Annotated in this window: 905 protein-coding genes, 36 tRNA genes and 15 pseudogenes (2 of these 956 only partly in view); 521 read left to right on the top strand and 435 right to left on the bottom strand. The window is 64.3% G+C overall.

Translation table 11 applies throughout. From position 1 onward, the window contains the following. Window positions 1-1,356 carry the 3' portion of a citramalate synthase gene (cimA, locus tag J2R80_RS33295; protein ID WP_141340546.1) on the top strand. The gene continues 243 nt to the left of window position 1, outside the view, so the window shows 1,356 of its 1,599 coding nt (coding positions 244-1,599); the start codon falls outside the window, past its left edge; it ends in the stop codon at window positions 1,354-1,356. A 109-nt stretch (window positions 1,357-1,465) separates the two neighbouring features. Beyond that, entirely contained in the window at window positions 1,466-1,843 is a 378-nt protein-coding gene (locus tag J2R80_RS33290; RefSeq protein WP_057017270.1) for a VOC family protein, read from the top strand. Window positions 1,844-2,003: 160 nt separating this feature from the next. Here the strand turns inward: J2R80_RS33290 and J2R80_RS33285 are convergent, their stop codons facing one another. Next, window positions 2,004-2,609, bottom strand: a complete 606-nt coding sequence (locus J2R80_RS33285) for a TIGR00730 family Rossman fold protein (protein WP_141340547.1) — start codon at window positions 2,607-2,609, stop codon at window positions 2,004-2,006. 213 nt (window positions 2,610-2,822) lie between these two features. On the opposite strand from J2R80_RS33285, the gene J2R80_RS33280 reads away from it, so the two are divergent. The 4 genes from J2R80_RS33280 to J2R80_RS33265 all read left to right on the top strand — a co-directional run bounded on the left by J2R80_RS33280 (window position 2,823) and on the right by J2R80_RS33265 (window position 7,645). Next, window positions 2,823-4,811, top strand: a complete 1,989-nt coding sequence (locus J2R80_RS33280; protein WP_253640095.1) for an ABC transporter ATP-binding protein/permease — start codon at window positions 2,823-2,825, stop codon at window positions 4,809-4,811. 53 nt (window positions 4,812-4,864) lie between these two features. Then, window positions 4,865-5,563, top strand: coding sequence for a phosphatidylserine decarboxylase (locus J2R80_RS33275; protein ID WP_141340548.1), 699 nt, complete (start codon window positions 4,865-4,867; stop codon window positions 5,561-5,563). Window positions 5,564-5,640: 77 nt separating this feature from the next. Further along, on the top strand, window positions 5,641-6,522 hold the full coding sequence (gene pssA / locus J2R80_RS33270; RefSeq protein WP_057017306.1) for a CDP-diacylglycerol--serine O-phosphatidyltransferase: 882 nt from the start codon (window positions 5,641-5,643) through the stop codon (window positions 6,520-6,522). Between the two features lie 403 nt (window positions 6,523-6,925). Further along, on the top strand, window positions 6,926-7,645 hold the full coding sequence (locus J2R80_RS33265; protein WP_028344569.1) for an RraA family protein: 720 nt from the start codon (window positions 6,926-6,928) through the stop codon (window positions 7,643-7,645). 63 nt (window positions 7,646-7,708) lie between these two features. Here the strand turns inward: J2R80_RS33265 and J2R80_RS33260 are convergent, their stop codons facing one another. Together J2R80_RS33260 and J2R80_RS33255 are read right to left on the bottom strand one after the other, a co-directional pair. After that, window positions 7,709-8,341: a TerC family protein gene (locus J2R80_RS33260; protein WP_141340549.1), complete on the bottom strand. Its 633-nt coding sequence runs from the start codon at window positions 8,339-8,341 to the stop codon at window positions 7,709-7,711. 179 nt (window positions 8,342-8,520) lie between these two features. Then, window positions 8,521-8,874, bottom strand: a complete 354-nt coding sequence (locus J2R80_RS33255; RefSeq protein ID WP_141340550.1) for a hypothetical protein — start codon at window positions 8,872-8,874, stop codon at window positions 8,521-8,523. 261 nt (window positions 8,875-9,135) lie between these two features. Here J2R80_RS33255 and J2R80_RS33250 point away from each other — a divergent pair, with 261 nt between their 5' ends. After that, window positions 9,136-9,963 carry an SDR family NAD(P)-dependent oxidoreductase gene (locus J2R80_RS33250; RefSeq protein WP_057017274.1) on the top strand — a complete coding sequence of 276 codons (828 nt, stop codon included), beginning with the start codon at window positions 9,136-9,138 and terminating at the stop codon, window positions 9,961-9,963. On the opposite strand, the gene J2R80_RS33245 is transcribed toward J2R80_RS33250, so the two are convergent. Beyond that, window positions 9,941-11,395: a PLP-dependent aminotransferase family protein gene (locus tag J2R80_RS33245; RefSeq protein WP_141340551.1), complete on the bottom strand. Its 1,455-nt coding sequence runs from the start codon at window positions 11,393-11,395 to the stop codon at window positions 9,941-9,943. The genes J2R80_RS33250 and J2R80_RS33245 overlap by 23 nt on opposite strands. A gap of 88 nt (window positions 11,396-11,483) precedes the next feature. Between J2R80_RS33245 and J2R80_RS33240 the strand changes: the two genes are divergently transcribed. Continuing rightward, window positions 11,484-11,891, top strand: coding sequence for a cupin domain-containing protein (locus tag J2R80_RS33240; protein ID WP_141340552.1), 408 nt, complete (start codon window positions 11,484-11,486; stop codon window positions 11,889-11,891). Further along, window positions 11,888-12,358, top strand: coding sequence for a carboxymuconolactone decarboxylase family protein (locus J2R80_RS33235; RefSeq protein WP_141340553.1), 471 nt, complete (start codon window positions 11,888-11,890; stop codon window positions 12,356-12,358). The genes J2R80_RS33240 and J2R80_RS33235 overlap by 4 nt, the downstream gene beginning before the upstream one ends. 16 nt (window positions 12,359-12,374) lie before the next feature. On the opposite strand, the gene J2R80_RS33230 is transcribed toward J2R80_RS33235, so the two are convergent. Beyond that, a complete protein-coding gene (locus J2R80_RS33230) occupies window positions 12,375-13,715 on the bottom strand; it encodes an MFS transporter (RefSeq protein ID WP_141340554.1) in 1,341 nt (446 codons plus the stop codon). Between the two features lie 92 nt (window positions 13,716-13,807). Beyond that, complete coding sequence (locus J2R80_RS33225; protein WP_141340555.1) at window positions 13,808-14,821, bottom strand: methyltransferase; 1,014 nt, start codon at window positions 14,819-14,821, stop codon at window positions 13,808-13,810. A 25-nt stretch (window positions 14,822-14,846) separates the two neighbouring features. Between J2R80_RS33225 and J2R80_RS33220 the strand changes: the two genes are divergently transcribed. Then, entirely contained in the window at window positions 14,847-15,110 is a 264-nt protein-coding gene (locus J2R80_RS33220) for a hypothetical protein (RefSeq protein WP_141340556.1), read from the top strand. 79 nt (window positions 15,111-15,189) lie between these two features. Further along, the gene (locus tag J2R80_RS33215; protein ID WP_246786572.1) at window positions 15,190-16,803 is read left to right on the top strand and encodes a winged helix-turn-helix domain-containing tetratricopeptide repeat protein; all 1,614 of its coding nucleotides are present in this window, start codon (window positions 15,190-15,192) and stop codon (window positions 16,801-16,803) included. Between the two features lie 110 nt (window positions 16,804-16,913). On the opposite strand, the gene J2R80_RS33210 is transcribed toward J2R80_RS33215, so the two are convergent. From J2R80_RS33210 to J2R80_RS33200, 3 genes are all read right to left on the bottom strand, one after another. Further along, window positions 16,914-17,510 carry a DUF2889 domain-containing protein gene (locus tag J2R80_RS33210; RefSeq protein WP_057019693.1) on the bottom strand — a complete coding sequence of 199 codons (597 nt, stop codon included), beginning with the start codon at window positions 17,508-17,510 and terminating at the stop codon, window positions 16,914-16,916. Window positions 17,511-17,704: 194 nt separating this feature from the next. Next, complete coding sequence (locus J2R80_RS33205; protein ID WP_141340557.1) at window positions 17,705-19,261, bottom strand: long-chain fatty acid--CoA ligase; 1,557 nt, start codon at window positions 19,259-19,261, stop codon at window positions 17,705-17,707. Further along, entirely contained in the window at window positions 19,191-19,985 is a 795-nt protein-coding gene (locus tag J2R80_RS33200; RefSeq protein ID WP_141340558.1) for a TetR/AcrR family transcriptional regulator, read from the bottom strand. Before J2R80_RS33200 ends, J2R80_RS33205 begins: the two co-directional genes overlap by 71 nt. Before the next feature lie 95 nt (window positions 19,986-20,080). Between J2R80_RS33200 and J2R80_RS33195 the strand changes: the two genes are divergently transcribed. The 5 genes from J2R80_RS33195 (at window position 20,081) to J2R80_RS33175 (ending at window position 24,332) form a co-directional block, all read left to right on the top strand. Beyond that, the gene (locus tag J2R80_RS33195; protein WP_141340559.1) at window positions 20,081-21,265 is read left to right on the top strand and encodes a lipid-transfer protein; all 1,185 of its coding nucleotides are present in this window, start codon (window positions 20,081-20,083) and stop codon (window positions 21,263-21,265) included. A gap of 7 nt (window positions 21,266-21,272) precedes the next feature. Then, complete coding sequence (locus J2R80_RS33190) at window positions 21,273-21,728, top strand: MaoC family dehydratase N-terminal domain-containing protein (RefSeq protein WP_076826485.1); 456 nt, start codon at window positions 21,273-21,275, stop codon at window positions 21,726-21,728. Continuing rightward, window positions 21,725-22,129 (top strand): MaoC family dehydratase, encoded by a 405-nt coding sequence (locus J2R80_RS33185; protein WP_076826486.1) that lies wholly within the window; start codon window positions 21,725-21,727, stop codon window positions 22,127-22,129. The genes J2R80_RS33190 and J2R80_RS33185 overlap by 4 nt, the downstream gene beginning before the upstream one ends. Window positions 22,130-22,346: 217 nt before the next feature. After that, a complete protein-coding gene (locus J2R80_RS33180; RefSeq protein ID WP_076826488.1) occupies window positions 22,347-23,174 on the top strand; it encodes an SDR family NAD(P)-dependent oxidoreductase in 828 nt (275 codons plus the stop codon). Window positions 23,175-23,186: 12 nt separating this feature from the next. Beyond that, window positions 23,187-24,332, top strand: a complete 1,146-nt coding sequence (locus tag J2R80_RS33175) for an acyl-CoA dehydrogenase family protein (protein WP_057019698.1) — start codon at window positions 23,187-23,189, stop codon at window positions 24,330-24,332. Between the two features lie 151 nt (window positions 24,333-24,483). Here the strand turns inward: J2R80_RS33175 and J2R80_RS33170 are convergent, their stop codons facing one another. Beyond that, window positions 24,484-25,974 carry a methyl-accepting chemotaxis protein gene (locus tag J2R80_RS33170; RefSeq protein WP_063790157.1) on the bottom strand — a complete coding sequence of 497 codons (1,491 nt, stop codon included), beginning with the start codon at window positions 25,972-25,974 and terminating at the stop codon, window positions 24,484-24,486. Between the two features lie 595 nt (window positions 25,975-26,569). Further along, on the bottom strand, window positions 26,570-26,719 hold the full coding sequence (locus J2R80_RS33165) for a hypothetical protein (RefSeq protein WP_159109436.1): 150 nt from the start codon (window positions 26,717-26,719) through the stop codon (window positions 26,570-26,572). 137 nt (window positions 26,720-26,856) lie between these two features. On the opposite strand from J2R80_RS33165, the gene J2R80_RS33160 reads away from it, so the two are divergent. Both J2R80_RS33160 and J2R80_RS33155 read left to right on the top strand, forming a co-directional pair. Beyond that, a complete protein-coding gene (locus J2R80_RS33160; RefSeq protein ID WP_076826490.1) occupies window positions 26,857-28,518 on the top strand; it encodes a thiamine pyrophosphate-binding protein in 1,662 nt (553 codons plus the stop codon). A gap of 42 nt (window positions 28,519-28,560) precedes the next feature. Continuing rightward, on the top strand, window positions 28,561-29,832 hold the full coding sequence (locus J2R80_RS33155) for an FAD-binding oxidoreductase (protein ID WP_076826735.1): 1,272 nt from the start codon (window positions 28,561-28,563) through the stop codon (window positions 29,830-29,832). Window positions 29,833-29,852: 20 nt separating this feature from the next. On the opposite strand, the gene J2R80_RS33150 is transcribed toward J2R80_RS33155, so the two are convergent. Beyond that, the gene (locus J2R80_RS33150) at window positions 29,853-30,086 is read right to left on the bottom strand and encodes a hypothetical protein (protein ID WP_057019701.1); all 234 of its coding nucleotides are present in this window, start codon (window positions 30,084-30,086) and stop codon (window positions 29,853-29,855) included. 42 nt (window positions 30,087-30,128) lie between these two features. Here J2R80_RS33150 and J2R80_RS33145 point away from each other — a divergent pair, with 42 nt between their 5' ends. Continuing rightward, window positions 30,129-30,440, top strand: a complete 312-nt coding sequence (locus J2R80_RS33145; protein ID WP_246786574.1) for a hypothetical protein — start codon at window positions 30,129-30,131, stop codon at window positions 30,438-30,440. Between the two features lie 6 nt (window positions 30,441-30,446). On the opposite strand, the gene J2R80_RS33140 is transcribed toward J2R80_RS33145, so the two are convergent. Continuing rightward, window positions 30,447-30,635 carry a hypothetical protein gene (locus J2R80_RS33140; RefSeq protein ID WP_016848414.1) on the bottom strand — a complete coding sequence of 63 codons (189 nt, stop codon included), beginning with the start codon at window positions 30,633-30,635 and terminating at the stop codon, window positions 30,447-30,449. A gap of 296 nt (window positions 30,636-30,931) precedes the next feature. Next, on the bottom strand, window positions 30,932-31,912 hold the full coding sequence (locus J2R80_RS33135) for an NADPH:quinone oxidoreductase family protein (RefSeq protein ID WP_141340563.1): 981 nt from the start codon (window positions 31,910-31,912) through the stop codon (window positions 30,932-30,934). Between the two features lie 374 nt (window positions 31,913-32,286). On the opposite strand from J2R80_RS33135, the gene J2R80_RS33130 reads away from it, so the two are divergent. From J2R80_RS33130 to J2R80_RS33100, 7 genes are all read left to right on the top strand, one after another. Next, a complete protein-coding gene (locus tag J2R80_RS33130; protein ID WP_016848416.1) occupies window positions 32,287-33,060 on the top strand; it encodes a motility protein A in 774 nt (257 codons plus the stop codon). A 28-nt stretch (window positions 33,061-33,088) separates the two neighbouring features. Beyond that, window positions 33,089-33,919: a flagellar motor protein MotB gene (locus J2R80_RS33125; RefSeq protein WP_028334286.1), complete on the top strand. Its 831-nt coding sequence runs from the start codon at window positions 33,089-33,091 to the stop codon at window positions 33,917-33,919. A gap of 112 nt (window positions 33,920-34,031) precedes the next feature. Then, a complete protein-coding gene (locus J2R80_RS33120) occupies window positions 34,032-35,930 on the top strand; it encodes a potassium transporter Kup (RefSeq protein ID WP_038376908.1) in 1,899 nt (632 codons plus the stop codon). A gap of 155 nt (window positions 35,931-36,085) precedes the next feature. Beyond that, window positions 36,086-38,011, top strand: a complete 1,926-nt coding sequence (locus tag J2R80_RS33115) for a potassium transporter Kup (RefSeq protein WP_057019704.1) — start codon at window positions 36,086-36,088, stop codon at window positions 38,009-38,011. Window positions 38,012-38,147: 136 nt separating this feature from the next. Next, window positions 38,148-38,477 (top strand): rhodanese-like domain-containing protein, encoded by a 330-nt coding sequence (locus J2R80_RS33110; RefSeq protein WP_016848419.1) that lies wholly within the window; start codon window positions 38,148-38,150, stop codon window positions 38,475-38,477. An 8-nt stretch (window positions 38,478-38,485) separates the two neighbouring features. After that, a complete protein-coding gene (locus J2R80_RS33105) occupies window positions 38,486-39,655 on the top strand; it encodes an aminotransferase (protein WP_200844431.1) in 1,170 nt (389 codons plus the stop codon). 6 nt (window positions 39,656-39,661) lie between these two features. Further along, a complete protein-coding gene (locus J2R80_RS33100) occupies window positions 39,662-40,771 on the top strand; it encodes a polyamine ABC transporter substrate-binding protein (RefSeq protein WP_141340564.1) in 1,110 nt (369 codons plus the stop codon). Window positions 40,772-40,874: 103 nt separating this feature from the next. On the opposite strand, the gene J2R80_RS33095 is transcribed toward J2R80_RS33100, so the two are convergent. The 6 genes from J2R80_RS33095 to J2R80_RS33070 all read right to left on the bottom strand — a co-directional run bounded on the left by J2R80_RS33095 (window position 40,875) and on the right by J2R80_RS33070 (window position 45,697). After that, window positions 40,875-41,810, bottom strand: coding sequence for a lipid A biosynthesis lauroyl acyltransferase (locus J2R80_RS33095; RefSeq protein WP_057019707.1), 936 nt, complete (start codon window positions 41,808-41,810; stop codon window positions 40,875-40,877). A 17-nt stretch (window positions 41,811-41,827) separates the two neighbouring features. Further along, window positions 41,828-43,105 carry a beta-ketoacyl-ACP synthase gene (locus tag J2R80_RS33090; protein ID WP_028344597.1) on the bottom strand — a complete coding sequence of 426 codons (1,278 nt, stop codon included), beginning with the start codon at window positions 43,103-43,105 and terminating at the stop codon, window positions 41,828-41,830. Between the two features lie 106 nt (window positions 43,106-43,211). Beyond that, on the bottom strand, window positions 43,212-44,396 hold the full coding sequence (locus tag J2R80_RS33085) for a beta-ketoacyl-ACP synthase (protein ID WP_253640094.1): 1,185 nt from the start codon (window positions 44,394-44,396) through the stop codon (window positions 43,212-43,214). Beyond that, window positions 44,389-44,865, bottom strand: coding sequence for a 3-hydroxyacyl-ACP dehydratase FabZ family protein (locus J2R80_RS33080; RefSeq protein ID WP_141340566.1), 477 nt, complete (start codon window positions 44,863-44,865; stop codon window positions 44,389-44,391). The genes J2R80_RS33085 and J2R80_RS33080 overlap by 8 nt, the downstream gene beginning before the upstream one ends. Before the next feature lie 9 nt (window positions 44,866-44,874). Beyond that, window positions 44,875-45,174, bottom strand: a complete 300-nt coding sequence (locus J2R80_RS33075; protein ID WP_024582229.1) for an acyl carrier protein — start codon at window positions 45,172-45,174, stop codon at window positions 44,875-44,877. 181 nt (window positions 45,175-45,355) lie between these two features. Continuing rightward, on the bottom strand, window positions 45,356-45,697 hold the full coding sequence (locus tag J2R80_RS33070; RefSeq protein ID WP_141340567.1) for a hypothetical protein: 342 nt from the start codon (window positions 45,695-45,697) through the stop codon (window positions 45,356-45,358). Window positions 45,698-46,133: 436 nt separating this feature from the next. Here J2R80_RS33070 and J2R80_RS33065 point away from each other — a divergent pair, with 436 nt between their 5' ends. Next, window positions 46,134-46,760, top strand: coding sequence for a ParB-like protein (locus tag J2R80_RS33065; protein WP_057019711.1), 627 nt, complete (start codon window positions 46,134-46,136; stop codon window positions 46,758-46,760). Here the strand turns inward: J2R80_RS33065 and J2R80_RS33060 are convergent. From J2R80_RS33060 to J2R80_RS33050, 3 genes are all read right to left on the bottom strand, one after another. After that, window positions 46,721-47,233, bottom strand: a complete 513-nt coding sequence (locus tag J2R80_RS33060; RefSeq protein WP_141340568.1) for an MgtC/SapB family protein — start codon at window positions 47,231-47,233, stop codon at window positions 46,721-46,723. The genes J2R80_RS33065 and J2R80_RS33060 overlap by 40 nt on opposite strands. Window positions 47,234-47,241: 8 nt before the next feature. Continuing rightward, on the bottom strand, window positions 47,242-47,820 hold the full coding sequence (locus J2R80_RS33055) for a peroxidase-related enzyme (protein WP_141340569.1): 579 nt from the start codon (window positions 47,818-47,820) through the stop codon (window positions 47,242-47,244). 98 nt (window positions 47,821-47,918) lie between these two features. Then, window positions 47,919-49,667, bottom strand: a complete 1,749-nt coding sequence (locus J2R80_RS33050) for an ATP-binding protein (RefSeq protein WP_137479616.1) — start codon at window positions 49,665-49,667, stop codon at window positions 47,919-47,921. 398 nt (window positions 49,668-50,065) lie between these two features. Here J2R80_RS33050 and J2R80_RS33045 point away from each other — a divergent pair, with 398 nt between their 5' ends. From J2R80_RS33045 to ggt, 8 genes and pseudogenes are all read left to right on the top strand, one after another. Next, window positions 50,066-51,958, top strand: a complete 1,893-nt coding sequence (locus J2R80_RS33045) for a bifunctional diguanylate cyclase/phosphodiesterase (protein ID WP_076826498.1) — start codon at window positions 50,066-50,068, stop codon at window positions 51,956-51,958. 71 nt (window positions 51,959-52,029) lie between these two features. Beyond that, window positions 52,030-52,689 (top strand): annotated as a pseudogene (locus tag J2R80_RS33040) (VOC family protein); the annotation flags it as partial. Between the two features lie 157 nt (window positions 52,690-52,846). Further along, the gene (locus tag J2R80_RS33035; RefSeq protein ID WP_141340570.1) at window positions 52,847-53,317 is read left to right on the top strand and encodes a DUF1801 domain-containing protein; all 471 of its coding nucleotides are present in this window, start codon (window positions 52,847-52,849) and stop codon (window positions 53,315-53,317) included. A 221-nt stretch (window positions 53,318-53,538) separates the two neighbouring features. After that, window positions 53,539-54,816: a sulfite dehydrogenase gene (gene soxC, locus J2R80_RS33030; protein WP_141340571.1), complete on the top strand. Its 1,278-nt coding sequence runs from the start codon at window positions 53,539-53,541 to the stop codon at window positions 54,814-54,816. 34 nt (window positions 54,817-54,850) lie between these two features. After that, the gene (locus J2R80_RS33025) at window positions 54,851-55,348 is read left to right on the top strand and encodes a c-type cytochrome (RefSeq protein WP_057020025.1); all 498 of its coding nucleotides are present in this window, start codon (window positions 54,851-54,853) and stop codon (window positions 55,346-55,348) included. A 136-nt stretch (window positions 55,349-55,484) separates the two neighbouring features. Beyond that, window positions 55,485-55,793, top strand: a complete 309-nt coding sequence (locus tag J2R80_RS33020) for a BA14K family protein (RefSeq protein WP_141340573.1) — start codon at window positions 55,485-55,487, stop codon at window positions 55,791-55,793. Window positions 55,794-55,939: 146 nt separating this feature from the next. Then, window positions 55,940-57,460, top strand: a complete 1,521-nt coding sequence (locus tag J2R80_RS33015; RefSeq protein WP_256528081.1) for an amino acid permease — start codon at window positions 55,940-55,942, stop codon at window positions 57,458-57,460. 61 nt (window positions 57,461-57,521) lie between these two features. Beyond that, window positions 57,522-59,258, top strand: a complete 1,737-nt coding sequence (gene ggt / locus J2R80_RS33010) for a gamma-glutamyltransferase (protein WP_141340574.1) — start codon at window positions 57,522-57,524, stop codon at window positions 59,256-59,258. 118 nt (window positions 59,259-59,376) lie between these two features. On the opposite strand, the gene J2R80_RS33005 is transcribed toward ggt, so the two are convergent. Next, the gene (locus J2R80_RS33005) at window positions 59,377-59,712 is read right to left on the bottom strand and encodes a hypothetical protein (protein ID WP_253640092.1); all 336 of its coding nucleotides are present in this window, start codon (window positions 59,710-59,712) and stop codon (window positions 59,377-59,379) included. A 558-nt stretch (window positions 59,713-60,270) separates the two neighbouring features. On the opposite strand from J2R80_RS33005, the gene J2R80_RS33000 reads away from it, so the two are divergent. Both J2R80_RS33000 and J2R80_RS32995 read left to right on the top strand, forming a co-directional pair. After that, window positions 60,271-62,751, top strand: coding sequence for a penicillin-binding protein 1A (locus J2R80_RS33000; protein WP_076826508.1), 2,481 nt, complete (start codon window positions 60,271-60,273; stop codon window positions 62,749-62,751). Window positions 62,752-63,051: 300 nt separating this feature from the next. Continuing rightward, window positions 63,052-63,213 (top strand): hypothetical protein, encoded by a 162-nt coding sequence (locus J2R80_RS32995; protein WP_158074173.1) that lies wholly within the window; start codon window positions 63,052-63,054, stop codon window positions 63,211-63,213. Between the two features lie 395 nt (window positions 63,214-63,608). Here J2R80_RS32995 and J2R80_RS32990 read toward each other — a convergent pair whose 3' ends face one another. From J2R80_RS32990 to J2R80_RS32820, 35 genes are all read right to left on the bottom strand, one after another. Continuing rightward, entirely contained in the window at window positions 63,609-64,781 is a 1,173-nt protein-coding gene (locus J2R80_RS32990; protein WP_253640091.1) for a hypothetical protein, read from the bottom strand. Further along, a complete protein-coding gene (locus tag J2R80_RS32985) occupies window positions 64,768-65,061 on the bottom strand; it encodes a hypothetical protein (RefSeq protein ID WP_253640090.1) in 294 nt (97 codons plus the stop codon). The genes J2R80_RS32990 and J2R80_RS32985 overlap by 14 nt, the downstream gene beginning before the upstream one ends. 15 nt (window positions 65,062-65,076) lie before the next feature. Beyond that, window positions 65,077-65,607 carry a hypothetical protein gene (locus J2R80_RS32980; protein WP_253640089.1) on the bottom strand — a complete coding sequence of 177 codons (531 nt, stop codon included), beginning with the start codon at window positions 65,605-65,607 and terminating at the stop codon, window positions 65,077-65,079. Continuing rightward, window positions 65,577-65,753, bottom strand: coding sequence for a hypothetical protein (locus J2R80_RS32975; protein WP_253640088.1), 177 nt, complete (start codon window positions 65,751-65,753; stop codon window positions 65,577-65,579). Before J2R80_RS32975 ends, J2R80_RS32980 begins: the two co-directional genes overlap by 31 nt. Then, window positions 65,750-67,432: a helicase HerA domain-containing protein gene (locus tag J2R80_RS32970; protein WP_253640087.1), complete on the bottom strand. Its 1,683-nt coding sequence runs from the start codon at window positions 67,430-67,432 to the stop codon at window positions 65,750-65,752. Before J2R80_RS32970 ends, J2R80_RS32975 begins: the two co-directional genes overlap by 4 nt. Beyond that, complete coding sequence (locus tag J2R80_RS32965; RefSeq protein ID WP_253640086.1) at window positions 67,429-68,007, bottom strand: DUF1643 domain-containing protein; 579 nt, start codon at window positions 68,005-68,007, stop codon at window positions 67,429-67,431. Before J2R80_RS32965 ends, J2R80_RS32970 begins: the two co-directional genes overlap by 4 nt. Next, window positions 68,004-68,921 (bottom strand): exonuclease domain-containing protein, encoded by a 918-nt coding sequence (locus J2R80_RS32960; protein WP_253640085.1) that lies wholly within the window; start codon window positions 68,919-68,921, stop codon window positions 68,004-68,006. Before J2R80_RS32960 ends, J2R80_RS32965 begins: the two co-directional genes overlap by 4 nt. 2 nt (window positions 68,922-68,923) lie before the next feature. Further along, window positions 68,924-69,307, bottom strand: a complete 384-nt coding sequence (locus J2R80_RS32955; protein ID WP_253640084.1) for a hypothetical protein — start codon at window positions 69,305-69,307, stop codon at window positions 68,924-68,926. Between the two features lie 62 nt (window positions 69,308-69,369). Next, window positions 69,370-70,113 carry a phage N-6-adenine-methyltransferase gene (locus J2R80_RS32950; RefSeq protein WP_253640083.1) on the bottom strand — a complete coding sequence of 248 codons (744 nt, stop codon included), beginning with the start codon at window positions 70,111-70,113 and terminating at the stop codon, window positions 69,370-69,372. Then, window positions 70,106-70,468, bottom strand: coding sequence for a hypothetical protein (locus tag J2R80_RS32945; RefSeq protein ID WP_253640082.1), 363 nt, complete (start codon window positions 70,466-70,468; stop codon window positions 70,106-70,108). Before J2R80_RS32945 ends, J2R80_RS32950 begins: the two co-directional genes overlap by 8 nt. Beyond that, the gene (locus J2R80_RS32940; protein ID WP_253640081.1) at window positions 70,465-72,207 is read right to left on the bottom strand and encodes a hypothetical protein; all 1,743 of its coding nucleotides are present in this window, start codon (window positions 72,205-72,207) and stop codon (window positions 70,465-70,467) included. The genes J2R80_RS32945 and J2R80_RS32940 overlap by 4 nt, the downstream gene beginning before the upstream one ends. Then, a complete protein-coding gene (locus J2R80_RS32935) occupies window positions 72,207-73,034 on the bottom strand; it encodes a protein phosphatase 2C domain-containing protein (protein WP_253640080.1) in 828 nt (275 codons plus the stop codon). The genes J2R80_RS32940 and J2R80_RS32935 overlap by 1 nt, the downstream gene beginning before the upstream one ends. Before the next feature lie 24 nt (window positions 73,035-73,058). Beyond that, window positions 73,059-73,808 (bottom strand): hypothetical protein, encoded by a 750-nt coding sequence (locus J2R80_RS32930; protein WP_253640079.1) that lies wholly within the window; start codon window positions 73,806-73,808, stop codon window positions 73,059-73,061. A gap of 39 nt (window positions 73,809-73,847) precedes the next feature. Beyond that, window positions 73,848-74,675, bottom strand: coding sequence for a hypothetical protein (locus J2R80_RS32925; RefSeq protein WP_253640078.1), 828 nt, complete (start codon window positions 74,673-74,675; stop codon window positions 73,848-73,850). A 19-nt stretch (window positions 74,676-74,694) separates the two neighbouring features. After that, on the bottom strand, window positions 74,695-75,234 hold the full coding sequence (locus J2R80_RS32920; protein ID WP_253640077.1) for a hypothetical protein: 540 nt from the start codon (window positions 75,232-75,234) through the stop codon (window positions 74,695-74,697). Continuing rightward, a complete protein-coding gene (locus J2R80_RS32915; RefSeq protein ID WP_253640076.1) occupies window positions 75,227-75,658 on the bottom strand; it encodes a hypothetical protein in 432 nt (143 codons plus the stop codon). The genes J2R80_RS32920 and J2R80_RS32915 overlap by 8 nt, the downstream gene beginning before the upstream one ends. Continuing rightward, a complete protein-coding gene (locus tag J2R80_RS32910; RefSeq protein WP_253640075.1) occupies window positions 75,655-76,137 on the bottom strand; it encodes a zinc-finger-containing protein in 483 nt (160 codons plus the stop codon). Before J2R80_RS32910 ends, J2R80_RS32915 begins: the two co-directional genes overlap by 4 nt. Next, window positions 76,134-76,817, bottom strand: coding sequence for a hypothetical protein (locus tag J2R80_RS32905; RefSeq protein ID WP_253640074.1), 684 nt, complete (start codon window positions 76,815-76,817; stop codon window positions 76,134-76,136). The genes J2R80_RS32910 and J2R80_RS32905 overlap by 4 nt, the downstream gene beginning before the upstream one ends. Window positions 76,818-76,858: 41 nt before the next feature. Beyond that, window positions 76,859-76,996, bottom strand: coding sequence for a hypothetical protein (locus J2R80_RS32900; protein WP_253640073.1), 138 nt, complete (start codon window positions 76,994-76,996; stop codon window positions 76,859-76,861). After that, window positions 76,996-77,649, bottom strand: a complete 654-nt coding sequence (locus J2R80_RS32895; protein WP_253640072.1) for a hypothetical protein — start codon at window positions 77,647-77,649, stop codon at window positions 76,996-76,998. Before J2R80_RS32895 ends, J2R80_RS32900 begins: the two co-directional genes overlap by 1 nt. After that, window positions 77,646-78,488: a radical SAM protein gene (locus J2R80_RS32890; protein ID WP_253640071.1), complete on the bottom strand. Its 843-nt coding sequence runs from the start codon at window positions 78,486-78,488 to the stop codon at window positions 77,646-77,648. The genes J2R80_RS32895 and J2R80_RS32890 overlap by 4 nt, the downstream gene beginning before the upstream one ends. After that, the gene (locus tag J2R80_RS32885) at window positions 78,485-78,826 is read right to left on the bottom strand and encodes a hypothetical protein (RefSeq protein ID WP_253640070.1); all 342 of its coding nucleotides are present in this window, start codon (window positions 78,824-78,826) and stop codon (window positions 78,485-78,487) included. The genes J2R80_RS32890 and J2R80_RS32885 overlap by 4 nt, the downstream gene beginning before the upstream one ends. Next, the gene (locus J2R80_RS32880) at window positions 78,823-79,419 is read right to left on the bottom strand and encodes a helix-turn-helix domain-containing protein (protein ID WP_253640069.1); all 597 of its coding nucleotides are present in this window, start codon (window positions 79,417-79,419) and stop codon (window positions 78,823-78,825) included. Before J2R80_RS32880 ends, J2R80_RS32885 begins: the two co-directional genes overlap by 4 nt. Next, window positions 79,416-79,823: a hypothetical protein gene (locus J2R80_RS32875; RefSeq protein WP_253640068.1), complete on the bottom strand. Its 408-nt coding sequence runs from the start codon at window positions 79,821-79,823 to the stop codon at window positions 79,416-79,418. The genes J2R80_RS32880 and J2R80_RS32875 overlap by 4 nt, the downstream gene beginning before the upstream one ends. Beyond that, the gene (locus J2R80_RS32870) at window positions 79,820-81,172 is read right to left on the bottom strand and encodes a hypothetical protein (RefSeq protein ID WP_253640067.1); all 1,353 of its coding nucleotides are present in this window, start codon (window positions 81,170-81,172) and stop codon (window positions 79,820-79,822) included. The genes J2R80_RS32875 and J2R80_RS32870 overlap by 4 nt, the downstream gene beginning before the upstream one ends. Before the next feature lie 95 nt (window positions 81,173-81,267). Further along, complete coding sequence (locus tag J2R80_RS32865; protein WP_253640066.1) at window positions 81,268-82,386, bottom strand: PD-(D/E)XK nuclease-like domain-containing protein; 1,119 nt, start codon at window positions 82,384-82,386, stop codon at window positions 81,268-81,270. Between the two features lie 65 nt (window positions 82,387-82,451). Then, window positions 82,452-83,804, bottom strand: coding sequence for an AAA family ATPase (locus tag J2R80_RS32860; RefSeq protein WP_253640065.1), 1,353 nt, complete (start codon window positions 83,802-83,804; stop codon window positions 82,452-82,454). 6 nt (window positions 83,805-83,810) lie between these two features. Beyond that, window positions 83,811-84,371: a hypothetical protein gene (locus J2R80_RS32855; RefSeq protein ID WP_253640064.1), complete on the bottom strand. Its 561-nt coding sequence runs from the start codon at window positions 84,369-84,371 to the stop codon at window positions 83,811-83,813. A gap of 105 nt (window positions 84,372-84,476) precedes the next feature. Then, window positions 84,477-84,650 (bottom strand): hypothetical protein, encoded by a 174-nt coding sequence (locus J2R80_RS32850; RefSeq protein WP_253640063.1) that lies wholly within the window; start codon window positions 84,648-84,650, stop codon window positions 84,477-84,479. Then, entirely contained in the window at window positions 84,647-84,886 is a 240-nt protein-coding gene (locus tag J2R80_RS32845) for a hypothetical protein (protein WP_253640062.1), read from the bottom strand. Before J2R80_RS32845 ends, J2R80_RS32850 begins: the two co-directional genes overlap by 4 nt. 18 nt (window positions 84,887-84,904) lie before the next feature. Beyond that, window positions 84,905-85,129 carry a hypothetical protein gene (locus J2R80_RS32840; RefSeq protein ID WP_253640061.1) on the bottom strand — a complete coding sequence of 75 codons (225 nt, stop codon included), beginning with the start codon at window positions 85,127-85,129 and terminating at the stop codon, window positions 84,905-84,907. After that, entirely contained in the window at window positions 85,126-85,437 is a 312-nt protein-coding gene (locus J2R80_RS32835) for a hypothetical protein (protein ID WP_253640060.1), read from the bottom strand. Before J2R80_RS32835 ends, J2R80_RS32840 begins: the two co-directional genes overlap by 4 nt. After that, on the bottom strand, window positions 85,434-85,760 hold the full coding sequence (locus tag J2R80_RS32830; protein WP_253640059.1) for a hypothetical protein: 327 nt from the start codon (window positions 85,758-85,760) through the stop codon (window positions 85,434-85,436). Before J2R80_RS32830 ends, J2R80_RS32835 begins: the two co-directional genes overlap by 4 nt. Beyond that, complete coding sequence (locus J2R80_RS32825) at window positions 85,754-85,981, bottom strand: hypothetical protein (protein WP_253640058.1); 228 nt, start codon at window positions 85,979-85,981, stop codon at window positions 85,754-85,756. Before J2R80_RS32825 ends, J2R80_RS32830 begins: the two co-directional genes overlap by 7 nt. Before the next feature lie 5 nt (window positions 85,982-85,986). Then, window positions 85,987-86,226 (bottom strand): hypothetical protein, encoded by a 240-nt coding sequence (locus J2R80_RS32820; RefSeq protein WP_253640057.1) that lies wholly within the window; start codon window positions 86,224-86,226, stop codon window positions 85,987-85,989. A gap of 88 nt (window positions 86,227-86,314) precedes the next feature. Between J2R80_RS32820 and J2R80_RS32815 the strand changes: the two genes are divergently transcribed. Together J2R80_RS32815 and J2R80_RS32810 are read left to right on the top strand one after the other, a co-directional pair. Next, the gene (locus tag J2R80_RS32815; RefSeq protein WP_253640056.1) at window positions 86,315-87,262 is read left to right on the top strand and encodes a hypothetical protein; all 948 of its coding nucleotides are present in this window, start codon (window positions 86,315-86,317) and stop codon (window positions 87,260-87,262) included. Further along, complete coding sequence (locus tag J2R80_RS32810) at window positions 87,246-87,755, top strand: hypothetical protein (protein ID WP_253640055.1); 510 nt, start codon at window positions 87,246-87,248, stop codon at window positions 87,753-87,755. The genes J2R80_RS32815 and J2R80_RS32810 overlap by 17 nt, the downstream gene beginning before the upstream one ends. On the opposite strand, the gene J2R80_RS32805 is transcribed toward J2R80_RS32810, so the two are convergent. Together J2R80_RS32805 and J2R80_RS32800 are read right to left on the bottom strand one after the other, a co-directional pair. After that, complete coding sequence (locus tag J2R80_RS32805) at window positions 87,752-88,393, bottom strand: hypothetical protein (RefSeq protein WP_253640054.1); 642 nt, start codon at window positions 88,391-88,393, stop codon at window positions 87,752-87,754. The two genes, J2R80_RS32810 and J2R80_RS32805, sit on opposite strands and share 4 nt — an antisense overlap. Before the next feature lie 42 nt (window positions 88,394-88,435). After that, the gene (locus J2R80_RS32800; protein ID WP_253640053.1) at window positions 88,436-89,122 is read right to left on the bottom strand and encodes a S24 family peptidase; all 687 of its coding nucleotides are present in this window, start codon (window positions 89,120-89,122) and stop codon (window positions 88,436-88,438) included. A gap of 186 nt (window positions 89,123-89,308) precedes the next feature. On the opposite strand from J2R80_RS32800, the gene J2R80_RS32795 reads away from it, so the two are divergent. Continuing rightward, on the top strand, window positions 89,309-89,569 hold the full coding sequence (locus J2R80_RS32795; RefSeq protein WP_253640052.1) for a hypothetical protein: 261 nt from the start codon (window positions 89,309-89,311) through the stop codon (window positions 89,567-89,569). A gap of 8 nt (window positions 89,570-89,577) precedes the next feature. On the opposite strand, the gene J2R80_RS32790 is transcribed toward J2R80_RS32795, so the two are convergent. Continuing rightward, on the bottom strand, window positions 89,578-89,919 hold the full coding sequence (locus J2R80_RS32790; protein WP_253640051.1) for a hypothetical protein: 342 nt from the start codon (window positions 89,917-89,919) through the stop codon (window positions 89,578-89,580). On the opposite strand from J2R80_RS32790, the gene J2R80_RS32785 reads away from it, so the two are divergent. From J2R80_RS32785 to J2R80_RS32710, 16 genes and pseudogenes are all read left to right on the top strand, one after another. Next, window positions 89,918-90,367 carry a hypothetical protein gene (locus J2R80_RS32785; RefSeq protein ID WP_253640050.1) on the top strand — a complete coding sequence of 150 codons (450 nt, stop codon included), beginning with the start codon at window positions 89,918-89,920 and terminating at the stop codon, window positions 90,365-90,367. The two genes, J2R80_RS32790 and J2R80_RS32785, sit on opposite strands and share 2 nt — an antisense overlap. 47 nt (window positions 90,368-90,414) lie before the next feature. After that, window positions 90,415-90,609, top strand: a complete 195-nt coding sequence (locus tag J2R80_RS32780; protein WP_253640049.1) for a hypothetical protein — start codon at window positions 90,415-90,417, stop codon at window positions 90,607-90,609. Then, the gene (locus tag J2R80_RS32775; protein WP_253640048.1) at window positions 90,606-91,178 is read left to right on the top strand and encodes a GcrA family cell cycle regulator; all 573 of its coding nucleotides are present in this window, start codon (window positions 90,606-90,608) and stop codon (window positions 91,176-91,178) included. Before J2R80_RS32780 ends, J2R80_RS32775 begins: the two co-directional genes overlap by 4 nt. Next, window positions 91,169-91,414, top strand: a complete 246-nt coding sequence (locus J2R80_RS32770) for a hypothetical protein (RefSeq protein WP_253640047.1) — start codon at window positions 91,169-91,171, stop codon at window positions 91,412-91,414. Before J2R80_RS32775 ends, J2R80_RS32770 begins: the two co-directional genes overlap by 10 nt. Then, a complete protein-coding gene (locus tag J2R80_RS32765; protein ID WP_253640046.1) occupies window positions 91,411-91,764 on the top strand; it encodes a LexA family transcriptional regulator in 354 nt (117 codons plus the stop codon). The genes J2R80_RS32770 and J2R80_RS32765 overlap by 4 nt, the downstream gene beginning before the upstream one ends. Continuing rightward, window positions 91,758-92,156: a winged helix-turn-helix domain-containing protein gene (locus J2R80_RS32760; RefSeq protein WP_253640045.1), complete on the top strand. Its 399-nt coding sequence runs from the start codon at window positions 91,758-91,760 to the stop codon at window positions 92,154-92,156. The genes J2R80_RS32765 and J2R80_RS32760 overlap by 7 nt, the downstream gene beginning before the upstream one ends. Then, window positions 92,153-92,773, top strand: coding sequence for an MT-A70 family methyltransferase (locus J2R80_RS32755; protein WP_253640044.1), 621 nt, complete (start codon window positions 92,153-92,155; stop codon window positions 92,771-92,773). The genes J2R80_RS32760 and J2R80_RS32755 overlap by 4 nt, the downstream gene beginning before the upstream one ends. Before the next feature lie 146 nt (window positions 92,774-92,919). Further along, the gene (locus J2R80_RS32750; protein WP_253640043.1) at window positions 92,920-93,489 is read left to right on the top strand and encodes a hypothetical protein; all 570 of its coding nucleotides are present in this window, start codon (window positions 92,920-92,922) and stop codon (window positions 93,487-93,489) included. A gap of 9 nt (window positions 93,490-93,498) precedes the next feature. Beyond that, entirely contained in the window at window positions 93,499-93,732 is a 234-nt protein-coding gene (locus J2R80_RS32745; RefSeq protein WP_253640042.1) for a hypothetical protein, read from the top strand. Window positions 93,733-93,737: 5 nt separating this feature from the next. Further along, on the top strand, window positions 93,738-94,310 hold the full coding sequence (locus J2R80_RS32740; RefSeq protein ID WP_253640041.1) for a hypothetical protein: 573 nt from the start codon (window positions 93,738-93,740) through the stop codon (window positions 94,308-94,310). Further along, window positions 94,307-95,425: a DNA polymerase III subunit beta gene (gene dnaN, locus J2R80_RS32735; RefSeq protein WP_256527887.1), complete on the top strand. Its 1,119-nt coding sequence runs from the start codon at window positions 94,307-94,309 to the stop codon at window positions 95,423-95,425. Before J2R80_RS32740 ends, dnaN begins: the two co-directional genes overlap by 4 nt. 4 nt (window positions 95,426-95,429) lie before the next feature. After that, window positions 95,430-97,412, top strand: coding sequence for a DNA cytosine methyltransferase (locus tag J2R80_RS32730; protein ID WP_253640040.1), 1,983 nt, complete (start codon window positions 95,430-95,432; stop codon window positions 97,410-97,412). Window position 97,413: 1 nt separating this feature from the next. After that, window positions 97,414-98,220 carry a hypothetical protein gene (locus tag J2R80_RS32725; RefSeq protein WP_253640039.1) on the top strand — a complete coding sequence of 269 codons (807 nt, stop codon included), beginning with the start codon at window positions 97,414-97,416 and terminating at the stop codon, window positions 98,218-98,220. Window positions 98,221-98,455: 235 nt separating this feature from the next. Beyond that, window positions 98,456-99,547, top strand: coding sequence for a toprim domain-containing protein (locus J2R80_RS32720; RefSeq protein WP_253640038.1), 1,092 nt, complete (start codon window positions 98,456-98,458; stop codon window positions 99,545-99,547). Further along, entirely contained in the window at window positions 99,544-100,974 is a 1,431-nt protein-coding gene (locus tag J2R80_RS32715; protein WP_253640037.1) for a DnaB-like helicase C-terminal domain-containing protein, read from the top strand. The genes J2R80_RS32720 and J2R80_RS32715 overlap by 4 nt, the downstream gene beginning before the upstream one ends. Window positions 100,975-100,992: 18 nt before the next feature. Continuing rightward, window positions 100,993-101,325, top strand: a pseudogene (locus J2R80_RS32710) (transposase); the annotation flags it as partial. 576 nt (window positions 101,326-101,901) lie between these two features. On the opposite strand, the gene J2R80_RS32705 reads toward J2R80_RS32710, so the two are convergent. Next, a complete protein-coding gene (locus tag J2R80_RS32705) occupies window positions 101,902-102,981 on the bottom strand; it encodes a hypothetical protein (protein ID WP_253640036.1) in 1,080 nt (359 codons plus the stop codon). 715 nt (window positions 102,982-103,696) lie between these two features. On the opposite strand from J2R80_RS32705, the gene J2R80_RS32700 reads away from it, so the two are divergent. Together J2R80_RS32700 and J2R80_RS32695 are read left to right on the top strand one after the other, a co-directional pair. Next, window positions 103,697-104,596 carry a hypothetical protein gene (locus tag J2R80_RS32700; RefSeq protein ID WP_253640035.1) on the top strand — a complete coding sequence of 300 codons (900 nt, stop codon included), beginning with the start codon at window positions 103,697-103,699 and terminating at the stop codon, window positions 104,594-104,596. A 201-nt stretch (window positions 104,597-104,797) separates the two neighbouring features. Beyond that, complete coding sequence (locus tag J2R80_RS32695; protein WP_253640034.1) at window positions 104,798-105,142, top strand: HNH endonuclease; 345 nt, start codon at window positions 104,798-104,800, stop codon at window positions 105,140-105,142. Window positions 105,143-105,375: 233 nt separating this feature from the next. On the opposite strand, the gene J2R80_RS32690 is transcribed toward J2R80_RS32695, so the two are convergent. The 21 genes from J2R80_RS32690 to J2R80_RS32595 form a co-directional block, all read right to left on the bottom strand. Next, window positions 105,376-105,699, bottom strand: a complete 324-nt coding sequence (locus J2R80_RS32690) for a hypothetical protein (RefSeq protein ID WP_253640033.1) — start codon at window positions 105,697-105,699, stop codon at window positions 105,376-105,378. Between the two features lie 93 nt (window positions 105,700-105,792). Beyond that, on the bottom strand, window positions 105,793-106,158 hold the full coding sequence (locus J2R80_RS32685; RefSeq protein ID WP_253640032.1) for a hypothetical protein: 366 nt from the start codon (window positions 106,156-106,158) through the stop codon (window positions 105,793-105,795). A gap of 204 nt (window positions 106,159-106,362) precedes the next feature. Beyond that, entirely contained in the window at window positions 106,363-106,638 is a 276-nt protein-coding gene (locus tag J2R80_RS32680; RefSeq protein ID WP_253640031.1) for a hypothetical protein, read from the bottom strand. Continuing rightward, window positions 106,635-107,258, bottom strand: coding sequence for a hypothetical protein (locus tag J2R80_RS32675; protein WP_253640030.1), 624 nt, complete (start codon window positions 107,256-107,258; stop codon window positions 106,635-106,637). The genes J2R80_RS32680 and J2R80_RS32675 overlap by 4 nt, the downstream gene beginning before the upstream one ends. 75 nt (window positions 107,259-107,333) lie before the next feature. Beyond that, window positions 107,334-107,651 (bottom strand): hypothetical protein, encoded by a 318-nt coding sequence (locus J2R80_RS32670; protein WP_253640029.1) that lies wholly within the window; start codon window positions 107,649-107,651, stop codon window positions 107,334-107,336. 15 nt (window positions 107,652-107,666) lie between these two features. After that, the gene (locus J2R80_RS32665; RefSeq protein WP_253640028.1) at window positions 107,667-107,834 is read right to left on the bottom strand and encodes a hypothetical protein; all 168 of its coding nucleotides are present in this window, start codon (window positions 107,832-107,834) and stop codon (window positions 107,667-107,669) included. Window positions 107,835-107,869: 35 nt separating this feature from the next. Next, entirely contained in the window at window positions 107,870-108,370 is a 501-nt protein-coding gene (locus tag J2R80_RS32660) for a hypothetical protein (protein ID WP_253640027.1), read from the bottom strand. 82 nt (window positions 108,371-108,452) lie between these two features. Further along, on the bottom strand, window positions 108,453-110,636 hold the full coding sequence (locus J2R80_RS32655) for a DUF3560 domain-containing protein (protein ID WP_375162667.1): 2,184 nt from the start codon (window positions 110,634-110,636) through the stop codon (window positions 108,453-108,455). Window positions 110,637-110,944: 308 nt separating this feature from the next. Continuing rightward, on the bottom strand, window positions 110,945-111,298 hold the full coding sequence (locus J2R80_RS43820) for an ArdC-like ssDNA-binding domain-containing protein (RefSeq protein WP_375162666.1): 354 nt from the start codon (window positions 111,296-111,298) through the stop codon (window positions 110,945-110,947). A 128-nt stretch (window positions 111,299-111,426) separates the two neighbouring features. Beyond that, window positions 111,427-111,624 carry a hypothetical protein gene (locus J2R80_RS32650; protein WP_253640025.1) on the bottom strand — a complete coding sequence of 66 codons (198 nt, stop codon included), beginning with the start codon at window positions 111,622-111,624 and terminating at the stop codon, window positions 111,427-111,429. A gap of 15 nt (window positions 111,625-111,639) precedes the next feature. Continuing rightward, window positions 111,640-112,740, bottom strand: a complete 1,101-nt coding sequence (locus J2R80_RS32645; RefSeq protein ID WP_253640024.1) for a hypothetical protein — start codon at window positions 112,738-112,740, stop codon at window positions 111,640-111,642. Window positions 112,741-112,802: 62 nt separating this feature from the next. Continuing rightward, window positions 112,803-113,102 carry a hypothetical protein gene (locus J2R80_RS32640; RefSeq protein ID WP_253640023.1) on the bottom strand — a complete coding sequence of 100 codons (300 nt, stop codon included), beginning with the start codon at window positions 113,100-113,102 and terminating at the stop codon, window positions 112,803-112,805. Window positions 113,103-113,108: 6 nt separating this feature from the next. After that, window positions 113,109-113,300: a hypothetical protein gene (locus tag J2R80_RS32635; protein WP_253640022.1), complete on the bottom strand. Its 192-nt coding sequence runs from the start codon at window positions 113,298-113,300 to the stop codon at window positions 113,109-113,111. A gap of 57 nt (window positions 113,301-113,357) precedes the next feature. Then, on the bottom strand, window positions 113,358-113,696 hold the full coding sequence (locus J2R80_RS32630) for a hypothetical protein (protein ID WP_253640021.1): 339 nt from the start codon (window positions 113,694-113,696) through the stop codon (window positions 113,358-113,360). A 13-nt stretch (window positions 113,697-113,709) separates the two neighbouring features. Further along, complete coding sequence (locus J2R80_RS32625) at window positions 113,710-114,039, bottom strand: hypothetical protein (protein ID WP_253640020.1); 330 nt, start codon at window positions 114,037-114,039, stop codon at window positions 113,710-113,712. Then, the gene (locus J2R80_RS32620) at window positions 114,036-114,440 is read right to left on the bottom strand and encodes a hypothetical protein (RefSeq protein ID WP_253640019.1); all 405 of its coding nucleotides are present in this window, start codon (window positions 114,438-114,440) and stop codon (window positions 114,036-114,038) included. Before J2R80_RS32620 ends, J2R80_RS32625 begins: the two co-directional genes overlap by 4 nt. Window positions 114,441-114,528: 88 nt before the next feature. Then, window positions 114,529-114,825 (bottom strand): hypothetical protein, encoded by a 297-nt coding sequence (locus tag J2R80_RS32615; RefSeq protein ID WP_253640018.1) that lies wholly within the window; start codon window positions 114,823-114,825, stop codon window positions 114,529-114,531. 212 nt (window positions 114,826-115,037) lie between these two features. Continuing rightward, window positions 115,038-115,277 (bottom strand): hypothetical protein, encoded by a 240-nt coding sequence (locus J2R80_RS32610; RefSeq protein WP_253640017.1) that lies wholly within the window; start codon window positions 115,275-115,277, stop codon window positions 115,038-115,040. A gap of 146 nt (window positions 115,278-115,423) precedes the next feature. Then, window positions 115,424-115,660: a hypothetical protein gene (locus tag J2R80_RS32605; protein ID WP_253640016.1), complete on the bottom strand. Its 237-nt coding sequence runs from the start codon at window positions 115,658-115,660 to the stop codon at window positions 115,424-115,426. A 187-nt stretch (window positions 115,661-115,847) separates the two neighbouring features. Further along, entirely contained in the window at window positions 115,848-116,084 is a 237-nt protein-coding gene (locus tag J2R80_RS32600; RefSeq protein ID WP_253640015.1) for a hypothetical protein, read from the bottom strand. 149 nt (window positions 116,085-116,233) lie between these two features. Next, window positions 116,234-116,545: a hypothetical protein gene (locus tag J2R80_RS32595; protein ID WP_253640014.1), complete on the bottom strand. Its 312-nt coding sequence runs from the start codon at window positions 116,543-116,545 to the stop codon at window positions 116,234-116,236. A gap of 570 nt (window positions 116,546-117,115) precedes the next feature. On the opposite strand from J2R80_RS32595, the gene J2R80_RS32590 reads away from it, so the two are divergent. From J2R80_RS32590 to J2R80_RS32445, 29 genes are all read left to right on the top strand, one after another. Further along, window positions 117,116-117,706 carry a hypothetical protein gene (locus tag J2R80_RS32590; RefSeq protein ID WP_253640013.1) on the top strand — a complete coding sequence of 197 codons (591 nt, stop codon included), beginning with the start codon at window positions 117,116-117,118 and terminating at the stop codon, window positions 117,704-117,706. Continuing rightward, on the top strand, window positions 117,703-119,445 hold the full coding sequence (locus J2R80_RS32585; RefSeq protein ID WP_253640012.1) for a terminase large subunit domain-containing protein: 1,743 nt from the start codon (window positions 117,703-117,705) through the stop codon (window positions 119,443-119,445). The genes J2R80_RS32590 and J2R80_RS32585 overlap by 4 nt, the downstream gene beginning before the upstream one ends. Window positions 119,446-119,507: 62 nt before the next feature. Next, on the top strand, window positions 119,508-121,136 hold the full coding sequence (locus J2R80_RS32580) for a phage portal protein (protein ID WP_253640011.1): 1,629 nt from the start codon (window positions 119,508-119,510) through the stop codon (window positions 121,134-121,136). Continuing rightward, complete coding sequence (locus J2R80_RS32575) at window positions 121,114-122,556, top strand: S49 family peptidase (RefSeq protein WP_253640010.1); 1,443 nt, start codon at window positions 121,114-121,116, stop codon at window positions 122,554-122,556. Before J2R80_RS32580 ends, J2R80_RS32575 begins: the two co-directional genes overlap by 23 nt. A 17-nt stretch (window positions 122,557-122,573) precedes the next feature. Then, entirely contained in the window at window positions 122,574-123,623 is a 1,050-nt protein-coding gene (locus J2R80_RS32570; RefSeq protein WP_253640009.1) for a phage major capsid protein, read from the top strand. A 149-nt stretch (window positions 123,624-123,772) separates the two neighbouring features. Beyond that, window positions 123,773-125,110 (top strand): phage major capsid protein, encoded by a 1,338-nt coding sequence (locus J2R80_RS32565; RefSeq protein WP_253640008.1) that lies wholly within the window; start codon window positions 123,773-123,775, stop codon window positions 125,108-125,110. An 86-nt stretch (window positions 125,111-125,196) separates the two neighbouring features. Continuing rightward, window positions 125,197-125,640 carry a hypothetical protein gene (locus J2R80_RS32560; protein WP_253640007.1) on the top strand — a complete coding sequence of 148 codons (444 nt, stop codon included), beginning with the start codon at window positions 125,197-125,199 and terminating at the stop codon, window positions 125,638-125,640. Between the two features lie 96 nt (window positions 125,641-125,736). Continuing rightward, window positions 125,737-126,309 carry a hypothetical protein gene (locus J2R80_RS32555; RefSeq protein WP_253640006.1) on the top strand — a complete coding sequence of 191 codons (573 nt, stop codon included), beginning with the start codon at window positions 125,737-125,739 and terminating at the stop codon, window positions 126,307-126,309. 68 nt (window positions 126,310-126,377) lie between these two features. Next, window positions 126,378-127,043: a hypothetical protein gene (locus J2R80_RS32550; protein ID WP_253640005.1), complete on the top strand. Its 666-nt coding sequence runs from the start codon at window positions 126,378-126,380 to the stop codon at window positions 127,041-127,043. Then, complete coding sequence (locus tag J2R80_RS32545; protein WP_253640004.1) at window positions 127,043-127,378, top strand: hypothetical protein; 336 nt, start codon at window positions 127,043-127,045, stop codon at window positions 127,376-127,378. Before J2R80_RS32550 ends, J2R80_RS32545 begins: the two co-directional genes overlap by 1 nt. Continuing rightward, complete coding sequence (locus tag J2R80_RS32540) at window positions 127,378-128,031, top strand: hypothetical protein (RefSeq protein WP_253640003.1); 654 nt, start codon at window positions 127,378-127,380, stop codon at window positions 128,029-128,031. The genes J2R80_RS32545 and J2R80_RS32540 overlap by 1 nt, the downstream gene beginning before the upstream one ends. Further along, a complete protein-coding gene (locus J2R80_RS32535; protein ID WP_253640002.1) occupies window positions 128,031-128,504 on the top strand; it encodes a phage tail terminator-like protein in 474 nt (157 codons plus the stop codon). The genes J2R80_RS32540 and J2R80_RS32535 overlap by 1 nt, the downstream gene beginning before the upstream one ends. Before the next feature lie 11 nt (window positions 128,505-128,515). Next, window positions 128,516-128,761, top strand: coding sequence for a hypothetical protein (locus J2R80_RS32530; protein WP_253640001.1), 246 nt, complete (start codon window positions 128,516-128,518; stop codon window positions 128,759-128,761). Window positions 128,762-128,828: 67 nt separating this feature from the next. Beyond that, complete coding sequence (locus J2R80_RS32525; RefSeq protein ID WP_253640000.1) at window positions 128,829-130,310, top strand: phage tail tube protein; 1,482 nt, start codon at window positions 128,829-128,831, stop codon at window positions 130,308-130,310. 171 nt (window positions 130,311-130,481) lie between these two features. Next, window positions 130,482-130,925, top strand: coding sequence for a hypothetical protein (locus J2R80_RS32520; RefSeq protein WP_253639999.1), 444 nt, complete (start codon window positions 130,482-130,484; stop codon window positions 130,923-130,925). Window positions 130,926-131,116: 191 nt separating this feature from the next. Continuing rightward, window positions 131,117-131,359 carry a hypothetical protein gene (locus tag J2R80_RS32515; RefSeq protein ID WP_253639998.1) on the top strand — a complete coding sequence of 81 codons (243 nt, stop codon included), beginning with the start codon at window positions 131,117-131,119 and terminating at the stop codon, window positions 131,357-131,359. Next, the gene (locus J2R80_RS43815; protein WP_375162614.1) at window positions 131,319-135,152 is read left to right on the top strand and encodes a phage tail length tape measure family protein; all 3,834 of its coding nucleotides are present in this window, start codon (window positions 131,319-131,321) and stop codon (window positions 135,150-135,152) included. Before J2R80_RS32515 ends, J2R80_RS43815 begins: the two co-directional genes overlap by 41 nt. A gap of 3 nt (window positions 135,153-135,155) precedes the next feature. Continuing rightward, on the top strand, window positions 135,156-135,527 hold the full coding sequence (locus tag J2R80_RS32500) for a hypothetical protein (protein ID WP_253639997.1): 372 nt from the start codon (window positions 135,156-135,158) through the stop codon (window positions 135,525-135,527). Next, window positions 135,527-136,051 carry a DUF1833 family protein gene (locus tag J2R80_RS32495; protein ID WP_253639996.1) on the top strand — a complete coding sequence of 175 codons (525 nt, stop codon included), beginning with the start codon at window positions 135,527-135,529 and terminating at the stop codon, window positions 136,049-136,051. The genes J2R80_RS32500 and J2R80_RS32495 overlap by 1 nt, the downstream gene beginning before the upstream one ends. After that, window positions 136,051-136,467: a hypothetical protein gene (locus J2R80_RS32490; RefSeq protein WP_253639995.1), complete on the top strand. Its 417-nt coding sequence runs from the start codon at window positions 136,051-136,053 to the stop codon at window positions 136,465-136,467. Before J2R80_RS32495 ends, J2R80_RS32490 begins: the two co-directional genes overlap by 1 nt. A 3-nt stretch (window positions 136,468-136,470) precedes the next feature. Further along, complete coding sequence (locus tag J2R80_RS32485) at window positions 136,471-136,719, top strand: hypothetical protein (RefSeq protein ID WP_253639994.1); 249 nt, start codon at window positions 136,471-136,473, stop codon at window positions 136,717-136,719. Window positions 136,720-136,728: 9 nt separating this feature from the next. Further along, window positions 136,729-136,917, top strand: a complete 189-nt coding sequence (locus tag J2R80_RS32480) for a hypothetical protein (protein ID WP_253639993.1) — start codon at window positions 136,729-136,731, stop codon at window positions 136,915-136,917. A gap of 113 nt (window positions 136,918-137,030) precedes the next feature. Further along, entirely contained in the window at window positions 137,031-140,426 is a 3,396-nt protein-coding gene (locus J2R80_RS32475) for a host specificity factor TipJ family phage tail protein (protein ID WP_253639992.1), read from the top strand. 6 nt (window positions 140,427-140,432) lie between these two features. After that, window positions 140,433-140,870 carry a hypothetical protein gene (locus J2R80_RS32470; RefSeq protein ID WP_253639991.1) on the top strand — a complete coding sequence of 146 codons (438 nt, stop codon included), beginning with the start codon at window positions 140,433-140,435 and terminating at the stop codon, window positions 140,868-140,870. Then, complete coding sequence (locus J2R80_RS32465) at window positions 140,870-141,310, top strand: hypothetical protein (RefSeq protein ID WP_253639990.1); 441 nt, start codon at window positions 140,870-140,872, stop codon at window positions 141,308-141,310. The genes J2R80_RS32470 and J2R80_RS32465 overlap by 1 nt, the downstream gene beginning before the upstream one ends. Beyond that, entirely contained in the window at window positions 141,307-141,711 is a 405-nt protein-coding gene (locus tag J2R80_RS32460; protein WP_253639989.1) for a hypothetical protein, read from the top strand. Before J2R80_RS32465 ends, J2R80_RS32460 begins: the two co-directional genes overlap by 4 nt. Then, window positions 141,708-142,274, top strand: coding sequence for a hypothetical protein (locus tag J2R80_RS32455; RefSeq protein WP_253639988.1), 567 nt, complete (start codon window positions 141,708-141,710; stop codon window positions 142,272-142,274). The genes J2R80_RS32460 and J2R80_RS32455 overlap by 4 nt, the downstream gene beginning before the upstream one ends. Further along, window positions 142,271-142,639 carry a hypothetical protein gene (locus J2R80_RS32450; RefSeq protein WP_253639987.1) on the top strand — a complete coding sequence of 123 codons (369 nt, stop codon included), beginning with the start codon at window positions 142,271-142,273 and terminating at the stop codon, window positions 142,637-142,639. The genes J2R80_RS32455 and J2R80_RS32450 overlap by 4 nt, the downstream gene beginning before the upstream one ends. 68 nt (window positions 142,640-142,707) lie before the next feature. Next, on the top strand, window positions 142,708-145,200 hold the full coding sequence (locus tag J2R80_RS32445) for a LamG domain-containing protein (protein ID WP_253639986.1): 2,493 nt from the start codon (window positions 142,708-142,710) through the stop codon (window positions 145,198-145,200). Window positions 145,201-145,271: 71 nt separating this feature from the next. Here J2R80_RS32445 and J2R80_RS32440 read toward each other — a convergent pair whose 3' ends face one another. The 4 genes from J2R80_RS32440 to J2R80_RS32425 form a co-directional block, all read right to left on the bottom strand. Beyond that, window positions 145,272-145,469: a hypothetical protein gene (locus J2R80_RS32440; RefSeq protein ID WP_253639985.1), complete on the bottom strand. Its 198-nt coding sequence runs from the start codon at window positions 145,467-145,469 to the stop codon at window positions 145,272-145,274. A gap of 122 nt (window positions 145,470-145,591) precedes the next feature. Further along, window positions 145,592-146,728, bottom strand: coding sequence for an acyltransferase (locus J2R80_RS32435; RefSeq protein WP_253639984.1), 1,137 nt, complete (start codon window positions 146,726-146,728; stop codon window positions 145,592-145,594). A 187-nt stretch (window positions 146,729-146,915) separates the two neighbouring features. Beyond that, window positions 146,916-147,293 (bottom strand): DCC1-like thiol-disulfide oxidoreductase family protein, encoded by a 378-nt coding sequence (locus J2R80_RS32430; protein WP_253639983.1) that lies wholly within the window; start codon window positions 147,291-147,293, stop codon window positions 146,916-146,918. Next, the gene (locus tag J2R80_RS32425; RefSeq protein WP_253639982.1) at window positions 147,290-148,891 is read right to left on the bottom strand and encodes a hypothetical protein; all 1,602 of its coding nucleotides are present in this window, start codon (window positions 148,889-148,891) and stop codon (window positions 147,290-147,292) included. Before J2R80_RS32425 ends, J2R80_RS32430 begins: the two co-directional genes overlap by 4 nt. Before the next feature lie 168 nt (window positions 148,892-149,059). On the opposite strand from J2R80_RS32425, the gene J2R80_RS32420 reads away from it, so the two are divergent. Together J2R80_RS32420 and J2R80_RS32415 are read left to right on the top strand one after the other, a co-directional pair. Beyond that, window positions 149,060-149,845 (top strand): TIGR02594 family protein, encoded by a 786-nt coding sequence (locus J2R80_RS32420; protein ID WP_253639981.1) that lies wholly within the window; start codon window positions 149,060-149,062, stop codon window positions 149,843-149,845. Window positions 149,846-149,949: 104 nt separating this feature from the next. Further along, entirely contained in the window at window positions 149,950-150,420 is a 471-nt protein-coding gene (locus J2R80_RS32415) for a sterol desaturase family protein (RefSeq protein WP_253639980.1), read from the top strand. Here J2R80_RS32415 and J2R80_RS32410 read toward each other — a convergent pair. Next, window positions 150,412-151,020 carry a hypothetical protein gene (locus J2R80_RS32410; protein WP_253639979.1) on the bottom strand — a complete coding sequence of 203 codons (609 nt, stop codon included), beginning with the start codon at window positions 151,018-151,020 and terminating at the stop codon, window positions 150,412-150,414. The two genes, J2R80_RS32415 and J2R80_RS32410, sit on opposite strands and share 9 nt — an antisense overlap. Before the next feature lie 135 nt (window positions 151,021-151,155). On the opposite strand from J2R80_RS32410, the gene J2R80_RS32405 reads away from it, so the two are divergent. The 9 genes from J2R80_RS32405 (at window position 151,156) to J2R80_RS32370 (ending at window position 154,918) form a co-directional block, all read left to right on the top strand. Beyond that, on the top strand, window positions 151,156-151,845 hold the full coding sequence (locus tag J2R80_RS32405) for a hypothetical protein (protein ID WP_253639978.1): 690 nt from the start codon (window positions 151,156-151,158) through the stop codon (window positions 151,843-151,845). 10 nt (window positions 151,846-151,855) lie between these two features. Continuing rightward, on the top strand, window positions 151,856-152,122 hold the full coding sequence (locus tag J2R80_RS32400; protein ID WP_253639977.1) for a hypothetical protein: 267 nt from the start codon (window positions 151,856-151,858) through the stop codon (window positions 152,120-152,122). Then, window positions 152,119-152,361: a hypothetical protein gene (locus tag J2R80_RS32395; protein WP_253639976.1), complete on the top strand. Its 243-nt coding sequence runs from the start codon at window positions 152,119-152,121 to the stop codon at window positions 152,359-152,361. The genes J2R80_RS32400 and J2R80_RS32395 overlap by 4 nt, the downstream gene beginning before the upstream one ends. Beyond that, window positions 152,361-152,885 (top strand): hypothetical protein, encoded by a 525-nt coding sequence (locus J2R80_RS32390; protein WP_253639975.1) that lies wholly within the window; start codon window positions 152,361-152,363, stop codon window positions 152,883-152,885. The genes J2R80_RS32395 and J2R80_RS32390 overlap by 1 nt, the downstream gene beginning before the upstream one ends. Further along, complete coding sequence (locus tag J2R80_RS32385; protein ID WP_253639974.1) at window positions 152,882-153,166, top strand: hypothetical protein; 285 nt, start codon at window positions 152,882-152,884, stop codon at window positions 153,164-153,166. The genes J2R80_RS32390 and J2R80_RS32385 overlap by 4 nt, the downstream gene beginning before the upstream one ends. 1 nt (window position 153,167) lies before the next feature. Next, entirely contained in the window at window positions 153,168-153,557 is a 390-nt protein-coding gene (locus J2R80_RS32380) for a hypothetical protein (RefSeq protein ID WP_253639973.1), read from the top strand. Between the two features lie 9 nt (window positions 153,558-153,566). Next, the gene (locus tag J2R80_RS32375) at window positions 153,567-153,740 is read left to right on the top strand and encodes a hypothetical protein (protein WP_253639972.1); all 174 of its coding nucleotides are present in this window, start codon (window positions 153,567-153,569) and stop codon (window positions 153,738-153,740) included. Between the two features lie 240 nt (window positions 153,741-153,980). Further along, window positions 153,981-154,115 carry a hypothetical protein gene (locus J2R80_RS43330; protein ID WP_256527886.1) on the top strand — a complete coding sequence of 45 codons (135 nt, stop codon included), beginning with the start codon at window positions 153,981-153,983 and terminating at the stop codon, window positions 154,113-154,115. A 101-nt stretch (window positions 154,116-154,216) separates the two neighbouring features. After that, complete coding sequence (locus J2R80_RS32370) at window positions 154,217-154,918, top strand: hypothetical protein (RefSeq protein ID WP_253639971.1); 702 nt, start codon at window positions 154,217-154,219, stop codon at window positions 154,916-154,918. 24 nt (window positions 154,919-154,942) lie between these two features. Here the strand turns inward: J2R80_RS32370 and J2R80_RS32365 are convergent, their stop codons facing one another. Genes J2R80_RS32365 through J2R80_RS32335 form a run of 7 tightly spaced genes read right to left on the bottom strand, consistent with a single transcriptional unit; the run spans window position 154,943 to window position 158,236 of the window. Beyond that, the gene (locus J2R80_RS32365; RefSeq protein WP_253639970.1) at window positions 154,943-155,545 is read right to left on the bottom strand and encodes an RNA ligase family protein; all 603 of its coding nucleotides are present in this window, start codon (window positions 155,543-155,545) and stop codon (window positions 154,943-154,945) included. 40 nt (window positions 155,546-155,585) lie between these two features. Then, on the bottom strand, window positions 155,586-155,975 hold the full coding sequence (locus J2R80_RS32360) for a hypothetical protein (protein ID WP_253639969.1): 390 nt from the start codon (window positions 155,973-155,975) through the stop codon (window positions 155,586-155,588). 12 nt (window positions 155,976-155,987) lie between these two features. Continuing rightward, on the bottom strand, window positions 155,988-156,386 hold the full coding sequence (locus J2R80_RS32355; protein WP_253639968.1) for a hypothetical protein: 399 nt from the start codon (window positions 156,384-156,386) through the stop codon (window positions 155,988-155,990). Between the two features lie 17 nt (window positions 156,387-156,403). Further along, window positions 156,404-157,069 carry an SOS response-associated peptidase gene (locus J2R80_RS32350; RefSeq protein WP_253639967.1) on the bottom strand — a complete coding sequence of 222 codons (666 nt, stop codon included), beginning with the start codon at window positions 157,067-157,069 and terminating at the stop codon, window positions 156,404-156,406. Further along, on the bottom strand, window positions 157,069-157,332 hold the full coding sequence (locus tag J2R80_RS32345) for a hypothetical protein (RefSeq protein ID WP_253639966.1): 264 nt from the start codon (window positions 157,330-157,332) through the stop codon (window positions 157,069-157,071). Before J2R80_RS32345 ends, J2R80_RS32350 begins: the two co-directional genes overlap by 1 nt. Continuing rightward, entirely contained in the window at window positions 157,329-157,793 is a 465-nt protein-coding gene (locus J2R80_RS32340) for a hypothetical protein (protein WP_253639965.1), read from the bottom strand. Before J2R80_RS32340 ends, J2R80_RS32345 begins: the two co-directional genes overlap by 4 nt. Next, complete coding sequence (locus tag J2R80_RS32335; protein WP_253639964.1) at window positions 157,790-158,236, bottom strand: hypothetical protein; 447 nt, start codon at window positions 158,234-158,236, stop codon at window positions 157,790-157,792. The genes J2R80_RS32340 and J2R80_RS32335 overlap by 4 nt, the downstream gene beginning before the upstream one ends. A gap of 1,244 nt (window positions 158,237-159,480) precedes the next feature. Between J2R80_RS32335 and J2R80_RS32330 the strand changes: the two genes are divergently transcribed. The 6 genes from J2R80_RS32330 (at window position 159,481) to J2R80_RS32305 (ending at window position 160,239) form a co-directional block, all read left to right on the top strand. Continuing rightward, a complete protein-coding gene (locus J2R80_RS32330; RefSeq protein ID WP_253639963.1) occupies window positions 159,481-159,675 on the top strand; it encodes a hypothetical protein in 195 nt (64 codons plus the stop codon). 153 nt (window positions 159,676-159,828) lie between these two features. After that, window positions 159,829-159,903: transfer RNA gene (locus tag J2R80_RS32325), tRNA-Thr, on the top strand. A 5-nt stretch (window positions 159,904-159,908) separates the two neighbouring features. Further along, window positions 159,909-159,983: transfer RNA gene (locus tag J2R80_RS32320), tRNA-Thr, on the top strand. Window positions 159,984-159,987: 4 nt separating this feature from the next. Next, window positions 159,988-160,063, top strand: a tRNA-Thr gene (locus J2R80_RS32315). 5 nt (window positions 160,064-160,068) lie between these two features. Then, window positions 160,069-160,152: transfer RNA gene (locus J2R80_RS32310), tRNA-Leu, on the top strand. Between the two features lie 8 nt (window positions 160,153-160,160). After that, window positions 160,161-160,239 (top strand) — tRNA-Leu (locus tag J2R80_RS32305). Here the strand turns inward: J2R80_RS32305 and J2R80_RS32300 are convergent. Beyond that, on the bottom strand, window positions 160,240-160,542 hold the full coding sequence (locus J2R80_RS32300) for a hypothetical protein (protein WP_253639962.1): 303 nt from the start codon (window positions 160,540-160,542) through the stop codon (window positions 160,240-160,242). 117 nt (window positions 160,543-160,659) lie between these two features. Between J2R80_RS32300 and J2R80_RS32295 the strand changes: the two genes are divergently transcribed. The 6 genes from J2R80_RS32295 to J2R80_RS32270 all read left to right on the top strand — a co-directional run bounded on the left by J2R80_RS32295 (window position 160,660) and on the right by J2R80_RS32270 (window position 161,813). Further along, window positions 160,660-160,734 (top strand) — tRNA-Val (locus J2R80_RS32295). Between the two features lie 4 nt (window positions 160,735-160,738). Then, window positions 160,739-160,813 (top strand) — tRNA-Val (locus tag J2R80_RS32290). A 31-nt stretch (window positions 160,814-160,844) separates the two neighbouring features. Then, window positions 160,845-160,919 (top strand) — tRNA-Ile (locus J2R80_RS32285). Between the two features lie 18 nt (window positions 160,920-160,937). Then, window positions 160,938-161,129, top strand: a complete 192-nt coding sequence (locus J2R80_RS32280) for a hypothetical protein (RefSeq protein WP_253639961.1) — start codon at window positions 160,938-160,940, stop codon at window positions 161,127-161,129. Continuing rightward, window positions 161,114-161,204, top strand: a tRNA-Lys gene (locus tag J2R80_RS32275). Before J2R80_RS32280 ends, J2R80_RS32275 begins: the two co-directional genes overlap by 16 nt. 156 nt (window positions 161,205-161,360) lie before the next feature. Beyond that, the gene (locus J2R80_RS32270; RefSeq protein WP_253639960.1) at window positions 161,361-161,813 is read left to right on the top strand and encodes a hypothetical protein; all 453 of its coding nucleotides are present in this window, start codon (window positions 161,361-161,363) and stop codon (window positions 161,811-161,813) included. 98 nt (window positions 161,814-161,911) lie between these two features. Here the strand turns inward: J2R80_RS32270 and J2R80_RS32265 are convergent, their stop codons facing one another. Then, on the bottom strand, window positions 161,912-162,343 hold the full coding sequence (locus J2R80_RS32265; protein WP_253639959.1) for a hypothetical protein: 432 nt from the start codon (window positions 162,341-162,343) through the stop codon (window positions 161,912-161,914). A 106-nt stretch (window positions 162,344-162,449) separates the two neighbouring features. On the opposite strand from J2R80_RS32265, the gene J2R80_RS32260 reads away from it, so the two are divergent. After that, window positions 162,450-162,523 (top strand) — tRNA-Asp (locus J2R80_RS32260). Window positions 162,524-162,529: 6 nt separating this feature from the next. On the opposite strand, the gene J2R80_RS32255 is transcribed toward J2R80_RS32260, so the two are convergent. Continuing rightward, entirely contained in the window at window positions 162,530-162,748 is a 219-nt protein-coding gene (locus J2R80_RS32255; protein ID WP_253639958.1) for a hypothetical protein, read from the bottom strand. 92 nt (window positions 162,749-162,840) lie between these two features. On the opposite strand from J2R80_RS32255, the gene J2R80_RS32250 reads away from it, so the two are divergent. The 7 genes from J2R80_RS32250 to J2R80_RS32220 all read left to right on the top strand — a co-directional run bounded on the left by J2R80_RS32250 (window position 162,841) and on the right by J2R80_RS32220 (window position 165,428). Further along, window positions 162,841-162,917, top strand: a tRNA-Pro gene (locus J2R80_RS32250). 4 nt (window positions 162,918-162,921) lie between these two features. Then, window positions 162,922-162,996, top strand: a tRNA-Ile gene (locus J2R80_RS32245). Between the two features lie 64 nt (window positions 162,997-163,060). Beyond that, entirely contained in the window at window positions 163,061-163,597 is a 537-nt protein-coding gene (locus tag J2R80_RS32240; protein ID WP_253639957.1) for an HNH endonuclease, read from the top strand. Window positions 163,598-163,947: 350 nt separating this feature from the next. Next, window positions 163,948-164,892 carry an STM4504/CBY_0614 family protein gene (locus J2R80_RS32235; protein ID WP_253639956.1) on the top strand — a complete coding sequence of 315 codons (945 nt, stop codon included), beginning with the start codon at window positions 163,948-163,950 and terminating at the stop codon, window positions 164,890-164,892. A gap of 173 nt (window positions 164,893-165,065) precedes the next feature. Beyond that, window positions 165,066-165,143 (top strand) — tRNA-Arg (locus tag J2R80_RS32230). Window positions 165,144-165,147: 4 nt separating this feature from the next. After that, window positions 165,148-165,235, top strand: a tRNA-Ser gene (locus J2R80_RS32225). Window positions 165,236-165,351: 116 nt separating this feature from the next. Further along, a tRNA-Met gene (locus J2R80_RS32220) sits at window positions 165,352-165,428 on the top strand. Between the two features lie 30 nt (window positions 165,429-165,458). Here the strand turns inward: J2R80_RS32220 and J2R80_RS32215 are convergent. The 3 genes and pseudogenes from J2R80_RS32215 to J2R80_RS32205 form a co-directional block, all read right to left on the bottom strand. Next, window positions 165,459-166,289: an AIPR family protein gene (locus J2R80_RS32215; RefSeq protein ID WP_256528077.1), complete on the bottom strand. Its 831-nt coding sequence runs from the start codon at window positions 166,287-166,289 to the stop codon at window positions 165,459-165,461. Next, window positions 166,264-166,979 (bottom strand): annotated as a pseudogene (locus tag J2R80_RS32210) (IS5 family transposase). The gene J2R80_RS32215 and the pseudogene J2R80_RS32210 overlap by 26 nt, the downstream one beginning before the upstream one ends. Next, window positions 166,867-168,060 carry an AIPR family protein gene (locus tag J2R80_RS32205; protein ID WP_253639955.1) on the bottom strand — a complete coding sequence of 398 codons (1,194 nt, stop codon included), beginning with the start codon at window positions 168,058-168,060 and terminating at the stop codon, window positions 166,867-166,869. The pseudogene J2R80_RS32210 and the gene J2R80_RS32205 overlap by 113 nt, the downstream one beginning before the upstream one ends. A gap of 172 nt (window positions 168,061-168,232) precedes the next feature. Between J2R80_RS32205 and J2R80_RS32200 the strand changes: the two genes are divergently transcribed. The 10 genes from J2R80_RS32200 to J2R80_RS32155 all read left to right on the top strand — a co-directional run bounded on the left by J2R80_RS32200 (window position 168,233) and on the right by J2R80_RS32155 (window position 169,315). Then, window positions 168,233-168,317 (top strand) — tRNA-Tyr (locus tag J2R80_RS32200). A gap of 5 nt (window positions 168,318-168,322) precedes the next feature. Beyond that, window positions 168,323-168,396 (top strand) — tRNA-Gly (locus tag J2R80_RS32195). Window positions 168,397-168,428: 32 nt separating this feature from the next. Beyond that, window positions 168,429-168,503: transfer RNA gene (locus J2R80_RS32190), tRNA-Phe, on the top strand. Window positions 168,504-168,557: 54 nt separating this feature from the next. Then, window positions 168,558-168,633: transfer RNA gene (locus tag J2R80_RS32185), tRNA-Ala, on the top strand. 7 nt (window positions 168,634-168,640) lie between these two features. After that, window positions 168,641-168,714 (top strand) — tRNA-Asn (locus J2R80_RS32180). A 7-nt stretch (window positions 168,715-168,721) separates the two neighbouring features. After that, window positions 168,722-168,796: transfer RNA gene (locus J2R80_RS32175), tRNA-Glu, on the top strand. 195 nt (window positions 168,797-168,991) lie between these two features. After that, window positions 168,992-169,068, top strand: a tRNA-Arg gene (locus J2R80_RS32170). 5 nt (window positions 169,069-169,073) lie between these two features. After that, a tRNA-Pro gene (locus J2R80_RS32165) sits at window positions 169,074-169,152 on the top strand. Between the two features lie 6 nt (window positions 169,153-169,158). Beyond that, a tRNA-Gln gene (locus J2R80_RS32160) sits at window positions 169,159-169,236 on the top strand. A 4-nt stretch (window positions 169,237-169,240) separates the two neighbouring features. Further along, window positions 169,241-169,315 (top strand) — tRNA-Cys (locus J2R80_RS32155). On the opposite strand, the gene J2R80_RS32150 is transcribed toward J2R80_RS32155, so the two are convergent. Then, a complete protein-coding gene (locus J2R80_RS32150; RefSeq protein ID WP_253639954.1) occupies window positions 169,316-169,654 on the bottom strand; it encodes a hypothetical protein in 339 nt (112 codons plus the stop codon). A gap of 109 nt (window positions 169,655-169,763) precedes the next feature. Between J2R80_RS32150 and J2R80_RS32145 the strand changes: the two genes are divergently transcribed. Further along, window positions 169,764-169,838: transfer RNA gene (locus tag J2R80_RS32145), tRNA-Arg, on the top strand. Between the two features lie 3 nt (window positions 169,839-169,841). Here the strand turns inward: J2R80_RS32145 and J2R80_RS32140 are convergent. After that, window positions 169,842-170,318 (bottom strand): hypothetical protein, encoded by a 477-nt coding sequence (locus J2R80_RS32140; protein WP_253639953.1) that lies wholly within the window; start codon window positions 170,316-170,318, stop codon window positions 169,842-169,844. A 156-nt stretch (window positions 170,319-170,474) separates the two neighbouring features. Here J2R80_RS32140 and J2R80_RS32135 point away from each other — a divergent pair. Continuing rightward, window positions 170,475-170,551: transfer RNA gene (locus J2R80_RS32135), tRNA-Arg, on the top strand. A gap of 112 nt (window positions 170,552-170,663) precedes the next feature. On the opposite strand, the gene J2R80_RS32130 is transcribed toward J2R80_RS32135, so the two are convergent. Continuing rightward, window positions 170,664-170,906: a hypothetical protein gene (locus J2R80_RS32130; RefSeq protein WP_253639952.1), complete on the bottom strand. Its 243-nt coding sequence runs from the start codon at window positions 170,904-170,906 to the stop codon at window positions 170,664-170,666. Between the two features lie 14 nt (window positions 170,907-170,920). On the opposite strand from J2R80_RS32130, the gene J2R80_RS32125 reads away from it, so the two are divergent. Next, window positions 170,921-171,007: transfer RNA gene (locus tag J2R80_RS32125), tRNA-Ser, on the top strand. Here the strand turns inward: J2R80_RS32125 and J2R80_RS32120 are convergent. Beyond that, a complete protein-coding gene (locus J2R80_RS32120; RefSeq protein ID WP_253639951.1) occupies window positions 171,008-171,223 on the bottom strand; it encodes a hypothetical protein in 216 nt (71 codons plus the stop codon). Between the two features lie 14 nt (window positions 171,224-171,237). Between J2R80_RS32120 and J2R80_RS32115 the strand changes: the two genes are divergently transcribed. The 3 genes from J2R80_RS32115 (at window position 171,238) to J2R80_RS32105 (ending at window position 171,594) form a co-directional block, all read left to right on the top strand. Continuing rightward, a tRNA-Gly gene (locus J2R80_RS32115) sits at window positions 171,238-171,311 on the top strand. 125 nt (window positions 171,312-171,436) lie between these two features. Then, window positions 171,437-171,513: transfer RNA gene (locus J2R80_RS32110), tRNA-Glu, on the top strand. Window positions 171,514-171,518: 5 nt separating this feature from the next. Beyond that, window positions 171,519-171,594, top strand: a tRNA-Gln gene (locus J2R80_RS32105). On the opposite strand, the gene J2R80_RS32100 is transcribed toward J2R80_RS32105, so the two are convergent. The 3 genes from J2R80_RS32100 to J2R80_RS32090 form a co-directional block, all read right to left on the bottom strand. Continuing rightward, window positions 171,595-171,996, bottom strand: coding sequence for a hypothetical protein (locus J2R80_RS32100; RefSeq protein ID WP_253639950.1), 402 nt, complete (start codon window positions 171,994-171,996; stop codon window positions 171,595-171,597). Window positions 171,997-172,088: 92 nt separating this feature from the next. Continuing rightward, window positions 172,089-172,397: a hypothetical protein gene (locus J2R80_RS32095; RefSeq protein WP_253639949.1), complete on the bottom strand. Its 309-nt coding sequence runs from the start codon at window positions 172,395-172,397 to the stop codon at window positions 172,089-172,091. Further along, entirely contained in the window at window positions 172,394-172,582 is a 189-nt protein-coding gene (locus tag J2R80_RS32090; RefSeq protein WP_253639948.1) for a hypothetical protein, read from the bottom strand. Before J2R80_RS32090 ends, J2R80_RS32095 begins: the two co-directional genes overlap by 4 nt. A gap of 10 nt (window positions 172,583-172,592) precedes the next feature. Here J2R80_RS32090 and J2R80_RS32085 point away from each other — a divergent pair. After that, window positions 172,593-172,667: transfer RNA gene (locus tag J2R80_RS32085), tRNA-His, on the top strand. Here J2R80_RS32085 and J2R80_RS32080 read toward each other — a convergent pair. From J2R80_RS32080 to J2R80_RS32045, 8 genes are all read right to left on the bottom strand, one after another. Beyond that, on the bottom strand, window positions 172,668-173,057 hold the full coding sequence (locus J2R80_RS32080; protein ID WP_253639947.1) for a hypothetical protein: 390 nt from the start codon (window positions 173,055-173,057) through the stop codon (window positions 172,668-172,670). 26 nt (window positions 173,058-173,083) lie between these two features. Next, window positions 173,084-173,506 carry a hypothetical protein gene (locus J2R80_RS32075; protein WP_253639946.1) on the bottom strand — a complete coding sequence of 141 codons (423 nt, stop codon included), beginning with the start codon at window positions 173,504-173,506 and terminating at the stop codon, window positions 173,084-173,086. Further along, complete coding sequence (locus tag J2R80_RS32070) at window positions 173,496-173,792, bottom strand: hypothetical protein (protein ID WP_253639945.1); 297 nt, start codon at window positions 173,790-173,792, stop codon at window positions 173,496-173,498. The genes J2R80_RS32075 and J2R80_RS32070 overlap by 11 nt, the downstream gene beginning before the upstream one ends. A 139-nt stretch (window positions 173,793-173,931) precedes the next feature. Beyond that, a complete protein-coding gene (locus tag J2R80_RS32065) occupies window positions 173,932-174,462 on the bottom strand; it encodes an HD domain-containing protein (RefSeq protein ID WP_253639944.1) in 531 nt (176 codons plus the stop codon). Then, window positions 174,459-174,707, bottom strand: a complete 249-nt coding sequence (locus J2R80_RS32060; RefSeq protein ID WP_253639943.1) for a hypothetical protein — start codon at window positions 174,705-174,707, stop codon at window positions 174,459-174,461. Before J2R80_RS32060 ends, J2R80_RS32065 begins: the two co-directional genes overlap by 4 nt. Continuing rightward, window positions 174,704-175,762: a hypothetical protein gene (locus tag J2R80_RS32055; protein ID WP_253639942.1), complete on the bottom strand. Its 1,059-nt coding sequence runs from the start codon at window positions 175,760-175,762 to the stop codon at window positions 174,704-174,706. The genes J2R80_RS32060 and J2R80_RS32055 overlap by 4 nt, the downstream gene beginning before the upstream one ends. A 103-nt stretch (window positions 175,763-175,865) precedes the next feature. Further along, window positions 175,866-176,093 carry a hypothetical protein gene (locus J2R80_RS32050; RefSeq protein ID WP_253639941.1) on the bottom strand — a complete coding sequence of 76 codons (228 nt, stop codon included), beginning with the start codon at window positions 176,091-176,093 and terminating at the stop codon, window positions 175,866-175,868. A 28-nt stretch (window positions 176,094-176,121) separates the two neighbouring features. Further along, the gene (locus J2R80_RS32045; RefSeq protein ID WP_253639940.1) at window positions 176,122-176,481 is read right to left on the bottom strand and encodes a hypothetical protein; all 360 of its coding nucleotides are present in this window, start codon (window positions 176,479-176,481) and stop codon (window positions 176,122-176,124) included. 149 nt (window positions 176,482-176,630) lie between these two features. Between J2R80_RS32045 and J2R80_RS32040 the strand changes: the two genes are divergently transcribed. Further along, window positions 176,631-176,704: transfer RNA gene (locus J2R80_RS32040), tRNA-Gln, on the top strand. Between the two features lie 171 nt (window positions 176,705-176,875). After that, window positions 176,876-177,283, top strand: a complete 408-nt coding sequence (locus tag J2R80_RS32035; RefSeq protein ID WP_018271115.1) for a GNAT family N-acetyltransferase — start codon at window positions 176,876-176,878, stop codon at window positions 177,281-177,283. 22 nt (window positions 177,284-177,305) lie between these two features. Here the strand turns inward: J2R80_RS32035 and J2R80_RS32030 are convergent, their stop codons facing one another. The 3 genes from J2R80_RS32030 to J2R80_RS32020 all read right to left on the bottom strand — a co-directional run bounded on the left by J2R80_RS32030 (window position 177,306) and on the right by J2R80_RS32020 (window position 182,236). Further along, the gene (locus J2R80_RS32030) at window positions 177,306-177,812 is read right to left on the bottom strand and encodes an invasion associated locus B family protein (RefSeq protein WP_076826741.1); all 507 of its coding nucleotides are present in this window, start codon (window positions 177,810-177,812) and stop codon (window positions 177,306-177,308) included. A 105-nt stretch (window positions 177,813-177,917) separates the two neighbouring features. Then, a complete protein-coding gene (locus tag J2R80_RS32025) occupies window positions 177,918-181,070 on the bottom strand; it encodes an efflux RND transporter permease subunit (protein ID WP_076826511.1) in 3,153 nt (1,050 codons plus the stop codon). Then, window positions 181,067-182,236, bottom strand: coding sequence for an efflux RND transporter periplasmic adaptor subunit (locus tag J2R80_RS32020; RefSeq protein WP_076826513.1), 1,170 nt, complete (start codon window positions 182,234-182,236; stop codon window positions 181,067-181,069). Before J2R80_RS32020 ends, J2R80_RS32025 begins: the two co-directional genes overlap by 4 nt. Before the next feature lie 182 nt (window positions 182,237-182,418). On the opposite strand from J2R80_RS32020, the gene J2R80_RS32015 reads away from it, so the two are divergent. From J2R80_RS32015 to J2R80_RS31985, 7 genes are all read left to right on the top strand, one after another. After that, the gene (locus J2R80_RS32015; RefSeq protein ID WP_016841339.1) at window positions 182,419-182,880 is read left to right on the top strand and encodes a MarR family winged helix-turn-helix transcriptional regulator; all 462 of its coding nucleotides are present in this window, start codon (window positions 182,419-182,421) and stop codon (window positions 182,878-182,880) included. A 127-nt stretch (window positions 182,881-183,007) separates the two neighbouring features. After that, window positions 183,008-183,247 carry a hypothetical protein gene (locus tag J2R80_RS32010; RefSeq protein ID WP_028344615.1) on the top strand — a complete coding sequence of 80 codons (240 nt, stop codon included), beginning with the start codon at window positions 183,008-183,010 and terminating at the stop codon, window positions 183,245-183,247. Between the two features lie 259 nt (window positions 183,248-183,506). Then, window positions 183,507-186,074 carry a TonB-dependent siderophore receptor gene (locus tag J2R80_RS32005; RefSeq protein WP_076826515.1) on the top strand — a complete coding sequence of 856 codons (2,568 nt, stop codon included), beginning with the start codon at window positions 183,507-183,509 and terminating at the stop codon, window positions 186,072-186,074. 20 nt (window positions 186,075-186,094) lie between these two features. Continuing rightward, entirely contained in the window at window positions 186,095-186,784 is a 690-nt protein-coding gene (locus J2R80_RS32000) for a Fe2+-dependent dioxygenase (protein ID WP_076826517.1), read from the top strand. Between the two features lie 3 nt (window positions 186,785-186,787). Beyond that, entirely contained in the window at window positions 186,788-187,831 is a 1,044-nt protein-coding gene (exbB, locus tag J2R80_RS31995) for a tonB-system energizer ExbB (protein WP_143270793.1), read from the top strand. 3 nt (window positions 187,832-187,834) lie between these two features. After that, window positions 187,835-188,299 (top strand): TonB system transport protein ExbD, encoded by a 465-nt coding sequence (exbD, locus tag J2R80_RS31990; protein WP_076826519.1) that lies wholly within the window; start codon window positions 187,835-187,837, stop codon window positions 188,297-188,299. A gap of 11 nt (window positions 188,300-188,310) precedes the next feature. Next, window positions 188,311-189,105, top strand: coding sequence for a TonB family protein (locus tag J2R80_RS31985; RefSeq protein ID WP_076826520.1), 795 nt, complete (start codon window positions 188,311-188,313; stop codon window positions 189,103-189,105). Between the two features lie 139 nt (window positions 189,106-189,244). Here J2R80_RS31985 and J2R80_RS31980 read toward each other — a convergent pair whose 3' ends face one another. The 4 genes from J2R80_RS31980 to J2R80_RS31965 form a co-directional block, all read right to left on the bottom strand. Further along, the gene (locus J2R80_RS31980; protein ID WP_375162665.1) at window positions 189,245-190,438 is read right to left on the bottom strand and encodes an ABC transporter substrate-binding protein; all 1,194 of its coding nucleotides are present in this window, start codon (window positions 190,436-190,438) and stop codon (window positions 189,245-189,247) included. A gap of 236 nt (window positions 190,439-190,674) precedes the next feature. Then, window positions 190,675-191,082: a hypothetical protein gene (locus J2R80_RS31975; protein WP_057020029.1), complete on the bottom strand. Its 408-nt coding sequence runs from the start codon at window positions 191,080-191,082 to the stop codon at window positions 190,675-190,677. Window positions 191,083-191,184: 102 nt separating this feature from the next. Continuing rightward, the gene (locus tag J2R80_RS31970; protein ID WP_038384092.1) at window positions 191,185-191,865 is read right to left on the bottom strand and encodes a site-2 protease family protein; all 681 of its coding nucleotides are present in this window, start codon (window positions 191,863-191,865) and stop codon (window positions 191,185-191,187) included. Window positions 191,866-191,950: 85 nt separating this feature from the next. Further along, a complete protein-coding gene (locus J2R80_RS31965) occupies window positions 191,951-192,853 on the bottom strand; it encodes a DMT family transporter (RefSeq protein ID WP_076826523.1) in 903 nt (300 codons plus the stop codon). A gap of 92 nt (window positions 192,854-192,945) precedes the next feature. Between J2R80_RS31965 and J2R80_RS31960 the strand changes: the two genes are divergently transcribed. Next, on the top strand, window positions 192,946-193,818 hold the full coding sequence (locus tag J2R80_RS31960) for a LysR substrate-binding domain-containing protein (RefSeq protein WP_076826525.1): 873 nt from the start codon (window positions 192,946-192,948) through the stop codon (window positions 193,816-193,818). Here the strand turns inward: J2R80_RS31960 and J2R80_RS31955 are convergent. The 4 genes from J2R80_RS31955 to J2R80_RS31940 all read right to left on the bottom strand — a co-directional run bounded on the left by J2R80_RS31955 (window position 193,815) and on the right by J2R80_RS31940 (window position 198,496). Further along, entirely contained in the window at window positions 193,815-194,561 is a 747-nt protein-coding gene (locus J2R80_RS31955) for an SDR family NAD(P)-dependent oxidoreductase (RefSeq protein ID WP_076826527.1), read from the bottom strand. The genes J2R80_RS31960 and J2R80_RS31955 overlap by 4 nt on opposite strands. 12 nt (window positions 194,562-194,573) lie before the next feature. Beyond that, window positions 194,574-195,308 (bottom strand): SDR family oxidoreductase, encoded by a 735-nt coding sequence (locus J2R80_RS31950; protein ID WP_253639938.1) that lies wholly within the window; start codon window positions 195,306-195,308, stop codon window positions 194,574-194,576. Between the two features lie 111 nt (window positions 195,309-195,419). Beyond that, entirely contained in the window at window positions 195,420-197,258 is a 1,839-nt protein-coding gene (locus tag J2R80_RS31945; RefSeq protein ID WP_141339954.1) for an IlvD/Edd family dehydratase, read from the bottom strand. A 209-nt stretch (window positions 197,259-197,467) separates the two neighbouring features. Next, entirely contained in the window at window positions 197,468-198,496 is a 1,029-nt protein-coding gene (locus J2R80_RS31940; RefSeq protein ID WP_076826532.1) for a LacI family DNA-binding transcriptional regulator, read from the bottom strand. A gap of 206 nt (window positions 198,497-198,702) precedes the next feature. On the opposite strand from J2R80_RS31940, the gene J2R80_RS31935 reads away from it, so the two are divergent. From J2R80_RS31935 to J2R80_RS31865, 15 genes are all read left to right on the top strand, one after another. Continuing rightward, on the top strand, window positions 198,703-199,770 hold the full coding sequence (locus tag J2R80_RS31935; protein WP_028334988.1) for an ABC transporter ATP-binding protein: 1,068 nt from the start codon (window positions 198,703-198,705) through the stop codon (window positions 199,768-199,770). A 76-nt stretch (window positions 199,771-199,846) separates the two neighbouring features. Beyond that, complete coding sequence (locus J2R80_RS31930) at window positions 199,847-201,166, top strand: ABC transporter substrate-binding protein (RefSeq protein WP_057019733.1); 1,320 nt, start codon at window positions 199,847-199,849, stop codon at window positions 201,164-201,166. Window positions 201,167-201,275: 109 nt separating this feature from the next. After that, on the top strand, window positions 201,276-202,235 hold the full coding sequence (locus J2R80_RS31925) for a carbohydrate ABC transporter permease (protein WP_057019734.1): 960 nt from the start codon (window positions 201,276-201,278) through the stop codon (window positions 202,233-202,235). Beyond that, window positions 202,228-203,151 carry a carbohydrate ABC transporter permease gene (locus J2R80_RS31920; RefSeq protein WP_076826534.1) on the top strand — a complete coding sequence of 308 codons (924 nt, stop codon included), beginning with the start codon at window positions 202,228-202,230 and terminating at the stop codon, window positions 203,149-203,151. Before J2R80_RS31925 ends, J2R80_RS31920 begins: the two co-directional genes overlap by 8 nt. Window positions 203,152-203,203: 52 nt before the next feature. Then, on the top strand, window positions 203,204-204,190 hold the full coding sequence (gene denD / locus J2R80_RS31915) for a D-erythronate dehydrogenase (protein ID WP_028344631.1): 987 nt from the start codon (window positions 203,204-203,206) through the stop codon (window positions 204,188-204,190). 156 nt (window positions 204,191-204,346) lie between these two features. Further along, window positions 204,347-205,303 carry a sugar kinase gene (locus tag J2R80_RS31910; RefSeq protein ID WP_057019736.1) on the top strand — a complete coding sequence of 319 codons (957 nt, stop codon included), beginning with the start codon at window positions 204,347-204,349 and terminating at the stop codon, window positions 205,301-205,303. Beyond that, window positions 205,300-205,950, top strand: a complete 651-nt coding sequence (gene eda, locus J2R80_RS31905) for a bifunctional 4-hydroxy-2-oxoglutarate aldolase/2-dehydro-3-deoxy-phosphogluconate aldolase (RefSeq protein WP_076826536.1) — start codon at window positions 205,300-205,302, stop codon at window positions 205,948-205,950. The genes J2R80_RS31910 and eda overlap by 4 nt, the downstream gene beginning before the upstream one ends. Before the next feature lie 45 nt (window positions 205,951-205,995). Next, window positions 205,996-207,165, top strand: coding sequence for an acetyl-CoA acetyltransferase (locus J2R80_RS31900; RefSeq protein ID WP_028344634.1), 1,170 nt, complete (start codon window positions 205,996-205,998; stop codon window positions 207,163-207,165). 1 nt (window position 207,166) lies between these two features. Beyond that, window positions 207,167-208,705: a class I adenylate-forming enzyme family protein gene (locus J2R80_RS31895; RefSeq protein WP_141339952.1), complete on the top strand. Its 1,539-nt coding sequence runs from the start codon at window positions 207,167-207,169 to the stop codon at window positions 208,703-208,705. A 143-nt stretch (window positions 208,706-208,848) separates the two neighbouring features. Then, window positions 208,849-209,058, top strand: coding sequence for a hypothetical protein (locus J2R80_RS31890; RefSeq protein ID WP_057019739.1), 210 nt, complete (start codon window positions 208,849-208,851; stop codon window positions 209,056-209,058). Window positions 209,059-209,221: 163 nt separating this feature from the next. Next, complete coding sequence (locus tag J2R80_RS31885; RefSeq protein WP_057019740.1) at window positions 209,222-210,421, top strand: CaiB/BaiF CoA-transferase family protein; 1,200 nt, start codon at window positions 209,222-209,224, stop codon at window positions 210,419-210,421. Between the two features lie 11 nt (window positions 210,422-210,432). Next, window positions 210,433-211,599 carry an acyl-CoA dehydrogenase family protein gene (locus J2R80_RS31880; RefSeq protein ID WP_028344637.1) on the top strand — a complete coding sequence of 389 codons (1,167 nt, stop codon included), beginning with the start codon at window positions 210,433-210,435 and terminating at the stop codon, window positions 211,597-211,599. Window positions 211,600-211,724: 125 nt separating this feature from the next. Continuing rightward, the gene (locus tag J2R80_RS31875; RefSeq protein WP_076826540.1) at window positions 211,725-212,861 is read left to right on the top strand and encodes a thiolase family protein; all 1,137 of its coding nucleotides are present in this window, start codon (window positions 211,725-211,727) and stop codon (window positions 212,859-212,861) included. Then, complete coding sequence (locus tag J2R80_RS31870; protein ID WP_076826541.1) at window positions 212,858-213,217, top strand: Zn-ribbon domain-containing OB-fold protein; 360 nt, start codon at window positions 212,858-212,860, stop codon at window positions 213,215-213,217. The genes J2R80_RS31875 and J2R80_RS31870 overlap by 4 nt, the downstream gene beginning before the upstream one ends. A gap of 577 nt (window positions 213,218-213,794) precedes the next feature. Beyond that, a complete protein-coding gene (locus tag J2R80_RS31865) occupies window positions 213,795-214,322 on the top strand; it encodes a carboxymuconolactone decarboxylase family protein (RefSeq protein WP_076826544.1) in 528 nt (175 codons plus the stop codon). Window positions 214,323-214,511: 189 nt separating this feature from the next. Here J2R80_RS31865 and glsA read toward each other — a convergent pair whose 3' ends face one another. From glsA to J2R80_RS31845, 4 genes are all read right to left on the bottom strand, one after another. Continuing rightward, window positions 214,512-216,371: a glutaminase A gene (gene glsA / locus J2R80_RS31860; RefSeq protein ID WP_076826546.1), complete on the bottom strand. Its 1,860-nt coding sequence runs from the start codon at window positions 216,369-216,371 to the stop codon at window positions 214,512-214,514. A 22-nt stretch (window positions 216,372-216,393) separates the two neighbouring features. Beyond that, on the bottom strand, window positions 216,394-218,457 hold the full coding sequence (locus J2R80_RS31855; protein ID WP_076826548.1) for a TRAP transporter permease: 2,064 nt from the start codon (window positions 218,455-218,457) through the stop codon (window positions 216,394-216,396). A gap of 141 nt (window positions 218,458-218,598) precedes the next feature. Then, window positions 218,599-219,762, bottom strand: a complete 1,164-nt coding sequence (locus tag J2R80_RS31850; RefSeq protein WP_076826550.1) for a TAXI family TRAP transporter solute-binding subunit — start codon at window positions 219,760-219,762, stop codon at window positions 218,599-218,601. 153 nt (window positions 219,763-219,915) lie between these two features. Beyond that, window positions 219,916-220,137 carry an acetyl-CoA carboxylase biotin carboxyl carrier protein subunit gene (locus J2R80_RS31845; protein WP_076826552.1) on the bottom strand — a complete coding sequence of 74 codons (222 nt, stop codon included), beginning with the start codon at window positions 220,135-220,137 and terminating at the stop codon, window positions 219,916-219,918. A 129-nt stretch (window positions 220,138-220,266) separates the two neighbouring features. Here J2R80_RS31845 and J2R80_RS31840 point away from each other — a divergent pair, with 129 nt between their 5' ends. After that, a complete protein-coding gene (locus J2R80_RS31840; protein WP_057019748.1) occupies window positions 220,267-221,241 on the top strand; it encodes an IclR family transcriptional regulator in 975 nt (324 codons plus the stop codon). Next, window positions 221,171-222,730, top strand: coding sequence for an acyl-CoA carboxylase subunit beta (locus J2R80_RS31835; protein WP_076826554.1), 1,560 nt, complete (start codon window positions 221,171-221,173; stop codon window positions 222,728-222,730). The genes J2R80_RS31840 and J2R80_RS31835 overlap by 71 nt, the downstream gene beginning before the upstream one ends. Before the next feature lie 109 nt (window positions 222,731-222,839). Here the strand turns inward: J2R80_RS31835 and J2R80_RS31830 are convergent, their stop codons facing one another. Continuing rightward, window positions 222,840-224,003 (bottom strand): patatin-like phospholipase family protein, encoded by a 1,164-nt coding sequence (locus J2R80_RS31830; RefSeq protein WP_083714945.1) that lies wholly within the window; start codon window positions 224,001-224,003, stop codon window positions 222,840-222,842. A gap of 240 nt (window positions 224,004-224,243) precedes the next feature. Between J2R80_RS31830 and J2R80_RS31825 the strand changes: the two genes are divergently transcribed. The 3 genes from J2R80_RS31825 (at window position 224,244) to J2R80_RS31815 (ending at window position 227,556) form a co-directional block, all read left to right on the top strand. Further along, window positions 224,244-225,029 (top strand): acetoacetate decarboxylase, encoded by a 786-nt coding sequence (locus J2R80_RS31825; protein WP_076826556.1) that lies wholly within the window; start codon window positions 224,244-224,246, stop codon window positions 225,027-225,029. Window positions 225,030-225,171: 142 nt separating this feature from the next. Further along, window positions 225,172-226,191 carry a transporter gene (locus tag J2R80_RS31820; protein WP_092085466.1) on the top strand — a complete coding sequence of 340 codons (1,020 nt, stop codon included), beginning with the start codon at window positions 225,172-225,174 and terminating at the stop codon, window positions 226,189-226,191. A gap of 24 nt (window positions 226,192-226,215) precedes the next feature. Next, entirely contained in the window at window positions 226,216-227,556 is a 1,341-nt protein-coding gene (locus J2R80_RS31815) for a carbohydrate porin (RefSeq protein WP_076826559.1), read from the top strand. A gap of 27 nt (window positions 227,557-227,583) precedes the next feature. Here J2R80_RS31815 and J2R80_RS31810 read toward each other — a convergent pair whose 3' ends face one another. The 3 genes from J2R80_RS31810 to J2R80_RS31800 all read right to left on the bottom strand — a co-directional run bounded on the left by J2R80_RS31810 (window position 227,584) and on the right by J2R80_RS31800 (window position 230,948). Beyond that, a complete protein-coding gene (locus tag J2R80_RS31810; protein ID WP_076826561.1) occupies window positions 227,584-228,888 on the bottom strand; it encodes an MFS transporter in 1,305 nt (434 codons plus the stop codon). Between the two features lie 241 nt (window positions 228,889-229,129). Next, the gene (locus J2R80_RS31805; RefSeq protein WP_076826563.1) at window positions 229,130-230,326 is read right to left on the bottom strand and encodes an acetyl-CoA C-acyltransferase; all 1,197 of its coding nucleotides are present in this window, start codon (window positions 230,324-230,326) and stop codon (window positions 229,130-229,132) included. Between the two features lie 454 nt (window positions 230,327-230,780). Continuing rightward, window positions 230,781-230,948 carry a hypothetical protein gene (locus J2R80_RS31800; RefSeq protein ID WP_168855689.1) on the bottom strand — a complete coding sequence of 56 codons (168 nt, stop codon included), beginning with the start codon at window positions 230,946-230,948 and terminating at the stop codon, window positions 230,781-230,783. Between the two features lie 177 nt (window positions 230,949-231,125). On the opposite strand from J2R80_RS31800, the gene J2R80_RS31795 reads away from it, so the two are divergent. From J2R80_RS31795 to J2R80_RS31785, 3 genes are all read left to right on the top strand, one after another. Continuing rightward, window positions 231,126-231,788: a hypothetical protein gene (locus J2R80_RS31795; RefSeq protein WP_233475336.1), complete on the top strand. Its 663-nt coding sequence runs from the start codon at window positions 231,126-231,128 to the stop codon at window positions 231,786-231,788. 228 nt (window positions 231,789-232,016) lie between these two features. After that, entirely contained in the window at window positions 232,017-233,273 is a 1,257-nt protein-coding gene (locus J2R80_RS31790; RefSeq protein WP_076826567.1) for an MFS transporter, read from the top strand. A 141-nt stretch (window positions 233,274-233,414) separates the two neighbouring features. Beyond that, on the top strand, window positions 233,415-234,827 hold the full coding sequence (locus J2R80_RS31785) for a sensor histidine kinase (protein WP_076826569.1): 1,413 nt from the start codon (window positions 233,415-233,417) through the stop codon (window positions 234,825-234,827). 182 nt (window positions 234,828-235,009) lie between these two features. On the opposite strand, the gene J2R80_RS31780 is transcribed toward J2R80_RS31785, so the two are convergent. After that, window positions 235,010-235,780 carry an enoyl-CoA hydratase gene (locus J2R80_RS31780; RefSeq protein ID WP_253639937.1) on the bottom strand — a complete coding sequence of 257 codons (771 nt, stop codon included), beginning with the start codon at window positions 235,778-235,780 and terminating at the stop codon, window positions 235,010-235,012. A gap of 221 nt (window positions 235,781-236,001) precedes the next feature. Between J2R80_RS31780 and J2R80_RS31775 the strand changes: the two genes are divergently transcribed. Further along, complete coding sequence (locus J2R80_RS31775) at window positions 236,002-236,553, top strand: PaaI family thioesterase (RefSeq protein ID WP_076826573.1); 552 nt, start codon at window positions 236,002-236,004, stop codon at window positions 236,551-236,553. A gap of 60 nt (window positions 236,554-236,613) precedes the next feature. After that, entirely contained in the window at window positions 236,614-237,225 is a 612-nt protein-coding gene (locus tag J2R80_RS31770) for a TetR/AcrR family transcriptional regulator (RefSeq protein ID WP_076826575.1), read from the top strand. 182 nt (window positions 237,226-237,407) lie between these two features. On the opposite strand, the gene J2R80_RS31765 is transcribed toward J2R80_RS31770, so the two are convergent. Next, window positions 237,408-238,322, bottom strand: a complete 915-nt coding sequence (locus J2R80_RS31765; RefSeq protein ID WP_076826576.1) for a LysR family transcriptional regulator — start codon at window positions 238,320-238,322, stop codon at window positions 237,408-237,410. A gap of 121 nt (window positions 238,323-238,443) precedes the next feature. Between J2R80_RS31765 and J2R80_RS31760 the strand changes: the two genes are divergently transcribed. The 9 genes from J2R80_RS31760 to J2R80_RS31720 all read left to right on the top strand — a co-directional run bounded on the left by J2R80_RS31760 (window position 238,444) and on the right by J2R80_RS31720 (window position 248,273). After that, window positions 238,444-239,940 carry a CoA-acylating methylmalonate-semialdehyde dehydrogenase gene (locus tag J2R80_RS31760; protein WP_057020030.1) on the top strand — a complete coding sequence of 499 codons (1,497 nt, stop codon included), beginning with the start codon at window positions 238,444-238,446 and terminating at the stop codon, window positions 239,938-239,940. 125 nt (window positions 239,941-240,065) lie between these two features. Beyond that, window positions 240,066-241,211 (top strand): isobutyryl-CoA dehydrogenase, encoded by a 1,146-nt coding sequence (locus tag J2R80_RS31755; protein ID WP_076826578.1) that lies wholly within the window; start codon window positions 240,066-240,068, stop codon window positions 241,209-241,211. Beyond that, a complete protein-coding gene (locus tag J2R80_RS31750; protein WP_057019763.1) occupies window positions 241,208-242,290 on the top strand; it encodes an enoyl-CoA hydratase/isomerase family protein in 1,083 nt (360 codons plus the stop codon). The genes J2R80_RS31755 and J2R80_RS31750 overlap by 4 nt, the downstream gene beginning before the upstream one ends. A 25-nt stretch (window positions 242,291-242,315) precedes the next feature. Continuing rightward, entirely contained in the window at window positions 242,316-243,203 is an 888-nt protein-coding gene (mmsB, locus tag J2R80_RS31745) for a 3-hydroxyisobutyrate dehydrogenase (RefSeq protein WP_076826580.1), read from the top strand. Window positions 243,204-243,333: 130 nt separating this feature from the next. Next, window positions 243,334-245,058, top strand: coding sequence for an AMP-binding protein (locus J2R80_RS31740; protein WP_076826582.1), 1,725 nt, complete (start codon window positions 243,334-243,336; stop codon window positions 245,056-245,058). A 13-nt stretch (window positions 245,059-245,071) separates the two neighbouring features. Further along, window positions 245,072-245,551 (top strand): MaoC family dehydratase, encoded by a 480-nt coding sequence (locus tag J2R80_RS31735; protein ID WP_016846543.1) that lies wholly within the window; start codon window positions 245,072-245,074, stop codon window positions 245,549-245,551. 192 nt (window positions 245,552-245,743) lie between these two features. Continuing rightward, window positions 245,744-245,890 (top strand): hypothetical protein, encoded by a 147-nt coding sequence (locus J2R80_RS31730; RefSeq protein WP_225159189.1) that lies wholly within the window; start codon window positions 245,744-245,746, stop codon window positions 245,888-245,890. Between the two features lie 242 nt (window positions 245,891-246,132). Continuing rightward, window positions 246,133-247,050, top strand: a complete 918-nt coding sequence (locus J2R80_RS31725) for an SDR family NAD(P)-dependent oxidoreductase (protein ID WP_253639936.1) — start codon at window positions 246,133-246,135, stop codon at window positions 247,048-247,050. 2 nt (window positions 247,051-247,052) lie between these two features. Next, the gene (locus J2R80_RS31720; protein ID WP_076826585.1) at window positions 247,053-248,273 is read left to right on the top strand and encodes a TIGR03862 family flavoprotein; all 1,221 of its coding nucleotides are present in this window, start codon (window positions 247,053-247,055) and stop codon (window positions 248,271-248,273) included. 98 nt (window positions 248,274-248,371) lie between these two features. Here the strand turns inward: J2R80_RS31720 and J2R80_RS31715 are convergent, their stop codons facing one another. Continuing rightward, on the bottom strand, window positions 248,372-249,589 hold the full coding sequence (locus J2R80_RS31715) for an MFS transporter (RefSeq protein WP_076826587.1): 1,218 nt from the start codon (window positions 249,587-249,589) through the stop codon (window positions 248,372-248,374). 93 nt (window positions 249,590-249,682) lie between these two features. On the opposite strand from J2R80_RS31715, the gene J2R80_RS31710 reads away from it, so the two are divergent. Next, window positions 249,683-250,585: a LysR family transcriptional regulator gene (locus J2R80_RS31710; protein ID WP_076826589.1), complete on the top strand. Its 903-nt coding sequence runs from the start codon at window positions 249,683-249,685 to the stop codon at window positions 250,583-250,585. Between the two features lie 111 nt (window positions 250,586-250,696). Here the strand turns inward: J2R80_RS31710 and J2R80_RS31705 are convergent, their stop codons facing one another. The 3 genes from J2R80_RS31705 to J2R80_RS31695 all read right to left on the bottom strand — a co-directional run bounded on the left by J2R80_RS31705 (window position 250,697) and on the right by J2R80_RS31695 (window position 254,226). Beyond that, on the bottom strand, window positions 250,697-251,776 hold the full coding sequence (locus J2R80_RS31705; protein ID WP_076826591.1) for a D-TA family PLP-dependent enzyme: 1,080 nt from the start codon (window positions 251,774-251,776) through the stop codon (window positions 250,697-250,699). Between the two features lie 127 nt (window positions 251,777-251,903). Further along, on the bottom strand, window positions 251,904-253,721 hold the full coding sequence (locus J2R80_RS31700) for an ABC-F family ATP-binding cassette domain-containing protein (RefSeq protein WP_253639935.1): 1,818 nt from the start codon (window positions 253,719-253,721) through the stop codon (window positions 251,904-251,906). Between the two features lie 4 nt (window positions 253,722-253,725). After that, window positions 253,726-254,226 (bottom strand): YaiI/YqxD family protein, encoded by a 501-nt coding sequence (locus J2R80_RS31695; protein ID WP_076826595.1) that lies wholly within the window; start codon window positions 254,224-254,226, stop codon window positions 253,726-253,728. Window positions 254,227-254,361: 135 nt separating this feature from the next. On the opposite strand from J2R80_RS31695, the gene J2R80_RS31690 reads away from it, so the two are divergent. Beyond that, a complete protein-coding gene (locus tag J2R80_RS31690; RefSeq protein ID WP_076826597.1) occupies window positions 254,362-255,165 on the top strand; it encodes a hypothetical protein in 804 nt (267 codons plus the stop codon). A gap of 167 nt (window positions 255,166-255,332) precedes the next feature. Here J2R80_RS31690 and J2R80_RS31685 read toward each other — a convergent pair whose 3' ends face one another. Further along, a complete protein-coding gene (locus J2R80_RS31685; protein ID WP_076826598.1) occupies window positions 255,333-257,705 on the bottom strand; it encodes a xanthine dehydrogenase family protein molybdopterin-binding subunit in 2,373 nt (790 codons plus the stop codon). A 217-nt stretch (window positions 257,706-257,922) separates the two neighbouring features. On the opposite strand from J2R80_RS31685, the gene J2R80_RS31680 reads away from it, so the two are divergent. From J2R80_RS31680 to J2R80_RS31670, 3 genes are all read left to right on the top strand, one after another. Next, window positions 257,923-258,966 carry a Ppx/GppA phosphatase family protein gene (locus J2R80_RS31680; RefSeq protein WP_083714947.1) on the top strand — a complete coding sequence of 348 codons (1,044 nt, stop codon included), beginning with the start codon at window positions 257,923-257,925 and terminating at the stop codon, window positions 258,964-258,966. A 166-nt stretch (window positions 258,967-259,132) separates the two neighbouring features. Then, window positions 259,133-259,834 carry an RlmE family RNA methyltransferase gene (locus J2R80_RS31675; RefSeq protein WP_076826602.1) on the top strand — a complete coding sequence of 234 codons (702 nt, stop codon included), beginning with the start codon at window positions 259,133-259,135 and terminating at the stop codon, window positions 259,832-259,834. Between the two features lie 233 nt (window positions 259,835-260,067). Further along, a complete protein-coding gene (locus tag J2R80_RS31670; protein WP_083714948.1) occupies window positions 260,068-260,904 on the top strand; it encodes a Crp/Fnr family transcriptional regulator in 837 nt (278 codons plus the stop codon). A 368-nt stretch (window positions 260,905-261,272) separates the two neighbouring features. Here the strand turns inward: J2R80_RS31670 and J2R80_RS31660 are convergent, their stop codons facing one another. Both J2R80_RS31660 and J2R80_RS31655 read right to left on the bottom strand, forming a co-directional pair. After that, a complete protein-coding gene (locus tag J2R80_RS31660) occupies window positions 261,273-261,854 on the bottom strand; it encodes a phasin (protein WP_141339947.1) in 582 nt (193 codons plus the stop codon). A 693-nt stretch (window positions 261,855-262,547) separates the two neighbouring features. Beyond that, window positions 262,548-264,035: a DHA2 family efflux MFS transporter permease subunit gene (locus tag J2R80_RS31655; protein WP_253639934.1), complete on the bottom strand. Its 1,488-nt coding sequence runs from the start codon at window positions 264,033-264,035 to the stop codon at window positions 262,548-262,550. Between the two features lie 139 nt (window positions 264,036-264,174). Here J2R80_RS31655 and J2R80_RS31650 point away from each other — a divergent pair, with 139 nt between their 5' ends. After that, window positions 264,175-264,426: a hypothetical protein gene (locus J2R80_RS31650; RefSeq protein WP_076826608.1), complete on the top strand. Its 252-nt coding sequence runs from the start codon at window positions 264,175-264,177 to the stop codon at window positions 264,424-264,426. A gap of 183 nt (window positions 264,427-264,609) precedes the next feature. Next, window positions 264,610-266,100 (top strand): IMP dehydrogenase, encoded by a 1,491-nt coding sequence (gene guaB, locus J2R80_RS31645; RefSeq protein ID WP_028344677.1) that lies wholly within the window; start codon window positions 264,610-264,612, stop codon window positions 266,098-266,100. 75 nt (window positions 266,101-266,175) lie between these two features. Here the strand turns inward: guaB and J2R80_RS31640 are convergent, their stop codons facing one another. The 6 genes from J2R80_RS31640 to J2R80_RS31615 form a co-directional block, all read right to left on the bottom strand. Further along, window positions 266,176-267,018, bottom strand: a complete 843-nt coding sequence (locus J2R80_RS31640; protein ID WP_057019776.1) for an ABC transporter ATP-binding protein — start codon at window positions 267,016-267,018, stop codon at window positions 266,176-266,178. 74 nt (window positions 267,019-267,092) lie between these two features. Then, window positions 267,093-268,418, bottom strand: coding sequence for an ABC transporter substrate-binding protein (locus J2R80_RS31635; protein ID WP_076826610.1), 1,326 nt, complete (start codon window positions 268,416-268,418; stop codon window positions 267,093-267,095). 82 nt (window positions 268,419-268,500) lie between these two features. Next, entirely contained in the window at window positions 268,501-269,628 is a 1,128-nt protein-coding gene (locus J2R80_RS31630) for a branched-chain amino acid ABC transporter permease (RefSeq protein WP_141339946.1), read from the bottom strand. A 16-nt stretch (window positions 269,629-269,644) separates the two neighbouring features. Continuing rightward, window positions 269,645-270,574, bottom strand: a complete 930-nt coding sequence (locus J2R80_RS31625) for a branched-chain amino acid ABC transporter permease (RefSeq protein WP_080667122.1) — start codon at window positions 270,572-270,574, stop codon at window positions 269,645-269,647. Between the two features lie 9 nt (window positions 270,575-270,583). Then, window positions 270,584-271,369: an ABC transporter ATP-binding protein gene (locus J2R80_RS31620; RefSeq protein WP_050386723.1), complete on the bottom strand. Its 786-nt coding sequence runs from the start codon at window positions 271,367-271,369 to the stop codon at window positions 270,584-270,586. After that, window positions 271,366-273,336, bottom strand: coding sequence for an AMP-binding protein (locus tag J2R80_RS31615; RefSeq protein WP_076826613.1), 1,971 nt, complete (start codon window positions 273,334-273,336; stop codon window positions 271,366-271,368). Before J2R80_RS31615 ends, J2R80_RS31620 begins: the two co-directional genes overlap by 4 nt. A gap of 703 nt (window positions 273,337-274,039) precedes the next feature. Here J2R80_RS31615 and J2R80_RS31610 point away from each other — a divergent pair. Beyond that, a complete protein-coding gene (locus J2R80_RS31610; protein WP_253639933.1) occupies window positions 274,040-275,062 on the top strand; it encodes an NADP-dependent oxidoreductase in 1,023 nt (340 codons plus the stop codon). 54 nt (window positions 275,063-275,116) lie between these two features. Next, a complete protein-coding gene (locus tag J2R80_RS31605) occupies window positions 275,117-275,464 on the top strand; it encodes a hypothetical protein (RefSeq protein WP_307720386.1) in 348 nt (115 codons plus the stop codon). 6 nt (window positions 275,465-275,470) lie between these two features. Here J2R80_RS31605 and J2R80_RS31600 read toward each other — a convergent pair whose 3' ends face one another. Continuing rightward, the gene (locus J2R80_RS31600; RefSeq protein WP_076826616.1) at window positions 275,471-276,307 is read right to left on the bottom strand and encodes a metallophosphoesterase; all 837 of its coding nucleotides are present in this window, start codon (window positions 276,305-276,307) and stop codon (window positions 275,471-275,473) included. Between the two features lie 391 nt (window positions 276,308-276,698). Here J2R80_RS31600 and J2R80_RS31595 point away from each other — a divergent pair, with 391 nt between their 5' ends. Both J2R80_RS31595 and J2R80_RS31590 read left to right on the top strand, forming a co-directional pair. Beyond that, on the top strand, window positions 276,699-277,121 hold the full coding sequence (locus J2R80_RS31595; RefSeq protein ID WP_076826618.1) for an MAPEG family protein: 423 nt from the start codon (window positions 276,699-276,701) through the stop codon (window positions 277,119-277,121). A 22-nt stretch (window positions 277,122-277,143) separates the two neighbouring features. After that, entirely contained in the window at window positions 277,144-278,442 is a 1,299-nt protein-coding gene (locus J2R80_RS31590; protein ID WP_076826620.1) for an RsmB/NOP family class I SAM-dependent RNA methyltransferase, read from the top strand. Window positions 278,443-278,574: 132 nt separating this feature from the next. Here J2R80_RS31590 and J2R80_RS31585 read toward each other — a convergent pair whose 3' ends face one another. Then, entirely contained in the window at window positions 278,575-279,849 is a 1,275-nt protein-coding gene (locus J2R80_RS31585) for an MFS transporter (protein WP_253639932.1), read from the bottom strand. Between the two features lie 114 nt (window positions 279,850-279,963). On the opposite strand from J2R80_RS31585, the gene J2R80_RS31580 reads away from it, so the two are divergent. Next, complete coding sequence (locus J2R80_RS31580; protein WP_076826623.1) at window positions 279,964-280,416, top strand: helix-turn-helix domain-containing protein; 453 nt, start codon at window positions 279,964-279,966, stop codon at window positions 280,414-280,416. 200 nt (window positions 280,417-280,616) lie between these two features. Here J2R80_RS31580 and J2R80_RS31575 read toward each other — a convergent pair whose 3' ends face one another. Continuing rightward, window positions 280,617-280,949 carry a DHCW motif cupin fold protein gene (locus tag J2R80_RS31575; RefSeq protein ID WP_076826624.1) on the bottom strand — a complete coding sequence of 111 codons (333 nt, stop codon included), beginning with the start codon at window positions 280,947-280,949 and terminating at the stop codon, window positions 280,617-280,619. 144 nt (window positions 280,950-281,093) lie between these two features. Next, a complete protein-coding gene (locus J2R80_RS31570) occupies window positions 281,094-281,465 on the bottom strand; it encodes a nuclear transport factor 2 family protein (protein ID WP_076826626.1) in 372 nt (123 codons plus the stop codon). Between the two features lie 137 nt (window positions 281,466-281,602). Here J2R80_RS31570 and guaA point away from each other — a divergent pair, with 137 nt between their 5' ends. Genes guaA through J2R80_RS31555 form a run of 3 tightly spaced genes read left to right on the top strand, consistent with a single transcriptional unit; the run spans window position 281,603 to window position 284,521 of the window. Then, entirely contained in the window at window positions 281,603-283,213 is a 1,611-nt protein-coding gene (guaA, locus tag J2R80_RS31565) for a glutamine-hydrolyzing GMP synthase (protein ID WP_076826747.1), read from the top strand. A gap of 40 nt (window positions 283,214-283,253) precedes the next feature. After that, window positions 283,254-284,165 (top strand): hypothetical protein, encoded by a 912-nt coding sequence (locus tag J2R80_RS31560; RefSeq protein WP_143271136.1) that lies wholly within the window; start codon window positions 283,254-283,256, stop codon window positions 284,163-284,165. Continuing rightward, entirely contained in the window at window positions 284,135-284,521 is a 387-nt protein-coding gene (locus J2R80_RS31555; protein WP_141342128.1) for a Fic family protein, read from the top strand. The genes J2R80_RS31560 and J2R80_RS31555 overlap by 31 nt, the downstream gene beginning before the upstream one ends. 91 nt (window positions 284,522-284,612) lie before the next feature. Here J2R80_RS31555 and J2R80_RS31550 read toward each other — a convergent pair. Continuing rightward, window positions 284,613-284,681, bottom strand: a pseudogene (locus tag J2R80_RS31550) (NADP oxidoreductase coenzyme); the annotation flags it as partial. A gap of 202 nt (window positions 284,682-284,883) precedes the next feature. Continuing rightward, window positions 284,884-285,447, bottom strand: coding sequence for a TetR/AcrR family transcriptional regulator (locus tag J2R80_RS31545; RefSeq protein ID WP_076831756.1), 564 nt, complete (start codon window positions 285,445-285,447; stop codon window positions 284,884-284,886). A gap of 109 nt (window positions 285,448-285,556) precedes the next feature. On the opposite strand from J2R80_RS31545, the gene J2R80_RS31540 reads away from it, so the two are divergent. Further along, entirely contained in the window at window positions 285,557-286,210 is a 654-nt protein-coding gene (locus tag J2R80_RS31540) for a glutathione S-transferase (protein ID WP_076831759.1), read from the top strand. Between the two features lie 171 nt (window positions 286,211-286,381). Here J2R80_RS31540 and J2R80_RS31535 read toward each other — a convergent pair whose 3' ends face one another. Together J2R80_RS31535 and J2R80_RS31530 are read right to left on the bottom strand one after the other, a co-directional pair. Next, complete coding sequence (locus tag J2R80_RS31535) at window positions 286,382-286,981, bottom strand: NADPH-dependent F420 reductase (RefSeq protein WP_076831762.1); 600 nt, start codon at window positions 286,979-286,981, stop codon at window positions 286,382-286,384. A 36-nt stretch (window positions 286,982-287,017) separates the two neighbouring features. Then, on the bottom strand, window positions 287,018-287,752 hold the full coding sequence (locus J2R80_RS31530; RefSeq protein WP_141342119.1) for an SDR family NAD(P)-dependent oxidoreductase: 735 nt from the start codon (window positions 287,750-287,752) through the stop codon (window positions 287,018-287,020). Between the two features lie 316 nt (window positions 287,753-288,068). On the opposite strand from J2R80_RS31530, the gene J2R80_RS31525 reads away from it, so the two are divergent. Continuing rightward, window positions 288,069-288,965 (top strand): LysR family transcriptional regulator, encoded by an 897-nt coding sequence (locus tag J2R80_RS31525; RefSeq protein ID WP_076831767.1) that lies wholly within the window; start codon window positions 288,069-288,071, stop codon window positions 288,963-288,965. A gap of 278 nt (window positions 288,966-289,243) precedes the next feature. Here the strand turns inward: J2R80_RS31525 and J2R80_RS31520 are convergent, their stop codons facing one another. The 3 genes and pseudogenes from J2R80_RS31520 to J2R80_RS43805 form a co-directional block, all read right to left on the bottom strand. Beyond that, window positions 289,244-289,480: a hypothetical protein gene (locus J2R80_RS31520; RefSeq protein WP_076831769.1), complete on the bottom strand. Its 237-nt coding sequence runs from the start codon at window positions 289,478-289,480 to the stop codon at window positions 289,244-289,246. Window positions 289,481-289,807: 327 nt separating this feature from the next. Then, window positions 289,808-290,473: a hypothetical protein gene (locus J2R80_RS43810; RefSeq protein WP_375162664.1), complete on the bottom strand. Its 666-nt coding sequence runs from the start codon at window positions 290,471-290,473 to the stop codon at window positions 289,808-289,810. A 108-nt stretch (window positions 290,474-290,581) separates the two neighbouring features. Continuing rightward, window positions 290,582-290,778: pseudogene (locus tag J2R80_RS43805) on the bottom strand (FAD-dependent oxidoreductase); the annotation flags it as partial. Here J2R80_RS43805 and J2R80_RS31510 point away from each other — a divergent pair. The 3 genes from J2R80_RS31510 (at window position 290,722) to J2R80_RS31500 (ending at window position 292,417) form a co-directional block, all read left to right on the top strand. Continuing rightward, complete coding sequence (locus J2R80_RS31510; protein ID WP_206601536.1) at window positions 290,722-290,937, top strand: hypothetical protein; 216 nt, start codon at window positions 290,722-290,724, stop codon at window positions 290,935-290,937. The pseudogene J2R80_RS43805 and the gene J2R80_RS31510 overlap by 57 nt on opposite strands. A gap of 72 nt (window positions 290,938-291,009) precedes the next feature. Then, entirely contained in the window at window positions 291,010-291,177 is a 168-nt protein-coding gene (locus J2R80_RS31505; RefSeq protein ID WP_159109570.1) for a hypothetical protein, read from the top strand. 64 nt (window positions 291,178-291,241) lie between these two features. Next, entirely contained in the window at window positions 291,242-292,417 is a 1,176-nt protein-coding gene (locus J2R80_RS31500) for a serine hydrolase (protein ID WP_253639931.1), read from the top strand. An 80-nt stretch (window positions 292,418-292,497) separates the two neighbouring features. Here the strand turns inward: J2R80_RS31500 and J2R80_RS31495 are convergent, their stop codons facing one another. Further along, window positions 292,498-293,151: a glutathione S-transferase family protein gene (locus J2R80_RS31495; RefSeq protein WP_076831775.1), complete on the bottom strand. Its 654-nt coding sequence runs from the start codon at window positions 293,149-293,151 to the stop codon at window positions 292,498-292,500. 424 nt (window positions 293,152-293,575) lie between these two features. Between J2R80_RS31495 and J2R80_RS31490 the strand changes: the two genes are divergently transcribed. The 5 genes from J2R80_RS31490 to J2R80_RS31470 all read left to right on the top strand — a co-directional run bounded on the left by J2R80_RS31490 (window position 293,576) and on the right by J2R80_RS31470 (window position 298,527). Beyond that, window positions 293,576-294,112 (top strand): helix-turn-helix transcriptional regulator, encoded by a 537-nt coding sequence (locus J2R80_RS31490; protein WP_076831778.1) that lies wholly within the window; start codon window positions 293,576-293,578, stop codon window positions 294,110-294,112. 175 nt (window positions 294,113-294,287) lie between these two features. Further along, a complete protein-coding gene (locus J2R80_RS31485; protein ID WP_141342115.1) occupies window positions 294,288-295,316 on the top strand; it encodes an adenosine deaminase in 1,029 nt (342 codons plus the stop codon). A 47-nt stretch (window positions 295,317-295,363) separates the two neighbouring features. Next, window positions 295,364-296,488, top strand: coding sequence for an MFS transporter (locus tag J2R80_RS31480; RefSeq protein ID WP_244558933.1), 1,125 nt, complete (start codon window positions 295,364-295,366; stop codon window positions 296,486-296,488). Between the two features lie 114 nt (window positions 296,489-296,602). Then, on the top strand, window positions 296,603-297,076 hold the full coding sequence (locus J2R80_RS31475; RefSeq protein ID WP_057019799.1) for a VOC family protein: 474 nt from the start codon (window positions 296,603-296,605) through the stop codon (window positions 297,074-297,076). 188 nt (window positions 297,077-297,264) lie between these two features. Then, window positions 297,265-298,527, top strand: coding sequence for a serine hydrolase (locus tag J2R80_RS31470; RefSeq protein WP_253639930.1), 1,263 nt, complete (start codon window positions 297,265-297,267; stop codon window positions 298,525-298,527). A gap of 125 nt (window positions 298,528-298,652) precedes the next feature. Here J2R80_RS31470 and J2R80_RS31465 read toward each other — a convergent pair whose 3' ends face one another. The 8 genes from J2R80_RS31465 to J2R80_RS31430 all read right to left on the bottom strand — a co-directional run bounded on the left by J2R80_RS31465 (window position 298,653) and on the right by J2R80_RS31430 (window position 304,473). Then, window positions 298,653-299,150 (bottom strand): peptide deformylase, encoded by a 498-nt coding sequence (locus J2R80_RS31465; RefSeq protein ID WP_057020041.1) that lies wholly within the window; start codon window positions 299,148-299,150, stop codon window positions 298,653-298,655. Window positions 299,151-299,219: 69 nt separating this feature from the next. Beyond that, a complete protein-coding gene (locus tag J2R80_RS31460; protein WP_141342111.1) occupies window positions 299,220-300,092 on the bottom strand; it encodes a helix-turn-helix domain-containing GNAT family N-acetyltransferase in 873 nt (290 codons plus the stop codon). A 165-nt stretch (window positions 300,093-300,257) separates the two neighbouring features. Next, a complete protein-coding gene (locus J2R80_RS31455) occupies window positions 300,258-300,725 on the bottom strand; it encodes a carboxymuconolactone decarboxylase family protein (protein WP_141342109.1) in 468 nt (155 codons plus the stop codon). Window positions 300,726-300,816: 91 nt separating this feature from the next. Then, window positions 300,817-301,263, bottom strand: a complete 447-nt coding sequence (locus J2R80_RS31450) for a hypothetical protein (RefSeq protein WP_141342101.1) — start codon at window positions 301,261-301,263, stop codon at window positions 300,817-300,819. After that, window positions 301,226-302,302: a hypothetical protein gene (locus J2R80_RS31445; protein WP_253639929.1), complete on the bottom strand. Its 1,077-nt coding sequence runs from the start codon at window positions 302,300-302,302 to the stop codon at window positions 301,226-301,228. The genes J2R80_RS31450 and J2R80_RS31445 overlap by 38 nt, the downstream gene beginning before the upstream one ends. A 348-nt stretch (window positions 302,303-302,650) precedes the next feature. Further along, window positions 302,651-302,908 carry a hypothetical protein gene (locus tag J2R80_RS31440; RefSeq protein ID WP_253639928.1) on the bottom strand — a complete coding sequence of 86 codons (258 nt, stop codon included), beginning with the start codon at window positions 302,906-302,908 and terminating at the stop codon, window positions 302,651-302,653. 162 nt (window positions 302,909-303,070) lie between these two features. Further along, window positions 303,071-303,931, bottom strand: coding sequence for a DMT family transporter (locus tag J2R80_RS31435; RefSeq protein WP_141342091.1), 861 nt, complete (start codon window positions 303,929-303,931; stop codon window positions 303,071-303,073). Continuing rightward, window positions 303,928-304,473, bottom strand: a complete 546-nt coding sequence (locus tag J2R80_RS31430; RefSeq protein ID WP_246786913.1) for a MarR family winged helix-turn-helix transcriptional regulator — start codon at window positions 304,471-304,473, stop codon at window positions 303,928-303,930. Before J2R80_RS31430 ends, J2R80_RS31435 begins: the two co-directional genes overlap by 4 nt. A 181-nt stretch (window positions 304,474-304,654) precedes the next feature. Here J2R80_RS31430 and J2R80_RS31425 point away from each other — a divergent pair, with 181 nt between their 5' ends. Further along, window positions 304,655-305,452 carry a DUF899 domain-containing protein gene (locus tag J2R80_RS31425; RefSeq protein WP_076831799.1) on the top strand — a complete coding sequence of 266 codons (798 nt, stop codon included), beginning with the start codon at window positions 304,655-304,657 and terminating at the stop codon, window positions 305,450-305,452. Between the two features lie 129 nt (window positions 305,453-305,581). Here the strand turns inward: J2R80_RS31425 and J2R80_RS31420 are convergent, their stop codons facing one another. Continuing rightward, window positions 305,582-306,481 (bottom strand): LysR family transcriptional regulator, encoded by a 900-nt coding sequence (locus J2R80_RS31420; protein ID WP_141342088.1) that lies wholly within the window; start codon window positions 306,479-306,481, stop codon window positions 305,582-305,584. Between the two features lie 103 nt (window positions 306,482-306,584). Here J2R80_RS31420 and J2R80_RS31415 point away from each other — a divergent pair, with 103 nt between their 5' ends. Then, on the top strand, window positions 306,585-307,367 hold the full coding sequence (locus tag J2R80_RS31415) for a GNAT family N-acetyltransferase (protein WP_141342085.1): 783 nt from the start codon (window positions 306,585-306,587) through the stop codon (window positions 307,365-307,367). Next, entirely contained in the window at window positions 307,364-308,557 is a 1,194-nt protein-coding gene (locus J2R80_RS31410; protein ID WP_141342083.1) for an MFS transporter, read from the top strand. Before J2R80_RS31415 ends, J2R80_RS31410 begins: the two co-directional genes overlap by 4 nt. A gap of 20 nt (window positions 308,558-308,577) precedes the next feature. Here the strand turns inward: J2R80_RS31410 and J2R80_RS31405 are convergent, their stop codons facing one another. After that, on the bottom strand, window positions 308,578-310,017 hold the full coding sequence (locus J2R80_RS31405; protein ID WP_141342080.1) for an MFS transporter: 1,440 nt from the start codon (window positions 310,015-310,017) through the stop codon (window positions 308,578-308,580). A 125-nt stretch (window positions 310,018-310,142) separates the two neighbouring features. Between J2R80_RS31405 and J2R80_RS31400 the strand changes: the two genes are divergently transcribed. Then, a complete protein-coding gene (locus tag J2R80_RS31400; protein WP_141342077.1) occupies window positions 310,143-311,054 on the top strand; it encodes a LysR family transcriptional regulator in 912 nt (303 codons plus the stop codon). 181 nt (window positions 311,055-311,235) lie between these two features. Here the strand turns inward: J2R80_RS31400 and J2R80_RS31395 are convergent, their stop codons facing one another. Further along, the gene (locus tag J2R80_RS31395; RefSeq protein ID WP_253639927.1) at window positions 311,236-312,144 is read right to left on the bottom strand and encodes a LysR family transcriptional regulator; all 909 of its coding nucleotides are present in this window, start codon (window positions 312,142-312,144) and stop codon (window positions 311,236-311,238) included. A gap of 214 nt (window positions 312,145-312,358) precedes the next feature. On the opposite strand from J2R80_RS31395, the gene J2R80_RS31390 reads away from it, so the two are divergent. After that, a complete protein-coding gene (locus J2R80_RS31390) occupies window positions 312,359-313,876 on the top strand; it encodes an MFS transporter (protein ID WP_141342071.1) in 1,518 nt (505 codons plus the stop codon). 51 nt (window positions 313,877-313,927) lie between these two features. On the opposite strand, the gene J2R80_RS31385 is transcribed toward J2R80_RS31390, so the two are convergent. Next, a complete protein-coding gene (locus J2R80_RS31385; RefSeq protein ID WP_200844654.1) occupies window positions 313,928-314,332 on the bottom strand; it encodes a cupin domain-containing protein in 405 nt (134 codons plus the stop codon). 96 nt (window positions 314,333-314,428) lie between these two features. After that, a complete protein-coding gene (locus tag J2R80_RS31380; protein WP_200844651.1) occupies window positions 314,429-314,830 on the bottom strand; it encodes an Ohr family peroxiredoxin in 402 nt (133 codons plus the stop codon). A gap of 148 nt (window positions 314,831-314,978) precedes the next feature. Between J2R80_RS31380 and J2R80_RS31375 the strand changes: the two genes are divergently transcribed. Next, window positions 314,979-315,446: a MarR family winged helix-turn-helix transcriptional regulator gene (locus J2R80_RS31375; protein ID WP_057019810.1), complete on the top strand. Its 468-nt coding sequence runs from the start codon at window positions 314,979-314,981 to the stop codon at window positions 315,444-315,446. A gap of 32 nt (window positions 315,447-315,478) precedes the next feature. Here J2R80_RS31375 and J2R80_RS31370 read toward each other — a convergent pair whose 3' ends face one another. Both J2R80_RS31370 and J2R80_RS31365 read right to left on the bottom strand, forming a co-directional pair. Beyond that, window positions 315,479-316,819, bottom strand: a complete 1,341-nt coding sequence (locus J2R80_RS31370; protein WP_076831815.1) for an ATP-binding protein — start codon at window positions 316,817-316,819, stop codon at window positions 315,479-315,481. Next, complete coding sequence (locus tag J2R80_RS31365) at window positions 316,816-317,538, bottom strand: response regulator (protein WP_141342068.1); 723 nt, start codon at window positions 317,536-317,538, stop codon at window positions 316,816-316,818. Before J2R80_RS31365 ends, J2R80_RS31370 begins: the two co-directional genes overlap by 4 nt. 284 nt (window positions 317,539-317,822) lie before the next feature. On the opposite strand from J2R80_RS31365, the gene bamA reads away from it, so the two are divergent. Beyond that, window positions 317,823-320,333, top strand: a complete 2,511-nt coding sequence (bamA, locus tag J2R80_RS31360) for an outer membrane protein assembly factor BamA (RefSeq protein ID WP_141342065.1) — start codon at window positions 317,823-317,825, stop codon at window positions 320,331-320,333. Between the two features lie 136 nt (window positions 320,334-320,469). Further along, window positions 320,470-321,021 carry a carboxymuconolactone decarboxylase family protein gene (locus J2R80_RS31355; protein WP_057019813.1) on the top strand — a complete coding sequence of 184 codons (552 nt, stop codon included), beginning with the start codon at window positions 320,470-320,472 and terminating at the stop codon, window positions 321,019-321,021. An 8-nt stretch (window positions 321,022-321,029) separates the two neighbouring features. Here the strand turns inward: J2R80_RS31355 and J2R80_RS31350 are convergent, their stop codons facing one another. Then, entirely contained in the window at window positions 321,030-321,596 is a 567-nt protein-coding gene (locus J2R80_RS31350; RefSeq protein ID WP_141342062.1) for an AAA family ATPase, read from the bottom strand. A 213-nt stretch (window positions 321,597-321,809) separates the two neighbouring features. Between J2R80_RS31350 and J2R80_RS31345 the strand changes: the two genes are divergently transcribed. The 3 genes from J2R80_RS31345 (at window position 321,810) to J2R80_RS31335 (ending at window position 324,818) form a co-directional block, all read left to right on the top strand. Next, on the top strand, window positions 321,810-322,976 hold the full coding sequence (locus tag J2R80_RS31345) for an ABC transporter substrate-binding protein (RefSeq protein ID WP_141342059.1): 1,167 nt from the start codon (window positions 321,810-321,812) through the stop codon (window positions 322,974-322,976). Window positions 322,977-323,108: 132 nt separating this feature from the next. Next, complete coding sequence (locus J2R80_RS31340) at window positions 323,109-324,326, top strand: MFS transporter (protein WP_141342056.1); 1,218 nt, start codon at window positions 323,109-323,111, stop codon at window positions 324,324-324,326. A 15-nt stretch (window positions 324,327-324,341) separates the two neighbouring features. Further along, window positions 324,342-324,818, top strand: coding sequence for a hypothetical protein (locus J2R80_RS31335; RefSeq protein WP_253639926.1), 477 nt, complete (start codon window positions 324,342-324,344; stop codon window positions 324,816-324,818). A gap of 12 nt (window positions 324,819-324,830) precedes the next feature. On the opposite strand, the gene J2R80_RS31330 is transcribed toward J2R80_RS31335, so the two are convergent. Both J2R80_RS31330 and J2R80_RS31325 read right to left on the bottom strand, forming a co-directional pair. Beyond that, window positions 324,831-325,478, bottom strand: coding sequence for a glutaminyl-peptide cyclotransferase (locus J2R80_RS31330; protein ID WP_057019817.1), 648 nt, complete (start codon window positions 325,476-325,478; stop codon window positions 324,831-324,833). 133 nt (window positions 325,479-325,611) lie between these two features. Next, window positions 325,612-326,832 (bottom strand): helix-turn-helix domain-containing protein, encoded by a 1,221-nt coding sequence (locus tag J2R80_RS31325; protein WP_076831834.1) that lies wholly within the window; start codon window positions 326,830-326,832, stop codon window positions 325,612-325,614. A 92-nt stretch (window positions 326,833-326,924) separates the two neighbouring features. Between J2R80_RS31325 and J2R80_RS31320 the strand changes: the two genes are divergently transcribed. Further along, entirely contained in the window at window positions 326,925-327,173 is a 249-nt protein-coding gene (locus tag J2R80_RS31320) for a hypothetical protein (RefSeq protein WP_246786707.1), read from the top strand. A 5-nt stretch (window positions 327,174-327,178) separates the two neighbouring features. Here J2R80_RS31320 and J2R80_RS31315 read toward each other — a convergent pair whose 3' ends face one another. Beyond that, window positions 327,179-328,270, bottom strand: a complete 1,092-nt coding sequence (locus J2R80_RS31315) for an adenylate/guanylate cyclase domain-containing protein (RefSeq protein ID WP_141342283.1) — start codon at window positions 328,268-328,270, stop codon at window positions 327,179-327,181. Between the two features lie 77 nt (window positions 328,271-328,347). Here J2R80_RS31315 and J2R80_RS31310 point away from each other — a divergent pair, with 77 nt between their 5' ends. Further along, a complete protein-coding gene (locus J2R80_RS31310) occupies window positions 328,348-328,806 on the top strand; it encodes an SRPBCC domain-containing protein (protein ID WP_057019819.1) in 459 nt (152 codons plus the stop codon). 7 nt (window positions 328,807-328,813) lie between these two features. Here the strand turns inward: J2R80_RS31310 and J2R80_RS31305 are convergent, their stop codons facing one another. Continuing rightward, entirely contained in the window at window positions 328,814-329,455 is a 642-nt protein-coding gene (locus tag J2R80_RS31305; protein WP_057019820.1) for an HD domain-containing protein, read from the bottom strand. Window positions 329,456-329,660: 205 nt separating this feature from the next. On the opposite strand from J2R80_RS31305, the gene J2R80_RS31300 reads away from it, so the two are divergent. Together J2R80_RS31300 and J2R80_RS31295 are read left to right on the top strand one after the other, a co-directional pair. After that, window positions 329,661-330,626 (top strand): GlxA family transcriptional regulator, encoded by a 966-nt coding sequence (locus J2R80_RS31300; protein ID WP_141342284.1) that lies wholly within the window; start codon window positions 329,661-329,663, stop codon window positions 330,624-330,626. A 90-nt stretch (window positions 330,627-330,716) separates the two neighbouring features. Further along, window positions 330,717-331,283 (top strand): hypothetical protein, encoded by a 567-nt coding sequence (locus J2R80_RS31295; protein WP_018271230.1) that lies wholly within the window; start codon window positions 330,717-330,719, stop codon window positions 331,281-331,283. A 21-nt stretch (window positions 331,284-331,304) separates the two neighbouring features. On the opposite strand, the gene J2R80_RS31290 is transcribed toward J2R80_RS31295, so the two are convergent. Continuing rightward, complete coding sequence (locus J2R80_RS31290; RefSeq protein ID WP_057019824.1) at window positions 331,305-331,658, bottom strand: MmcQ/YjbR family DNA-binding protein; 354 nt, start codon at window positions 331,656-331,658, stop codon at window positions 331,305-331,307. 193 nt (window positions 331,659-331,851) lie between these two features. Here J2R80_RS31290 and J2R80_RS31285 point away from each other — a divergent pair, with 193 nt between their 5' ends. From J2R80_RS31285 to J2R80_RS31265, 5 genes are all read left to right on the top strand, one after another. Continuing rightward, window positions 331,852-332,484, top strand: a complete 633-nt coding sequence (locus tag J2R80_RS31285) for a PadR family transcriptional regulator (protein ID WP_246786708.1) — start codon at window positions 331,852-331,854, stop codon at window positions 332,482-332,484. A 23-nt stretch (window positions 332,485-332,507) separates the two neighbouring features. Beyond that, the gene (locus tag J2R80_RS31280) at window positions 332,508-333,152 is read left to right on the top strand and encodes an O-methyltransferase (protein WP_141342285.1); all 645 of its coding nucleotides are present in this window, start codon (window positions 332,508-332,510) and stop codon (window positions 333,150-333,152) included. Between the two features lie 108 nt (window positions 333,153-333,260). Further along, entirely contained in the window at window positions 333,261-333,956 is a 696-nt protein-coding gene (locus tag J2R80_RS31275; RefSeq protein WP_253639925.1) for a GNAT family N-acetyltransferase, read from the top strand. A 100-nt stretch (window positions 333,957-334,056) separates the two neighbouring features. Continuing rightward, window positions 334,057-334,932, top strand: a complete 876-nt coding sequence (gene hchA / locus J2R80_RS31270) for a glyoxalase III HchA (protein ID WP_253639924.1) — start codon at window positions 334,057-334,059, stop codon at window positions 334,930-334,932. A 156-nt stretch (window positions 334,933-335,088) separates the two neighbouring features. Beyond that, entirely contained in the window at window positions 335,089-335,793 is a 705-nt protein-coding gene (locus J2R80_RS31265; RefSeq protein WP_141342288.1) for a PA1136 family autoinducer-binding transcriptional regulator, read from the top strand. 48 nt (window positions 335,794-335,841) lie between these two features. Here the strand turns inward: J2R80_RS31265 and J2R80_RS31260 are convergent, their stop codons facing one another. Then, window positions 335,842-336,783 (bottom strand): LysR family transcriptional regulator, encoded by a 942-nt coding sequence (locus tag J2R80_RS31260; RefSeq protein WP_141342289.1) that lies wholly within the window; start codon window positions 336,781-336,783, stop codon window positions 335,842-335,844. A 97-nt stretch (window positions 336,784-336,880) separates the two neighbouring features. On the opposite strand from J2R80_RS31260, the gene J2R80_RS31255 reads away from it, so the two are divergent. Then, window positions 336,881-338,104, top strand: coding sequence for a CynX/NimT family MFS transporter (locus J2R80_RS31255; protein WP_141342290.1), 1,224 nt, complete (start codon window positions 336,881-336,883; stop codon window positions 338,102-338,104). A gap of 62 nt (window positions 338,105-338,166) precedes the next feature. Then, a complete protein-coding gene (locus tag J2R80_RS31250) occupies window positions 338,167-338,511 on the top strand; it encodes a Lin0512 family protein (protein ID WP_076831854.1) in 345 nt (114 codons plus the stop codon). Window positions 338,512-338,543: 32 nt separating this feature from the next. On the opposite strand, the gene J2R80_RS31245 is transcribed toward J2R80_RS31250, so the two are convergent. Then, a complete protein-coding gene (locus J2R80_RS31245; protein ID WP_141342291.1) occupies window positions 338,544-339,425 on the bottom strand; it encodes an SDR family oxidoreductase in 882 nt (293 codons plus the stop codon). Window positions 339,426-339,504: 79 nt separating this feature from the next. On the opposite strand from J2R80_RS31245, the gene J2R80_RS31240 reads away from it, so the two are divergent. Then, window positions 339,505-340,209 (top strand): glutathione S-transferase family protein, encoded by a 705-nt coding sequence (locus J2R80_RS31240; protein ID WP_141342292.1) that lies wholly within the window; start codon window positions 339,505-339,507, stop codon window positions 340,207-340,209. Between the two features lie 5 nt (window positions 340,210-340,214). Here J2R80_RS31240 and J2R80_RS31235 read toward each other — a convergent pair whose 3' ends face one another. After that, complete coding sequence (locus J2R80_RS31235) at window positions 340,215-340,760, bottom strand: disulfide bond formation protein B (RefSeq protein WP_141342293.1); 546 nt, start codon at window positions 340,758-340,760, stop codon at window positions 340,215-340,217. 8 nt (window positions 340,761-340,768) lie between these two features. Then, window positions 340,769-340,927 carry a DUF5993 family protein gene (locus J2R80_RS31230; RefSeq protein ID WP_168855627.1) on the bottom strand — a complete coding sequence of 53 codons (159 nt, stop codon included), beginning with the start codon at window positions 340,925-340,927 and terminating at the stop codon, window positions 340,769-340,771. A 140-nt stretch (window positions 340,928-341,067) separates the two neighbouring features. On the opposite strand from J2R80_RS31230, the gene J2R80_RS31225 reads away from it, so the two are divergent. Together J2R80_RS31225 and J2R80_RS31220 are read left to right on the top strand one after the other, a co-directional pair. Next, entirely contained in the window at window positions 341,068-342,396 is a 1,329-nt protein-coding gene (locus tag J2R80_RS31225; RefSeq protein ID WP_076831866.1) for a dicarboxylate/amino acid:cation symporter, read from the top strand. Window positions 342,397-342,822: 426 nt separating this feature from the next. Beyond that, on the top strand, window positions 342,823-343,464 hold the full coding sequence (locus J2R80_RS31220) for a glutathione S-transferase family protein (RefSeq protein WP_141342294.1): 642 nt from the start codon (window positions 342,823-342,825) through the stop codon (window positions 343,462-343,464). Between the two features lie 156 nt (window positions 343,465-343,620). Here J2R80_RS31220 and J2R80_RS31215 read toward each other — a convergent pair. Beyond that, a pseudogene (locus tag J2R80_RS31215) lies at window positions 343,621-344,365 on the bottom strand (LysR substrate-binding domain-containing protein); the annotation flags it as partial. 156 nt (window positions 344,366-344,521) lie between these two features. Here J2R80_RS31215 and J2R80_RS31210 point away from each other — a divergent pair. Further along, window positions 344,522-345,286: pseudogene (locus J2R80_RS31210) on the top strand (SDR family NAD(P)-dependent oxidoreductase). A gap of 36 nt (window positions 345,287-345,322) precedes the next feature. Here J2R80_RS31210 and J2R80_RS31205 read toward each other — a convergent pair. Continuing rightward, entirely contained in the window at window positions 345,323-346,876 is a 1,554-nt protein-coding gene (locus J2R80_RS31205; protein ID WP_141342296.1) for a winged helix-turn-helix domain-containing protein, read from the bottom strand. A gap of 164 nt (window positions 346,877-347,040) precedes the next feature. Here J2R80_RS31205 and J2R80_RS31200 point away from each other — a divergent pair, with 164 nt between their 5' ends. The 3 genes from J2R80_RS31200 to J2R80_RS31190 all read left to right on the top strand — a co-directional run bounded on the left by J2R80_RS31200 (window position 347,041) and on the right by J2R80_RS31190 (window position 349,078). Continuing rightward, window positions 347,041-348,081 carry an alpha/beta fold hydrolase gene (locus J2R80_RS31200; RefSeq protein WP_141342297.1) on the top strand — a complete coding sequence of 347 codons (1,041 nt, stop codon included), beginning with the start codon at window positions 347,041-347,043 and terminating at the stop codon, window positions 348,079-348,081. 20 nt (window positions 348,082-348,101) lie between these two features. Next, complete coding sequence (locus tag J2R80_RS31195; protein WP_141342298.1) at window positions 348,102-348,611, top strand: cytochrome P460 family protein; 510 nt, start codon at window positions 348,102-348,104, stop codon at window positions 348,609-348,611. A gap of 98 nt (window positions 348,612-348,709) precedes the next feature. Beyond that, window positions 348,710-349,078, top strand: a complete 369-nt coding sequence (locus tag J2R80_RS31190) for an ArsC family reductase (protein ID WP_141342299.1) — start codon at window positions 348,710-348,712, stop codon at window positions 349,076-349,078. A gap of 45 nt (window positions 349,079-349,123) precedes the next feature. Here J2R80_RS31190 and J2R80_RS31185 read toward each other — a convergent pair whose 3' ends face one another. Continuing rightward, window positions 349,124-349,714 (bottom strand): hypothetical protein, encoded by a 591-nt coding sequence (locus J2R80_RS31185; RefSeq protein ID WP_246786709.1) that lies wholly within the window; start codon window positions 349,712-349,714, stop codon window positions 349,124-349,126. 30 nt (window positions 349,715-349,744) lie between these two features. Continuing rightward, window positions 349,745-349,906, bottom strand: coding sequence for a hypothetical protein (locus J2R80_RS31180; RefSeq protein ID WP_159109470.1), 162 nt, complete (start codon window positions 349,904-349,906; stop codon window positions 349,745-349,747). A gap of 339 nt (window positions 349,907-350,245) precedes the next feature. On the opposite strand from J2R80_RS31180, the gene J2R80_RS31175 reads away from it, so the two are divergent. The 7 genes from J2R80_RS31175 to J2R80_RS31145 all read left to right on the top strand — a co-directional run bounded on the left by J2R80_RS31175 (window position 350,246) and on the right by J2R80_RS31145 (window position 356,800). Then, window positions 350,246-351,001, top strand: coding sequence for an ABC transporter ATP-binding protein (locus tag J2R80_RS31175; RefSeq protein WP_016839877.1), 756 nt, complete (start codon window positions 350,246-350,248; stop codon window positions 350,999-351,001). Next, a complete protein-coding gene (locus J2R80_RS31170; RefSeq protein ID WP_038383662.1) occupies window positions 350,994-351,737 on the top strand; it encodes an ABC transporter ATP-binding protein in 744 nt (247 codons plus the stop codon). The genes J2R80_RS31175 and J2R80_RS31170 overlap by 8 nt, the downstream gene beginning before the upstream one ends. Window positions 351,738-351,777: 40 nt before the next feature. Continuing rightward, window positions 351,778-353,007, top strand: coding sequence for an ABC transporter substrate-binding protein (locus J2R80_RS31165; protein ID WP_141342302.1), 1,230 nt, complete (start codon window positions 351,778-351,780; stop codon window positions 353,005-353,007). A gap of 64 nt (window positions 353,008-353,071) precedes the next feature. Beyond that, window positions 353,072-353,935: a branched-chain amino acid ABC transporter permease gene (locus tag J2R80_RS31160; protein ID WP_016839880.1), complete on the top strand. Its 864-nt coding sequence runs from the start codon at window positions 353,072-353,074 to the stop codon at window positions 353,933-353,935. A gap of 1 nt (window position 353,936) precedes the next feature. Continuing rightward, complete coding sequence (locus tag J2R80_RS31155; protein ID WP_057019845.1) at window positions 353,937-354,905, top strand: branched-chain amino acid ABC transporter permease; 969 nt, start codon at window positions 353,937-353,939, stop codon at window positions 354,903-354,905. A gap of 145 nt (window positions 354,906-355,050) precedes the next feature. Next, complete coding sequence (locus J2R80_RS31150; protein ID WP_057019846.1) at window positions 355,051-355,695, top strand: DUF47 domain-containing protein; 645 nt, start codon at window positions 355,051-355,053, stop codon at window positions 355,693-355,695. 100 nt (window positions 355,696-355,795) lie between these two features. Further along, window positions 355,796-356,800: an inorganic phosphate transporter gene (locus tag J2R80_RS31145; protein ID WP_141342303.1), complete on the top strand. Its 1,005-nt coding sequence runs from the start codon at window positions 355,796-355,798 to the stop codon at window positions 356,798-356,800. A gap of 60 nt (window positions 356,801-356,860) precedes the next feature. Here the strand turns inward: J2R80_RS31145 and sugE are convergent, their stop codons facing one another. Continuing rightward, complete coding sequence (sugE, locus tag J2R80_RS31140) at window positions 356,861-357,175, bottom strand: quaternary ammonium compound efflux SMR transporter SugE (RefSeq protein ID WP_141342304.1); 315 nt, start codon at window positions 357,173-357,175, stop codon at window positions 356,861-356,863. 153 nt (window positions 357,176-357,328) lie between these two features. Here sugE and J2R80_RS31135 point away from each other — a divergent pair, with 153 nt between their 5' ends. Next, on the top strand, window positions 357,329-358,948 hold the full coding sequence (locus J2R80_RS31135) for a peptide chain release factor 3 (protein ID WP_141342305.1): 1,620 nt from the start codon (window positions 357,329-357,331) through the stop codon (window positions 358,946-358,948). Between the two features lie 63 nt (window positions 358,949-359,011). Here J2R80_RS31135 and J2R80_RS31130 read toward each other — a convergent pair whose 3' ends face one another. Next, the gene (locus tag J2R80_RS31130) at window positions 359,012-360,157 is read right to left on the bottom strand and encodes an NAD(P)/FAD-dependent oxidoreductase (protein WP_253639923.1); all 1,146 of its coding nucleotides are present in this window, start codon (window positions 360,155-360,157) and stop codon (window positions 359,012-359,014) included. A 79-nt stretch (window positions 360,158-360,236) separates the two neighbouring features. Here J2R80_RS31130 and J2R80_RS31125 point away from each other — a divergent pair, with 79 nt between their 5' ends. The 9 genes from J2R80_RS31125 (at window position 360,237) to J2R80_RS31085 (ending at window position 369,199) form a co-directional block, all read left to right on the top strand. Further along, a complete protein-coding gene (locus J2R80_RS31125) occupies window positions 360,237-360,923 on the top strand; it encodes a TetR/AcrR family transcriptional regulator (RefSeq protein ID WP_141342307.1) in 687 nt (228 codons plus the stop codon). Window positions 360,924-361,022: 99 nt separating this feature from the next. Beyond that, complete coding sequence (locus J2R80_RS31120) at window positions 361,023-361,634, top strand: hypothetical protein (RefSeq protein ID WP_141342308.1); 612 nt, start codon at window positions 361,023-361,025, stop codon at window positions 361,632-361,634. A gap of 193 nt (window positions 361,635-361,827) precedes the next feature. Next, complete coding sequence (locus J2R80_RS31115; RefSeq protein ID WP_057019851.1) at window positions 361,828-362,412, top strand: NnrU family protein; 585 nt, start codon at window positions 361,828-361,830, stop codon at window positions 362,410-362,412. A gap of 2 nt (window positions 362,413-362,414) precedes the next feature. Next, entirely contained in the window at window positions 362,415-363,236 is an 822-nt protein-coding gene (gene panB / locus J2R80_RS31110; protein ID WP_018271260.1) for a 3-methyl-2-oxobutanoate hydroxymethyltransferase, read from the top strand. Window positions 363,237-363,246: 10 nt separating this feature from the next. Further along, window positions 363,247-364,845: a class I adenylate-forming enzyme family protein gene (locus J2R80_RS31105; protein WP_141342309.1), complete on the top strand. Its 1,599-nt coding sequence runs from the start codon at window positions 363,247-363,249 to the stop codon at window positions 364,843-364,845. Window positions 364,846-365,113: 268 nt separating this feature from the next. Continuing rightward, window positions 365,114-365,770, top strand: coding sequence for a tetratricopeptide repeat protein (locus tag J2R80_RS31100; RefSeq protein WP_028335134.1), 657 nt, complete (start codon window positions 365,114-365,116; stop codon window positions 365,768-365,770). Between the two features lie 37 nt (window positions 365,771-365,807). After that, window positions 365,808-366,359: a hypothetical protein gene (locus tag J2R80_RS31095; RefSeq protein WP_253639922.1), complete on the top strand. Its 552-nt coding sequence runs from the start codon at window positions 365,808-365,810 to the stop codon at window positions 366,357-366,359. 213 nt (window positions 366,360-366,572) lie between these two features. Then, window positions 366,573-367,955, top strand: coding sequence for a ribosome biogenesis GTPase Der (der, locus tag J2R80_RS31090; RefSeq protein WP_141343243.1), 1,383 nt, complete (start codon window positions 366,573-366,575; stop codon window positions 367,953-367,955). Beyond that, window positions 367,952-369,199, top strand: coding sequence for an MFS transporter (locus J2R80_RS31085; protein WP_057019856.1), 1,248 nt, complete (start codon window positions 367,952-367,954; stop codon window positions 369,197-369,199). The genes der and J2R80_RS31085 overlap by 4 nt, the downstream gene beginning before the upstream one ends. Before the next feature lie 33 nt (window positions 369,200-369,232). Here the strand turns inward: J2R80_RS31085 and J2R80_RS31080 are convergent, their stop codons facing one another. Further along, on the bottom strand, window positions 369,233-369,625 hold the full coding sequence (locus J2R80_RS31080; RefSeq protein ID WP_141343241.1) for a nuclear transport factor 2 family protein: 393 nt from the start codon (window positions 369,623-369,625) through the stop codon (window positions 369,233-369,235). Window positions 369,626-369,828: 203 nt separating this feature from the next. Between J2R80_RS31080 and J2R80_RS31075 the strand changes: the two genes are divergently transcribed. The 4 genes from J2R80_RS31075 (at window position 369,829) to J2R80_RS31060 (ending at window position 372,595) form a co-directional block, all read left to right on the top strand. Next, window positions 369,829-370,086 (top strand): hypothetical protein, encoded by a 258-nt coding sequence (locus tag J2R80_RS31075; protein WP_141343240.1) that lies wholly within the window; start codon window positions 369,829-369,831, stop codon window positions 370,084-370,086. Between the two features lie 158 nt (window positions 370,087-370,244). Continuing rightward, entirely contained in the window at window positions 370,245-370,919 is a 675-nt protein-coding gene (locus J2R80_RS31070; protein ID WP_141343239.1) for a TetR/AcrR family transcriptional regulator, read from the top strand. A 392-nt stretch (window positions 370,920-371,311) separates the two neighbouring features. Then, window positions 371,312-371,974, top strand: coding sequence for a DUF3313 domain-containing protein (locus J2R80_RS31065; protein WP_141343238.1), 663 nt, complete (start codon window positions 371,312-371,314; stop codon window positions 371,972-371,974). Between the two features lie 51 nt (window positions 371,975-372,025). Next, window positions 372,026-372,595: a DUF2147 domain-containing protein gene (locus J2R80_RS31060; RefSeq protein WP_057019861.1), complete on the top strand. Its 570-nt coding sequence runs from the start codon at window positions 372,026-372,028 to the stop codon at window positions 372,593-372,595. Window positions 372,596-372,720: 125 nt separating this feature from the next. On the opposite strand, the gene J2R80_RS31055 is transcribed toward J2R80_RS31060, so the two are convergent. From J2R80_RS31055 to J2R80_RS43325, 14 genes are all read right to left on the bottom strand, one after another. After that, on the bottom strand, window positions 372,721-373,947 hold the full coding sequence (locus J2R80_RS31055; protein ID WP_253639921.1) for an ABC transporter substrate-binding protein: 1,227 nt from the start codon (window positions 373,945-373,947) through the stop codon (window positions 372,721-372,723). 149 nt (window positions 373,948-374,096) lie between these two features. After that, a complete protein-coding gene (locus J2R80_RS31050; protein ID WP_253639920.1) occupies window positions 374,097-375,236 on the bottom strand; it encodes a hypothetical protein in 1,140 nt (379 codons plus the stop codon). 192 nt (window positions 375,237-375,428) lie between these two features. Then, window positions 375,429-376,169, bottom strand: coding sequence for an SDR family NAD(P)-dependent oxidoreductase (locus J2R80_RS31045; RefSeq protein ID WP_141343236.1), 741 nt, complete (start codon window positions 376,167-376,169; stop codon window positions 375,429-375,431). A gap of 152 nt (window positions 376,170-376,321) precedes the next feature. Beyond that, on the bottom strand, window positions 376,322-377,848 hold the full coding sequence (gene purF / locus J2R80_RS31040; protein ID WP_141343107.1) for an amidophosphoribosyltransferase: 1,527 nt from the start codon (window positions 377,846-377,848) through the stop codon (window positions 376,322-376,324). A gap of 34 nt (window positions 377,849-377,882) precedes the next feature. Next, window positions 377,883-378,518, bottom strand: a complete 636-nt coding sequence (locus J2R80_RS31035) for a CvpA family protein (RefSeq protein WP_026192677.1) — start codon at window positions 378,516-378,518, stop codon at window positions 377,883-377,885. A gap of 204 nt (window positions 378,519-378,722) precedes the next feature. Beyond that, window positions 378,723-380,192, bottom strand: coding sequence for a DNA repair protein RadA (gene radA, locus J2R80_RS31030; protein ID WP_141343102.1), 1,470 nt, complete (start codon window positions 380,190-380,192; stop codon window positions 378,723-378,725). 99 nt (window positions 380,193-380,291) lie between these two features. After that, window positions 380,292-380,906 carry a hypothetical protein gene (locus J2R80_RS31025; RefSeq protein WP_141343103.1) on the bottom strand — a complete coding sequence of 205 codons (615 nt, stop codon included), beginning with the start codon at window positions 380,904-380,906 and terminating at the stop codon, window positions 380,292-380,294. Window positions 380,907-381,078: 172 nt separating this feature from the next. Beyond that, the gene (locus J2R80_RS31020; RefSeq protein WP_057019868.1) at window positions 381,079-381,366 is read right to left on the bottom strand and encodes a hypothetical protein; all 288 of its coding nucleotides are present in this window, start codon (window positions 381,364-381,366) and stop codon (window positions 381,079-381,081) included. Between the two features lie 441 nt (window positions 381,367-381,807). Further along, window positions 381,808-382,533, bottom strand: coding sequence for a sulfite exporter TauE/SafE family protein (locus J2R80_RS31015; protein ID WP_028335150.1), 726 nt, complete (start codon window positions 382,531-382,533; stop codon window positions 381,808-381,810). A 324-nt stretch (window positions 382,534-382,857) separates the two neighbouring features. Next, a complete protein-coding gene (locus J2R80_RS31010) occupies window positions 382,858-384,102 on the bottom strand; it encodes an IS4 family transposase (protein WP_244558664.1) in 1,245 nt (414 codons plus the stop codon). Window positions 384,103-384,382: 280 nt separating this feature from the next. Then, entirely contained in the window at window positions 384,383-385,153 is a 771-nt protein-coding gene (locus J2R80_RS31005; protein ID WP_057020052.1) for an exodeoxyribonuclease III, read from the bottom strand. A gap of 30 nt (window positions 385,154-385,183) precedes the next feature. Then, the gene (gene alr / locus J2R80_RS31000; protein ID WP_057019870.1) at window positions 385,184-386,488 is read right to left on the bottom strand and encodes an alanine racemase; all 1,305 of its coding nucleotides are present in this window, start codon (window positions 386,486-386,488) and stop codon (window positions 385,184-385,186) included. Between the two features lie 48 nt (window positions 386,489-386,536). Beyond that, complete coding sequence (locus J2R80_RS30995; protein ID WP_057019871.1) at window positions 386,537-388,039, bottom strand: replicative DNA helicase; 1,503 nt, start codon at window positions 388,037-388,039, stop codon at window positions 386,537-386,539. 292 nt (window positions 388,040-388,331) lie between these two features. Further along, window positions 388,332-388,454, bottom strand: a complete 123-nt coding sequence (locus J2R80_RS43325; protein WP_256520498.1) for a hypothetical protein — start codon at window positions 388,452-388,454, stop codon at window positions 388,332-388,334. Window positions 388,455-388,638: 184 nt separating this feature from the next. Between J2R80_RS43325 and J2R80_RS30990 the strand changes: the two genes are divergently transcribed. Then, a complete protein-coding gene (locus tag J2R80_RS30990; protein WP_194295401.1) occupies window positions 388,639-388,809 on the top strand; it encodes a hypothetical protein in 171 nt (56 codons plus the stop codon). A gap of 20 nt (window positions 388,810-388,829) precedes the next feature. Here J2R80_RS30990 and J2R80_RS30985 read toward each other — a convergent pair whose 3' ends face one another. After that, complete coding sequence (locus J2R80_RS30985) at window positions 388,830-390,083, bottom strand: cyclopropane-fatty-acyl-phospholipid synthase family protein (protein WP_141343105.1); 1,254 nt, start codon at window positions 390,081-390,083, stop codon at window positions 388,830-388,832. Window positions 390,084-390,341: 258 nt separating this feature from the next. Here J2R80_RS30985 and J2R80_RS30980 point away from each other — a divergent pair, with 258 nt between their 5' ends. The 3 genes from J2R80_RS30980 (at window position 390,342) to J2R80_RS30970 (ending at window position 392,430) form a co-directional block, all read left to right on the top strand. Beyond that, window positions 390,342-391,277, top strand: coding sequence for a hypothetical protein (locus J2R80_RS30980; protein WP_253639919.1), 936 nt, complete (start codon window positions 390,342-390,344; stop codon window positions 391,275-391,277). 89 nt (window positions 391,278-391,366) lie between these two features. Continuing rightward, window positions 391,367-391,972 carry a TetR/AcrR family transcriptional regulator gene (locus J2R80_RS30975; protein WP_141343064.1) on the top strand — a complete coding sequence of 202 codons (606 nt, stop codon included), beginning with the start codon at window positions 391,367-391,369 and terminating at the stop codon, window positions 391,970-391,972. Continuing rightward, a complete protein-coding gene (locus J2R80_RS30970; protein ID WP_141343065.1) occupies window positions 391,969-392,430 on the top strand; it encodes a PaaI family thioesterase in 462 nt (153 codons plus the stop codon). Before J2R80_RS30975 ends, J2R80_RS30970 begins: the two co-directional genes overlap by 4 nt. Window positions 392,431-392,479: 49 nt before the next feature. Here J2R80_RS30970 and rplI read toward each other — a convergent pair whose 3' ends face one another. From rplI to rpsF, 4 genes are all read right to left on the bottom strand, one after another. After that, the gene (gene rplI / locus J2R80_RS30965) at window positions 392,480-393,082 is read right to left on the bottom strand and encodes a 50S ribosomal protein L9 (RefSeq protein WP_141343066.1); all 603 of its coding nucleotides are present in this window, start codon (window positions 393,080-393,082) and stop codon (window positions 392,480-392,482) included. A 51-nt stretch (window positions 393,083-393,133) separates the two neighbouring features. Further along, window positions 393,134-394,102: a hypothetical protein gene (locus J2R80_RS30960; RefSeq protein WP_141343067.1), complete on the bottom strand. Its 969-nt coding sequence runs from the start codon at window positions 394,100-394,102 to the stop codon at window positions 393,134-393,136. A gap of 126 nt (window positions 394,103-394,228) precedes the next feature. Beyond that, a complete protein-coding gene (gene rpsR / locus J2R80_RS30955) occupies window positions 394,229-394,468 on the bottom strand; it encodes a 30S ribosomal protein S18 (protein WP_016844287.1) in 240 nt (79 codons plus the stop codon). 6 nt (window positions 394,469-394,474) lie between these two features. Then, a complete protein-coding gene (gene rpsF / locus J2R80_RS30950) occupies window positions 394,475-394,942 on the bottom strand; it encodes a 30S ribosomal protein S6 (protein ID WP_026192679.1) in 468 nt (155 codons plus the stop codon). Between the two features lie 338 nt (window positions 394,943-395,280). On the opposite strand from rpsF, the gene J2R80_RS30945 reads away from it, so the two are divergent. From J2R80_RS30945 to gmk, 9 genes are all read left to right on the top strand, one after another. After that, window positions 395,281-395,997, top strand: coding sequence for a TetR/AcrR family transcriptional regulator C-terminal domain-containing protein (locus J2R80_RS30945; RefSeq protein ID WP_141343068.1), 717 nt, complete (start codon window positions 395,281-395,283; stop codon window positions 395,995-395,997). Next, window positions 395,994-397,019 (top strand): fatty acid desaturase family protein, encoded by a 1,026-nt coding sequence (locus J2R80_RS30940; RefSeq protein WP_076831952.1) that lies wholly within the window; start codon window positions 395,994-395,996, stop codon window positions 397,017-397,019. Before J2R80_RS30945 ends, J2R80_RS30940 begins: the two co-directional genes overlap by 4 nt. A 441-nt stretch (window positions 397,020-397,460) precedes the next feature. Continuing rightward, window positions 397,461-398,414: an ACP S-malonyltransferase gene (gene fabD, locus J2R80_RS30935; protein WP_141343069.1), complete on the top strand. Its 954-nt coding sequence runs from the start codon at window positions 397,461-397,463 to the stop codon at window positions 398,412-398,414. Between the two features lie 21 nt (window positions 398,415-398,435). Next, window positions 398,436-399,173, top strand: coding sequence for a 3-oxoacyl-[acyl-carrier-protein] reductase (gene fabG / locus J2R80_RS30930; protein ID WP_141343070.1), 738 nt, complete (start codon window positions 398,436-398,438; stop codon window positions 399,171-399,173). 289 nt (window positions 399,174-399,462) lie between these two features. Further along, window positions 399,463-399,702, top strand: coding sequence for an acyl carrier protein (locus tag J2R80_RS30925; protein WP_002716125.1), 240 nt, complete (start codon window positions 399,463-399,465; stop codon window positions 399,700-399,702). A gap of 96 nt (window positions 399,703-399,798) precedes the next feature. After that, window positions 399,799-401,064: a beta-ketoacyl-ACP synthase II gene (gene fabF / locus J2R80_RS30920; RefSeq protein ID WP_057019881.1), complete on the top strand. Its 1,266-nt coding sequence runs from the start codon at window positions 399,799-399,801 to the stop codon at window positions 401,062-401,064. A gap of 127 nt (window positions 401,065-401,191) precedes the next feature. Further along, entirely contained in the window at window positions 401,192-402,442 is a 1,251-nt protein-coding gene (mltG, locus tag J2R80_RS30915; RefSeq protein WP_076831963.1) for an endolytic transglycosylase MltG, read from the top strand. A gap of 212 nt (window positions 402,443-402,654) precedes the next feature. Beyond that, on the top strand, window positions 402,655-403,542 hold the full coding sequence (locus tag J2R80_RS30910; RefSeq protein WP_141343071.1) for a YicC/YloC family endoribonuclease: 888 nt from the start codon (window positions 402,655-402,657) through the stop codon (window positions 403,540-403,542). Window positions 403,543-403,545: 3 nt separating this feature from the next. Further along, entirely contained in the window at window positions 403,546-404,199 is a 654-nt protein-coding gene (gene gmk, locus J2R80_RS30905; RefSeq protein ID WP_076832200.1) for a guanylate kinase, read from the top strand. A 59-nt stretch (window positions 404,200-404,258) separates the two neighbouring features. Here gmk and J2R80_RS30900 read toward each other — a convergent pair whose 3' ends face one another. From J2R80_RS30900 to lptF, 8 genes are all read right to left on the bottom strand, one after another. Continuing rightward, complete coding sequence (locus tag J2R80_RS30900; RefSeq protein WP_141343073.1) at window positions 404,259-405,365, bottom strand: hypothetical protein; 1,107 nt, start codon at window positions 405,363-405,365, stop codon at window positions 404,259-404,261. A gap of 291 nt (window positions 405,366-405,656) precedes the next feature. Next, entirely contained in the window at window positions 405,657-406,715 is a 1,059-nt protein-coding gene (locus J2R80_RS30895) for an alcohol dehydrogenase (protein WP_253639918.1), read from the bottom strand. A gap of 19 nt (window positions 406,716-406,734) precedes the next feature. Next, window positions 406,735-407,589: a 16S rRNA (adenine(1518)-N(6)/adenine(1519)-N(6))-dimethyltransferase RsmA gene (gene rsmA, locus J2R80_RS30890; protein WP_057019884.1), complete on the bottom strand. Its 855-nt coding sequence runs from the start codon at window positions 407,587-407,589 to the stop codon at window positions 406,735-406,737. After that, window positions 407,590-408,591, bottom strand: a complete 1,002-nt coding sequence (gene pdxA, locus J2R80_RS30885) for a 4-hydroxythreonine-4-phosphate dehydrogenase PdxA (protein WP_076831975.1) — start codon at window positions 408,589-408,591, stop codon at window positions 407,590-407,592. It abuts the gene before it with no gap. A gap of 17 nt (window positions 408,592-408,608) precedes the next feature. Then, a complete protein-coding gene (locus J2R80_RS30880; RefSeq protein WP_141340448.1) occupies window positions 408,609-409,556 on the bottom strand; it encodes a SurA N-terminal domain-containing protein in 948 nt (315 codons plus the stop codon). An 86-nt stretch (window positions 409,557-409,642) separates the two neighbouring features. Then, window positions 409,643-412,060, bottom strand: a complete 2,418-nt coding sequence (locus J2R80_RS30875; protein WP_225159076.1) for an LPS-assembly protein LptD — start codon at window positions 412,058-412,060, stop codon at window positions 409,643-409,645. A gap of 77 nt (window positions 412,061-412,137) precedes the next feature. Beyond that, entirely contained in the window at window positions 412,138-413,235 is a 1,098-nt protein-coding gene (gene lptG, locus J2R80_RS30870) for an LPS export ABC transporter permease LptG (protein ID WP_028335173.1), read from the bottom strand. Next, window positions 413,232-414,398, bottom strand: a complete 1,167-nt coding sequence (lptF, locus tag J2R80_RS30865) for an LPS export ABC transporter permease LptF (RefSeq protein ID WP_141340449.1) — start codon at window positions 414,396-414,398, stop codon at window positions 413,232-413,234. Before lptF ends, lptG begins: the two co-directional genes overlap by 4 nt. A gap of 370 nt (window positions 414,399-414,768) precedes the next feature. Between lptF and J2R80_RS30860 the strand changes: the two genes are divergently transcribed. The 3 genes from J2R80_RS30860 (at window position 414,769) to J2R80_RS30850 (ending at window position 417,395) form a co-directional block, all read left to right on the top strand. Next, a complete protein-coding gene (locus tag J2R80_RS30860; protein ID WP_141340450.1) occupies window positions 414,769-416,271 on the top strand; it encodes a leucyl aminopeptidase in 1,503 nt (500 codons plus the stop codon). A 15-nt stretch (window positions 416,272-416,286) separates the two neighbouring features. After that, window positions 416,287-416,739: a DNA polymerase III subunit chi gene (locus J2R80_RS30855; protein WP_028335176.1), complete on the top strand. Its 453-nt coding sequence runs from the start codon at window positions 416,287-416,289 to the stop codon at window positions 416,737-416,739. 101 nt (window positions 416,740-416,840) lie between these two features. After that, entirely contained in the window at window positions 416,841-417,395 is a 555-nt protein-coding gene (locus J2R80_RS30850; protein ID WP_083715152.1) for a hypothetical protein, read from the top strand. 269 nt (window positions 417,396-417,664) lie between these two features. Here the strand turns inward: J2R80_RS30850 and J2R80_RS30845 are convergent, their stop codons facing one another. The 3 genes from J2R80_RS30845 to J2R80_RS30835 form a co-directional block, all read right to left on the bottom strand. Continuing rightward, window positions 417,665-419,527 (bottom strand): ABC-F family ATP-binding cassette domain-containing protein, encoded by a 1,863-nt coding sequence (locus J2R80_RS30845; RefSeq protein ID WP_141340451.1) that lies wholly within the window; start codon window positions 419,525-419,527, stop codon window positions 417,665-417,667. Window positions 419,528-419,634: 107 nt separating this feature from the next. Beyond that, a complete protein-coding gene (locus J2R80_RS30840) occupies window positions 419,635-419,817 on the bottom strand; it encodes a hypothetical protein (protein WP_038377182.1) in 183 nt (60 codons plus the stop codon). Window positions 419,818-420,027: 210 nt separating this feature from the next. Continuing rightward, window positions 420,028-420,291 carry a hypothetical protein gene (locus J2R80_RS30835; protein WP_018271306.1) on the bottom strand — a complete coding sequence of 88 codons (264 nt, stop codon included), beginning with the start codon at window positions 420,289-420,291 and terminating at the stop codon, window positions 420,028-420,030. A 346-nt stretch (window positions 420,292-420,637) separates the two neighbouring features. Here J2R80_RS30835 and ndk point away from each other — a divergent pair, with 346 nt between their 5' ends. After that, window positions 420,638-421,060, top strand: coding sequence for a nucleoside-diphosphate kinase (gene ndk / locus J2R80_RS30830; protein ID WP_016847423.1), 423 nt, complete (start codon window positions 420,638-420,640; stop codon window positions 421,058-421,060). 112 nt (window positions 421,061-421,172) lie between these two features. Beyond that, complete coding sequence (locus J2R80_RS30825; protein WP_141340452.1) at window positions 421,173-422,012, top strand: TerC family protein; 840 nt, start codon at window positions 421,173-421,175, stop codon at window positions 422,010-422,012. 114 nt (window positions 422,013-422,126) lie between these two features. Here the strand turns inward: J2R80_RS30825 and ppx are convergent, their stop codons facing one another. The 4 genes from ppx to J2R80_RS30805 all read right to left on the bottom strand — a co-directional run bounded on the left by ppx (window position 422,127) and on the right by J2R80_RS30805 (window position 427,285). After that, the gene (ppx, locus tag J2R80_RS30820) at window positions 422,127-423,629 is read right to left on the bottom strand and encodes an exopolyphosphatase (protein WP_057019891.1); all 1,503 of its coding nucleotides are present in this window, start codon (window positions 423,627-423,629) and stop codon (window positions 422,127-422,129) included. A gap of 12 nt (window positions 423,630-423,641) precedes the next feature. Beyond that, window positions 423,642-425,846, bottom strand: a complete 2,205-nt coding sequence (locus J2R80_RS30815; RefSeq protein ID WP_076831991.1) for an RNA degradosome polyphosphate kinase — start codon at window positions 425,844-425,846, stop codon at window positions 423,642-423,644. A 131-nt stretch (window positions 425,847-425,977) separates the two neighbouring features. Then, the gene (locus J2R80_RS30810) at window positions 425,978-426,655 is read right to left on the bottom strand and encodes a DnaA ATPase domain-containing protein (protein WP_253639917.1); all 678 of its coding nucleotides are present in this window, start codon (window positions 426,653-426,655) and stop codon (window positions 425,978-425,980) included. Window positions 426,656-426,742: 87 nt separating this feature from the next. Next, window positions 426,743-427,285, bottom strand: a complete 543-nt coding sequence (locus J2R80_RS30805; protein ID WP_028332358.1) for a CDP-alcohol phosphatidyltransferase family protein — start codon at window positions 427,283-427,285, stop codon at window positions 426,743-426,745. Between the two features lie 160 nt (window positions 427,286-427,445). On the opposite strand from J2R80_RS30805, the gene purM reads away from it, so the two are divergent. Both purM and purN read left to right on the top strand, forming a co-directional pair. Continuing rightward, complete coding sequence (purM, locus tag J2R80_RS30800) at window positions 427,446-428,519, top strand: phosphoribosylformylglycinamidine cyclo-ligase (RefSeq protein ID WP_141340454.1); 1,074 nt, start codon at window positions 427,446-427,448, stop codon at window positions 428,517-428,519. Continuing rightward, window positions 428,516-429,166, top strand: coding sequence for a phosphoribosylglycinamide formyltransferase (gene purN, locus J2R80_RS30795; RefSeq protein WP_229190833.1), 651 nt, complete (start codon window positions 428,516-428,518; stop codon window positions 429,164-429,166). Before purM ends, purN begins: the two co-directional genes overlap by 4 nt. A gap of 77 nt (window positions 429,167-429,243) precedes the next feature. On the opposite strand, the gene J2R80_RS30790 is transcribed toward purN, so the two are convergent. Then, window positions 429,244-429,447 carry a cold-shock protein gene (locus J2R80_RS30790; RefSeq protein ID WP_016847412.1) on the bottom strand — a complete coding sequence of 68 codons (204 nt, stop codon included), beginning with the start codon at window positions 429,445-429,447 and terminating at the stop codon, window positions 429,244-429,246. A gap of 356 nt (window positions 429,448-429,803) precedes the next feature. Beyond that, window positions 429,804-430,952: a ribonuclease D gene (gene rnd, locus J2R80_RS30785; protein ID WP_141340456.1), complete on the bottom strand. Its 1,149-nt coding sequence runs from the start codon at window positions 430,950-430,952 to the stop codon at window positions 429,804-429,806. A 1,076-nt stretch (window positions 430,953-432,028) separates the two neighbouring features. On the opposite strand from rnd, the gene J2R80_RS30780 reads away from it, so the two are divergent. Both J2R80_RS30780 and J2R80_RS30775 read left to right on the top strand, forming a co-directional pair. Further along, the gene (locus tag J2R80_RS30780; RefSeq protein ID WP_141340458.1) at window positions 432,029-432,421 is read left to right on the top strand and encodes a hypothetical protein; all 393 of its coding nucleotides are present in this window, start codon (window positions 432,029-432,031) and stop codon (window positions 432,419-432,421) included. Between the two features lie 382 nt (window positions 432,422-432,803). Beyond that, window positions 432,804-436,271: an AAA family ATPase gene (locus J2R80_RS30775; RefSeq protein WP_253639916.1), complete on the top strand. Its 3,468-nt coding sequence runs from the start codon at window positions 432,804-432,806 to the stop codon at window positions 436,269-436,271. A 151-nt stretch (window positions 436,272-436,422) separates the two neighbouring features. On the opposite strand, the gene J2R80_RS30770 is transcribed toward J2R80_RS30775, so the two are convergent. From J2R80_RS30770 to J2R80_RS30745, 6 genes and pseudogenes are all read right to left on the bottom strand, one after another. Then, the gene (locus J2R80_RS30770) at window positions 436,423-437,577 is read right to left on the bottom strand and encodes an acyltransferase (RefSeq protein WP_246786586.1); all 1,155 of its coding nucleotides are present in this window, start codon (window positions 437,575-437,577) and stop codon (window positions 436,423-436,425) included. A gap of 70 nt (window positions 437,578-437,647) precedes the next feature. Then, a complete protein-coding gene (gene chrA / locus J2R80_RS30765) occupies window positions 437,648-438,871 on the bottom strand; it encodes a chromate efflux transporter (protein WP_200844443.1) in 1,224 nt (407 codons plus the stop codon). Window positions 438,872-439,205: 334 nt separating this feature from the next. Continuing rightward, complete coding sequence (locus J2R80_RS30760) at window positions 439,206-439,727, bottom strand: OsmC family protein (RefSeq protein ID WP_076832005.1); 522 nt, start codon at window positions 439,725-439,727, stop codon at window positions 439,206-439,208. Between the two features lie 291 nt (window positions 439,728-440,018). Beyond that, window positions 440,019-440,513: a ferritin-like domain-containing protein gene (locus tag J2R80_RS30755; protein WP_028344824.1), complete on the bottom strand. Its 495-nt coding sequence runs from the start codon at window positions 440,511-440,513 to the stop codon at window positions 440,019-440,021. A gap of 32 nt (window positions 440,514-440,545) precedes the next feature. Continuing rightward, entirely contained in the window at window positions 440,546-440,749 is a 204-nt protein-coding gene (locus tag J2R80_RS30750) for a hypothetical protein (RefSeq protein WP_038377181.1), read from the bottom strand. Further along, window positions 440,749-440,982, bottom strand: a pseudogene (locus J2R80_RS30745) (LysR family transcriptional regulator); the annotation flags it as partial. The pseudogene J2R80_RS30745 and the gene J2R80_RS30750, both read right to left, overlap by 1 nt. Before the next feature lie 101 nt (window positions 440,983-441,083). Between J2R80_RS30745 and J2R80_RS30740 the strand changes: the two are divergent. After that, window positions 441,084-442,073: a zinc-dependent alcohol dehydrogenase family protein gene (locus J2R80_RS30740; protein WP_141340461.1), complete on the top strand. Its 990-nt coding sequence runs from the start codon at window positions 441,084-441,086 to the stop codon at window positions 442,071-442,073. Window positions 442,074-442,182: 109 nt separating this feature from the next. Here J2R80_RS30740 and J2R80_RS30735 read toward each other — a convergent pair whose 3' ends face one another. Then, complete coding sequence (locus tag J2R80_RS30735) at window positions 442,183-443,655, bottom strand: YdiU family protein (protein ID WP_253639915.1); 1,473 nt, start codon at window positions 443,653-443,655, stop codon at window positions 442,183-442,185. A 200-nt stretch (window positions 443,656-443,855) separates the two neighbouring features. Here J2R80_RS30735 and aspS point away from each other — a divergent pair, with 200 nt between their 5' ends. Beyond that, entirely contained in the window at window positions 443,856-445,631 is a 1,776-nt protein-coding gene (gene aspS, locus J2R80_RS30730; protein ID WP_141340463.1) for an aspartate--tRNA ligase, read from the top strand. Between the two features lie 117 nt (window positions 445,632-445,748). On the opposite strand, the gene J2R80_RS30725 is transcribed toward aspS, so the two are convergent. Next, a complete protein-coding gene (locus J2R80_RS30725; protein ID WP_141340464.1) occupies window positions 445,749-447,740 on the bottom strand; it encodes a hypothetical protein in 1,992 nt (663 codons plus the stop codon). A 232-nt stretch (window positions 447,741-447,972) separates the two neighbouring features. Here J2R80_RS30725 and J2R80_RS30720 point away from each other — a divergent pair, with 232 nt between their 5' ends. Together J2R80_RS30720 and J2R80_RS30715 are read left to right on the top strand one after the other, a co-directional pair. After that, on the top strand, window positions 447,973-450,282 hold the full coding sequence (locus tag J2R80_RS30720; protein ID WP_057019906.1) for an NADP-dependent malic enzyme: 2,310 nt from the start codon (window positions 447,973-447,975) through the stop codon (window positions 450,280-450,282). Window positions 450,283-450,438: 156 nt separating this feature from the next. Next, complete coding sequence (locus tag J2R80_RS30715; protein WP_253639914.1) at window positions 450,439-450,891, top strand: DoxX family protein; 453 nt, start codon at window positions 450,439-450,441, stop codon at window positions 450,889-450,891. 109 nt (window positions 450,892-451,000) lie between these two features. On the opposite strand, the gene J2R80_RS30710 is transcribed toward J2R80_RS30715, so the two are convergent. From J2R80_RS30710 to J2R80_RS30690, 5 genes are all read right to left on the bottom strand, one after another. Further along, entirely contained in the window at window positions 451,001-451,429 is a 429-nt protein-coding gene (locus tag J2R80_RS30710; RefSeq protein WP_253590423.1) for a hypothetical protein, read from the bottom strand. 17 nt (window positions 451,430-451,446) lie between these two features. Then, window positions 451,447-452,004 (bottom strand): hypothetical protein, encoded by a 558-nt coding sequence (locus J2R80_RS30705; protein WP_057019909.1) that lies wholly within the window; start codon window positions 452,002-452,004, stop codon window positions 451,447-451,449. A gap of 17 nt (window positions 452,005-452,021) precedes the next feature. Beyond that, window positions 452,022-453,017 (bottom strand): polysaccharide deacetylase family protein, encoded by a 996-nt coding sequence (locus J2R80_RS30700; RefSeq protein WP_253639913.1) that lies wholly within the window; start codon window positions 453,015-453,017, stop codon window positions 452,022-452,024. Window positions 453,018-453,188: 171 nt separating this feature from the next. Then, window positions 453,189-453,752: a glutathione peroxidase gene (locus J2R80_RS30695; protein WP_141340467.1), complete on the bottom strand. Its 564-nt coding sequence runs from the start codon at window positions 453,750-453,752 to the stop codon at window positions 453,189-453,191. A 128-nt stretch (window positions 453,753-453,880) separates the two neighbouring features. Beyond that, a complete protein-coding gene (locus J2R80_RS30690) occupies window positions 453,881-455,611 on the bottom strand; it encodes a L,D-transpeptidase (RefSeq protein WP_253639912.1) in 1,731 nt (576 codons plus the stop codon). A 223-nt stretch (window positions 455,612-455,834) separates the two neighbouring features. On the opposite strand from J2R80_RS30690, the gene J2R80_RS30685 reads away from it, so the two are divergent. Then, on the top strand, window positions 455,835-456,392 hold the full coding sequence (locus J2R80_RS30685) for a CreA family protein (protein WP_028332339.1): 558 nt from the start codon (window positions 455,835-455,837) through the stop codon (window positions 456,390-456,392). A 43-nt stretch (window positions 456,393-456,435) separates the two neighbouring features. Here J2R80_RS30685 and J2R80_RS30680 read toward each other — a convergent pair whose 3' ends face one another. After that, window positions 456,436-456,660 (bottom strand): hypothetical protein, encoded by a 225-nt coding sequence (locus tag J2R80_RS30680; protein WP_141340469.1) that lies wholly within the window; start codon window positions 456,658-456,660, stop codon window positions 456,436-456,438. A gap of 212 nt (window positions 456,661-456,872) precedes the next feature. On the opposite strand from J2R80_RS30680, the gene J2R80_RS30675 reads away from it, so the two are divergent. Beyond that, window positions 456,873-457,250, top strand: coding sequence for a hypothetical protein (locus tag J2R80_RS30675; RefSeq protein ID WP_143271143.1), 378 nt, complete (start codon window positions 456,873-456,875; stop codon window positions 457,248-457,250). Between the two features lie 39 nt (window positions 457,251-457,289). After that, the gene (locus tag J2R80_RS30670) at window positions 457,290-457,697 is read left to right on the top strand and encodes a hypothetical protein (RefSeq protein WP_057019915.1); all 408 of its coding nucleotides are present in this window, start codon (window positions 457,290-457,292) and stop codon (window positions 457,695-457,697) included. Between the two features lie 51 nt (window positions 457,698-457,748). Here the strand turns inward: J2R80_RS30670 and J2R80_RS30665 are convergent, their stop codons facing one another. Genes J2R80_RS30665 through J2R80_RS30655 form a run of 3 tightly spaced genes read right to left on the bottom strand, consistent with a single transcriptional unit; the run spans window position 457,749 to window position 459,716 of the window. Beyond that, window positions 457,749-457,994 carry a DUF6719 family protein gene (locus tag J2R80_RS30665; RefSeq protein WP_210262764.1) on the bottom strand — a complete coding sequence of 82 codons (246 nt, stop codon included), beginning with the start codon at window positions 457,992-457,994 and terminating at the stop codon, window positions 457,749-457,751. An 11-nt stretch (window positions 457,995-458,005) separates the two neighbouring features. After that, the gene (locus J2R80_RS30660; protein WP_167350431.1) at window positions 458,006-458,155 is read right to left on the bottom strand and encodes a hypothetical protein; all 150 of its coding nucleotides are present in this window, start codon (window positions 458,153-458,155) and stop codon (window positions 458,006-458,008) included. Between the two features lie 46 nt (window positions 458,156-458,201). Continuing rightward, on the bottom strand, window positions 458,202-459,716 hold the full coding sequence (locus tag J2R80_RS30655; protein ID WP_253639911.1) for a PLP-dependent aminotransferase family protein: 1,515 nt from the start codon (window positions 459,714-459,716) through the stop codon (window positions 458,202-458,204). Between the two features lie 105 nt (window positions 459,717-459,821). On the opposite strand from J2R80_RS30655, the gene J2R80_RS30650 reads away from it, so the two are divergent. Both J2R80_RS30650 and J2R80_RS30645 read left to right on the top strand, forming a co-directional pair. Next, complete coding sequence (locus J2R80_RS30650) at window positions 459,822-460,514, top strand: pyridoxamine 5'-phosphate oxidase family protein (RefSeq protein ID WP_371852173.1); 693 nt, start codon at window positions 459,822-459,824, stop codon at window positions 460,512-460,514. A gap of 54 nt (window positions 460,515-460,568) precedes the next feature. Next, entirely contained in the window at window positions 460,569-461,846 is a 1,278-nt protein-coding gene (locus J2R80_RS30645; RefSeq protein WP_253639910.1) for an ArgE/DapE family deacylase, read from the top strand. Window positions 461,847-462,039: 193 nt separating this feature from the next. Here J2R80_RS30645 and J2R80_RS30640 read toward each other — a convergent pair whose 3' ends face one another. Beyond that, the gene (locus J2R80_RS30640) at window positions 462,040-462,825 is read right to left on the bottom strand and encodes a cobalamin-binding protein (protein WP_057019918.1); all 786 of its coding nucleotides are present in this window, start codon (window positions 462,823-462,825) and stop codon (window positions 462,040-462,042) included. Between the two features lie 149 nt (window positions 462,826-462,974). On the opposite strand from J2R80_RS30640, the gene J2R80_RS30635 reads away from it, so the two are divergent. Together J2R80_RS30635 and J2R80_RS30630 are read left to right on the top strand one after the other, a co-directional pair. Continuing rightward, complete coding sequence (locus J2R80_RS30635; protein ID WP_057019919.1) at window positions 462,975-463,373, top strand: PaaI family thioesterase; 399 nt, start codon at window positions 462,975-462,977, stop codon at window positions 463,371-463,373. Between the two features lie 140 nt (window positions 463,374-463,513). Beyond that, a complete protein-coding gene (locus J2R80_RS30630; protein ID WP_168856993.1) occupies window positions 463,514-464,137 on the top strand; it encodes a GNAT family N-acetyltransferase in 624 nt (207 codons plus the stop codon). Between the two features lie 136 nt (window positions 464,138-464,273). Here the strand turns inward: J2R80_RS30630 and J2R80_RS30625 are convergent, their stop codons facing one another. The 6 genes and pseudogenes from J2R80_RS30625 to fabG (J2R80_RS30600) all read right to left on the bottom strand — a co-directional run bounded on the left by J2R80_RS30625 (window position 464,274) and on the right by fabG (J2R80_RS30600) (window position 467,457). Then, a complete protein-coding gene (locus tag J2R80_RS30625; RefSeq protein WP_016843036.1) occupies window positions 464,274-464,582 on the bottom strand; it encodes a hypothetical protein in 309 nt (102 codons plus the stop codon). Between the two features lie 89 nt (window positions 464,583-464,671). Continuing rightward, on the bottom strand, window positions 464,672-464,971 hold the full coding sequence (locus J2R80_RS30620) for a putative quinol monooxygenase (protein WP_076832055.1): 300 nt from the start codon (window positions 464,969-464,971) through the stop codon (window positions 464,672-464,674). A 107-nt stretch (window positions 464,972-465,078) separates the two neighbouring features. After that, entirely contained in the window at window positions 465,079-465,762 is a 684-nt protein-coding gene (locus J2R80_RS30615; protein ID WP_057020059.1) for a DUF2161 domain-containing phosphodiesterase, read from the bottom strand. A gap of 505 nt (window positions 465,763-466,267) precedes the next feature. Next, window positions 466,268-466,464, bottom strand: a pseudogene (locus tag J2R80_RS43800) (hypothetical protein). 53 nt (window positions 466,465-466,517) lie between these two features. Continuing rightward, a complete protein-coding gene (locus J2R80_RS30605) occupies window positions 466,518-466,727 on the bottom strand; it encodes a hypothetical protein (protein WP_371852171.1) in 210 nt (69 codons plus the stop codon). 49 nt (window positions 466,728-466,776) lie between these two features. Then, complete coding sequence (gene fabG / locus J2R80_RS30600; protein ID WP_057020061.1) at window positions 466,777-467,457, bottom strand: 3-oxoacyl-ACP reductase FabG; 681 nt, start codon at window positions 467,455-467,457, stop codon at window positions 466,777-466,779. A gap of 125 nt (window positions 467,458-467,582) precedes the next feature. On the opposite strand from fabG (J2R80_RS30600), the gene J2R80_RS30595 reads away from it, so the two are divergent. Further along, the gene (locus J2R80_RS30595) at window positions 467,583-468,272 is read left to right on the top strand and encodes a GDSL-type esterase/lipase family protein (RefSeq protein ID WP_057019924.1); all 690 of its coding nucleotides are present in this window, start codon (window positions 467,583-467,585) and stop codon (window positions 468,270-468,272) included. Window positions 468,273-468,406: 134 nt separating this feature from the next. Continuing rightward, window positions 468,407-468,613: a hypothetical protein gene (locus J2R80_RS30590; protein ID WP_035634033.1), complete on the top strand. Its 207-nt coding sequence runs from the start codon at window positions 468,407-468,409 to the stop codon at window positions 468,611-468,613. A gap of 72 nt (window positions 468,614-468,685) precedes the next feature. On the opposite strand, the gene J2R80_RS30585 is transcribed toward J2R80_RS30590, so the two are convergent. Next, window positions 468,686-469,429, bottom strand: a complete 744-nt coding sequence (locus tag J2R80_RS30585) for a tyrosine-protein phosphatase (RefSeq protein ID WP_076832061.1) — start codon at window positions 469,427-469,429, stop codon at window positions 468,686-468,688. Between the two features lie 85 nt (window positions 469,430-469,514). Here J2R80_RS30585 and J2R80_RS30580 point away from each other — a divergent pair, with 85 nt between their 5' ends. Beyond that, window positions 469,515-469,826 carry an MliC family protein gene (locus J2R80_RS30580; protein WP_057019926.1) on the top strand — a complete coding sequence of 104 codons (312 nt, stop codon included), beginning with the start codon at window positions 469,515-469,517 and terminating at the stop codon, window positions 469,824-469,826. Window positions 469,827-469,916: 90 nt separating this feature from the next. Here the strand turns inward: J2R80_RS30580 and J2R80_RS30575 are convergent, their stop codons facing one another. Next, window positions 469,917-470,129 (bottom strand): DUF2735 domain-containing protein, encoded by a 213-nt coding sequence (locus J2R80_RS30575; RefSeq protein WP_050386610.1) that lies wholly within the window; start codon window positions 470,127-470,129, stop codon window positions 469,917-469,919. A 539-nt stretch (window positions 470,130-470,668) separates the two neighbouring features. Here J2R80_RS30575 and J2R80_RS30570 point away from each other — a divergent pair. The 5 genes from J2R80_RS30570 (at window position 470,669) to J2R80_RS30550 (ending at window position 474,350) form a co-directional block, all read left to right on the top strand. Next, window positions 470,669-471,703 (top strand): glutamine synthetase beta-grasp domain-containing protein, encoded by a 1,035-nt coding sequence (locus tag J2R80_RS30570; protein WP_024581543.1) that lies wholly within the window; start codon window positions 470,669-470,671, stop codon window positions 471,701-471,703. 183 nt (window positions 471,704-471,886) lie between these two features. Then, the gene (locus J2R80_RS30565) at window positions 471,887-472,591 is read left to right on the top strand and encodes a hypothetical protein (RefSeq protein ID WP_057020062.1); all 705 of its coding nucleotides are present in this window, start codon (window positions 471,887-471,889) and stop codon (window positions 472,589-472,591) included. Window positions 472,592-472,596: 5 nt separating this feature from the next. Beyond that, complete coding sequence (locus J2R80_RS30560) at window positions 472,597-473,283, top strand: substrate-binding domain-containing protein (RefSeq protein ID WP_076832064.1); 687 nt, start codon at window positions 472,597-472,599, stop codon at window positions 473,281-473,283. 32 nt (window positions 473,284-473,315) lie between these two features. Next, entirely contained in the window at window positions 473,316-474,137 is an 822-nt protein-coding gene (locus J2R80_RS30555) for a tetratricopeptide repeat protein (RefSeq protein ID WP_076832067.1), read from the top strand. Window positions 474,138-474,200: 63 nt separating this feature from the next. After that, window positions 474,201-474,350: a hypothetical protein gene (locus J2R80_RS30550; protein ID WP_092086355.1), complete on the top strand. Its 150-nt coding sequence runs from the start codon at window positions 474,201-474,203 to the stop codon at window positions 474,348-474,350. A 16-nt stretch (window positions 474,351-474,366) separates the two neighbouring features. On the opposite strand, the gene J2R80_RS30545 is transcribed toward J2R80_RS30550, so the two are convergent. The 4 genes from J2R80_RS30545 to J2R80_RS30530 form a co-directional block, all read right to left on the bottom strand. Then, entirely contained in the window at window positions 474,367-474,984 is a 618-nt protein-coding gene (locus tag J2R80_RS30545; RefSeq protein WP_057019930.1) for a hypothetical protein, read from the bottom strand. Window positions 474,985-474,995: 11 nt separating this feature from the next. Further along, window positions 474,996-475,520 carry a (2Fe-2S)-binding protein gene (locus J2R80_RS30540; RefSeq protein ID WP_028332318.1) on the bottom strand — a complete coding sequence of 175 codons (525 nt, stop codon included), beginning with the start codon at window positions 475,518-475,520 and terminating at the stop codon, window positions 474,996-474,998. After that, entirely contained in the window at window positions 475,517-478,291 is a 2,775-nt protein-coding gene (locus tag J2R80_RS30535) for a xanthine dehydrogenase family protein molybdopterin-binding subunit (RefSeq protein WP_076832216.1), read from the bottom strand. The genes J2R80_RS30540 and J2R80_RS30535 overlap by 4 nt, the downstream gene beginning before the upstream one ends. 145 nt (window positions 478,292-478,436) lie before the next feature. After that, entirely contained in the window at window positions 478,437-479,528 is a 1,092-nt protein-coding gene (locus tag J2R80_RS30530) for a hypothetical protein (RefSeq protein ID WP_076832070.1), read from the bottom strand. Window positions 479,529-479,813: 285 nt separating this feature from the next. On the opposite strand from J2R80_RS30530, the gene J2R80_RS30525 reads away from it, so the two are divergent. Further along, window positions 479,814-480,518 carry a GrlR family regulatory protein gene (locus tag J2R80_RS30525; RefSeq protein ID WP_057019933.1) on the top strand — a complete coding sequence of 235 codons (705 nt, stop codon included), beginning with the start codon at window positions 479,814-479,816 and terminating at the stop codon, window positions 480,516-480,518. Between the two features lie 10 nt (window positions 480,519-480,528). Here the strand turns inward: J2R80_RS30525 and J2R80_RS30520 are convergent, their stop codons facing one another. Then, window positions 480,529-480,972, bottom strand: a complete 444-nt coding sequence (locus J2R80_RS30520) for a DMT family transporter (RefSeq protein WP_016843015.1) — start codon at window positions 480,970-480,972, stop codon at window positions 480,529-480,531. Between the two features lie 159 nt (window positions 480,973-481,131). Between J2R80_RS30520 and J2R80_RS30515 the strand changes: the two genes are divergently transcribed. Beyond that, window positions 481,132-482,754: an ABC-F family ATP-binding cassette domain-containing protein gene (locus J2R80_RS30515; RefSeq protein ID WP_028344860.1), complete on the top strand. Its 1,623-nt coding sequence runs from the start codon at window positions 481,132-481,134 to the stop codon at window positions 482,752-482,754. 1 nt (window position 482,755) lies between these two features. On the opposite strand, the gene J2R80_RS30510 is transcribed toward J2R80_RS30515, so the two are convergent. The 3 genes from J2R80_RS30510 to J2R80_RS30500 form a co-directional block, all read right to left on the bottom strand. Next, on the bottom strand, window positions 482,756-483,388 hold the full coding sequence (locus J2R80_RS30510) for a DapH/DapD/GlmU-related protein (protein ID WP_076832073.1): 633 nt from the start codon (window positions 483,386-483,388) through the stop codon (window positions 482,756-482,758). A 76-nt stretch (window positions 483,389-483,464) separates the two neighbouring features. After that, window positions 483,465-484,439: a glycerophosphodiester phosphodiesterase family protein gene (locus J2R80_RS30505; protein WP_076832075.1), complete on the bottom strand. Its 975-nt coding sequence runs from the start codon at window positions 484,437-484,439 to the stop codon at window positions 483,465-483,467. 65 nt (window positions 484,440-484,504) lie between these two features. Continuing rightward, window positions 484,505-485,416 (bottom strand): dienelactone hydrolase family protein, encoded by a 912-nt coding sequence (locus J2R80_RS30500; RefSeq protein WP_083715153.1) that lies wholly within the window; start codon window positions 485,414-485,416, stop codon window positions 484,505-484,507. A 110-nt stretch (window positions 485,417-485,526) separates the two neighbouring features. Here J2R80_RS30500 and J2R80_RS30495 point away from each other — a divergent pair, with 110 nt between their 5' ends. Then, window positions 485,527-486,402 carry an MBL fold metallo-hydrolase gene (locus J2R80_RS30495; RefSeq protein WP_076832081.1) on the top strand — a complete coding sequence of 292 codons (876 nt, stop codon included), beginning with the start codon at window positions 485,527-485,529 and terminating at the stop codon, window positions 486,400-486,402. A 25-nt stretch (window positions 486,403-486,427) separates the two neighbouring features. On the opposite strand, the gene J2R80_RS30490 is transcribed toward J2R80_RS30495, so the two are convergent. From J2R80_RS30490 to J2R80_RS30480, 3 genes are read right to left on the bottom strand one after another with little or no spacing between them, the layout of a single operon-like run. Continuing rightward, window positions 486,428-486,619: a hypothetical protein gene (locus J2R80_RS30490; protein WP_076832084.1), complete on the bottom strand. Its 192-nt coding sequence runs from the start codon at window positions 486,617-486,619 to the stop codon at window positions 486,428-486,430. A 50-nt stretch (window positions 486,620-486,669) separates the two neighbouring features. Then, window positions 486,670-486,972 (bottom strand): PilZ domain-containing protein, encoded by a 303-nt coding sequence (locus J2R80_RS30485; protein WP_057019938.1) that lies wholly within the window; start codon window positions 486,970-486,972, stop codon window positions 486,670-486,672. Between the two features lie 4 nt (window positions 486,973-486,976). Continuing rightward, a complete protein-coding gene (locus J2R80_RS30480) occupies window positions 486,977-487,771 on the bottom strand; it encodes a DUF2336 domain-containing protein (protein ID WP_076832087.1) in 795 nt (264 codons plus the stop codon). A gap of 312 nt (window positions 487,772-488,083) precedes the next feature. On the opposite strand from J2R80_RS30480, the gene J2R80_RS30475 reads away from it, so the two are divergent. Further along, complete coding sequence (locus tag J2R80_RS30475; protein ID WP_076832090.1) at window positions 488,084-489,052, top strand: AraC family transcriptional regulator; 969 nt, start codon at window positions 488,084-488,086, stop codon at window positions 489,050-489,052. 71 nt (window positions 489,053-489,123) lie between these two features. Continuing rightward, a complete protein-coding gene (locus J2R80_RS30470; protein ID WP_076832093.1) occupies window positions 489,124-489,369 on the top strand; it encodes a hypothetical protein in 246 nt (81 codons plus the stop codon). A 125-nt stretch (window positions 489,370-489,494) separates the two neighbouring features. On the opposite strand, the gene J2R80_RS30465 is transcribed toward J2R80_RS30470, so the two are convergent. After that, complete coding sequence (locus J2R80_RS30465) at window positions 489,495-489,743, bottom strand: hypothetical protein (RefSeq protein WP_021079659.1); 249 nt, start codon at window positions 489,741-489,743, stop codon at window positions 489,495-489,497. A 150-nt stretch (window positions 489,744-489,893) separates the two neighbouring features. On the opposite strand from J2R80_RS30465, the gene J2R80_RS30460 reads away from it, so the two are divergent. Beyond that, the gene (locus tag J2R80_RS30460) at window positions 489,894-490,571 is read left to right on the top strand and encodes a nitroreductase (protein WP_057019941.1); all 678 of its coding nucleotides are present in this window, start codon (window positions 489,894-489,896) and stop codon (window positions 490,569-490,571) included. Between the two features lie 234 nt (window positions 490,572-490,805). Then, window positions 490,806-491,969 carry an acyl-CoA dehydrogenase family protein gene (locus J2R80_RS30455; protein WP_016843936.1) on the top strand — a complete coding sequence of 388 codons (1,164 nt, stop codon included), beginning with the start codon at window positions 490,806-490,808 and terminating at the stop codon, window positions 491,967-491,969. A gap of 149 nt (window positions 491,970-492,118) precedes the next feature. On the opposite strand, the gene J2R80_RS30450 is transcribed toward J2R80_RS30455, so the two are convergent. Beyond that, on the bottom strand, window positions 492,119-494,200 hold the full coding sequence (locus J2R80_RS30450) for a methyl-accepting chemotaxis protein (protein ID WP_076832096.1): 2,082 nt from the start codon (window positions 494,198-494,200) through the stop codon (window positions 492,119-492,121). Between the two features lie 164 nt (window positions 494,201-494,364). Then, window positions 494,365-494,619, bottom strand: coding sequence for a hypothetical protein (locus J2R80_RS30445; RefSeq protein WP_076832099.1), 255 nt, complete (start codon window positions 494,617-494,619; stop codon window positions 494,365-494,367). A gap of 192 nt (window positions 494,620-494,811) precedes the next feature. Here J2R80_RS30445 and J2R80_RS30440 point away from each other — a divergent pair, with 192 nt between their 5' ends. Both J2R80_RS30440 and J2R80_RS30435 read left to right on the top strand, forming a co-directional pair. Next, window positions 494,812-495,402 (top strand): NADPH-dependent FMN reductase, encoded by a 591-nt coding sequence (locus J2R80_RS30440; protein ID WP_253639909.1) that lies wholly within the window; start codon window positions 494,812-494,814, stop codon window positions 495,400-495,402. Between the two features lie 34 nt (window positions 495,403-495,436). Beyond that, window positions 495,437-496,219 (top strand): SDR family NAD(P)-dependent oxidoreductase, encoded by a 783-nt coding sequence (locus J2R80_RS30435; protein ID WP_076832102.1) that lies wholly within the window; start codon window positions 495,437-495,439, stop codon window positions 496,217-496,219. Between the two features lie 85 nt (window positions 496,220-496,304). Here J2R80_RS30435 and J2R80_RS30430 read toward each other — a convergent pair whose 3' ends face one another. Then, window positions 496,305-496,688 (bottom strand): hypothetical protein, encoded by a 384-nt coding sequence (locus tag J2R80_RS30430; protein ID WP_016843931.1) that lies wholly within the window; start codon window positions 496,686-496,688, stop codon window positions 496,305-496,307. A 175-nt stretch (window positions 496,689-496,863) separates the two neighbouring features. Here J2R80_RS30430 and J2R80_RS30425 point away from each other — a divergent pair, with 175 nt between their 5' ends. Then, window positions 496,864-497,493 carry a L,D-transpeptidase gene (locus J2R80_RS30425; RefSeq protein WP_016843930.1) on the top strand — a complete coding sequence of 210 codons (630 nt, stop codon included), beginning with the start codon at window positions 496,864-496,866 and terminating at the stop codon, window positions 497,491-497,493. 74 nt (window positions 497,494-497,567) lie between these two features. Here the strand turns inward: J2R80_RS30425 and J2R80_RS30420 are convergent, their stop codons facing one another. Further along, on the bottom strand, window positions 497,568-498,443 hold the full coding sequence (locus tag J2R80_RS30420; protein ID WP_253623930.1) for a hypothetical protein: 876 nt from the start codon (window positions 498,441-498,443) through the stop codon (window positions 497,568-497,570). Window positions 498,444-499,032: 589 nt separating this feature from the next. Here J2R80_RS30420 and J2R80_RS30415 point away from each other — a divergent pair. The 3 genes from J2R80_RS30415 (at window position 499,033) to J2R80_RS30405 (ending at window position 500,542) form a co-directional block, all read left to right on the top strand. Beyond that, window positions 499,033-499,614 carry a septal ring lytic transglycosylase RlpA family protein gene (locus J2R80_RS30415; RefSeq protein ID WP_143271147.1) on the top strand — a complete coding sequence of 194 codons (582 nt, stop codon included), beginning with the start codon at window positions 499,033-499,035 and terminating at the stop codon, window positions 499,612-499,614. 392 nt (window positions 499,615-500,006) lie between these two features. Then, window positions 500,007-500,231 (top strand): hypothetical protein, encoded by a 225-nt coding sequence (locus J2R80_RS30410; protein WP_076832109.1) that lies wholly within the window; start codon window positions 500,007-500,009, stop codon window positions 500,229-500,231. A 104-nt stretch (window positions 500,232-500,335) separates the two neighbouring features. After that, complete coding sequence (locus J2R80_RS30405) at window positions 500,336-500,542, top strand: hypothetical protein (protein ID WP_057019948.1); 207 nt, start codon at window positions 500,336-500,338, stop codon at window positions 500,540-500,542. 104 nt (window positions 500,543-500,646) lie between these two features. Here J2R80_RS30405 and J2R80_RS30400 read toward each other — a convergent pair whose 3' ends face one another. Continuing rightward, window positions 500,647-501,375 carry a bifunctional 2-polyprenyl-6-hydroxyphenol methylase/3-demethylubiquinol 3-O-methyltransferase UbiG gene (locus tag J2R80_RS30400; RefSeq protein ID WP_076832112.1) on the bottom strand — a complete coding sequence of 243 codons (729 nt, stop codon included), beginning with the start codon at window positions 501,373-501,375 and terminating at the stop codon, window positions 500,647-500,649. A gap of 128 nt (window positions 501,376-501,503) precedes the next feature. Between J2R80_RS30400 and J2R80_RS30395 the strand changes: the two genes are divergently transcribed. Next, window positions 501,504-501,689, top strand: coding sequence for a hypothetical protein (locus J2R80_RS30395; protein WP_076832116.1), 186 nt, complete (start codon window positions 501,504-501,506; stop codon window positions 501,687-501,689). 89 nt (window positions 501,690-501,778) lie between these two features. Here J2R80_RS30395 and J2R80_RS30390 read toward each other — a convergent pair whose 3' ends face one another. The 7 genes from J2R80_RS30390 to J2R80_RS30360 all read right to left on the bottom strand — a co-directional run bounded on the left by J2R80_RS30390 (window position 501,779) and on the right by J2R80_RS30360 (window position 504,938). Beyond that, window positions 501,779-502,015 carry a hypothetical protein gene (locus J2R80_RS30390; protein WP_016840755.1) on the bottom strand — a complete coding sequence of 79 codons (237 nt, stop codon included), beginning with the start codon at window positions 502,013-502,015 and terminating at the stop codon, window positions 501,779-501,781. Between the two features lie 323 nt (window positions 502,016-502,338). Next, entirely contained in the window at window positions 502,339-502,512 is a 174-nt protein-coding gene (locus J2R80_RS30385) for a hypothetical protein (RefSeq protein WP_168857013.1), read from the bottom strand. 9 nt (window positions 502,513-502,521) lie between these two features. Then, window positions 502,522-502,752 (bottom strand): DUF6894 family protein, encoded by a 231-nt coding sequence (locus tag J2R80_RS30380; RefSeq protein ID WP_028332292.1) that lies wholly within the window; start codon window positions 502,750-502,752, stop codon window positions 502,522-502,524. Window positions 502,753-502,892: 140 nt separating this feature from the next. Continuing rightward, a complete protein-coding gene (locus J2R80_RS30375) occupies window positions 502,893-503,237 on the bottom strand; it encodes a tRNA-binding protein (protein WP_076832119.1) in 345 nt (114 codons plus the stop codon). Further along, a complete protein-coding gene (locus tag J2R80_RS30370; RefSeq protein WP_076832123.1) occupies window positions 503,237-503,863 on the bottom strand; it encodes a LysE family translocator in 627 nt (208 codons plus the stop codon). The genes J2R80_RS30375 and J2R80_RS30370 overlap by 1 nt, the downstream gene beginning before the upstream one ends. Before the next feature lie 18 nt (window positions 503,864-503,881). Then, window positions 503,882-504,754 (bottom strand): pyridoxal kinase PdxY, encoded by an 873-nt coding sequence (gene pdxY / locus J2R80_RS30365; RefSeq protein WP_076832126.1) that lies wholly within the window; start codon window positions 504,752-504,754, stop codon window positions 503,882-503,884. A 10-nt stretch (window positions 504,755-504,764) separates the two neighbouring features. Then, window positions 504,765-504,938: a hypothetical protein gene (locus J2R80_RS30360; RefSeq protein ID WP_194295402.1), complete on the bottom strand. Its 174-nt coding sequence runs from the start codon at window positions 504,936-504,938 to the stop codon at window positions 504,765-504,767. A gap of 588 nt (window positions 504,939-505,526) precedes the next feature. On the opposite strand from J2R80_RS30360, the gene J2R80_RS30355 reads away from it, so the two are divergent. Beyond that, on the top strand, window positions 505,527-505,769 hold the full coding sequence (locus J2R80_RS30355; RefSeq protein WP_057019953.1) for a hypothetical protein: 243 nt from the start codon (window positions 505,527-505,529) through the stop codon (window positions 505,767-505,769). An 86-nt stretch (window positions 505,770-505,855) separates the two neighbouring features. Beyond that, entirely contained in the window at window positions 505,856-506,524 is a 669-nt protein-coding gene (locus J2R80_RS30350) for an FMN-binding negative transcriptional regulator (RefSeq protein ID WP_076832132.1), read from the top strand. A 265-nt stretch (window positions 506,525-506,789) separates the two neighbouring features. Here the strand turns inward: J2R80_RS30350 and J2R80_RS30345 are convergent, their stop codons facing one another. Further along, complete coding sequence (locus tag J2R80_RS30345; RefSeq protein ID WP_076832135.1) at window positions 506,790-507,593, bottom strand: alpha/beta fold hydrolase; 804 nt, start codon at window positions 507,591-507,593, stop codon at window positions 506,790-506,792. A gap of 116 nt (window positions 507,594-507,709) precedes the next feature. On the opposite strand from J2R80_RS30345, the gene J2R80_RS30340 reads away from it, so the two are divergent. After that, window positions 507,710-508,648, top strand: coding sequence for a LysR family transcriptional regulator (locus J2R80_RS30340; protein WP_057019956.1), 939 nt, complete (start codon window positions 507,710-507,712; stop codon window positions 508,646-508,648). Between the two features lie 681 nt (window positions 508,649-509,329). Next, a protein-coding gene (locus J2R80_RS30335; RefSeq protein WP_141343516.1) for an IS5 family transposase occupies window positions 509,330-510,093 on the top strand; the annotation gives its coding sequence in 2 pieces (ribosomal slippage) (window positions 509,330-509,665 and window positions 509,668-510,093; 762 coding nt in all). A 500-nt stretch (window positions 510,094-510,593) separates the two neighbouring features. Here J2R80_RS30335 and J2R80_RS30330 read toward each other — a convergent pair. Continuing rightward, window positions 510,594-510,779 carry a hypothetical protein gene (locus J2R80_RS30330; protein WP_253623929.1) on the bottom strand — a complete coding sequence of 62 codons (186 nt, stop codon included), beginning with the start codon at window positions 510,777-510,779 and terminating at the stop codon, window positions 510,594-510,596. A 5-nt stretch (window positions 510,780-510,784) separates the two neighbouring features. Here J2R80_RS30330 and J2R80_RS30325 point away from each other — a divergent pair, with 5 nt between their 5' ends. The 8 genes from J2R80_RS30325 to panD all read left to right on the top strand — a co-directional run bounded on the left by J2R80_RS30325 (window position 510,785) and on the right by panD (window position 517,112). After that, window positions 510,785-511,102 carry a hypothetical protein gene (locus tag J2R80_RS30325; RefSeq protein ID WP_253639908.1) on the top strand — a complete coding sequence of 106 codons (318 nt, stop codon included), beginning with the start codon at window positions 510,785-510,787 and terminating at the stop codon, window positions 511,100-511,102. Between the two features lie 137 nt (window positions 511,103-511,239). Beyond that, window positions 511,240-512,496 (top strand): outer membrane protein, encoded by a 1,257-nt coding sequence (locus J2R80_RS30320; protein WP_076832140.1) that lies wholly within the window; start codon window positions 511,240-511,242, stop codon window positions 512,494-512,496. Window positions 512,497-512,505: 9 nt separating this feature from the next. After that, on the top strand, window positions 512,506-513,243 hold the full coding sequence (locus J2R80_RS30315; protein WP_076832143.1) for a DUF6065 family protein: 738 nt from the start codon (window positions 512,506-512,508) through the stop codon (window positions 513,241-513,243). A 228-nt stretch (window positions 513,244-513,471) separates the two neighbouring features. Then, window positions 513,472-514,209: an ROK family protein gene (locus J2R80_RS30310; protein ID WP_076832145.1), complete on the top strand. Its 738-nt coding sequence runs from the start codon at window positions 513,472-513,474 to the stop codon at window positions 514,207-514,209. Window positions 514,210-514,337: 128 nt separating this feature from the next. After that, window positions 514,338-514,598, top strand: a complete 261-nt coding sequence (locus J2R80_RS30305; RefSeq protein WP_057019961.1) for a PepSY domain-containing protein — start codon at window positions 514,338-514,340, stop codon at window positions 514,596-514,598. 183 nt (window positions 514,599-514,781) lie between these two features. Further along, window positions 514,782-516,065 carry a cystathionine gamma-synthase family protein gene (locus tag J2R80_RS30300; protein ID WP_076832148.1) on the top strand — a complete coding sequence of 428 codons (1,284 nt, stop codon included), beginning with the start codon at window positions 514,782-514,784 and terminating at the stop codon, window positions 516,063-516,065. 112 nt (window positions 516,066-516,177) lie between these two features. Further along, on the top strand, window positions 516,178-516,480 hold the full coding sequence (locus J2R80_RS30295) for a putative quinol monooxygenase (RefSeq protein ID WP_057019963.1): 303 nt from the start codon (window positions 516,178-516,180) through the stop codon (window positions 516,478-516,480). A 242-nt stretch (window positions 516,481-516,722) separates the two neighbouring features. Then, window positions 516,723-517,112: an aspartate 1-decarboxylase gene (gene panD / locus J2R80_RS30290; RefSeq protein ID WP_253639907.1), complete on the top strand. Its 390-nt coding sequence runs from the start codon at window positions 516,723-516,725 to the stop codon at window positions 517,110-517,112. Window positions 517,113-517,123: 11 nt separating this feature from the next. Here panD and J2R80_RS30285 read toward each other — a convergent pair whose 3' ends face one another. Beyond that, window positions 517,124-517,474 carry a zinc ribbon domain-containing protein YjdM gene (locus J2R80_RS30285; RefSeq protein ID WP_076832150.1) on the bottom strand — a complete coding sequence of 117 codons (351 nt, stop codon included), beginning with the start codon at window positions 517,472-517,474 and terminating at the stop codon, window positions 517,124-517,126. A gap of 274 nt (window positions 517,475-517,748) precedes the next feature. On the opposite strand from J2R80_RS30285, the gene J2R80_RS30280 reads away from it, so the two are divergent. After that, window positions 517,749-518,981 carry a S1C family serine protease gene (locus J2R80_RS30280; protein WP_253639906.1) on the top strand — a complete coding sequence of 411 codons (1,233 nt, stop codon included), beginning with the start codon at window positions 517,749-517,751 and terminating at the stop codon, window positions 518,979-518,981. 38 nt (window positions 518,982-519,019) lie between these two features. Here the strand turns inward: J2R80_RS30280 and J2R80_RS30275 are convergent, their stop codons facing one another. Next, a complete protein-coding gene (locus J2R80_RS30275; protein WP_229192674.1) occupies window positions 519,020-520,015 on the bottom strand; it encodes an LLM class flavin-dependent oxidoreductase in 996 nt (331 codons plus the stop codon). An 83-nt stretch (window positions 520,016-520,098) separates the two neighbouring features. Between J2R80_RS30275 and J2R80_RS30270 the strand changes: the two genes are divergently transcribed. Further along, complete coding sequence (locus J2R80_RS30270; RefSeq protein ID WP_253639905.1) at window positions 520,099-520,239, top strand: hypothetical protein; 141 nt, start codon at window positions 520,099-520,101, stop codon at window positions 520,237-520,239. Window positions 520,240-520,252: 13 nt separating this feature from the next. Here the strand turns inward: J2R80_RS30270 and J2R80_RS30265 are convergent, their stop codons facing one another. Continuing rightward, window positions 520,253-521,041, bottom strand: coding sequence for a hypothetical protein (locus tag J2R80_RS30265; protein WP_253639904.1), 789 nt, complete (start codon window positions 521,039-521,041; stop codon window positions 520,253-520,255). A 458-nt stretch (window positions 521,042-521,499) separates the two neighbouring features. Here J2R80_RS30265 and J2R80_RS30260 point away from each other — a divergent pair, with 458 nt between their 5' ends. Next, entirely contained in the window at window positions 521,500-522,624 is a 1,125-nt protein-coding gene (locus J2R80_RS30260) for a metallophosphoesterase (RefSeq protein WP_253641045.1), read from the top strand. 206 nt (window positions 522,625-522,830) lie between these two features. Here the strand turns inward: J2R80_RS30260 and J2R80_RS30255 are convergent, their stop codons facing one another. Together J2R80_RS30255 and J2R80_RS30250 are read right to left on the bottom strand one after the other, a co-directional pair. Next, window positions 522,831-523,085, bottom strand: coding sequence for a hypothetical protein (locus J2R80_RS30255; protein WP_256527883.1), 255 nt, complete (start codon window positions 523,083-523,085; stop codon window positions 522,831-522,833). Between the two features lie 283 nt (window positions 523,086-523,368). Then, the gene (locus J2R80_RS30250; RefSeq protein ID WP_253639903.1) at window positions 523,369-524,025 is read right to left on the bottom strand and encodes a hypothetical protein; all 657 of its coding nucleotides are present in this window, start codon (window positions 524,023-524,025) and stop codon (window positions 523,369-523,371) included. 390 nt (window positions 524,026-524,415) lie between these two features. Between J2R80_RS30250 and J2R80_RS30245 the strand changes: the two genes are divergently transcribed. Together J2R80_RS30245 and J2R80_RS30240 are read left to right on the top strand one after the other, a co-directional pair. Next, the gene (locus J2R80_RS30245; protein ID WP_253639902.1) at window positions 524,416-525,123 is read left to right on the top strand and encodes a L,D-transpeptidase; all 708 of its coding nucleotides are present in this window, start codon (window positions 524,416-524,418) and stop codon (window positions 525,121-525,123) included. A 187-nt stretch (window positions 525,124-525,310) separates the two neighbouring features. Next, window positions 525,311-525,607, top strand: a complete 297-nt coding sequence (locus tag J2R80_RS30240; RefSeq protein ID WP_253639901.1) for a lysozyme inhibitor LprI family protein — start codon at window positions 525,311-525,313, stop codon at window positions 525,605-525,607. Window positions 525,608-525,740: 133 nt separating this feature from the next. On the opposite strand, the gene J2R80_RS30235 is transcribed toward J2R80_RS30240, so the two are convergent. The 4 genes from J2R80_RS30235 to J2R80_RS30220 all read right to left on the bottom strand — a co-directional run bounded on the left by J2R80_RS30235 (window position 525,741) and on the right by J2R80_RS30220 (window position 532,778). Continuing rightward, window positions 525,741-526,595, bottom strand: a complete 855-nt coding sequence (locus tag J2R80_RS30235; RefSeq protein WP_253639900.1) for an SDR family NAD(P)-dependent oxidoreductase — start codon at window positions 526,593-526,595, stop codon at window positions 525,741-525,743. Window positions 526,596-527,288: 693 nt separating this feature from the next. Then, window positions 527,289-528,052, bottom strand: a protein-coding gene (locus J2R80_RS30230; protein WP_139481326.1) for an IS5 family transposase whose coding sequence is annotated in 2 segments (ribosomal slippage) — window positions 527,289-527,714 and window positions 527,717-528,052 — 762 coding nt in all. Because the reading frame shifts where the segments join, the coding sequence is not laid out codon by codon here. After that, complete coding sequence (locus tag J2R80_RS30225) at window positions 527,976-528,878, bottom strand: YaaC family protein (RefSeq protein WP_253639899.1); 903 nt, start codon at window positions 528,876-528,878, stop codon at window positions 527,976-527,978. Before J2R80_RS30225 ends, J2R80_RS30230 begins: the two co-directional genes overlap by 77 nt. Window positions 528,879-529,004: 126 nt before the next feature. Further along, window positions 529,005-532,778 carry a vitamin B12-dependent ribonucleotide reductase gene (locus J2R80_RS30220; protein WP_253639898.1) on the bottom strand — a complete coding sequence of 1,258 codons (3,774 nt, stop codon included), beginning with the start codon at window positions 532,776-532,778 and terminating at the stop codon, window positions 529,005-529,007. Window positions 532,779-533,596: 818 nt separating this feature from the next. On the opposite strand from J2R80_RS30220, the gene J2R80_RS30215 reads away from it, so the two are divergent. Beyond that, a complete protein-coding gene (locus J2R80_RS30215) occupies window positions 533,597-534,490 on the top strand; it encodes a DMT family transporter (RefSeq protein WP_253639897.1) in 894 nt (297 codons plus the stop codon). Between the two features lie 159 nt (window positions 534,491-534,649). On the opposite strand, the gene J2R80_RS30210 is transcribed toward J2R80_RS30215, so the two are convergent. Then, window positions 534,650-536,887, bottom strand: a complete 2,238-nt coding sequence (locus J2R80_RS30210; protein WP_253639896.1) for a CHASE3 domain-containing protein — start codon at window positions 536,885-536,887, stop codon at window positions 534,650-534,652. A 19-nt stretch (window positions 536,888-536,906) separates the two neighbouring features. Beyond that, window positions 536,907-537,311 (bottom strand): response regulator, encoded by a 405-nt coding sequence (locus J2R80_RS30205; protein WP_026192708.1) that lies wholly within the window; start codon window positions 537,309-537,311, stop codon window positions 536,907-536,909. A 180-nt stretch (window positions 537,312-537,491) separates the two neighbouring features. Between J2R80_RS30205 and J2R80_RS30200 the strand changes: the two genes are divergently transcribed. Then, window positions 537,492-538,388: a DMT family transporter gene (locus J2R80_RS30200; protein ID WP_076832182.1), complete on the top strand. Its 897-nt coding sequence runs from the start codon at window positions 537,492-537,494 to the stop codon at window positions 538,386-538,388. Between the two features lie 67 nt (window positions 538,389-538,455). On the opposite strand, the gene J2R80_RS30195 is transcribed toward J2R80_RS30200, so the two are convergent. Continuing rightward, window positions 538,456-539,007, bottom strand: coding sequence for a BA14K family protein (locus J2R80_RS30195; protein ID WP_253639895.1), 552 nt, complete (start codon window positions 539,005-539,007; stop codon window positions 538,456-538,458). A gap of 268 nt (window positions 539,008-539,275) precedes the next feature. Between J2R80_RS30195 and J2R80_RS30190 the strand changes: the two genes are divergently transcribed. Further along, on the top strand, window positions 539,276-539,686 hold the full coding sequence (locus J2R80_RS30190; RefSeq protein ID WP_057019975.1) for an NADH:ubiquinone oxidoreductase subunit NDUFA12: 411 nt from the start codon (window positions 539,276-539,278) through the stop codon (window positions 539,684-539,686). A 1,664-nt stretch (window positions 539,687-541,350) separates the two neighbouring features. Here the strand turns inward: J2R80_RS30190 and J2R80_RS30185 are convergent. Continuing rightward, window positions 541,351-542,037, bottom strand: a complete 687-nt coding sequence (locus J2R80_RS30185; protein ID WP_253639894.1) for a DJ-1/PfpI family protein — start codon at window positions 542,035-542,037, stop codon at window positions 541,351-541,353. 140 nt (window positions 542,038-542,177) lie between these two features. Between J2R80_RS30185 and J2R80_RS30180 the strand changes: the two genes are divergently transcribed. Then, window positions 542,178-543,116 (top strand): GlxA family transcriptional regulator, encoded by a 939-nt coding sequence (locus tag J2R80_RS30180; RefSeq protein WP_253639893.1) that lies wholly within the window; start codon window positions 542,178-542,180, stop codon window positions 543,114-543,116. Between the two features lie 122 nt (window positions 543,117-543,238). After that, complete coding sequence (locus J2R80_RS30175) at window positions 543,239-543,457, top strand: hypothetical protein (protein WP_253639892.1); 219 nt, start codon at window positions 543,239-543,241, stop codon at window positions 543,455-543,457. A 247-nt stretch (window positions 543,458-543,704) separates the two neighbouring features. Here the strand turns inward: J2R80_RS30175 and J2R80_RS30170 are convergent, their stop codons facing one another. From J2R80_RS30170 to J2R80_RS30155, 4 genes are all read right to left on the bottom strand, one after another. Then, window positions 543,705-544,139, bottom strand: a complete 435-nt coding sequence (locus J2R80_RS30170) for a hypothetical protein (protein WP_229193149.1) — start codon at window positions 544,137-544,139, stop codon at window positions 543,705-543,707. A gap of 114 nt (window positions 544,140-544,253) precedes the next feature. Then, window positions 544,254-545,477, bottom strand: coding sequence for an SLC13 family permease (locus tag J2R80_RS30165; protein WP_253639891.1), 1,224 nt, complete (start codon window positions 545,475-545,477; stop codon window positions 544,254-544,256). Between the two features lie 164 nt (window positions 545,478-545,641). Beyond that, a complete protein-coding gene (locus J2R80_RS30160; RefSeq protein ID WP_253639890.1) occupies window positions 545,642-546,583 on the bottom strand; it encodes an alpha/beta hydrolase in 942 nt (313 codons plus the stop codon). Between the two features lie 111 nt (window positions 546,584-546,694). Further along, window positions 546,695-547,474 carry an SDR family NAD(P)-dependent oxidoreductase gene (locus tag J2R80_RS30155; RefSeq protein WP_253608832.1) on the bottom strand — a complete coding sequence of 260 codons (780 nt, stop codon included), beginning with the start codon at window positions 547,472-547,474 and terminating at the stop codon, window positions 546,695-546,697. Window positions 547,475-547,719: 245 nt separating this feature from the next. On the opposite strand from J2R80_RS30155, the gene J2R80_RS30150 reads away from it, so the two are divergent. Next, entirely contained in the window at window positions 547,720-548,718 is a 999-nt protein-coding gene (locus tag J2R80_RS30150) for a DUF2155 domain-containing protein (protein ID WP_253608831.1), read from the top strand. Between the two features lie 102 nt (window positions 548,719-548,820). Here J2R80_RS30150 and aat read toward each other — a convergent pair whose 3' ends face one another. Then, on the bottom strand, window positions 548,821-549,501 hold the full coding sequence (gene aat, locus J2R80_RS30145; RefSeq protein ID WP_057019982.1) for a leucyl/phenylalanyl-tRNA--protein transferase: 681 nt from the start codon (window positions 549,499-549,501) through the stop codon (window positions 548,821-548,823). A 223-nt stretch (window positions 549,502-549,724) separates the two neighbouring features. On the opposite strand from aat, the gene J2R80_RS30140 reads away from it, so the two are divergent. The 7 genes from J2R80_RS30140 to J2R80_RS30110 all read left to right on the top strand — a co-directional run bounded on the left by J2R80_RS30140 (window position 549,725) and on the right by J2R80_RS30110 (window position 561,187). After that, window positions 549,725-551,170, top strand: a complete 1,446-nt coding sequence (locus tag J2R80_RS30140) for a DASS family sodium-coupled anion symporter (protein WP_018271403.1) — start codon at window positions 549,725-549,727, stop codon at window positions 551,168-551,170. 177 nt (window positions 551,171-551,347) lie between these two features. Then, a complete protein-coding gene (locus J2R80_RS30135; RefSeq protein ID WP_375162613.1) occupies window positions 551,348-552,667 on the top strand; it encodes an MdtA/MuxA family multidrug efflux RND transporter periplasmic adaptor subunit in 1,320 nt (439 codons plus the stop codon). Further along, entirely contained in the window at window positions 552,664-555,771 is a 3,108-nt protein-coding gene (locus tag J2R80_RS30130; RefSeq protein ID WP_057019984.1) for an MdtB/MuxB family multidrug efflux RND transporter permease subunit, read from the top strand. The genes J2R80_RS30135 and J2R80_RS30130 overlap by 4 nt, the downstream gene beginning before the upstream one ends. 3 nt (window positions 555,772-555,774) lie before the next feature. Continuing rightward, complete coding sequence (locus J2R80_RS30125) at window positions 555,775-559,059, top strand: efflux RND transporter permease subunit (protein WP_253639889.1); 3,285 nt, start codon at window positions 555,775-555,777, stop codon at window positions 559,057-559,059. Next, the gene (locus J2R80_RS30120) at window positions 559,060-560,532 is read left to right on the top strand and encodes an efflux transporter outer membrane subunit (protein WP_076832244.1); all 1,473 of its coding nucleotides are present in this window, start codon (window positions 559,060-559,062) and stop codon (window positions 560,530-560,532) included. Between the two features lie 8 nt (window positions 560,533-560,540). Beyond that, window positions 560,541-560,849 (top strand): hypothetical protein, encoded by a 309-nt coding sequence (locus J2R80_RS30115; protein WP_253639888.1) that lies wholly within the window; start codon window positions 560,541-560,543, stop codon window positions 560,847-560,849. 11 nt (window positions 560,850-560,860) lie between these two features. Next, a complete protein-coding gene (locus tag J2R80_RS30110; RefSeq protein ID WP_253639887.1) occupies window positions 560,861-561,187 on the top strand; it encodes a BA14K family protein in 327 nt (108 codons plus the stop codon). 25 nt (window positions 561,188-561,212) lie between these two features. Here J2R80_RS30110 and J2R80_RS30105 read toward each other — a convergent pair whose 3' ends face one another. The 8 genes from J2R80_RS30105 to J2R80_RS30070 all read right to left on the bottom strand — a co-directional run bounded on the left by J2R80_RS30105 (window position 561,213) and on the right by J2R80_RS30070 (window position 568,780). Continuing rightward, window positions 561,213-561,827, bottom strand: coding sequence for a hypothetical protein (locus J2R80_RS30105; RefSeq protein ID WP_253639886.1), 615 nt, complete (start codon window positions 561,825-561,827; stop codon window positions 561,213-561,215). 236 nt (window positions 561,828-562,063) lie between these two features. After that, complete coding sequence (locus J2R80_RS30100; protein ID WP_057019990.1) at window positions 562,064-563,155, bottom strand: sensor histidine kinase; 1,092 nt, start codon at window positions 563,153-563,155, stop codon at window positions 562,064-562,066. Then, window positions 563,152-563,592 carry a response regulator gene (locus J2R80_RS30095; protein ID WP_057019991.1) on the bottom strand — a complete coding sequence of 147 codons (441 nt, stop codon included), beginning with the start codon at window positions 563,590-563,592 and terminating at the stop codon, window positions 563,152-563,154. The genes J2R80_RS30100 and J2R80_RS30095 overlap by 4 nt, the downstream gene beginning before the upstream one ends. After that, window positions 563,589-565,118, bottom strand: a complete 1,530-nt coding sequence (locus J2R80_RS30090; RefSeq protein WP_253639885.1) for a CHASE3 domain-containing protein — start codon at window positions 565,116-565,118, stop codon at window positions 563,589-563,591. The genes J2R80_RS30095 and J2R80_RS30090 overlap by 4 nt, the downstream gene beginning before the upstream one ends. A 99-nt stretch (window positions 565,119-565,217) precedes the next feature. Beyond that, window positions 565,218-566,576 carry an acetyl-CoA carboxylase biotin carboxylase subunit gene (gene accC / locus J2R80_RS30085; RefSeq protein WP_168857928.1) on the bottom strand — a complete coding sequence of 453 codons (1,359 nt, stop codon included), beginning with the start codon at window positions 566,574-566,576 and terminating at the stop codon, window positions 565,218-565,220. Between the two features lie 24 nt (window positions 566,577-566,600). Next, entirely contained in the window at window positions 566,601-567,098 is a 498-nt protein-coding gene (gene accB, locus J2R80_RS30080; RefSeq protein WP_057019993.1) for an acetyl-CoA carboxylase biotin carboxyl carrier protein, read from the bottom strand. A 52-nt stretch (window positions 567,099-567,150) separates the two neighbouring features. After that, window positions 567,151-567,624, bottom strand: a complete 474-nt coding sequence (gene aroQ / locus J2R80_RS30075; RefSeq protein WP_253639884.1) for a type II 3-dehydroquinate dehydratase — start codon at window positions 567,622-567,624, stop codon at window positions 567,151-567,153. Between the two features lie 337 nt (window positions 567,625-567,961). After that, the gene (locus tag J2R80_RS30070) at window positions 567,962-568,780 is read right to left on the bottom strand and encodes a DUF1236 domain-containing protein (RefSeq protein ID WP_057019995.1); all 819 of its coding nucleotides are present in this window, start codon (window positions 568,778-568,780) and stop codon (window positions 567,962-567,964) included. A 173-nt stretch (window positions 568,781-568,953) separates the two neighbouring features. Here J2R80_RS30070 and J2R80_RS30065 point away from each other — a divergent pair, with 173 nt between their 5' ends. Then, window positions 568,954-569,139: a hypothetical protein gene (locus J2R80_RS30065; protein ID WP_253639883.1), complete on the top strand. Its 186-nt coding sequence runs from the start codon at window positions 568,954-568,956 to the stop codon at window positions 569,137-569,139. An 18-nt stretch (window positions 569,140-569,157) separates the two neighbouring features. On the opposite strand, the gene J2R80_RS30060 is transcribed toward J2R80_RS30065, so the two are convergent. Together J2R80_RS30060 and J2R80_RS30055 are read right to left on the bottom strand one after the other, a co-directional pair. Continuing rightward, on the bottom strand, window positions 569,158-569,925 hold the full coding sequence (locus tag J2R80_RS30060; RefSeq protein ID WP_057019997.1) for a DsbA family protein: 768 nt from the start codon (window positions 569,923-569,925) through the stop codon (window positions 569,158-569,160). Between the two features lie 87 nt (window positions 569,926-570,012). After that, a complete protein-coding gene (locus J2R80_RS30055; protein ID WP_253639882.1) occupies window positions 570,013-571,419 on the bottom strand; it encodes a M48 family metalloprotease in 1,407 nt (468 codons plus the stop codon). Between the two features lie 227 nt (window positions 571,420-571,646). Between J2R80_RS30055 and J2R80_RS30050 the strand changes: the two genes are divergently transcribed. Both J2R80_RS30050 and J2R80_RS30045 read left to right on the top strand, forming a co-directional pair. Next, the gene (locus J2R80_RS30050; protein WP_253639881.1) at window positions 571,647-572,834 is read left to right on the top strand and encodes a pyridoxal phosphate-dependent aminotransferase; all 1,188 of its coding nucleotides are present in this window, start codon (window positions 571,647-571,649) and stop codon (window positions 572,832-572,834) included. 219 nt (window positions 572,835-573,053) lie between these two features. Continuing rightward, a complete protein-coding gene (locus J2R80_RS30045; RefSeq protein ID WP_057020000.1) occupies window positions 573,054-574,388 on the top strand; it encodes a dicarboxylate/amino acid:cation symporter in 1,335 nt (444 codons plus the stop codon). Between the two features lie 10 nt (window positions 574,389-574,398). On the opposite strand, the gene J2R80_RS30040 is transcribed toward J2R80_RS30045, so the two are convergent. Beyond that, window positions 574,399-575,631: an FAD-binding oxidoreductase gene (locus J2R80_RS30040; RefSeq protein WP_168857933.1), complete on the bottom strand. Its 1,233-nt coding sequence runs from the start codon at window positions 575,629-575,631 to the stop codon at window positions 574,399-574,401. A gap of 106 nt (window positions 575,632-575,737) precedes the next feature. After that, window positions 575,738-578,212 carry a ribonuclease E/G gene (locus J2R80_RS30035; RefSeq protein WP_309143811.1) on the bottom strand — a complete coding sequence of 825 codons (2,475 nt, stop codon included), beginning with the start codon at window positions 578,210-578,212 and terminating at the stop codon, window positions 575,738-575,740. A gap of 66 nt (window positions 578,213-578,278) precedes the next feature. Here J2R80_RS30035 and J2R80_RS43525 point away from each other — a divergent pair, with 66 nt between their 5' ends. From J2R80_RS43525 to J2R80_RS30010, 6 genes are all read left to right on the top strand, one after another. Then, window positions 578,279-579,013, top strand: a complete 735-nt coding sequence (locus tag J2R80_RS43525; protein ID WP_309143778.1) for a hypothetical protein — start codon at window positions 578,279-578,281, stop codon at window positions 579,011-579,013. 615 nt (window positions 579,014-579,628) lie between these two features. Beyond that, window positions 579,629-580,939, top strand: coding sequence for an N-acetylmuramoyl-L-alanine amidase (locus J2R80_RS30030; RefSeq protein ID WP_253639879.1), 1,311 nt, complete (start codon window positions 579,629-579,631; stop codon window positions 580,937-580,939). Between the two features lie 236 nt (window positions 580,940-581,175). Next, window positions 581,176-583,677, top strand: a complete 2,502-nt coding sequence (locus J2R80_RS30025) for a penicillin-binding protein 1A (RefSeq protein ID WP_028332239.1) — start codon at window positions 581,176-581,178, stop codon at window positions 583,675-583,677. A 106-nt stretch (window positions 583,678-583,783) separates the two neighbouring features. Next, a protein-coding gene (prfB, locus tag J2R80_RS30020) for a peptide chain release factor 2 (protein ID WP_141342568.1) occupies window positions 583,784-584,915 on the top strand; the annotation gives its coding sequence in 2 pieces (ribosomal slippage) (window positions 583,784-583,852 and window positions 583,854-584,915; 1,131 coding nt in all). A gap of 3 nt (window positions 584,916-584,918) precedes the next feature. Further along, window positions 584,919-585,788 (top strand): NAD(P)-dependent oxidoreductase, encoded by an 870-nt coding sequence (locus tag J2R80_RS30015; RefSeq protein ID WP_057020005.1) that lies wholly within the window; start codon window positions 584,919-584,921, stop codon window positions 585,786-585,788. An 83-nt stretch (window positions 585,789-585,871) separates the two neighbouring features. Beyond that, entirely contained in the window at window positions 585,872-586,807 is a 936-nt protein-coding gene (locus J2R80_RS30010; protein WP_253590356.1) for a DMT family transporter, read from the top strand. Here J2R80_RS30010 and J2R80_RS30005 read toward each other — a convergent pair. Then, window positions 586,767-588,920 (bottom strand): carbamoyltransferase C-terminal domain-containing protein, encoded by a 2,154-nt coding sequence (locus J2R80_RS30005; protein WP_253639878.1) that lies wholly within the window; start codon window positions 588,918-588,920, stop codon window positions 586,767-586,769. The two genes, J2R80_RS30010 and J2R80_RS30005, sit on opposite strands and share 41 nt — an antisense overlap. A gap of 173 nt (window positions 588,921-589,093) precedes the next feature. Here J2R80_RS30005 and J2R80_RS30000 point away from each other — a divergent pair, with 173 nt between their 5' ends. Beyond that, window positions 589,094-590,329 carry an ABC transporter substrate-binding protein gene (locus J2R80_RS30000; protein WP_057020008.1) on the top strand — a complete coding sequence of 412 codons (1,236 nt, stop codon included), beginning with the start codon at window positions 589,094-589,096 and terminating at the stop codon, window positions 590,327-590,329. 220 nt (window positions 590,330-590,549) lie between these two features. Here the strand turns inward: J2R80_RS30000 and J2R80_RS43520 are convergent, their stop codons facing one another. The 3 genes from J2R80_RS43520 to J2R80_RS29990 all read right to left on the bottom strand — a co-directional run bounded on the left by J2R80_RS43520 (window position 590,550) and on the right by J2R80_RS29990 (window position 592,267). After that, entirely contained in the window at window positions 590,550-591,182 is a 633-nt protein-coding gene (locus J2R80_RS43520; protein WP_309143777.1) for an O-antigen ligase family protein, read from the bottom strand. Continuing rightward, on the bottom strand, window positions 591,167-591,619 hold the full coding sequence (locus J2R80_RS43515) for a hypothetical protein (RefSeq protein WP_309143776.1): 453 nt from the start codon (window positions 591,617-591,619) through the stop codon (window positions 591,167-591,169). Before J2R80_RS43515 ends, J2R80_RS43520 begins: the two co-directional genes overlap by 16 nt. Before the next feature lie 216 nt (window positions 591,620-591,835). Beyond that, a complete protein-coding gene (locus J2R80_RS29990) occupies window positions 591,836-592,267 on the bottom strand; it encodes a hypothetical protein (protein WP_253639877.1) in 432 nt (143 codons plus the stop codon). 174 nt (window positions 592,268-592,441) lie between these two features. Between J2R80_RS29990 and J2R80_RS29985 the strand changes: the two genes are divergently transcribed. Together J2R80_RS29985 and J2R80_RS29980 are read left to right on the top strand one after the other, a co-directional pair. Beyond that, on the top strand, window positions 592,442-593,317 hold the full coding sequence (locus J2R80_RS29985) for a DUF6502 family protein (RefSeq protein ID WP_253639876.1): 876 nt from the start codon (window positions 592,442-592,444) through the stop codon (window positions 593,315-593,317). Then, entirely contained in the window at window positions 593,314-593,517 is a 204-nt protein-coding gene (locus J2R80_RS29980; RefSeq protein WP_076832286.1) for a hypothetical protein, read from the top strand. The genes J2R80_RS29985 and J2R80_RS29980 overlap by 4 nt, the downstream gene beginning before the upstream one ends. Before the next feature lie 70 nt (window positions 593,518-593,587). Here J2R80_RS29980 and J2R80_RS29975 read toward each other — a convergent pair whose 3' ends face one another. Continuing rightward, on the bottom strand, window positions 593,588-594,943 hold the full coding sequence (locus J2R80_RS29975; protein WP_253639875.1) for a M23 family metallopeptidase: 1,356 nt from the start codon (window positions 594,941-594,943) through the stop codon (window positions 593,588-593,590). A gap of 100 nt (window positions 594,944-595,043) precedes the next feature. Then, window positions 595,044-595,754, bottom strand: a complete 711-nt coding sequence (locus J2R80_RS29970) for a peroxiredoxin (protein WP_253639874.1) — start codon at window positions 595,752-595,754, stop codon at window positions 595,044-595,046. A 227-nt stretch (window positions 595,755-595,981) separates the two neighbouring features. Here J2R80_RS29970 and J2R80_RS29965 point away from each other — a divergent pair, with 227 nt between their 5' ends. Then, complete coding sequence (locus J2R80_RS29965; protein WP_253639873.1) at window positions 595,982-599,686, top strand: DUF3971 domain-containing protein; 3,705 nt, start codon at window positions 595,982-595,984, stop codon at window positions 599,684-599,686. A gap of 675 nt (window positions 599,687-600,361) precedes the next feature. On the opposite strand, the gene J2R80_RS29960 is transcribed toward J2R80_RS29965, so the two are convergent. Beyond that, on the bottom strand, window positions 600,362-601,609 hold the full coding sequence (locus tag J2R80_RS29960; RefSeq protein ID WP_057020015.1) for an MFS transporter: 1,248 nt from the start codon (window positions 601,607-601,609) through the stop codon (window positions 600,362-600,364). 56 nt (window positions 601,610-601,665) lie between these two features. Beyond that, window positions 601,666-602,919 (bottom strand): tyrosine--tRNA ligase, encoded by a 1,254-nt coding sequence (gene tyrS / locus J2R80_RS29955; RefSeq protein WP_057020016.1) that lies wholly within the window; start codon window positions 602,917-602,919, stop codon window positions 601,666-601,668. Between the two features lie 152 nt (window positions 602,920-603,071). Between tyrS and J2R80_RS29950 the strand changes: the two genes are divergently transcribed. The 3 genes from J2R80_RS29950 (at window position 603,072) to J2R80_RS29940 (ending at window position 605,268) form a co-directional block, all read left to right on the top strand. Beyond that, window positions 603,072-604,175: an anhydro-N-acetylmuramic acid kinase gene (locus tag J2R80_RS29950; protein ID WP_057020017.1), complete on the top strand. Its 1,104-nt coding sequence runs from the start codon at window positions 603,072-603,074 to the stop codon at window positions 604,173-604,175. A gap of 82 nt (window positions 604,176-604,257) precedes the next feature. Continuing rightward, window positions 604,258-604,935, top strand: coding sequence for a glutathione S-transferase family protein (locus J2R80_RS29945; protein WP_253639872.1), 678 nt, complete (start codon window positions 604,258-604,260; stop codon window positions 604,933-604,935). Window positions 604,936-604,938: 3 nt separating this feature from the next. After that, the gene (locus tag J2R80_RS29940) at window positions 604,939-605,268 is read left to right on the top strand and encodes a multidrug efflux SMR transporter (protein WP_028332217.1); all 330 of its coding nucleotides are present in this window, start codon (window positions 604,939-604,941) and stop codon (window positions 605,266-605,268) included. A gap of 193 nt (window positions 605,269-605,461) precedes the next feature. Here J2R80_RS29940 and J2R80_RS29935 read toward each other — a convergent pair whose 3' ends face one another. After that, on the bottom strand, window positions 605,462-606,109 hold the full coding sequence (locus J2R80_RS29935) for an alpha/beta hydrolase (RefSeq protein ID WP_016843213.1): 648 nt from the start codon (window positions 606,107-606,109) through the stop codon (window positions 605,462-605,464). A 462-nt stretch (window positions 606,110-606,571) separates the two neighbouring features. Between J2R80_RS29935 and J2R80_RS29930 the strand changes: the two genes are divergently transcribed. The 8 genes from J2R80_RS29930 to J2R80_RS29895 all read left to right on the top strand — a co-directional run bounded on the left by J2R80_RS29930 (window position 606,572) and on the right by J2R80_RS29895 (window position 614,279). Next, window positions 606,572-607,729: a cysteine desulfurase family protein gene (locus J2R80_RS29930; protein WP_253639871.1), complete on the top strand. Its 1,158-nt coding sequence runs from the start codon at window positions 606,572-606,574 to the stop codon at window positions 607,727-607,729. Window positions 607,730-607,823: 94 nt separating this feature from the next. Beyond that, the gene (gene sufB, locus J2R80_RS29925; protein WP_253639870.1) at window positions 607,824-609,320 is read left to right on the top strand and encodes a Fe-S cluster assembly protein SufB; all 1,497 of its coding nucleotides are present in this window, start codon (window positions 607,824-607,826) and stop codon (window positions 609,318-609,320) included. Between the two features lie 57 nt (window positions 609,321-609,377). Further along, window positions 609,378-610,130, top strand: coding sequence for a Fe-S cluster assembly ATPase SufC (gene sufC, locus J2R80_RS29920; protein ID WP_057018615.1), 753 nt, complete (start codon window positions 609,378-609,380; stop codon window positions 610,128-610,130). A 17-nt stretch (window positions 610,131-610,147) separates the two neighbouring features. After that, a complete protein-coding gene (gene sufD / locus J2R80_RS29915; RefSeq protein ID WP_253639869.1) occupies window positions 610,148-611,470 on the top strand; it encodes a Fe-S cluster assembly protein SufD in 1,323 nt (440 codons plus the stop codon). Then, on the top strand, window positions 611,467-612,714 hold the full coding sequence (locus J2R80_RS29910; RefSeq protein ID WP_092083469.1) for a cysteine desulfurase: 1,248 nt from the start codon (window positions 611,467-611,469) through the stop codon (window positions 612,712-612,714). The genes sufD and J2R80_RS29910 overlap by 4 nt, the downstream gene beginning before the upstream one ends. After that, entirely contained in the window at window positions 612,711-613,082 is a 372-nt protein-coding gene (locus J2R80_RS29905; RefSeq protein ID WP_016845787.1) for an SUF system Fe-S cluster assembly protein, read from the top strand. Before J2R80_RS29910 ends, J2R80_RS29905 begins: the two co-directional genes overlap by 4 nt. Before the next feature lie 162 nt (window positions 613,083-613,244). Beyond that, a complete protein-coding gene (locus J2R80_RS29900; protein ID WP_146984699.1) occupies window positions 613,245-613,634 on the top strand; it encodes an iron-sulfur cluster assembly accessory protein in 390 nt (129 codons plus the stop codon). A 177-nt stretch (window positions 613,635-613,811) separates the two neighbouring features. Then, window positions 613,812-614,279, top strand: a complete 468-nt coding sequence (locus J2R80_RS29895; protein ID WP_253639868.1) for a TfoX/Sxy family protein — start codon at window positions 613,812-613,814, stop codon at window positions 614,277-614,279. A gap of 119 nt (window positions 614,280-614,398) precedes the next feature. Here the strand turns inward: J2R80_RS29895 and J2R80_RS29890 are convergent, their stop codons facing one another. From J2R80_RS29890 to J2R80_RS29875, 4 genes are all read right to left on the bottom strand, one after another. Then, window positions 614,399-615,466: a GGDEF domain-containing protein gene (locus tag J2R80_RS29890; protein WP_038386764.1), complete on the bottom strand. Its 1,068-nt coding sequence runs from the start codon at window positions 615,464-615,466 to the stop codon at window positions 614,399-614,401. 418 nt (window positions 615,467-615,884) lie between these two features. After that, window positions 615,885-617,357 (bottom strand): DEAD/DEAH box helicase, encoded by a 1,473-nt coding sequence (locus J2R80_RS29885; RefSeq protein ID WP_253639867.1) that lies wholly within the window; start codon window positions 617,355-617,357, stop codon window positions 615,885-615,887. A gap of 251 nt (window positions 617,358-617,608) precedes the next feature. Continuing rightward, complete coding sequence (locus J2R80_RS29880) at window positions 617,609-618,301, bottom strand: helix-turn-helix transcriptional regulator (protein WP_309143775.1); 693 nt, start codon at window positions 618,299-618,301, stop codon at window positions 617,609-617,611. A gap of 251 nt (window positions 618,302-618,552) precedes the next feature. Continuing rightward, window positions 618,553-619,506 (bottom strand): helix-turn-helix transcriptional regulator, encoded by a 954-nt coding sequence (locus J2R80_RS29875; protein WP_253608765.1) that lies wholly within the window; start codon window positions 619,504-619,506, stop codon window positions 618,553-618,555. A 230-nt stretch (window positions 619,507-619,736) separates the two neighbouring features. On the opposite strand from J2R80_RS29875, the gene J2R80_RS29870 reads away from it, so the two are divergent. Both J2R80_RS29870 and J2R80_RS29865 read left to right on the top strand, forming a co-directional pair. Next, window positions 619,737-621,233 (top strand): caspase family protein, encoded by a 1,497-nt coding sequence (locus J2R80_RS29870; RefSeq protein ID WP_141341088.1) that lies wholly within the window; start codon window positions 619,737-619,739, stop codon window positions 621,231-621,233. A 72-nt stretch (window positions 621,234-621,305) separates the two neighbouring features. Next, on the top strand, window positions 621,306-622,550 hold the full coding sequence (locus J2R80_RS29865; protein ID WP_200844619.1) for an FAD-dependent oxidoreductase: 1,245 nt from the start codon (window positions 621,306-621,308) through the stop codon (window positions 622,548-622,550). Window positions 622,551-622,586: 36 nt separating this feature from the next. On the opposite strand, the gene J2R80_RS29860 is transcribed toward J2R80_RS29865, so the two are convergent. The 4 genes from J2R80_RS29860 to J2R80_RS29845 all read right to left on the bottom strand — a co-directional run bounded on the left by J2R80_RS29860 (window position 622,587) and on the right by J2R80_RS29845 (window position 627,128). Next, on the bottom strand, window positions 622,587-623,357 hold the full coding sequence (locus J2R80_RS29860; RefSeq protein ID WP_016842941.1) for an SDR family NAD(P)-dependent oxidoreductase: 771 nt from the start codon (window positions 623,355-623,357) through the stop codon (window positions 622,587-622,589). Between the two features lie 197 nt (window positions 623,358-623,554). Next, window positions 623,555-624,346: an outer membrane protein gene (locus J2R80_RS29855; protein ID WP_253639866.1), complete on the bottom strand. Its 792-nt coding sequence runs from the start codon at window positions 624,344-624,346 to the stop codon at window positions 623,555-623,557. 226 nt (window positions 624,347-624,572) lie between these two features. Continuing rightward, the gene (parE, locus tag J2R80_RS29850; RefSeq protein WP_168858808.1) at window positions 624,573-626,633 is read right to left on the bottom strand and encodes a DNA topoisomerase IV subunit B; all 2,061 of its coding nucleotides are present in this window, start codon (window positions 626,631-626,633) and stop codon (window positions 624,573-624,575) included. 126 nt (window positions 626,634-626,759) lie between these two features. Then, window positions 626,760-627,128, bottom strand: a complete 369-nt coding sequence (locus J2R80_RS29845) for a hypothetical protein (RefSeq protein ID WP_057018594.1) — start codon at window positions 627,126-627,128, stop codon at window positions 626,760-626,762. Window positions 627,129-627,313: 185 nt separating this feature from the next. Between J2R80_RS29845 and J2R80_RS29840 the strand changes: the two genes are divergently transcribed. The 6 genes from J2R80_RS29840 to J2R80_RS29815 all read left to right on the top strand — a co-directional run bounded on the left by J2R80_RS29840 (window position 627,314) and on the right by J2R80_RS29815 (window position 632,748). Beyond that, on the top strand, window positions 627,314-627,844 hold the full coding sequence (locus J2R80_RS29840; protein WP_028332199.1) for a DedA family protein: 531 nt from the start codon (window positions 627,314-627,316) through the stop codon (window positions 627,842-627,844). A gap of 148 nt (window positions 627,845-627,992) precedes the next feature. Further along, window positions 627,993-628,982 (top strand): MBL fold metallo-hydrolase, encoded by a 990-nt coding sequence (locus tag J2R80_RS29835; protein ID WP_057018593.1) that lies wholly within the window; start codon window positions 627,993-627,995, stop codon window positions 628,980-628,982. 342 nt (window positions 628,983-629,324) lie between these two features. Next, entirely contained in the window at window positions 629,325-629,999 is a 675-nt protein-coding gene (locus J2R80_RS29830) for an FMN-binding negative transcriptional regulator (protein ID WP_057018592.1), read from the top strand. After that, window positions 629,996-631,042 (top strand): N-acetyl-gamma-glutamyl-phosphate reductase, encoded by a 1,047-nt coding sequence (argC, locus tag J2R80_RS29825; protein WP_253639865.1) that lies wholly within the window; start codon window positions 629,996-629,998, stop codon window positions 631,040-631,042. Before J2R80_RS29830 ends, argC (J2R80_RS29825) begins: the two co-directional genes overlap by 4 nt. A gap of 120 nt (window positions 631,043-631,162) precedes the next feature. Further along, complete coding sequence (gene argC / locus J2R80_RS29820; protein WP_253639864.1) at window positions 631,163-632,143, top strand: N-acetyl-gamma-glutamyl-phosphate reductase; 981 nt, start codon at window positions 631,163-631,165, stop codon at window positions 632,141-632,143. A gap of 14 nt (window positions 632,144-632,157) precedes the next feature. Then, on the top strand, window positions 632,158-632,748 hold the full coding sequence (locus J2R80_RS29815) for a class I SAM-dependent methyltransferase (RefSeq protein ID WP_253590336.1): 591 nt from the start codon (window positions 632,158-632,160) through the stop codon (window positions 632,746-632,748). Window positions 632,749-632,798: 50 nt separating this feature from the next. Here J2R80_RS29815 and J2R80_RS29810 read toward each other — a convergent pair whose 3' ends face one another. Beyond that, window positions 632,799-633,197 (bottom strand): MAPEG family protein, encoded by a 399-nt coding sequence (locus J2R80_RS29810; RefSeq protein ID WP_076828695.1) that lies wholly within the window; start codon window positions 633,195-633,197, stop codon window positions 632,799-632,801. 73 nt (window positions 633,198-633,270) lie between these two features. Beyond that, window positions 633,271-635,079: an alpha/beta hydrolase gene (locus tag J2R80_RS29805; RefSeq protein ID WP_253590335.1), complete on the bottom strand. Its 1,809-nt coding sequence runs from the start codon at window positions 635,077-635,079 to the stop codon at window positions 633,271-633,273. Between the two features lie 291 nt (window positions 635,080-635,370). Here J2R80_RS29805 and J2R80_RS29800 point away from each other — a divergent pair, with 291 nt between their 5' ends. The 7 genes from J2R80_RS29800 (at window position 635,371) to J2R80_RS29770 (ending at window position 643,198) form a co-directional block, all read left to right on the top strand. Continuing rightward, window positions 635,371-635,646: a hypothetical protein gene (locus J2R80_RS29800; protein ID WP_057018586.1), complete on the top strand. Its 276-nt coding sequence runs from the start codon at window positions 635,371-635,373 to the stop codon at window positions 635,644-635,646. A gap of 216 nt (window positions 635,647-635,862) precedes the next feature. Next, window positions 635,863-637,083: an LL-diaminopimelate aminotransferase gene (locus J2R80_RS29795; protein ID WP_092083451.1), complete on the top strand. Its 1,221-nt coding sequence runs from the start codon at window positions 635,863-635,865 to the stop codon at window positions 637,081-637,083. Window positions 637,084-637,121: 38 nt separating this feature from the next. Beyond that, window positions 637,122-638,441 carry a homoserine dehydrogenase gene (locus J2R80_RS29790; RefSeq protein WP_076828689.1) on the top strand — a complete coding sequence of 440 codons (1,320 nt, stop codon included), beginning with the start codon at window positions 637,122-637,124 and terminating at the stop codon, window positions 638,439-638,441. 79 nt (window positions 638,442-638,520) lie between these two features. After that, entirely contained in the window at window positions 638,521-639,519 is a 999-nt protein-coding gene (gene glpX / locus J2R80_RS29785) for a class II fructose-bisphosphatase (protein WP_050420275.1), read from the top strand. Window positions 639,520-639,646: 127 nt separating this feature from the next. After that, complete coding sequence (locus J2R80_RS29780; protein ID WP_057018584.1) at window positions 639,647-640,366, top strand: haloacid dehalogenase type II; 720 nt, start codon at window positions 639,647-639,649, stop codon at window positions 640,364-640,366. A 153-nt stretch (window positions 640,367-640,519) separates the two neighbouring features. Further along, window positions 640,520-642,361 (top strand): single-stranded-DNA-specific exonuclease RecJ, encoded by a 1,842-nt coding sequence (recJ, locus tag J2R80_RS29775; RefSeq protein WP_253639863.1) that lies wholly within the window; start codon window positions 640,520-640,522, stop codon window positions 642,359-642,361. An 18-nt stretch (window positions 642,362-642,379) separates the two neighbouring features. Further along, on the top strand, window positions 642,380-643,198 hold the full coding sequence (locus tag J2R80_RS29770; RefSeq protein WP_076828684.1) for an SDR family NAD(P)-dependent oxidoreductase: 819 nt from the start codon (window positions 642,380-642,382) through the stop codon (window positions 643,196-643,198). Window positions 643,199-643,296: 98 nt separating this feature from the next. Here the strand turns inward: J2R80_RS29770 and J2R80_RS29765 are convergent, their stop codons facing one another. Next, window positions 643,297-644,532: a lytic murein transglycosylase gene (locus J2R80_RS29765; RefSeq protein ID WP_057018581.1), complete on the bottom strand. Its 1,236-nt coding sequence runs from the start codon at window positions 644,530-644,532 to the stop codon at window positions 643,297-643,299. Window positions 644,533-644,587: 55 nt separating this feature from the next. Then, window positions 644,588-645,052 carry a MarR family winged helix-turn-helix transcriptional regulator gene (locus J2R80_RS29760; protein ID WP_245311608.1) on the bottom strand — a complete coding sequence of 155 codons (465 nt, stop codon included), beginning with the start codon at window positions 645,050-645,052 and terminating at the stop codon, window positions 644,588-644,590. Window positions 645,053-645,258: 206 nt separating this feature from the next. Here J2R80_RS29760 and J2R80_RS29755 point away from each other — a divergent pair, with 206 nt between their 5' ends. The 3 genes from J2R80_RS29755 (at window position 645,259) to J2R80_RS29745 (ending at window position 647,326) form a co-directional block, all read left to right on the top strand. After that, window positions 645,259-645,738 carry a carboxymuconolactone decarboxylase family protein gene (locus J2R80_RS29755; protein ID WP_057018579.1) on the top strand — a complete coding sequence of 160 codons (480 nt, stop codon included), beginning with the start codon at window positions 645,259-645,261 and terminating at the stop codon, window positions 645,736-645,738. A gap of 41 nt (window positions 645,739-645,779) precedes the next feature. Then, the gene (locus J2R80_RS29750; protein WP_057018578.1) at window positions 645,780-646,286 is read left to right on the top strand and encodes a cupin domain-containing protein; all 507 of its coding nucleotides are present in this window, start codon (window positions 645,780-645,782) and stop codon (window positions 646,284-646,286) included. Window positions 646,287-646,432: 146 nt separating this feature from the next. Beyond that, window positions 646,433-647,326, top strand: coding sequence for a dihydrodipicolinate synthase family protein (locus J2R80_RS29745; RefSeq protein WP_253639862.1), 894 nt, complete (start codon window positions 646,433-646,435; stop codon window positions 647,324-647,326). Between the two features lie 21 nt (window positions 647,327-647,347). Here J2R80_RS29745 and J2R80_RS29740 read toward each other — a convergent pair whose 3' ends face one another. From J2R80_RS29740 to efp, 3 genes are all read right to left on the bottom strand, one after another. Beyond that, window positions 647,348-647,770, bottom strand: coding sequence for a DUF805 domain-containing protein (locus J2R80_RS29740; protein ID WP_253639861.1), 423 nt, complete (start codon window positions 647,768-647,770; stop codon window positions 647,348-647,350). A gap of 340 nt (window positions 647,771-648,110) precedes the next feature. Beyond that, entirely contained in the window at window positions 648,111-649,715 is a 1,605-nt protein-coding gene (locus tag J2R80_RS29735) for a M23 family metallopeptidase (RefSeq protein WP_253590331.1), read from the bottom strand. Window positions 649,716-649,843: 128 nt separating this feature from the next. Further along, the gene (gene efp / locus J2R80_RS29730) at window positions 649,844-650,410 is read right to left on the bottom strand and encodes an elongation factor P (RefSeq protein ID WP_016844580.1); all 567 of its coding nucleotides are present in this window, start codon (window positions 650,408-650,410) and stop codon (window positions 649,844-649,846) included. Window positions 650,411-650,826: 416 nt separating this feature from the next. Here efp and epmA point away from each other — a divergent pair, with 416 nt between their 5' ends. The 4 genes from epmA to J2R80_RS29710 are packed head-to-tail and all read left to right on the top strand — an operon-like array spanning window position 650,827 to window position 653,476. Then, the gene (gene epmA, locus J2R80_RS29725; protein WP_253590330.1) at window positions 650,827-651,879 is read left to right on the top strand and encodes an EF-P lysine aminoacylase EpmA; all 1,053 of its coding nucleotides are present in this window, start codon (window positions 650,827-650,829) and stop codon (window positions 651,877-651,879) included. Beyond that, entirely contained in the window at window positions 651,876-652,967 is a 1,092-nt protein-coding gene (locus J2R80_RS29720) for a lysine-2,3-aminomutase-like protein (protein ID WP_253590329.1), read from the top strand. The genes epmA and J2R80_RS29720 overlap by 4 nt, the downstream gene beginning before the upstream one ends. Further along, window positions 652,936-653,187 (top strand): hypothetical protein, encoded by a 252-nt coding sequence (locus J2R80_RS29715; RefSeq protein WP_225644190.1) that lies wholly within the window; start codon window positions 652,936-652,938, stop codon window positions 653,185-653,187. Before J2R80_RS29720 ends, J2R80_RS29715 begins: the two co-directional genes overlap by 32 nt. Window positions 653,188-653,230: 43 nt before the next feature. Further along, window positions 653,231-653,476, top strand: a complete 246-nt coding sequence (locus J2R80_RS29710; protein ID WP_225644401.1) for a hypothetical protein — start codon at window positions 653,231-653,233, stop codon at window positions 653,474-653,476. A gap of 66 nt (window positions 653,477-653,542) precedes the next feature. Here J2R80_RS29710 and J2R80_RS29705 read toward each other — a convergent pair whose 3' ends face one another. The 4 genes from J2R80_RS29705 to J2R80_RS29690 form a co-directional block, all read right to left on the bottom strand. Next, window positions 653,543-654,628, bottom strand: a complete 1,086-nt coding sequence (locus J2R80_RS29705; protein ID WP_057018573.1) for a 3-deoxy-7-phosphoheptulonate synthase — start codon at window positions 654,626-654,628, stop codon at window positions 653,543-653,545. A 236-nt stretch (window positions 654,629-654,864) separates the two neighbouring features. Then, window positions 654,865-655,437, bottom strand: a complete 573-nt coding sequence (locus tag J2R80_RS29700) for an HdeD family acid-resistance protein (RefSeq protein ID WP_092083436.1) — start codon at window positions 655,435-655,437, stop codon at window positions 654,865-654,867. An 88-nt stretch (window positions 655,438-655,525) separates the two neighbouring features. After that, a complete protein-coding gene (locus tag J2R80_RS29695; protein ID WP_256527881.1) occupies window positions 655,526-657,385 on the bottom strand; it encodes an acyltransferase family protein in 1,860 nt (619 codons plus the stop codon). Window positions 657,386-657,464: 79 nt separating this feature from the next. Continuing rightward, on the bottom strand, window positions 657,465-658,502 hold the full coding sequence (locus J2R80_RS29690; protein WP_253590327.1) for a PrsW family glutamic-type intramembrane protease: 1,038 nt from the start codon (window positions 658,500-658,502) through the stop codon (window positions 657,465-657,467). A 351-nt stretch (window positions 658,503-658,853) separates the two neighbouring features. Here J2R80_RS29690 and J2R80_RS29685 point away from each other — a divergent pair, with 351 nt between their 5' ends. Beyond that, entirely contained in the window at window positions 658,854-659,771 is a 918-nt protein-coding gene (locus J2R80_RS29685) for a sulfite exporter TauE/SafE family protein (protein ID WP_253590326.1), read from the top strand. Here the strand turns inward: J2R80_RS29685 and J2R80_RS29680 are convergent. Continuing rightward, entirely contained in the window at window positions 659,768-661,000 is a 1,233-nt protein-coding gene (locus tag J2R80_RS29680; RefSeq protein WP_253590325.1) for a Zn-dependent hydrolase, read from the bottom strand. The genes J2R80_RS29685 and J2R80_RS29680 overlap by 4 nt on opposite strands. 166 nt (window positions 661,001-661,166) lie before the next feature. Here J2R80_RS29680 and J2R80_RS29675 point away from each other — a divergent pair, with 166 nt between their 5' ends. The 5 genes from J2R80_RS29675 (at window position 661,167) to J2R80_RS29655 (ending at window position 662,781) form a co-directional block, all read left to right on the top strand. Further along, a complete protein-coding gene (locus J2R80_RS29675; RefSeq protein WP_253590324.1) occupies window positions 661,167-661,511 on the top strand; it encodes a hypothetical protein in 345 nt (114 codons plus the stop codon). A gap of 84 nt (window positions 661,512-661,595) precedes the next feature. Beyond that, window positions 661,596-661,745, top strand: coding sequence for a hypothetical protein (locus J2R80_RS29670; RefSeq protein ID WP_016844593.1), 150 nt, complete (start codon window positions 661,596-661,598; stop codon window positions 661,743-661,745). A gap of 154 nt (window positions 661,746-661,899) precedes the next feature. Next, window positions 661,900-661,974, top strand: a tRNA-Glu gene (locus J2R80_RS29665). A gap of 170 nt (window positions 661,975-662,144) precedes the next feature. After that, a complete protein-coding gene (locus J2R80_RS29660; protein WP_018271493.1) occupies window positions 662,145-662,402 on the top strand; it encodes a PilZ domain-containing protein in 258 nt (85 codons plus the stop codon). Between the two features lie 130 nt (window positions 662,403-662,532). Continuing rightward, window positions 662,533-662,781: a hypothetical protein gene (locus J2R80_RS29655; protein WP_253590323.1), complete on the top strand. Its 249-nt coding sequence runs from the start codon at window positions 662,533-662,535 to the stop codon at window positions 662,779-662,781. 18 nt (window positions 662,782-662,799) lie between these two features. Here the strand turns inward: J2R80_RS29655 and J2R80_RS29650 are convergent, their stop codons facing one another. From J2R80_RS29650 to J2R80_RS29630, 5 genes are all read right to left on the bottom strand, one after another. Then, the gene (locus J2R80_RS29650; protein WP_168858948.1) at window positions 662,800-663,441 is read right to left on the bottom strand and encodes a glutathione S-transferase family protein; all 642 of its coding nucleotides are present in this window, start codon (window positions 663,439-663,441) and stop codon (window positions 662,800-662,802) included. Between the two features lie 346 nt (window positions 663,442-663,787). Beyond that, window positions 663,788-664,240, bottom strand: a complete 453-nt coding sequence (locus J2R80_RS29645) for a VOC family protein (protein ID WP_016844600.1) — start codon at window positions 664,238-664,240, stop codon at window positions 663,788-663,790. A gap of 814 nt (window positions 664,241-665,054) precedes the next feature. Then, on the bottom strand, window positions 665,055-665,261 hold the full coding sequence (locus J2R80_RS29640) for a hypothetical protein (protein WP_057018563.1): 207 nt from the start codon (window positions 665,259-665,261) through the stop codon (window positions 665,055-665,057). 284 nt (window positions 665,262-665,545) lie between these two features. After that, on the bottom strand, window positions 665,546-665,701 hold the full coding sequence (locus tag J2R80_RS29635; protein WP_253590322.1) for a hypothetical protein: 156 nt from the start codon (window positions 665,699-665,701) through the stop codon (window positions 665,546-665,548). Between the two features lie 68 nt (window positions 665,702-665,769). Continuing rightward, window positions 665,770-665,943, bottom strand: coding sequence for a hypothetical protein (locus J2R80_RS29630; protein WP_018271496.1), 174 nt, complete (start codon window positions 665,941-665,943; stop codon window positions 665,770-665,772). 75 nt (window positions 665,944-666,018) lie between these two features. Between J2R80_RS29630 and J2R80_RS29625 the strand changes: the two genes are divergently transcribed. Both J2R80_RS29625 and J2R80_RS29620 read left to right on the top strand, forming a co-directional pair. Further along, on the top strand, window positions 666,019-666,459 hold the full coding sequence (locus J2R80_RS29625; RefSeq protein WP_253590321.1) for a GrlR family regulatory protein: 441 nt from the start codon (window positions 666,019-666,021) through the stop codon (window positions 666,457-666,459). A 254-nt stretch (window positions 666,460-666,713) separates the two neighbouring features. Beyond that, window positions 666,714-666,899, top strand: coding sequence for a hypothetical protein (locus J2R80_RS29620; RefSeq protein WP_057018561.1), 186 nt, complete (start codon window positions 666,714-666,716; stop codon window positions 666,897-666,899). 434 nt (window positions 666,900-667,333) lie between these two features. On the opposite strand, the gene J2R80_RS29615 is transcribed toward J2R80_RS29620, so the two are convergent. Next, window positions 667,334-667,495, bottom strand: a complete 162-nt coding sequence (locus J2R80_RS29615) for a hypothetical protein (RefSeq protein WP_162832435.1) — start codon at window positions 667,493-667,495, stop codon at window positions 667,334-667,336. Between the two features lie 252 nt (window positions 667,496-667,747). On the opposite strand from J2R80_RS29615, the gene J2R80_RS29610 reads away from it, so the two are divergent. The 6 genes from J2R80_RS29610 (at window position 667,748) to J2R80_RS29585 (ending at window position 674,561) form a co-directional block, all read left to right on the top strand. Further along, a complete protein-coding gene (locus J2R80_RS29610) occupies window positions 667,748-668,509 on the top strand; it encodes a Sir2 family NAD-dependent protein deacetylase (protein ID WP_057018560.1) in 762 nt (253 codons plus the stop codon). A gap of 209 nt (window positions 668,510-668,718) precedes the next feature. After that, on the top strand, window positions 668,719-669,381 hold the full coding sequence (locus tag J2R80_RS29605) for a cold-shock protein (RefSeq protein WP_057018559.1): 663 nt from the start codon (window positions 668,719-668,721) through the stop codon (window positions 669,379-669,381). A 122-nt stretch (window positions 669,382-669,503) separates the two neighbouring features. Then, on the top strand, window positions 669,504-669,983 hold the full coding sequence (locus tag J2R80_RS29600; RefSeq protein WP_168858939.1) for a DUF192 domain-containing protein: 480 nt from the start codon (window positions 669,504-669,506) through the stop codon (window positions 669,981-669,983). A 120-nt stretch (window positions 669,984-670,103) separates the two neighbouring features. Then, window positions 670,104-670,180 (top strand) — tRNA-Pro (locus tag J2R80_RS29595). 799 nt (window positions 670,181-670,979) lie between these two features. Further along, window positions 670,980-671,756, top strand: coding sequence for a cyclase family protein (locus J2R80_RS29590; RefSeq protein WP_092083424.1), 777 nt, complete (start codon window positions 670,980-670,982; stop codon window positions 671,754-671,756). A gap of 987 nt (window positions 671,757-672,743) precedes the next feature. After that, window positions 672,744-674,561, top strand: a complete 1,818-nt coding sequence (locus tag J2R80_RS29585) for a carbamoyltransferase C-terminal domain-containing protein (protein ID WP_253590320.1) — start codon at window positions 672,744-672,746, stop codon at window positions 674,559-674,561. A 187-nt stretch (window positions 674,562-674,748) separates the two neighbouring features. Here J2R80_RS29585 and J2R80_RS29580 read toward each other — a convergent pair whose 3' ends face one another. After that, window positions 674,749-675,912: an OpgC domain-containing protein gene (locus J2R80_RS29580; RefSeq protein ID WP_050384313.1), complete on the bottom strand. Its 1,164-nt coding sequence runs from the start codon at window positions 675,910-675,912 to the stop codon at window positions 674,749-674,751. Window positions 675,913-676,155: 243 nt separating this feature from the next. Between J2R80_RS29580 and J2R80_RS29575 the strand changes: the two genes are divergently transcribed. Next, window positions 676,156-676,461: an ETC complex I subunit gene (locus tag J2R80_RS29575; RefSeq protein ID WP_016846428.1), complete on the top strand. Its 306-nt coding sequence runs from the start codon at window positions 676,156-676,158 to the stop codon at window positions 676,459-676,461. 33 nt (window positions 676,462-676,494) lie between these two features. Here J2R80_RS29575 and J2R80_RS29570 read toward each other — a convergent pair whose 3' ends face one another. Both J2R80_RS29570 and J2R80_RS29565 read right to left on the bottom strand, forming a co-directional pair. Continuing rightward, complete coding sequence (locus J2R80_RS29570; RefSeq protein ID WP_057018554.1) at window positions 676,495-676,989, bottom strand: Lrp/AsnC family transcriptional regulator; 495 nt, start codon at window positions 676,987-676,989, stop codon at window positions 676,495-676,497. A gap of 2 nt (window positions 676,990-676,991) precedes the next feature. Continuing rightward, complete coding sequence (locus J2R80_RS29565; RefSeq protein WP_076828648.1) at window positions 676,992-677,645, bottom strand: TetR/AcrR family transcriptional regulator; 654 nt, start codon at window positions 677,643-677,645, stop codon at window positions 676,992-676,994. A gap of 192 nt (window positions 677,646-677,837) precedes the next feature. On the opposite strand from J2R80_RS29565, the gene J2R80_RS29560 reads away from it, so the two are divergent. The 4 genes from J2R80_RS29560 (at window position 677,838) to J2R80_RS29545 (ending at window position 683,693) form a co-directional block, all read left to right on the top strand. Next, window positions 677,838-679,010 carry an isovaleryl-CoA dehydrogenase gene (locus tag J2R80_RS29560; protein ID WP_253590319.1) on the top strand — a complete coding sequence of 391 codons (1,173 nt, stop codon included), beginning with the start codon at window positions 677,838-677,840 and terminating at the stop codon, window positions 679,008-679,010. 143 nt (window positions 679,011-679,153) lie between these two features. Further along, the gene (locus J2R80_RS29555) at window positions 679,154-680,758 is read left to right on the top strand and encodes a carboxyl transferase domain-containing protein (RefSeq protein ID WP_057018551.1); all 1,605 of its coding nucleotides are present in this window, start codon (window positions 679,154-679,156) and stop codon (window positions 680,756-680,758) included. Window positions 680,759-680,772: 14 nt separating this feature from the next. Then, window positions 680,773-682,782 carry an acetyl/propionyl/methylcrotonyl-CoA carboxylase subunit alpha gene (locus tag J2R80_RS29550; RefSeq protein WP_253639860.1) on the top strand — a complete coding sequence of 670 codons (2,010 nt, stop codon included), beginning with the start codon at window positions 680,773-680,775 and terminating at the stop codon, window positions 682,780-682,782. After that, entirely contained in the window at window positions 682,779-683,693 is a 915-nt protein-coding gene (locus J2R80_RS29545; protein WP_076828643.1) for a hydroxymethylglutaryl-CoA lyase, read from the top strand. Before J2R80_RS29550 ends, J2R80_RS29545 begins: the two co-directional genes overlap by 4 nt. Window positions 683,694-683,945: 252 nt before the next feature. Here J2R80_RS29545 and J2R80_RS29540 read toward each other — a convergent pair whose 3' ends face one another. Continuing rightward, window positions 683,946-684,128, bottom strand: coding sequence for a hypothetical protein (locus J2R80_RS29540; RefSeq protein WP_016846867.1), 183 nt, complete (start codon window positions 684,126-684,128; stop codon window positions 683,946-683,948). A gap of 477 nt (window positions 684,129-684,605) precedes the next feature. Between J2R80_RS29540 and J2R80_RS29535 the strand changes: the two genes are divergently transcribed. The 3 genes from J2R80_RS29535 (at window position 684,606) to J2R80_RS29525 (ending at window position 689,029) form a co-directional block, all read left to right on the top strand. After that, complete coding sequence (locus J2R80_RS29535) at window positions 684,606-686,222, top strand: sensor domain-containing diguanylate cyclase (RefSeq protein WP_253639859.1); 1,617 nt, start codon at window positions 684,606-684,608, stop codon at window positions 686,220-686,222. A 259-nt stretch (window positions 686,223-686,481) separates the two neighbouring features. Then, entirely contained in the window at window positions 686,482-688,206 is a 1,725-nt protein-coding gene (gene ilvD, locus J2R80_RS29530; RefSeq protein WP_018271516.1) for a dihydroxy-acid dehydratase, read from the top strand. Continuing rightward, on the top strand, window positions 688,193-689,029 hold the full coding sequence (locus J2R80_RS29525) for a tetratricopeptide repeat protein (RefSeq protein ID WP_026192730.1): 837 nt from the start codon (window positions 688,193-688,195) through the stop codon (window positions 689,027-689,029). Before ilvD ends, J2R80_RS29525 begins: the two co-directional genes overlap by 14 nt. A gap of 21 nt (window positions 689,030-689,050) precedes the next feature. Here J2R80_RS29525 and xth read toward each other — a convergent pair whose 3' ends face one another. Next, window positions 689,051-689,848: an exodeoxyribonuclease III gene (gene xth / locus J2R80_RS29520; RefSeq protein ID WP_253590316.1), complete on the bottom strand. Its 798-nt coding sequence runs from the start codon at window positions 689,846-689,848 to the stop codon at window positions 689,051-689,053. Window positions 689,849-689,894: 46 nt separating this feature from the next. Beyond that, a complete protein-coding gene (locus J2R80_RS29515) occupies window positions 689,895-690,320 on the bottom strand; it encodes a GNAT family N-acetyltransferase (RefSeq protein WP_253590315.1) in 426 nt (141 codons plus the stop codon). A gap of 236 nt (window positions 690,321-690,556) precedes the next feature. Between J2R80_RS29515 and J2R80_RS29510 the strand changes: the two genes are divergently transcribed. Together J2R80_RS29510 and J2R80_RS29505 are read left to right on the top strand one after the other, a co-directional pair. Continuing rightward, the gene (locus J2R80_RS29510) at window positions 690,557-691,690 is read left to right on the top strand and encodes an efflux RND transporter periplasmic adaptor subunit (RefSeq protein WP_057018545.1); all 1,134 of its coding nucleotides are present in this window, start codon (window positions 690,557-690,559) and stop codon (window positions 691,688-691,690) included. Between the two features lie 3 nt (window positions 691,691-691,693). Then, complete coding sequence (locus J2R80_RS29505) at window positions 691,694-694,822, top strand: efflux RND transporter permease subunit (protein WP_057018544.1); 3,129 nt, start codon at window positions 691,694-691,696, stop codon at window positions 694,820-694,822. Between the two features lie 63 nt (window positions 694,823-694,885). Here J2R80_RS29505 and erpA read toward each other — a convergent pair whose 3' ends face one another. After that, window positions 694,886-695,215, bottom strand: a complete 330-nt coding sequence (gene erpA, locus J2R80_RS29500; RefSeq protein WP_016846874.1) for an iron-sulfur cluster insertion protein ErpA — start codon at window positions 695,213-695,215, stop codon at window positions 694,886-694,888. Between the two features lie 138 nt (window positions 695,216-695,353). Here erpA and J2R80_RS29495 point away from each other — a divergent pair, with 138 nt between their 5' ends. The 12 genes and pseudogenes from J2R80_RS29495 (at window position 695,354) to surE (ending at window position 708,049) form a co-directional block, all read left to right on the top strand. After that, the gene (locus J2R80_RS29495) at window positions 695,354-696,562 is read left to right on the top strand and encodes a deoxyguanosinetriphosphate triphosphohydrolase (RefSeq protein ID WP_253639858.1); all 1,209 of its coding nucleotides are present in this window, start codon (window positions 695,354-695,356) and stop codon (window positions 696,560-696,562) included. Window positions 696,563-696,571: 9 nt separating this feature from the next. Beyond that, complete coding sequence (argS, locus tag J2R80_RS29490) at window positions 696,572-698,368, top strand: arginine--tRNA ligase (RefSeq protein ID WP_253639857.1); 1,797 nt, start codon at window positions 696,572-696,574, stop codon at window positions 698,366-698,368. Between the two features lie 118 nt (window positions 698,369-698,486). Continuing rightward, window positions 698,487-699,959, top strand: a complete 1,473-nt coding sequence (locus J2R80_RS29485; RefSeq protein WP_253639856.1) for an SPOR domain-containing protein — start codon at window positions 698,487-698,489, stop codon at window positions 699,957-699,959. A 46-nt stretch (window positions 699,960-700,005) separates the two neighbouring features. Continuing rightward, window positions 700,006-701,028: a beta-N-acetylhexosaminidase gene (gene nagZ / locus J2R80_RS29480; RefSeq protein ID WP_253639855.1), complete on the top strand. Its 1,023-nt coding sequence runs from the start codon at window positions 700,006-700,008 to the stop codon at window positions 701,026-701,028. Then, complete coding sequence (locus tag J2R80_RS29475; protein WP_050420355.1) at window positions 701,025-701,846, top strand: ScpA family protein; 822 nt, start codon at window positions 701,025-701,027, stop codon at window positions 701,844-701,846. The genes nagZ and J2R80_RS29475 overlap by 4 nt, the downstream gene beginning before the upstream one ends. Before the next feature lie 22 nt (window positions 701,847-701,868). Beyond that, window positions 701,869-702,750 (top strand): annotated as a pseudogene (gene scpB / locus J2R80_RS29470) (SMC-Scp complex subunit ScpB); the annotation flags it as partial. 165 nt (window positions 702,751-702,915) lie between these two features. Then, complete coding sequence (locus tag J2R80_RS29465; RefSeq protein WP_057018537.1) at window positions 702,916-703,149, top strand: twin-arginine translocase TatA/TatE family subunit; 234 nt, start codon at window positions 702,916-702,918, stop codon at window positions 703,147-703,149. A gap of 160 nt (window positions 703,150-703,309) precedes the next feature. Then, window positions 703,310-703,831, top strand: coding sequence for a Sec-independent protein translocase protein TatB (tatB, locus tag J2R80_RS29460; RefSeq protein WP_253639854.1), 522 nt, complete (start codon window positions 703,310-703,312; stop codon window positions 703,829-703,831). Continuing rightward, entirely contained in the window at window positions 703,828-704,625 is a 798-nt protein-coding gene (tatC, locus tag J2R80_RS29455; RefSeq protein ID WP_253639853.1) for a twin-arginine translocase subunit TatC, read from the top strand. The genes tatB and tatC overlap by 4 nt, the downstream gene beginning before the upstream one ends. A gap of 203 nt (window positions 704,626-704,828) precedes the next feature. Beyond that, complete coding sequence (gene serS / locus J2R80_RS29450; protein ID WP_253639852.1) at window positions 704,829-706,160, top strand: serine--tRNA ligase; 1,332 nt, start codon at window positions 704,829-704,831, stop codon at window positions 706,158-706,160. Between the two features lie 13 nt (window positions 706,161-706,173). Beyond that, the gene (locus J2R80_RS29445) at window positions 706,174-707,202 is read left to right on the top strand and encodes a hypothetical protein (RefSeq protein ID WP_253639851.1); all 1,029 of its coding nucleotides are present in this window, start codon (window positions 706,174-706,176) and stop codon (window positions 707,200-707,202) included. A 79-nt stretch (window positions 707,203-707,281) separates the two neighbouring features. Then, complete coding sequence (gene surE / locus J2R80_RS29440) at window positions 707,282-708,049, top strand: 5'/3'-nucleotidase SurE (RefSeq protein ID WP_028332131.1); 768 nt, start codon at window positions 707,282-707,284, stop codon at window positions 708,047-708,049. Between the two features lie 108 nt (window positions 708,050-708,157). On the opposite strand, the gene J2R80_RS29435 is transcribed toward surE, so the two are convergent. After that, window positions 708,158-708,535: a response regulator gene (locus tag J2R80_RS29435; protein ID WP_026192734.1), complete on the bottom strand. Its 378-nt coding sequence runs from the start codon at window positions 708,533-708,535 to the stop codon at window positions 708,158-708,160. 536 nt (window positions 708,536-709,071) lie between these two features. Between J2R80_RS29435 and J2R80_RS29430 the strand changes: the two genes are divergently transcribed. Both J2R80_RS29430 and J2R80_RS29425 read left to right on the top strand, forming a co-directional pair. Continuing rightward, the gene (locus tag J2R80_RS29430; protein WP_057018533.1) at window positions 709,072-709,728 is read left to right on the top strand and encodes a protein-L-isoaspartate(D-aspartate) O-methyltransferase; all 657 of its coding nucleotides are present in this window, start codon (window positions 709,072-709,074) and stop codon (window positions 709,726-709,728) included. A 110-nt stretch (window positions 709,729-709,838) separates the two neighbouring features. Beyond that, window positions 709,839-711,230: a LysM peptidoglycan-binding domain-containing M23 family metallopeptidase gene (locus J2R80_RS29425; protein WP_076828627.1), complete on the top strand. Its 1,392-nt coding sequence runs from the start codon at window positions 709,839-709,841 to the stop codon at window positions 711,228-711,230. Between the two features lie 241 nt (window positions 711,231-711,471). Here the strand turns inward: J2R80_RS29425 and J2R80_RS29420 are convergent, their stop codons facing one another. After that, window positions 711,472-712,455, bottom strand: a complete 984-nt coding sequence (locus J2R80_RS29420) for an ATP-binding protein (RefSeq protein WP_253639850.1) — start codon at window positions 712,453-712,455, stop codon at window positions 711,472-711,474. A 190-nt stretch (window positions 712,456-712,645) separates the two neighbouring features. Between J2R80_RS29420 and yajC the strand changes: the two genes are divergently transcribed. From yajC to J2R80_RS29395, 5 genes are read left to right on the top strand one after another with little or no spacing between them, the layout of a single operon-like run. After that, window positions 712,646-713,002: a preprotein translocase subunit YajC gene (yajC, locus tag J2R80_RS29415; protein WP_026192737.1), complete on the top strand. Its 357-nt coding sequence runs from the start codon at window positions 712,646-712,648 to the stop codon at window positions 713,000-713,002. A gap of 39 nt (window positions 713,003-713,041) precedes the next feature. Beyond that, window positions 713,042-714,643: a protein translocase subunit SecD gene (secD, locus tag J2R80_RS29410; protein WP_057018530.1), complete on the top strand. Its 1,602-nt coding sequence runs from the start codon at window positions 713,042-713,044 to the stop codon at window positions 714,641-714,643. Between the two features lie 10 nt (window positions 714,644-714,653). Continuing rightward, window positions 714,654-715,688 carry a protein translocase subunit SecF gene (gene secF / locus J2R80_RS29405; protein WP_141340432.1) on the top strand — a complete coding sequence of 345 codons (1,035 nt, stop codon included), beginning with the start codon at window positions 714,654-714,656 and terminating at the stop codon, window positions 715,686-715,688. A 6-nt stretch (window positions 715,689-715,694) separates the two neighbouring features. After that, a complete protein-coding gene (locus J2R80_RS29400; RefSeq protein ID WP_018271534.1) occupies window positions 715,695-716,078 on the top strand; it encodes an Mth938-like domain-containing protein in 384 nt (127 codons plus the stop codon). Further along, complete coding sequence (locus J2R80_RS29395; RefSeq protein WP_253639849.1) at window positions 716,075-716,938, top strand: phytoene/squalene synthase family protein; 864 nt, start codon at window positions 716,075-716,077, stop codon at window positions 716,936-716,938. Before J2R80_RS29400 ends, J2R80_RS29395 begins: the two co-directional genes overlap by 4 nt. Here J2R80_RS29395 and J2R80_RS29390 read toward each other — a convergent pair. The 4 genes from J2R80_RS29390 to J2R80_RS29375 form a co-directional block, all read right to left on the bottom strand. Beyond that, the gene (locus J2R80_RS29390; protein ID WP_168858625.1) at window positions 716,935-717,219 is read right to left on the bottom strand and encodes a DUF1488 family protein; all 285 of its coding nucleotides are present in this window, start codon (window positions 717,217-717,219) and stop codon (window positions 716,935-716,937) included. The two genes, J2R80_RS29395 and J2R80_RS29390, sit on opposite strands and share 4 nt — an antisense overlap. An 87-nt stretch (window positions 717,220-717,306) precedes the next feature. Beyond that, window positions 717,307-718,410, bottom strand: a complete 1,104-nt coding sequence (locus J2R80_RS29385) for a serine/threonine protein kinase (RefSeq protein ID WP_253590300.1) — start codon at window positions 718,408-718,410, stop codon at window positions 717,307-717,309. Between the two features lie 5 nt (window positions 718,411-718,415). Further along, window positions 718,416-719,849: a methylenetetrahydrofolate--tRNA-(uracil(54)-C(5))-methyltransferase (FADH(2)-oxidizing) TrmFO gene (trmFO, locus tag J2R80_RS29380; RefSeq protein ID WP_253590299.1), complete on the bottom strand. Its 1,434-nt coding sequence runs from the start codon at window positions 719,847-719,849 to the stop codon at window positions 718,416-718,418. A 110-nt stretch (window positions 719,850-719,959) separates the two neighbouring features. After that, complete coding sequence (locus tag J2R80_RS29375; RefSeq protein ID WP_016846063.1) at window positions 719,960-720,112, bottom strand: DUF1127 domain-containing protein; 153 nt, start codon at window positions 720,110-720,112, stop codon at window positions 719,960-719,962. A 722-nt stretch (window positions 720,113-720,834) separates the two neighbouring features. On the opposite strand from J2R80_RS29375, the gene J2R80_RS29370 reads away from it, so the two are divergent. After that, window positions 720,835-721,119: a hypothetical protein gene (locus J2R80_RS29370; protein ID WP_057018525.1), complete on the top strand. Its 285-nt coding sequence runs from the start codon at window positions 720,835-720,837 to the stop codon at window positions 721,117-721,119. A 145-nt stretch (window positions 721,120-721,264) separates the two neighbouring features. Here J2R80_RS29370 and J2R80_RS29365 read toward each other — a convergent pair whose 3' ends face one another. From J2R80_RS29365 to J2R80_RS29355, 3 genes are all read right to left on the bottom strand, one after another. Beyond that, window positions 721,265-722,080, bottom strand: a complete 816-nt coding sequence (locus J2R80_RS29365; protein WP_057018524.1) for a lytic transglycosylase domain-containing protein — start codon at window positions 722,078-722,080, stop codon at window positions 721,265-721,267. A 7-nt stretch (window positions 722,081-722,087) separates the two neighbouring features. Further along, the gene (locus tag J2R80_RS29360; RefSeq protein ID WP_156436338.1) at window positions 722,088-722,228 is read right to left on the bottom strand and encodes a hypothetical protein; all 141 of its coding nucleotides are present in this window, start codon (window positions 722,226-722,228) and stop codon (window positions 722,088-722,090) included. A gap of 82 nt (window positions 722,229-722,310) precedes the next feature. Continuing rightward, window positions 722,311-723,222, bottom strand: coding sequence for a DUF2189 domain-containing protein (locus tag J2R80_RS29355; protein WP_057018609.1), 912 nt, complete (start codon window positions 723,220-723,222; stop codon window positions 722,311-722,313). A gap of 288 nt (window positions 723,223-723,510) precedes the next feature. Here J2R80_RS29355 and J2R80_RS29350 point away from each other — a divergent pair, with 288 nt between their 5' ends. Together J2R80_RS29350 and J2R80_RS29345 are read left to right on the top strand one after the other, a co-directional pair. Further along, entirely contained in the window at window positions 723,511-723,924 is a 414-nt protein-coding gene (locus J2R80_RS29350) for a DUF3597 domain-containing protein (RefSeq protein ID WP_253590298.1), read from the top strand. A 100-nt stretch (window positions 723,925-724,024) separates the two neighbouring features. After that, window positions 724,025-724,816 (top strand): fumarylacetoacetate hydrolase family protein, encoded by a 792-nt coding sequence (locus tag J2R80_RS29345; protein WP_141340426.1) that lies wholly within the window; start codon window positions 724,025-724,027, stop codon window positions 724,814-724,816. 11 nt (window positions 724,817-724,827) lie between these two features. Here the strand turns inward: J2R80_RS29345 and J2R80_RS29340 are convergent, their stop codons facing one another. After that, window positions 724,828-725,100, bottom strand: coding sequence for a GNAT family N-acetyltransferase (locus J2R80_RS29340; RefSeq protein ID WP_050384345.1), 273 nt, complete (start codon window positions 725,098-725,100; stop codon window positions 724,828-724,830). 97 nt (window positions 725,101-725,197) lie between these two features. Between J2R80_RS29340 and J2R80_RS29335 the strand changes: the two genes are divergently transcribed. The 4 genes from J2R80_RS29335 (at window position 725,198) to J2R80_RS29320 (ending at window position 729,455) form a co-directional block, all read left to right on the top strand. Next, the gene (locus J2R80_RS29335) at window positions 725,198-726,142 is read left to right on the top strand and encodes a tetratricopeptide repeat protein (RefSeq protein WP_253639848.1); all 945 of its coding nucleotides are present in this window, start codon (window positions 725,198-725,200) and stop codon (window positions 726,140-726,142) included. 180 nt (window positions 726,143-726,322) lie between these two features. Next, window positions 726,323-726,724: an SPW repeat protein gene (locus tag J2R80_RS29330; RefSeq protein ID WP_057018520.1), complete on the top strand. Its 402-nt coding sequence runs from the start codon at window positions 726,323-726,325 to the stop codon at window positions 726,722-726,724. Window positions 726,725-726,934: 210 nt separating this feature from the next. Further along, window positions 726,935-728,575, top strand: a complete 1,641-nt coding sequence (locus J2R80_RS29325) for an acyl-CoA synthetase (protein ID WP_253590297.1) — start codon at window positions 726,935-726,937, stop codon at window positions 728,573-728,575. A gap of 4 nt (window positions 728,576-728,579) precedes the next feature. Then, window positions 728,580-729,455, top strand: coding sequence for a DNA-binding protein (locus J2R80_RS29320; protein ID WP_253590296.1), 876 nt, complete (start codon window positions 728,580-728,582; stop codon window positions 729,453-729,455). Window positions 729,456-729,742: 287 nt separating this feature from the next. On the opposite strand, the gene J2R80_RS29315 is transcribed toward J2R80_RS29320, so the two are convergent. After that, the gene (locus tag J2R80_RS29315) at window positions 729,743-730,066 is read right to left on the bottom strand and encodes a hypothetical protein (RefSeq protein WP_057018517.1); all 324 of its coding nucleotides are present in this window, start codon (window positions 730,064-730,066) and stop codon (window positions 729,743-729,745) included. Between the two features lie 81 nt (window positions 730,067-730,147). On the opposite strand from J2R80_RS29315, the gene J2R80_RS29310 reads away from it, so the two are divergent. The 5 genes from J2R80_RS29310 (at window position 730,148) to J2R80_RS29290 (ending at window position 733,632) form a co-directional block, all read left to right on the top strand. Beyond that, window positions 730,148-730,912, top strand: coding sequence for an AAA family ATPase (locus tag J2R80_RS29310; RefSeq protein WP_057018516.1), 765 nt, complete (start codon window positions 730,148-730,150; stop codon window positions 730,910-730,912). Between the two features lie 158 nt (window positions 730,913-731,070). Then, entirely contained in the window at window positions 731,071-731,610 is a 540-nt protein-coding gene (locus J2R80_RS29305; RefSeq protein ID WP_076828610.1) for an SRPBCC family protein, read from the top strand. 2 nt (window positions 731,611-731,612) lie between these two features. Next, entirely contained in the window at window positions 731,613-732,551 is a 939-nt protein-coding gene (locus tag J2R80_RS29300) for a cytochrome D1 domain-containing protein (RefSeq protein WP_253590294.1), read from the top strand. A 261-nt stretch (window positions 732,552-732,812) separates the two neighbouring features. Continuing rightward, window positions 732,813-733,145 (top strand): PRC-barrel domain-containing protein, encoded by a 333-nt coding sequence (locus tag J2R80_RS29295; RefSeq protein ID WP_076828606.1) that lies wholly within the window; start codon window positions 732,813-732,815, stop codon window positions 733,143-733,145. Window positions 733,146-733,263: 118 nt separating this feature from the next. Next, the gene (locus J2R80_RS29290; RefSeq protein WP_076828604.1) at window positions 733,264-733,632 is read left to right on the top strand and encodes a glyoxalase/bleomycin resistance/extradiol dioxygenase family protein; all 369 of its coding nucleotides are present in this window, start codon (window positions 733,264-733,266) and stop codon (window positions 733,630-733,632) included. A gap of 75 nt (window positions 733,633-733,707) precedes the next feature. Here the strand turns inward: J2R80_RS29290 and J2R80_RS29285 are convergent, their stop codons facing one another. From J2R80_RS29285 to J2R80_RS29270, 4 genes are all read right to left on the bottom strand, one after another. Beyond that, a complete protein-coding gene (locus tag J2R80_RS29285; RefSeq protein WP_076828602.1) occupies window positions 733,708-734,121 on the bottom strand; it encodes a barstar family protein in 414 nt (137 codons plus the stop codon). 9 nt (window positions 734,122-734,130) lie between these two features. Further along, window positions 734,131-737,118: an excinuclease ABC subunit UvrA gene (uvrA, locus tag J2R80_RS29280; protein WP_253639847.1), complete on the bottom strand. Its 2,988-nt coding sequence runs from the start codon at window positions 737,116-737,118 to the stop codon at window positions 734,131-734,133. A gap of 368 nt (window positions 737,119-737,486) precedes the next feature. After that, window positions 737,487-738,146, bottom strand: coding sequence for an outer membrane protein (locus J2R80_RS29275; protein WP_076828598.1), 660 nt, complete (start codon window positions 738,144-738,146; stop codon window positions 737,487-737,489). Between the two features lie 258 nt (window positions 738,147-738,404). After that, window positions 738,405-739,151 (bottom strand): outer membrane protein, encoded by a 747-nt coding sequence (locus tag J2R80_RS29270; protein WP_076828596.1) that lies wholly within the window; start codon window positions 739,149-739,151, stop codon window positions 738,405-738,407. Between the two features lie 448 nt (window positions 739,152-739,599). Here J2R80_RS29270 and J2R80_RS29265 point away from each other — a divergent pair, with 448 nt between their 5' ends. From J2R80_RS29265 to J2R80_RS29250, 4 genes are all read left to right on the top strand, one after another. Beyond that, a complete protein-coding gene (locus J2R80_RS29265) occupies window positions 739,600-740,094 on the top strand; it encodes a single-stranded DNA-binding protein (protein ID WP_057018508.1) in 495 nt (164 codons plus the stop codon). A gap of 259 nt (window positions 740,095-740,353) precedes the next feature. Continuing rightward, window positions 740,354-740,752, top strand: a complete 399-nt coding sequence (locus tag J2R80_RS29260; RefSeq protein WP_076828595.1) for a DUF2306 domain-containing protein — start codon at window positions 740,354-740,356, stop codon at window positions 740,750-740,752. 224 nt (window positions 740,753-740,976) lie between these two features. Further along, a complete protein-coding gene (gene gyrA, locus J2R80_RS29255) occupies window positions 740,977-743,703 on the top strand; it encodes a DNA gyrase subunit A (protein ID WP_076828593.1) in 2,727 nt (908 codons plus the stop codon). A 171-nt stretch (window positions 743,704-743,874) separates the two neighbouring features. Beyond that, the gene (locus J2R80_RS29250; RefSeq protein ID WP_253590293.1) at window positions 743,875-745,650 is read left to right on the top strand and encodes an adenylate/guanylate cyclase domain-containing protein; all 1,776 of its coding nucleotides are present in this window, start codon (window positions 743,875-743,877) and stop codon (window positions 745,648-745,650) included. Between the two features lie 114 nt (window positions 745,651-745,764). Here the strand turns inward: J2R80_RS29250 and J2R80_RS29245 are convergent. From J2R80_RS29245 to J2R80_RS29235, 3 genes and pseudogenes are all read right to left on the bottom strand, one after another. Then, window positions 745,765-746,214 (bottom strand): annotated as a pseudogene (locus tag J2R80_RS29245) (phosphotransferase family protein); the annotation flags it as partial. A 21-nt stretch (window positions 746,215-746,235) separates the two neighbouring features. Then, a complete protein-coding gene (locus tag J2R80_RS29240; protein ID WP_076828726.1) occupies window positions 746,236-748,134 on the bottom strand; it encodes a potassium transporter Kup in 1,899 nt (632 codons plus the stop codon). 167 nt (window positions 748,135-748,301) lie between these two features. Beyond that, window positions 748,302-748,559, bottom strand: coding sequence for a hypothetical protein (locus J2R80_RS29235; protein ID WP_057018505.1), 258 nt, complete (start codon window positions 748,557-748,559; stop codon window positions 748,302-748,304). A gap of 267 nt (window positions 748,560-748,826) precedes the next feature. Here J2R80_RS29235 and coaD point away from each other — a divergent pair, with 267 nt between their 5' ends. The 5 genes from coaD (at window position 748,827) to queA (ending at window position 752,007) form a co-directional block, all read left to right on the top strand. Beyond that, on the top strand, window positions 748,827-749,324 hold the full coding sequence (coaD, locus tag J2R80_RS29230; RefSeq protein ID WP_057018504.1) for a pantetheine-phosphate adenylyltransferase: 498 nt from the start codon (window positions 748,827-748,829) through the stop codon (window positions 749,322-749,324). Between the two features lie 45 nt (window positions 749,325-749,369). Further along, a complete protein-coding gene (locus tag J2R80_RS29225) occupies window positions 749,370-749,933 on the top strand; it encodes a peptidylprolyl isomerase (RefSeq protein WP_057018503.1) in 564 nt (187 codons plus the stop codon). A 5-nt stretch (window positions 749,934-749,938) separates the two neighbouring features. Then, window positions 749,939-750,376 carry a hypothetical protein gene (locus J2R80_RS29220; protein WP_057018502.1) on the top strand — a complete coding sequence of 146 codons (438 nt, stop codon included), beginning with the start codon at window positions 749,939-749,941 and terminating at the stop codon, window positions 750,374-750,376. Then, complete coding sequence (locus tag J2R80_RS29215; protein ID WP_016846097.1) at window positions 750,352-750,816, top strand: peptidylprolyl isomerase; 465 nt, start codon at window positions 750,352-750,354, stop codon at window positions 750,814-750,816. Before J2R80_RS29220 ends, J2R80_RS29215 begins: the two co-directional genes overlap by 25 nt. Before the next feature lie 114 nt (window positions 750,817-750,930). Continuing rightward, a complete protein-coding gene (gene queA / locus J2R80_RS29210; protein ID WP_253639846.1) occupies window positions 750,931-752,007 on the top strand; it encodes a tRNA preQ1(34) S-adenosylmethionine ribosyltransferase-isomerase QueA in 1,077 nt (358 codons plus the stop codon). 167 nt (window positions 752,008-752,174) lie between these two features. Here queA and J2R80_RS29205 read toward each other — a convergent pair whose 3' ends face one another. From J2R80_RS29205 to J2R80_RS29190, 4 genes are all read right to left on the bottom strand, one after another. After that, complete coding sequence (locus J2R80_RS29205) at window positions 752,175-753,212, bottom strand: aspartate-semialdehyde dehydrogenase (protein ID WP_057018500.1); 1,038 nt, start codon at window positions 753,210-753,212, stop codon at window positions 752,175-752,177. Window positions 753,213-753,457: 245 nt separating this feature from the next. After that, window positions 753,458-754,075, bottom strand: a complete 618-nt coding sequence (locus tag J2R80_RS29200; RefSeq protein WP_076828582.1) for a PepSY domain-containing protein — start codon at window positions 754,073-754,075, stop codon at window positions 753,458-753,460. A 262-nt stretch (window positions 754,076-754,337) separates the two neighbouring features. Beyond that, window positions 754,338-755,099: a TetR/AcrR family transcriptional regulator gene (locus J2R80_RS29195; protein ID WP_168858292.1), complete on the bottom strand. Its 762-nt coding sequence runs from the start codon at window positions 755,097-755,099 to the stop codon at window positions 754,338-754,340. Window positions 755,100-755,195: 96 nt separating this feature from the next. Then, window positions 755,196-756,329, bottom strand: a complete 1,134-nt coding sequence (locus J2R80_RS29190; protein ID WP_253639845.1) for a patatin-like phospholipase family protein — start codon at window positions 756,327-756,329, stop codon at window positions 755,196-755,198. A 247-nt stretch (window positions 756,330-756,576) separates the two neighbouring features. Between J2R80_RS29190 and tgt the strand changes: the two genes are divergently transcribed. Next, window positions 756,577-757,710: a tRNA guanosine(34) transglycosylase Tgt gene (gene tgt / locus J2R80_RS29185; protein WP_076828577.1), complete on the top strand. Its 1,134-nt coding sequence runs from the start codon at window positions 756,577-756,579 to the stop codon at window positions 757,708-757,710. 9 nt (window positions 757,711-757,719) lie between these two features. On the opposite strand, the gene J2R80_RS29180 is transcribed toward tgt, so the two are convergent. Continuing rightward, window positions 757,720-757,935: a hypothetical protein gene (locus tag J2R80_RS29180; RefSeq protein ID WP_028332087.1), complete on the bottom strand. Its 216-nt coding sequence runs from the start codon at window positions 757,933-757,935 to the stop codon at window positions 757,720-757,722. Between the two features lie 224 nt (window positions 757,936-758,159). Between J2R80_RS29180 and cysK the strand changes: the two genes are divergently transcribed. Then, window positions 758,160-759,134, top strand: a complete 975-nt coding sequence (cysK, locus tag J2R80_RS29175) for a cysteine synthase A (RefSeq protein ID WP_076828575.1) — start codon at window positions 758,160-758,162, stop codon at window positions 759,132-759,134. An 18-nt stretch (window positions 759,135-759,152) separates the two neighbouring features. After that, on the top strand, window positions 759,153-759,392 hold the full coding sequence (locus tag J2R80_RS29170; RefSeq protein WP_050400483.1) for a BrnA antitoxin family protein: 240 nt from the start codon (window positions 759,153-759,155) through the stop codon (window positions 759,390-759,392). Window positions 759,393-759,477: 85 nt separating this feature from the next. Here the strand turns inward: J2R80_RS29170 and J2R80_RS29165 are convergent, their stop codons facing one another. Further along, a complete protein-coding gene (locus tag J2R80_RS29165; RefSeq protein WP_253590291.1) occupies window positions 759,478-760,353 on the bottom strand; it encodes a DMT family transporter in 876 nt (291 codons plus the stop codon). 231 nt (window positions 760,354-760,584) lie between these two features. On the opposite strand from J2R80_RS29165, the gene J2R80_RS29160 reads away from it, so the two are divergent. Then, a complete protein-coding gene (locus J2R80_RS29160; RefSeq protein WP_057018605.1) occupies window positions 760,585-760,983 on the top strand; it encodes a RidA family protein in 399 nt (132 codons plus the stop codon). 70 nt (window positions 760,984-761,053) lie between these two features. Here the strand turns inward: J2R80_RS29160 and J2R80_RS29155 are convergent, their stop codons facing one another. The 6 genes from J2R80_RS29155 to J2R80_RS29130 all read right to left on the bottom strand — a co-directional run bounded on the left by J2R80_RS29155 (window position 761,054) and on the right by J2R80_RS29130 (window position 764,882). After that, window positions 761,054-761,608 (bottom strand): hypothetical protein, encoded by a 555-nt coding sequence (locus J2R80_RS29155; RefSeq protein WP_076828573.1) that lies wholly within the window; start codon window positions 761,606-761,608, stop codon window positions 761,054-761,056. After that, window positions 761,553-761,912: a hypothetical protein gene (locus J2R80_RS29150; RefSeq protein ID WP_253590290.1), complete on the bottom strand. Its 360-nt coding sequence runs from the start codon at window positions 761,910-761,912 to the stop codon at window positions 761,553-761,555. The genes J2R80_RS29155 and J2R80_RS29150 overlap by 56 nt, the downstream gene beginning before the upstream one ends. Window positions 761,913-762,105: 193 nt before the next feature. Then, entirely contained in the window at window positions 762,106-762,705 is a 600-nt protein-coding gene (locus J2R80_RS29145; protein WP_018271570.1) for a formyltransferase family protein, read from the bottom strand. A 121-nt stretch (window positions 762,706-762,826) separates the two neighbouring features. Then, a complete protein-coding gene (locus J2R80_RS29140; protein ID WP_057018492.1) occupies window positions 762,827-764,116 on the bottom strand; it encodes a hemolysin family protein in 1,290 nt (429 codons plus the stop codon). Between the two features lie 164 nt (window positions 764,117-764,280). Then, window positions 764,281-764,538, bottom strand: a complete 258-nt coding sequence (locus J2R80_RS29135) for a hypothetical protein (RefSeq protein ID WP_057018491.1) — start codon at window positions 764,536-764,538, stop codon at window positions 764,281-764,283. A gap of 128 nt (window positions 764,539-764,666) precedes the next feature. Next, on the bottom strand, window positions 764,667-764,882 hold the full coding sequence (locus tag J2R80_RS29130) for a hypothetical protein (protein ID WP_076828942.1): 216 nt from the start codon (window positions 764,880-764,882) through the stop codon (window positions 764,667-764,669). 937 nt (window positions 764,883-765,819) lie between these two features. Here J2R80_RS29130 and J2R80_RS29125 point away from each other — a divergent pair. Beyond that, window positions 765,820-766,671, top strand: coding sequence for a 3-hydroxybutyryl-CoA dehydrogenase (locus tag J2R80_RS29125; protein ID WP_076828940.1), 852 nt, complete (start codon window positions 765,820-765,822; stop codon window positions 766,669-766,671). A gap of 156 nt (window positions 766,672-766,827) precedes the next feature. On the opposite strand, the gene J2R80_RS29120 is transcribed toward J2R80_RS29125, so the two are convergent. Further along, window positions 766,828-767,619 (bottom strand): hypothetical protein, encoded by a 792-nt coding sequence (locus J2R80_RS29120; RefSeq protein WP_253590288.1) that lies wholly within the window; start codon window positions 767,617-767,619, stop codon window positions 766,828-766,830. Window positions 767,620-767,953: 334 nt separating this feature from the next. On the opposite strand from J2R80_RS29120, the gene J2R80_RS29115 reads away from it, so the two are divergent. The 6 genes from J2R80_RS29115 (at window position 767,954) to J2R80_RS29090 (ending at window position 771,172) form a co-directional block, all read left to right on the top strand. Further along, complete coding sequence (locus J2R80_RS29115; RefSeq protein ID WP_057018487.1) at window positions 767,954-768,214, top strand: DUF3551 domain-containing protein; 261 nt, start codon at window positions 767,954-767,956, stop codon at window positions 768,212-768,214. An 88-nt stretch (window positions 768,215-768,302) separates the two neighbouring features. Continuing rightward, window positions 768,303-768,467 (top strand): hypothetical protein, encoded by a 165-nt coding sequence (locus J2R80_RS29110; protein ID WP_016846117.1) that lies wholly within the window; start codon window positions 768,303-768,305, stop codon window positions 768,465-768,467. A gap of 37 nt (window positions 768,468-768,504) precedes the next feature. Continuing rightward, entirely contained in the window at window positions 768,505-768,963 is a 459-nt protein-coding gene (locus J2R80_RS29105) for a hypothetical protein (RefSeq protein ID WP_092083366.1), read from the top strand. A gap of 523 nt (window positions 768,964-769,486) precedes the next feature. Then, window positions 769,487-769,681, top strand: coding sequence for a hypothetical protein (locus J2R80_RS29100; protein WP_016846119.1), 195 nt, complete (start codon window positions 769,487-769,489; stop codon window positions 769,679-769,681). Between the two features lie 206 nt (window positions 769,682-769,887). Then, on the top strand, window positions 769,888-770,793 hold the full coding sequence (locus tag J2R80_RS29095) for a ribonuclease Z (protein WP_057018604.1): 906 nt from the start codon (window positions 769,888-769,890) through the stop codon (window positions 770,791-770,793). A 142-nt stretch (window positions 770,794-770,935) separates the two neighbouring features. Further along, the gene (locus J2R80_RS29090; protein ID WP_057018484.1) at window positions 770,936-771,172 is read left to right on the top strand and encodes a hypothetical protein; all 237 of its coding nucleotides are present in this window, start codon (window positions 770,936-770,938) and stop codon (window positions 771,170-771,172) included. A 361-nt stretch (window positions 771,173-771,533) separates the two neighbouring features. On the opposite strand, the gene J2R80_RS43320 is transcribed toward J2R80_RS29090, so the two are convergent. From J2R80_RS43320 to J2R80_RS43795, 3 genes and pseudogenes are all read right to left on the bottom strand, one after another. Then, on the bottom strand, window positions 771,534-771,665 hold the full coding sequence (locus tag J2R80_RS43320) for a hypothetical protein (RefSeq protein ID WP_256527598.1): 132 nt from the start codon (window positions 771,663-771,665) through the stop codon (window positions 771,534-771,536). A gap of 774 nt (window positions 771,666-772,439) precedes the next feature. Then, entirely contained in the window at window positions 772,440-773,693 is a 1,254-nt protein-coding gene (locus tag J2R80_RS29085; protein WP_253639844.1) for a methyltransferase, read from the bottom strand. Between the two features lie 6 nt (window positions 773,694-773,699). Beyond that, window positions 773,700-773,897, bottom strand: a pseudogene (locus J2R80_RS43795) (hypothetical protein); the annotation flags it as partial. Here J2R80_RS43795 and J2R80_RS29080 point away from each other — a divergent pair. The 7 genes and pseudogenes from J2R80_RS29080 to J2R80_RS29055 all read left to right on the top strand — a co-directional run bounded on the left by J2R80_RS29080 (window position 773,875) and on the right by J2R80_RS29055 (window position 780,202). Next, window positions 773,875-774,297: a transposase gene (locus tag J2R80_RS29080; RefSeq protein ID WP_247280258.1), complete on the top strand. Its 423-nt coding sequence runs from the start codon at window positions 773,875-773,877 to the stop codon at window positions 774,295-774,297. The pseudogene J2R80_RS43795 and the gene J2R80_RS29080 overlap by 23 nt on opposite strands. Further along, the gene (gene tnpB, locus J2R80_RS29075; protein WP_011931031.1) at window positions 774,291-774,644 is read left to right on the top strand and encodes an IS66 family insertion sequence element accessory protein TnpB; all 354 of its coding nucleotides are present in this window, start codon (window positions 774,291-774,293) and stop codon (window positions 774,642-774,644) included. The genes J2R80_RS29080 and tnpB overlap by 7 nt, the downstream gene beginning before the upstream one ends. A gap of 51 nt (window positions 774,645-774,695) precedes the next feature. Next, window positions 774,696-776,261 (top strand): IS66 family transposase, encoded by a 1,566-nt coding sequence (locus J2R80_RS29070; RefSeq protein ID WP_253639843.1) that lies wholly within the window; start codon window positions 774,696-774,698, stop codon window positions 776,259-776,261. After that, window positions 776,258-776,860: a plasmid pRiA4b ORF-3 family protein gene (locus J2R80_RS29065; RefSeq protein ID WP_253589677.1), complete on the top strand. Its 603-nt coding sequence runs from the start codon at window positions 776,258-776,260 to the stop codon at window positions 776,858-776,860. Before J2R80_RS29070 ends, J2R80_RS29065 begins: the two co-directional genes overlap by 4 nt. 427 nt (window positions 776,861-777,287) lie before the next feature. Beyond that, window positions 777,288-777,471 (top strand): annotated as a pseudogene (locus J2R80_RS43790) (hypothetical protein); the annotation flags it as partial. A gap of 261 nt (window positions 777,472-777,732) precedes the next feature. Next, a complete protein-coding gene (locus J2R80_RS29060) occupies window positions 777,733-778,032 on the top strand; it encodes a hypothetical protein (RefSeq protein WP_253590284.1) in 300 nt (99 codons plus the stop codon). 133 nt (window positions 778,033-778,165) lie between these two features. Then, window positions 778,166-780,202, top strand: coding sequence for an acyltransferase family protein (locus J2R80_RS29055; RefSeq protein WP_253590283.1), 2,037 nt, complete (start codon window positions 778,166-778,168; stop codon window positions 780,200-780,202). A 29-nt stretch (window positions 780,203-780,231) separates the two neighbouring features. Here the strand turns inward: J2R80_RS29055 and J2R80_RS29050 are convergent. Then, a protein-coding gene (locus J2R80_RS29050) for an IS630 family transposase (protein ID WP_253590282.1) occupies window positions 780,232-781,174 on the bottom strand; the annotation gives its coding sequence in 2 pieces (ribosomal slippage) (window positions 780,232-780,834 and window positions 780,836-781,174; 942 coding nt in all). A gap of 172 nt (window positions 781,175-781,346) precedes the next feature. Between J2R80_RS29050 and J2R80_RS29045 the strand changes: the two genes are divergently transcribed. The 11 genes from J2R80_RS29045 to J2R80_RS28995 all read left to right on the top strand — a co-directional run bounded on the left by J2R80_RS29045 (window position 781,347) and on the right by J2R80_RS28995 (window position 790,102). Then, window positions 781,347-782,110, top strand: a protein-coding gene (locus J2R80_RS29045; RefSeq protein ID WP_139481326.1) for an IS5 family transposase whose coding sequence is annotated in 2 segments (ribosomal slippage) — window positions 781,347-781,682 and window positions 781,685-782,110 — 762 coding nt in all. Because the reading frame shifts where the segments join, the coding sequence is not laid out codon by codon here. A 474-nt stretch (window positions 782,111-782,584) separates the two neighbouring features. Beyond that, the gene (locus J2R80_RS29040; RefSeq protein ID WP_253639842.1) at window positions 782,585-783,874 is read left to right on the top strand and encodes a site-specific integrase; all 1,290 of its coding nucleotides are present in this window, start codon (window positions 782,585-782,587) and stop codon (window positions 783,872-783,874) included. Window positions 783,875-784,113: 239 nt separating this feature from the next. Beyond that, the gene (locus J2R80_RS29035; protein ID WP_253639841.1) at window positions 784,114-784,317 is read left to right on the top strand and encodes an AlpA family transcriptional regulator; all 204 of its coding nucleotides are present in this window, start codon (window positions 784,114-784,116) and stop codon (window positions 784,315-784,317) included. An 11-nt stretch (window positions 784,318-784,328) separates the two neighbouring features. Continuing rightward, on the top strand, window positions 784,329-784,526 hold the full coding sequence (locus J2R80_RS29030) for a hypothetical protein (RefSeq protein ID WP_253639840.1): 198 nt from the start codon (window positions 784,329-784,331) through the stop codon (window positions 784,524-784,526). 5 nt (window positions 784,527-784,531) lie between these two features. After that, complete coding sequence (locus J2R80_RS29025; protein WP_253639839.1) at window positions 784,532-785,278, top strand: hypothetical protein; 747 nt, start codon at window positions 784,532-784,534, stop codon at window positions 785,276-785,278. Between the two features lie 93 nt (window positions 785,279-785,371). Continuing rightward, window positions 785,372-787,549 (top strand): phage tail length tape measure family protein, encoded by a 2,178-nt coding sequence (locus J2R80_RS29020; protein ID WP_253639838.1) that lies wholly within the window; start codon window positions 785,372-785,374, stop codon window positions 787,547-787,549. Then, complete coding sequence (locus J2R80_RS29015; protein WP_253639837.1) at window positions 787,518-788,405, top strand: hypothetical protein; 888 nt, start codon at window positions 787,518-787,520, stop codon at window positions 788,403-788,405. Before J2R80_RS29020 ends, J2R80_RS29015 begins: the two co-directional genes overlap by 32 nt. Before the next feature lie 31 nt (window positions 788,406-788,436). Further along, a complete protein-coding gene (locus J2R80_RS29010) occupies window positions 788,437-789,414 on the top strand; it encodes a DUF2163 domain-containing protein (RefSeq protein WP_253639836.1) in 978 nt (325 codons plus the stop codon). Next, window positions 789,392-789,646 (top strand): hypothetical protein, encoded by a 255-nt coding sequence (locus tag J2R80_RS29005; protein WP_253639835.1) that lies wholly within the window; start codon window positions 789,392-789,394, stop codon window positions 789,644-789,646. Before J2R80_RS29010 ends, J2R80_RS29005 begins: the two co-directional genes overlap by 23 nt. Beyond that, window positions 789,646-789,888, top strand: a complete 243-nt coding sequence (locus J2R80_RS29000; protein WP_253639834.1) for a hypothetical protein — start codon at window positions 789,646-789,648, stop codon at window positions 789,886-789,888. Before J2R80_RS29005 ends, J2R80_RS29000 begins: the two co-directional genes overlap by 1 nt. Then, window positions 789,881-790,102 carry a cold-shock protein gene (locus J2R80_RS28995; protein WP_253639833.1) on the top strand — a complete coding sequence of 74 codons (222 nt, stop codon included), beginning with the start codon at window positions 789,881-789,883 and terminating at the stop codon, window positions 790,100-790,102. The genes J2R80_RS29000 and J2R80_RS28995 overlap by 8 nt, the downstream gene beginning before the upstream one ends. Here the strand turns inward: J2R80_RS28995 and J2R80_RS28990 are convergent. Both J2R80_RS28990 and J2R80_RS28985 read right to left on the bottom strand, forming a co-directional pair. Then, window positions 790,099-790,359: a hypothetical protein gene (locus J2R80_RS28990; RefSeq protein ID WP_253639832.1), complete on the bottom strand. Its 261-nt coding sequence runs from the start codon at window positions 790,357-790,359 to the stop codon at window positions 790,099-790,101. The two genes, J2R80_RS28995 and J2R80_RS28990, sit on opposite strands and share 4 nt — an antisense overlap. Further along, window positions 790,331-790,765: a hypothetical protein gene (locus tag J2R80_RS28985; protein WP_253639831.1), complete on the bottom strand. Its 435-nt coding sequence runs from the start codon at window positions 790,763-790,765 to the stop codon at window positions 790,331-790,333. Before J2R80_RS28985 ends, J2R80_RS28990 begins: the two co-directional genes overlap by 29 nt. Window positions 790,766-790,894: 129 nt before the next feature. Between J2R80_RS28985 and J2R80_RS28980 the strand changes: the two genes are divergently transcribed. Beyond that, window positions 790,895-791,248 (top strand): AlpA family transcriptional regulator, encoded by a 354-nt coding sequence (locus J2R80_RS28980; RefSeq protein WP_253639830.1) that lies wholly within the window; start codon window positions 790,895-790,897, stop codon window positions 791,246-791,248. A gap of 11 nt (window positions 791,249-791,259) precedes the next feature. On the opposite strand, the gene J2R80_RS28975 is transcribed toward J2R80_RS28980, so the two are convergent. Then, window positions 791,260-791,406, bottom strand: coding sequence for a hypothetical protein (locus J2R80_RS28975; RefSeq protein WP_253639829.1), 147 nt, complete (start codon window positions 791,404-791,406; stop codon window positions 791,260-791,262). A gap of 91 nt (window positions 791,407-791,497) precedes the next feature. On the opposite strand from J2R80_RS28975, the gene J2R80_RS28970 reads away from it, so the two are divergent. The 4 genes from J2R80_RS28970 to J2R80_RS28955 all read left to right on the top strand — a co-directional run bounded on the left by J2R80_RS28970 (window position 791,498) and on the right by J2R80_RS28955 (window position 796,837). Then, complete coding sequence (locus J2R80_RS28970) at window positions 791,498-792,088, top strand: hypothetical protein (RefSeq protein WP_253639828.1); 591 nt, start codon at window positions 791,498-791,500, stop codon at window positions 792,086-792,088. 134 nt (window positions 792,089-792,222) lie between these two features. Continuing rightward, the gene (locus J2R80_RS43510; protein ID WP_253639827.1) at window positions 792,223-794,538 is read left to right on the top strand and encodes a virulence-associated E family protein; all 2,316 of its coding nucleotides are present in this window, start codon (window positions 792,223-792,225) and stop codon (window positions 794,536-794,538) included. A gap of 398 nt (window positions 794,539-794,936) precedes the next feature. After that, a complete protein-coding gene (locus J2R80_RS28960; protein WP_253639826.1) occupies window positions 794,937-795,578 on the top strand; it encodes a hypothetical protein in 642 nt (213 codons plus the stop codon). Then, a complete protein-coding gene (locus J2R80_RS28955; RefSeq protein ID WP_253639825.1) occupies window positions 795,575-796,837 on the top strand; it encodes a DNA-packaging protein in 1,263 nt (420 codons plus the stop codon). Before J2R80_RS28960 ends, J2R80_RS28955 begins: the two co-directional genes overlap by 4 nt. On the opposite strand, the gene J2R80_RS28950 is transcribed toward J2R80_RS28955, so the two are convergent. The 4 genes from J2R80_RS28950 to J2R80_RS28935 all read right to left on the bottom strand — a co-directional run bounded on the left by J2R80_RS28950 (window position 796,838) and on the right by J2R80_RS28935 (window position 803,017). After that, window positions 796,838-798,931: an AAA family ATPase gene (locus J2R80_RS28950; RefSeq protein ID WP_253639824.1), complete on the bottom strand. Its 2,094-nt coding sequence runs from the start codon at window positions 798,929-798,931 to the stop codon at window positions 796,838-796,840. A gap of 165 nt (window positions 798,932-799,096) precedes the next feature. After that, window positions 799,097-799,172: transfer RNA gene (locus J2R80_RS28945), tRNA-Lys, on the bottom strand. A 189-nt stretch (window positions 799,173-799,361) separates the two neighbouring features. Beyond that, window positions 799,362-802,211, bottom strand: a complete 2,850-nt coding sequence (locus J2R80_RS28940) for a glycosyltransferase (protein WP_076828919.1) — start codon at window positions 802,209-802,211, stop codon at window positions 799,362-799,364. A 194-nt stretch (window positions 802,212-802,405) separates the two neighbouring features. Next, window positions 802,406-803,017, bottom strand: coding sequence for a hypothetical protein (locus tag J2R80_RS28935; RefSeq protein ID WP_057018479.1), 612 nt, complete (start codon window positions 803,015-803,017; stop codon window positions 802,406-802,408). A gap of 245 nt (window positions 803,018-803,262) precedes the next feature. Here J2R80_RS28935 and J2R80_RS28930 point away from each other — a divergent pair, with 245 nt between their 5' ends. Then, a complete protein-coding gene (locus J2R80_RS28930; RefSeq protein WP_168856347.1) occupies window positions 803,263-804,891 on the top strand; it encodes a beta-(1-6) glucans synthase in 1,629 nt (542 codons plus the stop codon). Here J2R80_RS28930 and J2R80_RS28925 read toward each other — a convergent pair. Both J2R80_RS28925 and J2R80_RS28920 read right to left on the bottom strand, forming a co-directional pair. Continuing rightward, entirely contained in the window at window positions 804,851-805,231 is a 381-nt protein-coding gene (locus J2R80_RS28925; protein ID WP_016844836.1) for a hypothetical protein, read from the bottom strand. The genes J2R80_RS28930 and J2R80_RS28925 overlap by 41 nt on opposite strands. Before the next feature lie 94 nt (window positions 805,232-805,325). Continuing rightward, window positions 805,326-806,696 carry a hypothetical protein gene (locus J2R80_RS28920; RefSeq protein ID WP_253639823.1) on the bottom strand — a complete coding sequence of 457 codons (1,371 nt, stop codon included), beginning with the start codon at window positions 806,694-806,696 and terminating at the stop codon, window positions 805,326-805,328. A gap of 183 nt (window positions 806,697-806,879) precedes the next feature. On the opposite strand from J2R80_RS28920, the gene glmU reads away from it, so the two are divergent. After that, window positions 806,880-808,238, top strand: a complete 1,359-nt coding sequence (gene glmU, locus J2R80_RS28915) for a bifunctional UDP-N-acetylglucosamine diphosphorylase/glucosamine-1-phosphate N-acetyltransferase GlmU (RefSeq protein WP_253590280.1) — start codon at window positions 806,880-806,882, stop codon at window positions 808,236-808,238. A 257-nt stretch (window positions 808,239-808,495) separates the two neighbouring features. Here glmU and J2R80_RS28910 read toward each other — a convergent pair whose 3' ends face one another. The 3 genes from J2R80_RS28910 to J2R80_RS28900 all read right to left on the bottom strand — a co-directional run bounded on the left by J2R80_RS28910 (window position 808,496) and on the right by J2R80_RS28900 (window position 811,445). After that, window positions 808,496-810,079, bottom strand: coding sequence for a cation acetate symporter (locus J2R80_RS28910; protein WP_057018474.1), 1,584 nt, complete (start codon window positions 810,077-810,079; stop codon window positions 808,496-808,498). A 12-nt stretch (window positions 810,080-810,091) separates the two neighbouring features. Continuing rightward, window positions 810,092-810,418, bottom strand: a complete 327-nt coding sequence (locus tag J2R80_RS28905) for a DUF485 domain-containing protein (protein ID WP_082653885.1) — start codon at window positions 810,416-810,418, stop codon at window positions 810,092-810,094. 76 nt (window positions 810,419-810,494) lie between these two features. Beyond that, the gene (locus J2R80_RS28900) at window positions 810,495-811,445 is read right to left on the bottom strand and encodes a LysR family transcriptional regulator (RefSeq protein WP_253590279.1); all 951 of its coding nucleotides are present in this window, start codon (window positions 811,443-811,445) and stop codon (window positions 810,495-810,497) included. 175 nt (window positions 811,446-811,620) lie between these two features. Between J2R80_RS28900 and J2R80_RS28895 the strand changes: the two genes are divergently transcribed. From J2R80_RS28895 to J2R80_RS28870, 6 genes and pseudogenes are all read left to right on the top strand, one after another. After that, the gene (locus J2R80_RS28895) at window positions 811,621-812,664 is read left to right on the top strand and encodes a carbon-nitrogen hydrolase family protein (RefSeq protein ID WP_253590278.1); all 1,044 of its coding nucleotides are present in this window, start codon (window positions 811,621-811,623) and stop codon (window positions 812,662-812,664) included. A gap of 196 nt (window positions 812,665-812,860) precedes the next feature. After that, window positions 812,861-813,654, top strand: a pseudogene (locus tag J2R80_RS28890) (adenylate/guanylate cyclase domain-containing protein). A 135-nt stretch (window positions 813,655-813,789) separates the two neighbouring features. After that, entirely contained in the window at window positions 813,790-814,065 is a 276-nt protein-coding gene (locus J2R80_RS28885) for a hypothetical protein (RefSeq protein ID WP_253590277.1), read from the top strand. Further along, on the top strand, window positions 814,062-814,709 hold the full coding sequence (locus J2R80_RS28880) for a hypothetical protein (RefSeq protein WP_057018714.1): 648 nt from the start codon (window positions 814,062-814,064) through the stop codon (window positions 814,707-814,709). The genes J2R80_RS28885 and J2R80_RS28880 overlap by 4 nt, the downstream gene beginning before the upstream one ends. 175 nt (window positions 814,710-814,884) lie before the next feature. Beyond that, window positions 814,885-816,711, top strand: coding sequence for a glutamine--fructose-6-phosphate transaminase (isomerizing) (glmS, locus tag J2R80_RS28875; RefSeq protein ID WP_057018713.1), 1,827 nt, complete (start codon window positions 814,885-814,887; stop codon window positions 816,709-816,711). A 95-nt stretch (window positions 816,712-816,806) separates the two neighbouring features. Next, the gene (locus J2R80_RS28870; protein WP_253590276.1) at window positions 816,807-817,592 is read left to right on the top strand and encodes a DUF502 domain-containing protein; all 786 of its coding nucleotides are present in this window, start codon (window positions 816,807-816,809) and stop codon (window positions 817,590-817,592) included. A 123-nt stretch (window positions 817,593-817,715) separates the two neighbouring features. Here J2R80_RS28870 and J2R80_RS28865 read toward each other — a convergent pair whose 3' ends face one another. Both J2R80_RS28865 and recG read right to left on the bottom strand, forming a co-directional pair. Beyond that, on the bottom strand, window positions 817,716-818,003 hold the full coding sequence (locus J2R80_RS28865) for a GIY-YIG nuclease family protein (protein WP_253590275.1): 288 nt from the start codon (window positions 818,001-818,003) through the stop codon (window positions 817,716-817,718). A gap of 146 nt (window positions 818,004-818,149) precedes the next feature. Beyond that, window positions 818,150-820,258: an ATP-dependent DNA helicase RecG gene (gene recG / locus J2R80_RS28860; RefSeq protein WP_141341324.1), complete on the bottom strand. Its 2,109-nt coding sequence runs from the start codon at window positions 820,256-820,258 to the stop codon at window positions 818,150-818,152. A gap of 250 nt (window positions 820,259-820,508) precedes the next feature. Between recG and J2R80_RS28855 the strand changes: the two genes are divergently transcribed. Both J2R80_RS28855 and mfd read left to right on the top strand, forming a co-directional pair. Then, entirely contained in the window at window positions 820,509-820,799 is a 291-nt protein-coding gene (locus J2R80_RS28855; RefSeq protein ID WP_076828908.1) for a succinate dehydrogenase assembly factor 2, read from the top strand. Continuing rightward, window positions 820,796-824,314 carry a transcription-repair coupling factor gene (mfd, locus tag J2R80_RS28850; protein ID WP_253639822.1) on the top strand — a complete coding sequence of 1,173 codons (3,519 nt, stop codon included), beginning with the start codon at window positions 820,796-820,798 and terminating at the stop codon, window positions 824,312-824,314. The genes J2R80_RS28855 and mfd overlap by 4 nt, the downstream gene beginning before the upstream one ends. A gap of 25 nt (window positions 824,315-824,339) precedes the next feature. Here the strand turns inward: mfd and J2R80_RS28845 are convergent, their stop codons facing one another. Then, window positions 824,340-825,245 carry a LysR family transcriptional regulator gene (locus tag J2R80_RS28845; protein WP_253639821.1) on the bottom strand — a complete coding sequence of 302 codons (906 nt, stop codon included), beginning with the start codon at window positions 825,243-825,245 and terminating at the stop codon, window positions 824,340-824,342. A 190-nt stretch (window positions 825,246-825,435) separates the two neighbouring features. On the opposite strand from J2R80_RS28845, the pseudogene J2R80_RS28840 reads away from it, so the two are divergent. From J2R80_RS28840 to J2R80_RS28820, 5 genes and pseudogenes are all read left to right on the top strand, one after another. After that, window positions 825,436-826,216 (top strand): annotated as a pseudogene (locus J2R80_RS28840) (amino acid ABC transporter ATP-binding protein). Window positions 826,217-826,243: 27 nt separating this feature from the next. After that, window positions 826,244-827,038 (top strand): ABC transporter substrate-binding protein, encoded by a 795-nt coding sequence (locus J2R80_RS28835; protein ID WP_253639820.1) that lies wholly within the window; start codon window positions 826,244-826,246, stop codon window positions 827,036-827,038. Window positions 827,039-827,046: 8 nt separating this feature from the next. Beyond that, the gene (locus tag J2R80_RS28830) at window positions 827,047-827,712 is read left to right on the top strand and encodes an amino acid ABC transporter permease (RefSeq protein WP_168856357.1); all 666 of its coding nucleotides are present in this window, start codon (window positions 827,047-827,049) and stop codon (window positions 827,710-827,712) included. Continuing rightward, window positions 827,699-828,955 (top strand): M20/M25/M40 family metallo-hydrolase, encoded by a 1,257-nt coding sequence (locus J2R80_RS28825; RefSeq protein ID WP_253639819.1) that lies wholly within the window; start codon window positions 827,699-827,701, stop codon window positions 828,953-828,955. Before J2R80_RS28830 ends, J2R80_RS28825 begins: the two co-directional genes overlap by 14 nt. After that, window positions 828,952-829,887, top strand: coding sequence for an arginase family protein (locus J2R80_RS28820; protein WP_018271602.1), 936 nt, complete (start codon window positions 828,952-828,954; stop codon window positions 829,885-829,887). The genes J2R80_RS28825 and J2R80_RS28820 overlap by 4 nt, the downstream gene beginning before the upstream one ends. A gap of 63 nt (window positions 829,888-829,950) precedes the next feature. On the opposite strand, the gene J2R80_RS28815 is transcribed toward J2R80_RS28820, so the two are convergent. The 3 genes from J2R80_RS28815 to J2R80_RS28805 all read right to left on the bottom strand — a co-directional run bounded on the left by J2R80_RS28815 (window position 829,951) and on the right by J2R80_RS28805 (window position 834,651). After that, the gene (locus J2R80_RS28815; RefSeq protein WP_057018705.1) at window positions 829,951-831,177 is read right to left on the bottom strand and encodes a hypothetical protein; all 1,227 of its coding nucleotides are present in this window, start codon (window positions 831,175-831,177) and stop codon (window positions 829,951-829,953) included. Window positions 831,178-831,283: 106 nt separating this feature from the next. Then, on the bottom strand, window positions 831,284-832,837 hold the full coding sequence (locus J2R80_RS28810; protein ID WP_253639818.1) for a class I adenylate-forming enzyme family protein: 1,554 nt from the start codon (window positions 832,835-832,837) through the stop codon (window positions 831,284-831,286). 29 nt (window positions 832,838-832,866) lie between these two features. After that, a complete protein-coding gene (locus J2R80_RS28805) occupies window positions 832,867-834,651 on the bottom strand; it encodes an extracellular solute-binding protein (protein ID WP_253639817.1) in 1,785 nt (594 codons plus the stop codon). A gap of 319 nt (window positions 834,652-834,970) precedes the next feature. Here J2R80_RS28805 and J2R80_RS28800 point away from each other — a divergent pair, with 319 nt between their 5' ends. Beyond that, the gene (locus J2R80_RS28800) at window positions 834,971-835,801 is read left to right on the top strand and encodes an invasion associated locus B family protein (protein WP_028340693.1); all 831 of its coding nucleotides are present in this window, start codon (window positions 834,971-834,973) and stop codon (window positions 835,799-835,801) included. A 42-nt stretch (window positions 835,802-835,843) separates the two neighbouring features. Here the strand turns inward: J2R80_RS28800 and J2R80_RS28795 are convergent, their stop codons facing one another. Beyond that, window positions 835,844-836,128 carry a hypothetical protein gene (locus tag J2R80_RS28795; RefSeq protein WP_253639816.1) on the bottom strand — a complete coding sequence of 95 codons (285 nt, stop codon included), beginning with the start codon at window positions 836,126-836,128 and terminating at the stop codon, window positions 835,844-835,846. A 12-nt stretch (window positions 836,129-836,140) separates the two neighbouring features. Here J2R80_RS28795 and J2R80_RS28790 point away from each other — a divergent pair, with 12 nt between their 5' ends. After that, entirely contained in the window at window positions 836,141-837,415 is a 1,275-nt protein-coding gene (locus J2R80_RS28790) for an MFS transporter (protein WP_253639815.1), read from the top strand. 47 nt (window positions 837,416-837,462) lie between these two features. Here J2R80_RS28790 and hspQ read toward each other — a convergent pair whose 3' ends face one another. Continuing rightward, entirely contained in the window at window positions 837,463-837,795 is a 333-nt protein-coding gene (gene hspQ, locus J2R80_RS28785; protein WP_021081543.1) for a heat shock protein HspQ, read from the bottom strand. Between the two features lie 121 nt (window positions 837,796-837,916). On the opposite strand from hspQ, the gene J2R80_RS28780 reads away from it, so the two are divergent. After that, window positions 837,917-838,870: an AEC family transporter gene (locus tag J2R80_RS28780; protein WP_229191882.1), complete on the top strand. Its 954-nt coding sequence runs from the start codon at window positions 837,917-837,919 to the stop codon at window positions 838,868-838,870. 70 nt (window positions 838,871-838,940) lie between these two features. Here the strand turns inward: J2R80_RS28780 and J2R80_RS28775 are convergent, their stop codons facing one another. After that, entirely contained in the window at window positions 838,941-840,125 is a 1,185-nt protein-coding gene (locus J2R80_RS28775; protein WP_253639814.1) for a UbiH/UbiF family hydroxylase, read from the bottom strand. A gap of 132 nt (window positions 840,126-840,257) precedes the next feature. Between J2R80_RS28775 and pcsA the strand changes: the two genes are divergently transcribed. The 3 genes from pcsA (at window position 840,258) to J2R80_RS28760 (ending at window position 842,841) form a co-directional block, all read left to right on the top strand. Next, on the top strand, window positions 840,258-840,986 hold the full coding sequence (gene pcsA, locus J2R80_RS28770; protein WP_057018701.1) for a phosphatidylcholine synthase: 729 nt from the start codon (window positions 840,258-840,260) through the stop codon (window positions 840,984-840,986). Continuing rightward, window positions 840,983-841,708 carry a TerC family protein gene (locus J2R80_RS28765; RefSeq protein WP_076828894.1) on the top strand — a complete coding sequence of 242 codons (726 nt, stop codon included), beginning with the start codon at window positions 840,983-840,985 and terminating at the stop codon, window positions 841,706-841,708. The genes pcsA and J2R80_RS28765 overlap by 4 nt, the downstream gene beginning before the upstream one ends. Before the next feature lie 158 nt (window positions 841,709-841,866). Continuing rightward, entirely contained in the window at window positions 841,867-842,841 is a 975-nt protein-coding gene (locus J2R80_RS28760) for a quinone oxidoreductase (protein WP_050384723.1), read from the top strand. Window positions 842,842-842,979: 138 nt separating this feature from the next. On the opposite strand, the gene J2R80_RS28755 is transcribed toward J2R80_RS28760, so the two are convergent. Beyond that, a complete protein-coding gene (locus J2R80_RS28755) occupies window positions 842,980-844,176 on the bottom strand; it encodes an acetylornithine transaminase (RefSeq protein WP_076828892.1) in 1,197 nt (398 codons plus the stop codon). A gap of 258 nt (window positions 844,177-844,434) precedes the next feature. On the opposite strand from J2R80_RS28755, the gene J2R80_RS28750 reads away from it, so the two are divergent. After that, on the top strand, window positions 844,435-844,656 hold the full coding sequence (locus J2R80_RS28750; RefSeq protein ID WP_076828958.1) for a DUF3606 domain-containing protein: 222 nt from the start codon (window positions 844,435-844,437) through the stop codon (window positions 844,654-844,656). 659 nt (window positions 844,657-845,315) lie between these two features. Here the strand turns inward: J2R80_RS28750 and J2R80_RS28745 are convergent. Beyond that, window positions 845,316-845,471 (bottom strand): hypothetical protein, encoded by a 156-nt coding sequence (locus J2R80_RS28745; protein ID WP_307720395.1) that lies wholly within the window; start codon window positions 845,469-845,471, stop codon window positions 845,316-845,318. 200 nt (window positions 845,472-845,671) lie between these two features. Between J2R80_RS28745 and J2R80_RS28740 the strand changes: the two genes are divergently transcribed. After that, entirely contained in the window at window positions 845,672-846,145 is a 474-nt protein-coding gene (locus J2R80_RS28740; protein WP_143270961.1) for a hypothetical protein, read from the top strand. Here J2R80_RS28740 and J2R80_RS28735 read toward each other — a convergent pair. Both J2R80_RS28735 and rimO read right to left on the bottom strand, forming a co-directional pair. Continuing rightward, window positions 846,122-846,295 (bottom strand): hypothetical protein, encoded by a 174-nt coding sequence (locus tag J2R80_RS28735; protein ID WP_156436349.1) that lies wholly within the window; start codon window positions 846,293-846,295, stop codon window positions 846,122-846,124. The genes J2R80_RS28740 and J2R80_RS28735 overlap by 24 nt on opposite strands. Before the next feature lie 101 nt (window positions 846,296-846,396). After that, complete coding sequence (gene rimO / locus J2R80_RS28730) at window positions 846,397-847,722, bottom strand: 30S ribosomal protein S12 methylthiotransferase RimO (protein ID WP_057018697.1); 1,326 nt, start codon at window positions 847,720-847,722, stop codon at window positions 846,397-846,399. Between the two features lie 116 nt (window positions 847,723-847,838). On the opposite strand from rimO, the gene J2R80_RS28725 reads away from it, so the two are divergent. From J2R80_RS28725 to J2R80_RS28715, 3 genes are all read left to right on the top strand, one after another. Then, on the top strand, window positions 847,839-848,429 hold the full coding sequence (locus J2R80_RS28725; protein WP_028332037.1) for an ANTAR domain-containing response regulator: 591 nt from the start codon (window positions 847,839-847,841) through the stop codon (window positions 848,427-848,429). Beyond that, the gene (locus J2R80_RS28720) at window positions 848,426-849,583 is read left to right on the top strand and encodes a CmpA/NrtA family ABC transporter substrate-binding protein (RefSeq protein ID WP_076828888.1); all 1,158 of its coding nucleotides are present in this window, start codon (window positions 848,426-848,428) and stop codon (window positions 849,581-849,583) included. Before J2R80_RS28725 ends, J2R80_RS28720 begins: the two co-directional genes overlap by 4 nt. Window positions 849,584-849,925: 342 nt before the next feature. Then, window positions 849,926-850,078, top strand: coding sequence for a hypothetical protein (locus J2R80_RS28715; RefSeq protein WP_016844408.1), 153 nt, complete (start codon window positions 849,926-849,928; stop codon window positions 850,076-850,078). 74 nt (window positions 850,079-850,152) lie between these two features. Here the strand turns inward: J2R80_RS28715 and J2R80_RS28710 are convergent, their stop codons facing one another. The 4 genes from J2R80_RS28710 to pxpB all read right to left on the bottom strand — a co-directional run bounded on the left by J2R80_RS28710 (window position 850,153) and on the right by pxpB (window position 853,284). After that, on the bottom strand, window positions 850,153-850,569 hold the full coding sequence (locus tag J2R80_RS28710; protein ID WP_057018694.1) for a hypothetical protein: 417 nt from the start codon (window positions 850,567-850,569) through the stop codon (window positions 850,153-850,155). A 148-nt stretch (window positions 850,570-850,717) separates the two neighbouring features. Next, complete coding sequence (locus J2R80_RS28705) at window positions 850,718-851,491, bottom strand: LamB/YcsF family protein (RefSeq protein ID WP_253639813.1); 774 nt, start codon at window positions 851,489-851,491, stop codon at window positions 850,718-850,720. A 30-nt stretch (window positions 851,492-851,521) separates the two neighbouring features. Continuing rightward, window positions 851,522-852,556, bottom strand: a complete 1,035-nt coding sequence (locus J2R80_RS28700; RefSeq protein WP_141341295.1) for a biotin-dependent carboxyltransferase family protein — start codon at window positions 852,554-852,556, stop codon at window positions 851,522-851,524. After that, entirely contained in the window at window positions 852,553-853,284 is a 732-nt protein-coding gene (gene pxpB / locus J2R80_RS28695; RefSeq protein ID WP_076828882.1) for a 5-oxoprolinase subunit PxpB, read from the bottom strand. Before pxpB ends, J2R80_RS28700 begins: the two co-directional genes overlap by 4 nt. Before the next feature lie 213 nt (window positions 853,285-853,497). On the opposite strand from pxpB, the gene J2R80_RS28690 reads away from it, so the two are divergent. Further along, entirely contained in the window at window positions 853,498-854,196 is a 699-nt protein-coding gene (locus tag J2R80_RS28690) for a ribonuclease activity regulator RraA (RefSeq protein WP_076828879.1), read from the top strand. 23 nt (window positions 854,197-854,219) lie between these two features. Further along, window positions 854,220-854,624 (top strand): cupin domain-containing protein, encoded by a 405-nt coding sequence (locus J2R80_RS28685; protein ID WP_076828878.1) that lies wholly within the window; start codon window positions 854,220-854,222, stop codon window positions 854,622-854,624. A 164-nt stretch (window positions 854,625-854,788) separates the two neighbouring features. On the opposite strand, the gene J2R80_RS28680 is transcribed toward J2R80_RS28685, so the two are convergent. The 9 genes from J2R80_RS28680 to J2R80_RS28640 form a co-directional block, all read right to left on the bottom strand. Next, the gene (locus tag J2R80_RS28680; protein ID WP_076828876.1) at window positions 854,789-855,622 is read right to left on the bottom strand and encodes a DUF2147 domain-containing protein; all 834 of its coding nucleotides are present in this window, start codon (window positions 855,620-855,622) and stop codon (window positions 854,789-854,791) included. 172 nt (window positions 855,623-855,794) lie between these two features. Continuing rightward, window positions 855,795-856,568: a transporter substrate-binding domain-containing protein gene (locus J2R80_RS28675; protein WP_375162612.1), complete on the bottom strand. Its 774-nt coding sequence runs from the start codon at window positions 856,566-856,568 to the stop codon at window positions 855,795-855,797. Window positions 856,569-856,623: 55 nt separating this feature from the next. Continuing rightward, the gene (locus tag J2R80_RS28670) at window positions 856,624-857,289 is read right to left on the bottom strand and encodes a hypothetical protein (protein ID WP_253590264.1); all 666 of its coding nucleotides are present in this window, start codon (window positions 857,287-857,289) and stop codon (window positions 856,624-856,626) included. 100 nt (window positions 857,290-857,389) lie between these two features. Next, window positions 857,390-858,814 (bottom strand): amidase, encoded by a 1,425-nt coding sequence (locus tag J2R80_RS28665; protein WP_253639812.1) that lies wholly within the window; start codon window positions 858,812-858,814, stop codon window positions 857,390-857,392. 69 nt (window positions 858,815-858,883) lie between these two features. Next, the gene (locus tag J2R80_RS28660; RefSeq protein WP_076828870.1) at window positions 858,884-859,873 is read right to left on the bottom strand and encodes a hydroxyacid dehydrogenase; all 990 of its coding nucleotides are present in this window, start codon (window positions 859,871-859,873) and stop codon (window positions 858,884-858,886) included. 29 nt (window positions 859,874-859,902) lie between these two features. Beyond that, entirely contained in the window at window positions 859,903-861,003 is a 1,101-nt protein-coding gene (locus J2R80_RS28655) for an ABC transporter ATP-binding protein (protein WP_057018685.1), read from the bottom strand. 4 nt (window positions 861,004-861,007) lie between these two features. Further along, a complete protein-coding gene (locus tag J2R80_RS28650; protein WP_016847559.1) occupies window positions 861,008-861,919 on the bottom strand; it encodes a carbohydrate ABC transporter permease in 912 nt (303 codons plus the stop codon). Further along, window positions 861,919-862,857, bottom strand: coding sequence for a carbohydrate ABC transporter permease (locus J2R80_RS28645; protein ID WP_028340672.1), 939 nt, complete (start codon window positions 862,855-862,857; stop codon window positions 861,919-861,921). The genes J2R80_RS28650 and J2R80_RS28645 overlap by 1 nt, the downstream gene beginning before the upstream one ends. A 116-nt stretch (window positions 862,858-862,973) precedes the next feature. Further along, window positions 862,974-864,314, bottom strand: a complete 1,341-nt coding sequence (locus tag J2R80_RS28640; RefSeq protein ID WP_076828868.1) for an ABC transporter substrate-binding protein — start codon at window positions 864,312-864,314, stop codon at window positions 862,974-862,976. A 454-nt stretch (window positions 864,315-864,768) separates the two neighbouring features. Between J2R80_RS28640 and J2R80_RS28635 the strand changes: the two genes are divergently transcribed. Further along, the gene (locus tag J2R80_RS28635) at window positions 864,769-865,509 is read left to right on the top strand and encodes a Spy/CpxP family protein refolding chaperone (RefSeq protein ID WP_076828866.1); all 741 of its coding nucleotides are present in this window, start codon (window positions 864,769-864,771) and stop codon (window positions 865,507-865,509) included. 305 nt (window positions 865,510-865,814) lie between these two features. On the opposite strand, the gene J2R80_RS28630 is transcribed toward J2R80_RS28635, so the two are convergent. The 3 genes from J2R80_RS28630 to J2R80_RS28620 are packed head-to-tail and all read right to left on the bottom strand — an operon-like array spanning window position 865,815 to window position 868,846. Beyond that, the gene (locus tag J2R80_RS28630) at window positions 865,815-866,216 is read right to left on the bottom strand and encodes a VOC family protein (RefSeq protein ID WP_076828865.1); all 402 of its coding nucleotides are present in this window, start codon (window positions 866,214-866,216) and stop codon (window positions 865,815-865,817) included. 24 nt (window positions 866,217-866,240) lie between these two features. Then, window positions 866,241-867,428 carry an acyl-CoA dehydrogenase family protein gene (locus J2R80_RS28625; RefSeq protein ID WP_141342397.1) on the bottom strand — a complete coding sequence of 396 codons (1,188 nt, stop codon included), beginning with the start codon at window positions 867,426-867,428 and terminating at the stop codon, window positions 866,241-866,243. Between the two features lie 11 nt (window positions 867,429-867,439). Continuing rightward, window positions 867,440-868,846, bottom strand: a complete 1,407-nt coding sequence (locus J2R80_RS28620; protein WP_076828863.1) for an MFS transporter — start codon at window positions 868,844-868,846, stop codon at window positions 867,440-867,442. A gap of 219 nt (window positions 868,847-869,065) precedes the next feature. Here J2R80_RS28620 and J2R80_RS28615 point away from each other — a divergent pair, with 219 nt between their 5' ends. Continuing rightward, entirely contained in the window at window positions 869,066-869,362 is a 297-nt protein-coding gene (locus tag J2R80_RS28615) for a PilZ domain-containing protein (protein WP_256527878.1), read from the top strand. Between the two features lie 85 nt (window positions 869,363-869,447). Further along, window positions 869,448-870,179 carry an adenylate/guanylate cyclase domain-containing protein gene (locus J2R80_RS28610; protein ID WP_141342396.1) on the top strand — a complete coding sequence of 244 codons (732 nt, stop codon included), beginning with the start codon at window positions 869,448-869,450 and terminating at the stop codon, window positions 870,177-870,179. A gap of 159 nt (window positions 870,180-870,338) precedes the next feature. On the opposite strand, the gene J2R80_RS28605 is transcribed toward J2R80_RS28610, so the two are convergent. After that, window positions 870,339-872,408 (bottom strand): ATP-dependent helicase, encoded by a 2,070-nt coding sequence (locus J2R80_RS28605; RefSeq protein ID WP_141342395.1) that lies wholly within the window; start codon window positions 872,406-872,408, stop codon window positions 870,339-870,341. A 112-nt stretch (window positions 872,409-872,520) separates the two neighbouring features. Between J2R80_RS28605 and J2R80_RS28600 the strand changes: the two genes are divergently transcribed. Next, window positions 872,521-872,778 (top strand): hypothetical protein, encoded by a 258-nt coding sequence (locus tag J2R80_RS28600; protein ID WP_057018676.1) that lies wholly within the window; start codon window positions 872,521-872,523, stop codon window positions 872,776-872,778. A 172-nt stretch (window positions 872,779-872,950) separates the two neighbouring features. Here the strand turns inward: J2R80_RS28600 and J2R80_RS28595 are convergent, their stop codons facing one another. Beyond that, entirely contained in the window at window positions 872,951-873,205 is a 255-nt protein-coding gene (locus J2R80_RS28595; RefSeq protein WP_028332017.1) for a hypothetical protein, read from the bottom strand. A gap of 117 nt (window positions 873,206-873,322) precedes the next feature. Continuing rightward, window positions 873,323-873,523: a DUF3072 domain-containing protein gene (locus tag J2R80_RS28590; RefSeq protein ID WP_026192767.1), complete on the bottom strand. Its 201-nt coding sequence runs from the start codon at window positions 873,521-873,523 to the stop codon at window positions 873,323-873,325. Window positions 873,524-873,584: 61 nt separating this feature from the next. Here J2R80_RS28590 and J2R80_RS28585 point away from each other — a divergent pair, with 61 nt between their 5' ends. Both J2R80_RS28585 and J2R80_RS28580 read left to right on the top strand, forming a co-directional pair. Beyond that, window positions 873,585-873,896, top strand: coding sequence for a hypothetical protein (locus tag J2R80_RS28585; protein ID WP_141342394.1), 312 nt, complete (start codon window positions 873,585-873,587; stop codon window positions 873,894-873,896). A gap of 133 nt (window positions 873,897-874,029) precedes the next feature. Continuing rightward, window positions 874,030-874,248 carry a hypothetical protein gene (locus tag J2R80_RS28580; protein WP_016845796.1) on the top strand — a complete coding sequence of 73 codons (219 nt, stop codon included), beginning with the start codon at window positions 874,030-874,032 and terminating at the stop codon, window positions 874,246-874,248. A gap of 176 nt (window positions 874,249-874,424) precedes the next feature. Here J2R80_RS28580 and J2R80_RS28575 read toward each other — a convergent pair whose 3' ends face one another. Continuing rightward, the gene (locus tag J2R80_RS28575; protein ID WP_076828855.1) at window positions 874,425-876,413 is read right to left on the bottom strand and encodes a PAS domain-containing sensor histidine kinase; all 1,989 of its coding nucleotides are present in this window, start codon (window positions 876,411-876,413) and stop codon (window positions 874,425-874,427) included. A 273-nt stretch (window positions 876,414-876,686) separates the two neighbouring features. On the opposite strand from J2R80_RS28575, the gene J2R80_RS28565 reads away from it, so the two are divergent. The 4 genes from J2R80_RS28565 to J2R80_RS28550 form a co-directional block, all read left to right on the top strand. Beyond that, window positions 876,687-882,977: a HAMP domain-containing protein gene (locus tag J2R80_RS28565; RefSeq protein ID WP_141342393.1), complete on the top strand. Its 6,291-nt coding sequence runs from the start codon at window positions 876,687-876,689 to the stop codon at window positions 882,975-882,977. 16 nt (window positions 882,978-882,993) lie between these two features. Beyond that, window positions 882,994-884,490: a sensor histidine kinase gene (locus J2R80_RS28560; protein ID WP_057018673.1), complete on the top strand. Its 1,497-nt coding sequence runs from the start codon at window positions 882,994-882,996 to the stop codon at window positions 884,488-884,490. A gap of 83 nt (window positions 884,491-884,573) precedes the next feature. Continuing rightward, window positions 884,574-885,731 (top strand): HlyD family secretion protein, encoded by a 1,158-nt coding sequence (locus tag J2R80_RS28555; protein ID WP_141342391.1) that lies wholly within the window; start codon window positions 884,574-884,576, stop codon window positions 885,729-885,731. Further along, window positions 885,728-887,160, top strand: the 5' portion of a protein-coding gene (locus J2R80_RS28550) for a DHA2 family efflux MFS transporter permease subunit (protein ID WP_141342390.1). It continues 181 nt past the right edge of the window; 1,433 of the gene's 1,614 nt are visible here — the first part of the coding sequence; its start codon is at window positions 885,728-885,730; its stop codon lies off the right edge, out of view. Before J2R80_RS28555 ends, J2R80_RS28550 begins: the two co-directional genes overlap by 4 nt.

Genomic DNA, 887,160 nt, shown 5'->3' with positions numbered 1-887,160 from the left:
TCGGCGTCGAACGATCCCGGGCTTGCCGGCATCCTCGAGGCCAAGGCGGACGCGATCTGCTTCGTCGCGAAATCCTCCGCCTACCAGGTCCGCGTCGCGCTCGAGACCACGAATGAGGAGAACCTCGCCTCGATCCGCGACAGCGTCGCTGCCGCGAAGGCGCTCGGCCGCGAGGTGATGGTCGACTGCGAGCATTTCTTCGACGGCTACAAGGAGAACCGCGACTACGCGCTCGCCTGCGCCAAGGCGGCCTATCAGGCCGGCGCCCGCTGGGTGGTGCTGTGCGACACCAATGGCGGCACCATGCCGCATGAGATCGAGACCATCGTCGGCGAAGTCATCAAGCAGGTGCCCGGCGCCCATCTCGGCATCCACGCCCATAACGACACCGAGCAGGCGGTCGCCAATTCGCTCGCCGCGGTGCGGGCCGGCGCGCGGCAGATCCAGGGCACGCTCAACGGCCTCGGCGAGCGCTGCGGCAACGCCAACCTCTGCTCACTGATCCCGACCTTGAAGCTGAAGCAGGAGTTTGCCGACAAGTTCGAGATCGGCGTCACCACGGAGAAGCTGGCGACGCTGATGAAGGTGTCGCGCACGCTCGACGACATGCTGAACCGCGCGCCCAACCGCCATGCGGCCTATGTCGGCGAAAGCGCATTCGTCACCAAGACCGGCATCCATGCCTCGGCTGTCATGAAGGATCCGCAGACCTATGAGCACGTGCTGCCGGATTCCGTCGGCAATCACCGCAAGGTGCTGGTGTCCGATCAGGCCGGCCGCTCCAACGTGATGGCCGAGCTCGACCGTGCCGGCATCGCCTATGACAAGAGCGATCCGCGGCTGACGCGGCTGGTCGAGGAATTGAAGGAGCGCGAGGCCGCGGGCTTCGCCTATGAATCAGCCAACGCGTCGTTCGATCTCTTGGCGCGCCGCACGCTCGGCAAGGTGCCGGAATATTTCAAGGTCGAGCAGTTCGACGTCAATGTCGAACAGCGCTACAACGCCAACGGCCAGCGCGTCACCGTGGCGCTCGCGGTGGTGAAGGTCGATGTCGACGGCGAGCGGCTGATCTCGGCCGCCGAAGGCAACGGCCCGGTCAACGCGCTCGACGTCGCGCTGCGCAAGGACCTCGGCAAGTACCAGAAATATATCGATGGCCTGAAGCTGATCGACTACCGCGTGCGTATCCTCAATGGTGGCACCGAGGCGGTCACGCGCGTCTTGATCGAGAGCGAGGACGAGACCGGCGAGAGCTGGACCACGGTCGGCGTCTCGCCCAACATCATCGACGCCTCGTTCCAGGCGCTGATGGATTCGGTGTTCTACAAGCTGGTGAAGTCGGGCGCGCAGGCGTGAGTGATTGAGCCGTCATTCCGGGGCGATGCGAAGCAGCGAACCCGGAATCTCGAGATTCCGGGTCTGGTCCTTCGGACCATCCCGGAATGACAACGGGGAGGGAGTATCCATGATCGACCACGTCTCCGTCGGCGTTCGCGATCTGGAACGGGCCGCGCGGTTCTACGAGCCGACGTTGGCCGCGCTTGGCCTGAGCCGCCTCGTCACGCGGCCGGCGACGGTCGGCTTCGGCAAGGCCTATCCAGAATTCTGGATCAATCTGCGCGCCACGATGGCGCAGGTGCCGCATGAGAGCGGCACCCATATCTGCCTGCGCGCGAAGACTACCGCGGAGGTCGACGCCTTCCACGCCGCTGCGTTGGCGTCCGGCGGCCTCTCCGATGGTCCTCCGGGCCTGCGCCCGCACGACCGCGTGCGCTACTATGCGGCCTTCGTCCTCGATCCCGACGGCAACCGCATCGAGGCCGTGACGTTTCCGAGCGAGTAGTAAGGATTTCAGGCTAGCACTTGTCTCGACCCGTCATCCTGAGGAGCGCGTAGCGCGTCTCGAAGGATGCACGGCCACCAGCGGGGCCGTCGTGCTTCGAGACGGCCGCTCTGCGGCCTCCTCAGCATGACGGTCATGGAGCCGAAAGTGCGGCGAACAGTTACAGCCGCCGCGCCACTTCGGGCGCGAGATCCTTCGCGGCCTCGGGCGTGCGTGCCACCGCCGAACGCAGCCGCGGCAGGATCTCGTCGATGCGATCGGCCATCAGCACGTTGATCGGCAGCGTGGGGCGGATGAACTCGGTCATGCGCATGTGGTTCAAAAGCGAGAGCAGGGGCTCCCAGAAATTGTCGATGTTGGCGAGCAGGATCGGCTTGTGGTGACGGCCGAGCTGCTGCCAGGTCAATTGCTCGACCAACTCTTCCAGCGTGCCGATGCCGCCCGGCAGCGCGACGAACGCATCCGAGCGCTCGAACATCAGGCGCTTGCGCTCATGCATGTCGGGCGTGACGATCATCTCCTGAACCGAAGTCAACGCGTTCTCGCGCGCGCGCAGGAATTCGGGAATGATGCCGGTGACGGAGCCACCGTGATCGAGCGTCGATCTCGCGACCGCGCCCATCAAGCCGATCGAGCCGCCGCCATAGACCAGGCGCACGTTGTTTTCGGCAAAGCTCTTGCCGAGCGCGACGGCAGCTTCAACGAAACGGGGATTGTTACCGGGGCCGGAGCCGCAATAAACACAGACAGTCTTGATTTGGTTCATACGTTCCTTGTGGCACTGCAGCGTAAACAGGGTCAAGACTCCCATATGGGGATTGAGGGCCAAAAAATCCCGTAAATTCCCGCGAATCGCGAACAATTTTCGTCATAAGCCTGTACGCCGCGTTCAAACGATCTATATGACGGGCACAATGGCAAACCGTGGAAAAGATGTCGCAGCGGAGCGCCGCGCCGTGGCCGCGCGGGCGGGCGCCTGATGGTGCCGCCGCAACAGAGTGTGACCGGCGCCGCACAGCCCACGGCCACGCCGCCGGCCGCCGAGAAGGGGACGCTGCTCGGCACCCTCGTTCGTCTCTGGCCCTACATCTGGCCCGGCGATCGCGCCGATTTGAAGACGCGCGTGATCTGGTCGGTGGTGCTGCTGCTGTTCGCCAAGCTCGCGACGCTGTCGGTGCCGTTCACCTTCAAATGGGCGATCGATGCGCTGAACGGCACCGGCTCGGCGCCGGTCGCGGCCTCGAACTGGGTGGTCTGGCTGATCGCCTCGCCGGTGCTGATGACGATCAGCTACGGCGCGGTGCGCATCATCATGGCGGTGCTGACGCAGTGGCGCGACGGCATCTTCGCCCGCGTCGCCATGCATGCGGTGCGGCGGCTCGCCTATATCACCTTCGTGCACATGCATGAGCTGTCGCTGCGCTTCCATCTCGAGCGCAAGACCGGCGGCCTGACCCGCGTCCTTGAGCGCGGCCGCTCCGGCATCGAGACCATCGTGCGGATGGTGATCCTGCAGCTGATCCCGACCATCGTCGAGGTCGCGCTGCTGGCGGCGGTGCTGCTCTGGCAGTTCGACTGGCGCTACGTGCTCGCGGTGCTGCTCACGGTCGTCGTGTTCATGTACTTCACCTATATCGCGACCGAGTGGCGGATCGAGATCCGCCGCAGGATGAACGATTCCGACACCGAGGCGAACACCAAGGCGATCGACTCGCTGCTCAACTACGAGACGGTGAAATATTTCGGCGCCGAGGAGCGCGAGGCGCGGCGCTACGACCGCTCGATGGAGCGCTACGAGCAGGCCAGCGTGAAGACCTATACCTCGCTCGCGGTGCTCAACACCGGGCAGGCGATCATCTTCACCGCCGGGCTGACCGCGACCATGCTGATGTGCGCGTTCGGCATCCGCAACGGCACCCACACTGTCGGCGATTTCGTGCTGATCAATTCGATGATGATCCAGCTCTACCAGCCGCTGAATTTCATGGGCATGGTCTATCGCGAGATCAAGCAGGCGATCATCGACATCGAGAAGATGTTCGACGTGCTGGCGCGCGATCCCGAGGTGAGGGACATTCCGGGGGCCAAGCCGCTCGCGGTGTCATCCGGCAGCGTGCGGTTCGAGGATGTCCGCTTCTCCTACGAGGCGGACCGGCCGATCCTCAAGGGCCTGAGCTTCGAGGTGCCGGCCGGCAAGACGGTTGCGATCGTCGGTCCCTCCGGCGCCGGCAAGTCGACGATCTCGCGGCTGCTGTTCCGCCTCTACGACGTCTCGAGCGGCCGCATCCTGATCGACGGCCAGGACATCAAGACCGTGACGCAGGCCTCGCTGCGCTCGGCGATCGGCATGGTGCCGCAGGACACCGTGCTGTTCAACGACACCATCCGCTACAACATCCGCTATGGCCGCTGGGATGCCGGCGACGACGAGGTGGAGGAGGCGGCGCGCCTCGCGCAGATCGACGGCTTCATCCGGATGTCGCCGCAGGGCTATGAGACGCAGGTCGGCGAGCGCGGCCTGAAACTCTCCGGCGGCGAGAAGCAGCGCGTTGCGATCGCGCGCACGGTGCTGAAGGCGCCGCCGATCCTGGTGCTGGACGAGGCGACCTCCGCGCTCGACAGCCACACCGAGCACGAGATCCAGGGCGCGCTGGAGCGGGTCTCGCGCAACCGCACCTCGCTGGTGATCGCGCACCGGCTGTCGACCATCGTCGGCGTCGACGAGATCATCGTGCTGGACCAGGGCCGGATCGCCGAGCGCGGCACCCACGCGCGGCTTTTGGCCGCCGACGGCCTCTATGCCAGCATGTGGAACCGGCAACGCGAGGCCGAGGAGGCCCGCGAACGGCTCGCCCAGGTCGATGACGACGGCACCGCGCCGAATCGGCTGCCGCCGGCGGTCACCGAAACGTCGGAGGATTCCAGCCCTGATGCGGGTGAGAAACCCTTGCCGACCGCCGCGGAATAGTCGATTTAGGGCCTCTCCCGCCAAATGGGGCGGGGAAACGCAAGCGAGCTCTGATGTCGATCGCCAACTCCATCCGCGCGCAGATCCCGCCGATCCACCCCGAGGGCTATCCCTTTATCGGCGGCTTCGCTCTGGCGAGCCTGATCCTGTTCTGGATCTGGACCCCGCTGGGCTGGATCGGGACGCTGCTGACCGTCTGGTGCGCGCTGTTCTTCCGCGATCCGGTTCGCGTGACGCCGCTGCGCGACGGCATCGTGGTATCGCCGGCCGACGGCCGCGTCTCGATGGTGGTGCAGGCGCTGCCGCCGGCCGAGCTCGGGCTCGGCGACAAGCCGCTGCCGCGTGTCTCGGTATTCATGAGCGTGTTCAACTGCCATGTGAACCGCAGCCCGGTGGTCGGCCGCATCGACCGCATTACCTACCGGCCCGGCGCCTTCATCAATGCCGAGCTCGACAAGGCGAGCGAGGACAATGAGCGCAATTCGCTCGTGATCTCGACCTCCAACGGGCGCATTGGCGTGGTCCAGATCGCAGGCCTCGTGGCGCGGCGCATCGTCTGCTTCGTCAAGGAGGGCCAGTCGATCGGCGCCGGCGAGCGCTTCGGCCTGATCCGCTTCGGCTCGCGGCTCGACGTCTATCTGCCCGAGGGCACCAAGGCGCTGGTCTCGGAGGGGCAGACCGCGGTCGCCGGCGAGACGATTCTGGCGGATTTCCGCAACGCCGATCCGGGCCGGACTTACCGCGCCGATTAACTCTGTTTCGCCAGCCCCATCAGCCGGTTCCCGCCGCAATGGCGGAGCCGGACGGCGCTTGCTATATTCATCAGGCCATGACGCCATTCGATCCGAATTCCACCGAGTATCGCCGCCGCCGGTTCCGCCCGATCCCGGTGCGGATGCTGGTGCCGAACATGATCACGCTGCTGGCGATTTGCGCCGGGCTGACCGCGATCCGGCTGTCGACGGAAGGGCGGATGGAGCTGGCGGTCGCCGCCATCGTGTTCGCCGCGATCCTCGACGGCATCGATGGCCGCGTCGCGCGCATGATCAAGGGCCAGTCGAAATTCGGCGCGGAGCTCGACAGCCTCGCCGACTTCGTCAATTTCGGCGTCGCGCCGGGCCTGATCCTGTATTTCTGGCAGCTGCATGAATTGAACAATGGCGGCTGGATCGCCGCGATGGTGTTCGCGATCTCCGGCGGCCTGCGGCTTGCGCGCTTCAATGCCTCGATCGACGATCCGAACAAGCCGGCGTTTGCCGCCAACTATTTCACTGGCGTGCCGGCGCCGGCCGGTGCGATCACCGTGCTGCTGCCGATCTATCTCGCCTTCCTCGGCGTGCCGATGCCGCCGGCGACGCTGACGGCGTTCTACACGCTGTTGATCGCCTTCCTGATGGTGTCGCGGCTGCCGGTGTTCTCCGGCAAGACCGTGAAGATGCGCGTGCCGCCGGAAATGGTGCTGCCGGTGTTCGTGTCGGTGGTGTTCATCGTCGCGCTGCTGATCGGCTATCCCTGGCACATCCTGTCGGCGGGCTCGGTGCTCTATCTGATCAGCCTGCCCTGGGGCTGGAAGTCCTACCGCGACCAGGAGCGCCAGCTTGCCGCGCAGACGCAAGCTGCGGGCGCGCCGGTGGCGGCGCAGGCCGCTGCTCCCTATACGGCGCCGGTCGCGGAGAGTGACCACGACGATCGTCCGACGCATCTGCACTGAGTGCGCCCTCGGTAGTCGACCGTCATCCTGAGGTGCGAGCCTTGCGGCGCAATTGCGCCGCCGGGCGAGCCTCGAAGGATGTACGGCCCGGCTCCGAGATTGGGGCCGTCGACCCTTCGAGGGCCGCTGAAGAAGCGGCCACCTCCAGCGACAACGGCTTCGCCGTTGCGCGGGGGTGACGGTGATAGAGTGGTTTCATTCCAGCAAATATCAGCCATGAGCGTGCCTCGGTTGGGTTCGCCTGCGATCTCGGCTATAGGCTGAGACGGCCCGCTCGAGCATGATCCGGAAAAGTGGAGACCGGTTTTCCGAAAAGATCATGCTCAAACAAAGAAATGAGATCATGATGCGTTTCCCTGGAAACGCATCATGATCTGACGCCAAAAATCAGGAGAGAAACGCCGTGACGACATCCGCTTCCGCCCCGCTTCCTGCTTCCGTCCTTGAAGCGTTGGCGCGCTACGACACGCCGACGATCTGCAACGCGATGGAGATCGTCGCGCCGGAGCGCCGTCTGATCGGCTACACCGTGAAGCCGCTGGTCTGCCCGTTCCCGACGCTGCCGCCGATGGTCGGCTACGCCCGCACCACGACGATCCGCTCGGTGCTGAAATCCGGCCTCTCGGCCGAGGAGCAGTCGAAGCGCCGCATCGAATATTACGAATATGTCGGCACCGGCTTCGGCCCGCGCATCTCTGTCATCCAGGACATCGACGGCCCGGACGTCGGCTATGGTGCGTTCTGGGGCGAGGTGCAGAGCAACGTGCACAAGGCGCTCGGCTGCCTCGGCGTCATCACCGACGGCTCGATCCGCGACATCCCGCAATGGGCGCCGGGCTTCCAGGCGCTGGCCGGCTCGATCGGCCCGTCGCACGCCTGGGTGCATGCCGAGAGCTTTGGCGGCGAGGTCCGCGTCGCCGGCATGACGGTGCGATCCGACGATCTGATCCACGCCGACAGCCACGGCGCCATCGTGATCCCCTATGAGGTCGCGGCGAAGCTGCCCGAGGCCGCCGAACTCTGCGGCCGCCGCGAGACCCCGATCCTGGACATCGCGCGCAGCAAGGATTTCTCACTGGAGAAGCTGAAGGACGCGCTGAAGCGTTCGGCGGAGATCCACTGAGGCAGCACGCGTTGTCGATTTGCAGAGCGGCGGGCCGGAGGGCCCGCCGTTTTGCTTTCGGTGTCAGGCCGGAGCCACCTTCGCGATCTCGTTCGCCCCGCGAACCGTCATGTCGATGGCGACATAGAGGATCACGGCGAGTCCGACATAGGCGATCCAGCGGTGGTTCTGCAGCAGCCGCGCGATGACGGAGGCCGCCGCGCCCATCATCGCGATCGAGAGCGCGAGGCCGAACACCAGCACGATCGGCTGCTCGCGCGCCGCACCCGCGACCGCCAGCACGTTGTCGAGCGACATCGAGACGTCGGCAACGATGATCTGCGTGGTGGCCTGCCACAGCGTCTTGCGCTGGCCCTTTGCGCCATCGGCGTGTTCGGCCGTGGTCTCGTGCGCGTCGGCGCGCAGCTCGCGCCACATCTTCCAGCACACCCACAATAGCAGGATGCCGCCGGCCAGCAGCAGGCCGACGATCTGCATCAGCTGCGTGGTGACCAGGGCGAACAGGATGCGCAGCAGTGTCGCGGCACCGATGCCGATCAGGATCGCCTTGCCGCGCTGCTTCTCCGGCAGGCCGGCCGCGGCAAGGCCGATCACGACGGCGTTGTCACCGGCCAGCACGAGGTCGATGACGACGACCTGCAGCAATGCGCTGAGGGCGTCGAGTGAAAACAACTCGGGCGAAAATAGTTCGGACATGGGTCATGTTCCCCTTGAGGTCGGGGAGCGGACCCTTTCGACGAAACCGGCTCTTGCCGTCATGCGGACGGCAAATCCACCGCGACGCTTATCCGCGTCGCGGGTCGAAGCAGGGCCACTCCAACTGAGTTCCAGTCCGACATCGCAGCTTGTGGCTGCCAGAGGGGCCCGGCCTGGGATTACGGTCGTGACACCGGACGCATTGCTGCTTCTTCCTCGAAGAACAGCGCCGCCTGATCCGGTTCGCCGAGGATCGCCGCTGCGCACCCCATGAAGGTGAACGCGCCGGCAAAATCCCACAGCGTGAGGTTCGCCACGGTTGAGCGCGCGTGGATCACGCGCGCCGCAATCGCAGCAACGGCTGCCTGGACGAACAACAACAGGCTGAGAACGGGCAGCACGAGTGCAGGCTCAACCAGACGGAGCGTCAGGACGATCGGCAGCGCGGTCAGCGCGCCGAACAACAGCAGCATGCCGAACGGCTCCAGAGAGGGAGTCTTTCGCAGCATCGTTTCTGGAATGATCGAGGACATTCCGGTCCTTTACCGATCCTGACTTGTCGTTCACGTCGAGGATATCAGAACGCGATCTCCTTGACGCGCGACGCGGCGCCGCGCGACCGCCGGCCGCGCGACAAGATGTACGTATGCGGTTCCGGAGAAGGCCCGAGCCCCGGGGGGGTGATCTTGGACGCCATTTTGGCGCCGCCGGCGTGGTGGCATGCCATGGCAAAGTCCGCGCGGCGCCTTTATCTTTGCTGGCAGCGCTGGGCGAACGATCGAAAGGCAATTTCGATGAATATGGCAGGCAAGACGGTGCTGATCACCGGTTCCACCGACGGCGTCGGCCGCTACGTCGCGATGAAGCTGGCGTCGGCTGGCGCCCGGGTCCTGATCCACGGCCGCGATACCAAGCGGGCGCAGACGCTCGCCGACGAGATCAAGCGCCTCAGCGGCCGCGAGCCGATGTTCTACCAGGCCGATCTGTCCTCGCTCGCCGAGGTCCGCGAGTTCGCCCAGCTGGTGCTCGACGACCAGGAACGCCTTGATGTGTTCGTCAGCAACGCGGGCATCGGTTCGCAAAACGAGGGGCCGGCGCGGCAGACCAGCAAGGACGGCCACGAGCTGCGCTTCGCGGTCAACTATCTCGCCGGCTTCCTGCTCGCGCATCTGTTGCTGCCGCGGCTCAAGGCGAGCGCGCCGGCGCGCATCGTCAATGTCGCGTCGCTCGGCCAGCACCCGATCGATTTCGGTGACGTGATGATCACGAAGAACTACAGCGGTGCGCGCGCCTATGCGCAGAGCAAGCTGTCGCAGATCATGTTCACCATCGACCTGGCCACGGAGCTGGAAGGCTCCGGCGTGACCGTCAACTCGCTGCACCCCGCGACCTACATGAACACCACCATGGTGCGCGCCAGCGGCGCGACGCCGATCTCGACCGTCGAGCAGGGCGGTGATGCCATCCTGCGTCTGGTCCAGGACGACGATGTGGCAGGCCGGAGCGGGCTGTTCTTCGACGGCAAGCGCGAGGCGCGCGCCCATGCCCAGGCCTATGACGCCGAGGCGCGCAAGCGGCTCAAGGCGTTGAGCCTGACGCTCACCGGGCTGCGGGCTTCCTGATCCGGCGCGAGACCGGCGCACTTTGGACGCGACCTTGGGTGCGGATCGCCTCGAACAGGCGCTTGCATGCGGCCGGAACGCCGCGATCCGGCACCGTTGCAATGCCGAGCAAGAGACCCGGCTGCGCGCGCTTCGGTGAGAAATACCAGGGCGAGAGCGGGGCGGGCGCCAGCCCGTGCGCGAGCAGTGCCCTGACGATCTCGACATCGGCGGTCTTGTCCGGCAGCGTCAGCATGACGGCGAGGCCGGCAACCTGCACGTCGTTGCTCCAGCTCCGTAGCGCCGTCGTTAGCGCATCGCGGTTGTCGCAATAGGCCCGCTTGGTTCGCCTGAGATGGCGGATGTAGTGACCGTCGCGCATGAACTCCGCGGTGGACAGCTGCACCGCTGGGCCGGGAGCGGGGACCAGGCACGTCGCGACATCGGCGAACTGCGCCGCCAATGGCTCTGGCGCAACCAGGAAGCCGAGGCGCAGCGTCGGCGAGATCGTCTTGCTGAAGGAGCCGAGATGGATCACCCGGCCGGCGCGATCGAGCGAGGCGAGCGCCGGCGCGGCACGGCCATTGAGCTGCAATTCGCCGAGATAGTCGTCCTCGATGATGAAGGCTCCGGTTTGGGCGGCCCAGTCGAGCAGCTGCGCGCGACGTTGCGGCGACAGCGGCGGGCCGAGCGGCGCCTGCTGGCCCGGGGTCACGACCGCGAGCGCCGCGTCGGGGGCGTGCTTGAGACCGTGCTCGACATCGATGCCGTTGGCATCGACGGGGATCGGGACGACCTCCAGCCGGCCGAGCTCGAGGCCCTTTCGCGTCAATGGAAATCCCGGGTCTTCCATCCACGCGCGGCGGCCTTCGAGGCCGAGCACGCGCATCGCGAGGCCGAGTCCTCCGCTGAATCCCGAGGTGATGACGATCTGCGCGGGCGAGCATTCGAGCCCGCGCGCGATCGCGAGATGCGCCGCGATCTCGCGTCTCAATTCGAGCTCGCCGCGTGGATCGACATAGCGCATCACCGCGCTCAATTCCGCCCGGACGGCGCGCGCGCGGATTCGCGCCAGCAGCTTGGCGGGGAGGCTATCCTGCGCGGGGACGCCCATCCGGAAGTGTCCCTGACCGCTCAGATCGCGAAACATCTCCACGACCGATCCGGGAGCGACCGGCGCATCGGGCTTGGCGGCCTTCCTGGGCCGCCTCGCGACGGTGGTGCCGCCCGCCTTCGACGACACGATGTGCTGGGCGTCCGACAGCTTGTCATAGGCCGCCCGCACGGTGCCGCGCGCAACGCCGAGCTGCGCGGCAAGGTCGAGCCACGATGGCAGCCGGGCGCCCGGCACCAGCACGCCCTTGTCGATCGCCGCCGCGATCGCCTTGCGGATCTGCTCGGAGAGCGGCGTCCTGGCCGACCGGTCGAGCGCGATGGGAAGCGGGTTGGGCATGGCCCGTGGTACACCAATTCGGTTCATTCTTGGTGCTTCTTTTTGGCCATGCGTGCCCGCATCTATCCGGTAGCGATGGAGGCACGAGATGAAGACCTTGATGACAACGCTGCTGGCCTGCGCGGCCCTTGCGACTCCGGCGATGGCGCAATCGGTGACGCCGAAATTCGAGCATATGATCACGAACATTCCCGGCAAGTCGCTGATCGCGGTGGAGGTCAACTTTCCGCCCGGCGAGCCGTCGGCGCCGCATCATCACGCCAAATCGGCGTTTCTCTATGTCTACGTGCTCCAGGGCGCGATCGAGAGCCAGCTGGAAGGCGAGGCCGCGCATGTCTATCGGGCCGGCGACAGCTTCTTCGAGCCGCCCGGCGCGCATCACGTGCTCGGGCGCAACGCGAGCGCGACCGAACCGGCGAAGCTGCTTGCGGTGTTCGTCGTCGACAGCAACGACAAGGCGCTGACTGTGTTCGACAAGGAAGGACACAAGCAATGAGCATGCGGATCGACTACAACAAGGTCGCGCCAGCGGGCATCAAGGCGCTCGGCGGCGTCTATGGCTACATCACGCAAAGCGGGCTTTCCGCGCAGCTCGTCGAACTGGTCTATCTGCGGATATCGCAAATCAACGGCTGCGCCTATTGCCTGGACTCGCATACCCGCAGCCTGCTGAAGATGGGCGTCAAGGTCGAGAAGCTTGCGGTGCTGCAGGTCTGGCGCGAGGCCGAGGCGCTGTTCGACGCCGAGGAGCGCGCCGCGCTGGCCTGGGCCGAAACCGTCACCCGCGTGGCGGAGACCGCGATTCCGGAAGCCGATTACCAGGCGGCCCGCGAGGTGTTCAACGAGAAGCAACTGGTCGACCTGACCATCGCGATCGGCCTGATGAACACCTACAACCGCATCGCAATCGGCTTCCGCAACCCGCCGCAGGCTGTGGTCGAGCATTCCGCTGCGGCGGCTTGATCTTGGCAGGAATGGGTCAACTCCTGGACGGAAGCAACTCATTCGTTGCGGGCCGCATGCTCAGCAGCAGGAGTGCGCCGGAGAGCAAGTACAGCGCCATGACGAAGTACATGCCATAGATGTTGTCGCCGGTGTTCCGCACGATGAACCCGGTGATCGACGGGCTTACCGCCGGACCGAGATTTCCGAGGCTGGTGACGAGGGCAAGGCCGCCGGCCGCCGCGCCCGCTGAGAGATACTCACTGGTCAATGCATAGAAGAGCGGCGGCGCTGATACAAACCCGATGACGGCGAAGGAGAGAGCCAGGATCGAACCAACAAAAGTGCCGTGGAGCAACATGAGAAAGAACAAGCCGCCGGCGGCAATCGTGACGCAGGTCGCATAGTGCCAGCGGCGCTCATGCCGCTTGTCCGAATGACGACCGATCAGGATCATGCAGACGATACCCGCAGCGTTGGCTACTGCGTGATAGACGCCGACCAGTAGCGGATCCTTTACTCCCCAGCTATGGATCAGGGTCGGCATCCAGAATACCATCGTGTAGTTGGCGCCCAGCAGACAAAAACAGGCCAGCGACAACAGGTAGACCTTCGGGTCTCGCAGCAGCTGCCGGAACGTCCCCGAGGTCGCCTTCACGATGTTCTCTTCGTCATGCTGTAAAGCATCGTCCAGCAGCGCCTTCTCCCCCTTCGAGAGCCACGCGGCCTGGAACGGCTTGTCCTTGAGCAGGTAATACACGAGAACGCCGAGGATTGGCGCGGGCAACCCCTGGATCAGAAACAGCCATTGCCAGCCGTAAAGACCGCTGACGCCGTCGAAATACTTCAGGATCGAACCACACAGCGGACCAGCGATGAACATCACAATGGGGGGCGCCGACGCGAGGATCGCGATGACCTGCCCGCGCCTCACCGACGGGTACCAGTATGTCAAGTACAGCAGCACGCCCGGGGCGAAGCCGGCCTCAAAGACACCAAGGAAGAACCTCGCCGCATAGAACTGGAGCGGCGTCGATACGAACATCATGGCGGTCGCCGCCAATCCCCAGAGCACCATGATCCGCAACAGAGTCTTGCGCGCGCCGATCCTTTCCAGAAGAAGATTGCTGGGCACCTCAAACAGGAAATATCCGACGAAGAAGATGCCCGCGCCGAGCCCGTAGACTGCATCATCAAACGGTAGTGTCTGCTTCATCTGAAGCTGTGCGAAGCCGATGTTGATGCGGTCGAGAAAGGCGACCATGCTGGCGATCAGTAGCAAAGGTATAAGGCGCCAGTCGACCTTGGCGAACACGGCCTTGTACGCCGGGTTCTCCAATATCGGCGACGACGACTTGCTTGCAGCAGGCAGATGCATTCTTGTTCCTTCCAAAGTATGCTTTTGCCTATGATGTCCTTCGAACCAGTCGCTGCTCCATTGCGCGGGAGTAATGGTCTGACCTCGAAAGCTCAGGTGACCTTTGCCTCGATGACGCTGAGACGCCCGGCCGGATAGGTCGCGGTGTGAGTAAAGCCGGATTCGCGAAACAGCCAAGCGTACTGCTTTTCCGTTCTTTCGAGACCGCCAGGCCCGCGAAGCATGAGCAGATCGGTCAGCGTCTGTTCCCTGTGCGCATCGCTTACGCTCGGGAATTCCGGCACGATCCGTTCGATAAGCAGGAGCACGCCCCCTCCGGGGAGCGCCCTTCGACAGTTTGCGAGGATGACCATGCTGCGCTCATCGCTCCAATCGTGAATGATGTTCTTCATGACGATGGCATCCGCGATCGATGGAATCGTCTGGAAGAAATCGCCAGCCATGAATTCGACGCGATCACTGAGCCCGCTGCGCCTCAGGTGGCCAGTCGTGGATTCGGCGCAGCGCGGAAGGTCGAAAATAGTCCCTCGGATATGCGGATGTTGCCCGGCTATGGCGCCAACGAGTTCGCCGGAGCCGCCGCCGACATCCATGAGATGAGCGAACGCACCGAAGTCGTAGGCCCCCAGGATATCCGGAATCGCCAGACGCGTCCCCTCCATCATCGCTGCGTTGAATATGTTGACCATCTCCGGATCGCGCGCCATGAGATCAAAGCTGTTTTCATGGCCAAGCAGTTGCGCGGCGGTCTTGCCGGTCATGATCGAGTCCTGTAGCCCGGTCCACGATTCGGTCAGAAACTGGCCTTCAAAGATCGTCCAGTTCTTGAGGGACTGGGTTGCGGCCCCGTCAAGGCAAGTCCCCAGTTCGGTCAATGCGTATTGCTCTTCAGCGACCGTGCAAATGCCTATGGTCGAAAGCGCGGTCAGCAGGCGGCGGAGCGCCTGCTTGTTCGCGCCGGTTGCCTCGACGAGTTCGCCAAGGGGCCGCGATCCATCGCGCAGGAGCTCGGCGATCCCCAGCTTCGCGGCGACGTAGATGACCGCGGTCACGCGCTGCGACTGAATAAGATGCAGCAATCTTGCGGATGCTTGGACAGAGGCCATCGATCATTCCCCCTCATGTTGCTCGTTGGTGCCGGTCCAGCACTCCCGGGCAAACCTGCTCAGGCTCGAAGGCGGCGCGCTGCGCGGCATTGATTGGCCGATCCTGATCTCGGTGTCGCTGACGCCGGGGCCGCATCGCCGGTCCGTCCCCGCAACCGGGGAAGGGTTGAAACCTGAAATACTTAGCGCAGTATGGATGACAGAACTGATCATGGAGGCCTGCCTGGCGCTGACCGCTTTTGGTGGATCGCTGCTCGGGACGGTTTTGCTATCCCGCGCCGCAAGATGATGCTGTACAATTGCCGCCAGGTCCCGAAACCTCGCCGATATTCTGCCGATATTTTCCGAAATGGCCCAACGAGGCGTTCTTGCTTAAGTCATCGCAGCCTTCGATTGTGATCGGCGACCGGACCTTGGACCTGGCCCGCGAATTGCTGCTCGACGGGCGCGGCGACATCGTGCCGTTGCGTCCTCAAGCCTGGGCGGTGCTGCGGCTCCTCGCGCAACGTGTCGGGCGCCTGGTGCATAAGGACGAGATATTGGATGAGGTCTGGTCGGACTGCGAGGTCACGGAAGACTCGCTTGTCCAGGCCATCGGCGACATCAGGCAGGCCTTGGGAGGGGCGGGCCGATTGGCCCTGAGAACCTTGCCTCGCCGCGGCTACATGCTGGTCGTGGATGGCGAGCAGGCCGACCGCCCGGCTTCTGCCAGTGTCACGACCTCGTCGATGCCGGACAACGCCGGAAGGCCAGCGGGTTCATCTTCGGTCCCACACCTGTCCATTGTTGTTCTACCATTCACAAATATTGGCGGCGATCTGGAGCAGGAATATTTTGTCGATGGCGTGACTCACAGTCTGACTACCGACCTGTCGCGCATCGCCGGCGCGTTCGTCATCGGCCGGGGCACTGCGTTCACCTTCAAGGGAAAGGCGGTGGACGTGAGGGAGATCGGTCGCGAATTGAATGTCCGTTACGCGCTGGAAGGGTCGGTGCAACGCGGCGGCAATCGCTTTCGCCTGAACGTTCAGTTGACTGACACGGAAACCGGAGCCCATGTGTGGGCCGAGCGCTTCGACAAGCCCGCTGCCGACTTGCTGGACATGCAGGATGAGATCGTATCCCGGCTCGCCAATACATTGAACGCCGAGCTTATCAAGGCCGAAGCACGACGGGCAGAACGGTTGCCCCAGCCGGACGCGATGGATCTCTATTTTCAGGGCAGGGCTGTCCTGAATAAAGGAATAGCGCCAGCGGTTATGGCGCGAGCAAGGGATTTCTTCATGCGCGCCCTCGCGCTTGATCCCGACAATATTGAAGCAGCGGTTGCCGCGGCTCAGGTCGATTTTGCGATCGGTTCTTCCTCCATGGCCGATGACGGACCGGCATATTTCAGGGCCGCGGAGAAGGCGCTGAATGGCGTGTTGTTGCGTGCGCCCAATCACCCCAGAGCCCACATGTTGCTCGGCGCGGTTCAAATTCGGACGCACCGCGCTGCAAAGGGTATCGCTGAATGTCGCCAGGCGCTGGCGCTCGATCGGAATTTGGCCGATGCGCATGGGTTTATTGGCCTCGGGAAGCATGCGCTGGGGCGTGGTGAGGAAGTCGAGGGGCATATTCAAGAGGCGTTACGACTGTCCCCTCGCGATACGCGTGCCTTTCTCTGGATCATGGTTGTCGGGATGGCCAAGTTGATGTCCTGCACCAATGCAGACCTCGAGGCGCTGGACTGGCTTCGCCGGAGCATTGAGGCTAATCCCAATTTTGCGCTCGCTCACTTTCACTTGGCTGGCGCGTTGGCCATGATGGGAGACCTCGAGGAAGCACGATCCAGTGCCAAAGCCGGACTGGCGCTCGATCCCAACTTCAGCATTCGTCGATACGACGTCAATGTCGTCTTCCTGTCCGACAATCCGGTATGGCTCGCCAAGCGTAAGCGCTTTTATGAGGGAATGCGCATGGCCGGCGTGCCGGAGAGCTAGTGCCGCGTTCGATCATCTGCGTGAATGGGATAGAGCTGCGACGAGGAGCTGCATTTGAGCTCCAGCAGCGGCGCACCATGCACTCGCCTTGGCCAGCGGCGGGGCACCGCTCACGAACCCGGCTTCGCCTCGACAGGCTTCTGCGCGAACTGCGGAAAGGTCTCGGCGACGACAGGCCCATCCAGCCGCCATGAATAGCAGCCGCCGACGAAGAATGGCGGCTCGGTGACATCGCGCTGGTGATCGAGCGCGCCGCGGCCCTGCGGGTCCTTGCCGGAGGTTGCGGTCTGGAACAGCGTCGTCACCGCGGGACCCAGCAGCTCGGCGAGATGGGTGCAGGTTTCGAGCTTGCCAATCTTGCGACGGACCAGTTCGCGCCAGCCCTTGCCGATGCGTTCGCCGACCAGGCGCTGCAAGATGCCCTCGACGTCGAGGCAGGACGGGTAGGGCGTTGAGGCCATCGTGGTGCCGGTCTCGCGGATCGTAAAACTGTCGTCGACCGCGAGCCGCAGGCGGATGTCGTGCACGGGATCGTCGGGCTGCTGCAGCCCGCGATGCTTGTCCTGTCGGGCATAGGGTTTGGTGTCGACCAGCTGCGCCTCGACTTCCCACAATCCGTCGTCACGGAGATAGCCGAGACATTCGACGGAGCGGCGGTGCATCAGGCGGCGGGGCTTGCCGTCGGCATTGGTATCGGGTGCGGACATCGGAACTCGCTGGATTGAATCTAGAGCTGATCCAATCGGCCGTGCGCTCCGATGTCAACGCTCGCGGTCGAATGGCGTCATGAGACATCGTCATTCCGGGATGGCGCGTTAGCGCCAGACCCGGAATCTCTAGATTCCGGGTTCGATGCTTCGCATCGCCCCGGAATGACGGGGGTGACGTTGAGAGCTATCCCTCAGCTCACCCGCCGTTCGCGGTTCTCCCAATACGGCTTGCGCAGCTCGCGCTTTAAGATCTTGCCGGCGCCGGAGAGCGGCAGCGGCGTCGCGGTGATGTCGACGCTGCGCGGGCATTTGTAGCCGGCGATCAGCATCTTGCAGTGCTCCATCAGCTCTTCCGGCGTGGCGCTGGCGCCGCTCTTCATCACCACGACGGCGTGAACCTGCTCGCCCCAGCGTTCGCTCGGGATCCCGATCACGGCGCATTGCGCCACCGCCGCGTGCTGGGCGAGCGCGTTCTCGACCTCGGCCGAATAGACGTTCTCGCCGCCGGAGATGATCATGTCCTTGACGCGGTCGACGACGTAGACAAAGCCGTCCTCGTCCATGTAGCCGCCGTCGCCGGTGTGCATCCAGCCGTCGATCACGGCGCGCGCGGTCTCCTCCGGCCGCTCCCAATAGCCCATCATCACCATGTCGCCGCGCACCGCGATCTCGCCGACGGTACCCGTCGGCACGAGCTTGTCCTCCGCATCGACGATCCTGACCTCGGCGCCAAGCGTGGCGCGGCCGGCGCCGCGGTGCCGTCCCTTGGCGCGGCCGTCGCCGATATGCTCCTTCCAGTGCAGCAGGGTCGCGATCGGCGACAGCTCGGTCATGCCGTAGGCTTGCGTGAACTCGACATGCGGCAGCGCCTTCATGGCGCGCATCAGCACGGCGTCGCTGATCACGGAGGCGCCGTAGGAGATCCGCTTCAAGGACGACAGGTCGTAATTGCCGAGCGTCGGGTGATCGACGAACATCTGGATCATGGTCGGCACCAGCAGCACGTCGGTGATGCGCTCCTTCTGCACGGCGGCCGCGACGCCGTCAGGCGTAAAGCCCTGGATTACGACGTTGGATCCTCCGGACAGCAGCACCGAATACATCGCCGCGCCATTGGCGAGGTGGAACATCGGCGCCGCATGCAGATAGATCGTGCTGCTCGGCCATAGGCCTTCGCCGAGCGCGTTGAGCGCGTTGGCCATCAGATTGCCGTGGCTCAGCATCACGCCCTTGGAGCGGCCGGTGGTGCCGCCGGTGTAGAAGATGCCGGCAAGGTCGTCGCGGCTGCGCATCGCATCCGGAACAGGCGCGCTGCGCGCGATGAGCGTCTCGTAATTCTCCATGCCGGCAGGCGTGTCGCCCTCGTCGGCATAGACCAGCCGCAGGCCGGGGACGGCGCCTGCCAGCGCCGTGCCGACCGGCGCAAACGCCCTGTCGACGAACAGGATCGTTGCGCGGCAGTCGCGCAGCGCGTCCTCGTTCTCGATCGAAGACCAGCGGATGTTGAGCGGCACGATCACGGCGCCGGCCCAGCCGACGGCGAGGTAGAGCTCGAGATAGCGGTCGGAGTTCAGCGACAGGATCGCGACGCGGTCGCCGTCCTGGGCGCCGAGGCCGCGGATCGCGGCGGCGAGGCGGGCGACGCGTTCGCCGACCTCGCGCCAGTTGCGCCGCCGCTCACCGCAGACGACCGCGAGCCCGTTTGGATTGACCTGCAGCGCGCGCCGCAGTCCGTGCGTGATGTTCACTCGTCTCCTCCCTTGATGCGTTTCCCTTGCGAGGCGGTTTGTCCGCCTTCTCGTGCGCCGTTGTCTTGCGCGTTGATGTCATTTGCGTTGTTGTTTTGGCGATGCCTTCGGTGAGGCGGATCGCGAATTCCTCAGCGACGGCACGTCCGCTCAGCTCGCCGCCCGGCTGGAACCAGTGGCCGATCCAGTTCAGCGAGCCGGCAATGGCGAAAGCCGCGAGCTTCGGGTCGCACGGTTTCACCGAACCGTCTTCGACGCCCTGTGCGATATAGTCGCGGAAGGCGCGGTCGATCCGCCGCTTGGCAGTCTGCACGATCTTGCGGTTGTCCTCGCTGAGATCGCGGATGTCGAAGCGGACCAGGCTCTTGCCGTAGTCCGCGGTCATCAGCTCGGCATAGCGGACGGTGAGCTTGCGCAGCTTGTCGAGCCCCGAGCCGCCGCCCGCCGACGTCTCGGCAATGCATTCGTCGACCAGCTCATTGCCGATCGACCAGCACTCGAACAGGATCTCGTCCTTGCCGCGGAAGTAGTTGTAGAGCGCCGGCTTGGTGATGTTGAGCCGCTTGGCGACGTCGTTCAGCGTGGCACGGTGATAGCCCTGTTCAAGGAACAGGGCTACGGCCGTGCGCAGCACTGCCTCGCGCTTCTCGTCGCGGGCGCGGCGCCGGCTTTCGAATGGCAGCCATGGCGACTCGTTGCTGGAAGAGGGGGAGTGGGCGTCCATCGCGTCGGCTGTTGTCGCATTGACTCCGGAAGATCGCCCGTATATTACCCATGGGTAACAAATAGTCCAGTGGGTAATTTCCGGGAGGACACGCGATGACGTCACGCACCTATATTGCCGGGGTCGGCATGATCCCGTTCGTCAAGCCCGGCGCCAATGCGCCGTATCACGTGATGGGCGCCGAAGCGGCGAAGCTGGCGCTCGCCGACGCCGGGCTCGACTACGGCCGCGTGCAGCAGGCCTATGTCGGCTACGTCTATGGCGACTCCACCTGCGGGCAGCGCGCGCTCTATCCGGTCGGGATGACCGGCATCCCGATCGTCAACGTCAACAACAACTGCTCGACCGGCTCGACCGCGCTGTTCCTGGCGCGGCAGGCGATCGAGTCAGGCGCGGCCGATTGCGTGATGGCGCTCGGCTTCGAGCAGATGAAGCCCGGCGCGCTCGGGGCCGTGTTCACCGACCGTCCCAGTGCGTTCGACGATTTCGACGCCGCGGCCGACAAGCTGGTCGACGCGCCCGGCGTGCCGCTGGCGCTGCGCTATTTCGGCGGCGCCGGCCTCAGCCACATGAAGAAATACGGCACGCCGCTCTCCGCCTTTGCAAAAGTGCGCGCCAAGGCGAGCCGTCATGCCAAGAACAATCCACTGGCGCTGTTCCGCAAAGAGGTCACCGCCGACGACGTGATGAACGACCAGGTGATCTGGCCCGGCGTGATGACGCGGCTGATGGCGTGCCCGCCGACCTGCGGCGGCGCCGCCGCGATCCTGGTCTCGGAGAAATTCGCCGACCAGCACGGCCTCAACAAGCAGGTCCGCATCGCGGCGCAGGCGATGACGACCGACACGCCCTCGACCTTCGGTGCGTCAGACATGATGCAGGTGGTCGGCTACGACATGGCGCGGGATGCCGCGCGCAAGGTCTATGAGGCCGCCGGCATCGGGCCTGATGATCTCGACGTCGTCGAGCTGCACGACTGCTTCGCGCACAACGAGCTGATCACCTATGAGGGGCTTGGCCTGTGCGGCGAGGGCGAGGCCGCGAAATTCATCGACGACGGCGACAACTCCTATGGCGGCAGGATCGTCACCAACCCGTCCGGCGGGTTGCTGTCGAAGGGCCATCCGCTCGGCGCCACCGGGCTTGCGCAGTGCTATGAGCTGACGCGGCAGCTGCGCGGCACCGCTGCGGCGACGCAGGTGGAGAGCGCGCGGATCGGCTTGCAGCACAATCTCGGCCTCGGCGGCGCCTGCGTCGTGACGCTCTACGAACGCGCTTGAGGTCGTCATGGTCGATCAATCCGCTGTCGGGCGTACATTTACGCCCGTGACCGCGCGCGTCGAGCCGGGGCGGCTGCGCTTCTTCCTCGATACGCTCGGCGAGACGAATGCCGTCTATCGCGACGAGGCGGCCGCGCAAGCGGCCGGCTTCACGGCGGCGCCGGTGCCGCCCACCTATCTGTTCTGCCTCGAGATGATGGATGCGCCGGACCCGTTCGAGTTCCTCACGGCGCTCGACATCGATCTGGCGCGCGTGCTGCACGGCGAGCAGCGCTTCGACTATCATGCGCCCGTCGTGGTCGGCGACACCTTGACCTTCCGCCCGCGCGTCACTGGCGTGACCGACAAGAAGGGCGGGGCGATGACGCTGATCGTGGTCGACACCCCGGTCACCAACCAGAACGGTGTCCATGTCGCCGATGTCTCGCGCACCGTCGTGGTACGCAATGCGAGGCCGTCATGAGCAGCTCTCCCTCTGTCGGCGACCGCATCGTCCACAAGGAGTTTCCACCGATCACCCGCCATCGCCTCGCGCTGTATTGCGGCGCCTCCGGCGATCACAATCCGATCCATGTCGACATCGATTTCGCGAAGGCGGCCGGCTTCCCCGACGTGTTCGCGCACGGCATGCTGGTGATGGGCTATCTCGGCCAGGCGCTGACCGACGCGGTGGCGCCGTCGCGCATCCGCTCGTTCTCGACCCGCTTTGCGGCGATCACCCAGCTCGGCGCGAAGCTGACCTGCGAGGGCACGGTGACCGAGCTGGTCGAGCAGGGCGGTGAGAGGCGCGCAATACTCGCGCTGACCACCAGGGATCAGAACGGCGAGATCAAGCTCGCCGGCGAGGCGGTTATCGCGCTGTAGTGCGAAAGGTCTCGCCACGAGGGATTGTGCGCTCCCTCGCCCCGCTCTTGCGGGGAGAGGGTTTGGGTGAGGGGCTGCTTCCGCGCACTCTGGAGGTGGTGAGACCTGTACCCCCTCACCCGGAACGCATCTGACAATGCGTTCCGACTTCTCCCCGCAAGCGGGGCGAGGTGAGGCGGGCATACCGCAAAGATCACGTTGTTTGAGGGAGGTTTGAATGTCAAAGCTGCAAGGCAAAGTCGCGCTCGTCTCGGGCTCCGGCCGCGGCATCGGGCGCGCGATTGCGCTGAAGCTCGCGAACGAGGGCGCGCGCGTCGTGGTCAACGACCTCGATGCCGAGCCGGGCGATGCGGTCGTCGCGGAGATCAAGGCCATGGGCGGCGAGGCGATCGCGGTCAATGGCAGCGTGACCGAAGCCGGCTTTGCCGATCGCTTCGTCGGCGCCGCGATCGAGCGGTTCGGCGGTCTCGACATCATCGTCAATAATGCCGGGTACACCTGGGACTCGACGATCCAGAAGATGACCGACGAGCAGTTCCAGGCGATGCTGGACGTCCATCTGGTCGCCCCGTTCCGCATCATGCGCGCGGTGTCGGAGCCGATCCGAGTGATGGCGAAGAGGGAGGCCGAGGCGGGCCGCGAGGTGTTCCGCAAGGTCGTCAACATCTCCTCGATCGCGGGCCTCTACGGCAATGCCGGGCAGGCGAGCTATTCGTCCGCCAAAGCATCGCTGATCGGGCTGACGCGCACGATGTGCAAGGAGTGGGGCCGCTACAAGGTCAACGTCAATTGCGTGGCGTTCGGCCTGATCAACACCCGCCTGACCCAGCCGATCGAGACCCAGCAGAAAACCATCGACGTCGCCGGCCGCGACATCAAGGTCGGCGTCCAGCCGCAGATGCTGGAGGCGATGGGCCGCATGATCCCGCTCGGCCGCGGCGGCACGCCGGAGGAGGCGGCCGATGCGGTCTATCTGTTCTGCGCTCCGGAATCGAATTACATCAGTGGTCAGGTGATCGTCGCCGGCGGCGGTCTTCTGATTTAATACGAGGGCAGAATGCACTACCGATCGTCCTGGATGACCGAGGAGCTGGACACCTTCCGAGACCAGTTCCGCAAATTCCTCGCCAAGGATCTGGCGCCGCACGCCGAAAAATGGCGCGAGCAGAAGCTGGTCGATCGCTCGGCCTGGCGCGCGCTCGGCGAGATGGGCGCGTTGCTGCCGAGCGTGCCCGAGGCCTATGGCGGCTTAGGGGCCAGCTTCGCCTATGACGCCGCCGTGCTCGATGACCTCGAGAGCACGGTGCCGGAGCTGACCACCGGCGTCTCCGTGCACAGCGCGATCGTCGCGCATTACATCGTCAACTATGGCTCGGAGGAGCAGAAGAAACGTTGGCTGCCGAAGATGGCGTCGGGTGAGATGGTCGGCGCCATCGCGATGACCGAGCCCGGCACCGGCTCGGATCTGCAGGCCGTCAAGACCACGGCGAAGAAGCAGGGCAATTCCTACGTCATCAACGGCCAGAAGACTTTCATCACCAACGGCCAGGCCGCCGATCTCGTCATCGTGGTGGCGCGGACCGGGGCTCCGGGCGCCAAGGGCATCTCGCTGATCGTGGTTGAGACCGCGGGCGCCGAGGGGTACCGGCGCGGGCGCAACCTCGACAAGATCGGGCTGCACGCATCAGACACGTCGGAGCTGTTCTTCGATAACGTCACGGTGCCGCCGGAGAACCTGCTCGGCGCCGAGGAGGGCAACGGCTTCGTACAGCTGATGCAGCAATTGCCGCAGGAGCGGCTGTCGCTCGCGATCGGCGCGGTCGCCTCGATGGAGCGCGCGGTCAGGATCACCGCCGAATACACCAAGGAGCGCACCGCGTTCGGCAAGCCGCTGCTCGAATTCCAGAACACCGCCTTCAAGCTTGCCGAGCGCAAGACCGAGGCGATGATCGCCCGCGTGTTCGTCGACTGGTGCGTCGAGCGCCTGGTCGCCGGCGACCTCGACACCGTGACGGCGTCGATGGCGAAATGGTGGTGCTCGCAGAAGCAGGTCGAGACCGCCGACGAATGCCTGCAGCTGCATGGCGGCTACGGCTACATGCAGGAATATCCGATCTCGCGCATGTTCATCGATTCCCGCATCCAGAAGATCTATGGCGGCACCAACGAAATCATGAAGCTCCTGATCGCGCGTTCGCTGTAGGCGGGCGCATCTTTGGCCGTCGTTCCGGGGCACGCGAAGCGTGAACCCGGAATCTCGAAGTTGCGGCTTGAGATTCCGGGTTCGATGCTCGCGCATCGCCCCAATGACGCGGAGGGGTGAGTGCGCGCTCATCTCCTTCGGCCGTGCGCCGCTACATCGCCCGTACGTTCTTGAGGAACTTGTCGACCTGAACTTCCAGCTCTGAGGCGTTGCTGGCGAGCTCTCCGGAGGCCGCCAGCACGTTCTCGGCGGCCTTGCTGGCATCGTCGATCGCCTTGGTCGTGCCGTTGATGTTTGCGGTGACCTCCTTGGTGGCCGCGGCCTGTTCCTCGACCGCGCTGGCGATCACGGTCGAGATCTCGCTGATCTGGACGATGACCTGCGAGATCGCCTTCAGCGCCGTGGCGGTGTTGCCGGTCGCGGCCTGCATCTCGTTGATCTGCGCCGAAATGTCTTCCGTGGCCTTGGCGGTCTGGTTGGCCAGCGCCTTCACCTCGGAGGCGACGACGGCGAAGCCGCGTCCGGCCTCACCGGCCCGCGCGGATTCGATGGTTGCGTTGAGCGCAAGCAGGTTGGTCTGGCCGGCGATTTGGCTGATCAGGGCGACGACGTCGCCGATCTTCTGCGCCATGGTCACGAGACCCGCGACCAGCTTGTCGGACTTCTCGGCTTCGTCGACCGCCATGCGGGCAATGCGGCTCGCCTCGGCCACCTGGCGGCTGATCTCGTTGACCGAGGACGACAGCTCCTCGGACGCGGACGCCGCGCTCGCCGAGCGCTGATTGACGAATTCGGCGGTCGTCGTCAGCGATCGCGCAGTGCCCTGCATTTGCGTCGACGCCGACGCCAGCATCCCGGCAAGGCCCTTCACGTCCTTCTCGAAATCGTCCGCCAGCTTCACATTGCCTGTCACGACCGACCAGCTCAGCATCGCGCCGGTGTAGTTGCCGCGCTTGTCGGTCAGCCCGGAGACCCGCAGGTCGAGCGTTTCCGGACCGAGCTTGATCTTGGCCGCATGCGGCAGGTTTTTGGGATCGCCGACGATGCGGCGCTGGTGCGCCGGGTTCTTGTGGAAGATGTCGAACGAGTTGCCGAGGATCTTGTCCGGCGCCACCGGAAGCAGGTGCTTCACGGTGTCGAGCGTCTTGAGGCTGGTCTGGTTGATGTAGGTGATGTTGAAATCGGTGTCGCACATCATGATGTTGATCGGCATGTTGTCGAGCATCTGCAACAGCCGTTCGGTCTGCGTTTCAAGCCGCGCCTTCTCGGTCGCGAGCTCCCAGGTCAGCATCGGGCCGGTGTAGCGGCCGCGCGAATTGGTCATCGCCGTCACGGTGAGATCGAGCGTCTCGCCGCCGATGGTGATACGCGCCTTGTGCGGCAGGTTCTTCGGGTCGGACAGCAGCCGGCGCTGATGCTGCGGGTTCCTGTGAAATATATCGATCGATTGCCCGATCAGCGCGTCGACCTTTACCGGCAGCACATGCTCGATCTTCTTCAGGTTCTGCCGCGTCGACTCGTTGATGTAGGTGATTTTGAAATTGTCCAGCTCGCAGAGCATGACACTGATCGGCATGTCGTCGAACAGCCGGTACGAACTGTCCGAGCCGATCACGCTTGCGACGCTCTTCATCCCCAACATGCATTGCCTCCAGCCTTGATAATGATCTTGGTGAATTGAAACGGTGCACCTGATCGGCAGCGGAATGCCTTCCACCGCCGGCCCCACGCAGGTGCGTTACACGATTTACAATTTCTGACTGTGTGGAACGGTAAGCGATTCGAATTCCACCAAGAAGGGCACGCAATGCGCCGCGTGCGATCGCACAAGGTCGAACGCGCGATGCTCGCGATGAGCGCAGCCGAAAACGTCGCACAACACCGCGATTTGCCGTGAAATCCGCGCGATCCGGCGACGAAGATGTGAAGCGGCCGATCGCTGCACCGTAATCTTACGGAAGCACACGCGTGCGCTCCTAATGATTGTTATCGTGCACATAACGTGTGGCTCATGCAGATTGTGCCACGCCATCGCGCGCAGCGGAGAGCTCTTGACTGCAATCGTCTCGGCGGCCACGCGCTGTCGGTCTTGGCGATGCGGCGTGCGAGCATTCTTTCGCCTGCGCTCTGTTGAGTCGATCGGCGCCTCGTGATGACAGGGCGGCCGCATCGTCGATGCGGGTGTTCATGAAAGAAGCCCGCGCAGGTTGATCATGCCGCGCGAGACCCGATCGGGGTCACGGACCGGCGTCGTGGTCCCGCGCGAGCGCAACGAGATCGCCCTCGAGCCGGACGATCGTGACCTGCGTTGCTTGCCGGCCGGCGGTTTCAATCCTGCCGGCGATCGTCCGCTCTGCGGAAATCGATGACGAAACGGCGTTGCCCATTGCCTACCGCATGGCTTGGCGCCGCTGCGCGCGGGAGACGCAGCTTCGGCCTTGCACCCTATTTCCGTCTATCATACCCCGTGGGACCACGATCCGCGCGAAGCTCAAACGCGCGCCAGTACTTGCAGGGAGCCCTCATGACCAAAAGCAATGCCCGCACCGGAGGCCAGATCCTGATCGACCAGCTGGTCGCGCAAGGGGTGGAGCGCGTCACCTGCGTGCCGGGCGAGAGCTATCTGGCGGCGCTCGACGCCTTGCACGACAGCGCGATCGACGTCGTGATCTGCCGCGCCGAGGGCGGGGCCGCGATGATGGCGGAGGCCTATGGCAAGCTCACGGGACGTCCGGGCATCTGCTTTGTCACCCGCGGTCCGGGCTCGACCAATGCCGCCCATGGCGTGCACATCGCGATGCAGGACTCCACCCCGATGATCCTGTTCGTCGGCCAGGTCGACACCGGCATGCGCGAGCGCGAGGCATTCCAGGAACTCGACTACAAGGCGGTGTTCGGCACGATGGCGAAATGGGCGGTCGAGATCGATCGTCCGGATCGCATTCCGGAACTGGTCGCGCGCGCCTTCCGCGTCGCGCTGCAGGGCCGGCCCGGTCCGGTGGTGATCTCGCTGCCGGAGAACATGCTGACTGAAACCGCCGCGGTCGCCGACGCGCCGAAGGTCGAGCCTGCGGCGACCTGGCCTGCGCCGGCCGATCTCGAGCGCCTCGGCAGCATGCTCGCCGGCGCCAAGGCGCCGATCGTGGTGCTCGGTGGCTCGGCCTGGACCGCGGAGGCCGCCAAGGGCATTGCGCGCTTCGCCGAGCGCTTCGACCTGCCGGTTGCCACCTCGTTCCGCCGCGCCTCGCTGTTCGACGCCGACCACTCGCATTATGCCGGCGATCTTGGCATCGGCCCGAGTCCGAAGCTCAGGGATCGCATCACCGGCGCCGACGTCATCCTCCTGATCGGCGGCCGCATGTCGGAAATGCCGTCCTCGTCCTACACGCTGCTCGACATTCCGGTGCCGAGCCAGAAACTGATCCATGTCCATCCCGGCGCCGAGGAGCTCGGCCGTGTCTACCAGCCGGCGCTGGCGATCCAGGCGACGCCTGCGGCCTTTGCCGCCGCGGTCGAGACCATGATGCCGGCGGCAGTGCCGGCCTGGAAGGGCGAGGCGGCCAAGGCGCACGCGGATTACCTCGCCTGGACCGACAAGCCGCGCGAGCTGCCGGGCAGCTTCCAGTATGGCGAGGTCGTGACCTGGCTGCGCGATCGCCTGCCGAAGGATGCCATCGTCTGCAACGGCGCCGGCAATTATGCCGGCTGGATTCACCGCCACCATCGCTTCCACGCTTTCGCCGCGCAGCTCGCGCCGACCTCGGGCTCGATGGGCTACGGCGTGCCGGCGGCTGTGATGGCCAAGCGGCATCATCCGGACCGGGTCGTCGTGGCGTTCGCCGGCGACGGCTGCTTCCTGATGAACGGGCAGGAGTTCGCCACCGCCGTGCAGTATGACGCGCCGCTGATCGTCGTCGTCATCGACAACGCGCAATACGGCACCATCCGCATGCATCAGGAGCGCGACTATCCGGGCCGCGTCGTCGGCACCCAGCTCAAGAACCCGGACTTCGCGCTTTACGCCAAGGCGTTCGGCGGCCATGGCGAGCGGGTCGAGCGCACCGAAGACTTCGCGCCCGCGTTCGAGCGCGCGCTGGCCTCCGGCAAGCCCGCGATCCTGCACTGCCTGGTCGATCAGCGTGCGCTGTCGGTCGGCAAGGATTTTGCGCCGCAGGCCACGCGCTAGGGCATGATCCGGAAAAATGCGAAGCGGTTTTCCGAGGAGATCATGCCCAAACAAAAGTCCCGTCACGTCGCGATCATCGGGGCCGGCGCGGTCGGCGTCATCAGCGCCATCGAGGCGCTGCGTGCGGGCCACAGCGTAACCTTGATCGATCCGGGCGAGCCCGGCGGCACCCAGGCGGCGAGCTACGGCAATGCCGGTTGGCTGTCGTCGCATTCGGTGATCCCGCCGGCCGAGCCGGGCACCTGGAAGAAGGTGCCGGGCTATCTGATGGATCCGCTCGGGCCGCTGGCGATCCGCTGGTCGTATCTGCCGAAGGCCTTGCCGTGGCTGGTCAAGTATCTGCTGTCGAGCCGGACCGAGGCGCAGGTCGAGGCCACCGCGCGGGCGATGCGCGATCTCCTGAAGGATGCACCGCTGCTGCACCGGCAACTCGCCGAGGAAGCCGGCGTGGGCGAATTGATCGAGCGGCGCGGGGTGATGCATGTGTTTCCCTCACGCGCGCCGTTCGACCGCGATCTCGGCTGGCGCATCCGCAAGCGCGTCGGCATCGAATGGCTGGAGCTCGATGAAGACGAGATGCGCCAGCGCGAGCCCGATCTGCATCCGCGCTACAAATTCGGCGTCGTGGTGGAGGAGGCGGGCCGCTGCCGCGATCCCGGCGCCTATGTCGCGGCGCTTGCCGCGCACGCCGTCGCGAACGGCGCCGAACGCGTCGCCGCCAAGGCAACGGGCCTCAGGCTCGCCGGTGACAGGCTTGTCGCTGTGATCACCGAGAGCGGCGAGATTGCCTGCGACGCCGCCGTCGTCGCCGCGGGCGCGCGCTCCAGGCAATTGACCGCCTCGATCGGCGATCCGCTGCCGCTGGAGACCGAGCGCGGCTATCACGTCATGATCGAAAATGCGGAATCCGGCCCGCGCAATTCGATGATGGCCTCCGATGCCAAGATGGTCGTCAACTGGACCGATAAGGGCCTGCGCGCCGCCGGCACGGTGGAGATCGCGGGGCTTGACGCCGCGCCGAACTGGAAGCGCGCCGAAATCCTGCGCAAGCACCTCTTCAATATGTTCCCGAAGCTGCCGACGGATATTCCGCCATCGCGGATCAAGACCTGGTTCGGCCATCGGCCGAGCATGCCGGACGGGCGCCCCTGCATCGGTTATGCCCGTGCCACGCGCGATGTGGTCTACGCCTTCGGCCACGGCCATGTCGGCCTGGTCGGATCGGCCCGGACCGGCCGGCTGGTCGCGCAACTCCTGAGCGGCAAGGCGCCGGAGATTCCGCTCGCCCCGTTTGCGCCCTCGCGCTTCCTGTAGGAAGCAACGGCGGCGAAGCCTCAGCTGTCGCCGGCCCAGGCCGTGATCGCGGCCGGTGCGATCACGCGTCGCGGTGCGTGCGGATTGATCGTTCCGGCGCTGACGTCCTGCGTCTGAACGAGCAGCGTGCGCGCAAACGCCTTGGCGTCCTGCTCGGTCGTGAAGGTACGGGTCTGGCGCGCGAAGCGGTGATGTCCGGCGTCAGGATTTCGCATGGCGAACGAGACGTACCAGATGGCCTTGTCGGTCTTCATCGCGCCTCTTTGGTGGTAATCCGCCCGCGCGATCGCGACGTGATGCTCGATGCTCGATGTGCAAAAAGTGCCAAGACAAAGAATCCTGAAATACAACACATTGCGGCGAATAGGCTCCTCGGCGAACCAGCAATGCTACAGCATCGGCACGTCTACCGATACTGGCGGCATATTACCTGTCAACCGATGGGTGAAATGACAATGCGCCGTTGCGACGTTGGTTCCATCCGGCAAATTGTCATGTCGGACGAGGCGCTGGTCGCGGTCCGCGAGGGCGAAGCGGCGGCCCTGAAGCCCGTGAACTGGTGGCGAGCCGTCACGACAAGTGTCGATACTTTCGAACGCTCGACGTAGGCCTCGCTAAATGACTTGGTCCTCCTTGCGGGCTGCGTTGATGGTTTCCTCCACCTCGGCGGCAAGGGCCGTGAGATGTTCGGCGAGCTTGCTGAACAACTCGCGCTTGCGCATGTCAGTCGCCAGGTCTCGGATCAACGCACATTCCGCCGCGTCGCGGCGAAGCTTTTCGAGATGCGTCAGCATGTCCTGCATTTTTCGTCCCCGAATGCCGTACTCCGCAACGCTAAGGCGGCACAGAACCGCGTAACAATAACCTGTGATAATTTTCGCGAACCTTGGCGAGGGTCGCGTATTTTTCTGACCCTCAAGGCAAGCTTGGCTTGCGACATTCAGTGTCGTCCCTGCGAAAAGCAGGGACCCATAACCACAAGCGCTGATTGGTGTGCTTCGCTGGAATGACCAGCTTTGTTCACAACATCCGCCGCGGCGTATGGGTCCCTGCTTTTCGCAGGGACGACAGCGAGGATGAGGCGATAGCGCTGCCTCTCTCACGACCCGATCCGCACCACCATCTTGCCGAGCGCCGCACGGGTCTGCATGGTGGTGAAGGCCGCGCGAAAATCGTCGAATGCGAACACCTTACCGACAACAGGCGTCAGTCGGCCATCGTTCAGCCATGCCGACAATTGCGTCATCACGCGCGCCTGCGCCTCGGGCTCGCGCCGCGCGATCTGGGCGGCATCGACGCCGATCAGGAAGCCGCCTTTCAGGAGCGGCAGATTGAACGGCAAAGCGGGAATGTTGCCGGCCGCGAAGCCGACCACGACATGGCGGCCGTTCCAGGCGATCGAGCGGAACGCCTGCAGCGAGACCCCGCCGCCGACCGGATCGAAGATCACGTCGGCGCCGTGGCCGCCGGTCGCGTCCTTCAGCGCGTCGCGCCAGTCGGGTTTCGTGTAGTCGACGACAGCGTCGGCACCGAAGCTTGCGGCGAAGTTGCGCTTCTCCTCCGTCGAGGCCGCGGCGACGACGCGCGCGCCGAGCAGCTTGCCGATTTGAATGGCGGCGATGCCGGTGCCGCCGGCGGCGCCGAGCACCAGCAACTGCTCGCCGGCCTTGAGCGAGCCGCGCTCGCCGAGCGCATAGAGCGCGGTGAGGTAATTGGTGCGAAAGGCCGCGGCGGCCTCCATCGACAGTCCGTCGGGCATGATCTCGACGGCGTCGCGTGGCACCACGATGTGCTCGGCCAGCGCGCCCGAGCGCGCCGCGCCCATCACCCGCATGCCCGGCGCGATGCCGGCGACGTCGCCTGCGACCGCATCGACCACGCCGGCGAATTCCGCGCCCGGCGTGAAGGGCAGGGCATCCTTGGTCTGATAGCGGCCCTCGACCTTCAGCCCATCGACGAAGCCGATGCTCGCGGCGTGGACCTGGACTCGGATCTGTCCGGGGCCGGGTTCGGGGGTGGCGATCTCCCTCAGCCCGATCTGATCGATGGGCGCGTATTGCTCGACGACGACGGCCTTCATCCTGTCCTGCTCATTGGTTGGTTTCCTCGAGACCCTTTTCCGCTCCGATTGAATCGGAACGGGGCCCCGGATTCTTGTGTTGACGCGTCTTCTTCACGCGAGCCGGTAGCCAGTTCGCGCGAATACACTTCCGGCAAACCTATCCCATGTCCGTTGTTCTACGGGGAGGGGATTTGCGCATGCGACGGCAGGCTCGCATGCGGAAAGCCAGCATCTTCAACGACATCGCGAAAAGACCGGCGTTTACCCGTTGTTATCCCTACCAAATTCGGTAACGCGTCCTTAATGGCGTTAACGTTAGGGTTTTCCACGCGGCCCGCCTTGGGCTGCGCGCCGTCCAGGACGGGCAGGTTGCGTACGCGTTGGAGTCTCCTATGGATATCATGACTGGCGCCGGGCTGTTGGCTGGCATCATCGTCATCGCGGTGATGATGTTCATGGGCGGCGACCTGCACATGTTCATCTCCGAACACGCCATGATCATCATCTTCGGCGGCTCGATCGCGGCGACGATGATCCGCTTCCCGCTGGGCGTGATGCTGCATGGGCTGCCGCTCGGCGCCAAATTCGCCTTCACGATGAGCCGGCTGTCGGCCCGCGACCTCGTCGACGAGCTCGCCCGCATCGCCGAGATCGCCCGCAAGCAGGGGCCGGTCGGCCTCGAAAAGGTCGAGACCGACGAGCCGTTCCTCGCCAAGGGCATCCGTTACGTCGCCGACGGTTACGACCTCGAATTCATCCGCGACAACATGGAGCGCGACCGCGACAACTTCCTGATGCACCTCGACGAGGGCAGCAAGATCTATCGCGCGATCGGCGACTGCGCTCCGGCGTTCGGCATGATCGGCACGCTGATCGGCATGGTGCAGATGTTCGCCAACATGACCGACCCCTCCAAGCTCGGCCCGTTCATGGCGACCGCGCTGCTCGCGACGCTGTACGGCGCGCTGGTCGCCAATTTGTTCTGCCTGCCGATCGCCGACAAGCTGCACGGCAAGCTGCTCGACGAGGAGACCAACCGCACGCTGATCATCGACGGCATCCTGATGATCCGCGACTCCAAGAGCCCGGCGCTGGTGCGCGAGATGCTGCTGGCCTATCTGCCGGAGAAGCATCGCCAGGAGGAAGGCGAGCCGGTTCCGGCCTGACCGGACCGCGCTTTCGGGAAACGCAGCGATGGCCAAGAAAAAGCGCGGCGACGCCCATACCGGAGGTCACGGCTGGTTCGTGACCTTCGCCGACCTGATGGGCCTGATGATGAGCTTCTTCGTGATGCTCGTCGCGTTCTCCACCATGGACAACAACAAGCTGAAGATCGTCGCCGGCTCGATGCGCGATGCCTTCGGCGTGCAGACCAATGTGCGCTATTCCGGCATCGTCGAATCCGACGGCCTGCCGACCCGGCCGAAGCTGAAGAACGTCGAGCACATCTCGCCGGAAGAGTCCTCCGCCAATCCGACGCCGGACGAGAAGGAGCGCAGCCAGATCAACGGCGCGCGGCTGAAGATCGACCGCGAATTTGCGCTCGCCTCGGCCTCGCTCCGCCAGGCGCTGCAGGACATGCCGGAGCTGACCGAGATCTCCAAGAACATCATGTTCGAGGAGACCAAGGAGGGGCTCAACCTCGAGATCGTCGACCAGGACGGCCGCTCGATGTTCGCGGACGGTTCCAGGGAGCCGTACGACCGCACCCGCCGGCTGATCCAGAAGCTGGCCGCGCCGCTGAAGGCGACGCCGCTGCGGGTTGCGATCGTGGGGCATACAGCCGCAGGCTTCGTGCCGGCGCGCAGCGATTATGACGGCTTCGACCTGTCCGCGGACCGCGCCAACGCGGTGCGGCAGATCCTGGAGCGGGAAGGGCTGCCGCCGTCGCATATTTTCGCGGTTTCAGGCAAGGCCGACGGCCAGCCGCTGTTTCCCGACGATCCGACGCTGCCGGCCAACCGTCGCGTGACCATCACGTTGATGCGGGAAAATCCGCCGCTGCCGCCGGATCTGAAGCCGTAGCTCTGGGTTACCATACTACCGTCAACTACCATTGTTGCGCGGTTGACACGCGATGCGGAAGCGTCGATAGCCGCGCGGATCAAATCAACCGATCGGGCGTTCCAACCTCGCCATGGCTGTCAGCGTCTCATCTACCGAAGCTCAGGAAGGACAACCGACCTCCAGCTTCTGGGCCCTGACACTCGGCAGCATCGGGGTGGTGTTCGGCGATATCGGAACTTCGCCGCTCTACGCATTCCGTGAGGCGGTCGGCGGCGCCGCGCACGGCCAACCGGTCACCCGCATCATGGTGCTGGGCGTGCTCAGCCTGATCCTGTGGGCGCTGTTCACCGTCGTCACCGCGAAATACGTGCTGTTGCTGCTGCGCGCCGACAACAATGGCGAGGGCGGCACGCTCTCGCTGATGGCGCTCGGCCAGCGCGCGATCGGTCGGCGCAGCTGGCCGCTGCTCGCGCTCGGCGTGGTCGGCGCCTCGATGTTCATCGGCGATTCCATGATCACGCCGGCGATCTCGGTGCTGTCGGCGGTCGAAGGCCTCAAGCTCGCCACCCCGCATCTCGAGCACTATGTGGTGCCGCTGACGATCCTGATCCTGGTCGTGCTGTTCTCTGTGCAGAGTTCTGGCACCGCGCGCGTCGCTTCCGCCTTCGGTCCGGTGATGGTAGTGTGGTTCGCCTCGCTGGCGGTGATGGGGCTCGTTCACATCATGGACGACCCGTCGGTGCTGGCGGCGATCAATCCCTATTACGCGCTCCAGTTCATGCTGACCCACGGCACCATCGGCCTGGTGACGCTGGGCGCGGTATTCCTCGCGGTGACCGGCGGCGAGGCGCTGTATGCCGATCTCGGGCATTTCGGCCGCAAGCCGATCCAGTCCGGCTGGTTGTTCTTCGTGCTGCCGTCGCTGCTGCTGAACTATTTCGGGCAGGGCGCGCTGGTGCTGTCCGATCCCAGCGCGATCGAAAACTCGTTCTACCGCATGGTGCCCGACGTGCTGCTGCTGCCCCTGGTCGGGCTCGCCACCGCCGCGACGGTGATCGCGAGCCAGGCGGTCATCACCGGCGCCTATTCGCTGATCAGCCAGGCGGTGCAGCTCGGGCTCTTGCCGCGCTTCGAGGTTCGCTACACCTCGGAGACCCATGCCGGTCAGATCTATCTGCCGCGCGTCAACCGGCTGCTGCTGATCGGCGTGCTGCTGCTGGTGCTGCTATTCCGCACCTCGAGCGGGCTGGCGTCGGCCTATGGCATCGCCGTCTCCACCACGATGGTCGCCGACGGCATCATGGGCTTCATCGTGATCTGGAAGCTGTGGAACTGGCGCGTGGCGTCGGCGGCGGCATTGATCCTGCCGTTCGTGATCGTCGACATGACCTTCTTCAGCGCCAATCTCCTGAAGCTGTTCGAGGGCGCGTGGGTGCCGCTGCTGTTCGGCGTCGTGATGGCGACGATGATCTGGACCTGGCGCCGCGGCGCCGCCATCCTGGTCGCCAAGACCCGACGCATCGAGGTGCCGCTGCGCGACCTGATCCACAGTCTGGAGAAGCGGCCGCCGCATATCGTCAAGGGCACCGCGGTGTTCCTGACCAGCGATCCGAGCTTCGTGCCGACCGCGTTGCTGCACAATCTCAAGCACAACAAGGTGCTGCACGAGCACAACGTGATCCTGACCATCGAGACCGCACCGACGCCGCGCGTCGATCTATCCGAGCGCGTCAACATGGAGAAGGTGAGCGACAAGTTCACCGCGGTGCGGCTGCGCTTCGGCTACATGGAATCGCCGAACGTGCCCAAGGCGCTGGCGGTCGCGCGCAAGCTCGGCTGGCAGTTCGACATCATGTCGACCTCGTTCTTCGTGTCGCGCCGCTCGCTGAAGCCGTCGGCCCAGTCCGGCATGCCGCAATGGCAGGACCACCTGTTCATCGCGATGAGCCGGTCCGCCAATGATGCCACCGACTATTTCCAGATCCCGACCGGCCGGGTGGTTGAAGTGGGTACCCAGGTAACTATCTGACCGGGCGCAGGATTCTGACATTGATCGGCCGTGACCCATGCGTGATGTGCATGGCGGAGGCCTGAATCCGGGCTAACCTATGCATTCCTGCCGGGAGTATAGCGCTGCGACCCGGCATTGTGCGGTGCGGCAGAAGACAGAGGCACAGCTTCCCCATGTCATCCGAGAGTGCGATCACCGCGGCGGAAACGCCGGCGGCAAACGGCAATGGTGAGGCGCATTCAACCGCCACCTTCAAGGCCCTGATGCTCGGCAGCATCGGTGTCGTCTATGGCGACATCGGCACCAGCCCGCTTTACGCCTTGCGCGAGGCCGTCGTTGCCGCCGCCGGCGGCGAGGGCGCGGTGACGGCGCATGCGGTGCTCGGCGTGCTCTCGCTGATCCTCTGGGCTTTGATCGTCGTCGTCACGCTGAAATACGTCGTGATCCTGCTGCGCGCGGACAACAATGGCGAGGGCGGCACGCTGGCGCTGATGGCGCTGGCGCAGCGCGCGGCGACCAAGGGCGGCGCCGCGATCGTGCTGCTCGGCATCATCAGCGGCGCGCTGTTCTATGGCGACGCCGTCATCACGCCGGCGCTCTCGGTGCTGTCGGCAATCGAGGGCATCAAGCTCGTCACCTCGACATTCGATCCCTATGTCGTGCCGCTCACGGTGGTGATCCTTGTCGTCCTGTTCGCGGTGCAGTCGCGCGGCACCGCGCGCGTCGCGGCCTTCTTCGGCCCGGTGATGTGCGTATGGTTCGCCCTGATCGCGGTCGCGGCGCTGCCGCAGATCGCGCGGCATCCCGAAGTGCTATACGCGCTCAATCCGATTCTCGCGGTGTCGTTCATGCTGCATCACGGCGTGATCGGCTTCATCACGCTCGGTGCGGTCTTCCTCGCGGTGACTGGCGCCGAGGCGCTCTATGCCGACCTCGGCCATTTCGGCAAACGCCCGATCCAGACCGCGTGGCTGTTCATCGTGCTGCCGTCGCTGGCGCTGAACTATCTGGGGCAGGGCGCGCTCCTGATCGGCAATCCCAAGGGCATCGAGAACCCGTTCTTCCTCATGTTCCCGGACTGGGCCTTGATCCCGATGGTTGCGCTGGCGACCATGGCGACCGTGATCGCGAGCCAGGCCGTCATCACCGGCGCGTATTCGCTGACGCGGCAGGCGATCCAGCTCGGCCTGTTGCCGCGGTTCGAGATCCGCCACACCTCGGAGGCGCATTCCGGGCAGATCTACATGCCGCGCATCAACCGTTTCCTGTTCATCGCGGTCATCGTGCTGGTGCTGATGTTCCGCTCGTCGAGCGCACTGGCGTCGGCTTACGGCATCTCGGTGACCGGCACCATGGTGGTGACGGCGATGATGGGCTTTGTCGTGATCTGGAAGGTCTGGCGCTGGTCGCCGATCGCGGCCGCCGCGCTGGTCGCGCCCTTCCTGTTCCTGGACATCACCTTCCTGGCCGCCAACCTGCTCAAGGTGTTCGAGGGCGGCTGGGTGCCACTCGCGCTTGGCGGCGCCATGATCGTGGTGATGTACACTTGGCGGCGCGGCAGCCGGCTGTTGTTCGAGAAGTCGCGCAAGCTGGAATTCCCGCTCGCCGATCTCGTCGCGATGTTGGAGAAGCGGCCGCCGCAGCGTGTCACCGGCACCGCGGTGTTCCTGACCAGCGACCCCGTCAGCGCGCCGACCGCGCTGATGCACAGCCTCAAGCACTACAAGGTGCTGCACGAGAAGAACGTCATCCTGACCATCGAGACGGCGCCGACGCCGCGGATCGATCCGTCCGAGCGGGTGCGGATGGAGCAGCTGAGCGAGACCTTCTCCAAGGTGACGCTGAAGTTCGGCTTCATGGAACAGCCGAACGTGCCGAAGACGCTGGCGATCGCCCGCAAGCTCGGCTGGCAGTTCGACATCATGTCGACCTCGTTCTTCCTGTCCCGCCGTGCGCTGAAGCCGGCGGCGCATTCGGGCATGCCGAGCTGGCAGGACCATCTGTTCATCGCGCTGAGCCGCTCCTCGAACGACGCCACCGACTATTTCCAGATCCCGACCGGGCGGGTGGTCGAGGTCGGCACGCAGGTCACGATCTAGCGGTCCTGCCAGTCACATCCTGCGAGTCATCTAACCCGTTTCGGACGCTTGATTTTCTCTGCGCAAGAGGCGACTTTGCGGCCCGGAACGGCGGGCCGCGCGACGCTCGCCAAGCTGATATCGGGAGGATATTTCCGTGGCGGACCACAAGGTGGAAGATTTGTTTCCGGACGAGGTGTCGAAGGGCATAGCGGAAGGCCGCTATCTGCTGGTCGACGTCCGCGAGCCCAACGAGGTCGCCGTCGAGGCCTATCCCGATGGCGTCGTAGTGCCGCTGTCGACGTTCGATCCGGCGGCGATTCCCGATCCGCAGGGCAAGCAGGTGGTGTTCGCCTGCCGCTCCGGCAAGCGCTCGGTGACGGCTTCGCTGGCCGCCCAGGCCGCGGGCCTGCCCTACGACAAGCACCTGGCGGGCGGCATCATCGGCTGGAAGGCGGCGGGACTGCCGACCAAGACCGGCGGCTGATCCCTGACATGACCTCCATGAACAAGGTCTTCGCGGACCTTCCTGTCACCATCTTCGAGGCGATGTCGCAGGCCGCGCGCGACAACAACGCCATCAATCTCGGCCAGGGCTTTCCCGACGATCCCGGTCCGGAGGACATCCGCCGCGCCGCCGCGGACGCCTCGATCAACGGCTACAATCAATATCCGTCGATGATGGGCATCCCGGAACTCCGTCAGGCGATCGCATCGCATTACGGCCACTGGCACGGACTCAAGCTCGATCCGATGACCGAGGTGATGGTCACCTCCGGCGGCACCGAGGCGCTGACCGCCTCGATCCTCTCCGTGGTCGAGCCCGGTGACGAGGTGGTGTGCTTCCAGCCGGTCTATGATTCCTATCTGCCGATCATCCGCCAGGCCGGCGGCATTCCGCGGCTGCTGCGGCTCGAACCGCCGGAGTGGCGGCTGAGCGAGAAGATGCTGCGCAGCGTCTTCAACCACAAGACCAAGGCGGTGCTGTTCAACAATCCGCTCAATCCGGCGGCGGTGGTCTATCCGCGCGAGGACCTCGAACTGTTGGCGCGGTTCTGCCAGGAATTCGACGCGGTTGCGATCTGCGACGAGGTCTGGGAACACGTGGTGTTCGACGGCCGCGAGCACATCCCGCTGATCACGATCCCGGGCATGCGCGACCGCACCATCAAGGTCGGCAGCGCCGGCAAGATCTTCTCGCTGACCGGATGGAAGATCGGCTTCGTCTGCGCCGCGCCGCCGCTGCTGCGCGTCGCGGCGAAGGTGCACCAGTTCCTCACCTTCACGACGGCGCCCAATTTGCAAGCGGCGGTGGCATTTGGCCTCGGCAAGCCCGACGACTATTTCCTCGACATGCGCAAGGACATGGCGCGGAGCCGTGACCGCCTGACCAAGGGGTTGGAGAGCATCGGCTTTCCGGTGCTGAAGTCGCAGGGGACCTACTTCCTCACCGTGGACCTGTCGCCGCTCGGGCTCAACGAGACCGATGCCGAGTTCTGCTGGCGGATCGTGCAGGACTACAAGGTCGCGGCGATCCCGGTGTCGGCGTTCTACGAGCAGGATGCGGTGACATCGGTCGTGCGTTTTTGCTTCGCCAAGAAAGACTCAACGCTCGACGCCGCGCTGGAGCGGTTGTCGGACGCCGTTCACCGCCGCAAGAGGTAGGCCAGAATGCGAGAGCAGAACCGTCGTCTCGTCAGCTTCGTCGGCGCGGTCGCGACGGTCCTGCTGCTCTCGGCCTCCGCCGACGCCGGGGAGCGCACGGTCAACTTCTACAACTGGTCGAACTACATGGCGCCGGGAGTCCTCGAGGACTTCACCAAGGAAACCGGCATCAAGGTGGTCTACGATACGTTCGACGCCAACGAGACGCTGGAGACGCGGCTGCTCGCCGGCAAGTCGGGCTACGACGTCGTGGTGCCGACCGGCTACTTCCTGCAGCGCCAGATCACCGCGAAGGTGTTCCTCAAGCTCGACAAGTCGAAGCTGCCGAACCTCGCCAATGCATGGCCTGTGGTGACGAGCCAACTTGCGACTTACGATCCCGGCAATAGCTACGGCGCCAACTACATGTGGGGCACCACCGGCATAGGCTACAACGTCAAGATCGCGCAGAAGATTCTCGGTCCCGACGCGAAGATCGACAGCTGGGACATGGTGTTCAAGCCGGAGAACCTCGCCAAGTTCAAGGATTGCGGCATCCACATGCTGGATTCCGCCGACGACATCCTGCCGGCGGCGCTGAGCTATCTCGGCCTCGATCCGAACTCGACCAAGCAGGCCGACCTCGAGAAGGCCGCCGATCTCGTCATCAAGATCCGGCCCTATGTGCGCAAATTCCACTCGTCCGAATATCTCAGCGCGCTGGCCTCTGGCGAAATCTGCTTCGTGGTCGGATGGTCGGGCGACATCATGCAGGCGCGCAGCCGGGCGGCGGAAGCCAACACCGGCGTCGAGATCGGTTACACGATCCCGAAGGAGGGCGCGCAAATGTTCTTCGACAATCTCGCGATCCCCGCGGATGCGAAGAATGTCGCTGAGGCCTATGAGCTGATCAACTACCTCTACCGTCCCGAGGTCGCGGCGAAGAACTCGAACTTCCTGTCCTACGCCAATGGCAATCTGGCGAGCCAGAAGCTGATCGACCCGAAGATCTTCAACGACAAGAATATCTATCCCGACGAAGCGATGCAGAAGAAGCTGTTCGTGATCACCGCGCGCGATCCGGCGACGCAGCGGATCATCAATCGCCTGTGGACGCGGGTGAAGACCGGGAAGTAGGTCTATCCGTCATTGCGAGGAGCGAAGCGACGAAGCAATCCATCGCTCCGTATGCTCGGAGAAATGGATTGCTTCGCTTCGCTCGCAATGACGAGTGTCGGGCCTACCGCCAGCGCCGGTGCAGCCAGAGCCATTGATCGGGATACTCACGGACCCAGCCCTCGACGACGTCGGTGATCGCCTGCATGGTGCCCTGTATATCGATCTGGCCGGATGCGTCGAACACCGGCTTGACTTCCTCGGTGACCTCGCCGCGGAAGCGGCCGTCGGGCAGGCGGATGATCCGCGTGCCGTGGATTGGGCAATCGATCTGCCGGCGCAGGCGCGCCAGCAGCGGATTCGCGGTGGTCTTGCGGCCGAAGAAGGTGACGGGAACGCCGTTGGTCAAATACTGATCGACCAGCATCGCGACGTGCTGGCCGTTCTTCAGCGCCTGCGCCAGCTTGAGCGGCGCGTCACGGCCGGCCGGCACCAGCGTGCCCAGATTGACCGCGCGGATGCGTTCGATGGCGCGGTCGGCGGCTTCGATGTTCGGCCGGCGAAACAGGATGGTGGCGTCGAGCCCATGCGCTGCGGCGGCAATTGGAGAGAGCTCCCAGTTGCCGAGATGTGCGGCGAAGAACAGTGCCGGCTTGCCGTCGTCACGCAACTGATCGAACAGCTGCTTGCTGCGCGCCGAGAATTCGACGCGACCCGGCTTGTCGGGATTCTGGGGATCGTGGTCCCAGATGCGGTCGATGTGCGCGAATTCAGCGCCGATGCGTCCGAGGTTGTGCCAGACGCCCGTCAGGATCTCCTCGATCTCCTCCGGTGACTTTTCCGGGAAGGCGGCCTTGAGGTTCTCGCGGCCGATGCGATCCTCGCGCAGCCGGCGGCCGATGAAATGCGCGGCGCGGCCGAAGAATCTTGCGGTCTTCTCGGGATCGAAGTAGCGCGTCGTACGCAGCAGGCCGATCGTCAGCCCGCCGATCGCCGCGTCGGTCACGGGCTTCGCGGCGTCACGCAGGTGCGCCCTGGTGCGAAGGAGCAGGCGTTTCATCTGATGAGGCGAGGGCGCTAGGCCGGCTCGCGCGTCAGGATCAGTGAGGCGTTCTGCCCGCCGAACCCGAACGAGTTCGACATCACGGCGGTCACCTTGGCATCGCGCGCCTTGTTGCCGACCACGTCGAACGGGATCGCGGGATCAGGCACCTCGTAGTTGATCGTCGGCGGAATCCGCTGATGCTCGAGCGTGAGCAGCGAGAAGATCGCCTCGACTGCACCGGCGGCCGAGATGGTGTGGCCGACCATCGACTTGTTCGACGACACCGGAATGTTTTTGGTGTGTTCGCCAAACACGGCCGACGTCGCAAGATACTCCATCTTGTCGTTTTCCGGCGTCGAGGTCCCGTGCGCGTTGATGTGATCGATTTGCTCGGGCTCCATTCCAGCATCGGCGAGTGTCTTGCGCACGCAGCCGATCGCCGGCTTGCCGTCCGGGGCCGAGCGGGTGCGATGGAAGGAATCGGTGAGCTCGCCGCAGCCGGCGACGACGCCGAGGATGCGCGCGCCGCGGGCCATCGCGGCCTCGTAGCTCTCGAGCACCAGCGCGCCGGCGCCTTCGGCCATCACGAAGCCGTCGCGGTTCTTCGAGAACGGTTTCGAGGCGGCCTGCGGCGGGTCGTTCTGGGTGGAGAGAGCCGACAGCAGCGAGAAGCGCACCATGGCTTCCGGGTTCACCGAGCCGTCGGTTGCGACGCACAGCGTCGCATCGGTTTCGCCGCGGCGGATCGCCTCGACGCCGAGCTGGATCGCGGTCGCACCGGAGGCGCAAGCCGTCGACAGCGAAATCGGGGACCCTTTGGTACCGAAGGTCTCGGCGAGGTTGAGCGCGACGGAGCCGAAGGTGAAGCGCCGGTGAAAGTGCGCGAACTTCCCGCCGCTACAGGTCGCCAGGTATTCGATGATTCCAAAGTCCTTGGTCGGAACCTCGCGCGCGACTTCGAGCCGCTGCGGCCACTCGGTCTCGATCGGGGCGACTGCCAGAAACAGCGGGCCGGGAAAGTCGCCCTTGCTGCCGATGCCGGCTTGCTCGAGCGCTTCTTCGGTCGCGATCTCCGCCAGACGCTGCGACAGGCTGGTCGACGAGAACGGGTCGACGGTGACGAAATCGACGGCGCCGGCCATCGTCGTCTTCATACTGTCGAGCGGGAAGCGTGTCACGGTCTTGATGCCGGACTCACCCGCGGTGAGGCGCTTCCAATTGTCGGTTTTGCCGCCGCCGAGCGACGTCACGATTCCCATGCCGGTCACGACAACGATCGGTCGGCCGAATTTATCGCGTGGTGCTGTCATGGTTTCCCCGTCGGTGCTTGCGCCGGACTTAAAGTGCGATGAGCTTCATCGCACCCTAGTTGTTTGTTCGAGCATGATGTTCGGAAACAATTTTCCGGATCATGCTCTAACTGACGGCCTCGACCAGTGCCATGCCTTCGCCCTGCCAGTGGCCGACCCCCAACACCACAATCTGGGTTGGCGCTTCGGTCTTTTCAACCTCCAGCCCGGTCGGGTCGTTGGCCGGATAGAGCGCGCCGCGCGAGATCGACAACGCGGCCAGCGCGAGCCCAAGCGGGAATTGCGCCTCCATATTGTGGCCGAAGGTCGTTCCGGTGGCGCGGACGGCAAAGTCGGCATGCTGGCTGAGGAATGCGCGCTCTTCGGCGGTCGCAGGCTCGGCGCCGGTCGCGCCCGTGATCAGGATACCGTTGTCGCCGCTGACACCGAGCTGCGGCCACAACGCCTGCAGCGATTTCGTCACGGCGCCCGGCTCCTTGCGTCGGGCAAGGTCGGCGACAACCTTGGTCAGCTTGGCGTACGGCTTTGCGCCGCGGGCCTCGGCATGTTCGCGCGATTCCATCACGAGGAAGGCGCCGGCGGAGCCGATGGCAAAGCCCGGGTTGTTCCTGCGGGCCCAGACCGAGCTATGCTGGTCCTTGAGGGCGAGATCGCCGAATGCATAGAGCATCAAGAGGTCGCCGCGATCGCCGTTATGAGCGGCGCCGACCAAGGCGATGTCACTCTGGCCGGCTCCAATGCGCGCGACCGCGATCCGTGCCGCGTCGATGCTTGAGGCTTCCTCGCCCATGAAGGTGCGCGAGGTCCCGCACACGCCGTGAACGATCGCGATGTTGCCGGCGAGCAGGTTGGAGAGCTGCGCCAGGAACAGCGTCGGGCGCAGCTCGTTCATCAGCTTCTCGTTGAGGAGGGCTGGCGGCAACTTGCCCTGTGCGTCGGCGTTCATGATCGCGAGGTCGACAGTGAGGTCACGCTCGCCGCCACCGGCTGCGATGATCATGTCCATCCGCGAGAGGATTTCCTGATTGCCTTTGACGCCGGCGGAATCGAGCGCCAGCCCGGCGGCATAGGTGCCGATCCGCTGCCAGGTTTCCATCTGACGCTGATCGCCCTTCTTCGGGATCTGGGCGTCGAAGCTGACGGGAGCGATCGGATGGATGACGTATGGCGCGAGACGCTTCTCGTCGGCATTGACGCGCCGGGCGCCGAGCGCCTCCCAATGCGCATCCAGTCCCTCGCCAAGCGAGGAGAGCAGGCCTACGCCGGTGATCCAGACTTCCTTCTCAGCCATTACTCAGTGCCTGCTGCGGAAACCCGATCTTGGCGGCCATCGCATCCATGTGCACGCGCAAGTCCGGGCTGGGGAAGGGGATGTGACGGAAGGTCAGCTCGGCATTGCACTTGAGCTCCTTGCCGACGCGAACCTTCGCCGAGGTCACGGCGAAGCCTGAACCTTCGTGCTCGATCTTGGCCTCGATGGTCAGGACCGAGCCGGGGCTGACGAAGCCGCGCATCTTGGCTTCCTTGACCATGGCGAGGAAGGGCATGCGCTCGAACTTGGTCAGACCAAGGATCAGCCAGCCCGAGCTCTGGGCCATTGCTTCGGTCAGCAGCACGCCGGGCATGATCGGGTAGCCCGGGAAGTGCCCCGCGAACACCGAATGGCTGTCGGGCGGAACATCCGCCTCGACGACAATGGTCCTTGCGTCGAGGTTGAGGTCGACGATCCGATCAATCAGCTGAAAGATCTCGAGCTGCATGATGGGCGATTACGAGCCCGTGCCCGTGCCCGCGTTCTTGGCTGCAACCAGCTCGTCGATGCGGTCGGCGAGATTCTTCAACACGAAATACTGCTCCGTCGTGGCCTTGCCGTCGTTGACCTCCTGGGTCCACTTTTCGAGCGGCATCTTGATCCCGAAGGCCTTGTCGATGGCAAAGGCGATGTCGAGGAAGTCGAGGCTGTCGATCCCCAGATCGTCGATCGCGTGGCTCTCCGGCTTGATCGTGTCGCGCGGGATGTCGCAGGTCTCCGCGATAATGTTGGCGATCTGCTCGAATGTGGAGGACATCATTAAGCCTTTGATATATTGAAGGTAATTCCGGGTCGGCTCAGAGGAGGCGGGCGCGTTGCCCCGGAATGCCCGATTGCTGGTGCCGGAGTCGTGTGCCCGTATATCGGAGCAGGGCCGTTAGTTCAATGGAGCTTGGCCGGCATCGCAAGGACGGTTTTTGGGCAGGGTTCCGGCCAGCCTAGCTGCGCGGCATCACCGTAATCTTCGCGCAATCCCGGCGGCCCATCAGCACGCAATCCTGGGTCTTGCGCAAATCGGCGATGCTCATGGCAAGCCAGATGCCGATCGCGGTGAGCGCCACCGTGAAGGCGAAGGCGGCGATGTTGGCGAGCATGCGCTGGCGGAAATCGTCGGGCTCCTCGCGCGGCTTCTCATAGCGAGAGAGATCGTTGGCAACGGAAGCCGGGCGCGTCGTTCGGGGCGGCTCCTCGCGCTTGCCGGGCGGCTGCGCCGAGGTACGCGGCCGGAATTTGAGCACCACGTGCTCGGCATCCGAGGAGATTGGCCGCTGCGTCTTCACTGTTTGTCAGTCCGGTCGCGTCGCCGGTTATGTTTAGCATGTTCGCTGCACTTCACACCTAAAATCTTGGTGCGCGCAGAGGTGGTATTCATGCGTCGATCACCTCCAGGAACTGGCTTGCCGTCGAGGCGGCTGCTGCGGAGCGCGGGATGCTCGGCATTGCGATGACCAAGCCGATGTCGACACACTCGTTCGACCTTCGCGCATGCACAGTTTGCGCTGCAACGCCGTCACGGAGGTTGAGGCTGCGCGCCCGGGCATTGGCAGCCCGGGCATTGACAGCCCGGGAGCATCGACAGCCGAGGGCGGACCATCCGGCCATCGGCCCCCACCGCTTCGTGAAGCCATTCCGGCACACCGGACTCTTTCACCCGCCTGCGGGCTCATGACATAGTGGAACCCGTTCCGGAGTGCCGGTCAAAAGGGAGCATAAATCATGGCCCACACGCGCGAGCCTTACGTCAAACCGGTCCCGATCCTGTCGCTGCGGCCGACCCAGATGACGGTCGGCATGCAGGAGGTGACGGAGAAGCGGAAGCGCTGGCGCGAGCACAAGTCGGACAAGAAGCGCGCCGAACTGCTGGGCAAGCACATGATCCCGGTCGTCCATGGTCCCGACGATCGCTACTACGTGGTCGATCACCATCACATGGCGCGGGCGCTGCACGACGAGGGCGTCAAGGACATCCTGGTCACGGTGATCGGCGATCTCACGATGGTCGAGCGTGACGTGTTCTGGGGCGTGATGGACAACAAGCGCTGGGTCTATCCCTACGATTCCAAGGGCGAGCGCCGCCACTTCAAAGACATTCCGAAATCGATCAAGGACCTCAGGGACGATCCGTTCCGCAGCCTCGCCGGCGAGATGCGCCGGGCGGGCGGCTTTGCCAAGGACACGACGCCGTTCAGCGAATTCCTGTGGGCCGATTTCCTGCGCCGCCACATCCCGCGCAAGACGGTGGAGAACAATTTCGCCAAGGCGCTGGAGAAGGGACTGGCGCTCGGCCGCAGCAAGGACGCGGTCTATTTGCCCGGCTGGTGCGGGCCGGCATCTGACGACTGATCTGCCGCGACCGCCGGCCCGTGTTGATTATCCCTGCCGCCGAGCAAGTGGTGCAGCCACCGCTCGGTCCGCTTGCCGAAGGTCAACAGCAGGAACGCCAGCGCGACGGCGGTGACGACGATCGGCCAATGTCCGGCGCCGCAGACGATGCCGACGCAAGCGGCGAAGAAAGCGCATGCGGCGCTGGTCAGGCCGCGGACCTGGAAGCGGTCGCCCTGCCGCACGATCACGCCGGCGCCGAGGAATCCGATGCCGGTCAGCACGCCCTGGATCACGCGGCTCACCGCGTCGGTGAATTTGCCGGGCTCGACGGCCTGCAATGCCAACAGCACGACCATGGCCGTCGAAAGGCTGACGAGACCCAGCGTCTTCAGGCCGATCGGCTTGCCGCGCAGGTCACGGTCGAGCCCGATCGCGCAACCGGCAAGGGTGGCCGCGCCGAGACGCAGGACGATCTCGCTCCAGTCCGCCAAGGCGTCCTCTATTTCGGCTGCCGGCCGAGCATGTAGAACTCGCTGTTCGGCCGCATGCCGGTGACGTTGGCGAGCCGGTTCGACAGCGCGAAGAATGCCGCAACCGCGGCGATGTCCCAGACGTCGTCGTCGCTGAAGCCATGGGCCGCAAGCGTGGCGAAGTCCGCCTCCGAGATTTCCTCAGCGGCGCGGCTCACCTTCATGGCGAAGTCGAGCATCGCGCGCTGCCGCGGCGTGATGTCGGCCTTGCGGTAGTTGACCGCGATCTGGTCGGCGATCTCCGGATTCTTGGCGCGGATGCGCAGGATCGCGCCGTGGGCGATCACGCAATACTGGCACTGGTTGGCGGCGCTGGTCGCCACCACGATCATCTCGCGCTCGGCCTTCGAGAGGCCGGAGTCCTTTTCCATCAGCGCGTCGTGATAGGCGAAGAAGGCGCGAAACTCGTCGGGGCGATAGGCCAAGGTGAGGAAGACGTTCGGCACGAAGCCGGATTTCTCCTGCACCGCCAGGATGCGGGCGCGGATGTCCTCGGGGAGCTTGTCGAGAGCGGGCGTCGGGAAGCGTTTTGCGGTCGGCTGCGTCATGAGATGGTTCCGGCGTGCCGCCTGGATGCGGCGTCACGCGAGACCATAGTGGATGACGCCTTGGGCGCAAGGCGCATCGGCGCCCTGGCGGAATTCGGCTAACGCAGCGGCTTCTTCAGCAGCGAGAAGCGGTCCGGATCGAGGCCGAGCGAGGGCTGCAGCATCGGCGCCTCGGCTGGCGCCATGGTGCGCGCCGGCGCCGGAGAGTTGAAGTTGGCGTCGCCGCTCGGGCTATCGCGATGCGAGGTGGCGCCGCGCCAGCGCTCCAGCACGGCGCTGACGAAATGCATGTCATGGCCGGCGGTGACCGACGGTACCGTGGCGATGGTGGCCTCGCCGCGCGGCAGCTGGTGCGGCGGCACCTCCTTGAAGCGCAGCCGGGTCGGCAGCGCCACGCCTTCGCCGAACGCCAGCACCTCGCGGGTGCCGAGCGAGGGCACGAAGGACAGCAGGTTGGCGGCGGCATCCGAGACCGCGGAGCGTAGCAGCGCCTGGTCGCGGTCGTTGGCGAGGCGCATTGTGAACAGCGTGTTGCACTGAGAGATGATGGTCGCGTCGAGCTCGGCCGGACGCTGGGTGATCAGGCCGAGATAGACGCCGTATTTGCGGCCTTCCTTGGCGATGCGCGACACCGCCTTGCGGGTCGGCCCGAAGCCGATATTGCGGTCGGCCGAGGCGTAGCGGTGCGCTTCCTCGCAGACGAACAGCATCGGCGAGACGCCGTCGCTCCACAGCCCGAAATCGAACGCCATGCGGCACAGCACCGACACCACGGAATCGACGACTTCGGCGGGGAAGCCGGCGAGCTGCATGATCGTCATCGGCTTGCCGTTGGCGGGCAGGCGGAACAGATGGCTGATCACCTCGGCCATTGTATCGCCGCCGACATTGGCATTATCGAACATGAAGGCGTAGCGCGGATCGTTGCGCACCGCGTCGATGCGCGAGATCAGCTTGTGATAGATGATGCGCGAAGAGCGGTTCTCCAGCTTGCCCATGCGCTCGTCGATCAGCGAGATCAGGTCGACGAGGCGATAGGGCACCGGCGTATCGACGGTGTAGCCGACCTGCTTGGGGTCGATGCGCTTCAGCCCGAGACCGACCCGGTCGGAGTTCTGGTACTGGGTGTAGATGCCCTTCGCCATCGGGATCACTTCGGCGAGAATGTCGAGCTCCTCGGGCACGCCGGGCCGGCCGCCAAACAGCACGTCGACGATCTCTTCGAAGTTGAACAGCCAGAACGGCAGCTTCAGGTTCCGCGGGTTGAGCACCTGGGCGCGCTCGCCGAAGCAGCGGCCATATTCGTTGTGCACGTCGAGCAGGAAGATGCGCAGGTTCGGCCGCGACTTCAGGATCTCGTTGAGCAGCAGCGACACGCCGGTCGACTTGCCGACGCCGGTCGAGCCGAGCACCGCGAAGTGCTTGGACAGCATCTCCTCGACGTCGACATAGGCGATGACAGAACGATCCTGCTGCAGCGTGCCGACATTGATCTGGTCCGAGCCGCTCGGCGCATAGACCGTGCGCAGCTCCTGGTTCGTGATCAGATCGGTGCTGTCGCCGATGGTCGGATAGTGGGTGACACCGCGCTGGAATTTCGGGCGGTCGCCGCCCAGGATCTCGCCCAGCAGGTCGACCGAGGCGGTCGCCATGTATTCGTCGGACGCCGGCAGGTTCTCGCACGTCACTTCGGTGATCATAGCGACAATGACCGAACTCGCGCAGCGGATACTGACGAACCGGCCGACGGTCGCTCGCATTTCCGAAAGTTGCATCTGGCCGCCCGCCAGCAGCCCAACCCGGGCCTGCGAGCCGCGCACAGAGATCACACGTCCGAAGGGTGTCACAGTTCCAGCCTGGCTCGTTCTCAAAATCTAAATGTCCGGACCAATATGCCCGCCCGGGATTGGAAAAACCGTTAAATCGCCGGGGTTCCGCATCGGCTAAATCTACACCTTCCCGGTGACGATTTGTTTCTATCGTACCGGGAGATTACGCGCTGTCGCGCGCATCGGCGGCGGAATCGTCGCTTTCCGGCACAGCCGCGTTTGTTTCCCGGTTTTTCCGTTAAGGCGGGATTCACCATCTCTGAGGAGTGCATCGGCAGCTCCGTAGGTTTACGGGGCATTGGGCGCGATTTGTCATACCCTGTCGCCCGGTATCGCGTAACCGATTGCTAACTGCGAGTTGTAACGACCTTTCCATTTGTGCTGCGTAACGATGCCGCGCCCTGGGAGAGATCAGCGTGCGCATCGAACACCGCAATTCATCGTCAGGAAATGCCGATGCTGGCTCGACCAAGGGGCTGGCGTTCTGTGCCGGCCTGTTGGTCGGCAGCCTGCTCGGAAGCGCGACCGCGCAATGGAGTGAGCGCGAAGGCCTGCTGATGGCGGCATTCGCGATCATGGCCGTGATCGTCTTCCTGTTGCTCAAGCGGCACGAAATCTCCGACGAGCGGCTCGCCAGCGAACGCCGCAATCTCATGACCGCCGTGAACAACATTCCGCAGGGCCTCGTGCTCTACGATGCATCGGCGCGCATCATCATCTGCAACCGCCCCTACATCGAGATGTTCGGGCTTTCGCCCGACGTCGCCAAGCCCGGCTGCACGATGCACCGGCTGATTGCGCATAGACAGGAGACGGGCTCGTTCGACGGCGATGTCGACGACTTCTGCGACGCCATCATCGGCAACGTGAAGCTTGGCCGCGCCACGCGTCAGCTGACGCAGGCGCCGGGCGGGCGCGCGATCGAGATCGTCAACAAGCCGCTGCCGGAAGGCGGCTGGGTGGCGACCATCCAGGATGTCACCGAGCGTGCGCGCACCGAGAACAAGATCGCCCACATGGCGCATTATGATGCGCTGACCGACCTGCCGAACCGCGTGCTGTTCCGCGAACGCCTGGAGCGGGCGCTGAAGGCGATCCGGCCGGATCAGCAGCTCGCGGTCATGTATATCGACATCGACGAGTTCAAGGCCGTCAACGACGCGCTCGGCCATCAGATCGGCGACGAATTGCTCAGGGCGATCGCCGACCGCCTGCGCGGCTGCGTTGGGGACACCGACGTCGCGGCGCGGCTCGGCGGCGACGAGTTTGCCGTGATCCAGACCACCGTCCGCGATCAGACCGAGACCATGCAGCTCCTCGCTGCGATCTATCAGTCGATCCGCCGGCCGATCGACTGCAGCGGGCATCTGATCACCACCGATGCCAGCATCGGCATCGCCGTTGCGCCCGCCGACGGCCTCGACATCGATCAATTGCTGCGCAATGCCGACCTCGCGCTCTACGGGGCCAAGAGCGACGGCCGCCGCACCTACCGGTTCTTCGAGACCGGCATGGATGCACGCGCCAAGGCGCGGCGCAGCCTCGAGCTCGAGCTGCGCCAGGCGATCGCCGACGGCAGCTTCGAGCTGCACTATCAGCCGCTGCTCCATCTCGAGGAGGGGCAGGTCAGTTGCTGCGAGGCGCTGGTGCGCTGGCGTCATCCCGAACGCGGCACCATCTCGCCGGCGGATTTCATCCCGATCGCCGAGGACACCGGCCTGATCAACGATCTCGGTCACTGGGTGCTCAACACCGCGTGCCGCGAGGCGATGAACTGGCCGGAGCATGTTCATGTTGCGGTCAACGTGTCTCCGATCCAGTTCAAGAGCCAGACGCTGGCACTCAACGTCGCCGCCGCGCTCGCCGCGACAGGTCTGGCACCTTCGCGGCTCGAGCTCGAGATCACCGAGGCGGTGCTGATCCGCGACGACGAGGCTGCGCTCGATATCCTGCATCAGCTGCGCGAACTCGGCGTCCGTATCGCGCTCGACGATTTCGGCACCGGCTATTCCTCGCTGAGCTATCTGCAGCGCTTCCCCTTCGACAAGATCAAGATCGATCGCGCCTTCATCAAGGATCTCGCCGGGACCGGCGCGTCGTCCACGATCGTCCAGGCCGTCGTCAACATCGCCGCTGCCAGCGACATGACCACGACCGCGGAGGGCGTCGAGACCGAGCAGCAGCGCAACCTGCTGCGCATCCTCGGCTGCACCGAGATGCAGGGCTATCTGTTCAGCCGGCCGGTGTCATCGGCTGAAATCCGCAAGCTCCTGTCGTCGGATCACGAGAAGGCTGTCTCGGTCGCCTGACGCCTGCCTTGACCGCTTTCACGAGGTGATTCCGGCCATGGAATGCCCTGCGAGCGCAATTGCCGTCGCCAGGTGACATGGGGCAGGGGCCGGCATTCCGCTGCCGCGATCCCGACGGCCATGTCATCGAGCTCTATTACGAGACCGAGTGGTACGAGGCGCCGGCCGAGCTGAAGCCCGCGCTGAAAAACCAGGCGCAGCGCTTTCCGGCGCGCGGCGTCAATGTCCGCCGGCTCGACCATCTCAATTGCCTCGCGGTCGACATCAAAGCCAACCGTCTGTTCTTCGAAGACTACCTCGGCTGCCGCACCACCGAGCAGATCGTACTCAACGACGGCACGGAAGCCGCGATGTGGATGACGATGTCGAACAAGAGCTACGACTTCGCCTATACGCGCGACCATTACGGCAAGCGCGGCCGGTTTCACCATGTTACCTACGCGCTCGACAGCCGCGAGGAGATCCTGCGTGCTGCGGATATTTTTCTCGAGCACGGGGTGCATATCGAGACCGGGCCGCACAAGCACGCGATCCAGCAGACCTTCTTCCTCTATGTCTATGAACCCGGCGGCAACCGCGTCGAGGTCGCCAACGCCGGCGCACGCCTGATCCTTGCGCCGGACTGGAAGCCGATCGTGTGGACCGAGGAAGAGCGCAGGAAGGGACAGGCGTGGGGGTTGAAGACGATCGAGTCGTTTCACACCCACGGCACCCCGCCCGTGATCGACTAGATGCGAGACCGCCGCACGAAGGCCGCCCGAGCGCGTCGATACGCCGCCGCGAACACCCGCGGTCGCTGACGACAGCGCCGACGCGCAACCGATATGATCCGGTTCGCGGCGGCGGACGCTGCGCCGCGCGAAATTTGAACCGGTGAGAGCGGGCACAATGGCTGGCAAGACGCGAAAGACGTCGGCGAAGGGGGCGAAAAAGAGCGCCGCGAAGCGTGGCTCTGCAAAGCCGCGTCTGCTCGCGGGCGGCAATCCGCAGATCGCAAAAGGCTATGGCGATGCTCCGGTGCAAGCCTATATCGCCGCGATGCCCGGGTGGAAGCGCGACGTCGGGCGCAAGCTTGACGCGCTCATCGTGCGTGCCGTCCCCGGCGTGCACAAGGCGGTGAAGTGGAACTCGCCGCTCTACGGCATGGAAGGCGACGGCTGGTTCCTCGGCATCCATGTCTTCACGCGCTACGTCAAGGTGGCTTTCTTTCGCGGTGCGTCGCTGCATCCGGTGCCGCCGGGCGAGTCCAAGCAGCAGCACACGCGCTATCTCGACATTCACGAGAACGACGAGCTCGACGAAGCCCAGTTCACCGCGTGGGTGAAGCAAGCCAGTCAATTGCCCGGCGAACGGATGTGAGTGGCAACGCAGGTCAGGACCGGTAAGCAGCGGCCACGACGCGCTGTCGATGCAGCTCTGCGCGATAGAGCATTGCCTCGCCTCAGCCCTTTGGTGTTAGGCTGCGCCAAAGCCCGATGAATCGCCATCGCGCTTTGGATTGTTGTCCTGGCATGATCTTTTCGGAAAACCGCTTCGCACTTTTCCGGATCATGCTCTGGTAACGTCAGAGGAAAACGTCGATGAGCGAACACACGACGGACAAGCGCGTGCGAGAGGCGTCTCGCAGGCGATTCCTTCAGGCCGGCGCAGCACTGGCCGGTGGCTCCGCCATATCGGGAGTTGCCGGTTCTACCGCGCTTGCCGAACAGGGGAATAATCTTCCGCCCAATGTGCCGGAATGGATGAAAGCGCCCGGCGACCCGATGGGAAGCCAGCCCTATGGCACGCCGTCGGTTCACGAGAAGGCTGTCGTCAAGAACATCTCGAAGACGCTGCCGCAATACATCTCCGCTTCGGGCCGCACGCCGCTGCAGGAGCTCGACGGCATCATCACGCCGAACGGTTTGTTCTACGAACGCCACCATGGCGGCGTGCCGACCATCGACCCGGCCGAGCACCGGCTGGTGCTGCATGGCATGGTCGATCGCCCGCTGGTGTTCACGATGGAGGACATCCGCCGCTTTCCGTCGCAGTCGCGCATCCACTTCCTCGAGTGCTCCGGCAATCCGGTCTACACCAAGCCGTACGGCAAGACGGCCTCCGACCTCGTCGGCCTGCTGAGCTGTGCGGAATGGACCGGCGTGCCGCTCAAGACGGTGTTGGACGAAGCGGGCCCGCAGACCGGCGCCAAATGGATCGTGGCCGAAGGCGCCGACGCCGCTGCGTTGACGCGCTCGATCCCGATCGAGAAATGCCTCGACGACGCCATGCTGGTCTACAGCCAGAATGGCGAGCGGCTGCGCCCGCAGCAGGGCTATCCGCTGCGCCTGTTGCTGCCCGGCTTCGAGGGCAACATGAACGTGAAGTGGCTGCGCCGGCTCAAGGTCGTCGCCGAGCCGGCCTATTCGCGCGAGGAGACCTCGAAATACACCGACCCGATGCCTGACGGCACGTCGCGCGAATTCACCTTCTACATGGAAGCCAAGTCGATCATCACACGGCCGTCCGGCGGGCAGAAGCTGACTGCGCAGGGCTTTCACGAGATTACCGGCATCGCGTGGAGCGGTCACGGCAAGATCAAGAGCGTCGAGGTCTCGCTCGACGAGGGCAAAAGCTGGCAGCAGGCCGAATTGCAGGAGCCGGTGTTGACGCGCGCGCTCACGCGCTTTCGCTTGCCCTGGCATTGGGACGGCAAACCTGCCGTGATCCAGAGCCGCGCCATCGACGAGACCGGATACGTGCAGCCGACGCTGGCGGAATTGGTCAAGGTGCGCGGTCTCAACTCGTTCTACCACAACAACGCGATCTGGCCCTGGCGCATCGATGCGAATGGTGAGGTGAGCAATGGCCAGGCGTAAGCTCAAGACGGCGTTCGTTGTGAGTGCGATCGCGATGCTCGCCACTGCCGGGCAGGCCGAGGATCGCTTTGGCATCGGGCGTGCGGCGACGCCTGCCGAGATCGCCGGCTGGAACATCGATATCGGCCGTGACGGCTCCAACCTGCCGCCGGGCAGCGGCAGTGTCGAGCACGGCCGCACGGTGTTCAGCGAGCAATGCGCTGCGTGCCATGGCGACAGCGGGCAGGGCGGCATCGGCGATCGCCTGGTCGGCGGACAGGGCACGCTGGCGAGCCCAAAACCGATCCGCACCGTCGGCAGCTATTGGCCCTATGCCCCGACGCTGTTCGACTACATCCGCCGCGCGATGCCGCAGAACGCGCCGCAGTCGCTGAGCAATGAGGACGTCTACGCGGTTTCAGCCTACATCCTCAGTCTGAACGGCATCGTGCCGGCCAATGCGGTGCTCGACGCCAAGTCGCTCGCCGCCATCAAGATGCCGAACCGCGACGGCTTCGTCTCCGACCCGCGGCCCGACGTGCACAACCACTGAGCGGCAGGCACGGCCGGGTGGCTCGCAGCATCGTGACGTCGTGGCCCCTGTGCCCGGAGGATTGCCGTCCCTATGTCCGTTTGGGGGCGGCTCGGCCGTCATCCGGCACACGTTTATGATCGATAGGAGAGGCCGCATGACCAGGTCATGGGCAGTCGCAGCCGCCATGCTGCTCGTGGGAATGACGTTCACGCCGGTCGCGGCCCAGATGTCGGAGCCGGCATATTTCGACGCGCAAAATCCCGGGCGCAGCGCGATCAACGGCGGCGCCCTGACGCCATGGGGTGAGGCCCAGGAGGCCGTGCAGCGCCGCGGCAATCCGGCGAACGCCTACGCCGCCATGCCTGCGGTGGAGCCATCTTCCGCCTGCGCGCGTTACCGTTCATTCGATCCGGCGTCCGGCACCTTCCTTGGCCGCGACGGCCGCCGCCATCCCTGCCGATAAGGCCCTGCGCCGCGCTTGGCGGTGGATAAGGGCGCCGGCATTCGCCCGGCGCGCGAACGACTGGACGTTAGGCGCGTTATAGTCCGCCGATCGTGTCGGGTCCCGCCGGACCCGAGCAGCGGAGGACACCCGGCGTGACAGACGCTCTGGCCGGTTTCTGGGACCGAAAGTCGACCTCGGACCTGTTGCGGGAGGCGGCGCGGGCCGATGGCGACGCGGAGACGCCGATCTTCAGGCGCTCGCTGTCGGCGTTGCAACTGGTCACGCTCGGCATCGGCGGCATCATCGGCGCCGGCATCTTCGTGCTGACGGGCCACGCGGCCGCCGCCAATGCCGGTCCCGCGGTCACGCTCTCCTTCATGCTTGGTGCGGTGGCCTGCGCCTTCGCCGGCCTGTGCTACGCCGAGATGTCGTCGACGGTGCCGATCTGCGGCAGCGCCTACACCTATGCCTACGCCACGCTCGGCGAGCTGATCGCCTGGATCATCGGCTGGGACCTGATCCTCGAATACGCGGTCGGCGCGATCGCGGTCTCGGTCGGGTGGTCCGGCTATTTCGTCAGTCTGATGCGCGATTTCGGCATCAACCTGCCGCAGCAATTCACCTCGGCGCCGCTCGCTTACGACGTCAACACCGGCGCGTGGTCATCGACCGGTGCGGTCATCAACATCCCGGCGATGGCGATCATCGCCTTCGTGACCACGCTGCTGGTGGTCGGCATTCGCGAGTCCGCGCGCTTCACCAGCTTCGTCGTCGTGGTCAAGCTCGTTGTGATCGCGCTGTTCCTCGCTACCGCGGCTTCCTCGGTGACCCTGGCGAACTGGGTAACGGCGGGCAACCCGGAGGGCGCGCTGATCCCGCCGAATGCCGGTCCTGGCGTGTTCGGCTGGTCCGGCGTGGTCCGCGGCGCGGCAGTGGTGTTCTTCGCCTATATCGGCTTCGACGCGATCTCGACCGCGGCGCAGGAAGCGAAGACGCCGGAGCGCGACATGCCGATCGGCATTCTCGGCTCGCTCGTGATCTGCGCCGCGCTCTATGTCGCGGTCGGATTCGTGCTGACCGGCATCGTGCCCTATGACCGACTCAGCGTGCCCGATCCGATCGCGGTCGGCATCGATGCGATCGGTATCGGCTGGCTCGGTCCGTTCATCAAGCTCGGCATCCTGTTCGGATTGACATCGGTGATCCTCATCATGCTGCTGGCGCAACCGCGGATCTTTCGCGCCATGGCGCATGACGGATTGCTGCCGGGCTTTGCCGCCAAGATCCATCCGCGCTTCCAGACCCCCTATGTCTCGACCATCTTCGCCGGCACCGTGGCCGCTCTTCTCGGTGGGCTGTTGCCGATCGGGCTGGTCGGCGAACTGGTCTCGATCGGCACGCTGTTCGCGTTCACGTTGGTCTCGATCGGCACGCTGGTGCTGCGCGTGCGCGATCCGGAATTGCCGCGTCCGTTCAAGGCGCCGGCGATCTGGCTGGTGGCCCCGGCTGCCGCCGGAACTTCGCTGTTCCTGATGTTCGGCCTGCCGCTCGACACCTGGATCAGGCTCGCGGTGTGGCTAATGATCGGGCTTGTGATCTATGCGGCCTATGGCAGACGGCACAGCCGGCTGCGGGCGAGCGGCGGGGACCGCGCGGGCCTAGTGCGCGTGCGTGCGGCCTGCTAGATGTACGCGTTGAGATAGCACCGCAAGCCGCGACAGGCCGGCATTCTCCGGGGAGACTTCCATGCAAAATCCAACGGCACGCGCGCGATGGATGGTCGCCGCGCTCGTCTCGATCGGCATCATGTCGGCTGCTCCCGGTCGCGCAGCCTCGGTTGCGCCGGCCGCCGCCGAGAACGGGATGGTGGTCTCCGCGCAGCATCTCGCGACCCAGGTCGGCGTTGAGGTGTTGAAACGGGGCGGCAATGCGGTCGATGCGGCGGTCGCCGTTGGTTACGCGCTTGCGGTGGCCTATCCCGCCGCCGGCAATCTCGGTGGCGGCGGGTTCATGACCATCCAGTTCGCCGACGGTCGCAAGACCTTCCTGGATTTCCGGGAGACCGCGCCGAAGGGCGCCACAGCCGACATGTATCTCGACAAGGACGGCAAGGTCATCCCCGGGTTATCGACCAAGGGGCATCTCGCCGTCGGCGTACCGGGCTCGGTGGCCGGCATGGAATATGCGCGCGAGAAATACGGTACGATGAAGCGCGCTGACGTCATCGCGCCGGCGCTGCAACTGGCGGAGGATGGTTTTGTGCTCGACCAGGGCGACGTCAGCATGCTGCAGGCCTCGACCAAGGACTTTCAGGACGATCCGGCCTCGGCCGCGATCTTCCTCAACAACGGCAAGCCGTTCCAGGTCGGCGAACGGCTGACGCAGCATGAGCTCGCCGAGACGCTGCGCGAGATCAGCAAGCGCGGCAGTGATGGCTTCTACAAGGGCTGGGTTGGTGCTGCGATCGTCGCCGCGAGCCAGGCCGGCAAGGGACTGCTGACGCAGGAGGATCTGGACAACTACAGGGTTCGCGAGCTGGCGCCGGTCGAATGTGACTATCGCGGTTACCACGTGGTCTCGGCGCCGCCGCCCAGTTCGGGCGGTGTGGTGATCTGCGAGATGCTCAACATCCTCGAGGGCTATCGGCTGAAGGAGCTCGGCTACCACTCGGCGCAGGCGGTGCACTACCAGATCGAGGCGATGCGCCACGCTTACGTCGATCGCAACAGCTATCTCGGCGATCCGGACTTCGTGAAGAATCCGCTCGAGCGCCTGCTCGACAAGACCTACGCCGCGAAGATCCGTGCCGCGATCGACCCGGCCAAGGCCGGAGTGTCCAGGGACATCAAGCCCGGCGTTCCGCCGCATGAGGGCAGCAACACCACGCACTATTCGATTGCCGACAAGGACGGCAATGCGGTGTCGGTCACCTACACGCTGAACGACTGGTTCGGTGCCAAGGTGACGGCGGCCAGGACCGGCGTGCTGCTCAATGACGAGATGGACGACTTCACCGCCAAGGTCGGCGTGCCGAACCTGTATGGGCTGGTGCAGGGGGAGGCCAACGCGATCGTCCCCGGCAAGCGTCCGCTGTCCTCAATGAGTCCGACCATCGTCTCCAAGGACGGCAAGCCGGTCATCGTGATGGGCACCCCGGGCGGCAGCCGCATCATCACCGCCGTGCTGCTGACGATGATCAACGCGATCGACTATGGCATGAACGCGCAGGAGGCCGTGGACATGCCGCGCTTCCACCAGCAGTGGCTTCCCGAGGTGACCAACCTCGAGGACTACACGCTGTCGCCGGATACGCGGAAGATCCTGGAGGGCATGGGCCACAAATTCGGCCCGCCGCATCCGGCCAACCACCTCGCGGTGATCATCATCGGCGCGCCGTCGCTGGGCGGCAAGCCGGTCGGCAACAACCGCTTCTATGGCGCGAACGACCCGCGGCGCAATTCGGGGCTCGCCGCGGGCTATTGATCGTGACGGCTAGCGACAATCCGTAGCCCGGATGAGCGAAGCGATATCCGGGTCTTGTTGAGCTCCCGCATGTCGCTCCGCTCGTGCGGGCTGCCGCTCCAATTGATCCGCGCTGCGGTCAGGCGACGGCGGTCGACCTGCCGTCCTTTTGCCCGCTGGTCAGCAGCAAGCGCTGGCGGATCGCGTCTTCGATCAGAGCCAGGGATTGCTTGGCTTCGCGCGCCTCGGCTTCGGCGGCCTGGGCGCGGAATTCGGCCGCATCGAGTTGCTCCTGTTGGGACTCGATGCGCCGTCGGGCTTCCTCAAGCGCCCGCGACGCATCCCTCAATTTGCGCTCGGTGGCGGCGATGATTTCGAGCTGCGCCTGTTCGGCGGCCTCGGCGCGCGCTTCGCCGGCGCGGGCCCTGTCCTCGATGCTGCGGAACAAATCCGCCGCCTGATAGACGAGGTCCAAGGCTTCTGTGCCCATGGCCGATGCGGGTGGTCTTGGAAATCCAAGAACGTTAGGGTCGGCCGTAAATGGCCGTTTGAATCCGCGCAGTGCCATCCAAATCAGCCCGTCGCGAGTCGGTGTATGCCAACAACTTGCGGTAGTTATGGTTAACAAATCCTTAATGTGATTGGCGCGCCGGCGCTGTCCACCGGTTTCTGATGTCGCAGCACCCAAATCGTCGGCCGGATCGGGGAATCGATCCGTCCGGCCCGCGCTTTTCTTTCGGAACGTGCTCTCCGCGCAAGCGTATCGAGACCGCAGCGCTATCAGGCGCGGTGCGCGAAGCGCGCAGCGCTGCAGCGGAGATCGATGCAGCCTCCGCGGGCGCTGCCAGTCGGCGAGGTCTGCCGATTTGGCTGCGGGCGCGAGCCGGGCTCTATGGCATAAGTTTGACGCTTGGCTTGCTTTAATTCTCCGGTGTTGAATTGCAGGTCCATGGAGCGACCGATATACCGGGCGGCCTAAGTGGCACGCAGCGCGCTCAGAACGAGCGACGTATTCGCCACGGAAATCTGGTCGATGAAATTTCTGTTGCGGTTCTTCGGGTTCCTGTTCACCGCAGGCACCATCCTGTTCCTGGCTGGTCTGGCCGCGGTCGCAGGGCTGTTCTGGCATTTCTCCAAGGACCTGCCCGAGTATTCGCAGCTCCAGAACTACGAGCCGCCGGTGATGACCCGCGTGCACGCGGCCGACGGCTCGCTGCTCGGCGAATACGCCAAGGAGCGCAGGCTTTATCTGCCGATCCAGGCGGTGCCGAAGCTCGTGATCAACGCGTTCCTCGCCGCCGAGGACAAGAATTTCTACGAGCATGGCGGCGTCGACTACACCGGCATGGCGCGCGCCGGTGTCGCCTACATCCAGAACTTCGGTTCCAACCGGCGGCCGCAGGGCGCCTCGACGATCACCCAGCAGGTCGCCAAGAACTTCCTTTTGACCAACGAGGTGTCGTTCACCCGCAAGATCAAGGAAGCCTTGCTGGCGATGCGAATCGAGCGGGCTTACTCCAAGGACAAGATCCTCGAGCTCTATCTCAACGAAATCTATCTCGGCCTTGGCGCCTACGGCATCGCGGCGGCCTCGCTGGTGTATTTCGACAAGTCCGTCAATGAGCTGACGGTCGCGGAAGCGGCCTATCTGGCGGCGCTGCCGAAAATGCCGGCCAGCCTGCATCCGGTGCGCAACCGCGCGCGCGCCGTCGAGCGCCGCAACTACGTGATCGACCGCCTGCAGGAGAACGGCTGGATCACCGCGGCCGACGCCGACAAGGCGCGCAAGGAGCCGCTGACCGTCACCAACCGCAGCAATGGCGCGCACACCTTCGCCGGCGAATATTTCTCGGAAGAAGTCCGCCGCGACATCTTCGAGCGCTATGGCGAGAAGAAGCTCTATGAGGGCGGCCTGTCGGTGCGCACCACGCTCGACCCCAAGGTCCAGGTGATGGCGCGCAAGGCCATGGTGGCTGGGCTCGTGAACTATGACGAGCAGCAGGGCTATCGCGGTGCGATCCAAAGGCTCGACCTGACCAGTGACTGGGGCGTGCCGCTCGCCGAGATCAAATCGCTGTCCGACATCTCGCCGTGGCGAATGGCGGTGGTGCTGGAGAGCAACGACCAGTCGGCACGGATCGGCTTCCAGCCGGGCCGCGAGCTCGGCGGCGCCATCAGCAAGCAGCGCGAGACCGGCATCATCACGATGGACGGCGCGCGCTGGGCCAAGAGCAAGGGCAAGACGCCGACATCGGTGGCGCAGGTGCTGCAGCCAGGCGACGTGATCTACGCCGACCCGCTCTTCAGCAAGGACGGCCAGCGCGTCGAAGGCCAGTACCGGCTGCGACAGATCCCTGAGCTGTCGGGTGCGATGGTGGCGATGGATCCGCACACCGGCCGCGTGCTGGCGATGGTCGGCGGCTTCTCGTTCGACCAGAGCCAGTTCAACCGCGCGACGCAGGCCTATCGGCAGCCCGGCTCGACCTTCAAGCCGATCGTCTATTCGTCGGCGCTCGACAACGGCTACACCGGATCGACCATGATGATCGACGCGCCGATCGAGATCGACCAGGGGCAGGGCAACATCTGGCGGCCCGAAAACTTCTCCACCGGCAAGTATCAGGGCCAGGTGACGCTGCGCAACGCGCTGCGGCTCTCGCTCAACACGGTGACCGTGCGGCTGGCGCAGGAAATCGGCATGCCGCTGATCGGCGAATATGCAAAGCGCTTCGGCGTCTATGACGAGTTGCCGAACTATCTCGCCTACGCGCTCGGCGCCGGCGAAACCACGGTGATGCGGATGGCCACGGCCTATTCGATGATCGCCAATGGCGGCGTCCGCGTGAAGCCGACCTTGATCGACCGCATCCAGGACCGCTACGGCCACACCATCTTCAAGCACGATCAGCGCGAATGCCGCGGCTGCGACGCACCGGAGGGCTGGAAGAACCAGCCGGAGCCGCAGCTCGTCGACCGCCGCGAGCGGGTGCTTGACGCGATGTCCGCCTACCAGATCACCTCGCTGATGGAGGGCGTGATTCAGGCCGGTACCGGCACCGCGCTGAAGGACGTCGGCAAGCCGCTCGCCGGCAAGACCGGCACCTCGAACGAGGCCAAGGATCTCTGGTTCGTCGGCTTTTCGCCGGACCTCGTGGTCGGTCTCTATGTCGGCTACGACAAGCCGCGCTCGCTCGGCCGCAACGCGCAGGCCGGCCATACCGCGGCGCCGATCGCGCGCGACTTCCTGAAGCTCGCGCTGGCCGACAAGCCCGCCACCCCGTTCAAGCAGCCGGTCGGCATCCGGCTGGTCCTGGTCGATGCCAAGACTGGCCAGCGCGCTGTGCCCGGCCAGAACCGGGGCGTGGTGCTCGAGGCCTTCAAGCCGGGCCAGGCGCCGCCGTTCAATGATCCCGGGATGGTCGCCGGCACCGACGTGATCGACGGCACCCAGCAGGGCATTTCGCCGGACGCCGATCGGGCCGTGATGCGGTCAGGGACGGGCGGGCTGTACTGAGGTCGGGCCGGCAAGGCGTTCACGAGACGCGGCTCGACCTTTTCCACGAACGGGCGGTGCATGCGTAAGCATGACACGTCAGATGACATGCCTTGCGCCGATGTCCCGCGCTAAGGCCTGCGTCCCCACGCTTGGCGCTGATGTTCGGCGGTCTGTGGGCGATCAACTTCGAGGGAGGTGTGTGAACGGCCCGCCGGTGAGCCGCACCAACCAGAGAGAACGGTCGCGACGTCCGCGCGAAGGCGCCGCGGGTGCCGTTGTTAGGGCGGTTACTCCAACAAGCGATTGTGCGTGAGACCAATGATCAAGACGCTCGTTGTCGTGGTTCAGGTAACCTGGACGGTTTCGGTGGTTGGAATGGCAACCGTGATCGGCGTGCTGGGATTTGGGTGCCACGGCTGGATCGGCGCGATTGGGTTCGGCACCGCCGGATTTGGTGTTGGAGCCGTGTTGGCGGCCTGACCCGAACTGCTGCTGGAATTGCTCGCCGGAATGTGACTCGTGTGGCTCGCACCGGTCGGGTCGGTGGCGTCCCGACTTGCGATTTTCGCGCCCGCTCCGCCAACAATGCTTGCCAAGCGTGGGACCAAGCGGGTAGAAGGTCGCTCTCGCGCGGGCGCTGATTTGGCAGGCGAACCCGCTGCACCGAGATGTCCAGTCATCCAGCTAAGCTATTGATACCACGGACGATTCTTGGGGAATGGTGTAACGGTAGCCTATCGAATTTTGGGCTATCGATTTGATTTTCCTCAACCTGTCTCGCAAGACACCACCTCACACGACCCATCGTTTCCCGCGGAGTAATCCGCGTTTGCGAGACAGATTGCGTGATCGAGTGTTGGTCCAGCAGCACGATTTCAGTCCTCATTCGAGACGACGCGGAGCCGCTTCTGGCCGTCGGCGGCGACCTTCATCTGGTCCTTGAAGCGCATGTAGTGCTCAACGTTCTGCCGCGACATGCCGATGTCGTTGGCGATCTGGTCGACCTCGTAACCGACCTCGGCGCGCGCCAAGATTCCGGTGCCGCGGAGGCCATGGATCGTCGGGTGGTCGGCGTCCTCCGGGTCGATGTCCCAGAAGTATTTCTTGACCTGGCCGGCGACCCATTCCTTCCATCGCCGGCAGAGCATGCGACCTTCCTCGGTGCCATCGAGCCAGCGGCCCCAGCGGGCGCGCAGGCCGTCGGGCGTGTATTGGGCGGCCTTGGGCGAGTAGAGGTAAAGATCGTCGCGGTGGCGGTCGATAGGCGCCTTCCAGCGGGTGTTGGTGAACGTCACCGGTGTCTCGGACCATCGGTCCAACAGGAGGGCGTCCGCGGTCGCGAGCGGGATCAGGAAGGCGCGCCGCCGCTTCCTCGTCTTCTTCGGTCGGCACCAAATGCCGTTGTTCTCGCGGTGCCCGGGCCCCATCAGGATCAGGTCGGTACCGCGCTGGCACGTCATGACGCCGAGCTTCATCATCCGGACCAGATCGGGCGTGGCGTGCCTGCCGACGTATTCGATCACCCACGCCGGCCACGGTACATGGCCGCGATCGGGGACCTCGAGATCCTTCACCTTCTCGAACGGATTGATCTTGGCGAGGCCGAGCGGGATTGCCCAATCCCAGATCGTGGTGCCGACCGAAAGCATCTGATTGGCCATCACCGGCGTTTCTTTCATGGAATCGCGCGCGGTCTGGACGGTCAGCGGCGTGAGGTCGCGCTCGGCAACCGTGCCCCAGTGCTCCTCGAAGCGGCGCATATGCACCTCGTAATTCGAGCGGGTGCCTTCAGCGTTCTTCTTGAATTCTTCGCTGTTGCGGTAGCGAACGGTCAAATCGCCGACGGAGCCGGCGGGATACGATGTCGGCACTTCGGCCTGCAGCCGCTCGATTGCTTTCCCGAAGGCGACCCAATTTTTGGATGGATCGGGCAGCTTGACACGCTTGCCCTGGCGCTTCGTGCCGCGCCCGGGGTTCCAATAATAGTACGTGTAGACCTTGTCGCCCCGCTTCTTGACCGACAGCTCCACGCCTTCAGGTAGCGTCACGGCGGCTTCCCTTTTTCTTACCAAAGTTCAGCGCTCCCTGCATGGCGGCATCGGAGGTATCCGATAGCGTCCGGCCGGAAAGTTTACGGTCAACGTCCTCCCAGCGCCAGCGAGGTGTTCCAGTCGGAAAGGTATCGCAGGGGGGTGGCAACCGGCCGGCATCGACCCACTGGTCCCAGGTGTTGGGAGAGATATCGAGCTCCGCGGCACCGGTCTCCCGACCGACATAAGACGGGGTCCGATCTCCCTTCAGGCGGTTTTCCGACTTGCTCGCCGTCATCACGACTTCCTTGCCTCACGCCAGATTCTTCGCACGCTCAATGTTGGGAGATGCATTTTCTCGTGCGTCATCCACCGCACACGAGATGGCCAGGCCGCGCTCGACCGGGTCGATGCCGGGACGCATGCCATGCCCATCGCCGGCAAGATGCCGATGCCAGTTCAGCAGCGCGGCCGCGGTCGAGATGGTGTGATGTTTGGCCTTTTCAAAGTCGCCGGCCGCAGCCGCTGTGGCAGCCTTCTGCGCCAGATATCCGATCAGCCAGAACCAATCGAATGCGGTCTTGCCGGCGTCATGCTCGGCGGCGAACCGCATGACCTGGTGGCCGGCCTCGAGGCGGGTACCCTCGAACCAGTCCTGGATCTCCGGCGAGAACAGCGCCGCGGCGGTGCGCAGCGCCCAAGCATCCATCCGAAGCGTGTCGGCATAGCCCGGGTTACCCTTCCAACGCTCCACCTGGCGCTCCATGGTCTCGGCGCGCGCCAGCAACTGCTCTTGGGTGAATGGCACGTTCATCAGATGAAGCCTTTTTCCTTCGCCAGCCATTCTGGCATCGTGAAGGTCCCGTCGTCGTTGTGCTCGACCTGCGACTTCGGCACCCACTCCGTGGTCTTGCCGTCGAAGATCTGAAATGCCTTCGGCGACTCAGCCCGAAGCTCGGCCGCGATATCGATCAGTTTCGGATCGCTCATGGCCGGAAGAGCTCCGTGAGTTCGGCGGTACCGCCGCGGACAGTCAGGACGTCGTTGTCGCGAAGTTCCTTCCATCCTGAATTCCAGTGCCCGCCGCGCGGCTGCACGCCCAGCACTTCGGCCACCTCGGCCTGCGTCATGGTCCCGCCGTTCGCGTAGATGGTCCGGAGGATGTTCGGTGCGGCGCCCGACAGGCTGCGGCACCACATCTCGACCAATTCGGCCGGCGGGATGCTGCCGGTCACCGCACCGGAGCTCGGCGATGCGATCCAGATGTGTTCGCCTTCCTCCGCGATCAGCCCGGACTCGAGCAGGGATTTCTTGCCGGTGTTGAAGTGGCCGCCGCGCGCCTTCAGGCCGGCGAGTGTCGCGACCTGCTTCCAAGTCCGGCGGACTGGCGGATTGGTGTCGAGCACGGTCAGCATCTTCTGGCCGGCCGAGTTGAGCGCGCTGCTGCCGTTCGCCGCCGGCGTCTGCCGCATCGGTCGCGGTTCCGGGGCGCTGCGCGGCGGCGTCGCTTCGGCCGGCTTCGGCGCGAAGGAGTCGACAACCTCGATCCGGATGGAACTGAGGGAACCGATGAAGCGGCTCTCAAGCTGGTGAAGCGCGGCCTGAAACTCCATCGCGAGATGTTGGATGCGGCCGGCGAGATCTGCGCTGGCTTCACGCCGCGCGCGCTCAAATCCCTCCTGGCGCGCCGCCGCGATCGCCTGCGGTCCCGCTCCGGCGGCGGCGCCGAGTTGGGACTCGAGCCGCATGATGGTTCGGCGGAGTTGTGCCGGGTCCTCGTTCTCGGCCTGCTTGACGGCATCGCCGATGATTGCGCGCAGGCGGTCGCGATCGACGGGCGCCGTTGTGACCTGCAGTTCGGCGTCGCCGTCCGTCGGTGTCGCGGAATTGTCGAAAGTCGAGATCTTCGGAAAATGCGCCAGGTCGGCGACCTGCGCCTCGCCGGAACAGATCCAGCCGGTGCCGGTCTTCAACGAGGCGAGGGACGATGAAACCCGCTCGAAGGTCACCTTGTCGACGTTGGACTTCAGCCACTTCTTTACCGGATCCTGATCGGCCGGCGCCGTGAGCCGGTGCGCGATCATTGTGTCGCAGCTGCCGAGCACGGCGTTGTGAAGGGCCTGGGTCCGCTGGGTCACCACCATCAGGCGGATACCCTTCGACCGGCCCGCGGTGGCCAGCTTCTTGGCGTTGTGGATAGCGAGGTTCTCGGCGCCGATGCCGGCACGCTCCTTCGGAGCGAATTCGTGCGCCTCCTCGATCACGAGATAGACGACGCCGCGCATCCGCTTCATCAGGGCAGGGGCGAAGTCGTTGAAGAATTTCTGGAGGCCGCCGGCGTTGAAGTCCGCCATGTCGATGATGGACAGCGGCAGATCGCCGGTCGCGACAAGCTCGCCGATCGCCTTCCCGGCGGAGTCGTGCAGCGAGACGTGCCCGCGCGGACCGCCAAGGATGTAGAACGGCAGGCCGGCGCGCTGGCCGTCGGCGCTCGACGTCATGCCCCACCAATCCGACTTGATGGGGTCGAGCACGCAGACTCGAGCCGCCGGATTGGCGGCGAGGATCTGCTCGACTGCGAGCTTGGCGGTGGATGTTTTGCCCGAGCCCGTCTTGCCCAGGAACGCGGTGTGCTGCTCCAAAACGGCGCGCGGGAATACGAAAGTCATAGAGGAACCTCCTTAAACCGAATGAGGGGCGTGTCGCCGCGGACGTAGAGCGGGTGTTTCGGGCTGCCGCCTTTGTTGAGGCCCAGACACCACAATTCGTGCCGGTCGCGGCGCAAAGCGTCTTCGACATCCACCGCGAAATGCACGAGGTCGCGGTGAAGGTTGCCCCAGGCGCATATGACCTTGGCGGCTTGCTTCGCTGTGTCGCGGATGAGCGGCAAGTTGCCTTTGCTGCGTGGTACCACGCCCGGCTTGAGCAGCGCCGCCGGCGCCGTCGCGCGGTAGTCGCAGACGTTCATCATGGCGAGGCCGTCGAAGCCCCATTCCATCGAGAAGTCGATCACCTTGCTGAGGGTCGGGTCGTCAACTTTGGCGTCCGCGACCGACGGGTTCATCCCGATCCAGAGAACGAAGTTGTTCGGCAACCTGGTGCCGGCGGTGAAGAGGTTCACCCACTTCCGGGTCAGGATCAGCCGATAGCAATCGAACTCACCGGCGAACATGGCGTCGCCGTGCACGCCGTCTGCCAGATTGAGCCGGACCTTGCCGCCGGGGTTGTGGATGGCAGCGTTCATGACGCAGCCCCAAACTGCGGCTGGCCGCCCTCGATCAGCGCCTTCTTCCGGGCCGCGCAGGCTTGGATCAGCGTGTCGTATTCCGGTGAGCCGATCAGGATGTTGTTCTTGGCGAGGTAGGGGCCCGACCCGTGGTACCAGTTCTCGAGGTCCACGACGGTCGCGGCACCGGCAATCGCGGGGAGCAAGAGATCGAGCGCTTGCTTCCGCTTCACGACGGCGCGCCGCTCGATCTCGCGGCGAGCGTTCCAGCGCCAGTCCTCCCCCATCTTGTGTTCTTTGTTGGCGAGCCAGTCCATGTAGCTGTCGTCGGCCGCGGACAGCGCCTTGCCGTCGAATTGGCCGAAGTCGAACTTTGTGAAGACCGCGGGCTCGGCGCTCCACTGGACGAGCGTCTCGACGGTCTGATGCTCCAGCAATTCGAGCAGCACCAGGCCGCAGACGTAGGAGTCCGGCGCCGCGCGGTGGGGTGGCGACGCCCGCTCGGGGTCGGCGGGCAGGTTCAAGAAATAGCGAAGCGCCTGCAGCTTGTGGCTCGCGAAGTCGGGCCACTGGCGAAGGCTGCACTTCCATGTGCAGATCCAATCGGCATGGATGAGCGCATCGAGATACTGCCGCTCGTAGTGGGCGGCATGCGCGGCGAAGATGATTTTGCCGTCATCGTTCGGCGTCTCGACCAGCATGCGCCAGCCGTCTGCCCACGATGGTGCGTCCTTAACGTCGGCATCCGTGATGTGGTGGATGCCGGACGACTCCGGTGGGATCGGTCGCGCCGGCCGGATGAGCGATTGCTTGCTGATCGACGACAGGCCCCAGATATCGCTGACGTTCCTGAGATCGGTGAAACCGATCTCGATGACTTCGTCGGATGGCTCGAGTCCAGTCGTCTCAAGATCGCACGGGCGGATGATCATCCTCAGTATCCTTCGGGTTGAAATCGGTCCTGGCAGCCGCAGGTGCCGTGGACGAGGGCTCGGCCGCAGTCCCAGCAAACCTCGGCCCGAGGCTCGTCTAACTTCACCAGGTCTTTGGGGTAGGCCGTGACGAACTCTGTCTCGGCCTCATCGGAGAACATGACCTTGGCATCGAGAATCATCAGCAGCTTGTCGCGCTTCTTCGTCGACCGGCCGACGACGGTGGCCGACACGTCGGTTCGAGGCGGAGACGCAGCATCACCGACAAAGTTCCGCCAATCCCAGACGCCGACCCGCACGCGGGATCCTGGAGGAAAGTGCTCAGTGAACGGGAGGTCGCACCTGATGCGCGCGGACGATATCGGTTGCCCCTTCAGCGCCTTCATGATGCTGGTCTTGATCTCGCATCCGGTCCTGACCGAGCAACCGAGGCATGGGCGGTAAGAGGTCATGCTGCGCTCCATCGTCCGCGGCCGACCCGTACGCCGGCGCCCAGCTGGAGCACCTGCCGGATTTTGGCCTGGTAGTTCGGGTTGGCCGCGGTCTTCGGGTGGGACGCGAAGGCGCGGTAGATATCGGCGAGGGCGACGGGACCGCGCTGCGCGCGCATCCAATCGGCGATGACGTCGTGCCAGGTCGTCTCCAGCGCCAGCACCACGACGCTGCGCGGCAGCCGGAGCGGCACGAACTGACCGAAGTCGCGATCGACCGAAGCCAACACCTCGGCGTGCCGATCGCTATAGGCGCAGAGAGCCGAGGGCGCGCCGGAGTTGCCGGCAGTGCCGCCGCCCGGCATGCAGAAATCGATCCGGCCGCGCGGGAACAGAACCGCCGAGGCGCGATCCCAGACGTGGCGGAAGAAGGTTGCCGTCTCGGTGCGGGCGAAGATCAGCGCGATGCCGCGGCCGTGCTCCGCCATCCTCGCCATGAACCGGCCGAGCAGGCCGCGCGAGTAGGGCGGGTTGAGCCAGACGTCGCCTTCCCAAGGCAGGATCAGCCCGTTGTCGGCGATCGTGTAGTGCCTGCGCGCCGTCCGCCTCGGCTGGTCAACCATCGCGCTCGGATCCAAGTCGTAGGCTTCCCAACCGCCGAGCATGCGCAGCAGCCAGGGTGGCGTCAGCCAGTTGTCGGTGCGGCCGCGCCGCGGAGTCTGGTGACCGCCGATGCCGGCGAAGAGAGGGGCGCTATGCATCCGCCGCCTCCTTCACTGCGCGCCGCTCGCGCACATCGGTCCGACGGCCGATCCTGAGAAAGCCGAACGGAAGATGGATCTCGATGTTCGGCCCGCCGAAACAGACGTGGAGCCCGAACGAGAGGTGGTCCCAGCCGGAGCGCCAGAAGTAGCAAACCCAGGCTTCGCCCTCCCAGCCGAAGAGGCGGGTGCGGCGCAATTCTTCCCAGCGAGACCAGCTCTCCTTCGCCCGCCGTGATTTCTCCCGCTCCTCGGCCGCCGCCATGAAGGCCACGCCTGCGCCGACACCGTCGCGATACGACGCGTCAGTCCGAAAGCGATCGCGATCGTAACCAGCGTCCTGCCGATCGGTCATGGCGCCATCCTCATTTGCCAAACGGCGCCGTCGATCAGGTAGACGATGCGCTCGCCCCATGCCGCCAGTTTCATCGCGGTGCTGACGCCGGTGTCGCGGACCTTGTTCACGATGCCGTGGATGGGGACGAAGATCGTGATTTCGAAGTCGGTGGTGATCGTCGCGGCGACTCCGCGGGGTAGGATAGCCATGTTGAGCTCGGCGCTGTCGGCCGGCCCGGTCCATGCCTGATAGGTCGTGAAGGTCCGGTCGAAAGTCAGCTCGATCCGGTTGAAATTGCCCTGGCCGCTGATGACCGAGAAGGCGGCGAAGCGGCCGGCAGCCTTACCCGAGACGATTGTCCCGCCGTCGAGCTCCGGCACCCGGATCTGGGAGATACCTCCGGCATGCGGCAGCACCACGAAGGCGTTGCCGAGGGCATCGGTGACGGCAACGTCATCCAACCAGGTCGTGGCGCCGACCAGTATGCTCCAGCGCCGATCCATGATCATGCGCGGCCGACCGACATCGTTGAGCTCGAGCTCGATCAACTCGCGGTCGGTGACTCCGAAGAGCGTCTCGCCGGCACGGAAGATACGGCGGAAGGCCATCGGCTGCTCGGCAAACCTGCGTCCGCCGGCGCTGCCGACCATCTCGAACGAGATGTGCGCGAAGAGGATCTCGTTCTGGGTCGGGAGCGAGATCAGCCAGCCTTCCGGCACCTTGATGACCTCGGCGTCCGCCGGCACGTTGTGCGCGATCGCCCCACCGGTCGCGAGGTCGACGACTTCGCCGGACGTCAGCCGAGCGGCGCCGTTGGCCCAGATCCTGGTGACGGGGTCGCCGACACGCGCGAACAGCTTCTCGAACACCAGCGCGCCGCCGCTCGCGGTCGTGACAGCGCGCATGATCAATGCCGCCCTAGCAGACTTGCCGGCCGCCGTCGGCGCCGGCGGTGTCCCGCGCTTGCCGAGTTGGAATGTGGTCTGAAACCAGTCCAGCAGCGGGCCGGGGATGCAGGCGAAGTCACGGACCGAGAGCGGCATCTTGGCGCGCTTGTCGAAGACCGAGGCGTTGTCCTTCATCCTCTGGACGAGATCGGCAGGCTTGTAGCCCTCGATCCGCCCCTTGTAGGGGTGGATACCGGTGAAGACCTGGAACGCCACGATGCCCCAGGCAAACCAATCGGTCTGCGCATCGAACGAGGCGGCGTGCCAGTCGCGAATGGACGGCATGATGACCGAGGCGCCCCAGCGGCCGATCGCCCAGGAGTCGACGTCGATGACCGAGGCGGTCGCCGCGGCACCCTTCCGGAAGCCGACCAGCCAGTTGAGCTCGTTGGCGTCGACCAGGACGGCCTTCTGGCTGTGGGCATATTCGACGATCTCGAACATGGACTGCGTCAACGCGACGGCGTCGCCATCCGCGAAACCGGTCCGCACCCGGTAATCCGACACGAATACCCGCGACATCGGCTCGCCGTCGACGAACGGCATGTAGAAGCCGATCGGCTTCCTAGAGTCGTCCAGCACGAGACCCTGCGGCGCCACGATGCCGGCATGCTTCAGGCCGGCCAGCGCCTTCACCTTCTCCGGCATGCCGTCGCGCGCCATCTTGGCGGCGTCGGTATAGAGCTTCACGATGGTCTTGCCGGTCCGGTAGATCGAGCCTTCGCCGCCGGAGGTGACGTAGTCGGCCTCGCGCAGCGTCACGGCGCCGCGGCCCTCGAGGTGGACGCTGATGGTGCCCCTGCGCGCCATTACTCGGCCTCGTGATCGATGTGGATGCAGGCCATCGAGATATCGTCGATCGGGCCTTTACCGTGCGCCTGGCAGTCCTTGAGGAACCGCAGCATGCGGCGCTTCACGAAGGCGCCCTCGGCGGACTTGAAGGACATCAGCTGCGCGACGACGTCGCGCCAGTCCATGCCGTCGATTTGGGTGACGCCGTCCGAGAACACGGCCACGAACTCGTAATTGCGAGGAGAGATCGAGTCGGACAGCCCTCTCAGGAAATCGTACAGCGGTTGCGGGATCACCTTTTCGGTTACGACGCCATCTCGCCGGATATGCCGTGTGACCGTCATGGCGTCGACGAACTCGCCGCCGTGGGCCGCGATGAAGCCGGCGTACTTGTCGTCGGCGTAGGCTCGATACACGGGCATGTTCTTCGCCCAATCGAACCGGGTCATGATGAGTTCCCGATCCGATTTGGCAGCGATGACGCCGTCTCCGATCAGTCTGACCACGAGGCTCCGGTCGGTGGCAGCCACATAACCGCAGGTCGCCAGCATGTCGGACTGCTCGAGTCCGAGAGCGGACTGGGCCAAGTCGTCCAGGATCTCGCAGCGATCATCCACGGTAAAGGTCGCGAAGTATCGCGGGACGGTGAGGGTGAGCGCCTGGAATGTGCTCCGCGCGATGACGCGGGCGCCGACGTCGGTTTCGCCGCCGCTGCTGCAGCCGTCCGATATGACGCCGATGGCGTGATCGGGTGCAGACTTCGATAGCGCATAGTCCTGGCACGGCAAGCCGCCGCGGAGATGCTGCGATCCAATATGGAAAGCGTGATCAGCTGTGTAACGCATGGGATTCTCCGCGGCGGGTCGGTGTCAGATCGTGGCTGCGATGGCCTGGCTGGGCCCGCCGGTGCCGAGCGCCTGCGACGTGCTCGAGACCGACTGCGACACGAACTGGGCCAGCTTGGCGAGCTTGCCCTTGGTGACGTCGCCGGCGTCAATGTACTGGGTGATGCCGGCCTCCTTCTGGAAGCGGTTCAGCGCCGTGGTGCAGGCGGCGGCATTGATCCCGATTAGGACGCTGACGTGGCTCTCGAGGAATTCTTCCTTCCTCGCCCGCTCGATCTCGGCCTTGATCATGGCCGGTGAAGCGGCTCCGCCGGTGTCCTCGCCGTCGGTGATGATGAAGCTGATGCCGTTCGCGTTGAACTCCTGGTCGAAGAGCATCTTGGCGTAGGCATTCGCGGCGCCGACACCGACATAACAGGCGTCAAACAGGGGCGTGCCGCCGCCGGCATGGAGCGCGTCATAGGCGGTCTGGTCGATGCTGGCCAACGGGATGAAGCCGTGCACCTCGTTGAGGCCGCCCCGGTAGGAACTGCTGAAGGCGGCGACGCGGATCAGCAGGTTCTCGGACCGCGGGGACTTCCGGCAGGCCTCGACCGATGCCTTGATCATGGCAATCAGTTCCGAGAGGAACGGCGAGACCGAACCGCTCATGTCGACTTCGATATCGACGAGGGTGTACTCGGTGGCGCCGAGGCCTTCGATGCGGGCGCCGGTGAACGAGAAGTTGCAGCCGAGGTTGTGGGTTTCAATGTCAGATCCGTCGAGACGGGGCATTGGGGCTCCTTTCGGGAATTCGGGTGATGGTGTCGGGGATCAGGCCAGGAAGGCGTCGGACGTCGTGAGGACGAGTCCGCGGGCTTCCATGTCCTTGAGGAACTGCTGCGCGATCGCCGGGAAGTCGGGGCCGCCGGGCGTCTGCGGGACCGGCGACATGCAGTCCGTCAGGATGTGGATCTTGCGTAGGTGGTCATCGCCGATGTTGTCGACGATCTGCCGGATGGTGGTCGCGACGCAATGCGAGGATGCTTCGCCGGCGATGGCGATGACGTCAGCCTCCTGCAGCACGCTGAGGAAGCCGCCGTTCAACTGCGTCGACGGGTCCGCGGGATCCGGCACCTCGGCCATCAGGGCTCCGTAGTGTTCCGTGAAGGTATTGGTGCCCTTGGTCACGAAATCGATCGTGGCGAAGTTGGCGCGCTCCCAAGCGGCGAGCTCTTCACGGAGCACGTCGACGACGTTGTGGCCCCAACTGCCAATGATGCAGTGCTCCGGCCAGACCATCAGAATAAACTTGCCGGCAGCCTCGAGCGCCGCGGTGTAGTCGAGCATCCGCTGGCGGTAGCTCTGATTGCGCGGCTCCCACATGCCCGACTTTATGTCGGCATTGGTGATCATGGTGAACGGGGCAGGGTGCTTGCCGTCAATGCCGCGCCAGAAACCGGGATGGGCGACGTCAATGACGCGATGCGAGTCCAGCGTGACATGGATGTCGTTCAGCCGGCGGCCGATCCGCCTGACCATGTCGGCGACGCGGGTCATGTCGGCAACCGCGCCGGTGACGGGAAGGGCGGCGCCCTTCTGGTCCATGAAGTCGTTCTGGGGGTCGATGACGACGAGATCAGCCTTGACGTTCTTTCTCAATGAAACCTCCTGTGTGTGTTCAACCGTAGAAAAACCTGACGCGCTTGCCGCAGTGGCATTGAGCGGCGCAGCCGCGGATCAGCGGCCCGAATGAGTCTTGTTCGACCATGTAAAAGCGGATGGCGGTGTAGCCGCGCTTCTCGAGCGCCGGCGTCAGAATCTTCCGCTCGCCGTCGTAGTAGTCATCGAAATCAAACTGTTCCGCGTCGGCGCCGAGAAAAGTGAGCAGGTCGCACGCTTCCTCATCTTCTTGTTTGCGCTCCGCAATGCGACGGGTCCTGGCCGCAAACCTCTCGGCTTCGCCATCTGGAACGGGAAGGACGGACTTTTCGAGCTCGATGCCCTCGTTGATGTCGAGGCCCTTCTTCTCGAACCAGTCGCTATCCGGCATGCCGCCATATGCTGGGTGGGTGTTTGCCGGATCGGCGCCGTCGTAGCGGGTGACCTCCTGGCCGCTCAGCCGGTCGGTCCAGATGACGTCGTAGATCGTCGTTCCCTCTGGCGCGTAAACCGAGCGGACATATCGCGGGATCATTGCGGGGGTTGCGAGCTCAGACATGAGCGCCCTCGCGCTTCAGTGCATCGGCGATCTCCGGCGTGACTTTCCCACCGGTCTTCGCGAGATAGGCCGCCATCAGCGCCGCGGTGAGGTTGTCGCCCTCGAACCGGCGTTCCTTCCAGTCGGTGAAGTCGCCGCAGACCTCGACCGCGCTGTCGGGCCCCATGTTGAAATCGGGGTTGTCGCAGAATAGTGTGACGCTGTGGGCCTCATCAGCGCGCAAGGCCTCGACCAGCAGCCATGCCGCAGGCAGCGCCGGCTTTCGGGCGGACCATGCTTCAATGGTGGCCTCGCAGTAGCATTCGGTGCACTGGACCTTTGGGGTCTCGATCATCTGACCGCGGGTGGCGGTCCAATGGCTGAAGAGGTTCAGCTTGATCGATTGGCAAAGGGGACACGGACCAAGTTCGGTGAGCTTACTCATGCTGCTTTGCTCGCGTTCTTGACCTGGGCGTAGTGCCAATCCCGGACGGTCCGATAGGTCAGCCCGGTCAGGAGCTCGGTCGCGCGTCGGCACTGCTCCAGCGAGAACATGCCGAAGTGGCAAGCATCGCGATCGATCCCGAGGTGGTGCGCCAGGTAGCGATAGAGGCGGGACCGAGCCGCCTTCAGGATCTTCGCCTTCGCTTTGTGGTCCTCGGGGGCGTATTGCCCGGTCGTCAGCGCACTCTTCCAGATCGGATCGAAGACGTTGTCGTGCAGGTTCGATCGCGCTGCGCGGGTGGCGGCATCCGCCGGCGTGCCGAGGCTCTTCGTGGTGCCGGGATGGCAGCCGCAATAGCTCTTGCAGCGGTCGCATTTGTAAAAGTGCTTCCAGTGCAGATCACGGCGGTTTGGATAGATCTCTTGGCCGGTCGTCAGGCGGGTGGCGGCGCCACAACAGATGGGTGCGGAATCGGTCATGCTGCGCGCGCCTCCGGCATATCGATGTTGGCTTTGATGACTTTGAAGGTGAGGGCGACGACCTCGGGGTTTGCGTCCCAAGAGCCCATGCCGTGCAGCGCTCGCCAAAGCGCCGAGAAGCAAGCGACCGCATCGGTGCCGCGGTTCAGCCCGGCCCAATAGTCGCGCTCGCCGCGGTGCTCGACGCCTTCGGCGAGGGCATCGGCCTCGCTGATCGCCGTCAGTCGCTCGATCTTCGTCGCGGTGACTATCAACGTGATCCGCGAGGCCCAGCGCGGCATATGGATCGAAGGGACGCCCGCACCGCGCTTGCCGCCGTAGTTGTAAAGATCGACGAAGTCGTCGGCCTCTTCCGCGTTCTGCGCGGTCGACATGATCCAGGCATTGTCGGCAGCGTAGCGGACGCCATCCCATCCCTCGGCGTTCGGTTCGCCCTTGACGGACTCGCGCACCCAGAGTCGGTCCCCGACCTCTACCTTCTGCCACTGGGTCGGCGGCCAGGCGATGCGCGACGAGGTGTCGTCGAGACCGCTGACCTTGCAGCCCTTCTTTCGTAGCTTTGCCGCCTGTACCCCATCTTCGTCGTCGTAGACGGTGAACGGCTCGCCCCACGCCAATCGCCGGGTCATGGTCTTGCCAGTCCCCGGGGCTTCGACTTCGCGAAGCAGGCCCTGCACCATCGGCGCGCTGAAGATGACCGGAACATCCTTCACCGTTGCCCTCAGAGCCGGCTGGAGATGTTGATGTTGCGGGCGGTAACCGCAGTAACGATGCGCGGTACGGCATAGGTCGCACTGGCAATCAGCGACAGCGTGATCGTCAGGACGGGGTGATCCGAAACCCAGTTGAGCAAGTCCATCAATGTTCTCCCTCTTCAAAAACCGCCTCGCAGATCGCGCGGCACTTCTCGATGTCGAACCGGTCATCGGTCCGAACTCCGCTTTCCATGTCGATCCAGTACCGACCAGGCATCTGCTCGAGCACCGACATGACGCCACTGATGTTGTCGGGGGAGATGCCGCCAGCGTAGCCGACCAGCCGATCGGCTCCGGGGTGCATCGGCCAGGCCGTCGGTGCGACGCCGGCGCCGCCGCTGCGGTCGAAGAGCCAGTCCACGGAGGTGTCGGTCGGGAACGTGTCGGCGCGGGTCTGCGCGATCGCGCGCATCGATCCCCAGCCGTTCCGGAATTCGATGATCTTGGCCGGATCTGGTTCAGCGTGATTCACCTGAATCCGCTCGAAGTACCCAAGATCGACCGGGATGGTGTCGACGATGGATTCGCCCGCCATGATGCGGCGGCTGTAGTCGCCGCAGAGGTGCGCGGACAGGCGCAGCCCGCTCCACATGAAGCGAGACAGCGCGTCCCCGTCGGGGTAGCGCGGATCGGTGCCCTGGCGCTTTGGGCTGAACAAGATGCCGAACTCGACCGGGTACTTGATCGATAGGACGTGGATGTCGTGGAGCTCGGTCCAGTTGTCGATCCCGGTGAACGTGATGAACTCAGGCTTCATGCTGCGGCTCCATGATGCTGCGGCACACGCAGCGGATTGTCGTAATCGGCCGGCAGGAAGGCCTGCAGGTCGCGTTTGACGTAATGGCGGGCGCCGAGCTCGCGACAGACCTGCGTGACGTCGCTGGTGTAGGCGGCCCAATCGATTGTCTTGGAGATCTTCGAGACGTAGTTGGCCTTGCCGATCTTGTAGAGGTCGACGAATTCGTGGGTGGCGCGGATGATCGAGATCGAGGCCGCGGCATCGAGCGTCGGCTCGAGCGATACCCAGGTGAAGATCCCGGCATCATGGAACGTCCGGAGGACGTCAATCCGTTCCCATGGCAGCGCGGCGTTGCGCTCCCATGTCAGTGAGAAGTCATCGTCGAGCGAGGTCAGCGTGCAGGCGTAGGCGTCGCGCTCGCGGCGGTATTCCGGCAGGAAGGGCAGGGCGCGGCGGCCGCCCTTCGACAGCGTGCAGAACGCCATGCCGGCCTCCTTGAGGGCGCGCATCGTCTGCCGAGTCAGGGAAAGATCGCCGCGATGGAATGGATCGCTGGAGAACGTGATGAAGATCTGATCAGCGGGGTGGCCGTCGGAGACGCCGGCCGCCTGATAGCGTCGGATATCGCGCTCGAGGCGCTGCATGAACCCGGGCCGCGGTACTGCGCCCTGGTCGAAAGTCGGCCGCGGGATATGCGTCGCAGGCGGGACATAGCAGTAGGCGCAACCGTGCCCACACCCGCGATATGGATTGGTGGCCAGCGGCGCGTATTCGCCGGCATTTCCCTTTGGGCGATAGATGACATCGGCGCCAGGTACGATCGGCTGATCCGTGAAGTGTCCGTCGGCGCCGATCATCGGGCACCGTCCTTTGGAGCGGCATCATCCCACTCCTTGTCGCGGCGCCGCTTTTCCAGCATGTTCGCGTAAGCCTCACGGAAAAGTTCAAAGTCCGAGAATTCCAGCGCAGGACCGCCGCCGTCGACTTTCAGCGTGTACACCGACCTGGCCTTGCCTTCGTTCTTGCCAGTGCCGACCCAGGACGAGACATAGCCGATGACATTCGTCTGCTCGTCGAGCAGCTCATCGCCGTATGTGGATCCGCCGCTCGCGCGCAGATGCATCACGCGCCGACGAAGGATGCGCGGAACCGCGGCGGTCAGAGTGGTATCTGGCGTTTCTGAGGTCGCGGTCATCGCTCACCCCCGATCGCGCAGGGCGTGCCGTCGCCCATCTCGGCCATGACATCGGCGACGACCGGCGAGAACTTCCGGTATGCATGAAGTGCGGTCGTGTGATCGCGGCCGCCGAAGCTACGGCCGATCCCGCTGTAGCTCGTGCTGGTCAGCAGCTTGGCGAGGCACATCGCGATTTGACGAATGCGGGTGACACCATGCCTGCGCGAATGGTGAGTGAATCCGTCTTGACTAACCTTGAAGGCGTGGCCGACTGACGCCTTGATCAAGCTGATCCGGCGCTGGTTCTCCGGCGCCTGACGAAGCAGGTTGCGATATCCTGCGATCGATCGGCGGATAGCCACTCGCTCGGCCTCGTCGCTGAGCCTCCGGATCTCCTCTGGGGGCCGCCGCGTCTGGGACGTGATGATGTCCTCGACGGTCGCGAAGGCGAACGGTGCTGGCAGGAGGAGGGCGCCTGGGCGCGGCAACGCCAGCACGTCGCGGCGCCACTGCGGCACCACGACCGGCAGCCGAGCACGGACCTCTCGATAGTGAGCCGACAACTCAGCCGACGACCGAAATTCAAGAGTTACTGACGTCGCCGGGTTCATCCAAACCTCCGGGTTTTGCGGTTCGGGAAGGTCGACCGCCCGCGGATCTTCCGCTTCGGTTTCGCCGGCGTCGGGTCGGTCATCCGCTTGATCTTCGCGCGACGATGGGAGTCGGAGCCGACAGTGGTTGCGCCGTTGCCATGGGTCCGGAACTTGTGGCCGGCGATGGTGCAGGCATCAATGAACGCCGGATCATTGGCGGGCGGGATCGTGTCATCGGTCGCGGTGTCGAACTTCCGCTCCCAAAGCGCGGGCCTGTGGTCGAACTGCGTGTTCTCTACGGACCCCAGCTTTTCCTTCGTCTGGGCGCAGCGACCGCCTTGTCGGATCAAGACCTCAAGCTTGACCCGGCACGGCATAGCCGGCCGCTTCCAATCCGCTGGCGGGCGATCGAGGACCGTCATCGTGTGATGATCCCCTCGACCTTCTTGTTGCAGGCCGCCAGGTCGACGGAGCCTGTCAGGCGTTCACCGTGCACGGCGTAGATCTCGCCGCGCTTCTTCTCGGCGTCGCCTTCGAACCGGCCATACTTGTTGAGCCACTGCTCGGACATCTTGCCGAGTTTCTGCGGGCCGCCGTTCTCGATGGTCAGCAGCGCGCGGTGGTACGAGGAAAGGTCAGGAGCGGACGCGCCGTTGCCACGAGATGCGTCCGCTCCGTTAGCGGTCGAGCCTTGGGGGGTGCTCGACTGCGGTTTGCCGTCCTGGGCGGAGGTTGGGCCGGACAGCAAATCAGGTTGGGACGAGCCACTGGCGGTGCGCTCCTGGCTCGTCCCTTCATCGGCGGGGGCTGGCTTCGCCGACGTCTGCGCCGAGGTGGCAGCGCTGTCCGATCCGGCCGCAGGTTGATGTCCTGCCGCATGGTCGGATGGATGCGCTGCCTCCGCCGCGGCGGAATCTGTGGCCGGCTTGTCACCGGCGGCTTGTTCTTGGTTCGCCGCACCGGTTACCGCGGTCTGCTGATCTCCACCTGAGACCGCATCCTTCTTCACCAGCGGGTTGTAGTCGGGGTCCGCCTGGGACGGCTTCTCCTTGGCGAACATCTCCTCGACCGTGGCTTCGCCATTCTTGATCGACATGAACATGCCGCGCAGCGTCGCGATGTGCTCGAGCCGGATGTCAGCCTCGCCGTTGACGTCGAGAGCCTCGAAGATCTGATCGGGCGTGACGCCATAGGTCGCGAATGCCTTGATGGCCTTGTCGCGATTCTGGGAAAGCGTCGCGGTGGTGCCGGCGACGACCTCGCGGGCCGCATGATATGCGGGCCGATAGACGCCGCGCGGAATGCCGGCGAGGATTGCGTTACGCTTCGCGATCGAGCAGGCGGCGTTGCCAGTAACCGTGATCATGTCTTCGGAGAAGAGGTTGCCGCTTGACGTCGAGATCCTGCGCCGCACCGTCGCGGTCGAGGCCATGTTGGTTTCAAGATCGTGGAATGTGCCGACGGCCTCGACGTACTTGTCCTTCTTGTTGACGGTCACGACGTGAGCTTCGATTCGACAGTTGCCCCAGCATTGGGCCGCGATCTCGGCCAGGCGAATGCTCGGTCCTTCAATCGCCGCGTTGGCGGTATCGGTCGAGTCACCACCGCCGCGGTTCTGCTGCTTCTTCTTGCGGACGAGCGCGTACAGCGACTCCGCGGCCGTCTCCTCGTCCAGCGTGGCCAGGCTCTTGATGTTGCCGATCGCGCGCGAGACGTTCCGCGGATACATTTTGGCGGTGGCGATCTGGCCGTCGATCTCGGCGCGCAGCATTGCCGGCATCGCACTTTCCACCACGACGGCTGGCAGCGTTTGACGTTCTTGGTCGCGATCATCGACAATCATATTCATCGTCAGTCCTCAGAGGTTTAGGTGAAAGCCCAAGACGGGAAGTCGGTGTCGCCCCAGACTTCAGCCGGGAGCTCCGGCACCCAGTCCTGGTCGAGGCCGAACTTCTCGACGTAGAGGCGGTAGTTCTTGATGGCGTCGTCGATATCGACGGCGGCCTGGCGGAAGATCATGCTGCCGAGATCGAACTCGGCGACGACCGGCTGCGGCGCGCCCGAGGCCTTGATCAGCACCCAGACCCACTTCAGCGCCTCGTCGGATCCGGGGTCGCGTTCCGCGACCGCCAGGGCAGCAAATACGGACTCGAGGAAGGCGGGCGAGTAGGGGCAGTCGAAGACCTTGCCGTCGGCGAATAGCTTCGCGGCCACCTTCAGCGCGCGGATGTACGCCGCGGCCTGCAGGTCGTACCGCATGCGCGAGATCGCCTTCTTCGCTCCCTCTCTCAGCCTCTCCTGCAGGAACGGCCGGAAGGATTTCAAGTCGACCACGGCATGTGACAGCAGGTGGTCGATGCGAGCTTTCAGTCGGACGCCGTTCTCGACATAGAAGATCGAGACCTCCGACGCGCCAGCGGTGAAAGTGCCGTCTTCCATGACGGGAGCTAGCTTCGGCTCTCGCTGCATCCATTCCACTGCGCGCTCGATATGCTCGATCGCTTCGCGCGGAATGATGGTCTTGCCGGCGTGCTCGGTCTCGAACCGAGCCATGATCTCGTCCCAGATCGGGGTGCTTTGGTCGAACTCGCGGATCGCGGTGGCCACCAAAGCCTTGGTGTTGCCGATCTTGGTCAGTCCTAGCTTCTTGGCGTGCTCGCGGAGGTGATCCATCGTCACGAGCGCCTTGGGATAGTCGGACAGTGACGGCGCGATCGGGAAGCGCTCGGCCAGGAACTGCTTTCCCTCGAGCGCGCGACAATGGATCGCGCGGCCCCACTTCAATTGGAACGTCTCTTTCTGCTCGGCGCCGTGCAGGCGGCCGTGTTGGTATTCGATCGGGTCGATCACCAGTTCCTTCAGCTTCGTGGATCCGAGCGAGGTGTCCTGGTGGTACTTGTCCTCGGGCACGCCGAAGTAGATGCCCGGCTCGAATTTCACGGGCTCGATAGCGTCGGCATCAGCGATAGGGACAACGGCGTTCATTGGTCAGTTTCCGGAGAAAAGGCCGCGCGGACCGAAACCCGTCGCGGCAAGTTGGGGAGGAGCTGTCACTCCGCGGCTTGCTGCTTGGCGCCGCGGACGTGGCCGTCTTCGATGACCACCGCGGTCGGCCGGTTGGAATTAACGGTCTCGGCGATGACGAGCAGATCCTGCTCGTCGGCGAGGCGGACGAGGGCAGCCCAGGACTCGTCGTCCAGAAGCGCGGCGTGCTTGGTCGTCAGGAAACGGAGACGCGGCTGCAGCTTCATCGCGATGGCGACTGCGAGGCCGAGCTTCTGCGCTTGGCTGGCCTGGGCTAGCGGGTGACCGTCGAGCAGTATGACGCCTTCCCCGAAGGACAAACCCGGTATCGGCATGTCGGCGCGGGCAATGGCTTCCTGCTTCTCGGTCTCGCGGGCGACGATTGCCTTGCTGAGGGCTTCGGACTTGGCCTCGAGCTCTGCCGCTTCGCTGGCGAGCCGCTCTTTCTCGACGCGGGCGCGGGCCGCGGCGGCTACTTTGGCATTCGTCTCGCGTGCCGCGGTGATCTTGGCTTGCAGTTCCTGCGTGTCGACAGATGGAGGCTCGTCGCCGGCCTCGCTGATCTCGAGCCGGATCTCGCCAGCAGCGTTCTCGGCGGCGTCAGCCTCGGCGGTCAGCTTCTCGATTTCGGCCTGCAGTTGGCCGATGCGCTGGCGCGCAAACTCGGCCGCATGGTCGCGCTCCTGCGCCTGCTGCCGGCGCGCCGCCTGGTCGGACCGGTAACGCTGCACGGCGCCGTTCTTGTCGGCAGCCTCAGCCAGTTCCTGCACGAGCGCGGCCTCGTCCACCGTTTCGGTCGGCGCGGTTTGGTCGATGACAATCGCGTCGGCTCGAGTCCGCAGCGCCTTGGCATCGCGGTTGACCACAGTCCGGGCGTCGAAGTCCGCGTCATTGGCCTTCGCTATGGCGTCGAAATCGACGCCGGAGACGAACGACTTGAGCAGGTCAAACTGCTCCTTTGGCTTCTTGCTGATGAAGTCGAGCGGATCGCAGCTGAGGGCGCCGATCAGGGTGTTCAGGATTTGCTGCGGCTTGTCGGACCGGAAGCCGTCCTCGTTCTCGATGGTGAGGCTGGTCGACCAGTCGCCGTCATCCTTCTTCTTGATCCGGCGAGTGACACGATACTTCAGCCCGGCAGCGTCGCCGATATCGACGACGATATTGCCCATCTTGGCACCGTCATGAACCGGATCGGCCGGGATCATCTTCTCGCCGCCGAGCGCGGCCCACAGCGCGTCAATCACGCTGCTCTTGCCCTGGCGGTTGCGTCCGGTGAGCTCGAGGACGTTGCCGTTGGGCTGGATCCGCACCGCGCGGACGCGCAACACGTTCTCGACGTCGAGGGAAAGGATCTTGAGCGGTGAGGGCTGTTCGGTCATGGGAGCCTATGGTGAGACGGTTGGAAGTGGGGTTCTGAGGAACTGCGGCCGACCCGGCGGCAGACCGGTGCCGTCGTCCTCGTCGTCGGCCGCGGCCAGCTGCTCCCTGCGGACATCGTCCAAGGTGCGCGGGCGCTGAACCGGTGCGGGTCCGGGCGGTGCCGCGATCACCGAGGGCCGCGGCGCCGTGGTGCCGTCGGCGCGCACCGGAGCGACGGTCGGCGCCACTGCCGGCGCTCGGCGCGCGACATCAACGGCAGACTCGGCGAGCGACTTCATGCTGTCGCCGACATCGTGAGCCGTATCGAAAAGGCGCTTGGTGTGCGCCTCGAGGAAGGCATTTCGCTCGAGCAGTTGCCGGACTTCTGCCCTCGTTGCCGTGAGCTCGGCCTGAAAGTTCGACGCGCGGTCATCCGCCTGGTCGAGCTCGCGCCTGAGCATCACGATCTGGTCGCGCGCGGTGTTCAATTCATCGATATCGGCCTGCCAAGCCTGACCGATGGTTTCCATGTTGGCGCCGAGCCGCAGAAGCACGGACGGCTCGAGCTCAATTCGCCGCTCAGCCATGGAAGACCCCCATGGCGGCCGACGCCTTGACGATGCACCCAAAGATCATCCCCGCGATCGCGAAGAACGCCGCAACTTCCCGCACGAATGTTCGAATAGCCGCCATCAGGAAGCCGACTCCTTCTGTTGCCGATCGGTGACGAAGGCGGCGCCCAACAGCGCGCCGAGAACGAGGCCGAGCAGCAGCGCGGCGCAGAGAAGCTCGACGGTCGCGCCCTCAATGACGAGGGCGGCGATGACGGCCAGCAGAACGAGAATGATGGCGCGTTCCATCTTCATGCTGCCACCGCGCTGAAATCGATCGGGCCATCACGGCGCGCCAGCGCGATCGCAGCGGCCAGGCGCGGCTTGACCTGGGAATACGGGCGCGCCTCAGCCGGTTTCCACAGGATCTGGAAGGCACGGGCTTCGATCTCGTCGACCGTGCCCTCGAAAGTCATGCCGCTCGACCGCAGGATCACGGCATAGGCGCCGGTGAGGTCGAGGTCGAAGGTGTCCGGGGTGCACCTGGTCATTCCTGGATGCGCCATTGGCTATCCCCAATCCCTGTTTTCTGAGGCGAGGGCGGTGTCGAAGCGGTCATCTGTCGCCACGTCCTCTGGCGTCTCGTGCCGAAAGCCGAAGTCTTCCGGCCGCGCCACCAGTCGCTTGACGAAGTTGGCGTAGGCCGCGCGCTCTTCCGGGGTTGCGGCGGCGTGCTCCCCCGCCGGCGCGAAGATGAGACGGGTCCAACTCGGCGGCAGGCATTCCGTGATCACGGGCGAGCCTCCTCGCCTGGAGTACCGGCGCGCGGAAACGGCAGGATCTTCGCGCACATCTCGGGCGTGGTGGCATCGTGACGAGCCGCCATCCGCGCGGCCGCGCCGACCTGGAGCGCGGCAAGTCCCTTGTGCGTGTCGATGGCGAGCCCGGCGATCGCCAGGCGCAATTCGTCCGCCGTCGCGCCGCCGCGCGCGGCAAGCGTCCTCAGCCGCTCGATGGCCTGAATCTGGGCGTGCTCCAGATATCCGGCCCGGAAGGCGAGGTCGTCGATGATGGCGGTCGGATCGAGGGAAAGGTCCGTCATGCCGAGACCTTTCCCGCGCGACGTTGAATTTCGAGATTGCGGATGGCGCGGCGATCGCGCTTGGTCTGCGCCGCTGCCTTGGCGTCGTCCGGGCTCCAGCGGCGCTGGCCGGCAAACACGACTTTCCCGTCAATCCGCTCGATGACGTAGCGATCGGTATCGACCACGAGCGCGCCTGCCTCGTCGCGGCGGTAGCGGATGATATAGCCGGCCTCGTCGTCGGCCTCGATCACGTCACGAACGGCTTGGCCGTCAACGGTGATCTCGGGGCACACGAAGAAGAACTTCCGCCAGTCGCTCTTGCCGGAGACGCGGATCAGCATGCGCAGTCCTCCTGCACGCGCTTCGCGACACCGAAAGCCATAGCGGCTTCCTCGGCGCGACCGGCCGCCTTCAGCGAAGACCCGGCATTGAAGAGGGCGAGCAGCAGGTCGCCGCGGTCGCGGACCGCGCGCCAGTAAGGCTTCACAAGGAAGAGCGCACAGAACGCGACGCCGGTCCCGAGTGAAACAACTGCTGTGCCGATGTAGCCGAGCACGGTCATGCGCCTTACCGATCCGTCGGGATGTGGAGGGCGGCGATCTTGTCGGCGTCGATTGAGCGGACCCAGATCTGATCGCGGGTGCGCCAGGCTTTGAAGCCGGCCGAGCGGATCGCGTTGATGATGCGGGCGGTCAGGTCGTCGGTCCGGCCGTCCACCCACAAGATCCGCGCACCGCCGTTGCGGTACTGGTCGGACGAGTCCTTCACTCCGAAGGCGTTCCGGCGGTCTGTGGTGACGTTGAGCATGAGGCGTGGTCTCCCGTGGCATCTGGAAGATAATTCCAGGCAAGGAGACCTGTCAATAAAAAACTGGAAATAAATTCCAGACAGGATTATGACGGCTGAGCCGAGGTCCGCGGCGAAGGACCCGCCGCCATCCAGTCGAAATGCCAGTTCGGAGATCTATGGGGTGAGTTCCCGAGGCTACATCAAGCTCTTTCGCTCGCTGTACGCGCACGAGTTTTTCAGGCCCTCCGCAATGTCGGAGCGCGAGGTATTTATCTGGATGATCAAGGAGGCGGCGTGGAAGCCGCGACAGCGCCGGTTCGGTCAGTTCTTCGTTGATCTCGATCGGGGCGAGCTCGCCGGCTCGCTGCGTTTTCTCGCGGAAAACTGGCTATGGAGCGTAGGAGCGGTGAGGGGCTATCTGGGTCGGCTCGAGAGGGAGGGCATGATTAACACACGGTCCGACAAGGGGGTCACGGTAATAACCGTTTGCAATTACGATCATTATCAAGGTGACGACCAAGTTGATGACACAGTGGACGACAACGTCTCAGCACAGCGTCAGCAAGGTCCCAGCACAGCGCCAGCACACGGCCAGCACAATACAGAAGAAATAAAACATTCAAGAAAGGAAGAAGGGGAAGAACATATTGCGCCCGTTGCCGGGCGCGAGATGGTCCCTGCACAAGGCCTTTTTGGCGATGATGGTCCGGCCGAGGAGCGGCAGCCGAAGCGCAGAGGTAGGCAGACGACGGGGCGGAGGACGAAGCTCCCCGCCGACTGGGAGCTTCCTGAATCGGGTTGGAAGTATGCTCGGGACCGCGGCTGGAACGATGATCACATCCGGTTCCAGGCGGAGAAGTTCAAGAACTTCCACGCCAGCAGGGGTAACCTGATGGCCGACTGGGATGCGGCATGGCGGACGTGGGTGGGGAACGACTATGACCGCCGGACGCCTCGAGGCGGCACACCGGCGGCGCCGAGCCGCGTCGACACCGCGATCGAGGGGATGATGGCGGGTCTCACTGAGGAGGATTTCCATGCGCGATCTCGTTGATCAGCCGCGGGGTAAGCCGCCGGCGCCGCCGTCATTTTCGGGGCTCGAGCCGGCGCTGCGCGAGCTCGCCGCCGCGCGCGAGGCGGCCGCTCTGTCGGACGAGCCGAGCGCTGAGTTGCTGCGCACTCTCAACCGGGCGATCGAGATCCATGGGCAGAACAAGGCGACCTTCGACCAAGCATTGGCGCCGATACCTAAAGCCGGCGCGGTCGCCTATCTTGGCCTGCTGCTGCAAGCGTTCCCGAACGGCGGCGTTCAGCAAGCCAGTGCGTTTGGCCAGTTCATGCGTGAAGACGTCATGTCACTGGATCCGTCATTCGGGGCGGTCGAGATGGCTTGCCGGCGCTGGCGACAAAAATCCAAGTTCCTGCCGGCGATCGCCGAGATGATGGTCGAGGTAAGGGCGGCCCGCGACGAGCTCGCCGGCATCGCCGAATTCGTCGAGCGGCTTCCGGCGATCCGGAACTCACTCGCCGCGAGGTTGTCGCGCTAGCGGCTGGAGTTCGCCTTCAGCGCGTCGCCGACCGCCTGGCGAAGTTGCCGATCGACGGTCTCGACATAGCTCGAGTCCGTTGACTGTCCGGTGGCGCGGAAGGTGCGTTGGATCTCGCCGAGCTCTTCCTGTTCCGCGATCAGCTTGTCGACCGTTCGCTTTCCGCCAAACTCGGTCTGGTATTTTACGAACGCCGATTTGCAAGCCTGCCTCACCGCTTGGTTCAGCGATGTGCGATCAGTGCATTCCGCGAAATAATTCAGCAGCGACCGCAGTTCTGGCTCGCCCATTCGAGCGATCTCGGTGCGAGCGGCGCGGATCGACTCCTCGGACGGCTGCGCCGCTTCAACCCGCGCGCCGGCGCCAAGACTGATCAGGATAAACGCGGCGAGGGTGGATCTCGACATTCCAGCCCCAGCCGCCCTGACCGCGGCATCGGGAGCAATGGATGTGCTTTCCAAGCTCATCGATCGTGGTCTCCGGTTTGATCCGAAAATTCTGGAGGTCTTCGCAGGTCCAGACAACAGAGTGACCGCAGTCTGAACATAGGATTTCAAGGAAAGGCTCGGAAATAACGGTTTTTGCAGTGTTTTGACGCCGCATCGCTCTTCGCTCATGACGATGTATGCCGGCATCATTGAATCTTTCCGAGCCAGAGTCGACGCCACCAGATGTGGTGGCTAAATGAACTCCACGCCTACAATCGTGTGGATGCTCTCAACCAGGTTCGCGTCGAACCGAAGTTGCTTCGGCGGATTGTACTGCTCGAGGACCAGTTCTTTCCGCGAGAACGAAACGAATTCCTTGGCGTAGCCGTCGAACTCGTTCTCAACGCCAGTCCGGATCTGCACAACGACGAGCGAGCCGCGCCGGTATGGAAGCTTAGGATTGACGTAGACCTTGTAGCCATCCTTGATGGCGGGAGACATCGAGTCCCCGGTTTGCTCCACGCTGTAGCCCTCGGCGACCGCCTCCAGGCTGGGTGGGCGCAAAATTTCGCCGACCTTTTCCCCGTTCAAGACGAACCTTCCATCACGACCACCCGCGGCCCTACCGTAGATTGGCACTTTGTCGCGCGAGTACTTTGTTTCTTTTTGTTCGCCCGTAAGGTTTGGGGTAACGTTAAGATCGTCAAGGCCAACATTTGGCTCAGCGGGATTATGGTTACCCGTAGTTGCGCTTCCGTCACGCAACCATTGGACGCTAACGCCCAACGCTTTCGCGAGTTGATCCATCGTTTTGCCGCGAGGCTGCTCGACGGGTTTCTGCTTCGCTGAGATTTTTTCGTAGCTGTAGATTTTCTGAACCATCGCGGAGATCGCGTCCGCGTCTTCGGTGCCGACGATCAGGCGTGCGAGATCTGGCACCGAGATACCCTTCGACCTGCGAGCAGAGCGCAGTCGGTGGTTCCATAATATTGGCGGCGTCTCCAAGTTAAGTCCTTTGCTTGGTTCCAGAATCTCCATGGGTCCAGTGTAGGAACTGGAATTATTTTCGGAATGGAATTCGGATGCCTTGTGTCCGGAATTAAATTCCAGTAAATTCCAGAGGCCATGACAGATGCCTCCGCAGACGCTCCGACCGCCGATCGTCCCAAGACGGTCCCCGAAATCATCAAGTTTGCCGGCGGCGCCGCGGAGATCGCGAAGGCCTCCGACGGGATCGTCACGATCGAGGCCGTCTACAAATGGCCGAAGATCGGCATTCCCGACCGGCATTGGGGCGTGATCCGCGGGCTGTGCGATGTCACAGCCGAGGAACTCTACGCCGCCAACGTCGCGGCGCGGACGCCCGCTGACGCTGCTGGTCGGTGAGGGCGTCGTCATGACACGCCGCCGATCACGGTCTTCAGCGTCGCGGCTTTCGTCGACAACCTCGTCGCTTGGTCGATCAGTTCGGGCTTGCGGATGGCCCAGTGTGTATCCGTGCGTTCAGAGGCGTGCAGCAGCAGCTTCTCCGAAAGGCGGTCGAGCATGACCGCCGCGCAGCTCCTCGGCACCAAGCCGGCATCGATCAGCATCTGCAGCATCGCATCGAAGCATTCTTCCGCAATCAGCATTCGTGTTCCGGCCAGGGCGGCGCGCGCCCAGTCGTCATCTTTGTCAGGCGTCGACACCACGGCGACGCTCGAATTGTGTTTGTGAAAAAAGGGAGCATTCATCATGGGAACAGCATCGCTTGCCGCTTCGATCAATGCAAACGGACACGCTGCACGATCCGACAGTTCGAAATGCACGAACGTGCGGTCGATGAAAATGACTGCTGAAATCATTCGCATTTCCCAGAACGGAGCGAACCGCGGCAGCATGCGGAAGCTCCTTGCTGACCTCGCTCATTGCTCGCTGCGGACGATCGACAACTGGATTTCGAAGGATCGCTCGATCCAGTTTGAGCAGTTCTTCAATCTGCTCGATCGCACCGAGAGCGCCGAGGGCACCGCGTACTTTGAAGCGATGTGGGAGCAGGTGCCGGAGCGCGTGCGCGATCGCTTTTTTGAAGCGGAGGCGCTGCGCCGGACGCTCGCCGAGCGTCAGCGTCAACGCGAGATCGAAGACCGCGAGGCGCAGGCGCGACTACGTCAGCTGAACATGGACCTCAACGCCTCGAAGTGACTTACGGGCCGCGCGGGACCGCGGCGCCATCAAGCCTGGAATTCTTCGTGATCAACCTCCTCTCTGCTGCGGCCATCGCTCTGGCTCGCACCTGCATCAAACGCTCCGACTATCATCGCGGCCGTCGGGACGTTTGGATCGACCACGCCGAGTTCTGCTCGGATGTTGCCAAGTGGCTGCGCCTTGGTGGCGCGAAGTCGTTTGGCGAGATCCGATCGGCGCGAAAGGCGGCGCGACCATGAAGCAATCCACCTGGAGCGAAGACCGGGTCGCGCAGCTGAAGAAGCTTTATGAGGACGGATTGTCGTGCTCGCAGATCGCCGCGGAACTCGGGCAGGTTACCCGCAACGCCGTGATCGGGAAGCTTCATCGTCTCGGCCTGGCCAACAGCCGGTCCAAAGCGGTCCGGGAAAGCCGAGGGCCGAAGCAGCGTCGTGGACCTGCGCCGCCACCGCGCCGGCAGACCATCATCCGCCAGGTGCTGGCGCAACCTTACGAGCCCGCGCCTGAAAAGGGGGACGAGGCCGCCGGCAACTCGACCGACTTCGATCCGAGCGTTCCGCAAGATCAGCGAAAGGGCGTTCTCGATCTTCGCGAGGGTGATTGCCGCTGGCCGATCGGAGATCCTGCGACGCCCGATTTCTATTTCTGCAACGGTCGCGCTCTCGTCGGTCTCCCGTATTGCGCCCATCATACCCGGTTGGCCTATCAGCCGGCGCAGAACCGCAGGGGCAGGGAGACGCAGGAACAGCGCGCGGCGCGAATCCAGGACCATCATCGTGCGCAGAGGGCGTCCACGTCATGGTCATGAAGTCCGCCGCCTCGACCATCATGAAGGACTATGCCCGCAAGGAATGCGTCGTGTCCTTGATGACGGTCGAGCATGCCGGCGGCAAGGACGTCGCCGCCATGGTGGTTGATGCACACCTTCAGGCGATCGCGGCATATCTGATTGGGTCGGTCGGCCGCGAGAAGGCGTTTGCCGTGTTCTCGCAATACGCCGATGAGGTGATCAAGCCGACGTTGCCGGCGGGAGGTCCAGCATGAGCGGCCTCACCAACGCCCAAGCAGAGTGCGTCGAGTTCGTGCGGCAATGGATCTCGGATCGCGGCTCGTCGCCGTCCTATCGGGAGATCGGCAGGCATCTCGGCATCCGCGGCATGGGCGCGGTATCTCACCTGATCAATGAGGCGGTCGAGCGCGGTGCGTTGCAGCGCATACCGGGCCGGTCGCGGTCACTGTCGGTCTGTGGGCCAGGCATCGGCGATGGTCTCGTCGTTCACCCGTTGCCCGAAGTGCGCCGCGCCATCCGCGCTTATGCCGATGAGAACCGGATCTCGGAGCGGACCGCCGCCGAGGAGGCGCTGCGCGCGTATTTCATGGAGCCGCAGTGCTGAGCATCACACCCGATCAACTCGAGATCCGGCGACTACGCGAGCGCATCGCTCAACTGGAGGCCGAGAACACCCACCTCAGCCGGCTGATCGAGGCCGATCAGATCGTCTTTCCGCGAGAGTGGGATCTCCTTCCGCAGGAAGCCCGCGCGCTACGCTCGCTTTACACCGCGCCGAACGGCATCCGATCGGGTGAGGTGCTGCTGCGCGCCATGGTGTCCCGCAGCGCCACTGCCGACGCCCACCTGGTACAGGTGGTCATCTGCCGGTTGCGGGCCAAACTGAAGCACCTTGATATCGAGATCGAGAACCGCCGCAGCATCGGTTATGGCCTGACGCCGGCCTCACGCGAGATCGTGGCCAAGTCGCTTGTCACCCGCGAGGTGCGCGCATGAGTTGGTTCTTCGATCCGCTGCCGATGTTCGGCTTCGATCTCGCGGTTATCGATCCGCCGACCGAGTTCACGCTCTATTCGGCGAACGGCAACAGCAAGTCGGCTTCGGCTCAGTACGATATCATGTCGTGGCCCGACCTCGCCAAGCTTCCTGTCGGGCATCTGATCCGAGCGAACGGCGTCATCTTGCTTTGGGCCTGCCCGCCGACGCTGAACAAGTCGATGTGGCTGCTGGAGCAGTGGGGCGCTCTCTACAAGACCGAACTCGTGTGGCCGAAGCGTCGGCTCGGCACTGGCTACCGTGTCAGGGGCATGCACGAGTCTATCCTGCTCGGTGTGTTCGGTAACGAATACCAGATCCACGACGCATTCTATGGCGAGATCGAGGGCAAGGCCCGCGGACACTCTCAAAAGCCGGCGGCATTCTACGACCATGTCCGCGAGAAGACGCCGGGGCTGATCCGGTGCGATCTGTTCTCGCGCGAAAACCATGATGGTTTCACGGCCTGGGGCAAGGAGGTCGGAAAGTTCGATGACGGCAGTCGGCCGGAGCGCCGCCGTAAGCAAAAGATCATCGCGCCGACCCCGCTGTTCGACGCTGCCGAGGCCGCGGCATGAGGGCGCGAAACATCAACCATGACCAGGTGAGGGCGTGCCGCGCGCGACGTCTGCGCACTGCGGCGATCGCGGTGCGCGTCGGCCTCCGCTGGCAATCGAAACGGCCCATCGACTTCATCACCCACTGACCAACCCCGGAGAATCCCATGACGACGCCTGCCGACAGACCAAACGAGCCGACCCAGAGCGCGCTCGACGCGTTCAATCTCTCCCGCATTCGGTCCGCGCAGGCGGAAGCGAAGGCCGCCAACGAGTCGAACAACACGGTCAAGAACCGGCTCCGCGGCGTGTTCGCCATCACCTCGCAGCAGGGCATGAATAACGACGCCGCCAAGTTGGCTATCAAGCTGTACGAGGGCGGTGACGAGGCGATCGACGCCTACTGTACCGAGGTTGAGCGCGCCGGCTTCTATCTCGGTTTGCTCGGCAAGACGCTGAGCCCGCGCCAGTACGAGCTCTTCGGTATGCGCGGCACCGGCCCGACGCCGGAAGACGAGCGCGCGAAGCGCGAGGGCCGCGCCGCCGGCTTCAGGCTCGATACCGAGCCCGGCTCCAAGGAATCCGACAACCCGTACGAGACGGGCTCCATCAAGGGGCAGGCGTGGCTTGCGGCATTCCGCCAGGCGCGGTCGGAGCGTGACGCCATCATGGCCATGCCGCAGCCGACGCCGGACGGCGGCGAGCAGGGCGAAGGCGACGACGGCAACGAGGCCTGATCGACCGAGATGACCGGCGGCAATTCCGCCGCCGGAAACCATGGAGGAGAGACCGTGAAGAGTAAGCCGTTTCTGTACGAACTGAAGGCGACCGTGAGCATGATCGAGAGCAACGAGAAAGGCACCGTCATCGGCCGTGCCGAGTATCAGGACCATGTCAACAGCTATCTGGTTCGCTATCGCGCCGGCGACGGCAGGCAAACCGAAAGCTGGTTCGACGAAACCGCGATTCAGGCCGCCTGATCGCGATGAAGATCCTTGGCTTAGATATCGCGACCACGACAGGCATCACGTTGCTTGACGGCGAACGCTATGTCTGGGCCCGGGCCTTCCATTGGGAAGGCAAGAATTCCGGGCAGGTGTTTCGGCATTTCCGGAAGACGCTCTACCAGATCATCAAGGACAATCAGGTCAAGCACGGCGCAGCCGAAGAGCCGTTGCGCACTGACATCGAGCTCAAGGGAAAGCCCACTGAGGAAAACCCTGAGCCGGCGGCGACGCGCCCGCCGATGAAGACATTCCAGCGGATTTACGGGCTGTGCGCGATCGCCGAAGAGGTCTTCGCCGCCCATGACGTTCCATTCATCTACGTCAATCAGGGGACGTGGCGAAAGGCCTTCACCGGCAACGGCCGCGCGACCAAGGAAGCGTCCCTCAGTTACGCGCAACTGATTGACCGAACCATAACCTCCCTCGACGCCGCGGAGAGTCTCGGCGTGGCCTGGTGGCTTCGCGGCCATCTGGACCCGCGCTTCGCAGCACCGCGCGGCGATCTATTCGAACCGACGCTCACCCCATCCCGAAAGGAGACACCGTTTTGACCGCCTTCAAAGCAATCGTTGAGCATTCCGCGCTCGTCAAAGTCATGGGCCGCGTGGTCCGCGTGGTCGAGAAGAGGAACACCATCCCGATCCTCAGCAACGTGCTGCTCGAGGTGGAGCAGGACAGGATCCGCCTCCGCGCCACCGATCTTGACATCGAGATGACGGACGCCGTGAAGGCCGAGGCGGCCGCGAAGGGAAGCACAACCGTCCCGGCCGGGCTGCTCCACGACGTCGTCCGCAAGATGCCGGCCGGCTCGCAGATCACAATCGAGCAGGAGGGTGAGGTCGTCGTTGTGAAGGCTGGCCGCTCGCGGTTCCGTCTCCAGACGCTGCCCCCGTCAGACTTCCCGAACATCAGCATTGGGGACATGACGCATTCGTTCGCCATCCAGGCGAAGGATCTGCATCGGCTGATCAAGCGCGTCCAGTTCGCGATCTCGACCGAGGAGACCCGCTACTATCTCAACGGCATTTACCTGCACACCCACAAGGAAGGCAACGTCAACCACCTGCGCGCGGTGGCGACCGACGGCCATCGGTTGGCCAGCGTTGACGTCGACTTGCCGGAAGGTGCTGCCGGCATGCCCGGTGTCATCGTTCCCCGCAAGACGGTCGGCGAGGTCGACCGGTTGTTCGCGTCGACCGACGGTGAGATCCAGGTCGAGCTCAGCCAGGGCAAAATCACGTTTACCTCGGGCGATATCGTCCTGGTGTCGAAGCTGATCGACGGCACCTTCCCGGACTACGGCCGCGTCATCCCACAGAACAACGAGAAAACGCTGAAGATCGGCAGCAAGAATCTGCTCGAGGCCGTCGATCGCGTCGCGACCATTTCCAGCGAGCGCGGCCGCGCCGTGAAGGTGTCGCTGGCTGAGGGCAAGATTACGCTCCACGTCACCAACCCCGACGCCGGCGCCGCCACCGAGGAGCTCGAGGCCGAGTTTACCGGGGACGCCATGGAGATCGGCTTCAACAGCCGGTACCTGCACGACATCCTGGCCGAGGTCCAGGGCGAGTCCGTCAACGTCAATCTCGCCGACCCCGGCTCGCCGACCATCTTCCGCGGGACGGACGAAGGCTCGCTGTACGTCCTCATGCCGATGAGGGTCTAGATAAGTGGGCCGTCGCAAAATCCTCGTTGCCGACCTTCTCTGCGGCGCCGGTGGTTCGTCCACCGGCTGCGCGCGGGCTCTCGCCGAACTCGGGCTCGAGATGGAATTGGTCTGTGTCAATCACTGGGGCGTCGCGATCGAGACGCACAAGAAGAACCATCCGCTCGCCCGGCATTACTGCGAAGACATCGCCGCAGTGCGGCCGCACATCATCGTGCCAGAGGGATATCTCGATCTGCTGATGGCGTCGCCGACGTGCACGCATCATTCGGTTGCGCGCGGCGGCAAACCGACTTCCGACCAGCAGCGTTCCGACCCCTGGCATATTGTAACCTGGCTGACCGAGTTGCGCGTCAAGCGGCTGATCATCGAGAACGTCTGGGAGTTCATCGGGTGGGGCCCCGTCGATCCGCGGACCGGCAAGCCCATCAAGAGCCGCAAGGGCGAGTATTTTGCCCTCTGGATCGACACGATCCGCCGGCTCGGTTTTGAACCGGAATGGCGGAAGCTCAACGCAGCGAACTACGGCGACGCGACAACCCGGCAGCGCTTCATTTTGAAGGCGCGCAACGACCGCAAGATCGTGGCCTGGGCACCGCTGACGCATGCCAAGCGAGCCGACGACACGCTGCTATTCCCGGGCATGAAGCCGTGGAAGCCGGCGCGTGAGATCATCGACTGGTCGCTCAAGGGCCGGTCGATCTTCAACCGCTCGAAGCCGCTGGCGCCGAAGACGTTGGCCCGGATCTATGCGGGCGCGGTCAAGTTCAACTGGCCGGAACCGTTCCTTGTCGTTCTCCGCAACCACATGGACGGGCAGAGCCTCGACCGGCCGCTTCCCACCGTCGCGGCAAACGGCCTCCACATGGCGCTGGCCGAGCCGATCCTGCTGAAGCAGAACTTCCGGCGGGACGCGCAATCCGTAGACGACCCAGCACCGGCGGTGATGACGCAGGCCCGAATTGGGCTAGCCGAGCCGCTCGTCCTGGCTACCGGTAGCGGCGCGGCCCGCCCGGCGAACGATCCTCTCCCCACTATCACCACCGGCGGCGCCGGATCTAATGACCCGGGCTGCGCGCGGCCGATGCTGGTCTCTCCCGTGATTTCGTTCGATCAGATGATGGCCGAGATCAACGGTAACGCGGTCGAGCCGTTCATCCTCAATCGCCACGGCGACGGCTTCGCAGAGACCCGGGCGCACTCGATAGGCGATCCGGCTCCAACGGCGAACTGCGACGGCGGCGGCTACCTGGTCGAGCCGTTCGTGCTGTCCCGCCACGCCGGCGGCGCGCCGCGGTCGGTCGACGAGCCGACACCAACCCAAGTCGCGAAGCAAAGCCACGTCCTGATCTCGCCCTACTACGGCTCCGGATCTGGCGAGACCTGCAAGAGCGCCGAGGAGCCGCTGGACACCGTCACGTCGAAAGGACGGTTCGGCATGGTGGTGCCGGTCACCCACACCCAGGGCGGCAACGCGGCGCGCGACCTTGCTGAGCCGTTGCCGACGCTGACCACGGCGAAGGGCGGCGAGTTCGCCATGGTTATGCCGGTCACCCATCACGACCGCAGCGACCGCGTCCGCGATCTTGGTGAGCCGATCCCGACTGTGACGACGGCCTCGCGCGGCGAGCTCGCATTCATCGCGGCGCAGTTCGGCGAGCGGGAAGGGCAGGCGCCGCGGGTGCACGACATCGCCGAGCCAGCCCCGGCAATCACTGCCACCGGTCACGTCAACCTCGTCGAGGCGACTCCGCAGTACGACATCCTCTTCCGGATGCTGGAGCCGCACGAACTCGCCGCGGCGATGGGCTTCAACGAGGACGAGGCCGAGTACGAATTCGCCGGCACCAAGACCCAGAAGATCAAGCAAATCGGCAACGCCGTCTCGGTCTCCCTGATGAAGGCCGAGGTCGCCGCGATTATGGCGGATGCCGCGGTCAAGGCAAAGCCGGAACCGGCCATCATCAAGCGCGCTGCGAGTGCCTGAGATGGCGAAGGCAGCACCGATGTTCGCCACGGAAGCCGCTCTCTGCAAGCGCTTCATTGGCGCTTTGCCAGAGGGCTGGACCGCGTATCCGGAAACCGGAAACTGGGACATCCTTCTCGTCAGGGATGTCGACGGATTTCAAATCGGCATCCAAGCGAAGCTGCGCATGGGCCTGCACGTCATCAACCAGTCCCTGGATGAATATGGCGCCTGGGACGCCGACCGAATGGCGCCGGACTGCCGAGCGGTCTTGGTTCCGGACGAGCACGCCGTCGGCTACGAATTGATCTGCGCTTACATCGGGCTGACGATTATCCGGGTTTCGCCGACGAAGAGGCCCGACCATTACCCGGTGTGGTCGGAGCGTCCTGCATTCCGCCCATTACTGCCTGATCTTCAGCATTCCACCTGGCGCGATGACTGGCATGAGTGGGCCCCGGCATTTCGACACCGATTGCCGGAATATGTGCCAGATGTCCTGGCGGGCTCTCCATCACCAGTGCAGCTGACGTCTTGGAAGGTGGCTGCGATCAAGATTGCCGTGATCTTGGAGAAGCGCGGCTATCTGCTGCGCTCGGACTTCAAGCACGTCAACATCGATCACCGCCGCTGGTTGCCATCGGGCGGCGGCTGGCTCGCGCTCGATGCCGGCCGCTATCTCCGCGGCCCGCACTTCCCGAACTTCAAGCGGCAGCACCCCCGCGTCTACGAGGAGATCGCAGGAGACTACGACAAGTGGAAGCCGGCCGACCCGCTGGCGCCGCCGCCGGTTGCCGCGCCCGAGCCGAAGCAGGAGAACTTGCTTTGACAGAACGTGTCCGATGCTGCGTGCCGTTCTGCCGGCGCACCACTGGGCGGTTTGCCCCGCCCACGGAATGGATTTGCGGCGACCATTGGCGTGCGCTGCCCGTCGACCGGCGACGCGTCTACGGGCGCCGCAAGCGCGCATGGCGCCGGTATCACCACGAGAATGATGGAGCGGCTTGTGATCGGCTCTGGGCGAACCTGAAGCGACAAGCGATCGAGGCGGCTGCAGGGTTGGCATGACGCGAGAGGATACTGCCGAGATCAAGAAGCGCCTGAACGAAATGCTCGAACAGGTGCTGAAGCATTTCTGGCCCGGTCATGTGACCAAGGGTCGGTTGGCTTATTGCGCGCCGGCATCGCAAAAAGATCTCGGTTCGTTCGTCGTTTACCTCGCCAAGGTGGGCAAGTACGAGCGTGGCGCATGGGTCAGGAGTTCGGCCGGCATCGGCGGCGATGAGATCAACCTGTTTGCCTATGGTCTCACCAACAGCCACAGGGCCAACGCCGAGGTGTTCGACCGGGCCCGGGAGTTCGTCGGTCTCGATCGCGCCCGCGAAGAGACACCGGAAGAGCGAAAGAAGCGGGAAGACCGCGCCGAAGCGGCCGCCGCCAAGCGCGCCGCTGACGATAAGCGGGCCGCTGAGCATGTGCAGGCGCGCCAGCACACAGCGGCCGAGATCTGGTCCGAGGCTGTCACGATCGCCGGCACGCACGCTGAGGCCTATCTTCTCGCTCGCGGCATCCCAGTGCCGCCAGGTGGCTGGGATGACTGTCTGCGCTTCCACCGCAGTGTGGCCTATGACCTCGACACCCGCCTCTCGTTCCCGACGCTGGTCTGCCGTGTCGATGACGTGTTCGGCGACTTGACGGCCATTTGGAAAATCCACCTCGACCCAGCGAAGGCCGCCAAGGCGCCGGTCGACAAGGCCAAGATCGGCGCCGGCGTTGCTGCCGGCGGGGCCGTTCGGATCGGCGGCGTCGCGGCGCACATCGGTCTCGGCGAGGGACTGGAAACCTGCCTGGCGGCGCGCGCGCTGGTTCGCTACCGCCATCCAGTTTGGGCTGGGCTCAGCACCAGCGGCGTCTCTGGCTTCGAGCCGCCGATGGAGGTGGAGCGGATCACGTCATTCCCGGACGGCGACAAGCCATGGCGACGCCAAGACGGCGACCTCGTCCTCACCGAGCCGGCGGGCCGCGCCGCGGTCCGCAAACTTCATGAACGCATGGTGGTGGTCGGCAGGCGGCACGACAGCCAACCCGAACCACGCATGCGAACCGATTACCTCGACATCTGGAACGTGCGCAGGCACCAGGAGACTTACGTTTGAGCCGCCGCGAGACCCCACAATCCAACAAGCCGACCCAAAACATCAGGGCCGAAGAAGCCGTCATTGGAAAGATCCTCGGGGCGGCGGAGTCGTTCTGGGCGGTTTCGGACCGGCTGCACGCCGATCAATTCACGCTCCCGCATCACCGGGCCATCTTTACTGCGGTGGAGGACTGCTGCCTCAACGGGCCCGGCCTCAGCCTGTCGCTGCTCGAGTCAAAGCTGCCGGTAGAATTCGAAGGCATCGGTTCGGTCGAAGCGGTCCTAGCGGTGCTGATCGAGAAGGCCTCGGACGTCAGCAGCGCACTCGACTTCGTAGACGATATCGTGCTGGCCTGGCGCGAGCGCGCGCGCGTCGAGCTCGGCAAGATCGCCACGGCGCCGGGCAAGACCTTCGACCAGACGCGCCAGGACATCGACGACTTGCTGCGGGTCGTCGACGATCACGACCGGGTGCGGCACGCCGTGACGCTGGGTGACGCCGCCACCAGCGCCATGACGAAGGCCGGAGAGGCCTACGAGCACCGCGGCAAGCGCGCCGTGGGTGTCCTGACCAAGATCCCGGAGCTGGACGAGGTTCTCGGTCCAATCGTCGGCGGCACTACAGTCACGCTGGCGGCGCCATCGGGCCACGGCAAATCGGCATTGATGGCGCAGATCCTGCGCGACAACGCCGGCCCGTCGCTGGACGAGACGAGCATCTTCCCGGGGTTTTCGCTCAGCCTCGAAATGTCGGCGGAGCAGATCGCATATCGCGACATCGCGTCACTGTCCGGCGTCTCGGTAAAGAAGCAGATCAGCGGCGACTTCAACCAGAAAGAATTCCTCGATATCCGGCGAGCGAAGGAGCAGCTCGAGTCCATCAAGGTCTGGGTCCAAGACCGCAGCCGGATGACGATCAAGCAGATCGGCAACGAGTTCCGGAAGGCGAAGCGCCGGTATGGCGTGAAGCAGTTCTGCATCGACCACCTGAAGCTGGTCGAGCCCGAGCAGGAGCATTGGAACGTCGTCCGGACCGTCGAATATGCGTCGGCGTACACCAAGGATCTTGCCAAGGAACTCGACGGCGTCGTTTGGCAGCTGGCCCAGCTGACTCGCGAGGGGCAGCGCGCGCCCAGCTGGAAATTCGGCAGCGGCGACATCTACGGCGGCGGGCTCATCGTCGAGAACAGCGACATCATCATCGGCTTGACGATCCCGAAGATCTGGCTCCGCGACAACGAGCCGGAGCCGGCGGGGGAAGACAACCCGAAGGGGCGAGAGCAGCGCGATCGCTGGTTGCGGGAATATGACATCTGGAAGGACAAGGCGGCTTTCGCCGTGTTCAAGAACCGCAGCGGCACCGGCAGCAAGTGGAAAGAGATCGACTTCAACGGCCCTCGGATGATGTTCGGGGGCAATGGCAACAGAGAGGAAATCCCATTTTGACTCTCAGTTGGTTGTCCGCTTTACCTCGCCAGCAAGCGCGATTGTGATCGATGCGCATTGAAGGCTCGGTGTTGCCCCAAGCAGGCTTCACGGAGAGGGCCGCGCTCGATCTACGAGGGCGCTCGCGACATGGCGCGCCAGATCGCGAGATCGTGGGAGGGAGGCACCTCGCGCCGGCTCCGCAAGAAAATCGAGATGTTGTTCGCGCACCTCAAGCGCATTCTCAAGCTCGACCGTTTGCGTTTACGAGGTCCGAACGGCGCGCGCGACGAGTTCATCCTCGCAGCCACCGCCCAGAACCTTCGAAAGATGGCCAAGCTGATCCCGATGCCCAGCCCGAGGCTCGCATAGGGTCGGTAGAGCAGTTCGGCCACGTCGCGACGGAGCTATTACAACGAAAACTGCCGGCCTTTTTCAACGGAATCGACCCATAGCCGACCAAGGGAGCCCGCCTCGGTCAAGCCAGGCGAACACGGGAGAGGGAGCCAGTTTATTTGGCGTGCTCATGCTCTACGCCCAAGCCTATCCGATGCGTGAATGGCAAATATTCGATCGGGCTCAAGACCGGACCAATGCGCTGACTAATCGAATCCTATGCACACCCCGCAGGGTAGTCCCTTTTCCCCTTTTGAGGTTCCTTGACTGCCAAAACAGCAGGAATAACACATCAATACAACTACGAAGCATTTTGAGCCGTTGTGATAGCAGGCGTTAGCTTCGCCGTTCGGTGAACAAGCGGGCCGATCGGAAGACGATCCCCCTTCCCGTGCTTGAGAGTGAAGCTGTAGTCGAACCCTTAAATCGTCCAGCCGGTTTGCACTGACGTGACCAGTCTGGCCAAAGACTAGAGCGCCTACGATTGTCAAACAACAAAACGATCTAATCATAATGTCCTCCAAAAGTAGGATCTTCGCGAGGACGCCACGCCTATTTCGGAATGGACTTCACCGCAGCCAGCAAATTCTCAATCTCTTTTGCTGTGTCGGGACTAAACAAGGCTTCTCCTGTCACCTCGTATGACGTCCAATAGAGTGTCTGCCCATACTTGTTCTTTATCGGCTTATTCACCGCGGGGTTGAAATCCGCCGGACTGAACTTCTTCGGCGGTCGGTCATTCAGTGTAGCCTTCGAAGACTTGACGTCTTTAATGACAAACTGAATCTCAAATTTATCGTGGTTGTTGAACGTATCCTCGCTGAGGAAGATGACAACATAGTTGTGCTGATCCAGCGGATTCCACGATTTTGACCGCTCGTAGGCGTCCGTCTTCGGCGGCTTGAACGCATGCGAACTTTTGATCGCCTCAATCAGAGGAGTTTTCAAGTTCGCAACTTTCTCATCTGTCTGTGCGATAGCCGTCTTATCGTCGATAGGAATGCGCGAATTGATCACCGAATCGTAAACGTGAACCTGTGACGCCGGAATACCAAGGCTGTTATCGCCGGTACCCGGAACGGGGGCTTGTTTCCTTTGCCCCACTAGACCGACTACAAAATCATTTGCCTTTTGCGTCATGAGGGCTTCGATCTCGGCGGCGTTAAGTGGCTCCCAATTGTTTACTTGAGCCGGCTCCAAATTGAGGGAGTCATCGGCGTATTTCTGCAACAAGATCGGATGAGGCAGAACCACCCGAGTCATGTCCTGCATGAACTTCCCACCATTCTTGTTTGGATCGAACGAGAACCACACGCTCGCTTTGTAAGTCGTCTGAGGGTCAATATTTGCAAGGCTTCTCAGAAAATTACGGGCGGCTTCTGCTTTCGCAGGGTCCCCCGAGTGAAGATCGTCAATGAGTTGAAGATACCGTTCGCCCGGAACAGCCCTTATCGCTTTTTCTGCAATGTATTTGACATCTGCGCGAGTTTTATCGAGTTCGTCTTGAAGCCTTTTCGTCTCTTTGTCCAAGCCTAAAAACTCGACAAGAGAAAAGGACAAAGCAGGCGAACTGAACAATGACAGTAGAAGTGCAAGAAAGAATGCTTGATTGCGCGTTGCAAAAAACGTCATGAACGCCTCCTCCAAAAAACGCCCTCTCTTCAATCTGCAATAACCAATAGCTACAGCACTTCAGTACCACCCAGACCAGGCGGGCCACGAATTGCAGAGTGCTCACAGGTTCAAAATCGTCGGCATGCGCGAATGGTATGAAGCCAAATACCAAACCGGCGAAAAGCAAAGCTAATCCCGCCGCAACCGTGCGATGATGGTCGCGCTCAACTCTGCGCTGGCATGTGAGAACGTCGCGCGCCATGCCGTCTCCGTCGGCCAGACAACGTCAAAAGTTCATGCACGTCTGGATGGTGCCACAGCGTTGGTGCTATTGTAAAGGTTGCTTCTTGGCGCGGCTGTGCGTCGTAAGATCGCTACTAGTAAGTGGTGGCTGCGCCCGCGGTCCTACGCTCCGTCTCTAATAGTCCAGTTGGTGGCCTAGCGAGGGCAACCTCCTGATGTCTCCTGTTGGCTGACGGTCTGTATGACCACCGGAAAGGTCGGCCGTTCGAGGGTAACCGGAAGTCCTCGGTTAGGTCGCCACGTCGACTATCGCAACTTAGCTACGATTGACCAGAGGCGTCGATGTCCGGCGAAGCGAAATCACCGGCGATGTATGAGTACCTCCCGGGTCAAAGACAGATCGACGGTGGATGAGCCGTCAACTTTCCGCTTGCAATCGTAGACAAATCACCTCCGCAAAACTTATTCGTGATTCTGCGTGGAGGATAGAATGTCTCAAGCACAGATCACGGATATCGCACCGGTACACGTCGACAAGGAGCGCGATCGCCGAGCCCGTGCTTTCATGCGCGACATCCGGCGCGCTCGACCAATGGAGTCGTACAAGGGGCTGACCTATGAAGGTCAGCTCCTGTTTGAGGAGACGCGCCGCCGGCAGCGCGTCATCCAGGAGTTCGTGGTCGAGTACCTGATGGACCGCGACACCGAGGGTGCGCGCCGCGTGAAGGAGGCCTTGCACCGGAACAAGCTGTTCCAGCAGGGCTTCCGAAGCGGGACGATCGACTCCACCGACCCGCTGAATCTCTGGGGCAAGCCGCTCACCAAAAAAGAGCAGAAGGCGGCAGACGAAGCCGAGCGCCTGGCCAGCGGCCGGCGCAAGCACACCATCCCGGACCCACAAAATCCAAGGCTCAACGTACTGGTCGACACGGTCCGAGCGTCGCACCTCAATCTCACGGAATCCAAGAAACGCGGCGCCGCGGATCCAGAGGACAAGCTGCGCCAGAGCGCCGCAGATCGCTTCCGACGCGATTTCGACTTGGCCACGTTCCACGGATCGCGAGGCTTCGCGCTGCAGGACAAGGTCGATGGCGGCGGCGGCGGCTCGCCCTCGCACACCATCGCCCTCGAGGCCAGCGGACGTCTCCGGGATGTCGAGCGCCGGCTCGGCCAGCGGCAGTTCGACATCCTCCTCGTCAGGATCGGTCTCGAGTGCAGCAGCGAGGACGTCCGGATGCATGGCGGCGAGGAGCATCGCACCAACAACTCCGACTTCCGGATCGCGCTGAACGCGCTGGTGAGGCTTTACGACGGTGTCGAGATCATCGACCGGACATGGGACGCGGTACGGCGGTTGAAGACCGCTGCCGGCATGGGCTTGCGGAAGTAGGGCTGGATCGATGTCGCTTGGAAGGTTTGCCCCCAACACCCGTGAGACCCCCCTGGAAACGAAACAGCGGGTTTGGCGTGAATACGGTCTCCTCCTGGTCGACGTCGATCGCGACCAGATGACCTGGGATCAGCGCGAGATGCTTCGCTCGATGGGCCGGAAGATGTTCGGCCCAAGGCGCAATGAGAAAGGGGGTGGGCGGTGACTCGAGCTCGCATTCCGAGCCTCAGCTCGCGCATCCAGACGCTGGACACCCGGAAGGCGACAATCCTGCCGAAGCGCGCGGATCCTCACTACCAGACCGCCGAGCACAAGGACTGGGCCGAGAAGGTGAAGCGGCGCGCCGGCTGGCGTTGCGAGTATGTCGAGAACGGCCTCCGCTGCGAGCGCAGCCGCGCCAACGGTCACCAGATGTATGCCGACCACATCAGGGATATCCGCGACAATCCGGAACTAGCGCTGGATCTGACCAACGGGCGCTGCGCCTGCAACTCGCACAACACCAGGTCGGGCATTCAGGCTCGAGCAAACCGCATGAGATCGTAGGAGGGAGGCATGTCAAAAGAGCCAACTACGCGCGCTGACGGACTCCGCGCTTTCCGCGAAGCCAACTGGGAGCGTAATCAGGCGTTGAAGCGCGAGCTTGATGCCCGTGATGCCGCGGCCGCAGCAAAGGACGCGCCGACGACGCCGGCAGCGAAGCGATCGCAGCCGAAGAATCGGCGCACGACGAAGAAGAAGCGCAGCCGGGCCGCGCAAAATCGATCGTAGCCCGGGGGCTATTCCTCGATCTCGTCGTCCGCCGGCATCTGCCGAAGCTTCTGATAGGGGAATTTCCCGAGCTCGGGATGCAGCCGATCCTCTTCGATCATCGCCGCCGCCGCCATGCGAGCGGTGCCATGGGCATTCGGCAGCGTCATCATGGTGAGCGCGATCGGCACCCAGGTCGGGATATCGTTCCCGCCATTCGCCCACTTCTTCACCGTAGACAGGTTCTGGCACCAGACGCGCGCGAACGCCGGCACCGACATGCCTTGCTTGGCCAGCTCGGCCTTGAAATCTTCGCTCGTGATCTTGCGGTGAGCAAATCGGGGTGGTGACATCTCGAGATCCTTTCCGGTTGGGCACAGTCGCCCGGAATCGGCCGTAGCCGAGGGGGTAGCACAAAATCGATCGTAGCCGGGAGTCCCGGCCGATCAGGTGTAGTCGAGCGGATTGACCTGGCGCTTGCCGACGGTCATCACCGGCGGGATGGTGCCGCGCTTGATCGCGCCGAGCCATTGCGCCTCCGTTCCCGTGAAGCCTGGTGCGGCCTCCACATGGTGGCCGGCCAGCCATTTGGCCAACGCCTCGGGTGACGGGCAGGGTGGCGAAACCGGCGTGCCGGCGCTGGTGGTCTCGTACAGCTGCCAGTGCGTGCGCTGCGCCGCTGGCCAAGCCGGCATGTGGCGGGTAGGATCGGGCGCGGGCGCATCCGGGGCAGTCTCCAGCAGCGGGACATACCGGCCTCCGGAGTTGCGGGGGTGCTGCCAATCGGCGGGCACGCGTCTAACCTGTCTCATCTTGATTCCTTCCTCGTTTGGCGCGCAGCAGCGCGCGGGCCTCCTTTAGGTCGGCCCGGGTCAAGGGTTCTCCGGACTCGAGCCGCCGCAGCAGTTCGGCTGCCCGCTTGTCTCCAGGCTCGGCGGGCTTCTTCCATCGCCGCGCGTCGCCGAGGCGCTCGGCCCGCTGGTCGCGGGTCAACTCTTTCCAGGGCCTCAGTGTCATCAGAAAAGCGAGCCTTGCGCCGGCGCCGACGGCTCAGGGTTGAGCCGTCCGAGGTGTTCGATCGTCTCGCCGATGATCTGTTCTCGATCATCGTCGATGAGCAGCCAGCCGTCATCGCCGCCGGCCGGGTCGTACACCACGAAGTCGCCGCCCCAGCGTTTGAACAGCCGATTGGCCACCAGGCGCACGCCGGCGGGAACGTCGGTCGCGGCGTCGAACTCGGCACGGGTCACGACCTTGATGCCGGCGGCTGAAACCATTTGTTCGTTGGTCATGATGTTGCGGCCTCTATCTCCCGGAGAACCTGCGCGGCGCGATCTGCCGCGGCGGTCGACGGATCGAAGGTGCGGCGCCAAGCACGGACAACCTCGCGGGAACGGTCGTGGTCGCAGTACGTGCAGTCGCGGTCGTTGATAGCATGCCGGCGCAGCATGGCCCGGGCCTTGAAGTCATCGAGCGTGGCCGGCGTACCGGTCGCATCCAGGAAGGCGAAGAACCGCGCGAGATCGCCGACCTGACGGCCGTATTCATTGAGCGTCTCGCGGGTGTGCTCGTCCGGTGAGACGTATCGGTGTGGCACGTCGAGGGCATTGGCGACGTGACGCGCGATGTAGCCTGCGATCTGATCGCGGCCGCCGAATTGACCGCCGATATTGGAGACCATGCGATAGTCACGGGCGAGGTCGCGAGCCTGATTCATCAGCGCTGCCAGGCGCTCGGCACCTTCGAAAGTCGAGCACTGCGTGATGTGCTCGTCGCGGAGCGAAAAGAAGTTGTTGTCAAGAGGGCCTGTTTTTAGACGGACAGTGACATTGTCGAGACCGCGATGGGCGAAATAGTCGCCGATCTCGATCGGCGGTTTCGGTGCCGGCAGTTTGGATTTGCGTCGAGGCATTTCGGACTCCTCTCAAATCGGCCGTAGCCGAGGGGGTATTGGGAAATCGGTCGTAAGCGGGAGGTGCAGCCGTCTCTATGTCGCAGATCGCGCCGCGGCGTAGACCGTGGCGGCGAGCTCGTCGCGGATCGCGCGGCCAACGTCGGAGTCCTCCGTAGCGGTCAGCCAAAGCCGCTCATCGTCCTGGACGACGGCCGCCGCGGCTTCCTCCATCGTCTTGCCGGCCATGACGTGCGGCGCCATGCGGGCGATAAAGGCCTTCTCGTCGTCGGTCAGCTGGCGTTCGGGCGGCGAGGCTGGCGGGGTTGCGAATGCACCGCCGAGCGCTTCGATGATGGCGGCGCGCGCGCCTTCGATGGGGCCGGAGTAGATATCGGGCTTCTTGGTCGTCATGAGTCAACCTCCTTCCTATGCGGGTGTGCGCCAGGTGTAATCGGTCTGCTGTCCGAAATGCCGTTCCCAGTAATTGAGGAATGACAGGAACACCGCGGCGCGATCCGAAACCGTCGCGGCCTCGAACGCACAGCGCTTGATGCATTTGCCCGTCGCGGTCGCGATTATCTCAATTGTGAGCATGAGGAGCCTCCGTCAAATCGGTCGTAGCCGAGGGGTCAAAGGGCTGCGCCGCAGTCGATGCAGACGCCGCGCCCGCTGTCGCGGTGCTGGCACTTGTGACGCCGCGCGCGCTGCTCAGCCTCTTCCCAACGGCTGGAGAAGTCGCGCAGCCAACCGCGCTGCTCCTCGGAAAGCGTCTCGTCGGCCAGATGCTCATCAGCGCTGCTGAGGTTGAGGCCTTGCGCCTTGTTCCAGGTCTTGTACTCGGCGCAGAGGTCGTCAATTCCCATTTCGGCACCAGAGGCGAGCGCAAACTCAAAAAGGTGGCGCTCCAACGCTTCGAGGTCGTCGCTAATCCATTCGTCGCGCTCGATCAGGAGGTGATACGTCCCCTGCGCGCGCGCCTCGTCGGGCCAGGTTGACGTCATGCCCTCGATATAGAACGTCCCGAGGTACAGAAAGCCGGGCACTGGCTCGGTTATCCCCATATCGGTGCTGATGGCTGCGCCGATGTCGGCGCATTCGGTGCGGGTGGCCTGAAACTGCTCGAAGGTCATGGGCATTCGGTGTCCTTTCAAAATTGCGCACAGTTGCGCGGTTCAAAATCGATCGTAGCCGGGAGGTAGGCGCAGCCGGGGGCTATCTCGGCGGCGGCCCATCGATCACGACGAGCGCCGTGTTGACCATCGTTCCGGCGGCCTTGAAGGATCCCGGGGGCAGGGCGCGATACTCCACCGCGATCGGTTCGAGCTTCGCGCGCTGGCGCGGTCCGTCGGCGCAGATGGCGACCAGTCGGCCGTCAGGTTTCAGGAAGCGCCGCGCGTTCTCAATGTGCTTGATGTCGGCGCCGCGCTCGAATGGCGGATTCATGATGATCCGGTCAAACTTGTCCGTTGCGCCGGCCATGTCGAGAAAGTCCGCATTGATGACGGTCAACCCGGTGAAGCGGTTGGCCAGCGCCTGGCACAGTTTGGTGTTGATCTCGACCGCCACCACCTGGAGACCATCGGCACAGTTGCGCGCGGCCTCGATAAGCGCGCCGGTTCCTGCGCTCGGCTCCAAGATGCGCTGCCCGGGCCGGATGTCGGCGGCCTCGGCGACGTCCGCGGCAAGTTCGTTCGAGGTCGGGAAGAGTTGAGGCGCAACGACGACTTGAACGCCGCCGCCTTTCAGCATGGCCCGCATTGCCTCGAAGCTGTCCGCCGCGGTCGGCTCCGGCGAATCGGCCGTATCCGGGACCGGGGCGAGAACGCGCGGCCGCAGGTCCGCCGGCACCGCCTCGGCTTCGAACGGCACGCCAGCCAGTTCGCAGAACTGCCGCCAGGCCGTCGCCTCATCGTCGCACCAGTCGGTGACGTGCTGGCCGAGGCCAACACGGAACTGGCCGAGTCCGGTGATGATCTCAGCGCCGATGCGCTGGGCCTCCGCCTTAGCGTCGCCGAGGCGTCGCGGCTCCTCCGCGGGCGCAACCGGGACCAGCGCCGGCACGGCCTCGGGCTCGTCCTGGGTGACGGTCTCGACCGGTGCGCCGGTGATCTCGCCGACCGTTGCCAGCATGGCGTCAATATCAACAGCGGGCGGCGCTACATACTCGGCGACGAATTCCGCGGGCGCCTGCGGCTCGGCTGCCGGCGCGATCTTGGGCGGATCGACGCGCTTTGCATCCGTAATGAAAACTTGCTGTTTCTTCCAGAATTCGCCGGGCGTCGGCATTTGCCGCACGCGATGCGCGCCGTGGGTCTCGGTCTCCTTCACCTTGCCGATATAGGAGAAATCCGAGAACTGCCGGCGGCCCTTCCATTCGGTCTCCGTCATCTCGCGGAATCCCTCGCCGGGATAGTTGCAGAGCGGCGGCAGCTTGGTTGCGGCCTTCGCTGCGGCGACGTTCTCGGCGCTCGGCGCGCGATAATCGCGGATGCTCTCCACCTTCCAATGCGCTTGCTTGCCGCGCGATCCGGCCGGCGTGGTCGTCGTCATGCTGGAAACTGAACCGTTAGCGCCGCGGTTGACCTTCAACACCGTAACCCATTCATCGCTGCGACGTGTCTGCACCTCGCCGCCGACGGCGAAGGCGAAGCGGTCGGCCAGCGGGTTGGCGGTCGCCTCGGTGCCGATCTGCTCGGCCAACATCGCGCGTTCATAGGCCAGCCGGTTGTCATAGTGCGCAACCCAACGGTCTCGCCAAGGCCCGGAACGCTGCAGGCTCGGAATCGCGATAGCGGCGGCCTGCGCGGCGGTGATGACGTTCCCGTCAATTGCGGACCAAAGGCCCATCGGTCCCTCATACTGCGAGGCGGGCGGATCGCGCGGATAGTCAGCCAGCGGAAACGACATCGACCAATAACCGCTGCTGTTGGCCACGGTCAGACCGGCCGCGCGCTGCTTCTCCAGGTCGGTGATGCCGGCGACGATCTGCCAGGCCTTCAGCTGCCTTTCGGTTTCTGCTTGCTGGCGTTCCAGCTTCCGCTTATCGGACTCAATGCCCTTGATGCGGCGATGACGCACCGCCGGCAGTTCCTTGTATTTCGCGTGAGCGATGGCGCCGGCCGCGCGCGCCGTCCAATATTTCGAGGTGTCCCAGAGTTTGAGAGCCTTGCGCATGCCGGAATCCATGCGCTCTTTGTCCCTGCGGGCGCTCTTCTCCGAATGATGGCCGACCAAGATCGGCTGCCCCATCGCGAACCGTTCCGCGATCTGGTCCACGGCCTCGCGCGCGCGGTTGGCTTCTGAAAGCCGCTTGTCGCTGTACTCGTCGAAGCGGTCGGCGCGATCCTCGGCGCGCTCTACCAGGCTCTTGTCCTCGTCGCCGATCTCGCCACACATCTCAATCAGCAAATCTTCGGCGCTTGGGCTCCAGGACGGTTTGACGAACAGTTCTTGGCGCGGCGCCCACTTGAAGCCGGCGGCCTTCACGCGCGCGTACTCCTCGGCGTCCAGGCGGTGCGCCGGATAAAGGCGCAGCTTGTTATCATCGGGCGAATAGGTGGCGGAATGCTGCATGTGTTTCTGTCCTTTCGATTTGCGCACAATCGCGCGGGGGTGCTTCTCTAATTTGTGTCGGCCGAATCTGTCAAGCGGTGTTGCGCAAAATCGGCCGTAGCTCGGGGGTGCAAAATCGATCGTAGCCGGGACTATGCCGCGGCGGCTTGTTCGGCCGGCTTTTCCTCGGTTTGCGAAACGTCGAAAACCGGCACCAGGATAAACCGCACCGACTCCGCCACGGCCTCGGACGCGGCGCCTTCCGCGCTCGGCGGCGCTGAGGCCTCGGCCGGTGCGCGCCGGCCGGACGGCGCAAAGATATAGATTGCGGACTCGCCTTTCCGCACCGCGCGGCCGGCGGCAAGCCATTGATTGAAGCCGCCGAGCATGGTTGCGCCTTCGCACTGCATCGCCGCCAGCATGTGATTTTTGCCGGATATCGGCCGCGCGTCCGCGGTGAGGATCGGCGCGCGCTGCAGCCAAAGCGCCTTTTGCTCGTCTGTCATGTTGGCGATTTGGCGCGCCAGCTGCGCGGCCTTTTCTTTGTTGGGAGTCGGTTTCCGCATTGTCTGTATTCCTTTCCGTTTGCGCACAATCGCGCGTGTCAATTCGAGAGGCCGAGGCGCGCCGCGGCCTAGGTCAGTTCCCAAGCGCGCAATTCGACGGTTGAGCGCTTGCCGCGCTTTAATTCGTCGCAACGGCGCGCGTATTCCTCGGCCTTGGCCGCGGTATCGAACCGCGGCGATAACTCGCCCCAATGGTTGAACTCGGCGCGGTCAACTAGGCGAAACCTTGCCCCGTCCGGTTGGATATCGAAACCATAGGCGTGCATTGCTGGCGACTCCGACTAGGCCGAGCGGATCGCGCAGAAAGGCGCAACCGGGAGGGAATGACGAGGCGCGCCGAGCGATGACGAGGCCAGGAAGCGCGCGACGCGGGAAGGCGCAACCGGGAGAGGCGCGGCCGATTTTGGCGCGGGCGCAACCGGGAGGGAATCGGCCGTATCTGGGAGGGATGGCGCCGCCGCGGTTTCGACGCTGGCGGAATTGTCCCCGACAAGCCGCAACCGCGGCGCCTCGGCCTCGGCCTTGGCTGCAGCTGCGTGCGCCTCGGCCTCGCGCTCGGCGCGCCGGCCGGCCTCGGCCATAGCCTCGGCCTCGGCCTTTGCCGCGGCTTTGGCCTCACGGATTGCGGCGCGGCGCCGCGCTTCAATTTCCAGCCATGACAAGCCGCCGAGGCGCGCGCGATAATCGTTAATCTGCGCGCCCAACTCGGCCGCGCGATCCTCATTGGCGCCGGCCAAAATCTCGGCCTCGGCCGAGGCAATGAGGTAATGGCCGCGGTAGAAGTCGGCGCGCGTCAACTCGCCGGCCTCGGCCTTTTCCGGCAAGGCCGAGGCCTCGGCGGAAAGCGCGACATGATCGAAACCGCCGCGGCGGAATTCGGAGGTTTTGGCGTTGCATTCGTCCGCGCCATACTCGGCGCCGGTAGCGTCACAGATGGCGGAAACGATGGCCGGAACGTTCACGCAATCCGAACCAATGGCCGAGGCCTTGCCGAATTCCCGGGCGATCCGCGCGCGGTAGAAGGCAAAGGCAACACGCAAGCCGCGGCCGATGTTTACCGGCTTGCCGGGAAGGGAAACCGCCGGCGCGCAGACCACGGCACCGCAAGAGAACGTCACAACGATGATAGGCGATTTGCCTAGACGTTTCGTCGCGCTTGCCGGGATATCATAATCCGACCATGGCGCGCCGTTGTCGGCGCCAGTCTCGGCCGGCGCGGCCTTGGCTTTCGCCGAGGGAAGGGAGAGGCGCAGCAAATCGGCAATCCCTTGCCAGTTCGCGCCGTCAGGATCCTGTTTAGCGTTGTCATAGGCGATAATTGCCAGCGCGCGCCGTTCCGTTGCCTTGGCAGCCTTTGCCGCGATCATATCACTCTGTTGCATGGTCCATTGTCCTTTCTGTTGCGCACAATCGCGCGGGAATAGTGATGGAAGGCGAGGCCAGGTTAAGCGGTGCACTTCGCACGGCGCCGCGCGTCAATCTCGGCGCGTATCTCTTTCTTGAAGCGCGGCGCATACCGGCCATTGAATGCCCGTAGTTCCGCAAAGGCGATATCGGCCGCGGCCTTCGCAAGCCGGTATCGCGGATCAAACTTAATGCGGTCCGGCGTCAATCCCATCGGACCGCGCGCCGGAATCCCCATCTCGGCCGCAAGGCTTTCTGTCACGGCGCCGAGGCGCGCGCCGGCCTCTTTCATGCGGCTATCCAACTCGGCCGCGGCGGCTTGGAATGCTGCAAAATCCATTGCGCTTTACCTCATGCTTTCGTCGAAACGTGCGGCCTCAAAATCGCGGCTTGCCTGTTCAGCCTCGGCGCCGGTCAACATGCGTTTGGAAACCGGATAATAGAACGCGCGCGTTCCTACCGGGATAAAATGCCCGTTCCGGTCATTGGCCGGATATTTGGTAATGATCCATCGCGGATCGCCGCCATATCGTGCCATGTCTGTCTGTCCTTTCGATTTGCGCACAATCGCGCGTTTGAATTCGACGGCGCCGGCCTAGTAGCCTGCAGCCTCGGCGGAATAATCGCGTTGTATGCTTGCGGCGGCTTGCCAGTCCGGAAACCGCGCGCCGTTTTCAACGTCATGGTAACCCGCGGAAAGCCTATCGGCCGCGCAGCTGCAAACGCCATTGCAGGTTAGGCGTCCATCGCAATCCGCGCCATCGTCGCACCATTCGTTAGTCACGGTTTGCCCGTCGAAAGAAAAGATATTGGACTCGCGCGTCCATCCCTCGTCTGTTCTGGCGCCGTGCGAATGGTGCAATGTTTGGCCAGTCCGCAACGCAATACGAACAAGGCCGGATTTGTGATAGTGCCAAAAGCGCGCTGTTTTCATGGTGCGGTATCCCTCACGGAAGGCGGTTAAAGACGGAATGATAGGCCGCGGCCTCGGCGATGCATTCGCGCGCGGCCTCTAGATTGCGAGCGCGGGCGATAGGCGAGTGTTTCGCGGCGCGCCGATAATGAGCCGCCCAACGCAAGGCCTCGGCCGCAAGAGCTCGGCGAGGCCGGCAAGATAGACGCGACGTCCGCAAATCAACCGGACCGATTGCCCGTTCTGCGCGCGCCGTGAATTCGACGCCGTTGCAGACAATCCAGAATGTCGCGACATGATGGCGCCGGCCTCTCGCCTCGGCGCGTAGCGCGGAAATGGTGCGGCGGAATGCATCGCGGTTCATGCTGCGCGCTCCAGTTCGCAAACCGGAATCCATCCCAGCGCGCGATCATAGGAGGCCGCGCGGGCGATCATTGGCGGCTTGCGCAATTCGTCATCCGGCGCGATGACGCCATAGCGTTCCGGCGCGGCGTCAAGTTTCGCCATGGCTGCAGCATGTTCAGCGGCGCGCCAGGCATTGAAGGCCGCGACGATATCCGCCGGCAATGCCTCGGCATATCGGACAAGCATGCCGATTCCCGTCCGCATGGCGCGCCGGACGTCATCGCCATTTGCTATCGATAGCTCATAGTCGGAAACGGAATGACGGATGGAAACCTCATAGTTGCCGGTTTGATCCGTAACGCGATAGTAGACAGTCCCCATAAAGGAACATTGCCAAGCGAATTGCGGTTTGCGGTTCATGGTCGAAAGCCTTTCGATTGCGCACAATCGCGCGTTGGTCCGCTTTGGCGTTCCGTGCTGCGCAGACATGCTGCGCAGTGTCGCAACGTCAAATCAGGGGAAGGCCGGAAAGCCGGGATAGCGTTTCGGCAATCGCGTGTGTTTCCGTTTGGATTCCGCAATCGGTAATCGCGAGCGCGCAACCGTCATGCTCGCGAGCGTATACAGTCCAAAAGGCGGAATCGTCCGGCGCGCGGTTTCCGGTCACATTGCTTTCGCCCGTGTCCGGATCATGCCGGACACTGCAACCTCCAATTTCCAGCGAACGAAAGGCGGACCAATCCGGCGCCGAGTAATCCGTACAGCAATTGAAATAGACGGCGCCGTCTAGTGTGACTGCAGGCATTGCCCTAGCTCCCTTAGAGGCAAGAATTCAGAAACGCGCGCTTGCCATCGCGCACCGCGGCGCGGCGAGTCCGCTTGTCGCTCGGCCGGCGGTCGGAATCATGCTTGCGATACTTCATTTGCCTATGTCCTTTTCAAGTTTGCGCACAATTGCGCGGTTTCGGCGGTTTGCCGGTTATGCCGTGACTTGCACGGCATAGGCTGCAAATCGCGTTAGTTGATCCGTTCGCATGCGCCGGTTTTGGCGTTCCAGCGTATCAGCATATCGTTTGCGCGGATCGAAAGGCCGCGCGACATGCGGACGTTCCGCGGGGCCGGCCGGCCGGTTTCGTGCAACCATTGGCCGAGGCGAAACGCAATGTGTGTTGCGCTACTCCACAAGTGCGGATTGGCCGAGGCCGGCGCGGCATATCCGGCCGAGGCGTAGGAAGTCAAATCATCAGGCTTTGCCATGGCGCGCGCCTCACATACAGCAAGCGAAAATGACAAACGTTCCGACGAAAGCCGCCGCGCAGAACAGGATAAAATCGGAATTCTCTCTCATTGGTCTAGCCTCTCGATTTGCGCACAGTCGCGCGGTTGCAGTCTTAGAAGGCGGCCTAGCTGGCCAAACGATGAAAGCCGGCATTGGTCCAAAGCCAGGCATAGAGCGTATCACCCGGCATGCTACCAAATCGCAGATACGCAACCGCGATTGCGTCATGGTAACGCGCGGCCTCGGCGCCGCGGATAACCGCATATCGGCCGCTAGCCTTATGGATTAGCGCGCAAGTGCCGCGGAATCCCCAAATCTCGGCGCGGTAGATCGCCCCATCATGGCAAACGATAATCGGCATTGGCTTTGCTCCTAGCGGCGGTTGCGGCGCGCGCGGCGCCGGATCGAACGGCGCCGAGGCGTTGCCGGCGCATACAGAAAGGGAGCTAGGATGGCCCAGCAAAGGGTATAGATCGCTGCAAGCATAAAACCTGCAAAGGGCGGGTTGGCGATGCAAAAGGAAATGAAAGCGGCGAGCATGGCGCGGCCTAACCAATCGGCCGCGATTGATCGGCGGACACTTCGCAAGAAATGACGCGAAAGCACGCAATGCCTTTGGCATTCAGTTCCTGATATTTGGCCAGTGAGATACGTTCAGCGAAGCGCGCGCGATCAACGGCGCGGTTGCTGGCATGCTCGGCGGACTGTGAGAATAGACGGATATGGAAGTCACAACCGGTAGCAATGCGGCGGACTGTGACTTGATAGGCGATAGTCTTTGCCATGTCGGCGGCCTTTTGATTTGCGCACAATCGCGCGTTCCGTTCGCCGCACATGCCTAGAAAGCGCGGTGCCTGTCAATCCCCTAATTCGCTGCTCTGTGAAAAAAGATAGGGTTTCGGCCGGCCGACCTCACACTACAGGGAATTGCGGCCTATTCCTGCAGAATGGCGTTTATCCGGCCGAGGCGGAAGGCCTCTTGCATGGGTAGCGCTGGCGAAAGGCCGGCGGCGATGGCGCGACACTTCAGCGCCAGTTCAGCGCTACCGCCTTCCGCGCGCACCGCTGTAACCGTATTGGGCGAAACGAATAGCGCTGCAGCTGCAGCACCATTCGAAAGGCCTAGCTCTTCCTGCCAAGCGATGAATTCGGCCGCGCTGATTCGCAGTGTGGCGCCGGCCGAGGCATAGGCGCGGCCTTTGCCGGCTTGTCTCGGCGCCGAGCTATTCGCCTTCGCTGCAGGCATGTCGTTTTCCCTATCCCGTGAGTTTGAACAGTCCATCTAGCGAATAGCTATCACAGAACAGGGAGAGACCGAGGCCGCGCGGCGCCGTCATGCACCGCCGAGTAGCGGAACCGGATTTGACACTCCGACTCCAGTTATGATTCAGAACAGGCATTCGGCGCAGTGTCGCTGCAGCCAACCCGCCGCGGGAAACCTCGGCGGGTTTTGCGTTTCTGGCCTCGGCGCCTCGGCCTCGGCGGATGGACGCAAGGCCGCAACGTCAACCGCACCACGCCACTAGGCACGCTAGGCGAGAGAGAAGGCGGACGGTTACCGCGCGCGGCGCGGCGCCAGCGGCGCCAGCACAACGGATTGACACTAATCGGCCAGGCTATCGGCCTCGGCCATCCGGCAAGCCCTCGGCGCCCATAGCTCGGCGCGCCTCAACCGCGCCAATCGCACGCAAAACCCGCCAGAACGGCGCCTAAACCCGCCCATTTCGCTAGCAATCCGGCCGAACCGTACCCCCGGGGCAATTTCCCGACGGCGCGCGGACCCGGGACCGCTCGGGGTGGCACCTGCACAATTTTTTTGAGGCGGCCCGAATTTTTGGCCGGAACTCGCAAAATGACCGAAAAACCGACCGCCGACGAAAATCCTGCGGAAGCCAGCGATCGCGCTGAAGCGAAGCCGGCGAAGCGGAAGGCGTCGAAACCGAAAAAGCGCGGGACGTCGAGCAATTCGGCGAAGCGCAACAAGGGCGGTCGTCCGGCATGGGCGCCGTCGATCGCGGACCGGCAGACGGTCGAGCGGCTGAAGTTTTGCGGCGAGTCTGAGGCCATGATCGCCCGGGCGCTGAAGGTCGATGTCGACACCCTGCGCAAGCACTGCGCCAACGAGCTCGAGAACGGATACGCGAACCAGCGTGCTGAGGTGACCAAGCTTCTGTTCGAGGCCGCGCACGCGAAGAACGTCTCGGCAATCAAGCGGCTCGACGAAATGGGTAAGGTCTCGCGCGCGGCCGGCTCCGTTGGCGAGCGCGGAAAGCCACAGGCCGCTGCTGCGGCGGCACCGAAGCCCGCCAGGCTGGGGAAGAAGGAAGAGCGTCAGGCGGCCGCCGAGAATGTCGGCGGCAAGTTCAAAGCACCTGAGCCGCCTAAGCTGGTGGTGAACAACCAGTGAGATCCTGGTCAACGGCCTGCCCGGACTGGGAGCGGAGGATCGTTGCCAGGGAGAGCCTGATCCCGTTCGGGCCGCTCTTCCCGAATGAGGCCTATGCGGCACTTGAGGTCTTCAAGTCGCTGCACATCGTCGACGCCACGCCGATCGAGGACTCCGAAACCGGCGAGATGCGGCCGCCGACGTTTGGCGAGGCCGGCGAGCAATGGGTATTCGATTTCGTGCTCGCCATCTTTGGCGCGTACGACCATTCGACGGCCAAGAGGCTCATCGACGAGTTCTTCCTGCTGATCAGCAAGAAGAACGGCAAGTCGACGATCGCCGCGGGCATCATGATCACCGCGCTGATACGGAACTGGAGGCATTCCGCTCAGCTCCTGATCTTGGCGCCGACGATCGAGATTGCGAAGAACTCGTTCGACCCGGCGCGCGACATGGTCTACCGCGACGAGGAACTGCGTGACCTTCTTCATGTCCAGGAGAATTTTCGGCAGATCACGCATCGGGTCACGAACGCGGTGCTCCGGGTCGTGGCCGCCGACACCGACACCGTTGGCGGTAAGAAGGCGTCCTTCGTCCTGATCGACGAGCTCTGGCTGTTCGGGAAGCGCGCCAACGCAGAGGCCATGTTTCGGGAGGCGACGGGCGGCTTGGTGTCACGTCCGGAAGGCTTCGTCATCTTCCTGTCGACGCATTCCGACGAACCGCCGACCGGCGTGTTCCTCGAGAAGCTGAAGCTCTACCGCGATATCCGCGACGGCAAGATCTCGGACCCGAAGAAGCTCGGGATGCTCTACGAGTTCCCGGACGCGATGCTCGAGGCCGAGGCTTATCTCGACCCGGCAAACTTCTACGTCACCAATCCGAACCTCGAAGTTTCCGTCTTTTCGGAATGGATCACCGACAAACTGACCGAGGCGCGGCGCGGCGACAAGGCCGGGCTGAACGTCTTCCTTGCGAAGCACCTCAACGTCCAGATCGGATCAAAGCTGCGGGCCGATCGCTGGGCCGGCGCAGACTTCTGGAACAAGTCGCAGGAAAGGGTCACGTCGCTCGAGGATCTGCTCAACCGCTGCGAGGTCGCGGTGATCGGGATCGACGGCGGCGGGCTGGACGACCTTCTCGGTCTCGCGGTGCTGGGGCGAGAGAAGAGGGCAGCTGGTGCCGCCGAGGATCTGTCGAAACGGAAGTGGCTGCTATGGGCGCGGGCCTGGGCGCACGAGATCGTGCTGGAGCGCCGCAAGCAGATCGCCACCGAGCTCGCGGAGTTCGTCAAGGAAAACACGCTCACGATGGTGGAGAAGCCCGGCGACGACGTCACTGCGGTCGCTGACATCGTGGTGCGGGTCGAGGAGTCGGGAAAGCTGGCGGAAGGCCCCGCGATCGCAGTCGACGCCGCCGGCATCGGTTCAATCGTGGACGAGCTCACCAGCGAGGCCCGCGGCTTCGAGAAGGAGCGCATCGTCGGCATCGCGCAGGGCTGGAAGCTGAACGGCGCCATCAAGGACGCGGAGCGGCGGGTTGCCGCCGGCACGCTGATCCATGAAGGCACCCGGCTGATGTCCTGGTCGATCGGCAACGCAAAGGCCGAGCAGCGCGGAAACGCAACGCTCATCACCAAGCAGATCAGCGGTATGGCGAAGATCGATCCCCTGATGGCCGTGTTCGACGCCGTCTCCCTGATGTCGATGAATCCGGAGCCGGCGGGCTCAGCCTACGAGGATGACGACGTCGTGGTGTGATGCAGGCGGCCGCGATCGCTGCCCCGCCGCCTTCTCGCAACTCATCAGGACCGAAATCGCCCATGGGTTGGATCAACAACACCGTTGCCGCAGTGTGGTCGCTCGGTCGTCGTGCAGACGATTCCGGCGAGCAGGAGGAGCGCTACTACGGCGACGATGCTGATTTCTATTACGAGTCGGTAGGCAAGCGGTCGAAGGCCGGGATCCGGATCACACCGATGATCGCGATGCGCCTGTCGGCGTTCGCGGCGTGTGCCAAGGTTCTCGCCGAGACCATCGCGAGCCTGCCGGTCTCGATCAACAAGGTCATGCCGGATGACGGCCGCCTGCCGGCGCCAGGTCATCCCGTGGCGGAACTGATCCGCTTCCAGCCGAACAAGACGCAGACCGCGGCCGAGTTCTGGGAGTCGATCATCCTGCATGCGGTGCTGTTCGGCACCGGTTACGCCGAGATCGTTCCGGGCGCCCGCGGTGCGGTCGACCAACTTAAATTCCTGCGCAGCGATCGCGTCACGCAGGACCAGCTTCGTGACGGGACGCTGCGGTTCACCGTCACCAACCCGACTTCCGGAGGATCTCGGGTTCTTCTGCAGGACGAGGTGCTGCGCATCCCGAGCCTGTCGCTCGATGGCGTCAATGGTCTCAGCATGCTGGATCTGGCCGCCGAGTCGATCGGCCTCGGCGTCGCCGCGGACCAGTACGCCTCGCGGATCTTCTCGAACAACCTCAACATGGGCGGTTTCATCACCACCCAGAAGCGGATGAGCCCGCAGGCGGTGCGGCGTCTGATCGCACGCCTCATGGAGAAGTACGCCAGCCCGGAAAATTTCCACCGTCCGGCGGTTCTCCAGGACGGCGCCAAGTTCGAGCCGGCTTCGATGAAGGCGAGCGAGGCTCAGCTGCTCGAGGCCCGGAAGTGGCAGATCGCCGAACTGGCGCGCTTCTTCCGCATCCCGCTGCACATGCTCGGCGTCGACGACCAGACGAATCGGTCGACGGTCGAAGAGCAGTCCATCAACTTCGTGAAGTACACCATCCGGCCTTGGGCCCGGAAAATCGAGCAGGCGATCCGCCGCGACCTCATCATCGCGACCGGCCTGTACGAGGTGAAGTTCAATCTCGACGCGCTGGAGCGCGGCAATCTCGAAGCCCGCCGGAACTATTGGTCGGCGGCGCTTGGCACCGGCGGCGCCCCTGGATGGATGACCATCAACGAGGTCCGCGTCGCGGAGGGCCTCAACCGGATCAACGAGCCCTGGGCCGACCAGGTGTCGCGCGGAGCGTATCAGCAGCAGCAGCAGGCGCTGCCGCCGGCGGCCGATCAGCCAGCCGCGGCTCTGCCGGCGCCGCCCGAGAGGATCGAAGACAACACGCCAGAAGCCGTCGCGGCTCGAGTCGCCCGGAAAGAGAACCAGGCGCTCCGCAAGGCTTCGCTGAAGTTCGCCGCCGATCCCGACGGCATGCGCGAGTTTATCAAGGCGTTCTACGGCGGCCACGTCAGCTTTGTGATGCAGAATCTGCAGATCTCGCGCGACGGCGCGCGGGCGTACTGCGCCCACCAGCGTGACGAGGCCTTGGGTGCCAACGACATCGTGGCGTTGCTCGATCGGCGAGACGAAAAGCTCGCCGGCCAGATCGCCGCCGTCCTCAAGAAACACGGAGCCCAAAATGGGGAAGATGCAGCAGTTTAAGCGCGAGATCCGGAGCTCCAACGGCCGGATGTTTGCGTTCGACCTGCGGAACGGTTTCGGCGCGGTCCTCGGTGGTCTCTTCGAGCGCGTCGCGCGCGGCAAGGTCCACGACAAGGAAATCCGCGAGATCTATGGCCTCGAGGACGAGGACGGATCCGAGCCGAAGCATGTCCGGATGTCGGCCGGCCCGCAGATGTCGCCGAGCGCGAAGGCCGGCAAGTATACCGCGCTGGTCTCGCTGCATGGCGTCGCGCTCTACGACCTCGAGTACCAGCCGTACTGCTTCTCGACCCTGCTGCTGTCCCAGATCATGGACAGCCTGGCGAACGATCCGTCGGTTGACATGATCGTGCTCGACATCAACACGCCCGGCGGCGCCGTCACGGGCACGCAGGAGGCGGCCGATGCTGTCTATCGGGCCGCCCGCAAGAAGACGGTGGTCGGCATCATCAATCCGCTGTGCGCCTCGGCCGGCTACTGGATCGGCAGCCAGTGCACCAAGCTGGTCTCGGTGCCGTCGGGCGACATCGGTTCGATCGGCGTCTTCATGTGCCACTACGACTGCTCGGCGCTGATGGCCGACAACGGCATCAAGCCGACCTTCATCTATGCCGGCGAGTACAAGACCGAAGGCAACTCGATGGAGCCGCTGAGCGACGAAGCAAAAGCATTCTATCAGTCCGAGGTCGATCAGACCTATGACGACTTCCTGACCGCTGTCGCGCGCGGCCGCGGCGTCACCAAGGACGTCGTGCTCGAGAAGTTCGGCAAGGGCCGCTGCTACAGCGCTCCGATGGCGAAGCGCCTCGGCATGATCGACGACGTCGCCACGATCAAGATGGCTCTGCAGGGCGTTGGTCTCACGATGGAGATGCCGGAAGAGGGTGGTCGTCGTCGTCGCGGTGAAGAGCAGGGACCGGACGAGTCGGCCGACGCCGACACGGTCGCCGGCGCGAACGTGCAGGCTGAGGGGGTCCATGTCACCGAAAGCGGCGTGGCAATCCCCGGCAACCTCTTCGTCGATGGTGATATCCGCGCCCACAACATCACCAGCGCCACCGACCAGATTCTCCCAACGGCCGACTGCGGACGGGTGGCCTTCCGCATGGAGACCGAGGGCGAGGCTCGCACGTACTACGTGCTGGAGCACTGGCCCGCCAAGGTCGTGATCTCGACCGGGCTGATCGAGACCCAGTCCCCGTATCTGAAGGTCGCCGGCGAGACGGTCACGATCGCGGTCGAGAACGGGGCCGCGGTCTACAGCAAGATCGGTGTCTCGATGGCCGGCGATTGGATTTGTTCGCTGGCCGACGGCAGCAGTTTCACCGAGCCGCCGCCGAACAAGGCCGAGGCCGAACTGGCCGAGCGCAAGCAGGCCGCTGAGGCCCGTCGCCGCCGTCTCGCTCTGCTCAGCGCCTAAGAGGAAACGGTCGCGCCATGAACAAGCCCATGACGTTCCAGACTTTCGCCAGCTTCCTCGCGGCCGTGATCGGCGCCGAGCAGGCCGAGGACAGCGACCACCGCCTGGTGCCGGCGGCTTCCGTCTCCGGCCTCAGCGGTGTTTCCGGGCCGGGCGGCGGCTTCCTCGTACCCGTGGAGTTTGCCGCGGCGCTGTGGACACGCGTCTACGCCACTGGCCGCATTCTGGCGCGCTGCGATCGCCAACCCATCACCAAGGGCGACAAGCTCATCATCCCGGCGATTTCGGAGTCCGATCGCGGTGACGCCGAGCAGCCGGTGAATTCGCGCTTCGGCGGCGCCCGGATGTACTGGACCGACCAGGGCGGCGACGACAACGACTCCGCGCTGAAGTTTGATCTGCTCGAGCTCAAGCTGAAGAAGCTCCTCGGGATGTTCTTCACCACCGAGGAGTTGAACGAGGACGCGCCGGCGCTGGCCGCGGCGCTGATCCGGATCTTCGGCCTCGAGGCGGCATTTGGGATTGAGCGCGCGATCGTCGCGGGTAGCGGCGTGGGCGAGCCGCTTGGGATCCTGAATGCCCCGGGTCTGCTGACGGTACCGAAGGATAACGGCCAGGCGGCCGGGACGATTTCCACGACCAACCTCTCCGCGATGGCCGCCGGGCTTTGGGGCCCGTCACACGCCACGGCGATTTGGATGATGGGCAACGACGCCTTCGGGCAGATCGTTGCCCTGGAGGAGAGCACCGGCACCAAGCTGTTCGAGACCGGCCCGAACGGCGAGCGCCGGCTGCTGCAGATGCCCGTCGAGCTCTGCGAGTACACCGCGCCGCTCGGCGCCGCCGGCGACGTCGTCCTGGCGGACATGAGCCAGTACATCGTTGCCGAGAAGGAGCAGGCATCTGGCGGTTTGTTGAGCTCGATCCACGCGAAATTCGTGACCGACGAGATGGCGTTCAAGCTTCGCTATCGCGTGGACGGCGCGCCGGCGTGGAAGACGCCGATCACGCCGCGCAACTCCGCCAACCAGCAGTCGGCATTCGTCGCGCTCGGCGCGCGCGGCTGACCCTTCCGAAATTCGCGGAGTAGGGGCGCAGTCGCGACCCTGATCTTCGCGTGTCTATGCGGGCTCGGTCGAGACCGCAGTCTCCACTGAGTCCATCGAAACCCAAGGCGCCCCTTCCCGGGCGCCTTTTTTATTGAGGAGAGATCGAGATGACGATCAAGGCACTTCGCGACAAGAAAGCGGGGCTGATCGCCGAAGCCAATGCGCTCACCGCCAAGGTGGCCGATGGCACCATCACCGATGTCGAGGCTGCCCGCCTGTCGGCAATCATGGACGACGTCGCTGCCGCTGGTGACAAGCCGGCGCAGGTCAGCGAGTTGACCCGCGTCAACCAGGCGATCGCCCAGCAGGAGCGCCTGATGGACGAGCAGCGCTCGATGGCTCCGGCCCCGGGTGCGAACGCCGAGACCGCGGGCGAGCGTGCCGAGCGCACCGCTCCGACCGTGCCCGCCGAAGCGAAGAAGAAGTTCGGTTCGCTCGGCGAGCAGATGGTGGCGATCGCCAACGCCGGCAAGCGGATCGCCGTCGACGACCGCCTCGAGTGGCAGGCCGCCAGCGGCATGAACGAGGGCGGCGGCCAGGACGGTGGCTACCTGATCCAGCAGGACTTCGTGCCTGAGCTCATGAGCCGTGCGTACGACCGCTCGGATCTGCTCTCGCGCACCCGCCAGCTGCCGGTCAGCCCGGCCTCCAACGGCGTGAAGATCAACGCGCTGAAGGACTCGAGCCGCGCCAACGGCACCCGCTTCGGCGGCGTCCAGTCGTTCTGGACCGGCGAGGGCCAGCAGAAGGTCGGCTCGCAGCTGTCCTTCCGCCAGATGGATCTGCGGCTGCACAAGCTGACCGGTCTCCTCTACGCAACCGACGAGTTGCTCGAGGATGCCGTGATGCTGAACAGCTTCATCCCGGAGGTCTTCGGCGACGAGTTCGCCTTCAAGATCGACGATGCCATCTTCGAGGGCAGCGGCGCCGGCATGCCGGCCGGTGTCATGAAGTCGGCGGCGTTGGTCACCATCGCGGCTGAGGGCGGCCAGGCGGCGGACACCGTCGTGGTCGAGAACATCGTCAAGATGTGGGCTCGCCTGTGGCTGCGCAGCCGGCAGAGCGCGATCTGGACCATCAACCAGCAGATCGAGCCACAGCTGATGCTGATGAAGATCGGCAACATGCCGATCTACCTGCCGCAGGGCAGCATCGCCGGTCAGCCGTACGCCACGCTGCTCGGCCGCCCGATTGTCCCGACCGAGTTCAACTCGCAGCTCGGCGACAAGGGCGACATCGCGCTGATGGATCTGCAGCAGTACCTGACGATCCAGAAGGGCGGCCTGAAGCAGGACGTCTCGATCCACGCCCGGTTCATCAATGACGAGACGACCTTCCGGTTCGTCCTGCGCATGGATGGCCAGCCGATCTGGGATGCCCCGCTGACGCCGTTCAAGGGTGCCGACACCCTGAGCCCGTTCGTCACGCTCGCCGACCGGCCGTAACCAGCGGTCTGAGCACCGGGCGGCGGTCTTGATCGCCGCCCGCCTGCGAAGATCACCCCTGAACCCATCAATCCACGGAGAATTCCATGACTTCGCTCACCAGCGAGAAAGTCGTCCTGGCCGGCATCATCAACCCGGCTGCCAACGCGGCCGGCACCCTGACCACGAACTGGGTGTCGATGGCGACGTTCGAGGAACTGCTCGCGATCATCGCCGCCGGCGCCTTGGGCGTGAACGGCACCATCGACGCCAAGCTCCAGCAGGCACAGGACGGCACGGGTACCGGTGCCAAGGACATCGTCGGCAAGGCCATCACGCAGCTGACCCAGGCTGGCACCGACAAGTCCAACAAGCAGGCGCAGATCAATGTCCGCGCCGAGGAATTGGACCGCAACGGTGGCTTCTCGTTCGTGCGGTTGTCGATGACGACTGCCGTCGCGACGAGCCCGTCGACCGCCGTCCTGCTCGGCGTCAGCGCGCGGTATTCCCCGACGGCGCCAGCGGCGTCGCTGGTCGAAACCATCAAGTAGCCGCTGCGTTGAACTGACCTTCAGTTCAGCGTGAGCACCGAACCGCGGCAGCGCTCCCAAGCGCTGCCAAACCCATTCTTGCAGGAGTCCACCACGATGGATGACAAGGTGAATATTACGTTCGACCAAACCCGCGTGGTCGACAATGAGCACGCCGGCACCGCCAACGAAACCCGCTTCGAGGAGGGCAAGACGTACCCGCTGTCTCCGCGCTCGGCCGATCGCTGGGTGAAGCGTGGTGTCGCGCACTTCACGACTGAGGATGACGCGGTCAAGGCACGCGGCGCGTCGTCCGACGTTGCGCTCAAGCTGCAGGACGCCGATCGGCAGGATCCGAACGCGTCGCGCCGGCAGCCGGAAGGCACCGGTGGCAAGGACAACGCCGACGACGGAGATCTCAGCAAGAAGACCGTCGCCGAGCTCCAGGCCATCGCGGCCGAGCGCAAGGTCGACATCTCCGGCCTGACCAAAAAGGCGGACATCGTCGCCGCCCTCGAGAACGACGCCAAGGTGAAGGCCGCGATCGAGGCCGGCAATTTCGATGAACTGACCGTGCCCGAGCTCCAGAAGCTGGCCGCGGACAAGAACATCGACCTGGGCGGCAAGACCGCCAAGGCGGACATCGTCGAGGCCGTGAAGGCGGGCTCGGCGCCGGCGGCCGCGTCCTAACGGTCGCTGTGCAATCCCAGCGCCCGGGGCAATAGCCTCGGGCGCATGGCCCCGCGAGGTGCTTGCGCATGTTCTCCGTCGTCGAGCCCGCAACTGACCGCAAACTGACGACGCTGGAAAACGTCAAGACCGAGTTGGGGATCACCGACGGCACCGAAGACGCCAAGATCGGCCGCCTGATCGACCGGCTCTCGGCCATGGTGTGCGACTATCTCTTGGTCCCGGCCGCCGTTGATGGCTCCAAGACGCTCGGGCTCGAGACGCTGGAGCAGAAGTTCGTCCACAGTCCGTGGTTTCGGCGCCGTCGCGGGCAGATGATCTTGGCGCGTCATCCCGTCACCGAGATTGTCTCGGTCACGATCGGGACCGTGACAATCGACCCGACCGACTACGACTTCGACGGCGGTACCGGCGAGATGTGGCGGCTTGGGGTCGTTCCGCCGCCGAGCATCGGCTGGGCACCTGGCGTCCGTACCGTGGTCCGCTTCAAGGCCGGTTGGACGCTGCCGGCAACCGCCAATTTCACGCTTCCTCTGGCGATCGAGGGTGCCGTAATCGGCATGATCCGTGCCGCGCGGTTTGCCGCCGACCGCGATCCTACGGTGAAGTCGGAATGGACGACCGATATCGAGCGCCTTGAATACTGGGTCGGCCAGATCGGCGAAAACGGTGCATTCCCGCCCGATATCGCTGCCGCGCTCGAGCAGTACGGCTACGAGCCGGAGTTCGGCTGATGGATGCGGCAGCAGCAGCGAGGGCGCGCCGCGGCATCAACCGCCGCGGACATATGGTCCGCTTCAAGCGCGCGAAAGGTGGCGCGACCGCGCAGGTGAAGGCCGTAATCGAGGGCTATTCGCCGGACGAGTATGTGAACGGCATCACGGCGGGCACCAGGCACCTCATCGTGTCGGTGCTGGATCTGCAGGCACAGGGATTTCCGGTCCCGGTCGCGAAGGGCGACAACATCTATCTTGGTCCGAACCTCGATTGGCCGACGACTGTGCAAACGGTCGACACCGACCATCGCGAGTATCAGGGCTGCTACGAAATCGTCACGTCGGGTCAGTGATGGCCAGGATCTCGACGTTCGAGCGGGATCTCAAGTTCGCGACCGCTGGCATGGCGCCGGAGAACATCGCGAAGGGGCTCGCAGCATTTGCACGATCCGAGTTGTCGAAGGCCATCCAGGAAGGCGTCGGCTCGGAACGGTACGAGAAATACGTCAACGGTCGGCGCGACGCCGAGGAAGAGACGGTCGTGCCCCCGGGCCCGATCCTTTACGTCTTTCATTGGTGGCGCGAGATCGTTGAGTACGCGCTGCAGACCGCGGTCGAGCGATCGCCGGATGACTCGGGCCGCTACAAGCGCTCATGGTTCATCATGACGCCCGGTGGCGTCGTGAAGAGTTTCGACGAGATCCCGCTCAACGCGACGGTGATCTTGACCAACAACCAGCCGTACAGCCGCAAGATTGACGTCGGTCACATGCAGATGTCGGTGCCGCCGGGCATCATCGAAGACGTCAAGAAAGCCGTGATGGCGCGCTTCGGCAACTTCGTCACGGCGAAACGGACCCTGATCCCGCTCCCGGGCGGCTACATCTTGAAGGGCCACTTCCGGCGCGGCTATCGGCCGTACGCGCGGCGGAAGCTTCGGCCCGACACCATGGCCGGCGCGCAGATGACGTATCCGGCGCTGGTTCTGTCGATGAAGGTGTCCTGATGGATCTGCCCAACGACGAGGTCTACGACGCGATCCGCGCGCTCCTCGGCTACGTCGATATCGAGACCGGGGAAAAGGTCGACGGCCAGTGGGATTTCGCGGTCGCGCCGCTCGTCTATGAGAACGAGGGCGACAGCGCGCCGAGCGGCGAGATCTCGCCGTGGGTTCTCGTCATGCTGGTCTCGACCTTCTACGGACAGGAAAGCATCGGGGGCGGCGAGGGCGCCGGCGATAATCGCTGGGACGAGGAAGGCACTCTCTGGTTTCACGTCTTCACGCCGCGCAACACCGGTGCCGGCCAGGCACGGCGCATCGCGAAGGGACTTGTCCGGATGTTCAGGGGCCTGACGCTGTTGGAAGACCGCCTCGAGTTCTTGGCCGCTGATCTGGCATCTGGCGATCCCGGTGCCGAGAACGCGAACTACTACCTGATGTCAGCCAGCATCGCATGGGGCCTGACCGAGGCCGAATAGGAGCACGAGACATGACCGAGTATTCCGTCCTGAAGGCGTTCAACACCGTGAACCGCCGCTTCAAGCCCGATGACGAGCGCAGCAACGTCGTCAAGAGCGACGACGTGCTGGCGCCGCACACCATCGAGACGCTGAAGTCGCGCGGCTTCATCAAGGAGAAGGACGACAAGACGGCTCCGGTGCCGGCTTCGGCGACCGTGCCGCAGAACAAGCTCGAGACGAGCGCGCCGGCGGCCCCGGCGACTTCCGAGAAGTAACCCCACCAACCATCGCTGACCTCACGCAAGGCGCCCCATCGGGCGCCTTTTTTATTGGGAGAACGCCGTGACCTCATCCAACCGTACGCAACTCGCTCTCGTTCGGGAGACCACGCCCGGCGTCACCCCGACGACGCCGCGCATGCGCAAGGTCAGGATGACCGGCGAGTCGCTTTCCCTTGCGCCGACCTATGTGGACTCGGAAGAGATCCGCGACGACCGCATGCTCGGGGATCCGATCAAGACGAACGAGACGACTAACGGCGGCATCAACGGCGAAATCTCGTTCCCGGATGATGGATCGCCGCTGTCCGAGCTCCTCATGTCGGCGTTCGAGAATACCTGGGTGAACGCGCCGGTATTCTTCAACGACGGTACCGCGGACAGCGTCATTACCGATGCCGGCACGACGGCCAGCACCTATGCCGTGGTGTCCGGCGGAGCCGCGGTGAAGGTCGGCATGCTGGTGCGCGCGACTGGCTTCGGCCAGGCGGAGAATAACCAGGTCTTCCGCGCCTCGGCGTCGACGGGTACGACGATCGTCGGTGGTACCGGTATGGCCGCGGAGGCCGCTCCTCCCAGTACCGCACGGCTCAAGGTGGTCGGCTTCGCCGGTGTCGCCGGCGACATCACGGCACTGGCGGACGGTCTGGGGTCCACGGCGCTCGATTTTACCACGCTCGGCCTCGTGGTCGGGCAGTGGATCAAGGTCGGCGGCACCGCCGATGCCTCGACGTTCGCCTTCCTGGTGGCCGCCGGAGCCAAACCGCGCGCGGCCGCCTATGCACGCATCAGCGCGATCGCGGCCAACAAGCTGACCCTGGACAATCTGCCGTCGGGCTGGACCACGGATACCGGCGCCGGCAAGACGATCTCGGTCTTCTTCAGCGACCAGATCAAGAATGGCGTCACGCCCAACACGATGACGATCGAGAAGGGCTTCCTCGGCATGCAGACGCCGGCGTTCATCAAGTATCTCGGCATGCGGGTGAACACCTTCAACGTCGACATGCAGAGCGGCGACAAGCTGAAGTGGTCGGCGGATTTCTTGGGGCTCGGCGGTGACGAGACGACCGTGACGCTCGACGCCGCGCCGGATGCCGTGACAACCGGTGTCGTTATGGCAGCCAATGCCAACGTCGGTCGGCTGGGCGTCAATCAGGCGCAGCTTGGCTCCCCGAACTGGGCCAAGGGCTTCTCGGTGCAGATCAACAACAATCTGCAGGCGCTGGATGCCGTCGACTCCGACGCACCGGTTGCATTGGACGACGGTGAGTGCACCGTCACCGGAAAGCTGACCACCTATTTCGGCAGCCTTACCGAGGTGCTGGCCTTCCGCAATGGCACCCCGCGCAACATCAACTCGCGGGTCCAGAAGAATGGTCAGGCGCTGATCTGGCAGGTGCCGCGGGCTGTTTACCGCGGCGGTGGCAACCCGCAGGCCACGGCCAAGAATACGCAGGTCATGGCCGACTTCGATTACCAGGCCGCGCAGGATGTCGTTACCAACGCGCATATCCTGCTCGATCGCTTCGAGTACATCGAATAGTCGATCGCCGACCGTTCGGCCGAACAATTGTGCCGCGCTTCATGCGCGGTGCCCCGAAATACCAGCGATCTGGACCGGTCGGTGCCGGTAGAGGATTGGTGTCCTCGAGATCGCTGGTTCACCCCCTGGCGCCCGCCGGGCTTCCCTTGCTCACCAAGGTGACACCAAGCCATGACTGAATCCCCCAAGAAAGTGCGTAAGTTGAAGCTGTCGTCGATGAAGGTCGACAGCCAGAAGGAGCGCGAAGGCGACTGGATGCCGGCGCTCGATATCGACGATTCCGGCGATATCAAGTGGTTCGTCCGCTCGACGAACTACGCCGAGTTCAAGACGGCCCGCGATGTTATTCAGATCAAGCTGACCAACAAGCACGGCCGCAACGTCCCCGAAGACGTGCTCGCCGAGGCTTACGGAAAGCTCGCGGTCGAGTATCTGTTGCTCGGTTGGATTGGCCTCGTCGACGACAACGAGCAGGACATCGATTTCTCGGAAGAGACCGCGCGCGAGATCCTGACGGATCCTGAGTACCGGCTCGTCCGCGGCTCGATTTATCTCGCCGCTTCCCGCGTCGGTCTCCAAGAGACCGAGTTCGTCGGAGCCGGCGCAAAAAACTGAGGGCCGCCCTTCGCTACGAGCTCGAGCAGAAGGGCACGGACGAGTGGCTCGCTCAACTAGCCGAAGAAGATCCTGACGCCGAAGCATTCGCGGCGCAGGCGGAGCGGCCGCCAGAGGCTGAGCTCCCGATCTGGGCGGAGACCTATTGGCGCGCCTGGCATGCTCTTCGGTTCGATCGGCAATACGGGGCCATGGGCGGCCAGTCTCCGATCAGCTTCCTTTCCATCGATACCTACGCGCGGCGCTACGACATTCGTGGCGTCGAGTTCGAGACGTTCTTGGCATTTGTCAGCGCCATGGACGAGGAGTTTCTCGAGCACGTTCAGCGCGAGGCGGAGAGGGAAAAGGAAGCTGAGGACGAGCGCAAGCGGCTGAGAGAGGGAGGGCATCCAAATGGCGGGAACAGCGCTTTCGTCCCTCCGAGTCACATCTGACTTCGACGCATCGAGCTATGTCCGGGGCGCGCAGCAGAAGGTCGACGCCGACAGCAAGATGATTGCGAGCGACAAGGCTCGCAATGCCGCTCTTGCGCAGTCGGATGCCGCGCTCGCGAAGATCCCGGGCGGCATGGCCTCGGTCAGCAAGTCGCTGCTCGATGGCTATGGTGCCGGCGCGCAGTTCGAGGCCATTATCCGCCGCATCGGCAACGCCGCCGACCGGGGCATGGGCATCGATCGCGTCAACCTCCTCCTGGACGCGGCTTACCAGAAGTTCGGCCTGACCGCGGATGCCGCGTCGCTGGCCGAGAAGGGATTTGTCTCGATCGCCGGTGCAGTTGGCCGGCTGAACGAGGAATATTCGATCCATGCCGAAGTGGCGACCCGCGCCGCGGCCGCGATCGAGCAATTGACCGTGGCGCAGCGGTCGCAGGCGGCGATCAACGCGCAGTTCGGCATCGGCGGCGACACCAAATCGGCGCAGGAGAGCGCTGACGCCTTCCTGGCACAGTACGGCGGCCTCGAGGGGGTGGCGCGGGCCAAGGCAGCGGAAGCCGGTGCCGCATTCGGCGCGGATCTCGACCGGCTCATGATCGCCGGCGCGGCGAAGTCGGCGAAGGACGCCGCGAGCGTCTTCGATGCCAACCTGCGGCAGATCGACGACGTCGCCCGGATGCGGGCCGAGCAGGCCGGCGCCAATTTCCAGCGCAGCCTGACCGAGGCGCTGGGAGGTGGCGGAGCCTCGGCGACATCGCAGGGCGCAACCTATGAAGCTCTTGCCGCGCAGGTGGCCCGTCTCGACCAAATCGAGCAGGCCCGGGCAGCACATCTCGCCGCAAGCACGCAGCAGTCGATCGCGCAGGCCTTCGGCTACGACCAGGTTACCAAATCGGCGAGGGCGTCGGCCTCCGCGTTCATGGATATCGACGCCGCCGGCGCCGCCATGGCCGCGGAATTCGATGAAGCGATCGCGGCCGAGCAGAAGATGACCGCCGCCGCGGAGCAACTGCGCTCCAAGATCGCGCCGCTCGAGACTGAGTTCCAGCGCCTCGGCGCCGAGATGGCCTCGTACAAGAAGCTGCTGGCCGACGGCTACATCTCCACCGGCGAGTACGAGCAGGCGCAGGTGATGCTGGCGAAGCGGTTGACCGACGTCCAGCAGCAGCTGAAGAACGCCAGCACCACGGGCCGCGTCGCGTCTGGCGAGCTCGTCAACCTGTCGTATCAGCTGAACGACGTCCTCACGGGGCTGGCTCTCGGCCAATCGCCGTTCATGATCTTGGCGCAGCAGGGCGGCCAGGTCTTCCAGATCTTCCAGTCGTCCAAGGCGAGCATCACGGACTTCGCGAGCGTGGTCGGGTCGAAGTTCCTCGGCCTGCTCAGTGTTGGCAGGGTCGTTTGGGGCGGCATCGCAGCAGCGATCGGCATCGGCGTCGCGGCGCTGATCTCGTTCCAGGACAAGCAGCAGGAGGTAAACAGGTCGCTTCTCGGGTCCGGCCGTGCCAGCGGTGCGACAGCCGGCAGCATCAACTCGATTGCGGACGCCGGTTCGTCGCGATCCGGGCTTTCCGTGGCGGAGGCCCGTTCATTCGCGGCCACGCTGGCGGAGACCGGCAAGATCGCCAACGACAACATCCTGCCGATTGTCCAGATGGGCAAGGATATCGCGACGATCTACGGCACCGACGCCTCGGAAGCGGCGAAGACGCTGGCGCAGGCCTTCGCCGACCCGGTGAAGGGGGCCGAGGATCTCAATCAGCGGCTCGGCTTCCTGGATGCCGCGACGAAGCAGAACATCGCGGACCTCGTCGCCCAAAATAAGGTCTATGCCGCTCAGGTCGCGCTGGCGACCGCCGTGAAATCGGGTCTGGTGGATGTCGCCAACACCGTATCGACGACGCGGACCGCATGGACGGCCCTCGGCAACGCCGTTTCGAACGCATGGGATTCGATCGGCAAGAGCATCTACAACGTCCTGAATCCGGTGCAGGGGCTCGATGCGCAGCTGGAGGCAGCGAAGCGGAAACTTGAGCTCCTGCAGAGGACGAGCGGCCGCACGGTCGACCCGGACACCGGTTTGCTGGGGCCGATCGCTGATCCCGCCGCAACCGCCGCCGCCCAGGCACAGGTCGACAAGCTCACCGCCGCGCTGCAGCGGCAGAAGACCGCCGCGGAGGACGCCCGCAATGCGCAGCAATCACTGGCGCAACAGCAGGCTATCCGCACCGCGCTGCCGATTATCGGGCAGACGCAGGATCTCCAGAACCAGCTGAAGCTGCTCCAAGACCTCGCCGCGGCGCCGGATGTCGACCAGAAACTGGCCAAGGTCGGGCAGACCATGGATCAGCTGCAGCGCTCGATCGCGGCGACCAGCGCCGCGCTGGCAGCCCTGCCGAAGAACGCGCTCGTCGACTTCCTCGGCGCAGCGGCCAGCCCCGCGGAACGCCTCGCCGCCGGACTCGAGCAGATCCGTACCAAGGCGGCGCAGATCAACGCCTCGCCGGCCGACACCGGCCGCGCGACATCGGCCCTGCAACTCGATATCGCCTCGAGCGTCCAGTCGGCGCGGATGTCGGCGCTCGGCCAGTCGGCCGGCGTCCTCGACAGCGTCCGGCAAAAGACGCTTGATCTGCAGCGGGCACAGGAAGCCGGTGCCGGCCTGACGGCAAAGCAGATCAAGGACCAACTGGACCTCGCCCGCGCGCAGGCCGACGGCTCGCTCCAGATCAAGGCGCAGGCTGATGCGTTCGGGATCCAGACCGCGACCATCGGCATGTCCGCCGGCGCCGCGGCCGAGTATGTGGCCCGGATGACGGCTCTGACTGATGCCGTCCGCAACCACAAGGAACTGACCGACCAGGATAAGGCCGCGATCGATGCGCAGGCCAAGGCCCTCGGCGCCGCGGCGCAGGCGAATGCCCTCAAGCAGATCCAGAACGATATCCGGTTCGGGTCGCAGACCTCGCTGCTGTCGCCCGACGACGTCCAGATCGCGCAGCAGCTGAAGACGCTCTATCCGGACGTCGCGACGGCGCTGAACTCGGTCGAAGCCGCGGCTCTCCGCACCAACGCGGCGTTTGCATCGGTCTCGTCGACCATTTCGAGCGACCTGGTGACCGGCGTCACCGATGCGCTCGATGGCACCAAGAACTTCGGCCAGGCGTTCTCGGACACCTCGAAGCTGGTGATCCGCGCGATCGAGGAGATGATCGTCAAGCTGCTGGTCATCGGTCCGCTGATGCGCAGCCTCCAGAGCTCGTTTGGTGGCCTGACCGGCGGCGGCCTCGATTTCGGCTCGCTGCTCGGGTCGAGCGGCGTCACCTATGGCACGCCCGGTGCCGCCGGCAGCAACCTGTTCGGCCCGCTGGCGCCGAGCGCGCTGGGCAACGTCTTCGCCGGCGGCAAGATCGTGGCGTTCGCGCGCGGTGGCGTCGTGACTAGGCCGACATTGTTCCCGATGGCGAACGGCACCGGCCTCATGGGCGAAGCTGGTGAGGAAGCCATCATGCCGCTGCGGCGTGGCCCGGATGGTCGCCTCGGCGTCTCCGCCGGAGGAATTGGCGGCGGTGGTGCCGCCAACGACAACGGCGCCTCCGGCAACGTCGTCGTGAACATCTACAACGCGCCGTCGGGCTCGGATCCGCAGACCAGCGTCAGCCGGACCAACAACGGCACGCAGGTCGACATCGTGTTCAAGAACGCCGTCACCGGCCTCATGGTCGACGACGCGGCTCGGAATGGCCCGATCTCGCAGGCCATTTCGTCCCGCCAAAAGGGTTTCGGGAGCTAAGCGATGGCCCTTCCGTCCTGGCCCGCGGTCAACAGCCGACCGCAGAAGAGTGGCTTCCAGATCCAGAAGCGGTTCCTCGAACCGATCGCGACCGACATGGAAGGCGGCAACACCCGCGAGCGGGCGCGGCCCGGCGACAATGTCGGGACCATCGTCCAGACGATCAGCCTGACCAACGCCGAGCACGATGTTTTCGTCGCTTGGGTGCGCGACACGCTCAACAACGGCTCCGGCCGGTTCACGGCGCCGGTCTGGCTTGGTTCGGCATACGCCACGAAGACCTGCAAATTCGCGAAAGGTGGCAAGCCCAGCTACGTGCCGACGTCGTCGAGCCGCATCGCCGCCACCATGACGCTCATGGTGTTTAATCTCTGATGGCGACGCATAACGAAGCGCTCCTCGAGGCCTATGCGTCGTGCCCGCCCAGTGCGCGGGTCTACCACACGCTCGAGATCTGGCAGTCATCCTTCGATGTCGCGGCGCGGGTCGTCGCGAACGTCGGCGACGACATGACCTTCGGGATCGAGTTGTCGGCACCACGCAATCCTGGCGAAACGGTCACCTTCATCGCGTGTCCGTTCGAGTCCTCGTACCCGGAGCAGCGGCAGGGGCAGCCGCCGCAGACCAACATCAAGATCGACAACGTCAATCGCGAACTGCTGCCGAAGATCCGGGCCGCGCTCGGCTACCGCGAATACATCTCGGTCCTGTACCGGGAATATCTCGCCACCGACCTCACGCAGCCGTCCTACGGCGCCGTCGAATTCGAGCTCCGCAACGTCAAGGTGGTCGGCGCCTCGATCAGCGGCACCGTGATGGTGAAAAACCTGCAGAACAAGCGGTTTCCGCGCCTGACCAAGAACTACGACTACGTCCAATTCCCGAGTTTGCTGGCGTAATGACCCGTTCCGAGTTCCTTGCGCCGCTCATCGGTGAGCCGTGGGCCTGGCAGACCCGCAATTGCTGGGATTTCGTCTGCCACGTCGAGAAAGAACTGTTCGGGCGGAGACTGCCGCGTATCCCGGTCCCGAATGATTTCTCGAAGCGCTGGGTGCTGGAGTCCTTCGATGGGCATCCGGAACGGGATCTCTGGCGAGAAGTTCCGGAAGGGCCGGGAGGCCTCGTTTCGGCTGCTGACGGCGCGCTCGTCCTGATGGCTCATCTCCAGATACCGGCGCACATCGGCGTCTGGCTCAAACCCGAACAACGCGTGATCCATTGCGACGAGAAGCAGGGCGTCGCGTGCGAGACAGCCTTGGCGTTGCGCCAGATGGGCTGGAAGAAGCTCCGATTTTTTGAACCGAAGGAGAGATGACCCATGCGCCGTCGTTCATTCCTCGCCGCATTGTTTGCCGCGCCTGTCCTGGGGCCAGCGCTCGCGAAGACCGCGTCTCCAACTGCGGTTGGGCCGCGGGCCATTGATGCCAACGCCGGAACCTTGGCCGCGGGCACGATACGATCGCCGGACGTAAGGTGGTCGATCGATTTTGCCACCGGGACGATATCGATCCGTGACGATCTCTTCATTGACGGGCCGGTAACAGCGGCGCGCCTGTCCGAGATCTGAGGACCACGCATGTTCTTCGTCGTGAACACCGCTCGGTCCGCTTCGCTGGTCCCGACGGTCTTTGGACCGTTCAATTCCCAGGCCGAAGCCGAGAGCTCCATTCAGAAGATGCGGCCAGGGACCTATCAGATCGTTGGGCCAGCGGCTGAAGTCTCGAAGTTCACCGTCGCCCAGCCAGTCGTGACGCCAGCAGCATAGCCGAAATGCACGCGCCTCTTCCCAAACTGCCGCAGAACCTGCCGGCGGAGCGCTCCCGCGTGCGCCGATCGCGCCGGAGCGACTCTACTCGCCGGCCGGTCGTGCATCTCGTCATGCCTGGCCTCGAGGTCGCGCGCGCCGAGCCGCGCGCGCGAGAGACCGTGACCAGCTTCCTGCGCCGCACCGGCTGGGCCTGGCACGATCGCGCCTACGGCTGGCAGTTTGCGAAGGGGTTGCCGACCATCCTCGAGATCAACGGCGAGGCGGTGCTGCGCCAGGATTGGCGGCGCCGGCGGATCGGTGCCGCGGATCAGGTCCGCTTCATGAGTTTCCCGCGGGGCGGCGGGCAGGGCGGCAACGCGGTCAAGCAGATCATCGGCATTGTCGCACTGGTGGCGGTGTCGGCATTCGCTCTCTGGGCGCCGGTCGGCCTGTTTGGTCTCACCGCGGGCAGCTTCGGCGCGACGGCGCTGGGGGCCGGCCTCGCAATCGGCGGCACACTGCTCGTCAATGCCCTGATCCTGCCCAAGGCTGGCGCGACGAACTCGCCGAGCTCGACGCCGGATCAGATCTATTCGGTGACGGCCCAGGGCAACGTTGCCAAGCTGGGACAGCCGCTGCCGGTCTGGTACGGCCGTCTGAAGGCCTTCCCGGACTTCGCAGCGACGCCATGGGCCGAGTTCGTCGGCAACGATCAATATCTCAACCTGCTGCTCTCGGTCTCGATGGGCAGCATGTCCTACGAGAAGATCTACGTCGACGACACGGTGTTCTGGGACTCGACGAACGGCATATCAGCCTCGTTCGCCGGGGCGCAGGTCGAATTTTACGAGCCGGGCGCAACCGTCACGCTCTTTCCGACCAACGTCGACCAGTCAATCGAGGTCAACGGGCAACAGCTGCCGTCGGGGACCGGCACCTCTGGTGGTCAGTTCGATCAGAACGGCAACGCCTTTGGCCCGTCGGCGCGGACGCCTGGCGCATGGATCGGACCATTCGTCGCCAACCCAGCGGGAACGCAGGCGCAGTCGATCGCCGTTGACTTCGCGTTTCCAGCCGGCTGCTTCACGGTCAGCGGCAAGGACAGTTCGATCGGCTTTTCGAACGTTTGGCTGACGGCCGAATACGCGACCTGCGATGACGCCGGCACTCAAACCGGACCGTTCAATCCGCTGTTCTCGACCACCTTCCAGTACGCGTCACAAGCGCCGGTTCGCAATAGCGTGAAGGTCGACGTGTTCCCGGGCCGATATCTGGTCCGCTTCCGCCGGGAAGACGCCGAGCTCGCCGGCACCGCCGGCTCGAATTCAGTCATCTGGGCCGGCCTCCGCTCGTTCCTGAAGGGCAACAACTCGTTCCCCGACGTCTCGACCATGGCAATCCGGCTCAAGGCGTCTCAGTCGACGCAGGGCTCTTACAAATTTGGCGTTCTGGCTACCCGCAAGCTGCAGGTCTGGAGCGGATCGGCGTTCGTGTTGCAGGCAACGCGGAATCCCGGATGGGCATTCTTCGACTCCGTGGCGAACACGCAATATGGGTCCGGCCTCGGCATCTCGAAGGTCGATTTCAACGCTGTCGTCGATTTTGCAGCGGGCTGCACGAGCCGGAACGACACGTTCGACTTCCGGTTCGATTCCGCTGTGGCGGTGCCGGACGCTTTCGACAAGATCCTCGGCGTCTCGAGAGCGAAGCATTTCTGGCTCGGGGACACCGTGTCGATTGTCCGCGACGAGTGGCGCGACGTCCCGACCATGCTGCTGACCGATCGGGAGATCGTGCGGGATTCGACCGCGATCGACTTCACGATGCTCGGCGAGGAAGATCCGGATGCGGTCATCCTCGAATACGTCGACGAGAACACTTGGCAGCCGGCGCAGGTGCAATATCCGCCGAACAGCGACACCTTCACCTCGCTGAATGCCACCACGATCCGCTTGGACGGTGTCATCAATCGCGACCAGGCCTTCCGCGAGTGCGCTTTCGTCTATCTCCAATCCTTCTATCGGCGCGAGAACGTCACGATCGGCGTCGAGTACGAGGGCAGGGCGATCACGCTCGGTTCGGTTGTTCGGGTGCAGTCCGAATTGCCGCAAGCCTACGGCTACGGCGGTGCCGTGGTCGGCGCCGCCGGTTATGCTCTGACGCTGGATCCGGCTCCGACATGGGATAGCGGTCCGTTTTACATCCGGCTGCGCCGTCCGAACGGCAAGTTCTTCGGCCCGGTGCTGTGCACCGAAGGCGCCAACGCCGCGATCGCGAACCTCAACCCAGCCAGTCTGGGGGCAGCGGAATCGTCGCAGTCGATCACGCTGCCAGACGTCCTGGCCCGAGAGGATGGCGGCGAGCCGCCGTCCTTCGAACTCGGTACCGGTGAGAGTTCGTCGAAGCTCTGCCTCGTGCTCAACGGTTCGCCGAACGGCGATACCTGCTCGCTCAGCCTGGTGGTCGATGACGAGCGTGTCCACGCAACCGATCTCGGAACGCCGCCGGTGCTGCCGAGCGCGCAGTACCCGTCGAACGACAAGGTACCGTTGGTCTACGGCCTGAATGCCTACATCAGCCAAGGCACCGCCGAACCTCGACTGTTCGCCAGTTGGTTCCCGACCGAAGGCGCAATCTACTATGTCGCCGGCATCTCCTACGACGACGGCAAGAGCTGGACCCAGGTCTACGAGGGCGCCGAGAACCAATTCGACATCATCGTCAGCCTGGCTGCCGCAACGCTTCGGGTGCAGGCCGTCAATGCGACCATGCGCGGCGCGTACTCAACCGTCGAGCTCGATGCCCCGACGGTCAAACTGTCCCCGGGTCTCGTCACGCTCGAGTCGTTCAATGCCGCCTTGAAGAAGCAGGTCACGGAGGTGACCGACCAACTCAACGACGAGATCAATGAGGCGTTGCAGCGGATCTCGACGCTGGTCGGCAATCAGGACGCGCGCAACTGGCTGGACCAGCAGAAAGTTCGCACCGAGATTTCAGCGCGATCCGGCGCAGCATTCGCTGCGATCGCCGTCGTGCAGACGGTCGCGGTGAGCACCCAGGAAGCCCTCGCTGACTTCGAAACAACGGTCACCGCGCAGTTCGGTGATGTCAGCGCGTCTATCGATGAACATTCCACGGCTATCGCTACGTTGGATGGTTACGCCGCCGCGGCATGGTCGCTCACGCTGAACGTGAACGGCTACATCTCAGGCATTCAACTTGTGAACGGCGGATCGGGAACCTCGGCATTCACTGTGGTCGCCGATAAATTCCAGATCCAGTTGCCTGGCTACAATGGCGGAGCGCCGACGCCCGTCTTCACCGTCGGTACCATCGCCGGGGTCGCCTCGATCGGTATCACGGCGAATATGTACCTCGACGGGACCGTCACGGCCCGCATGATGAACATCGGTGTCCTGAGCGCTATCACGGCGAACGTCGGCACGCTCACGGCCGGCATCATCCAGAGCTCGGATGGCAAGGTGGTCTTCAACCTGACGGCCGGCACCCTCATTATCTCGGAGTGATGGGCGGTGTCCGTCCGGATCTACATTGATTCAACCCGGGTGACCGTATCAAAGCCCGGCTTCGATGCGCAGTCGCCACCGGCAGTCGACTACAAGTACCTCTCGCTGGACAGTCGTCTCAATCAGGGGCGTCCACTAGAGGTCGGAATTTTGCCGGGTTACAGCTTCCTGGTGAGCGGGAAGGTCTTCTACACGACCACCTATCCGAAGCCGCCCGCTGTCGACATCATTGCGTACGGTCTCAACTCGGGCATGGCCGCATACAATCAATCGATTGTTATGCGCGATGCGAACAGTAGCACCGCGATTCAGCGGGTGCCGTTCGCGGTGCTGTGTGAAACGAACGGATTTACCGCAACTGACTCTGGCCTGTTCACCTATAGGCATTCGCGGCTGTACGGGGCATCTGTCACCCTGTTCTATGTCGCTTGGCAGGTTCAGTGATGGCTCGGCGCTTCCTCATGGGCTTGCATCCAAGCCTCGGCGGTTACGGCGTATGGTTGTCGCGACCGGGGGTTGACGTCGTTACGGCTACAGTGCCGGGCGACTTCCTTCTCAAGCCGGACACCAAGAATGAACAAGTCATTTTGTCTGGCAGCGTTTTTCTGCCGCCATTGAGCGGTGACGTAAATATCCCTTTTACGGTGACGCTTCCGCAGAATCCCTATGTTGCGTTCAGAACGTACATCGACTCGGGCGTTGTTTCTTACCCGTATCGACTCGATATGGCCATGCCGCGGGACCTCACCATCGGCGGTGTCGTCTACTACGAGATCACGAACGGCTTCCGGATTTCAACCAACTCGCTGACATTCAACAACACCATCTCGGAGTCCTACGGCATCTACGTGGACTACATGATCTTCAATAGGAGCCTCGGGTGACGCAGCGGGTCCTATTGCAGGGCGGAGCCGGCGCAAAACTCGTCGTCAGCAAGCCGGGGATCGATGCGAGCGTCGCCAATCTCGATCAGACAGTCTTTGATTCCCGCTGGTCGGGTCACCAGTTCTATTTGAGCGGCACCCTGGACAGCATCAACGACAGCACTGCTCAGCTGAACTTCGGAGAGACGCTCGACGCGCCGCCGTTCATGCTCGGCTATTGCGATCCGAGCATTCTTCTGAACCCGGGCGCGCAGTACCTCATGTGCGAGTCCTTTCGCGGCAGCGGTACGGACTTTTGGATCTACGCTGCCGTGACGACGTCGGCCATCGTGTTCCGGTTCAAGTTCGGCAACCAGCAGGGACGGCTCTACTTCTCGCTGTTCAGGAGAATTGCAGGATGACAGGAGTGACACTCGACGCGGCATGGGCTGTTCCTGGCTACACACCCGCTGATGCCGGCGGACAGGCAGTCCCGCTAAGTCCGGAAGCCATTGCGGCCGGGGTCGAGGAGCCGGAAGCGATCAACAAGACCAAGACGCTCATCAGGCACGACGCAAGCGGGGTTATTACCCAGGTCATTCTCGATGCCGAAAGGCCCATGGAGGAAATTTCCGCGGCGTATACCACGGCTGGGATCGATCACATGCTGTACGACGGCCCGGTCGATATCAGAGAGGCCTACGTGGACGTCACAAAAGACCCGAAGGAGGTCCTGCCGAAGCCGGAAGTGGTCATCACTGGTGAGATTCGACCGATCAAGGCGGACGGTATCGACGCTCTGCATCTGACGGTCCAGCCGGAAAAGTTCACGGTTTATGTCTGGTACGATAACAAGCTGGTCCACCAGGAAGACGTCACCGACGGCGGCATCGAGTTCGCGATCGACCAGGTCGGCACGTTTAGGGTGACTATCGTCCCGGGGCAGCCCTACAAGGTCGGAGTCTTCGAGGTGCTGGCGCAATGAAGCTCAGCATCTCGCCGCTCGTCCAGGAGAAGAAGCGAGCGGAGCGTCGGATCAACGCGTTCCTCATGGTCGACGGTCACGACGTCGCGCATTCGCGCAAGCACATGCTAGCGTTGGCTGTCCAGAGCGGTGCGGCACCGACCGTCGAGTTCGAAGAGGCTGCGAAGATCGAGGGCAAGACAGCGCAGGAGCTCGCGGCCATCATCCTCGCGAAGCCTGACGACCTCATGATCAAGGAAAACAAGCGCAGGGCACTCCTCGTGGCCGCTCGCAATGCGCAGACCTTGGAAGAGTTGAACAAGATCCTCGAGGATAGCGGCGTCCCGGCACATTACGAGGATCAGCGGATGGCCTTGCTGCCGTAACCCGCGCGGAGCCGATAGCGGCTCCAGTCCAGCAACCACGAAGAAGTTTCAGTCGAGAGGTTCTCGAGATGACGGCGCTTGCCAGTTATTCCACCGGCACAGTCACTATTGCCGCCAACGGCACCACCGTGACCGGCACCGGCACGATCTGGTCAGGCGTCAATGTGCGACCTGGTGACATTCTGCAGGTCGGCAGCTTCCAGACGATCATTTCCGACGTCACGGATGTCACCCATCTGGTCATCCCGCAATGGGGCGGCGGCGCGCAAACGGATGTCGCCTATACGATCTGGAAGTGGTTTCCGCAGCGCGTTGTTGGCGCATCGGCCGCCCAAGATGTCAGCGACTTGGTCGGAGCGCTGAAGGTAACGGGGTTCTTTTGGTTCGTGGATGCGGCCTTGTCGGCCCCGGATCCATCCCTGAACGCCTCGGACGGTCAGTACGCACTCCAGCCGTCGACCGGAAAGATGTGGGTGAAGGAGGATGGCGATTGGACCTTCCTCGGCCTTTACAAGGGACTTAGCTTCAAGGGCGTTTACAATGCCGGCACGACGTACTCCGCCGGCGACGTGCAGACGACCGCCGGCACCTCCTATGTGTGGATCAATCCCACTCCTGGCTCGGGTCATCCAGCGCCTGATCTGACCTATTGGCAGGTGCTAGCTGCGAAGGGCGACAAGGGCGATACAGGCTCGGTGCCGTGGTCGGCAACGCTGAATTGGGCGACGGCGACGAATTACGTCGTCGGGCCGCCTGCCTCGATCGTCGTCGGTCCTAACAAGAACATCTATCAGTGCATCGTACCGCATCTGTCGGGCACGTTCTCGGCCGACCTTGCGGCCGGCAAGTGGTTGCTGATCGGTCAAAGTGCGACCGAAGGCACAAGCCCCACGTCACTACTAATCGGAGTTGGTGCGAAGACGTTTTCAACGCAAGTTGGATTGTCTTATCAGAACGGCGTCAGGCTGCGTGCGTCGTCAAACGCTGCGCCGACGAATTGGATGGAAGGCGTCTGCACCTACGATCCGGTGAACGGCACGATTTCGATGACGGCCGACAACTCCGGGGGAGCGGGCACGTTCGCTGATTGGAATTTCAATCGTGTTGGCGAGCGCGGCCAGCCCGGGACCGCCTTGTCAGCCGAAGAGTACAAATACTGGCTGGGCAAGGCAGCGATGCTCGATCCCGCTGCGTACGTTCATTACACAGGCAAGTTCTCCCTGACGGTTCCTGCCGGCGAAACGCTGTATGTGCTCAATGCGTGGTCTGCGCTTATTGCTGGCGGTACTTCGTCTTGGTTCCATCGCGATCTTGCGGCATCTGAGGCTTTCGAAGTTCCGGCAGGTACAACGATTTCGTGGGATAGCATCTCCTATACCGCATTCCTTTATATCTGCCGCCCCGCGCTCGTGATGAACGATCCGAAATACGTTGATCCGAAAGCGTTGTATTTTCAACGGATCAACGCCTTGCGCGCGATGGCGCTGTCGCAACTGTCTGCAACAGTTGCATCCGGATCTGCTCCTGGCGCTTCCACTGCTGCGTCCTTCCCCCCGGATTTTAATGACGGCATCCTGGCGCAGGTATCTGTCATGGATGCTGCATGGTGCATTCTCAGGGACGCACTACTCTGGGGAGGAGTAAACACCACCAACGAAATTTCTGACGTTCATCAGTACCGAACAACGAAGACTCTGATGACGGCGTTTCCGAGAGCAGCGTTTCCGTCCATTTTGACGCAGAACGCGAACGTGTCCGGCAATAATACTGACGTCTCAACGTTCATAAGCCGCGGCAATATCGCGTACTATAAGTTGCCTGACACCTGGCGCGCGACGCCGACGCGGGCATATCAGGCCGCAATTCTCGCGGATGCTCCGAGCAGATACTACAACTTCAATGAATTTGCCGGAACGACGGCATCCAATCTCGGTTCAACATCCAGTGCCGATGCGGGCTATGTGGGGTCCGTTGTCTTGGGGATGGCTGGTGCGCCCGGCGATGGTTCTTCGAGTATCGCTCTCAACTCCGCTGACGATTACGTCACGCTGCCTGCTAGCGCTGATTGGAATTTGGCCGGCTCAGACTTCACGTTTGAATTCTGGGCGCGGTTTGACAGTTTGCCAGCATCTTCGGCATCATATGACCCATGGTTGGTAAATGGGTGGGTCACGTCGAACGGTGACACCGATAATAGCTTTCTTGTTGCCGTTCAAAACAACAAGCTAGTTCTCTTGGTGAAGTACGCCGACGCCACATCGGTTACTCTCAGCAGCACCGTTTCGCTGGATGTGCATATATTTTATCACGTGATTGTAGGCCGCAGCGGCGGCAATCTGTTTATCCGTGTCGTCGGCAAAGAAACTCGGCAGACACTGGCCGTTACTAAAAACCTCATCACCCGGAATTCCAAACTGGTGATGCTGGGCAATTCGTTTGCCGGCGGCGCGTCTCCCGGAACGTTCCGCCTTACCGGTCGTCTTGACGAATTCGCCTTCTATAAGTCCGCACTCACTGATGCGCGCGCGGATGCTCATCATGCGGCGCAAATTGGTTGGTAGCTGCTATGCAAGTTGCCATATGGCACGACGCTTCCTGGATTGGCCGCGGCGCCGACTGGCGCACAGGTGTTCTAAAAGACTGGATTACATTTGTTGCCGGGATTCGCCGCAGCTTTTGCGGCCACATCGAAGCAACTCGGTAGTTTTGACTTCGGCCCAAAGTCAAAAATGATCGACGACAAGCCTAGCATGATGCCACCGCCGAAGATGATCGCAACGATCAGATAGTCCATCCTGGTCCAACGGTACTGCTGCACGGCTAATTCCATTCCAATTGCAATTCCTGAGTGGAAACTACCACCACAACCACTGATCGAGCAACAGCCCCCCTTCGAGGCGAGGTATCAAATGACCGACCTCGCGGCCCTGAACGCGTTGGGATGGTTGCGATCTACGTGGCGCCGTGCGTTCCTGTTAGTATTTTGCCGGATGCGGTGGCGGTCGTCGCCTCGATTGCATCAGGCACCCGCGCGCCGAACCGTCTGCGATATCGATCGACCGGCAAGACTACAAACCAGAGCAGCGCTGCGCTGAAGATGATTGTCGCGCAGACATAAGCGAAATTGTCCGGCGTCATCACCGACGGCGCATGGTCTTTCATCACCGCATAGACGAAGAGATGAGAGAGATACATCGGGTAGCTCAACTCGCCGATCATGCTGTCGATGCGCGACGTCCGAAAGGCAGCGAAGAGGAGCGGGCACGACACGGCGATCAGCAGGATCACTTTCGGATTGAGCAGGAAGAACGTCTGCGAAAAGTCCTGGATTGATAGTGGCGTCGCCAGCACGATGAACGCCACTCCGGCAAGGGTGAAAGCTCCTGCGATCTGCAATATGCCGACCGGGACCATCCGAAGCGCCTTGCTGGCAAAGTAGGACAGGCCGCCCGCGGCGAACATGGTCATTTCGGCCGGTGAAAAGCGGTAGTGCCAAGGATCGATATCGTGCGGCGACCAGTATCCGATTGCCAGGCGAACGGCGATGCCGAAGGCAAGCAGTCCGAGCAGCCGCAGCGGTGAGCGACAAATGAATGGCGCGATCGCATAGAATGTGAGCTCTACGCCGACGCTCCACATTTGGGGAACCAGCATCAGGCCGTTCAACTGTGGGCCCGGCTCGGTTGCGAAGTGCGATGTCGGAAAAAGTGATCCGTCTGGGCTGATGCCGAGAAACAGGTAGAGATCCTGGAAAAAGATCGCACAGTTGCTGAACACGACGAACGCGGCGCCGACAAAATCCAGGTGTTCGAGGCCGGCGACGAAAGTCGAGCGCTTGAGCACGATGAGGGTCAGCAGCGCCACGACTGCATAGGCGGGCCACAGCCGAAGGTACCGGCTGAGATAGAACTGGCTGACATCGCTATATCCGGCGCGCGTGTTGAGCACCATGGTGATCAGAAAGCCGGAGATGACGTAGAAACCCTGGACGGCGGTGATGCCGCTCAAGAGGCTATGACCGAAAAGCTGGCTGCCTGGCGCGTGCGTGACAACGACGCATAGCGCTAGCAAAAATCGAAATATTCCCATCCCGCCCCGCTTCTAAAATTGGGATAAACAATACCTCGCGTCAACCTTGCGGAGCAAGCGTTCGGGTTGCGGGAACTCCACACATCGTGCCACTTGGCTAAAGGGTTGGTTCCGCGTCGAATTTCAGGGGTATCGTTCGATCTTGCGCGTGGTGGCATTCGCTTTTGCGCGCAACTGGTCTGACGATCTAAGATAATTGCTTCCGCCCGAGCAGCTTCAAGGCCGTGTTGCGGCCGGCCACCATCAGAGGATATGCGAATCTGGAAACCGCTTCGGATCGAAAGAGAAGCGAGTTGAGCTTATTCAGAAATCCTGATCTCGTGCTGAGGAGCGCTAGGCGATTGAGCGCCAAGTGGCCATGATAGGGGATGCCGTTCAGAGAAAGGATCATCCCAGTGTTGACCTCGCGGCCCGCCTCTCGGTGATTAGCAACGAGTGAAGGATTTTCGCGGGCGTCGAGCAGCCGAAATCCAGGCACACTCTCCTGCAGCCGCGACCATCGGACGTAGCTCGAGCAGAATGGGCAGTCGCCATCATAGAGCAGATAGTTGGTTGGTTTGGTCATCGTACAGGCACCGACACTGCGTCCGATCGGAGTGTATCAAGTTCGTAGCCGGTTGGAACATCCCTGATGCAGGTTGCCCGCCAAATGAACCTGTAGGCGACCACCTGGTCCCAGTGAATGGCCGAATTTGGCGCGAAGGCGTTGTGGTTTTGCAGGAAATGCTGCGGTGGGAAGACGAGCCATGAAGGCCAGTACCATTTTGGCTGCACCACCCCCGCATGGAGCGCCTGAATCGCGGGCTTGATATAGGCGCCGAGTTTCATCGGGTCTTTCGGCGGCGCGAGGACGCAAGAATTCGCGGTCTCGCGATCCCGACTGTAATACGTGGTCCCAAAGAAGCCGGTAGGGATTGCGTTCTCCTTCTTCCATTGCTGGTCAAGAACAGCGTCGCTCATCAGGAGATAAGAGAAAAATCCGAAGACGCGCGGGGACACCCTGGCCGAAGATCCATCCGCGTTCACTGCTTCGATGATGACGCTGTTGAACCCGTGAGTTTCGTACCAACCGGCTTCGAAGATCGTGAAAGCCCTCGGCGCAAGCAACATCATGCCGACGAAGACGATCCGAGCCGCCCAACTGAAGGTCACGGTCAGGTAGCCCATAGCGATGGCGAACGCGATGTTGATGGACATCCAAAGGTAGAAGAAGATGCCAGTCAGTCCGCCGATCGCCAAATGCATCATGTCGTAGACCAGCAGCATGATGCGGACTAATGGCAGAAACGGCATTGCCACCAAGGCCAGCAACTGAATGCCCATGGTTAGGATGTTCATCAGCAAGATGTTTTCGCGGAAGGCGCGATAGAGAAACTGCCCGAGCGGCATGCTCGAGAAAATGTTGACACCGATCCGATCAGCCGAACCTTGCAGCGTATAGGTGGTGTTGGTGGTCAACCAGCTCAGTGGACCGCCATCCAGCGACAGCTTCGCGATCCCGGAATAGAAGTAGTTGGCGAAGTGGATGGCGCATGCAGCCATGATGAGGGATGAGAAGATCGAGTCCCGATAGTGTCTAGCGCTGGGTACAGATCTGATCAGCGCCGCGATGGCGAGGCCGCCCGATAGCAAGAAGAGGGCGCACTCCTGCAACGTCATTTCTTCATTCCAGCCGAAGGGCACGCCGAGAGCCGAGGCGAACGCAAATCGATACCAGCCGCATGCGCAGATCGGCAGAATGTAGCCTGCGGGTCGCCACCAGCCGAGGAGCCCGCCTGCCAGTGCTAGCGGCGGCAAGGCGTAGATGGCGAACCATTGTTCGGCCGAGAGTGTCGCGAACGTGATCGAACTTGGCATCGCCTGCGAGACCGCAAAGGCGGTGAGCACGGTGCCGAGAAAGCGAACAAGCAGTCGCAAGGGCCACGAAAATTCCGACGCCCGAATGAACGTCAACGCAAGGAAGAGACATCCGACGCTCCACTGTTGAACGCTGGGGGCGACCAGGGCGCCGCGTAGCAGGAAGTGGTGCCAGTGTGTCGCCAGGGCGATCAGAAAGAGGATCAGGACAAGCGGCAGTCCGTTCAGGGTAGAGAACAGCCACAGCGGTATGGCGTTCTTCCGCGGCCACCGGGCAGCCTTGGGCGCCGGCAAAAATCGAAGCATTCCCATTCCAACTCATTTCCAGAAATTGCGGCGGCGACCATACGCCGCCACAACCAGCCCGAGCAAGCGCCGGTAGTTGCATTACCGCAACAGTACCCGTGTTCCCGGCGTCGGAGTTCGTCGCCTAGCCGCCCAACAGGGCGGCTTTTTCATGAGAGGAGAGCAGAAATGACCATCGCAGCCCTTGTGGCGGCGAAACCCTTGCGCATGGGCGCATCGGGCGATGCCGTGAAACAGATCCAGCTCGCGCTCAAATCCATCGGGTACGGCCTGACCGGTACCGGGTGGTTCGGACCGGACACCGACACCGCAGTCGAGGCGTTCCAGAAGCGCGCCGGATTGAAAGTCGATGGGGAAGTCGGACCGCTGACCGGTGCGGCGCTCGATGCCGCGGTCGGTGGGAAGGCCCCGGTAGCGGCGCCGGCAACGGAGATCAGTCGACCGCTTTGGCTCGAGGCCGGCATCAAGCTGATTGGCACCAAGGAGGGCGCCGGCGCAAAGGACAACCCCGTCATCATCAACTGGGCGAAGGACGAGGGTGGCGACATCGCTGCGGAATATACTCATGACTCGATTCCGTGGTGCGCGCTGTTCGCCAATCACATCCTGACCAAGGTCGGTCTCAAGGGGACCGAGACGCTGTGGGCGCTGGACTTCGCTGGCAAATGGCCTGCCGTGAAGCTCGCGGGACCGGCGGTCGGCGCCTTCGCCCCGATGAAGCGGACAGGCGGCGGCCACATCACGGTCGTGGTCGGCAAGGATCAGCACGGCAATGTCATGGGGCTGGGCGGCAACCAGTCCGATGCCGTCAACATCGAGCCCTTTGCGACATCTCGCCTCAACCAGGGCTTCTGGTGGCCGAAGGATGTTCCGCCGCCGCTGGCCAGTCAGATCGGCTTCAGCCATCTGCCGATCGTCCGCAGTGACGGTCGCGTGTCCACGAACGAGGCCTGACGGCCGTGGACCAGGACCGTCACGCCGAGCTCGACCCCGCCTTCGACCTTTCGCCGTTCCAGTATTTCCTCGACTTCCTGCTGGTGCCATGGGTGGTTTGTAGCTTGATCGCCTTCGCCGTAATCGGCGGAATGCGGTTGTCAGCGATCGCGGGATGGCTGGCCGTCGGCGCGGCGGCTTGGACGCTCGCGGAATACTGGATCCACCGCGCGATCTTCCACGGCAACAATCGCTTCGCGCCGATGCACGACATGCACCATCGGCTCCCGCGCGATATGATCGGGATCTCGAGCCTTGGCACGTTCATGGCGTTCAGCGGCGTGTGGCTGCTGGCATGGGCCGCGGCCGGCGAGGACTCGGCATCGGCCTTCGTGGCCGGCGTCATGATCGGGTACCTGGCCTACTGCGCTATCCACGTCCGATTCCATCATCATGGGCCGAAGGCACGGCTGTCGCGATACGTCGCCTTCATGAACGAGCACCACTCCGGTCATCACCGGGGCGGGAAGGGCAACTTCGGCGTCACAACGATCGTTTGGGATGTCGTCTTCAGGACCTATCGGCGATCAAGCTGAGAGCGCGCGGTCGATCGGCCAATTCAATCGGAAGATCCGACGCCATGCCTTCATGTAACCAATCCCGGCGAGCGCGCAGGCGTCTTTGAGGATCATCTCCTCGCCTCGATATACGATCCTAACATTGTTGCGCTTGTTTCTCGTCTGGATGGCTCTTGTTGACCATCTGCAGTTCGATTTGCTGTAGCCCTCATCATTCTTGATCCGGTCAAGAGAATGGTGGGGGCTCGGTCTATCGCCCATGTCTTCGTGGAAGTTGGCGAAGTTGGACCATCGATCGCAGACAGAAATCCCTCGGCCGCCGTAGTCCGGAAATTTTTCGTCGTTTGGGTTCGTGCATCGCCGGATCATGTGAGCCCACGCTGCGTATTCCGCCGAGAATCGTCTGCCGTGCGTGATCGAGGCCTCGCCATCGCTCTTCGCGCCATTTACTCGAGCATTCTCGGCGCGCAGGCAGCCGCATGAAATGACGTAGCCGCGCCTGACCGACGAGGAGCGGCACACGTAGTCAGTCCCGCAGTCGCAGGCGAATTTCCAAAGGATATTGGACCGCGCGTCCTTTCCTTCTCGGGAGACTGCGACAAGACGTCCGTACTTCATTCCTGGGGTCATGACGCCGACTCTATCGCGTCGCCTCGACCATTCAAAGAGCTTCGTGTTCGGCACCTATCGCCGGGCATCTTGAAGAACGCCGCGCGACGGATCTCGCGCATTTCCACATCGAAAAGGTGAAACATGAACCGCATCTATAGCGCGGCCTTTGCCGTGCCTCTTCTGCTCGCGCCGAGCCTGGCCATGGCGAGCGGCAGCTCGTTCTTCGTCGAGGTCGGACCAGCCTTCGACCCGACGGGCATGCTGATCGCCGGCCTGCTCAGCCTGGCGCTGGCTGCCGTCATGCTGCCGCGTCGCGTCCGTCCGTTCGCTCTCGGGTTGGCCATCCTGGTCGGCGTCTCGCTCGCGATCGACGTCGCGTTCGCAGCCGATGCCGCGGCACCGGAGACGGTCGCGCAGGCGACCAGCGACACCACGAAGGTCACCTGGGCGTACGGCGCCACGGTGTCCCAGTGGGCCACTGCGATCGGCACCATGATCTTCGCCTTCGTGACGTGGCTGCTGCGGAAGCTGCCGGCGCAGATCTACAGCATCTTGGTCTCGATCCGCGCCGACCAACTGCTCCAGAAGGGCATCGACTACGGCATCAACATGGTGCAGGGCGCCACGAAGGACAAAGCGCTGACCGCTGACGTGCACAACCAGGTCGTCGCGGCTGCACTGCAGTATGTGCTGGACCACGGTTCCGACTGGCTGGCCCAGTTCATTGGTACGCCGGAGCAAATTGCGCAGAAGATCATCGCGCGGCTGAACTTGGCTCCGGATGCCGTTCCGGACGTCAACACCGCCGTGACGAGCATCCCCAAGACGTAAGGCGGGCGCCATGTTCAGCGGGACGACGCTCGCCGCTGTTCTGACGGTGCTGCAGCCGCTCCTGGAGGCGTTCTTCAACGCCTTCGGGAGTTCGCTGAACGATTACTTGGCGCGGCAGCGTGCCGACCAGAACGCCAAGGATCTCGGCGCGGCTCAGGCCACCGTCCAGCAGCAGAACGCAACCATTGACGCTCAGCAGGCCGAGCTCGAGGCACAAGCCAATGCCCCGAAATCGGTCGATGACGCGATCAAGCGCCTCGAGGAGGGCTCAGCATGACGTTCACCTGCACCGGCTGGGCCTTCATTGCGGTCCAGCTTACCTGCACCATGCCCGATGCGGCGCCGGCGGTTGTTTGTCCGCCGGTCCGAGCCTGGACTCAGGACTTCCAGAAGCAGGTCGCCGCCGAAATGCGCGCGGCGCCGAACAGCGCGCTCGCCGCCGTTGCCGTTCAGGCGATCGGCGATCGCGACGTCGCCCGGGCATGCGCCCGGCGTAAGAAGGCGGGTAAGCGGTGATGGGCGCCGCCGGCACGCCGGAGATCGTTGCCCAAACCCTCGCGGGGTGGGGGCCGGCAGGAGCTGTGATCGCGGTCCTGCTTGCGACCATTCCCGTCCTGGCTGGAGCAATCGTGGTGCTCTTCAAAGCGAACAACCGTCTCCATATCGAGCGGAAGGAAGAGCTCGCTCGGTTCAGCAAGCTGGTCGAAGCCAACAACGCGGCCCTGACCAAGGTCGCGGAGTCGACCGAGGAGAGAAACCGCGTCACCGAGGCGCTCGCCGAGGCCATCAAGGTGCAGGCCACGGCGTTCGAGATGGTGAACCAGCGGATCGAGTTCTACCACGGCAACAACATCGAGAAGCTGAAAGACCTGATCGGCACATTTGCCTCCCAGGCTGACGCCGTCCGCGTCCTCACCGGCATGGTGACGTTGGCGAGGGATAACAGCTCCGTCGCAGCAACGGCGGCCACTGAATTGAAGGTGAAGGTCGACAGTATCGCCTCGAAAATTGATGGGGCCCTTTTGCGGAGGCCGCGATGAGCCTCCTGCGAACCGTATTGCGCCAACTCCACCTCATCGAGCCATTCGATGAAGAGGAGATCGATAAAGCTTCAGCCGAAAACGCATTGCATGACCACGACGCCACGATGCGGCGCCTTGATACTGCCGATCGAGAGATCAGCAACGCACAAGGCCGACTTCGTGAAGCAGTAAGCCTTTCGCGTTCGTCGAGCGAGTCCGCCCAGGCACCGCCACGGCACGACGAAATTGCGCAACTCGTTCATGACATGCGGTCGTTCGGCCAGAGGCAAGGGCATTGAAATGTTCAAATTGTTGGAGGGTGCGAACGGCACCCTGGCTTTCCTGCTGCTGTTCGCCTGCTTCATGTTCGGGGTCTACATCATCCGCGAGATCACCTTGAACGGCGTCAAGCGGGTCCGTCTTCAGGCCGCAATATCGCTGTGCGTGGCATTCGCGCCGGAGGCGGCTTCCCGGATGTGGATTTGGTACTGGCGCCATCTCGAGAACGGCGGCGCGGACGTCGACTCCATGCTGCACAGCCCGGTGCTGCTGATCACAGCACTTGTCCAGATCGTCGGAGTAGCCTGCGTCATCCGGGTGTTCGCGCCCGATCGTTGGGGCAGGGAGGTCTGGATATTCACCACGCTCGTTGCGGCTGCGATCGCCGTCACGCTTTCCCTCATCGCATAGGCGGCCACGATGGAATGGATTGTCCCGATTGCTGCCGGCGCCGGTGTTGTAGCAATGCTAGCCGGTTTTGTGATGGTGAACATCGCAAGCACCGTCGACGAGACCAACACGGGCTTCGGCGTCGCTTTCGTCGGGCTGCTGGTGGTCGCGCTCTGCTTCATCGTCGCGCCAATCACCCTGTAAGAGTCGACGAAGAAAACTGATCCGGCGCATGCCCGCGCCGCGATAGATCCGTCGTCGCCCTCCAAGTTGCGACGGTAACGAAGGGTTGTCGCGGAGCAATCCGCGGCAACCCACCCAACTACCCAAACGCCACCTTGCCCGGCTGTCCCGATGGGGATGGCCGGGCTTTTTTGCGTTTCTAGGGCCTATCCGTATCAGCCCGGATATGATCCGATTTCGGCCGGTACTACATCTGGTTGCATGACCGACATCGTGATTTCCACGCCGCAGCGACGCTCCCTATTTCCGGCCGCGATGATATTGCTCGTCGCCGGCAGCCTGCTCGCGCTTGCCTATTTCGTCGGCTCACTCATCGCGCATTCAGGCGGCGGCTGAAGGCAGTGGGTCAGTTTGAAAGCTGACCCCGAAAAAAGTCCTTGGTTAATGCCCTGGGCGCTCGTGCTAGGACTCGCACCAGACGGGAACTTGCGTCTAAATTGAGCGACATGCGAGACACCCTCATTTTTTGGCGTCGCTGCGCGGCTTATGCCGCCAAAGGAACAGTCGCCTTTGCAAACGACTGGGCGTGGCTATTTGGTGTCCCCGCCACCGTCATTATCATTCAAGTTGTTGCTACCGGGTCTGGCAATTCCGTGACCGGGAGTATTGTCGCAGATGCGTTGCTGTCCGGAGCTATCGCCTTCGCTATCACATGGATGGTGATATTTTTCGTTAGGCTGATTGGCGCGCCCGCCGCGCTTTACAAACAAGCGGGCGGCGACGTGTTGGAAAGCATCCCCGCAACACGACCACTGCCCATAGCAATAACAGTCGATTCTCTGGCGTCTTACCTCCGGACCGGTAGTAGGCCCAATAGGCTCGATTCCAAGATTGCCAAACAAGGCCATGTAGAACTCAACAACGGCTCTACTCTCGCATATGGACTGTGCAATGACCTTAAAAGGCTGGGCATCGTTGATATTGCTCAACTGGATGCCCTACTGGAGGAAAAGGAAGAACTAATTCTGTACACAGCCACACGATGGATTTTCGCAGAAAGCACCCCGGAGCCCGGCGTCAATCGGGGACAATGCGTAGCAGAGCTATGTAGCGTCCTGTTTGCGCAGCTGGGGAAGGACCCGCAAGCAAAACGAATGATCGATGATTATTTGGCTGCGAAATCGGCTAGCCGATCTTAGCCCTGACGCACTACCCGCAGGTCCTCAGGAGAGTGCGTCCTTCACCCGGTACATCGCGGGGTGCTTCCGGTTCTTCACCTTGACCCAGTCGCAGGTCTTCGGCCGGTAGCGTCGCTCCCGGTGCTTAGAGACGAGGCCCTCGAGGCCCATGTCGCAGGCCGCGCGGAACAGGTCCGGACCGATCTCGCCAGCCTCATAGGGCGCAACGAAGATGCCCTGCGGCCGGCGCGCCAGTAGCTTGGCAAGCCGGCCTTTGCGCTCGAACAGCGGCAGCTCGCGCAGGTCGTCGCCGTCGAGCGCGACAAGGTCGAAGGCGTAGAGCTGGGCGTCCTCGTTGTGGCGGTTGGAATGCAGGGCGTCGAAGTCGGAGATCCCACGGACGTCGAGCACGCAGATTTCGCCGTCGATCGCGAACCGCTGCGCCTTCAGCTGCATGGCGCTTTCGACGATCCACGGGAAGCGCCATGTCCAGTCCAGGCCCGACCTTGAGCTGACGCGCACCACCTTGCCGTCGCGCTCCACGCGACCGCGGTAGCCGTCATATTTGACCTCGTGAAGCCAGTCCGGCCCGGTCGGCACGGCCTTGGCGGCGACCGGCACGCATGGCTGAAACAGGGGTTTTGGCATGCCCGGAAGATAGGTATCCGGAGCGGGTTTTGCGAATCAGCTAGGAGGGTTTCGCGCCGTGGTCGGCGCTTGCTGCCATCATGCCCTTGCCGAGTGGCCCGAGCGCCTTGCGATCAAGTCCGATCGACAGCAGCGTCTGTCCGAAGCCGAAGGTGAAGGCAAACGCGTCGGGCCTGTCGGGAACATCGCTGAGGCCAACGCCGCCTGCCATAACATATGGGTCCGGCGGCATTTCGCCGGTTTTGATGGGCGGAGGAGCCGTGGCGCGGACCGCGGCTGCGCCCAGCAGCCCGACCACGAGCGCGCCGACGACATCGGGGGGAAAGTTCAGCGTTGTCGAGCTTCCATCCTGCGTCGCCGATAGCTTGACGATCGCGCCGTCAGGGCTGAGTGTGATCTTGAAATCAGACACGAGCTTCTCGGTCGGCATTGGCGCTTCCTCTTATACGAGCCTAAGGCTGAGCTGCCGCCGGTCGCCGATGTGTCGATCGACGAAGCCCTGCAGCTGTGCCGGCACCTCGGTCTGCTGCAGGTCGCAGCGGCGCTGGATTTCGCGGGCGACATCCTCAGAGACGTCCTCGGACCAGCGCTCGGCGGTGTTGAAGCCGATGACCCGAAGCGGGTCGGAATATTCGCCGGCCATCAGGTCCTGAATGACGGTCTCGAGGTCGGTCGCATCGAGGTCGGCTTCGCGCCAGGCCCGGCCGATCCGGCCGAAGTCGTCGGCGACCAAGTAGACGGTATGATCGGTCGAGGGGACGATCGAGGGAACCCAGCCGGTTCGACGCATACGCAACTCCACGCCAAAGCCCCAGTTCAAGATACGTGCCGGCGTGGCCATTGTCGAATCTCGGGCGCTCAGGCAGCCGCCGCGGGGTCTTCCTTCGAGGTTCCACGGGCCACGATCGTCAGCGCAACATCGGGCAACGGCCGCTGCAGCGCCTTCGCCTCGTCCCAAGGAGCGCGCATCCAGACATCACGCTCCTCATCGGTAGTCAGGATCACCGGCATCGCCTTAGGGTGGATCGGCGCCACGACGCCGTTCGGCTCGGTGGTCAGAAAGCCGTAGACCAGGTGCGGCCCCGCCACTGGCTTGGCCTTGGTGCCACGATCGCCGGCATACTCGGTCCAGATCCCAGCGAAGGCGGTCAGCGGCCGATCGTCGTCGAGCGCGAACCAGACGACGTCCTTCTTGCCGGTCGCCGGGTTCGGCTCCGGCGCGTACTCCGAGAAGCTGTTGAACGGCACCAGGCAGCGGCTCTCCGGCTTCAGCCATCGCTTCCAGTGCGGTGACTTGACGTTGCGGATGTTAGTCACCGGCGGCCCGCCGTACTGCGGCGGTGACGGCATGCCCCAGCGCATCAGCACCAGCTCGCGGCCGGCGCCACTGTCGCGCACGACGGGGGCCGGGTAATCGGGGAAGACGCTTGGCATCGCCGGCAGGTTGCCGACGTATCGGTTGACGAGCCGGAAAAGGTCAGCGATCGCCGCCTGGTTGGTCGTTATCGAGTAAAGGTTGCACATCAGGCGAACAGATCCTTCCCAGGCTGGAGCATCCTCACGAACGTTCCGCTTTCGTGGTACTCGAGCCAGCCCTGGTCCCTGGCGTACTGCAAGCCGGCCCAATATTCAGCCGGTGTCGCCTTATCCTGGTCGATCATCGGATAGTTGATCTTCTCGATGTAGATCCTGCCGTCCTGGATCGGCTCAAACGCTCGCGCGTGCTCCATGATCCGGCGCGCCGCTTTCTCGGGGTCGGAGTAGGGGCGATCGCCCTTCATCCTCATCGGCAAATTCCATCATTCTTCTGGGCAGCGTAGATGTGCCCGCGGTGCGCGTAACTCTCGTCTGGCTGCTGGCTATCAAAGGCCGCACCGCAGGGACAGCGCATCAGCGAAGATGGCTGTTGAGCAGACAGCTTTTCGCCGCGCTCCCACATCGCATATTTTCGCTCGGTCCAATCGCGCTGATGGCGCCAAGCCTCGAAGTCGGCCTCGGTGCGCGTCGGTAGCAACCGTCCCCATGCGATCTCGAATGCCGCGCGCGCATCCTCGAATGATGCCGCCGGGCCGCTGCTTTGCTGCCCCGGGTCGCAACCAGGATAGAAGCCGCAGGTCCAGCCCCATTGATCCGCGTCGGCTGGAACGCCGGCGCGCTGACCGATCCAGCCGACGTTGACGTCGCCATAAAAGACGTCCCAGCCCTCGCGGTGAGGGTCGGCGGAGGGACGGCGTGTCAACTCGGTCATGTTGCGTCTCCGATAGGCCGCCGCTGCCAGAGTTGAACGAGCTCGGCCGCCGGCCGCCTGCCGGCGCCGCTGCACTTCACACAGCGCAGTCGCCCCGCGAGATCGTGCACCATGGTCGACGGGACGTGGCGCAGCGCGGCCAGGTCGACCGCGCGCGGCGTCTTGCACCTCGAGCATCGGATCTCGAGCCACGGATAACCGGCATTGAGGGCCTGATCGATCGAGGGCGACGGATCGACCGGGCCGCCATCAGCCCACATCTTCTCGTTCCAGCTCTGGCAGAGTAGATCATCGGCTTCCCGGATCAGGGCCTCGCCCTCGGCGCGCTTTTCCTCCGATCGGCGGGCAAAGACCGTCGTCATGGCGCGGGCACGCGCCAATTCTTTGGTCAGCGCCTTCCGGTCACCTCCGGACAGTGGCGTGGGATGATGTTTTGGGGCCATCCCGGCATGATTGCGCCGAATCCGAGGTGAGTGAAGTCGCTAGGGCTTGTGGGTGTCGAGGCCCGCAGGCCAACGGTTTGGTCAAGACAGGGGCGATTTCGAGGGACTAAACAGGCAGATACTCGTCGAATCCGATATAAGCCGTGGTTGTTTTATGGCATTGGCATCGCCCGGCAGTAGCATCACGACCATGGGAAAGAGCAAGAGGCCCAGGACAAAACCAGCCGCGGCGAATGCTGCGATCCAACCGTCACAGCAGCAACCAACACCACCGCCCAAAGCGGAATTGGAATTAAGCGACGGCAAGGTCGCGAGAGGACGATGGCGCGCCCTATATCGACGGCTATTCCCTTGGGGAAGACGTCTCGTCGCTCTTGGGAAGGTTGCGAGCGCTCTATCAGCGGTTGGTGCATTTGTGCTGCTCGTCACGGCGCAGATACGCGTGCTGCCGAGCGTGGTCCTGGATCCACAAAATAGCTTTGGGACGCAATTGGCGATCGTCAACCAAGGACACGTTCCGGTCTTCGATTTACGCTTCTCGTGCAATTTCGACGGGACTTCGGGAGCAGGGAGCCTTTCGAATATTCACATTAATTTGGACACGCCGGTCACGTTACTCTGGCCGAACCAAACTGCGACCAGAAGCTGCATGGTCCAATCGACTCTCGACAACGCGAGGGTAGTTGTGACGCTCGATTATTGGTGGCCCGTACGGTTTTGGAGACACAGGCCATCGTTTCTCTTCACCCTTCGAAAGGGTTCGTCTGGGTACTTCCTTGTGCCAGACGCCGAGTAAACCGGAAGGCTCTCAAGATTTTTTTGATCGTGATCTCGCGGCCGATGTCGCACCCGTCCAGTTGGTTAAATCGCCCATGTCCTGAGCGAGTTAGCAGTTGCTCCTAATCCGCGTTCGAGAAGGCGGAACGAGCAGCACGCCCAGCAGTTGTGAGGAAGAGGGGCTTGACGGATTCCAGAAACTCTGTGCATACCGCTGCCCCATCGAAACCGCCGGCAAAATGATTTGCCTGCTCTGAGGACCGAAACCGTGTTGAGCCTACGCTCACATATCGTCGCGAAAGCCGCCGCCGCGCTGCCGTTTATTCGGCGGAGCGATTGGTCGTGCCTGTCCGTGACGGAACAAGGTCCGAGCTATATGCGCCCCGAAAATCTCGGGACATCCACGATAGCAAGAGCGTAACAGGCGGCGGGAATCCACCCTCCGCCACACCAGGCGGAGAGGGCAGATGGCCCGCACCAACACCACCACAGGACTCGAGAACCGCGCCAAGCAGAGGATCTTCTCCTCGCCGGTAGCGCTCGCCTTCGTGCGGACCGTTGTGGCCCGCCGCGGTGTGACCGAGGCCGAGGCCCGCAATATCTATCTCGATTACATCAACCGAGCTCAGCCGCATCGCCGCGGCGAGCGCACGGCTGCATGACTGATTTCGGAATACGGGACGATCGCCCCCGCAAGGACATAAGGCGATTTCGCTGACCGGTACCGGTCTCCTTCAGTGGGGCGGCAAACGGTGGTTTCAGGCAGCGAAGGTTTTCTATTTGGCCGGGCTCGTCCCGGTCGTTTGTGAATGTTTGCCGGCGTGGCGCAGTGGCAGCGCAGCGCACTCGTAACGCGAAGGTCGCCAGTTCAAATCTGGCCGCCGGCACCAGGTCAGCCCGCATAGCTCAGATGGAGAGCAGCCGCATTGTAGGCGGACGCGCGCAGACTCAAGCCCTGCTGCGGGCACCACTTCGCTGTCATAGCTCATCGGGTAGAGCGCGATCTTGGTAGGGTCGAGGCGCCAGGTTCGAGCCCTGGTGACAGCACCATCAATGCGGACGTGGCGGAACTTGGTAGACGCGCCGGTCTCAGGAACCGGTTCTTCGGAGTGTGGGTTCGATCCCCTCCGTCCGCACCATTACAACTGCCCCGGTGGCGGAATTCGGTAGACGCCGGCTGCTCAAAACAGTCTTCCTTGCAGGTTCGAATCCTGCTCGGGGCACCATCACGCTGAGCCCGGATAGACGCCGGTCGCGAGTTCGATCCGCAGCTTGAGCAGCCGCTTCTGTCGGCTGCGCAGCTGCTCCAAGAAGAACTCGCTGTCGAAGCCGGCACGGATCGTCTTGCGCCAGGTCAGGCAACCTTCGACCGCTGTCCGCCGGCTGATCCGGTATTGCTGGATCGCGGTCAGCGTGTTCCACCATCTGACGTACTCGGCCATCTCGCGCTCGAGCACGGCGTCGACCTGATCATCGGTGAGCTCGCAGAATTCCTCGAAGCGCTCTTCGAAATCGTCATCGTCGATCATGGTTTTGGTCCTCCTACTGGGTAATCGCGCCCGCGAGGCCAAACCGGAAAGGGTCGAGCAGCTTTATTTTCGGCCTCTATGGGAAAGCGTCCCGAGGCAGGAAAAAGCGGAAGTCACGCGCGCCTAGCTCAGCGGTAGAGCGCCTGTCCTACACACAGGATGTCGGCGGTTCGATCCCGTCGGCGCGCACCAATTCGCGTCCGTAGCTCAGTGGGAGAGCATCGCTATGACATGGCGAATGTCGGCCGTTCAATCCGGTCCGGACGCACCAACTCGTGCAACTTTTGCACAACTTCGATCACGCACGTTAGTCCGACCGGTGAGGGCCTCGCCTGATAAGCGAGTGGCAGTTGGTTCGATTCCAGCAGCGTGCACCAACAACGAGGAGGACGATCATGGTTGTTCTGACGACGCTGATGCAGCGCGTGCCGTCGGCGATCCTGCCGCCGGGCGTGCACCTCCTCTCGATCGAGAGCCAGGCGGCGCTGGCGCGCGCGAAGGCAAAGGCCGACGCGATCGTAGAGCGTCACACCAAACCGGAGCGGCTGGCCGCCGCACCCATCGATACGATGGACCGGTTACCGTAGCGACGAACGGCCCGGACTTTTAATCCGGCTGGCCTCACGGCCACATCGGGGGTTTGAGTCCCGCCCGGTCCACCATCACGGACCTGTGCCCCCAGCGCGGATTCTTAATCCGTCGGCGCAAGCCATCGTCGGTTCGAGTCCGAGCAAGTCCTCTGTCACTTGCGCGAGGCATGCGCGCGAGGCGGAAAAGCTGGTACAACCAGAGGGGGAGAATCGAAGGAGGGCGGTTAGGTGGATAGTTCGCAAGAAGACACGATGAAGCTACGAGAATATGAGCTCAAACTTGTGCAGGCATGGGCTGAACTCAAGTACCGCGTGGCCAACACGGTTGCGCTCGCAAACATCGGCGTGTTGGCCACCGCTGTTGCGTTTATGAAGGACAAGGGCACGGATTCCTCATCCCTTCTCGCGCTGGGGACTGGTACGTTCGGTTTGCTGAGCGCGGGTATCGCGCTGATAATCGTCTGGAGCAATTCTGAAGAAGCGATAAACCGGATCATCACCGGCGATAAGCCAGAAGAGCGATTGAAGATCTTGGCGGACAAACGGCTATCGACGATCTTCACCGTATTTATTACGGGCGCAGTAATCGGATTTGGGGGCGCTATTGCCTCGTTCACCGGTTATTCGCAAGCGATCTACGAGTGCAGCCAGAAAGGCAATCCTTGTAAATTGCGGAAGTGAAGCGGCTGGCGGCCGTGGCGAAACGGTAGACGCATTAGTCTGAGGGGCCGACGGGAAACCATGCTGGTTCGATTCCTGCCGGCCCACCATGAATCGATCTACATTCTCGGCGAGGACTCGCGTCTCCGCATTACGTCGTAAGACTGCACGCTGCAGTACCCATAGGCAAACGCGTCATCAGTATATGTCGCCTCACAACCATAGTGGATCTTGAGATGCCGCCGATTTGCATCCAGGAGATCGATGTACCCGGTGCCTTTCACTTCCTGCGTCACGCAATCTGCGGTGCCAGGAATCAAATCGCCTACGTCGGGAATGAAGTAGTCGGTATTGTCGATCGCCTTGCCGGGTACCGGGAAGGGTATTACTTTTCCTTTGTCGCACGACAAATGAAAATCTGCCCTGCACAAATATACCCCATCAGCCGGAGTGCAGTTCAGGACGCCGCGTGGTCGCTTCGTATTGGGCATGTCGGCGGCTAGTGCAGGCGCGATCGCTAACAAGGTCACAAGAAGAATGAAAATACGCATTTGGGCCTCCACGTTCTGATTGGACAGCCTTGCAACGCCAGGTAGCGTACCGCGATCCCAAAATTGCTTCTATTCTGACGGCGTGGACCAAGTGTCGCAGCTGACTGCCCCTGTACCCATCTGGGAAGGGACCGCACTGTCGATGCGGGAAGGCGAGTTCGATCCTCGTCAGGGGCGCCAGTTTGGCTAGACCGGTGTCCATTTTTGTTCACCGCCGTCGTCGTCTTCATCGATCCTGCCGACGATCCTGCATTCCTTCGTCGACCTCAGATAGACGGACCCGCAGTGGTGACAATGCATCGCCTCGCTGCCGATGCCGGTGAGAGTGTCTCCTGTCGAGTAGATCCGTCGCTGCTCAGCTGCCGACATTGTCTTCCAGAAATCAGGGCTCAGCGGTCTCTGCATGTAGCTTTTCCCCTTACATGCCGGGGATGGGCAGTCGTTCGAGGGCTTATTAGACATTGGGTACTCCTTACTGTCCTCAAATTAGCAATTTCCGGCGTGTGGCGCAGCCTGGTAGCGCATCTGCTTCGGGAGCAGGGGGCCGCAGGTTCAAATCCTGCCACGCCGACCAATTCGGGCGTCTAGCTCAGCGGTAGAGCCAGCCGCTCATAACGGCTCGGTCGTCGGTTCGAATCCGGCTGCGCCTACCACGGTAAATCATCCTCGCTTCTTCTTTGAAGCAAGAAACCGCAACGCAATCAAAGGGGGTCGACGATGTTTGCCGCAAGTCCGGCGCTGGTTCTCAACGCCGACTTCCAACCCTTAAGTTACTTTCCGCTGTCGCTGTTCGGTTGGGAAGACTCCGTCAAGGCAGTGGTGCGGGGATCTCACGTCGTCGTCGCGGAGTACGATCAAGTCATCCGGAGTCCGTCGACGACTATGCGGCTGCCGTCGGTCATCGCGCTGCGCGACTATGTCCGGCCGCCGGCTCGAGTCGCCTTCACGCGGTTTAACGTCTTTCTCCGCGATCGCTTCCGCTGCCAGTATTGCGGCGAGCAGCACCTCCGCGGCGAGCTCACGTTCGACCACGTCGTGCCGCGGGCGCTCGGCGGCAAGACCGAATGGACAAACATCGTTGCGGCATGCAGCCCGTGCAACATGCTCAAGGATCGGCAGATCTGGAAGCCGCTGAGGGCGCCGTTCGAGCCCAGCCAGCATGACCTGCTGGCGGCGCAGCGGCTCTTCCCGCCGAACTTCCTGCACGAGTCCTGGCAGGACTACCTGTACTGGGATGTCGAGCTCGAGAAATAAGCCAGCCGGCGGCGATTGCGATCACCGCCGGCGGTGCGTAGATTCTGATTTCCTGCAGCGGCCGCGGCGACGCGGACATTGGGCGGTGCCCGTTCCCTGAATGCGCGATGTGGTGGCAGTTTGCAGACGAGGCTTTTAAAAGCTGGACCGACCGCCATGAATGCCCAAGCCGCTGGCATCCGCTCCCGCGAAGGACAACGGTAAGCGAGGAGCCGGCAAGGACGGGCAGGGGCATGAAGAAATCTTGGGAAAAGGCCGTCTAGCAACCCTCGCGGGAGCCGTTCTGACGTCATCAACCTTCTTGCAAGGAACTCTGTCGGGTATAAATCCCGTCGTTCCCGGAGGCCGAGATGGCAATCTTCAACCTGTTCTCGAAAAGGCGAAAGGCCGAACGAGGCGTTCCCGCCGAAGTGTACACTTACGACAAGGTACCTGAAGGCCTTCGCGTCCAGATCATCCACATCTGGACCGATGCGATTGGCAATCCGGCAGTCAGTATCGAAGACAAGATCCGATCTACCTATCAGGATATTGTCGAGATACTGCGTCGTGAGTATCAAGTCTTTACTCTCACAAAGAACAACCGCACCCCTTATGATAGCCGCAACGCCTTCGGAGAGCTGTGCGAGTTCTTCTTGACGGAAGCGAACGTCGAGCGCGTCCTGGACGTAATTGAGATCACCGCCACCGTCATCGAGAACTACACTCGTCAATGGAATTATCTGAATCGTCGCAACGCTGAAGAAATCGCCGATGATGCAATTTCTGAGCTGAACGCTCGGTTCAAGGAGAATGCTGTCGGTTACGAGTATGCTGACGGAAAAATCATCCGCATCGACAATCAGCTAACGCACACAGAGATCGTGAAGCCTGCGCTACAACTCTTGCGGAATGCTCGTTACGCAAATGCCCAGAAAGAGTTCTTGGATGCGCATGAGAGCTACCGGCACGGTAAACATGCCGAGGCTCTGCTAAATTGTAACAAGGCTTTCGAAAGCACGATGAAAATTATGTGCGCGAAGCGAGGATGGGCAATTAGTGCCAATGCCACTGCAAGTGAACTCATCAGGGCCTGCTACGACAATGGCCTCATACCCAGCTTCTGGCAAACGCACTTCAACGGCCTCCGTAGCGTGTTGGAATCGGGCGTGCCAACCGCGAGAAATCGGTTAGGTGGCCACGGGGCGGGTGCTGCCCCCTCGGCTCAAATTCCGAAAGAACTGGTGGCTTACGTCCTTCATCTAACGGCCTCGACCATCCTTTTTCTGGCTGAGGCTGAGCAGAAGCTGCCCTGACGCCTCGCTCACCACATGCGTAGCAACCGTGAGGAAACTCGCCCTCCACGAGCAGGACCGCGACCGCATCTTGAGAGAGTTTGGCAACTAGGGTGCGTACTTACTCTCGTGCCTCCAAAAAAGACGTCCCCACTACAGGCGATAGGGGGACGCGCAGACGGGATCATTAGTTTTTCCCCTTAGCTCAGCGGAGTCAGAGCGCGGCCGTCCGAATGCCGAGGCCGCTGGTTCGAGTCCAGCAGGGGAAGCCACATTGGGCAGTCTAGTCGGAATGGTCTGACAGCGGTCTTGAAAACCGCGGCTCGCGAAAGCGATGGGGGTTCGATTCCTCGGCTGCCCGCCAATGACTCAGTTCGGCCATGAACGAAATTTAGTCGTCGGGCTAACGATGCCAAACGATCGCGCCAGGCCGGATGTACGTCTGCGCCGCAAAGGAGTTTGTACCCTTTGCACGATTATCGCGGGGTGGAGCAGCCCGGTAGCTCGTCAGGCTCATAACCTGAAGGCCGCACGTTCAAATCGTGCCCCCGCAACCAATCTGCCGCCGTTAGGGGCCGAGGCCAGAGTCACTGCTGTTGCGCAAGTCGAAACACTGCGAGATTGTCGTCGAATTTCCGCTTCACCAGTTCCCAAACCTTTGCGTCGCGCGGAAGTGAAAAGGCTGTTCCTTCCTCGCGAGTCAGAATTTCTTTGTATGATTGCGAAAGTGTTAGTCCAATGATTCGATTTGCTCTGTCGAAAAAAGAGTTGAACTTTCCGCCAAACGCGAAGAGGTCCTCCATTGTTACGTCGAGTGTCGATGGGAGCATCTGGTCGACGTAGAATTTGAATAGCTTCAGGCCGTAATATTTCAGACGGCTCACTTGCTTGAGGTCCTCGTTAGACTTTTGAAGCTTCTCCAGTTCAGCGACTATCTTGTCATACGCGTGTATGGCCAAGAGGGTCTCCTTGAATTGCTGCTCCGACCACATTTCGGTGATGTCTCCATCTACTCCGAAAGAGTAGCCGTACAGCCCGTTCTCTTCCGGCAATTGAAACAGCTTTGCTGGATCTGAAATCGGAATGCGTGGGTCGTGATACCAAGCATATCTTATTTTGCCGAGGTCTTGTAGTTTGAGGACCGACGTTGTCGAGTTGGCGCGAGGGTAGGGACGCTTTCTGCCGTATGCGATCTGAGCCATGTCTCCGCGTGGCTTTGTCGCTTTGAACTTAGATTCAAGCCAAAGTTGTATCGGATCGTTTGAGCGAAAGTCCGGCACCCGAAGGGTATTTTGCGTATTATTGGTCTTGATTAAGGAAGCCGCTATACCCTTCTCTCGGGTCGCATGCTTTACGGCCGTAAGTTTTACAAGAACTAGGTGGTGTGGACACTTATCGCAGCCATAGGACGATGGCAGCGAGAGTGACGACGGCCCGGTAATTCCGGGCGGTCTTTTCGAAGCGGGTTGCGACGCGTCGGAACTGCTTGAGCTTGCTGAAGCAGCATTCCACGAGATGGCGCTGGGCATAGAGATGTTTGTCGAGCGGATATTTGAGGGCTCGCGAGGGGTTGTTGGGGATGACGGCGAGCGCCTTTTTGGCGGCGATGTCTTGGCGCAAACGATCGGCGTCATAAGCCGTATCGGCGATGACGACCTCGGCGGGCAGCCCCTCGATTAATGCAGCGGCTTGTGGTGCATCGCCCTTCTGGCCCGCGGTGAGCGTGAACCGCACGGGGCATCCCAAGCCGCGTACGGCCATATGTATCTTCGTGCTCAGGCCGCCGCGCGAGCGCCCGATCGCTTGATCTTCAGACCCCCTTTTTTCGCCCCGGCGGCGTGCTGATGCGCCCGGACAATGGTGGAATCGACGATCAGATATTCGAAGTCCGGATCCTCGGACATCGCCTCGAAGATGCGGCACCAGACACCCTTGCGGCTCCATCGACTGAACCGCCGGAACACGCTGTTCCAATCTCCAAAAGCCTCCGGAAGATCACGCCAAGGAGAGCCCGTACGCACGATCCAAAGCACACCTTCCACAAACATCCGGTTGTCCCGCCCGGTCGAGCCCTTCTGATCGGGCCGGCCTATGATCAGCGGCGCCATGCGCTCCCAGGCCGCGTCGCTCAACACCAAACGCTCCATCACACCCAAGGCCGCCTCCCAAAAAGAAGCCTTGAATCTGATTTGCTCTCAAAAGGGAATCCTTAGAGTCCACACCACCTAGAGTGTCTTTCAATTTATCGACTATTGCGTGCTTGAGCGCGCCAACCGTCTGCGCTCCGTTCACGATCTGCAACTTCTGAATGACCAGTTTTCCTGTCTTGGGATTGAACTCGAAGTCTTCGCAAAGCGCGGATATGCCATTATTGAAATAGTAGAAATTTTGTGGCTCATCGGTAAGCGTCTTGTTGAGGCCAGTGTTGACCTCACCCTTGCGCCCTAAGAAACGTCTGATATTCCAATTGAAAAGACTATCTTTGTGATCCATGGCGATCTGCTTGAGAGCGTTGCCGCGGATCGCAAAGGTGAGATTGCGTAGTGTGCCGTCTGGTTGCATGAAATGATTTTCAGCTAGGGTCAGACTAATTGTATCGGGATATTTCTCCTCGATGCTTTTTACCGAAACAAATTCATCCCTCAGCCCTGAGATGTCCAAAACGTCGAACTTGACGTTTTGATTTTGGTTGTCCTTCGTGAATTTGTCGATCAGTGCGTCGGTTTTGTCTGACGACTCTCCGGAGCTTATAAAGATGAAGTGAATCAGGTAGCGCTGCTTGAGCCAATACTCGAACTCATTAGCTAGCTCCTCCAACTTCGGGTTGGTGGTCTTTCGCTGGGCTAGATACGTGCGGTCGCTCAATAGCTTATAGTTTGAAAAAAACGACTTCACGTCTCCTTCCGGGATTGGATCGGAGCCAGCAATTCTGGGATGCTTGCACTGGACGATATAGATCTCGTCCGTTTCCTTGCTTTCAAAAAAGATGTCGATCCCAGCGTCATCTCCTCGGATGATGCACAAGGAGGGATCGTTATCGGCCGCGGGATAGCGCTCGCTCAGCAAATTGAAGCACCAATTTTCAAAAGCCATCCCGCGTTGTTTAACGTTGTCGAAGCTCCATTTATTCTCAGCGCAAATTGTTTGGAGGGCGCTCCGCAGTTCATTCTTGAATGAGTCGATCTTCATGTTTGCCTTAGCGCTGGGTCTGCCGGTTGAGAGGGGTAACCTCCGGTGATCGTAAACATAAACTGTCGGTTATCGCCAGCCCTTGGGCTAGCGGCCCGGATCACGGAGCATCGTTCGGGGCCTTTGGGTGGGGGAGAGCCGGCATGAGTCCTGCCCGACGTAAGCACACTCTGGGTAACGCCAAGTCTGGGGACTGAGCGGGCCTGTAACGCCTGCGCCTATGCGCCTTCCTGGTTCGATTCCAGGGTTACCCACCAAATTCGCGGGTAAATGATTACGGTAGTCGGTGAGAGTGCCACTCTCACAGCCCGGGTTCGACTCCCGGTGCCCGCACCATCAACTTGCGCATTTGCGCAAACTCGCAAATTGCCCGGATAGCTCAGCGGTAGAGCGGCACGTTGAAGGCGTGCGCGTCAGTGGTTCGATTCCATTTCCGGGCACCATGACAAGGGAAACGCCGTTTCCGACAAGCGAAACGGCGGTTTTGTAAAGCAATTGGGGACGTAGCTCAGCGGCGAGAGCAGCTGTTTTGCAAGCAGTCGGTCCGGGGTTCGAGTCCCCGCGTCTCCACCATCGTCATTTCCCGATCCGCTAATGGCAAGCGACCCGGCTGTTAACCGGTTCATTCAGGTTCGAGTCCTGATCGGGGAGCCATTTCCAAGCAGCCATCGTCTAGTGGTCAGGATGCCCGGTTCTCAACCGGTCGACACGGGTTCGAGTCCCGTTGGCTGCGCCAATCCGAAGCGGGTGCGAGGAGGCGACACGGTGGAGAGTCGGTCAGTGCCGGCATCTTCTTCGGTCGCGCGCGGATCTGCGCAGCGCTGGACGTGATCTCGAGGCGGACCGGAGCGATCGGCCGGTCTGAGGCGAAGCGCGCCGCGCGCATCGAGACGAGAAGTCGAGGGGAAACCTCGGCGAGGCGAGAAATCATCTTCCGGTAGCTCAACTGGTGGAGCAGCGCGCTACGAACGCGAAGGTATGCAGATTCGAGTCCTGTCCGGAAGGCCAGTTATCAGCGTGTAGGGGAGCCTGGCCGTCCCTACCTGCCTTGGAAGCAGGGGATCGGTGGTTCGAATCCACCCGCGCTGACCATGTTGACGGGGATTAGCTTAGCCTGGCCCAAAGCGCCGCGCTCTGAACGCGGTATCGGCGGTTCAAATCCGTCATCCCCTGCCAATTTGGCCCCGTGGCGAAACAGGAACGCGGCGGTCTGCAAAACCGCTATGAGCCGGGGTAGCACCGGCCGGGGCTTCCATCATTGCACGATCGGTAGAACATCAGTGCGATATCCCGACCGAACGCCAGCAACCAGTTTTGCTGCCATCTCTGCCGGCAGGCCAAGCGAATATGTCCAGTCGGTGAAGGCTACAACGTGCTCCGCCGGCGTCATGTTGAAGGCGCCGTCGATGACGTCACGGCTCGGTGCGATCTTGCCGGCATATCCCTCGAGCCAATGCACGTTGGGAAACCCGCCGAGGTTCGTCGGACAGGCCGAGATCGGTTCACCGTAGCGGCGGGCTACAAACCCGGCCCTGCGAAACAGCATCTTTTCCGAGTGGAGTCGCTTTCCGGTCTCGGCGATGAAGCGCTTCAAGCGTTCACGGGCCGGTCCGCCGACTATGAAGAAGCGCTGATATGGCATACGCGCACTCAAACGCCAAAACCGAGGATTATTTTTCAGATCTTTTGCATGCCGACGAAAAGGGCGTATCCGTCAACGGGATAGGCGCGGGCCTTCTAAGCCCGGAATCGAGGTTCGAGTCCTCGTGCGCTCGCCACGATCAGCCGATCTCTGCCGCCAAATTGCGAGCCTTGTTCTGCGCGGCCTTCAACTGCCGCCCCATCAGGTGCGAGCCAACATGATCAAGGTATTCGATCAGGATCTGCGCCCCATGGTTCAGTTCGAAGACCGAGGCCGGCAGCGGCGCGATCTTCCAATCGCTTTTCAGCGTGAGAAAATAGGATTCGAGAGGTCCGCGAAGGTGCTCGACATTCTCGGGCCAGGTGCTTCTGAAGCCACCTTGGCTTTGCCGCACGCTCTCTGCCATGCCGCGCAGCGAGCGCCCTAGGTTTGTGAGTTCGCCACCTTGCTCATTCGCCAGCCGGCGCAGGACCCGATCGGCCCAAAGACCGATCGACAGACCAAACAGGAACGCGAGGAGTGGATAGAACCAGTGCGACTGGGCTAGGCCGGCCACTACGGAGACGAGCCACGCAACCCCTTGGTCCGGATGATCGAAGTACCCGTTTCGCTCCATCCACCGCTTCAACAGTTCGGCTGCGGACGGGCCGATGAGTACGGAGAACCAACCGATGATGGGAGCCCACCCCGCCGCTTTCCTACGCCACTGCCACACGCAAAAGACCCCGTTTGGAAAGCTCGGATCGTAGCTGCTCGGCAGGCCTGCATCAACGGTCGCCTAGCTCAACTGGACAGAGCGCCGCGTTCCTACCGCGGAGGTTGCCGGTTCGAGTCCGGCGGCGATCGCCATGCATGAAAATGCCCGCTCCTGGTGCGGCCAAGAGCGGGCGTGCGTCCCGAGCGACTGCGACAGACCCTCCCTCGGGGCGCGCGCGCAATTAGGGACAGGCGAGGCCGGCGGTCAATCCGGAGATCTGCGGAGCTCGGTGCTTCCGATCGGTGTTCCGTCGCGCAGCCAGAAGCGCGCGCGATCGCCGACGATCTCAGGGCGCTGCCCGGTCCAGCGGTGCCAGCGACCATCAATGTCGGCCTCGAAGGTGTAGCTCGCCTGGGCCGACACTTCGCTGGCTGGACCCTCAACGTATCCGTCCGCCGTGATCCTTCCGGCGACGGGGTCAGCAAGGGATCTGTGCAGGATTTCCATGATCGTTTCCAATTGGAGAGGTGGCCGAGCGGTAAGGCAGCGCTTTGCTAAGGCGCCGAGTCCTTCGGGACGCGCAGGTTCGATCCCTGTCCTCTCCGCCACTAATAGAGGCAGTGCTGCTCGGGATTGGCTAATGCGTTGCGCGCCGCCGCCGCGAATGTCGGTCCCTCGGCGGCCTTGCCGATGTCGTAGCGATCGGTGGGCGTACCGAAACCAACCCGCCAGTTTGTCGTGAAGCGCAGGATGGTCAGGTGGCCGTCTCGCAGGGACCTTGCTTTGTCTTCGAGCAGGGACATCAGCTGAGAGTTCTCGTCCATTTCATACTCCTTACGCGGGTTTGGGTCATAGGCTGATCACCTGGTTTCCACCCAGGCTAAGTCGGTTCGAGTCCGGCAGCCCGCACCAATCACCAAGGAAACCCCGAGGAGACTGAAATCTCCCCGGGGGCCCTCCACTCGAGTGCCGGCCGCCGCGGTAACAACGTTCCGGCGATCGGCATCCTACCCGCGGAAATTGTGGGCGGCAAACGGCCTGCCATCGCCTGGTGGAAAGGGTACGGCGCTTTCAACGCTGGACATCGCGGGTTCGACTCCCGTTGGCAGGACCAATCATGGGCGCGTAGCCAAGTTGGTAAGGCATCGGATTTTGATTCCGACATCCACAGGTTCGAGTCCTGTCGCGCCTGCCATCATCGGACATCCTCGATCTGTTCGTATCTAGTGCGCACGGACCATGCCTTCTCACATCGCTCACACCTTGCAGCGAATTGGACTCGGTTCGGATCGCCGCGGTCGGTTCGCTTGCCGTCCCTGTCATAGGTGGGCCCGGGCCACCCCATGCAGGTTTCTTCGCCACGCCTGATCTTGATGGAGCAGTCTCGCCGCGGGCAAAGCATAGTGACAGCGATCGCGATGTCTGATTCCACGGCCGGCTTCACGTCATCCGGGGGAATGAGATAGTTGAGCGGCTGAAGCGCGCGCTCCAAAGCGCGAAGTTGATCGAAATATCGATCATGACCAACGCTGTTCACGGCACCGCTCTCGATCATTGCGACACGGAAGGCTTCCGCAGTTGCGAGCAGGTCGGTCAATTGGCGGTCTTTGTCTATCGGACGCGGCATTTCGTGAATTCCTTCCTTTCGCAGGCCCTCGGTCGGGTAGGGGCTGCCTCTCATAAGGGCGGCTAGGCTGGTTCAACCCCAGTGCCTGCGACCACTTCCTCGAAACCTCGAACTCCACGCCAAAACTCGATCGGCCGATCATCGGAGTAGACGGCGATCTCGCGGTTTCCGTCCGCGTTAATCAGGGTGCGAAACAGCGCGGTTTCGATCTTCGAATGGACGAGCTCGGAGGGTTCAAAGGGACGGGCGTTGATGAGCAACTGATCCATGCGGCAAATCGGATAGCGCTCGCCGTTACGCATTTCGTGCGGGACGGTGAGATAGCCGAGGATCTTGTCCGGCTCGCAGCAGCAGCGGACGAGATACCTCACGGCAGCACCGTCTCGCGGGTCTCGATCTCGGCGACGACGTAGTTCGGATTGCGCCGACCGAGCTCATTCACGGTCTCAAGGCGGACGTGCAGGCCTTCGCTGCCGGCATCGCTCAGCGCGCTGTTGAGCGCCGTGACAGCATCCATCACCTTCCGCGATGCCGCCTTCTGTTCTGGTGTTGCCATCTCAATCTCTCCTGACTTTGTTCAATGGTAGGACGCTCGGCCGTGGACCGGGAGACGCGGTGTTCGATTCACCCAGTCAGGACCATCAGATCCCTTCGCCGGCGCCGAGCTGCGTGAAGATGTCCCGATATGCAGCGCCGATCTTGGGGTCCTCGCCGGGCGCGACATAGCCGCTGTACGTGAACGTCGGCTGCCGGAAGGGCAGGCCGAGCGCCGCGCACCAGCACCGCCAATCGTAGCCGCCGGCGTCTTCGCAGATGTCCTGGCCGTAGCGGACCTGCTCCCAGAACACGCGGCTCATCTCGGCGGTGTAGGGGCCGCGGCCGATCGCGGCGAGGGCGCCGTCGACCAGCTGGTCGTCACGGCGAGCACGAAATTGCCACCACCTGGCGCGCGCCCGCGGGATGCATGGCCAGCCGTGGACGGTGCAGCCGAAGTATTTCTCCAACGCCTCGAAGGTCTCTTCATCCGTCATTGCTGTCTCCATGGGGAATTAGAGGTTCAATCGGCGAGTAAATCGGCGGGCGCTGGGCGCGGCATGGTCTCCAAAACCATTGCAGGTTGGTTCGACTCTAGCCGCCGGTGCCGGCCTCGATCCCCGAGAGAGTGATGTAGTTTCCGATGGCAGTTCGAGCAAAGCACCTTGCATTTCGCCATCTCGCTCTTGATCCGGGCGATCGACCATCCGTCGGTGATTGCTTGCGAAACGCCGATATCTTTCCCATCCGGCTCAAGATGGTGAAAGTCTAAAGTCGCCGGGTGATCCTCGGGACATTCCGAGCACTTCAGCCCTCGCTTGAACTCTTCCAACCATTCCTTGATGCGGCTTTTCTGCTCGGCGCGTTTTGCCTTCGCAAAGTCCTTGTTGCGATGGTACCACTCGCGCCGATAGCGCCGCATGTTCTCGACGTCGTTATACGCCACTGGGTTCGATTCCTACCGCTCCTGCCAATTCCGCCCTCATCGGCGGGATCTCGACCAGCGTCAGCGCGGTCCAGTTCCAGTCATTTCGCTGGCGGACCGCGATCGCGACAGGCTGGTTCTTGTGCCAGAGCGTCGTGACGTTGGTGTCCTTCACTCGCTCCTGCGTGATCTCCGACCCGGGCTTTCCCTTGAGGTCGAGCTTCTTGACGACCGCCTCCAGCCACATCTGTTCGATGTTGCCGGCCTCGAGCTCGTCCATCGTGATCATCTGCTGCGGGTTGGTCATCGCTGCAGGGCGCTCCGTTCGCTTTCGTCTTCCCAATTCTTGATCCGTTGGATGGCAGCGATCGCTCGCTTGCTAAGCTTGGGGGCCTTGATCGGCTGCGAAGCGAATTTATCCGGGGGATTCATGTCTCCATCCTTGGTCAAAGCTTCGGTTGAGCGGAGAGCTCGACTTCCGCCGCGAGCAGCGACGCCCAGGCCTGTTCGAGCAGCGGCGACGGCGCATTCGTCAGGATCTCGAGGGTCGCGCGCTTCTCCGGCAGATAGACCTTCGCGAAGCCGGGATTGTGCTTCGAGATCGCAGACGTGTTGCTGATGAGATCGGCGCACTTGATGCCCTGTGTTTCGGCCGACGCGCGCGCCAAACGTTGGCGATCGATATCCTTCCGCATCTCCCGATTCAGCGCCGGCGTCGGCGGCATATCGGTGAGCGCCATAACCATTACTGACACTGGCTGCCCGAAACGCTCCACGAGCTCGCTCTCAAGAACGTCCTGATCTTCGACGACATCATGCAGCCATGCCGCGGCGATCGCGCTTCCCGACAGGCCGGCGCGCTCCACAATGCCGGCGACTTCCTCGAGGTGCACGAAGTACGGTTCGCCGGTGTAGCTCCGTTTCTGCAGTGCGTGCTTCTCCCGCGCGAATTCGCGGGCCATTTCGATCAAGTTCATTTTCCCTCCGCTGCCCGCCGCTGCCCCTGAGCAGCCAAATATTCGCGGGCCAAAGACCTGGACGCTTCGTCGCCAGGCAACTCCCCCATATCAATCATCCTGTTCCGCCAGCCGTGCCAATAGGAACGGCCGCGGTTCGGTCCCGGCTCGGGATCTCCGCGCTCGGCCGAACGATAGCCTTCGATCATCTGTCCCTCATCGAGCGTCTCAAGGTCGGCGAGGGTGCTGACCGGCGCGAACTTCATCGGGCTGCCGGAACGTGGCCAGCAGCGCGCAGTTCGCGACGCGCGATGTCGCGGGCATCGTCCTGCTTTATGCCGTTGCCATGAGGTGTCCACTTCGGTTTTGATCCGACGCCGTCGTAGACGAAACCGTCGTAAATCTCCTTCGCTCGAGTCTCGACAGGCTCATATCGGCGGTTGTCGTTCGCGTCCCATACCGGAACATAGGGCGCGGTTGCCTTCTCCAACTGACGGGACAGCCAGCGGATGCGGTCCTTCGCGATCGTCAGATTGTTGATGCCGGGGTCGAGGAAGACCGCGTTGGCCACCTCGTCGTCGGTGAGGTCGCCGCCGGCCAGTTGCGCGCGGTCGCAGTCGTATCGGTCGCCGTGCGGATCCGGCTTGCCTTCGGCTCGCCAGCGCGCGCCCGGTGTCCGCTTCTCTGCGGTCGCACCTGGAGCGCGAACAGATGGCAGGTCCATAATCTTGCAGGCAGCGGTGCGAGCAAGATGCCGGAGGTGATGACCGGCGCGCTCGGGCTTCTTCAGGTCGAGTACATCGACCAAAACAATCCGCTCGATATCCTCAATAGGGTCCGAACGATCGCATCCTGGCGTGTGCGGCTCGTCCTCGTCCGCGCAATCCTTGCCGCAGCTCGGGCACTCAAAGAACGGGCCCGGGTTCTCTGCCAACGCGGCGTCGACGCGCCTCAGCACCGGTCCGTAGATCGGATTTTCAGGACCCGGCTCGAAGCCCCATGCCCGCACGAAAGCGCCGCGCAATTCGACCAGCGCCTGCCGCAGCGGCACCATCTGCGCGAGGTGCCCTTGCTCGCGCCCGTCGGGCGACGACCAGATGACCAGGCTGTGCGGGATCGAGGCGTCAAGCTTGATCCGGTCGTTGACGACGTGTTCGAGCGAGAGCGACAGCCCGCGCGCGCGGCAGCGGTCATCGGTCTGGTCGATGAAGTAGGCGCCGTAGACCGGCAGGTTCTGGTCGAGCGTCAGGAGATCGTTCACCAGGTCGGACACCAGCTTGATAGGGCCAATCCAGCGGCGCTCCTCCCATTGCTTCAGCACCGCGGAGATCTCGCCGGAGAATTTCAGCGACAGATCGTTCCCGGGCTGGCAATTGATGTCGAGGTAGTCCCGGAGACGCAGCAGGAGGTCATAGAGCGGCGAGTCAGTCGTGGTCATGGGTTTGGACGTCCTTCATTTCGAAGACGGTTGTGAACGCGTAGCCGACCGCGCCGCCGAGGGCGGGAATGCCGACCGAGAGGATTACGATGATGAGGAGCACGGCGCCGACGGTCGCGAGGATGCCGGCGGGCTGGAACCACGTTTTGGCGAGGCAGTACGCCGCGATGAGCAGAAGGATGCCGCCGGACCAGGCCAGCGATTGGGTCGTCATTTGGATGCCTTCCTGCTGGTGATGGTCTTCATAGGCCGAGTTCCTCGGGCGACCGGCCGACCCGGATCCAGTCCCGGCGGAGCGCCTCGACCGGCTGGACGAAAGGATGGCTGGCGCGCGGCTCAAGCTGCCGGCGGGTCCAGTCGAAGGCCTGGCCGCGGACGACGGTGACGGCGTGAAAGAAGAGCGGGTCGCGCGCCGGGTAGTCGTCGACACGGTCGAGGAAGTACCGACGGGAGCCGAGCAGGTAGGCGACGCGGGCCCCTGGCACGGAATCGGCGAAGAGCCCGGCGGCCCAGCAGCAGCGGCCGGCGGCGCCGTCAGGTGTCCGGAGTTCCGGGAAGCGGCGGTCGAAGGTGGAGACGAGACGAGGGAGGGTTGCGATCACCGCTGACCCTCCACAAAGATCGATCGCAGAGGGGATGGACAGAGAACGGAGAGGCCTCTAAAGAGGGGCCAACCGAGCGCGCGATTGCAAGACACTCCTATGATCTTGCAAGAAAGTCTGAAAAAGACGTTTGAAATCAACCGCTTCGTTGGGGAATGGTGTAACGGTAGCACAACAGACTCTGACTCTGTTTGTCTTGGTTCGAATCCAGGTTCCCCAGCCAATCCGCCTCGGTGGCGTGATCATCCTCTCAAATCCCGACGAGATAGCCGGCTGCAGCTGCCGACGGAGGACCAGTCGTATGTGTGCCATCACGGCAGGGTGGATTGGTCCGGCGTAATCCACCATGGTCTCGCGCGTGTGGTCCGGCTCGTTGCAACAGAGGTTTAGGCTGATGGACGAAATTCTCTATGCCCGCGAAGCGTCGATCGGCGTCGATGAGTTCATCGAGGTGCTGCGGCAGTCGGGCCTCGGCGAGCGGCGACCGCTGGCGGATACCGACCGGATGGAGCGCATGATCGCCAATGCGAATCTGATCGTGACGGCGCGGAAGGCGGGCAAGCTGGTCGGCGTGTCGCGCGCGCTGACCGATTTCGCCTATTGCTGCTATTTGTCGGACCTTGCGGTCGATCGCGGATACCAGGGACATGGCATCGGCAAGCGTCTGATCGCGGAAACGCGGCGCCTCGCCGGACCTGAATCGATGTGCCTGCTGTTGTCGGCGCCTGACTCGATCGGGTTCTACAAGACCATCGGCATGCCGCAGCCGGACAACGCGTTCCTCTACAAGCGGGAGCGATAGCGGACGGCTACGCTGCGCGGCGCTATTTGATCTTGTCGTAGACCGTCGCGAAGTCGGCAAGCGGCATCGGGATAGAGATGGTTTCCTTGCCGAGATTCTGGAACGACACTTTGAGCTGCTTACCCGATTTCAGCTGGGTCAGGACATCGGCGGCGATCGGCGTATTGATGTAGCAGCCGCGCGCCTCGCACGTCTGGATCGGCACGTCGACGGCCTTGCCGTCGTCGACCTGCAGCTTGGCGCCGACCGGCAGGTTCAATCCGAGTGGAAGCTGGATCAGCGCCACCGGCGTGCGGGTGTCGCCGGGAACGCGGATATTGACCAGCACGATGAGCTGGCCGGTCTTGGTGAGCACCGCGGTCTGTTCCATCGCGCATTCGAGCGAAGCGTCGCGGCTCGCACTGGTGCAGCGCGCAATCCAGCCGGAATTGTTGGGGGCTGCTGTATCACCCTGAGGAGCCGCGGGCGCAGCTGCCGGAGCGGGCGCGTTCTTGCTCTTGGCCGTCTGGGCGTGGCCAGAGTGGGCCATGCCGAACGCGGTCAGCAGGACGAAGAGCGACTTGGCGACAATCTTCACGGTACCGGCTCCGAAATGAACATCTTTCGGATGTGCCGGGATGCCAGCAAAGTCAAGTCACTCGGCGGCCTCCTTGACCGATCCATGCTCGTCGTCGTCAGCATCGTGGTCGGTGCGCGGCGAGCGGCCCCAGGTCGCAAACGCATTCGAGAGCCTGTCGAGATAGAGGTAGACGACCGGCGTCGTGAACAGCGTCAGCGCCTGGCTGACGATCAGGCCGCCGACCATGGCGTAGCCGAGCGGCTGGCGGATTTCCGAACCGGTGCCGGTCCCTAACATCAGCGGCACGCCGCCGAGCAAGGCGGCCATCGTCGTCATCATGATCGGGCGGAAGCGGAGCAGGGCGGCTTGGCGGATCGCCGCGACAGGCTCCATGTGCTGGTCGCGCTCGGCCGCGATCGCGAAGTCGACCATCATGATGCCGTTCTTCTTCACGATGCCGATCAAAAGGATGATGCCGATCAGCGCGATCAGCGAGAAGTCGAAGCCGGCCGCCATCAGGATCGCGAGCGCGCCGACGCCGGCCGACGGCAGCGTCGACAGAATCGTGATCGGGTGGATGTAGCTCTCGTAGAGAATGCCGAGGATCAGGTAGACGACCACGAGCGCCGCGAGGATCAACAGCGGCACGGTCGACAACGATTGCTGGAACGCCTGCGCGGTGCCTTGGAAGCTCGAGCTCAGTGTCGGCGGCGCGCCGAGGTCGACCATCGCCTTCTGCACCGCTTCCGTCGCCTGGCCGAGCGCAACACCCTGCGCCAAGTTGAACGAGATGGTGATCGCCGGGAACTGGCCCTGATGGCTGATCGAGAGCGGCCGTACCGGCACGCTGGTCCAGGTCGCGAAGGTCGAGATCGGCACCTGTTCGCCGGTCAGCGGCGACTTGATGTAGATCTTGTTCAGCGTGTCGATCGCGCCCTGGAGCTCCGGCAACACCTCGAGGATGACGTGGTAGCTGTTGAGCTGGGTGAAGTACTGCGTCACCTGGCGCTGGCCGAACGCGTCATAGAGCGTGTCGTCGATCAGCTGCGGCTGGATGCCATAGCGCGAGGCGGTGTCGCGGTTGATCTTCAATTCGAGCGTGGTGCCGTTGGTCTGCTGGTCGGTGGCGACGTCGCGCAGCTGCGGCAGCGTTTGCATCTTGCCGAGAATCTTCGGCGCCCATTCGTTCAATTCGGCGAGGTTGGCATCCTGCAGCGTGAATTCGAACTGGGTGCGGGTCGGGCGGCCGCCGAGGCGGACGTCCTGCGCCGCCTGCATGAACAGCCGGGCACCCTCGACCTTCTCCAGCTTCGGCCGCAGCCGGGCGATGACCTGCTGCGCGTTGGCGTCGCGATCCTTCAGCGGCTTCAGCGTGATGTACATCGCGCCGTTGTTGCCGGCGCGGCCGCTGCCGCCGATCGCCATCGCCACCGTCGCCACCGCGGGATCCTGCTGCACGATCTTGCCGAGTTCCTCCTGCTTCCGCTTCATGTCGGCGAAGGAGATGTCCTGGTTGGCTTCCGAGGTCGCGGTGATCAGGCCGACGTCCTGCTGCGGGAAGAAGCCCTTCGGGATGACGACGAACAGGTAGACTGACAGCGCCAGCGTCCCGAAGAAGATCATCAGCGTCGTGAACTTCCAGCGCAATGCGAGGTCGAGCACGCTCTGATAGCCGCGCAGCATGGCGTCGAAGCCGCGCTCGCTGAGCTGGTAGAACCGACCGTGCTTCTCGTCATTGTGGGCGCGCAGGAAGCGCGAGGCCATCATCGGGGTCAGCGTCAGCGACACGAACATCGAGACGAAGATGGTCATCGCGAGCACGACCGCGAATTCGCGGAACAGGCGGCCGATGATGCCGCCCATCAGGAGCAGCGGGATCAGCACCGCGACCAGTGAGATGCTGATCGAAACGATGGTGAAGCCGATTTCCTGCGAGCCCTTGAAGGCGGCAGCCATCGGCTTCTCGCCCTCTTCGATGTAGCGGCTGATGTTCTCCAGCATCACGATGGCGTCGTCGACCACGAAGCCGACCGCGATCGTCAGCGCCATCAGCGACAGATTGTCGAGCGTGTAGCCGAACACCCACATCAGCGCGCAGGCGCCGAGCAGCGCCAATGGCACCGTGACCGTCGGGATCACGGTCGCCCAGAAACTGCGCAGGAAGACGAAGATCACCATCACGACCAGGAAGATGGTCAGCAGCAGGGTGAACTGGACGTCCTCGACCGCCGCGCGGATCGTGGTGGTGCGGTCGCTGATCACGTCGATCTTGATCGCCGGCGGGATCGCGGCGACCAGTCGGGGCAGCGCCGCCTTGATCTTGTCGACGGTGTCGATGACGTTGGCGCCGGGCTGCTTGAAGATGACCAGGAATACGCCGCGCTTGCCGTTGGCCCAGGCGGCCTGCTTGGCGTCCTCGGGCCCGGTGACGGCCTGGCCGATATCACGGATCCGCAGCGGCCCGCCGTTGCGGTAGGCGATGATGACGTCGTTCCACGGGCTCGCCGTGAGCAGCTGGTCGTTGGCGTAGATGGTATAGGCGCGGGTGGCGCCGTCGATGTTGCCCTTCGGACTGTCGACGGTGGCGATGTTGATCGCAGCGCGGACGTCCTCCAGCGACAGGCCCTTGGCGACGAGCTTGGCGGGGTCGATCTGGACGCGAACCGACGGCTTCTGCTGGCCGCCGATGATGACCTGCGCAACGCCCGAGATCTGGCTGATCTGCTGCGCCAGCTGGGCGTCGACGGCATCGCTGACCGTCGTCAGCGGCAGCGTGTCCGATGTCGCCGACAGCAGCATGATCGGCGAGTCCGCCGGGTTGACCTTGCGGTAGGTCGGCGGCGAGGGAAGGGTTTTCGGCAACTGGCCGCTGGCCGCGTTGATGGCGGCCTGCACGTCGTTGGCGGCGCCGTCGATGCTGCGGTTGAGGTCGAACTGGATGGTGACCGCCGCCGTGCCGAGATAGCTGGTCGAGGTCATCTGCGCGATGCCGGGGATCTGCGCGAACTGGCGTTCCAGCGGCTGGGCGACCGATGTCGCCATCGTTTCCGGGCTGGCGCCGGGCAGGGTCGCAGTGATCTGGATGGTGGGGAAGTCGACCTGCGGCAGCGGCGCGACCGGCAGCAGGGGATAGGCGACGAGACCGACGAACAGGATGCCCGCCATCAGCAGCGAGGTGCCGATGGGGAAACGAATGAATGGTGCGGAAATTCCGGCGCCGACGCTCATTCCTGCGCAACCTTCGACTGGGACGGATCCGAGCTCGCCACTGCCGTTGTCACCGGGGTTCCCGGCGAGACCTTGTACTGCCCCGCGGTGATCACCTGCTGTCCGGGCGACAGGCCCTCGTCGATCACCGACTTGCCGTCGATCGACTGGCTGACCTTGATCTTGCGAAGCTCGGCCTTGTTCTCCTGATTGACTGAATACGCGTAGAGGCCATCGGTGCCATGCTGCACCGCGTCATCCGGGACGACGGTGGCATCCTTCAAGGTCCTGACCAGAAGGCGGGTCGAGACCGACTGGCCCGGCCACAGCGCGTGGTCCTTGTTATCAAACACCGCCTTCAGCCGGACAGTCCCGCTTGACGTGTCGACCTGATTGTTGATCAGCGCCAGGGTTCCCGTGGATAGCACCCGCTTGCCGTCGGTGGTCAGGGCAATGGTCTTGGGCGGCGCCACGGCCAGCGCCGCCTTGATGTCCGGCAGCTGGTCTTCCGGCGCGGTGAAGATCACCGTGATCGGCTCGATCTGGGTGATCGTGACAATGCCGGTCTGGGCCGAGGCATTGACGATGTTGCCGATATCGACCAGTCGCAGGCCGACAATCCCGTCTATCGGGGATTTGACGGTCGTGTAGTCCACCTGGGTCTGGGCGTTGAAGATGGCGGCCTCGTCAGCCGAGATCTGGGCGGTCAGCTGCGCCACCGTGGAGCGCTGGGTGTCGAGCTGCTGGCGTGTCGCGAACTCGCCGAGCCTGGTGGTGCGCTGCAGGTCGAGATTGGCGTTGGCGAGATTGGCTTCGTCCTGGGCCTTCTTGGCCTTGGCCTGGTCGAGCGTCGCCTGATAGGGCCGCGGATCGATCTCGACCAGCGTGTCACCGGCCTTGACGAACTGGCCTTCCTTGAAAGCGATCCTGGTGATCTGACCGTCGACCCGGGTGCGGACCTGGACCGTGTTGAACGCCTGCACGGTGCCGAGGCCGGTGAGATAGACAGGGAAGTCGGCTTTCTCGACCGGCGAGATCTTGACCGGAACGGCCGGGCGTTGGGCGGATCGCTTCTGCGCGGCTTCGATCGCCTGCTGGTTGCTAGTGTGTTTCTGCCAGCCGAAATAACCGGCGGCGCCGACCGCAGCGATCACTAAAACCCAACCGATGGTGCGTGACTTTGACATGCGGACTCTTGGGTTCGACGTAACAATAAAGGCTGATCGAAACGGTTCACAGAGCTTGCGGATATAATATGCGTGCACTTAATGTGTAAACACACCAAGGCTTGAGAATCCTAAACATTTGGAAAGGTTTAGGTCAGAAACGAGCAGAAACAATTCGCCTGGGAAACGCACCGAGGACCCCTATGTCGCTCGATCTCAAACGCCAGTTTATCGCGCAGCTCGTCGAGAGTTCCCGGCTGCTGCGCAATTATATCGATCATCGCGCCAAGGCGCGAGGCACCACGCGTGCGCAATGGATCGTGCTGTTCCGCCTGCGCGAGCAGGAGGGACTGTCCCAGGTCGATCTCGCCGACGTCCTCGAATTGCAGCCGATCTCGCTGGTGCGGCTGCTCGACCGCCTCGTCGAGCATGGCCTGCTCGAACGCCGTCCCGATCCCAGGGATCGCCGTGCCAATCGCCTGTTCCTGACCAGGAGCGGGCGCCGCCTCGTCGACGATCTCGACAGCCTGCGCGACGCGATCGCCGGCGATGTGCTGCGCGACGTCTCGGACAAGCATGTCGAAAGCGGCCTCGCCACGCTGCGCGAGGTCAAGGATCGCATCAAGGCGCTCGGCGAGGAGGCGGAGCGCATCGCTGCGAAATAGCGCATCTCATCGTGCGCAGATTCCTTCGCTCCATCCATTCACCCGTTGCAGCGTGCGCGAGCCGGTTGAATCGTCGCGGGATGTCGTCCATATCGCGCAGCGACGATGCGAGAGGACGAGGGCTGCGATGGATGAGTTGAACGGGCGCATGATGGCATGCCAGATCCTGGTTACAGGATTGATCGCGCGCGTCGCCAACGAGCAGCGCGACCCGCTGCGCTTTCTCACCGACTTCCGCGACGAGATCAAAGCGGTCGTCAACGGCGTCAACATCGCCGGCCTTGAGAACAGCGACCGCGTGCGGCAGGTCGCGCAGCGGACGATCGACGAACTGTTTTCGCTGATGAAGCCGCCAAGCGCCGAGTAATCGCGTGGTCGCATGGACAGCGCCCGCACGCGGCAGCCAATGACGGGCGGCATCGATTTAGAACGATTATTAGAACACTTAAAAACTACAGTTTAGAACGATTTCAAACCGTAGATTAGAATCGCTTTGAATTGGGGCGATTCAAGCCGACTGTTGCGCTCGTCGCATTGATAAAAAAGGTCACGCTCGATAACCGATGGAGACAGTTCGTCGCAGCTTCATTTCGCGAACGAGCTGATTTTTCTGGGGCGAGCAAGACATGAGCAATGTGAAGGCGCCGAGATCGCTGCGCTTTGATGCAGCGATCGGTTCGGCTGATGACACCGGTTATTCCGTCACGAAGGTCTCCGCAGTCGCGAGCCTGATCGCGGTGGCGTCGTTTTCGGGGGCTGAAGCGCAGCAATCCAACCTGCCGCCGGTGAATGTCGATGCCCCGGTCGCTCGCCCGCGGCCCGTGACGTCAAGGCCCACTGCGGACCAGGTCCGCGCCCGCAACGCGCTGCGTCGCGCCGCGCGACGTAACAACCAGCAGGCACAGCAGGCGCCGGTGCCGTTTCCCAACGCCGGCGGTCTTCCCGCCGACCGCGATCCGTACGCGGATCCGGCCGCGCCGTACAAGGGCGACCGTTTGCAGTCGTCCGGGAAATATCCCGAGCCGATCCTGAACACGCCGAAATCGGTCACGGTGCTGACCAAGGACGTGCTCGAAGACAAGAACGCCACATCGCTGAAGTCGGCGATCCTGTCGACCGCCGGCGTCACGCTCGGCACGGGCGAGGGCGGCAATGCCTTCGGCGACCGCTTCTTCATCCGCGGTTTCGATGCGCGCAACGACATCTTCATCGACGGCGTGCGCGACTCCGGCGTCAGCGTCCGCGAGAACTTCTTCACCGAGCAGGTCGAGATCCTGCGCGGCCCGGGCTCGTCCTTTGCCGGCCGCGGCACCACCGGCGGCGCGATCAACATCGTCACCAAGCAGGCGACGACGCAGAACAGCTTCTACAACATGGACACCACGTTCGGCACCGATCGCACCAAGCGCGTGACGCTCGACGTCAACCAGGTGATCAGCCCGACACTGGCGATCCGCGCCGGCGGCCTGTTCCAGGATGCCGGCGTCGCCGGCCGCAGCTACGTCACCGACGACCGCAACGGCGCGTTCGTCGCCGGCTCGTGGAAGCCGGTCGATGCGGTGAAGATCACCGGCAACTACATCCACACCGAACTGACCGGACTCCCGGATTTCGGCGTGCCGTACTATCGGCCGAGCACCGCGAGCACGGCCGGCGGTCCGTTCCCGGATTTCGGCGTCAACCGCAACAATTTCTACGGCTTCGTCAACCGCGACTTCTTCAGGACCGGGCAGGACATCGGCACGATCAATGCCGAGGTGCAGATCACGCCGGACCTCGTGGTCAGCAACAAGATCCGGGAATCGCGTTCGACCCAGAACTACATCGGCACGCTGCCGGAAGCGCCGACGCTTGCCGCCGGCGCTCCGTTCACGGCGTATACGTTGAGCGCCAATCCGCAAAGCCGCTACCAGGTCACCGACGTGTTCGCCAACCAGACCGAGGCGACCTACAAGTCGGTCGACGGCCTCGGCTTCAAGCACACGACGACGGCCGGCGTCGAATACGACAACGAGCGGTCGTCGATCGACAGATATCTCGGCCTGAGCTCGGAAATAACGACCGGCACATCGGCATTCACGGGAAGCGGATCGCTCTCCGGCGTCAGCGTGTTCAATCCGCAATACACCAACATTCCGTTCCCGATTCCGTCGGGGCTGTCCGGGCTGCCGACCAAGATCGGGATCGACACCACCAGCGGCTACATCATGGATACCGCGAACTACAATGACTTCGTGATCCTCAATGGCGGCATCCGCTACGACGACTACAAGATCAACACGTCAGGCTATCTGACTTCGGGCGGCAGGACCACATTCGGCAGTCAGTCGGCCGACTTCGGGATGCCGAACTTCAACCTCGGCCTCACCTTGAAGCCGTTGCCGAACGGCAGCGTCTATGCGGCCTATGCGACCTCATCCAACCCGGTCGGCGCCGAATTCGACGGCACCAGCACGGCGTATGGCGGCCTGTCTCCCGTGCTGAACGGCGGCAATACCCAGATCTTCGGGCCGGAAAAGAACAAGGCGATCGAAGTCGGCACCAAGTGGGAATTGTTCGATCGTCATCTGCTGGTGACGGCGGCGCTGTTCCAGACCGAGAAGGAAAATGCGCGCGAATCGCAGAACGTGAACAACGCCACCGCGGCGGCAGCGCTCGGCTGCTCCTATCCGACCGGGACGACCGGCAATATCTCCTGCATCACCGCGGGCGCGGCCTACCGCATCCGCGGCATCGATCTCGGCGTCGGCGGCAAGATCACCGACAAATGGAGCGTGTTCGGCGGTCTCGTGCTGATGCAGTCGGCAGTGACGAGGTCGCTGGCGCCGCCGGCCAACACCATCCTGTACTCCAGCAATGTCGGACTGCCGCTCGCCAACGTCGCGCACCAGTCGTTCAGCATGCTGACCAAGTACCAGCTCACCGACATGTGGGAGCTAGGCGGGCAGGCGGTGTATCGCTCGAAGGTCTATGGCGGCACGCTGCTCGCGGCCAACCAGGGCACCTCGATCCCGAGCTATTGGCGCTTCGACGCCTTTGCCGAAGCTAAGATCGACAAGCACTGGACCATGAAGCTGTTCGTCAACAACATCTTCGACAAGCGCTACTACGACGCGCTGTACCAGAGCGCGGCGCCGTTCGTGCTCGAAGCGCCGGGACGCGCCGCGTATCTGGTTGTTTCTGCGCGTTACTGACGGAGGCTTCGCGGCACGAGATGCTGGTCTGTGTTCCCAACGTATTGAGCAAGGCTGATGTGGCGGACTTCCGCCGCATCATGGCGCAAGCCGAATGGGAGGACGGCCGCTCGACCGCCGGCGCCGCTTCCGCGATGGTCAAGCGCAACGAGCAGCTGCCGCCCGACAGCGAGGTCGCGCGGCAGCTCGGCAACCGCATCCTGTCGGCGCTGTCGGCGAGCCCGCGCTTCATCTCGGCGGCGATCCCGCTTAGAATCTTTCCACCCTTGTTCAACCGCTATGCCGCCAGCGACGGGCACCATTTCGGCCTGCACGTCGACAATGCGGTGCGCGGCGACAGGCTGACGGGCATGAGGATCCGCACCGACCTCTCGGTCACGCTGTTTTTATCGGAGCCGGAGGACTACGATGGCGGCGAGCTCGTCATCGAAGACCTCTACGGATCCCATGAAATCAAGCTGCCGGCGGGCGATCTCGTAGTTTATCCTGCTTCCAGCTTGCATCTGGTCACGCCGGTCACGCGGGGGACCCGGGTAGCGTCTTTTTTCTGGCTGCAGAGCATGATACGGGATGCACACGGGCGCAGCCTGATCTTTGATCTCGATACCGCGATCCAGGCTCTGGTGGAGCGGCTGGGGCGCGATGACCCCGAAACGGTCAAATTGACCGGGATTTATCACAACCTGATCCGTCACTGGGCTGAAGTGTAACTGATGATGACATTCAAGTTCCCCGCTGCATCCGCCATGATCGCCTCGCTGGCGATGCTGATGCTGGCCGCGCCGTCTTCGGCGCAGCAGCAAACGGCGCCTGTAGCGCAGCCCGCACCCGTGACCCGGCCTCAGGCCGCACCCGCCCAGCCGGCGGCGGCCCAGCCTGCGGCGGCTGCCCAGGCCGCGCCGGTGGCCGCCCAGCCGGCACAAGCGGCGCCGCAGGCTCAGGCCGCGCCGGCCCCTGCCGCGGCGGCTCCGGCACCGACGGCGAACGAGGCGTCCCTGGCTGCGCCCGCGAGCGGCGACAGCAAGTCGCTGAAGTCGACCTCGACCGGCCTGCACGAATTGTCGCCGTGGAACATGTTCTTAAACGCCGACATCATTGTGAAGGCGGTGATGCTCGGTCTGGCATTCGCGTCGCTCGTCACGTGGACGGTGTTCATCGCCAAGATGGTCGAGCTGACGGTAGCGCAGCGCAAGCTGCGTGGCGCGCTGGCCAAGATCGCTGAATCCCGCTCGCTGGCCGAAGCGCAGTTCGCGCTCGGTGCCAAGGGTAGCGTGCTGTCGTCGTTCATCGCTGCTGCGATGCGGGAGGGGCGCCTGTCGGCGGGCATCTCGAGCGACAGCGGCATCAAGGAGCGCGCGGCGTCGAGCTTCGCCGAGATCGTGCGCGCCGAAGCCCGCAAGATCCGCATCGGCATGGGCCTGCTCGCGACCATCGGCGCGACGTCGCCCTTCGTCGGCCTGTTCGGCACCGTCTGGGGCATCATGAACAGCTTCATCGGCATTTCGAAGTCGCAGACGACCAACCTTGCCGTGGTGGCGCCGGGCATTGCGGAAGCGCTGCTCGCGACCGCGATCGGCCTCGTCGCGGCGATCCCGGCCGTGATCATCTACAACCACTTCTCGCGCGTCACGAAGGTCTATCTCGAGCTCGTCAACCGAGCCTCGGGCGCCGCCGGACGGCTGCTGTCGCGCGATCTCGATCGCACCCATGGCGACGTTCCGCGCAACGCGCATGCGCGCGCCGCAGCGGCGGAGTAGGCGATGGCAGTCTCGATCTCCGAGAACGATGGCGACGACGATTTCGCGGAATCCCACGAGATCAACGTCACGCCGTTCATCGATGTCATGCTGGTGCTGCTGATCATCTTCATGGTGGCGGCACCGCTCTCGACCGTCGATTTGCCGATCGATCTGCCGACCTCCAGCGCGACGCCGCAGAAGAAGCCGGACAAGCCGACCTATCTCAGCATCAAGCCGGATCTGACGCTGGCGATCGGGGAGAACGCGGTGAAGCGCGTCGACCTGGTCAATTCGCTGGATGCTGTGCCCGACATGACCCGGGACAAATACGTGTTCCTGCGGGCCGATCGGATGGTACCCTATGGCGAGCTGATGGGCGTGATGGAGCTGCTGCGCGCCGGCGGCTACACGCACGTGAAGCTGGTCGCGCTCGAGGGCGTTCCGGGAGCGCCCGCGGCGGCGCAGGCCGATCCTGCCAAACCCTGACGGCGAACGCGATGTCCACCAACCCCGATCTCGATCTGCGGACCTCGAAGCGGCTCTGGGTGATCGCCGCCGTGACGGCAGTCGGGCTGCATCTGGGCGGTGCCGCGCTGGCACTGACCAATTTGCGCGGCGACGACGGCGACGAGGGGCTCGGCGCTGCCGGCGCGGAGTACGCCGTCGAGCTGGCTTCCGCGGATGCGACTGAAGAGGCCCTACCGCCTGGACCGCTGGCTGACGAGCAGCAGGCTGTGCAGGAAATGGCGCAGCAGAAGGCCGAGGTGAAGGACACCGACCTGCCTCAGGAAAAGCCGGTGGAGTCCGACGACCCCGATCGCATCGTGACGGAAGACACTGCCAAGAAGCAGAAGGAGGAGGAGGCCAAGGTCGCCAAGGTCGAGGCCAACGCGCAGGAAGCGCAGCAGGCCTCGGAGGCGGCCGCGCCGACCAAATTGGAGGACGCGCGTCAGTCGGAAACCACCAAGGCACCCAACCCAGGCATCGGCAAGGACAAGCTGCTGCTGACCGCCAAGTGGGGCAAGAAGATCAGCGCCTATCTCGACCTGCACAAGAAATTCCCAGAGAAGGGCAAGGCCAAGGAGGCCAAGGTGAAGGTCGCCCTGGTGCTGAATCGTCTGGGCAAGGTGCTGTCGGTTGCCGTGCTGGAATCGTCCGGAGATGCCGCCTTTGACGACGCGGCGATCTCGATGGTCCACCGGTCCGATCCGGTCCCGGCGCCGCCGGCCGACCTGACCGACGATCAGTTCTCGTTCAGCCTCGACGTCAATTACAACAAGCCGAAGAAGTAGCGCGCCGCGGCTGGCTGCGATCAGACCCGGCGTCATTGCGGGGCGCGACAAGTCGCGAACCCGGAATCCATTTCTCCATTGAATGTGCCGCTGGTCGATTCCTGGTTCGCCGTTTCACGCGGGCCGGAACGACGTTGCCTCAGCTCTTCTTCACCAGCGGGCAGACGCTCTTCTCGAGCGGGAGGAAGGCCTCGTCCGCGGGGATGGTGGCGACCAGCTTGTAATAGTCCCACGGATATTTCGAGTCCGACGGCTTCTTCACCTCGAACAGATAGGCGGGGTGGATCTTGCGGCCGTCGACGCGGATCGAGCCCTTGCCGAACAGGGGATCGTCGGTCGGCATCTCCTTCATCTTGGCGACCACGGCGCGACCGTCATGCGGATTGCCGCCGAGCGCTTCCAGCGCCTTGAAATAGTGGATCAGCGAGGAATAGACGCCGGCCTGCACCATGGTCGGTGGGTTCTTCTTGAAGCGTTCGATGAAGCGCTTGGAGAAGGCGCGGGTCTGGTCGTTCATGTCCCAGTAGAACGTCTCGGTGAAGTTCAGCCCCTGCGCGACGTTGAGGCCGAGCGCGTTGATGTCGGTGATGAACAGCAGCATGCCGGCAAGCCGCTGGCCGCCCGAGACGATGCCGAATTCCGCGGCCTGCTTGATCGCGTTGGTGGTGTCGCCGCCGGCGTTAGCGAGCCCGACGATCTTGGCCTTCGAGCTTTGTGCTTGCAGCAGGAAGGAGGAGAAGTCCGCGTTGTTGAGCGGATGCTTGACGCTGCCGAGCACCTTGCCGCCATTCGCGGTGACCACCGCCGAGGTGTCGCGCTCGAGCGCCTGGCCGAACGCATAGTCCGCGGTGAGGAAGAACCAGGTGTCGCCGCCGGATTTGACCAGCGCCTTGCCGGTGCCGTTGGCGAGCATGTAGGTGTCATAGACCCAGTGCACCGTGTTCGGCGAACACTGAGCGCCCGTGAGGTCGGACGAGGCGGAGCCCGAGTTCAGGTTGACGACGTTCTTCTCCTTCGAGAGGTTGGCGATCGCGAGTCCGACATTGGAGGCCGCGAGGTCGACGAACACGTCGACCTTCTCGACATCGATCCATTGCTTGCCGATGTTGACTGCGACATCGGGCTTGTTCTGGTGATCGGCCGAGATCAGATCAATCTTCCAGCCCTTCGCCAGCAGCCCGGAATCCTCGATCGCCATCTGCGCCGCCACCGTCGAGCCGGGACCGCCGATATCCTGATAGAGGCCGGACTGATCGCCGAGCGCGCCGACCTTGGCGACCTTGTCCATCGTCTGCGCCGACGCACCGCCGCAGAACGCAAGACTCGTGGCCATGACCAAGGCCGTCGTGACCGAGGCTGCAATGGAACGCTTCATCTTCCCTCCAGTATGATTTTGCTTTTGAGTTCCGGATTATGCCCGGCATCGGGTGCATCGCCTAGAGCGCCGGCGCGTTTGATCGTGCGCTATATTCCGCGCCGCGGCGATTGCGCAGCCGGTGACGCGCGACGGGATGCCGCGGTGCGCGGAGTTCGATCATCAGACGCGGATAGGGTGAAGCGCGGACGGCGCTATTTCCAGTAGTACCGGATCGCGACGTAGACCACGACGAGGCAGGCGAAGATCAGTGCCACCGGCATCGAACGCTTGGCGTTCGGGTCGGAGGTGCTCGTCTTCTTGGGGGGCAGGCGGCGGAACGTCGTGACGTTGCCATTGTCGGCGACCGGCTCGCGCGCGCGCGCCGGAACCTCCGGCGCTTTGCCGGCGCCGCCCATCTCGACATAGTAGGTGCGGTACATCTCCTGGATGGTCGCCTCGCCGGCGTCGGCTTCGCTCATCTGTCCCAGCAGCTTGTTGTAAATGGCCAGGAAATTCTGCGCCTCAGGCGGCAAGGCGGAGGCGCCGTTCAGCTTGGCCATCATCTTCCAGGTCGCAAAGTCGGCCCGCGCTCGGGTGTCGGCGCGTCGTGCAATCAGCATATCGGCAGCTTTGATCACCATGGCCTCGAAGCGTTCCTGTCCTCAACGCGCGACCCGGAAAAATGGCTACCGGTTTTCGGTCGGGTCGTGCGCAGATCAAGGCTATGTGTTTCCGGTAATGAGGAGAAGGGCGTTGATTACATAGCCGGTCAGAGTTCGCAGTATCGTTGAAATAACATCAAGATTTAGGCCGACTTGCTGGCCAATCACCGGCAGCAGGATCAACAGCCCGATCAGGATCAGCATGCCGTAGGGCTCCAGCCGGGCGAGCGGGATCGCCAGCGGCCTTGGCAACAGCCCGACCGCGACCCGGCCGCCGTCCAGCGGCGGGATCGGCATCATGTTGAAGATCGCGAGCACGATATTGATCAGGAAGGCGTTTTTCAGATTGTCCGCGGTCCATTTTGCGGCATCGGCCGGCACCAATGGCAGCGCGTGGAATGCCAGCGCCGCGGCGATCGCCAGGATGATGTTGGTGGCCGGGCCGGCCAGCGCCACCCACACCATATCGAGCTTGGGATGATTGAGCTTGCGGAAGTTCACCGGCACCGGCTTGGCGTAGCCGAACAGGAACGGCGAATGCGCGAACAGCAGCACTGCAGGCAGGATCAGCGTGCCGAACGGATCGATGTGCTTCAGCGGGTTGAAGCTGACGCGGCCGAGCTGCCAGGCGGTGTCGTCGCCGAGCCGATGAGCGACGAAGCCGTGCGCGGCTTCGTGAAACGTGATCGCAATGACCACCGGCAATACCCAGACGGAGATGTCATAGAGGGAGATGTTCAATGGCATGCCGCCTCGGGTTCGCTGGGACCGGACCTCAGGCTAGCACGGATTCGCGGAAGGCCTTGCTGGCGAGCGTTGCCGCAGGTCAGCGCATGTCGGGGGCGACCGCGTGCGCCAGAGGCGGCTGGGTGGTCGCGATCCAGATGCCGGCGAACACGGTGACGATGCCGGCCAAAAGATTCCAGCTCAGCGGCTCGCCGAGCAGCGCTGCGCCAACCAGCGATGCCGCGATCGGATTGACGGTGACCGAGATCGCCACCCGGGTCGGCGTCGTCCGCTCCAGCGCGAAGGCCCAGAGATAGAAGGTGAGCGCAGCGCCGAAGGCGCCGAGATAGATCGCGCCGGACCATTGCGGCGCGCCGAAATCGGCAACCGGCGCAAAACTGCCGCGCAGCAGCGAGGCGACAATGAGCACCACCGCCCCGGCGGCCATCGCGAGCGTGGTGAAGGGGATCGGGCCGGCGCGGCGGATATAGGGTTTTGACCAGATGCTGTAGAGCGCCATGCACAGCGCGGCTGCGATCATCAAGAGGTCGCCGCGCCAGGCACCAAGCGGCGCCGTGGCGAGGCCGGAGAGCAGCGCCATCGAGACGCCGAGGATGGTGACCAGGACGCCTGCGGTCTTGCGCGCGGTGAGCGCTTCGGCGCCGAGCGCCGCGCCGACCAGCATGGTCAGAAGCGGCAGCGTCGACAGCGCGAGCGCGCCGCGCGCGGCGGTGGTGAAGATCAATGAGGCATTGAACAGGACCGGAAACCCCGCAAAGAACAGCAGGCCGAGGCCGGCAACGCCGAGCCAATCGTGCCGCGTCGGCCAGTTCCGGCGTTGCAGCAGTGCCAGCGGCAGCAGCAGCAGGACGCCGATACCGAAGCGGAACGCGCCGATCGCCAGCGGGTCGATGGCGCCGACCAGAAACCGCGTCGCCCCGATCGAGGTGCCGCCGAGCGCGCTCGATGCCACCGCCGCCAACACCCCCCAGATCTCGCCCATTCCGTCCGTCCCTTGGTTTTGCTTGCGCAATCTAGGGACGGGGACATAATCAGGAAATGGAATAGATTTGATCGACTAAATCACGGATCGTTATGAGCGCGCCCATCCTGGACCCGGATCTTCTGCAGGCCTTTGTCGCGGTGGCGGAGCATCGCTCCTTCACCCGCGCGGCCTCAGCGCTGAACCGGACCCAATCCGCCGTCAGCATGCAGGTGAAGCGGCTGGAAGAGCGACTGCAGGCCGAACTGTTTCACCGCAGCACGTCCAGTGTCGACCTGAGTGCAGCCGGCGAGGGATTGCTCGGTTATGCCCGCCGCATCCTGAGCCTCAACGCGGAGGCGGTCGGCCGGGTGCGCGAGCATGGCACGGATGGACGGGTTCGCCTTGGCGTGATGGACGACTATGGGACGATGATCGTCCCGCCGCTGCTCAAGGACTTCATCGCCAGCTATCCGCTGATCCATCTCGAGATGGAGACCGGGTTGACGTCGACGATGACCGATCGGCTCGGCGAAGCCTATGACCTCGTGATCGCGATGCACCCCGAGGGACGCGGCGAGGGCGAGTTGCTGCGCACCGAGCAGGCGGTGTGGGCCGCGAGCGCTGCGCATCGCGTCGAGGAGCTCGATCCGCTGCCCGTCGCGCTCTATCCGCAGGGCTGCCTGTTCCGGAGCTGGGCGATGCAGGCGCTGGACGAGGCGAACCGGCCGTGGCGGCTCGCCTTTGTCAGCCACAGCCTGTCCGCGGTCGAGGCGATCGCGGCGCAGGGCCTCGCCGTGACCGTGGTCAAGTCGGGGACGTTTCCGCCGACGCTGCGTCGGCTGACCGCGCGCGACGGCATGCCCCTGCTGCCGCGGGCCGAGATACGGCTGCATCGCGCGCAAAACCTGCCGCACGCGGCGTCACTCCTGGCCGATCATCTCGTCGCGGCGCTTCGGCAGCCGGCGAGGCGAGCGGCGGTTTAATAGGTCGCGCGGCCGCCGGAGATGTCGAACACCGCGCCGGTGGAGAAGGCGCAATCCTCCGACGCCAGCCATGCCACCATCGAGGCGAGCTCCTCGACCTGGACGAAGCGGGCCTTCGGGATCTTCGACAGCATGAAATCGATGTGCTGCTGGGTCATCTGGTCGAAGATCGCGGTCTTCGCCGCGGCCGGCGTCACCGCATTGACCAGGATGTCGTGCTGCGCGAGCTCCTTGCCGAGCGATTTGGTGAGCGCGATCAGGCCCGCCTTCGACGACGAATAATGCGCGGCGTTTGGATTGCCCTCCTTGCCGGCGATCGAGGCGATGTTGACGATGCGGCCGTACTTCCGGCCGATCATGGTCGGCACGATCGCCTTGCAGCAGATGAAGGGCCCCTCGAGATTGATGCGCATCACCCGGCGCCAATCCTCGAGATCGGTTTCCCATACCGGCTTGTTGGCTCCGGTGATGCCGGCGTTGTTGACGAGAATGTCGATCTTGCCGAACGCCCGCAGCGTTTGATCGCGCGCGGCGTCGACCGCGTCGGGATTGGTGACGTCGGTCTTGATCGCGATCACGTTCTCGCCGATCGCCCGCGCGGTCTTCTCGGCCAGCGGCTGGTCGAAATCCCAGATCGCGACCTTGGCGCCCGACGCGACAAAGCGCTCGGTGATGGCGCGGCCAAATCCCTGCGCGCCGCCGGTGACGACGGCACAGCGGCCGTTGAGATCGATCTTGTTCATGCTGCCTCCCGATTAAAGCGTCCAGCCGCCGTCGATGACATGGGCGACGCCTGTGGTGAACGAGCTTTCGTCGCTGGCGAGATAGACGGCGAGCGCGGCGATTTCCTCGGCGGTGCCGAGCCGGCCCATCGGCTGGCGCGCAACGAACATCTCGCGTCCCTGCGGGCCGGCAGCCGCCGCACGCTCAAGCATCGAAGGTGTCTCGATGGTGCCGGGGCAGATGCAGTTGCAGCGGATGCCCTTGGTGATGAAGTCGGCCGCGACCGAGCGCGTCAGTGCCGCGACCGTGGCCTTGGTGGCGCTATAGACGTAGCGGTTCGGCGCCGCCTTCACCGCGCCGGCGGCGGAGGCGATGTTGACGATGGCACCGCCGCCCTGCGCCAGCATGCCCGGCAGGAAAGCGCGCGTGGTGCGGTGCATCGACTTGACGTTGAGGTCGAAGGAGAAGTCCCAGTCGTCGTCCGAACACTCCAGCACCGTGCCGTGATGCACGAAGCCCGCGGCATTGAGCAGGATGTCGGTCTTGCCGGCGCGCTTTGCGATTGCCTCGACCGCTGCGGTGTCGCGCACGTCGAGCTTCGCAACCTCGGCGGCGCCTTCCTGCCTGAGCAGCGCAAGCTTGCCTTCGTCGATATCGGTCGCGAACACGCTCGCGCCCTCGCGGGCAAAGGCCAGCGCGCAGGCGCGGCCGATGCCGACGGCCGCGGCGGTTACGAATGCGCGTTTGCCCTTCAGGCGGTCTGACATGCGTTTCTTCCTTCTTTGGCGATTGGCAGTCATGCGCGGGCTTGACCCGCGCATCCATCTTTCGAAGAACGATGGATTGCCGGGCCGCGCCCGGCAATGACGGTTTGCGTCCTAATGATTGTCGCGCGCCACGCCGACCTTGCCGGCGATGTCGTGGTAGCGCGTCGCGAGCTCGAGACAGGCGCCGGTCGCGTGCTGGCCGACGGTCTTGCGGTAGAGCTCCTGCCACGGCGTCTGGTTGGCCGGATGCGGGAAGCCGCCCTTGGCCTTCAGCTCGGCGCGGCGGGTGCGCAGCTCATCCTCCGAGATCATGATGTTGGCGCTGCCCTTGTTGAGGTCGATGCGCACCTTGTCGCCAGTCCTCAGGATTGCGAGCCCGCCATCGGCGGCGGCCTCGGGCGAGGCGTTGAGGATCGAGGGCGAGCCCGAGGTGCCGGACTGCCTTCCGTCGCCGATGCAGGGCAGGGACAGGATGCCGCGTTTGATCAGCGCGGCGGGCGGCTGCATGTTCACCACCTCGGCGCCGCCGGGATAGCCGATCGGGCCGGTGCCGCGGACGAACAGGACGCAGTGCTCATCAATGTCGAGCGCGGGATCCTCGATACGGTTGTGATAATCCTCCGGCCCCTCGAACACGATGGCGCGGCCCTCGAAGGCATTGAGGTCCTTCGGGTTGGACAGATAGCGGTCGCGGAATTCCTTCGAGATCACGCTGGTCTTCATGATCGCGGAATCAAAGAGATTGCCGCGCAGCACGATGAAGCCGGCGTCCTTCACCAGCGGCTTGTCGTAGCCCCAGATCACGTCGCCGTCGGGCGCAGGTGCTTCCTTGCAATTCTCGCCCATGGTGCGGCCGTTGACGGTGAGGGCGCCTTCGTGGATGCGCTTGTGCTTGATCAGCTCGCGCACCACCGAGGGCACGCCGCCGGCGCGGTGATATTCCTCGCCGAGATAGAAGCCGGCCGGCTGCATGTTCACCAGCAGCGGGACGTCATGGCCGTATTTCTGCCAGTCGTCGATCGACAGCTCGACGCCGACATGGCGCGCCAACGCATTGATATGGATCGGCGCATTGGTCGAGCCGCCGATCGCGGAGTTGACCACGATGCAGTTCTCGAACGCCTCGCGCGTCAGGAAGTCCGACGGCTTCAAATCCTCCCAGACCATGTCGACGATGCGCTTGCCGGTCTCGTAGGCGATCTGGCCGCGCTCGCGATACGGCGCCGGGATCGCCGCGCAGCCCGGCAGCGAGAAGCCGAGCGCTTCCGCGAGCGAGTTCATGGTGGAGGCGGTGCCCATCGTGTTGCAGTGGCCGACCGAGGGGGCCGAAGAGGCCACGATCTCGATGAATTGCTCATAGTCGATCTCGCCGGCGGCGAGCCGTTCGCGCGCCTTCCACACCACGGTGCCGGAGCCGGTGCGCTGGCCCTCGTGCCAGCCGTTCAGCATCGGGCCGCCCGACAGCACGATCGCCGGCAGGTTGACGGTCGCCGCCGCCATCATGCAGGCCGGCGTGGTCTTGTCGCAGCCGGTGGTCAGCACCACGCCGTCGAGCGGATAGCCGAACAGCACCTCGACCAGGCCGAGATAGGCGAGGTTGCGGTCGAGCGCCGCAGTCGGGCGCTTGCCGGTCTCCTGGATCGGATGGGTCGGAAACTCCATCGCGATGCCGCCGGCGGCGCGGATGCCCTCGCGGACGCGGTGTGCGAGCTCGAGGTGATGCCGATTGCAGGGCGAGAGGTCGTTGCCGGTCTGCGCGATGCCGATGATCGGCTTACCCGACTGCAATTCCTCTCGCGTCAGGCCGTAATTGAGATAGCGCTCGAGATAGAGCGCGGTCATGCCCGGATTGTGCGGGTTGTCGAACCATTCCTGGGAGCGGAGCCTGCGGCCCTTGCCCTTGCTGGTCGCGCCTGCGGCGTCGTGCCCGTTGGTGGGGGGTTTTGTCATTGGTTTCTCCCGCAATGCAAACTTGTGGGCCCATTCAAGGGCTCTGGTTCAAGGTCGTTTCTACCTTGCGCAAATCGTCATGCATTACAAACCCGACCGATCACGCACAGGTGTTTCGTGTGATGGATTGGACCTTAGTTGAAGGGTCTTGGTTGCGCTATCATTTTATCATTTTCGCGTCCCTTATGACAGGCAGCTGCCGGGCGACGTCAATTGCGTCGCGCCGAGCTTTGCCGTTCCATGACACTGAAGCCGAGATCGACGACGGGTTCGGTCGGCCGGCGCCCTTCCAGCGTCTCGATCACCATCACGGCAGCGTTTCTGCCCATTTCGTAGCGGTTGGTACGCACGCTGCTCAAGGTCGGCTCGCTCGACGCCATGAATTCGAGGTCATTGAAGCCGACGATCGCCATCTGCTCCGGCACTGCCATGTGCCGCCGCTTGCATTCGAACAGCGCGCCGAGCGCAAGGTCGTCATTGACGCAGAACACGGCGTCGATGTCGGGCGCCTTGGCGAGCAGGTCGGCAAACAGCGTGCCGCCGAGCGTGACCGAGGTCGGGATCGCCGTTGTCACAATAAGCTGTGGATCGAACAGCCCAGCGTCGGTCATCGCGGAGCGATAGCCGTCGAGCCGGCGCTGCACCCGCGGATCCATCCGCGCGCCGAGGAATCCGATCCGCCGGTAGCTCTGCGCCAGCAGGTGGGCGATGGCGGCTTTTGCGGCGTCAAAATGCGAGAATCCGATCATCATGTCGATCGGGGAGGGACCGACCTCCATGATCTGGACGATCGGACAATCGACCGTCTCCATGATGCGGCGGGAATCGGCGGTCTGGTTGATGCCGGTAATGATCAGCCCGGCCGGCTTCTGTGCCAGAAACAGACGCAGCAGGCGCTCTTCCTGCAGGATGCTGTAGCGGGTGTTGGCGAGCTGAATGCTGTAGCGGCTGCCGTCGAGCGCGTCATAGATGCCGCGCAGCACGTCGGAGAACACGTTGTTGGTCAGCGACGGGATCAGGACACCGATCACCTCGGTGCGCTGCGACGCAAGCGCGCGTGCCGCGAGATTGGGCACGTAACCGAGTTCTTTTGCCGCACTATCGACCCGCGCGCGCTTGCCGGCCGAAAGTGCTTCCGGATTCCTGAAGAACCGTGAGGCCGTAATCGGACTGACACCGGCGAGCTTCGCGACTTCGGCGAGCCGGATCTTGCCTGGCGTGATGCGCTTTCGGGCCATTTGCCGCTCATATCACGACGTTCGTCGCAGACAAACTGATATTGACAGCGCTACCAAGCGATTGCTAATCGAACGATTGCCAAAACCGGATAAACTGCGGACAATAACGTCAGTCCAACAGCGCCGCGCACCCAGCGCGGCCGGAACAAAACAGAGCGGTGGCGGCACTCGTCGTACGTCGTCGGGAACTTGAGGGAGGGAAGTGGATGTCGTCGGTCCAGATTCGCGACGTGCGGAAATCGTTCGGCAATTTTGAGGTCCTGCACGGCGTGTCGATCCCGATCGAGGACGGCGAGTTCGTCGTTCTGGTCGGCCCCTCCGGCTGCGGCAAGTCGACCCTGCTGCGCATGCTGGCGGGGCTCGAGAACATCACCTCCGGCACGATCTCGATCGGCGACCGCGTCGTCAACAATGTCCAGCCCAAAGAGCGCGACATTGCAATGGTGTTCCAGAACTACGCGCTCTACCCGCACATGACGGTCGCCGACAATATGGGCTTCTCGCTCAAGCTGCGCGGCGCCAAGCCCGAGGAGATCTCGACCGGCGTCAAGCGCGCCGCGGAAATCCTTGCGCTTACGCCGCTGCTCGAGCGCTATCCCCGCCAGCTTTCGGGCGGCCAGCGCCAGCGCGTCGCGATGGGCCGCGCCATCGTGCGCGATCCCCAGGTGTTCCTGTTCGACGAGCCGCTGTCGAACCTCGACGCCAAGCTGCGTGTTGCAATGCGCACCGAGATCAAGGAGCTGCACCAGCGGCTGAAGACCACGACCGTCTACGTCACCCACGACCAGATCGAGGCCATGACGATGGCCGACAAGATCGTCGTGATGCATGACGGCATCGTCGAGCAGATGGGCTCGCCGCTCGAACTCTATGACACGCCGGCGAACCAGTTCGTGGCCGGTTTCATCGGTTCGCCGGCGATGAATTTCCTCAAGGGCAATGTGAAGGTGAACGGCGCCGCCTATTTCGAGGGACCGAACGGCGTCAAGCTGCCGCTGAAATCGGCGCCGGCCAATTCCGACGGCCAGCCCGCGGTCTACGGCGTGCGGCCCGAGCATTTCACCATCGCCGATGACGGCGCCGAGGCCGAGATCGTGGTGGTCGAGCCGACCGGGTCGGAGACCCAGGTGTTCGCCAAGCTCGGCGGCGAGCAGGTCGTCGCCGTGTTCCGCGAGCGCCATCTGTTCAACCCGGGCGACAAGGTTCGGCTCAAGCCGGATCCGTCGCTGGTCCATCTGTTCGACGATTCGACGGGGAAGCGACTGAACAGCTGACGGACCGATCGATCTTAATGGCCGACCAACAGGCCAGATCAAAAACAACAAAAACACAATCATAGGGAGAAGGACGATGCACGATTTTACTCGCCGCTCGCTACTTCAGGGCGGCACGGCGCTGGCTGCAACCGGCATGCTCACCGGGCCGGCGCTGTTTGACTTCGCCAAGGCCTGGGCGCAGAGCGCGCCCTGGAAGGCGGAGCCCGGCGCCAAGCTCACCGTGATGCGCTGGAAGCGCTTCGTGCCCGCGGAAGACGATGCATTCAACGCCATGGTCGCGGCCTTCAAGTCGGCAACCGGCACCGAGATGAACGTGTTCAGCGAGTCCTTCGAGGACGTGCAGCCGAAGGCCTCGGTCGCCGCCAACACCGGCTCGGGTCTCGACCTCGCCTGGGGCCTGCACACGCTGCCGCAGCTGTTCCCGACCAAGGTTCTCAAGATGAACGACGTTGCCGATTATCTCGGCAACAAGTATGGCGGCTGGACCGAAGCCGCGGCCAAAACCTGCAAGCAGGGCAATGACTGGCTCGGCATTCCCGTCGCGACCATCGGCGGCTATTTGACCTATCGCAAGTCGGCGGTCGAGAAGGCCGGCTTCAAGCAGGTGCCGTCCGATTTCCCGGCCTATCTCGAACTGTGCAAGGCGCTGAAGAAGAACAACACGCCGGCCGGCTTCGCGCTCGGCCACGCCACCGGCGACGCCAATGCCTGGGTGCACAACATCCTCTGGGGCCACAACGCCTGGACTGTCGACAAGGACGACAAGGTCATCATAAACTCGCCGGAGACGATGAAGGCGCTGGAATATGCCAAGGCGCTGTCGGAGACCTTCATTCCGGGTGTCGCGTCCTGGAACGACTCCTCCAACAACAAGGCCTTCCTGTCCGGCGAGCTGTTCCTGACCTCGAACGGCATCTCGATCTACGTCGCGGCCAAGGACGATCCGAGCAAGAAGGAGCTCGCCGAGGACATCGACCACGCATTGTGGCCGGTCGGCTCGATCGGCAAGCCGACCGAATTGCAACTCGCGGTTCCGATCCTCGCCTTCAACTTCTGCAAATATCCGAACGCGGCAAAGGCGTTCATCGCCTTCATGCTGGAGAAGGAGAATTTCGAGAAGTGGCTGTCGGGCGCGCGGGGTTATCTCACCCACACGCTCAATGCCTACGACTCGGCTCCGGTGTGGACCGCCGATCCGAAGAACGCGGTGTTCGGCCAGGCCTCGAAGCGCGCGCTGCCGGCCTCCGGCATCGGTACGCCCGGCGAGAAGGCCGCGACCGCGATCGCCGACTTCATTGTGGTCGACATGTTCGCGAACTACTGCACCGGTGCCAAGGACGGCAAGGCCGCGATGGCGGAAGCCGAACGGCAGCTGAAGCGCATCTATCGCTGATGTGATGGCCGCGGGCGGCGGAGAGCCGCCGCCCGCGTCATCATTGGAATGCCATCATTGGAATATTGCGTAGTCATGCTCAATCCGTTGAGCAATCGGGACATCGCCTATGGCTGACATCGCCCTTGCGCCGCGACGTGCGAAAACCGAAATCCGCGAAGCGACCACCTGGGATCAGCTCCGCCACAACAAGAACTGGCTCGGCTTCTGGTTCATGTTGCCGGCGATGGCGTTCCTGATCTTCTTCCTGGCCTATCCGCTCGGGCTCGGCATCTGGCTGTCCTTCACCGACACCCGCATCGGCCGCGTCGGTCATTTCATCGGCACTGAGAACTATGAATGGTTGTGGGACGATGCCATCTTCTGGCTGTCGGTCTTCAACACGCTGCTCTACACCTTCATCGCGAGCGCCGTGAAGTTCGCGGTCGGACTCTATTTGGCGCTGCTGCTCAACGAGCGCATGCCGTTCAAGGCGCTGTTGCGGGCCGCGGTGCTGATCCCCTTCATCGTGCCGACCGTGCTGTCGGCGCTGGCGTTCTGGTGGATCTTCGATTCCCAGTTCTCGATCATCTCCTGGTCGCTCAAGCATCTCGGCCTGATCACCCAGAACATCAATTTCCTCGGCGACACCACCTGGGCCCGGATCTGCGTGATCTTCGCCAATATCTGGCGCGGCGTACCGTTCGTGGCGATCACGCTGCTGGCGGGCCTGCAGACCGTGCAGCCGTCGCTGTATGAGGCGGCGACGTTGGATGGCGCCTCGCGCTGGCAGATGTTCCGCTACATCACCTATCCCTTGCTGACGCCGATCATCGCCGTCGTGATGACGTTCTCGGTGCTGTTCACCTTCACCGACTTCCAGCTGATCTGGGCGATGACGCGCGGCGGCCCGGTCAACGCCACTCATTTGATGGCGACGCTGTCGTATCAGCGCGCGATCATCGCGGGGCAGCTGGGCGAGGGCGCTGCGATCTCGAGCGCGATGATCCCGTTCCTGCTCGCCGCGATCATGGTGTCATGGTTCGGCCTGCAACGCAGGAAGTGGCAGCAGGGAGAGAGCAATGACTGATCTTCCCGCCTCCAAGGTCGACCTCAAGAGCATCCTGTCGACGCCGTCGCGCGTCGACAACAGCGAGGGCATGAGCTACCTGCAGTCGGTGCCGCGGCGGATCGTGACGCTCTACATCCCGCTGTCGATCATCGTGATCATCCTGCTGTTCCCGTTCTATTGGATGGGGCTGACGGCGATCAAGCCGGACGAGCAACTGCTCGATCTCGACAAGTACAATCCGTTCTGGACCTGGAATCCGACCTTCAAGCACGTCCACAAGCTGCTGTTCGAGAGCTACTATCCGCATTGGCTCTGGAACACGATGTATGTGGCGGTGGGCGCCACCTTGCTGTCGATCATCGCGAGCGTGCTCGCGGCCTATGCGATCGTGCGGCTGCGCTACAAGGGCGCCAACGTCGTCGGCGGCCTGATCTTCCTGGCCTATCTGGTGCCGCCGTCGATCCTGTTCATTCCGCTCGCGACCGTCGTGTTTCAGTACGGCCTGTTCGACTCGCCCCTGGCGCTGATCCTGACCTATCCGACGATCCTGATTCCGTTCTCGACCTGGCTGTTGATGGGATATTTCAAGACCATCCCGTTCGAGCTCGAGGAATGCGCGCTGATCGACGGCGCCAGCCGCTGGCAGATACTGATCAAGATCGTGCTGCCGCTCGCCGTCCCCGGCCTGATCTCGGCCTTCATCTTCTGCTTCACGCTGTGCTGGAACGAATTCATCTATGCGCTGACGTTCCTGCAATCGACCCCGAACAAGACCGTGCCGGTCGCCATCGTCAACGAATTCGTTGACGGTGACATCTATCGCTGGGGGTCCCTGATGGCAGGGGCGCTATGCGGCTCGCTACCGCTGGTTATTCTTTACGCGTTCTTCGTAGAGCATTATGTCTCGGCGATGACGGGTGCCGTGAAGGAATGAGCGCGCAAGGCCCGCAGCTGAATTCGAACAAGACAAGAAAAGGAGCAGGGTCGTGCACATTCTGATTCTGGGCGCCGCCGGCATGGTCGGCCGCAAGCTGACCGAGCGTCTCTTGCGCGAGGGCCGCCTCGGCAAGCAAGAGATCACCCGGATGACGCTGCAGGACGTGGTCGCGCCGGCCAAGCCCGCCAATGCCTCGATCCCGGTCAATGTGGTCGCATCCGATTTCGCCGATGCCGGCGCCGCGGCGCCCCTGATCGCCGAGCGTCCCGAGGTGATCTTCCATCTCGCCGCGATCGTCTCGGGCGAGGCCGAGGCCGAGTTCGACAAGGGCTACCGGATCAACCTCGACGGCACCCGCTATCTGATCGACGCCATCCGTGCCGTCGGCGGCGGCTACAAGCCGCGGCTGGTGTTCACGTCCTCGATCGCGGTGTTTGGCGCGCCGTTCCCCGAGAAGATCGGCGACGAGTTCTTCCATACGCCGCTGACGAGCTATGGCACGCAGAAGTCGATCTGCGAGCTCCTGATCAACGACTACACCCGCAAGGGTCTGCTCGACGGGATCTCGATCCGCCTGCCGACAATCTGCGTGCGTCCGGGCAAGCCGAACAAGGCGGCGTCCGGCTTCTTCTCGAATATCATCCGCGAGCCGCTGGCGGGCGAGGAGGCAGTGCTGCCGGTCTCCGAGGACGTCCGGCACTGGCACGCCTCGCCGAAATCGGCGGTCGGCTTTCTGGTTCACGCCGGCACGATGGATCTCAATGCGATGGGGCCGCGGCGCAATCTCAGCATGCCCGGGATGTCCGTCACCGTCGGCGAGCAGATCGCGTCGCTGGAGCGCGTCGCCGGCAAGAACGTCACCGCGCGGATCAAGCGGGTGCCCGATCCGACCATCATCAGCATCGTCTCGGGCTGGCCGCGCGATTTCGCCACCGACCGCGCGCTGAAGCTCGGCTTCACCACGGCCGAGAAGACGTTCGACGACATCATCCGGATCCATATCGAGGACGAACTCGGCGGCAAGTTCGCCGCCTGAGCAACGTCCGAGCTAAAGCATGATCCGGACAAGTGCGAAGCGGTTTCCCTCGCGACAAACGCGGAACGCGTTTGCGCGAAGATCATGCTCAGACAAGGGGCTAAGGCGCGATGATGATTCAACCAGGCTTCATCGCGCTTTAGCGCGGCGCTTGAGATGACCAGAGTTGCCAGCATCGGCGAATGCATGATCGAGCTGCGCCAGGCTCCTGGCGGCCAGCTCGGCGGGCTGTATTCGCGCTCCTATGGCGGCGACACGCTCAACACCGCGGTCTATCTGTCCCGGCTCGGCATCCACGTCGATTACTTCACGGCGCTCGGCGATGATGCGCTGAGCGATGAGATGATCGCGGGCTGGGCGAGCGAAGGCATCGGCACCAAGCATGTCGCGCGATCGGCGGGCAAGCTGCCCGGCCTCTATCTGATCCAGACCGACGACAAGGGCGAGCGGCGCTTCTTCCACTGGCGTGACAGCGCCGCCGCCCGCGACCTGATGGATCTGCCCGAAACGGAAGACATCCTGAACTCACTCGCGACCTATGACGTCGTCTATCTCTCGGCGATCACGCTCTCGATCCTGCGCGAGGACGGGCAGGAGCGATTGCTGGCGGCGCTGAAGCGTGCGCGGCTGTTGGGGACGCGGTTTGCGTTCGACACCAATTTCCGCGCCCGCGGCTGGCCGGACCTGAACGTCGCGCGGAAGGTCTTCAGCAGCGCGTTCGAGACGGCCGATATCGTGCTTGCCTCGACCGAGGATCTGGCGCCGCTTTATCCCGGCGAGAGCAACACGGCGCTGCTGGCCGGCATCTCGAGCCCCGAGGTGGTGCTGAAGCTCGCCGAGCCGGCCTGCATCGTGCGCTCGGCCGGCGGAACGCGCGAGGTGAAGGCGGAGCAGCTTACCAAGCCGGTGGTCGATACCACCGCGGCCGGCGACAGCTTTGCCGCCGCCTATCTCGCCGCGCGGCTCGGCGGCGCCGAGCCAGAGGAGGCGGCGCGCGCCGGCCATCGGCTGGCCGGTGTCGTGGTGTGCTATCCCGGCGCGATCATTCCGCGCTACGCCATGCCGCCGAAAAAGGCGCTTCGTCTCCCACCATCCCGTAAGGCCTCGCAATGACAACGACATCGAAGCAGGACCGGATCGCCGAGCTGATCCGTCAGGCCACCGTGATCCCGGTGCTGACCATCGAGCGGCTCGAGGACGCGGTGCCGCTTGCAAAGGCGCTGGTCGCCGGCGGCGTGCGGACGCTCGAGGTGACGCTGCGGACGGCGGTCGCGGTCGACGCGGCCAGGGCCATCATCGCCGGTGTGCCGGAGGCAATCGTCGGGATCGGCACGATCCTCAATGGTGACGACCTGATGCGCGCCGAGGCGCTGGGCGCCAAATTCGGCATCAGCCCGGGTGCGACGCCCGAGCTGTTGGCGGCGGCAGCCTCCAGCCAGCTGCCCTTCGCGCCGGGGATCGCGACCGCCTCCGAGTTGATGCAGGCGCTGGCCCACGGCTTCGACGTCGTCAAATTCTTCCCGGCCGAGCAGGCGGGCGGTATCAAGGCACTGCGGGCTCTGGCCGGGCCATTTCCGCAGGTCAGGGTGTGCCCGACCGGCGGGGTCAGCGAGGCCAATGCGGTGACCTGGCTCGCCGAACCGAATGTGCTGGCGGTCGGCGGTTCCTGGCTGTGCCCCGCGGCCGATATCCGCGCCGCCAATTGGGCGGGCATAACCGCCATGTGCGCGACGGCGATGAAAACGCTGAAAGCCGCCTGAAGATACGCTACATAACTCTCCGAACAGGAACAGGGAGATACAGCCATGACCGCCAGCATCGTGGGTTGGGCGCACACGCCATTCGGAAAGTTCGACGCGGAGACCGTCGAGGGTCTCGTGGTCAAGGTCGCCAACGAGGCGCTGGCTGACGCCGGCATCGCCGCGTCCGATGTCGACGAAATTATGCTCGGTCATTTCAACGCCGGCTTCTCGCCGCAGGATTTTACGGCCTCGCTGGTACTGCAGGCCAATCCGGCGCTGCGCTTCAAGCCGACCACCCGGGTCGAGAATGCCTGCGCCACCGGATCGGCCGCCGTGCATCAGGGCATTCGCGCCATCGAAGCCGGCGCCGCGAAGATCGTGCTGGTGGTCGGCGTCGAGCAGATGACGAAGACGCCGGGCCCGGAGATCGGCAAGAACCTGCTCAAGGCGTCGTATCTGCCCGAGGACGGCGACACGGTCGGCGGCTTTGCCGGCGTGTTCGGCAAGATCGCGCAGGCCTATTTCCAGAAATACGGCGACCAGTCGGATGCGCTGGCGATGATCGCCGCCAAGAACCACAAGAACGGCGTCGCCAATCCCTATGCGCAGATGCGCAAGGATTTCGGCTTCGAGTTCTGCCGCGCCGAGAGCGACAAGAACCCGTTCGTCGCCGGTCCCTTGAAGCGCACCGACTGCTCGCTGGTCTCGGACGGCGCCGCGGCACTGGTGCTGACCGATGCCGAGACCGCCAAGACCATGGGCAAGGCGGTGAACATCCGTGCCACCGCGCATGCGCAGGATTTCCTGCCGATGTCCAAGCGTGACATCCTGCAGTTCGAAGGCTGCACCACCGCCTGGCAGCGCGCGCTGCAGAAGGCCGGCCTGCAGCTCTCCGACCTGTCCTTCGTCGAGACCCATGACTGCTTCACCGTCGCCGAGCTGATCGAATATGAAGCGATGGGCCTGACGCCGAAGGGACAGGGCGCGCGCGCGATCATGGAAGGCTGGACCCAGAAGGACGGCAAGCTGCCGGTCAATCCGTCCGGCGGCCTCAAGGCCAAGGGCCACCCGATCGGCGCCACCGGCGTCTCCATGCATGTGATGAGCGCGATGCAGCTCACGGGGCAAGCGCCCGAGGGCATGCAGCTCAAGAACCCGCAGATCGGCGGCATCTTCAACATGGGCGGCGCCGCGGTCGCCAACTACGTCTCGATCCTCGAGCCGGCGAAGTAGCTTGAACATTGCCGAATGGCTGGCGGCGACGGCACGGGCGCGTCCCGACGCGCCGGCGCTGCTGACCGGTTTCGATCTCGACGCCGACTACGCCACCTTTGCCCGCCGCGCCGCCTCGATCGGGGCGGCGCTGGCGCGCGATCACGGCATTGCCGCCGGCGACCGCATCGCGCTGTTTGCGTCGAACTGCACGCAATATCTCGAATGCCTCTACGGCATCTGGTGGATCGGCGCCGCCGCGATCCCGATCAACGCCAAGCTGCACGGCCGCGAGGCGGCGTGGATCTGCGGCAATGGCGGTGCCGAGCTCGCCTTCGTCTCCGATGACACGATCGGTGCGTTGAACAAGGCGAAGGACGACTGCCCCGCCGGCATGACCACGCTGTCGGTCGACAGCGACGCTTACAAGACGATGCGAAGCGGCGAGGGGCCACCTGCACCGCTGCCGCGCGAAAACAACGATCTCGCCTGGCTGTTCTACACATCGGGCACCACGGGCCGTCCCAAGGGCGTGATGCTCAGCCACGGCAATCTGGTCGCGATGTCGCTGTGCTATCTCGCCGACGTCGATCCGGCGACGCCGCACGATGCCTCGCTCTATGCCGCGCCGATCTCGCATGGCGCCGGCCTCTACAATTTCCCGCACGTCCGGATGGGCGGCCGCCACGTCGTGCCGGAGTCCGGCGGCTTCGATCCTGACGAGGTGCTCAACCTCGGCCGCCAGCTTGACAATGTCGTGATGTTCGCGGCCCCCACGATGGTGCGCCGCCTGGTCGATGCCGCGAAGAAGCGCGGCGAGAACGGCGAGGGGCTGCGCACCATCATCTATGGCGGTGGTCCGATGTACACGGCCGACATCACCGATGCGATGACGACGATGGGCCAGCGCTTCGTGCAGATCTATGGCCAGGGCGAGTCGCCGATGACCATCACGGCGCTGTCGCGCGGCTGGCACGCCCGGAGCGATCATCCGCGCTATCTCGAACGGCTGGCTTCAGTCGGGCTGGCGCAGAGCGTCGTCACCGTGCGCATCACCGACAAGGACGGCACGCCGCTGCCTCCCGGGGAGACCGGCGAGATCGAGGTCAAGGGCGCGACCGTGATGCTCGGCTACTGGAACAATCCGAAGGCCAATGCCGAGACATTGAAGGACGGCTGGCTGCGCACCGGCGATGTCGGCCGGCTCGACGCCGACGGCTTCCTCACGCTGTCGGACCGCTCCAAGGACGTGATCATCTCCGGCGGCACCAACATCTATCCGCGCGAGGTCGAGGAAGCCCTGCTGACCCATCCCGATGTCAGCGAGGTCTCGGCCGTCGGTGTGCCGGATCCGGAATGGGGCGAGATCGTCGTCGCCTGCGTCGTGCTCGCGGACGGCGCCGCCGCCGACGACGGCAAGCTCGACGCGCATTGCCTTGCCTCGATCGCCCGCTTCAAGCGGCCGAAGCGCTATGTCTATCTCGATGCCCTGCCGAAGAACAATTACGGCAAGGTGCTGAAGACCGCGCTGCGGGAGATGCTGGCCAAAGGCATGGGCTAAAGCGGGGCGAGCCTGGGTTGAATCGAAAACATCGAAGACAACCCCATGCACTGTAGGGATTGGGGTCACTAAGGCGGTTAAGGGATATGCCCGGACCTCCCGCCGCGCTAAGCTGCCTGTGCTTGTCACCGGGAGAACGGACCATGGGAATCGAGACGTCTCTGTCGCTGTCGGAAGTGAACGATCGCATCGCGATCCTCCGGGACAATATCAGGCAGCTGATCGAGCAGGCCGCAGGCGCAGCCGGCGCCGAAGTCGAGGAGCGCATCGCCGAGCGGCTCGAGCAGCAGAATGCGGAACTGGAAAAGCTCCTGAAGGCGCGCGAGGTGATGACGGGGCAGTCGCCGGCATAAGGGCGGCGGTGAATACGCTTCGTTTTGCCCAGCCTGCGTTCCGCCGCACGGAAGCGGCCCGGCCGCAGCCATGCATACGCCCATACGCCCGGCGCAGCTTGATCTCTTGGAATAGCTCCCGTTACTAGCTCTATAACCACGACATCCGGGAGCGAACAAGACGATGGGACCACTGCAGGGTATCAAGGTCGTCGACATGACGACCGTGCTGATGGGACCCTACGCCACGCAGATGCTGGGCGATTACGGCGCCGACGTCATCAAGGTGGAATCCCCCGACGGCGACGTGACGCGGCAGATCGGTCCGACGCGGCATCCCGGCATGGGACCGGTGTTCCTCAACACCAATCGCAGCAAGCGCTCGGTCTGCCTCGATCTGAAGAAGCCGGCGGGGCGCGAGGCGGTGCTGCGGCTGATCGCGAAGGCCGACGTGCTGGTCTACAATGTGCGCCCGCAGGCGATGGCGCGGCTGCAGCTCGGCTATGACGTCGTTTCCAAGGTCAACCCGCGGCTGATCTATGCCGGCGTGTTCGGCTTCGGCCAGGAGGGACCTTATGCCGCCAAGCCCGCCTATGACGATCTGATCCAGGGCGCGACCGCGCTGCCGGCGCTGATGGCGCAAACCTCGGACGGCGTGCCGCGCTATGTGCCGAACGCGCTGGTGGATCGCATCGTCGGCCTCACCGCGGTCGGCGCGATCTGTGCGAGCCTTGTGCATCGCGATCGCACCGGGCAGGGCCAACGCGTCGATATTCCGATGTTCGAGACCATGGCCGGCTTCGTCATGGGCGATCACATGGGCGGGTTGACCTACGATCCGCCGCTCGACAAGGGCGGCTATGCGCGCCATCTGTCGCCGGACCGGCGGCCATACAAGACGCTCGACGGCTATATCTGCGTGATCGTCTACAACGACAAGCAGTGGGAGAACTTCTTCAAGGCGACCGGCCGCGACGATCTGCGCAGCGATCCGAAATTCGCGACCTTCGCCGGCCGCGCCACCAATATCGATGTCGTCTACGCCGAGCTCGCGCGCATCCTGCAGACCAAGACGACCGCCGAGTGGAACGGGATCCTCGAAAAGGCCGACGTGCCGGTAATGCCGATGCACGATCTCGAGAGCCTGCTGGAGGACCCGCATATGGTCGCGACCGGCGTCTTCCCCGTGGTCGATCATCCGACCGAGGGGCGGATCCGCAGCATGACGCCGTCGGCGCGGTGGTCGGAGACCAAGGTCGAGCCGAGCCGGCTGGCGCCACGGCTCGGCGAGCACAGCGCGGAGATTTTGCGGGAGGCAGGCTTCTCCACCGAGGAGATCGCGGCGATGGTGCGCGACGGCGCGGCCAAAGCGGTGCAGGCATAGGAGCACGACAGATGGATTTCGCACTCTCCGCCAACCAGGAATCGATCCGCGATGCCGTCGCCAAGATCTGCTCGCGCTTTGACGAAGCCTACTGGCTGAAGAAGGACAAGGAGGGCGGCTATCCGGCCGACTTCCACCGCGCGCTGGCCGATGCCGGCTGGCTCGGCATCTGCATCCCCGAGGAATATGGCGGCTCCGGGCTCGGCATCACCGATGCCGCGATCATGATGCGCACGATCTCCGAATCCGGTGCCGGCATGTCCGGCGCGTCCGCGGTGCATATGAACGTGTTCGGGCTCAATCCGGTGGTGGTGTTCGGCACCAAGGAGCAGTGCCAGCGCATGCTGCCGCCGATCATCGACGGCCGCGACAAGTCCTGCTTCGCGGTGACCGAGCCGAACACCGGCCTCAACACCACGCAGCTCAAGACCCGCGCGGTGCGCCAGGGCGACAAATACATCGTCAACGGCCAGAAGGTGTGGATCTCGACCGCCCAGGTCGCCAACAAGATCCTGCTGCTCGCGCGCACCACGCCGCTGGAGGAGGTGCGCAGCCCGACCCATGGCCTCAGCCTGTTCTACACCGATTTCGACCGCAAGCGCGTCACCGTGCACGAGATCGAGAAGATGGGCCGCAAGCCAGTCGATTCCAACGAGCTGTTCTTCGAGAATTTCGAGATCCCGGTCGAAGACCGTATCGGCGAGGAGGGCCGCGGCTTCGAATACATCCTGCACGGCATGAATCCCGAGCGCATCCTGATCGCGGCTGAAGCCGTCGGCCTCGGCCAGATCGCGCTGAAGCGGGCGTCGGAATATGCCAAGGGCCGCATCGTGTTCAACCGGCCGATCGGCATGAACCAGGCGATCCAGCATCCGCTGGCGAAGTGCTGGATGGAACTGGAGGCAGCCTGGCTGATGGTGCTGCGCGCCGGCTGGCAGTATGACCAGAACCTGCCCTGCGGCCCCGCGGCGAACTCCGCAAAATATCTCGCGGCGGAAGCCGGCTTCCATGCCTGCGAGCAAGCGGTGATGACCCATGGCGGCTTCGGCTACGCCAAGGAGTACCACGTCGAGCGCTACTTGCGGGAATCGCTGATCCCGCGCATCGCGCCGATCAGTCCACAGCTGATCCTCAGCTTCATCGGCGAGAAGGTGCTCGGCCTTCCGAAGTCGTATTGAGATGACGCAAGTCATTGTAGGTTGTCATTCCGGGATGGTCCGAAGGACCAGACCCGGAATCTCGAGATTCCGGGTTCGATGCTTCGCATCGCCCCGGAATGACGCTCTGAGATAGGTGCGCTGAAATGAGCTTCGTGACCGGCGTCGGCCTCACGTCCTACGGCAAGCATGAGGGCTTGTCCTCGCTCGACCTGATGAGCAAGGCGGCCGAGCTTGCGATCTCGGATGCCGGGCTGAAGCGCTCCGAGATCGACGGCATCCTCTGCGGCTACTCCACGGTCTCGCCGCACATCATGCTGGCCACGGTCTTCGCCGAGCACTTCGGCATTCGCCCGGCTTACGCGCACGCCGTGCAGGTCGGCGGCGCCACCGGGCTTGCGATGACCATGCTGGCGCATCACCTGGTCGACGCCGGTGTTGCAAAACACGTGCTGGTGGTCGGCGGCGAGAACCGGCTAACCGGGCAGAGCCGGGACGCCTCGATCCAGGCGCTGGCCCAGGTCGGCCATCCCGACTACGAGGTGACGCTGGGGCCGACGATCCCGGCCTATTACGGCCTGGTCGCAACGCGCTACATGCATGAATACGGCCTCACGCAGGTAGACCTCGCCGAGTTCGCGGTGCTGATGCGCAAGCACGCGCTGACGCATCCCGGCGCGCAATTCCACGAGCCGATCACGGTTGCCGACGTGATGGCCTCCAAGCCCGTGGCGATGCCGCTCAAGCTGCTCGACTGCTGCCCGGTGTCGGACGGCGGTGCGGCCTGTGTGATCAGCCGCGAGCCGACCGGCGAGCGGCAGGTCCGCGTCCGCGGCTGCGCCCAGGCACACACCCATCAGCACGTCACCGCAGCGCCTGCGCTGAGCGAACTCGGCGCCGAGATTTCGATCGCGAAAGCGAAGCAGGCGGCGGGCGTCGCGATCCCGGACGTGCGCTACGCCGCGGTCTATGACAGCTTCACGATCACGCTCGCGATGCTGCTGGAGGATCTCGGCCTTGCCGGACGCGGCGAGGCGGCGGCGCGGGTGCGCGCCGGCTATTTCAATCAGGATGGCGAGATGCCGCTCAACACCCATGGCGGCCTGCTCAGCTACGGCCATTGCGGCGTCGGCGGCGCGATGGCGCATCTGATCGAGACCCATCTGCAGATGACCGGCCGCGCCGAAAATCGTCAGGTGCGCGACGCCTCGGTGGCGCTTCTGCACGGCGATGGCGGCGTGCTGTCGTCGCATGTCAGCATGTTCCTGGAGCGCGTGCGATGAGCGGACCGATCGTGGACTGGACCAAGGGCACTGAAGCCATCGTCTACCAGACCTGCAACGGCTGCGGCGCGCGGCAATATTTCCGCCGCAGCTTTTGCGCCGCATGCGGTTCGCCAGATCTTGCCGAGCATCGCGCGAGTGGGGCAGGGACGGTGTATGCGACCTCGCTGGTCTGCCGCGCCGCGACGCCGGAGGCGCGGGCGCATGTGCCCTACAACATCGTGCTTGTCGATGCCGACGAAGGCTTTCGCATGATGGCCCATGGCGACAACGACCTTGCCATCGGCGACAAGGTCGCGGCGCGCTTCACGCAATTCGCGGGGAGGCTGGTTCCATATTTCGCAAAGGCGAAATGAGGGGCTGAACGATCCAGTCAGAACGCAAGACCAGGCTGAACAGGTTCGCTCTTGCCCCTCATAGTTTGCGGATCATTTTGGGCATGATCTTTCCGAAAACCGCTACACACTTTTCGGGATCATGCCTCAGTGCCAATAAAAGATCACGCTGGCGATGACGAGCATTGCCGTCACCGCCAGCATTTGCGCAAGCGCTTCCGAGGCCGCCCTCTTGGTGGCTTCCTTCATGCGTTTCCCCTAGACTTGGGCGTGACTCATCGTTGCGCAAATTGCGCGCAAGACGGCCGGATTTTTTACTCGGAACACCCCGCGTCGAGTATTCGCTTTTGACGAGTCCCCACTCAGCGAATATCGACTGTGACAGCGTTGTCTGGGAATGCGGCGGCAATTTGACTCGCGCGTGTCGCTCCTGCGACAGCAGCCCGTACAGAGCGTTTTCGAGCGAAGTGGATATCGGTTCGCGTGAAGAAAACGCGTCGAAACAAGGATCTAGGGCCCCGTTCCGATTTCATCGGAACGGAAAAAGCTCTAGTGTTTCGGAACCCGACAGAAACGACGGCAAGATCAAGGTTAGGAAATGGCCCGTATCGACTACTCCGATCCCGCGAAGGCAAGCCCGCGGACCCGCGAGATCCTCGACAAGAACCGCAACGCCAATATCTTTCGCATGATGGCGCATTCGCCAAGCTACTTTGAACAGTATTGCCGGCTCGGCGGCGCGATCCGCCACAAGGGCGAGCTCGATCCCGTCGTCCGCGAGCTTGCGATCACGCGCACCGGCATTCTCTGCGAGGCGCCCTACGAGATCGTCGCGCACAAGCGGATCGGCAAGAATGTCGGCGTCACCGACGAGCAGAACGCCGCGCTCGAGGATTGGCGGTCCGCGACCTGCTTCAACGATGTGCAGCGCGCGGCGCTCGCCTTCACCGACGAGATCGTCAAGCTCAAGAAGCCGACCGACGCGACCTTCAGGGCGATCGCAGTGAAGCTGACGCCGGCCGCGCTGATCGAGCTGCAACTCTCGGTCGGCTTCTACATCATGACGTCGAAATTTCTCGAGACCTTCGAGATCGACATGCAGCCGGTGACGGAAGTAGTGAGCTGAGCGGATCGCGTCGCGGAGTCCTTCGCCTCGCCCCGCCTGCGGGGAGAGGCCGGAGCGCATGCAGCGAAGCGGAATGCGGTCCGGGTGAGGGGGAATCTCCGCGAGTCTAACTCGAAGTTATTTTGCGGATGCAGCCCCTCACCCCGACCCTCTCCCCGCGAAGGGCGGGGAGAGGGAGAACAGAGAGACCTACCCCGACGTCAGCAGATCCACCTTTGCATTCGCCAGGATCAGCCGTTCGGCGAGGATCTGCGCGAGGTTGCGCATGATCCGCTCGCCGGCGCGCGGATGTCGCTCGCGGAAGCGCTCGAAATCCTCGATCGTCACTTCGTAGGTGGTCGCCGACATGTCGGCGACCACGTCCGCGACCCGCTTCGGCTCCAGCAGCGCCATCTCGCCGAACGCCATGCCGGCAGTCAGCGTCGCGAGCCGGATGCCGTCCGGCAGGGTGACGTGGACCACGCCGCTGCGGAGGAAGAACAGCGAGGTGGCCTCGCTGCCCGCGGCGATGACCTTTTCATTCTGCTGGTAGGTCCGGACCGTGCAAATCGAGGTGAGATCGGCGATCTCGGCTTCGCTCAATCCGGCGAGCAGCGGCTGCTCGGAAAGCTCCGTGGTCTCGAGGAAGTCGATCGAGCCGCCATAGCGGTAGACGATCTGGTCCTCGGCCCACTCGATCGCGGTGTCGAGCAGATAGAAATCCCTGATATTGCCGAGCCGCCTGGTCCACTCGCTGATCGTGGCCCATTCGCGCGAGGTCCGCTTGATGCCGGACAGGATCACGGTGACGCCGAGCTCGGCGAGCTCCTGGAAAGCTTCGGCCACCAGCCTTGCGCCGGCGCGGGTCGTCGCGGTGACGCGGCGCAGATCGAAGATCACGAATTCGGGCCGCGGGCTGCCGGCGAGGCGGCGCGAGACATAGTCGACATTGGAGAGCGACAGGGTGCCGACCAGCTCGATCACTCGGACCTCCTGGAAGTGCCTTGCCAGGATCTCCTGCTCCTGCGGCCGGCGCACCCGCCGCGACGGGTTCTTGCCGATATTGTAGTCGGCGATGATGCTGTGGCGTGCGTCGTCGCTGCGGTTGAGCATATGCAGGTCGTAATGCGCCGACAGCGTCTCGCACACCTTGATGCCGCGCACGCTGTTGCCGTGCTTGTCGAGTTTTGGCGAATAGCTGCCGAGCCCCAGCCGCGCCGGCAGTGCCGCCAGAATGCCGCCGCCGACGCCGCTCTTGGCGGGAATGCCGACGCGGTAGATCCATTCGCCGGCATAGTCGTACATGCCCGACGAGGTCATCACCGATAGCGTGCGCGCGATGGCGTAGGGCGTCACCACCTGCTCCTCTGTCAGCGGGTTGATGCCGCGATTGGCGAGCGTCGCCGCCATCACGGCGGTGTCGCGTGCGGTGACCAGGATGGAGCATTGCCGGAAATAGACGTCGAGCACCGCAGGCACGTTCTCGGTGATCACGCTGTTGGTGCGCAGCAGATAACCGATCGCCCGGTTGCGGTCGCCGGTGGCGCTCTCGGAGGCATAGACCGCCTCGTCGATATCGAGCTCACGTCCGGCGAAGCGGCCGAGCGCCTGGCGGATGTAGTCGAACGCGCCGTCGCCCTTGTCGGCGTGGAGCAGGCCGGAGCAGGCGATCGCGCCGGCATTGACCATCGCATTGAACGGATGGTTCTCGGCATTGAGCCGGATCGAGTTGAAGGGGTCGCCGGACGGCTCGACGCCGATCACGCTTTCCACCCGTTCGGCGCCCAGCGTGTCCAGCGCCAGCGCGAACACGAACGGCTTCGACATCGACTGGATGGTGAACGGCACCCTGGTGTCGCCGACCTCGTAGACGTGGCCGTCGAGCGTCGCCAGGCTGATGCCGAAATGGGCAGGGTCGGCCTTGCCGAGCTCGGGGATGTAGTCGGCAACCGCGCCCGCGGCCTCCGGCAGGAAGTCTGCGTAACAAGTGTGCAGAAACCGCAGCAGCGGCGGCTTCGAGCTGGACCAAGCCGTGGTGGTGGCGGTGACGGGAGGAGGCGATCGTTTCATCGCCTCCTGTTGTGCAACGCAATCAAGGCGCGCGCAACTGGTTCGGAACCAGCGCCTGACGGCGGACCAGCAGCAAGGCGATCAACACCGTCGGGGCGAGGATCGCAAGCCCCAGCAGCGACACCTGCAGTTGCGACAGCGGGTTGATGCCGCCGCCTGGCGTCGCGAGCACGAAGCCGCCGATCACCAGCAGCACCCGGAGCGGCCATTCCAGGGCACCGGCGCCGCGGAGGTCGCCGACGAAGGCCTGGTAGCCCTGGATGCCGCCGCAGATGAACAGCGTGCCGCAGGCCGCGAGCGCCATCAGGCCGAGGCCGGCGAGATAGGGGCTCGGTCCCTGCATCACCAGCGCCGGGTTCAGCACGAAGAAGAACGGGATGAAATAGATGATGCTGCCGACCCACATCGATTCCCATCCGGTCTTCATCGCGGGCGAGCCGGCGATGCCGGCCGCAGCGAAGGAGGCGATCGCCACCGGCGGGGTGATCGACGACAGCATGCCCCAATAGAAGATGAACATGTGCACCGCCATCCGGTTCAGCCCGAGCTTCTCCAGCGCGGGCGCGACCAGGATGGCGAGGAAGATGTAGCAGGCGGTGGTGGTCAGCCCGAGGCCGAGGATCAGGCTGGTGAAGGCGCACATCACGAGCAGCAGGAACGCGTTGTCGCCCGCAAGCGTCAAAAGATCGTTGGCCAGGCTCGAGACCACGCCGGTCATCGAGAACGCCCCGATCAGCAGACCGCAACCGGCGAGGATGCCGACCAGCTCGACGAAGGTGCGGCCATTGACCTCGAGGAATTTTCCGATCGTCCCGAGCGTCCAGCGGCTCTCCTTGGAGAAGATCTGGTTCAGCACCAGCAGCAGCGCGGTGGCGTAGAACGGCGCGTGGCTTTCGCGCTTGAAATACAGCAGCATCACGATCAGGAGCGCAATGACGAAGACGTAATACCAGCCGTTCTTGATCGTATCCATCACGCGCGGCAGCTCGGCGCGCGGAATGCCCTTCAGCCCGTGGCGTGCGGCGTAGGAGTCGACCTGCATGAACAGGCCGACATAGTAGAGCGCCGCAGGAATGATCGCGGCCACCGCGACCTCCGCGTAGCTGATATTGAGGAACTGCGCGATCACGAACGCGGTGGCGCCCATCACCGGCGGCGCCAGCACGGCGCCGGTGGAGGCGCAGGCCTCGATCGCGCCGGCATAGGAGGCGCGGAAGCCGCTCTTCTTCATGACCGGGATCGTCATGGTGCCGGCGGTCAGCACGTTGGAAACGATCGAGCCCGACATCATGCCGAGCAGGCCGGACGCGAAGATGCAGACCTTGGCGGCACCGCCGCGGAACGTGCCGCACAGCGCGAAGGCGAGGTTGATGAAGAATTTTCCGGCGCCGGTCATCATCAGCGCGGTGCCGAACACCAGGAAGCCGATCACGGTATCGGCGAAGGCCTGGATCGGAATGCCGAGCAGGCTCTCGCCGGACAACACGTGATAGGCGGTGGTCTGGTCGAGCGTCAGCTGCGAGCCGCGGAACGGCCCGAGCCAGCTGGCCTCGGCGAACAGCGGATAGACGGTGAAGGGCAGCACGCTGAGCAGGAGGCTCCAGCCGCCGGTCCGGCGCAGCGCCTCCATCAGCATCACCCACATCACGAGGCCGGCGATGACGACGTTCCTCGGGGCGCCGTCGGACTCCCAGCCATATTGCGCCGCCTTGCGCACGTTCAGCATCAGCCAGATCGAGGCGGCGAAGGTCGCGACGGCGAGCGCGAGGTCATACCAGGGAATGCGGTTCAGCGGCGCGCGCTCCGATCCGGGGAAGATCAGGAACGTGAAGGGCAGCATCAGCGCGATCAAGAGATAGAAATATTCGGTGTTGAGCTGGGTGTAGTCGATGAAGAAGCGCAGCGAGAATTGCTGGTTGATGCAGAGCAGGATGGTTGCGGCGGTTGCGACCACCAGCGCCCAGCGCCACACCCCGCGCAGGGTGCGCACGCGCGTGACCTCGGCCTCCTGCAGATTGTCGAGACCGGCATGCGGATCTTCAAACTCGATTCTTTTCGCAGGCGCAGCCGCGGCGTTCTCGGGCATTGCATCCCCCAATGTTGTCCGTTTTGCCCGTAGCCTAGAGCATGATCCGGAAAAGTGCGAAGCGGTTTTCCGGAAGCACCATGCTCGAACGGGCGCAAGCGCGATGACGACTAACCCGATCTCATCGCGCGTTGGCGGGTCTCACTCAAAGCCATTGGGCATATTGGCTTTCGCAAGCGCGGCAGCGCGCGCCTTCATCCAGCCATCGAGGAAGGCCTTGTCGTCCGACGGCGGGCTCGACTTGCCGTAATCCGTCCAGGCGGCGGCCAGCACCTCCTGGCGCTTGTAAAGCGTGTTGTTGTGCGCGTCCTGCTCGTCGCTCCAGTGGCCGGTTTCCTTGAGCGCCTTCACCGCGCCGGGATGCACGGGGACGACCCAGTTCTTGGTCTGCCGGTCGGCGCCGAGCCCGGCGGCGCCGGGCGCCGAATCCTTGTAGGCGTCGTAGTTGACGATCATCGCCTTGGTGATCGCGTAGATCTGGTCGACCGGCTGCGCCGCATAGGCGACGAAGATCGGGTAGGGGTAATTGCCGAGCTGGATCGGCTTGTCCGGCGAGATGCCGGCGCCGCAGGTTGCGGTTTGCGGGAAGAAGAACGAGCCGACCTTTTTCACCCGTGCCCAGCCTTCCTTGTCGTCGGCGGGCAGCGGCGGCCACATCAGGCCGCGCGGCGAGGTCTCGGCTTCCTTGGCGGGGCCGGTGATCGTGGTGCCGAAGGCGGCATCGGTGTCGTTGTTGATCAGGCCTTTCCACATCGCCCCATAGCTTGCGAACTCGACGATCTTGACGTCCTTCTGGGTGAGGCCGCCGAACGCGAGCATCGCGAGCGAGTTCTGGTTCAGCGCCGGCGAGCCGACCACGAAGCCGACGCGCTTGCCGCGAAGGTCTTTCATTTCCTTGACGCCGGCATCGGCTGCCACGCCGAGCGCGCCGCAATTGCAGTCGACCGACGACAGCATGAGCTGCAGCGGCTGCGGGCCCCACTCCTTGGCGCCGAACTCGAACACGCCTTCCTGCGCGAAATAGGTCCCCGATCCCATCGCCGAGGAGACCGCGCGCTTGGCGCGCAGCGGCGCGAGCCGCGCGACGTCGTTGCCGGCCGGCAGCACGCGGACGTCGGTGCCGTATTTGTCCTTCATCATCTTGCCGACGCCGACCGCGATGTTGAAGCCGGCGGTGCCGGTGTCGTAGGCGGTCACCGCCATGGTCGGCGGCAGCTTGATGTCGTCGGCCGAGGCGGGCAGGGCAGCGAAGATCGAAATGCCGGCAAGAGCGGCAGGCGCGAGCGCCATCAGCCGATGGATCATAATTCCTCCCTTTGTTTCGCTGTGCGAAACTTTTCCGGGCGGAATGATTGCATCGTGATCCGGCGATGGCAACGCTACCTCCGGCGCAAGCCGGCGATTTCGGCCGCTGCATCACCGGACAGATTGTCGCGGCCGGATGGCAGGGGTGGGATCTCAGGTCTCGACGATCGCGACCGCCTGGCCTTCGGCGATGACATCGTCGATCTTGACCAGAATCGACTTGATTTTGCCTGCTGTCGTCGACGTGACCGGTATTTCCATCTTCATCGCTTCGACGAACGCAATCTCGTCGCCATTGCCGATGCTGCTGCCGGTCTCGACAGGAAGCGCGCAAACGCGCCCGGCAACTTCGGTCACAACCTTGATCTCTGGCATTCCACTCTCCGATACCGTCTTGCGGAAATTTCATCCGGCGAACGGCTTTTTGTTGTGGCGGCAGATTGCCTGAGGTAGCTTCTTCTGCAAGTGGAATTTTATTCCGCAGGACGGAATGGAGCCAAACAGATGGGAAGGCGCTCGGAACGGCTTAGCAGGCAGGGAATGCTCGCCAGCGAGACAGGCGATGGCGATGTCATCCAGGTGGTGTCGCGCGCCTTCGATGTGTTGCGGTGCTTCGAGGGACACGAGGCCCGGCTCGGCAATCTCGAGATCTCGAACCGCTGCGGCCTGCCGCGTTCGACGGTGTCACGGCTGACGCACACGCTGACGCGGATGGGTCAGCTGGTCTATCTGCCGCGCGACCAGAAATATCGCATCGGCCCGAGCGCGGTCGCGATGAGCACCACGATGATGAAGGGGCTGCAGCTGCGCAATCTGATCCGGCTGCGCCTGCAGGATGTCGCCGATCAGTTGCCCGGCACGGTGGGCTTCGTCATCCCCGACCGCTTTCACCTGGTCTATCTGGAGTTCGCCCGCGCGGCGAACGCGCTCGGCCTGCATGAGGCCACCGGCAGCCGGATTTCGATGGCGACCACCGCGGCCGGCCACGCCTACACGGCCGCGCTCGATCCCGCGGTCGGCGACGCGCTGATCGCCGAGATGGAAGGCGAGTTGCCCGACAGCGCCAAGATGCTGACGCCGCGCATCGAGGCCAACCGCCGGCATTTGCAGGAGCACGGCTACGTCGTCGCCTGCGGACTGTGGAGCCCGCACATCAACGGCGTCGCGGTGCCGCTGTGGTCGCCGCAGTATCAGACCTATGTGGTCACCACGATCGGCCTGCTCTCGGCGATGTATGACGAGGCGCGGCTGCATCGCGAGGTCGCGCCGCAAATGGTCGAGCTCGCGGCCGCGCTCGGCAGCCTGCTCGAAGGCGCCGACGGCGACATCTTCAGCAATCGGATCGAGCGCAAGTCGCTTCCGGTGACCGCCCATAACAACAACAAAATCCTCAAGACGGGAGCAGTGAATGAACTGGAAGCCGGAACTCGACGACCTCGCCCGCCGCGAAGCGTTCGCGCGGGAGATGGGAGGCGTTGACAAGGTCAAGCGGCAACGCGACCAGGGCCGGCTCACGGTTCGTGAGCGTATCGACAAGCTCGTCGACCAGAACAGTTTCCATGAGGTCGGTGCCATCTCCGGCATTGCCGAATATGACGAGAGCAACGAACTCAAGCACCTGACGCCGGCGAACTGCGTGTTCGGCCGCGCCAGGGTCGACGGCCGCACCGTCGTCGTGGTCGGCGACGACTTCACCGTGCGCGGCGGCTCGGCGGATGCATCGATTTCCGCCAAGCCGTTGATGGCGGAGGAGATGGCGCACGACTTCCGCCTGCCGATCGTTCGCGTGATCGAGGGCTCCGGCGGCGGCGGCTCGGTGAAGACGATCGAGACCAGGGGCGCGGCCAATCTGCCCGGCGGCGTCGGCGGTACGCGCTGGTACTGGTACACGACCGCCAATTTGGCCCGCGTGCCGGTGGTCGGTCTCGGGCTCGGCTCGGTCGCGGGCCTCGGTGCCGCGCGGCTTGCCGCCACCCACTACTCGGTCATGACCAAGAGCTCCGCGATGTTCGTCGCCGGCCCGCCGGTGGTGAAGCGCCTCGGTCAGGATCTGACCAAGCAAGAGCTCGGCGGCGCCGACATCCAGACCCGCGCCGGCGCGATCGACCAGGCCGTCGAGACCGAAGAGGAGGCGTTCGACTATGCGCGGCGTTTCCTGTCCTATCTGCCGTCGTCGGTCTACGACCTGCCGCCGACCATTCCCTGCACCGACGATCCGGAACGTGCAGAGGAATCGCTGCTCACCGCCGTGCCGCGCAACCGCCGGCAGGTCTACAAGATGCGGCCGATCATCGATGCCGTCGTCGACAAGGGCTCGTTCTTCGAGGTCGGCACCAATTTCGGCCGCCCGATCATCACCGGATTGGCGCGGATCGAGGGCAGGGCGGTGCTGCTGCTCGCCAGCGATCCGTTCCACTATGGCGGCTCGTGGACCGCTGACGCCTGCCAGAAGGTGGTGCGCTGGGTCGACTTCGCCGAGACCTTCCATCTGCCGGTGGTCTATCTGATGGACTGCCCGGGCTTCATGATCGGGCTCGAGGCGGAGAAGACGGCGACCATCCGCCACGGCGTGCGGGCGATGGCGGCGGTCAACCAGAGCACGGTGCCGTGGTGCACCATCATCATCCGCAACGCCTTCGGCGTCGCCGGCGTGGTGCATCAGCCGGCCAACCGCTTCTCGATGCGCTATGCGTGGCCGTCGGCCTATTGGGGCTCGCTGCCGCTCGAAGGCGGTATCGAGGCGGCCTATCGCGCCGAGATCGATGCGGCCGCCGATCCCGCCGCCAAGCTGCGCGAGATCGAGGATCGCCTCAACAAGCTGCGCTCGCCGTTCCGCTCGGCCGAGAAGTTCTGGGTCGAGGAGGTGATCGACCCGCGCAAGACGCGCTCGCTGCTCTGCGAGTTCGCGCGCCTCGCCGAACCGATCCGCAAGGCTGGTCCGCCGAGCAACATGTCGACGCGGCCGTAAGGGCCCTCAGACTCAACGCGTCATGCGCGGGCTTGACCCGCGCATCCATCGAATGAGTCATCCGAAGCGGGATGGATTGCCGGGTCAAGCCCGGCAATGACGGCCTTATTTACTCCGCCTCCCGATGCACGTCGTGGATCACGATGCCCATGCCGTTCTCGGGCATCTTGATCCATTCGCGCCGCTTCAGCGAGCGCTTGGTGTCCTCGTGCCCGCTCACCCAGTGCTCGCGCATAGAGGTGCCGGAGAATTCGTGGTCCTTGGCGTCGCCCTCATAGGCCTTTTGCTGATAGATCAGCTGCAACAGCGTGATGCCCGGCAGCCGGGCGTTTGCCTTCTTGAGCTGGCGCTCCTCGTCCGACAGCTGATCGTCGGGGATCTTCCCCAGCGCATTGTGCAGGGCGGTGCGCAGATTGTAGGTCTTGCGATAGACGTCGGTGTTGTAGCGGGTACGCGACGAATACATGATGTCCTTGTGCCGGGCCATCACGTCCTGGATGTCGCGCGGCAGCGCGCCGCGCGCCGAGAACAGGTCGACCTGGAACACCAGCGAGTTCATGTTGTCTTCCTGGTCGAGCAGATGCTGCAGCGGCGTGTTGGACACGATGCCGCCGTCCCAGAAATGGTCGGTGCCGACCTTCACCATCGGCAGCGCCGGCGGCAGCGCGCCGCTCGCCATGATGTGCTCGGGAATGATCTCGTCATGGGCATTGTCGAAATAGATGAAGTTGCCGGACAGCACGTTCACTGCGCCGACCGCGAAGCGTATCTTCTTGGAATTGATGCGGTCGAAATCAACCAGCTCGAGCAAGGACTCGCGCAGCGGCGTGGTGTCGTAGTAGCTGGTGGCGGTGCGCGCGCCGGCCGCGCTGAACCACGGATTGGCCTGGTGCGGGGTGAAGAAGCCGGGTTGTCCGAGCGTGGTCGTCAGCCATGAGCTGGTGAAATTGCGCGCCTTGCGGAAGACGTCGCCGTCCGGAGTGTAGTGCCAGATCTTGCGGCTGGTGATGCGATCCCAGAATGTGTGCAGCCGCTCCAGCCGCTTTTCGGGCGGATTGCCGGCGATGATCGCCGAGTTGATCGCGCCGATCGAGACGCCGCACACCCAGTCGGGCTCGATGTTGGATTCATGCAGCGCCTGATAGACGCCAGCCTGATAGGCGCCGAGTGCGCCGCCGCCCTGCAGGACCAGGGCCACGCGATCGCAGCCTTCCGGACGCCAGCCCGGCGTCGCGTGATCGATGTCGTCGAAATGCGGGGTTCGCGCGTCCATATCAGACACTCCAGAAATTCGCGGCGAGAATTCAGCGCGCCGATGACGCCGTGATGACAATTGCGGCGCCCACACTCGGCGCATCCGGCATGCCTGCCTGCATGGTTAGCATTGGCCTCGGCAACGCGACGCGGGTCGCGACGCGCAACCGCGGTCATGCGCCTGACGGAAATTCCTCACATCGCTGTCAATCTCGGCCGTTAGCTTCCGGGAAAATTTTTCAAACAGGGGGTTATTGCGATGCGCAGGGAAGATCTGCTCAAGCGTCCGTCGATGCCGGCCGCCGGCCCGAGCTATCCCGCCGGTCCGTATCGCTTCATCGATCGCGAATTCCTCGTCATCACCTATGAGACCGATCCGGAGTTGATCCGCGCCGGCCTGCCCGAGCCGCTGGAGCCGATCGAGCAGGCGTTCGTGCATTACGAATGGATCAAGATGCCCGACAGCTCCGGCTTCGGCAGCTACACCGAGTCCGGCCTCGTGATCCCCGCGCGCCTGCATGGCGAAGAGGTCAACTTCGTCTGCCAGATGTATCTCGACGATGATCCGCCGATCGCGGCCGGCCGTGAGATCTGGGGCTTTCCGAAGAAGTACGCTCATCCCAAGCTCGAGATCGTCAAGGACACGCTGACCGGCACGCTGGAATATGCCGGCCAGCTCGTTGCGATGGGCACGATGGGCTACAAGCACGAGAGCATGGCGGGCAATGGCGACGTCACCCGCGCCACGCTGTCGAAGACGCAAGTTAATCTGAAGATGATCCCCGGCGTCGACGGGCATCTCGAGGTCTGCCAGCTGGTCGCGATCAACCTGACCGACATCGTCGTCAAGGGCTCCTGGATCGGACCGGGCCGGCTGCATTTGGTGCCGCATGTCAATGCACCGGTCGCCGATTTCCCGGTCAAGCGTGTCGTCGGCGCGCACCACTTCCTCGCCGATCTGACGCTGCCGTTCGGCCGCGTCGTGCATGACTACAACAAGGAGGCCGCGGAGGCGGCGGCGCCGACCGGTCTTGCGGCGGAGTAGGGCGGTCGCTGACATAACACTGTAACAGGCGCGTCCTCCTATGTTCCGTCGAAGGGACGCGCTTGCTCAGCGTTGCGCGTGGGCGAGGCTTTGAACATGTCATTTCGCGCGGTTGCGTTGTCGATTGCCTTGGAGGGCGGCCATGCTGGCTGATCCACCTCCCGCTCCGGTCGGGTCGCTGCTGACCCGTGAGGCGGTCCCCGGTCTGGTCTGGGCGTTCCGCCTGCATCACGACGGCCGTGCCGAGGCGCTTCCGATCGATGCGCCGATCGAGCCGAGCCATGACGGAAGGCTGTGGCTGCACTTCAACCTGACCGACGTCCGCACCCGGGCATGGCTCGCCAACATGCACATCCCGCAGCTCGCGCGGGACCTCTTGCTGTCGAATGACAATTTCCAGCAGATCCACGTCGTCGACAATTGCGTCTACGGCGTGTTTTCCGATCTGGTGCGGGATATCGACGCCGCGACCCGGGAGACCGGCTTTCTCCGCTTTGCGATGACCGAACGCCTCCTGGTCAGCGGCCGCCATCAGGCGCTGTGCTCCGCTGATGCGACGCGCCGCGTGCTCGAAGGTGGCCATCGCGTCGGCAGCGTCGCGGCGCTGCTGGAGAAGATCGTCGACGAGATCGCCGATACCATGGACCGCATGGCGGACAAGATCGGCACCGATATCGATGCGATCGAGGAGCGGGTGCTCGCCGAGGATACCGGATCGGAGCTGCGCAAGAATCTGAGCCGGATGCGCCGCACCTGTGTGCGACTGCATCGCCAGCTCGCCGGCCTGCGCGTGCTGTTTCACCGGCTCGAGCAGAAGAACACCGACAATCTCAGCCCGGCGCTGCGGCTGCAGGCCGGCAAGCTCGCGCAGCGGCTCGACGGCCTCGACCACGACATCGTCGAACTGCACGAGCGCAGCCGCCTGCTCGAGGAAGAGCTGCGCTTCAAGCTCGAGGAGGAGAGCAACAAGCACCTCCACGCCTTGTCCGTCGTCACCATGATGCTGCTGCCGCCGACGCTCGTCACAGGCATCTTCGGCATGAACACCAAGGGATTGCCGCTGACCGACGTCGACAGCGGATTTCTGGTGGCCGCAGGCCTGTTGGCCGGGTCGGCGCTGCTGGCCTATCTGCTGATGCGGCGGCTCGGCATCGTCAAATAGCGCGATCGCACCGCGGCATTTCCCATGTACAGAGTTCTCTCCCCCGCGATGTTGGTGGCCGCGGGCCTCGCACTCGGCGCGCCGGCGCATGCGGAGGACCAGCCCTTCGCCGACCGGATTGCGGATACGCGGGCTGCGCTCGAGGAAGCCGGCTACCAGTTCAGCCTGACCTATATCGGTGAGGGGTTTTCCAACGTCTCCGGCGGCGTCAGCAACGGCGCGGCCTATACCGGCCGTCTCGATCTCGGCACCACCATCGACCTCGAGAAGGCGATGGGCTGGACCGGCGCGACCTTCCACGCCAACATGTACCAGATCCACGGCGACGGGCTGTCGCGGAGCTATGTCGGCAACCTGTTCCTGGTGTCCGGCGTCGAGTCGCTGCCGGCGATGCGGCTCTATGAATTCTGGATCGAGCAGAAGCTGCTCGGCGGCAAACTCTCGGTGCGCGTCGGCCAGCAGGGCTCGGACGTCGAGTTCATCGACAGCCAGTACGACGACATCTTCATCAATTCGGCGCTCGGCTGGCCCGGCATTGTCGGCACCATTCTGCCGGCCGGCGGACCGTCGCCGCCACTTGCCGTGCCCGGCATCCGGTTCAAGGCCAATCTGTCCGATCGCATCACCGCCTATCTGGCACTGTTCGACGGCTCGGCTTCGCCGCCGCAGGGGACGGACGATCCGCAGATATTGAACGCCCACGGGCTGAATTTCCGGGTCAACGATCCGCCATGGTGGATCGGCCAGCTCAAATACAAGTTCGAGATCGGCGAGAGCAGGCTGCCGGCGACCATCACCGGCGGCGCCTGGTATCACGTGGGCTCGTTTGCTGACCAGCGCTTCTCGGCCGACGGGCTGTCGCTCGCTGATCCCGACAGCTCCGGCGACACGCGATGGCTGCGGCGGGACAACGGCATCTTCATGGTCTACGAGCAGCTGCTTGCGCGCGCCAGGCCGGACGCTGACAAGGGCGTGGCGTTCTTCATGCGCGCCTCGGTCAGCCCATCGGACCGCAATCTGATCAGCACCTATGTCGACGGCGGCTTCCTGTTCACCGGCTTCAGCGAGACATATCCGGACGATCGGTTCGGCATCGCCGCGATCTATGCCAGGATTTCGGACGCCGCGCGTGCGCTCGACCGCGACACCCAGATCTTCACGGGCACGCCGTATCCGATCCGCGACTACGAGGCGATTCTCGAGATCACCTACCAGCACGTGGTGAACCCGAATTTCACCATGCAGCCGATGTTTCAATACATCGCCCATCCCGGCGGCGGCGCCGTCGATCCCAACGATCCGACGCAAACGCATCGGATCAAGGACAGCGTGGTGTTCGGGATGCGCACCATTCTGTCGTACTGACCGGCGCACGTCGCGCGGGAAGCGGCCTCAGGCCGCGACCGGCTTCGGCTCCGCCACCGATTTCGGCTGCGGCCGCGCGATCGCCAGAGCGATCAGCGCGGCAAAGATGCACAGCGCGCCGGCAATGAAGAACGCCGGCAGGTAGCTCTGATAGATCGTGCGCGACAGTCCGGCGCCGAACGCGGCGGCGCCAGCGCCGAGCTGATGGCCGGCGAAGATCCAGCCGAACACCAGGTTGGCACGCTCGGCGCCGAAGCGCTGCGCGGTGAGGCGCACGGTCGGCGGCACCGTCGCGATCCAGTCGAGGCCATAGAACATCGCGAACAGCGACAGCCCGTAGAACGTGAAGTCGGAGAACGGCAGGAACAGCAGCGACAGGCCGCGCAGGCCGTAATACCAGAACAGCAGATAGCGGTTGTCGTAGCGGTCCGACAGCCAGCCCGAGACGATGGTGCCGAAGAAATCGAAGATCCCCATCGCGGCGAGCAGGCTTGCCGCCTGCACCTGCGGGATACCGTAGTCGAGGCACATCGGGATCAGGTGAACCTGGACCAGGCCGTTCGTGGAAGCGCCGCAGACGAAGAAGGTCGCGAACAGGATCCAGAACACCGAGGATTTCGCGGAATCGCGCAGCGTGCCGAGCGCGGCGGCCACGATCGGCGCATTGGCCGGCGGCGGCGCGGGAAGCGGCGCGGTGCCCTCGTCGCCGAACGGACGCAGGCCGACGTCGCTCGGCCGGTCGCGCACCACCATCAGCACGGCGAAGGCGGCGACGCCGAGCATGACGCAGACCAGCCCAAGGGCGACGCGCCAGCCGTAGCGCTCGGTCAGTGTCGCGAGGAGGGGCAGGAAGGCGAGCTGTCCCGTCGCGACGCTTGCGGTGAGGATCCCGACCACGAGGCCGCGCCGCGCCACGAACCAGCGCGCAGCGATGGTCGCGCCGAGCACCAGCGCCGTCATCCCGGTGCCAATTCCGATCACGACACCCCACAGCAGGATGAGCTGCCAGACCTGGGTCATGGCGAGCGAGGCCAATAGACCGGAGACCACGATCAACTGCGCCGCCAGCGTCACGTTGCGCAGGCCGTAGCGGTTCATCAGCGCGGCGGCGAACGGCGCCATCAGCCCGAACAGGATGAAGCGGATCGACAGCGCGGAGGAAATCTCGGCGGTGGACCAGCCGAACTCCTTCTGCAGGGGCACGATGAACACGCCGGGCGCGCCGACGGTGCCGGCGGAGATCAGGGCGGCAAGGAAAGTCACGGCCACCATCACCCAGCCGTAGTGGATGTTGCGGCGGGCGAGGGCGGAAGCAAGCCAGTTCGAGATCATTGTGTTCCGGATCGATTGCGGTGAAAGCTTTGCGTGATGCGCAATATGGCACAGAGGAGCCATGGCTAAAATGCCATAGTTCCCTCGTTTTCGGACTTAGGCGCCAGGCCGTCGTACTGCCTCACGGACGCCTTTCATAACTAACTGTCATTGCGAGGAGCGAAGCGACGAAGCAATCCATCGTTCGGTTTGTGAAAAGAGATGGATTGCTTCGCTTCGCTCGCAATGACGGTATACCGGATCAGTGCGCGACCCGCTCGACGGCGATCGCGGTGGCTTCGCCGCCGCCGATGCACAGCGCGGCAACGCCGCGCTTCAGGTTCTGCGCCTCCAGCGCGTGCAGCAGCGTCACGATCAGCCGCGCGCCGGTGGCGCCGATCGGATGGCCGAGCGCGCAGGCGCCGCCGTTGATGTTCAGCCTGTCCCTGGGAATGCCGAGATCGCGCTGCGCCGCCATCGCGACCACCGCAAACGCCTCGTTGATCTCGAACAGGTCGACATCGCCGACGCTCCAGCCGACCTTGTCGAGCAGTTTTCTGATCGCCGGGATCGGCGCTGTCGTGAACCACTGTGGCTCCTGGCTGTGGGTGGCGTGGCCCTTGATCTCGGCCAGCACAGGCAGTCCATCGCGATCGGCGAGCGAGCGGCGGCTGAGGATCAGCGCTGCGGCGCCGTCGGCATTGGCGGAGGAGGCGGCAGGCGTGATGGTGCCGCCCGCGCGGAACGCCGGCTTCAGGCCGGGGATTTTTGCCGGATCGACCTTCAGCGGGTGCTCGTCATTGGCAACGATGCGCGGGCCGGCCTTCTCGGCGAGCGTGATCGGCGCGATCTCGGCCTTGAAGGCGCCGCCCTCGACCGCCTTGCGGGCACGGCTCAGCGTCTCCATCGCGAACGCGTCCTGGTCGGCGCGGGTGAACTGATAGGCCTCCGCGGTCGCCTCGCCGAAATCGCCCATCGAGCGGCCGGTCTCATAGGCGTCCTCGAGCCCGTCCATCATCATGTGATCGATGATGCGGTCGTGGCCGGCGCGATACCCGCCGCGCGCCTTCTGCAACAGATACGGCGCATTGCTCATGCTCTCCATGCCGCCGGACAGCACGATCTCGGCCGAGCCGGCCTTGATGATGTCGTGGGCCAGCATGGTCGCCTTCATGCCGGAACCGCAGACCTTGTTGACGGTGGTGGCGCCGGTGGCATCCGGCAGTCCGGCGCCGCGCGCGGCCTGGCGAGCAGGGGCCTGGCCTTGGCCGGCGGGCAGCACGTTGCCCATGAACACCTCGTCGATGCGCTCGGGCGCAAGTTTTGCGCGTTCGAGCGCAGCCCCGATCACATGCGAGCCGAGCTTGTGCGCCGGCAGCGGCGCGAGCTCGCCCATGAAGCGGCCGAGCGGGGTGCGGGCGGCGGAGAGGATGACGACGGGATCGGTGCTGGTTGCCATGGCAGGAGTCCCTTCAATGCCGGGGATTTGATTGAATTATTGTCATCATATGATGCAATGCAAAAAATGCAACTGCGGCTCTCATGACAAAATGTCGTGTTCGCATGAGTTGGGGACGGGATCGTTCCGCCATCACCAATGTCGTCCTTGCGAAAGCCAGGGGACCCATACTCCGCAGCGGATATTGTGAATGGGACTCGTCGTTCGGGCGCCGCTCAACAATGACGGCCTGTGGTTATGGGTCCCTGCTCCCGTGCGCAATTGCGCACTAGGCAGGGACGACACCGAATAGGTGTCCGCATCTCGACCGTTCGTGACGATCGCGATTCGTCCCTCGATCGGGTGAGACAGACAAACCATACACTCGCTTGGTCGTCGCTTGCGCCGTCGGGCAAATCAGTGATTGAGAATTTTCGCTGGGCGGCGGCGCATCCGAGCTTGTCTGCGACCTGACCTAATCCGACCGCCAGGCGCCGAGCAGAAATCGTCGCTTCGGCGCGGAGCCCGCTTGTTTCTGCACGTCCGGCAGGTCGACGGCATGGCGCTGCATCAGCAGGCGGATTGCGATCGCGATGATTACAAAGGGCGCCAGGTAGATCGCGAAAACTTCGAAGGCGTTCATGTCGTCCTCCGCGGCTTCGGAACAGACATGCTAGTACGATCATCGCGCGCGCGGGCGGCTAAAACTGTACCGGCGCCGCTGAGTTGGCGTTAACCGAATTCCCGGACGCCGATCAATTCAAGGTTGCGGAATACGGGTCTGTTTACCGATCCGGCGCTAGGGCTGGCGGATTGTGCAATGGAAAGTCCCACCGCAATGTCCGTGATCGCCGTCGAGCAGCCGTCCGCCCGCATTCCGCTCTCCGTCAAGATCGGCTTCAGCGCCTTCATGGCTGTCCTGGTGCCGGTGTACACCTACTGCTACGGGCCGACCAACTTTCTGTATTTCTGCGATGTCTGCCTGATCCTCACCTTGATCGGGGTCTGGACCGAGAGCGCACTGTTGATTTCGATGTGCGCCGTCGGACTCCTTGTGCCGCAAACATTTTGGGTGATCGACTTTCTCGCCCATGTCGCCGGCTGCTCGCTCACCGGAATGACCGACTACATGTTCGACCAGAACCTGTCGCTGTTCCTGCGGTTCCTGTCGGGCTTCCACGGCTGGCTGCCGTTCCTGCTGCTGTTCCTGGTCTGGCGGCTCGGCTATGACCAGCGCGCGCTGATCGCCTGGGGCGTGCTGGCATGGGCGCTGCTGCTGATCTGCTACTTTGTGATGCCGGGACCGCGGCCGGACCCGGGCATGACCCCGGTCAACATCAACTACGTCTTCGGCACCAGCGACAGGGCGGCGCAAGGCTTCGTGCCGCCGCTGGTGTGGCTGGCCGGCCTGATGATCGGCCTGCCACTGCTCGCCTTCATACCCACCCATTTCATGCTGCGGCGCGCCGCGCCGCCGATGTAGGGCCTGCGATTCGCGAGGCTACGCCATCACGTCGCTGCGGATACCATCGTGCATGGCCGCATGCGGCAGCCTCGATTGACACCAATCGACTCGGCGCTACGCTGCCGGAACAGAGCGTTTTCCCAAGCGACTCGAGACGAATTCAAAGCGCCGCAAGCACGACCAAGAAGCAAGACCCAGAAGAACAAGGAAAAGGGCAGGACACGCCGTGACACGCGTCATCGCGTCTTGAGCGGGACCACGCGGACCTCCGCGCTCGCGCCATTTCGCATCCGCAGCTATCGCTTTCAATGGCCGTCCGATCTGCTCACCTCCTGGGCGTTCGAGGTCGAGACGCTGGTGCTCGGCTGGTACATCATGGTCGAGACCGGCTCGGTGCTGCTGCTGACCGTGCTGGCGTCGCTGCAATATGTCGGCACCCTGGTCGCGCCGGTCGTCGGCATGATCGGCGACCGCATAGGGCACCGCGATCTGCTCGCCGTGATGCGCTTTGCCTATACGGTGCTCGCCGGCACCATCATGACGCTGGCGCTGACCGGGCATCTCGCCCCGCTGAACGTCATGATCATCGTCGCGATCATGGGTGTGATCCGCCCGTCGGATCTCGGCGTGCGCGGCGCGCTGCTCGCCGACATCATGCCGCCGGAGCAGCTGGTCGGCGCCATCAGCCTGGCGCGCACCACGCAGGACTCGGCGCGTATCGCAGGAGCCCTGACCGGGGCCGGATTGTTCGCGGCGCTCGGCATCGGCTACGTCTATGTCGGGATTGCCGGCTTCTATTTCGTCGCCGCCATCCTGATGCTCTGCATGAGCCGCCCGAAGTCGCATGGCACGACCGATCTTGCGGCCGCCGCGCCGGGCTCAAAGCTGCTGCGCGACCTCAAGGAGGGCATCGTCTATGCCTGGAGCGGTCCGGGCATGCGCGCCGCGCTCTGCGTCGCGTTCCTCGCCAACCTCACCGCGTTTCCGCTCACCAACGGTCTGTTGCCCTATGTCGCGCGCGACATCTTCCATACCGACCAGACCGGGCTCGGCTATCTCTCGGCAAGCTTTGCGGTGGGCTCGCTGATCGGCTCGATCACGCTCAGCATGGCCGGCGGGGTACGCATCGCGCGGCTCCTGATCGGCGCGACGCTCGCCTGGTACGCCATGCTGCTGGTGTTCGTCGAGCTCAGGACCATGCCGGTCGCGATGGCCTGCCTGCTGCTCGCCGGCATCGCGCAGAGCATGTCGATGATCTCGGCCGCCGTGATGCTGATGCGCAATGCCAGCGCGCATCTGCGCGGCCGCGTCATGGGCGTGCGCATGATGGTGATCTACGGCCTGCCGCTCGGGCTGCTCGCCGCCGGCAGCCTGATCGACCTGATCGGCTACACCGCGACCGGCACGCTGCTCGCCGCCGCCGGCTTCGTCGCCATGCTGGCGATCGCGCTGCACTGGCGCGCCGACCTCTGGCCGACCCACGCCCCGGCCAACGCCCGGTGAGGGGCGCGGCGCGATGCCGCGCCGCGGTCGCCGATGCGCCAAAAGGACGCGACAGCGCGGGCAAGCTGTCGTAGACCATTTTCGACGCTCCCATTTCCAGTGCCAAGTTCCAGTGCCAGGCCTTTTTCGTTTGATATTGTAATGCTCCGTCTTTTGACCCGCCTTGGACTGCGCTTCGACGACATCGTCGAGGAGCGCCGATTTGTAGACCAGTACGTACGGGGCAATATCGGCTGGACGCAGGTCGCGATGCTGCTCGGCGCCTTCACCTATGCCGGATATGCGTTCTGGGATTGGGTGCTCTATCCCGACGTCGTGGCGACCACGCTGGCGATCCGCGGCGGGGTCGCCGTGCTGGTCCTGCTGCCGCTCACCGCCTTGCTCTCGGTGCCGGCGATGAAGCCGTGGGCCGAGACGATCTTCCTCGTCTATTGCGTCGTTCCAGGCTGCGTGCTGCCGAGCGTCTACCTCGTGCTGCCCTCGGGATTCACCTATGCGGCACCCGGCGTGATGATGGTGATCCTGTTCGTCTCGACCATGCTGCCGCTGCGGATCGGGCCACTGGCGGTGTTCTGTCTCACGACATGGATTGCGCTATGCATCGCTGAATCGCTCGGGCCGGCTTTGCCGCCGGGGCTGCGCTTCATCAATCATTCCCTGGTCCTCAACGCCTTTGCGCTGTCGCTTTACGCCGTCGCCGCCCGCGAGTTCCGCGCGCGCCAGCAGTTTCGAACGGCGCAGGCGCTGAAGCAGGAAAAGGAGCGTTCGGAAGCCTCGTTGCGCGATCTGCACGCGACGCAATCGCAGCTCGTGCAGGCCGAGAAGCTGGCCTCGCTCGGGCAGCTCGTCGCCGGTGTCGCACACGAGGTCAGCACGCCGCTTGGCCTGGCGCTGACCACGTCAACCACCATGGAGGCGGACCTTCGCGCGATGGGCGAGGCGCTGAGCGGCACCGCCGTCCGGCGCTCCGACCTGACAAGGGGCATTGCACGAATCGAGAACGGCCTTCGACTGACCTCGGAAAACCTGCATCGGGCATCTGAAATGGTGCACAGCTTCAAGCAGGTCGCCATCCATCACGCCGACGAGGAGCGCCATACATTCGAGCTCGGCGGATGGCTCTCCGAGCTGATCGCAAAGCTCGGGCCGCTGCTGTCCCGGCAGGGATTGATCGTCGAACTCGACTGCCCGCAAGGCATCGTTCTGAGCAGCTATCCCGGCGCACTGGCGCAGGTGATCAGCAACCTGGCGTTCAACGCCGCGGCGCACGCTTATCCCGACGGCCGCGGCGGACGCTTCACCATGACGGTGACGCAGCCGGATCAGGCGCTCGCCCGGATCGCCTGCGCCGACCAAGGCGTCGGCATCCGCGAGGATTTGCAGGCCCGCGTGTTCGATCCGTTTTTCACCACCGGGCGGGAGCGGGGCAATATCGGCCTCGGCCTGCACATCGCCTTCAACACCGTCGTGTCGTCGCTCAGCGGCCGGATCGCGCTGGAAAGCGAACCAGGCCGCGGCACGCTGGTGCTGATCGAGATCCCGGTATCGAGCTAGCCGCTGGTGGTAGCCCGGCCTCTGGCCGATCGACGCATCGGCGAATGTGTGGCGAGGGCGCAGCAAGCGTCGCCCGGATGAGCGAAACGATATCCGGGGCATCCGGCCCCGCATGTCGCTTCGCTCATGCGGGCTACAGATGACATGTTGCGGCGCTCACGCGGGCCACGGGTGCTGAACCGCTACCGCTTGCGATCTAAAAATCCCTGCAGCAGGCTCTGCGGCTCGCCGGTCTGGAACGACTTTCCGAACACGCCGACGCTGAGGTTGACCGACTCGGTCAGCGGCAGCTCTTCCCACTGCCGCAGCAGGTCCTTCTGGATGCGCAGCGCTTCGGGGCCGCATTCCAGCAGCGCCTTGACGGTGTGCTCGACGGCGTCGTCGAGGCCGCCGAGTTTTGCCACGGTGTCGACCAGGCCCCAGGCGAGCGCGGTTTGGGCGTCGATGTTCTCCGCGGTCATGATCAGCCAGCGGGCGCGGCCCCAGCCGATCAGGCGCGGCAGCAGCGCGGCGTGGATCACCGAGGGGATGCCGACGCGCACCTCGGGCATGCCGAACATCGCGTCATGTGCGGCAACGCGGACGTCGCAGGCGGCCGCGACCTCGAGGCCGCCGCCGAGGCACCAGCCGGGCAGGCGGGCGATCACCGGCGCCGGGAATTTGCGCACGGCCTCGCAGAGGTCGCGCAGCCGGCTGATGAATGCTTCGGCGGATGTCTGGTCGAGCGTCGCCATTTCCTTGATGTCGGCGCCGCCGATCATGCTGCGCTCGCTTTCGCCGGCCAGGATCACCGCGCGGATGCTCGGATCGGCGGCCAGATGCTCAAAACCCTCGCGCACGCCGTTGGTGACCGCGGAACTCACGATGTTCAGCTTGCCGGCGTTGCAGATGGTGAGGCGGACGACGCCTCTGTCGTCGCGGGCGATGCCGCAGTGGGGATTGAGCATGTCCATGGAAAAGCCCCGGCGCAGGAATGGATCGACAAGTCATTTCGGGATGGTGCGCAAGCACCAGACCCGGAATCTCGAGATTCCGGGTCTGGTGCTCGCGTCGCCCCGGAATGACTTGCGCCATGTCCCGGACAAAGCATGGCTCTGTCAAGGGACCGGGTGCGGCGGTTGCGCCGAGGGATGCGGATCTATAGAATTATATGCGTCATATAAATGGAGCCGTCATGACCGCCGCCGAAAGCATCGATCTTCGTTCGCCCGATCTAACGCGCACCCGCGTGGTGGAATGGCAGGCGCCCGGACCGGTGGCGAAAGCGGCGCTGCCGATGTCCGGGATCGAGGCGATGCGCGCGATCCGCGACGGCCGGTTGCCGCCGCCGCCGATGGCCAAGATGATCGGCTTCCGCATGGCCGTGGTCGAGCAGGGGCGCATCGTGATGGAACTCGAGCCGCATGAGAGCCTGGAAAACACCATCGGCCTGCTGCACGGCGCCACCGCCGCGGCGCTGCTCGATACCGCGATGGGCTGTGCGATCTCGACCATGCTGCCGGCGGGGCAGACTTCGGTGACGCTCGACCTCAAGCTGACCTATCTGCGGCCGCTGTCGGCACGGTCGGGCACCATCAGCGCCGAAGGCAAGGTGATCAAGCTCGGGCGCCAGACCAGCTACACCGAGGGCTTCGTCCGCGACGGCAAGGGCAATCTTGCGGTGCACGCGACCGCGACGTTTTCGATGCTCGGCGGGGAACCGAAAGTGGCCGACAAGGCGAAATAACTGCAGCATTCCGGCCGCAAATCTGCTATTATATGATTAGAAACATTCCATGAGACCGGCATGCGCTATTCGAAAGAACACAAGCAGGAGACCCACGCGCGGATCGTCAAGAAGGCCGCGGCGCGGCTGCGCGAGCGGGGCGCCCACGGCATCGGTGTCGCCGACCTGATGAAGGACGCCGGCCTGACGCATGGCGGCTTCTACGCGCATTTCGACTCGCGCGAGGCGCTGGTGATCGAGGCCTTCAGCTACGCGATGGACCGCGCCATCGAGCGCTGGCGCAAGGTCGCCGCGGACACGCCGCCGGAGAAGCGACTTTCGACCATCATCGACGGCTATCTTTCGGCGGTGCACCGCGACGATCCCGGCCAGGGCTGCGCGATCCCGGCGCTCGGCGCCGAGATCGCCCGCGAGAGCCCGAAGACCCGCAAGGCGTTTGCCCTCAAGCTCGACCAGATGATCGACATGATGGCCGACCAGATCCTGGACGTGCCGCGCAAGGCCGCCCGCAAGCAGGCGACGGCGACGCTGGCGACCATGATGGGCACCATAGTGATGTCGCGCATCGCCGGCAGCGGCGAAACGTCCGACGAGATCCTGAGCGCGGGCCGCGAGGCGGTGCTGGGACGTGCCGCCGCGGCCAAGGCACCGGCGAAGAAGAAGGTGAATTAGCGCTTAGAGCGCCAACTGGTGCAGCGCGCCTAATATTCGATCCGTCACCCTGAGGAGCGCGCATCGCGCGCGTCTCGAAGGGTCGACGGCCCGGAGCTTTCCGAGCCGTCAGACCGGGGCCGTGCATCCTTCGAGACGCGCTACGCGCTCCTCAGGATGACGGGAATAACACGGTGTCCGCCTCACACCCCGCTAAAAAGCGCGCGCTCGGCTTCCACGGTCTCGTAGATGTAGTCCGCCACCGCGCGGATGCGGGCGAGGTCCTTGCTGTCGGCGTGCATCAGCAGCCAGAAGGTGCGGGAGATCCGCACCTCGTCTGGCAGCACCGGCTGCAACTCGGGGTGGGCCGTTGCCATGAAGTGCGGCAGCACGGCGATGCCGAAGCCGGCGATGGTGGCGTTGAGCTGCGCGATCAGATTGGCGCTGCGGAATTTCGCCGAGATCTTCGGCGAGACCTGCGGCAGATAGTCGAGCTCCGGCGTGAACAGGAGCTCCTCGATGTAGCCGACGAAGCGGTGCCGCGGCAGGTCGGCGCGCGCAGCAATTGCCGGCGCCTGGGCGAGATAGGCGGGTGCGGCATAAAGCCCGAGCGTGTAGTCCAGGAGCTTGCGGCCGACGATGCGACCTTCGTTCGGCATGGTCAGGCTGATCGCGATGTCGGCCTCGCGCTTGGAGAGCGAGAACAGCCGCGCGGTGGCGACGAGCTGCAGATCGAGATCGGGATACCGCTTGGTGAACTTGACCAGCCGCGAGGCCAAAAAGTGGCTGCCGAAGCCGTCGGGCGCGCCGATCCGCACCGTGCCGGTGAGGTGGGCGCGCGAGCCGCCGACCGCCTCCTGGTTGGCGACGATGGTGGATTCCATCGCCTCCGCGCTGTCGGCGACGCGCTGGCCGGCCTCGGTCAGCAGATAGCCGGTCTTGCGCCGATCAAACAGTTTTGCGGAGAGGTGGCGCTCCAGCCGGTCGACACGGCGGATCACTGTGGCATGATCGACGCCGAGCTGCTTGGCGGCAGCCGAAACCGACCCGCCGCGCACGATGGCAAGCACGAAACGGAAGTCGTCCCAGTCGATTGTGCCGCCGCCTTGATCCAGCATTTCCGCACATCTATGGTGCAATTTATCGGACTTGAATCCCATAAAATGCAGGGTCAATAGGGATTGTAAAGCGATCCCGCCGCGAGGAGCGGCGATTCAGGTGCTTCAGGGAGGTTTTTCCATGCGCTCAATCGGACATTTCATCGGTGGCAAGGAGGTCAAGGGCACGTCGGGCCGCACGGCTGACGTCTTCGAGCCGATGACCGGCGAGGTCCAGGCCAAGGTGGCGCTGGCCTCCAAGGCCGAGCTCCGCGCCGCGGTCGAGAACGCCAAGGCCGCGCAGCCGGAATGGGCCGCCACCAACCCGCAGCGCCGCGCCCGCGTCATGATGCGGTTCCTCGAGCTGGTGCAGCGCGACTACGACAAGCTCGCCGAGCTGCTGGCGCGCGAGCACGGCAAGACCGTTCCCGACGCCAAGGGCGACATCCAGCGCGGCCTCGAGGTCGCCGAGTTTGCCTGCGGCATCCCGCATCTGATGAAGGGCGAGTACACCGAGGGCGCCGGCCCCGGCATCGACATCTATTCGATGCGCCAGCCGCTCGGCGTGGTCGCCGGCATCACGCCGTTCAACTTCCCGGCGATGATCCCGATGTGGAAGTTCGCGCCGGCGATCGCCTGCGGCAACGCCTTCATCCTCAAGCCGTCGGAGCGCGATCCCGGCGTGCCGATGATGCTCGCCGAACTGATGATCGAGGCGGGCCTGCCGGCCGGCATCCTCAACGTCGTCAACGGCGACAAGGAGGCGGTCGACGCCATCCTCGACGATCCCGATATCAAGGCGATCGGCTTCGTCGGCTCGACTCCGATCGCGCAGTACATCTACGAGCGCGCCGCGCAGACCGGCAAGCGCTGCCAGTGCTTCGGCGGCGCCAAGAACCACGCCATCGTGATGCCGGATGCCGACATGGACCAGACGGTCGATGCGCTAATCGGCGCCGGCTACGGCTCCGCCGGTGAGCGCTGCATGGCCGTCTCGGTCGCGGTGCCGGTCGGCAAGACCACCGCCGACCGCCTGATGGAGAAGCTGATCCCGCGCGTCGAGTCGCTCAAGATCGGCACCTCGGTCGATCCGTCGGCCGATTACGGCCCGCTGGTGACCCGCGAGGCGGTCGAGAAGGTCAAGAGCTACATCGACATCGGCATCAAGGAAGGCGCGACGCTCGCGGTCGACGGCCGCGGCTTCAAGATGCAGGGCTACGAGAAGGGCTTCTATCTCGGCGGTTCGCTGTTCGACAACGTCACCAAGGACATGCGGATCTACAAGGAAGAGATCTTCGGCCCGGTGCTCTCGGTAGTGCGCGCCCACGACTATCACGAGGCGCTGGCGCTGCCGTCCGACCATGACTACGGCAACGGTGTCGCGATCTTCACCCGCGACGGCGACGCCGCGCGCGACTTCGCCGCCAAGGTCAATGTCGGCATGGTCGGCATCAACGTGCCGATCCCGGTGCCGATCGCCTATTACACCTTCGGCGGCTGGAAGAAGTCCGGCTTCGGCGACCTCAACCAGCACGGTCCGGACTCGATCCGCTTCTACACCAAGACCAAGACGGTGACCTCGCGCTGGCCGTCCGGCGTCAAGGAAGGCGCGGAGTTCTCGATCCCGACGATGAAGTGATTTCCGGGAACGTCATTGCGAGCGCAGCGAAGCAATCCATCTATCCCCCGCGTGGAAGAATGGATTGCTTCGTCGCTTCGCTCCTCGCAATGACGGTGGGGTAACCTTCAGGGCTAGGCGGCGAGATGCAGTTCGCTCTCAACGAGGACCAGATCGCGGTTCGCGACATGGCGCGGGCGTTTGCGGCGGAGAACATCGCGCCGCACGCGCTCGAATGGGACGAGACAAAGCACTTTCCAGTCGACGTGATGCGCGAGGCGGCAGGCCTCGGCATCGGCGGCATCTATATCAAGGACGATGTCGGCGGCTCGGCGATGACGCGGTTCGACGCGGCGCTGATCTTCGAGGCGCTGGCGACGGGGTGCCCGACCACGTCGGCCTTCATCTCGATCCACAACATGGCGTCCTGGATGATCGATGCCTACGGCAACGACATCCAGCGCCACACATGGCTGCCGAAGCTCTGCACCATGGAGCTGATCGCGAGCTACTGCCTGACCGAGCCGGGCGCCGGCTCCGACGCGGCCGCGCTGCGCACCCGCGCGGTGCGCGACGGCGATCATTACGTGCTCAACGGCCAGAAGCAGTTCATCTCCGGCGCCGGCAGCACCGACCTGCTGGTGGCGATGGTGCGCACCGGCGGCGAGGGTCCGGGCGGCGTCTCGACGCTGGTGATCGACGGCAAGACGCCGGGCGTGTCGTTCGGCAATAACGAGCGCAAGATGGGCTGGAATGCGCAGCCGACCCGCGCTGTCATGTTCGAGAACGCGCGCGTGCCGGTCGCGAACCGGCTCGGCGAGGAGGGCATCGGCTTCAAGATCGCGATGGCCGGGCTCGACGGCGGCCGGCTCAACATCGCGGCGTGCTCGCTCGGCGGCGCGCAGGCGGCGCTCGACAAGGCGTTGGCCTACATGAAGGACCGCAAGGCATTCGGCAAACGCCTCGACGAATTCCAGGCGCTGCAATTCAAGATCGCCGACATGGCGACCGAGCTGGAAGCCGCACGCACCTTCCTGTGGCGGGCGGCCGCCGCGCTCGACCGCAAGGATCCGGACGCTTCCATGCTGTGCGCGATGGCAAAACGGTTTGGCACCGATGTCGGCTTCGAGGTCGCCAACCATGCGCTGCAGCTGCATGGTGGCTACGGCTACCTCAGCGAATACGGCGTCGAGAAGATCGTGCGCGATCTGCGCGTGCACCAGATCCTCGAAGGCACCAATGAAATCATGCGGCTGATCGTGTCGCGCAAGTTGATCGAGGGCGCGCGATGAATGATGCGGCAGCAGCCGAGGGCGACCTGATCGCGCGCAAGGAAGGTTCTGCCGGCATTATCCGGCTCAACCGGCCGAAGGCGATCAATGCCGTGACGCTGGAGATGTTCCACGACATCGACAGGGCGCTCGATGCGTTCGAGGCCGATCCCGATGTCGCTGTCATCGTGCTGGAGGGCGCGGGCGAGCGTGGCCTGTGCGCCGGCGGCGACATCCGCGCGCTCTGGGAGAGCTCCAAGGTCAAGGGCGATCTCGGCAAGATCCTGTGGCGCGACGAATACATCCTCAACGCGCGGATCAAGAAGTTCCCAAAGCCCTATGTCGCCTTCATGGACGGCATCGTGATGGGCGGCGGCGTCGGGCTGTCGGCGCATAGCCGCCACCGCGTGGTGACGGAGCGGACCAAGCTCGCGATGCCCGAGGTCGGCCTCGGTTTCTTCCCCGATGTCGGCGGCACCTATCTGCTGTCGCGCTCGCCGGGTGAGATCGGTACCTATTTCGGGCTCACCGGCACCACCATGAACGGACCCGATGCGATCTACGCCAAATTCGCCGACGCCGTGGTGCCGAGCGCAAAGCTGCCGGCGCTGCGCGAGGCGCTGACCAAGGTTACGCCAGGTACGAGTTCGGCCGAGATTGATCGGCTGATCGGAGGCTTCGCCACTAGCGAGAGGGCTGGCCCTGTCGCCGCGATGCAGGCCAAAATCGACGGCTGGTTCGCACACGGCCGGATGGAGGACGTCGTCGCCGCGCTGACGGCCGACGGATCGGATATGGCGCATGCCACGCTAAAGACGCTCAGTGAGAAGTCGCCGCGCGGCATGGTGGTGACGCTGAAACTGCTGCGGCTGGCGCGCGCGACCGCGACGCTGGAAGAGTGCCTGAAGCGCGAATATCGCGCCGCGCTCGAGGTGTTCGCCAGCGACGATTTCCGCGAGGGCGTGCGCGCAGCCGTCATCGACAAGGATCGCAATCCGACATGGTCGCCGGCCGGGATCGAACAGGTGACGCCGGAGATGCTCACGCCTTACTTCGCCGAGATCGGCGCTGACGAATTGAAATTTCCCGACAGCAAATAGAAACGTCGCAAGCGGAGGACTTCCCATGGCAAACGTCGCATTCATCGGGCTCGGCAATATGGGCGGGCCGATGGCCGCCAATCTGGTCAAGGCCGGCCACAAGGTGACCGCGTTCGATCTGGTCGCAGCGTCTCGCGATCAGGCCAGGAGTGATGGCGCCGCGATCGCCGAGAGCAGCGTTGCTGCGGTGAAGGGCGCCGATGTCGTCATCACCATGCTGCCGGCCGGCAAGCACGTGCTCGGTGTCTGGAACGAGGTGCTGCCCGCGATGGCCAACGGCGCGCTGATCATCGACTGCTCGACCATCGACGTCGAAAGCGCAAAGCAGGCGCATGTGCTGGCTGCCAAGCACGGCATGGCCTCGGTCGACGCGCCGGTCTCCGGCGGCACCGGTGGCGCCAAGGGCGCGACGCTGACCTTCATGTGCGGCGGCGAGCCGAAGGCATTCGCGGCGGCCCAGCCGATGTTGGCAAACATGGGCAAGAAGATCGTGCATTGCGGCGCGGGCGGTGCAGGGCAGGCAGCCAAGATCTGCAATAATATGATCCTCGGTATTTCCATGATCGCGGTCGGCGAGGCTTTCGTGCTCGCCGAAAAGCTCGGCCTGTCGCACCAGGCGCTGTTCGACGTCGCCTCGACCTCGTCGGGACAGTGCTGGTCGCTGACGACCTATTGCCCGGTTCCCGGCCCGGTGCCGACGTCGCCGGCCAACAACGATTACAAGCCGGGTTTTGCTTCGAACCTGATGGTCAAGGACCTGACCCTGGCGCAGGACGCCGCCAATGCCGCCGGCGCGGTCACGCCGCTCGGCAAGCACGCGCAGGAGATCTATAAGACCTTCGACGCGTCGGGCCACGGCGGGGTCGACTTTTCCGGAATTATCCAGCACGTTAGGGCCCTTGCCCCGAAGTAAATCGCCGTCATCCTGAGGTGCGAGCGGAGCGAGCCTCGAAGGATGCGAAAACGGTGCCTGTAGCCATCCTTCGAGACGCCGTGCTTCGCGCGGCTCCTCAGGATGACGTCAGAATACGTGGTGAAGCCGGATGACCACATTTCAGGACGCTCGCGCCTTTCTGCTCAAGCACCGCACCGACTACGACGCCGCGGTGAAGGGATTTCGCTGGCCCGATCCGGTGCCGTTCAACTGGGCGCTCGATTGGTTCGATGCCGAACTGGCGCGAAATCTTGACAGCCGCGACCGGCCGGCGCTGTGGATCGTCGATGCCGCCAGCGGCAACGAGACCAAGCTGTCCTTCGCCGAGCTGTCGCGCCGCTCAAACCAGGTTGTAAATTTCCTGCGCGCGCAGGGGCTGAAGCGCGGCGATCATCTGTTGCTGCTGCTCGGCAATGTCGTGCCGCTGTGGGAGACCATGCTGGCGGCGATGAAGCTCGGCGTCGTCGTGATCCCCGCCACCACGCTCTTGACCGCGGATGAATTGCGCGACCGGCTCGACCGCGGCAAGGCGAGGGCGGTGGTCGCCACGCAGGATCAGGTCGCGAAGTTCGCGGGCCTCGGCAGCGACAAGCTCGCCCGCATCGTGGTCGGCGCGACGCAGGCGCAGGACGGCTGGCTGCCGTTCGAGGATTCTGCCAAGCAGTCCGATGCATTCGCGCCCGATGGCCCTACCAAGGCCGACGACCCGATGCTGCTTTATTTCACCTCGGGCACCACGGCAAAGCCGAAGCTGGTGCGGCACAGCCAGCGCAGCTACCCGGTCGGCCATCTCTCGACCATGTACTGGATCGGTCTGCAGCCCGGCGACATCCATCTCAATATCTCCTCGCCCGGCTGGGCCAAGCATGCCTGGAGCTGCTTCTTCGCGCCGTGGAACGCGGGAGCGACGATCTTTATTGCGAATCAGCCACGCTTCGAGGCGAAGGGACTGCTCTCGATCATCGGCCGCTGCGGCGTGACCACGCTGTGCGCGCCGCCCACGGTGTGGCGGTTGTTCATCCAGGAAGAGCTCGCGAGCTTCAAGGTCTCGCTGCGCGAGGTCTGCGGCGCTGGCGAACCGCTCAATCCGGAGATCATCGACCAGGTCAAATCGGCCTGGGGGCTGACCATCCGCGACGGCTACGGCCAGACCGAGACCACGGCGCTGGCCGGCAACTCGCCGGGGCAGAAGGTGAAGGTCGGCTCGATGGGCCGGCCGCTACCGGGCTATCGCGTGCAGGTGACCGACAATGACGGCCACGCCGCGAAGGAAGGCGAGGTGACCTTGCTGCTCGGCGCAGACCGGCCGGCGGGCCTGATGCAGGGCTATCAGGGCGACGACGGCAAGCTGATCGGCACCGACGGCGAGATCTATCGCAGCGGCGACGTCGTGTTCACCGATGACGAGGGTTATCTGACCTTCGTTGGCCGCACCGACGACGTGTTCAAATCCTCCGACTACCGGATCTCGCCGTTCGAGCTGGAGAGCGTGCTGCTGGAGCATGACGCGGTGGCCGAAGCCGCCGTGGTGCCGAGCCCGGACCCGATCCGGCTGGCGGTCCCGAAGGCCTATGTGCTGCTGGTATCAGGCGTCGAACGAACGCCGGAGACCGCGCTGTCGATCTTCAAACATTTGCACACGCGGCTCGCACCGTTTAAACGCATTCGCAAGATCGAGCTGGTCACCGAACTGCCGAAGACGATTTCTGGAAAAATCCGTCGCGTGCAGTTGCGCCGGCTCGAACACGACGATGTCAGAAGCGATGCGTTGCGCGGGGTCGAGTTCCGCGAGGAAGAATTTCCGGAGCTGCAGAAGGTGCGGACCTCCGGTTAGCAGAGGTTAGCCAATGAACGAAGTCTGGAAGAAGCCGCCGGTGTCGCTGGAAACCTACCAGGGCATGGTCGGCAAGGAGATCGGCGTGTCCTCGTGGCACCTGCTCGATCAGGGCCGCATCGACACCTATGCCGACGTGATCGAGGATCACCAGTTCATCCATGTCGATCCCGAGCGCGCCAGGAAGGAGACCGCCTTCGGCACCACGATCGCGCATGGCTTCCTGACGATGTCGCTGATGTCGATCATGTCCTACGAGGTGATGCCGGTGCTCGAGGGCACCGCGATGGGCGTCAATTACGGCTTCGACAAGCTGCGCTTCATCTCGCCGGTGCGCTCCGGAAAACGCGTCCGCGGCCGCTTCGTGCTGGCCGAAGCCACGCTGCGCAAGCCGAAGGAGTTGTTGTCGCGCACCAACGTCACGGTCGAGATCGAGGGCGAGGAAAAGCCCGCGCTGGTCGCCGACTGGCTCGGCCTGATCTATTTCAGCTGAGGATCACAAGACACGGTTGTGTTGCAACCGCGAAGGGTTGTGCACCTCTCCCGCAAGCGGGGAGGTGCAGCGAGCCACCTCAATCTGTTTTTCAGGCGGTGCGCTGCTCTGGCCCATGTAGCGCATTGACGGCTGTGTTCCCCGGTGTCCATGATGCCCGCTTTAGGCGGTGCGGTCCCGGGAGTGGCAGCCATGGTGCAAAACATCGTCGCCGGAATTGTCGTAGTCGCTTTGATTGTGATCGGTGCGATTAGCTACGCTCAAGAGCATCACGAGTGCTGGAGCGGGCATCTGCTCAAAAGCCTGAAACCCTGCGGGTCGATGACCCCTTCGGTCTAGCGCGCCGGGCTTGACCCGGCCATCCATCGCTGCTCAAAAGTCTCCAACCTTTTCATGCCGCTCGGGCACTAACCCTCTCCCCTTGTGGGAGAGGGCGGCGAAATCGAGCGGAGCGAGATGAAGCCGGGTGAGGGGTCTCTCTCCGCGTGCTCATCCGTGGAGAGAACCCCTCATCCGGCGCGCTCGCGCGCGCCACCTTCTCCCACAAGGGGAGCAGGGAAGTCAGAGCAGGAATGACAAGCATGGCAATCAGGTTTGACGGACGCGTCGCTATCGTCACCGGCGCGGGCAATGGTCTCGGACGGGCGCATGCGCTGGGGCTCGCCAGCCGCGGCGCCAAGGTGGTGGTCAACGATTTCGGCGGCGCGCGCGACGGCACCGGTGGGTCGCTGTCGCCGGCCGAGACCGTGGTCGAGGAGATCCGGAAAGCCGGCGGCACCGCGATCGCCGACGGCGCCGACGTCTCGAACTTCGAGCAGGTCACCGCGATGGTCGAGCGCGCCACCAAGGAGTGGGGCAGCGTCGATCTGTTGTGCGCCAATGCCGGCATCCTGCGCGACAAGTCGTTCGCCAAGCTCGAGGTCGCCGACTGGGCCAAGGTGCTCGACGTGCATCTCACCGGCACCTACTACTGCTGCAAGGCGGTGTGGGCCGGCATGCGCGAGCGCAACTACGGCCGCATCGTGCTGACGACCTCGTCGTCCGGCCTGTTCGGCAATTTCGGCCAGGCCAATTACGGCGCGGCGAAGGCCGGGATGGTCGGCCTGATGAACGTGCTCGCCGAAGAGGGCCGCAAGAACAACATCAAGGTCAACACCATCTCGCCGACGGCTGCGACCCGCATGACCGAGGAACTGCTGCCGCCGCAGGCGCTGGCGCTGATGAAGCCGGAAGCGATCACGCCCGCGGTCGAATTCCTGCTCTCGGAGGACGCACCGACCCGCACCATCATGGGCGCCGGCGCCGGCTCGTTTGCCGTGATCCGCGTGCTGGAGACCGAAGGCGTCAACCTGCCGCAGTCGGAATGGACGCCGGACGGCGTCGCCGCGCACTTCAACGCGATCAGCGACATGTCGACCGCGAAGGCGCTGCAGGGCGCGTTCGAGCAGACGCAGAAGTATGTCGCCCAGGCCGCCGCGCGGGCCGGGATCAAGCTCTGAGCATGAGCGTCGCCGTCATCGGAGCCGGACCTGCCGGCCTGATGGCGGCGGAGGTGTTCGCGCAAGGTGGCGCACAGGTCACCGTCTACGACGCGATGCCGTCGGCCGGCCGCAAGTTTCTGATGGCCGGCCGTGGCGGGCTCAATCTCACCCACTCCGAGCCGCTGCCGGATTTCCTTGCGCGCTATCGCGAGGCGATGCCGCATCTGAAGGCTGCGGTCGAGGCTTTTCCGCCTGAAGCACTGCGCGTCTGGAGCGAGGCGCTGGGGCAGCCGACATTCGTCGGCAGCAGCGGCCGCGTATTCCCTGAGGCGTTCAAGGCGTCGCCCCTGCTGCGTGCCTGGCTGCGGCGGCTCGATGCCGCCGGCGTTGCGTTCGCATTCCGGCATCGCTGGATCGGATGGGACGCGCGCGGGGGATTGCTGTTCGAGACGCCGGACGGCCAGCGCACAGTCAAGGCCGATGCGACCGTGCTGGCACTCGGCGGCGCGAGCTGGCCGCGGCTCGGCTCGGACGGCACCTGGGCGGAGATCCTCGCCGCAAAGGGCGTTGCCATGGCGCCGATCAAGCCAGCCAATTCCGGCTTCACGGTTGCCTGGTCGAATATCTTCTGCGACCGGTTCGAGGGCCAGCCGCTCAAGGGCGTCGCGCTCACGATTGGTCCGCATACGGTGCGCGGCGAAGCGATCGTCACCCGCGCCGGCATCGAGGGCGGCGCCATCTATGCGCTGTCGGCGGAATTGCGCGAGGCGGTGCTCGCGAAGGGAACGGCGACACTGACGGTGGCGTTGCGGCCCGATGCCGCGCGCCACGAACTGGTCGCGCGTCTGTCGGCGCCGAAGGGCAAGCAATCCCTTTCCAATTTCCTGCGCAAGGCCGCGCAGCTCTCGCCGGTCGGCATCGGGCTGTTGCAGGAGGCGGCCGTCGCCGTCGGCCGTTCGCTGGCCGCGCTGCCGCCGGCCGAATTGGCCGAACTGATCAATGCGGTGCCGATCCGGATCACCGGCGTGGCACCGATCGCACGCGCGATCTCGAGCGCTGGCGGCATCAGGTTCGACGAACTCGACGCGCATTTCATGCTGCGGCGGCTGCCCGGCGTTTTCGCGGCCGGCGAGATGCTCGATTGGGAGGCGCCGACCGGCGGCTATCTGTTGCAGGCGTCGTTTGCAACAGGCGTCGCCGCTGGGAAGGGCGTGTTACGATGGCTCGTGCAGAAATCGTAGCTCTGTAGGATGGGTAGAGCGAAGCGAAACCCATCAACTTTTTTCCCAGCGGAAGCATGATGGGTTTCGCTGCGCTCTACCCATCCTACGGGATAGGCTCATTCCGAGCCGGTCTTCGTGGCGAGGTCGGTGATGAATCCAAGCACACCGAACGCCGCAGCCACCGCACACACCGCGGTCCAACCACCAAAGTTCCACGCCGCGGATGCCGCTGCCGCGCCCACCGCGCCGCCGATGAAGAACAGCGCCACGAACAGGCCGTTGATGCGGCCGCGCGCTTCGGGGCGCAGCAGGTTGACGGCGCGGCGGCCTAGCGTCTGGTCGGTGGTGATGCCGAGATCGAGCAGGATGGTGCCGAGGCTCAGCGCGACGAGTGCTGCAATCCGCGACTCCAGTACGCCGGCCCAAGCGCACAGCGCGAGCGATGCGGATATCAGCAGATGCGAGCCGATCAGCATCGGCCGTGCCAGGCCACGGTCGCCCCAGCGGCCGGCCAGCGGCGTCGCGACGGCGCCGGCAACGCCGATCAGTGCGAACAGTGCGATGCCCTTGGCGTCGAGCTTGAACGGCGCGTCCGGCAGGCGTAGCGCCACGGCGGCCCAGAACGCGGTGAACGAGGCCATCACCAGCGCCGCGGTCCAGGACCGGACGCGCAGCACCGGCTCCTCGCGCAGCAGTGTCGGGAACGAACGCAGCAGCGCGCCGTAGCTGACCTTCGCCGCCGGCTGTAGCGTCGGCAGGGTGCGCGCCAGTGCTGCGGCGAGCACCGTCATCAGCACGGCCGAGGTGACATAGTAGCCGCGCCAGTTCCAGCTGTCCGCGATCAGGCTCGCCATCGGCCGCGACAGCAGGATGCCGATCATCAGGCCGCTCATCACATCGCCGATCGCCTGTCCCCGGCGCTCCGGCGGCACCATCGACGCAACCAGCGGCACCACCATCTGGATCGCGGCGCACGACGCGCCGAGGATGAAGGTGGCGGCCAGCAGGATCAGCGGCGTCGGCGCCATCGCGGTGCCGATCGCCGCGACGATAGCGCAGGCCAGCGTCCGCAGGATCAGCCGCTTGTTCTCGACGAGGTCGACCAGCGGCACCAGCAGCAGCAGCCCGAGCGCGTAGCCCAGCAGGGTCAACGTCGAGATCAGGCCGGCCTCTAGCGTGGTCATGCCGAGCGAGCGGCCCATCAGACCGACGAGGATCTGCGGCGCAAAGAGATTGGTGACGACGGTGCCGGTCGTGATGGCGCCGATCCAGATCAGCGGACGCACGGCGACGGTGCGCGCCGGGGAGAGTTTGGTAGCTTCGGAGATGGTCATGGGACCTCGCGATGGAGTGGCGAGGCCCCCTTTAGGGGATCGGGATAATATGCTACAATTCAAATAAGATGATGAAGAATATGCGAGATTATTATGAACACCCATGACCTCGTGGCGTTCGTCGCCGTGGTCGAGACCGGATCGATCGTCGCGGCCTCGGCGCGGCTGAACCTGACCCAGCCCGGCGTGACGCGGCGGATCCAGAATCTCGAGGAGATGCTCGGCGCGCAGCTGCTCGACCGGCTATCGAAGCCGCTGAAGCCGACGGCGGCGGGAATCGAAGCCTATGAGCAGGGCCGCCGGCTGCTGCGCATGCTCGACGACCTCAAGTCAGGCGTCGCCAATGACGGCGTGGTGCGCGGCGAGTTCAGGCTCGGCCTGACACCGTTTTTGTCGGAGGCCGGGCTGACCGGACCGCTCGATGCGGTGCGCGGCGAATTTCCGGCGCTGGCGGTGCGCGTCGTCTCCGGCTGGTCGCCCAACCACATGGAGCGGGTCAGCCGCAACGAGCTCGATGCCGCTGCAATCTGTTTGCCTGACGGCACCGCGCCGCCCGACGATCTCGTGGCCGACGATCTCGGCGCGCAGCCGGTGGTGTTCGTCGTCGCGCGCGACACGAAGACGCCGAAGTCGGTCGATCTCGAATGGCTGTCGCGGACCGGATGGGTGATCAACCAGGACGGCTGCGGCTTTCGCCAGACGCTGAAGCGTCAATTCGATGCGGCGCATCTGCCGTTCAACATCGCGGTCGAGGCGCTCGACAGCGAGCTGCGGCTGTCGCTGGTGGCGCGCGGGCTCGGCATCGGCCTCGTGACGCCGGTGGCGCTGAAACGAAGCCCGATCCGTAGCCGGCTCAAGGCCGTGAAGATCGCGGATTTCAATCCCGCAGTCCGCGCCTGGATCGTGCATCGCCCGCCGGCCGGCCGCCTGGCGCGGCCGATCGAGGTGTTTCGCGCGGCGCTGGACCGCGAGCTGCAGGCGCTGATGCGGGAATAAATGCGGAGTTCGTAGGATGGGTAGAGCGAAGCGAAACCCATCAACTTCGATCCGCAGTGACATGATGGGTTTCGCTACGCTCTAGCCATCCTACAAGGTCTGTGTATGCGGCTACCGCAGCTTGCCCCGCGCCGTCACCGGCAGCGCACCGATGATCTCGTCACCGCGCACCATCACGACCTCGTCCATCATGTTGACGACGACGCAGACGTGATTGGGCACGATCCGCACCACGTCGCCGACATTGGGACGGGTGTTGCTGCGGGAGAGATCGAGGAAGCCGTGCTCCTCGGCGAAGCGCGCGATCCTGGCCTCGGGATGTTCGAGGATCAGGCCGTGGCCTTCGAGGCCGCCGGTGTCCGAGGTCAGCGTCTTGGAGCCGGCATCGAGGATGCCGCGCTCGGGGCCGGCGCGGCTGACGACGGTGGAATAGATGTGCAGCGCGCAATCGTCCCAGGTCGCGACGCCGGCCGCGACCTGCATGCGGTCGTTGTAGATGTAGGTACCGAAGCGATGCTCGGTGCCGCCCTTCAGCTTGCCGAGATTCTTCAGGTTCGGCGTGCCGCCGGTGGAGACGATGGTCGCGTCGAGGCCATGGGCGCGCACGCCGGCTAGCGCCTCGTCATAGAATTTCTGCGCATCGGCCCAGCCGGTCTCGGTCGGATACAGCATGAAGCCCGCGAAGCTGAGGCCCTTGGAGGCTGCGATCTCGCGCGCCAGCGCGATCGCCTCGGCCGGGGTCTCGACGCCGGCGCGCTTGCGGCCGGTGTCGCATTCGACCACGACCGAGAGCGGGCGGCCGGAGGCGGCGGCGGCCTTCGGCAGGTCGCCGACGACGACGGAATTGTCGGCTGCGACGGTGACGTTGGCCTTTGCTTGCAGCGCGCCGAGCCGCGCCATCTTCTCGTCGCCGAGCAGATTGTAGCTGATCAGGATGTTGTCGATGCCGGCGTCCGCCATGATCTCGGCCTCGCCGAGCTTCTGGCAGGTGATGCCTTTGGCGCCGGCCTTGATCTGCAGCTGCGCCAGCATCGGGTTCTTGTGCGTCTTGATGTGCGGACGGTTGGCGACGCCGGCCTCGTCGCAGGCCTTCTGGATGCGCGCGATGTTGCGCTCCACCCGGTCCATGTCGATCACGGCGCAGGGCGTGCCGTATTCCTTGGCGATCTTGGCGGCGAGGGGCGTCGTCATCGGGGTGGCTCCATTGCAGAGTTTCCGTCATTGCGAGTGGAGCGAAGCAATCCATCTGTCCGCGTTTGCAGATGCATGGATTGCTTCGTCGCTCCGCTCCTCGCAATGACGGCAAGAATCATTGTGTTCATGCCTGCTCGATCTCTTCGCGCAGCACCTCTAACTCGAGCCAGCGGTCCTCGGCGGCAGCGAGCTCTTGCTGCGCCTTTGCGATCGCGGCCGAGGCGGCGTCGAATGTCTTGCGATCCTTCGTATAGAGATCGGGATCGTCGAGCAGCTTCTGCTGCTTGGCGATCTCGTTGTGCAGCTTGTCGATGGTCTTCGGCAAGGTTTCCAGCGCGTGTTTCTCGTTGAAGCTCAGCCGGCGCCGCGGTGCTGCCTCGGGCGCCGCGGCCCTGGCTTCCTTCTTCTCTTCGGTCGCGGTATCCGCCTTCACCGTCTCGCGCTTCACGTCGGCGCCGCGCTGCGTCAGCATGTCGGAATAGCCGCCGGCATATTCGATCCAGCGGCCCTGGCCCTCGGGCACGATCACCGAGGTCACGACGCGGTCGAGGAAGTCGCGGTCGTGGCTGATCAGGATCACCGTGCCTTCGTAATCGCCGAGCATGTCCTCGAGCACGTCGAGGGTTTCGAGATCGAGGTCGTTGGTCGGCTCGTCCAGGATCAAAAGGTTCGACGGCTTGGCCAGCGCGCGCGCCAGCATCAGGCGGCCGCGCTCGCCGCCGGAGAGCGCTTCCAGCGGCGTGCCGCGCTGCTCCTGCGCGAACAGGAAGTCCTTCATGTAGCCGATGACGTGCTTCGACTTGTCGCCGACCATGACGTGATCGCCGCGGCCGCCGGTGAGCGCCTCGGCCAGCGTCAGCTTCGGGTCGAGGCTCTCGCGGTGCTGGTCGAGGGTTGCCATCTCGATATTGGCCCCGAGTCGCACCGAACCGGACTCGGGCGGATCGTTGCCGATCAACAAATGCACCAATGTGGTCTTGCCGGCGCCGTTCGGGCCGACGATACCGAGCCGGTCGCCGCGCTGGATCCGAGTCGAGAAGCCGTCGACGATCCTGCGCTCGCCGAACGCTTTCGCGATGTTCTTGGCTTCGATCACCAGGCGGCCGGACTTTTCGGCTTCGGCGGCGGCGAGCGTTGCATTGCCGGTGGCGCCGCGATAGTTGCGGCGCTGGTCTCGCAGCGCAAAGAGATTGCCGAGCCGCTTGACGTTGCGCTTGCGGCGGCCGGAGACGCCGTAGCGCAGCCAGTGCTCCTCGTTGACGATCTTGCGGTCGAGCTTGTGGTGCTCGCGCTCTTCCTCGGCCAGCACCTCGTCGCGCCACGCCTCGAAGGCGCCGAAGCCGCGCTCGATCTGCCGGATCTGGCCGCGGTCGAGCCAGGCCGTGGTGCGCGACAAATTGGTGAGGAAGCGGCGGTCATGGCTGATCAGCACCAGCGCGCAGCGCCGGCTATCCAGTTCGCCCTCGAGCCATTCGATGGTCGGCAGGTCGAGATGGTTGGTCGGCTCGTCAAGCAGCAGGATATCGGGCGAGGGCGCCAGCACCCGGGCCAGCGCCGCACGGCGCGCCTCACCGCCGGAGACATGCGCCGGATCTTCCTCGCCGCTGAGGCCGAGCTGTTCGAGCAGATAGCGCGCCTGGTAGTGGTCGTCGCCGGGGCCGAGGCCGGCCTCGACATAGGCGAGCGTCGTCTTGTGGTCGCCGAAGTCCGGCTCTTGCGGCAGATAGCGGATGGTGGCGCCCGGCTGCACGAAACGGCTGCCCGCGTCCGGCTCGACCAGGCCGGCGGCGATGCGCAGCAGCGTCGACTTGCCGGAGCCGTTGCGGCCGATCAGGCAGACGCGCTCGCCCGCGGAGACCGACAGCTCGACGCCGGTGAGCAGCGGCGTGCCGCCGAAGGTCAGGCTGATGTCCTTGAGCTGGATGAGAGGGGGAGGAGCCATCGCGCTAACCCTGCTGGCTCGCCTGCGCCTGCTCGGCGCGGCGGCGCTGGATACGGCGGATGGTCTGGTCGAGCGTCGACAGGAAGGTCGAGCGGTCGCGCGGCGAATATGATTTCGGCCCGCCGGTGATCTCGCCCGACGAGCGCAGATCGGTCATCAGGTTGCGCACCGCGAGCGTCATGCCGATTGACTGCTCCGTGAACGGCTTGCCGTTCGGCGCGATCACGTCGGCGCCGGCCTTGACGCAGCGGCTCGCCAGCGGGATGTCCGCCGTGATCACGATGTCGCTCTCACGCGCGCGTTCCGCGATCCAGTCGTCGGCCGCATCCATGCCGGAACCGGCAGCGATGCGCTCGATCAGCGGATCCTGCGGCACGCGGATGAAATTGCCCGCGACCACGCTGACGGGCACGCCGTGCCGGATCGCGACGCGATAGATCTCGTCCTTCACCGGGCAGGCGTCGGCGTCGACATAGATGCGGGTGGGAGCAGGGGTTTCAGTCATCGATTCCAGGGTTGGCAGGCGCGGCCTGCGTGTACTCCATCGGGCGGAAAATAGCGAGCAAAACGAGAGGCTTGTCACGCTGCCCGGTTCGACTACGATTGCCTGAGAAAAACAACGGAAATAAGGGGAAACCCCATGGATTCGAAGACGGCTTCGCTGACCTACTGCGTCTCGGCGTACAACACCTCGAAACTGTCGGAGAACAAGATCCACGACGACACGGTGGCGCGAAAGTTCGGCTTTTCCGGCGGGCTGGTGCCCGGCGTCGACGTGATGGCCTACATGATGCACCTGCCGGTCGAGAAATGGGGCCGCGACTTCCTCGCGCGCGGCCTGATCGAGGCGCGCTTCGTCAAGCCGGTCTATGACGGCGAGATCGCGGAATTGACCGGACAGGAGACCGGCAATGGGCTGACGATCGAGCTCCACAGCCGCGGCGAGCTCTGCGCCACCGGCACCGCGTCGCTGCCGGCCTCCGCGCCGAAATTCGTGCTCGATGACTACAAGCAGGTCGCCGCGGTCTCCGAGCGCAAGCCGGTCAGCGCCTCGTCCTATGAAGAGGGCAAGTGGCTCGGCACCATCCCGCGCGACTGGTCGGGCGATGCCGCGAAGGAGTATCTCGCCGATATCAGGGAGACCGACCCGATCTACCTGCGCGAAGGTCTCGGCCATCCCGGCCTGCTGCCGCGGGTGATGAACAAGGTCCTGGTCGACAATGCGATCCTCGGGCCCTGGATCCATGTCGGCACCCGCATGCAGTTGCTGTCGGCGGGCAAGATCGGCGACGAGCTGACCGCGCGCGCCAAGGTGACGGGCAATTACGACAAGAAGGGCCACCGCTTCGTCGAGCTCGACGCGCTGGTGCTCGGCAATGGCACCCCGCTCGCGCATTGCTGGCATATCGCGATCACCCAGCCGCGCGAGCAGGCCGCGGCGTAACTTTCCACCTCTCCCCGTTCTTCACGGGGAGAGGTCGGATCGCATCGCAGATGCGATCCGGGTGAGGGGCAAGGCACAATTCCAGTTACAACGACCTTGCTCGCCGGATGGAGTCCCTCACCCCAGCCCTCTCCCCGCAAGAGCGGGGCGAGGGAGCAGGAGAGCCCTTATGCCGCGCTCGCCTTGGCGTCCTGGATCGCGCGCCAGACGCGTTCGGGCGTCAGCGGCATGTTGATGTGCTTGATGCCGTACTCCGACAGCGCGTCGACCACGGCGTTGACGATGCAGACGAGGCTGCCGGCGCAGCCGGCCTCGCCGCAGCCCTTGGTGCCGAGCGGGTTGGATTTCGCCGGCGAGGGATGATCGCCGACCAGCATCGACGGCACGTCGCCGGCGCGCGGCAGCGCGTAGTCCATGAACGAGCCGGTGATCGGCTGGCCTGATGCGTCGTAGCTGACTTCCTCCATCAGCGCCTGGCCGATGCCCTGCGCGACGCCGCCGTGCAGCTGGCCCGCGACGATCATCGGATTGACCACGACGCCGAAATCGTTGACCGCCGAGTAGCGCACGATCCGCGTCACGCCGGTGTCGGGATCGATCTCGACCTCGGCGACGTGGCAGCCGTTCGGGAACGTCGACGCCGTCTCCTTGGTGGCGTGATCGACGTCGAGCGTGTCCGGCGTGCCTTCCGGCATCTTGCCGGCGCGCATCCGCTCGGCGAGCTCCATGATGCCGATCGAGCGGTCGGTGCCGGCGATGGTGAAGCGGCCGGCGCCGAATTCGATGTCGGCCTCGGAGGCCTCCAGCATGTGCGCGGCCGCCTTCTTGCCCTTCTCGACGACGAGCGCCGAGGCCTCGACGATCGCTTGCCCCGTTGCGGTGATCGAGCGCGAGCCGCCGGTGCCGTTGCCGAAGCGCACCAGATCGCTGTCACCCTGTTCGAGGGTGATCTTCTCGAAGGGCACCCCGAGCTGGTCGGACAGTACCTGCGCGAACGGCGTGGCGTGGCCCTGGCCGTAATCCAGCGTGCCGGTGGTGAGCTTCACCGAGCCATCGGGCTCGAAGCTGATCTTGCCGAGCTCGCCGCTCGGCGGCGCGGTGACCTCGAGATAGGAGCCGACGGCGATGCCGCGCAGCTTGCCGCTCTTCTTGCTTTCCTTCTTGCGCTTGGCGAAGTTGTCGTAGTCGGAGATCTCCAGCGCCTTCTGGAACACGCCGGCGAAATCGCCGCTGTCGTAGGTGACGCCGGACGCCGCCGGGAACGGCAGCTGCGACGGCTTGATGAAGTTGCGCTTGCGCAGCGTGAAGCGGTTGATGCCCATCTCGTCGGCGGCCGCATCGATCAGCCGCTCCATGTAGTAATTGGCCTCGGGCCGGCCGGCGCCGCGATAGGCGCCCATCAGCGTGGTGTTGGTCAGGACCGTCTTGATGTCGACGCCGAGCAGCGGCGTGCGATAGACGCTGGCGAGGTTCTTGCCGGTGTTGAGCGACAGCGGGCCCGGCGCGACGCCGGTGATGTAGGCGCCGAGATTGCCGTAGCCGGACAGCCGCACCGCGAGGAACTTGCCGTCGGCATCGAGCGCGAGCTCGGCGTGGATCAGCTGCGCACGGCCCTGGCTGTCGGAGAGGAAGCTGGTCGAGCGCTCATCCAGCCACTTCACCGGGCGGCCGAGCTCACGCGCCGCATGCGCGATGCAGGTGTATTCGGGATAGTTGAGATTCTTCATCCCGAACGAGCCGCCGACATTGCCGGTGAGGATGCGGACCTTGTCGGCGGGCACGTTGAGCAGGCGCGCCAGGATCGCCTTGTTGCCGGAGACGCCCTGGGTCGGCACCTGCAGCGTAAAGCGTTCGGTTTTCTTGTCGTAATGCGCGAGGGCGACGCGCGGCTCCATCGAGACCACGGCGACGCGGGTGTTGACGATCTCGAGCTTGGTGACGTGCGCCGCGCCGGCGAACGCCGCCTCGATCTTGGCGGTGTCGCCATAGTGATAGTCGAGCGCGACGTTATCGGGGATGTCGTCGTAGAGCTGCGGCGCGCCGGGCCTGGCGGCTTCAGCTGCGTCGGTCACCGCGGGCAGCGGCTCGATATCGACCTCGACGGCCTCGGCGGCATCGCGCGCCTGCGCCGCGGTCTCCGCCACCACGAAGGCGACGGGATCGCCGACGAAGCGCACCTTGTCGGTCACCAGCGCGGGACGGTTGGTCTGCTTGAGCGGGGAGCCGTCACGGTTCTTCAGCGGCAGGCCGCAGGTGAAGGGGTTGTAGCCGGCGGCCGCAAGGTCGGCGCCGGTCCAGACCCCGAGCACGCCCGGCATCGCCTTGGCGGCCGCCGTCTCGATGCCCTTGATGATTCCATGGGCATGCGAGGAGCGAACCATCCAGCAATAGGCCTGGCCGGGCAGCGAGAAATCGTCGGTGTATTTGCCCTTGCCGCGCACCAGGGTGTCGTCCTCCTTTCGTCGAACAGGCTGTCCGACACCGTATTTTTGCAGTGCGATAGCGTTTTCGAGGGAGGCAGGCGGCGTGTGATCTTGCATCGAAAATGACCTGAAATGCCCGGATTTGCTGGAGTTTGGGGGCGCTGAGGAGTTAACGCACACCCCCCTTAACGACAACGCCCGATTGGGCATGGACCCAATGTGAACGGAGTTTGCGTAGGGCTTTGACGCTGCTAAAGTTTCCGTGAACGATAATTATTCGGCGGGCCTAAAGGATCCTACGGATCCCCTGGGGTCCCGTGGAAAGACAGTTTTGATGAACGACCATGTGCGGCTTTGCGACGGCCCTCCGGCCAGCGAAGCCCCGCCAGGGTTGGTTGCGGCAGCGGCGGAAAGTGGCGTCTACGCCGCGCTTGACCTTGGCACCAACAATTGCCGGCTGTTGATCGCCTGTCCCACCGGCGACGGGTTCCGCGTGGTCGATTCATTCTCGCGGATCATCAGGCTCGGCGAGGGCATCGCCGCCACGGGCTCGATCAGCGAGGCCGCGATTGAGCGGGCGATTGCCGCACTGGCCATCTGCAGCGACAAGATTCGCTATCGCAAGGCGCGCCGGCTCCGCCTGATCGCCACCGAGGCCTGCCGCGCCGCCGGCAATGCCGAGAGCTTCCGCGCGCGGGTGGCGGCCGAGACCGGCATCAAGCTCGAGGTGATCGATCGTGAGACCGAGGCGACGCTCGCGGTGATCGGCTGCTCGCCGCTGCTCGATCCGAAGGGGCGGGGCGCCATCCTGTTCGATATCGGCGGCGGCTCGACCGAGCTGGTGCGGATCGAGCGCGACCCCAACGCGCCCGACGTAGCGCCACGCATCAAGGCGTGGATGTCGATCCCGCTCGGCGTCGTCACGCTGGCCGAACATTTCGGCGGCAAGAACGTCACCAGGGATCTGTATGCGCGAATGATCGATGAGGTCGCGCGGCACGTCGCGCCGTTCGCGGCCGAGCACGGCAAGGATCTGCGCGACATGCACATGCTCGGCACCTCAGGCACCGTGACCACGCTCGCCGGCGTGTTCCTCAATCTGTCGCGCTACGACCGCCGCCGCATCGACGGCATCTGGATGAACGATTGCGACGTCACCGCGACGATCCAGAAGCTGCTCGGCATGAGCTATGAGGCGCGCGTCAACAACAACTGCATCAGCGTCGAGCGCGCCGATCTGGTGCTCGCCGGCTGCGCGATCCTCGATGCGATCCGCAACGCGTTCCCGATGCCGCGGCTCCGCGTTGCCGATCGCGGCCTGCGCGAAGGCATGCTGGTCGAGATGATGCGCGAGGACGGCGCGCTGCGGGCGTGCTAAAGCTTCCCTTGCCTCGCCCCGCTTGCGGGGAGAGGCCGGATTGCATGTTAATGCAATCCGGGTGAGGGGAACTCTCCACGAGCGCATCTCTCATCTTCATTGCGGAAACATTCCCTCACCCAAACCCTCTCCCCGCAAGAGCGGGGCGAGGGAGTAGAGAAGCAGTATGGCGAAAGACACCACCGGGCGGCTGCACGTCACGGTCAAGAGCGGCGGCAAGCGCAAGCTTTCGTCAAAACTCTGGCTCGAGCGCCAGCTCAACGATCCCTATGTCGCCAAGGCCAAGGCGATGGGCTACCGCTCCCGCGCAGCTTTCAAGCTGCTCGAGATCGACGACAAATACCGTCTGCTCAAGCCGGGCATGACCGTGGTCGACCTCGGCGCGGCGCCCGGCGGCTGGAGCCAGATTGCGGCCAAGCGGACCGGTGCTGTCGACGGCAAGGGCAAGGTGGTCGCGATCGATCTGCTGGAGATGGGCGAGATTCCCGGCGTCACCTTCGCGCAGCTCGACTTCCTCGACCACGACGCGCCGGAAAAACTGATCGCGATGATGGGCGGCCGCGCTGACATTGTGATGTCCGACATGGCCGCCAACACCACCGGCCATCGCAAGACCGATCAGCTCCGCATCATCGGCCTGGTCGAGACCGCCGCGCATTTCGCCGGCGAAGTGCTCAATCCCGGCGGCACGTTCCTGGCAAAGGTGTTCCAGAGCGGCGCCGACGCCGAGCTGGTGGCGCAGCTGAAGCGCGATTTCGCCACCGTCCGCCACGTCAAGCCGTCCGCCAGCCGGCAGGATTCGTCGGAGCGCTATGTGCTGGCGACGGGATTTCGCGGGCAGCAACAGCCGTCATCGCGCGGGACGTAGCGACGACGCGTTCGCCGAAGCCTCCGCGAAGGCAATCCAGATCCCTCATAGGGCCCGGCCGGAGCGCTGCCCGGTACGCGAGCGCGTCGCGAGCTGACCTGAATCCATTGGAACTCTTCCCGTTACGGCGTATTCTATCTTCCCGGCGCGGTCAGTTCGTTGCGTATTTCGGCCTGGCGCCACGGCAGGTTTGTGCAGCGAGCCGCGCCTCCGTCTTGCGGAGCTCTTCCGTGATGGAACGCAGGTCGAGCATAGGTAATCGCCTTCTGGCGGCCTTGCCGCCCGCCGACCTTGATTTGCTTGCGCCTCATCTCCGCAAGATATCGCTCGAACGCGACGCCGTGCTGGTGCGGTCGGGCGACCTCGTCGAACAGATCTATTTTCCCTGCACGGCATTGATCGCGTTCGTTATGGACATGCCGAACGGACAGGCCGTTGCGACGACAATGATCGGCAATGAGGGCGCCGCCGGCATCCTGTCGACACTCAGGTCGATACGCTCGCCGATGACCGCGGTGGTTCGCGTCGCGGGCACGACGTGGCAGATTTCGCCGGCACGATTTCACGCCGCGCTCGCGCACAGTCACGCACTTGGCAGCGCGGTGCAGCTCCATATGCGGTCGCTGCTGGTTCAGTTCCAGCATATCGCGGCGTGCAATGCGCTCCATTCCGTGGAGGCCCGCCTGGCCCGGTGGTTGTTGCAGGTTCACGATCAGATCGGCGACGACACGCTGCCGCTGACGCAGGAGACGCTGTCGGAATTGCTGGGCGTGCGACGAACGACCGTGACCCACGTCGTGCACAAGCTTCGCGCCTCGGGCGCAATCCGCTCCAACCGGCGGAGCTCGATCGAGGTCGACAGGCCGCGGCTCGAAACCGCGGCCTGTGAATGCTACGAGATCATGCGCGGCAGGATCGACCGCATCATATCTGCGGAAGGGATGAGGTCGTCCGGTCACGGCGCGCCGCCACATGGACCTCGGCGTTCGCACGCCGGACCGTGGACCAATGGCGACAAGGTTCATGCACATACGCGCGGCGCGGGTGCTGAGCGATCACGAAGCCATTGAATAAGGATTGAATAAGGATTGAATAAGGATTACGCAAGCGCGGATGTCAGGACGCCTTGCGCAATTCGTGCTCGGGTTCGTGCACCCACGCGTCCCTGGCGAACCATTCGTGATTGGTCCGACAGCTCGTGCAATAGCTGCGCGAAAAGAACACGGTGCTGCACCGGAACGTCTCACGGTCGGATTTCATGCCGGTATTGATCGCACGTCCCGTCCGCGGGCATTTGATCATGATGACGCCCACCTTGGTCCTCCTCCAATGTCAGGAATTGCTGGTCCCGCGCACCGTCGGCTGGACCGTGCCTCTTCTGACGGAGACGCTTGGTCCAGCCGGCCTGGGAGCGGGGGGGGGGGGGGGGGGCGGCTCCTCAGGAAGGTGTTTTCAAGGCCTTGGCAAAGCTCTTCTTGATCGGCTCGGAGGTCTCGGTCGCGACTTTCTTCGCGATCTCCCAGAGCTCCCTGTTCTGCGCGGTCGTCGCTTCGAAATTTTTGCGGCCGTGATCGGCCGAAAGCTGGATGACTTCCGACAGCGACCTGGTGCCGGCGAGTTCGGATATGAAAGCGAGGGCCGAACTGGCGTTGGAATGCGAGATCTCGATCACCTTGGCTGCGTAATCCGCAGCGCCCTTGGCGTTGACCGCATATGCCTCCTTGAGCAAGACGGAGATTTCCTCCGAGGCTTCCTTGACCTTCTCGAACTGTTCCCGGGCGCGTGTCGCATTTTGTTCGGCGATGCCCTGAAAGGCCTGGGGCAGCGCGAACAGGGGCACGCTGAAGCCGCCGGCTTTCGGATTGTCGCTCACTTCATTCGTCTGGACGTCACTCACTGGCTCTGATCCTTTCAAGGGAAACAAAATCAAGGAAAATCCGCGCCTCGCGGTGCACGGACGCTGGGGAAGCGCAGCTGGAGTGCTCCCTTCCATTTGGTTTTTTTGCTGATGCCGGGTCACCGCGTGCCCGCTTGAGCAGGACTATGCAGGATCGGAGGTGCAGCTTCCGTTCGCTTTCTGACTCTCGCGGAGATTTTTTTCCGGAACGAAGCGGCCGTCGTATCGTGGCATCGTGGGGAGTTAAGCCACCGATCGCGGCGGTGGCGCAGCCGGCGCAGCTGGACATTCCGACCGCTTGCCTTAGGAGGGTGGGTAGTCGGGTGTCATCCCGATCTGAAGGCGCGCAGCACGACATTTAGGCGCGACTGCTTGGAACCTCGGTGCGTAGCTGGAGTCGACTCTTTTGCTCCCGGCCAATGCCCCCCAAGCCCACCGGGAGAAAACCCCCACGGGTTGGCGGCCTTGGTGCAGCGTCAGTTTCGCGCACTGGGGCCGTTTCTTGCAGGACTGGAAAATCGGGCGACGCAAGCGCATATTTCCCAGATGGCGACCATTGTTCACTGCAATTGCGGCGCCGAGTACAGACGCACCGAAGAGAAGTTCTTGGTGCCGCATACGGGTGATGCGATCTGCACGGTCTGCGGAGCTGCGCTGGAATCGTGGCTGGAAGCGACCCACGTTCCCACATACGAACTAATCGAACGTCCGGATCGAGGATAGCCAGGCGGAATGACCGGCCACCCCTGATGGGCCTGGTCGTGACCTGACGGCGACTCGCGGTGTCCGTGCCTCGGAAACGGCTAGTTCGATCGACTAGCCGAGCCGCTGATCGCGCGCGTTCTGGGTGTCCTCGGTCGCGACCTTGACGGCTTCGGTCGCGGCGCGCTTCTCGGCGCCCTTGCGGCTCGAGATGTCGATCGCCTTGCGGCCGGCGATCTCGTTGCCGGCCTCAGCCGGCATCTGCCAGAAGAACCAGGCCGAGGCCGCCGAGATCAACGAGACCACGATGAAGGCCGGCGCGAACACGTCGGCGGAGAGCTCGGTCTGGTGGTGCAGCGCCAGCGTGGTTTCAACCGAGAACGCGCCGACCGCGACGCCCGCGGACACTGCGAGCTGCTGATTGACGCTGACGAGGGTGGTGGCCCGGCTCATCTGCGGCGCTTCGACCTCGGCATAGGCCACCGTGTTGATCGCGGTGAACTGCAGCGAGCGGAAGAAGCCGCCGACCACCAGGATGGTGAAGATCAGCATCAGCGGCGTCGAGATCGTGAACAGGGCGCAGGCGGCCAGGAAAGCCGAACTGACCACCGCGTTGACGGTCATCATGTTGCGGAAACCGAAGGCGCGGATGATGCGCGCCGCCAGCGTCTTCATGCCCATGGCGCCGACCGCCGAGGCAAAGGTGACGAGACCGGACTGGAACGGCGACAGGCCGAAGCCGACCTGCATCAACAGCGGCAGCAGGAACGGCAGCGCGCCGATGCCGAGCCGGAACATGAAGCCGCCGACGATCGACGCGCGCATGGTCGGCAGCCGCAGCAAGCCGAAATCGAGCACCGGCGAACCGGTCCGCCGTGCGTGGATGACGTAAAGCGTCATCGAGACCGTGCCGACACCGACCAGCGCGGCGACGATCGGCCACGGCAGCAGATTGAGCCCGGCCACCGACAGCCCGAAGGCGATGCCGGCGAGGCCGATCCCGGCCAGCACCAGTCCCACGAGATCGAAGCGCTCGGGATCCTCGCTCTTGATCGGATCGATGTATTTCAGCGCCAGAAAGATGCCGAGCAGCCCGATCGGGATGTTGATCAGGAAGATCCAGTGCCAGGAGAAATAGGTGGTGATGAAGCCGCCGAGCGGCGGCCCGATCACCGGGCCGATCAGCGCCGGGACCGTCACCCAGGCCATCGCGTTGACCAGCGCACTCTTGTCGACCGAGCGCAGCAGCACCAGCCTACCGACCGGGGTCATCATCGCCCCGCCGAGGCCCTGCAGGATGCGGGCGAACACGAAATCGGTCACCGAGGACGACAGTGCGCAGCCGATCGAGCCCAGCATGAACACGCCGACGGCGCCGGCAAACACGATGCGGGCGCCGAAGCGGTCCGCGGTCCAGCCGCTCGCCGGGATGAACACCGCGAGCGACAGCAGGTAGGAGGTGATGGCCAATTTCAGCGTCAGCGGGCTGGAGCCGATATCGGCGGCGATCGCCGGCAGCGAGGTCGCGATCACCGTGGAGTCCATGTTCTCCATGAACAGGGCGGTGGCCACGATGAGCGGGATCAGGCGTTGCTTGTTCATCAAAACAGGACAGCTGTGCTGAAAAGGCGGGCGAGCGGGCCATATCATCCTGCCCTCGGCCACGCTATTGCGGAACCGGCCAAACGCCCTAAATCCTGCGTGACGCTGGTATGCATCCGCCCGTGTCCAAAGGTTCGCCGTGATCTACGTCCTTGCCGCTCTCCTGCCGCCGATCGGACTGCTCCTGAACGGACAGCCGTTTTCGGCCATCTTTAATCTGGTCCTGATCGTGTTTTGCGCGGTTTTCGGGCTGTTTTTCCACGTGTTGCTGCTGGTGCCGTCGGCCCATGCCCTGATCGCGGTCCACATGAAGCGCGAGGACCGGCGCCATCGCGAAATGGTCGAGGCGATCCGCCGCCATGGGCCGCCGCCGGGTTACCGGGCGCCCTGAACCGGCTCCCTAAAAAGGCCTGTGCATGGCTGGCAAACACTTTGATTCGTCATGCCGCCATGCTATCGACCAGCGTCAACCCCACCGATGGGCGCCGATTCGACGGTGACGCAGCGAGCGTCGCCGCAGGCGGCGTTCATCCGTAAGACCATCGCGGCTGGGCCGCAGATAAAGGAGTTGGCAATGGCCACGGGATTTCCGGCTATCCGCGAAGCCTTCACGTTCGACGATGTGCTGCTGAAGCCCGGTTTGTCCGACGTGCTTCCCTCGGAAGTCGATATTCGCTCGCGCGTCACCCGCGCAATCTCGCTCAACATTCCGATCATGGCGTCCGCGATGGACACCGTCACCGAGGCGCGCATGGCGATCGCGATGGCGCAGGCCGGCGGTCTCGGCGTCATCCACCGCAACTTCGATCCGGAAGGGCAGGCCGCGCAGGTGCGGCAGGTCAAGAAGTTTGAGTCCGGCATGGTGGTCAATCCGCTGACCATCGGCCCCGACGCCACGCTGGCCGATGCGCTGACCCTGATGAAGGAGAACGGCATCTCGGGCATTCCGGTCGTCACCGGTGCCGCCAAGAACGTGCCGGGCAAGCTGGTCGGCATCCTGACCAACCGCGACGTGCGTTTCGCCAGCGATCCCCGGCAGAAGGTCTCGGAGCTGATGACGCACGAGAACCTCGTCACGGTGCGCGAGGGCGTCGGCCAGGACGAGGCGAAGCGGATGCTGCACAAGCATCGCATCGAGAAGCTGCTCGTCGTCGACGACCAGTATCGCTGCGTCGGCCTGATCACCGTCAAGGACATCGAGAAGGCGGTCGCCCATCCGCTCGCCTGCAAGGACGAGCACGGCCGCCTGCGCGTCGCCGCCGCCACCACGGTCGGCGAGACCGGCTATGAACGCACCGAGCGGCTGATCGATGCCGGCGTCGACGTCGTCGTGGTCGACACCGCGCACGGCCATTCGCGCCACGTGCTCAATGCCGTCAACCGCATCAAGCGGCTCTCCAACGCGGTGCAGGTGGTGGCCGGCAACGTCGCGACCGAGGGCGGCGCGCAGGCGCTGATCGATGCCGGCGCGGACTGCATCAAGGTCGGCATCGGCCCGGGCTCGATCTGCACCACACGCATCGTCGCCGGCGTCGGCGTGCCGCAGCTTACCGCGATCATGGACGCGGTGGCCGCGGCGAAGAAGGCCGACGTGCCCGTGATCGCCGACGGCGGCATCAAATATTCCGGCGACCTCGCCAAGGCGCTCGCCGCCGGTGCCGACATCGCCATGGTCGGCTCGCTGCTCGCCGGCACCGACGAGACGCCGGGCGAAGTCTTCCTGTGGCAGGGCCGCTCCTACAAGGCCTATCGCGGCATGGGCTCGGTCGGCGCGATGGCGCGCGGCTCGGCCGACCGCTACTTCCAGCAGGACATCAAGGACACGCTGAAGCTCGTCCCCGAAGGCATCGAGGGCCAGGTGCCCTACAAGGGCCCGGTCGGCAATGTGATGCACCAGCTCGCCGGCGGCCTCAGAGCGGCGATGGGCTATGTCGGCGCCAAGGACATCAAGGATTTCCACGACAAGGCCGAATTCGTCCGCATCACCGGCGCCGGCCTGCGCGAGAGCCACGTCCACGACGTGACCATCACGCGCGAAGCCCCGAACTATCCGGGCGGGGTGTAAGCCCCAGCACCGTCATTCCGGGGGGGTCCGAAGGGCCGAACCCGGAGTCCCGGGAGCCCGGGATGCCGTCATCCGCTAGGCGAGCCAGCGCTTGCGTCGCTTGTAGTGCTTCACATCGCGGTATGATTTTCGCTTCTCTCCGGCGACGCCAAGATAGAACTCCTTGACGTCCTCGTTCGCGGCAAGGGCGTGCGCTTCGCCGTCCATCACCACGCGGCCGTTTTCGAGGATGTAGCCGTGGCTTGCATATCTGAGCGCCATATTGGTGTTCTGCTCGGCGAGAAGAAACGACACACCTTCCCTGGCGTTGAGATCCTTCACGATCTCGAAGATCTCTTCGACGATCTGCGGCGCGAGGCCCATCGATGGTTCGTCGAGCAGGATCATCTTCGGGCGTGACATCAGCGCGCGGCCAATCACGCACATCTGCTGTTCGCCGCCCGACGTATAGCCGGCGGTGGAACTGCGTCGCTCTTTGAGGCGGGGGAAATAAGCGTAGACACGTTCAAGGTCCTGCGCGATCGCGAGCTTGCCGTCCGTCCGTGTAAAGGCGCCGGTCAGGATGTTCTCCTCGACCGTCAGATGAGGGAAGGCGCGCCGCCCCTCCATCACCTGGATGCAGCCGCGTCGCACCACCTCGTTTGGCGACAGGGACTTCACCTCGACGCCGTTGAACAGGATCGAGCCCTTGGTGACCTCGCCGCGCTCTGCGTGCAGCAGATTGGAGACCGCCTTCAGCGTCGTCGTCTTGCCGGCGCCGTTGGCGCCGAGAAGCGCAACAATGCCGCCTCGCGGGACCTCCAGCGAGACGCCCTTCAACACGAGAATGACGTGATCGTAGACAACCTCGATATTGTTGACCGATAAAATCAGCGCTGCCGCTTCCGTCGCAGCGGTGACGACCTTGGCGATTGACATGCGCGGACCTCCAAACCGAGCAGGGGCTGCGATCCGGGAGCAGGCAATCCTGCCTCCCGGATCACTCGCACGGGTCAGGTTTCTTTCGCGCAGTCGCGCGGCTTGATCTTCTTCTCCGCGGCATACTTCGCGGACACGTCGGCGACGAGCGGTTCGATGAGCGATTCGTCAGCCGTGTACCAGTCGGAGATCACTTTCCAACCCTTGCCATCCCATTGCTGGACGCGCCCGTAGCGCGCGCCTTCGTGGTCGGAGCAGGAAATGCTGACCGGCTTCAACATTCCCTCAAAGCCGAGCTCCTTGATTCGTGCTTCGGTGAGTATCAGGTTCTCAAGCCCCCAACGGACCTGCTCGCCCGTCAGCGGTTGCTTGCCGAATTTTTCTTGCGCCTTGCGGATCGCCTCTACGCCGAGCATGGCATTCGTGATGCCGCGGTTGTAGAGAACTTCGCCGATCTTGCCAGGTTCTGTCGAACCCTTTCCCTTGGCGTAGACGTACTTCTCTATGTCGGCGTGCGCGGGGAATTTTCCTGCGCCATGCTGAAGCATCAACGATTTGTAGCCGCTGGCCTGATCGCCCGCCGGCGTCACATCCGGCTCCGCGCCTGACCACCAAACACCGATCATCTTGTCGCGCGGATAGGCGACGGCGGCCGCTTCCTTGATTGCCGTGCTGTTCATGACGCCCCAGCCCCAGACCAGGACATAGTCCGGCCGGTGCTGGCGGATCGCCAGCCATTGCGACTTCTGCTCGACGCCGGGATGCGTGACGGGAATCGGCGTGAACTCAAAGCCGTACTTCTGCGCCAGCACTTGCAGCATCGGAATTGGCTCTTTGCCGTAGGGGCTGTCATGGTACAGCAGCGAAATCTTCCTGCCTTTCAGCTTGTCGAAGCCGCCGAGTTCCTTGGCGACGTGCTGGATCGCGATGTCGGCCGCGGACCAATACGTGCCGAGCAATGGAAAATTATATGCGAACACCGCGCCGTTCTTGGAATCGGCACGGCCATACCCCATCGTAATGATCGGGATCTTGTCAGCCGCGGTCTTTTCGGTGAGTGCGAAGGTGATCCCGGTCGACAGCGGATTGATGAAGGCCGCGCCGGTTGGTCCTTTGCTCTTGAGACGCTCGTAGCACTCCACTCCCTTGTCGGTCGCGTAACCCGTCTCGCATTCCTCGATCAGAATCCTGACGCCGTTGATGCCGCCGTCACGTTCATTGATCAGGTTGTAGTAGTCTACCACGCCGTTTGCGTAGGGCGCGCCGTTCACAGCGTACGGTCCGGTCCGGTAAGACAGAATTGGGATGAATTGTTCGTTTTGCGCTGCGGCCGGTGCGCCAAGCGCCGCGCCGGCCAAGGCGGTCGCGAGTATCAGTAACCTGTGTGCAATACTTGCCATATTGATATCCTCCTTGCGGTACTTCCTTCCTCTCCGTTGTCGGCGGCCGTCACCCGATTGCGATCAAGGCACGATCACTGCCTCAATAGGGAAACGGCCAAAGCCTGAGCTTCTCCTTGCCGATCGAGATCAGCCGGGCGAAGCCATGGGGTTCCTTGATGAGCAGATAGCAGATCAAGGATCCGAAGATGATGAACTGGAGGTGAGTGATCGTTTGCGTCGACAGTGGCAGGCCGAGCTTGGTCGGAATCACATTCAGCATGATCGGCACGATGAGGATAAACGCTGCTCCGATGAACGAACCCATGATCGAGCCGAGCCCGCCGATGATGACCATGAACAGAAGCTCAAGCGAGCGGTCGATCGAGAACGCGAGCGGCTCCCATGAACCGAGGTAGACGAACGCCCAGAGCGCACCCGCCACCCCGATGATGAACGAAGAGACCGCGAAAGCCGTCAGTTTTGCATAAAGCGGCCTGATGCCGATCAGCTCGGCGGCAATATCCATGTCGCGGATCGCCATCCACTGCCTGCCGAGATTGCCGCGCACGAGATTTTTCGCCAACACCGCCATCACGGTCACGAAGAGCAGGCACAGCAGGTAGCGCTCGACCGGCGAGCGAACGACCATGCCGAAGAAATCCAGTTCCGGCGCATTCACTGATCCCGACGGGGCGTAGTTGGTGAACCACGGGATCCGCAGGAAGGCCCAATCGAAGAAGAACTGCGCGGCGAGCGTTGCGACCGCCAGGTAGAGACCCTTGATCCGGAGACTGGGAATGCCGAACAGGATTCCGGCACCCGCCGCCATGAACCCGCCAAGCAGAATGGATGCCAGCACGGGCAACGGTGGGATCGCGATCGCGAAGCCAAGCCAGGCAAGCGGGATATGAACGCCGGTCGCCAGCTTGTAGGCGGAATAGGCGCCGATGGCCATGAACGCGCCGCTGCCGAGCGAAATCTGGCCGCAATAGCCGACGAGAATGTTCGTCCCGATGGCGGCGAGCGCCAGGATGAGGAAGGGCAGCAGGATGGCCCACAACAGATAGTCGGTGCCGAACGGCCAGATCCGGAAGGTGGCCAACAGCGGCACGCCAATGAAAGCAATCGCGAGCAAGACGGCGAGGGCGATACGATCCTGCCGGATCGGGAAGATCGCCATATCCTCCGCATAGGTCGCCTTGAACTGGCCAGCTTCGCGATAGAGCACAACGACCTCCCTGCCCTCAGACACGTTCGATGATGCGTTCGCCGAACAGGCCCTGCGGCCGCAAGAGCAGCACCGCCAACGCCAGCACGTAGGCAAACCAATATTCGATGCCGCCGCCGATGGATGGACCGAGATATACCTCTGCGAGCTTCTCGCCGGCCCCGACAATGAGCCCGCCGACGATGGCCCCGGGAATGGAGGTGAGGCCGCCGATGATCAGGACCGGCAAAGCCTTCAGCGCGAGAAACGTGATGGAGAACTGCACGCCAAGCTTGGTTCCCCACACGGTCGCCGCGACGAGCGCAACGAGGCCGGCAACGAGCCAGACCACGAACCAAATCCAGCTGATTGGAATCCCGATCGAGTGCGCGGCCAAATGGTCGTCGGCCACGGCTCTGAGCGCGCGACCGGTCTTGGTGCGCTGAAAGAAGACCGCGAGGCCGGCGACCAGGACGCCCGCGATCAATGCGCCCCAGACGTCCAGCTTGTTGACCAGAATCCCGCCCGGGAACAGGCCTTCGAACAAGAACCAGGCGTCGGTCGGGAACAGCCGCAACGGGTAGACATCCGATCCGAAGATCATCTCCGCGGCGCCCTCGATAACGAATGTCACGCCGATCGTCGACATGAACAGCGTCAAGCCATCCTGATTGACGAGAGGTCCGATCACGAACCGCTCGATGAGCCAGGCGGTTGCTGCCATGATCACGGCGGCAAAGCCGATAGCGAGGATGACCGCGACCCAAAGCGGAAGGCCGTTGGCGACCAGGAGGTCGAGGGCGCGAACCAGCGCCAATCCCGCGAGCAACACCATTGCTCCCTGCGCATAGTTGAATACGCCGGATGCCTTGAAGATCAGCACGAAGCCGAGCGCGACCAGCGAATAGAGCACGCCGGACATCAATCCGCCGATCAGGACCTCGAGAAACTGACCCAGTGCGATCATGGACGCACCTCAATGCGCGACGCCAAGATATGCGTCGATGACGGCTTGGCTTCTCTTCACTTCATCAGGCGTGCCGTCGGCGATCTTCACGCCGTGATCAAGCACCGCTACGCGATCTGACAGATCCATGACCACGGCCATGTCGTGCTCGATCAGGGCAATGGTCGTGCCGTAATGGTTGTTCACATCAATGATGAACCGCGACATGTCCTCCTTCTCCTCGAGGTTCATGCCTGCCATCGGCTCGTCCAGGAGCAGAAGGTCGGGCTCCATCGCCAGGGCGCGACCGAGTTCGACACGCTTCTGCAAGCCGTATGGCAGACGCCCGACGGGTACCTTGCGGATTGTCTCGATCTCGAGAAAGTCGATGATCTCCTCGACCTTGCGCCGATGCTCGATCTCCTCTGCGAGGGCAGGGCCATAACGCAGCAGCTGCCACAACAGCCCCCGGCGCACCTTCAAGGTGCGGCCTGCCATGATGTTGTCGAGCGCGCTCATGCCCTTGAACAGGGCGACATTCTGAAAGGTGCGCGCGATGCCGCCGCGCGCCGCCTCGAACGGCTGCATTTTGGACCGGGTGCTTCCCTTGAAGGTGATGGCGCCATGGTTGGGGTGATAGAACCCGTTGACGACGTTCAGCATTGAGGTTTTGCCGGCGCCATTGGGGCCGATGATGGCGCGAATTTCGCCTTTCTTGACGTTGAACGAGACGTCCCGCAGCGCCTTGACGCCGCCGAAGGCCAGTGCCACGCCCTCGACCTGCAGCAGGATTTCGTTGGCGTTTGGCGCTCTCATGCTGCTCTTCCGAGCGATTCTGCCGGACCGATGATTTGCATGTCGCGAATCTCGACTCGTGCAGCGATCGTGCCCTTCCGGCCATCCTCAAACGTGACTTCCGTGGAAATGTCGGCGTCATGCGCTCCGTTGTAGAGTGCCGTGACCAACGACGCATAGCGTTCGGCAATGAAGCGGCGGCGCACTTTCTGCGTGCGGGTCAGCTCGCCGTCATCCGCGTCGAGCTCCTTGTGCAGAATGAGGAAGCGGCGAATCTGGGCGCCCGCAAGCACCGGTTCCCCGGCCAGGGAGCGGTTCACCGCGGCAACGTCTTTGGCGACCATGTCGTAGACCAGCGGATGCCCGGCAAGCTCCTGATAGGACCCGTAGGCGACGTTGTTGCGTTCCGCCCAATTCGCGACCGCGACCGGGTCGATGTTGAGCATGGCGCATACGAACTCTCTGGAGTCACCGAAGGTGATCGCTTCCTTGATATTGGGATAGAACTTCAGCTTGTTCTCAAGGTACTTGGGAGCAAACATCGTGCCGTCAGCCAATCGACCGACGTCCTTCGCACGATCGATGATCTTCAGATGCCCGGTTTTCTCGTCGAAAAAGCCCGCATCGCCGGTCCTGACATATCCGTCGGACGTCATCGCTTCCGCGGTCTTTGCCTGATCCTTGAAATATCCGAGGAACATGCCGGGCGAGCGAAACTGCACTTCGCCCGAGTCCGCGATGCGGATGTCGACGTTGGGCGCCGGCGGACCAACCGTATCCGGATAGATCTCGCCATCGGGCTGACACGTTACATAGAGGAACGCCTCGGTCTGGCCGTAGAGCTGTTTCAGGTTCAGTCCGATCGCGCGGTAGAACGCGAACAGATCCGGACCGATAGCTTCGCCTCCAGTGTATGCGACGCGCACCTGAGACAGGCCAAGAACGTTCTTGAGAGGTTCGTAGACCAGCCAGCGTCCGAGCGCATAGAGCAATCGGCCTGACAGCGGCACCGGACGTCCCGTCAAGACTTGCTCGCCATACCGCCGCGCGACGTCCAGAAAGTAGCTGAACAATCGCCGCTTGATCGGCGCCGCGTCCTCCATCCGGACCATCAGCCGCGTCAGCATGGCCTCGTAACCGCGTGGCGGGGCCAGGTAGAAGGTTGGTCCTATCTCATGCCGATCCTGCTCGATTGTGTTGCTGCTCTCGGGGCACGCCATGCAGAATCCGGCCACCAGGCCTTGCGCATAGCTGACGTAATGATCGCCCGCCCAAGCCAGCGGCAGATAGGCCAGCACCACGTCCTTGTCGGTCAACTTGTCGAACCGCGTGGTGTCGGTTGCAGCATCGATGCAGCCTCGCGCCGACAGCATGACGCCCTTGGGCGCGCCGGTCGTTCCCGAGGTGTAGAGGATGATCGCGATGTCCGAACCGTTGCCGGCCCGAATGGATTCATCGATCCGTTCGCCAAGCGCCGGGTCGGCTGCAAGCGCGGCGCGGCCGTCATTGATGATATCGCCGATTGCGATCAGTCGACCGTGGTCGTAGCCGTCGATTCCGCGCGGTTCGTCGTAGATAATCCTGTTGAGTTGCGGCAGTCGGTCGGACACCGACAGGACCTTGTCGACCTGCTCCTGGTCCTGCGCTGCGACCAGCGTCACCTCGGCGTGAGCGAGAACAAAAGCAAGCTCATCAGCCACTGCATCGGAGTAGACTGGAACGGGGATTGCGCGCAGCGTCTGCGCTGCCATCATGGTCCAGTAAAGCTTGGGCCGATTGGAGCCGACGACCGCGATTGTCTCGCCTGGCCGCAAGCCAAGGCGATGCAAGCCGGCGGCGTAGCTACGTATGATCTCGGCAACCTCAGCCCAGGTCCAGCTCTGCCAGATGCCGAGATCCTTATGCCGGAACGCTGGCCGCGTGCCAAATTGTGCCGTGTTTCGCAGCAGCAATTTGGGAAACGTATCATACGATCCGTCGCCGGCCATGTCGGTCTCGATCCAAAAACCGAAGCGTTGGTTCGCTCCTGTTATGGTGATGCCTGCCCCATTTTTGGGTAACAGACATGCGAGTGCCGCATGGTCCGAGATTACAGCGAATCGAAAGTCCGACAAGTGCCAGATTGATAGGTCGCGTTTTTGCCGCGGGCGCGCGCGGCAGAGATAGGTCTACCGGCTGCCAATTCGCCGAAGGTGAATCCGGCCGCCACCAAACGGACATTGCGGCGCGAAGACGCTGATCGGCTCTCAAGAGGTAACCCCAATGCTTCGGAGAGCCTCACGTCCATCGGACGGTCCCGCGAAGCTGACCGGAGTCCTGCGCCACTCAGGTTTCGAGGGCGACCGGAAACCGGTTGCCGATCAGCTGCGCGGCCGCCCTCGTTGCGACAATGGAGGGCCGCCTGACCGCCTGGCTCCGCCGTGCCGGATCGCGAGGTCGGGTCAGGCGACTTGACTACGGCTGCTTCGTCTGCCGGTGGCGCGCCGTGACAAACTGCCGCCACCAGGGGGCCCTGCGAACCGCCGCGACGTGACGGTATCGCGTTGGCGCCAATGTGCCTGGCATGATGGCTGTCATTTCAAACAACATTTCAAACAACGCAACGCGAAGACAGCAAATCCATTTCCCTTGCGGGGAGGTGGATTGCATGACTACGTGTGCGCCACGAACCAATCATCCCAAGAGGAAATCATGTCCCAAGGAAAGCGCATCGTTCTGGCTTCGCGCCCGCACGGCGAGCCCACGTCGGCCAATTTCAGGCTCGAGGACTACACGCCGCCGGCACCGGGTGCGGGCGAGGTGCTGCTCCGCACCATCTGGCTGTCGCTCGATCCCTATATGCGCGGCCGCATGGCCGACGGTCCGTCCTATGCCGCACCGGTGCCGGTCGGAGGCGTGATGGAAGGCGGCACGGTGAGCGAGGTGATCGCCTCCAACAATCCCGGCTTTGCCAAGGGCGATATCGTACTATCGCGCGCGGGCTGGCAGACGCATGTGCTGTCCGACGGCAAGGGCCTTGCCAAGATCGATCCGAAGATCGCGCCGATCTCGACCGCGGTCGGTGTACTCGGGATGCCCGGCATGACCGCCTACACCGGCCTGCTCGAGATCGGCAAGCCGCAGGCGGGCGAGACGGTGGTGGTCGCGGCGGCGTCCGGCGCGGTCGGCTCGGCGGTCGGCCAGATCGCCAAGATCAAGGGCGCGTGGGCGATCGGCATCGCCGGTGGCAAGGACAAGTGCGCCTACGTCAAGAACGAGCTTGGCTTCGACGAGTGTCTCGACCACCGCGATCCCAATCTCGCGGCCAAGCTGAAGGAAGCCTGCCCGAAGGGCATCGACGTCTATTTCGAGAATGTCGGCGGTGCGGTGTTTGACGCGGTGTTTCCGCTGCTCAACGCGTTCGCGCGCATCCCGGTCTGCGGCCTGATCGCGCATTACAACGACACCGAAGCGCATGCCCCGAAATGGGCCGGCGCGATGATGCGCAACATCCTGACCAAGCGGCTGACCTTCCGCGGCTTCATCGTCAGCGACTTCGCCGCCATGCATGGCGACTTCCTCCGCGACATGTCGCAGTGGGTGCGCGAGGGCAAGGTCAAGTACAAGGAGTTCGTGACCGAGGGCCTGGACAGCGCGCCGGAGGCCTTCATGGGCCTGCTCAAGGGCGCCAATTTCGGCAAGCAACTGGTCCGGGTCGGGCCGGACAAGGCCTAAGTTACAGGCTCCGGAAGCTCCCATTCCGCGCAACAAAGTATCAAAAGCGCGACAATGGCGGGGATTTGGGGGCCTTTTGGCCCCCATTTGCTTGACGGAGACCCGCAGCAGTTGATTCAATATGGCTATATTTCAGGTGTAGCCATGATTTTTGAAGCTATTGTTTTCGGGGTCATTCTCCTCGCCGTCGGCTATTGGGCGACGATGTTCGTCATGGGCCGCCGCGACGACGTCTTGCATGGAAAATTCGTCGAGGAGCAGCCGGACACGACGCCGGTCCGCTTCATGCCGCACGTAGCTTGCGTACGGCCCGCGCAGGCGGCACCACAGCCCGACAAGGACACGCTGCAGGCGCTGCTCACCGTGATCAAGCAGGACCTGCACGACGCGGCGCGGAGCTGACGCGGCTCAGGCCGGCTCCTTGCCGAGCAGCATGTCCAGGTCGACATCGACCTGGCCCTTCGCCCTGAGGTGGCGGACCTCGAAACTGTCGGGCTGGAAGCGGTATTCGACGAGACCGGTTTCCTTGATGCCGATCACCTCCTGCCGCGCGTCGGAGATGACGAAGCCGGCCGAGGGCGCCCAGATGTGTCTCACATGCTCGAACGTATAGTCGCGACGCTGGTGCACATGGCCGCTGCCGACCAGACGCCAATCGACCTTGCCGAGCATCTCGATCAGGCGGCGGCGCGCCGGCTGCGGCACGAAGCGGATCGCGGTCTCGGCGTGCTCGGCATCGTAGGGCAGGTCGAGATAGATCGGCTTGTGCAGGAACAGCGCGACCGGCCTGCCGACCGCCTTGTCGAGCGCGCCTGCGAGCCAGTCGAACTGCTCGGCCTCGCTGTCGAGGCCGGTGTTCATGATCAGCGAATTCAGCCCGATGAAGCACCAGCCGGCAGCGTCGAAATGCCAGCGGTCCTCGCCGAGCACCGAGGTGAAGGCGCCGCGCGTCTCCTCGGTCGGCAATTGTGAAGGCGTGGGGCCGACCGCGGTCGGATTGTCACCGATGTCGTGATTGCCCGGCAGATAGAGGCAATCGACCGGCAGCGCGTTGTGCAGCTCCTTGGCGAATGCGAGGTCGTCGCGGCTGGTCGGCCCGTCGAACGAGACGTCGCCGGAGTTGAGCACGAGATCGGGACGCGTCGCGTCGATGTGCTCGCTGACGCGATGAAAGTTGTCGATCAGCGGCTTGAAGCGGCGCGCGAGATGGGTGTCGGAGATCTGTGTCAGGCGAAATTGGGGCATGCATCGCTCCTTTCGGCCGGAGCATAGGTCGGCGCGAAGTCGGAACGATGACGATTTTGCCGTCTTGTTCGATGCCTCGTTTGAAGCCCTGTTTGATGTGTTGTTTGGTTTTGCGCCTTGGGCGGTCGCTCGATCGCCAGTTGCCGCACCGACGCCGGCGAGTCCTGCCGTCACCATGCCGGGCACGCCGCTGCCCGGGCCGCGCTGTCGAGGATCAGGGTGATGATGCTGATCGGGCCAACCGTGAGGGGCTGAAACCGCCATTGGTCCTGGGAGTTGGTCACCCGGGCTCGGATTACGGTTCAACGGGTTACCGCGCACGCTTCATTGTGTTGGGGGCGAGTCGCGGCTAAGAGGGCGGCCGGGCGCCCGCGGCTGAGGGAGATTTTTGATGTCGGTTCAAATGGTTCTGTTACCGGTCTTCATCCAGATCGGGATCACCTTCGCGCTGTTGTTCGCCATGGCGACGACGCGTACGAGGGCTCTGACGAGCGGCGAGACCAAGATCGCCGACATCGCGCTGCGCGAGCCGAACTGGCCGGCCCAGGCCACCAAGTTCGGCAACTGCTTCGCCAACCAGTTCGAGCTGCCGATCCTGTTCTATGTCCTGATCGCTATTGCGCTGCCGCTGCGCCGTGCCGATCTGTTCATCGTGCTGATGTCCTGGGTGTTCGTGGTGACACGATTTGCCCATGCCGGCGTGTTCGTCACCTCCAACGACGTGCGGCCGCGCTCGCTCGCCTGGTTCGCCGGCGCGCTGGTGCTGGCGGCCATGTGGCTGTATTTCGCGCTCAGACTGCTGCTGCTGATCTGATGCGCCCAACCGAAAGAGACCAATGACCCCCGCTGCCCGGCTTTCCGCCGCGATCGAGCTGATCGCCACCATCGACGCACAGCGCATTCCCGCGGCGAAAGCGCTGAAGGAATGGGGCACCGCGCACCGTTATGCCGGCTCCGGCGATCGCGCCGCGATCTCCGGCCTGATCTGGGACGTGCTGCGCCGGCAATCCTCCGCGGCCTATTTGATGGACGACGCCAGCGCCCGGTCGCGCGTGCTCGGCATGCTGAAGCTCGAACGCGGCATGGACATCGCCACGATCCAGGCGCTGTGCGACGGCGGCCGGTTCGCGCCGGATCCGCTGACCGCGACCGAGGAGGCCGCATTGGCCTCGCGCTCGCTCGAGGATGCGCCGGCGCATGTCGCGGGCGATTATCCGGACTGGCTCGACCCGCATCTGGCAAGGGTGTTCGGCGACGACCGCGCCGCGGAAGCGACCGCGATGGCGAGCCGCGCGCCGCTCGATCTGCGCGTCAACACGCTGCGCGGCAAGCGCGAGAAGGTGCTGTCGCGGCTGTCGCATCTCGGCGCCAGGGAAACGCCGTGGTCGCCGCTCGGCCTGCGCATCGAGCTCGGCGCCGACGCGCGCAATCCGGGCATCCATGCCGAGGAGGATTTCATCAAGGGCGCCATCGAGATCCAGGACGAGGGCTCACAGCTCGCCGCGCTGTTCTCGGCGGCCAAGCCCGGCGAGCAGGTGATCGACCTCTGCGCCGGCGCCGGTGGCAAGACGCTGGCGGTGGCGGCGATGATGCAGGGCAAGGGCCGGCTGATGGCGACCGACAGCGACAAGCGCCAGCTTGCGCCGATCCATGAGCGGCTGTCGCGCGCCGGCGTGCACAATTGCGATGTGCGCACGCCGCGCGGCGAGGAGGAGGTGCTGTCCGACATCAAGGCGTCCGCCGACCTCGTGCTGATCGACGCGCCCTGCACCGGCACCGGGACCTGGCGCCGCAATCCCGACGCCAAATGGCGCATGCGCCCCGGCGCGCTCGAGGTGCGGCTGAAGGATCAGGCCGAGGTCCTGGAGCGCGCCGCGCCGCTGGTGAAGGGCGGCGGCCGGATCGCCTACATCACCTGCTCGGTGCTCTCGGAGGAGAACGGCGAGCAGGTCAGGGCCTTCATCGCGCGGCATCCGGAGTTCTCCGTGCAGCCGCCGGAGCAGACCGCAGCGGTGCTGTGGGACAAGGCCGAAGCCTTTGCCGAGGCTGCGCTGCAGTCAGCGGAAGGCCTGCTGATGACGCCACGCCGCACCGGCACGGATGGGTTCTTCGTCTCGGTGCTGAGGAAGGCGTAACGCTTCCCCCGCCGTCGAGGAGCTCGCGACAAAATTGCAGAGCAATTTTGCGCTGAAGCGACGAAGCAATCCATTTCTCCGCTTGCGGCACGATGGATTGCTTCGCTTCGCTCGCAACGACGGGCGTGTCCACTACGCTTCGGAGCACGCACCAATCGGCACCGGCGTCCGGCTCACCACGATGACCCAGTACAGCAGCGCGCAGGCGCTGATCGCGGCACCCAGCACGCAGACGCCGGACCAGCCGGCGGCGGCATAGGCCATTGTCGAGCTGATCGCGCCAAAACCCGTTCCGATCGAGTAGAACACCATGTAGCCGCCGACCAGCCGGCTCGCCGCGTCGGGGCGCGCGGCGACGATCAGGCTCTGGTTGGTGACATGGATCGCCTGCACCGCGAAGTCGATCATCAGGACGCCGGCCACGACCAGCCATAGCGAGGTGTTGAGGCAGGCGATCGGCACCCAGCCGGCGAGCATCAGCAGCAGCGACAAGCCGGTGGTGCGCTGCCCCCAGCCGCGGTCGGCGAACTGACCGGAATTGCGTGCCGCCAGCGCGCCGGCGAGGCCTGCGATCCCGAGCATCCCGATCGTGGTATGCGACAACGAGAGCGGGGGTGCCGCGAGCAGCAGCACGACCGAGCTCCAGAACACGCTGAAGCTCGCGAAGATCAAGAGCGCGAACACCGCGCGTTCGCGCAAGACCTGCTCCTCGACGAACAGCGCGAGCGTCGAGCGCAACAGCTTGGCGTAGGACGATCCGGCCATCGGCTGCGGCGCATGCCGCGGCAGCGCGCGTGCCAACAGCGCCGCCAGCACCAGCGTCAGTGCGGCCGAGGTGAGGTAGACCACGCGCCAGCCGCCGAGATCGGCCAGCGCGCCGGCGGCAAACCGTGCGAGCAGAATGCCCGAAACCACGCCGCTGGTGACGGTGCCGATGGTGCGGCCGCGGTCGGCCGGCGCGGCCAGCGTCGCGGCGTAGGCGACCAGCACCTGGATCACGACGGCGAGCAGCCCGACCAGCACCATGCCGGGCAGCAGCACCGCGGCGTTCGGCGCGGTGCCGACGATGGTGAGCGCGATCGCCGACAGCACGGTCTGGCCGACGATCAGCCTGCGGCGGTCCCAGAGATCGCCGAGCGGCACGATCAGCATCAAGCCGAAGGCATAGCCGATCTGGGTCAGCGTCACGACGCCGCCGATCACCGCCGGCGTGATGGAGAGATCCTGCGCCATGGTGTCCAGCAGCGGCTGCGCGAAATAGATGTTGGCGACGCTCAGCCCGCAGGCGACGGCGAACAGCAGCACGACGGCGGGCGACAGAGCGCGAGCCATGGTGTCGCCGGGCTTGTCGTTTGTCTTGTGATGGTCCTCGGCCGGCCGGGCCTCAGCCATGGTCTGGTTCGTCATCTTGCCTCCGCTGCAATTCGCAAGCTGGTCTCATAATGAGACCAGTTGCGCCGGGCGCTGTCTAGTCCTATTTTAGGACCAGTTCGGAATCGTGATCGAGAAAGGTTGGCCGCGATGAAGCGGACCGGATTCGCCAAAGCGGAATGCCCGGTGGCGCGCGCGCTGGATGCGATCGGCGACTGGTGGTCGCTCCTGATCGTGCGCGACGCGTTCGACGGCCTGCGCCGGTTCGGCGACTTCCAGAAGAATCTCGGCATCGCCAAGGGCATGCTGACAACGCGGCTGCGCACGCTGATCGAGCTCGGCGTGCTCGAGCAGGTCGCAGCCTCCGACGGCAGCGCCTATCAGGAATATGTGCTGACGAAGCGGGGCCACGACCTGTTCCCGATCGTGGTCGGCTTGCGGCAATGGGGCGAGGCGCATCTCTTTGCGCGCGGCGAGCCGCATTCGGTGCTGCTCGACCAGGCAGGCCAGGCGGTCGGGCAGCTCGTGCTGCCGTCGAAGAGCGGCAAGCCGCTGGGCTGGGCGGACACGAAGGTGAGGAAGGTCGCTGCGCGGAGGCGGTGAGCGAAGGGCGAACTCTCTCCACGTCATTGCGAGGAGCGAAGCGACGAAGCAATCCATGTCTCGGCAAGCGGCGCGATGGATTGCTTCGCTACGCTCGCAATGACGGGGATGGAGCCGGGCCGTCGCCCTTCGAGACGCGCTACGCGCTCCTCCAGCGACAAAGGCGAAGCCTTTGCGCGGGGGTGACGGACGACGTGTGTTCAATCCACAATAAACAGCGTCGCACCCGTCTTCGTCGACGAACGATGTGCGGCGTCGCCGAAGTCGGAGACCTGGTAGCTCATGCCCGGCTTCAGCGTGAATCTGCGGCCGTCGCGCAGCTCGGTGTCGAGCTCGCCCGTGACGACGTAGAGCACATGGCCGCGATCGCACCAGTGATCGGCGAGGTAGCCGGGCGAATATTCGACCATCCGGACCCGCAGCTCGCCGATGTTGAGCGTGCGCCACAGCGCCTGTCCGGTCTCGCCGGGATGCACTGAAGGCTCGAGCTTGTTCCAGTCGGTGACGGTGAAGGGCAGGGTCGGGATTTTCATGCGCGTGGTTCCTGACGTTCTGTTCAACCTACGAGTCCTCTGCTGTCATTGCGAGGAGCGAAGCGACGAAGCAATCCATCGTTCCGCATATGCGGACAAAATGGATTGCTTCGCTTCGCTCGCAATGACGGCTGAGAAGCAGCCTCACCCCACCAGATGGTTCGCCGAGCCCTGCCGGATCTTCCCCTCGGCGTCGAGCCGCAAATACTCGCAGATCTTCTTGCCGCTTTCGTTCTGGTAGAACACGACGACGCTGTCGGGCGAGACATAGAGGTCGATCAGCTCGAAATGCAGCTCGGGCAATTTCGCCAGCGCCGTGCTCCAATAGGCCCGCAAGCTCACCTTGCCGCGCACGGTGCCTGACGCGCCGAAGCCGAGCGGCGGGATCCGGTCCGAGGTCATCTCGGCATCCTCGGCATACATCGCCAGCACACGCTCGAGGTCGCGCGCGTTCCAGGCGGCGATCCAGTCGCGGCCGAGCGCGGCAAGGCGGGGCGGGTCGTGAAAATCCGGCATTGGTTTCCTCCATGTGGCTTATGGCCAAATTAGGTCAATAATACTGACCTATACGGATTTGTCCATGCCCAAAGAAGAATGTGGGCGCCCCTTCGAGCGCGGTTGCGGGGGCGGGCGCCGTCGCGTATCTGCTTGCCATGACAGCCCAGCACACAGCCCAAGACACAGTTCAAGCGCCGTCGACGCCCTCCGTGGCCTCGGCGCATGACAAGATTCTGATTGTCGATTTCGGCAGCCAGGTGACGCAACTGATTGCCCGCCGCGTCCGCGAGATGGGCGTCTATTCCGAGATCGTGCCGTTCCAGAAGGCGGAGGCCGCCTTCAAGGAGATGAAGCCGAAGGCGGTGATCCTCTCTGGCGGTCCGGAATCGGTGCATGAGACCGGCTCGCCGCGCGCGCCGCAGCTGATCTTCGAGTCGGGCGTTCCAGTGCTCGGCATCTGCTACGGCCAGATGACCTTGGCGGCCCAGCTCGGCGGCGAGGTCGAGGGCGGGCACCACCGCGAGTTCGGCCGCGCCGATGTCGAGGTGAAGACCGACAGCCAGCTGTTCGACGGCATCTGGGGCCATGGCGAGAAGCACCAGGTGTGGATGAGCCATGGCGACCGCATCACCAAGATGCCTCCGGGCTTCTCCGTCGCCGGCACCTCGCCGAATGCGCCGTTCGCGATCATCCAGGATGAGACGCGTAAATATTACGGCCTGATGTTCCATCCCGAGGTGGTGCACACGCCCGACGGCGCCAAGCTGCTGCGCAACTTCGTGCGCAAGGTCGCGGGGCTGACCGGCGACTGGACCATGCGCGCCTTCCGCGAGGAGGCGATCGAGAAGATTCGCGCCCAGGTCGGCACGGGCAAGGTGATCTGCGGCCTGTCCGGCGGCGTCGATTCCGCCGTGGCGGCGGTCTTGATCCACGAGGCGATCGGCGACCAGCTCACCTGCGTGTTCGTCGATCACGGCCTGCTGCGGCTCGACGAGGCCAAGACCGTCGTCGACCTGTTCCGCAACCACTACAACATCCCGTTGGTCCATGTGGACGCGTCGAAGCAGTTTCTGGGCGAGCTCGAAGGCGTCACCGACCCTGAGGTGAAGCGCAAGACCATCGGGCGCCTGTTCATCGACGTGTTCGAGGCCGAAGCCAAGAAGATCGGCGGCGCCGAATTCCTGGCCCAGGGCACGCTCTATCCTGATGTGATCGAGAGCGTCTCCTTCACCGGCGGCCCGTCGGTGACCATCAAGTCGCACCACAATGTCGGCGGCCTTCCGGCGCGCATGAACATGAAGCTGGTCGAGCCGCTGCGCGAATTGTTCAAGGACGAGGTGCGCGTGCTCGGCCGCGAGCTCGGCCTGCCCGAAGTGTTCGTCGGCCGCCACCCGTTCCCGGGCCCCGGCCTCGCCATCCGCTGCCCCGGCGACATCACCCGGGAAAAGCTCGACATCCTGCGCAACGCCGATGCGGTCTATATCGACCAGATCCGCAAGCACGGCCTCTATGATGCTATCTGGCAGGCCTTTGCGGTGCTGCTGCCGGTCAAGACCGTCGGCGTGATGGGCGACGGCCGCACCTACGAATACGTCGTCGGCCTGCGCGCCGTCACCTCGACCGACGGTATGACCGCCGACTTCTACCAGTTCGACATGAAATTCCTGGCCGAGACCGCGACGCGCATCATCAACGAGGTGAAGGGTGTGAATCGGGTGGTGTACGACGTGACGTCTAAGCCGCCGGGGACGATTGAGTGGGAGTGAGGGGTTCTCCAGCGCGTTAAGCCGTGCGACGGGGGCGAGGATGTTTGATGACGTTCCTAAGCGCCTCGCAGACTATTTGAGAGATGCTGCTTGTGATTTTGATAGGGAGAGCTTCTATTGGTTCGCGGCTGCTTACATCGGCCTATTTTATCTCGGAAAGAATTTAACAAAGGCAGAAACAAGCGATTTTCTAGACCTTCAGCGGACCAGCAGAGGAGGGATCTGGCATGGTTACGTTGGACGCGTGCTGCTTATCGGAGAAACACTCTTTCTGATGCGGTCATGTCCGGGCTTCTCGGAGTTTTGTCGTCGAATGCGTGGACGAGATCTTCGATCCACTTATTACCAGATGTATGCCGCGCGGATGTTTCTTGAGGGTGGCTATGACGTACGAGCTAAGCCCGAGGTAGGAATCAGGCGCGAAGATTTTGATTTTCAAGCGATCGCGGACGGGGAGACAGTGAACGTTGAAGTCACAGCGCTCACCGCAGAGAGTTTTCCCATCCAAACAATCGAAAATGCGCTGAATCACAAGCGAAAGCAACTGCCTGATACAGATGCTTCCATCATTTTTTGCGTGCTGCCGGAAAGCTGGGCCACAACAGAAAATTTGGGGCCGTCTCTTGGCGAACTTACTGAACGATTTTTCCATCGCACGCGCCGAGTAACGGCGGTCGTATTCGTAGTGGAGATGCATGTCAGCGGGACCGATGAGCCAGTTGGGAACTTCTGGATTCATCATGCTTGCCTGTTGCATCCGAACCCGCGTCGACCAATTCGATCGTTTGGATTTTTCGCTAATGATGCCTGGGAGCCGACATATGTGGCCCCGGATGGCTCTCCAACAATGAGACGAGAGAGCGATTTTTTCCGATGGGTAGATAGTATATTTAGCGCCAAGGATATCCGGGTGCATCACCAATCGGCTATCGAACGGCGACGGTTCGTATAACGCAGAACGAATTCGAGCCCATTCACCCAGGCCAAGTAGTTAAGGCGATCGAAGACCTTTGCCGCTACGTCAACCAAAACTGGGACAGCAAAAGTGCGATTGAGCTTTCGTCGTACGTGCTTTGGCGGTTGAATTGGATCCACCCGTTTTTGGACGGAAGCCGCACAACCATCGCGCAGGGAAGGCCGGATGTTTCCGGTTACACCTGTGGTCCTACCCCCGAGCTTCCTACCCATTGCTCGGGGCCCATGGGTGCGATCGGCACCCGGTCTTCCCTGCGCCCTCCGATCGAAGAGGGTGAAACCAACAGCAAAGCTCGGACGATCATCGTCGCGAGAACGTGGTGTCATATCTGACGCTGTTTGAAACCGTTGATCCGAACTGCGCGCTGCCCGTCCGGCGCGGCCAGCGCGTCTCCCCGCCCTTCGAACGGCGCCCGTGCGCCGATCACTGCTCTTTCTTGAACAAATCCTGGAAGATGAGCTGGCCCCAAACGCGGCCGCGTGCGTGCACCAGCGAGCGTAGCCCGGATGAGCCAACGGGTCGCGCGAACGCGCGCCCGATGACGGGCTCCGCGATATCCGGGGCACCTCCTGTCAGCGTGTCACGTGGTGTCCGCATATCGCTTCGCTGATGCGGGCTACTCGCTACCATGGCTTAGAACGATCGAGTTGGAGCAGGGCGTCGCCGCCTCACCTCGATCTGACGTTCGGGCCATCTATGCCGGCAGAAGTCCCGCGGCGCGATAGCTGTCGATCATCGAGTCGTAGAGCGAAATATCGGAGCGGCTTCTGGCGACGAGCTGCGCGCCGGCGACGGCGGCGAAGATGGCGCGGGCCCGCTGTTCGCTCTTTCTCGAACTGACCAGGCCCGCGGCCACCAACAGCTTGCTCAGCCACGCCACGTTGACGTCGGCAAAGGTCTGGACCTCCTTCTTCACTGCGTCCGGCAGGTCGTCGACTTCCGCCGACATGAAGCTGCAGAGGCACATGCGGTTGTTGCTCTCGAGCGCTTTGCGAAACACATCGGGATATCGACGCAGGCAGCGGACAGGATCGGCCGTTTCTGCCAGCATCGCCTCGAGTTGGGCGGCGGTGTCTTCCCAGTAGCGCCGCGCGACGGCCACGCCGAGATCGGCCTTGCTCGGAAAATGGTGATAGATGCTGGCGGCCTTGATCCCGACTTCGTCCGCCAGATCACGGAAATTCAAGCCGCCATAGCCGCGTGCCTGCGCGGTCCGCTTTGCTGTCGCCAGGATGGCTTCCCGAGAGCTCGAACTCACTTCGTTGCCTCACCGCTTCGTTATCTACCAAGTGACAGATAGGCGTTGACCGGCCGGATTTGAAGGTTAATTTCAGCCTACCAAGTGGCAGGTAGACACAGGAGTCCTGATGAAGATTTACGATTGGCCAACTGGCCCATATCCGGCCCGCGTTCGCATCGCTTTGGCCGAGAAGAACCTGCGGCCGCAAGTGGAGTTCGTATTGGTCGATCTCTACAAGGGCGAGCACAAGAAGCCCGAATTCCTCGCCAAGAACTACTCCGGCACCCTGCCGGTGCTCGAACTCGACGACGGGACCTTCATTGGCGAGTGCACGGCCATCACCGAGTACCTTGACGCGCTCGATGGCGCGCCGATGCTGACCGGCAGGACGCCGCGCGAAAAGGGCGTGATCCACATGATGAGCAAGCGCGCCGAACTGGAACTGCTCGATGCCATCAGCGTCTATTTCCACCACGCCACGCCGGGTCTCGGGCCTCATGTCGAGATCTATCAGAACCCCGAATGGGGATTCCGTCAGCGCGACAAGGCCGTCAGGGGGATGCACTACTTTGACGGCATTCTGAAAGCACAGCCGTTCGTCGCCGGCGAGGCGTTCACGATGGCCGATATCACCCTCATCGGCGGCTTGATCTTCGCGGGACTGTTGAACGTGCCGGTGCCGATCGAGTGCGAGGCTCTCTTGGCATGGTATGCAGCGATGCAGGAGCGTCCTAGCGTCAAGAACCGGATAACGATGTCCGAGCCGATCGAGGCATCTTGATTAAGATCGTAGTTTGCGAACACCGCCCTCGCGAGTCTTACGCGAGGGCGGATCGGCAAGATAGCAAGCGTAGCCCGGATGAGCGCAGCGACATCCGGGGTTTTCCGATCGGCGCTCCGCGTCTTGTCCCGCATGTCGCTCCGCTCATGCGGGCTACGGGTCGCAAATCCGTTACTGCTCCTTCTTGAACAAATCCTGGAAGATGAGCGGGCCCCAAGTGCGGCCACGTGCGTGCACCAGCGCGCCACCCTCGTTGAGCTTTCCCAGCTTGACGGGTGCGAACCCTAGTTGCTCCGCCAGGGCCGCCACAGGAGCGGTCGCGTCCTCGTCGTCACCAGACAGAAAGACCACCCGGTGGCCACCCTCGACGATCGGATCGGCCGCCAGCTTGGCCGCAACCAGGTGATTGAACCCTTTCACGAAGCTGGCGCCGGTGAACGCCTTCGCGACGGAGGCGGAGGACGGGAGGCCGTCCAGCTCTTCAGGGACTGGAAACGCGTTCATCGCGTCGATCACCATCTTGCCTTTCCAGCTCGGCAGGGCCTTCGCAACCTCGCGATGCTCCCCGAACGGGACCGCCAGGATGATTGTGTCGGCCTCGAGTGCTTCCCGCAACGACTTGGCGACGACCGTGGGTCCAATCGCCCGCGCCTGCGGCGCCAACGCCTCGGGCGGCCGGCGGCTCGCGACGGTCACGTTGATGTTCTTACGGGCGAAGGCGTGGGCGAGGGCCTGGCCTACCTTACCGAATCCTACAATCGCGTAGCTCATGGTGCTTCTCCGATCCGTGTTGGTGTTGATTCGATTTCAGATGGCCGAAAAACCGCCGTCGACAGACAACTCCACCCCATTCACGAAGCTCGAATCGTCTGAGGCAAGAAACAGCGCGGCCGCCGCAATTTCCTCAGGGCGACCCATCTTTCCCCGCGGGATCAGGGATTCGAACATCCGCTTCGCCTCCTCGGTGAGGACCTGGTCCTGCATCGGAGTGGCGATCGGCCCCGGGCTCAGCACGTTCACCCGGATATTCCTGCCCTTCAGTTCGTTGAGCCAGGTGCGTGCGAATGAGCGCAACGCCGCCTTGCTCGCCGCATACACACCGTAACCGGGAAAACCTTTTACCGAAGCGACCGACCCGGTCATGAAGATCGAGCCGCCATCGCTGAACAGCGGCAACGCCTTCTGAACCGCAAACAGCGTGCCGCGCGTATTCAGGTCGAAGGTCGCATCGAAATGCCGCTCGGTAATCTCGCCCAGTGGGATGGCTTCGCCGATGCCGGCGCTCGCGTACAGGACGTCGATCTTGCCCTTTTCCCGCTTGACCGTGTCGAACAGACGGTCGAGGTCGTCGAGATTGGCCGCGTCGCCGCGCACGCCGGTCACGTTCCGGCCGATCAGCCTGACCGCCTCGTCGAGCGCCTCCTGCCTTCGGCCCGTGATGAAAACATAGGCGCCTTCTTCAACGAACCGCCTGGCGCTCGCCAGCGCCATGCCGCTCGATCCACCCGTGATGACTGCAACCTTACCCTCAAGCTTTCCCATGAGTTCTCCCTTCGTCGTGTCGGACAGCGTCTCTGGTCCCATCTGCGAGATGGCCCCCGAGAACCTCGACGTAGCTCCGCCGGCGTCAGGCGTTGAGTGCGGAAGCGCGCACATCGGTGGTGCGAAATCGATCCGGCCGGATGACTGACGCCAGCCGCGACGATCGGTGTCCGCCGTTCGGAATTGGGCCGCGCTTGTCGGCGTGGCTATTCGGCTTGGGCTATGATGATCGTCCGTGCTACCCACATACGAGATGCTGTTCGATGTATTGGAGACGGGCTTTGGAAGGCGCACCCCAGCGGTGCCGGATTGCACCATGATCGACTGGGATGACGTTCGCTACTTTCTTGCCGTCGCGCGCGGAGGCTCGGTGCGGGCTGCCGCCGAACGGCTCGGGGTGAACCACTCGACCGTGCTGCGACGCGTCGCCCAGCTGGAGGAGCGGCTCGGAGCGCACATGTTCGAGAAGCTGCCTTCGGGTTACCGCCTGACGGCTGCGGGGGAGGAGGTCCTCGAACTCGCGGACCAGATGGAAGCGTCGTCGCACCAGCTGGAGACGCGCGTCTTCGGCCGCGACCAAGGCGTGCGCGGGCTTCTGCGGGTGACGCTGGCACCGCCCCTCGCGACACACCTGCTCATGCCGGACTTCGCCGATTTCGCACGACTGCATCCGGACATCGAGATGGAAATCCTGTCGTCCGGTGAGCTGGCAAATCTGACCAACCGGGAGGCCGATGTCGCGATCCGCGTCGTCTACGACCGCAAAACCCTGCCGCTCAATCTTCACGGCCTGAAGGGACCGGAGCTGTTCGGCGGCATCTACATATCCCGCGATCGACTGGCCGCGTGGCGCGCGGGCGCGCCTGATCCCGTCAGGTGGATCGTCATAAGTATTCACGGAATCCCGGACTGGGCCCACGAGGGTGAGGTTCGCGCCGCCGAGGTTCCGTTCAGGGCGACAGATGCCGCGGCGCAGATCGTCGCGGTGCAGCAGGGGATCGGCATGACGACGCTGCCGTGCTTCGTCGGAGATGCCGACCCTCTGCTTGTGAGGGTGCCGGGCACCGACCTGCACATGTACGGAACGCTCTGGCTTCTCACACAGGGAGAGACACGCAAGACGAAGCGCGTGCGGCTCTTCACCGAGTTCGTATCCCGCAGGCTCACCGCATACGCTCCGCTTCTCGCCGGACTGTCCGTATCACGCGACTGATGCGCGGCAGGTCGCCGATGGCGCTTGCCGCAATCCGATCGGAAGCCGAGCCGCGATTGCACCAAGCGAAATCGCGGTCAATCCCTTGCGCTGCTGACGGTAGCAAGCGTAGCCCGGATGAGCGAAGCGATATCCAGGGCATCTTCTATCGTGTGTCGCGTGGAGTCCCGCATATCGCTGCGCTCATGCGGGCTACTCACTGTTTCAGCGGAGCGATGGCACATCGCGCCGGTCAAGCAGCTAGGAGGCCGCTCGACCGATCGATGCGCGCCACGCGATCAATATGGACCCGGCTCGCAGGGGACATTGTTGCCGGTCCAGGGCGCGGTGGCGAATGAACCGACGCGCGGCGCCGGAATGCAGGCGCGACCGTCGACATAGACGTGGTCAGTCGGCGCGGCGGCGCTCGCCTCCGCGACGTGGCGGGACATCGCGTGGGTTTCACGCGCCATTGCCGGCGACGCGATCATGGCAACCGCGATCAAGGAAGCCGACAGGAGTTCGACGTTGGTCATGGAGTTTCTCCGTGTTGTTTATGGGGCCAAGGAGTCTGGCCTCGTCAGATATTTGTGCGCGGCATCGGCGGACTTGAATGCAATCATCACTCACGCCGGCTCAACGCTGCGTGAGCAACGAGATCCTCGCCGTTGTGTCACGCGATGCAGACCATCACCGACAGTCCGGATGAACGAAGCGTAATCCATCACGTCTTCGGGTGATGATCGTGAGGGTGCGTTACGTCCGCGTTGGCACTCCTACGGGTTCAGCAAGCGGAGCCCGGATGAGCGAAGCGACATCCGGGGCGTGTCGTGGCGTTCCGCATATCGCTGCGCTCATGCGGGCTACCCGCTGGCGAACCCGTCCTGCGTGCCCAGGAACGTTCGGACGCAAACGCCGCACAAAACTCCGTCACGGCGCGAGCTCGGCTCGGACCTCGCCGAGCAGCGCCATGCCGCCGAGCCGGCCCAGTTCGTCCGAACATTTTGCGCTCTTGCCGTAGCAGCAGAACGCGACCGTGACGCGCTCTGAAGCGGTCCGATGCAGGGCAGGCCGCTGTCGCCGAAGGTGGTCATGCAGGGCACGACGCGGCGTTCCTCGAAAGCGAGGTCGCGAATGCGTTCAAGGATCTGTCCTTGAAGCCGATCGGCGACTTCAATCGATCCGCCCGAGCGGAACCAGTCCTTGATATCGGCCTCGCTGCCGAGCGGAAGATCGACCGGATCGCCGCCGAGCTTCAGCCAGGTCTGGCCGTCCGGATAGCGGATCGGAGGCAGGATGTAGGGATTGTCGCCCTTGGGCCCGAGACAACGCATCGACGGCATTCCGGCCAGGCGTTGAACCTCCGCCGCACCAAGCCGGAACAGCGCCGCGGTCCGCCCATAGACCGTAAAGCCCAGGGAGCGGCCGAGCAGCGATTGGGTGTGCCCGCCCGCCGCAACCAGAACGCGCTCGGCCTCGACGCTCCCCGATCGCGTCCGGATCGTGACGCCGGAGCCGCTTTCCGAAATCCCCAGCGCGGGTTCGTCGATGATCCGGGCGCCGGCGCGCTCCGCCGTGATCGTCTGCGTGCAACATCAGTGGTTTCGCTGCGGCCGATGTGAAGCGCACCGGCTTCCCGATAGAACTCCACGCCGCTCTCCGCTGAAATCTCGCCGTAGCGCGAAATCGCAGCGCGGTTCGCTTGCCGCCAGAACGCCCCTGGATCGTAACTCCGCGTGATGCGGCCCTCGTCATAGTGGCTGCCGAAGACGCCGCCATGGCGCGAAAAATCCGCCGGCTCATCGGGCCCGATCAGCGCAACATCGTGGCCCATCTTGCTCAGATGCCGCGCAGCTGCCGATCCGATCAGGCCGCGTCCGATCACCGCAAGTTTGATCGCTTGATTGTTGCTCACGAAGAAGTCCTGCGCTCTGCCTGCATCGGCGGTGTGAGATCGACCATGTCATTTCCGATGCTCCGGCAGCAAGCATAATCCAGCCGAGCGCGCAGGTGGACCGGTGAAGCGTGATCCGCCGCATCTTGAAGCCACGCGCGAGGCGGCGGATTGCGCGTCGTTAACCCGCCCTGCGAGGTGCGCCAGACTTTTCGCGACTGCCGGGAAGTCGGCGCAAGCCGGCGTCTGACGATGCTGATTTCCGCGCAAACGTTCCACCGAGCGAACTTGAAACAAATGGTCACGGTGATTTCACTCGCGCTGAACGACGATCTATGAAATGATGCAACCAAAGGTCAACATGGTGCATCTTCACCGGCAGGAGGGCGAAATGAGCGACCAAATGATCGAAGCGACGACAAGTCCGGCACAGATCGTTCAACAGGCGGCCGAAAAATACCTCGGCATCAGCAACGCCCCTGGCTGCTGCATCGCGGTCTACGACGAAAAGTCGTTCGGCACCAAGGGCTACGTCTACCCCAAGGGACTGTCAGGCGTGGCCGGCTCTTCGCCCGCGCCATTCAGTGTCACGACCGACACGGTGTTCGAGATCGGATCGGTGACCAAGGTGTTCACCAGCACATTGTTGGCGGTGGCGGTCAAGGCGGGCGGGCCTTCTCTTGACGACGCCATCGGCCCTTATCTGAACCTCTTCAGCGCGAGCGCGGTGGGAACGCCGGTGCTGGACGCCATCCAGCTCGTGCAATTCGCCATCCATACCTCCGGCATGCCGGAGCAGCCGGGGGACGGCTTGACTGGCTACAGCGAGCAGCTGTTTGCGGACGAGCCGCCCTCCAGTGAACTCATCAACTGGTGGAATCAATATGATACGCCGCCGCAGGGCTGCTGGCAGTATTCCAACATCGGCTTCGTGACCCTGGGCTTTGCGGTCACGCAGATGTTTGCGAAAGACAAGGGCCGTAACTACAACGAAATTTTGGCCGAATACGTCACCGGTCCGCTCGGCATGAAGCAGACCGGAGCCTTCGTCAATTCATCATGGAAGATCGCGCAGGGATGTATCGGGCATTGGAGCAAGAGCTCCGAGCCGCCATATCCGATCGTCTTCGACCGCAACACGCCGACCGGCGGCACGGCCTTTGATCTGAAGACCACCGGCGACGACATGATCAAGTTCCTTGCGGCGCAGATCGCGGCGCCGAAGGGGCCGCTCGGGTCGCAGATCGCACTGACGCAGCAGAACCGGGGGACATTCCCCATCTGCGGGGAGAAGACCAGCGTCACCATGGGCCTCGCCTGGCAGATCACCACGGACACGCAGGGCCATACCGTTTTCACAAAGAACGGCGCGACGAGCAGAGGCGGATTCGAAGCGATCGTGATCGTCGTGCCGGAACTGAAATGCGGTGTCGCGGTGCTGAGCAACCAGTATTTCGATGCGTCGGGCGTGCACCCCGCGGGGATCGCACCCGGCCGCACCGCACTGGAGATTATCTCGCAACTTCATCCAGGATTCGAACTGACCGAACCGCTGCCAGAACACGATCCATTCGACTAGCAAACCTGGCCCGGACGAGTGCAGCGATGTCCGGGGGCTTTGCCGTCCGCGCAAGGGCGCTGTCCCTGTTGTCGCCAACCTCAGCCGGTCGGTCGCTTACCCGTGTTGACCGCCAGCTGAGCCTCGAAAGCGCGCTGGTAAGCCGGCCGCGCTTCGCCGCGGGCGACATAGGCGGACAGGCCCGGATATTCTTCGAGAATGCCCGATGCTCTCAGCCTGAGCAGCACCGACACCATCATCAGGTCGCCCGCGCTGAACGCGCCGTCGAGCCAGTCGGCCTTGCCGAGGCGGGTGGAGAGTTGCTTCAGCCGGTCGCGGATGCGATCCATGACCAGCGGCAGGCGCTCTTTGGTCCAGGGCTTGTCGCTCTCCAGAATCCTGGCGGTCATGAGTTCGAGGATCGGCGGTTCCACCGTGTTGACCGCGGCAAACATCCAGGTGATTGCGTGGGCGCGGGCATTGGCATCGCCGGGCAGCAGGCCCGCATGACGCTCGGCGATATAAAGCACGATCGAGCCTGTCTCGAACAGCGCCAGATCACCTTCCTCATAGGTCGGAATCTGGCCGAAGGGATGCAGCGCCAGATGCGCGGGTTCCTTCATCGCCTGGAACGAAACAAGGCGAACCTCGTAAGGCTGGCCCGCTTCTTCCAGCGCCCAGCGAACGCGCGTATCGCGCGCCAGTCCCTTGCCGCCATCGGGCGACCGTTCGAAGGCGGTGATGATGGGCGTCATCGTTTCTCTCCATGTCCTTTGCGTCCCGAGGACGAGCGGGCGGCGCGCGCCCCGACAGCCGATTCCGGAATAATTTGGCCAAGCGTAGCCCGGATGTAGCGCAGCGAGATCCGGGGCCGGTCCTGCCAAAGGCGAGAACCCCGGATTTCGCTGCTCAATGGCAGTCATCGCCGCGATAGCGGCCGAATTGGCCGATCCGGACAGGCTTTGCGATCGTGATGGCGGTGTGCGGTTTCCCCAACCACCCTATGCGAAAAAAGAAAGGCTGCCGTGGCCGGGCTCGTGACATGCCAGTGGTTCGACCAGCGCCAGGCGCGCACGGCTGCGGAGTTTGCGCCGCAGCCGTTCCTGGTAGCGGTGTCCGCGGGGTATATCTTCGCTGACCTAGCGCCACGAGATGCAGAACAAAGTTGGGTGAATGTTGATGGGTGATCAAGGCCGCGGATTGCGACGAATGCGATTGCTTCGTCAGATGAAGCAAAGCTACCTCGCTGAATTGATGGGTGTGGATCAGGCGACCGTGTCGCGCTGGGAGCGCGGCATTCTCGATCTGTCGGAAACCCAGTGGATCTCAGCGCGCCGATTGCTCATGGGTCCGTTCGAGCCGGCCCAAGATGCCGCTCTGAAGCGTCTCGTCGAATCCTCGACGCGCAAGGTCCATCTGGTGTGCGACCTGACGCATCGGCTGCTTGCCGCGTCGGCGCCCAGGCAGGCCGAATGGCGAACCGGCTTATCCGAGTTCCTGGGCAAATCGCTACGTGTCTATGCCTCTCCGGAAATCCTCGCGGCTGACATCGCCCTCAATGATCTCGGCTGGTATGACGGGCAGCTCAGCTCGCTCGAGGTCAATACGGGTCCGAACTCCGATGCGGATCTCGTGATCCTTCCGGGACGCATGCTGTGGGAGCGCATCATGCTCGCCGACGGTGCCCCCGCGCGGCTGGTCACCACCATTGCCTAATGCGCGGGGAGGCTGCCTCAGCCGGATAACGCCCGCATATTTTATGCGTGGCGACCTTTCGACAAAGGCTGCTAGGTCGGGCTCGTACGGCGGACGAGCTTCGGCACGCGCATCCGGTTGGACGCGCGGGAAAAAGCTCTGAAGCGGAACACGCCGAGGCCAGAGATCGCGTTCAATGAATTCCGTTCCCTTGTTTGACATCAAGGCCGTTCCGAAGGCCGAGCTTCACGTGCATGTCGAGGGAACGCTGGAGCCGGGCATGCTGCTCGATTTTGCCCGCCGGAACGACGTGGCGATCCGGTACCGCTCGATGACCGATATCCTCTCGGCGTATCGCTTCTCCGATCTCCAGTCATTTTTGGAGATCTGCTGGGCCGGTCTGACCGTGCTTCGGACGGAGCGCGACTTCTATGAGCTGGCACGCGCGTACCTGACCCGCGCGCGGGAAGACAACGTCGTTCATGCGGAAATCTACGTCACCCCTGCCGACCATACCGAGCGCGGCGTGCCGTTCGATGCTGTCATGGACGGCATCAGCGCCGCTTATGCAGACGCGCGGTTACAACGCGATATCACTGAAGGCATGATCCTGTGCGTTCGCCGGCATAAGCCTGTTGAAGAGGCCTTCGCCGCCATCGAGGCAGCGCGCCGCTGGCGCGACGGCGTGCTGGCCCTCGGACTTGGTGGACCGGAAAAAGGCTACCCGCCCGGACCCTTCGACCAGGTCTTCGCCCGCGCCCGCGCGCTTGGCTGGAAGACGACCGCGCATGCCGGTGAGGAAGGGCCGCCCAACTACGTGGCCGAAGCGATCGACAGGCTGCGCGTCGACCGCATCGATCACGGCGTCCAATGCGAGGCAGATCCGGCACTGATGCGGCGCCTTGCCGACGAGGGGACGCCGCTCACGGTATGCCCGCTGTCGAATGTAGCGCTGCGGATCTTCCCCGATCTCCAACGTCACAATCTGCGCCGGCTGCTCCACGCCGGCCTCTGCATCACGGTCAACTCCGACGACCCCGCGTATTTCGGAGGTCACGTCAACGAGAACTTCGTCCGTGCGGCAGCGGCGTTGGGCCTGACTGCCGAGGAGCAATTGAGCCTCGCCGACAACAGCCTCAAGGCTGCGTTCGTGGATGAAAGGCGACGTCAGGACTATCGGCGCGTCATCAGGGACATCAGGCCGCCACACCGGTCACCTGCATGACGACTGACACTTCCAGTCCCGGGCTCCGCGTCTGGCTCGCCGTCATCGTGCTCGGCGTTGCTTCGTTCACGATGGTCACGAGCGAGTTCGCGCCGGTCGGGCTGTTGTCCCAAATCGCCCTCGATCTTGGTCGAGACCAGGCCGCGGTCGGGCTCACGGTCACGCTCTATGCCTGGATCGGCGCTGCAAGCGGCCTGTTGTCCGCCGTTCTGCTGCAACGTTTTCCCCGCAAACCGCTGCTCGTTGTTCTGATGCTGGTGAAGTCTGCGACCAATCTTGCGGCAATGCTCTCCGACGGTTTCACGGGGTTGCTGCTGGCGCGGGCGGTCGGTGCTGTCGTTCACGGCTTCTTCTGGGCGATGGCGGCCGCGATCGCAACGCAGATCGCGCCGTCTCATCGCATGGGTGTTGCGACAGCGATCGTGTTCGGCGGAATCTCGATGGCAACCGTCATCGGCGTGCCGCTCGTCAACCTCATCGGACAGAACAACGGATGGCGCGCGGCTTTCGGCGTGATCGGCGGGGTCGGGTTGTGCACGTCCGCCCTGATGGTCGGCGTTCTTCCGCGGCTCCGGGCCGGATCGCCGGCGGGATGGCAAGCGCTGGCAGCGGTGGTGCGCCGACAGGACCTGCGGAGAATCTATTCCGTAACGGCGTTCATGGCGGCAGCGAATTTCGCAGCCTATACGTTCATCGAACCCTTCCTCGGCGAGATCGCGGATGTGCCGCCCTTCATGATCGGTGTGATGCTGTTCGGCTTTGGCGGAGCAGGATTTGTCGGCAACATCCTGACCGGCGTTCTGATCGATCGCTTCATGACATCTGTCATCACGTGGGGACTGCTGGCCCTCGCGGGCGCGCTTGTCGGGCTTGGATGGTTTGGCCCGCAACTGGGGGCCGGCGCGGTTGTTACCTTGCTCATCGTCTGGGGCGCCGCCGTCGCGGCGCTGTTCGCGGGCCTCCAGACTTGGATCTTACGCGCGGCCGGTTCCATGGCGATGTCCGCGGCCGCGGTCCACTCCGCGGTCATCAATTCGGCGATCGGCGTCGGAGCCATTCTTGGTGCCCGGATGCTGAATCTCTCGGATCTATCCGGAGTGATGCTGATGGCGGGAGTGATCGTCATCGTGCCGCTGTTGATCATGCGCGTGAGCCGAAGTGGCGAAACATGATCCGCGATGGCGAAACACGTTGTGGAACGAAAGCCTGCGCCGCGTCGAACCAGGACCATAATCACGGATTATTCCCTCTCCATTCTGCTCGACGATCCCTGGAAGGAGACTGCCATGACCGATCTCGTCACATGCCTCTGGTTCGATCAGGGCCGGGCGCGCGAAGCGGCGGAGTTTTATGCCGCGACGTTTCCCGACAGCCATGTCGGCGCGGGCCATCAATCTCCGATACCGGGCATCGGGCAGGGCGAGGAACTGACGGTCGAGTTCACCGTGCTCGGCCGGCGTTTCGTGGGGTTAAACGGAGGCTCCAACTACACGCCGAACGAGGCGGTCAGTTTCATGGTGCTCACCGACAGCCAGGAGGAGACCGACCGCTACTGGAATGCGGTCACTTCCAACGGCGGCAAGGAATTGCCGTGCGGCTGGTGCCGGGATCGCTGGGGCTTTGCCTGGCAGATCACGCCGCGGCGGCTGCTCGAGCTCGTCAACAGCGCCGACCGCGCCGCCGGCAAGCGCGCGATGGAGGCGATGATGACGATGAAGAACATCGACATCGCCGCGATCGAGCGCGCGGCGGCGGGGTAATCCGCGTGGTGGAATGATTTGGCCCGGGCTCGATAGTCAGGTGTCCGATCGAGCTGGCGTGTGCGGCACGCGGCCATTCGCGTTGCGGCGTGCGCTCGCCGCGACGATCACCCCGGCGCAAACGCGGGATGTGCCTGGTGCTGTCGCGTGATACGAAATTCGCATTCGCAGCTCTGGAGCCAGCCCTGATGTCCGTCGCAGCCGCCGCCAATCAACAGCAAAATCTCACCGCCGCCGAATCCGATCCGCAGACGCTTGGCTGGATGCAGGGCTTTCCGCCGCCGCAGGACAGGACCATCACCTTCCAGAACGGCTCGTTCCGCAGCTTCCCCGAATTGCGCTGGGCCTGGAGCAACATCCGCCAACTGGTGCCGACCGTGAATGTCTGGCGCGGGGCAGGGCCGGCGTCGGTGCTGCCGCGCGCAGACCATGATATCGGCGCGTCGGCATCGGTGACGATGGACGGTCGCCCGATGACCTTCGCGCGCATGCTAGAGGAAACCTATGCCGACGGCATCGCCGTGCTGCACCGGGGCAAGCTGATCTACGAGCGCTATTTCGGCGCCCTGAGGCCGCACAAGCCGCACATCGCGATGTCGGTGACCAAATCGTTCACCGGCACGCTTGCCGGTATCCTGATCGCCGAGGGCAAGATCGATCCGCAGGCGCCGATCACCGATTACGTGCCGGAGCTGAAGGCAAGCGCGTTCGGCGATGCCCGCGTGCACGAGGCGATGGATATGACCACCGGCCTCAAATACACCGAGGTCTATACCGACAAGAATTCCGACGTGTGGGGGCTGCGGCGCGCCAACGGCATGGCGCCGATCGAGCCGGGCTATGAGGGCGCGACCAATATCTTCGATTTCCTCTGCGCGCAGCAGAAGCAGGGCGAGCACGGCAAGGCGTTCGCCTACAAGACCGTCAACACCGACGTGCTGGCCTGGATCTGCCGCCGTGCTAGCGGCATGACGCTGTCCGACCTGCTCTCCGAGCGGATCTGGGCGCCGATGGGCGCCGAGGAGGATGCGCATTATCACGTCGACCGCATCGGCACCGAAAGCGGCGGCGGCGGATTGTCGACGACGCTGCGCGATCTTGCCCGGTTCGGCGAGACGATCCGCAACCACGGCCGCTTCAACGGCCGCCAGATCGTACCGTCTCAAGTGGTCGAGGACATCGCGCGCGGCGGCGATCCCGAGAAATTCAAGCCTGCCGGCTACACAACACTGCCAGGGGCGTCCTACCGCAATCAATGGTGGGTGACGCACAATGCGCACGGCGCCTTCATGGCGCGCGGCGTTTATGGCCAGGGTCTCTATATCGATCCGAAGGCCGAGATAGTGATCGCGCGCTACGCCTCGCACCCGGCCGCCGGCAACGCCGCCAACGACCCTGTGACGCTGCCGGCTTACATGGCGCTGGCCAAGGATTTGATGGCGGGAGGGTAGGACGAAGGCAGGTTGGTTCGCTCGCGCAAGACGCGTAGCCCGGATGAGCGCAGCGATATCCGGGGCCTTTCCGTCTGCTGATCGCGGCTTGTCCCGCATGTCGCTTCGCTCATGCGCGGCTACGATCACGTCCGCGAGATTTTGTCGAAGCGCTTGATCAGGCGCTCCCGCTTGATGCGGGACAGCCGCCTGATCCAGAACACGCCGTCGAGCTGATCGATCTCGTGCTGATGGCACACGGCGCGCAGGCCGTCGGACTCTTCGGTCTGCATGTTTCCGTCGAGATCCTGATAGCGGATGCGGACGCGGGCGTGACGCTCGACCTCGTCGTTGACCCCGGGCATCGAGACGCTGCCTTCCTTGTGCAGGATTATCTCGGGCGAGGTCCGGATGATCTCCGGATTGACATAGGTCCGCGCGCCCTCGCTGGCATCGAACTCGAGCACCACGACGCGCAGGGATACGCCGATATGCGGCGCGGTGATGCCGATGCCGGGCGCCGCGCGCATGGTCTCGAGCAGGTCCTGCGCCAGTTCGCGCAGCGCCTCGTCGAACATGGTCACCGGCTCGGCCGGCAGTGCAAGGCGCGGATCGGGATAGCGCACGATGGGGCGAATGGTCATGCCCGTGTCTTAGGCCAGTGCATCGCGCCGGACAACATGCTGATCCCGGGCACCGCGTGCGCGCGCCGTTCAGAGATGCTTTTCGAAGAACAGATCGGGGTAGGGGTCGTCGTTGAAGCGCGGGATCTCGGTCCAGCCCGTCCTGCGATAGAGCTGGCCGGCTTCCGGCAGCGCGCTGTTGGTGTCGAGCCGCAACACCGCGATGCCGAGCTCGCGTGCGGCCTGCTCGGCTGCGTCCATCAGGCGGCGGCCAAGGCCGAGGCTGCGCGCGCCAGGTGCGACCCAGAGCCGCTTGATCTCGGCGAACTCGCCGCCGCTGCCCTTCAGCCCGACGCAGCCGATCGGCAGGCCGTCCGACATCGCCACGATGAAGCTGCCGCGCGGCCGCACCATATCCTTGGCCTCAGGGTCGCGTGACAGCTTGACGTCAAAGCCTTTCTCGAATCGCCGCGCCAGTTCGGCGTAATATTCGCCGAGGCAGTAGCGCGCCTCGTCGCTGCGCGGATCCATCTCATCGAGGGCGGTGCCGTCGCGGCCGAGCGCCGATGCGATCAGGTCCATCGCCGCCAGCAGCGCCTCGCGTTGGCTGTGGTGGGTGAGAAAGTCCTTGGCCTGCCGGTTGGAGATCGCCTCATAGGCGTTGAACTCGCGCCTACCCGCCGCCGTCAGCCGTGCGATGCGGCGGCGCGCATCGTCGCCATGCGCCGTGGTCTCGATCAGGCCTTCGTCCTCGAGGCTGCGCAGCAGGCGGCTCATCAGGCCGGAATCGAGCCCGAGATAATCCCTGATCTCGCCGACATCGGCGCGGCCGTGTCCGATCGCGTTCAGCACGCGCGCCGCGCCGAGCGGCCGGCCGCGCCCGAGGAACGAGGTGTCGAGCGCGCCGACGGCGGAGGTCACGGCACGGTTGAAGCGACGGACGCGGGACACGGGGTCGAGCATATATCTGACTTTAGTCAGATATCGTCGCCGCGTCAATCGGCCGGCGATCCAGACCGAACGGAGCCCTGCCGCCTAGTGCAGAGGCCATGCGATAGGCGACGCGCATCAGCCTGGGACGCAGCGGCGCGAAGTCAGCCGCTGCGTCGTCTCGTGCCGTTTCCGCGGTCACGCCGCGGCCATCCTGGCCTTGATCACGTGCGGATCGACGAAGCCGCCAAAGCCGACCGCGATCCGGTTCCAGCCGTTGATGATGTTGATCAGCAAGGTCACCTTGACCTGCTCCTCCGGCGTGAAATGCGCCTTCAGCGCCTCGTAGGCCGCGACATGGGTGTGCTGCTCGCAGATCCGAGTCAGGGCCTCGGTCCAGCCGAGCGCGGCGCGCTCGCGATCGGTGTAGCAGGGCGCTTCGCGCCAGGCCGACAGCAGGTAGATGCGCAGCTCGGTCTCACCCTCATCGCGGGCGAATGTCGTGTGCAAATTGATGCAATTGGCGCAGCCGTTGATCTCCGAGGCGCGAATCTTCACGAGCTCGGCGAGCTTCGGCTCGAGGCTGGAGGAGATCGCGACCGACGCGTCGAACCAGATCTTCATGATCTTGGGGGCGGCGGCGAGCGGATCAAGTCTGACAGTCATGGTCGGTTTCCCTGGGTTGGTTGACGACATCATGACGAACGAGGAACGGCGAATGTGACATGCCGGCGTGATATTTTCATCTGCCGCGGCGCTATTGGGGCGCGAGATCGCTCGCCGCTTGGCGGAGTTCTTGCAGCAGCTCTGTTTCCCATCGCGAAGGATCCGTCAGGAACCGCGCGAGATTGTCGAAACAATAATACCCGAACTCCGACTTCGATCGCGCGGCGAAGGTCGCGGCTGCGCGCGCCAGCAATCGCGCCGCGTACTGCTGCGCCGTCATCAGGCTCGCCGCATGCTCGGCCATCTTCGCCATTCGCCAGAGCGCGGCGTGATCGATGGCATTGCCGAGGTCGCCGAAATAGAATTGCTCCGCGAGCTCCAGGCGAGGACTCGCGTCGCCTGCGTTCTCCAGCATCAACGGAGCGATCTTCTCGAAAAAGAAGTTCTCGTGATCGGTATCGACCAGCCCGTAGTAGCGCAGCAGGACATCGTTGCTCGTTTTATCCAGGCGCGCGAGGCACCAGGCGGCGTAGCCCAACAGCGCGGTCGGAATCTCGTCTCCGTAAGGATCGTACCAGGCGTTGGCATGCGGTCCGATGTGCGTGCACGCCGCGTCGATCAGCCCGCGGATCGCAGGTGCGGCGCCGGGGCAGTGCTTCGCAACATGCGAGAAGAACTTCTTCTCGTTGAGCCGCTTGCCGTCGCAACGGAACCCCTGCCTGCAGGTGGTTGTCGTAGGGACGCTCGTTGATATCGGGACCGATCTGCGCCGTGAGCGCATCGATGGCTGCGACACAATCGGGCTCGCTCATCGAGGCGAGATCGACGGTGTAGGTGCTGAACCGCCTGGCGAGCGTCTCGGCCTTCTTGGCGAGCGCGGCATCCTTGTCCTCTTCTTGCGGCTCGGGTGGCGCGGGCCTGAAATGATCCTCGGTTACGGGCACCGCCCGGACGCGGTGCACCGGATCGCCTGGCGCGCCGGAGACCGTCACCATCCCCTCCGTGAACCGCATATCGAGGCGACGGTCGGGCAGGGGCGTCGCCTTCGACCAGCCGCGGGCGCGTGCCAGCCAGGGACGGTCGTCCATCCCGAACCGCTCCAGCATGATCTTGGGCGAAACCGTCCCGTCCACACCGACGCAGGCGACGAAGTCATGCCGCTTCAACCAGAAAGCCTGGCTATCGCCTTGCCAGCCGATCACGTCGCGCTCGGAGAGTTCGAAGTCGCGGAGATTGCTGCTGACATTGGCGTAGTGGCTATTCGGATCCGGCCACAGATCGGGATGCGATTTCGCGTTGATCTGGTTGGTCGTCAGCGTGGCCTCGCGATCGAGTAACTGCGACACCTTGCGGTAGATCTCGCCTCGCCGAGGCGGCAATCCCTGCTTCCGTCTGTCGAGGTCGAGCTGGGCCGGGTCGGGCAACCCTTCCGCCTGCATCCACATCGGCGCGACGGAGTGCAGCCGCCGGAGCGGAAACGCCTGCCAGATCTCGACGGCAAAGCTGAAATACTCCCGCTGCGCCGTGGTGTCTCTGCCCAGCAACCGGGAGACGAGCGAGCTCTCCTCGGTAATCATCGGGAGCCGGGAATTGTCGGCGCGCAGCCAATAGCGGCCGCACGGGCTCGAGCGGATCAGGAACGACCTCGCCCGCGATCCCTCGCAGCTCGACACATCGTGATGCCCGTCTGCGGATCGATGCGCAGCAACAGTGCAACGATTCCGTTGTCGTGCCGGAACGCGGAAACCAGAATCCGGCCAGCCTGGTCCAGAACCGGCGGGCACAGCGAGTTGCCGCTCGGCATGTCCAGAACCGAGCGGACGATCGCCCTGCGCTCGAGGTCGATGACATGCAGGTCAGTCGCGTTCGCGGCGTGATAAAGAGATAGATGAACCGGCCATCCTTGCTCTGGAGAAATCCGTAACTCAGATAACCGTCGCGCGCGTCCTTTCCGTCGTGGCCGCGCGCCCAGGGCGTTTGCAGCCGATCGACGAGTTGGCGACGCGCGAGATCATAGAAGATCCCGCGTCGGTGTTGAAGAACCAGGCGATGCCATCCAGCAGCAGCCCGGCATTCCGCGCGGGCCGCTGGCCGAGGGCAGGACGCATGATCCAGTCATCCTGGCCGTCGGCCTGGATTGCGAAGTACTCGGTGTTGCCGATTTTGCGGATGGAATTCACCATCGGGTAACCCTGCGAAGCCGCCTCGTCGTCCCGGGTTGCTTCTTTATATGCGAGCCGGACAACGTCCGATTAATGCGATCGGGAAATAAGAGGTTGACCGGCCGGCGATCGCCGGCGCGGGACAACTTGCCGCATGCCTCTTGCTGTGCGCCGACGAGCCGGTCAATCGCGCGCCAGCACCAGGACGTTGCCGGCGAGGATCGCGACGGCGCCGGCGAGCACCGGCCAACCCAGCGCGAGGTGTTCGAACAGCGCCGACAGCACGAGCGCGACGAGCGGCACCAGCGCAAGCGTATAGGCCGCGCGGCCAGGACCGAGCCGACGCACCAGCTCGAAATAGAGCATGAAGGTGATGCAGGACGCGGCAATCGCAAGATAGAGGAAGCTCGTCACGTAGGAGGGCGAGATGTCGGCCGCAAACGGCGTGCCCGTCGCGGCGGCCCACAGCGCGCTCGCTGTCGCGCCGACGAACGCGCCCCAGCCGAGCACGGAGACGACAGGCAGTCCGGCGCGCTGGTTGCGCGCACCGACCGTTGTCCCGGCGCCGGTTGCGATGGCCGCAGTGAGCGCCCAGGCGAATCCCGCAAGCGGCGCGGCGCCATGCGCGGCGACGCCGGGCAGGAAGATGATCGCCAGTCCAAGAACGCCGCACAGCGCGCCCCACACGAATCCGGAAGAGATCGGCACACCGAGCACGGCACGCGCGATCACGGCCGCGAACAGCGACGATGTCGACAGCACGAGCGCGGCAAGCCCGCTCGGCATGCGTGCGGATGCCTCATAGAAGGCGATGAAGGCAATGGCGAAGAACAGCAGGCCCTGCAACGCGACCGCCGGACGGTCCTTGCGCGGGATCGAGAGCGTCACGCCGCGCATCCGGCCGTAGCCGAGCAGGATGACGCCCGCGAGCACCATGCGCAGCGCGACCGACCACGGCGCGGGCGTCACGCCGGCCTGCATCGCCGTTGCCAGCGCGCCGCCGCCCCAGAGCAGCGCGGTCACTGCGAACAGCAGGGCCGTCATGGCGCGCCGGCGTCATCGCGCAGTGCGCGCCAGCCGTCGGCGTCGATCCGCGCGCTTGTTCCCTCAAGCCGGGTGAGGGCGGAATCGAGCGTGGCGCGTTCGCTCTCCGACAGCCGCGCCAGCAGCCGCGCTTCGATCGCGCTGCCGAGTGCGGCGATCCGGTTGAACGCGGCCCGGCCGCTGCGGGTGATGCTGACGGCGGCGAAGCGCCGGTCGGACTTGCCGGAGCGTCGCACCGCGAAGCCGAGCTCTGTGAGCTGGCCAATGCCGCGGCTGACCGCGAACGGATCGAGCGCGCAGGCGCGGCCGATCTCGGAGGCGTTGGCCGCGTCGCGCTCGGCGATAACGGCGAGGATGCGCCAGCCCGCCTGGCTCAATCCGAACGTCTCGCCGTAGAAGCGCTCGAGCGGTCGGGCGACCTGCGCCGCGACCAGGAACAGGCGGTAAGGCAGCCAGGCGCTGAGCTTGAGGCCATCATCGGACGCGGGGGCAGCGGTTTGCTTCATGCCGGCGAGGTTCGCATAGTTAATTGCAAAGTGCATGCATATCACAAATATGATGATGCGGTCTGACCACCTGCGCGAAAAATCCCGACACACTTGTCACTCCCGCTCGCCAACGCTGCCGAGCCAGATTGCGGCATGGCCAATGACGAACGGCCGCCGGCGCTGGAACCGCGCTCGGGGAGCGGAGTTCGTCCAAATCGGAGATGGAGAGACCATCATGAATAAATCAGCTGAAAACGATCGCGGCGGACTGGCGGCGATGCAGACACCACCCGTGGTGTCGCGGGAAGCGTGGGAGGCGGCGCGCCTGGAGATGCTGGTGAAGGAGAAGGCCCAGGTGCGGGCACGCGACGCGCTTGCGGCGGAGCGGCGGCGGATGCCCTGGATGGCGGTCGAGAAGCCATATGTCTTCGAAGGACCGAACGGCAAGGCGAGCCTGCTCGACCTGTTCGAGGGCCGCCGGCAGCTGATCATCTACCGCGCCTTCTTCGAGCCCGGCGTGTTCGGTTGGCCGGACCATGGCTGCCGCGGCTGTTCGCTCGGCGCCGATCAGGTCAGTCACCTCTCCCATCTGAATCAGCGCGACACCACGCTGGCTTACGCCTCGCGCGCGCCGCAGGCGGACATCGCGCGGCTGAAGGCGCGGATGGAGTGGGACATGCCATGGTACACGATCACCGACAGTTTTGACACCGACTTCGGCGTTGCCGAGTGGCACGGCCACAACGTCTTCATCCGCGACGGCGAGCGGATCTTCCGCACCTATTTCGTCAACAGCCGCGGCGACGAGGCGATGGGTACGGTGTGGAGCTATCTCGACATCACGCCGCTCGGCCGCCAGGAACTCTGGGAGGACTCGCCGAAGGGTTATCCGCAGGGCCCGACCTACAAATGGTGGAACTGGCACGACAATTACGAAGCCGAGGCCACGCCGAACGCAAAATGGGCGGCGGTGACCGATGCCGGCGAGGCCGCGTTCCGCAAGATCGCGGAGCAGGAGCGCAAGGCGACGTAAGGGGTAGAACGGGGAGAACGCGCGGCGTGCTTCCGAGGGCTTCGGTTTTGATTGGATCAGAACCGAAGCTCCCGCTTCTTGTCTTGCCTGCTTTCTTGACGCGGACCGGCGTCCGCCTCGCTCGACGCTCTAGCGGCCATTGTCCTTGGCCGAGAGTGCCTTCAGCGCTGACAAGGTCTGCCGCAGCCCGCGATCGAGGCGCTTGTCGCGGCGGATCACCACCGCGAGCCGGCGGTAGAGCTTTGGTGACAGCGACCGGACGACCAGGTCGCGCTGCTTGGTCCTGGCGGGGACGGCCATGCCGGGCAGCACCGCACAGCCCAGCCCGGCGCGCACCATCTCCTTGATCGCCTCGACGCTGCCGAGCGACATCAACGGCTTCAAGGACACGCCGCCGCGGGCCAGCCATTCGTCCGCGGTGCGCCTGGTGTTGCCGCCCGGCTCGAACAGCAGCACCGGCCTGGTCGCAAGCACCTCCGGCGTGATCCGCGCCGGCAGTGGCATGTCGCGGGGCGCGATCAGCACGAACTCGTCGTTCACGACCGGCGTGATCTCGAAGCTGCGCCCCGACACCGGCAGCGTGACAAGCGCGATGTCGATGGTGTTGTCCTCGACCGCCCGGGCGATCTCCGCGGTGTTGCCGGTCGTGACGGTGATCTCCAGCGAGGGCAGCGCGGCGCGCAGCTCCTTCAGGATCGGCGGCAGCAGGAAGATGCAGGCGGTCGCACCGGTGCCGAGCCGCACGCGGCCTGCCGTTCCGGTCGTTTGCTGTGCAACGGCGTCGACCGCCGACGCCACCGCCGCATTGATCTGATGCGCATGGGAGAGCAGCGCGACGCCGGCGGCGGTCGGTCTGGCCTTGCGTCCGACCCGCTCGATCAACGTCGCATTCAGGCTGCGCTCGAGCTGGCGCACCTGCAGGCTCACCGCGGGCTGCGTGAGTTGCAGCCGCTCGGCTGCCGCCGAGAAGCTGCCGCAGTCGATCACGACTGCGAAGCTTTCGAGATAATCGAGGTTGAGGTTTTTCATCAAAGTATCTCTTATGCCGTGCATAAGCTGTCAAAGCTTCACTTATATAACGCCGAGGCGCATAGTCCGGCAAGCGACGGCTTCGGCAGACCGGGAGCAGGCATTGTCCGCCCTCAAGTCCATTGGCGGTGTCATCGTCGAGCTGGGGCGCTATCTTGCGGTCTCGCCGCATTCGCGCATCCGCCGCCGGCAGGCGCTGCGCGAGCTCGATGATCGCCTGCTGGCGGATGTCGGACTGTCGCGCAGCGATGTCGAGATGAGCCCGTGGTGCCCGCAGCGTGCACCGACGCGCCGTCGAAGCACGGGCATGATGCCGCAAGACGAGGCAAGGATGAGAGACAACGAAGACACCGTGATCCGCGACGCCACAGAGGTCGACATGGCGGAGGTGCAGCGCATCTACGCGCACCACGTGCTCAACGGGCTGGCGACCTTCGAGGAAGTGCCGCCGACACTCGACGAGATGCTCGAGCGCCGTGCCGCCGTGCTGGCCGCTGGGCTGCCATATATCGTGGCCGATATCGACGGACGGGTGGCCGGCTACTCCTACGCGACAGCGTACCGGCCGCGGCCGGCCTATCGCAACACCATTGAAGACTCGGTCTACGTGTCGGAAGCCCTGCGTGGCCGCCGCGTCGGTGCGGCGCTGCTGCGGGCGCTGATCGAACGGTCGGAGGCGGGACCCTGGCGGCAAATGATCGCCGTGATCGGTAACAGCGGCAACGCCGGATCGATCGCGCTGCACCGTCGCATGGGCTTCGAGATGGTGGGGACGCTGAGGTCGGTGGGCTTCAAGCTCGGGCAATGGGTCGACACCGTGCTGATGCAGCGGCCGCTGGGGCCGGGCGCTTCCACGCTTCCGTCAGACAGGGAAACGGCCCGGTGATCGCACGCCGGGTCGTGATTGCCCTCGGGCTGGCTCAACTGATCTCGTGGGGCGCGACCTACTATCTGATCGGCGGGTTCGGCGAGCAGATCGCCGCGGATCTCGGCTGGAGCCGCGACATCGTCTACGGCGGATTTGCCGCGGCGCTCTTGGTGATGGGCGTGACGTCGCCCCTTGCGGGCAGGTGGGTGGACAAAAGCGGCGGCCGGCAGGTCATGGTCGCGGGGGCGGTGATCAACGCGCTCGGCTGCGCGGGTCTCGCGCTCTCGCACCAGATCGGCAGCTATTTCGCATCCTGGATCGTTCTTGGCCTCGGCATGCGGCTGACGCTGTACGATGCGGCCTTCGCGGCGCTGGCCCGGATCGGCGGGCCGGAGGCGCGCCGTGCGATGTCCGGGATCACCTTGCTTGGTGGCTTGGCCGCCACCGTGTTCTGGCCGCTCGGCCATACGCTATCGGACCATTTCGGCTGGCGCAGCGCGGTGCTGGCCTATGCCGGCATTGCGCTATTGACGATCCCGCTGCATCTGCTGATTCCGAACCAGCGATTTGCCGGCGTGCCGGGCGCTGCTGCGGTGGCATCGAGGCAACCGCGCGCGGTGGGGCGGCGGCAGCTTGCAGCGGCGAGCGGGCTCTATGCCGTAATCATGACCGGCGCGAACTTCCTGAACGCCGGCATGTCCGCGCACATGATCGCGGTGCTCACCGGCCTCGGGCTCACCGTCACCGTTGCGGTCTGGATCGCAACGCTGCGGGGGATCGGGCAATCCGCCGCGCGTCTCTGCGAAGTCCTGTTCGGCGTCCGGCTCGATCCGCTCGCGCTCAACCTGATGGCCTGCATGATCATGCCGCTCTCCTTCATCGCCGGCCTGTTCAGCGGATCAGCGCGGGAGATGGGGATCGCGTTTGCGCTGCTCTACGGCGCCTGCAACGGCATTCTGACCATCACCAGGGGAACGCTGCCGCTCATCCTGTTCGATCATCGCAGCTATGGCACGCTGGTCGGCCGGCTCATTGTCCCGAGCTTCATCCTGCCGGCGGCGGCGCCGCTGATCTATGCAATCGTGATCGACCGGTTCGGCGATGCGAGCGCGCTCTATCTCTCCACCGGTCTCGCCCTGGTGACGCTGCTTGCCGCCATCCTGCTCAAGCTGCTGTTTCCGCCGCCGCTCGCGGCCGCGAAGCAATAGCCGCGTCGGCGGTGTCGATCTCAACCCGCCGCCGGCTCGCGCGGCAGCCACAGCGACAGCCAGCCGCCGAGCGCCAGCAGCGCGACATTGCAGCCGAGCGCGATCGTGAAGGCGTGCGCGTAGTCATCGGCCAGCGGATGCGGCCCGAGCAGGCTGTAGAAGACGCCGCCGATAATCGCGACGCCGAGTGCCGCGCCGATCTGGAAGGTCGAGATCATCATGCCCGACGCCAGCCCGGCATGGCGCGGATCGATGCTGCCGATCACGGCCTTGATCACCGAGGGCATCACGGTGCCGAAGCCGAGCCCGCCGCAGATCAGGCCGAATTCGAGGCTTTGCGGAAGCGCGCCGCCGACCGACAGCATCACGACACCGAAGCCGACAACCTGGAGCGCAAAGCCCAGCGTCAGCGTGCGGGCACCGAGCCATTGCATCACCAGCGATGATACCAGCGAGCTGACGAAGAAGCCGGCGGCAAAGGGCAGGGTGGCAAGGCCGGCTTCCAGCGGAGATTGGTGCAGGCCATTTTGCAGGTAGACCGCGAAGGTCAAATAGAACGACGACAGCATGTAGAAGGCGAGCGCCATCACCAGCCCGATCACGAAATCGCTGTTGCGCAGCAGATGCGGCGCGACCAGCGGATCGCCGCCACGGGCTTCGAGCCGCGCCTCGAAGCGGACGAAGGCGGCGAGCATCAGCGGAGATGCCAGCAGCATCGCGACGATCCAGATAGGCCAGCCGGATTCCCGGCCCTCGATCAGCGGATAGACCAGAAGGCCGAGCGTGAGCGACAGCAGGATGACGCCGCCGACGTCGAGCCGCTGCGCGTGCGCGGCGCGCGAGTCGGCGAGGTACCGCAGGCCGCCGACGAAGGCGGCGAGGCCGATCGGCACGTTGATCAGGAAGATCGCCTGCCAGGCCAGTCCGAACGGTTGCGCCGAGACGAGGACGCCGCCCAGTAGCTGGCCGCAGATATTAGCAAGGCCGAAGGTCGCGCCATAGAAGCCGAGCGCGCGGCCCTGTTCGGCCGCCGGAAACAGCACGCGGATCGAGGCAAGCACCTGCGGCGCCATCACGGTGGCGGTGAGGCCCTGCAGGACCCGTCCGGCGACCAGCATGGCCGGTGACCACGCGATGCCGCACAGCACGGATGCGATCGTGAAGCCAGCGACGCCGATCAAAAACATCTGCCGCCGCCCCAGGAGATCGCCGAGCCTGCCGCCGGTGATCAGGAAGACGGCGTAGGTCGCAGCATAGGCCGAGATCACGAACTGCACCTCGCTCGGGCTGGCGCCGAGATTGTCGCGAATGACCGGCAGCGCCAGGTTGACGACATTGAAATCGAGGATCGGCAGGAAGGCGCCGGTGAGCAGCACCGGCAGCGCCAGCCATCGCCGCGGGTCGATCGTCGCCGGCCGCGCGGCGTGCAATTGCAACGTCTCGGTGGTCTCGCTCGTCACCTGCCAGCTCCTCTCGGCAATCGACGGCGCCCTCACGAGGGGTGTCCGTCGGTTGAACGTCCGGGAAGATGGCCTGTCCGTTTGTGATAAGATATTATCCAGCACTGCGAAGTGAGTTTGCAAAAATGCACAGCGTCATCGACTGGAACGACCTTCGGCTTGTCCTCGCGGTCGCGCGGGAAGGCAGCCTCTCGGGGGCGGCGCGCCGGCTCGGCGTCACGCATTCCACCGTGTTTCGTCGCCTCGGCACGATCGAGGATGCGAGCGGAACGCGGCTGTTCGAGCGCTTCCGCGACGGCTACGCGCCGACGCCGGCGGGCGAGATCGCGGCGGCGTCGGCAGCCCGGCTCGATGACGAAGTGCTTGCGCTCGAGCGCAAGCTGGCGGGGCAGGACCTCAGGCCGTCGGGGCCGGTGCGGATCACGACGACGGACACGCTCGGCGCGGTGCTGATGCGGCATCTGCCGGCGATGCGCGCCGCGCATCCGGAGATCCAGCCGGAGATCATCATCTCGAATGCGATGGCGAACCTGACGCGCCGCGAGGCCGAGATCGCGATCCGGCCGACACCGGCGCCATCCGAACTGCTGGTCGGACGGCGCATTGCCGATATTGCCCATGCGGTCTACGGATCACGCGCCTATCTCGCCCGCCGCGTCGACAGGGATTTGTCGGTGCACGACTGGATCGGGCTCGACGATGCGCTGGCGGGGACCGTTATCGCCAGCTGGATGCGCGAGAACCTGCGTTCGGCGCGGACCACCTGCCGGGTCGATGCGCTTCCGGCGCTGCGCGATGCCGCTGCGGCGGGACTGGGGCTTGCCCTGCTGCCCTGCTATGTCGGCGATCTCGCGCCCACGCTGCGCCGCCTGACGCCGAAAGCACTCGCGGAGCCGCGCTCGGCGCTGTGGCTATTGACCCATGACGATCTCAAGCGCACCGCGCGCATCCGCGCGACGCTCGAGTTTCTCGCCAGGGCGCTCGCCTCGGAGCGTGCGCTGTTCGAGGGAAAGCGCGCCGGAAGCGCGCGCCGCTAGTGTCCCGAATCCGAAGTTCGCATCATTTGCCGCACCTTCGGAGCGAACTTCGGATTCGATAAGGACACTAGCAAACTGATGATTCTAGTGTGCTTTATGAATGCGAAGTTCGTGAAAGTGGCTGCCGCGAAATCGCACGAACTTCGCATTCAGCACACTAGAGGGCCGGCGCACAGATCGTTCAGGAGCCGACAACTTCCGTGACGGTATGGATTTCCTCTGCCGCGCGATTGGCAGGCATCCGATGATGCTCGCGAAAGGCACCAACGATCGTCTTCAGCACCGCGCGTGATTTTGCATCTGACAGCGCCGACAGCAGCATGATCTCGGACGGCGGCAGGGCAGGCAGGCCGAGCCGCCCGCTGACCTCGATCGTCCCGGCCGGGGCGAGCCGGCGCGAGAACACCGACGTAGCGAGGCCTGCGGCGACCGCATCGGCGACGGCAAAGGACCCGCAGCCGAGGAAAGTTTCCGTCCACGGGATGCTAGCCGCCGCCAGCGCGCGCGTCGCGATGTTGAGCACGCCGCAGGACGGCGAGGAGGCGGCGAGCCGCAGCGGCTCGCCCGCGCGATGGACGAAGTCCGGCGTGGCGAACCAGCCATAGTGATCCGTCGCCAGCATTTCGCCGTCGCGGCGGTCGTCCTCGCGGCGGATGATGGCGGCATCGATCTCGCCGCGATCGAAGGCGTCGAGCAGGTCGCGGGAATCCTCGAGCCGGACTTCGATGGTGAGCGCCGGGTCGTGCGCATGCAGCCGCGCCAGCAAGGTCGGAACCTCCGCGCCTCCGACATGGGTGGCAATGCCGAGCGAGAAGCGACGCGGGCGCACGGGCGACAACGCCGCGACGGCGCGATCATGCGCGCCGAGCAATTCCTGCGCCGGGGCGAGGAAAGCTGCGCCCTCCGCCGACAGGCGCACCCGGCGCGGTGTCCGTTCGATCAGCCTGTGGCCGAGCTGGCTTTCCAGCCGCTTCAACTTGACGCTGATCGCGCCCTGCGTGGTGCCGAGTGTTTCAGCGGCGCGCGTAAAGCTCTTGAGGTCGGCGATGGTCACGAATGTCTTCACGGTGTCGACGTCGAGCGTGGTCATGTCAGTCATCCGGATTTGTTGTCTCTGAAATATCTAGTCATCCAATTCACCAATGCTCAAGCCATGACTAGCTTTGCGTTGTGAAGCGCCGTGGCCACCCGATTCCTGCCGCTGCTGCCTCAATACATCGTGAGTCGATCGACCGAGGCTGCTGCCAGCACCCTGGCAACAGCGTGCGGTATGCCGTTGGCTTGCCACAACAAAAGGCCTGATCATGTCTACTGAACTGAGCCGCCGCGGCGCTGTCGTGCTGTCTGCCGTATGCCTTGCTTGCCTGATGTTCGGATTGGAGATTTCCAGCATCCCCGCGATCCTGCCGACGCTGGAGCGAGTGCTGCATGCCGACTTCAAGGCGCTGCAATGGATCATGAACGCCTACACGATCGCGGTCACCACGGTGCTGATGGCGATCGGGACGGTCGCGGACCGCTATGGACGCAAGCGCATCTTCCTGGTCGCGATCGCGGCGTTCGGCATCACCTCGCTGATCTGCGGCATTGCCTCGAGCGTCGAAATGCTGATCTTCGCCCGGTTCCTGCAGGGCCTCAGCGGCGGCGCGCTCTTGATCTGCCAGATCGCCGTGCTCTCGCACGAATTCCAGGGCGGCCGGGTGCGCGCCGTCGCCTGGGGCTGGTGGGGCGTCATCTTCGGCATCGGCCTCGGCTTCGGCCCGATCATCGGCGGCGCCGTTGTCGCGGTGCTGAGTTGGGAGTGGGTGTTCCTCGTCCACGTGCTGTTCGCGGCCGCGGCGTTCGTGCTCACGGTCGGCGGTGTGCATGAATCGAGGGACCCAAAGGCCAGCAGCCTCGACGTCGCCGGTATCGTGACGATGTCGGTCGCGGTGTTCTGCCTCGCCTTCTACATCACGCAGGGGCCGGATCTCGGCTTCGTCAGCTTGAAGGGGCTTGCGATCCTCGGCGTCTCCGCGGCGAGCTTCGCCGCGTTCCTGGTTGCCGAGAGAATCAGCCGGCGGCCGATGTTCGACTTCTCTGTCTTTCGGATCCCGGCTTTCTCCGGTTCGATCGTCGGCTCGGCGGCGATGAACCTCAGCTACTGGCCTTTCATGATCTATCTGCCGATCTGGTTTCATGCAGGCCTCGGCTATGACAGCGTGTCCGCGGGACTTGCCTTGTTGGCCTACACGCTGCCGACGCTGGTGATGCCGCCGTTCGCCGAACGACTGTCGCTGCGCTATCAGCCCGGACTGATCATTCCGGTGGGGCTGTTCACGATCGGCGCCGGATTCATGCTGATGAAATTCGCCAGCGCCGCCGCGCAGCCGGACTGGCTGACGATGCTGCCCGGCTGCCTGCTCGCCGGAATTGGCCTCGGCATCACCAACACGCCGGTCACCAACACGACGACCGGCTCGGTCTCGAGCGACCGCGCCGGCATGGCCTCGGGCATCGACATGAGCGCGCGGATGGTTTCGCTTTCGGTCAACATCGCGCTGATGGGCTTCATCCTGGCAAGCGGCGTGTTGGCGCATCTGAAGGCGGTGCTACCGGCGCTGGACGGCGCGCAACTTCGCGCGATCGGCGAGCGGGTCGCGGCCGGCGACGTCGCAGCCGCGCCGGAGCTGACCGGCCCGGTCGTGCATCAGGCACTCGCGAGCGGCTTCGGCTGGGTGATGCTCTATGGCGGCATCGGGGTGTGGATCATGGCCGCGCTCAGCTTCCTGATCTTCAATGCGCGGCCGGTGCGGCAGACCGAGGCTCGCGGCACGAAGTGAACACGATGTCGCCGTGCCTGCCCAGGCGCCGGGGCGGGCAGGCGGTACCGGTCACTTCACGAGGGTCAGCAGCGGCTTGTCCTTCTCGACGATGTAAGTCGCAAGCTCGCTGGCGGTGACGTCGCCGACATTCCTCGCCGCATGGACCGTGCCGGCGGGAATGAACAGCACGTCGCCGGCCTTCAGCCTCGCCGGCGGCCTGCCGTCGACGTCGTATTCGAGGGGGCCGGCGAGCACGTAGATGATTTCTTCGCCCGGATGCGTGTGGCGGCCGAAGCCCTTGCCCGGCGCGATGTCGACGCGCACCTGCACGGCTTCACGTCCGCCGACGCTGAGGTCGTGGCGCTGCAGGTCGGTTCGCGTGAAACCGGCCGGTTGCTGCGCCTGTGCGCTCGGTATGGTCAGGAGGCTTGCGGTGAACAAGGGCGTCCTTGCGAGCAGGCGCGTTGCCTTCATCAGCTTGCTGGTCATCTTGAACTCCAGTCTTCTGGACTTGCCTGACCGCGAGCCGGCAAGCGGCCGGCCCGCGTCGGAGATCGTCATGTGCTCGTTTCAGGCGAGGGTGGTCGTGACATCGATGTTGCCGTGGACCGCCTTGGAGTAGGGGCAGATGCCGTGCGCGGCTTCGATCAGCTCCTGCGCGACCTCGCGCTCGACGCCGGGGACGTGGACGTTGAGGCGGGCGCTCAGGAAGAAGGCGCTGCCGGCCTGGTTCAGATCGATCTCGGCGTCGACCTCGGGCTCGCTCGCGAGCTTGACCTTGCGCTGACCGGCGGCGAGCTGGATCGCGCCGATGTAGCAGGCCGACCAGGCGGCCCCGAACAGGTTTTCCGCGGCGGGGTGCGGCTGCGGCAGCTTGACGTCGAGGAACCCGTCGCGCGAGCGGGCGGCGCCGTTCGGGCCGGCGGTGACGTGGGTCTTTCCAGTGACGAGAACCTTTGCATTGGCGGTCATGGCGAGCTCCTTTGGGATGAATATAGATCGTGTCCGATCTAATCGTGTGCGTGTCGAAATAGGCTTCAGGCTTGATCGTGTCAAGCACTTCCGATTTAATCGGATACGATTTATATGGATCGCGACATCACAAACTCCGGAGACGCCCGTGACCCGCACCTCCAAGGCCGAGACCAAGGGCCGAAAACTCTCGAATTTTCTGTGCTTTGCGGTCTATTCGGCCAATCTGGCCTTCGGCCGCGCCTACAAGCCGATCCTGGATGCGGTCGGCCTGACCTACACCCAATACATCGCCATGGTGGCGCTGTCGGAGGCGGACGAGCAGACCGTCAGCGCGCTCGGCGAAAAGCTGTTTCTGGAATCCAACACGCTGACGCCGATCCTCAAGAAGCTGGAGCAGAGCGGCTATATCAGCCGCGTCAGAGATCCCGCCGATGAGCGGCAGGTTCGCGTGAGCCTGACGGCGGCAGGCCGGCGCCTGCTCGACAAGGACATCAATGTGTCCCTGGTCGAAGCCACCGGGCTCGGAGACGAATTTCCCGTCGTGCAGAAGACCGTCGCGAGGCTGCGCGACAATCTGCTGCGCAACACACGCGCCGATCCGAGGAAGGGATGATCCTGCGGGCCAAACCCGATCCTGAATTTGCTCTAGCCAACGAGCTCAGGAACTGCGGGTCGCGACGCGCTCGTCCCACTTCGATCCGATCCAGGGTGCACGGGCCCCGGCAATTTGATGCGAACAAGAAGGCCGTGCCGCGTGTTGTCGTGCAGCGACAGCTGGCCGCCATGCCCGCACACCATGGCCTGCGCGATCGAAAGGCCAAGTCCGAAGCCGCTTGTCTCGTCCATGGTGCGGGCCTCGTCTCCGCGGACGAACGGCTTCAGCATTTCGGCCCGGCGGTGCTCTGGAATCCCCGGACCGTCGTCCGAGACATCGATGGTGGCCTGATCGGCTGACGCGGTCAGCCGGATATCGACTTCGCTACCGAACCTCAGGGCGTTCTCCACCAGGTTGGTCACGGTGCGGCTGATCTCGCTCGGGCGGATCAGGAGCGAAGCCCTGTTCGGGCCCTGGTAGCGCACGACGTGACCGCAATCGGAGAATTGCTCGCAGATCGTCTGCAGCAGCGCAGCGACGTTCACAAGCGTCGGCTTCGCCGCGCTGCCGCCGCTCAGGAATGACAGCACGGATTCCAGCATCGCCTGCATCTGATCGAGGTCGTGCAGGGTCTCCGCGCGCTGGGCATCGTTTTCGATATATTCGGACCTGAGCCGCAACCGGGTGATCGGCGTGCGCAGGTCGTGACTGATGGCGGCGAGCATGCGCGTGCGGTCATTCATCAACGTGGTGATGCGTTCGCGCATGCGATTGAGCGCGACTGCTGCGGCGCGGATTTCCTCCGGGCCGGTCTCCGGCAGCGGCGCGGCCGCCTGGCTGATGCTGAAATTCTCGGCGGCGCGGGCGAACGCGGACAGCGGCGCGCTGAGCGCGCGGCCGGCCCACACGCCGAGCAGCGTGACGCTGACGAACAGGAACAGGAATGTGCTGACCCAGAATCCGCCGAAGAAGGGCGGCATTTTCGTCGGGCCGATCGTCGCTTCGAACAGGGCTCCGTCCGGCAACCGAGCCGCCGCCGGCGCGGTCTTCGAGGAAAACTCGTCGATATCGTCGACGCCGGGCGGCTCTGACGAAGCACCGTCAGACGAGCCCGGACCTGCGTCGCGCAATGTGAGGTGCAGGCGAGGAAAGGCTCGATCGGCCGCGCGCAACAGCGTTGCGCGATCGGCCGCAGGGGCCTCGGCCAGAAGCTTGGCAACCAGCTGGAACTGATGGATCGGCCTGTCCGCGAACGATCTCGGCTTCTGGCTGACGAAATAAAGCCCGATCAGCGCATGGATGAGCACCAGCGACAGCAGGATGAGCGCGGCGATCTGGCCACTGATCCGGTGGAAGCTGAAAAGCGCGGCAATCCTGCGGGTCCAGCTCATGCGTCCTCCACATGCGGTGTGAAGATGTAGCCGCCGGTGCGTACCGTCCGGATCACCGACGATCCTTCGCTCGTATCGAGCTTGCGGCGAAGCCGGCTGACCAAGACGTCGATGCTGCGCCCGAATGGACTGGCCGGCCGGCTGCGCGTCATGGTCAAGAGGCCATCGCGCGTGAGGATCCGGCCGGGTCGCTCGCAGAACACCTGCAGCAGGTCGAACTCCGCGCTGGTCAACGGGACCTGGGCGCCGTCGGGATCGCGCAGTTCGCGCAGGCGAAGATCGATGGTCCAGTCCTGGAAGCGCAGGCGCGCGGCGCTTTGGCCCGAGCGCCCGGCAAGGCCGGCCTGGGCCTGGCGGCGCAGCACCGCGTTGATCCGCGCCAGCAGCTCACGCGGATTGAACGGTTTGGCGAGATAATCATCCGCGCCCATCTCGAGCCCGAGGATCCGGTCGAGGTCCTCGCCTTTCGCCGTGAGCATGATGATCGGGATCGTCGAGTCGCCGCGCAGGCGGCGACACAGGGTCAATCCATCCTCTCCGGGCAGCATCAGATCGAGGATGACGAGATCGAGCGAATGCCCGGCGAGGTAACGATCCATTTCCCTGCCATTCGAGGCCGTGGCCACCAGGCAGGATTGGTCGCGCAGGTAGCGGGCAATCAGGTCTCTGGTCGGCAGATCGTCTTCGACGATCAGGATCTTTGGAGTGTGTGCAAGCATGGTCAGCGACTAGGTCCTGTCAAAGTCATGTTGTGCGCGATCTGGTGCGCGCTCAGCCACCAATCGACCAGCATAGGCGTCGCTTGTGGGCGGCATTGCGCCTTTTCGTAAGCATAGTGTTTCTGAACTGTAAGCGTCGCTCGCAGCCCGAAACAATTCGCGATGCTGGCTGCGTCGCGTCGCGCTAACAGTCCCAAACCACTGGAAATAATTCCGCAATCCTGCAGCCACACCGCAGCCATCACCATCCCGACACAACGGGGGGCTTGTTCGCGAGGTGTGGAATGAACACGTGGCGGGGCTTTGTCGCGGCGATCGTGCTGTCGGGCTTTTCGATTCCGGGGGCGCCGGTGATATGGCCATTGTTGGCTCCGGCGGCGGCCCAATCGCTTGATGCGATCACGGTCGAAGGCAACCGGAGGGTAGAGGCGGAGACCATCCGCTCCTATTTCAGGCCGGGGCCCCGCGGCTATCTCGATCAAGCTGCCATCGACGACGCCCTCAAGGAACTGGTCGGGACCGGGTTGTTCCAGGACGTCATGATCAATCAGGCGGGCGGCAGGATCGTCGTTTCCGTGATCGAGAATCCAGTGATCGACCGCGTCGCGTTCGAGGGCAACAAAAAGATCAAGGACGAGCAGCTCTCGGCCGAAATGCAGTCCAAGCCGCGGGGCACCCTGTCGCGGCCGATGGTGCAGTCCGATGCACTGCGGATCGCCGAGATCTATCGGCGCTCAGGCCGCTACGACGTGCACGTTACGCCGGAAATCATCGAGCGCTCGAACAATCGCGTCGATCTCGTCTTCACCGTCGACGAGGGAGCGAAGACCGGCATCAAGACCATCGCGTTCATGGGCAATAACAGTTTTTCGGCGGCGCGCCTGAAAGACGTGATCAAGACCCATGAGACAAACTTCCTGAGCTTTCTCGGCAATGCCGACATCTACGACCCGGATCGGGTCGAGGCCGACCGTGACCTGATCCGCCGCTTCTATCTGAAGCACGGCTACGCGGACGTCCAAATCGTGGCAGCGCTCGCCGAGTATGATCCGGAGCGCAAGGGCTTTCAGGTGATGTTCAAGATCGATGAGGGGCAGCAGTACCGCGTTGCGACGGTCAGTTTCCGCTCGAACATTGCGGGCTTCGATCCGACGACGCTGCGTTCATTGTCGCGCGTCGGCGAAGGCTCGCTCTACAATGTCGAGGCGGTCGAGAAGTCGGTCGAGGACATGCAGATCGAAGCGTCACGCCGCGGTTATGCCTTCGCGGTGGTCCGTCCGGACGGCGCACGGAATTTCGAGGCCCACACGGTGGGGATCATGTTTCGCGTGGAGGAGGGGCCGCGCACCTATATCGAGCGGATCGACATTCGCGGCAACGGCCGCACCCGAGACTACGTGATCCGGCGCGAGTTCGATCTCTCCGAGGGCGATGCATATAACCGTGCGCTGGTCGATCGCGCCGAGCGGCGGCTGAAGAATCTCGACTATTTCAAGACGGTCAAGATCACCACCGAGCCCGGCTCGACGAGCGATCGCGTCGTTCTGATCGTCAACCTGGAGGAAAAGTCGACCGGCGACTTCTCCGTGTCTGGCGGTTATTCCACGACGGACGGCGCGCTCGCCGAGGTCAGCATCTCGGAGCGAAATCTGCTCGGCCGCGGCCTGTTTGCCAAGGCAACGGTCAGCTACGGCCAGTACTCGCGCGGCCTGTCGCTGTCCTTTGTCGAACCGTATTTGCTCGACTATCGCGTCGCGCTCGGGCTCGATGCGTATTACAAGGAGCAATTGCCGACGGACTACACGACCTATGGCGTGAAGACGATCGGGTTCTCGCCGCGGCTCGGCCTGGCCTTGCGCGAAGACCTGACCCTCCAGTTGCGATACTCGCTCTATCAGCAGGAAATCTCGCTCGATAGCGCCTACGCGAACTGCAACAACAATCCGTCCAACCCGTTGCTCGCGTTCAATCCGACGCCTGCCTACATCCAGAGTGTGCTCGGCGGCGTCGATCCCACCAACTCGGTCTCGTCGGGGCTGTATGGATATGGCTGCTACGGCGACGGCGAATCCACCTTGCCGGTGCGCAAGGAGCTGGCCGCAGGGGCGACCTGGACCTCGCAGATCGGGTACACCCTGAGCTACAACACCGTCGACAACAACAAGAACCCGACCGATGGCCTGCTGATTGACTTCAAGCAGGACTTTGCCGGCGTCGGCGGCGACGTGACGTATCTGAAGAGCGCGGTTGACGCGAAATACTATACGCCGCTGGTGTCCGACCTGGTCGGACTGATCCACCTGCAGGGCGGCCTGCTCACCAAGGTCGGCGACAACGATCTGCGCATGCTGGATCATTTCCAGATGGGGCCGAATCTGGTGCGCGGCTTTGCCACCAACGGCATCGGCCCGCGCGACATCACCTATGCGAGCCTTGGCGCGGTCGGGGATGCGCTCGGCGGCACCAAATACTGGGGTGCGTCGATGGAGCTGCAGATGCCGTTCTGGTTCCTGCCCTCCGAGGTTGGGCTGAAGGGGGCTGTCTATGCGGATGCCGGCTCGCTGTGGGGTTATCAAGGCCCGACGTCGTGGGCCGCAACCGGCGAGGTGAATACGGCTGCTTGCAAATGCGGCCTTCAATACGACGACGGGAACGTGGTACGAACCTCGGTCGGCGTCGGCCTGATCTGGGCCTCGCCGTTCGGCCCGCTGCGGTTCGATTACGCCGTGCCGATCACGAAGGGCAAGTACGACATCGTGCAGGAGTTCCGGTTCGGAGGCGGGACGTCGTTCTGAGCCGACGGTTGCTCCGCTTGCCGGACCGCGCCGCGGGTTGCGGCCAGCGTGACGCCTGCCATGCCGCCCTGCGGCTTGCGGTATCAGGCGAAGCGGGGCAGGCTGCATTGGTTCAATTTCCGATCCGAGGCAATCCATGTCACGCGTGTCAATCAAGACCAGGAACGACCTGCCGAGCGAGCTCAAGCCGCTGTGGGACAAGATGACCACCTATGGCGCGTTCGAGAACCAGGCCGGCGTCATGGCGCAGCGCCCGCCGATCTTCAAGCACATGTGGTCGCTGCTGGTCGATCTCGCCGACGAGGCGGTGGTCTCGAAGCGGCATCTCGAGCTCGCGCTGGTAACGGTGTCGCTGCTCAACAAGTGCGATTATTGCGTGTCGCACCATGCGCCGAAGCTCGCGATCCAGGGAGTTTCGGAAGCGGGCGCCGAACGGCTGCTCGACTATCAGGATCATCCCGAGCTCGATGCGCTCGACAAGCTTGTGGTCGAATATGCGATCGCCGTAACCAACAACTGGAACAAGACCCGCGACGAGATATTCGCACGGCTGCGCGAACATTTCTCGGAAGCGCAGATCGTCGAGCTGACCTGGCGGATCGCGCTGTGCGGCGCGTTCAATCGCTTCAACGACATCTTGCAGCTCGATGTCGAGCAGGGCGTTCCGCAGCGTGAGGCCGCGGAGTGACGGCCTGATCAGGCCTCAGTCAGGATGCCGCCGCCGAGCGTCGCCAGCACGAAATCGGCGCGCGCGGACGGCGATAGCTTCGGCAGGTGGATCACGTCGTAGCCGAGCGTCGGAAGCGTCTCCATCAGCCGCCGATGCTCCGCCGTGGCTGCTTCGAAGCCGTGCCGCCGCTCCGAATCGGTGAGGTAGATCTCGGGCCATGGCGGCGTCATGAACACACGACCGTGGTAGCGATGGATGGAGCAGGTCGGGTGCAGCACCGGCTCGCCTGTCAACGCCTGCAGCGCCGACGCCGCGTCGACGAGGCCGCGATCGAAGAACACCCATCCGGAATGGGCTTTGGCCATCTCCATATCTTTCAGTGCGACGTCAATGGCGCGATGCAGGAATGCTGCCGCATCGACCCACGGCAGCGCCTTGCCGCCGGACGCGAGCTCATGGGCGATGATACGGCGACCGGGCTCCTCGACGACCGGATAGCCGCGCGCACGCAGATCGGCCAGCAGCGTCGATTTTCCGGCGCCGGAGCAGCCGGAGATCAGGACGAAGCGGTTTTGCAAAGGGGATCCTTTCATCGATCATGACAAGGCGTGGGCCGGCACTCCGCGGATGCGGGTTGCCGGATAGGCCAGAAATTTTGGGGAAGAAGGCGCGCGGAAATGTCTCGACGCGCGGAGTGAGCATAGCCTCGAATGTGACGCAAATGGGGGGCGCTTGACGAATTCTTCAGTGCCACGCCGATAACCTCGATCAAGCATGGTTGTATCAAGCTTGAAGGGACGACGTATATGGCATCACGCTCGATCATCTGCACGACGCTCGCGCTTCTGCTCTGCGGTGCGCTGCTTCAGCCTTCGCGCGCCGCTGAACCCGGCGAACCGATCCGCGTCGGCGCGGTGCTGCCGTTTTCCGGCGGTGTCGAGCTCTACGGCCAGCAGGCGCGGCTCGGGCTCGATCTCGCCGCCAAGGACATCAACGCGGCCGGCGGCATTCTCGGCCGGCCGGTCGAAATCATATATGCCGACGACAAGACGCGGCCGGAGGCGGCCGCTGACGCCATGCGTTCGCTGGTCGACAAGGACGGCGTGCTGGCGGTGGTCGGTCCGATCACCTCGCGCAACCTGAATGCGCTGGTGCCGATTGCCGAGAGCTCGAAGACGCCGCTGCTGTATGCCACCAATTACGAGGGCGGCAAATGCAGCCGCTATCTGCTTTCGTTCGGCGCGGTGCCGAACCAGGAGCTCGGCCAGCTGCTGCCCTACATGACGCAAACCTTCGGCAACACCTACTTCCTGCTCGGCGCCGACCGGGTCTGGCCGCATCAGATGTTCGGCATCGCGCAGCCCTTGATCGAGAAGCTCGGCGGCAAGGTGGTCGAGACCAAATACACGCTGGGGACGGAGACCGACTTCTCTCCGCTGATCAAGGAGATCGCGGCGAGCAAGGCCAAGGTGCTGCTGTTCGCGCTGAAGGGCGACGGGATGGATTTCATCCGGCAGGCCGACGAGGCTGGGCTGTTGAAGGACATCACCGTCGCTTTTCTTGGATTGTCGGAAGTCGACCTCGGCATCTTCCGCGGCAAGGGGCAGAACATGGTGACCGTGGTGCCGGCGGTCGCGGCGAGCGAGGATCCTGCCGTCAAGGCATTCGTCGCGAAGGCCCGCGCCGCCGCGGAGCCGGGTGTCGCGGTGTCGAACTATGTGATGACGCATTACAACACGCTGATCGCGCTCAAGGCGGCGGCCGAGAAGGCCGGCAAGCTCGACAAGGAGGCGATCATCGACGCGATGGCGGGTCTCACCGTTCCGTCGCCGACCGGCCCTGTCACGCTCGGCCAGGATCATCACGCGGCGATGAACATGTTCATTGCCAAGACACAAGGTTCCGAGCTTGTGCAGATCCGCGCGCTCGGTGAGATCGCGCCGGAGCCGGGGTGCAGTCTGGCTGGCCGCTGACCAGCTGGAATATCTCGGTAGCCGCGCCAGACGCCATGCTCGCAAAAAAGTGAGCTGGCGGGCACGCCGGCTGTCGGTTCCGCTCCGGTCCGTTCGTCTTGCAGCCAGAACGAACTGCATGGGAGTTCCGGAATGAGCAATTCGACCTACCGCTGGGTGATCGTCGCGGCCGGCGGCCTGCTCGGCTGCGTCGCGATCGGCGGCATGTTTTCGCTGCCGGTGTTCCTCCAGCCCATGGCGCGCGAGACCGGCTGGTCGGTGACCGGCATTTCCAGCGCGATGACGATCGGCTTTCTCGCGATGGCCTTCACCAGCATGATCTGGGGCACGCTGTCCGACCGCTTCGGGCCGCTTCCGGTGGTGCTGACCGGATCGGTCGTGCTGGCGGCAAGCCTCGCGCTGGCCAGCCAGACAACATCGCTGCTGGCCTTTCAGTTCGTGTTCGGCGCGGTGGTCGGCGCGGCAACGGCGGCGATCTTCGCGCCGATGATGGCCTGCGTCACCGGCTGGTTCGACACCCATCGAAGCCTCGCCGTTTCGCTGGTGTCGGCCGGCATGGGCATGGCGCCGATGACGATGTCGCCGCTTGCGGCCTGGCTGATCTCCCACCACGACTGGCGCACCGCGATGCTGATCGTCTCGGGCGTGGTCGGCGCGATCATGATCCCGGTCTCATTCCTGGTGCGCCGCCCGCCGGCGCTGCAGGGCGACCACGCTGAAGCGGTCTCCGAAAACGGCGAACCGCCGATGTCGCTGGCGCAGGCGCTGCGCTCGCCGCAATTCATCATCCTGATCGCGACCAATTTCTTCTGCTGCGCGACCCATTCGGGCCCGATCATCCATACCGTGAGTTACGCGGTCACCTGCGGCATTCCGATGGTTGCTGCGGTGACGATCTACAGCGTCGAAGGGCTCGCCGGGATGGGCGGCCGCATCGCCTTCGGCCTGCTCGGCGACCGCTTTGGCGCCAAGCGCGTGCTGGTGCTCGGATTGCTGGCGCAGGCGTTCGGCGCGCTCGGCTACGTCTTCGTGCGCGAGCTCGCCGCATTCTACGCGGTCGCCGCGATCTTCGGCTTCATCTATGCCGGCACCATGCCGCTGTATTCCGTGCTGATCCGCGAGAATTTTCCGCTGCGGATGATGGGTACGGTGATCGGCGGCACCGCGATGGCCGGCAGCCTCGGCATGGCGACCGGACCGCTCGCCGGTGGGCTGATCTACGACACCTTCGCGAGCTACACGTGGCTCTATGTCGGCTCCTGGGCGGTCGGCATCGGCGCGTTCCTGATCATGATGACCTTCCGCCCGATGCCGGCGGCGCGGCCCACGGCGGTGCCTGCGCCGGCATGAGGTTTTAACTCCGTCATGCAGCGCGCCGCTCGGACCGACGCATTGGTCTTGCCGAGCGGCGGGCAAAAGGGGCAACGTTGTGGTGTCATTGCATCGGTCGGGCGTCTACGGCTGAATGCCATGACTGTTGGCACGACGTCAGGCGCACGAGAGCCCACTATGTACCGTGATCTCCAATGGTCCCCGGCCGAGAAGAAGATTGCGCGCAAGGCCTATGATTCGGCGGTGGAGTGCGCACTCGCCAAGGTGATGGTCGAATTCAAGAGCAGGGCCGTTGCGGCAGCGACGCCGTCGGAGATGTGGGAAGTTGGCGAGTATCTGCACCAGCGAAGGAGGGAGCTCGATGAGATGTTCGACTATCGATACTCGCAGCTCCCGCTTGTCTTCGCACGGCTCATCCGAGAACAGCATCTCGACGAGGCGCTGCTCGCGGGTTTGTCGGACGAGAAGCGCCAGGTGATCCGCTCTATTCTTTCACTGGCCGAAAGGTGATCGCAAATCGCTTCACGTGCGGCTGCGCTTCGGTCGCCGGATGGCACGCACCTTGTTGTTGGCGGAGCCGCTTCCGCAGAAGAAGCGGTCGGCGCCGTCGGACTCGAGGCCAGAGACGAACACGCCCTGCGGCATCTCCAGCTTTTCCATGACTTCGCCGGTCTGCGGGTCGATGCGCCGCACGTCGCTTTCATCGCCTTCCCAGGTGCCGTGCCAGAGTTCGCCATCGACCCAGGAGACGCCGGTGACGAACCGGTTGCTTTCGATGGTGCGCAGAACCTTGCCGGTTTCCGGATCGATCTGAACGATGGTGCGGTCGCGATACTGGCCGACCCACAGCGAGCCCTCCGCCCAGGCGAGGCCCGAGTCGCGGCCGCCGCCGGGTGAGGGGATGGTGGATATCACGCGCCCGCTGTTCGGCTCGATCTTCAGAATGCGGTCCTCGGCGATCTGATAGAGGTGCTTGCCGTCGAAGGCGGTGCCGGCATGAGCCGCGATCTCGAGGGTGCGGGTGGTGTTGCCGCTGTCGGGATCGAAGGCGACCAGGCGATCGCCGGCCGCGAACCAGACCTGCTCGCCGTCGAAGCTGACGCCGCCGACGTTCTCGACGCCGTCGAAGGGACCGTATTCCCGGATGATCTCGGCCGTGGCCTTTTTCATGTGCGCTCCTGTCGCCTGGAGCTTCAATTCTGATTGAATCAGAATCGAGGCTCCAGAATCCTGCTTTGACGCGTTTTCTTCACGCGAACCGGTATCCGCTTCGCTCGAAAACGCTTCCGATTGCGCCCCGATGCTAGCCGTTCGGCAGCGGGGCAGGGAGTAACAACGTCGTCGTGAATCCCGGCACCGGCGGCGTCATCCAGCGCCGGGCGCGGGCGCGGCCGACCGATTGCACCTTGCCGGTGGCGGCCAGCGCGTCGAGCGCACGCTGCACGGTGCGCTGGCTCGCCCCTAGTGCGACCGACAGCGCCGAGCTCGACCAGGCCTCGCCGTCGGCGAGAAAAGCCAGCACCGCGGCATGCTCCTCCTCGACCGGCAGCGCCAGCACGGTCACCTCGCGCCGGCCATGCGGCTGGAGCACAAAGCCGTCAGGCGTGGCGCTGAGATCGGCCAGCGGCCGCAGCGCCCGGCGCAGCCGTCCGATCTCGACCCGCAGCCGCGCCCGGTGTGATTCATCGGCGTGCTTGCCGCGAAACGCCCGCGCGATCAGCGTGCCGCGCGACACGTCCTGCGGCCACGCTTCGCCCAGCGCGCGGGCAAGCGCGAACAGCACTGGCCGCCGGGTCAGCGAGACCGTCGTGCCGATATCGCGCACGACGTAGCGGCAGGCATCGACGACGAGCGCCTTCGACGCCATCAGGGCTTCGACCTCCTCGAGCAGGAGGGGCCGCTCGCTACCGCGCGCGATCAGGCGCGCCGCGGGCGTGGCGAGCAGGCGCGCGGTACTCTCGACCTCGGCCGCGAGCTCGGCGATGCCGGCGCGGCGCGCGGCTTCCCTTGCGAGGGCCAACGCTTCGCGTGCCGGCTTGGTCTGCAGCCGCCGCATCGCGATTCCGGCGACGACCAGTTCATGGCCGACCCGCAGCGCCGGCGGGAACGGTGCCGGGTCGAGGCCAGCAAGCATGCGCTCGGCCGCATCGAGGCTCCCGATCAGCATCAGGCGGCGGATTTCGAGATAGCCGGCGTGGGCGGCGTTGAGTGCATCGCCTCGTGCCGCGAGCGTTGCGCGCGCCGCGGCGAGGCTCTTGCCGGGGAAGGAAAGGTCGCGCGACACCAGCGCGATCTCGGCCTCCGCGACCACGCAACGTGCCCGCGCGACCGCTTCGCGCGGGCCGAAGGCGCGGCCTGCGCGCCGCAGCAGCTCCTTGGCGCGGGCGAAATCGCCGAGCCGGGCCATCGCGATGCCGCGCAGCGCCAGCGCCGGCGCATCGTCGCGCAGGGCCACCCGTTTCAGTGCGCCGAGGGGATCACCCGCCGCGAGCGCGCGCGCCGCAGCTATGATCAACGAATCCATTCGAATCCCGACACACTTGTCACTCTCACCCTCCGAGGCCCGGTCCTAACCTAGCACATGACGACATGGATCATCTCCAGAGAGATCGAACGATGACCGGTTTCGAAACACGAGAAGATTGGGTGAGGGGGCGGCTCAGCGGACGCGGGCCCATCGTGGCGCGCTTTCTGTCGCTGGCGGCGGCACCGACTTTCGCGGTGATGGCGCTGGTTGCCGCGATGGCGCCGGCCGACATGATCTGCGGCGCCATGCAGGGCCCGCTGTCATTGCAGGGGATGGTCCCGATGTACGTGCTGATGAGCGCGTTCCATCTGTCGCCCTGGCTGCGGCTGTTCCGATGACCGGCTCATCCCTCCGCCAGAGTGAAGACCGCGCAGGGCCGCGCGATGCCGCGCAGCTCATGGGTGCCGAGCGCGACCAGCGGCGTCTCGGTCTCGGCGGCAACGGCGTCCGAGACCAGCACGGTCTGCTCGAGCGGCTTGCAGAGCCCTTCGAGCCGGCTCACCAGATTGACCGCGGCGCCGATCGCGGTGAAGTCGAGGCGGTCGGCGGCGCCGATATTGCCCCAGTGCACCTCGCCGAGATGCAGCGCCGCGCCGAATGGCAACGGCGGCAAGCCCTGCTTGCGTCGCTCTGCATCGAGATGGGCCATACCGACGCGCGCCGCCGACACCGCGCGCAATGCCGCCTCGGATGCGCTGCGCGCGCTGGTCGTGACCGGAAAGATTGCAAGCAGGCCGTCGCCGATGAATTTCAACACCTCGCCGCCGAAGGCGTGGATGGCGCCCGCGATGCGGTCGAACCAGGCATCGAGCGCCGCGATCACCTCGGCAGGCGGATGGCTTTCCGACAGCGCGGTGAAGCCGCGGAGGTCGGCAAACAGCAGTGCTGCCCGGATGGTTTCGCCGGTATTGCGCCGCAATGGCGATGCCAGAACGCGCGCGGCGCTGCGCCGGCCGAGATACGCCTCCAGCGCCGCCGTCAGTGTCGCGCGCGCCGCGAGCGCGGCGAGCGGCGCGGCCATGAACCGCGCCGCCTCGCGCAATTGATCCGCCTCGGCAGGCGTGAAGGCGCGTGTCCCGATCCAACCAAGGGTCGGGCCGTCCGGCCGCGTTCCAATCGTGCCCTCGTGGATCGGGCCGGGCGCGAGAGTTCCGAGCCAGCGCCGGCCGGCGTCGCCGGATCCCACCATATCGGGCATCGCAAAAGGTTGTTCCGGCGCGAATCCGAGCGCTTCGATGACCTCGCCATTGTCGGCACGCCACAGCCAGGTTCGTCTTGCAATCAGGGGGTGCGGAACCTCGAGCGTCAGAGCGCCGCCGGCAAGCGGCAGGCCATCCGTGATAAGGTGGCTACCGAGGTCCGCCAACAACCGGTTGGCGCCCGCGGTCTCGGCGGCGGCGTCGACCAGCCAGCTCAACGTCCAGGACAATTGCATCACACCATCATGGGGTTGACGCACCACCCTTGTCACGAATTATCCCTGAGCGCCGACTGTCAATGGAGCATGGATCTATGACTGAAGCCTTCATCGTTCAACGCGAGATCCAGATCGCAGCCCCGGCTGCAACCGTGTTCGCCTTCCTGACCGATCCGCAAAAGATCGTAAGCTGGATGGGGCTGGAAGCCGCGACCGAGACGCATCCCGGGGGCCTCTACTTCCTCAAGGGGCTCGGCAGTGATCGCAGCCGCGCCGCGCGCGGAGCGTTCCGCGAGGTCGTGCCGGTGCATCGTCTCGCCTACAGCTTCGGCTGGGAGGGCAGCGAGGAAGTGCCGCCGGGATCGAGCCTGATCGAGATCGACCTGATGGAGCAGGACAACGGCACGCTGCTCCGCATGACCCATAGCGGCCTGCCGAACGCCGCGCAGTGCGAGAGCCACGACAAGGGTTGGGCGCATTACATGGGCCGGCTCTCCCACGCGGCCGCCGGTCGGGATCCCGGCCCCGACCACGGTCCTGCCAACCGCCATTGACGTCGCGTCATGTCGGCCATTTCGAGCCGAGGATGATCGAGCAGAAGTTCGTCCTGGTATAGTTCATGTCCTTCAGCGCCAGCACGTCGGCCTTGACGTTGCCGAAGGTCGTCAACGGCTTCCTGATGGTGCCGGCGGCGAAATGATCGATGATGTTCTCCTTGAAATTCGCCTCGCGCGGATGGTGCGCGCAGACATGGTCGCGGTGCTCGTGCGAGAAATCGTCGTAGGCGATGCCGAGCACGTCCATCTCGACGCCGGCGGTGACCAGCGCAATGGTCGGACGCATATGCTCGGGGACGCCAGGCGTGGTGTGCAGGGCGATTGAGGTCCAGACATCCTCGATGTCGCGCTCCGGAACGCCATAGCCCTTGAGGAAGTCGCGTGCAGCGTTGGCGCCGTCGACCTCGAAGCGCAGATCGGGGCTCGCGTGAGCAGCGGTGAGGCCCATGTCGTGGAACATGGCGCCGATATAGAGCAGTTCGGGATCGAATTTCAGCTTGCGGCGGTTGCCGGTCAGCGCGCCCCAGAAGAACACGCGGCGGCTGTGATTGTAGAGCAGGGCGTCCTCGGTATCCCATACCAGCTGGGTGGCGGCGCGGGCCATCGCGCTGTCGGGTACGCGGATGCCGGCGATGATCTCGGTCATTTCAAGACGCTCCTCGATGTGGCAAGACGATGCCGTGGCGTGCGAACACGCGAGCCCGGCGCTTGTCTCTGCGGTGTGTGCGGATCGCCGGATGGCGCGATCCGTGGGGTGCTTGTCGCCCGTTTTGGCCCGATCCCGCAACGATCGCGCGCCGCCGGATCGGGCCAACCAGACGTCGTTTCGCGCCAGCGGGCAGGGAGAAGGCATGGCGGTTCAGAGGGTCGCGATCGCGATTCACGAAGGGGTTCAGGCGCTCGATGTCGCGGGTCCCGTCGACGTGTTCGCGGAGACGAACGGCTTTGTGCCAGCGGGCGATGGCTATGAGACCGTGCTGGTCGGTGCCGACTGCGAACCGCTCCGCGCGTCGAACGGCATGAAGATATCGGCCGATCTCAGCTTCGCCGAGGCACAAGAGAGGTTCGATATCCTGCTGGTGGCGGGCGGGCCGGCATTGCCCGATGCCGCGCCGGATCCCGAACTGACACAGTGGCTGCGTGGGGCGCCCGCGCGCGCCGAGCTCTATGGTTCGATTTGCACCGGCGCCTTCGCGCTCGGCCATGCCGGGCTGCTCGACGGCCACAAGGTGACGACGCATTGGCAGAACGCGCAGCGGCTGGCGGCGCGCTTTCCCGCGGCCGAGGTGATCTTCGACCGCATCTACATTCGCGACGGACATCTGATGACCTCGGCTGGCGTGACCGCGGGGATCGATCTCGGGCTCGCGCTGGTCGCCGAGCGGCACGGGCCGCAGGTTGCGGTCGCGGTGGCCAAGCGCCTGGTCGTGGTGGCGCAGCGCCAGGGCGGGCAGTCGCAATTCAGTCCCTATCTCACCGCGCCGGTCGATGAGGATTCGCCGATTGCGCGCGCGCAGGCGCATGTCATGCAGCATGTCGGCGAGCGCCACACGCTGCAGTCGCTGGCGGAAGCCGTCGGCATGAGCGTGCGCAATTTCGGCCGCGCCTTTGCGCAGGAGACCGGAATCACGCCGCACGAATTCGTCGAGCGGGCGCGGGTCGACGCCGCGCGCCGGCTGCTCGAGGGCTCAGACCGGCCGCTGAAGGCGGTTGCATTCGACTGCGGCTTCGGTTCGGCCGACCGGATGCGGATCGTGTTTACCGAGCGGCTCGGCGTGTCGCCGGCGCAGTACCGCGCGAGTTTTCGCAAACTGTGATGCGGTTCATCAACCGGAGGCTGTATCGGGGATAGGATCGACGTCGCCGACGCCGGATCCTGCCACACATCTTCTCCCGAGAGGCCGCCCATGGACGCGCTCACGCTCTTCATCATCCGTCATGCCGAGAAGCCGGGCGATTCCTGGCCGGGACCCGGTTTCACCGCGGATGGCGTCTCAGACACCGAGTCGCTTGTGCTCCGTGGGTGGGAGCGTGCGGGCGCGTGGACCGCGTTGTTCGGCACCGATCTCACCGGCGGTGACTATGCCAAGCCCGATGCAATCTATGCCGCGACACCGGGCACCACGGCCAATCAGCCGCCGTCGAGCCGTCCGGCCGAGACGATCTCGGCGCTTGCCGCACGGCGCGGCCTGACCCCGAACGAAAGCTTTGGCAAGGGCGATGAGCCGAGGCTGGTGCCTGCGGTGCTGGCGCTGAAGGGCGTCGTGCTGCTGTGCTGGGAGCACAAGGCGATCATCTCCGATATCCTTCCGCTGATCCCGGTCAGCAAGGGCACCCCGCCGACCAAATGGGAGGGCAGCCGGTTCGACGTCGTGCTGCGCTTCGACCGCGCCAAGGGCGACGACAAGTTCGCCTTCAAGGAGCTGTTCCCGAAATTGCTGTCGGGCGATTCCGACAAGCCGCTGGGTGGTTGAGCCGCGTCGCGGCTCCGGCGATCAGTCGAGCCCGAGCGCCTTGCGCGACTTCCGCGTGAGCTTTCCGGCGATGAGCGCATGCGCCTGGTCGAGATAGGCCTTGAGCTCAGCGTCGGGCAGGGAGTCGTTCGCCATCAACTGCACCCATTTGGCGCGCGCCAGATACGGCGCCGGCCGCGCCAGGCCCTGCTCGATCAGAAGGTGATAGGCCATGTTCGAGGTCTTGAACATGAAGCCGCCGGTGCTCTCGATGTAGCCGCCGGCCAGCGCGAACATCTTGCCGCCGACCTTGAACACCGACGTGCCTTCCCATTGCACCACCTTGGTGGCGGCGGGCAGGCGCAGGCAATGGGCTTCGAAGGTCTTGGGGCGCATGAGTCGCGGGGCTGGAAGGCGTTCAAAGCCATAGGCCAGCCGCATGAAGGTCGGCAAGCCCCGGACTGAGAGCCCGGCCAGTCCTCGGCCAGCAGTCGTCGCCGTGCATTTCGGAAATTTCACGAAAATGTGGGTTGTTGTCCCTCCATCTGTAGATATATCGTAAGATATGTTTTCAGTAAGGAATGCACAAATGAGACGATCGATGTTTCGCGACCGGGACGATGACGGCTTCCGGTTTGGGTTCTTCGCCATGGGCCGGCATGGCAGGGGCGGTCACCGCTTTGGCCGCGGCGGCCATGGCTTCTTCGGGCGGGGTGGCGGCGGTGATTTTCCGGGATCGCGGCGGCTTTCGTCGCAGGATCTGCAACTGGTCATCCTGGCGCTGCTCGGCGAGCAGCCGGCGCACGGCTACGAGCTGATCAAGAGGATCGAAGAGCGGTCGGACGGCTTCTACAGCCCGAGCCCGGGCGTGATCTATCCGGCGCTGACGTTCCTCGAGGAGATCGGCCATGCCAGCGTCACCCAGGACGCGGCGCGCAAGCTCTACAGCATCACCGAGCAGGGCATGGCGTATCTCGGCGAGAACCGCGCGACCGCGGATACCATTCTCGAGGCGCTGTCGCGGATCGGCCGCCGCATGGAGGAGGTGCGCGAAGCCTTCGCCGGTGTGAGCGATCTCGATGGCGAAGCCTCCGACGAGGTGCACCGCGCCCGTCACGCGCTGAAGAGCGCGCTGCGCCAGAAGCGCGGCTGCGATGCCGCAGAGGCGCGGCGGATCGCAAAGATCCTCGACCGCGCGGCCGCTGAGATCCTGCAGCAATGACGCAGTCGCAAAGGAGCCCCTTCATGTACAACGCCGAACCGCACAGCGCGATCCGCGATGCCCGCGTCACGGCCGTCATCGAGCGCCTGCAGGCCACCCGCCGGGCGCCCGTGCGCGGCAATCCGATGCAGAGCGGCAGCCGCGACCCGCACGACTATGCCGAGCAGGGATTCTCGATCCACCCGGAGCAGGGCGAGCTGATCTATCTGTTGTGCCGCGGCTTGCGCGCCCAGCGCGTCGCCGAGTTCGCGACCTCGGTCGGAATGTCGACGCTCTATTTCGCCGCCGCGATGCGCGACAATGGCGGCGGCACCGTGATCGGGTCGGAGATCGTGCCGGCCAAGGTCGCAGCGGCGAAGCGCAATCTTGCGGAGGCCGGCCTTGCCGACTACGCCGACATCCGCGAGGGCGATGCGCGCAAGACGCTGCGCGATCTCGGTGGTCTCGTCGACTTCATCCTGATCGACGGCTGGCCGGGCGACAAGGGGCCGACGCTGGCGCGCCAGGTGATCGAGATCGTCGCGCCGCAGCTTCGGGTCGGCGGCTACGTCATGAACGACAATGCCGAGGCGGATTTCCTGGAGTTCGTGCGCGATCCCGACAATGGCTTCGTGTCGATCACGCTGCCGCTCAAAGGTGGCACCGAGCTCTGCCTGAAGGTGGCGTAGCGGGGTTTCACCTGCTGGCGTGATTGTGAGCCACAACCACAACACGCCATGCTGGATTTTGCCTGCGCTTCTTGCTCTGTTCGAGGAAAATCAGGAGCGAAGCGCCGCATGTCCGAAGTCCCGCCCAATCATCCGCTCGATCGCCCAATCTGGAGCGCGCTGACCACGAGACAACGCGAGCTGGCGGAAGGCGGCACCGATGCGCGGCGCTTTCCGCTCGCGATCGCACCCTTCGCCGACATGGTCGACATGTCGCCAAGGAGCTTTGCCGCGCTCGGTGCACTGCTGTCGGGACCTGACATCGCGGTGCTGTTCACGCCCGATCCTGTCCCGGTGCCGCCGCAGTTCAAGGTGCTGCTGGCCGAGACCGGCGAGCAGATGATCGGCGTGCCCGCGGACCATTCTGTGCCCGGCGTCGAGATCGTCACGCTCGGCGCTGCCGACGTTCCTGCGATGATGGCGTTGACGGAGCTGACAAAGCCCGGCCCGTTCAGTGTGCGGACGCATGAGCTCGGCAGCTTTCTCGGCATCCGCATCAATGGCGAACTGGTCGCGATGACCGGCGAACGGATGAAGCCGGGGAACTACACCGAGATAACCGCCGTCTGCGTGCATCCGGAGCATCGCGGCCATGGCTACGCGCAGGCGCTGCTGTCGGCGGTCGCCCGCCAGATCGTGGCGCGCGGCGAAATTCCATTCCTGCACGTCTTCACCAGCAACGTCTCGGCGATCGCGCTCTATCGCCGCCAAGGCATGGAGATTCGCCGCCGCCTGCACATCACGGTGTTGCAGAAGCAGGGGTAGGGATGCGCGGCAAAGTGGGTTGAGGGAAATCCCTCATTCCTCATCGCGGATCTCGTGCTTACCTTTGCCGGATCGCAACACGATGAGAGAGGATATCTCGATGTCCGAGCAATCCCAGGACAAGCGTCCCGTAGCCGATCCGGCGGAGAACAATGCTTACTCTCCGTCGCCTTACTCGCTTGGGCAATTCACCTCGGCCAAGTCGGATCTCTCCGGCGCAGACTATCCCAACGCCTACAGGGGCGGCCGCTGGAAAATTCTGATGATCGCCGCGGACGAGCGCTATCTGCTGTTGCAGAACGGCACGATGTTCTCGACCGGCAACCATCCCGTCGAGACCTTGTTGCCGATGTATCATCTCGACAAGGCGGGCTTCGAATTCGATATCGCGACCGTGTCGGGCAATCCGGTCAAATTCGAGCTCTGGGCGTTTCCGAAGGAGGATGACGCGGTCAAGAGCATCTACCAGAAATATCTCGCCAGGCTGAAGCAGCCGCTGAAGCTCTCCGACGTGATCGAAAACAAGCTCGGCAAGGATTCCGACTATATCGCGGTGTTCATCCCGGGCGGCCATGGTGCGCTGATCGGCTTGCCCGAAAGCACCGACGTGAAGGCCGCCCTGAAATGGGCGCTCGACAACGACAAGCACATCATCTCGCTTTGCCATGGCCCGGCGGCGCTGCTGGCGTCCGCGGTCGGCGAAGCCAAGGGCGACTATCCCTTCAAGGGCTACAAGATCTGCGCATTTCCCGACGCCATCGATCGGACCACGCCCGATATCGGCTACATGCCGGGCGCGCTGACCTGGGCGTTCGGCGAACAGTTGCAGGCGCTCGGGGTTGAGATCCTGAACAAGGACATCACCGGCAAGACCCATCAGGATCGCAAGCTGATCACCGGTGACAGCCCCTTCGCCGCCAATAATGTCGGCAAGGCAGCCGCAAGGGCTCTGCTCGATACGCTCGGCGGGCACTGAGCGGGCGGCGGCTCAACCTGCGGGCGGGGTGAACCGCGCCCCGCCGCCGGTGGCGGGCCAATGTCGCGCGCCTTGCAGGCCGACCTCGCTTGAGGGAAAATCCTCAACGCGCTCGGCCGCGCGCGACCGGCCTTCCGCACGACACGATGGCACCGCATGGACCGCTACATCGAAGCCGTGGTTGCGATCGAGGGCAGCGAGAGCTTGCCCGCGATCCAGGCGGCGGTGCGGTCCGCGAGCGTGCCGCTCGGCTACGACCGGTTCGTGATGTTCTCGGCGTCGCCGGCACGTGAGGACCTGGTTGACCGGATCTACTGGGTCGAAGGCGACTGGTTCGGCAAAGGCGTGACCGTCGATGCCGAGACCTATGTCCGGCATTGTCCGGTGACGCGCAATTTCCTCAATGTGGACCAGGCGTTTTTCTGGTCCAAGGTGATGTCGGCGCGCGGCGAGAAGTATCGCGTGGTGCGCACGCCGCGCGGGCCCGGTTTCCATGGGCTGCAGGTTCCGGTGTTCGGGCGCAGCGGCCTTGAAGGCGCGATGAGCTTCGCCGGAACGCGGATCGATGCGTCGCCGCGGACGCGTGCGGCGCTGACGATGATCGGCGCCGCGGCCTTCCGCGCCGCCCGCGGGCTGATGGAAGCGCACGAGCCGAACGGTGCGTCGAGCCTGTCGCCGCGGGAGCGCGAGGTGTTGCGCTGGATTTCGGCGGGACGACGCCAGGCCGACATCGCGGCATCGCTCGGCCTGTCCGAACGCACAGTCGAGAACCATTTGCGGCGTGCGCGGCTTCGGCTCGGCGTCGCCACGACCGCGCAGGCCATCCGGCTTGCGATCCGCAGCGGCGAGATCGAGGACTGAGGCGCTTGCGGTCGGCCGCCACAGGGCCGGGCGAGCGATAGCTGCGGCTCAGTGTTTCTTCGCCGTCTTCGCCCTGATCTTCGGCGCATGCGTGCCCGCAGCGATCCGCGTCAATGCATCGGCAAATGCACGTGCCGCAGGTCCCAGCGGTTCATCGAGCCGGTGGGCGAGATAGGCCTCCATCGCGAGCGCGGCGTTGCGGCCGAGCGCGCCGGTTTCGACCCGCACCAGGCGGCGCTCCTTCAGGTCGCGCGCCACCTGCCAGAGCGGCAGCCGGCCCCAGCCGAGCCCGGCCAGGATCATGGCGTGCTTGGTGTCCTGATTGCTCACCCGGCAGATCTGCGGCGAGAGCACGCCGAAGCTGCGGCCCTCCGACAGCGGGGTCGGATCCGACAGCACGATCTGCAGATGATCGGCGAGATCCGCCACGCTCTTGCGGCCGCGGCGCGCGAGCGGATGGCCGGCGGAGGCGACGGCGACGATCTGCACCGCGCAGATCGCATCGAGCGCAAGACGCGGATCGCGAAAATCCTCGCCGAACGTGACCGCGAGCGTGCTGCGCCGTTCGGTCAAGCCAGCGATCGGACCGCCCATCGGTTCGACCGCGAGCCGCACGCCGACGGACGGATAGGCCGCCCGCATTTCCGTCAGCGCCGCGCCGACGGCGGCGATCGGAAACAGCGTATCGACCACCAGCGACAGTTCCGATTCCACGCCATCGCCCAGGCCGCGTGCCCGCGCCCGCATCGCGTCGACACGAAGCAGCAGGTCGCGCGCGTTGCCCAGCAGTGCCTTGCCCTCGGCCGTCAGCGCTGGGCGATGGCTGGAGCGGTCGAACAGCGTCAGGCCGAGTTCGGCCTCGAGGTTGGCGATGGCATGGCTGACCGCGGATTGCACCCGCGCCAGTTTGGCCGCGGCGGCGCGGAAGCTGCCGCTCTCGGCGACGGCGACAAAGGTGCGGATCTGATCGAGCGTGAGGTTGTCGAGCATGATCTATGAAATCGATCAATCGGATGCAAAACATATCACTCCTGTCGATGGTCGGGAAACGCTATCTCTTTGCTCTGACCCAGGGCGGAGTGGACGCATGACGATCGAGACGGCCGTGATGCAGCAGAGCGAGGCGAAGCGATGGGCCACGGTCGCCATCGTGATCGGTTGCGGGATCGGCGCGGCGCTGCAGGTCGGCAAGGTTCCGATTGCCGCCTCGATGCTGCAACAGAGCCTCGGCATCGACCTTGCCGCGGTCGGAACGATCGCCGGCATCTTTGCGGTCCTCGGGCTTGTCGGCAGCGTTCCGGCGGGCGTGGTGATTGCCGCGGTTGGTGCTCGCAAGGTGCTGCTGTGCGGGCTCGCGGCCGTCACGCTGGGGGCAGCCTCGGGCGCGCTCGCGCCACAGCTAGCGGTGCTGTTGGCGTCGCGCCTGCTGGAAGGGCTCGGCTTCCTGCTGGTGATGGTCGCGGCTCCTGCATTGCTGGATCGTGTCGTCGATGTCAGCGCGCGCGACGTCACCATGGCGGTGTGGAGCTGCGTGATGCCGTTCGGGATCGCGCTGGCGCTGGTCGCCGGCCCGATCTTCGATGGCTGGCGCACGATCTGGTGGGCCAGTGCTGCCTTTGTCGCCCTGCTGTTCGTACTCGCCGGCGTCATTGTGCCTGAAGTGGCATCGCGGACCGGCCCGGCGCGGAGCGGCCTGATGCAGGAAGCCACCGCGCTGGCGCGGCGCCGCACCCCGGCGCTTCTGATGGTGCTGTTTGCGCTCTACAGCCTGATGTTCTTTGCGTTGTTCAGCTTCCTGCCGATCCTGCTGACCGAGCGGCTCGGCGTGTCCAGTCAAGGCGCCGGCGGGCTGAGTGCGTTGGCCGCGGCCGGCAACATCGTCGGCAATCTCGCCGCCGGTCATCTGCTTGCGCGCGGCGTCAGCCGCAACTTGCTGATTGCCGTGGCGGCATTCGTGATGGGCACGTCCGCGCTTGGAATCTTCCTGCCGGTGCTCGGCGGCTGGGGCGCATTCTGGCTGTGCCTTTTGTTCTCCGCGATCGGCGGCCTGATCCCGGCGACGTTGCTTGCAACCGCACCCGCCGCGGCGCCATCGGCGGCGATGGTGCCTGTCATGATGGGCCTGTTGATGACGGGCAGCAATTTCGGCCAGGTCACCGGTCCAATCGCGGTCGGCGCCGTGGTCTCGGCATGGGGCTGGGGCGCGGCCTGCATCATGGTGGTGGCTGCGGCGATCCTTGCCGGTATTGCGGCATGGATGCTGGCGCGCGGCGATCACAAGCGCGTAAGCGAGGCGAGGGACCCGGCTTGACGCCGCGCACGCAGGGGCCGAAGGAGTGAAGGTCTCTCACGCCAACGACAACAGGAACCTTCATGACACGCGTGCGCTGTATCACCGAAATGGGCATGGGCGTCGACGTCCACGGCCGCGACGCCACCAAGGCCGCCAAGCGGGCCGTCTCGGATGCCATCCGTCATTCCAGCCTCGGCTTCTTCCGCATGCTCGGCAAGACCGCCAACGACATGTTCGTCGACGTCACGATCGCCGTGCCGAATCCCGAAGATGTCGATATCGAAGCGGTCGCGAAGGAATTGCCCTATGGCACCAAGACCGTGAAGGCGATCGCGGGCGGGCTCGAGATTCCGTCCGATCTCGGCAACGACCCGATCCTGATCGCGAACGCCGCCGTCATCGTCAGCTTCGACGACGGCAAGTGAGGGAAGCGCGTCGGGCGACCGCCATGCGGGCGTTATTCGCCGCCTCTGAAATAGTCGGGCTTGCCGGTCGTCCAGGTCTCGCCCCAATGCTGGCCGCCGCCGTCGACGGTCAGCGTCTCGCCGGTGATGAACTTGCCGGAGGGCGCGGCGAGGTAGACGGCGGCCTCCGCAATGTCCCAGGGGGTGCCCGGGCGCATCATCGGATTGGAGCGCGGGTAGGCGGCGCGCGCCGCTTCGCTGTAGACGTTCCAGCCCTCGGTCTCGATCGCGCCGGGCGCGATGCAGTTGATGCGGATGTTCAGCGGCGCCCATTCGACCGCGAGCGCGCGCGACAGGCCGATCACGCCGGAGCGTGCCGCGATCGAGTGTGCAATGCCGTAGAGGCCGTGCGTCGTGACCACGACGATATTGACGATGCTGCCGGGATGCTTGCGGTCGCGCCAGCGCTGCGCCGCGGCCTGCATCATGTACCAGGTGCCGTTGAGGTTGGTGTTGATGACCGCATTCCAGCCCTTGATCGAGACGTCGATCGCGGGTTGCGGGAACTGGCCGCCGGCGCTGTTGACGAGATGATCGACACGGCCGTGCTCGGTCCACAGCGCCTCGAACATTGCATCGACCGCGTCGGGATCCTTGATGTCGGCGACATGCGCGGACGCCTTGAGCCCGCGATGGACGAGACGATCGACCAGTGCGTCGAGCCTGCCGGCATTGCGGCCTGCGACGACGACATGCGCGCCGAGCCGCGCGAACAGCCATGCGATGGCGCGGCCGATGCCGCCGGCGCCGCCGGACACCACGACCACCCGACCGGCGAGCGCATCGGGGGCGAACACGGTCGGGTGCGTTGCGAGTTCGTCGTCGGAGAGGCCGAGCATTGCGCCTGTCGTTGCGCCCGTCTGTTGATCGTTCATGGCCGGTTGCAGACCTTGCGGCTTTCACTGAGCTCCGTACATTAGCCGTCCAACAACAACCCTGCAAAAGAATGTCGACATGACCGACTTGTCTGCCTTTGCCATCACAAAACGCTGGCCCGCCCAGCATCCGGACCGCCTGCAGCTCTATTCGCTGCCGACGCCGAACGGCGTGAAGGTCTCGATCATGCTCGAGGAGATCGGGCTGCCCTACGAGGTCCATCTCGTCGACTTCAACAAGGATGACCAGAAGGCGCCGGAGTTCCTGTCGCTGAACCCGAACGGCAAGATTCCGGCGATCCTCGATCCCAACGGCCCCGGCGGCAAGCCGCTGCCATTGTTCGAATCCGGCGCTATCCTGCAATATCTCGCCGACAAGACCGGCAAGCTGCTGCCGGTGGACGTCGCGCTCCGCTATCAGGCGATCCAGTGGGTACATTTCCAGATGGGCGGCATCGGACCGATGTTCGGCCAGGTCGGGTTCTTCCACAAATTCGCCGGCAAGGATTACGAGGACAAGCGGCCGCTGCAGCGCTACGTCGCCGAGTCGAAGCGCCTGCTCCGCGTGATGGAGACGCATCTCGCCGGACGGCAGTGGTTCATGGACGATGAATACAGCATCGCCGACATCTCGATGCTCGGCTGGGTGCGCAATCTGATCGGCTTCTACGGTGCGCGCGAGCTCGTCGAATTCGACGAGTTCACGCAGGTCGCGGCCTGGCTGGAGCGCGGTCTCAAGCGGCCGGCGGTGGAGCGCGGATTGAACATTCCGAAGCGTCCCTAGGCAACCTACTTCAGCAGCTCATAGACGATGGGATTGTCGGCACAGGCGGCAAAGCCGCACTCGAGCAGGGTGGAGAACACATTCAGTGCCGTCAGCCCGACCACCAGCCACACCGCACCTTGCGCGAACCTGCCGGGCGAGCTGCCCGGCGCCGCGCGGTGCTCGAACTGGCGGTCGAACAGCAGTATCGCCGCGAGCAGCACGATCGCGACGACAAATCCGATCAGCGCCCACGTATAATAACGATAGCCGAGCAGCGCCGAACCGTAACCGGCGTCGCCGGGGAGGATGTGCAGCAGCACCTGCCGGGCCGAGACCGTGGCGCCAAGGACGGCCGTCAGCAGCGACAACGCATAATGACTCGGCCGTGGCCCGAAGCGGATATTGAGGATCGGCCCGATCGCCAGCAGGGCGAACAGGATGCGCTGCAACAGACAGAGCGGGCAGGGCAGCTCGTGGAGCAGCAGCTGCGCGGCAAAGGCGGCGGCCAGTACCAGCGCCAGCCCATAGAGCGCGACGGCATTGAGGGTGACGGCCTGCGTGTCGTTCATGGCCGGCCTCAGAACGACAAAGTGAGACGGTCGGTGGCGTGGTGCAGCAAGGTCGCGACGCAGGCGATCAGGATCACCGCGAACAGACCGATCGCGACGGGACGCGGGCCACGCCAGGCCACCAGCAGGGCGATGGTGATGGCGAGAAACAATGCCGTGAATTCCATTCCCAGCCTCCCGATGCGAGCCGGCCGCAGTCTATGACAGATTCGTGTGCGCTCGCGACGGTGCGAATGGGCATTGTCGCTTGCGCGCGGCTCCGCCAAGATGGCATCACCAGTTGAGTTCATCCCAGCCGGGGCACCTCATGACCACAGCCGCCATCAAGCCCGTTGCCCATCCCCGTCATCAGCCCTGGTACAAGATCCTCTACGTCCAGGTGCTGATCGCGATCGTGGCAGGTGTCCTGATCGGATATTTCTATCCGAATCTCGGCAAGGAATTGAAGCCGCTGGGCGACGGCTTCATCGCGCTGATCAAGATGATGATCGCGCCGGTCATCTTCTGCACCGTGGTGCACGGCATCTCCTCGATGGGCGACCTCAAGCGCGTCGGCCGGGTCGGGTTGAAGACCTTGATCTATTTCGAGGCGGTGTCGACGGTGGCGCTTGCGGTCGGTCTTCTGGTCGGCGAGCTGCTACAGCCCGGCCACGGCTTCAACATCGATCCTTCCACGATCGATCCGAAATCGGTCTCCAATTACGTCACGCAGGCCAAAGAGCAGGGCATCGTTGCCCATCTGATGGCGATCATTCCGGACAGCTATCTCGGCGCGGTCGCGCGCGGCGACCTGTTGCAGGTGCTGCTGATCTCGATCCTCTCGGGCTTCGCCATCGCTCTCATGGGCAAGGTCGGCGAGCCGATTGCGTCAGCGATCGACACGGCCGCCAAGATGTTCTTCGGCATCATCCGGATCATCGTCCGCGTCGCGCCGCTCGGCGCATTCGGCGCGATGGCCTTCACGGTCGGCGCCTACGGCCTCGGCTCGCTGCTGAATCTGGCAGCGCTGATCGCGACCTTCTACCTCACCAGCATCCTGTTCGTGCTGATCGTGCTGGGCGCCATCGCGCGGCTCGCCGGCTTCTCGATCATCCGCTTCATCGCCTATATCAAGGACGAGCTCCTGATCGTGCTCGGCACGTCGTCGTCGGAGACGGTGCTGCCGCAGATGATCCAGAAGATGGAGCATCTCGGCGCCTCGCGCTCGGTGGTCGGCCTCGTGGTGCCGACCGGCTACAGCTTCAATCTCGACGGCACCAACATCTACATGACGCTGGCGACGCTGTTCCTGGCGCAGGCCACCAACACGCATCTGACGATCTGGCAGGAGCTCGGCATTTTGGGCATCGCCATGATCACCTCGAAGGGCGCGTCCGGCGTCACCGGCGCCGGCTTCATCACGCTCGCCGCAACGCTGTCGATCGTGCCCGATATTCCGATCCAGTCGATCGCGATCCTGGTCGGCATCGACAAGTTCATGAGCGAGTGCCGCGCGCTCACCAACCTGATCGGCAACGGCGTCGCCTGCGTCGTGATCAGCCTGTCGGAAGGCGAGCTCGACAAGCAGGCGCTGCACGAGACGATGGCGCATCCGCTCGAGCTCGGCGAGGCGCTGGAGCCGGGCGGCTCAGGCTAGAGCAATATGAAGTTAAGGGGCCGTCGGATAGGGCGCTGCCAAAATATCGAAAACAACCCCATGCAAAGCAGCCGGCGGCGGCCGGTGTTCGAGCAGGCATGTTCGAGCAGGCAACTTGACATGTCGGGCAACTCAGGGATACTCTTCTAATATTCCGAAATTGCGCAGGTGTCCGCTCGTCCCAAGGCTGTCGCATATGGCATCTGCGGGCCTCTGCAACTGACTGCGTCGCAGGCGGGAGAGGGGAACGCGTCTCGTTCGCGGCCGCAGCCCAGGTCGTGAACCCATGAAGTGGGAAGGGCCCGCACTGTAGGATGACGACTATGCGCCAAGCCTTGCGTGCATGATGCTCCATCGATAGTCCGTGGCGGGACTGGCTCACCTCAGCGAGTTCGTCCATCCAGCCCAATCCAGGAACGCTTAACTATGCTCACCGTCTATGGCGAAGGTCGTGGCTTCCGTGTTGTCTGGCTGCTCGAGGAACTAGGGTTGGCTTATCGGCTGCGCCCGGTCGATCTGTTCGCAGTCGAGAATGATCGCGATTTCCTCGCCATCAACCCTGCCGGCTTCATTCCGGTACTGCAGGACGGCGAGACGATCATGGTCGAATCGATCGCGATTCTCGAGTACCTGCTCGCCCGGCACGGCTCAGGTTCGCTTGCCGTTGCTCCGGACGATCCCGCCTTCGCGTCCTATCTGCAATTTCTCCATCTGGGCGAGGCCGGGCTCGCCGGGCCGATGAACGCCGTCATTGTCGGTCGCCAACTGGCGCCCGAAGCCGAGCGAGATGCCCGGGTTACCTGCTGGGCATTCGAGACCTTCGAGAGCCGGCTGGGGTTGGTTATCCGCCGCCTCGCGGATTGCCCCTATCTCGCCGGCGACCGATTCACCGCTGCCGATATCTCGGTGAGCTACGCCCTTCTGCTCGGCATGCGAACCGGCAACTACGTCCCCGGTCTTACCGAGCGGGACTATCTCGCCCGCACGACGGCACGCCCTGCCTACACGCGAGCGATGGAAAGCTGTCAGGCCACCAAGGCTTGGGCGGCGAGATCACCGGGATTGTAGTGCTCGCTTCAAGCCGGCTGTGGCTCCACGCTTACAAGTCCACTGCCCGGGCTGTGTACTCATTAGCGGCTGGCGCTGATGTGCGCTCAACCCCCACAGCGGCGAAAAAGCGGTCATCTCCCGAGATCGCCGAACGGCCGCAAGCGGGAGTGCCGCCTACTTCCCTCGATAACCGAAGAGCTTCAACCAGCAGCGAGAATGCCGGTGAAGGTTGACGACGGCTAGGGTAGTACAGGTGGTATCCGGAAAATGGAGGACACCAATCCGACAGTACCCGAACGAGCCGTCCGTCGGAGACGTAGGGCTGCACGTTACGCTCCATCAGGTATGCGAGGCCAAAGCCGTTCAACGCCGCTTGCAGGAGCGGGCCTGCGCCGTTGAAGACGAGCTGGCCGTCGACCCGCACGTTGAGCGCGCGCCCGTCCTTCTCGAATTCCCAAGCGTAGAGCCCGCCATGGGTCGGCAGGCGCAGGTTCAGGCAGTTGTGGCTGGTCAGATCCTGGGGCGTGCGCGGCCTCTTTCGGTTGGCAAAATATGACGGAGCGCCCACGACCGCGGACCGCAAATCCGGTCCGACGCGAACGGCAATCATGTCTTTGGCGACCAGCTCGCCAGGTCGGATACCGGCGTCGTATCGCTGCGCAACGATGTTCGCCAGGCCGTAGTCGACAATGACTTCGACACTGATGTCCGGGTAATTCGGCAGGATCTTCGCCAGGGCGGGCAGCAGGATCGCTTCGGCGGCGTGTTCGGTCGCAGTGATCCGGATGTTGCCGGCCGGTTTCTCCCGCAACTCGCCAAGGGCCGACAGCTCGGCGTCCATTTCCTCAAATTTCGGCCCGACGCTTCGGAGCAGGCGCTCTCCCGCCGGAGTCGGCGCAACGCTTCGCGTGGTGCGGTTGTACGCCGCGGCCTCTCGGCTCAACAATCGGCGTCTCTGGAATACTGGATCACCCGCATGCGCGTGTGATGACACTGAGCAAGCTGAGTAAGCCAATTCCGTCACTCTGAGCAGCGCCGCCTATTCGACGAGATCCAGCATTTTGAAAGGTCAGCAATGGTAGAGAGCTTCGAAGGAAAGGTTGCGCTTGTTACCGGCGCCGCTGGTGGCATTGGTCTGGCGACAGCCAGGGCATTTGGTGTTGCAGGCGCGTCCGTGGTCGTTGCAGACAGCAACACAGCGTTGCTCGAAACTGCCGCTGCTGAACTGTGATCCGCGGGTCATGACGTCCTTGCCGTCGGCTGCGATGTAACGGATCGGGGCCAGGTGAACGCAATGATCGAGCAGGCGATCGAGACTTACGGGAAGCTCGATGCAGCTTTCAACAATGCGGGCATCAACTGCGATGCTGCGCCATTGGTTGAAACGGAAGATGCCGAGTTTGACAACATCATCGATGTCAATCTGCGCGGTGTGTGGAACTGCATGAAGGCGGAGCTTCGCCACATGACCGCACAAGGAAGCGGCGCAATCGTCAACTGCTCGTCGATCGGCGGGATGAGGGGCTCCAAAGGGCGCGCCGCCTATTCCGCCAGCAAATTCGGGGTGATAGGTCTCACCCGCGCCTCCGCACTCGATTATGCCGGGAAGGGCATCGGTATCAACGCAGTATGCCCGGGCATTATCGGCAATACTCCGATGGCGAAGCGGGTAACAAGGAACAACGATCCAGAGATCGTCAAGGCGTTCGTAGCAGCCGAACCGATCGGACGCCTTGGTGAACCTGAAGAAATCGCTGCCGCTGTTCTATGGTTATGCGGTTCGGCGGCAAGCTTTGTGGTCGGCCATGCCTTGGTGGTCGATGGAGGTATCTTGGCCTGACCAGCGGGTGAATGACGTCGCGCCGCCGGAGCAGCATCAGTCCGGGACGCCGGCCGCCTTCAGCGTCTCGCGATAGGTCGCGGACATCGCTTCCACCGGAAAGGGAATCCGCGACAGGAAGCCGGAGATCGTGAACTCCGGGTCGACCTTGAGCAGCTCGCGCGCGATCTGGGCCGCGCGTGCGGTGTCGCCGGTCCTGACCAGCGCCACGATCAGGACGCGCAGCGCCACCGCGAAGCGGCGGTTCTGCGCCAGCGCCTTGTCGGCCCACATCACTGCTTCGGCAAAATTTCGGTCGAGCACTGCGCAGATCGCCAGCGCCGCGGCGGCGAACCAGCCGCGCGGGTCGCGCGGGTTCAGCCGTTGCGCGCGCTCGATCATGGCGCGGCCGGCTTTCTGATTACCGCGCATCGCCTCGATCCAGCCGCCGAGCACGAGCGCCATCGCCGAGTTCGGATTGATCGCAAGCGACCGCTCGAACAGGTCGCGCGCAGGCTCAATCTCGTCGGCCATGTTCCAGATCGCGAACGCCGCCATCCACAACACCTGCGGGTCACCGGGCGCCAGCTCGACCGCGCGCCAGGCCTGCGCGACCGCGCGTTCGCGGTAGGCATCGTTCAGCTTCAGCCAGCCCTGGACATGGCGCATCGCATGACAATAGGCGGAGGCCGCCAGTGCGGGCGCGTAGGCGGGGTCGAGCGCCAGCGCCTGGTCGAGGCAATCGAGCGCCGCTTCCATGCTCTCGGGCGTGAACTCGTAACGCAGGCTGTAGGCGCGCAGCAGCAGGTCGTAGGCGTCGAGCCTGTCGGGCGGCGCTGCCCGCAGCCGTTCGGCTTCCGCGACGAGCAGGGTCGGCTCGATCGCGCCGACCACGTTCTCGGTGATACGGTCCTGCAGATCGAACACGTCGGCGGCCGCGCCGTCGAAGCGGTCGGCCCACAGATGCGCGCCAGAGCTGGCGTCGATCAACTGCCCGGTGATCCGCAACCGATCGCCGCCGCGGCGGACGCTGCCTTCGAGCACATAGCCGACGCCGAGATCGCGGCCGACCTGGCGGATGTCGACCGCCTTGCCTTTGTAGGTGAAGGCGGAGTTGCGCGCGATCACCGTGAGGCGGCTGCAACGCGCCAGCGCGGTGGTGATGTCCTCGGCGATGCCGTCGGCGAAATAATCCTGCTCGGGATCGCCGCTCATATTGGTGAAGGGCAGCACCGCGATCGACGGACCCTCGCTCGGCCGCGGCGGGCTGGCATTGTCTGCAACAGGGCGATCGTGCGCGGTGACCTCGCGGACATCGCCGACAAAGCGGAGACCCTTGCGGGGCAGGGTGCGGATCAGCCGCTGCTCCTCGCCATTGTCGCCGATCGCCGTCCGCGCGGCGTTGATCCGGCTGCTCAGCGTCGCTTCCGAGACGATCCGGCCGTGCCAGACGGCGGCCAGCACCTCGTCGCGGCTGACCACCCGATCGCGGGCGCGGATCAGGAACTCGATGAGGTCGAAGACCTGCGGCTCGACGGCCACCAGAGCATCGCCGCGGCGCAGCTCACGGCGCTCGGAATCGAGGGTCAAGTCGTTGAAATGGTAAGTCAAATCGAAGAGTCCGGCGGCCGGCGGCTGAGTTCGTGGCGGAACCTAGCACAGGCTGGGTGGAGCCAAAATCACGACGCTCTGAAGGACAAATCCACGTCCTCTGAAAGCGGACGGGGGCGGTCTCTGCAATATTCAATCCCGACACCAGACTTAAGGAGATCGCCATGTCGCAGTCCATCAATCAGCAGCGCCGCCGCTTCCTTGGCATCGCCGGCGGGATCCTTGCCGCTTCCCGGTTCGGGTTTGTCGGTTCCGCTCAGGCTCAGTCCAAGCCGGCGCTGCCTGCGATCAAGGCCGGCGCCCACACCACGATCGGTCCGGTCAAACAGATCAATGCCGGCGTGCTTAATACCGGCTATGTCGAGATGGGTCCTGCGTCCGGTCCCGCAGTGATCCTGCTGCACGGCTGGCCCTACGACATCCACAGCTATGCCGACGTCGCGCCGGCGCTGGCCGAGGCCGGCTACCGCGTGATCGTGCCGCATCTGCGCGGCTATGGCACCACGCGCTTCCTCTCCAGCGACACCATGCGCAGCGGCCAGCCGGTCGCGGTCTCAGCCGACATCATCGCGCTGATGGACGCGTTGAAGATCGAGAAGGCCGTGCTCGGCGGCTATGATTGGGGCGCGCGCACCGCCAACATCATGGCGGTGCTCTGGCCCGAGCGCTGTAAAGCCATGGTCTCGGTGAGCGGCTATCTGATCGGCAGCCAGGCGGCCGGCAAGATGCCGCTGCCGCCGAAGGCCGAGCTGCAATGGTGGTACCAGTTCTATTTCGCGACCGAGCGCGGCCGCGAGGGCTATGCCAAGAACCGGCACGATTTCAACAAGCTGATCTGGCAGCTGGCGTCGCCGCAGTGGAAGTTCGACGACGCCACCTACGACCGCAGCGCGGCGGCCTTCGAGAATCCTGATCACGTCGATATCGTGATCCACAATTACCGCTGGCGGCTTGGTCTCGCCGAGGGCGAGGCGAAGTACGACGCGTTCGAGAAGACGCTCGCCCAGGCGCCCGTCATCGCGATCCCGACCATTACGATGGAAGGCGATGCCAACGGCGCGCCGCATCCGGAGCCCGCGGCCTATGCCAAGAAATTCTCCGGCCACTATGAGCATCGGCTTCTGACCGGCGGCATCGGCCACAATCTGCCGCAGGAGGCGCCGCAGGCCTTCGTCCAGGCCATCATCGACGTCAGCAAGGTCTGAGACGGAGCGGATCGGGGATCATGAGACAAATTGTGAAATGGGCAGCTGCCGCGACCGCAGCAGCCTGCATCAGCGCGTCATTGCCGTTCGCCGTCGGGCATGCCGATGATGCTGCACCGGCATCGCCGATCTTCGGCGTGAAAATCCCTGACGGCTATCGCGACTGGAAGCTGATCGCGGTCGGCGAGGAGACCGGGCTCGATGAGCTTCGCAGCGTGCTCGGCAACGCCACCGCCGTGAAGGCCTATCAGGACGGCGCCGCGCGTTTCCCCGACGGCACCGTGCTGGTCAAGCTGGCCTGGAAGCGCAAGCCCGTTGATGGCCTCAACGGCGCCTTCATCGCGGGGCCGGCGACCACGGTGCAGGTCATGGTCAAGGACGCGGCCAAATATGCATCGACCGGAGGCTGGGGGTTCGGCCGCTTCGTCGACGGCAAGCCGGTCGATGCCGCTCAGCACGAGACCTGTTTCGCCTGCCACGAGGCCCATGCCAGCGATCACGATTTCGTCTTCACGCACTATGCGCATTGAATGCCGGCAATATCGGTGTGGAGACCTGATGGCTCCGATCTGGCGCCGGGATTGCCGCGAGGCTAATTTCCCGCCGCAATCGCATGCGGGGAACGGCATTGACCATCACCATCTACGGCATCAAGAACTGCGACACCATGAAGAAGGCGCGGGCCTGGCTCGACGATCACGACGTCGCCTACGACTTCCACGACTACAAGACCGCCGGGATCGCCAAGGATAAGCTCAAGCAGTGGAGCGACGAGGTCGGCTGGGAGACACTGCTCAATCGCGCCGGCACCACCTTCAAGAAGCTGCCCGATGCCGACAAGGAAGGCTTGAACGAGCGCAAGGCGCTGGCGCTGATGGCCGAGCAGCCCTCGATGATCAAGCGCCCGGTGCTCGATCTCGGGGGCAAGCGCGTGGTCGGCTTCAAGCCGGACATCTACGCCAAGGAAGTGCCGGCGAAGGCGCGCAAGAAGGGCTAAGGCGCTTCCAGCGATGCCGCGACCGCTTCGCGAGAAGTGACGAGTCTAGATCAGCTCGACTGAATCCTGACTTGCCGGACGATCCGCGGGCACGGACCTGCGGTCGATCACCGCCCTGATGGTGACGACCGGGACCGACTTCGCCTTCACGCCCATCAGATTGTGCAGCCGAAAGCCGCCTTCGATGCTGATCGCCTTGTAGGAGCCGATGATGTGCTCGACGGTGTCGCCGCGTCCGAACGGCAGCAGCAGCCGCTCATAGGACACGTCCTTGCCGTCGGCGTCCGTGACCTCCGCAACCGTATAGGTTGGACGCTTGAGCGCGAGGCAAGCACGATATGACAGGATCACTCCTGCGTAGCGCTCGGGTCCGATCGCATCGTCAAGAAAGCGGTTGGTGCGCAGCGGCGGCTCGATGTGCTCGTTGCCATAGGCCGTCGTCAGCCTTGCGCCTTCCTGCGTAATCAGGAAACGTGCCGCCTCGCCACTGCCGACCACGTCAAAGCTCATCATGTCGGCGCGCTCGTCGGCGGTGCCCTCGGTATGGAAGTCGCACAACAGAGGAAGCGCGTCCGGCAGGCGCAGCCCGCGCAGCCAGGCGTTCAGCAGCACCCGCTGCGTGATCGATTTGACCATCGATGGATCGGCGCTTCGGAATTGCATCGGCTAGCCGAATTCAGGCACATCCCCGGACGGGATGCGGCCAGGGACAAGTTCATCGATCTGCGGGATGGTTTGGCTGCGGGCATAAAGTCGCAGCCACGTGCCGAGGAAATCACGTTGCGGGATCGATTTGACGACCGAAGAATTGGCGCGCTTGAAATGCAAGGCTCTAGCCGTTCATCATGCAATGGCCGGAGCTTCGGCGAGAGGCGCAAATATTCTATGAAAGTGGGAGTCCGGAGCAAAACACCGTTAACGACCGCTTTCCCGAGGCGCAAAGCGCACGGAAATGCCATTCGACTAAGGATCAACCGGAACCGGTCACGCTGATGCCGCACTGCACAGCTTTCCACCTTGCGTAACTGCCGCAGATGACGGCATATTCCGGCCCGGAGGCGACGGGCCCCGGACGGTTTCCAAGACGGATCGGACGCCTGTCGGACACGAAAAAAGCTGGCCACGCGGGCGAGGGGCTTCGCAGCGATGGCGTATGGGGGAATCTATTTGGCCGATGAGTTCATCCTCGAAACCAGCGGATTGACCAAGGAATTCGCGGGTTTCTTCGCCGTTCGCGACGTCGCGTTGAAAGTGCGTCGGGGCAGTATCCATGCGTTGATCGGGCCGAACGGCGCCGGCAAGACGACCTGTTTCAATCTGCTGACCAAATTCCTGAAGCCGTCGGCAGGCCAGATTCGCTACAAGGGCCACGACATCACCGCGATGCCGCCGGCCGACGTGGCGCGCCTCGGGCTGGTCCGTTCGTTTCAGATTTCGGCGGTATTTCCGCATCTGACCGCGCTCGAGAACGTTCGCGTGGCGCTGCAGCGGCAGCACGGTTCGTCGTTCGATTTCTGGCGCTCGAAAAGCGTGCTCGACCGCTTCAATCCGCGCGCCCACGAGCTCCTGAACGACGTCGGCTTGAGCGAATTCGCCAATACGCCGGCGGTCGAGATGCCGTACGGCCGCAAGCGCGCACTTGAAATTGCAACGACGCTCGCGCTCGACCCCGAGATGATGCTGCTCGACGAGCCGATGGCCGGCATGGGCCACGAGGACATCGACAAGATCGCGGCGCTGATCAAGCGGATCTCCGCGAAATACACCATCCTGATGGTCGAACATAACCTCTCGGTGGTGGCCAACCTCTCCGACATCATCACCGTGCTGACGCGCGGGCAGGTGCTGGCGGAGGGCAACTACGCCGACCTCTCCAAGGACGAGCGCGTGAAGGAAGCCTATCTGGGAGCGGGTCATGGCTGAGGCAAAACTGGCGGAGAAGCCCGTCGCTGCGGCCGGCGCCGACGTGCTGACGGTCAAGGATCTGCAGGCCTGGTACGGCGAATCCCACATCCTTCACGGCATCAATTTCAACGTGAAGGCCGGCGAGGTGGTGACGCTGCTCGGCCGCAACGGCGCCGGCAAGACCACCACGTTGAAGTCGGTGATGGGCGTCATCAACAAGCGCTCCGGCTCGATCCGCTTCGACAATCAGGAAATCATCCGCGCTACCTCGGACAGGATCGCGCGGCTCGGCATCGCATTCTGTCCCGAGGAGCGCGGCATTTTCGCCAGCCTCGACGTGCGCGAGAACCTGCTGCTGCCGCCGGTGGTGCGGCCGGGCGGCCTGCCGCTCGACCAGATCTTCACGCTGTTTCCCAACCTGAAGGAGCGCCTCACCAGCCAGGGCACCAAGCTCTCGGGCGGCGAGCAGCAGATGCTGGCGATTGCGCGCATCCTGCGCACCGGCGCGCGCTTCCTGATGCTGGACGAGCCGACCGAAGGGTTGGCGCCGGTCATCATCCAGCAGATCGGGCACACCATTGCGCGCCTGAAGTCGCAGGGATTCACGATCCTGTTGGTCGAGCAGAATTTCCGTTTCGCCTCGACCGTTGCGGACCGCTATTACATTGTCGAGCACGGCAAGGTGATCGACGGCTTCGCGAATTCGGAGCTGTCGGCCAACATGGACAAGCTCCATACCTATCTCGGCGTCTGATATCGCCAGAACCAGAAAATTTAGGACGAGGGAATACGACATGAAGAACAAGATTTCGGCGCTCTTGCTCGGCACCGCGATGGTGCTGTCCGCCGCAAGCGTCGCCTCCGCCCAGGAAAAGCTCGACAAGACGGTCAAGATCGGCGCGCTGTCGGACCAGTCCGGCCTCTACGCGGATCTCGCCGGCCCCGGCTCGACGCTGGCGGCGCAGATGGCGATCGAGGACTCCGGCCTCAAGGCCAAGGGCTGGACCATCGACCTGATCTCCGGCGATCACCAGAACAAGCCCGATATCGGCACCACCATCGCCCGCCAGTGGTTCGACGTCGACAAGGTCGACACCATCGTCGACGTGCCGAATTCCGGCGTCGCGCTCGCGGTCAACAACGTCGTGAAGGAAAAGAACGGCGTCTACATCAATTCGGGCGCCGCCACCTCGGATCTCACCAACGCGCAGTGCTCGCCGAATACCGTGCACTGGACCTACGACACCTACATGCTCGCCCACGCCACCGGCCAGGCGCTGGTGAAGGCGGGCGGGGACACCTGGTTCTTCCTCACCGCGGATTACGCGTTCGGCGCCGCGCTCGAGCGCGACACCACATCCGTCGTCACCGCCAATGGCGGCAAGGTGGTCGGCGGCGTCAAGCATCCGCTCAACACCGCTGACTTCTCCTCCTTCCTGCTGCAGGCGCAGGCCTCCAAGGCCAAGATCATCGGTCTCGCCAATGCCGGCGGCGACACCACCAACTCGATCAAGCAGGCGGCCGAGTTCGGCATCGTCAAGGGCGGCCAGAAGCTCGCGGCGCTGCTGCTGTTCCTCACCGACGTCAAGGCGATCGGGCTCGAGACTGCGCAGGGCCTCAACTTCACCGAGACGTTCTACTGGGACCTCAACGACAAGACCCGCGCCTTCTCCAAGCGCTTCTCGGAGCGGATGAAGAACAGCGCGCCGCCGACCATGGTGCAGGCCGGCGTCTATGCGGGCCTCATGCATTACTTCAAGGCGCTGGAAGCGCTCGGCGGCAATCCGCATGACGGCGCCAAGGTGGTCGCGAAGATGAAGACGATCCCGACCGACGATCCGCTGTTCGGCAAGGGCGAGGTCGAGCCCAACGGCCGCGTCACCCACGACGCCTACCTGTTCGAAGTGAAGAAGCCTTCGGAGTCCAAGGGACCGTGGGACTTCTACAAGCTGGTCGGCACCGTGCCGGGCAACCAGGCCTTCACGCCGCTCGACAAGAGCGCCTGCGCGCTTCTGAAGAAGTGACGATCATGCCCGCCGGCCATGCGCGTGGCCGGCGGGCTTCATCTATCTAGCGAAAGCTCATTCGATGCAGGCTCTCTACGCACAGCTTCTGGTGGGACTGATCAACGGCTCGTTCTACGCGCTGCTCAGTCTGGGGCTCGCCGTCATCTTCGGCATGCTCAACATCATCAATTTCGCGCATGGCGCGCTCTACATGATGGGCGCCTTCGTGGCGTATTTCCTGCTCAACCTGGGCGGCATCAATTACTGGTGGGCGCTGATCATCGCACCCGTCGTGGTCGGCATCTTCGGCATGATCCTCGAGCGGACGATGCTGCAATGGCTGACCGGCCTCGATCATCTCTACGGATTGCTGCTGACCTTCGGCATCGCGCTGATCGTGCAGGGCGTGTTCCAGAACTATTTCGGCTCCTCGGGCCTGCCTTACTCGATCCCCGATCAGCTCAAGGGCGGCGTCAATCTCGGCTTCATGTTCCTGCCGATCTATCGTGGCTGGGTCGTCATCTTCTCGCTCGTGGTGTGCCTTGCGACCTGGTTCCTGATCGAGAAGACGCAGCTCGGCGCCTACCTGCGCGCCGCGACCGAGAACCCGACGCTGGTGCGCGCGTTCGGCATCAACGTGCCGCGCATGATCACGCTGACCTACGGGCTCGGCGTCGGTCTTGCCGCGCTTGCCGGCGTGCTGTCGGCGCCGATCAACCAGGTCCGTCCGCTGATGGGCGCCGATCTCATCATTGTGGTGTTCGCGGTGGTCGTGATCGGCGGCATGGGCTCGATCATGGGCTCGATCATCACCGGCTTCGCGCTAGGCGTGATCGAGGGACTGACCAAGTATTTTTATCCCGAGGCCTCCAACACCGTGGTGTTTGTCCTGATGGTGGTGGTGTTGCTGGTGAAGCCAACGGGACTGACGGGACGGGCGGCTTGATATGTCAGCATTGACCGACGATACACTTCCGATCACGCCGCGCGCGATGCGCGACGAGATGATCGTATTCGCCGCGATGGCGCTGCTGCTGGCGATCGTGCCGTGGACGGGGATCTATCCGTTCTTCGTCATGCAGGCGCTGTGCTTCGCGCTGCTCGCCTGCGCCTTCAACCTCCTGATCGGCTATGGCGGCCTGCTGTCGTTCGGCCACGCGATGTTCCTCGGCACCGCCGGCTACGTCTCGGCCCACGCGCTGAAGGTGTGGGGGCTGACGCCGGAGCTCGGCATCCTGGTCGGCACCGCGGCCGCGGCCTTGCTCGGCCTGGTCACCGGCTACATCTCGATCAAGCGGCAGGGCATCTATTTCTCGATGATCACGCTGGCGCTGTCGCAGCTGCTTTACTTCCTCTATTTGCAGGCGCCGTTCACCCATGGTGAAGACGGCATCCAGGGCATTCCGCAAGGCCACCTGCTCGGCATCTTCGATCTCTCGAAGCCGCTGGTGCTTTACTATGTCGTGCTGGTCGGCTTCCTCGCCGGGTTCCTGCTGATCTACCGCACCATCAACTCGCCGTTCGGCGAGGTGCTGAAGTCGATCCGCGAAAACGAGCCGCGGGCGATTTCGCTTGGCTACAAGACCGACCAGTACAAGCTGCTCGCCTTCATCCTGTCGGGCACGCTGGCGGGCTTTGCCGGCTCGCTGAAGGTGTTCGTGGCGCAGAATGCCTCGCTCACCGACGTGCACTGGTCGATGTCCGGTGAAATCGTGCTCATGACGCTGGTCGGCGGTCTCGGCACCATCTTCGGCCCGGTGGTCGGCGCCTTCGTGATCATCGCCATGCAGCAATATCTCGCCGGTTTCGGCCAGTGGGTGACGGTGATCCAGGGCGTGATCTTCGTGGCCTGCGTGCTGCTGTTCCGGCGTGGCCTGGTCGGTGAGCTGGCCCATTTGTTGCGGCGGTCGCTGTAGGGCAGGTCCCGGCGACTTTCGGCCGACATAGCGGTGGACGACCGCCCGCTCGGGCGGTCGACCCCGATGCTTTCCCCGCCAGATGCTCTATGACAGTTCTGTGACAGTCGCTAAAAGGGCTGTCCCGGAATGATGGAACTGAGACATGCTGCGCTGGTTTCGCGCCTTCCTGCCCAAGGAAGAGCGGTTTTTCGACCTGTTCGCCCGACACGCCCGGACCTCCGTGCAATGCGCATTGGCGTTGCAGGACATGCTGAAGGGCGGGGAGGAGACTCCGGTCTTTTGCCAGCGCGTCAATCAGTTCGAGAACGACGCCGATAGCGTCACCCGCGAGGTCCTGACCGCGGTTCGCCGCACCTTCATCACCCCGTTCGATCGTGGCGATATCAAGAACCTGATCACCTCGATGGACGACGCGGTCGACCAGATGCAGGCGACCGCAAAGGCGGTCATGCTGTTCGAGGTGCGCGAGTTCGAGCCGCCGATGCGCGAGATGGGCGGCCTGATCGTCGAATGCGCCAATCTGGTCGGCCGCGCGCTGCCCCTGTTGCAGTCGATCGGCCACAACGTCTCGATGCTGACCCAGATCACCGAGGAACTGACCAAGCTCGAGGGCCGGGTCGACGATCTCCAGGATATCGGGCTCAAGGAGCTGTTCCTGAAGCACCGCGACGCCAACACGATGGACTACATCGTCGGCGCGGAGATCTACGACCATCTCGAGAAAGTGGCCGACCGTTTCGACGACGTGGCGAACGAGATCAACTCGATCGTGATCGAGCAAGTCTGAGCATGATCCGGAAAAGTGTGATGCGGTTTTCCCTGCGACAAACACGAAGCGTTTGCGCGGCGATCATGCTCAACAAAGCACAATAGGGCAGGGCCATCACGTGGACGCCACGCTGGGTCTTCCGATTCTGACCATCCTGATCGCGGTCGCGCTGCTGTTCGACTTCCTGAACGGCCTGCACGATGCCGCGAACTCGATCGCGACCATCGTCTCGACCCGCGTGCTGCGGCCGCAATATGCGGTGGTCTGGGCGGCGTTCTTCAACTTCGTCGCGTTCCTCGTGTTCGGCCTGCACGTTGCCAACACGATCGGCACCGGGATCATCGAGCCGTCGGTGGTGGATGCGACCGTGATCTTCGCAGCATTGGTCGGCGCGATCGTCTGGAACGTGATCACCTGGGCGCTGGGCATTCCGTCGTCGAGCTCGCACGCGCTGATCGGCGGCCTGGTCGGCGCCGGCATGGCGAAGGCGGGGATTTCGGCGGCGGTGTGGAGCGGGCTCTCCAAGACCTTGCTCGCGATCGTGCTGTCGCCGCTGGTCGGCTTCCTGCTGGCGCTGGTGCTGGTCGCGATCGTGTCCTGGCTCTCGGTGCGCTCGACGCCGTTCGCGGTCGATCGCGCATTCCGCATCCTGCAATTCGCCTCGGCGTCGCTCTATTCGCTCGGCCATGGCGGCAACGACGCGCAAAAGACCATGGGCATCATCGCCGTGCTGCTCTATTCGCAGGGCCATCTCGGCGACACCTTCGAAATTCCGTTCTGGGTGGTGCTGGCCTGCCAGGGCGCGATGGCGCTGGGTACCCTGATGGGCGGCTGGCGGATCGTCCGCACCATGGGGCTGCGGATCACCAAGCTGACGCCGATGCAGGGTTTCTGCGCCGAAACCGGCGGCGCCGTGACGCTGTTCATGGCGACCTATCTCGGGGTTCCCGTATCGACCACGCACACCATCACGGGCGCCATCGTCGGCGTCGGCGCCGCACGGCGGCTTTCCGCCGTGCGCTGGAATGTGGCGAGCTCGATCGTCTACGCCTGGGTGATCACGATCCCGGCGTCGGCCGCGGTCGCAGCCGCGAGCTATTGGGCGGTGCAGATTCTGAAGTAGCGTTTTCGAGCGAAGTGGAAGCCGGTTCGCGTTAAGAAAACGCGTCCCAAAAAGGAGTAATCAGCCGACCAGCTTCAGCCCGACGATGCCGGCAACGATCAGTCCGATGCTGGCAAGCCGCATCGCGGTCGCGGGTTCGCCGAGCAGGATGATGCCGAGCGCCGCGGTGCCGACCGCGCCGATCCCGGTCCAGACCGCATAGGCGGTTCCAATCGGCAGCGTCTTGAGCGCGAGGCCGAGCAGGATCACGCTGCCGGCCATCGCCGCCAGCGTCAGCACCGACGGCACCAGCCGCGCGAAACCTTCGGTATATTTCAGCCCGATCGCCCAGCCGATCTCGAGCAGGCCAGCGGTGAACAGAATGGTCCAAGCCATCACGAACCCTCCAGATAAGGCAGGGTCGTCCCCGCGAATGGTATGGTGAGGAGAAGGTCGTCCTTCCGGTGCCCATATGGGGATGGTGCGGGCGTTCCGCATTGCGACAAAACGCCCTTGATTGCGCCCGTTTTCCCTGCCAAATGCCCCGCCATGTCCGACATTTCAGTTTCAGCCGAATCGCCGTCCCGCTCGCCGCTTTCAGAGGAAGTGGCGCGACGGCGTACCTTCGCGATCATCTCGCACCCGGACGCCGGCAAGACCACGCTGACGGAAAAGCTGCTGCTGTTCGGGGGCGCCATCAATCTCGCGGGCCAGGTCAAGGCCAAGGGCGAGCGGCGCAACACGCGCTCGGACTGGATGAAGATCGAGCGCGAGCGCGGCATCTCGGTCGTCACCTCGGTGATGACCTTCGAGTTCAACGACCTCGTGTTCAACCTCTTGGACACGCCGGGCCACGAGGACTTTTCGGAAGATACCTATCGCACGCTGACCGCGGTCGATTCCGCTGTGATGGTGATCGACGCGGCGAAAGGCATCGAGGCGCGCACGCGAAAGCTGTTCGAGGTGTGCCGGCTGCGTGACATCCCGATCATCACCTTCATTAACAAGATGGACCGCGAGAGCCGCGACACGTTCGAGCTTCTGGACGAGATCGAGAAGACGCTGGCGCTCGACACGACGCCGATGACCTGGCCGGTCGGCCGTGGCCGCGACTTCCTCGGCACCTATGACGTCGTCAATGGCGGCGTGCGGCTACTCGAGGGCGGCGGCGCCAAGACCGGCGCCACCGAGCAGATCGACATCGCCGATCTCGGCAAGCGCAATCCCAATCTCGACGTCGCCGAGGTCAAGGACGAGCTCGCGCTGGCCTCGGAAGCCTGCAAGCCGTTCGAGCTCGCGGCGTTCCGCGAGGGCCACCTGACGCCGGTCTATTTCGGCAGCGCGCTGCGCAATTTCGGCGTCGGCGATTTGCTCGAAGGCCTCGGCAAGTTCGCGCCGGCGCCGCGCGCGCAGGACTCGGATTTGCGCAAGGTCGAGGCATCGGAGCCGCGCATGAGCGCATTCGTGTTCAAGATCCAGGCCAACATGGATCCGAACCACCGTGACCGCATCGCCTTCGCCCGGCTGTGCTCGGGCAAGCTCAGCCGCGGCATGAAGGCCAAGCTGGTACGCACCGGCAAAAACATGAGCCTGTCGAGCCCGCAGTTCTTTTTCGCGCAGGACCGCTCGGTCGCCGACGAGGCCTTTGCCGGTGACGTCGTCGGCATTCCCAACCACGGCACGCTCAGGATAGGCGACACCCTGACCGAGGGCGAGGATCTGACCTTCGTCGGCGTACCGAGCTTCGCGCCGGAAATCGTCCGCCGCGTCCGGCTGATCGACGCGATGAAGGCGAAGAAGCTGAAGGAAGCCTTGCAGCAGATGTCGGAGGAGGGCGTCGTGCAGGTGTTCCGCCCGCGCGACGGCGCGCCCGCGCTGGTCGGCGTGGTCGGCCCGCTGCAGCTCGATGTGTTGAAGGCGCGGCTCGATGCGGAATATTCGCTGCCGGTCGAGTTCGAGATCAGCGAATTTTCGCTGGCGCGCTGGATCTCGTCCGACGACCGCAAGCAGCTTGACGCCTTCATCTCCGCCAACAATTCCGGCATCGCCGACGACGTCGACGGCGATCCCGTGTTCATGGCCAAGAACGAGTTCTATCTTGGCTACACCCGCGAGCGCGCCGAGGGCATCACCTTCTCCAACGTCAAGGACGTGAAGAAGAAGGCGTAGTGGCGCTCGCTCCGGTGTCGTCCCCCGGGAAGGCGGGGGACCCGGTACGCCGCGGCTTCTCCGTTACTCGCTACGGTTCTCGGCGGGGAGGTGACTGCCGAAAAAGTCGATGAGGCTCTGCGGTGCGTTGGCGCCGTAGCACAACTCGAGGAGCTCCTCCGCATCAGCCGCTTCGGACGCGCTGCGGGGAAACAGGTCCTCTTCATAGGCGGCGAGCGCGGCCTCGACGTCACCTGGGTTGGCAGCGATCGCCGCGCCGAGTTCGGCACCGTCGTACATTGCGAGATTGGCGCCTTCACCCGATGGAACCATCAGATGCGCTGCATCGCCGAGCAGCGTGACGCCGGGCACGTGGTCCCATTGATGTGCGACCGGAAGCGCATGGATGAGGCGCAGCACCGGCGCCGTCTCGCCATCGGTGATCAGCGCGGTCAGCGCCCGGGCCCAGCCATCGAATTCCTCGGCGACGCGGGCGAGGGCGCTCGCAGGGTTGGAGAAGTCGAGGTTGGCAAACCATTCCTCAGGCTTGGTCAGCGCCACATAGGTGTGCAGCACGCCGTTCGGCTCACGATGCGCGGCGATGCCCTTTCCCGGCGCCAGCGCGAACATCGCGCCGCCGCCAACCGCTTCCGCGCTCGCTCGGTGACGGACATCGGCGTCGAACAGATATGTCTCGATGAACGAAGTGCCGACATAAGTCGGCTTGTGTGCGGAGAGAAGCGATCGCACGCGCGACCAGGCACCGTCGGCGCCGACCAGAAGCTCAGTCGTCACCGTCATGCCGTCGGCAAAGCTCAATAGGTGCCTTCCACCGCCGAGCGGAGTGGGCGCAGTGACCTTAGATCCCCAATGCACCGTGCCCTCGGGCAGCGAGTTGAGCAGGATCCGACGTAGCTCGCCTCGGGGTACCTCGGGGCGCCCGCCCGTGCCGTCATCCGGATGATGCAGCAGGACATTGCCTTGGGTATCGAGCGCGCGGGTTTCCTGGCCGCCGGGGTGGATCAGCTCGCGGAACTCCTCAAAGAGGCCTGCGGCCTTCAGCGCGCGTTGGCCGTTGTGCTCATGGATATCGAGCATGCCGCCCTGCGTTCGTGCCTCTGCGGAGGCTTCCGCTTCGTAGACGATCGCTGCGATCCCGTGGACATGGAGGACGCGGGCAAGCGTCAGGCCGCCGAGGCCGGCACCGACGATCGTGACGGGAGATTTCATGCGGAGTCCTTCCGGGCTGAGAGTTATGGAACGTCGTTCCAATACTTGGAATGCCGTTCCAGACGTGTCAAGGTTCGGCATGGTCAAGAAGGCGCGCAGCAGCCAGCGACGCGAGGACTCGCTCTCGCGGGATCGCATCATCGAGGCTTCGATCGAACTCCTGGACGAAAGCGGCGAGGACGGTCTGACGTTCCGTGCCCTGTCCGAACGGCTCGCGACCGGTCCCGGCGCGATCTACTGGCATATCGCCAACAAGAGTGATCTGCTGGTCGCCGCCTGCGATGCCATTGTCGCGCGCATGGTCGATGAGCACGTGGTCGGCGGATCGCCGAAGGCCACCATTCGCGCCCTTGCGCTCGGCATGTTCGACGCAATGGAGGCGCATGCGTGGGTCGGGACAGCGCTGATCCGTGCTGCCGGGCAGTTGCCGACCGTGCGCGTTCTGGAATGCATCGGCCAGCAGGTTCGCGCGCTTGGCGTGGCTGCCGACACGCAGTGGACGATCGTCTCGGTCCTGCTGAACTACATCCTTGGCGTCGGTGGCCAGAACGCAGCCAACGCGCAGTTCGCGCGGACGCATGGCCTGGACCGATCGAGCTTCCTGGATGCGGTGGCGACCGACTGGTCCGCGCTCGACGCAAGCGACTACCCGTTTGCACGCAGCGTGGCCGGCGCGATGCGGGACCACGACGACCGTGTCGACTATCTCGCCGGCATCGATCTCATCCTCGCCGGTATCAAGGGGACACGAACCGGCCGAACCTAGGTTTTAGTATTGACAAGCGCGAGGAATTGAACGCCGCCCCGCTTGATGCGGTCCGGCCGCGGACCCATTTTCTCCGGAGTGCAATCCGGGTCCGCCTGCATGCTCCGACGCGTCGCCATCTGCCTCGCTTTTGCCGTGCCGGCCTTTGCGCTCGCGAGCGCGGCCTCTGCGCAGCAGCGGCAACAAATCAACCCGGCGCCCTTCGCACACACGCCTTGCAGCGTGCTCGACGAAGGGCCTTGCATCCCGTCCTATTGCAGCGTGTTCAACCACGGGCCATGCCTGCCCGAGATGGATTATCCGTACGGCGAAAATCTCCAGCTCACGATCCTGACCGTGCCACCGCAGGATCAGGCCGAGAAGTACCGCAAGCCGGATCATGATCTCAATACCATCGGCGATCTGTTCGCCGCGCTGCGCGCCTGCTGGGCGCCGCCACCGCCGGACGACGCGCGCGCGGGCATGCAGATGTCGGTGCGATTCAGCTTCAAACGATCGGGCGAGATGATCGGCGCGCCGCGCCTGACGTTTTCGACGCGGGGCATCCCGGCCGACACCCGCACCACCTACCTCAATGCGATCAACGCCTCGCTGGATGCCTGCCTGCCGCTGAAATTCACCGGCGGATTGGGCGGCGCGCTGGCCGGCCGGCCGATCATGATCCGCTATGTCGACAACCGGGAGCTGGCCAAATCGGCCGGCAAGCCGTGAGACACATCATTCCGGGGCGCGCTGCAAGCGCGAACCCGGAATCCCGGGATTGGCTTGCGCGCCCGGCAACCTCGAGATTCCGGGTCCGGCCCTGCGGGCCATCCCGGAATGACGGAGTCGTGGCGTGACGCATTGCCACCCGCCCGGCGAAGGTGATACGCGAAGGCATTAGTTCGATCAGGGGAGGAACATCGTGGGACTGCTCGTCATGATCCTGGGTCTCGTGCTGTTCCTCGGCGTCCATGTGCTGTCAAGCCTGCGCGAGATGCGCGCCGGCCTGATCAAGGCGATGGGCGAGGGCGGCTACAAGATCGCCTATTCGCTCGCCTCCGCGGCCGGGCTCGTGCTGATCATCTGGGGCTTTGCGCATTATCGCGCGAGCGGATGGATCGACGTCTGGACCCCGCCGACGGCGCTCAAGCACATCACGGTCGCGCTGATGCTGCCCGCCGTCATCCTCGTCGTCGCCTCCTATATCCGCGGCCGCATCTACACCACGCTGAAGCATCCGATGCTCGCCGGCGTGAAGCTGTGGGCGTTCGCGCATCTGCTCGCCAACGGCGACCTCGGCTCGATCATCCTGTTCGGCTCGTTTCTCGGCTGGGCGGTCTATGACCGCATCTCGCTGAAGCGCCGCACGGATGCTGGCGCGCCGCCGATTCCGGTGGGCGGCCCAACCAACGACCTGATCGCGATCGCGGTCGGTGTCATCGTCTATCTGGCGCTGGCGTTTGCGTTCCACCCGGTCGTGATCGGCGTGCCTGTCATGGGAGCCTGACTATGTCTGTTCAATCCGCCATCAAGCGCAAGACCGCGCCCGATCTGCGCGCCCGCAAGAACGGCGAGCCGATCGTGATGCTGACGTCCTATCATGCGCACACCGCGGCGCTGGTCGACCGTCATTGCGACGCCATCCTGGTCGGCGATTCCCTCGGCAACGTCATGCATGGCTTCGAGACCACCGTGCCGGTCACGCTCGACATGATGATCCTGCAAGGCCGCGCGGTGATGCGCGGCTCGCAAGCTGCGCTCGTCGTGGTGGACATGCCGTTCGGCTCCTATGAGGGTTCGAAGGAGCAGGCGTTTCAATCCGCGGTGCGGATCATGAAGGAGACGCTGTGCGGCGCGGTCAAGCTCGAGGGCGGCGCGCGGATGGCGGAGACGGTGGCGTTCCTGTCCGAGCGCGGCATTCCGGTGATGGGCCATATCGGTCTGACGCCGCAGTCGATCAACACGCTTGGCTCGTTCCGCGCGCAGGGCCGCGAGGAAGAGAACTGGGCGCCGATCGAGAACGACGCCAGGGCGATCGCGGAGGCGGGCGCGTTCTCGATCGTGGTCGAGGCGGTCGCCGAGCCGCTGGCGCGCAAGATCACGCAGTCGATCGCCGTGCCGACCATCGGCATCGGCGCCAGCGCTGCCTGCGACGGCCAGGTGCTGGTGCTGGAGGACATGCTCGGCCTGTCGCCGCGGGCGCCGAAATTCGTGCGCCGCTACGGCAATCTCGGGCCGATGATCGAGGAGGCGATCGCCGGCTATGCGCGCGACGTGAAGAGCCGCGCCTTCCCGGGGCCGGAGCACGTCTACGGCATGAAGAAGAGCTGACCGGGCGCGCATGGACTGGTCGCAGCACGCAATTCCGCCGATGCGGCTCGAGCCGCGGTTCGGCGACCGCGTCGTGCCGGCTTTCCCGGAGCGGCCCGGCAGCCTTTGGGCGATGATCGCGGACGCCGTTGCGCAGAACGGCGACGGCGAGGCGCTGGTCTGCGGCGCGACGCGCCTGAGCTGGCGCGAGGTCGCGGAGAAATCGGCCAAGGTCGCGGCGGGCTTTGCAAGACTCGGCCTTGCGCCCGGCGACCGCGTCGCGATCCTGCTCGGCAACCGCATCGAGTTCGTGCTGACGATGTTCGCCGCCGCGCATGCCGGGTTGGTCACGGTGCTGCTCTCGACGCGCCAGCAGAAGCCCGAGATCGCCTATGTGCTGAACGATTGCGGCGCGACGCTGCTGGTCCATGAGGCCACGCTTGCCGACCGCATCCCTGATGCGGCCGACGTTCCCGGCCTCAAGCATCGCATCTCGGTCAGCGATGACGGCGCATCGCAATTCGCTGGTCTCGCCGACAACGCTGCGGCCCAGGCGCCGGCACAGGTGAGGGAAGAGGACACCGCGATGATCCTCTACACCTCGGGCACCACGGGCCGGCCGAAGGGCGCCATGCTCGCCCATTGCAACATCATCCACTCCTCGATGGTGTTCGTGTCGTGCCTGAAGCTGACCAAGTCGGATCGCTCGATCGCCGCGGTGCCGCTCGCGCATGTTACCGGCGCGGTCGCCAACATCACCACCATGGCACGCTGCGCCGGCGCGCTGATCATCATGCCGGAGTTCAAGGCCTCGGAATATCTGAAGGTCGCGGCGCGCGAGCGCGTCAGCTACACGGTGATGGTGCCGGCGATGTACAATCTCTGCCTGATGCAGCCGGACTTCGACAGCTACGATCTGTCGAGCTGGCGGATCGGCGGCTTCGGCGGCGCGCCGATGCCGGTCGCGACCATCGAAAAACTCGACGCCAAGATTCCCGGGCTGAAGCTTGCGAATTGCTACGGCGCGACCGAGACCACGTCGCCCTCGACGCTGATGCCGGGCGAACTGACCGCCGCCCATATCGACAGCGTCGGCCTGCCGTGCCCCGGCGCCGAGATCATCGTGATGGGCGCTGACGGCCGCGAACTGCCGCGCGGCGAGATCGGCGAGCTCTGGATCCGCAGCGCCTCGGTCATCAAGGGCTACTGGAACAATCCGAAGGCGACCGTGGAGAGTTTCACCGCCGGCTTCTGGCATTCCGGCGATCTCGGTTCGATCGACGCGGCAAACTTCGTCCACGTGTTCGATCGCCAGAAGGACATGATCAATCGCGGCGGCCTGAAGATCTATTCCGCCGAGGTCGAGTCTGTCCTGGCCGGCCATCCCGCCGTGGTCGAGAGCGCGATCATCGCCAAGCCGTGCCCGGTGCTCGGCGAGCGCGTGCACGCCGTGATCGTGACCCGCACGGACGTGAATGCGGAGAGCCTGCGCGCCTGGTGCGCCGAGCGGCTCTCCGACTACAAGGTGCCGGAGACCATGGCGCTGACATCAGAGCCGCTGCCGCGCAACGCCAACGGCAAGGTGATCAAGCGCCAGATCAGGGAGAGCCTGTCCGCGATAGGCACCTAGCGAGGCGTGGACGTACCATCCGCGAATTCGGTCGACCTCTCCCGCTTGCGGGGGTCGAGACGAGCGAAGCTCGCTCTTAGGTCGGCACGTGCAGCGCGGGCTGGGGGCCTGTTGCGGCAAGTCGCAAACGTCCCCCGTTAACGCTTTGATCCGCCTCGCTTTGCCTTGCCTCCGCCACACCATTAGGGTAACGCCGCCGCGATGTGGGGATCGGGTAGGGCTGGGCCCCACCGATAGCAGCGGTCCCGAGGGGATGGGATAGCCTTAAGTGTCTGAATTATTTGACGAAGTCGACGAGGAAGTCCGTCGCGATCAGCTCAAGAAGCTGTGGGACAAGTACTCGCTCTTTATCATCGCCCTGGCGATCCTGATCGTTGCGGGCGTCGGTGGCTGGCGCGGCTACCAGTATCTTGAGGCCAAGAAGGCCGCCGAGGCCGGTGCGGCGTTCGACCGTGCCGTCGAATTGTCCGATCAGAACAAGCACGCCGAGGCCGAGGCTGCGTTCGCCGCTCTCATCACCAAGGCACCGTCCGGCTACCGCAATCTGGCGCGGCTGCGCATGGCCGCCGAGGTCGCGACCCGCGATCAGCCGGCTGCCGCGAAGCTCTATGACGAGATCGCAGCCGACCGCAGCGTCGGCGGTCCCGAGCAGGACCTGGCGCGGATCCGCGCCGCGCAGCTCGCGATGGAAACCACCACCTATCCGAACATGCTGCAACGGCTCGAGGCCACGGCAACGGCGAAGGACTCGACGTTCCGTCACTCCGCCCGCGAGCTGCTGGCGCTGTCGGCCTGGCGCGCCAACGATGCCACCGCCGCGCGGCAGTGGCTCGACCAGATTGCCAATGACGGTGAGACGCCGCCGAGCCTGCGCTCGCGTGCCGAAGCGCTGCAGGCCTTGTTGCCGCCGGTCGCGAAGAGCTGACTTGGCGCGAAACCCGAGTTTGAGTGAGAGATCGACCATGCGCCGCTCGCAACGCCTGATCGCAGCCGCAGTTCTGACAGCGCTTTGCAGCGTGCTGGCGGGGTGCGGCGGTGGCGGCATGTCCAATTTCGATCCGAGCGACCTGCTCGACTTCCTTGACACCAAGAAGAAGCTGGCCGGCGACCGCAAGCCGGTCTTCCCCGAAGGCGTGCCCGGCCTCGAGCAGGGTGTGCCGAAGGAATTGTACAAGGGCTCGCAGCAGGAACAGCTCGATCAGCAGAACGCCGCGGCAGCCGCTGCCGCCCAGCCGGCCCCGCCGCCCGAGCCGCCGAAGGGCGCCAAGAAGCACGCCAAGGGCAGGGCGGCGCCGGCCGCGGATCAGGCGGCTGCTCCCGATGCCGCAGCCGAGGAGGGCGCGCCCGCCGCGCTGCCGCCGGAGCCGAAGCCGAAGAAGATCGTCCGCCGCCGCACCACCGCGCCGCCCGCCGACGACCAGCAGCCACAGCCCGCGGCGCCGGCCCAGCAGACCACGCAACAATCCGGCGGCGCCTTCCCCGCACCGCTACCGAGCGGCGGATTTTCACGCTAATTGCGAGCGGGATTCCACCTCGCCCCGCCTGCGGGGAGAGGTCGGAATTCAAGCACAGCTTGAATTCCGGGTGAGGGGGAGTTTCAACCCTCTCCCCGTAAGAGCGGGGAGAGGGAGAAGATGCTCCATCATTTGCTTCGACCGCTCCCCATTCCTGCTGTAGTTCTTTCCAGCACCTTGACCCGCGGACAACAGACCGCGCCTGGATGATCCATGTCTTTTACCATCGCCATTATCGGCCGGCCCAATGTCGGAAAGTCGACGCTGTTCAACCGGCTGGTCGGCCAGAAGCTCGCGCTGGTCGACGACGAGCCCGGCGTGACGCGTGACCGTCGCGAGGGCCAGGCCAGGCTCTACGACCTCGACTTCACCATCATCGACACCGCAGGTCTGGACGAAGGCGCCAAGGGCTCCCTGACGGCGCGGATGCAGGAGCAGACCGAAACCGCGATCGAGCTCGCCGACGCCCTGATGTTCGTGATCGACGCCCGCGTCGGCCTGACGCCGACCGACCGTGCCTTCGCCGACTTCGCGCGAAAAGCCAACAAGCCGGTGGTGCTGGTCGCCAACAAGGCCGAGGGCAAGCATGGCGAGATCGGCGCGATGGAATCCTACGCGCTCGGGCTCGGCGATCCCGTCCAGATCTCCGCCGAGCATGGCGAGGGCATGGGCGACCTCCACGAGGCGCTGAGCGCGCTGGTGCCGGAGACACCGGAGGAAGACGACGAGCTTGAGGATGACGAGGACATCTCGGAGGAGGAGGCCGCGCAGCGCCCGATCCGCGTTGCCATCGTCGGCCGGCCCAATGCCGGCAAGTCGACGCTGATCAACCATCTGCTCGGCGAGGAGCGGCTGCTGACCAGCCCCGAGGCCGGCACCACGCGCGATTCCATTGCGGTCGAGATCACCTGGCAGGGCCGCCAGTTCCGGGTGTTCGACACCGCTGGCCTGCGCCGTCGCTCGCGGATCGAGGAGAAGCTGGAAAAGCTCTCGGTCGCCGACGCGTTGCGCGCGGTGCGCTTTGCCGAAGTCGTCGTGATGATGATGGACGCGCAGAACAAGTTCGAGGAGCAGGATCTGCGCATCGCCGACCTGATCGAGCGCGAGGGCCGCGCCATCGTGCTCGCGGTCAACAAATGGGACCTCGTCGAGCGCAAGCCGAACCAGATCTCGCAACTGCGCACCGATGCCGACCACTGGCTGCCGCAGGTCAAGGGCGCCCCGATCGTCGCCGTCTCCGGCCTGATGGGCGAAGGCATCGACCGCCTGATGACGGCGATCCAGGAGGCTTATGCGGTCTGGAACCGGCGCTTGCCGACCTCGGCGCTCAATCGCTGGTTCGAGCAGGCGATCCAGACCAACCCGCCGCCGGCGGTCTCGGGCCGCAGGCTGAAGCTGAACTACATCACGCAAGTGAAGGCGCGCCCGCCGAGCTTCGTGCTGTTCTGCTCGCGCGCCGACGCGATCCCGCGATCCTATCTGCGCTACCTCATCAACTCGCTGCGCGAGACGTTCGATCTGCCGGGCACGCCGATCCGGATCACGCTGCGCGAGAAGGCCAATCCGTTCGCCCACAAGCGCAAACGCCCGTCGTGAGCGAAAGGTCGGAGGGCGACACGGTTGCTGTAGCGCAACCGCGCAGCGGCGCGGTGATCTTCATCTTCATCACGTTGCTGCTCGACATGCTCGCGCTCGGGATCATCATCCCGATCCTGCCCAAGCTGATCGAGGGCTTCGTCAACAACGACACCGCTAATGCGGCGCGCATCTTCGGCGTGTTCGGCTCGATCTGGGCCTTGATGCAGTTCGTCTGCTCGCCGATCCTCGGCGCGCTGTCCGATCGCTTCGGCCGCCGGCCGGTGGTGCTGCTGTCGAATTTCGGCCTCGCCGCCGACTATGTGCTGATGGCGCTGGCGCCGAACCTGATCTGGCTGTTCATCGGGCGGGCGATCTCGGGCATCACCTCGTCGAGCATCTCGACCGTGTTCGCCTATATCGCCGACGTCACCGCGCCGGAGCAGCGCGCCGCGATGTTCGGCAAGATTGGCGTCGCCTTCGGCGCCGGCTTCATCCTCGGACCGGCGCTCGGCGGCCTGCTCGGCGAGATCGATCCGCGGCTGCCGTTCTGGGCGGCGGCGGGTTTGAGCTTCGTCAACGGGCTGTATGGCCTGTTCATCCTGCCGGAATCGCTGCCCGTGGAGCGGCGCGCGCCGTTCAAATGGAAGAGCGCCAATCCGATCGGCGCGCTGCATTTCCTGCGCTCGAACCGGACGCTCGCCGGCCTGTCGCTGGCGACGTTCTTCGGCCAGCTCGCGCATGTCGTGCTGCCCTCGGTGTTCGTGCTCTACGCCACCTATCGCTATGGCTGGGACACCGGCACCGTCGGCGCGACGCTGGCGCTGGTCGGGCTCTGCGGCATGATCGTGCAGGGCGCGGCGATCGGCCCGATCGTGCAGCGCCTCGGCGAGCGCAACGCGCTGTTCCTCGGCCTCGTCTGCGGCGCCTTGGGCTTCGTGATCTTCGGCGCCGCGCCGACCGGCCAGCTGTTCTGGATCGGCATTCCCGTGATGGCGCTGTGGGGCCTCTCGGGCGCTGCGACGCAGGCGCTGACGACGCAGCTCGTCGCCGCCGATCAACAGGGCCAGTTGCAGGGCGCGACTTCAAGCGTGCAGAGCATGTCGGAATTGATCGGCCCGTTCCTGTTCACGCTGACGTTTGCGTATTTCATCGGCGATACCGTGCCGGTGAAGATGCCCGGCGCGCCGTTCTATCTGGCCGGCGCGCTGCTGCTGCTCGCGCTCGCCATCGCCTGGCGCACGACGGCGGCAAAGAGAGCGTAGGGCGGGCCGCCGACGGATCCACCACGAGACGCTCTATTCCGTCGCCGGCACCGAATGGTGCTCGTGCGTGACGCGCCACTCGCCGTCGACCTTGCGCAATCCGATCGTCAGCCTGAACTGGAACGTGGCATCAGGTGGCCCGCACCGCATCACCGCGACCGCGAAGGCCACATCATCGCCAGCCGTGATCGCGATCTCCTCGACATCGAAGGCGTAGGATGGGCGATGATACCTGAAGAACAAGTCCCACGTCTTCCGGTATTCATCCAATCCGCGTGACTGCAATGGCGGCGGAACGTCGAACATCACGATGTCCTGATCGTGATGGGCGAAGATGCCGGGATAGTCGCGTCGGCGGACGGCGTCCGTCCAGGCGTCGATGAGCGCCCTGATTTCGGTTTCCGCTTTCTGTTTCTGCTGTGTCATCGCTCGCGTGCTCCGAATGCTGGCTGATGCTTCGAGGACGAATGCGAGCGCGCCGATCCGACACGATGATGTGTCCGGCCGCACCGGGCGGATTGCGTCATATTGTCCATTGTCCATTTACAAACCATCCGGTTGGTTTGTATAAGAGCTGATACCGGATGAAGACGCGCCTCGCTCCGGGGCGCGCTGCCAGGAGCAGCATGGTGACCGACGAGGCCGTTGATATCTGCGATGAATTGACCCGCTTCAGCGCCGCGCAGGCGGCGCTGCTGACGTCGCGCGGCCTTGTCTACCTGACCGACCTGAAACTCGATGGCGGCAGGCACGGGACGATTGTCGCCGCCAGTCATGCTGAGGCGCAGGCCATCGCCCGCGCACGCGGTCGAGGGGAACGGGTCGTCGGCCGAATGGCCTACGGCTTCCTTCATGGCCTGCTGCAGAAGGTTCGCTTGTGCGCGTGAGCGATCGGATAGGTTGATGACCGATTCCTGAAATTGATGCGCCTTCCGAGGGCGACATCGCCATTTCGGGGACGCCGTTCGCGCTGCCTCGCAGCGCTTGAGATTGACCGAAGCCACTGAGATACTGTGATCTCAAGCGACTCCTTCCTGAGTACACCATGGATAATCCTTCCCGCTCGGAACGCTCCCGCAACGCCGCACTCGACGCCGCGATCACCATCGTGACGCGCGACGGTCCGGGGCGCCTGACGCTGGACGCGATTGCGCGCGAGAGCGGTCTCAGCAAGGGCGGCGTGATGCACCAGTTCCGCACCAAGGAAGCGGTGCTGCGCGCCTTGCTCGAGCAGCAGATGGCGCATTTCGAGGAATTCTCGAACCGCTACATCGAAAAGGTACGCGGGACCACGGACCAGCCCGAACTGTCGGCGCAGATCGCGACGCTGCGGGAGGCGATCTCAACGCCGCGGGCAGGGGCGTTCGCACTGCTGGCGGCGATGAACGAGAACCCCGAATTGATGGCGATGCCGCGCGATGTCGACATCAAGAAGGTCGCGCTGATGAAGGCCGAGGCGAGCGATCCCGATCTCGCGCTGCTGCGCTGGGCGGCGGCGCGGGGGCTGCTGCTGAGTTCGTTGTTCGGCATGTTGTCGCTGACCGAGGCCGAGCGCGATCGTCTGTTCGAGCGCTTGCTCGACGACAGCAAGTGGACCGCGATGGAGCAGGGCGCGACGGAGGCAGCAAAGCCAGCCAAGACGACGGCGGCGCGCACGGAATCTTCGCCTCCGGCCGGCGCGCGCGCGGCAAAGCCCGCATCGGCGCGCAAGCGCGGCTGAATTTCCGGCGCTGCCGAAAGCGCAACGCCGCCCAAGCGGAATATGGATCGCTTGGCGGCGTTGGATCGGCACCGGGCCCCTGAAATCCCCCGGCGATTTCTGCCGTACCACACGAGATGTCGCGGGTTTGTGACAACGCGCGGCCGCCATTCGCGAAGCCGCCTCGCCAGCCAACACGACATTTCGACCGCCGCATTTTTCCGACGCGTTTCCTGCGATTGCAATTTCACAAACCAACTGGTCGGTTTTATAATTGATCGCACTGAGGCAAGGTCTGGCGGCGCCGCGACGGCGAGTCAGACCGGCAGTGACGGCCGCAGCCGTACTTTCAGCCCCGGACGCGGCTGCGGCCGAGCTGCTCTTCCGCTTTAGGGTCGGATGAGGAGATTGGAATGGAGAGCTCGATCGCCGCGCGCGGTCTGGGAGCGATGGCGCTTTGCGTCCTCGCGGGAGGATGTGCCGCCGTCACGCCGGTGGCCTATTCGGATGTGGCATCGTCGGCCTACATGACGCCGGACACGTCCGATTCTTCGGGGCGTGTGCCGTATCGCTATGCGCCGCCGGTCGACTGGCGCAGCTACAACAAGGTGATGATCGATCCGGTCGTGATCTATCGCGGCGCGGATCATCAGTTCGGCGACATGTCCGAGAAGGACAAGCAGACGCTCGCCGCCTACATGCAGACCCGCTTCGCCGACAAACTGCGCGGCCGCTTCACGCTGGTGAACACGCGCGGGCCGAACACGTTCCGCCTGCGGCTGACGCTGACCGGCGCGGTCGCCAACACGCCGGTGCTCGGCACGCTGTCGCGTTTCGATCTGGCGGGCGCGGTCTACAACGGCGTGCAGGCCGCGCGCGACGGCGAGGGCACGATGACCGGCTCCGTCATCCATGCCGTCGAGATGTTCGACAGCTCGACCTCGCGGCTGCTCGGCGCCTATGTCAGCAAGCAATATCCCAATGCCTACGACATCAAGGCCAGCGTCGGCGATCTCGCCGCGGCCACCGCCGGCATCGACAAGGGTGCCGATGCCTTCATGGCGCAATTGAAGTGACGCGCGCCGCGCGCGTCCGCAAACCATCCCGACGCTGAAAGGTCCTTTACCATGAACTTTCTGGTTCGCATGTTTCTGCGCAGCCTCGTCGCTGCCTTGCTGATGAGCTCGACCGGCCGCGCCGAGACGATTGCCCCAGCCGATCCCAGCGGCACCTGGCTGACCGAAGACGGCCGCGCACGCATCCGCCTCGAGCGCTGCGGCCCTGCGCATGACCGCATCTGCGGCTTCATCGTGTGGATGAAGGATCCGCTCGATTCACACGGCCAGCCGCTCCGCGACAGCTTCAATCCCGAACCCGACAAGCGGACGCGTGCGCTGCTCGGCCATCAGCTGATCCTCGGATTGAAGCTGACGCCGGAGGGCAGGTTCGACGGCGACATCTACAACGCCGAGGACGGCAAGTCCTATGCGGTCTCGCTGTGGCGCGACAAGTCCGACCGGCTGAAGCTCAAGGGATGCCTGCTCAAGCTGCTGTGCCAGACCCAGACCTGGACGCAGACGCTGGACGTGCAGCCGGGCCAGCTCGTCGGCCTGACCGGCGACGTCGGCGGCCCGCGCGCCGACAGGGAATGGGCATCGCTGCCGCCGCCCGTCAAGGCGAAGTCGGCGGCGAAGTAAGAAGGTGCAAAAAGTCATTCCGGGGCGATGCGCAGCATCGAACCCCCGGAATCTCGAGATTCCCCGATGCGCAATTGCGCATCTGAGGTTCGCGCGTTGCGCGCCCCGGAATGACCGCTACGCGGTCACTTCTTCAGCAGCGGACAGTCGCTGGCCTCAAGCGGCTTTGCGGCGTCTTCCGGCGCGATCGTGGCGATCAGCTTGTAATAGTCCCAGGGATATTTGGACTCTTCGGGCTTCTTCACCTCGAACAGATAGGCCGGAATCAGGCGCCGGCCGTCGGCGCGGAGCGGGCCCTTGCCGAACAGCGGATCGTCGGTCGGCAATTCCTTCATCTTGGCGACGACCTTGGCGCCGTCATGCGGATTGCCGCCAAGCGCTTCCATCGCCTTGAGATAGTGCAGCACCATCGCGTAGTTGCCGGCCTGGGTCATCGACGGCATCGCGTTCTTGCTGGCGAGGGCGGAGAACCGCTTCGACCAGGCGCGGGTCTGGTCGTTCATGTCCCAGTAGAAGGATTCCGTGAACGTCAGGCCTTGCGCGGTCTTCAACCCGAGCGAATGCACGTCGTTGATGAACAGCAGCAGCGCCGCGAGCTTTTGGCCGCCGGAAACGATGCCGAATTCGGCCGCCTGCTTGATCGCGTTGGTGGTGTCGCCGCCGGCATTGGCGAGGCCGACCACCTTGGCCTTGGACGATTGTGCCTGCAGCAGGAACGAGGAGAAATCGGCGGTGTTGATCGGATGCTTGACGCTTCCGAGCACCTTGCCGCCATTGGCGTTGACGACCGCGGTGGTGTCGCGCTCGAGCGCGTGGCCGAATGCATAATCGGCCGTCAGGAAGAACCAGGTGTCGCCGCCGGCCTTCGTCAGGGCCTTGCCGGTGCCGTTGGCCAGCATGTAGGTGTCGTAGGTATATGAAATCGTGTTCGGCGTGCAGGCCTTGCCGGTGAGGTCGGCGGTCGCCGCGCCCGAATTCAGCAGGACGATGTTCTTTTCCTTGACGAGATTGTTGACCGCAAGCGCCACGCCGGAGTTCGGCGTGTCGGCGATCGCATCGACCTTCTCGTTGTCGACCCATTGCCGAGCGATGTTGACGCCGACGTCGGGCTTGTTCTGGTGGTCGCCACTCAGGACGTCGATCTTCCAGCCCTTCTTGAGCAGGCCGGAATCCTCCACGGCCATCTTGATCGCGACCACGGAGTTCGGGCCGCCGATGTCGGCATAGAGGCTCGACATATCGTTGAGCACGCCGATCTTGACGGTCTTGTCCTGCGCGAACGCAGAAGTTGAAAGGCCGAGTGCGGCGCAAGCAAGAAGCGCGGCGCAGCGCCGCGCAAACGTCATTGTCATGAAATTCCCTCCACTGTCTAAAGCCCGGGCAGCCCTCTTGCGGAGCCTTTTTGCCGGTCGCTCAAGTTCCCGCTTACCCTTTCCCGGGGGGCGCGGCAATCCGCCTAAAGCCGGGTGGGCCTGCGTCGAAGCGTCATCCGGTGAAACCCTTAGTTGAGCGCGTCGGAGGTCAGCTTGAATTTCTGGATTCGCTTTCCGGTGTCGACCTCGGCGGTATAGACGTTGCCCCTGGCGTCGACCGCGAGCGCGTGCACCCAGTGGAACTGCCCGGCGTTGCGGCCGTTGCGGCCGAAGCTGCCGACCACCGCGCCGTCGTCACGCCTGATGATGCGGATCTCGTTGTTCTCGCCGTCGGCGGAGAGCAGGTAGGTCTGCTTGGGATCGGGCCACAGCGCGATGTCCCACACCGCGCCGTTGCCGAGCGTGCTCTTCTCGAAGAAGAACTCCTTCACGAAGCTGCCGTCCTTCCTGAACACCTGGATGCGGTTGTTGATGCGGTCGCAGACATAGACCAGTCCGTCATCGGCGATCTTCACGCAGTGCACGGGATTGCCGAACTGCTGCGCGACCTGCGCCTTCGGATCGTAGGGTGGCTGCTTGGCGTCGTCGGGCTTGTTGCCATAGGCGCCCCAGTGCCGCTTGTAGGCGCCGGTGGTGGCATCGAACACGATGACGCGCCGGTTGCCGTAACCGTCGGCGACGTAGATCTCGTTGGCCTCCTTGTCGATCGCGGTCTCGGCGGGCTTGCCGAGCTGGGTGGTGTCGTTGCTGCCCTTGCTCGGTGCGATCGAGCCGATCTGCGAGACGAACTTGCCGTCGAGGGTGAACTTGAGGATCGCATTGTCATTGTCGGCGTTGCCGCCGATCCAGACGAAGCCGCGCTCGTCGACCTCGATGCCGTGCTCGCGGCCAACCCACTCATAGCCGTCACCCGGCCCGCCCCAGGACCGCAGTAGATTGCCGTCAGCGTCGAATTCGAGCACCGGCGGCGCCGAGACGCAGCATTTCGAGCGCGGCGGATTGAGGCTCGCGCCCTTCTCGTCGTCGGTCAGCGAGCGCGGCCGGTGGATCACCCAGATGTGGCCCTGCCAATCCACCGTGATGCCGCCGACCTGGCCGAGGATCCAGTTGTTGGGAAGTTGCTTCGGCCAGGACGCATCGACCGCAAACGTCGGGACGTCACTGGCCCTGGCGGGCGCTGGCTGAGCAAAAAGGGCTGATGATGCGATGCAGGCGGAGAGAAACAATCCGGACAGAATGAAGCGCGCGCGATTGAACGTCGGCGTCATGTTGCCTCCCGAAATTTTTTCTTGGCGGGCGTCCCGCTGGGAAGGTCAGTCAATCGTGGGGACGCGAGCGAGTCAATCGCAAGGAGGTGCGTAGCCCGGATGGAGCGAAGCGAAATCCGGGGCCGGTTTCTCGGCGTAGATTATCCCGGATTGCGCTTCGCTCCATCCGGGCTACGAGAGAGAGAGCCGGGCTCACGCCGGCGGCTGGAAGCTGCGTAGCGTGCGCGCCTTGTAGTCGTAGAGCTTGCCGGTCTCGGTCCACGCGGGCGAACACATCGGCACGATGAATTCGGCGGCCATGTCGGGCGTATCCAGCGTCATCGGGTCTTCGCCGGGAAATACCTGCGCGCGCATCCGGGTGCGAATCGGGCCGGGGCTGAACAGGTTGACGCGGAGCTTTGTGTTGGCGGTCTCGTTGGCCCAGGAGCGCACCAGTGCCTCCAGCGCGGCCTTCGAGGCCGCATAGGGGCCGAGATAGGCGTTGGCCTTGTGGGCCACGCCCGACGTCACGAACACCGAGCGGCCGGCGTCGGATTGGCGCAGCAGCGGGTCCATGCAGCGGATCAGCTGGAAGTTGGCGGTGACGTTGATCGCGAACACGTCGTTCCATGGTTTCAGCTCGATATGGCCGAGCGGCGACGACGGCCCTGCGGTGCCGGCATTGCCGACCAGGATATCGAGCTTGCCGTGGCGCTCATGCAGCGCAAGGCCGAGCCGCGCGATGCCGTCGTAATCGGTGAGCGAGAGCGGCACCAGGGTGGTGCTGCCGCCGGCCTTGCGGATCTCGTCGTCGAGCTCTTCCAGCCCGCCTTGCGTGCGCGCCACCGCCACGACATGCGCGCCGGCCTTGGCCAGTGCGACCGCGGTCGCATAGCCGATGCCGCGCGAGGCGCCGGTCACGAGGGCGATACGGGAGGCGAGGGGTTTTGTCATGGAAGGGACTCTAACAAATCGTCGTCCCTGCGAAGGCAGGGACCCATACGCCGTGACGGCGGTAATGGAAGTTCGTGTCTAACACTGTCGCCAGCCAGATAGGCCGGTGGTTATGGGTCCCTGCTTTCGCAGGGACGACAGCGCGGATGTGGCTAGCTCGCCTCCGCCAGCAGCGAGAGCTGGCGCGGCGGGGCCTCGGTTTCGCTCTGGTCGGTGAGGTGTGTCGGGTAGGCGCCGGTGAAGCAATGGTCGGCGAATCTCGGATTTGCCGGGTCGCGGCCCTCATAGCCCATCGCGCGGTACATGCCGTCGATCGACAGGAAGGCGAGCGAGTCGGCGCCGATGATGTCGCGCATCTCCTCGAGCGAATGGGTCGCGGCGAGCAGGCCGCCGCGGTCCGGCAGGTCGATGCCGTAATAGTCGGGATAGAGGATCGGCGGCGAGGCGAGGCGGAAATGCACCTCACGGGCGCCGGCGTCGCGCATCATGCGCACGATCTTCTTCGAGGTGGTGCCGCGCACCAGACTGTCGTCGATCAGGATGATGCGCTTGCCCTCGATCGCGGCGCGGTTGGCCGAATGCTTCATGCGCACGCCGAGCTCGCGCACGCTCTGGGTCGGCTGGATGAAGGTGCGGCCGACATAGTGGTTGCGGATGATGCCGAGCTCGAACGGCACGCCGGAATACTGGCTGTAGCCGACCGCGGCGGGCACGCCGGAATCCGGCACCGGCACCACGACGTCGACCTCGGGATGGCTCTCGCGCGCCAGCTGGGCGCCGAACGCCTTGCGCACGTCGTAGACCGAGCGGCCGCCGACGATCGAATCCGGGCGCGCGAAATAGATGTATTCGAAGATGCAGGGCCGGGCCGGCTTCGGCGGGAACGGCTTGTGGCTGTGAGCCCCTCGCTCGTCGAACACGATGATCTCGCCAGGCTCGATGTCGCGGACGTATTTGGCGCCGATCATGTCGAGCGCGCAGGTCTCCGAGGTCAGGATCGGACGGCCGTCGAGATCGCCGAGCACCAGCGGGCGGATGCCGAGCGGGTCGCGCGCGCCGACCAGCTTCTTGTTGGTCAGCGCGACCAGCGCATAGGCGCCCTCGATGGTGCGCAGCGCCTCGATGAAGCGGTCGATGAAGCGGGTGCGCTTGGACTGCGCCACGAGATGCAGGATCACCTCGGTGTCGGTGGTCGATTGCATCATGGCGCCGCCCTTGACCAGCTCGCGGCGCAGGGTCAGGCCGTTGGTGAGGTTGCCGTTGTGGCCGACCGCAAATCCGCCGGCGCTGAGCTCGGCGAACAGCGGCTGCACGTTGCGCAGGATGGTGCCGCCGGTGGTGGAGTAGCGGACATGGCCGACCGCGGCGTTGCCCGGCAGGCGTTCGATCACCTCGCGGCGGGAGAAGGCGTCGCCCACCAGGCCGAGGCGGCGTTCACTGTGGAAGCGGCTGCCGTCGAAGGAGACGATGCCGGCAGCTTCCTGGCCGCGGTGTTGCAGGGCGTGCAGGCCGAGTGCGGTGATCGCGGCGGCCTCGGGATGGTCGAAGATGCCGAACACGCCGCATTCCTCGCGGAGCGAGTCGCCATCGAGGTCGGGGTGGTATCTGAGAGGGTCTTGCAGTTCGATCGGGCCGAGGTCGAGATCCATTTGGTCGGTATGATCCGAAGGGGTCTGCATCTCGTTCATCGCCTCTCGTAAGGGCCCAAATAGTTTATCGGCCCGCGGGTTTCTCGATCAGCTTCTTCAAGCTGTCACGCGCAGGTTTGCTATAGCCATCACCCGACGCCGGCGTCGCCTGATCATTGGTATCGGCCGCAGAATCGTCGTCTGGCTTATTCTTCTTGAACTTCTTTAAGATGGTGTTCTCGGGGTCGTCAGGCAAGAGCGACATCAGCCAATCCCCGGTTCCCTGCAGCACTACGCGGGACTTCGCCCCGGTCACCCAATCGGGCCGCTGCTTGTCCGGAACCAGCCAGGTGAAGAACATGAACGCCACGACCACGATCAGGAGGCCGCGAGCGAGCCCGAACAGGAAGCCAAGCGTGCGGTCGAGCGCGCCGATCCGGGAATCCAGGATCATGTCCGAAATCCGCACCGTGACGATCGAGACCACGATCAGCGTGCCGATGAAGACGCCGGCCACCACGACCACGGCGGCGACCGTGTCGTTGTTGAAATAGGTCTTGGCGGTCGGCAGAAGCTTCGAGAACGCATATAGCGTGACCAAAGCGGCGGCGCCCCAGGCCGCGATCGACAGGATCTCGCGCATGAAGCCGCGCACCATCGCGAGCAGGCCCGAAATCAGCATCACGCCGAGCAGGACGAGATCAAGTATCGTTATGGGCATCGGCTGGTCAGGTCCGCTGGTACGTTTCGGTACGCTGTTAAGGGCTTACGTTGTTAAGGGCTTACGCTGCTAAGGGCTCTCGCGAATCGGCGAAGTCGGTGCCGTCCTAACTGAGGCGCATTGGGGGCATCCGGCAAGGCCAGAGCGCCACCTGTCCCGCGCGGCGGATGTATAGCGGCGGGGGGCTGATACGTCACGCCCGCTTTAGCTGGTCTCGCGACGGAATCGGGCCGGTGTGGCATTTTTCTCAGCCGCATCAGGGCCTCCGGAGCTGCCCTGGTCGCGCCGGCCGCCCCGGGGCGTCCCGCGTGCCGCAATTTCGGCGACCAGCGTGGTGAGATTGCCGACGCTGTTGAGGGTGAGCCCTGAATCGCCGCCGCTCTCGCCGCGGGCCGATTCGGGCAGGATGGCCCGGGCGAAGCCGAGCTTGAGGGCCTCCTTGAGCCGGGCCGGGGTCTGCGCCACCGGGCGGATCGCGCCCGATAGCGAAATCTCGCCGAAATAGACCGCATCCGTCGGCAGCGGCGCGTTCACCAGCGATGAGACCAGCGCGGCCGCCGCGGCAAGGTCCGCGGCCGGTTCCTGGATGCGCAGGCCGCCGGCGACGTTGAGATAGACGTCATGTCCGGACAATTTGACGCCGCAATGCGCTTCGAGCACCGCGAGCACCATCGACAGCCGGCTCGGGTCCCAGCCGACCACGGCGCGGCGTGGCGTGCCGAGCGAGGTCGGTGCCACCAGCGCCTGCAACTCGACCAGCACCGGACGGGTGCCCTCGATGCCGGCGAACACCGCCGTGCCGGGGCTGCCGAGCTCGCGCTCGGAGAGGAACAATTCCGAGGGGTTGGTGACCTCGCGCAGGCCGAGGCCGGTCATCTCGAATACGCCGATCTCGTCGGTCGCGCCAAAACGGTTCTTCACCGAGCGCAGGATGCGGAACTGCTGCGAGCCTTCGCCCTCGAACGACAGAACCGCATCGACCATGTGCTCGACCACGCGGGGACCGGCGATCTGGCCGTCCTTTGTCACATGGCCGACCAGGATGATCGCGGCACCCGTCTTCTTGGCAAAGCGAATGAGGGCCTGCGCCGAGGCGCGGACCTGGGTCACCGTGCCGGGCGCGGATTCCACCGTGTCGGTCCACATGGTCTGGATCGAGTCGATCACGATCAGGCGCGGCACCGCGCCTTCCGATAGCGTCGCGACGATGTCCTCGACCGACGTTTCCGAAGCCAGCTGCACCGGCGCGTCCGCGAGCCCGAGCCGTTCGGCGCGCAGCCGCACCTGGGCGACCGCCTCTTCGCCGGAGATATAGACCGCGCGGTGGCCGGCGCGCGCCATCATGCTGGTCGCCTGGGTCAGCAGCGTCGATTTTCCGATGCCGGGATCGCCGCCGACCAAAAGCACCGAGCCGCGGACGAAGCCGCCGCCAGTGACGCGGTCGAGCTCGGCCATCCCGGACGACAGCCGCGGCGCGTCCTGGGTCTTGCCGGACAGCGATTCCAGCGCAAACGTCCGCCCCTTGCGCTTGCTGCGGATCGAGACCGGCACCGAGCCTGTGGTGTCCTCCTCGGCCAGCGTGTTCCACTCGCCGCAGGAATCGCACTTGCCCTGCCAGCGATTATACGCCGCGCCGCAGTTCTGGCAGACGAAGGAGAGGGTGGATTTGGCCATGGAGCAGGTGAGTCGCGCTGTCGAGCACGATGCATAACACGGTTCGGCCGCCGCGCACGATCCATCGAAGAAGACGAAGCGCGAGATGGCGGGGCCGGCTCAGCGCGAGAACACCCGCGTTCCGCCCGGCCAGCGCGGCTTGTCGCCGACCGGGCTGGCGCCGATTTCCCAGCCGACGCCGCCCCACAGCACGTCGACGGCACCAAGCTCTCCGGCGCTGTCGCGTACGTAAAACACGTTCGGCTTGGCGTTGACCTCCAGCGGGCCATTGCTGCCGCTGGGCTGTCGCCTCAACGCGCACCAGACGTCGGCCAGCCTGCTCTCGTGGCTCTGACCCAGTTTGGCGAGGATCTCCTTGTCGCTCGAGGCTGCGCTCAGGATGAAGGTCTGCAACGATGCGCCGCCGCTATCGTCCTCGATCTTGTTCGTGAAGCGCTGCGCGAAGGTCGCGCCTAACCAGGAAATCCTGACCGGCGCGCTCGAGGCGATGTCCTCCTTGAAATGTTCCCGCGCGACGAATTTTTCGGCGTGAGGAATTGCCGAGGTCGACGACGGATCGGACGGTTCCTCACTTTTTGGCTGCAGGGAACATGCAACGCGGTCAGCAGCGGCAACGGCACCCGGTTGCCCCGGTCTTGTATCGTCTGCCGCGACGCTCAATCCCTGCGTCGCCAGAACAACGGTCAACCACAGGGTGAGGCTTGGTTGGCGCATGTTGTTGTTGTCCCTGAATCCGCTGTGCTCGCGGAGACAAGGTAAACCGCATCTTGCAGATGTAAATCAAAGATCAGGTTTCTGGTTAAGGATAAAAAGTAAGTTCAACTACAGCGCGAATTTGAATCAAATGCGCTTCGCGCAAGGGAACTGCTCTCGTTTGTACGCGCGGTCAAACGTGGATGTCCCGCCTCGACAGCAGCAGCGGCGGATTCTCGCGCGGCGTCAGACTCGTCGGCAGAGCGCGGCAGCATCTCGCCTGCGCGCGCAACGGATCGCTCCAGCTCCAGCGAACCCGCCACGACGGATTGTTGGCGTAGGCCGGAATGCGCCAGACCCAGATCGTCTCGTAGACGCTGTCTCCGAACTGCGCGACATCGGGCCTTGCCGTCGGCCAGAACGCCGAGCCGGCAACGGCGAACGTCACAATCGCCGCAGTCGTGATCATCATCTTGCGCATCGCGCGCCTGCCTTTCCCGCCTGTCGTGGGCTTTGACGACCCGCGACTCCCAATGCTTCGACTTGCGATCCCGCATTCGTCAGGCCGACATCGGCGACATCAGGCGCCGGGCTCTGCGCCCGATCTGCACGCCAGGTGTCGCTGAACCTCGTCGTCTGAACTCTCGGGACTCGCATCCGGGTCGTCGATCAACCCTGTGATGCCTGCTGGAGCAAAGTTCTTTTCCGCAAACGATCAAGTGCAAGTAATGAGATTGTCATAAACGCAGCGGCCGGACGATGGCAATCCGGATAACAACGGAAGGTGAGCGCTCAACAAAACTCTTTCGGGGTACACGCCACCCGATGCGCAAAGCCCCGTAGAATTACGACACCATCGGGAGAATGTTGGTGTTCGTCACGGTGAAATCCGTTTGCCCAGGGCCCGGTCGATGTCGGAATTTTACTGCGTCATTGCAGACCACAACAGCGCCGTGCCCGCCGCCAGCATGATGCCGTCCATGATCAGGCGGAACGACTCCGGCTTCAGCTGCAGCACGAAGCGCTTTGCGATGAAAGCGCCGGCCATCAGCGAGGCGCCGGCGATCAGGCCCTTCAGCGCAATGTCCGGCGTCAGCGCGCCGAAACGCTCGAACGTCACCGACTTGCTGACATAGAGCCCGAGCGAGCTCGCCGCCTCGGTGGCGAGGAACGCGCCCTTGCTGAGACCGTAGAACAGGAACAGCGGCACGCTGAGCGGGCCGGTCGAGGCCACGATGCCGGTGAGGTAGCCGATGAGCGCACCGCCGATTGCGAGATGCCAGAGATTGGCCTTCAGCCTGTGCCGCGCCAGCCAGTGCCGCACCGGCACCATCGCGATCAGGAATACGCCGATCGCTATATCGACCGCATGCGAGGGCAGCGCGAGCAGGGTGCGCGCGCCGAGCGCGGCGGCCGGGATGCCGGTGATCGAGTAGGCGATGCAGGCACGCCAGTCGACCTCGCGCCACCAGGCGAGGATTCGCGACAGATTGGCCATCACGGCGGCGACGGCCATGATCGGCACCGCCTGCTTCGGCCCGTACTGATAGACCAACACCGGCATCAGCATGATCGACGAGCCGGTGCCGACGATGCCGGAAATGGTGCCGGCGACCAGGCCGACGATGAGGACGAAGAGAAAGCCCACCTGCGCGCTCCGGTGAGGTGATCCCGAGCCATGCTGAATGCGTGTCCCGGGAGAGGGGCTCAGTGTGACCTCATGGTTCGAGACGGCGCAAGGGCGCCGCCGAACCATCGACACGCCATCGTGCGCAGCGCAGCAAGACTTGGACAAATCATGTCGCGAGAATGCGGAGGTATGACTCACAGACCGCGCAACACATTTGTTGTCGACCCTGCGAAAGCAGGGACCCATAACCACGAATGCGGATTATTGCGCGCCGCCGGAACGACAAGTCCCGTTCACAACATCGGCCGCGGAGTATGGGTCCCTGCTTTCGCACTAGTGCATCTACACGTTTGTCGGGCCATTTGCGAGGATTTGGAAGCGGGCCATTCCGGTGTGGAAGGTGATTGGTCCAGGTGGACGGTGGGAGGCGTAGCCGGTCCATCCGCCGAGTTTTGCGATGATCCATGCCGCCCAAGCAAGAGTGTTGGGGCGATGGTGGTTTTTCTGAAGCTCGGTGCGACCTTTCATGGTTTTGTTGATGGCCCTGAGCGTCTCGATCTCTTCTGCGGTGAAGACAAATTCAGCCGGCAATTCTTCGCCACTGTTGCGGGCCTGAACGAGTTGAATGACGATACATGCCGCTCTGGTGGCGACCGCCACGAGCTTGATCAGGCCTTCGGCGCTCTCGATCTGACTATCCTCGATGCGCAAACCCTGGCTCTTCAGCGAGCGAAAGAGTTGCTCAATGATCCAGCGCTGGCGGTACCAGGAGACGATCTGCCAGGCGTCTTTAACGGTGGCGACCGGATGAGTGGTCAGGAGCAGCCAGCGAATGGGCTCCGCACCTCTCGGCGGATGCAACTCGACCACTTCTACGAAGCTGAGTTTGATGCCCTCCGCCAAGTCGGTGACGCCGGGCCTCTGCGGCCGCTTGAGCACGACGGTTCCGAAGCGCATCGAGAGATGGGCCTGCCGGCCGCGCCGATCCATTCGCTGCGGCAGATCGATCACCGCGTTGTCGCAGAAGCGGCTCCGCTCGACCGCCTGATAAAGTGTGTCGCCATCGACCAGCGCATGGTCGTGCATGGCACGCGACAGAAGATGGACATTCTCAGCTGGCGTCAGCGCCCAGTGAGCAAAGAAATCCCCCTCGCGGTCGTTGACGACGGTGATCATGCGGGCATCTGCCAGGACGTCGCGGCCTTGCTCGGCGGCCGTCACCCAGCGCGCCGACTCCTTGTCGGCCAAGGCGCGCCGCTCATGCGGGATTTTTACCTTGCCTTTGCGCGTCCAAACGTTGCCGCCAGTAAGGCCAAGACAGACCCCGCTGTCGGCATCCACCGCCATCATCGCATGCAACAGCACGCCGCGAGCATTGCCCTTGCCGACTTTGCCCAGCCCGCGCCGCCGTCCCGCCTGGGTCTGGAACTTGACCTCGCTCGTATCCTGGATCGCCAGCACATGACGCCCGCTGACCGCAGTCCGCGTCTGCGTGCTCCAGCCCTCAATCAATTTATCGATCGTGACTTGGGGGTTGTTCACAAACCGCCAGAACGCCATATTGGCAGCCCAATCGCCCCGGGCCATCTGGCGCAAGCAGACGCTGCGCGTGCAAAGCATAGCCCGGAGAAGCGTCGCCCCCTTTTGTCGAGACGAACGTCCCCGAACTCACCCAAAGACAAATCCGGCTGCATCGCTGGCGCTCCTTCGAATCAAAGCGCCAGTGAGAGAATCATACAACATGCTGCAGAGACGCCACTTCTTGCTGCACCGAGTCAATCTGTCGCGCCCCAAAACCGTGTAGACACGCTAGTGCTTTCGCAGGGACGACAGAGTGATTGTGGCGCGAGCGCGACACGCAAACCCGTCACCTCAACACCACCCACGCCGGCGCGTGATCGCTGGCGCCGTCCTCGCCGCGGATGGCGCGGTCGACGCCGGCTTTCACGAGGCGCGGCGCCACTGCGGGGCTGAGCAGGAGATGATCGAGCCGCAGGCCTGCATCGCGTGGCCAGCGCTGGCGCTTGTAGTCCCAGAAGGTGAACATCGGCGCGTCCGGATGCAGGGCGCGGATCGCATCGCACCAGCCCTGATCGACCAGCGCCTTGAAGGCGGCGCGGCTCTTCGGCTGGATCAGCGCATCCTTGTCCCAGGACCGCGTCGGGTAGATGTCGAACGGCGTCGGCGCGACATTGTAGTCGCCGGCGAGCACCACCGGGACGTCCTGCTTGAGCAGCTTGGCGGCATGGGCGCGCAGCCGCTTGAACCAGGCGAGCTTGTAATCGAATTTCGGCCCGGGCTGCGGATTGCCGTTCGGCAGATAGAGGCTGGTGACGACGATGCCGCGCACCGCGGCCTCGATGTAGCGCGCTTCGTGATCGCCGGCATCGCCGGGCAGGGCGGTGCGGATCAGCACCGGCTCGGCCTTGCGCGCGAGGATGGCGACGCCGTTCCAGGTCTTCTGTCCCTGCCACACCGCGCCGTAGCCGGCCTGCTCGATCGCGGCCGCGGGAAACTCGGCGTCGCTGGCCTTCAGCTCCTGCAGACTGACGATGTCGGGCCTGGCCGATTTCAGCCAGCGCAACAGGTTGGGCAGGCGGCGGTTGACGTTGTTGATGTTGAAGGTCGCGATCTTCATGCGCATCGGCAATCGCGAACCTTGATCATGTCAGGTGGACGTCGCTGTTGGCTCGGCGGCCGGCAGTGGCGGCGGCGCAGCGGGCGCTGCTGTTGGCAAGGCTGGCGGTGCTGCGGGCGTGGCAGCCGGCTCGCTCGTCTCGGCGACCGCGTCGCTTCTCGCGGCGACGGCATCGCCGCCCTTGTAGATGCGCACGAAGCGGCGGCCGAGACTGGTCAACACCTCATAGCCGATGGTGCCGAAATGATGCGCGACCTCGTCGACCGTGATGCCTTCGCCGATCAGCGTCACCATGTGGCCGCGCCGCACGGCATTCTTGTCGAGGTCGGTGACATCGACCGCGATCAGGTCCATCGAGACGCGGCCGGCGATCGGGCAGCGCTTGCCGGCGACCACGACCTCGGCGCCGCGGGTGCCGTCATTGGCGCTGGCGGCGCGGAAATAGCCGTCGGCATAGCCGGCGGCGACGATCGCAAGCCGGGTCGGCCGGCGCGCGGTCCAGGTGCCGCCATAGCCGACGGTCTCGCCGCGATCGATGTTGCGGATCTGCACGATGCGCGCCTTGAGATCGACCACCTGCTGCATCGGGTTGTCGGCCTCCGGCGTCGGATTGACGCCATAGAGCGCGCAGCCCGGTCGCACCATCTCGAACTGGAATTGCGCGCCGAGAAACACGCCGGAAGAATTCGCCAGCGAGGCCGGCACGCCAGTGAACAGGCTCGCGATCTCGCGGAAGCTCGCAAGCTGCTTGGCGTTGGCGGGATTGTTGAGCAATTCGGCGGAGGCGAGGTGGCTCATGACCAGCGTGATGCCGTGATCGCCGGCATTGATCCGCGGGATGATGCCCTGTGCCTCGCTGACCGTGAGCCCCAGCCGGTTCATGCCGGTGTCGATATGGATGCCGGCGCCGCCGGACCAGCCGGAGCGGCGGCAGAACACGTCCCATTCGGCGAGCTCGTTGAGATCGCCGATCACCGGCTTGCAGTCGATCCTGGCGTAGGCGTCGCCGGTGTTCTGGAAAAAACCGCCGAGCGAATACACGGTCGCCTCGGGAGCGGCCGCGCGCACCGCGGCGGCCTCCTCGACGCTGGCGACGAAGAAGGTCTTGCAGCCGGCCTTGGCCAGCGCCCGCGCAACCTGCTCGGCGCCGCAGCCATAGGCGTTGGCCTTGACCACGGCGGCGCATTCGGCCGGCACCGCGGTCTTCTCGAGCTTGCGCCAGTTGGCGATGATGGCGTCGAGGTCGATGGTGAGGATACCGCTGGCGGTCGGGTGGGCCGCCAGCAAACTGGCCTCGGATGTCAGCTGCGATTTCGCGTCAGTCACGATGTTCATGGCTCAGTTGTACGCGGGTGCCCTGCGTCGTTCAACCGAGTCCGGATCTCAGTGGCCGTGATCCGGAACCTGACCGTCGGGTGCGAGGTCGCCGAAGCGCGTGACGCTGGCCTCGAAGTGCAGATCGACCGTGCCGGTCGGGCCGTGTCGCTGCTTGCCGATGATGACTTCGGCCTTGCCGTGGGCAAGGTCCATGTCCATCTGCCACTTCTCATATTCCGGCGTGCCCGCGCGCGGCTCCTTGTTGGCGAGGTAGTATTCCTCGCGATAGACGAAGATCACGACGTCGGCGTCCTGCTCGATCGAGCCGGATTCACGCAGGTCGGACAGCTGCGGCCGCTTGTCGTCGCGGTTTTCGACCTGACGCGACAGCTGCGACAGCGCGATGATCGGAACGTTCAGTTCCTTGGCAAGTGCCTTCAGGTTGGTGGTGATCTCGGTGATTTCCTGCACGCGGTTGTCGTTGCCGCGTTTGCCCGAGCCCTGCAGCAGCTGGATATAGTCGATCACGATCAGGTCGAGGCCCTTCTGGCGCTTGAGCCGTCGCGCCCGCGCGGTGAGCTGCGAGATCGAGAGACCGCCGGTTTCGTCGACGTAGAACGGTAGCGATTGCAGCTCGATCGAACAGTCGCGGATCTTCTCGAAATCGAGCTCGGAGATGCCGCCGCGACGGATCGAGCTCGAGGGGATGCCGGTGCGCTCGGCGAGAATACGGGTGGCGAGCTGTTCGCCGCTCATTTCGCAGGAGAAGAAGCCGACACAGCCGCCATTGACTGCTTTGGTGGTGCCGTCCGCCTGGACTTCCGGCACATAGGCTTTGGCGATGTTGTAGGCGATATTGGTGGCGAGCGATGTCTTGCCCATGCCGGGACGGCCGGCGAGGATGATGAGGTCGGACGGCTGCAGGCCGCCCATCTTGGCGTCGAGGTCGCGCAGACCGGTCGAAATGCCCGACAGCTTGCCGTCGCGCTGGAACGCCTTCGCCGCCATGTCGACGGCGATCGTCAGTGCCTGCGCGAAGCGCTGGAAGCCGCCGTCATAGCGGCCGGTTTCAGCAAGGCCGTAGAGCTGCCGCTCGGCATCCTCGATCTGGGCGCGCGGCGCGAAGTCGACCGGCGCGTCATAGGCGACGTTGACGATGTCCTCGCCGATCTGGATCAGGTTGCGGCGCAGGCTGAGATCGTAAACGGTGCGTCCGTAGTCCTGCGCGTTGATGATGGTGGTCGCTTCGGCGGCAAGCCGGGCGAGGTATTGGCCGACCGTCATGCCGCCGATGTCGAGCTCGGCCGGCAGGAACGTCTTCAGGGTCACGGGGTTCGCGACCTTGCCCATCCGGATCAGGCTTCCGGCGGTCTCATAGATTTGCTGATGGATGGTTTCGAAGAAGTGCTTCGGCTCCAGGAAATCGGAGACCCGGTAGAAGGCGTCGTTATTGACCAGGATCGCGCCCAGCAGGCCCTGTTCCGCTTCGATGTTGTGCGGCGCACTTCGGTAGGCCGGGGATGCGGCGTCGGGCGCGAGCTTGTGGACGTTCGAATCAATCAAGGCCATGGACGAGCTTATTCTTCTGATTTCGTCGTTACTGAGATTTTCGGCTGTGGGGCGGCGATGAAGCGCCAGCCCGGCACGAAGCGAAAGGACGGATGTTTCTTATGCACGATTCACACAACGCGAGGTGTGAATCCGAAACAGCCGGATGCATTCCGCTTGACTGGGGTTTTGTCCGAAACCGGTCGGGAGCCGGCCGATCAGCACGGTCGTTGGCAAAAATTGGACGCCGCCTGAACCTTTTGCCAGGCGAGCGGACCCATGGAGAGGCGAGGCGGCTGTTGGCGTCGATTTCTCAGACCAGGATGAGGAAGGCCAGCGCGATCAAGGCGGCCACCACGCCAGTGGCGATCAGGGCGTAGTCAGTCGCGATATCGCGCTGCGGGTCCAACATCGTCTGGTGTGTTTCTCGGGTCATTCCGGACCACTACGACAGTCCGGGACAGACCTCTGTGAAGCAGATCACATGCGCCGCACTTTTTTTGCGGCAGGTTCGCGGGAACGACCCGGCGGATTCCAGGTTGTCTACGCTCAGGCAAGATACGGCGGCGATGGCTCGAGAGTTTCAGACAGCGCGATCAAGGCTTGGCCGGGCAGATGGCATGGATCGCCGCTGGCTGGCGGCGCTTGTCGATGCCATGGAGCAGGCGGCGCGTCCCGAGGTTCGCAATGTTCCCTGCGATGCCAGCTTGATTTCGGCCGCCGCGGCCCATCTGGCGCGTCCGGCGCCGACCTTTGGCCATTGCGGGTCGGCCTACAGCCTGCGCAACTAGCAGTACCCGTTCCTTCAGACCTATTCGCCGGCGAGTTGCAGCCGGGGCTTGGCCGCGCCGGCCTCCTTCAGCCGCAGGCGGGCTTCTTCGCCGCCGATATAGTCGCGGGTTATCGGGACGATGCCCTGGCGCTTGGTGAGCTGGAGCTGGAAGTTCATCATGTTCTGCACGCGGAACGACATCTCCGACGCAGCCAGGTAGAATTCCCACATCCGGGCAAAGGTCTCGTCGTAGAGCCGCACGGCCTCCTCGCGCCGCGCCATGAAGCGCTCGCGCCATGCCTTCAGCGTCTCGGCATAGTGCAGGCGGAGGATCTCCATGTCGCAGATCAGCAATCCGGCCTTCTCGATCGCCGGCATGACCTCGGACAGCGCCGGAATGTAGCCGCCGGGGAAGATGTATTTCCGGATCCAGGGGCTGGTGACGTCGGGGCCGGTCGAGCGGCCGATCGAGTGCAGCACCATGACACCGTCGTCGCTCAGCAGTTCGGCGCAGCGCGCGAAGAAGGTTTCATAGTAGGCGACCCCGACATGCTCGAACATGCCGACCGAGACGATGCGGTCGAACGGCCCGGGGATGTCGCGATAGTCCTGCAGCAGGAAGCGCGCCGATTGCGCCAGGTTCCGCTCCGCCGCCCGGGCGTTGGAAATTTGCAGCTGCTCGGTCGACAGCGTGACGCCGGTGACGTCGGCGCCGCTCATCTCGGCGAGATAGAGCCCAAGGCCGCCCCAGCCGGAACCGATATCGAGGATGCGGTGCCCGGGCTTGATCAGGAGTTTTGCGGCGAGGTGACGCTTCTTGGCGAGCTGGGCATCGTCCAGCGTCGCGTCCGGCGTCTCGAAATAGGCGCAGCTGTATTGCTTGTCCGCGTCGAGGAAGAGGGAATAGAGGCGGCCGTCGAGATCGTAATGACGGGCGACATTGCTTCTGGATCGGCCGCGCACATTGATCTGCTGGGCGCGGCGTCCGAGGAAGCGTACCCAGGCCTGCAGCCTGGCAAAGTTCGGCAGCATGGCTGCCTGACCCATCAGGACCGCCAGCACGTCGGCGACGGTGCCTTGCTCCACCACGAACGTGCCGTCCATGAAGGCTTCGCCGAGATAAAGTTCGGGATCGACTAGGATGCGTAGTTCCGCCCCTCGCGTCATGAAGCGCACGGCGACCGGTACACCCGTGCCATCACCGCAGATGAACTGAGCGCCGCTCGCGGTCGTGAACGTGATCGAACCGCGGCGGATGAAGCGCCCCAAGAAGTATCGCAACAATCGGTCCATCGAAACACCAACGGAACGGCAAGCTGCACACCGACACCACCGGAGTTGATCACTCCAATGTGTCCCCAACCTCAAGATAGGCAGGGAATTAGATCGCGCTATAGCGTTGTGGTCAAAGCCGATATTCCAAAATGTGACAATTGCGTGGATGCGTCATGGGCGCGCTTCCATTCGCGCGATAATCGGCTAAAAGGTGACCGCCGCGGCCGATCCATCAGGCGCTGGCGGCGATTTTTCCGGAATCTGGAGACTTAAGGAATGTTGAGCCGAGCCCTCAGTCTGGCGACGGTGGCGCTTCTGATTGGCTGCCTGTCAGCCGTATCGGCGCAGGCGCAAAACCTCGAGGCCGGCAAGAGCCCCTCCCAGATCTTCGCAAGCACCTGCACAGCTTGCCACAAGAGCCCGCGCGGCCTGCTGAAATCGGTCCCGGCCGGTTCGCTGCCGGGCTTCCTGCGCCAGCACTACACGACGTCCAGCGACATGGCCGGCGTGCTTGCCTCCTATCTGATTTCGAATGGTGCCAACGATCCGCGCTACCAGGCCAAGGATCAGCCCAGGGGGACTAAGGGCGGTAGGGAAGGCAGGCAGGAGGCGAACCAGTCCCCGGAGCAGCCGTCCGAGCGTCCGGCCCGCCGACGGCACCAGGATGCCGCGCCGCAGGAAGGGGCCAAACCCGATGGCGATGGCTTGAATCCCGAAGGACGTCCAGCTCACCGCGGCAAGCGGATGGCCCGCCCGAGCGAGACGCCGGAAGGCGCGAAGCCGGATGACGGCCAGACGCCGCAGGCCTTGGGCGAGGGCAAGCCGTCGCGTCAGAAGCACGGCCGTCGCGGCAAGCCCGTCGAGGAGCCGAAGTCCGAGGAGACGCCCAAGGGCGCGGCGACCAGCGACGAGCCCAAGACAGACCCCAAGACATCCACCCGGCATGATGACAAGGGTGAAGCCGAGAAGCCGGCGAAGCCTGCCGCCGAGCCCGACACGGCAAAGGTCGACGCGCCCAAGAGCAATGGCGGCGGCGAGCCGGCTGCCGTGCGATCCGATCCGGTTCCGCAGGTCACACCGGCGCCTGCCGCGGCTGCGCCTGCGGCGTCCGAGCCGGCAGCCGCCGCATCTCCCGCTCCGGAGCCAGCCGCGCCGCCGGTGACGGCGCCGCCGCCGCCACCCGGCCCGCCGGAAGCTCCGACCTCGAAGTAATCGCCAACGCCGGGCCGCAAGGTCCGGCGTATTTGTTTGATCATCATTAGAGCAGTGCTCTAGAGTGTTAATCTAGTCAGGAGGACGACTTGAGCACGGCGCGCGAAGATCTGCTGGCAGCGGGACTGGCGGTGTTCGACCGCGACGGATTTGAGGGCGCGACGGTGGCCGAGATTCGCTCCCGCGCCCGCGCGTCCAACGGCAGCTTCTTCCACTTCTTCACCTCGAAGAAGGCGCTCGCCGGCACCCTGTTCCTGGAAATCCTGCAGGCCTATCACGCCACCATCATCAGCTCGGTCGACGCCAGCTGCGGGGCGGGCGAGGGCGTTGAGCGGCTGATCCACGCCCATCTCGATTGGGTCGTGAGCAACCGGCGCGAGGCGCGCTTCCTGTTCGAGATTTCGCGCAGCGAGTGGGGCGAGGAGGTGCGCGGCGCGCAGCGCAGCGAGAATTCGCGGCTCACCGACGGCATCGAGCGCTGGCGTGCGCCGCTGCTCGCGCGCGGCGAATTGCTGCCGATGAGCGCCGTGCTGTTCTTCAGCCAGATCGTCGGGCCGGCGCAGATCTTCTGCCGCGCCTGGCTATCGGGCCGCCATACCGGCGATCCGCGCGAACAGGTCGAGACGCTGATCGCCTGCGCGGTCCGCGCGGTGGTGGCGCCGGGTGCGCCAGAACGAACAGGAGAGACTTCATGAGCGAGACCGATCCGGACTTTGCACCGATCGCGACGCGAATTCGCGACAATGTCGGCCGGCAGGGCTTCATGGGTCTTGTCGGTGCCGAGGTAGCCGAGCTGTCGCGCGGCACCTGCACGCTCGCGGTCGACCGCCGGCCGGAGCTGTTGCAGCAGCATGGCCTGTTTCACGGCGGAGTGACGGCGTTTCTGGTCGACAACGCCACCACGATCGCAGCGGCGACGTCGCGCGGCCAGCCGGCGCTGACGGCGGAATACAAGCTGAACCTGCTGTCGCCGGCCTCGGGCGATCGTCTGATCTGCCGGGCGCGCGTGATCAAGCCGGGACGTCAGGTCGCCGTCGTTGCAGCCGACGTGTTCTGCGTCATCGACGGCAAGGAGAAGCACACCGCGACCGCATTGGCGTCGATCGCCATGCTCGACGACAAGGCGGCGGCACGAATCCAAAGCCCGGACTGATCGAGGCCGGGCTTCGTAGCGTTTAGTCGGTTGGACGATGGAGAGAAGCTTACTTCTCTTCGGCGGCCGGAGCCGGCGCGGCTTCCTCGTCGTGCTGGACTTCCGGATCGAAGAATTCGCCGGCGGCGGCGAGCGCCTCGGCGGCAGCGTCCTGGTCTTCCTGGCGGGTCGAGATGTCCTCGCCGCGCTTGATCCGCTCGGCCTCTTCGGCGGAGCGGGCGACCGTCACGGTGACGCTGGTCTCGACCTCGGGGTGGACGGCGATCGTCACCTTCTGCGCGCCGATCACCTTGATCGGCGAGTCGAGCCAGACCTGCGGGCGCGACACCGTCACGCCGTCGGCAGCCAGCGCGGCGACGATGTCGCGCACCGTCACCGAGCCGAACAGCTGGCCGGATTCGGAGGCCTGGCGGATGATGACGATGTCGCGGCCGTCGATCTTCTCGGCGACCTTGGCGGCTTCGCCCTTGGCCTGGATGTTGTTGGCCTCGAGCTCGGCCTTCATGCCATCATACTTGGCGCGGTTCGCCTCGGTGGCGCGCAGCGCCTTGCCGCGCTTCAGCAAGAAGTTGCGGGCGAACCCGTCCTTGACGCGCACGACTTCGCCCATTTGGCCAAGCTTGGCAACGCGTTCGAGCAGAATGACTTCCATTTTCGTTCTCCTTTAGATGCAAAGTACGGGTTTAAGTGGTTGGATCGAATCTCAAGCCGCGGGCAAAGGCGGCGGTCTTGTCTGCAGATAGCGCTGGCGCAGCCCGAACACGGCGTCGGCGATGCCGAGCGCGAACATCGCCACGATCGGCCAGCCGAACATGACGACGACCGCATAGATGCCACCGAGCCAGAAGCCGCGATTGGTGAGCGACAGCGTCAAGGTGTGCAGAACGGCGAAGCCGACCAGCGCATAGGCGATTACGAGTGCCGCGGTGACGATCTGCGCCAGCAGCGCAAGCATGCCGCCGATGAAGCTGACGGCGACAGCCGCCAGCAGCGCGACCAACGTCACGGCGGGAAGCGCCGTGGTGCGGAAATCCGGCCATGGCCGGTTCAACCGCCCGGAGGTTTGCGTGATCTTGCCGGCGAGCCAAAGGTTCAGCGTCAGCGTCACCATGGCGATGATGGTCGCCGCGAGCGGCGCGAAGATCACCAACGCGTCGACCAGCCGTTCGATGTCACCGCTGGGCTGCGCTTCGCCGGTGCTGAGCATCTTGAGCAGGCCGCGCCGCAACGTGCCGGTGATCGTGTCGGTATCGGTGCCGAGCGTGAGCAGCGCGGCGGTCGTGGTAACGATGGCGAAGGCTGCAATCCAGAGCAGGATGCGGCCGACGGGGTACCATTCAATCGCTGGCTGCTGCTGCTTGGTGCTGTCGCCGGCTTCGCCCGCGACCGGCCGTCCGAGCAGGGCCAGGTGGCCGAGCCACCAGCCGGGCACGGCGACCATCATGGCAAACGCGATGCTGTAGGGAAGGCCGAAGAGCGTGCCGAGCACGGATGCCGCACCCACTCCACCAATAGCGGCGGCGAGGGGGCCCCAGCCGAGCGCCGCCACCATGATCGGCAGCGGTGCGAGATAGAACAGCAATATCGAGATCGCCGCGCCCGAACTGATCGAGGCGAACATCAGCGCCGACGCGGCGCCGGCTGCGAGTGCAACGGTGAATATTCCGATCATCAGCTGTCCCGCCCCCTTCGAGCGGTTAGGGGTCCTGCATCGAGAACCCCAACCATCGGCGACCGGACGACCCGGAAGCCTTATGAGAATGAGCGGCCGGCGACGTATGCCGCCGGCCGGAAACGATTACCTGATCACGTAAGGCAGCAAGCCGAGGAAGCGCGCGCGCTTGATGGCGCGGGCGAGCTCACGCTGCTTCTTGGCGGACACGGCCGTGATGCGGCTCGGCACGATCTTGCCGCGCTCGGAGACGTAACGCATCAGCAGCTTGGAATCCTTGTAGTCGATCTTCGGCGCATTCGCGCCCGTGAACGGGCAGGACTTGCGACGACGGAAAAACGGACGGCGGGCACCAGCATCAGCCATGATTCATTACTCCTCGGTCGCAGCTTCTTCTTCGCGCGGACGGCGCGGGCCACGGTCGCCACGGAAACCGCCACCATCGCGGTCACCACGGAAGCCGCCTTCGCGGTCGCCACGGAAGCCACCACCACGGTCATCGCGCTCGCGGTCACGGTCGGCCTTGCGCATCATCGCGGACGGGCCTTCCTCGTGCTCTTCGACGCGCACGGTGAGATAGCGGATGACGTCTTCGTTGATCCGCTCCTGACGTTCGATCTCGGTGACGACAGCCGACGGTGCGTCGATGTTCATCAGCACGAAATGCGCCTTGCGGTTCTTGTTCATGCGGTAGGTGAGGGATCGCACGCCCCAGCTCTCGGTCTTGGTGACCTTGCCGCCGCCCTGTTCGACGATCCCCGTCATCTGGGCCGTCAGTTCATCCACCTGCTGGGTGCTCGCATCCTGACGCGCGAGAAAAACATGCTCATAAAGAGGCATGGTTGTCCTTTCCTGTGTTGGCGCGGTTTCCGGCGACAAGCCCTTCGAGACCTTCGGAAAGGACTCGAGCTGCTCAGAAGGCGGGAGCACGGGACGACGGGCCGACTGGCCCTGCCACATCAAAATCAACGGGTGAATTTGCTGAGACCGTCCGTTCAGCTCCCGGCCGGAGCCCACGAATGGCGCGCTTATACGGATTTTGGCCGCGAAAGCAAGGGTTCTCGGTCCCCGGATGTGCGAGGTGTCGTGGCCCTCCAGGCCGTTTGACGCAACCTCGGGTGATTTCCCGTTGATTTCTTTGTTTGTATATCATACAAACATCTTTGGGAGGACGAGATATGGGTTCGGAGACCGCCAGCGGCATGTCTGCGCCCGATCCGAAGCACGCGGTCCGCGCGACGCGGTCGGCGGGGCGCAAGATGCGCTCGCTGCTGCTCGATGCCGCCAGCCGCCTGTTCAAGGAACGCGGGCTCTCGGGCACATCGATCTCCGATATCGCCGCGGCCGCGGACGCCTTTCCGAGCCAGATCACCTATTACTTCCGCACCAAGGAAGCGCTGTTCGTCGAAGCGGCCAGCCGCGACATGCTCTATCTCGCGCGCGCGACCGAGCAGGCCGCCCTGAATGCCCACACCCCGCGCGACTACACCCACGCTTTGGCCGAGACCGTGACCGCGACCGACACGGTCGCTTTCTTCGCGGAGGCCTTGACCCTCACGCGGCGCCGGCAGGACCTCGCGCCCCTTGTCGAGCGCACCATCGAACGTCTGCACAGCGAGGGCGCGCGCGCCTATGCGGGCCAGGTCGAGCGGCACGGCTGGCGCTCGCTGCGCGCGCCCGAGGAGAGCTCGCGGCGGTTCTGGGCGATCGCGATCGGCGTGATCGTCGAAGGTTTTGCGATGGGCCGCGCTGCCGACGAGATGTGCCGCGAATTGCTGCGCGCGCTCGGCGAGCAGGCGACATCAACTTCGACGTCGGCCAATGACGGGACGCGGCTGCGCCTGGTCGGCGATCACGACACTTCATCCTCAACGGACGGCGAGACAGGCACATGACCGCGCTTCGCATGCGAGCCCGCGATTTCCTCACCGAGGACGAATTGGTTGCGGTGCGCGAGCGCACGACGTGGAAGGGCGCAGCCCTGATCGTGCATGCCTGGGCGCTGATCCTGGGCGCGATCGCGCTGGTCGCGTGGTGGCCCAATCCGCTGACCTATCTGCTCGCCGTTGCGATCATCGGCTCGCGCCAGCTCGGGCTTGCGATCCTGATGCATGACGGGGCGCACGGCTGTCTGTCGGCGGACGAGAGGACCAACCTGACGCTGAGCCAGTGGTTCTGCGCCTATCCGATCTTCGCGGAGACCCGCGGCTATCGCCGCTATCATCTGCAGCATCATGCGCGGACGCAGCAGGAGGATGATCCCGATCTCGTGCTGTCGGCGCCGTTTCCGATCACGAAGCTGAGCTACCGCCGGAAGTTCTTCCGCGATATCACCGGGCAGACCGGCTACCAGCAGCGCAAGGCGCAATTGCTCAATGCGATCGGGCCGAAGGAGTGGCCGTTGTCGCGGCGCGCCGCCAACTTCTGGCAGAAGCTCGGGCCGCAATGCGTCACCAACGCCTTGCTGTTCGCGGGCCTCGCCGCCGCCGGTGTGTGGTGGGCCTATCCGCTGTTGTGGCTGGTGCCGCTGCTGACCTGGATGATGGTGATCACGCGCATCCGCAACATTGCCGAACACGCCGTCGTGCCCGACAGCTCCGATCCCCTGCGCAACACCCGCACCACGCGGGCCAATGTCCTCGAGCGTCTCTTCATCGCGCCGTACTACGTGAACTATCACCTCGAGCATCACCTGCTGTTCTACGTGCCCTGCTACAACCTGCCGCGCGTCCACCGCATCCTCAGCGAAAGCCGCTATGCCGGCCGGATGGAAGTGCAGCCGGGCTACGCCGCCGTGCTGCGGCTGGCGACCGCCAGGCCCGCCAACGAGGATCGTCCGGGCCAGCTGGTCAACAGCGCACGCCGGGCGAGGGCCGGCGCCGAGGTTAACGCCGACCAGAATGCCGGCGGGTTCTAGTGTGCTGAATGCGAAGTTCGTGCGATTTCGCGGCAGCCACTTTCACGAACTTCGCATTCATAAAGCACACTAGAATCATAAGTTTGCTAGTGTCCTTATCGAATCCGAAGTTCGCTCCGAAGGTGCGGCAAATGATGCGAACTTCGGATTCGGGACACTAGCTCGGAGCCGGGACCGGCATCCCCAGGGTTCCTCTGGCGCGGCTTGACAGCACCGCCTCCGTCAGTGTCTTACGGCCCGGTCCGGGGCCGGTTGCAAGGCTGGGCTGCCAAGCCTGGGCTGCCAAGGCTTGGTTGCCAAGGCCTGATTGCCAAGGCTTGGTTGCAAGGGATTGGCCCGGACCCGCTGTGGCGCGTTTTGCGCGACGCGGATACCGTTTTCCCCTGCGGCAGGCGTAAAGCGCCTGCGCGGAGATCACGCTCAACAAGGTAGGGATCGCCGATGACGGCAGCATTTACGTTTCCCGGGCAGGGCTCGCAGGCGGTTGGCATGGGCAAGGCCCTGGCCGACGCCTTTCCGGCGGCCAGGGCGGTGTTCGACGAGGTCGATTCCGCGCTGGGCGAGAAGCTGACCGCGATCATCTGGGATGGTCCCGGCGAGACATTGCAGCTCACCGAAAATGCCCAGCCCGCCCTGATGGCGGTGTCGATCGCCACATTGCGCGTGCTCGAGAGCGAGGCCGGCTTTTCGGTCGGCCGCAATGCGGCCTTTGTTGCCGGACACTCGCTCGGCGAGTATTCGGCGCTGGCCGCCGCCGGGAGCCTCTCCGTCAGCGACACCGCGCGGCTGCTCCGCACCCGCGGGCTCGCGATGCAGAAGGCGGTGCCGGTCGGCGTCGGTGCGATGGCCGCACTGCTCGGTCTCGATTACGAAACCGCCGTGGCGGTCGCCAACGAGGCGGCGCAGGGACAAGTCTGCCAGGCCGCCAACGACAATGGCGGCGGCCAGGTGGTGGTCTCCGGTGACAAGGCCGCCGTCGATCGCGCGGTCGAAATCGCCAAGACCAAGGGCGCCAAGCGCGCCATGCTGCTGCCGGTGTCGGCGCCGTTCCATTGCAAGCTGATGCAGCCGGCGGCCGATGCGATGGCAGAGGCGCTGTCGGGGGTGACCATCAAGGCGCCCGCGGCGCCGCTGGTCTCCAACGTGCTGGCCTCCGCCATCACCGATCCCGACGAGATCCGCCGCCGCCTGATCGAGCAGGTCACGGGCACCGTGCGCTGGCGCGAGTCGGTTGCCTATATGGCAGGGCAGGGCGTGACGCGGTTCTTCGAGATCGGCGCCGGCAAGGTGCTGAGCGGCCTCGTCAAGCGCATTGCCGACGGCGCGGTCGGCGTGTCCGTCGGCGGTCCGAACGATATCGCTGCGGCCAAGGACGCGCTCGCGGCTTCGGCTTGAAGCAGCCGGAAGGAGAATTCGATGTTTGATCTGACTGGCAAGACGGCGCTCGTCACGGGCGCAACCGGCGGCATCGGCGGCGCGATTGCGCAGGCGCTGCATGCGCAGGGCGCAACGGTAGCGATCTCGGGGACGCGGCGCGAGGTGCTGGACGGCTTTGCGGCCAAGCTCGGCGCGCGCGTGCATGTCCTGCCGTGCAATCTCTCCAGCAAGGATGATGTCGAGGCGCTGGTGCCGGCAGCGGAAGCTGCGATGGGACAGGTCGACATCCTGATCGCCAACGCCGGCATCACCCGCGACAACCTGTTCGTGCAGCTGCGCGACGAGGATTGGGACGACGTGATCGCGGTCAACCTGACCGCGACGTTCCGCCTGGCGCGCGCGGCGACCAAACTGATGATGCGCAAGCGCTTCGGCCGCATCATCGCGATCACCTCGATCGTCGGCGTCACCGGCAATCCGGGGCAGGGCAACTACACCGCGTCGAAGGCCGGCATCATCGGCCTGATCAAGACGCTGGGCGCCGAATACGCCAAGCGCGGCGTGACCGCCAATTGCATCGCGCCGGGTTTCATCAAGACGCCGATGACCGATGCGCTCAACGACAAGCAGCGCGAATCCATCCTGGCGAAGGTTCCTGCGGCGCGGCTCGGAACGCCCGAGGACATCGCGGCCGCGGCGGTCTATCTGGCCTCGAACGAGGCCGCCTACGTCACCGGACAGACGATCCACGTCAACGGCGGGATGGCTATGATTTGAGCTACTGGCCGCCTCTCGCAATGCGGCGAAAAGCCGTTTTCGGGAGCCGGTTCAGGCGTGTAGTCAAGGCTTTGGAAGTATGGTAGCTGAAGCCCCCGTGGATGGGCGAAGAACGCCATTGCAGGATTTTGAAACCCTGTATATTGGCGTGGCGACGCCTGCCGTTCGCCGGGGCTTTAATCGGCTACGACCGGGCCGAATCAAGACTATGCGCGACTGAGTAATCGAGACGACCACGATGGCTCGTATCGTCTTGGGGTCGGGTCCAATGGAACAACGAGGTTGAACGATGAGTGAGATTGGCGAGCGGGTTAAGAAGATTGTGGTCGAGCACCTTGGTGTCGAACCCGAGAAGGTGGTCGATAGCGCGAGCTTCATCGATGACCTCGGCGCCGACAGCCTCGACACCGTCGAGCTCGTGATGGCATTCGAAGAAGAATTCGGTTGCGAGATTCCCGACGACGCGGCGGAGACGATTCTGACCGTTGGCGACGCGACCAAGTTTCTCGAGAAGAACGCGAAGAGCTGACGCCGATCGCGAAGTTGACGGGGCCGGACGGACCGTGATCGAGCGGTCCCCCGGCTTCTTATTATCAGCCGCGCATTGCTGGCCGGAGAGGTGGAAATGAGACGAGTTGTCGTCACGGGGCTGGGCATGCTTACACCGCTCGGCTGCGGCGTTGACGCAACTTGGGCGCGCATCCTCGCCGGAGACAGCGGCGGCAAGAAGATCGACACGTTCGACGTGTCCGACCTGCCGAGCCAGGTCGCCTGCTACATTCCGCGTGGCGACGGCACTGGCGGCACCTTCAATCCCGATCAGTGGATGGAGCCGAAAGACCAGCGCAAGGTCGACGACTTCATCGTCTATGCGATGTGCGCGGCCAAGCAGGCGCTGGACGATGCCGACTGGCATCCGAAGTCGGACGAGGACCAGTTCGCCACCGGCACGATGATCGGCTCCGGCATCGGCGGCCTCACCGGCATTGCCGAGACTGCGGTGCTGCTGAAGGAGCGCGGACCGCGCAGGGTCTCTCCGTTCTTCATTCCGGGCCGCCTGATCAATCTGGCCTCCGGCTACGTCTCGATCGAGCACGGCCTGAAGGGGCCCAATCATGCAGTGGTCACGGCGTGCTCGACCGGCGCGCATGCGGTCGGCGACGCGGCGCGGCTGATCGCGCTCGGCGACGCCGAGGTGATGGTCGCCGGCGGCGCCGAATCGCCGATCTCGCGCATCGGCATCGCCGGCTTCTGCGCGGCGCGTGCGCTGTCCACCGGCTTCAACGAGACCCCGCAAAAGGCATCGCGGCCGTACGACAAGGATCGCGACGGCTTCGTGATGGGCGAGGGCGCCGGCGTCCTCGTGCTGGAGGAATACGAGCACGCGAAGCGCCGCGGCGCGAAGATCTATGCCGAGGTCACCGGCTATGGCCTGTCGGGCGATGCCTTCCACATCACCTCGCCGCCGCCGGACGGCAATGGCGGCTTCCGCAGCATGACCATGGCGCTGAAGCGCGCCGGCCTCGCGGCATCCGACCTCGACTACATCAATGCGCACGGCACCTCGACGCAGGTCGGCGACGAGATCGAGCTCGGCGCGGTCGAGCGTCTGCTCGGCAATGCGGCCTCGAAGGTTTCGATGTCGTCGACCAAGTCCGCGACCGGACATCTGCTCGGTGCGGCCGGTGCGATCGAGGCGATCTTCGCGATCCTGGCGATTCGCGATAACGTGGTGCCGCCGACCATCAATCTCGACAATCCGTCGGTGCAAACGGCGATCGATCTTGTGCCGCATACGTCGCGCAAGCGTGACGTCAATGTGGCGCTGTCCAATTCCTTCGGTTTCGGTGGCACCAACGCTTCCGTGATCGTGCAGCGCGTGACCAATTAGTAGGTCGTTAGAACTAGTCCACCGTTTTGCCGTATTCCGCGGTGACTCCTAATAGCGGGCGTATGCTATTGGCAGGGCAGGGGTTTGCCCGGCCACGATTCAACCGGCAGGATATTGGTTTGCATCGATGAGTGAGAGGCCGCCCATTTCACCGAGGAGTCCACGCGCCGCGCTGGAGCCCGAACAGCTTCCGCCGCCGCCCAAGCGCTCGGATCGCGCCCGCAATCCCTTCGTGATCGTCGGCAATGCCATCTTCACCATCCTGATCATCCTGATGATCGGCGCCGGCGCGACGTATTACTACGGCAAGCAGGCGCTGGAATCGCCGGGACCGCTGCAGGAAGACAAGATCGTCAACATCCCGGCGCGCGCCGGCAAGCGTGACATTGCCGACGTGCTCTCGCGTGAGGGCGTGATCAACGTCAATCCGTGGGTCTTCATCGGTGGCGTGTTCGCGCTGAAGGCAAGCTCCGATCTCAAGCCAGGCGAATATTCGTTCCAGAAGAACGCCAGCCTGCGCGACGTCATCGCCACCATCGTCGACGGCAAGGTGGTGCAGCACGCCATCACGATACCGGAAGGCCTGACTTCCGAGCAGATCGTGACGCGGCTCTCCGACAACGACATCTTCACCGGCTCGGTGCGCGAGATCCCGCGCGAGGGCACGCTGCTGCCGGAGACCTACAAATTCCCGCGCGGCACCACGCGCGACCAGGTGATCCAGCGCCTGCAGCAGGCGCAGAAGCGCGTGCTCGCCGAAATCTGGGAACGCCGCAACACCGACACGCCGCTGAAATCGCCGGACCAACTGGTGACGCTGGCCTCGATCGTCGAGAAGGAAACCGGCCGCGCCGACGAGCGCAGCCGCGTCGCCGCCGTGTTCGTGAACCGCCTGCGCCAGCGGATGAAGCTGCAGTCCGATCCGACCATCATCTACGGACTGGTGGGCGGCAAGGGAACGCTGGGCCGTCCGATCAAGCGCAGCGAAATCACGCAGCCGTCGCCCTACAACACCTATGTGATCGACGGCCTGCCACCCGGACCGATCGCCAATCCCGGCCGCGCCTCGCTGGAGGCGACCGCCAATCCGGCGCGCACCCGCGACCTGTTCTTCGTCGCTGACGGAACCGGCGGCCACGCCTTCACCGAAACCTACGACCAGCACGCGAAGAACGTCGCCAAGCTGCGCGCGTCGGAAAAGCAGATCCAGAACGACACCGTCGAGCCCGCGGATGATCCGGCGCCCGCCGCCGCGACGCCCGGCGCCGACACCAATCCCACGGCGACGACGCCGAAGCCCACCAATCAAAAGAAGCCGCCGCGCGGTCGGCAGGGCGCAGCCCAACAGACCAATTCGCCGCCGGTGGTGCAGCGCTAAAGCGCGATCGTCATCGCGCTTTAGCTTCTTGTTTGAGCATGATCTTTCGGAAAACCGCCATACACTTTTCCGGATCATGCTGTAGCTCTGCATTTTCCGGTGGTGGAACGTAATTCCACTTTCACGGAATCCGTTTTAAGGTCGCACCGGCTCCCCACGAGTCTCGCAGGCTCCGGGTGAGTCCCATATCCTTCTGTTGGAGAGTTCACGCGATGGCGCTGTCGAGCATGACTGGCTTTGCCCGAAGCCATGGCGCAAGCGGTCCCTATACGTTCGAGTGGGAGCTGAAATCGGTCAATGCCAAGGGCTTTGACCTGCGGTTGCGGCTTCCGCCGGGCTGGGACGAACTGGAAGCGCTTGCCAAGAAGCGGGCCGGCGAGCTGCTGTCGCGCGGCACGGTCTACGCCAATCTCAGCGTCAAGCGCACCGACGCGGCGCAGACGATCCGGATCAATGAGGACGTGCTCGCCGCCGTGGTGAAGGTCGCCGGCACGCTCGCGCAGCGGATCGACGCGGTGGCGCCGAGCATCGACGGACTGCTCGGCATCAAGGGCGTCATTGAGGTGGTCGAGCCCGAGAGCAACGAGGACGAGGACAAGGCGGCGCGTGAGGCGGCGGCGATGGCCTTCGAGCAGGCGCTCGGCAGCCTTGTCGAGATGCGCCGCCGCGAGGGCGATGCGCTGGGGCAGATCCTGATGCAGCGGATGGACGAGGTCGAGCGGCTCGCCAGGCGCGCCGAGACCGCTCCCGGCCGCAAGCCCGAGGCGATCAAGGCGCGGCTGGCCGAGCAGATCGCGGCCCTGCTCGAGACGTCCGACCGCTTCGATGCCGACCGCCTGAACCAGGAGGCGATCCTGATCGCCACCAAAGCCGACATCCGCGAGGAGCTCGACCGCATCGCCTCGCACATCGCCCAGGCGCGCGAGATGATCGGCAAGGGCGGTCCGGTCGGGCGCCGGCTCGACTTCCTCGCCCAGGAATTCAATCGCGAGGTAAACACCTGCTGCTCGAAGTCGAACGACGTCGAGCTGACCAACACCGGGCTTGAAATGAAGAACGTGGTCGAGCAGTTCCGCGAACAGGTCCAGAATCTGGAGTGAATGATGACGGCGCAGGGTTTTGACGGCGTTGAGCGGCGCGGACTGATGTTCGTCCTGTCGTCGCCGTCGGGCGCCGGCAAGACGACGCTGTCTCGCATGCTGCTTGAACGCGAGCCGGGCCTGAAGATGTCGGTGTCGGCGACCACGCGGCCGATGCGGCCGGGCGAGGTCGAGGGCCGCGACTATTTCTTCGTCGACAAGAAGAAATTCGAGAAGATGGTCGAGCAGGGTGAACTGCTCGAATGGGCCACCGTATTCGACAACCGCTACGGCACGCCGAGTGCGCCGGTCGAGGCCGCCCTAGCGGTGGGGCAGGATGTTCTGTTCGATATCGACTGGCAGGGCACGCAACAGCTCCACCAGAAAGCCAGCGCCGATGTGGTGCGGGTGTTCATCCTGCCGCCGTCGGCCGCCGATCTCGAGAGGCGGCTGCATACCCGGGCGCAGGATTCGGAAGAGGTCATCCGCGGACGGATGAGCCGCGCCAGTCATGAGCTGAGCCATTGGGCGGAATACGACTACATCGTCGTCAACCACAACGTCGACGATGCCTTTGCCGAGGTGCAGTCGATCCTGAAGGCCGAGCGCCTCAAGCGCGAGCGCCGCACCGGCCTTACCGAATTCGTGCGCGGCCTGCAGCGTCAGCTCGAGAAGTAGCGCGTTGCGGACGTGATGCGTGGGCATCACGTCCGTTTGCATTTTTTCCTAAGTGGACCTTAGTTCGTCGCGCTGCGCGCAAGCCGCTGCAGCATTGCGGCGATCTGCTTGTTGTCCTGCTCCCTTTGATCCCGATCACGCGCAGTCTCGCGACGTGGAGCAGGCTTCTCGGCGCGGCGTGGAGCGGGCGTCTCCGCGCGACGTGGAGCGGGCGTCTCCGCACGGCGCGGAACGGGCGTCTCGGCGCGGCGCGGCGCAGCCTCGGACAGCCGCAGCGGACGATCCCGGCTGACAACTGCCATCGGGGGCGCCGGCTCGGTGTGCAGCGAATCCCACGGCGCCTGCCACTCATCCTCGGTCTCGTAAGGCGGCGTACGCGTGCGGGTCAGCCGGAAAACCAGCGTGCTGACCAGGCCGGCCAGCGCCAGGGCTCCAACCATCACGATCAGCAGCATCTGCGTCGACGACGGTGACTTCTCCACGGACGCTTCGGCCGTGGCGGGGGCGGCAGGCGCCGGCGCGGCCGCCGGTTGCGGCGTCGTGTCTGCCTGCGCAACCGCGGTCGGCTGGTCTGCGGCGCGTCTGGTTCCGTTGGTTCCGGCCATGCTCGATGCATCCAGCCATCTGGCGTTCACGTCGGACGGCTGCGCGTTGGTACCGGTGGGCGTGGCTGCCGGGTCGGGCGTCGCTGCCGTTCCGCCGGCCTGGCCGGCGTCGGCGCTTGGCGCAGGTACGGCTGCGACCTGGGGCGAGGGCCATTCGGCATGGGCATCGGCGACTGATCTGCGCATCGCCGGCTGCTGCGGCGCGGGCTGGCTCTGCGGCGTCGGCTGGCTCTGTGGCGGCGTCGCGTCGGCCGTTGTGGTATCGGGCGCTGCTGCCGCTGGCGGCTGCTGCGTGCTCGTCGTCGCCGTCTTGGCGGCCTTGTTCTTGGCCTCGTTCTTGGCCTCGCCGAGATACCAGCACTTCTTCTTACTGCGATCGAGATGGTAGAACCAGTGGCTTCCCGCAGGCGCGGTTCCCTTGGGCGCGGCCAGGCAGGTGTCCGCCGTGTTGTTGGTGCTATTGGCCGTATTGGCGGCGGTCTGGGCCATGGCGCTGCAACTGGCGCCGGCCAGGATGCTGGCGGCAAGCGCCGCAGCGAATTTCGCTGAACGATTTGACATACGCGTCCCCGGTATCTCTTTTTTAACGCAAACGCTGGAGATCTCAATCTCGGCAAAGAGTTGGGTCGCAATGCGCCGCAAATCCGGAACGGGTGGGGCTTAATTGGGGCTCGCGGCGTGCCGCAATTGCGGCGAGCCCGAGGCCGCGGAACGTGAACCGAACGATGGCTTGGTTCGACCGTCAGGTTCCATCGGAGCGGCCGCGTCCCGCTGGCGGTAGCAGCACCGGCGGGACGTCATGTCTCAGCGTGATCTTTCGGAAAACCGCGTCACGCTCTTCCGGATCATGCTCTAGTTCTTCAGGACGATGCGTCCGACGACCTTGCCGGCGCGCAGCTCGTCGATCCATTTCTGGACGTCGGCCATCGGCTCTTCCTTCATCGGCGTCGGCTTGATCTTGCCGGCGCGGGCGAGCGCCATCAATTCCTGACCTTCGGCCAGCGTGCCGACCATGAAGCCTTCGATGGTCATGCGCTTGTACACCCACTGCACCATCGGCAGCGTGAATTGGCCGCCCATCAGGCCGGACACCACGATCTTGCCGCCGCGCGCGACCGTCGACACCGCAAACGCCATCGACTTCTCGTTGCCGGCAAAGTCGACGACGCCGTCGAAGCCGCCGTCGCTCTCCTTCAGCATGCGCTTGACGACATCGGGCTCTGCCGGGTCATAGGCGGCCGCCGCGCCGTTTTTCAGCGCGGTCTCGCGCGCCGCGGGGCTGAGATCGGCAACCGTGATCGGCTGCTTGAACATCGCCTGCGCGAATGACAGGCCCATCATGCCGACGCCGCCAAGGCCGATCAGCAGCAAATTGCGTTGGCGCGGACGATCGACCAGGCGCTTCAGCGCGCCATAGGCGGTGACACCGGAGCACATCAGGGTGGCGGCCTGGTTGACCGGCAGCGGATCGTAATCGAGCAGGTATTTTGCGTCGGGCACCAGCACGTGGGTGGCGAAGCCGCCGTCGATCGAGACGCCGAGGAAGCGCTGCTTGACGCAGAGGTTCTCGTCGCCGGCGAGGCAGTCGCGGCACTGGCCGCAGCCGATCCAGGGGAAGACGGCCTTCTTCGTCCCGATCAGATCCTTCGGCGCATCGGGGCCGACCTCGTCGACCACGCCCGCGATCTCATGGCCGAGCGTGAAGGGCAGGGTCATGCCGCGGGTGGTGTCGAGCTTCTTGCCGCCGCCGAGATCGGCGTAGCCGTCCTGGATGTGGAGATCGGAATGGCACAGGCCGCAGCGCTCGATGCGCACCAGCACTTCGCGTCCCTCGGGCTTCGGCGTGTCGACGATGGTTTCGCACAGCGGTGCATCGAATTTGACGAGGGATTGGCGAACCATACGCGCCATTACGTTTTCTCCTGTTGTTCTATTTTGTGGCCCGTATATCGGCCAATTCCCGGGCCATGGCAACAAAGCCCGCGACCGGAATGGTTTCGGCGCGCCGTGTCGCGTCGATATCGGCTGCGGCAGCAAGCCGCGCCGGATCGACCGACAGCGATTTCAAACTCTGGCGCAGCATCTTGCGGCGCTGGCCGAAGGCGGCGGCTGCGACCTGCTCGAGCATGCGGCGGTCGCACGGCTCGGGCGCGGCGCGCGGTATCAATCGTACCACCGAGGACGTGACCTTCGGTTGCGGCACGAAGGCCGCGGGCGAGATGTCAAACAGGATCTTGGTCTCGGCGCGCCAGTTGGCTAGCACCGCGAGCCGGCCATACGCCTCCTCGTCCTCATGGGCGACGATGCGCTCGGCGACCTCGCGCTGGAACATCAGGACCATCATGTCGTACCAGGGCGGCCACGGCTCGATCGACAGCCAGTCGACCAGCAGCTGGGTCGCGATGTTGTAGGGCAGGTTGGCGACGATCTTGGCCTTGGCGCCATCGAGCAAGGGACGCGGGTCAAAGCGCTGCGCGTCGCCATGCACGATCTCGATGCGGCCGGGATAGCGCTTGGCGATATAGTCGAGCGCAGCCAGCGCCCGCTCGTCGCGCTCGATGGCGATCACGCGCTTGGCACCCAGCGCAAGCAGCGCGCGCGTCAAGCCGCCGGGACCGGGGCCGACCTCGATCACGGTGGAGTCTTCCAGCGGGCCAGCGGCGCGGGCAATGCGCGCGGTGAGGTTGAGATCGAGCAGAAAATTCTGGCCGAGCGATTTGCGCGCCGACAGCGAATGCTCGCGAATGACGTCGCGCAGCGGCGGCAGATCGTCGATCGTGCTCACTTAGCTTGATGCCGCGGCCATGCGCGCGGCGAGCCGGAGGGCGGCGATCAGGCTCGACGGATTGGCCTTGCCGGTGCCGGCGATATCGAATGCGGTGCCGTGATCGGGCGAGGTCCGGATGAAGGGCAGCCCCAGCGTGACGTTGACGGCGTCCTCGAACGCGACGGTCTTGATCGGGATCAGCGCCTGGTCGTGATACATGCAGATCGCGCAGTCGTAGGTCTTGCGCGCGGCTGCGTGGAACATGGTGTCGGCCGGCAGCGGGCCCCGGACGGCAATGCCGTCGCGGCGCAGGATCTCGACCGCGGGCGCGACGATCTCGACGTCTTCCATGCCGAGCGTGCCGTCTTCGCCGGCATGCGGATTGAGGCCGGCAATGGCGAGCCGCGGCGCCGCGAGGCTGAACCGCGCCTTCATGTCCGCGACCACGATCCGCGCGGTCGACACGATCAGGTCGGTCGTCAATTGCGCCAGCGCCTCGCGGACCGACACATGGATCGTCACCGGGACGACGGCGAGCGCCGGCGACCACAGCATCATCACCGGCTGCGGCGCGCGCCCGCCGTTTGCGGCAAGCTCGGCCAAGAACTCTGTATGGCCGGGATGTCGGAAGCCGGCGCGGTACAGCACGTTCTTGGCGATCGGATTGGTGACGACGGCGCTGGCCTTGCCGGCGGCGACATCGGCGACGGCCTGCCGGATCGATGCCAGCGCCGCATCGGCACTCGTGCCGTCGGGCTGGCCCGGTCGCGCCGTCACCGTCTTGCCGGTCGCAACCACGGGAAGGGCGCGTGCGAACGTCGTGGATGCCTCCGCGGCGCTGACCTCGGCCAACTCGACGGCAAGCCCGAGCGTCTTGGCGCGTTCGGCAAGCGCGGCGCGGTCGCCCAGCAGATAGAACGGCGGGAGATCGAGTTCGCGGCGGCGCAGCCATGCGGCGAGCGTGATGTCGGGGCCGATGCCTGCGGGCTCGCCGGATGTAAGTGCGAGAGGTTGAGCCATGCGTCAACGATAGTCGATCATCGCCCGCCTGGATATTCGATCATCGCGGCTTTTCGGACTTCCTGCAGGTAGGCCTTCGACTTCGCCTCGTACTTCTGCACGTACATCTTGTCGCGCATCTCACGCTTCTTCGGCGTGTCGACGGTGGTTGCCTTCCTGCCGCAGAGGGCGACCATTTCAACTCCCTGCTTGGTGACCTCGGGAGGGGTGAGGTGGCCGACCGGGGTCTTGTCCAGGATGTCGCGCAGCGACTGCGGCAGGTCGGCCGAGGTCTTCACGACGATCTCGCGGATCGCGGCGTTGCGCATCGACTTGAAGAAGGTGTTGGCTTCCTCGCAACTGGTGACGCGCTCGCGCAGGCTGTCCGCTTCCTTGCGGCGTCCCTCGAACTCCGACTGCGGCGCGCCGCGGGGCACGATCAGAACGACCGGCTGCATCCTGTATTCGAATGCCTCGGCCTCAGCCGCGCCTCCGGCCTCCTTGACCGCGTTGGCCACGTCCTTTTCGCCAACCTGCAGGCTTTCCTTGAAGCGGCCGCGGACCAGGCTGGTCCAGACCATGTCGGCCCTGATGCGTTGCTTCAGCGTATCCGGGCGGATGCCCTTGCCCTCGAGCACCTTGGTGAGCTGGTCGCCGGAAAGCCGCATCCGCTGCGCCATGCCGCCGAAGGACTGGTCGATATCGCCGGCGGAGGGATCGACGCCGAATTTCTTGGCTTCCTTGATCTTCAGCTTCTCATCGATCAGCTCGTCGAGGACGGTCTTCCGATCAGGCGTCTTGCCGCCGGTCAGGGCGTTCAGCTTGGCGCGCTGCTCGATGTCGTAATTGGTGATGGGCTCGCCATTGACCATCACGGCGATGGTCTGGGCATGCAGTCGCGCACCGCCTCCGAGCAGGAGGAAAAGAGCCAGCAGGGAACTCAACACTAGCTGATGGCGGCGCGTTGGCAGGCTAGCGGTCGTCATTATCGTCATGTCAGCCGTTTAAACCAATTCAAGCCGGAGCCACAGGCCCGCAGGTAATCCAAGCACCCCGCCAGACCGCTCGCTCGCTACTGCATGCCAGCCGAACTGCTGGACGTGGAGGTCTGCGCGATCGTCCGCAGCCCGATCTGGAACATGAACGCGTGGCTGAGGACGGGCGGCGTCGAGCCGGCCTGATAGGTATAGGACGTGACATAGTTGGCGGCCAGCACGAAGCAGTCGTCCACATAGCCCGCGCCGAACGCGTACTGGTTGATTTTGTTCGCTTCAAGGTCCCAGCGCGCCGCGCCCTGAACCACCCAGTTCGCCGCCACCTTGATCGATCCGCTGGCGAGGATGCCTTCGCGGCGCGTCAAATAGCCAAGCTCCGGCTGCGCGGCATAGTCGCCGTACATCAGGCTGACCGACCAGCGGTCGAAGTTCGCGCTGGCCTGGGCCTCGAACCGGTTGATGTTCCAGGTCGCTTCGTCCATCCGCGAGCGGACGCTGAACGTGTAGGTGCGGTTGGGCGAGTAGGCGAGGCTCGCGACATAGTCCGAGCGCGGATTCTGCAGGCCGGAATCGATGCCGGTGTTGGTGACGTCCGCGACCGCGAACGAGTTCAGCCCGAACATCTGATAGGACTGTCCGAACATCGCCTTGACGCTGCCGCCGCGATCGAACTGCGTGGTGGCCTGCACGCCGACATTGGCGCGGCTGCCGCCTTCGACGCGGTCGTAGCCGGAGAATTTGTCGATCGCGAACAGGTTCGAGGTATCGAACACCAGGCTCTGCGCGTCCTCGTTCGGAAGCTTGCCGGCGCTGGGTTCGTCGGGCCGGATGATGACCTGCGCAATCGGCTCGATGGTCGTCGTGCCCCACGGCTGCACGTTGATGAAGGGGTAGCGGTATTCGAAGCCGACGGTCGGCATCAGGCGGACCGTCTGGGTGTCGCCGACCGGCAGGAAGTTGGAAACGCCCGGCTGGTTCGAGATGTCGGCGTTGATGGCATCGGCGCGGACACCGACGAACGGCGTCCAGATCTGGCCGAGCGGGTCGGTATAGGATTTACGCCACTGCGCCTCGGCGGTCAGCCTTGTGTAGGTGCCGGGCATGCCGCGCAGCAGGCACTGCGACGGCGTGCGCGCCATCGGGTCCGCGGATGTGGTCAGGCACAGGCCGTTGGTGTTGGCCGTCGTCGTGATCGGGTCGAACACCGCGGTTTCGCGGGTCAGGTTGGTGAAGTTCACCTTGTAGCTGAACTCGCCACCAAAGATCGGGCTGTTGATCACGTTGTTGTAGTCGATGACAGGCGCGACCACCGGAACCTGGTTCTGGTTGCCGGAGTAGCTGAGATAATAGATCGCGCGCGCGTCGAAGAAGCTGCGGTTGCCGACGCCGGTCAGATAGAGCTGCGAGATCGCCTCGGTCGGCAGCGACAGGAACGATCCGAACGGATCCTTGTACTGGGCCAGCCGGTAATCGGACATGAAGTAGTAGTCGGACAGCAGCACGCCGTCCCAGCCCCAGGTCCATTTGTCGTTCAGCGCGAACTGACCCTTGGTCTCGATGCCGCCGCGGAACTGGCGATCACCGGGCTGGCCCTTGAAAGCGTCCTGATCGAGTTGGTCGATGCCGTAGAGCCGGATCTGATAGGCGCCGTTCGACAGACGCTGGCGGAATTCGCCCTGGAACAGCACGCCCTGCTTCGAGGTGATGCGCGGATTGAACGTCGCGTCGAAGTCCGGCGCGAGCGCGAAGTAATAGGGGATTTCGACGCCGACGCCGAACGCCGAATACGTGGTGAAGCCCGGCATCAGGAAGCCGCTCTTGCGCTTCACGGTCGGATCGGGCGTCGAGAAGTAGGGAAGATACGCCATCGGAACGCCGAAGAATTCGAGCTGGGCGTTCTCGAAATAGAGCATCTTCTCGGTCTGGTTATGGATGATGCGCGCGCCCTTGACTTGCCAGAGCGGCGGCTTCTTCGGATCATCCTTACAGGGCGCGCAGGCGGTATAAACGCCGTTGTCGAACACCGTGTAATTGCCGCTGGACCGATCGGCGCGGGTCGCCGCCATGCGGGTCTGGTCTTCGGTGTCGACGCGCAGCGAATCGACGAACCCGTCGCGGTAGTCGTCGCTGAGATCAAGGATGTTGGCGTAGGTGATCTTGCCTTCCGCATCGGTCATGCGGATGTTGCCTTCGGCATGAAGACGCTTGGTCTTCTGATCGTAGATGACCTTGTCGGCCTCGACGCTGGTGCCGTTGTAGAACATCTGGACGTTGCCGACGGCCGAGATGCGCTGGTTGTTGTAGTCGTAATCGACCTCGGTCGCCTGAACCAGCATCTGCCCGTCATTCTTGGCCGGCGGGCGGGGCGGCTTCGGCGGACGCGGATTGTAGGTGAAGGCCTGCGCGGCAGCCGGCGTCGACGCGACAACATCGAGCGCGCTGACCACGACGAACGCGGCGAGGAGAGCTGAGATCGAAACGCCAAACGCGGCCATGCGGCTCCGTTGACGGCGCAGGACACTGCGCCGCCCGAGAGCAGGCGACCTCAACTGGCGGGCGGCGACGATAGCCACTACCCGTCCTCCTGGTACAGCAAGGCTAAGAAACCGGTGAGGCTGCCCACAACGACAGGCAACCACGCCGCAGCGATGGGATGCATCAACTCAGCCTTGCTCAAATCTTCAGTTACTTTCGACAGCACGTAGAGCAGAAAGCCTGCGCCCACGCCACTCAAAACCATCTTCTGCACGCCGCCCATCCGAAAGAAGCGGAGGCTCACAGAAGCCGCCAACATCACCATCGCAGCCAGCAAAAACGGCTGTGCGATGAGCTTGTGATACTGCAAGCGATAGCCGGCCGTCGCGAACCCTGAGCTCTCCGACGAACGGATGTAGTTCGGCAGTTGCCAAAAGGACACAGTTTCCGGGGTGGAGAAACTGTTGCGCACCTGTGCCGGGGTAAGGGTGGTGGTCAGGTAGAAGGTGTCCTGATCCACCGGAGGCTTATCGAGGGTGAATCGGCGCACGCCCTTGAACACCCAACGGCCGTCTTCGAGCGCCGCTTCGCGCGCTTCGATTCGCTCCTTGAACTGGAGCGCCGTATCGAATCGGAACACGGTGAGGCCGGTCAGCCGGACGCCCTGCTGCTCGCTGCGGGCCGCATTGATTATCGCCTGACCCTCGTCGTTGATCTGGTTCAGCCAAAAGCCGGACGCGTCCTGAATGCCGCCGCCGGGCGCCGAGCCGAACAGCTCGGCTTCCATCCGTTTGGACAGCTCGCGCAGATTGGCCGATACCGGATTGTAGGCGGTGGTCGCGAAGATGCCGAGCATGATCGCACTGGCCAGCGCCGGCGAGATGAATTGCCAGGCCGAGACGCCGGCAGCGCGCGCCACGACGAGCTCCAGCCGACGCGACAAAGCGAGGTAGCAGGTCATGGCGCCGATCAGCACGCAGAACGGCATCAGCTTCTCGAGCAGCTGCGGCACCCGGAATAGCGAAGTCTCCGCGACCGTGATCGCGGAGGCCGAGACGAGGCCCGACGTCTTGCGCACCATCTCGATGTAATCGACCAGCACGAGCAGCACGAAGATGCCCGCGAACACGCCCACCGCCGCGACCACGAAGCGGCCGGCGAAATAACGCCCGAGCGTGTTCGTGACCATGCTCATGCGGTTGCCGGCCTCCGGAAGAGGCGCGCAACGCGCTCGTTATTCCTGTTGATCGCTTCCATCAGCCGCGGCGGCGGTTCGACGACCACGCCGCCGACGATCATCCAGATGCCGATGCCGATGCCGCCGAACAGCATCAGATACTGCACCAGCGCCGCGAGCGGCGTCTTCACCGCCATAACCGAGCAGGCGAACCCGACCATGCGCAGGCCGAACACCGCGAATACCGAGCCGCCGATCGAGAAATTGCGGCTCTGGCGCGTGGTGCGCGGCGCGCCGAGGAAGGCGAAGGTAAGGGCAGCGAACGCAAACGGATAGATCGGCGCCATGAAGCGATCATGCAGCTCCGCGAAGAACTGGCCCGACAGCTGCTGATAGGTCTTGTCTTCCTCGTCCGGCCACATCAGCTCCCAGAGATAGCGCTCGCGAATCCCGAGCGTGACGTCGCGGCCCTGCGAGAATTTCGACATGTCAAAGGCGTAACGGGCGAACGCGACCAGCGCCGGATCACGCTTGCCAACCTCGAACCGTTGCAGATTGCCGTCATAGAGCACGAGGTACGAGCCTCGGTCGGTCTTCTGCACGGTGCCGTGGTCGGCGATGATGGTGACGCGCTCCTGCGGATCGCGGCGATCGTCGACGAAGACGCCGCCGAGCACGCCGCCGGGCAGGCGCTCGCGGATCCGGATCGTCAAGTTCTGGTCGAGCTGGGCGAAGCGGCCGGGCTGCAGGATGTTGGTCAGCACGTCGGCGGTGATCTCGGCGTCCCACTGCTTGATTCGGCGCATGCCGTCGGGGGCGAGATAGGCGCCGATGAAGGCGACCAGCGCCGCCACCACGCAGGTGGCAAGGAAGAACGGCCGGAACAGCCGGATCGGTGAGAAGCCCGCCGCGTTCATGACGATGATTTCGGAATCGGTCGCGAGCTTGTTCAGCGTATGGGAGATCGCGATCATCAGCGCGATCGGGGCGATGATCAGCACCAGGGCGGGAATCACGAGACCGGTGATGCCAAGGAAGGTGAGGATGGTCTGACCCTGGCTGGTCATCAGATCGATGCCGCGCAGCGCTTGCGTAATCCAGATCACGCCGGTGAGGCTGACCAGGACAAGCGCAAACGACGCCAGCGTCGTTTTAAAGATGTACTTGTCGATCGACCCCATCGCTACCGCACGACCCCCCAGGCCCCCTGCACGCAACCAAACGCACGGCTCTCGACCATCCCCGTCAACCCGGGTTCCCCTATGGTCGAGCCGCGGACCCGTCCGGCTCACTCTCTAGTCACTCTCTCACTACCATCCCTTTGATCCGTCAACAAAATGGCCGGGCCAAGGCACGCTTAATTTATGGTTAATTAATCGCTTTTGTGGCCTTCCGGCCACTCCGGCGCTTGGCAGCGGCGCAGCCGGCAGGTCATAGTGTATGACAAGCCCGGTCCGGACTGGTTCCGGACCGCCATCGCAATGCTCACCCCGCGTGCCGGAAGGACCGCCTCAGGTCCGAGCAACACCCTGAGTTCTGGAGGATTTTCCTATGTCCGACGCCGTCAAGGTCGGCTTTGTTCCGATCTCCGCGTCCGCTCGCGGTATTCTGGTGGTCTTTTGCGACGACCAATTGAAGCTGGGAGCCGCCACCCGGAAGGCGCTGGGAGTTGCCGCCGAGACGGTCAAGCGGGCCGCGGCCGCCAACCAGTTCAAGGGCAAGAGTGGGGCGGTCCTCGACATCCTGGCGCCGGAGGGAATCAAGGTCGAGCGGCTGATCGTGATCGGCACCGGCAAGGCGGCCGACCTCAAGGAGAAGGATTTTCTCAAGTTTGGCGGCGTGGCGGCCGGCAAGCTCAATGCCGGCAGCGGTTCGATGACCGTGGTCGCGGAACTGCCCGAAGCCGCGATGGCCGCCGGCCAGGCCGCCGCGATCGCCACCGGCATCCGTCTGCGCGCCTACAAGTTCGACCGCTACAAGACCAAGAAGAAAGACGGCGAGGACGGCGCCCTGCGGGCCGACGTCTCGATCGCCGTCGACGATGTTGCCGCCGCCAGGAAGGCCTACGCGCCTGAAGCGTCCGTCGTCGACGGTGTGTATTTGGCGCGTGAGCTCGTCAACGAGCCGCCGAACGTGCTGTATCCCGAGGAATTCGCACGCCGCGCCAGCCAGCTTCGCAAGCTCGGCGTCAGCGTCGAGGTGCTCGACGTCAAGGCGATGACCAAGCTCGGCATGGGCGCGCTGCTCGGCGTCGCGCAGGGATCGGCGCGACCCGGCCGCACCGTGATCATGCGCTGGAACGGCGGCAAGAAGAGCGAGGCGCCGGTCGCGTTCGTCGGCAAGGGCGTCTGCTTCGACACCGGCGGTATCTCCATCAAGTCGGCCGGCGGCATGGAGGATATGAAGGGTGACATGGGCGGTGCGGCCTGCGTGGTCGGGCTGATGCACGCGCTGGCGGCGCGCAAGGCCCGCGTCAATGCGGTCGGTGCCATCGGCCTTGTCGAGAACATGCCCGACGGCAATGCGCAGCGTCCGGGAGACATCGTCACCTCAATGTCCGGCCAGACCATCGAAATCATCAACACCGACGCCGAGGGACGCCTCGTGCTCGCCGACGTGCTCTGGTACGTCGCCAAGAAGTTCAAGCCGAAATTCATGGTCGATCTGGCCACGCTGACCGGCGCGATCATGGTCGCGCTCGGCACCGATCACGCCGGCATGTTCTCCAACAATGACGAACTCGCCGAGCGCCTGGCCAGGGTCGGCCTCGAGACCGGCGAGAAGGTGTGGCGCATGCCGCTCGGTCCCGAATACGACAAGCAGATCGATTCGCAATTTGCCGACATGAAGAACACCGGCGGGCGCAACGGCGGCTCGATCACGGCAGCGCAATTCCTGCAGCGTTTCGTCGACGGCACGCCGTGGGCGCATCTCGACATCGCCGGCACCGCGATGGGCGCGCCGAAGACCGAGATCAATCAGAGCTGGGGTTCGGGTTATGGAGTCCGGCTGCTCGAGCGGCTGGTCTCCGACTATTATGAAGCCAGGAAATAGAGTGTCGGCCGGCGCATGACCGAGGTTCTGTTCTACCACCTGCAGAACATGACGCTGGAGAGCGTGCTGCCGCCGCTGCTCGAGAAGTCGCTCGAGCGCGGCTGGCGCGTGGTCGTGCAATCGACGTCACAGGAGCGTGCCGAGACGCTCGACGCGCATCTGTGGACCTACAGCGACGATTCGTTCCTGCCGCACGCGACTTCGCGCGTTGCCGACGCGCAGGACCAGCCGATCATCCTGTCGATCGAGGAGGGCAACCCGAATCGGGCCAATGTCCGCTTCTTGGTCGACAATGCGGCGCTGCCGGCCGACTGCGACAGCTACGAGCGGGTGGTCCTCGTGTTCAACGGCGACGACCCCGACGCGGTGGCCTCGGCCAGGGAAAGCTGGACCGCTTGCAAGGCGCGCGGCTTCGAGGTCACCTATTGGCAGACCGACGAGCGGGGACGCTGGCAGCGGCGCCAATAGCGATAGCTACTAATTAATGATAATTCGACGTTTCTTGGGGCGGGCCACGGTCATGCCGCAAAGTGATGTTCGGACAAGCCCTTAGGTAAGGGGTAGGAGCTTTGTCGATCGTGCGGGACGGAACATTCAGTCGGAAGTCGCTGCTGGCGTTGCTGGTGCTTGCACCGGGACTTGCCGGCTGTTCGGGCGCCGGATCCGACTTGTTTTCGCGCGATGCGGAATGGTTCTCGCGTCCCGGGCGGGTGTTCATCCGCAACATCTCGATCGAATCGCCGCCACTGACGCCGGACAAGCCGGTGACGAACGACGATCTCGTCAGTGCCGACGGCAGCTGTCCAGGCATGGCACCGCCGCCGGGCGCCACCGATGCCAACGCACAGGCCGGCGGTGCACCACCGCCGCAGCCAACGGGCGGCAGCGTTGCACTCGGCCACACTGAATGCGACGTCGTGCGCGGCATCGGCGCGCCCGACAGCGTCAACCTGTCCAGCGCTCCGGGCGGCGGGCGCGTTGCGGTCGTGACCTGGTCGCGCGGCGCGCGCGCCGGCATCTACACCTTTACCTCGGGGCGCCTGTCGTCCGTCGAGCGCGGCCCGGATCCCGTGCCCGAGCCGAAGCAGGCGAAGCCGAAGAAGAAAAAGACCTCGCACGGCTAGAGCGTTTTCGCCGCAGCGGCAGGCCAATGCCTGCATGCGCGGGCATGATACCGGACGCGCGGACATCACACCGGATAGAATGAGAGCCTCGGCTCCCTCCACGGGTCGTCCCTGCCTAGTGCGCAATTGCGCACGGGAGCAGGGACCCATACGCCGCGGCGGATGTGGTTATGGGGACTCGTCGTTCGACGATCGTGCAGCAACGACCATCTGTGGTTATGGGTCCCTGCTTTCGCAGGGACGACATCGGATATGTGGCTCCGCCCGGTCTAACTCGCCGCTTCGTCGAGTTCGGCGCTGGCTTGCAGCCAGTCTTCCTCGGCGCGCTGTAGCGCGCTCTCGGCGCCGGCGCGCGCCTTGGTCAGTTGCGCGGCCTGCTTGGGGTCGCGGCTAAAAATATCGGGCAAGGCGAGTGCGGTATCGATCTTGGCGATGATGGCGTTGATGCGCTCGATCTCGGCCTCAGCTTGCGCGACCCGCTGCCTGGGTGAAGCACGCTTCTCATTGCGGATGCGCTCCGGCTTCGCGGCCTCCTTGACGCGCTCGCGCGAGGCCGGCCGGCCGTCATTGGCCGACAGGATCATGCGTCGATATTCGTCGAGATCGCCGTCATAGGCCGTGACGGTCTGGTTGGCCACGACCCACAGGCGGTCGGCGCAGGCCTCGATCAGATAGCGATCATGCGAGACCATGATGATGGCGCCGGGGAATTCGTTGATCGCCTCCGCGAGCGCCGCACGGCTGTCGATATCGAGGTGGTTGGTCGGCTCGTCCAGGATGATCATGTTCGGGCCGTAGAACGTGGCAAGCCCCAGCAGCAGCCGCGCCTTCTCGCCGCCCGACAGGCTCTTCACCAGCGTGTCGCCGGCCTTGCCGGAGAAGCCGATCGCGCCGACGCGGCCGCGCACCTTGCTCTCCGGCGCCTCCGGCATCAGCTTGCGGATGTGATCATAGGGCGAGCCGTCGAGATTGAGCTCGTCGACCTGGTGTTGGGCGAAATAGCCGACCGACAGCTTGTCGGCCCTCGTGATCCGGCCGGCAATCGGCGCGAGCTTGCCCGCCAGCAGCTTGACCAGCGTCGACTTGCCGTTGCCGTTGGCTCCTAACAGCGCGATGCGGTCGTCGGTATCGACGCGCAGCGTCACGCGATTGAGCACCGGCTTGCCGGGCTCGTAGCCGACCGAGACGTCATCGACCGCGATGATCGGCGGCGACAGCAGCTTCTCCGGCGCCGGGAACGAGATCTCATGAACATCCTGGGTCACCAGCGCGGTGATCGGCTTCATCCGCTCCAGCATCTTCACGCGCGACTGCGCCTGCCGCGCCTTCGAGGCCTTGGCCTTGAAGCGGTCGACGAAATCCTGCAGGCGCTTGCGCTCATCGGCCTGCCGCTTGGCGTGCTTGGCGTCGAGCAACTCGCGCGCGGCGCGCTGGTCCTCGAACGAGGAATAGGTGCCCTTGTAGAGCGTCAGCCGGCCGCGATCGAGGTGCAGGATCTGATCGACCGAGGTGTCCAGCAGGTCGCGGTCGTGGCTGATCACGATCACGGTGCGCGGATAGTTGGCGAGGTGGTTCTCGAGCCACAAGGTGCCTTCGAGATCGAGATAGTTGGTCGGCTCGTCCAGCAGCAGGAGGTCGGGCGCGGAGAACAGCGTCGCCGCCAGCGCCACGCGCATGCGCCAGCCGCCGGAAAATTCCGCGCACGGCCGCGCCTGGTCTGATGTCGAGAAGCCGAGGCCGGAGAGGATCGCCGCGGCACGGGCGGGCGCGGAATGGGCGTCGATGTCGACCAGCCGGGTCTGGATTTCGGCAATCCGGTGCGGATCGTGCGCCGTCTCGGCCTCGCGCAGCAGCGCGTCGCGCTCGAGATCGGCCTTCAGCACGACGTTGATCAGGCTTTCGGGCCCGTCGGGCGCTTCCTGCGCGAGGCTGCCGATACGCCAGCGCGGCGGCAGCGCGATGCTGCCGCTCTCGGTCGGGATGTCGCCCCGGATGGCGTGAAACAGCGTCGATTTGCCGACGCCGTTGCGGCCGACAAATCCGACGCGGGCTCCGGGTACAATTTGCACCGAACTGTGATCGATCAACAGCCGTCCGGCGATCCGGACCGAGATGTCAGTGATGGAGAGCATGCAGCGTTGTCACCGGACCCGCCGCCAAACGCAACCCCGTCTGTTCGTAAAATCTCTCCCGGAGCTGTTGCAAAAACGCAATTGGGCTGCTGGTCAGCCCTCAACATCTAATGGCGATCGCCTTCCCGTCGTTGCATCTCGTCGAGGAGTTGCTGCAGGCGAGACGAAAGTGCGGGCTCTGGCCGCATGCTTTGCTGAAGCCGTTCGCCTACGGCATCGCAGATGTAACGGCAGGTCTTGTGATCAATCTGATCGGCGTCCTTGTCGATCTTGCTCATTGTCATCGTCATGGCATGTCTCTTGGCGAGTTCCACCTCGCATGTTCGAGTAGCTCCTCGCCATGACAAGTCGCGACCCCGAATTTGGTTTCCGCGCCTTGCTCTCGCCTTGAGGTAGTGGGTCCCATATATGCCCGGGTTCCCCCGGCGGACCCGAAAAAAGCCCCGGCGCGAGGGCCGGGGCGAGAAGCAAGTCAGGGGAGCAGTCGTAGATTCGATGGATCAGTAGCAGCGGTTGACCAGGCGCCAGCGGGGCCCCCACGGGGTCGGCACCACGCGGCGCACGTAGCAGCCGCCGCCGTAGCCATAACCGCCGTAATAGGCCGGGCCGCCGACGATGACGCGCGGACCGCCCCACCAGCCGTGGTGCCATCCACCGTGCCAGCCGCCATGCCAACCACCCCACGCAGAAGCGGAGGTCGGGGCGAGCGCGGCGGCACCGAGCGAAACCGCGGCGACGGCGGCAAGCGAGAGTTTGCGTAACATGATCGTCTCCTCGAGGTATGGGCGCGCGCGACGCGCCCGCGGTGACATTTCCCGAGACGTCCTGTGAGGCTTGCGGATGGGGGGCCAGCAAGGCGTCCGATCGCTGCAGAGCCTATGTGACTTGAGCTGAACGGCAGCGGCACGGCGCTGACAGAATGGGTTCACCTAGGTGAAATCGCGGTAAGTTGGCCGAGCCGGCCGCTGTCCGGAGGGCGCCCTAACGACGGTTTTCGTCGTGAAAATGCGTCAAAACTAAAGGCTAACGCGTCACAGGGTCGCTTGCCGTTATCCCATCGCGCCGATATAAGCCCCGGCAACTCCCAGCCAAGTTTACAAGGACGAAATCATGGCGATTGAACGCACCTTTTCGATCATCAAACCCGACGCCACCGAGCGCAACCTGACCGGCGCGGTCAATGCGGTGATCGAGAAGGCGGGCCTGCGGGTCGTGGCGCAGAAGCGCATCCGCATGACCCGCGGCCAGGCCGAGACCTTCTACGCCGTCCACAAGGCGCGTCCGTTCTTCGGCGAGCTGGTCGACTTCATGACTTCGGGCCCGGTTGTGGTCCAGGTGCTGGAAGGCGAGGGCGCTATCCTGAAATATCGCGACGTGATGGGCGCGACCGACCCGTCGAAGGCCGCTGAAGGCACCATCCGCAAGCTCTATGCGAAGTCGATCGGCGAGAACTCGGTGCACGGTTCGGATGCGCCGGAGACCGCGGTGATCGAGATCGCGCAGTTCTTCGCCGGCAACGAGATCGTCGGCTGACACCGTATTGCTGAAAGTGGCGCGGTCTCCCGAGGAGACCGCGTCGAAGTAGAACCGGGGAGCGGCGGACGACCGCCGCCAGGGGCGGCCGCAAGGCCGAATAGGACTCGCTGTGGACTGGCTGTGGCAGATCTTTGATCCGGCGTACATCGGCGCGTTCTTCACCGAATTCAAGAACGAGATGGCGACGCCGACGTTCTGGGTCGCCGTCGGCAAGATCATCTGGATCAACGTCCTGCTGTCGGGCGACAACGCGCTCGTGATCGCGCTCGCCTGCCGCGGGCTCGCGCCGCGCCAGCGCCTGTGGGGCATGATTCTCGGCGCCGCCGCGGCGGTGCTGCTGCGCGTCATCTTCACCGGCATCGTCGCCAGCCTGATGGAGCTTCCCTATTTGAAGCTGGTCGGCGGGCTGGCGCTGATCGTGATTGCCGCCAAGCTGCTGGTGCCGGAGCAGGAGGACGAGGACAGCGTGCACGCGGCCTCGCATCTGTGGGCCGCGGTTCAGATCGTCGTCGTCGCCGACATCGTGATGAGCCTCGACAATGTGATCGCCGTGGCTGCCGCCGCTAATGGCAGCGTGCCGCTGCTGGTGCTCGGACTTGCGATCAGCGTTCCCCTGATCGTTGCCGGCGCGGCGCTGATCATGGCGCTGCTCACCAAGCTGCCGGTCCTGGTCTGGGCCGGTGCCGCGCTGCTCGGCTGGATCGCGGGTGACGTCATCGCGACCGATCCCGCCGTGTATCCGAAGCTGGACGCGCTGTTCGCCGGACCGCTCGGTACCAAGCTCGATTCCTGGCTGACGTCGGTCGGGATGTCGCCGCAATTCGCCCATGGCGGCAATGGCGGCGAGATCGCGCTCGCGGTGCTCGGCATCATCGTGGTGCTGGTCGTGGGGTCGATCTGGCGCCGCCACGCACTCCGCAAGGCCAAGCACGCCGCCAAGGCGGCGTGAGCCCTAAATCGCGATGCGATTGGGTCGAGCTCGTTGTTTGAGCATGATCTCCGCGCAAACGCATTCCGCGTTTGTCGCGAGGGAAAACCGCTTCGCACTTTTCCGGATCATGCCCTAGCGCCGCACGATCGAGCCGGCGCGCCCGACCAGCCGCGCCAATTGCTTGAAGCGGCTGCCGACGCGGTCGGCGACCAGATCCACCATCCGGTGCTCGAACACCAGCATCAGCTTGCGGCCCTGGGTGCGGAAATGGGTTGCCGGCAGCACGCCGGTGCGCGCCGCCGTGATCAGATGCGCGACGCGGAATGCGGCGCCGAGCACGCGGGCGCGCTCGTCCATCGCCGGCGTCACCAGCGCGCGGATCTGCGGCGGCGGCTCGTTTTCCTCGCTGAGCCCGGCGTAGCGATAGAACACCGAGAGCGCGACGAAGGCGCGGCCCTGATGCGTGATCGAGCCGAAATTGCCGTTCATGATCAGGCTGAGGGTTTCCTCGCCGCGATGATCGGGATGCACCCGCCAGCCGATGTCGGAGAGCAGGCAGGCGACGTGCCGCAGCCTGCGGTCTTCCTCGGTCTCGCGTAGCCTGACGACGCGCACCAGCCGGTCGGTCCACGCCGTCAGCTCCTGGGCGTGGCGGGCCGAGCGCGACAGCAATTCGTTGAGATTCTGCGCGGCGCAGAGCAGTCCGTCCTTGGCGCGTTCGGCCTGCGGCAGCATCTCGTAGAGCAGGCCCTCGCGTACGCCGAAGGTCGAGAACACGATGGTCTTCGGCTGGGCCACGCGGATGATGTATTCGAGCACGAGCGCGGCATAGGCCAATAGCGGCCGCCGCGCGTCGGCGACCGACTCGATATTGGCCAGCATGTTGGTGGCCGCCAGCCGTCGCAGCCGCTGCGCGAAGTCGAGGGCGTCGGCCGCCGGGATCGAATAGCCGTGCATCACCTTGAGCGGGTAGCCGCTCTGGATGATGTGAATGCGCGCCAGCGCACGCCAGGTGCCGCCGACGGCATAGAAGGTGCGGCCGCGGCCGGTCTTGAGCTGGGCGACGCCGAGCAGCTCGTTCTTGACGATGCGTTCGGCGCGCTTTAGCGATTTGTTGGAGAGGTCCTGCAGCGCGAGGCTGCCGAGCGGCAGCGTCACGCCGCTGCGCACGCGGCTGCCCTTGACATCGATCAGTTCAAGCGAGCCGCCGCCGAGATCGCCGACGATGCCGTTCGGATTGTGCACGCCCGAGACGACGCCGAGCGCGGATAGCTTCGCTTCACGCGGCCCGGTGAGGATCTCGATCTTGGCGCCGCAGATGCGCTCGGCCTTGGCGATGAAGTCCGGACCGTTCTTGGCGTCGCGGCAGGCCGCGGTCGCGATCGCGTAGACGCGGCCGACTTGCTGGATCCTGCACAGCGCACGAAAACGGCGCAGCGCGGTGAGCGCCTTGTTGACGGCATCGGTTGCGAGCAGGCCGGTGCTCTGCACCTCGCGCCCGAGCCCGCACAGCGCCTTCTCGTTGAAGATTGTGATGAGGCTGCGCGCCATCGCCTCGTAGACCACGAGACGAACCGAGTTCGAGCCGATATCGATGACAGCGACGCTGGAAGCGCGCTTCCGCGGCCGCTTCACCGTAAGGCCCCCTTAAGACGATGGCTGCTGACGCTCGTTGCGACGCGTGAGACGGCGCGGTGAAGATTCCTTGAGAGACTTACCACGGCCGGACAGACTCGGATTTGTCATAAAGTAGTCATGCAGATTGAAGGGCTCTTCGCCTTTCGCGGCCTTCATACGCGTTGACGACCCATCCGGCAACAATTGCCAGCTTTGCTCGGTGTCCTTCAGGTTCGCGACCATGATCTGTTCGAGAACCTGCTGATGCACCGTGGGATTTTGCAGCGGACAGAGAACCTCGACGCGGCGGTCGAGGTTTCGCGGCATCATGTCAGCGGACGAGATATACACAGCAGCTTTTGTGCTCGGCAGGCCCTGACCCATGCCGAAGCAATAGATTCGGCCGTGTTCCAGGAACCGGCCGATCACCGATTTGACGCGGATGTTCTCCGACAGTCCCGGCAGCCCCGGCCGCAGGCAGCAGATGCCGCGCACCACGAGCTCGACCGAGACGCCGGCCTGCGAGGCCTCGTACAGCGCGTCGATGATATCAGGGTCGACCAGCGCATTCATCTTCATCCAGACCGCGCCGGGCCGGCCGTGCTTGACGTGGGCGATCTCGCCGTGGATGTGCTCGATGATCCGCTTGCGCAGCGTCAGCGGCGACACCGCCATCTTCTCGATGTCGCTCGGCTCGGCATAGCCGGTGATGTAGTTGAAGACCCGCGCGACGTCGCGGCCGATGATCGGATCCGAAGTGAAGTAGGAGAGGTCGGTGTAGATGCGCGCGGTGACCGGGTGATAGTTGCCGGTGCCGGTGTGCACATAGGTCGTGAGATTGCCGCCCTCGCGGCGCACCACCATCGACAGCTTGGCATGCGTCTTCAATTCGATGAAGCCGTAGACCACCTGCACGCCGGCGCGTTCGAGGTCGCGGGCCCAGCGGATATTGGCTTCCTCGTCGAAGCGCGCCTTCAGCTCGATCAGCGCGGTCACCGACTTGCCGGCCTCGGCGGCTTCCGCCAGCGCGCGCACGATCGGCGAATTGTTCGAGGTGCGATAGAGTGTCTGCTTGATCGCGACCACGTCGGGATCGCGTGCCGCCTGCTGCAGGAACTGCACCACGACGTCGAAGGATTCGTAGGGGTGATGGACCACGAGGTCCTTCTGGCGGATGGCGGCGAAGATATCGCCGCCATGATCGCGCACCCGCTCGGGGTGGCGCGGCACATAGGGCGGGAATTCGAGGTCGGGGCGATTGAGGCGGGTGAGCTGCGACAGCTCGTTCATCGCCAGCACGCCGTCGACCAGGATCACTTCGTCGTCTGCGGCCGACAAGGCGTGCTGCACGAAGATGCGCAGCTCCTCTGGCATCGTGGCCTCGATCTCGAGCCGGATCACCGACCCGCGGCGTCGCCGCTTGAGCGCGGTCTCGAACAGGCGAACGAGGTCTTCGGCCTCTTCCTCGATTTCGAGTTCGGAGTCTCTGATGATGCGGAATGCGCCTTGGCCCTTGACGGTGTAGCCGGGGAACAGGCGGCCGATGAAGAGACCGGTGGCCTGCTCCAGCGTGATCAGCCGCGCCGGCGCGCCTTCCTTGGTGGAGGGGATGCGGATGAAGCGGTCGATCTTGCCGGGCATGCGGATCAGCGCGTTCATCGCCTTGCCGTCGGAGATCCGCGACAATTGCAGCGCCACCGTGAAGCCGAGATTCGGGATGAACGGGAAGGGATGCGCCGGGTCGATCGCCAGCGGCGTCAGCAGCGGGAAGATGCTGTGGAGGAAGTGATCCTCAATCCAGCTGCGCTCGGACTTGGTGACGTCGCGGCCGTCGACCAGCTGGATGCCGACCTTGGCCAGGATATCCCGCAGGTCGCTCCAGATCGCCTGCTGGTCGGAGGCGAGCTGCGAGACGGTCTTGTTGATCATCACGAGCTGATCGGCCGGCAGCAGGCCGTCCGGGCTGCGCTCGGTAATGCCCTCGCGGACCTGCGCCTTGATGCCGGCGACACGGACCATGAAGAACTCGTCGAGGTTATTCGCCGAAATCGACAGGAAGCGGACCCGCTCCAGCACGGGATGGCCGAGATTGACCGATTCCTCGAGCACCCGCCGGTTGAAGTGCAGCCAGGAGAGCTCCCGGTTGATGAAGCGTTCGGGGCTGGTCGCGATTGCGGGAATGGCGGGAAATTCCGCCTCTTTTTCTTTGATTTCAGTAGCTTGTGCCGAGTCCATAAAGTGCTGGTCCAATTCAGGGCAGGGGCCGGGGCGGTGTAGCCGAGAGCCGCAGAGACCATGTGATATTGCGATGACGTTTCGATGACATTGATGTTCCGCTCGCCTGCGCCGTCAAGCCGCGGGATGGATCAGGCGTCGCGCAACAGCTCCGCCGCCAGCGCCCGCGTGACGGGACGGCCGAGCCGGAGTGCCTCGGTATCCAGGAGCTCGACCGCCTGCCGGACGGCAACGTAGGAACGCTCGATCCGGTTGCTCAGATAGCTGACCAGCGGTTCGTCCACGCTCATCTGGCGGTCGGCGCAGAACTTGACGATCAGGCCGCGGAACAGCTGGTCGTCCGGCGGCAGCAGCGTCACGGTCGGCACCGCGCGGAGCCGCGACCGCAGGTCGCGCAATTCGATCTCGAACGCCGAGGGCGGAATGCGCGCCGTGATCAGCACGTAGGCATCGTCCTGGCGCGCCAGATTTAAAAGATGAAACAGCGCGCGCTCGTCGAAATCCGCCGGCCTCAGGTCTTCGACGACGAGCGCACCGGTCGCAAGCGCGGTCGGCACCGTGTCGGCGGTCAGCGCATGCGCCGCGGTCGAGCGCGCGCCGGCGCTCTCGGCCCAGATCGCGGCGAGGTGGCTTTTGCCGGAGCCGTCAGGCCCGACCAGCAGCATGATTCGGTTTGGCCAGTCCGGCCAGCCGTCGATCAGCGCCAGCGCCGCCTCATTGGCAGGGCCCTCAAGGAAATCGTCGCGGGTCAGCTTCTCCTCGTGCGGCAGGGCCAAGGCCAATTGACGAGGTTGAACGCTACTGGCCACGCAGGTCTCCAAACCACTTTATCTAGCTATGCGTAAACGCGTTGCGTTTGTCGCGGGAAAACCGGCTTCCACTTTTCCGGATCCCGCCTACCGAGCTTCGATCGTGCTCATGTGCCGCACCCACTCCACGAGATAGAGGGACACCGAACCCAAAGTAAAGATCGTGACCAGGCCCATCAGGATCAGGTCGTAAGGGTGCGGCTGAAAGCCGAAGCCGAGCGAGGCCAGCACCAGCGCTGCGAACGCGACCTGCGCCACCGTGTTCAGCTTCGACACCATCAGCGGCTTCATCTCGACCGGCTTGTCGAACAACCATGACACAATCACGGCGGAGACGATCATGATGTCGCGTGACACCACGAGAATCACGATCCAGCGCGGCACCGCGCCCCAGATTCCGAGCGCGACATAGATCGACACCAGGAGCGCCTTGTCGGCGAGCGGATCGAGCAGGGCGCCGAGCTCGCTCGTCATGTTGAAGCGCTTGGCGAGGAAACCGTCGACCGCGTCCGAGACGCCGGCGATCACGAAGATCGCGAACGCAATCTCCATCTGGCTGGACACGATGGCCCAGACGATCACCGGCACCAGGATGATGCGGCCCAGGGTGATGATGTTCGGAATGCTCAACTTGGATCGCTTCCCGGCTAGAAGCCTGATTTTACTCGATATCCGGCTCTTTTGCGCAGCCGCCTTGTGTTATCTACATAGTATCGCGGCAGCAGCGCCGCGAGCCATTGCGCGGGGGCGGAATTCCTCGTAACCAGCCCCTGATCATCTGGAATTGGGCATGACCGAGCGCAAAAACGGGCTCACTTACGCGGATTCGGGTGTCGATATCGACGCCGGCAATCGACTGGTCGATCTGATCAAGCCGATGGTGCGGGCCACCGCGCGGCCTGGCGCGGACGCCGAGATCGGCGGTTTCGGCGGGCTGTTCGACCTCAAGGCCGCCGGCTTCAAGGATCCGGTCCTGGTGGCCGCGACCGATGGCGTCGGCACCAAGCTGAAGATCGCGATCGAGACCGGCATTCATGGCGGTATCGGCATCGATCTGGTCGCGATGTCGGTCAACGACCTCGTCGTGCAGGGCGCGGAACCGCTGTTCTTCCTCGACTATTTCGCCTGCGGCAAGCTGCACCCGGAGGCCACCGCGCAGATCGTCGCTGGTATCGCCGAGGGCTGCCGCGAATCCGGCTGCGCGCTGATCGGCGGCGAAACCGCCGAGATGCCCGGCCTCTACAAGGATGGCGATTACGACCTCGGCGGCTTTGCGGTCGGCGCGGCCGAGCGCGGCACGCTGCTGCCGACCGCGGATATCGCGGCGGGCGATGCCGTGATCGGGCTGGCTTCCTCCGGCGTGCACTCCAACGGCTATTCGCTGGTGCGTAAGATCGTCGAGCAGTCCGGCGTTGCCTATGACGCGCCGGCGCCGTTCGCGCCGGTCATGACGCTTGGCGCAGCGCTGCTGACGCCGACCAGGCTCTATGTGAAATCCTGCCTGCGCGCGATCCGCGACACCGGCGCGGTGAAGGGGCTCGCCCACATCACCGGCGGCGGCTTCACCGACAACATTCCGCGCGTGCTGCCGAAGCATCTCGGCGTCGGCATCGATCTGGCGCGGCTGCCGGTGCTCCCGGTGTTCAAATGGCTGGCCGAGCAGGGCGGCATCGCCGAACTCGAACTGCTGCGCACCTTCAACTGCGGCATCGGCATGATCGCGATCGTCAAGGCTGATGCGGTCGACGCCGTGACCGAGGCGTTCACCGCCGGCGGCGAGACCGTGACGCTGCTCGGCGAGGTGATCGAGGCCAAAGGCGAGCATCGCGTGGTCTATAACGGTCATCTCGATCTCTCGCGATGAAGCGCCGCGTCGCCATCCTGATCTCCGGCCGCGGCTCCAACATGGCCGCGCTGATCGAGGCTGCGAAGGCTGAGGATTTCCCGGCCGAGATCGTGGCCGTGATCTCGAACCGTGCCGATGCCGCCGGGCTCGAGAAGGCGGCCGCGAGCGGCATTGCGACCATCGTCATCGAGAGCAAGCCGTTCGGCAAGGACCGCGCCGGCTTCGAGGCCGTGCTGCAGCGGGCGCTCGACGACAGGCAGGTCGAGTTGATCTGCCTCGGCGGCTTCATGCGGCTGTTCACCGCCGAGTTCGCGCGGCACTGGTACGGGCGGATGCTCAACATCCATCCCTCGCTGCTGCCTTGCTTTCCGGGTCTCGATCCGCACGGCCAGGCGTTGCGTGCAGGGGTCAAGCTGTCCGGAGCGACGGTGCATTTCGTGATCCCGGAGACCGACGCCGGACCGATCGTGATGCAGGGCGCGGTCACGGTCGCTGACGACGACACGGCCGAGACGCTCGCCGCGCGCGTGATCACCATCGAGCATCGCATCTATCCGGAGGCGCTGCGGCTGCTGGCGAGCGGCCGGCTCGAGCTGGAAGGCGATCTCTGCAAGACCCTGGGCAGCGGCGCAACCGACCATACCCTGATCGCGCCGGCGCCTTAGCGCGCGGTTGCAGGAGACATCCCCCGGGGTGATGCGGCCGGGGGAGGCATCAGGATGAATTCCGCTGGCAGCGGCGTTCAGTGAACCTTGAGGTTCTCTGCCGACGCCTTGCCGCGGTTCTCCACCAGCTCGTACTCGACGGACTGGTTCTCGTTCAATGTGCTGAGGCCCGCGCGCTCGACCGCCGAGATGTGGACGAACACGTCCTTGTCGCCGACGGCTGGCTTGATGAACCCGTAACCTTTGGTCGGGTTGAACCATTTGACGGTACCCTTCGGCATCGTCTCTCTCCCAGTTTAGACATAAAAAAGACGCGGCCACGTTTTCCACGTGCCACGCCACAAGCGGACTTTGCGCTGTCTGTTCACTTCCCGGGTCGTCAGATCCAAAGTCTTCAAGTCCGAAGTTTCGCCTCTCGAGGCCCTGTACATCGAAGCCTTGGATATCAACGTCGCGAAACGCACAGTCGAACGGCCGCAAATCCGATTGTGAACGGATTGCAACACGAAAATTGCGCCTTAGCAAGCGCGGTGGTTTTGCGTGACGCAACCTCAGCCTGTGCCGGTCGAACTCCGGGGCAACACGTTCGGCCACTGGCCGACTGCCGGTGGAACCTGGCGGGCACTAGGCGGACGCGCTAACCCCGGTCCACCCGCACCACGCGGCCCTTGTCGATCGCCAGCGCAAGCTGGCCGTGCTTGAGCTTGAGCGCGGCCTCGCCGAACAGTTCGCGGCGCCAGCCGTGCAGGGCGCCGACCTCGGCCTGATCGCTGGCCGCGATCTGCTCGAGGTCGTCGACGGTGGCGATCACCTTGCTGGCGACGCCGTGGCGCTCCGAGGTCATGCGCAGCAGCACCTTCAACAGCTCGACGGTCGCCGCGCCGTTGGAATTGTTTCTCGGCTTCTCCAGCTTGGGCAGCATGGCCTGGTCGCGGGCGAGCCCGCGCTGCACGGCGGCAATGATGTCAGCGCCCCATTTCGAGCGCTCAAAGCCCTTCGGCAGCGAGCGCAGATTGCCGAGCTTCTCCAGCGAGGTCGGCGCATGGGTGGCGATATCGCCGACCGCATCGTCCTTGAGCACGCGCGAGCGCGGCACGTCGCGGCTCTGCGCCTCCTGCTCGCGCCAGGCCGCGACCTCGATCAGCACCGCGAGCTCGCGCGGCTTACGCACGCGGGTCTTGAGCCGCTCCCAAGCGCGCTCGGGATGGAAGTCGTAGGTCTTCGGCGAGGTCAGGACCTCCATCTCCTCGCTGACCCAGTCACTACGGTCGCGCTTCTTCAGATCGGCATCGAGGGCTGCGAACACTTCGCGCAGATGCGTCACGTCGGAGACGGCGTAGTGGAGCTGCTCGTCGGTCAGCGGGCGGCGCGACCAGTCGGTGAAGCGGTGGGTCTTGTCGGGGCGGTGGCCGGTGACGCGGTCGACGAGCTGGTCATAGGCGATGCTGTCGCCATAGCCGAGCACCATGGCGGCGACCTGGGTGTCGAAGATCGGATGCGGGATCGTGCCGGAGAGGTGCCAGACGATTTCGATGTCCTGCCGCGCGGCGTGGAATACCTTGAGCACGGCCTCGTTCGACATCAGGTCGAAGAACGGCTTGAGGTCGATGCCGGGTGCCAGCGCGTCGACCACGACGGCTTCGTCCGCGCTCGCCATCTGCACGACGCAGAGCAGCGGATAGTAGGTCGTCTCCCGCAGGAACTCGGTGTCGACAGTGATGGCCTTGTGTTTGGCGAGCCGGTCGCAGGCGGCGGCGAGGTCGGAGGTCGTGCTAATCAAATCCATGAAGTGTCCATAACGGCTTGACCACACGCGTTCTGCCGAAAGGGCAGCTATGTCAAGGGTCTTGCAGGGATTTTGGCCCTGCGCGGGGTGAGGGACGGGCCATTTTTGAATTGATTGGGCGTGATTCGAGGGTGTTTTCGGCCCGGTCGTGCCGGCAGTTCGTCGGTCGTCCGCCACCTTCGGTGTCACCGCCCGGCTTGACCGGGCATGACGATCGGGGGCTGAGCGCCACAGGCGATAGCCCGCTGTCGCCGGGGCGCACGACCAAAATATCGAAAACAACCCCATGCAAAGGAGCCGACAGCTAGCGGTGTTCGACACGGCAACTTGACACGTCGGGCAAATCAGCGATATTTTTCCATTATTCCGAAGTCATGCGCCGCCACGCTTGGGGCTGTGACATTTGCGGACTTCTGCAACCGACCCTCATGGTGAGGAGGCGCACCGCGCCGTCATTGCGTCCCCACTTGCGGCTTTGATCGCCCGGCTCGACCGGTTGAATCCGCCCAGTATTCCAGAGACAGTTGTGCTCGAACCGAGAGGCGGCGGCGTACTGGATCGCCCGCTTTCGCGGACGATGACAGTCGTAGTGGGGACGCGCCGCTGCGGGAGCTTGCGCCGTCGGGATGGCGATTTGGGTCAACCGGAGTGCTGAGCTTTCTCGGGGCCGGCTTGCCTGGCCGATCATGGGTGCCGTATTCTGCCAAAGCAACCTGAAGTCGATGACCAACGAGGAGCCGCTATCGTGATCGCGACGCAGCCCCGGGGCTGTCACCAGCGAGCTGTTTCAAATCGCCTCTGAAGTCCCGGAACAGCGCCGCGATGCAGTGCTCGATAGCATCAACAGCATCATCGACACGAATTGGCTGACGGAGGGAAAAGTTCTGGTCCCGCGAACACTCTCCGTTCAAGCCCGACCACGGCATTGTCCTGCTCCACCACGGCGGTGAATGCGTGGCTTACCTCATCATTCAGCGCCTCGCCGTTGCCAGCACGTCGGTGATCTATCTCTCGGGTACCGCCGTCGAGACACGCATCGTGGTCGCGGCTCTCTCAAGCGGATGTTCGATGCCGCTATGACGGCGGAGTTCGGTCACCCGGCGGCGCCGGCTGACTTCTGCTTGTGCTGGCGGACGAGAAATCCCGTCATCTACGTGCTGGGTCGCGCGCAGTGCCGCAGCGTCGTGTCCGCTATCTCGGACGACACGCACGCGGATGATCTCGACGATCTCTGTCTCAAACTGGCTGCAACCCTGTACCCTCGTCAAACCGTCGAGAAGACGACGATGGTGATGCGGGGGGCCTATGGCCGGCTTCGCTATCGCGATGAGCCGACGACCCAAACCTCGCCGGATGTCGACCGATGGTTCGCGCAGACCATCCCCAACAGCGCTGACGCGGTGTTCCGTGCCGGATTGGCGAGCAATCGCTGGTCACGGCACCGGGCAGCGTTGCCAAGGACTGGATAGCCCCAGACGGGCAACTCGGTGGCAGGGGCTGCCTGTCATAGCGCGCAAAATCGAATGGCTCCGCGCGCAAATTCGTGAGTCACGCCGTCGTTCGCCGGGCGCCTTTGTCGCGCCGAGTACCGAACATGCCGGAGGTTGGATGATGGCGCCCGAGGGGGCGACTCTGGTTTCGCCTACAGCGCCATCGCAGTCGGCGAAGGGCCAAAATACCAGCGCGTGCGCTATCTCGAATATCCGAGTGACCGAGGGCAGAGTGCGTCTTCGATCGGTCTGCTCCTTGTTTTCGCACTTTGTGAACGCGTCCAGTCTGGGGTAAACAGGTCCCTTGGCATCGTCGAACGAGGCCCATTGTCGCCAATGGCCCGCAGTCGGACGGATCACAATGCCGGAGAAACAGCCAAGCGCCGATATGGAGGCTGCTCTCAAGCACTGGCTCGAAACCGTTGATCTCGGCCAGTATAGCGACCTCTTTGTCCTGCATCGCATCGGTTTGGACATCCTGCCCGATTTGACCGAGCAGGATCTGGTCGAACTTGGACTTCCGCTGGGAGACCGCAAGCGCTTGCAGCGCGCGGTTGCTTCCCTGACCCGTTCGGCAAAAGGTCCCGCCGGCGGTAGGAGCGTCGCGGAAAGCGCGGCGGTGAGCGCCGAGCGGCGCCAGCTGACCGTGATGTTCTGCGACATGGTCGGTTCGACCTCGCTGTCCGAGCAGTTCGATCCCGAAGACGTCCGCGACGTGATCGCGAGCTTCAGGGAAAAGTGCGTCAGCGTGGTCAAGCGGTACGAAGGCTTCGCGGCCCGCTACCTTGGGGACGGCATTCTGGTCTATTTTGGCTATCCGAATGCGCATGAGGATGACGCCGAGCGGTCGGTGCGTGCGGCGCTCGAAATTGTACGGAGCCTGTCGTCGGCGAGAGCGAGCGACGCCCGCGACGTTGCAAGTCATGGGCCCAGTGTGCGCATCGGGATTGCGACCGGCCTTGTTGTCGTCGGAGACCTGGTTGGACAGGACACCGAGGAGCACGATTCCGCAGTCGGCGAGACGCCAAATCTGGCTGCCCGTCTGCAGGCCTTGGCGCCTCCGGACGGCGTCGTGATTGCATCTTCGACGCAATCCCTGCTGAGAGGAAAGTTCGACTACCAGGACTTCGGATTTCACGCGCTGAAGGGGATATCCGCGAAGGCCCAGGCCTGGCTCGTGGTTCGGCCCTGCCGCGCCGAGACGCGATTTGCCGCAGCCATGGGCTCCCGATTGACGCCGCTGGTCAACCGCACCGAAGAGGTGGCGTTGCTGCTCACGCGTTGGCAGCAAGCGAAAGCCCATGAGGGGCAGGTCGTGCTGCTGACGGGCGAGCCGGGAATTGGAAAATCCAGGATCGTTCAGGAATTGCGGGAGCGGATCGCGGGTGATCAGCACGGACAAGTTTCGTTCCAGTGCTCTCCCTATTACAGCAGCACCGCTTTTCACCCCTTCATCGAGCATCTCAAATTCTCGCTCGGCCTTGACGGCGAGAACGCGTCTGCGCTTTGGCTGACAAAGCTTGAAGCTGGTGTCGCCGCCTCGAACGGCGAGGCGGACACAGTGGTGCCGATCCTTGCGGCGTTGCTTTCAATTCCCACCGGGGACCGCTACGCGGCCCTGGATCTCTCGCCGCAACAGCTGAAGGATGCGACGATCGCCACGCTCGTCAACCATCTGCTCGCGCAAGCGCGCGAGCAGACGCTCCTGATCGATTTTGAGGACGCACATTGGATCGATCCCACCTCGCGGGCCGTGCTCGATCTGCTGGTGGAGAACGTTCGCACCACGTCGATCCTTGTCGTGATCACCTGTCGTCCGGAGTTTCAGCCGGGCTGGAAGGATCGCGCGCACACCATCAGTGCGAACCTCAAGCGTCTCGGCCGACAGGTCCGCACGATATTGGTCGAACGTGTGGCTGGAGAAAAGGAGCTTCCCCGAGAGGTGATTGAGGACATCATTGTCAAAACCGATGGCGTGCCGCTCTTCCTTGAAGAGCTGACCAAGGCCGTTCTCGAATCCGACGTCTTGACTGAGCAACATGGACGTTACGTCTTGTCCGGTCCGTGGCATCAGCTCGCTATTCCCGCGACATTGAACGATTCCCTGATGGCCCGCCTCGACCGGATGGGATCATTCAAGAAAATCGCGCAGATCGGCGCCACCATCGGCCGCGAGTTTTCTTATGAGATCCTTCGCGAGGTTGCCGAAGCGCCGGCGGACCAGATCGAAGCCGCCCTGAACCATCTGGAGGCAGCCGGATTGATCGTCCGCTTCGGCTTTCTGCCGGAGGCGCTGTACTCGTTCAAGCACGTGATGATCCAGAATGCGGCGCATGAAAGCTTGTTGCACAGGGAAAGACGGACGCTGCACGCCAAGATCGGACGCGTGCTGGCCGAAAAATATCCGGAAAAGATCGAGCGCGAACCGGAGCTTCTCGCCTACCACCTGACCGAGTCTGGACAAAGCGAGCCGGCTGCGGGTTTCTGGCTCAAGGCCGGAAAGCAGGCCGCAATGAAGGGTGCGACTCTGGAGGCGATCGGTCATTTGCGTCGTGGGCTCGGGGTTCTGCAAGCCTCACCCGGCATGCAGGGCCGAAGCGAGTCCGAGCTTGAGCTTCGCATCGCCCTGGGCACCGCCCTGATCGCGGCAAAGGGATACGCCGTGCAGGAAGTCGAGGAGAACTATGTTCGCGCGCTCGAACTCGGCCGGAATCTTGGCAACATGGCGAAGGTCTTTGCGGCGACGCGCGGACTTTGGGTGTGCCACTTCATCCGCGGCGATCTCGCACGGGCGCATGAGCTGAGCGCGGAGCTCCTGCAGTTCGCAAGGCGCGAGGCATCGAACCAAAGTTCGTCCGCGACGCAACAGACGGGATATCTGATCGAGGCGCATCGGGCGATCGCGATGACCATGCTGTACCGCGGGCGGTTTGTCGCCGCCGAACATCACCTTCATCGCTTCAGGAATCTGTACAGTCCTGATCTACACGGCGCCCTGACGGCAACGCATGGCATCCATCCTGGCATCGTCTCGCTCTCGTATCTCGGGTACGTGTCGTGGTTTCTGGGCCGTCCTGACGCGGCGCGCCGATATAGCCAGCAGGCTATTTCGGAAGCGGAAGACCTTCGCCACCCCTTCACGTTATCATTTGCGCTGACATTCGGCGCTTACGTTTGCCAGCATCTCCGCGATGTCGAAGGGACCCACGACTACACCAACAGGGCACTGGCTCTCTCATCGGAACAAGGCTTCCTGCATTGGAAGCATCAGACGACCATCCTGCGAGGATGGGCGATGACCGAGCTCGGGAATGTCGATGAGGGATTGAACCAGATGCGAATGGCTATCGACGCCTACGAGGGCATGAGCGCCCGGCTAGCCAGTTGCTGGTTCAGAAGCCTGCTCGCGAAGGCTTATGCAAGTGCCGGCTTGCCGGATGCTGCCTTGCACGGACTCGACAGCGCACTGGCGATCGGGAGAAGAACGGGAGAGCATTTTTACGAAGCCGAGATCTATCGTCTGCAAGGTGAGATGACGCTCAATGACTCGAGATCATCGTCCGTTGAATCCGCCGAGCGAATGTTCCTCGCCTCGATCGAGCTGGCGCGCAGGCAAAGCGCGCGGTCCTTTGAATTACGGTCAGCTGTCAGCCTGGCGCGCCTATGGCGACATTCCGGCAAACAGGCGCGAGCGGCCGAGCTGTTGCTACCCGTCGTTCGAACGTTCACGGAAGGTCTAGGTACGCCTGACGTCAAGGAAGCGCTCGAGCTGGCGAATGAACTGGCAATGGAAATGCCCGGAGATCAAGAATGGAGCGGGCGGGTCTAAGGATACAGAGGCGCCCCGGGGCCCGTCCGCCCGCTTGCGCCTGACCGTCGTCTCCACGCATCGCAGATGAATGATGGTGTTCGCTTCGGCCCAAGTTCGCGGCGGCGGCAACGTTGGGTGGATGCTGTTCCGGCGATGTGCGCCGAACTGATCAGCGGTTGGCGATGCTGCTGGCCTCGATTGGCGAGGCAACGTCGTCCCGATCGATCCGGGCTTCGTTCGCGCGAACGCGTGACGGCCATCCGTGCCGCGAGGCCAGCGTCGTCAGCCTGTGCCTGACGAGATAATGCGCGGGGCCTTCGAGGAAGCGCCAGACGAGCCATGCCAGCACCACCATGCCCGTCACGACCAGCGCGGTCGACAGCCCGTCCGGCGTTGGTGTGATCAAGAGCAGGATGACGTAGCCGAGCTGCAGATGCAGCAGATAGAGCGGATAGGTGATGCCGCCGACGGCCCTGACGAGGCCTGCAGGCAGGGCTACCGACTTGATGCGAGTGGCGGCGAACACGATGCCGAGCGAGACGATGCAGATCACCGTCACGACGCGGGGATCGAAGCTGCCATGGGTGTGGACGCCGAGCCGCTCCAGCTTGTGCACGGCCTGGAACGTCGCCGTGCCGATCGCCAGCGTCAGCAGGCTGTACAGCCTGGTGTCGCGCCGTCCCCGGTAGTGCTCATAGATCAGGAGCCCGACGGCGAAGAAGCCGCTGTCGTCGGCCATGAACAGCTTTTCGAACAGGGGAACGTCGAGGGTCAGCTCGTTGGCGAAGGTGATTGCGATCCACGCCACGATGAGCGTGTCGATGCGCCGCGGAAAGATGCCCCAGGCCAGGAACAGCGTGATCCAGACGTAGAATACGACCTCGATCACTAGCGACCAGTAGGCGTCGTCCATGTAGGGCTGACCGAGCATCGGGGCTGCGATAAAGAGGTTTGCCAGCCATTGCCCCCACGTCACGCGGAAGTACGCGTGGCCCAACAGCAGCGTCGCGAGGAAGGTCAGCGTCATGCAGATGACGAAGGTCGGATAGATCCGGCTGAAGCGGGCGATCGCGAAACCGACCGGCGTGCGGCCTTCGGCCGAATAGGCGATGACGAAGCCAGAGATCGCGAAGAACACGGGGACGCCGAGGAAGCCGTATTGCGCGACCGGGGCGAGGTACGGCATCGCCACCTTTTGCACGCCGTTCGATGCCACGCCCCAGAAGCCGTAGTGATACAGGATCACGGCCCCGACCGCGGCAAGCCGCAGCAGGTCCAGCACGGGAACCCGGGTCGGATCCGGTTGTTTAGAAGCGCTCGGCATATATCCGCTATCGTGGCGGCGAGGCATGAAGGCGTTCTTAATCCACCCGGCGAAACGACCGCGCGGTCGTTCACGATTGCAGGAGCCCCGTGGCGATGCCGCCGGCCGCGCTGAGCACGACCACCACGAGCGGCGGCGCGCGCCATGCCGTGAGCAGGACGAAGCCGGCCAGCGCGATGCCGAAATCGAGCGGACGGTGGACGCTGCTGGTCCACACCGGATTGTAAAGCGCTGCCCCCAGAAGGCCGACGACGGCGGCGTTGACGCCGCGCATCATCGCTTGCGCCGCCGGCCGTTTGCGAAAGCTATCCCAGAACGGCAGCGCCGCGAGCAGGACGAGAAGTCCCGGCAGGAAGATGCCGACGAGGCCGACGATCGCGCCCGGCAGGCCGCCGATCACGGCGCCGAGATAGGCGGCAAAGGTGAACAGCGGACCCGGCACCGCCTGCGCGGCGCCGTAGCCCGTCAGGAACGCATCGTCGCCGATCCAGCCCGGCGTCACCACGGCTTCGCGCAGCAGCGGCAACACGACATGGCCGCCGCCGAACACCAGCGCGCCCGAGCGGTAGAAGGCCTCGAACAGGCCGAGGCCGGGCCATGTCCGCGACAGCAGCGGCAGTCCGACCAACAGCGCGACGAACAGGATCAGCGCTGCGACGCCAACGCGGCGCGATACCGGCATCGCGATATGGGTGACCCCGTTGGCCTGTTGCGCCTGGCAGAACCAAAGCCCGGCGACAGCGCCGAGAATGATCGCGCCGATCTGCGCGATCGACGACGAACTGGCGAGGATGACGAGTGCTGCGACCGTCGCGATCGAGGCGCGTTCGCGATCGGGGCAAAGCGAGCGCGCCATGCCCCAGACGGCCTGGGCGACGATCGCCACCGCAACCAGCTTGAGGCCATGCACCAGGCCGCTACCCGCAGGGCCGCTCAATCCGCTGGCGCCGAAGGCAAACAGCACGAGCGCGATCGCCGAGGGCAGCGTGAATCCGGTCCAGGCGGCCAGCGCCCCCAGGTACCCGGCGCGCATCAGGCCGAGCGAAAAGCCGACCTGGCTGCTCGCAGGGCCCGGCAGGAATTGGCAGAGCGCGACCAGATCCGCATAGGCCTGTTCGTCAAGCCAGCGCCTGCGGGTGACGAACTCGTCGCGGAAATAGCCGATATGGGCGATCGGGCCGCCGAAGCAGCTGACGCCGAGCTTGAAGAAGATGAGCAGCACCTCCAGCGGCGAGTGCGTCGAGTTCGCGGTGGCGGGCGGTGTGCCGGGCTGCGGGACGTCGGTGTTGTTCAAGCGTCGTCAATTCCCGCAACTTGTGTCCAGGTCAGGACTTGTCAGCGCGAGTATATCGCCATTCGATGACGTTTGAGCGCCTTATTTCTCGCGGCTCTCACTCGTAGCGGATGTTCTTCGACGGCCGGCGCGCGGCGGGCATCGCCAGCACGACGAGACAGAGCGCGATCATCGCCAATCCCATAAATTCGAATGCAAATGCGTCCACGGGCCATTCTCCCCATCAGAAACAGTTAGACTTGTTGGGGGAGCGTTGACGCGCTGTTAAGCCTTATGGTTACCGCTGCCGGCCTCGGCGCATGGTGGAGAGTGAGTTAACGCTCACATCGCGAAGCTAGGCGGCTACGCTGAGCGGTCCGGTGCGCAGCTTCAGATCCACCGGCGTCGGGTTGCGCAGGATGTCCAGCACGGGGCAATGACGGTCGACGGTTTCCTTCAGCCGGGCGATGTCGGCCGCGGAGGCCGGGCTGTCGATGGCGACCTCGGCCTCGATCTGCTGGAAACCGGCTCGCACGTCTGGATCGACGCTGAAGAAGCCGCGCAGATCGATGGCGCCCGACAGCTTGACGGACACGCCGTTGAGGGGAATGCCGAGCGCGTCGGCATAGAGCCGATAGGTGATCTCCTGGCACGAGCCGAGCGCGGCGAGAATGTACTCGACCGGGTTCGGTGCGGTGTCCTCGCCGCCCAGCGCCGGTGGCTCGTCGACGCTGACGTTGAATTGCCGCACGGCAACGCGGCTATTGACGCCGTCGCCGAGTTGCGAAGTCGCCTGGAACACGGCCTGCGCCTGCGCCGGTTCGGCGCCGAGCGCCTGTTGGGTGTCTGCGAAAACCTGCTTGAACCTGAAGCTCATCGTTCGTCTTCCCCATGGCATCAATCACGAGAGGCTGATCGAACGGCCCATGCAGTGCAATAGTCGCGAGATAAAAACGACAGCAGCTCCGCGAAGCGCGAAATTTGCAGCAGCATTTTTCCCGCGCGCGTCGATGCGTAGGATGAGTAGAGCCAACGGGGCCGCGCAAGGCGCGGCCCGTTGATAGAACTCCGCGAAACCCATAGTGGTGCCGCTCGCGAGATGAGCTCGAGATGAGCTGATGGGTTTCGCTGCGCTCTACCCGTCCTACGGGCCACCCATCCTGCCGTGTCACGCGGCGAGGGCGTCCTGGTTGATCTCGCCCTTGGCGAGCGCCGTCAGCAGCGTGTCGACGTGCCGCTCTTCGTCGAGACTGTCGTGCAGCAGCCGCTGGTCGTCGCGCAGATTGAGCTGACCGGCGAGGGCGGCCGCGCTGCCATAGGCGGCGATCTCGTAATGCGCGAGCTTCTGCGCCGAAGCGACGAGGCCGGCATCGCGCAGATTGTCGTCGGGCAGCAGCGAAACCATCTTGGCGGTCTCGTGGATCAGCGCCTGCATGGCCTGGTCGGTGTGCTCCAGCGGATCGGCCCCGTGCATCCGCAGCAGCGACTTCAACCGCTCGCCCTGCACGATGGTCTCGCGGTGATGGCGGCTGAACGCATCCTTGAGCGACGGATGCGAGGCGATCTCCGCCATCCGCGCCAGCGCCACGGCGAGTTGCTCCTCGACGCTTGCGAGTTCCTGAAGCTCGGCGACATACATGTCCTTGAAGCTGGTGATCCTCATCGTGAAACCCCTCTTGTTTCGGCGTTCGGCGTTCAGGCGGTGTGGCCGCCGGAACCGGAATCGATCGGCGTCTTCTTGGCACGTTGTGGCGTCATCTTCGCCGGGTCCGGTTGCCCGGGCACGCCGCGCGGCCCGAGTTGCCGGCGCTGCAGATCGTCCTCGGAGAAGGGCGGCTCGACGCCGTTCGGGTTGCTGCGCTCGATCGCGGTTTTCAGGTCGTCATCGCGCTGGTTCATGCTGGCGCTCCATCATACACGATGCGGCAGCGCTCGTAATAGGCTTGCCCTGAATCGGTCAGGCTCTGCCGCCGCGTGGTGCGATGGAGCAGGCGGACGCCGAGCCGTTGTTCGAGGAAGCGCACATGCTTGCCGACCATCGGGGCCGACATCTCGAGCGCATCGGCGGCGGCCGCGAACGAGCCGAGATCGACCGCCCTGACGAAGACGGCCATGCTGGTGAGGCGATCCAATTCAAAACTCCTGGTTTCGATTGTCGGAGCTACCGGGTGATTTATCCGGCGATCGCCGCCGGGCATAGCGGCATTCCATTCAATTGTTTTGGAGTTCGCCCATGGCCCGCGGCGTCCGCTTTCACCAGCATGGTGGTCCCGAGGTGCTGCGTATCGAGGAGATCGCGGTTGCGCCGCCGGCGCGCCGCGAGGTTCAGATCCGAGTCAAGGCGCTCGGGCTCAACCGCGCCGAGGCCTCGCTGCGCCGGGGCAGCTATATCGAGACCGCGACGCTGCCGTCCGGCCTCGGGCTGGAAGCCGCCGGGATTGTCGCGGCGATCGGCGAAGGCGTCGAAGAATTTGCGCCGGGCGATGCCGTGAGCATCGTGCCGCCGGTCTCGATGGTGCGCTGGCCGGCCCATGCCGAGCTCGCGACCTTTCCGGCGGAGCTTGTCGTCAAGCATCCGCCCGCGCTCGGTTTTGAAACGGCCGCTGCGGTGTGGATGCAGTATCTCACCGCGTTCGGTGCGCTGGTCGATCTTGCAAGGCTCGGGCGAGGCGAGTTCGTCGTCATCACAGCGGCGTCGAGCAGCGTCGGGCTCGCGGCGATCCAGATCGCCAACCGGATCGGCGCGGTCCCGATAGCGGTGACGCGGACATCGGCCAAGGCGCAGGCGCTGCGCGAGGCCGGCGCGGCGCACGTGATCGCGTCGGCGGAGCAGGATCTGCAATCAAGGCTGGAGCAGATCGCGGGACCGAACGGCGTGCGCGTGGTGCTCGATGCCGTCGGTGGCCCCGCCTTCGTGCCGCTGACGGCGGCGATGGCACCCGGCGGCATCCTGATCGAATATGGTGGACTCAGTCCTGAGCCGACGCCGTTCCCGCTCGCCAACGTGCTCGGCAAGAGCCTGACCCTGCGCGGCTACCTCGTGCACGAGATCGTGCGCGATCCCGCGCGGCTTACCGCGGCGAAGGCGTTCATCCTCGACGGGCTTGCCGATGGCACCTTGAGGCCGATCATCGCCAGGACGTTTCCGTTCGAGGAGATCGTCGAGGCGCACCGGTACCTGGAGTCGAACACGCAGTTCGGCAAGATCGTGGTGACGGTGTGAGGGTCGCACCAACGTCATTGCGAGCGAAGCGAAGCAATCCATCGGCCCGCATGCACGGAGGCATGGATTGCTTCGTCGCTGCGCTCCTCGCAATGACGGCGGAAAGACCTCACGTCCCGCAGAACGTCTGCGTCACGCGCTGCTCGGGGAGCGGCGGATCGGCGTAGGCCGCGAACTGCGGCTGGTCCTCATAGGGTTTTGCCAGCACCGTCAGCAATTCCTCGAACGGCGCGTAGTCATCCGAGTTCACCGCAGCCGCAATCACCGCCTCGATCCGGTGGTTGCGCGGGATGAAGGCCGGATTGACGGCACCCATCGCGGCCTTGCGGTCGGCCGGCGCTTGCGGCTCCAGCGCGAGGCGGGTGCGCCAGCGGGCGGCCCATTCGTCGAACGCCGCGGGATCGGTGAACTGCGCGCGGACGTCTGCGGCGTCATCGCTTGCGGCCTCGCCGAGATGGCGGAAGGTCAGCGTGAAGTCGGCCGCGTTCTTGGCCATCGCGTCGAGCAGATCCTGGATCAGCGCCTCGTCACCGTCGCGCACGGTGAACAGGCCGACCTTGGCGCGCAGGCCGGCGTTATAGGCTGCGGTGAACTTTTCGGGGAATTCGCCGAGGATCACTTGCGCCTGCTCGATGGCGTTCTCCTGCTCGTCCGCGAACAGCGGCAGCAGGCATTCGGCGAGCCGGGTCAGATTCCACAACGCGATGCGCGGCTGGTTGGCATAGGCGTAGCGGCCCATCTCGTCGATCGATGAGAACACCTGCGCCGGGTTGTAGGCATCAAGGAAGGCACAGGGACCGTAATCGATGGTTTCGCCCGAGATCGAGGTGTTGTCGGTGTTCATCACGCCGTGGATGAAGCCGACCAGGAGCCAGCGCGCGACCAGCGCGGCCTGCCGCGCCACGACGCCGGCGAGCAGCGCGTGATAGGGCTGGGCGGCGTCCGTCAGCTCGGGATAGTGCCTGGCGATGACATGGTCGGCGAGCGCGCGCACGCCGTCGGTGTCGCCGCGGGCGGCGAAGAACTGGAAGGTGCCGACGCGGATGTGGCTCGCGGCGACGCGGGTCAGCACCGCACCGGGCAGCGCGGTCTCGCGCATCACGGGCTCGCCGGTGACGACGGCGGCGAGCGAGCGGGTGGTCGGGATGCCCAAAGCGAACATCGCCTCGCTGACGATGTATTCGCGCAAGACCGGACCGAGCGCAGCTCGGCCGTCGCCGCGGCGGGAGAACGGGGTCGGGCCGGATCCCTTGAGCTGGATGTCGCGGCGGACGCCGTCCTTGTCGATGACCTCGCCGAGCAGGATGGCGCGGCCGTCGCCGAGCTGGGGAACAAAGTGCCCGAATTGATGGCCGGCATAGGCCATGGCGATCGGGTCGGCGCCGTCAGGCAGCCGCTTTCCGGCAAGGATCTCGGCGCCTTCCGGCGTCGACAGCAGGTCCGGGTCCAGCCCGAGCTGGACCGCGAGCGGCCGGTTCAGCTTGATCAGGCGGGGGGCGGCCACCGGGGTCGGCGCGACGCGGGCGAAAAAGTTCGCCGGCAGCGCCGAATAGGTGTTCTGGAACGGGAAATGAATGGTCATATCCCGAAGATAGGCCTGCGGGCCGAATAGGCAAACGATTGGCGCCCATCTGGCGCCGGATTGCAGCAAAATCTGCAGTTTCGGGCCAAAAGCGGGCGTTCCCTTGGTTGCCGCCCCGAGCGGGCTCGGGTAAACCCAGCGCCTTCGGATAGGAAGTTTCCTATCGCGATTCTCCTCCGACATCAGTTTTTGGAACGACTATGCATCGCTACCGGTCACACACATGCGGCGCGCTCCGAGAGGGCGATATCGACCAGACGGTCCGGCTTTCGGGTTGGGTTCACCGGGTCCGCGACCATGGCGGCGTGCTGTTCGTCGATCTGCGCGACCATTACGGCATCACCCAATGCGTGGCCGATCCGGACTCGCCGGCATTCGCCGAGGTCGAGAAGTTCCGCTCCGAATGGGTGGTGCGGATCGACGGCAAGGTGCGCCGCCGTCCCGCCGGCACCGACAATCCGGAGCTGCCGACCGGCATGGTCGAGATCTACATCAAGGAGATCGAGGTGCTGGGCCCGGCGGCCGAGCTGCCGCTGCCGGTGTTCGGCGAGCAGGAATATCCCGAAGATATCAGGCTGAAATACCGCTTCCTCGACCTGCGTCGCGAGAAGCTGCACCAGAACATCATGACCCGCGGCGCGGTGGTCGATTCCATGCGCAAGCGGATGAAGGAGCAGGGCTTCTTCGAATTCCAGACCCCGATCCTGACGGCGTCCTCGCCGGAAGGCGCGCGCGACTTCCTGGTGCCGTCGCGCATCCATCCCGGCAAGTTCTACGCGCTGCCGCAGGCGCCGCAGCAGTACAAGCAGCTGTTGATGATGTCGGGCTTCGACCGCTACTTCCAGATCGCGCCGTGCTTCCGCGACGAGGACCCGCGCGCCGACCGTCTGCCGGGCGAGTTCTATCAGCTCGACGTCGAGATGAGCTTCGTCACCCAGGACGACGTGTTCGCGGCGATGGAGCCTGTCATCACCGGCGTGTTCGAGGACTTTGCCAAGGGCAAGCCGGTCACGAAGAACTGGCCGCGGATTCCGTTTGCGGAGGCCGTGCGCAAATACGGCTCCGACAAGCCCGATTTGCGCAACAAGATCGTGATGCAGGAAGTCTCCGAGCACTTCCGCGGCTCCGGCTTCAAGGTGTTCGCGCGCATGCTCGAAGACCCGAAGAACCAGGTCTGGGCGATCCCGGGCACCGGCGGCGGCAGCCGCGCGTTCTGCGACCGCATGAACTCGTGGGCGCAGGGCGAAGGCCAGCCGGGTCTCGGCTACATCATGTGGCGCGAGGGCGGCGAGGGCGCAGGCCCCTTGGCGAACAACATCGGCCCCGAGCGCACCGCTGCGATCCGCGATCAACTCGGCCTCAAGGAGGGCGATGCTGCGTTCTTCGTCGCCGGCGATCCCGAGAAATTCTGGAAGTTCGCGGGTCTCGCGCGCACCAAGCTCGGCGAGGAATTGAACCTGATCGACAAGGACCGGTTCGAGCTCGCCTGGATCGTCGACTTCCCGATGTACGAGTATGACGAGGAGAACAAGAAGGTCGACTTCTCGCACAACCCGTTCTCGATGCCGCAGGGTGGCCTCGACGCACTGACGACGCAGGACCCGCTGACCATTAAGGCGTTCCAGTACGACATCGCCTGCAACGGCTACGAGATCGCCTCCGGCGGCATCCGCAACCACAAGCCGGAAGCGATGGTGAAGGCGTTCGAGATCGCAGGCTATGGCGAGCAGGAGGTCATCGACCGCTTCGGCGGCATGTACCGTGCGTTCCAGTATGGCGCCCCGCCGCATGGCGGCATGGCGGCCGGCCTCGACCGTATCGTGATGCTGCTCTGCGGCACCAACAATCTGCGCGAGATCTCGCTGTTCCCGATGAACCAGCAGGCCATGGACCTGCTGATGGGCGCGCCGTCGGAAGCAACGCCGAAGCAGCTTAAGGAGCTGCACATCCGCACCAACCTGCCGGCGAAGGGTTAGGCGGGCAGGAGAGGTGCGTAGCCCGGATCGAGCGAAAGCGAAATCCGGGGCGGTCCCTCCTGCGGCGACCCCGTTCCCGGATTGCGCTTCGCTCCATCCGGGCTACGGGCGGGAGAATCACAACCCCGTCGAGGCCTCGATCCGGAACTGCGCCAGCGCCGATTGCGGATCGGTCTTGAGGAGCTGCATCAGCTGAAGCGCCGGCGCCTTCGCGCGCGGAGTGAGCTTGATGACCAGCGTCTGTCCCGGCGTCTCGATGAACTGGCCGATCGCGGTGACGAGCGCGGTGGCGTCGGGATTACCCCCGCCGATCTCGCCGCCCTGCGCCTTGATGGCGTCGAGGATGACCTTGCGCGCCTCGTCGCGGCTGACGTTCCGGGTGCGCGCAAATTGAGCGACGGCGAGATCGATGACGCCGAGGTCGTGGACCGCGAGCTCGATCGTGCCGGTTTCGATCTGCGCGGCCGCGCCCATTGCTTCCGCGGCGCTGGTCGAGAATGCCTCACGCGGCACGTTGCCGAGCGTGACCTTCGCCGACGCGCTCAGCAGGCCCGCGATGTCGAGCTTGACCGGCTCGAGCGCGAACGCGCGTGAGGTCTCGGTCCAGACGGCGCCGAGATCGGCGTCGACCGCCATTCGGTCGATCCCGGCGGCGACGAGCGGTTGCTGCCGCGGATCGGCCGCATCGAGCGGCGCCGCCAGCTTCGCGGTCAGCCGCAGCTTGCTCGGGATCGATCCGACGAACTGACCCCAGTCGAGGCTGAGGACGTCGATGTTGACCGGCTTGCCGGTGGCCTTGTAGGGCGACGCGACGCCCTTGACCTCGACGCCTTCGATCAGCGGGAATAGCGCCAGCGCCTGTTCGGCCGACGGCTTCTGCGCGGCGAACTGCGCCGAGAGCCGCATGAAGTTGGCGACGTCGAGCGACTTCAGCGCAAAGCGTCCGACCTTGATGGGACCGTTCGGCGCACGGGTATCGAGTCCCTCGACCGCAAGCTCGCCGATCTTGCCGTGTTCGAAGTTGAACCGCATCGAGGCGAGCTTGAGCGGGCCCTGCGGCGTCTCGACCGAGAGCCCATGCATCTCGGCATCTGCGATTCCGATGCCCGAATAGAGGCCGGCGACCTTGTCCAGCAGTTCGCGTGCCTGGGCGGCAGACGGCGGCGGGCTCCCTTGCGGCGGCATCATTGCCAGCAGCGCCGGCAGTTGCATCCGTGACGGATTGATCCTGGTGTCGTCGACGGTCACTCCCTCGATCCGCATGTTCACGCCGGGCGCGGCGGTAATGACATAAGGACCGGCCGAAACGTGTCCCTGGATCCGGTACTCCCTGTCATCGTTGGCCTTGCCTGGATCGAATATCGCCGCCATCGCGCCGACGTCGATATCGGTCGCGGCGATGTTGGCTAGCTCGCCGGTCATTTTGATCGGCTTGCCGGCCGCCTGCTGGTTGATCGTGAACACAACCTTGTCGGTTTTGCTGGACGCGACCTTTCCGTCCTTCATGTTTTCAATGGCGATGCCCGAATAGGCGAATTCGCCGCCGGCGCCGTCGCCGGCTTTTGCGGCGGCGCTGAAGGTCATCGTTCCGGTCAGGCTAGGCGCAGCGACCGATGATGCGTTGATGCTCGCGAGCAGTCCGAACGCGGACCGGTACAGCTCGAAGATCGACGACGACGCCGGAAGCTGGGGCAGGCTGGCGGGGCCGGAATAATCCTTCACCGTGATCCGCGGCGCCTTGTAGGTCAGTGAGGCGATCGTCGGGGTCGGTCCCGACATGCCGATCTCGACATCGCTGAACTCGACATTGCCGGCGGAGACCCGTGCCGCGTCGGTTTGACCGAGGCCGGTCATCGTGAGACTGGCAATCTTGACGCTGACCGGGGATTGCGTCCCCGACTCGGTGGCGACGTCCGCGATCGTCAGGGTGCGGCTCTTGACGTCGAACGTGATCTTGCCGTGGCTCGCCTTGGCGCCAGTGGCACGGACCTGCTCGAAGGCGGCCTCGACGTCGCGCGTGACCCGGCGCTGGGCGTAGAAGTCGAAACCGAAGAAGCCGGCGGCCGCGATCACAACCACGGCGATCAGGCCGAGCAGAATTTTCTTCATTCGGTCAACTCCGGATCATCAAGGGAAAAAAATTGCCAATCCCGGCCGAATGGCGCGGGGAGGGGCAGGCGTCGATGAACGGCCGGCCCGGACCTGTTGACGGGGATATTATCGGATGTTGCATCCAAGTGGTTGGACATGCTTCACATCCGGCTCGATTTGCCGGACAACTGACTTTTGCCTGGATTAGCACAGAAACAAGAAATTTGGGCCGGAAACGCGGGGAGCACGCATGTCGTCATCGTCTGAAGAACTCCACAACGCGGCGCTCGCCTATCACCGGCTGCCGCGGCCGGGCAAGCTCGAGATCCAGGCGATCAAGCCGCTTGCCAACCAGCGTGACCTGGCGCTGGCCTATTCGCCGGGCGTGGCCGCCGCCTGCACCGAGATCGCCAAGAACCCGGCCGAGGCGGCGACGCTGACCGCGCGCGCCAATCTGGTCGCCGTGGTCTCGAACGGCACCGCGGTGCTCGGTCTCGGCAATATCGGTCCGCTGGCCTCGAAGCCCGTCATGGAAGGCAAGGCGGTGCTGTTCAAGAAATTCGCCGGCATCGACGTGTTCGACATCGAGATCAAGGCCGACACGATCGAGCGCGTAGTCGAGACCGTTGCCGCGCTGGAGCCGACCTTCGGCGGCATCAATCTCGAGGACATCCGCGGACCTGAGTGCTTCGAGATCGAGGCGCAGCTCAAGGAGCGCATGAAGATCCCGGTCTTCCACGACGACCAGCACGGCACCGCCATCATCGTCGCCGCGGCGATCGTCAACGGGCTGTTGTTGAACGGCAAGCAACTGTCTGACGTGAAGATCGTCTGCTCGGGCGCCGGCGCCGCCGCGATCGCAACCCTCAATCTGCTGGTCTCGATGGGGGCGCAGCGCAAGAACATCTGGGTCTGCGACATCGACGGTGTGGTCTATGAGGGCCGCAACACCACGATGGATCGCTGGAAGGCGGTCTATACCCAGAAGACCGACGCACGCGTGCTCGCCGACGTCATTCCCGGCGCGGACATCTTCATCGGACTGTCTGCACCGGGTGTGCTGAAGCCCGAAATGGTCAAGCAGATGGGCGACAAGCCGCTGGTGATGGCGCTGGCCAATCCAGTGCCGGAGATCATGCCGGATGAGGCGCGTCTGGCGCGTCCCGACGCGATGATCTGCACCGGACGGTCGGACTTTCCGAACCAGGTCAACAACGTGCTCTGCTTCCCCTTCATCTTCCGCGGCGCGCTCGACGTCGGCGCCACCGCGATCAACGAGGCGATGAAGCATGCCGCGGTGGACGCGATCGCGCAGCTCGCGCGCGATCCGCCCTCGGATGCGGTGGCCCATGGTTTCGAGAGCGGCGAGACCCAGGGGTTCGGCCCCGGTTCGCTGATCCCGAGCCCGTTCGATCCGCGCCTGATCCTGCGCATCGCGCCGGCGGTGGCCAGGGCCGCGATCGAGTCCGGCGTCGCGACCCGGCCGATTACCAATTTCGACGAATACGCCGCCAATCTCGAACGCTTCGCCTTCCGCTCCGGCCTCACCATGAAGCCGGTGTTCGCCAAGGCGAAGACCCAGCCGGTGCGCGTGATCTACGCCGAAGGCGAGGACGAGCGCGTGCTGCGCGCGACGCAGGTGGTGCTCGAGGAAAAGCTGGCGCGGCCGATCCTGGTCGGCCGTCCGTCGGTGGTCGAGACCAGGATCAAGCGCTTCGGCCTGTCGATCAAGGCCGGCCGCGATTTCGACCTGATCAATCCCGAGGACGATCCGCGCTACCGTTCGTATGTGCAGTCCTATATCGACGTCGCCGGCCGGCGCGGCGTGACACCGGAGGCCGCGCGGACCGTGGTCCGCACCAACAATACCGTGATCGCGGCGCTTGCCGTGTCGCGTGGCGAGGCCGACGCGATGCTGTGCGGCGTCGAGGGCCGCTACATGAGCCATCTGCGCCATGTCCGCGAGATCATCGGCTTCCTGCCGGGGGTCAGCGACTATGCCGCGCTGGCGCTGATGATCACCTCCACCGGAGCCCATTTCCTCGCCGATACCCAGGTGCGGCCGAACCCGAGCGCGGAGGAACTCGCTGAAGTGGCATCGCTCGCGGCGATCCACGTCCAGCGCTTCGCCTTCAAGCCGAGGGTCGCCTTCGTGTCACATTCCGACTTCGGCAGCTATGACACGGATTCCTCGCGCAAGATGCGGCGGGCGACCCAGCTCTTGAAGGACAAGCATCCGGAGATCGAGGCCGACGGCGAGATGCAGGGCGACACCGCGCTGTCGGCGGCGGCGCGGCGCCTGGTGCTGCCGCAGTCGCGGCTGGAAGGCGAGGCCAACATCCTGATCATGCCGAACCTCGATGCCGCCAACATCGCCTACCAGATGATCAAATCGCTCGCCAACGCGTTGCCGGTGGGGCCGATCCTGATCGGTCCGGCGCGCCCGGCGCACATCCTCACCCCCGGCGTGACGGCGCGCGGCATCCTCAACATGACGGCGGTGGCCGCCGTCGAAGCCCAGGAACGCGCCGGCCGCGCGCAGCCGACGCTGTTCGGCTGACGGCCGTTGTTTGAGCACGTTATGTTCGGAAAACCGCAGCGCGGTTTTCCGCATCGTGTTTGAACCGAGATGGATTCGATTTGATCGAGGCAGGTGGAGCGACCATAATCGCTTCGCCTGCTTCGTCCGATTTCTGCCATCCAGTGAGGCCGACCCATGCCAGCGTTCATCACCTTCGGGCGGATCCTGTTCGCCGTGCTGTTCCTCTATTCGGGAGTGAGCAAGCTGTTCGGCATCCAGGCGACGGCGGATCTGCTGGCGGCCAAGGTGACGATCCCGGCCGTGGTCGCGCCCTATACGCAGCAGATCGAAACCGCCGTCGGCATGCCCTTCATGCAGCTGCTGGCGGTCACGATCGGCGGCTTCGAGATCGTCGCGGGGCTGATGATCGCGGTGAACGTGCTGGCACGGTTCTTCGCGATTCTCCTGATCATCTTCGTGTGCTTCGCCACCTTCTACTTCCATGACTTCTGGAATCAGCCGGCGCCCGACAACCTCAGGACGCTGATCGATGCGCTGAAGAACCTGTCGCTGATCGGCGCGCTGTTCATCATCGCCGGCTACGGCCGCGGCCCGCGCCGCGACGACCCGGCCTATGGGGACGTGTAGGACGATACGCAGCTGTGGAGGGCGGGTTAGCCGAAGGCGTAACCCGCCGACCTGCGCATTCGGCAAGAGGGGTGGCGGGTTACGCTGGCGCTAACCCCCTCTGCGACGTTCAGAAAGATGGTCCCCACATAGGTACGCTTTCAAACCTCTCGAGGCGGACCGTTTTCCTGCCAGCCGACGACGCATCAGTGCCAAGTCGCATGATGTCTCGGTCTTTGGTATCGACGCGCAGCTCGAGTTTGCCTGGGCAGTCTTTGGGCTGTTCGATCTCCAGGGCGAACGGAATTGGAAGTGTCTTGCTCATGTTGGGAACCACGAAGGACTGGAAGAGCTTCTCCGAGCCCGTCGGGCTCTCCGGCGTCATTTCGACGAGATAGAAGTATAGGAATTCCCCGACAGAGGCCTTGCGGTCGCCGGGCGCTTGCACGAGTTCGCCGCGCAGGGTGGTTTTGCAGGCGCCGACTGCGCTGGTTGCGACCAGCGACGCCATCGCCACAAGCGCTACGGCCTTCGCCAGGGAGGTCATGCCGTTGTTCATCGCAAGCTGCTCGGGATCTATGCGCTTCGCCGCCACGGCGTCACGCTGACATCCTGCGCGGCATCGATCAGCTGCGGCGCGCCGGCGTGCAGGCCGTGCGCTGACAGCACCTGCTGCGGGGTGCGGGCGGGGACGCCGGGAAAGCACGGCTCGCCGTCGGGGATGCGCACCTTCGGGGCGACCGAGAGCCAGAACGTGTCGTAGCGGTCCATGAACATGCCGAACACGCCGGGGCCGCCGATGATCGCGACCATTCCCGAGGTCACGCCGGCCTCGCGGCTCGCCGTCTCGAACGGGCAGCCGGCGGGATTCCACAACAGCGCCTTCGGATTGTCGGGGTCGGGCGCGGTGGCCGCGACCTCGCTGGTCAGGATCAGCCGCCGCCGCTTCGGCGCGTTCGGCTGCTCTTCCTGGGAGTGACGGCCATGCACGACGAGGTCGGCGCGGTCGAGGGCCGCGGTGAAGAACCGCTTGTCGCCCTCGATCTTGAGGTCGTCGGGCATCACATTCCGCGCATTCGCCAGCCGGCCATCGGCGGAGACGATGACGAAGCCTTCGATACGCAGCGCCGGCACCAGGATTGTCGCCGGCGTTATTGCTGATCGACGGTGGTGACGACGCTGTTCACCGGGCGCGAGCTTACGGTCGGCAGCTTGACGTCCTTGGCGAGCTCATGCTCGTATTGCGGCAGCACCGTCACCGGGAACTTGGCGCGCATCGCGACCACCTTGTAGCCGCCGGCCTTGAGCTGCGTCAGCAGCGTGGGCAGCGCTTCCGCGGTGTGCTTCTGGAAGTCGTGCATCAGGATGATGCCCTTGCCGAGCTTGTTCAGCTTCTTCATCACGGTGTCGATCACCTGCTGCGGCTTGCTCGCCTTGAAGTCGAAGGAGTCGAGGTCGCAGGAGAAGATCGCGATGTTGCGGTTGCCGAGATAGGTCACCATCTCCGGCGGATGCTGCAGCGCCGGGAAGCGGAAGAACGGCGAGGGTGAGGTCTCGAGCGCCCACTTGACCGCAGCGTAGCCGCGCTCGATCTCGTCCTTCTTCTGATCCTCGGTCAGCTTCTTGTTGTTCAGATTGGCGTGCGACCAGGTGTGGGCGCCGACCGTGTGGCCGGCGGCATAGACCTGCCGCAGGATTTCGGGGTGATAGGTCGCGTGCTTGCCGATCGGGAAGAAGATGCCCGTGGTGCATTCATCCGCGAGCGCCTTCAGCACCGCCGGCGTGTTGCCCGGCCACGGGCCGTCGTCGAAGGTCAGCACCACCTCATGGTCGCGCAGGAAGTCGAGCTGCTTGAAATGCTCGAAGCCGAAGCCCGGACCGCCGGTGGTGTCGATCTCGACCGTGCGGCCGACGCCGAGCGCGTTCGGATTGTTGCAGGCGGCGCGCGCCGGCTGTGGCGGTTGCTTCGGCGGAACCGGGGCTGCGGTTGCGGTGGCCGGTGCCGGGGCTGCGGGCGCGGGAGCCGCGGCCGCTGGTGCTGCCGGTGCCGCAGTAGCGCCCTTGGGGGGCGACGTCTGCGACCAAGCTGCGCTCGACGCGAGCAACGATACGGTCCCCGCAAAAATCAGACCTGTCGCAATGCGCATGGCGTGTTCCCTGCTGCTCGCGCGCCCGGCGCCGGCATTGCCGCGACCGGGTCGCTTCGCCCCCAACCGATCGTACCCTAGTCGCAGTGGCGACGCCAAGGCAATGAACGTGGCGAGCGCGTGTCCAAAATCCTCGTCGGATCAGTTAATTCCGGGGATTATCGTCATATCTCAGGCGGCCGCCAATGCCCGTGCGATCCCGGTCTTGATGCGCGTGTCGTCGGGCGCAACCGACTCAGCGAAAACGTCGGCGATGTAGCCGTCGCGGCCGATCAGGTATTTGTGAAAATTCCAGCGCGGCACGTCCTTTGGCCGAACCTCCGCCGCCCAGCGGTAGAACGGATGCGCGCTCGCGCCGCGGACGATTGCTTTCGCCGCGATCGGGAAGGTGACGCCATATTGATGCTGCGCAGTCTCGGCGATCTCGGTCGGGCCGCCGGGCTCCTGGCCGCCGAAATCATTGGAGGGGACGCCAATGATGACGAAGCCGCGATCGCGGAATTCGGTCCAGAGTTGCTGCAGGCCGGCATATTGCGGCGTGAAGCCGCAAAGCGAGGCCGTGTTCACGATCATCAGCGGACGGCCGGCATAGTCGGCAAGTCTGATATCGCCGCCGCCGAGTGCCGGAAATGAGAAGGCGTAGGCGGTGATCCGGCTTATCGCGGGCTGCTCGGCATGCAGCGGGCGGGATGCCGCGGCTGCGGCGATCGCGATCAGGGTCCTGCGGTCCATCATGGTCTCGTCCCCGGAACAGATGTTCGTCGGGATCATAATCCGTAGGGGACGCGCAGGCTTTCAAGAAGGCGTTATTGCCGGAGGCGAGTAGCCCGGATGGAGCGAAGCGAAATCCGGGATCGATCGCCTCAACGCAGCGGCAGGATGAAGTCAGTGCCTTCGCCGGTCTCGCCCTGGTTCACACCGAGGTCGGAGACGATGATCGATCCGCCGGTGCCGAGCGCTTCGCTGATCCGCGCCATCACGTCGGCCGGAATCGAGATGCGGTCGAGCGCCTCGGCCGGACTGTTGGTCACCGGCTGCGGCTTGGCCTCGGCCACCGCTGCGGCCGCGACCTTGCGGCGATGCGAGGTACGCTCTTCGACGTCGATGCGGGCGACGTTGCGGGTCGGCAGCGTTACCACCGACCAGCGCAGCAGGTTCGTATCGGTCTTGTCGGCTTGTGCGGTGAACACATGGGTGCCGAGCGGCCGGTCGCTTGCCGCGATCGTCACCGGCACCTCGAACAGCGGTGCAAAATTCTGCCGCACGTACAGCTTGGAATCCTTGCGGCTGATGAACACCGCGATCTGGCCGGCGCGCTTCGGCACGTCGATCCTGGCGGTGCCCGGCAGCCGCGCCGGATCCTTCTTGGCGTCGGGCGCATCGGCTGCAGTCGCTGCCTCGGCGGGCTTGTCAGCGGCCTTCGAGGCATCGGCCTTCGGTGCGTCGGTCTTCGGTGCATCGATCTTGGGCGCCTCGGCAACACCAGGCTTGGCGGCGTCCGCCTTCGGCTCGTCGGCCTTGGCTTCCGCCTTCGCCGGATCGCTTGCGGAGACCTCGCTCTTTGGCGTGTCGGTGCTGGCGGTGGTTTCGCCGACCGTGTTGTCATCTGTGGTCGGGTTGCTGTCGTGGCCGGCGGAATTGGTCTCGGCCGGCTTGTCGGCGGCGGCCGTCTCGGGCTTCACTGTCTCGGACTTGTCGGCTGCGATCTTCTCCGCGATGGCGTCGCGCGCCGTGGAAGAGGATGCATCGGACATTGTCACTGACGCACTCGCTGCCGGCATCGCGCTGCTGGCGTCGGCGGTGTGGGTGTTGTCGCGCAGCGACGCGGCGGCATGGCCGACGCTGCTGCGCAAATCGAGATTGGACTGCTTGTCGGCCCCCTTGTCGCTCTTCACGCCGAGCGGCGCATCCATCTTCAGAATGTCGTCGGCAACCGGCTGCTGCGGCGCCACCTTTTGCGCGACCAGCAGCGGGTGCGAGAAACTTTCCGGCGAGATCGTGCCCGGCGTGACGAAGACGCGGGCGCCCATCCGCGTCCAATTGTACATCTTGACCGCGAACGACATCGGCATGCGGATGCAGCCGTGGGACGCCGGATAGCCGGGCAGCACGCCGGCGTGCATGGCGATGCCCGACCAGGTGATGCGTTGCATATACGGCATCGGCGCGCCGCTGTAGATGTTGGACTGGTGATACTTCTGCTTCTGGATGACGCTGAAGACACCCATCGGGGTCGAATGCCCCTTCATGCCAGTCGACACCGGGCTCTCGGCATAGAGGCCGTTGGCGTCGTAGAGGCTGACCCGCTGCTGGTCGATCGAGACCGAGATGATCAGGGGACCTTGCGGCTTGCTGCCGGCCTCCTTCTCGATCGCCGGATTCTTCTTGGCTGTGTTGCGCTTCGGCTTTTGCCGGTGCGGCTGCGGCATCGGCTCGTAGTCGCCGTAGAAGGCGGAGTCGCGGTTCCAGTAATAGAGCGCTGCATCGGCCTGCGTGGAGGCGGCGACGGTGCCGGCGGTCGTCAGAATTGCCAGCTGCCAGAACCGCTCATTCGCGAAGTCAAAAACCGAAATCCGCCGTCCACCTGCGCGCATATTCCGAATCCCAGTCCAAACTACATGTTGGTTGTCGCAGACGCACAAAGCGTTCACCAGCGCAAGCGATCTAACCCTTCCGTGAGGGCGGTATTTTCGACGAAAGAGTAACAAAAAAGCCTCACAAGAGGTTAAAGCGCCGCGTTCGATCACCGAACTGTCAGCGCCTTCCTGTGCGGCGTTTGCGCACTACATAGGCGGGACCCACCCCGCGGAGACCTCAATGACATCGAGAACTGTGAGCTTGTGTGACCTGCGACGGTTGTCTCGATGGGGATGCGCGGTGCTGCTGATGTTGCTGGCTTTGGGGCAGGCGGGTCCTGCGGTCGCGGCCGACGAGCCGGACCTGATCTTCCGCCGCTCCACCGTGTTCAAATGGGTGAGCCCCAACGACAAGCTCGCGACCTATGGCGTCGACGATCCCGAGGTCGAGGGCGTCGCCTGTCACTTCACGGTGCCGGAGAGGGGCGGCTTCAAGGGCTGGCTTGGCCTTGCCGAGGAAGTCTCCGATATCTCGCTGGCTTGCCGGCAGATCGGGCCGATCCGCTTCAAGACCAAGCTCGGGCAGGGCGATGACATGTTCAGCAAGCGCCGGTCGCTGTTCTTCAAGAAGATGCAGATCGTGCGCGGCTGCGACGCCAAGCGCAATGTGCTGGTCTACATGGTCTATTCGGACCGCCTGATCGAGGGCTCGCCAAAGAACTCGACGTCGTCGGTGCCGATCATGCCGTGGGGCGCGGCCGATGCTGCCGTGCAGAAGTGCGGCGAGTTCATTCAATAGCTGGAGCAGGGGCTTGGCCCAGGCGGCTGAGGCGGTGGGCGAGCTAGCGCTCGGTTTGCCCGAACGGCTTCGCGCTGATGCCAAGGCCCGGTTTGACCTTCGAGTCGCGGCAGCCGACGAGGCGGACCAGCTTCTGCGGCGCGCACTCATTGTCGCCCATCACGTAGGCGCCTTGCTGCGGCATCGCGGCCGTCATCTGCTGCTGGCCGGATTTGCTCGCCGCGGATTCATTGCCAACACCAATGTTGCCATTGCCCACGACTGACATCCTTCGTTGGATCGGGAGGGATCACGACAACGTGCCACCGCGAAGATGGTTGCACGGCACGCAGACATGAGTCGACGAAACCGCCGCCCGGTTCACCGCCGCCCTTGCTGTGCTGCTTCTCCTCTCAGCAGAGGAAAGTTAACAAAGCGCGGTAGCTCGTTCAGTTTGCACGCATAATTGGCCGTCGTTCCGGCAGTGGCCGAGGTCCGGCATTGTCGCGCGAAGTTTTCAACAGCTTTTCAGTCACGCTTCTGCCGCTGAAATCATTGGTGTTTTCCGCCGAATGTTTCGTGGACCGCTGGTCGACGAAACAATTCGAGTTCCGACGAAACCATTTTCGGCTTGTTCCGCAGAACTCCGGAAACGGCAGATCGTTATCAGACCGTCACACAACGGCGCCGGATGCCGAGCGGAATAACGGAGACTGTCAGATGCGAACCATGAGCCTGATCCTCGCCCTCGCCTTTGTGATGGCCGGTTCGTCAATGGCAGGCTCGCCGGACAGCGGTTTGCCCGGGATCGGCACCTTCTCCTATAACGGCTCGCCGGTGGTCACCCCGGCCCCGATGGTGCTGGCGCAGGCCAACTGAGCGCGAAGCAAAAAATAGAACTGCCGGTAAAGGCTCCCCATGCTGCTCCGTATCTGTTCCGCCGCGATGTTGGCATCGCTCGTCCTGATGGGGCCCTTGGCGGGCGCCGCGCAGGCCCAATCCCAGCTCCCCCTCGAATCGATGCAGATCCGCTCGCTGTACCGCGTGCCTGAACCGCGCGACGAGTTCGTGCGGCAATGCGCGCCGCATATGCTCGGCCGCTGGGCGCATCCCGAGGCGGTGTGCGGCTGCCTGCACGACCACGCCGCCGCGACCGTGGACGATCCCGACCTGCGCCAGGCGCTGCTGCGCGGTATCAGCGAGACCGGCGTGCCGACCATCGAGACCGATTGGGTGCCGCCGTCCAAGCAGGGCGAGATCGGGCCGACCTTCACCAAGATCGCCAAGCCGACCCTGCAATGCATGTTTGAGCCGGTCTCGAACTGAGCCGCGCCTCAAAGCAATGAGGACCGCAGCGCCTCGCGTCAGCGGGGCGTTTTACTTTTTGGCGAGGCGCGGCACGCAGCTGCTGGTCCGCACCACGCCGTTCTGGCTCAGCCTGGAGCCGACGACCTGCTTGATCTGCCCGGCCGGGCACGAGCCGTCATCGACAAGGACGCGCTGGCCGACCCGCAGATCGACGATGTCGCCCTCGCGCATGTAGGACTGCTCTGCTGCGGCGGATTGAGTCATCGCGCCAAGAGCTGCGACGCTGACCAGCGCGACGAATCCCAAGCGCAGCATCGCAGCCTCCTTCACTTGTTCTGGATCTTGAGCCCGTCGGGGCCGACATTGATCTGAAGGCCTTCGGGCTGCTTGTTCGCCTGATAAAGATTGTAGCCGAGCATGCCTGCGATCACGACCAGCGCGGCGATCACGAGATACAGGACGTTGCGATTTGGCATCCGGTATCTCCGTAAGCGGACACTGACTGAACGCGGGCGACCTTAGTCAGGTGACTGCGATTCTCCTAGAGCGCTGCGGCTTGGCGGATGGCTTGACCGATGTCTTGCGCGTCGCGCGCAGCGCGGCGAGCGTTGTCTTCGCCAATCGTTCCGCCGATGCAACGAGTTGCGGAACCGGATGGCCGGAAAATCCCAGCACGAAGCCGGGCAGAGGCGGCGCGCGATGATAGGTCTCGGCGAGCAGCCAGCCGCCGACGCCGGCATTAGCCTTTGCCTGCGCGGCAATCAGCGGATCGGTCGAGGGATCGAGCCGCGCCACGAGGTGCAGGCCCTGCGAGGGCACGGGAACCGTGAGCTCGCCTTCGGATGCGCTCACAAGCGTCGACGCCAGGATGTCGCGCGCCTCGCGATAGAGTTTGCGCGATTTGCGTAAGTTGGCCGCGAAGGCGCCGGAGTTCAGCATGTCGGCGACCGCGCCTTCCATCAACGTGGCGGGAAAGCGGTCGAGCGCGGCGCGCGCCGCCGTCACCGGGCCGATCAAGGCTTCGGGCAGGGCGCAATAGCCGATCCGCAATCCGGGAAACAGCGTCTTCGCAAACGTGCCCATATAGATCACGCGGCGCAGATGATCGATGCCGGCCAGCGACAACAGCGGCGCGCCGTCGTAGCGGAACTCGCTGTCGTAGTCGTCCTCGAACACGAAGGCGCCGGCATCCCGTGCCCAGTCGAGCAGCTCGAGCCGGCGCGGCATCGACATCTGCACGCCGAGCGGAAACTGGTGCGAGGGCGTGACATAGGCAGCGCGCGCTTGCGGCGCGGACGCGCGCCCCTTGTCGATGCGCATGCCCGACATGTCGACCGGCACCGACACCGGACGATAGCCGCAATGCTCGATCGCGCGCCGCGCCGCCGGATAGCCGGGGTCTTCGCACCAGACCTGGTCGCCGGGCTTGAGGATCGCCCCGAGCACGATGCGCAGGGCATGCAGCGTGCCGGACGCCAGCATGATTTGGTCGGGGTCGCAGCGCAGCCCGCGCGCCGACAGCAGATGGTCCGATATCGCCGCGCGCAGCTCGCTGCCGCCGCGGGGATCACCGTAATGCAGATGCTCGGACCCGAAGGCGCGCAGCCTGCGGCCGGCGAAGGCGCGGAAGCGCTGCAGCGCGCGCTCGTCGATATGGGTGCAGCCGAGCGACAGCGCGTTGTGCTGCGGCGGTTCGATCGCGATCCTTGCACGGCGCGGCGCGGCGGCCTGCGCCGGAATGCGCGCCGCGACGAAGGTTCCGGAGCCCGTGGTTGCCACCGCAAAGCCGTCGGCGATCAGCCGCTCATAGGCCGTGGTGACCGCGTTGCGGCGGAAGCCGGTCTGCTTGGCGAGCGCGCGCGACGGCGGCAGCGGCTCGCCCGGCTTGACGAGGCCGCCGACGATCGCGTGGCACAGCGCCTGATAGAGCCGCTGCTGCGAGGCCGCGCCGGGGGTGACGTGCGGGCCGGCGAGATCGAGCGGCAGCTCGGCCTTGCGCGCCGCGGGCTCCCGAGAATTGGTCGGAATTTTTCGCATGGAATTGGCACTATCGCAGACCAAATGAGCCGCTACAACTCTGGACAGATTCCAGATTTCGAAAGGCTCATCGTGACCGAAGGCGCATCCGCTCCGTCCTATCCCATGTCGTCCCGCAGCCGCGTGAAGCGCCGCCACGACCGCGGCTTCTACGACCACGCCACCGTGCACAAGATCCTCGACGCCTCGATGCTGTGCCACGTCTCCTACGTGATCGACGGCCAGCCCTATTGCACGCCGACCTTCTTCTGGCGCGAGGGCACCAGGCTCTACTGGCACGGCTCGAGCGCGAGCCGGATGCTGGAGAACCAGTCCGAAGGGCAACGCGTGTGCCTGACGGTCGCCCATCTCGACAGCCTGGTGCTGGCGCGCTGCGGCTTCAACCACTCGGCCGACTATCGCGCGGTGATGGCGTTCGGGTCGGCCTATCTCGTCACCGACCCCGCAGAGAAGGAACGCGCGATCGTCGCGATGGTCGACCGCTTCTTTCCCGAGCGCACCGCGAGCCTGCGTGCCAGCAACAAGCAGGAGATCAAGGCGACCTCGTTCATCGCGATGGAGATCGAGGAGGCCTCGGCAAAAATTCGCGCCAAGGGCGTCGCCGACGATGACGAGGATTACGAGTTGCCGATCTATGCCGAGCGCATTCCGGTGCGCACCGTGCTCGGCGCGCCGGAGCCGTGTCCGCGGCTGCTCGACGGCGTGACGCGGCCGAAGACGCTCGATGGTTATTCGGAGGGCCGGCTGCTCGAAGATGCATTGCGGGACGCCTATTTTGCGCAATACCCCGCGGAGTGAAATCGGGCTACGCTGCGGCTCCCGCCTGATCTGTTTTCCCGATGGAGCCAAAGCATGACTGCCGAGACGCAACAACGAATCCTTGCCGCTGTTGATGAGGGATTCGATGCGCAGCTTGCGACGACGCAGGCCTTCGTCGCGATCCCCTCGACCCGCGGCGCCGAGGGGCCGTGCCAGGACATGATCGGCGATCTCCTGCGCGAGCGCGGCTACGAGGTCGACGACTGGCACATCAATCTCGACGAGCTGAAGGATTTGCGCGGCTTCGGCTCGATCGAGCATGATTTCTCGAAGGCACGCACGGTGGTCGGCACCTACCGCCCGGCCAGCAATGCCGGCAAATCGCTGATCCTGCAGGGCCACTGCGACGTCGTGCCGACCGGTCCGCTCGAGATGTGGGAGACGCCGCCGTTCTCGCCCGTCATCAAGGACGGCAGGATGTATGGCCGCGGCGCCTGCGACATGAAGTCCGGCACCATCGCCGCGCTCTATGCGCTGGATGCGATCAGGAAGGCCGGCCTGAAGCCGACGGCGCGGATTCACTTCCAGTCCGTGATCGAGGAGGAGAGCACCGGCGTCGGCGCGCTCTCGACCTTGCAGCGCGGCTATCGCGCCGATGCCTGCTTCATCCCGGAGCCGACCAACGGCAAGATGATCCGCTCGCAGGTCGGCGTGATCTGGTTCCGCCTGAAGGTGCGCGGTTTCCCGGTGCATGTGTTCGAGGCCGGCGCGGGCTCGAACGCGATCATGGCGGCGTATCATCTGGTGCATGCGCTGGAGAAGCTCGAGATCGCCTGGAACGAGCGCGCCAAGGCCGACCGCCATTTCAAGGGCGTCAATCACCCGATCAACTTCAATCCGGGCATCATCAAGGGAGGCGACTGGGCCTCCAGCGTGCCGGCCTGGTGCGACGTCGACTGCCGCATCGCGGTCTTGCCGGGCTGGTCGATCGCCGAGTGCCAGAAGGAGATTCTGGCCTGCGTGTCGGCGGCGGCGCGCGATCATCGCTTCCTCTCCAACAATCCGCCGCAGGTCGAATGGTCGGGCTTCCTGTCGGAAGGCTACGAGTTGGTGAACTCCGAGGCACCGGAAGCTGCCTTCGCCAAGGCGCACTCGGTCGTCTATGGCGGCGCTGTGGAAGACCGCGCCTTCACCGCGTTGACCGACACGCGCTTCTACGGTTTGAACCACAACATCCCGAGCCTCTGCTTCGGCGCCACCGGCGCGGCGATGCACGGCTTCAACGAATATGTCGAACTGGAGTCGCTGCGGAAAGCGACCAAGGCGATGGCGCTGTTCATCGCGGAATGGTGCGGCGTAGAGAAGGCGTAGCTTCGTTCTCCCTATGCCATTGCAATCATAGTCTTGTGCGTGATTGCGCAACAAATTCGCTGTCGTCCTGGCGAAGGCCGGGACCCATAACCACAAATCTTGCTTGTTGTGCAGCGCTGCGAGGACGAGTCCCGATCACAACATTAGCCGCGGAGTATGGGTCCCGGCCTGCGCCGGGACGACGCTGGAGGTTTCAGCGCTCCGCCCACAACGCCTTCACGATCGCATCGAGCCCATCGGTCAGCGCGGCGGGGCCGGGCTGCAGGATGATGGGCGACTTGATCTCGACGATGCGGTCGTTGCGCACCGCCGGGATTTCGCTCCAGCCCTCACGCTTGCGGATGCGGTCGGGCACGACCTTCTTGCCGCACCAGGACGCCAGGATCACGTCGGGCATCGCCGCGCGCACCGCGTCAGGCGTGACGATGCGATCCCTGGCCGCCTTGTGAACGCGCAAATGCGGCAGCGCGTCCTCGCCGCCGGCGATCTCGGTCAGTTCGGACACCCAGCCGATGCCGCTGATCAGCGGATCGTCCCATTCCTCGAAATAGACCTTTGGCCGCGGTGCCGGACGCGGCGTTGCCGCGATCGTCGCCAGCCGTTGTTCGAGGTTTTGCGCGAGCCGATCGGCGCGGTCGGCGGCACCGACCATTGCGCCCAGACTGCGGATCATCGCGAGGATGCCGGCGACGTCGCGCTGGTTGAAGACGTGGACGGCGACGCCGGCGCGCACGAGATCGGCGACGATGTCGGCCTGCAGATCGGAGAAGGCGAGCACCAGATCGGGGTCGAGCGCCAGGATCTTTGGCATGTCGGCGGAGATGAACGCCGACACGCGCGGCTTCTCGCGGCGGACCTGCGGCGGCCGCACCGCGTAGCCGGAGACGCCCACGATGCGGTCCTGCTCGCCGAGCAGATAGAGCGTCTCGACCGTCTCTTCGGTCAGGCAGACGATCCGACGGGGAGGGAAGTCGCGCATGGCAGGCGGTATGCAGGCTCCGAGGCACATTGTCACTGATGTCATGACGTCATTCGCGCCATTACCTCAGACGTCATTGCCGGGCCCGCTCTGGCAATCCATCATGCCCGATATCAACCTCGAAGAAGGCCACAAAGCAGGGAGTGCCCATGACGCCGCTCGAAAAGATCCAGTCGATGAAGATGCCGTTTGCGGAACTGAAGGGCGTTACGTTCATCGAGGCCGATCAGGACCGGGTGGTCGCGAAAATGGTGGTGCGGCCGGACCTCTGCACCCTCCGCAACACGATCCATGGCGGCGCGGTGATGGCCCTTGCGGACTCGGTCGGCGCCGCCGCGACCGTGATCAACCTGCCTGGGGACGCCAAGGGCACCACGACGCTGGAGAGCAAGACCAACTTCATCGGCGGCGCCAAGGAGGGGACGACCGTGATTGCGACCGCAACACCGGTTCACCGCGGGCGCCGGACCCAGGTGTGGCAGACCAGGCTGGAGACCGAAGACGGCAAGCTGGTCGCGGTGGTGACCCAGACACAGCTGGTACTATGATGGGGCGATAATGTGATTTACCAATCACCACATGCCTTAATTGAATGAATCTCGGCGCTTGAATTTTATGGTGCGTCGCACAATATAGGGGTTGCTAGGGACTCGACGCCTCCTCGAGGGCTACCAAGAGGAGTTATGAAATGAACTATGATTCCATTCGTTCGACGGCCGCCAAGGGCACCGTGCGGACGTTGAGCCAGCAGGAAGAGCTTCCGCTGCTGCGCGATCACCTGCTGCGGCTGGATCGCACCAGCCGTCATGATCGTTTTCATGGCTTCATCGACGACAGTTTCATCCGCCGCTACGCCGAGCGCTGCGCCAATGACGGCACGGTCATCATCGCCTATTTCGAGGACGGCGTGGTCCGCGGCGCGGCCGAGTTGCATCCGCCGGAGCAGTCACCGGATGCCCAGCCCGAGATCGCTTTCAGCGTCGAGCGGTCGGCGCGGCGGAAGGGCGTCGGCAGCACCCTGTTCCGCAAGCTGATCGCCGAGGCGCACGCCAAGGGCTACGGCAGCCTGCGCATCACCACTGGCGCACAGAACGATGCGATGCGGGCGCTCGCCACCAAGTTCGGTGCCCAGCTGACCTTCCGTCATGGCGAGTCGACCGGCAGCATCGACCTGAGCGAGCAGCAGCAGCCCGAAGCGGCGCCGGCTGTCACCGCGGTGACGCCGGTCGAGGCTGCGCACGCGATCGTCGAAATGAACCGCGCGTATTGGCGCATGGTGATGCAGATCTCCGGCTGGGGCCGGGCGGCCTGAATCGGCAGCGTTTCCAAGCGAAGTGGATACCGGTTCGCGTGAAGGACACGCGCCCAACAAGAATCTCGGATCAAACGAAAAAGGGCAATCCACTCAATGGATTGCCCTCTTTCTTTCAGCAATTGGATGGTGCGTCTCAGGTGCCGGTGCGCTTGTCGGTCGCAAAGCGGCGGACCACGCGGCGCTCAACCACGACGGAGCGCTGAGCGCCCTGTTCGCCGGCGATGACACGGGTTGCCGTGCCGGTGCGGGCACTGACGCGCGCGGTCTTCTTCACCTCGGCGAGCACGTCGTCATAGGGCAGCCCCATGAGGGCCGACGCGATCTCGGCCTGGGCCTCCACGTCATCGGTGATGCCGATGGCAGCGAAGATTGCTTCTTCCAGCGTCGGCGGATCATGCCGCACGCGCCGGGTGCCATACTTGGTGTTCCAGTCTCCGCTCATCGCCGCCTCATCATTGAATCGCGAGAGATACGTAAGGTCCCCAATGTTGCATTGCAATATGAATGTGAGATGGCAATCCAGCCATGCAGCTAGAGTCTCTCAATCTTGTGAGCGTCATAAAGTTCGATGGTGGTCGCCGCGGCCGCGAGAGATTGCAGCGAGCGGACGAAATCGCGTGACGCAGGGACCGCGAAATGCGCCGCCAGCGCGGCGCGGTCGGCCCATTGCTCGAAGAACACCAGTCTGAGCGAATTCTCGCAGTCGACATGGACCGCGTGGGAGATACAGCCGGGCTCGGTGCGCGAGCGATGAACATGTTCAAGGCTCAGCCGCCGCACCTCGTCGAACGAGTCGGGGCGGGCGGTGACGCTGCCGGTGACGACGATCATGATTTCCCCCTCCAATGCGCGATGAAGCCAAGTCATCATCGCACTTTAGGTTCTTGTTTGAGCATGATCTTTTCGGAAAACCGCTTCGCACTTTTCCGGATCATGCTCTACGGGATGGCTTCTGCCCCGGATGCACTCATCTGTTGCTGCGGCCAGCGCTTCAGCGCGGCGCGACCGGCATCGGTCAGCACATAGATGCCGCGCTCGGCGCGATCGAACCAGCCATAGACATTATGCAGCAGGATCTTGCCGGCGTCGGGAATATCCGCGCGGAGGTCGCGCACCCGCCGCGGCCCATCCGAAAGCGCACAGGCGCAGGCCAGCGCCTGCTGCCGGTAGGCGGTCATGATCGGCGCCCGCGTCGATCCGCCCATTGCGGGATCGCCCTTGCGCTTCTGGTGCTCGGTGATCAGCCGTGAACGTTTCTTCGGATTGCGGCGGGGCGCCGCGGTCGGCGGCGGCACCAGCACCTCGACGTCGCCGCGGTCGGTGACACCGAGCATGCCGAAGCCGAGCCGCCGGCACAGATTACGATAGCGCGCGTCGCTCTCGCGGCCCTTGCCGCGGGCCGACACCTTGGCCGCGATCCACACCTCGTCAGCGGCGCCGGCGCGATCGACCGCCTGCAGGATCAGTTCGAGATTGAAGGCGAGCTTGAGTTCACCGACCACGACGACCGGTGGATCATCGCCGCTCAGCGCCACGAGGTCGCAGCCGCCGATCTCGCCCTTCACCGTGAAGCCGAGCTTTTCCAGGAAGCGTTTGACGGGCAGATAAAGCGCGGTTTCCAACAGGCAGGCTCCTGCGGCATCGGCCGCGACTCGGTGCGCCAGCATAGCGCGGAATTGCGCCCGCCGATGCGATTGGAATTTGCCCAAGACACGGCCGAGCGGCTATTGTCGGAACCGGGACCAGGCGCAGCTCATGATCCGGAACGGGCTCGATCACATCACCGTCGAATTTCTCGACGGCGTCTCTGGCAGCAACCAGGGCGTCATGGTGCTGCGCGACGGACAGATGCGCGGCGGCGACTCGTTTTTCTTTGCCTACGGCAGCTACACCGCAGCCGATGGCAAGTGGAAGGGCGAGGTCACCAACGAGGAGCATTCGCCGACCTATGGCGAGCGCCCGGTGTGGGAACGCAAGGTGGTCACGATCGGATTTACCGGCACCTACACCGACCAGACAGCCGAAGGTGACGGCATGCCGCTCGCCGGCAAGCAGAGCTCCGCTTCCGGTCGAAGCTGCGGCTGCTGGTTGCGGACTGAACTGCCGATGCTAGTCGCGCTCGCGGCCTCAGCTGATCAGGCGATCATATTCTGCGTGCGAGCCGATCCAGAACCAGAGGTATCCTCGTTTGTTTCGACGGCAAGCGCGCGATAGCGCAAGCCAGCCCGAACGGACCAAAATCGCCCGATCTTCTTGAATTGTAGAGATGGATGACGTGAATTGCGCTTCAACAGCGCAAAGTTCGCGTCGGCGAGCTCACGGATTGGAACGGGTAGTTATTCGTAGGCAGTCCAAAATTTGGGGGAGGCCGAGTGCTTCACAAGTCGCGCGACTGTCCGGCGCGATAAGCTGCCAAGGCCTCGTCCGCCAAGGCGTCGAGTTTCCCGGCCTTTGCGTCCCGTTCGATCGCTGCATCGAAACGCTCGGCATCGAACGTTTCAAACCAGGCGCGAAAGCGGGCCAGCTCACGAGGAGGCAGCCGTTCGACGGCCTTTTCGATGTCTTCTGCAGTAGTCATCACGAGCATATGGCATCGGCCAGATCGACCCGAAAGGCATCCGGGAGAGGGAGCGCATCTAAACCCGCCCGTTCACCGGCAGAAGCGCGCCGGTGACGGCGCTCGCGGCATCGCTGGCGAGGAACAGGATCACCTGGGCGAGCTCTTTCGGCGTCACCCATTTGGAGATGTCGGCCTGCGGCATCGCAGCGCGATTGGCGGCGGTGTCGATGATCGAGGGCAACACCGCGTTGACCGTGACCTTGCCCTTCAGTTCCGCAGCGAGCGACTCGGTAAGGCGGTGCACGCCGGCCTTCGAGGCGGCATAGGGACCCATGCCGGAGGCCGCCTGCAAGGCGCCGAGTGCGCCGATATTGATGATCCGTCCGGCGCCCGATTTGGTGAGATGCGGGATAGCGGCGCGCGAGGTGTTGAGCGCCGTCATCACGTTCATCGCATACATGCGCTGCCAGGTCGCCGGGTCGCCGTCGCCGACCGCCTCGAAGGTAAAGCCGCCGGCGATGTTGATCAGCCCGTCGAGCCGGCCGAAATGCGCGGCCGCCTTGTCGATCGCGGCGGTCGCCTGCGCCGTGTCGGTGAGGTCGACACCGCCCAGCTCCATATGGTCGGCCGTCGCCGCAAGCGTTGACGCGGCATGATCGATGCCGGCGACGCGCGCGCCGCGCGCCAGCGCCTCTGTGGCGACCACTTTGCCAAGCGCGCCAAGGGCGCCCGTGATGACGATGGCTTTTCCGTGCATGGCGGTCTCCGCATTCGCGAGCAAACGAATGCCCACTATGATCAGGCGGAATTCATTTGCAATGCCGCCAATTTCGCCGCCTACTGCGCGCATTCATCAATTCATTCACCTCAAGGATGTTTGCGATGCCGACACCCAGACCGTGCGAAACCCATCCCGATCTCGTCAGGTTCGGACATAAGCTGCCGCACTTCGCGGATGCGCTCCGGCATCAGCGCAAGATCAAGCTGGTGGCGCTCGGATCGTCCTCGACCGCGGGCGCTGACAACATCCTGCCGTTCCCGCCGCGGCTCGAGATGCTGCTGCGGCAACGCTTCTTCGGCCGGATGATCGACGTGATCAATCGCGGGATCGGCGGGCAGGAGGCGCCGGAGGAGTATTCGCGCATCGAGTCCGACGTGACGGCTGAGGCGCCGGTGCTGGTGATCTGGCAGGTCGGCACCAACGCCGTCTACAAGAGCTACAATCCGGCCGAGGTGCGTGCGGCGCTGGAGGCCGGGCTCGACGTGCTCGCTGCGCTTCCGCTTGACGTGGTCGTGATGGATTCCCAGTACACGCAGGCGATCGTCGGTACGGAAGCTGCGCTCAATCTCGCCAACGTGATCATGCCGATGATCGCCGAAGTGACTGCAAGCAAGAAGGTGAATCTGTTCAGCCGCTTCGCGCTGATGAAGCGCTGGACCGATGACGGGATTCCACTCGCCGAGCTCGACGATGGCGGGCAGCTTCATACCAGCGAATGGGCGACCAATTGCGTAACCCAGTCGCTGTTCGGCGCGATCGACGACGCCTTGAAGCCGGAGGCGATCACGTAAGCCCAATGACGTCGGCCCGACTACGTAAGACTACGGGGTAGGGCCTGTTGGATAAAATTTGCAGCAGTTCTGTAAGTCGTTTGCAGAACCCTTTCCTTAGAAGCGGAACTCCAGCCAAGGTAGGGGTTATGCGAATGGGAAATCTTCCGGATCACGGTTTACCGCTGGTTCAGCTTAAGGAGCAGCGGCGCGATCTCGTGGTGGCGCTGCAAAACCGCAAGGGACCAGTGGGCAGCTGGGAATTGATGCAGATCGCCGCGATCCAGCAGGCGATCTCGGCGTTCGAGGATGTGATTGCCGACCTCGATGCGGAACTCGAGCTCGAGGCCGCAGCGGCCTGAGCTTTTTTGGTTCAGCCGCGTTTTCTTCACGCGAACCGGTGTGCACGTCGCTCGAAAAGTCGGGCGAACTGATCAGGCCTGCAGATAGCGGCCTTCAAGCGCCTTGCGCTCGGCCTGGCCGAGCCCGAGGCCTTCGCGGAAATAACCGTCGAGGCTGCCATAGTCGGCATCGATCGCCTCGAATGCAGCCTCCAGAAATGCCGCGCGCACGGTGCCGAGCACCTGCTTGACGTCGTCAGGCAGCTCGGTGCTGTGGGCCGGGTCGCGTTTGTAGAACCGGTTGGTCAGGAGATAGTCGTCCGCGATCACCTGATCGGATACGCCGAGTGCGTGCAGGATCAGCGCGCAGGCAAAGCCGGTGCGATCCTTGCCGGCGGTGCAGTGGATCACCAGCGGCGCGCGGTCTTCCAATAGATGGGCAAACAGCGTGCGGTAGCGCGCGGTGTTGTCCTGCACATAGCCCCGGTAGGAGTCCCGCATCACGTCGATCGCATCGGCTTCCGAGAGCTGACGGTTGCTGGCGATCTCGCGCAGCGAAGCCACCACGGTCGGCTCGACGGGAAGCGAATGCACGGTGACGTCGCTCATGCCGCATAGCGCCTCGGCGCGCTCGGCGACGCCGCGAAAATCGAACGCGCTTCTGACCCCGAGCGAGCGCACCACGGCGACGTCCTGCTCGGTAAGATGCGCAAGATGGTTGGAGCGGAAGATCTGGCGCCAGCGCACCGTCCGCCCGTCGCGCGTCTGGTAGCCGCCGAGGTCGCGAAAATTGCTGGCGCCGGCGAGATTGAGATGACGGGCAGGGGCTTCGGACATCGGGCGGGCCTGTTGCAGCTGATGAGGTCTTGGCGCAGGAATAGCGGCGCAGACAGGTCTATAACCGGCCCGTTGGGGGGAGAATATGACTTATCGCGGGGGCGCCATTGTCATCGGCGCAATTCTTTTCGAGCTCTTTGGTTCCTCGAACGTGTCGGCGCAGTCCGCCTTTCGGAATTATCGCTGCGCCGACGGCACGCAATTCATTGCCGGGTTCTTCAACGGGGATACGCGCGCGCATCTGCAACTCGACGGCAAGGCGGTGACGCTGAAGAAGCGCCTGTCGCTGACGGGCACGCGCTACAAGGGCGGCGGAGTCACGCTCGAGATCAGCCGGGCCGGGCTTGCCAGGCTCCGGCATGCAAGGCGGCCGGCGACGGCCTGCGAGCTGGCATGAAAAAAGGGCCGAAACGCTCGCGTTCCGACCCTTGTTATTGTTCTGCTGCTGTCTGACGTTTTTGCGTCGCGCCCCTCGATCGCATCGGCATCAGTGATCGCGGCCCGGCTTGGCGTCGTCGATGGCCGCCTGATGGTACCAGCTCTCGCTGCAGGCCGAGGTCTCGACTTCAGCGGCGAGTTCGAGCGCGGTCCGCGCCTCGCCGTAGCGGCGTCCGCCGAGAGCCGCGCGGCCCCCTGCCGGGAATTGATAGATTGTTGCCGATCCCTGGATCGGTCCTTGGTTTTGGCCCGTGGTGATCATGTCAAAGTCTCCTTTGGCCGGAGCGAGCCTCCATGGTGCGCCCGACTCATTCGCGTGTGGTTACCGTGTTTTCGATATCGGCCCGGGCTGGGCGGGGTGCAAGTGAACAAGAAATAGTCATTGTTTGGCTAATTCGTGGGCAGATTCGGGTTTGCTTCCTGTGAGGCAGGATGTAGCTGACCAACGCTTGAGCCGCGACGATGGTTGCGGGGCACCCGATCGTTGGACACGAACTGTCACATGGCGCTGCCGCCGCATTAAGCGGCAGGCGATGCCGTAGCCGAATTTGCTGCAGAAACGGGCGGCGGAGGGCGCTGGGAGAAGATTTTGACTGACCGCGGCGCATGCCAGCCGCGCTGCTATGTCGCAGAAAAAAATGCGATCTCCGCTGTGGACATCCGCGGCCGGGCGGGCACCGCAGTGCAGCGACTGGCATTTTAATTGCTTAGTAAGAGCCGGCCGATGGTGGCCGGGTACGCGTGCGGCGGCCGACTGGCTTTCGGTTCCTCACGGTTTTGCATCATCAACAGAGAGGTTCAATGACCAAGTACAAGCTCGAGTATATCTGGCTCGACGGATATACGCCGACGCCGAGCCTGCGCGGTAAGACGCAGATCAAGGAATTCGCGTCGTTCCCGACCCTCGAACAGCTTCCGCTGTGGGGCTTTGACGGTTCGTCCACCCAGCAGGCTGAAGGCCACAGCTCTGACTGCGTGCTGAAGCCGGTCGCCTGCTATCCCGACGCCGCGCGCGAGAACGGCGTGCTGGTGATGTGCGAAGTCATGATGCCCGACGGCAAGACGCCGCATGTCTCGAACAAGCGCGCCACCGTTCTGGATGACGAAGGCGCCTGGTTCGGCTTCGAGCAGGAATACTTCTTCTACAAGGACGGCCGTCCGCTCGGCTTTCCGGAAGAGGGTTATCCGGCGCCGCAGGGCCCGTACTACACCGGCGTCGGCTACAAGAACGTCGGCAGCGTCGCCCGCAAGATCGTCGAAGAGCATCTCAATCTCTGCCTCGCCGCCGGCATCAACCACGAAGGCATCAACGCCGAAGTGGCGAAGGGCCAGTGGGAATTCCAGATCTTCGGCAAGGGCTCCAAGACCGCCGCTGACCAGATGTGGATGGCCCGCTACCTGATGCTGCGCCTCACCGAGAGCTACGGCATCGATATCGAATTCCATTGCAAGCCGCTCGGCGACACCGACTGGAACGGCTCGGGCATGCACGCCAACTTCTCGACCAAGTACATGCGCGAAGTCGGCGGCAAGGAGTACTTCGAGAGCCTGATGAAGGCCTTCGACAAGAACCTGATGGATCACATCGCCGTCTACGGCCCGGACAACGACAAGCGCCTGACCGGCAAGCACGAGACCGCGCCCTGGAACAAGTTCAGCTACGGCGTGGCTGACCGTGGTGCCTCGATCCGCGTTCCGCACTCCTTCGTCAACAACGGCTACAAGGGCTATCTGGAAGACCGTCGCCCGAACTCGCAAGGCGACCCCTACCAGATCGCTTCGCAGATCCTGAAGACGATCTCCGAGGTGCCGACCGGCGCCAAGGCTGCGGCCTAAGCTGCTATCGGACCCGGATGGAGCCATCCGGTACCGCAAATCGGGTCCGCCAGGGCGACAGCCTTGGCGGACCTTCGCTATTTAGCGATACCCTTTGCAGGCGGCGTTCCGCCGAAACCGGTTTCGCTGCGTTATGAACCGCGCTAGATAACGGGTGCATCTTGGCTGCCGGGGATGCGGCGCTTGTTTGAGGGGTTTTACAAGGTCCGGTTCGAACTCGGCGGCGCCGTCGGCCGCGGCGTGATGTATGTCGGCGATGGCAAGATGCTGGGCGGCAATTCGGCGTTCGCCCATATCGGCACCTACGAGAAAGCCGGCGACGAGGTCGCAGTCGAGATCCAGACCGTCCGCCATAACCCCGATCCGAACTACCGCGCGATGGCCGGTACCGATGACGCCACGCTGATTGCCAAAGGCCGGCCGGACGGCGACCTCTACCGCTTCAAGGGCGAGCTGAAGGAGTTGCCCGGCGTGCCGTTCCAGTCGGTGATGACGCCGATCACTGAGGGGGACATCCCGCTCGCCGGCGGAGTCGGCGAGGGCGGCGTCATCAACGGGCTCTATTCGATCCACATCCGCGTGCTCGACGGGGTCGACGGCGGCCTCACCGGCGTGATGCTGCTGAACAACGGCCGCATCCTTGGCGGCGACGCTTTCTTCTACTATCTCGGCACCTACACCTCCGAGAAAGGCCGCTGGAAGGGCCAGATCCTCAATCAGGAGCACACTTCGGCGATGGGCGAGAACCCGATCTTTGGCGGCCACGAGGTCGGCATCGGCTTTGCCGGCACCTGCGACGCCGAGGGCGCCGTGCTGGAGGCGACCGCGCTTGCCGGCAAGCGCAGCCTGCGCCTCACGGCCGCGCTCAAGCTGATGCGGCGGGCATAGGCCATATGGGCAATTCGGTTCGCGTTCTTTCGACACTGGCGCTGAAGGGCGCGGTCGCGCGGCTCGCCGCTGCCTATCAGGCGGCGAGCGGCGTTGCGATCGACGCCGATTTCGCCCCGACGCTGGCACTACTCGAACGCCTGCGCGGCGGCGAGGGCTCCGATCTCGTGATCCTGACCCGCCAGGGCCTCGACGAGATGATCGGCGAGGGCCGCGTTGCGCGGGAAAGTGCCGTTGATCTCGCGCGCTCCTATGTCGGCGTCGCGGTGAAGGCGGGGGCGGCTCATCCCGACATCGCGACTGAAGCCGCGCTGCGTGCGGCGCTGCTCGGTGCGCGGGCGGTGGCCTATTCGCGGCTCGGCGCCAGCGGCATCCTGTTCGCGCAGCTGATCGAGCGTCTCGGCATTGTGGAGGCGATCAACGCGCGGGCGGTGATCATTCCGAGCGGCTTCACCGCGGAGAAGCTCGTCAGCGGCGAGGCCGACCTCGCGATCCAGCAGATCAGTGAGTTGAAGCAGATCGAGGGCATCGAGGTCGTCGGGCCGATTCCGCTGGATTTGCAGACCCCGGCGGTGTTCTCCGCCGGCCGCATGGCAGCGTCGCAGCGCGCGGCGGCCGCCGATCACCTGCTGCGCTATCTGTCGTCGGCTGACGTCGCGCCAGTGCTGCGCGAGACCGGGCTCGAGCCTTGAATTCGCCCGCACCGCGACGCAACCTGCTGGTCATGTTCAAACCACTTCACGCGATTGTCTTCGCTGTGGCGCTGGCCGCGCCCGTGCTTGCCCATGCGCAATCGGCCGACCTCGTGCTGTGCGACCGGCTTGCCGCCGATCCCACCGATCCCGACAAGCCGGCCGACGTGAAGGGCGTGCCCGACATCGCGTCGGCCGACATCGCGACCGCGATCAAGTACTGCGCGGTGGCCGCAAGATCGTCGCGCCGCGCGATGTACCAGCTCGGCCGGGCCTATGCCGCCAACCGGCAGACGGCGGAAGCCGCAAGCGCTTGGCGCAAGGCCGCCGACAAGGGCTCGACCTCGGCGATGGTCGAGCTCGGCGTGCTCTACGGCAACGGCACCGGCGTTGCCAAAGACGAGGCGCAGGCCCGCAAATTGTTCGAGCGCGCGGCGCAGGCCGGCAACGCGCGCGGCGTCAGCAATCTCGCCGCGCTCGGCGGCGGCGGCGCGGCAGCTGATCCGGCACGCGCGCGCGAATTGCTCGCCAAATCCGCCGAGACCAATGCCGAAGCGCAGTACCAGCTCGGCATGATGCTGGCCGAAGGCCAGGGCGGCGCGCAGGACGATGTCGGCGCGCGGGCGCTGTTCGAGAAGGCCGCTGCGCAGAACCATCCGGGCGCGCTGGAGCGGATGGGCGCCTTCGCGCAGGCCGGTCGCGGCGGGCCGAAGGACAGCGATGCCGCGAAAGCTTATTACGAGCGGGCGGCGGCGCTCGGCGACGAGGATGCCAAGAAGGCGCTGGAGCGGGCCCGCTGTCCCTATGTCATCAAGGACAAGCGCGGCAATGCCGTGACCAATCTCTGCTTCTAACCGAACTGGAACGCTCTCCGCGGCATGTCGTTGACATGCGAAAGGCATTGGCGAGGCGTTGCGATGATCCGCAAACTAAGTTCCGGCGAGTACCGGCTCTATTCCCGCAAGGTCAATCCGAAGACCGGCAAGCGCCGCAATCTCGGCACCTTCAAGTCGCGCGCGGCGGCGGAGAAGCACGAGCGCGACGTGCAGTATTTCAAGCGCCACTAGTTCGGAGTTGCGCGACTTAAGGCACTGGGCAGGCCGCGCCGGTCTTCACCCAGGCCTCGACCAGCGCGCCGGCCTGCGCCTGCGTGCCCGGTGCCGGTGCGCGGCCGAAGCCGGGATGCCAGGCCCAGCCCACCAGCGTGTCCTTGCCGATATGCTCGACCAGCTCCTCGACCTTGCGGCCGCCATTGCGCTCGGGGTCGCGGATTTGCGCGCAAATCTCGCCGACGGTCTTGCCGGCCCATGCCATCTCGCGCGGCGCAAGGTGCCATTCCGGGTGTCCCGGCACCCGACCGGGGTCGAAATTGGCGTGCTGGTGACAGATCGAGCAGCGCATGGCGTCCTTGCCGTGGCCGTCGGCACCGCGTGTCACCGGTGGCTGATGCATGCGGCTGATGTCGCCCTGCCGCGGGCTGTCGCCGGCAGGATGGCAGTTCGTGCAGCGCGGATGCGTCAACACCTTGCCGAGCTCGGTGAAGATCGCCGCCGAGCGCTGCTCGACATTCTCGATGCCGGCAAAGCTTTCCGGCGAGGCGAGGGCGTGGCTCGCGCTTTCCGACGCCGCGTAGCCCGCGCACAGGCTGGTCGCGAGCGCCGTCAGCACCGCAACGATCCGAAACCGCGTTTCCGATGGCATTGCTCGCGCACTCACTTGCTGGCGGTCAGATAGCGTTTGGAATCGGCGAGGATCACGTCGCGCACCGCCTGATGATACTTGATGTAGCCGGTGCAGCGGCACAGATGGCCGTCGAGCGCATCCGCAATCACGCTCTCGAGCTGGTCCCGCGCCACCGGCGTCTTCGCCAGCCGTTCGAGCAGCACCTGGCCTTCGTTGAGGAAACCGGCGGTGCAATAGCCGCACTGGAACGCGAAGTGGTCGATGAAGGCGCGCTGCAACGCCGAGAGTTCGCCGTCCCTGGCGTGGCCCTCGACGGTGCGGATCGCCTTGCCGTCGAAATTGGCCGCCGGCACCACGCAGGTCGGGGTGGTGTAGCTCGTGCCGTCGGGATTATCGATGATAACGGCACAGCTCAGGCATTGCGCGGCGCCGCAGCCGAACTTGGTGCCGGTCATCCCGAGCATTTCCCGAAGGAAATCGTTCATCGAGAGGTCGTCTCGGACCTCGATCGGACCGTGCTTCTGGCCGTTGATGGTGAGGTTGAGCGTCGTCACGCCAGCGCTCCCTTGAGCAGGCTCGTTGTCACCGGCAGTGAGCGGAAGCGGTGGCCGGTCGCGTCGTTGATGGCGTTGAGCAGCGCCGGCACGATCGGGATCATCACCACCTCGGCCATGCCCTTCGGCGGCTCGTCCGGCGTCAGCGGCGGCAGCATCTCGATCTCGAGATCGTGCAGCGGCAGGTCGGAGCCGCGCGCGATCAGGTACTGGCCGAGATTCCACTGCCCGTTGCCGGGCCCGCCCTCGAACGGCGGCAGGGTTTCCAGCAAGGCGTAGCCGACGCCCATCGCGAACCCGCCATGCGACTGGCCGAGCACCACTTCAGGCACCAGCGCCTGGCCGCATTCGAACACGCTGTAGGCCTTGGCGATGCGCAAGCTGCCGGTCGCGCGCTCGATCTCGACGCGGACCAGCGTGCCGCACATCGAGGTGTAGGCGGTGCCGATCCGGTTGTTGTCGGTCGGTGGAAATTTCACGCTTGTTCGGTCGATCCGCTCGAACTGGCTCCGGCCGCGACGAATAGCGAGCGCGTCGATCTCGGCGCGGTACTGCTCGCCGAACAGCGGGAAGCGGGCGCGCGACCAGGCCCAGCGCGAGAAGCTGTGCGCGATGGCGCCGGTGACGAAGCCGCGCGCATGCGCGGTCGCGGCAAGCTTTGGCAAGGGTAGCGGCGCGAGATCGTCGAGCACCAGCTGGCCATCCTTCCAGTGCGCCTTGTCCCATTGGCGGGTGCGGGGATCGGCCTTGGCGATGTGCCAGAGCTCGAGCGCCGCCGGCCACAGGCCGAAGCGGAAGATGACGCGGGCCGCCTCGGCCGACGAGTGCGTGCCGACATGGGCGCCGATCGACGCGCTGGTTGCCGAACTGATCGCCGGCACCCAGCGCGGGTTCTTCTCGGCGAGATCCTGGGTCTTCTGATCCATCGTGTAGGGATCGCCCGAGGTGACGAGCCCGAGCGCGTCGTAGCTGTCGACCCGGGAGACCGCGACCTCGTCGGCGACGGCGCCGAGATGGCTTGCGACCCGGTTGGCGAGCGCGGTGCCGACGCCGTTGCCCATCTCGACGTGGTCGCAGTGGATCGCGATCCGTCCCTCGGGGTCGATCTCGACCCGGCCGAGCGAGCAATCCGCGCCCGAGCCGTAATCCTTGGTGACGCAGGCGACGCCGGTGCCGACCAGGCGTCCCTCCGGCGCCTTCTGCTTGAAGCCAGCGCGCTGTTGCCAGATCGGATGCTTCTCGAGCTTGTCGAGGATGTCTGGCGTGCGCACCGACACGATGTAGGGATTGCCGGTCATGGTCCGGCCGTTCTGCTTCAGCGCATTGTTGCGCCGGAATGCGATCGGATCGACCTTGAGCTCGCTCGCCGCCTCGTCGATCAGGACTTCGAGCGCGGTCATGGTCTGCAGCGTGCCGTAGCCGCGCATCGAGCCTGCGGTGACGCCGCGCGAGTGCAGCGCCACGGTGGTGACGTCGACTTTCGGGATGTCGTAGATGCCGATCGCGGCGGTCGCGGCAACGACCGCGACATTGGCCGAGAAGTTGGCGAGCCCGCCGCCGTCGAGCACATGATCGGCGGCAAATGCCGTGATCCTGCCGCTGGCGCGATCGATGCCGATCCGCGAGCGCATCTTGATCGGGTGGCGTTTGATGCCGCCCTGGAATTGCTGGTAGCGGTCCTGCGCCAGCCGCACCGGCCGGCCCGGGAAGAACATCGCCGCCAGCGCCACGTAAAGCACGAACGGGGTATGGTCGCGGCCGCCGAAGCCGCCGCCGACATGGGCGAACTGCGCGTTGATGTGCGAGGGCCGCAACGGCGGACGAGCCTTGCCGAGCATGAAGGCGATCGACTCGGTCGCCTCATAGGGCGACTGCACGCCGAGCACCAGTTCGAGATTGCCGCTGTTGTCGCTGTACCAGGCGAGCCCGCTCTCCGGTTCCAGGAACATCGGATCGACCGACTGGGTCTCGAACTCGCGGTCGAGCACGAGCTGTGTCGGATCGTCCTTGGCGAGTTGGGCGCGGATCGCTTCGCCATGGGTTGCGGCCTTGGCGTAGTCGGCCTTGGTCTCCTTGGCGAGCGGCAGCCAGACCGGCAGCGCCGCGTTCTGGATGCGGCTCGGCGAAACCCAACCGGCTTGGATCGGCGAATAGACGTCGGGCGCGTCAGGCGAGGCGCCCGCCACGCGCGTGAAGCGATACGCGCCGTAGTTCGGCAGGATGACCGGCCCGGTCTCGTCGCCGAATTTGACGAAGCCGCCGTCGCGCAGCGCGAGGCGGGCGCGGTCGAAGGCGTCGAACTGCTCGAAGATCAACAGCGCGACCGGTTGTCCGAGATAGAGCGGCGTCTTGCCGACCGGGCAGAACAGGTCGCCGGTGTAGAACTCCGGGACCCGCGTGCCGATCCGGTCGAGATCGGCAGCGGTTACGATAACCGACGGCTTTGCCGGACCATCGAGACGGGCGAGGTCCATGCCGGCATAGACATGCGTCGCGTCATCGGCGCGGACCAGGATGGCGTGCGCGGTGGTCGCGGGCCAGCCCGGCATGTCGGCGGCGCGGAAGTCGGACGCGTAGAGTTTTGCGCCGGTGACCTTGGCGACGCCGTCGACACGGCCGGCGCCCTTTTCCGCCGGGTTGAAATGGCCGCGGCCGGGCAGCGTCTCGCGGGTCGCGAAAGCCGGTTCCTTCGCCAGCGCCAGATGCGACAGGCTGACCGAGATGCCGCCTGCCGACAACCACTTCACGAAATCGCGTCGCGAAGGCCGCATGGTCTGATCTTTCATCGACACCTCGACGACGGCATATCGCGCCGGGGTTTAACAATTGGTGCAATACACGCGAAAGTATTGCGGCAAAGCGAGCGCAACCGCAACGCCGCAATAGGTCGTAGCTGCCTCCCTCGTAGCTTTGGGCTCACTTCAGGTCGGCGATGGTGGCCGGTCCCGGACCCGGCGTGATCAGCGTCGGCCACTGCTTGGAACCGAACGGCACCAGCGGCGGCAGGAAGGCGGTCATGCCGCGCTTCTTGGTCTCGGCAATGATCGCCTCGCGCGCGTCGCCCCCCATCAGCTCATAGTCCATCAGGTGATAGCTGCCGAAGAACAGCGCGCCGACCGAGCGGTCCGCGATGATCCGGATCAGCGACTCTAGCATGTCCGACGGCGTGGTGGTGAAGGAGATCGTCTCGATCAGCATCAGGCGGCTGTTGATGGCGTCAGGCCCGAAGAACTGCGCCAGCACGCTGAAGATCACGTTGTTCTGCCGCGCCACATAGATCGTGTTGCTCGCGCCGTAGGTCTTCTCCCAGTCGGTGCCGAGTTGCGACTTCCAGTCGGCCATGACCGTCATCCAGTGCGCAACCTGGGTCTGCGCAGCCCAGGCGACGTTCTTGGCGAGCAGCGGCGCCTGCTTCTTGCCGAACGCCTCGAGCGTCGCGAAGGGGATCGCGCCGGCGGTGAGGCATTCATCCATGAAGGCGATGTTGTTCTTGAGGATGGCACGGTTGTTGTCGCGCCAGTCCGCCTGCATCGGCGTGGCATCGAGCCCGTCGAGCGCCGACTGCATCCGGCTGCGATAGGCCTGCATCGACCCGCGCCATGCCTTGTCGTCGGGATTGTTGACATAGGGGCCGACCACCTCGGCCAGCGCCATCGTGCTGTGGCCGACCGATTTGAGCAGCTGATAGACGATCGGCACCTGCGGCGCCTCGGTCGGCGGCTTGCCCGGCCGGTACAGGATCAGGCGGCCGCCGGCGCCGGAGAACAGGCCGAGGATCACCGGGTGTTTGTCGAGGATGTTCTTCTGGAAGATCCGCGCCGCATCGCCGTAGAGCTCGAACATGCCGGTGTTGAGCGCGAGCACGTCCTTGGTCGCGACGTCGGCCGGCGTTGATGAGGTCTTACCGGAGATCGGCCCCATATAGTCGGGAAGTGACTGGGCCAGGGCTGTGCCGTCGCCGCCGAGCAGCAGCGCCAGCGCGGCGGCCAGGCCAAAGCGATTGATCATGTGATGCTCCTCGAAGCCTCGCCTGTGTCGAGGCCGGGTGCGGCCGCGCGACCATTGGCGGGATGCGCAAATGCTTGGACACAATGAACTGGGAGATCAGAGAACCGGCAGACCGGATCCCGCGTGACGCAGCACGACGCGGGCGGTGCCTACAGCTAAGCGACGAATCGGCTGCTGTCCACACCCGGACATTGCGGGCGTGCCTGCGCCAAAAGACGCAATGGTGCGGCGCTCGGCCTGGTGCTATGGGGCGAATAGAATCAATTTTATTTTTTGGATTTTTGCGTGCTCAACGGACTTTACAAGGTCGAGTACGGCATCAACGGCGCATTCGGCCGCAGCATCATGTGCATGCATGACGGCAGGATGCTGGGCGGCAATTCGGCCTTTGCCCATCTCGGCACCTATCAGGTGACGGAAGGCGAGATCGCCGCCGAGGTGATCACCGAGCGCCACAATGACGATCCGAACTTCAAGCCGCTGATGGGCGCCGACGTCACCGTCATCAAGGTGCGCGGCAGGAGCGAGGGGTCCACCATCCTGCTCGAGGGCAAGGCCGACGCCATGCCGGACGGCGTGTTCTGGGCGAATTTGGCGCCGCTCGACGACGAGGCCTTGCCGCCGCGCGGGGCGGTCGGTCCCGGCGGCATCGTCAACGGACTGTACTCGATCCATCTGCGCGCGCTCGACGGTGTCGATGCCGGGCTCACCGGGGTCATGCTGCTGATGGACGGCCGCATCCTCGGCGGCGATGCGTTCTTCTACTATCTCGGTTCGTATTCGTCGGCCGATGGCCGCTGGCGAGGCGAGATCGTCAACCAGGAGCATACGCCGGCGAAGGGCGAGTATCCGGTGTTCGGCGGTTATGAAGTCGGCATCGGTTTTGCCGGTTCGTGCCGTGCGGACGGTGCCGAGCTCGAAGGCATCGCGCTGGCCGGCAAGCGCAGCCTTCGCCTGTCCGCCGAATTGCGCCTGATGCGCCGCGCCTGACGAGAGCCCGTCAATCCTTGATCAGAAGCACGCCGCCGATGATCAGCGCGATGCCGGCCAGCCGTGAAACCGACACCGGGTGCTGCGCCAGCCCGAACAGGCCAAAATGGTCCATCGCGATGCCCGCGAGCATTTGACCCGCAACCACCAGTGCCAGCAGGGTCGCGGCGCCGAGCGGCGGCAGCAGCAGGATCATCAGCAGGATAAAGATGCCGCCGAGGACGCCGCCGCTCCAGGCCCACCACGGCACCGCCGTCACCAGCTTCCAGGACGGCACCGGCTCGCGCGTCGCGACCAGCACGACCGCCATCGTCACGAGCCCGCCGAGATAGCTGACGAGCCCGGCCCAGGCCGGCGAGTTGAGGGCGGACCTGAGATTGCCGTTCAGGACCTGCTGAACGGCGACGCAGATGCCGGCGCCGAGCGCGAGCAGATAGAGAAACCAGACTTGCATAAGATGCCCCAAAACCGATCGTCGAACCGCTTCATGTCATATTCGATTGGCAACGATCGTGGCATGCACGAAACGCGGCACGAACCTGCGGAATGGGCTTCCACCCACGGCCCAGATCGAATAAGAGGCCGCAAACCCTCAGTTCCCCAGTATTAGAGCATGATCCGCCTCGATAACGTCTCCAAGCAAGTCGGCCACCAGATCCTCTTCATCGAAGCCTCCGCGGCGCTCCAGAAGGGCGAGAAGATCGGCCTCGTCGGGCCGAACGGCGCCGGCAAGACCACGCTGTTCCGGATGATCTCGGGCCGGGAAATCCCGGACGAGGGCCAGGTCTCGCTCGATCGCGGCATTTCGATCGGCTATTTCAGCCAGGATGTCGGCGAGATGTCCGGCCGCAGCGCGGTCGCCGAGGTGATGGATGGGGCAGGGCCCGTCAGCGTGGTCGCGGCCGAGCTCAGGGAACTCGAGGCCGCAATGGCCGACCCCGACAAGGCCGACGAGATGGATGACATCATCGCGCGCTATGGCGAGGTGCAGCATCAGTTCGAGGAGCTCGACGGCTACGCGCTCGACGGCCGCGCGCGCGAGGCGCTGGCGGGTCTCGGCTTCAGCCAGGAGATGATGGACGGCGACGTCGGCAAACTATCCGGCGGCTGGAAGATGCGCGTCGCGCTTGCGCGTATTCTTCTGATGCGTCCGGACGTCATGCTGCTCGACGAGCCGAGCAACCATCTCGATCTCGAAAGCCTGATCTGGCTCGAGCAGTTCCTGAAGGGTTATGAGGGCGCGCTGCTGATGACCTCGCATGACCGCGAGTTCATCAACCGGATCATCAACAAGGTGGTCGAGATCGACGCCGGCCAGCTCACCACCTATTCCGGCAATTACGAGTTCTACGAACAGCAGCGCGCGCTCTCCGACAAGCAGCAGCAGGCGCAGTTCGAGCGGCAGCAGGCGATGCTCGCCAAGGAGATCAAGTTCATCGAGCGCTTCAAGGCGCGCGCCTCGCACGCAGCCCAGGTGCAGAGCCGGGTCAAGAAGCTCGACAAGATCGAGCGGGTCGAGCCGCCGCGGCGACGGCAGACCGTGGCGTTCGAGTTCCAGCCGGCGCCGCGCTCGGGCGAGGATGTCGTCAGCCTGAAGAACGTCCACAAGGCCTATGGCAGCAAGCGCATCTATGACGGCCTCGACTTCATGATCCGTCGCAAGGAGCGCTGGTGCGTGATGGGCATCAACGGTGCCGGCAAGTCGACGCTCCTGAAGCTGGTCGCCGGTTCAACCGAGCCCGACGACGGCGCGGTCGCGGTCGGCGGCAGCGTCAAGATGGGCTATTTCGCCCAGCATGCGATGGACCTGCTCGATGGCGAGCGCACCGTGTTCCAGTCGCTGGAGGACGCGTTTCCGCAGGCCGGCCAGGGCAGCCTTCGCGCGCTGGCCGGCTGCTTCGGCTTCTCCGGCGACGACGTCGAGAAGAAGTGCCGGGTACTCTCGGGTGGCGAGAAGGCGCGGCTGGTGATGGCCAAGATGCTGTTCGATCCGCCGAACTTCCTGGTGCTCGACGAGCCGACCAACCATCTCGATCTCGCCACGAAGGAAATGCTGATATCAGCGCTCTCCGAGTTCGAAGGCACGATGCTGTTCGTCTCGCACGACCGGCACTTCCTCGCCGCGCTTTCCAACCGCGTGCTGGAGCTGACCCCTGACGGCATCCACCAATATGGCGGCGGCTACACTGAGTATGTCGCGCGTACCGGCCAGGAAGCGCCGGGACTGCGGAGCTAGCTCAAGTCCGCCATCGCGCGCAAAACGCCTCGACGTCGCCGGACTGGAATTCCGGCAGGCGCTCCCAGATGGTTTCAGCCGGCCAGTTCCACCAGGCGATCTGCGACAGCTCGGCGGCGATCTTGCGGTTGAACCGCTCCTTGATCGGCCGGGCCGGCACGCCGCCGACGATGGTGTAGGGCGCGACATCGCGCGAGACCACGGCGCCGGCCGCCAGCACCGCGCCGTCTCCGACAGTGACGCCGGGCAGCACGATCACGCCGTGGCCGATCCAGACGTCGTTACCGATCACGACGCGATCCGCGCGTCGGTTCCTGAAGAAGTCGTGATCGCGCTCGGCTGAGGCGGTGTAATATTCCGGACAATAGGTGAAGCGATGCTGGGAGGGGCGCTCGAGCGGATGATTGGGCGCGCCGATCCGGACCTGCGCCGCGATCGCGCAGAAGCGGCCGATCACGGCGTCGGCGACGATGCAGCCGCTGCCGAGATAGGAGTAGTCGCCAAGCTCGGTGTATTCGATCGCGGTGTCGCCGAGAACCTCACAGCAACGTCCGACCCTGACCTCGCGCAGCTTGACCGTCGGCTCGATGACGGTTTCGGCGATCTTGGGGCCGGTCAGGCTCGGTGCGTTCATAGCGTTGTCCTCGATGCGACGAGCCGCTTCAGTCGCACAATTTCTATGACGGAGAGATGACAGGAGGAGGCCGGATCTAACGCCCGGCGAGGCGGGCGATGGTCTCGATTTCGTTGGTCCAGATCCCGCCGGAATAGCTTTCGGGCAGGCGCCGGAACAGGTCGGCATCGTCGACCCCGGTCGAGAATTCGCCGCCCTGATAAGGCCCGAGCACGAAGACCGCGCTGTTGGCCGCGGCCATGCGGTTGAGGAAGCGGTCCGGCCATCCCCATAGCCAGGGCGCGTAGTTGATCGGCACCAGCACGATGGCGTTGCGGCAGGCATCAGGCACGATGCCGGTCCAGCCATAGCCGATATAGCGGACGAGGCATCTCTTGAGCGTCGCGCGCGAAATGGTTCGGGTCTCCGGCGCAAGCCGCCGGATCGTCTCGATCGGCTCGTCGCCGCCATAAACCATGATCAGCTTGCGCCGTTCGGCGGCGAGCCGGTTCAAGACCGTTGCGAGCTTCTCGCCTTCGGAGGGATCGCGGCTCTTGACGTTGATCAGGAGCCGGCGATCCGGAAAGGTCTTAAGCACCTCGTCCAGCGACGGCATCAGGCCGATGCCCTTGCCGCGGAACGGGAAGGTCTTGCCGTCATCGGCCGTGTAGCCATAGCCGATATCGAGCATCTTCAGCCGCGCCATCGGCTGTTCGCGGGTGACGCCCTGGCCATCGGTGCGGCAATCGACGGTCCAGTCGTGAAACACCGCGAACTCGCCGTCGGTCGTCGGATGGACGTCGAGCTCGACGATATCGGCGCCGCGCTCGAAGCTCGCCCGCATCGAGCGGATCGTGTTCTCGAGATAGTCATGGGTCGGCGGCAGCATGCGCGCCGCGGTGCAGGTGTCGTTCTTGAGGTCGCGCTCGTCGAAGCGCTGCGCCATGCCGCGATGGGCGAGCAGCACCGGCTTGCCGCCGGCATGCGTTGCGAGAAGGTTCGTGTTGTTGAGGTAGATTGCGGCGGCGACGGCAACGATCGCCGCTGCCGCGTATTTCAGTTTCCTGCCCAAGCGACTCGGTTCCTTGCTGGATCGCCGGCCCGGGTAGGGGTGCTTTCTGGTCGATTTGCGGCGGCCTAATCCTTCAAGCCGTCGATTGCGGCAATCGCCCGCACCATCGCGTCCTGGAGCGCCGCGCTGTTGGCGGGATTCGACTGGCGGCGACGGCCGGGATCGTCGAAATCGTGGGTGGCACCCGGATAAACCACGACGTCGATCTTGCTGCCGGCAGCAACGGAGCGGCTGGCGACGTCCCGGCAGCGGTCGGGCGATACTTCCTCGTCGTCCGTGCCGAGCAACATCGTGATCGGTGCTGCCGACCCGAGCGTCTGCGCCAGCAGCGCGGCCGGCCCGCAGCCCGGATAGAACACGAGCGCGGCGCGATACCCCGACGTCGTCGCGCCTTGCCGCTGCATCACGTTCAGCGCGGTGCTGCCGCCATTCGACCATCCCTGCAGGAAGATGCGGTTGCTGCTGATCTCCTTCTGGCTGCGCAGCCAGCTCAGCGCGCCCTCGGCGTCTAGCGGCCGCACAGTCTTTTCATTGACGTCGCTGCGATCAGGATCGTCATGCGTGTAGCGGCCGAAGCCGTGCGCCTTGCCGCGCGGACCAAAACTGTCCGGCAGCAGCGCGAAATAGCCGTGGTCGGCCCAATACTGTCCCCACATCGCGTGGCGCTTGGACAGGCTGCCGGCATTGCAGGCCGCCGACGGATTGGTTCGCGACACCAGCGTGCAGTCCTTGTTGACATTGGTCGAATAGGGGCCGCCGCGGCCGTGCAGCAGCACGATGGCAGGGTACGGGCCCGGCGTTTGCGGCCTGAACAGGTAGCCGACGATCTCGGTCTTGCCGTCGGCGCTCGGAAAGAAAACGGTGTCGGGCGCGGCTGCCGCCGCTGTCGGCAATGTCGTGAGCGTCAGGAGGACGATCGGAATCGCGCAATGGGTCATTCCCGCAGCATGAGCAGGATTTCGGATGAATTGCGGCATGGTTGTTTCCCTCCAGCAATGCAAAGCCGCATGGCGTGCTGCACGGCGCTCGGCTTGTGAGGCGAGGTGCCGCCCGCTACGCTTTACAAAAAACCGGGAGCGAAACAACCATGAAGCAGATCAGGATCGGCGACATCACGATCGACGCGGTAATCGAGCGCGAAGGACCGTGGCGGCGGCCGCAGGATTTCTTCCCGACCTACAACGACGATGTGTTCAAGCATCATCTGAAGACGATGGAGCCGGAGGTCTTCGATGCCGCGCGCGGCATGATGGTGATCACCTATCAGACCTTCGTGGTGCGGACGCCGCGCTACACCATCCTGGTCGATACCTGCACCGGCGAGGACAAGGGACACCCGCCGCCGTTCGACTTCCCGGGCAAGGAGCGCTGGCGCGACGAGCTGTTCGCGCTCGGCATCTCCTATGAGCAGATCGATTATGTGTTCTGCACCCATCTGCACATCGACCACACCGGCTGGAATACGACGCTGCGCGACGGGCGCTGGGTGCCGACCTTCCCGAACGCGAAATACGTCTTCCACAAGGGCGAGTATGCGGCCTGGGAGGCCGAGAACGCCAAGGGCGCCAATCCGCCCGGTACGGTGTTCCGCGACAATTGCCTGCCGATCGTCGAGGCCGGGCAGGCGCTCCTGGTCGACGACGACTACGCGCTCGACGACACCGTGACGCTGACGCCGACCCCGGGCCATTCGCCCTGCCATTGCTGCATCAACATCTTCTCGAAGGGGCAGCGCGCGGTGGTCGCCGGCGACCTGATGCACCATGCAATCCAGTGCCGCGAACCGGAATGGTCGGCCAAGCCCGATTGGGACCCGAAGCAGTCGGCGATATCGCGGCGGAAATTCTTTGCCTCCGTTGCCGAGACCGACACGCTGATCCTGCCGATCCATTTTCCGGCCCCGACGGTCGGCCTGATCAAGGCGGATGGCGATCGCTTCGACTATCGCTTCAAGCGGGAGTAGGCGCGCGACAGTCGGCAGCTCAAGGTCACCGCGCTGCGCGGGTCCGGCGCGGGACCTGGGTCAGAAACCGTTCCAGATCGGCGCACAGGCGATGCGCCATTTCCTCGTCGATCGCAAACGTCGCGACGGTGCCGGCGCAGTCGATCTCGATGGTCCCGCGCAACGGTGCGGCGGAGGCGGTCGATACCCTGATGTTGGTCGCTCTCTGTACGGTCATGTCGTCAACTTCCCTTCGGGCCGGTTGCGCCAATCCTCATTTTGCAATCCTCACCTTGGAATGACGGGGCGTCCCTTTCGCCGTCTCTCTTCGATGAACCTCACGCCGATCTCGGCACCGTCGACGCGAACGAGCTCGCAGCGGCGGAAGGCCAGTCCACGCGAGGACAGCACCAGGAAGAACTCCTGGGCCTTCAGCACATCGAGCGATCCGTCGACCTCGAGCCGGGCCCCGCTCTGCGAGACGTCGAGCAGGATGCAACTCCGCCGCCACGTGCCGTCGACACCCATGAGATTGACGGGATAGCGCGTCTCGAGCCTGACGCGTTCCGCCCTGCGGTCACCATACGTCATTGCATCACTCGCACGACCTGAGAGCGCTTCCTGCCCGGGAGCGCTTCGTCGTTACCGTGGCCCGCGCCTCCGCATCGTCGATTGTGGCTGGTGGGGTCGCGGAGGCGCGGGCTGCGCTGGCATCGATTGCAGCGCGGATCGTGTCCTGAAGATCGGGCCGCGCAAGCTTGAGCAGCCGGGCCTGCTGGCGCGGCGTGGACCGCATAACGAGGTCGGCAAGAACGCGGCGAGGTAGATCCTTGCGCGAGATCAATCCGTCGGCGATGTCGTCGTCGCGCTCGGCAGCATCGACCATCATGGCGAGGCCCGCGCCGGTCAGTTCAGCGCCGGGATTGCGCGCGAGGACCCGAAGCACGCTGGTGTCGCCTCGCATCAGGAGAATGTCCGTGAGCTCCGCATTGACGGCCTTGCGTCCTGCGATCGCGCAGAGGTGTCCCTCGGCCCGCATCCAGGCGATGTCGATCAGGTCGGCATCGGGGAGGCATTCGCATTTGCGCAGGATCGGAGCGGCGACATCGGCGTCGTCATGGTTGGCCAGACGGCGCGCGAGTTCCCGCGGCACTAGGCGCAAATCGGCAAACGAGCGGCTGAGCGTGGTCAGGGTCCGTAGTTCGACGTTCTCGGTCAGGCGGACCAGGATGCCGTCGAACATCTCGACGTGGTGCGCGCTGAGGCGGTGAGCGTCTTCGAGAAACAGCCCAGCCACCTCCTGCAGCATCCGCGTGCGGAGGTCGGGCGAGCCAGCTTTCAAGACATGGTCGAGTTTGGCAATAAGATCGGGCGAGGCAATGACTGTCATTGCGGTCTCTAAAATGGTCCGCGACGAGGAACATCATCGTTCCCGATGCCAATTTGCTCCTCGAATCTTTAATAGGGGTATAGAAATTGATGGGGAGGGCCGATTGCGGCGGTGGATATCCCGCTAAAGACTATCGAAATTCGGCAGCCGCGTTACATTGGCGGATTGTCCGGTTCGACGAACGGACCGCATTTTTCCTGATTGAACCTATTGGACGATTCGCATTTTGTGCATGGAATTTATTGATGCGGCCGGCGCGCAAGGCGCCGCGTCGCGCGCAATTTTTCAAGAGCATTTCACGGGAGCGGTCATTTGACGGCGCCATTACCGGTGCCGAGAGTCTTTCGTTTTGACGATGTTGATGCATTCCGGAGTTCGATCCGAAATCTGGATGTTGATTTCACGCCACTCGCGCGGAAGATTTCGGCCGAGCAGGTCATCCTGAGTTTGCCGGGATGCGAGCTCAACTACACGCAGTCCTTTCCGCGGATCGTCGACGCACAGCTTGCGCCGCACACCACTGCGGTCGGCTTCACGATGGATGACGGGGTCCCGATTCGCTTCAACGGCGTCGAGCGCGATCGCGCGGTCATTGTGCTCGGTGGCGGCGGCGCGTTCTACTCGTCGGTGGAGGAGACGCCCCGCCAATATGCCTCGGTGATGTTTACGCCGGAGATTGTCGACCGCGGCTGGCCGCAGGCGGGTCTCCATTTCAGCATTCACGAAATTTCTCAACGCGCGCAGGATCGGCTGCGCGAAGTGGTGAGGCACATCCTGCTCGTGACCTCGCAGCCGACCGATGATGCCCCGTTCGCCAGCGGCGAGTCGATCAAGGAGACGCTGCTTGCCGCGATCGACAACGCCTTCGCCGAGATCGTGCCGGCCAAGTGGACGACGCGGGCCAACACGACGCGCCAGTTCAAGGTCTTCAACGACGCGCGCGCAATTCTGGCAGGCGACGTGGCGCACCCGATCTACAGCGGCGAACTGGCCAGGCAGATCGGCGTGTCGGTGCGCACGCTGCATGACGCCATCCAGCGCTACCGGGGCGTCAGCCTGCATCGCTATTTGCGGTTGCGCCGGCTCTGGCTGGTGCGCCAGCAACTGCTGGCCGGTGCGCCCAGCGTCAAGATGTGCGCGCTGGCCTACGGATTTTGGCACTTGAGCGATTTTTCGCGCAGCTATCGGTCGCAGTTCGGGGAAGCGCCATCCGAAACACTGGCCGCCTCGCGCCGTCCGGGCGCCACCCGCGCCGATCCGTCCCGCGGACACGGTTCGTAACCATCGATCTGAACGGAATCTTAACGGCCGCCGACGAGCCTGTGGGTACGATTTCACCAGAGGCGACGGCAATGCATCCCCGGAGATTTGCGCGTGTTCGTCCGAGCGGATGCGTGTCCAGTGTGGTCAAGCTCCAGCTTGAACCGAAGGCGCCGCTGATCGAGTGCCGGCTGGTGGACTATTCCGCCGGCGGGGCCTGCCTGGAATTTGCCAAGCCGACCCAATTGCCGGAGCGTTTCGAAATGTTTCATGGCAACACCCGGAAGCGTTGCCGGCGGGTTTGGAGCAGGGGTGTGCGGGTCGGCGTATCGTTCTGAGGGCGCCCGCCGATCAGGGGCGATCCACCGGCCAATAGCCGTTCGGGCCGCGCCCTGCGCGACCCGATGGTTTGTCCCGATTGAAGTCTGTCCCGATGAGGGGTGAAAAGGCGTCGGCGAGAGGCTCAGGCGCCGCTCTGGCACTTCTTCATGAACGAGGTCTTGGCCGCGCCGGCGAGCTTCTTGCCGTCGGAGCCGACTGCCTTGGTCTCGCAGGCGTCCGTCGTGCACTTCTTCATGAACGAGGTCTTGGCCGCGCCGGCCAGCGGCTTGCCGTCCTTGCCGACGGCTTTCGTCTCGCAGGAGGCGTCCTGTGCAAATGCCGAACCGGCGGCAAAGGTCGCGATCACTGCCGCCAAGAAAATCCGCTTCATCTGGGTTCTCCCTAAACCAAACCAGTGGCCGGATTGGATACGGGATTCTTGGCCCGATCAAGTTCCCATGGCCGATTTTGTCGATAAAATACCCCGATCAGATCAAGGAAATTCCGCGCGCAGCGCGGAACAAAATCGGGGAAGCGCGGAATGGAATTCGAGACGCTGGTACAGTCACGCAAAAGCGTGCGCGGGTTCAAGAAGCAGCCGGTGTCGCGGGCGACCGTCGAGGAGATCATCGAGGTGGCCAAGCGCGCGCCGTCCTCGATGAACACCCAGCCCTGGCACGTTCACGTCCTGACCGGGGCGCCGCTGGAGGAAGTGCGCCGCCGCAACATGGAAGAGATGGTCGCCGGTGCCAAGGTGAAGCGCGACATCGTCGGCCATGGCGAATACCAGGGCGTGCACCGCGGCCGCCAGGTCGACATCGCCAAGAAGCTGTTCGGGGCGATGGGGATCGCCCGCGATGACAAGCCGATGCGGCAGGATTGGGTGCTGCGCGGCTTCCGCCAGTTCGATGCTCCGGTGTCGCTGGTCCTGACCTACGACCGGATCCTCGATCCGGGCGCGGTCTGCCATTTCGATCTCGGCGCGCTCTGCTACGGCATCGTGCTCGCAGCCTGGGATCGCGGCCTTGGCAGCGTGATCAACGGCCAGGGCATCATGCGCTCCGACATCGTGCGCGAGGTCGCCGACATCCCGGAAGACGAGGTGATCATGACCTGCGTCGCAATGGGCTATCCCGACGACGGCTTTGCCGCCAATGCGGTACGCTCCGACCGCGAGGCCAACAACGATTTTGTCCGCTACGTCGGCTTTGCCGATTAGCGCCGCGTCGTTCGCTTGCTCAGGGGAACAACCTCGTGCGGCACGCTCGGTTGCGCGATGCACGGGCGTGGTCGGCGCATTTGCGTACGCGCCGACCACGCCGCGGGATATTGAATTCCGCGCCGTGAAACCATCGCGCGAGCGTGAGCACGGCTGAGCGTTTCCGCTATTCTCGCCGGTAAAAAATGCGCTACTGGTTTTTTGAAGCACAACAGCGCGGGCGAGGAATCCCAGATGAGCGACGATGAACAGACAGCTATGATCCGCGAGACCGTCGCGAGATTCGTCGATCGCGAACTGATCCCGCTCGAGCCGCACTATCTGAAATCGAAGCTGCCCGGCAGCGATCACCCCGAGCTCACGTCGGAACAGCGCAAGCGGCTGCGCGACGTCTCGAAGGAGCTCGGCCTCTGGGGCCTCGATGCGCCCGAGGATCTCGGTGGCCACGACCTGCCGACGCGCACGATGGCTGCGGTACACGAAGAACTCGGCCGCAGTTGCGTGCCGTTCGTGCTGCCGCCGGACTCGCCGAACTTGCGCATGCTGCAGGCGGTCGGTACCGACGCGCAGAAGAAGAAATATCTGCAGCCCTATATCGAAGGCCGGATGGCCTCGGCGATCGCGATCTCCGAGCCCGGAGCCGGCGGCGATCCCGCGGGCATGAAGACGCGCGCGGTGCTCGAAGGCGAACAGTGGGTGCTCAACGGCCGCAAGATCTGGATCAGCAATGCGCGCGCCGCCGACTTCATCATCGTGATGGCGCGGGTCGGCAACGATCAGCGCCAGGGCGGCATCACCTCCTTCATCGTCGAGAAGGGCACGGCGGGCTTCATCATCGAGCGCGAGATTCCGATGGTCGGCGGCGGCTCGACCTATGAGATCGTGTTCGAGGACTGCCGCATCCCGAAGGACTCCGTACTGGGCGAGGTCGGCAAGGGCTACGCGCCGATGCAGCTGCGGCTGCGCACGCGGCGGCTCGAGATGGGATCTACCTGCGTCGGCATCACCAAGCGTGCGCTCGACATGATGTGCGAGCACGCCAAACAGCGCGAGACGTTCGGCGTCAAGCTCGCCGAGCGCCAGGCGATCCAGTGGTGGATCGCCGATATCTCCACGCGCATGCATGCGTGCCGGCTGATGGTGCGCGAGGCCGCCGACAAGACCGACCGCGGCGAGGACATCCGCCACGAGGCCTCGATGATCAAGGTGTTCGCGACCGAGATGGCCTATGACGCCTGCGACCACGCCATGCAGACGCTCGGCGCGCTCGGCGTGACGCTGGAATTGCCGCTGAACGCGCTGTGGCAGAAGGCCCGCCTGATGCGGGTCTACGAAGGCCCGAGCGAGGTGCATCGCCAGGCGATCGCCCGCCGCGTGCTCGGCCTGCGCGGCGGCTAGCAGGGCGCGCGGCCCTCAAGCAAACCCGTCATTGCGAGCGCAAGCGAAGCAATCCATCGTGCCGCAGTGGAGACATGGATTGCTTCGTCGCTGTCGCTCCTCGCAATGACGAGGAGAAAACCTGCCACGTGGTCGCCACGTGGTCTCGATTACGCGGCCCGCACGTCGGACAGGAAGCGGTTGACCTGGCCGGCGAGGTCCTTGGACTGCGTCGAGAGCTGTTCGGCCGCGCCCAGCACCTGGTTCGCGGCGCCGCCGGTGTCGTCCGCGGCGCGCTGCACGCCGGAGATGTTGGAATTGACCTCCTGGGTACCGCGCGCGGCTTCCTGAACGCTGCGCGAGATCTCCTTGGTCGCCGAGCCCTGTTCCTCGATCGCGGCGGCAATCGCGGTGCCGATCTGGTCGATCTCGGTGATGACGTCGATGACGCTGCGGATCGCCGTCACGGTCTCGTCGCTCGCGGTCTGGATCGCGGTGATCTGCTCGGAGATCTCCGTGGTTGCCTTCGCGGTCTGGCCGGCCAGCGACTTCACCTCGGACGCGACCACGGCAAAGCCGCGGCCGGCCTCGCCGGCGCGGGCCGCCTCGATGGTGGCGTTGAGCGCCAGCAGATTGGTCTGTGCCGCGATGCTCTGGATCAGCGTCACGACGTCGCCGATCTTCTGCGCGCCCTCGGCCAGCGAGCGCGCGGTGTCGCCGGTACGCCGGGCATGATCGACCGCGCGCGCGGCGATCTCGGTCGAGGTCGCGACCTGGCGGGCGATCTCCGAAATCGAGGAGGTCAGCTCCTCGGTGGCGCTCGCCACCGTCTGCACGTTGGTCGAGGTCTGATCGGACGCCGCGGCGACGATTGCGGCTTGGCGGTTGGTGGCGGCGGCGGTGGCCGACATCGATTGCGCCGTGTCCTCCATCACCGAGGATGCCGCGGACAATCCGCCGACCAGCTCGGTGACCTTGGCTTCGAAGGCGCGGGTCAGATCGTCGAGCACGCGGGCGCGGCGCATCTTGACGTCGTTCTCGGCTTCCTTCTCGGCAGCGAGGCGATCGGCTTCGATCTTGTTGTCCTTGAACACCTGCACGGCGGCGGCCATCGCGCCGATCTCGTCCTTGCGCGCGGCGCCCGGGATCGTCTCGGCAACTTCGCCCGCGGCAAGACGCGACATCCGGCCGGTGAGGGCCGCGATCGGGTTGAGGATGCGGCGGCGGACCATGACGATCAGGCCGGCACTGACGGCAACGACCGCGAGCAGCCCGATCAGCGCCACCACGAAGCTGAAGCGCGCCGACGAATAGGCGCCCGCAAGGCCTTGCTCGGCGTTCTCGTAGAATGCGTCGCGCACGGTGATGATGGAGGCGAGGCCGATCTGGGACTCGGCGTAATAGGTCTCGACGTCTTGCTCATACTTGCCGGAGATCGCGCCTTCCTTGGCGAGCTTCAGCGCCTTGCCGAAGCGCTCGACATAGTCGGCCTGCATCTTGCCCAGCGCCGTCAGGACATTGGCTGATGTCGCCGGATTGTTGCGCAACTCCTGCAGCGTCGAGAGGATCTGCTCGGTGCGGCCGGTGCTGCGGAACAGCTCCAGCTTTTCCTGTTCGGTCGCGACGCGCTTGGCGCCGACCAGCGCCTTGTGCAGGCTGGCATTGAGGCCGCCGGTGTCGCGCAGCGTCCAGGCGACATTGGCGTAGCTGGCCTGGCGGTAGGCGTTGCCGTCAAGGCCGGCGAGGCGCCGCACCTGCTCATCGAGCAGCACGGTGACGCCGGCGTTGAAGACGGAGTTGTCGGCGACGATCTTGGTTGCCGCCGGACGGCGGGCGTCGACCGGACCTGCGATCGCCTTCTCGATCGCGTCGCGGAGCGCGGCGAACTTGGCCTTCAGCGCATCGATCGCGCTCGCAACCGCTTCGCCGTCGTCGAGCGAGCCGGGCAGCGTGGCGCGGACCTGATTGACCTTGGCGAGCGCGCCGTCGGTCAGCTTGCGCAGCTTGTCGAGATCGGTGATCTGCTTCTGGTCGATCGCACCGGTGCTGAACAAGAGGTTGGTGGACATGCCGCGTTCGGAGTTCATGTAGCGCGGGATGTCGCCGACGGCGCGGACGATTTCGAGCCGGCTCTGCGCGGTCGAGACCTTATCCATGGTCTGGTACTTGGTCACCGCGACATAGGCCGCCAGTCCGCCGCCGACCGCGGACAATGAGACGATCGCGGCCGTCAGGAGAGTACCGATTTTCATGGGATGTGCGCCGTTCTTGACGAGAGAGGGGAGACCTCAACCGTAGCGGGCGTGCATTAAGCTTGGGTTTATGATGCGGGAGCCGCCGCAACGGTCCCGGCGGTTTGGTCCGAAGTCGAAGGCGCCGCATCGCCCGGCCGCGCGTGGCGGCGGGGCGTGACACGTCAGTGCTCGTCGTCGTCAGCGCCCTTGGCCGCGGGGCGGTGCTGGGTGGCGCCGTTCGAGCCCGCTTCGCCGCAGGGGAGCTGGTTCCAGGTGCCATCGGCGGCCTGCTGATAGGCCTGGCAGCCGGACGAAGTGGTGGTGGTGGTGGATTTGTCGTCGGCCTTCTGCCGCTCGGTGCTCTTGCCCAGCGCAGGCGTGGCAATGGCAGCGATGGCTGCGAGCGAGCCTGCGAAGACCAGCTTTGCGATCCGCATGTCGGTTCCTCCTTCTCGAAGCGAAAACATATCCAGAAAACAAATCTGGCGATTTTTGGCCACGGCGAAGGGCCTGCGACGAATTGCTTAATGCTGGCGGAACGAGCCGGCATGCCGGTTAAGCCTTGTGCGCGGCGGCTCACCGCGCCCGCGCCGCAGGACGCTGTTGCCGCACCGTGCTAGGATCGCCCCATGACCCACCGCATACTCGTGTTCTACGGCTCCTATCGCTCGGATCGCATGGGCATCCGGCTGGCACACTTCGTCGTCGACGGCCTTCGTGCCCGCGGCAACGATGTCGAGTTGATCGATGCCAAGGAGGTCGGCCTGCCGATGCTCGACCGGATGTACAAGGAACATCCCAAGGGGCAGGCGCCGGCCGTGCTCGAAACGCTCGCCGGAAAAATCCGCGACGCCGACGGCTTCCTGTTCGTCACCGGCGAATACAATTGGGGCATTCAGCCCGGGCTGAAGAACCTGACCGACCATTTCCTCGAGGAATGGTTCTGGCGTCCCGCGGCGATCGCAAGCTATTCGGCCGGGCGGTTCGCCGGCGTGCGTGCCGCGACCGCCTGGCACGGTACGCTGTCCGAGATGGGCATGGTGGTGGTATCGAGCACGATCGGTGCGGGGCCGATCGCGCAGACGCTGTCGGCCGAGGGCAAGCCGATCGGCGAGGGCGGCAAGGCGCTCGAACGCGCCTTTCCGCGCTTTGCCGAGGATTTTTTCTGGTGGATCGAAGCCGCCAAGGCACAGCGGGCGCGCAAGGCGCCGCCCTACTGAGCGCAGGTCTGCCAATCCCGGGAGTTTCGCGATCATGGGCCTCTTCACATCGCCGTTCGATCCCGCATGCGAGACAGCCCTGGTCACCGGCGCGGGCAACGGCATCGGCCGCGCCATTGCGCAGGCCCTGGTCGGCGAAGGTGTGCGGACGGTGTTTGCCGATCTGTATGAGGACAGGGTTCTGGCGGCGATCAAGGCCGCGCCGCGTCCTGAACTCGCGGTCAGCTGGGTTGGCGATCTCGCGCAGCACGCGGCGTGCGACGCCCTGCTGGCGCATGCGCAAGCCTCGCTCGGACAGGTCACCCATTTCGTCCACAGTGCTTCGCCGCCGCGCCGCGAAGCCGATCATGCGATGGCCGTCGATCAAGAGATCTGGCGGCAGATGCATGCGGTCAATCTCGATGCCGGCTTTCATTTGTCGCGCGAACTGGCGCGCAGGCTGATCGCGGCGAAGACGCCGGGCTCGTTCCTGCTGCTCACCTCGCTGCATGCCGGCACGCCACGCAACCTGCCGCATTACTCGACCGCGAAGGCCGGCATGGCGATGCTGGTGAAGGAGCTTGCCAAGAGCTGGGGCCGCTATGGCATCCGCGTCAATGCGCTGGTGCCCGGCGCGATCGCGGCCGGCGGCTTCGTCGCCGATCCGGCGCTGGCAAAGCACATTCCGCTCGGGCGGCTTGGCCAGGCGGACGATCTGGCGCCGATGGCGCTTGCCGTGCTCTCGCACAAGCTCTCGGGTTACGTCACCGGGGCGTCGATCGTGGTCGACGGCGGCCTGTCGCTGACCAACTGGTTCGCGCCGCCGGAGCTCGATTGAGGATTCTTGTCTGACGCGTTTTCTTCACGCGAACCGGTGCCCATCCCGCATCAAGTGTGGGACAGGCTTCGCTCGAAAACGCTTTCTATTCCTTCGTCCTGATGTAACCCGCAAGCCGCGTCTTCTGGTCCTGGCACCAGGTCGTCATGCTACCGGCGCGGCGCTGATCGAGGTCGGTGGTCTGGGTCGCGATCGCGACCTCCGTCATCAGGTCGTCGGCCTGCTTCTCGCCCATCTTGCCGCCGGTATGCATGAAGGCGATCGCCTTGCGCACCTTCTCGGTGGTGCCGTCGGGCAGATGCATGTCCTGCGCCCGCTGCACGAGGTCCTGATAGACCAGATCGGTGCCGGGGCACTCGACCTTGGCGGCGAAGGCCTGCAGCACCATCGTGACATAGGCCGCGCGCGGATCGGCATGGGCAGGGGTTGCTGCGACAATCAGGCCGCCGATCAGCAGGGCGTAACGCATGAATTTCCTCCGGTGGTTTTGGACGTTTTTTGTGAAGCTAGCGTCCAAGGGAACCGAGTGCAACCGCTAGGACACACTCACGGAAAGAACCGATCAAACGGACGTGTTCCAACCTGCGCTGCCACGATTTGAGCACGATTTCGGCAGCATGTGGCACAAGTTGACGCAGGGGAGAATGATCGTGTCAAAGTTGGGGCTTGCTGCGGTGCTGGTGGGATCGCTTGCGCTTGGCGGCTGCATGCAGGCGACGCTGTCGCCGGCGACGGATGTCGCGATGACGTCGCGCGATCGGCAATTGCTGGCGCATCCGCCCTATGCGGATGCCAAGATCCCGCAGCAGTTCCAGCGGCACATTGTCGAGTACACCCGTCGGGAGCAGCCGGGCTCGATCCTGGTCGATACCGACGCGCGCTACCTCTATTACGTGCTGCCCGGCGGCAAGGCGATCCGTTACGGCGTCGCCGTCGGCGAGGAGGCGATGGCCTTCTCCGGCGTCGCCACTGTCGGCCGCCTGGCCGAATGGCCGGATTGGGTTCCGACCCAGGATATCCAGGAGCGGCTCGGGCCGTATCCGAAGCGTGTCGCCGGTGGACCGGCCAATCCGCTCGGCGCCCGCGGCATCTACCTCTACCAGGGCAACAAGGACACGCTGTATCGCATCCATGGCACCAACCAGCCCGAATATATCGGGCAGGCGATCTCGTCGGGCTGCATTCGCATGACCAATGGCGACGTGATCGACCTTTATCAGCGGGTCAAGCCGGGCGCGACCGTGGTCGTTCTGCCGCCGGGACAGAGCGCGTAATTCGAATACAAAGTGTATTGCGGCCGATCGCGTCATCGCGATCGGCCGCACGCTTTTTTAAAGGTCGGTCAGGCTCAGCGCAGCGGCATCGGCGGCCGAACCACCGGGCCGCCATCATCCGCGTCAACAACCGAGGACTGCTGCTGCACCGGCCGCGGTGCCGCAACCGCCTGCGGGGCGGCGGCGGGAGCCGGCAGCGGTGCTGCTGATGCAGGCGGTGGAGGCGGCGGGATATAGGCCTGCGCCGGCCGGCGCACCGGTGGCGGCGCAACGGCGGCATGCGGCGCCGCCTGCGGCGTGACCGCGGCGCGCGGGCGCGGCGGAGCGACCGGCCGCGGCTCGACGGCCCTGGTCTCGGTCGTCTTCGCGACGCGCTGTGCCAACTGATCCTGGCCGGCCTTGAGCTGATCGATGCTGGTCTTCAACTGCTCGATCTGCTGTCCCATCGACGCGAGATCGCGCGCCATCGATTGCAGCAATTGCGTCTGGTCGGGTGCCGCTGCGGCTGGTGCCGCCGCGGTAGCGGGCGCAACCGGCGCTCCTGCGGCAGCCGGTGCCGCGGCAGGGGCGGGCGCCGGCGCGGCCGTGGCGGGCACGGCCGTGGCGACGTCCTGTGGCGGAGTGGCCGGTGCAGCTTCAGCTGCCGCCTGATCGGTTGTCGCCGCCGGTGCTGGCGGCGCACTCACCTGATCCGAGGCGGAGGCTGCCTTGCCTGGGATCAGCGAAGTCAGTGCAGCGATCTGAGGCGCCCACTCGGCGGCGATCTGCTTGGCGCGATCGCCGTAGTGCTGCCACGCCGCGGTGCCCATGGCGCCAGCGATCGCGAAGCAGAACCAGAAGGCGCGGATCGCCCATTTGCTGGTGGGGCGCGGCGCGCGGTCCAATCTGATGTCGTCCAGTCGGCCGTCATGGCTTGGCGCGCTATAGGCCGGCTCGGCCGCTACTGACATTGTCGTGACCGGCGGCACCGAGGCGACGGCCGCGGCGGACGCGACCGGGGGCGTGGACGTAGGCGCGAGGCTCGAGCCGAAATAGGGCTCGCGTTGCCCCGGCGCTGCCCTTCCGGCAGGCGCAGCGGCGTTGTCCGGGCGTACCGGAGCGAAGCTGGGTTCGATCGCGAAAATATCGTGTGGATCTGCGTCTTTCAGTGTCGATTGCATGGCGGTCCCCGTTTCATTCCAAGGTCAACCGCAAATGGGCGGCCGGCAAATTTACGCTCTGTATTGACCCCTGACCCTGTCCCCACGACTCCAGTCCGGTTTGACCAAAGCAAGGCGAGAGGGTGGAGAGGTTGGGGAGTTTCGGGAACCCAAGCCGGGGACGAAGCGCACGAACGTCCACGGCCTCTCGCGCAGCGCCCCTACCGCATTCCGGATGAAAGCTCCCTGGGTTGTGTGGCGCATCCACCACACCCGAGGGCAAATCGCATGGCGTCCGGCACCTCCGACCGTGCTCCGCCACCGTTCCGCCCCGATTGGATTCGGCTGATAGGCCGTTGGATTTTCGGCTTGGGCTGGGGGCGCAAGTTGGGGGTGCAACATGTCACGCGACGATGCAGTCAACTCGTACGTCGGCGTCAAATGCAGCGCGCATGGTGCTGCGGCCCCGATCCCGTTTGCGCATGCCCAAAAGCCGCTCCGGCTACTTGCCGTGATGATCGGCGCGGCGTCGCTCGCGGCGTGCGCGCAGTCCTCCGTTGTCAGCCAGCGCTCACAGGCGCTAGCGAGCCGGCCTGCGTCGATCGAGCCGACGCGGGCTGCGTCATCTGCGACACGCACACGTGTCGCCACGGCGCGCAAGCATACGCCGTATGCCTCGCGCAGGACCGGCCACACCAAGATTGCGTCGCAGGGCGTCGCGAGCTTCTACAGCGAGGAGCAGCCGACCGCAAGCGGCGAGAAGTTCGACGGACGCGAGTTGACCGCCGCGCATCCGACATTGCCATTCGGCACCAAGCTGCGCGTGACCGACGTCAAGAGCGGTCGTTCGGTCACCGTGCGCGTCAATGACCGCGGACCCTACGTCCCCGGGCGCATCGTCGACGTCTCGCATTCTGCGGCGCAATCGCTCGGCATGATCGGCAAGGGCATCACGAATGTCAGGCTCGACGTGGTGCAGTAAATAGCGTGGCGCAAGCCAGGTTCGGGATTTTTGCCAGCTCGATCGGGAAAAAGTCCCGGCGTTGCGCGCGCTTTAATCCTGTTGTCCGAATGACGGCGGCAAATAGAATTGTTGCCGCTACTTCCCCGCGCTCTCCATTTCCAGGCGCGTGGATTTCTACCCAATGAACCTTCCCCGCCTTGGTGTCCCTCCAGGGCGGGGTTTTTCTTGTGGCCGCCATGCGCGCCGCATGCGTCGACAGGGCGAGCCGGCGCCATAACCTCCGTTCTGCTTTGGAGGGCGGCCATGCCAAACAACAATCAAGAAACTGACGGCTTCGCACGCTCGAGGACGGCAGAGGCACGCACCGGATCGAGGTCGGCCTCGATGCGCCGCGCGAGGGCACCGCGACGATGACTGGCAACAAGCTGCATCACGAGTACCAGCCCGACCTGATGCGCGTGGTCGCGAGCGGCAGCTGGCGCGACCTGCGCACGTTCGTGATGACCTGGACCTGCGTGGAATCGGCGTTTCGCGACACCGTGACCTGCACCTTCGAGGGGCCGCAGATGCGATTCGCGCGCAGCGTCAACTCATTGGCGCTGGATATGCCGACCTTGATGGGAAAGCTCGCATAGGCGCGACCGAACGTTGCGCGCTGGCGGATCCTGCGCCGGCGGTTCCACCAAATTGTCACAGTCCCAGCGAAATCCGGCCCAAAGCCGCTGCCAACAAACGCCGGATGGACCAAGTCGGCGAGGGACAAGCGTTGGCCTACAAGATGATCGCAGAACGCGAGAACGAAACGGTCAGGATCGAGCGCGAGAGCACCTTCATCATCATCGCCAAGGCCAAGGTCTGGGCGAGCGAAGGGTGGCAGGTGGTGATCACCGACAAGGACGGGAAATCATACCCGCCCGAGGAGTTCGACAAGCTGCTCGCGGCTTGACGCCAAAGCGCGATGAGTTCGGGTTGAAGCTTCATCGCGCTTTAGCTCTTCAGTTAGAGCATGATCTCCTCGGAAAACCGCTTCGCACTTTTCCGGATCATGCTTTAGCGTTGCGCTGACACCAGCAGCATCATCGGCCGTTCGAGCTCGTCGGCCAGTTCGGGCGCGGCCTTGACCTGCTCCCGCGTCGGGCAGAATTCCTCGACATGGCGCAGCGTGAAGCCGGCGGCGATCAACGCGTTGATCGTGGTGCCGATGGTGCGGTGATATTTCAGCACGCCCTTCACATACCAGTCGGTCCGGCGTTCGCCTTCGATGAAGTAGCGGTTGACCGGCCAGGTCTTGTGGCCGTCTTCGTCCTGCCCCCAGTCCGGATGGACGGCCGCCATGTAGACCGGATGCTCGACGGTGAAGACCAGATGCCCCTCCGGGACCAGCGCGCGATACAGCATGCGCGCCAGGCGATCGAAATCCCTGATGTAGTGGAAGGCGAGGGCGGAGTAGGCGAGATCGAAGGTAGATTTCGGCAGCTCCAGCGTCTCGAGGTCGGCGATCTCGTAGGTGATCGCCGCATCCTGCGTCATGGCCGCGGCGCGGCCGATCATGTTCTGCGAGAGGTCGATGCCGAGCACGTCGGATGCGCCTTGCTCGCGCATCCAGCGCGACACCCAGCCGAAGCCGCAGCCGAGATCGACCACGCGCTTGCCCGCGACATCGGGCAGCATGGCGCGGATCGCCGGCCATTCGGGCGCACCGAGCAGTCCGCGGACCTGCCGCGGCAGCTGGTTGTAGCCGGCGAAGAAGCCGGGATCGTCATAGATGTTCTGCGCCATGGCTCTCTCTGTAGCCGCCGCCGCGCCGGGTGGGAACCGCTGATTGTGGCGCGCCCGGCGCGCTGCTGGAACCAGACGCGGCGCTCGGTGGTTTCTGATGTCAGCAGTCGACAGCCGAGGAGAGCGCCATGTTAGCCGAGATGCAAATCCACACCATCGCGCGGCAGATGCTGTTGAAGCACGGTCCGCAGGCGATCGCCCAGGCCGCGCAGAACGCCGTGGCCTGCGAGAGCAAGGGCGAGACCGACGACGCGCGCGACTGGCGCCATATCGAGGACGCGCTGAAGATGATGCGCGGACCGCATCAGAGCTGACGGCGGGCGGGGCAGCGACCCCGCCGTCGCGCAACAACACTGGGACCGCGCGAGGCGAGCGCGGTCGCCGCAGATCTAACCGACGGACGCTAGCCCGCCCTGCGCCACCGCGGCACGGGATCGAGCGGCGTGCGGTAGAGCTCGCGCCGGTCGATGTCGGTGACGCGCACCGCGCAGCCGCGCGCCTTCAGCTCCGGCTTGACCTGCGACAGCTCGTTGGCGAGCTGGTCGGCGCGGTCGGAGGCGAGACTGATGTCTTCGAGGATGATGGTTCCTTGATTGCGGAACTCGTCCCCCACCACGAGATCGAAGGTGTAGTACGGCATTCCGAAGTCTCCGTTTCGGTTTGCATCACAGGGTAACACTGAGTCGAGCATTCCCTAAGATGCGTGGCGCACAATCAACGTGCGATCGGCGCAAAAACGATGTGCAGCGCATCAAGCACGACGAACGAACAAGCCACGCCGCACGGCGAAGGAGTCCTTTGAACCAGCTCACCGCCATGCCGTTAAGATTTGATTAAAACAGTCGTCGCAAGCTCAGGACCAAGTGGAATCGCAGCGGAACCGGACTCCGGGAACCGGCAGCTGCAGGAGAAGGCCGGTGGCGTAACGCCCGCCGGCCTTTTCTCGTTGTGGATGCCGCGAAGCTAGTCGCGCAGCGCGGCTTGCCGCCGGGCGCGGCATTTCGGGCCAGGCCCGCGCATGTAATACAGTTCGGGGCGATAGGGATTGATGACGCCATCGATCAGCGCGACGCAGCGCGCGACGAGGCGGGCGAGGTGGCGTCGCAACGGCTGCAGGGCAAGTTCCATCGCATTCATGGCACGCCCTCAATGCAGCTCGCCGAGGATGGCAGTGAACGGCAGCTCGAAGATCTCGGTTCCGATGTCGTCGGTGACGTGGACCGCCCAGTTGCGCCAGTCCTCCACACTCGGTGTCATGACAAAGCTGCGCGCCAGTTGCTCCGCATACACGCGCGCCTCCGCCAGATCCATGGCGGCGCCGGTGCGATCCAGGATGACGTGCTTGTCGTCGGAGCAGTGAAAGAAAACTGCAGACATTCTTCCGATTCCCATGCCGAAGCGATTCTCGCGCGTTGCAATAGCAGCGCGCGCGGGCACGGAGAATCCGGGTGATCCCCCATCGGTAAACTACGGGGATTCCAGACGATTTGAATCACGCGGCTGTGATGAGCCCGACGTCAGAAGATCGGCTCGCCGATCGCAACCTCGCTGCGCGGACCGAGCACGATCACCTCGCCGCTGGCGTCCTTGGCGCCGAGGATCAGGAGTTCCGAGGTGAAACCCGCGATGTTCTTCGGCCCGAGATTGCAGATGCACACGACCAGCGCGCCGACCAGCGCCGCCGGCTCGTAATTCGTGATCTGCGCGCTCGACCACATGATTCGCCCGGCGCCGACATCGACGCCGACCTTGTAGGACGGATTGCGGGCGCGGGGAAACGGCTGCACCTCGACGACCTCGCCGATCCGGATATCGAGGCGGGCGAAGTCGTCGTAGCTGGCCTGCGGCTTGAGCGGGGACATCAGCGCTCCTGGAACGCAAGGCGGACACCGAGCGCGATGTAGATCGTGCCGACCACGCGGCCCTGCCACTGCCCGATGCGGCGATGCCGACTGATCCACGGGCTGATCTGGCCGGCGGCGAGCGCCAGCAGCGAGGTGTAGACCGCGCTCATCACGACGAAGATAAGGCCGAGGGTCGCGAACTGCGCCACCGCCGAGCCGTGGCCGGGGTGCACGAACTGCGGCAGGAAGGCGAGGAAGAACAGCGCGGTCTTCGGATTGAGCATTTCCGCCCAGATCGCCTGCCGGAACGCGCGGCGCGGATCGACCGGCTGCGCCGCCGGCAAATCCAGCTCGTCGTTCTTCTCGAACAGGGCGCGGACGCCGAGCACGATCAGGTAGATCACGCCGGCATATTTCACGACCGAGAACGCCAGCGCCGAGGTCATCAGCACGGCCGAGAGGCCGAATGTCGCCATCGCGGTGTGGACGAGATCGCCGAGGGCGATCCCGAACCCGGTCGCGACGCCGACGCGCGCTCCGCCGGTGACCGAACGCGCGAGCACCAGCAGCACCGCCGGCCCGGGGATCAGGAACAGGCCGAGCACGACGGCGGCGTAGGTGAGGAGGGTGGTGATGTCGATCATGAAGACCTGTCCCGGATGTCAGGATGCGGCGATGGTAACCGCCGCGAAGCGCGGCTTCGGATCAAGCATCACGCCGGCGCTTTCGACAATGCGCATTTCCTCGGTCCCGCTCTGCGCCGTGCGCTCCAGCACGCCGTGGATGCCTGACGCAGCGTGGCTGAGCGCATCCGGCGTCGCAAGGCCGCGCGCGCGGGCGGCGACGAACAGCGCGGCGAACAGGTCTCCGGTGCCGGACGGGCTGATCGGAACCCGCGGCGTGCGCACGCGCCAGGCGCAAGTCTTGTCGGATTGAGTGCGCTCGATCGCCAGCGTCTCGATCTCGCTGTGCGGCGTGCCGGCCAGCTCGGCGCTGGTGACGACGATGGTCGCAGGTCCCCGCGCCATCAGCGCGCTCGCCTGCGCGACGACGTCGTCGATCGTCGTCGCGCGTGCGCCGCAGAGGAATTCGAACTCGAAATGATTGGGCGTGATGATGTCGGCGAGCGGGCAGAGCTGGTCGCGCACCAGCGGCGGGATGTCCGACCGCACGAACATGCCGCGGTCGCGGTCGCCGAGCACGGGATCGCAGCAATAGAGCAGGGCCGGGTTCGCCGCCTTCGCGCGCTCGACGAAGTCGGCAACGTCCATCGCGATGTCGGCCGAGCCGAGATAGCCCGACAGGATCAGCCGCGCGGCCTCGACCGCGCCGCGCTCCTCGATGCCGCGCAGCAGGTCGGCGACCAGCTGCACGTCGAGCACCCGGCCGCGGATGGTCGGATAGCCCGGCCGATTGCTGAGCAGCGTGGTCGGCACGGCGACGACATCGATGCCGTGCAGCTGGATCGGAAAGCTGGCGGCGCTGTTGCCGACATGGCCCCAGGCGACCTGTGACTGGATCGAGATGACGGTCATCTTGTGCGCATCACCCGAACAGTACGGCGTAGATGACGTAGAGCCAGCCCAGGATACCGTGGATGATGGCCCACAGGATCGAATGGTTCTTGGTGTAGGAGATCGCGATCGCCAGCGCCGAGCCGAACCCCACGCCGTATTTCGCGCCCTCGACGCGGACGCCATAATATCGATTGCCGTTCATGGGGAATCCTTCCAGCGGGAGGGCGTGAGCGTGGAGACAGCGTAACCTGCCAGTTGCCGTCAGTTCAACGGCGGATTGGGATTCCGCGGCATTGCTAAGCTCGATCATTCCTGGGCAAAGCCCTCGCCTTTACTGCCGGCATGACGGTGATGGAGTCGGCGCGCGCATCTTTCTCCATTCGCCGGGACGACATCGAACGTGTGGTGCGCTGCGAGTCATACATCCGCATTCTCGCGACATGTTTTGTCTGACCGCACCCATGGGCCGCGAGCAAAGGGCAGTAAGCGGAATATTTTCTTATTCTGATATCGACAGGTTTTGCTGAGTTGCCCGTGGGGCTGTTTTGTCGCAGGCGGCGCAGCCGGGTTTGATTTGCGGGTTCGCGTCGGGACCTCGTCTGTCACGCTGCGATCAACCGATCGTGTCGGATCGACGTGGAAGAAGATGCGTGGGTGGACTGTCCTGCATCCAAACGCTTGCCTCATGGCGTCGGAATAAGACGGCAGAGCGATCGATCATGATGTGAGCGCGAACCGATCGGCGGCGGCGAACAACGCGCCGGCGCGCCGTATCCAACAGGAGCAACTGATGTCAGGGATCAAACAGATTGCGGCCGCGCTGACCGCGCTCGCCATGCTGACGGCGTCGGCCATGGCACACGAAGTGCCGGCGGCGGGCCCATCCGCGCTCGTGAAGAGCCATGCCGCCGCCGGCCGCTGGAGCGGCGGTCCGCCGCGCATGGCGGTCCCGCATTTCGGCGAGTCCGAGGCGCTGCCGCGCGACCAGCCCGGCGGCGTCTGCGATCACGGCGACAATGCCATGATCTGCTGAGCCGGATCGTGCATGGCGGTGATCTCCGGCGAAAGTTGCGCTAGCCTTGCTGGGTCGTCTCCCTCCAGCTCGCGAGCGCCGCCGCCATGCACATCCTCCGTCCCCAGTTTCGCATTGAGCAAGACCGCGCGCTCGCCTTTGCGGCGGCGCGCGGCTTCGGCGCCATCGTCGCCGCCGATGCACGCGGCCCGCGCGCGTCCCACGTGCCGTTCGTGATCGAGCGGCGCGACGATCGCGTGATCGTGCAGATCCATCTCACCGCGAAGAATCCGCTGGTCGAGCTCGCCGACGGTGTCAGGCGCTTTCTCCTGATCGTCTCCGGCGATGACGCCTACATCTCGAACGACTGGTATGTCTCACCCGACAACGTCTCGACCTGGCTCTACGAGGCGGTGCATTTGTCCGGCGTCGCGCATCTGCGCGATCACGGCGAGAACCGCGGCCATGGCGACGCGCTGCTCGCGGTCTCCGAGGCGCGGCTGCAAAAGCAACCCTGGGACCTGACGCAGATGGAGCCCGGCAAGCGCGAAGCGATGCTGGCGGGGATCAGGGTGATCGACATCGTCGTCGACGAGATCGAGGGCCAGTCAAAGCTGAACCAGCACAAGAGCGATGCGGATTATGTCGCGCTGGTCAATCGCCTCGCGCGCGCGGAGGAGACGGCAAGCCAAAGGCTGGCGGAGAAGATGCACGCGCTGCGGCCGGAGCTTGAATACGACATTGGACCGTGCGGAAGGCGGGTCAGCTCCGTGTAACCCGGCGCTGTCTCTACGCGACAGAGGGCGGATTACGCTTGCGCTAATCCGCGCCATAGAGCCGATCGGCATCGAGTCCGCAAACGTGTTGTTAAGAATCGCTCCGCGCTGATTTGTTCGATTCCGATTCGTTCTTTGCGAACAAAATGGAGTCGAATGGGGAACATGTGGTGCGTGGATCCATGTAGCCCGCACGAGCGAAGCGATATGCGGGCCTGACCACGTACTCTTGGAGCGGTCCCGGATGTCGCTTCGCTCATCCGGGCTACATGTGGTGGAGCGCCAGGAAGCTCACGACCTCGCTGTTGAATCGATCCGGCTGCTCGATATTGAGGATGTGAACGCCGGGCAGCAGGACAAGCTTGGCATCGGTGATTGTCGTGGCGATATCAGCGCTGTGGCTGGCCCGCGTGACCGTGTCGCTCTTGCCGCCGATGACGAGGGTCGGCGCCGCAATCAGCGAGATGACGCGGCGGAGATCGACGTCGCGCAGTGCGGCGTAACATCCGGCGAGACCGCGCGGCGGCGTGGTCAGCACCATGTTGCGGAATTCGTCGACGACCTCGTTCGGCGTGGCCAGCATCGCTGCCGGAAACCAGTTGCGCATGAAGCCGTCTGCGATTCCATTCATGTCCGTGGCCGCGAGCACCGCGCGGATCTGTTCGTCGAACGCCAGTTCGGACGCCAGATAGGACGAGGTGTTCGAGAGGATCAGGCGGTCGATGCGGTCAGGCGCGAAGATGCCGAGCCATTGCCCGACGAAGCCGCCGAGCGACAGACCGAGGAAATGCGCGCGATCGATGCCGAGGGCGTCGAGCAGTTCGACCACGTCGCGGCCGAGCCGGTCGATCGAGTAGGCGCCCACCGGTGCGTCCGACCCGCCGTGACCGCGGGTGTCGTAGCGGAGCACCCGAAACGACCGGCTGAGGGCCGGCATCGAACGATCCCACATGTGCAGGTTGGTGGCGATCGAGTTCGACAGCGCGAGCACCGGCCGATCGTCGGGACCGTCGATGCGGTACGCAATCCGGCAGCCATCCGCCGTGGTGAAGTGTCGATCGCCGCTCATCTCGTCAGTCCCTTGTGCTGGTGGAAGCCGGCAGGCTTCGCGTCGACCCAGGCTAGGACTCGCGCCTTCGAAGAAAAATTACTAAGATTGATCAATCTCTGTAGGTTTTATGAACAATGGATCGGATCAAGCTGCACGATTTGCGCTGCTTTGACGCTGTCGCGACCGAGGGAAGCTTTCAGGCCGCCGGCACGGCGCTGAACCGGTCGCACCCGTCGGTGTTTGCGGCGGTCGCCCGGCTCGAACAGCAACTCGGCCTCACGCTGTTCGATCGCAGCGGATACCGTATCGGGCTGACGGACGCCGGCCGGACGTTTCACGCACGCGCGCAGGTGACGCTGCGCGAGCTCGATCTGCTGCGGGGCTATGCGGAGCAGCTTGCAGGCGGAGAAGAAGTCGTCCTGCGCATCGTCATCGGCGACCTGTGCCCGCGGCCGCCGGTGCTGCAGATGCTCTCGGCGTTCTTTGCCCGCTATCCCAACACGCGCCTGCACCTGGAATATGAGGCGGTCGGCGGACCGCTCGAGCGCCTGATCGATGATAACGCCGATCTGGTGTTTCATCGCGCGGAGCCGTCCGATCCGCGCTTCGAACAGATCAGGCTCTCGCGCACGACCATGGTGCCGGTCGTCGCTCCCGGCTTTCTGCCGTTTGCGTGGACGAAGAAAGTCACGCCGGAGCAGATGCGCCCCTTCGCGCAGTGCGTCATCCGCGACACGGCGCGGCGAGCGTCGCCGGAAAACTTCTTCCTGATCGAAGGTGCGCATCAGTGTAGCGTGCCGGACCAGATGATGAAGAAGGAGCTGATCCTGCATCGTCTTGCCTGGGGCCATCTGCCCGCATGGCTGATCGAGGACGAGCTGCGGGACGGCAGGCTGATCAGCATCGCCGGACCGAATTTTCCGGGCCGCGAGGAAAATCTTGCGGCAGTCCGTCATCGCCAGCATTCGCACGGACCGGTCGCCGAAGCGCTCTGGCTTCACCTCAAAGGCTGGCGGCTCGCTCAGCGTGCAGGGCGGGCGACCCGACCGGTCCGCGCGAAGCGCGGCCGATAATGGGCGCGGAGTAACCCGACGCGGTGATGTCGTCGGTGGATGTCCGATTACGCTTGCGCTCATCCGCCGTACGAAGCGCCGCGGCATCGAATCGCGCAAACCTCTTGTTAAGTATCGTTTTGCGTCGATTTTTCGATTCCGATTCGTTCCTCGCGAACAAACTGGAGTCGGATCGGGAACGTGGCCGTGGTGCGACTCATCGATCGATCAGTGATGCGGGAGAACGCAGTGTGCCTGAGATGCGCCGCGGTGTTGCACGCCGAGAGCAATAATCCCATCATGATACAACATCGATTGTTCGGATGCGGTCGATGTATGTGCGTTGTTAACATCTGGATCGCGCCGATTTTCCTGATTCCGATTCGTTCTGCGCGAACAAACTGGAGTCGGATCGCGAACGCGATCGTTGTGCGGCCCACGGGAGCAAGGTGCAGTTTATGCCATAGCTTGCGCGACGATGCGGAGAGTTCGGCACCGATCGCGCGAGGTTGCGAGGAACTATCGTGGAAATTGTAGTGAATCGTTGCCACGCGGCAACATCAAGGAACTATTTCAGGTAGCAATTCATCACGCCGCAATTATGTGACTGAATATTTCATCCCCAAGCGTTAGGTGGTGTGGACTCTAAGGATTCCCTTTTGAGAGCAAATCAGATTCAAGGCTTCTTTTTGGGAGGCGGCCTTGGGTGTGATGGAGCGTTTGGTGTTGAGCGACGCGGCCTGGGAGCGCATGGCGCCGCTGATCATAGGCCGGCCCGATCAGAAGGGCTCGACCGGGCGGGACAACCGGATGTTTGTGGAAGGTGTGCTTTGGATCGTGCGTACGGGCTCTCCTTGGCGTGATCTTCCGGAGGCTTTTGGAGATTGGAACAGCGTGTTCCGGCGGTTCAGTCGATGGAGCCGCAAGGGTGTCTGGTGCCGCATCTTCGAGGCGATGTCCGAGGATCCGGACTTCGAATATCTGATCGTCGATTCCACCATTGTCCGGGCGCATCAGCACGCCGCCGGGGCGAAAAAAGGGGGTCTGAAGATCAAGCGATCGGGCGCTCGCGCGGCGGCCTGAGCACGAAGATACATATGGCCGTACGCGGCTTGGGATGCCCCGTGCGGTTCACGCTCACCGCGGGCCAGAAGGGCGATGCACCACAAGCCGCTGCATTAATCGAGGGGCTGCCCGCCGAGGTCGTCATCGCCGATACGGCTTATGACGCCGATCGTTTGCGCCAAGACATCGCCGCCAAAAAGGCGCTCGCCGTCATCCCCAACAACCCCTCGCGAGCCCTCAAATATCCGCTCGACAAACATCTCTATGCCCAGCGCCATCTCGTGGAATGCTGCTTCAGCAAGCTCAAGCAGTTCCGACGCGTCGCAACCCGCTTCGAAAAGACCGCCCGGAATTACCGGGCCGTCGTCACTCTCGCTGCCATCGTCCTATGGCTGCGATAAGTGTCCACACCACCTAGCGTGCAGTGGGGCCGATTTGTGGAGACCGCGGATGGATGCACCGCGAACTCGTTCGGCCTTGATTCCATCAACGATGCCAACCGAAGCCTCGGTAGGATCCAACCGACAGCACGCATGTTCCGCTCCGACGGAGCGATACTGGCAGACGCGAGTTCGTCCCTTCTTATTGGGGACCGCGGCGTCGCTCGTTTCCGGCAACGTCGCGGTCGCCGCGGACCGAATCCATCTGGGCTTCGACGGCTATCGCTCCGCGACCAATGACTATTGCATCAATGCGAGCAGCGTGCAGGGCGATCCGCAGACTGGATTCATGTGGCGCTTCAGCAAGAGCGGAACGCTTACCGGAGGACCTACCTTCCTCGATCTGCGAACGGACACTGCAACCGAGGTGTTTCCGCCATCGTTCGACGATCATGAGAAGTTCAGGGCCTGGGGCAGCGTCCTAGGACCTCTGATCGGCGAAAAATCCATATCAAACGATGTCAATGCGTTCCGTGACCAGGTCTGTTCGATATCGCCGCCGCCATCGCCACCAGGGCCGCCGGGGCCACCTCCGCCTCCGCCTCCACCTCCACCCACTCCGGTGCCACCGTCACCGCCGCCACCGCCTCCGCCGGGGCCACCGCCGCCACCACCACCACCGGCGCCGCCACCACCTCCGCCGCCATCGCCAATGCCGGTGCCGCATGCGAACCTCGCACGCGCGTTGGGGACGGACTTTGCGCGCAGCTACTTCATCTCGGACGCGATCTTTGCGGGGTTCAACCAGTACGCAAGCATCGCCACCAATCCTTCCTATGCGTCGATCGGCCACGGTTGGCATGCTTGGGTAACACCGCGCCTGGTCAATTTCACCGACCGCATCGTCGGACTCACGTCGTACGGCACGCTGTCTGAACTCACATACGGGCTCGACTACCGTGTCAGCCCGGATCTCGTTGCCGGCTTTGCGTTCAATCCTGAAAGCACCAAGTCACCTACGACGGACTGAATGCATCGATTTACCAGTCGGGAATCGGCGGCGGACCCTACCTGGGATGGCTCGTCAGCCCGACGACACTGTTTGATGCCTGGCTCGGTTACGCACGGCTTGATCGTGCCTTCGACGTTTTCGGCCATGGTGCCAATATGCCTGTCGACCGCGTGTTTCTATCGGCGAGCCTGACCCAGATTGTCGATACGCCATGGGCGCGCGTCGTGCCCCGGTTCACGTTTTTTCATGCTCACGACAACGTCGGGGGCGTTACAAGCGGCCAGGGATTTCCCATCCCCGGCCAAGCCTACAGCTGGGGCCACGTCGAAGGTTCTGTGGAGGTCAATCGAGATTTCGTGGTCGACCAGCGTTTCCTACTGCAGCCGTTCGTCCAGGCAACGTTGCGATACGACACGCAACAGCTTGTCGATACCGTTACCACGATCGACGGCACCGACATTGGGCTCACGCGCTGGCATGGACAGCTGCGTGGCGGCGTTCGCGCCCAACTTGGATCGCAAGCCGAACTGTGGCTATCGGGCGGCTATTTGTCATTCTTCACACCCGGGATCGATGCCTGGGAGGCGAAAGCGCATTTCCGGATGCGCTTCGACGAGACGAACTCGGCGTTGGCCGCTTATATGCCGGTCAAGGCGCCGCCGCCAGTCGCCCCGTTCAGCTGGACTGGCTGCAGTGTCGGCGTGAATGCGGGGTATGGTTCAGCCAAGGCGCAATTCTCTTCCGATCCAAATGGCGCCATCATCGATTTCGCGCAACGTAACGGCGTCCTTCCCGAAATCGCCGCTCAACAGGCGGGCTCGATCAGTACCCGGAACACGGGAGGGCTGACTGCCGGCGGCGGCCTCTCCTGCAACGTGCAGTATGACAAGACGGTCATCGGACTAGAAACCGACATCAACTACACAGATCTGCAATCGTCCCAGCTGCGCGGGCCGTTTCCGCTCGCGGCCGGCGTATCAACCACTTGGGAAAACAGTTTTCGCTCGAATTACCTCGGCACGGTCCGTGGGCGTCTGGGAATCCTGGCCAATCAATCGAACATGCTGTACGTGACCGCGGGCCTCGCCTATGCGGATTATGCATTTTCGACGGCAACAGATTTTCCCGGCTTCAGTGGCTTTCGATTTGCGGGCTCCGACTCCCGTGCGAAGCCGGGCTGGACGGCGGGCGTCGGCTGGGAGGCCGTCGTGAGCGGCCCTTGGACCGCCAAGTTCGAATATCTCTATGTCGATCTCGGTGATCGGACGGCCCCGGCACCGCAGAACATCGGTGGGCTCAGCGCGTACGCTTGGGACCACTCGGCGAAATTGACTGAAAACATTGTTCGCGTAGGGTTGAGCTATAAGTTGACTGGTCCGCCAAGCAGCGGCAGCAGCTGGTTCTCGCGATAAGGCTGGGTGATGCCAAAGCTCATTGCCTATACGATGGACGGCCATGCGGTTCACATCCGGCCTGCATCGCCGGAGCGCGATTGGATGGATGCTTCCGACCAGCGCTATGCGTACCGCTGCCTGCCACTCAACATTGCAAACGCCCATGGCTGGGAACTGCTCTGTCCGTCAGGCTTCTCGGCTCGTTGGGACGGGCTCAATCATAAGGAGACCATTCGGGTCAAGGCTGATTTCGGCACCGACGCGCCGGCTGTGAGTCACTTCGGACATGGTGTATTGACCTTCCACGTCCCGTGCCTGTTCCGCACCGATCCTGGTTTCGACCTTTTTGTCACCGGACCCATCAACAGGCCGAAAGACGCCATTGCGCCGTTGAGCGGGGTCATCGAGACGGATTGGTCACCGTACACCTTCACGATGAACTGGCGATTCACGCGTTCAAACACAAAGATGCGATTTGAGCGGGGGGAGCCCTATTGCCATCTTTTTCCGATTGAGCGTGGCAGTCTTGAGCGGATCGAGCCGGAGACGTTGCCACTATCGAAGGCGCCCGACATCGAGCGCGAGCACAGACTGTGGTCCGAAGGCCGCAACGCCTTCAATACCGACTTGCAGGACCCGGGATCGGGGGCAACGCAGCAGCGGTGGCAAAAGACCTATTTTCGGGGCCTCAATCCCTCGGGCGAAGAAACGCATGCGGATCACCGGAGCCGGCTTCGCTTGAAGGATTTCGTGTCAAAGGATTAGTCCGGCCGACGGGCCGAATTTGTGCGGACAGCGCACGGCCCCACATCGCCCCGCAGCGCAATCGCTACGCGCCGTTGATGATGCACACGACTTCTTAATGTTTGGACTCTCCTGACTTGTTCGATTCCGATTCGTTCTTGGCGAACAAATTGGAGTCAGATGCAGAACGTCGCTGTGGTGCGCGATGCGTTTCTCTGCTCCACTCGGCGCGCATAGGAGAGTGGATTGATGGCCAAGAAGGCAGGCAACAAGACCAGCAAGAAGACGAACGGGCCCGCGTCGCGCCGCACTGTGCTGGCGATCGACGTCGGCGGCACGCATGTGAAGGTCATGACCGACAAAGAGCGCATCAAGCGCGAATTCGAGTCGGGTCCAACTCTGTCCGCGACCGAGATGGTGCGGCAGGTCAAGCTGCTCACCAAGGACTGGTCCTATGATGTGATCTCGGTCGGTTATCCGGGACCCGTCGTTCACAACCGTCCGCTGACCGAGCCGCACAATCTCGGCCGCGGCTGGGCCGGCTTCGATTTTCACCACGCGTTCGGCCGCCCGACCAGGGTCGTCAACGATGCGCTGATGCAGGCGATCGGCAGCTATCAGGGCGGGCGGATGCTGTTTCTCGGCCTCGGCACCGGCCTCGGCTCGGCGATGATCGTGGACGGTGTTTACGAGCCGATGGAGCTTGGTCATTTGCCGTACCGCAAGGGCGCGACGTTCGAGGATTATGTCGGCGCCGCGGGTCTCGAGCGGCGCGGCCGGAAGAAATGGCGCAAGAGCGTCGACGACGTCATCGCGCGGCTGTCCGCCGCGCTGGAGCCCGAGTACATCGTGCTCGGCGGCGGCAATGCCGACAAGGTCGACAACCCGCCGCCCAAGGTGAGGTTCGGCGACAACGCCAACGCATTCGAGGGCGGATTTCGAATGTGGAAGAAGAGAGCGCGCAAGGCGAACGGCGCGCGTCGATGAAACCGGAACCGCCACCAAATCGCCGCAACTGCCGAAGTTTCGCGCTGCTTCGCACTCCTGTTGTCGGAACTGATGGGTGCGCCGCTCGTTTTATGCGGCATAACATCCTGTTCCATGAGGAGTGAGCCATGCGAAGTTTCATTATTCCCGCGATCGCGGCCCTGGCGATCGGCGCAGCGACGCCGGCGATGGCCTACGATTCCGGCAGCCAGGTCTCGATGGAGGCCGCGCTCGATGTCGCGACCGGTCTCGGCATCGTGACGGTGTCCAACACCCAGTTCCTCGGCGACGAGTGGGAGGTCGAGGGGCGTGACCGCCTCGGCCGCTGGATGAAGGTCGATGTCGACGCGCGGACCGGCGAGGTGCGCAACGTGGATCGCGGCTGGTAGCCCGCGTCTTCACCGCTGCGTGAAAATTCGGAACGGCCGGCGGAGCAGGGCGCACGCCGGCCGTTCGTTATCCAGAACTGTCTGATGCCGTGCTTTGGCTGAATGGCATAAAGCTGGGGTATGCTGGTCCCATCATTCCGGGAATCGCCGCCAGCGCGGCGGCCCGTGAACAGGAGACCGGCCATGACAAAACCGTTTCCGTCCAAAACCCATATCGGCAATCACCTGCTGCATCCGGAAACCCAGATGCTGAACTACGGCTACGATCCGCAGCTGTCGGAGGGGGCCGTCAAGCCGCCCGTGTTCCTGACCTCGACCTTCGTGTTCCGCACCGCCGAGGACGGCAAGGACTTCTTCGACTTTGTCGCGGGCCGGCGCGAGCCTCCGGAGGGCATGGGGGCGGGGCTGGTCTATTCGCGCTTCAACCATCCGAACAGCGAGATCGTCGAGGACCGGCTTGCGATCTATGAGCGCACCGAGAGCTGCGCGCTGTTCTCCTCCGGCATGTCGGCGATCTCGACCACGGTGCTGGCCTTCGCGCGGCCCGGCGACGTGATCCTGCATTCGCAGCCGCTCTATGGCGGCACCGAGACGCTGTTCACCAGGACACTGGCGGGCTTCTCGATTCACGCCGTGGGCTTTGCCGACGGCCTCGACGAGAGTGTCATCCGCGCCGCTGCCGACGAGGCGATGAAGAAGGGCCGTGTCGCGATGATCTTCATCGAGACGCCGGCCAATCCGACCAACGGCCTGGTCGATATCGCGCTGACGCGGCGCATCGCCGATGCGATCGGCAAGGCACAGGGCCATACGCCGATCATCGCCTGCGACAACACGCTGCTCGGGCCGGTATTTCAGCGGCCGATCGAGCACGGCGCCGATCTCTCGCTGTACTCGCTGACGAAATATGTCGGCGGCCATTCCGACCTGATCGCGGGCGCGGCGCTCGGCTCGAAGAAGCTGATGAAGGACATCAAGGCGCTGCGCGGCGCGATCGGCACCCAGCTCGATCCGCATTCCTGCTGGATGATCAGCCGTTCGCTGGAAACGCTCAGTCTGCGCATGGAAAAGGCCGACCGCAACGCGCGGATCGTCGCCGACTATCTGCGCGACCATCCCAAGGTGGCGCAGGTGCATTATCTCGGCCATCACGATCCGGCGTCGCCTGCGGGGCGCGTGTTCGCGAGCCAAAGCAGCGGCGCCGGTTCGACCTTCTCGTTCGATATCGTCGGCGGGCAGCAGGCGGCGGAGAAATTCCTCAACTCGCTGCAGATCTTCAAGCTCGCAGTCAGCCTCGGCGGCACCGAGTCGCTCGCGAGCCTGCCGGCCACCATGACGCATTCCGGCGTGCCAGCCGACATCCGCAAGCGGATCGGCGTGCTGGATTCGACAATCCGGCTCTCGATCGGGATCGAGCATCCGTCCGACCTGGTGGCCGACATCGCGCAGGCGTTGAGCCGGGTGTGAGCCAGTCAAAAGCGTGTAGGATGGGTCGAGCCAACGGGGCCGCGCGTCGCGCGGCCCGATGATAAACTCCACGAAACCCGTCCTACGGGCTACCAACCTCCGGAGAGAGTGCATGCTGGCAATCACGGCGATCATCCGCGCGAAGAAGGGCCATGAGGCGGCGATGCGTCAGGCGTTGCTCGACGTCGTCGAGCATGTCCGCGCCAACGAGCCGTCCACCGTCGGCTACTACGTCTCGCAGGATGTCGACAGTCCGCGGATATTTTCGACGTATGAGCGATACTTGGATCAGGCGGCGATGGACCGGCACAACAATTCGCCGGCTGTGGCGCGCTTCTTTGAGGTCGCGAAGCCGATCCTCGACGGCGAGGTGATAGTGGTCTTGGCGAACGAGATTGCGAGCAAGCGAGAGTAGGGCGTTCGCTACCGGGTCACAAATAATAGCCTGCTCCGGAAAGGCTCCGCCGCAGCGCATTCATTCTCCGATTTCGGTGGCGCGGAGCATTGCAGCCCGGCGCGGTCAACGATTTCAGGACAAACCCATCGTCGCGGAACTGCGCTCGAAGCGAGCGTACACCCGGACAACGTTGACGCGGAGGCGGCGCGCCGTTATTGGCGGCGCGGAAAATTCCGACGCAACGATACGGGATGGTCTCGATGCAAGTGACTTTGATGAAGGGCAAGATTCATCGCGCGCACGTCACCGAAGCGGACTTGCATTACGAGGGATCGATTTCGATCGACCGCAATTTGATCGAGGCCGCCGGTTTCCTCATCAATGAACGCGTCGACATCTATAACATCGACACCGGCGCGCGCTTCTCGACCTACGTGATCGAGGCGCCGGCGGGATCGGGCACCATCGGCCTCAACGGCGCGGCCGCACGGCTCGCCATGGCCGGCGACAAGGTCATCATCGTCGCCTATGCCAGCTTCGACGCCGACGAGGCGCGCAAATTTCATCCGCGGGTCGTGCTGGTCGACGACAAGAACCGGCACATCGCGAAGGCTGCCGCCGCACCGGCGAAAGCCTTGGCGGATGCGTAAGCTGGGCTACGCTAGGCCTTCTTGACGAACTCCGATTTCAGATTCATCGCGCCGATGCCGTCGATCTTGCAGGCGATGTTGTGTCCGTCGCTGCCCTCGGTGAGGCGGATGTTCCTGACCTTGGTGCCGCCCTTGACCACCGACGACGAGCCCTTGACCTTGAGGTCCTTGATCACGATGACGCTGTCGCCGTCCGTCAGCGGGTTGCCATGCGCGTCGCGCACGCCCGCTTGCTGGGCGGTCTCGGCGGCCGCGGCCGCATCGCTGCTCCACTCATGGGCACATTCCGGGCAAACCCAGAGAACGCCGTCCTGATAGGCATGCTCGGAATTGCATTTCGGGCAGTTCATTGCGGCGTCCATAGTCGAGATCGTCTCCGTCGTTGCGGGCGCACCGTAGAGGCACAGGCGGCCAAAGCAAGCAAAAACCCGGCGATTTGATGCGCAAAGCGGCGCAAAGGTGGCGAGCCACTCGTCCACCCGCGGATGCCGGTGGAACGGTCTGCGCCTCTATCCGTTGCCGTCCGTCGCTCGGCATTGCGCCCCTGTGCTTGCGGGGAACGGTTCACTGATCGTCGCGTCCGGGCCGGCAATTCATCCAGGAGCAATCGGCTGATCCCAAACATGGACGCGGAAGATGAATCAGAGAAATTCGGCCTTCGTCTGCCTTCGCACGTCGCTCGTCACCGCCGCCTTCACGTCGGCGTTGCTGGTGGGCGCTAGTCTTGTGTGCGCAAGTCTTGTAACCGCAAGTCTTGCCCACGCACAGCCGGTGAATTCGCGCGCGGATCACGGCAATGGTGGTCCCGGCGAGTTCGCCGACCTTGCCGAGAAGGTCGGGCCGGCCGTGATCGGCGTCAACGCCAAGGTGGCGGCTGCGGCGGATGACGACGACTCGTCTCCCGGTGACTCCCCCGGCGGTTCTCTCGGGCCGGACGGCTCTCCCGATCAGGACACGCCGGGAAGGGCCGTTCCGGATCCCGGCAGGCGCGGACCGGGCAATCTGCCGAAGTTGGGTGAGATGACCTCGATCGGTTCGGGCTTCTTCATCTCGGCGGACGGCTACGCGGTGACGAATAATCACGTCCTCGGCGGCAGCGACCGCGCCGATGTCCGCACCAGCGACAACAAAGTCTACAAGGCGAAAGTCCTGGGCAAGGATCCGGTCAGCGACCTGGCCCTGCTCAAGGTCGATGGGCGGACCGACTTCAGCTATGTCAGGCTCGCGGATCAAGCGCCACGCACCGGCGATTGGGTGCTCGCGGCCGGCAATTCATTCGGCCTCGGAAACACCGTCACCGCGGGGATCGTCTCGGCGCGTGCGCGCGATCTGGAGACTGGGTCTTCGGAAGATTTCGTCCAGATCGACGCGCGGATCAACCGCGGCGATTCCGGCGGGCCGAGCTTCAACACGCATGGCGAGGTGATCGGCGTGAACAGCCTGATCTTCTCTCCCTCCGGCGGCTCGGTCGGTGTCGCGTTTGCGATACCCGCCGATACCGTGAAGACGGTGATCCCGCAGCTGAAGGACAAGGGCATGGTCACGCGCGGCTGGATGGGCGCCCAGATTCAATCGATCACCCCCGGCATTGCCGAAAGCTTGGGTGCGAACAATCTGCACGGCGCGGTCGTGGTCGGCGTGCAGACCGGCGGTCCGGCAGCGAAGGCCGGATTGAGGCGAGGCGACGTGATCACCTCGGTCAATGACGAGCCGATCAAGAGCGCCAACGAGCTGACCAAGAAGGTCTATGCGGGCGCGCCGGGCAGCTCGGTCAAGCTTTCGATGCTGCGGGACAACGCGCCGAATTCGCTGAGCGTGACGCTCGGCCAGCTCGCGCAGTCGCAGGCGCCCGCCGGCGCGCCGAAGTGAGGCTGCGTTAGTGTGTCGGCTACTGCCCATCCTGCAGGCTACGTCTGCGGTGTGATCCCGCCGGCCTTGGCGATCAGCTCGAACGATCGCAGCCGCTTCTGGTGATCGTAGACGTCGGACACGATCATCAGCTCGTCGGCGCCGGTCTCCGCGACCAGCGCGTCGATGCCGGCGCGCACCGTCGCAGGCGAGCCGATGATGGAACGCGCGAGCATCCGCATCGCCTGCACCTTCTCGGCCGGCGACCAGTAGCTCTCGATGTCGTCGATCGGCGGCTGGCTGAGGCCGCGCGCGCCGCGGAAGATGTTGGTGAACGACATCTGCTGCGTGGTCGCCAGCCGCCGCGCCTCCTCGTCGGTGTCGGCGGCGATGATGTTGACGCCGACCATGGTGTAGGGGCGGTCGAGCTGCTCCGACGGCTTGAAGCGGGCGCGATAGATCTGCAGCGCCTGGATCAGCAGCTCGGGGGCAAAGTGCGAGGCGAAGGCGTAGGGCAGGCCGAGCTCGCCGGCCAGCATCGCGCCGAAATTGCTCGAGCCGAGAATCCACAGCGGCACGTCGGTGCCCGCGGCCGGCACCGCCTGGATGCGCTGGTTGGGACCGGCCGCCGCGAGGAAGGCCTGCACCTCGAGCACGTCCTGCGGAAAGTTCTCGGCGGATTCCGGCGTGCGGCGCAGCGCGCGCAGCGTGAGCTGGTCGGTGCCCGGGGCGCGGCCGAGGCCGAGGTCGATACGGTCAGGAAACAGCCGCGCCAGCGTGCCGAACTGCTCGGCAATGACATAGGGCGCGTGATTGGGCAGCATGATGCCGCCGGCGCCGACCCGGATGGTCTTGGTGCCCGCCGCGATGTGCCCGATCACGACCGACGTCGCCGCGCTCGCAATTCCCGCCATGTTGTGATGCTCCGCCACCCAGATGCGGCGATAGCCGAGCGCCTCCGCATGCGCGGCGACATCGCGCGCGTTATAGAGCGCGCCGCGCGCGTCGGTTTCCTCGGTGACGCGGACGAGATCGAGAATGGAGAGGGCGGCCAAGGCGACTCCGGAGCGTTAGGGACGGGAGCCGATGGTATTTGGCTGTGTCCAGGTGGATGCGAAACGGCGGGGGCAGCCGGTTCATGCAGATGCATATGGATGCGGTCGCCTTGCCGGTCAATCCGCCCGATGCGATCGAGGAAGCAGAGCTGCCCATCCAAAATATCGAAAACAACCCCATGCAAAGGTGCAGGTTGCTGCCGGCACTCGGAAAAGCGACTTGACGCGTCGGGCAAATCAGCGATACTTTTCCATTATTCCGAAATAACCCCGTCGCCCGCCGCCATCGGAGATTCGTCGCGTCAGTCCCCAGACGATTGCGGCCGTGGCTGAAGTCGCGAGCAGATGCTTCAAGGTGTGCCCGCTGACGAACTGAAGCGTGTTTGCGATCTCGTGGTCGAGCACCTCGGCGATCTTGGCCACAACGTACAGCGCCATCGCGGCGGCGAATGCGATGCGGTCGGCGCGCGGCGCGCGATAGGTCGACTGCCAGAGCGGGATCAGGATGAGCGGGAGGACCTGCAGCAGCAGATACGGTCGCAGGTCGCCCGCACCATGCCGGTCGGTATGGACCCACCATGCGACGCTGGCGGCGGCGTAAAGCCCGAGCACGATCGCTTCGATGTTCGTCTTCGATGCTGGCTGGGTGTCGCCGCGGACGCCGACCAGCAGGCCCGCGCCGGCAAGCGCGATCGGCAGCATGTCCCAGGTCAGCCGGCCATTGCCGGGGGCGAGGTGAAAGAACGCTGACCCGAACGCGGTCAGGAACAGTCCGATCAGGAACAGGCGGTAGCCGGGCCATCCGGCGCGCAGCCGATCGCTGTTGCGGTGAGGGCGCAGCGCCAGCCAGCCCCAGATCGCGACCACGGCGAAGCCGATGTTCGACAAGACATCGCCTGCGTGGGGAATGCCTGACAGGGCCGAGTGGTCGGCGAAATCATTATAGCCCGCCGGCTGCGCGATGCGCCCGTGCACCGCGAATGCCGCAATGATGCCGATCGTGATGATCGTCGGGGCGACTTTCATCCACGGTTTCACGGGCCGTTCGATCCCGGTCAATCCGTCCATCCGGAAGGTCGTTTGCATCGTCGGCTTCGATAAAAATGAACAATGTTCAATATCTGACATGGAAATGAGCAATGTTCAAGTTTATTTTCGGGAGGGGCCGATAATGCTGATGGGGAAGGTGCGCCAGGAGACGCAACGCGCGCAGCCCGTAGCCCGCATGAGCGAAGCGACATGCGGGGGCCGGTGGTGTGTTCTTGCGAGGCGAATCCCGGATGTCGTGGAGCTTGTCATCGGGCGCGCGTTCGCGCGACCCGTTGGCTCATCCGGACTACTGGGACAAAAGCGCAGAGCGTTTCGGCGACGCGCGACTTGCCGAAAATGTGCTGACGATGGCGGCTTACGCGCGCGGCCGATCCACCCTACCTTCGCTTGGCGCCGACCGCGCAGCCTTAACCGATCCGATCCGGAGCGAACCAATTCCCCAACTCATCTTCGGCCTGACCAGCCTGCTGATCCTGGCCCGCTTCATCTGGCCGCTCGACTGGCCGCTGCCGGCAAAGATCGTCGCCGCGTTGCTGGTGCTGGTCGCCTTGCAGTTTCACCGCTGGAACAGGCTGTCGTCGGGATCGGAATTCTCGCCGGAGTTTCCGCGTCCGGTGGTCGTCCTGTTCAACTGGGCGTTCGGCGCGATCATGCTGCTGGCGCTGCTGCAACTGGCGCTCGATGCCGGGCTGCTGGTGGCCGCGCTGATCCACGGCGGCTTCGTCGGCGCGCCCGACGGCGTCCGCTACGCACTTGCTGCGCTCGCGGGCGCAGCCGCCGCGATCGGCGTCCATCAGGCGATGCGCATTCCGCCGCTCAGGGATGTCGAGGTCGGCATCCGCGGACTTCCGCTTCAGTTCGATGGCTATACCATCCTGCAACTGACGGATCTGCACATCAGCCGGCTGTTTCCCGCGCCCTGGGCGCGCGCCGTGGTCGAGCGATCGAGCAAGCTCGGCGCCGACCTGATCGCGATCACGGGCGACTTGATCGACGGCACCATCGACGCGCGGCGGGGCGACATCGCGCCGCTGCGCGACCTGATGGCGGCCGACGGCGTCTACGTGATCTCGGGCAATCACGAATATATCTTCGGCTATGACGGCTGGATGGCGCACTACGAAGCGCTCGGCCTGCGCTCGCTCGAGAACCGGCACATCGTGCTCGAACGCGGCGGCGGCCGCCTGGTGATCGCGGGGATCACCGACCGCGCGTCGCGCCACCGGGGGCATTCGATCCGCGACCTTGCCGCGGTTCTCGACGGCGCCCCGAAAGGCGCGCCCGTCGTCCTGCTCGACCACCAGCCGAGCGACGCACGAAAGGCCGCCCGGCTCGGCGTCGCCCTGCAGCTCTCCGGGCACACCCATGGCGGATTGATCCTGGGGATCGATCGCCTCGCCGCGCGCGCCAATGCCGGCTTCGTCTCGGGCCGCTACGACGTCGACGGGATGACGCTCTACGTCAACAACGGCACCGCGCTATGGCCTGGCTTTGCCTTGCGGCTCGGCCGCCCGTCGGAATTGACCCGGATCACGTTGCGCGTGGCTGAAGGCGTCTGATCGATTTGTTGCGCATGCGATGCGCGGTGTCCGGTCTGTTTCTCGGCCAGGGCGGCAGCGGTAGCCCGCATGAGCGAAGCGACATGCGGGGTCGGTCGTGCGTATGGCGATGCCGGTCCCGGATATCGCTTCGCTCATCCGGGCTACGAGGCTTCCGATTCGTGCACGAGCAAACGTTCCGAAGGTCGCAGGAGGGTGAGAATCGGTCACTCACGTTCCAAGGCCGGCGGCTGCCATGCGTCGATCGCCGTCTCCGGGTAAATCTGCACCGAGCCGGGCTCGAAGTAGCTCTCGATCGCATATCCGAGCCTGGTCAAATCCGTACGATACCAACCAACGATTCGACCGCGCCATGATGCTCGCCCTTTCTTGGCGGCATAGTCACCCATTTGAAACTTTGCATCTGCGGGCCACGGATCGACCATCTCACCTCCGACCGAATTGCCTAGAAAAGGAGACATTATGGCCGACCCATCTACGTCCGCAACGGGTCGATTTCGTCCCGCCGATCTCGGTCTGACAGCGGCAATGATCTTGCCAGCTTCACACCAATCTCTTCGCGATCGAGGTGCAGCGAAGGCGGCCTGAGCGAAACGAACAAGCACGTAACGAGTAGGGTGGGTTCGCCAACGGATCGCGCGGAGCGCGTGTCCGATGATAGACTCCTCGTAACCCGCTGCTCGGCGTTACCGCGACGAAGGGCGGATTACGCTGCGCTAATCCGCCCTACGAGCCGCGAGATGCTCATCGCGTCGGTCTCTTTTGGTAGACACCTGAAAATGAGACGTTTGTCCCGCCGCAATGGAGGTTGTCGCCGACAACCAGTAACTTGCCGACGAGCTGCATCGTGACCTGACAGTCGAGTTCGTCCGTCCCGTCACCGAATTTCATCTTATCGTCTGAAGGTTTTGCTTCGTAATCAAGCTCGCCGGAATGGGTGCGGCTGCCCGAACCCCAAATGGCCTCGCCCTTGATGGCCAGCTGACCTGCCTCTTTCGATTTCGAGATGCGAATGACGTTGTCGTAGGCACGCCATTCGCCGAGCCAATCCCGTTCTGCCGGTCGTCGTATGTCCTCCTGCCACGCAAGCCTTTCGATCTCGATCCAGCCGACCGTCTCAGTGCCCTTGCGAGGTTGAAACCAACTGCATGCGAACTTGCCTGACGTCCGGGAAACAATGACTTCATCGTTGCGAACGACATAAGTTTTCAGACGACAGGCTTGGTCGTCGGGGCAACGCTCGTTGCCATCGCCGCGGAAATAGATCCTGTCGCCGGCTGCGCCTTTGATCTTCGCCAGCCTGTAGTCGGTGCTCTCGCGCGGGAAATATCCGTTCCGACAATGTTGTCGGCGTTGCCCTTGAGCTGGCCGAATGCGGGCGAGGTTTGGAGAATGCTCCATGCGAGGAGTCCGAGCGAAGCCTGGACAACGCGTCTCATTGGGTTTTCACCTTCGATTCATTTTCCGCATGGAATGCGGCAGGGTGGTGGGGCGGTGATTCCATACCAATTTGGTCCGACAAAGCGCCGCAGATCAATCGCATGGAAACGTGATCAATCAGTTGTTGCCATCGCGTAGGGCGGATTAGCCGAAGGCGTAACCCGCCGACCTTTAGCTCATTGAGCGAAGGCGGAAGCGTAATCCGCTGAAGTTCTCGCATTGTTCTCGGAAGGATTCACAAGACCATCTGTTGGTCAACCTCAGACAATGACGAAGAACTTTTCTTTTCCCTTCTACTGTATGCCAAAGTCTGCTTCGGCCGCGTAACGGGACAAGGGAAAATCAGAAATCATGATCATGGACCGTGGAATTGCCGACGCTGGTGCGATGGGCGAGCGCGCTCCGCCTGGGCCTCGGTCGCGGCTTCTCAACCGCCGGGCGTTTCTGGTCGGTTCTGCTGCTGGTCTCGCCGCACTGAGCCTGGCCGGTTGTGCGTCCGACTACATGAGCCTGGCCGAGGCGGAGAAGGTCTACGGGCCCGTGCCCGACGAGAAATTCCCGATCCCCGCGGTCGACGTCAGTAAGGTCGATCCGAAATATTTTCGCAAGACCGTGAAGTACGACAGCGATGAGGCGCCCGGTACGATCATCGTCGATCCGAGCAAATACTATGTCTACCGCATCGAAGGCGATGGAAACGCGACCCGCTATGGCGCCAATGTCGGCCGCGATGGGTTCCGGTGGAGCGGGGAGGCTTATGTCGGGCGCAAAGCCGAATGGCCGACCTGGACGCCGCCCAAGGAGATGATCGCGCGCCAGCCGGAGGCGGGCAAATATGCTCGCGGCATGGCGGGGGGTCTCGACAATCCACTTGGCGCGCGCGTGCTCTACCTCTACCAAAATGGGGTGTACACGCTTTACACGATCTATAGCACCAGCGCCCCCGAAACGATCGGGAACGGTATTACGAGCGGCTGTACCGGCCTCCTCAGTCAGGACATGATCGACCTCTATTCGCGAACGCCCGTCAAAACGAAGGTGATCGTGCTGCCGGCGTAAACTGCGTCGGCCGTCGGCCCCAGGCGCTGCCAGGGACGCCTTTGTGCGGCGATGGTTGGAGAAAGACGCTAGGCAGGGTGATTTGGACGTGGTGATGCTTTCGCGGAGGCCAGTCATTGTTGCGGCGATGCTCGTGCTCGGGACCTTATCGGTCCGCGCGCAACAAAGCGTCGAGTATGATGCGTGCATGGACAAGGCCGAAGGGGTGTCGACGAAGATGCTCGATTGCGGCAAGACCGAAATCGATAAGTGGGACACGAGGCTCAACACCGCCTATCAAGCCCTTCTCGCCAGCTCGAAGGGCGAGGCGCACGCGCAATTGCTCAGGGAGCAGCGGGCCTGGCTGAAGCATCATCTCAGCGAAACCCATCGCCTTGCCGCGGACCCCAACAACGGCTCCGTCGCATTCCTCGACTCCCAGGCGTTCGAATTGCAGGACATCGCCGACCGCACGCTGCTTCTTGAAAGGCGTGCCAGCCGGTAGCCCGCAGGAGCGAAGCGATATGCGGGGTCGGGTGGTCACGTGCTGTGATGCTGGTCCCGGATGTCGCGGAGCCTGTCATCGGGCGCGCATTCGCGCGGCCCATTGGCTCATCCGCCCTACGCTTGCTGCGCGCTCATCGCTTCGGGGTGCGCCCGCGGATCCGGTCGAAGCCTTGCTTGATTGCGGCGAAGCGGGTGTCGACGATCGGCTCAAATTCGAGGTCGGTGAAGATATAGGGCCAGTCGTTTTCGATGCCTTCGCGAACGAGCTCACCGACATAGTTGGGATCGATGCCCTCGGAGACGCGTTGGCGGATCAGATTGATCTGCTCGGCAATTGGGCCCGACGTCGGCAAGGTACGGACCGCCCCCTCGAAGCGCTCGGGAAGGTTGCGCCTCGAGTTCACGATTTGCGTGCGGATGAAGCCGGGACACAGCACCGATACGCCGATCCCGCGGGGTGCGAGTTCAAGGCGCAGTCCCTCGGACAGCGCGACAACGCCGTACTTCGAAACATTGTATGCGTTGCTCGCCCCTGAAATAAGACCGGCGATCGAGGCCGTGGAGACGATGTGTCCGCCCTCGCCATGCTGCTCTATCAACGGCCCGAAAATCTCGATTCCCCAAATGGTCGCCATCAGGTTGACGCCCAGGGTCCAATCCCACGACGCGTCGGTCCAGGTGCCATAGGGCCCACCGCCACCGACGCCCGCGTTGTTGACGAGGATGTGCACCTTGCCGTAGCGGGCAGTCGTGGCTTCGGCGGCCGCCACGAGTTCGGCTTTGAGTGAGATGTCCGCCTTCACGCCGTCGACATCGACGTTGGTGCGCCTCAGTTGCTCGATCGCCGCGGACAGAGCCGCTTCCTCAATATCGCAAAGCATGACTTTCGCCCCCGCCTGGGCCAAAGCGGTCGCGATCCCCAGCCCGATGCCTGACGCTGCGCCGGTCACGAACGCGGTCTTTCCAGCGAGTTCTTTCACGCGCATTCTCCTCCCGCAAGCCGGGACCCTTGCCCCAAACGCTAAGTGTCTCCGGAGCGCATATGACAGCACTTTCGAGCGGTTGGGAAGCGTGCCGGATGTCTGCGTTTGTGCCAAGATGATCTGGGGTGCAGCGCGTAGGGCGGGTCAGCGAAGCTAGTAGCCCGCATGAGCGAAGCGATATGCAGGATTGATCTTGTGACCTGCGTGTCGGCCCCGGATGTCGCTCCGCTCATCCGGGCTACGCTTGCTTGCTTGTTTGGTAGGTAGCGGAGCGTTCCTACGTTTGGTTACGCCTCGTTTACATAAAGATTGAAATCGAGTTCGCACAATGAAAGCCATGGCACCCGCCACTCCGCAATATTGCAGAGCTCTTCTATTGCGAGGCCAAGAGGCGTCGATTGCTCCACATCCACTAGCCATCTGTCCGGGTAGTAGCGAGCGTAGTTGCCCGCCAGAAAGAGCGCTACGTAAAAGTATCCAAACTCGTTGAGTGGCGGATCGTTCGCTCACATTCGCCATTCGAGCGTGTCAATTGTCGCGGCGGGAGGAAGGCGAAAACCAACGTGACCTTGTACAAAGCCGGACCTAAGGTCGATTTGTAGGCCTCCTCCAACCTCGGCTACGTCGATATAGTCGACCATGTCCGGCCTGATTTCGGTTCGTTCAATCAGCGCTTGCACTAGGTGGTGTGGACATTTATCGCATCCATAAGACGATGGCTGCGAGAGTAACGACGGCCAGGTAATTTCGGGCGGTCTTTTCGAAGCGGGTTGCGACGCGGCGGAACTGCTTGAGTTTTGAGAAGCAGCATTCGACGAGATGACGCTGGGCATAGAGATGCTTGTCCAGCGGATATTTGAGCGCACGTGACGGGTTGTTGGGGATGACGGCGAGCGCGCCTTTGGCAGCGATCGCCTGGCGCAAGTGATCGGCGTCATAAGCCGTATCCGCCATGACGACCTGGGCAGGTAATCCCTCGATCAATTCGGCGGCTTGCGGTACGTCGCTCTTCTGACCTGCGGTGAGCTTGAACCGTACGGGACATCCCAGGCCGCGAACGGCCATATGTATCTTGGTGCTCAGGCCACCGCGCGAGCGACCGATCGCCTGATCTTCAGACCCCCTTTTTTCGCCCCAGCGGCGTGCTGGTGCGCCCGGACGATGGTGGAGTCGACGATCAGATACTCGAAGTCCGGATCACCGGACATCGCTTCGAATATGCGCCACCAGACCCCCTTGATGCTCCATCGACTGAAGCGCCGAAACACGCTGTTCCAGTCTCCAAACACCTCCGGAAGATCACGCCAGGGAGAGCCAGTGCGCACGATCCAAAGTACGCCCTCCACAAACATCCGGTTGTCCCGTCCGGTCGAACCCTTCTGGTCAGGCCGGCCGATGATCAGCGGCGCCATCCGCTCCCATGTCGCGTCGCTCAATACCAAGCGGTCCATCACACCCAAGGCGGCCTCCCCAAAAGCAGCCTTGAATCTGATTTGCGCCTAAAAGGGAATCCTTAGAGTCCACACCACCTAGGGGGCTTGGGTGAAACATCAAACGGATACTCTGGCTCCATTCTGCCCCCTGGACGAGCCGTGAGTCACATCGGCCACGGATGAAGCCTGAAGGCAAGTATGCCGCCGAACCGGTGTCTCGCATCAAGGGGAGTCCGCTTAGGCAATCATTCAAACTCAGACCAGTTTTCGGAATCGGCGGATATGGTACGTCAAGTGCGCCGAAGAGCCCTGAGAACGCAGTCGTCGTTCTGCCCGTGGGATAGATCACGGTCTGATCCCCGGCGAGTGGATGCTCACGGCTGGAGCGATGCCACATTTCGAAAGTCCCTCTGCGGCGTCCGCTCACCTCTAATGGGAACGCGCGAATTTCTTTAGACGCGACACCGAGGTTAGCGCCGTTTGGAATTGCACCCGCTGACATCGTCAAGCCGTGATGGTGATGTTCTTCGCGGGCCTTGTCGAGGCTGCTAAGCCCGGATTGCTTCATCAGAATTTCGGCGAGCGCCAAGCTCATAGTGCCGTAGTAGAGTAAGTTTGGCTTGGTAGCGATGGTAACGGCCTTTGCGGCTTCGAAGTACTCTCTGGCTTGGATCATGCAATAGCGAAGTTGGCGGGCTTGTTTTCTCGCATTGTCTCGATGCTCGATCGGGACATCGTGGACACCTGTTATTGTATCCGTGACCGCTTCAATGTTTTGGAACTTGCGGAGTTTGGTCCAAGCATAGTGGGCAGGATCAGAAGTCCGGACCTTAGCCACTTTTTGAATGATCACTTTCTTTAAATCCTCGTGCGACCTGCAATGCCGGTCTCGGATATTGCGTCGCGTATCGCTATAAAAGTAAAGGCCGCTCGTTGGAGCGGCCTCTGTGATTTTTGTCAGTCAGTGCGATCTACCGCCTCACGAACACCCCGTCGTGGACCCGCACGTATCGCACTTCATGCACGTGCCATTCCGCACCAGCGTGAAGTTGCCGCACTCCGAGCACATCTCGCCTTCGTAGCCCTTGGCCTTCGCTTCGGCGCGACGCTCCGCTTTCGACGGGGCGGCGGCTGCGGCGGTGCCGGGCTTGCTCCAGTTCAATGCCTCGAGCTTCTCGGTCGGCGAGAGGTCGTGGCTGACCTCCTGCTTCAGGGCGACCGCGCCTTCGACGGTGTCGGAAGCGCCGCGCGCGGTTGCGCCGTGGGAGGCGAGCGCGGTGACGCGGTTGCCGGCGGGCGCGTTGTCGGCGCCCTGGCTCACCGCGGCCGAGCCGCCGCGCATGACGACGAGGTTGTCGGTGCGCGACCGGGTCAGGCCCTTCGACAGGTACTTGGTCGCTTGGTGCTGGGCGGGGGCCTCATCCGGCTCCTTGCCTTCCTCGACGCCCTTGCCGAGCGCGTCGAAGCCAGACTCGTTCGGATCGACATGGGCGAGATCGAAGCGCGCCATGTAGCTCACCGCGAGCTCGCGGAAGACATAGTCGAGGATCGAGGTCGCGTACTTGATCGAGTCGTTGCCCTGCACCGGGCCCGCGGGCTCGAAGCGGGTGAAGGTGAAGGCGTCGACATACTCTTCCAGCGGCACGCCGTATTGCAGACCCAGGGATACTGCGATCGCAAAATTGTTGATGAAGGAGCGCAGCGCCGCGCCTTCCTTGTGCATGTCGATGAAGATCTCGCCGAGCCGGCCGTCGTCATATTCGCCGGTGCGCAGGTACACCTTGTGGCCGCCGACCACCGCCTTCTGGGTGTAACCCTTGCGGCGATCGGGCATCTTCTCGCGCTCGCGCATCACGACGATGCGCTCGACCAGCTTCTCGACGATCTTCTCCGAGACCTGGGCGGCACGCGCGGCCATCGGCTTCTCGTACAGCGCTTCCACCGCATCGTCCTCGTCCTCATCGTCGGCGATGAGCTGCGAGTTCAGCGGCTGCGACAGCTTCGAGCCGTCGCGGTACAGCGCGTTGGCCTTCAGCGCCAGCTTCCACGACAGCAGGTAGGCGGACTTGCAGTCCTCCACCGTGGCGTCGTTCGGCATGTTGATGGTCTTGGAGATCGCGCCCGAGATGAACGGCTGCGAGGCCGCCATCATCCTGATGTGGCTCTCGACCGAGAGGTAGCGTTTTCCAATTTTGCCGCAGGGGTTGGCGCAGTCGAACACGGGGTAGTGCTCGGCCTTCAAATGAGGCGCGCCTTCGACCGTCATCGCGCCGCAGATGTGCACGTTGGCGGCCTCGATCTCGCGCTTGCTGAAGCCGACCGCCGAGAGCAGGTCGAAGCCGGGCGCAGCGATAGCCTCGGCGCCGATGCCGAGCTGGTCGCGGATGAAGTCTTCACCGAAAGTCCACTTGTTGAAGGCGAACTTGATGTCGAACGCGGTCGGCAGCGCCTTTTCCACCTTGGCAATGGCTTCATCGGTGAAGCCCTTGGCCTTCAGGGTGGAGGCATTGATGCCCGGTGCATTCGACAGCGAGCCGTGGCCGACGGCGTAGGCCTCGATCTCCGCGATCTCGCTCTCGCGATAGCCGAGCGCGCGCAGCGCCGACGGCACCGCCTGGTTGATGATCTTGAAGTAGCCGCCGCCGGCGAGCTTCTTGAACTTCACCAGCGCGAAGTCGGGCTCGATGCCGGTGGTGTCGCAATCCATCACGAGGCCGATGGTGCCGGTCGGCGCCACCACCGTGGTCTGCGCATTGCGGTAGCCGTTGACCTCGCCGAGCGCCAGCGCGTCGTCCCAGGCCAGCCTGGCATGGGTGACGATGTCCGCCTGCGGGCAGGAGGCGTGATCGAGCGGCACCGGGTTGACCGAGAGCGCCTCGTAACCGGTGGCGTTGCCGTGGGCGGCGCGGCGGTGGTTGCGGATCACGCGCAGCATGTGGGCGGCGTTCTTCTTGTAGCCCGGGAAGGTGCCGAGCTCGGCCGCCATCTCGGCCGAGGTCTTGTAGGCGATGCCGGTCATCACAGCGGTCAGCGCGCCGCACAGCGAACGGCCTTCCTTGCTGTCATAGGGCAGGCCCATGGTCATCAAGAGGCCGCCGATATTCGCAAAACCGAGGCCGAGCGTGCGGAATTCGTAGGACAGTTCGGCGATCGCCTTCGACGGGAACTGGGCCATCATGACCGAGATTTCGAGCACGATGGTCCAGAGCCGGCACAGGTGCTCGTAGGATTCGATGTCGAACCGCTTGGTGGTCGTGCTGTAGAACGTCAGCAGGTTGGCCGAGGCGAGGTTGCACGCCGTGTCGTCCAGGAACATGTATTCCGAGCACGGATTGGACGCGCGGATGTCGCCGGACGCCTTGCAGGTGTGCCAGTCGTTCATCGTGGTGTTGAAGTGCAGGCCGGGATCGGCGCTCGCCCAGGCGGCGTAGCCGATCTTCTCCCAGAGGTCGCGGGCCTTCAGCGTTTTTGTGACTTTCCTGGTGGTGCGGCCGACCAGATTCCAGTCACCGTCCGTTTCCACCGCGCGCAGAAAATCGTCCTTCAGCGACACCGAGTTGTTGGAGTTCTGGCCGGAGACGGTGAGATACGCCTCGGAATCCCAGTCGGTGTCGTAGGTGTCGAACGAGATGTCCTTGTAGCCTTGCTTGGCGAACTGGATGACGCGCTTGATGTAGTTGTCCGGCACCAGCGCGCGGCGCGCGAGCTTGATCTCGCGGCGGAGCGCAGGGTTCTTCTCCGGATCGAAGCAGTCGTCGCCGCTGCCTTCGCAGTTGACGCAGGCCTTCATCACGGCCTTGAGGTGCTTCTGGTTGATCTTGGAGCCGGTGACGAGCGCGGCGACCTTCTGCTCCTCCTTCACCTTCCAGTCGATATAGGTCTCGATATCGGGGTGATCGGCGTCGACCACCACCATCTTGGCGGCGCGGCGGGTGGTGCCGCCGGACTTGATCGCGCCCGCCGCGCGGTCGCCGATCTTGAGGAAGCTCATCAGGCCGCTTGAGCGGCCGCCGCCGGACAGCTTTTCGCCTTCGCCGCGCAGGCTCGAGAAGTTGGAGCCGGTGCCGGAGCCGTACTTGAACAGGCGCGCCTCGCGCACCCAGAGGTCCATGATGCCGCCCTCGTTGACGAGGTCGTCGCCGACGCCCTGGATGAAGCAGGCATGCGGCTGCGGATGCTCATAGGCCGACTTCGACTTGGTCAGCTTGCCGGTCTTCCAGTCGACATAATAGTGGCCCTGGCCGGGGCCATCGACGCCGTAGGCCCAGTGCAGCCCGGTGTTGAACCACTGCGGCGAGTTCGGCGCGACCATCTGCTTGGCCAGCTGGAAGCGGAGCTCGTCGAAGAAGGCGAGGGCGTCTTCTTCGGTGGAGAAGTAGCCGCCCTTCCAGCCCCAATAGGTCCAGCAGCCGGCGAGGCGATCGAACACCTGCTTGGCCGAGGTCTCGCCGACGATGCGCTCGCTCTCTGGCAGGAGGCCAAGCGCCTCGGTGTCGGGCACCGAACGCCACAGCCAGGACGGTACGGTCTCTTCCTCGACCTTCTTCAGGCGCGCCGCAACGCCCGCTTTACGGAAATACTTCTGCGCCAGCACGTCGGAGGCGACCTGCGACCAGAACTCCGGAACCTCGACGTTCTCGGCGCGGAACACGACCGAGCCGTCCGGATTGCGGATCTCTGAGGTGGTCAGGCGGAAATTGATCCCGGCATAGGGAGATTGTCCGCTGGTGGTGTTGCGTCGTTCGATTCGCATGGTCGAGCCCCGTCTCTTCTTCTGCCCGGCCCCACGTTTCCCCGCAGGTGCCGGAATGTTGTCTGTTCGCGGACTTCGGAACACGCGTCAGCACGCCTCCCGTCATCCGCAGCTCAGCCGGTGGATCCGGCCTGTTTTCTCTCATCCGCTGGGCACCGGTATGACCGGTCCTGCGGCGGCATCGTCCCGGCGCGGCGCCCGACTGGTCGGGTGCTCCGGGTCATGCATTCAACGCCCCAAAACGCTTCACGCGACACGTCACGCGTACGCTTCTTGCGGGCCGGTTACGGCCTCTGTTTCCGGGTCCTTCGCGGCCCGTTTGTCGTCCCCGACGGCGGCCCCAAAATCAGGGCAGAAAAGCCCTTCACCCGCGGCCCGAAGGCCTGGCGGAGTGGTCATTTTGGAACCCTTGTGGGAGCGACCGGCGGGGACCCAAACACACTCGCGCCGAACAGGTTGAAAGCTAGGCCATGTCCGTTACGCCCGTCAAGGACTAGTACGAGTTTCTGAATCAAACACTAAATATGGTGGAAAGAGGGGGATAACAGGGGTCGGTGCCGCGCCTGTGATCGGGCCAACTATCGGTGAGTCCTCAGGGATTCCCAAGCCAAAAAAATTCCTATCGCCTGTGGATCGGAGCTTCGCCCCGCTGTTCACAGGCGAAGTTTTTATTCGCGGTCCCGGATTGAATTTTGGGGACTCACGTAGGCCTACGGGCAAAGTACGGATCAGGCATGTCAGAGCCGTGATGGTCGGGCGACAAAATCGCGGGCAAGGTGAGGCCGACTCACATCCTTTTCACACCCTTGCCGGGTTCCATGACAGTCCAGAAGCCTCAAGCGCGGCCGCGCCTTGCGCCCGCCGGCCTGATGTTCCTCGCCATCACCTCGGTGGGCTGGGGGTTCAACTGGCCGTCCACCAAGTTCCTGCTCAGCGAGCTGCCGCCGCTGACCTTGCGCGGCACCACCGGGGTGATCGGCGCCGTGCTGCTGGCGGTGCTGGCGCTGATCCGCGCCCAGAGCCTGCATGTCGAGAAACGGCTGTGGCCGCGGCTCGTGCTCTATGCGGCGCTCAACGTCACCGGCTGGATGGTGCTGATGGGGCTGGCGCTGCTCTGGCTGCCGGCGAGCGAGGCCGCGCTGATCGCCTACACGATGCCGGTATGGGCCTCGCTGCTGGCCTGGCCGGTGCTCGGCGAACGGCCGACGCTGCTGCGGACCATCGCGCTGGTGATGGCCTTTGCAGGCCTCGCCGCGATCATGGGCGGCAGCGGCATCACCGCAAGCAAGGAGAAGCTGCCGGGAATCATCATGGCGCTCGGCGGCGCCTTCGGCTTTGCGCTCGGCACCGTGCTGGCCAAGAAATATCCGCTGGTGATGCCGCCGATCCCGGCCGCGGCCTGGCAGATCGGCCTCGGCTGCGTGCCGATCGCGATCGTCGGCCTCGTGATCGAGACCACGCATCTCGACCGCATCACGACGGTCGGCTGGTGGCTGCTGGTCTATTCGACGCTGATCCAGTTCTGCGTCGCCTATGTCGCGTGGTTTGCCGCGCTCGCCCGCCTGCCGGCCTCGGTGGCGGCGATCGGCACCATGGCGGTGCCTGTGATCGGCGTGGTGGCGTCCGCGGTCGCATTGCACGAGCCGCTGGGGCCAAGCCAGATCGTCGCGCTGCTGTTCACGCTCGCCGGCGTCGCGCTCGCGACGAGGTAAGTCGCTTCTCTTTCACCGCGTCATTGCGAGGCGCGCAGCGCCGCGGCAATCCACTGCCTCCACAAGCGGCGAAATGGATTGCTTCGCTTCGCTCGCAATGACGGGGAGCGCGCAGAGCGGCCATCCGAGCGAGGCGCCACGCGCTATCGGGCGCTCACATCACTCGCCGAGCGCCTGCTGCAGCATGCTGGCGAGCTGCGCCTTGCGGTAGGGCTTGGCCAGCAGCAGCACGCCCTCGTCGAGGCGGCCGTGATGCACGATCGCGTTCTCGGTATAGCCCGAGGTGTAGAGCACCTTGATGCCGGGGCGGCGTTTTTGCACCTCGTCGGCGAGCTGGCGGCCGTTCATGCCGCCGGGCATGATCACGTCGGTGAACAGGAGGTCGAACTTCTCGCCCTTGTCGACCAGGGCCAGCGCGGCGCGGGCGTCGGGCACGGCGATGGTCTTGTAGCCGAGCGCGCCTAGCTGCGTGACGACGTAGTTGCGTACCAGCTGGTCGTCTTCCACCACCAGGATAACTTCGCTGCCGCGCCGCACCGGCTCCGGCGGGGGCGCCTCGACCTCGACCTGGCCGCGGGCAGGGGGCAGATAGAGCTTGATCGTGGTGCCGTGGCCTTCCTCGCTGTAGATCTTGATATGTCCGCCGGACTGCTTGACGAAGCCGTAGACCATGCTCATGCCGAGGCCGGAGCCCTTGCCGACTTCCTTGGTGGTGAAGAACGGCTCGAACACCTTGTCCTGCACCGCGTGCGACATGCCGGTGCCGGTGTCGCTGACCGCGAGCAGCACGTAGCGGCCCGGCGTGATGTCGGGATTGACAGCCGCATAGGCGTCGTCGAGCACGATGTTGCTGGTCTCGAACAGCAGCTTGCCGCCGTTCGGCATCGCGTCGCGGGCGTTGATCGCCATGTTGAGCAGCGAGTTGGCAAGCTGCGACGGATCGATATGGACGCTGGCGACATCGGACGCCAGCACCGAACTGATCTCGATCTGCTCGCCGAGCGTCGGCCGCAGCAGCTTGGCGATGTCGACCACGGTGCCGTTGATGTCGACGGTGCGCGGCTCCAGCGGCTGGCGGCGCGCGAAGGCGAGCAGATGCTGGATCAGCTCGCGGCAGCGCTCGGCGGCGCGGTCGATCAGCTCGGCGGTTTTCGCGAGCTGCGGCTGGGCGCGCAGGCTGTCGACCAGCGTCTCGGTGGTGCCGGTGATGACCGTCAGCATGTTGTTGAAGTCGTGCGCGACGCCGCCGGTCAGCTTGCCGATGGCGTCGAGCTTCTGTGCCTGCTGCAGCTTGTGCTCGGTTTCGCGCGAGGCGGTGATGTCGTGATAGATCAGCGCCGCGCCGGTGATGGTGTCGTCGCCATCGCGCAGCGGCCGGCCCGACACCACGAGGTGAATCTCCGGCGCGCCGCGCACCGGCTTGGCGACGAATTCCAGCCCGTCGAATTCCTCGCCGCGCAGCGTCCTGGCCGACGGCATGTCGTCGGCCTGCATCGGCGTGACGCCGTCGGACTGGAACACGTTGCTCATGGCGCGCAGCTGCCGGACCGTCATGCCCGGCTTGTAGCGCAGCATCTTCTCGGCGGCCGGGTTCGACAGCAGCACGGTGCCGGCGCTGTCGATCACCAGCACCGCCTCCGCCATGGTGCGGAAGGTGGTTTCCATCACCGAGGTGGAACGGCGGAGCTCTTCGAGCGCGGCACCGAGATCCTTGGTGCGATCGGCGACCTTGCCCTCGAGCGACAGATTGGTCGCCTTGGTCGCGCTGAGCGCGCCCTGCAGTTCGCGGCTGGCGCGCCGGGCCGTCAGCGTCAGCGCGATCGCGAGCAGCAGGATCATCGCCACGCCGGCGAGATCGATCATCAGCAGCAGCCGTCCATTGGTCTTGGACTGGTCGGTGCGAATCCGGAGCAGGCGGCGCTCTTCGGTGACCAGGCGGTCGAGCGCCGCGCCGACCTTGTCGGTCAGCGCGCGGCTCTCGCCGGCGGAGACCAGCGCCGCGGCGCCGGCCGTGTCGCCCGCGCTGCGCAACCTGATCAGCTCGGCGCCGAGCGCAATGGCACGCTGGACCTCGACCCTGGTGCCCGTGATCAGCTGCGCCTCCTCGGGGGCCGACGTCACCGCCGCCATCAGATCGTCGAAGGCCGCGGTGAGGGCTGCGCTCTGCTCGCGAAACTCGTCGGCAAAGGACGCATCGCCGGTCAGCGCGAAACCGCGCGCCGCGCTCTCGACGCTGCGCGGCAGCTGACGCGCGTCCGAAATGCGCTTGAGGATGCTGAGCGTGCGATCGACCGAATCAATCTCGCTGCGCGACTTGACGTCCAACCCGATCGACGCCGCGCTGATGACGAGGAGGATCGCAAGGCCGCTGCCGAGAATGAGACGCTGGGAAGCCATCGACGATTAGTACGAGCAATTATTTCGAAAGACGAGCGGAAGGTGCATACTTCGCAAGACATTCGTTAACGGCGGCAATCAGCGCCTGCGGGGTGAACGGCTTGCGCAGGCAGGCGGACGCGCCGAGCTCGATCGTCATCCGCAGGAAGTCCGGCGCGCGATCGGCATTGGCGAAGGCATAGCCGGACATCGCGATGACGGGAATATCGGGGGCACGCTCGTGGAAGACGCGGATCGCCTCGAACCCGCGCATATGCGGCATGAAGACGTCGACCAGCATGACGTCGAAGGTGGCCTGCTCCAGCGCGCGCATGCCGGCTTCGCCGCCATCGGCGACGGTGACCTCGAAGCCCTGGCGTTGCAGACACACCTCGATGGCAACGCACACCATCGGGTCGTCATCAACCACGAGAACGCTCGGCACGATGCATCCTCTTTCTAACGGCCTCGCGTGCCGGCGACTCGCTTGGCCTGTTCGTCAATTAAGGCGGAACCTAGACGGAAAGTCTGTATCATAGAATGCATATGCTGTTTGCTGACAAGCAGATTTCCAGCTAGCCGTGACACATCACCTGTATTTGTCCATCCCCTTTACGACAGGTCCATGACCGCAGTTCCCATCGCCGGCCGCGCCCCGCTGTCACCGCTTGGCGTCGCATTCCTGGTGGTCGCCTCGATCGGCTGGGGACTCAACTTCCCGATCATGAAGTTCCTGCTCACGGAGTGGCCGCCGCTGTCCGCGCGCGGGCTGTGCGGCGTGGTCGGCGCGGTTGCGCTCGGGCTGGTCGCGCTGGTGCGGGGACAGACGCTGCGCGTGCCCGACGGCATGTGGTTGCGGCTTGCTTTGGTGTCGACACTGTCGATCGGCGGCTGGGTCGCGTCCATGGGCCTCGCGCTGATCTGGCTGCGGGCCAGCGAGGCGGCCGTGCTCGGGATATCGATTCCGGTGTGGGTCGCGCTGGTGGCCTGGCCGGTGCTCGGCGAGCGTGTGTCGCTGCCGCGTGCGCTTGCGCTTGCGGTGGCGCTCGCCGGGATCGCGGTGCTGATCGGCGGCGGCGGCATCGACGCAAGCCTCGGCAAGCTGCCGGGGATTCTGTTCGCGCTCGCCGGCGCGGTCTGCGTCGGGCTCGGCACGGTGCTGACCAAATCGTTCAAGCTCGCGATGCCGCCGCTGTCGCTCGCGGCCTGGCAGCTTGCGATCGGCTGCGTGCCGATCGCAATCATCGGCATCATGATCGAGCAGCCGCAGCTCGCCGCGCTGTCGCAGTTCGGCTGGGCGTCGATGATCTACATGACGCTGATCCAGTTCTGCCTTTGCTATGTCTGCTGGTTTGCGGCGCTCGAGCGATTGCCGGCGGCGACCGCGTCGATCGGCACGCTGCTGGTCCCCGTCGTCGGCGTGCTTGCGGCAGCGGCGATGCTGCGCGAGCCGCTCAGCACGAGCGACATCGCAGCGCTCGTGGTGACGTTCGCGGCCGTCGCGGTCGCCTTGCGCACATAAGACTTGCGTACATGAAAAAAGGGCGGCGCTGGCGCCGCCCTTTTGCAATCAAGAATTCAGGCCTTCATTACGGGCAGGGATGCCGCCGGCCGTCATAGCCGAGATAGGTGCCCGAGGCAGGATCGTAGGACCTGTAGCGCTGCGCGCAGTAGCTGGCGCCGCCGCCACTCGGCACCTCCACGGCAACAGACGGTTCATCGTAATAGCCGTAGCTGTCGTCATAATAGCCGGGGCCGTAGCCATAGCCGTAATACGCGCCCGAGGCGAGGGCGCCGCCGACGACCGCACCGGCCACCGCGCCGGGCCAGAACCCGCCGCCACGATGGTAACCGCCGTGCCAGCCGCCACCGCCGCGCCAACCGCCGCCGCCACCACCGGCCCAGTGACCGCCGCCACCGCCGCCGTGCCAGCCGCCGCCTCCGCCGCCGCCCATGCCACCTCCGTGGCCGCCGCCGCCAAAGCCACCACCGCCGCCACCACCACCACCAACGTGGCCACCGCCGCCGCCCATCGCGCCCATCTGTGCGGCAGACTGGGCGAACGAAACGGTCGGCGCCACAGCCAACGGCAGCGCAAGCGCCAGAGCCGCGGCGGTGCTCAGAACCTTCATATTGATCATTTTGGACTCCATCAAAACGGTGAATGTCTAACCATCTCTGTGGTCGGACGTTCCCGTGCTCCACATTGATTGTGGGTCATCTTCGCGTAGCCGGCGGCTCATGTATGGCAGCTGAACAAAACTCCTCGTGAGCGCGTCATTTGGTCGCCAAACGGGTGCATAAACCGGGAGCTGTCCGAGGGGTGCGGAGCTACCTTGGCGGCGGCTGGACATTTGGGGAATGAGGTGGCATCAGAGCCCATAGCCTCGAACCGACGACCGGCCACGCATGAAACAATTCCTGCTGAAATTCTTCACCTGGTGGAATGGCCAGACCTTTGGCACGCAGTTGTGGACCTCGCGATTCGGCGAACTGGTCGGCGAGGACGAGCAGGGCAACCGCTATTACCGCACCAAGGGCGGTGAGATCGACCCGACGCTGCATTTCGAGCGCCGCTGGGTGGTCTACAACGGCTACGCCGAAGCCTCCCGCATTCCGGCCGGCTGGCACGGCTGGTTGCATCACACGGTTGATGTGCCGCCGACCGAGGAGAGCTACCAGGCGCGCGAATGGGAGAAGCCGCATCTGCCGAACCTGACCGGCACCGCGCAGGCTTACCGCCCGTCCGGCTCGACGCTGGCGAGCGGCCGCCGCCCCAAGGCGACCGGCGACTATCACGCCTGGACGCCGGGAAGCTGACTTTCACGCATTGTTGTTCTGACGTGCACGTGCGTAACGACGCGCGTGCATCGCACACGCGCCCGGCAGCGCAAGCGCGCGCCTGTGAACAAAGGTAACAGCGGGGACAGGTGGGCTGCAGCCGATGCTGCCCGCTTGCGCCGGGCGCGGGTTCGCGGCTCAATAGGGCCATCTTACGGAGATGGGAAACCATCGCGTCGGATCGGGCTCCAGATCGCGACTGTCCCGATGTGCAGCGGCCTCCGAGTTGGATGCGGCCGGGAGATAGGCCCCCGGTACAGACGTCCTGAAATCGCCCGCAAATGTGAGGCTACCGTGAGACAGGAAGGGCCGCTCGGGAAACCGGGCGGCCTTTTTCTTGGTGTGCCGAGCATGTTCGACAGCTTGGAGGTGGAAGTCCTTTACCCAGCCTGATGGCGGCGAAGGGTTAGCGAAGCGCAAGGGCGTCATCGCGAGGTGGGGTCTGAAGGAAGCGTGGTGGAGCAAACCTGCGGCCCGATGGACAAAAACCGGATAACGAGGCCTACCCAACCGGACGAGCGAGCCAATGATCGCAAAGTCCACAGTCATCAAGGGTTGGGGTGGTAAATCCGGCGGGCGTGCAGGGAAGGCGGTCGAACTTACCTCGGGAGATCTTCGGCGTGTCCGGGCGACCGGACTGAGCGGGCCGCAAGGTCCGTGTTCGCGACGGAGAAGTCAGCAGACGGCATAGTAGGCGGAACGAGTTTCGCTGAAGGCCCGAACGCTGGAAAGACGTTTGGATGTGGAAGCCTCGAGCCGGCCATGCGGCTGAAATCCAGGTCACTGGCCTTTGGAGCGGCGGGAAAGGGTGAAGCCCGGACGGCGCCGCTCAAAGGGGCCGAAGCCGACACGACGGAGACCACTATCTGAGCCTCTGGCGCGGACGCAAAACAAACCGTTCGCGCTTAATCCGGTGAACCGCCGTATACGGACCCGTATGTACGGTGGTGTGGGAGGGGAGAGTCGCGAGACTCCCCCTATCCCGATTGTGCCGAGCATGACCGGCAGCTTGGAGGTGGAAGTCCTCTATCCAGCCTGATGACGGTGAAGGATTAGCGAAGCGCAAGGGCGTCATCGCGAGGTGGGGTCTGAAGGAAGCGTGGAGCAAAGCCGCGGCCCGATGGACAAAAACCGGATAACGAGGCCTACCCGGCCGGACGAGCGAGCACGTGATCGCGAAGTCCACGGTCATCAAGGGCCGGGGTGGTAAATCCGGCGGGCGTGCGGCGAAGGCGGTCGATCTTACCTCGGGAGATCTGCGCTGCGTCTCGGCAACGAGACTGAGGTCGTCGTAAGGCGATCTGACCGCGGTGCAGAAGTCAGCAGAGGGCATAGTAGGCGGAACGAGTTTCGCCGAAGGCCTGAACGCTGGAAGTGACGAGTAGATGCAGCGATATCGCATCGGCCATGCGACTGAATTCCGGGCAACTGGCCTCGGAACGGCGGGAAGGGGTGAAACCCTGACTGACGCTGATCAGAGGAGTCGAAGCTGGCGCGACGATTGCTGACACCCAAACTACGGCGGCAACAGAACAACTCTTGCCGCTTAATCCAGCGAACCGCCGTATACGGACCCGTATGTACGGTGGTGTGGGAGGGGAGGGGCTGCGAGGCTCCCCCCTATCCCGATTGCGGCGATCAGGTCAGGACAGCCGTGCCGCGGCACGGCCCATCAAGTCGGCGCGGCGCGCCTGCGACGGCGCGATCCGCTCTTTCATGAAAGCGAGGATCTCGGCCGGTGCGGTCTCCGGCGAGCCCGCGTTGAACGGCGGGGCCGGGTTGTATTCGAGCCTGAGCTGGATCGCTTCCGCGGTCTTGCGGTCGACGAGCTGCGACACCAGCGTCAGCGCAAAGTCGATGCCCGCCGTGACGCCGCCGCCGGTGAAGCGGTTGCGGTCGACGCAGACGCGCGTCCTGGTCGGAATGGCCCCGAAGCCCGACAGGAAATCGATCGAGCTCCAATGCGTGGTGGCGCGAAAGCCCTTGAGCAGGCCGGCCGCGCCGAGCACCAGCGATCCCGTGCAGACCGACGTGACGTATTTCGCACCCTCGGCCTGCTTGCGCAGGAAGGCCAGCATCTCCTCGTCGCCGACCATGTCGTTGGTGCCGAAGCCGCCGGGCACGCAGATCACGTCGAGCTGCGGGCAATCGGCAAAGGTCGTGGTCGGCGTCAGGACCATGACGGAATCAGTCGGAACAGGTTCGATGCGTTTCCAGATCAGATGCACCTTGGCGCCGGGGACCGAGGAGAACACCTGCAGCGGACCGGTCAGGTCGAGCTGGGTCACCTTCGGGAAGACGAGCAATCCAATCTGCAGGGGTTCGGTCATCGGGGGCTCCAAATAGCGCTTGACGGAACCACGATGTCATGATGGCCTCTCGTCCAAAATGGCGTATTTCCCTCATTTTCGGACGAAGGCTCCTGAGAGAGGGCTGCCAGGAAAGTAACGTCACCCGCGAGGATTTGGCGATGATCGGCATCCTGATCTTTCCCGACTTCCAGCTGCTCGACGCGGCCGGGCCGATCGCGGCCTTCGAGATCGCGGCGCGCTTCGCCAACAACGCGCCGGCGATCAGGACGCTTGCCGTGAAGGCAGGACCGGTGCGCTCTTCGTCCGGTGTCGAGATGCTCGCACGCGGCTTCAAGCCATCGACGGCGATCACGACGTTGATCATTGCCGGCGGCAACGGTGTGCGCACGCCGGCGACCTGTCCAGTCACGCTGTCATTCGTGCGGCGGATGGCCGGCCGCGGCATTCGCGTCGCCAGCGTCTGCTCGGGCGCCTATGTGCTGGCCGAGGCGGGCCTGCTCGACGGCCGCCGCGCCACCACGCATTGGCAGCGCACGCCGCATTTCGTGAAGACTTATCCGAAGATCAAGCTCGAGCCGGACCAGATCTTCGTGCGTGACGGCAATATCTGGAGTTCGGCTGGCATCACCGCCGGCATCGACCTCGCGCTCGCGATGATCACCGAGGACTATGGCGACGAGGTCGCGCAGAATACCGCGCGGCAACTCGTGCTGTATCATCGGCGCAGCGGCGGGCAGTCGCAGTTTTCCTCGCTGCTGGAATTGAAGACGCCGAACGGCCGGTTCGGGCCACTGCTCGCCTGGGCGCGCGAGCATCTCGATGCGCCGCTGACGGTCGAGAACCTCGCCGACAAGGCCGGGATGAGTTCGCGGCATTTCACCCGCGCCTTCATCGCGGAGACCGGCACGACGCCGTCGAAAGCGGTCGAGCGGCTCAGGATCGAAGTCGCGCGGCAGCGCGTGCAGTCGTCGGGCGAGGCGATCGAGCGCGTCGCCGAGATCACCGGCTTCCGCGATCCTGAGCGGATGCGCCGCGCCTTCATCCGCGCCTTCGGCCAGCCGCCGCAATCACTGCGGCGTGCGGCGCGGGCCGGGTAGGCGCGTTTGGGACAAGCTCGTTGTCCGATTTCACGCGATCCATGTCGTCTTTGCAGTGATGAACCTGACGAGGGTTCCCGTGACCCACGTTAAGTGGGCATTGGGGACCCGAGGAGGTTCTAATGACAAAGCATCGAACGATTACCGGGTTCGTGGCTGTCGCCCTGCTGGCTGTCACCGCGACCGCCGCGACCATCAAGTCGCACGCGCCCCGGACCGACGGCATTGCCGTCGCCGGCACGGACACAATCCCGGCCAAGGATTTCAGCGATCGCTGGTCCGCGATATCCGATTTGCCTCCGGCAACGGACATGACCGGGCGTGCAACTGACGCACGTTAAGGGCATGGACGGAGGTCCGGCCGGTTCGAGGACGCAGCCCGTGCAGAGATCACTCGTCTCGCAACAAAAAATGCCCCGCCGAAGCGGGGCAAGATGTTGAACGACTTAGTCTTGAGCGACTTGGTCTTGAATAGAACTAACGGTTCCGCCGCGCCGGAATAGCGCAGTCATTCACCAATACAGGATCAGCCCACGATCGCAGAGATCCACGGATGCTCTGATCGCGAACCGTGCTTCAACCGAAAGATCACTGGCCCAATGTATCGGTTGCGATCTTCTTCTTGAGTGCTTCGCAGGTATCCCTGACCTCCGCGGTCATCAGCGAGACGGCTTCGATCTGCAGGAAGAAGCGCTTGCCCTGATCGCGGTAACCGGCAGCGAACTCCTTGATCTCCGCGATCATGTCATGAACGCCTGCGACCATGACCTCGCAGTTCTTGGCGGCCAGTTGCAGTTCCGATCCAAGGGCCTCGATCTCTTTCACCGCCGCTTCATATTCGCGCACGACCGCCTCGGCCGACAGCTTGCCCACCTCGTTGACGCCGTTGCGATGCTCGACATAGTCCGGCATCGGCGAGAGGGGCCGGATGTTGCTGCGTGGTCGATGCGAAGTCACCGTGTTGATTTCGTCCTCCATCTGCTCCGACGGAGCGCGGGCGAGGACTTCTGCACTAACACTCATGCGAACTCTCCATAACTTGTTACGGCGAATGGAGTTTAGCAATGTCAACGGAATTGTCTCGATTTTCCACAGTTTTGAGGTAAGCGCAATTGTGCATTGCAGCATTGTGTTGCGTCAATGTGGCGCGTCGGGATGCCAGCCAAGCAGTGCGAGCATCACAAAGAAGCCGACGACATAGGCCGCCATGATCGGCCAGCCTTGGGTGATCCAGCGGACCACCGATTTGGCTTCCGGGTACATGTTGGACACTGCAACGCCCGCCGACGAGCCGAACCAGACCATCGACCCGCCAAATCCGACCGCGTAGGCGAGAAAGCCCCAGTCATAGCCGCCTTGCTTCAGCGCCAGCGCGGTCAGGGGAATATTGTCGAACACCGCCGAGACGAAGCCGAGCCCGAGCGCGGTCTGCCACGATGCGGCAGGCAATTTCTCCACCGGCATCATCGAGGCCGCCGTCACCAGCGCGAGCAGGAAGACGGTGCCCTTCAGCGTCTCGGGCATCACCGACCAATCCGGTCGGCGCAGCACCGAGGTGACCAGGATCGCGGCCCAGACCGCGAGCCCGAGCACGGGCAGCGCATCGAGCAGCGCGGGGAACTTCAGATTGGCCGTCACATTGGCCGTCAGCGCGGCGAGCAGGATCACGGCGACGATCGCAACCCGCGCCCAGTCGATTCTGAGGCCGGACGGTGCATCCTTCACGATCGGCGAAAAGCGGTGCTGTTGCAGCGAGGCCGGCACTGCAAACACCAGCATCGCGACGATGGCTGCGACATAGGCCTCCACGACCGTGAGCGGGCTGATGCCGTCGATCCACATCATCGTTGTCGTGGTGTCGCCGACGACGCTGCCGGCGCCGCCGGCATTCGATGCGGCGACGATGGCCGCGAGATAGCCGATATGGACGCGGCCACGGAACACGTGGCGGGCCACGGTGCCGCCGATCAGCGCGGCCGCGATATTGTCGAGGAAGCCCGACAGCACGAACACGATGACCAGCAGGATCAGTCCGCCCTTCCAGTCATCGGGCAGCAGCGCCGGCATCTCGTCGGGAATGCGGCTCTCCTCGAAATGGCGCGACAGCAGCGCAAAGCCCATCAGGAGCAGGAACAGGTTGGCGAGCGTGACCCACTCATGCTCGATGTGATGCGCGAGACCGGGCAGGCCGGCGCCGAATTTCGCAAAGCCCGCGAACAGCAGCTTGTAGGCGATGATCGCGGCAAGGCCCGTCAGCGCCACCGCGAGCGTGTGGTGATGGAAGATCGCGACGCCGAGCAGCGTCAGCGCGAACAGGATGAAATCGAGCGGGATACCGTAGACGAGGAGTGGCGTGAGCAAGACGATCTCGATGGCTGGAGTGCCCGGCGGCGTGAAGCGCTGAAGGCGGCACTATCGCGCGGCGTGGGGAACTTCAAGGCGCACTAACGCCGCAAGAGGTTCGCGATGCGCTCGCGAGCCCCGATCGGGAACGACGCCAGCCACGTCGCCGCGGGTCCGATTGCTCAGCCCAGCGTCTTCAGCCAGGCGCTGATCTCGGTCACCGCGATATTGGCCTGATAGAGCAGCTTGCCCATGGTGAAGAAGCCGTGGAACTGGCCGGGGAAATGCCGATAGGTCACCGGCACGCCGGCGTCCTTGAGGAATTTCGCATACTCGTCGCCTTCGTCGCGGAGCGGATCGGCGCCGGCGGTCAGCACATAGGCCGGCGGCAAGCCGGCAAAGTCCTTCGCGCGCGCCGGCGAGGCACGCCAGTCGTTGTTGTCGGCGTCACCGAGATAATGGTTGGCGAACCAGCCGATCACCGAATGCGTCAGCAGGATGCTGGTCTCGGGCTCGCGATGCGAGGGATGCTTCCGCGAGAAATCGGTCGCGGGATAGATCAGCAGCTGGGCCGCGAGCTTCGGCCCGCCGTCGCGGGCGGTCAGGGCAACCACCGCCGCGAGGTTGCCGCCGGCGCTGTCGCCGCCGACGATCAGGCGCGCGGCGTCGATGCCGAGATCCCTGGCATTGGCGGCGACCCATCGGGTCGCGGTGACGGCGTCATCGACCGCGGCAGGGAAACGATGCTCGGGCGCGAGACGGTAATCGATCGAGATCACGATCAGCTCGCTCTCATGGGCAAGCTTCTGGCAAACCACCTCATGGGTATCGAGATCGCCGATCACCCAGCCGCCGCCGTGGAAGAACACCAGGCAGGGCGCGAGCCCGTCTTTCTTGCGCAGCGTGTACGGCGTGTAGATGCGGGCAGGGATCGTGCCGTGCGGCGCCGGGATCGCGAGCGGCTTGCTCGATTCCAGCGCGGGCGGCTCGGGATTGGAGACGACGCGGGCGGCTCGGTAATAGTCGCGCGCTTCCGGCGCGGTCAGCGTCTCATAGGCGGGACGGCCGGCCTCCTGGAACGCCTTGTAGACGGCAGCGGCATCGGGATCGAGAGCGACGGGCATTGGGAGGACCTTCTTTTGGTGATGTCGTTCCGGGGCGATGCGAAGCATCGAACCCGGAATCTCGAGATTCCGGGTCTGGTGCTTGCGCACCATCCCGGAATGACGGTCGTGTCAGGCGGCGGTGCGGCCGCCGTCGACGGTGTAGGCGGAGCCGGAGACGTAGCTCGCCTCGTCGGAGGCAAGGAAAGCGACAATGGAGGCGACCTCGCTTGCGAGGCCGAGCCGGCGCGCCGGGATGCGGTCGACGATCTTCTCGATCGGCGGCGGCGCGTTGCCGCCGGAGCGGCCCTGCAGGATCGTGCTCAGCATCCGGCTCTCGATCATGCCGGGGCAGACGCAATTGACCCGCACGCCGGTGCCGGTGCATTCCCAAGCCGCGCTCTTGGTCAGCCCGATTACCGCGTGCTTGCTCGCGCTGTAGACCGCGATCATCGGCGATCCCACAAGGCCGGCGATCGAGGCGGTGTTGATGATGCTGCCCTTGTTCTGCTTCAGCATCACAGGCAGCACATGCTTCATGCCGAGGAAGACGCCGACCACATTGACGTCGAGCACCCGGCGAAAGCTCTCCAGCGAATATTCGGGGATCGGCCTGATGTCGCCCTCGACGCCGGCGTTGTTGTAGAAGGCATCGATGGTGCCGAAGCGGTCGACGGCGGCGCGGACATAGTCCTTGACCTCGTTCTCGTCGGTGACGTCGGCTTCGATTGCGAGGGCCTCGGCCGAGGCCGGCAGGTCCTTGATGGCGGCTTTGAGATCGGCGCCCTTGCGGTCGACTGCGACAATCCGCGCACCCCGTTCGGCGAGCAGCTGGAGCGAGGCGGTTCCGATGACGCCGGCAGCCCCGGTGACGACGGCGACCCGGCCGTCGAGCCTGATGCGATCGGGCATGGAGGGTTTCCTCTGGCTGGTCCGGTTCGATCCGGATTTTCCCGGTTTTCACGCGCGGCGGCGTGGCTTCAGCGTGAGGACTATCACACGTGTTCCCAGGAGTACCAGAGGCTGCCCAGTGGACCGGGGAGAGGTGGCCGGGTGCCCTTTCCCCGCCGTATTCGGCGTGTTAACCGGTGGCCTGCGAGCGGCCGATATCAAGGTAGACTGTCGCGAGCCCGATTCGCCCTTTAAAGCCGCGCGAGATGCTTCGAACCGTTGCCCTGACTGGCTTTGCGGCCCTGGTTGCCGCCTCAACCATCTCGCTTGCGCCGCCCGCGCGCGCGCAGATCGGAACGATTTTCTCCGATCCCGCGCCGCGTCCGCCCGGCTCGATCCCGCGTGGTCAGCCGGCTCCTCCCAGCGACGACGACGAGGAAGTGCCGGAATTGCCGCGCGGCCGTCTGCTGCCGACACAGCCGCGGGCGCTGCCGCCAGGCCAGGCGGTGCCGCCGCCCGGCAGCGTGCAGTCGCAGCCGCTGGCGCCGCCGCCGGGCTCGACGGTGGCTCCGCAGGGCACCCAGCCCGGTGTCGCTGTGCAGCCGCCGCAACCCGGCGGGCCCGCCGTCGCCAATACGCCGCCCGGCGCCAACCCGCTGCCGCCGGGGCAGCGTCCCAAGGGCACGCCCCCAGGCACCCCGCCGCAGACGCCTGCCACGTTGCAGCCGGGCGACGAGGTCGTGCAGGAGCCGCCGTCGACCAAGATCACCAACAAGAAGGCGAGCTTCTCCGGTCTCGACAAGATCACCGGGCGCATCATCAATTTCGACGAGGATATCGGCGAGACCGTGCAGTTCGGCGCGCTGCGGGTGAAGACCGATGCCTGTTACACGAGGCCGTCGACGGAAGCCGCCAACACCGATGCCTTTGTCGAGGTCGACGAGATCACGCTGCAGGGCGAGGTGAAGCGGATCTTCTCGGGCTGGATGTTCGCGGCGAGTCCCGGCCTGCACGGCGTCGAGCATCCGATCTACGACATCTGGCTGACCGACTGCAAAGGGCCGGACCAGACCATCGTGACCGCCGCGCCCGATCCGCCGAAGGCGCCGACGCCTCCGCCGCCGCCGGCCCAGAAGCGCGCGCCGCCGAAGCAGGCCGCACCGCGTCCGCCGCCACAGCCGCAATACCAGCAGCAGCCGCCACCTCCCCCGCCCCAACAACAGCAGCGGCCGGGCGGGTTGTTCGGCGGATTGTTTGGGAACTAGCAAGCACGGCCCGGATGGAGCGCAGCGAAATCCGGGTTTCTCTCCGCGGAGAGACTTGTCCCGGATTGCGCTTCGCTTCATCCGGGCTACGCGATCAACCGTTCAATTGCGCTCGGCGATGATTGCCAGCGCGTCGGCACCTTTGACCGGCTGGGTGGCGTCGAGCCTGCGGAAATCCGCCGGCGCGCCCGTGATCGCCTTGTCGAGCAGCGTGCGATAGCGGCGCCGCGAGATCTCGATCGCGCCGAACGTCCTCAGGTGCTCCGTCACATATTGCGTGTCGAGCAGTTCGAACCCGCCCGCGATCAGCCGCGCCACCAGATGCACCAGCGCGACCTTCGATGCATCGCGCGTGGTGTGAAACATGCTTTCGCCGAAGAAGGCGCGGCCGAGGCTGACGCCGTAGAGCCCGCCGACCAGATTGTCGTCCTGCCAGACCTCGACGCTGTGGCAATGGCCCGACGCGTACAGCCCGACATAGAGATCGCGGATGCGCCTGTTGATCCAGGTGTCGTCGCGGCCGGGCTGCGGCGCCGCGCAACCGGCGATCACGGCCTTGAACGCGGTATCGACGGTGACCGTGAAGGCATCGGAGCGCACGGTGCGCGCCAGGCGGGAGGCGACACGGAAGCCGTCGAACGGAATCACGCCGCGCAATTCCGGCTCGACCCAGAACAGGGTTGGATCGTCGGCGCTCTCCGCCATCGGGAAGATGCCGCAGGCATAGGCGCGCAGCAGCACCTCGGGCGTGATCTCGGAGGAGGCGGAGTCGCGTGACGTCATACCGCCAAGGATAGCAAAGCGCGGGCGGTCTTGCGATGGGGGCTGCCACCGGGACGCTACGTGTTGACGAAACGCGCTGGTTCCTCCACAAGCCGCGCCGTTCCGCAGCAGTTTCCCGAGACGGACTGCGCGGTCGTGCTAGATTGCAACAAAAAGATGGCGGCGCTGCCGGGACACGGCGGCTTGCGCGCCCGACAATCGACACAGGTGAGGGGGACGCTGCATGAAATGGTCATGGCGGACGTTTGCGCCGTTGCTGGTTTGGCTTGTGATCTATCTGGTCCCGGTGCCTTCGGGGCTGAACGCCAATCAGTGGCACTATTTCGCGGTGTTCGCCGCCGTGATCACCGGGCTGATCCTTGAATCGATGCCGGTCGGCGCGGTCGGTCTGATCGGCCTGACGGTCGCCGGCATCGGCGGCTATGTCGAGCACGACCCGAACAAATCGCTGCGCTGGATGCTCGGCGGCTTTTCCGAGAGCACGGTGTGGCTGATCGTCGGCGCCTTCGTGTTCTCGATCGGCTATCGCAAGAGCGGGCTCGGCCGCCGGCTGGCGCTGCTCTTGGTGCGCGGCCTCGGCCGCCGCACCATCGGGCTCGGCTATGCGGTGGCGTTTTCCGATCTCGTGCTGGCGCCGGCGACGCCGTCCAACACCGCGCGCTCCGGCGGCACCATCTATCCGATCGTCAGCAACATCCCGCGCATCTACGGCTCCGAGCCCGGCCCGACCGCGGGCAAGATCGGCACCTTCGTGATGTGGACCGCGTTCGCGACCACGGCCGTCACCAGCTCGCTGTTCCTGACCGCGCTGGCGCCGAACGCCGCCGCGCTCTCGATCGCCAAGAAGCTCGTCAACATCGAGGTTGGTTGGTCGCAATGGTTCATCGGGTTCGCGCCGCTCGGCATCCTCTTGCTGCTGCTGGTGCCGCTGCTCAGCTATCTGGTCTGCCGGCCCGAGATCAAGGAGAGCCCCGAGATCGTGACCTGGAGCGAGGGCGAGCTCGCCAAGATGGGGCCGCCGTCGCGGCACGAATGGATCATGGCGGTGCTGGTGGTGCTCGCGATGTTCCTGTGGATCTGCGGCTCCAATCCCAACATCAGCGTGCCGCTGCTCGGCTCGAATTTCATCAACGCGACCACGGTCGTGTTCGTCGTGATCTCGCTGATGCTGCTGACCGGCGTGATCGCGTTCGAGGACATCGTCGCGGAGAAGAGTGCGTGGGAGGTATTTTTCTATTTCACCTCGCTGCTCACGCTGTCGTCCGGCCTCAACGAGATCGGCTTCATCAAATGGGTCGCCGAGGGCTATGCCAAGCCGCTTTCCGGCACGTCGCCGCTGGTCGGGATGATCCTGCTCGTCACCTTCTTCTTCTGGATCCACTATTTCTTCTCGAGCATCACCTCGCATACCGCCGCGGTGCTGCCGGTGGTGCTCGCCGTCGGCTCCAGCATTCCCGGCCTGTCGGTGCAGACCTTGATGCTGCTCTGCGTCTATTCGCTGGGCCTGATGGGCGTGATTTCGCCCTATGCCACGGGACCGGCGCCGATGTATTACGGCAGCGGCTATATCGGCAAAGGCGACTTCTGGAAATTCGGGCTGATCTTCGGCCTGATCTACTTTGCCGGATTGTTGCTGATCGTGTTGCCCTGGTTACAAATGATCGGGTAAAATAGCCACAATCCAGCGAGAAACAGCGGCCGACCGGGAAGAGCCGCTATCCTTACAATTCTTAACGCGCTTTGTCCGGCAGAAGCCTTCAAAATGCTTCGTCGGATGTGGCGCGCGCGGAGTTCAGGGGACACATAGAGCCGCGCGAGCTCATTCGTGTTTCTTCGTGGGCAGGTTATGGACCAGCAGATCAAAGACCCGTCGATTGTGGCGCCCGAGCGAACCAGGCGAGGATCGCGTTGGCGGGGGTTTCTGACGGGATGTCTCGTATTGGCGGTGCTTGCCGGCATCGTCTGGTGGACGCGGCAGCAGGCCGCGCCGCCGCAGGCCGGTGGCGGGCGCAACGCCGGGCCGATGTCGATCGTACCGGAGACGATCGGCAAGGGCGATATCGGCGTCAGCCTGAATGCGCTCGGCACCGTGACGTCGCTCGCGACCGTGACGATCAGGAGCCAGATCAGCGGCTATCTGATGAAGATCGATTTCAAGGAGGGCGATGAGGTCAAGAAGGGCGACCTGATCGCCGAGATCGATTCGCGCCCCTACGAGGCGACGCTGGCGCAGGCCAAGGGCCAGCTCGCCCGCGACGAGGCGCAGCTGAAGGGCGCCCAGGTCGATCTCACCCGCTACCAGAACCTCGCCGCGCAGAACGCCGTGCCGCATCAGACGCTCGATACCCAGGTCGCGCTGGTCGCGCAGTACCAGGGCACGGTGGAGGCCGATCGCGCCTCGGTGAAGTCGGCCGAGGTGAATTTGCAATATTGTCACATCGTGTCGCCGATCAACGGGCGCGTCGGACTGCGCCAGGTCGATCTCGGCAACTATGTGACGCCCGGCGATACCAACGGCCTCGTCGTGATCACGCAGCTCGAGCCGATCAGCGTGCTGTTCACGCTGCCGGAGGACAATCTGCAGGCGGTCTCGAAGCGGTTGAGGGAGGGCGCGGTGCTGCCGACGGCGGCCTATGACCGCAGCGGCGCCAACAAGCTCGCCGAGGGATCGTTGCAGACCTTCGACAGCCAGATCGATGCGACCACCGGCACCATCAAGCTGCGGGCGCAGTTCGAGAACGACAAGCGCACGCTGTTTCCGAACCAGTTCGTCAACGTCCGCCTGCTGCTCGATACCCACAAGGATGCGACGACGATGTCGACCGCCGGCATCCAGCGCGGTGTCCCCGGCACCTTCGTCTATCTCGTCAACGCCGACAGCACGGTCTCGGTTCGGCCGGTCAAGCTCGGCGTCACCGACGGCGACCGGGTCGAGGTGCTGTCCGGGCTCGTGGCCGGCGATCGCATCGTGATCGACGGCGCCGACAAGCTGCGCGAGGGTGCGAAGGTGGTGGTGCGCTCCCCCGCCGATGCCGCGAACCCTGCCGCTGCGGCCAAGGGGGCGGCGAACGGGGCCGCGAAGGGAGACGGCAAGGGAGATAGTAAGGACGGCGCTGATCCCGGAGGCGGCCACCACAAGCGGTCCGAGGACGGGCAGAAGAAATGAACCCGTCGCGGCCATTCATCCTGCGGCCGGTGGCGACGACCCTGATGATGATCGCCATCATGCTGTCGGGCATGCTGGCATTCAGATTTCTCCCGGTCGCGGCACTGCCGGAGGTCGACTACCCGACCATCCAGGTGCAGACCTTCTATCCGGGCGCGAGCCCCGACGTGATGACCTCGTCGGTGACGGCGCCGCTCGAGGTGCAGTTCGGCCAGATGCCGAATCTGACCCAGATGAGCTCGGTGAGCTCGGCGGGCTCGTCCGTGATCACGCTGCAATTCGGCCTGTCGATCTCGCTCGACGTCGCCGAGCAGGAGGTGCAGGCCGCGATCAATGCCGCGGGCAATCTGTTGCCGTCGGACCTGCCGGCGCCGCCGATCTACGCCAAGGTCAATCCGGCCGATGCGCCGATCCTGACCCTCGGCCTGACCTCGAAGACCATGCCGCTGACCCAGGTACAGGATTTCGTCGACACGCGGCTGGCGCAGAAGATCTCGCAGCTGCCGGGCGTCGGCCTCGTCAGCATCAGCGGCGGCCAGCGGCCCGCGGTGCGCATCCAGGCTGATATCCGCAAGCTCGCGGCCTATGGCCTCAACATCGACGATCTCCGCACCACGCTCGGCAACGCCAACGTCAACACGCCGAAGGGCAACTTCGACGGCGCGATGCGCGCCTACACCATCAATGCCAACGACCAGATCCGCAATGCCAGCGACTACCGCTCGCTGATCATCGCCTACAAGAACGGCTCGCCGGTCCGCCTCAGCGATGTCGGCAACGTCGTCGACGGCGCGCAGAACGACAAGCTCGGCGCCTGGATGAACGAGACGCCGGCGATCATCCTCAACATCCAGCGCCAACCCGGCGCCAACGTCATCTCGGTGGTGCAGGGCATCAAGGACCTGCTGCCGCAGCTGCAGGCCACGCTGCCGGCCGCGATCGACCTCAATATCCTGACCGACCGCACCGTCACGATCCGGGCCTCGGTGCGCGACGTCGAATACGAGCTGTCGCTCGCCGTGATTCTGGTCGTGCTTGTGATCTTCGTGTTCCTGCGCTCGACCCGCGCCACGCTGATCCCGAGCCTGTCGGTGCCGCTCTCGCTGGTCGGCACGCTGGGCGCGATGTATCTGTTCGGCTTCAGCCTGAACAATCTGTCGCTGATGGCGCTGACGATCGCGACCGGCTTCGTGGTCGACGACGCCATCGTCGTGATCGAGAACATCTCGCGCTACATCGAGGAGGGCGAGTCGCCGCTCGAGGCGTCGCTGCGAGGGTCGGAGCAGATCGGCTTCACCATCATCTCGCTGACGGTATCGCTGATCGCGGTCCTGATCCCGCTGCTGTTCATGGGCGACGTCGTCGGCCGCCTGTTCCGCGAATTCGCCATCACGCTGTCGGTCACGATCCTGATCTCGGCCGTGGTGTCGCTGACCCTGGTGCCGATGGCCTGCGCCAAGCTACTGAAGCCGGAGGCCATGGCGCGGGAAAACACCTTCCAGCGGCTCAGCCGCGAAGGCTTCGATGCCGTCATTGCGATCTACGCCCGCATGCTCAATTGGGTGCTGGATCGCCAGACCTTCGTGCTGCTGATCGCGCTCGCCACCTTTGGTCTGACGGCGCTGCTCTACGTCGTTATCCCCAAGGGCTTCTTTCCGGTGCAGGACACCGGCGTGATCCAGGCGATCTCCGAGGCGCCGCAATCGGTGTCCTATGCGGCGATGGCCGAGCGGCAGCAGCGGCTCGCCAGCGCGATCCTGAAGGATCCGGACGTGCAGAGCCTGTCGTCGTTCATCGGCGTCGACGGCACCAACACCACGCTGAACAGCGGCCGCATCCTGATCAATCTGAAGCCGCATGAGCAGCGCAAGGCCAATGTCTCGACGATCATGGACCGGATCAAGGCGAGCACGGCGGCGCTGACCGGCATCACGCTCTACATGCAGCCGGTCCAGGACCTCACCATCGAAGGCACGGTGAGCCGGACGCAGTACCAGTTCATCCTGCAGGATGCCGATCCGAACGAGCTTGCGGAATGGACGCCGAAGCTGGTCGACAAGCTCCGGGAATTGCCCCAGCTCAGCGATGTCACGAGCGATATTTCGGCGCAGGGGCTTTCGGTGTTCGTCGACATCGACCGCGACCAGGCGGCGCGATTCGGCATCACGCCGGCGACGATCGACAACGCACTGTACGATTCCTACGGCCAGCGCATCGTCTCGACCGTCTTCACCAATTCGAACCAGTACCGCGTGATCCTCGAGGCCGATCCGTCGCTGCAGACTTCGCTGGACTCTCTGTCGTCGATCTACCTGCCGTCATCGGTGGGCTCGACGCCGGTGCCGCTGTCGGTGATGGCCAAGATGCGGGTGGAGACCGCGCCGCTGCAGATCTCGCATCTCGGCCAGTTCCCGTCGGCGACCGTCTCGTTCAACCTGGCGCCCGGCGCCTCGCTCGGCGGGGCGGTAACGGCGATCAAGCAGGCGCAGGCCGACATTAACCAGCCGCTCGGCATGATCACGAGCTTCCAGGGCGCGGCGCTGGCGTTCCAGTCCTCGCTGTCCAACCAGCTGTTCCTGATCCTCGCCGCGATCATCACGGTCTATATCGTGCTCGGCGTGCTCTATGAGAGCTTCATCCATCCTTTAACCATCCTCTCGACGCTGCCCTCGGCCGGGATCGGCGCGCTGCTGGCGCTGATGATGGCCGGACAGGATCTCACGATCATCGCGATCATCGGCATCATCCTCCTGATCGGCATCGTGAAGAAGAACGCGATCATGATGATCGACTTCGCGCTCGATGCCGAGCGCAACGAGGGCAAGCCGCCGCGGGAGGCGATCTATCAGGCCTGCCTGCTGCGGTTCCGGCCGATCATCATGACGACGATGGCAGCTGTGCTCGGCGCGCTGCCGCTGATGCTCGGCAGCGGCGCGGGGTCCGAGCTGCGGAATCCGCTCGGCATTTCGATCGTCGGCGGCCTCCTGGTGAGCCAGCTGCTGACCCTGTTCACGACACCGGTGATCTACCTCTGGTTCGATCGCCTCGCGCTGCGGTTTGCCGGGCGGGCGGACGAGATCGGCGAGGCGAGCGGGTCGCGTTGAGCCATGGATCCGTCAACGCCCTTCATCCGTAGGCCGGTGGCAACGACGCTGTTGACGTTCGGGCTTGCGGCGGCCGGCATTGTCGCGTTCTTCAAGCTGCCGGTGTCGCCGCTGCCGCAGGTGGATTTCCCGACCATCTCGGTGCAGGCGACGCTGCCCGGCGCCAGCCCGCAGGATGTCGCGACCACGGTCGCAAGTCCGCTCGAGCGACATCTCGGCCAGATCGCCGACGTCACCGAGATGACGTCGTCGAGCTCGGTGGGCGCGACCCGCATCACGCTGCAGTTCGGGCTGAACCGCGACATCAACGGCGCGGCGCGCGACGTGCAGGCCGCGATCAATGCGGCGCGGGCCGACCTGCCGACCAGCCTGCGCAGCAATCCGACCTACCGCAAGGTCAACCCGGCCGACGCGCCGATCCTGATCCTGACGCTGACGTCGGATACGCTGACGCGCGGCGATCTCTACGACGCCGCCTCCACGGTGCTGGCGCAGAAGCTGTCGCAGGTCGAGGGCATCGGCGAGGTCGTGGTCGGCGGCAGCTCGCTGCCGGCCGTGCGCGTCGATCTGATCCCGCAGGCGCTCTACAAATACGGCATCGGTCTGGAAGACGTCCGCGCGGCGCTGTCGAGCGCCAACGCCCACAGCCCGAAGGGCGGCATCGACGTCGGCGACCAGCGCTACCAGGTCTACGCCAACGACCAGGCCAACAAGGCTGGCGACTACAAGTCGCTGATCGTGGCCTACCGCAATGGCGCGCCGGTTCATCTCTCCGACGTCGGCGAGGTGGCCGACGGCGTCGAGAATTTGCGCAATGCCGGTCTCGCGAACGGCAAGCCGGCGGTGCTGATCATCCTCTACCGGCAGCCGAACGCCAACATCATCAGTACCGTCGACCTCGTGAAGGGGGTGATGCCGCAGCTGCAGGCGTCAGTCTCGCCGGCGATCGATATAGGCTTTGCGGTCGACCGTTCGACCACCATCCGCACCTCGCTCCGGGACGTCGAACGAACCCTGGTTCTGGCGGTGCTGTTGGTCATCATCGTGGTGTTCGCCTTCCTGCGCAATGCGCGGGCCACCTTCATTCCGGTGGTGGCGGCCTCGGTGTCGCTGGTTGCGACCTTCGGGACGATGTACCTGTTCGGCTACAGCCTCGACAACCTCTCCCTGATGGCGCTGACGGTCGCGACCGGCTTCGTGGTCGACGACGCCATAGTGGTGCTGGAGAACGTCACCCGCTACATCGAGCAGGGGCTGAGCCCGCTCGAGGCGGCGCTGAAGGGCGCCAACGAGGTCGGCTTCACCGTGCTGTCGATGAGCATCTCGCTGATCGCGGTGTTCATCCCGATCCTGCTGATGGCCGGCATCGTCGGGCGGCTGTTCCGCGAGTTCGCGATGGTGATCTCGATCTCGATCCTGATCTCGCTCGCGGTCTCGCTGGCGACCACGCCGATGATGTGCGCCGTGCTGCTCAAGCCCGACGCCGGCAACCATGGCCGGCTCTATTGGGCGAGCGAGCGCTTCTTCGAGGCGATGCTAAATTTCTACCGCAGAACGCTGACCGCGGCGTTGGCGCATCCGCTGTCGGTGATGCTGATCCTGGCGGCGGTGTTCGGCCTCAACTTCTATCTCTACGACGTGATCCCGAAGGGCTTCTTCCCGCAGCAGGACACCGGCCGGCTGGTCGGCTCGATCCAGGCTGACCAGAGCGTGTCGTTCCAGCTGATGCAGCAGAAGCTCGCGCGGTTCGTCGGCATCATCAAGCGCGATCCGGCGGTTGAGACGGCGGTCGGCTTCACCGGCGGCGGGCAGACCAATTCCGGCTTCGTGTTCGTCTCGCTTCGTCCGCTTGATGAGCGCAAGATCGGCGCCGACGGCGTGATCGCGCGGCTGCGCCGCGAGATGTCGGTGGTGCCGGGCGCGAGCCTGTTCCTGCAGGCGGTGCAGGACATCCGGGTCGGGGGCAGGGCCTCGAACGCGCAGTATCAGTACACGCTGCAGGGATCGACGCTGGAGGAGCTCAATGAATGGACGCCGAAGATCGCGGCGGCCCTGCAGCGCGATCCTGATCTCGCCGACGTCAACAGCGACCAGCAGAACAAGGGCCTGGAATCCGATCTCGTGATCGACCGCGACGCCGCGGCCCGGCTCGGCATCACGGTGAGCCAGATCGACAACACCCTCTACGACGCCTTCGGCCAGCGGCAGGTGTCGACGATCTATGTCGCGCGCAACCAGTATCACGTCATCATGGAGGTCGCGCCGCGCTACTGGCAGAACCCGGAGACGCTGAAGGACGTCTATATCAGCACGTCCGGCGGATCGGTCGGCGGCTCGCAATCGACCAACGCGGTGGCAGGCACGGTCGTCGCCCCAGGCAACTCCAGCGCGGCCAGTGCAGCCAACGCCCAGGCCGCGCGCAACCAGGCCACCAACTCGATCGGTTCGACCGGGAAGGGCGTTGCCTCGACCGGATCGGCCGTCTCCACCAGCAGCGAGACCATGATCCCGCTGTCGGAAGTTGCAGCATTCAAGCAGGGCGCGACGCCGCTTGCGGTCAATCACCAGGGTCTGTTGGTCGCCAACACCATCTCGTTCAACCTGCCGCCGAACGTGTCGCTGAGCACGGCGGTCGGCAGCATCGAGGCGACCATGAACCGGATTGGGGTCCCGGCCACGATCCGCGGCACCTTCCAGGGTACCGCCAAGGCGTTCCAGGACTCGCTGAGCAACCAGCCGTTCCTGATCCTGGCCGCGCTGGTGGCGATCTACATCGTGCTGGGCGTGCTCTACGAGAGCTACATCCATCCGCTGACCATCTTGTCCACATTGCCCTCGGCGGGTGTGGGCGCCTTGCTGGCGCTGATGGCATTCAAGACCGAGTTCAGTATCATGGCGCTGATCGGCGTCATCCTGCTGATCGGCATTGTGAAGAAGAACGCCATCATGATGATCGACTTTGCGCTGGAGGCGGAACGCAGGCGCGGGCTGGAGCCGCTCGAGGCGATCCGGGAGGCCTGCCTGCTGCGCTTCCGCCCCATCATGATGACGACGATGGCCGCGCTGCTCGGGGCGGTGCCGCTGGCGATCGGCATGGGCGACGGCGGCGAGCTGCGGCAGCCGCTCGGCATCGCCATCGTCGGTGGCCTGATCCTGAGCCAGGTCCTCACGCTCTACACGACGCCGGTTATCTACCTCTATCTCGACCGGTTCCGCCTGTGGGCCCAGCGCGCGCGCCGTGGCGGCGCGATGCGGACGCCGGGCTCCTCACTTCAACCGGGCGAGTAAATGCCGACAGGTACAGCGTTGCGAAATCTTCAGTTGATGCGCAAGCCGATCCGGTTTCTGCGCGTGGCGGCGTTCGGCGGCCTCAGCCTCGGTCTGTCCGGCTGTATTCCCGGGGCGGAGAAGCCGGAGCTCAGCCTCGAAGTGCCGGCGAGCTACAAGACTGCGGCCAAAGGCGATGCCGACGCGGCTGTTCCGGCGCTCGCCTGGTGGCGCGGCTTCCGCTCGCCCGAGCTGACCGGGCTGATGGAGTCCGCGCAGCTCTACAATCTCGACATCGCGGTGGCGATCGCCCAGATCGTGCAGGCCGACGCCCAGGTCGGCGTGTCCGGCGCCGCGCTGCTGCCGTCCATCTCCGGATCGGCGAATGCCGAGCGTCAGCGCGTGGCAACGGGATCCAGTTCGTCGTTCGGCACCAGCGGCACCTTCTCGCAGTACAGCCTGGGGCTGAGCGCAAGCTACATCGTCGATTTCTGGGGCAAGAACCGCGCGACGCTGTCGGCCTCCGAGGAGAGCGCGACCGTCGCGCGCTACAATCGCGAGGTGGTCGCGCTGACCACGATGGCGACGGTCGCCAACACCTATTTCCAGCTGCTGGCGGCGCAGGACCAGATCAAGGTCACCCGCCGCAACCTCGCGGCGGCCGAGCGCATCCTTGCGCTGATCAAGTCGCAATTTGCGGGCGGCACCGCTTCGCAGCTGGATCTGTCGCAGCAGGAGGCGCTGGTCGCCACGCAGCGCGCGGCGATCCCGCCGCTCGAGGTAACGGTCGGGCAGAACACCGCGGCGCTCGCCGTGCTGGTGGCGCGCGCGCCGGCCGATTTCAAGGTGCGCGGCGGGTCCACCACGCAGATCGCGGTGCCGCGCGTCACGCCGGGACTGCCGTCGGAATTGCTCTACCAGCGGCCTGACGTCCGCGAGGCCGAGGCGCAGCTGGCGTCGTCCAATTTCAGCGTCGACGCGGCGCGCGCGGCATTCTTTCCGCAGATCCAGCTGACCGGCACTACCGGCTTCCAGAGCGCGGCGCTCGCCGCGCTGTTCGCTCCCGGCGCCTGGTACTACACGCTCGCCGCCGGGCTGACCCAGCCGCTGTTCGACGGCTTCCTGCTGGAGAGCCAGCTCAAGCTCGCCAAGGGGCAGCAGCTGCAAAACCTGCAGGCCTATCGCAAGGCGGTGCTGTCGGCCTTCGCCGATGTCGAGAAGGCGCTGATCGCGTTGCAGAAGTACACATTGCAGGAGCGCCTGCAGTCCGACGTCGTCGCCGCCTCGCGCAAGGCGTTCGAGGTCGCCGAGACGCAGCTGCGCGGCGGCACGGTCAACCTGATCACGGTGCTGCAGGCGCAGCAGACGCTGTTCACCGCCGAGAACAATCTGGTCACGGTCAGGCTCAACAAGCTGCTCGCGGCGAGCAGCCTGTTCCAGGCGCTCGGCGGCGGCTGGACGCCCGCCGGTACGCTGGCGGCGGCAGTGCCATGAGGTCAGCCATGCAGCGTTTCGCGACACTCCTCGTTGCCCTCGTCATCGGGCTCGGCGCATCGACCGGCGCGTCCCGCGCGCAGCAGCGGCCATCGAACAGCGTTCCGCTCGCCTTCGGCATGAGCGCCGACCAGGCCAGCCGGTCGCTCGGCGTTCCCCTGAATTACGTGCGCGGCACGCCGGGCAATGAATTGTTCGTCGCGCTGCCCAATGTCAGGGGCAGCGTGCTGTCGAGGCGCAGCGACGGGCTCTATCTGCAATTCGGCAAGGGACGCCTGATCGCCTGGAAGGGCGACTGGGGCACCCTTCCGCAATGAGGGTTCTGGCCATGATCGCCATGAGAGGATTGATCGCCTGCGCCGCCATCGCGCTCAGCGTAGCCGCGGCATCGGCCCAGCAGCGGCCGTTGCGCTACGGCAGCGCCGGCGGCGCGTATTTCGACGGCAGGGACAACGACCGGGATTTTCGCAGCAACGGCTATTTCCCCGGCAATTTCGCGGCCGATCCCTTCAGCGCGGGGTTCGGTGCGGCCGGCCTGTTCGGCTCGACGCCGTGGCATTCCGCGCGACCCTATCCGTCGCAGGTTGTGTTTGGCGCGCCGTGCCAGGACTGCCGTCCGCACCGCGCACGCCGGCACCGCGGCAGGCACGAGTGAGGCGCTTCGCAAAGGCTTGATGCCTCTAGGCCTTGCGCAAGAGCTCGTCGATGATGCGCAGCTTCATCCAGCCGGCCTTGTCGATGATTTCGTTGCGCAAGGTGTCCTTTTCCATCTCGTATTGTTCGTGCGAGATATCCCGGCCACCGGTCGTGGTGATTCCGTACGTCTCGAGCAGAGCGTTGTGCCGCGCCTTCCACGTGATCACATGCTCGGTCATGACTTGCGTCACGGATGGAAGGAAGCCGGGATGGCCTGCGAGGCCGCATGACGCCGTGGTCTGCGGGTCTTCTGCCAGCATGATCACGTTCCACTCGTCGTAGCCGATCAGCCCCATCTGCGCGTAGAGAAACGCGCCATGCGGTCCATCCCAGATCTTCTGGTCGATGACCAGGAACGGCACCGCGTGGCAGTGGCCGTGCCGCGCCGTCATGTCGCGGTTGAAGGTCTCGGTGCGGTCTTGCAATCGCTTGTTGGCCGCCGCGAACACGGCAAGGCGATTGTCTGCCGTCGGCACGATGCTGGCTTCGTCAGCAGGCGCGAAGCCTGCATCGCGCAGCATCGACCCGATCAGCGGGTGATCCCACTGCTGCTTGTGAAAAGCCGGCGTCGCGCCCTCGGCGCCCGGCGCCGGACGCACGGTCTCCTTGAGCTCGCCCGAGTTTGTCTCTTGGGTCGTCTCTTGCTTCTTTCCAAAAATTGGCCTGCGCCCGAACATCGCGTGCCGCTCCTGCCAAGCAGTCGGCACAAGCATCGCAAGGGACGCCCAGAACTTCCTTAATCGGTCAGGCTTGGCGCGCCGCGATTCATCAACAGCATGACGCAGTCGTTAACACGAACCGGACAAATCAATCGAATTTGCTGAAATTGGCGGCATTAGCTGGCGGCGGCGCTTGTCGATTTGTCGAGCGCCGGGCTGACGCGGGCGAACCGCACCACGAAGCGGGTGCCCTTGTGGCCGGGGTCGCGCTCGACGCTGGCATCGAGCTTGGCTGCCATCGCGCTGACGATCCGCTGGCCCATGCCGGTGCCGCGCGGATCGGCCGTGTCGGAAAAGCCGACCCCGTCGTCGCTGATCGCGAGCTGCAGATCGTCGCCTTGCGGCTTCAGCTCGACATGGATCGGGCCGGCGCCGTCGGGATAGGCGTATTTCACGGCGTTCATCACCAGCTCGTTGACGATGATGCCAATCGCGACTGCGCGGTCGGGATCGATCTCGATCGGGTCGGCCTTCAAGGTCAGCCGCGACATCTTGTTGCCTTCGGCCGATCGCCGGAGATCCTCGAGCAGTGCCTCGAGATACTGGTTGAGCATCACCGTCTTGAAGTCGTGCGAGGTGTAGAGGCGGCGGTGCACCTGTGCGACGGCCGCGACGCGCCCCATCGCGTTGGTGAGCGCGGCCTTCACATCCTGCTGGCTCGCGGAGTTGGCCTGCAGATGCAGCAACGAGGCGATGATCTGCAGCGAATTGCCGACGCGATGGTTGACCTCGCGGAGCAGAACCTCACGCTCCGCGGCGAGCGCGGCATAGCGGTCGCGCGAGGCGTGCACCTCGGCCTCGGCTTCGTCGCGCGCCTTCTGGAGCGCGGCCTGCCGGATCGCGCCGTTCACCGCGACCTGGAGCAGGGGAATGAATTCGCCCCTGACGTCCTTGACCAGATAGTCCGCCGCGCCGGCCTTCAGTGCGGTGACGGCGATCGCCGAATCCTGCGACGCGGTGACGAACACCACCGGCGGAGCGTCCGGTATCTTGAGGATCTGCTCCAGCGTCTCCAACCCGTCGAGGCCGGGCATATACTGATCGAGCGCGACGACGTCGATGCCGCCCTGGGCGAGCCGATCGAGGCCTTCCTGGCCGCTTGCGGCGTGCACGACCTTGTAGCCTGCGCGCGTCAGCCCGCGTTCGACGAGGCGCGCCAGCGCCGCGTCGTCGTCGATGTAGAGCAGTGTCGGCGTTGCGCTGGTCATACGGCAGCCGGCGGCACCTGAATCACGGAAAAGAACAGGCCAAGCTGACGAATGGCGTTGGCGAAGCTTTCGTAGTTCACCGGCTTGGTGATGTAGACGTTGCAACCCAGCTCGTAGCAACGCTTGATCTCCTGGGAGTCGTCGGTCGTGGTCAGCACGACCACCGGCGTCGACTTGAGATATTTGTTCTCCTTGACCCGCCTCAGAATATCGATGCCGGTCATGTCGGGCAGATTGAGATCGAGCAGGATCAGCAGGGCCTGGCCCTTGCGCTCGACGGCGCTGCCATCCTTGCCGAACAGGTAGTTGACCGCCTCTGTACCGTTGGTGAACGGGATGATCTCATTGTTGACACCCGAGCGCCGGATATTCCGCTCAATCAGGCGGGCATGGCCCTCGTCGTCTTCGATCATGATGATGGTGACTGGATCACTCATGTCACTTTGTCCCGGTTCTTGCCTGACCAATTGATAGGCAGCGTGATCGTGAAGGTGCTGCCGTTGTGAAGTTCCGATGCTACCGACATGGTGCCGCCCAGTCTGCGCACAAGTGCGCGGACATGGGCAAGCCCGATGCCCTGACCGGGCTTGTCCTGGGTTCCGGCCCGACGGAACAAATCGAAGATGCGCTGGTGGTCCTTCGGATCGATGCCGCGGCCGTTGTCGGTGACCTCGAAGATCGCGAAGCCGAGCTTGGTGCGGCCCTCGATCGAAATCTCGCCGGGAACGCCGTTCCTGAGGTACTTGAGGGCGTTGTCGATCAGATTGGAGAAGATCTGCTCCAGCGCGAGGCGGTCGCTGACGATATTGGGCAGCGCGCCGACCTCGACGGTCGCGTTGGCCTCGACGGCCTGGTGAGCCATCGTCTTGACGATGCCGTCGATCAGCTCGTGCAGATCGATGCGTTCGGGCTTGAACTCGCGGCGGCCCTCGCGGGTGAGATTGAGGATCGCACTGATCAGGCGATCCATCTTGGCGATCGACGATTTGATGAAGCCGAGCGATTCATTGAAGTCGTCGGATAGCTGCTTGTCGGAGCCTTCGAGCTCTGGCTCGGCCACATCGGTCGCGTCTTCCGGCATCGCCGGCGCCAGCGAGGCGGCGCGATTGAGCGTGGCGATCCGCTTGAAGATGTCGCCGCGCAGTTCCTCGAGCTCGCTGGTGAAGCCCATGATGTTGACGAGCGGCGAGCGCAGATCGTGGCTGACGATATAGGCGAAGCGCTGGATTTCCTCGTTGGCCTCGCGCAGGTCGGAGGTGCGCTCGTCAACGATGGTTTCGAGATTGACGTTGCTGTCGCGCAACCTGGCCTCGGCCTCGTCGCGCGCCCGCGACGATTGCCGCAGCAGCACCACCGAGAGAGCGGCGAGCGCCAGCACCATGCAGGAGCCGGCGATCGTGACGGAGGAGGCCAGCACCTGGGTCTTGTCCGCCGTCGCGGTGCGCAGCACCAGCAGACGATCCTCCTCGGTGCGGATGTCGCGGGCGATCCGGACGATCGCCTCGACCGCATCGGTCGATGTGGTCTTGCGCAGGACGTCGATGCTGGTCGCCGTGTCGTTGTTCTTGACGCGCTCGATGCTGAGCGCGAACTCGGCCAGCCGTTGCTCGACGGCGGCCTTGAGCTTCGCGGCATTGGCAACCTGCGCCGGATTATCCACGGTCATCATCTGGAGATGGTTGAGCGCGGCCGGGACTCCCGCTGCCGCGGACTGGTACTCGGACAGGTATTGTGGTGCTGATGTCAGCAGATATGCCCTGGTCGCGCTTTCGGCGCGCCTGATGTCGAGCAGCAGGTTGGCAATCTGGCTGTCGGTCTCGACGGTGTGAATCACCCAGGCGTTGTCCTCGCGCGCCTTGTTGACCAGCAGGACGGACGCCACGCTGACCGCGACCAGCACGAAAAATCCCGCCGACAGCAGGAGGATCTGTAACGTCGACCGGCGTCGTGAAACGACCGTCACGACGATCTCGCTATGGGAGTGGGATTCAACGCGTCCCCGTGGAAAGCCAATAATCCTATAGTACGTCTGAGGAAGGGCTGGGTTCCACGGAGTTCCGAACTATTTTGCGGCGTCGGACGGCTGACCGGCGAGGTACTGCTCCAGCCAGTGAATGTGGTAGTCGCCCTCGATGATGTCGGGCTCGCGCACCAGCGCGCGGAACAGCGGCAGCGTCGTCTCGATCCCGTCGACCACCATCTCGTCCAGCGCCCGGCGCAGCCGCATCAGGCACTCGCCGCGGGTCTTGCCGTGCACGATCAGCTTGCCGACCAGCGAGTCGTAATAGGGCGGGATCACATAGCCCTGATATACGGCGGAATCGATCCGCACGCCGAGGCCGCCGGGCGGATGGAATTGCGTGATGCGTCCGGGCGAGGGACGGAAGGTCTGCGGGTTCTCCGCATTGATGCGACACTCGATGGCGTGGCCGATGATCGCGATGTCGTCCTGCTTGGCCGGAAGGTCGCCGCCGGCGGCGATCCGGATCTGCTCCAGCACGAGATCGATATCGGTGATGCTTTCGGTGACGGGATGCTCGACCTGGATGCGCGTGTTCATTTCGATGAAATAGAACTCGCCGTCCTCGTAGAGGAATTCGATGGTGCCGACGCCGAGATATTTCATGTCCCGCATCGCCTTGGCGCAGGTCTCGCCGATCCTGGCGCGCGCCGCCGCCGCGAGCACGGGCGAGGGGCCTTCCTCCCAGACCTTCTGGTGACGGCGTTGCAGCGAGCAGTCGCGCTCGCCGAGATGGATGGCGCCGCCGCGGCCGTCGCCGAGAATCTGGATCTCGATGTGGCGCGGCTTCTGCAGGTATTTCTCCAGGTAGACCGAGGCGTCGCCGAACGCCGACTTGGCCTCGTTGGCCGCGGTCGAGAGCGCGAGCGCGAGGTCAGCCTCGGTATGGGCGACCTTCATGCCGCGGCCGCCGCCGCCGGCCGCCGCCTTGACCAGCACCGGGAATCCGATGTCTCTGCCGATCGCGAGCGCGTCGGCCTCCGAGGTCACCGCGCCGTCCGAGCCGGGCACCACGGGAATGCCGAGGCGCCTGGCGGTCTTCTTGGCTTCGATCTTGTCGCCCATCAGGCGGATGTGCTCGGCCTTCGGTCCGATGAAGCCCAGATTGTGGTCGGCGAGGATCTCGGCGAAGCGCGCGTTCTCAGACAGGAAGCCGTAGCCGGGATGCACGGCGTCGGCGCCGGTGATCTCGCAGGCCGCGAGCAGCGCCGGCACGTTGAGATAGGAATCCTTCGACGGCGGCGGGCCAATGCACACGCTCTCGTCGGCGAGCCGCACATGCATGGCGTCGGCGTCGGCGGTGGAATGCACCGCGACGGTCGAGATGCCGAGCTCCTTGCAGGCGCGCAGCACGCGAAGCGCGATCTCGCCGCGATTGGCTATGAGGATCTTGTCGAACATCGCAGCGCCTGGTGTTGACGGAAGCTATTCAATGATGACGAGCGGCTCGCCGAATTCGACCGGCTGGCCGTCCTCGACGAGAATCTGCGTCACGGTGCCCGCGCGCGGCGACGGGATCTGGTTCATCGTCTTCATCGCCTCGATGATCAGAAGCGTCTGGCCGGCGGAGACCTTGGTGCCGACTTCAATGAACGGCTTGGCGCCCGGCTCGGGCGCCCAATAGGCGGTGCCGACCATCGGCGACGGCACGGCGCCCGGGTGCTTGGCGAGATCGGTCGCAGCCGCAGCCACCGGGACGGCAATGGCGGCCGGTGCGGCAACGCCCGCCACGGAGGCGGCGGGCACCGAGGCCGCGATGCTGATGTTGCGCGCGACGCGGACACGCAGGCCGGCACGCTCGATCTCGATCTCGGTCAGATTGGTTTCCGCAAGCAGCAGCGCGAGTTCGCGAATGAGGGCGCTGTCGTCGCTCTTGGAGTCGTTCTTTTTTGCGGTTGATTTGTCGTCTGGCTGGCGCGCCATGCTCTGTGATCCAAAATCTTTGTCTGGTGACGGGGAACGTCAGGATTGACGATTAAGTCTTTGGCTTGGCGTCGATCTTGACGCCGATCCTGGTGGCGAGGCCGATGATCGCAAGCCGGTAGCCGTCGATGCCGAAGCCGCAAAGTGACGCGAAGGCGGCTTTAGCAGTGAACGAGTGGTGTCGGAAGCTTTCGCGGGCGTGGATGTTGCTGACGTGAACTTCGACCGCGGGGATCTTGACCGCGATCAGCGCGTCATGCAGCGCGATCGAGGTATGAGAGTAGCCACCGGCGTTGATGATGATGCCGACCGCCTTCTTGGCGTGGGCCTCATGGATGAAGTCGATCAGTTCGCCCTCGCGGTTGGACTGCCGGCAGTCGGCGCTCAGCCCGAACTGGCGCGCGGTGTCCGCGCACAGCTTCTCGACATCGGTGAGGGTGGCATGGCCGTAGGTCTCCGGCTCGCGCGTCCCCAACAGATTGAGGTTCGGGCCGTTCAGCACATAGATCGTTCCGGCAGCAGCCATTCCAGAGTTTCCTGCCAAGAGTTCCGGCCAAAGGTTCCGAGAGGGGGTCCGACAAGGGGTGGAGTGGGCCGGGTTATAGGTAACAACCGGCCGAAGGGGAAGTCTTTAGGTGAAATCAGAACGTCTTCAACAACTTCCTCCACCCTGTTAGATGACTGTCCTAACCTGCGGAAAATGCTGATTAACCAAATCTCGCGGAAGCTGCCCTTGGCGGGCGCTCCGGCCCGCCATCCACTGCGTGATGCGGGGTGCGGCCGAAAGCAAGACCCCGCCCCGAAGGGGGCGGGGTCGAGATGAAGGCGAGGGCCCGTTTGGGCGCCCTCGCACCGAGGCCGGTTTAGCCCTCGATGATGTAGACGATCTCATGAGTCTCAGGCTGCACGATCACGTAGCGGCCCTTGACCAGGATGAACTGATAGCCGCGCCACTGCGGGTAGATCGTCACGACCCGCTCCGGCACCGGGTAGAAGTGAACGTCAGCCGGAACGCGGGTGCCGACCGACACGTTAAAGTTGACGTTGGTGGCTTCGGTCACGTGCTCCGACTTGATCGCGGTCGTGATCTGGCTGCGCTTCTCGGCCGGCGGAGCCGCGGTGGCCGACGTTGCCGCGTTACCGGTCGTGGTCTGCGTGCGGCTCGTGTCGTTGGTCTGCGCGCGGTTGGGGTCGGCCGGGCTCTTGGTCTGAGCGTTCTGGTTGGTCGTGGCACCGGCACCGCTCTTGTCGCGGCCCTCGGCGTTCATCTTGCCGCTCTTGTCACGCTCCTCGGCTTTCATGTTGCCGCTCTTGTCGCGACCTTCGGCCTTCATGTCCTTCGAGCCCTCCTTGGAGCCCTTGGTCGCTTCGTTCTCCGAGCTCATGCCCTTCGACTTTTGGGTACTGTCCTGCGCGCCCTTGGTGGCCGTGCCGGACTTGTCGGACTCCGCACCCTTGGTGCTCGACTCACCGGTCGTCGAATGCTCGGAACCCTTCATGCCGCTCTTGTCATGCTGCATGGTGCCCGAGGACGCACCGCCGGACGGTGCAGACTGCTGCGTGGTCGCACCACCACCGGCCCCGGTTTCCTTGTTGGCGCCGCCGGCGCCCTGTGCGTTCGCGAAACCGGTGCCGGCGATCAAAGCCGCCGCCGCGACCGAAATCAGAAAGCGGTTAGACATCGCAATTCCTCCTCGTTTTTCAGCATTGCCCGCGCCGACAACGGGAGAGCATGTGCGATGTTCCTGTTGATTTGCGGTTCCTTGCGGTTTGTTCTTGAGGTGAATGCGCGATGAACGCGCGAGATGAATGCGCGGCTGCTTCAACCGCAGGCCCAGTCGAACTCCGCGCCCGCATGATCGAGCTGGCCGTTGCCGCCGCCGAAATGCTCTTCGATCTCGAGATTAGGTCGCGCTATATTTTCGGCTTCGCGCGACTTGCGTCGTTGGTGACGGCCCTTGGTTGCGACCCGCGCGGAATCGGTTCGGGTGGCGGCAACAAAAAATCCGGCTGCATCGCAGCCGGATCTTGTACGCGATGAGCGCTGTCGGAGCGGCGATCAGCAGGTCGCCTTGCCGCAGCGGGCGATGCCGATCTTTTCCTTGAGGTTGTCGACGCCGACGGCGCCGATCACGACCTGCTTGCCGATCACGTAGCTCGGTGTGCCGTTCATGCCCATGGATTCGGCGAGGCGGAAGTTCTCCTCGATGGTGGCCTTCACCTCGGGGCTCGCCATATCCTTCTCGAGTTTCGCCATGTCGAGACCGACCTCCTTGGCGACCGCCAGCGCGCGCGCCTTGTCGGCGGCGCCGCGGCCGCCGAGCAGCTTCTGGTGGAAATCGAGATACTTCTTGCCGGTCGGATCCTGCATGCGCACGGCGACCGCGACCTGCGCGGCCTCGACCGAGCCTTGGCTCAGCACCGGGAATTCCTTCAGCACGACCTTCAGCTTCGAATCCGCCTTCATCAAATCGAGCATGTCGGACATCGCGCGCTTGCAGTAGCCGCAATTGTAATCGAAGAACTCGACGAAGGTGACGTCGCCGTCCTTGTTGCCGAGCATGACGCCGCGCGGCGAATTGAAGATGGTGTCGGCGTTCTTGGCGACGCTCTGCTCATGCTTCTCGGCTTCGGCGGCGGCCTGCCGCTTGCTCAGCTCGTTCATCGCCTCTTCGAGCACCTCCGGGTGCGCGATCAGATAGTTGCGCACGATGGTCTCGATGTCGCCGCGCTGGGTGTCGGTAAAGCTCTGCGCGGACGCCGGAAGCGGCGCGGCGCAAACGCCGAGCGCGAGCAGGGCAGGGGCAAGAAAACGAAGCGCTGGCATGACAAAATCCTTGTTCGCGGTGGCCCAAAAATACGGCGGAGCCGTGAGCCGGTTTCGGTGATCGTTGTATGGAACTACGGTTTATTTCTAGTTGTTTTTCTGACCCGGCATGGGCTTGGCACTCACAATGTCGTCAGCTTTGACCCAGCCGGGCGTGCCGATCGCGAACCGCGTCTTGGCGCGTGACGCAAGATCGCGGGCGGTCTTGGTGTCGCCGCGGAGATAGGCGGCCTGCGCCGAGGCGAGGTCGGCCTGGGCATAGTCGCCCTTGCGGCCATAGGCCATCGCGAGCTGGGTATAGCCGAGCGGCGCCTCGGGCTCGCGCGCCACCGAGGCACGCAGCATGTTGATCGCCTCGTCGGTGTAGGCCTTGTTGTCCGAGGCGACCAGCGCCTGGCCGAGCAGCATCTCGATCAACGGCGAATTGCTGGAGAGCTGCACTGCGCGGCGCAGCGGCGCGATGGCTTCGGCCGGCCGGCCGCCTTCGAGCAGCGCCTGGCCGCGCAATTCATGGAAATAGGGATTGTTGGGCTGCACCTGGATCAAGCCGTCGATCTGCGCGATCGCCGAGCGCAGATCGCCGTGCAGATAGGTCGTGATCGCGCGTGCATAGCGCGCCGGCAGGCTGGTGTTGGACAGCGGATAGCGGCGGTAGACCGTGTCCTGCCGCTCCATGAAGCCCGAGATCTTGGCGCGCATCATGTCGTGGCGCAGCTGCAGCGCCGGATCGTCCTTCTTGTCCCAATAGGGGCTGGAGCGCGCCAGTTCCTGCAGCGCGGAGACGCGATCGACCGGCATCGGATGCGACTGCAGATAAGGGTCAGCCCCGCGCGAGGCGAACAGGCTCTCGTCGGTGAAGCGCTTGAACGTCTCGTACATGCCCTTGGCGGATTGTCCGGTCGCATTCAGGAACTTGACGCCGGCGCGGTCGGCGTTCTCTTCCTGCTGGCGTTGATAGGACAATAGCGTGCGCTGAATGACCGCTTGCGGCGCCGAGATCGCCGCGGCGCCGGCGCTGGAGAGACCATTGCCGCCGCCGCGGCCGCCCGCACCCGCGGCCAGCGCGCCGACGCCGAGCAGCATCGCGATGATCATCTGGGTCTGGGCTTGCGCCAGCTGCTCGCGCATCTTGGCGAGATGGCCGCCGGCGAGGTGGCCGGTCTCGTGCGCCAGCACGCCGATGATCTGGTTCGGCGTCTCCGATTGCAGCAGCGCGCCGTAATTGACGAAGATGCGCCGGCCGTCGGCGACGAAGGCGTTGAACGAGCCGTCGTTGATGATCACGATCTGGATGTTCTGCTTCTCCAGACCGGCGGCGCGCAGGATCGGCCTTGTGTATTCGCGCAACAGCTGCTCGGACTCGGTGTCGCGCAGCACCGGCGGGCCTTTTTGCTGGGCTCGCGCAGGGACCACGGGGCCGACCGCGAGCGCAACCGCGGTCATGAGCGCGGTGAGATTGAAGGTCCTGGTGCGAAGCGCGAGGCGGAACAGCATGGGCGATCTATCGGCGATGACTGGCCGCGCCGGCGCGAGTCCGGGGGCCGGGCCCGACCGGATTTGGCGCGTGGCGCAGTCTGTTGTTTTTGCAGTTCTTCTTCACGCGAACCGGGTATTCACTTTGCCTGAAAGCGTTATAAGGAGCCACCGAATGCGGCCAGTCTGGGGCGGCAGCCGGTAACGGGAACCCGAATTCGGCAGCGGCCGTGCAATAGCAGAAATCCATGCGTGAAGCGACACCGAGAGACCGTGTAGGCAGCCTGTTGACAGCGTCCGGACGGAGCGATGTTCCGCCGTTCATGGTGATGGACGTGATGGCGGCGGCCGCGCGAATCGAAGCCGCCGGCGGCCATGTCATCCATATGGAGGTGGGGCAGCCTGCCGCAGGCGCGCCGAAGCCGGCGATCGCGGCCGCGCAGGCCGCGCTTGCGGACGGGCGGATCGACTACACCTCGGCACTCGGCATTCCCTCGCTGCGCGCACGCATCGCCCGGCACTACAGCGACACGTATGGTTGCGCGGTAGACGCTGAGCGCATCATCGTCACGACCGGCTCGTCGGGTGGATTCATCCTGGCGTTTCTTGCGATGTTCGAGCCGGGCGACCGGGTCGCCGTGACCGTGCCGGGCTATCCGCCGTACCGGCATATCCTGACCGCGCTGGGCTGCGAGCCGGTGCTGATCGAAACCTCCGGCGACACCCGCCATGCCCTGACCGGCGAGGCGCTGCTCGCCGCCCATCGCAAGGCGCCGCTGAAGGGCGTGCTGGTCGGCAGCCCCGCCAACCCGACCGGCACCATGATGTCGCGCGAGGCGCTGTCGACCCTGATGGCGGCCGCCGACAGCGCAGGCATCCGCTTCATCTCCGACGAGATCTATCACGGGCTCGACTATGCGTTTCCTGCGGTGACGGCCGCAGAGCTGTCGCCGAACGCGCTCGTGATCAACTCGTTCTCGAAGTACTTCTGCATGACCGGCTGGCGTGTCGGCTGGATGGTGGTGCCCGACGTGCTGGTGCGGCCGATCGAGCGGCTGCAGCAGAACCTGTCGATCTCGGTGCCGACCCTGTCGCAGATCGCGGCCGAAGCGGCGTTCGAAGGCCGCGAGGAGATGGAGGCGATCAAGCGCGGCTATCAGGAGAACCGCCGCATCCTGATCGAAGGGCTGCCGAAGGCCGGCCTGACCAAATTCCTTCCCGCTGACGGCGCGTTCTACCTCTATGCCGACGTCTCCGACTTCACCTCCGACAGCTTCGCCTTCGCCAGCGAGATGCTCGAGAAGGCGCATGTCGCGGCGACCCCCGGCGTCGATTTCGATCCGATCCACGGCCGCGCCTTCATCCGTTTTTCCTATGCACGCTCGGCCGCGGAGATGCAGGAAGCAGTTGCACGGATCGCGCATTGGCTTAAATAGCCCGCGAACTCCAGGAGCCTTCAAACTCCAAGAGCCATCAAGAGCCTTCCGGCGTTCGCTTTGCCTTTCGGATCGGTTTCGCAGCGCAGTGCCGTGGTTTCGCCGGCACTGTGGCGGGCGGATCATCGCGGATAAGCGGCAGGGCCCACACAGTTCCATTTGACTTGAACCGCCAAGTTGATCTTGGCTGTTTCCGCCATTTCTGAGGGGGAGTGACACATGGCAACGGCAACCGTTGTCACGGCTGCGCCGGCGAGCGCCGGCAGCAAGCCGTGGTATAAAGTTCTCTATGTCCAGGTCCTGATCGCGATCGTGCTCGGCGCATTGGTCGGCTGGTTGTGGCCGGGCCTTGCCACCAACGAGTGGATCAAGGCGCTCGGTGACGGCTTCATCAAGCTGATCAAGATGGTGATCGCGCCGATCATCTTCTGCACCGTGGTATCGGGCATCGCCCATATACAAGATGCCAAGAAGGTCGGCCGCATCGGTGTCAAGGCGCTGGTGTATTTCGAGGTCGTCTCGACCTTCGCGCTGGTGATCGGATTGCTCGTCGGCAATCTGGTCAGGCCCGGTGCCGGCTTCGGCAATGCGGCGGCGAACGCGCAGGCGGTTGCCGGCTATGCCAAGCAGGCGGAGGCGCAGAAGAGCGTCGACTTCGTGCTGCACATCATTCCGGACACCGTGGTCGGTGCATTCGCGCAGGGCGAGATCCTGCAGGTGCTGCTGTTCTCGGTGCTGTTCGGCTTCGCGATCATGGGCCTCGGCGAGCGCGGCCACACCATCCGCTCGTTCATCGACGACGCCGCGCACGCCGTGTTCGGCGTCATCTCGATCGTGATGCGGGCGGCGCCGATCGGCGCGTTCGGCGCGATGGCCTTCACCATCGGCAAGTTCGGCACCGGCGCGATCCTCAACCTGATGGGGCTGATCGCGACATTCTATCTGACCGCCGCGCTGTTCGTGTTCGTGGTGCTCGGCATCATCGCGCGGATCGCGGGGTTCTCGATCTTCAAGTTCCTGGCCTACATCAAGGACGAGCTATTGATCGTGCTCGGCACCTCGTCCTCCGAGAGCGCGCTGCCGTCATTGATGGAGAAGCTCGAACGGCTCGGCTGCTCGAAATCGGTGGTCGGCCTCGTGGTGCCCACGGGCTATTCGTTCAACCTCGACGGCACCAACATCTACATGACGCTGGCGACCCTGTTCATCGCACAGGCGCTGGGTTTCGATCTCACCTTCAGCCAGCAGATCACCATCCTGATCGTGGCGATGCTGACCTCGAAGGGCGCCTCCGGCATCACCGGCGCCGGCTTCATCACCTTGGCGGCGACGCTTGCGGTGGTCGATCCGCGGCTGGTGCCGGGCATGGCGATCGTGCTCGGCATCGACAAGTTCATGAGCGAGTGCCGCGCGCTGACCAATCTGTGCGGCAACGGCGTGGCTTGCGTGATCGTCGCCTGGTGGGAGGGTGAGCTCGACCGCGACAAGCTCAATGCCAATCTCGCCAAACAGGTCGACCCAACCGACATGGAGACCGCGTTGACGACGGACTAGTTCTCCTTAGTTAGAACCGGTCCAGCCGATACGGCGAGGTGTCCACCGCGGATGCCTCGCCGTTCATCGTTTCGGCCAGCACCCGCGCGGTCGCGGGGCCGAGCGTGAAGCCCTGATGGCCGTGGCCGAAATTCACCCACAGCCCGCGATGCCGCGGCACCGGCCCGAGCACCGGCAGCATGTCGGTTGTGCAGGGGCGGGTGCCGAACCACGGTTCGGGCTCGACGCGGCTGCCGATCTCGATCAGCTCGCGCGCCGCCGCTTCGGCGTAGCCGAGCTGGATCGGCGTCGCCGGTGCGTCGGGACTGGTCAGCTCCGCGCCGGTGGTGATGCGGATGCCCTTGGCCATCGGCGCCATCGCGTAGCCATTTGCAGTGTCGACCAGCGGCAGGTCGAGCGAGCGGCCGCCCTGGTAGTGTATGTGGTAGCCGCGCTTGCGTACCAGCGGGATCCGGTAGCCGAACTTGCGCAGCAATTGCGGTGACCACGGGCCGAGCGTGACCACGACGTGGGCGGCATCGATCCGGCCGCCACTGGTGTCGACCGACCAGCCGGACGTCGTCTGCGTCAGCGTCTGCGCATCGCCGCGCAGCAGCGTGCCGCCGAGACGTTCGAACAGTCCGGCATAGGCGGAAACAAGTCCGCCGGGGTCCGACACGGTCCAGGGCCCAAGCCAGTGAATGGCGCCGGGCAGGTCGTCGCGCAGCAACGGTTCCGCCTTGGCGAGCTCGCGGCCATCAAGCACGCGAAACGTCACGCCGAAGTCGCGCTGGTTCTCCTCGGCGATTGCAATGGCCTGCTCCAGCGCGGCCGGGTCGCGATGCAGCAGGCGATAGCCGGCGCGGCGGATCAGATTGTCGGCATGGGCGTCGCGGATCAGCGTGTCGTGCTCCGCGGTGGCGTAGGCGATCAGGCGCGCCCACGCGATGGTGGCTTCGCGGTGCCGCTCGGGCGTCGAGTTCCACCAATAGCGCAGCAGCGGGCCGGCATGCTGCGGCAGCGACGCCAGGCGGTAGCGCACGTCGTTGGTGCGCCCCATCGCGATCCGGGCGAGGATGGCGGGATCGCGCGGCATCGGGTAGGGCCGAACCGCCTCGCTCTGGATGATGCCGGCATTGCCGTAGCTGGTTTCGCGGCCCGGTTCCTTGCGGTCGACGAGCGTCACCGACCAGCCGCGGCGCTGCAGATGCAGCGCCGTGCTGACACCCACCATGCCGCCGCCAAGAACGATCGCGCTTTGCATTGGGATCCGTCTCCGTCAGGCTCCGTTGCGCCGGCATCTGACGAACGGATTGCCTGTTCAATAAAAACGCCCGGCGTGAGCCGGGCGTTTTGACTTGCAGGTGGTGCTAGTTGCCGCCGCCGAAGCGGCGCGACCACCAGCCCTTGCGGGCCGGAGCCTCGGCCGCAGCGGCCGGTGCCGGCTCTGGAGCAGCCGCGGCCGGCTCAGGGGCAGCTTCCTCCGCCGGGCTTTGAACCAGCGCCGCTGATGCCTCGGGCTGCGGGCTCGATGCGAAGTTGACCTTTTCGCGCACCGTCGAGCGGCGACGCTGGGCGCGGTCGCCTTCGGCAGTGTCCTCGGCGGCAGACGCCGCGGCGGTTTCGGGCTCGGGTGCCGCGACCGGCTCGACAGGCGCGACCTCGGTCGGCTGCCACTCCGGCGGCTCGGCGACCAGTTCGGGCTGCGCCAGCGAGGGAGCCGGCTCCGCATCATGGCTGTCGAAATCGGCGACTGCGTCGGAGGCCTCCGACGTCGCCGCCGGGCTCAACTCATCGGAGATCGATCCGGCGAGACCGTCATCCGGTCCGCCACTGCCGCGCCGGCGGCGGCCGCCACGCCGTCCGCGGCGCCGCGGACGGCGATCGCCATTGCCGGCCTGGTCGTCGCGGGCAGCGCCCTGCTGCTCGTCACCTTCGTCCTCATCGCCTTCGGCATCGGCGGCAGCAACCGCCTCGGTGCCTTCGGGCAGGACATGCATGAGATCGCCGTCCTCGCGCGGCTGCTGGGCGCCTTCACGAGCCTCGCTGCCGCCGCGGCCGCGACGCCGGCGGCGCCGCTTGCGGCGCTGACCGTCGCCTTCGCCCTCCGCGGAGCCCGATTCATCACCGGCCGCCCGCTCGTCGGCGAGACCCTCGGTCTCGTCGGTCTCGATCTCGGCCTCGTATTCGAACAGTTCTTCCTCGTCATCGGCCTCTTCGGCCTGAGCCGGCGCAGCGGCAGCCTGCGCAGCGAGCAGCGCCTTGGCGGCTTCGAGCGTATGCACCTGCTCGCCGCGGTCGATGATGTAGGACTGCTGGCCGTGCACCGTGGCATCCGCGACGATCGACAGCGAAACCCGGAAGGAGTCTTCGAGGTCGCGCAGATGGCCGCGCTTGTGGTTGAGCACGTAGAGCGCGACGTCGGTGCGGGTGCGGACCACCAGATTGTGGGTCGCGCCCTTCATCAGGATTTCCTCGATGCCGCGCAACAGCTGCAGCGCCACCGACGAGACCGAACGGACGTGACCGCTTCCGCCGCATTGCGGGCAGGGCTCCGTCGAGCTTTCGAGCACGCTGGCGCGGATGCGCTGGCGCGACATTTCCAAGAGGCCGAAATGCGAGATGCGGCCGACCTGGATCCGCGCACGGTCCTGGCGCAGGCAGTCGGACAGCTTGCGCTCGACCGCGCGGTTGTTGCGCTTCTCGTCCATGTCGATGAAGTCGATGACGATCAGGCCGGCGAGGTCACGCAGGCGCAATTGGCGCGCGACTTCTTCCGCCGCTTCCAGATTGGTCTTGAGCGCGGTGTCCTCGATATGGTGCTCGCGCGTGGCGCGGCCGGAGTTGACGTCGATCGAGACCAGCGCCTCGGTCTGGTTGATCACGATGTAGCCGCCGGAGCGCAATTGCACGGTCGGCGAGAACATCGCGTCGAGCTGGCTTTCGACGCCCATGCGCGAGAACAGCGGCTGACCGTCGCGATACTGCTTCACCGCGCGCACATTGGCCGGCATCAGCATCTTCATAAAGTCGCGCGCTTCACGGTAGCCGGCTTCGCCGGCCACCTGGATCTCGTCGATCTCCTTGTTGTAGAGGTCGCGGAGCGAGCGCTTGATCAGCGAACCTTCCTCGTAGACCAGCGTCGGCGCCTGCGACTTCAGCGTCAGGTCGCGCACCGTTTCCCACATCCGGATCAGATATTCGAAGTCGCGCTTGATCTCCGGCTTGCTGCGGGAGGCGCCGGCGGTGCGCAGGATGATCCCCATGCCCTCGGGCACGTCGAGATCCTGCACCACTTCCTTCAGCCGCGAACGGTCCTGGGCGGAGGTGATCTTGCGGCTGATGCCGCCGCCGCGCGCGGTGTTGGGCATCAGCACGGCGTAGCGGCCGGCGAGCGACAGGTAGGTGGTCAGCGCGGCGCCCTTGTTGCCGCGCTCTTCCTTGACGACCTGCACCAGCATCACCTGCCGGCGCTTGATCACTTCCTGGATCTTGTACTGGCGGCGCGGACGGAACGGGCGCTCCGGAACCTCCTCGAGCACGTCGTCGCCGCCGACCGACTCGACGACGTCCTCTTCCTCGCCTTCCTCGCCGTCATCCTCTTCGTCATCTTCGCCGGCCTCGTCGCCAGGCCCGGTCTCGGGCGCGACCACCTCGGCGAGCGCGCCATATTCGGCGACCGCGTGCTCATCGGCGTGAAGCTCGTCGGAAGCCACATGCGGCGCGTCGTCGGCATGCGCGGCGTTTTCCTCGATCTGCTCCTCATGGGCGCGCTCGGGCTCATGATTGACCTCGACCGTCTCGACGGTCTCGGGCGCGGCCGACGCGGCGGAGGCTTCGACCACCGCAACGACGGGGTCGGAGGGGGCGTCGGCAACCGCCGCCTCGCTCACCTCGGGGGCGTGGTCGTGATGATGGGCATGATCGTGGTCGTGATGGTCGTCGTGACCATGATCGTGGTCGCCATGATCGTCGTGGTCATGATCATGGTGATGCTCATGGTCCTCGTGATGCGCATGATCATGCGCCTCATGCTCGTGGCCTTCGTGGGCGACCACGCCGTGATCGTGGTGCCCGGCATCATGTTCATGATGCTCGGCATCGACGGGATGTTCGTGGGCCTCGATGGTGGGCAGCGCCTGGGTGTCGTTCGCGCCCTCGATCACCTCGCTCTGGACGCGCTCGCCATGGCCGCGGCGACGGGCATTGCGATGGCGCGACCGGCGGCGATGGCCGCGGTTCTCGTGCTCTTCCTCGGCCTCGCGATGGGCGCGCTCGTCGGCCTCGATCAGCGCCTGACGGTCGGCGACCGGGATCTGGTAATAGTCGGGATGGATTTCGCTGAAGGCCAGGAAGCCATGCCGGTTGCCGCCATACTCGATGAAGGCGGCCTGCAGCGACGGCTCTACGCGCGTAACCTTGGCGAGATAAATGTTGCCGCGCAGCTGTTTGCGCTGGGCGGTCTCGAAATCAAACTCTTCGACGCGATTGCCACGGACCACGACGACCCGGGTCTCTTCCGGGTGGGTGGCATCGATCAACATCTTGTTGGGCATTTTGGAGCTCTTGACGGCGGCGTGCGCGGATCATGGCGCGCGCAAACTGCGCCGCCCGGTGACGCGACGGTCCACCTGATTCGGGGGTGAGGGGAAGGCCGAAACGCATCTCGCGGCGCAGCGCCGGACGGGAACTCACCGGGATGATGCGACGGGCGAAGTTTTCACCTCGCGTCAGCGCGATCATTCGGGGGATCCTGGTCGGCAATGCAGTCTGGCGCATTAAGCGTCGGCCCGTCTAAACATGTTGGCGGCGAAAAATACCGCCGTATCTTTTGCTGAAAGCCCCGTCTGGCGCCGAAGCGCCTGCCGGCCATCGCATATCGAGGCCCCAAGGGACCGGATAATCGGTTATGCCGTGTCTCAAACCGTCCCTCTGGCGAGGGAGTGTGCCTGGGACCGGACGCCGCTCGGGCTTGAATCCGCCACTCCGTGTCAGCCGCGCGCGGCGCTGGCTGGGGAGGGACCGGAAAAACACGGCGGGATCTTCGATCAGGAAGGTTCCACCGCTGCACCGGGAGGCTGAACGCGACACAACCGGGAGTACTAGCCGTCAGCACCCCGTACATACGTGGATTGACCGCCGCGTGCAAGGGAAGCGTCACGCCGCCGCAACACTCGGTTCTTTTCGCCGGAGCGTCATTAGGGGGCGATTAACCGTGTGGTTCTAATGCGGTAAGAAGCAGCTGGGAGGCTACGAATCGGGTGGCGAACCGCGCCAAACACCTTGTTTTTCTGGGATGCGGGCTATTTTGCGCCGCAACATCGGTGTTTGCCGTTGCCGGCGCCCCGAGCGCCGCTGAGGGCCCGCAGAACAGCCCGCCTGCGCCGGCCGCGAGCTCCCCGAATTTCCCGGTCGCATCCGGCGCCAGGCTCGCCGGCGACGCCAAGCAGACCCGATTCATCCTCGACCTCGACCGCAAGATCGAATTTCGCGCCTTCCCGCTGGCTGACCCCTACCGCGTCGTGGTCGATATCCCGCAGGTCGATTTTCAGCTCGCGGCCGGCACCGGCTCGGCGGGGCGGGGCCTGGTGAAGGCGTTCCGCTATGGCCTCGTGATGCCCGGCGGCTCGCGGATCGTGTTCGACCTCACCGGACCGGTGAAGATCGCCAATTCCTACGTGCTCGACGCCGCCAACGGCCAGCCGCCGCGGCTGGTGCTGGACTTCGAGGAGGTCGACCGCACCAGCTTCGTGCAGTCGCTGGCGCCCGCGAGCCGGCCCGAATCGAAACCGGCGATTTCCGAATCCACCACGGCGACCATTCCGGCCGTCACCTCGGCGGCGCTGCCGCCGGTCGCGGCCACCGACGCGCGCCCGCTGATCGTGATCGATCCCGGTCACGGCGGCATCGACAACGGCACGCAATCCGGCGACCAGACCGAGAAGAACCTGGTGCTCGGCTTTGGCCTTGCCCTGCGCGACCGGATCGAGAAGTCGGGCAAGTATCGGGTGGTCATGACGCGGTCCGACGACACCTTCATCCCGCTCAACGATCGGGTGAAGATCGCGCGCTCCCAGTCCGCGGCGCTGTTCGTCTCGATCCACGCCGACGCCCTGCCGCGCCGCGAGGGCGATGCCCAGGGCGCCACGATCTACACGGTGTCGGACAAGGCCTCCGACGCCGAGGCCGAACGGCTGGCGGAGGCGGAAAACAAGGCCGACGCCATCGGCGGGGTGAACCTGACCGACGAACCGACCGAGGTCGCCGACATCCTGATCGACCTCGCGCAGCGTGAAACCAAGACGTTTTCCAATCGCTTCGCCCGTCTTCTGATGGACGAGATGAAGACCACGGTGCGGATGCACAAGCATCCGCTCAAATCGGCCGGCTTCCGGGTGCTGAAGGCGCCCGACGTGCCGTCCGTGCTGGTCGAGATCGGCTACGTCTCCAACAAGGGGGACCTCGAGCACCTGGTCTCGGAGAGCTGGCGGAACAAGGCGGTCGGCTCGATGGTGCAGGCGATCGACACGTTCTTCGCCAAACGGCTGGCAACTGCCGGGTCGGCAAAGTGAAATCGGCTCGCTGAAAAGCCGGGGCCGTTGCGCCGAAGCCCTAGTTTGGCCACAGCCGCGACGGTATAGACAATGGACCGCAGGTCCGCAGAATCGACCATATTGTCCGGCGGCTCTTGTATACTCGCGTGCGCAAGGTGGCTCGCTGGCCAAAGCTTCGTTGTGTGAGGCTTTCGCACTTTTGGACAGGCGCTTCTGACGACTGAGCGCCGGAGGGTAGGAACGGAACGTCGATAATGCGCCTGCTCGTGCGGTTTATGGGTTTCTTGTTCGCCGCCGGAACCGTCGTGTTCCTGGTCGGTGTCGCCGCCGTCGCTGGCGCCATCTGGCATTTCTCCAAGGATCTGCCCGACTACTCGCAGCTGCAGGACTATGAGCCGCCGGTGATGACCCGCGTGCACGCCGCCGACGGCGCGCTGCTTGGCGAATACTCCAAGGAGCGCCGGCTCTATCTGCCGATCCAGGCGGTGCCGAAGCTCGTGATCAACGCCTTCCTCGCCGCCGAAGACAAGAACTTCTACGAGCACGGCGGCATCGACTATCAGGGCATGGCGCGCGCTGCGATCCTTTATGCGCAGAACTACGGCTCGAACCGTCGCCCGCAGGGCGCCTCGACCATCACCCAGCAGGTCGCGAAGAACTTCCTGCTCACTAACGAGGTCTCGTTCAGCCGCAAGATCAAGGAAGCCTTGCTGGCGATGCGCATCGAGCGCGCCTATTCCAAGGACCGCATCCTCGAGCTCTATCTGAACGAAATCTATCTCGGCCTCGGTGCCTACGGCATCGCGGCGGCGTCGCTGGTCTATTTCGACAAGTCGGTCAACGAGCTGACGATTGCGGAGGCGTCCTATCTCGCCGCGCTGCCGAAAGCGCCGGCGGCGCTGCATCCGGTGCGCAACCGCGACCGCGCGATCGAGCGCCGCAATTATGTGATCGATCGTCTGCTGGAGAACGGCTGGATCAAGCAGGCCGACGCCGACAAGGCGCGCAAGGACCCGCTCAACGTCACCAGCCGCTCGAACGGCGCGCATATCTTCGCCGGCGAATATTTCGCCGAGGAGGTCCGCCGCGACATCTTCGAGCGCTACGGCGAAAAGAAGCTCTACGAGGGCGGCCTGTCGGTGCGCACCACGCTCGATCCCAAGATCCAGGTGATGGCGCGCAAGACCATGGTCGCGGGGCTCGTCAATTACGACGAGGCGCAGGGCTGGCGCGGGGCGCTGCACAAGCTCGACATTTCCGGTGACTGGGGCGTCAAGCTTGCCGACGTGAAGTCGCTCTCCGACATCTCGCCGTGGCGGATGGCTGTCGTGCTCGAGACCAGCGATCAGTCGGCGCGGATCGGCTTCCAGCCGGGCCGCGAACTCGGCGGCGCGGTCAGCAAGGAGCGGCAGACCGGCATCATCACGATGGACGGCGTACGTTGGGCCAAGACCAAGGGCAAGGCGCCGAGCGCGGTTTCGCAGGTGCTGCAGCCGGGCGACGTGATCTACGCCGATCCGCTGGTGACCAAGGACGGCAACGCGGTCGAAGGCCAGTATCGCCTGCGGCAATTGCCTGAAGTGTCCGGCGCCATGGTGGCGATGGATCCGTGGACCGGCCGCGTGCTCGCGATGGTCGGCGGCTTCTCGTTCGACCAGAGCCAGTTCAACCGCGCGACGCAAGCCTACCGGCAGCCGGGTTCGTCGTTCAAGCCGATCGTGTACTCGTCGGCGCTGGACAATGGCTATACGCCGTCGACCACGGTGATCGACGCGCCGATCGAGATCGATCAGGGGCAGGGCGCCGGCGTGTGGCGTCCGGAAAACTATTCGACCGGCAAATATTACGGCCCGACCACGCTGCGCAACGCGTTGCAGCGCTCGCTCAACACCGTGACGGTGCGGCTCGCGCAGGACATCGGCATGCCGCTGGTCGGCGAATACGCCAAGCGCTTTGGCGTCTATGACGAATTGCCGAACTATCTGTCGTATGCGCTGGGTGCCGGCGAGACGACCGTGATGCGCATGGTCACGGCCTATTCGATGTTCGCCAATGGCGGCCGCCGGGTGAAGCCGACGCTGATCGATCGCATCCAGGATCGCTACGGGCATACCATTTTCAAGCACGACACCCGCGAATGCCGCGGCTGCGACGCGCCCGGGGGCTGGAAGAGCCAGCCGGAGCCGCAGCTGGTCGACCGCCGCGAGCAGGTGCTCGACCCGATGACCGCCTACCAGATCACCGAGATGATGGAAGGCGTGGTCCAGCGCGGCACCGCGACCGTCGTGAAGGAGGTCGGCAAGCCGATCGCCGGCAAGACCGGCACCACCAACGACGAGAAGGACGTCTGGTTCGTCGGCTTCTCGCCGGATCTCGCAGTCGGCGTTTACATGGGCTACGACAAGCCGCGCAATCTCGGCCGCGCCGCCACCGGCGGCCACGTCGCAGCGCCGATCGCCCGCGACTTCCTCAAGCTTGCGCTCGCCGACAAGCCGCCGACGCCGTTCAAGGTTCCGGCCGGCATCAAGCTGATCCGCGTCGACGCCAAGACCGGCATGCGCGCCGGTCCCGGCGACGGCGGCAACACCATCCTCGAAGCCTTCAAGCCGGGCACCGCGCCGCCGGAGAACTATTCGGTCATCGGCGTCGCCGATGCCGATGGGCGCGGCCCTGCGCCTGGCCCGCAGCCGTCGCAGAATGGGGCGCAGCCGGATGGCGGCTTCTTCATGCGTCCGGGAACCGGGGGGCTTTACTAGCGGCCTGTCCGGCCAAATCGCCGGGATAGTGCGGCCAAGTCGATTGCGCTTTGCCGCGCCGGTCGCTACATCCCCCGGAACCTTTTTAGCCAACACCTGAAAGACCATGCGCGCGGAAATCGAACGCCTTGTTGAAGAGATCAAGCAGTCAGTCGGGCTGCTGAGGAGGCATCTTTGACGTCGAACAATCGACGGCACGCCTCGCTGAGCTGAACAAGCTCGCTGAAGACCCCAATCTCTGGAACGATCCCCAGAAGGCCCAGCGGCTGATGCAGGAGCGTACCTCACTGGAGGACGCGCTCTCAGGCATCGGCAAGGTCGAGCGCGAGCTCGAGGACAATATCGGCATGATCGAGCTCGGCGAGGCCGAGAACGATGAGGGCGTGGTCGCCGAGGCCGAGAAGGCGCTCAAGGATCTCAAGAAGGAGGTCGCCCGGCGCGAGCTGGAGGCGCTGCTGTCGGGCGAGGCCGACAAGTTCGATTCCTATCTCGAAGTCCATGCCGGCGCCGGCGGCACCGAGAGCCAGGACTGGGCGCAGATGCTGCTGCGCATGTACACGCGCTGGGCGGAGAAGCACGGCTTCAAGATCGAGTTCCTCGAAGAATCCCAGGGTGAAGAGGCCGGCATCAAGTCCGCCACCATCCAGATCAGCGGCCACAACGCCTATGGCTGGCTGAAGACCGAGGCCGGCGTGCATCGCCTGGTGCGCATCTCGCCGTTCGATTCCAACGCGCGGCGGCACACCTCGTTCTCGTCGGTGCAGATCTTCCCGGTGATCGACGACTCCATCAAGATCGAGATCAAGGAGTCCGATGTTCGCACCGACACCATGCGGTCGGGCGGCGCCGGCGGCCAGCACGTCAACAAGACCGAATCGGCGGTGCGCCTGACGCACATCCCGACCGGCATCGCGGTGGTCTGCCAGGCCGGCCGCTCGCAGCACAAGAACCGGGCGCAGGCCTGGGACATGCTGCGCGCGCGGCTCTACGAGATCGAGCTGAAGAAGCGCGAGGAGCAGGCTGCCGCCGATCAGGCCGCCAAGACCGACATCGGCTGGGGTCACCAGATCCGCTCCTATGTGTTGCAGCCCTATCAGATGGTGAAGGACCTGCGCACCGGTGTGCAGACCTCCGACACGTCGGGGGTGCTCGATGGCGACCTCGATGAATTCATGGCGGCGACCTTGGCGCAGCGTGCCTTCGGCACCGGGCCCGGCTCCGTTGAGGATGTGGATTAGCCCATGCCGCGCGTCGCTTTCATCGGATTGGGACGCATGGGCCACGGCATGGCCGGCCGTTACCTCGATGCCGGCTTCACAGTCGCCGTGTGGAACCGCAGCAAGGCCAAGGCCGCGGACCTGATCGCTCGCGGCGCGCTGTGGGCGACCTCGCCGGAGGATGCCGCAATCGACGCCGATGCTGTCGTGACCATGGTCGCCGACGACGAAGCCTCGCGCGCGGTCTGGCTGACCAGGGACGGCGCCGCCGCCAACATGAAGGCCGGCACGCTCGCGATCGAATGCTCCACGGTCTCGTACCAGCACACGGTCGAGATGGCGCGCGAACTGCAGAGCCGTGGCTTGGTCTACATCGATTGCCCGGTCACCGGCCTGCCGGAGGCGGCGGCGGCCGGCAAGCTGACGCTGCTGGTGGGCGCTGATCCCGCCGATCTCGATCGGGCGCGGCCGTTCCTAGCGCCGATTGGCAGCACGATCCGCCATTTCGGCGCGGTTGGCACCGGCACTGTGTTCAAGTTGATCAACAACCTGATCGGCGCGGTGCAGATCGCAAGCCTCGCCGAGGGCGTGGCGATCGCCGAGCAGGCGGGCCTCGACATGCAATTGGTGGCCGAGGCGCTGGCGACCGGCGCGGTGGCGAGCCCGCAGGTGATCCGCCACTCCAAGCGGATGATCGACCGCAACTTCTCCGGCGCATCGTTCACCGCGGCGCTGCGCCACAAGGATGCCGACTACGCCGTGCGGCTCGCCGAGACCTTGCTGCCCGGCGTGCCCGTGAGCCGCGCCGCGCTCGCCGCCTACGACAAGGCGAAGGCCCATGCGCCCGACGCCGACGAGGGCCAGATGATCGAGATCGTGTCGCGGCCGAAATAGGCGGGCCGCCATTGTCGGAAATCGGGTGGGAATATTCGCGGCGCTGCCCTAGTCACCTGTCCGACTGCAGGTGAGTGCCCGACATGCCTTCCGCCGACAACTGGATCGATCGCCGCGACTGGGGGCTGCTTGTCCTGCTGTCGGTACTCTGGGGCGGCTCGTTCTTCTTCAACGGCGTGATCCTGCGCGAATTGCCGCCGCTGACCCTGGTGCTGTTGCGCGTCGTGCTCGGCACGATCATCCTGCTGCCGCTGCTGCGGGCCGCCGGAATCGAATTCCCGCGCAGCCTGTCCGGCTGGACGCCGTTCGTTGCGATGGGGCTGTTCAACAATGTGCTGCCGTTCGCGCTGATCGTGTTCGGGCAGACCTATATTCCGAGCGGGCTGGCCTCGATCCTCAACGCGACGACGCCGCTGTTCGCGGTGGTCGTGATGGCGGCGGCCGGCGAGGAACGGTTGCAAGCGCGCCGCGTGGCGGGCGTTCTGGTCGGGCTGATCGGGGTTGCGATCCTGCATGGCGATGCGCTCGGCTTCGAGAGCCGGCAGGGCATCGGCATCCTGCTGTGCCTCGCGGGCGCCTTCAGCTACGGCATCGCGGCGCTGGTCGGACGGCGGCTGCCGCAGCGCGTGCCGCCCTTGGGCACCGCGACGTTCCAGATGATGGCCTCGGCGGTGCTGATGGCGCCCATCGCCGCCGTCGTCGATCGGCCGTGGCTGTTGCCGATGCCGCATCCCGCGACATGGCTCGCCGTGCTCGGGCTCGCGGCGCTGTCGACGGCGCTGGCCTATATCGTGTTCTTTCAGATCCTGCAGCGCTCCGGAGCGACCAATGTGATGCTGGTGACGCTGCTGATTCCGGTCACCGCGATGCTGCTCGGCTATCTCGTGCTCGGCGAGCCGATCGCACTGCGCGAGGTGATCGGCGCGCTGGTGATCGCGAGCGCGCTGCTCTTGATCGACGGCCGCGTGCTGGTTTGGTTCAGCCGCGCGCCTGCTTCCACGCCGCATACCATCCGCTGAAGCGGCCGCTGTCGCGCTCGCCGCCGTGCCAGGCGGCGTAGGCGGTGCCGTCGTCGGCGACCAACACCACGGCATCGAGCCCCTTGGAGCGGCGCAGCGTGTCCATCGCCTGCGCCGGCGTCTGCGCGATCGGACCTGCGACGTTGAACGAGGTGTTGACCGACATCTCGACGCCGATATGACGGCCGAGCGCCTTCAGATAGGCATAGGTGAGGGGATCGTCGGCCTCGCGCACGATCTGGATGCGGCCGGTGCCGTCGGCATGCACCACCGCCGGAATCTTCGCGCGCGCCTCGGGCTTCGAATGCGCCGTGAGCACCATGTAGTTATAGGCGTTGTAGTCAGCGTCGGAGGCGCCGTCTTCCAGCTCGAAATAATCGCGCGCAGCTTGCAGCGTCGCCATCGGCGCCAGCGGCCGGATCGCCTCGCGATACTTGACGCGCTCGTTGAGCCGCTCGCGCACCTCGAGATCGCAGGGATTGGCGAGGATCGAGCGATGGCCGAGCGCGCGCGGGCCGGTTTCGGCGGCGCCCTGATAGATCGCGATCACGCCGCCTTGCGCGACCATGGATGCCATCAGGTCGGCAACCGCATCGCGCCCTTCTGACGTCGCCACATTGCCGATCTCGGTCGAGGCGATGTCGTCGGCTTGCAGCGCCGCGGTGATGCCGGCGTTCGAGGGCGGCAGGCCGCAATAGAATGCGTGCGACAGCGGCGCGCCGCGCGGCGCGCCCGCCATATGCGCGAACAGCCAGGCGGCGCCGATCGGCACGCCGGGATCGCCGGGCACCGGCGGCACCCACATATGCAGCCGCGTCTTGCGCTGCTGTGCGCCTTCGAACCAGGCCTCGTCGAAATGCTCGAGCAGACGCATGTTGCCGAGCGCGTTCAGCGCGACGCCCCCGGTCAGCACCAGGCGGTCGGTGCCGGTGGTGCGCAGGAGATGGTCGATGACATGGATCATCGCGTCCTCGAACACCAGTTGCGTCGCGGCTGCCTTATCAACGCGGTCCTTGGTGTCGGGGCGGTGATTGATGTCCTCGACGCGCAGCACGGCGTCGGGATTCCAGAGCTGGTCCGGGCGCAGCGGCGGGCCGAGAATGTCGATCAGCGGCTGACGATAGGGATTGTCGGCGGGATCGGCGTACCAATTGGCCATCGCGCGATTGAGCTGCACGCTGCCGTTGGGCCCGAGCTGCAGCACCGCCTTCAAGCGCTGATAATACGGATTGGTGGCGCGGTTCATGTCGCCCCAGGCGGCGGCGCCCATGTAGCGTCCCTCGCTGGACAGCCAAGTCCAGCCGCCCTGGCTGGATGAGATCACGGTGTAGAAAGCACCGAGCGAGTCGAACAGGCTCTCGTTGCAATAGAGCTGCTTCATCTCGCCGTTCTCGGCGACATAGAGCGAGATCGAGCCGACGTCGCCGGTACCGTCGAGCACCGCGATCGCGACACGCTCGCGCGCATCGGCGAATGGCGAGGCCGTGAACGAGTACCAGGCGTGATTGTCGTGATGCGGCATGCAGATCAGCGGCAATTGCTTGTCGAGCCCGTACATCCTGCCGAGCCGGTGCGACAGCCGCCGCACCTGATCCAGCTGGCGCAGATTGATCGCCGGTGCGATCGGGGCGCGCAGCAGTTTGAGGCTGGCCGGCGCTTCCTCGAGCGAGGTGCGGATCAGCATCGCCAGCAGCGCCGGATAGTCCCATGTCGTGACGAAGGCGGCGATATCGCCGATGTCGCGGCCCATCCGGTGCAACACCTTGCGCATGTCGTCGAGCGCGTGTTGCGGGAACTCGTTGGTGTGCTTGTTACCGGAGAAGCGCTCTTCCTCGTTGTTGACGATCAGGCGCGGTCCGTCCTTCTGGGTGATCTCGACCAGCGCGACGCCGGTATTGTGCGTGCCGGGGCAGGCGAGGCCTGCGATATAGACGGTCTCGCCGCGCTGCAGCTTTTCGCGGATCGAGGCGATCGTGCGCTGCGCGAACGCGCCATTGGCCTTGTGCAGGCCACGCTTCGCCAGCGCAGACTCGCTGAGGCGGCGCGTGATCTCATAGCCCGCGGCCGCAAGATGCGGATGCCGCGGACCGGTACGGATGTCCGGTTTACGCAATCAGAACGCCTCGACTCGTGATCCCCAGATCGACCTTCAATCATAAATAGCGCCAGGCAACAATGCCGTTTCGCCCAACGGAAAAACCCAGCGGAAAAACCCAGCGCTTGCCAGCACATGCGTCTCTTGCGAGACTTGCCGCCAAAACCAACGACAAAAATCGGGAGAAAACGATGCCGGCTCGTTTCGGATATATTGGCGCAATCGCGGCGTTCGCAAGTGCGGCACTGATCGCGACCTCGGCCACCGCGCAGAAGAAATACGATCCCGGCGCGAGTGATGGCGAAATCAAGATCGGCAACATCATGCCATACAGCGGCCCGGCGTCGTCCTATGGGGTGATCGGCAAGACCGAGGCCGCGTTCTTCAAGATGACCAACGAGCAGGGTGGCATCAACGGCCGCAAGATCAACTTCATCAGCTACGACGACGCCTATTCGCCGCCGAAGGCGATCGAGCAGGCGCGCAAGCTGGTCGAGAGCGACGAGGTGCTGCTGATCTTCCAGCCGCTCGGCACGCCGTCCAATTCGGCAATCATGAAATACATGAATGCCAAGAAGGTGCCGCAATTGTTCGTCGCCTCCGGCGGCACCAAGTTCGGTGATCCCAAGAACTTTCCCTGGACGATGGGCTTCCAGCCCAACTACCAGAGCGAGGGCCGCATCTACGCAAAGTACATTCGCGACAAATTCCCCGACAGCAAGATCGCGGTGTTCTGGCAGAATGACGATGCCGGCAAGGATCAGTTCAAGGGCCTGAAGGACGGGCTCGGCGACAAGGTCGGCATGATCATCGCCGACAAGTCGTACGAGGTCTCCGATCCCTCGATCGATTCGCAGATCGTCGCGCTGCACGATTCCGGCGCCGACATCTTCTTCTCCTGGGCGGCGCCGAAGGGCTCGGCGCAGGCGATCCGGAAGGTGGGCGAGCTCGGCTGGAAGCCGAAATTCTTCCTCGCCAACACCGCGACCTCGGTCGCCTCGGTGCTGAAACCGGCCGGCCTCGAGTTCTCCAAGGGCATCATCTCGACCGCCTACCTGAAGGACCCGACCGATCCGACCTGGGACAAGGATCCGGCGGTGCAAAGCTGGCGCGCCTTCATGGACAAGTATTATCCCGACGGCGACAAGGCCAATGCCAACAACCTCTATGGCTATGTCCAGGCCGAGGCGATGATGCAGGTGCTGAAGCAATGCGGCGACAATCTCACGCGCGAGAACGTGATGAAGCAGGCCGCCAACCTGAAGAACTTCCACTCCGACCTGATGCTGCCGGGCGTCATGGTCAACACCTCTCCCGACGACTACTTCCCGATCGAGCAGATGCAGCTGATGCGCTTCAACGGCGATGCGTGGGAGCTGTTCGGTGACGTCATCACCGGTGAGGTCGGGCACGAAGCGTCGCGATAGGCGGGGAGTGATGAAGCCGATGCTCGCTCGGCAAACACCACCGTCGTCCCGGCGTAGGCCGGGACCATAACCACAGGATTGGGTTGGTGAGGAAGCTGTGGCCCTAGCGTCGCGCAACAATCGTCTTCGGTGGTAATGGGTCCCGGCCTACGCCGGGACGACGCTGAATTTGTTGCGCCACCGGTGAGGCACACACGGCGCGAGCAGATGCAGCTCCGGATTATACAAGCCGCTTCAACCCGCCTGCCGCGGCATTGTCCGCCAAAATCTTCTCCGGCCGGCGGGCGCGGAGCGCCATGCCGCCGGCGACGCCGACGCCGATCACGTACATCCAGCCCTCGTGAAAATCGGACAGATGCGAATTGAGCAGCGAGCTTGTGATGTTCTGCACGACCACAGCGAGTCCGATCCAGCTCACGAGATCGCGGCCGGCGAACAGCCTGACGTGGCTGATCCACATCGCGTAGAGCAGCAGGATGCCGATCAGCCCCCACTGGACCCCGACATTGAGGGTCTGGTTGTGCGGGTTGTTGATCAGCTCGGCCTCAAGGCCCGCTTGTCCGACGGCATCCTGCGTGAACATGCGCCTAATCGCGCCGGTGCCGTGCCCGAGCCACGGCGCCTCGCCGATGAACTTCACCGACTTCCGCCAATAGGTCAGGCGCTGCGCCGTGGAAGCGATGCCTGACGTATCGTGGGCCCGATACTCGATGCCGACGTCGGCGATGCGCTGGCGGAGGTAGGGAGACGTGGTCCAGACCACGAGGCTGGTGACCGCGACGCCGGCGAACAGCAGCCGCGTGGCGCGCCGCGACAGATGCAGCGAGGCGAACAGGATCAACAGCACCGGCATGTAGACAGCGCGGTCCGCGCCGAGACGACGTAGAGCATGTTGGCGACGAACAGCAGCATCAGCGCGATGGCGCCGGCCGCGAATCGCCATTGCCGGGCCCGCAGCGCCGTCAATGCCGGCAGCGCCAGCGCGAACGCGCAGAGCGCGAACTCCTGGCTCTGGTCGAGGTAGTTCTTGACCGGCACGCCGTCGGAGGCGGTGTGCGCGAGCTTGAGCTGCGGCGCCGCCAGCGCGATCCAGGACAGGATCATCAGCGGCGTGCACGATACCAGGAAGGCTACGAATACCCAAAGCCCGCGCTGTGAGGGCTGGAAATAGCCGAGCAGGAACGGCAGCAGCAGCTTGCTGAGCGGCTTGATGCCTTGCAGCCGCTCGGCCCAGCTCGTCTCCGACCACGCCACACCGATCACGGCGAGTGCGACCAGCGCGATCGGCAACGATTATGTCCCACGTATGGTGGTGGACAAATTTTTGCCGACGGCGGCGGAACGCATGATGGCGCGGTCGCGCCACGAGGGCACGGGCGAGCGAATGCGGGCGTACCTAAAGCGCCATGAGCCTACTTGTGGATCGAGCAACGGCCTCCGCTTCACCTCGCCGCGCGTGCGGGGAGAGGTCGGAACGCATCGTCGGATGCGTGCTCTAGCGGAGCTTCAGGCCGGCTCGGCGGTGCTGCGTTCGATCGGCTGCAACTGGCGCCTGATCGCGGCGATGTCGAAATGAATCCGCTCAGGCAGCATTGCCGCTGCCGGGCGCTGCAGATCCTGCTCGATCACGACGCGCTTGCCGCCGGCGGAGGTCAGCGCAATCGAGATCGATTGCGCGCGTGGCTCGGCGCGGAGGCCGGCATGCGCGCGGCAGGCATATTCGCCGGCGCGCAGACCGCCGAAGCCGAAGGCGAGCAGGCGGCCGTAGATGTAGAGCGCGAGCAGGTCGGTTTCGTCGAAGCGGCGCGGCGATCCGGGCGCAACGCCCGGCAGACAGGGGTAGCCGCCCGCCATCACCGTCGACACGAACTCCTCAAAGGGAACCTGGGCGATCCGGCAGGCTTCCGCGATCGCAAGGTCGAATCGGGCAGACGTCATGGAGCGGTCCGTGGCGATGGCGGCAGTGCCGGACTCCGTGACACCCGCTGGCGAGCGCGCGAGCTGTGTCCGGAGGTGATTTTGTTTCCCATAGGTGGGAAAATGTCACACGTCAAGTGAGGGGGCAAGAGAGGTGGGATTGTGTCCCACGCCGCGGACGGCTAAAAGTTAGGCATGAATGCCAAGGCCCCGAAGTCGAAGGTGGGATCGTCCGCGCCGATCGCCGCAGCGAAGCTGCATGCGCCGCTGGCGCGGATGCTGCGTCCGCTGGTGCGGCTCTGCATCCGCGGCGGCATGACGTTTCCGGCGCTGACCCAGCTGCTGCGCGAGCTCTATGTCAACGTCGCCGAGCACGGCTTCGCGCTCGAGGGCAAGGAGCAGACCGACAGCCGCGTCAGCCTGCTGACCGGCATCCACCGCAAGGAGGTGGCGCGGCTGCGCGGCGCCGGCGCGCCGGTCAATGCGGTGCCGGCGACGCTGTCGCGCACCAGCGCGATCATCGCGCGCTGGCTGGCCGGGCCCGAGTTCACCGATGCCAAGGGCGATCCGCTGCCGCTGCCGCGCACCGCGGACGGAGGCGCGCCGTCGTTCGAGACGCTGGTCGAATCGATCACCAAGGATGTGCGGCCGCGCGCCGTGCTGGACGAATGGCTCGACCGCAAGCTCGTCACCATCAATGACGACGACGAGATCATGCTGGTCGAGGAGGCCTTCGTGCCGCATGGCGACGACGACCGCAAATGGCACTATCTCGGCCGCAACCTGCATGATCACGTGGCGGTCGCCGAGATGAACGTGTCGTCGGCCGCGCCGCGCTTCCTCGAACGCGCGGTGCATTACGACGGCCTGTCGGCGAAGCTGGCGAAACGGCTCGAGGGCCGCTCGCGCGAGCTGGCGATGGAGGCGCTCAAGGTCGCCAACCGCGAGGCCAACCGCGCGCTCGCAAAAGACAAGGGCGGCGACTATCGCTTGAATTTCGGCATCTACATCTACCGCGAGGGGCCGGATGGTCCGGTCGATGACGATGCCGACGAAGGCGGTGCAGCGTGAAGCGCCCGCCGGTCATTTCGCGCCGCGCGCTGTTGGCAGCGTTCTGGCTTGCCGGAACGTCGCTCGCGGGCGCGCAGGTCAAGAAGCGCGGCAACGACCAGGGCAACGGCCCTGGCGGCGGTGGCGGTGGTCCGTTCGGGCCCGGCGGCGGATTCGGTGGCGGCGGACCGCCCGGCGGCATGGGCGGCGGCCGCCGCTGAAACCACAAACAAGATCGGCGCAAGCGAGACCGCTTGCGCCGATCTTCAGATCGATCGTCGTGAGATTGAGCTAGCCCGCGCTGAGCCGGACGCCGGCGCGGAGGAATTTCTGCGGATCGACCGCTTCGCCGTCGATGCGGGTTTCATAGTGCAGATGCGGACCGGTGGAGCGGCCGGTCGAGCCGACGGCGCCGATCACCTGGCCGATCTTGACGTATTCACCGACCTTGACGCCGATCTCGGAGAGATGGCCGTAGCGGGTCGAGAGCCCGTTGCCGTGATCGACCTCGACCATGCGGCCATAGCCGCCGGCCCAGCCCGCCGACACCACCTTGCCGTTGGCGGTGACACGCACCGGATCGCCTTGCGCGGCGCGGAAGTCGAGGCCGGTATGCATTGCCGGCCGGCCGAGGAAGGGGTCGGAGCGCACGCCGAAGCCGCTGGTGAATTCGACTTCACCGACCACGGGCTTGCGGTAAGGCACCAGCGCCAGCGTCTGGTTCAGTCGCTGCATCTGTGCCCGGTTGATGTTGATGCGATAGAGCTGGCGTTCGAACGCGCCGGCGTCGGCAGAGAGTTTCACAGGGACAAAAGGCCCGCCCATGCCGGAGCGCGGCGTCGCCGCCTCGAGCTGCGCCATGTTGAGGCCGAGATCGGAGATCACGCCGCGCATCCTGCGCACCTTGGAATCGATGCTGTCCTCGACCGAGGCGAGCGCGGCAACCTGGCGTCGCTCGACCTGGTCAAGCGAGGTCTGCAGACGGACCAGCACGTTGTCGACGCCCTGGGCCTTGGCGAATTGGTTCGGCTGCGTCTTGGCGATCAGTGGCGCGCGCGATTCCAGTCGTGCCTCGCGATCCGGCGGCGCCACGAAGATCACGGTGTCGCTGATCGGCGAGGGTTTCAGCGCGCCTGAGGACGGCGCCGCCTCGGCGCGGCCCTGCGGCTTGATCGATCCGGTGCTGGTGACGTCAGGCATCGCGCCGAGCGCGGTGGCGCGCGATTCCAGCGTCGACTGCCGCTTCATGATCTGGTCGAGCTTCTGGTCGAACTGCTCCTGGTCGAGCAGCTGGCGGCTGGTGGTGCGGTCGACCTTGGCGCGCAGCTCCGAGATGCGGTCCTCATAGGCGTATTGCATCTCGGCCTGGCGCGCGATCAGCCGGGTCAGCACGTCGTCGCGGAACGCGAAATAGGTCGCGGTCGCGGCCGACCACATGCCGAGCAGCACCACGGTGCCGACGATGATCCAGAACACCACCGGCCCGAACCGGACCTGCTTGCCGGCATGGACCAGTGTATAGCCCTCGCCGGAGGCCGCCACCGCCGCGGCGGCAGGTGCGGGGTGATGGGCTGCCGGACGGCGTACCGGCGTCCGGCCATGGTCCTGCGGATGATGGTGTTTGTGGTGACCGGACCGGCTCGACATCGGTACTCCCGCGGCCGGTCGGACCAAGCTCCGTACGGCTAATTTGCGGGGCCGATTTGAGCCCGTCATGGTTAATTTTAAGGAAACGGAACCCGTCCGATCAGAGCGCCCGGGCAGCCTCCAATACCGCTTCGGCGTGGCCGTCGACCTTCACATGACGCCAGATCCGGGCAATTTTTCCACCGGAATCGACCAGAACCGTCGTGCGAATAATTCCCATGAAGGTCCTGCCATACATGGATTTTTCGCCCCAGGCGCCATAGGCCTCCAGCATCTGGTGGGCTGGGTCCGAGACCAACGGCACCGACAGCTGGTGTTTGTTTCGAAATGACTCCTGCGCCTTAACCGTGTCGGCGGAAATGCCGACCACTTCGGTCCCTGCCGCTACGAACTCGCTTTTGAGCCGGGTGAAATCGATCGCCTCCCGGGTGCAGCCGGGGGTGTCGGCGCGGGGGTAGAAGAACAGCACCAGCTTCTTGCCGGCAAAATCCTTCAGCGAAACGCTGTCCCCGCCGTCGCGCGGCAGGTTGAAGCCAGGCGCCGCGGCGCCCTCGGCAAGTGTGACGGCGGACGAACTGGTCACGGTCGCGGCCGGCTCTCGCTTTAACGGTTTCGATGCCGCCTTGTGCGAGGCTTTGCTTCGAACACCCGCTGCGGTCGCCTTGGTCGTTTTCTTGGCTGCCTTCTTCGCAACCGCCGTGCGGGTTTTCGTCGCGGACTTCCCAGTGCTTGCGCTTGCGGCGCGCGCAACCTTTGTTGCGACCCGCTTCCCGGTTGTGTTGGAGGATTTCTTGCGCGTTTTCTTGGACATACGCCTTCCTTTCGTCGCTTTCCGAAGCTCAACCATTGGGGTATTGCGGTCTTATTGGCGGCGGCCGGATTCGCACCGGCCGCTGGGCAAGTTTGATGGCCACGGAGTATGGTGACAAGGAATTCGACGCGTGACCCGTCCGCTTGCTGAATTGGCTTTTGATTGGTTGGTTTGGTCCGCTCTGGGGGCCATCGGCGAGTAACATGATTAGGCGAGGATAGGCGGCGATGCCGGCACAGGAGCGCTCGATACGGATCGACGGGCGCCCCGATGGCGGCGATCAGCTTCGCCGTCAGCACCGAGAGGCAATGGCAAGGAACACGTCGCCGCAGGGTCCAAATCCGCGCGCCGGGGCTGACCTCTCGCAATGGGAGGACGACGCTGCGTGGGACGAGCAGGATGAGGCGGCGGGCAACCGTGCGCGGCAATTGCTGGCGCGTTCCCACACCAACCTGCATCGCTTCACCGATTTCTGCTCCGGCATGCGGCGCTGGTTGAACGGCGAGCGCTGGATCCGTCGCATCGGACTGGTCCTCGTGGTGCTGGTCGCGATGTTCGCGACCTGCTTCGGCGGGCTGTGGTGGCGGCTCGGCGCCGGCCCGATCAATCTCGACATGGCGACGCCGTGGCTCGCCGCGGCGATCGAGGAGAACATCGGCCACGGCAACACGGTCGAGGTCGGCGGAACGCAGATCGAGCGCGCCGGCCGCGTCAGGATCGCGGTGCGCATCCGCGACATCATCGTCCGCGACCGCGACCATGCGGTGGTTGCGAGCGCGCCCAAGGCCGAAGTGCGCCTGTCGGGAACCGCGCTCTTGGTGGGCCAGTTGCGGGCGGAGAGCCTCAATCTGGTCGACGCGGAGCTGTCGGTGCGCATCACGCCGGACGGCAATGTCACCGTGTCCGCCGGTGACACCGCAAAACCGCTGGCCACCGGCGTTGCCTCCAAGCGGGAGGCGGGGATGCCGCCGACATTCCCGCGTCCGACACCCGCAGCCCCGCCGCCGCCGGTTGCCTCGCCGCCAGCTGCCGCCGAGCCCTCCGCGGGCGCGTCCGATTCGGCTCAGAGCGGGCTGCTCGCCGGTCTCGATTGGCTCGACAGCCTCAGCATGACCGGCCTCGACGGGCAGAACCTCAACGAGATCGGCCTGAAGAACGGCAATCTCGTCGTCGACGATCAGCAGCGCGGCAACAAATGGAGCTTCGAGAACATCAGCCTCAGCCTGCGGCGCCCGAGCGGCGGCGGCGTCGCGCTCAGCTTCGGCGAGGAGGGCGCAAAGCCCTGGTCGGTGCGCGTGCTGGTCGGACCGCAGCAGAACGGCGTGCGCTCGGTCGACATCAAAGCCGACAAGGTTTCCACCCGGAACATCCTGCTCGCGCTCCGGACCAAGGATCTGACCTACACCGCCGACCTGCCGCTGTCGGGCGAGATGAAGGGCGAACTCGGCCGCGACGGCCTGCCGACATACTTCCGCGGCAAGATCAATGTCGGCGCCGGCAACATCATCGACACCGACACGCCCGACTATCCGATGCCGATCGATGCGGCCGAGATGAGCGTGGAATGGGATTCGGGTCGGCGCGTACTGCTGGCGCCGATCAAGGTCGTCTCGGGCGCCAACCGCATCACGCTGCTCGGCCATCTCGAGCCGCCGAACGACAACGTCACCGACTGGCAGGCCGGCCTGTCGGGCGGCACCATCGTGCTGGCCGGCGCCGACAAGAACGAACCACCGTTGATCTTCAATCGCATCAACATCGGCTTCCGGTTCGACACCGACAAGAAGCGCGTGCTGCTGACCCAGGCCGACATCTCCAATGGCGAGATCGGCGTCGCCGGAACCGGCAGCATCGACTATTCCGGCGAGCCGCGGCTGCAGCTCGGATTCGCCGGCACGCCGATGTCGGCCTCGGCCCTGAAACGGATGTGGCCGGTCATCATCGTGCCCGAGGTTCGCGAATGGGTGCTCGAGCGGATCGACCGCGGCACGCTCCAGCGTATCGATGTCGGCGTCAATTCGCCGGTGCACAACCTGTCGCGCAAGGGACCGCCGATTCCGGATGACGGCCTCTCGGTCAACATTGTCGCCTCCGGTGTCACAGTGCGTCCGGTGGACCAGATGCCCGCGGTGCATGACGCGGATCTGAAGGCCAGGGTGACCGGACGCAGCGCGACCGTGACCATCAACCAGGGCATTGCCGACACGCCGGCGGGCCGCAAGATCACGCTGTCGGACTTCACCTTCGAGGTGCCGGACATGGCGCCGAAGCCGTCGCCGTCGAAGGTCAAGTTCCGGGTCGACTGTCCGGTGCCGGCTGCCGCCGAAATCCTCGCCTCCGACCGGCTCAGCGATCTCTCCGGTCCGCCGATCGATCCCAACGCCAGCAAGGGCAACGTCACCGCGACGATCAACCTCGGCATGCCCGTGAAGGGCGAGCTGACCAAGGCCGATACGCTCTACTCGGTCACCGCCGACATCGCCGGCGTTGCCGTCGACAAGCTGGTGATGAACCAGAAGCTCGAAGCCAACGCGCTGAAGGTGATCGCCAGCAATGCCGGTTTCCAGGTCAAGGGCGATGTCAAGATCAACGGGCAGGCGGCCTCGCTCGACTACCGCAAGCCGGCCGAAGGCGACGCTGACGTCAAGCTGCAGGCGACGCTGGATGATGCGAGCCGCGCGCGCCTCGGGCTTGATCTCGGTCCCGCGGTCTCGGGCGCGATCCCGATCAAGCTGAGCGGCAAGATTGGCAGCGGCGACAATCCCACCACCAAGATGGGCGTCGAGGCCGACCTGACCCAGCTCAAGCTCGACAACATCCTGCCGGGCTGGGTCAAGGCGCAGGGCCGTGCCGGCAAAGCGACCTTCAACGTGGTGCCGAAGGGGCAATCGACCCGGTTCGAGGATATCTCGATCGACGGCGCAGGCGTGTCGATCAAGGGGGCGCTCGAGGTCGACCAGAACGGCGATCTCATGAATGCGTACTTCCCGACCTACGCGCCGTCGGAAGGCGACAAGACCTCGCTGCGGGCCGATCGCGGTCCCGACGGCGTGATCAAGGTGACGATGCGCGGCGACGTGTTCGACGGTCGCGGCTTCCTGAAGTCGGCGATCTCCGGCCGCGACAGCGATCCCAAGAGCAAGACCAGGACCACCGATTTCGATGTCGATCTGAAACTCGGCGCGGTCGCAGGATTCAACGGCGAAGCGCTGCGCAGCGTCGACGCCAAGGTCTCGCGCCGCAACGGGTTCTTCAAGGCGTTCACGCTGAGCGGCAAGGTCGGCCGCGACACCCCCGTCACGGTCGATATGCGCGGACGCCAGCAGGGCCGCGAGGTGATCTATCTGCAGACCAGCGACGCCGGTGCGTTCCTGCGCTTCATCGATACTTATTCGAAGGTGGTCGGCGGCCAGCTTACGCTCGCGATGGAGCCGCCGATCCCCGAGCCGAGCCCCAGGGAGGGGCTCATCAATATCACCGGATTCTCGGTGAAGGGCGAAACCCAACTCGATCGCGCCGTTGCCGGCGGGCCGGTCAGCACCCAGAACGGCATCGGGTTCGACGCGCTGCGCGCCGAATTCACGCGCCAGAGCGGCCAGCTTTCGATCCGCAATGGTGTGGTCAAGGGACCGACCATCGGCGCGACCATCGAAGGCAGCATCGACTATATCGGAAACCAGGTGCGGATGAACGGCACCTTCATTCCGATGTACGGGTTGAACAACATGTTCGGCCAGATCCCGTTCTTCGGGATTTTCCTCGGCGCCGGCAGCAATGAAGGCCTGATCGGCGTGACGTATGAAGTGGTGGGAACGCCGAGCGCGCCGGTGCTGCGCGTCAACCCGATCTCCGCGCTGGCGCCCGGCCTGACGCGCAAGATCTTCGAGTTCAAGCAGTACGGCCCGAACGATCTGCCGACGACGAACAACTAGAACGCTCGCTCATCGACGCCTGCTTTCAAGGTCGGTCGAGCTCGCGCGCTGACGCGCAGCGGCGGGTTCCTGTCCGCATTCATCCGAGGCTGCGACCAAGTCCGAGCGGCCCGCCGCCCGGATGACGTTCGCGCAGGAACCTTGCCCTGTCTGGGATGTTGGAGAGCAATTCAACAACTCAGGAGGAACTCTCATGAGAGCCCTGTTATTGGCTGGTGTACTGGCGGTCGCCGGTTTCGCTATGGCCACGCCGATCTCCATTGCACCCGCGTCAGCTCAGGTTGCCGTTGATACTCCGCTCGGCGGCGTGAGAGTGGGCCCGGAGCCCCGTTACTACCGAGACTACGATCGACCCGCTTATCGCGCCTACGGGTATGATCGCGGATATCGCGGATGCCGCACCGTCACGATCGAGCGTGACGACGGATCGGTCCGGAGAGTTCGTCGCTGCGGCTAGCAGTACCGGACCAGAGGATCGACCTCCGGGCTTACAAGCCTGCTCGAGTCGGTTCTCGCAATCAAGGAATTGGAGCCATCGACTAGGGCCGCTGCTGTTGGCGGCCTGTTTCATTTCGCGAATGCCGCCTGTCGGCCCAAAGGCGTTGGCCCAAGGCCGGCATGCGTTCGTGTCGGATTCCACATCGCCTCCGCAGGGGCAAGCGGACGCGTCCGAACTCACCGTCGCAGCGCCGGCACCACCAGGAACGGGATCAGGCCGAGCACCACATTGACCAGCGCGAAGGCGATCAGCGGATTGTAGCTGTGGGTCCAGTCGTGGATCAGGCCGCCGCCCCATGAGCCTAGCCCTGATCCAAGGCCGCTGCCGATCATGATCGTGCCGTAGATCGTACCGACGCGCTCGCCCCGAAATATCTTCAGCGCGGTCGCGGTGATCAACGGGCCGCGCGAGCCGATCATGCTGCCGAAGCAGATGATGAAGCCGGTCAGCAGCCAGTAGTTCGGATACCACTGCAACAGCCAGAGCAGAATGATGCCGAGGATCGAGACGCCGTAGCTGAACAAGACCGAGGGCCGGCGGCCGATGATGCCGTCGAGGGTGGACACGCCCAGCATGCCGACGAACAGCGCGACGCCGGAGAAGCCCCAGGCGGTTGCCGCCTGTAGCGGCGGGAAGCCGACATCGATCAGATAGGCGACGATCTGCGCGGTCAGCGCATACATCGCGATCGCGGTGAAGAAGAAGGTGGAGAACAGCGCCCAGAAGGCGTGGTGGCGCATCGCGCTGAGCAGTGTCCAGCCTTCGTCGGCCAAGCTGCTTTCCGCTTTCCGGACGATATGCGGCGATCCGCCGGCGAGCAGCCGCCACGGCAGAAAGACCAGCGGAACAAGCAGGCAGAGCGCGCCGACGCCGAACACCTGATAGGCCTCGCGCCAGCCGATCCGGTCGATCAGAACCTGCGACAGCGGCAACAGCAGCAACAGGCCGGCGCCGGTCGCCGAATACATCACGGCCATCGCGGTCGGCAGGCGTGGTCCGAACCAGCGGCCGAGCAGGATCGAATTCGACACATTGCCGATCAGCGCGGTGCCGAAACCGACGCAGAGGCCGACGCTGAGCTGGAATTGCCAGAGCGCTTGCGCGCGCGAGGCGACGAGGAAGGCGCAACCGAGCAGCGAGAGGCCGAGCGCATAGACCAGGCGCGGACCCGAGCGGTCGAACAGGCGTCCGACCAGTGGCGCGGTCAGGCCGCTGGCGAGCCAGGTCAGCGAGTAGACCGACACCACAGAGGCGCGGTCCCAGCCGAAATTTTCCGAGATCGGTTTCAGGAAAACGGTGAAGCTGTCGCTAAGGCCGCGCCCAAGCACCGACAGCACGAAGCAGAGCGCGAGCACGTTCAGCGCGACGCGGGACTGCTTCGCCGGCGTTGCAAGCGTGTCGTTCGGAGGCGTGGTCTGGTCCATCGGAAAGATGGGAGCGCGCTTTCCGCGCTCCCGACAACCGACAAATGCGAATGCGCCTATGCAGGCTTCAGCAGGACGTGGCGCTTCTTGCCGAGCGACAGTTTCACCACGCCTTCCGGCGTGAGATTGGCCGAAGTCAGCAGCATCTTCTCATCGGTCACGGCTGCATCGTTGACGCGCAGGCCGCCGCCCTTGATCTGCCGGCGCGCTTCGCCGTTGGAAGCGACGAGCTCGGCCTTGACGAAGGCGACCAGCACGCCGACGCCGGCTTCAAATTCGCCGCGCGGAATTTCCACCGTCGGCAAGGTTTCGGCCAGCGCACCTTCCTCGAAGGTGCGGCGCGCGGTCTCGGCGGCTTCGTTCGCTGCATCGCGGCCATGAAGCAGGGCGGTCGCTTCGGTCGCCAGCACCTTCTTGGCCTCGTTGATCTCGCCGCCGGCCAGCGCCGCAAGCTTGCTGATCTCGCTCATCGGCAGGATGGTGAACAGCTTGAGGAACTTGACGACGTCGGCGTCCTCGACATTGCGCCAGTACTGCCAGAAATCGTAGGGCGAGAACTGGTCGGCGTTGAGCCACACCGCGCCCTTGGCGGTCTTGCCCATCTTGTCGCCGGAGGCGGTGGTGAGCAGCGGCGTGGTCAGCGCGAACAGCTGCGGCGTGCCCATGCGGCGGCCGAGATCGACGCCGTTGACGATATTGCCCCACTGGTCGGAGCCGCCCATCTGCAGCCGGCAGCCCGCGCGGCGCGACAGCTCGACGAAGTCGTAGGCCTGGCAGACCATGTAGTTGAATTCGATGAAGCTCATCTCCTGCTCGCGCTCGAGCCGGAGCCGCACCGAGTCCATGGTCAGCATGCGGTTGACCGAGAAGTGCCGGCCGATGTCGCGCAGCATCTCGATCCAGTTCAATTTGGTCAGCCACTCGGCATTGTCGAGCATGATGGCGTCGGAAGGCCCGTTGCCATAGCGCAGCACCTTGGCGAACACGCCGCGGATCGAGACCTTGTTGGCTTCGATCTCTGCAACCGTGCGCATTGCGCGCGTCTCGTCCTTGCCGGAGGGGTCGCCGACCATCGTGGTGCCGCCGCCCATCAGCGTGATCGGCTTGTTGCCGCTCTGCTGCAGCCAGTACAGCATCATCATGGTGAGGAAGTTGCCGATGTGCAGCGACGGCGCGGTACAGTCATAGCCGACATAGGCGGTCGCCTGGCCCTTCGCGGCAAGCGCGTCGAGGCCCTCGAAATCGGAGCACTGGTGGACGAAGCCGCGTTCCTGTAAAGTGTTCAGGAAATCCGATTTAAATGCAGTCATTTGTCGGCGAGCCAGATCATTCTTGTTTTACGGTTTTTGCATCTATTTGCGGAACCTTGATGCTTGAGGCTGCCGCAGGCGGACGCGCAGTGGCATTATAGGATGTACTTGTTTGAGACAAGCCGGGGGTTCCCGGCTGGGGCGCTTCCAGCATGATGTTAACGGCACTCGGTCTGATGAGCGGCACCTCGCTCGACGGGGTCGACGTGGCATTGATCGAGACCGACGGCCGCCAGATCAAGGCCTTCGGCCCCTCGGGCTATCGGCCTTATACCGAAGGCGAGCGCAGCCTGCTGCGCCAGGCGCTGACGGAGGCGGTCCATCTGTCGCGGCGCGACGCCCGGCCGGGGATTTTGCGGCAGGCCGAGCAGGCCGTCACCACGGCCCATGCCGAGGCGGTCGCCAGCTTCACGGCACAGCACCGGATCTCGGCCCAGGATATCGACATCGTCGGGTTCCATGGCCAGACCGTGCTGCATCGCCCCGAGCGGAGGTTGACGGTGCAGATCGGCGATGCCCTGGCGCTCGCCAAGGTGATCCACATTCCGGTGATGCACGATTTCCGTGCCGCCGACGTCGAGGCCGGCGGGCAGGGCGCGCCGTTCGTGCCGGTCTACCACCGCGCGCTGGCGCAATCGCTGAACCGCGAGGGGCCGATCGTCGTGGTCAATATCGGCGGCGTCTCCAATATCACGTATATCGACGGCACGGACACGCTGATCGCCTGCGACACCGGGCCGGGCAATGCGCTGCTCGACGACTTCATGTTCCGTCAGATGCATCAGCCGTTCGACACCGCCGGCAAGTTCGCCGCAATGGGCAAGCCCGACGACGCCTGGATCGCACAGGCGCTGAAGCTGCCGTTCTTTGCGCTGCCGCCGCCGAAATCGCTCGACCGCAACGACTTCGCCAGTCTCAAGCTCGGCGCCGTGGCGCCGGCCGATGGCGCCGCGACACTGACCGCCTTCACGGCCGCGGCCATCGCCCGCGTCGTGCCGCTGCTGCCGAAACAGCCGAAAAGCTGGATCATCTGTGGCGGCGGCGCCTCCAACCTCACGATGCTGCGGATGCTGCGCGAGCGCCTCGCGCCGGCGACCGTCGAGCCGGCCGAGGCGCTCGGCTGGGCGGCGGATGCGATCGAGGCGCAGGCGTTCGGCTTCCTTGCCGCGCGCGGCATGAAGGGCCTGCCTCTGAGCTACCCTGCCACAACGGGGGTGCCGATCCCGATGACCGGGGGCATTATCGCGCGACCGTGATTTAGATGCAAATGCATCTACCTTGACAGTTCCATGCCGCTGCATTTAATTCGATGCAGTTGCATTGAACGCGAGGTTCGTCATGGCCGCCCTGAAACTGATCAGCCACAAGCTCTGCCCCTATGTGCAACGCGCGGTGATCGCACTGCGTGAGAAGGGCGTGCCGTTCGAGCGGATCGACATCGATCTCGCCAACAAGCCGGACTGGTTCCTGAAGATCTCGCCGCTCGGCAAGGTGCCGGTGCTGGTGGTGACGCGCGACGACGGCAAGGAGGTCGCGCTGTTCGAGAGCAATGTGATCTGCGAGTACATCGAGGAGACGCAAGCCGGCGCCAAGCTGCATCCCGAGGACGCGCTCACGCGCGCCGAGCATCGCGCCTGGATGGAGTTCGGCTCGGCCATTCTCGGCGATCTCTGGGGGCTCGAGACTGCCACCGATGCCGCGGCCTTCGAGAGCAAGCGGCAGGCGGTCGTGGTAAAATTCGCGCGCGTCGAGGCCGCACTCGGCGCTGGTCCGTTCTTCGCCGGCAAGAATTTCAGTCTGGTGGATGCGGTGTTCGCGCCGATCTTCCGCTATTTCGATCTGTTCGACCAGCTGACCGATCTCGCTGTTTTCACGCACACGCCAAAACTTCGCGCCTGGCGCAGCGCGCTGGCACAGCGGCCGAGCGTACGCAGTGCGGTGTCGCCTGACTATCCGGCGCTGCTGCACGCGTTCCTGGTCGGCCACCGCGCGCATATGCTGAAGCTTGCCGCGTAAGCCATGTCTCATTCGGTTGCCTGGATCGCGCTCGTCGTCGCCGGCCTGCTGGACGTCGGCTGGGCGATTTCGATGAAATATGCCGAAGGCTATACGCGGCTCGGCTGGACGCTGGTCTCGCTGCTGCTGCTCGCCGCGTTCGTGTTCCTGCTCGGACGCGCGCTGCAGGTGCTCGGTGTCGGCGTCGCCTACACGGTGTGGACCGGCATCGGCGCGGCCGGCACGCTGGCCATGGGCGTGCTGCTGTTCAACGAGGCCTTGAACCCGATGAAGGTCGCGGGGATTGCGCTGGTGCTGGTCGGGATTGCGGCGCTGAAGCTGGCGCCGGAATGAAAGTAGGGACCGTAGCCCGGATGAGCGCAGCGATATCCGGGTTCTTGTCGGCCGCGCCCCGCATGTCGCTTCGCTCATGCGGGCTACGTGGAATCCGTAGCCCGCATGGAGCGAAGCGCAATCCGGGGCAGGTCCAACCACGGAGTCCGTGATCCCGGATTTCGCTTCGCTCCATCCGGGCTACAAGATCGCGTCAGCGCACGTTCGCCAGCCGCATGTCGAGATAGCCGGTCACCGTCTCCATCAGCGGTTCGAGCTTGCCGTCGAAGAAGTGGTTGGCGCCGGGGATGACCTGCTGGTCGATCACGATGCCCTTCTGCGTCTTCAGCTTCTCGACGAGCGTGTTGACGTCCTTGGGCGGCACCACGGCATCCTTGTCGCCGTGCACGATCAGGCCCGACGACGGGCAGGGCGCAAGGAACGAGAAGTCGTAGAGATTGGCGGGCGGCGCGATCGAGATGAATCCCTCGACCTCCGGCCGGCGCATCAGAAGCTGCATGCCGATCCAAGCGCCGAACGAGAAGCCCGCAACCCAGCAGGCACGGGCCTCCGGATTGATCGCCTGCGCCCAGTCGAGCGCGCTCGCGGCGTCGGACAATTCGCCGGTGCCGTGATCGAACGAGCCCTGGCTGCGGCCGACGCCACGGAAGTTGAAGCGCAGCACCGAGAAGCCGCGATGCGCGAACGCGTAGTAGCACTGATAGACGATCTGGTGGTTCATCGTGCCGTGGAACTGCGGATGCGGATGCAGGATCATCGCAATCGGCGCGTTCTTCTGCTTGGCCGGGTGGTAGCGGCCCTCGAGGCGGCCAGCAGGGCCGGTGAAAATGACTTCAGGCATTGTGTTCCCTTGATTGCCGCGTTCCCTTGATTGACGTCGATCAATCAACCGGTTGGAGCCATCTTCAGCGACGGTTCGCGAACAGAGCAGCTCGTGATGAAATCGGCGCAGGCACCGCCGCGCGGCACGCTGGAGGCCTTCTAGCATGACGCAAGGGGCAAAAATCAAGGAAATTGTGCCGCTTGGCGGTCGCGAATCCGCGTCGCGACGCGCACGTTGCCGACGCGGCGACGGCGATCCGGATCGACACGGCCGGATTGCTTCGGAGGCTACCTGAAGTTTCAGTCTGTCAAAATGCGATCGCGCTTGGGGGACCGCGAACGCCGTGTCTGGCTTCGGCGCGAGGCTCCCGCCGCGCGGGAAAAATCTCCCGTGCCGGTGACGTCTGATCTGGTCTCGGTCGTTAACTGTCGTTATCTCGCAGTGAAGGCCGCAACCATGGTGGTTGCCGCGGATAGCTCCATGGACGATCGCGTCTATCTCGACTGGAATGCCACCACGCCGCTTCGCCAGGAGGCGAAGGCGGCGATGGCTGCGGCGTGGGAGTTGATCGGCAACCCGTCCTCGGTGCACAGCGAGGGACGGCGGGCGCGACGGCTGGTTGAGGATGCCCGCAATGCCGTGGCGAAGGCGGTCGGCGGACGGCCGCAGGACGTCGTGTTTCTCTCCGGCGGGACCGAAGCCAATGCGCTCGCACTGACGCCGGGATTGCGTCGCGCTGCGGGCGCGCCGGTGCAGCGGCTCCTGGTGTCGGCGATCGAGCACGCGTCCGTGCTCGCGGGCGGTCGGTTTGCGACGGAGGCGACCGCCGCAATCCACGTCACGCGCGCCGGTGTGATCGATCTCAACCATCTGCGCGCACTGCTGGCCGATGGTCCGCCGGCTCTGGTCTCGGTGATGCTGGCGAACAACGAGACCGGTGCCATTCAGCCGGTGGCTGATGTCGCCGAAATCGTCCATGCGGCTGGCGGGCTGCTGCATGTCGATGCGATCCAGGCGTTCGGCAAGATCCCGTTCGATCTGGCCTCGACGCAGGCCGACCTGGTGACGCTGTCGGCGCACAAGATCGGCGGACCGAAGGGCGCAGGCGCGCTGGTGCTCGCCGAGGGCGTCGAGGGCCTTGAGGCGTTTCTGCGCGGCGGCGGGCAGGAGCTCGGGCGGCGGGCAGGGACCGAGAATATCGCCGGCATCGCCGGGTTCGGTGCGGCCGCCAAGGCCGCGATGGCGGCGCTGAAGGCCGATGCAGCCCGCGTCAGGGGACTGCGCGACCGGCTCGAGCACGGGCTGCGGCAGACGCCGGACGTGCTGGTGTTCTCCGATGACGTCAAGCGGTTGCCGAATACCGTTCTGTTCACGGCGCCCGGAATTAAGGCCGAGACGGCGGTCATCGGGTTCGACCTTGGGGGAATCGCGGTCTCGTCCGGTTCCGCCTGCTCCTCGGGCAAGGTCCAGCCGTCCCACGTGCTGGAGGCAATGGGATACCGCTCAGAGGTGTCCCAGGGAGCGGTGCGACTTAGTCTTGGCTGGTCTACCACGGAGACAGACGTGGATTTGACCCTCAAGGCTTGGCGAAAGCTCGCCGATACCTTAGTTAAGGGGGGACGACGAAACACAGCTTGAACTGTTCTAAGCGGATTTCGTCATCAAAGCATCGTAAGAGATTTTCGGAACTTGAGATCCACCGCGGTCCTTGAAACCGCGAGCGGAGGATTGAATGCCTGCTGTACAAGAGACGGTCGAGCGCGTCCGGCGCATCGACGTCGACCAGTATCGATATGGGTTTGAGACGCTGATCGAGTCCGACAAGGCCCCGAAGGGGCTGTCGGAAGACACCGTCCGCTTCATCTCCGCAAAGAAGAACGAACCGGCCTGGATGCTGGAATGGCGCCTGGAGGCGTATCGCCGCTGGCTGACCATGACCGAGCCGACCTGGGCGCGCGTCGACTATCCGAAGATCGACTACCAGGACATCTACTACTACGCGGCGCCGAAGCCGAAGAAGACGCTGTCCTCGATCGACGAGATCGATCCGGAAATCCTCAAGACCTACGAGAAGCTCGGTATCCCCTTGCGCGAGGTCGCGATCCTCGAGGGCGTCGAGCCGCCGCCCGGTGGCGAGCAGACGCCGAACCGCAAGATCGCGGTCGACGCCGTGTTCGATTCGGTTTCTGTTGCGACCACCTTCCAGAAGGAGCTGAAGGCGGCCGGCGTGATCTTCATGCCGATCTCGGAGGCGATCCGCGAGCATCCCGAGCTGGTGCAGAAATATCTCGGCACCGTGGTGCCGACCTCGGACAATTACTTCGCGACATTGAATTCGGCTGTGTTCTCCGACGGCTCGTTCGTCTACGTGCCGCCGGGCGTGCGCTGCCCGATGGAGCTGTCGACCTATTTCCGCATCAACGAGCGCAACACCGGCCAGTTCGAGCGCACGCTGATCATCGCCGACAAGGGCTCCTACGTCTCCTATCTCGAGGGCTGCACCGCGCCGCAGCGCGACGAGAACCAGCTGCACGCCGCCGTGGTCGAGCTCGTCGCGCTCGACGATGCCGAGATCAAATATTCGACGGTGCAGAACTGGTACCCGGGCAATTCGGAAGGCAAGGGCGGCATCTACAATTTCGTCACCAAGCGTGGCGACTGCCGTGGTCGCAATTCGAAGATCTCCTGGACCCAGGTCGAGACCGGTTCGGCGATAACCTGGAAATATCCGAGCTGCATCCTGCGCGGCGACAATTCGAGCGGCGAGTTCTACTCGATCGCGATCTCGAACGGCTTCCAGCAGGTCGACAGCGGCACCAAGATGATCCATCTCGGCAAGAACACGTCGAGCCGGATCATCTCCAAGGGCATCGCCGCCGGCAAGTCGCAGAACACCTATCGCGGCCTGGTCAGCGCGCACCGCAAGGCCACCGGCGCGCGCAACTACACCGCCTGCGACTCGCTTCTGATCGGCGACAAATGCGGCGCGCACACCGTGCCCTATGTCGAGGCCAAGAATTCCTCGGCGACGTTCGAGCATGAAGCGACGACGTCGAAGATTTCCGAGGACGTGCTGTTCTACTGCATCCAGCGCGGGCTCTCGCAGGAGGAAGCCGTCGGCCTCGTCGTCAACGGCTTCGTGAAGGACGTGCTGCAGCAACTGCCGATGGAGTTCGCGGTGGAAGCGCAGAAGCTGATCTCGATCAGCCTTGAAGGTTCGGTTGGCTAATCCATCCCGCCAACGGCGCGGCCGACGCGCCTCGGGGTGATGCTCAGGAAAAATCAGATGTCTCTGCTTGAAGTGAAAGATCTGCAGGTTCGTGTCGAGGAGCGTGAGATCCTCCACGGGCTGTCGCTCACGGTGAACCCGGGCGAGGTGCACGCGATCATGGGGCCGAACGGCTCCGGCAAGTCGACGCTCTCCCACGTCATCGCCGGCAAGCCGGGCTATGAAGTCACCGGCGGGCAGATCCTGTTCAGGGGCGAGGACCTGCTGGAGATGGAGCCCAACGAGCGCGCCGCCAAGGGCGTGTTCCTGGCGTTCCAGTATCCGGTCGAGATCCCCGGCGTCACCACCTGGAATTTCCTGCACGCGGCGCTCAACGCCCAGCGCAAGGCGCGCGGCGAGGAGGAGATCTCGTCGCCGGCCTTCCTCAAGAAGGTCCGCGAGGTCGCCAAGTCGCTGAACATTCCGCAGGACATGTTGAAGCGCGGCGTCAATGTCGGCTTCTCCGGCGGCGAAAAGAAGCGCAACGAGATTCTGCAGATGGCGCTGTTCGAGCCGGCCGTCTGCATCCTCGACGAAATGGATTCCGGCCTCGACATCGACGCGCTGCGGATCGCGGCCGACGGCGTCAACGCACTGCGCTCGCCGCAGCGCGCGATGGTCGTGATCACCCACTATCAGCGGCTGCTCAACTACATCGTGCCGGACTTCGTGCACGTGATGTCGAAGGGCCGGGTGGTGAAGAGCGGCGGCAAGGAACTGGCGCTGGAGCTGGAAGAGTCCGGTTACGCGCAGTTCGAAGACGCTGCCTGACAAACGCGGGTTTTGTGATGAACGTTGTTGCAAAGACCGAGACCGGGCGCGCGCTGGGCGATGCATTCGCCGTGGTGCGCAACCGTCTGCCGGGCGAGGGCAAGATCGCTGATCAGCGGCGCCAGGCCTTCGAGGCTTATGAACGATCAGGCCTGCCGCATCGCCGGATCGAGGACTGGAAATACACCGACCTGCGCGCGCTGATGCGCGAGGTGCTGCCGCTCGCGGCGGCACCGGATGATGCCGCGCTGAGCCGCGCCAGGGCCGTCGTACAGGCCCGCGCGATCGAAGGCGTCCGGCGTCTGGTGCTGGTCGACGGCGCGTTCGCGCCTGATCTCTCCGATTGGCGAGATCTGGAGAAAGGGCTCTCGATCAATCCGCTGCGCCTCGCGCTGGAAGCCGGCGACGAGATCGTCGCGACACAGGCTCTCGCGTCTGATGTCGCCAACCCCATGATCGCGCTGAATGGCGCGATGGCGACCGACGGGGTCGTCATCGACGTCGCCAACGGCACGGTGCTGATCCAGCCGCTGCACATCGTGCATGTCGCATCCGGCACTGCGCCGGCCTCGACGTTCACGCGGTCGCTGCTCCGGCTCGGCCGCGATGCCGGCGTGACGCTGGTGGAGAGCTGTCTCGCCGCCGACGGCGCCAAGGCCTACCAGACCCATGACGGACTGGTTGTTGCGATCGGTGACAATTCACGGCTCGATCACGTGCGCCTGGTCGAAGACAGCGTCGATGCCTTCAACATTTCCTCGGCGACGGTGTCGCTCGGCGCGCATGCCCATTTCAACACCTTCGGCCTGACCTCGGGCGGTCATGTCAGCCGCTATCAGCTGGCGGTGACCTGCGCCGGCGAGGGCTCGACGGTCGAGACCAACGGCGTCAATCTGATCAACGGCAAGCAGCACGCCGACACCACGCTGTTCATGGATCACGCGGTGCCGCACTGCGCGAGCCGCGAGATCTTCCGTGCCGTTGTCGACGACCGCGCCCATTCGGTGTTCCAGGGCCGCATCATCGTCCGCCCCGACGCGCAGAAGACCGACGCCAAGATGATGACCCGTGCGTTGCTTCTGTCCGACGACGCGGAGGCCGACAACAAGCCCGAACTCGAGATCTTCGCCGACGACGTCACCTGCGGTCACGGTGCGACCACCGGCGCGCTCGACGAAAGCCTGCTGTTCTACATGCGCGCCCGCGGACTGCCCGAGAAGGAAGCGCAGGCGCTCCTGATCCAGGCCTTCGTTGGCGAGGCGATCGAGACCATCGCCAGCGACGCATTGCGCGAGGTCGCAATTGCCACCGCGCAGCGCTGGCTTCAGGCGAGGGCGTGAGCATGCACAAGGCGGTCGCCAACGGCAGTTACGACGTCGCACTGGTGCGGCAGGATTTCCCGGCGCTCGCCATGCAGATCTACGGCAAGCCGCTGGTCTATCTCGACAACGCGGCCTCGGCGCAGAAGCCGAATGCGGTGCTCGACCGCATGACCGAGGCCTACAAGAGCGAATACGCCAACGTGCATCGCGGCCTGCATTACCTCGCCAATGCCGCGACGGAGGCCTATGAGGGCGCCCGCGGCAAGGTCGCGCAGTTCATCAACGCCCGCCGCAATGAAGAGATCGTCTTCACCCGCAACGTCACCGAGGCGATCAACCTGGTGGCGTCGTCCTGGGGCGGGGTGAACATCAAGGAGGGCGACGAGATCGTCCTCTCGATCATGGAGCACCACTCCAACATCGTGCCCTGGCATTTCCTCCGGGAGCGCCATGGTGCCGTGATCAAGTGGGCACCGGTCGACGACGAGGGCAACTTCCTGATCGAGGAGTTCGAGAAGCTCCTGACCCCGCGCACCAAGATCGTCGCGATCACCCAGATGTCGAACGCGCTCGGCACGCTGGTTCCGGTCAAGGACGTGATCCGGCTGGCGCACGACCGCGGCATCCCGGTGCTGGTCGACGGCGCACAAGGTGCGGTGCACCTGCCGATCGACGTCCAGGACCTCGATTGCGATTTCTACGCCTTCACCGGCCACAAGGTGTACGGACCGACCGGCATCGGCGCGCTCTATGCCAAGCACGAGCATCTGGTGGCGATGCGGCCGTTCAACGGCGGCGGCGAGATGATCCGTGAGGTGGCCAAGGACTGGGTCACCTATGGCGATCCGCCGCACAAGTTCGAGGCCGGGACGCCGCCGATCGTCGAGGCCATCGGGCTGGGGGCTGCGATCGACTACGTCAATTCGATCGGCAAGGAGCGCATCGCCGCGCATGAGCATGAACTGCTTACCTATGCGCAGGAGCGCTTGCGCGAGATCAACTCGCTGCGTGTGATCGGAACCGCCCGCAACAAGGGACCGGTGATCTCGTTCGAGATGAAGGGGGCGCATCCCCATGACGTCGCGACCGTGATCGACCGCCAGGGTATTGCGGTGCGCGCCGGCACGCATTGCGTGATGCCGCTTTTAGAGCGGTTCAACGTCACGGCCACCTGCCGTGCATCCTTCGGGATGTATAATACCAGGGAAGAAGTCGACCATCTGGCGCAGGCGCTGATCAAGGCGCGGGAATTGTTCGCATGACCGATACAGCCGAAGTCAAGACGGCCACCATGGAAACCACCTCGGCACTGCCGGCGGAGGAGACCGAGCGCATGAGCGGCGAGATCGTCGCGGCGCTGAAGACGGTGTTCGACCCGGAAATCCCGGCCGACATCTACGAACTCGGCCTGATCTACAAGGTCGATCTCAAGGATGATCGCTCGGTCGACATCATGATGACGCTGACCACGCCGAACTGCCCGGCCGCCGGCGAGCTGCCGCAGATGGTGGAGAACGCGGTCGCCAGCGTTCCCGGCGTCGGCGTCGTCAACGTCAATCTGGTGTGGGATCCGGCCTGGACGCCGGACCGGATGTCGGACGAGGCACGCCTCGTCCTCAATATGTGGTGATGCGTCACAGCGTTTTCGAGCGAAGCGGATGCCGGTTCGTGTGAAGAAAACGCGTCAGAACAAGAGGTAAAGGTTCTGATCAAGTCAGAAACTTTAGGGATTGGACTTAGGCTCAAGAAGATCGGCAATTGATTTGCCGCTGGGACTGACCACATGAGTGACATGACGCAAGTTTCACCGACCCCAGCCAAACCGAAGCGGCCGCGCCCGCAGGTCATGAAACTGACCGATGCCGCCGCGGAGCGGATCACCGAGCTGACCAAGCGAGCGGATTCCGAGATCGTCGGGCTGCGCGTCGGCATCAAGAACGGCGGCTGCGCCGGACAGTCCTACACCGTCGAATACGCCCATGAGATCCGCCCGACCGATGAAGTGGTCGAGGACAAGGGCGTGAAGATCCTGGTCGATCCGAAGGCCGTGCTGTTCCTGCTTGGAACCGAGATGGACTATGTGGCCGACAAAATGCAGGCCCAGTTCGTGTTCAACAACCCGAACCAGGTCTCCGCCTGCGGCTGCGGCGAATCGGTGCAGCTCAAGCCGGCCACGGTCTAGAGACGTCCGCATATCGATTGTTGTGTGATCGGCACCTGTGTTGCCCGTCATTGCGAGCGTGGCGAAGCAATCCATGTTTCCGCTTGTTGCGCGATGGATTGCTTCGCTACGCTCGCAATGACATGGATGGAGACGTGCTCCTTACCATGAGGCGACAGAAACGGGGGCGATCGGCACATGGACCGCGAATTCCTCACCGAACTGTTCGCCGATTTCGGCCCGGTCACGCTGCGCCGGATGTTCTCCGGCTACGGCATCTCCGCGGACGGCACTAACTTCGCGCTCGCCTTGCGTGCCGGGCTCTACTTTCGTGCCGACGAGCAGACCATCCCGCAATTTGAGGCGGAGGGCTGCGGGCCATTCCAATATCAGACACGGTCGAAGACCGTCACGGTGAACTCCTACTGGCAGCTGCCGGCACGGCTGTTCGATGATTCGGAAGAACTCGCAGTCTGGGCACGGTCGGCACTCGGCGCCGCCCTGCGCGCCGCCCTGCGCAAGCGGCCGAGGAAACGAGCGGCTGCGCGAAAGTCGAATGCGCCTGCGAAGAAGACTGCAGGCAAGAAAGCTACGGCAGAAAAGGCGGTCGCGAAGAGGCCATCGGCCAAGAAGAAGCGATCGGCAAAGAAGCGATCCGCATCCTGAGGCAGCCAATCCATCCACGTCATTGCGAGCGAAGCGAAGCAATCCATGGATCCGCATATGCGGCAGGTGCATTGCTTCGCTTCGCTCGCAATGACGGTGGAGGCAGTTGAGCGACCAGATCACGCCACGCGGGTCTGGATCTCGGTGCTGTATTCCGGATCGGCCTCGCAGATCACACGGTTGCGGCCGGCGCGCTTGGCGGCATAGAGGCAGGCGTCGGCGCGCTCAATCAGCGAGTCGGTGTCGTCAGTCGGCTTCAGCATCGAGACGCCGACCGAGATCGTGACGCGGCCGAGGATCTCGCCGGTCGACTTCTTCTTCAGCTCCTTGGCCATCACGGCGCGGCGGATGTGGTCGGCGACCGTCAGCGCCTGCCGCAGCGCCGTGTTGGGAAGCACCACTGCGAATTCCTCGCCGCCATAGCGGGCGGTGATGTCCTGGCCCTTGATGTTCTGCTTCAGCGACTGTGCCACCAGCCGCAGCACCTGGTCGCCGGTGAGATGGCCGTAGGAGTCGTTGAACGATTTGAAGTGGTCGATGTCGAACATCAGGAGCGACAGCGGCTCGCCGCTGGCGAGCGCGGCTTGCACCGCCATGTCGATCGAGCGGTCGAAATATTTCCGGTTGCCGAGGCCGGTGAGCGGATCGGTCAGGCTCTCGGCACGGATCGCCTCGAGGCTATGCTGCAGGTCGCTGATCTCCGACTTCGACAGCGCGAGCCGGTTCTCCAATGCCTGATTGGTCTCGCGCATCTCGCGCGTCGATTTCGCCAGGCTATCGACGATTGCCTTGATGTGATCGCGGGTGGTCGCGCTCGCAAGCTTATCGCTGGCGCCGACGAGGCTGGCGTCATAGGTCGCGGACACGCCGAGCGCATCGGTGATCAGCTTCATGACGGCGTCGATCTCGCCGATGACGCGCGCGCCGACCTTGTCGATGCGGTCCGAGGTCTTGATGTGCGAAAGGTAGGTTTCGTAGATCTGCTCGAGATCGGATTCAGAGAGCTTGCCACTGCGCGCCAGCGTCTCGTTGATGACCTTGTTGAGCGGCGCGTTGTATCCGGTCGCGTAGACGTACCAGATTTCATAGTTGCGGGGGACTGCGGTCTGGCGAAGCGAGCGGATCTGGCCAAGCGCCACTTCGGCAAAGGCCAACGTACGTTCGTGTTCGTCCAGCAGCTTGACCACTGTCACGTCCTCAATGCACGCAATGCCGATTAAACCCGGCAGCAATGACTAAACTATTGGGGCGAGGGTACGGGACGAGAGTGAAGGCAAGGTAAACAGTGGAACTACGGGGAAGCCGGCTGCGGCGACCATGCGGCGCGCCCGATGTTTGTCCGCCTTGAGCGCCACTTTCGGGCGCTTTTCGTTTGCTCGCTACAGCATGATCCGGAAAAGTGCGCAGCGGTTTTCCGAAAAGATCATGCACAAACAACGAGCTAAGGCGCGATGACGCTTCGCGCAAATCTCATCGCGCTTTGGTGCGAGGCGCAAACTGGGCGCATTTGCTTCAAACGCTGAGGAATCAGCGCGTGCGCCGGTCGTGGGCGGTAACAGAAGTGTCCGGAATACCGCCGCTGGCGCGGCGGCATCGGAGCAGGCCTTATGCGCGTGCGCGCACAGGTCGTAGCAGGAAGGCGGGCAGGTGCGAATGATCGGCGGGCTCATGGTCCACCTCGCGCTGCGGCCGCCGTGGCTCGGCACGCCCGATCGACGGCACGTGCGACGGAGCGGCCTGCGGAGCCGAATTGCGGCCGTGGCGCGGTTCACGCTCCGGCTTCGCTGCGCGCTCCTCGCGGGGCTCCCGCTCGTGACGCGCTTCGCGTTCACCGTGACGCGGCTCGCGCTCGCGGCGCGGCTTGCGGCCGCCGCGGGCACCATCGCGCGAACCTTCGCGGCCACGCGAGCGGCGCGGCGCGGCGTCCTCGTCGGAGGCTTCGCTGTGAACGGTGTAGTCGCCCTCAGCGCGCGGGATCGGCTGGCCGATCAGCTTCTCGATCGCGGTCATCGACTTGCTATCGAGCGAGGTGACGATGGAGATCGCAGTACCGGTGCGTCCGGCGCGGCCAGTACGGCCAATGCGGTGGACATAGTCGTCGGGGTGGTGCGGTACGTCGAAATTGAAGACGTGGCTCACCGCGGGAATGTCGAGACCACGGGCGGCGACGTCGGAGGCGACGAGCAGCGGAATCTCGCCCTTCCGGAATTGATCGAGGGCCGCGGTGCGGGCGGATTGATCCATATCGCCGTGCAGGGCACCGACGCTGAAGCCGTGCTTCTGGAGTGACTTGTGAAGGACGGCGACTTCGCGCTTGCGATTGCAGAAGATAATCGCGTTGTTGAGATCCTTGGCATCGCGCAGCAGGCGGCGGAGGATCTCGCGCTTGTCATGCGCTTCGCGACCGGCCGGGACCTGCAATTGCGTCACGGTGACGGCGGTGGTCGCGGGCCTGGAGACTTCGATCCGCGCAGGATTGTGCAGGAAGGCATCGGTGATGCGGCTGATCTCCGGAGGCATCGTCGCGGTGAAGAACAGGGTCTGCCGCGTGAACGGGACGAGCTTGCAGATGCGCTCGATGTCGGGGATGAAACCCATGTCGAGCATGCGATCGGCTTCGTCGATCACCAGCAGCTCGACGCCGGTGAGCAGCAATCCGCCGCGTTCGGTGTGGTCGAGCAGGCGGCCGGGCGTAGCGATCAGGACGTCGACGCCGCGCATCAGCTTGGAGTCCTGGTCGCCGAACGAGACGCCGCCGATCAGGAGCGCCACGTTCAATTTCTGACCGGCGCCGTATTTGTCGAACTGCTCCTTCACCTGCGCGGCAAGCTCGCGGGTCGGCTCGAGGATCAGGGTGCGCGGCATCCGTGCCCGGGCGCGGCCCTTCTCGAGCAGGGTAAGCATCGGGAGAACGAAGGCAGCGGTCTTGCCGGTGCCGGTCTGGGCAATGCCGAGGACGTCGCGCCGGGCGAGAACGTGCGGGATTGCCTGTTCCTGGATCGGAGTGGGATTGGTGTAACCGGTGGCCGCAACTGCGGCGAGGACCTTATCGGACAGGCCTAGATTGGAAAAAGACATTGAGCCTCTGGTCGAAACCGCCGTTCGGCATCGCAGGTAAAAGGCTGTCGCGTTCGGCCCCGAAACGGCTCGCTTTTCTATAAAGCTCGGGGGCTCTGACTAACGCCGACGGACGGCAAACCTGACGAATCGCGTTTCGATCCGAGGGCCGCGTTGCCCGCAACATAGGGGCGAAAGCGGTAAAGTCAATCTTGGAACCAGCCGGATGGCCGAAAAAGCTTAACGTTTTGACTGAAATACGCGTCTTTTCGTCATTTGGCGGTCAAATGAATCACGACCCCCGCCCCGGACGGCGAGGTCACAGCGGGGGCCTCCGCGCTGTTTTTCATCCTGAATCCGCCGGGCGTCAGGCCTTCGGAATCGCCGAATATCCGGTAGAAGGTGGCGAGGCTGCCGAACCCGCAGGTGAGGGCGATGTCGGCGATCGGCCGCGGCGGCTTCTCGCAAAGCAACCTTCGGCTCTCGCTCAGGCGCTGGGCGGTGACGGTCTGCGAAAAGCTTGCCCCGGTCGCCTCGAACAGGACGTGCAGGTAGCGGACCGAGACGCCGAGCATGCCGGCGACCATCCCTGGCGACAGGCTTGGCTTGGCAAGATGGCGCGTGATCAGGTGGCGCGCGAGGCTGAGCCGGCTGACGCGCAGCGCCTGCTGCGCCCGGCGGCTGCCCGGCCTGATCACACCGCGCTCGATCAGCGCAAGGTCCGCCACGATCTTGACCAGCGCAGGAATGCAAGCGGTATCACCGGCCTCCGTGGCTTCCTTGAAGTCGGCGAGGCAAGCTTCGAGCAGCGGCGTCCAGCCGTGATTGCCGGTCGCCGCTGAGCCCTGACGGGCTGGCTCAGATGCCGGGATTTGATCCGCTCGCAGGTCCGCGGCATCGAGATAAATGCGCGTCGCGCCTGTAGCTAGCGTTTCCTGGCTGTGATCCCCGTGCTTACCGCGCATCGTGACTGATCCCTCGCTCTGCATGAGAGCGCGCGTCGCCGGTAAGGAAATTTGCGGTGCCGAACCCGGGCGAAGCGCCGCAGTGGTTTGGCGAAATGGCCGGAAAATATCTTCTCAATGCGCGCAGGCTGATCACTTCGGTTCAGCGAACGTCGGATCGCGCGGCGATGTGAAGTTCAAGGAGGTGAAGGGGGCGCGGCCAAGCTTCGGCGAATTGCGAGCGTGGTGTCCCGGCCGGTCCGGACGGGCGCTCAGGCCGTTTGTGCGCGATAGTCGCCCGGCGTCATGGATTCGGATGCATTGAAGAGGCGGTAGAACGTCGCAAGGCTCTCGAAGCCGCAGGCAAAGGCGACCTCGGCGATCGTCTGCCTGGGCTGCTCGCGGAGCAGGCGGCGGCTTTGTTCGAGCCGGAGCGCGGTGACGGTCTCCGAGAAGCTCATCTCGGTTTCCTCGAACAGAATGTGCAGATGACGGACCGAGATGCCGAGCAGGCCGGCAATCAGGGTTGGCGACAGCGCCGCACGCGCCAGGTGGCGTCGGATCAGGCGCCGGGCCAGCGACAAATGGGCGGTTCGCAAGGCCTGCTGCGCGAGCCGGCTCTTCGGCCGCATGATGCCGCGCTCGATCAGCGCGATATGCGCCAGCGCCTGCACCGTCGGCGCTGTGCCCGCCGCCGCGGCATCATTGCTTTCGATGAGGTCGCGGAAGCATGCTTCCAGCAGGGCCCGCAGCGCGGTCTCATCCTGCACGGGCCTGGGGACGAGTTCGCCGAGCTCGGCGCCCGGCGGGACGATGTTGGCCACCGGGACCTTGATGATGCGCAGGTGGAAGCCGTCATCGTGCAGGGGGACAGTGCGATAGGGCAGGTCCGAATAGCTGGTCGCGAACATGCCGTCGCGAACGGCAAATTCATCGAGCCGCGCGCCGCCGAACCAGCCGCCGCCGCCAAGCTGCTGGTAGATGCACAGGCTGTCGCTGGCCGCATCGGCGATGTCGCCCGTGCGCCGCTCGACGCGGTACGGCGAGGCCCGCAGCTCGACCAGCCCGGCATCGCCGAGCTTGCGCAGCGAGAACTCGCCGAAGAAGTCGCGGCGCCGGTCGGCTTCCAACTCGGCGGTGACGCCGAACAGCCCCTTGGCGCGGACCTCGCGCCAATAGTCGAAGCGATCCTTGGGATCGACTTGATCAGTAGACCATGTGTGCACGGAAAAGCCGTTGCGACGTGCGGAGAGCTCGAACCGGATGGAGCTTCGAATCTATCACGCGGGCCGTAAAAAGAAACTTGACCTAAGACAAATCGGATCCCTCATTTCGGCCTGGCGTGGCCGGCCGGAACGGCCGTCCGCGGCCGGCCTTGAACCGGCGAAACGGCTGGTCCGACTATTAGACGGCGGTCGCACGGGCGGCGCATTTGTCGTGCAGGCGGGGAAACGGGATGAAGAGCTGGCTTTCGAGACTTTCGGCGATCCTTTGGGCGGTTGCATTTGTCGCATCGGCCGCACCCGCCCAGGCCGAAAAGCGCGTCGCGCTGGTGATCGGCAATAATGACTACAGGAACGTGCCCAGGCTGCAGAAGGCGGTCAACGACGCCCGCACCATGGGCGACACGCTGAAGCAGCTCGGCTTCAGCGTCATGGTAGCCGAGAACCTCAACCGGCAGGCGTTCTCCGAGACGCTGCTCGCGTTCGACCGCGCCGTCGAACCCGGCGATACCGCGTTCTTCTTCTATGCCGGCCACGGCTTCGAGATCGCCGGCCAGAATTTCCTGCTACCGACCGACGTGCCGGCCGCCACCGAAGGGCAGGAGGAATTGGTGCGCGACGCCTCTGTTCTCGCCGACCGCATCGTCGAGCGCTTGCAGAACAAGAAGGCGCGCACCTCGATCCTGGTGTTCGACGCCTGCCGCAACAATCCGTTCGAGCGCGCCGGCACGCGCGCGGTCGCCGGCGGCGGTGGCCTCGCGCCGATGACGCAACTGCCGGAGGGCGTGTTCTCGGTGTTCTCGGCGGGGCCGCGCCAGACCGCGCTCGACCGTCTTTCGAACGATGATGCCAATCCCAATTCGGTATTCACGCGGACCTTCGCCAAGGAGCTGCTGCAGCCCGGCGAGAATCTCGTGCAGGTCGCGCAGCGCACGCGGCGCCTGGTCAGTGAGATGGCCGAGACCGTGAAGCACAAGCAGATCCCGGTCTATTTCGACCAGATGGTCGACGATGTCTTCCTGAACGGGATCGCGAAGGGGCAGGCCGAGGCGACCAAGCCGTCCGCGCCGCCGCAGCAGGTGGCCGCGCTGCCGCCGGTCGCGGTGCCGAAGCTGCCGAAGGAGGATTCGATCAACGCGCCGATCGCGAGCTTCTCGCGGCACAATGGCGGCTGGACCGTGGTGTTCTCGATCGCCGATCCGACGCTCGGGATTTCCTGGCGGATCGGCGACAGCGGCGATTTCCGCGAAACCGGCTTCATCGACACGCTCGATCCGCGCACGCGCAAGCGGATGCCCAATCCGTCGGTCGAGCTGCCGGCCGATGCGCCGGCCGCAACGATCGAGATTCGCTATGTCGATACGCAAGGCATGATGCAGGGGCCGTTCCCGATCAAGTTCGATCCCGACGCCGCGCTGATCCGCGACCAGCGCAAGATCCTCGACATGACCGCGACCAGCTGGCTGTCATTCCGCGAGTTCAACGGGCTGCTGGTCTACTATACGCACCTGATGTCGTATCGCTGCGCGATCCGCGAGGTGCGCATCGGCATCGACACCGCGGTGCCGGACAAGGTCCTGAAGATGCCATCCTGCAATTCGCGCGATCCCAGCGCGATCCCGTCTGACGCGCAGCCTTATCTGAAGCTTGCGCCGCAGACCAGGGCGGTCTCGGTCGAGCTGACCTATCGCGACGGCAGCGTGTCGGAAATCAAGACCTTCAGGCGATAGCCTTGCATCCTTGCCGCCAGATCCGCGTTACAATCGGATTCTGAGGGGCGAGGCAGCGGTGAGGACGGCATCATGGATGCAGGCAATCCGGCAGGGCCGAACACGCGTCAGATCAGGGCGCGCTGCTGCGTGGTCGGTGGTGGGCCGGCCGGCATGATGCTTGGCTATCTGCTCGGACGCGCCGGAGTCGATGTCGTGGTGCTGGAGAAGCACGCCGACTTCTTCCGCGACTTCCGTGGCGACACCGTGCATCCGTCGACCCTGCAGGTGATGGACGAACTCGGCCTGATCGACGGCTTCCTGAAGCTGCCGCATCAGGACATCCAGACGCTCGACGGCATGTTCGGCGGCACCTCGGTGCGGATCGCCGATCTCCGCCGCCTCAGCGTCAAATACCCCTTCATCGCGATGATGCCACAGTGGGACTTCCTCAATTACCTGCGCGAGAGCGGCAAGCGCTTCCCCTCGCTGAAGGTGCTGATGAAGGCCGAGGCGACCGATCTGATCCGGCGCGGCGATGCTGTCGCGGGCGTGCACGCGAACACACTCGACGGCCCGGTCGAGATCGAGGCGGATCTCACCGTCGGCTGCGACGGACGTCATTCGATCGTGCGCGAGCGCGCCGGCCTCGACGTCGAGGAGATCGGCGCGCCGATGGACGTTTTGTGGTTTCGCGTCGGGCGGCGTCCGGATGAGACCGAGAATTTGTTCGCCCGCGTCGAGCACGGCAAGATGATGGTGACGTTCGATCGCGGCGACTACTGGCAATGCGCCTATGTGATCGCCAAGGGCCAATACGAGGCGGTGAAGACGAGGGGATTGCCGGCGCTGCTCGACGACGTGCTGCGGCTGGCGCCGATCCTCAAGGCCGGCCTTGCCGACGTGAAGAGCTTTGACGACGTCAAGCTGCTCACGGTCGCGATCAATCGCCTGACGCGCTGGACCCGTCCCGGCCTGCTCTGCATCGGCGACGCCGCGCATGCGATGTCGCCGATCGGCGGCGTCGGCGTCAACCTCGCGGTGCAGGATGCGGTCGCGACCGCCAACATCCTGGCGGCGAAGCTCTTTCACGGCGTGCCGTCGGAAGACGAACTCGATGCGGTGCGACGGCGCCGCGAATTCCCGGTGCGCGTGACACAGCGCATGCAGGTGATTGCGCAGAACAACATCATCAGCGCGGCGCTGAAGGCCGGGGATCAGCCGGTGCCGTTGGCGCTGCGCTTGATCACGGCAATGCCCTGGCTGCAGGGCCTCACCGCACGTCTGGTCGCTATCGGGGTGCGGCCGGAGCACGTGCATTCGCCGGCCGCGGGCTGAACTGCGCGCCGCGCGACCGGAAGAGCGCCCGTGTTTTCAGGCCATCACCGAATAGCCGCCGTCGACGGGGATCGCGGTGCCGGTGACGAAGTCCGACGCGGGCGATGCCAGGAACACAGCGATGCCTGCGAAGTCGTCGATCGCCCCCCAGCGTGCCGCCGGCGTGCGCGCAAGCACGCGCTCGTGCAGCCCGGCCACCTGCTGGCGCGCACCTTTGGTCAGGTCGGTATCGATCCAGCCGGGCAGGATGGCGTTGACCTGGATGTTGTCGGGAGCCCAAGCGTTGGCGCAGGCGCGGGTGTACTGCACGATGCCGCCCTTGCTCGCGGCATAGGCCGCGGCGAAGCTCGCACCGAAGATCGACATCATCGAGCCGATATTGATGATCTTGCCGTGCCCCGACGCCTTGAGCGCCGGATAAGCCGCCTTCGAGCACATGAACGCGCTGGTGAGGTTGGTGTCGATCACCTTGCTCCACTCCTCCAGTTCGAGCTCGTGCGGAGGCTTGCGGATGCTCATGCCGGCGTTGTTGACGAGAATGTCGATCCGGCCGAGCTCGCGAACGACCCGTTCGACCATGGCCGCGACGGCGGCCTTGTCGGTCACGTCGGTTGCCACCGCGATCGCCTTGGCGCCGCGCTTGCCGAGATCCTCGACGGCGGCCTTTGACTTCGCCTCGTTGCGGCCGACCACGGCAACCGCCGCGCCGGCGTCCGCCAGGCCGCGCGCCATGCCAAGCCCGATGCCGCCATTGCCGCCGGTGACGATGGCGACCCGGCCCGAGAGATCAAACTGTCCGTTTTTCATTGTTGTTGTCCGCCGAGGTTTGAACCGGGCGCGAGAGTGCCCGATCGTCACGGCGCTGACCAGATCGGCTACAGCCGATCCGCCCTGCGCCGGCGGGCTTGCGCGTCGGGCGATTTCCATGACGTTCGGGCAACAAAAAAGCCCCGGACAATGCCGGGGCTTTTGGTCTGCTATCTCAGCAGGGATCAGTACGCAGCTCAGTACTTGGCGACAACCGGACCGGTCCAGTTGAAACGGTAGACCAGCGAGGTGCTGATGGTCTGGACAAGCGGCTTGAAGGTGATGTCGCGGCCGTTCGAGATGTTGGTGCCGTCGACCAGCTCCGAGATGTTCTTGTTGTCGTAGTAAGCGGCGCGATACTCGGTCTTCATGAACCAGCCCGGCGCGGTGATGCCGAAGATGTTCAGGTTGTTCTCGACGCCGCCGCCGACGAACCAGCCGCCGCGATCGAAGTCGTTGGTGTGCAGACCCGAGGGAAGCGCGCTCGCGGTGTTGAACAGCGTGGTGCCCTTCCAGTGCGAGCTGGAGTAACCGGCGTTGACGTAGGACAGGACGTTCGGCGCGATCAGGTAGCCGAGGCGCGCACCAGCCGCCCAGCTGTAGTCGTTCTTGATGTTGCCGGCGACGAACGGACCCTGATCCTGGATGGTGCCCTTCAGGCTGCCGAACTGACCGTCGGCGAACACGCCGATGACCCAGCTGTTGGCGGTCTGCCAGTCATAACCGGCACCGACGGTGCCGTACCAGCCATCGCCGCCCTGGCGCTGGTTGAAGCCAAGGATCGGCGCACCCGTAACGGTCGACTGGACGCCCGTGTCAGCATCCCAGACGCCGCCGCCGCCGCCGCCGAAGATGTAGAAGCCGGTCCAGCTCGGAGCGACCGGAACCGGGGCAGGAGCCTTGGTGTAGGGGCGGGCGGCCAGATCGGCAGCCGACGCCGATGCCGTCATCGCAGCAACCACGGTCAGAGCGAGCAAAATCTTCTTCATATCCAAATCCTCGACTAGCGTTCGATCAGGTCGCTCAGGGGAGTGCGCTGGCACCGATTCCCGAAACTCATGGTCGAACTATACGTGGTTCCGCCGGAAATGCTGTTGCTGGTGAGACACATCCGGCCGAAAACGAAGCCACTGGGGCTCTCCGAACGGGCAAAATGGCAACGGCCGCCCCAATCTGGGGGCGGCCGGAAATTCATTTCAGATCAATCGGTTGGGCCTAGACGTCGAGTAGGTCGTCGCTGGCGAATTCGGCCTTGTCGGAAATGAAGGCGAAGCGGGCTTCGGCCTTGGTGCCCATCAGCCGCTCGACCGAGTCGGCGGTGCCCTCGCGATCGTCGGCCAGCAGCACCACGCGCAGCAGCGTGCGCTTGGCCGGATCCATCGTGGTTTCCTTCAGCTGCGCCGGCATCATCTCGCCGAGGCCTTTGAAGCGGTTCACCTCGACCTTGGCGTTGGCGTTGAACTCGCTCTTCAGCAGCTCGTCCTTGTGCGCGTCGTCGCGGGCGTAGATCGACTTGGTGCCGTGCTTCAGCTTGTAGAGTGGCGGAACCGCCAGATAGAGGTGCCCTTCGTCGATCAGCCGCGGCATCTGCCGGTAGAAGAAGGTGATCAGGAGCGATGCGATGTGCGCCCCGTCGACGTCGGCGTCGGTCATGATGATGATGCGCTGGTAGCGCAGATCCTCTTCGCGGTAATGCGCGAGCGTGCCGCAGCCGATCGCCTGCACGAGGTCGGAGAGCTGCGCGTTGGCGGTCAGCTTGTCCTTGCCGGCAGAGGCGACGTTGAGGATCTTGCCGCGCAGCGGCAGCACGGCCTGCGTCTTGCGGTCGCGCGCCTGCTTGGCGCTGCCGCCGGCCGAGTCACCTTCGACGATGAAGAGCTCAGAGCCTTCGGTACCGGCGTCGGAGCAGTCGGCGAGCTTGCCGGGCAGACGCAGTTTCTTGCCGGCCGTCTTGCGCGCGGTCTCCTTTTCCTGGCGGCGGCGCAGCCGCTCCTCGGCGCGATCGATCACGAAATCGAGCAGCCGGTTGGCCTGGTTCGGATTGCCTGACAGCCAGTGATCGAACGGATCCTTCATCGCCTGTTCGACGATGCGCTGCGCTTCGGCGGTGGCGAGGCGGTCCTTCGTTTGGCCCTGGAATTCAGGCTCGCGCACGAACACCGAGAGCATCACGGCCGCGCCCACCATCACGTCTTCCGAGGTGATGGACGCCGCGCGCTTGCCCTGGCCCGCGCGTTCGGCGTGGTCCTTCAGACCGCGCAACAATGCGCTGCGCAGGCCGGATTCATGCGTACCGCCATCGGGCGTCGGCACCGTGTTGGTGTAGGACGACAGGAAGCCGTCGGCATCGGCCGTCCAGGCCACGGCCCATTCGCAGGCGCCATGCGCGCCGCTGCGGCCGGATTTGCCGGAGAAGATATCCTGATGCACCAGCGTATCGGCGTGGATCGCCGCGGCCAGATAATCCTTCAGTCCGCCGGGGAAGTGGAACTTGGCTTCCGACGGGACGTCTTCGACGCCCTTCAGGAGCTCCTGGTCGCAGTGCCAGCGAATCTCGACGCCGCCGAACAGATAGGCCTTCGAGCGCGTCATCTTGAACAGACGCTGCGGCTTGAAAGCCGCCTTGGCGCCGAAAATGTCGGTGTCCGGCTTGAAGCGGATGCGCGTGCCGCGGCGGTTGCTGACCTTGCCGAGGTCTTCGAGCTTGCCCTTGGGGTGGCCGCGCTCGAAGGTCATGCGATGCAACTGCCCGCTGCGCGCAACCTCGACCTCGAGCCGCGAGGAGAGGGCGTTGACCACGGAGACACCGACACCGTGCAAGCCGCCCGAGGTCTCGTAGACCTTGGAGTCGAACTTGCCGCCCGAGTGCAGCGTGCACATGATGACTTCGAGCGCCGACTTCTTCGGGAATTTCGGATGCGGGTCGACCGGAATGCCGCGGCCATTGTCGGTCACGGTCAGGAAGCCATCGGCGGTCAGCTCCACGTCGATGAAGGTGGCGTGGCCCGCCAGCGCCTCATCCATGCAGTTGTCGATCACCTCGGCGAACAGGTGGTGCAGGGCCTTCTCGTCGGTGCCGCCGATATACATGCCGGGGCGCCGGCGGACCGGTTCCAGCCCTTCCAGCACCTCGATGTCAGCCGCCGTATAGCCGGCTTCGGCGCTTCCAGCGGATCGCGAAGCAGCCTTCGCCGGGGCGCGTCCCTTCGGTTCCGGGGCTCCGAACAGATCGTCGGCAGATTTACTTTTGGCGTTCGACTTCAATGATTTGGCCATGGTTCTTCAAGTGACGCGCCGGTCACGGCGCGGCGAATCGGTTGCTCTGACTATGCCACGGATGGGCTGCCAATGGGGACGGCCGCGCCCTGGAGCCCGGCCATCCCCATAGATAGGAAACCGCGATTACGCCTGCGAGGTGCGGATTACAATGACCGTGAACAGGGCCATGGCGGCGACCACCAGCAGTGACCCGACGATCGGCGCCGCCTCGAACGACGGTCCCTTCAGCAGCACGGCGGCCACGCCGGCCGGGAACAGGACGCCGCCGACGATATGCAGCCAGCCCTGGATTCTGGCGAGCAGCATGCTGCCCGCTTCCGGCACCAGCCGGTAGTAGAGGCCGAACAGGAACAGCAGCACGCCGCCGACCAGATTGAGATGCGCATGCGCCGGTCCCAACGTGAAGTCGTGCTGGATACCCATGGCGATGCCCGCGAGCATTCCGAACAGCAGGACGAGAACGCTCACGCACATCATCAGCGATCCGATCATCCAGTAATTCCTTTTTCTTGTGAGGGAGATGCCAACCTGGACCTCAGGGGCCTTACGGGAAATCACGGTCGATCCCCGCCTTTGTGACTTGATGTCACGCAATCGGCTGGCTTACCTGTTCTTAGGCTGCGTGCCGCTAGAAAGGTTCATTCGAGGTTCAACGGAGCGGGAAGGCACACGACGAGATGGAAGACCTTGCGCGGGCCCTGGCCGAATTCGTGCGGCACCACCAGGCCTGGGCCGCTCCGATCGTCATGCTGCTGGCGTTCGCTGAATCGCTCGCCTTCATTTCATTGCTGGTTCCGGCCTGGGGCGCGCTGGTCGCGATCGGCGCCCTGATCGGCGTCAGCGGGATCAGCTTCTGGCCGATCTGGATCGCGGGCGGCGTTGGTGCCGCGCTCGGCGACTGGGTCTCCTACTGGTTCGGCTATCGCTACAAGGAGCAGGTCGCGCAGATGTGGCCCCTGTCGCGCTACCCGGAGATCCTGCCGCGGGGCGAGGCCTTCGTGAAGAGCTGGGGCGTGCCCAGCATCTTCATCGGCCGCTTCTTCGGTCCACTGCGCGCCTCGGTGCCGCTTGCGGCCGGCATTTTCGAGATGTCGTACTGGCAATTCCAGATCGCCAATTTCGTCTCCGCGCTGGTCTGGTCGGCGGCACTGCTGCTGTTCGGCGACGTCATTGCCCATGCCATCGAGTGGGTGTGGCGGGTGGTGTAGCAAGCTCCGGAATAAGGCCGACCTGCAGGGGTTAGGCGGGAGGGTGGCCGCTCGAGCTGTCGGCATCGCGCGAGTATCGAAACGCTGATACAACCGCGCCCACCGGGCGCGAATTCATCGGGCGCAGTTTCACTTGGAAGGACAGCACATGGAATTGACACGACGTCATGCTCTCGCCGGCGCTGCCGGCATCGCCGCCGCACCGTTGCTATCAACCGTTCCTGCGGGCGCTGTGGCGCCGGTTGCCGACAAGCAGGCGCCGAGCTTCTATCGTTACAAGGTCGGCGACATCCTCGTCACCGTTGTGTCCGATGGCAAGAATGTCTTCAAGCTGGAAGACTCCTTCATCCCCAATGCGAAGCGGGACGACGTCAACGCAGCGCTGGAGAAGGCGTTCATGCCGCGCGACATGATGACGATCTGGTTCGCACCGCTGGTGCTCAACACCGGCGGCAAGCTGGTGGTGATCGACACCGGCAATGGCGCGCTGGCGAAGGCCAGCACGAAGGGCGCCAATGGCCTGTTCGCCGACAATTTCGTCGCCGCCGGCTTCGATCCCAGGAATGTCGACATGGTCGTGATCTCGCACTTCCACGGCGACCACGTGAACGGCCTCTTGACCGCCGAAGGCACGCCGGCATTCCCGAATGCCGAGGTGCTGGTGCCGGCGACCGAGTGGAAGTTCTGGATGGACGACGGCGAGATGAGCCGGGCGCCGGCCGGCCGCATGCAGGGCCTGTTCAAGAACAACCGCAATATCTTCGAAGCCGGCCTGAAGAAGAAGGTCACGCCGTACGAGTGGGGCAAGGAGATCGCGCCGGGCCTGACCTCGGTCGAGACCGTCGGCCACACGCCGGGCCACACCTCCTACGTGCTGGCCTCGGGCCCGGACAAGGTCTTCATCCAGTCCGATGTCACCAACAATCCGAACCTGTTCGCGACCAACCCCGGCTGGCATGCGTTCTTCGACCAGGACGGCGACGTGGCGGAGAAGACCCGCCGGCGCATCTACGACATGGTGGTTGCCGAGCGGCTCCAGGTGCAGGGCTTCCACTATCCGTTCCCGGGCCTCGGCCATGTGGTGAAGGACGGCAGCGGCTATCGCGTCGTGCCGGCACCGTGGAATCCGGCGATTTAAGGTGTCATTCCGGGGCGATGCGTAAGCATCGAACCCGGAATCTCGCGCCGCAACCTCTGGATTCCCCGATGCGCAATTGCGCATCTGTGGTTCGCGCGCAAGGCGCGCGCGCCGGAATGACGAAAGCAAATCTTGACGTCAAGGGGGCGCGGCCTTATAGCCGCGCCCATGATCAACGCCGCGACCATCATCATTGCCCGCCGCCGCCGCATTATCGCGGTATGGGCGGTCGCTCGCGTTTAAGACCATCGCCTCTGCCGCCGGACCCGATCCCGCGGCGCTCTCCTGAAAAAGACACGCGGTTCGATCTGGCGGCTCCTTCGTCATGCAGGAGCTTTGACCATGTATACGCCACCGCCCTTCAAGCCTGACCGTGCCGCGAGCCTTGCCTTCGCGGAAGCGCGTGGTTTCGGCATGGCCTGCGCGTGGGATGGCGGCAAGCCGATCGCCTCCGCGCTCCCGTTCTACTTGACTTACGCCGCCGACGGGACGCCGCGGGCGCTGTTTCATGTTGCCCGTCACAATCCGCTGGTAAAGCTGGCGGGCGGGTCACCTTGGCTGCTGGCCGTTACCGGCGCCGACGCCTATGTTTCGCCGGACTGGTACGTGTCACCCGATCAGGTGCCGACCTGGCTCTATCAGGCGGTGCATCTGACCGGGCCGGTGCGGACGTTGTCGGATGACGAGCTTGCCGTTCAGATCGACGCGCTGAGCGCCAAGTTCGAGGACCGGCTGCTGCCGAAAAAGCCGTGGGTGTCGGGCAAGATGACCGCCGCGAGGCTGGAAACCATGAAGAAGGCCATCGTGGGTCTCGAGATGATGGTGGAAGAGGTGGAGGGCAGCTTCAAGCTGAACCAGCACAAGTCTGAAACCGATTTCGCGGCGGTCGGCAACACGCTCGCTTTGCAGGCCGAAGCCGGTGCCCAAGACATCGCGGCCTTGATGCGCGAGGTGCGCCCGCAGGCTTTCGCGCTGATACAGACCGAGATGACTACGCTTCCGAGGAGCGAGCAATGACGAAGAAGAAAATCGGAATTTTGGGCGCGTCCGGCTACACCGGCGCCGACGCGGTGCGCCTGTTGGCGCGGCACCCGAATGCCGAAATCACCGCGCTTACCGCTAGCACCCATGCCGGCAAGACGATGAGCGAGGTGTTTCCTCACTTCTTCATGCTCGACCTGCCAAAACTCGTGGAATGGGAAAAGGTCGACTGGACGCGGCTCGATGCCGTGTTCTGCGGACTGCCGCACGGGACGACGCAAGAGATCATCGCCGCGGTGCTGAAAGCCAATCCCAGAATCAAGATCCTCGATATGTCCGCGGATTTCCGGCTGCGCAACAAAGACAGCTACGCGCAATGGTACGGGCATGAGCACCGGGCGCTCGAATTGCAGGACGAGGCGGTCTATGGGCTGACCGAACTCTACCGGGAGGAGGTCACGGCCGCGCGGCTGGTAGCCTGTCCCGGCTGCTATCCGACGGCGGTGCTGCTGGCGCTTGTTCCGCTGGCGAAGGCAAAGCTGATTGACGTCGACGACATCATCATCGACGCAAAGTCGGGCGTCACCGGCGCCGGACGCGGACTGAAGCAGAACACGCTGTTCAGCGAGGCCGGCGAAGGGTTGTCGCCCTATTCGATCGGAAGCCATCGACACTCGGCGGAGATTGAGCAGGAGATTGGCGCGGCCGCTGGCTCGGCTGTGACGGTGAACTTCACCCCGCATCTCATTCCGATGGCGCGGGGTGAGTTCTGCACATCCTATGTCAAGCTCAACGGGGCTACGCCGGACGATTTGCGCGCCGAGCTGGAAAGGGCCTACGCCAACGAGCCGTTCGTATATGTGACGAAGAAGGGTGTGCTGCCACAGACGCAGAACGTGCGTGGTTCGAATTATGTTCAGATCGGCGTCGTCGCCGACCGGATCAAGAACCGCGCCATCGTGCTCTCGACGCTCGATAATCTTGTGAAGGGTTCGGCCGGACAGGCGATCCAGAACATGAACCTGATGTTCGGCTTGCCCGAAACCACCGGACTGGAGCAGATCGCGCTGTTTCCATGAGCGGGGGTTGTTGTCGCTGGCGAGGGGCGCTCAATCTAAGGATAACTGCTCATCCCCGTTGGCGGCGCAGGCGCGGCCAGATGTGTTAAACGAAACGAACGAGCTCGAAAGGAACGTGCCATGACCCTCACCGACACCAACCAACCGAAAACCAGGAGCGGTGCGACCAAGGCCACCGTGTTCGTCGATGGCGGCTCAGGCACGACCGGCCTCGGCATCCAGGAGCGGCTGCTCTCGATCGGCGACGTTGCGGTGAAGCACATCGCCGAGGACAAGCGGAAGGATGCCGGCGCCAAGCGCGCGCTGATGGAGGAGGTGGATCTCGTGATCCTCTGCCTGCCTGACGAGGCCGCCAAGGAGACTGTGGCGCTGATCGACACGATGGGCAATGCCGCGCCGAAAGTGCTCGACGCCTCGACGGCCTATCGCGTTGCGCCCGACTGGGCCTACGGTTTTCCTGAGCTCGCGCCCGACCAGGCCGACAAGATCCGTAACGCGAAGAAGGTCTCCAATCCGGGTTGCTATCCGACCGGCGCGATCGCGCTGCTGCGGCCGATCGTCGATGCCGGCGTGCTGCCGGCGGATTATCCCGTCACCGTCAACGCGGTGAGCGGCTATTCGGGCGGCGGCAAGTCGATGATCGCCAGCTTCGAGGACGGCTCGGCGCCGGCCTTCGAACTCTACGGCCTCGGCTTCGAGCACAAGCACGTGCCGGAGATGCAGCTCTATTCGCACCTGACGCGAAGGCCGATCTTCATCCCGTCGGTCGGCAACTACCGGCAGGGCATGCTGGTCTCGGTGCCGCTGCAACTCGACGCGCTGCCGGGCAAGCCTGATGGTACCGATCTGCAAGCGGTTCTGGCGAAATGGTACGCCGGCAGCAAATATGTCTCGGTGATGCCGCTGCAGAACGAGGCCGCCAAGGGCGGGCGGCTCGAGCCGGAGGCGCTCAACGAGACCAACCAGCTCGAGCTCTACGTCTTCGCCAGCGACAAGCACCACCAGGCGGTGCTGGTCGCGCGGCTCGACAATCTGGGCAAGGGCGCCTCGGGTGCCGCGGTCCAGAACATGCGGCTGATGCTCGGGCTGGCCGACAGCTGACGGCGACGCGGATCGTGGACGACGCCACGCTGCAGTTCTATCGGCGCAATGCCGAGGCCTATGCCGGGTGGGCGAAAGCCCCGTCCACCCGGCTGATCGGCTTTCTGAAGCTGCTGCCGCCGGGCGGCGCGATCCTCGAACTCGGCTGCGGCGCCGGCAATCATGCCGCCGTCATGCTCGCCGAAGGCTTTGTGCTGCGTGCGACCGACGGGTCGCCCGAGATGGCCGAGGTCGCGGCGCGCCGCATCAAACATCCCGTCGAGGCGATGCTGTTCGATGAGCTCGAGGACCGCGAAGCCTATGACGGCGTCTGGGCCAGCGCCTGCCTGCTGCACGTGCCGCGCGACGAATTGGCCGACATCATCGGCCGCATCCATCGGGCGCTGAAACCCGGTGGCGTTTTCTACGCGAGCTACAAGATCGGCTATGGCGATGGCCGCGACAGCATCGGCCGCTACTACAATTATCCCGCGGCGGACTGGCTCGCTGCGACCTACGCCGCGTCAGGGGCGTGGACGCAAGTCTCGTCCGACACCAGCGAGATCAAGAGCTTTGACGAGGCGCCCGCGACGATGCTGCACATCGTGGTGCGCAAGGGCGGCTAGTTGATGCCGCGCCGGCGCGGCTGTCGCCGCAACCGGCGGGAATATCTGGATCAGAGGACCTTGAAGATCGCGAGCGCCAGCACCGCCTGGGCGAGGAAGCCGACCGTAAAGGCCAGGGTGCGGAACACCGGCAGGCCGAGCGTGTACACGATCAGGTGGGCGACGCGGGCCCAGAAATAGACGGCGCAGGCGAGCACGGTCCATTTGGTGGAATAGTCGGCCGCGTTGAGGATCAGGACCAGCGGCGCGAAGATCACGAGGTTCTCGACCGCGTTGTCATGGGCGAACATCAGCCGGTTGGCCCATTCCGCGTGCGGCTTGTCGTTGCGCGAGGGGTTGCCCATGGCGGCGGAGAGGCCGCGCACCTGGCAGCGGTTGATGATGTAGGGGATCCACAACAGCCCGGTCAGGATCACCGTCAGTGACAGCCAGAACAGTTCGCGCGTCATCGTCTCCCCCTCACGTGAATTCGATTCCCGACCGTCGGGACCGTCTGTTTATAGCTGAGCGGAAGAGTTGGCGCTACGCGCGGACGCGGACATAGCTGCCCGGGGCGTCCTCGAGCACCTGCGTGCCGTTGGAGCCGACCATGCGCGCCGGGACCGTCTCCGGGTCATGGCTTTCCAGCCAGCCGCGCCAGTCGGGCCACCACGAGCCCTTGTGCTCCTCGGCGCCCTTCAGCCAGTCGGCGAGCTTCATGTCCTTGATGTTGTCGTTGGTCCAGTACTGGTACTTGTTCGACGCGGGCGGATTGACCACACCGGCGATATGGCCGGAGCCGGACAGCACATATCTCACCGGGCCGCCGAAGAACTGCGAACCGTAGAGCACCGATTCCGCCGGCGCGATGTGATCCTCGCGGGCGGCGAGGTTGTAGACCGGCACCTTCACCTTCGACAGATCGAGCAGCGTGTTGTCCAGCACCATGGTGCCGGTCGACAGGCGGTTCTCCAGATAGCAGTTGCGCAGGTAGTAGGAGTGGTTCGACGACGGCATCCGCGTCGCATCCGAATTCCAGTGCAGCAGGTCGAACGAGGACGGCGTCTGGCCTTTCAGATAGTTGTTCACGACATACGACCAGATCAGGTCGTTCGAGCGCAGCATGTTGAAGGCCATCGCCATCTTGCTGCCCTCGAGCACGCCGGATTCCTGCATGTCGCGTTCGAGCGCCGAGATCTGGTCTTCGTCGACGAACACCAGGAGATCGCCGGCATGGGTGAAGTCGACCTGCGCGGCAAAGAACGTCGCCGATGTCACACGCTGGCGGCGCTTCTCGGCGAGATAGGCGAGCGTCGAGGCGAGCAGGGTGCCGCCGACGCAATAGCCGGCGGTGTGCACCTTCATCTCGCCGGTGACCTTCTCGATGACGTCCATCGCCGTCAGCGGGCCTTCGGTCATGTAGTCGGCCCAGGTCTTCTTGCCGAGCTCCTTGTCCGGATTGACCCAGGAGATCACGAACACCGTGATGCCCTGGTCGACGCACCATTTGATGTAGGATTTCTCGGGGCGCAGATCGAGGATGTAGAACTTGTTGATCCAGGGCGGCACGATCAGCAGCGGCGTGCGCAGCACGTTCTCGGTCGCCGGCGAATACTGGATCAGCTGCATCAGCTCGTTCTGGAAGATCACCTTGCCCGGCGTCGTCGCCATGTTGACGCCGACCTCGAGATTGCTCGAGTCGGACTGGCGGATCCGCAGCGTGCCGTGGCCGGCCTCGATATCCTCGGCCAGCATCTTCATGCCGCGCACCAGATTGTCGCCATTGGTCTCGACGGTGGCGCGCAGCACCTCCGGATTGGTCAGCACGAAATTCGACGGCGCCAGCGCGTCGGTGATCTGCTGGACGTAGAATTCGGCCTTCTTGCGCGTGTGAGGATCGATCCCGTCGGCGTCATGGACCAGCTGCTGCGCCCATTTCGAGGTCAGCAAATAGAGCTGCAGGATGAAGTCGAAGAACTGGTTCGACTTCCATTCCGGATCCTGGAAGCGCTTGTCGCGCGGGGCCGGGGCGATCGCCGGCTTGGCATCGGCCTCGCCGGCCATGCGGCGCACCGCCGAGCCCCAGAGATCGAGATAGTCCTTGCCGAGCTGCATCTGCAGCGACGAGGCGCGCTCCTTGTCGGACAGCCAGTATTCGGCGATCACGCTGAAGGTCTTGATGACCTCACCGAGCTCATTCGGCGGCTTGTCGCGGACTTCTCCGGTCTGGCGCGGCTTGAGATAGGCTGCCAGCGCCTGGCCGCTGCTCTCCATCGCCCGCGCGATGTTCATGGCGAAGGCTTCGGCGTTGAATTTCGGGGTGGCCTGGGTGTCGGTACTAACGTTGCTCATCTGAGGTACAATATCGCGTCGTTTGGAGGGCGTCATCGCGCGGTGCGGCAACGCAAATCAGTCAAAATCCAGCATTTCGCTCTGTTGCGGTGCGAGAAAAAATCTTTGTTCCGTCATATTGAAGCCTCAGGGGGCGCTTTTGGTGTTCCCGCTTTAAGCGTTTCGGGCGACAATGGTTTGAAACGCTAAAGTCGAAATTAACGCAGCGGGGACGCTGCAAGGCTCGTACCAGTGCGACCCGTGTCGGCAACGTGCGACGTGCGCGCTAGCTTGTTGGGGACAATTCGGCGCATGCCGATCGATCGAATGAACAGGGGGCTCGCGGCCGCAGTGCTGCTCGCGTCGTTGGTGGCGCTGAGCGGGTGCTCGAGCACGATCGCCGATATGACGATGCCGGCCGATGCGCCGGCGCGCGAGAAGGACGCCGCCGGCTACCTGCCGGTCCATGATCTTCCGCCCGACCGCGCCGACCCGACGATCAAGCCGGCGGACCAGGCCAAGATCGAGCAGGAGCTGATTGCCGCGCGCGCGCGCCAGGCCTCGACGGCTGCCCAAAGCGGGAAGTAGCGCCCGACAAACGGCCGATCAGCGCTGGCGCCGCCCGGTGTCCGTGCTAAAAGAAACCCAGTTCAACCGCAGATCCGGCCGCAGCCCCCAGATCGTGCGCCTGAATTCGCTCTAAGTCATTGATTCAGTGCGATTTCTGTCAGAGGCCGAGCCGGCTTCCGCAAACTACGCCAAGGGGGTCGATTCTGGCATCGCGGTTGTCGGAGCAAGGGTCCCATGGAAGATTTTTACCGCATTCGCCGTCTGCCGCCTTATGTCTTTGAGAAGGTCAACCAGGCCAAGGCGGCCGCGCGCAACGCCGGGGCCGACATCATCGACATGGGCATGGGGAACCCGGACCTGCCGACCCCGCCGCATGTGATCGAGAAGCTCAAGGAGACGCTGGGCAAGCCGCGGACCGACCGCTACTCGGCCTCGCGCGGCATCAACGGCCTGCGCAAGGCCCAGGCCGCCTATTATGCGCGCCGCTTCGGCGTCAAGCTCAACCCCGACACCCAGGTGGTTGCGACGCTCGGCTCGAAGGAGGGGTTTGCCAACGTCGCGCAGGCGATCACGGCGCCCGGCGACGTCGTGCTGTGCCCCAATCCGAGCTACCCGATCCATGCCTTCGGCTTCCTGATGGCGGGCGGCGTGATCCGCTCGGTGCCCTCGGAGCCGACGCCGCAGTTCTTCGAGGCGGTCGAGCGGGCGATCATCCATTCGATCCCGAAGCCGATTGCGCTGATCGTCTGCTATCCGTCGAACCCGACCGCCTATGTCGCGGACCTCGACTTCTACAGGGACCTCGTCGCGTTCGCGAAGAAGCACGACATCTTCATCCTGTCCGATCTCGCCTACGCCGAGGTTTATTTCGACGAGAACAATCCGCCGCCATCGGTGCTGCAGGTGCCCGGCGCGATCGACGTCACCGTCGAGTTCACCTCGATGTCGAAGACGTTCTCGATGGCCGGCTGGCGCATGGGCTTCGCGGTCGGCAATGAGCGGATCATCGCGGCGCTGGCGCGGGTCAAATCCTATCTCGATTATGGCGCGTTTACGCCGGTCCAGGTGGCGGCGACCGCGGCGCTGAACGGTCCCGACGACTGTATCCGCGAGATGCGCGACACCTACCGCAAGCGCCGCGATGCGCTGGTCGAGTCATTCGGCCGCGCGGGCTGGGACATTCCGCCGCCGCAAGCCTCGATGTTCGCCTGGGCGCCGCTGCCCAAGGCGTTCGAGGCGGTCGGCAGCATGCAGTTCGCGACCCTGATGGTGGAGAAATCCGGTGTCGTGGTGTCGCCGGGCGTTGCGTTCGGCGAGCATGGCGAGGGCTATGTCCGCATCGCGATGGTGGAGAACGAGCAGCGCATCCGGCAGGCCGCGCGCGGTGTGCGCCGCTTCCTTGAAAGCGGCATCGAAACGTTGCACAACGTCGTTCCTCTCGCCAACCGACGCTAATCCTTCCAGGTTGCTTAATCTCCAGGTCCCTTAAATCCATGGTCGCACCCCTGAACGTGGGCATAGCGGGGCTCGGCACCGTCGGTGCCGATGTCGTCCGCCTCATCGAAACGCAAGGACGGGCGCTGGCCGAGCGCAGCGGCCGCGGCGTTCGCGTCGTCGCAGTCACGGCGCGCTCGAAAGCCAAGAAGCGTGGCCTCGACCTGCGCGGCATCGCCTGGGCGAAGAGCCCCGAGGCGCTCGCCGAGGATCCCGATATCGACTGCTTCGTCGAATTGATGGGCGGCGCCGGAGATCCCGCGCTGTCCGCGATCGAGACCGCGCTGAAGGCCGGCAAGTCGGTCGTCACCGCCAACAAGGCGCTGATCGCCAAGCATGGACTGCGTCTCGCCGCGGCTGCCGAAAAGCACGGCGGCGCGCTGAATTTCGAGGCGGCGGTCGGTGCGGCGATCCCGGTCATCAAGACGCTGCGCGAGGGCCTCGCGGGCACCAGCGTCAACCGCGTCTACGGCATCCTCAACGGCACCTGCAATTACATCCTGACCCGGATGGAGCAGGAGGGCCTGTCGTTCGAGGAGTGTCTCAAGGACGCCCAGCGTCTCGGCTATGCCGAAGCCAACCCGTCGTTCGACGTCGATGGTCACGACACCGCGCAGAAGCTCGCGATCCTGGCCAGCCTCGCCTTCGGAACCAAGGTTGCGGAAAGCGCGGTTTACGTCGAAGGCATCTCCTCGATCACGCCGGAAGACCTCAAGGCCGCCGCGGAACTCGGTTACCGGGTCAAGCTGCTCGGCGTCGCGGTGCGCACGGCAAAGGGCATTGAGCAGCGCGTGCACCCGACCATGGTGCCGAAATCATCGTCGATCGCGCAGGTGATGGGCGTCACCAATGCGGTCGCGATCGACGGCGAGGGGATTCCGCCGATCACGCTGGTGGGACCCGGCGCCGGCGGCGGCGCGACGGCCTCCGCCGTGGTCGCCGACATCGCCGACGTCGCCCGCGGCATCCGCGCCAAGCCGTTCGGCCGTCCGGTGGAGCGGTTGCGCGAGACCACCAAGGCGCCGATGGAACGCCATGAGGGTGGCTATTATATCCGCCTGATGGCGCGTGATCTTGCAGGCACTGCCGCAACAATCGCCACCCGGCTGGCGGAACAGAAGATATCTCTGGAATCCATCGTGCAACGGCACCCGGATGGCGTCGATGTGAACGGTGCGGCCAAAAAACCTTCACCGGTCCCGGTCATTCTGATTACCTATGCGACCAGCGAGGATGCCGTGCATCGTGCGCTGGCCGCAGTGCAGCGCGATAAGGTCATCAGCGGCCGGCCGCAGGTGATCCGGATCGAGAAAAACTAGCGCATGGCCTGAACGGGTCGGGCGTGAGACGATTGATGCGGGCAGGCTGGCCTGTCCCAGAGGCTTAAGGAGTACGCCGATGTCGACCCATATTTCCGTTCCGCCGCAGATGCTGCTCGAGCGCATCCTGACGCTCGAAATCGTGCGCGTGACGGAGCGCGCTGCGGTGTCGGCCGCGCGGCTGCGTGGCCACGGCCAGGAGAAGGCCGCCGACAAGGCCGCGGTCGACGCGATGCGGCGCGAGCTCAACAAGCTGCCGATCGAGGGGACGGTCGTAATCGGCGAGGGTGAGCGCGACGAGGCGCCGATGCTGTTCATCGGCGAGAAGGTCGGCCTCAATGCCGGCCCCAAGGTCGACATCGCGGTCGACCCGCTCGAGGGCACCACGTTGTGCGCCAAGAACATGCCGGGCTCGATCGCCACCATGGCGATGGCCGATGGCGGCACGCTGCTGCACGCGCCCGACGTCTACATGCAGAAGATCGCGATCGGCCCGGGCTACGCCAAGAATGTGATCGAACTCGACGCGCCGCCGGCCGACAATGTCCGCCGGCTCGCCAAGGCCAAGGGCGTCGACCCGACCGCCATCAACGTGCTGGTGCTCGATCGTCCGCGCCATGCCGACATCATCAACAGCGTGCGTTCGACCGGCGCTGCCGTGCAGCTGATCACCGACGGCGACGTCGCCGGCGTCATTCACTGCGCCAAGCCTGATGAGACCGGCGTCGACATGTATATCGGCACCGGCGGTGCGCCCGAGGGCGTGCTCGCGGCGGTCGCGCTGCGCTGCATTGGCGGCCAGATGCAGTGCCGCCTGATCCTCGACACCGAGGAGAAGCGCGAGCGCGCGCACAAGATGGGCGTCACCGATCCGAAGATGATCTACGGCATCGAGGACATGGCCAAGGGCGACTGCCTGTTCGCCGCTACCGGCGTCACCACCGGCTCGCTGCTGACCGGCGTGAAGTTCAAGAAGGACGTGATCGAGACCGAGACGGTCGTGATGCGCTCGGTCACCGGCACCGTGCGCTACATCAAGGCCGAACATCGGCAGCTTGAGAAATTCCACCTGGATTGAGGACGAGCCTACAACAACCGTCATTCCGGGGCGCGCGAAGCGCGAACCCGGAATCTCGAGGTTCCGGGTTCGATGCTTCGCATCGCCCCGGAACGACGGACCAAAAACAACAACAAGGGAGACGCGCATGTCCGATCTGTCCGGGGTCAAGGCGCTGGTGTTCGACGTGTTCGGGACCGTGGTCGACTGGCGCACCAGCCTGATCAACGACTTCACCAGATGGGGCGAGACGCGCGGTATCAAGGCCGATTGGACGGCGCTGGTCGACGGCTGGCGCGCGGTCTATGCGGCCTCGATGGACGAGGTGCGCAAGAACCCGCAGAACGGCTACGTCATCCTCGACGTATTGCACCGCCGCTCGCTGGAAAAACTCGTCGCGCAATTCGACATCAAGGGGCTGAGTGAGGCCGATTTGCAGCATCTGACGCTGGGCTGGCATCGCCTGCACGGGTGGCCCGACAGCGTCGCCGGCCTGACCCGGCTGAAGACCAAATACATCATCTCGCCGCTCTCCAACGGCAACGTCGCGCTGCTCACCAACATGGCGAAGTTCGCAGGCCTGCCCTGGGACCTCGTGATGTCGGCCGAACTGTTCGAGCACTACAAGCCCGATCCGGAAACCTATCTCGGCGCCGCGAAGCTGCTCTGCCTGCCGCCGGAGCAGGTGATGATGGTCGCCGCCCACAATTACGACCTGAAGCACGCGCAGAAGCTCGGCCTGAAGACCGCCTTCGTGGCGCGTCCGACCGAATACGGTCCGCTGCAGAAGTACGATTTCGAGGCCACCGGCGAGTGGGACATCGTGGCCAAGGATTTCGGGGAAATCGCCAGCCGAATGGGCTGCTAGAACTGGTCCACAAATCATCGAAGCGTTACGATTCCTGCCGGACGCATCGGCCCTGATTGGATCAGGACCGATGTTCCGGATTTTTGTTTGACGCGTTTTCTTCACGCGAACCGGTGCCCACTTCGCTTGAAAACGCTCTGTTCGGAAGGGCTCATGACGCTGCACGCATCCGCACTGCCCGTCGAGGCGCCACAGGCGTTCCTCGGCGTGACGCGGTCGCTGACCGGAAAACTCTGGCGCGACCGGCTGGATGCGCGCGGGGCGGCGCGGGCGCTCGCGATCGTGCAGCGCTATCAATTGCCGGAAATGCTGGCGCGCGTGCTGGCGGGGCGCGACGTCGGGATCGACGAGGTTCCCGACTTCCTCGACCCGACCATCCGCAAGCTGATGCCGGATCCTCACACGGTCACCGAGATGGAGCACGCGGCCAAGCGCATCGCGGATGCCGCGGTGCGCGGCGAGAAGGTTGCGATCTTCGGCGACTACGATGTCGACGGTGCGACCTCGGCCGCGCTGCTGACCTGGCATCTGCGCCACTGCGGGCTGGACCCGCTGATCCACATTCCCGACCGCATTTTCGAAGGCTACGGGCCGAACGTCGACGCCGTGCGTGCGCTGGCGGCGAAGGGCGCGACGCTGCTGGTCACGGTCGATTGCGGCACCACCAGCATCGAGCCGCTGGCGGAAGCCAGGAAGCTCGGGATGTCGGTCGTCGTGATCGATCATCACCAGACCGGCGATGTGTTGCCCGAGGTCGATGCACTGGTGAATCCGAACCGGCCCGACGATCTCTCCGGGCTCGGCCATCTCGCAGCGGTCGGCCTCGTGCTGGTGACCTTGGTCGCGGTGAATCGCGAACTGCGCCAGCGCGGCTTCTGGACCGGCGAGATGCCGGAGCCGGACCTGCTCAGCGTGCTGCATCACGTCGCGCTCGGCACCGTGGCCGACGTCGCGCCGCTGATCGGGCTCAACCGGGCCTTCGTCGCCAAGGGCCTGATCGCGATGCGTCGCCGCGACCATGTCGGCCACACCGCGCTGATGGATGTCGCGCGCCTGAACGGCCCGCCGGAGGCCTGGCATCTCGGCTTCATGCTGGGACCGCGCATCAATGCCGGCGGCCGGATCGGGCGCGCCGATCTCGGCGTGCGGCTATTGCTCGAAGGCGATATCTCGGAAGCTGCGCGGATCGCGGCCGAGCTCGATCGCCTCAATGCCGAACGGCGCGTGATCGAGCAGGCGGCCGAGGCGCAGGCCGAGGCCGAGGCGCTGGCTTCGCTCGGGCTCGAGGACAAGGGCGCTGTCATCGTCACCGCGGCGGAAGGCTGGCATCCCGGCGTGGTCGGGCTTGTGGCGGCGCGGCTGAAGGAGAAGTTCGCGCGTCCTGCGTTCGCGATCGCGCTGGAGCCCGGCGGCATCGGCACCGGATCGGGCCGCTCGATCGGCGGCGTCGATCTCGGCAAGGCGGTGCGGCAGGCGGTGCACGACGGCCTTTTGATGAAGGGCGGCGGGCACGCGATGGCGGCCGGCGTCACGCTGCGCAAGGAGAAGCTCGCCGAATTCCGCGCTTACATGGAGAGCGCGCTGGCGGCCGACGTCGCCAATTCGCGGCACGAGAACGAGCTGTTCATCGACGGCGCCGTAACCGCGCGCGCGGTGACGCCGGAGTTCGCCGCGACGCTCAATCGTGCTGGCCCGTTCGGCAGCGCCAATCCGGAGCCGGTGATCGCGCTGCCGTCGCATCAGTTGGTCTATGCCGACGAGGTCGGGCAGGCGCATCTGCGGCTGCGTTTCAAGTCCGGCGACGGCTCCATCGTCAACGGTATCGCCTTCCGCTCCGTCGGACAGAAGCTCGGCAGCGCCTTGACGCAAAATCGCGGCCAGCAATTGCACGTGGCGGGCTCTCTTGCGGTCGACCGTTGGCAAGGCACCGAACGTGTGCAATTCCGTGTCCTCGACGTCGCGGTGCCGGATCAGGGCCCGACGGTGATCCGATAAGAAACGTTGGGAGAGGACATGTCAGGACAGGTTGAAGGCAAGGTCGCGCTGGTGACCGGCGGCGCATCGGGCATTGGCGAGGCCATCGTTGAATTGCTCGCGCAGGAAGGCGCGACCGTTATTGCGACCGATATCGATGAGTTGAGGGGACCCGAGCTCGCCGCGCGGCTCACCAAGGCCGGGCGGAACGTGACCTTCTTGCCGCAGGACGTCACCAGCGAGGAGCGCTGGATCGAAATCATCAGTGAGATCGGCAAGCGCCATGGCCGCCTCGATATCATGGTCTCGAATGCCGGCATCGGCATCGGAGCGCCCTCGATTGTCGAGATGTCGCTCGCGGACTGGCGCCGCCAGACCGCCATCAATATCGACGGCGTATTCCTGTCGGTGAAGCACTCGCTGCCGCTGATGCGCAAGCATGGCGGCGGCTCCATCATCATGATGTCGTCGCTGGCCGGCCTGCGCGGCGCGGCGACGCTCTCCGGCTACAGCGCGACGAAGGGCGCGGTGCGGCTGTTCGCCAAGTCGATCGCGATGGAATGCGCGCAGATCGGCGACGGCATCCGCGTCAACTCGGTGCATCCCGGCATCATCGACACGCCGATCTGGGGCAAGATCCCGACCGGCGCGACCGGCGCCGGCCAGAACGCGCCGATCGATCCGGAGGAGCGCGCGAGGTTCGCCACACCGCTGGGCCGCGCCGGCCAGGCCATCGAGATCGCCCAGGGCGTGCTCTATCTCGCTTCCGACGCGTCGCGTTACGTCACAGGCAGCGAGCTCGTGATCGACGGCGGCATGAATGCCGGCGGCGTCGTGCGGCAGCCTGCGAGCCGGTAGGAGCGAACTGTCGTAGCCCGCATGAGCGGAGCGATATGCGGGAAATGCGTCCCCGGGTATCGCTTTCGCTCACCCGGGCTACGCGGATCGCATGATGGCTACCCGCCTTGCCGTAGCCGCGCCAGCACCTTGAGCCCGCCGTAACCGTCGGCGGGCAACAGGCCCATCTTGATCTGAAAATCCTTGATCGCCTTCATGGTGTCGTTGCCGACGCGGCCGTCGGTGCCGCCGGTGTCGAAGCCGGCCTTGGTCAGCCGCGTCTGCATCTCCTGCACCTCGGCGAGCGTCAGCGCGCGCTCCGAGCCCGGGAAGGGCTGGATGAAGGGCGGCCCGCCGAGGCAGCGATCGCCGAGATGGCAGATCGCCAGCGCGTAGTTCATCGACGGGTTGTAGCTCTTCACCGAATTGAAGTTCGGACCGAGCAGGAAGGCCGGGCCCCCCGCGACCGGGATCCACAGTTGCGCTGATGCGTTCGGCTGCGGAAACGGCTGGCCGTCGGCTCTGACGACGCCGGCGCTGGCCCAGGCCGCATAGGTGCGGCTGCCGCCGGTGCCGCCGCCGGGCGCGCGGACCTCGTAGCCCCAATGCTCGCCGCGGTGCCACTTGCCGCGGTTGACGAGATATTTCGCGGTCGAGCCCAGCGCGTCGTCGGGCCGGCCGAACGGCGAGACCTTGCCGTCGCCGTCATAGTCGAAGCCGACATTGAGCCAGACTTCCGGCATCCACTGCGAATGACCCATCGCGCCGGCCCAGGAGCCGTTCATCTCCTCAGGCGTGCTCCAGCCGCGCTGCACGATCTTCATCGCGTTGATCAGCTCGGTCTCCCAATAGGCCTTGCGGCGCGGCTCGTTCCAGGCGAGCGCCGCCAGCGAGGGAAACACCGGCGTCATGTGGTTCTGCTGCACCAGCGGATCGCCATAGGCCGACTCGACGCCCCACAGCGCGAGCAGCGTGCCGCGCTCGACGCCGAAGTCGCGTTCGATCCGGCCGAACAGCGCCTCGTTCTTCTTCAGCGCCTCCTTGCCGTGAATGACCCGCCAGTCGGAGACGCGGCGATTGATGTACTGCCAGATCTGCTCGTGGAATTCAGGCTGGTTACGCATCTGCCTGAACACGCTCATGTCGGGCTCGATCCGCCCCATGCAGCGATTCCAGGTCGCCTCCGAAATGCCTTTTGCGAGCGCGCGGGCGCGAAAATTGTCGCGCCACTGGTCGAAGCCCGGAGGGGCGGCGGCGAGCGCGCCGAGCGGATTGACGAGCGCCACGCCGGCCGCGAGCCCGGCCATCAGGACGGCGCGGCGGGCAGGGGATTTCGGAGAATCAGGCTGTTTCATCGGGCCAGTGTAGCGGCGCCGATCGGGTGAGCCAAAAGCCACGCCGCCGCAGGAGCTATGTATCTTGCAAATCTGTGGCGATTTTTGACAGCCATTGCCGGACAATTTGCTCCGACCTCGCGTCGAGGCTAGCGGCGAGCCGCCGCTCCTGGGCCTGGGCGATCTGCCGGCATTTCTCCAGCAGCGCGGTTCCATGGCCGGTCAGGGTCCATTGCAACACGCGGCCGTGGACGGGGTGCGGCGTCTTGCCGATCGCGCCGTCGCGCTCGAGGTTGCGGATGATCACGCTGACGGTCTGCGGCGTCAGCAGCGCGACGCGAGCCAGATCGGCGCCTGAGAGCCCCGGATAGGCTTTCAGCATCGTCAGCACGACGAATTGCGGCGAGGTGACGCCGAGCCGTCCCAGCTGGCGCTCCATCGACAGCCGCGAGGCCGCGTGGGCCTGACGCAGCAGATAGGCGAGATAGCCCTGCTCGCCGCGCTTGCCTTCGCCCGGCGCGGGAACGGAAGGGGCGAACATGACGTCGCCTGCGCTCGATCCCGCATTCGCTGCGGCCCGTCGACCGGCGGCTTTTCCGACCGGGCGCCGCTCGGCGGTGCCCGATTTGCCTCGTTTCCGCATTGCCGCCATGTCGCGTGCTGCCGCCTTTGCCGATGTCCGCATCTTGCCGACGATATCAGAGCTCTGATAATATCTCAGTACACTGATAACATGAGGCTAGGCCAATGTCACATGCCCGCAAGGAATACACCGACTTCGAGAAGCTCGCGCCCGACGTCTTCGCCGCGGTGCGCGCGCTCGGCCAGTTCGCGGCGAAGGCCGGCCTCGACAAGCAGCTGCTCGAACTCGTCAAGCTGCGCGCCTCGCAGATCAACGGCTGCGCGTTCTGCGTGCAGTATCACATCCTGCAGGGCGAGAGCCTCGGCGTGCCCGCCGACAAGCTGAACCTCGTCGTGGTGTGGCGCGAGGCGCCGCAGTTCACGCCGCGCGAGCGCGCCGCGCTGGCCTGGACCGAAGCGTTGACGACCCTGCCGAACGGCGTCAGCGACGAGGTCTATGCGCAGGCCACCACCGAATTTTCCGAGCAGGAGCTGACTTACCTGACCTCGGCGATCGCATCGATCAATGTCTGGAACCGGTTCGGCGCGGCCTATCGCTGGACGCCGCCGCCGCGCCGGCAGCGTGCGGACGCGGCGGCTTCGTAACGTCGAGGCGGATCAAACGGCAACCGACAGGGAGAAAAGCAATGACCTCGATGGCAATGACACCATCCCTTCCATTCGCGCGGCCGCCGCGGCCGGTCATGCTGGCCGTGATCGCGGGACTGGTCTCCGCCTTCGTGATCGGGAAGGCACTGCCGACCCCGATGGACGCGATCTCCTCCGTCATCGCGCCGCTGTGCGCCAGCGCCAATGCGGCGTCGCCGCTCGACAAGGTCGAGGTCATCAGCTCGCATGCGCTGCCCAATGTGGCGGGCAAGCGTGTCACGGTGGTGCGCGTGTTCTATGGTCCCGGTGGCTTCACGCCGCCGCACCGCCATTCCGGTTCGGTGACGGCCTACATCACCAAGGGTGAAATCCGCTCCCAGCTCGGTGGCGGGCCGGTCGAGACCTTCAAGGTCGGCCAGTCCTTCTTCGAGCCGCCGGGTTCGACCCACATGGTCTCGGCCAATGCGAGCACGACGGAGCCGGCGGAACTGATCGCGGTGTTCGTGGCGGACGAGGGCGCGCAGCTGACCACGATGCTCGAATAGCGATCGGTGGGCGCTCGCTCTGCAAGACGTGCGCACTGGACCAGTTTGGGGCCCAGTTCGCGTGAAACTGGACCTTGCGCGCAACGGGGCGTGTCGATTGATTGCACGACAGGTTGCGGCGACGGTTGCCGACGATGGACAAATCGATGATCAGTCTGAAGGGGCTCTCTGCCTTCCCGATCACACCTTCGAACCGGGATGGGCGGGTTGACGTGGGTGCGCTCCGCGCCTTGCTCGACCCCTTGATTGCGGCGAAGGTGGATTCGGTCGGGCTGCTCGGAAGCACCGGCTCATATCCGTATTTCAGCCGCGATGAGCGGCGGCGCGCCGTGCAGGCGGCGACCGCCTTGGCGGACGGCAACACACCAATACTGGTTGGCATCGGCGCACTACGCACCGACGATGCGGTGCGGCTGGCTCAAGATGCGCGTGATGCCGGCGCGACGGCGGGCCTGCTGGCGGCGGTTTCCTATACGCCGCTGACCGATGACGAGGTCTTTGAGCATTTTCAAACCGTGGCCCGCCAGAGCGGGTTGCCGATCGTCATCTATGACAATCCCGGAACGACTCATTTTCAATTCACGCCGGCTCTCATCGGCCGTCTGAGCCGGGTCGAGGGAATCGTCGCGGTGAAAAGTCCGGCGCTGGATGCCTCGACCGTGGCGGGCCATCTCGGGGAATTGCGGGCTGTGGTTCCGGACGGCGTTGCGTTGGGCTACAGCGCCGACTGGAATTGCACCGAGGCACTGCTGGCAGGTGGAGATACCTGGTACAGCGTTCTCGCGGGAATCTTTCCGAAGGTCTGCGTGGACATCGTTCGCGCTGCGAGGAGCGGCGATGCGGCCCGGGCGCGAGAGCTCAACGCGCGTCTGCAGCCGATTTGGGATCTGTTCAGGACATATTCCAGTCTGCGTGTTGTCTACGCACTTGCCAATCTCAGAGGGATCTGCGCGGCCGAGCCTCCACGTCCGATATTGCCGCTGCCCGCGGACGCTCAGAGGCGCGTCAAGGAGACGTTGGCTGCGATGGAGATCGACTGATCGCAACCACGGCGGAGGGCGCTAGATGCCGGCGCGCGCCAGCGGGTCGCGGCCGAACCAGTTGTCACCCTTCGATCCCGGCAGCACGCTCAGCGTTGCAACGAGCGCCAGATAGGGGATCCAGTATTTGACGTGCAGCGCGGCGGCGAGGTGGGGAACGGCGAGGATCGTCAGCGCCCACCAGCCCGAGACGTTGAGGTCGTGCAGCCGCTTCACCAGGATCGCGGCGAACGGCCACAATGACAGCATGAGCAGCAAGCGCAGGACGGACAACTCGTCGGCGGGCGGGCTGCTGTCATAATACCGTGGACCGGGGTCGAGCCTTACGCCGACGCGAATGACGAGCATGTCGACCAGCACGAGGCCGAAAAATCCCAGGCTGAATTCCTGCCGGCTGATGCGGCCTTTCACCGAAAGAAAGAACCAGCTGAAGGTCGAGAGCATGCTTGGTTGTGGTCCAGCCTGAATGGGCATCTGATAGAGACTTGCGTCCGATGGTCAAAGCGGGTCGGGTTCCCGCCGTTCTGCTTCCATCATGATCATTCAAGCTGGCAATTGTCGCCGCGACATGGCGGGCATCGACGCGATTCCGGATGGAACCTGCGGTGGGCGTTTGCACAATTTCGGAATAATGGAATAATGCCGCTGATTTGCCCGACGGGTCAAGTTGTCGTGTCGAACGTGTCGTGTCGAACGACGGCAGCCGCCGGCTACTTTGCATGGGGTTGTTTTCGATATTTTGGCAGTGCGCCCCGAACCGGTGTCCCCTTCGCTCGACAACACTCTAATTGCCGCCGCCTTCCTGGGTGTCGATGCGATGCACGACGTCGTCGGGCAGGGCATGGGCCACGGCGGCTGCAAGCCCGGGCTCCGGTCCGATCTCGCGGCCGCGGCCGCGGATCAGCCGCTCATAGGCCGACACCAGCGTGGTGTAGGGATTGACCCACAGCCAGCCGTCGCGCGTGAACAGCTGGACGTCGAAATGCAGATGCCGCGATGTGCCGTTGGGGTGGTCGAGATAGTTCGAGACCACGCCGATCTTCTCGCCCTCGCTGACGCGGCGTCCGTTGAGCAGGCCGTCTGCATCCATCACTGACGGGTTCATGTGCATGTAGCGGAAGCGGACATGCTCGGTGCGGGTGTTGACCTGCAACGTCGCGGCCTGCTGCTGCGCCGAGCGGATCACGATACTGTCGCGCACCGCAACGACCGCCTGCTGCTTGGGGTCGCAACCATCCTTGCTGTCGACAGGACATGCGCTGGGGCGGATGTCCTGGCCCTGATGGCCGTAGCCGCTGGCGCATTGGCCGACCTCGAAGCTGCGCGCCTCGCAGAAATTGTCTTGCCAGGGATACGTGTCGATGGCCGCGCCGGGCTTGCGCTTGGCGAAGGATTGCGAGTGGGCGAAGGCCGGCGCCTTCTCGAGCGGAAAGCGGATCTGCGAATAGACGGTGAAGTCGGCGTGGCCGCCTTGTTGCCTGCGGCCGCCGCTGCCCGCGACGATGTCGCCGCTCGGGTGGTAGGTGAAGTCGGCGGATTGCGCGGCCGGCCGCTCGGCGATGTCGGAGGCGACGTCGCTGCGTGGCCGTGACGGCTGGCCGCCGACAATGCGCAGGGCCCTCAGAAACCGCTCGGCGACCGGATAGGCCTCGCGGCAGGCCAGCCGCTTCGGCCGCGGCGCGCTGTCGAGGCACTGGATCGAGACGACATAGGGAATTCCGAAGCGGGTGAAGGCGTAGCGGACATAGCCCTCGCGAATGAAGCGGCGCAGGTCCGGAAACTGCGCGGCCAGCGTCTTGACCGGCTCGCCCTTGCCGCCGAGCCGGTCGGCGAGGTCGTAAACCAGGATCGAGCCGGAAATTTGCACCTCGACCGGCTTTGCAAATGTCCGCGGCGGCAGGCCGTCGCCGGCGCCGGGGTCGAGCGAGAACACGGCATCGTAGCCCGATGCACCGGCATGGAAGAAATCGACCGCGCGGAAGTCGGCCTGGTAGCGCGCGATCGACAGGCTGTCCGGCGCACCGTTTTGCCGCGCGTCGAGATAGCTTGCGGGGTCGAGCGGCAGCAGCACCGGGATCGGGCTCTGCGCAATGCCGGGAAACAGCGGCGCTGTCACCGCGTTCAACTGCACCAGCGCAGGCGTCGCCCGCGGATCGGTGGCGGGCACGCGGCGCTGGCCTGCGAAAGTGAAGCCGGCGGCGATGGCCGGGCGGCTGCCGATCTCCTGCCGCAGCTGGTCGAGCACGGCGCGCCATTCGACCCGCATGGCCGAGATCGATGCCGTTCGGAATTCGTCGGCATGGGCGCCGGGAAGAGGCGAGAGCAGGGCTGCCAGCCAGCAACTGACGAAGCTGACCACCTTCCTGTTCACTGCACACCCCGGGCTCATGTCTGATCGCCCGTAAGACTAAAGCAAGTTCCGGAAAAGTGTGTAGCGGTTTTCGCTAAAGTTGATGCTTAACCAACAAGTTGAGGCGCGGTGACGATTCATTTCAAATCCCACCGCGCCTCAAGCGCTCAGTCCTTGGCGCGTTCGACGTAGGAACCGTCTTCGGTCATGACCACGATGCGCGTGCCCGTGGTGATGTGCGGCGGCACGCCGGTGCGCAGGCCGTTGGACAGCATGGCCGGCTTGTAGGACGAGGAGGCGGTCTGGCCCTTGGTCACAGGCTCGGTCTCGACCACTTCCAGCGTCACGCGCTGCGGCAGCTGGATCGCGACCGGGTTGCCCTCGTGCATCGAGAGCTTCACGGTCATGTTCTCCTGCAGATACGGCGCGGACGAGCCGACGATCTCCTTGGAGACCTGGACCTGGTCGTAGTTGTCGTTGTTCATGAAGTGGAAGCCGTCGCCATCTTCATAGAGGTAGTTGTAGTTGTGGTCCTCGACGGTGGCCTTCTCGACCTGGTCGGTGGTCTTGTAGCGCTCCGAGACCTTCACGCCGTCGCCGATGCGGCGCATTTCGATCTGGCTGACCGGGGTGCCCTTGCCGGGATGAATGTTCTCGGCGGACAGGACCACATAGAGCTTGCCGTCCTGCTCGATGACGTTGCCCTTGCGGATGGAACTGGCGATGACTTTCAAAGGTGTTTTCCTGAATTTGAGAGCCTAAGGGCGCCAACCGGATCGGCAGCCCCTCGGCCATGGCGGCGATTTCGGGCTGCAACATACTGATTTGTCCCTGAGATGCCAGTCTTTTGCGGCCGAATTCGCAAGGTTGCCAACCGTCCCGGCCGTCCCGATCGGCCCTATTTTTCGGCCATGGGCTCATCCGTTTCATCGAATCTGCGGATGGGACGCGCGAGCCGTGGTTCAGGTTCAGCCACGCGCGCGCATGGACAAGGTGCGCGTCTTTCGACAAGAAGGGATCAGCCTCGCTGCGTTCCGCGGAGGCTCGGGCTGTGTAGGCTTATGAATTTGTGTGGAATCAATCGGTTGCGCGGGACTCTTGAGTGCGGATGGCGGCTCGTTGATGTTGAATCCGTGAGGATGCTCTGGCGATGACAGCTCATGACCGGCCGTCGCCCTGGTGGATGCCGCAGCGCTATGCCGACCGCAGGCCGTTCCTGCAGGCGCGGACGGCGATCACGCGAGCGCTGCGCGCCTGGTTCGAGGAGCAGGGATTTGCCGAGGTCGAGACCGCGATTCTGCAGATCTCGCCGGGCAACGAGACCCATCTGCACGCTCCCCGCACCGAGCTCAGGCAGGCCGATGGCTCACATGCGCCGCGCTATCTGCGCACCTCGCCGGAGTTCGCCTGCAAGAAGCTGCTCGCGGCCGGCGAGCCGAAGATCTACGAGTTCGCGCGGGTGTTCCGCGACCGCGAGCGCGGCGACCTGCATCTGCCCGAATTCACCATGCTGGAATGGTACCGCGCCAATGCCGGCTATGACGCCATCATGGCCGACACGATCGTGGTGATCGCCCATGCGGCTCAGGCGACCGGGATCGGCCGGTTTTCATTCCGCGGCAGGACGGCCGATCCGTTTGCGGAGCCGGAGTTGTTGACGGTCGCGGCAGGTTTCGAGCGCTTCGCCGGCATCGATCTCCAGGCGACGATCTCAGGCGGCGAAGGCGACCGCGAAGCGCTGGCGTCGGCTGCAGCAGCGCGGGTGCGGGTTGCAGATGACGACACCTGGTCCGATATCTTCAGTAAGGTGCTGGTCGAGCATATCGAGCCTCATCTGGGACAGGGCCGTCTGACGGTGCTGTTCGAATATCCGTCGCCAGAGGCCGCGCTGGCGCGCACCAAGGCCGGCGATCAGCGGGTCGCCGAGCGTTTCGAGGTCTATGCCTGCGGCGTCGAGCTCGCCAACGGCTTCGGCGAGCTGACCGACGCGGCCGAGCAGCGCCATCGTTTCACCGCAGCGATGGATGAGAAGGCCCGCCGTTATGGCGAGCGCTATCCGCTCGATGACGATTTCCTTGCCGCGGTCGGCCAGATGCCGGAGGCCAGCGGCGTCGCGCTCGGCTTCGACCGGCTGGTGATGTTGGCGAGCGGCGCGCCACGAATTGATCAGGTGGTCTGGACGCCGCCTGCGGGAGAGACATGAACAGGATCGATCCAAAACTGGCGGCGACGCTGCGACAGCCGCGCGAGCTGGTCGATGCCGGGCTCGCGCCGGTCGCAGCACTGGCCGGGCTCGAGCGGGTTGCTGCGCGCTACGCGGTCGCGGTGACGCCGGAGCTCGCCGCGCTGATTGATCCGGACGATCCCGCCGACCCGATCGCGCGGCAGTTCATCCCGAGCGCCGACGAACTCGTCGAGCAGCCGGGCGAGAACGCCGATCCGATCGGCGACGATGCGCATTCGCCGGTCGCCGGAATCGTGCATCGCTATCCCGATCGGGTGTTGTTCAAGCTCGTCCATGTCTGCGCGGTGTATTGCCGGTTCTGTTTCCGGCGCGAAATGGTCGGGCCGGGAAAGGCCTCGGCCTTGTCCGATGACGCCTACCGTGCGGCGCTGGATTACATCCGCAGCCATCCGGAGATCTGGGAAGTCATCCTGACCGGCGGCGATCCCTTGATGCTGTCGCCGCGCAGGCTGACCGAGATCATGGCCGATCTCGCCGACATCAATCATGTGAAGATCGTTCGCCTCCACACCCGTGTTCCGATCGCCGATCCGGGCCGTATCAATCCCGAGATGATCGCGGCACTGCGGGTCGAAGGCGCGACGACCTGGATTGCGATCCATGCCAACCATCCGCGTGAGCTGAGCAACAATGCCCGCGCAGCGTGCGCGCGCCTTGCAGACGCCGGCATTCCCTTGGTAAGCCAGTCCGTCCTGCTGCGCGGCGTCAATGATGATGCTGCGACGCTCGAGGCGCTGATGCGCGGCTTCGTCGAGTGCCGGATCAAGCCCTATTATCTGCATCACGGCGACCTTGCGCCCGGCACAGCGCATTTGCGCACCACGATCGAAGCCGGGCAGGAACTGATGCGGGCGTTGCGCGGGCGTGTGTCCGGACTTTGTCAGCCGGATTATGTGCTCGACATCCCCGGCGGCCACGGCAAAGCGCCGATCGGCCCGAGCTATTTGTCGCAGCCGGCTTCCCGCGAACGTGAAGATCCGATGGAACGGCGCTACCGTATCGTCGATTATTGTGGTGACGTTCATCTTTACCCGCCGCAATCCTGAGGCGGCGATGAGCGGGGCCGGGGACGGACGGCAGGAGCCGCCCGAGGATGAGGGCAACCGCAGCATCGAAAATGCTGTGATGTTCGGCTTCTTTGTGGTGCTGGTCGCCGCGGGAATCTGGCTCCTTGGCACGATGGCCGATATACGGAAGGTACAGGATTGCGCAGCGCAGGGGCGACGCAACTGTGCTACCGTCGAGGTGCCGGAACGGGCGCGATAGGGTTGAGAAGCGGAGACGCGAGATGCGGAAGACAGTTTTGTTGATGGCTCTGATGATGGTTGCGGCCGGAGCGCCCCAGCTTGGCATCTCCCAAGCCTGGGCGCAGCAACAGGGCGGATCGTCCTCCATGCAGAAGGGCGGGACGGTCCCGGAGGCGCCGATCGGACATCGTCAGCCGCGCCGCGGCGACGTTGGCAGCGAGAAGAATATCAGCGATCCGAACAGTCAGGCCAACAAGGAAGACGCGGCGCTCGACAGGAAGATCAAGAGCATCTGCCGCGGTTGCTAACCCACGCAGCTGACCGGCGAGGCGCGATATTCGCCCCGCCGGCAACGCTCAATCCGTTCGGCCGCGTCAGGCCGAACGCTCCTGCAGGCCGTCACGCCGCACGCTGCGCCTTGCGTCGACGGCATCGGCCAGCTGCTTCAACACGTCAGCCGTCGTCCCGAGGTCGATGCAGCCATCCGTGATGCTCTGGCCGTAGGTCAGCGCCTTGCCTGGCACGACGTCCTGGCGTCCCGCGACAAGATTGCTCTCGATCATCACGCCGATGATGCGCTGTTCGCCGCCTGCGACCTGGCGCGCGATGTCGGAGGCAACCGCTGGCTGGTTCTCCGGCTTCTTGCTGCTGTTGGCGTGGCTGGTGTCGATCATCAGCCGCGCCGCGACACCGGCGCGGCCGAGCTCGGCGGCGGCAGCATCGACGCTCGCGGCATCATAGTTCGGCGCCCGGCCGCCACGCAGGATGACGTGGCAGTCTTCGTTGCCGCTGGTCGCGGCGATCGCTGAACGGCCGCCCTTGGTGACCGCCATGAAGTGATGCGGGTGCGAGGCTGACTTCACCGCGTCCGCCGCGATCCGCACGCCGCCGTCGGTGCTGTTCTTGAAGCCGACGGGGCAGGACAGGCCGGAAGCCAGCTCGCGATGGATCTGGCTCTCGGTGGTGCGCGCGCCGATCGCGGCCCAGGAAACCAGATCGGCGATGTATTGCGGCGTCGTCATGTCGAGGAATTCGGTGCCGGCCGGCAGGCCGAGATTGTTCACCGCCGACAGCACGTTGCGGGCGAGCCGCAGGCCCTTGTTGATGTCGAAGCTGCCGTCGAGATCGGGATCGTTGATCAGCCCCTTCCAACCGACGGTGGTGCGCGGCTTCTCGAAATAGACCCGCATCACGATCTCGAGGCGGTCGGCGAGCTGTTCGCGCAGGCTGGCGAGGCGCTCGGCGTAATCGACGGCCGCCGCGGGATCGTGGATGGAGCAGGGGCCGACGACGACCAGCAGGCGGTCATCGGTGCCGTTCAGGATCGCGTGGACGGCGTTGCGGGCGCCCATCACCACCCGGGTCGCCGTCAGGGTGCGCGGGACCTCCCGCATCACCTCCTCGGGCGTACTGAGCTCTTTCAATTCCTTGATGCGAAGATCGTCTGTCGTACTCAACACGGCTGGCTCCTTTGGATTTCGGGACCTGCCGGCACACAAAAAAGCCGCCAGGTCTGGCGGCTTGTTTTGGACGTTTGCTGCAATTCTTCAGATTGAGCGCGATCCTCCTGCCGCCAGCGAGCTGTCGTAGCTAAAGTACCAAAAATAGCTGGTGGCGACGGTGATCATTGGGCGGCTCTATAGCGCAGGGATTTGGGGCTGTCACCCCCCAAATGCAAGCCCCCCGCGGTTCGGCGTCAGGTGTTGCGCGCCGCCAACGCCATGCCGATCAGGGTCGCCCCGCCGAACATCAGATTGAGGCCGACGAGGAGGCCGATCGCCCATCCCGCGGATTCCGGCAAGCCCGCGATGATGAAGAAGGCGATCACGATGTCCATCAGGCCGGCGATCAGCAGCCAGGACCAGCGTCCCGACAATTCGCGGCGGTGCTCCAGCGCGTACATGACGGTGGCGACGCCCTCGGCGACGAAATAGGCGCCGACCACGATGGTCAGCGTCAGCACACCCTGCATCGGACGGGCGAGCAGCACCATGCCGGCCAGCACGGCGAGCGCGGCCGAAATCAGCGACCACCAGAAGCCCGGCATGTTGCGCGCCCAGAACGTCACGATCAGCCCGCCGATCCCTGAGATCAGGAACATCCAGCCGAGGAAGATGGTGACGGCGAGGCTCGCGAAGGTCGGCACGATCATCGCGGCGATGCCGAGGATCACCAGCAGGATGCCTTCGAACAGGAACGCCTTCCAGTGCGCCTTCACCGCGGCCTGCATTTCCGATCGCAGCTTGTCGAGGTCGTTGGACAGGGTCATCGCGGTTCTCCGGATCTGCGCGTGTGTAGTCTATCCTAACCGGTTATAAATGGTCAGCCCGTCAGTTGCGGCGGCAATAGCTGTGCGCTCATCTTTCTGCATGGCGGTTTTCGACAGCCAGAATCCTTGGCACAAGCCTGGCCGCCAGATATCGCGAGGCGCGCGGCGACAGATGCAGGAAGTCGGCCGATACCAGGTCGTTTGCGCTGGTCCCGACCCTCGTCAGACATCCGTCCGCGTTGCAGAGCTCGTCATAGGGCGACAGATATTCGATCCCGAGATCGGCGGCGATCTGCCCAATCCTGTCGTCGGTCTGCTTGGTCGATCGCACATCGTGGCTGCGTTCCGGGATCAATGTATGATGGCGCAGGAAATATTGCACCGTCAGATGGGGCACCGTGTCGGTCCAGACGGGGACAGGGCCGACCAGGATGACACGGGCGGCGCCGGCCTGTCTGAGGGCGACAATCGTCGGGCGGAGATCGTCGGCGGTGGGTTCTTTGCTCCACGCCAGGTGCAGAAGCACGACATCGGGGTGCGAGCGGGCAACCGCAGCAACGATGTGGCGATTGGTTTGAACACAAAACGGAATGGTCTCGGCCTGCGCGGTGAAGAGTGGCGGGCAGGAATTGACGGTGAACTGGGCTAACCCGAATTGATCGCCCTGGACTTGCCGCAGCCCGGCGGCAAGCATGCCGGCGGTCGAATCGCCCCATACGAAAACAAGCGGGCGCTTGCTGGCGTCAACGCAACTCGGATCAAACGCGGGATCGGCGGAAGCGGAGATATGACATTCGCCGTATCTCAGGAAGTCCCTGGATACGGTCATGGCGCCGGCTTCGCGAACGATCGCCGGAAGCCGAAAGGCAAAGCCGTCGACGATCGCCAATGCTCCCACCGATGCAACGGCCACCATCGATGCCGCAAGGACCGGCGCCACCCGCCACTGCCCGAACCTGATTGGGCGCTCGACGTAGCGATAGGTTGCCCAGGCCAGAATGAAGCTGGCCCCAACGGCCAGCCCGTTCTCGGCCAAAGTCAGGGGACGACCTTTGAAGCTCGCCGCAAAAACCAGGATCGGCCAATGCCAGAGGTAGAGCGGATAGCTGATCAGCCCGATCGCGACCGCGGTACGGGTCGAGAGAAATCGATTGCGACCTGACATGATGAGGACGGCAGCTGCGGCGACCGGCGCCACCGCTGCGATCCCGGGGTAGGTCATGGAGGGCGAATAGAATGCGGTTACCGCAGCGATCACCGCGAGCGCGAACCATCCGAGAAGGTCGCGCGCCGCGGAGAATCCGTTGGGCAGGCAGAGGGCCACCAATGCTCCGGCCGCGAGCTCCCACGCCCGCGTGAACGGCTGGTAGAATGCGGCTTCAGGGTTGGTTCGAACGACCAGGATATTTGCGACAAGCGATGCGATGAAGATCAGGGCAAGGGGAGCGGCGGCGGCGATCCGCCATCGCATCAGCGCCCACAGCAGCAAAGGCCAGACAAGATAGAACTGTTCCTCGATGCCGAGCGACCAGAGATGGAGCAACGGCTTCGTTTGCGCGGCCGCATCGAAATAGCCACCCTCCGAATAGAACAGCAGGTTTGCCGAGAAACCCGCGCCTGCCGCAATCTCCTTTCCAAGGGCCACCAACTCGCTCGGCATCAGAAGTTGCCATCCGGCGATGAAGGCGGCGATCAAGACGACGATCAGGGCGGGAAAAATCCTGCGAATGCGACGCGCATAGAACGTCGCAAGGCTGAAGCTCCCGTTCTGAATGTCGCCATAGATGATCCCGGTGATCAGGTAGCCGGAAATGACGAAGAAGATGTCGACCCCGACGAAACCCCCGGGAACATATTGCGGGAACGCGTGGCCGAGCACGACCAACGAGACGGCAACGGCCCGCAGGCCGTCGATATCCGGCCGATAATTCTTGTAGTTGTGCCCCATCGTCCTCTCGCGCCTGGTCTGTGTCTCTCCCTGAACCCGCCGAGGTTGTTTTGCAAGGGGAGCGGTGCCGGCCGGGGCGCTAGCTTTGACCGGGAGCGGACGGAAAGCCCTCCGAGGCGGTCCGCATCCGGTTGCGGCCGAGGAAGTAGATGGCGGTGGTCGCGATGAGCAGCGCCAGTCCGATCAGGATCGAGGTGAAGCCGATCGGGACCAGGATGAACGACGCATTGCGCTCGGGATTGACGTACCAATGATGCAGCGAGGTGAGCAGGAAGGAGACGCCGGCAAAGCCGGCGCCGCCGCCGATCAGCAGCAGCGCCCACATCCGCCGCAGCTGGCTGAGCCGCTCGCGCGCAACGTCGGTGCGCGGCGCATGATGCTTGCCGAGGCGTCGCACCAGGCGGATTGCAAAGCCGATCGAGGAGAAGCCGATCAGCACGCTGGCCGAGCCGAGCAGCAGCCGCGTGGTCGAGCCGAGATCGGGGATGCGCTGGAGCGCGAGCAGCGGAAAATCGAACGCCGCGTGCAGCGCGACCGGCGCGACCAGCACCAGCGCCCAATTCGTCATGCGCGCCCAGTCGCGGTGACCCCGGTAAGCGCCGAGCGCGCCGCCGGAGCGCGCGATCGCAAGATAGGCGCCGGCGATGATGCCGAGCGCGCCGTGGAACGGCACCGTGAGCACGCTGCGCAATGCCGCGAGCGCGCGCCACATGTCCTTGTGCTGGACCAGATAGGCGAGGTTCTCATAGGCGGCAAATCCAAGTCCGGCGGCCGCGCCATAGACCACCGTATCCATCGGATCGGCGAAGGCGCGGCGCCGCGTCGAGATGACGACGATGACGAGCACCTTGACGATCTCCTCCGGTGCCGCGACTCCGAAAGCTGCACGCACCGCCTGCGTCGCCCAGGGATTGTCGGGAATGGCAAGCAGCGCATTGAACGGAATTCGCGCCAAGCCGAGCAGGGAGATGCTGGCCGCGCCGAGCACGAAGGCGAGCCACACCTGAACCGGCGGTCCGGGGCGCTCGTCAGCGGCGATGACCAGCCACAACACCAGCAATGCGGGGGCAATGGCGGCGGCGCCGATGACGGTTGGAAGCGACTCAAGCAACAACATGAGCCGGACGGGCCCCTTTAATGGCACCAAAGCGATGCGTGCCGAAGAAATGGCAGCAAGTTCAGCGGATTGCAAATCGGTCTGATGCCGTTCTCGTGACCAATATGCCACGGTGCCTTACGAAAGCGGGTTGGAAAGTACCGTTGCGGACCTTGATCAGCTAAGGGCCGAGGGCGGCTCCCGGACAGGTTCCTGCCAAGCGCCAGGTCCATGGCGTTCCAGGCGCAGGAGCTTTGGTAGCCCGACGATTCCGGGATCGCGGCCTGTGGGTCCGATCAGCTTTCGGCACCGCGTCCCCGTCGTTGGGCTATAATGCGGTGGGCAAGGCGACCGATCCGGTAAAAGCCAGAGATGCTTTCGATTGATTTTGCTGTGATCGTTCTTGCCGTGATCGCGCTGTTTGCGGCGTTTGTAAATGGCGCGCTTGGTTACGGGTTTTCCTCGCTCACGGTGCCGGTCGCACTCGTCTTCTACACCAACCGCGTCCTCAATCCCGCGGTGGTCATCGTCGAAGTCTTCGTCAATCTGTATGTCCTGTGCATCAATCTGAGCGGCGTTCCGGCCGTGTGGCGGCGCGTGCTGCCTATTCTCATCGGCATGCTGCCCGGCATCGCGGTCGGAGCCTTTGCGCTGACGTCGCTTCAGCCCGGCTGGACCAAGTTCGCCACCTACTCGATCATTCTGCCGCTCATTCTGCTGCAGGCGGCCGGTTGGCGGAGGCCGATCCAGTCGAAATGGCTGGTCGGTTTGCCTTTCGGAACGATGCTCGGGATCTTGTACTCGGTCACGACCATTTCGGGCCCGCCGCTGGCGATCCTCTTCAACAATCAGGGCCTCGTCAAAGATGAGTTTCGGGCCGGTCTCGCACTGGTTCGGGTGACGGAGTCCAGCCTGACTGCAATCGCGTATTACAAGCTCGGTCTGTTCATCGACGAGAGCCGGAGCATCCTGTTTGTGCTGGTTCCCTGCGTTGTCCTCGGCATACCGCTCGGTGCCTGGCTGATCCGGCGGCTGGACGCCGAGACGTTTCGCCGGATCTGCATGAGCTTTGATGCGTGGGTCGTGGGATTCGGCCTGTCGCGCGTATTGATCGAAGTGAAGCTGATGGAAAGCCCGTGGGCCTACGGCGTCATGGCCGGCACGATTCTGATCGACATCTGCTTGCTGTACGTTTTCTTCACCGCGAGGAGAAGCACCGTGCAGGACTCGCACGCGTTGGCTTCGCTGAAGTCGGGCAACCGGGGGCGGTCCGACCTGAAGGTGCTCTAACCTGCGAGCAGGCGCCGGCAGGTTTCGACAAAGACCTCGGCACCCGTGACGATATCGGCGTCGTCGGTGTTCTCGCTCCAGTGATGGCTGATGCCGCCGATCGACGGCACGAACAGCATCGCCGCCGGCATGATGGTGGCGAGGACCTGGGCGTCATGGCCGGCGCCGCTCGGCATGCGGATCGATTTGCCGCCGGCGCAGGCTGCGCTCGCGGCTTCGATCGCATCCTGGAATGCAGGCGTCATCATCGCGGGCACCCCGGTGCGGATGCGCTCAACCTTCACACCGCAACGGCCCTGAGCGGTGGCCTCGGCCGCCAGGCGATGCAGCTGTTGTTCGAGGCGGCCGATCACTTCGGGATTGTCGTCGCGAATCTGGAATAGCATCTCGGCGCCGCCTGGAATGATGCTCGGTGCGCCTGGGTCCAGCGTGATGCGGCCGGTGGTCCACACCGTGCGCGGTCCCGACAGGGCAGGGAAGCTGTCGTCGATCGCGACGCAGAACCGCGCCAGCCCGAGGCCGGCGTCCCTGCGCACCGCCATCCGCGTGGTGCCGGCGTGGTTCTGCTCGCCGGTGAACGTGATGCGGTACTGCCAGATGCCGACGATCGAGGTGACGACGCCGATCTTGAGTCCGCTACTCTCCAGCGTGTCGCCTTGCTCGATATGCGCTTCGAGATAGCCGATATGGCGGCCGGCCTCGGCATTAAGGCGCGGGCGGCCGGCGAAGCCTGCGTCGCGCAATGCATCGCGCATGGTGCGATCGCTGGAGCGGTCGCGGGCTGCGTCGATGTCGGCTTCGGTCACCGCGCCGACAAACGACCGGCTGCCGAGGAAACTGCCGAAATGTCCTTCCTCGTCGCACCACGCGGCGACCTCGACCGCGCCGTTCGCGTCCGGGTCGGTGTTGATGACGCGCGCCGCCTCGAGCGCGTAGATCACGCCGAGCGGCCCATCGAGCCAGCCCGCATGGTTCTGGCTCTCCAGGTGCGAGCCGGCGAGCAGTTTTGGCCCCGCCTTCGCGCTGGAGCCGAGCACATTGCCGATGCCGTCGATCGTTGCGGTGAGATTGGCGTCGGGCAAACGCGTCGCGAGCCAGTCGAGCGAGCGCAGATGCGGTTCCGAGAATGTCGGCTTGTGCACGCCGGTCTTGTAGGTGCCGATCGCGCGCAACGCGTTGAGATCGGCGAGCACGCGCTTGCCGTCGAAGCGACCGTTGATGCCTGGCATGATTGGACTCCGGATTGCCGTCTTGATTTTACGTCTTGATTTGCGCCTTGGCGCCTCAATCCCGTCTTGATGCCGACGCGGTTGGATGCGACGGAACAATCAGGGCAAACGATTTCTTAGCGGTTCTGCTCTTAGGTCGCAGTACGAATAGCGTGAGAGTGTGATCATGTCTGCATTCCGGAACTGGGCTCGCAAGGCCGCTATGCTGTTTCTTCCGATCGCGCTCGGCGCCTGCGCGCAGGTCTCGCAGCAATACAGCATGACCACGCCGCCGCCGGGGACAGGTCCGCTGGCCTGGGACGGTGCCGGACAGGATCCCAATCTCCCGCAGCCGCGGCGCCATGCGCGGAATGCGTCGCCTGCGGTGGCGGAGACATCGCCCGCGCAACTGTCGGAAGCGGATGCCGACGACCGGCTGGCGCGCAAGCTCGTGATCTGCAGCACCTGCATCAAGCGGACGCCTGTGGCGGCGCAGCCGAATAATCGTCAGGACGTCGCCAGCAATCACTAGCGGCTGGCGCTAAGCGCTGTTGCTGGACATCCAGCCGGCTCGCAGGCCTTAGTTAGGCCACGATGTCGGTCGATGCGCAGGCCCATGTCGATCCGAAGATTCATTGTTCCCGTCGTCGTCGTCGCGCTTGCTGCCGCAATCCTGATTCACGTCGGGGGCTCGCGGGCGCATGCGCATGTGCCGACGCATTGCGGCTTCTGGACCTCGATCGAGGCCGGATTGTCCTGCAGGTGATGTCCTTCCGGTGATCCCAGCGGCAACCCGGGAAAAGCGTTCTGAACGCTTGCCCGCCCGGCCAATCGCCACTATACGTTCGCCCGTCGCGGCTTGAGGGCTGTGGCCGGTCCGGCGCATCTCACGTCTAACGTATTGATTTGCCGGGAGTTTTGCTCCCTTCGTCTATCGGTTAGGACGCCACCCTTTCACGGTGGAGAGAGCGGTTCGATTCCGCTAGGGAGCGCCATTACTGCCAGACTGGAAATCCAGCCAACTCAACGCATTGTGCTCGGACGGACGCTCTCGCCGCACTGTCTCGGCCCGTTGTGCACGGGTCGGCGGATCGCTGCAATCCGCAGCTGTTTCGCAACCCTTTGGTAAGTTAGCGGCGATACGGCTGGGCCCGGGAATGATGTGATGGCTCCAGGGACCAGGAAGCGCGAAACGCGCAAATCGCTGCGGCAATCCGGCTGGATCACGCTCGACGGCGGATTCGCCGCGCGGCCCTGCGTGGTCGAGGACATGTCCTCGTCGGGCGCCAAGATCACGGTCCAGGACAACAACACGCTGCCGGCCAAGCTGCGGCTGGCGTTCTCGCGCGACGCCCGCACCGGGCGCGCCTGCGAAGTGGTGTGGCGCGAAGGCAGGACGTTCGGCGTCAAGTTCGTGCGGTAGAGCATGATCCGGAAAAGTGGATCCGGTTTTCCGAACAGATCATGCTCAAGAAAAGAGCTAGCTCATACTGCGATCCTTCCCGATCGCATCATGAGCTAGCCTCATCCGGTGGCGCGGGATAAAAGGCCGGATGCGCAAGACCTGCATTGCCATCATCGCCGTCCTGCTTCCCGCCGCCGCGTTCGCCCAGCAGGGCGACCGCCGCAATTTCCAGACGCCCGCTGACGCCGGCAAAACCTTGCCGTCGAAATCCGCGACGCGGAGCAATCCATGCGCATCGTACGGACCCGGCTTCGTCAAGGTGGAAGGCTCCGACACCTGCGTGAAGCTCGGTGGCGCCGTCAGCGTCGGTGGCGGGATGTCCAGCGGCGGGCGTTGAGCGGCTTGCCGCCCGCGCTCACGACATCGGCGGCGCGATGAACCGCACGAAGGCCGGCCGCCCCGCGATCTCACCGAACCAGCGTTCGAGATGGGGCAGCTTCGGCTTGGTGACGCCCTCGACGCCGAGCCAGCGCCGCGCAAAGGCGCCGAGCGCGATGTCGGCGATCGTGAACTGATCGCCCTCGATGAAGCGGCGCCTTGCAAGCTGCGCCTCGACGACGCGCCACACCACGCCCTCGGCATCGGCGTCCTTCTGGATCTGGACCATATCGCGCTTCTCCGGCGGCGTGCGCACCAGCCCCCAGAAAACCGGCCGGTCGACCGGCTGCAGCGTCGACAGCGTCCAGTCGAGCCAGCGGTCGACGGCGGCGCGCGCCTTGGGCGCTTGCGGATAGAGCGGCGCGCCATGACCATAGGCCATGCAGAGATAACGCATCACCGAATTGGATTCCCACAGCACATAGTCGCCGTCGACCAGCGTCGGGACACGGCCATTCGGATTCATCGCGAGATAGTCGGGCTGATCGTTCTTGCCGAACTGCATGCCGGCATCGATGCGCTGATAGGGGAGGTCGAGCTCGGCGAGACACCAGAGCACCTTCTGCACGTTGACCGAGTTCGCCCGACCCCAGATCGTCAGTTGCGGCTTACTGTCCATCACGCGCTTCTTCGCGCTGTTGTGCTTTGCGCGCGTTCATAGCTGAAGCGTCGGGGAAAAGCGCGGGGTGAATTGTACCGAGAGCAAAAAAAGGCTCCGCCGCATAGCGGCAGAGCCTCGCTGATCGCTATGCATCAAGACGCCGTCAGTGACCGAACAACAACCACAACACGATGATCACCGGGATCGGCACACCCAACAGCCAAAGCAAAATTCCTCTTCCCATCGTTGCCTCCTCGCATGCTTGTGAGGGAGCAACGTCAACGATCGTGTCGCGTTCCTCGCGATCGTTCGGCGCTTCAGCAAGGGCGAAACGCCGACAGGAACGTAGGAGCGGGCGCGGTGTTTACCAATGGCCGGTGTTCGGCATCGATGCCCACGGCTCGGCCGGAGCTTTCGGCTCGCCCTTTTGCAGGATCTCGATCGAGTGCAGGTCGGGCGAACGCACGAACGCCATGTTGCCGTCGCGCGGCGGACGATTGATGGTGACGCCCATCTTCATCAGCTTCTCGCAGGTCGCGTAGATGTCGTCGACCTCGTAGGCGAGATGGCCGAAATGGCGGTCCTCGCCGTATTTCTCCTCATCCCAATTGTAGGTCAGCTCGACAAGCGGCGCGCCGCGGGTCTGCGGCAGGGACTTGAGCAGATGGAGGTCTTCCTCTGCGCAGAGAAACACCAGCGTGAAGCGGCCCTTCTCATTGTCGATGCGGCGCACTTCCTTCAGCCCCAGCGCGTCCTGATAGAATTTCATCGCGACATCAAGATTGCGGACGCGCAGCATGGTGTGCAGATAGCGCATTTTCTTATCCTCCTGCAGATTCAGAGATTTTGTTTGGGCTCGGGCGAGACGGAGCAAGGAATAGCAGCAAAACGCGACGCGGGGCAGGGGTTAGCGCGAGTTTTGCCGATCGCATTTCGCCTTTGCATGCTCACGCCTTCGCGAGCGCTGGCTCCCGTTGCGCCGCGCGATCACGCGGCCGGATATGGACGGGACGTGCCGCGACACGCTTGCGCAGCAGCGGATCCAAGAAAGCCCCGCCCAGCGAAATTTCTGGGACGGGGCTTGTGGTCGAGCCTTGGAGGCGAGGCCTCTATCGCACCGATTGCCGATCACGGCCAATCAAGGACGCGCGAGGTTGGACGGCCTCTAAAGCGCAAAACCCCGCGAGTGGGCTCGCGAGGTCTATGCCGACCGGCCTTGGGGAGATCGTGCCGGCAACCGGGCAGACAATGTCGCTGCGCGCGGAAGGTTCCTGGGTCCGGAAAATAGAAAGCCCCGCAGGCTGGATGCGGGGCTTTCCCAGCTGACGGACTGGGGATCTCTCAGGGCGTGAGCCGTCAACTGTTGGACACCAAACTTAAGGTTGAACTTGTAAAATGCAACAGCGCCGCGTAGACGGAGTATGCTCGTCCCACAGCGCTGCGCCGGATGCTGGGCCCTGAAATCCCCCAGCGCCCTTTATGTCTTCGCGGCGCGCGAAAGGTTCAAAGGAAAGACCCCGCGAGGGGGATTCGCGGGGCCTTCCAAAGCCGACAGGGCGGTGAGCTGTCGGCACCACGCGCGATGTGCGTGTCGTTTCGGCCGGCTGGTTCCTCCAATTGGCTGACCGGCGTCAGGAACGTCCGGGTTTCCAATCGGGCTGCGGCTCGTATTCATCGACCCGCTCGACGCGATGTCCGGCAGGCAGAATCTGGCCACCCAGTTCGTCTGCGACCGGAACACCCTCGACAAGACCGTCGATCAGCGCCGCCTCCCAAACTTCCTTCTCCGTCGCGAACGATCTTCCGAGCTGAGTCTTGCCGCGGAACAGGGCGTACATGGGCGCCTCCACAAAACAAAACCCCGCCAGTTACCGAAGTAAGCTGACGGGGCTTGTTGAGCTGATATTTCCGGTGGATTTCTCCCTCGTTGTACCGCTCGCCAAACTAACGGCGGAACGAGAGACTCGTTCCTTCCTTTTTTTGATGGTCGCGTCTTTTTTTCAAGGTCGTTTTTTAAGGTCGCAGCTTCCCGGACGTTCCGTCGTGGGAACCTACTTTTTTGCGTCGTCCCTTTTTGCCGCGCCCTTTGCCGTGTTCTTCATCTCGGATTTGTTGGCCCGCTTCACATCCATCCCGTGGTGTCCATCGCGCCGCTCTGAGTGGCACCGTTGGTGTTTTCAGGCCGTTCCATGCCGCTCTGCGGCGCTGGACCAATATCCTGGGCAAAGGCCGCGCCGCATATCAGGGTGAAGACGGTGACCGCGATCAGCTTGCACATGGGTGCCTCCTGGCGTCACCAGGATGACCCGTGCGCAGTCGAGAGGTTCCTGTCGGCTACTGCCGCTCTCACACCTTGATGTCGAGGATGGTCTCGACCGCTTCACGGTCGGCCTGGTTCTTCGCGGCGAAGACATCCAGCACATCCTCATTGATGATGCGCGGCTGCTCCTTCGCCGTCTGGTCGACGACGAGCTGCACTCTGGCTTGCGTCACTTCGACAGGTACGGGGTATACGAGCATGGCTCTCTCCCTCCGGAGGATCGAACCTTGTCAGGGGTTTCTTAACGATTTGTAAGCGCCCGGGGAGCTGCCTTTTTGCGCCGATTCGGAGGGCCGGGCGGTATCGGCCTCGCACGCCGGCCGGATTGGAGCCATACTGCGGGCCGCCAGGACCGGGCGGCGCGATCGATGAAGAACGGGCTCTATTCGATCCACATCCACATGACCGACGGCGTGAGGGGCCGCGACAGCGGCATCCTGATCCTGCGCGACGGTCTCTTGATCGGCGGCGGGCCATATTTCTGGTCAATCGGGGCCTATACGGCCGGCGAGGGCACCTGGAAGGGACATCTCAGCACCAACCAGCATTCGCCCTTCGCGGACCCGTTCACCCGTCCGCTGTTCGCCGGACAGGAAGTGACGAGCGGGTTCTCCGGCACATTCAGCGGCGACGAGGCTGAGGTGTTCGGAACCGTGCTGGTTGGAACCCGCAGCCTGGGTTTCCGGGCCACCCTGAAATGGCTCGCCAATGCCTGAATGCGCGCACGCGGCGCGAGGCTGTGGACGAGCGCGCAGCAAGATCCGTATTTCGTTGGATAATTGGACCCGCTGGCGCTGTGAATTTGCTGCGGACAAGCAGGGGATATCGCTGTGAATCCCGCTGCGGCCGCCGACCGGGAGATCCGGACGAGGCGTTACCCGGCCACCGCTAACCCTACCTGGTTAGGTTAAGAGCAGCATCGTGTTGTCTCCACCTGCGATTGCGATTGGGATGGCTGCGGGTGACAGCCATGATGCCATCGTTCCACAGTGCTGATCGACCGACCCACCGGCGCGTGATGGTGGTGGGGCTGCTGTTCTGCTCGGCTTTTGTCGTGATCAGCTTCTGGCTGCGGCCGCAGCCGGAGAGCGGCAAAGTGCTGGTGAAGTCGGACCGGCTGGTCCGGACCGCGGGAGAGGCCCGGAAGGCAAACTGAAGACGGCAAGCCGGGGAGCGGCAAGCCGAGACGCGCCGCCGACGCTCAGTCGGGCAGCTTCCCATTCGGATGCTTGTGATACATCGCGATGCCGATGAAGCCGGCAAAGCCCATCACGTTAAGCAGCAGTTCCATCCATGCCGGCATTGATGCCAACCTCGTTCACCGCCAAGCTAATCTCTGAGGTTGTATTTTTGTTCCAGCGCTAACCGATGGTAGCTTTGCGCTATCGTATGGCTGGCGCGTTTTCGAGCGATCCGATCGGAACGGAAAACGCTCGAGGGAACCGGAACTGCGTTTGCGGCAACCATCGCACGGCGGCACTGGCAATAGCCATAAGCCCGGAGCACGCCGCTCGGGGCTTTCTCACTTGCGCCTCATGGCGCCCGGACCATGAACGCGGTCGCCTGGCAAGGGCATCAAGCGGTCTTGCGTCAAGCGGTCTTGCGTTGAAATCCACTCCAGGCATTGCCGAGCGTGTTGTCGTAATATTCCTGGCGATCGCGCTCGAACTTCTGCTGCGTCGCCCTGAAGCTGGCAACGCGTGCGACGATCTCCTCGCGCTCGCGCGCGACGCGGTCTTCCTGATCGGTCATGCCCATCCTCCTGGCCGTGGTCCTGTCCCGGGCGCATTGGCGTCGGCGAATTGGGCGTCAATGCGGAGCAGCCAGTGCAGGAATGTGATGATGCTGAGGCGCTGGAAGAGCGACCAAGCGGAGGCGCCGACGCAGCTGATCGCAAGCCGATCGATCAAGACACGCCGCTCGCGGCCGATCGCTCGCGCAACGGTTGAGCTCGCAATCGGTCGGGCCGTGCTATAGTCGCTGCGGCCAACCGGATTGTTTTTAGTGATCGCAAAAGACTTGCGCAGCGGCGTCGAGCAGCTCGGCAACATGATTGCGGAGGCGTCGTCCATCGTGCCCTTCACCGGGGCGGGCATCTCCACCGAGTGCGGCATTCCCGATTTCCGCTCGCCCGGCGGGCTGTGGACCCGCAACCGACCGATTCCATTCGACGAGTTCGTGGCCAGCCAGGACGCGCGCGACGAGTCATGGCGGCGCCGCTTTGCGATGGAACAGACGTTTGCGGCGGCCAACCCCGGTCGTGGGCATCGCGCGCTTGCGTCGCTCTACCGGGCCGGCAAGGTTCCCGGCATCATCACGCAAAACATCGACAATCTGCATCAGGCGTCGGGCTTCAAGGCCGACGACGTGATCGAGCTGCACGGCAACACGACCTATGGCCGCTGCATCGGCTGCGGCAAGGACTACGAGCTGTCGTGGGTGAAGCAGCAGTTCGACAAGACGGGCAGCGCCCCCGACTGCGCGGACTGCGGCGATCCGGTGAAGACCGCGACGATCTCGTTCGGGCAATCGATGCCCGAGGATGCGATGCGCCGCGCGGCGGAACTCTCCCGGCACTGCGACCTGTTTCTGGCGATCGGATCATCGCTTGTGGTGTGGCCCGCCGCAGGCTTTCCGATGATGGCGAAGGAGAGCGGTGCGCGGCTCGTGATCATCAACAACGAGCCGACCGATCAGGACGACATCGCCGATCTGGTGATCCGCCACGACATCGGCGACACGCTTGGTCCTTTCGTAGGCAATTGATGCCTGATTGATTCGCGGCTCTGCAAGTCTGTTCATAGTTCCCGCAAGAATCGTTTTTTAGCTATGCCCCGCAAGCGGGAGTGTTATCTTTTGGTTGAGAGATTCGCGCCGCGTCCAAATCAGTCCGAGTGAGTTGGTCATGGAGAGCAGCGTGTACAGGGTGCGCCGCAACGACGGCGATCTGCATTTGATGTGTGGGGTCCGGGGTCATGGGGTCGGACGGATTTGAGTCCAAGAAGCTCGGCGGACCGCCGATGGGCGGAGTTGGGCAAAGCAGGATTGGTCAAGGCGAGTATGGAAGCGCGCCACGCGATCCGGCGATGGATGCTTTCTCAGGCCTCGGCGACGCAGCGGCCAACCTCGTCGAAGTTTCCGGCGTCATCAAATGGTTCGACGCCTCGAAGGGATACGGCTTCATCGTCCCCGACAATGGCTGGCCCGACATCCTGCTGCACGTGACCGTGCTGCGGCGCGACGGTTATCAGACCGCCTATGAAGGCGCGCGGCTGGTCGTCGAATGCGTGCAGCGCGCGAAGGGCTACCAGGCTTTCCGCATCGTCTCGATGGACGAATCGACGGCAATCCATCCGGCGCAGATGCTGCCGCCGCGCACCCATGTCACGGTGACGGCAACAAGCGGGCTCGAGCGCGCGCAGGTCAAGTGGTTCAACCGGCTGCGCGGCTTCGGCTTCGTGACTTGCGGCGAGGGCACGCCCGACATCTTCGTGCATATGGAGACGCTGCGCCGCTTCGGCATGACCGAACTGCGCCCCGGCCAGTACGTGCTGGTGCGGTTTGGGCCCGGCTCCAAGGGCATGATGGCCGCCGAGATCCACCCGGAGACCGGTCCGTCGGCGCTGTCCTCGCACTGATCCGGGTCTGATCCTCCCTGACGGAAACGTGAGCCGCCGGCGAGCATTCTCGGCTCTGGCATTTGCCGCAATCGTCGGGTTAGGGTCCGCCGGAAAATCTTCCCCGGTGTGAGTGTTTGTCGATGAATTTCGTTCGCATTGTTGGGCGCCATCGTTCGTGGCTGATGGCCTGCCTCGTGATCATGTTCGGTGCGCTGCTGGCTCCGGCCGCGCAGGCTGCCAGCGTCCAGCCGCTCGAGATCGTCACCAAGTCGGGCGTGCATGTCTTCTCGGTCGAAATGGCGACCACCGAGCAGGAGAAGGAGACCGGCCTGATGTACCGGAAGGAGCTCGCGGACGGCAAAGGCATGCTGTTCGACTTCTCGCCGGAGCAGGAAGTGTCGATGTGGATGAAGAACACCTACATCTCGCTCGACATGATCTTCATCCGCGCCGACGGGCGCATCCTGCGGATCGCCGAAAACACCGAGCCGCTTTCGACCAGGATCATTGCGTCGCGCGGGCTCGCCAAGGGCGTGCTCGAGGTGATTGCCGGGACCGCGCAGAAATACGGCATCCAGCCCGGCGACCGGGTTGCCCATCCGCTGTTCGGCGGCCGTTAGCAGCCGGTTTTAACGCGATTTCCAGGCGGAAAGTGGCGCCCGGATTCGCCGCACGAAGCCCCCATCCGTGCCTTGCTGGCGCTGGCTGAAGCGTGTATCCACGGGGCTTCTCGGAAATGTCGGGGTATAGCGCAGCCTGGTAGCGCGGCAGTTTTGGGTACTGCAGGTCGTTGGTTCGAATCCAGCTGCCCCGACCATCCAAATCAAAGACTTAACAGAGACGCTCCGTCGGTAGACGCGATGTTTATGATTGGCGCATGCTCGGCATTCGCGCCTGACCTGGTCCACAAATCGCGGTCGGTTGGCACCCTGAAATAGCAAGCGCGGGACCGAAGCGCCCGCGCTCCACTGCTCGCAACTTCAGCCGCCCGGGCGCTGACCAGATCAACGAGCCGGCGGGTTGTAGCGATCTAGGATCACGGTTCTTGAGCCACTCTCCGGCGGTCGCGAGATGGGGTCGTCGAATTTGTGATAGCGGTCGAACTGCTGCTGCTCATCGCGCAGATGTGGCGCTTCGGCGGACGAGTAGGCTCTATTTGCACCGTTCCAGTGATCAAATCCCGACACGACGCAACCCCGTCTTGGTTCAGATGCAGGTTGGTTAGCATCGTTGCGGGGGTATCTCTGTATCGGCGTGGCAACACCACCAGCAATCCGCACGACATCAGCACACGTATTGTTTCCGTGGCTCTCTGTGCGTGAACAGCGTTCCGGCACGGGTAACCAAGCTTCGGCCGGATTGTCTCGCCTGAGGCAACAACGCCGCCTGGACGGAATATGCTCGTCCAGACGGCGCCGTCGAAATACTGGGCCCTGAAATCCCCAGTGCCAATGGGTCGTGCCGGCGGGGGATAGGTTCAACGTTGCGCCGCCTTGCCGCAGCCCAAGCCACGACATCGTGAGCTGCGCGATCTCGAGCGGATGTGGCTTGCCGATAACGCGCGCGCGCTGGCAGGGTAGTTCGGCCCGACAAGACCAATCCGCGAGAAAAGCACCATGGCGCGCAGACTGATCGATATCTCCGTTCCCCTGCAGAACGACGTTCCGGCCGATCCGCCCGGCAACCATCCGACCATCCAGTATATCGATCACCAGCAGGGGCTGCCGCGCATGCTGCAGTTCTTCGATGGACTGAAGGCGGAGGACCTGCCCGACGGACAGGGCTGGGCCGTCGAGCAGGTCTCGCTCTCCACCCACAACGGCACGCATCTCGATGCGCCCTGGCATTTCCATCCGACCATGAACCGCGGCGAGCGATCCTGGACCATCGACGAGGTGCCGCTGGAGTGGTGCTTCCAGCCGGGCGTGAAGCTCGACTTCCGCCATCTGCCTGACGGTTATGTCGCGACCGCCAAGGATGTCGAAGCCGAGCTGAAGCGCATCGGCCACACGCTGTCGCCGCTCGAGATCGTCGTCGTCAACACCAGCGCGGGCGCGAAATATGGCCAGCCCGACTACGTCAATTCGGGCTGCGGCATGGGCTACGAGGCGACGATGTATCTGCTCGAGCGCGGCGTGCGGCTGACCGGCATCGACGGCTGGAGCTGGGACGCGCCGTTCGTCTTCACCGCAAAGAGATACGCCGAGACCAGGGACGCCAGCCTGATCTGGGAAGGCCACAAGGCCGGGCGGCACATCGGTTACTGCCACATCGAGAAGCTGCACAATCTCGAGCAGCTGCCGTCGACCGGATTCATGGTGTCGTGCTTCCCGGTGAAGATCGAGCGCGCGTCGGCGGGCTGGACGAGGGCGGTCGCCATCCTCGACGGCTAGGCGCGCCGGGGTTGTGATCGGCCAGCTTCGGGAACCGGTGGACAGGCTGTGCATTACGGCGGGTTGTTGCGGCACGGCTACAGCCTGAGGCAGCCGAATCTGCTTTAATGCACGCAGTAGATGCATTGGGTGATCGGGCCGCCGGCTCGTCCTTGCGTCCCGATTTCGGAAGCGTTCTCTCCCGTGACTAGAGCCCCGGCGTCTCCGGGGCTCTTTCTTGCGTGCCGCAGCTGAGCCAAGCCCGGCAGGTGAACCAACCCCAAAAAGCAAATCAGGTGCGTCGGGACCGACGCACCTGATTTCATGTCTTTAATATCGCTTGTGTCGACCGGGCGGTTGTTACCACCGGCAAACGCGAACGCCACGCGGGGTCCACCAGCAACGGGGCCCACCACCGTAGTAGCCATAGCCGCGTCCGTATCCATAGCCGCGACCATAACCCCATCCGCGGCCGCGACCCCAGCCGCCGCCGCGATAGCCCCAGCCGCCGCGTCCGCGCCATTGCGCTTGCGCAGACGACGTAGTGGCGCCGACCAGGATGGCAGAGGTGCTTGCGACATAGACGAACAACAAAGCGACTGCTGCTAGGCAACGAGTCAGGATATTGTAGCGTTTAGTCATTCTGAAGATCTCCAGTCCACTTCCAAACATCTGAACTGATGCTGGCTGTCTCGCTTAGACGCGCGACACCGGCATTCGGTTCGTGCATGCTAAGACAATATTTTCACTAAGGTTCTTGCGAGCTTTAACGACTCTATTGAGACCAACAGGTAAGGTCAAGTTACAGTCCCGCCTGCAAAGGATACTGTCGTTGCTGCGCTCATCTTGTCGTTCATCCGCCGTTCATTCTGTTCATCTTGCGTTGCGCCGATTTGATTTGTGCATCGCAGAAGCAGAGATTTGAGAACCTCGGAAAATGCCGGCGAGAACTTGAAGTCGACACGATCCTGTTCTCTCAGCGTTGCTGTATCCTTCCAAAGAGTGCCCATGCCGAAACAACACACTTACGTCCTTGGTCTCAACGTCTACGACCATGACGTCAGCGCCTGCCTGCTGCGTGACGGCGCGATCGCCTACGCGATCTCCAAGGAGCGCATCACCCGCGAGAAGCACGCGTCCGGCTTCTACAAGGAAGTCGTCGACTACTGCCTGTCGGCCGAGGGCATCACCCTCGACGACGTCGATCTCGTGGTGCGCAACAGCTACATCCTGCCGGTGCCCGAGATGGAGGAGCGGATGCTCCACCAGGATATGCCGGGCTTCCTGCCGATCGCCGAACGCAACGAAGCAATCAAGCACCCGCTGTTTCGTTCCAAATCCGACAAGGTGGTGTCGATCTCGCATCACCTCGCGCATGCCTACAGCGCGTTCGCGGTGTCGCCCTTCAACGACGGCGTCGTGATGATCGTCGACGGCGTCGGCAATTATCAGGCCGACGCGATGGAGTCCTATCCGCAGGATGGGGCGTCGCCGCTGGCCCGCGAGTCCGAGAGTTACTACAGGTTCGACGACACCAGGCTCGAATGCCTGAAGAAAGTCTTCATGGAGCCGGCGCGCGGGCTCTTGTCGGACGAGTTCTACAACATGCCGGGACTGGGGGCGCTGTACAGCCGGGTCTCGACCTATGTGTTCGGCGACTGGAACAAGTGCGGCGAGTTGATGGGGCTGGCGCCCTATGGCCGCCATGAGCAGGTCGGCCATCTGCTCGAGATGAAGGACGGCAAGCTGCACGTGCCGTTCTGGGGCGCCGAGAACCAGCAGCCCTTCGTGCTCGACAGCGGCAGCTGGGACAAAAGCCCGACGATGCGGCACTGGGAGGACATCGCCTGGCGGGTGCAGGACGACACCGAGAACGTGCTGCTGGCGCGGGCGCGCTGGCTGCGCGAGACCACGGGTGCGAAAAATCTCTGCATCGCCGGCGGCGTCGCGCTGAACTGCGTGGCCAACGGCCGCATCGCGCGCGAGTCGGGTTTCGAAAACATCTGGATCCAGCCCGCCGCCGGCGACGACGGGATCGCCATCGGTTGCGCCTATTACGGCTGGCTCGAGGTGCTCAAGCAGCGCCGCTCGTTCGTGATGGACCACGCCTATGTCGGGCGGCGCTACAGCGAGGCCGAGGTGGCCGCCGCGCTGCAAAGCTTCCTGGTGCGCATCCAGATCGACGCGAAGCGCAGCGACAATATCTGCCGCGACACCGCAAAGCTGCTCGCCGACCAGCGCGTGATCGGCTGGTTTCAGGACCGTTCCGAGTTCGGTCCGCGCGCGCTCGGCAACCGCAGCCTGATCGCCGATCCGCGCAGGGCCGAGATGAAGGACATCCTCAACAGCCGGGTCAAGCACCGCCAGGCATTCCGGCCGTTCGCGCCGATCGTGCTGGCCGAGCGCATGAAGGAGATCTTCGAAGGCGAGGAGGACTCGCCCTACATGCTGATCGCAAAGCCGGTGCGGCCGGAATGGCGCGACAAGATCCCGGCGATCGTGCATGTCGACGGTTCGGCGCGGGTGCAGAGCGTGCGGGAAGAGACCAACCCGATGCTCTATCGCCTGCTGAAGGAGTTCGAGGCGCTGACCGGCGTGCCGGTCCTGATCAACACCTCGTTCAACGTCAAGGGCGAGCCGATCATCGAGACGCCGCAGGACGCGGTAAGCTGCTTCCTCACCACCGGGATCGACAACCTCGTGATGCATGACACGCTGGTGTCGAAGACCGCCATGCACAAGGTCGTCACGCCCGTGATGACGACGTTCGGCGACGTCGCCACCATCGTCTCCTCGACGACGCAGGACACCAGTCGCGGCGGCTAGAGAGCGTTTTCGAGCGAAGTGGGCACCGGTTCGCGTGAAGAAAACGCGTCAAAACAAGAATCTAGAGCTTCGGTTCTGATTCAATCAGAACCGAAAATGCTCTAGAGCATGGCCCGGAAAAGTGCGAAGCGGTTTTCCCCGCGACAAACGCGAAGCGTTTGCGCGGCCTTGCTCAAAAATAAGGGACTTACGCCGCCTTCGCCGGCGCCGTGGGTTTTGCCGCCGGCGGCTTGACCGGCTTGTCCTGCCGCTTCGACCACGAGATGTAATAGGCCACGATCGTCATGATCGCGATGCCGGAGATGCTGACGAAGATCTGCGCGAACAGCGAGCCCGAGCTCATCGAGAGCTCGAAATGTCCGACAAAGGACAGGAACACGCCGACGCAGAACACCGCCAGCGACTGCTGGCCGCAGACGATCAGGGGATCGAACACCTTCCACTCCAGCGCCGCCCAGTCCTTCGGGATGAAGCGGATCACCAGCACCGTGATCACCACGAAGTGCAGGAAGCGATACGGCGCGAGGTTGGTCTTGTCGTTCGGGTTGAAGGCCGAATAGAGCCAGTCCGGGAACATGGCGCCGAAGTCCGGGAAGCGCCCGGCCATCGTCATGATCAGCGCGAAGATCATATAGGCGATGCAAAACCACAGCGTGTAGCGCGAGTTGATGATGCGCATGTTGTTGCGGGCGCCGCCCATCGCGCACCATGAGCCGAACACGAACAGCACCTGCCAGGCGAACGGATTGAAGTACCAGCTGCCGGCCGGGTAGGCCGGCAGGTTCCAGCCCTGGTGGCGCGACACCAGCCACAGCACGAGCGAGGCCGCCATGGTCCAGTTCGGCCGCCGCAGCATGAACCACAGCACCGGGGGGAACAGGCCCATCAGCACGATATAGAGCGGCAGCACGTCGAGATTGACCGGCTTGAATTTCAGGAACAGGCCCTGGCGCAGCGTCTCGGTGGCGTTGTCGACGAGGCCGGCGACGTTGAACTCGTTGATTATCTCGGAATCGCCGAAGCGCAGCGCCAGATAGCTGATCGAGGCGATGTAGATCACGAACAGGATGATGTGGGCGACATAGAGCTGCCAGACCCGCTTGGTCAGCCGGGTGGCGCCGACGATGAAGCCGCGCTCCAGCATCATGCGGGCATAGACGAAGGAGGCGGTGTAGCCGGAGATGAAGACGAACAGGTCCGCGGCGTCGCTGAAGCCGTAATTCCGCGTCGTGATCCAGTTCACGACGTTGTCGGGGATGTGATCGAGGTAAATCGCCCAGTTCGCGACCCCGCGGAACAGGTCGAGCCGGAGGTCACGTCCTTTTTCGGGCAGGGTAGCGTGGATTTCCATGGCGCGCCGTTTCCTCGAGGTGATGCTTGTCGAGAAGATCGCGCCGCGGGACCGGGGGACTGCTAAGGGAAGCCTCCCGAGGCCAGATTGTCACAGCGCGGTAGAATGACTATACCGGTCCGGCGAAGGCTGCCTCCGAGATCGAGGAATCACCGATCAGATCGTTGATAGGTGTCTCTATACTATCCCGGCGGTTTCCTTCAAATCGCTTCCATGTCGCACATCCCACGGGGCCGACCATCCATGACCGCACGCATTTTTAAGCCCGCCAAAAACGCGATGCAATCGGGACGTGCCAAGACCAAAGAGTGGCAACTGGACTACGAGCCGGAGCAGCCGCGCTCCGTGGAGCCTTTGATGGGCTGGACCTCGTCCACCGACATGAAGCAGCAGCTGACGCTGCAGTTCGAGACCAAGGAAGAGGCGGTCGCCTATTGCGAGCGCAAGGGCATCGCCTACCAGGTGATCGAGCCGAAGGATTCGGCGCACCGCCAGATCGCCTATGCCGACAATTTCGCGTTCCGCCGCTGGGAGCCTTGGACCCACTAAGGTTGGACCCACTAAGTCCAGACTAGCGCCCGATCAGCTCGCCGCGGGCGCGGCGAGGGCGCCCGGGATCGGCAGCGGCGCGTCCTTGGAGACGCCGAGCACCGGAAAGCTTCTGATCTTACGCACATTGGGCAGGCCGGCGAATTGCAGCAGCTGCTGGCGCATCTCGTCGACGCTGGGCGCGACGCATCGGAGCATGAAGTCGGCATCGCCCGAGATCCGCCAGCATTGCAGGAAGCGCGGCACGGCCGCCACATCAGCCTCGAACGCCTCGATCGCGCTCAGGGTCTGGCTGTCGAGCTGGATCAGCACGAAGGTCGTCACCTCATAGCCGAGCAGCCGCTCGTCCAGCGTGGCGCGGATCGCCTGGATCACGCCGCGGCTGCGCAGGGCGCGAACCCGGCGCAGGCAAGGCGGGGCAGTGATGCCGACCCGCTCGGCGAGCTCGTTGATCCTGATCCGGCCGTCCCGCTGCAACTCGGACAGGATCCGCAGATCGATGTCATCGAGCTGTGGGCGCTCGGTCACGGTCACGAGCCCGCCACGGCGGCGCGCCGGCTGTCGCTGCCGTGGCTCGCCTGGCCGATCGCAGCCCGCGGCGCCACGCCCGACAGCACCAGCTTCTCATGCGCCGCGATGATGGCGTCGCGGGTCAGCCGGCCGCCGGGGCGGTACCAGGTGCACAGCCCGGTGAGCAGCGCCAGGATCGCGAAGGTCGCGACCTGGATGTCGACCACCTCGAACGCGCCGTCCGCCACCCCGTCGGTGAGGATCTGCGCCAGCCGCTGCTCATAGGCGCCGCGCAGCGCCACCACCGCGTCGTAGTTCTTCGCATCGAGGCTGCGCAGCTCGGAATTGGCGATGAAGACCTCGCGCTTGCGGGTCATGTGATAGGTGACGTGGAACGCGACAAAGGCGCGCAGCTTCTCGCCCGGATCGGCCTTGCCCTCCAGCGCAAGGTCAAGCTCGCGCAGCAAATCGTTGATATGGTCCTGCACCAGATCGAACAGCAGGTCCTGCTTGGTTGAGATATGGTTGTAGAGTGAGCCCGCCTGGATGCCGACCTCGGCGGCGAGCTGGCGCAGGCTCATGGCCTCGTAGCCGTGCTCGAAGATCAGGCGCACGCCGGCCTTGCGGATCGCCTCCAGCGTGGTGGGGCCGTGTGAGCCGATCGTGCGTGCCATCGGGGCCTCGGAGGGTGTTGGCTTGCCAGGGAGGACCAGGAAACAAGCGAACGACCGTATGTATATCGCATGAAATCCCAGTGAATTCAATGAACTGCGGATTTCGCGCGCAAACCATAGCACGATTGCTTGCGAAGCCAAGAAAAAAACGTATGATCGTTTAATTGCAAGATGAATCTCACGGGAGGGATCATGGCCTCGAACCAGGCGGCAATCTTCAATTTCGACCTTGGCGAGACCGCAGATGCGATCCGCGAGACGGTGCATGATTTCTCGACCAACGAGATCGCGCCGCGCGCCGCCGAGATCGACCGCAGCAACCAGTTTCCGCGCGACCTCTGGCCCAGGATCGGCGCGCTCGGCCTGCACGGCATCACCGTCGAGGAGGAGTATGGCGGCTCGGGCCTCGGCTATCTCGAGCACTGCATCGCGGTCGAGGAGATCTCGCGGGCGTCGGCCTCGGTCGGCCTGTCCTACGGCGCGCATTCCAACCTCTGCGTCAACCAGATCCGCCGCAACGGCAACGAGGCGCAGAAGCGCAAATACCTGCCGAAGCTGATCTCGGGCGAGCATGTCGGCTCGCTCGCGATGTCGGAGCCGCAGGCGGGCTCGGACGTGGTCTCGATGAAGACGCGCGCCGACAAGAAGGGCGACCGCTTCGTCCTCAATGGCAACAAGATGTGGATCACCAACGGCCCGGCCGCCGATACGCTGGTGGTCTACGCCAAGACCGATCCGAACGCCGGCCCGCGCGGCATCACCGCGTTCATCATCGAAAAGGGCATGAAGGGATTTTCCACCGCGCAGAAGCTTGACAAGCTCGGCATGCGCGGCTCCGACACCTGCGAACTGGTGTTCGAGGATTGCGAGGTGCCGGAGGAGAACGTGCTCTCCGAGGTCGGCCGCGGCGTCAACGTGCTGATGAGTGGTCTCGACTATGAGCGCGCGGTGCTGGCGGCCGGGCCGATCGGCATCATGCAGGCCTGCATGGACGTCGTGCTGCCCTACGTGCACGAGCGTAAGCAGTTCGGCGAGCCGATCGGCTCGTTCCAGCTGGTGCAGGGCAAGGTCGCCGACATGTACACCACGATGAACGCCTCGCGCGCCTATGTTTACGCGGTGGCGAAGGCCTGCGATCGCGGCGAGACCACGCGCGAGGACGCCGCCGGCGCCATCCTCTATGCCGCGGAGAAGGCCACCCAATGCGCGCTGGATGCGATCCAGCTGCTCGGCGGCAACGGCTACATCAACGATTATCCCACCGGCCGCTTGCTGCGCGACGCAAAGCTCTACGAGATCGGCGCCGGCACCAGCGAGATCCGCCGCATGCTGATCGGCCGCGAACTGTTCGCCAAGACAGCCTGATGTCTTCTCCCTCGCCCCGCGCTTGCGGGGAGAGGGGCGGGGTGAGGGGCTGTCACCGCACCAGTGGTGGCAGTTGTGCTCACCCCCGGCACGATGATTGACCTTGAACCCCACCGATACTCCAACGAAACGTGCAAACACCGATGCCGCTTCATTCGACGATCGATCCCACATCTTCTGAATTTGCCCGCAACGCCGAGGTGATGCGCGGCCTGGTCGCGGAGCTCCGCGGCAAGCTCAACCAGGTGGCCGGCGGCGGCGGCGAGACCTCGCGCAAGCGGCACACCTCGCGCGGCAAGATGCTGGCGCGCGATCGCGTCGATCTCCTGGTCGACCCCGGCACCGCATTTCTCGAGCTGTCGCCGCTCGCCGCCAACGGGCTCTATGGCGGTGACGTGCATTCGGCCAGCGTGATCACCGGCGTCGGGCGCATCTCGGGCCGCGAATGCATCATCGTCGCCAACGATGCCACCATCAAGGGCGGCACCTATTACCCGATGACGGTGAAGAAGCATCTGCGCGCCCAGGACATCGCGCGGCAGAACAATCTGCCCTGCGTCTACATGGTGGATTCCGGCGGCGCCTTCCTGCCGCTGCAGGACGAGATCTTTCCCGACGAACGGCATTTCGGCCGCATCTTCTACAACCAGGCCCAGATGTCGTCGCAGGGCATCCCGCAGATCGCGATCGTGATGGGCTCCTGCACCGCGGGCGGCGCCTATGTGCCGGCGATGTCCGACGAGAGCATCATCGTACGCAACCAGGGCACGATCTTCCTTGGTGGTCCGCCGCTGGTGAAGGCCGCGACCGGCGAGGTCGTCACCGCCGAAGAACTCGGCGGCGCCGATGTCCACTCCCGGCAGTCCGGCGTGACCGATCACTACGCCCAGAACGACGCCCACGCGATCGGGATCGCGCGCCGCATCGTCGGCACGCTGAAGCAGCCGGTGAAGGCACAGCTCAACATGCGCCCTGCGCAGGAGCCGCTGTTTCCGGCCGAGGAGATCTATGGCGTGGTCTCCGCCGACGGCAGAAAACCGTTCGACGTGCACGACATCATCGCGCGGATCGTCGACGGCTCCGAATTCGACGAGTTCAAGAAGCTCTACGGCACCACGCTGATCTGCGGCTTCGCCCATATTTTTGGCTATCCGGTCGGCATCATCGCCAACAACGGCATCCTGTTCAGCGAGAGCTCGCTGAAGGGCGCGCATTTCATCGAGCTATGCTGCCAGCGCGGCATTCCGCTGGTGTTCCTGCAGAACATCACCGGCTTCATGGTCGGCAAGAAGTACGAGGCCGGCGGCATCGCGCGCGACGGCGCCAAGCTGGTGACGGCGGTCGCCACCGCCGGGGTGCCGAAATTCACCGTCGTGATCGGCGGCTCCTACGGCGCCGGCAATTACGGCATGTGCGGCCGCGCCTACAGCCCGCGCTTCCTCTGGCTGTGGCCGAACGCGCGCATCTCGGTGATGGGCGGCGAGCAGGCCTCGATGGTGCTGAGCCAGGTGCGGCGCGACGGCATCGAGGCCAAGGGCGAGAGCTGGTCGGCGGAAGAGGAAGACAAGTTCCGCGAGCCGATCCGCGCGCAATACGAGAAGCAGGGCAATCCCTATTACGCCACGGCGCGGCTGTGGGATGACGGCGTGATCGATCCCGCCGATACGCGCCTCGTGCTCGGGCTCGGCCTCTCGGCGGCGGCGAATGCGCCGATCGAGCCGACGAAATTCGGCCTGTTCAGGATGTGACCCAGGATCTGATCATGGACCGCTCAAAACTCACCCGGCGTTTTCGCACGCTTCTGATCGCCAACCGCGGCGAGATCGCCTGCCGCGTCATCCGCTCGGCGCGCGCCATGGGGCTGCGCTCCGTCGCGGTTTATTCCGAGGCCGACCGCGACGCGATGCATGTCGCGCTCGCCGACGAGGCCGTGCTGCTCGGGCCTGCCCGGGCGCGCGACAGCTATCTCAACATCGAGCGCGTCATCGCCGCCGCCAAGGAGAGCGGCGCCGAGGCGGTGCATCCTGGCTACGGCTTCCTGTCTGAAAATGCCGAGTTCGCGCAGGCATGTCTTGAAGCAGGTTTGGTGTTCGTCGGTCCGACCGCCGAGATGATGACGGCGATGGGCTCGAAGTCCGGCTCGAAGGCGCTGATGGAGAAGGCCGGCGTGCCGCTGGTGCCGGGCTATCACGGCGAGGCCCAGGACGAGGCGACGCTGGCGGAAGCCGCCAACCGGATCGGCTTCCCGGTGCTGGTGAAGGCGTCTGCCGGCGGCGGCGGGCGCGGCATGCGCGTGGTCAATTCGGCGGCTGAGCTCACGGCCGCGATCACCAGCGCCAAGCGCGAGGCCAAGGCGGCGTTCGGCGACGACCGCATGCTGATCGAGAAATACGTGCAGAACCCGCGCCACATCGAGGTGCAGATCATCGGCGACAGCCACGGCAATCTGCTCTCGCTGTGGGAGCGCGAATGCACGCTGCAGCGCCGCCACCAGAAGGTGATCGAGGAGGCGCCGTCGCCGACGCTGAACGCCGCGCAACGTGAGACGGTTTGCGAGGCCGCCCGCAAGGCCGCCGGCGCGGTCAACTATATCGGCGCCGGCACCATCGAGTTCGTCTCCGACGGCAAGGACGTGTTCTTCATCGAGATGAACACCCGCCTGCAGGTCGAGCATCCCGTCACCGAGCTGATCACCGGCGTCGATCTCGTTGAATGGCAGCTGCGCGTCGCTTTCGGCGAGGCGCTGCCGCTGAAGCAGGACGAGATCAAACTGAACGGGCATGCCATCGAGGCGCGCGTTTACGCCGAAAATCCGCAGAAGAACTTCATGCCCTCGGTCGGCCGCATCAAGACCTGGCGGACGCCGCCGGAAGGCGACGGCCTGCGCATCGATGCCGGCTATCGCAGCGGCGATAACGTCTCGCCGTACTACGACGCGATGCTCGCCAAGGTGATCGCCTGGGCGCCGACGCGCGAGAGCGCGATCGACAAGCTCAATCGCGGACTGCAGGAGACCGATGTCCGCGGCATCGTCACCAATATCCCGTTCCTGTCGGCGCTGGTGACGCACAAGGATACGCGAGCCAATGCGATCGACACCGGCTTCATCGAGCGCGAGCTGAAGAACCTGACATCGAGCACGGGCACGGCCGGCGAGTTCGAGCTTTGCGCGGCGGTGGCCGCGATCGTCAACGACGAGCAGAAGGCGGCGCGGCGCGAGGCCAACTCGCCCTGGCAGGCCTTCGGCTGGATGCCGGTCGGCCGCCGTCGGCGGGTGTTTTCGTTCCGGCAGGGCCATGAGCCCGCCCAGACCATCACGCTGCACTATGGCAACGGACCGTCGACGCTCATGGTCGGCGGGCGCGAACTCGTCTTCGCCATCTCGTCAGCCGGCGATGACGGCTTCGACCTGACGCTCAACGGCCTCAAGTCGCATATAGCCTCGGTCATCGAGGGCCACGAGCTCTACTTGCGCACCCGCAACGGCCGCTTCGACGTGCACTGGGTCGATCCGTTCGGCGGCGAGAGCGAGGAGCAGGTCGGCGAGGACAAGATCGTGGCGCCCTTGCCGGGCACCGTGGTCGCGCTGCTGGCCGAGGAGGGCGCAACGCTCGAGAAGGGCGCCCCGATCCTCACCCTGGAAGTGATGAAGATGGAGCAGACCCTGCGCGCGCCCTATGCCGGGCTGCTGAAGAAGCTCAAATGCAAGGTCGGCGACATCGTCGGCGAGGGCGTCGAGCTTGCCGAAGTCGAACCTGCGGCCGCATCATGAGCGATCAGATCCAGCTCGTCGAGATGGGGCCGCGCGACGGCCTGCAGAACGAGAAGACGCCGGTCAGCGTCGAGGCGCGCATCGCCTTCGTCGAGGCGCTGGTGGCGGCCGGGCTCAATACCGTCGAGGTCGGCGCCTTCGTGTCGCCGAAGGCGATCCCGCAGATGGCGAGCTCCGACCAGGTGCTGCGCGGCGTCAGCCACATCAAGGGCGCCGAATTCCACGTGCTGGTGCCGAACGAGAAGGGCTATGACGCCGCGCGCGCGGCCGGCGCCGCGGTGGTCTCGGTGTTCGCGGCGGCCTCCGAAGGCTTCTCGCGCGCCAATATCAATTGCTCGGTCGCGGAATCGATCGAGCGTTTCAAGCCGGTGCTGGCGCGCGCCAAGGCGGACGGCGTCAAGGTGCGTGGCTACATCTCCTGTGTGCTCGGCTGTCCGTTCGACGGCGAGATCAAGCCGAAGGCGGTCGCCGACCTCGCGGTGACGCTGTGGGATCTCGGTTGCTACGAGATCTCGCTTGGCGACACCATCGGCGTTGGCACGCCGCTGAAGGCCAAACAGATGCTGCGTGCGGTCGGTTCCGAGTTGCCGGTCGGCAACCTTGCGATGCACTTCCACGACACCTACGGCCAGGCGCTGGCCAATCTCTATGCCGGCATGGAAGAGGGTGTTCGCGTCATCGATGCCGCCGCCGGGGGGCTCGGCGGCTGCCCCTACGCCCCCGGCGCCACCGGCAACGTTGCGACCGAGGACGTCGTCTACATGCTCGAGGGCATGGGCGTGAAGACCGGGATCGATATGGACAGACTGCTGGCCGCGACCAACGAGATGGCCGGCTTGCTCGGCCGTCCGCCGGTCAGCCGTGTTGCGTCCGCGCTCAACGCGAAGCGCACGCGGCTCGCCAAATCGTAAATTGTGGGATGCTTGGAGCGAATTGGGATTGCAGCCGCCTCAATCTTCGGCGGTCGCGCTCGGACTTATGCGCTGCGAAGCGCAGATTCAAGGCACATAGTCGCGCCCCTGGCTTGCGCAGTCTGGGCTCCCGAAGCTGGACTCTCAACCCATATGCATATCGTGCGACAGCGCCTCGCGCTATCGCCGCCCTCCTTGAGGGCGTTTCCTCCCTAGACTTGGGCCGCTTGTTGTTTCGAGCGGCCCTTTTTCTTACGCCGCCGGAGCATTGATCGTCGCGATCACGGCCCTCATATCGGTCGCCAGCTCGCGATAATGCCCCCCCAACCGCTGGTATAGCTCGCGGTTGCTCCCATCCAGCGTCCTGCTAGCGATCAGCTCGCATTCGTCGGCGAGGATCTCAAATCGTTCCAGCTTTGCTTGGAGAGCAGACATGGCGGGCGTTTCCCTGACACTGTTACTGAGGGAGTTGCGACGCTACTACTCGGACTGCGTCTAACACAGCATAATTATAGGGTAGAACTAAATTCTTCCCGGCAGTGACTTTGACCGATTGATGGGAGCGACTTGTCCGCCGTAGCTCGAACAGCGAAGGCGGAAGCGCATGAGCGTGTCGAGGAATTCCGGAGGCAAATCGAAGCGCTCGGATATGAGGACGATGCGGCGGAGCCGTAATCGGATCGGTAGCGCGCAGCGAAGCCCATCAATTCAGTATCCGCGGCGCAAATGATGGGTATCGCTTCGCTCCTCCCTACGAGCGAGGTCCTTCCGCCGGATGGAACCCGTTTTGCGGCGCACACAGCCGGCGTCTCGGCTCGGCTCCCGATTAAACCCTCCCGAAAGCGTTTATGGCTTGGTGACTCAAACGTGCTGAGGTGAGGGGCTCGCAATTGCTCCAGGTGGATTCTCGCTATGTCCGGACAGGTGTCAGCTTCCCGCGGCCGAACGTTTCTGGCCGGAAAGATCGTCTTCAACTTCGGCCGGTCGGCCTTCGACTGCACGGTCCGCCAGCTCACGGAGACGGGCGCCACCGTGGAACTCGAAAGTGTCGTTGGCATTCCCGATCACATTCAACTGTTGCTCGTCGGCAGCAATCAGGTGAAGCCATGCAAACGGCTGTGGCAATCGGACCGCCAGCTCGGCCTGGTTTTTGAAGAGCAGCAGGCCAACGCTGCGGCGCCCACGCCTGCCGCTCCTGCGCCGGCCGCCATTCCGGAGCGGCGCAGCGGCGATATTCTGCGCGGGCACATGCTGGCGCTGCGCGCGGCGCTCGATCAGATACCCGTCGGCATCCTGCTGTTGGACGTGGAGCTGAAGGCCCAGTTCATCAACCGCGCGTTTCGGAACATGTGGCGGCTTCCGGACGAGGTGGCCGACCGCAACCCCAGCTTCACCGACCTGATGCATCACGGCTGCAAGACGATGGCCTACGAGCTGCCGGCCGCGCAGCTCGAAGCTTATGTTGCCGAGCGCGTCCTCCTCGTGAACGTCGGGGACCCGAGCCCGATCGATCTCAGGCGCAGCAATGGCGACGTGGTTCGATGTCAGTGCACGCCGCTGCCCGACGGCGGCCGGATGGTGAGCTACACGCCCGTGACCGACATCGTGCGCGCATCCGACAAGCTGAAGGTGCTGACCGGCGCGCTCGAGAACGTGGAAGACGGCGTCGTCCTGCTCGACCGCGATCTCAATGCGATCTTCCTCAATCGGCGAATGCGGGAATTCTGGGAGGTGAGCGAGGAGGAGGTCGCGCGGCATCCGGCATACATCACGCTGCTCACGCGCAACCGCCGCGCCGCTCCGACGGGCGCGACCCCGGAGCAGATCAGGGCCTTTCCTGCGAAGCGGATTGCGGAGATCAAGGCAGGCGATCACAAGCGCGACGTGCAGACGCCGGACGGTCGCCATATCAGGATCCATTGCTCGACGATGGCAAACGGCGGTCGCATGCTGACCTTCGTCGACGTGACCGATCTCGTACGCAACGCACGGCAGCTGGAGGTGCTCGCGACCACCGATCCGCTCACCGGATTGTTCAACCGCAGGCACTTCCTGACGACGCTGGATGCGGAGTGGAGCCGGTTCCAGCGCTACTATCGTTCGGTATCCGTGCTGATGGTCGATATCGATCACTTCAAGAGCATCAATGACCGCTTCGGACATGCGGTCGGTGACGAGGCCATCAAGGCTGTTGCCGGGATATGCATTCGGGGCAAGCGCAAGTCCGACGTCGTCGGCCGCGTTGGAGGCGAGGAGTTCGCCGTCCTGCTGCCGGAGACCACATTGTCGCGCGCCCGAACCGTCGCCGAACGCATCCGCAAGAGGGCGGAAGCGCTGACGGTGGGTGCGGATGATCGGCCGGTATCACTCACGGTGAGCATCGGCGTTGCCGAGGCGCTCACAAGCATGCCGGGGATCGATGCCCTAATGAAGGCTGCCGACGCGGCGCTCTACCAGGCCAAGGAGCACGGCAGGAATCGCACTGAGTGCTGGTCACCTCCGTCGCCACCGAAGCTGGCCGCCGGGTAAATTGCAGGTGGTCGGGTCCCCGTCAGGTCCCTATAAGGACTGATAATACATGGTTGCCCGGCGGCCACGATTGTTGCGATGTTGCAACGATGCCTGAACATTTAACCTTAAAAGCACCCGGTCCGTAGTCGCGCCGCTTTTTAGCCACACCCCGACATGAAAGGATATTCACGTAGCTGAATAGCCAGCGCTCCGACGGCGGGACATTTTTTCGGGTTCCGGCGTTGATGGAGGAAAGAGCGCCGGGAACAGGGTCGCGATGGACGCCAAGACGAACATCAAGGGCAGGCTGCCCAGCCGTCACGTGACGGAAGGGCCCGAACGCGCTCCGCACCGGTCCTATCTCTACGCGATGGGGCTGACGACAGCCCAGATTCATCAACCCTTTGTCGGCGTTGCTTCATGTTGGAATGAAGCCGCTCCCTGCAACATCTCGCTGATGCGCCAGGCGCAGGCGGTGAAGAAGGGCGTGGCCTCGGCCGGCGGCACGCCGCGCGAGTTCTGCACCATCACCGTCACCGACGGCATCGCAATGGGCCATGACGGCATGCGCTCGTCGCTGCCGTCGCGCGAATGCATCGCCGATTCGGTCGAACTGACGGTCCGCGGCCACTCCTATGACGCGCTGGTCGGGCTCGCCGGCTGCGACAAGTCGCTGCCGGGCATGATGATGGCGATGGTCCGCCTCAACGTTCCGTCGATCTTCATCTATGGCGGCTCGATCCTGCCCGGCAACTTCCGCGGCCAGCCGGTCACCGTCCAGGACATGTTCGAGGCGGTTGGCAAGCACTCGGTCGGCGCCATGTCGGACGAGGACCTCGACGAGATCGAGCGGGTGGCGTGCCCGTCGGCCGGCGCCTGCGGCGCCCAGTTCACCGCCAACACCATGGCGACCGTCTCCGAGGCGATCGGCCTCGCGCTCCCGTATTCCGCCGGGGCTCCGGCGCCCTACGAGATCCGCGACTCCTTCTGCGCCGCCGCCGGCGAGAAGGTGATGGAGCTGATCGAGAAAAACATCCGGCCCCGCGACATCGTCACCCGGGAAGCCCTTGAAAATGCTGCGGCCGTGGTTGCAGCCTCAGGTGGTTCGACCAATGCTGCGCTGCACCTGCCGGCGATTGCCCATGAGTGCGGCATTAAATTCAATTTGTTCGACGTTGCCGAAATCTTCAAAAAGACTCCTTACGTCGCGGATTTGAAGCCGGGCGGCCGTTATGTTGCCAAAGACATGTTTGAAGTAGGTGGCATTCCGCTGCTGATGAAGACGCTGCTCGACAATGGCCACCTGCACGGGAATTGCCTAACCGTCACTGGCCGAACGATCGCCGAAAACCTCAAAAGCGTGAAATGGAATCCGCACCAGGATGTGGTGCGGCCCGCCGACAATCCGATCACCGTGACGGGTGGGGTTGTCGGGCTGAAGGGTAATCTCGCTCCGGAGGGTGCGATCGTGAAGGTCGCGGGAATGTCCAACCTGAGGTTTACCGGTCCGGCCCGGTGCTTCGACCGCGAGGAAGACGCCTTCGAGGCGGTGCAGAAGCGCACCTACAGGGAAGGCGAGGTGATCGTGATCCGCTATGAGGGGCCGAAGGGCGGTCCCGGCATGCGGGAGATGCTGGCGACCACGGCGGCACTGACCGGGCAGGGGATGGGCGGCAAGATTGCCCTGATCACCGATGGCCGGTTCTCCGGCGCCACCCGTGGCTTCTGCATCGGACATATTGGACCTGAAGCGGCCGTCGGCGGGCCGATCGGGTTGTTGCAAGACGGCGACATCATCGAGATCGATGCGGTCGCCGGCACCCTTAACGTAAATTTGAGCGACGCCGAACTCGCAAATCGTAAGACCAAATGGGCCCCTCGCGCGACGAACCATACATCTGGTGCGCTGTGGAAGTACGCCGAGCAAGTGGGGCCGGCGGTGGATGGCGCAGTCACCCATCCGGGTGGCGCGTACGAGAAACAGTGTTATGCGGACGTTTAGGCGTACGATATTGGCGTTTGCGTTAGGGGCCATCCCGGTGGCGGGCCCCGGATTCGGATTCGACGGCGCACCGGTCAACCCACAAGATACGGTTCTTCCTGTGGTTTCCCCGCAGCCGGGGACCGCCGGCGCGCTGAAACGGGCCGCCACTCCAGTGGCGCCTGCGGCGACCTCGCCGACCTCGTCGTTCAGCACGCTGCAGTATCAGGCCGAGGGTGGTCACCCCGTCGCGCAGTGGAAGCTCGGCAAGATGTACGCCGAGGGCGATGGCGTCATCCAGGACGACATGCGCGCCTTCGAGTATTTCAGCCGGATCGCCAATGCGCATGCCGAGGATTCCCCGTCGGCGCCGCAGGCCTCGATCGTGGCCAACGCCTTCGTCGCGCTCGGCCGCTACTATCTGAGCGGCATTCCCAATTCCAAGGTGAAGGCGGACACCGAGCGGGCGCGGGAGATGTTCTCCTATGCCGCGTCCTATTTCGGCAATGCCGACGCCCAGTACGACCTTGCCCGGCTCTACCTGAAGACGCCGGACGCCTCGCGGGACGACTTCCGCTACGGCGCGCGCTGGCTCGGACTTGCCGCCCAGAAGGGCCAGCATCAGGCGCAGGCGCTGCTCGGCCAGATGCTGTTCAACGGCGACCGCCTGCCGCCGCAGCGGGCCCGCGGCCTGATGTGGCTGACGCTGGCGCGCGACAGCGCGACGCCGGATGAGGCCTGGATCAAGGAAAGCTACAACCGGGCGATCGCCAAGGCCTCCGAGGACGATCGCGCGATGGCGCTGCAGATGCTCGAGCACTGGGTGCAGGGCCGCCGGGATTGATCTTCCCGCCGGCCGGCGGGGTCAGGCGATCTCGAAATCGAGATCGGCCCAGACCGGGACATGGTCGGACGGCTTCTCCCAAGCCCGCACATAGCTGTCGATGCCGACGTCGATCAGCCGGTCGCTCGCTTGTGCCGACATCAACAGGTGGTCGATGCGCAGGCCCCAGTTCTTTTGCCAGGCGCCGGCCTGGTAGTCCCAGAAAGTGTACTGGCCCGGCTCGTCATTGACCGCCCGCAGCGCGTCGGTCAGGCCGAGGCCGAGCAGCGACTGGAAGGCCTCGCGGGTCTGAGGCCGAAACAGGGCGTCATCGGCCCAGGCGGCGGGGTTGTAGACGTCGCGCGCGGCCGGGATGACGTTGAAATCGCCGGCCAGGATCAACGGCTCCTCGGCCTTCAGCCGCTCCTTCGAATACTCAAGAAGCCGCGACATCCACTTGAGCTTGTACGGATATTTGTCGGTATTGGCGGGGTTGCCATTGGGCAGATAAAGGCACGCGACCCGGATCACGCCCTGCTTCAGCGTGACGACGCCCTCGAGGAAGCGGGCATGGGCGTCCTCGTCGTCACCGGCGAGGCCCGATTTGGTTTCGTCGAACGGCAGCTTCGACAGCAGCGCGACGCCGTTGAAGGTCTTCTGGCCGTGGGTGACGACATTGTACCCGAGCGCCTCGACCTCGAGGCGGGGAAACGCATCATCGACGCATTTGATCTCCTGCAGACAGACGATGTCGGGGGAGCACTCCTTCAGCCAGCTGGCCAGAAGCTCGATCCGTTGCCGGACCGAGTTGACGTTCCACGTAGCGATGCGAACTGCCATCGGACTTCCTTCATTGTGGGGGGCACGTGACCGAGCGCCGCCCCGCTTAGACTAGGCGCTTCCGCATCTCGATGTGCGGGATGCCGGCCTCCTCGAATTCCGCGCCGATCCGCTCGAAGCCGACGCGTGCGTAGAACGGCTCCGCGTGCGTCTGCGCGTTGAGGATCAGTTCCGGATAGCCGAGTTCGGCCGCCTTGGCCATCAGCGCGTCCAGCACGCGGGCGCCTACGCCTGTGCCGCGCGCCGCTTTGAGCACGGCCATGCGGCCGATATGACCGTCCGGCAGCAGCCGGCCCGTGGCCAAGGGCGCACCGTCGTCGGCGAACGCCAGCGCATGCCAGCTCGATGCGTCCATGTCGTCCCATTCCAGTTCTACCGGCACCCGCTGTTCCTCGACGAAGACGCTGGAGCGGATGGCACGGGAGCGTTCGCGAGCTTCTTCCCAGGGGCAGACAAGGACGGAGGTGGACATAAGGTCGCGATTCGAAAGCTCAATGAAGCAGAACGGATGCGGCCCGGTTACTCAAAACGTCCGGCGATGCGCATGCAAATGACCGGATTGAAGCCGCACTATTTCACTTAGGTGGCATACCATGGGCGGTCCGCCTGTGCTAACCCTCTCAGGAAACAAGGCGCAACAATTGCCGATGGGGGAGTGACGACGCGCACCGGCCTTCAAGGGAAGCCGGCGGCGCACGTGCAAAACTTATGAAAAAACGCAATTTGGTTCTAACTGTCGCTGTTCTCGGCATTGCGGCCGGGGCGGCTTACATGACCCGCACTTCATGGATGGGTGGCGGCGCCGCCACCGCGCAAGGGACGGCGCGGCCGCGCGTGGTGTCCGTGGATCTCGCTAAGGCGGAACGCAAATCGGTTCCGGTCGATGTCGATGCCATTGGACAGGTCACGCCGATCTCCAGCGTGGCGCTGAAGTCGCGGCTGGAGACCACCATCGTCTCGGTGCATTTCGAGGACGGCGCCAGGGTCAATGAAGGCGACCTGCTGTTCACCCTCGACGCGCGGCAGATCGACGCGCAGATCGAACAGGCCGAGGGCGTCCTGGCCCGCGACCAGGCCCAGCTCGAGGGCGCGCAGCGCGACCTCCGCCGCTACACCGAACTGGTCGGCAAGGGTGCGACCACCCAGGTCAACCTCGACAACGCCAAGACCCAGTCCGACGTCCTGATCGGCACCATCAAGGCCGACCGCTTCGCGCTGGAGAACCTCCGCGTCCAGAAGAGCTACACCGTCATCCGCGCACCATTCGCGGGACGGATCAGCGCCGCCAACGTCAAGGTCGGCAACTTCGTCCGCCCCGCCGACACCCAGCCGCTCGCGGTCATCAACCAGATGGCACCGGTCTACGTCACCTTCGCGATTCCGCAGCGGGCGCTGGTCGATCTGCGCGACGCCATGGGGAAGGGCGATTCAAAGGTGATCGCGACCATTCCCGGCCACCAGCGCTCCGAGCGCGGCAAGGTCGCGATGGTGGAGAACGCCGTCGACGCGACCACCGGCATGGTGACCGTGCGCGGCATCATGAACAACGAGAGCGAGACGCTCTGGCCCGGCACCATCGTGCAGACCAAGCTGATCATCCGCAGCGAAGACGCGGTCGTGGTGCCGACGGTCGCGGTGCAGCGCAGCCAGAACGGCAATTTCGTCTTCGTCGTCAAGGACGGCGTTGCCAAGGTCCGGCCGGTCAAGGTCGATCGCACCTTCCAGGGCTCATCGGTGATCTCAGACGGATTGGCGGGCGATGAAAGCGTCGTCGTTGACGGCCAGCTGCTGCTCTCGGAGGGATCGCGGGTTGAACTGCGGGCGCGCAAGGCCGGAGCCTGACCGATGACGCTCTCCGAGCTTTGCATCCGCCGCCCGGTCATGACGACGCTGATCACGGCGTCGATCATCGCATTCGGCGTGTTCGGCTTCCGCCTGCTGCCGGTCTCGGCGCTGCCCAAGGTGGACTTCCCGACCATCGCGGTGACCGCGACCCTGCCCGGCGCCAGCGCCGACACCATGGCGGCCTCGGTCGCCGGCATCATCGAGCGCCAGCTCTCGACCATTGCCGGCATCTCCTCGATGTCCTCGAACTCCTCGCAGGGCACGAGCGTCATCACCATCCAGTTCGACCTCAACCGCAACATCGATGCCGCCGCGCTCGACGTGCAGACCGCGTTGACGATCGCGCAGCGCCGGCTGCCGATCGAGATGACGATCCCGCCGAGCTTCCGGAAGGTGAACCCGGCGGACTTCCCGGTGCTGTTCGTCTCGCTCGGCTCGGCGACGCTGCCGTTGTCGAGCGTCAACGAATACGGCGACATCACGATCGGGCAGGCACTGTCGCAGCTGCCGGGCGTCGCCCAGGTCTTGATCTACGGCGCGCAGAAATTCGCCATCCGCGTTCAGGCCGATCCGGAGGCCGCCGCCGCGCGCGGCGTCTCGATGGAGGATATCCGCGCCGCGGTGTCGCGCGCCAATTCGTCGACGCCGGTCGGTACCTTGAATGGCCCCAAGCAGGACGTCGCGCTGCAGGCCTCCGGCCAGATGGACAAGGCGGCCGACTACCGCCAGATCTATGTCGCCTGGCGCAACGGCTCGCCGGTCCGGCTCGACGAGATCGCCAAGGTCTATGACAGCGTCGAGAACGACAAGATCGCGACCTGGATGAACGACGAGCGGGCGATCGTGCTCGCGATCCAGAAGCAGCCCGACGCCAACACCGTGGCGGTGGTCGACGCCGTGCTGGCCAAGCTGCCGGCGCTGCGCGCCGCGATCCCGCCCTCGGTGACCATGCAGGTCATGATGGACCGCTCGGTCTCGATCCGCCAGGCGGTCAGCGACGTCGAGGAGACCCTGCTGATCGCGATCGGCCTCGTGATCCTCGTGATCTTCCTGTTCCTGCGCTCGGCCTCTGCCACCTTCATCCCGGCGCTCGCGGTGCCGATCTCGCTGTTCGGCACGTGCGCGGCGATGTACGCGCTGGATTACTCCATCAACAACATGACGCTGCTGGCGCTGACGCTCTCGGTCGGCTTCGTGGTCGACGACGCCATCGTCATGCTGGAGAACATCGTCCGCCACATCGAGCACGGCATGAAGCCGTTCGAGGCGGCGCTGAAGGGTGCCCGCGAGATCGGTTTCACGATCATCTCGATCACCTTCTCGCTGATCGCCGTGTTCATCCCGGTGCTGCTGATGGGCGGCATCGTCGGCCGCGTATTCCGCGAATTCGCGGTGACGATCTCGGTTGCGATCATCGTCTCCGGCTTCGTGTCGCTGACCCTGACGCCGATGCTGTGCGCCCGTGTGCTGCGCGCGCATGACGCGACCAAGCGGCCGAACGTCGTGCTGCGGGCGTTCGAGGCGATGTTCGAGGCCTGGCTGCGGGCCTATGAATGGGCGCTGGATTGGGTGCTGGCCAAGAAGGCCCTGATGCTGGTGGTGACGCTGGCTACGCTGGGCGGCACCATCTACCTCTACATGATCGTGCCGAAGGGCTTCTTCCCGCAGGAGGACACCGGCTTTCTGATCGGCGTGACGGAGGCTGCGACCGACACCTCGTTCGAGGCGATGAAGGTGCGCCAGCAGGCGCTGGTCGAGGTGCTGCGGACCGATCCGGCGATAGAGTACATCAACTCTACGGTCGGCTCCGGCGGTCCCAATCCGACGGCGAATTACGGCCGTCTGTTCATCGCGCTGAAGCCGCAGAAGATGCGTGACAACGCCACCGTGGTGATCGGCCGTCTGCGGCAGAAGGCGCGCGAGATCCCGGGCATGCAGGCGTTCTTCCAGAGCATCCAGAACCTCAGCATCGGTGGGCGCATCTCCAAGAGCCAGTATCAGTATGTGATGCAGAGCGGCGATACCGAGGCGCTGTACCGGCTGGCGCCCGAGATGCGCGACAAGATCGAGAAGATCCCGGGCTTGCTCGACGTTACCACCGACCTGTACATCAAGAACCCGCAGATGACGGTCGACATCGACCGCGAGAAGGCGGCGGTCTACGGCGTCACCGTCGATCAGGTCCGCAACCAGCTCTACAACGCCTATGGCGCGCGGCAGGTCGGCACCATCTACATGCCGTCGAACGACTACCAGATCATCCTCGAGGTGCAGCCGCAGTTCCGCGTCGATCCGTCCGACCTCTCGAAGCTCTACATGAAGACCGCGAACAACCAGACCATTCCGCTGGATGCGGTGGCGAGGCTGGTGCCGACGGTCGGGCCGTTGCAGATCAACCACCAGGGCCAGCAGCCGGCGGTGACGATCTCGTTCAACCTCGCGCCGGGCACCTCACTCGGCTACGCGGTCGACAAGATCACCGAACTCGAGCAGACCGCGAACCTGCCGCCGACGATTGTGACCGGCTTCTCCGGCACCGCGCAGGTGTTCCAGGATTCGCTGCGCGGGCAGGGCGTGCTGATCCTCGCCGCGGTGTTCGCAGCCTTCGTGATCCTCGGCATTCTCTACGAGAGCTTCATCCACCCGATCACCATCATCTCCGGCCTGCCGTCGGCCGGTATCGGCGCGATCCTGACGCTGATGATGTTCGGGATGGAGCTGTCTGTGATCGCGATGATCGGCATCGTGATGCTGGTCGGCATCGTCAAGAAGAATGCGATCATGATGGTCGACTTCGCGCTGGAGCGTCGCCGGGTCGGCCTCAGCGCCGAGCACGCGATCCGCGAGGCGGCACTGCTGCGCTTCCGTCCGATCATGATGACGACGTTCGCGGCGATCTTCGGCACGCTGCCGATCGCGCTCGGCGCGGGTGCCGGCGCCGAACTGCGTCAACCGCTCGGCGTCGCCGTGGTCGGCGGCCTCTGCGTGTCGCAGCTGCTGACGCTGTTCATCACGCCGGTGATCTACATCTATCTCGACCGCATCGACCGCAGGCTGCGCCGCAAGCTCGACCCGCAAGCCGAGGCGGGCGGCGACGTCGAGCGACCGCAGGTGGTCGCGGCGGAATAGCCGAGCATTCGGCGCGAGCCGGAAACCGGCGCGCCGGGAGAAACCGCCCGGGATCGCGAAGCGTTAGATCGAGAAGCTGGTGCCGCAGCCGCAGGAGGCGGTGGCGTTCGGATTGACGACGCGGAACGAGGCGCCGATCAGGTCGTCGACGAAGTCGACCTCCGAGCCCGCGAGGAACGGGACCGAGGCGGGATCGATCAGCACCACCGCGCTGTCGCGTTCGATCACGAGGTCGTCATCGGCCTGGGTGCGCTCGACGTCGAACTTGTACTGGAAACCGGAGCAGCCGCCGCCCTCGACCGAAATGCGCAGCTTGGCGCCTTCGCCTTCCTTGCTGAGGATCTGCCCGATCCGGCGGGCGGCCCGTTCGCTGACGGTGATGGCAGCAGTCATGTCGGTCTCCGAAACCCTATTTGAGCATGATCCGATCCGGATCAGGCCCGGCGTCATCCCCAATTCATTTGGTCGGCCGCCTCAGTCATAGTTAAGTGCGTCGGACCATGGAATCAAATGGATAAGGACTAAAATACAGTGTCGGTCGGAATGGCTGCCCCCCGCGCGCCTTATGCCTGCGACCCCGATCGCAGCCGCGGCCGGCTGGTCGCGGAGCCGCCGAGCCGGACCCGGAGCCCGTTCCGGCGCGACTGCGACCGGGTGATTCATTCCACCGCGTTCCGCCGCCTCAAGCACAAGACGCAGGTCTTCGTCTTCCACGAAGGCGATCACTACCGCACGCGGCTGACCCATTCGCTGGAGGTCGCGCAGATCGCCCGGGCGCTGGCCCGCCAGCTCGGGGTCGACGAGGACCTGACCGAGACGCTGGCGCTGGCGCATGACCTCGGCCATCCGCCGTTCGGCCATGCCGGCGAGCGGGCGCTCGACGAATGCCTCAGGGATGACGGCGGCTTCGACCATAATGCGCAGGCGCTGCGGGTCGTCACCTCGCTGGAGCATCGCTACCCCGAATTCGGCGGGCTGAACCTGACCTGGGAATCGCTCGAGGGGATCGTCAAGCACAACGGTCCGCTGACCGAGCGCGGTGGCGCACCCGCCGGCCGCTACCTGGTAAGTGGAATCCCGATCGGGATTGCCGACTACAACAAGGGCCACGACCTCGAGCTCTGGAGCTATGCCTCGCTCGAGGCGCAGATCGCGGCCTTCGCCGACGACATCGCCTATGACGCGCACGATATCGATGACGGCCTGCGTGCCGGTCTTTTCGCGGTCGACGACCTCAAAGAGATGCCGCTGACCGCCGACATCATCGCCGAGATCGACCGCCACTATCCCGGGCTCGACGAGGTCCGGCGCGGCGCCGAACTGGTGCGTGAGCTGATCTCACACTTCATCAGCGCGGTCTTCAACGAGGCGAGCCGGCGCCTCGCGGCCGCGCAGCCGCAATCGGCCCACGACGTGCGCCACCACAATGCCCCGCTGATTGCGTTTCCGTCGGAGGTGGCGGAGCAGGAGGCGGCGATCAAGGCGTTCCTGTTCCGGCGGATGTATCGCCACAAGCGGGTGATGCTGGTGATGGGGGAGGCGGAGGAGGTGGTCCGCAACCTGTTCGAGCGCTACCTGCAATCGCCTGAAGACCTGCCGGCGGAATGGATCGAGGGCAGCGTGCAGGAGACCGGGAGCGTTCGGAACAGGCGGATCGGCAATTTCATTGCCGGGATGACCGACCGTTTCGCCCTGATCGAGCATCAAAGGCTTTTTGACTCGACCCCGGATTTGCGTTAGCGCCCTGCCATGGCCGACACCACTGCTTCACCACACCTTTTTGCCGACATGCTGACGCGCGTGCATGCGATCTGTGCCGCTGTCGCAGCCGAGGACAATTGGCCCGCCGGCATCGATCTGTCCCGCGTCGTGGTGGAGCCGCCGCGCGACGCCAGCCATGGCGACATGGCGACCAATGCCGCGATGGTGCTCGCCAAGGATGCCAAGGCCAAGCCGCGCGAGCTCGCCGACAAGATCGCCGAGCGGCTGCGCGCCGATGCGTTGGTGGCCTCGGTCGATGTCGCCGCGCCCGGCTTCATCAACCTGACCTTGAAGCCGCAGGTCTGGGCGGACGCGCTGCGTGCCGTGCTGGCCGCCGGCTCGGCTTACGGGCGCAGCGACATCGGCAAGGCCGAGAAGGTCAATGTCGAATATGTCTCGGCCAACCCGACCGGACCGATGCATGTCGGCCATTGCCGCGGCGCCGTGTTCGGCGACGCGCTGTGCAGCCTGCTGCAATTCGCGGGCTTCGACGTCTGCCGCGAATACTACATCAACGACGCCGGCGCTCAGGTCGATGTGCTCGCGCGCTCGGCGTTCCTGCGCTACCGCGAGGCGCTGGGCCAGGACATCGGCGCGATCCCGGAAGGGCTCTATCCCGGCGATTACCTCGTGCCGGTCGGCGAGGCACTCGCCAAGGAATATGGCAAGAAGCTGCTCGACATGAGCGAAGCCGAGTGGCTGCCGATCGTGCGCGACAAGGCGATCGCGATGATGATGGAGATGATCAAGGGCGATCTCGCCGCGCTCAATATCCATCACGACGTGTTCTTCTCCGAGCGCTCGCTTATCACGTCAGGCAACAACAAGGTCGCCGAGACCATCGATTTCCTGCGCGCCAAGGGCGACATCTACGAGGGCCGCCTGCCGCCCCCGAAGGGCAAGCCGGTCGAGGACTACGAGGACCGCGAGCAGTCGCTGTTCCGCGCCACCGCCTATGGCGACGACGTCGATCGTCCGCTGATCAAGTCGGACGGCTCCTACACCTACTTCGCATCCGACATCGCCAACCACCGCTACAAATTCGAGCGTGGCTTCACCAATCTGATCGACGTGTTCGGCGCCGATCATGGTGGCTACATCAAGCGCATGCAGGCCGCCGTGAGGGCGGTGACCGCGGGCAAGGCTGTGCTCGACGTCAAGATCGTGCAGCTCGTGAAGCTGCTGCGCGACGGCGAGCCGGTGAAGATGTCGAAGCGGTCCGGCGAATTCGTCACGCTGCGCGAGGTGGTCGACGAGGTCGGCTCCGACGCTGTCAGATTCATGATGCTGTTCCGCAAGAACGACGCGGTGCTCGATTTCGACCTCGCCAAGGTGATCGAGCAGTCAAAAGACAACGCGGTGTTCTACGTCCAGTACGGCCACGCCCGCGGCCATTCGATCTTCCGCAACGCGCGGGAGGAAGCGGTTCCCGATCTGCCCGAGACCGATGAGGCCCGGCTGGCCTATCTCCGTAATGCTACGGTCGAGCGGCTGACCGACCCGGCCGAGCTCGAGCTGCTCAAGCGGCTTGCGCTTTATCCGCGGATAATCGAGGCTGCCGCGGTGGCACATGAGCCGCACCGAATCGCTTTTTATCTCTATGATTTGGCCAGTGAATTTCATGCGCTTTGGACCAAGGGGCGCGATTTGCCCTATTTACGCTTCATTATCAATAATGATGCAGAGATCACGAGGGCGCGACTGGCAATGGTTCAGGGCGTCGTCTCGGTTCTGGCATCGGGCTTAGCTGTTCTAGGCGTCCACGCTCCGACCGAGATGCGGTAGGCAGGGGCATTAGGCCCTCACGAGTGGGGATTTGTGAGGGCATCTGGCAGGGGCCAACTCGTTCGGACCGGCTGTGCCGGCGATCTTGGCGCTGTCCCGAAGGGGATGCATGATCACAATGGCTGATCGATATCAGGACCGACATTTTCCCGCCGACACGGCTTCCAAGGCCGACAGCGATCCGCTTGCCGAACTGGCACGGCTGATCGGCCAGACGGATCCCTTCGGCAGCGCGAACAAGCCGCCGCCGCGACCGCTGCAGTCGCGCGCCAACGCGCGGCCGCAACAATACGAGCCGCAGGCCGCGGACGAGGATGCGCCGGCCGCGGGCCCGCCGCCCTGGATGCAGCGCGCGCGGCAGGAGGCTGTCGCTCCGCCTCCCGTGCAGAACATCGAAGACGAAGAGCCCGAGCAGGACTACCAGCCGAAGCCAGTGCATCCGTTGCATCGCTACGCGGCTCAGCAGGCGCAGCCCGCGCCCGCGCCCGCGCCGGTGGCGCAGTATCGGCCGGTCGAGGCCCCTCGGCAGCCGGAGGCATTTGACGAGGAGCCGCACTATCAGAGTGGCGGTCAGAGTCAGGATCCGTCGCGCTATGACGACGCGCTCTACGGCCAGCTGGAGGCCGGCGAGCAGGACCTGCAGCGCGATCCCGCCTATCCGGACGATCCCTATGCCTATGAGGAGGCCTACGAGGAAGAACCCGAGCCCCGCCGGCGGCGCAGCGGCCTGATAACGGTCGCCGCGGTGCTGGCGCTCGGCGTGTTCGGTGTCGGTGGCGCGTATGCCTACCGGACCTATGTCGGTTCGCCCCGCAGCGGTGAGCCGCCGATCATCAAGGCTGACAACACGCCGACCAAGGTGATCCCGGCCCAGGCCGACGCGCCGGCCAAGACGCCGGACCGCATGGCGACAGGCGACGGCACCGAGAAGATCGTGTCGCGCGAAGAGACGCCGGTCGACGTTAATTCGAAGACCGCCGGACCGCGCGTCGTGTTTCCGCCGCTGAACGCCAATGCGAATCCGCCGCCGCCCGCCAGCGTGCAGACGGCACAGCCGGCGCCGGCGCCGATCACCGCGAACGGCACCTTGCCGAACAACGAGCCGCGCAAGGTCCGCACGCTTTCGGTCAAGGGCGATACGCCCGATGGCACGCAGGCCACCGCAACCGTGCCGGCGAAACCTCCGGCGGCGGCGAAGTCTCCGGTGTCGCGCGGCAACCCGGCTGCGGCCAACGCCAGCGTCAACTCGCCAATGTCGCTTGTTCCCGGCCAGGCTGAGGCGGCTCCGGCCGCACCTCCGACCCGGGTGGCCTCGACCTCGGCGGCTCCGGTTGGGGGCGGCGGATATCTGGTCCAGGTCTCCTCGCAGAAGAACGAGGCGGACGCCCAGGCGTCGTACCGGACGCTGCAGGGCAAGTATCGCAACGTGCTCGGTTCGCAGCCCTTGGTGGTGAAGCGCGTCGATCTCGGAGAGAAAGGCGTCTACTACCGCGCCTTCGCGGGCCCGTTCGCGTCCTCGGAAGAGGCGAGCCAGCTGTGCAAGAGCCTGATGTCGGCGGGTGGACCGCAGTGCCTCATCCAAAGAAATTAAAGGCCGTTTCCTTGACCCGTGAGCTGCATACGGCCTAATCGGCCGAATGACGAACCGCGCATTCATCACGGGCATATCCGGGCTGATCCTCAACGACGCCGAACGCGAATTCATTCGCGCCGAGCGGCCATGGGGCTTCATTCTGTTCAAGCGCAACATCGAGAGTCCTGCCCAAGTGGCGGCTCTTGTTGGGGAACTCCGGTCTGCGGCCGGCGTCGCCGATGCCCCGGTCCTGATCGACCAGGAAGGCGGGCGGGTGCAGCGGCTCGGCCCGCCGCATTGGCCGGCCTATCCGCCGGGCGCGAGCTTTGGGGCGCTCTACGACATCGATCCGAAGCTCGGGCTTGCGGCAGCCCGGCTCAGTTCACGGCTGATTGCGGTCGATCTGACCGATCTCGGAATCACCGTCGATTGCCTGCCCTTGGCCGATGTTCCCGTGGCCGGGGCGGACGCGGTGATCGGCAACCGGGCCTATGGAACTGAACCCGGCAAGGTCGCGGCAATCGCCCGCGCGGTCACGGACGGGCTGGAACAGGGCGGGGTACTGCCGGTTCTCAAGCATATTCCCGGCCATGGCCGGGCCACGGCGGACAGCCATTTCCGGCTTCCGACCGTTGATACCGCCAGGGCCGAGCTGGAACGGACCGATTTTGCCGCGTTCCAGCCGCTTGCGGACCTGCCGATGGCCATGACTGCACATGTTGTGTTTAGCGCGCTGGACCCCGTCCATCCGGCGACGACTTCTGCGACAATCATCGAACAGGTGATTCGCGGCCTGATCGGGTTCCAGGGTTTGTTGATGAGTGATGACGTGTCGATGAATGCGCTGGCCGGATCGATTGCCGAGCGGACCCGCGCCATCGTCACCGCCGGTTGCGACATGGTTCTGCACTGCAACGGCAATATTGACGAGATGCGCGAGGTCGCACGCGAAACGCCGGAACTGACCGGCAAGGCGCTTGAGCGCGCCAAGGCGACGCTCGCCGCGCGCAAGCCGCCTGAGCCGCTCGACCGGCAGGCGGCACGGGCTGAACTGGATGCGTTGTTGGATCGGGTAGGGACGGCATGACCGCTGAAATTCTTTCGTTTGATACCGGGCGGCCGGCCGACCTCGCCGAGGGCGAACCGGCGCTGGTGGTCGACGTCGAGGGCTATGAGGGCCCGCTCGACCTGCTGTTGACGCTGGCGCGGCAGCAGAAGGTCGACCTGTCGAAGATCTCGATCCTTGCGCTTGCCGACCAGTATCTTTCGTTCATCGAGGCTGCCCGCAAGATTCGCCTCGAGCTTGCGGCCGACTATCTGGTGATGGCGGCGTGGCTGGCGTTCCTGAAGTCGCGGCTCCTGCTGCCCGAGCCGCCGAGCGCGGAGGGGCCGAGCGCCGAGGAAATGGCGACCGCGCTCGCCAACCGGTTGCGCCGGCTGGAGGCGATCCGCGAGGCGGCGAACCGGCTGATGAACCGGCCCCAGTTCCAGCGCGATATCTTTCCGCGCGGCAATCCGGAATCGATCGCCGAGATCAAGCATCCGAAGTTCACCGCGACCCTGTACGACCTGCTGTCGGCCTACGCCACGCAGCGCCAGTCGCGCGTGCTGACGACGGTTCATCTGCAAAAGCGTACCGTATGGTCGCTGGCCGAAGCGCGTGCGTCGCTGGAGCGGCTGGTCGGCATCGCCGAGGACTGGAGCTGCCTCGACGAGTATCTGATGAATTACGTCGCCGATCCCACCCAGAAGGCGACGGTGTTCGCATCGAGCTTCGCTGCCGCCCTCGAGCTGGTTCGCGAAGGCGAGATGGAGATCAACCAGAAGCAGGCGTTCGCGCCGATCTATTTCCGAAAGCGTCAAGCGCAAGCTGCAATGGCGGCGCCCGACCTGTCGGTTGAGTAAGTGGAAGAAGGAGAGCAAGCCCATGGCAAGCTTGGCGGAAGTGCGCAGAGAAGAGCCCGAGGAGGAGGTTTCTCCTATGGATCCGGTGGCGCGTCCTGAGGAATTGCGGCTCCTGGAAGCCCTGTTGTTTGCATCGGCCGAGCCGATCGATCAGGCAACGCTGGCAAAGCGGATGCCCGACGGCGTCGACGTCAAGGCGGCGCTCGCGCAGCTGCAGGCGGAATACGCGCCGCGCGGCGTCAACCTGGTGCGTGTCGCCAACAAGTGGACGTTCCGCACCGCCGGCGATCTGTCGTGGCTGATGACGCGCGAGAGCACCGAGACGCGGAAGCTGTCGCGCGCCGCGATCGAGGTGCTGGCGATCGTCGCCTATCACCAGCCGGTGACTCGCGCCGAGATCGAAGAGATTCGCGGCGTGGTCACGTCGAAGGGCACGATCGACGTGCTGCTCGAGACCGGCTGGATCCGGCCGCGCGGCCGCCGCAAGACCCCGGGCCGTCCGCTCACCTTCGGAACCACCGACGCGTTCCTGTCGCAGTTCAGCCTGGAAGCGCTCGGCGACCTGCCGGGGCTTGAGGAGCTGAAGGGCACGGGTCTGCTCGACTCGCGACTGCCGACCGGATTTTCCGTTCCGTCGCCGTCGGATGACGCGACGCTGCGGGAGGACGAGGAGCCGCTCGAGCCGGGTGATACGCTGGAACTGCTGCTGGCGCCGGCGGTCGAGCCGGAAGCCGAGGAACCGAAGGCCGACGCAGAAACGACTGACGAGGTTGGGACTGCTGAGGTCGAAACGACCGCCCAAGCGGAGGTCGAGGCGGACGTTGCCTCTGATCCGGATGCGGCCGAACCTGATGCTGGCGAGCCGGAAGACCGCGCCGACCACGCGGGTGATGACGCCGCCACCGAGGACAAGGGCGAATAAGCCTGAATATTCCCGGTTAAGCCTAGCAATATTACGTAGCCGCGACAGCGATTTGCCGCGGCCGAGGTCCTTGTTTTTGACACCCCGCGGGCCTACCTTCCGGCAAAGTTCAGGCCGGTCCGCCGGCCATTTCTGGAGGGTTGCAGGATGGGTTCGTTGAGCATTTGGCACTGGATCGTCGTGATCGCAGTGGTCCTGCTGCTGTTCGGACGCGGCAAGATTTCTGATCTGATGGGTGACGTTGCCCAAGGCATCAAGGCCTTCAAGAAGGGCATGCAGGACGACGACAAGGTCGCCGAGAAGACCGAGCCCACCAAGTCGATCGATCACAATGCGGCGCCGTCGGCCACGCGCCAGGACGTCGGCAGCAAAGCCGTCTAACGCGCTTGTACTGACGCATATTTCGACGTTTTTTCTTGCGCGAAACGGTGACGCCGTCGCACAGACGCGCTATGGACGCCGATTGAGAAAAGGCGCCGGCAGCCCCAGATCCTGTTAGGAGCGGTGGGGCCGATGGCGGCGCGCTTAGGCGGAAGAATTCATGTTCGATATCGGGTGGAGTGAACTGGTCGTCATCGCGGTCGTCGCGCTGATTGCCATCGGCCCGAAAGAACTGCCGGGCGTGCTGCGCATGGTCGGGCAATGGATGGGCAAGGCCCGCAAGATGGCCTCCGAATTCCAGGGCCAGTTCCAGGAGGCCATGCGCGAGGCCGAGATGGCCGACCTCAAGAAGAGCTTTGACGAGGTCAAGGAGGCCGCAACCGGCATCACCAGCGGCAACATTATGACCTCGCTGCAGAAGGACGTCAGCGACGCCCTGCAGATCGACAAGCCGGTCGATGCGCAGGTCGCGTCCGCAATCGACGCACCGGTGGCGTCAAGTGACACACCGGTGACGCCCACGACTCCCGCCGAGCCGACGCCGGAAACCTTCGTCGAGGCCGAGGCGCACGCGGCAGCCAGCCAGCCGCTTGCGATCACCAATGAGGTGAAGGCCGAGCCGGCGCCGCAGGACGTGACGCCGGTACAGCCCGACGCGCTCAAGGACGCGAGGGCGTCATGAGCGCCGAAGACATCGAGGCCAGCAAGGCCCCCTTGATGGATCACCTGATCGAGCTGCGCTCGCGGCTGATCAAGGCGCTGCTCGGCTTCGGCGTGGCCTTCATCATCTGCTTCTTCTTCGCCAAGCAGATCTACAACGTGCTGGTCTGGCCGTTCGTCTGGATCGCGGGGCCGGAGAATTCGAAGTTCATCTACACCGCGCTGCTGGAATATTTCATCACCCAGCTGAAGCTCGCATTGTTCGGCGCCGGCTTCATCTCGTTTCCGATCGTCGCCACCCAGATCTACAAATTCGTCGCGCCCGGTCTCTACCGGCATGAGCGCAACGCGTTCCTGCCGTATCTGATCGCCACCCCGGTGTTCTTCGTGATGGGCGCGGCGCTCGTCTATTTCGTTGTGCTGCCGATGCTGGTGCGGTTCTCGCTCGGCATGCAGCAGGCCGGCGGCGCGGAGACCGCGCAGATCCAGCTGCTGCCCAAGGTCGGCGAATATCTATCGCTGATGATGTCGCTGATCTTCGCCTTCGGCATCGCGTTCCAGCTGCCCGTGATCCTGACGCTGCTCGGCCGCATCGGCGTCGTCACCTCGAAGATGCTGAAGGAGAAGCGGCGCTACTTCATCGTGATCGCCTTCATCATCGCCGCCGTGCTGACGCCGCCCGACGTGCTGAGCCAGGCCTCGCTCGCGATCCCGCTGCTCGCGCTCTACGAGGGCGCCATTATCGCGGTCCGGATCGTGGAGAAGAAGGCCGCGACCTCGAATGCGTCGTCCGGGGCGACCAATCCGGCCGAATAGGGTGATTTCACCTCACAGTCGGTGTCATACCCCGCGAAAGCGGGGTATCCCGTACGCCGCGGCTTCTCGGTGACACGCCGACGTCTCTGGAATGCTGGATCACCCGCTTTCGCTGACGATGACGGTCGTGGTAGTGGAACTGCAGAACCGTAGTTTGCCAACGCAATGTTGGTTGCTTACGCATAGCCTGCCAGGACTGACTTATGCACGACATCAAAGCGATCCGCGACAACCCGACAGCCTTCGACGCCGGCCTGAAGCGCCGCGGGTTAGAGGCCCTGTCGCCGTCGCTGCTGGCGATCGACGAGAAGCGGCGGGCGGCGATCCTGGCGTCGGAGCAGGCCCAGGCGCGGCGCAATGCGGCCTCGAAGGAGATCGGCGAGGCCAAGAAGGCAAAGGACGAGGCGCGCGCGGCCAAGCTGATGGCTGAAGTCGCCGAGCTGAAGACCACGATGCCGGAGCTCGAGTTGGCGGCGAAGACGGCCGATGAACAGCTGACCAAAGAGCTGTCGTCGATTCCGAACCTGCCGCTCGACGAGGTGCCCGACGGTACCGACGAGCACGGCAACGTCCAGCACCATGTGTACGGCAAGACGCGCGACTACGGCTTTGCGCCGAAGCTGCATGACGATCTCGGCACCGCGCTCGGCTATATGGATTTCGAGGCGGCGGCGAAACTGTCCGGCGCACGTTTCGTCGTGCTGAAGAAGGGGCTGGCGCGGCTCGAGCGCGCGATTGGCCAATTCATGCTCGACCTGCACACCGGCGAGCATGGCTATACCGAGATCAATCCGCCGCTGCTGGTGCGCGACGCCGTGATGTTCGGCACCGGACAGCTGCCGAAATTCGAGGACGACCAGTTCTGGGCGATCAAGGGCGAATTGCTCGCGTCGCCGAATGCCGATCTGCGCAGCGAGCGCCTCGGCCTGATCCCGACCGCCGAAGTCTCGCTGACCAACCTCGCGCGCGAATCCATCCTCGACGAGAAGGAGCTGCCGATGCGGCTCACCGCGCTGACGCCTTGCTTCCGTGCCGAAGCCGGCGCGGCGGGACGCGATACGCGCGGCATGATCCGCCAGCACCAGTTCACAAAGGTCGAGCTGGTGTCGATCACGACGCCGGAAGCCGGCAAGGATGAGCTCGAGCGCATGCTGTCCTGCGCCGAGCAGGTTCTGCAAAAGCTCGACCTGCATTATCGCGTAATGACGCTGTGCGCCGGCGATATGGGCTTCTCCGCGCAGAAGACCTACGACATCGAAGTGTGGATGCCGGGGCAGGGCGATGGCGGCGCCTATCGCGAGATTTCGAGCTGCTCGGTGTGCGGCGATTTCCAGGCCCGTCGCATGGACGCGCGCTATCGCGGCCCCGACGGCAAGCCGCGCTTCGTGCATACGCTGAATGGCTCCGGCACGGCGGTCGGGCGGGCCTTGATCGCCGTCATGGAGACTTATCAGCAGCAGGATGGTTCGATCGCGGTGCCCGATGTGCTGCAGCCCTATATGGGCGGGCTCAAGGTCATCGAGCACGGCATGTGAGGCGAGGGCCAGTGTGATGCCGCTGCACCGTGACATCCACTGGCTAGGTCGACAATGGGCCGTCACGGGCCACGGTCTGCAGCTGATCAATCAGAAGCAGATGGGCTATTACGACATCGAGGCCGCGCGCCTGTGGGACGCGCGCGTGACCGAGGTGCAATCGAAGGCCTGGATCGACAGGCCCGACTTCGACAAGGCGCTGGAGATCGCGCGCGGCAAGTTCGCCCAATTGGCGCCGGCAGATCTGCCGCCACCACCTGCACCGATTGCGTCGCCGCCACCGCCGGTCCGGGCGACGCCGCCGGCCGCGCCGCGCGCGCCGCTTGACGCGACATCGGTGCCCTCGATCGAGGAGCTGCTGGCCAGGCTGAAATCGAAATCGGCTGCGACGGCGCCGGGCGAAGCGCTCGCTCCGGTGCCGCCCAAACCCGAACCGCTCGGGGTTGAGCCTCGGAAGGTCGAGCCGGCGCGGTCCGAGCTCCCCCAGGCGGCTTCGGTCGCCCCCGAAGCGTCCAGGGCTGAGTCTCGCGCGTTACAAGCTCCGAAGGGTGAGTCGCTCACGACCGCGCCGGCCAAGGCCGATCCCATCACGGCCGATCCCATCAAGTCCGAGCTCCCCACATCGGAGCTTCCGAAGCCTCCCAAGCCTGAGCCTCGCCAAACCGCACCAATTGCTCTTGAGCCGGCCAGGCCGGAAGCTCGGAGGGTTGAGCCGCCCAAGGTTGAAGCTCCCAAGGTTGAAGCTCTCAAATCTGAAGCTCCCAAGGTTGAAGCAAAGCCTGAACCTGCCAAGCCCGAGCCTCCAAGGTCAGAAGCTGTCGCGTCCCGGGGGCTCGGGGCCGAACTGCGTCAGACCCCACGGGTCAAAGTGCCGGAGGCGCCGCGGCCAACGCCCGTGATCGCGGTTGTTCGGCGGCCGGCGAGAGCAGCCTGGCCGGTGTTCGAGCGCAAGATCGCCGGCAGCGCGCGATTTGTCCGTCCATGGCGCGTGACGTCGGCACGATGGCGCGGGCCATCGCCAGGTTTGCCTCCGCGGCCCTAGCCGGTTAAGACGGCAGTCAACTCAAGAAGCCGCAGCGTAAGATACCCGCGCCGCATCGGAACAAAAGGCACTTTGACGGATGCGAATTCTCTGCACCAATGATGACGGCATCCATGCTCCAGGCCTGCAGGTCGTCGAGCAGATCGCACGCGCGTTGTCCGACGACGTCTGGATCGTTGCCCCCGAGCTCGATCAGTCCGGCGTCTCGCATTCGCTGTCGCTCAACGATCCGCTGCGTCTGCGCGAAGTCAGCCCGCGTCACTTCGCGGTGCGCGGCACGCCGACCGATTGCGTCATCATGGGCGCGCGCCACATTCTCGGAGACAAGCTGCCCGATCTCGTGCTGAGCGGCGTCAACAAGGGCCGCAATGTCGCCGAGGACGTGGTCTATTCCGGCACCATCGCCGGCGCGCTCGAAGGCACCATTCTGGGCTTTCCGTCATTCGCGCTGTCGCAGGAATTCTCGATTGAGACGCGCAACGCGCCGCTGTGGGACACCGCGCTGAAATTCGGACCCGACATCATTCGCAAGGTGATCGGCGCCGGCGTCCCCAGAAACACCGTCATCAACGTCAACTTCCCGTCCTGCATGCCCGATGACGTCAAGGGCATCCGGATCACGCGGCAGGGCAAGCGCAATCAGGGGTTCCTGAAGATCGATCGCCGTCACGACGGACGCGGCAATCCGTATTTCTGGATCGGCTTCGAGCGCGCGGCGATGATGGATGCGCCGGCCGAAGGCACCGATCTCGCCGCGCTTGCGGCGCGCTACGTCTCGGTCACACCGCTGCGGCTCGACCGCACCGATGAAGCATTTTCGGAAACGCTGATTGATACGCTGAAGTAATCCTCGGGGAATCTGTAGCCCGGATGGAGCGAAGCGAAATCCGGAACCCGTATTGTGAAGTCCCCGGATTACGCTTCGCTCCATCCGGGCTACGCGCGCAACTTGCGGCTAGACCGGCGCGCCCTTCATCGCGCTGGAGATCACCTGGGCCAGCGTTTCCAGCTGGAAGGGCTTTTGCAGCGCCGGACGGTCGCGATACTCCGGAGGCAGGCCGGACGAGCCATAGCCGGTCGCGAAGATGAAGGGGCGGTTGCGGGCGTTGATCAGTTCGGCGACCGGGGTGATCACCTTGCCATTGACGTTGACGTCGAGGATCGCGAGGTCGAATTCGGTCGATTGCGCAAGCTTGACCGCTTCGCCGATCTCGCCGGCCTCGGCCGCAACGCTATGGCCGAGTTCCTCCAGCATATCGGCGACCATCATCCGGATCATGACCTCGTCCTCTACGAGGAAAACTGAACAGCCCGCCGGCCGTATCGCTGTCATGATGGAATCCTTGCCCTTCCCTGAATCAGGCTCGCAAATAACATTACAGCGCGCAATGCAAACGTTCGGGAATTGGTCCTTTTCCGGCGCGCCACAGCGTTTTCCGCATCGCGCTGGCGGGCTTTGCTGCGCAAGATTTGCCCAACAGCCAGCGAGGTGTGTTGACCCTACGAGCGCCCTGATCTGCGCCACCCAGACGTTAACTGCGCATCGCCGCCAATTATATGTGAGGGGGCCGGGCCGGCGCCAATGCCAAATCTGGCGATGGTTCCTGGCCGGGAACAAAACGCGACGGGAAATTTTTCCTTAACGCGGTATTTCGGATTTCAATGGCATCTAGTGTCCCGAATCCGAAGTTCGCATCATTTGCCGCACCTTCGGAGCGAACTTCGGATTCGATAAGGACACTAGCAAATTTATGATTCTAGTGTGCTTTATGAATGCGAAGTTCGTGAAAGTGGCTGCCGCGAAATCGCACGAACTTCGCATTCAGCACACTAGAGGGCAAGATTCCGCGCTGCCGCCCAGAGACGCTGATGAACATGGCCGTGAACCCCGATCCGACCGAGAAGATGATGTTTCAGCTGACCCTGCGGCGGCGTGGGGTGAGCGATCAGGCGGTGCTGCGTACGATGGAGGAGGTGCCGCGCGAGGTCTTCGTCGATCCGCGCGACCGCAACGAGGCCTATCGCGACAGCGCGCTTGCGATCGCCTGTGGGCAGACCATCAGCCAGCCTTTCGTCGTGGCCTACATGACCGAGCAGTTGAAACTGCAGAAGGACCATCGCGTGCTCGAAATCGGCACCGGTTCGGGCTATCAGGCGGCCGTGCTGTCCCGGTTGTGCAAGCAGGTGCTGACCATCGAGCGCTACCGGACGCTGGCCGACGGCGCCCGCAAGCGCCTCGAAAAGCTGGGTTATTACAATATCGAGGTGCTGCTCGGGGACGGCTTCGACGTTCCGGCCGGGGCAGGCGACTTCGACCGCATCATCGTCACCGCGGCGATGGAGCAGATCCCGGAGAAGCTCTTGGAGCGGCTCGAACCCGGCGGCATCCTGATCGCCCCGGTCGGGCCGCATCAGGGTATCCAGACCCTCGTCCGCGTGGTGCGGACCGAGAACCGCTTCGACCGCAAGGAATTGGTCGACGTCCGCTTTGTGCCGGCGTTGCCGGGAATCGCGCGCGAATTGTAAATTTGGCGATTTGCTGCTTGGCACCAACGCCTTATTCGCAGGGTTAAGCGGTTATTTACTCGGTGCGTGTTTACTCAAAACAGTCTTTTGTTGCGTACGAGTGAGTAACCATGTCTGGGGTTGTTGAGTTGCTTCGCTCGCGTCGCGTACCGCAGGTTGCGGTGCTGACGCTGATGTCCATGGCTTTTGCCGGTTGCAGCGCCGATATGTCGTCGCGCTTCTCGCAAAACTCCTACTCGCAAAATCCGTTTGCGTTTGATCCGCAGCCGACCGGCACCGTGCAGCAGGCGCCGCCGCCGCGCGAGTTGCCGCAATACGCGCGGCCGCGAACGCAACCGCAGTATTCGCAATACCAGTCACAGCCGCTGCCGCCGCCGGTCGCAGCGGCGCCGCAGTCCTATCCGGTCGCCAATGGCAATGCCGGCGTCTCCGGAGGAGGGCGCGGGGTCTCGTCCTACACGCCGCCGCCCGCGCGTCCGCAGATCGAATCCACCGGCACCGTTCCGCATTCGGTCGCCGCAGCCCCTGCCGGGCACAACGGCACCACCATCATCGTCGGCACCAGCGATACGCTGGAAGTGCTGGCACGCCGCTACAACGTCTCGACCGCCGAGATCCTGCGCGCCAACGGCTACAAGGGACCGCGCGCACTGTCGCCCGGCCAGCAGCTGGTCATTCCGCGTCCGACCGCATCGGCCGCGGCGCCGGCAATGGCCGCACCGGCCGCGCGCCCTGTCGCCGTGGCAGCCGCGCCCGCCGGCGTCCACTATGTCAATCGCGGCGACACGCTGCACAGCATCGCGCGTCAGCACCACATCCCGGTGGCCGAGCTCGCCCGCGCCAACAACCTCGACCAGTCGGCCCGGCTGAGCCTCGGCATGAAGCTCGTGGTGCCCGGCGCCAAGACGGCGATGGCGGCACCCGCGCCCGTTGCGCAACCTGTTGCCGCCGCGCCGGTTGCTGCCGTGGCTCCGGCGCCGGCGGTCGCGGCCCCGAAGGTTGTTGCAACCGCGTTGCCGCAGCAGAGCGCGCGGCTGGTCCAGCCAACCGCGACGGTCGAGCAGCCGGCGGCCGCCGCTGAAGCGCCCGTCGTCACCAAGTCGAGCGAGGCCACCGGCGCGTTGCCGACCTTCCGCTGGCCGGTGCGCGGCAAGGTCATCACCGCCTACGGCTCGAAGACCAACGGCAAGGTCAATGACGGCATCAACGTCGCGGTGCCCGAGGGCACGCCGGTGAAAGCGGCCGAAGACGGCGTCGTCGCCTATTCGGGCAATGAGCTGAAGGGCTACGGCAATCTCGTGCTGGTTCGCCATTCCAACGGCTACGTCACAGCCTACGCCCATGCGAGCGAAATCCTGGTGAAGCGCGGCGATACCATCAAGCGCGGTCAGGTAATTGCCAAGTCGGGCCAGTCCGGCGAGGCGGGTTCGCCGCAGCTCCACTTCGAGATCCGCAAGGGATCGTCGCCGGTCGATCCGCTCCAGTTCCTCAACGGCGCGTAAGCTACGCGTCGGGACTTCAAGGGACTTCCAAGTCTCACAACAAAGACAGCGGGGGTGGCGCAAGCCTCCCCCGCTTTGTTTTGACGATTGCTGCGACGATTACTTGCCGCTCAGCCGCGTAGCCCGGATGGAGCGAAGCGAAATCCGGGAGCTCACCCGCGGCGTGCACCGATCCCGGATTGCGCTGCGCTCCATCCGGGCTACACAGGCGATGACGGAAGAGCTATGCCTCCCATTCCTGTTAATTGCCACTAAGCCGCACACCGAGCCGGCCTGCGAGCTCCTGCGTGTACTGCCAGGCGACGCGGCCCGAGCGCGAGCCGCGGGTGGTCGACCATTCGAGCGCCTCGCGCTCGAGTTCGTCCTCGGCGATCTTGATGCCGTAATGGTCGCAATAGCCCTTCACCATCGCGAGGTATTCGTCCTGGCTGCAGCGGTGGAAGCCGAGCCAGAGGCCGAAGCGGTCCGACAGCGACACCTTTTCCTCGACCGCTTCGCCGGGATTGATCGCGGTCGAGCGTTCGTTCTCGATCATCTCGCGCGCCAGCAGATGCCGCCGGTTCGAGGTCGCGTAGAGGATGACGTTGTCGGGGCGCCCCTCGATGCCGCCTTCCAGCACGGCCTTCAGCGACTTGTATGAGGCATCGTTGCCGTCGAACGAGAGGTCGTCGCAGAACACGATGAAGCGGAAGGAGGAGCTGCGCAGCAGCTCCATCAGGCCGGGCAGGCTCTCGATGTCCTCGCGGTGGATCTCGATCAGCTTCAGCCGGTCGGCCGGCTTGCGGTCGAGATTGATGCTGGCATGGGTGGCCTTGACCAGCGACGACTTGCCCATGCCGCGGGCGCCCCAGAGCAGCGCATTGTTGGCGGGCAGGCCGTCGGCGAAGCGCTCGGTGTTCTCCATCAGGATATCGCGCATCCGGTCGACGCCCTTGAGCAGGCCGATCTCGACGCGGCTGACGCGCGGCACCGGGGCGAGGCGCCCGTCCGGATGCCAGACAAAGGCGTCCGCGGCGCCGAAGGTCTCGGCCGGATCGTGGGCCGGGGAGGCGCCCGCGAGGCGGCTGGCGATGACCTCCAGGGCGTTCGCGATCCGCTCGGCCGCTGCGCCGTCGAGCGCCGTTACCGGGCGTTTTGTCGCGGCGTTTTCAGCGCGCTTGGCGGCAGCCTTGGGGGTGGTTTTGCGGGTTGTTTTACTGGTCGTTTTCTTGGCTTTTTTCGGCATTTGTCCAGTTCCTGACGGCGCAGCCTTATCGGGCTGGCGGCGGTCCCGCAAGCGCCCTAAATGAAGGTCCGTTAACGTTGCAATTGGGACCGCGGCCGCTATAGTCCGCGCGAATTTGTCCGGACCGCCATACCGCCCCGAATCCGAGGGCGCTGCCGGTTCTTTCCCGTCTTATCCGAGGATCGTCCGAATGCTGATTACTCCTGCGTTTGCCCAGGCTGGAGCGACTGGTGACACCAACAGCATGTTGATGTCGCTGCTGCCATTCGCGCTGATCTTCGTCATCATGTACTTCCTGATTCTGCGCCCGCAGCAGAAGAAGGTGCGCGACCATGCGGACCTCGTGAAGAACATCCGCCGCGGCGACACCGTGGTGACCTCGGGCGGCCTGGTCGGCAAGGTGACCAAGGTGGTCGACGACGACCAGATCGAGTTCGAGATTTCGGACGGCGTTCGCGTGCGCCAGATGCGCCAGATGATCTCGGGTGTGCGTACCAAGGGTGAGCCGGCGAAGGGCGACGCCAAGGACGAGGCGTCCGCGAGCTGATTGCCGCGGCGCCTTTTTGGAATCTGACGGGTCAACTCGATGTTGTATTTCACGCGGTGGCGAGCGCTGGGGATTATCCTGACAGCGCTGGTGGTCTGCCTGTGCGCCGTGCCCAATTTCTTCCCCGAAGCGCAGGTGAAGACCTGGCCGGCCTGGGCGCAGCGGCGCCTGGTCCTCGGCCTCGATTTGCAGGGCGGCTCCTATCTGCTGCTCGAAGTCGACTCCAACTACGTGAAGAAGGAGAAGCTCGACCAGATCCGCGACGATGTCCGGAAGGTGCTTCGTGAAGCCAAGATCGGCTACACCGGCCTCAACACGCGCAACGACGCGGTGGAAGTCCGCATCTCCAGGGAAGGCGACCAGGCGACGGCGCTATCGAAGCTCCGCGAGCTGTCGCAGCCGCTCGGCGGCCTGCTCGGCTCCAGCGGCCAGCGCAGCCTCGAGGTTGCCGACGCCGGCGGCGGCCTGATCCGCCTGACGGTCCCGCAGGCCGCGATCACCGAGCGCATCCGGCAGACCATCGAGCAATCGATCCAGATCGTCGAACGGCGCGTCAACGAGCTCGGCACGGTCGAGCCGGTGATCCAGCGTCAGGGCACCGACCGCATCCTGGTCCAGGTGCCGGGCCTGCAGGATCCGACCCGCCTGAAGGAGCTGCTCGGCAAGACCGCCAAGATGGAATTCCGCATGGTCGACAGCTCGGTGTCGCCGGACCAGGCCCAGCAGGGCCGCCTGCCACCGGACTCCGAGCTCTTGATGAGCGCGTCACCGCCGCCGGTTCCGTATGTCGTCAAGAAACAGGTTCTGGTTTCCGGAGGCGAGCTCTCCGATGCCCAGCCCGGCTTTGACCAGCGCACCGGCGAGGCGATCGTCAGCTTCAAGTTCAATACGTCGGGCGCGCGCAAATTTGCCCAGGCGACCGCCGAAAATGTCGGCCAGCCGTTTGCGATCGTGCTCGACAACAAGGTGATCTCGGCACCCGTGATCCGTGAGCCGATCACCGGCGGACAGGGCCAGATCTCCGGCAGCTTCACCGTGCAGTCGGCCAACGATCTGGCGATCCTGATGCGCGCCGGCGCGCTGCCGGCGCCGCTGACCGTGATCGAGGAGCGCACCGTCGGTCCCGGCCTCGGACAGGACTCGATCGAGAAGGGCGAGCTCGCGGCCTATGTCGGCTCGATCCTGGTCATCGTGTTCATGCTGATCACCTATCGGCTGTTCGGCGTGTTCGCCAACATCGCGGTGGCGATCAACGTCGCCATGATCTTCGGACTGCTGTCGCTGCTCAACGCCACGCTGACGTTGCCGGGCATCGCCGGCATCGTGCTCACCGTCGGCATCGCGGTCGACTCCAACGTGCTGATCTACGAGCGCATCCGCGAGGAACTGCGCGGCGGCCGCAACGCGATCTCGGCGATCGACGCCGGCTTCAAGCGGGCATTGGCGACCATCCTCGACTCCAACATCACCACCTTCATCGCCGCCGCCGTGCTGTTCTACATCGGCACCGGACCGGTCCGCGGCTTTGCCGTGACGCTCGGCATCGGCATCATCACCACGGTGTTCACCGCCTTTACCCTGACGCGCCTGATCGTCGCCGGCTGGGTGCGGTGGAAGCGGCCGCAAACCGTGCCGATCTGAGAGGCCTGTTGTGACTCATACCGTTCTCATTGGCCTTGGCATTCTGATCGCCGTCCTGACCGTGGTGGCGGCGCTCGGCCTGCTGCCGCCGCTGCGCATCGTGCCGGACGACACCCATTTCGACTTCACCCGCTTTCGCCGCATCAGCTTCCCGATCTCGGCGCTGCTCTCGATCCTTGCCATCACGCTGTTCTTCACCCACGGCCTGAATTTCGGCATCGACTTCAAGGGCGGCACGCTGCTGGAGGTGCAGGCGAAATCCGGCACCGCCGACATCGCCGCGATGCGCACCACCTTGAACGGCCTTGGCCTCGGCGAGGTGCAGCTTCAGCAGTTCGGCGGTCCGGCGGAAGTCCTGATCCGCGTCGCCGAGCAGCCCGGCGGCGACAAGGCGCAGCAGGATGCGGTGACGAAAGTGCGCGGCGCGCTCGGCGAATCCGTCGATTACCGTCGCGTCGAGGTGGTGGGACCGCGCGTCTCCGGCGAACTGCTGGCCTACGGCATGATCGGCCTGATGTTCGCGATCATGGGCATCCTGATCTACCTCTGGTTCCGGTTCGAATGGCAGTTCGCGCTCGGCGCCATGATCGCCAACGTCCACGACATCGTGCTCACGATCGGCTTCATGTCGATCACCCAGGTCGATTTCGACCTCACCAGCATCGCGGCGCTGCTGACGATTCTCGGTTATTCGCTCAACGATACCGTTGTCATCTACGACCGTATCCGCGAGATGCTGCGGCGCTACAAGAAGATGCCGATGCCGCAGCTGCTGAACGAATCGATCAATTCGACGCTGTCGCGCTCGATCATCACCCACGTCACCGTGACGCTGGCTTTGCTCGCGCTGCTGCTGTTCGGCGGCCAGGCGATCCACAGCTTCACCGCGGTCATGATGTTCGGCGTGGTGCTGGTCGGCACCTACACATCGATCTTTATCGCGGCGCCGATTTTGATCTATCTCGGTGTTCACACCACGCGGGGTGGAGACGCGGCGCAGGACGCGCCGGCCAAGAAGCCGGACACGGCGGCAGCCAAGAAGTAGCCGGTCATGAGCAACTCCTCGGACGCTCCCCATCTTCCGAGGTCGGCGCCGATCGAGGCCTACGGCAAGGGCGGCTTCGCGTTTGCCGATATGTCGCACCGCGGCTCGCTCTTGTGCCTGCCTGACTCGATCTGGGCCTGGCCGGTCACCAGGCCGCAGGAGATCGACGAATACTCGCTGCAAAAGGTGTTCGCGGCCGCCAATGCGATCGACACGCTGATCGTCGGCACCGGCACCGACGTCTGGGTCCCGCCGAAGGGCCTGCGCGAGGCCCTGCGGGCCGTGCGGGTGGTGCTCGATCCGATGCAGACGGGACCTGCGATCCGCACCTACAACATCATGCTGGGCGAGCGGCGTCGCGTCGCGGCGGCGCTGATCGCGGTGCCATGAGCGCGACGGAGGCGCCGAAGGACGGCGCGGCCTTCTGCGCCGATCTGGTGCGGAGCCATGACTTCGTGCGCTACGCGTCGACCCTGTTCCTGCCGGGTCCGGAACGGCGCGCGATGCTTGCGATCTACGCCTTCAACATCGAGGTCTCGCGCGTGCACGAGCAGGTCAGCCAGCCGCTGCCCGGCGAGATGCGGCTGCAATGGTGGACCGACATGCTGGCCGGCGCGGGCCATGGCGGCGTCGAGGGCAATCCGGTCGCGGCAGAACTGCTGCACACGATCCGCAATCACCGTCTGCCGGTCTCGCCATTCTCCCGGCTGGTCGAGGAGCACCAGTTCGATCTCTACAACGACCCGATGCCGTCGCTGACCGCGCTCGAGGGCTATCTCGACGCCACGTCCTCAGTGCTGTTCTCGCAGGCGACGCGCGTGGTGGCGCGGCCGTCGGACGCGATTGATCATCTGGCCCGTCATGCGGGTCTTGCCCAGGGCATCGCGCAAGTCATCGCTTCGCTCGGCCGCGACGCCTCACGGCATCAGCTGTTTCTGCCGTTACAGCTGCTGCAGCAGAACGGCGGCAGCAAGGAGGAGGTGTTTGCCGGCAAGGTGACGCCGAACATCCGTGCCGCCATCGATCAGCTTGCGGACGAGGCCCAGGGCCATCTCAAGACCGCATTCGGGCTGCTTGCGGATGTCCCGTCCGGCGTGAGGCCGATCTTCCTGCCGCTCGCCCATGTCAGGCGCGAGCTGAACCGGGCGAGGAGGGAGGACTACGACCCGTTCCTGCCGAAGCCGGTTTCACGCCTGCGCACACTCTGGACGTTGTGGCGAGCCGCGCGCACGGAGGAGTTCGGTCGCTAGCTCTGCTCTTTCGGGATGTGCTTGGTGAAGATCCGGATCGTTCTGCCCTTGACCATCGGGCCGCTGTCATAGATGTCGGATGCGATCTGTTCGACCGCGTCGCGCAGCGCAACGAACTGGGCTTGCCGCGCCATGCTCGCCGTTCCACGCGTGCCGGCCAACTCGTCCAGTGCGGCGTCGCTGATCTGGCATTCGATTTCCTGGTCGCCGTTCATCATGGTGAATCCGAACGCCAGTCGTTCGGAATCGTATCCCCCGATCCGGCCACGGGTGAGTGGCATTAAACTTGTTCCTTGAGCGCGCTACCCCTCGCAAAGAGTGAAGCTTCGCGCCACGTTTGTCGAGGGCCACGCGCCGACAAGCGCGCTCTAACCCGCCGGCCGGTCCATCTCGGCGACTTCAAAATTGAAGCGGTCGCGGAGATTCTTGCGTTGCTCGAGGATGTCCTTGAGGAACTCGCGATCGGCGTCGCTGCGCATCATCGGCTCGATCAAGTCGATCTGGTTCATGGCGACGAGCTGCAGGATTTCGGTGCGCGGCTTGCCGGCGGCATCGCGCGGCAGCGCGTGCACGATCTGGATGTGTTCGGGCGGCTTGACGCCCCTGGCCGCGGTAAGCTCGTTGCGCAGCGTCTTTTCCAGCGCGGACTGGTCCGCCTCGACGAAGGCGTAGAGTCCGACGCCGACGCGCCGGTCGGCAAAGGCGACGATCGCGGTGTCGCGCACCTGCGGATTCTTGCGGATCAGATCGATCAATACCGGGGCGTCGTTGACCAGCCTCCGGCCGCCGCCTTCGCGGTCGGTGAAATTGAAGATGCCGCGCGTGATCGCCTGATAGACCTTCTTGCCGGTCTTGAGCCAGATGCTGGCGACCGCGGACTTCTTTGCGAGCACCTTGCGCTCTTTCGGCGTCAACGCCTCCGGCGCGTAGCTGCGCTTGTGCTTCAACAGATGCCGCAGATCCTCATAGGCGGCGATGCGGAACAGTCGGCTGCGGGTCTTGAAGCAGGCGGCAAGCTGGAAGTCGGTGAGGTAGGCGCGGCCATCGCGGCCGACCAGCCAGTTCTGCTCCTTGGCGAGATCGTTGTGGCAGATGCCGGCGCGATGCAGCTTGCGCAACGCGGCCTTGGCGGAACGAAAATAGGCGACGTCGCCGTGCGGCTTCGCCAGATGCAGCGCCGCGCCGTCGATGAAGCCACGCACCAGCGCGCGACGGCCGGCCCACAACAGCTTCGGCCCGACGTCGAGATCGCGCGCCAAGGTCAGCGCGCGGCGCTCGCGGGAGAACAGATGCAGCGCCAGGGCGAACGACCAGAACGGCACCTGATCGAGCCGGCGCAACACGCCGTCGACCTCGCCGTCAGCGACGCGGAAGCGGCCGCGCTCGACGGTCGAGAACACGTCGCGCTTGAGCAGCACGCCCTGGCTCCACCGCACCGACAGGGTGGCGTCATCGTCTTTCGGCAAGCTCATGACTGTCAGGCCGCTGCCGCAACGCGCAGATGCTCTGCGATCCAGTGGTCGAGATCGGCGAGCGCGCGCGCGCTGATCGCCTGCTTTTTGGCGACGGTCTTCTCGTTGCCGCGCAGCCGCGAGCCGTCCGGCTTCTTGGTCGGCGCACTGGCCAGCGGCGGGAACAGACCGAAATTGATGTTCATCGGCTGGAACGAGCGCGAACCGGCCTCGATCGTTTCGATGTGGCCGCCGGTGATGTGGCCGAGCAGCGCGCCGAGCGCGGTCGTCGCCGGCGGCGGCGTCAGCGCGGCACCGCGCATGTCGGCGGCGGCACAAAGGCCGGCGATCAGGCCGACGCTGGCCGACTCGACGTAACCCTCGCAGCCCGTCATCTGCCCGGCGAAGCGCAGCCGCGGCTGCGCGCGCAGACGTAGTTGCCCGTCGAGCAGCTTCGGCGAATTCAGGAAGGTGTTGCGATGCAGGCCGCCGAGGCGGGCGAACTCCGCGTTCTCGAGGCCGGGGATCGTGCGGAACACGCGCTGCTGCGCGCCGTGCTTCAGCTTGGTCTGGAAGCCGACGATGTTGTAGAGCGTGCCGAGCTTGTTGTCCTGCCGCAGCTGGACGATCGCATACGGCTTGACGGTCGGGTTGTGCGGATTGGTCAATCCCACCGGCTTCATCGGCCCGTGGCGCAGCGTCTCGTGACCGCGCTCGGCCATCACCTCGACCGGCAGGCAGCCGTCGAAATAGGGCGTGTTGGTCTCCCAGTCCTTGAAGTCGACCTTCTCGCCGTCGAGCAGCGCCGCGACGAAGGCGTCATAATGCTCCTTCGTCATCGGGCAGTTGATGTAGTCGGCACCGGTGCCGCCGGGGCCGACCTTGTCGTAGCGCGACTGAAACCAGGCCACCGACATGTCGATGGAATCCTTGTGCACGATCGGCGCGATCGCGTCGAAGAATGCCAGCGCGCTCTCGTCGGTCAGAAGCCTGATGGCGTCGGCAAGCGGTGCCGAGGTGAGGGGGCCGGTCGCGACGATGATGTTGCTCCAGTCGGCCGGCGGCAGCCCTGCGACTTCCTCGCGGCTGATCTCGATCAGCGGATGTTCGTTGAGCGCCTTGGTGACGGCGGCCGAAAAGCCGTCGCGGTCGACCGCCAGCGCGCCGCCGGCGGGCACCTGGTTGGCGTCGGCCGAGCGCATGATCAGGGAGCCCAGCCGCCGCATCTCCGCGTGCAGCAGCCCGACCGCGTTGTTGGCGGCATCGTCGGAGCGGAAGGAGTTCGAGCAGACCAGTTCGGCGCAGCCTTCGGTCCGATGCGCCTCGGTCATCCGGTGCGGGCGCATTTCGTGCAGCACGGCGCGGACGCCGGCATTGGCGACCTGCCAGGCGGCTTCCGAGCCGGCGAGCCCCGCGCCCACGATGTGCACGGGTTGGGAAGGGGATTGATGCGGTGTCATCGCGCAGCGTTAGCGCGTTTTGATCTCATATGCATCTGAAACCGCACCACAAACGACAACGCCCGCTGTGGAAGCGGGCGTTATCCGTTTAGCAGATGGCTTGCGGCCGATTAGCCGTTGTAGGTGCCGGCGGCAACGCGCGGAATGTCCGAGCGGTCGAGGCCGATATCGGCGAGTTCACGATCGCTGAGCTGGGACAGTTCGCTGACATTGCGCTGATAATCCCGGAAAGCCTGGATCATGCGGATGAGCGAGAGCAACATGGTAGTCTCCTAGTAATTCAGATTCAGCTTTTCAAAAGCCTCATCGTTGAAGTGAATATAGATGATATAGTGCAGTGCGGTAGTTCCGATGTTGCGATGCAGCTAAGCTCAAAACGCATAGCGGCGGTAAGTTCCGGTTAACCGTTTGGCGCATCGAGCCAGGTCCAGTGGACCAAAGTTCCGCAGAGCCGGGCGACGGCGTCAAAATCTTCTTGAGATCAGTGAGTTAGAAGAATGGCGGTGACTTGAACTACGCCGTTCATATGGTAATTACAGACCGTTCGGTCAAGGGATGGCGCTCGGCTGACGCCAGATCACGGCGGCGTGTTCCATGCGTGATTCGCATGCGGAATATTGCTGTATGAATGATTTAATATTCATAGCATGATAGGGTTGGCACCTAGGCGGACGCAGCGTCAATCAGTCGCATTGACCTCGGAGGTAGTTCGGCCTTCCCGCCCGCTCAGATTTTCGCCTGCCGCGCGAGCGCGCTGCTGATTATCGGAAGTGCAGCTCGATTGAAGTGAACGCGTCGAGCAAAGCTATTGCGGCGCCGCTTCCTTACCGACATGTAATCAAAACACTATGCAACGCATGCGCGATGCGCGCGCAGCGCTCATCACGTTTGTATCGCGCGAAGTTCATTCTGAACGGTGTCGGGAACAGCGAATAATCGTTCCGCAGATTCCGCAATCACGCTGGGATCTGTCCAAGAACAACAGATGGATCATCCCATGATTAAGACATTGATCGCAGCAGCCACCGTGGCTGCCGTTGCCTACGCTGTCGCTCCCGCTCAGGCCGCGCATCGTCATCACGCGGGCCTCGGCTGCAGCGGTGCCAATCTCGGCAAGACCGAAGCTGCAGTCGAAGCTATGGCTGACAATGAGGTCAAATTCGCGGCGGAGAAGGAAGTCTCGCTCGCTCAGGACGCGATGCTGAACAACCAGTGGGGTGCTTGCGGCGCGCATCTCAGCAAGGCTGCCGAAGCCAGCATGGCGAAGTAGGTTTTGATCTTGGCGATAGGGGCCGATTGCCTGGGGCAGTCGGCCCTTTTTGATTCATCCGTAGCTGGACCGGCTTTGATCTAGTCAGAGCAGAAGGGTGGCCTCGTCCTTGGCCCGCTGCGCCACGCGAGCTGGTGTGAAAGCGCTACGGAGCCTTGGCGAGCTGGGTGGCGAAGTAGCCGATCGTCTTGGCGTAGACCTCGCTCTTGTTCCACTGCTGGATCACCGCAAAATTCTCGCTGCCGGGCTCCCAGCCCTTGCCCTTCTTCCAGCCATAGCTCTTCAGGTAGTTCGCCGTCGACGCCAGCACGTCGGGCACGTTGTGCAGGAGGTCGCGCTTGCCGTTGCCGTCAAAGTCGACCGCAAACTTGATGTAGGACGACGGCATGAATTGAGTCTGGCCGATCTCGCCGGCCCAGGCGCCGCGCATCTCCTGCGGCGGCAGATCGCCGCGCTCGACGATGCGCAAGGCATCCATCAACTCGGCCTTGAACATGTCGGAGCGGCGGCAATCATAGGCGAGCGTCGCCAGTGAACGTATGGTCGGAAACTTTCCGGTGTTGACGCCGAAATCGGTCTCCAGTCCCCAGATCGCGACCAGGATTTCGCCCGGTACGCCGTAGGCCTCCTCGATTCGCGACAGCACCGAGCCGTAGCGCTTCATCATGTCGGAGCCGCGATTGAGCCGCGGCGGCACCATGCGGCTCGAGAATTGCTCGAAGGTCTGGCTGAAAACCTGCTGCGAATGGTCGCGGGCGAGGATCGCCTTGTCCTGCGTGACGCCAGCCAGCCCGGCCTGGATCGCGTTCTGCGAAATGCCCTTCGTCGCAGCCTCTTTCTTGAAATCGTCGAGCCAGGATTCGAACGTGCCCGTGCCGCATTGAGCGGCCAGCGCCGATGCTGTCGAGGTCAGGAGCCACGCGCCGATGGCGAGCGTACGAAAGCAAGAGCGAGAGGTCATAGGCAATTCACTCCGGAGTCTGCGATGTCATCGATTGGTCGCGCAAGGCGGCGGGTATGTTCGCGGCAACAGCGGCCAAAACAAGGCTCGTGACCGAGCCGCTTTTTCTCAGGCCGCGCTGCAAATGCCACGCCAGTTTCACACCCATTTGACGATCCTGAACGACAAACCGCCGGCCGAACATATCGGCCGGCGGTTGCTTTGACGTTTACGAATCCGGTTAGCGGCGCTTAGCCGCGATCGCTGCGCCGCCACGGAAACAGGTTGGCCGGGAAGTCCGCGGCGGGCTTGCGCTCGCGCGGTTCGGGGATCACCGGCCGCGCATTCGGATCCTTGACGATGACCTCGCGATAGAGATGCCAGGTGGCGTGACCAAGCAGCGGGATCACCACGGCAAGCCCGAGGAAGAACGGGATCGTGCCCAGCACCAGCAGCACCGCGACGATCAGGCCCCAGGCCGCCATCGGCACCGGGTTCTGTGCGACGGCGCGCATCGACGTCACCATGGCTTCGCCGGCGGTCGCCTGGCGGTCGAGCATCATGGGGAAGGCGATCACGCTGATGCAAAGCGCGACGAGCGCGAACAGGAAGCCGACGCCGCAGCCGACCACGACAAGCCACCAGCCTTGCTGGGTGGTCAGCACGCGCGCGGCAAAATCGGGAATGTTGGCCGCGGTCTCATAGCCGAACACCGCCGTGTAGATGGCCTGGGCGGTGGCGATCCAAGTCACGAACAGTGCGAAAAGCAGCGTTCCGACCCCAAGCATCGCGCCGAATGACGGTGAGCGGAATACCTCCATGGCATCCCACGCAGATGCTTCCCCGCCGTCCTCGCGGCGGCGGCTCATTTCGTAGAGGCCGATGGCGGCAAACGGGCCGAGCAGGGCAAAGCCCGCGGCCAGCGGAAACAGCAGGGGCAGCACGGAATAGCCGTGCACGGTGCGCGCAAGCACGAGGCCGAGCACCGGATAGATCAGGCAGAGGACGATGGCGTGACTTGGCACCGCCTTGAAGTCTTCCCAGCCGAGCCGCAGCGCATGATGCAAATCGGACAAGCCGATGGTGCGGATGACCGGCGCAGACGCGGCGCCTTGTCCGCTCTGCGTCATCGAACTGACATTGCCTTGGTATGACGTGGCCATGGTCGTTGTCTCCCTCTGGGCGGTCGCATCTGGCGCCCGGCACGCGGGCACAAACCTGCCGCCTCTCGAAGCGATCACGAGCAAGCCAGACGCGAAAGACAGAGCAGGGAACTGGCCGTGTCGCGAACTGTTCGGCAAGGCTACTCCCAAACCGTGGCAAAAGCACTCACGCTTAAGTGAATGTCGCATTGGCAAGCTATGGAGGGGGCTATAGACTTCAACTGCGACCGCGGTCAGGCGTCCCAGCGCCGTCTGGCTTTCACATCTCAACAGTCTTGGGAGCGAACGATGAGCATTTTCGGAAAAATCATGGGCGCGATCTTCGGTAGCAGCGCCAGCGCCGCGCCCGCAGGCGGATCGGCCACAAGCGCAGCTCCCGCCGGTGGATCCGGCAGTGCATCGTCGTCTCCTGCAACGGTGCCGGCCGGCGCAGCGCCCGCGCAGTCCGTTGACGTCGCCCCCATTCTCGACAAGGCGGTGGCCGCGAAGGGCGAGAAGCTCGAATGGCGCACCTCGATCGTCGACCTGATGAAGGCGCTCGACATCGACTCCAGCCTGTCGGCGCGCAAGGAGCTCGCCAAGGAGCTCGGCTACTCCGGCGACACCAGCGATTCCGCCAGCATGAACATCTGGCTGCACAAGCAGGTGATGACGAAGCTCGCGGCCAATGGCGGCAAGCTGCCCCCGGACATCAAGCACTGAGCGGATCATCATCCCGCACACGGCCAGGGCCCGCGCCAGCGCGGGCCTTTTTATGGATCGGCGAGCATCTATAGATCGGCGAACAAGAAGGAGAACGCTCATGACTGATCTCGATCGCCGGACGATGCTTGCGACCGGCGCCCTCGCACTGGCCGGCGCCGCCGCGCAATCCGCGCCGGCCCATGCCGAGACCGCGTCGAAGGCGATGTTTCCGGTACCGGCGGTGACGATCCCGATCGTTGGCGCCAGCGAAGTGTTCCAGGTCCGCCGCATCTACTGCATCGGCCGCAACTACGCGGCGCATGCGATCGAGCGCGGCTCCGATCCGACCCGCGAGCCGCCGTTCTTCTTCCAGAAACCGACCGACGCGATCCAGAATGTCGCGATCGGCACGGTCGCCGATCATCCCTATCCGTCGCTGACCAAGAACTATCACCATGAGGTCGAGCTGGTCGCCGCGTTGAAATCCGGCGGCACCAACATCCCAGCCGACAAGGCGCTCGACCACGTCTATGGCTACGCGCTCGGCCTCGACATGACGCGGCGCGATTTGCAGAACGGCATGGCGGCGGAAAAGAAGCCGTGGGAGATCGGCAAGAGCTTTGATCATGCCGCAGTGCTGGGGCCGATCCATCCGGCTGATAAGACCGGCCACTTCACGCAAGGTGCGATATCGCTCGCGGTCAACGGCACGGTGCGGCAGAGCTCGGATCTGAAGAACATGATCTGGAGCGTCGCCGAGCAGATCGCGAAGCTTTCCGAGGCCTTCGAGCTGAAGGCCGGCGACATCATCTATTCCGGCACGCCGGAGAATGTCGGCCCGGTCGTCAAGGGCGACGTGTTGCTGTGCAAGCTCGAGGGCCTGCCCGATATGTCGATCAAGATCGTCTGAGGGGCAGGGCTCTAACCTGCAAGGTCCGCGTATTCCGGATGCTTGTTGAGGTAATCCACCACGAAACCGCAGCCGGCGATCACCTTGCGGCCGTCGGCGCGGATCAGATCCAGCGCACCCTTGACCAGCTCCGATGCGATGCCGCGGCCGCGCAGGGCGCGCGGTGTCTCGGTATGGGTGATGATGACGGCCGCGGGCGTCCGCCGGTAGTTCGCAAAAGCGAGGCCGCCCTCGGTGTCGAGTTCGAAGCGGTTTTGGTCCCTGTTGTCGCGGACGGCGGCCATCGCAAAATCCCGGTTGATTCGCAGGCCCTGATGTAAGCGTGTGAACCCGCCGATGCAAAGCCGCGACCAACCCGCAAAGCATTTGTGGATTGACGATATGCGCATTTTGGCCTGCCTGACCGCCGTGTTGCTCGGCGCCGCGTTGACGCTTCCAGACCCGCCGCAAGCCGCCGCCGGCGACGATCCGAGCTGGCAGACCTGCGTCGGCCTGACGACGGCGCCCGGCGACCGCGTGGCCGCCTGCACCACGGTGATCGACGGCAAGACCGAGACCGGCAAGCGGCTGGCCGGGGCCTATTGCAATCGCGGCCATGGGCTGACCGAGAAGCGCGAGCTCGATGCAGCGCTCGCCGACCTCAACGAGGCCATCAAGCTCGATCCCGCCTACGCCTGCGCCTATACCAATCGCGGCCGCGTCTACGCCTTCAAGCGCGATCTCGATCATGCGATTGCCGATTACGAAGAGGCGATCCGCATCGATCCGGCATTTGCGCTGGCCTACAACAATCGCGGCGACGCCTGGCTCAACAAGGGCGATCTCGACCGCGCGCTGGCCGATCTCAGCCTCGCCATCAAATACAATCCGCAGCTCGCCACCGCCTATGGCAATCGTGGCTTCGTCTACTACCGCAAGCGCGACGCGGCGCATGCGATCGCCGACTTCACCACCGAGATCAAGCTCGAGCCCAACGTGCTCGCCTACATCAATCGCGGCAATGTCTATCGCGATACCGAGCAGCTCGATCGCGCCGCCGCTGACTATGGCGAGGCGGCGAGGATCGCGCCGACCAATGCGCGCGGCTGGCGCAACCGCGGCATGATCCGTCTCTTTCAGGGTGACAACAAGGGCGGGCTCGCCGATTACGACAAGGCGCTGCAATACGATCCGAACGACGTCTATTCCTGGAATAATCGCGGCCAGGCCAAGCTGCGGCTCGGCGACAAGAAGGGCGCGGCGGCCGATTTCCGCAAGGCGCTCGAGCTGCAGCCCGATTTGCAGAGCGCCAAGGGAGCGCTGGCGCGGCTCGGCGGAGCGCGGTGACATCTTGCCGGCAACGATCGCGCCTGCCGTGTCGCACATACGCGGGACGGGCCTTGCGGATGGATGCAGTTCGATTACGTTTGATGACAGACATACGCCCCTGATGCGGCTGGATGGTCGTCTGGTACGGAGTGGCGGAGCCGGCCGCCGACGTATGCCTCTTGTCGGAGGAGGTTCGTCATGTCGGACAATCGTTTCTTCAACACACACCGTCCCTGGGAGGACTGGCTCGGCATGCTGCTCGGCGTGCTGATCATGGTCTCGCCCTGGTTTCCGATGCAGGTGAGCGGCGCCGTCGATATCGAGCGCAGCCACCTCGTCCTCAACAGCTTCATCGTCGGCATGCTGGTGCTCGGCATCGCCCAGCTCGAATATGTCGCGCTGCACCGCTGGGAGGAGGTGGCCAGCATCCTGCTCGGTCTCTGGCTGATGGCATCGCCCATGGTCTTTGGTTACGCCGAGGACCACGCGCTGCAGTTCTGGCACATCCTGCTCGGCGCGCTGGTCGCCTTTATAGGCGCGTTGCAGCTGTGGCAGGACTGGAACCTGAGCGAGCAGGAACTCGCCAAGCACCCGCAGTAGCGGGCTGGGCAGAAAACAACGGGTTGACCGCCGCCGGCGCGCGGTATCATCGGGCCGCGCCCGGCGGGCCTTGCCGAAGGCGGCGGCTTGGCGATAAACCGGGCGGTACCAATCCCTTGCGGCGCTTGAAGACGCCCGGTTCTGACCGAGGAAACACCCGATGATCGTCCTGACCTTGCCCTGTCTGTTGTGCGTATCGGCGGGGCGGCAATGAGCGGGACGGCTGCTGCCGCGCCGCGCGGCGGGATCGCGCGGGTATCGCGCCGGGTGATGAACCTCGCCTACATCCTGACCCAGAACGCCCGCCGCCACGGCGATCGCCCCGGCTTCATCTGGAACGAGAAGGCCTGGTCCTGGCGCCATATCGACCAGAACGTCTCGGCGCTGGCGGCGGCATTGGCGGCGCGCGGCATCGTCAAGGGCGACCGCATCCTGGTGCATTCCAAGAACTGCGACGAGATGTTCTGGTCGATGTTCGCGGCCTTCCGGCTCGGCGCGGTCTGGGTGCCGACCAATTTCCGCCTGATGCCGGACGAGGTCGCCTATCTCGCGGCGGCCTCCGGCGCCAAGGCGTTTCTGTGCCACGCCGACTTCCCCGAACATGCCAAGGCGGCCGCCAATCCCGCGCTCGAATTCGTCTGGCGGATTGGGGAGGAGGGCACGTTCGGCGAGGCGACGCTCGGCGACGTCATCGCCAAGCACGCCGGCGCTGTGGTCGAGAACGTTGCCGTCGACTATGACGATCCCTGCTGGTTCTTCTTCACCTCCGGCACCACCGGCCGCTCCAAGGCCGCGGTCTTGACCCATGGCCAGATGGCCTTCGTCATCACCAACCATCTCGCCGACTTGATGCCCGGCACCACGGAAGAGGACGCCTCGCTGGTGGTGGCGCCGCTGTCGCATGGCGCCGGCGTACATCAATTGGTGCAGACCGCGCGCGGCGTGCCGACCATCCTGCTGCCGTCGGAGAAGTTCGACATCGCCGAAGCCTTCCGGCTGATCGCCAAGCATCGCGTCAGCAACATGTTCACGGTGCCGACCATCCTGAAGATGATGGTCGAGCATCCCGCCGCCGACCAGCACGACCATTCCTCGCTGCGCTACATCATCTACGCCGGCGCGCCGATGTATCGCGAGGACCAGAAGGCGGCGCTGAACAAGCTCGGCACCGTGCTGGTGCAGTATTTCGGTCTCGGCGAGGTCACCGGCAACATCACCGTGCTGCCGCCCGGCCTGCACGATCCAGAGGACGGGCCGCATGCGCGGATCGGCACCTGCGGCTTCGAGCGCACCGGGATGCAGGTCTCGATCCAGGGCGACGATGGAAGCGAGCTGAAAGTGCACGAGACCGGCGAGATCTGCGTGATCGGTCCCGGCGTGTTCGCGGGCTACTACGACAACCCCGAGGCCAATGCGAAGGCGTTTCGCGGCGGCTGGTTCCGCACCGGCGACCTCGGCCACATGGACGAGGAGGGCTTCGTCTACATCACCGGCCGTGCCTCCGACATGTACATCTCGGGCGGCTCCAACATCTATCCGCGCGAGATCGAGGAGAAGCTCTTGACCCATCCCGCGGTCGGCGAGGTCGCGGTGCTCGGCGTACCCGATCCCTTCTGGGGCGAGGTCGGCGTCGCCGTCTGCGTCGCGCGCGAGGGCGCCGAGGCGGTCGCGGAGGCGGAGCTTGCCGCCTATCTCGCGCCAAAAGTGCCGCGCTACAAGATGCCGAAACGCTTCTTCTTCTGGGAGGCGCTGCCGAAGTCCGGCTACGGCAAGGTGCCGAAGCGGCTGATCCGCGACGAACTCGAGGCGCGCGGATTGCTCGAGGTGATCGCCAAATCGACGGGAGCGTGAGGCGATGCGCAGCATCGCCCAGCCTGGCGCTCCGCATCCAGAGCGCATCCAATGGGTCAGCGCGCGCGGCCGCGCCTTTTCATTCGTGCTCGAGGCCGGCATTCCCTTGCTCGAAGCCGTGCGCCGCGGCTTTGCGGCGGAGGGCTTTTGCAGCGGCGTCCTGAGCGCGAAAAGCGGCGCGCTCGGGCCGTTCGCCTATGTGATGCCGGCGCTGTCGAAGGATGGCGTCAACGCTGCGTTCTACAGCGACACGTTCCGTCCCGACGGCGTGACGCGGCTCAAGCTCGCGGCGCTGACCTTCGGCGAACGCGACGGCGCGCCGTTCTTTCATTGCCACGGCCTGTGGACTGAGGCCGACGGCCGTTTCAATGGCGGCCACATGCTGCCGGATGAAACCATTGTCGCCGAGCCGTTCGAGGTGAACGCGTTCGGGATTGACGGCGCGACGTTCCTGGCCGAGGCGGACAGCGAAACCAATTTCAAGCTGTTCGGTCCGGTCGCAGCCGAGCCGCGTGGGGCCAGGACCACGAGCCATGCCTTCGCGCTGCGGCTGAGGCCGAACCAGGATTTTGCCTGCGCGCTGGAAGGCTTCTGCCGCCAGCACGGCATCCTGCGCGCGCGGCTGCATGGCGGCGTCGGCTCGACCATCGGCGCCGTCTTCACCGAAGGCCACAGCGTGGTGCCCTTCGCGACCGAGCTCGCGGTGACCGCGGGCGAGATCGCACCGGACGCGGATGGCCGGCTGCATGCCGAACTCGACATCGCACTGGTCGACTATCTCGGCGGCATCGCCGAGGGACGCCTGGTGCGCGGCGACAATCCGGTGCTGATGACGATGGAGCTGGCGCTGGAAGTGCTGGAGGAGGCGGAGCAGCCGTAGGGGCGGGTGCTTTCTCCCGGCGGTCGTCCTGGCGTTCGCCGGAGCCGATATCGCGCCGCGGCCTCCGCTGTCCCATAACCACAGACATTCGTTGTCGAAGCGAGCTGTGGCTCCAGCGTTATGCAATAATGACCTTCGGTGGTTATGGGTCCCGGGTCGCGCTTCGCTTGCCCGGGACGACACCTAATTTGTTATCTGCGAGTCACATATCCGCATTCTCGCGACATGAATTGTCCGAGGCTTGCCGCCTTCGCCGCCCTCTCTTGACCAGGGGGCGCATGGGCCGCTCACCGCCGCTTGCGGACATCGATGTTGATGTCGAGATCGATCTCGCTGACGCAGGTCTGCTCGGTGCGGTGCGATCCGCCCTCGTGCCAAGGACCGTTGCGCAGGCTGATGTCGGTGACGTGAGCGAGCCGCAGGCAGCGCCATTGCGGCAGTTGGCCCGAGCTCGAGCCGGCGAACTGCCAGGCCAGCACGACCTCTTCACCGCTCTTGTTGTGGCCGATGATGTGCGGGCAGAGTTCGCGCGGCCGGCCGTCATAGATGCAGACCGCTTGCTGTTCGTTGAGGATCGCCTTGCGGAAGAGTGCGTAAGACTTGCTGGGCATGGGGCATCCGGCCATCTAGGATTGTTGCGGGCTCTTATCATAAACTGGGCCGCCCGCCATTGTTTCCCCGGATCCGCGCACATGGCCAGACGAAACCGCCCGATCAACATGCCTGCGCCGTATCTGAAGCGGGTCTGGCTCGATCCTGCGCGAATTCCGAACCGCGATGCCTATCCGTTCGTACTGCCGCTGCTGCGCGACGATTTCGAGCTGAGCTTCGACAAGGCGATCACGATCATCGTCGGCGAGAACGGCACCGGCAAATCGACGCTGCTCGAAGGCATCGCCGTGATGGCCGGCTATGACGACGCCGGCGGCGGCAAGGGCTATCGCGCGGTCGACCACGGCAATGCCGTTGAGAAGATGGGCGGCTCGCTTGCGTCGGCGCTGCGTGCCAGCTGGCTACCTAAGATCACGAATGGCTGGTTCTTCCGCGCCGAGAGCTTTTTCTCGGTGGCGCGCTACGTCGACGAGGCCGCGCTGGATGTCGGAGACGTGCCGCCGAACTTCCTGTCCTATTCCCACGGCGAGGGCTTCCTGCGCTTCTTCAACGAGCGTTGCCAGCGGCAGGGCATCTTCATCTTCGACGAGCCGGAATCCGCGCTGTCGCCGTCGCGGCAGATCGAATTCCTCAAATTGTTGCACCGGATGAACGGCACCGGCCACTGCCAGGTGATCATGGCGACGCATTCGCCGGTGCTGATGGCCTATCCGAATGCGACGCTGCTGCGGCTGAGCAAATACGCGCTGGAGCCGGTGGGCCTGAAGGACACCGATCACTACCGGCTGATGCGCGAGTTCTGCGACGACCCCAAGGGGTTCGTCGAGGCGGCGATCGAGGACTGACGCCGCTGCCCGGCAGGCTTGCCTCCCGGGGAAGCCGGCGGGTGCGAGTTCGCTGTGGTGCAAGAAGCAGGTTGCCGGTCTAGTCTAGAACCTCCAATCATAAACTGCGGAATGCGCCAGGCGGCGCAGGGCCGACAGACATCGGGAGAGGACCAAGGATGAGGCGGACGATCGCACGGACTTTCGTGGTGGTGGCGGCATTGGCCGTGTTGGGGGCCGCCTGGGCCCATGGGCCGACCCGCCAGAAGGTGCGGGAATCCATCGAGATCGATGCGCCGCAGGCCAAGGTGTGGGCGGTGATCGGCAATTTCCAGGACATGAGCTGGCTCGCCGGCGTCACCAAGACCGAGGGTGAGAAGGGCAACGAGATCGGCGCCACGCGGCGGCTGACGCTGGGGCCGGGCGCCACCGTCGACGAGGAGCTCTACAAATACGAGCCGGAGATGATGAGCTATTCGTACCGGATCACGGCGGTCGACGTGAAGGTGCTGCCGGTCACCAATTATTCCTCGACGCTGACGGTGTCGCCGGCGCCCGACGGCAAGTCGAAGCTGGAATGGAACGGCGCGTTCTATCGCGGCTTTCCCAACAACGACCCGCCGCCGGAGCTGAGCGACGAGGCCGCGGTGAAGGCGGTGAGCGGGCTCTACAAGGCCGGGCTCGAAGCGCTGAAGAAGAAGATCGAGAGCGGGACCTGAGCGTGCGCGCGATTGCGCTCGTCGCGCTGCTTGCCAGCCTCGGCGCCGCGCGCGCCGAAGAGGCGTTCGTCACCAACCAGCTCAGCGACGACCTCACCGTGGTCGATCTCGCGACCTCGAAGCCGGTTGCGACCATCGCGATCGGCGGCAAGCCCGCCGGCGTTGCTGTCAGCAATGACGGCCGCTTCGCCTATGTGACCAGCCCGGATGCCAAGGCGGTCACGGTGGTCGACGCGTCGGCGCGAAAGGTGGTGGGCCGGGTCGATGTCGGCGGCGGGCCGCTCGGCATCGCGGTCGCGCCCGACGGCGCGATGGTCTATGTCGCCGACTGGTACGCCGCCGCGGTGCGGGTGATCGATGCCAGAGAGCGGCGTGTCGTCGCAAGTATCGCAGTCGGTGCATCGCCGTCCGGGCTGGCGGTGACACCGGATGGGCTGCTGCTGCTGTCGGCGGATCGCGACGATGACAGCGTCTCCATCATCGATACCGCCTCGCGCGAGCGGAGGGGGATCGTGAAGGTCGGGAGTCGGCCGTTTGGTGTCACCATCGATGCCGATGGCAAGCGTGCCTACACCGCCAATGTCGGCACCAGCGACGTCTCGGTGATCGACGTCGCGACCGCGCGCGAGATCGGCCGCGTGCATGTCGGCCTGCGCCCCTACGCGGTGGCGCTGGCGCAGGGCCGCGGCTTCGTCACCGACCAGTATGACGGCAAGGTCAGCGTGTTCGACCTCGCGACGTTGCAGCCCGTGAAGCGGATCACGGTCGGCGACTACCCCGAAGGCATCGAGGCGACCGCCGACGGCAAGCGCATCCTGGTCGCGAACTGGGAAAGCAACACGCTGAGCATGATCGACGCCGCCGAGATGAAGGTGATAGGCGAGGTCAAGGTCGGCGACGGCCCGCGCGCGTTCGGGGCGTTCCTCAGACGGACGGAGTAGGGGGAAGGTGCGTGGGGTGTCCCAAAATATCGAAAACAACCCCATGCAAAGGAGCAGGCTGCCGCCGAGACTCGGAAAAGCGACTTGACGCGTCGGGCAAATCAGCGGTACGTTTTTATTATTCCGAAATTGTGCAAGCGTCCGCCGCCGCAGGGTAGAGCCAACCGGCCCCTGCGGCCTGTCGCCGAGCCGCGCCCATTGGCTCACCAGCGCGGCAGGCATATATTATCGGGCAAATAAGCGGAACACAGGGAGGATGCCATGCATCATACCTTGGTGCCCAGTGACCGGGTCGAACATGTCTGCGTCTACGGGCGCGACGGCGCAAAGCTCGGTTCGATCGAGCGGTTGATGCTCGACAAGGTGAGCGGAATGGTGGCCTACGCCATCATCAAGACCGGCGGCGTGCTGAGTACCCACCACCACTATCCCGTCAGATGGGCCGCGCTGCACTTCGATCCCGTGCGGCAGGCCTTCGAGGCCGGGGTGACGCTGGAGGACCTGCGCACCGGGCCGTGCGAATTCGACGGCGACGAATTCGATTGGGGCGACCGCTCGCGATCCTACACGCACCCGAATTATTGGGCAGTGTAGTGCGCAGTTGAGGTCTGCCGTAGCCCGCATGAGCGAAGCGACATGCGGGAGCGGTCAACTTGTTCGGCTGATAGACCCCGCATATCGCTCCGCTCATGCGGGCTACTAAGTCAGGCACATGACCCAGTTCAAGCCCGCCGGCTGGCCCTCCGTCATACCGCGAATTGTCACGAGCGACCTCACCGGCTTGGCCAGATTCCTTCGAGACGCTTTCGACGCGCAGGGCGAAGTTCGCTCCGGCGCGCCAACGGAAATCCGGATCGGAGACTCGATCATCCTGATCAGCGACGGCGGAGGCGTCCGCGAGGCCATGCCGGCCTTTCTCTACGTCTATGTTCCGGACGCAGACGAGACCTATCGTCGTGCGATCGCGGCAGGCGCTGAATCGATCGAGACCCCCGCGGATACGCCTTATGGCGAGAGACGAGCGACGGTCCGGGATGCCTGGGCAAACGTCTGGCAGATAGCCACTTACCGAGGGAACTGAGACCGGCCGTAGTGCGGGTTAGCCGCAGGCGGAACCCGCCGCTCTTGTGGCACTAGGTCGGCGGACTACGCTTCGCTAATCCGCCCTACGATTGCTGCGGGCTTCGTCTGCTCGAAGAAGCCACATGACTCGGTCACGATGCTGGGGAGGAAATGCGACCAAGAGTGGACGGCCCTCCGATCGCGCCATTTTGTTAGCAGCGTCATTCAGTATTGCGACGTAAGTCATCGCACTCGCCGGATCGCCAACCAAGGGCACGTCGGCGTGCACCACAAGCACGGGACCGTGCGGTAACCACGAGAGATCGCGAATACATTCCTCGAACGCATCCCAATTGTTTCCGAAGTAATTGGGAAATCCCAGTTGCCTGGCGAGCGTCGCCAAGAGCGCTGCCTTGTCCGCAACGTTTCCGGGGATATCGGCGCGCGCCGCTGTGGTATGGGGTACGCTGTCTTTTCCGAAAGCGAACAATGTTTGCAGCTCGCTCATCTGCCAACGCTACTCCGCCGCCTCGCTCGCCGAGCTCTTCCTCGGCTTGCTGTTCGCCTTCTTCAGCACCGGCGCCAGAAACTTGCCGGTGTAGCTGCGCGGGGCCTTGACGATGTCTTCGGGCGGGCCCCAGGCGACGATTTCGCCACCGCCGTCGCCGCCTTCGGGGCCGAGGTCGATGACCCAGTCGGCGGTCTTGATGACTTCGAGATTGTGCTCGATCACCACCACCGTGTTGCCCTGGGCGACCAGCTCGTGCAGCACCTCGAGCAGTTTTGCGACATCGTGGAAGTGCAGGCCGGTGGTCGGCTCGTCCAGGATGTAGAGCGTGCGGCCGGTGGCGCGCTTTGACAGCTCCTTCGCCAGCTTGACGCGCTGGGCTTCGCCGCCCGACAGCGTCGTCGCCTGCTGGCCGACATGGATGTAGTCGAGGCCGACGCGGTGCAGGGTCTGGAAGGTCTCGCGCACGCGCGGCACCGCCTTGAAGAACTCGGCGGCTTCCTCGACGGTCATGTCGAGCACGTCGGCGATGCTCTTGCCCTTGAACAGCACCTCGAGGGTCTCGCGGTTGTAGCGCTTGCCCTTGCAGGTGTCGCAGGTGACGTAGACGTCGGGCAGGAAGTGCATCTCGATCTTGATGACGCCGTCGCCCTGGCAGGCCTCGCAGCGGCCGCCCTTGACGTTGAAGGAGAAGCGCCCGGGCTCGTAGCCGCGCGCCTTCGCCTCGGGCAGACCGGCGAACCATTCGCGGATCGGCGTGAACGCGCCGGTATAGGTCGCGGGGTTCGAACGTGGCGTGCGGCCGATCGGCGACTGGTCGATGTCGATGATCTTGTCGATGTGCTCGAGGCCCTCGATGCGGTCGTGTGGCGCGGCGCCCTCGCTGGCGTTGTTCAGCTTGCGCGCGATCGACTTGTAGAGCGTGTCGATCAGTAGCGTCGATTTGCCGCCGCCGGAGACGCCGGTGACGCAGGTGAACAGGCCGAGCGGGATCTCGGCCGAGACGTTCTTGAGGTTATTGCCGCGGGCGTTGACGACCTTGATGGTGCGCCGATGGTTCGGCGGCCGCCGGTCGGGCACGGGCACCGAAAGCTCGCCGGTGAGGTACTTGCCGGTCAGCGATTTCGGGTTGCGCATGATCTGGTCGGGCGTGCCTTCGGCGACGATGTGGCCGCCATGCATGCCGGCGCCGGGCCCGATGTCGAGCACGTAATCGGCGAGGCGGATGGCATCCTCGTCATGCTCGACCACGACCACGGTGTTGCCGAGGTCGCGCAGCCGCTTCAGCGTGTCGAGCAGGCGGGCATTGTCGCGCTGGTGCAGGCCGATCGACGGCTCGTCCAGCACGTAGAGCACGCCGGTGAGGCCCGAGCCGATCTGCGAGGCGAGGCGGATGCGCTGGCTCTCGCCGCCGGACAGCGTGCCGGAGGAGCGCGACAGCGTCAGGTAGTTCAGGCCGACGTCGAGCAGGAAGGTCAGGCGCTCGCGGATCTCTTTCAGGATGCGCGTTGCGATCTCGTTCTGCTGCGCGTTCAGCGCCTCCGGCACCGTCTCGAACCATTCGCCGGCGCGCTTGACCGAGAGCTCGGAGATCTCGCCGATGTGCTTGCCGCCGATCTTGACGCACAGCGCCTCCGGCTTCAGGCGGTGGCCGTTGCAGCCTTCGCAGGGCACGTCGGAGAAATACTTGCCGAGTTCCTCGCGCGCCCACTCGCTCTCGGTCTCGCGGTAGCGGCGGTTGATGTTGGTGATGACGCCCTCGAACGGCTTCTTGGTGTCGTAGGAGCGGACGCCGTCCTCATAGGAGAACTTGATCTCGTCGTCGCCGGAGCCGTGCAGCAGCGCGTTCTGGACCTTCTTGGTGAGGTCCTTCCACTTGGTGTCGAGCGTGAACTTGTAGTGCTTGCCGAGCGCGGTCAGGGTCTGGATGTAGTAGGGCGAGGATGATTTCGCCCAGGGCGCGATCGCGCCCTTGCGCAAGGTCAGCTCCTTGTCGGGGATGACCAGGTCCTCGTCGATATGCTGCTCGACGCCGAGGCCGCCGCAGGCCGGACAGGCGCCATAGGGGTTGTTGAACGAGAACAGGCGCGGCTCGATCTCGGGGATCGTGAACCCGGAGACCGGGCAGGCGAACTTCTCCGAGAACAGGATGCGCTCGGGCCCGCTCTTGTCGTGGATTTTGGCGGTTTTCTTCTTGTCCTCTTTCTTGTCGTCCTGGGCGGCCGCCGCCGGCGCGTCGGCATATTCAATCACGGCGAGGCCCTCGGCGAGCTTCAGCGCGGTCTCAAAGCTTTCCGCGAGGCGCTGGGCGAGGTCGGGACGCACCACGATGCGGTCGACCACGACGTCGATGTCGTGCGGGAATTTCTTGTCGAGCGCCGGCGCCTCGGACAGTTCGTAAAAGGTGCCGTCGATCTTGACGCGCTGAAAGCCCTTCTTGAGATACTCGGCAAGCTCCTTCTTGTACTCGCCCTTGCGGCCGCGCACGACCGGCCCCAGCAGATAGAGGCGGGTGCCTTCCGGCAGCGCCAGCACGCGATCGACCATCTGCGAGACGATCTGGCTCTCGATCGGCAGGCCGGTGGCCGGCGAATAGGGCACGCCGACGCGCGCCCAGAGCAGGCGCATGTAGTCGTAGATCTCGGTGACGGTGCCGACGGTGGAGCGCGGGTTCTTCGACGTGGTCTTCTGCTCGATCGAGATCGCCGGCGACAGGCCGTCGATCTGGTCGACATCCGGCTTCTGCATCATCTCGAGGAACTGGCGCGCATAGGCCGACAGCGATTCGACGTAGCGGCGCTGGCCCTCGGCATAGATGGTGTCGAACGCGAGCGACGATTTGCCGGAGCCGGACAGGCCGGTGAACACCACGAGCTTGTCGCGGGGAATCTCGACGTCGATGTTCTTCAGATTGTGTTCGCGCGCGCCACGGATCGTGATGGCGCGCGATGAGGAGCCGGCGTTCTGTTGGCGCTTCGCCTTGAGCACTTCATCCATAGCGACAGTTCCGGGCGCATGCTTGGCGCCTTTTGGGCGCGCATCGCCGGTGATGCCGGGACCTTGCGCCGATGGGGTGTGAAGACTGGAACGTAGGAAGAACGGTGGACAATTTCCAGTGCTGAGTCGCGTCCATCAACGGATAGTTTGCCTGATGGCAGCAGCCGTCAGCAGCGCCGGTTCCGCTAGAGCCTTTTCGCGCTTCGATGGGATCGGAACGGGAGCTCTGGATTCCTGCTGTGACGCGTTTTCCTGACGCGAACCGCAATTCACTTCGCTCGAAAACGCGCTTACGCAAAAAGGCCGGCGCTAGGCCGGCCTTTCAGTGCGATCTGACCGCCGATGGCGGTCAGGCAATTCGCTCAGGCTTAGTACTTGGCGACGATCGGGCCGCCGAAGTGATAGTTGACGCCGAACTGGGCGCTGTGCAGCTCGAGCGTACCGGACGGCACGCCGAAATAGTTCTCGCTGTCGAGGCTGCGATACAGGTATTCGCCCTTGATCGACCACTGCGGCGCGATGAACGCCTCGACGCCGGCGCCGACGGTCCAGCCGGAGTGAAAGTTGCTCTGCGAGGCGGTCACGCCGAGCGCGGTGACGCTGACCTCGTTGTTAGCCCAGGCGTAACCGCCGGTGCCATAGAACAGCACCTTGTCGACGGCGAAGCCGAGGCGGCCGCGCACGGTGCCGAGCGAGTCGATCTTGCTGCGGGCGGTGACGCCGAGCGCGGAGACCGATGCGTCGATGTCAGCGCCTGCGGCGTCGACCTCGAGGCCGTACACGATGTTGCCGGCTTGCCAGTTGTAGCCGATGGTGCCGCCGCCGAAGCCGCCTTCCATGCTCGGGGTGCCGGAGTTCTCGCTGGCGTAGCCGCCGAAGCCACCGACGTAGAAGCCGGTCCAGTTGTAGATCGCGGCCGGCGGCGGAGCCTTCACGTAAGGCGCGCGTGCCGCCATGTCGGCGGCCATTGCCGGTGCAAAAGCGCTCAGTGCAAACATGCCGGCCGAGGCCAGCAAAACAGTCCTCATTTTCAAAGTCCCAGTCCCATTTTCTTGTTGTCCCTTCAGATATCTTGAAGAGAGCGTCACAGCAGTGTCGCGTGACGTGCTGGTGCTTCTACAGAGAAATGCCGGAACGTGTGTATCCGCGAAACCACAACGCACCGAAAACGGCCCCGGTGAGGTGCGCGTGCACACGCAACGAAAAAGCCGGCGCACAAACAGGCGCGCAAACAAAAAGGCCGGCGCGAGGCCGGCCTTTCGTCTGGATCAATCGGCCTGGCGCGATCAATAGCGCGCGACGACCGGACCACCCCACTTGTAGTTCACGCGGACGGTAACGAGGTCGACGTCCTGGCGATCGCGGATGGTGCTGTTCAGCGTGCCGTTGGGGGCGATCAGGTTATAGGTCTTGTCCTGCATGAACAGGTGGTCGTATTCGATGCCCGCGGTCCAGTTCGGCGCGAAGCCGACTTCGATGCCGGCGCCGACGGTGCCGCCCCAGCGGGTGTCGCTGGCGCTGCCGACCAGCACGCCGGTTGGGGTGAAGTAGGTGTTGAAGCGGTTGTCGGTCAGCGCCGCGCCGCCCTTGGCGTAGAGCAGCACGTTGTTGACGGCGTAACCGATCTGGCCGGTGAACAGGCCGAACGCGTCGATCTTGGACTGGTTGGTGAACAGGCCCGGGAAGATCGCGCTGTTGTTGCTGCCCTTCAGGTCAGCCCAGTCGCCCTGCGCTTCGAGGCCGAACACCCAAGCGCCAGCCTGCCAGCGATAACCGATCTGGCCACCGGCGACGCCGCCGGTTGCATCATGGCAACCATCTGATGCGAGGAAGATGCCGGCCGGGAGCTGGTCCCAGCAATTGTGGCTCGAGCCCCAGCCGCCGTTGGCGCCGATGTAGAAGCCGGTCCAGTCATAGATCGGGGCAACCACGGGCGGCGGCGCCTTGGTGTACGGGCGCGCAGCGAGATCGGCAGCCGCGGCAGGCGCAGCAAACGCAATCAGAGCAACCGTACCGAGCAAAAACTTCTTCATTATCAATCCCCCAGCACCCCGATCGGCTTCCAAACGGTCCCGAAGCACGATCCCAGACGCGAGCGCCCGCGCCATGGTTGGAGCTATACGCTGATTCAACCGCAAACGCAGTCTCCCAAATGCAACACTCGCGGGAGAAGTATCGATAAGGCAAGCTGCTGATTTGTTTGTTGTTTTTCTAAATCTTGCTGCCGAGCGTCGGCCTGCACCGAGATCGACTGCCGCTCTGACGGCACTCGCCGCTTCTACGGATGGTTGTGGCGAACAAAACTGGAACGATGCCGGATCCGGTGCTATATCCCGATATCCGTGGATAACCGCGAGACGGCAAAGGCGACGAGCCGGCACCGGCGTATAGGGTCATCCACGACGCCTGCGGCGTAAGTGGCGAAGGTTGAGAGTGGCGGCCGAATGTCCGGACGCCCGGTTTTTGAGTGGAGATGATGCGATGGCAGGAAGCGTGAACAAGGTGATCCTGGTGGGAAACCTCGGCAAGGATCCGGAAATCCGGCGGACGCAGGACGGCCGTCCGATCGCAAACCTTTCCATCGCCACCTCGGAAACCTGGCGCGACAAGGGCACCGGCGAGCGCAAGGAAAAGACCGAGTGGCACCGCGTCGTGATCTTCAACGAGGGCCTCTGCAAGGTCGCCGAGCAGTATCTGAAGAAGGGCGCCAAGGTGTACATCGAGGGGCAGTTGCAGACCCGCAAATGGACCGACCAGAGCGGCGTCGAGAAGTACTCGACCGAAGTCGTGCTGCAGGGCTTCAACTCCAACCTCACCATGCTCGACGGGCGTGGCGGTGGGGGCAGCAGCTTCTCCGATGATGGCGGCAGCGATTTCGGTTCGGCCGGACCGGTCAGCTCGGCGCCGCGCCGCGCCGTCGCCGCGGGTGGTGGCAGCAGCCGCAACAGCGACATGGACGACGACATCCCGTTCTGAGCAGCGGTCGCGCTTCCGTCGATTCCGTCAGGCGCCGTTCCGTGAAGATCATTTCCCGGAACGGTCGTTGCGATCGGCACCAGCAATTTCCTCGTGTGGAATATGAGGATAACTCGGTAACTCTCTGTCGGAACGTCGGTGGTTCGACGTAAGGGGATGCGGGTTCCCTGGACTTTGACACAGCCTAATGTAAATGATATTTACATTGGGCTGCGGCATTTGATGCTTGGCCGCGAGCTTCACCCGAGGGCCGGCCATCATGAGCCTCGCGCCATTGCTCGACACCGCGCCTGCGGTCCCGCTCCACGCCTTTGCCGCAATGGCCGCCTTCGTGCTCGGCTCCATCCAGCTGGCCGCCCCCAAGGGCACGCTGCCGCACCGGACCCTGGGCTGGATCTGGGTGATCCTGATGCTGGTGGTCGCGGGAAGCTCGTTCTGGATCCATCAGATCCAGCTGGTCGGTCCCTGGAGCCCGATCCACCTGCTGTCGATCTTCTCGCTCGCCATGCTGGCGCTCGGCGTCACGGCCGCACGGAGCCACAATGTCCGCCGCCACAGGTTCACGATGATCGGCATCTTCTTTGGCGCACTGCTCATCGCCGGACTGTTCACCTTCATCCCCGGGCGGATCATGCACGCGGTGGTCTTCGGCCACTGACGGGAGAGACAAGTAGCGAATGGCGGGTGGCGGATAGGGGATTTTTCCATTGCTGTTCGCCATTCGCCACGCGCTTCCCGACCAAGCCGTGGGAACCTTGGCGCTCCCCCCGTAAGTGCATGAAAAAACGAACGGAAAAACGGCTTGCCGGAGCCGCGCAAGGGTGGTTATCAGGCCTCGGATGGGCTATATGATTCCCCAGTAGAACCGACCGGATTTCCCCTTTGTCCGATAACGACGACCACAAGCCCGGCGAGCCGCCGGGACCCTCAGATATTCGTCCCGTTTCCATCCTCGACGAGATGAAGAAGTCCTATCTCGATTACGCGATGAGCGTGATCGTGTCGCGTGCGCTGCCAGATGCGCGCGACGGGCTCAAGCCGGTGCACCGGCGCATCCTCTATTCGATGCATGAGCAGGGACATACGCCGGACAAGAAATACGTCAAATCCGCCCGCGTCGTCGGCGACGTGATCGGTAAATATCACCCGCATGGCGACCAGTCGATTTACGACGCGATGGTCCGCATGGCGCAGGATTTCTCACTGCGCGTGCCGCTGATCGACGGCCAGGGCAATTTCGGTTCGGTCGACGGCGATCCGCCGGCCGCCTATCGATATACCGAAGCGCGGCTGACCCGGGCGGCGCTCGCCGTGCTGGCCGACATCGACATGGAAACGGTCGATTTCCAGCCGAACTACGACAACTCCGAGAAAGAGCCGTCGGTTCTGCCGGCCCGGTTCCCGAACCTTCTGGTCAATGGCGCCGGCGGCATCGCCGTCGGCATGGCGACCAATATCCCGCCGCACAATCTCGGTGAGGTCGTCGATGCCTGCGTGGCGCTGATCGACAATCCGGCGCTCACGATCGACGAACTGATCGACATCATTCCCGGACCGGACTTCCCGACCGGCGGCGTCATCCTCGGCCGTCAGGGCATTCGCAGCGCCTACCACCTCGGCCGCGGCTCGATCGTGATGCGCGGCAAGGTGACGATCGACACCATCCGCAAGGATCGCGAAGCGATCATCATCACCGAGATTCCCTATCAGGTGAACAAGGCGACGATGGTCGAGCGTATCGCCGATCTCGTCAAAGAGAAGAAGATCGAGGGCATCGGGGACCTGCGCGACGAGTCCGATCGTGACGGCTATCGCGTCGTCATCGAGCTGAAGCGCGAAGCGGTGCCCGACGTGGTGCTGAACCAGCTCTACCGATTCACACCGCTGCAGACCAATTTCCCGGCCAACATGCTGGCGCTGGATTCCGGCCGTCCGCAGACGATGAATCTGAAGGACCTGCTCACCATCTTCGTCGCGTTCCGCGAGCAGGTGGTGACCCGGCGGACCAAGTTCCTGCTCGGCAAGGCGCGCGACCGCGCCCACATCCTGGTCGGCCTCGCGATCGCGGTCGCCAACATCGATGAGATCATCCGCGTGATCCGGACCTCGCCCGATCCGAACACCGCGCGCGAGGCCCTGATGTCACGCGACTGGCCGGCACGCGACGTCGAGGCGATGATCACGCTGATCGACGATCCCCGGCATCGCATCAACGAGGACGGCACGCTGCGGCTGTCGATGGAGCAGGCCAGGGCCATCCTCGACCTTCGCCTGCAGCGCTTGACCGCGCTGGGCCGCGACGAGATTTCCGAAGAGCTCGACAAGCTCGCGGCCGAGATCGCCGACTATCTCGACATCCTGCGCTCGCGCGCCCGCGTGCAGGGCATCGTCAAGACCGAACTGGCCGAGGTGAAGCAGCAGTTCGCCACCCCGCGCAAGACCGTAATCATCGAGCAGGAAGGCGAGGTCGAGGACGAGGACCTGATCCAGCGCGAGGATATGGTCGTCACTGTGTCGCATGCGGGCTACGTCAAGCGCGTGCCGCTGTCGACCTACCGGGCGCAGCGCCGCGGCGGCAAGGGCCGCGCCGGCATGCAGACCCGCGACGAGGATTTCGTCTCGCGCCTGTTCGTGGCCTCCACGCACACGCCGGTGCTGTTCTTCTCGTCGCGCGGCCAGGTCTACAAGGAGAAGGTCTGGCGGCTGCCGATGGCCGCGCCGAACGCGCGCGGCAAGGCGCTGATCAACATCCTGCCGCTGGAGCAGGGCGAACGCATCACGACGATCATGCCGCTGCCGGAGGATGAATCCTCCTGGGCCAATCTCGACGTGATGTTCGCGACGACCGGCGGCACCGTTCGCCGCAACAAGCTGTCCGACTTCGTCGACGTGCGCCGTTCCGGCATCATCGCCATGAAGCTCGGGGAAGGCGAGGCGATCGTCGACGTCCAGATCTGCACCGAGCATGACGACGTGCTGCTGACCGCCGCCGGCGGCCAGTGCATCCGTTTCCCGGTCACCGATGTGCGCGTCTTCACCGGCCGCACCTCGATGGGCGTGCGCGGCATTGCGCTGCCCGAGGCCGACAAGCTGATCTCGCTGGCGATCCTGCGCCATGTCGAGACCACCTCGGACGAGCGCTCGGCCTATTTGAAGATGCGCCGCGCCGTGGCCGGCGAGGCCGCGACCGAGGAGCCGGTCGAGGCCGAGGGCGAGGAGACCGCGAATGCGATCCAGCTGTCGCAGGAGCGCTATGCCGAACTGTCGGCGGCCGAGCAGGTGGTGCTGACCGTCTCCGTCAACGGCTATGGCAAGCGGACCTCGTCCTACGAGTACCGCACCACCGGCCGCGGCGGCAAAGGCATCGTCGCGATGAGCGTCAACAACCGTAACGGCAATTTGGTGGCGTCGTTCCCGGTCGAGGACGCCGACCAGATCATGCTGGTCACCGACAAGGGTCAGCTGATCCGCTGCCCGGTGGCCGATATCCGCGTCGCCGGCCGCTCGACCCAGGGCGTGATCGTGTTCGACACCGCCGAGGACGAGCACGTGGTCTCGGTCGAGCACATTCCTGAAGAGGAAAACGGCGAGAACGGCAACGGCGGCTAGCGCCGCCGCTTCGGAGAACCCCCAGCCCGAACGCAGCCAACGGGCGCGCAACAGGCGCGCCCCGTTGACAGGCTCCGCAAAATCCGGCGGCCTGCCGTACGCCCCTAGCCCAAGGGCAACGCCCTATGCTTTGATGGGGGCCGGCGGATCTACCGATTTCGGGAGGCCGTTGTGACCGATCATCGCGTTGAGCGGCGGCTTGCAGCTATCCTGGCGGCTGACGTGGCCGGATATAGTCGGCTGACCGGCCTGGACGAGGAAGGGACACACGTCCGGCTGAGGGAGTGTCTGCGTGGACTCGCTGATCCCAAGATCAGCGAACACCGTGGCAAGGTCGTCAAGCACACGGGCGACGGCATGCTCGCCGAGTTCGGCAGTGTCGTGGATGCGGTGCGTTGCGCCATTGAGGTCCAGCGCGGAATGGCCGAGCGAAATGCCACGGTGCCGCAACTTAAGCGGATCGAATTCCGCATTGGCATCCACGTCGGCGACATCATCGTCGATGAAAACGATATCTTTGGAGACGGCGTCAATATCGCCGCCCGCCTTGAAGGGATCGCGGAGCCCGGCGGGATCTGCATCTCGGACGATGCGCAACGTCAAATCCGCGGCAAGGTCGATGCCGTGTTCGAGGACATGGGCTCGCAGAACCTGAAGAACATTGCTGAGCCGATGCGCGCGTGGCGATTGAGGATAAACGCGGGCCATCCCGCTAGCGCCCCGATCGAGCCGCCGGTCGACAGCGCGCAAGCTCTGGCGCTCCCTGACAAGCCGTCGATCGCCGTGCTGCCGTTCGAGAATATGAGCGGCGACCCCGAGCAGGAATACTTCGCGGACGGAATGGTCGAGGAAATCATCACGGCGCTGTCGCGCTTCAAATGGCTGTTCGTGATCGCCCGAAATTCGAGTTTTACCTTCAAGGGCCGGGCGGTCGATATCAAGGAGGTCGGCCGCAGGCTCGGCGTCCGCTATGTCCTTGAGGGGTCTGTGCGCAAGGCCGCGGGGAAGGTTCGCATCACCGGGCAGTTGATCGATGCGGTTACCGGAACGCACATCTGGGCAGACAGGTTCGAGCGTGACCTGACGGACATATTCGCTCTCCAGGACGAGGTGACCGTCGCCGTCGTCTCGGCCATTCAACCAAAATTGCTGCAGATCGAAATCGGCCTGTCGGCACGGCGACCAGAGAACCTCACCGCCTATGATTTCTATCTCCGCGCCATGCAGCAGCATTACCTGATGACCGCCGACGGGTTGGCCGAGGCGATCAGGCTGGCGCATCGTGCTTTGGAGCTTGATCCCCGGTTCGGCTTTGTCGCCGCTCTGGCAGGTCTCGCTCACATGCAGAACATCCTTTGGGGGCATGCCGTCGATCCTCAATTTGACCGCAAGGAAGCGGTCCGGCTGCTTCGCCTGGCATTGAGCATCGACGATGGTGATGCGGAAACATTAGCCTGGGTTTCCCTCACCTCGGCGTACATGGTCGGCGATTGTGAGAGTGAGATCGAATTGGCCGACCGGGCGGTCGCTCTCAATCCGAATTCATATCGCGCATGGACCGCCAGAGGCAGCGTCTACAGAGTTGCCGGGCTTCCCGATGAAGCGGTCCGGAGTTTTGAACGCGCCATCCGCCTGAGCCCGTTAGACCCGCGGCTACCCATCACGTTTGTTGGGATGGGGATGGCCTTCATCGAGCTTCGCCGCTTTGACGAGGCCATTGCCGCAGCGAATAAATGCCGGCGCCAGAATGCCTCCTATTCGCTGGCCTACCGTTGTCTCGCGTCCGCGTTCGCTCATCTCGGACGCGACGCGGAGGCGCGCGAGGCGGCGGCGCTCCTGCTTCAGCTCGATCCCGCCTTTACAATTTCCGCAATGATCGCCAGGGGCGGGTACCCAAACGCGCAGCTGTTGATCGAGGGGCTTCGGAAGGCGGGATTGCCCGAATGAATTGTGCCCGCGGGCGCCGACGAGGCGGCCATCGGGAGCCCGCGCGAACTGCGCGGACATGTAGGCGCGGTTGGTCGGGTACGACGTCCAGACGCCGTGCGGGCCGATATAGCCGAAGCTGTCGAGCGTGATGCCATTGATACGGCGGAGTGCCGTGCCCATGGCGGCGTAGATCGAAAACAGCTCCTGATCCGTCGGCGCCGCCTCGCGGTTGCCGAGCACGACGCCGTCGAGCTTGCTCATCAGCACAAAATTGAAGTCGATCAGCGCGCGGCTGTCGTCGGCTATGAGGATGCGGGGAATGGCAATGCCGGCGTCGCGCAGAAGACCGAGGACATAGACCTCCTTCGCCATCTTCCATTGCAGCTGGGCGGGGTAGACCTTGAGGATGCAGCTTGGCGCGTCAGCCCGCGTGATCTGGAGGATCGTGCTGATCTCGCCGCCGCGCAGCTCGGTGATGCCTGCCACGCGCGCGCCTGGCGCAATCCGATCGATGATCGCCTGAGCCTGATCGATCGAAATCGCCAGCCGCGGCTTCAGCTGAAGAGGCGGATCGTCTGACATGTCCGCATCCGGGCTGTGGGACTAGATCTCGATCTCCGTCCCGAATTCCACGACCTGTCCGGTCGGCACGCCGAAGAACGCCGCCGACCGTTCGGCGTTGCGCTGCAGGAACGCGAACAGCGATTCCCGCCACACCCACATGCCCGGGATGTCTTCCCGCGGGATGATGGTCTCGCGGCCGATGTAGTAGGTCACATCGGTCAGACGCAGACCGGGCAGTTTGCCCTGACGACAGGCGAGCTTTAGCCCTTCGTAAACGGTCGGATATTGCATGAAGCCGTAACGCAGGATGACGCGGATGATGCCCGGGGTGACGTCGTGAACCACAACGCGATCCTCGTCCGAGATGCGGGGGGATTCCTCGATCTGTACGGTGACCAGCAGCACGCGCTGGTGCAGCACGTGGTTGTGCTTGACGAACTGGGTCAAGGCAAGCGGCACGCCGTTAGGGGCGGAGGCGAGGAATATGGCGGTGCCCGGCAGCCGGCTGTGGCACTTGTTGACCGCGGTCTCGATCAGATCTTCTTCCGGCTGACGCAGCTTGCTGCGCGCCGTCTCGACCAGTTTCACGCCACCGCGCCAGGTCAGCATCAGGAAGGCCACCGCAGCGGCGAGCAGCAGCGGGAACCAGCCGCCTTCGAACAGCTTGGTCGAGTTCGCCGCAAAGAAGATCGCGTCGATGATGAAGAAGAAGCCGTTCACCGCGATCACGATGATCGGCGAATAGCCCCACTGGATCGCGACCAGCGCTGCAAGCAGCGTGGTGATCGCCATCAACAGCGACACTGCGATGCCGTAGGCGCCGGCGAGCGCGTCCGAGGTGCCGAAGGCGAGCACCGCGCCGAGTGTCCCCGCGGCGAGCAGCCAGTTCACCAGCGGCACGTAGATCTGCCCGATGGCATCGCTCGTGGTGTGCTCGATATGCATGCGCGGCAGGAAGCCGAGCTGGATCGATTGCTGGGTCAGCGAGAACACACCCGAGATGATGGCCTGCGAGGCAATCACGGTGGCGATCGTCGCGAGCAGGACGAGCGGGTAATGCGACCAGTCCGGCGACAACTGGAAGAACGGATTTTCGATCGCGGTCGGGTCGGTGATCAACAGCGCGGCCTGGCCGAAATAGTTCAGCACCAAAGCGGGCAGGCAGACGGCGAACCAGGCGAGCCGGATCGGAAAACGGCCGAAATGCCCCATGTCGGCATACATCGCCTCACCGCCGGTCACCGCGAGGAAGGCGGCGCCAAGGATGGCGAAGCTGACGTGGAAATCCTGATGGATCAGGAAATCGAATGCATAAAGCGGGCTCAGCGCAACCAGCACGCCGGGCGCCTTGACGATGCCGTGAATGCCGAGCGCTGCCAGCACGGCGAACCAGAACAGCATCACCGGGCCGAAGATCCTCCCGATGAAGCCGGTGCCCTGCTTCTGCATCATGAACAGGCCGATCAGGATCACGACGGTGATCGGCACCACCGCAGGGGTCAGCGAGGGCGCGTCGACCTTGAGGCCCTCGATCGCCGACAGCACCGAGATGGCCGGCGTGATCGCGCCGTCGCCATAGAGCAGGGCGGCGCCGATCAGGCCGACCACCAGAAGATGGGCGCGCCAGGTGCCGGGCGCCGCGTTGCGCGCCGAGAGCAGCGCCAAGAGCGCGACGATGCCGCCTTCGCCGCGGTTGTCGGCGCGCAGGATCAGCATCGCGTATTTGATCGAGATGATCAGGATCAGCGCCCACAGGATCAGCGAGACCACGCCGAGCACCGCGCTCTCGGTGAGCGGACCGCCATGGGTGGCGGCCTTGGCGGCTTCCTTCAGGGCGTAGAGGGGGCTGGTGCCGATGTCGCCATAGACGACGCCCAGGGCACCGAGCGTGACGGCAACCGGGATCGGACTGGACGGGGGGTGGCCAGAAGAAACGATGGCGGGCGTACTCGTCACGGCAATCCCCCGGTGTCTTGCGCGCGCCGGGTCATCCGGCCGGGCGCCTTAGACGATAGTCTGCGACGGGACGTCGCAAATTACCATTGGGTTTTGTGTGACGGCCTGACCTTACGCCAGGCTGACGAGGGACGTCGCTCGACTACGGGCTACGGGGTACGGTCGGCGGTGACCAGGCGGGCTTCACGAACCACTGTCTTGTTGCCGGCGCTGCGCAGGCACGCGGCCTCGAAATTCGGCCAGGCCTGCTGCGAGCAGTCCTTGCCGACCGGGTGGACGTCAAGACGGTCGCTCTTGGCCAGCGGCTGCGGGGTGGAGGCTTCGACCTGCGGCGCAAAGCCCGGCAGCACGGTGAGCGCGGCGGCAATGAACGCGGCAACAGCGATGGCGGAAAGTGCCTTGATCATGACGGTCCCCAGTTGATCGGGCCGCCCGGGCCCGTCGTTTCGTTGTCCAATGTCTACCGGCCGCAAGTTTCCTGGTGTCTTCGCCACCGCGGGAAATGGTTTCGTCGCGGGCCGGTTTTGTTTCGTCCGCCGACGGCCGACGAAACATTCACCCCCGTAGACGCTGGCATCCCAGGACTCGTTCACTGGACGACTGGAAATTTGTTTCGAGCAAGCAATGGAACCCGGGCGGCTTGCCGGGGAGAGCCGGGCGGGTTAGGAGGGACCATGTCCCGTATCGCGATCTATCCTGGCTCCTTCGATCCCGTCACCAACGGCCATCTGGACGTGGTGAAACAGGCCGTCTTCCTCTGCGACCGCCTGATCGTCGCCATTGGCGTCCATCCCGGCAAGAAGCCGCTGTTTTCCACCGAGGAACGGCTGGCCATGGTCCATGAGGTGTTCGGCCCCATCGCCCAGCAGGCAGGCTGCGCCTTCGAGAGCGCGACCTATGACAATCTCACGGTCGCGGCGGCCCGCGCGGCCAAGGCCACGCTGATGATTCGCGGCCTGCGCGACGGCACCGATCTCGATTACGAGATGCAGCTTGCCGGCATGAACGAGGCCATGGCGCCCGAGGTGCATACCGTGTTCGTTCCGGCGTCGGTTGCGGTCCGCCCGATCACCGCCACACTGGTGCGCCAAATCGCCCAGATGGGCGGCGACTTCTCTTCATTCGTGCCGTCATCAGTCGCAGCTAGCCTGAAGGCCAAGTTCGCCGGCTGATCCCGGCGGCCTGCCACACCCCAACGTTAAAGCTCCGGAGTTGCCATGATCCGCATTCTTGCATTCGTTGCTGCGCTGCTCTGCGTCATGCCCGCGGTCGCGCAGCCGCTGCCGGCCAATCCCGACAAGGCCGATGCGATCGTGATCGACACCACCAAGGGCCGCATCGTCATCAAGCTGCGCACCGATATCGCGCCCAAGCATGCCGAGCGCATCAAGCAGCTGGCGCGCGAGGGCTTCTACAACAACGTGCCGTTCCATCGCGTAATGGACGGCTTCATGGCGCAGACCGGCGACGGCCAGAACTTCAACGGCACCGGGGGCTCGAAATATCCGAACCTGAAGCAGGAATTCTCCCAGGTCCCGTTCAAGCGCGGCATCGTCGGCATGGCCCGGCGCGGCGACAGCGTCGACAGCGCCAATTCGCAGTTCTTCATCATGTTCGCCGACGGGCCGAGCCTGAATGGCCAGTACACCGTGATCGGCGAGGTGGTGCAGGGCATGGACGTGGTCGACAAGCTGAAGAAGGCGTCTGCGGGCTCTCCTGGCGGAGCCGTCACCGATCCCGACAAGATGGTGAAGGTGCAGGTCGCATCCGACATCAAGTGATCCGCATGGCGGCGCGCTGCAAACCACTCGCCTGGTTCGCCGCGCCGCTGGTTTGCCTGACGCTGACCGCACCGGTGCAGGCCGAGCCGGAGCAACTCAATACGATCAAGGACGTTGTTCTTGCCATCCACCGCTGCTGGCGGCCGCCGCCGGCAGACAAGGCCGGCCCGATCGACATCACCGTCATTGTCAGCTTCAACCGCGAGGGCGCGATCCTCGGGCATCCCAGGATCAGCTATGAATCGCAGGAGGCGACCGACAACGACCGGATTGCATACCGGATCGCGGTGATGGAGACGTTGCAACGCTGCACGCCGTTGCCATTTACCGAGAGCCTGGGCGGCGCAGTCGCCGGCCGCCCATTCGCGATCCCGTTCAGGAATAAGAAGTATCCACCCCGAAGCCAGGAGAAGCGAGCATGGCTGCTACCGAAAATACTCTGATCCTCGAAACCACCCAGGGCCCGGTCACGATCGAGATGCGCCCGGATCTCGCGCCCGGCCACGTCGCGCGGATCAAGGAGCTGGTGCGCGAGGGCTTCTACGACGGCATCGTATTCCACCGCGTGATCGACGGCTTCATGGCGCAGACCGGCTGCCCGCAGGGCACCGGCATGGGCGGCTCCGGCAAGAAGCTGAAGGCCGAATTCAACAAGGAGCCGCATGTCCGCGGCACCGCCTCGATGGCCCGCGCCGCCAATCCGGATTCCGGCGACAGCCAGTTCTTCATCTGCTTCGACGACGCCTCGTTCCTCAACGGCCAGTATACCGTCTGGGGCAAGGTCACCGAGGGCATGGAGAACGTCGACAAGATCAAGCGCGGCGAGCCGGTGAAGGATCCGGACAAGATCGTCAAGGCGCGCATGGCCGCCGACGCGGCGTAAGTCAAACACTCCGTCATTCCGGGGCGATGCGCAGCATCGAACCCGGAATCTCGAGATTCCGGGTTCACGCTTCGCGTGCCCCGGAATGACGGCGCTGAAGCATTAGTCACCGCCATGCGCACCGACCTCTTCGACTTCGAACTGCCCCCGGAAAGCATCGCGCTTCGCCCCGCGAGCCCGCGCGATGCCGCGCGGATGCTGGTGGTGCATCCGGACGGCGTGCTGCGCGACGCCGCGATCGCCGACCTGCCGCAGTGGCTGGAGCCGGGTGATCAGATCGTCGTCAACGACACCAAGGTGATCGCGGCGCAACTCAAGGGCCGCCGGATCGGGCGCGACACCGAACCGAAGATCGAGGCGACCTTGATCAAGCGGCTCGACGGCTCGCGCTGGCAGGCGCTGGTGAAGCCGGCGAAGAAGCTCAGCCCCGGCGACACCATCCGCTTCGGCAATGAGGGCAGGGTGTGCCTGCTCGGCAATCTCGATGCAGAGGTCGAGGCCAAGGGGCAGGAGGGCGAGGTGACGCTGTCATTCTCGTTCCATGGTCCGGTGCTCGACCAGGCGATCGCCGATGTCGGCGCCACGCCGCTGCCGCCCTACATCGCCTCCAAACGCACGCCTGATGAGAGGGACGTCAGCGACTACCAGACCATGTTCGCCGCCAATGAGGGCGCGGTCGCAGCGCCCACGGCGGGGCTGCATTTCACGCAGGCCTTGGAGGCCGCGCTGAAGAGCCGCGGCGTCGAGCTGCACCGCCTGACGCTGCATGTCGGGGCAGGGACCTTCCTGCCGGTGAAGACCGAGGAGACCTCGGAGCACAAGATGCATGCCGAGTGGGGCTGCATCACCGCCGAGACCGCTTCCGCCTTGAATGCCGCGCGCGCAAAAGGCGGCCGGATCGTCGCGATCGGCACCACGTCGCTGCGCCTGCTGGAAAGTGCCGCCAGTGCCGACGGCACTATCGAGCCGTTTGCGGCGGAAACCTCGATCTTCATCACGCCGGGCTACCGCTTCCGCGCGGTCGATATTTTGCTGACCAACTTCCATCTGCCGCGCTCGACGCTGTTCATGCTGGTCTCGGCCTTCTCCGGCCTCGAGACGATGCAGGGCGCCTACGCGCATGCGATCAGGGACGGCTACCGGTTCTATTCGTATGGCGATGCGTGTTTGCTGTTTCGCGCGCGAGGCTAGCTCCGCAAGCACGGCTGCTTCACCGTCACCCTGAGGCGGCCGCTTCTTCAGCGGCCCTCGAAGGGCGACGGCCCGACTGGGGCCGATGCATCCTTCGAGACGCCCGCCGCGCGGGCTCCTCCAGCGACAATGGCTGCGCCATTGCGCGGGGATGACGGTTCTTGCATTCACGCCATCGCGCGTTCGGGCAGCAGCTCGGCGATCTGCACCGCGTTGAGGGCGGCGCCCTTGAGCAGCTGATCGGCCGCGACGAACATCGAGATCGAGTGACCGCTGGGGTCGCTGAGATCCTTGCGGATGCGGCCGACCAGCACGTCGTCCTGGCCGGAGGCGTCGATCGGCATCGGGAAGTAGTTCTTGGCGCGATCGTCGACGACCTTGACGCCCGGCGCCTGCGCCATCATCGCGCGCACCTGGTCCTCGGTGATCGGCTTTTCGCATTCGAAGGTGATTGACTCGCAATGCGCGCGCAGCACAGGCACCCGCACGCAGGTAACGCCGACCGCGATCTTCTCGTCCTCGAAGATCTTGTGGGTCTCCTTGATGACCTTGGTCTCCTCGTCGTTGTAGCCGGTCTCCGGATCGATCGCCGTGTTGTGGTTGAACAGGTTGAAGGCGTAGGGGTGCGGCATCACCTTCGGGGTGTAGACCTGTCCGTTAAGATTGGCGCGGGTGGACTCGACGAGCTCCTCCATCGCAGCTGCGCCGGCGCCGCTCGCGGCCTGGTAGGTCGAGATGATCACGCGCTTGATGCGGTTCTTCTGGTGGATCGGCCACAGCGGCACCAGCGCGGTGATGGCGGCGCAGTTCGGGTTGGCGATGATGCCCTTGTGGTCGCGGATGCGGTTGGCGTTGATCTCGGGGATCACCAGCGGCACGTTCGGATCCATCCGGAACGCCGAGGAATTGTCGACCACGACGGCGCCGGACTTCACCGCAAGCGGCGCGAACTTCCTGGAGATGCCGCTGCCGGCCGAGAACAGCGCGATGTCGACGCCCTCGAAGGCGCGCTCGGTCAGTTCCTCGATCACGATCGGCTTGCCGCGGAAGCTGATGGTCTTGCCGGCCGAGCGGGCGCTCGCCAGCGCCTTCAGCTTGCCGACGCGGAAGCCGCGCTTGTCCATGGTGGCGATGAATTCGGCGCCGACGGCACCGGTGACGCCGACAATCGCGACGACGGGATCGTTACTCACTTTGTCCTCCATTCGAGTTGTATTTCAGGCAACAAAAAAAGCCCCGGACCTTCATCAGGCGGGGCTTCGGGTAGAGATGATGCGGTTCGACCGACTACGCGCGCACGCCTCCCGAGGCCCCGGAGGGCTTGGTGGTTTTGCTGGTGCGTTTGGTCGCGGTGATCATGGAGCGGACTTATGCGGGACAGATCGGCGTCCGTCAACGGCTTTTGGGCGAAAACTTGGCGAGAGAAAACTTGGCGAGTGCCGCGCCGGCCTCAGCGCCTGCGCGCGCCGGGCGGTTCGAGGATCACCTCTTTCAGGTCGCTGCCGGCGAGCACGACGATAACGAAATTGAGCTTGCCGCGTTCGCGCATCAGGCCACCGCTGATCGCCTTTCCGGAGGTCGTGCGCTCGGCCACCCGCACGGCGTCGGCGAGGCGATGCCGGAGCGCCCTCAGCACGGCGAGGTTGTCACGGTCTTCGGTGCCGAGCGACTTCAGCGGCGCGGCGGCCTCGCCACCCACCACTTCGCCGGTCGCCGCGTCAATGGCGTGCCGCCAGATGCGGTCCTGCTGCATGGTCTTGACCCGGTAGACCGCAGGCTCCGACGCGCCGTCGAAGCTGATGTCGGCGGTTATCGAACCGGAATGCAGCGCCTCCGCAATCGCCATCGCCTTGCGCAGCGAGATCTGGGCCGCCTGGAAGCTGTCGAGCTCGCGGCGAACCGTGTGCGCATCGAGCGCGGTGTCGTTATCCTGCGGGGTAAGCGCTGCAGCCGTTGAGCTCGTGATCGCGTGCGCCGGCGTCGCGAAGGGCAGGGCAATGAGCGCGGTTGCCAGCAGCCGCGTGCCGAATACCCAATGCCGCAGTGCGTGTAATCGTCCCGTCGTCATGGTCGCATCCGTCGCGTCGAACCGCCGCCCGGGCAGAGAAAGTGCGGCCGACCTTTGTTAGTCAGAGGTCGGCCGCCGAACGTTCAGACGGAGCGATGGCGGCAGCTCCGTCGTGACGATCGAAGTGACAAGGCGACACGAAACCGTTGGGGGGCTGAACTTGGGTTCCGCGTCTCATTGCAACTAAACAATACGGTTTCGTTCTGTTTCCTTCAAGGCTCATCACGACAACGTGTGAGGCGATGCGACGATCCTAAAACTGTCAGCGGGCCGGGCGGCGGCGCGCCTTCGTCGCTTCCTTGATCGCCTCTTTGGCCGCATCGCGAAGCCGGTCCTGCGGCCCGACGGCGCCGGCGAGAAACAGCCGGATCGAGACTTCCATCCGGGTCTCGGCGGTCTTCATGTCGATCGGAATTCCGAATGTTGCCATCCGGTGGGTGTGGCCGACCACCATGTTGAGAAATGTCTCGGCGGCGATTGTGGTGTCCTCGAGATCGAGAACGCCTTTATCGACCAGATGGTCGAAGAAATCCGCCGTGGTGGACACCGCTTTCGACCAGCCCTCGTCGACGGCAAGCTTGGCGACCTCGGGGAAATTAATTGCCTGCGAGGTCAGGATCCGGCTGAAAGCGATGGAGTCGGCGCTGCAATTCAGCACCAATAGCTGGCGTCCGAGCTCGGTCAGCCGTTCCTCGACCGAACCGTCGCAGTTGCCGCCGGCCTGCGCTTCGGCTGCCGCGGCGGCGAGCGGGGCAAGCCAGCGGGCGATCTCGCGGCGGAGCACCGCGGCGAACAGGCCGCGCTTGTCGCCATACTGACCGTAGACGGTGGGCTTGCTGACGCGGGCGGCCTCGGCCACAGCGTCGATCGACGTCGCATCGAAGCCGCGCTCGAGGAACAGGCGGGTGGCGACCTCGATCAGCCGCTGGTCGCGCTCGATCGCGGCGTCCCGCGTCGGCCGGCCGCCGCGTGACTTGATCACGCCGCGCTTGGCCGCCTTGGCCTTGGTTGCCGTCAATCCCATTTGCCCATTCATCTCGTTGTGCGTCGGACGGGTCTGTCCGGTCTATAACCCGCGCCGTGCGGATTCGTCCATTCGGCGGTACCGGGAGCAGGCCGCTTAAGGGGGCGTCGCAGTCCAGGCCTGCCCGGCGGCGGCCTTGTCGTATCCGTACTGGTACAGCGCGCGCATATAGGCGGTGTCGAAGCCCTGCGTTTCCGGCGCCGGATAGCCGCGCTCGATGTAGGACAGATGGAAACCCAGCCGGTTGCGCCGGGCGAAGTCATAGGTCGAGAGGATCACGGAGCGTGTCTGCGCCTGCGTGATCGCGGAAATGCTGCGGGAGGCGACCTCGATCGTCGAGTTCGAGACCAGCTCGAAGTTGCCCTCGAGCTTCTTGTTGACGAGGATGTAGATGTTCATGCGGCTGTTGGCGGGCCAGCCGCGCTCGCGGAACAGCAGCGCATCCGGCAATGTCAGCACCGGCGCGGTCACGCCGCCGTCGACATGCATCTCCTGGAACCGGCGGCCCTGGCCTTCGGCGTCGATCATGATCGGCGGAAACACCAGCGGGATGCTGGCGGAGGCGGCCATCACGTCGCGAAACAGCTGCAGCGCCTCGGACGTTCCGGCAGCGGCGATTCGCCCCATGTCCCAGATCACCGTGCGCTGGGTGTCGAAATCGGTGGTGACGATCAGGAGCTTTCGGCCCTTGGCGTTTTCGCGCGCCACCTCGCTCAGGATGTCCTGACCGACGTAACGCGCCACCAGTTCGCGCAGCCGCTTGTTGCCGAACAGCCCGGAGCCGAACAGCACCCGCATCAGGCTCGGATCCTGCAGCAGGCTTTCCGCGATGCCCGAGGTGTAGACCTCCTTCAGCGTGTCGTCGTAGCGCGGGCCAAGGAAGGCAAAGGGCGCAATCAGTCCGCCGGTGCTGACGCCGGAGACAACCGAAAAGGCCGGGCGGTTGCCGGCCGCGGTCCAGCCGTTGAGGACGCCCACGCCATAAGCCCCGTCGGCGCCGCCGCCGGAGAGGGCGAGGTAGGTCTTGATCGGGGCGAGGTCGCTCTTCTCGAGCTTGAATTTTGACGCCGGCTCGTCGGCATAGCGGCGCAGCCCGTCGAGGTCGAGCACCCGCGAATTGGCGGCGTCGGCGGCCGTGTAGGGCATCCGCGGCAGCGAGCTGCAGGCCGAAAGCGCCAAGGCGAGGCCGCACAGCAGGATCGCTTGCCGGATCGCGCGGGCATCCGTCATCCGAAGACCGGCGCCGGCGCGCCGGACGCTAGGGGGTAAGACATCTCTGCCAGTCACGTTCGCGGATCGACGTCGCTGCGGGAAGCCGGTTGCCAGATTGTCATCATAAAACGATACTGTTTCGTTTTGTTTAAAGGGGCTGATGATGCAGGCAAGCGTCCGGCCGGTCGTCCGTGTTCACGAAGTCGCGCGAGGGCCGCTATCCGACGGGTTGATCGGGCACCGGCGACACGCAATAAGCAGCCGCATGACTCTTCCCAATCATTTCGAGCTGCTGGCGACCGATGGCGCCGCCCGCACCGGGCGCCTGACCACGCCGCACGGCCTCGTGCGGACGCCCGCCTTCATGCCGGTCGGCACCGCGGGCGCGATGAAGGGCATGCATTGGCGCGAGGTGCGCGATGCGGGCGCCGATATCGTGCTCGGCAACACCTATCACCTGATGCTGCGCCCGGGCGCCGAGCGCATTGCCGGGCTTGGCGGCCTGCAGCGCTTCACCGGCTGGGGCGGCCCGATGTTGACGGATTCCGGCGGCTTCCAGGTGATGTCGCTGTCGGAGCTGCGTAAGGTGACCGAGAAGGCCGTGACCTTCCGCTCGCATATCGACGGCACCAAGGTCGAGCTGTCGCCGGAGCGCTCGATTGAGGTGCAGCGGCTGCTCGGGTCCGATATCGCCATGCAGATGGACGAATGCGTCCGGCTGCCGGCGGAGCGCGCCGACATCGAGCGCGCGATGCAGTTGTCGCTGCGCTGGGCCGAACGCTCCAAGCGCGCGTTCGAGGCGGCGCCGGACGGCTACATGCTGTTCGGCATCGTACAGGGCGGCGACGTCCCGGATCTGCGGCACGCCAGCGCACGCGGGCTGACCGACGTCGGCTTTCACGGTTACGCGATCGGAGGCCTCGCGGTCGGCGAGCCGCAGGCGGTGATGCTGGCGATGATCGAGGAGACCGCGCCGGCGCTCCCGGTCGATCGGCCGCGTTATCTGATGGGCGTCGGCACGCCGGAGGACATCCTCGAGGCGGTAGCGCGCGGCGTCGACATGTTCGACTGTGTGATGCCGACACGGAACGGACGCCACGGCATGGCGTTCACCCGCTTCGGGCAGATCAACCTGCGCAACGCCCGGCACGTCGACGATCCGCGCCCGCTCGATGAAGAGAGCCCGTGGCCGGCGGCGAACGGCTATTCGCGGGCCTATCTGCATCACCTGGTGCGATCGGGCGAAACACTTGGGGCAATGCTGCTGTCCGAAATCAACGTCGCCTACTACCAGCAGCTGATGCAGGGCATCCGCGATGCGGTGGCGAACGGCACGTTCGAGGACTTCAGAACGAAAACGCGCGCCGGTTGGGCGCGCGGTGACATCGCTCCAAGATGAGCTGTGTGATCAGTTGCACACGATCGGTTTCACCGCGTGTTTGGTAACGAACCCGTAACCGCAGTTGTCGCAGGTCCAGAGATAGCTGATCAAATTGTCGAACAGGTACGCGGAGGCTTCCGCCGCCACCATGGAGTCCGCACACACCGGACAGGTCGGCAAATCGCAGCCGCGCGGATCGGGCCTGGACGCTGTGGTCGACAGAACTTCAGCGAGAGCTGGCATGTGACCTCCTTTGCGTTCTGAGCTGCACCTGACGAAAGTATATAAACCCATTTGTTTGACCTTGTCGCAACACAAATGCGTAGCTTTTACGTTATTTGCGCAGGTTCTATTTTGCGATGCAACGAATTCGCGTTGCGGCGGTTTCTTACTTGCGTGCCATGGTGCGCTGCTTCTAATGAGACAAGACCGCATATTCCCAGCACATCCGCTACAGGAGCCGCTTGATGGACGCGCCGTCGACAACGAGTGCAGTGCAACCCGGACGCGGCCGCGTCTTTGACTCCATCGTCGATGCGATCGGCTCTACGCCGATCGTGCGGCTGCGCAGATTGCCGCAGGCGGCTGGCGTCAACGCGACGATCCTCGCCAAGCTGGAATACTTCAATCCGGCAGCCAGCGTGAAAGACCGCATCGGCGCGGCGATGATCGTGGCGATGGAGAAGGCCGGCATCATCAACGCCGACACCGTGCTGATCGAGCCGACCTCGGGCAACACCGGGATTGCGCTTGCCTATGTCGCGGCCTCGCGCGGCTATCGGCTCAAGCTCGTCATGCCGGAATCGATGTCGATCGAACGGCGGCGGATGCTGGCCTTTCTCGGCGCGGAGATTGTGCTGACCCCGGCCGCGCAGGGCATGAAAGGCTCGATCGCGACCGCGGAGGAATTGGTGCGCACGACGCCCAACGCTGTCATGCCGCAGCAATTCAAGAACCTCGCCAATCCCGAGATCCATCGCCGCACCACCGCCGAGGAGATCTGGAACGACACCGGCGGCAACATCGATTACTTCGTTGCCGGCGTTGGCACCGGCGGCACCATCACGGGCGTTGGCCAGGTGCTGAAGCCGCGCAAGCCATCATTGCGTGTCGTCGCGGTGGAGCCGGAAGAGAGCCCGGTGCTGTCGGGTGGCCAGCATACGCCGCACAAGATCCAGGGCATCGGCGCGGGCTTCATCCCTGACATCCTCGACCGCTCCGTGATCGACGAGATCGTCAAGGTCAATAGCGCGACCGCGATCGAGACCGCGCGCGAGCTGGCGCGCAACGAAGGCATCCCCGGCGGTATCTCGTCGGGTGCCGCGATCGCTGCCGCCTTGCAGATCGGCAAGCGGCCGGAAGCGGCCGGCAAAACCATTCTGGCGATTGTGCCGTCATTCTCGGAGCGCTATCTCTCTACGGTACTGTTTGAAGGAATCTGACACACAGGAATCCAGCATATGGCTGACCAGCCGAGGCGACCGCGAACCCTGAACGATGCGCGCAGCGAAGCCGAGGCGGCGTTCAAGCGCGCCACCACCAAGGTCGCGGACGCGGTGCCAAAGACCGTCGCTGTCCCCGGCGTCCGCGAGCAGGTCACGCTGCGGATCGATCAGGACGTGCTGGAGTATTTCCAGGAGGGCGGCCCCGGCTGGCAGGACCGCATCAACGCGGCGCTGCGCAAGGCCGCCGGAAAGTAACACCTTTCGAAACCGGGAGGCCCGGGACGATCCCCGGGCTTTGGCTGGCGGGCGCGGCCGCGCTGGCTGCGGCGCGACGCGAGCGTCACCTCGCGCGCGCCGGCTTCCTTGCGGTCGGTTTCAGGTTCATGAGGTTGCCGGCCAGGATCATGGCCGCGCCGAGCACCGTGTAAACATCGAGCCTTTCGGCATAGATCAGCCAACCGGCGATCGCCGTCAGCGGCACGCGGACGAAATCCATCGGGATCACGACAGTCGCGTCGGCGTGGAGCAGGGCGCGTGCCATGCAATAGTGCGAGAACGTGCCGCAGAACGCGATCACGGCGAGCCAGCCCCAGGTCGAGAGCGACGGCCAGGTCCAGACATAGAGCGCAGGCCCGATGCTCGCGAGCGATTGCACCACCAGCATCCAGAACATGATCGTCAGCGTCTGCTCGGTCCGCGTCAGCGACTTGACCACGGCGACCGAGATGCCGAAGCCGACCGCCGCGGCGAGCGCGATCAGCTGGCCCGGATTGATCGCGCCGGCCGCCGGCCGCACGATCACGAACACGCCGACCAGCCCAAGCACCATCGCGACGATCTTCCACAGCGTCATCCGCTCGCCGAGAAAGCTCGCCGCAAGGATCGCGGTCCAGATCGGCATCGTGAACTCGATCGCGACCACCTGGCCGATCGGGATCAATGTCAGCGCAAAGAACCAGCCGAGCTGCGCGCAGAAATGGATCAGGTTGCGCACGATATGGACGTGCACCCGTGCCGTCTTCACGATCGCAAACCCGCCATTCATGTGGATCAGCGGATAGAGCATCGCGAAGCCGAGCACGCCGCGCACGGCCATCAGCTGGAAGACGTTGACCTCGCGCGTCGCCTCGCGGCCGGCCACCGCCACGATCAGCATCAGCGCGAGCCAGCCGGACATCCACAATGCTGCGCGGGTCTTTGAGGGCGTGCGATCCATGACGGGGAACGGCGGAGGAGGGGTGCCCGGTATCGGCGAGCTGCCATGAATTTGCAACGCGCAATTCCGTCTGCGCGGTGATGCGTCACCCACGCGATCTCTGCTAAGCAGCATCGACTACGCTGTCATCCCGGGGCGCACGTGAAACGGGCGAACCCGGGATCTCGAGATTCCGGGTCTGGCTCTGCGAGCCATCCCGGAATGACGAACGCCAAAAAGGAGGATCTGCTCATGCGCGTCTTGCAACCGGCCGAATGGTCGAAACCCCGCGGCTTCTCGCACGGTGTCGCGTTCGACGCGCCCGGCAAGTGGATCGTGCTGGCGGGGCAGACCGGCGGCGACGAGAAGGGCGACTACGCCCCCGAGATGGCCGCCCAGGTCGGCACCGCGTTGAAGCGCATCATCAAGCTGTTGAATGAGGCCGGTGCTGGCCCCGAGCACATCGTCCGCCTGACCTGGTACCTGACCAGCCGCAGCGAATATGAGGCCGCGGGCGCCGGTATCGGCGCGGCGTGGAAGGAGACGCTCGGGCGCAATTTCCCGCCGTCCACCTTGCTCTATATCGACGGGCTGGTCGATCAGCGCGCCAAGGTCGAGATCGAGGTCACCGCATTCGTGCCTGCGGCATAGCACCGCTGGGGCGTAAACAAAAAGCCCTCGGGGATGACCCGAGGGCTTTCCAGGTTGGAGTTCGGATCGATTACTTCGACAGCGTGATGCTGGCGCCGCGGAACTGGCTGTCAGCCCTGATGGTAACGGCCTGCTTGTTGCCGGTGGTGCGCATCGAGATATCGGCGTTGAAGCCGGGAGCGCTGGCAACGACCTGGAAGTTGCCGCCGCCGCCGCGACCCTGCAACGAGCCGCTGACATTGCGGCTGGACTCGCTCCAATTGCCGCTGACCACGCTGCCTTCGGCCTGCACATCGGCCGCCAGGTTGAACTTGTAAGCGTCGCTGGCGCAGGTGAGGCTCATGGTCATCCGGGGCCCGCCGACGTGATACGTCGCCCGGCAGCGGATGCGCTCGCTGGAGCCGTCGTCCAGCGTGACCGAGCCGGCGCCCGACCAGGTGCCCGCCATGCCGGCGAACGGGCCGGACTGGGCATGGCCCGTGGTACTTGCGAGTGCGGTCACGAAAAACGCGGCGGCTGCAAATGCTGGCCGCCGCGCGATGGCAAAGAAACTTGATAGACTGGTGATCTTACTGACGGGATGCTTCCCATCGGCCGCTGCATGGTACGCCAGCTGATGCCCCATTCCACTTCCCCGATCCGGAGTTGCCACTGAGTTGTCCGTTCGCATATGCACCATTGATCGAGACTCGCACAAGTCCCCCGCTGCCGACGGTGCCGGAGATCGCCGCGCCCTGTGCCGAGATCTTTCCTTCAGCGACGGTCACGGTCGAGCTCTGCGACGGTTCGCAGCTGCCGGTCTTGGTGACGACGGTGACGTTCCAAAGCCCGTCATAAGGCTGCTGAGCGGACACGGGAGGAGCGGTGAGGGCAGCAGCCGAAGCGACCGAAGTGACCAAAATCAGGTCGCGAATGCGGATCGAACGCATGAATCAAATCCCTGTAATTTCGTGTGATGACGCGGCTTATCCTGTCACAATGTGTTCAAAATTTGCTGCGTCGCGGGAGTCCCCAAATGTTCCTGTGAACTCAAACACATCATGGTGAATTCGGTTCCGGATCAGGAACGGAAAATCTGGGCATGGCTTTTCCGAACGAGGTATTCATATACCCTAGCTCGGGTTAGTGTTTGCCGGGGCTCAAATTCGGCGCCTTGGTCGCAAACTGCTCATCTTGGACCTTGGCCGGCAGCGAGCCGTTGACCTTGCCATAGTCAATGACCTGGGCGAGCAGACGCAAACCGAGCGGCGCCAGCGCGCGCTCCCAGAGCTCGCGGGCGGTCTCGCCTTTCTTGACGAACACCCAGTCCTGCGCGGCGATCGCGCCGGCGTCCATGCGGTCGGCGAGGTGATAGATGCTGCCGCCGGCGATCGGATCGCCTTCCTTGATGGTCCACTCCACCGCGGCGATGCCACGGTGGCGCGGCAGCAGCGACGGGTGGTATCCGATGCCGCCGAGCCGGGACGCGGCAAGCGCCTCCCTGCTGACCCGGGCATGGCTGTGGGCGGTCACGATCAGGTCGGTGTCCGGCGCGATCTCGGCGGCCGTCACCAGCTTGGGATCAGCCTGGACAACGACTTCGATGCCGGCCGCCCTGGCCGCTGCCGCCAGCCGGTCCTCGCCGTCATGGACGACCACCCTGACCAGCGTGACGTGGTGTTCGCGCAGCATGTTCAGGGTCGTCACGCCGAAATGGCGGGAACCGACAAGGGTAATGCGCATGGGGATCTATTCCGTGGGGTTTACTCGGGGATTGCTCGGGCCGCCGCTATGCCGATAGCACACCGCGGCGGCCTGTTTCGCTGTCTTGCCCCTTATCAACAGGACGGCCGGGTGGCAAATGTCAGGCCGCCGGCTGCTTGCTGGCCAAAACCTTGTCGATGCGCCGGCCGTCGAGGTCGACGATCTCGAATTCCCAGCCCTGCGCGGCGGTTTTCGCGCCGACATCGGGGATCGCGCCGAATTCATGCAGCAGGAAGCCGGCCGCGGTCTGGTAGGGCCGCGGCGATGGCAGCGTGATGCCGAGCAGCTCGCTGAATTCCAGCGCCGGCATCCAACCGGAGATCAGATAGGAGCCGTCGGCGCGCCGGACATAGGCCGGCTCGGCCGGTCCTTCCTCGGTGTGGAAGGCACCGACGATGGCCTCGAGGATGTCGGCGCTGGTGACGACGCCCTGGAAGGTGCCGTACTCGTCGTGAACGAGGCCGATATGCACTCTGGAGTCGCGCAGGATCGCGACCACGTCGCGGGCGTCGACGGTCTCCGGAATGATCGGCGCATCGCGCGTGAGCGCGCGGATGTCGGGCGTCTGGCCCGCGAGGTAGACGTCGAGCACGTCCTTGGCCTGCACGATGCCGAGCGCATGGTCGCGGTTGCCGTCGAACACCACGCAGCGCGAGTGACTGCTCTTTTGCAGCGTCGCCAGGATCTCGGCCGCGGGAGCGGCGAGGTCGATCAGGCTGACCTCGTGGCGCGGCGTCATCACGGCGCCGACCGGCAGATCGCCGAGCCGCATCACGCCGGCGATCATCTCCTTTTCGCCGGGCTCGAGCACACCGGCGTTCTCGGCCTCCACCACCAGCGTCTTGATCTCGTCCTCGCTGACGCGGTCCTGTGCATCCTCGCGATGGCCGAGCACCCACAGCAGCAACTTGCCGGAACGGTCGAGCAGCCACACCAGCGGCAGCGACAGCCGCGCCATCATGGTCATGGCCGGAGCGACCTTGACCGCGATCGACTCGGGATCGCGCAATGCGATCTGCTTCGGCACCAGCTCGCCGACGATCAGCGAGGCATAGGTGATCACGCCGACGACGAGGCCGACGCCGACCGCGTCGGCGACACTTGGGGACACGCCGAGCTCAAGCAGCCATTGCGTCAAACGCTGGCCGAGCGTTGCGCCCGAGAAGGCGCCCGACAGCACGCCGATCAGCGTGATGCCGATCTGCACCGTAGAGAGGAACTTGCCGGGATCGGAGGCCAGTGCAAGGGCGCGGCGCGAACCGCTGACGCCTCGTTCGACCAGCGCCGCGAGACGCCCCGGACGCGAGGAAACGATCGCGAGCTCCGACATCGACAACAGACCGTTGACGACGATCAAGACCGCCACGATCGCAAGTTCCAGATATAACACGGGAGTCCCTAAACATTGGCGGCGTCGGCCGCTACACGACGCCCAATATAGGCATGCCGGAGCGATTTTGCTGTGCCTTGTCGGGCGTCCCTGCACAAGCAGAGGGTGCGTATGGCCAGCATGCAGCAGGAGATCGCGGCATTTTGGCGCGCTGGCATCATACCCTAGGCGAGGATCCGCAGCGCCGGCTTGGCGAACCTCCTGCCCGATGAGGCGGGCTGCATCAGCATTCGTTTGGAGGCGGCTTGCAGTTGCACCCGCAAGTCGGCGTTGCATTGCTTCATCTGGTTGCGCAATTCGCGGCGGGAGAAGGCGGTGAGCGAGGGGTCCGCGAGTTGCTGCCAGGCCTTGCGCAGCCATTCCTGCAGTTCGCGAATGTTCTGATCCAGAACCTTCTGATCAAACACGTCGGGCTGGGTCATGCCGCCAAATCCCACGAAGCGATCAGTTGCAAAGTAACGCTGATTCGCGTCGCTTCACCTAGCGCAATGTTGCGCAGGCGCGTTTGCGGCAGGGGAGATCGAAGGCTGCAGGCGTGTTCGTGTCCGCGTCAGCGAGCGTCGCTGGGCCCGGTGCGCAGCAAATCCAGCGCGACCGGCAGCGCGAGGAACAGCGCTGCGAGCATCGAGAGATGACGCGTCTGCGCGGCGGTCAGGCCGAGATCGTATTGGGCGAGATAGGCCAGCATGATCGCGATGTAGGCGGCGACGCAGATTGCGACGGCGACGCTTCCGAAATCGGTCTTGCTGTCGGTCTTGTCGTCCACGGCGGCACCACGTCGTTGCGGGAGCGGTGTAGCGTGGCTCGGCTTCACCAACTATGAGCTGGATCACGAGCGAGGGGCCACTCCGGCCAAATGGCTTCGTGCGTCACGACGGGCCAACTGGCGGAGGCAAACGTCGCGATCAGCATTCCGCAGCAACGTGGCGCGGCGACTCCAGCTCGGCCTTGGCGACCACCTGCCGCCAGCAAGCGGCCTAGCGGGGGCTGCGTTTCGGCTGGCCTTCGCGCGGAAGCTCGACCGGGATGTGGGGCGCGGTGCTCACCACGCGGGGGCTTCCGTCGGAATGGGTCCGGCCGTTGAGCAATGTCTCGAGCACCAAAAAGAATTTTTCAGCAAGCATGGGCGTAGCCCTCGTCGTCTAATGTCCTTGTGTCGCGGCGCGCCGCGGAAAATTCGATCAACAAAATGCGAGTCGCACCGGCATGGCGATGCTGCGGCGCAAGGTCTCCCGCACGCAATCCGGGAGATTACCGGCGCCCACGCCGTCAACCGAGGCTTGCGCGAAATAGTTGCCAGGTTCCTAACGATTGCCGGCGCGGCACGTGATGGCGCTCACCGTTCCTTCAAGGATGCACGTTATTGATAGGGGTATGGATCGTGACCAGGACATCGACGAGGGATTTGGATCGGCGCTGCGCCGCAGCTACGGGCGGCTGGCCTGGTGGATCGTCCGATTTAACCGCGTGCTCGAACCGTCGCGCGCGGCCGAACCATCGCGCACCCTATCGCCGCCGCGGCCTGCTGTTCCGCCACGGCGGCCTGTCCCGCCGCGCCCCGAATAGACCTCACCGGAATACCAGCCTCCGCTGTATCGGCCGTGCGGCCGGACTGCTATTCATGCGCCATCCGCGGACCCCTCCGGTCCGCCGTTTTTGACGATGCGGCCGCGCGGCCGCGCAAGCGACGAGGGACGAACGCGATGATTGAGACGGTTGGCATTATCGGCGCCGGGACCATGGGCAACGGCATCGCGCAGGTCTGCGCGGCGGCAGGCCTCGGCGTGACCATGGTTGATATCTCCGACGCGGCGGTCCAGCGCGGCCTGAAGACGGTCGGGAGCAGTCTCGATCGGCTGGTCGCCAAGGAGAAGATGACCGCGGCCGATCGCGACGCGACGCTCGGGCGCATCAATGCGACCACGGACAAGGCCAAGCTCGCCGCCTGCGATCTGGTGATCGAAGCCGCGACTGAGAACGAGGAGCTGAAGGTCAAGATCCTGAAGGATCTCTGTGCGGGGCTGAAGCCGAGCGCACTGGTCGCAACCAACACCTCGTCGATCTCGATCACCCGCCTTGCAGCCTCGACCGATCGTCCCGACCGCTTCATCGGGATGCATTTCTTCAATCCGGTGCCGGTGATGGCGCTGCTCGAATTGATCCGGGGCCTGCAGACCTCGGACGACACCGTCGCCAAGGCCGAAGCCTTCGCCAAGCGGGTCGGCAAGGTGGCGATCACGGCGAAGAACAGCCCCGGCTTTGCGGTGAACCGCATACTGTGCCCGATGATCAACGAGGCGATCTTCGCGCTGCAGGAAGGCATTGCCACCGCCGAGGAGATCGATGCCGGCATGAAGCTCGGCTGCAACCATCCGATCGGCCCGCTCGCGCTCGCCGATCTGATCGGGCTCGACACGATGCTGTCGGTGATGGAGGTGTTCTACACGGGCTTCAACGACCCCAAGTACCGGCCGGCGCCGCTGCTGAAGGAGATGGTCGACGCCGGCCATCTCGGCCGCAAGACCGGGCAGGGGTTCTACAGCTACAGCAAGTGAGGCCGGCGCGCGCCCGACCCCGTAATCATCCGGGATGGATCGCGCGGACAAGGTCGCGTAACGACAAGACCTGATCCGCCACGAGGCGGGGGACATCAGAAACGAGGCCCGGTCTCCTAGGCACACCGGGCCTCGTTTTTTTGTGGGATACCGGGCTCAGTTGGCCGATGCGACCGGCGTGACGCCGGTTTCCTCGGGATCGGCGCCGAACAGGCCGACGAGGAACTTGTAGTAGTCCGGCATCTTCTCCTTCAGCGTGGCGCGCGTATAGGGTTCGTGCTCGGAATCCTTGCCGGCCAGGAAGATGCTCGCCGTCACCGCGAAGAACTCCTGCTGGTTCTTCAGCGCATAGGCCTCCTTGGCGAACAGCTCCTTCGATTTGGCCTGGCTGAGGAAGCCCTTGATGCCCTTGTTCTCAAAGCCGTTCGGCATCAGCCGCGCGTGATAGGCGTGAAGGAATTCGTGCAGCAGCACCGGCTCCTTCGCGTAACGCATCATGTTCGGACGCATCCTGATGATGCCGATGCCGGAATCGAGCGCAAGCGCGAGCGGATCCGAATTGGTCCATTGCTGCTTGTCGTGATCCCAGATGGTGACGTCGCGGGTCGTGCCGCGGTCCCATTCCGGCGGCGTCAAGCCATAGCAGGCCGCTGCCGCGCCTTCGTCGAGACACGCCATCTCGCTCGCAACGATCGGCACGCGATGGAAGAACTGCAACACCTTCGGGCTGAAGCCCGCGGTTTCCACGACGTCGAGCTGGCGGCGGACCATGTCGGCGATGCTGGTGACGTCCTTGCGGTCGGCGTTCTCGGAGAGATCGAAGACGTAGCCGCGATATTTCTCGACGCTGCTTGGTGCCGCCTCGGACGCCCCCGACATTCGTGGTCCGGCAACGGCCGCTCCGGCCGCAAGTGACAGGATCATTGAAGCAATGAGCGTGCTGCGCATGATTATCCCCCGTGCGACGAGCTCTCTCCGGGTGTCGTCGTCCATTGAGCCGCGCGGGAGACTAGGGCAGCCGCCTTGCGGCGCGCTTAAGTCGTACATTTCAACCGGGCATCTGCGATTAGGCGCCGGTTAACTACATGCGCTGGGATGGCCCGGCGGGCAGCGGGTCTGGAGGCCGCGGGGGCCGATGACCGGTCAGCCGGTCCTCACCGTGGCGCGACCGGGCTTTGAGCCATCGTCACAGCTTCTTGAGGCGGTGCCCGGAAACCTCGCAGATCCTGCCGCCGTACCTAGATCAGCGGCTGGGAGCCGGATTGAGCAAGGAAACACGATCATGCGCAGGACGAATTGGGCAATTCTGGCGTTCGCGGCGCTCGGAACGAGCTGGATTGTCGGTTCCGCGTCGCCTGCGGCGGCCGATCCCTACGAGTATCCCTGGTGCATCCAGGGCCGGCAGGAGGGATATCCCGGCTATTGCGGCTACCAGACCTATCAGCAGTGCCAGGCATCCGCGTCGGGCCGCGACGCCTATTGCGGCATCAATCCGCGCGTTGCCTTCAGCCAGCAGCGGTTGGCGCCGCGGGCGTTCCGCTGAGCGGTGCAAGGAGGTCGGGCCAAGCGACCGTCGGGCACGATGGTTGCATAGCTGACGGTCGGATCATTTTTTCTGCCTTGGAGCGAATATGGGCGAGATCATCAGGTTCATCTCGAAGTCCGAACGCGAGCGTGCGCGTCTGATCCGCGAGGCGCGTGCGAATTATGAGCGCATCTTTCCATCGGCCGACCCGGCTGATGCGCAGGGCGCCGCAGACGAGGGCAGCGGCAGCGAGGCGTCGTCGAAGCCGTAGCGCGCCGGTATTGCGCGCAAGGGGAGGCGGAGCGGCGATGTGGCAGCGTTTGTGGCAAACTTGGACGATCGACAAGCCGGCCGCGCTTGGCGATTGGCTGTGGCAGATCCTGGTCGTTGAGCTCGCCGCCTTGCTCGATCGGCTGACGTTGCGGAAGCTGATCGCGCTGATCCCGGTTGCGATCGTGATCGGCGCCTATTGGCACCGGATTCCGCTTCCTCCCGAGCTGATGCTGGTCGGCGATGTGCTGGCCTATATCGACATTTTCTCGATGATCTTCCTGATCGGCTTCTTTACCCGGGTTGCGACGGTTGTGGCGGTCGTCAGACAGGCTATCGGTCTCGTCCGCGGCGTGATGCAGCATGTGCCGATGGCGCTGCACAGGTTTGGCGTTCGTCACCGTCGCGCCAAGGACAGCACGCGCCGCAGGCGGCTCACGCATGCGAAGACAGATGACGATGGCGCCGCCGGCATGGCAGGCCTGGCTTGGGCCTAGTCCGACGCGATGTGGCGGTGACGAACGCGATCGTGGCGTCTATCGCGGCTGCCCGGCCTGATCGCCATCATCCGCCTTCGGCCGGGCCGGGCTGTGCGCGGACGCGCCGTCCTGGCTCCGCCGGTGCGAACTGGAGAGGTCGGTCGCGCCGTGCTGGGATCGATGATACGCGATACCCATCTGGAAACTCCAGACGCCGAACAGCAGCGCGCCTGCCACACAGGCCGCCACGAAAGCCCAATCGCGTTTCCTCATCGGTCCAACAAAGCCAATTCGATACCGCACCAACCGCGTGTGTTCCGAGGCTCGCCAAGCGAGCCCGCCGCATTGTGAGACGATTGCACGCGCTTGTCGATCCGCGCGGCTCACCCTCGCATCGGTCACGGAGCGGTGATCATCAAATCATGCGTCCAGAAACACTCCGACCAGATTGCGCGTCCCCCGCAACAAACTTGCCAAACTTTCACTAGGGCGCTGGCGCACTGAGTTCGAAAATGTAAGGACCCGATCGGACGATTCGCGAATGACCGAACTTGAGGAGCTCAGATATTTCGAGCATCAGTGCCTGGAGATGGCGGAGCAATCCACGCTGCCGGATGCCCGCCGCGCGCTCCAGATCCTGGCGCGCAACTACGCCGCCGCGGCCGAAATCGTCGAACGGCGCGCGCAATCCGCCAACACGGCGCTCGCGCAGCTGTTTCGATGCTTGAGGCTGTGACCGGTTGAGGGCGTGACGAGGGCGCCGGTCACGACGACCGATCCCGATGGCGCGGATGCGGTCTGCGCCTAAAGCCGCCGGCTTCAGGACCTTTCGGTCCACCGTCGTCGGCATCGAGATGCTTGAACACATCGGGCGACGCTGCCATCAGATTGCGCGATCTCGGCGGCGTGGCGCCGTCGGCAGTCGGAAGGCGAGGTGCTGCGATGTTCTCGCTGACTTTTCTGGGAACGTCGGCAAGCGTGCCGTCTCCCGAGCGCAATCACCCGGGCATTCTCGTCGAGGCAGCCGGCAGTCGTATTCTGGTCGATTGCGGCGAGGGAACGCAGCGCCAGCTGCTGCGGAGCGGCGCCGGCTTTCGACGGCTTGATCACCTGCTGCTGACCCACGGGCATTTCGATCATGTGCTCGGCATCCCCGGGCTGTTTTCGACCCTCCGGTTGCGGCAAAGTTCGGATGCGATGACGATTCATGCCGGGCCAGGCACGCTCGATGTCGTCGTCCGGATGCTGGCAGGCCTGTGGGGCGAGGGCAGAGCGCCGATCCCGCTTGATCTGGTGCCGTTGAGCGAGGGGCGAGTCCTCGACGCCGGCGAATTCACCGTCGATTGCTTTCCCGTCCGCCACCGGGATACGGACAGCTTCGCCTTCACCTTTCAGAGCGCGATACGCCGTCATCTCCTCCCGGACCGGCTTCTGGCGCTGCGCGTGCCTGATGGGCCGGTTCGCCGGGAGCTGGCGGAGGGGCGGCAGGCGAAGCTGGACGATGGTCGCACCATCGATCCGGAGCAGGTGCTTGGCCCGGCCCAGGGGCGAAAGAAGCTCGTCATTGTCGGTGATGCTGAAACAACCGAGGGGCTGGCTGAACACGTCAGGGACGCCGACGTGCTGGTGATCGAAGCGACGTTTCTCGAGCGCGACGCGGCCATCGCGCGCGACTACGGGCATTTGACGGCCAGCGAAGCCGCCGCGCTCGCAGCGCGAAGCGGGGTCAAGCAACTCGTCCTCACGCACATCTCCGGCCGCTATCCGGACGAGGACATTCTGGCGGAGGCGACGAGGACTTTCCCGAACAGCAGGATAGCCATCGACTTCGACCGCATCGCTATCTGAGTGCGCGCCGCACGAACAACGTTTCATTAACCCGACTCACGCAACGTCGTCCCAGGCCGTCTGGATGGGCCGCTAGCAGAAGGCCGCCACGAGTGACTACGTGGCGGCTTTTTGCGTCCCACAGTGCCAAGGGAGACGACCGATGGACTACGGCGCCTTCACCGACGCCAGCCTGAAGATGATGTACGAAGCCGTCCGCGGTGCGCTCAGAGCCGACGACGAATTCGAGGCAGCCGGCGAAGAGCCAAAATTCCGCGTCCGCGCGACGCCCGAGTGGAAACGGCATGCCGGCAGCCTCGAGGCCGAGATGCTGAAGCGAGGGATGCAGCTCGATATCATCGACTGGACAGGCGGTCAGGGCGAACTGCCGTTATCTTGACGGCCGAACTCCAGCAGCGTTCCGAATGTTCGATCCGAATTGTGCGCTGAACGGCGCGCTTGCGCCGTCATGCGTCGCGCTCCCCCTCGGCGCGGGGGTAAACTTTGTGAGGGGGGCGGTTTTCGTTGTGCCTTGAGCTGTTCCCCGATCGTTCCCTCCCAACGGCGACGCTGGCCCGCTCAGAACGTCCCGTGGCCAAAGCTGAATTCCGCAAGGGCCTAATTGCTCCACCGATGCGCCGCCATTTCGCCGCGCCTCGTTCGCTTTGCCCAACTCTGTTCATATACCTTACGAGGTAACACAGATGTCATCTGTTCGCGGTTTGTGTCGCCACCGATCGGGGTATTCGATCCAGCTCTGCCTACGGCTCGGGCTCAAGGGCGTCCGTCAAGGCCTGCTTTATGTGTTCGGCCTGTTCCTTCGTCAGCTTCTCGGCGAAGTGGCCGTCTTTCTTCAACTGCGCTGGTCCCTTGAGCTCTCGATCATAAACCATCCAGTCGGTGCTTCCTCTCCGAACGACAAACCTTGACTGTAGGGGCGCTGCGTATCTCAACGATACCTCCCAATGAATCCAGCTGCTCGTCTCCAAAAGACACATCCGGCGACAGCTTGTTCCTGAACCGGGACACTGAAATTTCCTGCGCCACCTAAAGAGCAAGGCTCATGCCGGAATACACGCGCCTCCGACCGGTCCGGAGAACCGCAGGCAGGCTCGACGCAAGCGACGCCGAACGTGATGACTGCGACAGGGAGAGCAACGAGCCGTTGGCGTCCGAATGCGTCTGGTCCGAGCATTGGGATTGCAGTTCTGACCGTCCCGAAAAATTACGCCGCCGGGCCCGAAATGAGTTGTCCCGGCGGCGCCCTGTTCTTCCAGCCTCTGGGCCCTGAAATCCCCAGCGCCGAAAACCTACTAAAGATCACGCCGAACAAGTGTGGCTTGGTTCACACAAAATTAAGAACAAGAGCCGGCGCCAGGGCCCGGGCCGGCTTCCAAACACCACGAGAGCGATGTCACTGCCACACGGAAATTTCGCGAATGTTTGGGAGGGGGACTACTTGGCTCAAATGGTTTCAGCGGCCCGAGACATCGGTGACATCTCGTACCGGACACATGGGTACACTTTCCGCTGTTGTTCTGCGGGAGGTGTGGATGCCGTGGAAAGCGAGTTCGGTGATGGAAGAGCGCCGTCGCTTTGTCGCCTGTCTTCTGAACGAGGAGGCCATGGCGGACGTCTGCCGGGAGTGATGCTGTGTTCCGCGTGTCCTACGATATTCCAGCAGGTGGCCCGTAGGCATCGTGATCAGCGATTACGCTGCAACTTCCGTTCTCTCGAAAAAACAGGCCATTGCCTGCGACTTCCTTCCACCAACCCCGGCCAATCCGCGATCGACGCATACTCACCACGCCAAAGCGCCACGCGCTCATATCACCTTGGAATGGCTGCTCGGAGAACAAATCTTGATATCCCGGCACAGGCCAGGTGTGATCCAGCACATCCCACTCCGTGAGATTGCCTTCAAGCCAAGCATCGAAATGATCCCTGATTTTCGTTCCTGGAGGATTCGGAAACAGAGCATTGATGTAGGCTGTTCCGTCCGCATCCAACCTCGTGGGAAGAGCCTCGACGACCCTCCGCAGAAGCTCAGTGCCTTCTATTCCACCGCTCCAAAAATTATCGCTCGCCTTGGCGGCCGTGTCCGGTGCGTAAGGAGGATTACATACCAGCAGATCACATGTCCCGTCGATCGAATCGAAGAGATCGCTTGCAACAAAATCGATGTTGCTCTTTTCGTTTAGCGCTGCATTGAAGTTGGAGAATGCGATGGCGCGTGGACTGACGTCTGCGCCCACTACTGTCGCAGAATGGTCGCTTGCCAGAATAGCGTGCACTCCGGAGCCTGTTCCGAGATCAATGGCGCGCCTGCGGGGAATCCTCTTCACAAAGCCGCCGAGCATAAAGCTCTCTCCCCACAACCACATGACTTGGTTGATTGCGGTATTCTTCTCTGCCTGATCGGTGATCAGGTATTTCCCATAGCATGGAAACAAACAGAAGTTCGACTGCAACACGTTGCCGTTTTTTTCAGCCAATCTCATTTCGAGCGCCGCATCGACAAAGAACGACGAAATCTGCTTCGCGATAACGTCTGCGCTCACCTGCTGGCCATCGATGAAGAGCGTAATGAGATTGTCGATCGGATCGCTCTTCCGAGGAGTCCAGGACATTCGCATTCTTTGCCAGAAATTGACGCCGAGGCGAGGAAGGACCTCAAGACGTTCGGCACAGCTTGCGAGGTCGTAACCGCAACTTCGGAGCTCCTTGACGAAACGGCTCATGCGTTCACGCCGTGCCGGGATTATCGGCAACGGAACTTCCCTGGAAATTGTCGGCAGGAGCGCTCTTGTCCCGTCCTCGCGCTCGATCGGCAGGGAGTCGGCCGGACCGCTCTTCAGCGTCTCCGCCTGCCGAAACCAGGCGAGCAGTTCTTGCTTTCGGTCGGCCAGTGTCGCGCGCAACTCTGCGTCAAGCGCGCCAGCGGGGGCGCTGCACTTCAGGCGGTCCCCTTCGACCCATACTCTGACGTTCCGGTCGCGGAGAACCGATAGAAGGTAAGCGTGGCGTTGAGGCCCTTGAGAATTTTTGTACTCAGTCCTGAGAGGACCGCTAGAAGAGTCATCTTCTGCAAGGGTGCTCACAATGGACGACCATTCGGACGACATAAGACGACCGTTGTCACCGCGTATCGAAGTGTACGCAGGCGCAGGTCGAAAGCGCTGGCCGGACGATTTGAAGGCACAGATTGCCGCGGAAAGCCTTGAGCCGGGGGCGATTGTCACAGATGTCGCGCGTCGCCATGGGTGCCGGCCCCAACAGGTGCACGACTGGCGGCGCCGGGCGCGTTTGGGCCAGTTGGTGCTGCCGGCTTCGGCGGACACGCTGTCGTTCGTGCCGGTGGTATCGGAATCGGCGCTACCGGCGGCCGCAGAGCCCACCGGGTCGCCGGAAGCAGCCGTTGTGACGGTTGAACTCCAGGGGGCACGCGTGGAGGTGCGAGGGACGCCTGGCCTTGCTGTGTTGAGTGATGTGTTCTTGGCGCTTCGACGGACACGTTCATGCTGACGCCGCCCGCGAGCCTCATGATTTACGTGGCGACGCAACCTGTGGACTTCAGAAAAGGTGCGGAGGGCTTGGCGCTGTTGGCGAAGGAGACGCTGGGCCATGACCCGATGAAGGGCGTGGCGGTGGTGTTCCGTGCGAAGCGCGCCGATCGGGTGAAGATTGTCGTCTGGGATGGCAGCGGCCTTGTGATGTATTGGAAGCGGCTCGATGGCAGCGGCTTCAAATGGCCTCCTATCGTGGCCGGCGTGATGCGGATGAATGCCGCCCAGCTGTCCGCGCTTCTGGCCGGCATGGATTGGACGCGGATGCACGCGCCTCGAATCCCGCAGCCGAAAGCACTTGCGTAGGACATAAAATCTTCGCTGCATCGGGGCGCGAAGCATGGCAGACTTGGGCCAATGAGTGATTTGCCTGATGAGCTGCCGAGCGATCCAGCCGAGCTGCGTGTCTTTGCCGCGGCTCTGCTGGATCGCTGCGCCAGGCTCGAGCGGTTGCTCAAGCTTGCGAAGGATGCGCAGTTCGGTCGATCGTCGGAAAAGCTGGACGCTGATCAGCTACAGCTTGTTCTGGAGGACATCGAAGAGGCCGTCGCGGCTCTCGAAGCAGCTGAGGATCGCGCCAATCCCAGAGCCCGCGAGAAGAGAACTGCCAAGCGCAGAGCCAACCGTGGTCAGCTTCCGGAGCATTTGCCACGCATTGTCGAAACGCTGATGCCGGCTGCAACCTGCTGCCCGTGCTGCAAAGGCGATCTCGTTGAGATTGGTCACGATGAGAGCCAGAGGCTCGACGTCGTTCCGGTGCAATACAGGGTGATCGTCACCCGCCGGCCCAAGCTTGCCTGCCGCGCCTGTCATGGCGTCGTCCTCCAGCACGCTGCGCCCGAGCGATTGATCAAGGGGGGACTGCCCACCGAGCGTCTCGTCGCGCATGTAATTGACGCCAAGTATCATTGGCATTTGCCGCTCTATCGTCAGGCGCAGATGCTGGCGACCCACGGTATCGCCATCGACCGTTCCACGCTCGCCTTTTGGGTCGGCTACGCCGCCCAGGAATTGAAGCCCTTGTGGCATCGTCTGCGCCAGCTTCTGCTCGCCTCTTCGAAGCTCTGTGTCGATGAGACCCCGGCGCCGGTGCTGGATCCAGGGCGCGGCAGGACCAAAACCGGCTACTTCTGGGCGCTGTCACGCGATGACAGGCCCTGGGCCGGACCTGATCCACCTGGCGTGGTTTACGCCTATGCACCGGGCCGTGGGGCCGTTCATGGCTTGAGGCTGCTCGAGGGCTATCGCGGCATCATCCACTGCGACGGCTATCAGGCTTACAAGACCATGACCCGAGAGACGCGTGCGGACGCCCTGTCCGGGACGCTCGCCTTCTGCTGGTCGCATCTGCGGCGCCAGTTTGTGAAGATCGAGCGGGAGGCTGCGCCGGCGCCAGCTCCGGTTGCCCGCGAGGCCCTTGAGCGCATCGCCCTGCTTTACGCGGTCGAGAAGGCACTCCGCGGCCGATCTGCGGACGAGCGCCGCGCGGGGCGACAAGCGCATGCCCGGCCTCTGGCTACAGCCTTGAAGCAGTGGTTTGAGGCCAAGCTTGCTCACCTTGCGCAGAAGAGCGACACGGCGAAGGCCCTGCGTTACGCGCTGCGTCATTGGGACGGCCTAACGTTCTACCTTGATGACGGGCGCATCGAGATGGACACCAATGCGGTCGAGCGAGCGATGCGGCCAATCAAGCTCAATGCCAAGAACTCCCTTTTTGCCGGTTGCGACGAAGGTGCCGAGAATTGGGCATTGCTGGCTTCGCTCATTGAGACCTGTAAGCTCAATGGCGTCAGTGCCGAGCACTGGCTCGCTGACGTTCTCGCCAAGCTCGTCAATGGTTGGCCTGCGGCGCGACTGGACGAACTGCTTCCCTGGGCGTCGACCTATACGATGCATACACACGATCCGAGGCTGGCGGCATGAGCCTGAACACGACCGCGGTCCGGATCAAGGTGACCCTCAAGGATGTGAAGCCGGAGGTGATGCGTCGCCTTGTCGTACCCGTCACCCTGCGCCTTGATCGGCTGCATCTGACGCTTCAGGCGGCGTTTGGCTGGACGAACAGCCATCTCTTCGAGTTCCTGGCCGGCGAAGGACGTTGGGGTATACCTGATCCCGATGGAGATTTTGGCCCTCAGCCCATCGATGCCCGCAAGACGCGGCTCTCTAATATCGTTCAGGAGACCGGCGCGAAGACGATCCATTATCTCTACGACTTCGGCGACAGCTGGGATCACGTGATCAAGCTTGAAAAGTGGTTCGACAACACGACAACGGAGGGACTTCCGTTCTTGCTCGAGGCCGCCGGCCGTTGTCCTCCGGAAGATGTCGGCGGTGCGCCAGGCTATGCTGAATACCTCGACGCCATCAGCGACCCCACCCATCCGGAGCACGAACATATGCGCCTCTGGGGCCCGGAGCAGTTCGATCCCAACGTCGTCGACCGGAAGGCGCTTGAGGCCGCTGTCAATGCGTTGTCCGACATATGGAAGCCGCGCCGGCGCACCACGCGCTCAAAATAGACGTCAAGCGCCAATCAAATGGGCCTCAGAGCTACGCTTACGATAGAAGCGTGGCCGTTTCCATTTGAGATCGTCCTCGGGTGCTTCGCCTTGGAATGGGCGCCCGACCTTGGAGGAGCCGGGCAGATGCTATCCCAAGCTTCTTTCGGCACCTGGTCAATCATCCGCATGGCGAGAACACCCGACGCCGTCCGCTTGAAATGCATGCGGGTAGCGCCGGCGTAGCCCCAGGAAGGAAGTGCAAATTCCCGATGGATATTGGCGCGTGCGAAACGCCAAGGTCTCGTGGCCTTAGCTCCACTAGATGAGGTACTCCGGATGTATGGGACCGCCCAGGCGAACAGGTCTTTCCCAGGCTGGAGGATCCGCGCGAACGTTCCGCTCGCGTGGGCCGCCTGGATCGCCTCGAATGCTCTCGCGTGCTCCATCAAGCGTCGGGGGGCTTTGCCTGCACCGCAAGCGGATCAACATCGCCAACCGTGCTGGCCGGCCAACAACTCGGCATCAAGGAAGTCGATGACGGCATTTGGCTCGTCAGCTTCATGCACGATGATTTGGGATACTTCGACCTGGAGCAGAAAACCCTGCAACCCCGCGACAACCCGTTCGGCACAGCACGGCCATCGCCTGGCGCCGCGGCAGCTGCATTGAGAAGATCGAGAAACGGCACGGCCTGGACACCATGCAGGTCGCCGGATGGGTCGCCAGCATCATGCGGGCGGACAAGCCGGCCAAGGTCAACATCGACGTCGGTGGCCTCGGCGCCGGCACCTATGATCGGTTGGTGGAGCAGGGGTATGGCGGTGAACAGCGCAACTTCGGATCGAAGCCGATCGAACCGCCGCCGCTGGATGACAGCGGCAAGGCCTCTGGTGGTCCGGCAAACCGTCGTGCCGGAGATGTGGTCGAACCTCAAGAAAGCGCTGTCAGGATCTCACTCGCTGCCGGACAGCGACAGCCTGCAGGCCGACCTGACGGGGCCCGGCTACAAGTACACCAGCGACGGCCGGCTGGTGCTGGAGAGCAAGGACGAGATGAAGAAGCGGGGTATGCCGAGCCCGGATGAGGGGGACGCCGTGGCGCTGTGCTTCTCGGAGCCGAATGGGTCGCCCTATGTGCGGGCGACCGGGTTCAATCGGGTGATCGAGTATCCGGACGTGGGGTATGCCTAGACAGCTACCGTTATCATCCTACCATTGGTCGAAAGTATAGTTCCCTGCAACTCGCCCTTGCGGATCAGCCCTCGCCGACTTACTAACCTCAGCAACACTGCAGAGATCTATTGAAATAAATCTGGGGGCGCAGTTGGGCGTCGCGCATGCCCTGCAAAGGGTAGTGGATCCGTCTCGGCGGCTTGTCGAGCGGACACACCCGGCCGATCATAGATCATCCCATGCAACTCAATATCGTGCAGATATTGATGGTCTTCGAGCGTTCGCCGTATTTTCGGTGATCCTCTACCATGCATTCCCTGGTGTCATTCCCGGCGGCTACATTGGCGTTGACGTCTTCTTTGTCATCTCCGGCTATCTCATCTCCTCAATCCTTTTTGCCGAATTGAACGAAAATCGTTTCTCGATCGTGTCGTTCTATGAGCGACGCGTTAGACGCATCTTCCCCGCTCTTAGCGTATGCTTGGCGGCTGTCCTGGCATATGGCTTCATTTGCTTGACGCCCGCTGAGCTCGCGCAACTTGGCAAGCATGTATTCCTCGGCGCCGGATTCCTTTCCAATATCGGCTTGTGGCTCGAGAGCGGATACTTCGATGCTGCGGCGACGTCGAAACCATTGCTGCATCTTTGGTCGCTAGGCATTGAAGAGCAATTCTATCTCGTCTGGCCCGCGTTCTTGTGGCTGGCCTTCAGATGGAAGGTCAATTTCAGCCGCGCACTTCTGGCGTTATTTGCGATTTCTTTCGCCATCAACGTCGTTCTGTCGGCGGCGAGCCAGGCTGATGCTTTCTATTTGCCTGTATCGAGGTTTTGGGAGCTGATGGCGGGCGCGGCGCTTGCATGGCTCGGACCGATCGCTCTCCCGCGCGCCGCAAGGTCGTCGGCGTCAATTGCCGGATTTGCTGCGCTTTGCTTCTCAATTGTGATGTTCACGCAGGGCATCGCCTTCCCGGGCTGGTATGCGCTCCTGCCCGTAGCAGGAGCCGCGGCACTAATCTTGGCCGGCCCCGACGCCCCATTGAACCGAAAGGTGTTGGCGCATCACGCAGCTGTTGGAATCGGACTGATCAGCTATCCACTTTATCTTTGGCACTGGCCTCTGATTTCCTACGCCTACATTCTCCGCCTTGGGAAACCGCCTACACCTCTGCTCGGGCTGGCGCTGCTTGCGGTCAGTTTTTTGTTGGCTTGGATGACATATCGATTTGTCGAGCAGCCGGTTCGGTTTGGGGTTCGGCGACATCAGCGCACGTGGATTGCCGCTATCTGCTTGGCAGCGATCGGAGCCAGCGGCTTAATCGCCTGGGCTGCCGGCGGTTTCCCTGACCGTTTCTCGGCGTTTCCCGAAGTAGACATCCGAAAAATCGGCAGCGCCAAGCTGGATGCAGAATTTAATCCGACGACAGGGATGGACGTTATTGACACCGGGTGGGTCAAGATCGCGCATCTCGGTCATGGAGATAAGAAGGTCGCCCTTGCTGGTGACAGCCTGATCTTCCACTTCGGCCCGCGTTTTCAAGAGCTATCCGATGAACAACGCCTGCACGCGAACACGTTCTTCGTAGTCGGTCCTAGGTGTCCGCCAGTTCCCGCCGTTGCACAGCAGGATAAGTTCGCTCGGTGCGCATCGCTGACCGACGATTTGATGGCTTTGGTAAAGAGGGAGACGGTGCAGACCGTTGTATTAGGAGGCGCATGGAGCGGCTACAGCGAGCCAGGAATGTCGGTGCATCGGAACGGTAAGGACCTTCCTCTGGCTTCCCCAGCCGGCAAGGATGCCTTTTTCGATAACCTCGAGGACTATATCAGGGCGCTGCAGTCCGCCGGCGCGCATGTCTACTTGGTGCTCGGCCTGCCGATACATCAGCGCTTTGATCCCGGAAAGATGGCGACCCGGAGTTTCGCCGGCATTCATTTCTCACCGGAGGTCGGTAGATCAGTTCCGATAGCAGAGCTCCGATCGAGCCAGGTAAGTTCGGACGAGCATCTGCGCAGGATCAGTGAGCGGACCGGAGCTGGTATCCTCGATGCCTTCCCAGACATCTGCGGCACAAGTGAGGGATGCTCGCCGTTTTTTGGAGATCGCGAACCCAAGTTCTCAGATTTCACGCACCTGAGGCCGATCTTCGTCCGCCAGCATCTCCGATTTCTTGATTCTCTGTTGGAGTGAGCGCTAGAGCATTTTCCACATGATGTGGATCATCTGGTGTATCCAGCATGCCTAAAGTAGTTGGCACACATCTGCGGCGCAAACGACTTGACGAGTTTGCCGATGAGTTTGAGCAGGGCTTGGACCGTGCGGGTGGCGCCTTTGCGCAGCGCAGCTTTCAACCGGGAGAAGGCCTGTTCGATTGGATTGAGGTCGGGCGAGTAGGCCGGCAGATAACGCACGCGGGCGCCGACAGCCTCCATCGCCTCGCGGACACCGGCGATCTTGTGAGTGCGCAAGTTGTCCATGAAGACGATGTCGCCCTTGCGCAAGGTCGGCGCCAGGACTTGCTCGACATAAGCCAGGAACGAGGGCCCATCCATTGCACCGTCGATGACATAGGGCGCCGTGAGGCCATCGATGCGCAGCGCGGCGACAAGCGTCAGCGTCTTCCAGTGACCATGGGGCACGCCAGAGACGAGGCGCTCACCGCGAGGAGAGCGCCCATAGTGCCGGACCATCTTCGTCGTGACCGCAGTCTCGTCGATAAAGATGAGGCGCGGTGCACGCAGCTTGGGCTGCTCGGCTTTCAGCGCGGCACGCTCGGCAGCGACGTCAGGTCGATCCTGCTCGGCGGCGTGCAGTGTTTTTTTTGAAGGTGATGCTGTGACGGTCGAAGAAACGCCAGATCGAACCGATGCCGGCCTTTTGCTTTCTCTGAGAGCGCAGACGCGCGCGGATCTCCTCGAGCGTCAGGTCCGGCTCCGCGGCGATCAGCTCGATCAGCCACTGCTTGTGCTGCTCCAACGGCGAGCGGCTGTGCCCGGTGCCGGGCTTGGCCTCAACGTTTCCGGTCTTCCTCCAACGATCCATCCATCGGATCGTAGTCGAAGCGCCGAGATTGAGAATGCGCGCAGCCTCACGTGCGCTTTCGCCGGACTCAACAAGCTCAACCGCACGCACCCTGAGGTCCTTGGAGTATCCCTTCGCCATCGCATGCCCCGCATGTTGTCGCGGGCAACACCGAATCTGATTTGCGTGCCCGTGGGAATCCCCTTTGACTGTTCCGATTCACCTCAACTGGAAACCGCTCTAGGTGGTGTGGACTCTAAGGATTCCCTTTTAGGCGCAAATCAGATTCAAGGCTGCTTTTGGGGAGGCCGCCTTGGGTGTGATGGACCGCTTGGTATTGAGCGACGCGACATGGGAGCGGATGGCGCCGCTGATCATCGGCCGGCCTGACCAGAAGGGTTCGACCGGACGGGACAACCGGATGTTTGTGGAGGGCGTACTTTGGATCGTGCGCACTGGCTCTCCCTGGCGTGATCTTCCGGAGGTGTTTGGAGACTGGAACAGCGTGTTTCGGCGCTTCAGTCGATGGAGCATCAAGGGGGTCTGGTGGCGCATATTCGAAGCGATGTCCGGTGATCCGGACTTCGAGTATCTGATCGTCGACTCCACCATCGTCCGGGCGCACCAGCACGCCGCTGGGGCGAAAAAAGGGGGTCTGAAGATCAGGCGATCGGTCGCTCGCGCGGTGGCCTGAGCACCAAGATACATATGGCCGTTCGCGGCCTGGGATGTCCCGTACGGTTCAAGCTCACCGCAGGTCAGAAGAGCGACGTACCGCAAGCCGCCGAATTGATCGAGGGATTACCTGCCCAGGTCGTCATGGCGGATACGGCTTATGACGCCGATCACTTGCGCCAGGCGATCGCTGCCAAAGGCGCGCTCGCCGTCATCCCCAACAACCCGTCACGTGCGCTCAAATATCCGCTGGACAAGCATCTCTATGCCCAGCGTCATCTCGTCGAATGCTGCTTCTCAAAACTCAAGCAGTTCCGCCGCGTCGCAACCCGCTTCGAAAAGACCGCCCGAAATTACCTGGCCGTCGTTACTCTCGCAGCCATCGTCTTATGGATGCGATAAATGTCCACACCACCTAGTCCGTGCTGCATGTCAATGCGATGGTTTCACGCTTAGCTGCGCCGCCGCTTCTAGCGCGGCGCCAAGTGTGGAGTCAGCCAGACCGATCGCCGACTCTACGACCTAAACCATGCCGCTCAACGTGCAGGTTTCGTCGAACTTCGGGTTCAACAGTCACGGTTCAGCTAGGCGGCCCAAGGGGTAGATTGTAAACTTTTCGCCAAGATTGTGAACTTTTACCGAGTATACTAATCTGTTAAAGTATTGGATTTGCTGGAATTTTTGGTGAGCGCGGAGGGACTCGAACCCTCGACCCCATGATTAAAAGTTATGGTTTTCAGCATTTCATTGGATTTCACTTCCCTTCATTTCCTTTCATAGTCGATTGAAATGCTTGCTATTTTGACGATTTAGTGCTATCAGCTCCTTTCATCGGGTCACACGCTATTTCAGATTCTTGTGGCCCCGGAGTGGCCCATGCCCGCCAAGCAGCACCGGAAAGAATTGACCGTCACCATGATCGGGAAGCTGAAGGCACCCGTGGCTCAGCCGGGGGCGAAGCACGCGCCACGGCTTTGGGTCGCGGACTCGATCGTGCCTGGCTTTGGTGTCCGGGTGAGCGATAAAGGGACGAAAACCTTCGTTCTCAGGACCCGATATCCTGGCGAGGCAAGCGCCAGCCGGCGCGAGATCGGCAAAGTCGGAGAAATTGAACTCACCGTTGCGCGAGAGAAGGCGCGCCGATGGCTGGGGTTGATCGCCGATGGCAAGGATCCGGCCCGGGTGGAGGAAGAGCAGCGCGACGCCCAGATCGAAAGGGACGCCCGCACGATCGACGCTGTTCTAGATGCTTTCGTAAAGCGTCACGCCAGCAAACTCCGGAGTGCTGATCAGGTTACGCACGCCTTCGATACATACGTTCGACCAAAATTGGGCTCCAAGTCCATCTATGACGTCAAGCGCAGCGAAATCGTCACAATGCTGGATGACGTCGAGGATGAGGCCGGCCCGGTCATGGCGGATCGAGTATTGGCTCACGTCCGGAAGGCCTTCAATTGGCAGGCGGCGCGCGACGATGAATTCAATTCGCCAATCGTCCGCGGCATGGCTCGGACCAAGCCAAAAGAGCGGCAGCGCAAGCGGACGCTGACCGACGATGAGATCCGCGACGTGTGGGCGGCGCTCGACACCACTCCCGACCTGCCTGCATGTTATCCGCGCTTCGTCAGATCGTTGTTGCTGTGTGCCACGCGTCGCAACGAGTCCGCTTACATGCACTCAGCCGAGTTTGAGGGCGACAACTGGACCATCCCCGGCAAGCGCTACAAGAATAAACTCGACCATGTGATTCCGTTGACTGCTGCGGCAAAGGTGTTGATCGGCGACAAGCCCGAGGGTTTGAAAGGCAATTCGTGGTTCATCTTCTCGACCACTGGCGGCAAAAAGGGATTCAGCGGTTTCTCTAAAGCCAAGCGCACACTGGATGCGCAGATCGCCAAAGCCCGCAAGGCAGAGGGCAGGGAAGCGATGCCGGGTTGGACGTTGCATGACCTTAGACGAACCGCCCGCAGCCTCATGAGCCGCGCCAAGGTGCCGGCGGATCACGCAGAGCGTTGCTTGGGGCACGTCATCGGAGGTGTGCGTGAGACCTACGACCGATACGAATATCTGGACGAGAAGCGCGTGGCATTTGAAGAGATCGCCGGATTGGTCGAACTGATTTTGAAGCCGCCATCGAGCAACGTGATCTCGTTTCAAGCGCCATAACAGGGGCGGTTAATTTCTATTAACCCGCACGGCGTTGATTTTCGCTGAAATCTGATGTATGGTTCTGCATGTCTAGACTTTGAGTAGCTATTTAAGTCGCGACCGAGATGGTTGCGAGAGACCGGGATGGTCTCATAGCGAGGGAAAGTCGAACGGTCCGGGATGGGCTGGGATGAGCGCAACAAAGCGCCCGCCCGGCCATTTATTTTGCCCGCCGGCGGCGCCACCAGAGGCCGCCCATGTCACAGACACTGATTTCTTACGAAAGCCTGGCTGCAAAGGGCATCGCCGCGTCAAAGGTCACGCTTTGGCGATGGGAGCGCGCACGACAGTTCCCCAAGCGTGTAACGATCTCCCACCAGAAAGTCGCTTGGCTCGAAAGCGAAGTGGACGCCTGGCTGCAGGCCCGCATCGCCGCGCGTAGACAGCCGGTAGCAGCGTGAGAGGAATCCAAATGACCACCGTCAGAAAACCCCCGACACCACTTTCCGAGTCGAACGGCACGTTCGGCCATCAGGTCGAAACGCCGCGTGCGCGATCGACGTCAGTCGGCACGTTCGGCCATCAGGTCGAGCAACCGGCCATACCGATGACCAACACGGTCAACGGCGTAACCCACATTGTGTCGCCCGGCGCAAACGAACCGAAGTAGGCAGCATGTCCAAGTTCTTCATCGACTACCTCAATAAGGGACTGGATACGACCCGTCCCACGCAAAAGCGTGTGCACGGGATTATGCAAGTTCAGCTTGGCATCAAAAGCAGCGCCAAAGAAAAGGCGGCTGCTGCCGAGCAGCGCCCGGACTGGGCGCATCTGAACGAAACGGGACGCAAGGCCGCGCGACGCGACGAAATCTCGGATTTCGTGAAGAGTAACGCGCAAGCTCGTCTCTCGCTGAAAAAGCTTCGTACCGAGATCAAGTCTTTGCTGCCGAAGATGCCGGGTCGTGAAAAAGACGACTTGGCCGGCGTTCTTCAGGATCAGGAATATCGGAGCTATGTGCGCGGCTTGCCGCAGGAACAGCGTGACCGTGTGCAGCGCCTGCACCCGGACATCGCGGCCGCGGTCGCCAGGGCGCCGGCTGAACTGAGTGGAGTATCTCAGAGCCTGCATGATGAACTGGTCGGCGACATTCTAAGAACCACGCACGGCGCGGAATTGGCAAAAGTCGCAGCCGATCTGGAGGCGATCGGTTGGGCCGAAGAGTTGGTGCGCGAAGCGGACAAGGAAATTCGAAGCGCGGCGGAAGTCGCGCATGAGACCGACTTCCGGATGTGGGCGAAACCGTTGGTGGATCCCATCCTCGCTGAGGAAAGGGCGGACTTCGACGCGGTGTTCAGTCGCGCGACGTCGGACGACCTAAATCTGCGCAATATCGTCTCGCATCTCTCGAACGAAAGCTAACGGCGGCTATAGCCGGTGGCCGCTGCATGGCGCGGGCGGGATGATTGACCCGCAATTGTCCCGCCGGCTGCCATCCCATCTAAGGAGAAGACCTTGACGGATCTTGCGCAACTCGGCATCGAACTGACGTCCAACGGCATCGACCAGACGAACCAAAAGCTCGATCAGTTCGTCGGCAAGGCCAAATCTGCCGGCACTGCCGCGGACGATTTCGAGTCGAAGGCGAACAAGGCATTCACGTCCGCGGGAAGCTCGTCGACCACGAATGCCGATCGGGTCAATTCCGCCTTCCGTTCGATGGCGACCGGTATCTCCAATGCGAACAGCACGGTTGCGAACAGCGGCGGTGTGGTTAGTTCGATGGGCGCGCAAATCAACGCAGCGTTGGCGCGCAGCACGGTTTCCTTCGACGCCTTCCGTCAGGGTGTCGCAAAGGCCAACACAGAAGTAGGTACCGCGACGAAAGCCGTAGGCCTGGCTGGTCATGAGGTGGTGAACCTTGGCCGGCAAGTCACGGACGTCGGTGTATCCCTCCTGTCCGGCCAAAGCCCATTCATCGTGGCAGTTCAGCAAGGTGCACAAATCGGCGACATCTTCGCCACGACCAAGGGTACGGTTGCCGGCTTCTTCGATCAGGTGGTGACGGGCGCAGCACGTATTTTGACGCCCATGCGCCTGGCCGTCGGAGGGGTTGCCGGGCTGGCGGCCGGCGCAGCATATCTTGGCTACAACTGGTCGGAGTCCGAGGCGCAAATGAACCGCGCCGTGATCGGCATCGGCGCCGCCACCGGCTCTAGCGCAGCCGATCTGAACAGCTTTGCCAAGGCCAACGCATCCGCTACCGGCCTCACCATCGGCGAAGCGCGGAACCTTGCCATCGAGCTGACCAAGACCGGTGACATCTCCGTAAAAAGCCTCAAGGGCGTGGGCGATGCTGTCCACGGCTACGCGATATTGACCGGCAAGGATGCCACGGAAGCGACGAAAGACTTCGCTGCGGCGTTGGGCGGCAATCTGGTGGCGGGGGCTGAGAAGCTCAACCAGACCTACATGGCGATCAACGCCAACACGCTGGGATACATCCAGACGCTCGAACTGCAGGGCGATCGTTCCGCCGCCATTCAGGTCATCATCGATGCCATCGCTCCCGCGAACAAGCGGGCCGAAGACAGCGTTTCCTCGCTGAGCAAGGCCTACCAAGTACTGGCCGGCGTGATGTCGGCCATCAAGAATGGCCCTGGCATTGGTGCCGAGCCCGGCAACCCGAACGTCAGCCAGTTCACCCAGCAGCGAAACACCGCCGCGGACCTTCTCGGTCCCTCCGGTTCGTTGGACAATTTCGGCGGTCCCGACGGGCTCGCCGGATTTGCCCAGGTCGGGCAGCAGTTGGACGAGCTTCAGAAAAAGCTCGACAGCTTCAATACCGGCCCGACCCAAGAACAGTTGAATAAGCTTTCGGTCGAGAGCAAGGCTGTGACCGAGTCGATCATTCCGCAAATTGCGCAGATCGACAATCTGCAACGCGCGCTCGCCAAGCTTCAGGAAGCGAAGGCGAACGGCGTCGCGGCGCCCGGCACCGACGAGGCGATCGTCGCTGCTCAGAACCAAATAGCTGCTCTGCAAGCATCTCAAGCGCAAGCCGACATTTACAACACGCGCATCAAACAGATCAGCGCGTCGTGGGGTGACGTTGATCAAGCCACGGCGCTCGCGCTGCAGTCGGCACAAAACCAACTACCAGTCTACCAAGCGGTCGGTGGCGCCGCCAAAATGGCAGCGCAGGCTACAGCCGACTACGCCAACTACATGGTCCAGGGCAAGACCGCGACGGAGGCCGCAGCCCTGGCAGCGAGCAACCTGGCAGCGCGTCAGGCCCAAGTGAATTCCAGTGCGCAGGAAACGCTTGCGTCTCTGCGGGATCAGTACGCGGTTGCATCCGCCAGGACTCCTCTGCAAGCGATTCAGGCACAGGCACAGGCCACGTTCAATGGCTTGATCCGGCAAGGCGTGGACAATGAGACGGCGCTGGCTACTGCTCAGCAACAGGCAGCCAACGCGCAGGCCCAACAGAACGTTGCTCAAGAGATTGCGGATCAGCAGCGGATCAATGCGCTAGAGCAGATCTACCAGCAAAATCAGAAGCCCGTCGAAGCATCGCAGGACCAGCTTGCCTTGCTGAAAGCCGCCAACAAGGCGGACGAGTCTAGCGTCGAAAATCGAGCCGAAAGGAAAAGCGACGATGTCCGCCGTCATCTGGCTAAAGCAGCGTGACGCATGCCATCTGTTGGTGGACGCGACCGGCTATCTCGAAGACGGCGAGATTGTCTGGATCGGTGACAAGTGTGAGATGTTACCCGATCTGCATTGTGCAGTCTCGTGCTTGGGTGCAGCGGGCTTGGGCGACGTTGTGATTGAAGCACTCTGCGAAACCTTTTCGTCATTTGACGAGATTGTCGAGGGCGGCCCGACGGTCCCCGGACCCGTCTCTGAACTTCGCGGCAAGCCAGATATTCCCCTTGAATCCTTAATGAGAGAGATTTTCGAGACGTATTGCAGCAACGTCACTGGACCAGGGCGACGTGTCTGCGAGGCATGGCTGATTGGCTGGTCACATCAACGCAACCGCGCTGAAGGCTACTCGATCTGGCTGGAGAACTTCGACGAGTGGGAAAAGCGCGATGGAGGAAACCCAGGGAGCTGTCCGCCGTTCCGGCTGGTTTCGAACAGCTGGCCGATGAACTTAGCGTGCAGTCCGACGCCGACAAAGCAACAGTTCGACGAGGCGCACTTTGCACCTTGGGATACAGAAAGCCTGATACCGGAGATCGATCTGTTGCAGTTCATGGAACTACAGCGTCGGAAGCCATTTGGCGACAGTTATCCTCCAAGATACGTGGTCGGCGGTTACGCGTTGCTCACTACCGTCGATCGCCGCGGCGTCACGCAGCGGAGGATTCACACCTGGCCAGAAGACACAGTCGGAGGAATGATAACGCCGCTTCCGATCGATTGGGCAAGGTGGCGAGCGGAGCGTGAGGCGCCCTTGCAGAATACCATCATCAAGATGCCACCACCATTGAACAGGTCGCAGCGTCGGCGGCTCAACGCAACGGGCGGACGAAAATGAGCACAGCAACCCAACTCGAAGAGATCGTCTAGTGCGGACCTATTCGTTTGATTTCCGCAACGCACGACCCGCCTTCCTGTTCACGATCACACGAACCGATGGCGTAGTCATTCGCGTGACGAGTTACGTTCGTCCGATCACCATTGCGGGGGTCACCTGGCAGCCGGGTGGTCTGCTTCAGGTCGGCGACAACACCGAGACGAACAGTGGCGATCCGCCCACCATGTCGTTCAAGGTCGTCATGCGTGACGATGGCTTGTTCACCAAGCTGGACATCGCGAACAGAAAATTCGATGGAGCCTATGCGTTGGTTGAGGTCACGAACGCCAAGAACCCGACCACTAAGGATTACGAATTCGACGGGCTGCTGAAGGGTGACGTTTCCTTCGACCGATACGGCAATGCCGAATTCGAGATTCTCAACAAGTTCGCGCTCCAAAGAGATGTTTTCGTTCGAAAGTACAGCATCCAAGACGACGTTGATTTCGGCGATCCGCGTCGTTCAAAAGTCGCGACATTCCCCACCGTTGATGTGACGAGCCAGGATCTGTCCGACGTGGCGCGCAGCGCGACGTTGACCGTCGGCGATCGTCGCCGCTTCCGTTACGGCTCCGCCGGCAATCCGAGCGACTATCACAACGTCTATTGGGAAGTTACCGCCGTATCGGGACCGACTGGCGCCGCTGCACCGGTGTCTCCGAGCGACACAATAGACGCTTCTGTGACAGACGGAGGGGTGACGTTCACGGTACGCAACGCATGGGCGCGGGCGTTTCAGGTCGCTTCGATTGTTGACGAGCGGCACATTACGATCGCCGTGACCGAACCGCGCGCCGGCGGTGACACGAGTTGGTTTGCACCTGGCTTGCTGGTCATGCGCTCCGGGCATTGCACCAACCGCGCCTCCGATATCGATGCGTGGGATGGCACCAGTCAGATTGAGATAGTCGTGCCGTTCGGCCATCTGCTTCAAGTCGGAGATTGGGGTGAAATCGCCCCTGACTTATGACCAGACCCTTGATATGGCGGTCGCCAAATACGGCAACGCCAACAATTACCGCGGTTTTCCGCATCTGACCGGGGCGCGAGTTGCCACCTCAACCTTCGTCCCAGGAACGACCGTCGACACGCCGGACGGTGGCTTTGGCACCGGTCCCGGTGATGGCAGTCCCGGTGACGGTGGCGGCAGCCCTGGTGGATATGAAACGCAGGCCGTCGAATTCCTTGCGGGGAGCGATTGATGATCGAACAAGATAATGAGGACCGATATCGCCGTCACGTGCGGACAGCAGCCCATCACGCCGAGCTTCTGTCCCTCGACGACAAGCACAAGCTCGGGCTTGAGTTCATCGCACAAGGGCTTCAACTGGTCTTCGTCGGGTTTCACTACGACGTTATGCGCTGGTGCGCGCCGTTCCTCGTCGAAATCACAGCGGAATCGCTCAAGCAAGGTTTGGGATTAAAGGACGGCACGAATGTCTGAGCAGAGCGACGAATTTGGAACAGTCAAATTCTTTAAGCCAGAGCTTGGTTACGGCTTCATCTTGCCGGATCACGGTGACAGGGACATCTACTTGCACAGGAAGCAGATTGCGAACGGTGCAATGATGGAGAGGGGGTGTCGGGTGAAGTACGAACTGAAAAAGGATGTCGCCCGAGGCAGCCTTTGGGCCAAGAACGTGAGGCTGGCTGTTTAACGCAGCATCCGATCAAGCGGATTTGTCGGCCTGTCGTCAGGCAGATCGGTGAACGCAGCGTCGAGCCGCAGCCGGTCCCAGATCGCCCGCCCATCGATGCGCTTCGGCCTTGGCATACGACCATCCGCAACCATCTGATCGAACTTGGTGACACCCACTCCGACGTAACGTGCGGCTTCATCGCGCGACATGCCGCGGGGCGGGTAGGCGATTGGGTCGGGGCGGACTTCAGCGATATTTCTCGCAGGTTGGTTCATCAGGCTTCTGTTTGCATAGTTGTGCAATCCGTTCCTTGAGTTCGCTCAGCTTCGCAATTCGACAGGACTGCACAATATCGTCCGCTTCGTCCGAATTGCTGGCAATCTTCAAAGACTTCGAACTCTGCTCGTAAATGAATACGGCCTTGCCAGTATACCCGCCGAAACCATTCTTTGCGTTCAAAAGGCCGCAAACCACCTTGTTTCCAGCATCACGTCCGATAGCCACCTCGTCGGAATATTGCGCTGAAGTGGGATCCCTAAGCCTAGACTCTATTGCTGCACGCGCCTCGTCGATGACCGAGCGCCCGGTGTGCCCCCGCCATCCCTTAATAATCCAGAGACCTGCAACCCCGTTGACCAGAAGAAGCCCAAGCACCGCAATGACGAAAATCGGTCTACTCATGAAACACCGACCAAAAATGCTTGAAATATGCCGCCTAAGCTAGCGCAACCTATAGGAGCGCGCAACCCGAGCGCCAATGTAAAATGTCTACAAAACAAGGGGTTTTGACGGTTGTGGTACGCTTGACGGATGAGCGATTCGAGCCGTATCGACCGGACTGACGAGACCTTCCGCACATCGCGCCTTATGACCGGCGCCCAGGCGGCCGCCTATCTGGGCATCACCACCGTGACGCTTGCGAAATGGGTGGCCGCCGGCATCGTGCCGCCGCCGCTACCGGGAACACGGCGATGGGATCGCAAAGCGATCGACCTTGCGCTGGACAAGGCGTCGGGGATCGCTGTGCCACCTTCGATCACGTCTGAAGAAGACGAGTATACCAAGTGGAAACAGGGCTATGAGGCACGCAACAGTGCTGCTGAGCAAGAATGGCTGCGAAACTATGAGGCACGAAAGGCGGCCCGCAAGCCGCCTCGCACGTGACGTTCCGAGCCTTATTGCGGCTCGGGCAGCTTGACGCCGTGCTCTTTGGCGAGGGCTTCGAAGGCGAGGCGCAAACGCTCCAACGTCTTCTGCGCGTCGACCACATCTTGAGCCATGGCCATGATTGCATGTGTCGTGAATTCTTCCTTGGTCGTCACCCGAGTTCCTCCTGCCGCTGGAATTAACGATAAATCAACATACCAAGTGCATAGATATTTTCAATAGTAATTTGTACCGTTAAAATACGGCATGACCAAAATGGCGACATCCGGTGATCTTGCAAAAAGGCTATCTGAGCTGCTCGGCGCGCCGTTTTCGACCGTCGACCTGTACGGGCGCCATTTGCGCGCGGCAGACCTGTTGAGCACCAAGGGTCACGGCCGCGGCGCCGCCGAAATGACGGCCCGTGATGCGGCTACCTGGCTAACCTCCCTTGTAGTGGACCACGAGCGGGGAGGCGATTTCATCCGCGAAGTTAAGCGCGCGCTCGACCTTCCGATGCACGAATTTCTGATCAATCCGACGGGATACGCGGACGATCTGGCACACAGGACTGCGAAAACAGCCGGCCACGGGCTCGCGCTGTTCATCGGCGATATGTTGGTGCCGCGAATTCGAGAACGCCTGGAGCGAGGCGACGACATCGTTACCGCAAACTTCGATGCCGACGGCGTGTTCGTCAGCTTGTCGATCCTTGAATCCGCGCAAGGGGAGGTCTCAAGATTCATCGATACGACCTACCAGCGCGGTGAACGAAAGCGGCGCGACGTCGAACGGCTGACCGTCGTCAACGGGCGCGTCTTGCTGGAAATCGCGAAATTGCTGGAAGCGCCAGCGTAACGAAACGGCCCGACTCGTTGGCGCGAGTCAGGCCGGAATGTCTCGTCAGAACAGCTTGGCGGCGTTCTCCGTAGCACATTTCGGCGGATTTTCAAGCGTCATCGCGTCGGGCTCCATTGTGAGGAGTACCGTCTGTGCTTGCGAACTATCTGCCTCATACCGCCGATATCGATGGTCGATGGCTGATTTTTTACGACCGCGATTTTGCCCTTGGGCGTGTCGAGTTGCACGAAGATCAAGAGCCCGATGAGACGATTTGGCCTGACGGCGGGGCACCTATCCTTGTAAGGCGACCGGGAACGGAGAATGCTGTCGAGCTTTTTCCCGACGATTGGGAAGGCGGCGAGCGCATGTTCGTCCGGTTGAAGCCCGAGACACTGCGGATCTTCGAACGCGGTGTCATGCCCGATCGCGGATCCGAACATCTCTGGTTCGATCGAGAAGAGAACCTTCAGTTCATCTTAGACGACCTTCCGGCGCTCAAAATGGAAGCCGAGCGCCGAGCTTATGTCGATGCTGTCGCACGGTGGAATCGACATCCCGCACAGGAGGACGACAATCAGGAGCTACCGCCATTCCCGATCTTCGAGCCTGCACGCGTCGAATATGACGCCTGGCGGGCGGCGCTTGCGGACAGGCGCGAATGGCCCGTCGTTGAGAAGTTGGCGACAGCGTATTGGAGCAAAACCCCCGTGACCGAGCCCGAAAAGAAATGCACCGACGAAGTTCGCCGACAGGAACTGTTTGGGCCGCCGGCAAATGCCTTGGTCGGCCAAACATCGCTGACCATAGCCGGCCTAGCTGCGCGACCGATCGATGATTTCAACGAAGGGTGGCATTCAGTGGAGCGATGGCCGGACGAGGCACCCCAACTACCGGCGAAGGTCGAGGAAAGTTATCCGGCAATTTTCCATCAACTCAATTCTGCCATTCGGCGCATTGTGACTATGGCGCAGAAACCGCGGACCTTTCGCGCCGACCGGGTGGCTCACATCCTCGCCATACTGGCGCAAGTGCACGGGGACACCAACAAAGAACTCATCGATGTGATTCGTGAGAACCAGTGCGCGCTTCCGGATAGCGCCCTGGTTAGGGCTCACAAGCACTTCGAAGAAAAGATCGTATGGGAAGTGCAGGATAAAAATCGCGGCTCCTATTTCGTTGCCAGTGGCAGCAAGCCTGACCCTGTCAGCTTCGATAATGTTCGCGTGTTTCTTCATTTGCGCGGTGTTGATCTCCGGTTCGATGAGTTCACGAACTCGATCGAGGCCAGCGAAAGTCCCGGCTGGGAACGATGGCGGAAGGCAGGCGAGGAGTATCGCAAGGCTCTCTGGCTCGACACGCACACCAGCGCCCACAACTTCAATTGCTCGTGGGACTTCTTCAGGGCGAGCGTGGACCGCATCGCACGCGAAGAAAGCTACGACTCGTTGCGCGATACTATCGACGCGTTGAAGTGGGATGGCGTCAAACGGCTCGACAACTGGCTGTCGAAGGCTGTCGGTTGTTCGGACGACGCCTACCACCGCGCCGTCGGCGCGAACCTCATCGGCGGACTGGTCAAGCGGGCGCGCGAACCCGGCGCGAAGCACGATGAAACTGTGATTTTCATATCGGAAGAGGGCCGGGCCAAGTCCACCCTGTGCAAGGCTCTCGCACTGCGACCGGAATGGTTCATCGACTCGGTAGAGCTGGGCGGCCGCCCGCAAGACGTCATTCCACAGCTCAAGGGCAAGCAGATAATCGAGTTGGCGGAACTCGCTGGCATGTCGAAAACCGAGACGACCCGGCTCAAAGCGTTCATGTCGCGGGAAAACGACAACGCGACCTTGAAGTGGAAGGAAGAGGCGAGTGACCACCTGCGCCGGCATATCTTCATCGCGACAACCAATGAGGACACGCCCTTGCTGTCGCAGACCGGCAATCGCCGATGGCTGCCGGTGCATGTCGCGGACAAGATCGACATTGAATGGGTGCGTGAGAACGTCGGACAGCTCTACGCGGAAGCTGCTGAATGGCATGCGGCGGGTGAGGATTTCAGGATCCCGGAAGCGCTTTGGGCAATTGCCGGAAAGCATCAGGACGCAGCGCGGGAGCGCACTGGCGCCGAGGACGTGCTAGCGTTCACGTTCGGCGACGTCAGGGACTGCTACGTGACCGCGGCCGATGTTCAGAGGTTCGCGTCGGAGCGCAGATTGCCGCTGAAGGACGTCCGCGCGGCATTCAAGGGACTCGGGTTCGTCACCGTTGCGCATCGCGAAGGCGACGACGTTCGAAAGGTTTGGCGGCGTGGCGGTCCTGCGGCGGTTCGCTTTAAGGCAGAGACGTTCGTCAATCGACCGTGTGAACTGGTGGTGGATAGATTTGTAACCGGCGCCGACATGGCTGCGGTTACAGCGCTTGCGCCGTGTCCCGTTGACTTGCCGCCGATGCCGAGCCCGCGCGGCTGAGTGTAACCGTTGCTGTAACCGTCGCCCATCTGGCGGTTACAAGGATTCTCTAACGATCTCAGCGTTCTGCAAGACTGTAACCGTTGTAACTGTAATATCTTCTAATCGGAGAAGAGGAATAGGGAATATGGGCTTGTGTATGGTCCCTAGGTCCCGTGGGAAAACAGCGGTTACGCGGTAACACGGTTACATGCATTGGAAATGGTCGACATGATTATCAATCCGCGCCGGTTCGTCGGCCTTGTCGCAGCCAGGTTTCCTTTGGTCTTGTGATAATTGATCATGGGGTCGCATTTGCAATGGCTTGGGTTTGCTTGCGTTTCTGAGTTTTAGCGGAAGATTCACTTTCGTGGGCCACCTTGGGGCCATATGACGCAATTCGCGTCGGATTTTCGCAGATGAAAACGGGACCTAAATGCACCGTCTGCGCTCATGATGAGCGTTGGCGGATAGAACTGTTGCGTGCAGGTGGCGCTTCGCTCGACAGCTTGGCTGCCAAGTTCGGCTTGTCGAAGGACGCGATTGGACGCCACTGGCACAACCACGTCAGCGACGAAATCAAAGCGTCCTATCTGGTCGGGCCAGCGCAGCTCGCCGACCTGGCCGCGAAAGCAGCGGACGAAGGCGCCTCCGTGCTCGATCACTTCCGAGCGGTCCGCACCATGCTCATGAGCCAGCTTGCGGCTACCACCGAAGCCGGCGACGCACGTGGCGCAGCCATCGTGGCCGGCCAACTCGTCAGTGTGCTGGAGAAGATCGGGAAGGTAACCGGCGAGATTGCCACGATCGCGCAGGGCACCATCAACATTCAGAACAACGTGGCGATCGTGAACAGCCCGCAGTTCGCCAGGGTGCAGGCGGCCATCCTGCGTGCCTTGGCGCCCCATAGCGCGGCGCGCGCGGCCGTGGTGGAGGCATTGCGCGAGTTGGACGCGGAGACAGTGACCGATGCCGCAGGGTCGGGCAGGGCGCCCATTGTGATCGACGCCGTGCCGCTACTGCCCCCGTGTCCCGTATCGCTCCCGGAGACCGCCCCATGACCAGTATCGCCGCGGCGCTCGCGAATACCCTGGCCGACGGCGGATGGCGCGCCAAGGCTCGACCAAGCCAGCTTCCTCCCGACGGCGACTGGCTCGGCTGGCTCGCAATGGCGGGCCGTGGGTGGGGCAAGACGTTCACCGGCTCTGGGTGGGTGAACGAATTGGTCGAGACCGGTACCGCCGGCCGGATCGCCCTGGTCGCGCCCACGGCCGCCGACGCTCGCGACACGATGGTGGAGGGACAGAGCGGCTTGCTGCGGATGGCGCCGCCGTGGAATAGGCCAATCTATGAGCCGTCCAAGCGCCGCCTGACGTGGCCTAATGGCGCCATCGCGACCACGTTCTCCAGCGAAGAAGCCGACCGCCTGCGCGGTCCGGAGCATGATGCCGCCTGGGCGGATGAATTGGCGGCTTGGACGGATCCACAAGCGACTTGGGATATGCTGATGTTCGGGCTTCGGCTCGGTAGGCACCCGCGCTGGCTTGCGACCACAACGCCGCGGCCGATCAAACTGCTCAAAGAGCTATTGGCTCGCGAGGGTAGGGACGTCGTGGTCACCCGCGGGTCCACCTTCGAGAACGAGGCGAATTTGGCGGCTACCTTCCTGGCCGCGGTGCGCCAGCGTTACGAGGGAACGCGGCTCGGCCGCCAGGAATTGAACGCCGAGTTGCTGAGCGACATGCCTGGCGCGCTTTGGCAACTTGACTGGCTCGATCGTGATCGCGTCTCTGTGGCGCCCAAGGAATTGCGGCGTATCGTCGTGGCGATCGATCCGGCTGTCTCGAATAACGAAGGCTCGGACGAAACCGGCATCATTGTTGCCGGCGTCACACGGGACGACCACGTTTACGTGCTGGAGGATTTGTCCGGCCGGTACGCACCCCACGAATGGGCTGCAAAGGCGATCGATGCCTATCGCCGCCAAAAGGCGGACCGCATCCTGGCCGAAGTGAACAACGGCGGCGCGATGGTTGAGGCGACAATCCGTGCGATCGACTCGCGAGTGAGCTTCAAGGCCGTGCATGCGAGCCGAGGCAAGGTGGTGCGCGCCGAGCCGATCGCGGCGCTGTACGAGCAGCGCAAGGTGCACCACGTCGGCAATTTTGCGGTGCTCGAAGATCAGATGTGCTCGTTCACCAGCGACTTTGACAGAGCGAAGGTCGGCTACTCGCCGGATCGCGTCGATGCTCTTGTTTGGGCGCTAACGGAGTTGAGCGGTTCGCAGCACACGAGCAGTTCGTGGGAGCTGCGGATTTAGCTAACGAGGTGGGTTGAGAAGTTCATCGAACAACTTTCCCCATTTCTCGATCGTCGTTTCGTCGAAGGAAAACGAAGGAGTCAATGCCTTTCGCTTCGCTTCTCGCGCTATGTCAACTTTCCAACCTTCGTAGAGTTCGACGTTTTGCGACTTTGCCCACGCTTCGATTTGCGGGACAATCGGTTTTCCTAATTCGACAACATCGCTGAACGGAACGTCAGCGCGACGCCCCCATCGGTCAATGACGCTAGTCAGAAAATCGACAGGGAATAGATCTTCGATTTCCGAGTCGGCAAATCCAACATATTTATCCGTTGTTAGAATTTTTTCTTTTTCTCCCTGATAGAGTCCATTTTTCAGGTCTCTGGCCATTTTTTGTCCGGCCGCGTCGCCGTCGAGCAACATCACCGGCAACACTTCATCTTTTCCACTTAGAATGCTGGCCACGACTTTCGCATTATTCGCGCCATGAGACGGTGGGAAAACAAGCTCTCGTGACGGGTTGATGCGCTTTGCACCGATGAGCGCGATCTTGATAGTGGCCAGATAGTGTTGATCCGAAGGTCCTTCGACAACGACAGGATGGCAACCATACAATAAGCTCTCTGCAACGTTCATATTGAGCGCCGAATAAATTGCGTACGTCGCACCAGATTTTCTCGGATCCTCAAATCCGGTTCGCAAATCTGGAGATGCTTTGGTCGAGCCGTCCTCGGACACGTATACTTTGCGTACGCGATCGAGCATGTCGGCATCTACTAAGAAGGGAGAGTGCGTTGTGTAGATGATCTGATTGGTCGACGCGAGATTCTCAAAAAAAGCCGATAGGTCTCGTTGCGCCAAGGGATGCAGGGATAGCCCTGGTTCATCCAATAGCAGCACGGCATTCTTATGCTCACCTGTGCTCTCGACCAAAAATACCAGATAGAAGCTCAGGAACCATTGCAGACCACTGCTCCGATCTTCCAATTCAACTTTTTCGGGACGCCGTTTGTCACTAACCCAAATGCGGAAATGATCACCGTCAGCATCGAACTCGAAAGTATAGTCACCTTGCTTCCACCAGTTTCGGAAGCTTTTCGTTAGCTGCGTGCCTGCCGAGTTCAACAGGATTGTGCGTTCCCGCTTTTTCGTCGCGATCGCAGCGATTTCGTCGGCGGTAGGAGCGCGGCCGGCCGTCTGTGGAAAGTCCTTTCCTAACTCGAGAATTTCTTCGGCACTGAGTTGTACGAAGCTGAACAGAACTCGCAGTGTTCGTGCCTTCGCCGCTTCCCGCGCGCCAAGATCAGTGCGCTTTAGATTTTCTACGACGTGAGGCAGATAAATTTCGGAGTCTAAATTTCCGTAATTCGAATAGAAGACGAATTTGGGAAGGTTCTTTAGAATCAGATCGCGAACGCCTTCGATGGTGTTCGGCTCCGGTACTCTAAGGCGAGATTCCATCGATGCCAGCGTTTCCAGAAGCAGCTTGAATCGCGGTACGATTGAACTTGTCGGTGCCGCGCTTTCTGGAACAATGGAACTTAATTGACTGCTTAGTGAAGCAATATGATCGGCCGTATTCTTGGCGTCGTCGCTCGCGTTAGCACTCGCATTGACGACCGCCTCCAGCAGCTTTTCCTTGAGGTTGCCCTCCTTGGCGAGTTGACTGATCGCTGAGATTTCGGAATGAGCGGTGGCTAAAGCTCCCTGCAGTTCAGCGGCCAAGATCGTTTTTTCGGCTCGGAAGTTTGGGAAACCAATCCAGATGTAGTTGGCAAAATTCTTGGCGACCAACACCGTATTGACAGACGAGGCGTTCAGGCCGGTGAGTCGCGCGATTTCTGTGGTCAAGGAATCGTCGAGCGCGAAATGTGCGTGGATGAAAAAGAAGCGACTAGGCTCGGCCTTAACCGCCGCATAGTTGCCTTTCGGGTAGTCCGACGTCGGTTTGATTTCACCTTCACGCGCTGGATTGAGCTTCCAGAGCGGAAGCAACAGGTTGGTTTTTCCAGATTCGTTCACGCCAATGAGCGATGTAACCTGTTCTGCCTCAATCCATCCGCTATCGACCACAGAACGGAAATTTTCGACTCTAAATTTCAATAGACGCATAAGTCATGCCCCGTACAACCGGCGCAGCTAATCGCAACCCTTGAGCGCAAACAAGCGTGACTAAGGGTGAATACACAGTCCTCACAAAGAAATTTCGATGTGGCCCTGTATGTGGCCCCACCAACAAGCGCCGCTTGGAAATACGAGCTAAGCACTTGATTTTGTTGGTGAGCGCGGAGGGACTCGAACCCTCGACCCCATGATTAAAAGTCACGTGCTCTACCGCCTGAGCTACGCGCTCACTCACCTGAACATTAGATCCGGACGCCAGCGGTGAACCGCTCCGGATCGTGCTCCAGCCCGCGCTGTGTAGGGGGCAGGGCCCATCGGGTCAATAGCCGACGGGCGCTCAATTGTGCACCGACGCGCCGGATTTGCCGTTCCGGCGCCTGCGGTTAGGGCCGTTTCTTGAAGTCGGCCAAATCCGGCGCTAGTTGTCGCGGCGGATTTCCGAGCCGACCGGCTGCGACGGGGCGGCGACCGAGGGCAGGCTGACCGGGCGCAACCCGATCAGTTCCGCGGTGCGGATCGCGCTGTTGCGCCAGAATGCGAACTCGTTGATCCGCGAATTCTCCAGGATTGCGATGGAGACCGCCGCCAGGAATGGCAGGCTCTGCAACACCAGGACGCCGGCGAAGATGTAGATCTCGCGCACCTGCTTGTAGCCGTTGGTGACGACAAGCACGACGGCGCCGATCAGCAGCAACACGCCGATCACGGCTTCCCAGAACGCCTGGAACTCGATCGACATCCGCGACAGGCCGCCCTTGGAGGTGCGGGCGAACGCAAGATGCTCGGTGATCAGGCCCTGCGCCACCGCGCGCGACACCGTCCACTGCACGCTCATCGCCGCGATCATGGCCCCTAACATCTGGCCTGCCTTGATGTTCACGCGCAGCCGGTAGAGCGCGACGAAATGCACCAGCGAGACGATGAAGGAGGCGATGATCGGCAGCGTCAGAATCTTGTCGGGGATCGCGATGTCGGCGAAGGCGACGATCGGCACCCAGATCAGATTGAGGATCGCAACCACGACACCGAGGCTTTCGGCGCCGAGCCAGTTGAGCCAGCCCAGCGAGAACTCGCGGCGCTGATCGGGCGTCAGCCGGCTGGCGCCGGGCAGGAAGCGCCGCCAGTGCTTCTTGACGATCTGGAAGCCGCCATAGGCCCAGCGATGGCGCTGCTTCTTGAAGGCCTCGTAGGTGTCGGGCAGCAGGCCTTCGCCGTAACGCACATTGGTGTAGTGCGTGAGCCAGCCCTGCTGCTGGATCGAGAGGCCGAGATCGGTGTCCTCGCAGATCGTGTCAGAGGACCAGCCGCCGGCCTTGTCCATCGCGGCGCGGCGGATCAGGCACATCGTGCCGTGCACGATGATGGCGTTGAACTCGTTGCGCTGGACCATGCCGATGTCGAAGAACCCGGCATATTCGCCGTTCATGATGTAGTGCATCAGCGAGCGATCGCCGTCGCGATGCTCCTGCGGCGCCTGCACGAGGCCGACGCGCGGATCGGCGAATGCCGGCACGAGATCCTTCAGCCAGTCCGGATGCACGACGTAGTCGGCATCGATGATGCCGATGATCTCGGCATCCGCCGCGGTGCGGTCCATCGCGATGCGCAGCGCACCGGCCTTGAAGCCCTGCACCTTCTCGGCATTGATGAACTTGAAGCGCTCGCCGAGCAGCCGGCAGTGATCCTGGATCGGCCGCCAGAAGTCGGGATCGGGCGTGTTGTTGATGATGCAGACGCACTCGAAGTTCGGATAGTCGAGCCGCGACACCGCATCTAGCGTCTGCTTCAGCATCTCGACCGGCTCGAAATAGGCCGGGATGTGGATCGAGACCTTCGGAAACTTGACGTTCTCGCCGATCGTGGCGGGCGCGAGCGGCGCGCTCTTGCCGATCAGCCGGCGCGGGCCGCGGCCGAACGCCACCGCCGCGATCTCCTCGATCCGCGCCATCGCGATCAGCACCAGCGGAACCAGCAGCACCAGGCCGAGGCTGAGCGCGAAGGCCGAGCCCCAGACGAAATAGTGCGTCGTCCAGTACGAGAACACGGTCGCGACCCAGGCGCCGACGCCGTTGGCGGCCGCCGACAAGAGCAGCGCCTGCATCACGGTCGGCTGGTCCAGCCGCAGGATCGGCAGCGACATGAACAGGCCGACCAGGACGGCGACCAGCGCGATCTTCCAGTAGTTCGGATCGGTGACCGGACCGGTCCAGGCGAACTTTGGCTCGCGGTCGGCATTGAGGATGCCCCAGTAGGGTCCGACGCCGCCTTCGAAGAACTTCCAGGGCTGATCGATCGCCTCGACGATGTTGTAGTCCATGCCGATGGCTTCGGCGCGGGTGACGAAGTTGCGCAGCACGGTGGCCTGCTGGAACGGGCCGGGAACGGCGCTGCGCAGATTGTAGCCCTGGCTCGGCCAGCCGAATTCGGCAATCAGGATGCGTTTGCCGGGGAAGGAGTCGCGCAACAAATTGTAGCGGTCGACCGCCTGGTCCACCGCCTGCTTGTCGGTGAAGTTTTCCCAGTAGGGCAGCACGTGCGCGGCGACGAAGTCGGACGAGTTGGCGAGCTGCGGATGGTCGCGCCAGATGTTCCAGATTTCACCGGTCGTGACGGGGACGTTGACCGACTTCTTGACCCGCTGGATCACCTTGATCAGCCGGTGCACGTTGTTTTCGGCGACTGCCCACTTGATCGCTTCAGCGCGCTTGCTCAAGCCGCTGCTGCCGTTTTCATCCGGCTGCATTTCCGCGTCGTGAAGACGCTGCGCTTCCTCGCGAAGAATCCTCTCGGACTCCTCGGGCGGCACGCCGATCTCCGGAACCGAGCCGAGGTTTTCCAGCGGCACCTGCTCGCCGCGGAACACGGTTTCGTTGCCGACTACAATGCCGATGACGTTGCTGTTGCGCTTGGCCAGGTTGATCGCGGCTTCGATCTCACGGTTGTTGCGGTTGGCGTCCTTGTCGATCCACGCGCCAACCGTGACCTTCATGCCGAACTCGGCGGCGACCGGCGGCACCAGCTCGTTGCCTTCCGTCGACGAATAGAGGCGGACCGCTTTGGTGAGCGTGGACAGTTTTCGCAGGTCGGTGCGCACCTTCTCGGTGTCGGCGGCAACGTCTGCGACGGTGTGGCCTGACTCGAACGGAGCGTAGGACAGGCTCGGCAGCGTGCCACGGAAATCGGGTGCCGACTGCTTCTCCTGGAAGAGACCCCACAGGGCGGCGTGGGCGGCGGTGACAAGCAACAGGACGGCGACGACGGCGCGCATCGCGGTTAAACCATACGGGGCCTGAGATTGAGGACTAAGCGAACCCGTCCCCTGGGTTCGACCAACACGACAGCGGAGGGAAAGATATCTCCGCCATCCGATTTAACAACTGGTGTGCCGCGATGGCGTTTTAAGGGCGCAAGCCGTTCCAGCCGCGAAAAAAATCGCGGCCGGACCCCGGTCGTGGGATATGGCTATTTCGACGCCGGCGCAGGTGACGCCGACGGGGTCGGTGCAGGCGAGGGCGAGGCTGCCGGTGCTGGTGCGGCGGTGCCGGCCGTCGCCGGCGCCGGGGTGGGAGCAGCGGCGGCGGCCGCGGCCTGGGGCTGCGCGCCCGGATTGATCCAGCAGGCGTGGATGCGGCCGTCGAGGCTGCCGCGGACCTTGTCGTCGATCTGGGCGCCGAACCGGGTCAGGCAGCGGAACGCCGCCTGGACGTGGCCGCCGGGGCAGCCGAACCGGTCGTAGAGGTCGAGATGGCGGAACGCGGTATCGAGGTCGTCGTTCCACATCAGGCGGACGACGCGGCGGCCGAGCCAGACGCATTCCGGGTTGCCGGCCGGGCCGTTGATGGCCTGCTGGGCCTCGACGAACTCCTCGACCTTGCGCTGGTTGGCTTCCCGTGCGGCATTTGCGTTGGCGTCGGGCTGTCCAGGCTGCTGTTTCGCCTGATCCGGCGGATTCGGCGTGCCGCTCTGGGCGAACGCGCCGCCGGCCCCAATGAGGAGCGCAAGGCCCGTGACAAGGCCCGTTACGGCAAGATGGCGCAAAGTAGTGTTCTTCAACTCAAGCAGCCGTCGACGCATGTATTCCCCGATAATGTTCCTGCCCCCGCGGGATCATCCTAACGGCTCGCGTGATGCCGTCCAAATAGGTCTCCAGTGCGGCGGAGACTCTGGCGAAATCTGATGACTGGAATTTGGTATTTTGTCCAGCAAACTCACAACTTTATCGACCCAGCGCAAAACTGTCGCAGGACAACCATGGTATTGACCTAATCCCGCTCTTGGCAGATGGGCTGTGACCGGCTAATTCGACGGTCCCCCGGAGGATGGAACCGATTTCGCTTCGTACGCCGCTGGCGCTTCTCCTGATCTCGCTCGCCGTGATTGCATCCGTGTGGTGGTGGCTCGCCACGCCGATTACGCTCGTGCGCGCGCCGATCGATCCCGCTGCAAAGCTGCAATGCGTGTCCTATACGCCGTTCCGCGGCGCGCAGACGCCGCTGGATCCCACCACGCAGATTCCAGTCGAGCAGATCGAGCAGGATCTGACCGATCTCGCCAAGGTCACCGACTGCGTGCGCACCTATTCGATCGAGAACGGCCTCGACCAGGTCCCCGGCGTTGCGGCCAAGGTCGGGCTGAAGGTGATGCAAGGCATCTGGCTCAGCAGCAACCGCTTCAAGAATTTGCAGCAGATCGCGATCGCGGTGCGGCTCGCCAAGGAGTATCCCGGCGTCGTCACCTCGCTGATCGTCGGCAACGAGGTGCTGCTGCGCGGCGAGATGACCGCCACCGATCTTGCCGGCAACATCCGCGCAGTGAAGGCGGCGGCGGGCAATCTTCCCGTCACCTATGCCGACGTCTGGGAATACTGGGTGAAGAACCGCGAGATTTATGACGCGGTCGATTTCGTCACCATTCACATCCTGCCGTATTGGGAGGACATCCCGGTCAAGGCGAAGTACGCCGCGGCGCATGTCGACGATATCCGCAAGCGGATGGCGGTGACATTCCCGGGCAAGGAGATCCTGATCGGCGAGACCGGCTGGCCGAGCCAGGGGCGGATGCGGGAGGGCGCATTGCCGTCGCGCACCAACCAGGCGCGGGTGGTGTCCGAGATCCTCGACCTCGCCAAGCGCGAGGGCTTTCGGGTCAACCTGATCGAGGCCTACGACCAGCCCTGGAAGCGCAAGCTCGAGGGCACCGTCGGCGGCAATTGGGGCCTGTTCGATTCGGTCAAGCGGCAGGTGAAATATCCGCCCGGCGTTGCTATCACGAACTATCCGGACTGGAAGCTGCAGATGGCGGGCGGCATGGCGCTGTCCGTCGCCACATTCCTCGCGGCCTGGCTGACGCTGCGCCGCCGGCCCTGGACGCCGCGGCCGTCGGCCTGGATCGCGGTCGCCATTTCGGCGACGACGGCGGGGGCGCTGCTCGGGATTGCCGGCGACAAGATGTATTACGAGAGCTACGGCGTCGGCGGCTGGCTGCATTGGGGCGTGCTGCTCGCAGCGGGCATTGCCGCGCCGCTGCTGACGGCGCACGCGCTGATCGCCGGGCGGTCGCTGCCGACCTTCCTGGAGCTGGTCGGGCCGCGCGACTATCGCGGCAAGGGCGTGATCGGCGCGGCGCTGGCGATTGTGCTGATCATCACCACGGTGATTGCTGCCGAAACCGCGCTCGGCTTCACCTTCGATCCGCGCTACCGCGATTTCCCGTATGCCTCGCTGACCATGGCGGTGGTGCCATTCGCGCTCCTGACCATGCTCAACCGTCCGAAGGAAGGCATCCGGCCGCTCGCGGAATCCGTATTCGCCGGCCTGCTGGTGATCGCCGCCGGCTACACGATCTACAACGAGGGCACGATCAACTGGCAGTCGGACTGGACCTGCGTGATGTACCTCTTGCTCGCCGCTACGCTGTGGCGGGCGCGGGCCGCGCAAAACCCAGGATGAACAGCCCGATCGCGAGCCCCGACAGCACGACATTGTAGAGCACGATCCCGAGCCCCGCAGCGATCAAGCCGACGGTGAGCAGCACGATCGACGGCCGCGTCAGGTTGAGCACCGCGATTACCAGCGCGGTGATCCCGAACACCGAGTTCTTGAACAGTACGGTCGACAGCGCGCGAGCCTTGCAGAGCATGGTCTGCGCGCCGGCGTCGCAGGCCAGCGCAACGGGAGAGAACTCGATCGCCAGATAGCGCACGTAGAGCGCGTAGCCGACGGTGACGAAGCCCACGACCATCAGGAACTGGACCTGATAGGGGGAGAGGCGGAACGGAGGTTTTGTCATCGCGGCACTATGGTCGGGATCGGGTTGCGGGACAAGTTCGGTCGGAGCATCGAAATCGGTTGAAAATCCGGCCACAATCCCTTGGCTCACATGATTATTGGCTGTTCCGCCGGAATATCGAGGAGATCGTGGTCGACTCCGGCTTCTTGTCCTCGGCGACCGGCTGCTGCTGCTGCTGCGGCGGCGCGACGGCGCGCTTCGGCACGGCCCGGCGATGCGACGGCGCCGGCTTGGCTCCGGCGGCCGGCTCGATGAGGGCCAGTCGCTGGCCGTCATAGATCGCCGTCTCGCAGGTCCGCTGCACCAGGTTGAGGCCCGCGCAGATCCTGGCTGCGGTGCCGGCGTCGTTCAGCGGTCCGGCCACCAGGCGCAACTGCATGCCGAGCCCGTTGCTGTTCTCCTTGATCACGATGATCGGCCGCAGCGCCGCCAGCGGCGCGTTGGCCTTCGACTTCAACAGGCCGCGCCACAGCGCGCGCAGTCCATTGACCGAATTGGCCGTGCCGAGATCGACGCCGAACTCGGTGCGGTGGATCTGTGCCTGCGGCGCATCGTCCTCGGCGTCCGGATCCGCTGTGATCACCAGCGGAGGGATCGGTGCGGCGGTGACATCGCTGGCGGTCGGCGGCCTGACCGTTTCGGTTGCCTTGTTCGCTGCGGGATCGAGCGATGCCAGGACCGGCTTGTCGGCAAGCGACTTGTCCGCGACCGGCGCCGGCGCAGCGGGTGCATCCTCGGCGCCGGCCGCGGCGGCGCTCATTGGACTTGCGATCGATGCGGCCGTGGCGGAATTCGGCGGCGAATTGTCGGAGGCTGGCGGCTTCTCCGCGGCGGCCTGCGGCTTGGCGGGCGCGGACGCCGGTTTCTTGTCGGCCGTTGCCGGCTTTTCGGCCGGCGCAACCGGCTTCTCGATCGGCCCAGTCGCCTTGCTGTCGCCGGCTGTGGGCAGCTTGTCGATCGCCGCCGGCTTGTCCAATGCGACCGTCGGCATCGTTGCGACGGCGGCAACGGTGGGCGCGGAGGCGGCGGGCGACGAACTGGCGGTTGCGGGCGAGGTACCGGGTGCTGCCAAGGGCGATGGTGCCGGCGGCTGCCTGACGATTGCGCCGGTCACGGAGTCGAGGCCCTGCTCCAGCGTGGTGACGCGCGAATACAGCCGGTCGCGGTCGCCGTTGAGCGTATCGATCGCAGACGCCAGCCGGCGCGTCTCGTTGTGGCTCTCCTTCGCCAGCGTCTGCAACTGCTGGGCCTGTCGCGCGAGGTCCGCTGCGGCAACTTGGTCGCGCCGCAGCGTCAACGCCGACTGGTTGGCCATCACCGCGACGGTGACGGCGCCGACCGCGGCAACGCCCCACGAGCCGAGCCGCCACAGCATGCGGCGATCCAGAGCATCCTCCTCGGCCAAAAAGCCGGTGGTGCTCTCGGTGTCGAATTCCGCCGCCAGATTGTCGCGATCTTTGGCCAAAGCCCGCTTGGCCCTCCTCAAGGCCCGCCGAATCACGAGGCAAAGATTAACAGGAAATGGACCGGGAACTTGAATCCGGAGCGCCACGGAGGCGAATCGGTTTCTTCTGCCGGGGAAAACAATTAAAGACGGCCTCGAAGACAGCTTTGCGCAGCGAACTGCGCGCGACATCGAGGATTGCGAATGACTGCGCGAACGAGCCTGACAGTGGTGCTTGCGGCCGGTGAGGGCACGCGGATGCGCTCGTCGCTGCCGAAGGTGCTGCACCCCGTGGCCGGGCAGCCGCTGCTGGCGCATGTGCTCAACGCCGCGGCCTCCGGCGAGGGGTCGCAGCTGGCGGTCGTGATCGGCCCGGACCACGAGGCGGTCGCCAACGAGGTGCGTCGGGTGCGGCCCGACGCACAGAGCTTCGTGCAGCGCGAGCGGCTCGGCACCGCGCATGCGGTGCTGGCGGCGCGCGAGGCGATCGCCCGCAGCGCCGACGACCTCCTGATCGCATTCGGCGACACGCCGCTGATCTCGGCCGAGACCTTCGCCCGTATGCGCGCACCGCTGCGGGACGGCGCGGCGCTTGCGGTGCTCGGCTTCCATGCCGCCGACCCGACCGGCTACGGCCGCCTGGTGGTCGAGAACGGCAAGCTGGTCGCGATCCGCGAGCAGGCCGATGCAAGTGCCGAAGAGCGCAAGATCACGCTATGCAATGCCGGCGTGATGGCGTTCGACGGCAAGAAGGCGCTCGCGATCATCGAGAAGATCGGCAATGCCAATGCCAAGGGCGAATATTATCTGACGGATGCCGTCGGCATTGTCAGGGAACTCGGACTGGAGGCCGTCGTGATCGAGACCAGCGAAGACGAAGTGCGCGGCATCAACACCAAGGCGCAGCTCGCCGAGGCCGAGGCCGTGATGCAGGCGCGGCTGCGCAACCAGGCGCTCGAGGCCGGCGTGACCCTGATCGCGCCGGAAACGGTCTATCTCGCCGCCGACACCAAATTCGGCAAGGACGTCACGATCGAGCCGTTCGTGGTGATCGGACCCGGCGTTTCGATCGACGACGGCGCCGTGATACATTCCTTCTCGCACATCACCCAAGCAACGATCGGCAAGAAGGTGGAGCTCGGACCCTACGCGCGGCTGCGGCCCGGTACCTCGCTCGGCGATGGCGTGAAGATCGGCAATTTCGTCGAGACCAAGGGTTCGAGGCTGGAGGCCGGCGTCAAGGTCAACCATCTCTCCTATGTCGGCGACGCCCATGTCGGTGCCAATTCCAACCTCGGCGCCGGCACCATCACCTGCAACTATGACGGCTTCCTCAAGCACAAGACGCTGATCGGCGAGGGTGCCTTCATCGGCACCAATACGTCGCTGGTCGCGCCGGTCACGATCGGCAAGGGCGCCTATATCGGTTCGGGCTCCGTGATCACCAAGGATGTTCCCGACAATGCGATGGCGCTCGAGCGCAGCGAGCAGTCCATCCGCGAAGGCGGCGCCGCGCGCTACCGCACGGCGAAGCTGAAGGAGAAGGCTGCGAAGGGGAAGTGATCTTCTCGCGACATATTTGCGAGCCTGTCTCGACCATAAAATGTCATCCCGGCGAAAGCCGGGATCCATACTCCGCGGCGGAAGTTGGGGACAGGACTCGTCGTTCCAGCATCGTGAAGCAATGACCGTCGGTGGTTATGGGTCCAGGCTTTCGCCGGGACGACACTGAATGTGTTGCGCGATCTGTGAGCCACATATGCGCATCGGGTGACGGGGTTCGCAACGGGCTGATCGCAACGTCGATCGGTTGACCCGGTTCATGCCGCATTCTTCGCCTGGCGCGGCTCGCTGGTGTTCGGCTCTACCGGTCCGAGCAGGATGCGCCGCTGCATCTCGTCGAAGGCGAGGTTTGCGTTCTTCTCCCGTGTCATCAGCGACAGCAGGATCGCGACCGCAAAGGATAGCGGCATGCTGATGATCGCGGGATTGCGCAGCGACACGAACCACCATTGATGCTCGACCGCGGCGAGCGGCTTGCCGAGAATGTCGACCTGGATGGTCGGGGACAGATAGATCAGCACCAGCGAGCTCAGTGTGCCGACGAGGATGCTCGCCACGGCAGCAGGCGTCGTGAAGCGGCGCCAGGTGATGGCGAGCACGAGCGAAGGGAAGTTGGCGGCGCAGGCGATCGAGAACGCAAGTCCCGCCATGAACGCGACGTTCTGGCCTTCGAACGCGATGCCCAGGCCGATGGCGAGGATGGAAATCAGAACCGTCGCGACCCGCGCGACCTTGAGCTGCTCGGCTTCCGAAGCGGTGCCGCTCCTGATCACATTGGTCCAGACGTCGTGGCAGAGCGTGGCGACGCCCGACAGCGTCAGCCCCGCGACGACGGCAAGCATGGTCGCGAACGCGACCGCGCAGATGAAGCCGAAGAACGCGTTGCCGCCGACGGTGAGTGCGAGCAGGGGCGCTGCCATGTTGCCGCCGCCGCCGGCCTTGGCCACCGCCTCGGCGCCGACCAGCACCATGGCGCCGAAGCCGATGATGAAGACCATGAGATGAAAGACGCCGATCAGGCCGGTGGCATAGAGGATCGACAGCCGTGCGGCTTTGGAATCCTTCACCGTGTAGGCCCGCATCAGCACATGCGGCATCGCGGCGGTTCCGAACATCAGTCCGAGCCCGAGCGAGATGGCATCCCATTGACCCGAGACCACCTTCGATCCCGGCTGCAGCACCTTGGTGCCGTATTTCTCGGACGCCGCGGCGAACAGCTTCAGCGGGTTCATGTCGAAATGGGTCAACACGAGGAGGGCGAGCAGGATGCCACCGCCCATCAGCAGCACAGCCTTGACCACCTGCACCCAGGTCGTCGCCAACATGCCGCCGAACAGCACGTAGACCAGCATCACGCTGCCGACGACGACGACCGACCAGGTGTAGGGCAGGCCGAACAGCAGCTTGATCAGCGATCCGGTCGCGACCATCTGGGCGATCAGGTAGAACAGGATCACGGCAAGTGTACCGATGGCGCCGGCGAGGCGCACCGGACGCTGGCGCAGGCGATAGGCCACGACGTCGGCGAAGGTGAAGCGGCCGACATTGCGCAATGGCTCGACGATCAGGAACAGAATGATCGGCCAGCCGACCAGCCACCCGATCGAATAGATCATGCCGTCGAAGCCGTTCGAGGTGACGATGCCGGCAATTCCGAGCAGGGCCGCGGCGCTCAGGAAGTCTCCCGCGAGTGCCCAGCCGTTCTGCCACGGCGTGACCTGGCCGCCGGCGGCAAAGAAGTGCTCGGTGGTGCGCGTGCGCCGCGCAGCCCAATAGGTGATCGCCAGCGTCAACGCCATGAAGGCGAAGAAGAACCCGATCGAAAGCGTGCTGCTGCCCATTTGCCTGTCCCCTTAGCGAAGCTCGCGAACGCCTGCGTCGAACACCCGGTTCGCCCACAGCACGTAGACCAGGCAGAGCACGAAGGAAGAGATGATGACGAGCGGGCCGAGCACAATGCAAAGCGACAGGCCGGGCATCAGAATGGTGCCGAGCAGCGGCTTGTCGAACGCGAAAAGCCCCATGAAGCCGAAATAGATCACGATCATCGCAACGCTCAGAACGAGCGCGACCGTCAGCCGCTTCTTGGCCAGTTTCTTGGCCAGCTTCTCGGCCTGCTTCTTGGCCAATGCGCCGCCGTTCGGCGCCGGATCGGCATTGCCGGGAATAACCACGTTCATATCGGCCCCTCAAAACTTCAGCGCGCTCTGCTTGCGCCAATCGGACGAGCTTCAGCCGGGGGCTGACGGAAGGGAATTATGGATTTTTGCAATCTGCTGTGCGCGGCTGCGGCACGACATCGGCCAGCGTGACCTGCATGTCGGGATCCTGCTTCAGGGTATTTTTCAGGAAGGCGCCGACGGCGCGGATGCGCGGGGCGAATTGCAGGTCGCTGTGGACGTTGAGCCAGACCTCGCGAACGGTGCCGGCGAGAGCGGGCAGCACCGGTATCAGGTCGGGCCGGTCCCTTGTGGCAAAGCTCGGCAGCATCACGATGCCGAGGCCGCCCGCCGCGGCGTTCATCTGCGCGATCATGCTGTTGGAGTGGAAGGCGATTTTCGGCTCTTCGATGACATCGGCGAGCCAGCGCACCGAGTCGACCTGGATCAGGTCCTCGATATAGGACACGAACCAATGATCCTGCAGGTCGCGCAGGCTTGCGGGCATCCCGTGGTGGTCGAGATAGTCCTGGCTCGCGAATAGCCCGAGCCGAAACTTGCCGATGCGCTCCGAGATCAGGCCCGGACCGGGCGGCCGGAAGAAGGACACGAACAGATCGGCCTCGCGCTTATGAACGTAGACCGTCTGGGCGGACGTGACGAGTTCGACGGTGAGCTGTGGCGCGGTGCGTCGCAGCTTGGCAAAGCGTTGCGCCAGATAAAGCGAGGCGATCCCCTCCATGGTGGCGAGCCGCACGGTCCCGACGAGCTCCTGGGTGTCGCTGGCGCTGGCCTCCTCGCGGATCGCGATCACCGCGCTCTCGACCCGCTCGGCATGGCGCAACAGTCGCTCGCCGACTTCGTTGAGCTTGAGCCCGGTGCGGTGGCGTTCGAACACCGCAACCCCGAGCGAAGCTTCCATCTGGGCGATGCGCCGGCTGACGGTGGAATGGTCGAGCCGCAGCCGCTTTGCCGTTTGGCTCAAATTCCCGGCGCGGGCGGCGCAGAGAAACACCCGCAGATCGTCCCAGTTGATCGTGTCGAACATCACCGGCCTCCAGGTTGCGGCCGTTGAAATTGCGGCCCTTGTCAGCAAAGCAATTCCCGTTCCAGCGCGTGGCGGTTCCGATCCTTCGCAACCGACCTTGCGACAATTCCCATGCACGCCGGCAAGCCAGGGATGATACCGCTTCGCTCCCCTAGTCCTAGCCGGGATTTTCGACATGCTTCCTCGTTTCAAGGCTGCTGCCGTCCACGCCGCGCCCGTCTTCCTCGACAGCTGGGCGACCACCGAAAAGGCGATCGCCATCATTCGCGAGGCGGCCAGAGCCGGCGCCGAGCTGATCGCGTTTCCCGAAACCTATATTCCCGCCTTTCCGGTCTGGGCTGCGCTGTGGCCTCCAATCGACAACCACGATCTGTTCGTGCGCATGGCGGAGCAATCCGTGCTGGCGGACGGACCGGAAGTGGCGCGGCTCTGCGCCGAGGCGCGCGCCCTCGGCGTCACGGTCTCGATCGGCATCAGCGAGCGCTCGGCCGTCAGCGTCGGGGGGCTGTGGAACTCGAACCTGCTGATCGGCGAGACCGGAGAAATTCTCATCCATCACCGCAAGCTGGTTCCGACCTTCTATGAGAAGCTAGTGTGGTCGTCAGGGGATGGTGCGGGCCTCAAGGTCGCGGAGACGCGGCAGGGCCGGATCGGCGGGTTGATTTGCGGCGAGAATACCAACCCATTGGCCCGCTTCGCGCTGATGGCGCAGGGCGAGCAGGTGCACATTTCGAGCTGGCCGCCGATGTGGCCCACCCGGCGCCCGGCAGGCGGCGGCAATTTCGACAACGTGGCCGCCAACCGCATCCGGGCCAGCGCCCATTGCTTCGAAGCCAAGGTATTCGGGATCGTCACCGCCGGCTACATGGACCAGGCGTTGCGCGCCTTCCTCATTGAACGCGATCGAACGATCGCCGACGTGATCGACCAGACACCACGTGCGGCGAGCTTCTTCGTCGATCCGACCGGCAGCGTCTTCGGCGATGGATTGCAGGACGAGGAGGGGATCGCCTACGCGGAGATCGATCTCAATCGCTGCGTCGAGCCGAAACAGTTTCACGACGTGGTCGGTTACTACAACCGCTTCGACATCTTCGGCGTGACGGTCGACCGCAGCCGGTTGACCCCGGCTCGATTCCGCGATCCAGAGCAGCCGATAGCGGACGTGCAAGACGCGGCAATTCTGTCGGTCGATGCCGACGCTGCATCGAATGGGTAGGGCCGCGACCTCCGGAGCTGACGAAGCCTTGGTGCTGCCTCACACGATCCTTCGTCCGCGTGCGGGACCCGACGCGGACATCGCGGTCCGGCATTCTCGATAGTCCGCAAACCTGCAACGTTGCCAACGCGGGAATGTATGGCTACGCTTTACCCTGGGTAGGCTGCCAAACGTTCCTTCGATCGGCCGGACGCTCATGCCAAAATTCCTTCGCATCGGAGTCCATCAGTCGAACGTTTCCGGATACACGTCGAAGGCATGGTGCATTCGACGGGCCGGCTCAACGGTTTTCCTGAAATGGGGCGCCGTGCAGGTTGATGGCGCGGGCGACAGGCGAAAGGTCCACTGGACGTTTCCACCGCAGGAAAAAACCATTCGCTGCCGCACGGTGCAGCGCGCCCAGGACTACACCAAGGCCGCCATCGCGCGGCGACGCAGCCATCGCTACGAACCGCTGGCTGGGAATATCGCGAACCGGCGGCGAACCACCGACCGGGACTCGCAGCTCAAGCAGGCGCTCGCCACGATCCTCTATGTCGATATCGTCCGATCCACCGAAAAGGCCGCGCGGCTCGGCGACACGCGCTGGGCGACGGTGATGAACCACTACTATGTCGCTGTGCGCAGGGAGCTGAAGGCCTTGCGGGGGAAGGAAGTCGTGACGACGGGCGACGGGTTGCTGGCGACGTTCCGCGCGCCGGCAGCCGGGATCCGTTGCGCGACCGCGATCCGCGAGTCCGTGCGCACGCTGGGCTGGAGATCAGGGTCGGACTGCACGCGGGCGAATACAAGGTGAGTGGCGCGGAGGTGATCGGGCTTGCGTTTCACATCGGCGCGCGCGTCGCGGCGAAAGCGCGGGCCGGCGAAGTGCTGGTCTCGAGCGCGGTCAAGGACCTGATGTCAAAGTCCGAAATCCGCTTCAAGGACCGCGGCGCGCACCAGCTCAAAGGCGTGCCGGAGCGATGGCGGCTCTACCGGGTGGAGCATTAGGGCGTCCCGGGAGCGTCGACTACCGCCAGCGTCGGCTGGCCTCGCCGAAAGGCGTTAATGACATATTGATGCGGTTAACGACGTTTGCCGTCTGCGGTTTCATCGCTCTTAGGAGGCGACAAGGCAAAACACGGCATGCGCAAACATGCCGCGACCGTTCTGATTGGAGTCTTTTGCAGCCTGGTGACGTACTTCAGCGCCGCACGACTCTACCAATGGGCCGAGACCGGACAGTTGGCGGTGCTGTCCCGGAAGACACACGACCAACCTGAGTTCGTTTCCTGGGGCGACGATCGGCCCCGCTTCGTGCTGCTGTTCGCGCTCTATCTGTTTTTCCTCAGGAACGGACTGCTCGGCATGCTGGTTACGTGCCGCGAGGTCTGGCTGCGTGGCCGGGGATGGGAACCGTGAGCGCGCGGCTGATCGCTGGATTGATCAAGGTGCTGCTCGGAGGTCTTCTCACGGCCGGTCCGCCGCTCGTGTCGGTCGCGCGCGGCGACGAAACTGCGAGCATCAATGCACGACGCGAGGCGCTTCGCGAATGGAGCAGCCTTGCCAATGGACGCACGGACTTTGAAATTTCCGATCCGGCCTTGGTGCCAAGGATGCTCGCGCTTGCGGCCGAGCAATCCGGCTGCAAATACAGTGATGACATCGAAAAGTTGCCGGTTCGCTTCATGAAAGTGGCCGGGCACCGTCTCGCGCTGATGTTCTGTCGGCTTTCCGTGACCGGATCGCATCGCGCGTTCGATCTTTCCGACGTCAGCAGACCAAAGCCGATGGAATTTCCGTACGTCGCGCTGAACGGCTTCGGTACGACGGACACTCCGGGTTTCATCACATGGAGGGAGGAGGCCGGCTTGTTTCAGGCCGAAACCGGATCGGACCTGTGTCCCAGCCCACACCTGCGGCATGTCTATCGGCTAGACGTGACCAATCGCGAAAGCTTTGTCGTGGTTCGCGTCGAGGTCAGCGCGCCTGCGTGCGGCGCGGGTCAGGAATGGACCACGATCTGGGAGGCGAAACCGTGGCCCGCGCCGGCGGATCCGCGCTGACGCGCTCTTGCCAAAATGGTTAGCCCCGATTAACCAGCCTTTCGCATCAACCTTGCCGTTTAAGACTGTCGCAATCGGCAATAATTATTGAGTATCTTGCGGCCGGCGATTCCCGTTAAGGGACCGTGTCGCCGCTTTGGCAAATTTTCGGCGATTTTTGGGGACATTGAACCGCATGTGCGGCATCGTCGGCATTCTTGGACGCGCTCCGGTCGCGGAGCAATTGGTGGATTCGCTCAAGCGGCTCGAATATCGCGGCTATGATTCCGCGGGTGTCGCCACGCTGGAGAATGGCGGCCTGGCGCGGCGCCGCGCCGAAGGCAAGCTGAAGAATCTCGAGGCCCGGCTCGAGGCCAAGCCGCTCGGCGGCCATACCGGCATCGGCCACACCCGTTGGGCCACGCACGGACGGCCGACCGAGAACAACGCGCATCCGCACGCCACCGAGCGCGTCGCCGTGGTGCATAACGGCATCATAGAGAATTTCCGCGAGCTGCGCGAGGAACTCGAGGCCAAGGGCGCGGCGTTCTCGACCGAGACCGACACCGAGGTCGTGGTGCATCTGGTCGACAATCTGCTGAAAGGCGGCGTCAAGCCGATCGAGGCGGTGAGGGCGGTGCTGTCGCAGCTGCGCGGCGCGTTCGCGCTCGGCTTCATCTTCGCCGGCGAGGATGATCTGATGATCGGCGCCCGCAACGGCCCGCCGCTCGCGGTCGGCCATGGCGAAGGCGAGATGTTTCTCGGGTCCGACGCGATCGCGCTCGGGCCGTTCACCGATACGATCAGCTATCTCGAGGACGGCGATTGGGTGGTGCTGAATCGCAAGGGCGCCACGATCTTCGACAAGGACAACGCCATCGTCCACCGCGAGGCGATCAAGCACACGACGGCAACGGCGCTGGTCGACAAGGCGAACTACCGCCACTTCATGGCGAAGGAGATCCACGAGCAGCCCGAAGTGGTCGGGCACACGCTGGCGCGCTATGTCGACATGGCGACCGAGCGCGTCACCATGCCGGTGAAGCTGCCGTTCGACTTCAAGGATATCCAGCGCGTCTCGGTCACCGCCTGCGGCACCGCGAGCTATGCCGGCTTCGTCGCGAAATACTGGCTGGAGCGGCTGGCGCGGCTACCGGTCGAGCTCGATGTCGCCTCTGAATTCCGCTACCGCGAGGCACCGCTGCGCAAGGGCGATCTTGCGATCTTCATCTCGCAATCGGGCGAGACCGCCGACACGCTGGCGGCGCTGCGCTACGCCAAGGCGCAAGGTGCGCACACGCTCTCGGTCGTCAACGTGCCGACCTCGACGATCGCGCGCGAGAGCGAGACCGTGCTGCAGACGCTCGCCGGTCCCGAGATCGGGGTCGCTTCGACCAAGGCGTTCACCTGCCAGCTGATGGTGCTGGCCTCGCTCGCGGTCGCCGCCGGCAAGGCGCGCGGCGAGCTGTCCGATGCCGACGAGGCCAAGCTGGTGCATGGCCTGGTCGAGATCCCGCGCCTGATGTCGGAAGCGCTGACCACCGAAGTGCAGATCGAGAAGCTGGCGCGCGAGATCTCGAAGTCGCGCGACGTGCTCTATCTCGGCCGCGGCACCAGCTATCCGCTGGCGCTAGAGGGCGCGCTAAAGTTGAAGGAAATCTCCTACATCCATGCCGAGGGCTACGCCGCCGGCGAGCTCAAGCACGGGCCGATCGCGCTGATCGACGAGCACATGCCGGTCGTGGTGATCGCGCCCTACGACAAGGTGTTCGAGAAGACCGTCTCCAACATGCAGGAGGTCGCCGCCCGCGGCGGCAAGATCATCCTGATGACCGACGCCAAGGGCGCGGCGGAGGCGACCATCCAGTCGCTGGTGACGATCGTGATGCCGGACATGGGGGCGACCTTCGCGCCGATGGTCTACGCCGTTCCGGTGCAGCTGCTCGCCTATCATACCGCTGTCGTGATGGGCACCGATGTCGACCAGCCGCGGAATCTGGCCAAATCGGTCACGGTCGAATAGTCGCAAGCCGCGGCTTCACGCGGCCCTTCAAAAATGCGACAGAATGGCTTAGCTGGGTGGTGGACTACGGCCGCTTCGACGACCCTGGAACCGCAATGACCTCCAACCAAGTGCCTCCCGCCTCGACCGGTGAATTGCCCCCGGATGCCCCGCGCGGGCTGATGGCGCGGTTTCGCAACTATTTCCTGACCGGCCTCGTGGTGGCCGGACCGGTTGCGATCACCCTGTATCTGACCTGGTGGTTCGTGAACTGGGTCGACAATCTGGTCCGGCCGTTCGTGCCCACGGCCTACCGGCCGGAAACCTATCTGCCATTCGGGCTGCCGGGTTCCGGCCTGATCGTCGCGGTCATCGCGCTGACGCTGCTCGGCTTCCTCACCGCCAATCTGATCGGGCGAACCCTGGTCGATCTCGGCGAACGGCTGCTTGGCCGCATCCCTGCGGTGCGCGCGATCTATCGTGGCCTCAAGCAGGTGTTCGAAACGCTGTTCTCCGGCAACGGCTCGAGCTTTCGCCGCGTCGGCCTCGTCGAGTTTCCCTCGCCCGGCATGTGGTCGATCGTGCTGATCTCGCAGGCGCCGAGCGCCGAACTTGCCGCTAGCCTGCCCGGAGCGGAAGAGCACATCTCGGTGTTCCTGCCGTGCGCGCCGAACCCGACCACCGGCTTCTTCTTCTACGTGCCGAAGAGCAAGATCATCGAGATCGAAATGAGCACCGAGGATGCCGCGACGCTGATCATGTCCGCCGGCGTGGTGCAGCCCGGCGGCACCGCCGATCAGAAGCGCGCCGCGGCGCTCGCCGGCATGGCCAATGCTGCGCGCATTGCGAGCCAGGCTTCGCTGCAGCCGGCAACTCAGCCCTCGCCGGCGAAGGTGGAGTAGCTCCCGTCTATCCCCGTCATTGCGAGGAGCGAAGCGACGAAGCAATCCATGATTCCACATATGCGGACCGATGGATTGCTTCGCTACGCTCGCAATGACGGCGGGAAGGGGCGATGAGCACACCTAGATCAGCGTCTCGTAGAGGTCGTTCCAATCTGGATTCAGCGCCTCGATCAGCGCAATCTTCTTCGCGCGGCTGCCGGCCTTGATCTGCTTCTCTCGAGTGATCGCATTGTACATGGTTTCGTGCAATTCGTACCAGACCAGAATCTTGCAGCCATATTTGGCCGAGAAGCCCTTCACCAATCCCTCGCGATGCTCAAACGCACGCTTGGGCGGATTTGCGGTAACGCCCGTGTAAACGGTGCCGTGACGCTTGTTGGCGAAGATGTAGACGCATGGTTGTTTCATGATGTCCCCCAGCCGCAAGTATATACCGTCATTGCGAGGAGCGGAGCGACGAAGCAATCCACGCTTCCGCATATGCGGAACGATGGATTGCTTCGCTGCGCTCGCAATGACGCTGGGTAGAGCGCTCGCAATGACGGGGCTGGCCGCTACCCCGCGCCGATCAGCGGCACGGCTTCGTCGCGTTCGTAGAGGTAGAGCAGGACGCGCAGCGCTTCGCCGCGTTCGCCCTTCAGCTTCGGGTTGTCCTTCATGATCCGCAGCGCCTCGTCGCGGGCCTGGGTGATGAGCTGGCCGTGCACTTCGGAGCGCGCGATGCGGTAGCCGGGCAGGCCGCTCTGGCGGATGCCGAGCACATCGCCTTCGCCGCGCAGCTTCAGATCCTCCTCGGCGATCCGGAATCCATCCGTCGTCTCGCGGATCACTTTCAACCGCGCCTTCGACATCTCGCCGAGCGGCTCCTTGTAGAGCAGCAGGCAGGTCGAGGCCTCCGAGCCGCGGCCAATGCGCCCGCGCAATTGATGCAGCTGCGCAAGCCCGAAACGTTCGGCGTTCTCGATCACCATGATGGTCGCCGCGGGCACGTCGACGCCGACCTCGACCACCGTGGTCGCGACCAGGAGGCCGATCTCGTGCGCGGCGAATTGCGTCATCACGCGGTCCTTCTCGGTGCCCTTCATCTGGCCGTGCACGAGACCGACGCGATCGCCGAACCGCTTCTGCAGGCTCTCGAAACGTTCGGTCGCGTTGGTGAGATGCTCGGTGCCCTCGGCCTCGGATTCATCGACCAGCGGGCAGATCCAGTAGACCAGCTTGCCGGCGCCGAGCGCGCGGCCGACGCCGTCCATGACGTCCTCGATCCGGCTCATCGGCACCGCGCGGGTGTCGATCGGCTGGCGGCCGGCGGGCTTTTCGCGCAGCTCCGAGACGTCCATGTCGCCAAAGTATGTGAGCACCAGCGTGCGCGGGATCGGGGTGGCGCTCAGCACCAGCACGTCGACGGCCTCGCCCTTGGAGGTCAGCGCGAGCCGTTCGCGGACGCCGAAGCGATGCTGCTCGTCGACCACGGCAAGCGCCAGCGCCTTGTAGATCACGTCGTCCTGGATCAGTGCGTGGGTGCCGACCAACAGATCGATCTCGCCGGCCTCGAGCTGTGCCAGCAGCTCGCGGCGCTCTTTGCCTTTCTCGCGGCCGGTGAGGATCGCAACCCGTAGGCCAGCGCTCTCGGCGAGCGGTGCGATGGTCTTGATGTGCTGGCGCGCCAGGATTTCGGTCGGCGCCATCAGCGCGGCCTGCTTGCCGGCTTCCGCAACCGCGGCGGCAGCCAGCAGCGCCACCACGGTTTTGCCGGAACCGACATCGCCCTGCACGAGGCGCAGCATCCGCACCGGCTGCTGCAGGTCCGCGATGATTGCCGCGACCGCCTCTTGCTGCGACCTGGTCAGCGCATAGGGCAGGGCATCGATGATCTTCCGGCGCAGATGACCATCGCCGGCGTTGCGCACACCGCTGGGGCGTCGCAGCGTGGCGCGGATCAGGGCGAGCGCGAGCTGGCCGGCCAGCAGCTCGTCGAATGCGAGACGTGACCAGAACGGACCGTCGGGCAGGATATCGGTCAGCTCGACCGGCACATGCACGCGGGTCAGCGCCTCCCTGATCGGCGGGAAGTTGCAGCGGCGCAGCACCTCGGGGCTGATCCACTCCGGCAGCTCGGGCAGCCTGGTCAGCGCCTGCGCGATGGCGCGGCGGAGCGAGCCGATCGCAAGCCCCTCGGTCAGCGGATAGACCGGATCGATGCCGGACAGTTTTGCAAAGCCCGCTTCATCGACGACGCGATCGGGATGCACGATCTGCGGGATGCCGTCATACATCGCCAGCGTGCCGGAGACGTAGCGCTTCTCGCCGACCGGCAGCAGCTTCTCGACATAGCCGGGCTGGGCACGGAAGAAGGTCAGCACGACGTCGCCGGTGTCGTCGCTGGCATAGACAAGGTAGGGCGCGCGCGAATTGCGCGGCGGCGGCGGGCGATGGCGGTCGACGGTGACCTCGAGCGTCACCATGGTTCCGACCGCGGCGTCGCGGATCTTCGGCCGGGCGCGGCGGTCGATCACGCTCGCCGGCAGATGCAGCAGCAGGTCAACCAGCCGCGGCGTCTCGCTGCGGTCGAGCAGATAGCGCAGCAGCTTGTCCTGCTTCGGGCCGACCCCTTGCAGGGTCGTGACCTGGGCAAACAGCGGATTGAGCAGGGCTGGGCGCATCGACGAATCCAAGACCGTTTCACACCGTCATGCCCGGCCTTGTGCCGGGCATCCACGTCTTTTTTTGGAGCTGATGTCGGCCGGTCCCGTCTACGCCAAGGCTTCGACGGGCGCGCAAGCCCGGCAATGACGGCATGCGCCCAGGGAAACCCCAAAACGCGGCGAATGAGGGCTGACATCGGCCATCGCCATGGCTATATCAAGCCCGCCCGGCACGTCCGGGCTTTTGGCGTTGGATGGATTTTGGGACATGACGGGATCGACACGATCGAGCAGCGGGCTCGATGACCGCCGCAAGCGGCTTTTGTTTCGCTGCTGGCACCGCGGCACCCGGGAGATGGACCTGATCCTCGGCCGCTTCGCCGACGCGACCATTGGCGAGCTGTCCGATCACGAGCTCAGCGAGCTCGAGCATTTGATCGAGGTCCCGGATCCCGACCTCTATGCGGCGCTGACCGGCGACAAGGTGCTGCCGTCCGAATATGCCACCGCGCTGTTTGCCCGCATCAAGGCGTTCCGGGTCGCGGATCCCAGCGCATGAAACAGCCGATGAAATCACCGGCCGCGATGCTCGCGCCCGGCCGGGTGCTGACCATCGCCAACGTCGCCGAGGGCGCCGAAGGGCTCGTCATCTCCGACCTGGCGCGCGCGATCGCGGCGCAGCCGAAGCGTCCGGCGGTGAGCCTTGCCGTGGTGTGCCGCGACGGCGCGCGGATGCAGCAGCTCGCCCGCGCGCTGGAGTTCTTTGCGCCCGATATCGCCGTGATGCAGGTTCCGGCCTGGGACTGCCAGCCCTATGACCGCGTCTCGCCGCATGCCGGCATTTTGGCGCAACGGCTCACCGCTTTGGCCAAGTTGTCGCGGCTGGTCGGCAGCGACAAGCCGCTGATTGTGCTCACCACGGTGAATGCGGCCGTGCAGCGGGTCCCGGCGCGCGATCAGGTCGCAGCGCAAGCGCTGTCGGTTGCGCCCGGCAATGTGGTGCCGATGGATTCGGTCGTGGCCTGGCTCGAGCACAATGGCTACACCCGCTCGTCCACGGTGCGCGAGCCCGGCGAATATGCCGTGCGCGGCGGCATCCTCGATCTGTTTCCGGCCGGCCTCGACCAGCCGGTGCGCTTCGACTTCTTCGGCGACAGCCTGGAATCGATCCGCACCTTCGATGCCGAGACCCAGCGCACGCTACTCGACATGCGCGGGCTCGATCTCGTGCCGGTGTCGGAATTCCAGCTCACCACCGAAACCATCCGGCGTTTCCGCATGGGCTATGTCGCCGCGTTCGGCGCGCCGGGGCGCGACGATCAGCTCTATGAAGCCGTTTCCGAGGGACGGCGTCACCCCGGCATGGAGCATTGGCTGCCGCTGTTCCAGGAGCGGATGGACACGCTGTTCGATTATCTCGACGGGGCGACGGTTGCGATCGAGCCGCAGGGCGAGGACGCAGCGCGCGAACGCTTCTCGCAGATCGTTGACTACTATGACGCACGGCGCGAGGCGCTGGAGCATCCGGGCAGCGGCGCGGTCTATAAGCCGCTGCCGCCGGACCAGCTCTATCTGACCGAGGCCGAATGGACCAAGCTGCTCGGCGATGCGCCGCTGGCGCGGCTGACGCCGTTCGCGGTGCCCGAAGGCACGCCCGACGTGTTCGACGCCGGCGCGCGGCAGGGCCGCAACTTCGCCCCCGAACGCGCCGACAGCAATGTCAACGTGTTCGAGGCCGTGGTCGGCCATGTCGGCGCGCTGCAGTCACAGCGCAAGAAGGTGGTGATCGCGTTGTGGAGCGAGGGCTCGCGCGACCGCATGGGCGCGATGCTGCGCGACCACAAGCTCCTGAACACGACCAGCGTCAACACCTGGCGGATCGTGCAGGCGACGCCGCGCAACGAAACTATGCTGGCGGTGCTCGGCATGGAATCCGGCTTCGAGACCGACGAGTTCTCCGTCATCAGCGAGCAGGACATTCTCGGCGACCGCCTGGTGCGGCCGCGCAAGGCGAGCCGCAAGCTCGACAATTTCATCTCGGAGGTGACGAGCCTTGCAACCGGCGATCTCGTGGTCCATGTCGAGCACGGCATCGGCCGCTTCGTCGGGCTGCAGACGCTGGAAGTCTCCGGCGCGCCGCATGACTGTCTCGAGTTGCATTATGCCGCCGAAACAAAACTGTTCCTGCCGGTCGAGAACATCGAGCTGTTGTCGCGCTACGGCTCCGACAGCGCCAATGTCGAGCTCGACCGTCTCGGCGGCGGCGGCTGGCAGGCACGCAAGGCCAAGCTGAAGAACCGGATCCGCGAGATCGCGGGCGAATTGATCAAGATCGCGGCCGAGCGGCAGCTGCACGAGGCGCCGAAATTCCCGCTGCAGCCGCATGTCTATGACGAGTTCTGTGCGCGCTTCCCCTATGAGGAGACCGAGGATCAGCTCCAGGCCATCACCTCGACCTTGAAGGACCTCGAGATCGGCCGCCCGATGGACCGGCTGATCTGCGGCGATGTCGGCTTCGGCAAGACCGAGGTGGCTCTGCGCGCGGCGTTCGCCGTGGCGCTGGAGGGCAGGCAGGTCGCGGTGGTGGTGCCGACCACGCTGCTGGCGCGTCAGCACTCGCGGACTTTCACCGAGCGCTTCCGCGGCTTCCCGGTCAATGTCGCGCAGGCCTCGCGGCTGGTGTCGACCAAGGAGCTCAACCAGGTCAAGAAGGGGCTCACCGACGGCAACGTCGACATCGTCGTCGGCACCCATGCGCTGCTCGGCAAGACCATCAAGTTCAAGGACCTCGGCCTGTTGATCGTGGACGAGGAGCAGCATTTCGGCGTCAGCCACAAGGAGCGGCTGAAGCAGTTGCGCGCCCAGGTCCATGTGCTGACGCTGTCGGCGACCCCGATCCCGCGCACGCTTCAGCTTGCATTGACCGGCGTCCGCGAGCTCTCGATCATTGCTTCGCCGCCGGTCGATCGCCTTGCGGTGCGCACCTTCGTCGCGCCCCACGATCCCCTGATGATCCGCGAGGCGCTGCTGCGCGAACGCTACCGCGGCGGGCAGGCGTTCTATGTCGTGCCGCGGATCGAAGACCTCGCCGGCGTCAAGGATTTCCTCGACAAGAACGTGCCGGAGATGAAGGTCGCGGTCGCCCACGGCCAGATGCCGCCGACCGTGATCGAGGACATCATGTCCGCGTTCTACGACGGCAAGTACGACATCCTGCTCTCGACCACGATCGTCGAGTCCGGTCTCGACATCCCGAACGCCAATACGTTGATCGTGCACCGCGCCGACATGTTCGGCCTCGCCCAGCTCTACCAGCTGCGTGGCCGCGTCGGCCGCTCCAAGCTGCGCGCCTATGCGCTGTTCACGCTGCCGGCACAGCAGAAGATCACGGCGCAGGCGGAGCGGCGGCTCAAGGTGCTGCAGTCGCTGGAGACGCTGGGCGCCGGCTTCCAGCTCGCCTCGCACGACCTCGACATCCGCGGCGCCGGCAATCTGCTCGGCGAAGAGCAATCCGGCCACATCAAGGAAGTCGGCTTCGAGCTGTACCAGTCGATGCTGGAGGAGGCGATCGTCAACCTCAAGGCCGGCGTCGCCGAGCCGGCCGCCGACCGCTGGTCGCCGCAGATCACGATCGGCATGCCGGTCCTGATCCCCGATGACTATGTCAACGACCTCAGCGTGCGGCTGTCGCTGTATCGCCGGCTCGCCGATCTCGACACCGACGAGGACATCGACGCCTTCGCCGCCGAAATGCGCGACCGCTTCGGCGTGCTGCCGGACGAGGTGCGCTATCTGTTCAAGGTCGCGGCGATCAAGGCCTATTGCCGAAGGGCCAATGTCGGGAAGGTCGACGCCGGCCCGAAGGGCGCCGTGATCGCATTCCGCGACAACAGCTTTGCCCATCCGGAGCGGCTGGTGAGCTTCATCCGCCAGCACGGCCAGGCCGCCAAGGTGCGGCCCGACATGAAGGTGGTGTTCTTCCAGGAATGGGATACTCCGGAAGAGCGGCTCGCCGGCACCACCGAGATCCTGCGCCAGCTCGCCAACCTCGCCGAGAGCAAGAAGGCGGCTTAACACGCGGTCCGACGCAGGCCTCGGCTCAGGATCGGATCAAATAGGGCGCAACGTGGTCGTCGAGCAGTATCAGGAACTGCTCGGCGAGAACGCTGAGTTCGCCGATCGTCGGCTTCAGGACTCCGACCTCGTAGTGGATCGCCGGCGCGAAGGGGCGGACGACGAGCTTGCTCGCTCCGCTGGTTCGCCTGAGCGTTTCGGACGCGCTGAGCGCGTCGACGAGGCAGACACCCGCGCCATCGATGACGAGGTTGAGCGCGACGGCAAAGAATTCACACTCGATCGCCGGATGAAACGGCGTACCGCTGGCTTCGAAGGCGCGAGATACCGCGGCATAGGTCGATCGGCTCTGCGAGGTAATGATCAGATCATGTCGCTCGAGAAGATCGGGAGTGACGACTTTCCGGTCAGCCAGTGCATGCGTTGCAGGCATCACGCAGTCCAGGGACATTCGGTAGCGCCGCAATACGACATTGGTGCGGTCGAACGGCGGCTCGGCGACTCCGAAGTCGAATGCACGTGCCGACACCAGGCTCCGGACATTCTCGGAGCTTCGGGTCAGGAGCCTGATCGTTGTTGACGGGCGCTCGCGCTGGAAGCGGCTGACGACGCCCGGAAGCCAGACTATCCCAGGTCCCGGACTCGCGATCGTCAGAACGCCGCGCTTGCCTGCGGAGATTCCGGCAGCGGCGTCCTCCAGTTCGGCAAACCCGGCGAGCGCCCGGATCGCTTCATTGTGCAACAGATGCGCCTCCGGCGTAGGCACGATATGGCGGCTCTCCCGGCGAAACAGCGCAAACCCGACATCTGCCTCCAGCCGTTTCAAGGCCGCACTCACAGCCGGCTGCGATACCCCGAGTGCACGCGCGGCCTCGGTTGCCGATCGATGCTGCATAACAGCATGAAAAATCTCAACAAGACGCCGATCCATAACCAATATCTATATATCGTTTCGATGTCGCTCGTGGTATGAGCATGAAGGGAAACGCCAATAATACAAGGAATTTTCGCACACCACGCCGGCGAAATTCCAGATAATGTTACAGCAATCTGAGCGTGACGAGCATTGGCATTATATTTGCTTATGTTTCGAGATGAAGTCGTCTGGAGGGTCTGCGGGGATGAACACAAGCCACGCATCGTGCGCCGCGTCGGTCCTGGCCGCCGAAGCGGTGGTCAAACGCTTCGGCGCCCACACCGTTCTGAACGGCGTGGATCTTGCGCTGGGCACCGGGCAGTCGACCTGCATCATCGGTCCAAGCGGCTCAGGCAAGACGACCCTTCTGCGATGCATGGCGCTGCTGGAGGCTCCTTCCGACGGGCGCGTCGTGATGGAGGGGGCGACGGTCTCGCAGGCCCGGCCATCGTCCGATGTGCGGCTCGCTGCCCGCAAGGTGCGGCCGGAAATCGGAATGGTGTTCCAGCAGTTCAATCTGTGGCCGCACATGACGGTGCTGGGAAACATCATCGAGGCCCCGATGCGGGTGCGCGGGGTCAGCCGGGATGAGGCGGTCGTCACGGCCGAACGGCTGCTTCAGAAGGTCGGCATGGAGGCGAAGCGCGATGCCTATCCGGCCAGGCTGTCCGGAGGCCAGCAACAACGCGTCGCGATCGATCGCCCGGGCGCTTGCCATGCAGCCGAAGATACTCCTGTTCGACGAGCCGACGTCGGCTCTCGATCCCGAACTTCGCCGCGAGGTGCTGCAGGTCATGCGCACGCTCGCGCTCGAAGGCATGACGATGCTCGTGGTGACGCACGAGATGGGCTTCGCCCGCCGCGTGGCGAGCCATGTCGTGTTCATGGACGAGGGGATGATCGTTGAGCACGGCACGCCGGCCGCCTTTTTCGAACGGCCGACAACCGAGCGCGCCAAGCGCTTTCTCAATCAGTTTGACGAGTGATCACTGCACGACAGGAGATTGAAGCTCATGCCAAATCTGCGCCGACTTGCCTTCGTTTGCGCGCTCTTTCTCTCGATGACGCCGGCGGCTGCCCAGCAGACGCAGTCGCGCCTCTACGAGATCACCAAGAGCGGGGTACTCAGGGTCTGCATCTGGCCGATGTACTATTCAATTTCGTTCCGCAATCCAGATAGCGGACAGCTCGAGGGGATCGACATCGATCTCTCCAAGGAACTCGCCAAGGACATGGGCGTGAAGCTGGACTATGTGGAGACCAGCTTTGGCAGTTTCATCGCCGACCTGCAGGCCAACAAATGCGATCTCGGCATGTTCGGCGTCGGGGCGACGATGAAGCGTGCGCAGGCCGTCGCGTTCTCGGACCCGTATCTGACGAGCGGCGTCTATGCCGTCGTGCGCAAAGGCGGCCCGATCACATCCTGGGCGGATATCGATAAGCCGGGCGTCAACGCCGGCGTCTCGCTCGGCAGCTATGTCGAGAACTTCATGCGGTCCTACTTCAAGAACGCCAAGACCGTCGCGGTCGCATCTCCCGCCACGACCCAGGCTGAGCTGATGGCGCAACGCGTCGACGTCGTCATGACCGATTATCCGGCCTCGATCAAAATGAATGCCCAGTTCGACTGGACTACGACGGTGGCGCCGCCGGAAAACCTGTCCGTGACGCCTTACGCGTACGTCATGAACCAGGGTGACCAGATCTGGCTGAACTACGTGAACCTGTTCGTACGCACCATCAAGCTCGACGGCCGGCTCAAGGCCGCCGCCGAGAAGAACAAGCTCGGACCGATCGTCGCGCCCTGAGACATCAGATGCAAAGCTACAGCTTTCGCTGGGACGTCATCCCGAACAATCTGGGCTTTCTTGCCTCCGGCATGGAAATGACCCTTTTCATTTCAATTGTCACGCTCGTGGTGGCGACCCTGTTGGGGCTCGTCATCGCGATCATGCAGATGTCCCGCTTCCGCATCGCGCGCATCATCGCGCTTTCGGTCGGCGAAATCGTCCGCAATACGCCAATCCTCGTGCAGCTGCTATGGGTCTATTACGTGCTGCCGATCGTCTTCAATGTGAGGATCGATGCGCTGGCCGCATCGATCCTCGGTCTCTCGCTCTATTCGGCGGTGTTCATCTCCGAGGTCTTCAGGGCGGGCATCCAGACCGTTCCGGTCGGGCACCGCGAGGCGGCACAGGTGCTCGGCCTGACGCCCGCGCAGAGCTTTGTGCGGATCGTTGGCCCGCAGGCGATTCGCAGCGTGCTGCCGCCGCTGGCCGCCAATTTCGTCCAGCTCATCAAATATTCCTCGCTTGCGTCCGTGGTGTCGGTCGGCGAGGTCACGCGGCGCGGCATGGAGTTGTCGTCGTCAACGTTCAGGCCGCTGGAAATATTCACCTTCATCGCGGTGGTGTATTTCGCGATCTGCTGGCCGCTCACCCACTCAATCCGCATATGGGAAGCGCGCCTTGCACAACGTTGATCGAGTTCGCCGCGCGGTTTCGAGCGATCGGACCAGCCAGGTCGTCGAGCTGGCGATGCGGCTGATCGGAGTGGCGTCGCCAAATCCGGACGGCGACACGCGCGCCGTCGCGGCGCTGGCGGCCGATCTCCTCAGGGCGCATGTGCCGGGCGTTGCGGTTGAGCTGCATCCGGGGACAGCCGAGATCGTCAACGTCGTCGCGCGGATCAAAGGCCATGCCCCCGGCCGCCGCATCGTGTTCAACGGCCATCTCGACACCTATCCGTTGGGGGAGCGGATGAGTTGGTCGGTCAATCCCGACGGAGAGGTCGTGGGCGGCCGCCTTTACGGCCGCGGCGCGGCTGACATGAAGGGCGGCATTGCGGCATCAATGGCCGCGATGGCCGCATTGGCCGAGCAGCGCGAGGCATGGGCGGGAGAGGTGGTGCTGACGCTCGCCGGAGACGAGGAAAGCATGGGTCCGTACGGGACCAAATACCTGCTCGACCAGGTCTCCCATGCCAGCGGCGACGCCGTGATCATTGGCGACGCCGGTTCGCCGATGGTGCTGCGCTTCGGCGAGAAGGGATTCCTCTGGATCGAGATCGAGGCGGAGGGCAGCGCGGCGCACGGCGCGCATGTCCATCTCGGCATCAATGCGATCGATCGCTTGCGCGAAGCGCTGGACAGAGTGAGTGAGCTGCGCAGCCTGGCCGTTGCGATGCCGGTCAATGTCGCCGACGCCATCCGCCGCGCAAGGCCTGTCTCCGAACCGTTGTGCGGCGCCGGCGAAGCCGACGTCCTGTCGAGCGTCACGGTCAACATCGGAACGGTGAGTGGCGGTTCGTCACCGAACCTGGTGCCGAGCCAGGCGCGAGCGGCCATCGACCTGCGTCTGCCGGTCGGCGTCACGTCGGAAGCTGTTCTCGCGCTGTTGCGAGAGGTGCTCGATCTGCCCGGCATCACATGGCGCGTGTTGCGCTGCTTCGAACCCAATCACACCGACCCCGGTGACGAGATCGTCACGCGCTGCGCAACTGCGGCGACGGACATCATCGGCAGGGCGCCGGCGATCAACATGCGCGTCGGCGGCTCCGATGCGCGCTGGTTTCGCATGTCCGGAATCCCGACGGTCGTCTATGGACCGACACCTCACAACATGGGCGCGCCGGACGAGTACGCTGACATCGCCGAACTGGCGACGGTGTCGCGCGTGCACGCGCTGACCGCCTTCGACATGCTGACAAGAGAGAACAGAGAATGAGCGACGTGGCGGGTTTCGTGGGTCCGGAAACATTCATGGGATTGCCGGCGGGGTTACCGCGGCCGGGCAGCCGCGCTGCCGTGCTCGGCGTGCCGTTCGATTGCGGCACGCATCCGTTCCGCGTCGGCGCCCGGCAAGGTCCCCTGGAGGTCCGGCGGGAGTCGCGGCTCATTCGCCGCTATCATCCGTCGCTCGCCGACGTCGATGTGCTGTCATTGCTGGGTGCAGTCGATGCCGGCGATGTTGCCTTGGTGCCGGGACGCATCGAAGACGCCTTTGTCAAGATCGAGGCTGCCGCTGGCCGGATTCTCGAGCTTGGCGCGGTGCCGGTCGGGATCGGCGGCGACGGTTCGGTCTCGCTTCCGCTGATGCGCGCCGCCGCCCGGTATCACAAGGATCTCGTCGCACTGCATATCGACAGCCATACCGATGCATATCCGTATACGCCGGACGATCGGTACAATGCGGCCACGCAGTTCACCAACGCGGCGCAGGAAGGCGTGGTGAACGCCGGCCGATCCTGGCACATCGGCGTGCGCGGTTTCACCTATTGCCCGGGTGTGCTCGAACATACGCGGTCGCTCGGATTTCGCGTCGTCACGATCGAGGAGCTGATGCGGCGCGGTTTCGCGCAGACCGTCGCGGAATTCAGCCAGGTCGTCGGCGCGCGGCCGGTCTATCTGTGCTGGGACATGGATGTGTTCGATCCATCGGTTGCTCCCGGCGTCTGCACGCCCGCCTGGGGAGGCCTGTCGGCCCGCGAGGGGATCGAATTGCTGCGCAGCCTTTCAGGCTTGAATATCGTCGCGATGGATTTCAACACGGTCAGCCCGCCACAGGACGTTCAGGGGATGGCCGCCCAGCTCTGCGCCCATATGATCATGGAGGCTCTCGTGCTGCTTGCCGCGGGCATGGGGCTGTTGCCGGACTGAAATCGCAGCGGCTTGATCGGTCATGCTACGCCGGCGATGACCGTGCCCTAAAATCCGCGGGCCTTACGACGCCGCGCGCTCCGGCGCTCCGAACAGCCGCCCCAGCAGCGAGAGTGCGGAATCGCCCGGCATCAGCGTTGCGACGCTGACGGCGGGCTCGGCGCGGGCGTCGCGGCGTCCGTTCTGGGTGTGGCGCATGACGCTCGCCAATCGCCGCGTGATCGCCTGCGCGTTGCGCAGGTCGGTGCCAGCGAATGCCACGACCAGCGAGCGCTCGTCATGCACGGCACCGAAATCGGCTCGGCGCATCAGCCGGCTGATGATCCGCGCGCCGTCGAACTGCGCGCGCGGCTGCGTGTTGTCGAAGGTGAAGCGTGCCACCGAGAGCGCGCCGCCGCGCTCGGCGGTCTGGTAGACCGCGGTCGCGAAGTCGCGCTCGAACGCGGCCTTGGTGAGCAGGCCGGTGCGGGCATCGATCAGGCCCTTGGCGTCGATCGCCTTCAGCATGCGGCCGAGCCGCGCCTCGAAGGCGTGCTGGCGGATCATCGGCAGCGCCATGTCGGCGATGCGGGTCGGCCCGGCCGTGACGATCTCGAGATTGGGCAGCTCGTATCGCGGCGTCAGCTCGCCCGAGGCGACGATCACCGGCAACGGGCGGAAGCGGACATCCTCGGTCAGCACGGTCAGGAACGCATCCATCACCCGCGGCGTGAAGCCTTCCGCCAGCACGATGCCGTCGATGTCGCGGCTCGAGAGATGCTTGGCGGCGGCCTCGATGCTCAGTGCGCCGACCACGCCGGCGCGTTCGCCGAGCGCGACCGACAGCGTCGGGTAGGCGCCGCCGCGGCCGATCAACAGCGCGGTGGCCTCTCCGATCGGATCGATGTCAGACAGGGCGATCGGTGCCGGCGGCACCAGGCGGCGCATCACGGTAGAATGCAGCGCGCGAACGCGTAAGGACGCGTTGAGCCGGGCGACCAGCCGATCCGGCAGACCCTTGCTCTGGAAGAATGCGATCACGGTGTCGGGCAGGGTGGTCGCGGGATCGACCGCGATCAGCGGCAGATACGGCGCACGGGCGGCGGCGCGCTTGGCGAGGCCCGACAGGGTGACGAAGTCGACCCCCTCGGCGGCCGCGATGATCGCGGCCGGCTTGACCTGCTCGATGGCCCGTCCGACCTCGTTCCAGTCGGTGACCACGACCGGGAAGAGTTTCGTCTCATCGAGGGCTGCGGCAAACGACGGCTTTGTCGACGCCGATACGATGAGGACCGGACCTTGCTGGGACATTCGAACGCTCGAAACCAATGCTTAAGATCAGCAACGGCTGCGATGCTAGTTCGCATGGCTTAATGCGGCGTCAACACAATGATAAGACTAACACAATGATAAGATTTTAACTCAACCCGGCGCCGCCACGGTCGCGAAATGCTTCGACCATCAAAGGGTTAAGCCCAAGTTCTGTGAGAGCGTCGCGGGCGCGTGCATTGTCCTGTGCCCGTCCGGCCAGCCGGTGGCCGCTGAGACGGTCCGGCAATGCGGTGAGCAGCGCGCCCTGGCCGAGGCGGCGCGACCATTCCTGCAGCTCCTGGGCGAGGAAGCGGTAGCCGCCGACCGTCATCACCCCCGACGGCGGCGCGGTGATGTTGACGGCCCCGGTCGCGCGATCGACCCGCGCGGCATATTCGGTGTCGACGAAATCGCGCGGCGGCGGCGCGATCAGGCTGTCGCCGGGCGGAGGCGGCGGCGCATAGGCGGCGACCGGCACCATCGGGCCGCGCAGGCCGAGCGTGCCCTTCGGCGTCAGCAGGATCTCGCCGGCGACCGATGCGCCGGGCGCTTCGCGCGGCGCACTGTGCGGCCCCGGCTTGATCACGGCCGGCGATCCGTCCTCGGCGGTGCGGCGGGCGCCGAACAGCCCGGCCTCGCCGAACAGATAGACGTCGGTCATGGTCACCCGCCGCGAGCTCCAGTGCGCGCTGGAGGCGACTTGCTCGGGCGTACGCCAGAGGCCAATCACGGTGCGCAGGCTGGGCAGGCGCTCCGACAGGCCGCGCTCGTCGAGCCGCAGTACGAGCTGCGCCGGCGCGATCAGCGTGTTGCAGGTGTGATCGTTGAACTGGGTCTCGAACGCTTTCTCGTCGAACGGGTGGTGCAGCACCAGCGTTCCGCCCGACAGCAGCCAGGTCACCAGCGACGCGCAGATGCCGGCGAACGACATCGGCGCGAACGCCGACATGATGGTGGCGCCTTGCGGCAGATCGCTCTCCAGCGACATCGCGAGCCCGCCGGCGATCAGGCCGAAATGCGCCCGCGGCACCGGACGAAGACCTTCGCTGGTGACGTCGAAGGAGATCAGCGCCGGCTTGCGGCCGTCCTGGATCATCGGGCGCGAGGCCCGGGAGTCCTCCAGGATCGCCTGGTCGAGCGACGCCATGCCTTCGGGCAGATCGGTCCCGAAGCCGCAGACGTGGCGGATCGAGAACGCTTCCGCCGCGGCGTTCATGGCGATGTCGGCATAGGAGACGCCGTCGATCCGGCCGCAGCTGACGATCGCCCGCGCCGCGGTGCGGTTGAGCACGGACGTCAGCTCGGCCTGCCGCCACAGCAGCGGCAGCGGCACCACCACGAGGCCGACCCGATGCGCGGCAAGGACGGTCAAGGCGAATTCGACCGTGCCGGGCAGCTGCACGGCGATCACCGTGTTGGCTGGCAATCCGCTCTGCACGAAGTGGGCGGCGATCGCCGAGATCGCGCGGTCGGCCTGGGCATAGGTCAGGCGCTTGCGGGTCTGTCCGGTGATGCGCTGCTTGTTGAGCGGGTCGACCAGCGCCAGCGCCTGGGGTTGCCGCGCCAAAGTGCGCTTGAACAAGGTATCGAGCGTTGGCGAGGTGATCGACTGGTTCACAGGTTCAACGTCGGTTGCATCGCTTCGATCGGACCAGATCATGCCGCATCGGGTCGCAAATCACTTGGAAATCACTTGGACTGCGCGGCGGGCTTCTGCCACCAGGTTTCCGGCAGGTAGCCCGTCAACGCCGTGGTCGAAGGCCGTTCTATCCGATTCCAGCGCGCGATCCATTGCTCTCCCAAGTTAAATAGGGGGATAGCGTAGAAGCCCGACATCAGGGCCCGGTCCAGCGCCCGCACCGCCGAGACGAAGGCCGGCCGCTCGCGCGCCGCGAGCAGCGCCGCGATCATGGCGTCGATGGCGGGATCCTTGGCGCCCATGTAGTTTCGGGTGCCCGGCACATCGGCGGCCTGGCTGCTCCAGTAGAACCACTGCTCGTTGCCTGGCGATAGCGACTGGTCCCAGCGGATGGGGATCATGTCGAAGTCATAGCCGACCCGGCGCTGCTCGAACTGCACCGCGTCGACCACCCGCACCGCGGCTTCGATGCCGGCCCGCTTCAGGTCACGCTGATAGGCGAGGGCGATCCGCTCATGCTCGCGCGTCGTCACCAGGATCTCGATGCGCAGCGGCGTCCCTGTCGAGCGCTGCTTCAAGACCGTGCCGTCGAGCGCGTAGCCCGCCTCGGCGAGCAGCGCGAGCGCACTGCGCAGGAGGCCGCGGTCGCGCCCCGACCCGTCGGTGACCGGCAGACGATAGCGGCCGTCGAGGATATCGGGCTGGACGTGCGACAGATATGGCTTGAGCAGCTCGAGCTCGCGATCGTCGGCGGGGCGGCCATAGGCGGACAGATCCGATCCGGCGAAAAAACCGCCGGCGCGTGAGAACAGTCCGAAATAATAGTTGCGGTTGACCCATTCGAAATCGAACAGCATCGCCAGTGCCTGACGCACCCGCAGGTCGGCGAATTTCGGCCGCCGGCTGTTGAAAACCAGGAATTCGGACGGCCGCGGCGTGCCGATCTTGATGGTGTCGCGGATCACCTCGCCGTTGCGCGCCGCCGGGAAGTCATAGCCGTCGTGCCAGCGCAACGGCTCGGTCTCGGTCCGGAAATCATACAGGCCGCGCTTGAAGGCCTCGAACATGCCGTTGGCCTCGCGGTAGTAATCGAGCCTGATCTCGTCGAAGTTCCAGAGGCCGCGGTTGATGGGCAGGTCGCGGCCCCAATAATTGGGGTCGCGCGTGAAGGTGACGCTGGCGCCGGGCTTGACCGCCGTCACGCGGTAGGGGCCGGACCCGATCGGTGGGGCCAAGGTGGTTTCCTCGAATTTTTCGGGGTCGATGGCGTGCCGCGGCAGGATCGGCATCAGGCCGAGGATCAGCGGCAATTCGCGGTCCGCCACGCCGCCGAAATCGAACCGGACCGTGAGCGGGTCGAGCGCCTCGGCCTTTGCGACTTTCGAATAATACTGACGGTGCATCGGACGGCCGTGGTCGCGCAGCAGCGCCAGCGAGAACAGCACGTCGTCGGCCAGTACCGGCCGGCCATCCGAGAAGCGGGCGCGGGGATCGATGTGGAATGTCACATAGCTTCTGGCGTCGTCGGTCTCGACGCTGCGCGCGAGCAGGCCGTACAGCGTGAACGGCTCGTTATTGCCGCGCGCCATCAGGCTTTCGTAGACATAACCGCGCTCATAGCCGTAGCCCCTGACCTGCTGCACGGCGATGCCCCTGATGATCAGGGGATTGAGGCTGTCGAAGGTGCCAATCACGCCCTGGACCAGGCGGCCGCCCTTGGGAGCGTCGGGATTGGCATAGGGCAGGTGGGTAAAGTCCGACGGCAGCGCGGGGGCGCCATGCATCGCGATCGCGTGGCTCTCGGCGGCGGCCGCAGGGACCAGCCCGCTCGTCATGCATCCCAAGACCAGCCAGATGGCGGCCCATGCGGCGCGCCAAGTGTGCCCGGGAACACGTGCGTGAGGCGCCGGATTTGATTCGCGAAACGTCACGTCCGGAAGTTTATCACAGGCCGCTGAAACTCGCCGCGAGATGGGCGCAAATCCGCTTGTCGGCATTGATCTTTCCGCGCGCCGCTGTATTGAAGGCGTGCAATTCGAAGGCGGGAACGCCTGTCACGTATCCGCCTCAATTGACTAGGAGACAGCCGCCCAAACGGCTATGTGTCGGCGCCTGCAGCGGTTTCGGGCTTCCGTTCAGAAAGGGTTTTCCGCAATGAATTTCCGTATCTTGGCCGCCCCGGTCCGGCCGCATGGGCGAATTGTTGCCCTGATGGCGGCGACGGCATTCTCTGCAGCGCTCCTGGTTCCTGCCGCTCGGGCCCAGCAGCCGGCAGCGCCGGCGCCTGCGGCACCGAAGGCTGCGCCCAAGGCGGCACCCAAGGCAGCTCCGAAGGCTCCGGCAGCCCAGGCGCCCGCCCAAGCACCGGCCGCCGGCCAGCCGCCCGCTGCGGCCGCCCAGCCGCCGGCGCAGGATCAGCAGATCCAGCTGATCTACGCCCCCTGGACCAAGTTCTGCCTGAAGGGCCAGGAAGCCAACGCCAAGCAGGTCTGCTTCACCGGCAAGGACGGCCGCATCGAGTCCGGCCAGCCGGTGATCGCCGCCGTGATCATCGAGCCGGAAGGCGAGCCGAAGAAGATCCTGCGCGTCACGCTGCCGCTCGGCATGCAGCTCGTGCACGGCACCCGCATCATCGTCGACGGCAACCCGCCGCAGCAGGCGCCCTATGTGATCTGCTTCCAGAACGGCTGCATGTCCGACTATGAAGCAACGCCCGAGCTGATCGCCAACATGAAGAAGGGCCAGAACCTCGTGGTCCAGGCGATCAATTCCAACGGCGCGCCGCTGACGCTGCCGCTGCCGCTCAACACCGAATTCGCCAAGGCCTATGACGGCCCGCCGACCGATCCGAAGGTGTTCGAGGAAAACTCGAAGAAGCTGCAGGAAGAGTTGCAGAAGCGCGCCGAAGAGCAGCGCAAGAAGCTGGAAGGCGCGGGCGGTGGCTCTGCGCAGGCTCCGGCGCCGGCCAACCCGGCGGCCAAGTAAGCACTTCAATCACGCGTTCAAGAAAACGCGAGATCATCGCGATCAAAAGGCGCCCGGAAGGGCGCCTTTTTTGTCATGCGAAACAGACTGGCTGCTGGCAGCCTGCTGCGCTGGTGATGGTGCAGATCGTGTGCGATGGTCGTCGAAGGGTGCTTCGATTGCGTCGCGCGATGAGCGCGCATCGTTGGTGCCTTGTCCGGACAAGTCCGGCGTCGAAGCACAATCATAAATCCGATACGGGAGGCCAGACGAAAGCGCGAACAGCGCCTTCGATGCGCAAATGCGCGCGTGGTTCTTCCGCGAATCCTGGCCGCCGCTCGCAGTCATGGAAGTCGCGCAATGTCCCAGCAAGTCAGCACGCAGCGGCGGGAACTGCGCTCCCGGCCTCGGGAGCAGCCGGCCGGCGGTGCTTCGGTCGATGCTGGCGTTCGCGTCAGCCAGGACAACGTCCCCGGAACGTTTCATCCCGGCATCGTCCATCTCGCGCTGGCGATGGGCGGCTTCGCAATCGGCATCGCCGAATTCGCGACCATGAGCCTGTTGCCGTTCTTCGCCCACGACCTGCACGTCAGCGAGCCCCAGGCCGGCCACGCGATCAGCGCCTACGCGCTCGGCGTCGTCGTCGGTGCGCCGGTCATCGCGGTGTTGTCGGCGCGCATGACGCGGCGGACGCTGCTGATCGCGCTGATGGGTTTCTTCGCGTTGATGAACGGCCTTTCGGGGCTCGCGCCCGATTATCACACCATGCTGGCGCTGCGCTTCCTGGCGGGGCTGCCGCACGGCGCCTATTTCGGCATCGCCATGCTGGTCGCGGCCTCGCTGGTCCCGACGGACAGGCGCACGGCGGCTGTCGGCCGCGTGCTGCTGGGGCTCACCATCGCGACGACGGTCGGCGTTCCGCTCGCCAACGGGGTCGGGCAGGCGATCGGCTGGCGCTGGGCCTTCGCGATCGTTGCCGGCCTCGCGCTCTTGACCGCGGTCCTGGTCCTGATCTTCGCCCCGCGTGATGCCGCCAACAGCAAGGCGAGCCCGCTGCGTGAACTGTCGGCACTCGGGCGCAAGCATGTCTGGCTGACGCTGGCGATCGGCGCCATCGGTTTCGGCGGGCTGTTCTCGGTCTACACCTATCTGGCCTCGACCATGCTGGCGGTGACCCACACCTCGCCCGCGCTGGTGCCGGTCACGCTATGCGTGTTCGGCGCCGGCCTCACCGCCGGCAACATCATCGTGCCGCGCTTCGCCGACCGCGCGCTGATGGCAACCGCGGGCGGGCTCCTGCTGTGGTCGGCGGCGACGCTCGCGCTGTATCCGCTGGCGGCCGGAAATTTCTGGACGCTGACCGCCGACGTGTTCCTGATCGGGCTGGGCGGGGCGCTCGCCACCGTGTTGCAGACCCGCCTGATGGACGTCGCGGGCGAGGCACAGAGCCTCGCCGCGGCGCTCAACCACTCCGCCTTCAACGTCGCCAATGCGCTGGGTCCGTGGCTCGGCGGAATGGCGGTCGCAGCCGGCTATGGCTGGACGTCGACCGGCCTCGTCGGCGCGGGGCTGGCGCTGGCGGGATTTGTTGTCTGGGCGATCGCGGTTGTCTTGGCCAGGCGCGAGGGGGTGTGAGCGTGGCAGCGCGAACGCCGTGGCATTCGCCGGAGCGCCGCCGGACCTCAGTTCAGCGAGGGATTGCGCGGACGGTAGCCGCCCGATTTATCCTTGATGAAGATCTCCGCCACCTGCGAATGCCGGATCGGCTCGCCGGACTCGTCGGGCAAGAGGTTCTGCTCCGAGACATAGGCGACGTACTCGGTCTCCGAGTTTTCCGCGAGCAAATGGTAGAACGGCTGGTCCTTGTGGGGCCGCATGTCCTCGGGGATCGACAGCCACCATTCCTCGGTGTTGTTGAACTCCGGGTCGATATCAAAAATCACGCCCCGGAAGGAGAACACCCGGTGACGGACGATCTGCCCGATCTGAAACTTGGCGGTGCGCGCTTTGATCATGGCTCGTCGATAGACCAACATTGTGGCCGATGCTAGAGGCTAAGGCCCGAATTAGCCCACGCTTTACCGATTCCAGCCCTGCAAAAACGACCCGAAATCCGGCCGAGAAACTACTTTCAGAATGATCGATATCCTCAATCTGGCGTTGCCGTATTTCGGCTTGATCTTCATCGGTTATGCGTGCGGCAAGGCCAAGGGTTTGCCAGAGAGCGGGCTCGCCTGGATGAATTTCTTCCTGCTTTACGTTTCGTTGCCGGCGCTGCTGTTCGGGATCATGTCCAAGACGCCGTTTGCGGAGCTGAACAACCCGCCATTTCTGATCGCCACCACGCTCGGAACCGTGCTCGCATTCTTCCTGGCGATGGTCGCGGGCAAGCTGATCGGCGGGCTCACGCTGCGCGAGGCGACGCTGGCCGGCCTGTCGGGCGCCTACGGCAATATCGGCTATATGGGGCCTGGCCTCGCGCTCGCCGTGCTCGGTGCCAAGGCGGCGGCGCCGACGGCGCTGATCTTCTGCTGCGACAGCATCTTCCTGTTCTCGATCGTGCCGCTGCTGATCGAGCTCACCGACCGCGACCATCCCTCGCTGCTGCACGCACTCGGCGTGGTGCTGCGACAGATCGTGCAGAACCCGCTGATCATGTCGGCGGTGTTCGGGGCGCTGGTCGCCGCGTTTCACATCCCGATCCCGGTCGCGCTCGATCGCACCATCCAGTTCCTGGAAAACGCCGCCGCGCCGACAGCGCTGTTCGTGCTCGGCATCACGGTGGCGCTGCGGCCGTTCGAGCGGGTGCCGTGGGAGGTCCCGGGCGTGGTCGCGATCAAGCTTTTGATCCATCCGCTGCTGGCGTTCGGCCTGATGCTGCTGTTCGGCCCGTTCGCGCAGCCTTGGGCCGCGACAGCGGTGCTGATGGCTTCGCTGCCGCCGGCGCTCAATGTGTTCGTGATCGCGCGGCAGAACGACACCTGGATCGAGCCGGCGTCGGTCGCGGTGCTGATCGGCACCTTCGCCTCCGTGGTCACGCTGACCAGCGTGATGTGGTTCATCCAGAGCGGACGGCTGGTGTTTCCCTGATCGGCGCGCTTCTTATTTGACGCGTTTTCTTAACGCGAACCGGTACCCACTTCGCTCGAAAACGCTTTGCTTACCGCCGCCACGACGGCGCGAGACCTTCGCGCATCGCCAGGCGCCGCAACGGGCCGCATGCGCCGAGCAGATGCAGGCCGGCAGCGCGCGCCGTCTGCATGCCGAGGAAATCGCTCAGCAGCGACCGGTTGGCGATGTCGATCGCCCAGGTCCGGCTGGCGACATCGGGGCGCCGCGCCGCCTGGTAGCGCGACAGCACATTGGGCGCGCCGGGATCTTCGCCACGACCGATCGCCTGACCGGTGATCTCGGCGATATCGGCGGCATCGCGCAGTCCCATATTGAGGCCCTGCGCGCCGATCGGCGGCAGCACATGGGCGGATTCCCCGACCAGCGCGATCCGGTCCTTGGCGAATTGCCGCGGCCGTTCGATCGCGAGCGGAAACACGTGACGGCCGCCCTGGACCTCGATGCGGCCGAGGATCGAATGCGATTGCCGCTCGGCGGCGAGCGACAATTCGTCGTCGCCGAGTGCCATCAGCCGCTCGGCCTCCTTGGGCGCCGAGACCCAGACCACGCTGCTTCTGACGCCGCTGAGCGGCACGAACACGCAGGGGCCGTGCTCGGTGTGGAACTCGGTCGAGATGTTGTGGTGCGGCCGGGTGTGGGTGACGTTGAAGGTGAGGGCGGACTGCCCGAGCTCGCGGCTTGTCACCTCGATGCCGGCGGCCTCGCGGGACAATGAATTGCGCCCGTCGGCACCGACCACGAGCCGGGCCTGAAGCGACTGGCCCTGCCGCGTCACCACGGTAACCGCGGCATCGTCCGGCCGCACCGAGGCGGCTTCATCGTCGAACCGCGTCAGCGCGGACATTTCGCCGGCGCGGTCCTCGAGCGCCGCGACCAGCGAGCGGTTGTCGATGTTGAAGCCGAATTGCTCGCGGCCGATCTCATCGGACGAAAAGCGCACCTCGGGCGCACGGATCAGGCGGCCGGTGTCGTCGACGAGGCGCATGGTCTTGAGCGCCGCCGCTCGGTCGCTGCAGCGCCGCCAGACGTCGAGCCGATCCAGGATATCGGTCGAGGCACCGAGCAGCGCGGTGGTCCGGTTGTCGGCATAGGGCGCGCGGCGCGCCAGCAGCGCAGTCCGCGCACCTGCGTCGGCAAGGGCAATCGCAGCCGTTAATCCGGCCGGACCGCCGCCTATTACGATAACGTCATAATCCAGCGAGCTGTCGGTCATATCAGGACATTTGACATGCTTGGCCCGATTTTCAAGCCATCGGTAACCACCAAGAGTTTCCAACGCTTTGCGCGGCGGAACGCCGCAAGACCGCATATGCAAACCGGTCCGATTCCTGATAGCACTCGGCCGATGGAGCATTCGAGCCAGCCCGATGCGTTGCCAGAACGGATGCGGACCGCCGCATTCACCGTTCATATTTTCACGGCGCTCGGCGCGGGGGTCGCGCTGCTGGCGATGCTGGAGGCGGTGCGCGAGCACTGGGCCAACATGTTCGCCTGGCTCGGGGTCGCGCTCATCATCGACGGGATCGACGGCCCGCTGGCGCGCCGGCTCGACGTGGTGCGGCTGCAGCCGAACTGGTCGGGCGAGGTGCTCGACCTGGTGGTTGATTTCGTCACCTATGTGTTCGTGCCGGCCTATGCGATCACCGCGAGCGGCATGCTGCTGCCGCTGGCGGCGCCGATCCTCGGCATCGGCATCGTGGTCTCCAGCGCGCTGTATTTCGCCGACCGCCGCATGAAGGCCGATGACAACCATTTCCGCGGCTTCCCGGCGCTGTGGAATGCGGCGGCGTTCTACCTGTTCCTGCTGCATCTGCCGCCCGTGCTGTCGACGATCGTGGTCGCGCTCCTGATCGTGCTGACCTTCGCGCCGTTCCACGTGCTGCATCCGCTGCGTGTGGTGCGGCTGCGCTGGCTGACGCTGTGGCTGCTCGGCGCATGGGCGCTGCTCGGCATGTACACGCTCGCCAACGATTTCGTGGTCGGAGCCCCGATCACCTTCGGTCTCTGCGCCATCGCCGTCTACATCATCGGCAGCGATACCGTGATCCGCCGGATGAAAGCCTTCAGAGCATGATGCAACTGATCACCAGCCCGGAAGCCTGGGCGGCGCTGCTGACCCTGACTGCGCTCGAGATCGTGCTCGGCATCGACAACGTGATTTTCCTGTCGGTGATCGTGTCGCGGATCCCGCCGGCGCAGGCCAAGCGCGCGCGGCAGATCGGCCTGCTGCTGGCGCTGGTGTTCCGCATTCTGCTGCTCTCGATCCTGGTCTGGCTGATCGGGCTGACCCAACCGGTGATCACCGTCAGCGACGTCGCGCTGTCGTGGCGCGACATCATCCTGATAGGCGGCGGCCTGTTCCTGATCGCGAAAGCAACCCACGAGATCCACGGCGAGGTCGAGGCGCGCGAGGGGGAAGCCGGCGACAGGCCGAGCGCCAGCGCGTTCTTCTGGGTGATCGTGCAGATCATCATTATCGACCTGGTGTTCTCGCTGGATTCGATCATCACCGCGATCGGCATGGCGCAGGACATCGAGATCATGATCGCGGCGGTCGTGATCGCCTGCGTCATCATGTACATCTCGTCGGGACCGGTGGCGCGGTTTGTCGCGGAGCATCCGACCACCAAGATGCTGGCGCTGGCCTTCCTGGTGCTGATCGGCGTGGCGCTGGTGGCCGACGGATTCAAATTCCACATTCCGCGCGGCTACATCTATTTCGCGATTGCCTTCTCGGCCGCGGTCGAGGCGTTCAACGTCATGGCCAAGCGCAACCGCAGGAAGCCGGCGCGCTGATGGGCATGATCTCCGCGCAAACGCTGCGCGTTTGTCGCGAGGGAAAGCCGGTTCGCACTTTTCCGGAACGTGGCGTAGCCGGTTCCGGCCCGCTTGGTTGACAAGCCGGCCGCGATGGCATTCGCTCGCTTGACGCTGATATTGAGGGGAGCGACGACATGACCAAGGCTGTGCGCGTGCACCAGGTGGGAGGCCCGGAAGTCCTGACCTACGAGGACGTCGAGGTGGGCGCGCCGGGGACGGGCGAGGTCCGGATCCGCCAGCATGCGGTCGGTCTGAACTTCATCGACGTCTATTTCCGCACCGGCCTCTACAAGGCGCCCGGCCTGCCGTTCATTGCCGGCAATGAGGCTGCAGGCGAGGTGTTGGCCGTGGGTCCGGGCGTGACCAATTTCCACCCCGGCGATCGCGTCGCCTACTACTACAATCTCGGCGGCTACGCGTCCGAGCGCGTCATCCCGGCCGACAAGCTCGTCAAGCTGCCCGACCATATCACCTACGAGCAGGGCGCCGTGCTGATGCTGAAGGGCCTCACGGTCTGGTATCTCCTGCACAAGACCTTCAAGGTCGAGCACGGCCATCGCGTGCTGATCCACGCCGCGGCGGGCGGCATCGGGCTGCTCGCCTGCCAATGGGCGCGGGCGCTCGGCGCGCATGTCATCGGTACCGTCGGCTCGAAGGCGAAGGCCGATCTCGCGCTCGCCAATGGCTGCGATCACGTCATCCTCTATAACGAGGAGAACTTCGTCGAACGCGTCAAGCAGATCAGCCGCGGCGAGCTCTGCGACGTCGTCTATGACGGCGTCGGCAAGACCACGTTCCCGGGATCGCTGTCCTGCCTCAGGCCGCGCGGTCTGTTCGTCTCCTTCGGCAACGCGTCGGGCCCGGTGCCGCCGTTCCCGCTCGCCGAACTCAATAACCACGGCTCGCTGTTCGCGACGCGGCCCAAGCTCAACGACTATGTCGGCACCCGCAAGGAATTGCTCGAAGGCGCCGACACGCTGTTCGCCGCCGTGATCAACGGCAAGCTGCACGTGCCGATCAACCACGCCTACGCGCTCAAGGACGCCGCCAAGGCGCATATCGACCTGGAGAGCAGGGCGACGACGGGCGCGGCGATCCTGCGGCCGTAATTCTCGCCGTCATTGCGAGCCACCCGGTCGGCGCAAAGCGCCGCCGGATGACAGGCTCCGCGAAGCAATCCACCTCTCCACCCGGGAAGATGGATTGCTTCGTCGCTTCGCTCCTCGCAATGACGAGGGGGGAGGATCCTACGCCACCCGCCGTGCCGCGCCGACCTTGGTCAGCACCGTATCCAGGCAGTCGACGACAAGGGAAATCTCCTCCCGCGTCACGTTCAGCGCCGGCATGAAGCGCAGCGTGTCCGGCTGCGGCGAGTTGATCAGCACGCCGGCCGCAAACGCCTCGGCAACCACGGCCGCGCCGATCGGCATCTTCAGGTCGAGCGCCAGCAGGAGGCCGCGGCCCCTGATCTCGCCGAGACCGTGCCGCGACGACAGCCGCTGCAATTCGCGCTCGAGCAAAAGGCCGGCATCGACGACCGATTTCAGGAAATCGGGCTTTCCGATCTGATCGAGCACGACAAGCCCCGCGGCGCACATCAGCGGATTGCCGTTGAAGGTGCCGCCCTGATCGCCGTGATCGAAGCACGAGGCATGCTCGGTCGCGAGCAGGGCCGCGAGCGGCACGCCGCCGCCGATGCCCTTGCCGAGCGTCATGATGTCGGGCTCGATCCCGGCGTGCTGATAGCCGAACAGCTTTCCGGTCCGGCCGATGCCGGTCTGGATCTCGTCGACAATGAGCAGCAGGCCGCGCTGCTGGGTCAGCGCCCGCAACTCCTGCAAGAACTCATCCGTCGCGGGCCAGACGCCGGCCTCGCCCTGGATCGGCTCCAGCATGACCGCGACCGTCGACGACGTGATCAGCTTTCGCACCGACTCGATGTCGTTCAGTCTGGCTTTGCGGAAGCCCGAGACCTTCGGCTCGAACAGGGGCTCGAACGCCTTCTTGCCCGAGGCCGACATGGTCGCGAGCGTGCGGCCGTGGAAGCCGCCTTCGAAGGTGATGATCTCATGCGCGCCGTTCTTGTACTTCGTGCCATATTTGCGCGCGAGCTTGATCGCACCCTCATTGGCCTCCGCGCCTGAGTTCGCAAAGAACACCTGGTCGAAGCAGCTGTTGTCGACCAGCAGCTTTGCCAGTTTCAGGCTCTGCTCGTTGTAGAACGCCGGGCTCGGCGTCAGCAGCCGTCTCGCCTGCGCCGCCAGCGCGTCGGCCACGATGACCGGGGAGTGGCCGAGGGGATTGACGGCCCAGCCCTGCACGAAATCGAGATAGCGGTTGCGGTTGCTGTCCCACAAATACGAGCCGGCGCCGCGTACGAACACGACCTCGGGGCGAGCGGTGATGTCCATCAGCGCATCGAACGGATGGGTAGCGTTGGTCATGTCGATCTCCTCTGGGGTCGGTGTTGGGAAAGGGCAGGCCGAAAAGCGAGAAGGCCGCGCTTGGGGGCGCGGCCTTCTCGAAAACCTCGGCTGATTTATAGGATCAGCGATGGCGTCGGACACGGCGCAGCCCAGCATCGTCGCGGGTGCGACGACGGCAGATGGCGCGGCGGTGGGTCCGGTTCAGCTTCATGGCGCAGGCCCATACAGCGAGAGGGGCGGTGGTGTCAAGCGCGGACAGCGCCTCATTCGACGGGCATAGCGCGGAAGCAGACCGCGCGCGGTCGCAAGCAGGACCGTGCGCGCGTCGCCGGCGGGCAGGATTACGAGGTGAGCTATGAGGCGAGGAAAACCCGGAAGTCGGCAGCATCGGTGAAGAAGGCCGTCAAGAAGGTCGGCAATAGCCGCAAGCGAGTTGAGCGCCGGCTCGGGTCGGCGATAAGGAAGACGTTAGGAACGGTACCTTCGACGCGTCGTTAGCAATGCGCCGCTCCTCGGCAGAGCGGCATTAGACGAATGAACGTGCCCCGGGTCTTGCCCCCGAAGACCCGGGGCACATTCGCGACCATCTCTATTGGGACCGTCGCTTGGGACAGGAAAAAGCGGCAATTTGTCTCGCCGAGATTCACACGAGTTATTTCCGGAACTGGATGTCGTTGGGATGATCCGGGCAAGAGGGCGCGTGATTTTCATTTCGTGTTTTTTCTGCCCTAGGACGACGACCGTTGCTTCTCGGTGAACAGCGGTGCGGCGATCCAGCTTGGCCCCTGCATGATCCGGATGCAGGGGCCTTTTTTATGAGTAGGAACGAAGCGCTTGCGGCCGCATTGTTCGCCCTGTTCGGTGCCGCACCGCTACCGGCACTGAGACGCCCAGCTGAACACTGGCCTCAGCTTTCGCAGCTGGGGCCCTTTCTATTGCGCGAATAGGGGTAATACGTCAGCCTCGCTGCAGACCGGCCAACTGAGAGGCCCTATTACATAAGAATGCTCGTCATCAGTGCAGCGAGCATCGTGGCGCTAAAGACCGCAACTCCTAGACAGACGCGCGCAGCCGTCGAATAGGAATCGAATTGGGGCTGGTTGATCATGGCGCGGCCTAGATCGGCGCTCGTGAACCTGGGGTCGTCAGCCACTCCGTCAGATTGGCTGGGGTGTCGCCTTGCCGGGCTCTCCTGAGCAGGGCTTCTTTTTTGCAGACGGAGAGAGTGCCTTGGCCTGCGAGCGCATGGCCTCGTCGGCTAGGCGTTCTTGCAGTGATTGGGTTTGCTTGAAACGACGCCGCTTGCTGGTCATGGCGTTGCTCCCTGCTGGTGTTGGGCCGGAGCGCTAAACCGGGCGATCTCATCACCGATAGTTGCCACTGGTCGTGCGGTGATGTTCCGTTAACGAACCGAAAGAAGCGGCGTTCCTACGGAGCGGAAACCCCGCGCAGTTGCTACCGGCCCGCGGGCTGTTCTAGCCTTGTTCGCAGAAGCTCGAAGGTTTCGACCTGAATGTCTCAAAATGCGCAAGCCCGTCCTCGGGTGCCCGACGAGTTGGCCGGTGTCCTTCGTCAACTCATGAAGCGCACGGCAATCATCAATGCATTGCTTGCCTTCGTGGGTATAAGCGTGACCTTGTACGTCTACCTCAAGTTTCCAATTCCCTCGGAAATCATCCGTCATGGGCTCGATAGGTTCGGTAAGCCGCTTGAGCCTGAGAACGCTATATCCTACCTCTTCGTTTGCCCGATTTTCCTAGTTTGGCTTGTCTTGATGCCATTGTGGGGAGCCAGGCAGGCAATGAGCATGACTGATGAAGCTGTCGCTAGGGGGCGAGAGACCTTTGCTTGGGTGCGTTGGGCAAAGCCGATCGAACCGTCCGTTCCATTTTATCAGTCGCTTTGCATTCTCGTCGTGATCTTCCAGATCCTCGTACTCAGCGCAACTATCTTCCGTGATGTTTCAGCCGCGCTCGGCAGCTTCTGACGCGATTGTCGCGACAGCAGTCTCCTGCGCGGCCTCGCGCCGATAATCATCGGCGGCCTTCTTTAGCGCGCTCTTGATTTCCTCATCGGTGGCTTGGTCAGCGTGGCGCTCCGCGTTCTCGGCCTGCCTCAAAAGATCTGCTCGGCTCATCGTATTCCTCCTGGACCAACAATTTGTCGGCGACGCTTGAGTTCCGTCTAGCAACGGACGCCGTTTGGTATCCGGGGAGGTCTCGAAGGAGCGGACTGGAGCTAGAATCCGGCGACGCTGCCGTGCAGGTCGTACTGGTCGGAGCGCTCGATCTTGGCGGTCACGATCTCGCCGACCTTCAGCGGGCGGCGGCTGGTGAGGTAGACGGCGCCGTCGATCTCGGGCGCATCGGCCTTTGACCGGCCCTTCGCCACCGTGGGGCCAACCTCGTCGATGATGACCTGCTGGCGGGTGCCGACCTTGCGCTTGAGGCGCCTCGCGGAGATCTTCTGCTGCCGCGCCATCAGCGCATTCCAGCGCTCCTGCTTGATCTCGTCGGGTACGGCATTGCCAATCGCGTTCGACGCGGCACCGGCAACCGGCTCGTATTTGAAGCAGCCGAGGCGATCGATTTCCGCTTCATCGAGCCAGTCGAGCAGATAGGCGAAATCGGAATCGGTCTCGCCGGGGAAACCGACGATGAAGGTCGAGCGCAGCGTCAGCTCGGGGCTCTGCTCGCGCCACTTCTGGATGCGTGCCAGCGTCTTCTCCTGCGCAGCCGGGCGCTTCATCGCGCGCAGCACGTCAGGGCTCGCATGCTGGAACGGGATGTCGAGATAGGGCAGCACCTTGCCCTCGGTCATCAGGCCGATGACCTCGTCGACATGCGGGTAGGGGTAGACATATTGCAGCCGCACCCAGGCGCCGAGCTCACCGAGCTCCTTGGCGAGATCGAAGAATTTTGCGCGGACGCTGCGGTCCTGCCACGGGCTCTCGGCGTATTTCAGGTCGACGCCATAAGCCGAGGTGTCCTGCGAGATGACGAGCAATTCCTTGACGCCGGCCTTCACCAGCTTCTCGGCCTCGCGCAGCACGTCATTGGCCGGCCGCGACACCAGATCGCCGCGCAGCTTCGGGATGATGCAGAAGCTGCAGCGGTTGTTGCAGCCTTCGGATATCTTCAAATACGCGTAGTGCCGCGGCGTCAGCTTGACGCCCTGCGGCGGCACCAGGTCGATATGCGGGTTGTGCGCCGGCGGCAGCGCGCGGTGCACGGCGTCCAGCACGCTCTCATATTGCTGCGGCCCCGTGATCGAGAGCACGCCGGGATAGGCGCTCTCGATCTGCTCCGGCTCGGCGCCCATGCAGCCGGTGACGATGACCTTGCCGTTCTCGGCCATCGCCTCGCCGATTGCGGCGAGCGATTCCTGCTTGGCGCTATCGAGGAAGCCGCAGGTGTTGACGATGACGATGTCGGCGCCGTCATGCTTGCGCGCCAGCTCATAGCCTTCCGCGCGCAGCCGGGTGATGATGCGCTCGGAATCGACCAGCGCCTTGGGGCACCCCAAGGACACAAAGCTCACTTTCGGCGCGGCGGCCTCTTGCATATCTCTGATCTGCCTGATGAATGGGCAGGAGCTAGTCCCAATTGCCGAGAATTACAACCCTTTCCCGGCGCTTCCGGCATGATATGGATGCATCTGCCGGGCCTTAAGAGTTGTCGATGAGCGCTGAATCGTCTCCCAAGATCGTCATAGTCGACGAGAGCCCGATCCGAGCGGCCATCCTGGAGGAGGGACTGCGGGAGGCCGGGTATACGGATGTCGTGCATATCAGCGAGATGCAGAGCCTGCTCTCGCGAATCTATGCGCTCGACCCCGAGATCATCGTCATCGACCTCGAAAACCCCAGTCGCGACGTGCTGGAACAAATGTTCCAGGTCAGCCGCGCCGTCCGCCGGCCGATCGCGATGTTCGTTGACCAGAGCGACGCCGCCTCGATCCAGGCCTCGGTCGAGGCGGGCGTCTCCGCCTACATCGTCGACGGTCTCAAGAAGGAGCGGATGAAGCCGATCCTCGATCTGTGCGTCTCCCGCTTCAATGCCTTCGCCAAATTGCAGGACGAGCTCGACCGCACCAAGCACGCGCTGGAGGAGCGCAAGGTGATCGATCGCGCCAAGGGCATCCTGATGAAGGTGAAGGGACTGACCGAGGAGGAGGCCTACGTGCTGATGCGCTCGACCGCGATGCGCGAGAAAAAGAAAATCGGAGAGATCGCGCAATCAATCCTGACGGCGTCGGAGCTGTTGAAATGACCACACCATTGCGCATCGGGTTCATTCCGCTGGTCGACGCTGCCGCGCTGATCGTTGCCGTCGACAAGGAATTCGCGGCGGCCGAAGGCCTCGACGTCACGCTGGTGCGGGAAGTGTCGTGGTCGAACGTCCGCGACAAGCTCAACATCGGCCTGTTCGACGCCGCTCATCTGTTGGCGCCGGTGGCGATCGCCTCGAGCCTCGGGCTCGGTCACGTCAAGGTGCCGATCGCGGCGCCCTTCAACCTCGGGCTCAACGGCAATGCCATCACCGTATCGCCAGCGCTGCACGCCGCGCTGATGGAAGAGATCGACGGCGACCGCTTCGATCCGATGGCAACCGCACACGCGCTCGCCCGCGTGGTGGCCAAGCGGCGGAAGAGCGGGGCGGAGCCGCTGACCTTCGGCATGACCTTCCCGTTCTCGACCCACAATTACCAGTTGCGGTTCTGGATGGCCGCCGGCGGCGTCGATCCCGATGAGGATGTCCAGCTTGTGGTGCTGCCGCCGCCTTACATGGTCGACAGTCTCGCCAACGGTCATGTCGACGCGTTCTGCGTCGGCGCACCCTGGAATTCGATCGCGGTCGATCTCGGCATCGGCCACATCCTGCACTTCGTCTCCGACATCCTGCTCAGCGCGGTGGAAAAGGTGCTGGCGGTGCGGCAGAGCTGGTCGGAGAAGCATCCCGACATCGTGGCGGCGCTGGTGCGTGCACATCTGCGCGCCGTGGAGTTCATCGAGCGGCCCGAGAACCGGTCCGAGGTCGCGCGCATCCTGGCGCAGCCCGAGCGGATCGGCGTCGATGCCAGCGTCATCCAGCGCACGCTCGATGGCCACCTGAAGATTTCGCCCGACGGCACCATGCGCGAGAGCAATCGCTATTTGCTGGTCGGGCGCGAGGCGGCGGCGCGGCCTGATCCGGGGCAGGCGGCCTGGCTCTATGCGCAGATGGTTCGCTGGGGCCAGGCGCCATACCGGCCGGAAGCGCTGAAGACCGCCATGGCCGTGTTCAGGCCTGATCTCTACGACGCCGCATCAGGCCGCCCGGCCGGCGCTTCCAGCGCCATCGGGGCGTTCGCCGGCCCGCCGTTCGACCCGAGCGACGTTCCGGGCCATCTGGCGGCGTTCAAGATCGGGCGCTGGAAGGCCTGAGCGCGACGCAGCGGCCGCGTCAGGCGGCACGTGCACGACCGGGGCGTCTTGTTGCCGGGACAGGGATGGGCAACAGGCGCGGCGGCGGCAGCGCCTTCGGCTATCGACCTCCGGCTACTTTGCATGGGGTTGTTTTCGAGATTTTCGGTTATCGCGGGACTGGCGCGGGTTCCCGACGCCTCGAATTGCGGCGAATAGGATTCTCGGCCGAGCGCGCGGGAAGGAATATTCCTCTCGGAACCGAGTTCCCGAAGGCGGCGGCATCGCTATTTTTGCCGCCCGCTTGAATCCGGACGCGAACGATATTCCATATCTCCGACAATGGGGCGTTGGAGATCGACCATGCGCGAGCTATCGGCGGAGGCCCGCCTGCACCTTTACGCGCGTAACATTTCACGGAAGTCCGGGACCGGAATTCACACGGCGGCGCTGTACAGCGCCTTTGCGGTGATCGCGGCCATCGTGTTCGGCACGCTGTCCGTCCACCCGTTCTGAGTCCTTCGGAAAATTCAAAAGCCGCCGTCTGATGTCCTCAGGCGGCGGCTTTGTGTTGGCTGGATGCTGACAGCTCAGTAGCCGTAACCGCGACCATATCCGTAGCCGTAGCCGCCACCGCAGGTGCTGCAGGTCTGCTGAACCGGCGCGTAGTAGGAATAGCCCGGCGAGACCATCTGCACGCGCTCCTGGGTGGCGTATTGCGGCGGAATGCGCTCATAGGCGACGCCTTCGGGCGCGACCATCACCGTCCTCGGCACCATCACGGTGCGATACTGTGCCGGCGTGCGATGCGCGACGACGCGGCCCGGCGCCACCATGACGGTCTCCTGCACCGTGCGATACTGCGGCGGCACGCTCTGCACCTGATAGCAGGTCGTGCACGGCTGCGGCGGCGGCGTATAGCAGCTGTAGCAGCCGGCGGATGCCGCGCTGGTGAAGGCGGCGGTGGCAACCGCGGCAATGGTGAGGGAGAGGCTGGTGCGGAACATGCTTTCGTACCCAATTTCCTAAGAGGACAATCAAAGGCTCGGAAGCTGCACCTAACAATCAAACGGCAAGTTTGGGTTTAAGAAGACTCTTAACGGAATCTAAAGGGCCGGCACGGCGGCCGGCCCTTTTTTGATCGAAGTTCGCGGCTTAGTGCGCGGTCTTGAACGGCGCAACGGTGATGCCCGCCTGCTTCAGCGCCTCGCGCAGGCCGCGCGCAATCTCGACGGCGCCACGCGTGTCGCCATGGATGCAGACGGTATCGGTCTGCATCTTGATCACCTTGCCGGTGACCGAGACGACCGCGCCGTCCTGCACCATCCGCACCACACGATCGGCAATCGCCTTGGGATCGTGCAGCACCGCGCCGGGCTTCTTGCGCGACACCAGGTTGCCGTCGTCCTCATAGGCGCGGTCGGCGAACACCTCATGCGCCATCCGCAGATTCGCCACTTCACCTGCGCGCACCAGCTTCGAGTTGGCGAGCACCACGAAGATGAGATTGGGATCGACTGCCTTGATCGCATTGGCGATCGCTCGTGCCGTCACGTCGTCCTCGCAAGCGACGTTGGAAATCGCGCCATGCGCCTTCACGTGGGTGACCTTGTGGCCGGCCGCGGTCGCGATCGCCTGCAGGGCGCCGATCTGATAGGCGATCAGGTTCTCGATCTCCGAGGACGTCAGTCCCGGCATCGGGCGGCGGCCGAAGCCGTGCAGGTCGCGATAGCCGGGATGGGCGCCGACGCTGACGCCGCGCGCTTTCGCCAGCTCGACCGTCTTGCGCATGATGTCGGCGTCGCCGGCATGAAAGCCGCAGGCGACGTTGACCGAGGTCGCAAGCTCGATCATCGCGGCATCATTGCCCATTTCCCAGGGGCCAAAGCTTTCGCCGAGATCGCAATTGAGGTCGATAGTTGAAGTCATGACGATCGATCCGTCTGTTGTTGTACAGATTCAGGGTAGCGCAACTTGCCAGGTCGACACATCGACGGCGTTGACGGCCTGACCCGCGACATTCGCATCCCGCAGCGCTTCGATGTTGAGACCAAAATCCTCAATGCCGCGGAGGCGGTCGGGCAGGGAACGCAGCAGCTCGTGGAACTTGATCGCCTCGGCCTGCGCTTCAGCCATCGTCACCGCCTTGAAGCGGAACGGCCGGCCGGCCGAGATCTGCGCGAAGCGGCCGAAATCGGCCGTGATCACGGTTGCGATCTTCGGATAGCCGCCGCTGGTGCCGCGGTCCGGCATCAGCACGATCGGCTGCCCGTTGCCGGGCACCTGGATGCTGCCGTTCACGGTGCCGTCGGAGACGATGTTGTGGCCGTCGAGATGCTTGATGGCGGGACCTTCGAGGCGATAGCCCATGCGGTCGCTGGTCGCCGAGATCTTCCACTCGCTGTCGACCAACAGCTCCTTGTGGTCCTCGGCGAACTCGTCGTCCTGCGGGCCGAACAGGATGCGGATCGGCGCATCGGTCGCGGCCGGCAATTCGATGCGGCGCTCGGGCGCGCCGCTTGCGGCCTGCGTCGTCAACTCGTCGCCGCTTTGCAGCGGCCGCGGGTAGGGGCTGCCGAGCCCGGCGCGGGCGTTGACGGCGAGGCTGCCGAACATCGGCTCGCCTTCGATGCCGTGCTCGATCGCGAGATAGCTGAACGAGCCGCCGCGGGCGAAGCCGAGAGTGAGCGTCTCACCTTCGGCTAGCGTCGCCGAGCTGTCGAACGCGACCGGCCGGCCGCCGATATCCGCATTGCGCGACGCGCCGGCGAGGGCGACGCGCACCGCGCCCCCGCGCGCGGTGAAGCTGGCGCCGAACGGGCCGATCTCGACCGCGGCGGCGAACAGGTCGTTGCCGACCAGCGTGTTGGCGGCCGCCAGCGAAAGCCGGTCCATCGCGCCGCTCGGCACGAGACCGTAGCGCTGCGAGCCCGGACGACCAGCGTCCTGCACCGAGCTCGCCGGGCCGATCGAGCTGACGACGAGCTTGCTCATGGCGTCACCAGTTCGGCGACGAACTCGCCGGCCTCGGCGGCGCGGTCCTGTTCGGCAAAGGTCTTGGCGTCCACCGCCGTGAAGGTGATGGCGTCGCCCGGCTCCAGCAGGAAGGTCGGATCGCGATGCAACTGGTAGGTTCGCACCGGGGTGCGGCCGAGCAGGTGCCAGCCGCTCGGACCGGCCAGGCACTGCACGCCGGTCTGGATGCCGCCGATCGAAATGGTGCCGGCTGGGGTCAGGAGCCGCGGATCCTTGCGCCGGGGCATATGCAGGAAGGTCTCCAGCCCGCTGAGATAGGACCAGCCGGGCGTGAAGCCGATCATGGCGACGCGATAGTCGCCGGCGACATGGCGCGCCACGATCTGGTCGGGCGTGGCTTTGAGCGCCTTCGCGACATCCTCGAGATCGATGCCGTGCTCGCCGCCATAGGTCACCGGGATGCGCCAGCGCCGCGTTCTGGTCTCGGTCGGCGGCGCCTTGGCGGCGCGTGCCAGCAGCTGCTCGCCCAGCCCATCGAAAGTGATCTGCACGGGGTCGTAATGCACCAGCAGCGACCGGTAGGTCGGCACGGTCTCGGTGATGCCGGCGATCGGCTCGGCGGATATCACGCGGTCGAGCGCCAGCACCCGCCGGTTGGCGGCGTCGTCGATGGTGCGGCTGAATTCCACCGTGATGGCGCTGTCGCCACTCGGCAAAAGGCGGGGAGGACTTAAGGGGTCGGCCATTGGGTCAAGCGCTGTTCGTCAACCATCAAGCTAGCGTGTTTCGAGATAAAACGGAATTCGCTTCGTGCAAAATGATGCAGCAACTTCAATAAATTAATCGGCATGCCAGTGATAAATCTGGATGATCGCAGCTTTTTCGCGCAGCCCTTGACGCAAGGCCTTTGCCCGGCAACATGCGCCGGTCTTTTCCTCCCATCGGAGCAAGCTTTCCAGATGTCACTGTCCGCCGAAGCGATCGCGACGCTGTCGCACGTGTCCACCGCCACCATCACCACCGTCCTGCTCAAGAAAGGCCTGCGCAACATCTGGATGCGCGGCACCAAGCCCTTGAAGCCCGGACAGAAGCGGCTGGTCGGACCGGCCTTCACGCTGCGTTTCGTGCCGGCCCGTGAGGATCTGGCGACGCCGGAATCCTGGTCGTCGCCGATCTCGACCCGCACCGCGATCGAGGCGATGCCGGCGGGCTGCATTGCCGTGGTCGATGCCATGGGCATCACCGATGCCGGCATTTTCGGCGACATCCTCTGCGCCCGCATGGCCAAGCGCGGGGTGACGGCGCTGATCACCGATGGCGTGGTGCGCGACGTCGAGGGCGTGCTCGGCACCGGCCTGCCGGTGTGGTGCGACGGCTACGCGGCTCCGCCGTCGGTTGCAGGTCTGACCTTCGTCGGCTGGGGCGAACCGATCGGCTGTGGCGGCGTTGCCGTATTCCCGAACGACGTGGTGGTGGCCGACCAGGATGGCGCGGTGCTGATCCCGCAGGCGTTCCTCGATCACGTGCTGGCCGAGGGGCCGGAGCAGGAACGGATGGAAGCGTGGATCGTCAACGAGGTGAACAATGGCGCCCAGCTGCCCGGCCTGTATCCGATGAATGCCGAGACCAAGGCGCGCTACGCCGCGACCAAGAAATAACGTCAAGAAAGGGAGGTAACCCCATGGACATCCACGTTTCCGGCTCGCGGCCGACCCGCCGCGCGCCGAAGGAGAATTTTACCGGCACGGTGTTACAGGACCCGATCAACATGGCGCCCGCGCCGGCGCGGCTGAACGCCTCGCGCGTGTCGTTCGAGCCCGGCGCACGCACCGCCTGGCACACCCATCCGCTCGGACAGACGCTGTATGTGATCTCCGGCATCGGGCGCGTGCAGGCCAAGGGCGGCCCGATCAGGGAGATCCGCCCTGGCGACGTCGTCTGGATTCCGCCGAACGAGAAGCACTGGCACGGGGCCTCGCCGGACAACAGCATGACCCACATCGCCATGCAGGAGGCGCTCGATGGCGTCTATTCGACCTGGATGGAGCACGTCACCGACGAGGAATACAGCGGCAAGGTCGGCTGAAGCGTCGTAGCAGTTCGCAAGATGAAAGCCCCGCTCGTCAGGCGGGGCTTTTGATTTTATGAGACCGTAGCCCGGATGGAGCGAAGCGCAATCCGGGGCAGTCTCTCCCATGGTGAAAATCCCGGATTAAGCTTCGCTCCATCCGGGCTACGATTTGCAGGCAATCAATTCACCCGCGTCCAGGTCTGGCCGCCGCAGAACATGCCGCCGAACGCACAGCCCTGGACGCGTAGCGTGTCCGGGCTCTTCACCGCGATGGTGGAATCGTAGGTGCTGCCGCTGTTCGGATCGAAGATGCGGCCGCTCCACTTGTCCTTGCCCGGCTTCATGTTGACCAGCACCTGTTCGCCGTTGGCGTTCGATTTCTTGTCGACGGCGTAGCCGCAGAGATTGGCGCCGCATTGCTCGATGCGGATTTTGCCTTCCTTCTCTTCGGTGAGCCAGACGCCGAGCGGCGAGTTCGCTGCTTGCACGGGATTGGCGAGCGGCTTGGGCACCGGAGCGCTCGGCGAGGCGGCGCCGACCGTTGGAGCGGTGGTGGGCTTTGCAGCCGGCGCAGTTTGCTGGACGGCTGGCGCCGCGGGCGGCGGCGGTGTGGTCGCGGCTGTAGCTGAAGGCGGCGTGGCCGCAACGCCCGTGCTGGGCGGCTCTGCCGTTGCGGCAGGCGCCGGCGGGACGGCGGCCTGATCGACGGCAGGCGGAGCAGCCGCTACTGGCGCGCTGGGCGGCGCGGCCTGGGAATTCGTCTTAGCGTCCGTCTTAGTGTCCGACTTGGCGTCCGTGTTGGCTTCCTTCGGAGCCTTGCGCTTCTGCTCGGTGTCGTCGCTCTTGGCGCGTTTGGTGCGGCGGGGAGTATTGTCGTAGACGCCGGGGATCGAAACCGTGCCGCGATCGGGATCGATTCGAATCGTGCGGCCGCCGTAATCGAATGTGTACTGCGCCTGCGCTGCGGCCGTGCTCGCCAGTACGAGCGTGGCGATCGCCAGTAGTTTTCTCATCCCGACCTCCGGTGCAGGGAGCCTCGTTCGCAAGGCTATCCGGTGACCACCTCGCTGAACGTGTCCCAGATCACGGTCAGAACATGAGTCGTATCCTCGCGGCCTAGGTTCAAATCGCTGGATTGCGGTCTGGTTTCAGGCCGTGCGCTTCAAATTATGCGCGCGGCGCGGGCTATTCGAACCATGCAGCGTAGATCTTCGCGTAGCTGCCATCTTCGCGCGCGATGTGAAGCCATTGGTCGACGAACGCTTTCAAGGCGACGTCGCGCTGCATCCAATAGGCCTTTTCCGTGAAGTCGAACGGCTTGTCGGGATGCACGGCGCACAGCACGCCGGGATGCAGTTTCTGCTGATAGCGCGTCTCGGACGCATCGGTCATCATCAGGTCGGCGTCGCCCTTGGCGATCTCGTCGAAGATCTTGGTGTTGTCGTTGAAGACGCGGATCTCGGCGGTTTTCACGTGGGCGCGCGCGAAGCGCTCGTTGGTGCCGCCGGGATTGACGATGACTCGGGTGCCGGGTTTGTCGATCTCGGCGATCGTCTCAAACTTGCCTTTGTCGGCGCAGCGCGCGATCGGCGTCTTGCCTTCGCGCATGATCGGCGTCGAGAACAGACCCTTCTTCTGCCGATCGAAGGTGATGGAGACGCCGCCCATCGCGATGTCGAAATCGTCGGCCTCGAAATCCTTGGTCATCTGCGGCCACGATGTCGGCACGAACTCGACCTTGACGCCGAGCGCCTTGCCGAGCGACTGCGCCATGTCGACATCGAAGCCGCGGAAGGCCTTGGTCTCCTTGTCGAGATAGGTGAAGGGCAAATAGTCGCCGGTCATGCCGACGCGCAGGATGCCGCGCTTGACGATCTCATCGAGCCGGGACGGCGCCTGCTGCGCGTGCGCGGCGGACAGGAGCAAAGCGAGAGCGAGGCCGGCCAGCGCGCGAAACATCGAGGTCTTCTCCATCCGCATTTGATTGCGATGCCCGAAGGGCACGTATCGCGTCTCAGGCCTCGTTGCTGTCCTTGCTCGCCTGAACGACGCTTGCAGTGCGGCTGAGCATCTCGTGCTTGAAATGCTCGAAGCGCCGCCGCGCTTGGGCCTCGCGATCGTCGACGAATTTGATCGCGGCGTCCCGCTCCATCGGGCCGTTGACGAGCGGGGTCGATGCCTCGCCGACGGTCTCGTCGACATAATATTGGGCGCCGTCCTGGCGCACCGTCCAGCGGAAGCGCAGCGCGGCCATTGGTCCTGGGCCGGACTTGGAATAGCCATTGGCCTCGATCGGTTGGGGCGGCGGCTGGATCGACTCCGGCTCCGCTTCCGGCTGGCTCGGCTCCGGTTCGGTTGGCTCCGGTTCACTTGCTTCAGCTTTACTTGCCTCGGGCTGTTCGACCGGTTCGGACGCCTCGACCGGCGGCGGCCCGCCCACCGACGACTCGGCGGGCGCGGCCTCGACGGACACGGTCGTGATGGACACGGTCTCGACTGATACGACTTCGACTGACGACGGAAGGGGCGGCGGCATCGCGATGGAGACCGGAGGCTCCTTGGCGGGCTCGGCTTCCTTATCCGCCGTCTTGTCGGACGATTTGGCCTTCTCGGGAGGTGTCGTCGTCTGATCGAGGATGCTCGCGATTGCGGCGAGCGCATTGTCGGTCGGGTCACTCACGGTTCGGTCTCCCAGGCTCGGCGTTGGCGGAATCGCGCCGACGCCATTCCTATCTACCTGATCTGACTGGCCTTTGTCAGCCCGGGCGCTTCGGTGGGGCCTACGCGCAAACCGGCGGACGCCGGTCCTTCCAGGGGCGGACCTGTTCGAGCTGGCCGGCCAGGCGGAACAGCAGTCCTTCCTCGCCGAGCTTGGCCGCGAACATCATGCCGAGTGGCAGACCGGCCTTGTTCCAAGCCAGCGGCACCGACATCGCCGGCTGTCCGGACATGTTGAACATCGAGGTGCCCGGCATGTAGCGGCGCAGCACCGGCGCGATGTGGCCGAGGTCCTCGGACATCGTGTTCAGCTCGCCGAGGCGGAGCGGCGGCGCGCACAGCGTCGGGCTGAGGAAGATGTCGCAACCTTCGAAGAAGGTCGCAAGCGCGCGCGAGATCTGGAACGCCGCAAGCTGCGCGGCCACGTAGTCGGCCGGGTTCATCTTGGTCGCATTCTGGGCGCTGGCGAGCGTGAGCCGCTCGACATCGTCCGACGTCAGGGTGCGCCCGACGCGCTGCTCGAGCAGACGGATGGTCAGCGCCGTGTTGCCGCCGACGATGGTCGTCATGACTGCGGCGGGATCGGCCGCAAGCGGCGGCGCACGCTCCTCGACGTGATGGCCGAGGCCCGCCAGCAGCTTGGCTATGTCGCGGACCGCCGCAGCGATCTCGGGATCGATCGCATCGCCGTAGGGCGACTTGTCGGTGAAGCTGATGCGCAAATGGCCGAGATCGCGGCCGACTTCCTGCGAGAACGGTCGCTCCGGCGGCGGCGCCACGTAGAGGCTCGACGGCTCCGGACCGTGGATCGCATCCATCATCACCGCGCTGTCGCGGACGCTGATGCTCAGCACATGGCCGACGGAGAAGCCGCCCCAGCCTTCGCCGCGATCGGGACCCACCGGATTGCGGGCGCGCGTCGGCTTCATGCCGAACACCCCGGAAGCGGAGGCGGGGATCCGGATCGACCCGCCGCCGTCGCTGGCATGCGCGACGGGCAGGATGCGGGCCGCGACCGCAGCCCCAGCGCCGCCGGACGAGCCGCCGGAGGAATGGTCGAGATTCCAGGGATTGCGGGTCGGGCCGAACAGGCGGGATTCCGTCGTCGGCATCAGCCCGAATTCCGGGCTCGAGCTCTTGCCGAAGATCGCAAGCCCGGCATCGAGGAAGCGCTGCGTCAGGGTGCCGTTGTGATCGGCAACGAAGTCCTTCAGCAGGCTGGCGCCCGACGTGGTGCGTGTGCCCTCGAGCAGATCGAGGTCCTTCAGCAGGAACGGCACGCCGGTGAAGGGACCATCAGGCAGCCCTCTGGCGATCTGGCGCTCGGCATAGTCGTAATGCTTGACGACGACCGCGTTGATCTTGGGATCGACGGCGGCGGTGCGCGCGATCGCCTCGTCGAGCAGTTCCTTCGGCGTCACGTCCTTGTTGCGGACGAGTTCGGCGAGACCGACCGCATCGTAGTTGCCGAATTCCTTGAAGGCCATGTGGGTACTCCGCATCGCCGGGCCGATCCTTTCGGATCGGCCGCGGCGCAAACGAGGAAGGCTGAAAGCTCAGCCGAGGACGTCCTGGTTGATCACATTCTGGCGCAGCGGATTGCCATCCAGCACGCTCAGGATATTGCGTGCGGTCTGCTCGCTCATGCGATCGACGGCCTCGACCGTGACGCCCGCGACGTGCGGCGCCATGATCACGTTGGGCAAAGCGTGCAGGGGCTGGCCGACCGGCGGCGGCTCGACCTCGAACACGTCGAGGCCGGCACCGGCGAGCTTGCCTGACACCAGCGCGTCGTGCAGCGCCTTCTCGTCGACGATGCCGCCGCGGGCGGTGTTGATGAGATAGGCGGTCGGCTTCATCAGCCTGATCCGCGCGGCGTCGAACAGCCCGACGGTTTCGGGATTCTTCGGGCAATGGATCGTGACGAAGTCCGCCCGCGGCAGCGCCGCTTCGAGGTTCGACACGGCCTCGCAGCCGGCAGCCGTGATCTCGCTGGCGGGCTGGTAGGGATCGTAGACCAGCACGTTCATTTCCATGGCGAGGCAGCGCTTGGCGGTGCGGGTGCCGATGCGGCCGAAGCCAACGATCAGGACGGTCTTGCCGTAGAGATCGAACGGCAGCACGCCGAGCCGGCTCGCCCAGGTGCCGTCCTTGACCATCGTGTGCATTTCCTGCGCGCGCTTGGCCAGCGTCAGCATCATGAACACAGCTTGTTCGGCGACCGACGGCGAGTTCGCCGTGCCTGCGACCATCAGCGGCACCTTGCGGCGCGACAGCGCCGGAACGTCGACGGCGTCATAGCCGACACCGATCCGGGTCACCACCATCATGCCCTTGGACGCCTCCAGCTCCGCCTCGCCGAAGCGGGTTGCGCCGAGCGCCACGCCATGGACCGGCGCATGCTGCTCGAGCATGGTCTGAAAGTCCTTGGCGGAGATCAGGTTGGGAAATTCGATGAGTTCTACGTCGTCCCGCTCGTTGAGGAGCACCCGTGCCCCCGGTGACAAAGTCTGGGTGACGAAAATCTTCTTCTTGTTGGTGGCCATTTCCTGCCCTTGAGGTTTCTTGTGCGCCGTCAAAGGACGACGCCGGTCACCTCGTTTAGCAAATGCATATTGTTGAGGTCCACAGCCAATCGGAGCGGGCTGCCATCCTGCGCACCGGCATTGGGATTGACCCGGCCGCAGACCTGGGTGCCCTCCAGCGTGAAATAGACCAGGGTCTCCATCCCCATCGGCTCGGTGACGTCGAGCGTCGCGTCGAACGGCTCGATGCCCGGTTCGGCATGCGGCCGCGCCTCCATGACGTGCTCGGGCCGGATGCCCAGCAACAGCTTGTCGGTGCGGGAGAGAGCCTGGTAGCGGGCGGCGCGTGCCGGCGGCAGCGTGAAAGCGAGGCGATCGGTCAGCCGCACGTTGAGCTTGCCGCCGGTGTCCTCGAGCCGACAGGGCACGAAATTCATCGCGGGCGAGCCGATGAAGCTTGCGACGAACCGGGTCGCCGGCTTGTGGTAGAGCTCGTTGGGCGTGCCGATCTGCTCGATCCTGCCGTGATTCATCACCACGACGCGGTCGGCAAGCGTCATCGCCTCGACCTGGTCGTGGGTGACGTAGACCGTCGTGGTGCGGACCTTCTGGTGCACCTTCTTGATCTCGATCCGCATCTGCACGCGCAGCTTGGCGTCGAGGTTGGACAGCGGCTCGTCAAACAGGAACACCTTCGGATTGCGCACGATCGCCCGCCCCATCGCGACGCGCTGGCGCTGGCCGCCGGAGAGCTGCTTCGGCTTGCGGTCGATCAGGTCGGTGATGTCGAGCATGCGGGCTGCCTCGGTGACCCGGCTCTTGATCTCGGCCTTGGGATAGTGCTTCAGCCGCAGGCCGAACGACATGTTCTCGGCAACGGTCATATGCGGATAGAGCGCATAGTTCTGGAACACCATCGCGATGTCGCGGTCCTTCGGCGGCACGTCGTTGACGACGTCGCCGCCGATCATGATGTCGCCGTCGGAAATGTCCTCGAGGCCGGCGATCATCCGCAGCGTCGTCGACTTGCCGCAGCCGCTCGGCCCGACCAGCACCACGAACTCATGGTCGGCGATATCAAGGTCGATGCCGCGCACCGCCTCGACCTCATCGTAACGCTTCACAACCTTCCGCAAACTGACATCAGCCATAAGTTCAACCCTTTGTCGCACCGGCGGTCAGGCCAGCAATGTAGTAGTCCATCAGGAAGGCATAGATGATCAGCGGCGGCGCGGCGCCGAGCAGGGCGCCGGTCATGATCTGTCCCCAGTTGAAGACGTCACCCTTGATCAGGGTCGTGATGATGCCGACCGGCAGCACCAGCTGATCGGTCGATGTCGTGAACACCAGCGGATAGAGGAACTGAGCCCAGGAGACGGTGAAGGCGAAGATCGTGGCCGCGATCAGGCCGGGCAGCGCGACCGGGATGAAGATCCGGGTCAGCGTCTGGAACCAGCTCGCGCCGTCGATAATCGCCGCCTCGTCGAGCTCCTTCGGGATCGAGGCGAAATAGCCGATCATGATCCAGGTGCAGAACGGCACCGTCAGCGTCGGGTAGATGAACAGCAGCACGTACCAGCGATTGACCAGCTGGATGCCGGTCCAGTCGCCGAACACGGCGAACATCTTGAACAGCGGAATGAACAGCAGGCTGTCCGGAATGAGATAGGTGAGGAACACGCCGGTCGCGAGCGTCGCCGAACCCCAGAATTTCATCCGCGCCAGCGCAAAGGCCGCCGGCACGCTGATAAGCATCGTGATGGTGACCACGATGATCGAGACCCAGGCCGAGTTCCAGAAGAAGCGCAGGAACTGGTTCGAGGTCAGCAGCTCAATGTAGTTGCTGAGTGTCGGATGATAGACCCACCACGGATTGGTCGCGGCCGAGATCTCGGCGCTGCTCTTCAGCGAGGTGATCAGCATGTAGATCGGCGGCGTCAGCGAGAAGATCGCAAACAGCACCAGGAAGAAATAGGACCAGCGTAGCGCCCAGGCGCGGTCGCGGCTCATGCTGCCGTACTTGACCTTGCGGGTCGGTCCGGACTTGTCGATCGTCAGCGAGCTCATCAGGCTTCGTTCCCGCGTTTGGTGATGTCGCGCAGGATGAAGATCGCCGCGACCGCGAGGATCGGCACCATGAACAGCGAAACGCTGGCGCCGAGCGGCACATCACTGCCCTCGATGCCGACGCGGAACGCCCAGGTGGCGAAGATATGGGTATGGTCGAGCGGCCCGCCCGCGGTCAGGATGCGCACGATGTCGAAATTGGCGAAGGTCACGATCAGCGAGAACAGCGTCGTGATCGCGATGATGTTGCGCATCATCGGCAGCGTAACGTACCAGATGCGCTGCCACCAATTGGCGCCGTCGATAGCGGCCGCCTCATAAAGCTGGTCGGGTACCGATTTCAACGCCGCCAGATACATGATCATGAAGAATGGCGCGCCGTACCAGACGTTGACCAGGATCACCGAGAAGCGCGCCCACATCGCATCGCCGGTCCACGGGATCGGCCCGATGCCGAAGAAGGAAAGCGTGTAGTTGAAGGCGCTGTAGGAGGGGTCGAACAGCCAGAGCCACGCCAGCGTGCTCATCGCCGGCGGGATCACCCATGGCACCAGCAGCATGCCGCGCCACTTGCGCTGCTTGTTGGCGGGTACGTTGTGCACGAAATGCGCGACGATGAAGCCGATCAGGGCTTTGAAGATCACCGCCGAGATCGCGAAAATGCAGGATTGCTTGACCACCAGCCAGAAGGTGTCGCGCTTGAACAGGAACTCGAAATTGCCGAACCCGACGAACTTCGTCATCGCCTTGTTCAGCGTTGCGAGGTGCAAGGAGTAGAGGGCCGGGTAGAGCACCAGGATCGCGATCAGGAGGATCAGCGGCAAGGTCATCAGGAACGCGGCCATCGACTTGCGCCGCAGCGCGTTGCGCAGGCCGACGCGCCTTCGTCCCGTCTGGGCAGCGGCTGCGCGGTTGGATTGGAATGCGACGTCAACCATAACGCAGGTCCCTCGCGCGGGTTGGTTGCACAGCTCGCCAGTCCGGCGGCTGGGATGTGAAGACGGGACCTCGCGCGGCCAACATTACGGGTGGTCGCGCGAGACCTCGCTTGTCGTCAGCTTCGCATGAAGCCTTCGCACTCGCCCTCGGCCCAGGCGAGTGTCTTTTCCATGCTTTCACCCTGGTAGTACCGCAGGCACATCTTGGTCAGCGTGGCCTGGAAGTAGATCTGCTGCGCGATCTTGGGCGGCGCGGGCGAGGCCGCAATCGACAGCGTCTGGTGCTTATAGGGGTTCGGATAGTGGTAGAGCGTCCCCTTTGGCGGCGCTTGCTCCGCCCAGACCTTCAAGGTCGTGAGCTTTTCGTAGGCCGGCAGGTCATAGCCACCGCTGGCGACCACCATTTTCTCGATCGATGCAGGTTGCGACAGGTGCGTCAGCAGGCTCTTGGCCGCCTCCTTGTTCTTCGAGAACGACCAGATCGACCAGAAGAACGGCAGATAGGGCGCGAAGCGTCCCTTCGGCCCGGCCGGGAACCCGTGCGTCCAGCACTGCTCGGCGACTTGCGGAGCATCGCGCTTGGCGACCGCCCACGCGCTCGGCGGATTCAGGATCATCGCGCCCTTGCCGGCGACCAGCCACTTGTTGTTGGACGCGTCGTCCCATGCCGCCACATCGGGCGGCAGGAAGGCGAGCAGCTTCTTGTAGTAGTCGAGGGCCTGGCGCACCGCGTCGGTCTTGACGGTGAGATTGCCCTTCGCATCGACCAGCTGCGCGCCGAACGACTGGAAGATCGCGCCGGCGGTGTCGACGCTGTCGCTGGTTTCGCCAAGGCCGATACCGAACGGGAATCCGGCCTTGTGGCAGGCTTCAGCCGCCTTGAGGAACGTATCGAGGGTCCAGTTATCGGCTTTCGGCTCGCTTCCGACCGGATACATCTCCTGCACGTCGATGTTGGCGTGTTTCTTCATCAGGTCGATGCGCGAGCAAGGACCCTTGATCTGGCTGCCGACGCTGGCGGGAACGCCGAGCCATTTGCCGCCGGCCTGGCCGAGATATTTCACCGTGCCGTTGACATCGCCGTTCAGCTTGAGGAGCGGATCCATGATGTCGTTGACCGGCTCGAGCAACTCGGCGTTGGCCTGCGGCCACCATGTCGGCATCTGGAAAATATCGTGACCGGATTTCGCCTGCGCCTCGGCGGCGATGGTGACGATGTTCTTGTTGCCCTGGCTGGTGATGTAGTCGATCTGAACCTCGACCTTCTCCTTGGCAGCCCATTCATTGACCAGCTCGGTGGACGCACTGTTCGCGCCGGGCACCCAGTGATCCCAGAAGCCCATCGAGAGCTTTCCGGCTGCGTAGGCGCCACGCACGTAGGGGGCTGTAATCAGCGCGGCCGATGACAGCGCTGTCGCTGCGACGAATTCTCGGCGCGAGAGCTTCTTCCGTGACATGGCATTCCCTCCCTGGTAGCCGACGGACAAAAGACTTTTTGAATCCCGTTGTTCTTTTTTGTGCGTCGCGTTTGCGCGACGTCGCGGGATTGCGTTGAAACCGATCAGAACAGAATTGCCGGCATCTGTCGAGAAACGAGATGCTGATGCCAACTAGAACTAACGTTGTGGTCAAATAGCAGGCAGTGTCGTTCGCATCACTGCAGTTGCCGGCGGTTTGCCGCGCGTCTTGCGATCATGTTGCGACGCACGCAGAGGGTGACGCAGACAAGAAAGCAGACGGTGCGCGGTTGAGCCGCAGCTTTCCGGTCAAGCCTCAGCGAACTCTGTTCCGCCATGTTGATGCCCGGCGCGGCCGATAGACTTGCTGAAGCCGGAAACGCTAAAGTCCGGATTTGTCGAACCTACTCCCGCATCAATTCCGCAATCCACCACCGATCACGGAGACCCGATCATGCTCATCCCGGTAGCGAAGCTGCGCGCACAATGGAGATTGTGCGCCGCGGTTGGGGCCGCCACCGTCACGTTGCTCGCAGTGCCTCATATGGTCGATGCGCAGATCGTGCAGGGCGTCGAAAAGGGGGCGCGCGAGGGCAACAAGGCTGCCGGGCCGGTCGGCGGCGTTCTCGGCGGAGCCATCGGCGGCGTTGTCGGGGTGGTGACCGGCGTGACCGGGGTGTTGACCGGCAACAATGGCAACAACCCCAATGCCGGCAGCGGGAAGAACGCACAGGGCGCGGCGGCCGGCGCCAAGGCCCCCAAGTCGGCCAAGGCCGCCGCAAAGGACAAGGGCGCGAAGCAAGCGCCGACCGTGCTGACCCAGGCCGGCGCGCCGCAGCTGACGGCCGAACAGATCGTCGCCAACAGCGACGCCAACATCGAACGGATCAAGAAGGAGCTCAACCTGACGCCGGAGCAGGAGAAGAATTGGGCCGGCTTCAACAGTGCGATGCACTATCTCGGCCACAACGGCGCCGACCGACTCAACCTGCGCATCGCGCGGGCGCAGCGCGATCCGCCGGATGACATCATCGAGCAGATGCGCAACGAGGCCCAGTTCCTCAATGACCGGGCGGTCGATCAGCGCGGCGTCGCCGACGCCGCCGAGCCGCTGTTTGCCAGCCTCGACGACAAGCAGAAACAAATCTTCATCAACGAAATGGTCCGCCTGAGCCACGAACGCGGGCTCGACTGAGGAAATCTCGCCGGCCAAGTGGGGACGAATAGCCGGGCCACCAAGCCCTGGGGTAGGTTAAAGGCGCAGCACCCGGCTATTCTGCCGCAGCGGCGCGGCCCGGTTAATTCGTCATTCAATGTTGAAGAAAAACGGACCGGATCACGCCCGAGTGATGGCCGAGTCAGGGCCTTGTCGGGAACCATCCACAGCGCCCGAGGCCAGCGCGGATTGAGCCGTCAATGACCGGGACATCGGCGCGGCAAAGCGACGATGTCCTTCGGACGGCTCTGCCCGGCAATCAGCGATCCGCAAAACGCTGGCGCTTAGCTCTTCGGGAAGTTCAGCTCCACACCGACGCCGTCCGGATCGTAGAGGAAGATCTGGGTGTCGCCGGTGCGCGGCACGATCTGCTCACGGAAGGTGACGTTCTTCGACTGCAGGCGCTTGCGCACGGCTTCGACGTCGCTGGCGGCAAAGGCGATATGGTCGAGGCGGCCGGTGTCCTCATATTTCTTCGCGGTGCCGCGCACCACGATGCCGTCGCGGGGCTTGCGGGTGCCCATCAGATGGACGGTGGCCTGACCGCCGGAATAGAGCCAGTAGCCGGGGAAATCGAGCGGCGGCCGTTCGCCGTTCTCGAGCCCGAGCACATCGCAATAGAACTCCCTGGTCTTCTCCAGATCCTGCGGCTCGATGGTGTAATGCTGTAGTCCACCCAATGGCATGGTTCTTCTCCTTGAGAAATCGGGTTAAACGAAGCTGAGGTCGGCATCGACGCCCAGCATCCAGGCGCCGACGGTCTCGAAATGACTGAAGCGGCCCTGCAATTGCTGCGTCACGGTGTGGATGTCGCGGAAGCGCCGCTCCAGCGGATGGCCGTCGAAGATCGCGGTGGCGCCGGCGGTGTTGTAGGCGAAATCGACGGCCTCCCGCGCCTTGTGGATGGCATGGGTGGCCGCCATCCGGATCGTCATGCGCTGTGCCACCGTGATGCTGTGGCCGGCAACCAGATCCTTCCAGATGTCGGCCATCGACTGCAGCAGGAAGGCGCGGGCGGCGCGCAGATTGACCTCGGCTTGGGCGAGGCCGGACTGCACCACCGCATTGTCCCGCAGTGTCTTCTTCATGCCGCGCGGCACCTTGTTGCGGGCGACGTCGACGAAATTGTCGAGCGCACTGCGGGCAATGCCGCAGGCGACCCCGGCAAAGCCGATCTGGTAGCAAGTATGGTTGCTCATCCGGTACAGCGGGCCATCCTCGCGACACTCGCGGTCGAATTCGCGGGTGATCGAATGGTCCGCGCGGACGAAGAAATCGTCGAGCGCGAACTGGTCGCTGGCGGTACCGCGCAATCCGACCGTGTTCCAGATGTCGGTCCATGCGACGTCTTCGGTCCGCACCAGCATGGTGCGCTCGACCTGCTCGCCATTGGCATCCCGGCGCGGCGAGCCGTCCGCGGCATAGACCGGGCAGTGCGCGCCGAGCCAGGTGGCGTGCCGCCCGCCCGAGGCAAACGACCAGACCCCGGTGACGCGGTAGCCGCCCTCGCACTCGATCGCCTTGACCTTCGGGCCGGGGCCCCAGGCCAGCACGGCACGCGGGTCGGCAAACACTTCCTGCGCGACCGGCAGGTCGAGATAGGCCGCCGACATCGCGCAGCCGCCGGCCTGGCTCAGGCACCACGCCGTCGAGGCATCCGCCTTGGCGATGGTCTCGATGGCATGGAAGAAGGTGACGGGATCGGTCTCGATCCCGTTGCTTGAACGCGGCAGCAGCAAGCGGAACAGCCGCGCCTCATGCAGCCGGTCGAGCAGGTCGGGCGGCAGGCGGCGCGTCGTTTCAATATCGTTGGAGGCGGCCGCCACCGCGTCCCTGATCGCCTCGGCGCGGGCGATCACGTCGCGATCACCGATAAGGTCCGCAGCAGTCACATTCATGTTCGCCTCCCTCAGGCGCGCCGGATCGTTGCGGAGGCCGCGACATCGGCCGTCGCGTTGAGCTCCTTGTCGATCTGCTCGATCGATTTGCCCCGGGTCTCGAGCCCGAAGAACAAATAGACGGCCCCCGCCATCAGGAACCAGCAGCCGAGATAGACAAAGGCGGTCGGGATCTGGGTCAGTGGCACATCGGGCTTGAGGTAGTTGTTCGAACCGACGATCAGCGCAAGCCCGACCGGCCCGATGATCTTGCCAATGCCGCCGAAGCCATAGGCCGACCCCATCCCCGTGGTGCGCAGATGCGACGGCCAGACCTCAGCCGCGTAGGGACCGACGATCGCAAAGCCGCCGTCGGCGAAGAAGAAGGCGGCGGCCAGCAGCAGCCAGAACGCCGACATGCCGAACAAAGTCACATCGTAGTGGTAGCCGGCGATGATCGTCAGCGCGCCGGCGCCGAAGCCGAGCAGGCCGCCAGCAACACGCCGTCCGAGCAACTCCGAGAACCAGGAGAACGAGATGCGGCCGAGGAAGCCGGTGATGCTGAGCAGGATCATCATCTTGGCGGCTTCCTGCGGCGTCACCTTCAGCAGCAGCACGAACAGTGCGGGCGCCCATAGCGTGATGCCGTAGACGCCGGTTTGCGCGCCGGCATTGCCGAGCCAGGAGACGATCAGGCTGCGCGGATATTTGAACAGATCGAACCAGCTCGTCGTGACGATCGGACCGGCGTCGGCCGCGCTCGGCAGCGGCAGCTCCGACGGCGGCACCTGCAGCGCCCAGGCGAGCGACTTGCGGGCTTCGTCATAGCGTCCTTGCCGGCACAGCCAGCGCGGCGACTCCGGAACCCAGATCCGAACCAGCAGCACCAGGACCGACGGCAGCACGCCAATCGCAAACAACAGCCGCCACTGATCGGTTCCCATGAAGGCTCCGAGCACCGCGCCGAGGCCGACGCCGAGCGGGATCACGCAGGTGACGAGGCCGCCGACCCAGCCGCGCTTGTGCGAGGGCATGAACTCCTGCACCAGCGGCAGGTCGACACAATAAAGACCGCCGACGCCGGTTCCGACGAAGAAGCGCAGGATCGCCAGATAGACCCAGCCGTTATCGGGTGTGAAATAGAGCAGGCCGGTCGCGATCGAGAAGTTCAGCACCGTGCCGATGAAGACGATACGTCGACCGACCCGGTCGGCGAGCCAGCCCCAGAGGTAGGCGCCGAGGATGGCGCCGATGCCGGAACTCATCAGCACGGTGGCCGACTGGCCGAAGGTGAGCTTCCACGGTCCGATCAGGAACGCGAGCACGAAGCCGATCAGGAAGTAGTCGAAGAATTCCAGCGCATCGCCGATGATGGCCGCCGCAAGGATCTTGATCTGGTTGCCGGTCAGAGTCGTCCGGCGATCGAGAATCTCGAACATGGCGCGTCTCCCCATGGCGCCTGTTCATTATTCCCCGGAGCGTGCGTCGCGCCAGCGCATCGCCCATAGGATGAGGCTATCCTCGCGCCAGCGCGAACGACAAGCCCGCGCCGACGCGGGGCTCATCTGCATTGTCGCGATAAGCGGTTCGGCGTACTGCTGCGCACAAATGGTGGTGCGAAAGCCCGATGCGAGCCGCCGGAGCCGTTGACTCCTGCAATGCCGATCGCCCACGTTTGCGTGAAGAACATTTGGGGAGGCCGGGTGGACGAAAAGCGTAAGCATCCGCGAACCGAGGTCAATGAACCCGGCTATGTCTCGTCGGGCGGTTCGGTCATGCATTGCACGATCGTGAACATCTCGCCGGAAGGGGCGGCCATCGAGGTCGAGAATCCGGCCTTCGTCCCGCACCGATTCCGCCTGGTGATGGCCCGCGACGCCTCGGTCGTCTACGAGTGCCAGGTGATCTGGAGTAAGAAGTCGCGAATTGGAGTGAGTTTCGTGGCAACCGCCTGAGCGCGGCTATCTCGATTGGGGACGCCCATGAACCTGCGTGCCAAGGCGGTCGGGTTTCGTTGCTGGAACAGCAGGTGATCCGCCGATGACTCCGGAACCTGCAACGATCTGCCTTGGCTGCTGGCAAAACCTGCATATGCCGATCCCGTTGCGCGGTCCATTGGCGGCGCCGTTGCGTCTGTTCGGCGTCCGGCCGAGCCGCATGAACCCGAACACATGCACGCTCTGCGAGATGGCCTTCTCGAAGATCATGAAGGCGCGCGCCGTGACCATCGACGCCACCATCCTGTTCGCCGATCTGCGCGGCTACACCACACTGACGCAGACCATCGCGCAGGACGGGCTGACCTCGCTGCTCGACGCGTTCTACGACGACTGTGCCGCCGCGATCTGGCGCTATGACGGCATCATCAACAAGACCAACGGCGACGCCGTGTTCGCGATCTTCAATTTTCCGGTGCGGCGCGACGATCATGCCGTGCAGGCCTTGCTCGCGGCGCGCCAGATCCAGCGCAGTTTTCGCGACAGGCACGATGCGCTGGTGCGGGCGATCGGCGCCGGCGACATCGAGATCGGCATCGGAATCGGAATGGACAGCGGTGACACCAATTTCGGTGAGTTCGGCCAAGCCCACCGCGACCTGACGGCAGTCGGCACGGTGGTCAATCGCGCGGCGCGCGCGCAGGCGGCTGCCAGGTCAGGCGAGATCCTTGTGACGACGGCCGTGCGGGATCGAACCCGCGACATGATCACGGCAGCCGGTGCCGATTACACCCTGAAGGGCTTCGACCAGCCCGTCACATTATTTCCTGCGTGAATTGGCTTTCGCGTGAATTGACGCGGCGCAAAAAAGACGGCTCCAGCGTGCAACTGCGCGCCGAAGCCGTCCGGGATGGTCGTTTGCCGATTACGAACGCCGCCTCAACGCAAGGTCGGCGGCTTGGTTCCAGCCCGTATGAAAATCTTCGAACCGGCGTCAGCGCCACATGCCGCGCATCCGGGCGCCGATGTCGATCGGCGGCGCGCGGTTGGCCGCGGAGGCCTGCGCGGCCGCGGCGCGCGGCCAGGTGGTCCGCTCGAACATCGGCAGCAGTCGTTCCGGGATGAAGCGGGTGCGCGAGGCATACATGTGGCGGTCGCCCTTGGCGGCCTGGCCGTGAACGAAGAAGCGCTGCGGCACCAGCAGATGCAGATCGTCCTTGGCGCGGGTCATCGCGACGTAGAGCAGGCGGCGCTCCTCCTCGAGTTCGGCCGACGTGCCGGCGCCGAGGTCGGAGGGCATGCAGCCGTCGACGACATTGAGCACATAGACGGATGTCCATTCCTGGCCCTTGGCGGAATGGACCGTCGACAGGATCAGATAATCCTCATCGAGCAACGGCACGCCAGCCTGGTCGCTGGTCGCATCGGGTGGATCGAGCGTAAGCTCGGTGAGAAAACGTTCGCGTGACGGGTAGCCGGCGGCGATCTGCTCGAGCTGAATGAGATCGGCGCGGCGTACCTCGCTGTCCTCGTGGATGCGATCGAGATGCGGTTCGTACCAGAGGCGGGCGCGTTCGATATCGACGGGCCATTCCGAGTAGCGAAGGTTCTCGATGGCCTCCACGAACAGCCGCCAGTCCGCACCGGCGCGGGGCGGAGCGGGCAGCGCGACGAGCGCAGCAATCGGATCGGCGGCCTCGGTCATGCGGTCGAGCACCCGCTGCGCCGAGGCCGGTCCGACGCCGGGCAACAGATGCAGGATGCGGAAACCTGCAACCCGGTCGCGTGGATTGGCGGCGAAGCGCAGCAGCGCCAGCATGTCCTTGACATGCGCGGCGTCGAGGAATTTGAGGCCGCCGAATTTCACGAACGGAATGTTGCGGCGGGTCAGTTCGACCTCCAGCGGTCCGCTGTGCGAGGAGGTGCGGAACAGCACCGCCTGGTGCTTCAACAGGGTGCCTTCCTCACGATTGGCCAGCACCTGCTCGACGATGTAACGGGCCTGATCGGCCTCGTCGCGGATCGTGACGAGCAGCGGCTTACGGGTCGAGGTCCGGTCGGTCCACAGGTTCTTGGTGAAGCGCTCATTGGCGAGCGAGATCACGCCATTGGCCGCCGACAGGATCGGCTGCGTCGAGCGATAGTTGCGATCGAGCGTGACGATCTCGGCGGCCGGGCTGAACTGGGCCGGGAAGTCAAGGATGTTGCGCACGGTGGCGGCGCGGAACGAATAGATCGACTGTGCGTCGTCGCCGACCACGGTGAGCCCGCGGCCCGCGGGCTTGAGCGCGAGCAGGATGGAGGACTGCAGGCGGTTGGTGTCCTGATATTCGTCGACCATCACATGGTCGAAACGGCCGCCGATCTCCTCGGCCAGCGCGCTGTCCGTCACCATCTGCGCCCAGTAGAGCAGGAGGTCGTCGTAATCGAGCACGTTCTGCCGCTGCTTGGCTTCGACATAGGCCCCGAACAGCTGTTTCAATTCACTGGCCCAACCGGAGCACCACGGGAAGAACTGGCCGAGCACGGCCTCGATCGGCATCTCCGCGTTCACGCAGCGCGAATAGATCGCAACGCAGGTGCCCTTGGTGGGGAACCGGCTTTCGGTGCGGGAGAGCCCGAGATCGTGGCGGACCAGATTGATCAGGTCGGCGGAATCCTCGCGGTCATGGATCGTGAAGGCCGGGTCGAGGCCGATACGCTCGGCGAATTCGCGCAGCAGCCGCGCGCCGATGCCGTGGAACGTGCCGGCCCAACTCAGCGCGTCGGTCATGACCGAGGCGCGATCGCCGAGCACGCGGCGCGCAATGCGCTCGACGCGGCCGGCCATCTCGGCGGCGGCGCGCCGCGAAAAGGTCATCAACAGGATGCGGCGCGGATCGGCGCCAGCGACGATCAGATGCGCGACGCGATGGGCGAGGGTGTTGGTCTTGCCGGACCCCGCGCCCGCGATCACCAACAGCGGCGCGCCGACGATGCAATCCTTGCCGACCCCGTGCTCGACAGCGCGGCGCTGCTCGGCATTGAGCGCATCGAGATAGGCTGTGTTGGCAAGATCAGTCACGAATCACCCCCACGAAACGCTAACAGACATTGCGATTCATTGGGGCCGGCGCGCCGAGGCGGACGGAGAGAAATTAGATTGACATTAACGCGGCGCGGCGCACAACCCCGCCATGGGTGACGTATCCAAATCCGACACGCCGCTGAAGGCGACGTTCAAGGTGCGGCTGAACGGCGAGACGGTGACGCTCGCGACCGTCGGCCAGGCCTATAGCTTCATCAGCAATCTCAGCGCCGTCGAATGGATGGAGTTCCGCTCGCTGCATGACGAGGCATTGGTTGCACTCGAGAGAGCGGCCGGTAACGCCATGCTGACGGTGCAAGCGACCAACGCGTTGCGGATGCTGTTCGTCCGCGCGAAACTGCTTTGAAAAGAAAATGAGCCGCCTTGGTGTTCCATTGGCCCTCCAAGGCGGCCCGAGAGTGCGGCTGAAGCGCATTGCGCACCCGCCGTCGCGTGTACCGCCGTTACCTTGTTTGCGGCCATAACGAACAGCGCCTTACGCAACCACCGCCGATTCGGCTGTAGCCGCGGCACCACAATCACGGGCCAACGTCATCGACCAGGCGGTCATACACGAGCGCGGACCGGAGGTTCATGGTTGCGATCTTCAGATAGCTCGGCTCGCGCATGGCGTTGTTGAACATCATGATCGCCGTCTTCCAGTAGCCGCGCTCGCGCTGATCCAGGTTTAGCGCGGACAGGTAGTCCGCGGCGTCGCCGACCGTCGCGAGCGTTCGCCCGTCCTTCAGCGTAATCGGGAACGCAAGCGGCGACCGCTTCTCCAACTCCAGCACGTCAGGCTCCCCCAGGACCAAGCAGCAATAAGACAAAGCAGCAATAACAGGAACAGACCTAGCTGCGCCGCTATATCAAAGCCTTAAGGGGACGTCCGGCCTGGCTGGCGCGGACGGTCAGAACGAATCCGCCAGCGCGATCTCCGCCTTCAGCGCGTCGATCCGCCGTTCGGCTTCCTCGGACGTCAGGTCGCGTGCGTACTGGTTCGGCTGATAGGCCTCCTCGGCGAGGCTCCTCAACCGCAGCGCCTGGGCACGGGTCATCAGCCCGCCAAGCCGCTCCGCAACCCCACCATATCTTACCGCTGCCACGCTCATTGCTTGCCTCGCTTGCTGGATCGTGACTTGACAATATGTTCTATTTTTGTTCTAACAAGCTATGGACAACAAGATCAATGAAATTCGGCGCAAGATCAGCACGTTGCGAGCTGAGATGACCCTGATCGAGGCGTCGATCAGGGATCAGGTCAACCGCGACCTCGATTGCAGTGAAGCATCCTACCGGCTGATGGCGATGCGAGCCGAAGTGGCCCAACTGGTCGGCCGGTGGAAGGCCGCCGGCGGCGGCGAGCGTCTCCCCACGGTCCGGGAGCGGCTGAGCCGGAGCTTCGAGGACCGCGCCGGCGCGAAGGTCAAGGTGGACAAGGACAAGGCGAAGCCTACGCCCGGTCACAGCAACGCCCGGGTGTGATCCGGGGGTTTGTCCAAAGAAGGGAGCCTCGAACACCGGCTCAGGCCCAAATCAGGTTTCAAGGAAGGAACTGGGACCGCAGGATCTGCATTTTCTTGTGGTGAGAGCCAATACCATAGCATCGCCCAGCGCCATGATCGCCGATCCGACCGCGCCACCGCGGGCATCGATGAATGACGATCGCAGTCCACTGCTGACGCTGATCTCCTGCATCAGCTGCATCAGGACGATGCGGCTCGAGAGCAGCCATCCGGGCAGCGAGGGCAGGGATATTCTTCAGTACCGCTGCGAGCAATGCAGCCGCATCGAGCGGGTGCAATTGGTGCGGCGAAGCTGGCCGGCGGAACGCTAGCCTTTCGATTTTGAACTAGTGTCCCGAATCCGAAGTTCGCATCATTTGCCGCATCTTCGGAGCGAACTTCGAATTCGATAAGGACACTGGCAAACTTATGATTCTAGTGTGCTTTATGAATGCGAAGTTCGTGAAAGTGGCTGCCGCGAAATCGCACGGACTTCGCATTCAGCACACTAGGAGCGGGCTTTCGCCTTTGGTCTTGCCACGACGTCATGCGCGGTGGCATCGAACTCGCTCGAAGCGTTGCCGGATGGCCCGCTCGTCGCGCTGCCGACGCCGTGCCCCGTCAACTTTGCGAGTTCGCGGCTGAGGTCGTGGATGTGGTACGGCTTGCGTAACACCGGAAAGTCGGACCTCACGTCGCGTGCGCTCGCGCTGTAGCCTGTCGTCAGCAGGATCGGCAGCTCGGGCTTTCTGTCCCGGATCGTGCGCGCCAGCTTCAGTCCATCGATCCTGCCGGGCATGACGATGTCGCTGAACACCACATCGATCCCGTTGGCGTCGATTTCCGACAAGGCGGCCTCCGCGTTCGAGGCCCAGCGCACGGTGTAGCCGAGCTGTTCGAGCAGGCCCGTGCTCGCATCGGCGACGGCAGGATTGTCCTCGATCAGCAGGATCGTGGCCAAGCCGGGCGTGCTGTGCCCCGTAGCTGTGCGCTTTGCGGCCGCAGTCCCGCGCGGGAGATAGATGCTGACCGTCGTGCCCTTGCCGAGCGCGCTTGTAATCTCGACCCGGCCATCCGCCTGGTGCGCGAAACCGTGAACCTGGGACAGCCCAAGGCCGGTCCCTTTGCCGACCGGCTTGGTGGTGAAGAAGGGATCAAAGACCTTGTTCATGACATCGTCTGGAATGCCTTCGCCGGTGTCGGTAATGCTGACGACCACCTGGGCGGCTTCCGGGACATTGCGCGCCGCGACGGTCAGCGTGCCGCCGCCGGTCATCGCATCCCGGGCATTGACCACGAGGTTGATCAGCGCGGTCTCAAATTCCGTCGGATCGACGAAGATCGGCCAGAGATCCGGTCCGATCTCCATGTTCAGCTTGATCGCGCCGCCGAGCGCGCTGGTCAAAACCTCTCGCACCGCGGTGATCCTGTCAGCGACGTTGATGGTCTGCGGATTGACACTCTGCCGACGCGCGAAGGTGAGGAGCTGCCTGGTCAGGGACGCGGCACGCTCGGATGCGGTTTCGATCGCGCCGAGTGCAAGCATCCCCCGTTCGCTCATCACCTCGCGCTTGATCCGGTGCAGATTGCCGGAGATGATCATCAGCAGGTTGTTGAAGTCGTGCGCGACGCCGCCGGTCAGTTGGCCGAGCGCATCCATCTTTTGCGATTCCGCAAGCTGACGCTGCACCTGTTCGAGCTTCTGATGCGCGTCGCGCCGCTCGGAAATATCCCGGGTGATCTTGGCGAAGCCGACCAGGCTGCCGTCGGTATCGCGGATCGGATCGATCACGACGCTCGCCCGGAAGAACGAACCGTCCTTGCGGACCCGCCAGCCTTCCTCCACGTAATGCCCGGTCTCTTCCGCGATCTTGAGCGCATGGGCGGGCTTGCCGGCAGCCTGGTCGGCCGGCGTATAGAACCGCGAGAAGTGCTGGCCGATGATTTCGCCGGGCGAATAGCCCTTGATGCGCTCGCCGCCGGCGTTCCAATTGGCGACGATGCCGGCCGGCGTCAGCATATAGAGCGCATAGTCGGTGACATTGCTCACCAGCAGGCGGAACTGGCTTTCGCTGGCCTCGAGATCCGCGCGCGCCTGATGCCGCTCGGTGATGTCGCGGGTGACCATTGTGTAGCCGACGAGCTTGCGCTTCTCGTAGATCGGATCGATGACCACAGCGGCGTAGAATTGCGACCCGTCCTTGCGGACGGACCAGCCTTCGGCCGCTGAGTGCTTCTCCTTCCGCGCCATCTGCAGTGCTCTCGCCGGAACGCCGGATGCGCGGTCTTCGGCAGGATAGAAGACCGAGAAGTGCTTGCCGAGGATCGCCTTGGCCGGATAGCCCGTGATGCGCTCGGCGCCCTTGTTCCAGTTGATGACCCGGCCATCGGGGCCGAGCGTGCAAATGGCGTAGTCGACCACGCCGCCAGCCACCGGCCGACGATCGTGCCGGCTCTCGACGATGCCCCGTTTGAGTTGTTCTGATTTCTTAACCATCACCGATCCTGCCCCCGCCCGAAACGCGCGGGGATGGTCAATGTTCCATGCGAGCACGAGGACCGGGCGATCAGGGCCGGCTCCGTCGTTCCTCGTAAAAGTTCGGCCAACGGTCGGAACTTTTGGTTCCAATCGCGATTAAGGTACTCGGTTTGCGTCACAAATTGCGGCTTTGGCGTTTTCCCGCTTGAATAGATCAAGGGCAGTCATTCTTATGGTCACACTGGCTTTTCCGAGTCTCTGGATTCGCGGCCAGCGCGTAGGGGAAATTACATGACCGATCTCGGTTCGTCGCCTCGTCCCCGTGCTGATACGCGCCGCAGCCAACAATCAAACGGAAGCCTCGATTCCTCGCATGACCTACTGCAGTCGCTGCAGGCGATGCGCGCCGGCGACTTCTCGGTCCGGATGCGTGGCGACTATCTCGGCATCGACGGCAAGATCGCAGACGCCTTCAACGAAATCGCTGCCGCCAACGAACGCATGGCGCAGCAATTGGCGCGCGTCGGCCAGGTCGTCGGCCGCGAGGGACAGACCCGCCAGCGCGTCAATTTCGGCCTCGCCAGCGGCGCCTGGGCCGATATGGAGAGCTCGGTCAACACGCTGATCGACGATCTGCTGTGGCCGACCCGCGAGGTCACCCGCGCGGTCGCTGCGGTGGCGCAAGGCGACCTGCTGCAGACCGTGCAGCTCGACGTCGAGGGCCGGCCGCTGCGCGGCGAATTCCTGCAGTCGGCGAACATCGTCAACACGATGATCAAGCAGCTCTCGGTGTTCACTTCGGAGGTCACGCGCGTGGCGCGCGAAGTCGGCACCGAGGGCAAGCTCGGCGGCCAGGCCCAGGTGCCGGAAGTGACCGGCGTCTGGAAGGACCTGACCGAGAGCGTCAACTCGATGGCCAACAACCTGACCGGCCAGGTCCGCAACATCGCCGAGGTGACGATCGCGGTCGCCAACGGCGACCTGTCCAAGAAGATCACGGTCGACGTCCGCGGCGAGATCCTGCAGCTGAAGGAAGCCATCAACACGATGGTCGATCAGCTGCGTTCGTTCGCTTCCGAAGTGACGCGCGTGGCGCGCGAGGTCGGCACCGACGGCAAGCTCGGCGGCCAGGCGATCGTGCCCGGCGTCGCCGGTACCTGGAAGGACCTCACCGACTCGGTGAACGCGATGTGCGGCAACCTGACCGCCCAGGTGCGCAACATCGCCAACGTGACCACGGCCGTGGCGCGCGGCGACCTGTCGCGCAAGATCACGGTCGACGTCAGCGGCGAGATTTTGGAGCTGAAGGACACCATCAACACGATGGTGGACCAGCTCAACTCGTTCGCGTCGGAAGTGACGCGTGTGGCGCGCGAGGTCGGCACCGAGGGCAAGCTCGGCGGCCAGGCCCAGGTGCCCGGCGTTGCCGGCACCTGGAAGGACCTGACCGACAACGTCAACTTCATGGCGTCGAACCTGACCGCGCAGGTCCGCAACATCGCCGACGTAGCCACCGCAATCGCCGGCGGCGACCTCTCGAAGAAGATCACGGTCAACGTGTCGGGCGAGATCCTTCAGCTGAAGGAAACGCTGAACACGATGGTGGACCAGCTCAACGCGTTCGCGTCGGAAGTGACGCGCGTGGCGCGCGAGGTCGGCACCGAAGGCAAGCTCGGCGGCCAGGCCAACGTGCTCGGCGTCGCCGGCACCTGGAAGGATCTGACCGACAACGTCAACTTCATGGCGTCGAACCTGACCGCGCAGGTGCGCAACATCGCCGCCGTGACGACCGCGGTCGCTGGCGGCGACCTCTCCAAGAAGATCACGGTGGACGTGCGCGGCGAAATCCTCGAGCTGAAGGACACCATCAACACGATGGTCGATCAGCTCAACGCCTTCGCCGGCGAAGTGACGCGCGTGGCGCGCGAGGTCGGCACCGAAGGCAAGCTCGGCGGCCAGGCCGAGGTGCGCGGCGTCGCCGGCACCTGGAAGGATTTGACTGACAGCGTCAACTCGATGGCCTCGAACCTGACCGCGCAGGTCCGCAACATCGCTGAGGTCGCGACCGCGGTGGCGAAGGGCGACCTGTCGAAGAAGATCACGGTGAACGTGTCGGGCGAAATCCTTCAGCTGAAGGAAACGCTGAACACGATGGTGGACCAGCTCAACGCCTTCGCCGGCGAGGTGACCCGCGTGGCGCGCGAGGTCGGTACCGACGGCAAGCTCGGCGGCCAGGCCGAGGTGCCCGGCGTCGCCGGCACCTGGAAGGACCTGACGGACAGCGTCAACTCGATGGCCGGCAATCTCACGGCGCAGGTCCGTAACATCGCCGAGGTCGCGACCGCGATCGCCGGCGGCGACCTGTCGCGCAAGATCACCGTCGACGTGCGCGGCGAGATCCTTCAGCTGAAGCAAACGCTGAACACGATGGTCGACCAGCTCAACCGCTTCGCGGGCGAGGTGACGCGCGTGGCGCGCGAGGTCGGCACCGACGGCAGCCTCGGCGGCCAGGCCAACGTGCCCGGCGTCGCCGGCACCTGGAAAGACTTGACCGACAACGTCAACTCGATGGCCGGCAACCTGACCGCGCAGGTCCGCAACATCGCGGAGGTGACGACCGCCGTGGCGCGCGGCGACCTGTCGCGCAAGATCACCGTCGACGTGAAGGGCGAAATCCTCGAGCTCAAGAACACCATCAACACGATGGTGGACCAGCTCAATGCGTTTGCGGGCGAGGTGACGCGCGTGGCGCGCGAGGTCGGCACCGAGGGCAAGCTCGGCGGCCAGGCCGAAGTGCCCGGCGTCGCCGGCACCTGGAAGGATTTGACCGACAACGTCAACTTCATGGCGTCGAACCTGACTGCGCAGGTCCGCAACATCGCCGAGGTCGCGAGCGCGATCGCCGGCGGCGACCTGTCGAAGAAGATCACCGTGGACGTGCGCGGCGAGATCCTGCTGCTCAAGGACACCCTGAACACGATGGTCGAGCAGCTGCGCTCGTTCGCCGCCGAAGTGACGCGCGTGGCGCGCGAGGTCGGCACCGAGGGACGGCTCGGTGGCCAGGCCGTGGTGCCCGGCGTCGGCGGCACCTGGAAGGACCTCACCGACAACGTCAACCTGCTGGCGGCGAACCTGACCACCCAGGTGCGCAACATCGCCGAAGTCACCACTGCGGTGGCGCGCGGCGACCTGTCGCGCAAGATCACGGTCGACGTGAAGGGCGAAATCCTCGAGCTCAAGAACACCATCAACACCATGGTCGACCAGCTCAACGCCTTCGCCGGCGAGGTGACGCGCGTGGCGCGCGAGGTCGGCACCGAGGGCAAGCTCGGCGGCCAGGCCGAGGTGCGCGGCGTTGCCGGCACCTGGAAGGACCTCACCGACACCGTCAACGTCATGGCGGTCAACCTGACCGAGCAGGTGCGCGGCATCGTCAAGGTGGTGACCGCGGTCGCCAACGGCGACCTGAAGCAGAACCTGACGGTGAAGTCGAAGGGCGAGGTGGCCGCGCTCGCCGACACCATCAACAACATGACCGAGACGCTTGCGACCTTCGCCGAACAGGTCACCAGCGTGGCGCGCGAGGTCGGCGTCGAGGGACGGCTCGGCGGTCAGGCCAACGTGCCCGGCGCGGCCGGCACCTGGAAGGATCTCACCGGCAACGTCAACCTGCTCGCGGCCAACCTGACCTCGCAGGTGCGCGCGATCGCGGAAGTGGCGACCGCCGTGACCAAGGGCGACCTGACGCGCTCGATCCAGGTCGACGTCCGCGGCGAGGTCGCCGAGCTCAAGGACAACATCAACACGATGATCGGCAACCTCCGTCTGACCACGGAGCGCAACACCGAACAGGACTGGCTGAAGACCAATCTGGCGCGCTTCACCAACATGCTGCAGGGCCAGCGCGATCTTGCGACCGTCGGCCGGCTGCTGCTGACCGAGCTTGCGCCGCTGATCAACGCGCATATGGGCGTGATCTACCAGGTCGACAATCCCGAGAATGCGCAGTTGCGCCTGTTGTCGGCCTATGCCAGCGACAGCAGCAATCCGCATCCGCAGATCGTCCAGTTCGGCGAGGGATTGATCGGCCAATGCGCGCTCGACAAGCGTCAGCGCCTCGTCTCCGAGATTCCCGGCGATGCGGTGCCGATCAATTCGGCCTTGATGCGGATCATGCCGAAGAACCTCGTCGTGTTTCCGGTGCAGTTCGAGAACCAGGTCAAGGCGGTGATCGAGCTGTCCTCGATCTCCTCGTTCACGACCTCGCAGATCACCTTCCTCGAACAGTTGACCGACAGCATCGGCATCGTGCTCAACAGCATCGAGGCGACGATGCAGACCGAGGCGCTGCTCAAGCAGTCGCAACAGCTCGCCGGCGAGTTGCAGACCCAGCAGAAGGAATTGCAGCAGACCAACGATCAGCTGGAGCAGAAGGCCCAGCAGCTGGCCGAACGCAATGTCGACGTCGAGCGCAAGAACCAGGAAATCGAGCAGGCGCGGCGCGCGCTGGAAGAAAAGGCGACCGAGCTGTCGCTGACTTCGAAGTACAAATCCGAATTCCTCGCCAACATGTCTCACGAGTTGCGGACACCGCTGAACTCGATCCTGATCCTGGGCCAGCAGCTCACCGAAAATCCCGACGGCAACCTGACCGGCAAGCAGGTCGAGTTTGCCCGCACCATTCACGGCGCCGGCACCGACCTGTTGAACCTGATCAGCGACATCCTCGATCTCTCCAAGATCGAGTCCGGCACGGTGACGGTCGACGCCGAGGAAATTCTGACATCGAGCCTGCTCGAGACCGTCGGACGGCCGTTCCGGCACGAGGCGGAGAACCGGCATCTCTCGTTCAGTATCGATGTCGACGCCAATCTTGCGCGCAGCATGGTCACCGACTCCAAGCGGCTGCAGCAGGTGCTCAAGAACCTGTTGTCGAATGCGTTCAAGTTCACCGCGGAAGGCGGCGTCAGCCTGACCGTGTCGGCCGCGCTCGGCGGCTGGAGTGTTGAGCATCCGATCCTCAATGCGGCGCCCGCGGTCGTTGCGTTCGAGGTGTCGGATACCGGCATCGGCATTCCACAGGACAAGCAGAAGCTGATCTTCGAGGCGTTCCAGCAGGCCGACGCCGGCACCAGCCGCAAATATGGCGGCACCGGCCTTGGACTGGCCATCAGCCGTGAGCTCGCGGGTCTGCTCGGCGGCGAGATCCATCTGCGCAGTGCGACAGGCAAGGGCTCGACCTTCACGCTCTATCTGCCGCTGAAATATGCCGGCCCCTCGGTGGCACTGCGCCCGCAGGCTCGACCGATCGCGATGCCGCACCCGCCGGCGCCGGCGCTGCAGGCGTCGGGCGCGCAGGAGCGTGTGATCGAGCAGCTTCCCGACGACCGGCTCAATCTCGAGCCCGGCGACACCATCCTGCTGATCGTCGAGGACGATCCGCATTATGCGCGGGTGCTGATCGATCTGGCGCGCGACAAGGGCTTCAAGGTGCTGGTCGCAAGCCGCGGTGCCGAAGCTCTGGATCTGGCCAAGCAGTTCCAGCCGAGCGCGGTGTCGCTCGACGTCTTCCTGCCCGACATGCTGGGTTGGACCGTGCTGAGCCAGCTCAAGCACAATCCGCTGACCCGTCACATTCCGGTTCAGATCATCACGCTCGACGAGGACCGGCAGCACGCGCTGGCGCGCGGCGCGTTCTCCTTCGTCAACAAGCCGACGACGACGGAAGGCGTCAGCGCTGCGCTGTCGCAGATCAAGGAATACGCCAGACCACGCCGCAAGCGCCTGCTGATCGTGGAGGACAATGCGGCGGAGCAGCTCAGCATCACCGAACTGCTCGGGCACGAGGATATCGAGATCGTGACCACCGGCACCGGGGCAGGGGCGCTCTCGACGATGCGCGAAAATCCGTGCGACTGCGTCGTGCTCGACCTGCGCCTGCCCGACATGAGCGGTTTCGAAGTGCTGGATCAGATCCGCAAGGACGAGACGCTGTCCAATATACCCGTCGTCGTGTTTACGGGCCGGGAACTTTCAGCGGAAGAAGACGCGGAACTGCATACGATGGCGCGCAGCATCGTCGTCAAGGGCGTGGAATCGCCGGAGCGTCTGCTCGACGAAACGTCACTGTTCCTGCACCGTGTGATCACGGAATTGCCCGTCGAAAAACAGAGGATGCTGGAGAAGCTCAATAGTTCTGATGAGGATCTTATTGGCAAGACCGCACTGCTGGTCGACGACGATGCCCGCAACATCTTCGCGCTCTCGAGCGTGTTGGAGCGGCGAGGTATGAAGGTGTTGACTGCGACAACCGGTCACGAGGCCATCTCGCTGGTCGAATCCAATCCCAAGATTGCGATCGTGCTGATGGACATCATGATGCCGCAGATGGACGGTTACCAGACCATCGGCGCCATCCGGCAAAACTCCGCCTTCGCGCGGCTGCCGATCATCGCGCTGACCGCGAAGGCGATGAAAGGCGATCGAGAGAAATGCCTGGAGGCAGGCGCGTCCGACTATCTGGCGAAACCCGTGAACACCGAGCAACTGCTGCTGGCGATCCGCATGTGGCTGCACCGCTGATCGGCGATCGAACATGATGGACCACGAAAAGGTAAACATCCTTCTGGTCGATGACCAGCCGGCGAAGCTGCTGGCCTATGAGGTCATCCTGAAGGAGCTCGGCGAGACACTGGTCGCCGCGTCGTCGGGCCGCGAGGCGCTGGAGTTCCTGCTCAAGAACGAAGTCGCGGTCATCCTGGTCGACGTCTGCATGCCAGAGCTCGACGGCTTCGAGCTCGCGGCGATGATCCGCGACCATCCGCGCTTCCAGAAGACCGCGATGATCTTCATCTCGGCGATCCAGGTCAGCGATATCGACCGGCTCCGCGGCTACGAGATGGGCGCGGTCGATTACGTGCCGGTGCCCGTCGTGCCCGAGGTGCTGCGGGCAAAGATCCGCGTGTTCGCCGAGCTCTACCGCAAGACACGACAGCTCGAACGCCTCAACGCGGAGCTCGAGGACCGCGTGCGCGCACGCACCGCCGAGCTCGAGCAGTCGACCACGCGACTGGTCGAAAGCGAGGCACGCCGCAGCATGGCGATTGCGGCCGGCAAGATGGGCTCGTGGGACTGGGATTGGGTCAACGGCGACTGGATGTGGGACGAGGGGCAATACAAGATCTTCGGCGTCGACCCGAAATCCTTCAAGCTCACCTCCGACAATATACAGGCGCTGTTTCATCCCGACGATGTCGAGCACCTCCGGCAAGCCTGGACCGGCTTCGGCAAGGGCCAGACGTCCTATGAAACCGAATTCCGCGTCATGCGGCCGGACGGCGAAGTGCGCTGGTGCGTCGGTACAGCCGCGGCCACCAGCGACCGCAACGGCAAGGTGGTACGGGTGAGCGGCGTCACCGTCGACATCACCGATCGCAAGAAGGCCGAGGAGCGGCAGAGCCTGTTGACCCGCGAGGTGGACCATCGCGCCAAGAACGCGCTCGCGCTGGCACAATCGATCGTGCGGCTGACGCGCGCGCAGAACGTGACCGCCTATGTGCGGGCGGTCGAGGGCCGCATCACAGCGCTGGCACGCGTTCACACCGTGCTGTCGCTGTCGAGCTGGCAGGGCGCCGAAATCCGGCGGCTGGTCGCCGAGGAGATCGCGCCGTATTCGGAAGCCGGACAGATCCAGATCGATGGCGAAGAGGTGCAGTTGCAGCCCGCGACCGCGCAGACCTTGGCGCTGGCGCTGCATGAGCTCGTCACCAACTCCGCCAAATACGGTAGCCTGTCGGTGCTGTCGGGCCGGCTTGCGATCACCTGGGAACTGCACGACGAAACGTTGATCCTGGCCTGGGTGGAATCCGGCGGACCTCCCGTGACCAAGCCGAAGCAGAGAGGTTTCGGCACGAGAAGCGTCATCGCCAGCATCGAGACCCAGCTCGGCGGCCGCGCCGACTTCGATTGGCGCACCGAGGGCCTGGTGTGCCGGCTCACGGTTCCGCTCAAGGCGCTGGCTGGAGAGCCCGCGGCCTACCGCGATTTGTCGACGGCCGAGCAGCGCCAGCCCATGGTCAGTTCCAGGGCCGTGTAGCGCCTCCCATCGAACAGGAACCAAGCGCCGGACGCTGCGGTTAACGGGGCTTGATCGCTCCATTCGTGGCTTGAGGTGCTGCCTTGGATGCCCAAACCAGAGAGCGCGGGCCGTCCGGGGAGAAGCCGCGGCAGCCCGAGCGCAACCCCGAGCAAGGATCGCGACCCGACCGCGGATCCGCGCCACAGCAGGAAACCGAGCGCAAGCCATCGATGCGCGACCGGCTGCGCGAGCACTGGCTGCTTGCCACAGTCGGCGCCTGTCTGCTCCTGCTCGCGATCATGGGTGGCGTGAGCTATTGGCTCAACGTGCGTCACTATGAATCGACCGATGACGCGTTCGTGGCCGCACGCAGCTTTGCCGTGGCAGCAAAGGTCGGCGGCTATGTCGTCGAGGTCCCCGTCACCGACAACCAGCACGTCAATGCCGGCGATCTCCTCGCGAGGATCGACGAGCGCGACTACAAGATATCAGTCGATCAGGCCAGCGCACAGGTCGCGGTCGCAGAGGCCAATATCGCCAATGTCGAGGCCCAGATCGACAGCCAGCAGGAGCAGATCAAGGAAGCCAAGGCGCAGCAGCAACAGGCCGAGGCGCAATTGAAGTTCGCGCGGGAGGAGGCGGAGCGCGCCCAGAACCTCGTCGAAAAGGGCGCGGGCACGGTGCAGCGGCAGCAGCAGACCCGCTCGGATCTCGACGCCCAGCAGGCCAATGCCAGCCGCGCCAGAACGGCAGTGACTGCCGCCGAGCTCGGCGTCAAGACGCTCGAGGCTCAGCTCAAGAGCAGCAAGGCATCGCTGGAGCAGGCGCAGGCCCAGCTCGATCAGGCCAAATTGAACCTGCAATATAACCGCATCGTCGCAGCGCAATCCGGACGCGTCGTCAAGCTGAGCGGCGCGGTCGGCACCTATGTGGCGCCGGCCCAGAGCGTCATGATGTTCGTTCCTGACGAGGTCTGGATCACCGCCAACTACAAGGAAACGCAGCTGACGGACATGCGCCCGGGCCAGCCGGTCGAGATCAGGATCGATGCGTATCCGGGGCGCAAGCTCACTGGCCGCGTGGCTTCGGTTCAGCCGGGCTCGGGCACTGCGTTCAGCCTGCTGCCGGCGGAGAACGCGACCGGCAATTTCGTCAAGGTCGTGCAGCGCGTTCCCGTGAAGATCGTGATCGACAATTGGCCGAATGACGTTCCGATTGGGCCGGGCATGTCGGTCGTGCCCTGGACCAGGGTGCGATGAGCGACGTTGCGGCAGGCGGCGGCGCAGCCTGGTCGCCGGAGCGTTCGGCTGCCGGCGGACATAATCCTTATCTGATTGCCTTCGTCGTCTCGATCGCGACCTTCATGGAGGTGCTGGACACCACGATCGCGAACGTGGCCTTGCGCCATATCGCGGGCGGCCTGGCCGTCGGCATCGACGAGAGCACCTATGTGATCACCAGCTATCTGGTCGCCAACGCGATCGTGCTGTCGATCTCGGGCTGGCTCTCGACCGTGATCGGCCGCAAGCGCTTCTACATGATCTGCGTCGGCACCTTCGCGTTCGCGTCCCTGCTGTGCGGGCTTGCCTGGAGCCTGGAGGCGCTGGTTCTGTTCCGGATCATCCAGGGCCTTGGCGGCGGCGGGATGGCGACGAGCGAGCAGGCGATCCTCGCCGACTCCTTTCCGCCGGCCAAGCGTGGCCAGGCGTTCGCGATCTACGGCGTCGCGGTGGTGGTTGCTCCCGTGGTCGGGCCAACGCTCGGCGGCTGGATCACCGATACCTATAGCTGGCACTGGATCTTTCTGATCAACGTGCCGATGGGCTTGCTCTCGCTGTTCCTGGTCGGGACGCTGGTCAAGGAGCCGTTCGGCGCCGAGCAGGAGCGCAAGGAGCTCCTCAAGGACGGCCTGCGCGTCGACTACATCGGCTTCGTACTGGTCGCGATCGGGCTCGGTTCGCTCGAATTCGTGCTCGACGAAGGCCAGCGCAAGGACTGGTTCGGGTCCAACATGATCGTCGGCTTCGCGCTGGCCTCGGCGATTTGCCTGATCGCGCTGATCCCCTGGGAGCTGACGCGCAAGGACCCGATCGTCGATCTCCGCCTGCTGGGACGTCGCCAGTTCGGATCGTGCTTCCTGGTGATGCTGTGCACCGGCGCGGTGCTGATCTCGTCGACGCAGCTCCTGCCGCAGCTGTTGCAGACCGAGCTGAACTATACTGCGCTGCTTGCCGGGCTCGCACTGTCGCCCGGCGGCGTCGTCACGCTGATCTTGATGCCGGTGGTCGGCCATCTCGTCAGTCGCGTTCAGCCGAAATATCTGATCGCGATCGGCGGCTGTATCGTTGCATTCTCGATGTGGCACCTGACGGGACTGAACGGCGACATCACCTATGGCTATGCTGCGCTCGCACGCATCTTTCTCTCCGCCGGGCTTCCGTTCCTGTTCTTGCCGGTCACGACAGCGTCATATGACGGCGTGCCGCCGGATAAGACCAACCAGGCCTCGGCGCTGATCAACGTCGCGCGCAACATCGGCGGGTCGATGGGCGTCGCACTCGCGCAGACCGCGCTGGCGCAACGCCAGCAATTCCACCAGAGCCGACTGGTCGAACATGCCGCGCCGTCCGACATCGGGTATCAGCAGACCATCGACACGATGACGCGCTTCTTTGAGGCACAGGGGTC

The organism is Bradyrhizobium sp. USDA 4541, from assembly GCF_024171085.1.
In the GTDB taxonomy this organism is placed as follows: domain Bacteria; phylum Pseudomonadota; class Alphaproteobacteria; order Rhizobiales; family Xanthobacteraceae; genus Bradyrhizobium; species Bradyrhizobium australafricanum.
The sequence above is the reverse complement of the archived record's forward strand: the minus strand, read 5'-3'. Positions and strand labels throughout refer to the sequence as shown.

Bases quoted from the DNA above. Each gene is read 5' to 3' on its own strand.
- J2R80_RS33290 (WP_057017270.1), top strand. From the start codon at position 1,466: ATGATCGACCACGTCTCCGTCGGCGTTCGCGATCTGGAACGGGCCGCG.
- J2R80_RS33285 (WP_141340547.1), bottom strand. From the start codon at position 2,609: ATGAACCAAATCAAGACTGTCTGTGTTTATTGCGGCTCCGGCCCCGGT.
- J2R80_RS33280 (WP_253640095.1), top strand. From the start codon at position 2,823: ATGGTGCCGCCGCAACAGAGTGTGACCGGCGCCGCACAGCCCACGGCC.
- J2R80_RS33275 (WP_141340548.1), top strand. From the start codon at position 4,865: ATGTCGATCGCCAACTCCATCCGCGCGCAGATCCCGCCGATCCACCCC.
- pssA (WP_057017306.1), top strand. From the start codon at position 5,641: ATGACGCCATTCGATCCGAATTCCACCGAGTATCGCCGCCGCCGGTTC.
- J2R80_RS33260 (WP_141340549.1), bottom strand. From the start codon at position 8,341: ATGTCCGAACTATTTTCGCCCGAGTTGTTTTCACTCGACGCCCTCAGC.
- J2R80_RS33255 (WP_141340550.1), bottom strand. From the start codon at position 8,874: ATGTCCTCGATCATTCCAGAAACGATGCTGCGAAAGACTCCCTCTCTG.
- J2R80_RS33250 (WP_057017274.1), top strand. From the start codon at position 9,136: ATGAATATGGCAGGCAAGACGGTGCTGATCACCGGTTCCACCGACGGC.
- J2R80_RS33245 (WP_141340551.1), bottom strand. From the start codon at position 11,395: ATGCCCAACCCGCTTCCCATCGCGCTCGACCGGTCGGCCAGGACGCCG.
- J2R80_RS33240 (WP_141340552.1), top strand. From the start codon at position 11,484: ATGAAGACCTTGATGACAACGCTGCTGGCCTGCGCGGCCCTTGCGACT.
- J2R80_RS33235 (WP_141340553.1), top strand. From the start codon at position 11,888: ATGAGCATGCGGATCGACTACAACAAGGTCGCGCCAGCGGGCATCAAG.
- J2R80_RS33230 (WP_141340554.1), bottom strand. From the start codon at position 13,715: ATGCATCTGCCTGCTGCAAGCAAGTCGTCGTCGCCGATATTGGAGAAC.
- J2R80_RS33225 (WP_141340555.1), bottom strand. From the start codon at position 14,821: ATGGCCTCTGTCCAAGCATCCGCAAGATTGCTGCATCTTATTCAGTCG.
- J2R80_RS33210 (WP_057019693.1), bottom strand. From the start codon at position 17,510: ATGTCCGCACCCGATACCAATGCCGACGGCAAGCCCCGCCGCCTGATG.
- J2R80_RS33200 (WP_141340558.1), bottom strand. From the start codon at position 19,985: ATGGACGCCCACTCCCCCTCTTCCAGCAACGAGTCGCCATGGCTGCCA.
- J2R80_RS33195 (WP_141340559.1), top strand. From the start codon at position 20,081: ATGACGTCACGCACCTATATTGCCGGGGTCGGCATGATCCCGTTCGTC.
- J2R80_RS33190 (WP_076826485.1), top strand. From the start codon at position 21,273: ATGGTCGATCAATCCGCTGTCGGGCGTACATTTACGCCCGTGACCGCG.
- J2R80_RS33185 (WP_076826486.1), top strand. From the start codon at position 21,725: ATGAGCAGCTCTCCCTCTGTCGGCGACCGCATCGTCCACAAGGAGTTT.
- J2R80_RS33180 (WP_076826488.1), top strand. From the start codon at position 22,347: ATGTCAAAGCTGCAAGGCAAAGTCGCGCTCGTCTCGGGCTCCGGCCGC.
- J2R80_RS33175 (WP_057019698.1), top strand. From the start codon at position 23,187: ATGCACTACCGATCGTCCTGGATGACCGAGGAGCTGGACACCTTCCGA.
- J2R80_RS33170 (WP_063790157.1), bottom strand. From the start codon at position 25,974: ATGTTGGGGATGAAGAGCGTCGCAAGCGTGATCGGCTCGGACAGTTCG.
- J2R80_RS33165 (WP_159109436.1), bottom strand. From the start codon at position 26,719: ATGGGCAACGCCGTTTCGTCATCGATTTCCGCAGAGCGGACGATCGCC.
- J2R80_RS33160 (WP_076826490.1), top strand. From the start codon at position 26,857: ATGACCAAAAGCAATGCCCGCACCGGAGGCCAGATCCTGATCGACCAG.
- J2R80_RS33155 (WP_076826735.1), top strand. From the start codon at position 28,561: ATGCCCAAACAAAAGTCCCGTCACGTCGCGATCATCGGGGCCGGCGCG.
- J2R80_RS33150 (WP_057019701.1), bottom strand. From the start codon at position 30,086: ATGAAGACCGACAAGGCCATCTGGTACGTCTCGTTCGCCATGCGAAAT.
- J2R80_RS33145 (WP_246786574.1), top strand. From the start codon at position 30,129: ATGCTCGATGCTCGATGTGCAAAAAGTGCCAAGACAAAGAATCCTGAA.
- J2R80_RS33140 (WP_016848414.1), bottom strand. From the start codon at position 30,635: ATGCAGGACATGCTGACGCATCTCGAAAAGCTTCGCCGCGACGCGGCG.
- J2R80_RS33135 (WP_141340563.1), bottom strand. From the start codon at position 31,912: ATGAAGGCCGTCGTCGTCGAGCAATACGCGCCCATCGATCAGATCGGG.
- J2R80_RS33130 (WP_016848416.1), top strand. From the start codon at position 32,287: ATGGATATCATGACTGGCGCCGGGCTGTTGGCTGGCATCATCGTCATC.
- J2R80_RS33125 (WP_028334286.1), top strand. From the start codon at position 33,089: ATGGCCAAGAAAAAGCGCGGCGACGCCCATACCGGAGGTCACGGCTGG.
- J2R80_RS33120 (WP_038376908.1), top strand. From the start codon at position 34,032: ATGGCTGTCAGCGTCTCATCTACCGAAGCTCAGGAAGGACAACCGACC.
- J2R80_RS33115 (WP_057019704.1), top strand. From the start codon at position 36,086: ATGTCATCCGAGAGTGCGATCACCGCGGCGGAAACGCCGGCGGCAAAC.
- J2R80_RS33105 (WP_200844431.1), top strand. From the start codon at position 38,486: ATGACCTCCATGAACAAGGTCTTCGCGGACCTTCCTGTCACCATCTTC.
- J2R80_RS33100 (WP_141340564.1), top strand. From the start codon at position 39,662: ATGCGAGAGCAGAACCGTCGTCTCGTCAGCTTCGTCGGCGCGGTCGCG.
- J2R80_RS33095 (WP_057019707.1), bottom strand. From the start codon at position 41,810: ATGAAACGCCTGCTCCTTCGCACCAGGGCGCACCTGCGTGACGCCGCG.
- J2R80_RS33090 (WP_028344597.1), bottom strand. From the start codon at position 43,105: ATGACAGCACCACGCGATAAATTCGGCCGACCGATCGTTGTCGTGACC.
- J2R80_RS33085 (WP_253640094.1), bottom strand. From the start codon at position 44,396: ATGGCTGAGAAGGAAGTCTGGATCACCGGCGTAGGCCTGCTCTCCTCG.
- J2R80_RS33080 (WP_141340566.1), bottom strand. From the start codon at position 44,865: ATGCAGCTCGAGATCTTTCAGCTGATTGATCGGATCGTCGACCTCAAC.
- J2R80_RS33075 (WP_024582229.1), bottom strand. From the start codon at position 45,174: ATGTCCTCCACATTCGAGCAGATCGCCAACATTATCGCGGAGACCTGC.
- J2R80_RS33065 (WP_057019711.1), top strand. From the start codon at position 46,134: ATGGCCCACACGCGCGAGCCTTACGTCAAACCGGTCCCGATCCTGTCG.
- J2R80_RS33055 (WP_141340569.1), bottom strand. From the start codon at position 47,820: ATGACGCAGCCGACCGCAAAACGCTTCCCGACGCCCGCTCTCGACAAG.
- J2R80_RS33035 (WP_141340570.1), top strand. From the start codon at position 52,847: ATGGCTGGCAAGACGCGAAAGACGTCGGCGAAGGGGGCGAAAAAGAGC.
- soxC (WP_141340571.1), top strand. From the start codon at position 53,539: ATGAGCGAACACACGACGGACAAGCGCGTGCGAGAGGCGTCTCGCAGG.
- J2R80_RS33025 (WP_057020025.1), top strand. From the start codon at position 54,851: ATGCTCGCCACTGCCGGGCAGGCCGAGGATCGCTTTGGCATCGGGCGT.
- J2R80_RS33020 (WP_141340573.1), top strand. From the start codon at position 55,485: ATGACCAGGTCATGGGCAGTCGCAGCCGCCATGCTGCTCGTGGGAATG.
- ggt (WP_141340574.1), top strand. From the start codon at position 57,522: ATGCAAAATCCAACGGCACGCGCGCGATGGATGGTCGCCGCGCTCGTC.
- J2R80_RS33000 (WP_076826508.1), top strand. From the start codon at position 60,271: ATGAAATTTCTGTTGCGGTTCTTCGGGTTCCTGTTCACCGCAGGCACC.
- J2R80_RS32995 (WP_158074173.1), top strand. From the start codon at position 63,052: ATGATCAAGACGCTCGTTGTCGTGGTTCAGGTAACCTGGACGGTTTCG.
- J2R80_RS32985 (WP_253640090.1), bottom strand. From the start codon at position 65,061: ATGACGGCGAGCAAGTCGGAAAACCGCCTGAAGGGAGATCGGACCCCG.
- J2R80_RS32980 (WP_253640089.1), bottom strand. From the start codon at position 65,607: ATGGCTGGCGAAGGAAAAAGGCTTCATCTGATGAACGTGCCATTCACC.
- J2R80_RS32975 (WP_253640088.1), bottom strand. From the start codon at position 65,753: ATGAGCGATCCGAAACTGATCGATATCGCGGCCGAGCTTCGGGCTGAG.
- J2R80_RS32970 (WP_253640087.1), bottom strand. From the start codon at position 67,432: ATGACTTTCGTATTCCCGCGCGCCGTTTTGGAGCAGCACACCGCGTTC.
- J2R80_RS32965 (WP_253640086.1), bottom strand. From the start codon at position 68,007: ATGAACGCTGCCATCCACAACCCCGGCGGCAAGGTCCGGCTCAATCTG.
- J2R80_RS32960 (WP_253640085.1), bottom strand. From the start codon at position 68,921: ATGATCATCCGCCCGTGCGATCTTGAGACGACTGGACTCGAGCCATCC.
- J2R80_RS32955 (WP_253640084.1), bottom strand. From the start codon at position 69,307: ATGAAGGCGCTGAAGGGGCAACCGATATCGTCCGCGCGCATCAGGTGC.
- J2R80_RS32950 (WP_253640083.1), bottom strand. From the start codon at position 70,113: ATGCATAGCGCCCCTCTCTTCGCCGGCATCGGCGGTCACCAGACTCCG.
- J2R80_RS32945 (WP_253640082.1), bottom strand. From the start codon at position 70,468: ATGACCGATCGGCAGGACGCTGGTTACGATCGCGATCGCTTTCGGACT.
- J2R80_RS32940 (WP_253640081.1), bottom strand. From the start codon at position 72,207: ATGGCGCGCAGGGGCACCATCAGCGTCCACCTCGAGGGCCGCGGCGCC.
- J2R80_RS32935 (WP_253640080.1), bottom strand. From the start codon at position 73,034: ATGCGTTACACAGCTGATCACGCTTTCCATATTGGATCGCAGCATCTC.
- J2R80_RS32930 (WP_253640079.1), bottom strand. From the start codon at position 73,808: ATGCCCCGTCTCGACGGATCTGACATTGAAACCCACAACCTCGGCTGC.
- J2R80_RS32920 (WP_253640077.1), bottom strand. From the start codon at position 75,234: ATGTCTGAGCTCGCAACCCCCGCAATGATCCCGCGATATGTCCGCTCG.
- J2R80_RS32915 (WP_253640076.1), bottom strand. From the start codon at position 75,658: ATGAGTAAGCTCACCGAACTTGGTCCGTGTCCCCTTTGCCAATCGATC.
- J2R80_RS32910 (WP_253640075.1), bottom strand. From the start codon at position 76,137: ATGACCGATTCCGCACCCATCTGTTGTGGCGCCGCCACCCGCCTGACG.
- J2R80_RS32905 (WP_253640074.1), bottom strand. From the start codon at position 76,817: ATGGTGCAGGGCCTGCTTCGCGAAGTCGAAGCCCCGGGGACTGGCAAG.
- J2R80_RS32900 (WP_253640073.1), bottom strand. From the start codon at position 76,996: ATGGACTTGCTCAACTGGGTTTCGGATCACCCCGTCCTGACGATCACG.
- J2R80_RS32895 (WP_253640072.1), bottom strand. From the start codon at position 77,649: ATGAAGCCTGAGTTCATCACGTTCACCGGGATCGACAACTGGACCGAG.
- J2R80_RS32890 (WP_253640071.1), bottom strand. From the start codon at position 78,488: ATGATCGGCGCCGACGGACACTTCACGGATCAGCCGATCGTACCTGGC.
- J2R80_RS32885 (WP_253640070.1), bottom strand. From the start codon at position 78,826: ATGACCGCGACCTCAGAAACGCCAGATACCACTCTGACCGCCGCGGTT.
- J2R80_RS32880 (WP_253640069.1), bottom strand. From the start codon at position 79,419: ATGAACCCGGCGACGTCAGTAACTCTTGAATTTCGGTCGTCGGCTGAG.
- J2R80_RS32875 (WP_253640068.1), bottom strand. From the start codon at position 79,823: ATGACGGTCCTCGATCGCCCGCCAGCGGATTGGAAGCGGCCGGCTATG.
- J2R80_RS32870 (WP_253640067.1), bottom strand. From the start codon at position 81,172: ATGCTGCGCGCCGAGATCGACGGCCAGATCGCCACCGCCAAAATGTAT.
- J2R80_RS32865 (WP_253640066.1), bottom strand. From the start codon at position 82,386: ATGAACGCCGTTGTCCCTATCGCTGATGCCGACGCTATCGAGCCCGTG.
- J2R80_RS32860 (WP_253640065.1), bottom strand. From the start codon at position 83,804: ATGACCGAACAGCCCTCACCGCTCAAGATCCTTTCCCTCGACGTCGAG.
- J2R80_RS32855 (WP_253640064.1), bottom strand. From the start codon at position 84,371: ATGGCTGAGCGGCGAATTGAGCTCGAGCCGTCCGTGCTTCTGCGGCTC.
- J2R80_RS32850 (WP_253640063.1), bottom strand. From the start codon at position 84,650: ATGAAGATGGAACGCGCCATCATTCTCGTTCTGCTGGCCGTCATCGCC.
- J2R80_RS32845 (WP_253640062.1), bottom strand. From the start codon at position 84,886: ATGACCAGGTGCACCCCGGACACCTTCGACCTCGACCTCACCGGCGCC.
- J2R80_RS32835 (WP_253640060.1), bottom strand. From the start codon at position 85,437: ATGACGGACCTTTCCCTCGATCCGACCGCCATCATCGACGACCTCGCC.
- J2R80_RS32830 (WP_253640059.1), bottom strand. From the start codon at position 85,760: ATGCTGATCCGCGTCTCCGGCAAGAGCGACTGGCGGAAGTTCTTCTTC.
- J2R80_RS32825 (WP_253640058.1), bottom strand. From the start codon at position 85,981: ATGACCGTGCTCGGCTACATCGGCACAGCAGTTGTTTCACTCGGGACC.
- J2R80_RS32820 (WP_253640057.1), bottom strand. From the start codon at position 86,226: ATGCTCAACGTCACCACAGACCGCCGGAACGCCTTCGGAGTGAAGGAC.
- J2R80_RS32815 (WP_253640056.1), top strand. From the start codon at position 86,315: ATGACGGCTGAGCCGAGGTCCGCGGCGAAGGACCCGCCGCCATCCAGT.
- J2R80_RS32810 (WP_253640055.1), top strand. From the start codon at position 87,246: ATGCGCGATCTCGTTGATCAGCCGCGGGGTAAGCCGCCGGCGCCGCCG.
- J2R80_RS32805 (WP_253640054.1), bottom strand. From the start codon at position 88,393: ATGATGCCGGCATACATCGTCATGAGCGAAGAGCGATGCGGCGTCAAA.
- J2R80_RS32795 (WP_253640052.1), top strand. From the start codon at position 89,309: ATGACAGATGCCTCCGCAGACGCTCCGACCGCCGATCGTCCCAAGACG.
- J2R80_RS32785 (WP_253640050.1), top strand. From the start codon at position 89,918: ATGGGAACAGCATCGCTTGCCGCTTCGATCAATGCAAACGGACACGCT.
- J2R80_RS32790 (WP_253640051.1), bottom strand. From the start codon at position 89,919: ATGATGAATGCTCCCTTTTTTCACAAACACAATTCGAGCGTCGCCGTG.
- J2R80_RS32775 (WP_253640048.1), top strand. From the start codon at position 90,606: ATGAAGCAATCCACCTGGAGCGAAGACCGGGTCGCGCAGCTGAAGAAG.
- J2R80_RS32770 (WP_253640047.1), top strand. From the start codon at position 91,169: ATGGTCATGAAGTCCGCCGCCTCGACCATCATGAAGGACTATGCCCGC.
- J2R80_RS32765 (WP_253640046.1), top strand. From the start codon at position 91,411: ATGAGCGGCCTCACCAACGCCCAAGCAGAGTGCGTCGAGTTCGTGCGG.
- J2R80_RS32755 (WP_253640044.1), top strand. From the start codon at position 92,153: ATGAGTTGGTTCTTCGATCCGCTGCCGATGTTCGGCTTCGATCTCGCG.
- J2R80_RS32750 (WP_253640043.1), top strand. From the start codon at position 92,920: ATGACGACGCCTGCCGACAGACCAAACGAGCCGACCCAGAGCGCGCTC.
- J2R80_RS32745 (WP_253640042.1), top strand. From the start codon at position 93,499: ATGACCGGCGGCAATTCCGCCGCCGGAAACCATGGAGGAGAGACCGTG.
- J2R80_RS32740 (WP_253640041.1), top strand. From the start codon at position 93,738: ATGAAGATCCTTGGCTTAGATATCGCGACCACGACAGGCATCACGTTG.
- J2R80_RS32725 (WP_253640039.1), top strand. From the start codon at position 97,414: ATGGCGAAGGCAGCACCGATGTTCGCCACGGAAGCCGCTCTCTGCAAG.
- J2R80_RS32720 (WP_253640038.1), top strand. From the start codon at position 98,456: ATGACGCGAGAGGATACTGCCGAGATCAAGAAGCGCCTGAACGAAATG.
- J2R80_RS32705 (WP_253640036.1), bottom strand. From the start codon at position 102,981: ATGACGTTTTTTGCAACGCGCAATCAAGCATTCTTTCTTGCACTTCTA.
- J2R80_RS32700 (WP_253640035.1), top strand. From the start codon at position 103,697: ATGTCTCAAGCACAGATCACGGATATCGCACCGGTACACGTCGACAAG.
- J2R80_RS32690 (WP_253640033.1), bottom strand. From the start codon at position 105,699: ATGTCACCACCCCGATTTGCTCACCGCAAGATCACGAGCGAAGATTTC.
- J2R80_RS32685 (WP_253640032.1), bottom strand. From the start codon at position 106,158: ATGAGACAGGTTAGACGCGTGCCCGCCGATTGGCAGCACCCCCGCAAC.
- J2R80_RS32680 (WP_253640031.1), bottom strand. From the start codon at position 106,638: ATGACCAACGAACAAATGGTTTCAGCCGCCGGCATCAAGGTCGTGACC.
- J2R80_RS32675 (WP_253640030.1), bottom strand. From the start codon at position 107,258: ATGCCTCGACGCAAATCCAAACTGCCGGCACCGAAACCGCCGATCGAG.
- J2R80_RS32670 (WP_253640029.1), bottom strand. From the start codon at position 107,651: ATGACGACCAAGAAGCCCGATATCTACTCCGGCCCCATCGAAGGCGCG.
- J2R80_RS32665 (WP_253640028.1), bottom strand. From the start codon at position 107,834: ATGCTCACAATTGAGATAATCGCGACCGCGACGGGCAAATGCATCAAG.
- J2R80_RS32660 (WP_253640027.1), bottom strand. From the start codon at position 108,370: ATGACCTTCGAGCAGTTTCAGGCCACCCGCACCGAATGCGCCGACATC.
- J2R80_RS32655 (WP_375162667.1), bottom strand. From the start codon at position 110,636: ATGTGTGGCGAGATCGGCGACGAGGACAAGAGCCTGGTAGAGCGCGCC.
- J2R80_RS43820 (WP_375162666.1), bottom strand. From the start codon at position 111,298: ATGACAGACGAGCAAAAGGCGCTTTGGCTGCAGCGCGCGCCGATCCTC.
- J2R80_RS32650 (WP_253640025.1), bottom strand. From the start codon at position 111,624: ATGCACGCCTATGGTTTCGATATCCAACCGGACGGGGCAAGGTTTCGC.
- J2R80_RS32645 (WP_253640024.1), bottom strand. From the start codon at position 112,740: ATGCAACAGAGTGATATGATCGCGGCAAAGGCTGCCAAGGCAACGGAA.
- J2R80_RS32640 (WP_253640023.1), bottom strand. From the start codon at position 113,102: ATGGATTTTGCAGCATTCCAAGCCGCCGCGGCCGAGTTGGATAGCCGC.
- J2R80_RS32635 (WP_253640022.1), bottom strand. From the start codon at position 113,300: ATGGCACGATATGGCGGCGATCCGCGATGGATCATTACCAAATATCCG.
- J2R80_RS32630 (WP_253640021.1), bottom strand. From the start codon at position 113,696: ATGAAAACAGCGCGCTTTTGGCACTATCACAAATCCGGCCTTGTTCGT.
- J2R80_RS32625 (WP_253640020.1), bottom strand. From the start codon at position 114,039: ATGAACCGCGATGCATTCCGCCGCACCATTTCCGCGCTACGCGCCGAG.
- J2R80_RS32620 (WP_253640019.1), bottom strand. From the start codon at position 114,440: ATGAACCGCAAACCGCAATTCGCTTGGCAATGTTCCTTTATGGGGACT.
- J2R80_RS32615 (WP_253640018.1), bottom strand. From the start codon at position 114,825: ATGCCTGCAGTCACACTAGACGGCGCCGTCTATTTCAATTGCTGTACG.
- J2R80_RS32610 (WP_253640017.1), bottom strand. From the start codon at position 115,277: ATGGCAAAGCCTGATGATTTGACTTCCTACGCCTCGGCCGGATATGCC.
- J2R80_RS32605 (WP_253640016.1), bottom strand. From the start codon at position 115,660: ATGCCGATTATCGTTTGCCATGATGGGGCGATCTACCGCGCCGAGATT.
- J2R80_RS32600 (WP_253640015.1), bottom strand. From the start codon at position 116,084: ATGGCAAAGACTATCGCCTATCAAGTCACAGTCCGCCGCATTGCTACC.
- J2R80_RS32595 (WP_253640014.1), bottom strand. From the start codon at position 116,545: ATGCCTGCAGCGAAGGCGAATAGCTCGGCGCCGAGACAAGCCGGCAAA.
- J2R80_RS32580 (WP_253640011.1), top strand. From the start codon at position 119,508: ATGGGTTGGATCAACAACACCGTTGCCGCAGTGTGGTCGCTCGGTCGT.
- J2R80_RS32575 (WP_253640010.1), top strand. From the start codon at position 121,114: ATGGGGAAGATGCAGCAGTTTAAGCGCGAGATCCGGAGCTCCAACGGC.
- J2R80_RS32570 (WP_253640009.1), top strand. From the start codon at position 122,574: ATGAACAAGCCCATGACGTTCCAGACTTTCGCCAGCTTCCTCGCGGCC.
- J2R80_RS32565 (WP_253640008.1), top strand. From the start codon at position 123,773: ATGACGATCAAGGCACTTCGCGACAAGAAAGCGGGGCTGATCGCCGAA.
- J2R80_RS32560 (WP_253640007.1), top strand. From the start codon at position 125,197: ATGACTTCGCTCACCAGCGAGAAAGTCGTCCTGGCCGGCATCATCAAC.
- J2R80_RS32555 (WP_253640006.1), top strand. From the start codon at position 125,737: ATGGATGACAAGGTGAATATTACGTTCGACCAAACCCGCGTGGTCGAC.
- J2R80_RS32550 (WP_253640005.1), top strand. From the start codon at position 126,378: ATGTTCTCCGTCGTCGAGCCCGCAACTGACCGCAAACTGACGACGCTG.
- J2R80_RS32545 (WP_253640004.1), top strand. From the start codon at position 127,043: ATGGATGCGGCAGCAGCAGCGAGGGCGCGCCGCGGCATCAACCGCCGC.
- J2R80_RS32540 (WP_253640003.1), top strand. From the start codon at position 127,378: ATGGCCAGGATCTCGACGTTCGAGCGGGATCTCAAGTTCGCGACCGCT.
- J2R80_RS32535 (WP_253640002.1), top strand. From the start codon at position 128,031: ATGGATCTGCCCAACGACGAGGTCTACGACGCGATCCGCGCGCTCCTC.
- J2R80_RS32530 (WP_253640001.1), top strand. From the start codon at position 128,516: ATGACCGAGTATTCCGTCCTGAAGGCGTTCAACACCGTGAACCGCCGC.
- J2R80_RS32520 (WP_253639999.1), top strand. From the start codon at position 130,482: ATGACTGAATCCCCCAAGAAAGTGCGTAAGTTGAAGCTGTCGTCGATG.
- J2R80_RS32515 (WP_253639998.1), top strand. From the start codon at position 131,117: ATGGGCGGCCAGTCTCCGATCAGCTTCCTTTCCATCGATACCTACGCG.
- J2R80_RS43815 (WP_375162614.1), top strand. From the start codon at position 131,319: ATGGCGGGAACAGCGCTTTCGTCCCTCCGAGTCACATCTGACTTCGAC.
- J2R80_RS32500 (WP_253639997.1), top strand. From the start codon at position 135,156: ATGGCCCTTCCGTCCTGGCCCGCGGTCAACAGCCGACCGCAGAAGAGT.
- J2R80_RS32495 (WP_253639996.1), top strand. From the start codon at position 135,527: ATGGCGACGCATAACGAAGCGCTCCTCGAGGCCTATGCGTCGTGCCCG.
- J2R80_RS32490 (WP_253639995.1), top strand. From the start codon at position 136,051: ATGACCCGTTCCGAGTTCCTTGCGCCGCTCATCGGTGAGCCGTGGGCC.
- J2R80_RS32485 (WP_253639994.1), top strand. From the start codon at position 136,471: ATGCGCCGTCGTTCATTCCTCGCCGCATTGTTTGCCGCGCCTGTCCTG.
- J2R80_RS32480 (WP_253639993.1), top strand. From the start codon at position 136,729: ATGTTCTTCGTCGTGAACACCGCTCGGTCCGCTTCGCTGGTCCCGACG.
- J2R80_RS32475 (WP_253639992.1), top strand. From the start codon at position 137,031: ATGCCTGGCCTCGAGGTCGCGCGCGCCGAGCCGCGCGCGCGAGAGACC.
- J2R80_RS32465 (WP_253639990.1), top strand. From the start codon at position 140,870: ATGGCTCGGCGCTTCCTCATGGGCTTGCATCCAAGCCTCGGCGGTTAC.
- J2R80_RS32455 (WP_253639988.1), top strand. From the start codon at position 141,708: ATGACAGGAGTGACACTCGACGCGGCATGGGCTGTTCCTGGCTACACA.
- J2R80_RS32450 (WP_253639987.1), top strand. From the start codon at position 142,271: ATGAAGCTCAGCATCTCGCCGCTCGTCCAGGAGAAGAAGCGAGCGGAG.
- J2R80_RS32445 (WP_253639986.1), top strand. From the start codon at position 142,708: ATGACGGCGCTTGCCAGTTATTCCACCGGCACAGTCACTATTGCCGCC.
- J2R80_RS32440 (WP_253639985.1), bottom strand. From the start codon at position 145,469: ATGGAATTAGCCGTGCAGCAGTACCGTTGGACCAGGATGGACTATCTG.
- J2R80_RS32435 (WP_253639984.1), bottom strand. From the start codon at position 146,728: ATGGGAATATTTCGATTTTTGCTAGCGCTATGCGTCGTTGTCACGCAC.
- J2R80_RS32430 (WP_253639983.1), bottom strand. From the start codon at position 147,293: ATGACCAAACCAACCAACTATCTGCTCTATGATGGCGACTGCCCATTC.
- J2R80_RS32425 (WP_253639982.1), bottom strand. From the start codon at position 148,891: ATGCTTCGATTTTTGCCGGCGCCCAAGGCTGCCCGGTGGCCGCGGAAG.
- J2R80_RS32420 (WP_253639981.1), top strand. From the start codon at position 149,060: ATGACCATCGCAGCCCTTGTGGCGGCGAAACCCTTGCGCATGGGCGCA.
- J2R80_RS32410 (WP_253639979.1), bottom strand. From the start codon at position 151,020: ATGAAGTACGGACGTCTTGTCGCAGTCTCCCGAGAAGGAAAGGACGCG.
- J2R80_RS32405 (WP_253639978.1), top strand. From the start codon at position 151,156: ATGAACCGCATCTATAGCGCGGCCTTTGCCGTGCCTCTTCTGCTCGCG.
- J2R80_RS32400 (WP_253639977.1), top strand. From the start codon at position 151,856: ATGTTCAGCGGGACGACGCTCGCCGCTGTTCTGACGGTGCTGCAGCCG.
- J2R80_RS32395 (WP_253639976.1), top strand. From the start codon at position 152,119: ATGACGTTCACCTGCACCGGCTGGGCCTTCATTGCGGTCCAGCTTACC.
- J2R80_RS32390 (WP_253639975.1), top strand. From the start codon at position 152,361: ATGGGCGCCGCCGGCACGCCGGAGATCGTTGCCCAAACCCTCGCGGGG.
- J2R80_RS32385 (WP_253639974.1), top strand. From the start codon at position 152,882: ATGAGCCTCCTGCGAACCGTATTGCGCCAACTCCACCTCATCGAGCCA.
- J2R80_RS32380 (WP_253639973.1), top strand. From the start codon at position 153,168: ATGTTCAAATTGTTGGAGGGTGCGAACGGCACCCTGGCTTTCCTGCTG.
- J2R80_RS32375 (WP_253639972.1), top strand. From the start codon at position 153,567: ATGGAATGGATTGTCCCGATTGCTGCCGGCGCCGGTGTTGTAGCAATG.
- J2R80_RS43330 (WP_256527886.1), top strand. From the start codon at position 153,981: ATGACCGACATCGTGATTTCCACGCCGCAGCGACGCTCCCTATTTCCG.
- J2R80_RS32365 (WP_253639970.1), bottom strand. From the start codon at position 155,545: ATGCCAAAACCCCTGTTTCAGCCATGCGTGCCGGTCGCCGCCAAGGCC.
- J2R80_RS32360 (WP_253639969.1), bottom strand. From the start codon at position 155,975: ATGCCGACCGAGAAGCTCGTGTCTGATTTCAAGATCACACTCAGCCCT.
- J2R80_RS32355 (WP_253639968.1), bottom strand. From the start codon at position 156,386: ATGGCCACGCCGGCACGTATCTTGAACTGGGGCTTTGGCGTGGAGTTG.
- J2R80_RS32350 (WP_253639967.1), bottom strand. From the start codon at position 157,069: ATGTGCAACCTTTACTCGATAACGACCAACCAGGCGGCGATCGCTGAC.
- J2R80_RS32345 (WP_253639966.1), bottom strand. From the start codon at position 157,332: ATGAGGATGAAGGGCGATCGCCCCTACTCCGACCCCGAGAAAGCGGCG.
- J2R80_RS32340 (WP_253639965.1), bottom strand. From the start codon at position 157,793: ATGACCGAGTTGACACGCCGTCCCTCCGCCGACCCTCACCGCGAGGGC.
- J2R80_RS32335 (WP_253639964.1), bottom strand. From the start codon at position 158,236: ATGGCCCCAAAACATCATCCCACGCCACTGTCCGGAGGTGACCGGAAG.
- J2R80_RS32330 (WP_253639963.1), top strand. From the start codon at position 159,481: ATGGCCCGCACCAACACCACCACAGGACTCGAGAACCGCGCCAAGCAG.
- J2R80_RS32300 (WP_253639962.1), bottom strand. From the start codon at position 160,542: ATGATCGACGATGACGATTTCGAAGAGCGCTTCGAGGAATTCTGCGAG.
- J2R80_RS32280 (WP_253639961.1), top strand. From the start codon at position 160,938: ATGGTTGTTCTGACGACGCTGATGCAGCGCGTGCCGTCGGCGATCCTG.
- J2R80_RS32265 (WP_253639959.1), bottom strand. From the start codon at position 162,343: ATGCGTATTTTCATTCTTCTTGTGACCTTGTTAGCGATCGCGCCTGCA.
- J2R80_RS32255 (WP_253639958.1), bottom strand. From the start codon at position 162,748: ATGCAGAGACCGCTGAGCCCTGATTTCTGGAAGACAATGTCGGCAGCT.
- J2R80_RS32240 (WP_253639957.1), top strand. From the start codon at position 163,061: ATGTTTGCCGCAAGTCCGGCGCTGGTTCTCAACGCCGACTTCCAACCC.
- J2R80_RS32235 (WP_253639956.1), top strand. From the start codon at position 163,948: ATGGCAATCTTCAACCTGTTCTCGAAAAGGCGAAAGGCCGAACGAGGC.
- J2R80_RS32205 (WP_253639955.1), bottom strand. From the start codon at position 168,060: ATGAAGATCGACTCATTCAAGAATGAACTGCGGAGCGCCCTCCAAACA.
- J2R80_RS32140 (WP_253639953.1), bottom strand. From the start codon at position 170,318: ATGGAGCGAAACGGGTACTTCGATCATCCGGACCAAGGGGTTGCGTGG.
- J2R80_RS32130 (WP_253639952.1), bottom strand. From the start codon at position 170,906: ATGGAAATCCTGCACAGATCCCTTGCTGACCCCGTCGCCGGAAGGATC.
- J2R80_RS32120 (WP_253639951.1), bottom strand. From the start codon at position 171,223: ATGGACGAGAACTCTCAGCTGATGTCCCTGCTCGAAGACAAAGCAAGG.
- J2R80_RS32090 (WP_253639948.1), bottom strand. From the start codon at position 172,582: ATGGCAACACCAGAACAGAAGGCGGCATCGCGGAAGGTGATGGATGCT.
- J2R80_RS32080 (WP_253639947.1), bottom strand. From the start codon at position 173,057: ATGACGGATGAAGAGACCTTCGAGGCGTTGGAGAAATACTTCGGCTGC.
- J2R80_RS32070 (WP_253639945.1), bottom strand. From the start codon at position 173,792: ATGACCAACCCGCAGCAGATGATCACGATGGACGAGCTCGAGGCCGGC.
- J2R80_RS32065 (WP_253639944.1), bottom strand. From the start codon at position 174,462: ATGAACTTGATCGAAATGGCCCGCGAATTCGCGCGGGAGAAGCACGCA.
- J2R80_RS32060 (WP_253639943.1), bottom strand. From the start codon at position 174,707: ATGAAGTTCGCGCCGGTCAGCACCCTCGCCGACCTTGAGACGCTCGAT.
- J2R80_RS32050 (WP_253639941.1), bottom strand. From the start codon at position 176,093: ATGACGACCCAATCGCTGGCCTGGTCCGGCGGCATCCTTCTGCTCATC.
- J2R80_RS32035 (WP_018271115.1), top strand. From the start codon at position 176,876: ATGGACGAAATTCTCTATGCCCGCGAAGCGTCGATCGGCGTCGATGAG.
- J2R80_RS32030 (WP_076826741.1), bottom strand. From the start codon at position 177,812: ATGGCCCACTCTGGCCACGCCCAGACGGCCAAGAGCAAGAACGCGCCC.
- J2R80_RS32025 (WP_076826511.1), bottom strand. From the start codon at position 181,070: ATGAGCGTCGGCGCCGGAATTTCCGCACCATTCATTCGTTTCCCCATC.
- J2R80_RS32020 (WP_076826513.1), bottom strand. From the start codon at position 182,236: ATGTCAAAGTCACGCACCATCGGTTGGGTTTTAGTGATCGCTGCGGTC.
- J2R80_RS32015 (WP_016841339.1), top strand. From the start codon at position 182,419: ATGTCGCTCGATCTCAAACGCCAGTTTATCGCGCAGCTCGTCGAGAGT.
- J2R80_RS32010 (WP_028344615.1), top strand. From the start codon at position 183,008: ATGGATGAGTTGAACGGGCGCATGATGGCATGCCAGATCCTGGTTACA.
- J2R80_RS32005 (WP_076826515.1), top strand. From the start codon at position 183,507: ATGAGCAATGTGAAGGCGCCGAGATCGCTGCGCTTTGATGCAGCGATC.
- J2R80_RS32000 (WP_076826517.1), top strand. From the start codon at position 186,095: ATGCTGGTCTGTGTTCCCAACGTATTGAGCAAGGCTGATGTGGCGGAC.
- exbB (WP_143270793.1), top strand. From the start codon at position 186,788: ATGATGACATTCAAGTTCCCCGCTGCATCCGCCATGATCGCCTCGCTG.
- exbD (WP_076826519.1), top strand. From the start codon at position 187,835: ATGGCAGTCTCGATCTCCGAGAACGATGGCGACGACGATTTCGCGGAA.
- J2R80_RS31985 (WP_076826520.1), top strand. From the start codon at position 188,311: ATGTCCACCAACCCCGATCTCGATCTGCGGACCTCGAAGCGGCTCTGG.
- J2R80_RS31980 (WP_375162665.1), bottom strand. From the start codon at position 190,438: ATGGCCACGAGTCTTGCGTTCTGCGGCGGTGCGTCGGCGCAGACGATG.
- J2R80_RS31975 (WP_057020029.1), bottom strand. From the start codon at position 191,082: ATGCTGATTGCACGACGCGCCGACACCCGAGCGCGGGCCGACTTTGCG.
- J2R80_RS31965 (WP_076826523.1), bottom strand. From the start codon at position 192,853: ATGGGCGAGATCTGGGGGGTGTTGGCGGCGGTGGCATCGAGCGCGCTC.
- J2R80_RS31960 (WP_076826525.1), top strand. From the start codon at position 192,946: ATGAGCGCGCCCATCCTGGACCCGGATCTTCTGCAGGCCTTTGTCGCG.
- J2R80_RS31955 (WP_076826527.1), bottom strand. From the start codon at position 194,561: ATGAACAAGATCGATCTCAACGGCCGCTGTGCCGTCGTCACCGGCGGC.
- J2R80_RS31950 (WP_253639938.1), bottom strand. From the start codon at position 195,308: ATGTCAGACCGCCTGAAGGGCAAACGCGCATTCGTAACCGCCGCGGCC.
- J2R80_RS31945 (WP_141339954.1), bottom strand. From the start codon at position 197,258: ATGACAAAACCCCCCACCAACGGGCACGACGCCGCAGGCGCGACCAGC.
- J2R80_RS31940 (WP_076826532.1), bottom strand. From the start codon at position 198,496: ATGGCCCGAAAGCGCATCACGCCAGGCAAGATCCGGCTCGCCGAAGTC.
- J2R80_RS31935 (WP_028334988.1), top strand. From the start codon at position 198,703: ATGTCGTCGGTCCAGATTCGCGACGTGCGGAAATCGTTCGGCAATTTT.
- J2R80_RS31930 (WP_057019733.1), top strand. From the start codon at position 199,847: ATGCACGATTTTACTCGCCGCTCGCTACTTCAGGGCGGCACGGCGCTG.
- J2R80_RS31925 (WP_057019734.1), top strand. From the start codon at position 201,276: ATGGCTGACATCGCCCTTGCGCCGCGACGTGCGAAAACCGAAATCCGC.
- J2R80_RS31920 (WP_076826534.1), top strand. From the start codon at position 202,228: ATGACTGATCTTCCCGCCTCCAAGGTCGACCTCAAGAGCATCCTGTCG.
- J2R80_RS31910 (WP_057019736.1), top strand. From the start codon at position 204,347: ATGACCAGAGTTGCCAGCATCGGCGAATGCATGATCGAGCTGCGCCAG.
- eda (WP_076826536.1), top strand. From the start codon at position 205,300: ATGACAACGACATCGAAGCAGGACCGGATCGCCGAGCTGATCCGTCAG.
- J2R80_RS31900 (WP_028344634.1), top strand. From the start codon at position 205,996: ATGACCGCCAGCATCGTGGGTTGGGCGCACACGCCATTCGGAAAGTTC.
- J2R80_RS31890 (WP_057019739.1), top strand. From the start codon at position 208,849: ATGGGAATCGAGACGTCTCTGTCGCTGTCGGAAGTGAACGATCGCATC.
- J2R80_RS31885 (WP_057019740.1), top strand. From the start codon at position 209,222: ATGGGACCACTGCAGGGTATCAAGGTCGTCGACATGACGACCGTGCTG.
- J2R80_RS31880 (WP_028344637.1), top strand. From the start codon at position 210,433: ATGGATTTCGCACTCTCCGCCAACCAGGAATCGATCCGCGATGCCGTC.
- J2R80_RS31875 (WP_076826540.1), top strand. From the start codon at position 211,725: ATGAGCTTCGTGACCGGCGTCGGCCTCACGTCCTACGGCAAGCATGAG.
- J2R80_RS31870 (WP_076826541.1), top strand. From the start codon at position 212,858: ATGAGCGGACCGATCGTGGACTGGACCAAGGGCACTGAAGCCATCGTC.
- J2R80_RS31865 (WP_076826544.1), top strand. From the start codon at position 213,795: ATGGCCCGTATCGACTACTCCGATCCCGCGAAGGCAAGCCCGCGGACC.
- glsA (WP_076826546.1), bottom strand. From the start codon at position 216,371: ATGAAACGATCGCCTCCTCCCGTCACCGCCACCACCACGGCTTGGTCC.
- J2R80_RS31855 (WP_076826548.1), bottom strand. From the start codon at position 218,457: ATGCCCGAGAACGCCGCGGCTGCGCCTGCGAAAAGAATCGAGTTTGAA.
- J2R80_RS31850 (WP_076826550.1), bottom strand. From the start codon at position 219,762: ATGATCCATCGGCTGATGGCGCTCGCGCCTGCCGCTCTTGCCGGCATT.
- J2R80_RS31845 (WP_076826552.1), bottom strand. From the start codon at position 220,137: ATGCCAGAGATCAAGGTTGTGACCGAAGTTGCCGGGCGCGTTTGCGCG.
- J2R80_RS31840 (WP_057019748.1), top strand. From the start codon at position 220,267: ATGGGAAGGCGCTCGGAACGGCTTAGCAGGCAGGGAATGCTCGCCAGC.
- J2R80_RS31835 (WP_076826554.1), top strand. From the start codon at position 221,171: ATGAACTGGAAGCCGGAACTCGACGACCTCGCCCGCCGCGAAGCGTTC.
- J2R80_RS31830 (WP_083714945.1), bottom strand. From the start codon at position 224,003: ATGGACGCGCGAACCCCGCATTTCGACGACATCGATCACGCGACGCCG.
- J2R80_RS31825 (WP_076826556.1), top strand. From the start codon at position 224,244: ATGCGCAGGGAAGATCTGCTCAAGCGTCCGTCGATGCCGGCCGCCGGC.
- J2R80_RS31820 (WP_092085466.1), top strand. From the start codon at position 225,172: ATGCTGGCTGATCCACCTCCCGCTCCGGTCGGGTCGCTGCTGACCCGT.
- J2R80_RS31815 (WP_076826559.1), top strand. From the start codon at position 226,216: ATGTACAGAGTTCTCTCCCCCGCGATGTTGGTGGCCGCGGGCCTCGCA.
- J2R80_RS31810 (WP_076826561.1), bottom strand. From the start codon at position 228,888: ATGATCTCGAACTGGCTTGCTTCCGCCCTCGCCCGCCGCAACATCCAC.
- J2R80_RS31805 (WP_076826563.1), bottom strand. From the start codon at position 230,326: ATGGCAACCAGCACCGATCCCGTCGTCATCCTCTCCGCCGCCCGCACC.
- J2R80_RS31800 (WP_168855689.1), bottom strand. From the start codon at position 230,948: ATGAACGCCTTCGAAGTTTTCGCGATCTACCTGGCGCCCTTTGTAATC.
- J2R80_RS31795 (WP_233475336.1), top strand. From the start codon at position 231,126: ATGGAAAGTCCCACCGCAATGTCCGTGATCGCCGTCGAGCAGCCGTCC.
- J2R80_RS31785 (WP_076826569.1), top strand. From the start codon at position 233,415: ATGCTCCGTCTTTTGACCCGCCTTGGACTGCGCTTCGACGACATCGTC.
- J2R80_RS31780 (WP_253639937.1), bottom strand. From the start codon at position 235,780: ATGGACATGCTCAATCCCCACTGCGGCATCGCCCGCGACGACAGAGGC.
- J2R80_RS31775 (WP_076826573.1), top strand. From the start codon at position 236,002: ATGACCGCCGCCGAAAGCATCGATCTTCGTTCGCCCGATCTAACGCGC.
- J2R80_RS31770 (WP_076826575.1), top strand. From the start codon at position 236,614: ATGCGCTATTCGAAAGAACACAAGCAGGAGACCCACGCGCGGATCGTC.
- J2R80_RS31765 (WP_076826576.1), bottom strand. From the start codon at position 238,322: ATGCTGGATCAAGGCGGCGGCACAATCGACTGGGACGACTTCCGTTTC.
- J2R80_RS31760 (WP_057020030.1), top strand. From the start codon at position 238,444: ATGCGCTCAATCGGACATTTCATCGGTGGCAAGGAGGTCAAGGGCACG.
- J2R80_RS31755 (WP_076826578.1), top strand. From the start codon at position 240,066: ATGCAGTTCGCTCTCAACGAGGACCAGATCGCGGTTCGCGACATGGCG.
- J2R80_RS31750 (WP_057019763.1), top strand. From the start codon at position 241,208: ATGAATGATGCGGCAGCAGCCGAGGGCGACCTGATCGCGCGCAAGGAA.
- mmsB (WP_076826580.1), top strand. From the start codon at position 242,316: ATGGCAAACGTCGCATTCATCGGGCTCGGCAATATGGGCGGGCCGATG.
- J2R80_RS31740 (WP_076826582.1), top strand. From the start codon at position 243,334: ATGACCACATTTCAGGACGCTCGCGCCTTTCTGCTCAAGCACCGCACC.
- J2R80_RS31735 (WP_016846543.1), top strand. From the start codon at position 245,072: ATGAACGAAGTCTGGAAGAAGCCGCCGGTGTCGCTGGAAACCTACCAG.
- J2R80_RS31730 (WP_225159189.1), top strand. From the start codon at position 245,744: ATGGTGCAAAACATCGTCGCCGGAATTGTCGTAGTCGCTTTGATTGTG.
- J2R80_RS31725 (WP_253639936.1), top strand. From the start codon at position 246,133: ATGGCAATCAGGTTTGACGGACGCGTCGCTATCGTCACCGGCGCGGGC.
- J2R80_RS31720 (WP_076826585.1), top strand. From the start codon at position 247,053: ATGAGCGTCGCCGTCATCGGAGCCGGACCTGCCGGCCTGATGGCGGCG.
- J2R80_RS31715 (WP_076826587.1), bottom strand. From the start codon at position 249,589: ATGACCATCTCCGAAGCTACCAAACTCTCCCCGGCGCGCACCGTCGCC.
- J2R80_RS31710 (WP_076826589.1), top strand. From the start codon at position 249,683: ATGAACACCCATGACCTCGTGGCGTTCGTCGCCGTGGTCGAGACCGGA.
- J2R80_RS31705 (WP_076826591.1), bottom strand. From the start codon at position 251,776: ATGACGACGCCCCTCGCCGCCAAGATCGCCAAGGAATACGGCACGCCC.
- J2R80_RS31700 (WP_253639935.1), bottom strand. From the start codon at position 253,721: ATGGCTCCTCCCCCTCTCATCCAGCTCAAGGACATCAGCCTGACCTTC.
- J2R80_RS31695 (WP_076826595.1), bottom strand. From the start codon at position 254,226: ATGACTGAAACCCCTGCTCCCACCCGCATCTATGTCGACGCCGACGCC.
- J2R80_RS31690 (WP_076826597.1), top strand. From the start codon at position 254,362: ATGGATTCGAAGACGGCTTCGCTGACCTACTGCGTCTCGGCGTACAAC.
- J2R80_RS31685 (WP_076826598.1), bottom strand. From the start codon at position 257,705: ATGCAAGATCACACGCCGCCTGCCTCCCTCGAAAACGCTATCGCACTG.
- J2R80_RS31680 (WP_083714947.1), top strand. From the start codon at position 257,923: ATGAACGACCATGTGCGGCTTTGCGACGGCCCTCCGGCCAGCGAAGCC.
- J2R80_RS31675 (WP_076826602.1), top strand. From the start codon at position 259,133: ATGGCGAAAGACACCACCGGGCGGCTGCACGTCACGGTCAAGAGCGGC.
- J2R80_RS31670 (WP_083714948.1), top strand. From the start codon at position 260,068: ATGGAACGCAGGTCGAGCATAGGTAATCGCCTTCTGGCGGCCTTGCCG.
- J2R80_RS31655 (WP_253639934.1), bottom strand. From the start codon at position 264,035: ATGAACAAGCAACGCCTGATCCCGCTCATCGTGGCCACCGCCCTGTTC.
- guaB (WP_028344677.1), top strand. From the start codon at position 264,610: ATGGCCACGGGATTTCCGGCTATCCGCGAAGCCTTCACGTTCGACGAT.
- J2R80_RS31640 (WP_057019776.1), bottom strand. From the start codon at position 267,018: ATGTCAATCGCCAAGGTCGTCACCGCTGCGACGGAAGCGGCAGCGCTG.
- J2R80_RS31635 (WP_076826610.1), bottom strand. From the start codon at position 268,418: ATGGCAAGTATTGCACACAGGTTACTGATACTCGCGACCGCCTTGGCC.
- J2R80_RS31625 (WP_080667122.1), bottom strand. From the start codon at position 270,574: ATGATCGCACTGGGTCAGTTTCTCGAGGTCCTGATCGGCGGATTGATG.
- J2R80_RS31620 (WP_050386723.1), bottom strand. From the start codon at position 271,369: ATGAGAGCGCCAAACGCCAACGAAATCCTGCTGCAGGTCGAGGGCGTG.
- J2R80_RS31615 (WP_076826613.1), bottom strand. From the start codon at position 273,336: ATGGCCGGCGACGGATCGTATGATACGTTTCCCAAATTGCTGCTGCGA.
- J2R80_RS31610 (WP_253639933.1), top strand. From the start codon at position 274,040: ATGTCCCAAGGAAAGCGCATCGTTCTGGCTTCGCGCCCGCACGGCGAG.
- J2R80_RS31605 (WP_307720386.1), top strand. From the start codon at position 275,117: ATGGCGGGGATTTGGGGGCCTTTTGGCCCCCATTTGCTTGACGGAGAC.
- J2R80_RS31600 (WP_076826616.1), bottom strand. From the start codon at position 276,307: ATGCCCCAATTTCGCCTGACACAGATCTCCGACACCCATCTCGCGCGC.
- J2R80_RS31595 (WP_076826618.1), top strand. From the start codon at position 276,699: ATGTCGGTTCAAATGGTTCTGTTACCGGTCTTCATCCAGATCGGGATC.
- J2R80_RS31590 (WP_076826620.1), top strand. From the start codon at position 277,144: ATGACCCCCGCTGCCCGGCTTTCCGCCGCGATCGAGCTGATCGCCACC.
- J2R80_RS31585 (WP_253639932.1), bottom strand. From the start codon at position 279,849: ATGACGAACCAGACCATGGCTGAGGCCCGGCCGGCCGAGGACCATCAC.
- J2R80_RS31580 (WP_076826623.1), top strand. From the start codon at position 279,964: ATGAAGCGGACCGGATTCGCCAAAGCGGAATGCCCGGTGGCGCGCGCG.
- J2R80_RS31575 (WP_076826624.1), bottom strand. From the start codon at position 280,949: ATGAAAATCCCGACCCTGCCCTTCACCGTCACCGACTGGAACAAGCTC.
- J2R80_RS31570 (WP_076826626.1), bottom strand. From the start codon at position 281,465: ATGCCGGATTTTCACGACCCGCCCCGCCTTGCCGCGCTCGGCCGCGAC.
- guaA (WP_076826747.1), top strand. From the start codon at position 281,603: ATGACAGCCCAGCACACAGCCCAAGACACAGTTCAAGCGCCGTCGACG.
- J2R80_RS31560 (WP_143271136.1), top strand. From the start codon at position 283,254: ATGTTTGATGACGTTCCTAAGCGCCTCGCAGACTATTTGAGAGATGCT.
- J2R80_RS31540 (WP_076831759.1), top strand. From the start codon at position 285,557: ATGAAGATTTACGATTGGCCAACTGGCCCATATCCGGCCCGCGTTCGC.
- J2R80_RS31535 (WP_076831762.1), bottom strand. From the start codon at position 286,981: ATGAGCTACGCGATTGTAGGATTCGGTAAGGTAGGCCAGGCCCTCGCC.
- J2R80_RS31530 (WP_141342119.1), bottom strand. From the start codon at position 287,752: ATGGGAAAGCTTGAGGGTAAGGTTGCAGTCATCACGGGTGGATCGAGC.
- J2R80_RS31525 (WP_076831767.1), top strand. From the start codon at position 288,069: ATGATCGACTGGGATGACGTTCGCTACTTTCTTGCCGTCGCGCGCGGA.
- J2R80_RS31520 (WP_076831769.1), bottom strand. From the start codon at position 289,480: ATGACCAACGTCGAACTCCTGTCGGCTTCCTTGATCGCGGTTGCCATG.
- J2R80_RS31510 (WP_206601536.1), top strand. From the start codon at position 290,722: ATGGCGCGAAAAATCCGCCGGCTCATCGGGCCCGATCAGCGCAACATC.
- J2R80_RS31500 (WP_253639931.1), top strand. From the start codon at position 291,242: ATGATCGAAGCGACGACAAGTCCGGCACAGATCGTTCAACAGGCGGCC.
- J2R80_RS31495 (WP_076831775.1), bottom strand. From the start codon at position 293,151: ATGACGCCCATCATCACCGCCTTCGAACGGTCGCCCGATGGCGGCAAG.
- J2R80_RS31490 (WP_076831778.1), top strand. From the start codon at position 293,576: ATGGGTGATCAAGGCCGCGGATTGCGACGAATGCGATTGCTTCGTCAG.
- J2R80_RS31485 (WP_141342115.1), top strand. From the start codon at position 294,288: ATGAATTCCGTTCCCTTGTTTGACATCAAGGCCGTTCCGAAGGCCGAG.
- J2R80_RS31475 (WP_057019799.1), top strand. From the start codon at position 296,603: ATGACCGATCTCGTCACATGCCTCTGGTTCGATCAGGGCCGGGCGCGC.
- J2R80_RS31470 (WP_253639930.1), top strand. From the start codon at position 297,265: ATGTCCGTCGCAGCCGCCGCCAATCAACAGCAAAATCTCACCGCCGCC.
- J2R80_RS31465 (WP_057020041.1), bottom strand. From the start codon at position 299,150: ATGACCATTCGCCCCATCGTGCGCTATCCCGATCCGCGCCTTGCACTG.
- J2R80_RS31460 (WP_141342111.1), bottom strand. From the start codon at position 300,092: ATGCTCGACCCCGTGTCCCGCGTCCGTCGCTTCAACCGTGCCGTGACC.
- J2R80_RS31455 (WP_141342109.1), bottom strand. From the start codon at position 300,725: ATGACTGTCAGACTTGATCCGCTCGCCGCCGCCCCCAAGATCATGAAG.
- J2R80_RS31445 (WP_253639929.1), bottom strand. From the start codon at position 302,302: ATGATTACCGAGGAGAGCTCGCTCGTCTCCCGGTTGCTGGGCAGAGAC.
- J2R80_RS31440 (WP_253639928.1), bottom strand. From the start codon at position 302,908: ATGGTGAATTCCATCCGCAAAATCGGCAACACCGAGTACTTCGCAATC.
- J2R80_RS31435 (WP_141342091.1), bottom strand. From the start codon at position 303,931: ATGACGGCCCTGCTGTTCGCAGTGACCGCGCTGCTCTGGGGCGGCGGC.
- J2R80_RS31430 (WP_246786913.1), bottom strand. From the start codon at position 304,473: ATGCACTTTGCAATTAACTATGCGAACCTCGCCGGCATGAAGCAAACC.
- J2R80_RS31425 (WP_076831799.1), top strand. From the start codon at position 304,655: ATGAATAAATCAGCTGAAAACGATCGCGGCGGACTGGCGGCGATGCAG.
- J2R80_RS31420 (WP_141342088.1), bottom strand. From the start codon at position 306,481: ATGAAAAACCTCAACCTCGATTATCTCGAAAGCTTCGCAGTCGTGATC.
- J2R80_RS31400 (WP_141342077.1), top strand. From the start codon at position 310,143: ATGCACAGCGTCATCGACTGGAACGACCTTCGGCTTGTCCTCGCGGTC.
- J2R80_RS31395 (WP_253639927.1), bottom strand. From the start codon at position 312,144: ATGACCACGCTCGACGTCGACACCGTGAAGACATTCGTGACCATCGCC.
- J2R80_RS31390 (WP_141342071.1), top strand. From the start codon at position 312,359: ATGTCTACTGAACTGAGCCGCCGCGGCGCTGTCGTGCTGTCTGCCGTA.
- J2R80_RS31385 (WP_200844654.1), bottom strand. From the start codon at position 314,332: ATGAAGGCAACGCGCCTGCTCGCAAGGACGCCCTTGTTCACCGCAAGC.
- J2R80_RS31380 (WP_200844651.1), bottom strand. From the start codon at position 314,830: ATGACCGCCAATGCAAAGGTTCTCGTCACTGGAAAGACCCACGTCACC.
- J2R80_RS31370 (WP_076831815.1), bottom strand. From the start codon at position 316,819: ATGAGCTGGACCCGCAGGATTGCCGCGCTTTTCAGCTTCCACCGGATC.
- J2R80_RS31365 (WP_141342068.1), bottom strand. From the start codon at position 317,538: ATGCTTGCACACACTCCAAAGATCCTGATCGTCGAAGACGATCTGCCG.
- bamA (WP_141342065.1), top strand. From the start codon at position 317,823: ATGAACACGTGGCGGGGCTTTGTCGCGGCGATCGTGCTGTCGGGCTTT.
- J2R80_RS31355 (WP_057019813.1), top strand. From the start codon at position 320,470: ATGTCACGCGTGTCAATCAAGACCAGGAACGACCTGCCGAGCGAGCTC.
- J2R80_RS31350 (WP_141342062.1), bottom strand. From the start codon at position 321,596: ATGAAAGGATCCCCTTTGCAAAACCGCTTCGTCCTGATCTCCGGCTGC.
- J2R80_RS31345 (WP_141342059.1), top strand. From the start codon at position 321,810: ATGGCATCACGCTCGATCATCTGCACGACGCTCGCGCTTCTGCTCTGC.
- J2R80_RS31340 (WP_141342056.1), top strand. From the start codon at position 323,109: ATGAGCAATTCGACCTACCGCTGGGTGATCGTCGCGGCCGGCGGCCTG.
- J2R80_RS31335 (WP_253639926.1), top strand. From the start codon at position 324,342: ATGCAGCGCGCCGCTCGGACCGACGCATTGGTCTTGCCGAGCGGCGGG.
- J2R80_RS31330 (WP_057019817.1), bottom strand. From the start codon at position 325,478: ATGAAAAAGGCCACGGCCGAGATCATCCGGGAATACGGTCCCTTCGAC.
- J2R80_RS31325 (WP_076831834.1), bottom strand. From the start codon at position 326,832: ATGGATTCGTTGATCATAGCTGCGGCGCGCGCGCTCGCGGCGGGTGAT.
- J2R80_RS31320 (WP_246786707.1), top strand. From the start codon at position 326,925: ATGACCGGTTTCGAAACACGAGAAGATTGGGTGAGGGGGCGGCTCAGC.
- J2R80_RS31315 (WP_141342283.1), bottom strand. From the start codon at position 328,270: ATGCAATTGTCCTGGACGTTGAGCTGGCTGGTCGACGCCGCCGCCGAG.
- J2R80_RS31310 (WP_057019819.1), top strand. From the start codon at position 328,348: ATGACTGAAGCCTTCATCGTTCAACGCGAGATCCAGATCGCAGCCCCG.
- J2R80_RS31305 (WP_057019820.1), bottom strand. From the start codon at position 329,455: ATGACCGAGATCATCGCCGGCATCCGCGTACCCGACAGCGCGATGGCC.
- J2R80_RS31300 (WP_141342284.1), top strand. From the start codon at position 329,661: ATGGCGGTTCAGAGGGTCGCGATCGCGATTCACGAAGGGGTTCAGGCG.
- J2R80_RS31295 (WP_018271230.1), top strand. From the start codon at position 330,717: ATGGACGCGCTCACGCTCTTCATCATCCGTCATGCCGAGAAGCCGGGC.
- J2R80_RS31290 (WP_057019824.1), bottom strand. From the start codon at position 331,658: ATGCGCCCCAAGACCTTCGAAGCCCATTGCCTGCGCCTGCCCGCCGCC.
- J2R80_RS31285 (WP_246786708.1), top strand. From the start codon at position 331,852: ATGAGACGATCGATGTTTCGCGACCGGGACGATGACGGCTTCCGGTTT.
- J2R80_RS31280 (WP_141342285.1), top strand. From the start codon at position 332,508: ATGTACAACGCCGAACCGCACAGCGCGATCCGCGATGCCCGCGTCACG.
- J2R80_RS31275 (WP_253639925.1), top strand. From the start codon at position 333,261: ATGTCCGAAGTCCCGCCCAATCATCCGCTCGATCGCCCAATCTGGAGC.
- hchA (WP_253639924.1), top strand. From the start codon at position 334,057: ATGTCCGAGCAATCCCAGGACAAGCGTCCCGTAGCCGATCCGGCGGAG.
- J2R80_RS31265 (WP_141342288.1), top strand. From the start codon at position 335,089: ATGGACCGCTACATCGAAGCCGTGGTTGCGATCGAGGGCAGCGAGAGC.
- J2R80_RS31260 (WP_141342289.1), bottom strand. From the start codon at position 336,783: ATGCTCGACAACCTCACGCTCGATCAGATCCGCACCTTTGTCGCCGTC.
- J2R80_RS31255 (WP_141342290.1), top strand. From the start codon at position 336,881: ATGACGATCGAGACGGCCGTGATGCAGCAGAGCGAGGCGAAGCGATGG.
- J2R80_RS31250 (WP_076831854.1), top strand. From the start codon at position 338,167: ATGACACGCGTGCGCTGTATCACCGAAATGGGCATGGGCGTCGACGTC.
- J2R80_RS31245 (WP_141342291.1), bottom strand. From the start codon at position 339,425: ATGAACGATCAACAGACGGGCGCAACGACAGGCGCAATGCTCGGCCTC.
- J2R80_RS31240 (WP_141342292.1), top strand. From the start codon at position 339,505: ATGACCGACTTGTCTGCCTTTGCCATCACAAAACGCTGGCCCGCCCAG.
- J2R80_RS31235 (WP_141342293.1), bottom strand. From the start codon at position 340,760: ATGAACGACACGCAGGCCGTCACCCTCAATGCCGTCGCGCTCTATGGG.
- J2R80_RS31230 (WP_168855627.1), bottom strand. From the start codon at position 340,927: ATGGAATTCACGGCATTGTTTCTCGCCATCACCATCGCCCTGCTGGTG.
- J2R80_RS31225 (WP_076831866.1), top strand. From the start codon at position 341,068: ATGACCACAGCCGCCATCAAGCCCGTTGCCCATCCCCGTCATCAGCCC.
- J2R80_RS31220 (WP_141342294.1), top strand. From the start codon at position 342,823: ATGCTCACCGTCTATGGCGAAGGTCGTGGCTTCCGTGTTGTCTGGCTG.
- J2R80_RS31200 (WP_141342297.1), top strand. From the start codon at position 347,041: ATGTCGCAGTCCATCAATCAGCAGCGCCGCCGCTTCCTTGGCATCGCC.
- J2R80_RS31195 (WP_141342298.1), top strand. From the start codon at position 348,102: ATGAGACAAATTGTGAAATGGGCAGCTGCCGCGACCGCAGCAGCCTGC.
- J2R80_RS31185 (WP_246786709.1), bottom strand. From the start codon at position 349,714: ATGGTCAAATCGATCACGCAGCGGGTGCTGCTGAACGCCTGGCTGCGC.
- J2R80_RS31170 (WP_038383662.1), top strand. From the start codon at position 350,994: ATGGCTGAGGCAAAACTGGCGGAGAAGCCCGTCGCTGCGGCCGGCGCC.
- J2R80_RS31165 (WP_141342302.1), top strand. From the start codon at position 351,778: ATGAAGAACAAGATTTCGGCGCTCTTGCTCGGCACCGCGATGGTGCTG.
- J2R80_RS31160 (WP_016839880.1), top strand. From the start codon at position 353,072: ATGCAGGCTCTCTACGCACAGCTTCTGGTGGGACTGATCAACGGCTCG.
- J2R80_RS31155 (WP_057019845.1), top strand. From the start codon at position 353,937: ATGTCAGCATTGACCGACGATACACTTCCGATCACGCCGCGCGCGATG.
- J2R80_RS31150 (WP_057019846.1), top strand. From the start codon at position 355,051: ATGCTGCGCTGGTTTCGCGCCTTCCTGCCCAAGGAAGAGCGGTTTTTC.
- sugE (WP_141342304.1), bottom strand. From the start codon at position 357,175: ATGGCTTGGACCATTCTGTTCACCGCTGGCCTGCTCGAGATCGGCTGG.
- J2R80_RS31135 (WP_141342305.1), top strand. From the start codon at position 357,329: ATGTCCGACATTTCAGTTTCAGCCGAATCGCCGTCCCGCTCGCCGCTT.
- J2R80_RS31130 (WP_253639923.1), bottom strand. From the start codon at position 360,157: ATGAAATCTCCCGTCACGATCGTCGGTGCCGGCCTCGGCGGCCTGACG.
- J2R80_RS31125 (WP_141342307.1), top strand. From the start codon at position 360,237: ATGGTCAAGAAGGCGCGCAGCAGCCAGCGACGCGAGGACTCGCTCTCG.
- J2R80_RS31120 (WP_141342308.1), top strand. From the start codon at position 361,023: ATGCTCCGACGCGTCGCCATCTGCCTCGCTTTTGCCGTGCCGGCCTTT.
- panB (WP_018271260.1), top strand. From the start codon at position 362,415: ATGTCTGTTCAATCCGCCATCAAGCGCAAGACCGCGCCCGATCTGCGC.
- J2R80_RS31105 (WP_141342309.1), top strand. From the start codon at position 363,247: ATGGACTGGTCGCAGCACGCAATTCCGCCGATGCGGCTCGAGCCGCGG.
- J2R80_RS31095 (WP_253639922.1), top strand. From the start codon at position 365,808: ATGCGCCGCTCGCAACGCCTGATCGCAGCCGCAGTTCTGACAGCGCTT.
- der (WP_141343243.1), top strand. From the start codon at position 366,573: ATGTCTTTTACCATCGCCATTATCGGCCGGCCCAATGTCGGAAAGTCG.
- J2R80_RS31080 (WP_141343241.1), bottom strand. From the start codon at position 369,625: ATGACACAGCAGAAACAGAAAGCGGAAACCGAAATCAGGGCGCTCATC.
- J2R80_RS31070 (WP_141343239.1), top strand. From the start codon at position 370,245: ATGGATAATCCTTCCCGCTCGGAACGCTCCCGCAACGCCGCACTCGAC.
- J2R80_RS31065 (WP_141343238.1), top strand. From the start codon at position 371,312: ATGGAGAGCTCGATCGCCGCGCGCGGTCTGGGAGCGATGGCGCTTTGC.
- J2R80_RS31060 (WP_057019861.1), top strand. From the start codon at position 372,026: ATGAACTTTCTGGTTCGCATGTTTCTGCGCAGCCTCGTCGCTGCCTTG.
- J2R80_RS31055 (WP_253639921.1), bottom strand. From the start codon at position 373,947: ATGACAATGACGTTTGCGCGGCGCTGCGCCGCGCTTCTTGCTTGCGCC.
- J2R80_RS31050 (WP_253639920.1), bottom strand. From the start codon at position 375,236: ATGACGCCGACGTTCAATCGCGCGCGCTTCATTCTGTCCGGATTGTTT.
- J2R80_RS31045 (WP_141343236.1), bottom strand. From the start codon at position 376,169: ATGACAAAACCCCTCGCCTCCCGTATCGCCCTCGTGACCGGCGCCTCG.
- purF (WP_141343107.1), bottom strand. From the start codon at position 377,848: ATGCAGACCCCTTCGGATCATACCGACCAAATGGATCTCGACCTCGGC.
- J2R80_RS31035 (WP_026192677.1), bottom strand. From the start codon at position 378,518: ATGCCCATAACGATACTTGATCTCGTCCTGCTCGGCGTGATGCTGATT.
- radA (WP_141343102.1), bottom strand. From the start codon at position 380,192: ATGGCCAAATCCACCCTCTCCTTCGTCTGCCAGAACTGCGGCGCGGCG.
- J2R80_RS31025 (WP_141343103.1), bottom strand. From the start codon at position 380,906: ATGCGCCAACCAAGCCTCACCCTGTGGTTGACCGTTGTTCTGGCGACG.
- J2R80_RS31020 (WP_057019868.1), bottom strand. From the start codon at position 381,366: ATGCGCAAGATGATGATCACGACTGCGGCGATTGTGACGTTCGCCGTT.
- J2R80_RS31010 (WP_244558664.1), bottom strand. From the start codon at position 384,102: ATGGCCCGGGGCGATTGGGCTGCCAATATGGCGTTCTGGCGGTTTGTG.
- J2R80_RS31005 (WP_057020052.1), bottom strand. From the start codon at position 385,153: ATGAAGATCGCGACCTTCAACATCAACAACGTCAACCGCCGCCTGCCC.
- alr (WP_057019870.1), bottom strand. From the start codon at position 386,488: ATGAACATCGTGACTGACGCGAAATCGCAGCTGACATCCGAGGCCAGT.
- J2R80_RS30995 (WP_057019871.1), bottom strand. From the start codon at position 388,039: ATGGCCTTGATTGATTCGAACGTCCACAAGCTCGCGCCCGACGCCGCA.
- J2R80_RS43325 (WP_256520498.1), bottom strand. From the start codon at position 388,454: ATGACCCGAGAAACACACCAGACGATGTTGGACCCGCAGCGCGATATC.
- J2R80_RS30990 (WP_194295401.1), top strand. From the start codon at position 388,639: ATGGATCGCCGCTGGCTGGCGGCGCTTGTCGATGCCATGGAGCAGGCG.
- J2R80_RS30985 (WP_141343105.1), bottom strand. From the start codon at position 390,083: ATGGACCGATTGTTGCGATACTTCTTGGGGCGCTTCATCCGCCGCGGT.
- J2R80_RS30980 (WP_253639919.1), top strand. From the start codon at position 390,342: ATGTTGAGCCGAGCCCTCAGTCTGGCGACGGTGGCGCTTCTGATTGGC.
- J2R80_RS30970 (WP_141343065.1), top strand. From the start codon at position 391,969: ATGAGCGAGACCGATCCGGACTTTGCACCGATCGCGACGCGAATTCGC.
- rplI (WP_141343066.1), bottom strand. From the start codon at position 393,082: ATGGAAGTCATTCTGCTCGAACGCGTTGCCAAGCTTGGCCAAATGGGC.
- J2R80_RS30960 (WP_141343067.1), bottom strand. From the start codon at position 394,102: ATGATCGGAATATTCACCGTTGCACTCGCAGCCGGCGCCGCGTCGGCG.
- rpsR (WP_016844287.1), bottom strand. From the start codon at position 394,468: ATGGCTGATGCTGGTGCCCGCCGTCCGTTTTTCCGTCGTCGCAAGTCC.
- rpsF (WP_026192679.1), bottom strand. From the start codon at position 394,942: ATGCCTCTTTATGAGCATGTTTTTCTCGCGCGTCAGGATGCGAGCACC.
- J2R80_RS30945 (WP_141343068.1), top strand. From the start codon at position 395,281: ATGGGTTCGGAGACCGCCAGCGGCATGTCTGCGCCCGATCCGAAGCAC.
- J2R80_RS30940 (WP_076831952.1), top strand. From the start codon at position 395,994: ATGACCGCGCTTCGCATGCGAGCCCGCGATTTCCTCACCGAGGACGAA.
- fabD (WP_141343069.1), top strand. From the start codon at position 397,461: ATGACGGCAGCATTTACGTTTCCCGGGCAGGGCTCGCAGGCGGTTGGC.
- fabG (WP_141343070.1), top strand. From the start codon at position 398,436: ATGTTTGATCTGACTGGCAAGACGGCGCTCGTCACGGGCGCAACCGGC.
- J2R80_RS30925 (WP_002716125.1), top strand. From the start codon at position 399,463: ATGAGTGAGATTGGCGAGCGGGTTAAGAAGATTGTGGTCGAGCACCTT.
- fabF (WP_057019881.1), top strand. From the start codon at position 399,799: ATGAGACGAGTTGTCGTCACGGGGCTGGGCATGCTTACACCGCTCGGC.
- mltG (WP_076831963.1), top strand. From the start codon at position 401,192: ATGAGTGAGAGGCCGCCCATTTCACCGAGGAGTCCACGCGCCGCGCTG.
- J2R80_RS30910 (WP_141343071.1), top strand. From the start codon at position 402,655: ATGGCGCTGTCGAGCATGACTGGCTTTGCCCGAAGCCATGGCGCAAGC.
- gmk (WP_076832200.1), top strand. From the start codon at position 403,546: ATGACGGCGCAGGGTTTTGACGGCGTTGAGCGGCGCGGACTGATGTTC.
- J2R80_RS30900 (WP_141343073.1), bottom strand. From the start codon at position 405,365: ATGTCAAATCGTTCAGCGAAATTCGCTGCGGCGCTTGCCGCCAGCATC.
- J2R80_RS30895 (WP_253639918.1), bottom strand. From the start codon at position 406,715: ATGGCGCGTATGGTTCGCCAATCCCTCGTCAAATTCGATGCACCGCTG.
- pdxA (WP_076831975.1), bottom strand. From the start codon at position 408,591: ATGGCTCAACCTCTCGCACTTACATCCGGCGAGCCCGCAGGCATCGGC.
- J2R80_RS30880 (WP_141340448.1), bottom strand. From the start codon at position 409,556: ATGACGACCGCTAGCCTGCCAACGCGCCGCCATCAGCTAGTGTTGAGT.
- J2R80_RS30875 (WP_225159076.1), bottom strand. From the start codon at position 412,060: ATGGCCGCGTTTGGCGTTTCGATCTCAGCTCTCCTCGCCGCGTTCGTC.
- lptG (WP_028335173.1), bottom strand. From the start codon at position 413,235: ATGAGCATGGTCACGAACACGCTCGGGCGTTATTTCGCCGGCCGCTTC.
- lptF (WP_141340449.1), bottom strand. From the start codon at position 414,398: ATGGGGTCGATCGACAAGTACATCTTTAAAACGACGCTGGCGTCGTTT.
- J2R80_RS30860 (WP_141340450.1), top strand. From the start codon at position 414,769: ATGTCCGACGCCGTCAAGGTCGGCTTTGTTCCGATCTCCGCGTCCGCT.
- J2R80_RS30855 (WP_028335176.1), top strand. From the start codon at position 416,287: ATGACCGAGGTTCTGTTCTACCACCTGCAGAACATGACGCTGGAGAGC.
- J2R80_RS30845 (WP_141340451.1), bottom strand. From the start codon at position 419,527: ATGCTCTCCATCACTGACATCTCGGTCCGGATCGCCGGACGGCTGTTG.
- J2R80_RS30840 (WP_038377182.1), bottom strand. From the start codon at position 419,817: ATGACGATGACAATGAGCAAGATCGACAAGGACGCCGATCAGATTGAT.
- J2R80_RS30835 (WP_018271306.1), bottom strand. From the start codon at position 420,291: ATGTTACGCAAACTCTCGCTTGCCGCCGTCGCCGCGGTTTCGCTCGGT.
- ndk (WP_016847423.1), top strand. From the start codon at position 420,638: ATGGCGATTGAACGCACCTTTTCGATCATCAAACCCGACGCCACCGAG.
- J2R80_RS30815 (WP_076831991.1), bottom strand. From the start codon at position 425,846: ATGGACTCGGCACAAGCTACTGAAATCAAAGAAAAAGAGGCGGAATTT.
- purM (WP_141340454.1), top strand. From the start codon at position 427,446: ATGACCGAGCGCAAAAACGGGCTCACTTACGCGGATTCGGGTGTCGAT.
- purN (WP_229190833.1), top strand. From the start codon at position 428,516: ATGAAGCGCCGCGTCGCCATCCTGATCTCCGGCCGCGGCTCCAACATG.
- J2R80_RS30790 (WP_016847412.1), bottom strand. From the start codon at position 429,447: ATGCCGAAGGGTACCGTCAAATGGTTCAACCCGACCAAAGGTTACGGG.
- rnd (WP_141340456.1), bottom strand. From the start codon at position 430,952: ATGGATTTGATTAGCACGACCTCCGACCTCGCCGCCGCCTGCGACCGG.
- J2R80_RS30780 (WP_141340458.1), top strand. From the start codon at position 432,029: ATGACGGCGGAGTTCGGTCACCCGGCGGCGCCGGCTGACTTCTGCTTG.
- J2R80_RS30775 (WP_253639916.1), top strand. From the start codon at position 432,804: ATGCCGGAGAAACAGCCAAGCGCCGATATGGAGGCTGCTCTCAAGCAC.
- J2R80_RS30770 (WP_246786586.1), bottom strand. From the start codon at position 437,577: ATGCCGAGCGCTTCTAAACAACCGGATCCGACCCGGGTTCCCGTGCTG.
- J2R80_RS30760 (WP_076832005.1), bottom strand. From the start codon at position 439,727: ATGAGCTTCAGGTTCAAGCAGGTTTTCGCAGACACCCAACAGGCGCTC.
- J2R80_RS30755 (WP_028344824.1), bottom strand. From the start codon at position 440,513: ATGAGGATCACCAGCTTCAAGGACATGTATGTCGCCGAGCTTCAGGAA.
- J2R80_RS30750 (WP_038377181.1), bottom strand. From the start codon at position 440,749: ATGAACCAGCGCGATGACGACCTGAAAACCGCGATCGAGCGCAGCAAC.
- J2R80_RS30740 (WP_141340461.1), top strand. From the start codon at position 441,084: ATGGCCCGCGGCGTCCGCTTTCACCAGCATGGTGGTCCCGAGGTGCTG.
- J2R80_RS30735 (WP_253639915.1), bottom strand. From the start codon at position 443,655: ATGACCATTCATTTCCCGTTCCAGAACACCTATTCGGCGCTGCCGGCG.
- aspS (WP_141340463.1), top strand. From the start codon at position 443,856: ATGCATCGCTACCGGTCACACACATGCGGCGCGCTCCGAGAGGGCGAT.
- J2R80_RS30725 (WP_141340464.1), bottom strand. From the start codon at position 447,740: ATGAAGAAAATTCTGCTCGGCCTGATCGCCGTGGTTGTGATCGCGGCC.
- J2R80_RS30720 (WP_057019906.1), top strand. From the start codon at position 447,973: ATGTCGTCATCGTCTGAAGAACTCCACAACGCGGCGCTCGCCTATCAC.
- J2R80_RS30715 (WP_253639914.1), top strand. From the start codon at position 450,439: ATGCCAGCGTTCATCACCTTCGGGCGGATCCTGTTCGCCGTGCTGTTC.
- J2R80_RS30710 (WP_253590423.1), bottom strand. From the start codon at position 451,429: ATGAACAACGGCATGACCTCCCTGGCGAAGGCCGTAGCGCTTGTGGCG.
- J2R80_RS30700 (WP_253639913.1), bottom strand. From the start codon at position 453,017: ATGCGCATTGCGACAGGTCTGATTTTTGCGGGGACCGTATCGTTGCTC.
- J2R80_RS30695 (WP_141340467.1), bottom strand. From the start codon at position 453,752: ATGATGGACCGCAGGACCCTGATCGCGATCGCCGCAGCCGCGGCATCC.
- J2R80_RS30690 (WP_253639912.1), bottom strand. From the start codon at position 455,611: ATGCGCGCAGGTGGACGGCGGATTTCGGTTTTTGACTTCGCGAATGAG.
- J2R80_RS30685 (WP_028332339.1), top strand. From the start codon at position 455,835: ATGACATCGAGAACTGTGAGCTTGTGTGACCTGCGACGGTTGTCTCGA.
- J2R80_RS30680 (WP_141340469.1), bottom strand. From the start codon at position 456,660: ATGTCAGTCGTGGGCAATGGCAACATTGGTGTTGGCAATGAATCCGCG.
- J2R80_RS30670 (WP_057019915.1), top strand. From the start codon at position 457,290: ATGCTGCTCCGTATCTGTTCCGCCGCGATGTTGGCATCGCTCGTCCTG.
- J2R80_RS30665 (WP_210262764.1), bottom strand. From the start codon at position 457,994: ATGCTGCGCTTGGGATTCGTCGCGCTGGTCAGCGTCGCAGCTCTTGGC.
- J2R80_RS30660 (WP_167350431.1), bottom strand. From the start codon at position 458,155: ATGCCAAATCGCAACGTCCTGTATCTCGTGATCGCCGCGCTGGTCGTG.
- J2R80_RS30655 (WP_253639911.1), bottom strand. From the start codon at position 459,716: ATGCGAAAAATTCCGACCAATTCTCGGGAGCCCGCGGCGCGCAAGGCC.
- J2R80_RS30650 (WP_371852173.1), top strand. From the start codon at position 459,822: ATGTCGTCCCGCAGCCGCGTGAAGCGCCGCCACGACCGCGGCTTCTAC.
- J2R80_RS30645 (WP_253639910.1), top strand. From the start codon at position 460,569: ATGACTGCCGAGACGCAACAACGAATCCTTGCCGCTGTTGATGAGGGA.
- J2R80_RS30640 (WP_057019918.1), bottom strand. From the start codon at position 462,825: ATGCGCGACTTCCCTCCCCGTCGGATCGTCTGCCTGACCGAAGAGACG.
- J2R80_RS30635 (WP_057019919.1), top strand. From the start codon at position 462,975: ATGACGCCGCTCGAAAAGATCCAGTCGATGAAGATGCCGTTTGCGGAA.
- J2R80_RS30630 (WP_168856993.1), top strand. From the start codon at position 463,514: ATGAACTATGATTCCATTCGTTCGACGGCCGCCAAGGGCACCGTGCGG.
- J2R80_RS30625 (WP_016843036.1), bottom strand. From the start codon at position 464,582: ATGAGCGGAGACTGGAACACCAAGTATGGCACCCGGCGCGTGCGGCAT.
- J2R80_RS30620 (WP_076832055.1), bottom strand. From the start codon at position 464,971: ATGATCGTCGTCACCGGCAGCGTCACCGCCCGCCCCGACTCGTTCGAC.
- J2R80_RS30605 (WP_371852171.1), bottom strand. From the start codon at position 466,727: ATGCTCGTGATGACTACTGCAGAAGACATCGAAAAGGCCGTCGAACGG.
- fabG (WP_057020061.1), bottom strand. From the start codon at position 467,457: ATGCACGGAAAAGCCATCGTCATCACGGGCGCCCTTGGCGCGCTTGGC.
- J2R80_RS30595 (WP_057019924.1), top strand. From the start codon at position 467,583: ATGCCGACACCCAGACCGTGCGAAACCCATCCCGATCTCGTCAGGTTC.
- J2R80_RS30590 (WP_035634033.1), top strand. From the start codon at position 468,407: ATGGGAAATCTTCCGGATCACGGTTTACCGCTGGTTCAGCTTAAGGAG.
- J2R80_RS30585 (WP_076832061.1), bottom strand. From the start codon at position 469,429: ATGTCCGAAGCCCCTGCCCGTCATCTCAATCTCGCCGGCGCCAGCAAT.
- J2R80_RS30580 (WP_057019926.1), top strand. From the start codon at position 469,515: ATGACTTATCGCGGGGGCGCCATTGTCATCGGCGCAATTCTTTTCGAG.
- J2R80_RS30575 (WP_050386610.1), bottom strand. From the start codon at position 470,129: ATGATCACCACGGGCCAAAACCAAGGACCGATCCAGGGATCGGCAACA.
- J2R80_RS30570 (WP_024581543.1), top strand. From the start codon at position 470,669: ATGACCAAGTACAAGCTCGAGTATATCTGGCTCGACGGATATACGCCG.
- J2R80_RS30560 (WP_076832064.1), top strand. From the start codon at position 472,597: ATGGGCAATTCGGTTCGCGTTCTTTCGACACTGGCGCTGAAGGGCGCG.
- J2R80_RS30555 (WP_076832067.1), top strand. From the start codon at position 473,316: ATGTTCAAACCACTTCACGCGATTGTCTTCGCTGTGGCGCTGGCCGCG.
- J2R80_RS30550 (WP_092086355.1), top strand. From the start codon at position 474,201: ATGATCCGCAAACTAAGTTCCGGCGAGTACCGGCTCTATTCCCGCAAG.
- J2R80_RS30545 (WP_057019930.1), bottom strand. From the start codon at position 474,984: ATGCCATCGGAAACGCGGTTTCGGATCGTTGCGGTGCTGACGGCGCTC.
- J2R80_RS30535 (WP_076832216.1), bottom strand. From the start codon at position 478,291: ATGCGGCCTTCGCGACGCGATTTCGTGAAGTGGTTGTCGGCAGGCGGC.
- J2R80_RS30530 (WP_076832070.1), bottom strand. From the start codon at position 479,528: ATGATCAATCGCTTTGGCCTGGCCGCCGCGCTGGCGCTGCTGCTCGGC.
- J2R80_RS30520 (WP_016843015.1), bottom strand. From the start codon at position 480,972: ATGCAAGTCTGGTTTCTCTATCTGCTCGCGCTCGGCGCCGGCATCTGC.
- J2R80_RS30515 (WP_028344860.1), top strand. From the start codon at position 481,132: ATGATCCGCCTCGATAACGTCTCCAAGCAAGTCGGCCACCAGATCCTC.
- J2R80_RS30510 (WP_076832073.1), bottom strand. From the start codon at position 483,388: ATGAACGCACCGAGCCTGACCGGCCCCAAGATCGCCGAAACCGTCATC.
- J2R80_RS30500 (WP_083715153.1), bottom strand. From the start codon at position 485,416: ATGCCGCAATTCATCCGAAATCCTGCTCATGCTGCGGGAATGACCCAT.
- J2R80_RS30495 (WP_076832081.1), top strand. From the start codon at position 485,527: ATGAAGCAGATCAGGATCGGCGACATCACGATCGACGCGGTAATCGAG.
- J2R80_RS30490 (WP_076832084.1), bottom strand. From the start codon at position 486,619: ATGACCGTACAGAGAGCGACCAACATCAGGGTATCGACCGCCTCCGCC.
- J2R80_RS30485 (WP_057019938.1), bottom strand. From the start codon at position 486,972: ATGACGTATGGTGACCGCAGGGCGGAACGCGTCAGGCTCGAGACGCGC.
- J2R80_RS30480 (WP_076832087.1), bottom strand. From the start codon at position 487,771: ATGACAGTCATTGCCTCGCCCGATCTTATTGCCAAACTCGACCATGTC.
- J2R80_RS30470 (WP_076832093.1), top strand. From the start codon at position 489,124: ATGCATCCCCGGAGATTTGCGCGTGTTCGTCCGAGCGGATGCGTGTCC.
- J2R80_RS30465 (WP_021079659.1), bottom strand. From the start codon at position 489,743: ATGAAGCGGATTTTCTTGGCGGCAGTGATCGCGACCTTTGCCGCCGGT.
- J2R80_RS30460 (WP_057019941.1), top strand. From the start codon at position 489,894: ATGGAATTCGAGACGCTGGTACAGTCACGCAAAAGCGTGCGCGGGTTC.
- J2R80_RS30455 (WP_016843936.1), top strand. From the start codon at position 490,806: ATGAGCGACGATGAACAGACAGCTATGATCCGCGAGACCGTCGCGAGA.
- J2R80_RS30450 (WP_076832096.1), bottom strand. From the start codon at position 494,200: ATGAAAATCGGTACTCTCCTGACGGCCGCGATCGTCTCATTGTCCGCG.
- J2R80_RS30445 (WP_076832099.1), bottom strand. From the start codon at position 494,619: ATGCGGATCGCAAAGCTGGTCTTCGCAGGCTCGCTCGCAGCCATCGCT.
- J2R80_RS30440 (WP_253639909.1), top strand. From the start codon at position 494,812: ATGACCCACCGCATACTCGTGTTCTACGGCTCCTATCGCTCGGATCGC.
- J2R80_RS30435 (WP_076832102.1), top strand. From the start codon at position 495,437: ATGGGCCTCTTCACATCGCCGTTCGATCCCGCATGCGAGACAGCCCTG.
- J2R80_RS30430 (WP_016843931.1), bottom strand. From the start codon at position 496,688: ATGCGTTACGCCCTGCTGATCGGCGGCCTGATTGTCGCAGCAACCCCT.
- J2R80_RS30425 (WP_016843930.1), top strand. From the start codon at position 496,864: ATGATCGTGTCAAAGTTGGGGCTTGCTGCGGTGCTGGTGGGATCGCTT.
- J2R80_RS30420 (WP_253623930.1), bottom strand. From the start codon at position 498,443: ATGTCAGTAGCGGCCGAGCCGGCCTATAGCGCGCCAAGCCATGACGGC.
- J2R80_RS30415 (WP_143271147.1), top strand. From the start codon at position 499,033: ATGTCACGCGACGATGCAGTCAACTCGTACGTCGGCGTCAAATGCAGC.
- J2R80_RS30410 (WP_076832109.1), top strand. From the start codon at position 500,007: ATGACTGGCAACAAGCTGCATCACGAGTACCAGCCCGACCTGATGCGC.
- J2R80_RS30405 (WP_057019948.1), top strand. From the start codon at position 500,336: ATGGACCAAGTCGGCGAGGGACAAGCGTTGGCCTACAAGATGATCGCA.
- J2R80_RS30400 (WP_076832112.1), bottom strand. From the start codon at position 501,375: ATGGCGCAGAACATCTATGACGATCCCGGCTTCTTCGCCGGCTACAAC.
- J2R80_RS30395 (WP_076832116.1), top strand. From the start codon at position 501,504: ATGTTAGCCGAGATGCAAATCCACACCATCGCGCGGCAGATGCTGTTG.
- J2R80_RS30390 (WP_016840755.1), bottom strand. From the start codon at position 502,015: ATGCCGTACTACACCTTCGATCTCGTGGTGGGGGACGAGTTCCGCAAT.
- J2R80_RS30385 (WP_168857013.1), bottom strand. From the start codon at position 502,512: ATGAATGCGATGGAACTTGCCCTGCAGCCGTTGCGACGCCACCTCGCC.
- J2R80_RS30380 (WP_028332292.1), bottom strand. From the start codon at position 502,752: ATGTCTGCAGTTTTCTTTCACTGCTCCGACGACAAGCACGTCATCCTG.
- J2R80_RS30375 (WP_076832119.1), bottom strand. From the start codon at position 503,237: ATGTCCCCGCTCAAGCCGCAGGCCAGCTACGACGACTTCGCCCGCCTC.
- J2R80_RS30370 (WP_076832123.1), bottom strand. From the start codon at position 503,863: ATGATCGACATCACCACCCTCCTCACCTACGCCGCCGTCGTGCTCGGC.
- pdxY (WP_076832126.1), bottom strand. From the start codon at position 504,754: ATGACCGTCATCTCGATCCAGTCACAGGTCGCCTGGGGCCATGTCGGC.
- J2R80_RS30360 (WP_194295402.1), bottom strand. From the start codon at position 504,938: ATGAACGGCAATCGATATTATGGCGTCCGCGTCGAGGGCGCGAAATAC.
- J2R80_RS30355 (WP_057019953.1), top strand. From the start codon at position 505,527: ATGTCAGGGATCAAACAGATTGCGGCCGCGCTGACCGCGCTCGCCATG.
- J2R80_RS30350 (WP_076832132.1), top strand. From the start codon at position 505,856: ATGCACATCCTCCGTCCCCAGTTTCGCATTGAGCAAGACCGCGCGCTC.
- J2R80_RS30345 (WP_076832135.1), bottom strand. From the start codon at position 507,593: ATGAGCGGCGATCGACACTTCACCACGGCGGATGGCTGCCGGATTGCG.
- J2R80_RS30340 (WP_057019956.1), top strand. From the start codon at position 507,710: ATGGATCGGATCAAGCTGCACGATTTGCGCTGCTTTGACGCTGTCGCG.
- J2R80_RS30330 (WP_253623929.1), bottom strand. From the start codon at position 510,779: ATGGCGGCGGAGGTGGTGGCGGCGCCGGTGGTGGTGGTGGCGGCGGTG.
- J2R80_RS30325 (WP_253639908.1), top strand. From the start codon at position 510,785: ATGCCGGTGCCGCATGCGAACCTCGCACGCGCGTTGGGGACGGACTTT.
- J2R80_RS30320 (WP_076832140.1), top strand. From the start codon at position 511,240: ATGCCTGTCGACCGCGTGTTTCTATCGGCGAGCCTGACCCAGATTGTC.
- J2R80_RS30315 (WP_076832143.1), top strand. From the start codon at position 512,506: ATGCCAAAGCTCATTGCCTATACGATGGACGGCCATGCGGTTCACATC.
- J2R80_RS30310 (WP_076832145.1), top strand. From the start codon at position 513,472: ATGGCCAAGAAGGCAGGCAACAAGACCAGCAAGAAGACGAACGGGCCC.
- J2R80_RS30305 (WP_057019961.1), top strand. From the start codon at position 514,338: ATGCGAAGTTTCATTATTCCCGCGATCGCGGCCCTGGCGATCGGCGCA.
- J2R80_RS30300 (WP_076832148.1), top strand. From the start codon at position 514,782: ATGACAAAACCGTTTCCGTCCAAAACCCATATCGGCAATCACCTGCTG.
- J2R80_RS30295 (WP_057019963.1), top strand. From the start codon at position 516,178: ATGCTGGCAATCACGGCGATCATCCGCGCGAAGAAGGGCCATGAGGCG.
- panD (WP_253639907.1), top strand. From the start codon at position 516,723: ATGCAAGTGACTTTGATGAAGGGCAAGATTCATCGCGCGCACGTCACC.
- J2R80_RS30285 (WP_076832150.1), bottom strand. From the start codon at position 517,474: ATGGACGCCGCAATGAACTGCCCGAAATGCAATTCCGAGCATGCCTAT.
- J2R80_RS30280 (WP_253639906.1), top strand. From the start codon at position 517,749: ATGAATCAGAGAAATTCGGCCTTCGTCTGCCTTCGCACGTCGCTCGTC.
- J2R80_RS30270 (WP_253639905.1), top strand. From the start codon at position 520,099: ATGCAGATGCATATGGATGCGGTCGCCTTGCCGGTCAATCCGCCCGAT.
- J2R80_RS30265 (WP_253639904.1), bottom strand. From the start codon at position 521,041: ATGAAAGTCGCCCCGACGATCATCACGATCGGCATCATTGCGGCATTC.
- J2R80_RS30255 (WP_256527883.1), bottom strand. From the start codon at position 523,085: ATGTCTCCTTTTCTAGGCAATTCGGTCGGAGGTGAGATGGTCGATCCG.
- J2R80_RS30250 (WP_253639903.1), bottom strand. From the start codon at position 524,025: ATGGAGCATTCTCCAAACCTCGCCCGCATTCGGCCAGCTCAAGGGCAA.
- J2R80_RS30245 (WP_253639902.1), top strand. From the start codon at position 524,416: ATGATCATGGACCGTGGAATTGCCGACGCTGGTGCGATGGGCGAGCGC.
- J2R80_RS30240 (WP_253639901.1), top strand. From the start codon at position 525,311: ATGGACAAGGCCGAAGGGGTGTCGACGAAGATGCTCGATTGCGGCAAG.
- J2R80_RS30235 (WP_253639900.1), bottom strand. From the start codon at position 526,595: ATGCGCGTGAAAGAACTCGCTGGAAAGACCGCGTTCGTGACCGGCGCA.
- J2R80_RS30220 (WP_253639898.1), bottom strand. From the start codon at position 532,778: ATGCGAATCGAACGACGCAACACCACCAGCGGACAATCTCCCTATGCC.
- J2R80_RS30215 (WP_253639897.1), top strand. From the start codon at position 533,597: ATGACAGTCCAGAAGCCTCAAGCGCGGCCGCGCCTTGCGCCCGCCGGC.
- J2R80_RS30210 (WP_253639896.1), bottom strand. From the start codon at position 536,887: ATGGCTTCCCAGCGTCTCATTCTCGGCAGCGGCCTTGCGATCCTCCTC.
- J2R80_RS30200 (WP_076832182.1), top strand. From the start codon at position 537,492: ATGACCGCAGTTCCCATCGCCGGCCGCGCCCCGCTGTCACCGCTTGGC.
- J2R80_RS30195 (WP_253639895.1), bottom strand. From the start codon at position 539,007: ATGATCAATATGAAGGTTCTGAGCACCGCCGCGGCTCTGGCGCTTGCG.
- J2R80_RS30190 (WP_057019975.1), top strand. From the start codon at position 539,276: ATGAAACAATTCCTGCTGAAATTCTTCACCTGGTGGAATGGCCAGACC.
- J2R80_RS30185 (WP_253639894.1), bottom strand. From the start codon at position 542,037: ATGACCGAACCCCTGCAGATTGGATTGCTCGTCTTCCCGAAGGTGACC.
- J2R80_RS30180 (WP_253639893.1), top strand. From the start codon at position 542,178: ATGATCGGCATCCTGATCTTTCCCGACTTCCAGCTGCTCGACGCGGCC.
- J2R80_RS30175 (WP_253639892.1), top strand. From the start codon at position 543,239: ATGACAAAGCATCGAACGATTACCGGGTTCGTGGCTGTCGCCCTGCTG.
- J2R80_RS30170 (WP_229193149.1), bottom strand. From the start codon at position 544,139: ATGAGTGTTAGTGCAGAAGTCCTCGCCCGCGCTCCGTCGGAGCAGATG.
- J2R80_RS30160 (WP_253639890.1), bottom strand. From the start codon at position 546,583: ATGCCCGTCGCTCTCGATCCCGATGCCGCTGCCGTCTACAAGGCGTTC.
- J2R80_RS30155 (WP_253608832.1), bottom strand. From the start codon at position 547,474: ATGCCCGATCGCATCAGGCTCGACGGCCGGGTCGCCGTCGTCACCGGG.
- J2R80_RS30150 (WP_253608831.1), top strand. From the start codon at position 547,720: ATGCTTCGAACCGTTGCCCTGACTGGCTTTGCGGCCCTGGTTGCCGCC.
- aat (WP_057019982.1), bottom strand. From the start codon at position 549,501: ATGACGTCACGCGACTCCGCCTCCTCCGAGATCACGCCCGAGGTGCTG.
- J2R80_RS30140 (WP_018271403.1), top strand. From the start codon at position 549,725: ATGAAATGGTCATGGCGGACGTTTGCGCCGTTGCTGGTTTGGCTTGTG.
- J2R80_RS30135 (WP_375162613.1), top strand. From the start codon at position 551,348: ATGGACCAGCAGATCAAAGACCCGTCGATTGTGGCGCCCGAGCGAACC.
- J2R80_RS30130 (WP_057019984.1), top strand. From the start codon at position 552,664: ATGAACCCGTCGCGGCCATTCATCCTGCGGCCGGTGGCGACGACCCTG.
- J2R80_RS30125 (WP_253639889.1), top strand. From the start codon at position 555,775: ATGGATCCGTCAACGCCCTTCATCCGTAGGCCGGTGGCAACGACGCTG.
- J2R80_RS30120 (WP_076832244.1), top strand. From the start codon at position 559,060: ATGCCGACAGGTACAGCGTTGCGAAATCTTCAGTTGATGCGCAAGCCG.
- J2R80_RS30115 (WP_253639888.1), top strand. From the start codon at position 560,541: ATGCAGCGTTTCGCGACACTCCTCGTTGCCCTCGTCATCGGGCTCGGC.
- J2R80_RS30110 (WP_253639887.1), top strand. From the start codon at position 560,861: ATGATCGCCATGAGAGGATTGATCGCCTGCGCCGCCATCGCGCTCAGC.
- J2R80_RS30100 (WP_057019990.1), bottom strand. From the start codon at position 563,155: ATGACCAGCGCAACGCCGACACTGCTCTACATCGACGACGACGCGGCG.
- J2R80_RS30095 (WP_057019991.1), bottom strand. From the start codon at position 563,592: ATGAGTGATCCAGTCACCATCATCATGATCGAAGACGACGAGGGCCAT.
- accC (WP_168857928.1), bottom strand. From the start codon at position 566,576: ATGTTCGACAAGATCCTCATAGCCAATCGCGGCGAGATCGCGCTTCGC.
- accB (WP_057019993.1), bottom strand. From the start codon at position 567,098: ATGGCGCGCCAGCCAGACGACAAATCAACCGCAAAAAAGAACGACTCC.
- aroQ (WP_253639884.1), bottom strand. From the start codon at position 567,624: ATGGCTGCTGCCGGAACGATCTATGTGCTGAACGGCCCGAACCTCAAT.
- J2R80_RS30070 (WP_057019995.1), bottom strand. From the start codon at position 568,780: ATGTCTAACCGCTTTCTGATTTCGGTCGCGGCGGCGGCTTTGATCGCC.
- J2R80_RS30065 (WP_253639883.1), top strand. From the start codon at position 568,954: ATGATCGAGCTGGCCGTTGCCGCCGCCGAAATGCTCTTCGATCTCGAG.
- J2R80_RS30060 (WP_057019997.1), bottom strand. From the start codon at position 569,925: ATGCCAGCGCTTCGTTTTCTTGCCCCTGCCCTGCTCGCGCTCGGCGTT.
- J2R80_RS30055 (WP_253639882.1), bottom strand. From the start codon at position 571,419: ATGCTGTTCCGCCTCGCGCTTCGCACCAGGACCTTCAATCTCACCGCG.
- J2R80_RS30050 (WP_253639881.1), top strand. From the start codon at position 571,647: ATGCGTGAAGCGACACCGAGAGACCGTGTAGGCAGCCTGTTGACAGCG.
- J2R80_RS30045 (WP_057020000.1), top strand. From the start codon at position 573,054: ATGGCAACGGCAACCGTTGTCACGGCTGCGCCGGCGAGCGCCGGCAGC.
- J2R80_RS30040 (WP_168857933.1), bottom strand. From the start codon at position 575,631: ATGCAAAGCGCGATCGTTCTTGGCGGCGGCATGGTGGGTGTCAGCACG.
- J2R80_RS43525 (WP_309143778.1), top strand. From the start codon at position 578,279: ATGATGGGCATGATCGTGGTCGTGATGGTCGTCGTGACCATGATCGTG.
- J2R80_RS30025 (WP_028332239.1), top strand. From the start codon at position 581,176: ATGCGCCTGCTCGTGCGGTTTATGGGTTTCTTGTTCGCCGCCGGAACC.
- J2R80_RS30015 (WP_057020005.1), top strand. From the start codon at position 584,919: ATGCCGCGCGTCGCTTTCATCGGATTGGGACGCATGGGCCACGGCATG.
- J2R80_RS30010 (WP_253590356.1), top strand. From the start codon at position 585,872: ATGCCTTCCGCCGACAACTGGATCGATCGCCGCGACTGGGGGCTGCTT.
- J2R80_RS30000 (WP_057020008.1), top strand. From the start codon at position 589,094: ATGCCGGCTCGTTTCGGATATATTGGCGCAATCGCGGCGTTCGCAAGT.
- J2R80_RS43520 (WP_309143777.1), bottom strand. From the start codon at position 591,182: ATGCCGGTGCTGTTGATCCTGTTCGCCTCGCTGCATCTGTCGCGGCGC.
- J2R80_RS29990 (WP_253639877.1), bottom strand. From the start codon at position 592,267: ATGACGTCTGCCCGATTCGACCTTGCGATCGCGGAAGCCTGCCGGATC.
- J2R80_RS29985 (WP_253639876.1), top strand. From the start codon at position 592,442: ATGAATGCCAAGGCCCCGAAGTCGAAGGTGGGATCGTCCGCGCCGATC.
- J2R80_RS29975 (WP_253639875.1), bottom strand. From the start codon at position 594,943: ATGTCGAGCCGGTCCGGTCACCACAAACACCATCATCCGCAGGACCAT.
- J2R80_RS29970 (WP_253639874.1), bottom strand. From the start codon at position 595,754: ATGTCCAAGAAAACGCGCAAGAAATCCTCCAACACAACCGGGAAGCGG.
- J2R80_RS29965 (WP_253639873.1), top strand. From the start codon at position 595,982: ATGCCGGCACAGGAGCGCTCGATACGGATCGACGGGCGCCCCGATGGC.
- J2R80_RS29960 (WP_057020015.1), bottom strand. From the start codon at position 601,609: ATGGACCAGACCACGCCTCCGAACGACACGCTTGCAACGCCGGCGAAG.
- tyrS (WP_057020016.1), bottom strand. From the start codon at position 602,919: ATGACTGCATTTAAATCGGATTTCCTGAACACTTTACAGGAACGCGGC.
- J2R80_RS29950 (WP_057020017.1), top strand. From the start codon at position 603,072: ATGATGTTAACGGCACTCGGTCTGATGAGCGGCACCTCGCTCGACGGG.
- J2R80_RS29945 (WP_253639872.1), top strand. From the start codon at position 604,258: ATGGCCGCCCTGAAACTGATCAGCCACAAGCTCTGCCCCTATGTGCAA.
- J2R80_RS29940 (WP_028332217.1), top strand. From the start codon at position 604,939: ATGTCTCATTCGGTTGCCTGGATCGCGCTCGTCGTCGCCGGCCTGCTG.
- J2R80_RS29935 (WP_016843213.1), bottom strand. From the start codon at position 606,109: ATGCCTGAAGTCATTTTCACCGGCCCTGCTGGCCGCCTCGAGGGCCGC.
- J2R80_RS29930 (WP_253639871.1), top strand. From the start codon at position 606,572: ATGGACGATCGCGTCTATCTCGACTGGAATGCCACCACGCCGCTTCGC.
- sufB (WP_253639870.1), top strand. From the start codon at position 607,824: ATGCCTGCTGTACAAGAGACGGTCGAGCGCGTCCGGCGCATCGACGTC.
- sufC (WP_057018615.1), top strand. From the start codon at position 609,378: ATGTCTCTGCTTGAAGTGAAAGATCTGCAGGTTCGTGTCGAGGAGCGT.
- sufD (WP_253639869.1), top strand. From the start codon at position 610,148: ATGAACGTTGTTGCAAAGACCGAGACCGGGCGCGCGCTGGGCGATGCA.
- J2R80_RS29905 (WP_016845787.1), top strand. From the start codon at position 612,711: ATGACCGATACAGCCGAAGTCAAGACGGCCACCATGGAAACCACCTCG.
- J2R80_RS29900 (WP_146984699.1), top strand. From the start codon at position 613,245: ATGACGCAAGTTTCACCGACCCCAGCCAAACCGAAGCGGCCGCGCCCG.
- J2R80_RS29895 (WP_253639868.1), top strand. From the start codon at position 613,812: ATGGACCGCGAATTCCTCACCGAACTGTTCGCCGATTTCGGCCCGGTC.
- J2R80_RS29885 (WP_253639867.1), bottom strand. From the start codon at position 617,357: ATGTCTTTTTCCAATCTAGGCCTGTCCGATAAGGTCCTCGCCGCAGTT.
- J2R80_RS29880 (WP_309143775.1), bottom strand. From the start codon at position 618,301: ATGCGCGGTAAGCACGGGGATCACAGCCAGGAAACGCTAGCTACAGGC.
- J2R80_RS29870 (WP_141341088.1), top strand. From the start codon at position 619,737: ATGAAGAGCTGGCTTTCGAGACTTTCGGCGATCCTTTGGGCGGTTGCA.
- J2R80_RS29865 (WP_200844619.1), top strand. From the start codon at position 621,306: ATGGATGCAGGCAATCCGGCAGGGCCGAACACGCGTCAGATCAGGGCG.
- J2R80_RS29860 (WP_016842941.1), bottom strand. From the start codon at position 623,357: ATGAAAAACGGACAGTTTGATCTCTCGGGCCGGGTCGCCATCGTCACC.
- J2R80_RS29855 (WP_253639866.1), bottom strand. From the start codon at position 624,346: ATGAAGAAGATTTTGCTCGCTCTGACCGTGGTTGCTGCGATGACGGCA.
- parE (WP_168858808.1), bottom strand. From the start codon at position 626,633: ATGGCCAAATCATTGAAGTCGAACGCCAAAAGTAAATCTGCCGACGAT.
- J2R80_RS29845 (WP_057018594.1), bottom strand. From the start codon at position 627,128: ATGATCGGATCGCTGATGATGTGCGTGAGCGTTCTCGTCCTGCTGTTC.
- J2R80_RS29840 (WP_028332199.1), top strand. From the start codon at position 627,314: ATGGAAGACCTTGCGCGGGCCCTGGCCGAATTCGTGCGGCACCACCAG.
- J2R80_RS29835 (WP_057018593.1), top strand. From the start codon at position 627,993: ATGGAATTGACACGACGTCATGCTCTCGCCGGCGCTGCCGGCATCGCC.
- J2R80_RS29830 (WP_057018592.1), top strand. From the start codon at position 629,325: ATGTATACGCCACCGCCCTTCAAGCCTGACCGTGCCGCGAGCCTTGCC.
- argC (WP_253639865.1), top strand. From the start codon at position 629,996: ATGACGAAGAAGAAAATCGGAATTTTGGGCGCGTCCGGCTACACCGGC.
- argC (WP_253639864.1), top strand. From the start codon at position 631,163: ATGACCCTCACCGACACCAACCAACCGAAAACCAGGAGCGGTGCGACC.
- J2R80_RS29810 (WP_076828695.1), bottom strand. From the start codon at position 633,197: ATGACGCGCGAACTGTTCTGGCTGTCACTGACGGTGATCCTGACCGGG.
- J2R80_RS29805 (WP_253590335.1), bottom strand. From the start codon at position 635,079: ATGAGCAACGTTAGTACCGACACCCAGGCCACCCCGAAATTCAACGCC.
- J2R80_RS29800 (WP_057018586.1), top strand. From the start codon at position 635,371: ATGCCGATCGATCGAATGAACAGGGGGCTCGCGGCCGCAGTGCTGCTC.
- J2R80_RS29795 (WP_092083451.1), top strand. From the start codon at position 635,863: ATGGAAGATTTTTACCGCATTCGCCGTCTGCCGCCTTATGTCTTTGAG.
- J2R80_RS29790 (WP_076828689.1), top strand. From the start codon at position 637,122: ATGGTCGCACCCCTGAACGTGGGCATAGCGGGGCTCGGCACCGTCGGT.
- glpX (WP_050420275.1), top strand. From the start codon at position 638,521: ATGTCGACCCATATTTCCGTTCCGCCGCAGATGCTGCTCGAGCGCATC.
- J2R80_RS29780 (WP_057018584.1), top strand. From the start codon at position 639,647: ATGTCCGATCTGTCCGGGGTCAAGGCGCTGGTGTTCGACGTGTTCGGG.
- recJ (WP_253639863.1), top strand. From the start codon at position 640,520: ATGACGCTGCACGCATCCGCACTGCCCGTCGAGGCGCCACAGGCGTTC.
- J2R80_RS29770 (WP_076828684.1), top strand. From the start codon at position 642,380: ATGTCAGGACAGGTTGAAGGCAAGGTCGCGCTGGTGACCGGCGGCGCA.
- J2R80_RS29765 (WP_057018581.1), bottom strand. From the start codon at position 644,532: ATGAAACAGCCTGATTCTCCGAAATCCCCTGCCCGCCGCGCCGTCCTG.
- J2R80_RS29760 (WP_245311608.1), bottom strand. From the start codon at position 645,052: ATGTTCGCCCCTTCCGTTCCCGCGCCGGGCGAAGGCAAGCGCGGCGAG.
- J2R80_RS29755 (WP_057018579.1), top strand. From the start codon at position 645,259: ATGTCACATGCCCGCAAGGAATACACCGACTTCGAGAAGCTCGCGCCC.
- J2R80_RS29750 (WP_057018578.1), top strand. From the start codon at position 645,780: ATGACCTCGATGGCAATGACACCATCCCTTCCATTCGCGCGGCCGCCG.
- J2R80_RS29745 (WP_253639862.1), top strand. From the start codon at position 646,433: ATGATCAGTCTGAAGGGGCTCTCTGCCTTCCCGATCACACCTTCGAAC.
- J2R80_RS29740 (WP_253639861.1), bottom strand. From the start codon at position 647,770: ATGCTCTCGACCTTCAGCTGGTTCTTTCTTTCGGTGAAAGGCCGCATC.
- J2R80_RS29735 (WP_253590331.1), bottom strand. From the start codon at position 649,715: ATGAGCCCGGGGTGTGCAGTGAACAGGAAGGTGGTCAGCTTCGTCAGT.
- epmA (WP_253590330.1), top strand. From the start codon at position 650,827: ATGACAGCTCATGACCGGCCGTCGCCCTGGTGGATGCCGCAGCGCTAT.
- J2R80_RS29720 (WP_253590329.1), top strand. From the start codon at position 651,876: ATGAACAGGATCGATCCAAAACTGGCGGCGACGCTGCGACAGCCGCGC.
- J2R80_RS29710 (WP_225644401.1), top strand. From the start codon at position 653,231: ATGGCTCTGATGATGGTTGCGGCCGGAGCGCCCCAGCTTGGCATCTCC.
- J2R80_RS29700 (WP_092083436.1), bottom strand. From the start codon at position 655,437: ATGACCCTGTCCAACGACCTCGACAAGCTGCGATCGGAAATGCAGGCC.
- J2R80_RS29695 (WP_256527881.1), bottom strand. From the start codon at position 657,385: ATGGGGCACAACTACAAGAATTATCGGCCGGATATCGACGGCCTGCGG.
- J2R80_RS29690 (WP_253590327.1), bottom strand. From the start codon at position 658,502: ATGTTGTTGCTTGAGTCGCTTCCAACCGTCATCGGCGCCGCCGCCATT.
- J2R80_RS29685 (WP_253590326.1), top strand. From the start codon at position 658,854: ATGCTTTCGATTGATTTTGCTGTGATCGTTCTTGCCGTGATCGCGCTG.
- J2R80_RS29680 (WP_253590325.1), bottom strand. From the start codon at position 661,000: ATGCCAGGCATCAACGGTCGCTTCGACGGCAAGCGCGTGCTCGCCGAT.
- J2R80_RS29675 (WP_253590324.1), top strand. From the start codon at position 661,167: ATGTCTGCATTCCGGAACTGGGCTCGCAAGGCCGCTATGCTGTTTCTT.
- J2R80_RS29670 (WP_016844593.1), top strand. From the start codon at position 661,596: ATGTCGATCCGAAGATTCATTGTTCCCGTCGTCGTCGTCGCGCTTGCT.
- J2R80_RS29660 (WP_018271493.1), top strand. From the start codon at position 662,145: ATGGCTCCAGGGACCAGGAAGCGCGAAACGCGCAAATCGCTGCGGCAA.
- J2R80_RS29655 (WP_253590323.1), top strand. From the start codon at position 662,533: ATGCGCAAGACCTGCATTGCCATCATCGCCGTCCTGCTTCCCGCCGCC.
- J2R80_RS29650 (WP_168858948.1), bottom strand. From the start codon at position 663,441: ATGGACAGTAAGCCGCAACTGACGATCTGGGGTCGGGCGAACTCGGTC.
- J2R80_RS29645 (WP_016844600.1), bottom strand. From the start codon at position 664,240: ATGCGCTATCTGCACACCATGCTGCGCGTCCGCAATCTTGATGTCGCG.
- J2R80_RS29640 (WP_057018563.1), bottom strand. From the start codon at position 665,261: ATGTACGCCCTGTTCCGCGGCAAGACTCAGCTCGGAAGATCGTTCGCG.
- J2R80_RS29635 (WP_253590322.1), bottom strand. From the start codon at position 665,701: ATGTGCAAGCTGATCGCGGTCACCGTCTTCACCCTGATATGCGGCGCG.
- J2R80_RS29630 (WP_018271496.1), bottom strand. From the start codon at position 665,943: ATGCTCGTATACCCCGTACCTGTCGAAGTGACGCAAGCCAGAGTGCAG.
- J2R80_RS29620 (WP_057018561.1), top strand. From the start codon at position 666,714: ATGATGCCATCGTTCCACAGTGCTGATCGACCGACCCACCGGCGCGTG.
- J2R80_RS29615 (WP_162832435.1), bottom strand. From the start codon at position 667,495: ATGACCGATCAGGAAGACCGCGTCGCGCGCGAGCGCGAGGAGATCGTC.
- J2R80_RS29605 (WP_057018559.1), top strand. From the start codon at position 668,719: ATGGGGTCGGACGGATTTGAGTCCAAGAAGCTCGGCGGACCGCCGATG.
- J2R80_RS29600 (WP_168858939.1), top strand. From the start codon at position 669,504: ATGAATTTCGTTCGCATTGTTGGGCGCCATCGTTCGTGGCTGATGGCC.
- J2R80_RS29590 (WP_092083424.1), top strand. From the start codon at position 670,980: ATGGCGCGCAGACTGATCGATATCTCCGTTCCCCTGCAGAACGACGTT.
- J2R80_RS29585 (WP_253590320.1), top strand. From the start codon at position 672,744: ATGCCGAAACAACACACTTACGTCCTTGGTCTCAACGTCTACGACCAT.
- J2R80_RS29580 (WP_050384313.1), bottom strand. From the start codon at position 675,912: ATGGAAATCCACGCTACCCTGCCCGAAAAAGGACGTGACCTCCGGCTC.
- J2R80_RS29575 (WP_016846428.1), top strand. From the start codon at position 676,156: ATGACCGCACGCATTTTTAAGCCCGCCAAAAACGCGATGCAATCGGGA.
- J2R80_RS29565 (WP_076828648.1), bottom strand. From the start codon at position 677,645: ATGGCACGCACGATCGGCTCACACGGCCCCACCACGCTGGAGGCGATC.
- J2R80_RS29560 (WP_253590319.1), top strand. From the start codon at position 677,838: ATGGCCTCGAACCAGGCGGCAATCTTCAATTTCGACCTTGGCGAGACC.
- J2R80_RS29555 (WP_057018551.1), top strand. From the start codon at position 679,154: ATGCCGCTTCATTCGACGATCGATCCCACATCTTCTGAATTTGCCCGC.
- J2R80_RS29550 (WP_253639860.1), top strand. From the start codon at position 680,773: ATGGACCGCTCAAAACTCACCCGGCGTTTTCGCACGCTTCTGATCGCC.
- J2R80_RS29545 (WP_076828643.1), top strand. From the start codon at position 682,779: ATGAGCGATCAGATCCAGCTCGTCGAGATGGGGCCGCGCGACGGCCTG.
- J2R80_RS29540 (WP_016846867.1), bottom strand. From the start codon at position 684,128: ATGTCTGCTCTCCAAGCAAAGCTGGAACGATTTGAGATCCTCGCCGAC.
- J2R80_RS29535 (WP_253639859.1), top strand. From the start codon at position 684,606: ATGTCCGGACAGGTGTCAGCTTCCCGCGGCCGAACGTTTCTGGCCGGA.
- ilvD (WP_018271516.1), top strand. From the start codon at position 686,482: ATGGACGCCAAGACGAACATCAAGGGCAGGCTGCCCAGCCGTCACGTG.
- J2R80_RS29525 (WP_026192730.1), top strand. From the start codon at position 688,193: ATGCGGACGTTTAGGCGTACGATATTGGCGTTTGCGTTAGGGGCCATC.
- xth (WP_253590316.1), bottom strand. From the start codon at position 689,848: ATGGCAGTTCGCATCGCTACGTGGAACGTCAACTCGGTCCGGCAACGG.
- J2R80_RS29515 (WP_253590315.1), bottom strand. From the start codon at position 690,320: ATGTCCACCTCCGTCCTTGTCTGCCCCTGGGAAGAAGCTCGCGAACGC.
- J2R80_RS29510 (WP_057018545.1), top strand. From the start codon at position 690,557: ATGAAAAAACGCAATTTGGTTCTAACTGTCGCTGTTCTCGGCATTGCG.
- J2R80_RS29505 (WP_057018544.1), top strand. From the start codon at position 691,694: ATGACGCTCTCCGAGCTTTGCATCCGCCGCCCGGTCATGACGACGCTG.
- erpA (WP_016846874.1), bottom strand. From the start codon at position 695,215: ATGACTGCTGCCATCACCGTCAGCGAACGGGCCGCCCGCCGGATCGGG.
- argS (WP_253639857.1), top strand. From the start codon at position 696,572: ATGGCCGACACCACTGCTTCACCACACCTTTTTGCCGACATGCTGACG.
- J2R80_RS29485 (WP_253639856.1), top strand. From the start codon at position 698,487: ATGGCTGATCGATATCAGGACCGACATTTTCCCGCCGACACGGCTTCC.
- nagZ (WP_253639855.1), top strand. From the start codon at position 700,006: ATGACGAACCGCGCATTCATCACGGGCATATCCGGGCTGATCCTCAAC.
- J2R80_RS29475 (WP_050420355.1), top strand. From the start codon at position 701,025: ATGACCGCTGAAATTCTTTCGTTTGATACCGGGCGGCCGGCCGACCTC.
- J2R80_RS29465 (WP_057018537.1), top strand. From the start codon at position 702,916: ATGGGTTCGTTGAGCATTTGGCACTGGATCGTCGTGATCGCAGTGGTC.
- tatB (WP_253639854.1), top strand. From the start codon at position 703,310: ATGTTCGATATCGGGTGGAGTGAACTGGTCGTCATCGCGGTCGTCGCG.
- tatC (WP_253639853.1), top strand. From the start codon at position 703,828: ATGAGCGCCGAAGACATCGAGGCCAGCAAGGCCCCCTTGATGGATCAC.
- serS (WP_253639852.1), top strand. From the start codon at position 704,829: ATGCACGACATCAAAGCGATCCGCGACAACCCGACAGCCTTCGACGCC.
- surE (WP_028332131.1), top strand. From the start codon at position 707,282: ATGCGAATTCTCTGCACCAATGATGACGGCATCCATGCTCCAGGCCTG.
- J2R80_RS29435 (WP_026192734.1), bottom strand. From the start codon at position 708,535: ATGACAGCGATACGGCCGGCGGGCTGTTCAGTTTTCCTCGTAGAGGAC.
- J2R80_RS29430 (WP_057018533.1), top strand. From the start codon at position 709,072: ATGAACATGGCCGTGAACCCCGATCCGACCGAGAAGATGATGTTTCAG.
- J2R80_RS29425 (WP_076828627.1), top strand. From the start codon at position 709,839: ATGTCTGGGGTTGTTGAGTTGCTTCGCTCGCGTCGCGTACCGCAGGTT.
- J2R80_RS29420 (WP_253639850.1), bottom strand. From the start codon at position 712,455: ATGCCGAAAAAAGCCAAGAAAACGACCAGTAAAACAACCCGCAAAACC.
- yajC (WP_026192737.1), top strand. From the start codon at position 712,646: ATGCTGATTACTCCTGCGTTTGCCCAGGCTGGAGCGACTGGTGACACC.
- secD (WP_057018530.1), top strand. From the start codon at position 713,042: ATGTTGTATTTCACGCGGTGGCGAGCGCTGGGGATTATCCTGACAGCG.
- J2R80_RS29400 (WP_018271534.1), top strand. From the start codon at position 715,695: ATGAGCAACTCCTCGGACGCTCCCCATCTTCCGAGGTCGGCGCCGATC.
- J2R80_RS29395 (WP_253639849.1), top strand. From the start codon at position 716,075: ATGAGCGCGACGGAGGCGCCGAAGGACGGCGCGGCCTTCTGCGCCGAT.
- J2R80_RS29390 (WP_168858625.1), bottom strand. From the start codon at position 717,219: ATGCCACTCACCCGTGGCCGGATCGGGGGATACGATTCCGAACGACTG.
- J2R80_RS29385 (WP_253590300.1), bottom strand. From the start codon at position 718,410: ATGAGCTTGCCGAAAGACGATGACGCCACCCTGTCGGTGCGGTGGAGC.
- trmFO (WP_253590299.1), bottom strand. From the start codon at position 719,849: ATGACACCGCATCAATCCCCTTCCCAACCCGTGCACATCGTGGGCGCG.
- J2R80_RS29375 (WP_016846063.1), bottom strand. From the start codon at position 720,112: ATGTTGCTCTCGCTCATCCGCATGATCCAGGCTTTCCGGGATTATCAG.
- J2R80_RS29370 (WP_057018525.1), top strand. From the start codon at position 720,835: ATGGATCATCCCATGATTAAGACATTGATCGCAGCAGCCACCGTGGCT.
- J2R80_RS29365 (WP_057018524.1), bottom strand. From the start codon at position 722,080: ATGACCTCTCGCTCTTGCTTTCGTACGCTCGCCATCGGCGCGTGGCTC.
- J2R80_RS29360 (WP_156436338.1), bottom strand. From the start codon at position 722,228: ATGGGTGTGAAACTGGCGTGGCATTTGCAGCGCGGCCTGAGAAAAAGC.
- J2R80_RS29355 (WP_057018609.1), bottom strand. From the start codon at position 723,222: ATGGCCACGTCATACCAAGGCAATGTCAGTTCGATGACGCAGAGCGGA.
- J2R80_RS29350 (WP_253590298.1), top strand. From the start codon at position 723,511: ATGAGCATTTTCGGAAAAATCATGGGCGCGATCTTCGGTAGCAGCGCC.
- J2R80_RS29345 (WP_141340426.1), top strand. From the start codon at position 724,025: ATGACTGATCTCGATCGCCGGACGATGCTTGCGACCGGCGCCCTCGCA.
- J2R80_RS29340 (WP_050384345.1), bottom strand. From the start codon at position 725,100: ATGGCCGCCGTCCGCGACAACAGGGACCAAAACCGCTTCGAACTCGAC.
- J2R80_RS29335 (WP_253639848.1), top strand. From the start codon at position 725,198: ATGCGCATTTTGGCCTGCCTGACCGCCGTGTTGCTCGGCGCCGCGTTG.
- J2R80_RS29330 (WP_057018520.1), top strand. From the start codon at position 726,323: ATGTCGGACAATCGTTTCTTCAACACACACCGTCCCTGGGAGGACTGG.
- J2R80_RS29325 (WP_253590297.1), top strand. From the start codon at position 726,935: ATGAGCGGGACGGCTGCTGCCGCGCCGCGCGGCGGGATCGCGCGGGTA.
- J2R80_RS29320 (WP_253590296.1), top strand. From the start codon at position 728,580: ATGCGCAGCATCGCCCAGCCTGGCGCTCCGCATCCAGAGCGCATCCAA.
- J2R80_RS29315 (WP_057018517.1), bottom strand. From the start codon at position 730,066: ATGCCCAGCAAGTCTTACGCACTCTTCCGCAAGGCGATCCTCAACGAA.
- J2R80_RS29310 (WP_057018516.1), top strand. From the start codon at position 730,148: ATGGCCAGACGAAACCGCCCGATCAACATGCCTGCGCCGTATCTGAAG.
- J2R80_RS29305 (WP_076828610.1), top strand. From the start codon at position 731,071: ATGAGGCGGACGATCGCACGGACTTTCGTGGTGGTGGCGGCATTGGCC.
- J2R80_RS29295 (WP_076828606.1), top strand. From the start codon at position 732,813: ATGCATCATACCTTGGTGCCCAGTGACCGGGTCGAACATGTCTGCGTC.
- J2R80_RS29290 (WP_076828604.1), top strand. From the start codon at position 733,264: ATGACCCAGTTCAAGCCCGCCGGCTGGCCCTCCGTCATACCGCGAATT.
- J2R80_RS29285 (WP_076828602.1), bottom strand. From the start codon at position 734,121: ATGAGCGAGCTGCAAACATTGTTCGCTTTCGGAAAAGACAGCGTACCC.
- uvrA (WP_253639847.1), bottom strand. From the start codon at position 737,118: ATGGATGAAGTGCTCAAGGCGAAGCGCCAACAGAACGCCGGCTCCTCA.
- J2R80_RS29275 (WP_076828598.1), bottom strand. From the start codon at position 738,146: ATGAGGACTGTTTTGCTGGCCTCGGCCGGCATGTTTGCACTGAGCGCT.
- J2R80_RS29270 (WP_076828596.1), bottom strand. From the start codon at position 739,151: ATGAAGAAGTTTTTGCTCGGTACGGTTGCTCTGATTGCGTTTGCTGCG.
- J2R80_RS29265 (WP_057018508.1), top strand. From the start codon at position 739,600: ATGGCAGGAAGCGTGAACAAGGTGATCCTGGTGGGAAACCTCGGCAAG.
- J2R80_RS29260 (WP_076828595.1), top strand. From the start codon at position 740,354: ATGAGCCTCGCGCCATTGCTCGACACCGCGCCTGCGGTCCCGCTCCAC.
- J2R80_RS29235 (WP_057018505.1), bottom strand. From the start codon at position 748,559: ATGATCAAGGCACTTTCCGCCATCGCTGTTGCCGCGTTCATTGCCGCC.
- coaD (WP_057018504.1), top strand. From the start codon at position 748,827: ATGTCCCGTATCGCGATCTATCCTGGCTCCTTCGATCCCGTCACCAAC.
- J2R80_RS29225 (WP_057018503.1), top strand. From the start codon at position 749,370: ATGATCCGCATTCTTGCATTCGTTGCTGCGCTGCTCTGCGTCATGCCC.
- J2R80_RS29220 (WP_057018502.1), top strand. From the start codon at position 749,939: ATGGCGGCGCGCTGCAAACCACTCGCCTGGTTCGCCGCGCCGCTGGTT.
- J2R80_RS29215 (WP_016846097.1), top strand. From the start codon at position 750,352: ATGGCTGCTACCGAAAATACTCTGATCCTCGAAACCACCCAGGGCCCG.
- queA (WP_253639846.1), top strand. From the start codon at position 750,931: ATGCGCACCGACCTCTTCGACTTCGAACTGCCCCCGGAAAGCATCGCG.
- J2R80_RS29205 (WP_057018500.1), bottom strand. From the start codon at position 753,212: ATGGAGGACAAAGTGAGTAACGATCCCGTCGTCGCGATTGTCGGCGTC.
- J2R80_RS29200 (WP_076828582.1), bottom strand. From the start codon at position 754,075: ATGACGACGGGACGATTACACGCACTGCGGCATTGGGTATTCGGCACG.
- J2R80_RS29195 (WP_168858292.1), bottom strand. From the start codon at position 755,099: ATGGGATTGACGGCAACCAAGGCCAAGGCGGCCAAGCGCGGCGTGATC.
- J2R80_RS29190 (WP_253639845.1), bottom strand. From the start codon at position 756,329: ATGACGGATGCCCGCGCGATCCGGCAAGCGATCCTGCTGTGCGGCCTC.
- tgt (WP_076828577.1), top strand. From the start codon at position 756,577: ATGACTCTTCCCAATCATTTCGAGCTGCTGGCGACCGATGGCGCCGCC.
- J2R80_RS29180 (WP_028332087.1), bottom strand. From the start codon at position 757,935: ATGCCAGCTCTCGCTGAAGTTCTGTCGACCACAGCGTCCAGGCCCGAT.
- cysK (WP_076828575.1), top strand. From the start codon at position 758,160: ATGGACGCGCCGTCGACAACGAGTGCAGTGCAACCCGGACGCGGCCGC.
- J2R80_RS29170 (WP_050400483.1), top strand. From the start codon at position 759,153: ATGGCTGACCAGCCGAGGCGACCGCGAACCCTGAACGATGCGCGCAGC.
- J2R80_RS29165 (WP_253590291.1), bottom strand. From the start codon at position 760,353: ATGGATCGCACGCCCTCAAAGACCCGCGCAGCATTGTGGATGTCCGGC.
- J2R80_RS29160 (WP_057018605.1), top strand. From the start codon at position 760,585: ATGCGCGTCTTGCAACCGGCCGAATGGTCGAAACCCCGCGGCTTCTCG.
- J2R80_RS29155 (WP_076828573.1), bottom strand. From the start codon at position 761,608: ATGGGGCATCAGCTGGCGTACCATGCAGCGGCCGATGGGAAGCATCCC.
- J2R80_RS29150 (WP_253590290.1), bottom strand. From the start codon at position 761,912: ATGCGTTCGATCCGCATTCGCGACCTGATTTTGGTCACTTCGGTCGCT.
- J2R80_RS29145 (WP_018271570.1), bottom strand. From the start codon at position 762,705: ATGCGCATTACCCTTGTCGGTTCCCGCCATTTCGGCGTGACGACCCTG.
- J2R80_RS29135 (WP_057018491.1), bottom strand. From the start codon at position 764,538: ATGACCCAGCCCGACGTGTTTGATCAGAAGGTTCTGGATCAGAACATT.
- J2R80_RS29125 (WP_076828940.1), top strand. From the start codon at position 765,820: ATGATTGAGACGGTTGGCATTATCGGCGCCGGGACCATGGGCAACGGC.
- J2R80_RS29120 (WP_253590288.1), bottom strand. From the start codon at position 767,619: ATGCGCAGCACGCTCATTGCTTCAATGATCCTGTCACTTGCGGCCGGA.
- J2R80_RS29115 (WP_057018487.1), top strand. From the start codon at position 767,954: ATGCGCAGGACGAATTGGGCAATTCTGGCGTTCGCGGCGCTCGGAACG.
- J2R80_RS29110 (WP_016846117.1), top strand. From the start codon at position 768,303: ATGGGCGAGATCATCAGGTTCATCTCGAAGTCCGAACGCGAGCGTGCG.
- J2R80_RS29105 (WP_092083366.1), top strand. From the start codon at position 768,505: ATGTGGCAGCGTTTGTGGCAAACTTGGACGATCGACAAGCCGGCCGCG.
- J2R80_RS29100 (WP_016846119.1), top strand. From the start codon at position 769,487: ATGACCGAACTTGAGGAGCTCAGATATTTCGAGCATCAGTGCCTGGAG.
- J2R80_RS29095 (WP_057018604.1), top strand. From the start codon at position 769,888: ATGTTCTCGCTGACTTTTCTGGGAACGTCGGCAAGCGTGCCGTCTCCC.
- J2R80_RS29090 (WP_057018484.1), top strand. From the start codon at position 770,936: ATGGACTACGGCGCCTTCACCGACGCCAGCCTGAAGATGATGTACGAA.
- J2R80_RS43320 (WP_256527598.1), bottom strand. From the start codon at position 771,665: ATGGTTTATGATCGAGAGCTCAAGGGACCAGCGCAGTTGAAGAAAGAC.
- J2R80_RS29080 (WP_247280258.1), top strand. From the start codon at position 773,875: ATGGACGACCATTCGGACGACATAAGACGACCGTTGTCACCGCGTATC.
- tnpB (WP_011931031.1), top strand. From the start codon at position 774,291: ATGCTGACGCCGCCCGCGAGCCTCATGATTTACGTGGCGACGCAACCT.
- J2R80_RS29070 (WP_253639843.1), top strand. From the start codon at position 774,696: ATGAGTGATTTGCCTGATGAGCTGCCGAGCGATCCAGCCGAGCTGCGT.
- J2R80_RS29065 (WP_253589677.1), top strand. From the start codon at position 776,258: ATGAGCCTGAACACGACCGCGGTCCGGATCAAGGTGACCCTCAAGGAT.
- J2R80_RS29040 (WP_253639842.1), top strand. From the start codon at position 782,585: ATGCCCGCCAAGCAGCACCGGAAAGAATTGACCGTCACCATGATCGGG.
- J2R80_RS29035 (WP_253639841.1), top strand. From the start codon at position 784,114: ATGTCACAGACACTGATTTCTTACGAAAGCCTGGCTGCAAAGGGCATC.
- J2R80_RS29030 (WP_253639840.1), top strand. From the start codon at position 784,329: ATGACCACCGTCAGAAAACCCCCGACACCACTTTCCGAGTCGAACGGC.
- J2R80_RS29025 (WP_253639839.1), top strand. From the start codon at position 784,532: ATGTCCAAGTTCTTCATCGACTACCTCAATAAGGGACTGGATACGACC.
- J2R80_RS29015 (WP_253639837.1), top strand. From the start codon at position 787,518: ATGTCCGCCGTCATCTGGCTAAAGCAGCGTGACGCATGCCATCTGTTG.
- J2R80_RS29000 (WP_253639834.1), top strand. From the start codon at position 789,646: ATGATCGAACAAGATAATGAGGACCGATATCGCCGTCACGTGCGGACA.
- J2R80_RS28995 (WP_253639833.1), top strand. From the start codon at position 789,881: ATGTCTGAGCAGAGCGACGAATTTGGAACAGTCAAATTCTTTAAGCCA.
- J2R80_RS28990 (WP_253639832.1), bottom strand. From the start codon at position 790,359: ATGAACCAACCTGCGAGAAATATCGCTGAAGTCCGCCCCGACCCAATC.
- J2R80_RS28985 (WP_253639831.1), bottom strand. From the start codon at position 790,765: ATGAGTAGACCGATTTTCGTCATTGCGGTGCTTGGGCTTCTTCTGGTC.
- J2R80_RS28980 (WP_253639830.1), top strand. From the start codon at position 790,895: ATGAGCGATTCGAGCCGTATCGACCGGACTGACGAGACCTTCCGCACA.
- J2R80_RS28970 (WP_253639828.1), top strand. From the start codon at position 791,498: ATGACCAAAATGGCGACATCCGGTGATCTTGCAAAAAGGCTATCTGAG.
- J2R80_RS28960 (WP_253639826.1), top strand. From the start codon at position 794,937: ATGAAAACGGGACCTAAATGCACCGTCTGCGCTCATGATGAGCGTTGG.
- J2R80_RS28955 (WP_253639825.1), top strand. From the start codon at position 795,575: ATGACCAGTATCGCCGCGGCGCTCGCGAATACCCTGGCCGACGGCGGA.
- J2R80_RS28950 (WP_253639824.1), bottom strand. From the start codon at position 798,931: ATGCGTCTATTGAAATTTAGAGTCGAAAATTTCCGTTCTGTGGTCGAT.
- J2R80_RS28940 (WP_076828919.1), bottom strand. From the start codon at position 802,211: ATGCGCGCCGTCGTCGCCGTCCTGTTGCTTGTCACCGCCGCCCACGCC.
- J2R80_RS28935 (WP_057018479.1), bottom strand. From the start codon at position 803,017: ATGCGTCGACGGCTGCTTGAGTTGAAGAACACTACTTTGCGCCATCTT.
- J2R80_RS28930 (WP_168856347.1), top strand. From the start codon at position 803,263: ATGGAACCGATTTCGCTTCGTACGCCGCTGGCGCTTCTCCTGATCTCG.
- J2R80_RS28925 (WP_016844836.1), bottom strand. From the start codon at position 805,231: ATGACAAAACCTCCGTTCCGCCTCTCCCCCTATCAGGTCCAGTTCCTG.
- glmU (WP_253590280.1), top strand. From the start codon at position 806,880: ATGACTGCGCGAACGAGCCTGACAGTGGTGCTTGCGGCCGGTGAGGGC.
- J2R80_RS28910 (WP_057018474.1), bottom strand. From the start codon at position 810,079: ATGGGCAGCAGCACGCTTTCGATCGGGTTCTTCTTCGCCTTCATGGCG.
- J2R80_RS28905 (WP_082653885.1), bottom strand. From the start codon at position 810,418: ATGAACGTGGTTATTCCCGGCAATGCCGATCCGGCGCCGAACGGCGGC.
- J2R80_RS28900 (WP_253590279.1), bottom strand. From the start codon at position 811,445: ATGTTCGACACGATCAACTGGGACGATCTGCGGGTGTTTCTCTGCGCC.
- J2R80_RS28895 (WP_253590278.1), top strand. From the start codon at position 811,621: ATGCTTCCTCGTTTCAAGGCTGCTGCCGTCCACGCCGCGCCCGTCTTC.
- J2R80_RS28885 (WP_253590277.1), top strand. From the start codon at position 813,790: ATGCGCAAACATGCCGCGACCGTTCTGATTGGAGTCTTTTGCAGCCTG.
- glmS (WP_057018713.1), top strand. From the start codon at position 814,885: ATGTGCGGCATCGTCGGCATTCTTGGACGCGCTCCGGTCGCGGAGCAA.
- J2R80_RS28870 (WP_253590276.1), top strand. From the start codon at position 816,807: ATGACCTCCAACCAAGTGCCTCCCGCCTCGACCGGTGAATTGCCCCCG.
- J2R80_RS28865 (WP_253590275.1), bottom strand. From the start codon at position 818,003: ATGAAACAACCATGCGTCTACATCTTCGCCAACAAGCGTCACGGCACC.
- recG (WP_141341324.1), bottom strand. From the start codon at position 820,258: ATGCGCCCAGCCCTGCTCAATCCGCTGTTTGCCCAGGTCACGACCCTG.
- J2R80_RS28855 (WP_076828908.1), top strand. From the start codon at position 820,509: ATGACGGGATCGACACGATCGAGCAGCGGGCTCGATGACCGCCGCAAG.
- mfd (WP_253639822.1), top strand. From the start codon at position 820,796: ATGAAACAGCCGATGAAATCACCGGCCGCGATGCTCGCGCCCGGCCGG.
- J2R80_RS28845 (WP_253639821.1), bottom strand. From the start codon at position 825,245: ATGGATCGGCGTCTTGTTGAGATTTTTCATGCTGTTATGCAGCATCGA.
- J2R80_RS28835 (WP_253639820.1), top strand. From the start codon at position 826,244: ATGCCAAATCTGCGCCGACTTGCCTTCGTTTGCGCGCTCTTTCTCTCG.
- J2R80_RS28830 (WP_168856357.1), top strand. From the start codon at position 827,047: ATGCAAAGCTACAGCTTTCGCTGGGACGTCATCCCGAACAATCTGGGC.
- J2R80_RS28820 (WP_018271602.1), top strand. From the start codon at position 828,952: ATGAGCGACGTGGCGGGTTTCGTGGGTCCGGAAACATTCATGGGATTG.
- J2R80_RS28815 (WP_057018705.1), bottom strand. From the start codon at position 831,177: ATGTCCCAGCAAGGTCCGGTCCTCATCGTATCGGCGTCGACAAAGCCG.
- J2R80_RS28810 (WP_253639818.1), bottom strand. From the start codon at position 832,837: ATGATCTGGTCCGATCGAAGCGATGCAACCGACGTTGAACCTGTGAAC.
- J2R80_RS28805 (WP_253639817.1), bottom strand. From the start codon at position 834,651: ATGACGAGCGGGCTGGTCCCTGCGGCCGCCGCCGAGAGCCACGCGATC.
- J2R80_RS28800 (WP_028340693.1), top strand. From the start codon at position 834,971: ATGAATTTCCGTATCTTGGCCGCCCCGGTCCGGCCGCATGGGCGAATT.
- J2R80_RS28795 (WP_253639816.1), bottom strand. From the start codon at position 836,128: ATGACTGCGAGCGGCGGCCAGGATTCGCGGAAGAACCACGCGCGCATT.
- J2R80_RS28790 (WP_253639815.1), top strand. From the start codon at position 836,141: ATGTCCCAGCAAGTCAGCACGCAGCGGCGGGAACTGCGCTCCCGGCCT.
- hspQ (WP_021081543.1), bottom strand. From the start codon at position 837,795: ATGATCAAAGCGCGCACCGCCAAGTTTCAGATCGGGCAGATCGTCCGT.
- J2R80_RS28780 (WP_229191882.1), top strand. From the start codon at position 837,917: ATGATCGATATCCTCAATCTGGCGTTGCCGTATTTCGGCTTGATCTTC.
- J2R80_RS28775 (WP_253639814.1), bottom strand. From the start codon at position 840,125: ATGACCGACAGCTCGCTGGATTATGACGTTATCGTAATAGGCGGCGGT.
- pcsA (WP_057018701.1), top strand. From the start codon at position 840,258: ATGGAGCATTCGAGCCAGCCCGATGCGTTGCCAGAACGGATGCGGACC.
- J2R80_RS28765 (WP_076828894.1), top strand. From the start codon at position 840,983: ATGATGCAACTGATCACCAGCCCGGAAGCCTGGGCGGCGCTGCTGACC.
- J2R80_RS28760 (WP_050384723.1), top strand. From the start codon at position 841,867: ATGACCAAGGCTGTGCGCGTGCACCAGGTGGGAGGCCCGGAAGTCCTG.
- J2R80_RS28755 (WP_076828892.1), bottom strand. From the start codon at position 844,176: ATGACCAACGCTACCCATCCGTTCGATGCGCTGATGGACATCACCGCT.
- J2R80_RS28745 (WP_307720395.1), bottom strand. From the start codon at position 845,471: ATGACCAGCAAGCGGCGTCGTTTCAAGCAAACCCAATCACTGCAAGAA.
- J2R80_RS28740 (WP_143270961.1), top strand. From the start codon at position 845,672: ATGTCTCAAAATGCGCAAGCCCGTCCTCGGGTGCCCGACGAGTTGGCC.
- J2R80_RS28735 (WP_156436349.1), bottom strand. From the start codon at position 846,295: ATGAGCCGAGCAGATCTTTTGAGGCAGGCCGAGAACGCGGAGCGCCAC.
- rimO (WP_057018697.1), bottom strand. From the start codon at position 847,722: ATGCAAGAGGCCGCCGCGCCGAAAGTGAGCTTTGTGTCCTTGGGGTGC.
- J2R80_RS28725 (WP_028332037.1), top strand. From the start codon at position 847,839: ATGAGCGCTGAATCGTCTCCCAAGATCGTCATAGTCGACGAGAGCCCG.
- J2R80_RS28720 (WP_076828888.1), top strand. From the start codon at position 848,426: ATGACCACACCATTGCGCATCGGGTTCATTCCGCTGGTCGACGCTGCC.
- J2R80_RS28715 (WP_016844408.1), top strand. From the start codon at position 849,926: ATGCGCGAGCTATCGGCGGAGGCCCGCCTGCACCTTTACGCGCGTAAC.
- J2R80_RS28710 (WP_057018694.1), bottom strand. From the start codon at position 850,569: ATGTTCCGCACCAGCCTCTCCCTCACCATTGCCGCGGTTGCCACCGCC.
- J2R80_RS28705 (WP_253639813.1), bottom strand. From the start codon at position 851,491: ATGACTTCAACTATCGACCTCAATTGCGATCTCGGCGAAAGCTTTGGC.
- J2R80_RS28700 (WP_141341295.1), bottom strand. From the start codon at position 852,556: ATGAGCAAGCTCGTCGTCAGCTCGATCGGCCCGGCGAGCTCGGTGCAG.
- pxpB (WP_076828882.1), bottom strand. From the start codon at position 853,284: ATGGCCGACCCCTTAAGTCCTCCCCGCCTTTTGCCGAGTGGCGACAGC.
- J2R80_RS28690 (WP_076828879.1), top strand. From the start codon at position 853,498: ATGTCACTGTCCGCCGAAGCGATCGCGACGCTGTCGCACGTGTCCACC.
- J2R80_RS28685 (WP_076828878.1), top strand. From the start codon at position 854,220: ATGGACATCCACGTTTCCGGCTCGCGGCCGACCCGCCGCGCGCCGAAG.
- J2R80_RS28680 (WP_076828876.1), bottom strand. From the start codon at position 855,622: ATGAGAAAACTACTGGCGATCGCCACGCTCGTACTGGCGAGCACGGCC.
- J2R80_RS28675 (WP_375162612.1), bottom strand. From the start codon at position 856,568: ATGTTTCGCGCGCTGGCCGGCCTCGCTCTCGCTTTGCTCCTGTCCGCC.
- J2R80_RS28665 (WP_253639812.1), bottom strand. From the start codon at position 858,814: ATGGCCTTCAAGGAATTCGGCAACTACGATGCGGTCGGTCTCGCCGAA.
- J2R80_RS28660 (WP_076828870.1), bottom strand. From the start codon at position 859,873: ATGGCCACCAACAAGAAGAAGATTTTCGTCACCCAGACTTTGTCACCG.
- J2R80_RS28655 (WP_057018685.1), bottom strand. From the start codon at position 861,003: ATGGCTGATGTCAGTTTGCGGAAGGTTGTGAAGCGTTACGATGAGGTC.
- J2R80_RS28650 (WP_016847559.1), bottom strand. From the start codon at position 861,919: ATGAGCTCGCTGACGATCGACAAGTCCGGACCGACCCGCAAGGTCAAG.
- J2R80_RS28645 (WP_028340672.1), bottom strand. From the start codon at position 862,857: ATGGTTGACGTCGCATTCCAATCCAACCGCGCAGCCGCTGCCCAGACG.
- J2R80_RS28640 (WP_076828868.1), bottom strand. From the start codon at position 864,314: ATGTCACGGAAGAAGCTCTCGCGCCGAGAATTCGTCGCAGCGACAGCG.
- J2R80_RS28635 (WP_076828866.1), top strand. From the start codon at position 864,769: ATGCTCATCCCGGTAGCGAAGCTGCGCGCACAATGGAGATTGTGCGCC.
- J2R80_RS28630 (WP_076828865.1), bottom strand. From the start codon at position 866,216: ATGCCATTGGGTGGACTACAGCATTACACCATCGAGCCGCAGGATCTG.
- J2R80_RS28625 (WP_141342397.1), bottom strand. From the start codon at position 867,428: ATGAATGTGACTGCTGCGGACCTTATCGGTGATCGCGACGTGATCGCC.
- J2R80_RS28620 (WP_076828863.1), bottom strand. From the start codon at position 868,846: ATGTTCGAGATTCTCGATCGCCGGACGACTCTGACCGGCAACCAGATC.
- J2R80_RS28615 (WP_256527878.1), top strand. From the start codon at position 869,066: ATGCCGATCGCCCACGTTTGCGTGAAGAACATTTGGGGAGGCCGGGTG.
- J2R80_RS28610 (WP_141342396.1), top strand. From the start codon at position 869,448: ATGACTCCGGAACCTGCAACGATCTGCCTTGGCTGCTGGCAAAACCTG.
- J2R80_RS28600 (WP_057018676.1), top strand. From the start codon at position 872,521: ATGGGTGACGTATCCAAATCCGACACGCCGCTGAAGGCGACGTTCAAG.
- J2R80_RS28590 (WP_026192767.1), bottom strand. From the start codon at position 873,523: ATGAGCGTGGCAGCGGTAAGATATGGTGGGGTTGCGGAGCGGCTTGGC.
- J2R80_RS28585 (WP_141342394.1), top strand. From the start codon at position 873,585: ATGGACAACAAGATCAATGAAATTCGGCGCAAGATCAGCACGTTGCGA.
- J2R80_RS28580 (WP_016845796.1), top strand. From the start codon at position 874,030: ATGATCGCCGATCCGACCGCGCCACCGCGGGCATCGATGAATGACGAT.
- J2R80_RS28575 (WP_076828855.1), bottom strand. From the start codon at position 876,413: ATGGTTAAGAAATCAGAACAACTCAAACGGGGCATCGTCGAGAGCCGG.
- J2R80_RS28565 (WP_141342393.1), top strand. From the start codon at position 876,687: ATGACCGATCTCGGTTCGTCGCCTCGTCCCCGTGCTGATACGCGCCGC.
- J2R80_RS28560 (WP_057018673.1), top strand. From the start codon at position 882,994: ATGGACCACGAAAAGGTAAACATCCTTCTGGTCGATGACCAGCCGGCG.